Here is an 828,062-nt window from a genome sequence, read left to right as displayed (position 1 = left end):
GCGAAGCGGCGTCTGCGGTTCTGACTGATGGTGGAGGCGTCGGGCACTTTGTCCGTCAAGCGCAGCCCCAACAACCAGCGGTAGGCGACATTGACTTGCACCTCGCGCATGAGCTGGCGTTCGCTGCGAATGCCAAAGAGGTAACCGAGCAGCAGCAGCTTGAACAGCATCACTGGATCAATCGCGGGGCGGCCATTGTTGGCGCAGTACAGGTGCGCTACCCGCTCGCGGATGAACGACAGGTCAATGGCCTTGTCTATCTTGCGCACCAGGTGTTCGGCGGGTACCAGCGATTCAAGTGTCACCATCTCCAGCTCATGCTGGTAGGCGCTTGGTTCTTTAAGCATCGCCCATTATGAACAAACCCACCGTTTTATGGGTGGGTTTGTCAGCAGTCTGAGGCCTTGTCTTGCGACAAGGCCTTTTCCTTTTGGGTAGCGCGGGCAGCCGCTGGCAATCAGGCTTGCTTGGGCTTGAAGGCGGTGATCACAAAACCATCCACGGCCTGACCGGCTTCCATGCGCAGTTCCACATCGCGGGTATCGACCTGGTCAAAACCGGCAGCCTTGGCCAGGCGCACGGTGCTGCTCAAGGTGTGGGTGTAGCGGCCAAAAGGCTGCAGCTGGCTGTCCGGGCCGGTCACGTCGCCGTGCTCGCAGGAGAAGATCAGCACGCCGCCCGGGGTCAGCACACGATAGGCATCGGCCAGCGTTTGCTGCAGGTCGCCGATATAGATCAGCACGTCCAGCGCGGTGATGGCCTCGAAGGTGTTGGCCGGCGTGGCAGCCAGCGCCTCGAGCAGGTTGACCTGGTGGAACTTGAAATAGACCTTGTGCTTGGCCGCTTGCTCCAGCATCTTGGCCGACATGTCCACGCCCAGGATATAGCCGTCAATGGCACCCAGCGTAGCACCCAGCAGGCCGGTGCCGCAGCCTAGATCCAGCAGGTTGAAGCGGCGGTCCGGGTAGATCTGCAGCAGCTGGTCGGCCACCTGCTTGGGCAGGCTGTAGGCCAGATGGCGCACCATGTGCATGTCATAGACCGAGGCCATGCCGTCGAACATGTGGGTAGTCAGCTCGACCGGTACATGCGCGGGCACCTGGCCCTGGGCCAGTTGGTGGTAGTACTGGTAGATCTTGTCATCGGGCTGCAGCGCCAGCAGTGCGGTGGTGTCCGGCAGGGCCTCTTGCATGGTGCCGCGCGCTTGCAGCATCTGCACACGGCCAATGCGCGAAAGGTGGTCGCCCGGCTCTTCGTCGATCAGCGGGCCAAACACGGCCAGCGCGTCGTCGTACTGGCGCACCGTACCCAGGTCGACCGCCAGATGGCGGCGCAGCGTACGGTCACCTGGGATCAGCTCCAGCGCGCGGCGCAGGTGGCGGATGGCCATCTCGGTATTGCCGATGCGGTGGGCGATATCAACGACACCGGCAATCACGCGGGCATTGTTGGGCTCCAGCGCAATCACTTTCTCGGCGGCAGCCATGGCATCGTGCTCGCGGTTGTGGCGTGCATACAGCAGGGCTTGCTCCAGCAGACCAGGCGCCCAGTCGGGTGCCAACGTCACACCGCGCTGCATCGCATCGAAGGCACCTTGGAGGTTGCCCGACTTCTCTGCCATCAAACTGGCGAGCACAAACAGGCGTGCATCGCGGGGTGCACGCTGCCGTGCGTCATTAAGGGTTTGGGCGGCACCCGTGAGGTTGCCCACAGAAATCTGGTGGCGGGCGGTTTCGAGGAATTTGCGAATCGGATCGACAGGTGCTTTTGCGCTCATGGAGTAACTGCGGGCGAGCCCGTAAACGTGGCTGTGAATTCAGTAAAGCCTTTGATTATCCGCCATTTGACGGTGCAACGTGTTTCGGGACGTTCTGCACCCTGCGATAATGCCGCCTCCATGAAAAACATCGTCATCCTGATCTCCGGCAGCGGCTCCAACATGGCGGCCATCGTGCGAACCGCGCAGCAAGAGCGCTGGCAGGAGACCTTGGGGGCGAGGGTGGCAGCGGTCGTCAGCAACAAGGCCCAGGCCGGCGGCCTGCAGTTTGCCCAAGAGCAGGGCATTGCCACTGCCGTGGTGGACCACAAGGCCTATGACAGCCGCGAAAGCTTTGATGCAGCGCTGATGCAGTGCATCGACGCCCACGCGCCTTCGCTGGTGGTGTTGGCCGGTTTCATGCGCATTCTGACCCCTGGCTTTGTTGCGCACTACAGCGGCCGGCTCATCAATATCCATCCCTCTCTGCTGCCGGCCTTTGCCGGGCTGCACACCCACCAGCGCGCGATTGATGCGGGTTGCAAATTTGCTGGCTGCTCGGTGCACCAGGTGACGGCCGATCTGGATGCCGGTCCCATTCTGGAGCAGGGCCTGGTGCCCATTTTGCCGGGCGATACGGCCGAACTGCTGGCCGCGCGCGTGCTGGTGCAGGAGCACCAGATCTACCCCAAGGCGGTGCGCTCGCTGCTGCAGGCGTGCTGAGCACCAACCCGCTTTGTCAAACCGGGTCAGGTGTGTCGGTCTGTGGCGTATAAGCCGCAAACCGGGGCTGGCGCTGGCCGTTGATTTCCACATCCTCGCTGAACATGGCCGCTGGCCGCACCCACCAGCCGTAATCGCCATATAGGGCTTGGTAGACAACCAGCCATTCTCGCGTCTCGCTGTGCTGCGCCAGCTGCCAGACTTGGTAGAGCCGGCCCTTGTAGTGGCGGTAGAGCCCGGGCGAAATAGCTGGTGCTGGCATAGGGTGCTGTTCCATAATCCGAAAAATAAACAAGCCTAGCAGACCGAATGGCATCGCTGGGCAAGAACTTATTCGGAGGGTGGGGTGGAGCAGATCGATTTTGTGCAGCGGGTCGATGCCTACACGCAGGCCGCTGCGGACGACCCGGCCAGATTTGACCGCCATGTCCTGGGCATGACCTTGCTGGCAGGGCTGTGGATCTGGGGCGGTCTGCTGCTGGGCCTGGCCTTGCTGGCCTGGTCAGTACTGTCCTATGTCTACCAGGGCTTTTACGGCCTGCAGATCTTTGGTTTTTTCGCGGGTATGGCGCTGCTGATCAGTGTGCTGCGCCTGACCCGTTCCGACTGGGTCGTCCCCGAGGGCATCGCCGTGCCCGCCGCTGAATGCCCGCGCCTGTTTGAGGCACTGGAGCGCGTGCGCCAGAAGCTGCGCGGGCCCCGCATCTCGCATTTAGTGATCACTGAAGACTACGGCCTGCGCATAGCGCAGCAGATGCGGCTGGGCGGGCTGCTGCCGGCACGCTACCACCTGCTGCTGGGCCTGCCGCTGGCGATGGCAATTGACCGGCCCCGCCTGGTGGCGATGATTGCGCAGGAATACAGCCATCTGCGCCGCCACCAGGGATGGCTGCAGGCGGCGGTCTACCGCGCCCGCCGCCGCCTGCAAAGCTTGCATGAGCGGCTGGCCGATGCGCGCCAGATGACGCGGCTGGGCTGGGCCAATGAACGCTTTATGCGCTGGTACTTGCCGCGTTGGTGGGCGGCCAGCTTTGTCGTGGCGCGGCAGGACGAGACGGTGGCCGACCGCATGGCGGCCCGCTGGGTCAGCAAACCGCTGATGGGCGAGGCACTGTCCGAAGTAGCGGTGCGAGGGCGCTGGTTCCGCGAGCAGTTCTGGACCATGCACTGGCTGCGCGCGCGTGAGCTGGCCTCGCCGATGGGGCCCTTCAGCCTGATGGCGGGTGTGATGAACCACCGCATGGATGTCAACTGGGTCTACCAGGGCTGGAAACAGGAATACCATGCGCCCGCCAGCTACCAGGACACGTTCCCCAGCCTGCGCGAGCGCCTGCGGGGCCTGGATGTACCTCCCGGCCTCACGCCGATGTCCAGCAGCAACTGCCTGGCCTGGCTGGGCAAGCGCTCGGAGCGCTGGATCGAGCTGCTCGACCAGCGCTGGTGTGTACGCCATGGCCATGACTGGCTGGCCTACCGCAAGATCCTGAGCGCCTCGGCCGCACGCGTGGCTGCGCTGATGCCGCGCGAGCCCTACCTCGATGCCGACCAGCTGGTGGAGCTGGGCTGGCAATTGCAGAGCACGGCCTTGCAGCACCACGATGCCCCCTTGCCCATCTACCAGCGCGCGCTGGAGCTGGAGCCCGGCAATGCCCGCGCGCTGGCTGCCTGCGCCAGCCTGCACATGGGCATGGACTGGGAGGCACAACTGCAGTACCTGGCACAGGCCTTTGCACAGCTGCCGGCCATGGGCGCGGCCTGGTGCCGGCTGGCCATGGGCGTGCTCGATGTGCTGGAAGACGAGGATTTTGACGAAGCCTCGGTACGCCAGCTGCGCAGTGACTGGCGCGAGCGCGAGGCACTGGCCCGCACGCAGCTGCAGGCCTTGCACGATGAGCGCCTGGCGCTGGGCAGCCTGCTGGGCGCGCGCGCCTGCACCGCGCTGCCGCATCCGCTCTGGGCCTCCGAGCTGGCCAGCTTGCAGATCCACTTGCAGCACTGCCCGCGCTTGCGCCGGGCCTGGCTGCTGGCGCGGCCCTTGCGCAGCATGCCCGATGCCTATGCGCTGGTGCTGGTGCTCGACCGGCCCGGCGTGCACTACCAGGACAACAAGCGCCTGGAGCTGCAGTGGCGCGGCTACCTGGAGCGCGAGCTGCTGCTGTGCAAGCTGATGCCGCTGTGGATCACCCATGTCGATGCGCTGGGCCCTACAGGCCTGAGGCAGCTGGCGGCCATGCCCTGGGGCCTGGTCCATGACCGCGCGGAGCAGCCCGCTGGCGCGCGCAGCGGTGCCGGCACCTAGAACAGCTTCTAAGCCGGGCCTGGTGCCCGGATACTGGCGCAATGGGACAATAGCGGCTATGCATCCCAAAGCCCTTTTAGATGCCTGCGCCGAGCTGGTTGCGCAGGCCCTTACTTTTGAACACCCGGCCGACGCCGTGGTGTCGCGTTATTTCCGTGAACACCGCAACCTGGGGCCGCGCGAGCGTGGCACCCTGGCAGAAACGGTTTACACCGTGCTGCGCAAGAAAACGCTGTTTGAATCGTTGGCACGCTCGGGCAGCGGCGCGCGCGAGCGCCGCCTGGCCATTCTGGGCTTTGCCGGCCCGCGCAGCTTTGTCAAAAGCGCGCTCAGCGACCAGGAAGTGCAATGGCTGGATGACTGCGACGCGATTGCGCCGGACAGCCTCATGCCCCAGCACCGCCACAACCTGCCCGAGTGGCTAGTGGAGCCTTTGCAAGCCCAGGTGGGTGAGCAGTTCGAGCAGCTGGCCGCCAGCATGCTGGAGATGGCACCGCTGGATCTGCGCGCCAATGCCTTGCTGACCAAGCGCAGCGAGCTGCAAAAAGAACTCAAGCAGGCGGGCATCCAGGCCGAGCCCACCCCGTACTCGCCCTGGGGCCTGCGCGTGGCGGACAAGCCTGCGCTGTCGCGCCTGGACGCTTTTGTCAAAGGCCGTGTTGAAGTGCAGGACGAGGGCTCGCAGCTGCTGGCCTTGTTGCTGGATGCCAAGCGCGGCGAGATGGTGACCGACTTCTGCGCCGGCGCTGGTGGCAAGACCCTGGCCATTGGCGCCACGATGCGCAGCACCGGGCGTCTGTACGCTTTTGATGTGTCGGCCCACCGCCTGGAGGCGCTCAAACCGCGCCTGGCCCGCTCGGGCCTGTCCAACGTGCATCCGGCTGCGATTGCGCATGAGCGCGATGAGCGGGTCAAGCGCCTGGCCGGCAAGATGGACCGTGTGCTGGTCGATGCCCCCTGCTCGGGTCTGGGCACCCTGCGCCGCAATCCCGATCTGAAATGGCGCCAGAGCCCCAAGGCGATTGAGGAACTGACGGCCAAGCAGACCGCCATTCTGGCCAGCAGCGCCCGCATGGTGAAATCCGGTGGCCGCCTGGTCTATGCCACCTGCAGCATCCTGCCTGCCGAGAACGAGGCGATTGCCGAAGCCTTTGGCGCCGCCCACCCGGACTTTGTGCCGCTGGACGCCGGCGAGCTGCTGGCAGGCCTGAAGGTCGAGCAAGCCGCCAGCCTCTGCAGCGGTGGCGACAGCGGCAGCTTGTACCTGCGCCTCTGGCCCCACCTGCACCAGACCGATGGTTTCTTTGCCGCCGTCTGGCAGCGCAAGTAACTCAGTCTTTCCAGCCCAGCAGGCCCAGCCAGTTGGCCACACTGCGCCAACCGGCACGCCAGCCCGCATAGGCCTGCACCTGCACCAGCAATTGGGCGGGCTGCAGGCCTTCTGCTTGCAGCCAGTACCAGCCTGCATGCGCGCCATTGCAGTGCGGGGCCTCCTCCGCCACCAGGCGCAGCGCGCTGTGCCAGGGCGAGCTGATCTGCAGCTGCCCGGCACGGCAGTACAGGCTGCTGCCCGCTTCCAGATACAACCATTGGCCCTGGCCTGCACGCAAGGCCAGGCTGCTGCTGTGGCTGCCGGGCTGCGCCGGGGCGCTAGCCTGGGCCTGGATGGCGGCTGTACCTGGCAGGGCGGTGGCGAGGCGGGCGGTGGTGCTGGAGGTGGTCATTTTTGCGCTTTCCTGAGCGTTTCAGAACAGGGCTCTAGCGTAAAAAAACGCCGCCCAACGCAACAGACACAGTCGCGGCCAGGGTCGGGCAGAACAGCGCAAGCACAAAGCAGCTGTTCTGGTTCAAAATCGCAGTTTCTGTATCTGTTCTGTCAGGGTTGAACCTGAGACCATAGCGCTGCTTAGGGAAACCTCGTCTTGGCCACTGCGGTGGCACCGCCACCAGGCGATGGACAGGTTTCCAGAACCAGGAGTCCTGCTGTGCCGCTGTTAGAAGAAAGTCTGTGTGACATCCCCGAAAGCCTCGTGGCGGACGCGGCGGACAGCCCGCCCGCGGACGATGCCTTTCTGTACGAGCGCATTGCGGCGCATTTTGAGCAGGCCATTGCCCAGCAGACTTTGGGCGTGGGCGCACGCATGCCCTCGGTGCGCGATATCCGGCGCCAGCACCATGTGAGCCACAGCACCGCGCTGCAGGTGCTGCGCGTGCTCGAATCGCGCGGCCTGATCGAGGCGCGGCCCCGCGTAGGCTATTTCGTCAGTGATACGGCCTTGCAGATGCCCGCCGCGCGCGAGCCCCAGCAGCTGGGCCCTTTCCCGATGCAGGACCACCGCTTTGAAGGCATTGGCGAGCGCGCGGCCGAGTACCTGAACAAGGCACGCCTCAAGGGGCCGCTGAAGGTGGACCTGGGCAGCGCCATGCCGGCGCCCGAGCTGTTCGACGCCAAACTGCTCAACCAGCTGGCGGTGGCCTTGCTGCGCGAGCAGCCCCAGATCCTCGTGCATGGGCCTTCGGCGCCGTTCACCCATCCGGATTTCCAGGCCTCGATGGCGCGCTATGCGCTGGGCTTTGGCGTGCGCCTGGCGCCGATGGACATTGCGGCCACCTTTGGCAATTCCGAGGCGGTGAACCTGGCGCTGGATGCGCTGACCCAGCCGGGCGATATGGTGGCGATTGAATCGCCCACCTTCTACGGCATCCTGCAGGCCATCGAAGCCAAGAAGCTGCAGGCGCTGGAGATCCCGTCAAGCCCGCACACCGGCATGTCGATCGAGGCGCTGGAACTGGCCTTGCGCACCCATCCCAACCTCAAGGCCGTCGTGGTGGTGCCCCATTTGCAGATGCCCCAGGGCGCCACGATGCCCGACAGCCACAAGAAACGCCTGGTGGCCCTGTGCCGTGAGTACCGGGTGGCCCTGATCGAGGACGATATCTACCGCGAATTTGTCGAATCCGACGAGGTGCTCAAGCCCTGCAAGGCCTGGGACACCGACGGCTCGGTGATCTATTGCTCCTCGCTGTCCAAAAGCTATGCGCCGGGCTTGCGCCTGGGCTGGATGAATGCCGGGCGCTGGCAGGAGCGGGTGCAGATGATCAAGTTCGCACGTTCGCGCAACCTGCCGGTCTGGCCCCAGCTGCTGGGTGCGCGCACGGTGGGGTCGCCATCTTACATGCGGCATCTGGTGCGGCTGCGCCAGCAGCTGCGCGTGCAACGCCAGGCCGCTGCGCAGGCGGTTGCGCGCTATTTTCCGATTGGCACGCGCCTGAGCCTGCCGGCCGGCGGCCTGAGCATCTGGCTGGAACTGCCCGAGCAGATCTCGTCGAGCCGCCTCTACGACGAGGCACTGGCCATCGGCATCCGCGTGGCGCCTGGCGATATGTTCAGCAATACCGGTCACTACGACCACTTTTTGCGCTTGAGCTGCGGCATGCCGTTTACCGAGGTGGTGGACGAGGCCTACCGCAGCCTGGGTCGCATGATGCATGCGCAGCTGGGCCTGCCGCCCAGGGCTTGATGCGGGCTCCGGTCAACGAAAAACCGGACGCAGAAAAACACAAAGGACACCGAGGTGTCCTTTGTGGTGTTTGCATGCCACCAAGTGAATGGTGGCCTACAGGCTGATTACTTCAGCTTCACTTCCTTGTAATCCACATGCTTGCGAGCCTTGGGATCGAACTTCGTGATCAACATCTTTTCAGGCATTGTCTTCTTGTTCTTGGTGGTCGTGTAGAAGTGACCGGTGCCGGCTGTCGATTCCAGCTTGATTTTTTCGCGTCCGCCTTTGGATGCCATGGTGATACTCCTTAAGCTTGGCCACGTGCGCGCAGGTCTGCGAGCACAGAATCAATACCGTTCTTGTCGATCAGACGCAGAGCGGCGCTGGAAACACGCAGGCGAACCCAGCGGTTTTCAGTTTCCACCCAGAAACGGCGGTATTGCAGGTTCGGCAGGAACCGGCGCTTGGTTTTGTTGTTGGCGTGGGAAACGTTGTTTCCCACCATGGGCTTCTTGCCCGTTACTTCGCAAACGCGTGCCATCAGGACACTCCGAAAGTTTTAACAGCTGCTTGCCCTGTCTGCCTCGTCAAAAGCAGCGCGGCTTGCAGCCTCACCTCGCCAATCAAAGGGTGGCGGTAGCCCATGTTCACAGCAGGCCTGCCCCTGGTGCAAGACCCTGGATCAACCTGCCGTAGTTTCCTGTTCACGCGCCGGGGATTGCGAAATAGCAAAAGGCGGCAAGCAGCAAAGCCAAGGATTATAGCCCGAAAGCAAAATTCGGGCTATCCCCACCGCGGGTCGGCTTATTCCTGTTCCAGGAAGCGCTGGGCATCCAGCGCGGCCATGCAGCCCGTGCCCGCGCTGGTAATGGCTTGGCGGTAGATGTGGTCTTGCACGTCGCCGGCGGCAAAGATGCCGGGCACGCTGGTTTGTGTGGCAAAGCCGCCACGGCCCATCTGGGTCACCAGGTAGCCGTTTTCCATCTCCAGCTGGCCTTGGAAGATGTCGGTATTGGGGTGGTGGCCAATGGCGATGAAGCAACCTTGCAGCGCGATGTCTTCGGTGTGGCCGTCTTGCGTGCTCTTGATGCGGATGCCGTTGACGCCCGACTGGTCGCCCAGCACTTCATCGAGGGTGAAGTGGGTCTTGAGCTCGATCTTGCCTTCCTGGACCTTCTCCATCAGCTTGTCGACCAAGATGGGCTCGGCCTTGAACTTGTCGCGGCGGTGCACCAGGGTGACCTTGCTGGCGATGTTGGACAGGTACAGCGCCTCTTCCACGGCGGTGTTGCCACCGCCGATCACGCACACCGGCTGCTCGCGGTAGAAGAAGCCGTCACAGGTGGCGCAGGCCGACACGCCACGGCCCATGAAGGCCTCTTCGGTGGGCAGGCCCAGGTACTTGGCCGATGCGCCGGTGGCGATGATCAGGCTGTCGCAGGTGTAGGTGCCGCTGCCGCCGGTCAATGTGAAAGGGCGCTTGCTGAAATCCACCTTGTCGATGTGGTCGAAGATGATCTGGGTCTTGAAGCGCTCGGCGTGCTCCAGGAAGCGCTGCATCAACGCGGGGCCCTGCACGCCCATCACGTCGGCGGGCCAGTTGTCCACCTCGGTGGTGGTCGTCAGCTGGCCACCCTGGGCCATGCCGGTGATCAGGACCGGGTCGAGGTTGGCGCGCGCTGCATAGATGGCGGCCGTGTAGCCCGCAGGGCCCGAGCCCAGAATCAGTACTTTGGCATGTTGGTGGACGGCAGACATAGAACTCCTATCGCATTCATGGGGGCAGATGCGGGGCATCTGCGAATCATTCAAGGGGGCTGGCTCGCGCGCAGCAAAACATGAAAGAGTATCAAACACTACGGCCCGCCTGTGGATGGCTTGTGTCAATGTCCTTGATTGTTGCAAGTCATCGCAGGCCCGGGGCCGGCTGGCACCCGCACCGCGCAGCAATGACAACAATCGTTGCTTCGTGCTGGCGCAAGGAAGGGATTGTAGGAAGATAGGTAGATTACAAAATGTTGCGTATTGTCTGGTGGCAGGGGTGCAGGGGCAGCGCAGGACAACGTTTTTAGTGCATGAGAGCCATGTTTTTATTGCTTATTTTTGCAAATCTCCAGGCGTTCCCCTTGCGTTGGCGGGTTGACGTCCGCTGCCCTTCCTCCCGCACTTTGTCTGAGCCACCCCGTCGCACCGGGGCATCACCCGGCCCCAGGCGCCTGGCCTGCTATCGAATTTGCAATCCGCTTAAGGTAAGCTCTCGCTCCTAGGTTATGGCTTACTCATCAAAGAAATCAAAGACAGCACCCCAGACCGGCCATTCGCTGGTGATGGGGGTTCGCCGTTTTGGGCACGAGCTGGTGCTGATCGTCAGTTTTTTACTGATGGCGTTTTGCGTCGCGGCCATGGTCAGCTACTCGCCCCAGGACCCGGCCTGGTCCACCTCGGGCACCCAGGTCGCCGGTGACGTCAGCAACTGGATGGGGCGCCTGGGCGCCATCGTGTCTGACGGCGGCTATTTCATGGTCGGTTTCTCGGTCTGGTGGCTGGTGGTGGCTGCGGTGCTGGCCTGGTTCTCGTCGCTGGCCCGTTGGCTGCGCGCCGGCGAGGCTCCGCCCAATGATCCGCGCCCGCTGTGGCTGCGCCGCATGGTGTTCTGGGGTGGCCTCGTGGTGTTGCTGCTGGCCAGTGCGGCGCTGGAGTGGTCGCGCCTCTACCGTTTTGAGCCCATCCTGCCCGGCGCTGCCGGCGGCGTGCTGGGCTTTTTGCTGGGCCCGCTGGCCGAGCGTTGGATGGGCTTTACCGGCTCGGGCATTGTCGGCGTCATGCTGCTGCTGCTGGGCCTGTCCTGGATTCTGGGTTTCTCCTGGGGCCAGATTGCCGAGAAGGTGGGCGCCGGGATCGAGCGCACGTTGCAAAAGCTGATGCTGCGCCGCGAAGCCGCTGCCGACAAGGCTGTCGGCAAGAAGGCAGCGCAGGCGCGTGAGGCCGAGGTCAGCAGCGCAGCCCCCGCTCCAATGGCGTCGCGCATGGAACCCACCGGCGATGGCCTGGACAGCATGCTGCCCGCTGCGCCGCGCAGCGCGGCCGCCGATGCGGGCCTGCACATCGCCCAGCCGCTCAAGCCCCAGGCGCAGCCCAGCGCCCGTGTGGTCAAGGAACGGCAGAAACCGCTGTTCAACGAGCTGCGCGACACCCGCCTGCCCCAGGTGGACCTGCTCGATGCCGCGCCCAAGACGCAGGAGAGCGTCTCCTACGAAACCCTGGAGATGACCAGCCGCCTGATCGAGAAAAAGCTCAAGGACTTTGGCGTCGAGGTGCGTGTGGTCGAGGCCGCACCCGGCCCGGTGATCACCCGCTACGAGATCGAGCCAGCCACCGGCGTCAAGGGCTCGCAGATCGTCAACCTGGCCAAGGACCTGGCGCGTTCGCTGTCCCTGGTATCGATCCGCGTGGTGGAGACCATCCCCGGCAAGACCTATATGGCGCTGGAACTGCCCAATGCCAAGCGCCAGACCATCCGCCTGACCGAAATCCTGGGCTCGCATGAATACCACGACGCCAAGAGCCTGCTGACCATGGGCCTGGGCAAGGACATCATCGGCAAGCCCGTGGTGGCCGACCTGGCCAAGATGCCGCATGTGCTGGTCGCCGGTACCACCGGCTCGGGCAAGTCGGTGGGTATCAATGCGATGATTCTGTCCGTGCTCTACAAGGCCGAGGCCAAGGATGTGCGGCTGATGATGATCGACCCCAAGATGCTGGAAATGTCGGTCTATGAAGGCATTCCGCATCTTCTGTGCCCGGTGGTGACCGACATGAAGCAGGCCGCCAATGGCCTGAACTGGTGCGTGGCCGAGATGGAGCGCCGCTACAAGCTGATGAGCAAGCTGGGCGTGCGCAACCTGGCGGGCTACAACACCAAGATCGACGAGGCCAAGGCACGCGAGGAAAGCATCCCCAACCCGTTCAGCCTGACGCCCGAGTCGCCCGAACCTTTGCAGCGCCTGCCGCATATCGTCGTGGTGATCGACGAGCTGGCCGACCTGATGATGGTCGTCGGCAAGAAGATCGAAGAGCTGATTGCGCGCCTGGCACAAAAGGCGCGCGCCGCCGGTATCCACCTGATCCTGGCCACGCAGCGCCCCAGCGTCGATGTGATCACCGGCCTGATCAAGGCCAATATCCCCTCGCGTATCGCGTTCTCGGTGGGCTCCAAGATCGACAGCCGCACCATCCTGGACCAGATGGGCGCCGAGGCGCTGCTGGGCATGGGTGACATGCTCTACATGGCCAGCGGCACGGGCTTCCCGGTGCGGGTGCACGGCGCCTTTGTGTCCGATGAGGAGGTGCACCGCGTGGTCAGCTACCTCAAGGAGCAGGGCGAGCCCGACTATATCGACGGCGTGCTCGAAGGCGGCACGGGCGACGGTGATTCGGGCTTCGGCGATGACGAAGGCGGCGGCAGTGGCGAGAAGGACCCGATGTACGACCAGGCGGTCGAGATCGTGCTCAAGGACCGCAAGGCCAGCATCTCTTACGTGCAGCGCAAGCTGCGCATCGGCTACAACCGCTCGGCCAACCTGCTCGAAGAGATGGAGCGCGCCGGCCTGGTGAGCGCCTTGACCGGCAGCGGCCAGCGCGAAGTGCTGGTCGCCCACCGCCCTGGCGGTGAAGAATAGCGCCATTGCCGGTAAACATTCGCAAAGCCAAGGCCTTTGCGGCCCCCAGCGGGCACTTGTAGCCCGCTGCCGCACTCCAAACCCCTTGTTGGCCTGAAAGGGCCCATGCATTGGCTTTGTTCGCAAAGCCCGAAAGGATTCACGATGAAACAATGGATCGCAGCAGCCGCACTGGTCAGCCTGGCCGGTTGGGCACAGGCCGATGGCCTGCAAAGCCTCGAAAAGTTCATGACCAGCTCGCAGGCGGGCGAAGCCCAGTTCACGCAGACGGTGACATCGCCTGCCAAACAGGGCCAGGCAGGGCGCGTCAAGACCTCCAGCGGCAGCTTTGCATTCCAGCGGCCGGGCAAGTTCAAGTTCATCTACCAAAAGCCGTTTGACCAGACCATCGTTGCCGATGGCTCGGTACTGACCGTCTATGACGCGGACCTGAACCAGGTCACCCAGCGCCAGCAGAGCAAGGCCCTGGGCCAGACGCCTGCCGCGCTGCTGGCGTCGGCTTCGAGCCTGCAGGCGCTCAAGGCCGAATTCGATGTCAGCAGCCTGCCCGAGGCCGATGGCCAGCAATGGGCCCAGGCCATCCCCAAGAACAAGGACGGCCAGATCAAGCAGGTCAAGGTCGGCTTCAAGGGCGATGAACTGCAGACCCTGGAGATCGAGGACGGCTTTGGCCAGCGCTCGGTGCTGCGCTTTGTCGGCTTCAAGGCCCTGCCTTCGCTGCCGGGCTCGGCGTTCGAGTTTGCGATCCCTTCTGGTGCGGAAGTGATTCGCCAGTAAGCGGTATTCAGCATGGGCTGCACAAGCCGCGCGGCCATAAAAAAAAAGGTGTTCACCATCGCGGTGAACACCTTTTTTGCTGGGCAGCCGCCGCAGTGGACGGCTGTGGCTGTCGTTTACAGCGCCATGTCCGGCACCTTCTTCAGGTCCTTCATGTTTTCATTGGGCTGCACACCGGCTTCGACGCCTTGCAGGCTGGGCGAGGCAATCGCCAGGTTCAGCGCTTGCTCGGTGGCCTGCCATTCCTGCTGCAGCAGCGCAGGGTTCTCGTTGAGCTTGACGCCGTAGCTTGGCACGATCTTGCGGATCTTCTCTTGCCATTCGGCGCTCTTGACCTTCTCGGGGAAGGCCTTTTCCAGCAGGGTCAGCATGATCGCTGGCGAGGTCGAGCCGCCTGGCGAGGCACCCAGCAGCGCGGTCAGCGAACGGTCCTGGGCGACCACCACTTCCGTGCCGAGCTTCAGGATGCCGCCCTTTTCGGGATCGTTCTTGATGATCTGCACGCGCTGGCCGGCTTCCCACAGGCGCCAGTCGGCGTCCTTGGCCTCGGGCATGTAATGGCGCAGCGCGTCCATCTTCTGCTCCTTGTTCAGGCTCAGCTGCTGGGCCAGGTACTTGACCAGTGCAAACTCGTTGACGCCCACTTGCAGCTGCGGAATCACGTTGGCAAAGGTGGTGGCCTTGGCCAGGTCGAAGTAGGAGCCGTTCTTCAGGAACTTGCTCGACCAGGTCGCGAATGGCCCGAACAGCAGCACGCGCTTGCCGTCCAGCACACGGGTGTCCAGGTGGGGCACGGACATCGGAGGCGAGCCGGTGTCGGCCAGGCCATAGACCTTGGCCAGATGGCGCTCGGCAATTGCGGGGTTCTCGGTGACCAGGAATTCGCCGCCAACGGGGAAGCCACCGTAGACCTTGGACTCAGGGATGCCCGACAGCTGCAGCAGCGGCAGGGCTGCGCCGCCGGCGCCGATGAAGATAAAGCGTGCATCCACCGTCTGGATCTTGCTGCTGTCCTTCATGTCAAAGGCAGACACGCGCCAGGAGCCATCGCTGTTGCGCGTGATGGAGCGCACTTCCTGGCCGGTGCTGAGCTTGAAGTTGGGCTTGGACTGCAGGTTCTTGTAGAACTGGCGCGTGATCTCGCCCAGGTTCACGTCGGTGCCCAGTGGCGAGCGGGTGGCGGTCACCACTTCGGCAGGGTCCCGGCCTTCCATCATCAGCGGGATCCATTCCTTGATCTTTTCCGGATCGGTGGAGGATTCCATGCCGGTGAACAGCGGCGAGGCTTCCAGCGCCTTCAGGCGCTTTTGGATGAAGGAGCGGTTTTCTTCACCAAACACCAGGTTCATGTGTGGCGTGGAGTTGATGAACTCGCGCGGATTGCCCAATACGCCCGTGCGCACCTGGTGCGACCAGAATTGGCGCGACACCTGGAAGTTTTCATTAATGTTAATGGCAGAGGAAATCTGCACATTGCCATTTTTATCCATCGGTGTGTAATTGAGCTCGCACAGCGCCGAGTGGCCCGTGCCGGCATTATTCCAGCCGTTGGAGCTTTCTTCGGCGACCTGGTCCAGGCGCTCGAACAATTCATAGGTCCAGCCGGGTTCCAGCTCCTGCAGATAAACACCCAAGGTGGCACTCATGATGCCGCCACCAATCAGCAGTACATCGACCTGGCGGTCCGCTTTTTCTGCACGGTATTGGCTGCCAAAGAAATATTGGTAACCCACCACGCCTGCGCCCACGGCCGCTGCCGAGGCGACAAACTTGCGGCGGGTGAAGCCCTTCTTGGGCGCCTTGGCAGCGGAGGCCGCTTGGGGATTTTCTGTTGGATTCGTCATTGCTGAAACTCCACAAATTTTTGGATTTTGACAGTGTTGTCGTTAAGGACCATGAATAACCATGGTTTAAGCAGGCTCAATGTCTCTCCGATTCTTGGTTGCCTGTTCTGACGGTATTGAGCTGCTTGGCTTAGGCGGTTCTAGATAAGGGTGCCAATGAATATCCGAGGCCGATATTAACGGTGGCTTTGTATATCCATTGGGCAGGAAGTGGTTAATCAGTGATCACGAGCGCACCGGTATTTGGCGGCGTGCCAAAAACCAGTCGGCCAGGCCGGCGCAGACCACGGTGGCAGCAACGGGAGTGACCCAGCCCAGGCCCAGCGCGGCGCCAGGCAGGTGGTCCAGCCAGTCGGGCAGGGCGCCGGTCCATTGCAGCGCCTTGGCGCCGTCGACCAGGCCAAATACCAGGGCCACCAGCATCACCGGGATATAGACCCGTGCCGGCTGCTGCCAGCGCTGCAGCAGGCTGAGCGAGACCAACGCAATCGCCGGTGGGTAGAGGGCGACCAGCACCGGGCCGGCGATCTCGATCAGCTGCGCCAGGCCCTGGTTGGCCACTGCGGCGCTGAAGATGCACAAGGACAGTGCGACGCTGCGGTAGGAGAAGCCGGTCAGTTGGCTGAAAAAGCTGCTGCAGGCGCTGACCAGGCCTACGCCGGTGGTCAGGCAGGCCAGCAGGATCACGACGGCAATCAGCCAGATGCCGGCACTGCCAAAGCGGTGCTGCACAAAGGCGGTGAGGATCTGCACGCCGGTGACGGTGTTCTGCGCCAGCTCGCCACTGGTGGCGCCCAGGTAGCACAGCGATATGTAGACCAGGCTCAGGCACAGGGCTGCAATCAGCCCGGCATAGATGGCGTAGCGGGTCTGTTGGCGGGAGTCGACTACGCCGGCGCTCTTGATCGCGTTGACGATGACAATGCCGAACACCAGCGAAGCGAGGGCGTCCATGGTCTGGTAGCCCTGCACAAAGCCTTGGGCAAAGGCGGCCACTTGGGTGCTGTAGTCGGGGCTGGCCGTGCTGTAGCCACCCACGGGTGCCAGCACCGCCATGCCGCCCAGCGCCAGCAGCGCGGCAATCAGCAGCGGGGTGATGAGCTTGCCCAGCGTGTCCATCAGCTTGCCGGGGAACAGCGACAGCAGCAGCACCAACGAGAAATAGACAATGCTGAACACCAGCAGCGCAATCGAGGTATTGCCGACAAAGGGCGCAATGCCCATCTCGAACGAGACGGTGGCGGTGCGCGGCGTGGCAAAGAAGGGGCCGATCGTCAAATAGATCGTCGTGGCCAGCACCAGGCCGGCGATGCGGCCAATGGGTTGGGTCAGCTGGTCCAGCCCACCGCCCACGCGGGCCAGTGCCACCACACCCAGCAGCGGCAGACCCACGCCCGTCAGCAGGAAGCCGGTCGTCGCGCCCAGCAGGTTCTCTCCTGCAGACAGGCCGACCAGTGGCGGGAAAATGATGTTTCCGGCCCCCAGGAACAGGGCAAAGGTCATGAAGCCGAGGGCGATAATGTCCCTGGTTTTCAGTGATTTCATAATGGCTCTTGGTTCTTGCTGGTTAGCGCCCACTTAAGGAGGCTGTACCCAGCGAATGGAGTCGCGGAGACGGGCATCAGAAAAGGATGGCACCACAGGGGGCGCTGCTACCAGGCGCTGAGCCTGCCTGCATGGCGCAAACGCTGCCTGCATGGCGGCCATGCCAGGGGCATGTCAAGCGGGCTGGCCCTTGACAAGCAGGGCCGCTGGCATCTGATACAAATTGAATCCGTATAAACCCTTATTTTCTGCGAAAAGTCGTGACCCAGATCATCAAAGGCATATTCATCCCGGGGATAACCTGCCGCATGTTGCATAAAAGTAGTAAGCACCTGCCCCGCCCAGAGGCGCGGCCAACGGAGGCCATCGTTTGGGTGGGTCGTCTGGCAGGGGGGCGGCATGGCTGATCTGTTTAGCCAGGAACCGGCCGCTCCGCTGGCCGAGGCGCTGCGCCCCAAGACCCTGGATGAGGTGGTCGGTCAGTCCCACTTGCTGGGAGAAGGCAAGCCCCTGCGCCTGGCTTTCCAGTCCGGCAAACCCCATTCGATGATCTTCTGGGGCCCGCCCGGTGTCGGCAAGACCACGCTGGCGCGGCTGACCGCCACCGCTTTCAAGTGCGAGTTCATTGCGCTGTCTGCCGTGTTCTCCGGGGTCAAGGACATCCGCGCGGCGATGGAGCAAGCCCAGCAGAACCTGGCGATGGGCAAGCACACGATTTTGTTTGTCGATGAAATCCACCGCTTCAACAAATCGCAGCAAGACGCCTTGCTGCCCTATGCCGAAAGCGGCCTGGTCACCTTCATTGGCGCGACGACGGAGAACCCCTCGTTCGAGGTGAACTCGGCCTTGCTGTCGCGCGCCCAGGTCTATGTGCTCAAGTCGCTCACCGACGAAGAGCTGCGCCTGCTCTTGAAGCGTGCCCAGGAGATCGCACTGGGCCATCTCGACTTTGACGACCTGGCCACCGACACCATCGTTGGCTATGCAGATGGCGATGCCCGGCGCTTTTTAAACCTGCTCGAACAGACCAGCACGGCAGCGCAGGCTTCGGGCATCACCACGATCACGGCAGACTTCCTGCAGAACGCGCTGACCTTGAACAGCCGCCGTTTTGACAAGGGCGGCGACAACTTCTACGACCAGATATCCGCGTTGCACAAGTCGGTGCGCGGCTCGCACCCGGATGCCGCGCTTTACTGGCTCACCCGCATGCTTGACGGCGGCGCCGATGCGCGCTACCTGTCCCGGCGCATTGTGCGCATGGCCTGGGAAGACATTGGCCTGGCGGACCCGCGCGCGATGCAGATCGCCAACGATGCCGCGCTGACCTATGAGCGCCTGGGCAGCCCCGAGGGCGAGCTGGCCCTGGGCCAGGCCGTCATCTACCTGGCCGTGGCTGCCAAGAGCAATGCTGGCTACAACGCCTACAACCAGGCCAAGGCCTTTGTGAAGCAGGACAAGAGCCGCGAAGTGCCGGTGCATTTGCGCAACGCCCCCACCAAGCTGATGAAGGAGCTGGGCTATGGGCATGAATACCGCTACGCGCATGACGAACCGAATGCCTACGCAGCGGGAGAAACCTATCTCCCAGAAGGGATAGAGCCTCCCGGCTGGTACCAGCCCGTGCCCCGGGGCCTGGAGCTGAAGATTGGCGAAAAGCTGGCGCAGCTCAAGCGCTGGGATGACGAGGCGGGGCAAGACTGAGCGCCTGCTTTTTCCTTCCTATTCAAGGGTTTCCTGAGAGATTCAGGCTGAGGAAGAGGGGGGTAGCTGGCGCCCCCTTGCATGATTTCCTCCACGCGCTCTATTAGTTGCGCATGAAACCGGTACCACATCTTGGCGAAACGCATATTGCGCTGGATGAAGTGTGAGTAAAACACCGGGATACAACTGAGCGCCCCGGCAGAGGTCGTACAAGTTGTCGAAAATTTGTCTCAGATGCGACAAAAGACTCTAGCGAGCATGGCGGGCATGCGCGGGAGTCGTACGACAACAAAGGTCTCTCACGATGCGATTTTGCAAGTCAAAGTCGGGCGTCTCCTTGTCCAGGAGTGCCTTCGGCTTGGTGTTTTCTGTGTGGGCGGGCATGCACGCCGTTCAGGCCCAGACGGCAGCGCCCGCGCAGCCAGCAGCCGCTTCGGCGCCTGCAGCGGCCACGGCCACGGCCTCGGCCTCGGCCTCGGCCGATGCGCTGTTGGTGGAAAAGGGCCGCAAGCTGGCCGTAGCCGCGGACTGCGCCGCCTGCCACACGGCACCCAAGGGAGGCGCCAGCTTTGCCGGTGGCTACCCCCTGGGCTCCCCGCTGGGCACCATCTATGCCACCAATATCACCCCGTCCAACACGGCCGGCATTGGCAGCTACAGCCTGGAAGATTTCAGCCGCGCGCTGCGCCAGGGCGTACGCAAGGACGGGGCCCATCTCTACCCGGCCATGCCCTACACGGCCTATGCCCAGATCACCGATGAAGACACCGAGGCGCTCTACGCCTACTTCATGCATGGCGTCAAACCGGTGGACCAGGCCGCGCCGCAAACGGCCCTGCCTTTCCCCTTCAACATCCGCATGTCGATGGCCGTGTGGAATGCGCTCTACCTGAAGGACCAGCGCTTCAAGCCCGATGCCAGCAAGCCGCCGGAGTGGAACCACGGCGCCTACCTGGTCGATGCGCTGGCCCACTGCAGCACCTGCCACACCCCGCGCAACGCCATGATGGCCGAAGACAGCAGCCGCTACCTGGGTGGCGGCTCGCTGGGCGCCTGGTATGCGCCCAACATCACCTCGGATGCCATCAATGGCATCGGCGGCTGGACCGAGGCCGAGCTGGTGCAGTACCTCAAGACTGGCCGCGTGCCCGGCAAGGCCCAGGCCGCAGGCCCGATGGCCGAAGCCATCGAGCACAGCCTGCAGCACCTGCCTGACAGCGATATCCAGGCCATTGCCTCCTACCTCAAGCAGACCGCTGCAGTGGCGGGTGGCGAGACCCAGCCGCGCTACAGCTATGGCAAGGCCAGCCTGCAGTCGGAAGACACGCAGCGCGGTCTGGTCGACGGTGCCGATGCCGGCTGGAAGGTGTTCAGCGGCAGCTGCGCCCACTGCCACCAGGCCAATGCCACCGGCACGGCCAATGGCGAATACCCCTCGCTGTTCCACAACAGCGTGACCGGTGCCGACCGCGCCGACAACCTGGTCGCCACCATCCTGCACGGCGTGGACCGCACGGTGCAGGGGCGCGCCCATTTCATGCCTGCGTTTGGCGATGCCGCGTCCTTCACCGACCGCTTGAGCGACCAGGAGATCGCCGACGTCAGCAACTATGTGCTCACGCAGTACGGCAATGCGGCCGTCAAGGTGCAGGCCGCCGATGTGGCTGCCGTGCGCGCCGGTGGCAAGCCGCCGCTGATTGCGCAGCTGCCCGGCCTCATCGTGCCGGCTGCCGTGGTGCTGCTGGTCTTGGTGCTGGCCTTCATCGTGATCCGTCAACGCCGCAAGGCTGCCACTTCGTCTGGAGTCTGACCCGCATGACCTCGTCCTCTTTCCCCAAATCCGCGGTGCTCTGCGCCAAGCCTCTGGCGCCCGCGCTGATCTCCCGCCGCAGCCTGCTGGGCGCTGCGGCGGCCACCGGTGTGGCGCTTGCTGCCGGCGGCTTTGCCGTGCTGGGCTCCAGCAATGCCTTTGCCGCCAGCGTGGCGGCCGATGATTTCCTGCGCCTGTCGGAGTTTGTCACCGGCGGCAGCCCGCTGTCGGCCGGCCTGGCCACGCGCTACCTGGCGGCGCTCACCAAGAGCGATGCCAGCTTTGCCGCCGCTGCACAAGCGCTGCACCAGCATGTGGCCAGCCAGAAGATCAGCCATGTCGATGACCTGCTCGCCGCGCCCGATCTGGACCCGGCACTGCGCGCCACCGCGACCCAGATCGTCTCGGCCTGGTACCTGGGCGTTGTCGGCGAAGACGCTGACGCCGTGCTGATCAGCTATGCCAATGCGCTGATGTACCGCCCCACGGCCGGCATTCTCGATATTCCTACCTACGGCAGTGGCCCTGATTCCTGGGGCGAGAAGCCCGTCGTGCCTTCCAGCCTCAACAAGAAGAGCCCACAAGCATGAGCAGCAACCAAACGCAATACGACGCCGACCTGATCGTCATCGGCTCCGGGGTCATGGGCGGCATCATCGGTGCCAAGCTGGCGCAGGCTGGCAAGTCCGTCATCATCCTGGAAGCCGGCCCGCGCGTGCGCCGTGCCGACATCGTCGAGACCTTCCGCAATGCGCCGATCAAGCTCTCGCTGGCCAATATGAAGCTGCAGGGCGCCGGCTCGCCGTTCCCCAATCCGCCGCACATCCCGTCGACCTATGGCGACTATCTGCAGCAGACCGGCCCGGTGAAATACCCCACCAAGTACCTGCGCGTGGTGGGCGGCACCACCTGGCACTTTGGCTCGGCGCTGTGGCGCATGATCCCCAATGACTTCAAGCTGCAGACCCTGTACGGCCGTGGCCGTGACTGGCCGATTGGCTATGACGAGCTCGAACCCTACTACTGCGAGGCTGAGGCCGAACTGGGCGTGACCGGCTACGACGGCCAGGACGAGAGCGGCCATGGCGGCGAGGCGCATCCGCCGCGCTCCAAGCCCTTCCCGATGAAGGGCTTCAATGTGCCTTACTTCATGCAGCGCATGGACGAGATGCTCAAGCCCGGTGGCTACAACCCGGTGCTGGAGCCCCATGGCCGCGCCAGCCGCCCCTACGGCAACCGCCCGGTCTGCGCCGGCAACAACAACTGCAACCCGGTCTGCCCCATCGGCGCCAAGTACGACGGCTCCATGCATATCGATGTGGCCGAGCGCGCAGGCGCCAAGCTGCTCGACAACGCCGTGGTCTACAAGATCGAGGCCGGTGACGACGGCAAGATCACGGCCGTGCACTACAAGAAGCCCGATGGCACATCGCACCGCCTGACCGCGCGCCACTTTGTGCTGGCCGCCTATGGCATCGAAAGCCCCAAGCTGCTCCTGATGTCCACCTCGGAAAAATACCCGAACGGCATTGCCAACTCCTCCGACCAGGTGGGCCGCAACCTGATGGGCCACACCGGTATCAGCATGAACATCATGATGAACGAGGATGTCTGGCCGGGCCAGGGCCCGACCGAGCTGCTGGTCTACCTGAACTACCGCGATGGCGCCTTCCGCAAGGACATCCCCAGCTACAAGACCAAGTTCCGCAACACGGTGACCACCTCGCAGATTGCCTCCAGCCTGATCGCCAAGGGCGTGCTGGGTAGCAAGCTGGACGAGGAAATCCGCCGCCAGTCGGCCCGCTCGCTCAACGTCGCGGTGGACTTCGAGACCGAGGCCTTGCCGCAAAACCGCGTGGTGCCCAGCAAGACCAAGACCGATGCGATCGGCATCCCCGTGCCCGAGATCTACTACAGCGTCAACGACTACTGGAACGCTGGCCGCGACTTCGCGGTCAAGGACCTGCAGCGCATGGCCGGTCTGCTCAATGCCGATGTGCTGAAGATGGACACCAACCACCAGGACCGCCAGCACATCATGGGCACCACCATCATGGGCGACGACCCGAGCAACTCCGTGGTGGACCGCGACTGCCGCACCCATGACCATCCCAACCTGTTCATCGCCGGTACCAGCGTGATGCCCTCGGCATCCTGCATGAACCCGACCCTGACCGGTGCGGCCTTGAGCGTGCGTATCGCGCACCAATTGCTGAAAGAAATCTAAGAGCCGCTAACACAACCCTTGATACGTCGTTGCCTCGCCGGCCGCGCCAAGCCTTGTCGTACTCCTGTACTGCCTGCGGCTTGACGCCTAGTCTCAACCGCAAACCTTCGGTTTGCTGGGTCGTGTTAGCGGCTCTAAGCAGACCGGCCTCAGCGGCGTTCAGCGCTGAGGCCAGCATTCCCCTCGGATAAGCCCCGAGCAGGACAATACCGGCCATGATCGTCCGTCCTCCCTTGCATTGGCTGCGCATGCTGTTTGTGTGGCGCGGCTCCATCCTGCCGGCGATTACGCCGCAGCTGATCATCATCACCATCCTCGCGGTGGTGGCCACGATGCTGCACGGCTCCATCCTGAGCTGGAAGGTGCCGCTGAACTTTGTGCCGTTCTCGCTGATCGGCCTGACCCTGGCGATCTTTCTGGGCTTCCGCAACAGCACCTCGTATGCGCGCTTCTGGGAGGCGCGCACGCTCTGGGGTGTGTTCCTGGTCGAGAGCCGGCACCTGGCCGCCCAGGCGCTGAGCCTGACCCAGGACCGCGCACAGACGCGCGTGCTGGTGCTGCGCCTCTGCGCCTTTGCCTATGCGCTCAAGCACCAGCTGCGTGGCAGCGATGCGCGTGCGGATTTGGCGCTGTTCCTGCCGCCGGTTGAGGTGCAGCAGATCAGCGAGGCGCGCTTTCCGGGCGCGATGGCCATGCTGCTGGTGCAGCGCTGGGTGGGTGAGCAATGCCAGCAAGGCCGCATTGCAGCGCCCGTGGTGCCCGTGTTCGAACAAGCGCTGGCGCGGCTGGGCAGTGCGCTGGGAGGCTGCGAGCGCATTGCCAGCACGCCCATTCCGTTCACCTATTCGGTGATCCTGCACCGCAGCATTTACATCTACTGCTTTTTGCTGCCCTTTGGCCTGCTGGACTCCATCGGCACGATGACGCCAGTGATCGTCTGCTTTGTCGCCTACACCTTCTTTGCGCTGGAGGCGCTGGGCGCCGAGCTGGAGCACCCCTTTGGCATGGAAGCCAATGACCTGGCACTCGATGCGATGGTCTACGGCATTGAGTCCTCGGTGCTGGAGATGCTGGGCGAGGCACCGTTGGTTAAGGCGCCCCAGGTGCGCGATTTTGTACTGCACTGAAGACCAGGCTGGCGCGCAGTCCTGGGCCCTCTGAGCGCGGCGCCAGCTGAAACCGCGCCTGCTGCAGATGGGCCAGCTTGGCCACAATCGCCAGGCCCAGGCCGGCGCCCTGGCCCAATGACTGGCCGCTGGGCCCTTGCTGCCAGCGCTGCATCGCGGCCTGGCATTGGTCCTCGCTCATGCCCGGGCCATCGTCGATGACGGCCAGCTCAACGCTGCCGCCATCGTCTGCGGCCTGCAAGGCCACGGTGACCGATTGCCCGCCGTAGCGCAGCGCATTGAGGATCAGGTTGTCCAGCATGGCCGCGAGCAGGTTGGCATCGGCGGCGATGCGCAGCTGCTCGGCCTCGGCCGTGTCCAGGCCCTCGGCACCCAGGTCGATCCGGGCGCGGCTGGCGGCATCCCAGTGGCGCAGCACCGCCTGTTGCACCTGCTCGGCAGCGGCCACCGGCGCCAGTTGCACGGCACTGGCCTCGTCACTCAGCGCCAATAGCAGCAGCTGGTCCACCAGATGGCTGGCACGCGCCACGCTGTCGGAGATGCGCTGCAGTTGCTGCTGCAGCACCGCAGGGTCGGCATGGCCCAGGCCATAGTCAGCCAGCGCCTTGATGCCCGCCAGCGGTGTGCGCACCTCATGCGCCACATTGCCGGCAAACTCGCGCTGGGCCTCGACGTTGTCGGCAATGCGGGCGAGCAGCGCATTGGTGGTCTGGCGCAGCTGCTCGATCTCGCGCGTGGTGGCTGGCGCGCTGGGTGGGATGGGCGCCAGGTCCCGCGCATCGCGCCGCGACAGCGACCGTTGCAGCGCGGCCAGCGGTGCCATGTCCTGGCCAATGCGGTGGTGCAGCCACCAGAGCAGCAGCACCAGCAAGGTCAGCTGCGGGATCGCGGCATAGAGGAACAAATGTTGGATCAGGCTGTCGCGCACCCGCGTGGTGTGCATCATCACGATGCTGAGCTGCTGCTCGCCCACCGCGCTGCGCAGCGCCACCGCCCGCACCAGCTGGCCGTTGTAGAGGGTTTCGCGGTAGCTCACCGGCTCGCTCTCGTTCCAGGGCAGCAGTGGCAGCGGCTCGCCAGCCAGCTGGCTGCCATCGCTGCGGTAGACGGCGTAGTACACATACTCGGCCTGGTCGAAGAGGGCGGCCTTGAGCTCGCTGTCGGTCAGCTGCAGGGCCACCTGGCCCTCGTCATCGGCGCGCAGGTGCGAGGCAATCGCATAGGCATCGTCGAGCAGCGCGCGGTCGAAGGCGCTTTGGGTGAAATGGTTGGCTAGCGCCATCATGAACACGGTGCCCAGCAGCCAGGTCCAGACCAGCGGCGAGCGCACATGGCGCAGCACGCGCATGCGCAGCGAGGGCAGCGGGCTGGGGCGGTTGGTGGTGGATGTGGTGGTGGCGGTGGTGCTCATGCGGCATCGCCGCTGTCGGCCTCGATCAGGTAGCCAATGCCGCGCAGGGTGCGGATGGCTGCGCCGCTGTGCTGCAGCTTTTTGCGCAGCCGCGAGATAAAGGCTTCGAGCGCGTTGTCGCCCAGCGCATCGTCATAGCCCGAGAGCTTGTCCGACAGGCTGCGCTTGCTCACCGCGCGGCCGGGTGGGCTCATCAGCTCCCACAGCACTTCAAACTCGCGCGCCGGCAGGTCCAGCGGCTGCATGCCGACGCGAAAGCGCCGGTTGTTGCGCTCCAGGCTGAGCTGGCCCACGGTCGATACATCCTGGGTGCCAATCGCGCGGCGCACCAGGGCGCGCAGCCGGGCCTCGACCTCGGCCAGTTCAAAGGGCTTGCCCAGGTAGTCGTCGGCGCCGCTGTCCAGGCCGGCGATGCGGTCCGGGGTCTGGTTGCGGGCGGTGAGTACCAGCACGGGCGTGTTGTCGCCACGGCGCCGCGCCTGCTGCAGCAGCGCCAGGCCGCTGCCCATCGCACTGCCGCGCACGGCGCTGCAGGGCAGGTTCAGGTCGAGCAGGATGGCATCAAAGCGCTGCACCCGCCACCAGTGCTCCGCCGCACCCAGGTCGGCCGCCTGGTCCACATGGTGGCCCGCATCGCGCAGGCTGCTGACCACCACATCGCGCAGCACGGCATCGTCTTCAATCACAAGAATTCGCATGGCCCAAGCCTAGCAAAAGCACAACACAGCAGCCAGAAAAAAGCCTGTTCAGGCCAGGTGGCGAGAACAGGCGCACTGGAGTGAAACGGGGTCAGGACGATGCCGTAGCGGGCACCGCGCTCTCTTGCGCATGGGCAAAGGCCCGGGCTTCCTTGCGCGATTTGCGCACGCCCGACCAGATGGCCCAGAGCAGGATCGCACCGGTCAGCGCCAGCAGGGAGGCGCTGATGGGCCGGTTGAAGAACACCGTGGCATCGCCCCGCGACAGCAGCATCGCGCGGCGCAGGTTTTCTTCCAGCATCGGCCCCAGGATGTAGCCCAGCAGCAGAGGTGCCGCCTCAAAGCGCAGCACCATCAGCACATAGCCGATGACGCCGAGCACGGCCACCATGTAGATGTCGAACAGGTTGTTGTTGACGCTGTAGACGCCGAGCGCGACAAACACCAGGATCGCCGGGTACATCCAGGCAAAGGGAATGCGCAGCAGCGCGACCCACAGCCCGATGGTGGGCAGGTTCAGAATCACCAGGAAGATATTGCCGATCGCAAAGCTGACGATCAGCCCCCAGAACAGCTCGGGCTGCTCGGTCATCAACATCGGGCCGGGCTGGATACCGTGGATGATCAGCGCGCCCAGCATCACGGCCATCACCGCATCGCCCGGGATACCGATGGACAGCGAAGGCACAAAGGCAGTTTGCGCAGCGGCATTGTTGGCCGATTCGGGCGCGGTGATGCCTTCGATGGCGCCATGGCCAAAGCGGCTCGGGTCCTTGGCCACACGCTTTTCAATCGCGTAGGACATGAAGGACGCAATCGATGGTCCTACGCCCGGCAGCGCGCCGAGGAAGGAGCCCAGCGCCGAGCCACGCAGCATCGGCTTGATGGTGTCGCGGAATTCCTGGCGCTCAGGCACCATCGAGCGCAGGGTGACCTTGTCGGGCTTCTGGTTGGCATCGGCCAGGTTGATGCAGCGGATCACTTCTGCCACGCCAAACAGGCCCATCGCCAGTGCCACCAGGTTGACGCCGTCCATCAGCTCGGGGATGTCGAAGGAGTAGCGCGCGACGCCCGAGTTCACATCGGTGCCGATCATGCCCAGCAGCAGGCCGAAGACCACCATGCACAGGCCCTTGGTGGCCGAGCCGGCGCTCATCGACGAGGCGGCCACCAGGCCCAGCAGCATCATCGAGAAGAACTCGGTGGGGCCGAACTGCAGGCCGATCTTGGAGATCGCAGGCGAGAACAGCACCAGCAGGATCAGGCCCGACATGGCGCCGACCAGCGAGGCAATCGTGGTGACAAAAAGCGCCACCCCGGCCTTGCCTTTGCGCGCCATCGGGTAGCCGTCCAGACAGGTCACCGCTGAGGACGGTGAGCCCGGCAGGTTCAGCAGGATGGAGGCGGTGGAGCCGCCGTACTGCGCGCCGTAGTAGACGCCGGCCAGCATGATGATGGCCGCCGTGGGCGACATATGGTAGGTAAAGGGCAGCAGCAGCGAGATGGCGGCCAGCGCACCGATGCCGGGCAGCACGCCGACGACGGTGCCCAAAAATACGCCCAGGAAGCAGTACCAGAGCGTCGAGGGATCGGCCACCACATTGAGGCCCATCCAGAGGTTTCCAAGCAAATCCATAGAGATCCTTTGTCAGTGCCGGGCTCAGGGCCAGATGGGCAAGGTCATGCGTAGACCAATGGGAAAGATGACCGTGGTCAGCGCAGCGACGGCCAGGCTGACCAGCAGGCGCGTGCGCAGGCTCATCTTGGTGGCGATCAGCGCGACCAGGCTGGCGGCCAGCGCGGCCAGGGCCACGCCCAGCGGGTAGAGCAGCAGTGCAAAGGCCAGCAGGCTGGCCACGGACCAGAACAGGTTGCCCCACTGCAGCACGATGGGGCTGCCCTGGCGCCACCAGGCGGGTATCGCCAGCAGCAGGCCCAGGCCAAACAGCAGCCAGCCCAGTACGACGGGGAAGTAGCCCGGCCCCATGCGGTCTGCACTGCCAAAGTTGTATTCGCGCCCATAGAGCGCAAAGAACAGGCCTGCTGCTGACATCAGCAGGCCGCCGACGATGTCATGGATGTCTCTTGTCATTTTCATTCGGTTCAATCCTGTGTGGTTCCATGCCCGCGCGCATCTGGGCCAGGATGGGCACGCACGCAGGCGCCGCCACCTTAAGGGCGCTTACCTGACGGGAACCTGATTGCAGTGCGCAAGTCGCGCTCGCAGGCGTGCTGCGGGCGACTCGGTGTTGGAGTGCGAATGAAGGGAGGGCAGCGCCGATCAGCCCAGCGCAGGCAGGCTGCCGGCCTTTTGTGATTGCTCCAGCAGAAAGCTGATCATCGTGCGCACCGCCTTGGTCTGGTGGCGGTTGGGCATCCACAGCAGGTACATGTGGTTGCCGAAAATGCTCAGGCGCCAGTCGCGCAAAGTGGTGACGACCTCGCCGCGCTCGACCTCGGCGCGGATGACATAGTCCGGCACGATGCCCACACCCAGGCCGGCCATGATGCCCTGGCGCAGAAACGGAAAATGCTCGGAGATGAGGCTGGGCTCCAGCCGGATCTCCTTGCGCACATCGCCCTGGTAGGCGCGCACCAGCAGCTGCTTGCCGACCACGCCGCTGGTGATCAGCGGCACATGGCGCAGGTCCTCGGGCTGCTGGGGCAGCATGTTCTGGCCCGCATAGTCGATGCTGGCGCAGGCCACATAGTTCATCTCGCCCATGTGGCGGGCCACCAGGTTGTCGGGCGGCGTGGGCAGCACGCGGATGGCAATGTCCACTTCGTCGCGCACCAGGTTGTCGACCCGGTTCTCAAAGATCACATCCAGCACGATGTCGGGGTAGAGGCGCTTGAAGGCGATCAGCCAGTCGCTCATCACCAGCTGGCCATAGCCGCTGGGCACCGCCAGCCCGACCCGGCCCTGCAGGCCCTTGCCCAGGCTGCGGATGGTTTCGCTGGCGGCGGCCAGCTCGTTGCGGATGCTGCGGCCATGCTCATACAGGCGCAGGCCCACCTCGGTCGGTTCGACCCGGCGCGTGGTGCGGCGCACCAGCTGCACGCCCACTGATTTTTCCAATTGCGCCAGGTGGTAGCTGACATTGGCGCGGCTCATCTTGAGTTTGGCGGCGGCGCGGCTGAGGTTGCCGGAATCGATGATTTCCACCAGCAAGGTGAGGGCGTTGTGGTCCATGGGATGCGATTGTCTAAATTCCTTTGACAGTCTGTCAATCCTCTATGTGATTGTCAAATAAGCTTAGTTGCATTGACAATGGTTCGCAACAAGCTTTCGATTGATCTACCAGGAGACATGCATGAGCGCTGAAAACGCCGCTGTAGTGAACATTGCCCGCGAAGGGCAGGTGTTGGTCGTCACCATCCAGAACCCCCCCGTCAACGCCTTGAGCCAGGCCGTGCGCCAAGGCCTGGCCGATGCCGTGGCCCAGGCGCGCAGCGATGCGCAGGTCCAGGCCATCTTGCTGGTGGGCAGCGGCAAGGCCTTTATCGCCGGTGCCGATATCCGTGAGTTCGGCAAGCCCGCGATGCCGCCCAGCCTGCCCGATGTGCTGGTGCAGCTGGAAAACAGCGACAAGATCGTCGTGGCCGCCATCCATGGCCCGGCGCTGGGCGGTGGCCTGGAAGTGGCACTGTCCTGCCACTACCGCCTGGCCGTCTCTGGCGCCAAGCTGGGCCTGCCCGAAGTGCAACTGGGCCTGCTGCCCGGCGCCGGTGGCACGCAGCGCACCCCCCGCCTGATTGGCGTCAAGGCCGCGCTGGACCTGATGCTCTCGGGCCGCCATGCCAGTGCCGAAGAAGCGCTGGCCATGGGCCTGGTCGACAAAGTCGAGCCCGCTGGCAGCGATGCCCGCACGGCTGGCCTGGCCTATGCCAACGCACTGCTGGCGCAGAACGCCCCGGTGCGCCGCACCCGCGAAGCCACGGCCCTGGCCGACAAGGCCGCGTCGCAGGCCGAGTTGGACACCGCCAAGGCCGAGTCCGCCAAGAAAAGCCGGGGCCTGTTCTCGCCCGGCAAGATCATCGAATGCGTGCAAGGCGCGCTGGACCTGCCGTTTGAGCAGGGCATGCAAAACGAGCGCAAGCTGTTTGTGCAGTGCCTGGAGAGCCCGCAGCGCGCCGGCTTGATCCATGCCTTCTTTGCCGAGCGTGAAACCGCCAAGATCCCCGAAGCCAAGGCCGCTGCACCGCGCGCCCTGAACAGCATCGGCGTGGTGGGTGGTGGCACCATGGGCGCCGGCATCACCGTGGCGGCGCTGGATGCCGGCCTGCCGGTGGTGATGGTCGAGCGCGATGCGGAATCCATCGCCCGGGGCCGCGCCAATGTGGAAAAGGTCTACGACGGCCTGATCGCCAAGGGCCGCATGACGGCCGAGAAAAAGGCCGCCATCATGGCGCGCTACAGCGGCAGCACCGACTACGCCGCGCTCGCCCAGGTGGACCTGGTGATCGAGGCCGTGTTTGAAGAGATGGGCGTCAAGAAGGCCGTGTTTGCCGAGCTGGACAAGGTCTGCAAGCCCGGCGCCGTGATTGCCACCAACACCTCCTACCTGGATATCGATGCGATTGCCGCGAGCATCTCGCGTCCGCAGGACGTCATCGGTCTGCACTTCTTCAGCCCCGCCAACATCATGAAGCTGCTGGAGATCGTGGTGCCCGCCAAGGTGAGCGCCGATGTGGTGGCCACCGCTTTCGAGCTGGCCCGCCGTATGAAGAAGGTGCCCGTGCGCGCTGGTGTCTGCGATGGCTTTATCGGCAACCGCATTCTGGCCGTGTACCGCGAGGCCGCCAACTACCTGCTCGAAGACGGCGCCTCGCCCTACCAGATCGACGAGGCAGTGCGCGAGTTTGGCTACCCGATGGGCCCCTTCCAGGTCGCCGACCTGGCCGGTGGCGACATTGGCTGGGCCACGCGCAAGCGCAAGGCCGCCACGCGCGACCCCAAGGCCCGCTATGTGCAGATTGCCGACCGCATTGCCGAAAAGGGCTGGTTCGGCCAGAAGACCCAGCGCGGCTACTACCTGTACCCGCAAGGCGCACGCGTGGGCGAGCAAGACCCCGAAGTGCTGGCGATTGTGGATGCCGAGCGCCAGCGCGCCGGTGTCACACCGCGCAGCTTCAGCAATGCCGAGATCATGCGCCGCTACATGGCCGCGATGGTCAACGAAGGCGCCAATGTGGTGCGCGAAGGCATTGCGCTGCGTCCGCTGGATGTGGATGTGACCTTCCTCTACGGCTACGGCTTCCCGCGCTTCCGGGGCGGCCCGATGAAGTGGGCCGACATGGTGGGCCTGGACAAGATCCTGGCCGATATCCGCGAGTTCGCCAAGGAAGACGCGCTGTTCTGGACGCCATCGCCGCTCTTGGTGGAGCTGGTGGAGAAGGGCGAGAACTTCGAGAGCCTGAACAAGGCAGCCTGACGCAGAGTCAGGCTTGAGACAACCCCTGGCTTCCATGTAGGCGAAGCCCGGGTTGCACTTTCAAAAATGGCGGTTAGCGCTTGGGTGACAAGCGCAGCCGGCCCCAAAAATCACAATCAACGGTCGCTCAGACCCAAGGAGACATGCATGCGTGAAGCCGTCATCGTTTCGACAGCGCGTACGCCGCTGGCCAAATCCCACCGTGGGGAGTTCAATGTCACGCCCGGTGCGCAGCTGGCGGCCTTTTCCATCAGCGCAGCGGTGCAGCGCGCCGGCATCGACCCGGCGCTGATCGAAGATGTGGTGCTGGGCTGCGGCTACCCCGAGGGGACGACTGGTCGCAATATCGGCCGCCAGGCGGCTGTGCGTGCCGGCCTGCCCATCAGCGTGGGTGGCACCGTGGTCAACCGCTTCTGCGCCTCGGGCCTGCAGGCGATTGCCTTTGCGGCGGGCCGCATCATTGTCGATGGCGCACCGGCGATGGTGGCTGGCGGTGTCGAGAGCATCTCGCTGATCCGGTCGAGCAACACCAACCCCTCGGATGCTGATCCCTGGCTGGTGGAGCACAAGCCCGACCTGTTCATGGCCATGATCGATACCGCCGATGTGGTGGCCAAGCGCTACGGCATCAGCCGCGAGGACCAGGACGCCTTCTCGCTGCAAAGCCAGCAGCGCACTGCTGCGGCGCAGGCCAATGGCACCTTCGACAACGAGATCGTGCCCTGCGCCACGCGCATGGCCGAGAAGAACAAGGAAACCGGTGAGGTCAGATACAAGGACGTCACCGCGACGATGGACAACTGCAACCGCCCCTCGACCACGCTCGAAGGCCTGGCCAAGCTGGAACCTGTCAAGGGCGCGGGCAACTTTGTCACCGCTGGCAATGCCTCACAGCTGTCCGATGGCTCGGCAGCCTGCGTGCTGATGGAAGCCAAGGAAGCGGCCAAGCTGGGCCTGGCGCCGCTGGGCGCCTTCCGTGGCCTGGCGATTGCCGGTTGCGAGCCCGACGAGATGGGCATTGGCCCCGTGTTTGCCGTGCCCAAGCTGCTGGCGCGCCACGGCCTGACGGTGCAGGACATCGACCTCTGGGAGCTGAACGAGGCCTTTGCCTCGCAGGCGCTGTACTGCCAGCGCAAGCTGGGCATCCCGATGGACCGCCTCAACGTCAACGGCGGCGCGATCTCCATCGGCCACCCCTTTGGCATGACCGGCGCGCGCTTGACTGGCCACATCCTGCTCGAAGGCCAGCGCCGCAAGGCCCGGGGCGAAAAAGTGAAGTGGGGCGTGGTGACCATGTGTGTGGGCGGCGGCATGGGTGCCGCTGGCCTCTTTGAGATTTTCTGACCCCCCCTGAGGCGCTGCGCGCCTTCCCCCAGGGGACGACGCCACCGCTGCGGGGCGGCCCTTGCTGGGCGTCACCCAGATCGCGCAGCGCCGAGTTTGAGATGTGCAGGCCTTGCCTGCCCACGTTAATGAGGAGATAGCCATGGACTTGCAATTCAGTCCCGAAGAAGAAGCCTTCCGCGCCGAAGTACGTGCGTTTCTGCAAGACAACCTGCCCCCGGACCTGGCCGCCAAGGTCAAGGCTGGCCAGCGCCTGACGCGCTTTGACCAGGAAAACTGGCATGCCATCCTGAACAAGAAGGGCTGGCTGGCCTACCACTGGCCACAGGAGTTTGGTGGCACGGGCTGGTCGCCAGTGCAGAAGTTCATTTTTGACGACGAGTGTGCCCTGGCCGGTGGCCCGCGCCTGGTGCCCTTTGGCTTGTCCATGCTCGGCCCGGTGCTGATCAAGTACGGTAACGAGGCGCAGAAGAGCCACTGGCTGCCACGCATTCTGAATGGTGACGACTGGTGGTGCCAGGGTTACTCCGAGCCGGGCGCCGGCTCCGACCTGGCCTCGCTGAAGACCACGGCCGTGCGCAACGGCGACCACTACATCGTCAACGGCCAGAAGACCTGGACCACCCAGGGCCAGCACGCCAACATGATGTTCTGCCTGGTGCGCACCAACAAAGAGGTGAAGTCGCAGCAAGGCATCAGCTTTGTGCTGATCGACATGAACCAGCCTGGCGTCGAAGTGCGCCCCATCCGCACCCTGGATGGCGACAAGGAAGTCAACGAAGTCTTTCTGACCGATGTGAAGGTACCGCTGGAAAACCTGGTGGGCGAGGAGAACAAGGGCTGGACCTATGCCAAGTACCTGCTGACCTATGAACGCACCGGCATTGCCGGCGTGGGCTTCTCGATGGCCGGGCTGGAAAAGCTCAAGGCCATCGCCCAGCGCGTGCAGCGCAATGGCAAGCCGCTGATCGAAGACCCGCAGTTTGCCACCCGCATGGCCAAGGTCGAGATCGAGCTGCTGAACATGGCCACCACCAACCTGCGCGTGATCGCGTCGGTCGCGGGCGGCGGTGTGCCGGGTGCCGAGAGCTCGATGCTCAAGATCAAGGGCACCGTTGTGCGCCAGGAGCTGCTGTCGCTGATCCGCCGCGCGATGGGCCCCTATGCGCTGCCCTTCATCGAAGAGGCCCAGTTTGCCGAATACGCCGACGAGCCCGTGGGCCCCAAGGAGGCAGCCACGGCCGCTGCGGCCTATTTCAACTACCGCAAGCTGTCGATCTTCGGCGGCTCGAACGAGATCCAGCGCAACATCATCTCCAAGATGATCCTCGGGCTATGAAATAAGCCACCCCCTGAGGCGCTGCGCGCCTTCCCCCTGGAAGGGGGACGACGCCTTTGCTGCGGGGCGGCCCTTGCTGGCGTCTCGCAGCTGTGCTCTGCAGGTTCCAGGCGCTGTGCTCTCAGCAAGCGTCATGGTTTGACAAGGAGATTTATATGAACTTTCAACTGGATGAAGACCGCCGCATGCTGGCGGACGCGCTGGGCCGCTACCTGAGCGAGCAGTACAGCACCGAGTACCGCAACAAGGCCGCCTATGGCGCCCAGGGCTTCAGCGCCGAGACCTATGCCAAGCTGGCCGAACTGGGCGCGATTGGCGCGCTGTTCAAGGAGGCCGATGGCGGCTTTGGCGGCGATGGCGTCGATATCAGCGTGGTGTTCGAGACACTGGGCACGCACCTGGTGGCAGAGCCGCTGCTGGGCGCCTTGCTGGTGGGCCGCGCGCTGACCGAGGCCGGCAGCGATGTGCAAAAGGCGCAGCTCGAAGGCATCATCGGCGGCGAGACGATTGCCGCGCTGGCGCATGACGAGCCTGCGAACCACTACGAGCTGAACCGCGTGGCGACCACCGCCCAAACCGACGGCGATGGCTGGGTGCTGAACGGCAGCAAGGCCGTGGTGCTGTTTGGCGACCAGGCGCAGCTGCTGCTGGTTTCTGCCCGCACGGCAGGCGCCGTGGGCGATGAGGCGGGTATCTCGCTGTTCCTGGTGCCGGGCGACGCCGCTGGCATCAGCAGCCGGGGCTATGGCCGCATCGATGGTGGCCATGCCGCCGAGCTGGTGCTGGCCAACGTCAAGGTCGGCGCTGATGCCTTGCTGGGCAAGCTGGGCGAAGGCCATGCGCTGCTCGAACGCATCTGTGGCTTTGGCCTGCTGGCGCTGGCGGCCGAATCGCTGGGCGCGATGGATGTGGCCAAGAACCACACCTTGGAGTACCTGCGCACCCGCAAGCAGTTTGGCGTGCCGATCGGCAGCTTTCAGGCGCTGCAGCACCGCATGGCCGATCTGCTGCTCGAAGCCGAGCAGGCCCGCTCGGCCGTCATCAACGCAGCTGCTGCCATCGACAACCCCGACTACATCGAGCGTGAAAAAGCGCTGTCGGCGGCCAAGTACAGCGTGGGCCAGATTGGCACCCTGATGGCCGAAGAGGCGATCCAGATGCATGGCGGCATTGGCGTGACCTGGGAGCTGCCGCTGGCGCACTACGCCAAGCGCATCATCATGATCGACCACCAGCTGGGCGACATGGACCACCACCTGGCGCGCTACATGGCGCTGCAGGCCCAGGAACGCGCTGCAGCCAAGGCCGCCTGATGACGACCGCCAGCAACGCAAACCCCGCGCTGCTGGCGCGCCGCGAAGGCGGCGTGCTGGTGCTGACCAACAACAACGAGGCGGCGCGCAACGCGCTGTCGCCCGACTTCTACCTGGGCCTGACGGCCGCGCTCCAGGACGCAGCGACCGACCCGGCCGTGGGCGCGATTGTGCTCACCGGTGCCGGCGGGCATTTCTGCTCCGGCGGTGATCTGCGCCGCATTGCGACGCGCCGCGACCAACCGCTGGAAAAGCGCCGCGAGCTGCTCAAAGGCCTGCATGACCTGGTGCGTGCACTGCGCGACTGCCCCAAGCCTGTCGTGGCGGCGGTGGAGGGCGCGGCCGCCGGTGCCGGCCTGTCGCTGGCCTTGGCCTGCGATATGTTGGTGGCAGCGCGCAATGCCGCGTTCTCGGTCGCCTATGTGAAGGTGGGGCTGTCGCCCGACGGCGGCGCCACGGCCTTTCTGGCCGAGCATTTGTCGCGCCAGCTGCTGACCGAGCTGTGCCTGACCGGCGACCGGGTGAGCGGTGAGCGCATGCAGCAACTGGGCCTGGTCAACCGCCTGGCTGAGCCGGGCGATGCGCTGGCCCAGGCCATCGCACTGGCTGCGCAGATGGCCGAGGGCCCCTTGCAGGCCATGGCCAGCATCAAGTCGCTGTGCCGCGCTGCCTATGACAACAGCCTGGAAGCGCAGCTGGACATGGAAGCCGAGCTGATGGTGCAGGCCCAGGCCACACCGGAATCGGCCGAGGGCATTGCCGCGTTTTTGGAAAAGCGCCCCGCCAACTACCTGCAGCTGCGCAGCTGACAGGGACTGAGAAAAATGGAACCAGGATTGGCCTAATAAATTGGCCGGCCTGGTGATCCGAGGAGACAAGTATGCGTGAGGAAGAGAAAGCCACGGCCCTGCCGCTGGCGGGTGTCAAGGTCCTGGACCTGTCCCGTGTTTTTGCCGGCCCTTTGTGCGGCCAGGTGCTGGGCGACTTGGGGGCCGAGGTGATCAAGGTGGAGCACCCCAAGCGCGGTGACGACACCCGCGATTGGGGCCTGCGCATTGGCAAGACCGAGACCACCTACTACAACAGCATGAACCGCAACAAGCGGTCCATCACCGTCGATCTGCAAAAGCCCGAGGGGCTGGCGCTGATCCTGGAGCTGCTGCCGCAGTTCGATGTGGTGATCCACAACTTCAAGCATGGCGGCGCTGACAAGCTGGGCCTGGGCTACGAGGCGCTGAAGGCCTTGAAGCAGGACCTGATCTACTGCAGCGTGACCGGCTATGCCACCGACACCGATGAAGCGGCCCGCCCGGGCTATGACATCCTGGTGCAGGGCGAGGCCGGCCTGATGGCGATGAACGGCGAGGCATCGCAGCCGCCGCTGAAGTTTGGCGTGGCCGTGGTGGACCTGATGACCGGCATGAGCGCCGCCCAGGCGGTGCTGGCCGCGCTGTTTGCCCGCGAGCGCACGGGCCAGGGCCGCAAGATCGACATGGCGCTGTTCGACAACGGCGTCAGCATCACCGGCTACTACGGGCTCGATGCGCTGTTCATGGGCAAGGACCCGGAGCGCTTTGGCAATGCCCATCCGTCGATCGTGCCCTATGGCATGTTCGAGGCCGCCGATGGCCCGCTGATCATTGCGGTGGGCAACAATTCGCAGTTCGAGCGCTTCTGCCGCGATGTGATCGAGCGCCCCGACCTGGCCGACAACCCCAAGTACGCGACCAATGTGGAACGCGCCAAGGACCGCAAGCTGCTGCTGCCGCTGATGATCGAGACCATCCGCAGCTTTCCGCGTGCGCTGCTGATCGAGCGGCTCAATGCCTGCGGCGTGCCTTGCGGCGAGGTGCTGGGCCTGCATGAGGCGCTGACCTCCGAGCGTGTGCAGCAAGCTGGCCTGGTGCAGAACATGCCCCACCCGGTGGCCGGCCAGACCGCCGTGCTGGCGCCGCCCATCCGCATGGATGGTGAACGCCTGCCGATTCGCCGCGCACCACCCACACTCGGTGAAGGTACACGCGAAGTGCTGCAAAATCTGCTGCGTTTGAGTGATTCGCAATTGCAGTCGCTCCAGGCGCAAGGCGTGCTGACCTTGCCCGATTGATACCGAGGCCCGCCGATGGCGAAGGACGCCGCAGCGGGCCCAGAGTTTATTGTTAGAAAGCTGAGACTATGAAAGTACTGGTACCCGTCAAACGCGTGGTGGACTACAACGTCAAGGTGCGCGTCAAGAGCGATGGCTCGGGTGTGGACATTGCGAACGTGAAGATGTCGATGAACCCCTTTGATGAAATCGCGGTGGAAGAGGCCGTGCGATTGAAGGAAAAGGGCGTCGTGACCGAGATCATCGCCGTGAGCTGCGGTGTGACCCAGTGCCAGGAGACCCTGCGCACGGCCATGGCCATTGGTGCCGACCGCGCCATCCTGGTGGAAACCGCAGAAGAGCTGCAGCCCTTGGCTGTGGCCAAGCTCCTGAAGGCCCTGGTCGACAAAGAGCAGCCGGGTCTCGTGATCTGCGGCAAGCAAGCCATTGACGACGACGCCAACCAGACCGGCCAGATGCTGGCAGCGCTGGGCGATCTGCCCCAGGCCACCTTCGCCTCCAAGGTCGAAGTCGCTGGCGACAAGGTGAGCGTGACGCGCGAAGTGGACGGAGGTCTGGAGACCCTGTCTCTGTCTCTGCCCGCCGTGATTACCACCGACCTGCGCCTGAACGAGCCACGCTACGTCACCTTGCCCAACATCATGAAGGCCAAGAAAAAGCAGCTCGATACCGTCAAGCCAGAAGAGCTGGGTGTGGACGTGAGCCCGCGCCTGAAGACCTTGAAGGTGGAAGAACCCGCCAAGCGCGGCGCCGGCGTCAAGGTGCCCGATGTGGCCACCTTGATCGACAAGCTCAAGAACGAAGCCAAAGTCATCTGACCTTGACCCCCCTGAGTCGCCTGCGGCGCCTTCCCCCCAGGGGGACGACGACCACGCTGCGGGGCGGCCCTTGCTAGTCGTCCCGCTGCACGGGACCGCCAGTTTTGAAGGCCGCGAACGACACCTGACACATTGAATTGAAAGACGATAGACATGACCGCTCTCGTTATTGCAGAACACGACAACCAAACGATCAAGACCGCCACGCTCAACACCGTCACCGCAGCGCTGGCTTGCGGCGGCGATGTGCATGTGCTCGTCGCAGGCGAAGGCGCAGCAGCTGCAGCCCAAGCTGCAGCGCAGATCGCAGGCGTTGCCAAAGTCATCCTGGCCGAAGGCCCGGCGCTCAAGGATGGCCTGGCTGAAAACCTGGCCGCGCAAGTGCTGGCCCTTGCCGGCAACTACAGCCACATCCTGGCGCCAGCCACCGCCTCGGGCAAGAACGTCGCCCCACGCGTTGCAGCCAAGCTTGACGTGGCCCAGATCAGCGACATCACCAAGGTGGTGAGCGCCGACACGTTCGAGCGCCCCATCTACGCGGGCAACGCCATTGCCACCGTGCAATCGATCGATGCTACCAAGGTCATCACCGTGCGCGGCACCGGCTTTGATGCCGCCGCTGCCACCGGTGGCTCGGCTGCAGTCGAAAACGCAGCAGCGGTAGCCGACAGCGGCAAGAGCAGCTTTGTGGGCCGCGAAGTGACCAAGAACGACCGCCCGGAGCTGACGGCCGCCAAGATCATCGTCTCCGGTGGCCGCGCGCTGGGCAGCGCCGAGAAGTTCAACGAAGTGATGACCCCGCTGGCCGACAAGCTGGGCGCGGCCATTGGTGCCAGCCGCGCAGCGGTGGACGCGGGCTACGCGCCCAACGACCTGCAAGTGGGCCAGACCGGCAAGATCGTAGCGCCCCAGCTGTATGTGGCAGCGGGCATCTCCGGCGCCATCCAGCACTTGGCTGGCATGAAGGACTCCAAGGTGATCGTGGCGATCAACAAGGACGAAGAAGCGCCGATCTTCAGCGTGGCCGATTACGGCCTGGTGGCTGACCTGTTCGACGCCGTGCCCGAGATGGCCAGCAAGCTGTAAACGCTGCCCAAGCCTTTGACAAAACGCGGCCCCGGCCGCGTTTTTTTATGCCTGCCCGTAGCGGTGGCTATTTGGTTGTTTATGCAACCGAAAACCGATATAGATATTTACACCAGTGTTCCGCCAGCAAGACGGAGCGCCTGTTTAATTATTGACGTAGATGCATTAATTATTAAAAACCTGTGGCGATTTGCTGAATCTATACCTAGTAAATTCCCTAGGTGTGTCCAGCGGCCCTCCCCGTATTCATGCAGTTTGCGCATGGGTCACTAGGGAAAGCGCTAGAGCGATAGTCGCCAAAAAACCAAGGGGGCGTCTATAAAATTGTTTCGATCCGCATAAAACTGTTATCGCGGTTAGAGGCGGCTGCATCCCGGGAGACCCCCGTTTCATGCAGTTTTCGCTGTAGTGGTTCAAAGCTGAAGGGTTGGTTGTATGGATATTTTGCTGCAGCAGATCATTAATGGTCTGGTATTGGGCAGCATGTACGCTTTGATAGCCTTGGGCTACACCATGGTGTACGGCATTATTCAATTGATTAACTTCGCGCACGGCGAAGTGCTGATGATCGGGGTGCTGACCAGCTGGAGCATCATCGGCGTGATGCAGGAGGCCATGCCGGGAACGCCGGGCTGGATCATCTTGCTGATAGCGACGCTGATTGCCTGTGTGGTGGCGGCAGTGCTCAATTTCACGATCGAGAAGCTGGCCTACCGGCCGCTGCGCAACAGCCCGCGCCTGGCGCCGCTGATCACCGCGATCGGCATGTCGATCTTGCTGCAGACCCTGGCCATGATCATCTGGAAGCCCAACTACAAGCCCTATCCGACCCTGTTGCCGATGGAGCCCTTTGACCTGGCCGGCGCAGTGATCACGCCGACCCAGATCCTGGTGCTGGGCGTGACGGCCGTGGTGCTGGCGGTGCTGATGTACCTGGTGAACTACACCCGCCTGGGCCGCGCGATGCGGGCCACGGCAGAGAACCCCCGCGTGGCGGCGCTGATGGGCATCAAGCCCGACATGGTGATCTCGGCCACCTTTGTCATCGGTGCGGTGCTGGCGGCCATTGCCGGTGTGCTCTGGGCCTCGAACTACGGCACGGCGCAGCACACCATGGGCTTCCTGCCTGGCTTGAAGGCCTTTATTGCGGCGGTGTTTGGCGGTATTGGCAACCTGGCAGGCGCCGTGGTGGGCGCGATGATCCTGGGCCTGGTGGAAGCCATCGGCGCGGGCTACATCGGCCAGCTCACCGGGGGTGTGCTGGGCAGCCAGTATGTCGACATTTTCTCGTTCATCGTGCTGATCATCGTGCTGACCTTGCGCCCTTCGGGCTTGCTGGGTGAGCGGGTGGCCGATCGGGCTTAAGGGGAACACAGCATGAAGAACAACAAAGCACAGTTCATCCTGGGCGCGATTGCGCTGCTGGTATTGCCGCTGATCCTGCAGTCCTTCGGCAACGCCTGGGTGCGCATTGCCGACCTGGCCTTGCTCTATGTACTGCTGGCCCTGGGCCTGAACATCGTTGTGGGCTTTGCCGGCCTGCTGGACCTGGGCTATGTGGCGTTCTACGCCGTGGGCGCCTATATGCTCGGCCTGATGGCCTCGCCGCACCTGGCCGAGACCTTTGAAGGCTTCAAGGCCATGTTCCCCAATGGCCTGCACACGTCCATCTGGCTGGTGATACCGCTGGCCGCGTTGCTGGCGGCGGTCGCGGGGATGATATTGGGCTTCCCGGTGCTCAAGCTGCGCGGGGACTACCTGGCCATCGTGACCCTGGGTTTCGGCGAGATCATCCGTATCTTCATGCTGAATCTGGACCAGCCCGTCAACATCACCAACGGGCCCAAGGGCCTGGGCCAGATCGACTCGATCAAGATCTTCGGCTTTGACTTTGCCAAGCCGCTGGAGATCGGCAGCTACACGGTCTCTTCGGTCACCCTGTACTACTACCTGTTCCTGCTGCTGGTCGTGGCCAGCGTGGTGATCTGCTACCGCCTGCAGGATTCGCGCATCGGCCGCGCCTGGATGGCCATCCGCGAGGACGAGATTGCCGCCAAGGCCATGGGTATCAACACCCGCAACCTCAAGCTGATGGCCTTTGGCATGGGTGCCACATTCGGCGGCGTGTCCGGCGCGATGTTTGCCGGCTTCCAGGGCTTTGTCTCGCCCGAGTCCTTCAGCCTGATGGAGTCGATCATGATCGTCGCCATGGTGGTGCTGGGTGGCCTGGGCCATATCCCCGGCGTCATTCTGGGTGCCGTGCTGCTGTCGGCCCTGCCCGAGGTACTGCGCTATGTGGCTGGCCCGCTGCAGCAGATGACCGATGGCCGTCTGGATGCCTCCATCCTGCGCCAGCTGCTGATTGCGGTGGCGATGATCGTGGTAATGCTGCTGCGCCCACGCGGCCTGTGGCCCGCACCCGAGCATGGCAAGAGCGCGATCCAGAAAGACTGAGCAGGAGAGACGAGCATGACGAACACACAAGCTCCTGCACTGAAGGTGGCAGGTATTTCCAAACGCTTTGGCGGTTTGCAGGCCCTCTCGGATGTGGGTCTGACCATCGAGCGCGGCCAGGTCTATGGCCTGATCGGCCCCAATGGCGCCGGCAAGACTACGTTCTTCAATGTGATCACCGGGCTGTACACGCCCGACAGCGGCAGCTTCGAGCTGGCCGGCAAGCCCTACGAGCCCAAGGCCGTGCACCTGGTGGCCAAGGCCGGCATTGCGCGCACCTTCCAGAACATCCGTCTGTTCTCCGACATGACGGCGCTGGAGAACGTGATGGTGGGCCGCCATGTGCGCAGCCACTCGGGTCTGCTAGGGGCGATCTTCCGCACGCCGGGCTTCAAGGCCGAGGAGCGCGCGATTGCCGAGCGCGCCCGCGAGTTGCTGGCCTATGTGGGCATCGAGCGCTATGCCGATTACAAGGCGCGCACCCTGTCCTATGGCGACCAGCGCCGCCTGGAGATTGCCCGCGCGCTGGCCACCGACCCGCAGCTGATTGCGCTCGATGAGCCCGCCGCCGGCATGAATGCGACCGAGAAGGTGCAGCTGCGCGAGCTGATAGACCGCATTCGCCAGGACAACCGCACCATCTTGCTGATCGAGCACGATGTGAAGCTGGTGATGGGTCTGTGCGACCGGGTGACGGTGCTCGACTACGGCAAGCGGCTGGCCGAGGGCTCGCCCGCCGAGGTGCAGAAAGACGAAAAAGTGATTGAGGCCTATCTGGGCACCGGAGGACACTGAGCATGGTTGACAAGACATCCAACCCCGTACTGCTGAAGGTACGCGGGCTGAAAGTGGCCTATGGAGGCATTCAGGCCGTCAAGGGCGTCGATTTCGAGGTGCATGAGGGTGAGCTGGTGTCCCTGATCGGCTCCAACGGCGCGGGCAAGACCACGACGATGAAGGCGGTGACGGCCACGCAGGCGATCAATGACGGGCAGATCGAGTTTCTGGGCGAAAACCTCAAGGGCCGCGGCGCCTGGGACCTGGTGGCCAAGGGCCTGGTGATGGTGCCCGAAGGGCGGGGCGTGTTCACGCGCCAGACCATCACCGACAACCTGATGCTGGGCGCCTACCTGCGCAAGGACAAGGCCGGCATCCAGGCCGACATCGAGAAGATGTTCAACATCTTCCCGCGCCTGCGTGAGCGCAAGGACCAGCTGGCGGGCACCATGTCCGGCGGTGAGCAGCAGATGCTGGCGATGGCGCGCGCGCTGATGGCGCAGCCCAAGCTGCTGCTGCTCGATGAGCCGTCGATGGGGCTGTCGCCGATCATGGTGGACAAGATCTTCGAGGTGGTGCGCGATGTCTATGCGATGGGCGTGACCATCGTGCTGGTCGAGCAGAACGCGAGCCGCGCGCTGGCCATTGCCGACCGGGGCTATGTGATGGAGTCAGGCATCATCACGATGACCGGCCTGGGCCAGCAGCTGCTGGCCGACCCCAAGGTGCGCGCCGCCTACCTGGGCGAATAGCCGCAGCGCACATCCAGCTCCCCACAAGCACTGCCTCGGCAGTGCTTTTTTCATGGCTGCCGTTTTTTTGGAGGAGGGGCGGCGCCTGCTGCCATTGCTCCCCAGAACACTGCTCAAGCTGACGGCGGCATGGGCAAGGCTTCGCGCTTTTGGAGACAGTGCCAGCCTGGCTTGCTTCCTCTATACGGAGCCTCGTGGGCAGGGCGCAGGCGGTGCGGTTTTGGGCGCGGCGGCTTCAAATGCGACAAAGAAATGACAATTGCATTTAAAATTGGTGAATTTTGCAGTGCAGCAATGCGCCGTGAATGACAGATTTTGCGCACGGCAAACCGCTGACACCGCTGACAATTCAAGGAGTTGCAGGGTAGCGGCGGGGCCCTGGGGCCCGGGCTGGCAAGCCAGTGTCCGGCCGGGAGTGCGCAGGTTTTTTCCTTTTTTGCATTGAAACCGAATAGGTGCACCCATGCTCTTTGGCAAACTCTTGCCGCGCGAAGGCAATTTCTTCGAACTCTTCAACCAGCACGCTGACCGCATCGTAGAAGCGGCCCATGCGTTCTCCCAACTGGTCGCCAATTACAACGACCCCCATCTGCGTGAGCGATACAACCAGGATGTGGACAATGCCGAGCGCGCTGCCGATCGCGTCACCCACGAGGTCAACCGCACCCTGCACAAGACCTTCATCACGCCCATCGACCGGGAACAGATCCACTCGCTGATCAACACCATGGACGATGTGGCCGACCTGATCCAGGATTCGGCCGAGACCATGGCGCTGTACGACGTGCGCCACATGACCGAGGAAATCACCCGCCTGACGGATCTGAGCGTCAAGTGCTGTGAGCGCGTGCGTGATGCCGTCAAGATGCTCGACCGCATTGCTGACCCGGCCACCACCGAAGCGGCCATCAAGACCTGCGAAGAGATCGACCGCCTCGAGAGTGATGCCGACCGCGTCATGCGCGCGGCGATGAGCAAGCTCTTTCGCGAGGAGCCCGATGTGCGCGAGGTGATCAAGCTCAAGGCCATCTACGAGCTGCTGGAGACCATCACCGACAAGTGCGAGGATGTGGCCAACCACATCGAAGGCATCATCCTGGAAAACTCCTGATCCGTTGCAGCAAGCAGGAGACTGAACTTCCATGGAACCGATGCAAACAGCCCTGTGGGTGATTGTCGTGCTGGTGGCGCTGGCCATCTTGTTCGACTTCATGAACGGGTTTCATGACGCGGCCAACTCGATTGCGACCGTTGTCTCTACCGGCGTGCTCAAGCCCACCCAGGCGGTGGTGTTCGCAGCATTTTTCAACTTTGTGGCGATCTTTGTCTTCCACCTGAGTGTGGCAGCCACCATTGGTAAAGGCATTGTCCAGCCGGGCATTGTTGATACCCATGTGATCTTTGGCGCCTTGGTGGGCGCCATCGTCTGGAACCTGATTACCTGGTACTACGGCATTCCATCCAGCTCATCGCATGCGCTGATCGGCGGCATCGTGGGCGCGGTGATTGCCAAGGCAGGTGCGGGTTCATTGATAGCCAGCGGCATCTGGAAGACCGTGGCTTTTATCTTCGTCTCTCCCGTGCTTGGCTTCTTGCTGGGCTCGGTGATGATGGTGGTCGTGGCCTGGCTGTTCCGCCGCACCACGCCGGGCCGGGTCGACAAGTGGTTCCGCCGCCTGCAGCTGGTGTCTGCCGGTGCCTATAGCCTGGGCCATGGCGGTAATGATGCGCAAAAGACCATCGGTATCATCTGGCTGCTGTTGTTGTCTACTGGCTATGTCTCGGCGACCGATGCCAGCCCACCTACCTGGGTCATTGTCTCGTGCTACGCGGCCATTGGCCTGGGCACCATGTTCGGTGGCTGGCGCATCGTCAAGACCATGGGCCAGAAGATCACCAAGCTCAAGCCCGTGGGCGGCTTCTGTGCCGAAACCGGTGGCGCCATGACCTTGTTCATCGCCACGGCGCTGGGCGTGCCGGTTTCGACCACGCACACCATCACAGGTGCCATTGTCGGCGTGGGCTCTACCCAGCGCATGAGCGCGGTGCGCTGGGGCGTTGCCGGCAACATCGTCTGGGCCTGGGTGCTGACCATTCCGGCCAGTGCCTTTGTGGCAGCGTTTGCTTACTGGGTAAGTTTGCAAATCTATTGATGGTGGTTGGTTGATAGCCAAAAGGCGGCTGGCGGATATGATCTGCCAGCCGTTTTACTTTGGACACAACCATTGCCATGCGTGATCTACCTTTAACTCCCTCATTTTTTCCGCTGCATCCTCTTGGGTGGGTGGCTGCCGCCATGGCGTTGCTGTGCTTGGGGGGCGTTGCGGTGGCCTGGTTGCTGGCAGGGTGGCTGGCACAGCCACACCGCCAGCACATCGGTGCAGCGCCCCCGGAGCTGGGCGCAGTAGCGGTGGAGATCGCATCTGCAGATGGTGCGGTACGTGGCTGGTATGCCCCCGGTGAGCCAGGCCGGGGCGCCGTGCTGCTGCTGCACGGCATACGATCCGACCGCCGTGCGATGCTGCCACGGGCGCTGGCCCTGCAGCGCATGGGCCATGGTGTATTGCTGATGGACTTGCCCGCGCATGGCGAAAGCGATGGCGACATGCTGTCGTTCGGCCCCCGTGAGGGCCTGGGGGTTGCCCAGGCACTGACCTGGCTGCAGGAGCAGCAGCCAGCGGAAAAAGTAGCGGTGATCGGCGTGTCCTTGGGCGGTGCGAGTCTGTTGATGGCCGAGCTGCCGCAGTCACCCGATGCCGTGGTGCTGGAAGGAGTGTTTCCCACCCTGCGGGCCGCAGTGGACAACCGGGTGCGCGCTGTGCTGGGTCCCTTGGGGCCATTGGCGCGGATGGCCACCCCCTTGTTGCTGTGGCAGATGCCGCTGCGCCTGGGCCTGGAGCCGCACAAGCTGCGGCCGATTGACCACCTGGCAGCCTGGACCCTGCCGGTGATGGTGCTGGGTGGCACGGAAGACCGTTACACCCCGCCCGCCGAGACCCGGCAGATGGCAGAGGCTGCAAACCAGGCAAGGCGATCACCGCAGCCGCTGTGGCTGGTGCCGGGTGCGGCCCATGTGGACCTGCACCAGTTTGCGCCGCAGGCTTATGAGGAGCAGGTGTTCGGCTTTCTCCGCGCGCATCTGCAGACACGCTGACCTTGCACCACCATCTCCTTACTGCGAAATCTTGCGCGCTTCCTCGATCTGGTACTGGAAGTAGTGCTCGAAGCTGTAGGCCAGGCTGGCCATCAGGATCGTGGTGCCGATCAGGAGCGAAGCCACAATGCCGAAAATCGTCAGCCAGCGGGTGCGGCCGGGCAGCGCGTCTTCGGGCAGGCTGGGGTTGTGGCGCGCGTTCCACTTCTCAGGTGCCATCAGCCCGTAGACGATGGCTGTCAATGCGCAGGCCGCAATGGTGAAGCCCAGCAGCGGCACCAGCAGCCAGCTGACCTGGTCGTCAATGCCATGGCTGGCAATGCGCTCCATGCCATACAGGCCCAGCGCCGTGGGAATGGGCAGCAGCCAGCCGATCATGTCGCCCAGGCCATACAGGTAGAAGCGGTGCAGGCCCAGCGGCCCCCCCAGAAAAGCCAGCCAGGTGGCCAAGGTCTTGCTCTTGCTGCGCGGCATTGCGTGGGTGAGGGGGTGGCTCATAGGCGGGTAGGGTGGGTTAGGTGGCGGGGGCGCTGTGGTCTCCATCGCCCAGGGTTTTTTCCATCATCACGATATCCAACCAGCGGCCAAATTTCCAGCCCACCGAGCGCATCACGCCCACCTGGCTAAAACCGGCTGCGCGGTGCACGCCGACCGAGCCGAGGTTGTTGGAGTCACCGATCACGGCGATGAGCTTGCGCACACCGGCGGCCTCGCAGTGCGCGATCAAGGCGTCCATCAGCAGGCGCCCCAGGCCCCGGCCATGTTGGCCATCTGCCACATAGATCGAGTCCTCCGCCGAGAAGCGGTAGGCTGGCCGCGCCTTGAACCAGTTCGCATAGGCAAAGCCCAGGATCTGGCCGTCGGCATCCTCGGCCACCAGGTAGGGGAGCTGGCGCGACAATACCTCGTCTCGGCGTCGGGTCATTTCCTCTTCGCTGGGGGCTTCGGTCTCAAAGCTGCCCGTGCCATGCAGCACATGGTGGGCATAAATGCGGGTGATGGCGGGAAGATCCTGGGGGGTGCTGGCACGAACACTTGGCATGGTTGAAAGAAGTTTGTATAATTTGCGGCTTTACTGCGTGTCGCTGGCCGGGTGGCTAGTTGCGTGTCTCAAACGTGGTAAGAAAACTAACCACCCGAAGGATTATTATGGTCGTTATTCGACTCTCCCGTGGCGGCTCCAAGGCCCGTCCGTTCTACAACATCGTTGTTGCTGACAAGCGCGTGCGCCGTGACGGCTCGTTCATCGAGCGCGTGGGTTTCTACAACCCACTGGCCAAGGAAGGCGTTGAAGGCCTGCGCGTTGCTCTGGACCGCGTGGCTTACTGGAAGAGCGTTGGTGCTCAGGCTTCCACCACCGTGGACCGTCTGGTCAAGCAAGCTGCTGCCAAGGCTGCTTAATTTGCCTCTCTCATCATGGATGGTGCTCCGGTACCATTCGTGCATGCGGGCCGCTGCTGCGATGAGCACTGCGGCCCGTTTTTTATTGCCCTGTTGAACTGCCATGCCCGCTACCGAGTTGTTGTTAAGCCCTGCCACCTTGCCCGATGACGCCATTGAAGTGGCGCGCATCGCCGATGCCTGGGGCGTCAAGGGCTGGTTCAAGGTGATTGCCCTCAGCCCCGACCCGCAGGCGCTGCTCAAGTCCAAGCTGTGGTTCATCCAGCCACCCGAGAAGGGTGCACGCCACTTCCAGGGCGTTGCCCAGCTGGAGATGCGCCAGGCGCGTTTCCATGGCGATGGCATGGTGGGCTGGGCCCAGGGCGTGGACGACCGCGACCAGGCGGAAAAGCTCAAGGGTGCCCGGGTGTTCATCTCGCGCGCCGATTTCCCCAAGACCGAAGACGGCGAGTACTACTGGGTGGACCTGCTGGGTCTGGCCGTGGTCAACCGCGAAGGCGTGGCACTGGGCACCGTGAGTGACCTGATGGCCTCCGGCCCCCAGACCGTGCTGGTGCTGAACTATGAAGAAGACGGCAAGACGCAGGAGCGCCTGATCCCGTTTGTCGACGCCTTTGTCGACGAGGTCTCGCTGCCCAACAAGCGCATCACGGTCGACTGGCAGCCGGACTACTGATCGTGCCGGGCACACAGGCCGCCAGCGGGGAGAATCTTTATGCGCTTTGACATCATCACCTTGTTCCCCGAGCTGTTCAGCCCCTTTGTCGAGGTGGGCGTGACGCGCCGCGCCTACAGCAGCGGCCAGGTGGCAGTGCAGTGCTGGAACCCGCGCGATTACGCACCCGGCAACTACCGCCGCGTGGATGACCGCCCCTTTGGTGGCGGCCCCGGCATGGTGATGATGGCCCAGCCGCTGGCCGATTGCCTGGCCGCTATCCGCGCCGCGCGTGCCGAGGCTGAGCCTGCGCCGCTGGTGCTGTTCTCGCCGATTGGCGAGCGCATTGACCATGCCCAGGTGCAGGGCTGGTCCGATTCGCAAGGGGCCATCCTGCTGTGCGGCCGCTATGAAGGCGTGGACCAGCGCTTTATTGACCGCCATGTCGATGTGCAGCTGAGCCTGGGCGATTTTGTGCTTTCTGGCGGTGAGATTGCGGCGATGGCCTTGCTCGATGCGGTGGCCCGCCTGCAACCCGGTGTGCTGCATGACGAGGGCAGCCACCAGTTCGACAGCTTCAACCCCGCGCTCGACGGCCTGTTGGATTGCCCCCACTACACCCGGCCCGAGGTCTGGGAGGGTGAGCCAGTGCCGGCGGCCCTGCTGTCGGGCCACCATGCCAATATCGAGCGCTGGCGCCGCGAGCAAAGCCTGCGCAACACGGCCATCCACCGCCCTGAGCTGCTGGACCAGGCGCGCAGCCGCAAGCAGCTCAGCCGCAAGGATGAGCAGCTGCTGGCCAGTGACGATTTGGTAAATTTGGCAAAACCGCTATAATTGCCGGTTTTACGATCCTCTACACGGCCGCTTTTTTCAATGGTGAGAGAAGCAACATGCCGCACATGCCCCGTACACCGTGCTGGGCGCGGCTGCCAAATTCATGGCGCGCGTATGATCGTTGGATGAAACCATGAACCTGATCCAGATTCTCGAGCAAGAAGAAATTGCTCGCCTGAACAAGACCATTCCTGAATTTGCCCCTGGCGACACCGTGATCGTGAGCGTGAACGTTGTTGAAGGTACGCGCAAGCGCGTGCAGGCTTACGAAGGCGTGGTGATTGCCAAGCGCAATCGCGGTCTGAACAGCGGCTTCACCGTGCGCAAGATCTCCAGCGGCGAAGGCGTGGAACGTACGTTCCAAACCTACAGCCCTATGATCGCCGGTATCGAAGTCAAGCGTCGCGGCGATGTGCGCCGTGCCAAGCTGTACTACCTGCGTGAACGCAGCGGCAAGTCGGCTCGTATCAAGGAAAAGCTGCCAGCACGCAAGGCAGCACCTGTGGCAGCTGCGTAATAACGCTGCGACAGAGCCCAGTGCTGAAAGCCGCTACAGTGCAAGCTGTGGCGGCTTTTTTACATGGGCCGCTGCTTGCTGCCCCCGTCTATGTCCAACGCATCCTCTCCCTCGCCTTCCCCATCCCCCGCCGCCACCGCCCGGGTGTCGTCCATCATGGATCCACGCCGCGCACCGGTGGTGCAGATCGATTCGGCCCTGCCGGCGGTCGCGCCGCGTATGTTGCTGGCCGATTCGCTGCGCCAGGCCTTTGTCACCCATCCGCATGGCGGTGAGCCGGAGATCTTCCGCGAGCGCAGCTGGACGGACCGCCCCCCGGCCAAGGCCGCCGTGCTGGTGGCGCTGGTGCAGCGCCAGGAGATGCATGTGCTGCTGACCCAGCGCAGTGCCGGCCTGAGCAACCATTCCGGACAGATTGCCTTCCCCGGCGGCCGCCAGGATCCGGAGGACCGCGATATCAACGACACCGCGCTGCGTGAGGCCTGGGAAGAGGTGGGGCTGGCGCGCGAGCGGGTCGAGATCATTGGTCGCCTGCCCGAGTACGCCACCGGCTCGGGCTTTGAGGTGACGCCCATCGTCGGGCTGGTGCAGCCACCGTTCAAGCTGCGGGCCAATCCGGGCGAGGTGGACGAGGTGTTCGAGGTGCCGCTGTCCTTCTTGATGAACCCGGCGCACCACCACTGGCAGCAGCTGGACACGCCGGAGTTCAGCCGGCGCTGGCTCTCCATGCCCTATGAGGACCCGGAGTCGGGCAGCGAGCGCTTTATCTGGGGGGCTACGGCCAGCATGCTGCGCAATTTGTACCGGTTTTTGGCGTTTCCACCCGCGTTGTAGTTTGTAACGGCTTGTGTGATACATCACAGCCGGTATGATCACTGTCCATGAGTTTTTTCGCCACGCTGATGGCCCTGCTGCTGGAGCAGGCCAAGTCCCTGTCCCGCGACAACCCGGTCTATGCCGGCGTGCGGGCCTGGGTGCAATGGCTCAGCCGCAATCTGGATGCTGGCGAGCAACGCCACGGCTGGCTGGCCTGGAGCGTGGCCGTGCTGCTGCCCACCGCGCTGGCCATGGGCATGCACTGGCTGCTGGTCACCCTGGTGGGCTGGCCGCTGGCGATGGCCTGGCATGTGCTGGTGCTGTATGTGACCTTGGGCTTTCGCCAGTTCAGCCACCATTTCACCCGCATCCGCCATGCGCTGGAGTCCGGCGACGAAGAGCAGGCGCGCCAGTACCTGGCCGATTGGCAGCAGGTCAATGCCGATGACCTGCCGCGCCGCGAGATCGTGCGCCATGTGATCGAATACTCGGTACTGGCCGCGCACCGCCATGTGTTTGGTGTGCTGGCCTGCTACTCCATCGGCTCGGCGCTGGGCCTGGGGCCTGCCGGCGCGGTGTTTTTCCGCATGGCTGAATATGCGTCGCGCTTTGCGCGCAAGTCGCCTGAGCCTGCCGCCCTGGTGCAAGGCGCTTTCGAGACGGTCGCCGCCAAGGCCTGGACGGTGGTGGACTGGCTGCCCTCCCGGCTGACCGCGCTGAGCTTTGCCGTGGTGGGCAATTTTGAAGAGGCGATCGACGGCTGGCGCTTTCAGACCCAGCATTTTCCCAATGACAACGATGGCGTGATTCTGGCCGCCACCGCCGGCGCCATCGATGTGCGCCTGGGCGGTGTGGCCTTGCGCGCCCGCAGTGTGGATATCGATGCGGCAGCGCCCTTGCAGATCCAGGGCGATGGCGCCACCACCCCGGGCCGTGACCCGGAAGTGGCCCACCTGCGCAGCGTGGTGGGCCTGGTGTGGCGCTCCGTCGTTGTTTGGATGTTGCTGCTCGCGCTGCTCACCCTGGCGCGTCTGCTGGGCTGAACGATCAGGCAGTTTGCAGCGCAGCGGCAGGGCTGCGGCGCTGGCCCATGGCCACCAGCACCAGGCCGATGGCCGACAGCGCTGCAGCGCCCCAGATGATCGACAGCAGGCCTGCGCCGGCAATCAGGCTACCGCCGACCCAGGCACCCAGTGCATTGCCCAGGTTGAAGGCGGCAATGTTCAGGCTGGAGGCCAGGGTGGCGCCCTGGCTGCCCACACCTTGCATCACCCGCATCTGCATGGGGGCCACGGTGGCGAAAGCGACGACGCCCAGCACCGTCACATAGGCCATGGCCACGCCGGCCGAGATGCCAAAGGCCCAGCGGCCTGCCAGCAGCACGGCGACCAAGGCGCCCAGGGTGATCCACAGTGCGCGCACCACGCCCCGGTCGGCCAGCTTGCCGCCGGCGATATTGCCCAGGGCCGAGCCGGCGCCAAACAGCAGCAGGCTCACGGCCACACCGGTGTTGCCCATCTGGGTGATCTGCGACAGCAGCGGCTCCACATAGGTGTAGAGCGCAAACACACCACCAAAGCCGAAGACCGTCATGCCCAGGCCCAGCCACAAGGGCGTGCTCGCCAGGATGGACAGCTCATCGCGCAGTGCAGCGGGCGCCGCCTGCTGGAGCTTGCTGGGTACAAAGGCGGCCAGAATGCCCAGCGCGACCACGCCGATCACGGCCACGGCCGCAAAGGCCATGCGCCAGCCAAAATGCTGGCCAATCCAGGTGCCGGCAGGCACACCCAGCAAGGTCGCCAGGGTCAGGCCCGAGAACATCAGCGCAATGGCCGAGGCCTGCTTGTCCTTGGCCACCAGTCCGGTGGCCACGACGGCGCCCACGCCAAAGAAGGTGCCATGGGTGAGCGAGGTCAGCATGCGCGCGCCCATCAGCCAGCCGTAGCTGGGGGCCATGGCTGCGGCGATGTTGCCGGCGATGAAGATCAGCATCAGGCCCAGCAGCAGCCATTTGCGCGGCCAGTGGCGTGTGGCCAGGGTGAGCACGGGCGCGCCAATGGCCACGCCAAAGGCATAGCCGGAGATGAGGGTGCCGGCCGTGGGGATGCTGATGCCCAGGTCCTGGCTGACCTGGGTGAGCAGGCCCATGATGATGAATTCGGTGGTGCCGATGCCAAAGGCACCGGCGGCGAGCGCCAGCAATGAGACAGGCATGAGAGTTTTCCTTGTGTGATGCGATGGCCGGTGGCCTTGTTGAGGAGATGGATTGTGAAGTGCCGCCTGATTCTTGTGTAGCCGGAACAATGGAAAGGTATTTGTTCCCAGATGGAATAAATAGGTGCAGAATTTGCCACCACCATCTGCAGCTATGACGCTTTTGACCATGCGAAACCCCGCCTTTCCCGCCAGCTCGACCTTTGAGACCAACCGCTCCGGCGAGCTGGAGGTGTTTGTGCAAGTGGCCGAGCACGGCAGCTTCTCGGCCGCTGCCCGTCACCTGGGCGTGTCGCCCTCGGCCACCAGCAAGATCGTGGCGCGCATGGAGGCGCGGCTGGGCGCGCAGCTGCTGCTGCGCAGCACGCGCCGGGTGCAGCTGACGCCGGAGGGCCGCCAGCTCTATGAGCGCGGCCAGCGCGTGCTGGCCGATCTGCAGGAGGCCGAAGCGGCCGCATCGCTGCGCAGCACCCCCAAGGGCGTTGTGCGCATCAACTCCAGCTCATCGACCGGGCAGGCCATCCTGGTGCCGCTGATGGTCCGGCTGATGCAGCAGTACCCCGGCCTGGTGCTGGACCTGAGCTTTACCGACGAGGTGGTGGACCTGATGGAGGCGCGGGCCGATATCGCGATCCGCTGGGGCAAGCTGCCGGCCTCGGACATGGTGGCGCGGCTGCTGGGCCATACCCGCCAGGTGATCGTGGCGGCACCGGCCTACCTGGATGCGCATGGCGTGCCCACACACCCCGATACGCTGGGCGGCCATGTGCGCATTGGCTGGAACTACCAGCGCACGGTGCCGCACTGGCCATTTCGGGTGGCGGGGCAGGATGTGGAGGTGCCGATTGGCGAGCTGCTGCGCGTCAACGATGGCGATGTAATGCGCAACCTGGCAGTGGAGGGGGTGGGGCTGGCGCGGCTGTCGCTGTTCCATGCCTGGCACGATATCGCGGCGGGCCGGCTGCAGGTGGTGCTGGAGGCCTTCAACACCGGCGTGCTGGAGCCCATCCATGCGGTCTACCTGGGCAAGCCCGAGCGCCTGCCGTCGCGCACCCGCGCGGTGCTTGATTTTCTGAAAGCCCATGTCGACCTGGGCCATGCCGAGACCCTGCCCAAACAGTGGTGCCGGGGCTAAGTATCAACAGTTTTAGTAGGCGCTCAGGTTGAGCTCGTCAAACAGCTCGCTGTAGATGCGGTAGCGGTTTTCGCTGATCGGCAGCTCGGCATGGCCGTTTTGCACCGCGTTGATCACGCCGCAGCCGGGCTCGTGCAGATGGGTGCAGTTGTAGAACTTGCATTCCTTGGCATGGGCACCGATGTCGGGCATGCAGGCGGCCAGCTGCGTGGGCGCGATGTGGTACAGGCCAAACTCCTGGAAGCCGGGCGAGTCGATCAGCGCGGTCTTGCGTGCCTCATCCACCCAGTACAAGGTGGTGCTGGTGGTCGTGTGCTTGCCGGTGTTCAGCGCCTGCGAGATCTCGTTGGTCGCCACATTCGCACCCGGTATCAGCAGGTTGATCAAGGTGCTCTTGCCGACACCCGAGGGGCCGAGCACCAAGGTGGTCTTGCCTTCGAGCAGGCCGTAGATGGCGTCGCGGTCTTCCTCGTCGGCGCCTTCCAGCGCGAACGGCAGCACCATGTAGTGCGGCGGGTCCTCGGCCTGGTCGCGCATCGTGCGGTAGGGCTCCAGCCGTTCCCAGGCGCGCAAGAAGGGCTCGCCCAGGTCCATCTTGTTGAGGGCGATGACGGGCGTGATGTGCGCAGCTTCCGCCGCAATCAGCGCGCGTGCCAACTGCACCTCGCTGAAGACGGGCTCGGCCGCGATCAGGATCAGCAGCTGGTCCAGGTTGGCGGCAAAGGTCTTGGTGCGGATGTCGTCCTGGCGGTAGAAGACATTGCGGCGCTCCAGCACTTTCTCGATCGTGCCCTCGTCGCCCTGGCCCGGCGGCGGGGCCAGCCAGCGCACCTGGTCGCCGACGACGGCCTGGCTCTTCTTGCCCCGGGGGTGGCAGATGCGGCGCACGCCGTCCGGGGTTTCCACCACGCAGTGGCGGCCATAGCTGGCAACGACCAGGCCGGTCTGGGTACCACTCTGGCTGGGGGCGCTGGTGCGTCTTGCAGGTTTTGCCATGGCTCTCAGGCCAGCTGCAGCATGGCTTCGATGCGGCGTGCGCATTCGAAGTCGGTGACCGACAGCCCATGCACATCATGGGTGTTGAAGCGCACCACGCAGCGGTTGTAGTGCACCGACAGGTCCGGGTGGTGGTCCTGCGTATGGGCCACCAAGGCCACGCCGTTCACAAAGGCCATGGTCTCGTAGTAGTTGGCAAAGCGGAAGGTCTTCTCGATGGCCACATCGGCACCATCACCGCTCAGCACCCAACCGGTCAGTTGGCTCAGCTGTGTCACCACCTCGGAGGCGGACAGCGCGCGGCGGCTTTGGGTGGACCAGTCTTGTTTGGGCAGGTGGGTTTCAGTCATGGGCCAATTGTTGCATGTGGCGGATACGCTCTACGGCAGGCGGGTGCGAATAGTAATAGCGCACATAGACCGGATCGGGCGTCAACGTGGAGGCATTGTCCTCATAGAGCTTGAGCAGGGCCGACTGCAGATCGGCCGCGCGCGTCTGCTGGACAGCATAGGCATCGGCCTCGAACTCATGCTTGCGCGAGGACTGCGCCATCAGCGGCGAGACAAAGCTGCTGAACACCGGTATCACCAGCATGAACAGCAGCAGTGCCAGCGCATCGTTGGGGCTGGAGCCGGGCACGCCAGGAATGTTCAGGTTGGGTGTGACGCCGAGGCCGGTATAGAACCAGCCCTGCTGCGACAGCCAGCCCAGCAGCGCAAAGCCCAGCAAGGTCAGGCCAAACAGGCCCAGCATGCGCTTGATGATGTGCTTGTGCTTGAAGTGGCCCAGCTCATGGGCCAGCACGGCTTCGACCTCGTCGCCATTGAGCTTTTGCAGCAAGGTGTCGAAGAACACCACGCGCTTGCTGGCGCCAAAGCCGGTGAAATAGGCATTGGCATGGGCGCTGCGGCGGCTGCCATCCATCACAAACAGGCCCTTAGCCGCAAAGCCGCAGCGCTGCATCAAGGCCTGCACGCGGGCTTTGAGGCTTTCGTCCTCCAGTGGCTGGAACTTGTTGAACAGCGGCGCGATAAAGGCCGGGTAGATGACCATCAGCAGCAGGTTGAAGCCCACCCAGAAGGCCCAGGCCCAAAGCCACCACCACTGGCCGGCCGATCCCATCAGCCACAGGATGACCGCCAGGATGGGCAAGCCCACCAGCGCGCCCATGGCCGTGCCCTTGAGCAGATCGGCCAGCCACAGGCCGGGCGTCATCTTGTTGAAGCCAAAGCGCTGCTCCAGCACAAAGGTCTGGTAGTAGCTGGCCGGCAGATCGATGAGGCCGCTGATCAGCGCAAACGCGGCCACCAGGGCCAGCTGCTGCCACATGCCGCCGCCCAGTGCGTCCAGCAGACTGGCATTGAGCAGATCGAGCCCGCCCAGCAAGGTCCAAGCCAGCAACGTGACGGTGCCAATCGCCAGGCCCAGCAGCCCAAAGCGGGTCTTGGCAATCGTGTAGTCGGCCGCCTTGTGGTGGGCCTCCAGGCTGATGCGGTCGGCAAAGAGGGCGGGGACGGCATGGCGGTGGGCGGCCACATGGCGCATCTGGCGGCTGGCCAGCCAGAGTTTGATCAGCACACTGGCAGCCAGTGCAATGGCGAATAGCAGGGTGAACAGCAGCGATGGAGTCACAAGTGGGGGTGTTGGTGGGCGAATACCAGACAGTGTAGGGCATAGGCGACAATCGCCCCCATGCAAAACAAGAACACCCTGGATACACAGGCCGACCCCGTGCCTGAGCTGGCCAAGTCCGATCTGAACCTGGTCTGGCTGGACTGCGAAATGACCGGTTTGAACCCACTGGAGCACCGTGTGATCGAGATCGCGCTGGTGGTCACCAATGCCGATTTGAGCGTGCGCGTGGAAGGGCCTGTGATTGCAATCCACCAAAGTGACGAGGAGCTGGCCAAGATGGACGCCTGGAACCGGGGCACCCATGGCCGCAGCGGGCTGACCGAGCGGGTCAAGGCCTCAGCGATTGACGAGGCCGCTGCGCAGGCCGAAGTGCTGCGCTTCATGAAGCGCTATGTGCCCAAGGCCAAGGTGCCCATGTGCGGCAACAGCATCGGCCAGGACCGCCGTTTTCTGGCGCGCTACATGCCCGATCTGGAAGCCTACTTCCACTACCGCAATGTCGATGTGAGCACCCTCAAGGAGCTGGCACGCCGCTGGCGCCCCGAGCTGGTCACCGGCTTCAAGAAGGCACAAAAGCACACCGCGCTGGCCGATGTGCATGAGTCGATTGACGAGCTGCGGTACTACCGCGAGCATTTTCTGCAGCTGGCGCCCGCCGCCCCACAGCCCGCCGCTTGAACGTGGTTTTTTCGGGGCATTGACCCTTGGGTCTGCGGGAAAACCCCAGATCGTGCGATAATTCGCGCTTCCCCGCCAAAACTGGCGGTTGATACGCACATCTCCCTTCATTCTCTGGGCGTCCAGGCCATGCGATTCGCAGCATGGCCGATTTGAACAAGCCCGCGGCAATTTGTACGGCCGTTACCGTTTGATGGTTGATGTATTTAAAACCATGAACGGTACGGAACTGCGTTGCGAAACGCGCAGTGGCCGGCCTATTGCTATTGTTCAAAATGACGCAAGACCTCCATCTGCAGGGCGAAGCCGCGCCTGCGCAAAACACTGTTGACGCTACCCAAGAGATCGTCAATACCCCCCTGTCCACTGAAGCCGCCGACGCTTCGCAAGAAGGCAACACCGAGCTGGTGGCTGAGACCGAAGCCGAAGCGCTGCCTGAAGAGCCGAACGGCTTTGTCGAGCTGGGCCTGGCGCCCGAGCTGGTGCAGGCCGTCAAGGACCTGGGCTACACCCAACCCACCGCCGTGCAATCGCGCGCCATTCCGCTGGCCATGTTTGGCGACGGCGAAGAATCGCAGCACTTTGCCGACCTGATGGTGTCGAGCCAGACCGGTTCGGGCAAGACCGCCGCCTTCCTGCTGCCCGTGCTGCACACGCTGATCCAGCAACAAGGCCAGGCCGAAGCCGCTGAGCGCGCTGAACACGAACGCCTGGTGGCAGAAGCCCTGGCCCGTGGTGAGCAAGCGCCCAAGCGCGCCAAGCGCAAGAACCCGCTGAGCCCCCGCAACTTCAAGGCTGCCCAACCTGGCGCCCTGGTGCTCTGCCCTACCCGTGAGCTGGCCCAGCAAGTGGCCCACGACGCGATTGAGCTGGTGCGCCACTGCCGTGGTCTGCGCGTAGCCAATATCGTGGGCGGCATGCCTTACCAGCTGCAAATCGCCAAGCTGCAAAACGCTGATCTGGTCGTGGCCACGCCTGGCCGTCTGCTGGACCTGCAGCGCTCGATGCAGATCAAGCTCGACAAGGTGCAGTTCTTGGTGGTGGACGAGGCCGACCGCATGCTGGACCTGGGCTTCTCGGACGACCTGGCCGAAGTCAACCAGCTGACCGCACAGCGCAAGCAGACCATGATGTTCAGCGCGACCTTCGCGCCACGCATCCAGCAGCTGGCCATGCGCGTGATGCATGACAACGGCTCGGGCGTGCAGAAGATCACCATCGATTCGCCCCAGGAAAAGCACGCCAACATCAAGCAAGTGCTGTTCTGGGCCGACAACTCCCAGCACAAGCGCAAGCTGCTGGACCACTGGCTGCGTGATGCCTCGATCAACCAGGCCATCGTGTTTGCATCCACCCAGGTGGAATGTGACGGCCTGGCCAACGACCTGCAGCAAGAAGGCTTCTCTGCAGTGGCACTGCACGGCGCGCTGAGCCAAGGCCTGCGTAACCGCCGCCTGATGGCCCTGCGCAATGGCCAAGTGCAGATCCTGGTGGCGACCGATGTGGCTGCCCGTGGTATCGACGTGCCCACGATTACCCACGTGTTCAACTACGGTCTGCCGATGAAGGCCGAAGACTACACCCACCGCATTGGCCGTACCGGCCGTGCTGGCCGCTCGGGCCTGGCGATCACCTTCGCAGAGTTCCGTGACCGCCGCCGTGTGTTCGATATCGAGGCTTACACCAAGCAGCAGTTCAAGCCGGAAGTGATTCCAGGCATGGAGCCGCAGCAACGCTTCCCCGCACGCAGCGAAGGCGCGCGTGGTGCAGGCCGTGGTGGTGACCGTGGCCGTCCAGGTGCTGGCCGTGGTGGCGAGCGCCGTGGTGGTGGCGGCTTTGGCGCCGACCGTGGTGGTTTTGGTGCCCGCCGTGACGGCGAAGGCTATGGCCGCAAGCCAGGCTTTGGCGAGAACGCTGGTTTTGGTGGTGCTCCACGCGGTGGCGATAGCCGTCCGCGTTTCGAGCAGCGCGATGACCGTGCACCACGCTTTGAGCAGCGCCCTGACCGTGGTGGCGACCGCTTCCAGGACCGTGGCCCGGACCGTTTCCAGGATCGCGGCGCTGATCGCTTCCAGGACCGCGCACCCCGCCCCGAAGGCCGCAGCTTTGACCGCGCGCCTGAGCGCCGTGGTGACCGCTTTGGCGGCGACAACCGTGGCGCTGACAGCCGCGGCCCACGCAGCGCAGGCCCCCGCCACGCCGGTGGTGGTGACTTCGCCCAGCGCCGTCCAGGTGGTGAAAACCGCTTTGGTGGTGAGCGCGGTGGACGTCCCTACAGCCCCGCTGGTGGTGACCGCAAGCGCACCGAGCGCAGCCGTTAATCAGCGCATCGCGCAATGACAAAGAGCTTCCCAAGGGGAGCTCTTTTTTTATGCCTGTCGCACAAGGCGGCTGCTAGATGGTGAGCTCTGAGTGCCCCCTTGGGGCGCATCCGTCAGGCTTCAGACCGCATTGTGGCGGCCGATATCGGGCCAGCGGTGGTGAAAGTAGATCCAGCTGAACAGGCCGGTCAGCATCAGGCCCATCGACGCAATGGCGAGCGCCACGGTGGACTGCATGACCAGGGGCGCGAGCACGCCCGCGACGATGCCATTGGCGACCGAGGTGACGACGGCCTGCAGCGAAGAGGCCAGGCCCCGGCGCTCCGGATGCAGATCCAGCACCAGCAGGGTGACCACCGGGGTCATCAAGGCCCAGCCGAAGGAATAGATACCCAGCGGCAGCAAGGCCCAGGCCGGGTGCGGGGGCAGTACCAGGTTCAGCAGCAGGTAGATGCAGGAGGTCAGGAACATGATCAGAAAGCCGTGGCGCACCTGGCGCTTGGGCGGAATCTTGCCCGCCAGCCTGCCGCTGACCCAGGCGCCCAGCATGATGCCGCCGATGGTGCAGATGAAGAACCAGAAGAACTGGGTCGGCTGCATGCGCATGTGGGTGCCCAGGAAGGTGGGGGCCGACAGGATGTAGATGAACATGCCGTTGAACGGTACACCGCTGGCGGCAGCCAGCAGCAAAAAGCGTGGGCTGCTGCACAGCTGCCAGTAGCCGCGCATGAGGTTGCGCACATCAAAGGCCTGGCGCTTTTCGGGCGGCAGGCTCTCTGGCAGCAGGCGCCAGTTGTAGGCCCACAGCAGCGCGCCAATTACCGTCAGCAGCCAGAAGATCGATTGCCAGCTGGCGTAGGCAATGAAGACGCCGCCGATCATCGGCGCGACTGCAGGCGCGATGCCGAAGTAGATGGTGATCTGGCTCATCACCCGCTGGGCCTGGGCGGGCGGGAACAGATCGCGCACCACCGCGCGCGAGACCACAATGCCGGCGCCCGTGGTGCAGCCTTGCAGTGCGCGGAACAGGATCAGCTGGCCGGGGGTCTGGGCTAGCGCGCAGCCCGCCGAGGTCAGCGCAAAGGCGGCCAGGCCCCAGAGCACGATGGGGCGGCGGCCAAAGCTGTCCGACAGCGCACCGTGGAACAGGTTCATGAACGCGAAGCCAAACAGATAGGCCGACAGCGTCTGCTGCATCTGCAGCGGTGAGGCGTTGAGCGATGCTGCAATGCCGTCAAAGGCGGGCAGGTAGGTGTCGATCGAGAACGGCCCCAGCATGCCCAGCAGTGCCAGCATGACCGCCAGAATCCATTGGGGTGTGGGCTGGGCGGATGCGTCTGCGGGGCGTGGTGGGTTCATGGCCAGCGCGCCACCGGCCGTGGGCAGGGGGCGTCGTCAAATAAGGGGGTTAAGAGCCTGGGCTGCTGCAGCCTGGGGCGAGCCCGGTGTGCAAGCAGCAGCCGCTGAGCTTAACCCAAGCGCCGGCGCCATGCAGTCGCTGCGGTATGGGCCTGCGGGCTGCGCCTCAGCGCGGCTGCACTTCGTCGGGCAGCATCGCGGCGATGATGTCCAAGGTGTCGAGCATTTGCGAGGGGTTGCGCGGATCGGCGCTGAGCACGGGCACGGCGCATTCGGCATGGGCCGAGAGGCGCACGGTGAACATCTCCTGCTGCGCAGCCGATGCCGGGCGCGCAATCAGCACCACGATGGCCTGGATGTTGGGGGCGGCATGGCACTGCTGAATCAGGTCGATGGTCTGCTCCATCGCATGGGGCTCGTGGATATCGACCATAACGATGGCGCCAAAAGCCAGCGACAGCGCCCATTCACGCACAAAGTCGTAGCGCTCCTGACCGGGGCAGCCGTAGACCTGCAGGGTGTCCTCATCGTCGAGCTTGATTTCGCCAAAATCCAGGCCTACCGTGGTGGTCTCTTTCGCGTGGGCCTGCTTGTCCAGATTGGGCACATCGCACTCGATGGCCAGGCTGCCGCAGAGGCTGCGGATCGCTGTCGTCTTGCCGATGCCCATGGGGCCCAGCAGCACGATGCGTTTGATGGGGTGGTGCATGCGGTCCTCCCGTCAGTGGTTCAGTGCGGGTCGCTGGCCCGGTTCTGGTGGATCCAGCGGCTCAGTTGTCGGAAAAGGCCCAGCTTGGCCGCCGCCGCCGTGCTGGGCTGGGCGGCATGGGGTGCTGGGGAGGCAGGGGTGGCCATGGCCAGCGGCTCAGCAGCTGTGGGTGCTGCTGTCTCTACCAGCACGCCCTTGCCGCGCAGGACCTGTAGTACGCGCAGGATCTCGCCGCGCTCTAGCTGGGTACGTTCGGCCAGTTCATCCAGGCTCCGGTCTCCGGAGATCATTGCCGCGAGCAGCTGCCGGTGGGCCTGGCCGGCCATGCTGCCGGTCAGCTGGGTCCAGCGCTTGATGCGAAAACGGGTACCGGGAGCGGGCAGGTTGCCCGGTGCGGCGGCAGCGGGTGCCGTGGTCGCGATCGGAGCTTCTGCCATGGGCTCAGGCGCCGGCTCAGCCACCACCAGCGTCGGCTGGCTCAGGTCGGTGGCCTTGAGAAAGGCGGCATCGGCATTCTTCAGCTGCACATCATGGCCCAGGGTCATGCCGTGCTGGCGACGGGTCTTGAGCGTTTCGCGCAGTCGCTTGCCATGGGCCTGGACGCTGATGTGTTCCAGCAGCTGGGTCAGGCGGCCCACGCTGTAGTCGGGTGGCAATTGGGCATCAATCTGGTCCGGCCATTGGGCGCGTGCGGCCTGGGCCTGGTCATCGGTGGCAATCAGCAGCACAAAGGAGTTGTTCGAGCGGTTCTGGATGGCGCCGGGGGCGCTATGGGCGTCGATCACCCACAACTCAGTGGCGGGCTTGGCGGTCTGAGAAGGCTGTTTGTCGCGCCAGTGCTTGGCGGCGACTTCAAACAAATAGCTAAAGCGCAGTTGATGGGCTTCACTCAAATGGGCGGCATGCAGGATCAACTCGGACATAACAACTCTCCCTGGCACATTCACCATCAAGCGTTATGGAAGCAGCAGTTCGTGCGAAGCGGGTGCCTGGCATGGACGTTGTTCCATTTTCAAAGCTTGTAATAATATGTCAATATCTCAGATATATTAATAATGCGCCATTGATTAATCGCAACTATAGTGCGATCTTTGTGCCAGATGTAGCGCAGGCGTGCCTGAAAAGTGTAACTAGCTTTCTTGGTAGCGTTAGGGCGAAGCGCCTGGTACACCGCAGAGATGTATACCAAGGCTTATTTAGTATTCAAATAAACAACAGGCCTGCTCAGGCCTGTTGTTGCATCCGCTCAGTGTTGGTGCTGGTGACCGCCTGCAGCGGCAGGCTGGCCAGCGGCTGCCGGGGCCAGCGCGCGGATGGGGGCGCTCACGGCAATGCTCTCCTTGGCACCATCGGCATGCACCACTTCCAGGGTCAGGTCGACGTTCTCGCCGGCGACCAGCGGCTTTTTCAGGCCCATCAGCATGATGTGGTAACCGCCGGGCTTGAGGCTCACGGCCTGGCCGTTAGGCAGTTTGACGCTGGGCACGGCCCGCATCTTCATCACGTTGTCTTCCATGCGCATTTCGTGCACTTCGGCGGTGCTGGCGGCGTCGGTCTTCACGCCGACGAGCTGGGCATCGTCATGCGCCGAGCGCAGATCCATGAACACACCAGAAGCCTGTTGCTGTGCGACCGTGGCACGCGCCCAGGGATTGCTGACCGTGACATGGGCAAAAGCGCTGGAGGCGGTTGCAAACGCGAAGGCGGCGAGCAAGGAGGGGAGCAGGGGGCGCATGGTAGGTGCTGAGAGAAATGTCGGAGGGATAAAACGGATTCCAGCATTCTACAAGCGCAGGGCCATCCTGGCCTGCAAGCGCTGCGGCTCTGCGGTAGGGCAGGCGACAGGTGACGCGGGGAAATAAAAAACGGCCTAGGCGAGAAGCCTAGGCCGTCAAGAGTGGTGGGCCCTGAGTGATTCGAACACTCGACCAACGGATTAAGAGTCCGCTGCTCTACCAACTGAGCTAAGAGCCCGAAACTGTCGCACCTTGGAAATGCTTTGTTTCGTCGGCCTGCGCGCTTTTTCGCAAGCCATAAAAATGTGGTGGGCCCTGAGTGATTCGAACACTCGACCAACGGATTAAGAGTCCGCTGCTCTACCAGCTGAGCTAAGAGCCCACATTTTTTGCTGTCAGCAGTGCGCTGCAGCAAGCCTTGTATTATGCACTAATTTTTACGCCTGCTCGGAAAAATCCCAATATCAACCCTGATTTTTTCCGGCAGGCCTGCCGCCGCAAAGGCAAAAACGGCCCGGACCCCGCCGGGCCGAGCCTGTCTGCTGCGGCGCGCGGTTTACATCAGCAGATGTTCGCCCGCATTGTCGCCGCCCAGGATCACATAGTTCACCTTGCGGATGTCCATCAGATGCTTGCCGCCTGCGTAGCTGATGGAGGACTGCACGTCCTGCTCCATCTCGGTCAGCGTGTCTTGCAGCTTGCCCTTGATGGGTTCGAGGATGCGCTTGCCTTCGACGTGCTTGTACTCGCCCTTGTTGAAGTCGCTGGCCGAGCCGTAGTATTCCTTGAACAGCTCGCCATCGAGCTCGACCGTCTTGCCGGGAGATTCCTCATGGCCGGCAAACAGCGAGCCGATCATCACCATCGTTGCGCCAAAGCGGATGCTCTTGGCGATGTCGCCATGGCTGCGGATACCGCCGTCGGCAATGATGGGCTTGGTGGCCACGCGTGCGCACCACTTGAGCGCCGACAGCTGCCAGCCGCCGGTGCCAAAGCCGGTCTTGAGCTTGGTAATGCAGACCTTGCCCGGGCCCACGCCCACCTTGGTGGCATCGGCGCCCCAGTTTTCCAGGTCGATCACGGCCTCAGGCGTGGCCACGTTGCCGGCGATCACAAAGGCTTCAGGCAGCTTCTCTTTCAGATAGCCGATCATGTTCTTCACGCTGTCGGCATGGCCGTGGGCGATGTCGATGGTGATGTATTCGGGGCAGATGTCGTCGGCCACAAAGCGGTCCACCACTTCGTAGTCGGCTTGCTTGACGCCCAGCGAGATCGACGCGAACAGGCCTTGCGACTGCATGGCCTTGGTGAAGGCGACGTTGTCGATGTCAAAGCGGTGCATCACATAGAAGTAGCCGTGTTGCGCCAAAAACTTGCAGATCTTCTCGTCCAGCACGGTCTTCATGTTGGCAGGCACCACCGGCAGGCGGAAGGTGCGGTTGCCCAGGACAACGCTGGTGTCACATTCCGAGCGGCTTTCCACGCGGCACTTGCGGGGCAGCAAAAGAATGTTGTCGTAGTCGAAGATTTCCATTTGATTCCAAGCTCCATAAAAGGTCGCAGCGAACTATTTCGCAGCGATGGGGCGCTTGGCTTGGAGACCGGTCGGGCAGGGCGCTTCGCATTGGAAATGCCCTCTTTTGCGCTGTTGCAGACACAAAAAAACCGGGTCACAAGAAACTTGGGCCCGGTGACTGATTCTAGCAGCAAGCACTGGCTTTGCAAAAGCCTTGCCGGCCGCTGCAGTATGTCTCCTCGCCGCGCGCGGCCCCTGGGCGCATCGCGGGCTGGCAGCTCGCCAGCTTGTCGTTCTCCCTACAATGGGGGGATGGATTCGAATGATTTGTTTGCGCTGCCGTCCGAAGCGGGTGGTGCTGGGCATTTGCCGCTTCTCAATGGCCTCAACGACGAGCAGCTGGCCGCTGCCACCTTGGAAGGGGGCCATGCGCTGATTCTGGCCGGTGCCGGCTCGGGCAAGACCCGGGTGCTGACCACGCGCATTGCCTGGCTGCTGCAGACGGGCCGCGCCACGCCTGGCGGCATTCTTGCGGTCACTTTTACCAATAAGGCTGCCAAGGAGATGCTCACGCGCCTGTCGGCGATGCTGCCCATCAATGTGCGCGGCATGTGGATCGGCACCTTCCACGGGCTGTGCAACCGCATGCTGCGGGCGCATTACAAGTCGGCCAACCTGCCGCAGACCTTCCAGATCCTGGACACGCAAGACCAGCTCTCGGCGATCAAGCGCCTGTGCAAGCAGTTCCAGGTCGATGAGGAAGCGCTGCCGCCCAAGCAGCTGCAGTACTTCATCAGCGGCTGCAAGGAAGAGGGGCTGCGCCCCTCCGACGTGCAGGCGCGCGACATGGCCGAGCGCAAGAAGGTCGAGCTCTACCAGCTCTATGAAGAGCAATGCCTGCGCGAAGGCGTGGTGGATTTTGGCGAGCTGATGCTGCGCTCCTACGAGCTGCTGCGCGACAACCTGCCGATCCGCCAGCACTACCAGCACCGCTTCCGCCACATGCTGGTCGACGAGTTCCAGGACACCAACCGCCTGCAGTACCTCTGGCTCAAGCAGCTGGCGGGCGACATGGTGGGCGGCAAGTTCCAGTCCCTCAGCAGCGTGATTGCGGTGGGCGACGATGACCAGAGCATCTATGCCTTCCGTGGTGCACGCGTGGGCAATATGCAGGATTTTGTGCGTGAGTTCGAAGTGCGCCAGCAGATCAAGCTGGAGCAAAACTACCGCAGCTACAGCAATATCCTCGACAGCGCCAATGCGCTGATCAGCCACAACAGCAACCGCCTGGGCAAGAACCTGCGCACCGACCAGGGCCCGGGCGAGCCGGTGCGGGTGTCCGAGAGCGCCACCGACATGGCCGAGGCGCAGTGGATGGTCGAGGAGATCAAGTCGCTGATCAAGAGCGATGGCTTTGCGCGCAGCGAGATTGCCGTGCTCTACCGCAGCAACGCCCAAAGCCGGATTCTGGAAACCAGCCTGTTCAATGCCGGTGTGCCTTACCGCGTGTATGGCGGCCTGCGCTTTTTCGAGCGGGCTGAAATCAAGCATGCGCTGGCCTATCTGCGCCTGCTGGAGAACCCGCATGACGACACCAGCTTCATGCGGGTGGTGAACTTTCCGCCGCGCGGCATTGGCGCCCGCACCACCGAGCAATTGCAGGAAGGGGCGCAGGCCGCCGGTTGCTCGCTGTATGACGCGGTGACGGCCGTGGCTGGCAAGGCGGGTACCAAGCTGCAGTCCTTTGTCGCGATGATCGATGTGCTGCGCGAGGAGACCCAGGGCAAGACCCTGCGCGAGACCATCGAGCGCATGCTGGTGGTGAGCGGCCTGATCGAGCACTACCAGACCGAAAAGGAAGGCGCCGACCGCATCGACAACCTGGGCGAACTGGTGACCGCAGCCGAGAGCTTTGTCACCCAGGAAGGCTTTGGCAGGGATGCCGTGGCCATTCCGCTCGATGAGCAGCAGGCCATGGGCGTGCCAGCCAGCGGCCAAAGCCCGGTCAGCCAGGGCCTGGACCCGGATGCACCGCTGCTCGACACCCCGCTGCCCGGTGCCGCCAGCCCGGCCATGGTGAACCCCGATACCGGCGAGACCTTGTCGCCGCTCGTAGCCTTTTTGACCCATGCGGCGCTGGAGGCCGGCGACAACCAGGCCCAGGCCGGCCAGGATGCCGTGCAGATGATGACCGTGCATGCCAGCAAGGGCCTGGAGTTTGACGTGGTCTTTATCGGCGGGCTGGAAGAGGGCCTGTTCCCGCACGAGAACGCGATGACCGACACCGGCGGGCTGGAGGAAGAGCGCCGTCTGATGTATGTGGCGATCACCCGGGCGCGCAAGCGCCTGTACCTGAGCACCTCGCAGACGCGCATGCTCCACGGCACCACGCGCTACAACGTGCGCAGCCGCTTCTTGGATGAGCTGCCCGAAGGCGCGCTCAAATGGCTCACGCTCAAGCATTCGGGCTTTGGCAGTGGCATGGGCAGCCTGGCTTACGGCGGTGGCGGTGGTCGCTCGTCGGGCGGTGGCTATGGTGATTCCGCGCCCAGCATGTGGGGCAAAACCCCCGTGCCGGTGCAAAAGGCCGAGCCCGCGCATGGCATCAAGAAGGGCGCCAATGTGTTCCACAACAAGTTTGGCGAAGGCAAGGTGCTGGCGGTGGAAGGCACGGGCGACGATGCCCGCGCCCAGGTGAATTTTCCGCGCCATGGCACCAAGTGGCTGGCGCTGTCGGTGGCCAAGCTCACGGTGGTCTGAGCTGCGCGCGGGTCTCAGCCCGCAGTGCAAGCCTGGCAGGTGTTGGGGTGATAGTGGGCGCCAACCTCAGGCTTGCATTTAATAGTTGCATGGGATACTATATGGGTTGCTCATCCGCTTGAGCAGCCCTGCCGCATTCTGGTGCACCTCTGCTGCCCAGGCTGCGCTGGCCGTCCCCCATCCGCGCAGGGGGCGGCGCCCGCGCTGCTTCCCGGCGGGTGAGTCGCCACTTCCATGTCCCAGCCATATGCATTGGCCGCACCGCCGGCCGGTCTGCGCGTTCGCCATTCGCTGGGTTGACGAGAATGCCCATGACACCTGCCCGCAAGATCGATATATCCACCCCGGCCGTTGGCCGCCACCAGGCGCTGCGCCATCTGCTGTCGCCGCGCCAGCTGCGTGACAGCGCCCGTCTGCAACCGCTGCCGTCGCTGCACATCGCGTTGGTCGCGGCCATGCAGGCGGCGCTGGCGGTGCTGCTGGCCTTGGTGGTGGCGCGGCTGTCCCCCTGGCCCCAGCTGGTCGGCCCGTTGGGGCTGGGCGCATTGGCGGCGCTGTTTGGCCGCTTTGCGGCGCCGGGCCGGCGCATGCGCATCGTCGGCATCTGCGCAGCCATGCTGTGCGCGGCGGTGTTTTTGCCCTCCCTCGCATCCTGGGCCGGGCTGCCCGCCCAGGGCATGGTCTGGGTGCTGGCGCTGGTGGCCGGCGCGGCCACCTTGGCGGTCAGCCACTGGCGCCTGGGTGGGCCGGGCGCGGTGATTGTGGTGTTCGCCGCCGGTGCCTCGCTGGCGCCGGTGCACAGCGGGCAGCAGCTGCTGGAGCGGACCTTGGGCACCCTGGCCGGCGGCCTGTTGGCAGCCCTGGTCTGCTGGGCGACCGATGGCCTGCGCCACCAGGCGATGCAGCGCGTGCAGTTGCCTGCGCAGCCGCAGCGGCCCTGGCCGGCCGAGCTGGCTGCTGCCGGCCGCATGGTGCTGGGTGCTGGCCTGGCGGCCTGGGTGGCCCAGGCGGCGGGCTGGCAGCATCCGGCCTGGGCGGCGATTGGCGCCACGGCGGTGATGCAGGGCAGCCATCTGCACATCACGATGAACCGCGCGCTGCAGCGCATGGTGGGCACCATGCTGGGCGCGCTGGTGGCCGGTCTGATTCTGTCGCTGGAGCCTTCCTTCTGGTGGATCGCCGCCTGCATCGTGGCTCTGCAGTTCATCACCGAGGTGAGCATTGGCTACAACTACGCGCTGGGCCAGATCACCGTTACGCCGATGGCCCTGCTGATGACGCATCTGGCCTCGTCGCCGCTGGCGCCTTTGGCCATGCCGCTGGAACGGGTGCTGGATACCGTGCTGGGCGCGGCACTGGGCATTGTGTTTGCGCTGGCACTGTCCAGCCTGGAAGACCGGGCGCACCTGCACCGCCTGCACCACGGCGAAGGCCCGCAGCCATGAAAAAAGCCCGGGCTGTGGGGCACAGGCCGGGCTTGGTTGAATCGGTAAATCTCAGAGCGCGACGCTGTCCGCTTGCTCCGGGGCTTCAAAGCAGTCGCGAAAGCTGAACACCACCGAGGTCAGGAACATCGTCGCCAGCATCAGCGAGCCGGCAATCGCAATCGCCGCCGCTGCCCAGGCGCCCAGCAAGGTGCCCAGCAGCGCCGACAACAAGGCCATGGCGATGCCAAAGCCGATGCCGACAGCCATCCAGGCCAGGCCAAACATCGTGAAGGCGCCAATATTGCGGCTGCAGGCAATCAGGCTGAAGAACACCGCCTTGATGGCAGGCACCTTGTGCCAGTAGATCAGGCCAGGCGCATGCCAGAACAGCAGCGACAGCGGAATGTACAGCAGCATGGTGGCGAACATGGCCTGCTGAAAAGCGGGTTGCTCGACGATCTCACGCGTGATCTCGCCGCCCATCAGGTTGAGGCGGGCGAACTGGCCGCCATCGAACAGCGCCGAAAAGCCCAGTACCAGCAAGAAGGACAGCGCATAGAAGACGCCCAGCACGACGAATGAATTGCGCCGTTCCTTGTCCACGCGCAGCGCAGCCAGTACCACTGGCAAGGTCGGGCGCGTGCCCTGCGCCGTCAGCGCGGCGCCAATCATCATGCACAAGGTGGAGACGGGCAGCAGCGCCAGCGCGATAAAGGTGCCGGCAATCGGGATGGCGCCGATCAGGGACATCACCATCATCGACAGAAAGAACAGCGAGGTCAGGGCCAGGGCCTGTGTCTTGAAGGTTTTGAAGCCGTCTTGCACCCAGGTCACACCCTGGCGGGCAGTGGCGATACGAAGTTTCATGCACCAGCGCGCTGCAGCGCGGGCTGCAGCGATAAAAATCAAAGGGGATGGCGCACTGTAACCCATGCGCCCAAGGCGCAGGCGCCCATGTGGGCATGGCGCGCGGGTGGATCAGATCAGGTGGTAAGGCGCGGCCAGGCGCGCGCGCAGCACCCGCTCGAAGTGGGTCGGGTCATGGGGCTTCAGCAGCGAGGCTTCGCGCGGCAGGTAGAAGTCCCAAAGGCGCGAGATCCAGAAGCGCAGCGCGCCTGCGCGCAGCATGGCATTGAGCAGCTCGCGCTCGCAGGCCTGCAGTGGGCGTACCGCCTGGTAGGCGGCGAGCAGCGCATCGGCACGGGCCTTGTCAATGGCGCCGGTGGCCAGGTCGATGCACCAGTCGTTGATGACCACGGCAATGTCGAACAGCCAGGTATCGACACCGGCGAAATAGAAGTCAAAGATGCCCGTCAGGGTCTCACCCTCGAACATGGCGTTGTCGCGGAACAGGTCGGCATGCACCGGGCCGCGTGGCAGCGCCGCATAGGCCGAGCTTTGCGCCACATGGTTCTGGTACGCCAGCTCGCTGCGCAACAGCTCGGCGGTGGCGGTGTCCAGGTAGGGCAGCACCACCGGCACGGTCTCGTTCCACCAGGGCAGGCCACGCAGATTGGGCTGCTGGCGCGGGTAGTCGAGCGCGGCCTGGTGCATTCGGGCCAGCACCTCGCCCAGCGATTGGCAATGCGCCGCTTGGGGCGCCAGCTGGCTCTTGCCGGGCAGCTTGCCGACGATGGCGGCGGGCTTGCCCTCGACCTGCAGCAGGATGTCGCCGGTCTTGCCATCGGCCTGGGGCTCGGGCACGGGCACGCCGGCCTTGGCCAGGTGCTTCATCAGGTACAGGTAGAACGGCAGTTGGTCGGCGCGCAGGCGCTCGAACAGGGTCAGCACGTACTCGCCCTGGCTGGTGGTCAGAAAGTAGTTGGTGTTTTCAATACCGCCTTCAATACCGCGCAACGAGACGAAATCGCCCAGCGGGACGCGTTTGAGCAGGGCCTTGGCAGCCTTGTCGGATACTTCGGTGAAAACAGCCATGGATATAGATCGTCGCTACAAAAACAAGGCCAGCCTCTGTGGCTGGTCTGGCCCGCAAGGCGGGTGCAAAGATGCGATTATCGCAAGCCCGGGCGGCGCCGGGCTTTTCGCTCTGGTATCGCGCTCAGAAATTGCCGATGTTCCAGACGCGCTTCTTGTTCTGGGTGTCGCCAAAACCGTCAGGGCGGGCGCGGGCGCCATCGGTGGACTTGACCTCGTAGCCGGGCATGTTGCCCATCTTGGGCTGCACATGGATGCTCTGGGTCTGGCCACCAATGCGCACCTCGTCGATGCGGCTGCCCGCGTCTTCCACCCGGATGTATTCGGCCTTCTGGTTGTACTTGTCGTTCGCGGGCGCCGCGTCGGCAGGGGCCGCAGGCTGTGCAGCGGGCTGGGCTGCAGGCTGCTCGGCAGGAGCGGCGGGTTGCTGGGCCAGTGCAGGGGCTGCCAGCACCAGTGCCAGGGCCTGGGCGATGAAAGAAGTGGTAATTGCGCGCATGGCTCAATTGTAAGTTGTCGCCCGGTGTTTGCGTACCGGGCACAATGTCAATATGCGTAATCCTCCTACTTTAGTGCTGGTGGACGGTTCCAGCTATCTGTACCGTGCCTACCATGCCATGCCCGATCTTCGTGCGGTTCCCGGCGACTCTGCCAGCCCGGCAACCGGGGCCATCCGGGGCATGATCAATATGATGCAGGCGTTGCGTAAAGACATACAGGCCGACTACGCGGTCTGTGTTTTCGATGCCAGCGGCCCTACCTTTCGCGACGATCTCTACACTGAGTACAAGGCCACGCGCTCGCCGATGCCCGACGACCTGCGCTCGCAGATCGCGCCCATCCATGAGGTGGTGCAGCTGCTGGGCTGGAAGATTCTGGCGGTGCCCGGCGTCGAGGCCGACGATGTCATTGCCACCCTGGCCCAGATGGCCTCGCAGCAGGGCATCCAGGTCATCGTCTCCAGCGGCGACAAGGATTTGAGCCAGCTGGTCAACGAGCACGTAACCATTATCGACACGATGAACGGCAAGCGGCGAGACGTGGCCGGGGTCACGGCCGAGTTTGGCGTGCCGCCCTCGCAGATGGTCGAGTACCAGGCCTTGGTGGGCGATACGGTGGACAACGTGCCTGGCGTCAGCAAGGTGGGCCCGAAGACGGCTGCCAAGTGGCTGGAGGAACACGGCTCCTTGGACCAGTTGATCGCCAAAGCCGACACGATCAAGGGCGTTGCCGGCCAGAACCTGCGCGATGCGATCGCCAGCGGCCAGCTGGCGCTGAGCCGCCAGCTGGTGACGATGAAGACCGATTGCGCGCTGGACGACTACATCCCGGGCCTGCCCGCCTTCGATGGCATTACGCTGGGAGAGCCGGATGCCGCCGGCCTGGCACCGTTCTATGAGCAGTACGGCTTCAAGGGCCTGGCGCGGTCGCTGGGTTCTGCCGCAGCGCCCGCTGCGGGCAAGGCCGCAACCGGCCCTGCCGGCCAGGCCGGTCTGTTTGACAGTGCCGATGCCGCGGTGACCGAGGTCGCCATCGAGGCCCAGCAGCGCGATGTGGTCTACCACACCATCCTGACCGAGGCCGATCTGGATGCCTGGTTGCTCAAGCTGCAAACGGCCGAATTGGCGGCGCTCGATACCGAAACCGATTCGCTCGATGAAATGCAGGCCCGCATCGTCGGCATCTCGTTCAGCGTGCAGGTGGGCGAGGCGGCCTACATCCCGCTGCGCCACGAAGGCATGGACGTGCCCGAGCAGCTGCCGATGGATCTGGTGCTGGCCAAGCTCAAGCCCTGGCTGGAAGACGCCAGCAAAAAGAAGCTGGGCCAGCATGTCAAATATGACCAGCATGTGCTGGCCAACCACGGCATTCGCGTGCAAGGCTATGCGCATGACACCATGCTGCAGTCCTATGTGCTGGAGGCCGACCGCCCCCACAACCTGGGCAGCCTGGCGCTGCGCCACACCGGCCGCACGGGCATCAGCTACGAAGACCTCTGCGGCAAGGGCAAGGGCCAGATCCCGTTTGCCCAGGTGCCGGTGGACAAGGCTGCCGCCTATAGCTGCGAAGACTCGGACCAGACCCTGGATGTGCACCGCGTGCTGTGGCCGCGCATCGAAGCCAATGCCGGCCTGGCGCATATCTATGCGCTGGAGATGCAGACCAGCGAAGCGCTGTTCCGCATCGAGCGCAATGGCGTGCGCATCGATGCGCCCGAGCTGGCGCGCCAGAGCAATGACCTGGGCCGCCGTATTCTGGCGCTGGAGGCCGAGGCCTATGAGATCGCCGGCCAGCAGTTCAACCTGAGCAGCCCCAAGCAGCTCGGCGAGATCTTTTTTGACAAGCTGGGCCTGCCCGTGGTGAAGAAAACCGCTACCGGCGCGCGCAGCACTGATGAAGAAGTGCTGGAAAAGCTGGCTGAAGATTATCCGCTGCCGGCCAAGATTCTGGAGCACCGCTCGCTGTCCAAGCTCAAGGGCACCTATACCGACAAGCTCGCGCAGATGGCACTGCCCAGCGATGGCCGCGTGCATACCCACTATGCGCAGGCGGTGGCCGTCACCGGCCGCTTGTCCAGCAACGATCCCAACCTGCAGAACATCCCCGTGCGCACGGCCGAAGGCCGCCGCATCCGCGAGGCCTTTGTCGCGCCCGAGGGCAAGCTGATTGCCAGTGCCGACTACTCGCAGATCGAGCTGCGCATCATGGCGCATCTGTCGGGTGACGAGGCGTTGCTGAACGCCTTCCGCGATGGGCTGGATGTGCACCGGGCCACCGCCGCCGAGGTGTTTGGCGTGGCGCTGGACCAGGTCAGCAGCGAGCAGCGCCGCTATGCCAAGGTCATCAACTTTGGCCTGATCTACGGCATGAGCAGCTTTGGCCTGGCCAAGAACCTGGGCATCGAGACCAAGGCCGCTGCCGCCTATATCGACAAGTACTTCCAGCGCTACCCCGGCGTCAAGCGCTATATGGACCAGACCGTGGAGCTGGCGCATACGCAGGGCTATGTCGAGACCGTGTTTGGCCGCCGCCTGGTGCTGCCCGAGATCAATGGCGGCAATGGCCCGCGCAAGAAAGCGGCCGAGCGCGCCGCGATCAATGCCCCCATGCAGGGCACGGCGGCCGACCTGATCAAGAAGGCCATGGTGGCCGTGCAGGCCAAGCTTGACGCGGACAAGCCCGAGGTGCTGGTCATCATGCAGGTGCACGATGAACTGGTGTTCGAGCTGCCTGCCGCCGAGCAGGAATGGCTGCGCACGGAGATCCCGGCCATCATGGCGAGTGTGGCCGACCTGAAGGTGCCCTTGATCGCCGAGATCGGCTTTGGCCCGAACTGGGAAAAAGCGCACTGAGGCTGATGCCCGCAGCGCTGCCTGACATAGGCAGTCGCTGAGGTTCCAGATGGACCGCTCCAAGCCCTGGCATCCGCCCAGGATTTGGGGCGGTTAATGCAACTGCGTTGCAACAAAGTGCTACCATGCGCGGCATGTTGGATGGGGCACGGGTGCCCGGTGGCTGCGCTGGCGCGTGGTTGCGGCACCGGATGGACGGCGTTTTTTGTTGAGCCGGCCCCGCTGAAGGATGGTTTCATGACTTTGATCGCAATCGTGCTGGCGACCCTTGCTGCCGGTTTGGGCAGCGTGTGGGTGGCCGCAGCGCTGATGCGCACGGGCATTGGCAGCCAAGGCAGCCGCTTTGGTGCCCAGCACCTGCTGAGCCTGGCCGCAGGCGCCTTGCTCGCCACCGCCTTTGTGCATTTGCTGCCCGAGGCTTTCGAGAGCCAGATCAACCCCAAGGCGCTGTTTGTGGTGCTGCTGCTGGGTCTGGTTTTTTTCTTCTTGCTGGACAAGGCCGAGCTGTGGCACCACGGCCATGAGCACCGCCATGCACTGCCCGAAGAGCGCGGCCATGCCCATGGCGAGCATGCAGATGCCGAGCACGCCGATGGCCAGCATGGCCATGCGCACCACCACCATGGCCACACACACAACCACAGCGCAGGCGGCTGGTCGCTGCTGACCGGTGACAGCGTGCACTGCTTTGGCGACGGCATCCTGATTGCGTCGGCCTTCATGGCCGATATGTGGCTGGGCATTGTGGCGGCCATCTCGGTGCTGGCCCATGAGGTACCCCACCATATGGGCGACCTGGTCGTGCTGTCGGGCAATGGCGGCCGCAGCCAGAGCAAGGTCGCCTTGCTCAAGCTGTCGCTGGCTGGTGCGGTGACGGCGCTGGGCGGCGTGGTCGGCTATTTCCTGGTCAGCTCACTGGCCGATTTTCTGCCGTACTTCCTGGCCATTGCATCGAGCAGCTTCATCTATGTGGCGTTGGCCGATCTGATCCCGCAGCTGCAGCGCCAGCTGACGGCCAAGCAGACGGTGCAGCAGGTGGTCTGGCTGGCCATCGGCATGGTGGTGGTGAGTGCTGTCAGCACCTGGGCGCATGGCGACCATGACCACCATGGCCATGCACACGGCCTGGCCGAGCAGCATGAGGCCCATGGCACGCAGGACGCGCATGGTGACCACGACGGTCACAAGCACTGAGGCAGAAGCGAAAGCGTAGCTGTCAGCCTGCGCGCAGGCCACTGCCCTTGTTGGCCAGCAAGGCCCGCACCACCGGCAGCTGGCGCCGCGAGACCAGCAGCACATCCGCAATGCCAAACAGGCGCAGCTGCCAGCCATCGCTGTCGTCCACATCACAGGCTTTTTCCAGACAGCGGATGGCCGAAGGCGCGACCAGCGCATTGCGGTGCACGCGCAGATAGCGTTTGGCAAAGCGCGTTTCCAGATCATTGAGGCTGCCTGACCACAGGTACTCATGGGTGGCGGTGCGCACGGTCACATATTTCAGCTCGGATTTGAAGTACAGCACATCGGCCAGGCGCACCCGTTCGGTACGGCCCCGGTCGGTGATCAGCAGGGTGTCGGCGTCCAGATCGGGCTCGGGCTGGGCAGGGGCCTGGCGCAGCGCATGGGCCTGGGCAACCAGGGCCACCTTGTGCAGTGCGGCTGCCAGGCGCTCGCGCCGCACCGGCTTGGTCAGGTAGTCGGCGGCATTGACCTCGAAGGCGCTCAGCGCATGCTCGGGGTGGGCGGTGACAAAGACCACCGCAGGGGCAGGGGGCTGCTGCTGCAGCTGGCGCGCCAGCTCCATGCCGCTGAGGCCCGGCATGTGGATGTCCAGCAGCAGCACATCAAAGGCCTGGCCCAAAGCGGCGGCGCTGGCCAGCGCCTGCAGCGCCTCGGGCGCATTGGCGGCCTCCTGCACGGCGGTTGGCGCTGGCGTCATCTCGACCAACAAGCGCCGCAGCCGGCTGCGGGCCAGGGCTTCATCATCCACAATCAATACTCGCATGGGCGCCTATGCTAGCGGAGGCCGGGCCTGGCTGCCAACACCGGCCGTCGTGTATTTGCGCCCGCTCAAGCGGGGATGCTGATGCGCACCATGTAGATGCCGTCCTTGCTCGTGGCCTTGAAGTCGTACTCCAGGTCATAGAGCAGGCGCAGGCGCTTTTTCACATTCAGGATGGCCGTGCCGGTGCCGGCACGCCGCTCGGGCTGCGGGGCGCTGAAGGGGCGTGGCGTGGTGTTGATGATCTGGATCTGCACCATATTGCCCCTGCGGCGCGTGGCAATGCTGATGCGGCCATGGCCGTGGCTGGGCTCGATGCCATGCTTGACGGCGTTCTCCACCAGCGGCTGCAGAAACAGCGGCGGCACGGTGGCGTCATCGGCGCGCGAGTCCAGGTTCCAGCGCACGGCCATGCGGTCTTCAAAGCGGATCTGCTCGATCGACAGGTAGCGGCGCGCCAGCATCACCTCTTCGGCCAGGGTCGAGGCCTCGCGTTTTTCGGTCAGCGCATGGCGGAACAGGTCGCTCAGGTCCTCCAGCATGGCCTCGGCCTTGTGCGGGTGGTCCTGCACCAGCGCAATGGCGCTGTTGAGCGCATTGAAGAGGAAATGCGGGCGGATGCGCGCCTGCAGCTCGGCCAGGCGCGCGGTGGTGGCCGCTGGCGTGCGGGCCTGGGCCCGCCATTGCAGGCCCACCACCACCATCGCCGCCAAAAAGCCGCCCGCCGCAGCGCTGGCCAGCCAGGCGGTTTGTGCGGACAAGGTGGCCCATTGGTAGAGCATGGCCGCCAGCAGCCCGCAGGCCACGCCCAGCGCGGCGCCGGCCAGGTACTGCAGGCGCGTGCTGCAGCGCTGCAGCAGCTTTTTCTGCTGGCAGGCCAGCACCAGCCACAGCAGGCTGGCCGGCAGCACCACGGCGGTGAGCAGTGCCAGCTGAAAGAACCAATCGGCCAAGCCGCTGGTGCCAAAGGCCGCGGCGATCGCCACCACAGTCTCGACCAGGGCCACGGTGCGGCCGATCACACTGGCGGTGCAGGCATCAAACACATAGGCCGTGCCGACGATGGCTTCGCGCGGGGCTGGATTAGTTGATGTTGCTGGCATGGTCGTGCAGGGTCGATAAAATCCTGGTTTTTCGCCCAGGGCTTCGGCGGGCCACAGGCACAGCACCGGAGGCTGTGTTTCCGCAGCGCAACTGGCAGCTTAACCCGAATACTGCGACCTTCATGTCTACACCACACGCTTCGTCTCCTTCGCACAACCAGCTCGATTCCAAGTCCGAAGCCTGGTCGGCGCTGTTCTCCGAACCCATGAGCGATCTGGTCAAGCGCTATACCTCCAGTGTGTTTTTCGACAAGCGCCTGTGGCAGGCCGACATCCAGGGCAGCCTGGCCCACGCACAAATGCTGTGTGCCCAGAAGATCATTGGCGAGCAGGACCTGGCCTCCATCGAGCAGGGCATGGCACAGATCACCTCGGAGATCGAAGCGGGCAGCTTTGAGTGGAAGCTGGACCTGGAAGACGTGCACCTGAACATCGAAGCGCGCCTGACCCAGCTGGTGGGCGATGCCGGCAAGCGCCTGCACACCGGCCGCAGCCGCAATGACCAGGTCGCCACCGATGTGCGCCTGTGGCTGCGCGGCGAGATCGACCTGATCGAAGGCCTGCTGGGCGAGCTGCAGCTGTCGCTGGTGGAAGTGGCCGAAAAGAACGTCGACGTGATCCTGCCCGGCTTTACCCACCTGCAAGTGGCCCAGCCGGTGAGCTTTGCCCACCACCTGCTGGCCTATGTGGAAATGTTCAAGCGCGATGCCGAGCGCATGCTGGACGTGCGCAAGCGCGTCAATGTGCTGCCGCTGGGCAGCGCCGCGCTGGCCGGCACCACCTACCCGCTGGACCGCGAGCGCGTGGCCCGCACGCTGGGCATGGAAGGCGTGTCCCAGAACTCGCTGGACGGCGTCAGCGACCGTGACTTCGCGATTGAATTCACCGCTGCGGCGTCGCTGTGCATGGTGCACATCAGCCGCCTGTCCGAGGAACTGATCATCTGGATGAGCCAGAACTTCGGCTTTGTGCGCATTGCCGACCGCTTCACCACCGGCTCGTCGATCATGCCGCAGAAGAAGAACCCCGATGTGCCCGAGCTGGCACGGGGCAAGACCGGCCGCGTGGTCGGCCACCTGATGGGCCTGATCACCTTGATGAAAGGCCAGCCGCTGGCCTACAACAAGGACAACCAGGAAGACAAGGAGCCGCTGTTCGACACCGTCGACACCTTGAAGGACACCTTGCGCATCTTTGCCGAGATGATCGGCGGCCAGGTGAACCCTGCGACCGGCGCCAAGGAGGGCGGCATCACCGTCAACGCCGACAACATGCGTGCCGCTGCGCTCAAGGGCTATGCCACCGCCACCGACCTGGCCGATTACCTGGTCAAGAAGGGCCTGCCTTTCCGCGATGCCCACGAGACCGTGGCCCATGCCGTCAAGCTCGCCTCGCAAAAGGGCGTGGACCTGACCGAGCTGCCGCTGGCCGAGCTGCAGGCCTTCAACCCCAACATCGAAGCCAATGTCTTCGAGGCGCTGAGCCTGGAAGGCTCGCTGAACGCCCGCAATACGCTGGGTGGCACGGCGCCTGCCCAGGTGCGCACGCAGCTGGCTAAGCACCGCACACGTCTGGCATAAGCCTTGCTTTAACGGTTCTTCTTCGATTCCTGAAAGCCCAGCATGTCCTTGCGCCGCCGCCATTTCTCCCAACAACTGCTGGCCGCTGCTGCGGCCGGGTGGCTGGCCAGCCCCTGCTGGGCGGCGGGCTACAACAAGGGCAAGCCGGTGCGGCTGCTGGTGGGCTTTCCACCGGGCGGCGGCACCGATGTGATCGCGCGCCTGCTGGCCGAGAAGATGAAGGACAGCCTGGGCACCTCGGTGGTGGTGGAGAACAAGCCCGGCGCGGGCGGCCAGATTGCGGCCCAGATCCTCAAGGCCTCGCCTGCGGATGGCGCCACCTTCTTCGTCACCCACGACCACACCATCTCCATCCTGCCCCAGGTCGTCAAGAACCCGGGGTTTGACCCGCATGCGGACTTTGTGCCGGTGGCCGGTTTTGCCAGCTTTGTCAATGCGATTGCGGTCTCCGACGGCCTGGGCGTGCGCACGTTTGAGGCCTATCTGCAGTGGCTCAAAAAGCAGGGCGGCAAGAGTGCGGTGGGCATTCCAGCGCCAGCATCCACGCCGGAGTTCCTGGTGCGGGTGCTGAACCAGCGCTTCAAGACCGACCTGGTGTCCGTGCCCTACCGGGGCAGCGCGCCGATGCTGGCCGACATGATGGGCAACCAGATCCCTGCCGGCATTGGCTCGGTGCAGGATTTCATCGAAAGCCACAAGGCCGGCAAGGTCCGCGTGCTGGCCGTGCTGGGCGGCAAGCGCCAGCAGGCCTTGCCCGATGTGCCCACCTTCAGCGAACTGGGCCTGCCGGGCCTGGAAGACATGCCTTATTACGGCATGTATGCTGCGGCAGGCACGCCCCCCGATATGGTGCAGGCTGTATCGCAGGCGGTTGCCAAGGCCGTGGCCGCCCCCGATGTGCAGGAGCAGCTGGTGGGCATGGGGTTGAGCGTAGGCTATATGACGCCCGAGCAGCTGCTGGCACGCGAGCGCGCCTATTCGGCCGTCTGGGCCCGCATCATCCGCGACAGCGGCTTCCAGCCCCAGTGACCTTCGCTGGCGCTGCTGGGCAGCAAGGCATCCATCGGCAGAGCCCCGGCAAGCTATTAGCCTAATAAATAGCATCTTCTTGTTGCCAAATGAAACACCTGGCTGCCCTGGGCGGCCAGCCAACACTGGCGCAGGCTAATTTTGGTACGCTCTCACCATCCTAGGGGAGAGCTCCGTGAATACAACATTACAACGCTGGCTGGCGGGCGCCGGCTGGGCTGCGCTGGGCCTGTCGGCCCATGCCACAAGCATCACATCGGTGTCACCGCAGGGCGAGGTGGCCCGGGTCCGGCAAATCGTGGTCAAGTTCGATGCGGCCGTGGTGCCAATGGGCGATCTGCGCGCGGCCGCGCCAGTCAAGCTGGACTGCGACAACAAACAGGCCCAGAGCCAGGGAACGGGGCGCTGGACAGGCCCCCGTGAATGGGTGTTTGACCTGGCCGATGACCTGCCGCCAGGCGTGCGCTGCACGGTCGAAAAGGTCGCCAACCTCAAGGATGCCGCTGGCGAGCCGGTCAAGGGCGCTGCCAAGTACAGCTTTGGCACCGGCGGCCCGTCGGTGACCCGCATTGTTCCTGGCAGCTACCAGGCGCTGGACAGCCGCCAGTTCTTTGGCCTGCAGTTCAATGCCGATGTCGTGACCTCGACCGTAGAGAACAGCACCTGGTGCACGGTCAAGGGCATTGGGGAGCGCATTCCGGTGCGTGTCCTCAGCGCCTCGGAGTCGGATGACTTCATGCAAAGCCAGTTTGGCCGCGATAGCTTGCAGCAGCGGCCACGCCGCCATGTGGCCTTGCAGTGCCAGCGTGCGTTGCCCGAGGGCGCGCAGATGAGCCTGGTGGTGGGCGCGGGGGTGAGCACGGACAACGGCGTCAAGCAGACGCGCGAGCGCCGCTTTGACTACCAGGTGCGCCAGCCCTTCACGGCCGAGTTCAGCTGCGAGCGCGCCAATGCGCAGGCCGGCTGCCTGCCGATCCGCCCGCTCAATGTGCTCTTCAGCGCCTCGGTGGACCGCAAGCTGGCGGAAGGCGTTTTCCTGGAGACCTCCAAGGGCAAGGTCAAGGCCAGCTTCCCTGATGACGGGGATGCCAGCGAGGTCAACCGCCTGCAGTTTGCGCCACCCTTCGGCGAGAAGGAGACGATGCGCATCGTGCTGCCCCAGGGCTTCAAGGACGAATCCGACCGGCCGCTGGCCAATGCCAACCTGTTCCCGCTGAAGGTGGAAAGCGGCCTGATGCCGCCGCTGGCCAAGTTTGCCGCCTCGCCCTTTGGCGTGGTGGAGCGCTTTGCCGAAGGCGACAAGGGCCCGGCCATGTTCCCGGTGACCCTGCGCAATGTGGAGCAGGACCTGCAGATCAAGGGCTTGTCGATCGAGGACAAGGGCACCGTCTCGACCCTGCAGCTGCAAAGCGATGCCGACATCATCCGCTGGTACCGCAAGCTGCAGCGCTATGACAACTGGCAGATCAGCCGCAAGCAGGCGGCGCAGGACAGCAAGATCCCGCTGCCCAATGTGCTGCCCGATGGCGACAAGAACTATGTCGAAACCCGCATGCTGTCGCTGCTCGAAGGCCAGGCCGCCGGCAAGAAGCTGGCCCTGCCCAAGACCGACAGCAAGGACCCGCGCCCCTTCGAGGTGGTGGGCATTCCGCTGGAGACCGGTTTCCATGTGGTCGAGATCGCCTCGCCGATGCTGGGCGACGCACTGCTCAACACCGACTACGACAGCGCCCGCCGCGTGATGTATGTGCGCAGCTCGGCGCTGGTGACCAACCTCGGCGTGCACTTCAAGCTGGGGCGTGAAAACGCGATGGCCTGGGTGACCAGCCTGGACAAGGGCAAGCCGGTGGCCAATGCCCAGGTGCGCATCTCCACCTGCGACGGCAAGACCCTGGTGCAGGGCACCACCGACAAGGACGGCGTGGCCCGCTTCGACAAGCTCGACACCCAGGCGCAGGTGCGCTGCGAGGGTGGCGCTGACAGCGACACCAGCTCGGCCTACTTTGTGAGCGCGCGCGCGACGGTCGATGGCAAGCAGGACATGGCCTTTGTCTGGAGCGACTGGCAGCGTGGCATCGAGAGCTGGCGCTTCAACCTGGAGACCGACAGCAGCCCGGTGCAGGATGTGGTCGCCCATACCGTGCTCGATCGCAGCCTGTTGCGCGCTGGCGAGACGGTGTCGATGAAGCACCTGATCCGCAGCCAGACGATGGGCGGCCTGGGCCTGCCCGGCAAGGAGCAGTTGCCCGACCAGGTGGTCATCACCCATCTGGGCAGCAATGACGAGTTTGAGCTGCCGCTGACCTGGCAGCGTCCCGGCCAGGGCCTGTCGGCCGTGTCGGAGTTCAAGATCCCCAAGGCTGCCAAGCTGGGCACCTACAACATCACGCTCAAGGGCGGCAAGGGCAAGTGGGGCTCGACCGAGATGCAGACCGGCTCGTTCCGGGTGGAAGAGTACCGCCTGCCGGTGTTCAAGGGCAGTGTGACGCCGGACCAGCCAGCCCCCATCGTGCAACCCGGCAAGCTCGGTGCGCAGGTGCAGCTGTCCTACCTCTCGGGTGGCGCAGCGGCCAAGGAGGCCGTCAAGGTATCGGCCGCGATCCAGTCGCATGCGGTGAGCTTTGAGGACTACGACACCTTCTCGTTCGGCCGGCCCTATCTGAGCCGCAAGCTGCCCGGCGCGGGCAACGACGGAGAAGACTACAGCAATGACCGCCGCGTGATTGCCGACAAGCTGGCGCTGACCCTGGATGCCAATGGCGTGGGCAAGGCCGAAATCGCGCAGGTGCCCAGCTCCGTGGCGCCGCAGGATCTGCTGCTGGAGGCGAGCTTCTCCGACCCCAATGGCGAGGTGCAGACCATCAGCAACCACAGCGTGATCTGGCCCGCCTCGGTGGTCGCCGGCATCAAGGCCGAGAACTGGGCCTCCACCGACAAGAAGCTGAGCTTCCAGGCGCTGTCGCTGACGCCGTCGGGCAAGCCGGTTTCTGGCGTCAAGCTGCAGGTGCGCGCGGTGGCGCGCGTGGTCACCTCCACGCGCAAGCGCATGGTGGGCGGCTTCTACAGCTACGAGAACCATGAGAGCTACAAGGACCTGGGCGTGGTCTGCAGCGGCAAGAGCGATGCCAAGGGCCTGCTGGCCTGCGACACCCAGCTGAGCGAAGGCGGCGAGACCGAACTGATCGCCGAGGCGACCGATGACAAGAACCGCAGCTCCAAGGCCGCGACCTCGGTCTGGGTGACCAAGCAGGGCGAGCTCTGGTTTGGCGGTGAAGACACCGACCGCATGGACCTGCTGCCGGAAAAGAAATCCTACAAGGTGGGCGACACCGCGCGCTTCCAGGTGCGCATGCCCTTCCGCGAAGCAACGGCGCTGGTGACGGTGGAGCGCGAAGGCGTGCTGTCCAGCCAGGTGATCACCCTGCGCGGCGATGACCCCACGGTCAACCTGAAGGTGCAAGAGGGCTGGGGCCCGAATGTCTACGTCAGCGTGATGGCGCTGCGTGGCCGCCTGCGCGAAGTGCCTTGGTACAGCTTCTTCACCTGGGGCTTCAAGTCGCCGCGTGAATGGTGGACCTCGTTCTGGTACGAGGGCAAGGAGTATGTGGCGCCCACCGCGCTGGTGGACCTGTCCAAGCCCGCCTACCGCCTGGGCGCGGCCGAGATACGCGTCGGCATTGCCGACCGCCAGCTGGCCGTGACCGTCAAGAGCGACAAGGAAAGCTACCGCATCCGCAACACCGCCAAGGTCACGATCGAAGCCAAGCTGCCCAATGGCAAGCCGGCTGCGGGCGCGGCTGTGTCGGTGGCGGCCGTGGACCAGGCCTTGCTGGAGCTCAAGAGCAATGACACCTGGGCGCTGCTCGAAGCCATGTACCAAAAGCGTTCCTGGGGCGTGGAGACCTCCACCGCCCAGATGGAAATCATCGGCCGGCGCCACTACGGCCGCAAGGCCGTGGCGGCGGGTGGCGGCGGTGGCAATGGCCAGACGCGCGAGCTGCTCGATACCCTGCTGCTGTGGCAGCCCAATGTGGTGCTGGATGCGAATGGCCGCGCCGAAGTGGATGTGCCGCTCAACGACGCACTGACCAGCTTCAAGATCGTGGCCGTGGCCGAGAGCGGGCTGGAGCTGTTTGGCACCGGCACCACCCAGATCCGCACCACGCAGGAACTGCAGATCATCAGCGGCCTGCCGCCACTGGTGCGCGATGGCGACCGCTATGACGCCCAGGTCACCCTGCGCAACACCACCAGCAAGCCCATGCAGGTGCTGGTGACCCCCAAGGCCACCTTGCTGCAGCTGGAGCCGCAGACGGTGGAAGTGGCGGCCAACGAGGCCCGCACCGTGAGCTGGAGCGTGACGGCGCCGCCCGACATGTCGCAAAGCCGCCAGGGCGAGTTGCTTTGGGAGATCAGCGCCAAGGACAAGCAGGGCGATGCCGCCGATGCGCTCAAGGTCAGCCAGCGGGTGGTGCCCGCTGTGGCGGTGGAGACCCTGCAGGCTACCTTGCTGCAGCTCGATGGCAGCCTGGATATGCCGGTGAGCGCACCGGCCGATGCCTTGCCCGGCCGTGGCGGCCTGAAGCTGTCGCTGGTGCCGCGCCTGGCAGAAGGCCTGCCCGGCGTGCGTGACTGGTGGCGTGCCTACCCGTACGCCTGCCTGGAGCAGACCACGAGCAAATCCATCGGCATGCAGGATGCAGCGCTGTGGAAGAGCACGATGGAACGCCTGCCCACCTACCTGGATGGCGATGGCCTGGCCAACTACTTCCCGCCGCAACCGGGCAGCAGCAACACCGGCAGCGATGCGCTGACCGCCCACCTGCTGCAGGCCGCTTTCGAGATGAAGCGCATCGACCCGGCCTTTGCGATCCCCGCCGCGCCGCTGGGCCGCATGCAGGATGCGCTGGCCCGCTTCATCGATGGCCGCATCGAGCGCAAGTTCTGGAGCCCGCGCTCCGACCTGGAAGTGCGCAAGCTCGCTGCCATCAACGCGTTGGCGCTGTATGGCAAGGCGCAGCCGCGCATGCTGACCAGCATCCAGATTGCCCCCAACGACTGGCCCACCCAGACGGTGGTGGACTGGCTATCCATCCTGGGCCACATGAAGGATGTGCCCAACCGCAGCAAGCTGCTCGAAGAGGCCAACCAGATCCTGCGTGCGCGCCTGAGCTACCAGGGCACCAAGGTGCTGTTCGCCAACGAGAACAACGACTACTGGTGGTGGCTGATGCAAAACGGTGACACCACCCTGGCGCGCTTCCTGCTGGTGGTGATGGACGACCCGGCCTGGAAGGACGATATGCCGCGCCTGGCCAGCAGCTTTATCAGCCGCCAAAAGAGCGGTGCCTGGACGACGACCACGGCCAACCTCTGGGGCGCGCTGGCGCTGGAGCGCTTCTCGCGCACCTATGAATCCACGCCGGTAACCGGTACGACCGAGGCCAGCATGGCCGGCAAGTCCGGCACCGTGGACTGGAGCCGCGTGACCAAGGCGCAGGACGCCATCGAGCTGCTGGCGCAGGGCGGCAAGCGTACGCCCGGCCCGACCGAGCAGGTCGCGCAATGGCTGAACAACACCATTGACCTGCCTTGGGCCAGTGGTAACCAGAGCCTGAAGGTGCAGCAAAAGGGCACCGGCAAGCCCTGGTTGACGGTGCAGTCGCAGGCGGCCGTGCCGCTCAAGCAGCCGCTGTCGGCCGGCTACACCATCAGCAAGACGGTGGTGGCGGTGGAGCAGGCCAACAAGAACCTGCCCGCCGGCCAGTACACCCGGGGCGATGTGCTGCGTGTGACCCTGGAGGTGAATGCCAGCGCCAACATGACCTGGGTGGCGATCACCGATCCGATTCCGGGCGGCGCCACCATCCTGGGCAGCGGCCTGGGCCGGGACTCGGCACTGTCCACCGCCGGCGAGAAATCGACCGGCTGGGGCTGGAAGGCGTTCGAGGAGCGCTCCTTCGAGAGCTACCGCGCCTACTACGGCTACCTGCCGCAGGGCAAGCTCAGCCTGCAGTACAGCTACCGCGTCAACAACACCGGTGAGTTTGCGCTGCCATCGACCCGCGTCGAGGCGCTGTATGCGCCCGAGATGTTCGGCATGGCACCCAATCCGAAGGTGACGGTTGTGCCTGTGGCGCCATGAGGCTGCGCGCTATAGCCCGCTGGCGGCTGCTGGCCCTGGCCTGCCTGGTGCATGCACCACTGGCCCAGGCTGTGCCCAGCTTTGGCGAGGTGCGCCAGGACTTCAGCTCATCGGAGACGCGGGTGCTGTCACGCGAAGGCGAGTTGCTGCAGCGGGTGCGCACCGACAGCACGGTGCGCCGGGGCGACTGGGTAGCGCTGGGCGATGTATCGGCCGCGCTGCGCACCGCCATGCTGCTGAGCGAGGACAAGCGTTTTTACGAGCACAGTGGCGTGGACTGGGCGGCGGTGACCGCTGCGGCCTGGGGCAATCTCTGGAACCAGCGTACGCGCGGGGCCAGCACCATCAGCATGCAGCTGGCGGGCTTGCTCGACGGCGACTGGCGGCGCAGCAATGGCGGCCGCTCGGTGGTGCAAAAGGTGGGCCAGACGGTGGCAGCCCAGGTGCTGGACCGGCGCTGGCAGAAAACCCAGATCCTGGAGGCCTACCTGAACCTGGTGCCTTTCCGGGGCGAAGTGGTGGGCATTGATGCGCTGTCACGCACCCTGTTCGACAAGGCCCCCCATGGGCTGGATGACCGCGAGGCGGCGGTGGCCGCCGCGCTGGTGCGCGCGCCCAATGCGCGGCCCAGCCAAGTGGGCCAGCGTGCCTGCGGTGTGCTCAAGGAGATGCGGCGCGATCCCAAGCTGGACTGCGAAGCGATCGTGTTCTTCACCGAGATCGCGCTGAAAAAGCGCGCCTTTGATGCCAGCGAAGGCATTGCGCCGCACTTCAGCCGCATTGCACTGCGTGAGGCACGGCAAGGCGCGGATGGAAAAACCCAGCCGGCGGCCATGGCCAGCCTGCGCACCACCTTGAGTGCGCCGCTGCAGCGCTATGCGGTCGATATTCTGGGCCAGCACCTGCAGGCCTTGCGCAGCAGCAATGTGCAAGATGGCGCCGTGCTGGTGCTGGACAACGCCAGCGGCGAGGTGCTGGCCTGGGTGGGCTCATCGGGCGCACTGAGCCAGGCGCATGCGGTGGATGCGGTGCTGGCGCCGCGCCAGCCGGGCTCCACCCTCAAACCTTTTCTCTATGGCCAGGCGATTGCCGAGCACAAGCTGACGGCTGCCTCCTTGATCGAGGATTCGCCGGCCCGCATTCCGACGGCCAGCGGCCTCTATATTCCGCAGAACTACGACCGCAGCTTCAAGGGCTGGGTGTCGGTGCGCACGGCGCTGGGCGCGTCGCTCAATGTGCCGGCGGTGCGCACCCTGGTGATGGTGGGCGTGGACGATTTCTTTGACCAGCTGGTGCGCCTGGGCATGCCCATGCGCGAGAGCGGCAGCTATTTTGGCTACAGCCTGGCGCTGGGCAGCCCTGACATTCCGTTGGTGCAGCTGACCAATGCCTACCGTGCGCTGGCCAATGGCGGGCGCTACAGCCCGGTGGCCTATGCGCGCGGCGGCAAGCCGCAGTTCCGCCAGGCCATGGATGCGGGTGCGGCCTATGTGGTGGGCGATATGCTGGCCGATGGCAATGCCCGCGTGCGCACCTTTGGGCTGGACAGCGTGCTGGGCACGCGCAGCTGGGCGGCGGTGAAAACCGGCACCAGCAAGGACATGCGCGACAACTGGGCGGTCGGCTGGTCCGACCGCTATACGGTGGGCGTCTGGGTCGGCAATGCCAGCGGCGAGGCCATGCACTCGGTCAGCGGCACCAGTGGTGCGGCGCCGGTCTGGGCCAGCATCATGGCCTTTTTGCACCAGGGCCAGCCCAGCCGCGCGCCCAAGCCGCCGCCCGGGCTGCATGAGCAATGGGTGGATTTTGGCCCCGCGCCTGCAGGCCAATCGGGCGCCGGCTTTGCGCTGGAGGCGCGGCGTGAGGAGTGGTTCCTGGCCGGCACCGGGCAGCCCCGCTTTGCGCTGGATGGCCAGGCCACCGGGGTTGATGAGATGGTGGGCGGCCGCAGCTTTGCCGGGCGATCGGCCGACGGCAGTGGCTCGGCAGCACCGCCTGCGGTGCGTATTCTGGCCCCCGCCAATGGCACGATTGTCGCGGTGGACCCGGACATTCCACCCGAGCGCCAGCGCCTGCAGTTTGTCGCCGATTCGGCCGCTGCACGCTGGCGCATCGATGGCAAGGATGTGGCGCGCGGCGCGCGCTGGGCCTGGCTGCCCTGGCCGGGCCGCCACCAGGTGGAACTGGTCAATGCGCAGGGCGAGGTGCTGGACAGCATCCGCCTGGAAGTGCGCGGCGCGGGCGTTAAACAGGCCAAGCGCTAAAAGATGCTGCAGCCACCCGCAAGGGGGCTGCAGCAATACCGGCCGGGGCTTTTAGTCGACGACGACGGCGGTGCCGCTGGCCGACACCATCAGCATGCCGTTGTCCTTGCCCAGCACTTCATAGTCCAGGTCGATGCCGACGACGGCATTGGCGCCCAGCGCCTTGGCGCGCTCCTGCAACTCGGCCAGCGCAATGTCTCTGGCCTTTTGCAGCTCTTTCTCGTAGGTGCCCGAGCGGCCGCCAACAATGTCGCGGATGCCGGCAAACCAGTCCTTGAAAAAGTTGGCGCCCAGGATAGCCTCGCCATTGACGATGCCGCAGTAGCGGCTGATGCGCTTGCCTTCAACGCTGGGGGTGGTCGTGACAATCATGGTGTGACTCCAGCGCTATCAGTTGCCGAGCGCGCGCAGCAGCTTTTGGCCAGCGCGGCCATCGGCCTTCATGCCCAGGCGGTTTTGCTCGGCCTTGATGGCCTCGCGCGTCTTGGCGCCAATCATGCCGTCGGGCTCGCCAATCGCGTAGCCACGGGTCAGCAGCGCCTGCTGCAGCTCCTTGTTCTGCGCGCGCGACAGGCCCAGGTCATCGGTGGGCCAGGGGGTGACAAAGCTGATCTGGCTTTGTTGGCTGTCGGCCACCAGGTTGGACAACTGCGCAATGGCCAGGCCATAGTTTTCCGAGGCGTTGTAGCTGTAGAGCGCATCAAAATTGCGCCCCACCAGGAAGGCCGGGCCGCCAGCGGCAGGGATCATCAGGCCAGCGGATGGCAGCGAATCCGGCAGCGGATCGCCATTGGCCAAGGTGACGCCGGCCGAGCGCCAGAAATCCAGCGGCTTCTTGTTCTTGCGGCCGGCATCGGCGGTGCTGAAACCGCTGGGCAGCTTGACCTCAAAGCCCCAGGGCTGGCCCGGGCGGTAGCCGGCGTTCTTCAGGAACATGGCGGTCGAGGCCAGCGCATCGGGCACGCTGTCGACGATGTCACGGCGGCCATCGCCGTCAAAGTCCACCGCGCTGCGGAAGAAGGTCGAGGGCATGAACTGGGTCTGGCCAAAGGCGCCGGCCCAGGAGCCGACCAGCTTGGACTCGGCAATATGGCCTTCTTGCAGAATGCGCAGCGCGCTGGCGAACTCGCCCCGGAAATAGGCCTGGCGGCGGCCAAAGCAGGACAGGGTGCCGAGCGACTGCACCAGGGAGCGCCCGCCCAGGTTCTGGCCGAAGTTGCTCTCCACACCCCAGACGCCGATAACGATCTGCGGGGATACGCCCGTGCTCTGTTCGATCTTGTCCAGGGTGTCCTTCCACTTGGCATAGGCGGCGCGGCCTTCGGCCACGCGCTGCTCGTCAACCAGCACGGCGATGTAATCCCAGACGGGCATCGTGAACTCGGGCTGGCGGTTGAGCAGCGGCAGCACCGTGGCATCGGGCTGGAGCTGGGCGGTGTACTGGTGGAAGGTGGCGGGGGTGATGGCGGCAAAGGCCTTGCTGCTGCGCAGCTCGCTGAGGCAGGACTGGAACTCGGCCTGGCTCAGGTTCGGCGGCTCTTGCGGTGCGCTGGTCTGGGCAAATACGGCGCAGGCGGCAAGGCCCAGGCTGACGGCGGTGGCGAGCTGGCGCATCGCAGGGTGGGGGCGGCGGAACATCATCCAGGCAATATACCTGCTTGCCATGGCCGCAGCCCTGGTAAACCCGCAAGTCGCGACCATTGCTTACGTTTTTGCCGGGCGCAAAGATGCGGGTAAACCCAAAAATATATGCGCTGCACCATAGCGCCTATCGCTGGCTTGTTATGGCTGGCGCTGCGCGGCACACTACGCTTGTACACAGTTTTGAAGACCGGCGCGGCAATGCGCGACCGAGCCCCACCATGAGCCCCATGACCGCCCCACAAGCCATCCGTTTCTACCACCAAGGCCGTATCACCGAAGTTGAAGGCCTGGCCCCCACGCGCAGTGTGCTGGACTGGCTGCGCGAGGACGCGCGCTGCACCGGCACCAAGGAGGGCTGCAACGAAGGCGATTGCGGTGCCTGCACAGTGATGCTGGCCGAGCTGGCGGAGCCGGGCGATCCGCAGGCCGTGCAAGGCCTCAAGCTGCAGACCGTCAATGCCTGCATCCAGCTGCTGCCCAGCCTGCATGGCAAGGCGCTGTTCACCGTCGAAGATCTCAAGACCAGCTGCCGGCCCAAGGAGGCCGGCCAGCCCGGCAACGCGCTGCACCCGGTGCAGCAGGCCATGGTGGACTGCCACGGCTCGCAATGCGGCTTTTGCACGCCCGGTTTTGTGGTGTCGCTGTGGTCCTTGTACGAGCGGCAGCAGGCGCACCCAGGCCCCGCACCCACCCGCCAGCAGCTGGCCGATGCGCTGTCCGGCAACCTCTGCCGCTGCACCGGCTACCGGCCCATTCTGGATGCCGGCCAGCAGATGCTGGACCTGCCTGCCCGCCAGCTGGATGCGGCGCCCGTGGTGTCGGCCCTGCAGGCGCTGCGCAGCGATGCCGACTGGAGCTATGCCTACAGCCCCAGCAGCGGGCAGCCCCAGCACTTCCATGCGCCGGCCAGCATAGCCAGCCTGGCGCAGCTGCGCGCCGCGCTGCCCGATGCCCGCATGATCGGCGGCACCACCGATGTGGCCTTGTGGATCAACAAGCAGTTCCGGCCGCTGGGCGATTTGATTGCCGTCGGGCGGGTGGCGGAGCTGCGCCGCATCGAGGAGCGCGATGGCATGCTCTGCATTGGTGCCGGCGCCTCGCTGGAATCGGCTTGGGCCGCGCTGGCACAGCGCTTTCCGACGCTGGCGGAGGTCTGGCTGCGCTTTGCATCGCCCCCCGTGCGCCATGCCGGCACCATGGGCGGCAATGTGGCCAATGGCTCGCCGATTGGCGATGCCCCGCCGGTGCTGATGGCGCTGGATGCCGAGATCGAGCTGCGCCTGGGTGAGCGCCTGCGGCGCATGCCACTGACCGACTTTTACCTGGACTACATGAAGAACCAGCTGGAGCCCGGCGAGTGGGTGCAGGGCCTGCGCGTGCCGCTGGCAGTGCAGGCGCGCCAGGTGCGGGCCTACAAGATCAGCAAGCGCTTTGACTGTGATATCTCGGCGCTGTGCGCGGGCTTTTCGCTGCAGCTCGATGCCCAGGGCCAGGTGGAGACCGTGCGCCTGGCCTTTGGCGGCATGGCGGCCACCGTGCGGCGCGCCGCCAAGGCCGAGGCCGCATTGCTGGGCCAGGCCTGGACGGCGCAGGCTGTGCAGCGCGCCCAGGCCGCGCTGGCCGAGGATTTTCAACCGATGACCGATATGCGGGCGAGCGCGGCCTACCGCATCAAGGTGGCGCAGAACCTGCTGCAGCGCCTGTGGCTGGAGACCCGGGCCGATGCCCCCTTGCCAGCCGATGCCACCAGCGTCTGGGCCGCCATGCCGCACCTCGTCAGCAGCGCCCAGGCCCCACAGGCCGCAGCCACGGGAGCCTGATATGAACACCTCAATCCCCAAGCATGTGCTGGCCGGCGCTGAAGCCTTTGCCGATTACCGTGACAACCAGAAGGCGCGCATTGATGTGGCGCAGGAAGCCAAGGCCCGCCAGCAGGGCCACCAGGTCGGCATCAGCCGCAGCCATGAGTCTGCCGCCTGGCATGTGGCCGGTGAGGCCGCCTACATCGACGATATGCCCGAGCTGGCCGGCAGCCTGCACTGCGCGCTGGGCCTGTCACCCGTGGCCCATGGCCGTTTGCTGTCGCTGGACCTGGACGCGCTGCGCGCCCAGCCCGGTGTGGTGGCGGTGCTGACGGCCGCTGATATTCCCGGCGTCAATGACTGCGGCTCCATCATCCATGACGACCCCATCCTCTGCGATGGCGAGATCCGCTACCTGGGCCAGCCGATGTTTGCGGTGCTGGCCCGCGACCGGCAAACGGCGCGGCGCGTGGCCGCGATGGCGCGCAAGCTGGCCACGGTGGAAGAGGCCGAGCCGGTGCTGACGCCGCAGCAGGCCCATGCGCTGGGCCAGTATGTGATGCCGCCGATGCAGCTGGTGCGCGAGACCGATGCCGGCGGCGCCAGCCAGGCCATTGCCCAGGCTCCGCACCGGCTGCAGGGCAGCTGGGAAGTGGGCGGCCAGGAGCAGTTCTACCTCGAAGGCCAGATCAGCTACGCCATCCCCAAGGAGGGGGGCGCGATGCATGTGTTCTGCTCCACCCAGCACCCCAGCGAGATGCAGCACCTGGTGGCCCATGCGCTGGGCGTTCAGGCCCATGCAGTGCATGTCGAATGCCGGCGCATGGGCGGCGGCTTTGGCGGCAAGGAATCGCAATCGGCGCTGTTTGCCTGCGTGGCTGCGGTGGCGGCGCGCAAGCTGGGCCGGCCCGTCAAGCTGCGGCTGGACCGGGACGATGATTTCATGGTCACCGGCAGGCGCCATTGCTTCTGGTACGAGTACGACATTGGCTATGACGATGCCGGCCGCATTCTGGGCGCCGAGGTGACCATGGTCTCGCGCGCCGGGCACTCGGCCGATCTGTCGGCGCCGGTGATGACCCGCGCGCTCTGCCACTTCGACAATGCCTACTGGCTGCCCAATGTGCGCATGCGCGGCTTCATGGGCAAGACCAATACGCAGAGCAATACCGCGTTTCGCGGCTTTGGCGGGCCGCAAGGCGCGATCGTGATGGAGAACATCATGGACTCGATCGCGCGGCAGCTGGGCAAGGATGCGCTCGATGTGCGCCGCGCCAACTTCTATGCCAAGGACAGCGGGCAGTGCACGCCCTATGGCCAGGAGGTGGACGACAACATCATCGACGAGCTGGTCGCGCAGCTGGAGGCGCGCAGCGACTACCGGGCGCGGCGCGCGCAGGTCGATGCCTTCAATGCCAGCAGCCCGGTGCTCAAGCGCGGCCTGGCGCTGACGCCGGTCAAGTTCGGCATCTCCTTCAACGTCAAGCATTTCAACCAGGCCGGCGCGCTGGTCCATGTCTACAACGATGGCTCCATCCTGGTCAACCACGGTGGCACCGAGATGGGCCAGGGCCTGAACACCAAGGTGGCCCAGGTGGTGGCGCATGAGCTGGGTGTGGCCTTTGAGCGGGTGCGAGTGACGGCCACCGACACCACCAAGGTGGCCAACACCTCGGCCACGGCGGCATCGACCGGCACCGACCTGAACGGCAAGGCCGCGCAGGACGCGGCGCGCCAGATCCGCGAGCGCCTGGCGGCCTGCCTGGCAGCGCAGCATGGGGCAGACCCGGCATCGGTGCGCTTTGTGAACGACGAGGTGCATTGCGCGGGCCAGACCCTGCGTTTTGAGGCGCTGGTCAAGCAGGCCTATCTGGAGCGGGTGCAGCTCTGGTCCGATGGTTTTTATGCGACGCCCGGGCTGTCCTGGGATGGCGCGGCGATGCGTGGCCGGCCTTTCTTCTACTTTGCCTACGGCGCGGCCGTCAGCGAGGTGGTGGTGGACACCTTGACCGGCGAGAGCAAGCTGCTGCGCGCCGATGTGATCCATGATGTGGGCCAGTCGCTGAACCCGGCCGTGGACATCGGCCAGGTCGAGGGCGCGTTTATCCAGGGCATGGGCTGGCTCACGATGGAGCAGCTGGTCTGGCATCCCAAGACCGGTGCCTTGATGACCCATGCCCCCAGCACCTACAAGATCCCGACCGCCAACGACTGCCCGCCCGTGCTGAATGTGCAGCTGTTTGACGGTGCCAACCCGCACGAGACCATCCACCGCAGCAAGGCGGTGGGCGAGCCGCCGCTGCTGCTGCCGTTCTCGGTGCTGTTTGCGATACGCGATGCGGTGGCCGCCACCGGCGCGCCCGGCTGTTGCCCGCCGCTGCGGGCACCGGCCACGGCCGAGGCGGTGCTGGACGCCATCGCGGCCGTGCAGACAGGGCTTTGACGGTGGTGTCTGGCAGGTTGCGCCCGCAACTGCGATACTCGCCGCCTTCGATCTGAATCAGCTTCCATTGAACAATGCATAACCACAAGGAGCAGCCATGAGTGTGCTGGATAACTATTTCAAGCTGGGTGAGCATGGCACGACGGTGCGAACCGAAGTGCTGGCGGGGCTCACGACCTTTCTCACGATGGCCTACATCATGTTCGTCAACCCCTCCATCCTGGGGGATGCGGGCATGCCCAAGGGGTCGGTGTTTGTCGCCACCTGCCTGATTGCGGCGCTGGGCTCGGTGCTGATGGGCCTGTATGCCAACTACCCGATTGCGATTGCACCCGGCATGGGGCTGAACGCCTACTTCGCCTATGTGGTGGTGCTGGGCATGGGCTACACCTGGCAGGCGGCGCTGGGGGCGGTCTTCGTCTCCGGCTGCCTGTTCCTGCTGGTCACCATCTTTCGCATACGCGACCAGATCATCAACGGCATACCGGCATCGATACGTGTGGCCATCACGGTGGGTATCGGTCTGTTTCTGGCGCTGATTGCGCTCAAGAGCGCCGGCGTGGTGGTGGAATCCAAGGCCACCCTGGTGACCCTGGGTGATCTGCATTCGCCGTCGGTGATCCTGTTCACCCTGGGCTTTTTCCTGATCGTCGTGCTGGACCGCCTGCGCGTGCCCGGCGCCATCCTGATCGGCATCCTGGCCGTTACGGTGGCCTCGTTCATCTTTGGCGGCAACCAGTTCCAAGGGGTGTTCTCGGCACCGCCGTCGATTGCGCCGACCTTCCTGCAACTCGATATCAAGACGGCGCTGTCCAGTGGTTTTCTGAACGTGGTGCTGGTGTTCTTCCTGGTTGAACTGTTTGATGCCACCGGCACCTTGATGGGCGTGGCCAAGCGTGCTGGTCTCCTGGTGCCCGGCAAGATGGAGCGCTTTCACCGCTCGCTGCTGGCCGACAGTGGCGCGATCTTTGCCGGCTCGCTGCTGGGCACCTCCAGCGCGACCGCCTATGTCGAGAGCGCCTCGGGTGTGCAGGCCGGCGGCCGCACGGGCCTCACCGCCGTGACGGTTGCCGTGCTGTTCCTGGCCTGCTTGTTCATCGCGCCGCTGGCCGGCTCGGTGCCCGCTTACGCCACCGCACCCGCGCTGCTGTTTGTGGCCTGCCTGATGCTCAAGGAGCTGACCGAGGTGGACTGGGCCGACACCACCGAGGCCATTCCCGCCGCCATCACCGCGGTGATGATGCCCTTTACCTACTCGATCGCCAACGGCCTGGCCTTTGGCTTCATCTCCTACGCGGCCATCAAGCTGTTCACCGGCCGGGCCCGCGAGGTGCACTGGATGGTCTGGATCATTGCGGCGCTGTTCCTGTTCAAGTTCGCCTATATCGGTGGGCATTGAGCCTTGCCTGTCAGAGGCTGCCTGACTGACAGCTGCCCGGCAGCAGCCTAGAATTTGCCAAAGTGTCCCGGCCCCGGCCGAGGCCCTTTGGCTTTTTTCATACCCGCAAAGGATTTATCAGATGCAGCTCAGCAGCCACAGCTTTCAAGACGGCCAGGCCATTCCTGGCGAGTTCGCTTTTGCGGTGCCCGATGCGACAGCCCATGTCCTGCTGTCGTCCAACCGCAATCCGCACCTGGCCTGGCGCGATGTGCCCGCGGGCACCCAGTCCTTTGTCATCGTCTGCCATGACCCCGATGTGCCCAGCCGGGGCGACGATGTGAACCAGGAAGGCCGCACCGTGCCAGCCGATCTGCCCCGGGTCGATTTCTACCACTGGCTGCTGCTGGACATTCCAGGCACCAACACCGAGATCGCTGCAGGCGCGCAGTCTGACGGCATCACCGCCCATGGCAAGCCCGGCCCCGCTGCGCCCCAGGGCCTGCGCCATGGCATCAACGACTACACCGGCTGGTTTGCCGGGGATGCGCAGATGCAAGGCGAGTACTACGGTTACGACGGCCCCTGCCCACCCTGGAACGACAGCCTGGTGCACCACTATGTGTTCACGGTCTATGCGCTGGCCACGCCGACCTTGGCCATCGAGGGCGAACTGACCGGCGCCCGGGTGCGCGCGGCCTTGGCCCAGGCTTCCGTGCTGGGCCAGGCCAGCATCACCGGCTTGTACAGCCTCAACCCTGCTGTCCCTGCCGTTTAACGGACCGGATGCGGTGAACGGGGCTCCTCAGAGAGCCCCGTTTTGCTGACCTTACTTCACCACCATCAACGTGAAGGGGTAGACATAGGCCTGCAAGGTAACAAAGATGCCCACCAAGGTGGCGAGAGCCACGGAGTGGAAGAACACATAGCGCAGGATGTCGCCCTCGTGGTCGAACCAGCGCGTGGCGGTGGAGGCCACGACGATGGACTGGGCATCGATCATCTTGCCCATCACGCCGCCTGAGCTGTTGGCCGCGCCCATCAGGTTGGGCGACAAGCCAAGCTGCTCGGCAGCGACCTTCTGCATGCCGCCAAACAGCACGTTCGACGCGGTGTCCGAACCGGTCAGCGCCACACCCAGCCAGCCCATCATCGTGCCAAAGAAGGGGTAGAACACGCCGGTGTTGGCAAAGGCCAGGCCCAGGGTGGTATCGGTGCCGGAGTAGCGGGTGAGGGTGCCCAGGGCCAGCATCAGCACAATGGTCAGCAGCGAAAAACGCACCAGCCAGATCGTCTTGAAGAACTGCTTGATGAGGCCCAATGGGCTGTACTTCATCACCAGGCCGCCGACGATGGCCGACAGCAGAATGCCGGTGCCGGTGGCCGACAGCAGGTTGAGCACATAGACTGCGCCTTCCTTGGTGGGCTGGGGCACGACGGGCGGCACCTTCTCGATCATGTTGTGCAGACCGCTCATCGGAAAGGATGGCGCAAACAGGCCGTTCAGCGCGGCCTTGACCGACGGCAGGCCCCAGATGAACACGAAGACGGTCAGGATAGCCCAGGGCGTCCAGGCGCGGATCACATCGGCGCGGGCATGTGCCACCACGGCACGTGGCTTGGCCGTGGTGTCTTCGCTGGTGTCGCGGCCCTTGAGCGAGGTGCTGCGCCAGATGGTCCTGGGCTGCCACACGCGCAGAAAGCCGATCAGGCAGCCCATCGAGACGATGGCGGCAATGATGTCGACCAGCTCCGGACCGATGAAGTTGGACACCAGGTACTGCGGGATCGCAAACGACAGGCCGGTGACCAGGATGGCCGGCCAGATCTCCATCATCGCCTTGCGGCCGGCAAAGGCCCAGATCAGCCAGAAAGGCACCAGCACCGAGAAGAAGGGCAGCTGGCGGCCCACCATCGCGGTGACCTCCATCACGTCATAGCCATGCACCTTGGCCAAGGTGATCACCGGCGTGCCGAGCGCACCGAAGGCGACGGGCGCGGTATTAGCAATCAGCGACAGGCCCGAGGCCGCCAGCGGCGAAAAGCCCAGGCCGATCAGGATCGCCGCCGTGACCGCCACCGGCGTGCCAAAGCCTGCTGCACCTTCGAAAAAGGCGCCAAAGGCAAAGGCAATCAGCAGCAGCTGGATGCGCCGGTCCTCGGTGATGCCGGCAATCGAATCCTGCAGGATCTTGAAGCTGCCGTTCTGCTCCGTCAGCTGGTGCAGAAAGATGATGTTCAGCACGATCCAGCCAATGGGCAGCAGGCCCGTGAGGCCCCCAAAGACCGCTGCGCGGCCGGCCATATCGGCCGGCATGCCATAGACCACGATGGCAATGAGCAAGGCACAGACCAGGCCGGCGCCGGCCGCGATATGGGCTTTGAGGTGGAGAAAGCCCAGCCCGACGAGCATGACGACCACCGGCAGCGCCGCCAGCAGGGTGGAGAGCACCATATTGCCCACCGGGTTGTAGATCTGTTGCCAAACCATGCCTGACTCCTCGTTGTAGCGCAGCGCAAGCACGGCCGGAAGGTCGGGCTATAGACTGCTGTTATGACAAAAACACCTGGATGGATAGAACATCGACATAATGTCCGCCTAGCTGCTGACCCGCAGTCCTGTAAAACCCTAGACCTTGTAACCATGGTGCTGGGTTTGCCGCCTGCGTGACAAGTACGCTGACCACAGCGGGTTACACAGAGGGCATGGCCGCCAGCGCCGCTGCAGGGGCTTGATAACAAGGAAGATTTGTGGCTGATTTATCCAAGATCACATGTATTGAAGATTTGCGCGCCGTGGCCGAAAAGCGCGTGCCTCGGATGTTTTACGACTATGCGGATTCGGGCTCCTACACCCAGGGAACCTACCGGGACAACGAGGCGGCCTTCCACAAGATCAAGCTGCGCCAGCGCGTGGCCGTCAATATGGAAGGGCGCAGTACGCGCAGCACCATGGTGGGGCAGGAGGTCAGCATGCCGGTGGCCATTGCGCCCACGGGCCTCACGGGCATGCAGCATGCCGATGGCGAGATCCTGGCGGCCCGCGCGGCCAAGGCCTTTGGCATTCCGTTCACCCTGTCGACGATGAGTATCTGCTCGCTCGAAGATGTGGCCGAGCACACCGGCCGCCACCCCTTCTGGTTCCAGCTCTATGTGATGCGCGACCGGGGCTTCATGGAGCGCCTGATCGACCGCGCCAAGGCGGCGAACTGCTCGGCCTTGCAGCTCACCCTGGATCTGCAGATCCTGGGCCAGCGCCACAAGGACATCAAGAACGGCCTGTCCACACCGCCCAAGCCCACCTTGAAGAACCTCATCAACCTGGCGACCAAGCCGCGCTGGTGCATGGGCATGCTGGGCACCAAGCGCCGCACGTTTGGCAATATCGTCGGCCATGTCGATGGCGTGGCCGATGTGAGCTCGCTGTCGTCCTGGACGGCCGACCAGTTCGACCCCTGCCTGAACTGGGGCGATGTGGAGTGGATCAAGAAGCGCTGGGGCGGCAAGCTGATCCTCAAGGGCGTGATGGAGGCCGAGGATGCGCGGCTGGCGGCAGAGACGGGTGCGGACGCGCTGATCGTCAGCAACCACGGGGGCCGCCAGCTCGATGGCGCACCGGCCACCATCGATGCGCTGCCGTCGATCGTGCAGGCCGCCGGCAAGGACATCGAGGTCTGGCTGGACAGCGGTATCCGCAGTGGCCAGGATGTCCTCAAAGCCCGCGCGCTGGGTGCCCAGGGCACCTTGATCGGTCGCAGCTTTCTGTACGGCCTGGGTGCCTATGGCCAGGAGGGGGTGACGCGCGCGCTGCAGATCATCCACAAGGAGCTGGATGTGTCGATGGCCTTCTGCGGCCACACCAACATCAACAACGTGGACCAGCGGATCCTGGTGCCGGGCACCTATCCCCAGCCTTATTGACCGAGCAGGGGGCAGGCAGCGTGCTGGCCCCTCTTGATGCCGCAGGCTCGCATCGCCAAATGCAGGCACGCAAGGGGTCGTGTTCGCCTACCATCGGGGCCCTGGTGATGAAGTGGATGCGGTAATGGCTGACGGAGCGGGTATGGAATGGGGTGGTTGGTGGATGGGGCTGGTGGTGTTTGCCGCCATCGCGCAGACGGCGCGCAATGCGGCGCAGCGCTCGCTGACCCGCGACCTGGGCACCTGGGCTGCGACCTTGGTGCGTTTTCTCTACGGCCTGCCGCTGGCTGGGCTGGCGCTGGTGCTGCTCTACACCTTGCCTGCGAAGGCGCCTGAGATTGCGCATTGGACGGGCGCCTATTTTGGCTGGCTGGCGCTGGGCGCGTTCTTCCAGATCGCTGCCACCGGCGCCTTGCTGCTGGCAATGCAGCAGCGCAACTTTGCCGTGGCGGTGACCTTGTCCAAAACCGAGGTGCTGCAGGTGGCACTGTTTGGTGCGGTCTTTCTGGGCGAGCTGCCCACCTACTGGGCGCTGGCGGCGATGGCTATCGCCACCATTGGCGTGGCGCTGCTGTCCTTGCCACCGCGCCAGATCGGCGCCAAGCTCGATTGGCGCAGCAAGGCCGCGATGTATGGCCTTATTTGCGGCGCCTGCTTTGCGATTGCGACCGTGGGATTTCGGGGCGCTGCGCTGGCGCTCAATGCGCCGAGCGCGCTGCTGTCGGGCGCCTGGGGCGTGTTCATTGCGCAGTGCATGCAGACCCTGGCGATGGGCGCCTGGTTCCTCTGGCGTGACCGCAGCGTGCTGCTGCGCATTGCCAAGGCCTGGCGCGTGTCGCTGTTGGCGGGCTGCATGGGCAGTGCCGCGTCTCTGGCCTGGTTCAGCGCCTATGCGCTGCAAAGCGCTGCCTCGGTGCGTACCCTGGGCATGGTCGAGGTGGTGTTCAGCTACCTGGTCTCGCGCCGGGTGCTGAAGGAGCAGCTGCGCCGCAACGAGAAATGGGGCATTGCGCTGATGCTGGTCGGCATTGTGGTGATCTGCACCCAGCTTTAAGCTGCGCGCTGGAAATTCAGCGCCCGTCTGACATCAGGGGGTCTCGCGGGCGGCGCATCATGGTCTGCATTGCTACACGGGACCACTCCAATGACAACACCCTCCGTGCCAGGACCTGGGCCATCGGCCGCCCAGACTTCGGCTACCACTCCTCCCCATTACAGCCCTGAAGAGAAGCGCCACCGCATTTTCTCCATCATGGCGGCCTCGTCGGGCAACCTGGTGGAATGGTTTGACTTCTATGTCTATGCCTTCTCGGCCATCTACTTTGCCGCTGCCTTCTTCCCCAAGGGTGACCCCACCGTACAGCTGCTGAACACCGCCGGCGTCTTTGCTGCCGGCTTTTTGATGCGCCCCATCGGCGGCTGGCTGTTTGGCCGCATTGCCGACAAGTACGGCCGCAAGAAATCCATGCTGATCTCGGTGACGATGATGTGCGCCGGCTCCTTGGTGATTGCCTGCCTGCCGACCTATGCACAGATTGGCGCCTGGGCGCCGTTTTTGCTGCTGCTCTGCCGCTTGTTCCAGGGCCTGTCGGTGGGCGGTGAATACGGCACCACGGCCACCTATATGAGCGAAGTGGCCCTCAAGGGCCAGCGCGGCTTTTTCTCGTCATTCCAGTATGTCACCCTGATCGGCGGCCAGCTACTGGCCGTGCTGCTGATCGTGATTCTGGAAGCCGTGCTGACGGACGCCGAGCTGCGTGCCTGGGGCTGGCGCATTCCCTTTGTGGTGGGCGCTGCGGCCGCTGTCGTGGCCATGCTGCTGCGCCGCACCCTGCATGAGACCCAGTCTACCGAGGCCATGCAGAACAAGGAAACCGGCACCCTGGGCAACCTGTTCAAGCACCACTGGCGCGCCTTTGTCACCGTGCTGGGCTACACGGCGGGCGGCTCGCTGATCTTCTACACCTTCACCACCTACATGCAGAAGTACCTGGTCAACAGCGTGGGCCTGCCGATCAAGACGGCCAGCTATGTGATGACCGTCTGCCTGTTTGTGTACATGTGCATGCAGCCGCTGTTTGGCGCACTGTCCGACCGCATTGGACGGCGCACCAGCATGATGCTGTTTGGGGCGCTGGGTGCCCTGGGCACGGTGCCGATTCTGACCACCCTGCACCAGGCCTCGTCGCCGGTGACGGCCGGCCTGCTGATCCTGGTCGCGCTGGCGATTGTGAGCTTCTACACCTCGATCTCGGGCATCGTCAAAGCGGAGATGTTCCCGCCCGAAGTGCGCGCGCTGGGCGTGGGCCTGGCCTATGCGGTGGCGAATGCGATTTTTGGTGGATCGGCCGAGTTCGTCGCGCTGGCGCTGAAGAATGCCGGCCATGAAAATGCCTTCTTCTGGTATGTGACGGTGATGATGGTGATTGCCTTCCTGTTCAGTCTGCGCCTGCCCAAGCAGGCGGCCTATCTGCACCACGACCACTGAGACACGCGATAGCCCCACAGCGGCGGTATCTGCACCGGGGGCGGCTGCAAGCCGCGCCGCGCTGGGAGACAATAGCCAGGTGTGCTCCGCCCCCTCGCCATCGCCGCCTGTTCTGCCTCCGCGCCGCCGCATTGCGCATCTGGACATGGATGCCTTCTATGCCTCGGCCGAGCTGCTGCGCTACCCGCAGCTCAAGGGCCTGCCGGTCATCATCGGCGGGGGCCGCCGGGCCGAAGATGAAGCGCTGAAAGCGCGCTATGGCGACCGGCTCGACGCGATCCCGCCCGAGGCTTTTCCGCAGCTCAAGGACTATGTGGGCCGGGGCGTGATCACCACGGCCACCTACCCGGCGCGCGCCTTTGGCGTGGGCTCGGCGATGGGCATGATGAAGGCGGCCAAGCTCTGTCCGCAGGCCATCCTGCTGCCGGTCGACTTTGCGCGCTACCGGCATTTCTCGCGCCAGTTCAAGGCCATCATCACCGCGATGGCGCCGCAGATGGAGGACCGGGGCGTGGACGAGGTCTACATCGACTTCACCCATGTCGAAGGCGGCCAGGACGACCATGGCCGCAGCCTGGCGCTGCGGATGCAGGCGGCGATCCATGCGGCGACCGGGCTGACCTGTTCGGTCGGGGTGGCCCCCAACAAGCAGCTGGCCAAGATGGCCAGCGAGTTCAACAAGCCCAATGGCGTGTCCATCGTGCTGGAGAGCGATCTGCAAACGATGATCTGGCCGCTGGCCTGCCGCAAGATCAATGGCGTGGGCCCCAAGGCCGATGCCAAGCTGCAGGCGCTGGGCATCCACACGCTGGGCGATCTGGCCGCCAAGGACCTGCCCTGGCTGGTAGAGCACTTTGGCCGCAGCTACGGCGCCTGGCTGCATGCATCAAGCTGGGGGCGGGACAACCGGCCGGTGGTGACCGAGAGCGAGCCGGTATCGATGAGCCGCGAAACCACCTTTGACCGCGACCTGCATGCGGTTCGCGACAAGGCCGAGCTGGGGGCCATCTTTACCGAGCTGTGCCAGATGGTGGCCGCTGACTTGCAGCGCAAGGGCTATGTGGGGCGCACGATTGGCATCAAGCTGCGCTACCCGGACTTTCGCATCGCCACGCGCGACCACAGCCTGCCGCTCTACACCCAGGACGCCGCTGCCATCCGCCATGCGGCCGGCCAGTGCCTCAAGCGCGCGCCGTTGGACCAGCGCCTGCGGCTCTTGGGGGTGCGGGTAGGCGGCCTGCTGCCGCTGGAGCAGGCCTTGGCCCAAGGCCTGGTGGGCGACGGGCAGGCCATGCGCCAGGCCCAAAACCGCCTGGGCGTTGCGGAGCAGAAGGCCGACCCCTACACCTTGCCGCTGTTTGACGACCTCGACTGATTACTGGCGTGCGGTGCGGATATTGGCCGGCAGGGCCATCGGCTGGCTGGTGCGCAGTGGGTTGATGTCCAGGCCGCCCCGGCGCGTGTAGCGGGCATAGACCGTCAGGCGGATCGGCTTGCAGTGCTTCCAGATATCGACAAACATGCGCTCGACGCATTGCTCGTGGAATTCGTTGTGGTTGCGAAAGCTCACGATGTACTGCAGCAGGCGTTCCTGGTCGATTGCCGGGCCGGTATAGCTGATGCGCACGCTGCCCCAGTCGGGCTGGCCGGTGACCAGGCAGTTGCTCTTGAGCAGGCGGCTGCTGAGGGTCTCGGTGACGGGCGCCTCATCAAAGGCGGCGCGCAGCAGCTGGGGTTGGGGCTGGTAGTGCTCGCAGTCGATGTCCAGCCGGTCCAGGTTCAGGCCGTCGAGCTCTTGCAGTGGCAGGGTGTCGAATACTTCGGGGTCGATCATCTGCACGCCGACCGAGGCCTGGTAGGGCGCGCCGCGCCATACCGCTTCGCTGATATCGGCCAGCAGCTTGGCCCGCACTTCATCGACCGAGCCAAAGCGGCTGTTGTTGAAGCTGTTGAGGTAGAGCTTGAAGGACTTGCTCTCGACGATGTTGGGCGTTTCGCAGGGAATCGTGAAGCTCACCAGCGCGACCTGGGGCTTGCCGCGCAGGTTGAGCCAGGAGACTTCATAGGCCGTCCACAGGTCGGCGCCAAAAAAGGGCAGCTTGTCGGGCTGCAGGCCGATCTCGTCGCGCTTGGCCTGGCGGGGCAGCGGGAAGAGCAGGGTGGGGTCGTACTGGTCGATGTAGGCGGAGCGCTGGCCCAGAGGCGATTGCTCGGGCGAAGGGGAGACGGTCATGCTGTGGAACAAAAAGCGGCCGCTGCCTGCGCGGGGGCCAGGCTGCGGCTGCGGTTTACTTGAATTCGCCCTCGCGCAACCACTTGGTGGCGATCCATTTCTCGCCGGCGATCACCGGCGAGCCGCCATGCAGGCTCTTGGTTGCGGGGTCGGGCGCGGAGTAGCTGAAGAACACGGCATTGCCACGGCGCGGTGCGACTTCCAGCCCCACATCGGGAAAGCTGGTGCCGCCGCCGGCTTGCGGGTTGTTCAGGTAGATCACCAGGGTGGCCAGGCGCTGGCCGCCACGCTTCAAAATCGTCGGCGTGCCGGGCTGGGTCGGGTCGAAGTAGTCGTAGTGCGGCTTGTACTCGGCACCGGGCCGGTAGTGCAGCACCTGCAGGCCTTCGCCATGGTTTTCCGGCCAGTTGACGAGCTTGGCGATGCGGCGCTCCAGCGCGGCGACGGCCGGTGTTTCCTCGCGCTGAAAAAACATGCCATCGCTGGTGCGGTCGGCATTGACCTCTTCGCCACCGGTTTGGGTCTCGACGGTCAACGAGCGCTGCATGCGCGGCTCGGCCGCAGCAATGATGGCGTCGCACTCCTCGTCGGAGAGCAGATTGCCGAACACAACGACGCGCGGGTGCTGCAGGGCCAGCAGCACGCTGACCTCGCGGTCACCGACATCGATGGTGGAGGGCGATTGGCCCAGGCTGGGCTCGGGCAGGGGACGGGATGGGGCAGCTGGCTGGGAGGCCGCCACGACGGGGCTCTCCTTGCTCGCCTGCAACTGCGCGAGGTGCTCGGTCAGGACCGATTCCATCGCTGACTCGGCGACGTCGGCGTTCCAGCCGGCATCACACATGGCTTTGAACACGCGGTCGGCGCTGACGCCTGCGCTGGCCTGTTCAATTATCCAGGCGCGCAGTTCCGGGGTGAGGGGTTGCGAGGCTGTCATCAGATTCCTTTCGCGGCCCATTGTGCATCAAAGTCGCATCAATCGACTTTGCGCCTGAACACGAAATGGTCTTCAGTCGAGGCCTCGGGCGTGAACGCGTAGCCCGCGGTGCTGAACTTCTTCAAGGCCGCCGGCGTCTTGGTCTGGTGCTCGATCGCGTAGCGCGCCATCATGCCCCGCGCCTTCTTGGCGAAGAAGCTGATGATCTTGTACTGGCCGTTCTTGTAGTCTTCAAAACTGCAGTCGATGACCCTGGCGCGCAGCACCTTGCGGTCCACCGATTTGAAGTACTCCTGCGAGGCCAGGTTGACGACGACGGGCTTGTCTTCGCTGGCCTGCTGCGCATTGAGGTAGTCGGCGATCTGCGTGCCCCAGAAATGGTAGAGGTTGCTGCCCTGCTCGGTGGCCAGGCGCGTGCCCATCTCCAGCCGGTAGGGTTGCATCAGATCGAGCGGGCGCAGCACGCCGTAGAGGCCGCTGAGCATGCACAGATGGGACTGCGCCCAGTCCAGCTGCTTGGCGCTCAAGGTGGGGGCCTGCAGGCCGTCGTAGACATCGCCATTGAAGGCCATGATGGCCTGGCGCGCGTTCTTGCTGCTGAACTTGGGCGACCATGCCTCATAGCGCGCCACATTCAGTGCAGCGAGCTTGTCGCTGATGTCCATCAGGCTGGCGATCTGCTGCGGCGACTGGCTGCGCAGCACCGCGATCAAGGCCTTGGACTGGGGGATGAACTGGGGCTGCGTGCTGGCCAGGCCGGCGGGCAGCGGGGTTTCGTAGTCCAGAGATTTGGCGGGCGAGAGCAGAAACAGCATCAGGGGCTCCATCAATGAAACAGGCCGGATCGCTCCGGCCTGAGGGTTGCTGGGTCAGCAGTTGTTAAGCGGTTTCGCGCTCAAACGGCAGGACCAGATCGGTCAGATCCTTGCGGGTCTCGACGAGGATCAGCGGGCCCTGGTCGATCTGCACCACGGGCTGGCGCTCACGCGGCACATGCACGGGCTTGGGCTCGGCGGCGATGGCCGCTTGCACAGCAGCGATCTTGTCGGCATCGGAGTTGATCCATTGCAGGCCGGCGGTGCTGGCGATCTGGTGCAGTGCATCCAGCGGCAAGCTGTAGCTGGCAATCGCTGGCAAGCCGGCCTTGGCGGGCTCGGCAGCGATGGGCGCAGGGGCGGCAACCACCGGTGCTGCTGCAACGGGAGCGGCAGGTGCCACAGGGGCTACAGCGGCCACGGGTGCAGCTTCCTGGGCAGCCGCCACTACTTCGGCTTGTGCCACTGGGGCGGGAGCCGGAGCCACATCCGCCACGGCGGGCGCTGCGGCTTCTGCCGGTGCAGCGGCAGGCGCTGCGTTGAAGTAGCTGCGGCGTGGTGCCTCGTCGGTGTCTTGCGGCACGGCAGGGGCGGCATCGGCGCCAAAGCCCGAGTCGGCGGCGGCGTTGTCGCCTTCGGCCTGCTCGTCACGGCCATTGCGCTCGCGCTCACCACGGTTGCGGCGGTCGCGGCCATAGCGGTCACGTGAGCGGCGCTCACGGCGCTCTGGCGTTGCGCCGTCTGCATCAGCAGCGCCTGGTGCGGCTTGGTTGCCGGTATCCAGGTCCAGCGATGGCAGGGAGGCAATCACCGCATCAGCGTTGAGGGGTGCCGGTGCGACGGCGTTGAGGGGCTGAGCGGCCTCGTCACCGTTGTTGCGGCGGTCCTGGCGGTCACCACGGTCGCGGCGGCCTTCACGCGGCTCGCGGGGAGCGCGCTCGGGGCGCGGTGCGCGTTCCTGGCGCTCGCCATTGGCGGCGGCGTTGTCACCGGCTTGTGGGTTCAGCGGGGCTTCGTCACGGCGGCTGCGCTCTTGGCGGTCACCGCGCTCACCACGGCGGTTGCGGCCTTCCTGGTCGCCACCACGGGGGCTGCGGCTGCCATCGGCCGCGCCGTTGTTGCCACGGCCATTGCGCTCGCCGCGCTGCTCGCCTTCGGCGCGCTCGCCACGGGCGGGGCGGTTGCCATCCTTGCGCTCACCACGGTCGCCGCGCTCTGCACGGTCACCACGGCCGCCACGGTTGTTGGCGTTGCGGCCATCGCGGTTTTCACGGCGGCCGTCAGCAGCGGGTGCTGCTGCGGGTGCAGGCACGGGAGCCGGTGCGGGCTCAGGGGCCATGCCGAAGAAGCGCTTGAGCCAGGCGAAGAAGCCCTTTTGCGGTGCGGCCACAGGAGCTGCAGCGGGCGCTGCGGCAGGGGCGCCTGCCGGCTTGCCGTTTTGCGGATTGGCGGTACGGGCAGCGGGTGCCGGGCGTGGCTCGGCAATCGGCGCCGGTGCATCGGGCAGCACGCCCTTGATGACCGGGGTCTGCTTGTTGGTCGGCTCTTGCGAGCGGCGGGTAAAGCCCAGGCTTTCCTCTTCGGGGTCGGCCAGCTTGTAGCTCGCTTCCATCGAGTCCAGACGGGGGTCGTCGTGCTTCATGCGCTCGAGCTTGTAGTGCGGGGTCTCCAGCGCCTTGTTGGGCACCATGGTGACGGACACGCGCTGCTTGAGCTCGATCTTCTGGATTTCGGTACGCTTTTCGTTGAGCAGGAAGGAGGCGACTTCGACCGGCACCTGGCAGTTCACGGCTGCCGTGTTGTCCTTCATCGACTCTTCCTGGATGATGCGCAGGATCTGCAGCGCCGAGCTTTCCGCATCGCGGATGTGGCCGGAGCCGCCGCAGCGTGGGCAGTTGATGTGGGCACCTTCGCTCAGCGCAGGCTTGAGGCGCTGGCGGCTCATTTCCATCAGGCCGAACTTGCTGATGGTGCCGAACTGCACGCGGGCACGGTCCTGGCGCAGCGCGTCACGCAGACGGCTTTCCACATCGCGGCGGTTCTTCGACTCTTCCATGTCGATGAAGTCGATCACGATCAGGCCGCCCAGGTCGCGCAGGCGCATCTGGCGGGCCACTTCGTCGGCCGCTTCCAGGTTGGTGCGGGTGGCGGTTTCCTCGATGTCGCCGCCCTTGATGGCGCGGGCCGAGTTCACGTCGATGGAGACCAGCGCTTCGGTGTGGTCGATCACGATGGCGCCGCCCGATGGCAGGGTCACGGTACGGGAGTAGGCCGACTCGATCTGGTGCTCGATCTGGAAGCGGCTGAACAGCGGCGCGTCATCGCGGTAGCGCTTGACGCGGGCAGCGTGCTCAGGCATCACATGGGCCATGAACTGCTGGGCTTGTTCATAGATGTCATCGGTGTCGATCAGGATGTCGCCGATGTCATTGTGGAAATAGTCGCGGATCGCGCGGATTACCAGGCTCGATTCCTGGTAGATCAGGAAGGCGCCCTTGCCCGACTTGGCAGCGCCGTCGATGGCACCCCAGAGCTTGAGCAGGTAGTTCAAGTCCCATTGCAGCTCAGGTGCGCTGCGGCCAATGCCGGCGGTGCGCGCGATGATGGACATGCCCTTGGGGTAGTCCAGCTGGTCCATCGCCTCCTTGAGCTCGGCGCGCTCATCGCCTTCGATGCGGCGCGAGACACCACCACCACGGGGGTTGTTGGGCATCAGCACCACATAACGGCCGGCCAGCGAGATGAAGGTGGTCAGGGCCGCGCCCTTGTTGCCACGTTCTTCCTTTTCGACCTGAACGATCAGCTCCTGGCCTTCCTTGATCACATCATTGATGCGGGCCTGGCTGGGGGAGACGCCTTCGGCGAAATACTGCTTGGAGATTTCCTTGAAGGGCAGAAAGCCGTGGCGGTCTTCGCCGTAGTCGACAAAGCAGGCTTCCAGGGAGGGTTCGACCCGGGTAACAACGGCTTTGTAGATATTGCCTTTGCGTTGTTCGCGGCCTTCGATTTCGATTTCGTAGTCCAGCAGCTTTTGGCCATCGACAATGGCGAGGCGGCGCTCTTCAGCTTGCGTGGCGTTGATCAGCATCCGTTTCATGATGCGCGTCCTTCGTAATGCGGGACAGGCTGCCTTTGTCAGTCAGGCACCTGTCTCCAATCCCAACAATAAACAGGCTCTTACTGGAGCCACAGATGCCGGGACAGACGCAGAGAAACGAAAGAATTCACAGAGCGTGTCATGTTTGCTGGTAATACTTATGTCAGCACAGGGGATCTAGGCACGCGGGCGAGGGCATGTAAATACCCGGCCAGCCAGCGCTGGGCTGCCTCCGGCTGGGATATTTGCCCTGAGAACATGCGCACAGCGGGCACGGCAAGACGCACTGGCGCACAGCTGCTGCTGTGCCAGAGAGTTGCCATCCAAGCCCACAAAATCAACATGTTTGGTGTGAAGACGATCAGCTGAGCGGGGCCTGGTTGCAGGCCTTTGCGACAGCTGTCGCCAAAAATCTGTTTTTTCGTTGTTTCAATGTGTCTGTCCGCCTGATTCACTTGGCGTCCCCTGCGCAATCTTTTGGTATGCAGGTGGGGCGGCAAGGCGATCAGCCAGACATCGACCGGCCTGTGCGGGTACTGGTGGGTGAATTAAACTGCTCACCGGTAAACCAATAACTCTATCGCGCAGGTGAAACATATTATAGGGGGCAAACCGGGCGAGCCCCGTAGTCCACAAGCACCCCCAGTGGCTGTAAGGCTGGTCGAGGTCCACCCCGACGACGCAGGCCAACGCCTGGACAATTTTCTGATGCGCCACCTCAAAGGCGTACCCAAGACCCATATCTACCGCATCATCCGCCAGGGTGAAGTCCGTATCAACAAGGGCCGCACGACAGCGGACACTCGCGTACAACCGGGCGATGTGGTGCGGATTCCGCCGGTGCGCGTCGCTGCCAAACCCGAGGAAGCCGAGCGTGCCGTGCCAGCTAGGGAGTTTCCCTTGTTGCTCGATGACGATGTCATGCTGGCGATCAACAAACCCGCCGGCGTGGCGGTGCACGGCGGCTCGGGCGTCAGCTTTGGCGTCATCGAGCAGCTGCGCCGCGCCCACCCGGATGCCCGCTTTCTGGAGCTGGTGCACCGGCTGGACCGCGAAACTTCGGGCATCTTGTTGGTGGCCAAGAAGCGTTCGGCCCTGACCCACCTGCAGGACCAGTTCCGCGAGCGCGAGACGGGCAAGACCTATCTGGCCCTTGTCATCGGCGAATGGCCGGCCAACAAGAAGGTGATCGACACGCCGCTGCGCAAATACCTGCTGCCCGACGGCGAGCGCCGCGTGCGCGCCACCACGGCCGACGACCCCGAGGGCATGCGTTCGGTCTCGCTGGTCAAGGTGCAAAAAGTGTTTGCCGCTCGCCACCAGCTGGGCCTGCCGGCGATGAGCCTGCTGGAGGTGACGATCAAGACCGGACGCACCCACCAGATCCGCGTGCACCTGGCCAGCAGCGGCCATGCGATTGCCGGCGATGAGAAATATGGCGACTTTGACCTGAACAAGCGCCTGGCCAAACACGGCCTCAAGCGTATGTTCCTGCACGCCTGGCGCCTGCAGTTCAACCACCCGCAGACGGCAGAGCGCGTGCAGCTGGGTGCCGAGCTGCCAGCGGAGCTGGCGGATTTTGTGGCGGCGGTTTCGGCGGCCGATGGACCCGTTTTGTGACCGATATAGAAAGAACACCCCATGGCGCGCCAATTTGACCTGATTGCCTTTGACTGGGATGGCACCCTGTTTGACTCGACTGCGGCGATTGCGCTGTCGATCCAGGATGCGGTGCGGGATGTGGGCGGTACGGTGCCCAGCCTGGTGGAGGCCAAGTACGTAATCGGCATGAGCCTGCACAGCGCGTTGCGCCATGCCGCGCCCGATGTGCCGGAGGACAAGATGCTGGAGTTGACCAACCGCTACCGGCTGCATTTCCTCAAGCGCCAAGAGCAGGTGACCTTGTTTGAGGGGGTGCTGGAGCTGCTGGACCAGCTGACCGCCAGCGGTCATTTGCTGGCGATTGCCACCGGCAAGAACCGCCGGGGCCTGGACCGGGTGCTGGATACGACCTTGCTGAAGGGGCGCTTCCAGGCAACGCGCACCTCGGACGAGACGGCTGGCAAGCCCCATCCGCTGATGCTGCAGGAGCTGATGGCCGAGCTGGATGTGGTGCCAGAGCGGGTGTTGATGGTGGGTGACACCACGCATGACCTGCAAATGGCCGTCAATGCGGGCTGCCCAAGCGTGGGGGTGAGCTATGGCGCCCATCACCATGGGGGTTTTGAGGCCTTCAAGCCCCTGTATGTGGCCCATACCGTTGCTGAACTGCAACAGTGGATGGCGGATCATGCCTAGCTATGGTGCAATCACTGTCTGTATGTACAGTCAGATGAACCTCGGTGAACAGGTGCGGTGATGGCGGAAGTACCGGCGCAGATGATTGCCTTGTGCCAGAGCGATGCGCTGCTGCACGGTGGGCGCGCGGTGGCCTTTGATGTGGTCTATGCCGGGCAGACCTGCCAGGCCTTTGCCATCCGCTATCACGAGGGAGTCCACGCCTACTTGAACCGCTGCACCCATGTGGCGATGGAGATGGACTACCAGCCGGGGCGTTTTTTCGACGACACAGGTAACTGGTTGCTCTGCGCCACCCATGGCGCAGCCTATGTGCCCGATACTGGAGCCTGTGCCGGCGGTCCCTGTCGTGGCGGTTTGGTCAAGGTTGCGCTGAGTGAGAGTGATGGCGTGGTCTATTGGCACACGGATAACCGTCTACAACCTCTTGAATTTTAAGATGAACCCCATGGACAACCATCCTCAGCAGAATCCGCCGCCGGCGCCCGACCTGTGGGGGCAGCCAGCCGCTGCTGCGCCTGCCGCTGCCGCATCCAGCCCGGGCTGGGAACGCTCGGTGCTGGAGCGCTTGGCCTTTGACACGCTCAAGGAGCAGCGCGCGGCGCGGCGCTGGAAGATCTTTTTCCGCCTGGTCTGGCTGGGACTGGTGATCGCCTTTGTCAGCTACCTGTTTGGCTCGGACGGCACGGCGACCAAGACCTCGACCGAGCACACTGCGGTGGTGGAGCTCAAGGGCGAGATCGCCTCGGGCGCCGACGCCAGTGCCGAGTATGTGATTGCCGCACTGCGCACCGCTTTCGAGGACGACGGTGCCAAGGCCGTGGTGCTGCTGATCAATTCGCCCGGTGGCAGCCCTGTGCAGGCCGGCATGATCAATGACGAGATCGTGCGCCTCAAGGCCCAGTACAAGAAGCCGATGTATGCGGTGGTCGAGGAGTCCTGTGCTTCTGCGGCCTACTACATCGCCTCTGCCGCTGACAGCATCTATGTCGACAAGGCCAGCATCGTTGGCAGCATTGGCGTGCTGATGGATGGTTTTGGCTTTACCGGCACGATGGATAAGCTGGGCGTGGAGCGCCGCTTGCTCACCGCTGGCGCGAACAAGGGCATGCTGGACCCGTTCAGCCCCATGAACGAGAAGCAAAAGGCCTATGCGCAGCAGATGCTGAGCCAGATCCACCAACAGTTCATCCAGGTGGTGCGCCAGGGCCGGGGTGATCGCCTGAAGGAAACCGATGACACCTTCAGCGGCCTGTTCTGGACCGGCCAGGAGGCCGTGAAGCTGGGCCTGGCCGATGGCCTGGGCAGCCTGGACCAGGTGGCCCGTGATGTGGTGGGTGCGGAAGAGGTGGTGGATTACACCCGCCGCGAGAATGTGGCCGAGCGCTTTGCCAAGCGTTTTGGTGCCTCGGTCGGTGCGGGTGCCGTTGGTACCTTGCGCTCGATGTCGCTGCTGCCCAGCGTGCGTTGACTGCCTGCAAGGCTTGAATGACAAAGCGGTGCCCAGGCACCGCTTTTTTTATGGGCGCAGCCGCATGGGCTGCAGCGACTAACGAGGGTCAGCGGCCAATGGCAAACACCATCGGGGTGCGGTTGTCCAGGCTGGTGTTGAGCGGCTTCCACTGCTTGACCAGGCGGCTTTGCGTGTTGGCGCTCTCCAAGGTCAGCCCGCTGGAGATGGACAGGCGCGTGTTGGGCTGCAAGGTTTGCAGCAACGCGCCCAGCAGGGCCTGGTTGCGGTAGGGGGTCTCGATGAAGATCTGCGTCTGGCCCTGGCGCAGCGCCAGCTGCTCCAGCTCGCGCAGGCGGGCGCTGCGATCAGAGGCATCGCTGGGTACATAGCCGACAAACGCAAAGTTCTGGCCATTGAGGCCACTGGCGGCCAGTGCCAACAGCAGCGAGGTGGGGCCGACCAGCGGCACCACGTCGATGCCCGCATCATGGGCGGCGCGTACTACGGAGCTTCCTGGGTCGGCAATCGCGGGCATGCCCGCCTCGCTGACCAGGCCCACATCATGGCCTTGCAGCGCGGCGGCAATCAGGCTGCCGCTGTCGCTGCCGGCGGCGGTCTGTGGGTTGTGGTCGCCTTTTTTATGGGCGTCGCGCGGCAGCTCGGCAATGTTTTGCTGCTGCAGCGGCACGGCCAGGGGCGCCACGGCATCCACCCGCTTGAGAAAGGCGCGGCAGCTTTTGGCGTTTTCGCAGACCCAGTGGGTGATGCGGGCGGCTGCCTGCACGGTATGCAATGGCAGCACATCGGTCAACGGCGCTTCGGTGGCGCAGCCAAAATCGAGGGGGGTCGGCACCAGGAAGAGACGACCTTTAGTCGTTTGTTGGTTCATGGCAACACCAATCCGGCAGCGCGCAGCAGACGGGCTGTGCGGATCAAGGGCAGGCCGATCAAGGCGGTGGGGTCGTCGCTTTCAATGGCGTCGAGCAGGGTGATGCCCAGGCCCTCGCTCTTCGCGCTGCCTGCGCAGTCATAAGGGGTCTCGGCAAGCAGGTAGCGTTCGATTTCTGCGTCATCAAGCGGGCGGAACACGGTGCGCACCACGGCGGTATCGGCCTGCGCAAAGCCGCTGGCCTTGCAAACCACGGCCACGGCGGTGTGGAACTGCATGCTTTGTCCGCTCATTGCGCGCAGCTGCGCCACGGCTTTGTCATGCACCATCGGCTTGCCCAGCGGCTGGCCGTGCAGGTCGGCCACCTGGTCGGAGCCGATCACAATCGCATCGGGGTACTGGGCGGCCACCGCATGGGCCTTGGCCAGTGCCAGGCGCAGCGCCAGTGCGGCGGGGCTTTCACCGGGCTGTGGGGTTTCATCCACATCGGGCGAGGCCGTCTCGAAGGGCAGGCGGAAGCGCGACAGAAGCTCTCGCCGGTAGCGGGAGGTGGAGCCCAGTACAAGGGCGCGGGGCATCGGGGATTCAGACATGCCCAGATTCTCTTACACTGGCGCGCATGACAAAGGAATTTTCAGTCAATCGCCTTGAGATCAAGGCTTTTGCCCACCAAAACGCGGCGCTGGAAGGCGAGTTGCCCCTGGGGCAGCTGGCCCGCTTGCTGGCCGAAGACCAGCGCGGCGAGGCCGCTGCCGCCGAGCCTGTGCGCTGGGTGCTGGATGGTGAATGGGTGGAATCGACCGGCGGCCCAGGCCAGGCCTGGCTGCATCTGCATGCCGAAACCCAGGTGCAGCTGCAGTGCCAGCGCTGCATGCGCCCGGTGGACGTGGCGGTAGAGAGCAGCCGCTCCTTCCGCTTTGTGAAGGACGAGGCCACGGCGGCCGCGCTGGATGACGAGAGCGAGGAAGATGTGCTGGTGCTGGCGCCCCAGATCGATGCACTGGAGCTGATCGAGGACGAGCTGCTGATGGCCTTGCCCATGGTGCCCATGCACGATGTCTGCCCGGTCGATGTGAAGCTGGAGTCCGCCACCCAGGATTTTGACGACCGCCCTGCGGAAAAAGCCAATCCTTTCGCGGCGCTGGCATCGCTGCGCATCGATAAAAACCAATCCTAGTTGGGGTGGCTTGAAGCCTGCTTGCGATCTTTGCTATAATTTGAGGCTTCGCGCGAATCCCTCGTGTCTTTAATGGGCTAGTCGCGTAAATTTAGGGCATGCGTTTGTGATTGCGCAGGCCATGTCACCAACCCTTTCAAGACTCAGGAGCCATCATGGCTGTTCAACAAAACAAGAAATCCCCTTCCAAGCGCGGCATGCACCGTTCGCACAACGCACTGAACGTGCCTGGCATCGCTGTGGAACCCACCACCGGTGAAACCCACATGCGCCACCACATCAGCCCCAACGGTTTCTACCGTGGCCGCCAGGTGCTGAAGAACAAGTCGGAAGCCTAAGCCATAGCTGTATAAAAAAGGCCCGCAGCTACATAGTAGCGCGGGCCTTTTTTATTGCTTGCCAGGAAGCGGCGCGGGGCGCGGCGGACTGGAACTCGGTGCGAACAACGTCAAAGAATTACCGAACGAATGATCACACTGGCCGTCGATTGCATGGGTGGGGACGCAGGTATCCGTGTCACGCTACCCGCATGCAAGAAGTTTTTGGATAGCCACCCTGATGCCCATCTGCTGATGGTCGGGCAGGCGGAGGCATTGCAGTCTTTTCGGCACGAGCGTGCCACCATCGTGCCTGCCAGCGAAGTGGTCACTATGGATGACCCGGTGGAAGTGGCCCTGCGCAAGAAGAAGGATTCTTCGATGCGGGTGGCCATCAGCCAGGTGAAGACAGGCGCCGCACTGGCGGCCGTATCGGCGGGCAATACCGGCGCGCTGATGGCCATTGCCCGTTATGTGCTCAAGACGATGGAGGGCATCGACCGCCCGGCTATCGCCACCCAGCTTCCCCACGCCAAGGGCGGCGCCACGACGGTGCTCGACCTGGGCGCCAATGTGGACTGCACGGCAGAGCATCTGCTGCAGTTTGCTGTCATGGGCTCTGCGTTGGTCAGCGCCCTCGAAAACACTGAAAACCCCACCGTCGGCCTGCTCAATATTGGCGAAGAAGCCATCAAGGGCAGCGAGGTCATCAAGCGTGCCGGCGAGCTGCTGCGCACGGCTGGCCAATCGGGTTATCTCAATTTTTACGGCAATGTCGAAGGCAATGACATCTTCAAGGGCACGGTGGATATCGTGACCTGTGATGGCTTTGTCGGCAATGTCGCGCTCAAGGCCAGCGAAGGCGTGGCCAGCATGATCAGCAACGGGCTCAAGCAGGAGTTCAAACGCAACCTGCTCACCAAGATCGCCGCAGTGATCGCTTACCCGGTGCTGGCGCGCTTGATGAAGCGGGTGGACCACCGCCGCTACAATGGGGCTGCATTGCTCGGATTGCGCGGCCTGGTTTTCAAAAGCCATGGCTCGGCCGACGCGGTGGCGTATGAGCATGCCTTGCGGCGCGCCTATGATGCCGCCCGCAATGATTTGCTGGGGCGTGTGCAGACCAAGATTCAGACGGCAGCGCCCCTGCTGATGTCGGCAGACAGCACTGCTGCTGCCAAAACCGTGACGTCTCCTACCTGAATTCGATGAGTATTTATTCCCGCATTACCGGCACTGGCAGCTACCTGCCGCCACGTCGTGTCACCAATGATGAGTTGGCCGCTGAGATGGCCACGCGCGGTCTGGAAACCTCCGACGAGTGGATTGTGGAGCGCACTGGGATCAAGGCGCGCCATTTTGCAGCGCCTGATGTTGTAGCCAGCGATCTGGCGCTGGAGGCGTCAAAGAACGCCCTCCAGGCTGCCAATATCCAGGCCAGCGATATTGATCTGATCATCGTCGCGACCTCGACGCCGGACATGGTGTTCCCCTCGACCGCCGCCATCCTGCAGAACAAGCTGGGCATTGCCAATGGCTGCCCGGTGTTTGACATGCAGGCAGTGTGCAGCGGCTTCGTCTATGCACTGACGGTGGCGGACTCGATGATCAAGTCCGGCAGCGCCAAGCGTGTGCTGGTGGTGGGTGCCGAGGTATTCAGCCGCATTCTCGACTTCAATGACCGCACCACCTGCGTGCTGTTTGGCGATGGCGCCGGCGCCGTGGTGCTGGAAGCCTCTGACAAGCCCGGCATTCTGGCCACCGAGCTGCATGCCGATGGCAGCCATGTCGACATTCTGTGCGTGCCGGGCAATGTCTCGGGCGGCCAGGTGATTGGCTCGCCGCTGCTGCGCATGGATGGCCAGGCTGTGTTCAAGCTCGCCGTCGGTGTGCTGGACAAGGCCGCACGCGCTGCGCTGGAAAAAGCCAAGATGCAGGAAGCCGATATCGATTGGCTGATTCCGCACCAGGCCAACCTGCGCATCATGATGAGCACGGCGCGCAAGCTCAAGCTTGCCCCTGAGAAGGTTGTCGTTACGGTGGACCAGCATGGCAACACCTCGGCGGCCTCGATCCCGCTGGCGCTGGACCATGCGGTGCGCAGCGGCCAGGTCAAGCCTGGGCAGAATGTGATGCTGGAAGGCGTGGGCGGTGGCTTCACCTGGGGTGCGGTGCTGCTGACGATGTAGCATGGCTCGGCGTTGCCGAGACCGCTGCCATCCGCCGATTGATAAAAAACTGATTGAACCGAGACATGAGCGCTTTTGCATTTGTATTTCCGGGCCAAGGCTCGCAGTCCGTGGGCATGCTCGATGCCTGGGGTGGCCACCCCGCCGTTGTTCAGGCGCTGCAGGAAGCCTCGGATGCGCTGGGTGAAGACCTGGGCGCGCTGATCCAGAACGGCCCTAAAGAAACGCTGGCACTGACCGCCAACACCCAACCGGTGATGCTGGTCGCTGGTGTGGCTGCATGGCGTGTCTGGCAAGCCGAAGGCGGCGCCATGCCAATGGCCGTTGCTGGCCACTCGCTGGGCGAGTATTCCGCACTGGTAGCTGCTGGTGTGCTGACCCTGAGCCAGGCCGCGCCGCTGGTGCGCCTGCGTGGTGCCGCCATGCAAGAGGCCGTGCCTGTGGGTGCCGGCGCGATGGCTGCCGTGCTGGGCCTGGATGCCGACAAGGTCAAGGCCGTGTGCGCCCAGGTGACTGCCCAGCTGGGCGGCACTGAGGTCGTCGAGGCGGTGAACTTCAACGATCCCGGCCAGACCGTCATCGCTGGCTCCAAGGCCGCGGTGGAAGCGGCCAGCCTGGCCGTGAAGGAGGCAGGTGCCAAGCGCGCGCTGCCACTGCCGGTGTCGGCACCTTTCCACTCCAGCCTGATGAAGCCCGCCGCTGAGAAGCTCAAGCTGGCCCTGGCCGAGCTGCAACTGGCTGCGCCCCAGATTCCCGTGCTCAACAACATCGATGTGGCGATGCCTACCGATGCCGATGCCATCCGTGATGCGCTGTACCGCCAGGCCTTTGGCCCTGTGCGCTGGGTCGAGTGTGTGCAGCGCCTGCGTGCGTTGGGCGCCACCCACCTGGTCGAATGCGGCCCGGGCAAGGTGCTGACCGGCATGACCAAGCGCATCGACCCTGAACTCGTCGGTGTGGCTCTGTACGACCCCGCCACTTTGCAAGAAACCAAAGAAGCCATCGCATGACTGAAACCACTTCAACAGCCAAAGTCGCCCTGGTTACCGGCGCATCGCGCGGTATTGGCGCGGCCATCGCCCAGGCGCTCGGCGCTGCCGGCTACCAGGTGATCGGCACGGCAACGACCGAAGACGGCGCTGCCAAGATCTCGCAGGCGCTGTCGGCCTTTGCCGGCTCGCGTGGCGTGGCCCTGGATGTGAACGACGGCGCTGCCGTCGAGGCGCTGATTGACAGCCTGGTCAAGACCCAGGGCGGCCTGCATGTGCTGGTCAACAACGCCGGTATCACCCGCGACACCCTGGCCATGCGCATGAAGGATGATGACTGGGATGCCGTGCTGGGCACCAATCTGAAGGCGGTGTTCGGCGCCAGCCGCGCTGCCATCCGTCCGATGATGAAGCAGCGTTTTGGCCGTATCATCAGCATCACCAGTGTGGTGGGCGCATCCGGCAATGCCGGTCAGGCCAACTACGCGGCCGCCAAGGCGGGTGTGGCAGGTATGACGCGCTCGCTGGCCAAGGAGCTGGGCAGCCGTGGCATTACGGTCAACTGCGTGGCGCCTGGTTTCATCGAGACCGATATGACGGCCCAGTTGCCCGAAGAGCAGAAGAAAGCACTGCAGTCGCAGATTGCCTTGGGCAAGCTGGGACAGCCGCAAGACATTGCCAACGCTGTGGTCTATTTGGCCTCAGACGGTGCCGGTTATGTGACCGGACAGGAGTTGCATGTCAATGGCGGCATGTATATGTAAATTTGACGAAAGTTGAATGCCGTTTCCTCGCGACGGCAAGTTGCACTCAGGTATTGCTGAAGCAGCTAGAATCGCGGGTTCATTCACAACCCCCAGAGGGAAACCATGAGCGATATCGAAGCACGTGTCAAGAAAATCATCGCCGAACAACTCGGCGTGGAAGAGTCTCAAGTAACGAACGAAAAGGCCTTTGTGGCCGACCTGGGCGCTGACTCGCTGGACACCGTGGAACTGGTGATGGCTTTGGAAGATGAGTTCGAAATCGAGATCCCTGACGAAGACGCAGAGAAGATCACGACGGTGCAGAACGCCATCGACTACGCCAACAGCCACCAAAAGGCTTAATTGATTGCGCATGCACTTGGCGCCCTCGTGGCGCAAGTGTCTTGCAGCCAATCTTCCGAGAGATCAACAAGAAAGTTGTAACGCATGAGTCGCCGTCGCGTCGTCGTGACTGGTCTGGGTTGCATCAGCCCCGTGGGTAACACGGTTGCTGAAGCCTGGTCCAACATTTTGGCCGGTCAATCCGGCATTGACCTCATTACCAAGTTCGACACCACTGATTTCAGCTGCAAGATTGCAGGTGAGGTGAAGGGTTTTGACCTTGAGTCCTATATGAGTGCCAAGGAAGCACGCACGATGGACTCCTTCATTCATTACGGCATTGCCGCTGCCCAAGAGGCAGTGAAAGACGCCGGCCTGCCTTTGGGCGAGGCACTGGATGAAGAGCTCGCAACTCGTATTGGCTGTGTGATCGGTTCGGGTATCGGTGGTTTGCCACTGATCGAGAACACGCACGGTGAATATGAGCGCCGTGGTGCGCGCCGCATCACGCCTTTCTTTGTTCCCGCGTCCATTATCAATATGGTCGCAGGTCATGTATCGATGCGTTTTGGCTTCAAAGGCCCGAACCTGTCGGTGGTGACTGCTTGCACGACAGGTTTGCACTGCATTGGTGAAGCCGGTCGCATGATTGAATACGGCGATGCCGACGTCATGATTGCAGGTGGTACCGAAGCCACTGTTTCTCCGTTGGGTGTGGGTGGGTTCGCCGCAATGCGCGCGCTGTCCACACGCAATGACGATCCCAAGGCGGCATCGCGCCCCTGGGACAAGGGCCGTGACGGCTTTGTGCTGGGTGAGGGCGCCGGTATTGTGGTGCTCGAAGAGTATGAACACGCCAAGGCCCGTGGTGCCAAGATCTATGCCGAGTTGCTGGGTTATGGCATGAGCGCTGACGCCGGTCACATGACCGCTCCCAACATGGACGGCCCACGCCGCGCCATGCTGGCCGCTCTGCGCAATGCAGGCGTCAATGCCGACCAAGTGGACTACCTCAATGCCCACGGCACATCCACGCCGCTGGGAGACCTCAACGAGACCAATGCCATCAAGGCGGCCATGGGCGACCATGCCAAGAAGATGGTGGTCAGCTCGACCAAATCCATGACCGGCCATTTGCTCGGTGGTGCTGGCGGCCTGGAGAGCGTCTTTACCGTCATGGCATTGAAGGACCAGAAGATTCCCCCGACCATCAACCTGGTGGACCAGGATCCGGAATGCGATCTGGACTACTGTGCGAACACCGCGCGTGATGCCAAGCTGGAAATCGCCGTCAAGAACAACTTCGGTTTTGGCGGCACCAACGGTACCCTGGTGTTCAAACGGGTTTGATGGTGCTTGGCGCCTAGTGCGCCACAGCTCTCAAGCTTGGATAAGGCCTCTGTTACAGAGGCCTTAGTTGTTTTTGCGCCGTCACAGTTTTGATGGCACCTCATCTTCAACACGGGGTTTGCCCTGCGGGATCGCTGATGACTGCATTGCAGAATGGGGCGATGCCTCAGTCAATTGCCGCCCAGCCATGCCCCACCGTCACTCACCTGCTTTGATGGCGCTGCAGTCCTTTGCGCTGCCAAGCCCGGTGCGCATTCGTCTGCTGCTGGCCAGTTGGCTGGGGATGGTCACCGTGCTATGCCTGGTCTGGATGCATGCATCCGCCCCATCGGCGCTACCGCGTGCAGCGGCGGTGCTGGTGTTGGCGCTGGCCGCCGGACTGGCCTGGCGCATGCCGCTGTGGCCGCAGGGAACTTGTTTGTGCTGGACTGGCTCTCAGTGGTGCCTTGGACGAGGCCTATTGGCGCTTGAGCTGCGGCAGGAGCTCCGGCAACTGACCGTGCTGATGGATGGGCAATCGTGGATATTGCTGCTGGCCCAAGGGCTGCAAACACCGGGCCGCAGACAGTGGCTGCTTGTGGCGAAAGCCGCTAATCCAGAGCGTTGGCCGGATATTCGTCGGGTTTTATACTCGTCCCTTGCCGCTGATACGCAAGACATCCACCCGATGTAGCCTACAGCTGAACAACCACAACAATAGCTGCAAGCTTGTAGCGCCAAGAGGGCCTCTTTTATGACGGGAACGCCAACGGCCAGTACCCCGAATGCAAATGACAGCGATCTGCACCTGGTGCAGCGCACGGTGGCAGGAGATCAAAAAGCCTATGGTCTGCTGGTGCTCAAGTACCAGCGCCGTATTGAGCGCCTGATCGGGCGCATGGTTCGCGATGTGGATCTGGTGCCCGATCTGGCCCAGGAAACCTTTTTGCGCGCCTACCGCGCGCTGCCGCAGTTCCGGGGAGATGCGCAGTTCTACACCTGGCTGTACCGGATCGCCGTCAATACCGCCAAAAAAGCGATGGTCGAGCTCAGCCGCAATCCGGTGATGACCGAGAGTGCGCTGCGCGGAAAAGACGATGATGATGAAACTTATGTGCCCGGGCGCGAACTAACGACCGATGAGACGCCTGAAACGGTGATTGCCGCCCAGGAAATTGCCCAGGCGGTCAACACGGCGATGGACGCGCTGCCCGAAGACCTGCGACAGGCTATCGTGTTGCGTGAGATTGAAGGCATGTCTTATGAAGACATTGCCGCTGCGATGGATTGTCCCATCGGTACGGTACGGTCGCGTATTTTCCGCGCCCGCGAGGCGATTTCCGCCAAGGTAAAGCCCATGCTTGAACGCCAGTCTGGCAAGCGTTGGTAGCTGATTTGAGTGTGATGACTGGCTGCAAGGGCCTGGGGCCCGCTAGGAAAATGGCTATGAATCTCGAAAACCAAGCATTGAACAAGAGCACGCAGGCAGCCTGTGAGCAGCTGTCCGCCTGGGTCGATGGTGAACTGGACAACCAAACGCTTGGCCAACTGCTGGCTGAGCTGCCCGAGTTGGCCGACGATGAGGTCTGCTACGCCTCCGTGCAGTCCTACCAGGTCATTGGTGATCTGATGCGTTCGGCCCATGCGCCGTGCTCCGACAGCCTGGCGTTCCTGGATGCGCTGAATGCAAAGATTGCGCTGGAGCCGCCTCTGGTGGCTCAGGGCCAGCCGGCGCCAGGCGCTGTGGCTGTGCCGGCCGTGGCCGCTGCCGCTGCGCAGACCGTCCAGCCTGCCGCTGCCGTGCAGGATGCCGCCAACCACTCCGTTTTCCGCTGGAAGATGGTGGCCGGCTTTGCCACCGTGGCTGCTGTGGCGATGGTGGGCTGGAACAGCATGGGATTGCTGGCTGGAGGCGCAGGTGGCAACGCGCAGCAGCTGGCAAGTGGTGCTGCACCGCAAGTGGTAGCTTCTGCTGCATCTTCCAGGCCTGCTGCCAATGCGCAAGGTCTGATTGAGCAGCAAGTGACAGTGGGGCAGAACTCCACCATCATGCTGCGCGATCCTCGCCTCGATGAAGTGCTTGCTGCACGTGGTCAGATTGGTGTCACTGCCAACCTGCAGATGCCAGCTGGCTTCTTGCGCAACGCCACCTTCAACGCGGAAAAGCGCAGCGATGGCTGCGGAGACAAAGCTTCGCGTCTGTGCTGATCAGGCGCTGCCCCTTCAAAAAACACCTGCTTGCAGGTGTTTTTTTATGCCTTTCAGCCGTCGAGCCTTGAAACCTGTGTTTTGCTGCCTATCTGAGGGTGATGCACGCTTGGAACCTTGAGGCCTATTGCCCCTCCAATTGCGGCACGGCACCATTGCAGGGCGTTTGAATCGCTAAAAAATGCGGTGCCGCCATATTGTCAAATTGAGGAGTGATATGTCTCTAAAGCGTTGGAAGCCTTTTCAGATCAGTGCGCTGGCGGCCATCCTGTCCGTCAGCAGTGCAATGATGCTGCCGGCAGCAGCCCAGACCCCCGCACCTGCCGTGGTGCGTGGCCTGCCTGATTTCACCGACCTGGTTGACCAGGTGGGCCCATCGGTGGTCAATATCCGCACGATGGAAAAGGTCTCCAACCGCCAAAGCCAAAGCGGCCTCGATCCCGAGATGCTGGAGTTCTTCAAGCGCTTTGGCTTGCCCGTGCCCAATGTTCCTCGGCAGCAGCGCCCCCAGCGGCCAGGTGCTGACGGCGATGAGGTGCCCAGTGGCCTGGGCTCGGGCTTCATCCTGACGGCTGATGGCTATGTGATGACCAATGCGCATGTGGTCGATGGCGCCGATGAAGTCATCGTGACCCTGACCGACAAACGCGAGTTCAAGGCCAAGATCGTGGGTGCCGACAAGCGCACCGATGTGGCCGTGGTGAAGATCGATGCCACTGGCCTGCCCGCCGTCAAGATTGGTGACGTGAACCGCCTGCGCGTGGGCGAATGGGTGATGGCCATTGGCTCGCCCTTTGGGCTGGAAAACTCGGTGACCGCAGGCATTGTGTCGGCCAAGCAGCGCGACACCGGTGATTACCTGCCCTTTATCCAGACCGACGTGGCCATCAACCCCGGCAACTCCGGCGGCCCGCTGCTGAACATGCGTGGCGAGGTCGTGGGTATCAACAGCCAGATCTACTCGCGTTCGGGCGGCTTCATGGGGATCTCGTTCTCGATCCCGATTGATGAAGCGGTGCGCGTGAGCGACCAGCTGCGCGCCACCGGCCGCGTGGTGCGCGGCAAGATCGGTGTGCAAATCTCCACCGTGAACAAGGATATAGCTGAATCGATCGGCCTGGGCAAGGCCCAGGGCGCGATGGTGACGGGTGTCGAAAGCGGCTCGCCTGCGGAGAAAGCCGGCGTGGAAGCGGGTGACATCATCACCAAGTTTGATGGCAAGCCATTGGAAAAGCTCGCGGATCTGCCGCGCTGGGTGGGCAATACCAAACCCGGTTCGAAGAGCACCGTCACGGTGTTCCGCCGTGGCAAGACCCTGGATCTCCCGATCACCATCATCGAGATTCCATCGGACGCAAGCGCAGACGCTGCAGCGGCCAGCAAAGAGCCAGAGAAGGCCAAGCCCTCCAGCGCTGCCCAGCAGCTGGGCCTGGTGGTCACCGATCTGACCGATGCACAGCGCAAGTCCATGCACCTCAAGGGCGGTGTGCAGATCGTGTCGGCCGATGAGGCTGCTGCCCGTGCCGGGCTGAAGCAAGGCGATGTGATCCTGGGTATTGCCAACACCGAGATCAATGACGTCAAGCAGTTTGACGCTGCGGTGGCCAAGGCCGACAAGTCCAAGCCCGTCAACGTGCTGTTCCGCCGGGGTGAGTGGACGCAGTATGTGCTGATTCGCCCGACCAAGTAAGCCAGCACGCCATAGTTGCTGTGCTGATGACAAGCCGGCCTCCATGATGGAGATCGGCTTTTTTCATGGGTCGGTGTGGCGGTGACCAGGCGCCGCTCCAGCAACGAAAAAGCCTCAGAGCATTGCTGCTCTGAGGCTTTACGTTTGGTGCGGCTGGCAGGAATCGAACCCACGACCCCTTGGTTCGTAGCCAAGTACTCTATCCAGCTGAGCTACAGCCGCTAAGCCGTCAATTATAGCATGCAAATTTGAACCATTTCCAGATTTTTTTGGTCCGTTGAACCAAGCGGTCTGGGTCAGGGACTGGTTGGGCCAGCCAGCTCTTGGTCATTCTCTCCGTTGATGGCATGCAGATATCACGGCGAACGGCCTGTAGCGCTCCGAGTGAACGTAGTACATATTCACTATTTTTGGGGATTGACCGTTTGTAGGCGCAGTCCGATAGTTAGTCATATTGTTAATTTCTGTATATGGCTGCTGAAATGAGGTTGTACAGGCTTTCGATCTTGGGGTGGTTGCTGGCTTTGGGCTGCGTGCTGATGCATGCCCTGCCAGCTGCTGCATCGGCCAAAGATGCGCCAGAGGACGACAACCTGCTGCGCTCGCAGCAAGTGTTGGCCGATGGCCGTGTAGTTCTGCCTGGCACCGATGCGCTCGCTCCAGCGCTTGGCAGTGCGCCAGATGACGAGACGGTTTTCCACCGTGTACGACACAGCATGGGGGCCGTGAGCGGGCAAGCGGCCGGCGTTTGGTCCAGGCCCACTCCCAAGCTGGGCGGCCTGATGCTCGTCTTGCTGACAGTGTTTGCACTGGTACTTGGGCTTCTAAGCCTGCGCTGGCACCGCGAAACAGCGCAATGACCCCGGGAGCTGCCATGCCAGGCATCTGCCCAATCATCACAACATCCGTTTGTCTGTTGAATCGATGATGCCCTTCATTTTTTGAAACGGCTATGCGCCAAGGGTATCGTCTGGCAGGGGTGCCATGCCGCACTAGTCTTGGACGCCAGCTTGCGGCGACCTTTCTCGGACTGCCGGGCCGATCCAGGCTTTGCCGATAGGGTGGTCGTTAGGCGCTGCAGGCAATGGCTCCTCCGGCTTTGTGGGCGCTGTCGACAAGGGGGGGGCTTGTTAGCCTAGCCTGTGAGAGTACCGCTGTCTGTAGCGCGTGCTGTGGATCCCTAAGGCTTTGTCTGGCGCACTACTGCCTGCTGCTTTTGGCGGCGCGCAAATAGCATCCCTGCCCCACCCAGGCTGAGAGACAGCAGCAACAAGCTGCCGTAATCTGAGGCAGGAACCGCTTTGACAGATGCCCCCCCGTTATCGTCGTCTCTGACCAGCACCTGTGCGGGAGTGCCTGCTGGCTCATAGCTGCCTGCAACAGTTGCTGGCGCGATCGACAGCTCTGCAAGGACGTCGCCGTCATTCGGGTCGGTATTGGGGGTTGCCACGATGGTGCAGGTTGCCATCGAAGCACCCGCAGGTATGGTGATGTTCTGTGGGCAGGAGGTGCTGTAGCGTGGATTGGCTGCGGGAAGATTCAAGTTCACGCTGAGCCCTTGCGCAGGGGCCGCTTGCGAGAGCGTCAATGTGCAGGTGCTGACCTGGTTGACAGAATCAAACAGCTCAGCAGGCGTGCAGGCAACGCTGACGGTAGGGGCCAGCAACGTGGATTGCAGATACCAGTTATTGCCTACCTTGTTCAAGGTATAGCTGAAGCCACCAGCACTGATGCTGCCGCCCTCCAGGCTAAACACCGCATCGGATGCGCCATCGACCTTGACCACCAAAATGCCATTGCCGCTGGTGACGGCGCCCAATCCGTTGGCATTCACGATGCGCAAGGTGCTGGCTCCGCTGGTGCTGCCGTTGACTTCCAGCACATCAGACGCAGAGTTGCTGTCGCCGAGCACCGTGTCGAGTACCACCACACTGCTGGCTGTGCCACTGAAGTTGCCTGTGAGCGTAAGGCGATCATCTGCAGCCGCGCTGGCATCCGCTAGGCTGATGGTGCCCGCGCTCGCAATGCTGCCATACACGTTGAACGTACCTTGGGCAGCGCTGGCATTGAGTGTGGCAGCACCATCGATATTGAGCTGGGCCGCTGCGCCACTTTCGAACAGCGAGCCGCTGAGCTGCAAGCTTGCCGCATTGGCGAGGTGGATGGTTTCCCAAAGGGTCAGGTTGCTTCCGTTGGCAAGGTTGTTGCTGCCGGTGAAACCGCGCATGGCCAGACCATCCAGGGTCAAGATGTCGTTGCCCGCACCACCATCAAACTGGGGAGCTTGCGACACATCCACGCCTGCAGCCAAGGTGAGGGCGTCGTCACCCTCATCCATGGCCGTGATGCCGACGAGCGCTCCCCCGCTCGCCTGCATGCTGTCATTGCCCATGCCCATATTGATGTTGCCGGTTATCGAGCCGCCGGTGTGGATCAGCGTGTCGGCCCCGCCACTTAAAAACACGGGTCCGCTCACGGTTCCTGCGTTGTTCAGATGCACGGGCACGTCCTGATAGGCCAGTACGGCGTAACTTTGTGCATCCGAGCGAATGATGCCACTGGCACTGTTGTTGATGGTTTGCAAGGCCGTCAAGCCTGCCGCAGAAGGGAGCACCATCACCGCTGCTCTGAACGCAGGGTCCGGAATGGCAGTGCTGGACTTGATCTCCAACAGTCCGCTGTTATCAATCGTAGCTGGATTGGTGTTACTGGCAGCACCCGATTGGGCGGCATACACATAATTGCTGGGGCTGTCGACGATCACGCTGCCGGTGTTGTTGATGCGAGAGAGTCCGGTGCTGTTGGCGTAACCAATGACGCCTATGCCTCCTATCGCAGACGTTGCCCCTGCACTGGTATTGACCACGCTGACGCTGCCGCTATTTTCGACCAGGGAATTGGCCGTTGCGCGCTGGTAAATGCCTGTACTGCCGACTGTGCGGGTTGGATGGGTGTTGGTGACATTGATTTGCCCGGAATTGCTGGTGCTGCCACTCCCGCCGCTTGCAGGCGCCCACATGCGCGGCTGAAAGCCGTTGGTAAAAGCGTCCGCCGAAGACTGGAAATTCACCACGCCCGTATTGGTCACTGTGAAATTTTGCGCCAACACCTCTATCACATTGTTCGAAACACTCGCGCCGGTTGCCGTATTGGTGAAAGAAATGCTGCCACTGTTGGTCACCGTCGCCTGACTATTTGCGGCCCCTGCTGCCAGCGCCACCACATCCAATCCACTATTGGTCAGCGCAGGGCTAGCCGTAGTCATGACGAGGCTGGCGCCCGCTTCATTGCGGAAGCTGGCAGCGCTGAAATTGTTGTTGTTCAGATAGCCAATATTGGCCAGCGCTCGGCCACCTCCCGCCGGTAGTAGATAGAGCGCATTATCCCAGGTCATCCTGCCTTGATTGATAACCGACACACCGTTTGCCGCTGTCTCAACCGCATAGATCAATCCGACACTGGCGCCATTCAGCGTCATGTCACCTGTGGCATTGTTGGTGAGTTGAACGTTTGCCGCATTGATCCGGTACTGGCCTGTCGTTGTGCTGCTGCACAAAACCGAGCCCCCTGCGGTGCCCATGGGCGAGGGCGGTGAGCATGCGGCCCAGCTGGTCAAGGGCAGCGCAAATGCCCCATATGCTGTTGCTACAAAAGCCTTGAGTCCCCAATGCAAAGGAACTCGAACAGATGTGGGCATATAGTTCATGCGCCCTAAATTACCAGTTTTATGTATCCCTTTGTTAATATTTTAGCTATTGAATGGCGCGTATTTAAGATGGTTCTCTATTTTGTAAACCGCTTTTAGGCGCTCAAATGGTTGTGATTGCATCTTGTCTTGGTGCTGGGTAACCAGAGTGCCCATATGCAGACCATGAGCATTGGGATAAATGAAGCAGCTGCGAGGTAATGATCCGGATAGCACCAAGATGCAACCAGTGCGAGTGAATACAAAACGGCCGTTGCAACCAGCACGCGGCTCACAAGCCGCCAGAAAAATCGCTGGTGGGGCAGGAGCGCCCCGGTGGCTCCCAATAGCAATATGAACAGTGAAATCAGAAAGTTGTTGGCAATAGGAATCATGATGGCATCCGCATCACTGGGATACACGCCGCTGCTTAAATTGGCACTCAAGACCCATGTTGCAAGGATATTGGCCAATAGCACGGAGGCGAGAATCAGGCCAATCGTCTGGAGTCTGGATGTGGGCTTTGGAAGTTGCATTCATCCATGCTAAAAGTCCTGTGTGTGCAGAAATTGAACTGGGAGTGAGGCGGATGTGAAGCCATGTGGGGCATCTGAAACCATCCGCATCGGCCATGTGCCTCGACTGACAGGAGGGCAGACAGACAGGCCCATGCATCCGGGGCTAGCGCTGAGCCAGGGCCTTACCGTCCTGTGACATCGTCCGCAAATGGCGTTCCACACGCAGGAAGACCACGATCATCATCAAGAATACAAATGACCACAGCAGCACGGTGAAAACCAGCAGGTTGCTGGGTTCAATCAGACGCTGCAGCCAGCCGGATGTTGGCGTCTGCATGTCGCTCTCACCCGCCTTGGCGCTGAACACCATGTTGTAGTTGAGCAGCAGGTTGCTGACGGCAATGGATGCGGTCTGCTTGCTGATGCCAGCCTGCACCTGAGGGTCCGCCAGCAGGGTCTTGAGCGCCGCAGGCGCGCCCAGCACGAAGGCGCGGCCTGCGTCATAGTTGTAGCTGCTGATGATGCTGCGGGTCTGGTTCAGCAGCACCTCGCCAATGCTGGTGGGCTGGGGCTCCCAGCCATCGCCATCGGCTGCCTCGGCAGCGGCAGATGCCGCAGTGGCCGCGTCCATCGCGGCGATGTCGTTGCCGGCCTGCTCCTTGGCATGCATGGCCTCTACCAGTGCAGGCAGTGGCTGCGCGGGCGCCAAGCCTCGTTCGCTGTTGTCGTCTTCAAGCTTCTTGCGCTGTACCGGATTGCGTTCAATGGCCGCACGTACCAGCGTATCGACTTCTGCAAATGCTGCTACGACGGCAGTATCTGATGCCAGCTTGCCATCGTGTACGACCTGGCTGGAATCACCATAGCCAAAGTCGGAATAGGTGATCTTCTTCAGCTCTTCGTCGCTGATTTTGAGTGCGGCCCAGTCACGGCCTTTGTGCATTTCTTCTGCGGCGGTCTCTGGGGAGGGTTTGTGGGCAGCTCCCCAGCTCCACAGCGCAAAGTTGAACAAGGTGAACAACACGAGTACCACCATCACCAGCCGCATCAGGTAGAGCAGCGCACTTTCTATTTTTCCGAGCATTTATTCCATCTCTCATCAATTTTCAAAACCCGTGAGTGTGGCATGGGGTTTGGAGGCGATGACGGTTATTGCTCATTGCTATGGTTACTGATTGTTTATTGCCCCGTGGGCGCTGTCCAGAGCCGGCGGCGGGGAGAAGTGGCAGTAATCACAGTTGATTATTGAAGTCTCGAATGAGCCATGCAGTCGAGATGATCTGCACGATGAAGCCTATCCTGTAACTCGCGATTGCGCTGGTTCAGCCGTACCCGTTTTCCGTTCAACTCTCCTCCTTGCCCGCATTCTGCTGCGCATCAATCGCCTTCATGTTGTCCAGCAGCTTGAGCAGGTAGTGCAGGGTGTGCACCATGTCATTGCTCGAGAAGCCCTCCAGCGCCTGCTCGTAATAACGGCCAATCGACTCGGCCGCATCGTGCTGCCACACCTGTTGCCCGGCAGGGGTGAGCTGCACCAGGCGCGAGCGTTTGTCCGCCGGGTCGGGCACGCTGTGCACATAGCCGGCGGCTTCCATGCGTGACAGCAGGCCGGTCAGGTTCTGGCGGCTTACCAGCAGGTAGCGCGCCAACTCCCCCATGCCCATGCCTTCTGCGGTTTCTGGCCGTGACAGGGCACCCATTACCGCCCATTGCTGTGTGGTCAGGCCCTGGGCTTCCACTGCCTTGGTACCTGTTTTATGCAACATGTTGGCGCATTGATAGAGCTTGAAGTACAGCCGGTTGGCCAGGTCGGTGCGCAGCTGGTTCGGGTTTTCTCTAAGAGTTTTGGCGGTTTTGCTCATGATTCGAATATTGCCATGGCACGGCATTTGTGTAAATATATTGTCTAATTAAACGGTGCAGCGCGCAAGAAAGGTGGAATCATGGCACGTTTTGAGGGGCAACATGTTGTAGTAACGGGTGGCGGTGGCGGCATTGGGGGTGCCACCTGCAAACGCTTTGCTGGTGAAGGCGCCCGGGTGACCGTGCTCGACAAGCAGCTGGGCGCCGCCCAGGCGGTGGCCGATGCGATTGCAGCTGCGGGTGGCCAGGCGCAGGCGGTGGCCTGCGACATCACGGATCGCGCCAGTGTGGATGCGGCCGTGCAGCAGGCCGAGCAGTGGGCGGCCATCGATGTACTGGTCAACAACGCGGGCTGGGATGTGTTCAAACCCTTCACCAAGACGACCGAACTGGAATGGCAGCAGCTCATTGCCATCAACCTGGTAGGCGCCCTGCACATGCACCATGCGGTGCTGCCGCGCATGGCAGAGCGCAAGGCGGGGCGTGTCGTCAACATCGCGTCTGACGCGGCGCGCGTGGGCTCTTCGGGCGAGGCCGTCTATGCCGCCTGCAAGGGCGGGCTGGTGGCGCTGTCCAAAACCCTGGCGCGCGAGCATGCACGCCACAACATCACCGTGAACGTGGTCTGCCCCGGCCCCGCGGACACCGCCTTGTTTGCCAGCTACAAGGAGGGCGCGGGCAACCCCGACAAGCTGCTCGACGCCTTTACCCGCGCGATCCCGCTGGGCCGCATCGGCCAGCCCGAGGACTTGCCCGGCGCCATCCTGTTCTTTGCCTCCAGCGATGCCGCGTATGTGACCGGCCAGGTCATCAGCGTATCGGGCGGCCTCACGATGGCCGGTTGAAGGCCCCCCAATCACAAGGAGACTGACATGGAATTCGAAGACATCCTCTACGAAGTGCGCAACCACGTGGCCTGGATCACCATCAACCGGCCCGAGAAGATGAATGCCTTTCGCGGCACCACCTGTGACGAGCTGATCCGCGCGCTGAACAAGGCCGGCTACGACCGGAGTGTGGGCTGCATCGTGCTGGCCGGCGCGGGCGACAAGGCGTTTTGCACCGGTGGCGACCAGTCGGCACACGACGGCAACTACGATGGCCGTGGCACCATTGGCCTGCCGATGGAAGAGCTGCACGATGCCATCCGCAATGTGCCCAAGCCGGTGATTGCCCGCGTGCAGGGCTATGCGATTGGCGGCGGCAATGTGCTGTGCACCATCTGTGATCTGACGATCTGCTCCGACAAGGCCATCTTTGGCCAGGTAGGGCCCAAGATGGGCTCGGTGGACCCGGGCTATGGAACGGCGTTCCTGGCACGCGTGGTGGGCGAGAAAAAGGCGCGCGAGATCTGGTACCTGAACAAGCGCTATTCCGGCGAGGAGGCAGTCGCCATGGGCCTGGCCAATATCTGCGTGGCGCCGGAGCAGCTCGATGCCACCGTGCAGGAATGGGCCGAGACCATCTGCGAGCGCAGCCCCACCGCGATTGCCATTGCCAAGCGCAGCTTCAACATGGACACCGCACACCAGGCGGGCATAGCCGGCATGGGCATGTACGCGCTCAAGCTGTATTACGACACGGACGAGTCGCGCGAAGGCGTGGCTGCGCTCAAGGAAAAGCGCAAGCCCGATTTCCGCAAACACACCAAATAACGCAGCCTGCCGCAAGAGGTGCCCATGAATCCGTACCTGAACGATGACTTGATGACCCTGGCCGCATCGGTGCGCCGGTTTGCCGAGGCGCGCGTGGCGCCTGGCTTTCTGGAGCGCGACCGGACCCGGGTGCTGGACCGCGGCCTGATGCGCGAGATGGGCGCGATGGGCCTGATTGCCCCCGAGCTGCCCGAGCCCCTGGGCGGGCAGGGCCTGGGTTGCCTGGCTGCCGGCGTGGTGCATGAGGAGCTTGCGCGTGCCGACCTGAGCATGTCCTATGTACCGCTGCTGGCATCGCTCAATGCGCAGATTCTGGCGGCCCATGGCCAACCCGATGTGGCGCGGCCCTGGTTGCAGAAAATGGTGGCGGGCGAGGCACTGTGCGCCATTGCGCTGACCGAACCCCGGGGCGGCTCCGACGCCGCCAGCCTGCGCCTGCGCATCGAGGGCGATGCAGAAAGCTATGTGCTCAACGGTGAGAAAACCTCCATCTCCGCCGCAGACCAGTGCGATATCGCCGTGGTGTTTGGCCGTACCGGCACGGTGGAATCGGGCGCGCATGGCGTGACGGCGGTGCTGGTGCCGATGGACCTACCCGGCATCACACGCAGCCGTTTCGACTGCCATGGCCAGCGTGCCATTGGCCGGGGCTCGCTGTTTTTTGACAACGTGCGTGTGCCGCTCTCGCACCGCCTGGGCGATGAGAACCAGGGCTTTGTGCAGGTGATGCAGGGCTTTGACTATTCGCGCGCACTGATTGGCCTGCAGGTGCTGGCCGTGGCACGTGCAGCGCTCGATGATGCCTGGCAGTACGTTACCCAGCGCCAGGCCTTTGGCAAGCCCTTGTCGGCCTTCCAGGGGGTGTCGCACCCCCTGGCGGATTTTGATACGCAGGTCAGCGCCGCACGCCTTTTGTGCCTGCAGGCGCTGTGGCTCAAGGACCAGGGCAAGCCCCACAGTGCCGAGGCGGCCATGTGCAAATGGTGGGCGCCCAAGCTGGCCTACGACTGCATCCACCAGTGCCTCTTGATGTTTGGCCATGGCGGCTACGACCGGGGTGTGATGGAGCAGCGCCTGCGCGATGTGCTGGGCTTTCAGATCGGCGACGGTACGGCCCAGATCATGAAAACCATCATTGCCCGCGACCGGGCCGGCAGGCAGGCCGTGCCCGCATAGCCATCGCCATGTGCTCCCAAGCGCAGCCCACTAGCGCGGAGCCCCAACCGACAGGAGACAAGCATGCAATTTGATGCCGTATTGCTGGCGCCGCGCCGTGCGCAGATGCGCAGCCAGGGCTGGTGGCGCGACACCACCATCAACGAAGCGCTGGACCAGGCGGCGCAGCAGTGGCCCGACCGCTTGGCGCTGGTGGCGCAGCGCTCGGGCGAGGGTGCTGCGCAGTCCTTCAACTACGCGCAACTGGCCCGCATGGCCGACCGCGTGGCCATCGGTTTGTGGCGGCTCGGTGTGCGTCCTGCCGATGTGGTGGCCTGCCAGTTGCCCAATGTCTGGCAGTTCACGGTGCTGTACCTGGCATGCGCACGCATCGGCGCAGTGCTCAATCCCTTGATGCCGATCTTTCGCGAGCGTGAGTTGCTGTTCATGCTCGGCCATGGGGAGGCCAAGCTCATCGTGGTGCTCAAGGACTTTCGCAGTGTGGACTACGAGGCGATGCTCAAAGGCATTCAGCCCCAATTGCCCCAGCTTCAGCACGTGGTCGCCATCGGTGGTGCCGGTGCAGACAGCTTTGAGGCGCTGCTTGCCGAGCCCGCGTGGGAGCGCGACGCCGACGCCGCGCAGATCCTGGGGTGCCACCGGACCCCGCCTGATGCCATCACCCAGCTCATCTACACCAGCGGCACCACGGGCGAGCCCAAGGGGGTGATGCACTCTTCCAACACCTTGATGGCCAACATCCATGCGTATGCCGAGCGCCTGGCCCTGGGCCGCGACGAGGTGGTGCTGATGGCCTCGCCGATGGCGCACCAGACCGGCTTCATGTACGGGCTGATGATGCCGGTGATGCTGGGGGCCACGGCGGTGCTGCTGGACGTATGGAGCGCCGCCACGACCGCCCAGTTGATCCGGCAATGGCGCTGTAGCTTCACGATGGCATCGACGCCGTTTCTGGCCGATCTGTCGCGCGAAGTGGCAACCAGCGGGGCCGTGCCCAGCCTGCGCAGCTTTCTGTGCGCCGGTGCGCCCATCCCCGGCCCCTTGGTAGAGCAGGCGCAAGCCGCCTTGGGGGCGCAGATCATCTCGGCCTGGGGCATGTCGGAGAACGGCGCCGTCACCACCACTTTGCCCAGCGATGGCGCGCTGCGCGCGGTGGAGACCGATGGCCTGCCCTTGCCCGGCGCCGAGGTCAAGGTGCTGGACGCGCTGGGCCAGGAGTGCCCACGCGGCGAGATCGGCCAGTTGTGGGTGCGCGCCAATTCCAACTTTGGCGGCTATCTGAAACGCCCGCATCTCAATGCCACTACGCATGACGGCTGGTTCGACACCGGCGACCAGGCGCGCATGGATGCGCAAGGCTATATCCGCATCACCGGCCGCAGCAAGGATGTGATCATCCGCGGTGGCGAGAACATTCCGGTGGTGGAGGTGGAATCGCTGCTCTACAAGCACCCGGCGGTGGCGCAGGCAGCGGTGGTGGCCTATGCAGACGAGCGCCTGGGCGAGCGGGCCTGCGCGGTGATCGTGCTCAAGCCCGGCGCGGCGGAGCCGGTGCTGACCGACCTGACCGACTTTTTGCGGGCGCAGAAGCTGGCGCCCCATTACCTGCCCGAACGCCTGGTGGTGCTGCCAGAAATGCCGGCCACGCCGTCGGGCAAGATCCAGAAGTTCAAGCTGCGCGAGCAGCTCAAGGCCTCCCTTCATGGCTAGACCGCGTCCGATGCGCCAGAAGAACTGTCGCGGTTGCGCAGCACGATGGTGATCTGGCCGTTGGTCTCTATCGTGGCCTGTTCCACCTCGTAGGTGTGCAGGCAGCCTGCACCGCGCAGCGCGGCCTTCAGGTCGTCACCGGTGATGAGTTCCGCATCCATCACTTTCTGGTTGACCTGTCCGTTGGAGATCAACCGCTTGGGAATGCCATCGACCCAGCGCGACACCCGCCGGCTGCGGTAGCTCAGCTGCGCCATGATGGAGTGGCAGGCAATCAAAGTCGTAGCCGATATCAGGCCGCCGATCAGCGAGTTGTCGCCCGCATTCATCGAGTTCTGTACCGCGTTCGACAGGATCAGCAGCAAGATCAGATCGAAGGGGTCGTATTGCCCGATCTGGCGCCGGCCCGTCAGCCGCAAAAAGACCAGCAAGAACGCGTAGACGACAAAGCCGCGAACGACAAACTCCCACCACGGAACACTCATAGAGAACATGGCATCACTCCTCGCAAACGGGGGGCGGGCGGCGCCTGCATCCATGCCGGATGTGCCCGCTGACTGGGCAATGATAGTCCGCAGCGGCCGCCCGGCGTGGTGTGGCCGCGTACGCTGGCAGGCTTGCATGTCGTCGTCTTTTGCCGATGGTTGCGTTGGCACAGCGGGCCGGTGCATGCGCGCGGCAAGCCCATGGATAAAAAAGGCGCCAGTGTGTGCTGGCGCCAGGAAGGGGGAGGGGGCCTGGCCGCTTACATGCCCTGGCCCAGATCGGAGATCAGCTGCGCCGACAGGTACAGGCGCCGGGCGATGGGCTCGGTCAGCACGTACTCGGCCAGGTTGGAGTGGTAGTTGGCGCCGGGCAGGCCCAAGCCTTCAATGACCGGCTTGCCCGACAGCGCGGCGTAGGCCGCATCGGATCCACCACCGCCGCGCGTGGTGTACATCTGCGATTTGCCGCCCACATCGGCATAGATGGTGATGGCCTTCTGGATCAGCTTGACGCCCTCATCGGTGGCGTTGAAGGCCGGGCGGCCACGGGTCAGGTTGATGTCGATGGTGGCACCGTGTACATGGGGCACCGATGCGGCCTTGTCCAGCAAGCCCTTCATCAGATCCAGATCTTCATTCTTGCCATAGCGCACATCCGCATTGACCACCGCCTTGTCCGGGATGATGTTGGTGGCGGTGCCGCCGGCGGTCATCGTGGTCCAGTTGAAGCCGCGTTCCTTGGCTTTGTCCTGGATGTCCTGTGTGCGCAGCACCAGGGCCGAGGCCTCGGTCAGCGCATTGATACCTGCCTCTGGCGCCACGCCGGCATGCGATGCCTTGCCATGCACCACAGCCTGCACATAGGCAATGCCCGAGGTGGCGGTGCCAAAGCCTTCTTCCAGGCCCGAAGGCTCGTAGGACAGCACATAGTCATGTGACGCGGCCAACTGCTGGATCAGATCGCGCGAGCCGAAGGAGCCCTTTTCTTCATCGGTGTTGAACATCACCGTGATGGTCTTGAACTTGCTGAAGTTCTGCGCCTTGAGCAAGCCCAGGCTGTGCAGAATCACGGCGATGCCGCCCTTGGCATCGGCAATGCCCGCACCATAGGCCTTGTCGCCCTCGACCTTGAAGGGTGCCGTGGCCAGAATGCCCCGGGTGTAGACGGTGTCCATGTGCGCCATCAGCAGCAGGCTCTTGGTGCCGCTGCCCTGGAAGGTGCCGACAATGTTGTCGCCCACGACACCCGCTTCCGCCTTGTGGCGCACCACATTGGCCCCCAGCGCCTGCAGGCGCGCTTCCAGGTAGTTGCCCATCTGCGGAATGCCGATGGCGTCATTGGTACCGGTCTCGATGTTGACCAACTCCTGCAGTGTCTGCAGTACTGCCGCTTTCTCGGCCTGCGACGCCTGGTCGAGCACGGCGTTGTAGCGCAGCGAGGAGGCGCTGCTGTCGGAGCAGCCCGAAACGGACAAGGAAAGGGCCGCAGCTGCGGCAAGGGCCAACAAGGTTTTTTTCATAGTAATCATTGGGTGGGGGCTGAGCCTGTTGAAAGCGTCACGGGATTGTCATGTGACGGATGCAAGCATAAGAACGGAGCTCCGCCACGGCGGTCACGGCTGGGACAAGTGGAGCTGCCTGTAGCGGGCTTCCACACCAAGCGCTTCGAATCCGGATAGCCAAAGCTGCCAAGGCTGACCCAGTGATGGGGGCACGCTAGCTTGCTGAAGCTGACGACTTGGCAAACACCATGGTCATGGATCGGACCAGTCCAGATATGACCAAGAGGACTGCTTTCCACTGGCTCAAGTGCTTGGCCTCGTTCGTTGAGAAGATAGTCGATGGGTCCTTCTAGACCCTGCTCTTATGGAGACAGACCAACCAACGGTTATTTACGCTGGTTGGCATCAGTATGCGGTCACGTCTCCCAGTGGGAAGAGGGTGACCACACCGGCACGAGGCTGTGCCGCTGAAAGCAAGCGACTTGTAGGTGAAAAGGGAAAGCAGTACCGCGCTTACCTTCGCAAGGCGGCCGACGGCGGCTGCGCCTTGGACATAACAAGCTTGGAGGGCTCCCCCGTGCCGACGGAGCCTTACCCCCGTTGTAGGCTTCGTTAAGCGGCTACAGCGTTGCTGACTATGGGGTGACGAGGCTCATCGACACAAAACCAATGGCGATAGTACGCTGGTCGTGATTGCTTTTGTCCACCTTGTGCGGCGAAATGGGAGCCGGCGGGATGAAGGTGATGCGATCGGTGTTCTCACCCTGCAGGTCGACGTCCAGTCGTATTTCAGAATCCCCCGCAGTTAACTGGATGTCGTAAGCATGACTACCGATTTCGACCTTCGTCGGTTTGTTTGCATTGGAGGCAAACGCGTGGGCCTTCAGCACCAAGGTGAACCGCTGGGGCAGCGCCTGGACGAACTCGAAGGTGCTCTTGCCCTGATCGGACCAGCGTCCCCAGGGTTCGACGCCGGAAAGCCCGCTGATGCTGGCGATGAAATCAGGCAGGCCGGGCTTGGAGAAGTTGATGCCGCTGGCCATGTCACCGGGGTAGCGTGGCCCAAATGCGTCCGCAAAATAGTGGGCTTGTGCCATGATCTGCTTCGGCGTCAGACCAGAGATGGGCGGATGTGCACGGTCGTCGATCTTGAAAAACACGATCTCCTTGCTGGCATGCACAATTGTTGGCGGCATGTGCAGCAACTGCGTCAGCTCTTCGGTCACGGCATGGCCGTTATCCTCATAGCCCCGGCGATCAATGTAGATACCATCAAATCCAAGCCGGCGAATGACCTCAAGCTGGTGCGACAGCGGCTCTTTGGCCAGGGAGCGATAGAACAGGTCCCCTGGGCGGCCTTTCATACCTCCGAAGCTCCAGTGCAGTGCTGAGGAATGCAGCACACCGGTCATCATCTGATAATTAAGAAGTCGGTGCATGAATGGCACCTCCGGGAAGCCGATGTAGGGCAACTGGTAGATGGCTGCGCCTGCGGGTAGCGCCTTCTCGATGTTTTGGACAAACTGCTGGTCGTTATCGAACGCGACCTTCTGGTTGGCATTGCAGTCCCGGCACGCAGAAGCAGTTTGGTCATACAGGCCAAACAGCACCAGCATGGAGGCAATGGCCACGCTATAGCGTGCATAGCGTGGGCGTTTGTGCAGCAGGCACTGCAGGGCCAAGAAGAAGAACAGTATCGACCCGCAGGCGATGAAGATGCTGATCCTGTTCCAGCCCCGGATCAACGGCGACACCACCAGCGCGAACAGCGAGCCCAGGCCCCCAATCGTGGCAAACATGAACAGTACAAAGATGATGGCTGCCAGCAAACGCAGCCGTTCATCGAGCTTCAGGCGTGCTGGGGCGAGCGCCACCACCAGTAAGGAGAGCATGAATCCTGCTGCGCCAATCAGGCCCAGAGAGGATGTGGCGTTTTCGTTGTTCAGTGGCGTGCTGCTGTAATCCCGGGCCACGTCTCGCAGCGTCGAAGAACGGTGGTCTCCCCTGGGCATCAGCAAGTGCATCAACTTCAGACCGTAAATTTCGGACTCCAGCGGCAAGCGCTGGGCGGTTTCCGGATTGCGGCCTTCGGTGAAGTTGCCGACCAAGTTCGGTGCAACGTTGAGCAGTACCCCCGCCACGGCAAATGTGCACAGCAGCACGGCTTTCTTCATACCTTGAAGATGCCCGGAGCGCACCGCGCTGAGGATGCCAGCAAGCGCAAGCATGATGATGCCAAACAGAGCGTAATAGACACCGAACGATGCCAGCACCACCATCCCGCAGGCAGCCAGAGCCAGCTTGCCCAATGTTGTGCGGGTGCCGGGAACCTTGGCAGGGGTACGGTAAATGGTCAACGCCAGGTAGAAGAACAAAGGCGCAACGAAATACCAGGTATAAAAAAGATGCTGCAGGCGCAGGAAGTGAAACGGCACGAACGAGTAGAGTGCACCGGCCGCCATCGCAAAACTGCGGTTCAGCCCGAAACCTCGCGCCGTTACATAGGTGGCGATGAAACAGCTGACAAACCCGAGCAGGTAGAAGAGGTTGACGCCGCCAACCCAGCCTCCAGTGAGCAGGGCTGTCAACTTGATGATCAAGTGGTCTCCGCCGTCGGAGCCTGGGAAGTCGAAGAAGTTGGAGCCGAACGGGTAGCCGCTGCGAGCGTTCTCGAACAACCAGCCTTCATGAACGCGCTGGGCCATCCAGGCATGGAACAGTCCATCGCCGCCATAGGTGTATGGCGCCGAGAGGTTGGGGACCAGCCCTTCGGGTATGCCGCTTGTCAGAATGCTGGCAAGAAAGAGCGATGCCAGCGCACCGGCCAGAATCAGTTTCCAGTCAGCTGCCACAACCTCGCGCAAGGTCAGTGGCGCTGCGGCATCCAGGGTCTCGTCTGCAGGTACCGGATTACGCGCGGCCATGGTCTTCGGCTCCGCCCGGCTGGTCAAAGTTCAAGCGCTCGGCTTCCACCACCAACGGCATATTGCGCATTTTCGTATGCACTGACCCCAGATATTCGCCCAGCATGCCAAGAAACAGGATTTGCACCGAGCTAAAGAAAAACAGTGAAATCAGCAGAGGGGCGATACCCATCTGGAACGAGTTCCAGAACACCAGCTTGGCGATCAGAAAGCCAAACGCAGCCAGCAGGCTCAAGCCTGCCAGCAGGCCACCGCCCATCACCATCAGGCGCAGGGGCACCTTGGAGTGGTTGGTGATGCCCAGCATGGCGATGTCATACAGGGTGTAGAAGTTGTTCTTGGTGATGCCGCGCTGGCGGCGAGGCTGCTTGAATGGCACGGTGGCGATCGGGAAGCCGATCTCGCACAGCAGGCCACGGAAGTATGGGTACGGGTCGTCGATCTTCTTCAGGATATCCAGCACCGCACGGTCAAACAGGCCGGCACCGGTAGCGTTCTGCACCAGCGGCACCTCCGAGATGCGCGTGACGAAGCGGTAGTAGGCGCGTCGCACCAGGAACATCATGCGCGACTCTTCGCTCTCCGGCTTCACCGCCATGACCGTCTTGAAGCCTTCTTCCCACTTCTTGACGAACTCTTCGATCATCTCGGGAGGGTCTTGGAGGTCGGAGGCGATCAGCACGGCACAGTCGCCATTGACCTGCAACAGGGCATGGTAAGGCGAGCGGATGTGGCCGAAGTTGCGTGCGTTGAAGATCACCTTGACGCGCCTGTCCTGCGCAGCCAGGCCGCGCAGTTTGGCGTGGCTGCCATCGGTGGAACAGTTGTCGATGAACACATGTTCGTAGTCGTAATCAAGGCGTGACATGACCTCGACGATGCGCTGGTATAGCTCATCGATGTTGGCTTCTTCGTTGTAGCAGGGAGTCACTATGCTGATCAGCTTACGCATACTTGAAAACGAACCTGTTGTTGATGACAAAGGAGAGGAGGGCCATGGGCACGATCAATGCCATGCCGGCCAGGTAGGGTTCGACACCCAGCAGCTTGAGCGCTGCAATGCCCACTACGTTGGTGCCATAGACCACGCCGTAACCGGCCACGAACCTGAAGATCAGTTTGTTGTTGTTCGAGCCGAACACCAGGGCGCCGGTGCTTTTGAAATTGAAGGCGACGCCCAGCACTGTGGCTAGCAGCAGGGCGGCACTGTAGTGCAGACCCAGGTACAGAAAACCGGCAAAGCAGCCATAGCCAAACGCCGCGTTCAGCACACCCACCAGCAGGAAGCGGAGCAGCTTCACCTGCAGCAGCTTGCGCATCCAGGGGAGCGAGGGGTTAGTCTCTTGCATCGAGTTGCTGCCTGATCTCCCGTACTACACCGCTGAGCGACGAGTCGCCCGGCGTATAGCCGAACAAATGCTCGGCTTTACGGTTGAGGGAGTAGTAATGGGCCTTAGGGCCGGTGGCGTTGACGCGCGCCTGGTCGCCGACGACGCTGTGCTGCAGGCCAAAGGTGTTGCCCAGCGCTGCGAGCAATTCGAACTTGCCCACTGGCGCCTGGCTGTAGCAGTCGACGGCGGCATTGCAGGGCGGCGCCTGCAGGATGCGGTCGATCAACTGCAGAAAATCGGACGGCGTCAGGTAATCGCGCAGCATGTCGTCCCGTGCCACTTCCAGCACGCTGTTAGAGTGCAGCGCCCGCAGGATATCGCTGAGGAAGAAGCGCGCCTGCGGGGCCTGGCGGTGGCTGAAATAGCTGAACACTCGCACATCGACGATCGACGCCTCAGGCAGCGCGCGGTGCCGGCACTCCGCCTGGAACTTGGCCGCGCCGTACCAGTCCTGCGGACGCAGGGCGTTGATCGGAAAGACCGCTTGCGAGGCTTCGTCAATGGGGGCTGCGAAGTTGCTGCCGTAGGCCGCGCCGCTGCTCAGGTAGATGTAGCGGCACGCCGGGTGGCTGCGCAGGTAATCCAGCGCCAGGTGGTCGTACTGCTCAGTGACCGTGAATATGTCTTTGCCCATCTGCACGGCGCGGGCGGGGTCTCCAACGCCGACGAAGTTGATGATCGCATCGAACTGGCGACTGGCGTCGAAGCCGGCATAGTCGCTGACGGCAAAGCCCTTGCGCGCTGCGATGGCTTGCAGCTCGGCGTCCAGCGCGCCAGGCGCGCGGACGAACAAGGTGCAGGCGTAAGCGGTGTGCGCGGCTATGCTGGCAACCAGGTCCTTGGCAATGTGGCTGCTGGCCCCGAGAATCGCCAGCCTCATCGGCCCAGGTCCATCAGCGGCGACTGCTCGTCAATCGGCCGGCCAAATTCAAGTCTCGGGCGGCATTCGCGGGCGTCGGGCATCAACACCTCGATCAACATCGGCTTGCCGTTAGCGAGGAATTCGGTCACTGCGGCGTTGAAGGCAGCCTGGTCGATGACGCTGTGAGACGGGATGCCGTACGCCTCGCCCAGGGCCTTGAACTGAGAGGTGTAGCCGTTCCAGTAGGTCGACGAGTTGCGCCCCTCGAAGTACATCTCCTGGAAGCCGCGCACCATGCCCAGTGAGTGGTTGTTCATCACAATGGTCAGGATCGGCAACTGATCGCGGGCGATGATATCCAGTTCCTGGATGTTCAACTGTGCACCTCCGTCACCGGTGATGACGATGACCGGCTTGTCACCGGCGATGCTCACCCCGACTGCGGCAGGAATGGCGAAGCCCATGGTGCCCAGCCCGCCGGAATGGTGCATAGCCTGGTTGGGGGCCAGGCGAAGGGTGTGCGCTGCCCACATCTGGTTGTTGCCGACGTCGGCAACGTAGTCCAGGGCGCGGTCGGCAGTCAGTGTACTGAGGCTACTGAACAGTGCGAACGGGCTGACGCTCCAGTCCGCATATTCATCGGCAAACGACTGCTCGAACACCTTGGCCAGGTGGGCGCGCCAGGCCGCTGGCGCCATGGGCAGCGCGGTGGCATGGGCGATGAAATCGGCGAACACGCCATCGAGCTCGGCGTGGATCGACTGCTGGGCCTTGACCCGATTGTCCAGCTGCGCGGTATCCAGGTCGAACTGGATGACCTGCGCATGGGCTGCAAAGGTTTCGGCCTTGGCGCCGGTCTGGCGCACGTCCATGCGGCTGCCGAACACCACCAGCAGGTCGCAGTTTTGCACTGCATGGTTTGCGGCGCGGGTGCCATAGGCCCCGAGCATGCCCAGGTAATGCTCGCTGGCGGTGAGCTTTTCAGCGCCTTTGAGGCTTGCGACGTGAGGAATACCCAGTTTGCCGATCTGGTTCAGCCAGCGGCTGAAATGAGGGCAGTTGACCGCGCCTCCGCCGATCAGGAACAACGGCTTTTGTGCCTTGGCCAGCGCGTCCCAGACCTCGCTGTACGAGCCCTGGGATTGAGCCACGGGGACGGCCAGGCTGGCTTTGATCAATTGGTCCAGCACCCTGTCATCGATTTCGGCGCGCTGGATGTCCATGGGGATGTCCAGCAGGACCGGACCCGGACGGCCTTCTCGCGCGATACGCAGCGCTTTGAGCAGGCTTGGAATGAGGTCGTCGACGTGGGTGACCTGGTGCGCATACTTGGTGATGCTGCTCACCAGCGCCACGCTGTCGAGTTCCTGAAAGCCTTGCTGGCGGATAGCGCGGTCGCCCTTGAGCTCATGGGTGTTCACCTGTCCGGTGAGAAACACGCAAGGATGGCTGTCCAGCCAGCAATCAGCAATGCCCGTGATCAGGTTGGTGGCGCCTGGGCCGCTGGTGCCCAGTGCCACGCCCATGACCTTGTGGTGGGTCGCCCGGGCGACCCCAGATGCAGCGAAGGCCGCGCCTTGCTCATGGTGCATGGATACCAACTTGGTCTTGCCGAGCAAGTTAATACTATCCACCAGATGGGCGATCATTCCACCGATAAGCTCAAAACCATAGAGGACGTTGTGGTCCGCCAGAACTTTTGCTACTGCATCTGAAGCTTTCATACCTTAGAAACCAATCCCGAAGAATTCTTCCAGTTTTTCACCGACGAAGTTGAAGTGCTCCTGGCCCAGCGAAGGCTGCACACCCAGCCAGAAGGTCTGGTTCATGGTTCGATCGGTGTTGGTCAGCTCACCGACCACACGGTATTCCACGTTGTGAAAGTATGGCTGGCGGATCAGGTTGCCGGCGAACAGCAGGCGGGTACCGATCTTATGCTGGTCGAGGAACTTCAGCAGGTCGACACGCTTGACCCCGGCACTTTCCTTCAGCGTCACCGGGAAGCCGAACCAGGACGGATCGCTGTTCGGGGTTGGTTCGGCGATTTCCAGGAAATCGCTCAGGCTCGACAGGCGCTCTTTGAGCAGTTTGAAGTTGCGCTTGCGGGTTTCGATGAACTCCGGTGCACGGTCCAGCTGGGCCAGGCCACAGGCGGCCTGCATGTCGGTAATCTTCAGGTTGTAGCCCAGGTGGGCGTACACGTACTTGTGGTCGTAGCCATGCGGCAGACTGCCGAACTGCTGACCAAAGCGTTTGCCGCAGGTGTCATCACAACCTGGTGCACAGTAGCAGTCACGACCCCAGTCGCGGAACGACTCGGCAATCAGCTTGAGCTGGGCGTTGTTGGTGAACACCGCGCCGCCTTCACCCATCGTGATGTGGTGGGCTGGGTAGAAGCTCAGGGTCGCGATGTCTCCGAAGGTGCCAACCAGCTTGCCGTCGTAGGTGGCGCCCAGGGCGTCACAGCAGTCTTCGACCAGCCACAGGTTGTACTTCTCGCAAATCGCCTTGACCTTGGCGAGGTTGAACGGATTGCCCAGGGTGTGGGCAAGCATGATGGCCTTGGTTTTCGGAGTAATGGCGGCCTCGATCAGGTCGGCATTGATGTTGTGGGTGGCCATGTCGACGTCGACGAACACCGGGATGGCGCCAAACTGCACGATCGGGTTGACGGTCGTCGGAAAGCCGGCGGCTACGCCGATCACTTCGTCACCTTTCTTGATGGCGCGCGCACCGAGCTTGGGCGAAGTCAGCGTGCTGAACGCCACCAGGTTGGCCGAAGAGCCAGAGTTGACGGTGATCAGGTGTTTTACGCCAAGGAATTCCGCCAGTTTTTTCTCGAATTGGGCGTTGAAACGGCCGGTGGTCAGCCAGCCGTCCAGTGACGCCTCGACCATCAACTGCAGTTCACGGGCGCCGATCACCTTGCCCGAAGGAGGGATGACGGATTCGCCCCCAACAAAAGGTTTGGGGGCCAGGGCCATCTGAGCGTAGCGCTCGACGAGCTGGCTGATTTCCTGACGGAGCATATCGGGGGTCATAGTAATTCCTGCTCAAGCTGATATTTGTTTAGGCGCCAGAAGCCATGGCAGCCATGTAGTTGTTGATTTCGTCCACGCAGCGGGAGCGCATGTCGGCGCCTTCAAGCCAGGCGCGGTGCCAGTTGACGATGTGGGTCAAGGTGGTTTCAAGGTCCCAGGTGGGTTCCCACTTCAGGTGGGTGCGTGCCTTGGAAATGTCCAGTTTCAGATAACGGGCTTCGTGTGGCTGCGGGTCGTTGTCCAGCCGCCAGCTAGCTCCATTACCCCAGGCCTGGACCATATGATCCAGGATCCATTCGACGGGACGGGCATCCTCGTCGCGTGGGCCGAAATTCCAGCCTTGCGCAACGTCGTGGCCATGCGCCCATAGCTGCTGGGCCAGTACCAGGTAACCGCTCAGCGGTTCCAGCACATGCTGCCAGGGGCGTGTAGCCTTGGGGTTGCGTACTACCACCGGCTCGCCCTGTGCCACGGCGCGCAGGATGTCGGGAATCAGCCGGTCGTCGGCCCAGTCGCCGCCACCGATGACGTTGCCCGCGCGTGCCGAGGCCAGAGCCGCAGCGTGCTCGGTGTTGAAGAAGGAGCTGCGGTAGGCACTGGTGACCAGCTCGACGCAGCCCTTGCTGTTGCTGTAGGGGTCGTGACCACCCATGGGTTCGTTTTCACGGTAGCCCCATTCCCATTCCTGGTTTTCGTAGCACTTGTCGGTGGTGACATTGACGATCGCACGCAGGCTTGGGCACTGGCGCGCGGCTTCCAGCACGTGGACCGTCCCCATCACGTTGGTGGCGTAGGTTTCTACCGGCTCGCGATAGGACAGGCGTACCAGCGGCTGAGCCGCCATGTGGATCAGTATGTCTGGGTCGAACGCCGTCATGCTCTCGGTGATGGCCGCCAGGTCGCGGATGTCGCCGATCTGCGAGGCGTACATGCCGCGTTCGACCTGCGCCTGCTCAAACAGCGAAGGGGAGGTGGGCGGTGCCAAGGCGAAGCCCTTTACCTGCGCACCCATGCCTTGCAGCCACAGGGCCAGCCAGCTGCCCTTGAAGCCGGTATGGCCGGTGAGGAAGACCTTCTTGCCTTGCCAGAAGGCGGCAGAGACGGAAGCTTTCATGTTCGCTTTATTCCCAGGATTTCCATGGCGCGGCGCCATTCTGCCAAAGTTTTTCCAGCAGGTTCTTGTCGTGCAGGGTATCCATCGGCTGCCAGAAGCCGGCGTGCTCGAAAGCCATCAGCTGACCGTCGTTGGCCAGGCCCATCAGCGGCTCCTGCTCCCACACGGCGCTGTCGGCGTTCAGGCGGTCGAGCACCTTCGGCGAAAGCACGAAGAAGCCACCGTTGATCATGGCACCATCGCCCTTGGGCTTTTCCTTGAAGTTAAGGACCTGACCATTGCTGATATCCAGAGCACCGAAACGCCCTGGCGGGTAAGTGGCGGTCAGGGTCGCATCCTTGCCGTGGCGCTTGTGGAAGGCAATGGTGGCGCTGATGTCCATATCGCCGACACCATCACCGTAGGTAAAACAGAAGGCATCTTCATGGCGCACGTAGTCGGCCACGCGGCGCAGACGGCCGCCGGTCATCGAGGTTTCGCCGGTGTCGACCAGGGTCACGTTCCAGTCTTCGGCACGCTTGTCGTGTACTTGCATGCTGTTGTCACGCATGTTGAAGGTGACGTCCGAAGTGTGCAGGAAGTAATTGGCAAAGTATTCCTTGATCATGTAGCCCTTGTAGCCACAGCAGATGATGAAGTCATTGATGCCGTGGGAGGAATACATCTTCATGATGTGCCAGAGGATCGGCTTGCCGCCGATTTCGACCATGGGCTTGGGACGAGTACCGGTCTCTTCGCTCAACCGCGTGCCTAGCCCACCAGCCAAAATGACTGCTTTCATGTCTTGTCCTTGTTAGTTTGAGCTTACAAAAGCATCGGAGAAAAAGTGTTTCGCCGGCAAGCCGGCGGCGGTCAGTGCAGTGCGGGCGGAATGGATCATATCCTCCGAGCCGCAGGCATAGATGACCGCATCGGAAAGCTCGACGCCATCATCGAGCAGCGCCTTTTGCACGTAGCCGGTGCGCCCTGGCCAGTCGGCGGGGGCGCGCGACAGTACCGGGATGAATTCGGCGTCGAGCCCTTGGAGCTGAGGTGTCCAATAGATATCTCCGGGATGGCGTCCACCCCAGTAGACGTAGATTTTCTTGCCAGCGGCCAGCTCCGGGTTGCCCAGCAGTTGCTCAAGCATGGCTTTGACGGGTGCAATACCGGTGCCGGTGGCAAGGAAGACGATAGAGGCTGCGTCTTTCTCGCGCAGGCAAAACGTGCCCAGTGGGCCCTCCAGGCGCAGCAGGTCGTTGTGCTTGGCGCTGCCGAACCAGTACTGAGACATTACACCTTGCTCGACTTCGCGGATCTGCAGCTCCAGCTTGCCGTCTTCGCGTTGGGCGTTGGCGATGGAGTAACTGCGGCGCAGGCCGCCTTCGCCGATCACGTCCAGATACTGGCCCGGCAGATAGTTGAGCTTGCCGGTAGGGGGCACACGCAGCACCACTTCGATCACGTTGTCGGCCAAGCGGGTGAGGCTGTCGATACGACAAGGCACGGTCTTGATCACGATATCGCCGAGAGCACCGAGGTCTTCGGCATCGATTTCCACGTCACCGGTGGCGTGGCGGCAGCAGGTCAGGATCATCCCGGCAGCTCGCTCTTCGGCGGTCAGCGAGGTCTCTTCACGGAAGGCTTCAGTGTTGCCGCATACGACGGTCGTCTTGCAAACGCCGCAACGGCCGGAACGGCAGCTGTATTCCAGGGTGATGCCGACGGCTTTGGCACTGTCGAGCAGTGAAGTGCCAGATTCGGAACTGAATGTCTTACCGTTTTGAAGTTTTACTGAAGCCATTTATCGCGGTGAAGTGCTTGTGAATGCTGGTTACGATAAGTCGCCAAGCCACAGACGATCCGCTGTCAGTCGCGGTCGTCATGACTGACACGCGGAGTCCGTGCACTCCGGGATATGTTTAGTTTGCAGTCTAAAAAGGTGATATGGCACCAGGTCGCTGCTGGGAGGAAGTTCATTCCATAAACATAAATTATATGCTGCGGGGCGTCACCCCTTCTGTATGCCTACGCCATTATCCTTGCGCATCCTCGCACCCACAGGCGGCTTGGAGAAGCAGGCAAAGGTCTCTACTTGCCCTCTGGTGATCCCGTCCCGGTAGCCTTTTTCCCCGGGGACACCCACGCCATTCGCCCAAAGGAGACGATTTCGCGCGTTCCTCCATCCAATTCGCTGCCTCGGTGAGAAGCTCCGCACCGCCCAGGTAACGGGTTTGAAGATCGAAGAGAACCCGGCCATAGGCGGTGTTGTATTCATGCCGATCTAATACGGAGCGGATGCGGGAGATAAGAGAGACGAGCTGAGCCAACACGAATGCGCGGTCTGCGACCGATGCCTGCTGGACGGGGGGGCATGTGGCTGCCCATGGGAGGCTGCCAGACTTAGCGGTGGGATGTGTTGCCTGCGCGCGGGGACGCGATCGTCCATCCGGATACCAGCTTGTGACGCCTATGCGTGACCACCGCATGCCGCTCGGATGGGCGTTGGTTCTGTATGCGTCTCGACAGGGAGGCTGGAGTTTCTTTGTGTCCGTTGCCTCGGGGTGAGACTGCTGCCGCTGCACTGGGTGTGAGGCGTAGCGTTCTCGATCTCCCTGCAGCCATCCGTTGGCTGATCGGGCGGGCAGCCCATGGCATTCACTGCACAGATTTCCCTGCACTTTGGCGGCGAGTGTTCCCCCATTCAGGCGCATGAGGCGGGTGTCATGCCCTGTCTCAGGTGCTTCTCCATCATCCTGCAACCTGCTTGCGACAAGGCTCTGGGTGGCGCATTCAGGTAGTGCCAGGCACTGCGAAACACTAGTTGACATGACCATCCCTGAAACGACCGCTATAGACCTATTTGGTTGTGTCTTAACAACGAATTTTTTAATCCATTGATGTAATCTATTTCTATATATGTATAGGTGTGGCAAATGATTTCTCGGATCAAAAGAAGGCTCAATGGGTTTGTCAAAGTCGGCCTGCTGGCGGGTGCGGCCATTGCGTTCAGTAGTAATGCAACGGCGGCCAAAATTCTGGTCTTGACTACTGCAGAAACTGCGACTGATGCGATCGCGATTAACAACAACTGCGTCTCCGAGTTCACGGCACTGCAGCCTACCCATACGGTGGTCGCTATGCCGGGTAAGTTGAGCGACAATGCCTCGCCGCTGACGATGCAGGATTTGTCGCCTGCTACCGGACCTTACGACATTGTGGTGACTTGCACGGTGTATGCGGCGGCTAACCAAGCAGCGGTCAGCGCCATTGCTGACGGGATGCGGCAACGCACTGCTCGCGCTTTCTTCAATTTTGATGAGCACGCGTCGTTCATGCCTGCGTTTATCGCGGCCAAGAACGACTGGACGCTGGCTCTGAGCACCATCAGAGGGGGCAGCGGAGAGCCGCAAATTTTGAATGCGCGCAGCATATACGCAGATGCGTTTGCCGGCTTGCCGGTAATGGGAGGGCATTCATATGGAGCCTATACGGGAGTTCCTCTCGATAACACCTTGTATACGCCTCAATCCGCGCCCATTCCGCCCAACTCCGACATTGTGCCCGGGGCGTCGACCATGGTGGTGCCCATAGAGCAGTCTTACCTTGATGGCAATGGTGCTCCCCAGGGCGCCTGCCTTTTCCAAAGCTCCGATGTCAGCATGTTCGACTCGGTGCGATATTTAGCTAATCGGGGGAGAATCTCCGCCGCATTCATCAATGCCACGGCACCAGGCGGTGCGTGCAGTCTCTCGCCCAGTATCAGCAAGTCGTTCAGCGCCAATAGCATCGCTGCGGGTGGGACCTCCATTCTTACCATCCGCATCAACAACAATGGCGGCTATACGGATGCAGCAGGGGTGTTTCAGCCAGGTGCGCCAGTCTCCAACCTCAAGGTGCAAGACAATCTTCCGGCTCCTTTGCAACTTGACGGTGTTCCGACCACCACCTGCAGTGGTGGTTCTCTCACGGGTAGCTCCGGTCAGACAGCTCTAGGATTGGAAGGCGCGACGCTGCCTTCAGGTGGATGTACCATCACCGCCGCCGTCACTTGGCCTGCGTCGGCAGTGGCTGCATGTACAGGTGCATCGGTGATCAACACGATCAATGCGGGCGTTGAATTTACAACTGCTGGCGGCACGGCGAAACAAAATGCCACTGCAGCTTTGGCATGCGCCCCTGTCGCCAGCGTTCAGGTCAGTAAATCTGTGGCCGAGCGCAACGTGATGGCGGGAGCTGCGGCGCATTTCACCGTTTCCATCCGCAATATCGGCCCGGTTGCTGGCACTGGTATTGTTGTGAGTGATCCTGTCAGCTCAGATTGGAGCAGCGTGACTTGGACCTGTTCGGCCACCGGCGGTGCCTCCTGCCCATCAGAATCTGGTGCTGGAGCAATTGCGGTGAACGGCTTGACGTTGCCAGCTGGCGGTGCATTGAGCTATGCCATAGCAGCAGTTTCTGCGGGCTCGGCTAATTCCGCCACTAATACGGTCAGCGTGTCTCCTGGCAATGGTCAATGCAGCAGCGGCGCGGCCCCATGTATTGCGTCGGCCACAGTGGCTGTCCTGGGTGGCGTGCAAATCGATAAATCGCGCACGAGCGGCGCAACCGCCAAGGTGGGCGACACCGTGGAATACAAGGTGCAAGTCAGCAATCCCACGGGTGTGCCGGTGACTCGCCCCATTGCGATTGCAGATCCGTTGCCAGCCGGTCTCGAAAGCGGCCATTGGACATGCGCCGGCGCATGTGGAACCACCACCAGCGGATCACTGCCCCTCGCTGTCACGTTGGACGGCCTCGGTCCTCAGGCGTCGGCCACTTTCACGCTGTCAGCGGTAGCAGCAGCATCGGGTCAAGGTGCATCCGTCATCAACACTGCCACTGCAACGCCAACAGCTCCGGAGCTGTGTCTCAATGGTCAGGCTCAGTGCAGTGCAAGTGCAGATTCCGTACAGATCAATCCTTCCGCCCCTGCCACTCCCACTGCTGTTCCTTCGCTCAGCCAATGGGCGCTCGCATTGTTGTCGCTGGTGTTGGGCGGGTGCGCTGTAATTAGTGTTCGCCGTACAAGGATGCATTGAGGCACCGAGGTGGGGGCTGGTGAGCGGCGCCGGTCAGTTCCTGCCTCTGCGACCTCACGTCTACGGCGTCCCTATTGCTCCTGTCCGGCGACGGCCCATTCAGACAGACCAAGTCCTGTACCCGCGCCAACCCTCCAGACATCAATTTCCAAGAAATCTGCGTTTCTTCCCGAGACCCTTCAATTGCCTGCTACAATTGCAGCTTCGGCGCTGCGGAGAGGTGGCAGAGTGGTCGAATGTACCTGACTCGAAATCAGGCGTACGTGCAAACGTACCGAGGGTTCGAATCCCTCCCTCTCCGCCATAGCATCGATAATTAGCGGCTGTAGCTCAGCTGGATAGAGTACTTGGCTACGAACCAAGGGGTCGTGGGTTCGATTCCTGCCAGCCGCACCAAACGTCAAGCCTCAGAGTAGAAATGCTCTGAGGCTTTTTCGTTTTCACCGCATTCCCTGTAGGCCGCCACTGCTAATGGAGGGGCCGCGCTCGCATAACCCTTGCCTGCACCGGAACAGAAGGGTCCAGTCCATGGACTTCTGGCATAGCTGGCGTGCATCGGCCCCCATTTGCTTCACAGTCTCAGCGGCCGGGAAAGAGGCTCACCGCCAGAAGCAGGCACAGGCTGAACGGATCCAACCCTGTTTGCCGTCATTGTTCCCCGCCTGAGCAGTGACCTGCACCGCTTATGGGCGGCAGAGCTGCCGCCATGGTTTGAACGGTTGCCACCCTTGGCCAGGAAAGGGGCGCAAGCAAATGCACTAGCTGCAAGGACGATGAGGGCAGCGGGAACCACCTTTCACGATGGCCTTCGGTGAATGGATCACAAGCACTGACAAGAGAGTCATGGCTTTCTGATTGGCTTTGCGGGCGCAGATCCTATTCAAAATCTGCCTGAAGCCTTCGTACCTCGGAACTGCGTCACTGGCATCGGGTGCGGGATGATCAACATGCCTGCGCGTCTGCTGGTATTGCATTTGCTGTGCGATGCAAGGAGCGCGGGGATCCATTCGGCTTAGCTTTCATCCATGCATTGGCGTTATTCAGCCAGCGTCCTCAGTGTGCAGATACCCCTGAGCCATGCAGTTTGCCTGCCTGCCCTTGGTGCCTGCACGGGCAAAGACGACAAGTCGCCCAGACCGGGCCCCGAACCACCCATGCCTCCCAGCACAGGAGGGCGCGATCACCTGGTTTACGCGGCAACCACAGGGCGGCGCGAAGTCTCTGAAGACAAGATAGACCTGCCGTCAGAGCGCTCCTGACTGGTATGGCCAACCTGATGCATGCGGCCGCAGCGGTGTGTTGTCCGCCGGTCACCTTTTACCAGTCACTAGGCGGAGCCAGCCCTCATATATTTATGTAAGTTTTATGGGGAGAAGAAAGTTATAAAACGTTGAGAAATTATCAAATACAGAAAACTATTTAATAGCGGAATAGCGCAACGAATTACGCATGATGATCTGCAAATAAGTAGCAACAGCGCGAAATGGCGAGAGATATTATTTCTCGCATATTCACCGGTGCCAGCCCAGCGCTACTATTCATGACCTACCGCCTCTCGCTGCTCGACAAAAGCCCCATTCCGCCGGGCGTTTCAACCGCCCAGGCGCTTCGCTCCACACTGGCCATGGCGCAGCGCGCCGAAGCGCTGGGCTACCACCGCTTCTGGGTGGCAGAGCACCATGGCAACCCCCAGGTCGCAGGTTCCGCCCCAGAGATCCTGGTTGCCTGGCTGCTGGCGCATACCAAGCGCATCCGCATCGGCTCAGGCGGCGTCATGTTGCAGCACTACAGCCCCTACAAGGTTGCCGAGGTGTTCAAGCTGCTATCGGCGCTGGCGCCAGGCCGGGTGGATCTGGGTATTGGCAAGGCGCCCGGCGGTCTGCCGCAGTCCACACGTGCCTTGCAAGCGCGTCACGACCCGTCACAGCCCGTCCATTTCGACAGCCTGCTCAGCGATCTGAACGGTTTTTTGCGAGACGACCTGCCCGCCGGGCACCCGCTGGCCGCTTCGCGCGCGTTGCCCAAACCCAGCACCTTGCCCCAATGCGTGCTGCTCGGGGCCTCTCCCGACAGCGCACAGCTGGCATCGCGCCTGGGTTGGGGCTTTTCCTATGCCGGGCACTTCAATGATGACCCTGCCTTGCTTGCCAGCACCACCGCTGCCTACCGTCCCCTCAGCGGCCAGGCGCCATCGATGGCCGTCTATGCCTTTGCCGCCGATGACCGCGCCAAGGCTGAAGCGCTGGTCGCGAACGTGCGCATCTTCAAGCTGCATTTGCCCACGGGCCAGAGCTTCAACCTGCCAAGCCGCGAAGCCGCCGCAGAGTTTGCGCAGCAAGCCGGAGCCAGTGACTACCGGCTGGAGGAGACCCACCCCCATGTCATTGCGGGCACCGCTGACGACGTGCATGCGGCGTTGACTGCCTTGCACCTGCAACACGGCATCGATGAATTCGTCATCGATACCCCGGTTCCCTTTTTTGAAGAGCGCCTGGCATCGATAGAGCTGATTGCCAACGCGCAACCCGCAGTGGCCGAACTGACGGCCGCCTGAACCCTGACCGAAAGTTCACCATGAGCAAATCCCCCATCCGTTTTGGTCTGATGCTGCACGGCGCAGGCGCGCACATGAATGCCTGGCGCCACCCCAGCGTACCGGCCGACGCCAGCGTCAATCTGCAGCACTACATCCGCATCACCCAGAAGGCGGAGGACCATGGCATTGCCTTTGCCTTTGTGGCTGATGGCCTCTACATCAACGAAAAATCGCTTCCCCACTTTCTGAACCGGTTCGAGCCCATTTCCATTCTCTCGGCGCTGGCAGCTGTCACCAGCAAGATAGGGCTCGCCGGCACCGTATCCACTTCCTACAGCGATCCCTTCACCATCGCCCGGCAGTTCGCCTCGCTCGATGTGATCAGTAGCGGCCGTGCAGGCTGGAACGTGGTGACCACGCCGCTGGAAGGCTCAGCGCTGAACTACAGCCGCAAGCACCCCGAGCACGCATTGCGCTACCAGATTGCCGATGAATACCTGCATGTCACGCAAGGCCTGTGGGACAGTTGGGACGACGATGCCTTTGTCCGCAACCGTGACAGCGGCCAGTTCTTTGACCGCAGCAAGCTGCACACGCTCGACCACGAAGGCCGGTTTTTCCAGGTGGCCGGGCCGCTCAACATCCAGCGTTCGCCCCAGGGCCAGCCCGTGGTCTTTCAGGCCGGTTCCTCCGATGCCGGCATTGATCTTGCGGGCAAATACGCAGACGCTGTGTTCACCCATTCACCATCGCTGGATGAGACGCGCGAGTTCTCGCGCAAGGTCAAGGCCAGTGCGATCAGCCACGGCCGGTTGGCCAGCGATGTGAAGATATTTCCGGGCATCAACGTCGTGACCGGCGCCAGCGATGAAGAAGCCAACGCCAAATACGAGCGCGTGCGCAACCTGATCGGCATTGATGAAGCGCTGGCCTACCTGGGCCGCTATTTCGACCACCATGATTTCACCCAGTACCCGCTGGATGCAGCTTTCCCCGAGTTGGGTGATATCGGCCGCAACAGCTTCCGCTCCACCACCGACCGCATCAAGGCCGATGCCAAAGCGCAGGGGTTGACCCTGCGGCAAGTGGCCTTGCAGGCCGCCACGCCCAAATCCAACTTCGTGGGCTCGGGCCAGAAAATTGCCGAACAGATCATCGATTGGGTGGACGCGGGCGCCGCCGACGGCTTCATCCTGCAGTTCCCCGTCAGCACCGAAGGCCTTGACGATTTCATCGCGCATGTGCTGCCCGAGCTCGAAGCCAGCGGCCGCTATGAGCGCAGCCTGACAGGCCAGACCCTGCGCGACCATCTCGGCCTGCCGCGCAAGGCCAGCCGGTACGAAGTGGCACCCGACGCTGTTGAATCCCGACGGGTCGCCTGATGAACAGCGCCGCCATCATCGAATCCGCCGCCCAGCCGCATAGCGCATACCGCTTGCGGGTGGAGAACGGCATCGCCCGCCATGCGCAGAGCTTCATTGCGCTGCGCCGCGATATCCACCAACACCCCGAGCTTTCGTTCCAGGAGCACCGGACCTCTGCGCTGGTGGCCAAGGCGCTGGCCGAATGGGGCTATGAGGTGTTCACCGGCATCGCGGGGACGGGGGTGGTTGCCCGTCTGAAAAAGGGCGGGGGCGGTAAAACCCTCGGCCTGCGCGCCGACATGGATGCGCTGCCGATCCAGGAGGCCACCGGCCTGCCTTATGCCAGCCAGAATGCCGGCGTGATGCATGCCTGCGGTCACGATGGCCACACTGCCATCCTCCTGGCGGCTGCACGCTTTCTGGCAGAGCAGGGCGCATTCGATGGCACCTTGCACCTGGTTTTTCAGCCCGCAGAAGAGTTGGGTGCGGGTGCCAAGAAGATGATCAGCGAAGGCCTGTTCGAACGCTTTCCCTGCGACGCCATCTACGGGCTGCACAACTGGCCGGGCGTGCGGGCCGGACACCTGGGCTGCGTGGAGGGCCCGGCGATGGCGTCGATCGACTACGCCAAGGTCACCATCACCGGCCAGGGCGGCCATGGCGCCGAGCCGCACCAGGCCGTCGATCCGATCCTGGCAAGCGCACATGTGATCACGGCCTTGCAAAGCGTGGTCTCCCGCAACGTCGATCCGCTGGAGATGGGCGTGGTCACGGTGGGCTCCATCCACGGAGGCCATGCGGCCAATGTCATCCCCGATCAGGTGGAGTTGCAGCTGACGGCGCGCTCGTTCAAGCCCGAGGTGCGCAGCACGCTGAAAAACCGCTTGCAGGCAGTGGCGCAAGCCCAGGCGGAAAGCCTCGGGGCGCAGGCCCATGTGGATTTCAAGAACGGCTTTCCGCCGGTCATCAACCATCCGCAGGAAACACGGTTTGCGCGCGATGTGGCCAAGGATGCGCTGGGGGAGGATTTTGTGGATTCGCACTTTCGCCCCCGCACTGCCAGCGAGGATTTTGCCTACCTGCTGCAGGCCAGGCCCGGCAGCTTCCTGTTTCTGGGCAATGGCGAAAGCGCGTCTCTGCACAACCCCCGGTATGACTTCAATGACGCCATCTTGGCGCCGGCCGCCGCTTACTGGGTGCACCTGGTAGAGCGCTTTCTCGCCCCATGATTTCAGGAGTTCTCATGCGCTCTGACCTCTTTGTCTACACCAGCCTGCAAGACCCGCGTGCCCTGCCTTTGATTGAAGAGCTGGGCCGGGAGTATGAAAGCCGCTATGGCGATTTCTATCTGCAGGAATCCGCTGTTCCGGAAATCGAACGTTACCCGGCCGAGGTGTTCACACCGGCCCAGGGGGGCAATTTCCTGTTGCTGCTGCGCAAGGGGCGCGCGGTCGCAGGGGGCGCCTTCAAGCGATTGGATGCGGATACCGCAGAGTTCAAACGTATCTGGACGGACAGCAGCCTGCGCCGGCAGGGGTTGGCGAGATCGGTTCTGGTCGAGCTCGAAGCGCAGGCCTTGCGCCAGGGCTACCAACGGGTCTATCTCACCACCGGCTTTCGCCAGCCGGAAGCGGTGGGACTGTACCTGGGCCATGGCTACCGGCGTCTGTTCGACCCCACTGCAGATCTGCAGGCACTGCGAAAACTGCCTTTTGAGAAGCAGCTGTCATTGGCGCCTCGCAGCCATTCACCGCTGCCTTCCACCCACCCACTGCAAGCACCCATGCTCTCCGGTGTCTGAGCCCACTTGAACAGAACTGCACCATGAACACCACCACCCTGGCTCCGCCCAACGTCGCCATCGAGCAAGCGCCCGCCGCGCCAGCACCGGCGCCTGCGTCACGCCGCCGCGACTATGCTTCGCTGCGCATTGTTCCGGCGCGTTACCCTGCACGCACCGTTGGCACCATCATTTCGCTGGTGCTGATGGGCGCCGTCCTCAACTCGGTACTCGGCAACCCCCGCTGGGGCTGGCCGGTGTTTGCAGAATGGTTTTTTGCCGAACCGGTGCTCGTGGGTCTGGGCCGCACCCTGGTGCTGACCGCGCTGGGGGCGGCGCTGGGCTTCACGCTGGGCACCGGTCTGGCACTGGCCCGCGTCTCGCGTTCGCCCCTGCTGCGCGCACTGGCCTGGACCTTTGTCTGGATCTTCCGCTCCATCCCGCTCATCGTGCTGCTGCTCATCCTGAACAACCTGGGCTACCTGTACGAGACGGTATGGCTGGGCGTGCCTTTCACCAACATCACCTGGGCCGAGTGGAGTACCACCCAGCTGGTCACACCGTTTTTGGCGGCGGTGATCGGCCTGACCTTGAACCAGGCGGCCTATTCCTCCGAGATCATCCGTGGCGGCATCCTGTCGGTGGACCAGGGCCAGCATGAGGCCGCCGCTGCACTGGGCCTGCCGCGCCGCCACCAGGCCTTCCGCATTGTGCTGCCCCAGGCCATGCGCTCCATCCTGCCGTCTGCATTCAACGACATCATCGGCCTGGCCAAGGGCACCTCCAACGCCTACATCCTGGCCTTGCCCGAGCTGTTCTACACGATCCAGATCATCTACCGCCGCAACCTGGAAGTGATCCCCCTGCTGATGGTGGCAACCGTCTGGTACCTGATCATTCTCTCGGTGCTCTCCATCATTCAGGCGCAAGTCGAGCGCCACTACGCACGCGGCGCGCTGCGCCAGTTGCCGCCCACCTTGCTGGGCCGTGCCTGGGCCTGGCTGCGTCCTGCGCCAGTGCCCTCGGTCGACGCAGCCCCGGCCGCCGCAGACGAGCCCCCGGCGCGCGCCGCTGCATGGACCCAGTCCCACTCCCGGGGTGGGCAGGTCGAGGTACAGGCGGTCTCCAAAAGCTACAACGGCGTTCGCGTGCTCAACCATGTGTCGCTGCACGTCCCTTCGGGTAGCGTGACAGTCATTCTGGGCCAGTCGGGTTCGGGCAAGTCCACCTTGCTGCGCTCCATCAACCATCTGGAGCGGGTGGACAGCGGGTTCATCGCCATCGATGGTGAGCTGGTGGGCTACCGCCAGGACGGGGACACCTTGTATGAACTGAAGGAAAAGGACATCCTCTCCCGCCGCGCCGATGTGGGCATGGTGTTTCAGAACTTCAACCTCTTCCCGCACCTGAGCGTGCTCGACAACGTGGCGGAGGCGCCTGTCTCGGTACGGGGCCTGCCCCGGGCCGAAGCCCAGGCGCTGGCCCGGGAACTGCTGGCGCGTGTTGGCCTTGCGCACAAGGCAGACGCCTTCCCCCGCCAACTGTCCGGCGGTCAGCAGCAACGCGTGGCCATTGCCCGGGCGCTGGCCCTCAAACCCAAAGTGCTGTTGTTCGACGAGCCCACCTCGGCCCTGGATCCGGAGCTGGTCAACGAGGTGCTCGACGTGATCAAGGAGCTGGCCCGCACCGGCACCACCTTGCTCATCGTCACCCATGAAATCGGCTTTGCCCGTGAGGTGGCAGACCACGTGGTCTTCATGGACCAGGGCCGCATCATCGAAAGCGGCCACCCCGACAAGGTGCTGCAGCAGCCCGATCAGCCGCGCCTGCGCGAGTTCCTTGCCAAGGTGCTGTAGACCGCACAACCCCTCCCTCCCACTGACATCGAAGAATCGAGAATATGCAACGTCGTCATCTGATCCACACTGCAGTCGCCGCGCTGTCCCTGCTTGCGCTGCCGTCCTGGGCGCAGCCCGCCGCCCCCGACCTCAGCCCCGAGCAGGCAGGCCGCCCTCGGTCCGACAAGGTGGACGAAGCCATCCGCCTGCTCAACCCCCAGTTCAAGTTTGCCAAGGAAGGTGCGCTCGTGGTGGGCACCACCACGGGCCGCCTGCCGTTTGGCGCGTACGCCACGGACAACAAGACCCCGGTGGGCAACGCACCTGATATTGCGCAACTGGTGGCCGACAGCCTGGGCCGCAGGCTGGAGCTGGTTTCGGTGGCCTGGGCCGACTGGCCTCTGGGCCTGCAATCGGGCAAGTTCGATGTCGTGATATCCAACGTCACGGTGACCGAGGAGCGCAAGGAGAAATTCGATTTCTCGACCTACCGCAATGACACGCTGGGCTTCTACGTCGCCAAGAACAGCAAGGTGCAGGCCATCAAGGAACCCAAGGACGTCGCCGGCCTCAAGGTGATCGTCGGCGCCAGCACCAACCAGGAGCAGGTGCTGCTGCGCTGGAACGAGCAGAACATCAAGGCAGGCCTCAAACCGGTGGAAGTGCAGTACTACGACGATGACGTGGTGCTGTATCTGGCGCTGGCTTCGGGCCGCGCGGATACGTATTTCGCACCCAATGGCATTGCGGCCTACAACGCCCGCGATGGCAAGACACGCCTGGTGGGCCTTTTCTCGGGCGGCTGGCCCCAATCCGCCGAAATCGCAGTGACTTCGCGCAAAGGATCGGGCATTGCCGATGCCATCACCGCTGCGCTCAATGCGCAGATCGGCAACGGCAACTACGCCAAGGCGCTGGAGCGCTGGAGCCTGCAGTCCGAGGCCATCCCGGCATCACGTACCAACCCGCCCGGCCTGCCCAAGAAATGAAGACTGCACCCACCATGTCCACCCTCAAGAGCCTCCGCCGCCTGGCCCTGTTGGCCGTTCTGTCCCTCTGCGGCGCCGTACATGCACAGACCGTGGTCGACCTGAGCCCCGAGCAAAAGGGGCGCCTGCGCGCGCCCCGGGACGAAACGGCGATTGCCGCGCTCTCCAAGGACTTCAAATTCGTCAAGCCCGGCGTACTGACCGTGGCCATCCATCCTGGCGCACCCCCGACGGGGACCTATGCCACCGATGCCAAAACCATCGTGGGCTTTGATCCGGACTTCATCCTGCTCATCGCCGATGCGCTGGGGCTGAAGCTCGACCTGCAGCCGATTGCCTGGGCGGACTGGCCACTGGGGCTGACTTCGGGCAAATACGATGCGGTGATCTCCAACGTCGGCGTCACCGAGCAGCGCAAGGAAAAATTCGATTTTTCCACCTACCGGCTGGGCCTGCACGGCTTCTATGTCAAGACGGGCAGCAAGATCACCTCGATCAAGGAGCCCAAGGACATTGCCGGCCTGCGTTTGATATCGGCCTCGGGCACCAACCAGGAGCGCATCGCGCTGGAATGGAACCGCCTGAACATTGCTGCAGGCCTGAAACCGGCCGAGCTGCAGTACTACGACGATGAAACGGCCCGCACGCTCGCGCTGGTGTCCGGCCGCGCCGATGTGAACTTCAACCCGAACGCGCCGCAGGCCTACCAGGCCGCCAGGGACGGGCAGATACGGCTTGTGGGCACGGTCAACGCAGGCTGGCCCAACAAGTCGGATGTCGCCGTCACCACCCGCAAGGGCAGTGGCCTGGCCGATGCGGTGACGCAAGCTGCCAACGGATTGATCAAGAGCGGCCAGTACGCGCAGGTACTGGACCGCTGGAAACTCGCCGAAGAAGCGCTGCCTCGCTCGGAGACCAATCCGCCGGGACTGCCCAAGTTCTGATCGGCGCCCGCCACCTTTTTCCCATAGGCCTGTCCATGCGCATTCATATCTCCCGCATCGCTTTCCTCACGCCGGGCAACCACGCGGAGGACGCGCCCTGGTCTGGGCTTGAGCACACCTTGCAATTGTTGGAATACGGGGAGCAGCTGGGCTTTGACGGGGGCTGGGTACGCCAGCGCCATCTGGAGCCCGCTGTGTCGTCCGCCTCCACCTTGCTGGCCGCAGCCACCCAGCGCACTGAACGCATGGAGCTCGGTTGCGCCGTCATTCAGCTGGGATACGAAAACCTTTTCCGGCTGGCGGAAGACCTCTCCACCGTGGATGTGCTCTCGCAAGGCCGGCTCCAGGTCGGCGTGAGCGCCGGGGCGCCCAACCATGGAGACCTGCTGGGCGCGCACCTGTATGACGGTGATCCCGCACACATCGACTTCTCGCATGCGCGCGTCACGCGGCTGCGCAGCAAGCTGCAGGGGCAGCCTCTGGGACCCGAAGGCGCCGTGGTGCAATCACCGGCTGGCCAGCACATTCCCCGCATCTATCCCCACGCAGCAGGTCTGGCGCATCGGCTGTGGTATGGCGGCGGCTCGCTGCATTCGGCAGAATGGGCGGGGCGCAATGGCTTGCATCTGCTGATCGGCAACCTGAACCGGGGCGAGCACAGCGACCATTTCTTCGAGACGCAACTGGCCGAGTTGCAGCGCTTTCGCAACCACTGGACGGCGCCACACGCGCCGCGGGTCGCCTTGGGCCGGGTGATCGTGCCCACCGACAGCGCCGACGCGGGCAGCCGCAAGCGCTATGAGGCCTTTGCACAGAGCCGGCATGCACGCACACTGGCACCCCAGGGCGAGCGCCGGGTGCTGTTTGCCCGCGATCTGGTCGGAAGCAGTGCGCAGATTCTGGAGTCGCTCCTGGTGGACCCGGTTCTGCCCCTGGTGGACGAGCTGCGGCTGGAGCTGCCCTACAACCTGCCGCATGAGGACTACCTGCAGATTCTGAGTGATTTCACGGAGCGCATTGCACCTGCGCTGGGCTGGCAAAACCACCATGCACAGCAGACGGTGGGTGGCTGAGCGCAGCGATGCGCAAGCCGATAGGGGTGGTCCTCCGTAGGCGGCATTGGATGCCGACTTCGCTCTACAGCGCCACCCCGGGGTCGTCTTCCACGCCCATCCGCTGTCATCGAAACCGCCGGCAGCCCCGCGGCTTTGCCGGCGCCAGGGTTGGCATCGCCAGCGGCGCAGAGGCCAGCGCGCTGCTGGACGCAGCGGCGGGCTCAGTGTTCCCCATACCGATGCAGAAGGCGGCTGCGCAATGTCTCTGCACCAGGGCTGAGGGTTCGGTCGCGGCGCTGTAGCAGCCCGATGGTGCGCCACACTTCAGGAGAGCTGAGCGGCACGCCACACATCTGGGCTTGGTTTTGTCGCAGTGCGAGCTGGGGTATGACCGCCAGCCCCAATCCTGCTTCAACCAAGGCCAAGGCGCCCGACAGATGGTTGCATTCATACCATGCGACAGGCTGGTCCGGCAATTGGGCAACGATCTGGTCCAGCAGCAAGCGGTTTTCGCTTTGCCGAGATACCGATACCAGCCGCTGGCCCGCCAGCTCCATCCATGCAATCTGTTCGCGTTTTGCCCAGCCGTGGTTTCTGGGCATCGCCAGCACATAGCGTTCGCTGGTCAGTGCCTCGAACTGCAGCGATGGCTCCTGGCTGCCGGTAAAGCTCAATCCAAAATCTGCTTCCCCCTGCAGTACAGCGTCCAGTACCCGCTTGGCGCTTTCGTCCATCACATGCACCTGCACCTCCGGCTGGTCTGTCGCAAATTCCTTCAAAACCGGGGCCAGCAAATTGGTAGCTACCGACGGTATGCACGCAATCACCACCCTTCCCCGGCGCAGCCCGCGCTGGTCGTCGACCCGTTGAACGGCATCTTCGAGACCCGCAAGTGCTCTGCGCGCCTCCTGCAGAAAATCCTGGCCCACGGGTGTGAGTTGAACATGCCGGGTGGTGCGTTCGAGCAGCCGCACACCCAGCGCCGCTTCCAGACGCTCCACGCGTCTGCTCAGTGCCGGCGGGGACAGAAAGAGCGCCTCGGCCGCCATGCGAAAGCTGGATTTCTCGGCCGCCATCACAAATGCCTCCAACTCGCCCATGTCGAATTTGATGCGCCCCATGCAATAGTTCCTCATTAAATTGCAATTTACAGAATAACACTGCCTGCCTAGGATCGCGGGTATCGACAAAAGCAGGCACGCGCGGCGTGCGCAGGAGACAACATGACAAAGAAACGATCGGCCGTGCTGGGCCTTGTCTCGGCTGGACTTGGCCTGTCCATGGCGGTCAGCCATGCGCAGGACTTTCCGCCAAAACGGCCCGTGACCATGGTCGTCGGCTTTGCCGCTGGAGGATCGGCCGATATTGCTGCACGTGTCATCGCCAAGAAATTGAGCGAGAACATCGGCCAGAACGTGATCGTGGACAACAAGCCAGGCGCTGGGGGAAACCTGGCGCATGGGCAGGTAGCCAATGGGCCGGCCGATGGCTCCATGCTGCTGTTTGGCTCGATCGGTCCGCTGACCATATCGCCGCATTTGATGAAGCTGCGCTATGACCCGCTGAAGGATCTGGCACCCATCACCATGGGGGTAGTCTTTCCCAATGTGCTCGTGGTGCCGGCCGGCACCGGCATCAAGACGCTCGCGGACTATGTCGCCAAAGCCAAGCGCGAGCCTGGCAAGCTGGACTTTGCCTCCACGGGGCCGGGATCGGCCTCCCACCTGGCAGGCGAGCTGCTCAACGATGTTGCCCACATCAACACCGTCCACATCCCGTACAAGGGCGGCGCGCCTGCTTTGCAGGACGTCTTGGGCGGCCGCGTCGCATCGTTCTATGCCGCGCCTCCCACCGCACTGCCGCATATCGAGTCCGGCAAGCTGATCCCGCTGGCGACCACTGGCCTGACCCGCCCCGCCTACCTGCCCAATGTGCCCACGGTGGCAGAGAGCTACCCCGGTTTCAATGCCACGAACTGGTACGCGTTTTTGGCGCCCGCCAAGACCCCACAGGCGCTGCTGGACCGGTGGAATCTGGAGTTGGTGAAGGCCCTCAACGCGCCCGAGGTGTATGACAACCTGCTCAAGCACGGCCAGACCGCTGCACCGGGCAAGCGCGAGGAGCTGGGCAAGTTCATCGCCGAGGAATACACCAAATGGGGCCGCATCATCCAGGATCGCAAGATCACGATCGAGTAGCCCTGGCTGGGGGATTCACCCATCACCCATAAGGAGACAAGCCTTGTCCATATCCCATCTTCTTCGCAGCGCCTGTGCCATGCGCTGGCAACGCCGTGCGGTGGTCAGCCTGGCAGCCGGCTGGCTGAGCCTGGGGCTGCTGGCCGGCGCAGTACAGCCTTCCACTGCCCATGCAGCCGATATTCGCGTCGTCACCTCCGGCGGGTTCTCGGCGGCCTATGACCAGCTGGTGCCGTTGTACGAGCAGGCCACCGGTCACAAAGTGATCACGGCGCGTGGCGCTTCGATGGGCAATGCACAGGACGCCATTCCCAGCCGCCTGGCGCGGGGTGAGCAGTTCGACATCGTGATTCTGGCGGACGCCGGCTTGGAGCAGCTCATCGCCGAAGGCAAAGTCCAGCAGGGCTCGCGTGTGGATCTGGCGCGCTCGATGATTGGCATGAGTGTGCGCAAGGGCATACCCAAACCCGACATCAGCTCGGTCGAAGCGCTCAAGCAGACCTTGCTGGATGCCAAAAGCATTGCCTATTCGGCCAGCGCGAGTGGAACCTATCTCGCCAGCGAGCTGTTTCCGCGTCTGGGTGTTGCCGAGCAGATCAAGGACAAGGCCACCAGAATTCTGAGCGAACGCGTCGGCGCGGTTGTATTGCGGGGCGATGCGGAGATTGGCTTTCAGCAGGTGAGTGAACTGCTCCCGTTCAAGGAGCTGGAGTTTGTCGGGCCGCTGCCCGATGAGGTGCAGCAGCGCGTGTTTTTCTCGGCGGGGATTGCGGCGGCTGCGGCGGAGCCCGATGTGGCACGGCATTTCATCCGCTTTCTCGCTTCTGCTGCGGCGGCACCGCTGGTTCGCAGCACCGGGATGGAGCCTGCCGCCGCACGCTGAACCGGCGAGACGGGCATCCTGCAGCCCCGCATGCCGACCCGGGGGCACCAGCCATGGCCCAACACGCAGGGCCGGGCCTTGCATCGTCCAGCCGCAAGCGCTGCGTCAGCGCCCCCCGCGTTTGCGGAAAAATCCGCGCAGCTCCTCGGAGTGCTGGGCATCGCGCAGAAACGGCGGGAGCGAGATGGCCAGCAGGCAGGTTGCCAGCGGTACGACGCAAAAAAATCCGATGAACTTGAAACCCAGCGCGCCTGCAATGCTGCCCAGCACAAACATGCCGATCAGGCCTGCGGCAATGCGCATGCGGCCCCGGTGGTGCGGTACGGGCTGCAGCGGCGCTGGGGTGCCCCGGCGGCGGCGATTCCACCAGAGCAGCTTGCCCAGCTCCATCCCCAGATCGGTGATGTTGCCGGTCATGTGGGTGGTGCGAATGCTGCCCCCCGACGTCTTGGAGCCCACCGCGTTCTGCAGGCCCATCATGAACGACAGCAACAGTACGGTCAGCGGCACCGCAAAAGGCGTCTGCCAGCTGAGCGTGGCGGCGCCCATCAGCCCGAACGGCAGAAGCATCAGCGCCTCGAGCATCAGCGGTAGCGCATACACGCTGTACAGGCTCCTCTCGCGTCCCCAGTTCACCAGGATGGCGCAGACGGCTGCCCCCACCATGAACGACAGGATGGCGCCCAACGCATTCAGCAGCATCTTCAGGTTGTCCAGCACCAGCCCATCGGCCAATTGCGAGGCAAAGCCGGTCATGTGCGAGGTGTACATCTGCAACACCAGGTAGCCGCCCGCGTTGACCGCTCCTGCATTGAACGCCAGCACCCAGCCCAGCGCGACATTGGTGGACTGGGCGCGGTGGCGGTTGGTCAGGTGGCGAAGTCGTCGCATAAAAAAACTCCAGAGACCGACACGGTACATATGGTGACGCACCAGTGCGCATAAGTGCGCTGCCAGGGTACTGTGCGCGGCCGGTCGAGGCTGGGCTGCATCGGGCCAAAGAGGTGGGGTTAGCCTTGAACCGGGCAGCCATTGCCGGCCAACGCCCAGGAGGCTGGCCGTCTCGCCCGGCAAGACCTTGCGCAGCCACCGCCATCGCGAGCTGCTGTTGATCCTTTGATGCGGCGCGGTGCTGCGTTTTGGCGCGCCAGTATCAGGAGCGCCTCATCCAGGCTGAGGCCACGCCTTGCAGCGCTGCACTCCATGGCCCTGAGCCCAGCGGCATCAAGATAGCAGTGCGATGGTTAGGGCGCCGGCTGGTGGCAAACCGCTTCGATGTTGTTGCCGTCCGGGTCCAGCACAAAGGCTGCGTAGTAATGGGGATGGTAATGGGGGCGCAGGCCTGGAGCGCCGTTGTCACGTCCGCCGGCCGCCATCGCCGCCGCATAAAAGGCATCCACCTGCGCGCGCGTGGGGGCGCTGATGGCGATGTGGAGGCGAGCGGGTTTGTCGATGGACTCCGAGATCCACAACGACGGCTTGCCATCGCGGCCCAAACCCAGGCTGCCTGGCCCTTCCATTGCGAGTGAGACCCCCAGCGGCTCCAGCGCCTGGAGAAAAAAGCGCTTGCTTACGGCGATATCGGAGACGCCGATGCCCAGGTGATCGAACATGTTTGCTCCTTGTAATGTGCAGGGCAGAATTGCCTTGCCATTGCGCGAGCATACCCAATGCACGTTGAGCGCTGCTTTCAAATCCCCCATCCAGCCGTGTTTTGCAGAGGTGCAGACACGAAAAAAATACTGCGCGAAATTGCCAGGCACAGAGGACGGCAACCCCGTCGATTCGCAGGCCTCAACGCAGCCACATTGCTGCGATCACCCCCAGGGCCAGTGCGATCAGCAGCCCACCCGAGATGCGCTCCAGCCACGGCAATGCCCGCGCAAAGCGCCGCAGCACGGCGGGGTTGCCGATGAGTGCGGCAATCAGCAGATCCCAGAGCAGCACGATGCTGAACATCCAGCTGCCGTACACCAGCTTCCAGCCCACGCTGGCATGCGGGCCCGTCAGCATGGCCGCCAGGCTGGCATAGAACAGCGCGTTCTTGGGGTTGAGAATGCCCGAGAGAAAACCCATGCAGGCGGCGCGGCGCCATGTGGTGCGGGCTGCGGCCGCCTGCCCCGGGCTGGCTGCAACGCCCAGCGCGCTTTTACCCGCATGGCGGATAAACAGCAGGCCCAGGTAGAGCAGATAGCCGCAACCTGCCAGCTGCAGCGCGATGAACAGCCGGCTGCCCGGCTGGAGCGCGGCGACACCGGCAAAGGCAGTGACGATAAACACGCCATTGGCCAGCGCGATGCCAAGGCAGGCGGCGCCAGCGCTGCGCCAACCGCTGGCCAGCGAGGTGCGGGCGATCAGAAAGAAATCAGGACCGGGGGAGAGCAGAGCCAGAAAATGGGCGGCGGCGATCAGCAAAAACTGTTGCATGCAAAAGGACCAGGCGGGGGATGGCCTTGCATGGTGGCGGCTGTCGCTTGCCTTGTATTGAACGAAATTGCAGCGGAGATCTAGCGTCTGCGAAAGCAGCCCGGCGTGACGCCGGTATGCGCCTTGAACACCCGCTGAAAATGCGCCTGGTCGGCAAAGCCCAGCTGCTGCGCGACTGCCGCGATGCCATCGGGCCCGCGCAACTGCTGCTTGGCCAGGTTGATGCGCTGGTTCAGCTGCCAGGCATGGGGCGCCAGGCCCGTCAGCTTGCGAAAGGCGCGGATGATTTGGTAACGGCTCATGCCAGCCAAGTCGGCGAGTTGGTTCAGTGGCACGCTGGCGCAGGGGTTGGCGCGCAGGCAGTCCAGCGCCGGGCGGATGCGCTGCACCAACCGCGATGGCAGCTCGGGGGCGTGGATGTGCAGGCCTTGCTGGGTGTCGAGGTCGCCGATGAACTCGACCAGGCTGGCTTCCTTGTCGGCCGCGTCGGCCTGCGAGAACAGCTGGGCATTGAGCTGGCAGAAGCGCCGGTAGCGGGCAGGGTCCTCAACGATGCGCACCGGCTCGTTGGCCATCGCAGCCGGGTCCGCATATTCCGCACGCAGCGCTTGCAGCCAGCCGGCATCCAGGTGCAGCATCTGGTAGCTCCAGGCGCTATCGGGCGCCGGGTTGCAGGCATGAACGCGCTCGGCCGGCACAAAGACCAGGGCGCCGGGTGACAGCTGGACCGGGCCGGCCTCCGCGCCGGTGAAGACGCTGTGGCCGCCATCGACCGCGCCGATGGAAAAGCTCGGGTGGTGGTGCGGCTTGTAGCAGGCCCGGCTCTGGCTGGCGCGGCGGCTTTCCACAAAGGGCAGGGCCGGGTCGCACCAGAACGCCTGGGCCGGCTGGCTGGTGGGCGTCGTAATGGGCGTTGGGGCAGGCATGCGATGGCTTTGACAGGGCTTGTGGCTGAGCCCGCCGGCGATTCTCGCATGGCAGAGACCGGCCCATCACCCACCCGCCCGGCCCCGTGCGATGGAACGGCTGGCGTCGCCCGCAGCGATGCCGGCTCAGCCGCCTGTTGCCACTTCGCGACAGAAGATGGGGTTTGGTGAAAGCCAAGTGAAATTAATAACGAGAATCGTTATCATTGCGAGTTAGCGCTTGCTCATGTCCTGCGGTCTGGACGGCTTTTTTCCTCCTGGCCGATGCATCTGCAAGCGTTTTCTTTACTCTGCTTTCCTCGTTTATGACACAACAAACCTATATCAAAAGTCGCAAACATGGTGCTGCCGCTCCTGCCCCCAAGGCCGGTCTGGCGGCAGCGACTGCCATCGCGGTACTGGGCATGCCGGCTTTGGCGCAGAACGCACCCGCACCGACGGTCACGCTGAAAGAAGTGACGGTGGAGGCACCGCGCGAAACCGGCTACGAGCCCAGCCAGCTGTCCTCGCCCAAGTTCACCCAGCCCCTGGTCAACACCACGCAGACCATCTCCGTGGTCAAGGAGCAGGTGATGAAGGAGCAGGGCGCCACCACCTTGACCGAAGCACTGCGCAATGTGCCCGGTGTGGGCACTTTCTACGCGGGCGAGAACGGCAACACCAGCACGGGCGATGCCATCTACATGCGCGGTTTTGACACGTCCAGCAGCATCTATGTGGACGGTGTGCGCGATGTAGGCGCGCTGTCGCGCGACGTGTTCAACACCGACCAGGTGGAAGTGACCAAGGGCCCCGCCGGCACCGATTACGGCCGCAGCGCGCCCACCGGTGCGATCAACATGGTCACCAAGCAGCCCAACATGACCGACAGCTTCGGCGGCTCGCTGGGCTTTGGCAGTGGCAGCTACAAGCGCACCACCATCGATCTGAACCGCAGCCTGAGCCACGACAACGGCACGGCATTCCGCCTCAATGCCATGGTGCAGGATGCCGGTGTGGCCGGGCGTGACCAGGTCAAGAACGACCGCTGGGGCCTGGCGCCGTCGTTCGCCTTTGGCCTGAACACCGACACGCGCGTGTTCCTGAACCTGCTGCACGTCAAGCAAAGCAATGTGCCCGATGGCGGTGTGCTGACCCTGGGCCTGCCCGGCTACAGTGCGCCCGACCGCAGCAACTACCCCGGCTACCGCAGTTTTCTGAACAGCGCATCGCGCGTGGATTCGAGCAATTTCTACGGCACGGCCTCGGACCACGACGACGTGACCGCCGACATGGCCACCTTGCGCCTGGAGCACGACATTGCGCCCGGCACCACGGTGCGCAACACCACGCGCTGGGGCCAGACCAAGCAGGACTACCTGCTGTCGGCCTTCATGGCCACCGGCTATTCGCAGAACGCCACTACCGGAGCCTGGACGCCGGGCTCCTTGCTGACGCCCAATCCGGCCGACCCCTCTACCTGGACGATGTCGCGCAACATCAATACCAAGGACCAGGTCAACCGCATCCTGACCAACCAGACCAATCTGACCACCGCCTTTGCGACCGGCTCCATCAAGCACAGCCTGAGCACCGGCCTGGAACTGACGCGCGAAGAGCAGACCAACTACGGCCTGGCGACGACGGGCGTGGTGCCCACGGTCAGCATCTACCACCCGGACTCCAGCGTGTCGCTGCCCAGCTATGCGCGCAACGGTGCGGACAGCAAGGGCACGACCGATACGGTCGCGCTGTATGCCTTTGACACCCTGCAGTTCAATGACCAGTGGCAGGCCAACATGGGCCTGCGCTGGGACCACTACAAGACCAAGTACAACGCGATGGCCGTCTGCACGGCGACATCCACCACCCAGCCTTGCGGTGCCAATCCGGCCGGCACCGTGGTGCCCACCACGTCGGATGGCCTGCAGGCCTCGGGCAACCTGGTGAGCTGGAAGGCCGGCCTGCTGTACAAGCCGGCACCCAACGGCAGCGTGTATGTGAACTACGCACTGTCGCAGCAACCACCGGGCGGCAGCAACTTTACGCTGTCGGCTGCAGCCAATAACGCTGGCAACCCCAACATGGCACCGCAAAAGGCCAAGACGGCCGAAGTGGGCACCAAGTGGGAGCTGATGGACAAGCGGGTGCTGCTGACCGGTGCGCTGTTCCGTACCGAGATCACCAACGAAATCGTGACCGACTCGGACGGCACCATCAGCCAGACCGGCAAGAAGACGGTGCAGGGCCTGGAGCTGGGCGCCACCGGCCAGATCACCCCCGCCTGGGGCGTGACTGCGGGCTACACCATCCAGAACACCAAGGTGGACACGGGCGCCAACGTGGCGCAGGACGGCTCCAGCGGCCTGACCTACACGCCCAAGAATGCGCTGTCGCTGTGGAGCAGCTACCAGTTCTCCTCGGGCCTGGCGTTGGGTGGCGGCGCACGCTACGCCAGCGGCCTCAAGCGTGGCACCGATGGCGCCGTGGGCACGCCCAACTTCACCGAGTCCTACTGGGTGTTTGACGCACTGGCCAGCTACCGCATCAACAAGAACGTGGATATCCAGCTGAACGTCTACAACCTGTTCAACAAGCGCTATGTGGCGGCCATCAACAAGAGCGGCTACCGCTACTTCCCCGGCATTCCACGCTCGGCGCGCGTGACGGCGAACTTTAGTTTCTAATCCTTGATTGGAAGCCAGCCCCGCGTCTGCCGGGGCTTTTTTTCATGGAGGAGATCAAGCGATGATGCTGCACATTCCCAATGTACTCACGCACGACGAGGTCGCCGCCATGCGCGCGGCCATCGATGCGGCCGACTGGATAGACGGCCGTGCCACCGTTGGCAGCCAGGGCGCGCAGGTCAAGCGCAACCGCCAACTGCCTGAGACCTCACCCGTGGCGCTGGAGCAGGGCCGCATCATCCAGCGTGCGCTGGCGGCCAATACGCTGTTCTTTCAGGCCGCGCTGCCGGCCCGCACGATGGCGCCGCTGTTCAACCGCTATGCCGAATCCGAAACCTATGGCCTGCATGTGGACGGCGCCGCGCGGCGCGAGGCCGGCGTGGCCCAGTGGCTGCGCACCGATGTGTCGTCCACCTTGTTTCTGTCCGACCCCGAGGACTATGACGGCGGCGAGCTGGTCGTGGTCGATACCTATGGCATGCACGAGGTCAAGCTGCCTGCGGGCGACCTGATCCTCTACCCCTCGTCCAGCCTGCACCGGGTCGAGCCGGTGACCCGGGGCGAGCGGGTCAGCTCCTTCTTCTGGACCCAGAGTCTGGTGCGGGACGATGCCCGGCGCGCGATGCTGTTTGAGCTGGACCAGAGCATCCAGCGGCTGCGCAACCAGCTGGGCGAGACGGAAGACACCGTCGCCCTCACCGGCCATTACCACAACCTGCTGCGCATGTGGGCGGAGACCTGAGTACCGCATACCCATGTCTCCACTGGGTAAAGTATTTGAAAATGAGATTCATTAGCATTTATTTTCTTTAAAATCCCTGCTTTTGCCCGGCTGAGAAGGAATGAGATAAAAGAGAGGGAGAGGGTGAGATATCAGGGGATACGCTGCGACGTTGCGGGACACTGAACTCACCAGGGGTGAAAATCTTTTTCGCCCCTTGAAACAGCTAAATCATGCCTTGGAGGCGATCAACGCGGCCACGGCCTCCGCCGTGATGGCGGTCTTCACTACCCGCACTTCTCCACTGCTGCGCTCCACTATGGTCACTATTGTGTCCTCCTCGGGGCGGGCGAGAAGTGCATCGCGTTTTTTCAGCGCGACAACATAGCGGTGCAAGGTAGACCTTTTGACATCCAAGCCATCCTTTGCCAGTTGCTCCTGGATCTTGGAGAGATTGACGTAGCGGTGCTCTCTGATTATTCGGTTTACGCGGTCCAGAGCCAACGGAATGAGCGAATTGAAGATAGAGCTTGGCGGCATTTTCAGTCGGGTCTGGTGAATAAATGAAGAAGGCCGGGTGTACCGGCCTTCATTCGTGAAACATGTCTTGATTGGCTGACCTAGTAGCCTTCGCTATGCGCTCACGGACACGAGCTATCAGCTTGCGCAGGCCGCGCTCGCTGATATCGTATTTCCGGGCCAGGTCACCCAGGTTGAAGCCGTTGTAGGCGTCGTAAATTTCCAGCTCGCGCTTGCCCAGCTTCCAGTGAAAGTCCTTTGGGAAGTTGATGAGCTGGCCGCCCCAGTAGTCAGCCAGGTGGTCAGCCAGGTCGCCCGCGATCATTTCGGCAGCATTGGGTGAAACATGTTCAGCCAAGCGCGCAGCAGCGACTTCCATCACATCAGCTAATAGCTTATTGCGACGTTCTGACATGCTGGTGTCTCGTTCGGCTGATGCGGTCATTGATAGTGCTTTATGCGGGGTATGAGCGCCCTACGGCGTGGCGCAAATTCTGCCACGCCTCCCATTGAATATCAAACCCTTCGCCTGCTGCCAGACGCTTAAATGCATGCTCTGCTGAGCCAAGCTGGACGGGGCTTAGAAGACCTTTTGCCCGCCGTTGCAGGGTTTCAGCTTTTAACGCCTCAACGGCCGCAGGTAGAAAACGCATTGCCCATTTTTTTTGTGATTCGATCACAGCATCCACTTTGCGGCCTTTCAGCCACTCCAACGAGTCCACTTTTCCAATGCGGCGCACGTAGGCCAGCAGTGCGGCCTCGGATGGGTCGTCCACGGCGCCCAGCTCGTGCAGGAACAGCCATAGCGCGCGCATCTTCTTGGCGTCTGTGCTGTCGGCCTGCTTGCGGTCGGTTTTGGACTTGCGCAGCTTGAAGCCCTGGGCCTTCATGTACGTCAGCACCTTGTTGATGTTGTCGATTGGCATGGCGCTGAGGGAATCTCCGCCGCCCTGAGCCATAAGAATCGCGCGATAGGTGTCTTCATCCAGCGCCATATCGCGCTTGGCCACATGCACCAGCGTGATTAGCGTGGTGCGGTATGCCTTTTGTTTCGGGGTGGTAGTGGCTGTTGCCATGGGTCGTTTCTCCTTGACGATGAAAAAAACCCCCGAGTGGCTGCAAACCGGCTCGGGGGCTTTGTTCATTGCCCGGGAATCAGTTGAGCGCGTCTTTCAGCGTCTTCCCGGCAGAGAACGTGGGCGCGGTGCGCGCTTCGATGTGGATCTCTTGGCCGGTTTTCGGGTTACGGCCGTTGCGGGCTGCCCGTTTGGTGACGCCAAACGTGCCGAAGCCGGTCAGGCCAACGCTGTTGCCCTTCTTGAGCTCGTCGCGGATAGTCTCCAGGGCCGCATCGACGGCGGTCTGCGCTGCGGACTTGCTGATGCCAGCTTTGTTGGCCACGGCTTCAATGAATTCAGTCTTGTTCATGGTTGCTCTCACTTAGTTGAAGGTTGTGCCCGGCTTTGTAGGGCGCCGGGCGGCCCGGATTCTCTGCGGAAAATGCGCACCAGCGCCACCGGCGCCGGAGCTGGTAGCTCTTAACGCTGGCTCATCAGCAATGCTTGCTGCTGGCCGCCAACGCCGTGTTTCAGGCGAACAGCGCTCCCGGCCTTCTTGCCCATATACCAATCATTGCTGGTGACGTTCTTTCCGGTGATCCTGTCTTTGGATTCCAGCTCTTTCAGATTCGGGTATTTCTGTTCCATGTAGCGCGCAACGATGGCCTGCTGCTCAGGAGTCGCAGCGAAGCTCTCCAGCTCGGCGTAGACACCGTCCAGCCAGCCCTCGGCATATCCATCGCCGCGCGCCACCTTAGTCTTTGGCTTGCAGTTTTTGGATTGCTGTTTGATGTAGGCGCGCCGATCCTTCGCGCATTGGCGAGACAACACATCGAATGCATAGCCCGCAATCTCCGGCGCTGCACCTACACCAATGAACACCCACTTGCGGATGCGACGTAGCTTTAGGCCTGGCAGGTACTTTGTGCCAATCCGTGTAATCACCGTGCAACCAAATGCACTGGCTACCATGTTCGCCAAGAGGGACTCCCATCGAACCAGAGGTACGTTCCGAGCTTCCTGGTCGCGTTCAGCAACGTCAGCCAGACCGATATCGACCTCATTGAGGCCAAATTGCTGCATCATTTTTTGCGCCTGGCGCAGTGCTGCTGCAGCTTCGTGAGCATTGGGGCTGGAAGCCAGCGCCAGGCACTTCTTGATTTTCTGGAGCGCTTCGTCTCTGGTCATACGGCCGCCAGGTCAAGAGGGATTGCCTTGTATTGGTCGGAGTCGCCAACACGCTCATAGACGCGCACATAGATCGCCGAGCCGGTGGTCTGGATACTGTCCTTGATGGCCAGCATGGCTCGCTTCCATTCTTCGTCAGCGATCTCAAGGCGCATCAGCTCCAGCACGCTGGCGGTTTTCAGCTGCCCGGTCTTGTCCTTGCTGAATGCGCGGTCCACCAGGACGCGGATGTTGTCATTTGCACCTTCGCTCCAGCGGTCGATGCAGCTGTTGATCAGGGCCTTGGCCGCTTCAATCTCTTCGGTGAAAACGATGCGGTCGGCCATGCTGCGCACCACCTTGTATTTGCCGTCATAGCTGGTCAGGTTGACGTTGCCTTTCTTGCCGCCCAGCACCACCTGGTATTTTTCGCCGGAGATACTGACCAGGTCAGCAATATCAGAGAGTGCGTTGGACTTGAAGGCCTTGAGGCGTGCATGAATCTCAATGGCGTCGGCCACCAGCTTCTGCACAGTTTCATCGCGCAGCTTGTCCTGCTCGCGCACCTTGTCGGTGGGCACCAGGTGGCCGGATGCATTGCGCATGTAGCCAGCTGGAATAGTTTCTGGAATATTTACTGCAGACATTTGTCGCTCCTTTAATGAATCGTTGCCGCTTCCTGCACTACCAGGTCAACGCCCTGGTGTGCAGCGGGCTGGCGGGCTTGTTCCAGAATTTGCAGGCCGTTCTTAACCATCAACTCGCCTAGTGAAGGGGCGCAGCAGGGAAAAGTGGCCGCTGCGGCACGCATGGCTTCGAGCAATGCGGCCATATAGACCTCATGAAGTACGCCTTCGGCGGATTCGATGATCTGTTGGGCTACCGCTTCAATTTCTTTTACCAGTTGCATTGCCTCGGTTTGCTCGGGTGTCTGGTTCATGCCACGGCTCCTTTCTTGATTGATGCAAACTTCTCCCGCACGCTTTCAGGCATGGGCGCGGCCTGCTTGTCCCGTTCATCCAACGCCGCCAGAGTTGCGTCCTTGCTGCCCAAAGCTGTACTCAGTGCGTCGCCAATAGCCATCGCGCCACCGCGCACCTGCACTGCGCCACGCACAGGCGATACGCGCTTGGAGTGTTCAGCCTTGGCCTCGGCCTGCGCCTCGTGCCGGTCAGCCAAGCGCTGGATCACGGCATACAGGTAGCCGTGGCTTGTCAAAGGCAGCTCCAGGGCGCCGCTATCGCGCGCTGAAAACACCTCCTCAAATGCCTCGTCCCAAACCTTCAAGGGCGCATTCCAGTCCCGGCCCTTGTGGGTGATCACACGCCGCTGCAGATCAGGCAGCAGCTGGGCGATCAGCAGAAGCTCACCGCGTGTTGTGACGCGCTGGCGCGCAGTACCGAACAGGGACACATAGCGAGTAATGCGAGCCCCCAGGGGCATGCTCAGCTCTGCCAATGCACGGAACGCTGCGCGCGCCTCGGCGTCGTTGAACAGGGCGATCAATGGCACCTCGTAATGGCACCATGGGCACACCGCCGATTCAATCGGATGGCTCAATTGGCGACTCCCCAGAAGAAGACCCATTCCACCCAGCCAGCTGCAGCGCCCAGGCACCAGCCAAAGGCGAACATGCAAGCCAGAGACAACAGGAAGCGCGCAAACGTGTCCACCGGGGCTCGCTCCTTGCGGAACGATTCGATAACGCCTGGGGCAAAGTAGTACTTCTTCACAGCTTGCCTCCCCGCTGCAGGATGAGGGTTTCACGCTGCAGCTGCTTTCCGTTGAAGCGGAACCAGTCATAGGTGGCCTCGGCCACAGCTGTGCGCAGATCGCATCCGAACATGAGGCAAAAGCCTCGTGCGCGGCGCTTGATCCAGGCAAGCCGCAGCGCTTTGCTGGGTGCTTGCTTATGCATCGCTGTCTCCCCGGATTGCCGCGTTGATCAGCGCGGCATTGACCTTGGGCGCGCCAATGGTCAATGCGCTGTTCATGGCGCGGGTGAGCAGATTGTTGACTGCCAGCGGGTAGCACAACGATTGCTCATTGGTCACACGCTTGCCGCCAAAGGTCTCGGTCACATCGCGGCGCAAAACCGACCGGATCGCGTCGATGGCATCTGGTGTCACGACCGCGCCCAGCTGCGAGCCGACGCGCTTGAATTTGTGCTCAAGATAGGCTTCCACGTTGTTGTCCAACGGCGGCAGGGTGACCATTTCGCAGCGCTGCACGACTTCACGCACTTCGGGATTCTTCTCGCTCAGCTTACGGGCCAGCTCGGTCTGTCCGATCAAGATGATGGAGAGCAGCTTCTTGAAGCCGTCCTCAATCTCATAGAAGCGCTTCATGCTGCGCAGGGTTGGCGTGGCCAGGTCGTGCGCTTCCTCAATGATGAGGACGTGCTTGTTGCCCATCTTTGCGCTCTCGCGCAGAAGCTGGTGCATCTGGTCGGTGCGGCGCTCTTGGGTGGCACGCATGGCGGTGCTGGGGGCCAGGTTGCGAATGACAGCGCCGACGATATCGGCGGCCAGCAGCGGGCGGCCTGCCTTGCTGCTTGCGCTCATGCCCACCACATATGGCTCTATCACCGTAATCGGCTCGCCGCTGCTGCCTACCCATGCCAGCAAGTCCTTGCGGATGGTGCTTTTGCCGCTGCCAGACTCGCCCACTACGGCCAGCATGCCGCCATGCAAGGCAGTTTGGCGCACAGCGGAGCGCACGTGCCGGATATCGCCCGTGTTGAAAACGTCATCAGTGCCCGACATCTCATTTACGAAGGGGTCACGTACAATCTTGAAGTGCTGGCGGGCCTCTTGAGAAAGGCGTTGGTGTCTCAGTAGCATCAGTTGCTCCTCTTGGTCAGAATCGGCCTGCTGGCCGGGGAAATCGGGGGAACCTGCAGCGTTGCCGCGCCGCTTGTTCTCCCCCTCGTTTAAAACCTCCTCGAACGCGCAAGCAATTTCTTGCTCACTGGCGCCAAGGCTTACCAAATACTTTTCAATCTCGAACCGCAGCAGCGCCGGGTCGGAGCGCTTTGTTTGGCCACGGGGCCAAATGTTGTGATTGGTGATCTGGCACACCGTGCCAGGGCTTAGCTTTAAGTACCTGGCCAGATCGCTTTGCGATTTGTTGTGGTTGCCTAAAGTCATCTTCAGTCGCAGCATTCGGCCCTCCTAAACTGCCCGCAGACCGCCTGCAGCTCGGATTGGCTCGGCGTCTTCGATTGGTTGCTTGAATTGATCGATCAGGGCGGCGACCTGGTCCTCTGGCACGCCTTCAGCGAAACGCACCGACATGAATGCATGCTCCTCCGCGCTCAGATTGCGGCCCAGCTCGCTGCGGATACGCAGCATCACGGTCACTGAATCCAGCAGTTCAGGTGCAGCCGGGGCTGCATGCGCAGGCGTCTCGATCTCCGTGCCTGGACGCTGCAAGAAGCTGGGCATCTCGACGTCCTGCAGGTAGCTGTGCGCCTTGATATGGCCGCCAAAAGGAACAGCCTTTTTCTGACGTGCCTTGGCCGCGTCCTGGTCGGGATAAGCCAGGGCATCCATTTGCTTGCTGGCGACCTCTGCGGGCGTATCTGCGTGGCTCTTGTAGCCTTCGCCAGGCACCGCTGCTGACAGCGGATTGCCGTATTCGTCATAGTCAAGCTCAGGTATGGCTCGGTACACCAGTGGCTCGCCATCAAAGCGCTCGACCGTTACCTGCACGGCCTGTTCGCCATACACCAGCGGGCGCACTGTGACCATTCCGCCCACGTTGACGCCAGGGAAGCCGGTGAGCTTGTACACCTGGGTGCGCTCGGCCTTGGGGTGCTTGTAGCTGATGGTCAAGCCCGCCTTGACCTGGCGCGTCTCTTCCTTGCCTGTCATCAGCGCGCGGCAAACCTCCACCTCCGGCAGCAAGCGCAGCTGCTCGCTGGTGATGCGCTGCCATAGGTCGTAGCGGGCCACAGGCGCAGCCATACCTTCGCGGCGCAGGCGCGTATCCTGGCCGGGGATCAGGTTGGCGTTGTATGCCTCGGCCCAAGCCTGCGCCGCAGCATTCAGCTCAGCAACACTGTTCACCGGCTCAAAACGGAGACGGCTTTCAAACTGGGTCTCAACAATGTTGTTGGCGTTTTCCACGCCGCCCTTGGCTCGGCTGTTACCGGCTTCGTGGGTAATCGCCTCGACTTCCAGGCTGGCCAGCAAGCTTTTGATTGCATGGCTGGTGTTTGCACTGCCCTTGTCCCAGATAAGGACCTTGGGCACCCCGTGGAACAGCCTGCCCTCCTGCTTGGCCCAAATGTGCATCAGGAAATCGAACAGACTTGCCTGGGACTCGCCTGCCGCTTCCGTATACCAAGGCACCACCGATCCGCTCGCGCCATCCCATGCCACATAGCGGAAGACCTTGAATTGAACCTTGGCGAAGTTTTCCAGCTTGTTCTTGTAGAACTCGCGGTCCTCCATGATCCGCTGGCGCCCGTTCATGTAGTACACCAGGCAGAGGCTCGGGTCGACCTGGTGGGTGTGGTTCGGGTGCGGGTAGCGCAGCTTCTGCACTGGCGCAGCTTGGCGCTGCGCAGTGACATTGAGGCCACGCTCGCGCAGCAGCTTTGCCAGGTGGGCGTTAGAGACATCCACACCCAGTCCGTTGGCCTCCAGCACGCTGCGCGCTACCGGCACAAACATGGTCTGTTTTCCGTTGTCGCGCACGGCTTCACGTTGCATGGTTGCCAAGGTCATCAGCGTGTCAGCGGGAACGCTCGTGCTGCCTTTGTCGGCGCGGCATTTGCGGCCGCTCGACCAGCCCGCCACGCTCTTCAAATGGCGGTACACCGTCTTGTCGCTCATGCCGAGGAATCCGGCCGCATCGCCAATCAATTGCCCGCGCCCTGTGTGAGGGGCGGCGTCGAGCTTTCGCGCAAGTTCGCGCATGTAGTCGCACACTGCAGGGGTTAATGCCATGGCTTCTGCCTCCGTTGCCATGGGTTACGCGGCCACCGCCTCAGCGGGGGTTTCCATTTGGTAGACCGGGGCAGATTCCAGCTCGTGGCCGAAGCTGTTCCAAATCTGCCGCTGCAGCCCACCAACTGCGGAGGCGATGCGGCCAACATTGCTGCTGAGCTTTTGCACCAAGTCCAACACCTCGACAGGCATCGGGAATCGTTCGCCAGGTTCGAACTCAGGCTGCGCAGTGACGTACTGCATGTACCAGGTTTCCAAGGCTGTTATCTGCAGGTCGATATTAAGCAGGCCTTTCATGGCCGCATCTTGGTGCTCATCCACTTCTTTATGGAAGCCAACTACCAGCTCTTCGAGGCTGCGAGCCTTGGGCCCTCCAGCGCGAAGGGCCTTTTCTGCCCTATCGGCGCGCTGTTGCTCGTCATCACGCTTCTTTGCTATGAATTTATTGTCTTCCTTAGCCTGCCTCAATGCCGACCGAAGCTCCTTGACCGACATGGTTGCGACGTCATCCAGCTTGAGATCGCCGGATTCACCAGTCAGCGCAAGTTCTTCAATCTGTTCGTCGTCCAGAACCAGCATCTCAAAGAGTCTGCTTTGCGTTCCGATAACCTTGGTCAAATTTGCCGACGTCGGCAAATTTGAGAACTTGCGGGCGGCGGCCATGAACCGGCTAGCAACTGGGGCTTCAATGCCCAATACATCAATGCGTTTTCCAAATTCACCGTGCGGACAAGCCGCCTTTAGGGCCATCAAGCCACGACCGACTTCCAAGCAGGCCTCAGCGCTACGGCGCAGGTTGGCGGCAATGTCACGTTGGATAAGGTCGGGATCGGTGCTGTCAGCGGGCAGCAGGTATCCAACCTGTAGGGCAATAGCTCTTACCTGGGCCTGTGATTGAATTTGCTCCAGCTCAATTGCATCCTGCGTGTCCGCAATGCGCTTTTCTGCAGTTTCCGACAAGATCACTGCATCGACTGGGGGGGTAGTTTTACTGGTAGGACGTGACATTTTTTGGTTGCTCCAATCTGAATTTTTCAATGGCCGGTCATAGACAGGCGCTGGTCTTGCAAGCGTTTTTCAGCGCGCTGGAAGTCGTCCATGCAGGCAAAAGTGAGACGCATAAATTTCGGTGTCGGGTAAAAGCGGCCGCTTTCCTCACTTTTGCGGCACCAGCCGTAAGAGATCAGCGTGGCGGTCGCGCGGCTTACAACCACTGCGGTGGTTTTGCATGCCTCCGCCAGGTCTTTGTTGGTGGCACCCGTCGCGGCAAAGTGGGCGAGCGCATCGAGTACCTGCAATACGGGCTCGGCGGCTTTTGTGGTGTTCGGTACGCTGCTCAAGATTCAAACTCCAGTTCGGGCTCGCTGTAGCGAGCCACGTTGTTGTGGTGGTAGGCGACGGCTTCCATGTGGAGCCGCAATGACTCCAGCAGTGCTTCGGTATCGCTGCTGCCGGGGTTCGCATAGAAAGCGGCGAGTTGCGTCATGGGTTGGCGTTGTATGCCTCGGCCCAAGCCTGCGCGGTGGCATTCAGCTCAGCAACACTGTTCACCGGCTCAAAGCGAAGACGGCTTTCAAACTGGGTCTCAACGATGTTGTTGGCGTTTTCCACGCCGCCCTTGGCCCGGCTGTTACCGGCTTCATGGGTGATCGCCTCGACTTCCAGGCTGGCCAACAAACTTTTGATTGCATGTTTTGTGGTGTTCGGTGCGGTGCTCAAGATTCAAACTCCAATTCGGGCTCGCTGTAGCGAGCCACGTTGTTGTGGTGGTAGGCGACGGCTTCCATGTGGAGCCGCAATGACTCCAGCAGTGCTTCGGTATCGCTGCTGCCGGGGTTCGCATAGAAAGCGGCGAGTTGCGTCATGGCATGGCTGCAGTCGCTGCCGACCTGCAGCAGGTCTTGCTCGCTGGCCTTCCTCCCCTTCGGCATCGCGATCACCATGCGGCCCGAGGTCGCTGCAAGGAACTCGCTGACGAAGTTGCAGCAGCACGCAACCTCATAGGCTGGAATCAAGATTCCAGGCATGCGGCCATTGCTCAGCCACTTGTAGAGGCTGTCTTCGGTCTGGCCAAAGCGCTCTGCGATAGTGAGGACGCTGAACCTGTGGCAATCGAGGGCGTAGTTTTTGCAAGCGCGCAGCGACTCGATGAAGCTTGTAGCGCGATAGCCTTTCCAATTCCGTTTAGACATTGGAAGCACCTCCATGACCCGGCGTCCAAACAAATACCGGCTTGGAAATGCAAGCCTGGTGAACAATGGCGGCTACCAAACAGGAGGACACATGCCGCAAGTTGAAGAAAAGACCAGTTGGTCCATTCATGAGGCCATCGCCGTCGCAATGACGGAGTTCAAAACCCGGTTCGGAGACGAAACGCTTTGGCGAGCCTTTCAGGAACTCACGCTGCACCGTGATGCGGCTTTGGCCGAGCATGAGCTGTTGGCCGATGAGCTGGACCAATACCTGAAACACCCGCTCTCCATGTTCGGCAGAGAGCTGAAAAGATGGCTGCTTAGCGCGCAAGCCGACGAGGGCCAGGCCCGGCTGCTTGTGCATGCCGGAATCCGATGGTGGCAGTCCCGAGACGACCTGCTTAGCAGACCCGCTCATTCGCGGGTGCCATGTGACTACTCGGAGGGGGAGCTGGACCATTTCAGCCTCCAACTGCTGTCGCAGATGCTTTACCGCGGCCGTGCGCCATATACAACATGCGATTGAGACGGCCGAACTCTGTAAGAGACGGCACGACTGGATCAGGCAATCCGAGCTCGGCGCGCAATGCATCCATTTCGGCTGTGCGTGGTCGATAACCACCGTCCACGAGCAGCAGCAGTTGGAGGTCATCCTCCCGGCCTTGTGCCTTTGCATGGGCGGAGGCGGATTCTTTACGGCATGCGGTCGATAGCTCGGCCACCCGAGCAGCTAAAGTTTGGCCTGGAGGGAAGATACTCATGGTTGAGCTCCCAGTGACGCATGTTCGTTCGCAGGGGCTACACGGGCTGGTCGGCTGGTAATGACACCATCTTTCATGCCGAGGAGCACCGCGATGTTGTGACTCATGCCTCGGAGACATTTCTTGCGGCCCTTGAGCACCTCGCGCACAAGGCTTTGGTTCATGTGGTTCTCGCGCGCCCATTGGGCGATGGATATGCCCTGGTACTCAAGCAAAGCGCGAGCTTCGGCAGGTGTTCTAAGCTTCTTCATGGTGTGCGAAAATGGGCTTGTAACTATTGGTTGAACTGGCTGCAGCCGCCTTGCAGGGCGACTGTTTTTTTGGCCCTTGAGCGGTGTGATTAGGCTGCTCTTGGTCTGGGTTAGTGCGATTATGGTTGATAAAAAACTACTTCGCAACAGAATTTGGTAATTTTTTTATGACCTCTGGGATCCGCCTAAAGGAGGAGCGTGAGCGTCTCGGCCTTTCACAGTCCGCATTTGCCGAGCTGGCAGGTTCGGGCAAGCATGCTCAGATCAAGTGGGAAAAGGGGGAAACATTCCCGAATGTTTCGGCCCTAGAGGCGTGGGCAGCAGTAGGGTTGGACGTGCTTTACCTAGTCACTGGTGAACGACAAAAAAACATGCTGGCATCCGACCCTGCGGAGCAAGTGCTGATCGAAAGTTACCGTCGTTGTAAGCCAGAAGCGCGTCAGCATCTGATTCAGACAGCTGCGTTGCTGTCGGCGGGCCTCGGGAGCATTGGATCGCTTCCCGGCGGACCTATTTCACAAGTGATGAGAAACAACGGAAGCGGCTCAGTTCAGGTTGGGCACGTTGAGGGAAGCATTAACACGTCAGCAGGGCGAAAGGCTGCTGTAAGAAAATCTCGCCCCCCTAGTCGATAGTTTTTACGGAATTGGTTTAACCGCAATGCAGTTGAGTGCGCTATTGAAGTTGTTAGCCCGCTTGCTTCCGGGCTTAGTACCAAAGCAGAAAATGCAGGAGTCGGGCAGCGGAAATGTTCAAGCTGGCCATGTGAACGGTGACTTGCATCACAAGCACACACAAGTTGTGAACAACAATCACATCAGCGTGCAATTCAATGGCGATGCGGAACAGCTCGCCGCAGCGCTCGTTCGAGCCCAAACCGGCCAAGCGATTTCATCAAAATGGTCTCATCAGGGCACTTGTAACGACAGAAAACCCCGCTCTAAGCCGACCGAGAAGCAGGAGGCTGTTTTGGCGCTGTTGCGCAAAGATGAACTTTCCGCCCGGGTGACGCTTGCCTTCATGCAGCGTGAATTTAAATCGACTTACGTCAAGGCGTTGACTGACCACCAAGCAAAGCGAGTCATTGGCTACGTTGAAACTGTGACACGCAACGAAGAAGCCAAGGCAGCAAAAAATGAGGAAATTTCATGACTGTGGGTTTGACAAAAATTGTTGTTTTTTGCGCCCTTTCCATTGCTGTATCTGGGTGTGGAAACCCTCACGCTGACCAAATCAGCAAGGCTAAGTCTGCTGTTGGTATGCGGCTCAAAGATCCAGAGTCCGCTCGGTTTGGAGAGGCATTTGTGGTCGTGCCAACTGAGAAAAGCGATACGTACCCTGATCTGAAGATTGTTTGTGGTCGCGTCAATGCAAAGAACTCCTATGGCGGTTACACAGGCGAAATCCGATTCATCGTATGGCTTGGCAAGCCTGAGGGCGCTAGCTCTTCAGAAGTGCTCGAAGTTGAGATGGAGAAGCGGTCTGAAGACAATGTATTCACGCAGGTTTGGTGGGGCCCAGATTGCAGTAAACATAAACAGTCTCGATAGTTTTTGAGGACACACTGTGCCCCCGGTCATAAGACCATTCGTCCTCTAGCGTCCAAAGTGATGGCTTTCAAACCTATGTTTGCAGCCAACACTGAGGACGCTAATGCAACCCCAATCTCCCGCTGACTATCCTAAAAACAAGCTGCCACGGCTGACCAGCTGGTGGCTTTTTGCGCTGGTGCTGAGCGCGCTGGTCTTTGCAATCAGCCCCGCTCAGGTGCCGGTGGCGCTGTTCAAGCTCAACCTGATCTCGTTGGCCGCCATTGCTGGCTACTGGATCGACCGCAGCGTGTTCCCATACGCTCGCCCCCAGCTGGATGCATTGCGCTCGCTGGACGCCCCGCCAGACATTGAAGTTACTGAAGACGAAGCCGAGCGCGGTGTCCTCAAAACTGATGACGGCGGCGAGGTACCCCTGCAGGCCTTCATCGCGCAGGCATGTGGACCGGCAGACCCGGCGCCCCTGTACTTCATGCTCGGCTGCATGATCCGCCGCGCCATCATCATCGGCGCTGCCATCCTGGCCGTCAGCCTGGGCGCTTGAACATGAACGGCAAGCGCACCCGCATTTTGATCATGGGCATTGCTGCCGCCATCGGCCTGGCGGCCCAGTTCTACAGCCGCCATGAGCCTACTGCGCCTGCCGAGCAGACAGCCGTAGCCAGCCCTGCGCTGCAGCCCAGCAATGCCCCGGCTGAACCGGCTGAGCCCACATTGCCGGAGGTCGTTGTCAAGGCCGCCGCGCCCATTGCCGAAGTATTTGAGGCACCGCCGCTGATTGAGACCCAGCAGCCCAACATTCCGCGCAACGCAGTGCGCTACCGTTCTGACCTGGTGCGGCTGGCCCGCGCTGAATGGGGACTAGACGCTCCCGTGGCCACTTTCGCCGCCCAGGTGCACCAGGAATCTGCCTGGAAGCCCGAAGCCGTGAGCCGCGTTGGCGCCCGGGGCCTGGCGCAATTCATGCCCGCAACTGCCACCTGGTGGTGTGAGCTCAACAAGCTCTCACCCGCAGACTGCCAACCGCATAACCCCACCTGGGCCTTGCGGTCCCTGGTGGGCTACGACAAGTACCTGTTTGACCGCACGCCTGCCCGCTACAGCGACCGCGATCGCATGTGGGTGGCATTGCGCGGCTACAACGGCGGGCTGGGCCATTGGAACGCTGAGGCACGCGCTACCGGGGCGCGTGAGCCAAGCCGTGAGCAGGTCGATGCAGCATGCGGCAAAGCCCGTCGCGCCGCACTGCATTGCAAGGAAAACCTGGGCTACCCGCGCCGCATCCTGGTGGAGCTGCAGCCCCGCTACGAATCGTGGGGGCCCGGGTTATGAACAGGTTCACCCTCGCACTGGCCGCAGCCGTTCTGGCCATGGCGACCTGGTTCATCGCCGACGGCCGAGCCTTCGCAAGGGGCATGAAACAAGGCGCATTGGCCGAAGCTGCCAAACGCGACAGCGCACTGGTCTCCGATCTCTCAAAGACGATCAATGCCGCCAAGGGCCTGGCCGATACCGCCAATGCATCCAGTCTGAAGCTGCGCCAGTCGCTCAGCGACTTCGAGACCAACTACCAACCCGTCATCAAGGAATTCAACGATGCGCTCACTGCCTCGGCTTCTAGCCGCGCTGGCTGCGTGTTCAGTCCTGGCCTCGTGCGGCAGCTCCAAGCTGCCCAGCAGCGCGCCGCCTCCGCCGCCCAGCACGGCCTACCCGGCAGCAGCGCTGCAGCTGTGCCAGGCACCGCCAAGCCTGCAGGGGGCACACGTTGATGACACTGCAAAGGCTTTGCTGGTCTTGTACGGGCTCTATGCGATCTGCGCGGGCACCCATGCCGAGCTGGTGCATTGGGCCGAGACACAGGGGCGGCAATGACAGATGAGATTGACCGGGCAGCAGCACGCACCGACGAACTGTTGGCCGACGCTCTGGCGGCCCAGCGCCGCCATGCTGCCAAAGGCAAGGGGCTGGTGTCAGCCCTGGAGTGTGAATGCGGCGACGAGATACCAGAGGCGCGTCGCCAGGCAGTGCCGGGCGTGCAGCGGTGCGTGTTTTGCCAAGAGGTTTTTGAAAGATTGCGAGGGGCGCGGTGAACCTGCAGATTGATTTTTGGCAATTGGTGGGGCTGCTGCTGAGCGGTCTCGGGGCGCTCATCGGTGTGATGAAGTTTGGCGTGTCCCAGGCCCAAAAGCACCAGGACGAGACACACAAGCAGCTGATTGCGAGGTTGGACTCTATCGAAAAGTCCAACCGCGACGAGGCTGCCCAATGGCAGCGCGTTGAGCGCGACTTCCTGCAATGGAAGGGCGAGCTGCCGCTGTACTACGTGCGCCGAGAAGACTACATCCGGGGCCAGTCCGTTATCGAATCCAAGCTCGATAGCTTGGGGCTGAAGTTGGAAAACGCGCAGCTGCGTGGAACGATTGGAGGGAACAATGCAAGTTGATATGGCCAAGGTGCGGCGCGAGTCTATGCGCTGGCTGATTCTTCTCACGCTCAACCATGCACGGCCCCTGGGCGCCCAGGAGAGCCTGATCCTATCCACTGCCCAAGCCATCTACCCCGATGGCACCGCATTGGAGCTGCGCCGCGAACTCGACTATCTGGATGACCGTGAACTGGTCACGCTGGTCAAGTCGCCCAGTGGCCCTTGGCATGCCGAACTGACCCGCCACGGCGTGGACGTTGCCGAATACACGGTCGATTGCGAGCCAGGCATTGCCCGGCCTGCGAAGTACTGGGCGGGCTAAGCCATGGCTCCTAAAAGCAGCATTGACCGGCTCGCCCCGGAGATCAAAGCCTATATCCAGGCCCAGCTTTCCATGGGCAGTCTGACGCTTGACAAGCTGATTGCCGAGCTGCAGGAGCGTTTCCCACTGGCGGCCAAGGCTGGCGAGCTGCCCAGCCGTAGCGCGGTGGGCCGCTATGGCCAGAAGCTGGAGCGCCGACTTGCGGCAGTGCGTGCCAGCACCGAAGCTGCCAAGCTCATCAAGGAGCATGCAGGCGACGACCAGGACGCCCGCAGTGAGGCTCTGACCGCCATGTTGCAGTCGGAGATGTTCGACGCCATCGTGGAGCTGCAGGAAGCCAGCGACGAAACCGTCGACCCCGGCGACCGCCTGGCCATGCTCTCCAAAGCCGCCAAAAACATAGCCACGCTCACCCGTAGCAGCGTCCACCTCAAGCAGTTCCAGGTCAAGATCGAGGCCGAGGCGCGCGCCCGCGCTCTGGAGGCGGCCGCAGCGACGGCCGAGACGACTGCCAAGGCGCAGGGTTTGTCGGACGCGGGCGTGGAAAAGCTGCGCGAAGCCATCATGGGGTCGATGAAGTGATCCAAGCGCCTCAAACTGCTGCGGCCAAGCCTATCCCCAGCGAAGTTGCACAGTCCATTTTCATGGCCTACCAGGTCACCTGGGCGCAAGACCAGTCGCCGGTCAAGATCATGGAGAAGTCCAGGCGCATCGGTTTGAGCTACGCAGAGGCGGCCGACGACGTGCTGTATGCGGCGAGCAGCTCGGGCGCCAACGTTTATTACATCTCCTACAACAAGGAGATGACGCAAGGTTTCATCCAGGACTGCGCCTCCTGGGCCAAGGCCTTCAACGCTGCCGCCAGCCATATCGAGGAATCGGTGATCGAGGAGGAGGATAAGCAGATCCTCTCGTACACCATCCACTTCGACAGTGGCCACAAAATCCAGGCTTTCACCAGCAACCCCCGCAACCTGCGTAGCAAGGGACGGCCTGGCGAGCGCTTGGTCATTGATGAGGCCGCGTTTGTGGACGGCCTCGCCGAGCTGCTCAAGGCCGCCATGGCCATGACGATGTGGGGCGGCCAGGTGCGCATCATCAGCACGCATAACGGCGAGGACAACCCTTTTAACGAGCTGATCAACGATGTGCGTGCGGGCAAGCTGCCCTACAGCCTGCACCGTGTTGACTTCGACGACGCGCTACGCGATGGCCTGTACCGCAAAATCTGCCAGGTCACAGGCAAGGAATGGACGCTCGAAGGCGAAGCTCAGTGGCGCGCCGAGATCATCGCCCGCTACCGCCCCAATGAGGACGAGGAACTATTCTGCATACCGGCGCAAGGCGGCGGTGCCTGGCTGACGCGCGTGCAGGTCGAGGCCCGCATGGTTGAAGCGCCGGTGATCCGATTTACCGGCTCGCCAGAGTTCAACCAGGCCACGCCAGCCACGCGCAAGGTGTTGATGCAGGAATGGATCGACAGCGAGGTCAAGCCGCTGCTCTCCAAGCTCAACCCCGAGTTACGGCACGCCTTGGGCATGGACTTTGCCCGCTCCGGTGACTTGTCGGTGATCGCGCCCGCTGAAGTGGCGAGCAACCTGCATGAGCGCATCCCGTTCCTAGTCGAGCTCAAAAACGTTCCTTACAACCAGCAGCTGCAGGTGCTGTTTGCGGTCTGCGATGCGTTACCTCGCATCTCTGGGATCGTGATCGACAGCCGTGGCAACGGCTCCTACATTGGCGAGGCTGCGCAAGACCGCTACGGTTCTATCGTTCTCAAGCTGATGGCAACCGAAGGCTGGTACCGAGACAACATGCCCAGCTACAAGGCGGCATTCGAGGACGGCACCATCACGCTTCCCATGCACGATGGCGTGCTGCAAGACCACCGCGCCTTCAAGCTGGTGCGCGGTGTGGCCCGAATCCCAGAAGGCAAGACCGACGGCGACAGCCACGGCGACCGCGCAATGGCTTGTGTCTATGCCCATGCCGCTGCGCGTCTCGCCATCGCTCCCATTGGCTACACAGAGGTGCCCGGCCACTCCCGGGGCTATGACAACCTGGCCGGGAGCGGCAGCTCCGACTTGGACATTCCCATGCCAGAACACGAGGGATGGTGATGGCAAGAACTGCCGAACGGAATAGCGGCGTTTTAAGCGATTTTCTGCCAGAGGCTATGCAATGCCCCTGGCTTGCTGCTTTAAAGCCCGTATGCGCTTTTGCAAAAGCCTTTTCGCCGGTATTGCCCGGCATCTGGCGAGCGCGATTCAATTTTGAGGTGAAGAAATGGCAAAAAGCATGATCCTTGGCGCAGACGGTCAACCGATTGACCTGGTCGACCTGCCCAACCCACAAACCGCTCAGCTGGGCCACCTGCAGCGCGAACTCCAGTCGCACCCCACGCGCGGCCTCACGCCCTCGAAGCTGGCGCGCATCCTGGACGCGGCCGAGAACGGGGACCTAACGGCACAGTTCGACCTATTCGAAGATATGGAAGAAAAGGACGGCCACATTGCCAGCGAGATGGGCAAGCGCCGCCGGGCCCTCATTCTGGACTGGGAGCTTGCACCGCCGACAAATGCCAGCGCGCTCGAGCAGCGCAACACCGAGCAGCTCGCCGAGCTGGTGCAGGCCATCCCCGATTTTGAGGATGTCATTTTTGACCTGACCGATGCGATTGGAAAGGGCTTTGCATGCCTTGAAATCGAATGGCACCAGCAAGAGAAGTTTTGGGTGCCCAAGTCGATCACGCACCGGCCGCAATCCTGGTTCCAACTGCACAGAGGCTACCGTCAGGAGTTGCGCTTGCGCACGAACGCTGCAGGGCCCGACGGCCTCCAGGGTGACCCGTTGCGCCCTTTCGGCTGGATCACTCACATTCACAAGGCCAAAAGCGGCTACCTGGAGCGCACCGCGCTGTTTCGCCAGCTGGTGTGGACCTACCTCTTTAAGAACTACAGCGTCGGCGACCTGGCGGAGTTCCTGGAGATCTACGGCATACCCGTTCGCCTGGGCAAGTACCCGCCCAATGCGAGTGAGCGCGAAAAGTCCACCTTGCTGCGCGCGCTGGTGGGCATTGGCCACAATGCGGCGGGCATCATTCCCGAGGGCATGCTGATCGACTTCAAGGATGCCGCTACAGGTGACCCCAAGGCTTTCGAGCTGATGATTGGCTGGTGCGAGCGCAATCAGTCCAAGGTCATCCTGGGCGGCACGCTCACCAGCGGCGCGGACGGCGCGGCCAGCACCAATGCGCTGGGCAATGTGCACAACGAAGTCCGCAAGGATCTGCGCGACGGCGACATTCGCCAGGCCAACACCACGGTGACCCGCGACCTGGTCTATGCCATTGGGGCGCTCAATGGGCTGATTCCTGACGGCATCAAGCGCTGTCCACGCTTTGGTCTCATCACGGGTGAGTCCGAAGACATCAAGACCTATTCCGAGGCCTTGCCCAAGCTGGTGGGGGTGGGTGTGCAGATTCCGGTCGACTGGGCGCAAACCAAGCTGGGCATTCCCTTGCCTCAAGAGGGCCAAGCAGTGCTTGGCGCGGCTCCTACTCCTTTGGCGCCACCGGTCGCAGCAGCGCTCAGCGCGCAGCAGTGGGCCGCCCTAAACTCGGCCAACGCTGCCGCGCGCATGCCAGCGCAGGCTGCAATGCTCCAGGCCATGCAGGCACAGCTTTCGCGCCGGGCAGGAAACGCGCTTGAGGGCTGGTTTGCACAAATTCGCAAACTGGTCGAGGGTGCTGCCAGCCTGGAAGAGATCCGCGACGGCCTGGAGCAGCTCCTGCCGGACATGGGCTTGGAGCAGTACGCGCAGGCCATGGGGATGGCCCTGCAAGCGGCCGAGGCTGCTGGCCGCTTTGATGTGCTGCAAGAAGCGGCAAGGGGCAGCTGATGGCATCGGCCGCCTTTGGAGCCTTGCCATTTGCAGAGCAGCTGGCGTTTTTTCAGCGCAAGCTGAACCTGCCCACCACGGGCTGGACAGACATCTACACCAGGGAACACGACTGGGCATTTGTGGTGGCCGGGGCCAACCGCGACGCCATCGTGTCTGATTTCCGTGCAGCAGTGGAGCGCGCCATTGCAGATGGCACCACCCTTGAAGACTTCCGGCGCGACTTTGACATGATCGTTGCCAAGCACGGCTGGGACTACAACGGCGGGCGGGACTGGCGCAGCCGTGTGATCTACGACACGAACCTCGCCACCAGCTATGCCGCTGGCCGCTACGAGCAGCTGCAGGCCGCGCCATATTGGCAATACGAGCATGCGGACTGGGTGAAACACCCACGCGAGCTGCACTTGTCTTGGGATGGCCTGGTGCTTGCCAAGGATGACCCGTTCTGGGAGACCCACTTCCCGCCCAATGGCTGGGGCTGCCAATGCACTGTTCGGGGTCTTTGGAGCCGCGACCTGGCCAAGCTGGGAAAGTCCGAGCCCGACCAGGCGCCAGAGGTGCACTACGTTGACCAGGTCATCGGAAAAAACAGCCAGAACCCAAGGACGGTGCGAGTGCCAGAAGGCATCGACCCCGGATTTGAGTACGCGCCAGGCGCGGCGCGCATGCGCAGCGCCATCCCCCCGGAAAAGCCTGTTCTGCCAACCAATACCGCTTCTGGCGGCCCGGGCCTGCCAAACCATGTTGCCGCCGACCCACTCCCGCCTCCCAGGGCCTTGCCGGGCTCGGTGGTGCTGCCCCAGGGCCTTGCGTCTGCCGACTATGCGCAAGCATTCCTGGCCGAGTTTGGCGCCGATCTGGCGGCACCTGCCGTGGTTCGTGATGTGCTGGGTGAGCGCCTGGTGGTGGGCAAAGAACTGTTCCTCGATGCCAAGGGCAACCTCAAAGCAGATAAGCGCGGCCGAGGCCCCTTCATGAGGCTGCTGGCGATGGCCCTCAAGGACCCCGACGAGGTCTGGGCGCGGGTGGAATGGGCGTTCGGTGTCAACCGGGCATTTGTGCGCCGCCGCTACATAGCGAGATTTACGGTCGAGGGGGAGGATGCTCCCGCGCTGGCTGTTTTTGAGCTGACGCCTGACGGCTGGACAGGGGTGACCACTTTCGCCCCCGAGGACTTAGCATACCTGGAGGGCTCGCGGGTGGGCGTGCGGCTTTACAAGCGCCCATAGAAAAACCGGCCCTCTGCCACAAGCCGGTTTGTGTCAAACGGGGATTGGAGGCGGTGGCAGCCGCTGCCCGTTTGTCATCTTGCATTTTACAGCTGCCCAAGGATTAAGCAATGGCCACTGCACAAGGCGCCAGCGTCAGCATCAGCCTCACAGACACAGCGCTGCAGGAGCGCCTGCAGGCAGTGCCTGGCCTGGACACCACCCCGCTGATGTCGAGGCTGGGCGAGTACTTTCAGAAGAGCACCCAGGACCGATTCAAGACCCAAACCGACCCAGACGGCAATGCGTGGGCGCCGTTATCCCCCGGCTATCTCAAGCGCAAGAAGCAAAACAGCAACTTGATTCTGACGCTGAACGCCTATTTGCGCCGAGGCATTCACTACCAGGTGCAAAGCGCTGTCATGGTGGCCTGGGGCAGTAACAGCCTATATGCAGCCATTCACAATGCAGGTGGCAACGGCACGGGCATCAATGGCAAAATGAAAAAGCGCCAATTTGCAGGCTTATCAGCTGCAGACAATGCAGAGGCATTGGACATCGTCCAGGACTGGTATCACCGGCGCCTCAACGGCTTGCCCGACTGACCCGCGCCCACCAGTTGTGCCCCCGGTCAAAAGACCGTTTAGGGCCCGCCCGCCACTATGGCGGGTATGCACAAAACACGCATCAGCCTTGCTCTCATGGCCGCCCTCGCGGTCTGCTCAGCCGCATCCGCTGCGGGCTCTGCAGCCGTTGCAGCTTGCAGCTTTAGCGCCGTAGGCCCGCGAGAGGCCAACGGGCGTGTGCTGCTGCAGCTCACCCCCGCGCAAGACTTCAGCCCCAGCGACGGCCGCCAAATGGATGTGCCTGCCTGGCGTATCAATGCTGCCATCGCGTCCAGGGTAATCACCCGCTTCTCGTCCACGCAGCCCCTGGTGATCGACTACGAGCACCAGACTCTGCACAAGGAAACGAATGGCCAGCCAGCCCCTGCAGCGGGCTGGATTCATGGCCTGCGCTGGATTGATGGCCAGGGACTGTTTGCCGAAGCTGAGCTGACCGCTAAGGCGCAGCAGCAGATTGACGATGGCGAGTATCGCTATTTCAGCCCCGTTTTTCTGTACGACCAGCACAGCGGCGAGGTGCTGCAGATGACCATGGGGGCGCTCACCAACAACCCCGCGATTCATGGCATGCAGGCCCTCAACACCATGCAAGCGGCCGCCAGCGCGCAGTTTTCCGCCTCCCCCAAAACCAACCCCGAGGAATCCATGAACCCCTTGCTCAAAGCAATGCTGGCCGCTCTCGGCCTGCCCGAAGCCACCACCGAACAAGCCGCGCTGACGGCCCTGAACGACACCGTGGCTGTAGCCGCTGCGGCCCGCGAGGGCCTCAAGCTCAAGCCCGAAGACAAGGCTACGGCGGTGACCGCCGCCTGCAGCGCCATGCAAAACAGCACCCCGGACCCGGCCAAGTTCGTGCCCCTGGACATGCTCACCGATGTGCAGACCCAGTTGGCTGCGCTCACGGCCCGCCAGTTGGATACCGACATCGACGCGGCCATCGTGCCAGCGCTGGCCGATGGCCGCCTGCTGCCCTCTCAAGAGGCTTGGGCGCGCGAACTGGGCAAGGCCAACATGGCCGCGTTGACTGGCTACCTGAAGACCGCCCAGCCCATTGCTGCGCTGACAGCCACCCAGACGGGCGGCAAAGCGCCCAAGGGCCAACAGACCGGCGCGAATGGCCTGTCGGCTGCTGAGCAGGCCGTTTGCTCTGCTATGGGCTTGACGCCCGAGGCATACGCGGCCACCGAGGCCTAAGCGGGCCATTCCTACCTAACCAACCTGGAGCCCTCATGGCTGCACTGACCCAAGACCGAAACACCCCCCGCCGCATTGGCTACAGCGTGGCCGCGCCTCTGGCTGCGGGCGCCGTGATCTACACCGGCGGCATGTTCACCCTCGACGCTGCAGGCAATGCCAAGGCCTCTGTGGCCGCCGACAAAAAGCCTGTGCATGCAGTGGCCACCGTGCGCGCAGTGCAGGCAGAAGGCGCCGAGCTGGCTCATGGCGAGCGCACTGTGTTCCGTCTGGACAACGCTGAAGGCGCCGCAGCAATCACCCGAGCCCAGATCGGCAGCAATGCCTTTGTGGTGGATGACCAGACCGTCGGCAAGACTGGCACCAGCATTGCGGGCGAAATCCTGGACGTCGATGACGCTGGCGTCTGGGTTGATATCGGCAAGGCCGCCGCGCCCACCTCTGCCTGACACCCAGGCCACTACCTCACCTATTCGGAGAAGCACTCAAATGGAAATCACATCGGCAAACCTTCAGCTGCTGCGCCGTGGCTACAAAGCCGCATTCCAAGGCGGCCTGACTGCAGCGCAGAGCATCTACCAGCAGCTGGCCACCGTGGTGCCCAGTACCACTGGCACAGAAGAATACGGCTGGCTGGGCCAGCTGCCGGGCATGCGCGAATGGATCGGCGACCGCGTCATCCACGGCCTCGAAGCGCACGGCTATGCCATCAAAAACAAGCCTTTCGAGCTGACCGTTGGCGTGCCGCGCACTTCCATCGAAGATGACAATTACGGCGTCTATACCCCGCTGATGACCGAGCTGGGCCGCTCGGCTGGCGCGCAGCCTGACGAGATGGTGTTTAACCTGCTCAAGGCTGGCGACCGGGTCAAGTGCTACGACGGTAAGGCGTTCTTTGCCGACAACCACCCGGTCAAGGACGCTACGGGCAAGCCGGTGGCGCAAAGCAATGCTGACCTGGGCGGCAATGGCCCCACCTGGTATGTGCTGGACACGACCCGCGCAATCAAGCCGTTGATCTTCCAGGACCGCAAAAAGCCCAACTTTGTCTCGCTCACCAACGAGACAGACGCCAATGTCTTCCACCAGGCCGAGTATGTCTATGGCGTGGACTCGCGCAACAACGTGGGCTTTGGTTTCTGGCAGATGGCCCAGGCCAGCAACCGGGAACTGACGCAGGAGAACCTCTGGAAGGCCATCAAAGCGATTGGCGGCCGCACCGGCGACGGCAACCGCAAGCTGGCACTGCGCGCAACCATGCTGGTGATTCCCTCCAATCTGGAAGACCAAGCAGCGCGCCTGCTGACCAACGACCTCATTGCGCTGCCCGGTGGCGGCACAGAGAACAACACCCTGAAGGGGCGTTTGACCTCCCTGGTCTCGCCTTGGCTGGACTGAAACACCCATAGAGGCGTGCGGCATTCGCCGCGTCTGCAGCCGGGGGCGGATAGCCCGACCACAGCAACACCCCGGCAACCTCCATTTTTGAACCATGCCCTATATCTCGCACGCAGAACTTGCCGAGCGCCCAGGCGCACGCGAATTGGCTCAGGTCGCCACGGACGATAACCGCCCCGTGGTTGACACTGAGCTGATGGACGCGACCCTGCGCGGTGCGGACCGCAGCGCATGGCCCCCCGAGGCGCTTGCTGATGCAGATGACGCGCTGCGCCGGGTCAATGAGGCCGTCTCCGAAGCTGATTCGCTGATTGACGGCTACCTGGTCAAGCGCGGTTATGCAGTGCCACTGGCACTGCCAGGTGAGAAGCCGATGAAGCTGATTGCGGCCTGGTCGCGGGCCATTACCCGCTACCTCCTGGCCAAGGACACCATCAGCGACGAAAAGTCTTCTCCGATCTTCCGCGACTACCGGGACGCTCGCCAGCTGCTGCAGCAGGTAGCTGATGGCAGTTTCAGCCTGGGCGCTGGCGACCCCCAAGCACCAGGCCAAGGCGGCGCTGGCACCGATGTGCGCTTCAGCTATCCCGAGCCGGTTTTCGGACGCAGTCAGCTGCGCAGCTTCCGATGAGCTTGGTGCAAGCCGTCATTGACCGCCTCAAAGGCATTCCTGGCATTCGGTCGGTGCAGGGCGCAGTAGAGCTGGCAGCAGCTCTGAAGGCCCCTGTGGTGGCCACGCCAGGCATCTTTGTGGTGCCGCTCCGGGACTTACCACGCGAGGACGAAGGGTTCACAGGCGATGTCACCCAGCTCGTGGATTCCACCTTCGGCGTGGTTCTGGTGATCGACAACAAGCGTGACGGCACGGGCGCCGCTGCCTTCAACGACCTGGAGCCATTCCGCGAGGCAGTGCGCAAAAAGCTGATGGGCTGGACGCCACCTGGTGCTCAGGCGCCGTTTACCGCCGGTGGCGGCCAGCTCATCGACATGGAGAGCGGCCGCGTCTGGTGGGGCGATGACTTTCTGATTGAGCAGTACTGGAGCAGTGATGAGTAAGACCAATGTCAAAAATCCCGCCGTACCGGCTTCGCAATCGTCGGCCCCGGCCACCGGTGGAGCCGATGGAGCAGTCCTGGTTCAGCCCCAGACGGCCGCCGCGCCAGTCCAAGAGGCAACGCCGGAACCCGATCAAAACCACGGCCGAGGAGGCCTTTACACCGTAGTCCGGGGCGCACGCCAACGTGTGGCGGGCACCCAGGCTACCCATGAAACCAAGGAAGGCTAAACACCATGGCTGCAAAACCCCTGTTCATCAAAAAGCTGGCCCTGCTGGTGGCCATTGAAGCCGTCTCCGGCACCATCGTTGTCCCAGTGGCAGCGGATGCGATCAAGGTGAGCGACGTCACTCTCACGCCCATTGAAGGCGACGAGGTCGAAGAAGGCATTGTGATGCCGCACTTCGGCGCATCGGAATCGACCCTCGTCACGCTGTACCGAAAAATTGCCTTCAGCGTCGGCTTTGCTGGCGTGGGCGTTGCGGGCACCATCCCCGGCTACGCGACGCTGCTGCGTGCCTGTGCAGCTAGCGCCACCAATACCGCCGCCCCAGACCCAGACGCTAAAACCGTGTTTGCGCCGGTCACCGATGACATTGAGAGCGTGACCATCTATGCGGTGATGGACAAGCAGCTCTACAAGATGGCCGGTGCCCGGGGCAACTGCAAGATCGCGGTCGACGCCAAGCAGATCCCCAAATACCAATTCGAGTTCACGGGCGGCTTCTTCCCTGTGGAAGTGGTGGCCAACATGCCCGCCGTGAACTACAGCAAGTTCCAAAAGCCTATCGGCGTGAACAAGCTCAACACGACGCTGGCCATTGACGGCTACGAAGCCGCTGCGAGCTCGTTCCAGTTCGACTTTGGCAATCAGGTCGTCAAGCAAGACTTGATGAGCATTGACGCCACGGAAATCACCGGCCGCAGCTCTACGCTGAACGTCACCTTCCGCAACACCTCGGCAGATGTGAAGGACTGGATCGAGATGGCGCGCGTGGGGGCGAAGGTGCCGGTTCTGCTCACGCATGGCCAGGCGGCGACCAACACTGTCTCCATCAGCGCGCCGCTGGCTCAAATTGGCAAGCCCACATTCAGCGATGCGGACGGCATCCAAATGGTGGAGATCCCAATGCGCCTGGTGCCATCGGACGCGGGCAACGACGAATGGGCGATCACCGTCTGACGCGCTGAGCATTTCTCCTGCCCGGCACGCGCCCGGGCACTTTCTCTTTCATTGTTTGAAACACACTTTCAGGATAGAACACCATGGCTGTTATCAATTCCGTCGCTTTCTGGGCACCCGGCACGCTGTACCTGCCAGGCGACGACGGCAAGCGCATCGAGATCAAGTTCCGCGCACGCTTTAAGCGCCTCAAGAAGTCCGAACGCACGGCGCTGGAACACCGCATTGAAGCCAACAAGATGACCAAGGAAGTGCGTGCCTTGCTGCGGCAGCGCCTGGACGACCCAGCAGAGATCATTGCAGACGGCGTGCGCGCGTTCATGGAAGCCACGATGGTGGCTAAGCCCATCACCGATGCGGAGTTTCTGGCCATCACCTTGGTCGACCTGGACATCAAGGACGTAGATGGTGAGCCCATCATGTACACGCCCGCTGCGGTAGCCCAGCTCGAAGAGGAACTCGACGGCTTTGAAGCCGAGCTGGTCCGCCTCTACGTGCGCACCACCAATGAAGGCAGCTCGGCTCAAGGGGCGGAAAAAAACTCCGAGACGCGGTCCGGCACTACTTCCAGCTGAGCCAGGCCGCGTCTGCCCAAGACAGCGAAACCGAAGAGGCGAGCATGCGCGAGCAGTGGCGCATGCTCAATCTGGACCCGGACCAAGCCCAAGCCGCACACGCAGAAGCAGATGCGGCGAGTGAGCCCGATGAAACCGACATCGAGATCCTGCCGGGGCTAGAGAACGCATGGCAATGCTTTATCGCCACGTTCAACCAGTGGCGCGTCATCTCTGGCATGAGCGGCGTCTATTACCAGGCCATCGACGCATCAGCTTTGCAGGCAACGATGGACATGCTGGGGATTGCGCAAGAGCTGCGGCCCGACCTCTTCTGGCAAGTGCAGATTTGTGAAGGCGAGGCCCGGGTGTGGCGCAACAAGCAATAAGTCGGCATTAGGAACCAGCACAAAACATGGCCACCAACAACACCGTTGAATACCGCGCAACCCTTGACCCTTCGGGCATCAAGACAGGCGCGGCACAGGCCAATCAAGCCCTGAACAGCATCGGTGCCGGTGGCCTCAAGCCAGCGGCTGCAGGGCTTGAAAACGCTGCTCAGTCGGCGAAGGGCCTGGCCAGGACAGCGACAAGCACCGCGCAAACGGTCGGCTCCATCGGTGAGGCAGGCACCCAGGCTGGTGCCCAGACGGCCCGAGGCATGGAGCAAGCCACTGCAGGCGCCACAAAGCTCAAAACTCAGGCAGCGGCCGCTGGCCAGGCGGTTAATTCCATCTCCACCCAGGCAGCGCGCCAGGAGCTGAACGAATATGGCATGACAGCGGGGCAAATGTCCCAAGCCATGCGGATGCTGCCCATGCAGGTGACCGACTTCAGCGTCAGCGTTGCCAGCGGTATGCCGATCTACATGGCCGCCATCCAGCAGGGCGGCCAGCTCAAGGACAGCTTCAATGGCGTAGGGAACGCCCTGAAGGCCACTACGGGCTTTGTCTTGGGCTCCATTGGCCCGTTGTCGATTCTCGCTGCTGGAGCAGCGGCGGTCGCGCTGGCCTATTACCAGGGCTCAAAGGAGATGGACGGCTACAACAAAGCTGTCATCCTCTCTGGCGGCGCTGCTGGGGTGACAGCTCTCCAACTGTCCGCAATGGCCCGCGAGGTGGACGCGGTGACCGGCACGCAAGCAACGGCTGCTCCAGTGCTGGCCGAAATGGCGCGCAGCGGCAAGATCGCTGGCGAGAGCCTGGCCGAATTCACCATCATGGCGCAACGAATGGAGAGTGTTGGCGGCAAAGCCATCAGCACCACCATTCAGGAGCTGGAGGAGCTGGGCAAGAAGCCTGTAGAGGCGTCTCTCAAGTTGCAGGAGCAGTACAACTACCTCACACCGGCTGTTTTCCGGCAGATCAAAGCCCTGGAGGCTCAGGGCAAAACGGAAGAAGCGGCAGCGCTCGCCCAGAAGACCTATGCCGATGCAATGTCGACGCGGGCCAAGCAGCTGGATGGCGAGCTGGGCTACATCGAGCGCGGCTGGCGTGCCGTTAAGAAAATGGCCGCCGAGGCATGGGATGCCATGGCCAACGTCGGCCGGCCGACCACCATAACTGACCAAGCTCAAAAGCAGATCGACGCTCTGCGGGCGGAACTTGCGCGCCGCAAGGAAAATAACCAGCGCTTGAATATCAAGGATGGTCAAGCGACGCGCGATCTTGAGCTGCAGCTTGAAAACGCCATAGGACTGCAGCAGGCGGTCGCCTCGGTGGATAAGGCCACAGGGGACGCGCTGGCTCGTGCCAACAAGCAGCGTCAGACCGGGATAGAACTGCAGCAAGAGCTGACCAAGTACGCGACCAAGCAGTTGCAAAAAGAGCAGGAGCTTGCGGCTGCGAAGGGCAAGTATGTTGGGTACATCAAGGAACTCAAGGACAGTGGCGAATACAAGGAAGCGAAAAAGGCTCAGGAGGCATATGACCAATTGGTCGCCGGAATCAACGAACGCTACAAGGGCGCCGGGGGCTCCAAGGGGGGCATCAAAGTTAGCGATAACGAGCTGGCCAACATGCAGGCCCAGCTCAAAGCTGCACAGGACTATTACCAGCAGCTCGTCACGCTGGGCGCTGGCGCGGCCGGGCTGAACTCGGCCGAGCGCGAGTCTCTCGTGATTGGCGAGCAGATCAAGCGCACCACCGACGAAAAGGTCATTGCCAAACTCAAGGAAAAACAGGCCATCGCGGACACGCTGGGCGTGCAGCTGCGCACAAATTCCGGCCTGGAAGAGTCCTATCAGGCGCACCAGAAAGCCATCGACGCCAATTTCCAGGAGGCCGAAGCGCTTAAGCAGAAAGCGCTGGACCAGGAGGCGGCCAACGAAGTCATGGGCAAAGGCCGCACTGCCATCCAAGAGATGACGCTGGCCACCATGCAGCACCAGCTGCAGGAAGCCGAGGGCAGCAACAGCTTTGACCCGGCCTACATCGCGGGGCTGAAAGAGAAGATCAAATGGCAAGAGGCCTGGACGAATTCCCTAAAAAATGCTGACCTCAAGGCTATCAATGCGCACACGGACGAATTGCTGCGCAGCGCACAAGCGCTGGGGGCTACCTATGAGGATGAGTTGAGCCTGAGCGGCAAGACGGGCCTGGAGCGCGCCAAGATTGCAGCCCTACGCCAGGTAGAACTCAAGTACGCGCGTGAGCTGGCCCGGGTGGACAATTCCAACCTTCCCGATGCAGACAAAGAATTTCAGCGCGGCAAGGTCTTGGAGGCCCAGCAGATTGAAAGCGCAGCTGCTGTGTCCAGGGCCACGACACAGTTCATGGCCGAGACCTCGGACAGCATCAACAGGGGGCTGACAGACGCCCTGATGAATGGCTTTAAGTCAGGGGAAGGCTTTGCCAAGGGCTTTGGCAAGTCCGTCAAGGACATGTTTAACAGCATGGTCCTGCGGCCCACGCTCAGTTTTATCCTGCAGCCCTTCGCCGCCCAGCTCAATGCCATGATCCAATCAGCCCTCGGCGGGTTGAGCATTGGCGGCGGCGGTGCGGCCGGAGGCGGAAGCGGGCTCATGGGTTCCCTGGGCAGTGGAGGGCTGACCAATTGGTCGGGCCTGGGCGCATCTGCCGCTGACTGGATGTGGAACAACGGGATCTCCATGGTCAACAACGGCTTTACCTCCGTTGGCGGGGCCATGATGGACTTCAGCAGCACCATCGCGGGCGTCGACAACTGGTTCAAGGGCCTTCCTGGCTTTAGCGGCGGGCTTGGGTCTGCCTTTGGCTATTTAGGCTCCATCATCTCTCTCGTGCAAGGCAACTACGGCTCGGCTATCGGCTCGGCCATTGGCACATTCATCCTGCCAGGCATCGGAACAATGATTGGGTCCGTCCTGGGCAATCTGGTGGGCGGGCTCTTTGGACGCAAGCTCAAGGAATCGGGCATTGAGGGCGAGTTTGGGGGTGAATCAGGCTTTGAAGGAAGGCTCTACAAGTTCTATAAGGGCGGCCTCTTCCGCTCCAACAAAACCAAGTATGAGGACATGCCCGAAGAAATGCGCAAAGGCCTGGGCGACCAGTTCTTGGCGATGGACGAATCGATCCGCTCGATGGCCGGAATTGTTGGCCTGGGCAGCAGCGCGCTGGATGGCTTCACGGCCAAGATCAAGATCAACCTTAAAGGCTTGAGCGACGAGGAAGCCGCGAAGAAGCTGCAGGAGGAGTTCCTGAAGGTTGCCGAGCAGATGGCAGGGCTCGTGCTGACCACAGACGAATACAGCAGGTCTGGCGAGACCCAGCTGGAGACGCTGACCCGCTTGTCCGTGAGCCTCACCAGCGTGAATCAGCTATTCGATGTGCTGGGGCTTACGATGCTCGACGCGTCCCTGGCATCCGCCGACTGGGCCAGCAAGCTCATAGAGGCCGCAGGCGGCGCCGATAAGCTTGGCCAGGCGGTCAATAAGTACTACGACCTTTACTACAGCGACGACGAGAAGCGCAGCAATGCGGTTCGCCTGGTCAACAAAGGGATGGAGGATAAGGGCCTGGACCTGCGGGTAGAGGACATCGACGCCAAGAAGAAGTTTCGGGCCCTTGTCGAGAAGGCCATTGCGGATAAGGACGAAGAGCTGCTTGCATGGCTTCTGCAATTTGCAGACGACTTTTCAGCAGGTGTTGACGCAGCGACTGAAGGCGTGGAGAAGGCCACCAATGACATGGCCGACCGCATGAAGCAAGCGCAGGAAGAGCTGGAGCAGTCGCGCAAAGACACGCTCAATACCCTGGGTCTTTCGATGGACAGCCTTACCAAAGGCTTCATCAACGAGATCAATGAAGGGCGCGGTGCGACTGCCGGGGCCTGGCTAGCAGATGAGATCGCCGCTGGCTTTGAACAGTCGGTGTATGAGCGAGGCGTGAATGCCATTCTCACAACCATGCTCGACGGCATGATCACGCCGATGGTCACCGCCATGGTGACTGGCTCTGCCGTGACTGATGCGGTCAGCAGCGCCGCAATAGAGAACATGATCAAAAACGCTGAGGCGGCCATGATCGCACTCAACACCATCTTGCAAAGCGACGAGTTCAAGCAGGGAATGGAAAAGCTCAAGATCACGGTACGGCAGCTGGGAAATACAGCAGGGGCACAGATCCCCCCGATGTCGACATATCGGCGCTCTGTTGTTGCAACCGGCAACGCTGCCGACTATTCGAGCTCCAAGCTTGACAGCGCGGCTGAAGAAGCAAAGCGCTTGGCTGATGAGTGGAAGCGCCTGATTGAGACAATGACCGACAGCGTCAAGGAATTGCGCGGTGAAGCTGCAGGCACGGGCCAAGAAGGCTTGTCGTACTGGCGCACACAGCTGGCAATTGACACGGCTGCAGCGAAAGCGGGTGACCAAGAGGCGGCCGGGCGCCTCACTGAAATCGTCAAAAAGCTGTCTTCGCTCGAGGCCACCAATGCCGCCAGTTCGCTGGACAACCAGCGCGCGCAAGCCCAGCTCGCGCAAAGCCTGGAAGACACTGCACGGTATCTGGCCAAGAAATACGGTATCAGCATTCCAGGGTTTGCGGGCGGCGGCACGCACACAGGAGGGCTGCGCATCGTGGGCGAAAACGGCCCAGAGCTGGAAATGACGGGACCATCGCGCATTCTCAACAACGACCAACTGGGAGACCTGTTTGCGAGCCGCAGCAGCGATGACGGCCAGGCCCTAGCGGGAGCCGTCAGCCGCATGCATATGGACCTTTTCGCCTCTCAGCGTTCCACCAACAAACTGCTGATTGAGATACTGCGCCTTTTTGAGTCCTGGGACCGTCGCGGTATGCCCCCCGTTCGGCCTGTAATGGTGACTGCATGACCACGCCTCAGTTCACCATCCTCAAGCCGCTCGACGTGACACCAGCCATGCTGGTGAGCACCAACGTGCCCAATGAGGCCATTCCCGCCTGGGCTCCCGGCAACTATGTGCTTAAACAGCAATGCGTGAGCGACAGAAGCATTTGGGAAGCCATCATGGTTGGAAACAGCGCGGCCAAGCCTGCGAAAGGAGACGGGTTTTGGGTCCGGGTTGGCGCGGTCAACAGCTGGGCCGCCTTGGACCGCCAAAAGCTCCGGCCTACGCGCGTGGCAAGCGGCTATGCGAAATACGTCTTTCAGCCAGGCCAAGTGATATCTGCCTTTGCGGCCATCAACATGACAGAGGTCCGCCAGACTACAGTCAAGCTGATCGACCCCGAGTTCGGCATCGTCTACGACGACACGCGAGTGGTGGGTGAGCTGCCTATTGCGGCGGACTGGCATGCATTTCTGATCCTGCCCTGGGAGTACGGCGACGATACGCAGGGCTTTTTTATGGATCTGCCCTCGTACCCAAATGCCAGGCTGGAGGTCGAGTTCACCGGAACCGAGAGCATGGAGATAGGCGCGATGCTGTTCGGTATGGCCCGTTCATTTGGTGCGGGCATCCAATGGGGACTTGAGGCCAGCTTGAAGGACTACAGCTCCAAAGAAGAAGACCGTTGGGGCAATATTGAGATCACTGAGGGTTTCGTAGCGGATACGGTCGATGTCGAGCCGCGCATCTATACCTCCGAGTTCACCCAGCTGCAGCGCTTTCTAAAAAGTCTCGTCGCTACCCCCGCGCTTTACATCAACGTCCAGGACCAGGCCGCAACCAACGTCTACGCGCTGTTTCAGGACATGCGGATCGTGATGTCCAACGTCAAGTACTCCGACCTGTCCATTCGTCTGCAATCGCTCATCTAGAGACCGTTATGGCCACTTCACTGCAAAACCCTGCCTACGTACCACCAACTCGCCCAGCGCCCACGCCCATGATGAGCCGCCCGGTGTTTGTTACGACGGCCTTCAACTACACCGCAGACCAGGAGCCGTTTCGTGTGGGCATGAACAATTTGTCCAGCAACGTGTACAGCAATGCGGTCTACACGTTTGAGCAAGGCCAATTGGCTATTGCCGCACGAAATGCGGCCGCAGGACATGCGGACGCAGCTGCTGCCAAGGCTGCCGAGGTAGACCGCGCAGCAGCAGATGTTCGGGCTGCACTCGACGCCATTGAGGCCGGTCCTGTCGCCTCTGTCATGGGCCGCACTGGCGTAGTGACTGGCTTGGTAGAGACAGCCATTGGAGCTACGCGCAACAAGTCGCAGCTTATGGCTAATGCGCCAATCGGCCAGTGGGTAGCGTATAGCGATACCACCGGCTCTGGTGCGGATTGGCCACCAGGCCACCCGACCGTCAACTGGTGGAATGTTCTGACATACGGCACATCTATCGCAGTGGGCCGCGTCACTCAGAGGGCTTCTCAGGCACTCGATACCGGCTATCAAGGCTGGATTTTCGAGCGGCAGTTGCATGACACAACGTGGGGACCCTGGCAACGGATATTGACTAGCAGGACTTTGATTGAGTCAGGAAGGCACCTTGGCGCAGCTGCACCCTCTTACACGGTAGATCCCAGCATTGCCACAGTGAACTGGGTTGAAGTCTTCAATGCGGTAACAATCAATGTGCCCAACCCGAGGGGCTTTGGCGACCAGCTGACGATCCTGATTTCGATGGTAAATGCCTCGCCGATTACGTTCTCCAGCAACGTTAAGCTGCCCGTGGGCGGGGTTCCAGCGCTGAGCGCCAACACCATCACGACGATGGCGCTTATCGCCCGCGTTGACGGCGTTTGGAACCTCCATATAGGAGGTGCCAACCCATGGTGATGGCCCGCATGATCTCGGCACTTGGCGGCCACGTCTCTATGGCGATAGCCGCAAGCGTGCGTAGCCCAGACATTGCCGCCCTTGCGCGTGCTCGTGGATGGAATGGCTCGGGCCAGATCACCTGCACGATCAACACTGGGGTAGATGTTGCCTCGCTCAACATCGCTGGCATTCCACATGACCGCCTGACGATCATCAACCGAGGGCGCATTGGTGGCGTAGTCAACGGTGGCACCGCAATTTACACACGCACTCGCATTCGCATCGACAACACCTCGGGGACCATCTTCGGCGGTGGAGGAGCAGGCGGGAATGGGGCCTGGAAGGCCATCTTCCGGGGTACTGGGTATGTAGGTACTGGCAATGGTGGATCGGGCGGCAGCGGGGCCGGTTTCAACAACTCCGGCACCCCGGTATTTGTGTGGCAAACGTCCGGTAATCCTGGCACATCGCAAACAGTGGGCGGGCCCTCCATCGGTGGCTCCACTCAAGGTGTGGCCACGGGGGGCAGGGGTGGAGACGGCGGCGCAATGGGAATGCCTGGAGGCAGCGGAAGCTACGGTTCAACCAGTGGAACCTTTGACTCGCAGTCTGATGGCGCGATTGGAATGGGAGGCGCTGCTGGGGCGTACGTCGATGGGAACAGCTTTGTGACATGGACCGCCAACGGCACGCGCCTTGGCTTAGCGATCAACTGAGGATGAATATGTTTATTGATGCAACTACCAAAGAATGGGGGTTGAGCCAGGCTGACATCATGCAGCGCCACCCATCGACGATCTTTCCGGAGCCCTTTGTACCTTTGGAGCAATACCAACAGGTGCTAGACCAGCCGCAGCCCGGCTTTGATGGTGCCACCCACAAGGCGGTCGAGGTGGAGCCGCTGGAGACCGAGGATGGCTACCTGCAGCAGTGGGAAGTTGTGCCGCTGAGCGCTGAAGAGTTGGCCCAGCTAGAGGCTGAGCGCCTGGCTGCAGAACAGGCGGCCCGGGATGCGGCACGTATCACCATTTCCCGCACGCAAGGGCTGGTCTACATCTACCGAAACCTGCGGGTTACTGAGGCGGAAGTAGAGGCGCTGATTGCAGGTATGGAAGATGAGGATGCCAAGTACGAGGCTGGCTTGTATTTCCGCGCTGCAACCTGGGATAGTGACAACCCCCATGTGCTGATGTTTGGCGCTGGCATTGGCCTGGATACACCGACCAAGCTGGAGGATGCATTCAGCGCAGCTCTGACGCTGTAGCAGCTGTGGCGCCGCGACCTCAGCCCTTTGGGAGTGCGGTTGATTGGACAGGCTCTTGCCTGCATATATTGCGGCACGTCCAGGCGGGAGCCTCAGCTGGAAGCCTTGGTCATCTGGGAGCCGTCTTGCACTTCCAAGCGGCTGGCCAACCCAGAATAGAGGCTTTGCAACTGCTGTAATTTCTTTTCAATATATGAAAGCCAAAGGGCGGGGAGTTATGACACTCCACCGCCCTTAGTTATCTCGCCGCGCTTCACCCGGCGCCGTCCTGCCCCGCTGCCGGGTCTGACACCTGCCTCTCTCCGCATGAAAGCCAACGCGTCTTCCTCTTCGCAGCGGGCCTACTGGCTCAAGACCTTGCATGAATGGCACTGGGTCAGCTCCGCCATCTGCCTGGTGGGCATGCTGCTGTTTGCGGTGACGGGCTTCACGCTCAACCATGCCGGCCAGATCGAGGCCAAGCCCGCCGTGGTGCTGCGCGAAGGCACCTTGCCCGCGCCGCTGCTGCAGGGCCTGCAAAAGGCGGCTGCCAGCCATAAAGAGGCCGCAGACACCGCCCAGCCGCTGCCTGCCGATGTGCAAGGCTGGCTGCGCGCAGAGCTGGGCGCCGACACGCGCAAGCGCGCGGTGGAATGGAATGAGGACGAGGTCTATGTGGCCCTGCCACGGCCAGGTGGGGATGCCTGGGTGCGTGTTGCGCTCAGCGACGGGCAGGCCGAGCATGAATCCACCGACCGGGGCTGGATCTCCTACTTCAACGATTTGCACAAGGGCCGCCATGCGGGCCTGGCCTGGACCTGGTTCATCGACATCTTTGCAGGCGCCTGCCTGGTGTTCTGCATCACCGGTCTGTTCATTCTGCAGATGCATGCTGGCCGCCGCCCCATGACCTGGCCCATGGTGGGCCTGGGCCTGCTGGTCCCTGCGCTGCTCGCGCTGCTGCTGGTGCACTGAGCGCGCGGCCACCGTCTTTTTATTCCGAGGAGAGCACATGACAAGCACTGTTTCGCGTTTCACCGTGGCCTTGACGGCGGTGGCCGGGCTGCCGGCCGTTGCCGGTGGGCTGAATGTCGGCGTGGAGCTGCCACGCCTGGAGGTGGCCGAATACCACCGCCCCTATGTCGCCGTCTGGCTGGAGCGCGCCGACGGCAGCGTGGCCGCCAACCTGTCGGTCTGGTACGAGGTGAAAAAGCGCGATGCCGAAGGCGCGAAATGGCTCAAGGACATGCGCCAGTGGTGGCGCCGCAGCGGCCGCGAGTTGAGCGTACCCATCGATGGCGTGACCCAGCCCACCAAGCCGGCAGGCAAGCATGCGCTGTCCTTCTCCGAAGGCAGCAACCCGCTGCCCAAGCTGGAGCCCGGCCAGTACAAGCTGCAGATCGAGGCCGCACGCGAAGTCGGTGGCCGCGAGCTGGTGAGCATTCCTTTTGAATGGCCCGCCAAGCAGGCCACCAGCCTGTCTGCCCAGGGCAAGACGGAGCTGGGCGAGATCAAGCTCGAACTCAAGCCCTGATCCAACACAACACTATTTATGAGGAGAGTCACCATGTTTTCTGCCACCCGTATTGCCGCCGCGCTGGCGCTGAGCTGTGCCGCCATCGGCGCCCAGGCCCACAGCGTCTGGATGAAGCCTTCCAGCACCGTGCTGTCCAAGGCGGACTGGGTCACGGTCGATGCTGCCGTGTCCAATGACATGTTCTTCTTCAACCACCGCCCGCTGGGCCTGGACAAGCTGGTGATCACGGCGCCCGATGGCAGCACGGTGGAGCCCAGGAACGCCCACAAGGGCGAGCTGCGCAGCGTCTTTGACCTCAAGCCCGAGCAAGCCGGCACCTACCAGCTGGCCATCGTCAACAGCGGTGTCATGGGCTCCTACAAGGATGCCGCTGGCCAGATGAAGCGCCTGCGTGGCAGCGCCGAAGAGATCGCCAAGCAGATCCCCACCGATGCCAAGGACGTGCGCGTGGCAGAAAGCATCAGCCGCATCGAGACCTTTGTGACCATGGGCAAGCCCAGCCCGCTGCGTTTGAGCGGCAAGGGCCTGGAGCTGGCGCCTGTCACCCACCCCAACGACCTGGTGGCGGGCGAAGAAGCCACCTTTGCCTTCCATGTCGATGGCAAGCCTGCTGCCGATGTCGAAGTGGTGCTGGTGCCCGATGGCAAGCGCTACCGCGATGCCGTCAACGAGATCAAGCTCAAGACCGATGCCCAGGGTCACGTCAAGGTCAAGTTCCCCACGGCTGGCATGTACTGGCTGGATGCGGACGTGAAGGACGACAAGACCTCGAACCCCATCGCCAAGGAACGCCGCCTGGCCTATGTCGCCACCCTGGAAGTACTGCCTTAAGGCGCGGTCGCCGGTGACTGCAACACGGACAAGCGCCGGCCTGATCGCGGAGCCGCTATGAGCACAGTACCGCGCATCCACTATGGCGCCGGCATCTGGCAAATCCCCCAGGCCCAGGCCCGGGGTGAAGGCCAGCCTGCCCTGGCGGGTCAGGCTTTAGCCGGCCGCTCCTTTGCATCCCCCGCCTGGAGGGCGCCTGCGATGCACCCTGCGCAGGATGGCAGCCTGCACAGCCTGCAGGGCGCAACGATGGGCACCACCTGGTCGCTGCGCCTGGCCAACCCGGGCTACGCCCCGCTGGCGCCGGTACAGGCGCTGGTGCAGCACACGCTCGATGCCGTCATCGCGCAGATGAGTAACTGGGAGGCGGACTCCTGCGTCTCGCGCTTCAACGCCGCCGATGCGGGTAGCTGGCACGTGCTGTCACCCGAGCTGGCGCAGGTGCTGGATGCGGCCCTGCACTGGGCCCGCGCCTGCGATGGCGCCTATGACCCGACGGTGGGCGCGCTGGTGTCGCTCTGGGGCTTTGGCCCGCGTGCAAACCCGCAGGCGCCGCACAGCGGCCAAGCACCAGCGCAGGCCGATATTGACCGCGCGCTGCAGGTCTGCGGCCACCAGCGCCTGCAGTGGCAGCCGCAGCAGTGGCTGCCACAGCAGCGGCGCTTGCTGCAACCCGGTGGCCTGCAGCTGGATCTGAGCGGCATCGCCAAGGGTTATGCGGTGGACTGGGTCGCCGAGCGCCTGCGCGCGGCCGGCTGGCAGCATGCGCTGCTGGAGATTGGCGGAGAGATCCGGGCCTGGGGCCAGAAGCCCGGCGGCCAGCCCTGGCGCGTAGCCGTGGCAGGTGTTGCCGGCGATGAACCGCTGGTGGTGCCGCTGGGCGATGGCGCGCTGGCCAGCTCGGGCGACCACTGGCATGTGTTCATGCAGGGTGGCCAACGTTTTTCACACAGCCTGGACCCGCGCAGCGGCCGGCCCGTGGCCCATGCGCTGACCAGCGTGACTGTTTACCACCGCGACTGCATGCATGCCGATGCGCTGGCCACCGTGCTCACGGTGCTGGGGCCCGAGGACGGCTGGCGGTTTGCGCTGCAGCAGCAGCTGGCGGCGGTGTTCCACACCCATCCCGATGCCGCGCAGCCGCAAGGCCTGCGCCGTATGACGCCGGCCTGGGAACAGCGTTTTGTAGGCAGCATGAAGCGATGATTGATTGGATAGCAAGCCCTGCGCGGATGGCAGGCGCAGCAGGCTTGGTGACGGGGTATGCGCTGCTGTGTGCCGGCATTGCAGCGCGTTTGTGGCGCCAGCGCCGGGCTGAGCGCCAGGAGCAGCTCGCGCTGCAAGCGGGCAACCAGCAAGGGGCGCCGGTGCTGGTGGCCTATGCCAGCCAGACCGGCCGGGCCGAGGCCCTGGCGCATGAGACCGCTAGGGTGCTGCATGCCGGCGGCTGCGCGGTCCAACTGCGGCCGGTGCAGGCGCTGCGCTTGGCCGACTTGCAGGCCTGCTCGCAAAGCCTCTGGCTGCTGTCGACCACCGGCGAGGGCGATGCGCCCGACGATGCGCTGCCTTTTGTGCGCCAGGTGCTGGAGCAGGCGCAGCCGCTGCCCGGGCACAGCGCCCAGGTGCTGGCGCTGGGCGACAGCGAATACGCGGCCTTCTGCGCCTTTGGCCTGAGGGTGCAGCAGTGGCTGCAGCAGCAGGGCGCCAAGGCCGATGTGCTGTGCATGGACAACGGCGATGAGGCCAGCCTGGTCGCCTGGCAAGGCCAGACGGCCGAGCTGCTGCAGACGCTGACCGGCCAGGCCGGCGAGGGCTGGCGCCAGCCGGAAGCCGCCCAGCCCTGGGTGCTGCGCCGCCGCCAGTTGCTGAACCCCGGCAGCCAGGGCGGCCCGGTGTACCTGCTTGACTGGCAGCCGCAGTCCGGTGCCTTGCCACGCTGGGAATCGGGCGACCTGGTGTCGCTGGCGGTGCCGGCCGATCCGCAGCGCAGCCGAGATTATTCGATTGCCTCGGTGCCCGAAGATGGCCAGCTGCAATTGCTGGTGCGCCAAAGCAGGCGTGCCGATGGCACACCGGGCCTGGCATCGGGCTGGCTGTGCGAGGGCATGGCCGTGGGCGATGTGTTGCCGATGCAGCTGCGCGCGCACAGCGGTTTTAGATTGGGTGACAACGCCGAGCGCCCCTTGCTGCTGATCGGCAATGGCACCGGCCTGGCGGGCCTGTGCAGCCATATCCGCGCACGCATTGCGAAGGGTCGCTCCGACCAATGGCTGCTGTTTGGCGAGCGCAAGCCGGGTGAGGATGCGCTGCTGGATGCGCAACTGCAGCAGTGGCTGGCCGCTGGCCAGCTGGAGCGCCTGGACCGCGCCTGGTCCCGCGATGCCACCGACCCTTGTTATGTGCAGCAGTTGCTGGAGCGCCAGGGGCAGCGGCTGCAGGGCTGGGTCGCGCGCGGCGCTGCGATCTATGTCTGCGGCAGCCAGCAGGGCATGGCGCAGGGCGTGGATACCGTGCTGCGCCAGGTGCTGGGCGCCGCGGAAGTGGATGCCCTGGCGCTGGCTGGGCGCTACCGGCGCGATGTGTACTGAGGCCTAGCCTGCCCAGAAAGCCTAGGCGGTTGCCAGGCTGCTGTCGGCCTTGCTCGCCAGCTCCGCCTTCGCAAACGAAATGTCTGCACCGTGCGTCAGCTTGGCAGAGGCTTGTTCCCAGGTGCCAGCACCCTTCAGCACAATCGCCAATGGCCCTTCGCCCTTGCTTTGCAACTGCGGCGCCGTCTGCGTCAGCTCCAGCACGCTGTTGCCCAGCGCGATGGTGGCACTGTTGCCGCCGTCGGCGGCGTGGATGTGGGCCTTGTCGCCCAGCAGCGCGCGGTAGCGCTCCAGGCTTTGCAGCAGGTCGCTGACGGCCACCGTCAAGCGCGCCACACCGGTGGCGCCGTTGGCATGCTGGCGCACTTCGCCCTCGGGCACGCGCAGCTTGCGCGGGGTGATGTCGCCGCAGAGGAAGGGCAGGTCATGCGTGTGCGGGCGGCCGGTCTGCCATTGCAGTTTTTCGCCATCGGGGCGCAGGCGGCCGCCATCGAGCGGGCCTTGCAGCTCCAGGCCGCGCGCCTTGGCCGCAGCAATCACCTCGGCGGTGCTGGGCGGCAGCAGTGCAAAGTCGATGATGCCTTCGCCATGCTGGTCGAGCAGCTGCCACCAGCGGTCCTGCGGCGCCGGGCTGCGCCAGGCGATCAGCTCGAAATAGGCGCCATCCTCAAACACCACCAGCGCATTGTGGGTGGGGCGGCCAGGGTGTTCGCCGCCGCGCACGACTGTAAAGCCCAGTGCAGCGTAGTCGTCAATGGTTTTGTCGAGGTCGTGGACCGCGATCACGATGTGGTCAAGTGTCAGTGCCATGAGATAGTTCCGTAAAAAAGGGGGAGGGACGGGTGTCAGGCCGCTTGCTTCTGCGTCTGGGCCAGCGAATTGCTGTGCTCGACGCTTGCGCGGATGGTCTGCGGCTGGCGCAGCAGGTTCAGGATCGGGCAGGTGCGCTCCACGGCGGCAAACAGCGCATCGATGTCGGCGCGCGGCGCGGGCGAATCGATATGCACGGTGTAGGCAATGTCATGGGGCCAGACGGGCGTGGCCTCGTGGCCGGGCTTGCCGGCGCGCGGGTCGATCACGCCGCTCACCTCCACGTCCAGGCTGGTCAGCGGTATCTGTTGGGCGGCGGCCTGGATCAGAAAGATATGGGTGACGCAGCTGCCCAGCACACCCAGCTGCAGCTCGGGCGAGCTGGGGCCCAGGTTGTAGCCGGCAAAGCTCGGCGGGCTGTCGCTGATGACCTGGTGCTCGCGGATACGGATGCGGCGCACGCCGCTGCGCCCTTCGGCGCTCACGCTGGCGCGCAGGTCCGTGGCCTGGGCCGTGCCGGCATCGATCTGGGCATCGCGGGCCAGTACGGCGCCGCGCTTTTCAGCCAGGTAGTCATTCAAGGTAGCAGGGCTTGCACTCATGGAGTCTCTTGGAAATGTGCTGCATCGGCGGGAGGTGATGCGTGCCTACGAACGAAAACACGTTCTCAGCCCATTGTTGGCGCGCATGCCCCGTCCGTGAACTGCGCAGATCGCATGTGCATATGCGGCCCCCGCGCATGTGCTTATGCGCAAACCCTCTATGCTGCGGCGGGCCTGGCGGCTGCAGGCTTCATCGGTTTGCGCATATCGATGCTCCGAAAAATACCTTCTCGCCGCCCGCCAAATGCCTAGCATGACACACCCAGATGGCGGCACTTTCTGCAAGGGTGCCGCTGCCCGGCGGCCGAGGTTGGCGCGCCGGTGCAGGCAAGGTTGCCCGTGGCTAGCGAGGGTGGTGCGTGGTGTTGAAAGCGAATAAATTCAAGAAATTGGCGGTATGGAGCGCGGCAGTGCTGGCGCTGGGTGGGCTGCTGTCGGCCTGCTCCAAGACCGAGAGCGTGGCCGAGGCCAAGACCGACACGGGCCCGGCCAGCGGTGGCGCGCTGGTGTACCTGGAGCAGCAGGCGCATACCAACCTCTACCCGCCAGCGGGCGGTTTCTACCCGAACGGCGGCGTGCTCAACCAGATCACCGACAAGCTCACCTACCAGGACCCCAAGACGCTGGAGATCCAGCCTTGGATTGCCAAGAGCTGGACCATCAACGACAGCGCCACCGAGTTCACATTCGAGCTGCGCCCGGGCGTGACTTTCTCCGACGGCACGCCGCTGGATGCGGCAGCCGTGGCCAAGAACTTTGACACCTATGGGCGCGGCAACAAGGCACTCAAGCTGCCGGTGTCCGAAGTCATCAACAACTACGAGCGCAGCGAGGTGCTGGGCCCGCTGACGGTGAAGTTCTACTTCAGCAAGCCCTCACCGGGCTTCCTCCAAGGTACCTCGGTGATCGGCTCGGGCCTGGTGGCTTTGCAGACCTTGGAGCGCCCGTTTGATGAGCTGGGCGATGCCACCAAGATCATCGGTTCGGGCCCATTTGTGGTGGCCAGCGAGACCCTGGGCAAGGAGCTGGTGCTGTCGGCCCGCAAGGACTACAACTGGGGCCCGGCGCAGCTGGCGCACCAGGGCCGCGCGCGCCTGGATGAAGTGCGCTTTATCGTCACCCCGGAGGACAGCGTGCGCATTGGCGCGCTGCTGTCGGGCCAGGCTGGTGTGATCCGCCAGGTGCAGGCCTATGACGAAAAGCGGGTGGAAGAGCAAAAGTTCGTCATCTATGCACCGTCCACAAGGGGCGTGAACAACAGCATTGTTTTCCGGCCCGACAACGCGCTGGTCGCCGATCTGAAAGTGCGCCAGGCGCTGCTGCATGCCACCAATACCCAGGAGGTCGTGCAGACGCTGTTCTCGCACAACTACCCGCAGGCCACCTCGGTGATTGCGTCCAGCGCGCTGGGCTATGTCAACCTGGCCAGCAAGCTGGCCTATGACCCGCAAAAGGCGCAGCAGCTGCTGGAGAGCGCAGGCTGGACACCGGGGCCGGACGGCATCCGCCAAAAGGACGGCCGCGCGCTGGCGCTGGCCGCCTATGACTCGCTGCCCCAGCCACAGAACAAGGAAACCCTGCAACTGGTGGCCCAGCAGTGGGCCAAGGTGGGGGTCAAGCTGCAGGTGCTCAGCGGTGATGCTGGCGTGCGCATCGTCGACAACCTCGATCCGGAGAAAACCCCGGTGGCGACCGGCATGGTGGGCCGCGCCGATCCCGATGTGATCAAGAGCAACTACTACCCGACCAACCGCAACGTGCTGTTGCAGCAGGGAGGCGTGAGCCAGAAGGTCAAGGGCTTTGTCGATCCGCAGCTCAATGGCCTGCTGGAGGCGATTGCCGCGCAGACCGATGCCCAGAAGCGCCTGGCGCTGACGGCCGAGGTGCAGAACTACCTGATCGACCAGGCCTATGTGATCCCCATTTTTGAAGAGCCGCAGGCCTTTGCCGCTGCCCCCTGGGTGCGCGATGTGGGGTTTGAAGCCGTGGGGCGCCCGAGCTTCTACAGCACCTGGCTGGCCAAGCGCTAAGGCGCAGTACCGCTGAGCGGCAAGGAGTTCTCCGATGTCCTTCTATCCCTATCTGGCCCGGCGCAGTGCCCAGGCGCTGCTGGTGCTGTGGGCGGCGTTCACCGCGTCCTTCGTGCTGCTGCAGCTGTTGCCCGGCGATGCGCTGCTGATCAAGTTCCTCAGCCCCGAGCTGGGCCTGGGCCCGCAGGAGGTGGCTGACATCCGCGCCGCCTATGGTGCGGACCAGCCCGTGTGGCAGCAGTACTGGCACAGCCTGACGGGCTTTGTCAGCGGCAACTTTGGCTATTCGCTGCAGGCCGGCGTGCCGGTCAGCCAGGGGCTGGCCACCAGCCTGCCGCCCACCTTGCGGCTGGCCGGCCTGGGCTTTGCGCTGGCGGTGGTGTTGGCCCTGGTCCTGGCACTGCTGGCCCAGCTGGCGCCCTGGCGCTGGCTGCGCGGCGCGCTCTATGCGCTGCCCTCGGTGTTTGTGTCGGTGCCCGTGTTCTGGCTGGGCATTGTGCTGATCCAGCTGGTGTCGTTCCGCCTGGGCTGGATCCCCGTGATCAACCCCGGCAAATGGCAGGGCCTGGTGCTGCCGACGCTGACCTTGGCGATACCGATAGCGGCGCCACTGGCGCAGATCCTGCTGCGCAATGTGGACGAGGTGCTGACCCAGCCCTTTGTGGCCGTGGCACGCGCCAAGGGCGCCCCGCGCCTGTGGCTGCTGCTGCGCCATGTGGCCGGCAATGCTGCGCTGCCGATGCTGACGATGGCCGGCGTGCTGTTTGGCGAGTTGCTGGGCGGCGCCGTGGTGACCGAGGCCGTTTTTGGCCTCAATGGCCTGGGCAGCCTGACCCAGCAGGCCGTCGGCAACCAGGACAGCGCCGTGCTGCAGGCGGTCGTGGTCATCTCGGCCACCGCCTTTGTGCTGATCAATCTTGCGGTGGACCTGCTCTACCCGCTGTTCGACCCGCGTTTGCGCAACCGTTTGGGAGTTTGACCATGTCTGCAAGCACTTCATCACCCGCCGGCCTGGCGGCCTTGGCCGCCGAGCCGGCCCTGCTGGGCGCAGCCCGTGGCACGGCCAGCGCTGCGGTGCAGGCTGCGCCGCAGCGGTTGGCCGCGCCAGGCCTGCCTGCCATCTTCTCTGCCGCTTTGCGGCGCCTGCGCGCTGCGCCGTTGGGCCTGTTGCTGGCCTGGGGCGTGTTGGCGCTGGTGGCCCTGTGGGCCATCGCGCCGGGCTGGTTCACCAGCTACAACCCGGTGCTGGGCACCGCCGGCCAGCAGCTGCAGGCGCCCAGCGCCGCGCACTGGCTGGGGACGGATGCGCTGGGCCGTGACAGCTATGCGCGCCTGGTCTACGGCGCCGTGCATTCGCTCAGCGGCGCCTTTGTCGCGGTGAGCGTGGGCCTGGTGCTGGGCACCCTGCTGGGCCTGGTCGCCGGCGCAGCGGGCGGCTGGGTGGAGGACGCGGTGATGCGCTTCGTTGATGTGCTGCTGTCCGTGCCCTCGTTGCTGCTGTCGCTGTCGGTGATCATCATCCTGGGCTTTGGCACGGTGAATGCGGCGCTGGCCGTCGGGATTGTCTCGGTGGCCAGCTTTGCGCGCCTGGTGCGATCGGAAGTGGTGCGGGTGCGCCGCTCTGACTATGTGGAAGCGGCACTGGGCAGTGGCGGGCGCTTTGCGGCCGTGCTCTGGCGCCATGTGCTGCCCAATTCGCTGACCTCGGTGATCGCGCTGGCCGCCTTGCAGTTTGGCTCGGCCATTCTGGCGATCTCCACCCTGGGCTTTCTGGGCTATGGCGCGCCGCCGCCCACACCCGAATGGGGCCTGCTGATTGCCGAAGGCCGCAACTACATCTCCACCGCCTGGTGGCTGACGGCCGCGCCCGGCCTGCTGGTCGCAGCCGTGGTGCTGGCGGCCAACCATATCAGCGCCGACCTGACCCGGAGGCGCGCATGACGGACAGCACCATTCCTGTACTGCAGGTTGAGAACCTGTCGATCGCCTACCACGACGGCCAGGCCGAGCAGCGCACCGTGCACGAGGTCTCGTTCTCCATCGCCGCCGGCGAGGTGCTGGCCCTGGTCGGCGAATCCGGCTCGGGCAAGACAACCACCGCGCAATCCATCATCGGCCTGCTGGCCGACAACGGCCGGGTACAGGCCGGCAGCATCCGCATCAACGGCACCGACGTGGCGGGCTGGTCGCAGCGCCAGCTGCAGGCGCTGCGCGGCAAGGTGGTCAGCCTGATTCCGCAGGACCCAACCACCTCGCTGAACCCGGTGCGCACCGTGGGTGACCAGGTCGGCGAGATGCTGCGTCTGCATGGCTGGCGCGACAAACAGCAGATTGCCCAGCGTGTGCTGGAGCTGCTGCAGAAAGTGGGGCTGTCGCAGCCCGAGCTGCGCGCGCGCCAGTATCCGCATGAGCTCTCGGGCGGCATGAAGCAGCGCGTGCTGATCGCCATCGCGATTGCGCTGCAGCCTGCACTGATCATTGCCGATGAGCCCACCAGCGCGCTCGATGTGACGGTGCAGCGCCGCATTCTGGATCTGATTGACGACCTGCGCCGCGAGTTTGGCACCGCCGTGCTGCTGGTGACGCATGATCTGGGCGTGGCCGCTGACCGTGCCAACCGCCTGGTGGTTCTGCAAGCGGGCCGCATCCAGGAGCAGGGGACCACCGCCGATGTGCTGCGCAACCCGCAAAGCCGCTACACGCGCCAGTTGCTGGCCGATGCTCCATCGCTGGGCACGGCGCCGGCGCGGGCGCCAAGGGCGCTGGATGCGGAGCCGGCCATTGTGGTGCGCGATCTCGTGCATGACTTTGCGGTGGCGGGCCAGCGCGGCCTGTTCCGCGCGGTCGATGGCATCTCGTTCGAGGTGCCACGGGGCAGCACGCATGCCATCGTGGGCGAGTCCGGCTCGGGCAAGACCACGACCATCCGCGACGTGGTGGGCTTTGGCAAGCCGACGGCCGGCAGCATCACGGTGGAAGGCATTGATGTGACGGCCTTGCGCGGCGAGGCCTTGCGCCAGTTCCGCAAAACCGTGCAGCTGGTCTACCAGAACCCGTTCAGCTCACTCGATCCGCGCCAGAGCATCTACGCGATCATCGAAGAGCCGCTGCTGAACTTTGAGCGCCTGCCACCTGCCGAGCGCGAGCGCCGTGTGCACGACATGCTGGCCCGCGTAGGCCTGCCGCCCGCAGTGCTGACGCGCCGGCCGCGTGCGCTTTCGGGCGGCCAACGCCAGCGCGTGGCCATTGCCCGGGCGCTGATCCTGCAGCCGCGTGTGCTGGTGCTGGACGAGGCCGTGTCCGCCCTCGATGTGACCGTGCAGGCGCAGATTCTGGCGCTGCTCGACCAGCTGCAGCGCGAGTTGCAACTGACCTATCTCTTTATCTCGCACGACCTGGCCGTGGTGCGCCAGATTGCCGACACCGTCTCGGTGCTGCAGGGCGGCCGCCAGGTTGATGCCGGGCCGGTGGACGAGGTGTTCTCGCGCCCCGGCAGTGCCTATACGCGCGAGCTGATCGCCGCCATTCCCGGAAAAAAGCATGCCTATGAACCAGAGCCTCTCCCCGCACTCGCTGCCTAGAAAACGCCTGGGCTTTTTCAGCCGCCTGCTGGACCAGGCCAGCGCCGCCGAGCGCTACCGCCTGGTGAGCGAGCAGATCCAGCATGCCGAGGCCCATGGCTTTGACACGGCCTGGGTGGCGCAACACCACTTTCATGAAGCCGAAGGCGGCCTGCCTGCACCGCTGGTGTTTTTGAGCCATGTGGCGGCGCGCACCCAGCGCATCCGCCTGGGCACCGGCATTGTCACCTTGCCGATGGAGAACCCGATCCGGGTTGCCGAAGACGCGGTGGTGCTGGATCTGCTCTCGGGTGGCCGGCTGGAGTTTGGCGTGGGCACCGGTGGCACGCCCGAATCCTTTACCGCCTTTGGCCTGCGCAGCGACGACCGTGCCCGCATCTATGCGCAGCACCTGGCCGTGCTGCGCAATGCCTGGGCGGGGCTGCCGCTGCCAGGCGGCGATCGCCTCTACCCGGCCGGGCCGCAGCTGTTGTCGCGCATCTGGCAGGCCACGTTCTCGGCCGCTGGGGCCGAGCGCGCCGGCCTGGCTGGCGACGGGCTGATGCTGTCGCGCACCCAGCCGCGCAGCGCCGAGGCGCCGGGTGCCAGCCTGGCCGACATCCAGAACCCCTTGATCGACACCTACCTGGCGGCGTTGCCGGCTGGCACGGCGCCGCGCATCCTGGGGTCGCGCACCTTGTTTGTGGCCGAAGACCGCCAGCGTGCGTTGCAGCTGGCCGACGTGGGCCTGCGCCGCAGCCTGGCGCGTGCCGCCGCTGCGAACCCGGGTGGCCCGGCCAGCCAATGGGGGCCGGATGCACCGCTGGCGCAGCTGCTGGCCGCCTACGACGTGCATGTGGGTACGCCCGATGAGGTGATTGCCTCGCTGCGTGCCGATACCGCGCTGGCGCGGGTGACCGACATCTCCTTCCAGGTGCATTCGATCGACCCGCCGCATGCCGACATCCTGCGCTCGATCGCGCTGACCGCGCAGTATGTGGCGCCGGCGCTGGGCTGGTGGCGCGATGACGCGCCGGTGCCGCCCGCAACCGCCTCTGCCCCTGTGCTCGCACCGGCGCTGGCCTGATTTTTTTGGAGTGATGCACTGATGACTTCTGCATGGAACCCATCGGAGACCGATGATGTGATTGACCAGCTCGCCGGCATACAGCCGGGCAGCCACCTGGACGCCGTGCGCCGCCACCGCCTGCAGGCGCGTGAGCAGGCCCAGCAAAGCTTTCTGGCGCTGTTGGCACCCCGCGCGCCGCTCAGCAGCCAGTGGCCGCTGAACGAGCGCCTGGCCGTTGCCGCCTTTGTGGCCGCGCTGCACCAGCAGCCGCAGGTGCAGCGCTTTTACCGCGATGCATTGGCCGCCCAGGCCAGCCTGGCGCTGGGCAAAGCCATTGATGCCGAAGTGGCGCTGGGCCTGGCCCGTGGGCCTTATGGCCAGTACCCGCAAGGCCCTTTGAGCGCCGAAGACCAGGCCGGCCCGGTCTACGCGGTGGCCGCGCAGAGCCGTGCCGTGCTGGGCGAGCGCCTGTCGGCCGGCCTGGCGCATGCGCATCTGCTGGCCTTCCACCCCCGTGATGCCCAGCCCGCGCATCTGCAGGCCTTGCTGGATGCGGGCTGGGGCGAGACGGACATCGTGGTGCTGTCGCAGCTGGTGTCCTTTCTGGCCTTTCAGATCCGCGTGGTGGCGGGGCTGCGCTTGCTGCAAGCCCATCCCACTCCATCCACCGCTGCCCAACAACCCACCGCTGAAGAGAGCGCTGCATGAGCAATCACACCCTGGACTACCCAGCCAGCACCGCGCCCTCGGTCTTCACCCTGGCCCAGCTGGACTGGCTGCCCTGGATAGAGCCGCTGCCGGAGGCGGAGCTGACCCCCAGGCATTTTGACGGTCTGGTGGACGCGTCACGCGCCAAGTCGCCGTACTTTCGGCTGCTGGCCCGCGACCCCGACACCCTGGGCGCGCGCACCCGCACCGACAAGGACATCTTCTACAACCCCGACGGTGGCCTGCCCCGCGCCGAGCGCGAGCTGGCCGCTGCGGCCACATCGCGCCTCAACGGCTGCATTTACTGCGCCTCGGTGCATGCACGCTTTGCCTCGCATTTCTCGCGCCGCGAAGAGGATGTGCAAAAGCTGCTGGACCTAGGGGTGCAGGCCGATCTGGGCCCACGCTGGAACGCGATCGTTGCCGCCTCGGTCGCGTTGACCGAGACCCCTCTGGCACTGGATGCCGGCCATATCGACGGCTTGCGCCAGGCCGGGCTGGACGACTATGCGATTGCCGATGCGCTGCAAGGCGCGGCCTTCTTCAACTGGGCCAACCGGCTGATGCTGAGCCTGGGCGAGCCGGCGCTGGAGACTGCGCAGGCCTGAGCGGGCCAAGCCCTGGGCGCCGGCCCCCAGGGTTTTTGGGGGTGGGGCCTCTGCCGGGCCGCCGCAGAAAAAGCGGATACTTTGGCGCTGTATCCCCAACCGCCCACGGCCTCCATGCTCTTTCTTCTGCATCTCTCGCAGCGGCTTGCCGCAGCTGCCATCGGCGTCCAGCTGGCTTGCCGGGGGCCCGGTATGAAAGCCCTGCAGTTATTGCGCGCCTGGCTGGGGCTGCTGGCATGCAGCCTCGGCGTGGCCAGCGCCCAGGCTGCGCGGCCGGCCTACCAGGATCTGTATGCCCACCCGGAGCGCGCCATGCCGATGCAGCCGCACTGGCAACTGCAGCCGGTGTCCTCGTCTGCGCCACCCTGGGCCGAGATTTTCATGTTCCAGATCGGCGCTGATCCCCGCCACATGGATCGCCTGCGTTGGCTGAGCCTGAACCCGGACCCTAACACGGGACTGGCGCCCGCCTTGTTCGATGCCTTGGAGGGGCACACGCTTTTTCTGGCGCCGTCCGCACGCAGCTTCTGTGATGGCCGCTGGCAGGTGGTGCGGGTGGACTCCCACAACAACTCCAAGGTGAACAACGTGCTGCAGCCCGCTACCAAGGTCTGGCTGGTGCAGCACAAGCCCAATGGCCGGCGAGAAGCAACCACCGCCTATGGGCACCTGGATGCGCAAGGCCATTGGGCCGTGCCACCGGTTACCTGCGATGGCGGCACCACGAACGGGGTGTACTCCCCCGATGCGGTCGCCTACCTGGTGCCGGGTGACGCCCAGCCCTTGCCGTCGGCGCTGCGCTTGGACCTGGTGTATGCGCAGCCGGGCCTGCGCGATGCCGGAGGCCGCTGGCTGGCGCCGGTGCCGCCCCGCGATATCACGACTGCACAGTGGATGGACTACAAAAAGCAGATCGTGACACCGGGCTCGCTGGGCGCTGGTCTGATTGACCCGCTGGGGCGCATGGTGATTCCGTTCACCTTTGGCCACCTGCCCGATGCGACGGCGCAGCGCCGCATCCAGCTGTGCAGCAATGCCGGGCTGCGGCTGCAGCGGGACGCCGGCACGCCCCGGGTATGCCGCTGGCAGCGCCTGCAGCGCAGACAGGGTGGCGAGGCGCTGCGGCCCGTCCAGGACGCGGCGACCGGACGCTGGGGCTACCAAAATGCAAAAGGCCAGTGGGTGATTGCGCCGCAGTTCCACGAGGCGCGCCGGTTTCGCCATGGCTACGCGGTGGTGTCGGCATTGTTTGCCGAGGACTGGCGGCCGCCCGGCTGGCAGGACGAGTGGCCGATGGTCCGGCAGTACTGGCGCATGGGCCGCTACTGGGTGGCCGAGGCGCTGGTGCGCAATCCATCGACCGCCGGCCAATGGGCCATCCGCTATGGCCTGATGAACGATGCCGGCCAGTGGCTGGCACCGCAGGCGCAGCTGCCGCTGCAGATCACCGTGCCATCGCCCGCCGGTGGCCGCAATGCCTACTTTGCCCAGATATTGGCGACGCAGTTGCCAGCGCTGCTGGGCCGCCAGGTGGAGGTCAGGCATCTGCCCGATGCCAGCGTGGCCGACTACGAGCGCCTGGCCGCCGACGGTGGCGACCGCCAGCTGCTGTTCACGGCCATGACCCTGCCGCGTGGCGGCATCCCCGGCTTGCACCAAGGGCCGCCTATCGATACCGCGCTGCGATCGCTGCTGCCGGTGACTGTGTTCGCATCGCAGCCCTGGGTGCTGGCTATGGACAGTACACAGTCCGATGCGCTGGGCATTGCCAGCACCGATGCGCTGCTGGCCTATGCGCGCGCCCACCCGGGCCAGCTGCGTGTGGGCAACGGAGAGGATGGCTGGATCGGCCAACTGGCGTTGGCCGAGCTGCTGGCGCGCAGCGGCGTTGACATGGAGCGCGTGGTCTTCCCCGGCATATACCCCGATTCCGATGTGCTGACCCAGGCGCATGCGGTGGAGCTGGTGCTGGCGCCGGTGAACGGCGTTGCGACTGCCGTGCGGCGTGGCCAGCTGCGGGTGCTGGGTACGACCGCCGACCCGGCCTATCCGCAAAGCCTGGATGGCGTTACCTGGCCAACGCTGGGTTCCAGTGCGTCGCTGGCGGGCTTGGCGGTCTATGACCACTTCATCCTCTGGGCCGCTGCCAACTCCGACCCCGCTACCAACCGCGAACTGCAGCAGGCCGTGGCCCAGCTGCTGGCCAAGCCCGAGGTGCAGCAGCAGTTGCAGGGCATCCAGGCCTTGGCCGGTGGCGGCTCGCCCGAGAGCCTGCTGGCGCTGGAGGCGCAGATGCGCGAGCAATGGCTGCGCTGCTGTGGGAAGCACCTGCGCTCGGTCAAATAAGCCTATAAGGCAGTTGCGTTAGACTGCAGCATCCTCGCGCGGGGCCTGCCCGCGCTCCCACCATGACTTTTTGCCGGTCCGGCAACTGACCATGCGACGGATGCTTTCCATGCCCGCCCTCTGGTGGCCCGGCAATGGCTGCCATTGCGTTCATGTCAAAGCGGCCGCCGGCCTTGCAACATGCGCACCACCCCATACCCTTTGCTGACCGAGAGCGCGCTCGCCGACATCGCGCAGCGCGCCCATGCACTGGATACCCAGGCCGAGCTGGCCAGCACCGTGCTGCCGATGCTGGCCCACCACGACCTGCTGCGTACCGGCCTGCCGGTTGCGCAAGGCGGCCATGGCGGTGATGTGCGCGATGCCATTGCCGCGATCACCGAAGTGGCCAGCCTGTCGCTGACCAGCGCCTTTGTGTTCTGGAGCCAGCGCGCCTTTATCCACTACCTGCAGGCCAGCGGCCATGAGGCCGCGCGCGAGCGCTGGTGGGATGCCTTGCTGCGCGGCGATATCGCGGGCGCAGTGGGCCTCTCCAATGTGATCAAGTTTCTGTCGCGCATCGAGGCCTTGCAGGTGCAGGCCAAGCCAGTGGCGCAGGGCTGGTGCCTGGATGGCCTGCTGCCCTGGGTATCCAACGTGCGCAGCCAGGGCTTCGTGGTGGCTGCTGCGGTGCAGCCCGAAGGTGGTGGCCTGCCGATGGTGATGGCGCTGGAGAGCGGGCTGCCAGGCCTTGTGCGCTCGCCCGATCTGGACCTGCTGGGCATGCGTGCCAGCAACACCGCTGCGCTGCAGCTGAACCAGGTGGCAGTGCCCGCCCAGGCGCTGCTGGCCCAGGCCGGGCCGCCGTATCTCAAAGCCGCGCGGCCCGGGTTTTTGGGCATGCAGTGTGCGTTGTCGATTGGCTTGGCGCGGGCAGCGTTGCAGGCTGCCGCCCAGGATGGCGGCGCGCGTGGCCCCTTGCACAGCCGCGTGGCCGAGGCGCAGAAGACGCTGGGCCAGGTGGAGGCCGCGCTGTTGGACGGTGTGCTGGATGACCGCTGGGTCGCCGATGTCAGCCCGCTGTTTGCGCTGCGCATGCGCCTGGCGGGCATCGTGCAGGACGCCTTGCAGCTGGAGCTGCAGGCCACCGGAGGCCGCGCCTACCTGCAGGACCAGCAGCCCGACTTTGGCCGCCGCTGGCGCGAGTCGGCCTTTATCCCGGTCGTCACGCCCAGTCTGACCCAGCTGGAAGGCGAGCTGGCCCAGCATGCCCCGCAGGTGGCGGCATGACGGCAATCCTTGCATCCCGCCAAGCCCTGCAGGGCCGGGGCCTGGCCTATGGCTACCGGGCGGGCCAGCCGGTGTTTGCCGGCATCGACATCGATATCGACAGCCAGGAGATTGTGGCGCTGCTGGGCGGCAGTGGCTGCGGCAAATCGACCTTGCTGCGCACCCTGGCAGGCTTGCAGCCGCCCGATGCGGGCACGCTGCAGTTTCTGGATGCGCCTTTGCGCGCGCCGCACCCGCGTGCGGCCGTGGTGTTCCAGCAGGCCAGCCTGCTGCCCTGGCTGAATGTGCAGGACAACGTGGCCTTTGGCCTGGACTTCAAGCACCAGCCCAAGGCCACGCAGCAGGCAATTGCACAGCGCGTGCAGGCCAGCATGGAGGCGGTGGGCTTGAAGGGCAAGGAGCGGCTGTTTCCGGCGCAGCTCTCGGGCGGCATGGCCCAGCGTGCGGCGCTGGCCCGGGCGCTGGCGCGCGAGCCGCGCCTGCTGCTGGCCGACGAGCCTTTCTCGGCGCTGGATGTGCTGACCCGCAGCGATATGCAGGCGCTGCTGGTCGAGGTGGTGCACCGCTGGCATACCGCTGCCCTGCTGGTCACCCACGATATTGACGAGGCGCTGCTGGTGGCAGACCGGGTGCTGTTGATGGGCAGCACGCCCGATGTTCAGGCCGGTGCCGGCCGCATCGTGCAGAGCTGGCGCATTGACATCGCCCACCCCCGGCGCATGGACGACGGACGCATCGCCGCGATGCGGCTGGAGATTTTGCATGCGCTGCAAAGCCTGCGCGGCCAGGCCGCTGCCGTTTGACGCGTTGACAGACACCCCTAGATAACCCCGAAGAGAGAGAACCATGACCTACCAGCACATCTGCCCATCGAGCCACTGCGACTGCGGCATCAGCCGCCGCGACTGGCTGCGCATTGCCGCCATCAGCGGTGTGGCGGCCAGCCCCTTGCTGCGCGCGGGCGATGCGCTGGCGCAAAAATTCAAGGGCGACGATGTGCCCGTGCGCATTGGCTACCTGGCGATTACCGATGCGACCCCCTTCTTTGTGGCGCACAGCCGCAAGCTGTTTGAGGCCGAAGGCCTGCAGGCAGAAAAGCCCCGCCTGTTCCGCAGCTGGGCACAGCTGATCGAGGCCTTTATCGCCGGCCAGGTGAATGTGGTGCACCTGCTGTCGCCCACCACCTTGTCGGTGCGCTATGGCTCCAAGTTTGGTGCCAAGGTCGTGGCCTGGAACCATATGAGCGGCTCGGCCATCACCGTCGCCCCCAACATCAACAGCGTGGCCGATCTGGCCGGCACGACGTTTGCGATTCCGTTCTGGTACTCGATCCACAACATCCTCATCCAGCAGGTGCTGCGCAAGAACGGGCTCACGCCGGTCAGCAAGCCCAAGGGCACGGCGCTGGGCGCCAAGGAGGTGAACCTGGTGATCGTGCCGCCGGCCGAGATGGTGGCGGCGTTGGCCTCCAAATCGGTCTCGGGCTTTATCGTGGCCGACCCGTTCAATGCCGTGGCCGAGACCATGGGCGTGGGCAAGGTGGCGCGCTTCCTGGGCGATATCTGGAAGGACCATGCCTGCTGCCTGGTGACCCTGTCCGAGCGCGACATTGCCGAGCGCCCCGAATGGGCGCAGCGCGTGACCACGGCCATCGTCAAGGCGCAGCTGTGGACGCGTGAGCATATGGGCGAGACGGCCGAGCTGATGTCCAAGGACGGCGCCAACAAGTACACGCCGCACCCGCTGCCGGTGCTGCAAAAGGTGTTTGACCTGAAGGACTTCGAGCAGTACCGCGCCAAGGGCGTGCTGCAGCACCCCGCATGGAACCAGCGCCGCATCGACTTCCAGCCCTATCCCTTCCCCAGCTACACGCAGGAGCTGGTCAAGGCCATGCAGGGCACCCTGATGGAAGGCAATGTGGACTTCATCCGCGAACTGGACCCGGCCTTTGCCGCCAAGGACCTGGTCGATGACCGCTTCGTCAAGCAGGCACTCAGCCAGGTGGGCGGGCTGAAGGCCTTTGGCCATGCGGAGGACTTCAGCCGCAAGGAAGTGATCGCCGCATGATGCAGGGAGGGAAACGCTGGGCGGCGCGCCTGGCCTGGCCGCTGCTGGGCATGGCCATCACGTTGGCGCTGTGGGCCCTGGCGGCCCGGCATATCTCCGATGTGGAGGCGATCCGCTCGGCCTTTGCGCCGCAGGCCGGGCTCAAGGCCCTGGCGCAGTTGCTGGGCAGTGGCGAGCTGTGGCCGCATATCCGCATGAGCCTGGAGCGCATTGCGATTGCACTGGCCTTGGCCTTGGCGATCGGTGTACCGCTGGGGCTGTGCCTGGGCCTGTCGCCACTGTTTGCGCGCATCAGCGGGCCGACGTTTCAGTTTCTGCGCATGGTCTCGCCGCTGTCCTGGATGCCGCTGGCGGTGATGGCGCTGGGCGTGGGCGAGGCACCGGTGATCTTCCTGCTGGGCTTTGCCACGGTCTGGCCGATCATGCTGAACACCGCAGCCGGCGTGGCGGCGCTGGACCCGGCCTGGATGCGGCTGGCCCACAGCCTGTCGGCCACGCGCTGGGAGACCATTGCCCGTGTGGTCCTGCCCGGCTGCATCAGCCATATCCTCACCGGCTTTCGGCTGGCGGTGGGCATTGGCTGGATCGTGCTGGTGCCCGCCGAGATGCTGGGCGTCTCCAGCGGCATGGGCTATTTTGTGCTGGACACGCGCGACCGCCTGGCCTATGACGAGCTGATGGCCGGCATCGTCGTCATCGGCTGCCTGGGCTTTGTGCTGGACTGGCTGGCCCGGGCCATCAGCAGCCGCTGGATGCAGCGCGGCCAGCGGGGCTAGGCCACCGCCCGCAGCCAGGCCAGCAATGCAGCCTGCACCGTGCCAGCCAACACTGGCTGGGGGGAGAGCAGGCAGTACTGCGAGCCATCCTCGACAAAGTCCAGCGGCGCTACGAGCAGGCCGTTGGCGATATCGTCCTGCACCAAATGCCAGGGGCCGATGGCGACACCCAGGCCGGCAACTGCCGCTTGCAGGCTGAAGTAGAAATGCTCAAAGCTTTGCCCGCTGGCGAGCGGCAGCGCCTGGCCGCTGGCCCGGGCCCAGTCCTGCCAGGCGCCGGGCCGGGTGCGGCTGTGCAGTGGCAGGGCCTGGGCCTGGAGTGCCGCGCTGCGCTTGCCCGTTCGGAACCAGGCCCTTTGCTGGTCTGGCCGGCAGACCGGGCCGATGCGCTCGGCAAACAGCGGCTCGACATGGCAGCCTGCAGGCCAGGCAAAGTCGTCGCGGCGAATGGCCAGGTCGATACCGCTGGCAAAGGAGAAGGGCCCGCCGCCGGCAACCAGGTGCAGATTCAGGCCCGGATGGCGTGCCTGAAAATCCGGCCAGCGCGGAATCAGCCAGCGCATCAGCAAGGTGGGCTCGCAGGACAGCACCCAGCGCTGCTGCTGGCGCGCACGGGCACGCAGATCGGCAACACCCTGGCGCATCAGATCCAGCCCCTGGCTGACGGCCTGGGCCAGCGCCCGGCCCTCGTCGGTCAGAAACACCCGCCGGCTGCGCCGCTCGAACAGCGCCAGGCCCAGGTCGTCTTCCAGCAGGCGCACCGCTCGGCTGACGGCCCCATGGGTCAGGTGCAACTCATCGGCGGCGCGGCTGAAGTTCTCAAGCCGGGCCGCCGCTTCATAGCAGCGCAGTGCCAGCAGCGAAGGCAGGCGGCTGTCGGTGGATGGTGAGTCAGGCTCACCATGGCTGTCAGAAATCATCGTTTTTCATCGCGCACCATTGCAGGCACCATGCGGGCTGTTTTTGCTATTGCAGAGGATACGCCATGACCGAATTGTTAGCCGTTATCACCATCACCTTGCTGGCGGTCATCAGCCCGGGGCCCGATTTTGCGATGGTGACGCGCAACAGCCTGCTGCTATCGCGGCGCGCAGGCGTGCTCACGGCTTTGGGCATTGGCCTGGGGGTGCTGGTCCATGTGGCCTACACCTTGCTGGGTCTGGGGCTGCTGATCCAGCAGTCGCTGTGGCTGTTCAATGTGATCAAGCTGGCGGGCGCCGCTTACCTGGTCTACCTGGGGCTGAAGATGCTGCGTTCCCAGCCGGTGGGCGACGCGCCCGAGGCCGCAGCAGCGCCCTTGTCGGATAGGGCGGCGCTGCGCACGGGGTTTCTGACCAATGCGTTGAATCCCAAGACCACCGTCTTTATGGTCAGCCTGTTCTTGCAGGTGGTGCAGCCCCAGACGCCGTTGGCCGTGCAGCTGGGTTATGGCGCCTTTATCTCGCTGGCGCATATCGCCTGGTTCAGCCTGGTGGCCCTGTGCTTTTCAGCCGGCGCAGTGCGCGGCCGGCTGCTGGCGGCACGGCATTGGATTGACAGGGCCTTTGGCGGGCTGCTGGTCGGATTTGGCGTGCTGCTGGCGCTGTCGCGCGGTTCGCGTTAGGCCAATGTTGGCCAGTTGTTTGCAATTAATTACATTCGGATTCTTCAAATCCCGGCCCGCTTCTTGACTTTGCTCAATCAAGGCTTACATTCTAAAATCATTAACTGAATCGATTAAAAAGTCTTCTTCGAAAGGAGTTGGGTATGCAAAACCAGCCCTCATTTCCGATGCTGACCATGCCAACCCGCCCGTTGGTGGCCCATCGCGGCGAGAAAGCGAAGCGCTATGTGCCTTCGGTTTCCACCGATATCAGCAAGACTTTTGAGAAGTACCGCCGGCTGGCTGCGATGCAGCATGCCAAGCCGTTGGGCGGTTGATTCGGTTTCATGCCGTGCGCATGCCTTTCACTCCCAGTCTCACGACGTATTGCATGCGTAGCTCTTTGGGCAACGGCTTTATTACAGCGGATGCCTGCATCCGATCAGCGGCTGGCAACGCGGCGGGCGGTGTCCGCAGGCGTTGTAGCGCGAGCTTGGACGGCCCCATCTCCGGGGCTGATGTGACGCCCACTGCCGCCGCTGTCTGCCAACCCCATTGGGTCACATGGCCTGACCAGCGGGTGACCGCAGGAGCTGCACGAAGCGCCGAGCATGGGCATTCCGCTGGCGCTGATGGATGAGCACCATGCGCGTGTCACGGCCAATGGTTTGGGGCACGTCCCTTTCCACCAGCGGGGCCGGATCGGCATTGGGGGCTGACCAAGCGGGCCGCAGTGGCGCGGCTGCTTCAGTCTTGCTGCAGGTGCTGGTAGACGGACTGCGAGACGCGCATCAGCTCGGCCCGGTCGGCCCCTGCCGAGATGGCATAACCGAGCTGGTTTTCCACCCAGTAGAAGACATTGACAGGGCCTTGCTGGCCGAACTTGAACTGCACATCGTTCTGGGTGCTTACCTCGCGGCTGACATACAGGGTCAGGCGCAAACCGGCTTCGGTCTCGTACATGAACTGCGCCACCGGCCCGCTGTCACCGGGCAGCAGGCGGCCGCCGATCAGGCGGTAGCCCAGTGCGTTGAGCGGGGGCGGGCGCACCTGGGTGCCCATGCGTTTGGTCAGCCAGGTGACCAGGGCCTGCTCTTGCTCGGCGCCGATTTCCACCGGGCGCCGCACATCGGGGCTGTAGACCACATGGGCAATCGCAGCGCGCTGGGCAAAGCCGTGCAGGGCCGTGCCGCTGGCGGGCAGCAGCTGGGGCTGGGCGGATGATGGGCGGTGCGCTGCGGGCTGGCCAGCCATCGCGAGCTGGAGGGCCTTGGCATCGACCGCGCCACGGATCGACCAGGCGGCACCGGCGCTGATGACCGCCACCAGCAAGCCGGCAGCCAGGCTGCGCCAGGGCAGGATGCTCTCGGTGGGGCGCAGCGGCAGGCCCATGGGCAAGGGCTCGTCCATCACCGGTGCCAGCATGTCGCGCAGCCGCGCATTCTGCTGCTGCCAATCCTGCACACGGGCGCGTTCTTCCGGGTGCTCCTGCAGGTACTGCTCGACCTGGAGGTGGCGTGCGCTGGGCAGTTGCCGGTCCACATAGGCATGCAGATCGGCTTCGGTCATCGGGGGCATGGGACTGGCGTCCAGGGCTTTGAGGGGGGGCTTGTCCATGGTCACTTCACCCGTTGGATTCTTTGCGCTGCATGGCTGACTTTGTCCTGCGCCTTGCTCTGGCCCTGGCTGGTCATCTCGTCGCGCAGCCGGGCGCGTGCCCGCGAGAGCCGCGACATCACGGTGCCCAGCGGCACGCCGGTGATCTGCGCCACTTCCTGGTAGCTCAGCTCCTCGACGCTCACCAGCAGCAGCACCTCGCGCTGCTCGGGCGGCAGGCGCTGCAGCAGGCGGTCCAGGTCACGCACTTCCAGTGCATCGGTCTGCTGGGCCCGCTGGGGCAGCTCGGGCAGGTCGTCGCCAGCGCTGTCCTCGGGCCGGCTGCGCTGGGCGCGCAGGCGGTCGATGAAATGGTTGTGCATGATGCCGAACATCCAGGCGCGCACCTCATTGCGCTTTTGCCACATGGAAAAGCGCGACCAGGCGCGCTCCAGGGTGTCCTGCACCAGATCATCGGCCCGGTCCGGGTCCGAGACCAGCCCGCGCGCGTAGCGCCGCAGGCTGGGGATGCAGGCCACAATCTCCGCTTCGTCCTGTGCGCGCATAGGGGCTGCAGTTCGGGTCAAGGGGTGAGGAGGGGAGTCAGCTGCGGCGCCCGCTTACCTGACGACGTGCCAAACGTCCTTGAAGTTGTCGCCCGTGGCGTCGCCGGCCTTCTTGTCCGCAGTATAGGTATAGAGCGGCTTGCCCTTGTAGGCCCACTGCTTGCTGCCGTCGTCGCGGGTGATGATGCTGTAGTCGCCTTCAGGCTTGGCATCGGCTGCTGCAGGCACTGCAGGCCACAGCGTGATGCAAGGGCCGTTGCACATGCTCTTGTTGCTGCCGGCCACATCCTTGTCGAAGGTGTAGAGGGTCATGCCGCTGGCGTTGACCAGCATGCCATTGGCCATCCTGGCCACCGGCTCGGCCTGGGCCAACGGGGCCAGCAGGGCTGCCAAAGACAGGGCGACCAGGGATGCGTAAGGGGTTTGCATGGCGTACATCTTTCAAGGTTAGGTGGAGGAACACTTCTGTAGACGGATGGCATGGCGGAATTATTCCAAGGTCTTTGAAAATGGTTGTGGCTTGCGCCGGCGCAGCGTCTCATCCACGCGGCTGTGGCCTTGCATCGGTGCGAATTTCAGACAGTGCACTTTCTTAAATACTGTATATTTATACAGTTACAAGAATCCAAGCTGGCGGCTGCCCAGGGCGACTGCCTTGCTTGGCTGCCCACAAGAAGAGAGGAGTTCGCATGATTGAAGTGGCCCATGACAACCTGAGCGATGTCGGGGAAGGGGGAGAGGATGCTGCCGCGCTGCCGCAGCTGGCGGCGGCATCGGTGTTTCGGCAACTGGCGCACAAGCATGGCTTGCTGGCGCCGGGGGAAGAGGCCAGCCCGCAGATGCAGGCGTTTCTGGCCGAGCTGGCGGTGCTGACGGCGCTTTTCTGAAGCAGGGCGCTGGCTGGCCTCCCGGCCCAGCGCTTGCTTCGCAAAAACGCGCTGCGGAGCCTAGGCCAAACCCGGATTTCTCCCAAATTACATTACACGCATAATGTGTTTCAGGAGACCCGTTGTGCCCAACCTGCACCAAATAAAAAGTGAACAGACGCGTGAGCGCCTGATGGATGCCGCGCTCGAGGTGATGGAAACCAAGGGCATCGCCAGCCTGTCCATGCACGAGGTGGCCCGTATCGCGGGGATGACGACCGGGGCGGTACAGCACCATTTCTCTTCGAAGGCCGCTCTGATGCTGCAGATCATCCAGCGGCTGGTGCAGAAGATCGATACCGACGACAGCTTCTGGCCATCGCCGCGCTGGTCCATGCGGCGGCGGGCCGACCATTTTGTGCACGAGGCCTGGCACCGGCTCTATGGCCAGCCGCGCTTTGCAGTGGCCTGGGAGGCCTATCTGGCCGTGCGTGCCGACGAGGGCATCGTCGCCCATATCCGCGCCGAGCGCGAACGCATCAACACCCAGCTGCAGCAGCGCCTGTGCGGCAGCTTCCCCGAATGGGCATCCGCCCCCGGTGTGGCTGCGCGCTGTCAGCTGGTGCTGTCCTGCCTGCGCGGCCTGGGCGTGGTCGCTCCGTTCTCCAGCCCGGCGGCGATTGACCAGCAACTGCAGCAGCTGTCCCTGCTTCTTCAATCTTTTTCCAGCGAGGTGACCCCTTGATCAGAGCATCCCTTTTTGCCTGCGGCCTGGCAGCCTGGGCACTCGGCGCCGCCGCCCAGAACCCCTTGCAAGTGATCGCGCAGCAGCCGCCGGGCAGCGGCTCGGACGCCATGACCCGCGCATGGGGCGAATGCACCGGGCGGCTGATGGGGCGCCCGGTGGTGGTGCAGAACAAGCCCGGTGCCAATGGCATCCTGGCCATCAACTACCTCAAGGGCCAGCCGGCCGATGGCTCGTTTGCGATGACGATCGGCATGTCGCAGATGACGATCACGCCCTATGTGCACCTGCAGATGCCCTATGACCCGCTGAAGGACTTTGCCGGTGTGGCAATGATTGGCTCGTCCCCGCTGGTGCTGGTGGTACCGGCGGGCGCGGGCGTGACCAAGCTCGCCGATCTGGAGAAGGTCGCCAAGTCCCAGGCCGGCGGGCTGAACTTTGGCTCGCCCGGCAAGGGCAGCCCTGCGCATTTGCTGACCACGGCGCTGACCGATGCCATGCACTGGCCCGCCACCCATGTGCCTTTTGTGGGCGAGAGCGCAGGTCTGACAGCGCTGATGGGCCAGCAGATCCAGGCGATGACCCTGGTGCTGAACACGGCCGCGCCCCAGGTCAAGGCCGGCAAGCTGGTGCCGCTGGCGATTTTTGCCGGCCAGCGCTCGCCGGTGCTGCCCGATGTGCCGACCATTGCCGAGGCCGGTGGGCCGGCGGTGCTGGCGCGGCCTTCCTGGATTGCGGTGGTGGCCAAGAAGGGCACGCCGCCTGAGGTGATCAAGGCCTTGAACGATGCCACCAACCAGTGCTACAGCGACCCGGTCTATGCCAACAGCATGGACAAGATGGGCGTGACCCTGATGCGCAGCCAGCCTGCCGATGTGCTGGGCTTTGCCGAGCGCGACATCGCCGTCTGGAAGCCTTTGATCGACAAACTGGGATTGGCCACGCAATGAGTTTGGTAGAACACAGCGCAGTCGAGCTGCGCAGCCTGATCCAGAGCCGGCAGATCTCGCCGGTAGAACTGCTTCATGACTGCATCGCCCGCATGCAGGCCATCAACCCGGCAGTGAATGCGCTTTGCGCCACTGATTTTGAGCGCGCCCGCAGCGCTGCCCAGCTGGCAGAGGCGCAGGTGGGGCGGCGCAGCCAGTTGCCGCTGCTCCATGGCCTGCCCTTGGGCGTGAAGGATTTGCAGGCCACCGAAGGCCTGCTGACCACCAGCGGCAATGTGCGGCTGCGCGGCCATGTGCCCGTCAAAGACAATTCCTTCGTGGCCCGGCTGCGCGGCCAGGGCGCAATCATCACGGCCAAGACCAATACGCCCGACATGGGTGCGGGTGCCAACAGCCGCAACCCGGTCTGGGGCGCTACGGGCAACCCCTTCAACCCGGATCTGAATGCCGGGGGCTCCTCGGGCGGCTCGGCGGCAGCGCTGGCGACCGATATGTTTCCGCTCTGCACCGGTTCGGACACAGGTGGCTCGCTGCGCATTCCGGCGGCGCTCTGCGGCGTGGTGGGCTTGCGCCCTTCACCGGGCTTGATTGCCAATGACGACAGGCCGCTGGGCTGGTCGGCCATCTCGGTGCTGGGCCCCATGGGCCGGGATGTGGCCGATACCGCGCTGATGATGCAGGCCAGCATGGGCCCGCACCCGATGGACCCGCTGAGCATGGGCGTGAGCCATGCCCCTGTCTGGCCCGTGCCGGAGATGGACCTGCGCGGCCTGCGCGTGGCCTACACCGAAGACTTTGGCACCTGCGCGGTGGACCCTGTAGTGCGCCGCGCCTTTGGCCAGCGGGTGCAGGCCTTGGCCGGCGAAGTCGCCTGCATGGACGCCTTGCCCTGGAACCTGGAAGAAGCGCACCGCTGCTTTGACATCATCCGCGCTGAGAGCTTTGTCGCGGCCTTTGCCGATATCTACCGCACGGCCCCCGAAACGCTGGGGCCCAATGTGCTGGCCAATGTGGAGATGGCTGCCAGCATCAGCCTGGGCGACCGGGCCTGGGCGCACCTGGCGCAGACCCGCATCCAGCGTTTGTTCCAGCGCACGTTTGAGCAATACGACCTGGTGCTGGCGCCGGTGACCCCGCTGTCGCCCTTCCCCTGGACGCAGCTCTATGCGCACGAGGTGGATGGCAAGACCCAGCGCAACTACTACGAATGGCTGAGCCTGACCTATGTGGTGACCCTGGCGACCAACCCTGCGCTGTCCCTGCCCTGCGGCCGTGATGAGGCGGGCATGCCTTTTGGCCTGCAGATGATTGGGCCGCTGCACCAGGATGGCCGCCTGCTGGCGATGGCGGCAGCGGTGGAGAAGCTGGGCCTGCACAACAGCGACTTTGCCCGCCCCCGCCCCGACCTGGCAGCCTTGGCCCAGCCCCGGCCCGAATTGCGCAGCATCGTTACCCACCCGCCCGAGCTGGGGGGCGCCGCGCAGGCCAACGTGGGCCAAGCGGTGTAAGCACGGGAGTCCTCCCGCTGAAGGCGAGCCTGCCATGGCGGTGGCAGGCTTTTTTCTTTCTGGCGGGGCGCCACCCCAATCTTTGTTTAAATAGCGGAATGAACAAGGCCTTTACCAAAGAGACGGACAACGACGACGATGACGATCTGCCGCAACTGCCCAAGATTGCCGGCGGCAAGAACTACATCACGCCTGGGGGCTACCGCGCGCTGGAGCAGGAGCTGCTGCAGCTGATCGACGAAGAGCGGCCCAAGGTGGTGGAGGTGGTGCACTGGGCCGCCAGCAACGGCGACCGCTCGGAAAACGGCGACTACCTGTATGGCAAGAAGCGCCTGCGCGAGATTGACCGGCGCATCCGCTTTCTGACCAAGCGCATGGAAGCGGCCGAGGTGGTGGATCCGGGCGTGCACCATGGCAGCGACCAGGTGTACTTTGGCGCGACGGTGCATTACTGCGACGAGCAAGGCAGCGAGGAGGCGATCACCATCATGGGCATTGACGAGGCCGATGCCAGCCGGGGCCAGGTCAGCTGGGTGGCCCCCATTGCACGCGCGCTGCTCAAGGCCCGCATTGGCGATGAGGTGCAGCTGCCCACGCCGGGCGGGGTGCGGGTGCTGGAGGTGCTGGATGTGCAGTACCCGGAACCGGGGACATCCTGACCTGGCCCGTTCCCAAAACACAAGCGCGCCTTTGAGGCGCGCTTGTGTTTTGGGGAGGCCCCGATCGGTATCGGAAGAAAATCAAGCGACCGGCAGCACCCGGTGCGCACGGATCACATAGGGCAGCTTGACCAGTTGGCGCAGCAGCAGCTCCACCTGTGCACGGTCCTTGACGGTCAGCACAAAGCGCAGCGCCATCGTGTCCATGGCCACTTCATCGTCCATCGTGATGTGGGTGATGTCCGAGCCCATCGCAGCGATCTCGGCGGCGATCTTGCCGAGGACGCCCTTGCCATTGTTGATGGTGACCACGACGCCGGTGTCGAACTCGCTGGCGAATTCGTCAGCCCATTCCACATCGACAAAATGCTCGGCATCCTTGGCCAGCAGGCGCTTGCAGACGGCGCACTGCGCGTTGTGCACGACCAGGCCGGCATTGCGGTCCAGGTGGGCGGCAATCGGGTCGCCAGGCACCGGGCGGCAGCACTTGGCGTATTTGACGGCGGCATTGGGCGAGCCATCGAGCACCAGTGCAGCAGTCGCTTTGCCGGCGCCGGTCTTGAAGCGTTCCTGGCTCAGCAGTACCGCATCCGGGCGCTGGCCTTGCTCGGCCAGCAGGTCGACCACCTGCTTGGCGGCAAACACCGCAATGCGCTTGCCCTGGCCGATGTCGTTGAACAGCTCGACCTTGTTGCGCGCTTCCAGGCGGGTCAGCAGGCTCTCCCAGACGGCCTTGTCCTCGGGCAGCTGCGAGATGCCTTCGGCCCGCATTGCCTGCAGCAGCAGGCGCTCGCCCAGCGCAGCGGTTTCGTTCTGGCCCTGGGTCTTGAGGTAGTAGCGGATCTTGGATTTGGCGCGGCCCGTGCGCACAATCGTGAGCCAGGAGGGATGGGGCGCGGCATCGGGCGAGGTAGAGATCTCGACCACATCGCCGCTCTTGAGCACCGTGCTCAGCGGCACCTGCTCGTTGTTGATACGTGCGCCCTGGGTGCGCTCGCCGACATTGCTGTGGATGGCGTAGGCAAAGTCCAGCACCGTCGCGCCCCGGGGCAGGGTGAGCATCTGGTTCTTGGGCGTGAACACATAGACCGAGTCGGGGAACAGGTCCACGCGCACGTTGTCCCAGAACTCATGGGCGTCGCGGGTTTCGTCCTGGATGTCGAGCAGCGACTGCACCCACTTGTTGCCCGGTTGCTCGCCATTGGGCATCGCCCGCGCCTGGATCAGCCAGTGCGTCAGCACGCCGTATTCGTCGACCAGGTTCATGTCCTCGGTGCGGATCTGGAAATCCATGCTCACGCCCGATGGGCCGACCAAGGTGGTGTGCAGTGACTGGTAGCCGTTCGACTTGGGGTTGGCGATGTAGTCGCGGAATTTGGATGGCACCGGGCGGAAGACCTGGTGCAGCACGCCCAGCGCGGTGTAGCAGTCAATCAGGTTGGGCACGATGACGCGCACGGCGTAGGAATCGGTCACCTGCGCAAACGACAGGCGCTTGCCATCCATCTTCTTGTAAATGGCGTAGAGCGTTTTTTCCTGGTTGCCCAGGCGGATCTTGATGCCGGATTTGGCAAAGGCTGAATCGACCTCGGCATGGATCTTCTGGACCACATCCTTGCGGCGGTTGCGCGAGCGGCCCAGTGCCTTGACCAGGGTGTCGTGGCGCCAGGGATGGAGGTGCTTGAAGGCCAGGTCCTGCAGCTCCCGGTAGACGCGGTTGATGCCCAGCCGGTTGGCGATGGGCACATGGATGTCCATGGTCTCGGTCGAGATGCGGCCCCATTTGCTGCGCGGCATGTCGGACATGGTGCGCATGTTGTGGGTACGGTCGGCCAGCTTGACAAGGATCACGCGCACATCGCGTGCCATGGCCAGCAGCATCTTGCGGAAGGACTCGGCCTGGTTCTCTTCGCGCGAGTTGAACTGGAGCTTGTCCAGCTTGGTGAGGCCATCGACCAGCTCCGCCACCGTGTCGCCGAACTGGCGGGCAATGTCATCGCGGGTGACGCCGCAGTCTTCCATCGCATCGTGCATCAGCGCGGCCATCAGTGCCTGGGCGTCGAGCTTCCAGCTCGCGCAGATCTCGGCAACCGCGATCGGGTGGGTGATGTAGGGGTCACCACTGCTGCGGAACTGGCCGGTATGGGCCGTGGCGGCAAACTCGAAGGCTTCTTCCACCAGGGCCAGATCTGCTTCACCGAGGTAGTCGAGCTTCTCCAGAAATTCGGCGTAGGCACTCACCACTACCGGATACGACATGGCAGGCTTGGCTGCGGCGGTAGCGATGACGCCAGAGGCTTGGGCGGGTGCGGAGGGGATGGACACGGACTTCACGCCTTAACTGTAGCGTGCGATGACAAATTTGTGTGAATACCAAGAAAAATGGCACCGCCATTCGGTGCCATTTTGTTGCATGCGCAGGGGCTCAGCCGGGTACTTTTTTCAGCATTTCCAGGCCCACCTTGCCGGCAGCAATTTCGCGCAGCGCGGTCACGGCTGGCTTGTTGCGGCTTTCGATTTTGGGGGTGTGGCCTTGGCTCAGCATACGGGCGCGGTAGGTAGCGGCCAGAACCAGTTGGAAGCGGTTGGGGATTTTGTCGAGGCAGTCTTCAACGGTGATGCGGGCCATCAGGAGTTCTCCAGGGTAACAGGGATGTCGAGTGACGAGAATATTTCGCTGCGAACGCGCCTTTGGGCCGAATAGCGCAAGCGTTGTGAATGTACAACGGCCTTCAAATCGAACAAAGCGCGCTCGAACAATTCGTTAATTATAACGAAGTCGAATTTGTGGACCTGGGCCATCTCATCCTTGGCGTTGTTCAGGCGCTTCTCGATCACGTCGGACGCGTCCTCGCCACGGTTTTCCAGGCGCGAGCGCAGCTCTTCCCAACTCGGCGGCAGGATGAAGATCAGCACCGCATGGGGGAAGCTCTGCTTGATTTGCAAAGCGCCCTGGTAGTCGATCTCCAGCACGATGTCGGTGCCCTTGGCCAGGCGCTCTTCAATGGCTTTCTTCGAGGTGCCGTACAGGTTGCCATGCACATTTGCCCACTCGACAAACGCATTGGAGGCGACCATGCGCTCGAAGTCATCGCGCGAGGCGAAGTAGTACTCGCGGCCATGCTTTTCCTGACCACGCGGCGAGCGCGTAGTGTGGGAGATGGAGCGAAAGACCTGGGAGTCGAGCTCCAGCAGGGCCTTGACGAGGGATGACTTGCCCGCGCCGCTGGGCGCCGAGACGACAAAGAGGTTTCCGGGGTATTCCATGGTGTGACTTCTTCTTATTCGATGTTTTGCACTTGCTCGCGCATTTGTTCAATCAGGACCTTCATGTCCACGCTGATGCGGGTGAGATCCAGCGCTGCGGACTTGGAGCCCAGGGTGTTGGCCTCGCGGTGCAACTCCTGGATCAGGAAATCCAGACGCTTGCCGATGTCGCCGCCCTTGGTCAGCAGGCGGCTGATTTCTTCCAGGTGCGAGCGCAGGCGGGTCAGTTCTTCGGCCACATCGATGCGGATCGCAAAGGCAGTGGCTTCTGTCAGTGCACGGTCCTGGGCGGCTTCGGGCGAGACGCTGCCGGCGCTCAGCGCCATCGCTTCTTGCCAGCGCTCCAGAAAGCGCTGCTTTTGCTGTTTGACCAGCTCGGGGATCAGAGGCTCGGCTTGCTCGGCCAGTTGGCGCAGTTGCTTGATGCGGTCTTGCAGCATGTCGGCCAGGCGCTTGCCTTCACGCTGGCGGGCGTCGAGCAGGGTCTTGAGGGCTTGCTGGCACAGCGCGGCGACATTCTCGGCCCAGTTCTCGGGCAGCTCGATGCTGCCACTGCCGCTCAGGCGTAGTACTTCTGCCACACTGAATGGCTGGGCCGCTGGCATCCAGGCCTTGACGGTGTCCTGGAAGCTGCCCAGCTGCTGCAGCAGGCGGGGCGATGCGACTGGCACGCTGGAAGCTTGTTCACTGTTGATCAGTACACGTACTTCCACCTTGCCACGCTTCAGACTATTATCTACCAGAGAGCGTAACTGTGGTTCGCAGCTTCTGAGGTCTTCCGGAAGCTTGAAAGATAAATCGAGAAATCGGCTGTTAACCGAGCGAATTTCCAGTCCGACGCGCCAGAGGGAGGGAGCATTGTTGTCACCATCAGGTGGGATGCTTTGCTGGACAGAGGCATAGCCTGTCATGCTGTAAACTGGCATAGGACTGTATGAGGTTGCTTGCAATCGCGCTCATTATCAGGCTTCTCATATACCTGCGTTGTTCATCAAACTATGTCAAAAGTAAAGCCAGCGCCGCTGCCAGCCAATACCGTCATCGGTGGCTACCGGATCGTGCGGCGCATATCGGCGGGGGGGTTCGGGGTGGTCTATCTGGCGCTGGCGCCCGATGGCCAGCAGGTTGCCATCAAGGAGTATTTGCCATCGAGCCTGGCCACGCGTGCGCCCGGTTCCCTGTCGCCCAGCATCGAGCCCGACAAGCTGTCGCTGTACCGCCTGGGCCTCAAGAGTTTCTTTGAAGAGGGCCGTGCGCTCGCGCAGATCTCGCACTCCTCGGTCGTCAGCGTCTACAACTTCTTCCGCGAAAACGACACCGTCTACATGGTGATGAACTACCTGCAAGGTGCCACCTTGCAGGATTTCGTCGTGACCGCCCGCGATCTGAAGGAAGCCAAGGTCTTCCGCGAGTCCACCATCCGCTCGCTGTTCGACGAGGTGCTGCGCGGTCTGCGCATTGTCCACCAGCACAAGATGCTGCACCTCGATATCAAGCCGGCCAACATCTTCATCACCGACGACAACAAGGCGGTGATGATCGACTTTGGCGCTGCGCGCGAGGTGTTGAGCAAGGAGGGCAACTTTGTCCGCCCCATGTACACCCCCGGCTTTGCCGCGCCCGAGATGTACCGCCGCGACATGGCGCTGGGCCCCTGGACCGACATCTACGCGATTGGCGCCTGCATCTATGCCTGCATGCATGGCATTCCGCCCAACGATGCGCCCAAGCGCCAGGAGAAGGACCGCCTGAGCTTGGCGATGTCCAAGGTGCGCGGTGTTTACTCGGACAACCTGATCGAGCTGGTGGAGTGGTGCATGGCACTCGATCCCCAGGCCCGGCCCCAATCGGTGTTCCTATTACAAAAAGAGCTGGCGCGCGAAGACGAGCGCCGCTATACCAAACTGAGCGTCTCCGAGAAGGTTCGTATGTCGATTGATTCGCTGGTCAGCGATACCAAAAAGCGCGTGGGCGGAGGCCAAACCAAATGAAGTTCTCGGTCTTCCAGCTCAGCCGCAAGGGTGGGCGGGAAAAAAACGAAGACAGGATGGGGTATAGCTATACCAAGGAAGCCTGTCTCTTTGTCGTGGCCGATGGCATGGGAGGGCATCCGGAAGGGGAAGTGGCCGCGCAACTGGCTTTGCAGACCGTGTCGCTGGATTTTCAGCGCCTCGCCCGCCCCAAACTGGACGACCCGGCCGAGTTCCTTGAAAACGCGCTGCTGTCGGCGCACCACAATATCCTCAAGTACGCGATTGCCAACAACATGGATGACCCACCGCGCACCACCCTGGTGGCCTCGGTGGTGCAGGATGGCAATATCTGGTGGGTGCACTGCGGCGACTCGCGCCTCTACCTGGTGCGCAACGGCAAGGTGCTGGCACGCACGCGTGACCACTCCTATATGGAGCTGCGCGGCTCTGGCGTGACCAGCATCAACCCCGATCGTTTCAACCGCAATGTGCTGTTCACCTGTCTGGGCAGCCCCTCGCGGCCGTTCTTCGATGTGGCAGGCCCCACCGAGATGCACCGCAGCGACCGGATCATGCTCTGCTCTGACGGCCTGTGGAGCAGCGTCTCCGAGACGGTGATTGCCCGCGACCTGGCCAACAAGTCGGTATCGCGTGCCATTCCGGACCTGATCGATGCGGCCCTGCGCAAGGCGGGTGCTACCAGCGACAACGTCACCGCGGTGGCGATGGAGTGGGAGATGCCCGGTGCCGAGCGCTTTGAATCCGAGGATCCGGTGAGCGACACCTTGCCGCCGGCGCCCGAGCCAGAGGCTGGTGACAAGGCGTCCCCCAAGCCTGACGCAGCGGCCACATAAGCCCGGCACGCACTGCGTTTTGTCGCTGGTCCGATAATCCAGCCTGTCCTGGCATGGCGGCGCAAGGCCGCCATGCTTGTTTTTTCCATTCTAAAAAGCAGCTGGCTGCGCGGGTGATACCGGCGCAGCGGCTGGTGCTGACCCATGAAAATCGTTCTTGCTTCCAACAACCAGGGCAAACTTGCCGAGCTGCAGGCCATGTTCGAGCCGCTGGGCGTCACCCTGGTGCCCCAAGGCGAGTTGATGGAGGGCGAGGCGCCCGAGCCCTATGGCACCTTCCTGGAAAACGCGTTGACCAAGGCCCGTTTTGCCGCCGAGCGTACCGGCCTGCCCGCCATTGCCGATGATGCCGGTCTGTGCGTGGCGGCATTCGGCGGTCTGCCCGGGGTGGATACCGCCTACTACTGCACCCAGTTTGGCTACGAGAAAAGCGATGCCAACAATGTGCGCGCACTGCTGGAGCAGATGCAGGGCCTGACGGACCGCCGTGCCGCCATGGTCAGCACCTTGGTGGCGGTGCGCCACCCCAAGGATCCGGAGCCGCTGGTGGCCGTGGGCCGCGTGGCCGCCGAGATCACGACCGAGCCGCTGGGCGAGGGCGGCTTTGGCTTTGACCCGGTGCTGCTGATCCCCGAGCTGGGCATGACCTTTGCGCAGATGGCCACCGAGGTCAAGCATGCGCACAGCCACCGGGGCCGCTCGTCGCGCCTGATGATGGCGCTGCTGCGCGACAGCTGGCTGGCCGGCACGCCGATGGTGGCCGCAGCCCCCAAGGACTGAGATGGCCGTGCATATTCCGCTGCAATCGGCGCAGCCCACCGAGCAGGTGGTGCAGCGCGATATCCAGCACTACATGCGGCCGGGCACCTTGCAGTTGCCCAGCCTGCCGCCGCTGTCGCTCTATGTGCACTTGCCCTGGTGCATCAAGAAATGCCCCTACTGCGATTTCAACTCGCACGAGGCGCGCGACGGCCGCCATGCGGTGCCCGAAGAGCGCTACATCGATGCGCTGATCGCCGACCTGGAGCAGGCCTTGCCGCTCATCTGGGGCCGCAGCATCCACAGCATTTTTCTGGGGGGCGGAACACCCAGCCTGTTTGCGCCGGAATCGATTGACCGGTTGATCTCGGCCATCCGTGCGCGTCTGCGTGTGGAGGCCGGTTGCGAGATCACGATGGAGGCCAACCCTGGCACTTTCGAGAAGGACCGCTTCCGGGCCTTTCGTAGTGCTGGCATCACCCGTTTGTCGATTGGCGTGCAGAGCTTTGATGACCGCTTTCTGGAAGCCATCGGCCGCGTGCACAACGGCGCGCAGGCAATGGCTGCGGTCGAAGAGGCCGCCAGCAGCTTCGAGACCTTCAACCTCGACATCATGTATGCGCTGCCGGGCCAGACCGCCCAGGATCTGGAGCGCGACCTGGAAAAGGCACTGAGCTTTGCACCGCCGCATATCTCGATCTACCACCTGACCATCGAGCCCAACACCTTTTTTGCCAAGTACCCGCCGGCCGTGCCCGAGGACGATGTGGCCTATGCCATGCTCGACCAGATCACCGCGCGCACCACGCAGGCCGGCATGCAGCGCTACGAGGTCTCGGCCTATGCCAGGCCGGGCCACGCCTGTGTGCACAACAGCAACTACTGGCTGTTTGGCGATTACCTGGGCATTGGAGCGGGCGCCCACAGCAAGCTGAGCTTTGCCCACCGCGTGGTGCGCCAGGTGCGGTTGCGTGACCCCGCCCGCTACATGGCCCAGGCGCTGCAGGGCAATGCGCTGGCGCAGGACGACGAGGTCAAGCGCGCCGATCTGCCGTTTGAGTTCATGCTCAATGCACTGCGCCTGCGCGAAGGCTTTGCGCTGCAGGATTACCTGGACCGCACCGGCCTGCCGCTCAGCTCCATCGCCAAGGCCTTGCACGAGGCCGAGGCCAAGGGCCTGATCAAGCTGGATTTCCATAAAGTCACCCCCACAGAGCGTGGTTTTGACTTTCTGAGTGACTTGCAGGAGCTGTTCCTGGCCTGAAGGCGGGCGCCCAACGCCCCACTTTTTACCGACTAGTCAATATGTGGACTGCGCAGGCCCTACGCAGAGCGTATAGATATCGCGCACAATAGCGCCCGCTGCTGAGCAAACCATGCCGCCGTCTGTGCGGCATTTTTGTGGGCGCAGCGGTCATAAAACCTACTACAAAGCGCATTTCATGTCTTCTTCCGCTGCCGGGTCTGCCGTTTCAGGCACTGCCTCCCCTCCATCCGATACCGTCAACCGCTATGGCTGGAAGGCCTTGGCCGGCTCGGCCGTCGGCTACGCCATGGACGGCTTTGACCTGCTGATCCTGGGCTTCATGCTCAGCGCCATCCGTGAGGACCTGGGGCTGACCACGGCCCAGGCCGGCTCCCTGGTTACCTGGACCTTGATCGGCGCTGTCTTTGGCGGCATTGTGTTCGGCATGCTCAGCGACCGCTATGGCCGCATCCGCGTGCTGACCTGGACCATCGTGCTGTTTGCGGTGTTCACCGGGTTGTGCGCCTTTGCGCGGGGCTACTGGGACCTGCTGGTCTACCGCACCATCGCCGGTATCGGCCTGGGTGGCGAGTTCGGCATTGGCATGGCGCTGGCGGCCGAGGCCTGGCCGGCGCGTTACCGGGCGCGTGTCTCGTCCTATGTGGCGCTGGGCTGGCAGGTGGGCGTATTGGGCGCCGCCTTGCTGACGCCATTGCTGCTGCCGTATATCGGCTGGCGCGGCATGTTCCTGGTGGGCGTCATCCCGGCCTTTGTGGCCTGGTTCATTCGCAACCGCCTGCATGAGCCCGAGGTGTTTGTGCGCAGCCAGGAGAAAAAGCAGTCCGTGCTGCAGTGCTTCAAGCTGCTGGTCAAGGACCGCGCCACCACCCGCATCAGCGTCGGCATTGCCGTGCTCACCTCGGTGCAGAACTTTGGCTACTACGGCATCATGATCTGGATGCCTGCCTTCCTGGCCAACAAGCTGGGCTTCAACCTGACCAAATCTGCGCTGTGGACCGCCGTCACCATCCTGGGCATGATGGCCGGCATCTGGATCTTTGGCCAGCTGGCCGACCGCATCGGCCGCAAGCCCAGCTTCCTGCTGTTCCAGGCCGGCGCTGCGCTGATGGTGCTGTTCTACTCGCAGCTCAATGACCCGATCACCATGCTCTGGGCCGGTGCCGTGATGGGCATGTTCGTCAACGGCATGATGGGCGGCTTTGGCGCGCTGATGAGCGAGGCCTACCCGACCGAGGCGCGTGCCACGGCGCAGAACGTGCTGTTCAACATCGGCCGCGCCGTGGGTGGCGCTGGCCCCGTGGTGATCGGTGCGATTGCCGCGCAGTACTCCTTCCAGATGGCGATTGGCCTTCTGGCCGCCATCTATGTGCTGGATGCGCTGGCCACGGTGTGGCTGATCCCTGAGCTCAAAGGCAAGGAGCTGCACTGAGCAGCGTTCTAAGTGGAGGGCAGCTCCTGCTGCATGCCTGGCGCCTTGGGCAAATGCAGGCTGAAGCACGAGCCCTCGTTGACTGCGCTGGTCACGTTGACAAACCCCTGGTGGCGCAGCACCACGGTTTGCACAAAGCTCAGGCCCAGGCCAATGCCGGCCACCTGTGGCTGGCTGTTTTGGTGAAAGCGGTGGAAAGGCTGGAAGAGCTTGTCCAGCTGCTCCTGTGTCATGCCAAAGCCCTGGTCGCGCACTTCCACCAGCCAATACTCCCCGTCGTCGGCAATGCTGGCCTCCACCACCGTGCCGCTGGGGCTGTACTTGATGGCATTGCTGAGCAGATTGACAAAGCAGCGCTGCAGCAAGGAGCGGTCGCCGAAGCAGGCGATGTCGGTCTCGGCTGCCTCCAGCGCCCCGGGCAGGTAGCGCACCTGGATTTTTTTCTCCGAGGCCTTGGCCCAGCAATCGTCCACCGCCTCCTGCAGCAGCACATCGAGGCTGAGTAACTGGGGCTGCATGGCCTGCGACTGCGCGGAGGCAAGCTGCACAAAGCTCTCGGCCATCTCCAGCGACTGGTGGGCCAGGCGGTTGATTTTCTGGTGCAGTTCGCCCTCATTCATCTGGCCAGGAAACTCCTTGTACATCTCCAGCAAGGTGATGATGGAAGACTGGGGCGAGCGGAAATCATGCGAGATGAAGCGCAGCGCCTGGTCGCGCTGCTGCTGTGCCTTGTGCAGCTCGGTCAGGTCCACCAGCATCAGCAGCCAACCGGCAGGTGCCGGCGCGCGAAAGGCCTCGGCCAGCAGCAGCCAGGCGTGGTCGTCGCGGTCCAGCACCTCGCATTCGGCCGGCAGCGCGCGCAGCTGCTCGGCATTGGCAAAGGACAGCACCTGGCCCGAATCCCTGATGCGCATACCGTTGAGCGCAGACTGGATCGCAATCAGACCCAGGCTGGGCATACCCAGGTTTTGCAGGTAGTTGACGGCCGCCGCATTGTGCAGGCTGACCATGCCCAGCGGGTCGACGACAAAGGTAGGCGAGGGAATCTGGCGCAAGGTGTCGCGCACAAAGCCATGCATCTGGCGCAGGGTGTCGGTGGCGGTCTCCACGGCCTTGATGCGCCGCTCCAGAAAATCGTCCATCAGCATGCCGTTGCGCTGCGGGGCGCTGGTGGTGTCCAGCGCCGCGCGCAGGTTGTGCATCTCCTGCTGCAGGAACTGGGCCGCCGCGCTCAGGCGCCGCCAGCTCCAGATCGGGTAGATGACCAAGAGGCCCACCAGCGCCGCACCGGGCGCCAGCTGCAGGCCGGCAAAGTTGCGCAGCGCCAGGCACAGCGCCAGCAGGCCGGCGGCGACCAGCCCCTGAGCCAGCAGGCCTGCCATCGGGCCCAGCAGCGCAATGGCCATCAAGGCCAACACGATGGCGGCCAGGTTGACCGCCATATTGCCCTGCAGCGATGCGGCATGCACATGCTGGTCCGACAGCTGCGAATCCAGCGCATGGGCAATCAGCTCCACCCCCGCGATATGGCGGGATGCCGGCCGCGCCGGGCTGGCAAAGTAGTCGCCCAGGCCGGAGGCGGTGGCGCCCAGCAGCACATACTTGCCGCGAAAGCTGTCTGCGGGGATGCGCCCGGTCAGCACGTCCTCGGCCGAGTACATAGTGTAGGGCCGGTCGCCCCGGGCAAAGTTGAAGATCTCGGGCGAGCGTTGCTCCCACTGCTCGCCGGCCTCGGGCGGGCGTGTGCCCTGGCACAGCGGATGGCTCTGGCCGCTGGCGCAGAGCATGGCAATGCTGAAGTGCGGCCAGGGCCCGGTGTTCTCACCCTGGGCGCCAAAGTAGCGGCGTATCACGCCGTCGTCATCGACGGTCACATTCACATGGCCCAGCTGGCGCGCCGCCATGCGCAGGCTGGCCAGCGGCAGCTCGGCACCAATGTCCACATTGGCCATGCGCCAGTCCACCGGCAGCACCACATTACCGGCGCGGGCTATGGCCTGTGCCAGCTGCACATCCTCCTCGGGGTGCTGCCGGTCGGGTTCGCTGAACAGCACATCCACCCCCAGCGCCCTGGGCTGCTGAGCGGCGATGCGATCGATCAGCTGCGCATGCACGGAGCGGCGCCAGGGCCAGCGTCCCACGCTTTGCAGGCTGGCATTATCGATGGCGACGATGACGATGTCATCCCGTGGTGCGGGCGCGCTGAGCCAGCCGGTGATGTCCTGCACAAAGGTGTTGATGATGCGGGGCTGGTCGCGCAGGCTGGCCCAGGCTACGGCGCCCAGCAGCAGCGCGGACAGCAGCAGCCATTCCAGCCAACGCAGCTGGGTACGGCTGAGTGAGAAAGAGCGGGCGGCCATGGGCGGGTTCATTGGGCGGGGCAGAGCTGCAGCATGCGCTCTGCCCAGGTTGCCATGCCCTTAGTGCGGGCTGAGAACGGACTTGCCTTCACCGGTCTTGAGCACACCGCCTGAGCCGGTGATCACCGATGGCTCCACCGTCAGCTTGCGTGGTTCGGAGTAGCGGCTCTTGAGGCCTGACGGGTCCAGCACCTGGATGCGCACATAGTAGTCGCCTGCTACCAGTGCATCCGATGTCCAGTCTGGTTGGTCCAGTTCAGCGGTGGCCAGCGGGGATGCAAAGGACGCATCCGCCGCCAGCTGCAGGTTAAAGCGCTGGCCGGGCTCTGCCGGCCAGGACAGATGCAGCAGATTGGGTGCGCTGGCCTCGCCTGCGTTCAGCGCATCGGCACCCAAGGTGCTGGGGTTGCTGCCAGTCTTGAAGGCCTGGGGCTGCGCAAATGGCCCCTGATCCAGGCTGCCATCGGGCAGCTTGCGCACGCTGGCCGTGCGCCAGAAATAGCTGCCCACGCCCAAGCTGGCCACACTGGCTTGGCACTTGTCCACCACACCACTGTCCTGCAGGATTTGCGAGAAGTCCCGGCTGGCCGAGACCTGGATGCGGTAGCCGGCAATGTCCGAGCCGCCTTCAGTGCAGAGCAGCTCACCATCGGACAGGCCGATCAGGCCTTCTGGCACAGGGCTGGAGTAAAGCGGCGGAATCGGGGTGGCCTTGACCTTGATGGTCTGCGTGGCTGGCTTGCCCGGAATGTCCTGTTCGTCAATGGCGCGGGCGCTCAAATAGTACGTGCCATCGGGCACAGCCTCGAACTTGAAGGTCGGGCTGGCGTGGCTTTGGCGCAGGATCACGCGGGACAGCTCGGGGTCCAATGCCAGCAGCACACCGTACTGCTTGGCGCGTGGCACTTCACCCACCTGCAGGGTCAGAAAATTCGCATCTTCGAATACGGCCGGATTGGCCTGCAGGCTGGGGGCTTCGAGCAGCGCAACGGTCGCGCCGAGTTGGCCGCTGGCCTGCACCGCAACACCCGATCCCGCATTGACCAGAGCCTGTTGCTGGGCATGGTGCGCAGCGGGGCGGCCCTGCACCTGCACCACGCCCTTGTCAACGGCGGTGATGGCATTGCCCGAATCCGTCACGCTGACCGAGAACACGGTGCCGCGCACGCTGGTGGTGGCCATCGGGGTCTTGATCTCGAACTTGCGCTTGCGGCGCTGGTCCATCACCGGCGTGACGTGGGATTCCAGTCCGCCACGGCTCAGGTCCAGCACCGATTGCTGTTCGTCGGTGCGGTTGTTCTTGCGCAGCTCGCTGAGCTTGAGTTCGGAGTTCTCATTGATGCGCACGGAGCTGCCATCGGCAAAGCGCAAGGTCACAAAGCTGCCGGCGGGCACCTGTAGCTCATCACCTTCTGTCAGGATCGTGCCGGATACTGCGCTTTGCCAGTCGCCACCAGCCAGCGGCGAGCGCACCCGCGCCATACCCTTGACATGGCTGATAGTCACTTCCTGGTAACCCACCATGTTGGCAGGGATGACGATGACCGAACCAATGGGCAGGCGCAGCGGATCCTTGACGCCGTTGAGCGTGCCCACGGCGCGCCACTGCTGCGGGTCTTTCAGGTAGCGCTTGGCCACCGCCTCCAGCGTATCCCCGCTTTGCACAGTGTGTCGGATATCGGGCAACTGGTCTGCCGATGCCGCCAGTGCGAGACCAGGGGCGGCCACGCCGAAGGCCAGCAAAACGGCAGCAGAAAACGGCAGACGAGAAAGAAACAAAATGGCTCTCCTTGCAGCCAGACCCTGAAGTCTGGCGGGGCCGTTGCATGCCGCAGAGTAAATACGGCCAACACGTGTGGCGTGTTGGCCGTAAACCGCGCTGCATTCAACGGCAGAAAATTTATTCAGGCTGCGCCTCGGATAGCGGTTTGACGGCCTCAAACCGGTAGCCGACACCATAGACCGCCGTGATGATGAATCCGTTCTCCGGCCTCAAATCCAGCAGGGTGCGCAGCCGCGACACATGGGTATCCAGCGAGCGCGAGATGACATCGGAGTTCTGGCCCCAGATGATTTCGCGCAGGTGGTCGCGCGACAGCAGGCGGCCCATGTTCTGGAACAGGAACAGCGCCAGGTCGTACTCGCGGTTCTTGAGCTCGACCAACTTGCCGTCGACCTCCAGGGCGCGCGAATCGGAAAGGAACTTGTAGCGACCAAACTCCAGCACGCCCTTGGTGGCTGCCGGGTAGGCGCGGCGCAGCAGCGCACGCACGCGCGCCACCAACTCGGCCACGCGCAAAGGCTTGATCATAAAGTCGTCCGCGCCAGACTCCAAGCCCTCAACGATGTCGGCCTCGCCATGGCGGCTGGTGATGAAGAGCACCGGCAACTCCTGGTTGACGTTCTCCCGAATCCAACGCACCACCTGCGGACCCGTGGTGTCTGGCAACTGCCAGTCCAGGATCAGCAGGTCGTAGGTCTCGCGGCGCATGTCCTTGATCAAAGAGGCGCCAGAGGAATGGGTCGTACAGGCGTGGCCCTCCGCCTCCATGGTTTTGGAGAGCATATCCAACACCACCAGATCATCATCCAGTGCCACAATTCTCATAACAGCTCACTCCCACAAAGCTCAATAGCTTGCTTTTATTCGATGGTTCGATAATAAAAGCAAATTGAATCACTGACTCCACACTGCGTTAAACGGGTAAGTTGCCACTACGGTGACAGCTTCAACAATTGGTTGCAAATGCAGTATAGGCAGTCTCTTAACTCTCGGCTATCTCTTTCAGTGCCAACTGCACGTCAGAAAGTGAAAAGCTGTCACCCAACTGCAAGTTGTCCATCGCGCTCTGCAGATTCTGCGGCGCAGCTTGCAAATGGGCAATCATTGCGCCTGCTTCCCTGGGGGCATCAAAGCCCTGGCTCTGCAACAGCAATGCGCCGTCCGCACGCACCAGCTTGAAGTAGAACTTGCCATCCTTCTCGCGGTACTGCTTGAAAGCAGCTCCGCCTTGCTTGGCAGCAGCCTTGGGCGCAGCGGCCGTGCTGGCTGTGGTCAGTGGCCGCAGGCCAACAGCAGCACGTAACTTGTGTAGTAAAGGGCCCGAATATGTACGCGCCTTCTCTGCACCCTTGCGCAAAATAGCTTCCACTTCCTGGGGGTGTGCCATCAGGTAGTTGTAGCGTTCACGCAACGGAGCGATCTCGCGGTCAATGCATTCGAACAGCAAGGTCTTCGCATCGCCCCAGGCAATGCCCTCGGCGTACGCCTGGCGCAGCGCTGCCGTTTCTTCAGCAGTGGCAAAGGCTTGGTAGATCTGGAACAGCGCCGAGCCCTCTACATCCTTGGGCTCACCTGGTGCGCGCGAATCGGTGACGATGCTGCCGATCAACTTCTTGAGCTGGGCCTGCGTGGAGAACAGCGGGATCGTGTTGTCGTAGCTTTTGCTCATCTTGCGGCCGTCCAGGCCGGCCAGGGTTGCGACGTTGTCGTCCACCGCCGCTTCAGGCAGCACAAAATGCTCGCCATACAAGTGGTTGAAACTCGATGCCATGTCACGCGCCATCTCGATGTGCTGAATCTGGTCGCGGCCTACCGGTACCTTGTTGGCGTTGAAGGCCAGAATGTCGGCGCCCATCAGCACCGGGTACATGAACAGGCCTGCGGTCACGCCGTCATCGCCTTCCTTGCCGGACTCGGCATTCTTGTCCTGCGCCGCCTTGTAGGCATGGGCCCGGTTGAGCACGCCCTTGCCGGTGACGCAGGTCAGAAACCAGGTCAGCTCGGGAATCTCGGGGATGTCCGACTGGCGGTAGAAGGTGACGTGCTCGGGGTTCAGGCCCGCTGCCAGCCAGCTCGCTGCAATCTCCAGCGTCGAGCGGTTGACGCGCTCGGGATCCTGGCACTTGATCAGCGCATGGTAGTCGGCCAGGAAGTAGAAGTTCTCCACATCGCCTGTGCGGCTGGCAGCGATGGCCGGGCGCATCATGCCGGCGTAGTTGCCCAGGTGGGGCGTTCCAGAAGGGGTGATGCCAGTGAGATAACGTGTCTTGGTCATAACAGGAAAACGCGAGAAAACAGCTGCCAAAGGCCTGAGGCCTTAGCCAGAAAAAGGTAGCAAAATCAGACTGATCAAGCTGCGGCCGACACTGATCAAAGGTGTCATCCACAACGTGCCCAGCACGCCGCTGATGATCAGGCCCATCACGATGAAGAAGCCATAAGGCTCGATCTTGGACACCGTGACAGCCTGCTTGTATGGCAGCAGACCGACCAGCACCCGGCCGCCATCGAGCGGCGGGAGCGGAAACAGGTTCAGCGCCCACATCACCAAGTTCACCGAAATGCCGGCATAGCACATCTTGATGAAAAACGGCTCGTTGATGCCCGTCAGCGCCAAGATGCCCAGCAATAGCGCCCAAATGATGGCCTGGGCAAAATTCGTCAGGGGACCGGCCAGCGCTACCCAGATCATGTCGCGCTTAGGGTTGCGCAGGTTGCCAAAGTTCACCGGCACCGGCTTGGCGTAGCCAAATACAAAAGCGCCGCTGGTGACGAAGTACAGCGCCAGTGGCATCACGATGGTGCCAATGGGGTCGATGTGCTTGAAAGGATTGAGCGTGATGCGTCCAAGCATATAGGCCGTGTTGTCGCCATAGTGGCGCGCCACGTATCCGTGGGCAGCCTCATGCACCGTGATGGCAAACAGCACGGGCAATGCAAAGATCAGGATGTTTTGGATCAGGTCAGGGTTCACGGATCGAAGGTCGCAGAGCAAAGTAAAGCTATGGCCGGAAGGCACACAGGCGGGCCCAAGCCTAACAGATTCACCAAGAGCCCTCTGCCCAACTCCCTGCGCTAGTCTGAATGCGGTCTCGGTCGACTTGCCATGTGGTCCTTCCAGCCAATAGTCTGCTACTGACTGCAAAAGACGACGGCCGCCTTGGTTCCGTGCGCATCCCTTCCGCCAGGTGCAGGGTGAGCCGATGGACGCTGTGGGCCTCCTACATCAACAGATGGAGGCGGTTCATGCACTCTACAAGCCCAACTGCGCCAGTGGCCCACGGCCTTCGCGCACCACCACGGGTGCGCCACCGGTACCCATGGGGGTCAAGTCGACAATCGTCGTCGGCTCCAGCGGGCAGGGCCCGGCATTGACGACGAGCTCGATCTGCGACTCAAAGCGCTCGCGGATCTCTTCGGGGTCGTTGAGCGGCTCGGTCTCGCCGGGCGGGATCAAGGTGGTGGACAGCAGCGGCTCGCCGTGGAGCTCCAGCAGCATCAGCAGGCCCTTGTTGTCAGGCACCCGCAGGCCAATGGTCTTGCGCGACGGGTGGCTGATGCGGCGCGGCACTTCCTTGGTGGCATCCAGAATGAAGGTAAAAGGCCCCGGCGTGCCCAGCTTGAGCATGCGGAACTGGTGGTTGTCCACCATCGCATAGCTCGACAGTTGTGACAAATCACAGCACAGCAAGGTGAGCATGCGCTTGTCGTCAATCTGACGAATGCGGCGCAGGCGGTCCACCACCTGCTTGTTGTCCAGCGCACAGACAAAGGCGTAGCTGGAGTCGGTGGGAACAGCCAGAATACCGCCGTCCTTGAGCATGGCGGCTGCCTGCTTGAGCAGGCGGGGCTGGGGATTGTCGGGGTGAACCTCGAAATATTGGGCCATGGTCTAGCTTTTGCGCTTGTTATCGTGGAGCTGCTGCGGGGCACTTCCTTCAATGGACAGCGGCCTGCGGCGGCGGGTTGGGGTTGGTGGGGTGCAGGATGCGCCCCTCCAGCGCCTGCCAGACGGGGGCTACGCCATGGGGCAGCGGGGGCAGGGCACCAAAATCGGTACCCGATTCGCCCGGGCTGTGGAAATCGCAGCCCCGTGAGGCATAGAAGCCAAAGCTGTTGGCCAGGTCTGCGTAGATGGCGTACTCGTGTGGAAAGTGGCTGCCGGTGACCACTTCCACCCCTTGGCCGCCATAGTCCTTGAACGAGGAGAACAGCGCATGCTCCTCCCCGCCATTGAGGTGGTAGCGCGCAGGATGGGCGATGACGGCCAGGCCGCCCGCTTGCACGATCCACTGCACGGCATCCTGCAGCCGCGCCCAGCGGTGGGGCACAAAGCCGGGCTTGCCCTCGACCAGGTAATGGCGGAACACCTCCGCCGGATCGCGGCAGACCCGGGTTTCGACCAGAAAGCGGGCAAAGTGCGTGCGCGAGATCAAATCCGGGTTGCCCACATAGCGCAGCGCACCTTCATAGGCGCCGCCGATACCGACCTTCTCCAGGCCGGCGGCCATCTCGCGGGCGCGCTGCTCGCGGCCGCCCCGCGTGCGGGCCAGACCTTCGCGCAAGCCGGCATGGTGCCAGTCAAAACCTAGGCCGACGATATGCACGGTGGTTTCACCAAAGCTCACTGACACCTCCACACCGCTCAGAAACGCCAGCCCTTGCTGCGCGGCCGCAGCACTCGCCCGGTCCAGGCCGCTGACTTCGTCATGGTCGGTCAGTGCCCACAGCTGCACACCGCGCTCGCGCGCACGCTGCGCCAGCGCTTCCGGGCTCAGGGTGCCGTCGGAAAACGTGGAATGGCAGTGCAGATCGGCGTTCAACATGTCTGGCATGAATTTGGCTACAGCAATATCAGTCCATTGTAGGCCGCGAGCCAGGGGCCGCGTGTCAGACCCGGCGCAGCATCCGGGGGTATCGCGGGTATTCCGGCCCTGGGCTGTCTCTGAAATGTCAGTATTAACCCTTAAATTGTCATTGTTTCGCCGATTTGACGAAAATAACAATGCATCTCGACGTTTTGTGTTTTTTACTAGGGTTTTTAACAGGAATACACTGTCGGTTTTTCACGGTCGCGCAGCCCGTTTTCGCTGCGTCTAGAGGATACGTAGATGTTTTCTGTCAAAAAGTGGATGGGTGCAGCCGCCTTGGTGGTCGCAGGTGTATCGGTGGCTGGCGCGGCCCTGGCGCAAGGCGCTGAGTCGACGATGGACCGCGTCAAGCGCACCAAGGAACTGCGCGTGGGCACGGTCGCTGGCGCGATTCCCTACTTCAGCAAGGACCTGGTGACCCAGAAGTGGGAAGGCTTTGGCCCCGACTTTGGCGAAAGCCTGGCCAAGAAGCTCGGCGTGAACGTCAAGTTCGTCGAGACCACCTGGGGCAATGCCGTGCTGGACCTGCAGGCCAACAAAATCGATCTGATGTTTGCGATGGCGCCTACGCCCCAGCGCATGGAAGTGGTCAACTTCTCCAAGCCCCTGCTCAACAACACCTTCACGGCCGTCTGCAAAAAGGGCCATGCCCCGGTGCAAACCTGGGAGCAGCTGAACAACCCGGATGCCAAGGTGGTGGTCGATATCGGCTCCAACCAGGACCAGTTTGCCACCCGCGCGCTGCCCAAGGCCAATATCTCGCGTCTGGAGAGCTCGGGCGCGGCGACGATGTCGGTGCAGACCGGCCGCTCTGACTGCCAGGTGCTGGTGGTGCTGCTGTCGCAGCCGCTGGTGGCCAAGCGCCCGGACGTGGGCACGGTCTATGTGCCGACCCCGGTCGAGACGGCCAACACCAATGTGGGCCTGCGCAAGGAGCCGAACAAGGACTTCGAGAACGCCGTCAACGCATGGTTGGATGAAGCCCGTGCCAAGGGCGAGATCCAGTCCGTGGTGCTCAAGAACATGGAAAAGCTGGCCGGCGTCAAGGCCGATTCCTTCCCCAAGGAAGTCAAGTTCTGATGGTTGGTCCACATGGGCGCCTAGCCCATGTGAAACACCCCGGTTGCAGCCACGTGCTGCCTCCGGGGTGTATGCGTTAAAGGTAGATTGATTTATGTACGAGTGGGACTTTAGCTTCCTGTGGAAGTACCGCATGCTGCTGGTCGGCGGTGTGGGCTACACCTTGCTGTTCACGGTGATCTGTATCCTGGGCGGCCTCGCGGTCGGCCTGGTGGCGGGCCTGGGGCGCCTGTCCAGCAACAAGATCGTGACCGCGCCGCTGCGCGCCTTTGTCGAGGTCTTCCGCTGCACGCCGGTGCTGGTGCAACTGGTGTGGTTCTACTACGCGCTGCCGGTGCTCACCGGCATCGAGATGAGCGCGCCCGTGGCGGCTGCGCTGTGCCTGTCCTTGTACGGCGGCGCCTTCTATTCCGAAATCATCCGGGGCGGCATCATCTCCACCGATATCGGTCAGACCGAAGCGGGCCAGGCGATCGGCATGACGCGCGGCCAGGTGATGCGCCGCGTGATCCTGCCCCAGGCCTTCCGCAAGATGATTCCGCCACTGGTCAACCAGTCGATCCTGCAACTCAAGAACACGTCCTTGCTGATGGTGCTGGCCGTGCCCGATCTGCTCTACCAGGGCCAGGTCATTGCGCATGACACCTACCGCCCGCTGGAGGTCTACACCTTCATCGCCATCACCTATTTCGTGATTCTTTTCCCTGTGACCTTGTGGGCCAAGCGCCTGGAGCACGGCACATCGGCCACCAAGGAGGCCTGAGATGCAAGACCAACCGCTCATTTGTATTCGTGGCCTGAAGAAGTCCTTTGGCAAGCTCGATGTTCTGAAGGACATTTGCCTCGACGTGAACCGGGGCCAGGTGGTGGCGCTGATCGGGCCTTCGGGCTCGGGCAAGTCCACCCTGCTGCGCTGCATCAACCTGCTGACCGTGCCCGATGGCGGCGACATCCGCGTCGATGCGCAGTCGCTGGCCTTCAGCGGCAAGCAGACCCAGCTGCCCAAGGACAAGGTGCTGGCGGGCTTCCGCGCGCGCACCGGCATGGTGTTCCAGCATTTCAACCTGTTCCCGCACATGACGGTGCTGCAAAACGTCATGGAAGGCCCGGTCACCGTGCTGTGCATCGGCAAGGCCGAGGCCGAAGCCCGCGCCACGGCGCTGCTGCAAAAGGTGGGCCTGGCCGAGCGCGCACAGATGATGCCCGACCAGCTCTCGGGCGGCCAGAAGCAGCGCGTGGCCATTGCCCGCGCGCTGGCCATGCAGCCCAGCGTGATGCTGTTCGACGAGGCCACCTCAGCCCTCGACCCGGAGCTGGTCGGCGAGGTGCTGCAGGTCATCCAGTCGCTGGCGCGCGATGGCATGACCATGATCCTGGTGACCCATGAGATCGCCTTTGCCCGCGAGGTGGCCGATAAGGTCGTCTTCATGCGCGATGGCGTGGTGGTCGAAGAGGGTCCGCCCGCGCAGGTGATCGACAACCCGCAGCACGAGGCCACACGCAGCTTTTTGGGCCGCATCATCGGCCACGCCGTATAACCAGCAGGGAGGACAACCATGGATTTTCGACTCGACGATATTGACCGCAAGCTGCTGGCGCTGTTGCAGGCCGACGCCCGCGAGTCCACGGCCAAACTGGCGCGCAAGCTCAACCTGGCGCGCACCACCGTGGTGGCCCGCATTGCGCGGCTGGAGAAGGAAGGCGTCATCGCCGGTTACGGTGTGCGCCTGGGCTCCAAGCTGGAGCAGTCGGCCGTGCGTGCCTACTGCGGCATCAGCGTGATGCCCAAGACTGCCCAGGCCGTCATGCAGGTGCTCGAAAGCATTCCCGAGGTCGAAGAGGTCTCGGCCGTCTCCGGTCAGCATGACTACATGATCTTTCTGCGCTGCGATTCCAACGAGAAGCTCGATGCCTTGCTCGACCGCATCGGCCTGATCGAAGGCATTCGCCAGACCTACACCTCGGTGGTGCTGAGCCGCAAGATCGACCGCCGTGGCGCACTGCCCGCGCTGCCCTTGCTCGACTGACCCTGCCCATGCCGCCCAACGCTGCTGTTACCGCTGCTGATGCGTCCCCGCCGTTTATCGGCATCCTGATGCTGGACACCCAGTTCCCGCGCCCGCCCGGGGACATCGGCAATCTGCAGACCTGGGCAGCGCTGGGCATCCCCGTGCAGATGCACAAGGTGCAGGGCGCATCGCCCGCCAAGATCGTGCGCGAGGCCGATCCCCGTTTTGTGCAGCCCTTTGTCGATGCCGCCCGTGCGATGCAGGCGCAAGGCGCCGCGCTGGTCACCACCAGCTGCGGCTTTCTGGCCGCCTACCAGGAGCTGCTGGCCAGCAGTGTCGATGTGCCGGTCGTCAGCTCCAGCCTGCTGCAATGCGCGCTGCTGTCCCGGCCCGGCGTGGTCACCATCGCCGCGGCCAGCCTGACGCCACACATTCTGGCCGCTGCCGGTGTGCCTGAAGGCACCCCCGTGCAAGGCGTGGCGCCGGATGGAGAATTTGCCACGCGCATCCTCGGCAATGAACTGGAGATGGACATCGCCCAGGCCGAGCGCGATGTGGTGGCTGCCGCCGTTGCGCTGTGCCGGGCCCATCCGCAGCTGCAATCGATCGTGCTGGAGTGCACCAATATGCCCGTCTACCGCGATGCGGTGGCACGCGCCACCGGCCTGCCAGTGCACGATGTGGTGAGCCTGCTGGCGCAGCGCTGGGCTGCGTTGCCAGCCTGATTGTGGAGGCGCCCGGCCATGCGGCCAGGGCGTAGCGGCAAGACCGCTTGAGCCCGTTGTTTTAGCCCTAGAGGAAACGCTCGGCGCGGAACGGCCGCGCATCGACCGGCGCATCATCGCCGCGCATCAGCGCCGCCAAAATCGCGCCGGTGCCCGGCCCGGTGCTGAAGCCAATGTGCTGGTGGCCAAAGGCCAGCCATAGATTGCGCTGGCCCGGCATCGCGCCAATGATGGGGCGGCTGTCCGGCAGGGTGGGGCGGCTGCCCATCCAGGGCGCAGGCTCTAGCGCCTGGCCCATGTCAATCGCCTCGCGCGCTGCGGCCTCGGCCAGGCCCAGCTGCACCGGGTTGGCGGGGGCGTCGATGTCGGTCAGCTCCACACCGCTGGTCAAGCGCAGGCCTTGCTCCATCGGGCTGAGCACATAAGCGCCAGCGGTGTCGTAGACCGGACGCGAGATGTTGCAGGATGCGGGCGGCGCAAAGTGCATGTGGTAGCCGCGCTCATAGGCCATCGGCACCTTCACGCCCAGGGTCGCCATGAACTGGCGGCTCCAGGGGCCCAGCGCCACCACCACGCGGTCGGCCTCCAGGCCATCGTGTGCGCCATCGGCGCGGATGCGCCAGCGGCTGCCGGCAAGTGGCTCCACGGTCTTGATGCGGGCCTGCGCATACTGGCCGCCTTGCTTGCGGAACAGCTCGGCATAGGCCTTGACGACATCGCCGGGGCTGTCCACCGACCAGGTGTCCTTGATCCACAGCGCGCGCTCGAAGATGGGGTTGAGTGCCGGCTCCAGCTGGCGGATATGGTCGCGCTCCAGCACCTCGGTGGCGACGCCGAAATGGGCCATGCGCTCGCGTGCCAATGCGCCGCCCGCAAAGGCGCTGGACTGGCGGTAGAGAAACATCCAGCCGTTGTCGCGCATGCGGTGCGCGGCGCCACTGGCACGCAACAACTGGGCATGCTCATTCATCGACAGGCGGATGAGGCTGTCCAGCGCCGTGGTGGTTTCCTCAAACACCTGGGTGCGGGCCTGGGCGACAAAGCGCGCGGCCCAGCCCAGGTTCTGCAGCAGAAACCGGGCCTGGTAGCGAAAGCCGGCGCTCTGGTTCTTCAGCAGCACCGGCAGGTTGCCCCAGAGGCTGGGGTTGTTGAAGGGCATCAGCGAGCTGCGCGCGATCACCCCCGCGTTGCCGTAGGAGGTCTCTTCGCCAGGAGCCAGCCGGTCCAGCAAGGTCACGCGGAAGCCCTTTTTCTGCAGCGCCAACGCGCTGGCAACGCCCACCATGCCGGCGCCCAGCACGGCCACGGAAATATTGCTCATGGAATGTTTGGAGTCCTGGCAGTCATCTAGAAACGATCTAGCGTATGACTGATATTAAATTAACAATCAAAACCAAGGGCTTGGCATGCGCTGGCGCCCGGGCCACCGCCGGGCCGCACAGCCTGCCAGACCTGCGGGCCAGCCCCTGGTGAGGATGCCTGTGCAGCAAGCGTTTTTCGCAGCGCATCCTGCGGCGCGTATTTTAGGAAATTACGGTGACAAGGGTCTTCCGTTTTGGCGCAATTTCCTTAACTTTTAGTAAAGTCTTGCGGCACCGCAAGCCCCAGGTGCCGCTCAGCCGGGCAGCTGCGCGCCTTCGACCAGAAACTGCAGCTTGCGTTGGCCCTGCCACTCATTGATGTCCAGCCGGAAGGCCAGCAGCACCTTGGCCGGCAGTGGCTCGGTATGGCCAAACCAGATGCCGTCCACCATCTCGCCCTGGTGGCGCAGCTTCAGCGACAAATGCTTTTCACCGACCAGGCGCTGGCTGATGACCTCCAGCTCCTCACTGAAGGTCGGCGGCGCAAAGCCCTGGCCCCAGACCTGGCTGTTGAGCGTGTCCACGGTCTCGGCATGGCGGAACTGCACCGGCAGCGGGCCGTCGGTCTCCAGCTGGCGGGTGAGCGTGCGCTCATCCAGCCATTCCTGCGCGACCTGGGCCAGCGCCTGTTCAAACACCTCGAAATCGTCCAGCGCAATCGTGCAGCCCGCTGCCATCGCATGGCCACCAAACTTGATCAGCACGCCCGGGTGGCGCTTGGCCACCAGGTCCAGCGCATCGCGCAGATGGAAGCCGGGGATGGACCGGCCCGAGCCCTTCAGCTCATGCTCATGGCCTGGCGCACTGCTGGCGGCAAACACAAAGGTCGGGCGGTGCAGCTTGTCCTTGATGCGCGAGGCGACGATGCCGACCACGCCTTCGTGGAAGTCCGGGTCAAACACGCTGACGGCCGGAGGCGGCTCGGTGCCTTCTTCAAACAAGGCCTCGGCCAGCAGCATGGCGTGCTCGCGCATGCCGGTTTCGATATCGCGGCGCTCGCGGTTGATGGCATCCAGCTGGCGCGCCAGGGTGTCGGCCAGCAAGGTGTCGTCGGTCAACAGGCATTCGATGCCGATGGTCATATCGGCCAGGCGCCCGGCCGCATTGATGCGCGGGCCCAAGGCGAAGCCAAAGTCAAAGGTGCTGGCGGTGGCGGCACGCCGGCTGGCGGCCGAGAACAGTGCGCCCAGGCCGGGTGGCATATGGCCGGCGCGGATGCGGCGCAGGCCCTGGGCCACCAGGCGGCGGTTGTTGGCGTCGAGCTTGACCACATCGGCCACGGTGCCCAGCGCCACCAGCGGCAGCAGGCTGTCCAGGCGCGGCTGGGCCATGTCGGCAAAGGCGCCGCGATCGCGCAGCACCGCGCGCAAGGCCATCAGCACATAGAACATCACGCCCACCCCGGCCATGGCCTTGCTGGCAAAGCCGCAGCCGGGCTGGTTGGGGTTGACGATGGCATCGGCCGCCGGCAGGGTGGCTGCCGGCAGGTGGTGGTCGGTAACGATCACCGTCATGCCCAGCGCCTTGGCGCGCGCCACGCCGTCTACACTGGCAATGCCGTTGTCCACGGTCACCAGCACCTGCGCGCCTTGCTGGTGCACGCGCTCGGCAATCGCGGCCGTCAGGCCATAGCCGTCAACCACGCGGTCCGGCACCAGGTAGCTGACCTGCTGGGCACCCAGCATGCGCAGGCCACGCAGGGCCACGGCGCAGGCGGTGGCACCGTCGCAGTCGTAATCGGCCACCACGCAAATGCGCTGCTGCTGGCCAATCGCATCGGCCAGCAGCAGGGCTGCTTCACGCGTGCCCAGCAGGCCGGCGGGCGGCAGCAGCTGGGCCAGGCCGTCGTCCAGCTCAGTAGCAGCTTGCACGCCGCGCGCGGCAAACAGGCGGGCCAGCAGTGGGTGCACACCTGCCTGCTCCAGCGCCCAGACGGTGCGCGGGGGAATATCTCTAGCCAGAATTTTCATAGGGAACTCAAAAGCGCCAAGGGCTTGGTCGGTGCCAGCCATTGCTTGATTTTTGGTAGCCAGCCGGGGGCTGGGGGCGCCAGGGTGATGGCATTTTTCTCGCCGCAGAGGCTGATCCGGCTCCAGGCGGTGCTGGCCAGGGTCGCATCGAGCTGCTGCCATTGCTGCTGCCAGCTGCGCCAGTCGCCCACCAGGGCACTGTCGCGCAGGGCGGTATTCAGCTCTGGCGTCTGGGCGGGCGGCTGGTAGCCGGCGGGCAGGGCGCCTGCGCCATGCACCCAGAACGAATTGATAGGCGCGCGGCCACTGGCCTCGCGTGCATCGCTGAAGGCATGGGTGTAGAGCAGCATCTGCATCTCGGTCTGCAGGCGCTGCAGCACGGCGGCCTGCGCTTTGTCGGGCAGCCAGGGCCGCACATCGCGCAGCGCAATGCGGTCCAGCGCAGCGGTATCGAGCTGCGCAAACACCTCGCCGCGCGCCAGCCAGCGGTCGGGCCGGTCGTAGACCAGTTCAATGCCGTCTTCGCTAAACCAGGGCGCCATGATGGCCAGCAGGCTGCGCGATTCCTCGTCGCTCATCTGCGCGGCGGACAAATCACTCATGCGCACCTGGTCGGGCGAGATCTGCCAGTGGCAGGGCGAGAGAAAGGCCCAGCCGGTATCGCCCGGAGTCTGGCCGCTTTGCAGCTGGTACAGCGCCGCCCAGGGCGTGGCCTTGGGCGGCAGGCCCATGGCCTGGGCCAGCACGCGTTCATGGGGCGGGGCAAAATCTTCCAGCGCGCCGCTGTCGCTGGCGCTGACGGACCACTGCCGCAGCAGGCGTTGCAGGTTCGGCAGGGGCAGCGCCTGCAAGGCTTGCTGGCAGCCCGGCTCGTCCGTGGCTGCGTAGGAGATGATCAAATGCTGGTTTTCCGACATGGGTCTATTGTCGGCGATGCCACAATGCGGTTTGCGGTGCAGTGGATTAAGTGGCTTCTAAGTGCTTACCGGCACCATCTATATTTTTAGAACGATTTATGCAGATTCCCTATGAATTGGCGCTGGGCTGGCGCTACACCCGGGCAGGCCGGGCAACCCGGCGCAACGGGTTTATTTCGTTCATCTCGGGCGTGTCCATGCTGGGCATTGCCTTGGGAGTGGCGGCGCTGATCATCGTGCTGTCGGTGATGAACGGGTTTCAAAAAGAGGTGCGCGACCGCATGCTCAGCGTGGTCTCGCATATCGAGATCTTCACGCCCGGCGGCGATGCCTTGCCCGATCCGGCCCGCACCATTGCTGAGGCCAAGGCCAACCCCAATGTGATTGGCGCGGCGCCTTTTGTCTCGGCCCAGGCGCTGGTCGCCCGGGGTGAAGACATGCGCGGCGCGCTGCTGCGCGGCATTGACCCGGCGCTGGAGCCCGAGGTCACCGACATGACCACCGGCATCGACCAGAGCAGTTTGCAGGCGCTCACACCGGGCAGCTTCAATGTTGTGCTGGGCTCCGAGCTGGCGCGCATTCTGGGCGTGGGCCAGGGCGACCAGGTCACCCTGATCGTGCCCAGCGGCCAGGTCACCCCGGCCGGCACCGTGCCCCGCCTCAAGCAGATGCAGGTGGTGGGCACCTTCAACTCCGGCCACTACGAGTACGACTCCACCCTGGTGCTGATGCACCATGAGGATGCCGAGCGCCTGTTCCGCCTGGAAGGCCCGACCGGCGTGCGTCTGAAGCTCAAGGATTTGCACCAGGCCCCTGAGGTGACCCAGCAGTTGGCCCACAGCCTGAGCGGCCACCTGCTGATCCGCGACTGGACGCAGCAGAACAAGACCTGGTTTGCCGCCGTTCAGGTGGAAAAACGCATGATGTTCATCATCCTGACCCTGATCGTCGCCGTGGCCGCCTTCAACCTGGTGACCACCTTGGTGATGACGGTGACCGACAAGCGCGCCGATATCGCCATCCTGCGCACCTTGGGCGCCAGCCCGCGCAGCATCATGGGCGTGTTCGTGGTGCAGGGGGCACTGGTGGGCGTCATCGGCACCCTGGCCGGTCTGGGCCTGGGCCTGCTGGTGGCCTGCAATATCGATGTGATCGTGCCGGCCATCGAGCGCGCCCTGCACACCAGCTTCCTGCCCAAGGACATCTACCTGATCAGCCAGATGCCCAGCGAGCCCCAGCGCAGCGACATCGTGCCGATCACCATCATCTCCCTGATCCTGGCCTTTGTGGCCACCCTGTACCCCAGCTGGCGCGCCAGCCGCGTGAACCCCGCCGAGGCGCTGCGTTATGAATGATTCGTCCATCGTCCTGGAGGCCTCGGGCCTGACCAAGCGCTTTACCGAAGGCCTGCTCGATGTGCAGGTGCTCCATGGCATCGACCTGCAGGTGCAGGCCGGCCAGACCCTGGCCATTGTCGGCGCCTCGGGCTCGGGCAAATCCACCCTGCTGCATTTGCTCGGCGGGCTGGATGCGCCCAGCAGCGGCACCGTCAGCCTCAAGGGCCAGCGGCTCGACACGCTCAGCGCCGCCCGCCAAGGCGAGCTGCGCAACCAGCACCTGGGCTTTATCTACCAGTTCCACCATCTGCTGCCCGAGTTCAGCGCGCTGGACAATGTGGCCATGCCGCTGCGCATCCGCCGCATGCCTTATGCCGAATGCACCGAGCGTGCGCGTGAGGTGCTGGCCTCGGTGGGCCTGAAGGACCGCGTGCTGCACCGCCCCGCCGAGCTCTCCGGTGGGGAGCGCCAACGCGTGGCCATTGCGCGCGCGCTGGTCACCCAGCCCGCCTGCGTGCTGGCCGATGAGCCCACCGGCAACCTGGACCGCGCCACGGCCGACACCGTCTTCGCGCTGATGCTGCAGCTGGCGCGCGAGCGCGGCACTGCCTTTGTCATGGTCACCCATGATGGCGAGCTGGCCCAGCGCTGCGACCGGGCGGTGCGCATGGTCAACGGCCGCTTTGAAGCCTGAGCCACACTGGCCGCGCCCGCATGCCCTTCTGGATTGACACCCACTGCCACTGGGATGCCCCCGAGTTCGATGCCGACCGCGACGCCTTGCGCGCCGCCGCGCATGCAGCGGGGGTGGCGCATTGCGTGATCCCGGCGGTAGAGCGCAGCAACTGGGCCACCGTGCGCGAGCTGGCCCAGCGCTGGGGCGACAGCTATGCGCTGGGCATCCACCCTCTCTACACCGGCCGTGCGGCAGAAGCCGACATCGAGGCCCTGGCCGCCATGCTCGAAGACTGCCGCGATGACCCGCGACTGGTGGCGATTGGCGAGATCGGCCTGGATTTTTTTGTGCCCGGGCTGGATGCTGAACGCCAGACCTGGTTTTACGAGCAGCAGCTGCAGCTGGCGCGCCGCTTTGACCTGCCTGTCATCCTGCATGTGCGCCGCTCGTCGGACCAGCTGCTGCGCGCGCTGCGCCGCTGGCCGGTGCAGGGCGGCATTGCGCATGCCTTCAACGGCAGCCTGCAGCAGGCGCTGCAGTTTATCGAGCGCGGCTTTGCGCTGGGCTTTGGCGGCGCGCTGACCTATGAGCGTGCGCTGCATTTGCGCCGCTTGGTGCAGCAGCTGCCGATGGCGGCCATCGTCGTCGAGACCGATGCCCCTGATATTCCCCCGCACTGGCTCTACACAACGGCCGAGCAGCGCGCCGCTGGCGAGGCCCAGGGCCGCAACCAGCCGGCCGAGATTCCGCGCATTGCGCAGGTCATGCTGGAGGTGCGGGCCGAGGCCCATGCCGATGAGGCTTTGACCACCGCCGACTGGCAGCGGGCCACCAGCGACAATGCTGCCAGGGTGCTGCCCCGGCTGCAGCCTCTGCTGCCCGGCCGCGATGGGGGATTAGGCCATGGCTGATGCGCTGCTCTGCGGGCTGGCTCCGGTGGTGGGGCCCGGCACCCAGGTCTTGATTCTGGGCAGCTTTCCCGGTGTGCAGTCCTTGCAACTGCAGCAGTACTACGCCCATCCGCGCAACCACATGTGGCCGCTGCTGGCCGCCTTGTGGCCGGAGCACCCGCAGCCCAGCGCCTATGCCGAGCGTTGTGCCTGGCTGCTGGAGCGGGGCCTGGGCCTGTGGGATGTCTATGCCGCTTGCGAGCGCGAAGGCAGCCTGGACACCAGCATCCGCAATGCCCAGCTCAATGATTTTGGGGCGCTCAAAAAGCAGTGCCCGCAACTGGTGGCCGCTGCGCACAATGGTGGCGAGAGCTTTCGCCATGCACCCCGGGTGCAGGCCGTGCTGGGCCTGCCCAGCTACCGGCTGCCCTCCAGCAGCCCGGCCAATGCCTCATGGAGTTTTGAGCGCAAACTCGCTGGCTGGCGCGATGTGATGCGTCAGAGCGGATTGCTGGCCTGAGCCTCTGCCGCTGGAATGCCCGCACGGGCAGCGCGGGGCGCGCCGGGGCTGCCGCCGAGCATGCGCAAGGACAGGCTTTGCACCGCAGGGGCCAGCAGCACCACGATGGTGAATGCGGCAGGCCAAGCCAGCAGATAGGCATGCAGCCAGCGGGAGACAAAATCCCCGACCAGCCCGATGTTCAGCCAGGTGACCCAGGCGCTCATCAGCCCCGAAAGCAGCAAGGACATGATGAAGGACGACAACAGGCGTTGTTTGATGGCGTGAGACATGGGGGTTCCAGAAAAAATCAATCGCGCAGTCTAAAGCCAGCCATCCCCGGTCCGGCTTCTCTGCGTGGTCCGCATGCCACAAATGGCTATCAATCACTATTTTTGATAATTAATGACTATCAATAACCCGGGCAATGCGGCGGCGCGGTGCGCTGAATCCGCGCCCCGCTGGCTGCAACAGGCCAATGCACAGAACCGCTGCGGACAACGGCCGATAATCCCACCCATGACGACTAGAAAAAAATCTCCGCAGCTGGCGCAGCCACTGCCCGAGGTCACGATTTCCGATTTTGACGGAGCCCGCTACCTGCACCTGGGCACTCCGTGGGTGCAAGGCTCGATGCGCATCAAGAAGCCTTTCGATATCGAACTGGAATATGTACAGCGCATGATGGCCTGGCTGCTGCTGGTGGACTGGCCCACGGTGCCCGAGCGCCGCGCGATGCAGCTGGGCCTGGGGGCCGCCGCGGCCACCAAGTTCTGCGCACAAAAGCTGGGCATGGCCAGCACCACCGCGATCGAGCTCAACCCCCAGGTGATCACGGTCTGCCGCCAGTGGTTCAAGCTGCCGCCCGACAGCGACAAGCTCCAGGTCGTGCTGGGCGATGCAGGGGTGGAGATCCAGAAGCCCCAGTACCTGCAGACCGTCGATGCGCTGCAGGTCGATCTGTACGACCATGAGGCAGCTGCCCCCGTGCTCGACAGCCCCGACTTCTACCTGCACTGCCGCCACTTGCTGACCGAGGACGGCTGCATGACGGTGAACCTGTTTGGCCGCACCAACAGCTTTGCCCGCAGCCTTGCCCATATCCAGGAGGCCTTTGGGCCCGAGGCCGTCTGGCGCTTTGCGGCGACGAAGGAGGGCAACACCGTCGTGCTGGCCCAGCGCAGCGCCAGCCGCCCCAGCCGCGAGCTGCTCAGCCAGCGTGCCGACCTGGTGCAGCAGCAGACGGGCTTGCCGGCGCTCAAGTGGTTAAAGGTTTTTAAACCTGTGCAGCCGCTGCTGGACTGACTTTACCAAGGGATCCTCTGCAAAACTCCCTGCCGTGGTCTGAACGCGGACTCGGGCGATCCGCTGCGTTGTCTTCCTTGTCAATAGCTCGCTATTGACTGCGAAAGACGCCTTGCGTCTCATCCCGATCCGCGTCCATCCCGCTTGGCGAGGGTTTTGCAGAGAATCCCAAGCGACTACTAAACCATCAGGTATAAAGCCAGAAGATAAAAAGACAGAGGGAATAAATCATGGCAGCGCCTGACCAGCCAAGCAAACACCACAAGAGCCGGGGCGATGCCTTGCCCGGTGATACCGCCACCAGAAGCCGCTCATCGAGTAGCTCCGGTGGCGGTAGTAGTTCCGGGGCTTCGGCACCCATCCGGCGCTCGGCGATCTTTGTGCCTGGCCATGTCGAAGACGGTCCTGCGCCGTCCAGATCCAGCGGCCCTGCTTCCGTGCCATCCACACCCAGTGCGTCTGGCCCGGCTTCGGCGCCCGCTGCGCGCAGCGGCCTGCCGGCGCTGATGCAGCGCCCACTCGATTTGACCCAGGTCATCAACTGGCTGCAGAGCGATGGCTGGATCAGCCCCGAGCTGGCCAGGGCGACTATCGACCGCTGCAGCCATGCATCCAGCAGCCAGCACCCGATCGTGCGCCTGGCCAGTGTGGTGGTGCCACGCCTGCAGGATGGCAAGGCGCTCGATGTGGAGCTGCTCACCGAATTTGTCGCCAAGCACTGCGGCCTGCCTTATTACAAGATAGACCCGCTCAAGGTGGATGCCGCCAAGGTGGCCGAAACCATGGGCGCACCCTATGCACAACGCCACGGCATTCTGCCGGTGCAGGTCACTGCCCAGGAAGTGGTGATTGCCGTCAAGGAACCCTGGATTGATGAGTGGGTCAGCGAGGTCGAGCGCCAGGCGCGGCGCAAGGTGCGCCGCGTGCTGGCCAACCCCAAGGACATCGACCGCTACCGCAGCGAGTTCTTCGCGCTGGCCAAGTCGGTCAAGGCGGCCAGCAAGCTGGGCGGCTCGCTCAGCTCGCTGGGCAACTTCGAGCAGCTGGTTGACCTCAGCAATACCAACCAGCAGTTCGATGCCAACGACCAGGGCATCATCCGCCTGGTGGACTGGCTGTGGCAGTTTGCCTTTGCGCAGCGCGCCAGCGATATCCATCTGGAGCCGCGCCGCGACCAGTCGGTGATCCGCTTCCGCATTGACGGCGTGCTGCACAAGGTCTACCAGATGCCGCTCGGGGTGCACAACGCCATCGTCTCGCGCGTCAAGCTGCTGGGCCGCATCGACGTGGTTGAGAAGCGCCGCCCGCAGGATGGCCGCATCAAGACCCGCAACACCTTGGGCGACGAGGTGGAAATGCGTCTGTCCACCTTGCCCACCGCCTTCGGCGAGAAGATGGTGATGCGTATCTTTGATCCGGAAAACACCGTCAAGGATCTGTCGGCGCTGGGCTTTACCCCGCATGATGCGCAGCGCTGGGAGAAGCTGGTCGAGCGCCCGCACGGCATCATCCTGGTCACCGGCCCCACCGGCTCGGGCAAGACCACCACCTTGTACTCGACCTTGAAGCGCCTGGCCACCGAAGAGGTGAATGTGTCGACCGTGGAGGACCCGATCGAAATGATCGAGCCGGCCTTCAACCAGACCCAGGTGCAGCCGGCGCTCGATTTCAGCTTTGTCGAAGGCCTGCGCGCGCTGATGCGGCAGGACCCGGACATCATCATGGTCGGCGAAATACGCGATCTGGAAACCGCTGAAATGGCCGTGCAGTCCGCGCTGACCGGCCATCTGGTGTTCTCCACCCTGCACACCAACGATGCCCCCAGCGCCATCAGCCGCTTGATGGAGCTGGGCGTGCCTCCGTACCTGATCAATGCCACCTTGCTGGGCGTGCTGGCGCAGCGCCTGGTGCGTACGCTCTGCCCGCAGTGCAAGCAGCCCGATGAGGAGGCATCGACCGAGGCGCTGACCAGCGCCATCCAGCCCTGGAAGATCAAGCGCGACTACCGCCCCTACAAGCCCGTGGGCTGCGAAGAATGCCGCGACACCGGCTTTCGTGGGCGCATGGGTCTGTACGAGCTGCTCACCGTGTCGGAATCGCTCAAGGACCAGGTGCATGCCTCGCCGTCGATGTCGGTGCTGCGCCGCCAGGCAGTGAAGGATGGCATGCACCCGCTGCGCCTGGCGGGTGCTTTGCGCGTGTCCGAAGGCCTGACCACCATCGAAGAGGTGATGGCCAATACGCCGCCCATCGAAATGGGCGATCGTTAATCTTCTCTGCCCCCCGCTGCCCTCAAGCAAGGGCGCGTGCGGGCACTCTAGGACTAGGGGATCACCCTGTCCAGTCTTCGGCCGTGACAGGGCTGCCATCGGGCTGCAAGCCGCGCCCCGCTTGGGTTTCGGCGCTGTGGGGGCAGCGGTCACCCTAGGGGTTTTCCTGTGTGGAATCGTAAGTGGAATCCACATGCGTCAGCTGCCCGTCAGCGTTGACAATGCGCTGCATCCCTAAAATTGTTTGGAGACAAAGGTAATGAAGCTCAAAAGCCAGAAAGACTTCTGGGCGGGCATCATGTACATGGCAGTGGGTATTGGGTTCGCCGTCGGCGCCCAGAACTACTCGATCGGTACAGGTGCTCGCATGGGTCCGGGGTACTTCCCGTTGATTCTCGGCGTCCTGCTGACGCTGATCGGTGCGGCCGTGGCCTTCAAGGGTCTCACGGCTGGCCCTGCTGACGGAGACCCGATCGGCAAATGGGCTTGGAAGCAGGTGTTCTTCATCTTGCTGGCCAACTTTGCCTTTGGCATCCTGCTGGTAGGCGTGCCCACCATCGGCATCCCGGCCATGGGCCTGATCGTCGCCATCTACGCGCTGGTCTTCATTGCCAGCCTGGCGGGTCAAGAGTTCCGTGCCAAGTCGGTCTTCATTCTGGCCACCATCCTGGCCATTGGCAGTTACGTCGCTTTCGTGTGGGCACTGAATCTCCAGTTCCCCGTGTGGCCTAGCTTTATCACCGGTTAAGAGGGGCCAGGACCATGGAATTGTTTGACAACCTGGCCACCGGTTTCGGTGTTGCCTTTACCTTTCAAAACCTGATTTACTGCTTTGTCGGCTGTCTATTGGGTACCCTGATCGGCGTCTTGCCTGGTATCGGCCCTGTGGCCACCATCGCGATGCTGCTGCCTGCCACCTACGCGCTGCCACCCGTGGCTGCGCTGATCATGTTGGCCGGTATCTACTACGGCGCCCAGTACGGCGGCTCCACTACGGCGATCCTGGTGAATCTGCCGGGAGAGTCATCATCGGTCGTGACCGTGATTGACGGCTACCAGATGGCCCGCAAGGGACGCGCTGGTCCGGCATTGGCGGCAGCGGGCATTGGCTCGTTCTTCGCCGGCTGCGTGGGCACCGTGATTCTGGCTGCCTTCGCACCTCCGCTGACCGAAGTGGCCTTCATGTTCGGTCCTGCCGAGTACTTCTCGCTGATGACCCTGGGCCTGATTGGCGCCGTGGTGCTGGCTTCGGGCTCGCTGCTCAAGGCCGTGGGCATGATTGTGCTGGGTCTGCTGCTGGGCCTGGTGGGTACCGACGTGAACTCCGGCGTGGCCCGTTACTCCTTCGACATTCCTGAGCTGACCGACGGTATCGACTTCGTCGTGATCGCCATGGGTGTGTTCGGCTACGGTGAAATCATCGCCAACCTGTCCAAGCCTGACGATGAGCGCGAAGTGTTTGCTGCCAAGGTGACCGGCCTGATGCCCACCAAGGAAGACTTCAAGCTGATGTTCCCCGCGATGCTGCGTGGTACCGCTCTGGGTTCGGCCCTGGGTATCCTGCCTGGTGGCGGTGCGATGCTGTCGGCTTTCGCGGCCTACACGATCGAGAAGAAGACCAAGCTGCGTCCCGGCGAAGTTCCTTTCGGCCAAGGCAATATCCGTGGCGTGTGCTCGCCTGAATCGGCCAACAACGCCGGCTCGCAGACCTCGTTCATTCCACTGCTGACCCTGGGTATTCCACCCAACGCCGTGATGGCACTGATGGTGGGCGCGATGACCATCCACAACATCCAGCCTGGTCCCCAGGTGATGACCAGCAACCCAGAGCTGTTCTGGGGTCTGATTGCCTCGATGTGGATCGGTAACCTGATGCTGATCATCCTGAACCTGCCGCTGATCGGCGTCTGGATCAAGCTGCTGACCGTGCCTTACCGCTGGCTGTTCCCATCGATCGTGCTGTTCTGCGCTGTCGGTGTGTACGGTACCAACAACAACAGCTGGGACGTGTGGATGGTCGGTATCTTCGGTTTCGTGGGCTATGTGTTCCACAAGCTGGGTACGGAACCTGCTCCGTTGCTGCTGGGCTTCATCCTGGGCCCGATGATGGAAGAAAACCTGCGCCGTGCGCTGCTGCTCTCGCGTGGTGACTGGTCGGTGTTTGTCACCCGTCCAATCTCTGCCGGCCTGCTGATTGCAGCTGCCATCCTGCTGGTGGTGGTCTGCTTGCCAGCGGTGAGCAAGAAGCGCGAAGAAGCCTTCGTCGAAGAAGACTGATCGCCCGCAGCCCTGCTGCACCATGGAAAAGGCATCTTCGGATGCCTTTTTCTATTTCTGCGGCCCAGGAGGGCTGTGGCTTATCGGTGATAATGAGAGTTATTCCCATCTGAGGCGCGAAAGCTGGACCGCCGATGGAGACCCTGGCTTTCCATGGGGCGTTGCCCGTCCGTGCTTGAGCGCTATTACCGAGAACTGCTGAACTTCTGTCTGCGCAAGGTTCGAGACCGCGACACTGCGGCCGACCTGGCGCAGGAGAGCTATGCGCGCGTGCTCGGCATGCAGCGCGCCGGCAAGGTGATCGACCAGCCGGCCGCCTTGCTCAAGCAGGTGGCCTTGAATGCCAAGATCGACCTGGACCGGCGCGCCCAGTTGCGCCAGCACGAGGACATCGACGCGCTCGATGAAACCCAGCAACCCGCCAGCCCCCAGCGCCTGCAGCCCGAGGCGGCCTATGCCTCGTCGCAAACCGTGCAGGCTTACCTGGCCACCATCGAGGCCCTGCCACCCCGCTGCCGCGAGGCCTTTTGCATGTACCTGTTCGACGAGCTGTCCAACCAGCAGATTGCAGAACGCATGGGTGTCTCGATCAGCATGGTCAACCAGTACATCAGCCGTGGCAAGATCGCCTGCGCGGCCCGCAAACAGGAGCTGGACCATGGTGATTGATCCCATCCAACGCGGGGCCGACCTGCAGTTTTTCCGCGCCCATGCGTCTATAGCTTTGAGATGAGCCGTTTGTCCACCTCGCCCGCCCAAGCATCCGCCCCGCCTTTTGACGAGGCGGCGGAGGCGCGCGCGCTGCAGGCCTTTTTTGGCGAGCAGGATGCTGTGGAGCTGCAGGCCGCGCAATGGCATACGCGCCAGGAGCAGGGCCTGGACGCGGGCGAGCAGGCGGAACTGGCGCAGTGGCTGCAGGCCAGCGCCGAGCACGCCGAAGCCTTTGCCCGCATGGATACCGGCGTTGCCCGTTTGCGCGCGCTGCCTGCAGACGCGGTGGCCCAGTGGCGCGCCAGCCAAGCGGCAAGCCAGCCGGCTGCTGCTGCCGCATCGCCCCAACCCGCTCCCGCCCAACCGACGCCAGCGCGCCCCCGGCCCTGGCTGCAGGCCCTGCTGCCCGGCCCGCGTGGCCTGGCCTTCTGTGCCGTGCTGCTGATGGCGCTGGGCCTGGGCTGGCACCAGTGGATGCAGCCGGTCTACAGCGCGCACTATGTCGTCGAGCGCGGCCAGCGCCAAAGCCTGCAGCTGCCCGATGGCTCGACCCTGGAGCTCGATGCCGACACCGATGCCCAGGTGCACCTGTACCGCCACCGGCGCGAGGTGCAGCTGGCGCATGGCCAGGCCATGTTCAGTGTCGCCCCCGATGCCAGCAAGCCTTTTGAGGTGCAGGCCGGCCCGGCCCGCGTCGCCGTGGTGGGCACGCGCTTTGCGTTGCGCTACCGCCAGGATGGCATCGATGCCGGCCAGGTGCGGGTGGAGGTGCAGGAAGGGCGGGTGCGCGTGGCAGCAACGCAGACCCCTGCCAGCGCACTGCTGCTGACCGCTGGCCAGAGCACCCAGGTGGCAGCCGATGGCGAACTGGCGCCCGTGGGCAGCGTGCCCCCCGACAGCGTGGGCCTGTGGCGCAAGGGCTTGCTGCGCTTTGACCACACCCCCCTCGCCCTGGCCTTGCAGGAGATGGAGCGCTACGGCCCCACCGGCCTGGTGGTGCGCGACCCTGCTGTGGCCGCTCTGCCGATTGGCGGCAGCTACGCGACGGCCAAGCCAGCCGAGTTCGCCCATATGCTGACCCTGGTGCTGCCGGTGCGCCTGGTGCCCAGCGCTGGGGGCCGGGCTGAGATCGTGGCCAGACATTAGGCAGGCTGAACTCGGGCTTGGGCGAGGGTGTTGCACAGCCTGCCTGGAAAAAATAATTCCAAAAAATGCCAAAAGCGGGGTGCAGTTCTGCGAACCCGGTGCGTCATAGAAGGTAATGAGATTTATTTACTGCATTGCCTGACCATGTCCTTCACCTGTTTTTCCCTCGCTTCTTGCACGCCTTCGCGCAGCTCCTCGGTATCCACCATGGCCCGCTTCCACCCCGCACCGCTGGCGCTGGCAGCAGCGCTGGTGCTGGCGATGCCGCTGGCGGCACATGCCCAATCCGCCACACCGTCCAACCCAGCTAACCAGGCCAGCAGCCTGTCGATTGCGGCCCAGCCGCTGGGCGCGGCGCTGCAGGCGCTGTCCGCAGCCACGGGCGTGTCCATCGGCTTTGCGCCGGCCTTGGTAGAGGGCAAGACGGCGCCCGCCGTCTCCGGCACGCTCACCCCGCAGCAGGCAGCGGACCGTCTGCTGGCCGGCAGCGGCCTCATCGCAGTGCGCCAGGGCGAGGCCATGGTCATCAAGGCAACGCCTGGGGCATCCGACACCAGCACCTTGCCGACGGTGACGGTCACCGCGCAAGGCGAGCGCAACGCGACCAGCGAAGGCACGGGCTCGCTCGCGGCCTCGGCCGTCAGCCTCAACAAGGGCGACCAGTCGCTCAAGGACATTCCGCAGTCCATCAGCGTGATGACGCGCAAGCAGCTCGACGAGCAGGGCGTGAGCGACTTGCGCGATGCGATGAACAAGGTGACCGGCACGATGGGGCTGCAGGGCGTGGGCCAGGGCATGGTGCTGGCCTCGCGTGGTTTCCAGATCGATGCCTGGCAGTACGACGGCGTGGCGATTCCGCGCAACCATTACTCGCTGGGCAACTGGGGGACCGAGGGCATGGTGTTTTACGACCGGCTGGAAGTGCTGCGTGGCGCCTCGGGGCTGCTGCAGGGCACGGGCAGTCCCGGTGGTGCCGTCAATCTGGTGCGCAAGCGCGGCCAGCGGGAGACGACCGTCACCGTGACCGCCCGCGCTGGCTCCTGGGACCGCTACGGCCTGCAGCTCGATGCCGGTGGCCCGCTGAACGACGAGGGCAGCCTGCGTGGCCGCCTGGTGGTGGACGAGTCGCGTGGCCACTCCTTTGTCGACTATGTGAATGAGCGCACACGCTCGCTCTACGCCGCCTTGGATTACGACATCAGCCCCGACACCACGGTCGGCTTTGGCGTGAGCCAGCTCGACAGCAAGGGCCGCCCCTTCATCATGGGCCTGCCGCTGTATGCCGATGGCAGCATGCCCGACCTGCCACGCTCCACCTTCACCGGCTCCGACTGGAACCGCTCGAACGTGAAGCAGACGACGGTCTATGCCGACCTGAACCACCGCATCAACAACGACTGGAAGCTCAAGGTCTCGGCGCTGCAGATGCGCGAGCAAAACGCCTCCTTGCACCAGCGCATGACCGGCACGGTGGCAGCCGGTGGTGGTGATGTGACCTATGACGACTGGTACACCGATTTCGACCTGAAGAAGGTCGCCTTCGATGCCTTCATCAACGGCCGCTTTGAGCTGGCGGGCTTGCGCCACGATGTGACAGTGGGCGCCAACTATTCCAAATACCGCTCCGACGATGTCTATGCCCGCACCTTCACGGCCGGGGCCGATATTTTCAACATCGACCACCACCGGCCCGAGCCCAGCCTGGCCAGCCTGCTGGCCGCCGGTGGCCGGCAGTGGAAGTCTGCCTACGATGTGCGGCAAAAAGGCATCTACGGCAGCCTGCGCACCCGCCTGACCGAGCCGCTCACGGCGATTGTGGGCGCTCGCTCCAGCTGGTACGACTCGCTCTACACCAATGCGCTCAACGACGAGCGCCAGCTCACCACCACCTCCGGTGAGATCACGCCCTATGCGGGCCTGGTGTATGCACTCACCCCGGAGTGGTCGCTGTACGGCAGCTATACCAGCGTGTTCGAGCCCCAGTCCGAGCGCACTGTCGATGGCAAGGTGCTCGATCCGATCACCGGCACCAACTATGAATTGGGCATCAAGGGCGCGCTGATGAACGGCAAGCTCAACACTTCGCTGGCGTTGTTCCGCTACGACCACAAGAACCGCGCCGTCAACGACCTGGCCTCCGGCTATGCCTGCGACGGCTGGTACTGCTCCACCTCGGCCGGCAAGGTGCGCAGCCAGGGCGTAGAGGCCGAAGTCAGCGGCGAAGTGGCGCGCGACCTGCAAGCCATGGTGGGCTACACCTTCAACACCAGCAAGTTCCTGAACGACCCGGCCAACCAGGGCCAGGTCTTCAGCACCTGGACGCCCAAGCACATGCTGCGCGCCTGGCTGTCCTACCAGCTGCCTGGCGATTGGAACCGGCTGAGTGTGGGCGCTGGCGTCGTCGCGCAAAGCCATACCTTGAGCTATGACCGCTCCTTCAAGGTGGCGGGCAACACCATCACCAGCCTGCGTCTGGCCTACCAGGCAACGCCCGAGGTCAGCGTCGCCCTCAACGTGAACAACGTGTTTGACAAGCATTACATCCTGCCGGGCTTTGTCGGCTACACCGGCGGCACCTATGGCGATCCGCGCAATGCCATGCTGACCCTGAAGTACACGCCCAAGCTGTGATTGACACAGGGCCGCCCCGCCCGCATCTGCACAACCCGGCCTTGTCCAAAAACAGCAGTTTTGGCTTTTGCATTGCGCAAACTGGGTTAGGCTGCGATCCGCAAGCGAGAGGGGCGGGCCCTGCAGGGCCGGGCCCATCGCCTCGTGCACCGGGGCCTGCCAGCAGTGGATCGCAATGGCCCCCCCAGCGCCAGCTATTCCCCCGCCCATCAGATGTGCATCCGCTGCGCACGGCACACCCCAGGGGAACCCGCCAGCTATCCCATCCAACCCCTTAGGAGGCACCCATGAGCCAAACCACCTCACCATCCACCCTGTTTCGCCCACTGCTGGCAGCGGCCTTGGCCGTGTCCGCCAGCGTCGGCGCTGCCTTGCCGGCGCAGGCCGATTACCTGTGGCTGCAAACCGAGAACGGCCAGACGCGCGCCCAAGTGGGCGAGCTGCACAAGACGCCAGGACAACTCAGCGAACTGAGCGAACCGCGCCAGGTAGTGGCAGAAGGCAAGACCGTGCCGGCATCGGCCGACCCCTATGTCCTGGCCAAGGAAGAGGGCGCCCCGGCCGACCAGCGCTTTGCCGCCACCCGTGCCGGCAGCGATGGCGTGCTGACCTACTACCAGGCCCGCTTTGGCCGCCACGAGACCCGGGCCGTCCATGACCTGGAACTGGTGCCGACAACGCCCCAGGGCAACACCTACCAGCTGATGTTCAAGGGCCGGCCGGTGGCAGCCAGCCAGGTGAATGTGGACACCAGCGAAGGCTGGCGCCGCGTGCTGGCCCCCGCCAAGGATGGCACTGTCAGCTTTACGCCATCCTTCCCCGGCCTCTATGTGATGGAGGTTACGGCCCGGGTCAACAACGGCAGCGTGAAGCTGGGCGACAAGCAGTACGACGAGGTGCGCCATACCGCTACCTTGAGCTTTGAGGTGCCGCAGTAAGCCAATAGGGCGCCCATTCCCCGCAGGGGCAGGCGCGCCGCTTTTGAGCGGACGCCTGCACAAGTATTGGCTTGGCACGACAATTGCAGCAGTTCGACGGTTGGCCGTCTGCGTATTGCCGCTTTTTGTCTTTCATGAAAAACCTGCCCCTGCTGCAGCAGCACGACCTGCGCCGTGCGCTGCATAACGAAGTCCATTCCCGCCCCCCTGAAGCCCTGCCCGACAACACCGCCGTGTTCTGCACGGTGATGTGGGCCGATGCCGCCGAGCGCGCGGCCAGCCGCCAGTGGCTGCACCAGCTGTTGCGCGATCTGCAGCTGCCCGTGCCCGATGCCGAGGCCAACCACTTGCGCCTGGACCTGGGCAATGGCCGCCTGCGCTGGGAGCTGCACACCGAGTTTGTTTCCTGGACCTGGATGGTGCCCATCCGCCCCGAGGCGCTGGACGAGGCCGAGCTGCCGTCCGCCAGCGACCTGGTGCCCGCCCAATGGCTGGCCGGTCTGCCGGGCCGCTGCCTGCTGGCGATGAACGCCTGGGTGCTGCCCGCATCGCCCGCGCTCGAGAAAAAGGTCGAGCAGCGCTGGCTGTACGAGGACAAGCTCGTGGCATCCAAGGCCTCCGACCAGAAGGCGCAGATCTACACCGATTTCTCCATCCACTCGGATGGCGCATCGCGCCTCTTTGTGCTGAACCAGGGCCTGTCGGCGGCGCGCAATGGCCGCCTGGTGCAGCGCCTGCTCGAGATCGAGACCTACCGCATGGCCGCCTTGCTGGGCCTGCCTGCGGCGCGCGAAACCATGGAAAAGCTCGCCAGCACCGAGTCCGAACTGGCCGAGCTGTCCTCAGCCATCCGCAGCGCCGGTGCCGCCAGCGAGCCGCAATTGCTCGACCAGCTCACCCGCCTGGCCGCGCAGGTGGAGAGCCAGTACGCCGCCCACCACTCGCGCTTTTCGGCCAGCAGTGCCTACTTTGCGCTGGTGCAGCAGCGGGTGGGCGATATCCAGGAAACACGCCTGGGCAGCTACCAGACCATCGGCGATTTCATGGACCGGCGCCTGACCCCCGCGCGCAATACCTGCGTGTCTGCCCACCAGCGGCTGGAGGCGCTGTCCCAGCGCGTCTCGCGCATCAGCAACCTGCTGCAGACGCGGGTCGACATCAGCCAGAAGCAGGGCCGCCAGGCGGTGCTCAAGGCGATGAACGAGCGCCAGGGCCTGCAGCTCAAGATGCAATCCACCGTCGAGGGCCTGTCGGTGGCGGCCATCACCTACTACTTCACCGGCCTCATCAGCTATCTCGCCAAGGGCCTGCAGAAATGGGGGTGGCCACTGTCGCCAGAAACGACGGCGGCGCTGGCCATCCCGGTGATAGGCTTGGGCGTCTGGTGGTCGATTCGCCGCATGCACCATCGCTTGTTCCACGGCGCGGCGGACCAGCACTGATTGTTGGAGAGTTATCTTGTCTGCTTCTGTTGCACCGGCTGCGGTGCTCACGCCCAGCGTGCGCCGGGCCGGCATGGTCTGCGCCGTCGTTGGCGCCATCGCCTTCAGTGGCAAGGCCATCATCGTCAAACTGGCCTACCGCCATGGCGTCGATGCGGTCACCTTGATCATGTACCGCATGCTGTTTGCGCTGCCGCTGTTTGTCATCATGGCCTGGTGGGCTGGGCGTGGCAAACCGGCGCTGTCGCTGCGTGACTGGCTCGCCGTCATCGCGCTGGGCTTTTGCGGCTACTACCTCTCCAGCTACCTCGATTTTGCCGGGCTGAGCTATATCAGCGCGGGGTTGGAGCGGCTGATCCTCTACCTCAACCCCACCTTGGTGCTGGCGCTGGGCTGGCTGCTGTACCGCAAGGTGGCCAGCGGCCGCCAGCTGCTGGGCCTGGCCATCAGCTACGCCGGTGTGATGCTGGTGTTCGGGATGGAACTGTACACCCACGGGGCCGGTCAGCAGGTCGGCTGGGGCGCGACGCTGGTGTTCCTGAGCGCCGTGAGCTATGCCGTCTACCTGGTCTACAGCGCCCAGTATGTGAAGCGCCTGGGCGCCCTGCGGCTGGTGGGCCTGGCCACCAGCTTTGCCTGCCTGTTCTGCATTGCGCAATTTCTGCTGACCCGGCCGCTGCAGGCCGCGCAGGTGGATTCAGCCGTCATCTGGCTGTCCGTCCTCAACGCCACCTTGTGCACCGCCGTGCCGGTGTTGCTGGTGATGCTGGCAGTCGAGCGCCTGGGCGCAGCAACCGTAGCACAGACCGGCATGATCGGGCCCTTGTCCACGATCCTGATGGGGGTGTGGCTGCTTGGCGAGCGCTTGACCCCGGTTATGGTGGGCGGGACCGCCTTGGTACTGACTGGCATCTACGTGTTCACCCACCAAACCAAAAGACAATAAGCGCCGTCAACACGGGATGGGCCGTGGCCTTTCTGTCCTCGCCGGCTGTGCTGCACTGCTTTTCCAGCGCATGCCGCCGGTTTTCCGGGTCGTCTTGGCGACTCCCAAGGGCAAGGCGCACAGCGCCAGCACCTATGCGGTTTGTGACATAGCATCTATATCCACAAGGAGATTTAAATATGGATTTTGGAATTGCCAACAAATGGGCACTGGTCTGCGCGGCCAGCAAGGGCTTGGGCCGTGGCTGCGCGCAGGCGCTGGTCAATGAAGGCGTCAACGTGGTCATCAACGCCCGCGGCGAAGAAGCGCTGAAGGATACCGCCCGCCAGCTCAAGGTGATGGCCGCCATGTGGGCCGCAGCCGCCCCGGGCCGCGTGGCACCCCAGGTGATCGCCGTGGCCGCAGACATCACCACCGAAGCCGGCCGTGCTGCCGTGCTGAATGCCGAAGGCGGCCCTGGCCAGCGCTTTGACATTCTGGTGAACAACGCGGGTGGCCCGCCACCCGGTGATTTCCGCGACTGGGACCGTGACGCTTGGGTCAAGGCGCTGGACGCCAACATGCTCACCCCCATTGCACTGATCCAGACCTTGATAGACGGCATGGCCGAGCGCGGTTTTGGCCGCATCGTCAACATCACCTCCAGCTCTGTCAAGGCACCTATCGACATCCTGGGCCTGTCCAACGGCGCGCGCAGCGGCCTGACCGGCTTTGTGGCCGGTGTGGCACGCAGCGCCATTGCCGGCAAGGGCGTGACCATCAACAATATCCTGCCCGGCAAGTTCGACACCGACCGCATTGCGGCCACCATCTCGGCTACCGCCAGCAAGACCGGCAAGAGCGAAGCCGATATCCGCGAGTCGCAGCAAAAGCAGATTCCTGCCGGCCGCTACGGCACCGCCGATGAGTTTGGTGCCATCTGCGCCTTCCTGTGCAGCCAGCAGGCGGCCTATATCACCGGCCAGAACATCCTGCCGGATGGCGGCTCCTACACAGGTACTTTCTAAGCACCTGTCACCCAAAGCAGAACCGCCCGGGCAGATGCCCGGGCGGTTTTTTTACGTCTGACATGGAGGCTGGCAGTGATCAAGCCTGGTCGTCGTCAAAGAAGTCAAAGCCATCGTCGCCGCTGTCATAGTCGGCGACATCCTGGCTGTTGCTGTCGCTGCGGTTGTTGCTGGTGTCCGACTCGGGCATCCAGCGGTTGACGGAGGAGTCCACATGGTCGCGCCCGGCTTGCTGGGCGAGCTGGTCCAGGCCGCTGTTGTCGCCGCTGCTGTTGGCATTGGAACTGGCCGTGCTGGCGCTGTCCGCAGCAGGGCTGCTGGTGCTGGCTGCATGGCTGGGGTTGGTCGCCGCCTGGGCGGGGTTGCTCCAGAGGTGGCTCAGGCCATTGAACAGCAGCATGCCGCCCGCCACACCGGCGGCCGAAGCAGCAGCCTGGCCCAGAAAGCCGCCCGCTGCTGATCCAGCGCTGGGCTGTGCAGGCATGGGGGCGGGGATAGGGGCGGGCGCTGCCGGGGCCGCGCCAAACCAGCGGCCGCTGCTGGCCGAGGCGGGCGTATCGGCATAGCCTGCAGGGGCAGCGCTGTTGGACGGATAGCTCGGCGCATAGCCCGCTGGGCTGCTGCTGGCCAGGTTGGCATCGGGGGTACGGCCAAAATGCGTGTCCAGCCCGGCACCTAAAAAGCTGCCACTGCTGCTGCCACTGCCGCCAGCCGGTTTAGCGGCAGCAGCCCGGGCCTCAACCAGTTGTGCCTGCAACTTCGCCTCTTGCTGCTGGGCCTGCTGCAACGCCTGCTCCAGCAGCAGGCCACGCTGGGTCAGCCAATAGAGCGCGTCCGGGGTTTGCTGGGCCTGCTGGCGTACCCACGCTTCTGCCTGGCCATCCTTGGGCTGGCCATCGCGCTGGCGCAGTTGCTGGAAGAGGTTCTCGATCAGGGTTTGTTCTTGCGCATTCATCTCGGCATCCTTGCGATGGTGGTGTCACCGCATATGGGATGCACTGTGCGCTTGCGCAAGAGCGCCAGTGTGAAGCCCGCGTTCTTTCCGTAGCAGGTTGTAAGCGATCAAGCCCTGCGCGACGAAATCACAATGCCGGCGACCACCAGCACAAAGGCCGCTGCATGGTAGAGCCGGGGCGGCTCACCCAAAAAGGCAGCCGACAGCACGGCAGCAAACAGCGGCGTCAGGTTGCTGAAAAAGCCTGCCACCGTGGGGCCCACCCTCTGCACGCCGATGCCCCAGCAGCGGTAGGCCAGGATGGCCGGGCCGATGACGATATAGGCAATGGCCCAGAGCAGGGTGCTGCTCATCTGCAGCTGGCTGGCGCCCATCACCCATTCGGTGCCGGCAAACAGGCCCGACCACAGCAGGCCAAAGGCCAACTGGGCCATCAGCAGCAGCGCCCACTGGCTTTTGATGCCGGCGGGCTCATGGGTGCGCACCAGCAACCAGCTGTAGAGCGACCAGCAGGCGGTGGACAGCAGCATGAACAGATCCCCCGGCACCAGGCGCAGCTGGGTCAGCTGCTGCCAGTCGCCATGGCTCAGCACCAGCAGCACGCCGCTGACCGAAAACAGCGCGCCCAGCATCTGCGGCCGGGTGATGCGGGTCTGGAAGAACAGCGCGCCAAAGGCCATCATCCACAGCGGCATGCTGGAAGCCACCAGGGTCACATTGATGGGCCCCGAGGTCTTCAGCGCCATGTACTGGAAGGCGTTGTAGCAGCCAATGCCGAGCAGGCCGATGGTGGCCCAGCGCTTCCAGTGCGGCCACAGCGGGCTGCCCCGGCGCAGAAGGGGGTAGGCCAGCGGCAGCAAGATGGCAAAGGCCAGCAGCCAGCGCACAAAGTTCAGCAGCATTGGCGAGACCAGCTCATGCACCAGCCGGCCCACGACGGCATTGCCCGCCCACATCAGCGGGGCGGCGGTCAGCAGCGCCATGGTCGACGGTGTCAGTTTTTGTTGCATCGCGAGACTGTACATCCCCGTGACAGCAGCGGGTAGGAAAGCGTGGCAGCATGGTGACTGGTGGCACCCAGAACCTAGCCAGAACCTATCCAAGTTCACACAGGAGAATTCCCATGTCTTTGGCAGTACAGATTGCCCGCAATGGCGGACCCGAGGAGATGAAGCTGGTCGACGTGGACGTCGGCGCGCCCGGCCCAGGCGAGGTGCGCATCCGCCACCATGCGATCGGGCTCAACTTCATCGATGTCTACCAGCGCACGGGCCTCTACACCCTGCCGATGCCGCTGAACCTGGGCATGGAAGCTGCAGGCGTCGTTGAAGCGGTAGGCGACGGCGTGCAGCACCTGCAGCCGGGCGACCGTGTGGCCTATGCCAGCAACCCGCCCGGCAGCTACAGCGAAGTGCGGGTGATGCCCGCCACCTATGTCTGCCAGCTGCCCAACAGCATTGATTTTGAGACCGGCGCAGCGATGATGCTCAAAGGCCTGACGGCCCAGTACCTGCTGCGCCAGGCCAAACCGGTTGAAGGCCTGCATTCGGGCGACTTTGTGCTGTTCCATGCTGCCGCTGGCGGGGTGGGGCTGATCGCCTGCCAGTGGGCCAAGGCGCTGGGCCTGCGCCTGATTGCCACCGCCGGCTCCGACGAGAAATGCCAGCTGGCACTGGCCAATGGCGCCGAGGTAGCGATCAACTACCGCACGGAAAACTTTGCCGAGCGGGTCAAGGACATCACCGGCGGCAAGGGCGTCAAGGTGGTCTATGACTCGGTCGGCAAGGACACCTGGGATGGCTCGCTGCAGTGCCTGCGCGCCTTTGGTCTGATGGTCTCGTTTGGCAATGCTTCCGGCCCGGTGCCGCCTTTTGCGCCGGCCATCCTGGCGGCCAAGAGCCTCTATGTCACCCGCCAGGGGCTGTTCACCCATCTGCGTTCGCGCGAGGCCTGCCAGGCCATGGCCAATGACCTGTTTGCCGTCGTCGGCTCGGGCCAGGTCAAGATCCATATTGCGCAGCGCTTTGCGCTGTCCGAAGTGCAGGCCGCCCACCGTGCGTTGGAAGCGCGCAAGACCACGGGCAGCAGCATCTTGCTGCCTTGATATTTCCGTAGCCGATGCAGGCATCGGGTTTTGGGTAGGCGCCGCCTGCCCCCAGGCGCAGATGGACTAACATCCATCTGCTTTTATTTTGATAGTGCCCCATGTCCCCTGTTTCTCCCCCGCAGTTCGCGCCCCAGCCGCCCGCCTGGCTGGCTGCTGCGCGCACGGCCATGCAGTCGCCACCCCGCAAGGCCAGGCTGCCGCTCTGGGTCAACGGCCAGGCGGTTGGCTCTCTGGTGGAGCATTTCTTGATCGAGACCGGCATCGCAGGGCGCCTGGGCGGTGATGCACTGCTGTCCAAGCGTGAGCGCTCGGGCATGGCGGTGTGGCTGCTCGAATCGCCCACGCAAGATGCCACCACCTTGATGGGGCGCCTGGCCGATGCCTTGCGCGATGCTGGCCGCAGCGGCCCCTGGCGCAACGAGCAACTGGCCGTGCAGGCAGTGGATGGCAGCCGCATCGGCACGGTGGAGCGCGGGGCGGTGCGGGTGCTGGGCATAGCGACCTTGGCCGTCCACCTGGTGGGCATGGCCCCGGATGGGCGCCTGTGGGTGCAGCAGCGCGCGGCCAACAAGGCCAACTACCCGCTGCACTGGGACACCTTGATGGGCGGCATGGTCTCGGCCCAGGACAGCCTGGAGCAAGCGCTGGCCCGCGAAACCTGGGAAGAGGCCGGTCTGCAGATCGCCGACCTGCAAGGCCTGCGCCATGGCGGCGTGCTGCGCTTTCGCCAGCCCGACAGCGATGGCGGCGGCGACCTGGGCTATATGTACGAAGACATCCACTGGTATGCCGCCACCGTGCCCGAGGGCATGGCGCCCCGCAACCACGATGGCGAGGTGGCGCAGTTTGCGCTGTGGCAGGCCGATGAGGTCCAGCAGCAGCTGGCGCAGGCACGATTCACGCCCGAGGCCGCCTTGGTCTGGGCCGGTTTTGCAGATTGGATGACATGACAGAGACAGGGAACAAGCAGGGTGCCCCGGTGCAGGCACCCAAGCAGGTGGTGGTGGTGGGTGCCGGTGTGGTCGGCGTGGCCACGGCCTTGGCGCTGCAAAGCTATGGCGTGGCCGTCACCTTGATCGACCGGGGCGAGCCCGGCATGGAATGCAGCTACGGCAACTCCGGCGCGATCAGCCCCGGCTCGGTCGCGCCGCTGGCCTTGCCCGGCATCTTGAAGACCGTGCCCGGCATGCTGATGGACCAGGACGGCCCGCTGTCGATTGGCTGGAAGCACCTGCCCAAGGCGGCATCCTGGCTGGTGGCCTTTGCGCAATCGGCCGAGCCCAAGCGGGTGGCCGCTGCGGCCGAGCGCCTCAACGACCTCTACCAGGGCGCCGTCGATGCGCATGCGGCGCTGGCGCAGAACCTGGGCGTGTCCGAGCTGTTCATGCGGCGCGGCCATCTGCACCTCTACCCCGATGCCGACTATGCGCAAAAAGATGCCACCGGCTGGCAGCTGCGCGCCCAATACGGCTACCAGGTCGAGGAACTGGACCGCGCTGGCATCGAGGCGCTGGAGCCCCAGGCGCCCCAGGGCTATGCCCATGGCCGCTACCTGGCGGACCACGGCACCATCCTGAACCCGCTGCGCTATGTGCAGCGCATGCTGCATGCCTTTGTGCAGCGCGGCGGCAAGCTGGTGCGGGCAGAGGTCAAGGCCATCCGCCCCGATGACAAGGGCTGGGCCGTGCGCACGGGCGATGCCGCGCTGGATGCGCAGCGCTGGCCGCATGTGGTGGTGGCCGCTGGCGCCTGGGCGCCGGCGCTGCTCAAGCCGCTGGGCATGCTGCTGCCGATCGAATCGCAACGCGGCTACCACGCGCAGTTTGCCGGTGCCCAGCACCTGGTGGAACGCACCGTGGTGCTGGCCGACAAGAAGGTGTTTATCGCACCGATGGAAGGCGGCCTGCGCGTAGGCGGCACGGTCGAGATCGCCGGCCTGACGGCGCCGCCCAACCCGCGCCGCGCTGCTGGCATCGAGCGCATTGCGCGTGAGGCCTTCCCGGCCCTGGCCGGCTTGGAAGCCCAGCACTGGATGGGCCACCGCCCCTGCCTGCCCGGCTCCGTGCCGGTGGTGGGCCATGTCGATGCGATCCAGGGCCTGTGGCTGGCCGTGGGCCATGGCCATCTGGGCCTGACCGGTTCGCTGCCCACGGCCCAGCGCATCGCAACCGGCATGTGCGGGCCGCAAGCGCTGCCTTTCTGGCAACTGCGCACCGCTGGCTAACTGGCATCACTAGCAGCCGCTTGGCTGATCGCAGGCGCGCTCAGCCCATCAGCTGCGCCAGCCTGCGCACCGCCGCCGGTATTGGCGCAATCACCGGCAGGTGCAGGCGCTCGGCCAGCGCAATGGCGGCCTGGCCCAGCGGGCCGCCGCCAATGATCACGGCCTGCGCGCCATCCTCGTCCACACAGCGCTGCACCGCTTGCGCCAGTGCGGCTTCCAGTGCCGGGGCATCGCCACTCAGGGCGCGCGGGTCGCCCTCGGTCAGGCGGATGCCGGTGTAAAGATGGGTCAAACCTATCGCAGCCACCCGCCCGGCAATCGGCTCCACCAAATCGGGCGTGACGGTGGCCACGCCAAAGCGCCGGCCACCGCTGGCCGCTTCCAGCATCGAGGCCTCGGCAATGCCCACCACCGGCATGCGGCTCAAGGCCCGCAGCCGCTCCAGCCCCGGGTCGCCAAAGGCGCTGATGATGGTGCCGGCGCAGTCGCTGGGCGCGTCGCGCCAGCAGTCTTCCACCTCCAGCGCGGCTTGCGCCAGCTCGGCCGCGTTGACGATCATTGGCGGGCCCTTGCCGGCGGTGCGGGGCAGAATCTGCCACTGCGCAGGCGCCGCGCGCTGGGCAATGTCGGCCATCATCGCGGTGGTGGCCTCGGACGCATTGGGGTTGATCAGCAGGATTTTGGGCATGGAGCAAAACTAGGATTGGGCCGTGGCAGGCGTGCCAGCCAGGGGCTCGGCATCGGGGGAGCGGCCATAGGTTTCGGGCACGCATTGCACGCTGATGATGAAGATCAGGTACATCGCAGCGGCCAGGCCAAACACGCCGCCCAGGCCAAAGCCATCAAACAGACGGCCTGCGACCAGCGGCATCAATGCACCGGCCGCTGTGCCGGTGGCCAGGATGAAGGCGGTGCCAAAGGCGCGCACCCGGGTCGGGTAGAGCTCGGGCGCATAGATCCAGATGGTGGTGTTGAGCAGCAGCACAAAGAACTGGAAGGTGGCACCGGCAATCAGCAGCACCACAATGCTCTTGGCGGCAAAGCCAATCGTCAGCGCCGCCAGACAGGCGCAGATGGCACCGGCGGTCAGCACCCGTTTGCGCGGAAAGTGAAAGCCCAGCGCCGAGGCCGCAATCGCGCCCAACAGGCTGCCGCTTTGCATCACCATCGTGAACAGCAGGCTCTTGGACATGCTGTAGCCCAGGCCCACCAGAATCGTCGGCATCAAGGTGAGTACAGAAATCTGCGCGCCATAGGTCATCCAGATGGTGATGCACAGCGGCACGGTGCGGCGGCCCAGCGCGCCCCGGAAAATCTCGGTGATGCGCACCTTGATCTTGGCCGCCGTGGTGCTGCTGCCGCCATCGCTGATATAGGGGTGGCTGGCTTGCGCAGCGCCCGCCAGCTTGCCCGATGCCAGGCGCGTCAGCACCGCGTTGGTCTCGGCAATGCGGCCTTGCGACAGCAGAAAGCGCGGCGTCTCGGGGATATAGCGGCGGTAGAACGCAGCCAGCAGCGCCGGCACCATCAGGCAGACAAAGAGCCAGCGCCAGCCGTTGTCACCGGGGAAGATCCAGAACACCAGCAAGCCAAAGGCCGGTGCCAGAAAATTGCCCAGCCCGCCCGCGCCCACATTGACGAGGCCGACCGCCGTGCCCCGGAACTTGGACGAGCAGAACTCCGACAGCATGGTGACCGCAATCGCAATCTCGCCCCCCAGGCCAAAGCCCACCACCGCCCGGCCCAGCGCCATCACCGCCAGGTTGGGCGCCATCGCGCAGATGCCTGCACCAATGGTGAACAGCAGCAGGTCCACCGACAGCATCACGCGCCGGCCATAGCGGTCTGCGATATAGCCCGAGACGATGCGGCCAATCGCCGCGCAGGCAAAGGTCACCGTGTTGAGCATGCCGATGTCCGACGCCGTCAGCCCCCACTGCTCCTTGAGCATGGGCCCGATGATGCCGACCGCGTTCTGTTCGAAGCTGTCAAACAGGCAACCAATCAGGATCAAAAAGATGATCGTGTGGTGCGAGCGGGTCACCCCTATCTTGTCGAGGGCTTGGTCGAGTTCGGCCACCTTGGGAGAGTCGGGTGCAGAGGAAAGTGCAGGTCCACCAGCCATTGAAAGCTCCTTGAGAAGAGTCGTGCTTGCTCGATTCGGATCGCTGCGCCAGTGTTGGGCAGGTCATCGAAGTTTGGTATAGGTATTTCACTAATATGGTGCATGTGAAATTGAAATTTCATGCACCAGGCATGTTTAAGCAAGCAACGTGCCATCTATCTCGGCATCGGGGAACATGGCGGTGGGGGTGGTTTTCTCAAGGCAAGGGCGCAGCAGCTGCTGCACCGGCGGCGTAAGGAGCCACAAAGATCCATGAAGTGAAGGCTGATTGCGTCAGGGTGCAATCACCGTAGCCGCCAGAGTTGCAGCGACTGGCCTGCTAAGTGACAGTGTTCGTGCGAACGGTTTGATGGGCTTTTGAATGCCTCTGAACGACCCAAAGCAGTCGTTGGGCACACGCAGGAGCGGACGCTCAAGACCGTATGAAAGGCATCGGCCAGTTGTCCAAGCCTTCTCTTCCGTATTCGCGCAAATGCGAGTCTGAATGCTGGGCTAGGTACTCCAGTACCTCCCGAGATTCCGGCGTCCCAATTCGAGCAAGGGCGTACGCGCACTTGCGCTGGAACTCATGAAGGTTCTGCCATCGAACCATGTATGGAAAAGTTGTTTCGGCGGCTTTAGCAATCGCTGGAATAGCGGCAGGGTCCCCGAAAATCCCCAGGTCTAAAACGATGTCTTCATGACGCTCGTGGCCATGAAGGCCCAAGAGTTGAATCATCAGGGGCACCCGGGATCTATTGTCCTCCGCGAGGGCGTCCAACGAAGTGCAGAGCACGGTGGCATCTAAAGAGCTACTCATTGCGTGTACCCGAATTTCTGGTTGTGGCCGAATTGAGGCATCGTACCAGCAGCTCCTTGTGGCAGCGCATGACTGTTGCTGCTCGACCCGTAGCCGAAGTTCACCGCCCTCGGAAGCTGACGGTCAAACCATCAGCAGTTTCGACCATGGAGAACTCTTTATCTCCGAAATTGCTTCGCTTGCCCCACTCTTCCGGTAAACCGCAGCGATGGCGTCTTTCTCTAGATTTAATTGGGCCAATTCTTCGCCAATAGGCCACTCACGGAGGTGGATATGTTCGCCGGGGTAACTTGGAAGCGTTGCTCTGATTGCCCTAATCAGCGATTGATGTCCGCCCACTTCGGGATCTGAACAACCTTCAATTTCACGAAGCGCCAAATCAACCAACCATTGATTTTGAGGAGCTCTATTCCTGGCTATTCTTAGGTAGTCGGCGAATGGCATCATGGGGCGGAATGCAGCAAGAAAGGCCGCATAGACTACTCCTCCCCAACCAAAATTAGAGGTTAGGTCGGATATCAATTTTTCATTCACGGCTGCGATGGCCTTGGAAACCGCATAGTGCATCTCCAGTGGTTGATACAGAACATCTGGAAAATGGCTCAAGACACTCCTCAATTCTTGTATATCGCGATGCATCTTTTGGAGCAGCCTGAGCGCATTGTCCTCACGCGCGATGAGCACACAAGGAATAGGCTCTAGCAAAGCCAAGACATCCGATTCAACGTAAAACGAAACTGGCATCATTTGGGATGAAGCGATAAATAGAAAGTCGGCGCATGGCCGCAATCGGCTCGGTCACTGGTGTCGATTTCCAAAGTATGTACCCAACGTCTCCAACAGCACACGGTTTCTGTCATAGATCTCGAACCAAACGTTGAAGCCCGCCAGCCTTAAAAGACTGTGAAGCTCACGCGTGAACTCGCAAACCATCTCTTCATCGCCTGCAATCGCCCCATTGAAAAGAAATTGACTATGGTGGTCACCGTATGCTTGAAATGACGCGTCTGCAATTTCCATTCGAATGCTTTCAGCGCCGTCGAAATTAGATACCTTCAGCCAAACTTCCGCATCACGAAAGCGCCGTAGGGTGGCCGCGAACTCCTTCATCCGGCCGCTGCAGTCAATGAGCCCATACACGTTATTGAGTTCCGGAATTTCCATGTCGATTCGCCCGGCGAGTGTTTGCGGATGGCTGCATGGACGTCCGCTAACGAACGGCCGCATCTGGCCGTTCTGCGCCTGTCATAGCATGACTGGAAGAAATCCAACGACACCTACTTGCTGCAACTCTACCCTCTTTTGAGGTAATAAAATTCTTCCCAATTTAATTGGGGCGAAGTCCGATTACCATCTTCGGTGGTACTTGCCCATTAATATCGAGCGGGAGGGCATGCACCCTATCGATTGCCCGAAGTACTGCGCTGTCCCAGTCTGGTACGCCACTTGATTGTGTAAGGGTACGCCTAATGATGACTCCATCAGTCCGTATCTCAAGGGTGACTTCAGCACGCGGATTGTCTGCTCGACTCAATTGTTTGTACGCAAGATTTTTGCGAATTGCTGCTGCTACTTTTTGTGCATATCTGCCATCATGCAAGCTCGCCGGTCCGGGCAGTGGGACAGGTGGAAGCCGAAATCTTTGCCGAGCAGTTATTGCTGCATTTGAAAATGGGTAGAGATGCAGAAGATTCTCCACGACTTCGATTCCTTGTAGTCGATTTCCTGCTTCTATTTGGCAAGCTGAAATTAAGAGCAGTGCTTCAGGTGCAAGCGCACTATCTTTGGCCGCTGCAGTCTTCTCTAAAGCTGAAATTGCACGATCGTAGTGACGCTGTGCATAGTGGGCAGTTCCAAGCCAATAATAAGCTGCGGGTATCAAGCTTCCGCTGGTATGTGTCTTTGTAAATTGCTCAAATGCGTCTTGTGCGCCGGGGAATTCAGCACGTTGGACTAGATCTAATGCCGCCTTGAACTGAATTATTTCCTCTTCAGCTTCTATTGAAGTTGCTCTCTTTTCGCGTAGGTCTTGAGGGGCATCGGCTAGATTTTGGTTTTTAGCTTCTGCTGACTCCATGTTAGTACAACCTGCTAAAGCAAAGAGATTGAATATTGCAGTGAATAGGAAAACAGTTTTCATACAAATTTTTTTATAACTATTGCCCAAGATTGACCCACGAAGTGCGGCCGCATCCTAAGCCGGACAGCTTTCCAGAACGACCGCTCATGGCCGTAAGCCGTCATCCTAACGTCGAATGCACATCGGGCTCTGCCGGCCCTGCCAGTCAGCTACCTGCACGAGCCAATCCTCTAGCCGTCCCTTCTGAGCAACCACACACTCCTGACCTCGCACCATGAGCAGATCTGTCCCCTGGTTTCTGGCATCCAGCTGCAAAACTGTGTTGCTAGTCGCGAACAGTACAACGCCCTAGCCGCTGCTGCACAAAACAGGCGCGTCCCGCGAGACTTCAAAACTCCTGGTGCTGCTCATGCTGCTGCTCAATGGCAGCCAGGCGCTTGCGGCCTGGCGCGCCGGCGGCCTCCAGCACCATCGTGGCCAGCAGGTCGCAGACGGCCATCACGGCCACATGGTTGTCCAACAGGCCTGGGCCATGGCAGTCGCACTGGATGGACCAGGTGGCCGCCGCATAGTGGGGGGAGGCCTGGTCGCTGACCAGCAGCACCGAGGCGCCAGCCTGGCTGGCGCTGGCCAGCAGTGCGGCCATCTGCCGGGTCTGGCGGCGCATGCCAAACAGGATGACGCAGTCGTTCTTGCCCAGTTGGGCGGTGTACTCGGCCAGGGTCTCGCCGGGGCCGGGCAGGCTGATCACCTGGGGCACCACCTGAATGATCTGCCAGCGCAGGTACTGCGCAAAGGCATGGCTGCTGCGGCTGCCAAAGATAAGCACCTGGCGCGCAGCGATGATGGCCTGCACGATCTCGCTCAGTTGCGGCTCGCTCAGCTGGTCCAGGGTGTTTGTCAGGTTGGCCAGCGAGCGCTCGCGGTGGGTCGCCAGCATCTGCCCGCGCTGAAAAGCCTCGGCCGCCGACTGGAACAGCGGCGAGCCGCTTTGCTTGTCCTCGCGCACCTGGCGGCGCGCTTCTTCGTAGTTCTCATAGCCCAGGCGGCGGATAAAGCGGCTCACCGTCGAGGGCGACACCTTCGCCAGCTGGGCCAGCTCATTGCCGGCGTAACTGGCCAGCTCGCCGGGGAACTCCAGCACAAAGTCGGCCAGTTGCCGCTCGGTGGCCGGCAGTGCCTGCAGGTGCTGGCGCACCCGCTGCAAAAAGGATTCGGTCGCTGGTGGTCGCATCGCATGGCGGCGGGCCGGGGGGCCTGCGGCTAAAGGGGGATGAAGCGATTCTAGGGCACCCCATCCACCACGGCGGTGCTTACCCAGCCTTGGCCAGATAAGGCTTGAGCCAACCCAGACCATCGCTGGTGGCATGGGGCGCTGCACCCCGCGCAGGCTTGTACTCGCAGCCCATCCATCCGTCGTAGCCCAGGCTGTCGAGCAGCGCAAACAGATAGGGGTAGTTCAGCTCGCCCACATCGGGCTCATGGCGCTCGGGCACGCCGGCGATCTGGATATGGCCGACCTGGCCCGTGGGCAGGTACTGGCGGATCTTCATCGCCAAGTCGCCTTCGACGATCTGGCAGTGGTACAGGTCCATCTGCACCTGCACATTGGCGGCGCCCATCTCGGCCACCAAGGCATGGGCCTGGTCCTGGCGGCTCAGGAAGAAGCCGGGCATATCACGGCCATTGATGGGCTCCAGCAAGATGCGCACACCCAGCGCCGCCGCCTGCTCGGCCGCATGGCGGACATTGGCGATGTAGGTGGCGCGTACGGTAGCGGCATCGGCGCCCGCAGGCACCAGGCCGGCCATCACATGCAGGCGCGGGCATTGCAGCGCCTGGGCATAGCGCAGCGCCTGCGTAATGCCGTCGCGGAACTCGGCCTCACGCCCAGGGATGCAGGCAATACCGCGCTCACCCCGGTCCCAGTCGCCCGGCGGCGCATTGAACAACACCTGCTGCAGGCCTTGCTGCTGCAGCAAGGCCTGCAGCTGCTCGGGCGCGTAGGCGTAGGGGAAGAGGTACTCGACGGCCGTAAAACCATCGCGGGCGGCGGCGGCAAAGCGGTCCAGAAAGTCCAGGTCGTTGTAGAGCATGGACAGGTTGGCAGCAAAACGGGGCATGGGGGTGCTTTTCAAAAAAAGGGGCGGCCAGCAGGCAAGCGATCAGCGTGCGGCAGGCCTTGGTGTGGTTTTACCAGTGGGCGCCAAAGCTCTGGCGCAGCTCGTCAATCTGGGCGTCGCTCAGCGGCGCGGGTGGCTGCTGGCGGCACTGGTTCCAAAGCAGGGCGGTTTCCTCCAGCTCTTCCAGCACGGCCATCGCCGCAGCCGGGCTGTCGTGCCAGACATTGGGGCCCAGGCGTGCCAGCATCACCGCGCGGATCGGCCGGCCCGCTGCCGCGTACTCTGCAATCGCCTCGGCCACGGCCTGCGCCGCGTCGGGCGAGCCGGGGCGGTGGTAGGCGATATGCGGCACGCGGCCGACCTTCATCACAAAGTAGGGCGTCAGCGCAGGCAGCAGCTCGGCGGCGGGCACCACCTCCGGCACGGCAGTGGCTCGCAGCGAGCAGGCCACCAGCTGGCGGCTGTGGGTGTGGATCACGCTGCCAGCGGGCGTTGGCGTGTTGGCGCTGGCCTCGTAAATGCGCCGGTGTAGCACGATGGTCTTGCTGGCGCGGTCACCGCTCAGCTGCTGGCCTTGCAGATCGAGCTTGGCCAGGCGCTCGGGCTGCAACTGGCCCAGGCTGGCATCGGTTGGGGTGATCAGGTAGCCATCGGCTAAGCGCACACTGATATTGCCGGCGCTGGCATGCACATAGCCGCGCTGGAACAGCGATGCGCCTACCCGGCAGATCTCGGCGCGGGCGCTGGGTTCGTCCATAAAGACCATGGTGTTCAGCCTTGCAGGGAGGTGAATGCTTTGGTGAAGAAATCGGTGCTGCCAAAGTTGCCCGATTTGAGCGCGATGTGCAAGCCCTCGGGCGCTGCCGGGCTGGCCGCATGGCACCAAGGCACACCCGGGTCAATCTGGCCGCCAATGCGCATCTGTGCAATGCCCAGCGCCTGCACGCAGGCGCCTGATGTTTCTCCACCTGCTACCACCAGCTGCCGCACGCCCAGCTCCACCAGGCCGCGCGCAATCGCTGCCAGGGTTTGCTCGACCAAGGCCCCCGCCTGCTCCACGCCCAGCTGGGCCTGGATGCTGCGCACCGCATCGGGCTCGGCGGTGGAGTAGACCAGCACCGGCCCATTGGCCAGATGCGGCCGGGCCCAGTCCAGTGCCTCGCGCACCACCGCATCACCAGCGGCCATGCGCAGCGGTGCCAGCGCCAGGGCCGGGCGGCCGCTGGCGATGAACTGCGCCACCTGGGCATTGGTCGCCACCGAGCAACTGCCGGACACCACCGCCTGCAGCCCAATGGCCGCAGGCAAGGCGGCCGCCTGGTGGCTGGCCTGCAGGCCAAAGTTGGCGGGCAGCGCAATGGCGACGCCCGAGCCTGCGGTCACCAGCGGCAGATCCGCCAGCGCCGGGCCCATGCGCAGCAGGTCGTCGTTCGATACCGCGTCGACAATCGCAATGCCCACGCCCTCGGCCTTCAGCGCAGCAATGCGGCTGCGGATGGCGTCTGCGCCTTGTGCAACCACGCTGTGGTCAATCAAGCCCACCTTGCGCCGGGTTTGCGACTGCAGCACGCGCACCAGGTTGGGGTCGGTCATGGGGGTCAGCGGGTGGTTCTGCATGCCGCTTTCGTTCAGCAGCACATCGCCGGCAAACAGATAGCCCTTGAAGACCGTGCGCTTGTTGTCCGGAAAGGCCGGGGTGGCAATGCTGAAATCGCTGCCCAGCGCATCCATCAAGGCATCGGTCACCGGGCCGATATTGCCGGCGGGCGTGCTGTCAAAGGTGGAGCAGTATTTGAAATAGATCTGCTGCGCGCCCTGGCCTTGCAGCCAGCGCAGGGCTTCCAGCGACTGGGCGACGGCCTGCTCAGCGGGGATGGTGCGCGACTTGAGGGCCACCACCAAGGCATCCACCTCAGCATCGAGCGGGCCGCTGGGCACGCTAATGGTCTGCACCACGCGCATGCCGGCGCGCACCAGGTTGTTGGCCAGGTCGGTGGCGCCGGTAAAGTCGTCGGCAATGCAGCCCAGCTTCAAAGTGGCGCCGCTCATCGCTGGCCTCCGTCGTTGGCGGCCTGGGGTAGGGTGATGCCGGGGAAGATCTTGATCACCGCGCTGTCGTCTTCCTTGGCATAGCCCGCCGTGGATGCCTGCATGAACATCTGGTGCGCGGTGGCCGCCAGCGGCAGCGGAAACTTGCTGGCGCGTGCGGTATCCAGCACCAGACCCAGGTCCTTCACAAAGATATCGACGGCCGACAGCGGCGTGTAATCGCCCGCCAGCACGTGGGCCATGCGGTTTTCAAACATCCAGCTGTTGCCGGCGCTGTGGGTGATGACCTCGTAGATCGCCGCAGCATCCACCCCTTCGCGCAGGCCCAGGGCCATGGCTTCGGCCGCAGCGGCAATGTGCACACCGGCCAGCAGCTGGTTGATGATCTTGACCTTGCTGCCCGCGCCGGCCTTGTCGCCCAGGCGGTAGACCTTGCCGGCCATCGCATCGAGCACATCGCCCGCTGCTGCATAGGCCGCTGGTGTGGCCGATGTCATCATCGTCATCTGGCCGGCCGCTGCCTTGGCCGCGCCGCCGGAGATGGGGCCGTCCACATACAGCACACCGCTTTGGGCCAGGCGCGCCTCCAGCGCGATGGACCAGTTCGGGTCCACCGTGGAGCACATCACAAAGGTGCTGCCAGCGCGCATCGCCGCAGCGGCGCCATGCTCGCCAAACAGCACGGCCTCGGTCTGCGCGGCGTTGACGACGACCGACACCACCACATCCACCTGCGCCGCCAGCTCCGCCGGGTGGGCGCAGGCCACGCCACCGGCGCTGGCAAAGTCTGCCGCCGCCCCCGGGCGCACATCACAGACATGGACCTGGTAGCCCCGGTTGCGCAGGGTTTGGGCAATGCCCAGGCCCATGGCGCCCAGGCCGATGACGCCCACCTTGGCGTGCTGTGCGTATGTAGTCATTGGAGAAGCTCCCGTGAATCAAAGATAGAGAATGCCCGGCCTGGTGGCGGGGCACAAGAATGCAAGCGACAAATAGGCAAGCGATTAACCAGGCTGCGGATCAGGCCACCAGCGCCCAGACCAGGCAGGTCAGCGCAAAGCCGGCGACACCCAGCACAGTCGTCAGCACCGTCCAGCTGCGCAGCCCATCGGCCACGCTCAGGCCCAGGTAGCGGGTCACAATCCAGAAGCCCGAGTCATTGACATGCGACAGCCCCAGGCCGCCAAAGCCGATGGCCACCGTCAGCACGGCGATCTGCACCGCGCTGTAGCCGCCGCCCTGAATGCTTTCGGCCAGCAGGCCGCAGGTGGTGAGAATGGCCACCGTTGCCGAGCCCTGCGCGGCGCGCAAGGCCAAAGAGATGACGAAGCCCAGCAGAATCAATGGCAGGCCGGTGCCCGACAGCGCCTGCGACAGCGCGGTACCGATGCCGCTCACCGTCAGCACCTTGGCAAACACGCCACCGGCGCCCGTCACCAAAATCACCGTGGCCGCTGCGGGCAGCGCCGATTCCATCACCTCATTGGTGCGCTTGCGCGTCCAGCCCAGCGGGCGCACCAGCAGCACAAAGGCCAGGCCAATCGCGACCATCAGCGCAAACACCGGTGCGCCGGTAAAGGCCAGAAAATCACGCAGCGCATCGCCCTTGGGCAGCATGGTCGCCGCCGTCGTGCCCAGCATGATGAGCGCCAGCGGGGCCAGGATCAAGGTCAGCACGGCACCCACGCCCGGCAGCTTGGCGGCAGGGGCATCGGCGGCATCACCGCTGCCAAAGTTGCGGAACTGGGCCTCGGCCTCGGGCAGCATCGCGTAATGGCGGCGGTTCAGCAGGCGGCCCACCCACTGGGCCACAAAGGCCAGCGGTATGCAGATGCCCAAGCCAATCAGCGTGATCCAGCCCACATCGGCCGACAGCACCGCAGCGCCGCCCACAATGCCCGGGTGCGGCGGTACCACCACATGGGTGGCCAGCATGATGCCGGCCACCGGCAGCCCGAACTTGATGGGGCTGACCCCTGCGGCCTTGCAAAAGCCATAGATGATGGGGATCAGGATGATGAAGCCCACATCAAAGAAAACGGGGATGGACAGCACCAGCGCGGCCGCCGTCAGCGCCGCAGGCACCCGCTTGGGGCCCAGCAGCTGGCTAAAGCGCTGCGCCAAGGTATTGGCGCCCCCTGATACCTCGATCATCCGGCCCAGCATCGCGCCTAGCGCCACCAGGATGGCCACCGAACCCAACGTGCCGCCCATGCCGGATATCAACGTTGGAATGATTTCAGCGAGCGGAATGCCGGTTGCCAGCGCCACCAGCAGGCTCACCAGCATCAGCGCCACAAAGGCATGGACTTCGAATCGGATGATCAGCAGCAACAGCGCAGCAATGCTGGCGCCTGCAATGCTCAGAAGGGCAATGGTCGTCATGTGAAGGACTTGTCTCGTTGACTTGTTAGAAGAACTTCCCAGGCCCTTGAAGCCGGAAAGACTGGTATGGTTATCATACAAATTTGGCGCGATCATAGCATTGGCTGGCTGCGGGTTTGCGCGGTACTTTCCCGAGGCGGTGCAGGGTTTTTTAACGGTGCAGGCAAGGCCAGTGGACAGGCTTGAATCGACCAGTGCGAGCTGCCGGCGGACGCAAAAAAGGCGCTGCAGCTTTCGCTGCAGCGCCTTTTGGCGGGGCATCAGGGGCTCATCGCCAAGCCCTTCGGCCAGCCGTTCAAGCCAAGGTGCGCACCTTCGGCTCCCGGTCCCAGAAGCGCGTCTTTGCGCCCTTGATAAAGCCGGCCACATCCTTGGGGTCGAACACGCCTTCATCGGGCTTCACGCCAGCGGCATCCAGGATCAAATGCGTGGCCTTGCAGGCGGCAATCGCCTTCAGGTGCCCAAAGGCATCGCGGAACCAGTCTTGCGCGGCGCTGTCCTTGGCCAGCATCTCGCCCGATGCCATCGGGATGACAGAAGCCACGGCATCAAACTGTGCCGATGGCGCGCCTGCCAGTTGGGCGTCGGCGGCGATGTGCTTGCCGTCGCTCAAGGTCGCGCCGCCAATCTTGGGCGCGATGATCTTGACCATGGCCTTCTCGGCCAGGATGGCTTTTTGCAGCGCGGCCACGTTTTCGGCGTTGGAGCCATCATCCACCAGGATGGCGACGCAGCGGCCTTCCAGGGTCGGCTTCATGCGGTCGATGATGCGCAGCGCGGGGCTGGGCGGCAGGTCTTGCACCGGCACCGCAGGCTTGGCGGGCTTGGGCAGCGCCGCCAGGCCCAGGCCCTTGGCCACGCGCTTGCCCAGGTCGTTGTCAATCACCAGCAGGTGGGCGACCACGGCTTCACGCACATGGGGGGTCTGCACCTTGGACAGTTCAAACACCAGGGCGCTGGCGATATGCGCTTGCTCCACCTCGCTCTGGCTGGTGTAGAACAGCCGCGCCTGGCTGTAGTGGTCGGCAAAGCTTTCGGGGCGGATGCGGCTCTTGGCATCAGCCTCGGCCGGCTGGGCAAACGAGCGGAAGCCCTGGGCGCGCGATTCGCGGGGCGAGTTCGGGTCCAGGCTCGATGGCTCGTAGGCCACGCGGCCCTTGGGCACCTGGGTTTGCATATGGCCATCGCGCTGGGTGTGGGCAAACGGGCACTTGGGCGCATTCACGGGGATCTGCGTAAAGTTCGGCCCGCCCAGGCGCGACAGCTGCGTGTCCAGGTACGAGAACAAGCGGCCTTGCAGCAGCGGATCGTTGGAGAAATCAATGCCCGGCGGCACATTGGCCGGGCAGAACGCGACCTGCTCGGTCTCGGCGAAGAAGTTGTCAGGCCAGCGGTCCAAGGTGAAGCTGCCAATCTTCTTGAGCGGAATCACTTCTTCCGGAATGATCTTGGTCGGGTCCAGGTGGTCATAGGGCAGGGCATCGGCCTCTTCCTGGGTGAACAGCTGCACAAACAGATCCCAGGCGGGCGCATGGCCGGCTTCAATTGCCTCGAACAGGTCGCGGCGGTGGTAGTCGTTGTCGGCAGACTGCAGTTTGGCGGCCTCGTCCCAGACGGTGGACTGGATGCCCAGCTGGGGCCGCCAATGGAACTTCACAAAGGTGCTCTCGCCCTTGTCGTTGATGAGGCGAAAGCTGTGCACGCCAAAGCCTTCGATGGTGCGCAGGCTGCGTGGGATGGCGCGGTCGCTCATCGCCCACATGATCATGTGCATCGACTCGGGCATCAGCGAGATGAAATCCCAGAAAGTGTCATGCGCGCTGGCCGCTTGCGGAAAGCCACGGTCCGGCTCCATCTTGACGGCATGCACCAGGTCGGGGAACTTCATCGCATCCTGGATAAAGAACACCGGAATATTGTTGCCCACCAAGTCCCAGTTGCCTTCCTCGGTGTAGAGCTTGATCGCAAAGCCGCGCACATCACGCGGCGTATCGACCGAACCGGCGCCGCCCGCCACGGTGGACATGCGCACAAAGATCGGTACCTTCTTGCCCACTTCGGTCAGCACCTTGGCCGTTGTGTATTTCTTCAGCGAATCGCTCAGTTCAAAATAGCCATGCGCTGCCGTGCCGCGTGCGTGCACGATGCGCTCTGGAATGCGCTCGTGGTCAAAGTGCGTGATCTTTTCACGCAGCACAAAGTCTTCCAGCAAGGTCGGGCCGCGGTTATACGCGCGCAGCGAGTTCTGGTTGTCCGATACTGGAATGCCCTGCTGCGTTGTCATCACTGGGTGGCCGTCACCGGCCTGCTCATGGAGCTCGCCTGCGTTGCCTTGGGTATTTGCTGCGGACGAGGTCGATTTGCGAGTGGTCATCGTGGATCTCCGTGGGGGTTGGCGTAGTTGTGGGCCTAAGGGCTCAAGTCCTCTAGGATGGCAGCTGCACCACGCCGCGCTTGTAGGCGTTTGGAGCGCTTGGCTGTATGCGCACTCCGAGGTGCAGAAGCTGCGCGCTTTCTGCAGACATCAAAAAGACCGCTCGGTGAGCGGCCTTGGGGGGGGGCTTGGTTGCCCCGGTCCGTGCTTCTTAGTGGAAGAACAGTGCAATCAGAATGATGATCGGGATCGGCACGCCAATCAGCCAAAGCAAGATGGATCGCATGGTGTTTCCTTTCTAGGTCTGCCCGCAGGCAAAGGTTATGTTCAGGTGGAATGGATGGTCAGTTATGCGTCGCGCTGGCGGCCGCCAAAGGTGGCAGACAGGCTGCCCACAAAGGCACCAATCAGCAGCACCACAAACATCCACATCAGCGAATAAGCGGTGGCCTTGCGGGCTTGCTCAGCCGTTTGCTTGGCCTTGGCTTCCGCGTCTTGTGCGGCTTGCTTGGCCTTGTCGATCTGTTGCTTGACCTGGTCGTAGGTGGCCTGCACCTTCTTCTCGGACTCTTCCTGGCTCATGTCGGTGCGTTGTGCCACCAGGCGGCCCAGGTACTGGCGGTCGTCGTTCGACAGCGAGCCCGCTTGCAAGGAATGCATGAACACGCTGCTCATCTCGCTGGCATCATCAGCAGCGGAGCGGGCCTTTTGGGCAACGTTCTGCGCGCCGTCCTTCATGTCCTGCTTTTGCTGCTCGGTAGGGCCACCTTGGCGCAGCAGGCTGTTGATCCAGTAGTTCAGGTCTGAACCTGGCTCATTGGCCTTGCCGGCGGTCACTCCAGCAGCGCCGGTCAGCGCGGCAGAGGCGGCACCGCCGATCACACCAGTGGCACCACTGGCTGCACCGCCCACTACCTGGGCCGCACCGCTCACCACCGCACCAGCGGCCTTGGCCGTGCCGGAAATCGCGGCACCCGCCATCGAGCCGGCGATGGCCACCATCAGCATGGTTGCCAGCGCCCAGGACAGAAAGCCATGCGCGGTGTCGCGGAAGTACACCTCATCGGTGTGCAGGCCTTGCCACTTGGTGCGCAGGCGGCCAGCAATATAGCCACCCACGCCGGCCGAGGCCAGCTGCGTAAACGCCAGCCAGGCCACCGCGCCCCAGCCAATCGTCTCGCCATCTGCCCCACGGCCCGACCAGACCGAGACCGACGACAGGCCCAGGCCAATGCCCAGCATGAACAGCAACAACGACAGCACCGCAGCTGCCAAGGCGCCCGCAAAGATGGCGGCCCAGGAGACCGCACTTTCGCTGCTGCCCGCTAATGCGCGCGGCACTGCGCCGCCGGTGACGACGCGCTCTTCCTCTACATATGTGGTGACCATGGCTATTCCTTGTTAGATGACGCCTTTATTCTGCTTTTGGCCCCAAAAAAGTTTGTAGTCCAAACGCGGGCCAGACCGTGCGCGCTTCGCTGTTAGCGCCATCAGCCGATCTGCGCAAAGGCGCGCCAGGCTTGGGCTTTGGTGGGGTAGGGCGCAGAAATGCAGTGCGCATCTGAGAGCGGGAATGCAGAAAGCCGGCGATCAGCGAGGCGCCATCAATACACCGCAATCGGCGCGGTGCCTTCGCCAGCAAACAGCCAGGCATGCAGTGGTTGCACAGCCATAGGCCCCGAGCCGGTGAACTCCGAGAACGCCGGCAGGTTCAGGTAGGGCGCAGAGTAGGCGAGGCAGGGCAGTCGCTGGCGCAGCTGCGGCACGCGCATCGCAGGATGCACATGGCCGTGGATATTGAGTGCAAAGTGGTGCACGCCCGGGCCCATGGGCTCATGGCTCATCAGCACCTGGTGGCGGGCCAGGTGGGTGTGTACGTCGTCCAGCAGCAGGGCTTCGGTCTGCAGGTAACGGTCGTGGTTGCCCCGGGTGAGGGTAAAGCGGGTTTTGAGGTTGGCGCGCCGCAAGGTTTGCCAGAGCTGGAAGGTGTCTTCACCAATAAAGCGGCCATGCACAAAGTCGCCCAGAATCACCAGCTCCTGCGGCTGCCACTTTTGCAGAATCTGGTGCAGGCGGAACAGGTCCTGGCGCTGCACCTCCAGCGGCACGGCCACGCCCCGGCGGCGAAAGATATCGCTCTTGCCCAAGTGCAGGTCGGCAATGATCAGCAGGCTTTCCTGGGGCCAGAACAATGCGCGCTCGGTCAGCACCAAGAACTCCATGCCGGCGATGCTGGCCGCGACATGGTCTTGGGGCGATGGCGAAAGTTGGATGGGGGAGAAAAGCTGTGCCGATTGCTTACCTGCCATTAGTGGGTGTCCTGTGGTTGGGGCGCGCGCTGCGGGGTGCTGCGCTTGCCCTTGCGGGGGGCGGCCTGCTTGGGCGCCGCCTTGGTTGCGGCCTGGTTGAGGCTGCCGGGGAGGGACGCGCGCTGCGGTGGCGCGCCTGGTCGTGGGGCTTGTGGTGTTCGTGGCGCACGTGCTGAGCGTGATGCGCCTGATGAGGGCTCGCCCCTGGCCTGGCGCTCCTGCTGCTCGGCCATGCGCCGCACCTTGTCCTGCCAGGTCTCATTGCTGAGCTGGCCGCGAAAGCTCTCGGCCCACAGCCCGAACGAGAAGGGCGTGTGCCTGGCCGGAAAGCGCAAGGCCATCTGCCGCCCCGCAATGCTGGCCAGCAGCCTTTGCATCGTCGGCAGGTGCAGCTCCTGGTCCAGCGCCTCTTGCCGGGCCTGGCGCAGCAGCAAATGCTCAGGGTCGTACTTGCTCAGCACATCAAACAGCAGGCTGGCAGAGACCTGCAACTGCCTATCGCTGGCGCGGCTCTTTTTGCCCGGCACCTTGGATTGCACCAGGCCGGCAATCTGCGCAATCTCCTTGAAGCGCTTGCGTGCCAGCTCGCTGAAGTTGACCGCCGAGCGCAGATCGGTGTCGAGCCCGTCGAGCTTGAAGATCTCCGCCCAGTCCACTGCATTCGCATCGATGGGCAAGGTGGGCTGGATCATCAGCCCAATCTCATTGCAGGCCCAGGCAAAAGTATTGGCCTGCAGATGCGCCAGGCGCGTGGCTATCAGCACTGCCAGCCCCTCATGCGCCACCCGGCCAGCAAAGGGGTAGACAAACAGCGGCGCGGCCTTGGCGGCTTGGGTGTTGCCGACCTGCTCAATCAACAGCTGGGCCGCCCCCGGCACGAGCGAGCGCTGGCTTTGCAGCTGCAGCAGCGGCTGCAGCCACTGCAGTTCGCGGGCATGGGGTGCATCATCAGCGGCTGGGCTGGCAGCGGCGGTGCTCAGCAGCTGCTGCATGCGCTCACCCAGGGATGAGGACATCGGCATCAGCGAGCCTGCCCAGGCAGGGGTCAGCAAACCTACCTCAGCACTGCGGCGCACCCAGGCGGTTTGGTTCTCCAGCCGTACCAGCACCAGGCTCCGGCCGGCAAAGTTGAAGACATCGCCCGGGCTGAGTCTTGCAATAAACGCCTCTTCAACCGAGCCCAGCCGCGCGCCGCGCAGGTACTGCACATTGACGGCGCCGTGGGCGGTGATGGTGCCGATCGACATGCGGTGCATGCGCACCACGCCGGTATTGGCCGGCTGGCACAGGCCTTCGGCACAGTGCAGGCGCTCGTACTGCGGGTACTGCACCAGCGAATCGCTGCCATGCTCCAAAAACGCCAGCACCGCCTGCCACTGCGCATCGCTCAGCTCCCGAAAAGCCGCAGTGCGCCGCACCTCGGCCAGCAGCTCCGGCGGCCTGAACCCGCCCGCCAGCGCCGCGCTCATCGCATGCTGGCTCAGCACATCAAAGCACAGGCGCAGTGGCTCGCGCCGCTCATACACCTGGGCCTCGGCCAGCTCGCGCACGGCGGCAAACTCGGCCAGGTCCATCGCCTGGGTGGCAACGGCCTCTACATGCACGGCAGCGCCGGGCCGGTGCTTGGCACGGCCGGCGCGCTGCACCATGCGGGCGACAGAGCGGGCGCCGCCTATCTGGATCACGCGCTCCACTGCCGGGAAGTCCACCCCCAAATCCAAACTACTGGTCGCCACCACGCAGCGCAGGGTGCCTGCGCGCAAGCGCTGCTCCACCGACTGCCGCACGCCCTGGTCTAGCGAGCCATGGTGGATCGCCAGGGTCTCGGCATCTTCCGGCCAGATGCTCGCCAGCGCCGTGTGCCACAACTCGGCTTGCGCGCGGGTGTTGGTAAACACAATCGTGCTGGGGGCGCTGAACACCAGCTTGGCCACCTCGCCCAGATTGGCCAAGCCCAAATGCCCCGCCCAGGGCATGCGCGTGCCCAGCGGCGGCGTGATGCTGTGCAGATGAAAGGGCTTGGGCCGCATGTCCTGGATCAGCGCCGGCGCCTGCACCTGCCAGGCACTCAGCAGCACATCGCTGGCCTCTTGCAGATTGCCAATCGTCGCCGACAGGCCCCAGACCTGCGCCCCCGGTGCCAGCGCCTGGATGCGCGCCAGGTTCAGCTGCAGCAGCACCCCGCGCTTGCTGGGCAAGAGCTCATGCCACTCATCCACCACAATGCAGCGCAGCTGGCTGAACTGCTCGCGGCTGCGCTCATGGCTCAGCAGCAGCGCCAAGGATTCGGGCGTGATCACCACCAGCTGCGCCTTGCCGGTATCGGTGAGGCGTTTGTCGCGCGATGTGGCGTCGCCCGTGCGCATCGCCACTTGCCAGTGGGGCAACACGGCTGCTACTGGGCCGGTGATGCGTTCTCGGGTGTCGCTGGCCAGGGCACGCAGGGGCGTTACCCAGAGCATGCGCGGGCCATGGGCTGCGCGGGCTTCGGGCGTCTCGGCCTCGGCCATCGCCTGCATCAACGGGCCCCCCAGCGCTGCCAAGGTCTTGCCCCGGCCGGTGGGCGCCGATATCAAACCGCTGTGCCCATCTGCATACGCGCGCCAGGCCTGCTGCTGGAAGACGGCCGCACCAATGTCCTGCTCCTTCAGCCAGTCGCGCCAGCGCTTGGCCGCACGCTGCATTGCGCGGTCGCTGGGGGCTGTGCTGTGGTCCAGATCAGCCATCGGCCAACTCCAGCAAGGCGCTCAGCTGGTCGGCGTCTTGCGCGGTCTTGTCCTCGCGCCAGCGCAAGATGCGCGGAAAGCGCACCGCCACACCCGATTTGTGGCGGGTGGAGCGGTTCACGCCTTCAAAGGCAATCTCAAACACCAGGCTGGGGGTGACCGAGCGTACCGGCCCAAAGCGCTCTACGGTGTGGCTGCGGATCCATTTGTCCAGCCGCAAAATCTCCACATCGGTGAGGCCCGAATAAGCCTTGGCGACAGGCACCAGCGCATCGCCGCTCCACACGGCAAAGGTGTAGTCGGTGTGCAAGGTGCTGCGGCGGCCGCTGCCGCTTTGCGCATAAATCAGCACCGCGTCGATGCTGAACGGGTCCACCTTCCACTTCCACCAATCGCCCCGGCGCCGGCCTTCCTTGTAGGGGGAGGCCAGCGCCTTGAGCATCAGCCCCTCGGCGTTGTGCTCGGCAGCGGTGTTGCGCAGCGGCGGCAGCACATCCCAGCTCTCAAACGGCAGCTGGGGCGATATGTCCAGCGCGGGCAAGTCGGCATGGTGGATGATCCGCTCCAGCTTGATGCGGCGCTGCTCCAGCGGCTGGGCGCGCAGGTCTTCGCCATCACATTCCAGCAGGTCATAAAAAAGAATGCGCGCCGGCACGGTTTGCATCAGCTTGGCAGAGGGCTTGCGCTTTTGAATGCGGCTTTGCAGCGCGACAAAGCCGAGCGGCTTGTTCTGCTCATAATCCCAGGCCAGCAGCTCGCCATCGAGCACCATGTCGCGCGGCAGCAGTGCGGCGGCCGTCTCCAGCTCCGGAAAGCGGCCATCCAGCCGTTCCTCACCGCGCGACCACAGATAGGGCGCATGGCCTTGGCGCCGCACCAGCTGCACCCGTATGCCATCCCACTTCCATTCGGCCAGCCAGTCCATGGGGTCACCCAAAGCGTCTGGCTCTTGCGGCAAGGGGGAGGCGAGGTAAAAGGGGTAGGGCTTGTCCAGCAGCTGCGCGCTGGTTTCCGGGTCCATCAAGGCCTCATAGGCCTGGGCGCTGGGCAGCCATTCGCCCACCATGCGGTGCGCCATATCGGCGGCAGATATCCCTACCAGGGGCGCCAGGCTGTTTTGCAGGCTGCGCTTGTTAACGCCTGCGCGCAGCGATCCTGTCAACAGCTTGTTAAAGACCAGGCGCGAAGGCGTATCCAGCTGCTGCCAGGCCTGCTGTATCGCGCGCTTGCGCTGCTCGGCATCCGCTGCGACCAAGGGCAGCAAAAACTGCTCCGTCCATTCGTCCAGGCGGCTGTCGTTGTCGGGTGTTTTAAAGGTGGCGCCCAGTAAGCTGGCATGCCAGGGCGCATCGGCATCGGGGGCAATGGCTGTGCCGGGCGCAGCAGCCAGCTCCGGGTGGTTGGCGCCTTTCTTTTGCCAAGCCGCCACCAACAAAGACAATGTCTCCGCCAAATCGCCCACCTGGCGGTAGCTCTCTTCCACCAGCCATAGCGGCAGGGCAGTCAACTCGCTCACCCAGCTGCGCAGCTCGGTGGTAGTGGCCAGGCGGTTCTTGCCGGTGTTTACCTTGCCGCCGCTCAGCACATACACGGCCCAGGTCGCCTCGGCGGCTGTGGCGCCGGCAAAGTACTGCTGCAGGGCCAGCTCACGGTCGCGCGTGCCGGATGCCTCGTCCAGCAACTGGTACAGCGCCACAAAGCGGTTCATTCGGCCGCCTCCTCTTCATCGCCATAGGCGGTACGCAGGCGCTCCGCCTGTATGCCCAGACTCTGCAGGTAGGGGATCAGCGCATCGGTATTGCCATGGGTGGCCAGCACCCGCTGGGCGCCGCTTTCGGTAATGGTGTCGACGAGTTCCTGCCAATCGGCATGGTCCGATATGACAAAGCCGCGCTGCATATTGCGCCGTCGCCGGTTGCCGCGCAGCAGCATCCAGCCCGAGGCAAAGCCTTGCTCCACTTGCCGAAAGCGTTTGAGCCAGGCGGAATCTTGCGCAGACGGCGGGGCCAGCACCATGCGGCCGGCAAAGTCGGTATCGGTGGGCACATCGGCCACCATCTCGGTGGCGGCCAGCGCAATGCCCGCCTGCCGGTAAATATCGGTGCCGCGCGCCATCGCGCCATGCAGTAACACGGGCGCATCCAGCTTGCCAGCCAAGCCTGCCAGCACCCGCTGGGCCTTGCCCAGGCTGTAGGCATACAGCACCGCCGCCTTGCCTTGCTCCTTGCAATGCGCCACCCAGCGCTCGATGCGCTCCACCTCATGGGCCATCGTAGGCCAGGCGTACACCGGGTAGGCAAAGGTCGCCTCGCAAATCAGGGTGTCGCAGCGCAGCAGCTCAAAAGCCTCGCAGGTGGGATCCGGCTCTCGCTTGAAGTCGCCCGTAAACACCCACACCGCATCGCCGTGCTGCACCCGCACCTGGGCCGAGCCAAGGATATGCCCCGCCGGGTGCAGCGACACCTGCACCTCCCCCATCGTGATCGTCTGCCCAAACGGCAGCGCATGGATGTTCTGCTCCCCGAGCCGCCAGCGCAGTATTGGCTCGCTGGTTGTGCTGCAGTAGTACTCGCCCATCCCGATGTGGGCATGGTCCGAGTGCCCGTGCGTGACGAACGTGCGGTGCACGGGCTTCCAGGCATCAATAAAAAAATCCCCAGCCGCGCAGTACAGACCTTTGTCGGTCAAGGTGATGACGTCAGCGGGAGGGGCGTTGGCAGATGCAGAAGCAGCGAGCATGGGCAAATTCTGCGGCTGCGGGGGAGGGGGGGGCGTCAGAGTTTGCCTTGTTGGGGTGAGGGAGGGAGTTAAATCAATCCATCCTGTCGTCAAGCTTTGTCTCTGCAAGAATATATATTTAATCTAATTTTTGTTAAATTATGATTTTAATGAAATATATTATTTGCATAACCCTGGAAGCTGTCTAAACAAAGTGAAGTTCAATTTTATCATCATCCTTCCAGTGGTGTTCCTCAAGAGGAGTGCAATTATGGCGTATTGCTTTTTGTAGCCGTTTAGAATCTTGATGTTCAAGTATTCTTTTCCAGCTTTCTGGATACATTTGACGCATTACAAATAATGAAAAAGATGTTGATGTTAGTCTTTTGGAGAAGCTTAGTCTGATGTCATTGTCTAATCCTATATGAATATGACTAACAGGATGTATTCCACAGTTATAGCCTTTTTCGTCATAATCGTACCTTATTGGGGTTATATTAGATTTTTGCGTCGCTGTGTCCATAACCATTTGATAATCTTCTTTAAGAGTATCTACGGTTTTTGAATTAAATGGTAGATCAAGATCTTTAATAAATTCTCGTTGCGTCGGTATTTCTAGGGGGCATTGTAAAAATGCGAATGAATCAGAATTAGGTGTTGAGCTAAATGTCAAAAACGAATGATCTTCTAAGAGAATATGGTACCACTGATTTGCGATTGATATTTTCCAACGCTCTAGATATGGTAGCTCGCGCAGTTGTTGAATAATATCTTTAGTCAGTAAAAAATTTGGTGCTCCGTATTCCATTATCGGCCATTTTGCGGCCCTTGCAAAGGCTTGTATATTATGCTTGTGCATTTATTTTAAGCGTTTTTGTATTCTTTTATTTGCTTGCATTTGTCGAAGTTTCCTTCGTAAAATGCGCTCCATTTCATCAGGGTCTAACCCTTTGCCTAACCTGTCTATTTCATCATTCACATCATCTGGATCAACTTCAACCAAATCCCGCTTCATGTAAACAAGCTGTTCAGGTGTTGGATATGTGAAAATAAGATTAGGGAAATTTTCTTTAGCTGCTTTTAGTTCTTCGGCAAACAATTTGGCAGGAATTCCCACGCCTGTTATATAAAGCCAACCTTTTGCGCGAGTCATGGCCGTGAATGCTCTGTTTCTGTCTCGGGGGGATGGTTCGAAGAATATTCCATCTATACCTACTATGTATACGGAATAAGCTTCATTTCCTTTGGCTTTGTAAATCGTTGATAATGTAATGGCGCCTTCTTGTTGAAAATCACGAATTGTGTAAGAGTCATCTTGCAGGTTATTGCAATTGATCCCCGCTTCTTGAAGCGTAGATCTCAATAGCTTAAAATACGATCCCGCATTTCGATCATCGGCGCAGATGATTAATATATCTTCTGGAGAAACTCCTTCGGTAAATATCTCGGAAACTACTTTTTCCACCACATGATTAACCTCGGTGGACATATCATTTAGAACAGTGCAGGTTATTATTTCATCAATGGAATTGGTCTTGCTCACTGAGGATGGTGAATTTTCTTCTGGCCTCATGATCTGAGTTTGCGTTCCCGGAGTCAGATTTCCAATTACTGTATACCCGAAATCTTGCCAATGATCTGCAGATTCAAGAATTTGAGCTATTTGCCTTCCATATATTCCAAAACCTATCGCATGAGCGCAAACTAGGATTTCTCGAGGGTTTCTGTAGCATTTATGAAGAATAATATCCTCATCAAACATAAGATCTCCGCTGCCGTCAGTCGGTATTGCAAAAAGATTTGCTGCAGTCGGGACATCAACATCGAAAATGGTTTGAAATACATCGTATGCGATAACTAATTTTTCTTCCCGTGCTAAACGTAATGCTAGCTGCATAAATGAGGGTGGAAAATCTTGTGCTTCATCTACGAAAACATAGTCGTATACGGATTCTACAGCTGGATCGGATAGTAGTACTTGGCACACATAGCCGAATGGCTGCTGGCGAGATGCACTGACTGCTTGCGAGTAGCTGATAGGTTGATGGCCGAATCTTTGAGCGGCTCTATAATAGAATCCATCTGCACTTGCACCTCCCCATGCATGAAGCACTTGTAAGCGGCTCCAATCGGGGTCTCTGTCTTCATGCATGCGGTAAAATCTAGTAATCAATTGGCGGATGTGTTGATACAGACTTTTTGTATAAAAAGTGACCGCTATTTTAGCCTCGGGTTCTCTGATTGCTGTTAAGGCAGCCTTTAAAGCTAGTACTACCGTTTTACCAGAGCCTGCCAAACCTCGGATTCGCTGTAAACCAGCGACCTCTGTCATATATGCAACCCGCTGATCTCTGTCGAATCGACGGATTTCCTCCTCAAGGCTAGCGATAGTTGCTATTCGAGATGTACTTGAAAAGGATTCAATGTTTCTTTCCTTTGCCCTAACTAAAGCCTTGGATCCATCCAGAACTGATAAAATCTCTTCAAATGCATCAGCTTCAATTTCATCGCCGATTAACTTTTCAAATCTTTCGTTGAGTTGTTGAAGTCCTACAGCTATATCATCATCTGGTGTGCCTTCTGGGATCCATACAAATGCATCGACTTGAAATTTTAGTTTTGCCCTCCCGGTTCTAAGTCGAGGGTATTTAATTAGGCGAGCGAATATTTGATTGAATGCTCCATCAAGACGCTGTATGTCCGAGCTAACTCCATTTGGCGCGGTAGTAATTAATATGACTCCATGCTTTGGGCTGGCCACGACAAGCTCCGCTACAAGCAGTTTTTCTTCTTCTCTGAATAGAGGGAAATTATAAAATACTACTGCATTGTTTAAACTTAATTGGTTTTGCGAAGCTTGCAAATGCTCGATTATTTGTTTGGCAGATGCATCAGCACGAAGTGCTGATTCCTTGGGTAAAATCTGCAAGGGCATATTTTTAATTCCTAAAATTTTATGGCTGACTCTGCTCGGTGCGCATTTCAATTTTCGTTCGGTAAATAATTTACACCAATTTGGCGATATCTGATCGAAGGCGTTTATAAAAACTTATCTGGGAGGATCTTGCTGGGTGTCCCATCAACTTGGTGGCGTCAGCAACACCCGAGCCAACCTCTCCCCATCCTGCCGCCAAAACGCCGGATCCGCCTGCCGGATCCGGTCAATCGCGTTATTCATATGCGCAGTCGCTGCCGCCCGCGCAGCCGCCGGGTCGCCCGCCTCAATCGCCTCCACAATCCGCGCATGCTCTTGCGTCACGGCAGCCGCAAAGTCCTGCCGCCGCGCCTCATTGGCGCGGGTGATGCGCGTGGCGCCCGCCAACACCTGCGACAGGTAATCCAAGGTACTCAGCAGAAACGGGTTGCCGGAGGCCTGGGCGATGACGCGGTGCAGGGCGACGTCTTCGGCCACGCCGTCTTTGCCGTCGGCCACCGCTTTGGCCAAGGCCTTGACGCCAGTGCGGATGCGGCGCAGATCGGCGGTGCTGCGGCGGGCTGCTGCTAGTTCTGCCACTTCGGCTTCTAACGCGCGGCGCACTTCTACGATTTGGATGACGGCCTCTTGCGAGGCGGCATGGCCTTTCTCCAGGTCCAGCGGTTCGGCCCGGGGCGCTTGCACGAAGACGCCGCTACCTTGGCGGGAGGCGACCAGCCCGCTGGATTTGAGGCGGGACAGCGCCTCGCGCACCACTGTGCGGCTCACGCCAAACTGCGCCACCAACAACAGCTCTGTGGGCAGGCGGTCGCCCGGTTGCATTTGCCCTTGCCGAATGCTGGCTTCCAGCGCCTGGGCCACTTGGTCGGCGAGGGAGTTGGCGGCCTTGACGGGCGTGAAGGAGATCGGCATGCGTGGGCAGGGGAGCAGGTTGTGGGGAGTGGGCGCTGGCTGCTGCCAGGCCGCAAGATGGCGCTTACTGTACTCCAGCCCAGGGGCGCTGCCTGCGCCTTAGGCGCAATGGATGGCTATGCCGGGTTTTTGACCAAACGGCGGGCTGCTGTAGATGTGGTGGGTGCATCTGCCGCAGCGGGGCGATCTGCTTGTTGCCGGCCTGCATATGCCAGCACGCAAACGCCAAAAGCCGCAGGCCCTTATCGGCAGCCTGCAGCGGGGTGCCTGGTGGCTACAGCCCTGCGTGCTTTGCAGCGGCTGCGGCCCCATCAGCAGATGCCAGCCTTATTGAGGCAGCAGTACCTTGTCGATCACATGGATCACGCCATTCGATTGGTAGACATCGGGGATCGTGACGGTGGCGGTGCCGCCTTTCTCGTCGGTCAGCGTGACCTTGCCGCCCTGGGCCTTGGCGACCAGGGTGCCACCGCTCACGGTCTTGATGCTGGCCATGCCGCCGCCGTCCTTGATCATCTTGCTGATCGCGGCGGCGTCCCACTTGCCGGCGACGACGTGGTAGGTCAGCACGGTAGTCAGCGTGCCCTTGTTCTCGGGCTTGAGCAGGTTGTCTACGGTGCCGGCAGGCAGGGCCGCAAAGGCAGCATTGGTGGGGGCAAACACGGTGAAGGGGCCTGGGCCCTTAAGGGTCTCTACCAGGCCGGCTGCCTTGACGGCTGCCACCAGGGTGGTGTGGTCCTTGGAGTTGACGGCATTGTCGATGATGTCCTTGGTGGGCAGCATGGGCGCGCCGCCCACCATCACGTCTTTGGCGATTGCGGCCATGGACGTGCTTGCGACCATGAAAGCCATGCCATAAGAGACCAGTTTGCGCGTACTTTGGATCGAGGCCATGAGATGCTCCTTGCGTGTGGATGAACAGCCGAAAAACGTTGCGGCTGCTTGGAATACGCAGCGGATGGCGCACTGGATTCAACAAATGTGGAAACGCTTATAAAGAGGGAGCGAAGAGGGAGTGCAGGGGAGCGATGCAGGCAGCGAAAATTTTTTTGCATCCACTGCATCCATTCCAGCAACTGGCGACTAGTACTACTAACAGCACATTAATTAGCGCTGTTTTCACTCTCGTCCTGTCCCCCTAACTTAGGAGAACTCGTATGTTGACCTCTCGCACAGCTCCCCGTATCGCCGCCATCGCCACCGCAGTGGCCTCCCTCGGCCTGCTCACCGCCTGCGGCTCGATGCATAAAAAGGACATGGCTTTCTCGCAGGCTTCGCTGCCAGCAGAAATCCAGGTGCCAGCCGGCCACAAGGTGGCCTGGGAGACAGTGGGTAGCGGTGACATCACCTACGAATGCCGCGACAAGGCCAATGCCCCCGGCCAGACCGAGTGGGTGTTTGTGGGCCCGGATGCCGTACTGAAGGACCGCGCTGGCAAGACGGTGGGCCGCTACTATGGCCCACCCGCTACCTGGGAAGCGAATGATGGCTCCAAGCTGACGGCAACCCAGCTGGCCGTGGCGCCATCGGGTGCCGGCAATCTGCCCTACCAGCTGGTGAAGGCCAACCCGGCCACCGGCAGTGGCGCGTTGGTAGGCGTGAGCCATATCCAGCGCGTGGCATTGAAGGGCGGCGTGGCGCCCGCAGACAAGCCTTGCACCGCTGCGCAGAAGGGCCAGAAGGCCGTGGTGCAGTACCAGGCGGATTACATCTTCTGGAAGCCTGTGTAAATTTTTGTTTTCTAGCGGCTACACTGGAAGAAGGACGTCTTGCTCCTTCTTCCCCCTAAATCTACATGCCGCCAGCCGCTTTTGTGACCGACGACAGTTTTGACCATGCCTTGGCGCTAGAAGCTTGCGCGCGTGGCGACCGCCATGCGCTGCAGCGTATCTACGAGCATGAATCGCGTTATCTGCTGGGGGTGGCCTTGCGCATAGTGCGCAACCGCGCCGCAGCCGAGGATGTGCTGCACGATGCCTTTGTGGCGATCTGGAGCAAGGCGCACAGTTTTGATGCGGCGCGTGGTGCGGCTAGAGGCTGGATCTATAGCATTGTTCGGCATGCCGCATTGAACCGGGTGCGCAGCAGCGCCCGCGAGACTGCGCTGGATGAGCCGGCCGCCGCAGCGCATGAAGCCAGCGCCGCAATGGCCGCCTGGCAGGAAGAGGGTGATGCGCTGAGCCGCCAGGCGCAGCTGGGCCGCCTGGGCCAGTGCCTGGAAGGGCTGGAGCCGCAGCGCCGTGAATGCCTGCTGCATGCCTATGTGGATGGCTGCAGCCACAGTGAGATTGCAGCGCGGGTGCAGGCCCCGCTGGGAACCGTCAAAGCCTGGATACAGCGGGGCCTGCGTGCCCTGCGGGAATGCATGCAATGAGCGCCGATACCCCCAATACCTTGCCGCCTGATGGCGACAGCCCCGACGACCTGCGGACCCTGGCCGGCCAGTATGTGCTGGGCACGCAGGATGCCGCGCAACGCCGCGCGATTGAAGAACGCCTGCCGCAGGATGCGGCGCTACGCGCCGCCGTGGATGCCTGGGAGCAGCGCCTGCAGCCCTTGACCCGTCTGGCCCCACCGCAAGAGCCGAGCATAGCCCTGTGGCCGCGCATTGCCGCCAGCCTGTGGCCAGCGGCCGAGCCGCAACGGGCTGCCGCTGCAGCGCCGCGCCGTTGGTGGGATTGGGACAGCCTGGCGCTGTGGCGCGGTCTGGCAGGCAGCGGTTTTGCGGCTGCTGCGGTGCTGGCCGGTGTGCTGGTGCTGGGCCCCGCCCCCGCACCTGGCCCGGCCCGCTACTTTGTGGTGCTGGCCGCGCCGCAAAGCCAAGCCCCTGGCTGGCTGGTGCAGGCGCAGGCTGCGGACCGTTTGCGCTTGGTGCCGCTGGGCAGCGATGTAGTGCCGGCCGAGAAATCCTTGCAGTTCTGGACCAAGGCCGATGGCTGGAGCGCCCCGGTGTCGCTGGGCCTCGTCAAACCGGGTGAGGCGATTGAGGTGCCCGTCGACAAGCTGCCACCGCTGCAGCCCAACCAGCTGTTTGAGCTGACCTTGGAGCCCGCAGGGGGATCGCCGATCGGCAAGCCGACCGGGCCGATCCAGTTCATTGGCCGGGCGGTACAAATCTAGCGCGCATCTTTTTTTCAAAGCACAAAGGGGCCCGTTTATGGAACGGGCCCCTTTGTTTTGGTGGCTGTGATTCAGCCCGAGGGCCGCAATCCGCTTTAGTGGTTGTTGGCGCCTCGGTGCGCCCAGGCCGTGGTGCGCTTTTCTACCAAGCTGAACAGCTCATACATCACCATCGCCATCGCGCCCACCACCAAGAGGCCCGCAAAGGCCAGGCCCATTTGCATCGACGAGCCGGCGGAGATCAGCAGGTAGCCAATGCCTTCGTTGGCGGCGGTCATCTCGGACACGGTGGTGCCGACAAAGGCCAGGGTGATGGCGACCTTGAGCGAGCCGTAGAAGTAGGGCAGTGAGCGGGGCAGGCCGACTTTGATCAACACATCCCAGCGCTTGGCGCCGAGCACGCGCAAGACGTCTTCCAGTTCGGGCTCCAACGTGGCCAGGCCGGTGGCGATGTTGACCATGATGGGGAAGAAGCTGATCAGGAATGCGGTGAGGATGGCCGGGCCAATGCCGATGCCGAACCAGACCACGAGGATGGGCACAAAGGCGGCCTTGGGCAGCGCGTTGAAGGCGGTCATCAGCGGGTAGACGGCGGCATAGGCCAGGCGCGAGCTGCCAATCAAAAAGCCCAGCAAAACACCGACGACGATGGCCACGCCAAAGCCGGCCATCGTCACCCAGAAGGTGCGCCAGGCGTGCGCGGCGATAACGGCGTGGAACTCCAGAAACTGCTGCCAGATGAGCAAGGGGCTGGGGAAGATGAACTCCGACACCTGGAAGGCCGAGCAGATGATTTGCCAGACGATGACCACGGCGGCCAGCAGCAGCCAGGGCGACCAGCGTTCGAGCTTGGGGTTGTTGAGCTTGTACATAGGGGGGGCCTGGGCGCTTACTGGTTGATCACGGTGCCGGTCTTGCGCATGGCGCCGATGTGGCCGCGCAGCTCATGCACGATGTCGCTGAACTCCTTGGTGTAGGTCAGCTCCAGATCGCGCGGGCGGGGGATGTCGATATCGCGGCGCACCACAAAGCGGCCGGGGCTCTTGCTCATCACATAGATGGAGTCGGCCAGGAAGACGGATTCGCGCAGGTCATGCGTGACGAGGATGACGTTGAACTGTTGCTCGGCATGCAGATCGCGCAGGATGCACCAGAGCTCTTCGCGGGTGAAGGCATCGAGGGCACCAAAGGGCTCGTCAAGCAGCAGCATCTTGGGCTCATGGATCAGCGCGCGGCAGATGCTGGCGCGCTGCTGCATGCCGCCTGACAGCTCCCAGGGGAACTTGTCCTCATAGCCCGCCAGGCCGACCTTTTGCAGCAGGCGGCGGGCGCGCTCTTCGTACTCCTGGCGCCGGGCCTTGAACTGGCTGCGGTGGGGCTCGACGATCTCCAGCGGCAGCAGCACATTGTCGACCGTGGTGCGCCAGGGCAAGAGCGATGGCGACTGGAAGGCCATGCCCGATATCTTGAGCGGGCCGGTGACGGGCTGGCCATCGATGCGGATCTTGCCGATGCTGGGCATGCGCAGGCCGGTGGCCAGCTTCATGAACGTGGATTTGCCGCAGCCCGAGGGGCCGACGATGGCGATGAACTCGCCACGGCGCACTTGCAGGTCAATGGCTTCGACGGCGAACTGGTTCTTGGCCTGCAACTCGTCGTTGTAAGCCAGCCAGACATCGCGAAACTCAACAAAGGCAGGGTCTTGGAGGGAGGCCGTCATAGGGTGCAATCGTCTTCAAAAGGGCAGGGCGCGGGCAGCACCCTGCAGGCGGCAAGATCAGCGCTTGGGGAGGATGTCCAGCTCGGCAGCGCTGGGCAGAAAGCTGCCGTTCCACACCGCCTGGGCGGGCACGGGGTTCTTGGTCTCGTAGGCCTTGGCGACCTGCTCGGCCATCAGGCCCAGGCGCTCGGTACGCAGCTGGCCAAAGCCTTCTTCGCGCGCGCCTTTGCTGTCGATGGCGGTGTCGATGGTGAGCTTGAGGCGTTTGACCTCCAGCGGCACATTGACCAGGCCATCCTTGGCCTTGAGCGAGGCAATGGCGGCCTGCGGATCGGCAATCGCCTCCTTGGCGCCCTTCGCAAACGCCTTGAGGAAGGCGCGCACGGCTTCGGGCTTCTCGGCAATCAGCTTGGGGCTGGCGATGATGACATTGCCATAGAGCTGCACGCCATGCGTGGCATAGGGCAGCACGACCACGTCTTCGGCCTTGATGCCACGCGCCTCCAGGTTAAGCAGGCTGGTGAAGGTGTAGCCGGTGACGGCATCCAGATCGCCGCGCACCAGCATGGTTTCGCGCAGCGGTGGATCCATGGTGGTCCACTGCACGGCGCCCACGCCATTGGCCTGCGCAAAGATCGGGAAGGTGCGGCGGCCCGCATCAAAAATCGGCGCGCCCATCTTCTTGCCAGTCAGATCGCTGGCCTTGGTGATGCCGGATTTTTTCAGCGCCATCACTGATGCGGGTGTGGTGTTGTAGATCACCATGATGGCCACCGGCTTGATCGGCGCATCGGGGTTGTTGGCATGGAATTCCATCAGTGCCGCCAGGTCGGCAAAGCCCAGGTCATGCGTGCCTGAGGCCACGCGCTGGATCGCGCCGGCGCCACTGGCCGCTTCCACCGTCACATCCAGACCGGCCTGCTTGAAGTAGCCCTTTTGCTCGGGGTGCACGAAGAGGGCGGCCGGGCCTTCAAAGCGCCAGTCGAGCTGGAACTTGAGCGGCGTCAGCGGCTGGGCCAGTGCGTTGCAGGTGCTGGCGGCGGCCAGCAGGGCCAGGGATGCGTGGAGGAAGCTGCGTTTTTTCACGGGATGGTCTCGTCAGGTGGTGGGGGACAAAAGGGGAGGAGAGGCTTGGGATGGCTTACTTTTTGGGGAGCACATCCAGCACGGCGGCGGGCGGCAGAAAGCTGCCGTTCCAGACGTCTTCGGCCTTGACGCGGGTCTTGGTGCCATAGGCGTCGGAGACCTGGGCGGCCATCAGGCTCAGGCGGCTGCTGTCGAGGTGGCCAAAGCCTTCCTTGCGGGCATCGGCGCTGTTGATGACGGTGTCGATGGCCAGCTGCAGGCGGCGCGTCTCCAGCGCCACATTGGCGATGCCATCACGCGCCTTGACGGACTGGATCGCCTGGGCCGGGTTGGCGATCACGCCCTTGGCGCCCTGGGCAAAGGCGGTCAAGAACTTCTTGATCGCCTCGGGCCGCTCCTGGATCATCTTGGGGCTGACGATGATCACGTTGCCGTAGAGCTTGACGCCATAGTCGGCGTACTGCATCACCACCACATCGCTGGCCTTGGCACCGCGCGCCTCCAGATTCAGCAGGCTGGTAAAGGTAAAGCCGGTGATGGCATCGACATCGCCGCGCACCAGCATGGTTTCGCGCAGGGGCGGGTCCATCGCCGTCCAGGCCACATTGCTGACGCCGTTGGCCTTTTCAAATATGGGGAAGGCCTTGCGGCCGGCATCGAACACCGGCGCGCCCAGCTTTTTGCCGCTCAGATCGGCCGGGGTCTTGATGCCCGACTTCTTGAGCGCCATCACCGAGGCCGGCGTGTTGTTGTAGACCACCATGACCGCGACCGGCTTGTTGGGCGCATCGGGGTTGTTGGCATGGAACTCCATCACCGAGGCCAGATCGGCAAAGCCCATGTCGTAGGTGCCCGATGCCACGCGCTGCACTGCACCGCCCGAGCCATTGCCGGCATCCACCGTCACATCCAGGCCCTGGGCCTTGAACAGGCCTTGCGCGACTGGCTGCAAGAAGAAGGCGGCGGGCCCCTCAAAGCGCCAATCGAGCTGGAACTTGATGGGCGCATCTGCCGCCTGGGCTGCACCCCAGGACAGCGCCAGAGCGGCGACGGTGGTCTTCAGAAAACTGCGCTTGTGCATGGGGGTCCTCCGATGTTGCATACAAGGTCGTTTGCAAGATCGGTGCCAGTTTGTAAGCCCCTGTACTGGCAGGCGCATTTGCACCAGGCTGGTGCAAATGCAAGGTGTTGGATGCGCGTGTATGCACGCACTGATGCAGGGCTGCGCATCTGCTTGGTGCAGCTTGTATACATGCTTGGTCGGCTACTGGGGCGCTGGCGGCCCGGCATGGCAATTGCAAGCAAAATGCGCCATTCAGACGACGAGAAAGCGCCCATGACCGAGATCGACTTTGCCCAGCTGGGCACCTATGAACGCTACAAGCTGATGGCCAGCCTGATCGTGCCACGCCCGATTGCGTTGGTGACGACCTTGGGCGCAGACGGCACCATCAATGCCGCCCCATTCAGCATGTTCAACATGATGGGCGAGGACCCACCGGTGGTGATGCTGAGCGTGAACAAGCTGCAGGACACCGCGCAAAAGGACACAGCCACCAACATCCTGCGCGACAAGGAGTTTGTGGTGCACATCGCCGACGAAGCCATGGCTGCCGCCATGCACCGCTGCGGCGACCGCCTGGCCCCGCATGAGAGCGAGCTGGACCATACGGGCCTGACAGCCACCCCCTCCCAAAGCGTGCGCCCCCCACGCATCGTGCAAGCCCCCGTCGCCTTCGAATGCGTGTTGCACGAAACCCTGGAAACCCCCAGCCGCTACGTCTTCATCGGCAGGGTGCAATGGCTGGCCGTGCGCGATGGCTTGGTCGACACCGAAAAATGGCGGGTACGCCTGCAGGAGTTCTTCCCCGTCGGGCGCTTTGGCGCGAGCTTTTACATCAACTGCCGGGAGCGCTTTGCGATTGAGGCGGGGGAGGGCCTGGCTGCCGCGCAGAGTTGGGCGGGGAGTACGGCGATTGATGAGATGTGAGGGGGTATAGGGGGATAGACTAGGTCACTCAACCGGCAGCCATCAATGCACGTGGCAAGGAACAATGCAAAGCGGGTGTCATGTTGCCCAGCGGAAAACAGTGGGTGAGGCACTCTTAAAAATCGTCGAAGAATGAACCGTCCTTTATCCGCTTCCGAAATGTCGCTCGTCCGCTGGATGCTGGAGAATGGCGTACCCGAAGCGAGCGCATTCCTCTCCCAGCTTGAGCACCTACAAGTCACTCCTTCGCGTTGTCCTTGCGGCTGCGCCACCCTCTGTTTCCAGTTGATCGATCACGACCCTGCGCCTCCAGGCGTGGGTATTCTGGGAGATTTCTTCTTTGACGACGCTGGTCTGGTTGCTGGCATATTCCTGTATCAAAGCGAAGGCCTGCTCAGCGGTTTAGAGGTCTATGGGCTTGAAGGCGAAGCGCCTAAACATCTTCCCTCTGAATCCATGCTTCGATCAATTGCATAGTCTCGGTGTCTGACTAGGTCTGCGATGGACCGGACTTTCAGAGCAAGCCAGGTCATTCCCAAATGCGGAATCTAAGCATCGTCCCGCAACGACCGGGTCTCCACCCCCTCAAGGCAAATTCTCCCGAAAAATAATCTGACTCCGCACGATGTCCACCGCCGTCATCGTGTCGAGTTGATCGCGCAGATTGCTGAATATGCGAATGCAGCTCATGATGATGCCCAGGTGGCTTTGGGTGATGACGGCGTCCATGGTGCCGTTGATCAGCAGGGCGCGGGTGTCGGGGGTGAGGCCGTGGCCGATGAGGACGACCTGGTGTTCGCGGCCGGCTTCCTGCAATGCACGGCCTACGCCATCCGATGAACCACCGATGTTGTAGATGCCGGCGATATGCGGGTGGCGCTGCAGCAGCTCCTTGGTTTGCTGGTAGTTGCGGGAGGAGTCGTCATAGCTCTCGCGCAGGCCCAGGATCTGCATATCGGGGAACTGCTCGGCATGCAGTTGCAGAAAGCCACCCTCGCGCTCCTCATGCGCCAGGTAGCTGCGCGATCCTGCAATCAGTGCGATTTGCGCATCGCGGCGCTGGTTGCCGATAAAGCGGGCCAGCAGGTAGGCGGCGGTGCGGCCAGCGGCGCGGTTGTCCAGCCCCACATAGGCGATGCGGGCGCTGTTGTCCAGGTCCGAGATCACAGTCAACGTAGGCACGCCCCGGTCGGCGAGTTGCTGCACGGCTTCGCGCACGGCGGGGTGCTCGATGGCCATGAAGGCGATGCCCTGCACCCGTTTGCCCAGGCGCAGCAAGGTAGCGGCCAGCGCTTCGGGGTTGAAGCTTTCGACATATTCCACCTGGCATTTGACGTTGAAGGGCGCCTGGTGGCTTTCTGAAAAGCCAATGGTGTCGCCCAGCATGCGCAGATAGGGGTTCTGGCCTTGGGGCAGCACAAAGGCCAGCTTCCAGGGCGCGGATTGGGGCGTGGCATCGGCCAGTGCATCGGGCAGGTAGCCCAGCGCCTGCGCGGCCTGGCGCACTTTCTGCACGGTGATGGGGCGCACGCCGGGGCGCTGGTTCAGCACCCGGTCGGCGGTCGCGGTGGAGACGCCCGCCAGGGCGGCCACGGTTTTGAGCGTGAGACGCTGCGGGGGCATTGCTGGGTGGCTAGGCATCAGAAAACATCAGATTCAATCATTTTGTGCGTTTGACTATAGCAAGTCGTTTGCATATCTTCCAGTATGAGATCTGTGCCATTACATCAATTCAAATCAAATACTAGGAGACAAGCATGACCGAACTCAGCCGCCGTTCCCTCATCAAGGGACTGACTGCCTTGCCTGCCGCGGGCATGGTGTCGGGCTTTCCATTGATCGCGCGTGCGGCCGAGTTCTCGCTCAAATACGGCAACAACCTGCCGCTGAGCCACCCGCTGAATATCCGTGCGCAAGAGGCGGCTGACCGCATCCGCAAGGAAAGCAATGGCCGCGTCGAGATGGCCATCTACCCCAACAACCAGCTGGGTGGCGATACCGACATGCTGGCGCAGGTGCGCTCGGGCGGTATTGATTTCTTCACGCCATCGGCACTGGTGATTGCCACCCTGGTGCCGGCAGCGGCCATCAATGCGGTGGGCTTTGCGTTTACCAACTACGACCAGGTCTGGAAGGCGATGGATGGCCAGCTGGGCGCGATGGTGCGGGCCGAGATTGCCAAGCGCAAGCTCTATGCGTTCGAGAAGATGTGGGACAACGGTTTCCGCCAGACCACCAGCAGCAAGGGCGCGGTGCAAAGCGCCAAGGACATGGATGGCCTGAAGATCCGCGTGCCGGTGAGCCCGATGCCGATTGCGATGTTCAAGGGCCTGGGCGCTGCGCCGGCCAGCCTGCAGTTCTCCGAGGTGTATTCGTCGCTGCAGACCCGGATTGTGGATGCGCAGGAGAACCCGCTGCCCATCATCCAGGTGGCCAAGCTCTACGAGGTGCAGAAGTTCTGCTCGCTGACCAACCATATCTGGGACGGTTATTGGTTCATTGCCAACGGCCGCATGTGGGAGAGCCTGCCGGCCGATCTGAAGAAAATCGTGGCCACCGCCATCAACGATGCCGGCATGGCGCAGCGGGCGGATATCAGCCAGCTCAATGCCTCGGTGCAGGCCGATCTGGCGAGCAAGGGCCTGCAGTTCAACCAACCGGATGCGGAGAGCTTTCGCGCGGCGCTGCGCAGCTCGGGCTTTTACAAGGATTGGCAAGGCCGCTTTGGCAAGGACGTGTGGAGCCTGCTCGAAGGCGCCGTTGGCAAGCTCGCTTGAGCGCTGCCTGATTCACCGTTCTGAACAAGAGCATTGCCATGTCCCACCCTGCAACCCCCGCGCTGGCGGGGCTCTCTCCTGCGCCGCCCGACAACGCCTTGGCCTCGCTGGCCCGTGGCGTTGACCGAGGTCTGGGCGCCATCGTCGAGACGGCGGCCGCCGCCTTGGTGCTGGCCGAAATCATCGTCCTGTTTGCCGGCGTGGTGGCGCGCTATGTGTTCCACCAGCCGCTGGTCTGGTCCGATGAGCTGGCGTCGCTGATGTTTCTGTGGCTGTCCATGCTGGGTGCCGTGGTGGCGCTGCGCCGGGGCGAGCACATGCGCATGACGGCCTTTATCAACAACGTGCGGCCAGGCCTGCGCGCGGCGCTGGAGGCCTTTGCACTGGCCGCATCGCTGGCCTTTTTGCTGATGGTGTTGGGCCCGGCGTATGAGTACGCGGAGGAAGAGGCCTTTATCACCACCCCGGCGATGGAGCTGAGCAATGCCTGGCGGGCCGCCGCGCTGCCAGTGGGCATGGGCCTGATGGCCGTGGTGGCCTTGCTGCGCCTGCTGACGCAGACCAGCTGGCAAAAGGCGCTGGCGGCGGTGGCCATGGTGGCGGGGCTGGTGCTGCTGTTCTGGCTGTGCCAGCCATTGTTCAAGAGCCTGGGCAAGTTCAACCTGGTGATCTTTTTTGTGCTTGTGGTGGCGGGCACGGTGTTTGCGGGTGTGCCGATTGCGTTCTCGTTTGCGCTCGCCACCTTTGGCTACCTGGCGCTGACCACACGCACGCCGCTGGTGGTGATGGTGGGGCGGCTCGATGAAGGCATGTCGCACCTGATCATGCTGGCGGTGCCGATGTTCATTTTTCTGGGCTCGCTGATCGAGATGACCGGTATGGCCAAGGCGATGATCCAGTTTCTGGCCAGCCTGCTGGGCCGCGTGCGCGGGGGCCTGTCCTATGTGCTGATTGGCGCGATGTACCTGGTCTCGGGCATCTCGGGATCAAAGGTGGCCGACATGGCCGCGATTGCACCGGTGCTGTTCCCTGAGATGAAAAAGCGCGGCGCCAAGGAGGGCGACCTGGTCGCGCTGCTGTCGGCCACCGGCGCGCAGACGGAGACCATTCCGCCGTCCATCGTGCTGATCACGATCGGCTCGGTCACCGGCATATCGATTGCCGCGCTGTTTACCGGCGGCATGCTGCCGGCGGTGGTGCTGGGCGCTGCGCTGTGCTGCGTCGTGTGGTGGCGTTACCGCAAAGAGGATCTGGGCGGTGTGGAGCGCTTCAGCGTTAGGCAGATCGGCCGCCTGCTGGTGATTGCGTTGCCGGCGCTGGCCTTGCCCTTTGTGATCCGCGCCGCCGTGGTGGAGGGGATCGCGACGGCGACCGAGGTGTCCACCATCGGCGTGGTCTATTCGGTGCTGGTGGGGCTGTTTATCTACCGCTGTTTTGACTGGCGGCGCCTCAAACCCATGCTGGTAGAGACCGCCTCGCTGTCGGGCGCGATCATGCTGATTGTGGGCTGCGCCACCGGCATGGCCTGGGGGCTGACGCAGTCGGGCTTCTCCTCCGACCTGGCCAAGGCGATGACCAGCATGCCGGGCGGCAGCTGGGGCTTTCTGGCGATCTCCATCGTCTGCTTCATCGTGCTGGGCAGTGTGCTGGAAGGCATCCCCGCCATCGTGCTGTTTGGCCCGCTGCTCTTCCCCATCGCCAAAGAGGTGGGCGTACATGAGGTGCATTACGCGATGGTCGTTATCTTTGCGATGGGTATTGGCCTGTTTGCGCCGCCCTTTGGTGTGGGCTACTACGGCGCCTGCGCGATCAGCAAGGTCAACCCCAACGAGGGCATTCGGCCCATTGGCGGCTACATGCTGGCGCTGTTCGTCGGGCTGCTCTTTGTGGCGGCTATTCCCTGGATTTCTACCGGATTTCTTTAAAGCGGGTTGCGGTCTCAGGGCCCGCTTTTAGGTCCAGGTCTGCATCGCGTGTACCCCACGTGAGGCAGCGCCTATGCCACCAACGCAACAACCAACCCTACAACAAACGAAAGACAAGCTATGAGTCGCTTTTTGGGAGAAATCCGCCAGCTGGGCTATGTGGTCAACGATATCGAGGCCGCGATGAAGTACTGGAGCGAGACCTTGGGCGTCGGCCCCTGGTTCTACAACCCGAAGGTGCCGATCGAGAACTACCAGTACGCGGGTGAAAGCTACCAGCCACACAACTCGGTGGCGCTGGCCAACTCGGGCTTTGTGCAGGTGGAGCTGATCCAGGTGCGCAACGATGTGCCGTCGATGTACCGCGACTTTCTGCGCGCCGGCCGCACGGGCCTGCAGCATGTGGCGTACTGGACCACCGACTACGACGCCGATCTGCAGCGCTTGCTGGCGCAGGGCTTCAAGCCGCTGATGAGTGGCGAGGTGGGCAAGAACGGCCGCTTTATCTACTTTGACACCGAGTACCACCCGGGCACGGTGATCGAGCTGTCCGAGGTGATGGGGTCCAAGGGAAAGATGTTTGATCTGATCCGCGCGGCCTCCCAGGACTGGGATGGCCAGAACCCCGTGCGCCCTTTCCCTGACCTCAACACCCTGTGATGGCCGGCCCGCCCTGGGCCTGGAAATGCGATGAAATCTACCCATTTTGAAGCCAGCTACCTGATCGAGACGCCGCTGGCGCCCGAGGCCGTGGCCGAGGTGATGGCCGGTGAGCAGTCCTGCGGCACCTTCACCCGCGTGGCGGGCGAGACCGATGACCTGCGGACACGCGCACGCGCCCAGGTGCTGCGGGTGCAGCCGCTGGGCACGGTGGAGCGGCCCAGCCTGCCCAATGCCTGGCTGGAGCGCCAAGGCTATGGCGCGGGCTCCCACTGGCAGCGTGCGCGTGTGCGCATTGCCTTCCCCATCGCCAATGTGGGCGCCAACCTGCCCACCTTGGCCGCCACCGTCAGCGGCAATCTGTACGACCTGGGAGAGGTATCGGGCCTGCGGCTGGAGAGCCTGGACCTGCCGCCGGACTACCGCGACCAGTTCGATCTGCCGACCCTGGGCGTGGCCGGCACGCGGCGCAGCATTGGGGCCAGCGCGGGCGCGATGGTGGGCACCATCATCAAGCCGAATGTGGGCCTGTCTGCCCAGCAAACGGCTGACCTGGTGCGGCAGCTCTGCGATGCGCGCGTGGACTTTATCAAGGACGATGAGGTATCGGCCAACCCGGCGCATGCACCGCTGCAGGAGCGCATCCCGGCGGTGATGCGCGTGATCCGCGAGCACCGGGAGCGCACCGGCAAATGGGTGATGGTGGCCTTCAACATCACTGACGAGACCAGCGCCATGCTGCGCCATGCCGATCTGGTGCAGCAAGAGGGCGGCAGCTGCGTGATGGCCAGCATCAACTGGTGCGGGCTGTCGGGCATCCAGAGCCTGCGGCGCCACACGCCCTTGGCGCTGCATGCGCACCGCAATGGCTATGGCGCGCTGTCACGCGACCCGATGCTGGGCATGGGCTACCAGGCCTACCAGACCCTGTGGCGCCTGGCCGGGGTGGACCATGTGCATGTGCATGGCCTGCAGGGCAAGTTTGCCCAGCCCGATGCCGAGGTGGTGGAATCCGCGCAGGACTGCCAGCGGCGCCTGTCTGCCGCGCAGGATGACCGCGTGCTGCCGGCCTTCTCATCGGGCCAGTGGGCGGGCACGGTGCCTGCGACCTGGGCGGCGCTGCAGAGCGATGACCTGCTGTTCATGTCGGGCGGCGGCATTCTGGCCCACCCCGATGGCCCGGCTGCCGGCGTAGTGAGCATTCGCCAGGCCTGGGCTGCCGTGCGCGAAGGCAGCAGTCTGGATGACTATGCCTGGCATGCGCCGGAGCTGGCGCGCGCGCTGCAGTTTTTTGGCAAGCGCGGATAGGCGACATGCTGGACACCTTGCTGCGCGGCCAGCCCGCCGTCGTCTGGTATGGCGATGACTTTACCGGTGCGACCGACACCCTGGCCACGGTGGCGCAGGCGGGCCTGCGTTCTCTGCTTTTTCTGGATGTACCGACCGGGGCACAGCGCGCCAAGGCCGGGCCCTTGCAGGCCATTGGCATTGCCGGTGCGGCCCGCAGTCTGCCACCGGCCGCGATGGCCGAGGTGCTGGCGCCGGTGGCGCAGTTCATGGCCGCCAGCGGCGCGCCGCTGCTGCACTACAAATGCTGCTCTACCTTTGACAGCGCCTCGCATGTGGGCAGCATTGGCGCGGCCGTGGCGGCCTTGCGCAGTGTGGCAGCGGCATCGCCAGCGGTGATTGTTGGCGGCCAGCCCAATATCGGGCGCTTTTGTGCCTTTGGCAACCTGTTTGCACAGGCGGGGCCGGGTGGTGCGGTGCAGCGCCTTGACCGCCACCCCACCATGCGGCAACACCCCGTCACCCCGATGGACGAGGCCGATCTGCGCCTGCACCTGGCCAAACAGGGGCTGGCCGATATACGGCTGCTGAGCACGCGGCAGCTGGAGCTGGCGGGCCGCGATACCGAGGTGCTGCTGCGCTGGATGCAAATACAAGAGGGAGAGAGCCCCTTGCCAGATGCCTTGCTGATCGACCTGGTGCATGAAGCCCAACTGCCGCAGATTGGCGCGCTGCTGTGGGCACGTGCGCAGCAATCGCCATTGCTGACCGTAGGGCCCAGCGGTGTAGAGCAGTGCCTGATAGCAGGCTGGCGCCAACTGGGCTTATTAAGCGATGCGCCAGTGGCTGAACCGCTGGCGCCTGCGCAGGGCCCGGTGCTGGTGTTGGTGGGCAGTCTGTCGCCGGTATCCAGCCAGCAGATCGCGGCCAGCCAGCAGTTTGACAAGCGGGAGGTGGAGGTGAACCGGCTGCTGGCCGAGGAGGGCTATCTGAGCGCTTGCGCGGCCCAGCTGGCCCAGGGCCTGCACGAGGGGCGCCCTATGCTGGCGCACACCAGCCGGCCCAACCAAGCGGTGGACGCGGCCACAACGGCAGCGGTGGCACAGCGCAGTGCGCAGCTGGTGGCGGAGACTTTGCGCCTGCTGGCTGCACAGGGCCAGCCCTTGCGGCGCCTGGGCATTGCGGGCGGCGATACCTCCAGCCTGGCGACGCAGGCGCTGGGGCTGTGGGGGCTGGCCTTCCACAGCACCTTGGCGCCTGGCGTGACCCTGAGCGTTGCACGCAGCGATGATGCGCGCATCGATGGGCTGGAGCTGATGCTCAAAGGCGGGCAGATGGGCGATGCGCAGCTGTTCGACCGGTTAGTGACGGGAGCGGGCTGAGAGGCGCGAGGGCTGAGGCGCAGACGTAAAAAAGCCCCAGGCGCTATGCCTGGGGCTATCTTTTTATGGGCTGTGCAGCGCAAGCAAAGGCGCGGCGGGTGCCGCGCCAGGGCTTACTTGCCTTCCTTGCGGGCCTGGGCCTGGGCGGCGACCAGGGCCGTCATGTTGACCACGCGGCGCACGGTGGACGAGGGGGTCAGCACATGGGCGGGTGCCTCGCTGCCCAGCAGGATCGGGCCGATGGTGGTGCCGTGCGATGCCGTGGTCTTGAGCACATTGAACAGAATGTTCGCTGCGTCCAGGTTCGGGCAGATCAGCACATTGGCTTCACCGGTCAGGCTCGACTCGATGAGGGTGCGCTCGCGCACGTGTTCGTCCAGCGCGGCATCACCATGCATCTCGCCATCGCATTCGATGTCGGGGTTGGCGGCGGCAAACAGGTCGCGGGCAGCGCGCATCTTGAGCGCCGACTTGCGGGTGGACGAGCCGTAGTTGCTGTGCGACAGGAAGGCCACCTTGGGCGGCAGGCCAAAGCGCTGCACCTCTTGCGCGGCAAGCTTGGCGATCTGGGCCAGCTCTTCGGCGGTCGGGTCTTCGTTGATGTAGGTGTCGGCGATGAACAGCGTGCGGTTTTCCAGCATCAGCGCGTTCACGGTGGCCAGGCGGTTGGCATCGGTCTGGTGGCCCAGCACGTCTTCGATATGGCCCAGGTGCTTGTCAAAGCGGCCCATCACGCCACACAGCATTGCGTCGGCATCGCCCAGGTGCACCATCAGTGCGGCGATCACGGTGTTGGAGCGGCGCACGGCAGACTTGGCGACCTCGGGGGTCACGCCATTGCGGCCCATCAGGGCGTGGTAGGCCTCCCAGTACTGGCGGAAGCGGGGGTCATCTTCCGGATCGACGATGTCCACATCCTTGCCCAGTTGCAGGCGCAGACCGGCCTTGGCGATGCGGGCTTCGATGACGGCCGGGCGGCCGATCAGGATAGGCTTGGCCAGGCCGTCGTCCACGGCGACCTGCACGGCGCGCAGCACGCGCTCGTCTTCGCCTTCGGCGTAGGCCACGCGTTGCACATGGCTCTTGGCCGCAGCGAACACGGGGCGCATGAACATGCTGGTCTGGTAGACGAAGCGGGTGAGGTTCTCACGGTAGGCGTCGATGTCTTCGATCGGGCGTGCAGCGACGCCGGACTCTTGTGCAGCCTTGGCCACGGCGGGCGCAATGCGCAGGATCAGGCGCGTGTCGAACGGGGTGGGGATCAGGTAGTCGGGGCCGAACTTCAGCTCCTTGCCCTGGTAGGCGGCTGCCACTTCGTCGCTCACGTCCTGCTTGGCCAGCGCGGCGATTTCGCGCACGCAGGCCAGCTTCATCGCTTCAGTGATCTTGCTCGCGCCGCAATCGAGCGCGCCACGGAAGATGTAGGGGAAGCACAGCACGTTGTTGACCTGGTTCGGGTAGTCCGAACGGCCGGTGGCGATGATGCAATCGGGGCGAACGGCCTTGGCCAGCTCGGGGCGGATTTCCGGCTCGGGGTTGGCCAGTGCCAGGATGATGGGCTTGTCGGCCATGGTCTTGACCATGTCGGCCGTCAGCACGCCGGGTGCCGAGCAGCCCAGGAACACGTCAGCGCCGTTGACCACGTCGGCCAGGGTACGGGCCTCGGTCTTTTGCGCGTAGCGCGCCTTGGAGGCATCGAGGTTGCCAGGGCGGCCTTCGTAGATCACGCCCTTGGAGTCGACCATGAAGATGTTCTCGCGCTTGACGCCGAGGCCCACCATCACATCGACGCAGGCAATGGCTGCAGCGCCCGCACCGGAGACGGCGATCTTGACGTTGCCGATCTGCTTGTCGACCAGTTCCAGGCCGTTGAGCAGCGCAGCGCTGGAGATGATGGCCGTGCCGTGCTGGTCGTCATGGAACACCGGAATGTTCATGCGCTTGGACAGCTCTTGCTCGATGTAGAAGCACTCGGGTGCCTTGATGTCTTCAAGGTTGATGCCGCCCAGCGTGGGTTCGAGGCTGGCGATGATGTCGATCAGCTTGTCTGGATCGCGCTCGGCCAGCTCAATGTCGAACACATCGACACCGGCGAACTTCTTGAACAGGCAGCCCTTGCCTTCCATCACCGGCTTGCTGGCCAGCGGGCCGATATCGCCCAGGCCCAGCACGGCGGTGCCGTTGGTGATCACACCGACCAGGTTGCCGCGCGAGGTGTAGTCTGCTGCCAGGCTGGGATCGGCTTCGATGTCCAGGCAAGGGTAGGCCACGCCTGGCGAGTAGGCCAGCGACAGGTCACGCTGGTTGGACAGCGGCTTGGTGGGGGTGACGGAGATCTTGCCCTTGCTGGGGCTGCGATGGTATTCGAGTGCGGCTTCGCGCAGTGCCTGTTCGGCGGCGGACAGTTGTTGTGCCATAAGAGTGAATCAATCCAGTGTGAACCCAGCTGATGATAAAGGCGCAGGCCCACCCCTATGGGGCAGTGGGCCTAAGTTTCGATGCTGCACCGCAGCAATCTTGTCAGTGGGCATCTGCTTGCTGCGCAGCCTTGATGATCTGGGCCTGGTCAAGTTTGGCGCCGTTGAAAAACAGGTTCAACGCCACCGCACAGATGGAGGCCAGCAGGATGCCCGATTCGATCAGCGGGTGGATGGCGTGGGGCATCCACTGGCGGAACTGGGGTGCAATCAGCGGAATCATGCCGACGCCGATGGACACCGCCACCACCATGGCGTTGTAGCGGTTATGGCGGAAGTCCACATTCGACAGGATGCGGATGCCGGTGGCAGCGACCATGCCGAACATGACCAGCCCGGCACCGCCCAGCACCATGGTGGGCAGCGATTCGACCAGCGCACCCAGTTTGGGCAGCACGCCCAGAATGATCAGGATGAAGCCGCCTGCCACGCAGACAAAGCGGCTCTGGATGCCGGTGACCGCCACCAGGCCCACGTTCTGCGAGAAGCTGGTGTAGGGGAAGGTGTTGAAGATGCCGCCCAGCAAGGTGCCCAGGCCATCGGTGCGCAGGCCCCGGGTCAGGTCGGCCGGGGTGACCTCCTTGTTCGTCATGTCGCCCAGCGCCAGGAACATGCCGACCGATTCGATCATCACGACGATCATCACCAGGGTCATCGTCAGGATCAGGATCGGGTCGAACACCGGCATTGCAATCTCGAACGGCATCACAAAATCAAACCATTCGGCATGCGCCACTTTTTCATAGGTCATCAGGCCCATCGCCGAGGCGACGATGGCGCCAATGACAATGCCGGCCAGCACCGCGATATTGGCCATGAAGCCCTTGGCGTACTTGGTGATCAGCAGGATGGAGACCAGCACCAGCGCAGAGATGCCCACCCCGCTCAGGTCCGCATAGCGGGGGTTGGGGACCGACGGCAGAATCGCCAGCCCATGGGGGATGGGGGGCAGCGCCGAGCCGGGCGCGCCCGCTGCCACCTGGGCACTCTGCAGCCATTTGACATGCTCGGGGTTGGGCACCGAAGGCGCGGTGGGGCCGGCGGGGTTGCCAAAGATCCAGTTGATGCCCACGCGCATCAGGCTGATGCCGATGACGGTGATGATGGTGCCGGTAACCACCGGCGGAAAGAACCGCAGCATGCGGCTGACCAGCGGTGAGATCAGTATCGAGATGACCCCTGCCCCGATGACCGAGCCAAAGATGAGACCTGCGCCATAGACGCCGCCATTGGTCTGCGCCATCGAGATCATCGGCGCCACGCTGGCAAAGGTCACGCCCATCATCACCGGCAGCTTGATGCCAAACCAGCGCGTCGCGCCCCAGGCCTGTATCAGGGTGACCAGACCGCAGACGAAGAGATCAGCGGAGATCAGCTTGGCTATCTGGTGGGAGTCGAGGTTGAGTGCGCGCCCCACGATCAGCGGCACCGCCACGGCCCCCGCGTACATGACCAGCACATGCTGCAAGCCCAAGGTGGTGAGGCGCCCCAGGGGCAGCACCTGGTCAACGGGGTGTTTGTCAGATTGCATCTTTATCACTCCTCATGCGGGGGAATTTGACTGAATAAGCCAGTGTTATTGCTTAGGAATCCATACAAAAAGTGTATACACATGCACTGCAACAGCACCCCCCTGATTACCCTCAAGCAGCGCCGTTGCAGACGCTTCAAGCGCAGCGGCTGATGTGGTGTCAGCACGCTGCAAAGCGCGCAGGCACAAGCAAAACTGCCCCCGGGCGCTGGGCCAGGGGGCAGTCGGTAAAAGGATGTTGGAGGCGGCGCGGTGGACACGCCGCGTTGGATCAGGCCAACAAATCGACCAGTGAGCGGGCGATGACCTTGGTGGCGCGGCGCAGGTCTTCCAGGTCCAGGCGCTCGTCGGCGCGCTTGGCATGGCTTTCCAGCACGGTGCGGGGGCCGGCGCCGTAGATGACGCCGGGAATGCCGCGCTCCACATACAGGCGCACATCGGTGTACAGCGGCGTGCCGACGGCCGGAGGCTTCTCGCCAAACAGCGCTTCGCCATGGGTCTGGATGGCATCGACCAGCGGCTGGTTGCCAGCCAGCGGCGTCATCGCATTGGCCAGCAGCAGGCGCTTGATATCGATGCGCACGGCGTCGTCACCCTGGTAGCCGCGCTCGCTGTTGAAGCGTTCCACCGCCTTGGCAATCACCTGGCGGATATGGGCTTCGACCTCGACCGGGTTCTCCTCGGGGATCATGCGGCGGTCGATCTTGAGCAGCACCTTGCCGGGTATCACATTGGTGTTGGTGCCGCATTCGATGCGGCCAATGTTCAGGTAGGGGTGCTTGATGCCTGCAACTTTAGAGCAGACCTTTTGGTAGGCGGTGTTTTCCGCATACAGGTCGTTCATGATCGCGACGGTGGCCTGCAGCGCATCCACACCGGTGTGGGGCACGGCGGCGTGGGCCATCTTGCCGTGCACGGTGATCTCCATCTGCAGGCAGCCATTGTGGGCGACGACCACTTCATAGCTGAAGCCGGCAGCAACCATCAGGTCGGGCTTGGTCAGGCCTTTTTCCAGCAACCAGCCGGGGCCCAGCAGGCCGCCAAACTCTTCGTCGTAGGTAAAGTGCAGCTCGACCGCGCCCTTGTTGGGCTTGGCCACGGCCTCCAGTGCGCGCAGCGCGTAGGTGAAGGTGGAGAAATCGCACTTGCTCACGGCGGCAGCCCGGCCATAGAGCTTGCCGTCGACAATGCGGGCGCCATAGGGGTCATGGCTCCAGCCCTCGCCAGGCGGCACCACATCGCCATGGGCATTGAGTGCAATGGTGCGGCCCGAGCCGGCTGCGCCAAAGGGGCGGCGCACGATCAGGTTGGTGATCGAGGTCATGCCATAGGCTTCGACATCGGCCTGGGGCACTTCATGCTTTTCAGCGGTGTAGCCCATGGCCTGCAGCAGCTCGGCAGTGCGCTCGGCATGCGGCGTGTTGTCGCCCGGTGGTGTGTCCGTGGGGACTTGCACCAGCTTCTGGAAGAACTGCACCTGCTCGTCAAAGTGCTGGTCGATCCACTGGTCCAGGGCGGCGTAGGTAGCGTTGTTCGTGGTCATACGGTTTCGTTTTCTAGTTGTTGAAGGACATGACTGAAGCTGTCGATCGCCAGCTGCATGTCATCAGCGGTCGAGGACTCCAGCGGGTTGTGGCTGATGCCACTGTTGATGCCGCGCACAAAGAGCATGGCCTGGGGCATGATCTCGTGCAGCTTCATCGCATCATGGCCGGCGCCGCTGGGCATGCGGAACAGCGGCACGCCCTGGGCGGCCACGGCCTTTTCCCAGCGCTGCTGCCAGGCGGGAGCGCTGGGGGCCGCTGCGGCCTGCATAGTTTGCTCGGCGCGGTAGCGCAGGCCGCGCTTTTGCGCAATCGCTTCCAGCTGGCCCATCACATCGCGCACCAGCGCATCGCGCTGCGGATCGGTGGGGGCGCGCATGTCGATGCTGAACTTGCACAGGCCAGGCACGACGTTGATCGAGCCACTGGGCACTTCCAGCATGCCGACGGTGGCGACGGAATCGCCATCCTGCGCAGCGCGCTGCTCGGCAAACAGCATCAGCTCGGCGACGCCGCAGGCGGCGTCGCGGCGGCGGTCCATCGGCGTGGTGCCGGCATGGCTGGCCATGCCCTGCATCTCACAGACAAAGCGCGAGCTGCCATTGATCGAGGTGACGATGCCCAGCGGAATATCCAGCTCGGTCAGCACCGGGCCCTGCTCGATGTGCACCTCGATAAAGCCGAGGTACTGCGAGGCATCGCGCTGGATCTTGGGGATGTCGTCAATGCAGAGGCCGGCGTGCTGCATGGCCTCGCGCATCGTGATGCCGGCGGCATCGGCCTGGTCCAGCCACTGCGGGTTGAAGTGGCCGATCAGCGCGCCCGAGCCCAGGAAGGTGGCCTTGTAGCGCTGGCCTTCTTCCTCGGCAAAGGCCACCACTTCAATACCGAAGGGCATGCGCTTGCCGGCGCGGTGCAGCTCGCGCACACAGGCCATCGGCACAAAGATGCCCAGACGCCCGTCGTACTTGCCACCGTTGCGCACGGTGTCGTAATGGCTGCCGGTCAGCAGGTACTTGCCGCCTTCGTGCGCGGGGCGGTAGCGGCCCACGACATTGCCGACCGCATCGATCTCGACCTCGTCAAAGCCGCTGTCGCGCATCCAGTGGCTGATGCGCTGGGCGCAGGCGCGGTGGGCATCGGTCAGGTAGGTGACGGTGAGCTGGCCTTTTTCGGCAAAGCCCTCATCGCTGTGCTGGGCCAGGCGCTCCTGCCAGTCCCAGACGTCGTTGCCCAGCACCGGCTCATAGCCGAACTTGTCGTTCAGGCGGATCTCGGCGATGCGGTGGATGTTGCGCAGTGCCTCTTCGCGCTCGAAATCGGGGTGGTGGTTCAGACGCCTCGCAAAGGTGGCGATGATCTCCTGCTTGGGCAGGCCCAGGCCCCGGGGCCCGCGCACCGCCAGGATGAACGGAAAGCCAAAGCGCGCGTTGTAGTCCGCATTGAGCTGCTGGATCTGCGCGAACTCCTCGGGCGTGCACTGGGTGAGACCCGCGCGGTTTTGCTCCGAGGTGGACTCTGCCGTCAAGGTGTTGGCCACCATGGCCTTGCCTGCCAACTCGGGGTGGGCGCGGATCAAGGCGAGCTGCGCATCGACTGGGGCCTGCGCCAGTACGCGCACCATCGCATGCTTGAGCTGGGCGAGCGAGGCAAAGGGCCGTTGGGCCAGCGCGGCCTGGGCAATCCAGGGCGAGTGCTCGTACAGCCCATCGAGCATGGCCAGCGCCGCATCGGGCGTGGCTTGGTTGAGTTGTTCCAGGGTCAGGGCCATGTGTTTCCTAGCGAGTGGATGGGTTACTAGCGCTCTGTAGGCTTACGCGCGGCGCTGTGTCATCTTTCAAAGCGTGGGGGCGGGAAAGTGCTCGGCCCAGTGGCGGGCAATGTCGATGCGGCGGCAGACCCAGACGTTCTGGTGCTGCTGGATATGGTCCAAAAAGCGCTGCAGTGCGGTGATGCGGCCCGGGCGGCCCAGCAGGCGGCAGTGCATGCCGATGCTCATCATCTTGGGGCGGTTCTCACCGGCGGGGTCACCTTCGGCGTACAGCACATCGAAGCTGTCCTTGAGGTACTGGAAGAAGGGATCGGCATGCGAATAGCCTTGGGGCAGCGCAAAGCGCATGTCATTGCAGTCCAGGGTATAGGGCACGATCAGCTGGTGCGCGGCGCTGCCATCGCTCTTTCCGACCTTCATCCAGAAGGGCAGGTCGTCGCCGTAGTAGTCGCTGTCATAGGCAAAGCCGCCAAAATCGGCCACCAGGCGGTGGGTGTTGGGGCTGTCGCGGCCGGTGTACCAGCCCAGGCCGTGGGTGCTGCGGCTGCCGTAGAGGCTGTGGAAGATATCCATGGCCTGCTGCATGTGGGCGCGCTCGATGTCTTCGGGTGTGTTCTGGTAGTGCACCCATTTGAGGCCGTGGCAGGCCACCTCATGGCCCAGATCGGAAAACGCCTGGGCCAGCTCGCGGTGGCGCTGCAGCGCCGAGGCCACGCCAAACACCGTCAGCGGCAGGCCGCGCTTTTCAAACTCGCGCAGCAGGCGCCATACGCCGGCGCGCGAGCCGTATTCATAGATGCCATCCATGCTCATGTGGCGGTCCGGGTAGGAGGCCGGGTTGAACATTTCCGAGAGGAACTGCTCGCTGCCCGGGTCACCGTGCAGCACATGGTTTTCGCCGCCTTCCTCGTAGTTCAGCACAAACTGCACGGCAATGCGCGCGCCCTGGGGCCACTGGGCGTGGGGCACATCGCGGCCGTAGCCGATGAGGTCGCGGGGGTAGGGGGTGGTAGCGTCGTAGGTCATAGCGTGATCGAGGACAGAGCCATGGATAAATCGTTGCTGGGAATCTCGCGTTCGAACTGCAGGCCTTGCTCGACATGCTCCAGGTGCGCGATCATCAGCCGCACAGCGCCTTCGGCATCCTTGCGGGCGAGGGCCTGCACGATCTCTTCGTGCTCCTCGTGCGAATGGGCGGCGGCGCTGGCCGACTGGTACATCAAGGTGATCAGCGCGCATCGCGAGATCAGATCGCCCAGCAGCTGGGCCAGCACATCGTTGCCCATCAGCTCGGCCATGCGCACATGGAAGTCGCCCAGCAGCTCGGTGCGCTCGGTGACATCGGCGCGGTGCACGGCGGCGGCCTCTTGCCGCACATGCTCGCGCAAGACCTTGATCTGCTTGGGCGTGACGGTCTCGACAAAGCTGCGGGTCATCTGCGCTTCGAGCATCTTGCGTACGGCAAAGACCTGGCGCGCTTCGGTGACGGACGGGGTCGACACAAAGGCGCCGCGTGCCGGCTCCAAGGTGACCAGGTGGTTTTGCGAAAGCTGGAATAGCGCCTGGCGCACGAGGGTGCGCGACACGCCAAAGTGGTCCGCGAGTTTCTGCTCGGCCAGCTTGGTGCCCGGCAGCAACCGGTGCTCGACGATGGCACGGGTCAGGGATTGGGCAATGGTGGACGTTGAGGTGGATTCCATGTCAGGATAGTAGGCCGAATGACAAAAAGTGTATACACTTTTAGTGCACATCACCAGTCCGATCTTACCCAGAATCATCAGGAGATTTACCTATGGGCCTGAGCACCCACGTTCTCGATACGATGCACGGCTGCCCCGCAGCGGGCATGGACATTGCACTGTATGCCACCGATGGCGGCGAGCTGCGCCTGATCCGGCGTGACACGCTGAACCACGACGGACGCACCCAGACCCCATTGTTTGACAATGCATCGCTGCGCCCCGGCACCTACCGCCTGAGCTTTGAGGTAGCGGCCTACTTTGCCGCCAAGGGCGTGGAGCTGCCCAGCCCCAACTTTCTGAACCAGGTGAACCTGGACTTTGGTGTGGCCCATGCAGACCAGCATTACCACGTGCCGCTGCTGGTCAGCCCCTGGAGCTATTCGACGTACCGGGGGTCTTGAGCAGGCGCGCAGCGCATGCGGGCGCGTTTGACCTGTCTCAAGCACGCATCGCCCAGCCTGTAGGCGGACGCCGCAAGTTGTATCTGCAGGCTTCCAGCGTCACGAGGTGTGGCTAACATTTATGCCTAGGGGTACCGCCGAATAGACGGCGGTGCAGACCTGATTGCCATAACAGCAAATTTCAAAGGAGTAGGTATGCAACGTTTTTCCATGCGCACCCTGGGTGTTGCGGCGGCTGTGGTTGCCGGCGCTTTGTCGATGGCGGCCTGCACGGTCACCAAGCCTGAGACCAGCAATGCGCCGCGCGCAGACGAAACATCTGTCGATGCCCGTGCCAACGCTGCGCTGGAGCGCCTGTACCAGACCGCTCCTGGCTCCAAGGACCTGGTCGCGCGCTCCAAGGGCGTGCTGGTGTTCCCGTCCGTCATTGGCGGCAGCTTTGTGATCGGCGTGGAGCATGGCCGTGGCGTGCTGCGCGTGGGTAACCGCAGCGACAGCTACTACAGCACCACCGGCGCGTCGATCGGCTGGCAGGCTGGTGGCCAGTCCAAGGCCGTCATCTATGTGTTCAACACGCCTGAAGCGCTGGCGAAGTTCCGCGACAGCAATGGCTGGTCGGTGGGTGCAGATGCCACCGTGGCCGCTGGCCGCATCGGCGCCAACGGCAGCATCGACACCACCTCGGCCCAGGCCCCTGTGACCAGCTTTGTGCTGAACAACGCAGGCCTGGAAGCGGGCGTGTCGCTGCAAGGCGCCAAGATCACCAAGATCAAGGAATAAAGCAGCGCCTTGCGGCTGCCAAGCAGAAACCGGCCAGCTGGCCGGTTTTTTTACGCCTATACCTTTTGCGAGCCGCTTATAGCTGGCCTTCGCTCAAGGTGTGCAGCTGGAACTTGCCGGAGGCATCCCAGAGCCAGGTCTCGGTATAGGAGACCATGACCTCGCCATGGCGCAAATGCTGCGGCGCAGGGAAGGGGGCAGCGGCCTGCACCAGCGCCTCTATCAGTGGCGGCACCTCCTGGGCCTGTGCGGGCTCGCGCATCCAGTTCATGTCCTGGATATGGCCGTCTTCATCCAGCAGCAGCTCCAGCACGCCAATGGCGTAGAGCATGGGTGGCAGCATGCCGGGGTAGATGCGCTCGGCATAGCGGTCGTACAGATGCTGGGCGCAGCGTTTGCGGTAGGCCTCGTCGGCCACCGGGTTGAGGACGGAATCCTGCCCATCGCTTTCCGGCGACCAGGCGGGCATGCGCATGCCTGGCATTTCGGTCAGCACCGACAGGTAGCTGTCCTGGTCGTCATCCTGCTCGGCGGGGCGGGCTGCGTTCGTAGAGCGGCCCGCCGCTGCATTGGCCGGCGCTGGCGCTTTGCGCGGTATACGAAAAAGCGTATGCCAAAGTCGTGACAGCAGGGAGGGGGAGGGTCGATCACTCATGGTACAAATCCGTCTACAGCGGCCCTGCAGTATCGCAGGCCGCTTTTCATCATGGAACAAGGCATGCCCGTACTGCAGCAATTATTGGCTCGCCTGGCGACGCAGGATGCCTGTCTGGTCCAGGTGGAGTCTACCCAGGGATCGGCGCCGCGCGATGCTGGCGCCTGGATGGCCGTGTTTGCCCAGGACCAGCTCGGTACGATTGGCGGTGGCCATCTGGAGTGGCAGGCGGCCAGCAAGGCCCGCGATCTGCTGGCCCGTGGCGGTGCGCCGTTGAGCGAGCGTTTTGCGCTGGGCCCGCGCCTCGGCCAGTGCTGCGGCGGCGTGGTGCAGCTGCGTTTTGAGCGGATTGCCCAGGCCGACAGCGCACGGCTGGCGCAGTCCCTGGCCCCGCTGTGCAGCCCGGTAGCGGTGTTTGGCGCCGGCCATGTGGGCGCAGCCCTGGTGCAGCTGCTGGGCACGCTGCCGCTGCACATCACCTGGGTGGATAGCCGCGAGCAGCTGTTTCCGCCCGGGCTGCCGGCCCATGTGCAGACCGAGTATTCCGACCCGATCGAGATGGCCGTGGCAGACCTGGCACCGGGCAGCAGTGTGTTCATCCTCACCCACGACCACCAGCAGGACCTGCAGATCACCCAGGCCTGCCTGCAGCGCCAGCGCCAGCGGGGCGATCTGGACCTGATCGGTTTGATTGGCAGCGCCACCAAGCGTGCCAGTTTTGCGCACCGCCTGGCCGAGCGGGGTTTTGCCGATGCGGAGTTTGCCCGCATCACCTGCCCGATCGGGCTGCCGGGCATCCATGGCAAGGAGCCCGAGGTGATTGCGATTGCGGTGGCCGCGCAGCTGCTGCAGCACCTGCAACGTGCGCAGCATGCCTGATGCGTTTTTCACACCGGGCAGGCACGGCGCGGGCGGTGCGGAGGCGGCCTGCAGCGGTTTTGCTGCGTTGCATCAGGGTTTTATCTAGGGGCTGTGCAGCTTTTTGCCGACCTTTGGGCGGCAGAAATTGCATACACTTTAAGTCTACAAAAGGTCGCAGCGGTGCCCCGGTCATGTCGATGATGGCTGTGGATTGCGGCCTGTCTGCTGCTCAGATCGCCCGCCGTGGTGAGCAGGTTCAACAAGTGGCCGGTGCCTCCACACTGGCGGCTTGAGGAGGAGAGCGGGGCGTCACCCCTCCCTCGCACTGGCAGCCCCCACGCTGCCAAGGATGAGAGCAATGGAAGGCTATATCCTCGATTGGGCGAACCTGTTGTTGCGCTGGCTGCATGTGATCACAGCCATCGCCTGGGTAGGTTCCTCGTTCTATTTTGTGTTTCTCGACAGCAGCCTGACCCCGCCGGAGGACGAAGACCTGAAAAAACAGGGCGTCAGCGGCGAGCTGTGGGCCGTGCATGGCGGCGGCTTCTACCACCCGGTCAAGTTCAATGTCTCGCCGCCCAAGCTGCCGGACCACCTGCACTGGTTCTACTGGGAGAGCTACACCACCTGGCTTTCGGGTTTTGCGCTGCTGACGGTGTCCTACCTGTGGAACGCCAACATCTACCTGGTCAACCCGGCCGATCCCAACGCTATGAGCGCGCCGCTCGCAGTGTTCACCGCGCTGAGCTTTCTGGCGGTGTTCTGGCTGCTGTATGACGGCATCTGCCGCGTGTTCGGCTTCAAAAAGCATGGCGATGCGATCGTGGGCGCGATGGTGCTGGTGCTCGTCTGCATCGCCGCCTACCTGGCCTGCCATATCTTCCCCGGCCAGGCGGCTTTCCTGCTGATGGGCGCGATGCTGGCCACCTCGATGAGTGCCAACGTGTTCTTCTGGATCATCCCCGGCCAGCGCACCGTGGTGCGGGCCCTGAAGAATGGCGACCCAGTTGACCCGATCTACGGCAAGCGCGGCAAGCAGCGCAGCGTGCACAACACCTATTTCACCTTGCCGGTGCTGTTTGCGATGCTGTCCAACCACTACGGCTGGCTCTACAACCAGAAGTACAACTGGCTGGTGCTCATCGGCATGATGTTTGCCGGCGCGGCCATTCGCCAGTTCTTTGTGCTGCGCCATGGCCACAAGCTGGGCCGCAACAAGCACCCCTGGCCTTATGCGCTGATCGGCGTGCTGGTGATTCTGGGCGTGATCGCCTGGCTGCGCCCTGGCCCCAAGCCTGCGGCGGCGGCAACACCAGCCCCTGCCAGCCAGCCCGCTGCCGGCGCCGTACCGTACGGTGAAGTAGCCAAGGTGTTTGCCCAGCATTGCGTGCTGTGCCACAGCGCCACCGGCCTGGCGCAGAAGAATGTGAAGCTCGACAGCCCCCAAGAAGTGGCCCAGCACACCCAGCAGATCTACCAGCAGGTAGTGGTGCTGCGCAAGATGCCCTTTGGCAACCCCGAGGGGCTGAGTGCCGACGAGCGCGATCTGGTCAAGCGCTGGTTCGAGTCTGGCGCATCGACGGCGCCTTGAGGGCCCGCGCCGGCGGGCCGGGCAGGCGCCCGGCCCGGAGAAATCCGACTACAGCCTGGGGTGGCTGATCGGCGTAGGATGGGAGGGTTGGGGCATGCCCAAGCCCCTGCTTGCGGTAGGTGGCTGGGGATGCGTGTCACAAATCCACATCTTCTCGCATGTCAAATTTCGATATCCAATTGCTGCTGACCGCCTTGGTGAGTGTGCTGGTGCTGGTGGCGCTGATTGTTTCGCGCATCCGCATGCACCCCTTGCTGGCCTTGCTGATCGTCTGTATCGGCGTGGGTTTTGCCACCGGCATGGCGCCCGGCGACATTGCCAAGAACATCACCAACGGCGCCGGCAAGACCCTGGGTGCCGTCGGCGTGGTGATTGCGCTGGGGGCGATGCTCGGCAAGATCCTGGCCGATTCGGGCACCACCGAGCGCCTGGCCAGCGCCATTCTGCGCCATACCTCGGACCGCATGATTCCCTGGGCCATGACCCTGGTGGCCTTCATCATCGGCATCCCGATGTTCTTTGAAGTGGGCCTGGTGGTGATGCTGCCGCTGATCTTCAGCGTCGCGCGCAAGCTCGAAGGCCGCGAGAACTTCAAGGGCTCGGCGTATGTCTATGTGGGTGTGCCGGTGATTGCGGCGCTTGCGGCGATGCATGGCATGGTGCCGCCCCATCCGGGCCCGCTGACCGCCATTGCCACCCTGAAGACCACCGTGGGACCGACGATGCTCTACGGCTTCCTAGCTGCCTTGCCCGCAATGATCCTGGGCGGTCCTTTGTATGGCGCCTTCATCACCCCGCGCATGACCACCCGCCCTGAGCAGGCCCTGCTGGACCAATTCACCGAAACCAAGGCCGAGACGGGCAAGGACCAGCCCGGCATTGCGATGGGCGTGCTGTCTGCCTTGCTGCCCGCGCTGCTGATGCTGGCCCATGCGCTGGCCGAGATGGCCCTGCCCAAGGGTTCGGCCGTGTTGCAAGTTGCAACCTTCCTGGGTAACCCGCTGATTGCGATGCTGCTGGGTGTGCTGTTTGCGGCCTTTACCCTGGTCTACCTGCGCAGCGGCGATGCCGAAAAGCTGCGCGACACCCTGGGCGCCAGCCTCAAGCCGATTGCCGGCATCATCATGATCATTGCCGGCGGCGGTGCTTTCCAGCAGGTGCTGACCAGCGCCAAGGTGGGCGATGCCATCGTGCACCTGACGCACCAGTTTGCGTTCCCGCCGCTGGTGCTGGGCTGGCTCATCGCGATGCTGCTGTCGGTGTCGACCGGCTCGGCCACCGTGGGCATTGTGGGCGCGGCCGGCTTGCTGGCGCCGCTCGCCGCTGCCGACCCGAGCCTGAACCTGCCTTTGCTGGCGCTGTCGATTGGCTGCGGCTCGCTGTTCTTCAACTATGCCAACCATGCAGGTTTCTGGATGGTCAAGGAATCCTTTGGCATGACCATGGGTGAGGCAACCCGCACGATCACCGTGGTGCAGTCCATTGTCTCCTTCGTGGGCCTCTTGATGGTGCTGCTGTTCAATACCTTGCCGGCGCTGGGCGGATAGCAGGGTGCCATAAATGCCAATGGGCCGCAGCAGCAATGCTGGCGGCCCATTTTTTTGGCCCTTGCGGGCGCGTCGTGCTCAGTCGGCAGGCTTGGCTTGGTCGGCTGCTGCGTCGCCTGCGTCAGCGGCGTTGTCTGCATCTGGCTGCGATGGCGCGCCGTCTTCGTTGCCGTCCGGGGTGTCGGACGCAGAGTGTCCGCTGGCCTTGCGCTGGGCTTTTTCTTCCTTTTTCTTCTTCTTTTCCAGCTCACGCTGGCGCTTTTCGTACTGGTAATTCGGCTTGGCCATGTTTTTGTTCCTTAGCGGTGTTCAGCCTCCACGATACAGCATGCGCCGTACCTGGGGGCCAAGCATAGTCATGTTTGAGGGCTGGGAAGGGTAAAGCTGGCGCTGCCGCGCAGCAAAAAACCGCCCGCAGGCGGTTGGGTGGCATCGCCCGGCCGGGGCCGGGCGGGGCGCAGATCAGGCGCCTGCGACTTCAATGCCCTTGAATTCGCCGGTGGCGATCTTTTCCTTCCAGATCGCCGGGCCGGTGATGTGGGCGCTGGTGCCGCCGGCATCCACGGCCACGGTCACGGGCATGTCAACCACGTCGAATTCATAGATGGCTTCCATGCCCAGATCGGCAAAACCCACCACCTTGGCGTGCTTGATGGCCTTGGAGACCAGGTAAGCGGCGCCGCCCACGGCCATCAGGTAGGCCGATTTGTGGTTCTTGATGGCTTCGATGGCGACCGGGCCGCGCTCGGACTTGCCGATCATCGCGATCAGGCCGGTCTGCGACAGCATCATGTCGGTGAACTTGTCCATGCGGGTGGCGGTGGTCGGGCCGGCAGGGCCAACGACTTCGTCACGCACCGGGTCCACCGGGCCCACGTAGTAGATCACGCGGTTGGTGAAGTCGACGGGCAGGGGCTCGCCCTTGGCCAGCATGTCCTGGATGCGCTTGTGTGCAGCGTCGCGGCCGGTCAGCATCTTGCCGTTGAGCAAGATGGTGTCGCCTGGCTTCCAGCTGGCCACTTCTTCCTTGGTCAGGGTGTTCAGGTCCACGCGCTTGGACTTGTTGTAGTCGGGAGCCCAGTCGATCTTGGGCCAGGTGTCCAGCGATGGCGGATCCAGGTACACGGGGCCGGAGCCGTCCATCACGAAATGGGCGTGGCGGGTGGCCGCGCAGTTGGGGATCATCGCCACGGGCTTGGAGGCCGCGTGCGTGGGGTACATGTTGATCTTCACGTCCAGCACGGTGGTCAGGCCGCCCAGGCCCTGGGCGCCGATGCCCAGCGCATTGACCTTCTCGAACAGCTCCAGACGCAGCTTTTCCACCTGGTCGAGCTCGGCACCGCTGGCTGCCTTTTGCTGCAGCTCGTACATGTCGAGGTCTTCCATCAGGCTTTCCTTGGCCAGCAGCACGGCTTTTTCAGCGGTGCCGCCAATGCCGATGCCCAGCATGCCCGGTGGGCACCAGCCTGCGCCCATGGTTGGCACGGTCTTGAGCACCCAGTCAACGATGTTGTCGCTGGGGTTCATCATGATCATCTTGGACTTGTTCTCCGAGCCGCCGCCCTTGGCAGCCACGGTCACATCCAGCTTGTCACCCGGCACGATCTGCACGTTGATGACGGCAGGCGTGTTGTCCTTGGTGTTCTTGCGGGCGAACTGGGGATCGGCCACCACGGAGGCGCGCAAGGTGTTGTCGGGGTGGTTGTAGCCACGGCGCACGCCTTCGTTGATGGCGTCTTCCAGGCCCATCGTGAAGTCTTCCCACTTCACATCCATGCCCACCTTCAGGAACACGTTGACGATGCCGGTGTCCTGGCAGATGGGACGCTGGCCGGTCGCGCTCATCTTGGAGTTGGTCAGGATCTGGGCCATCGCATCCTTGGCCGCCGGGCTTTGCTCGCGCTCGTAGGCCCGTGCCAGGTGCTGGATGAAATCCGGTGTGTGGTAGTAGCTGATGTACTGCAGGGCGCCCGCGATCGAGTCGATCAGGTCCTGCTGACGGATGGAGGTGGTCATCGTGCTTGTGGGGTGGGTTTTGGATTGCGCAAGGCTATGGTGCCGTTGGCGCTCGGTATCACGGCAGCGATTATCGGCCTTTCGCCAGGCCGGTGGTGGCAAATGCCTGATAAGTCTTCTAGAAGAATCAGAACCTGCTCAAAGTCTCCTCGCGCCGCGACAGTGTCTTTGCGAGATGGGATGCTAGGCGCAATACCGCAGCAATAGCCGTGCTATTGCGAGGATTTGCAACGACGCAGACCGCTCGCAAAGCCACTGTCCCTACGGGTTGGAGTGAAATCGGGCGATTTCTTCGCGCTGGCCCTTGCTTGCACCCCGGTGCAAGCTGCGGACCATCGCTTCGAACTCATCCCGATTGCACTCCAACGCGGCTGCGTAGAGATTTTGAGCAGGTTCTGGGGTGTCGCTCAGGTGTCGGCCTGCGCTATGAGCATGCGCGCAGCATGGCTGCTCGGCGCAGATGAGAACGGCTGTCATTGGCTGCGTTAGGATGCGGTGCCGCGCCCGCTTTGCCGCAAGGCGGGCGGCGCCCTATTGACGAATCCTGCGGCCCACCAGCCATACGCTTACCAGCCAGACGAGCCGCGTTGCAATTGTTGAGATACAAGGAGTGATCCAGACATGACAGCTACCCGCCAGGAAAAAGACACCTTCGGCCTGATCGATGTGCCCGCCGACAAACTCTGGGGTGCCCAGACGCAGCGCTCGCTGCAGAACTTCGACATCAGTGGCGAGAAGCAGCCCGGCGAGATCATCCATGCGCTGGCGCAGGTGAAAAAGGCCAGTGCCACCGTCAACCACGCGCTGGGCCTGCTCGATGAGAAGAAGGCCAAGGCCATCAATGCAGCCGCCGACGAGGTGATTGCCGGCCAGCACCTCGATGAGTTCCCGCTGGTGGTCTGGCAGACCGGCTCGGGCACGCAGACGAACATGAACGTCAATGAAGTGCTGGCCAACCGCGCCAGTGAGCTGCTGGGCGGCGAGCGCGGCGAGTCGCGCCTGGTGCACCCCAATGACGATGTGAACAAAAGCCAGTCCAGCAACGATGTCTACCCCACCGCGATGCATGTGGCGGCCGTCACTGCCATCGAGCGCAAGCTGCTGCCTGCGCTGGAAAAGCTGCGCCGCACGCTGCAGGCCAAGAGCGAAGCGTTCAACGACATCGTCAAGATCGGCCGCACCCACCTGCAAGATGCCACGCCGCTGACCCTGGGCCAGGAGATCTCCGGCTGGGTGGCCCAGCTGGAGCATGGTGCCAAGCACCTCAAGTCGGCACTGCCCCATCTGTATGAGCTGGCGCTCGGCGGCACCGCCGTGGGCACGGGCCTGAACGCCCCCAAGGGCTATGCCGAAGGGGTGGCGCAAGAGCTGGCCAAGCTGACCGGCTACCCTTTTGTGACCTCGCCCAACAAGTTTGAATCGCTGGGCTCCTGCGATGCGCTGGTGTTCGGCCATGGCGCCCTCAAGACCCTGGCGGCCAGCCTGATGAAGATCGCCAACGATGTGCGCTGGCTGGCATCGGGCCCACGCAGCGGTTTGGGTGAGATCTCCATCCCTGAGAACGAGCCTGGCTCGTCGATCATGCCGGGCAAGGTCAACCCCACGCAGTGCGAAGCGATGACCATGCTCTGCGCCCAGGTGTTTGGCAATGATGCGGCCATCAATGTGGGAGGCGCTTCGGGCAACTTCGAGCTGAACGTGTTCCGCCCGATGGTGGCGCACAACTTCCTGCAGAGCGTGCGCCTGCTGGCCGATGGCATGGTGAGCTTCAACGACCACTGCGCCGTCGGCATCGAGCCCAACCGCGAGCGCATCACCGAGCTGGTGAGCCGTTCGCTGATGCTGGTGACCGCGCTGAACACCCATATCGGCTACGACAAGGCGGCCTATATCGCCAAGAAGGCGCACAAGGAAGGCAGCAGCCTGCGCGACGCCGCCGTGGCCAGCGGCCATGTGACGGCCGAGCAGTTTGACCAGTGGGTCGTGCCTGAGCACATGGTGGGCAATCTGTAAGCGTCCGGACGCTTGAAAGCTCCAGGGCCCGCATCGCTGCGGGCCTTGTGCTTTTACACTGGCAATTTCTGCCATTCCCCTTTGGACCATTCATGCCCTCAGAGCCCCTGCAAGCGTTGACCGCCTCTTCCCCGCCCGGCACAGGCTTGCCCGAGGGCGGCGTGGATATCCATGTGCTGGCACAGGCGCTGGGCGTGCCGGTGTTTGAGACGCCCTGGCACATGCCGCAGTACCAGCTGGGCGAACAGGGCGCCTGGCGGTTGCTGCGCGGCGGCATGGGGCTGGACAGGGGCTATTACAGCGGTGCCTGTATCTATGGCGGCACAACAGCGCTGCTGCGCAGCAACGCACAAGGCGGCTGGGACACCTGGATGTCGCTGTCGCCTTTTGAGATCGAAAGCCAGGAGCTGGCCTGCCTGCATGCGCGTGGCCACACGGTGGTCATGGGCTTGGGTATGGGCTGGGTGACGGCCAATATCGCGTTGAACCCCGCCGTGCAGCGGGTGACCGTGGTGGAGCGCGACCCGGAGGTGATTGCGCTGTTCGAGCACATGCAGGTGCTGGAAGGTTTGCCGGCCGATGCCGCCGCCAAAATCCGTATCGTGCAAGCCGATGCGTTGCAGTGGAGCCCTGCGCTGCAGCAGCCGGTGGACTTTCTATATGCCGATATCTGGCTGCAGTTGGCCGAGCCCCAGGCCCTGGTCGAGGTGCAGCAGATGCAGGCCCATGTGCAGGCGACGCAGCTGTACTTTTGGGGCCAGGAGTGGGTGCTGGCTGCGCCTTTGCAGGCACTGTGGGGCAGCCCAGGCTGGGCCCCTGCATTGGCAGACGCCGTGACCGCCACAGGCCTGCCCTTGCTGACAGCGGTGGATGGCGGATTTGCGCCCTGGGTGGAGCGCATCTGGCGCGAGCGGCTGGCGCGCACGCCTGCTTGAAGCATCCCGCCATTCAGGCCTGCGCCCGCGCCGCCCAGGCCGAGCGGCCGCCTTGCCAGGCCAGCAGCGCCAGGGTCAGCAGCATCGCCACATTCACCGCCTGCCAACCCAGGGTCTGGATCAGCACGCCGCAGCTGAGCGACATCAGCGCGGCGCTGCCGTTGTTGGTCCATTCCATCATCGGCTGGGCCTGGGCGCGTTCTTCCGGGGCGCTGGCCTGGTTCAGCAGGCTGGTGCCAGCCAGAATCATCAGGTTCCAGCCGGCGCCCAGCAGCAAGGAGCTGATCAAGAAGGGCAGGAACTGCGGGCCGCTCAACGCCACCGCCGCGCTCGCGGCCAGCAGGGCGGCACCCAGCCAGGCCAGGCGCCGCGCGCCAAAACGGTCCACCGCGCGGCCCGCGAACAGGGAAGGCGCAAACATGCCCAGCACATGCCACTGGATCACCTGGGTGGAGCTGGCCAGCGAGTGGCCGGCGCCATGCATGGCCAGCGGGGTGGCGTTCATCACCAGCACCATCAGGCCATGGCCGCAGGCACTCAGCATGATCGCCTGGCGCAGCGCGGGACGCTGCCAAAGCTGGCGCCGCGATACCAACGGCGGGGCGGCTGACCTGGCCTGCATCGGCAGATGCAGGCGCGCTGGCAGGCATTGCAGCAGCGCGCAGGCCAGCAAGGCCAGCACGGCAATCGCCAGGTAGGCGCCTGCCAGCGGTGTGCGCAACGCATCTGCGGCATGGATGGCCAGGCTGGGGGCGAGCAGGGCGGCTGCAATGCCACCGGCCAGCACCCAGGCTGCGGCACGGCCACTGTGCTCGGCCGGCATGCCATCCAGCGCGGTAAAGCGGTAAAAGCCGGCGGAGGCCTGGTAGCCGCCCAGCAGCAGCATCGCCAGGCAAAACAGCCCAAAGCTGGCCTGCACCACCGCCCAGGCGGCCAGCAGCCCGGCGGCCACCCCCAGCAGCGCCCCGTATTGCAGGCCCCGCGCGCGGCCATGCCGCTGCATCCAGCGGGCCAGCTGGCCAATCGACAGCAGGTTGCCTGCCACCAGCAAGGTCAGCGGCACGGTGGCCAGCACCGGCCAGGGCGCCAGTTGCCGGCCCACCAGGCCGGTGAGGGCGATGCCGATGATGGAGCAGGACCAGTACAGCGCCTGCGCGATGCTGAGGGTGAGCAGTTGGGGGTGGCGTTTGAGCAGCATGGGCGGTGATCCGGAAATGAAGGGGCGTGTGGGGGCTGCCGGGCAGCGCAGTGCTGTCCGGATCGCTTGGTGGAAGGTAATGCTGGGTTCAGCCGCTCAGCGGCGGCCCTGGGCTAGCCGGCGCCAAAGCGCTCGGCAAAGGCCTGGGGGCTGACGGCCAGGGTTTTGTGAAAGCTGCGGCGCAGGTTTTCCGGGTGGCCAAAGCCGCACAGGCGCGCCACGGTGGAGACGGAGGCCTGGCGCTGGCTCAGCAAGGTGGTGGCGGCCTGCAGCCGCACCCGCTCCACATAGCGGCCCGGCGTGGTGCCCAGCTCTTGCTGGAACACGCGCGCCAGCGTGCGCGGCGGCAGGCAGGCCTGCGCTGCGAGTTGCTCCACACTGAGGCGTTCGCCCAGGTGGCCGGGAATCCATTCGAGCAGCCCGGCCAGGCGTGGCGCCTGCGTGGTCTCGGCCGCCAGCAGCGGGCTGAACTGCGCCTGCCCGCCAGGCCGGCGCACAAACATCACCAGATGCCGGGCGACGGCCAGCGCCATGCTGCGGCCCAGGTCGGCCTCGATCAGGCTCAGCGCCAGGTCGATGCCCGAGGTCACCCCGGCCGATGTGAAGATGTGGCGCTGCTGTGGATGGCTGGCATCAAAGGTGTGCAGCCGGTCGCCATCGACCTGGATGGGGCGTTCCATCGCCGCCAGCTCAGCCAGGCGGCACCAATGGGTGGTGGCAGGCAGGCCATCGAGCAAGCCGGCGCGCGCCAGGATCAGCGCACCCGAGCAGACCGAGCCCAGGCGCTGCACCTTGGGCGCCGAGCGCTGCAGCCATTGGCGCAGGCCGCTGTGGTGCTGCACCTCCACCACGCCATCGCCCCCGGGCACCAGCACGGTGCTGTTGGGAGGCGGGCGCAGCTGGGCCAAACCCTGGGCGGCCACCATCTGCAGTCCGCATGACAAGTCCACCGGCCCGGCTTCCAGCCCGGCAAAGACCAGCTGGTAGAAGGCGGGCTGGCCCTGGCGCTCGCGCACATCGTTGGCGGTGGCAAACACCTGCATGGGCCCGGTGATATCCAGGCTCATCGCACGCGGGTAGGTGATGCAGATAACGCGGTGGCCGGGCTGGGCGCTGTGGGCGGCGGTGGTGCGAGATGGGGGCATGCGCACAGTGTGCATGCAGGCCGATTTGGCAGCAATGACATTGATCGCACATATTCTGCCAATTTGCAGCCTAAGCGCAACAGCTATGGCAGTGATTAGGGAAAGCGTACAGGCGAGGGCCAAGTTTGTAGGACAGCTGCGCGACAATAGCTGATTGCAATCCAACAGCGAAGACGCAGCGGCACAGCTGCGCGTCCCCCATACGATGACCGCTTTGAACCAACCAGGAATCCTGCTGGCGCTGCCAGCTGCCAGCCGCTACCAACTCTGGAAACTCGCAGGCGACGCCCCGGCCGTGCGTGCCGCGCTGGCGCGCTTGCAGCAATGGGCCGATGGCGAGCAGGTCGTCGTCTGCATCGGCCAGCCGGTGGCTGATCTGCTGGGCGTGCAGGTGCCGGGCTTGCGCAATTTTCCGGCCATCACCGGGCCCCAAGGCCCGCTGGCGCTGACGCCGCATGCGCTGTGCCTTTGGCTGCGCGGCAATGACCGGGGCGATGTGCTGCGCCTCTCGCGCGAGGCCGCAACGTTGCTGGCGCCGGCCTTCAGCCGCGAGAAGGTGGTGGATTGCTTCCGCCACGGCTGGAACGGCAAGGATGCGGTGCGCGATCTGACCGGCTACGAAGACGGCACCGAAAACCCCAAGGACGACGACGCCGTGCATGCCGCCATTGCCGATGGCATGGGCGCGGGGCTGGATGGCGGCAGCTACTTTGCCGTACAACAGTGGCAGCATGACATGGATGCTTTTGCCCGCATGAGCGCGCTGCAAAAGGACCACATGATTGGCCGCCGCCTGAGCGACAACGAAGAGCTGGACGATGCGCCCGCGTCGGCCCACGTCAAGCGCACCGCGCAGGAGAGCTTCAGCCCCGAAGCCTTTATCCTGCGCCGCAATATGCCCTGGTGGAAGGTGCAGCCCGATGGCAGCGACGCCGTGGGCGCCATCTTTGCCGGTTTTGGCCGCAGCTTTGACGCCTTTGAAGCGCAGATGCGCCGCATGGCGGGCGAGGAAGACGGGATTGCCGATGGCCTGTTCCAGATGTCCAACCCCGTTACCAACGCCTACTACTGGTGCCCGCCGATGCTGAACGGCCGCATCGATCTGCGCGCATTGGGTTTGTAAAACGCTAATTCCAGAGCGTGGGCTTGTTGACCATCAGGTAGTACACGCCCAGCATCGCCACAAAGGCCGGGTAGCCCAGCGCCTCCCAGCGGCTGGCAAGGCGCCGGTAGGCGTCGGGCAGCGGCTGGCCCTGGGCATCGGCCTGGGCGGCCATGTGGGCCATGCGGATTTGCATGGCCACCACTGGCAACCAGCACAGGCCCGCCAACACATACAGCGCCATCGACAGCAGCAGCCAGGGCGTGTGCCAGGGCCAGCCCGCCATCACCATCAGCGCCCAGCCGCTGAGCGGCTGGATGATGACCGCCGGCGTCGTGAACCACCAATCGGCCCGCACCACCAGGCGGCTGACCACCGCCTGCGCCGCCACATTGCCGCTGCGGTTGGCAAAGAACATATAAAAGGCCGAGCCAAAGCCGGTGCCGACCATCAGCACGCTCAACAGGATGTGCAGGGTTTTGAGCAGCAAATAGGTGTTCATCATTCACTCCGTCCGTCGCGGGGGCTGCTGTGCCACAGCAGCCAGAGCGCGGCAGCAATCGGCAGGTTTTTGGACAAGGGGCCCAGCGGGTGCAGCCACAGGCTGGGCAGCAGCGCGGTGGCTGCCAGGGTCATCGCCAGCATGGCTGCGAACGAAGCGGCATAGGCCGCGCGCCCGGGCCGGCACAGCAGCCACAGGCCCAGCAGCAGATCCAGCGCCACGCCAGCGCCAATCAACCAGGCTTGGATGTCGGGCGATGTGATGCCGCCGGCCGCCAGCAACGCGGTGCTTTCGCCCTGCCACTGCAGCAGGCTGGCGGCGGCCGTCCACAGCCAGACGGCGACCAGGCTCAGGCGCAGCAGTTGCAAGGGCGGGCACAGCGGCATCGGTCTGGCGTTCATGCCGCGTCTCCCGCAGCCTGGCCTCGGATCAGCGCCAGCATCTGCCCAGGGTCGGTGGGCGCACGGCCCAACCACTGCGCCATCGGCGCCGGGTCGCAGCAGTTGTCCAGCGATGCCAGCTGCAACGAGGCGCTGCACCAGGGGCTGCTGGGCACCGCATCGCCCAGCCGTGCACTGGCCTGGGTGGCCCAGTCCGGCAAGCGCAGCTGCAGCGCGTTGCTGCGGCCGGCCTGCTGGCGCAGGCTCAGAATCATCTGCGCCATGCTGAGGCGCCGCGGCCCGCCGAGCTGCACGATGCCGGTGGTGGGGGACTGCAGCAGCCGTACCATCACCTCGGCCAATTCGTCGACCGCGACCGGCTGCATCAGGCGCTGCTGCATCACCGCCGGCAGCACCAGCACCGGCAGCAGTGCCAGGCGCATGAACAGCTGGGTGCTGGCGCCCCGTGCGCCAATGACAATGCTGGGCCGCACGACAATGCCGTCGAGCTGGCCTTGCGCAGTCAGCGCCAGCAAACGGGCATCTGCTGCGCGTTTGGTGCGCGCATAGGCAGTGTCGTTGTCGTCCACCCCCTGGGCCGAGAGCTGCATCACGCGCCGCACACCCGCCTGGGCGCAGGCGTCGAACAGTGCTTGCGGGCTGGTCTGGTGCAGGGCCTCCAGGCTGGCACCGTTGGGCCCCGGCTGGTCGCGCAGGCTGCCCACGGCATTGATGACCAGATCCACGCCTTGCAGATGGAGCAGCCAGTCAGCGGGCTGCTGCATTCTGGCAAATTGCAGTGGCGGCTGCGAGCGCCTGCTGGCCGCTATGACACGCATGCCCTGGGCGCGCAACTGGCGCGCCAGTGCCTGGCCGATAAAGCCCTGGCCGCCGCAGAGCAAGACGGTGGGTTGGGGGGCGTTGGTGCTGTGCATGGTCTCTCCTGGTTGCCAAGGGCGTTTTTCTAGCAGCGCGTTTAGCGGGGGCGGTCGATGTCGCAGGCATCGCTGCCGCGTGCGCAGGCCGCACTGCGCGCTGCAGCCTGCCGGGCCTGACGGCGTACCGTGCACTGCAGGCCTTGCTCCAGCACCCAGGCCATCGGGGCCAATGGCAGGCGGTAGCGATTGCGGGCCAGCAGCGGGTAGAGTTTGTCGAGCGCATCCGCCACCAGCGGCAACCCGGCCAGCCGGGGCACCCAGGCCCAGCTCACGCCCAGGTAGGCGCGGGTCAGGCAGTCGACCCCGGTGTAGACCTTGCCATCGGCACCCACGCCATGGATGGCCTGCATCAGCGCCGCCTTGTCGGCCGGGGCCTCACTCAGGTCGGCGGTGCTGGCGTCAATAAAGATCAGCTTGCCCGCCTGGTTGCGCAGCATCAGGTGGCGCATCTCGGCGTTGCACATGCGGCAGCTGGCGTCGTAGTAGATGGTCAGCGGGAAGCGGGTGTCGGCAGTATCACGGCTCAGCATATGCATTTCTTTCGATGTTTCTGTCAAAACAGAAATAATGGTGCCAAAAAAAGGCCGCTCTCCTTGCAGAGCTCGGCCATGGTGTTTTCAGGGCTTGCTCAGTGCCTCGGGCTCTTGCGCCGCAGGACTGCCGCGCACAAAACGCTGCACGGTGGCGCCCAGGGTCAAAATCTTGTCCAGGGTCGCAGGCGAGAGGCGCAGCATTTCGTCGCTCCAGGCGCCCAGCTTTTGCATCAGCTCCAGAGTCGCCATGATGCGGTCCTGGCCATCGGCGCTCTCGCGGGCAAAGTCGGGGCTGTTGACGAGGGACTGCAGCAGGCGGGTGGTGGGGTCGAACTCCCGCTCCTTGCGCTCCCGGACGATGGTGCGGAAAAGCTCCCAGACATCGACACTGGTTTCGAAATAATCGCGCCGGTCGCCCAGCACATGCGTGACCCGCACCAGCTGCCAGGATTGCAGCTCCTTCAAGCTGTTGCTGACATTGGAGCGCGCCACGTTCAAGGTCTCGCTCAACTGCTCGGCATTGAGCGGCTTGCCCAGCACAAACAGCAGCGCATGGATCTGCGAGACCGTGCGGTTGACGCCCCACATCGATCCCATCTCGCCCCAGTGCAGCACAAATTGTTGTTGGATGTCGGTCATTTGCATGGCTTGAATTCTAGGGTTTCATTTATTTCTGTCAAGACAGAAATTAAAGGGCCATGAAAAAGGCCATAGCGGAGGATGGCCTTGGTCTGGGGTGCCGTGCTGGCGGTCTGGTCGCAGATGCGGCCAGCGCCGAGCTCAGTGCAGCAGGTTATTGCCTGGCGCTTGCGGTTGCACGCGGAAGAAGCCGGTGCCGCAGGTGCCTGTGCCAATCTCTTCTTCGGTCGCTTCACGCACGCCGGCTACCTGGATGTCCAGGCGAATGGCGATGCCGGCCAGCGGATGGTTGCCGTCCAGCACCACATGCTCGGGGTAGAGCTCGGTGACGGTGTAGATCATGTCGCGCGGCGCATCGGGGTTGGTCCCCTGGGGCAGTGCATGGCCTTCGATGGTCATGCCTTCTTCCAGATCCGGCGGGAAGAGCGAGCGCGCTTCGAGGAAGACCTTTTCCTCGTCGTAATCGCCAAAGGCGTCTTCGGGCTCCAGGTGCAGCTGCACACGGCTACCGACGGTATGGCCTTGCAGCGCCTGCTCCACGCGGGCCAGCAAATCCTGGCCTCCGACGAGGAATTCGACGGGCTCGTCGAGCACGTCCAGGGTCTCGCCCAAAGTGTCTTTCAGCGTCCAGGTCAGTGCGACCACGCATTGATCAGTGATTTCCATAGGACAATTGTCGCAGTTTGGGCCCGGACGCCCAGAGGATCACCGAGAAAGCCATGCAAATCGAACAAGCACTGCCTCTGCTGGGGGGCATCTCTCCGGCCCAGTTCATGCGCCGTTACTGGCAGAAAAAGCCGCTGCTGGTGCGCGGTGCCGTCAGCGACTGGAAGGACCTGCAGCTGCCGCTGCCACGCAGCCAGCTGTTTGAGCTGGCCGGCGAGGAGGGCGTGGAATCGCGCCTGATCCAGCACAAGGCGGGTGCCTGGAGCGTCAAGCACGGCCCCTTCAGCCGCCGCGTCATTCCCTCGCTGAAGACACCGGAGTGGACCTTGCTGCTGCAGGGCCTCGATTTGCACAGCGATGCCGCCCATGCACTGCTGCAGCGCTTTGCCTTTGTTCCGGCCGCGCGCCTGGATGACCTGATGGTGAGCTATGCCAGCGATGGCGGTGGCGTGGGCCCGCATTTCGACAGCTATGACGTGTTCCTGCTGCAGGCCCATGGCAAGCGCCGCTGGCGCATCGGCAAGCAAAAGAACCTGGCGCTGAAGGAAGGCATTCCGCTCAAGATCCTTGCCGAGTTCGAAGCCCAGGAGGAGTATGTGCTGGAGCCCGGCGACATGCTTTACCTGCCGCCGCGCTACGCGCATGACGGCGTGGCCGAGGGCGAGTGCATGACCTACTCGATCGGCTTTCGCTCCCCTGCACAGCAGGAGCTGGCCGGCGAGCTGCTGATGCGCATGTCCGAGGGCGACGAGATGGATGGCGAGGTCAACGCCAAGGCCGCCTCGCCGATCTACCAGGACCCCAAGCAGACGGCGGTGCAGGCACCGGGCGCCATTCCGCCGGCAATGCTGGACTTTGCCCGTGCGGCCATCGAAAAACGCCTGGCCGAGCCGTTGGCGCTGGCCCGCGCGCTGGGCGAGTCGCTGACCGAGCCCAAGGCCAATGTCTGGTTCGAGCCCGAGGATTTCCCCGCCATGCTCGAAGCCGTGGCCCTGGACCGCAAGACCCGCATGATGTACGACGAGCACCATGTGTTCATCAATGGCGAAAGCTACCGCGCCGCTGGCCGGGACTTCAGCCTGATGAAGAAGCTGGCCGATGGCCGCCACCTGGACCGCCGCGATATCAGCGGTGCCAGTGACGATGCCTTGCAGCTGCTGTCGCAGTGGTGCGAGGACGGCTGGGCCCACGCGGTGCCGCAGTGATGAGCAGCGCCGGCCCCGCACCTGCCGCCTGGCAGCCCGACGATGGGCTGAGCGGCCGCTTTGAGGGCCGCGCAGCCTTTGACGCGCAGCTGCAGTATTTTCTGCAGCAGGCGGCCGCGCAGGGCTGGCGCCAGATCATCGTGGCCGATGCGGATTTTGCCGACTGGGCCTGGGGCAGTGCCGATGCGGTGGAGCTGCTGCACCACTGGGCGCGCCAGGGCGGGCAGATGACCGTGTTGGCCCAACGCTTTGACCGGCTGGTGCAGCGCCACCCGCGCTGGGTGCAATGGCGCAAGACCTGGGACCACCGCCTGCAGTGCCGCCGCCTGCTGAGCCGCGATGTGGCGCAGATCCCCAGCGCGCTGTGGTCGCCGCAGTGGGCGGTGCAGCGCCTGGACGTGGATCGCTGCGTGGGCGTAGCCAGCGCCGAACGCAGCGCCATCGTGCCCTTGGGCGAGCGATTGCAGGAGTGGATCCGCTCGGCCAGCACGCCAGACTTTGCCGCGACGGTGCTGGGTTTGTAGGCCATTGTTGACAACCGTGTCTTTCGTTGCTGGCCGGCAACGTTGCGGGGGCTGTTAGCATAGGCATGCGGCCCGGGTAATCCCTATAATTCATTTCAGACGCCAAGGCGTTATTACTTTGTGCTAAGCACCCTTGGCCTGAGCGCTTTGCTTGCTCTGGCCCGTTCCACAAGAATCCACCGTCGTTAGGAATACCCAAATGAAGAAATCCCTTGTTATCGCATCGTTGATGGCTGCTGTTGCTCTGGCTGCTTGCGGCAAGAAGGAAGAAGCTGCTGTGCCCGCACCAGCACCTGCGCCTGTGGAAGCGCCAGCACCTGCACCCGCACCTGCCGTTGAAGCTGCCAAGGATGCCGCCAACGCTGCTGCTGACGCTGCTAAGGACGCTGCTGCTGATGCCAGCGCTGCTGCTTCGAAGGCCGCAGATGCCACCAAGGAAGCTGCCGGCAATGCTGCTGATGCCACCAAGGACGCTGCCCACAACGCTGCTGACGCCGCCAAGGACGCTGGCGCCGCTGCTGCAGATGCTGCTAAGGCTGCTGCTGACGCCGCATCCAACGCTGCTACCGCTGCTAAGGAATCGGTGAGCAAGTAAGCGCTGAGTTGCTGGCCTGGCCGCTGCCGGGCCTGCACTGCTGATTTGCCTGAACGAGCCCGTGCTTTGCACGGGCTTTTTGTTTGGGCGCTTGGCAGGGGGCGATGGATGGCAGTGCTCGTCTGTCGGCCAGCGTTGGTGCCCTTCCGTGGGCCCATGAAAAAAGCCACTGCGCAGAGGCAGTGGCTTGGGAGGCTGGTCACGGCCCAAGGGGCCGCGCAGGGCATCACTTCATGTCGTCAGCCAACACCTTCAAGATGCGCTGGGCATTGGCAGAGGTATCTGCCTTGCCGCTCTCGTTGAGCACGGTGACATTGCTGGTGTTGGCCTCGCTCTTGACCTGGATGCGGTACTTGATCGGATCCGGTGCATCCGGGTTGCGGTTGAAGATCTTGGCAAAGAAACCGTCGGGCTTCTTGTTCAGATCAGCGGGATCGATATAGCGCACGAAGTAGACGCCTTGGCTGCGGTCGCGGTCCTCGACGGTGAAGCCGGTGCGGTCCAGCGCCAGGCCCACGCGGCGCCAGGTGCGGTCGAACGGATCGCTGACCTGCAGCACCGGCGAGCCATCGGCAGCGGTGGCAATCTTGGAGGTGCTGACAGGGGCCAGAGGTGCAGCCGCAATCGCCTTGGACTGCTCTTCGCTCACACCCAGCTTGACCATGATGCGGCGCAGGAATTCGGTTTCCAGTTCCGGATCGGCCTTGCGGGGCTGCCAGATGGTGCTGTCTTTTTCCTTGTTGGAATAGACCTCTTCCATGCCGCGGTGGCTGACATAGATTTCGGATTTGCCATCGGGGCGGCGCTCAATACGCGTGCGGAACTTGTCCTGCTCACCGGTCGAGTAGATCGAGTCGAACACCTTGCCGATGGAGCGGCGGATGAAATCCTGTGGCAGCTTGGCGCGGTTTTCGGCCCAGTCGGTTTCCATGATGCCGATGTCAGGGCGCTCGATGGTCAGCGCAAAGCCGCTTTCCTGCCAGAAGTCCTTGACCGGTTCCCAGACCTTGTCTGCGGGGCGGTCGATGACCAGCCAGCGCTGGTTGCCATCGCGCTCAATCTGCACGTCACCAATCTGCGAAGCGGCGGTGTTGGCGGTGCCCTTGGGCGCAGCGTCCTTTTGTACCTGGTAGGCCGCAGCCGATACCGTGCCGCCAGGCACGACATAGCGCGAGTCCTTGGACAGCTGGGTCAGGTCTGGGGGGACTTCCAGCGTTGGCCCTTTGGAGGCGCTCTTGTAGTCGATCTTGTCGCCTTCGAGAATATTGCCGGTACCGCAAGCGGCCAAAGTAACAGACAGGCTCAGCACGCTGAGTTTTGCGAGGGAATTCACGTTCAAATCCTTAACAGAGGCAACGCGCGGATGATTGCGTTAAAGCAGGGAGGCTCCGCGCATTGCAGCTTCCACCGTGCCATGCAGACCGGCGGAAAGCTCGGTCATCGGCAGGCGCAGGGTTGGGCCACACAGACCCATCTTGTTGGCCGCCCACTTTACCGGAATGGGGTTGGCCTCCAAGAAGAGGGCTTTATGCAGCGGCAGCAGTTTATTCTGAATTTCCATAGCCCGACCAACATCCTTGGCAATTGCTGCCTGGCATAGCTGGCTCATCAGGCGTGGTGCGATGTTGGCGGTGACGCTGACATTGCCATGTCCGCCGCACAGCATCAGGGCCACGGCGGTGGGGTCATCGCCCGAGTAGATGCCAAAGCCGGCAGGCGCATCCTTGATCAGCCACTGCGCGCGTTCGATGTTGCCGGTGGCTTCCTTGATGCCGACGATGCCGGGCACTTCGGCCAGGCGCAGCACGGTGTCGTGCTGCATGTCGGCCACGCTGCGGCCCGGCACGTTGTAGAGGAAGATCGGCAGGTCGCCCACCGCTTCGGCAATCGCTTTGAAGTGCTGGAACTGGCCTTCCTGGGTTGGCTTGTTGTAGTAGGGCACGACCTGGAGCTGGCTGTCTGCGCCCACGCTCTTGGCGTACTTGGCCAGGGTGATGGCCTCGTGGGTGGAGTTGGCGCCGCAGCCGGCCATGATGGGCACGCGCTTGTTGGACTGCTCGACGGAGACACGGATGATCTCCATGTGCTCTTCCACCGTGACCGTAGGCGACTCGCCGGTGGTGCCCACCACGCCGATGCAGTTGGTGCCTTCGGCGATATGCCAGTCGATCAGTTTTCGCAGGCTTGCATAGTCCACGCTGCCATCGGCATGCAGGGGGGTGATCAGGGCAACAATACTACCGGTCAATGGAACACTGGTGGAAGTCATAGCGTGGATTGAAAGCTGGATGGAAGATTCTAGCGGGGGCTGGACTGCTACCGCCGCTGGCAGTATAGCGCGCTCAGAAGCAATCGCTGTCATATTGATCACAAACACGCTTCGTGTTTGGTCATTTTGAATGTTTTGTCTTGGTTATTTGGTTAATTTGACGTAAATTTTCGGTTGATCGGTTGATATCGATTGTGTAATTGAATGCGCATGGACCCGGGTAAGTCCTGGGGCGCGGCCCGGCTTGGCGCTGCCCACTGCGAACTGCGGCACAATGCCTGCCATGCTGATGTATCCCCAATTTGACCCGATTGCCATCAAGCTCGGCCCGCTGGCCGTGCACTGGTATGGCCTGACCTATCTGGTCGCCTTTGGCCTGTTTCTGTTCCTGGGCATTCGCCGCCTCAAGGACCAGCCTTTTGCCTCGGTCACCACGCCCACACGCTGGCAGCGCAAGGATGTCGAGGACATCTTGTTCTTTGGCGTGCTCGGGGTCATCGTCGGTGGCCGCCTAGGCTACTGCCTGTTCTACAAACCCGGTTACTACCTCAGCCACCCGCTGGAGATCCTGGCGGTCTGGCAAGGCGGCATGAGCTTCCATGGCGGCCTGGTGGGCGTGATCGTGTCGATGGTGCTGTTTGCCAAGCTCAAGGGCCGGCCCTGGCTGCAGGTGGCCGACTTCGTCGCGCCCTGCATTCCGCTGGGTCTGGCATCGGGCCGCGTGGGCAACTTCATCAATGGCGAGCTCTGGGGCCGCTTCTCCAGCCCCGACCTGCCCTGGGGCATGGTGTTTCCGCAAAGCGGCTCGATGCTGCCGCGTCACCCTTCACAGATCTACCAGTTCCTGCTCGAAGGTGTGCTGCTCTTCGTCATCATGTGGCTGTACTCGCGCAAGCCGCGCGGCGAGGGCCAGGTGGCTGGTGTCTTCCTGATCGGTTACGGCCTGTTGCGCTTTATTGCCGAGTACTTCCGCGAGCCCGATGACTTCCTGGGCCTGCTGTCGCTGAACCTCAGCATGGGCCAGTGGCTCAGCCTGCCGATGGTGCTGCTGGGCATCTACCTGTGGAACCGGGGCCGCAGCCAGCCAGTGCTTGCTACGCCGTAAATCGCCTATATCCCTGGTTCGATAGGGCTATACTGATCAGCCGCTGTGCCGGGTTTATCTGGCACAGCGGCTTTGTTTTTTGCCTGAGCGGAGAGTGGACGATATGACAGGAAAATGGGTTCTGGGCCTGGTGGCCGGTGTGTGCATGTTGGGCAGTGCAGCGGTGTCTGCGCAGCAGGCCTTGCCCGATCTGAAAGTGGCTGTGGACCTGAGCTACGAGCCCTTTACCTACAAGCTGCCCACAGGCCAGCCCGCCGGTTTCGATATCGATATCGCCAACGCGCTGTGCGCGGAGATCAAGCGCAAGTGCGTGTTTGTCGAGCAGGTCTGGGACGGCATGATCCCCGGTCTGCAGGCCAAGAAGTACGACGTCATCATCAGCTCGATGGCCAAGAACGAGGACCGCGCACGTGTCGTGGACTTCACCAACAAGTACTACCACACGGGTGCCCGCATCGTGATGCCCAAAGGCTTCAAGTACAGCGGCCCCGAATCGCTCAAGGGCAAGAAGATGGGCGTGCTGAAGGCCAGCATCCAGGAGAAATGGGCGCTCACCTACCTCAAGCCCGCAGGCGTCGATGTCGTTTCCTACCCTGGCCGTGACCCTGTCTACCTGGACATCAACTCCGGCCGTCTCGATGGCTCGGTGGCCGACAGCGTGGAAATTGCTTACGGCTTCTTGAAGAAGCCCGAAGGCCAGAACTTTGAGTTTGTCAGCGACACCTTGGTGGACAAGAAGATCTTTGGCGAAGGCGCCAGCATTGCCATGCGCAAGGGCCAGCCCGAGCTGAAGAAGTCGCTCAACGACGCCATTGCCGCGATCCGTGCAGACGGCCGCTACAAGAAGATTGCCGACAAGTACTTTGACTTTGACCCTTACGGCAAGGACTGAGGCCATCCCATGCTGCGGCCCACGGCCCCAGCGCTGAGACAAGCAGGCCCGGTTGACCCGGTGCCTGCTTTTTTATTGCCAAAAATGGCGGAGGTGAGCGTTTGCACCGGTAACAGTGGTCGCGGGCAATCAACCGGGTATTAACACGGGTGCCAAAATGCGCTGTAATTTCTCATAATTACAGGCACGCACTGCGTTTTGGGCTGCTGGCTCTAGCGCAAAACGGCTTTTACCAAGGAGTGAGCGGATGGCGGTTGCCGGACAGCCTTTGCACGACACGGTGGCGATACAGGTGCGCGACCTGATTTTTGCCGGCACCCTGGCCGCAGGGGAGCTGCTGGATGAAAAGGCGCTGTGCGACCAGCTCTCCGTCTCACGCACGCCGCTGCGTGAAGCCCTCAAGCTGCTGGTCTCCGAAGGCCTGCTGCGCCATGAGCCTCGGCGCGGCTGCTTTGTCGAGACCGTGACCGAGCGCGATCTGGACGATATCTTTCCGGTCATTGCCTTGCTGGAAGGCCGGGCCGCCTACGAGGCCACCAAGAAGCTCAGCAGCGCCGACCGCGCCGTGCTCGATGTGATGCACGAGCAGCTGACCCACTACGCCGAGGCGGGCGACATCGCGGCCTACTACCGCATGAACCACCAGATCCATGAGGCCTTCATCACCCTGGCCGACAACCGCTGGCTGGCCCAGGCGATTGCCGATCTGCGCCGCATTTTGCGCCTGGCACGGCTGCACCAGCTGCGCGCGCCGGGCCGGCTGCAGGCCAGCTTGCAGGAGCACCTCGATATCTATGCCGTGATGCTGACTGGCGACGCCGATGCGGCCGAGCAGACCATGCGCAACCATTTGCTGCAGCAGCGCAAGGCGCTGCTGCGCATCACCCCCCTTTCCATGTCAAGGATTGCTTTATGACCACCGCTACAGAGACTTCGCCCGCCACCGGGGTGGACAGCGCCGCCAACAGCTGGCTGCAAAAAAGCGCAGCTTGGCTGCGCTCGGTCGGCATTCCTACCGAGCTGGGCAACAGCACCAGCGCTGATGAGGGCGAGCGCAGCACCACCGAGCGTCTCAAGGCCACCTTGCGCCGGGGCAATGAGGCGCTGTCGCCGCGCGAGCTGCGCCGCCTGCTGGCCGACCTGCAGGCCGTGTGCGCCAGCGAGGTGAGCGATGCCGAAGGCGGGCGCCTGGCCGAGCCGGTGATGCAGTGGTATGCCGCCGCCCAGCCCGAGCAGCGCCTGGACTGCTGGCGCCTGCTGTGCGAGCAGTTTGTGCCCGATGTGGCCAAGATCGGCCAGGCCCGCCAGCGCTATGAGGACGCCATCGGCACCGCCGGCATGGCCGCTGCCGAGCGCCAGTTGCGCAAGGCCTTGCAGACGCCGCGCATGAGGCTGTTCCAGCGTTTTGCGGTGCCCGCGCAGGGTATGCGCTTTTTGCTCGATCTGCGTGCGCAAATGCTGCCCCAGCTCAAGAGCCAGGAATGGCTGGTCGCCGTGGACGCCGATCTGGAATACCTGTTCTCGACCTGGTTCGATATCGCCTTTCTGGAGCTGCGCAGCCTCAGCTGGGATTCGCCCGCGTCCCTGCTGGAAAAGCTCATCAAGTACGAAGCGGTGCACGACATCCGCAGCTGGACCGACCTGAAAAACCGCCTCGACAGCGACCGCCGTTGCTACGGCTTTTTCCACCCGCGCCTGCCCAATGAACCGCTGATCTTTGTCGAGGTGGCCCTGGTCGACAAGATGTCGGACAGCATTGCGCCGCTGCTGGACGAGGCCGCTGCCGCAGCCGATGTGGACAAGGCGAGCACGGCCATCTTCTACTCGATCAGCAACACCCAGACCGGCTTGCGCGGCGTGAGCTTTGGCGATTCGCTGATCAAGACCGTGGTGGAGCAGCTGCTGCAGGAGTTTCCCAAGCTGCGCCAGTTCGCCACCCTGTCGCCGATCCCTGGTTTTCGCAGCTGGCTGGGCAAGAACGCCGGCGAGGTCTGGGAGGGCGCCGACAAACGCCTGCGCGCCGAGCTGGGCAAGGCACTGGACAAGGCCGACCCCAGCGTGGACGACTGGATGGGCGCACTGGAGCAGGCGGGCAAGTTGCAGGCCGCCGACCCCGCTGCCAAGCTGTTGATGCATGCCGCTGCCCGCTACCTGGGCAAGAGTCTGGTCAAGGACAAGCCGGTGGACCCGGTCGCCCGCTTCCACCTGGGCAATGGCTCGCGGGTCGAGCGCCTGAACTGGGCGGGCGATACCTCCGCCAAGGGCATCAAGCAATCCTACGGCCTGATGGTGAACTACCTGTACGACCTCAAGCGCCTGGACAAGCACCGCAACCTGCTGGCCCAGGGCAAGATCCCGGTGTCCTCGGGCATCGAGGCACTGGCCAAGGTCTGAACCTGTTTTTGAGGATGGCAGGCCAGCTCCGCGCGCCCCCGGGCGCAACGCTGGTCTGGAGAGAGCTGCAGGCCCCATAAGGGCCGCAGCCTGGGTGGTCGGCATTCTTTGCTGACCAGCCAGGGCTTGTGCGTTGCTGTGGGCACGCGCAGGCGGGTGTGCGTGGATCTTAAAAATAAACCTTAGGAGACAAGATGACCAAGAGCTATACACCGTCCTCATCCAGAAGGCGAACGCTGGTAGGCCTGGCCGCCGGCATGGCCGGCACGGCGCTGCCCGCCTGGAGCTGGGCCAACACGGCATCAGCCAAGGACTGGCCCACCAAGCCGGTGACCTGGGTGGTGCCCTTTCCCGCAGGGGGCGGCACTGATGCCTTTGCGCGGCCGCTGTCCTCGCAGTTCTCGAAAATCTCGGGCAAGACCCTGGTGATCGACAACAAGGGCGGCGCGGGCGGCACCCTGGGCGCCAGCTTTGCCGCGCGCCAGCCCTCCGATGGCTACCACTTCTTCATGGGCGGCACCCACCATGTGATTGCACCCTCGGTCTATCCCAAGCTCGACTACGACATCCAGAAGGACCTGGTACCGCTGGCCTTGCTGGCGACGGTGCCGCAGGTGCTGGTGGTCAACCCCAAGCGGGTGACGGCCGCCAATATGCAGCAGCTGCTGGCCCAGCTCAAGGCCAATCCCGGCAAGATGAGCTTTGCCTCGGCCGGCGCCGGCACCAGCCACCACCTGGCCGGCGAGCTGTTCAAGATCCAGAGCCAGACCGACATCCTGCATGTGCCCTACAAGGGCGCAGGCCCAGCGCTGCAGGACCTGATTGCCGGCAATGTGGACATGCTGTTCGATGGCCTCGGCTCGTCGGCCGCGCATATTGCTGCCGGGCGCATCAAGTGCCTGATGGTGTCCGGCAGCCAGCGCAACCCTTCGCTGCCCGATGTGCCCTGCGCCGCCGAGGTGGGCCTGCCCGACTACAACGTGACCACCTGGTACGGCCTGTGGGCCGTCAAAGGCACCTCGTCCGAGCTGCAGGCACGCATGTTCGAGGAGGCCAAGCGCATGGGGGCCTCGGAAGAAATCAAGGCCATCTGGGCCAAGAATGGTGCGGAATATGGCAGCATGACGCAGCCGCAGTTTGCGGCCTTTGTGGCCGACGAGGTCAAGCGCTGGGCCGAGGTGGTCAAGGCCTCGGGTGCCAAGATTGAATGACAGCAGGAGCGATGTGATGGCGGGGCAGGTTCGTGTGGAATCGTGGACGGCGGGCGAGGCCGCATCCCGTGCGCAGGCCGTGCGCGTGGTGCTGGCCCACCCGGGCAAGCGCAATGCCATGTCGCGCGCGATGTGGCGGCAGCTGCGCAGCGTGTTCGAGGACCTGCAGCGCCAGCCCGGGCTGCGCTGCATCGTGCTGCAAGGCGAGGGCGAGGCCTTTTGTGCCGGCGGCGATATCTCGGAATACGCGGACTTTCGCTTTCACCCCGAGAGCCTGGCCGCCTTCCATGAGGGCGAGGTCTGGCCGGCACTGCATGCCATGCTGCAATGCGATGTGCCCCTGGTCGCCGCCATTGACGGCGCCTGCATGGGCGCCGGTGTGGAGCTGGCCAGTTGCTGCGACACCCGTTTGGCGACAGACAGGGCCCAGTTTGGCGCACCGATTGCCAAGCTGGGCTTTCCGATGGCGCCCAAGGAGGCCGCCCTGGTGCTGAGCCAGGTGGGGCCTGCCAAGACACGTCAGATGCTGCTGGAGGCGGCGGTCTTTGGCGCCGAGCAGATGCGGGCCTCGGGCTTTTTGAGCCAGGTCCACCCCGCTGCCCAGCTGCAGGCCCAACTGGAGCGTAGCGTGGCCCGCATCTGCGGCCTGGCACCCCAGGCTGCCCGCATGACCAAGCAACTGCTGCGCGCACTGGCCGAGGGCGATGCCCAGGCCCCGGTGCTGCAGCAGCCCTATGCCTATGCCGATTCGGCAGAACACCGCGAAGGCATTGCCGCCTTCGTAGCCAAAAGAAGCCCCCAGTTTTGAAGCGGCCTGCGCAGGGCAGCAGCCCGGTCGCAGGCGCCAAGGAAACCACCAACCACGTAGACCAACATGACCAACGACAACCTGTTCTGCGCACTGCGCGCGGCCTTTCCTGAGGACCTCGATGCCATCGCCGTGGAGACCACCTCGGCCAGCGGTGAGCCGCTGAACTACAGCTGGCGCGACCTGGACCGCATGAGTGCGCGCATCGCCAACCTGCTCGATTCGCTGAATATTCCTTCCGGCAGCCGTGTGGCCGTGCAGGTCGAGAAGTCGGTCGAGGCGATGGCGCTGTACCTGGCCACCTTGCGCGCCGGCCATGTGTTTCTGCCGCTGAACACCGCCTACCAAAGTGCCGAGATCGAGTACTTCGTCACCAATGCCGAGCCGGCAGTTGTGGTCTGCTCGCCGGCCAACTTTGGCTGGGTGTCCAAGATTGCCTTCCAGTGCGGCACGCAAAGCGTGTTCACCTTGGGCGATGACCGCAGTGGCACCTTGCTGGAGCGTGCGGTGCACTGCGCCGATGCGCACACGCCCGCGCAGAAATCGGCCGACGACATGGCCGCCATCCTCTACACCAGCGGCACCACTGGCCGCAGCAAGGGCGCGATGCTGAGCCACGGCAATCTGCTGAGCAATGCCGTGATGCTGAAGGACTACTGGGGCTGGAAGAAGGGCGATGTGCTGATCCATGCGCTGCCAATCTTCCATGTGCACGGCCTGTTTGTCGCGATCCATGCGGCCCTGCTCAATGGCAGCAAGATGATCTGGTTTGCCAAGTTCGAGCCCAAGGCGGTGATTGCCGCGATGGCACGGGCAACGGTCTTCATGGGCGTGCCCACCTTGTATGTGCGCCTGCTGGCCGAGCCCGGCCTGACCAAGGAGGCCACCCGGCATATGCGCCTGTTCATCTCCGGATCGGCGCCCTTGCTGATCGAGACCTTCCGCGATTGGCAGACCCGCACCGGCCACACCATTCTGGAGCGCTATGGCATGAGCGAGACCATCATGCTGGTCTCCAACCCCTACCAGGCCGATGCCCGCCATGGCGGGCAGGACGAGCGCCGGGGCGGCACGGTGGGCTTTCCGCTGCCGGGCGTGGGCGTGCGGGTGCAGGGCGACGATGGCCAGGCACTGGGCGCCGACGAGATCGGTCATATCCAGGTGCAAGGCCCCAATGTGTTCAGCGGTTACTGGCGCATGCCCGAGAAGACCGCCCAGGAGTTCACGGCCGACGGCTGGTTCAAGACCGGTGACGTGGGCAAAATCGATGCGCGCGGCTATGTGACCATTGTGGGCCGCAGCAAGGACCTGATCATCTCCGGCGGCTACAACGTCTACCCGGCCGAGATCGAAGGCTTCATCAACGAGCTGCCGGGCGTTGCCGAAAGCGCGCTGGTGGGGGTGCCACACCCGGATTTTGGCGAGGTCGGTGTGGCGGTGGTCATAGCCAAGGCAGGCCAGCAACTGGACGCCGAAGCCATCATTGCGACCCTCAAGAAGCAGCTGGCCAACTTCAAGATTCCCAAGCGCTGCTTTGTCGTGGCCGAGCTGCCTCGCAACACCATGGGCAAGGTGCAGAAGAACCTGTTGCGCGACCAGTACCAGGGCCTGTTCAAGGGCTGATACTCTGCAGTGGCGGTTTGGAGCCGCCATGACAAAACCCTCGCTTGTTGCAGCGCATCCGCTGCCGCAAGCGAGGGTTTTTTATCGGGGTTGAAGTTATGCGGCGGTCAGCGCAGCACCAGCACCGGTATCGTCGCATGGGTCAGCACATGCTGGGTTTCGCTGCCCAGCAGCAAACGCTTCAGGCCCCGGTAGCCGTGCGAGGCCATGACGATCAGGTCGCAGTTTTCCTTCTTGGCCGTCTCCAGCAAGGCTTCGGCAATCATGTCGGACTTGATCACCAAGGTCTTGATGGGCACACCAGTCGCGGCGCCCTCAGCCACCACCTTGTCGACAATGCTTTGCGCGGCGCGTTCCCAACCTTCCTCGATGCGCGCGATGTCATCGGGGTTTTGCATGGTGCTGCCTTCAAAGTAGCTGCGCGGGTAATTGGGTGAGATGTTGACGGCGGTGACCGTGGCATGGCTCAGTTTGGCCAGTGCCAGTGCATGGCGCACCGCCTTTTCGGACAGCTCAGAGCCATCGGTGGCAAGCAGGATATGTTGGTACATGGCGGGCTCCTTTCAGATCAGACTGCAGACAGAGCAACAGGCTGCTGCCTTGCCCTGGTTTCATCTCCAAGCATCGCCGCTTATGGCGCGCCAGGATGTCGGATCAGGCCGCGTTTGTGTTCGCTGGCAGGGCTTAGACAGTGCAGGCCTGGGTGTTGATGAGGCCCTGGAGTTTTTCCGTGTCCAGAATGCGCACATGGCGCTGCTTCACCTCAATGATGTTCTCCTCGGCAAACTTGGAGAAGGTGCGGCTGACGGTCTCCAGCTTCAGGCCCAGGTAGCTGCCGATTTCCTCGCGGGTCATGCGCAGGATCAGCTCATGCTGCGAAAAGCCGCGGGCATGCAGGCGCTGCACCAGGTTCAGCAGGAAGGCGGCCAGGCGCTCTTCGGCGCGCATGCTGCCCAGCAGCAGCATGACGCCATGCTCGCGCACGATCTCGCGGCTCATGACCTTGTGCACATGGTGCTGCAAAGCGGTCACTTCGCGCGACAGGTCTTCGAGCGAGGAGTAGGGCATGACGCAGACCTCGGCATCTTCCAGCGCAATCGCGTCGCAGGAGTGGCGGTCGTTGACGATGCCATCGAGACCGATGATCTCGCCGGCCATCTGAAAACCGGTGACCTGGTCGCGCCCATCTTCGGTGGCGATGCTGGTCTTGAAGAAGCCGGTGCGGATGGCGTACAGCGAGGTGAAGGTCTCGCCATTGCGGAACAGCGCGCTTCCGCGCTTGATCTTGCGGCGTGTGGCGACGATCTCGTCAATGCGTTCCATTTGTTCGGCCGACAGACCCACGGGCATGCACAGCTCGCGCAGATTGCAGTTGGAGCACGCCACCTTGATGGAGTTGGATGTCATGTATCAATACCCTCGAACAAATATTCGTGTAGGAACGGCGTTCCTCGTATGCGCCTATTGTGCGTGCAGGCGCCAAATGGGTTCTTGATGTATATCAAGGACGGGTGGCAGGCCTTGGGGCACATTGGGGGTCCGCAAGGATAAAGCCCATGATTTCCCTGACTCCCGACCTGCTGCGCCGTTTTGACGTCCCCGGCCCCCGTTACACCTCGTATCCTACCGCAGACCGATTTGTTGAAGCCTTTGCTGCGAATGAGTACAAGCAGGCGCTGGCGCAACGCGGCAGTGGCCTGGCGGCCAGGCTGGCGCCACTGTCCTTGTATGTGCATGTGCCGTTCTGCGCCTCGCTGTGCTACTACTGTGCCTGCAATAAGATCATCACCAAGCATCCCGAGCGGGCCGACGAGTACCTCGGCTACCTGGAGCGCGAGCTGGATCTGCAGCTCGCCCACCTCAGCACACGCTCGACCATCAGCCAGCTGCACCTGGGCGGGGGCTCGCCGACCTTCCTGAGCGATGCGGGCCTCAGCCGCCTGATGGACATCGTCAAGCAGCGCTTCGAGCTGCAGCCGGGCGGCGAGTACTCCATCGAGATCGACCCGCGCACCGTGAGCCGCGAGCGCCTGCTGCACCTCTACCAATTGGGCTTCAACCGCCTGAGCTTTGGCGTGCAGGATTTTGACCCGCTGGTGCAAAAGGCCGTGCACCGTGAGCAGCCCGCCGACCAGGTGTTTGCCTTGGTGGCGCAGGCGCGCGAGATAGGTTTTGAATCGATCAATATCGACCTGATCTATGGCTTGCCGCTGCAAAGCCCGGCCAGCTTTGCGCGCACGATGGAGCAGGTCAATGCGCTGCGGCCTGACCGCATTGCACTCTACGCCTATGCGCACTTGCCCGAGCGCTTCAAGCCCCAGCGCCGCATTCTGACGCAGGACCTGCCCAGCCCGGCCGACAAACTTGCGATGCTGGCCCAGTCCTTGGCCGCGCTGGAAGGCGCCGGCTATGTCTATGTGGGCATGGACCATTTCGCGCTGCCTGACGATGCCTTGGCGGTGGCCAAGCGCCAGGGCCGCCTGCACCGCAACTTCCAGGGCTACAGCACCCAGCCTGATTGCGATCTGCTGGCGCTGGGCGTGTCGGCCATTGGCCGCATCGGCGCTACCTACAGCCAGAATGCCAAGACGCTGGAGGAGTATTACGACCTGATCGACCAGGGCCAGATCCCCGTGGTGCGCGGCCTGGCGCTGACGCGCGATGACCTGCTGCGCCGCGCGGTGATCATGGGCCTGATGTGCCAGGGCAGCCTGGCGATCGAATCGCTGGAGCAGGCCTGGCTGATTGATTTTGCGCAGTATTTTGCTGCCGAGCTGGCCCAGCTGCGCGAGCTGCAGGGCCAGGGCCTGGTGCAACTGAGCGACGAGGCGATCAGCGTGACGGAGCTGGGCTGGTATTTTGTGCGCGGCGTGGCCATGGTGTTCGACAAGAACCTGCAGGCTGACCGCAACCGCGCGCGCTTCTCGCGCATCATCTAGCCGGCTTGGGGCAGGCTCAGACCTGCCAGGCTGCCAGGCTTTTGTAGAGCATGTAGAGCGCCAGGCACAGCAGGATGCCGCCAAAAATTTTCTTGAGCTGTGCCACCGGCAGGCGGTGCGCGGCACGGGCACCCAGCGGCGCGGTCAGCACGCTGCAGGTGGCAATGGCGGCCAGGCCGGGCAGCCAGATGTAGCCCAGCGAATGCGGTGGCAGGCCCTGCAGGTGCAGGCCGGCCACCATGAAGCCGATGACATTCGTGACCGCGATCGGAAAGCCCAGCGCCGAGCTGGTCGCCACCGCGTTGTGCATCGGCACGCTGCACCAGGTCATGAAGGGCACGCTGATGAACGCACCGCCGGCACCGACTAGGCCCGAGAGGCAGCCAATTACGCCGCCGGCCGCCAGCTGCCCGGCGGTGCCCGGCATGGGGCGCGTCCCTTTGCTGTTGGGCTTGCGGAACATGCGCAGTGCCGAGTAGCCAATGAAAAGGCCGAAGAACAAGCCCAGGTAGCTGCCCTTGAGCACAGCAAAAATGCCCAGGCTGGCCAACAGGCCGCCCAGCACGATGCCAGGGGCCAGGCGTTTGACGAGATCCCAGCGTACGGCGCCATGCTGGTGGTGGGCGCGGACGCTCGACATCGATGTGAACACAATGGTTGCCATCGACGTGGCGATCGCCATCTTGATCGCCAGTTCAGGCGCCACGCCCTGGGTGCCCAGGATGTAGGTGATAAAGGGCACCAGCACCATGCCGCCGCCGATGCCCAGCAGGCCCGCCAGAAAACCGCCGATCAATCCCAGCACGGACAGCGGCAGCAAAACGAGGGGATCAGCCATGGTGCGCAGTAAAAAGGCCACCTGAAACAGGTGGCCTGAAACCCCGCTGTCGCGGAGAGGAGAAGACAGGTTGGGCAGCCTGCCCGAAAAAATCAGGTGTTCGCAGCGGATCCACTGGACCGTCATCCTGAACCGGGGGTTCAGGTGGGCGAGGGCAACCTATCGTTGGGTTCATCTGACGCGAGACGATCACGCTCAATAGGTGATGTACCAAGCCCGTGCTCGTAGAGCATTGGTTCAAGGAACTATAAAGTCCAGCAGGGCTGCGAACGCTTTCATTGTAATCGCTCGCACCTGCTGCACCCGCCAAAATCGCAATTCAATGTGCTGAGATTGGTCAAAAAAGATAGCGTCCTACACAGATCGTAGAACGCATGGAGCGGTATTTTTCGCCAATGCATTGCGAGGCTTCGGCATTTGGTGCTAGCGGCTGCTAACACGCGGCTGTCAGGCGCTGGCGGCCAGCGTTTGTGCACCCGGGGAGGGGGCGGGAGCCAGTGCCGCATCGAGCCGTTGCAGCACCGATTGCAAACGGGGCTCGTCCCAGTCGAGGCTGGCCTGCGCAGTGGCGGCAGGCTGGGTCTGGGCCTCGGCCATCGCTGCCGATTGGGCGGCGGCCTGCGCTTGCAACGCATCGGCTGTCTGGCTCAACTGGCTGTTTTGCACTTGCAGGTCGAGCAGATCAAAGGCCACATTGAGTGCCGCCAGCACGGCGATGCGCTCGCGGCCACGGATCTTGCCCGCGTCGCGGATGCCGCTCATGGCCTCATCCACATGCTTGACTGCTGCCAGCAAGCGTGTTTCCTGGCCTTCGGGGCAGCCCAGCATATAGCTTTGCTGCATGATGTGTACTTCCAGCTGTTTCATCATTCGTCCTGGTCAAAGGTCTTGGGCAGGCGTTCGATCAGTGCGTCGACGCGGGCGCGGGCCGCTGTCAGGCGCGATTGGAGGGAGTCGCGCTCCTGGGTAAGGGTGGTGACCTGCTCTTGCAGTTGGGCGTGGGCGCGTTGCAAAGCCTCATGACGGCTCAGCAGTGCTTCCACCCGCTCAAGCATCAGATCCATAGAAGGCGTAGTGGCCATAGAGAGACAGTCTTCTTAAGTGCGCAATGGGTTTAACGCTAAAATTGTACCCGTTGGTGCTCGCCCCAGTGGTTCACATGGGGGCAGTTCAACGGGAAGCAGGAGCGCTGCTTGTGCCCTACAAGCCTTGCGCAACCTGCGCTGCCCCCGCAACGGTAAGCGATGGTTGGCTTTTGCGCCATCCACAGCCACCACTATGCCACTGAATACCTTGAACAAGTGTTTGGGAAGGCGTGTGCTGTGTCATCGCCAGCCCGGATACCGGCCAACATAGTGGAGGTGCGTGGCCCAGGTGCTGCCACAGCTTCCGTGTTCCCCATTGCCGGCGGGGAGGCTGGCGCGGGGTGGTTCATCGCCAGCTCAGTCCATGTTTTTCTCGCCTTTCACGACACGCCCCTGCGCGCGTCCCCTCCGCACGCCCCGTTCCCGGTTGTTCCCCTCCCGCTCCGCCATCGCTTGGGCGGTAAGTACGGCACTACCTTGCGTGGCGCTGTCCGCGCAGGCGCAGCAGCTGCCCTCCGGCCAGGAAACAGCGGGTAAGAACCTGCAGGAGATGGTGGTGACCGCCAACCGCATCGCGCAGCCGCTGTCCGATCTGGTGGCCGATATGTCCATCATCGATGCGCAAACCATCGAGCGCCAGGGCCCGGGCAGCGTTGCCGATGTGCTGGCGCGGGTGCCGGGTATCCAGATCACGCGCAATGGCGGGCCCGGCACGGCCACCAGCGTGTTCCTGCGCGGTGCGGATTCGCGCTTCACCGCCGTCTACGTTGACGGCGTGCGCATGGATTCGCAATCGACTGGCGGCGCTTCCTGGCAATCGATTCCGCTGGCGCTGATCGACCGCATCGAAGTGCTGCGCGGCCCGGCTGCTGCCGTCTACGGCTCGGACGCGATGGGCGGTGTGGTGCAGATATTCACGAAGAAGGGCGAAGGACCCGCCCAGCCCTATGCCGGCCTGGGGGTGGGCAGCCGGGGCACGTTCACTGCAGAGGCGGGTATCTCCGGCGGCGCCGGTGGATGGGATTACGCGCTGGGCCTCAACCGCTCGCAGACCGATGGCTTCAATGCGCGTACGGTCGCCACCGCCAACCCGGACAAGGACGACTACCGCAGCAATGCGGTCAGCGGCCGCCTGGGCTACCAGATCAACCGCCAGCACCGGCTGGAGGCCAGCTTGCTGGCCAGCGATGTGAACTCGGGCTATGACATCAGTCCGGTGGATGATGACCGCAGCCTCAACAAAATGTATGCGCTGGGCCTGAACTGGCAGGCGCAGTGGACCGCGCAATACAGCACCAAGCTGCAGTTCACCCAGTCGCGCGACTATTACGAAACCCGGCCCTCGCCCTACCAGACGGACACCCGCCTGCAGAACTACCTGTTCCAGAACGAATGGCGCCTGGGTGTGCACACCTTGACGGCAGCGCTGGAGCGGCGTGACGACGCATTGACCAATGGCGGCATTGACCGCGACCGCCACCAGAATGCGCTGGCGCTGGGCTATGGCCTGAACACCGGCCCGCATACGGTGCAACTGAACCTGCGCCGGGATGACGACAGCGAGTTTGGCGGCAAGACCACCGGCAGCGCCGCCTACGGCTATGCCTTCGCAACCAACTGGCGCGCCACGGCGACGGTGGGCACGGCCTTCCGCGTGCCCACGCTCTACCAGCGCTTCAGCGAGTATGGCGACGCATCGCTGCGCCCCGAGAAAAGCCGCAATGCCGAGCTGGGCCTGCGCTGGGCGCAAGGCGCCAACAGCTTCTCGGCCACGGCCTACCGCAACCGGGTGACCGACCTGATCAACTTCTCGTCGCCTGGCAGCTGCGACAGCGAATTCGGCTGCTACGCCAATGTGGGCAAGGCACGCCTGGAGGGCATCACCCTGGCGGGCACCACCAAGCTGGGCGCCTTCAACCTGCATGGTTCGGTCGACTTCCAGAACCCGCGCGATACCGAAAACGACAAGCTGCTGGCGCGCCGCGCCAAGCGCTATGCCACCCTGGGCGCCGAGACGCGTGCCGCAGGATGGACCTGGGCCGCCGACCTGCAGACCAGCGCCAAGCGCTTTGACAATGCCGCCAACACCCATGTGCTGGGCGGCTACACCTTGTTCAACCTGTCGGCGCAGACCGAGATCGTCAAGGATGTGAACCTGATCGCCCGGATCAACAACCTGGCCGACAAGCGCTACCAGACCGCACGCACCTACGCCACCGAAGGGCGCAGCGTGTATGTGGGTGTGAAGTGGATGCCGCGCTGAGCGCAGAGGGGATAAGCCAGCCATGACAGAGATGACGGTTCAGGACCGCCCAACGGCCTCTTGTGTGGCGCTGCTGATTGCGGCGCCCGCATCCGGTCAGGGCAAGACCACGGTGACAGCGGCCCTGGCCCGCCTGCATGCCCGCCAGGGCCGGCGGGTGCAGGTGTTTAAGTGCGGTCCGGATTTTCTCGATCCGCAGTGGCTGCGCCTGGCCAGTGGCCAGCCGGTGCATGCGCTGGACCGCTGGATGAACGGTGAAGCCGATGTGCGCGCGCGCCTGTTCCAGGCCGCGCAGTGCAACGATGTGCTGCTGATCGAAGGCGTAATGGGCCTGTTCGATGGCGCCAACAGCGCGGCCGAACTGGCCAAGTCGCTGGGCGTCTCCGCCGTGGTGGTCGTCGATGCATCGGCCATGGCCGCCACCTTTGGCGCCATTGCCCATGGTTTGCAGCACTATGACCCGGGCCTGCAACTGGCCGGCGTGCTGGCCAACCGGGTGGCCACCGCCCACCATGGCGAGATGCTGCGCAGCGGCCTGCGCGACCCGGCCCTGTGGCTGGGTGCGATGAACCAGGTCAGCCTGGATGCCGCCAAGCCGCGCGCCAACCTGCTGCCCGAGCGCCATCTGGGCCTGGTGGCAGCCCATGAACTGCATGACGCTGCCGAGCGCCTGGATGCCGCCGCCGATGTGCTGGCGCAAACGCCGCTGGGCCAACTGGCATGGCAGCAGTGGCAGCAGCGCTGGACGGTGGCCTTTACGGCGCCTGCCGACGCCCCCCCGGTGCCCGCCTGGCTGGCCGGGCGCCGCATTGCGGTGGCGCGCGATGCCGCTTTCAGCTTTATCTACACCGCCAATCTGGAGTGCCTGCAGGCCATGGGTGCCGAGCTGGCCTTTTTCTCGCCCATCGCCGGGGAGCGTCTGCCCGCCTGCGATGCGCTGTGGCTGCCCGGCGGCTACCCGGAGCTGCACCTGCAGGCACTCAAGGCCAACGCCGGTCTGCAGCTCGATCTGCAGGCGCACCTGGAGCAGCGCAAGCCCGTCTGGGCCGAATGCGGCGGCATGGTGGCGCTGGCCGAGGGCCTGACCGATCTGGACAGCCGCTGGCACAGTCTGTGGGGCTTGCTGCCGGCGCAGGCCGTGATGCAGCAGCGCCTGGCCGGCCTGGGCATGCAGCAACTGCTGACCCCCTGGGGCATGCTGCGCGGCCATACCTTTCACTATTCCAAACTGCAGAGCGAGGCCCAGGAAGTGGCGCGCAGCAGCCGCCCGGGCCAAGCGGCCGAAAGCGGCAAGGGCGAAGCCGTCTACCAGCAGGGCAGCATCCATGCCAGCTATTTCCATGCCTGGTTCCCCTCGTGCCCGCAGGCGGTGGCCGCGTTGCTCGGGGTGGAGATGCCGGTGGTCGATCCGCAGGCCTGGCACAGCAGGGCGCTGAACGCCTAAGATGCGCGGCATGGATCAATCTATATTCCATATCGATGGAGCTCCGCTGAAGCTGCTGCTGCTGGGCGGGCAGAAATCGGGCAAATCGCGCCAGGCCGAGCTGCTGGCGCGCGCTTGGCTGCAGGCCGATGCCGGCCGCAGCGCCAGCCTGATCGCCACCGGCACCGCCTATGACGCCGAGATGGAGCAGCGCATTGCGCGCCACCAGCGTGACCGCCGCGAGCGCGTGCCGCAACTGGCGACCCTGGAAGCGCCGCGCGACATCGCCCAGCTGCTGCAGGCCCATAGCCGGCCAGAGCACCTGCTGGTGGTCGATTGCCTGACCCTGTGGCTCACCAACTGGCTGATGCCGATGGAGCCCTCGGAGGTTGCGCCTGCACATGCCTGGCAGGCGCAGTGCGATGCCTTTGTCGCTGCCCTGCAGGCTGCCACTGGCCCTGTCATTCTGGTCAGCAATGAGATTGGCCTGGGCGTGATTCCGATGGGCCGCGAGGTGCGCGCCTTTGTCGATGCGCTCGGTCTGCTGAACCAGCAAGCGGCAGCGGCCTGCAACCGTGTGCAACTGATGGCGGCGGGCTTGCCGCTGCAGATGAAATGATGGCTTTGTTGATGGCACCCCAATCCTTTCTGCGGAAAACGCTGGCCTGTGTAGCGCTGATGCTCGCCTTGCCGATGGCCCAAGCTGCGCCATCTACCAGCGTCGATGAACTGCGCCTGCAACCCTTTGCCAACGCGCCGGTCTGGAAGGACCAGGACCTGGTCAAGCCTGCGGCCATCGTCGATGACCGGGGCCGCCAGGTGCAGCTGGCGCAAGCGCCGCAGCGCATCGTGAGCCTTTTGCCATCGCTGACCGAGAGCACCTGCGCACTCGGCCTGTGCGACCGCCTGGTGGGGGTGGACCGCTATTCGGACTGGCCTGCCTCGGTCAAGAGGCTGCCGGTGGTGGGTGGCGGGCTGGACCCGAGCGTCGAATCGGTAGTGGCGCTCAAGCCCGATGTGGTGCTGCTGTCCGATGCCTCCAAGGCGGCCGAGCGGCTGCAGGCGCTGGGCCTGAAGGTGGTGGCGCTGGATGTGAAATCCAAGGCCGACATCCACCGCGTGCTGGGCACCCTGGGCCAGCTGCTGGGTGTGCCGCAGGCGCAGGGCGCGGAGCGGGTCTGGCGCGAGCTGGAGTCGGGCATTGATGCGGTGGTGCGCGAGCTGCCCGAGCGCACGCGGCATACCCGGGTCTACTTTGAGGTGAGCCGGGGCCCGTATGCGGCCGGCCCCCAGTCCTTTATTGGCGAAACCCTGACCCAGCTGGGTGCAGACAATGTCGTGCCGGCCGAGCTGGGCCCCTTTCCCCGGCTGAGCCCGGAGTTTTTGCTGCGCGCCCAGCCCGATGTGATCATGCTCGGCAACCGCAGCATGCAGGCCGCCACCAGCTACCCGGGCTGGCACAACCTCCAGGCCGTCAAGGCGGGCCGGGTCTGCGTGTTCAGCGATGACGAGTCGTATGCCATCGTGCGCCCCGGCCCACGCATGGCCCAGGCCGCCGCGCTGATGGCGCGTTGCCTGGCCGACAAGGCGCCTGGCAAGGCAGCGGTGGCGCGCTGATGGCTGCTTTGCCCAGCTCAGTACCTGCGCCCGCAGCGCGGCAAGAAGCCGCCCCGGGCCTGCGCCGCAGTGCCTGGCTGGCGCTGGTGTTGCTGGTGCTCAGCGTCGTGCTGCTGCTGGTAGGCGCCAGTGTCGGCAGCACCGGTTGGGAGAGCGTGCTGCGCATGCGCGATGACCCCACCTCCTGGCAGATCGTGGTCGATATCCGCCTGCCGCGCTCTTTGGGTGCCTGGCTCGCCGGTGGCCTGCTGGGCCTGGCCGGGGCCGTGGCCCAGGGCCTGTTTCGCAACCCGCTGGCCGATCCCTATTTGCTGGGCAGTGCCTCGGGCGCCTCGCTGGGCAGTGCGCTGGGCCTGGTGCTGCTGGGCTCGTCCGTCACCAGCCTGAATCTGCTCTACCGCCTGGGCATGACCGGCATGGCCTTTGTTGGCGCGGCCTGTGCGGTGGCGCTGACGGTGGTGCTGGCGCGCAATGTGCAAAACACCTTGCGCCTGCTGCTGGCCGGTGTGATCGTGGGCGTGGTGTTGGGCGCCATGCGCGATCTGCTGGAGCTGCGCCACCCCGATATTCTGCAGGCCATGCAGGCCTTTACGCTGGGCACCTCGGCCTTTGTCGGCTGGGAGGGCTGCGCACTGATGGCCGGCGTGCTGCTGGTCTGCGTGCTGGCCACCTGGTGCTGCGCCCGGGTGCTCGATGGCCTGACCCTGGGCGAGGCAACCGCTGCCAGCCTGGGCCTGCCGCTGGCGCCGCTGCGCTATGGCCTGGTGGCCGTGCTGGCGCTGGCCACCGGCACCTCGGTCGCGCAGACCGGCCTGATTGCCTTTGTGGGCCTGGCCGCCCCCCACCTGGTGCGCAGTTTGGTGCAGGTGGGCCATGGCCGCAGCACCGTGCTGGCCGCTGCGATGGGCGGTGTGCTGCTGCTAGCGGCCGATATCCTGGCGCGCTGGCTGGTGGCCCCGCAAGAGCTGCCGGTGGGCGTGCTCACCGCCGCACTGGGCGGCAGCTATCTGCTGTGGCGCATGCACCGCAGCACCCGTTCGGCAGGAGGCCTGTGATGCCGACCACTGCGACCACGGCTGCGCTGACTGCCACCAATATCCATGCCGCTGTGCATGCGCGGCCGATTCTGCAAGGCGTCAACGCCCAGTTTGCGCAAGGCCGTTGGACCAGCATTGTCGGCCCCAATGGCGCGGGCAAGTCAAGCCTGCTCAAGGTGCTGGGTGGCCTGTGGCCGGCGGCACAGCTGCAGGGCGAGGTGGCGCTGCTGGGCAAGGATTTGCAGCGCTGGCCGCGCAAGCAGCGTGCCCAGACGCTGGCCTGGCTGGGCCAGGGCGAGGTGGTAACGCAGGAGCTGACGGTGATGGACGTTGCCATGCTGGGCCGCCTGCCGCACCAGCCCTGGTTTGCGGCGCCCAGCAGCGAAGACCATGCAGTGGTGGAGCAATGCCTGCGGGCGGCGCATGCCTGGGATTGGCGCCACCGGCCGGTGGCTGAGCTCTCGGGCGGCGAGCGCCAGCGGGTGTTGCTGGCCCGCGCGATGGCTGTGCAGGCCCCCGTGCTGCTGATGGATGAACCGCTGGCCAACCTGGACCCGCCGCACCAGACCGACTGGGTGGACAGCATGCGGGCCTTGACGGCCCAGGGCACTACGGTGGTCAGCGTGCTCCACGAGATATCAGTGGCGCTGCTGGCCGACCATATGCTAGTGCTGCAGGCGGGCAGGGTGCTGCACCAGGGCCGCTGTGACGACCCTGCTACCCATGCCGCGCTGGAGGCCGTGTTTGACCACCGCATCCAGGTGCGTGCCATTGATGGCGTGTGGATGGCCTTGCCGCGCACGGCCACCGCTGCGCAGGCCGGCTAACGCTGGCGCTGAACCCTTTGGGAAGCCGGGCCTGGCCCCGCTTCCAACGACACAACGAAACAAGGAAAGATTGCGATGCAGATTGAAACGCCACCCAGCGAAAAGCCTTATGAAAAGCCCGAGGGCGAGCGCCGTGGCCTGGTGATCGTCAACACCGGTGACGGCAAGGGCAAGACCACGGCAGCCTTTGGCCTGGCGTTCCGCGCAACCGGCCGGGGCAAGGCCGTCAAGGTCTACCAGTTCATGAAGGTGCCGACCGCCCGTTTTGGTGAGCACCGCCTGTCCGAGCAAGTGGGCCTGCCGGTCGAAGGGCTGGGCGATGGCTTCAGCTGGAAGAGCCGCGACCTCGAGCAAAGTGGCCAGCTGGCGCGCGAAGGCTGGGCAAAGGCCAGAGCGGCCATTTTGTCAGGCGCGTATTTTCTGGTGGTGCTCGACGAGATCACCTACCCGCTGATCTATGGCTGGCTGCCGCTGCAGGAGGTGCTGGACACCTTGGCCGCCCGGCCCAAGGAGGTGCATGTCTGCCTCACCGGCCGGCGCTGTCCGCAGGAGATCATTGACATGGCCGATACCGTCACCGAGATGACGATGGTCAAGCATGCGTTCAAGGCCGGCATCCCGGCGCAGCGCGGCATTGAAGACTGAGACACCGCAGCCGATTGCTGGCATGAGCGATACCCCTTTCAATGCTCCCACCATCGCCGCCACGGCCTTCAGCGAGGCTGAGCGCGCGGCGGTCTACCGCGCCATCCACGAGCGGCGCGACATGCGCCACTTTGCCGGCGGCCAGGTCGACGAGGCGGTGCTGCTGCGCCTGCTGCGGGCCGCGCACCATGCGCCCAGCGTTGGCTTTATGCAGCCCTGGCGCTTCATCCGGGTGCGCGATGCGCAGATGCGCAGCCGCATCCATGCGCTGGTGGAGGATGAGCGCCTGCGCACTGCCCAGGCATTGGGCGAGCGCGAGGCGGACTTCATGAAGCTCAAGGTGCAGGGCGTGCTGCAGGCGGCTGAGGTGCTGGTCGTGGCCATGCCGCCCGGGCGCGAGGCCCATGTGTTTGGCCGCCGCACCTTGCCCGAGATGGATGTGGCCAGCACCGCTTGCGCGATCCAGAACCTGTGGCTGGCCGCGCGTGCCGAAGGCCTGGGCATGGGATGGGTGTCGCTGTTCGAGCCCCAGGCGCTGGCGCAGCTGCTGGGCATGCCTGTCGGCGCGCACCCGCTGGCTGTTTTGTGCCTGGGCCCTGTGGAGGCCTACTATGCCGAGCCCATGCTGCAGCAGGAGCGCTGGGCCCGCCGTGCGCCCTTGCAGCACATGCTGATGGACGAGTGCTGGCAGCCAGACCCAGGACCGCAGCCATGACCGATGGTGGCCTGTGGGCGCTGGCGCTGGCGCTGGCGCTGGCTGGTGGCAGCCCGCTGCTGCAACTGGTCCAGGCCTTGACCGACGCTGGCCCTGCGCCGCACTGGCAGGCACCGATGGCTGCCTTGCTGGCCGTCTTGGTGGCGTTGCTGGTGGACTGGCTCTGGGGGGAGCCGCCGCTGCGGCTGCACCCTGTTGTCTATATGGGTAAGTTGCTGGGCCTGCTGGGCCAGGCGATTGCGCCGCGCCAGGCGGACGAGCGCGCCTATGGGCGCTTTGTGCTGGCGGCGCTGGCCTGGTGCCTGCTGGCGGGCGGTGCTTGGCTGGTGTATGCCGCCCTCATGTATCTGCTGCAGGCAGCGCCTTGGTGGTTGACTGGCCTTGTGGCTGGGTTGCTGCTCAAACCGCTGCTGTCCTGGCGCATGCTGCGCAGCGAGGTGCTGGCCGTCGAGGCCGCGCTCGGCGAATCACTGCAGGCGGGCCGGGCCCGCTTGTCCTGGCTGGTGAGCCGCGATACCGCACAGCTCGATGCCGCCACGGTGCGTGAGAGCGCGATCGAGACCTTGGCCGAGAACCTGAGCGACTCGGTGCTGGCGCCGTTGTTCTGGTTTGCCGTCGCCGGCCTGCCGGGGGCGGCGCTGTACCGGCTGGCCAACACGGCCGACGCGATGTGGGGCTACCCCGGCTGGCGCGGCCAGGGCGCGCAGCGCCGCCACTGGCAATGGGCGGGCAAATGGGCGGCCCGGGCCGATGATGTGCTGAACTGGTTGCCAGCTCGCATCACGGCGGCCTGGCTGGCGGTGCTGGCGGGCGGACTGTCCTGGTCCGGCTTGCGGCGCGATGCCGCAGTAACGCCATCGCCCAATGGCGGCTGGCCCATGGGGGCCATGGCGCGGGTGCTGGGCGTGCACCTTTCCAAACCTGGTGTGTACCAGCTCAATCCGCAAGGCAGGCCGCCGCAGGCCCAGGATGTGCAGCGGGCGCTGGCCTTGGCGGGCCGGGTGGTCTGGGCGCAGGCGCTGTGCGCCTTGCTGCTGGCGCTGGGTTTGGCGGCAAAGATAGCAATCGCCTTGATGGCGTAAGGAGCTTTGGCCCATGGCTGATAACGAGCATGGTGGCACCGACGCCTTGGGCGTGCCGGCGCATGATTTTTCCACCAACCGCAATGCCTGCGGGCCCTGCCCGGAGGCCGTGGCGGCCTTGCAGTCGGCGCACCTGGCACAGTACCCCGACCCGCACTACACAGCGCTGCGCCTGCAGCTGGCGGCCTTCCATGCGGTCGCCCCTGAGCGCCTGGTCATCGGCGGCAGCAGCAGTGAGTTGATCCACCGCCTGACCCAGCATGCGCTGCGCCAGGGTGCCACCAAGGTCAGCCTGCCGCGCCATAGCTATGGCGACTACGCCCAGGCGGCGCAGGTGTGGGGCCTGCACACCGACGCCCGCAGCCCGGCCTGGGGGGAAGGCCTGCACTGGGCCTGCGAGCCCTCCAGTCCGCTGGGCCGGGTCGAAGATATCTGGCAGGCTTTGCCCGCCGATGCCAGCCACCATGGCCTGGTGCTCGATTGCGCCTACCGGCCGCTGTGGCTGGAAGGCCCTGCGCCGCAGCGCGACATGGCCCCGCTCTGGCAGCTGTGGACGCCCAACAAGGCACTGGGCATGACGGGGGTGCGGGCGGCCTATGCGATTGCGCCCGAGGGCACGGCACAGGCGCAGATCGATGCGCTGCGGGCGCTGGCGCCTTCATGGGTGGTGGGGGCCCATGGCGTGGCCATGCTGCAGGCCTGGGTGACCCCCGAGGTGCAGGCCTGGCTGGCCCGCAGCCTGGACACCCTGCGCCACTGGAAGGGCCGGCAACTGGCGCTGTGCGAGCGCCTGGGCTGGGCGGTGCTGCCCGGCCACCAGGCCAATTATTTTGTCGCGCGCCTGCCGCTGGCCCAGGCGGATATGACTACGCGCCTGGCGGCACTGCGCAGCCAGGGCATCAAGCTGCGCGATGCCCGCAGCTTTGGCCTGCCTGGCCATGTGCGGATGGGCGTGATGGCGCCAGTGGCGCAGGCGGCGCTGGCACGGGCCTGGCTGTCGCTGGCAGATGCTTAGGCCCGGCGAGGACATGCGGCAACCGCTACCATTTGGCATGGATTTACAAACTTTGCAACTGCGCACCGTCTTGGTGGAGCGCTATGTCACGCCGCTGCGCGAGGGTGGCTCGATGCCGGCCGTCGTCGAGGCGGACGATCTGGGCATGTATGTGCTCAAGTTCCGGGGGGCTGGCCAGGGCGTGCGCGCGCTGATGGGCGAGCTCATCTGCGGCGGCATTGCCCGCGCGCTGGGCCTGCCCTTGCCCGAGCTGGTGTTGGCCATGCTGCACGCCAAGCTGGCGCAGACCGAGCCCGATCCCGAGATCCAGGACCTGATCCGGGCCAGCGATGGCCTCAATGTCGGCCTGGACTACCTGCCTGGCTCGGTCAATTTTGATCCGGCCGTCGATGCGGTGAGCGACGATTTCGCCTCGCGCCTGGTCTGGTTCGATACGCTGGTCAGCAATGTGGACCGCACGGCCCGCAACACCAATATGCTGATGTGGCAGCGCAAGCCCTGGCTGATTGACCATGGCGCGACCCTGACCTTCCACCATGCCTGGGATGGCACGGTGGCCGACCCCGGCAAGCCCTTTGCGCCGATTGCCGACCATGTGCTGCTGGCCCAGGCCAGCCAGCTGGCCGAGGTGGACGAGGCCCTGGCCGCGCAGCTGAGCGAGCCGGTGCTGAGCGCCATTCTGGCCACGGTGCCCGACTGCTTTCTGGCCAAGGCTGCGGAAGACCGCAACAGCCCGTTGCTGGCCGATCCGCAGGCGCACCGCGCCGCCTATGTGAATTATTTTCTGGCCCGCCTGCAAGCGCGTGGCCGCTGGTTGCAAGGAGCCATCGATGCACGCGCATGATGTGTATGACTACGCTATCGTGCGCGTGGTGCCCCGGGTCGAGCGGGAAGAGTTCATCAACGCTGGCGTGATCCTGTCCTGCCAGCGCAGCGGCTATCTGCAGGCCGCCATTGCGCTGGATGATGCGCGCCTGCTGGCGCTGGATCCGGACGTCGATCTGCAGGCGGTCTACCGCCACCTGGGTAGCATTGTGGCCATTTGCGCTGGCGTGCCCGAGGCCGGGCCTATCGGCCAGTTGCCTTACCGCGCGCGCTTCCACTGGCTTACCGCCAAGCGCAGCAGCATGATCCAGACCTCGCCGGTGCACACGGGCCTGTGCAGCGATGCGGGCTCGGCGCTGGAGCGCATCATGGCGCGCATGGTACTGCCGCTGGGCAGCGCGCAGCGATGAGCGCGCGCTGCATCATGGTGCTGGGCACCAGCAGTGGCGCCGGCAAAAGCTGGGTAGCCACGGCGCTGTGTGCCTGGTACCGGGCCCAGGGCTACAAGGTGGCGCCCTTCAAGGCGCAGAACATGAGCAACAACGCCCGCGTCGTAGCCACGCCCGATGGCCAGTGGGGCGAGATCGGCACGGCCCAGTACCTGCAGGCGCTGGCCGCAGGCGCCGTGCCCGATGTGCGCATGAACCCGTTGTTGCTGAAGCCCGAGGCCGATACCCGCAGCCAGGTGGTGCTGTTTGGCCAGGTGGACGAGGCGCTGTCGGCAATGCCCTGGCGCGGCCGCAGCCTCAAGGTCTGGCCACAGATTGCGCAGGCGCTTGATGCGCTGCGCGCCGAGAACGATGTGGTAGTGATCGAGGGCGCGGGTTCGCCCGCCGAGATCAACCTGCACAGCAGCGATGTGGTCAATATGCGCGTGGCGCGCCACTGCGATGCCCATTGCCTGCTGGTGTCCGATATCGACCGGGGAGGGGCCTTTGCCCACCTCTACGGCACCTGGGCGCTGCTGCCGCCCGAGGAGCAAGGCCTGATCAAGGGCTTTGTGCTCAACAAGTTCCGGGGCGACGCGGCCTTGCTGGCGCCGGCGCCGCAGATGCTGCAAGACAAGACCGGCGTGCCGACGGTGGCCTGCATTCCGATGCAGTTCCAGCACGGCCTGCCCGAGGAAGACGGGGTGTTTGACGACCGGGGCAGTGGCGGCCAGGGGCAGGCCGTGCACACCTGCATCGCCATCGTCGCTTACCCGCGCATCAGCAACCTCGATGAGTTCCAGCCGCTGCTGCAACTGCCTGGCGTGCGCGTGGTCTGGGCCCGCACGCCCGCACAGCTGAGCGATGCGGACTGGGTGATCCTGCCGGGCAGCAAGGCCACCGCTGCCGATCTGGCCTGGATGCGCCAGCAGGGGCTGGATGCGGCTGTTGCCCGCCATGCGCAGGCCGGCAAACGGGTGCTGGGTATTTGCGGCGGCCTGCAGATGCTGGGCGAGGCGCTGGTCGATCTGCATGGGGTGGATGGCAATGCCGCCGGTCTGGGCCTGCTGCCGCTGGTGACCTTGTTTGCGCAGCAAAAGAATGTGCAGCCTACGCGCCTGGAGCTGCCCGCTGTGCAGGCGCCCTGGCAGGGCCTGAGCGGCCTGGTGGTGGCAGGTTATGAAATCCACCACGGCCAGACCGAACTGCGCCACGATATGCAGGCCGGCGCAACCCAGCCGGCGCAAGAGCTGCTGCCTGGCTTGCTGTGGCAGGGCAGTGCGCCGCAGGTGCTGGGCACCTATGTGCATGGGCTGTTTGAGAACGCCGCCGTCATCCATGCGCTGTTTGGCCATGACGCACCCAGCCTGGACCAGGTGTTTGCGCGCATGGCCCAAGGCGTGGGTGAGTGGTTTGGGGACCGCTTGCCCTGAATGACCAACACCTTTGCCTGTAGGCCAAATATTGCAAGCACTGGTGGATTGGGCCGATAGGGGCGCGCCTGCCGCGCAGGCATGCTGTTCGTGTTGCTTCTCATCACCGATAAGGATGATCGCTATGAAAAACATGTTCCGTCAGACATTGCAAATGGCCGCGATGGCCCTCGCCCTGGGTACCGTAGGCTATGCCAGCGCCCAATCCGCACCGCCACCCCCACCACCCCCTGCCAAGCATGTGAAGCCCATGCCGCATGGCCCACACGCTGCCCACCACAAGCGTGGTGAAGCGCGTGGCGATGCCCGCACCAATGCCGATGTGGCCGAAGGCAGCTCCAGCGCCCGCGAAGCAGCTGCTGCGCGCCAGGCCGCACGCCAGGGCCAACTGACCGATCCAGGTTCCAGCTTCCGCGAAAACGCCACCGCACGCTGCGCGGTCTTCAAGACTGAAGAGGACCGCCGTGCCTGCGTAGGCCGCGTGGCCCAGGGCCAGGACAGCGGCTCGGTGCAAGGCGGTGGCATTTTGCGTGAGTACACCTATACGGTGCCCGCCAAGTAAGCTGACTGATCTCGTCCATCAACGCTCTGCCCAGCATTTGCTGCGCAGAGCGTTTTTTATTGGTTTGCGCGCTGGGGGCTGCAAACCTGTGCGGGCAGCGCGATACTGGCGGCTTGGCATATCGCCGTGCCCCGCCCCCTAGCTTGACCATGTCCGAATCTTCGTACTCTCCGCTCATTCCCCATATCGCTTCCATCGACGATGCCGCCTTCCGCCAGCAAGTGCAGCAGCTGCTGGACAACAAGACCAAGCCGCTGGGCTCGCTGGGCCTGCTCGAAGCGCTGGCTTTGCGCATCGCCTGCATCTTGGGTGACACCCAGCCGCGCCTGGCCAATCCCCAGATAGTGGTGTTTGCCGCCGACCATGGCCTGGTGGCGCAGGGCGTGTCAGCCTACCCGGCCGATGTGACCTGGCAGATGGTGGGCAATTTTCTGGCCGGTGGCGCGGCGGTGAGCGTGCTCTCGCGCCAGCATGGCGTGGCGCTGAATGTGGTGGATTGCGGCGTGGCCCGTGATTTTTCCCCCCAGGCCGATGCGCAGCCCCCGGGCGCCCCCCGCCTGTGGCTGCGCAAGATTGCGCCCGGCACCCAGGACAGCAGCCTGGGCCCCGCAATGACCATGGCGCAGTGCGAGGCAGCCATTGCCAATGGCCGCGCGCTGCTGCAGGCCTTGCCTGGCAATGCCTTGCTGCTGGGCGAGATGGGCATTGGCAATACCTCCAGCGCATCGCTGCTCTTGGCGCGGCTCTGCAATCTGGATGTGGAGACGGTGACCGGTGCGGGCACGGGCTTGAGTGGCGAGGGTGTGGCACGCAAGGCCGCGGTGCTGCGCCGGGTGCTGGCGCGCCATGCCGGTGTGCAGGAGCCGCTGGCCGTGCTGGCTGCGATGGGCGGGCTGGAAGTGGCAACCATGGTGGGCGCGGTGCTGCAGGCCGCGCTGGAGCGGCGTGTGATTGTGGTCGATGGCTTTATCACCAGCGCTGCGGTGCTGGTGGCCTCCCGCCTGCAGCCCGCGGTGCTGGAGCGCTGCGTCTATGCCCACCGCTCGGGTGAGCCGGGCCATAGCCATTTGCTGGCGGCCTTGCAGGCGCAGCCGCTGCTTGACTGGCAGCTGCGCCTGGGCGAGGGCTCGGGTGCGGCGCTGGCCTGGCCGCTGCTGGAATCGGCCTGCGCGATGCTGCGTGACATGGCCAGCTTTGCATCGGCGGGGGTCAGCAACCAGAGCAACGCCTGATGCCTGCTGCTGCGATCAGCGCAGCGTGCCTTGGGGTGGCGGTGTCTTGGGCGAGAAATCGCAATAGCTGCTGACCAGGCATTCCCAGCAGCGCGGCTTGCGCGCCTGGCAGACATAGCGGCCCAGCAGGATCAGCCAGTGGTGCGAATCGACGGCATAGTCGCCGGGTACGCGCTGCATCAGCTGCTTTTCCACTTCGAGCGGATTTTTACCGGGTGCCAGGCCGGTGCGGTTGCTGACGCGGAAGATATGGGTGTCCACCGCCATCGTCGGCTGGCCAAAGGCCACGTTCAGCACCACATTGGCGGTCTTGCGGCCCACGCCGGGCAGGGCTTCCAGTGCCTCGCGCGTGTCGGGCACTTTGCCATCATGGCGCTCCACCAGAATGCGGCAGGTCTCCATCAGGTGCTTGGCCTTGCTGCGGTACAGGCCGATGGTCTTGATATAGCCCTCCAGGCCTTCCAGCCCCAGCGCCAGGATGGCCTGTGGCGTGTTGGCGACCGGGAAGAGTTTGCGGGTGGCCTTGTTGACCCCCACATCGGTGGCTTGGGCCGACAGCAGCACGGCGGCGAGCAGCTCGAACACTGAGGTGTATTCCAGCTCGGTCTGGGGCGAAGGATTGGCCGCCTTCAAGGTGGCGAAGAAGGGTTGGATATCAGCGGTTTTCATCGTGTTTTTGTGCAGGCTCGGCTGCCATTATCTGGCAAGGCCTGAGCCTGGGTCCCCTGCATCAGGGCTGCTGCGGCACCTGCGGCACGCCCTGGCGAATGGCGGCCGAGAAATCCTCTCCCGGCCGCACTGCCTTGGCGCGGGCGTTGATATGCGCTGCCGCACGGATGGCCTCAAAGTCGTTCGGACGGGCGAGGGCGCCCAGGCTGTCCACATACTGGGGCAGGTAGCCGCTGGCCAGCAGGCGCCAGTCCATTGGCAGGCCGGGCACAATGCGGCGCACCATGTCGAACACGATGGTGGTGCAGTTGGCAAACAGCGTGTGGTAGAACTGCGGCGTCTCGACCAGCGCGTTGGCCTTGTCCACATAGGCGATGAACAGTGAGCGCATCGCAGCGCGCGGCATGGCGACGCTGTAGAGGTAGACCTCTTCTCCCCGGATATTGCTGCGTACGCGCAGGATATCGCGCTCATCGGCGGCCACCAGGCTTTGCTCGAACTGCTTGAAGAAGCCGCCCACGGCCGAGAACTGCTCGCCCTGTTCCTTGCGGATCTCCACCGAGAACGTCACATAGCGGCGCGGGTTCTTGCCGTCGTCAAAGCCGAAGGACACCAGGGTGTGGGCAATGGCCGGCCCCATCCAGTAGGAGGTGCTCATGTCCACCGACACGAGCTGGCGCAGGTCGTAGTTGCGGTCTTCCCAGCGCGCCGTGGCCTTGCTGGGGGTCTGCCAGTCAAAATTGCGCACATTGTGCAGCTGCACCAGATCACCCTGGACGGTGCCCGACAGCTGCTGGGCCACATCGGGCGCCCATTTGCGCGTGTTGGAAGGCTGGATGCTGGCCCACCAGGCCAGGATGGCGGCAAACAGCAGCCCATAGATCAGCAGGCCCTTGGGCATGCGCTGCTGCCACAGCAGGTAGATGCAGTACAGGCCCACCCCCACCCATACTCCTAGCAGCAGCCCCCGGGCCGAGCCCGATTTGACCGACTGCGCCAGCTGAAACCACAGCGCGCCACAGGCCCAGACCACGCCCAGCAGCATGAGCAACGAGGCCAGCAATTTGACCAAAACAATGAAGAAAGCGGCGATGCGCATGTTGTCAGAATCCTTTAGGGCGCAAGCATAGTCGATAGGCAAAGGCATTTGGAGGGTCTCTGGCGATGCCAGAGCGACGCATGGGGCCGGTAAAAAGTAGCAAAATGCCAGAGCGGCCCGTCGATCGACCGGGCTGCTCTTTTTTGATTTGAGAGAACACTCCATGACACTGCGCTTTGCCTCCCGCCTCGACAATGTCGAGACGTCCGCCATCCGTGAACTGTTCAAGCTGCTGGGCAAGCCCGGCATCATCAGTTTTGCCGGGGGCTTTCCGGATGCAGCCATGTTTGATGTGGAAGGGGTGCGCGAGGCCGCCAACGCAGCGCTGACCGAGGAGCCAGGTGCCGCCTTGCAGTACGGAGCCACAGAGGGCTACCAGCCGTTTCGCGAGCAGATCGTCGGCCTGATGGCGGCCAAGGGCGTGCAGTCGCTGACGCCCGATCAGCTGATCGTCACCACCGGCAGCCAGCAGGCGCTGGATCTGCTGGGCAAGACGATGATCTCGCCTGGCGACAAGGTGATCGTTGAAGGCCCGACCTTCCTGGCCACGATCCAGTGCTTCCGCCTCTACGGCGCCGAAGTCATCAGCGCTCCTACCGATGAGAACGGCGTCATCCCCGAGGCGCTGGAGCAGCTGATAGCCGAACACCAGCCCAAGCTGGTCTACTTGATCCCGACCTTTGGCAACCCCAGCGGTGTGCTGCTGAGCCTGGAGCGCCGCCGCCAGATTCTCGAGATGGCTGTGCGCCACCAGACCCTGGTCGTCGAGGACGATCCCTATGGCGACCTGTACTTTGACGCACCGCCACCGCCCAGCCTGCTGGCGCTGTCGGACAGCGTACCCGGCAGCCGTGACTACCTGGCCCACTGCGGCAGCATGAGCAAGGTGCTCAGCCCCGGCCTGCGCCTGGGCTGGCTGATTGCGCCGGCCGAGCTGCTGGGCAAGTGCGTCATGTGCAAGCAGTTCAGCGATGCCCACACCAGCACCTTCAGCCAGGCCACCGCCGCCCAGTACCTGAAGGCCGGCCGCATGCCCGCCACTTTGGACCGCGTGCGCACCACCTACGCGGCGCGCAGCAAGGCCATGGGCGACGGCCTGCGCAGCCAGCTGGGCGATGCGGTGCGCTTTGTGCAGCCCCAGGGCGGCATGTTCATCTGGGTGCAGCTGACGGGCGCCCGGGGCCAGGAGAAGGATGGCAATGCGCTGGCCAAGCGCGCCATCGAGCAGGGGGTGGCCTTTGTGCCGGGCACGCCATTCTTTGCCCAGAACCCCGATGCCTCGACCCTGCGGCTGTCGTTTGCCACCGCTGATATTGCGCGTATTGAAGAGGGCATTGCCCGCCTGGCCAAGGCGCTGTAAACCCGCCTAGCCACTTCGGACGCCGGCATGTGCGCTGTCACATGCCGGCGTTATTCTTTCACTCGCCCGCCCCGTTTTTAGCCAGGAGCCGCCATGTCCACCCTCGAACCCCTGCAGCAGCGCCTTGAAGCCTTGGAGATCAAGGCAGCCTATGCCGATGACCTGCTCGAAGAACTCAACCTGACGATCTACAAGCAACAGCAGCAGATCGACCGCCTGCTGCACCTGGTCAAGGACCTGCAGCAGCGCATGCCCGAGACTGGAGGTGTTGCGCCAGGTGCACGCGACGAGTTGCCGCCGCACTACTGAGCGGCGGTATCTGCACTGGGAAGCACACAATTTGCTTCAAATCAGCGCAGAAACAGGGCAAAGAAGGTATTAGGGTTTGCACCTATTTGGTGCGAGAATGTTGGCTTGAATTTTGCAGTGTTCATCGCAGGCGTCGCAGCCTGCACTAGGGATGCTCTGCAAAACCCTCGCCAAGCGGGATGGACGCGGATCGGGATGAGACGCTAGGCGTCTTTTGCAGTCAATAGCTGTAGCTATTGACAAGGAAGACAACGCAGTGGATCGCCCGAGACCGCGTTCAGACCACGGCAGGGAGTTTTGCAGAGGGTCCCTAGGCGTGTGCTGCAGCGCAGTTTGTCCACCATCTCTGCACCAACACCATGTCCATCGACGTCAGCAACATCACCCACAGCATCCAGCTGGCTGTGGCTCCCGTTTTCTTTCTCACCGGCGTGGCGGGCATGATCGGCGCCGTTGCCGGCCGGCTGGCGCGCATCATCGACCGGGGCCGCGTGCTGGAAGACCGCATGATGGCGTCCAAGGACGAGGAGTATGTACAGCGCTCCTTGCTGGAGCTGAGCTTTCTGCGCCGGCGCGGGCGCCTGGCCAACCTCTGCATTGGTCTGCTGACCCTGTGCGGCGCGCTGATTGCGCTGACCATCATCCTGCTCTTCGTCGGCCAGACCACCAAGAGCGAGTTTGACGCCAACAGCTGGTCGCTGGCGGCCATGTTCAGCTTTGGCATGGGGGTGGTCAGCTTTGTCTCGGCGCTGTGCTGCTTCATGGTCGAGACCATGATGGCCACGCAGCTGTTGAACTTCCACCCGCTGCGCCAACCGGGCACGATTCCCTGTATGGCAACTGCCCAGGCTTCAGCCACTGCGCCCGGTGCGGCGCCACGCAAAGTGGTTGCAGAGCCCGGCCGGCAAGACGGCTTTATGCCCCAGGTCTGAGCCCCAGCCGCTGCAGTAGCGGCTGGCCAACCCGTTTGTTTACAGCGCGAAGATATCGTTCCTGGCCGCGCTGCCGGGGGTGATGGCCTTGAAGCGCCATACCAGCACGACGGCGAGCACCGCCAGCTGCAGCAGCATGCCCACCCAGGCCAGCCAGCCCAGGGCCGGTGCATGCGCAAAGTTGGACGACAGGCGCGGGTCAAAGGCGCCAAACAGCGGCTCGAACAGCGGCGCCAGGCCCAGCGACCAGGCCATGGCTGGCAACAGGGCGCTGAGCACAAAGACCACCAGCAAGGTCATGCCCAGCGGCGAGCGGCTGCTCTTGCGCAACGAGAATACCAGGTAGATACCGCAGTCACGCAGCACATGCAGCAGCACCATGAAGGCCAGCGGGCCCAGTTGGCTGCGGTTGGACAGCGGGTCGGCATTCCACAGCAGATAGGCCGGCAGCAGCACCGCAAAGGCCATGCACCAGCTGATGGGCCACAGCGGCATGTTCTGCCAAAAGCGCCGCCACTGGCCGTGCCTTGCGCTGTAGAGCAGGGCGCGCCAGCGCTGCGCGACCTGGCTCTCCAGCGCCGCAGCGTAGTAGGTTGCCAGGGCGAACAGCATCATCGCGGTCAGCGCCCGGCCGGTGCCGGTGGGCACCAGGCCCACCAGCAGCAAACAGCCAGCGGCATTGCCCAGTGCCCAGGCCCACGGTGTGGTCGGCACCGACAGCTGCATCGACATCGCCCGCCACAGTGCCAGCAGGCCCAGCAACAGGCCCGCAACGGCAAAGACCAGTAGCAGACTGCCCGAGTTCAGCGGCAGGCCCCACCAGGCGCCCCCGCCGCTGCCGCCCAACAGGCTGTCAAGTCCCACGACCACGCTGCTGACCAGTTGCAGCAGCATGAACACCAGCACCACCAGCACCCAGACATTGCGGCTGGTGGCGGGTTTGTTGGGATCCATGCTGTAGAGGCGGCTGGCCATCATCGCGCAGTGCAGCGCGCAGGCGCCCAAGATGCTGAGCACCAGCACCAGGATGGTGTCGGCCAGCTCACCGAGCCAGAAGCCGCAGAGCAGGGCCGCTGCGCTGCACAGCAGGGCGCCATACCAGGCATAGCTGGGGCCGCCCAGCAGCTTGCCCCAGGCCATGCGCCAGGGGCCCATGGCGCTCATGCGCTGCTGGTCCCAGGTGCGCTCGTTGAGCTCATCGTTGATGCTGGACAGCGCCGTGAAGGTGCCCACGCAGGCGGCCAGCAGGCCCACCAGGGTGAGGGCGCCCTTGTGCAGGTAGAGCAGGGGCTGCTTGCCCTCGATGACAAACACGCAGATGGCCAGCATCAGCAAGATGGCGGGCATCAGCACCAAACGCGCAGGGCTCAGCTCCAGGCTGAGCTGGCGGCGAAATTCCGGGTTCATGGCCACTCCTTGGCAAACAGCGCTTGGGGATCAGCGGGTGCTTCCAGGCTTTGCTGGTAGCGCTCCTGCAGGCTGGTGCGGGCCTCCTGGTAGCCCAGCACCTGCGCGCCATGGGCCACCAGCTGCTGCAGCAGCTGCACGCGGGCAGCAGTGTCTTGCGCAGGCATGCCAATCCACAGAATGTGGCTGGCGCTGCCCTCTCGGCCGGCGCGCATCTCGACCAGGCGGTAGCCGGCCAGTGCCTGCTCGGGCTGGGCCAGCGGCACGGCCAGCTCCAGCTGCATCACCAGTTCGGACGGCAGGGCGCCGCCGCCGCCCGCACCGGCCACGGCATTCAAGGGGCCGTGGCTGGTGATGCGGCCTTCGCGGATCGACAGGATATGGCTGCAGTACTCGTCCAGCTCACTCAGGATGTGGCTGGAGACGACCAGCGTCATGCCCTGGGCCTGCAGCTGGCGGAACAGGGTCGAGAGGCTGCTGCGTGCTTCCGGGTCCAGCCCGCTGGCCGGCTCATCGAGCAGCAGCACCTGGGGCTGGTGGATGATGGCCTGGCCAATGGCGACCCGCTGGCGCTGGCCGCGCGAGAGGTTGCGCGTGGCATGGCCGAGCTTGCTGCTTAGCGCGAGTTGCTCGGCCACGGTGTGCACGCGCGCCGTGGCTTCCTTGCGGCTCAGGCCCTGGCTCTCGGCCGCGTACTGCAGGCACTGGGCCACGCTCAGGGTCTCGTAGAGCCCGAAGAAATCCGACAGATAGCCCATGTACTGGTGGGCGCGGCGGAGCTCTTGCTGCACATCGATGCCCGCGACCCGGGTGCTGCCGCTCAGCGGCGCCTCCAGCCCGGTAATGCAGCGCAGCAAGGTGGATTTGCCGGCGCCATTGGGGCCCACCAGGGCGGTGACCGTGCCCGCCTCGATCTGCAGGCTGACGCCATGCAGCGCGCGGTGGCCGGGGTAGTCGACGATGAGATCCTGCACCTCAATCATGCTGTGCTCTTTCTAATGAAAACCATGGATACCTCCCTCTGCGGCAGCGCCCAAGCTCGTTACCTGGCACCGCCTCTGCTCGCATCATAGGCGCACAGGCCTGCGCTGTGCTGACAACGCCATGGCAGAAATGCTCATGCGGCGGGCGTCAGCACACGGCTGGCTGCGCGCATGACGCAATCGGTCAGCCGGGCCAGGCTGGCCTGCGCGCTGCGCGGCAGCGCCCAGTACAGTGGCAGGTCCAGCGGTGTATCGGGCACCAGCGGCACCAGGCTGCCACGCGCCAGTTGCTCGGCAATCAGCACCGTGGGGTGCATGCCCCAGCCCATGCCGATCTCGCAGGCCCGCACATAGCCCTGGTTGGACGGCAGAAAATGCCGGGGCCCGCTGCCTCTTGGGGCCATGCCCTGGGCTTGCAGCCACTGGTCCTGCAGCCGGTCCTTGCGGTCAAAGGTCATGATGGGCGCCTGGGCCAGGGTCTGGGTACTGACGCCGTCTGCAAAGTAGCGCGCCATGAAGCCGGGGCTGGCTGCGGCCACATAGCGCATCGTGCCCAACGGCCAGCTGTTGCAGCCGGGGATCTGGCCACTGGTGCCGGTCACGGCGCCCAGCACCGCCCCTTCGCGCAGCGCCTGGGCGGTGTGGTCCTGGTCATCGACGCGCAGGTCCAGCAGCTCATTGCCGCTGGCGGTGAACTCGGCCATCGCCTCCATGAACCAGGTGGAGAGCGAATCGGCATTCACCGCCAGCTTGATCGTGGGTGCCACCGGTGCATCAGGCAGCAGGTCGGGGTTGCTGCGGCGCAGGGCGTTTTCCAGCAAAGCCACCTGCTCCAGATGCAGGCACAGGCGCTGGCCGGCCTCGGTGCCGGTGCAGGGGTTGCCGCGCTGCACCAGCACCTGGCCCGTGCGCTCTTCCAGCTGCTTGATGCGCTGCGACACCGCCGATGGGGTGACATGGAGTTTCTTGGCGGCGCGCTCAAAGCTGCCTTCGCGCACCACCGCCGCCAGCGCGGCCAGTCCCAGGTAGTCCAGCATTTAGTTTTGCTTCATTTGACTAAGATTGTTTAATTTTACTTATTTATTGGTGCGCCGCACAATAGCTGCCATGTGGACAACAAGCATGACTTCTACCTGGCTGGCCGGTTTTACGGTCTGCCTTTCCCTGATCGTCTCGATCGGCGCGCAAAACCTGTATGTGCTGCGCCAGGCCGTGAGCGGCGAGCATGTGCGCGCCTGCGTCGCCTGGTGTGTGTTCAGCGATGCACTGCTGATCGGCATCGGCGTGGCCGGCATGGCCCAGGTGCTGGGAGATTCGCCCACCCTGGCCTACTACCTGACCTTGGGCGGCGCGCTGTTTTTGCTGGCCTATGGCCTGATGGCGCTGTGGCGCGCTGCGATGCCCGCTGGCGCAGCGCCCGCTGCCGATGCTGACGGGGATGCGCCCGCCACCTCAGCCCGGCGCGGCCTGTGGCGCGTGCTGGGGGCGCTGGTCGTCATCACCTTGTTCAACCCCCATGTGTACCTGGATACCGTCGTGCTGGTCGGCTCGATCGGTGCGCGCCAGGATGGCAGCCTGAAATGGATCTTTGTGCTGGGCGCGGCCTGTGCCAGCCTGGCCTGGTTTGTGATGCTGGCCAGCGCCGGCCGGCGCCTGCAAACCCTGTTTGCCAAGCCCCAGGCCTGGCGCGTGATGGACGGCTTTACCGGCGTGATGATGCTGGCCCTGGCCTGGTGGGTCTACAGCGGGCTGGAGAACATAGGCGCTGCCTGATGCCTGCGATGGCTGACGGTGCCCAAGGTCTTGTACACCCCGTGCATGCCAGCGCTTGCTCTACAATATTTGTAGCTGCGCGCTACGCATAACGAATAACCAAAGCCGAGCCATACCGCTGCAAGCCGTGCTGCCAAGCACTTGAATTTGCAGCGTTTCCCTCATGTACCAAGGGTAGGCAAGCAGGCAATCCGCTTGTAGCCCCGGCCTTTTATTTGGAAATACCGTAGTGAACCCCTCTTTTCGCACCTCTGCATCCGTTCTTGCTTTGACCATTGCCGGTCTGGTTCTGCCAGGCCTGGCCCATGCCAAGCGCCTGGGTGGCGGTGTCAAGCGCCCAGCAGCTACGCAGAAGGCAGCACCAGCGCCGGCTGCCAAGCCTGCCACGCCAGCCGCTGCTGCACCTGCCGCCGCTCCAGCAGCGGGCGCAGCCCCTGCCGCAGCAGCACCGGCTGCCGCGGCACCGGCCGCCGGCGGCTCCGGCATGATGGGCACCATGGGCGCAGCCGCCGTGGGCGCCGTTGCTGGCACGATGGCCGGCAGTGCCATGGCAGGCGCCATGGGTGGTGACAAGGGCAAGGAAGAAGCTGCCGCCAAGGAAGCAGAAGCCAAGAAGGCAGAAGCTGAAGCCGCTGCGCTGCAAAAGCAGGCCGATGAAGCCAAGGCCAAGGCTGACGCAGCCCGCTCCGCCGTCAAGTAAAGCATCGCCTCAATGGCCTGAACCCACCCGCAGCTGCTTGCAGCCTGCGGGTTTTTTTATGGGCGCTGTGGCAGGCCTGCGGCCTGCCCGTTGGCCAGCAGGCTGGCGCGCAGCGGGCGCAGCAAGTCGCCCAGGCCGTTGTGGTCGATCTCGTGCATCAGTGCCAGCAGCCGGCCCAGATCGCCTTTGGGAAAGCCTTCACGGGCAAACCAGTTGAGGTAGTTGCCAGGCAGGTCGGCAATGGCGCGGCCCTGGTACTTGCCAAAAGGCATGGGTGTGGTGAGAAGCCGCAGCAGCTGATCGGGGTCAAACGGGGTAGACATGGGCGCAAGCATAGCCTGCGCTTCAAGCCCGCAGACTGTAGCGAGCGAACATAAAGATCAAATTCCTTATAACCAAATCTCTTTATTTTCTTTGAGTGATATGCCAAATAAGGCTAGACTTGCACCATCTTGGTTCAGTCCCATCAAGAGAAATCCAAGTAGTTGCCGGGGCTGGTCTTTCACATTTGTCAAAAACACCATGTTCAAAAAAACGCTTTCCGTTCTTGCTATTGCGGCCCTGGCCGTGTCTGCCCATGCGGCGGATGTAGTGCTGAAAGTGGCGGCCTCGCCGGTGCCACATGCCGAGATTCTCAATTTCATCAAGCCCAAGCTGAAGGCCGAAGGTGTGGATCTGCAAGTGCGCGAGTTCAGCGACTACATCCAGCCCAATGCGGCCGTGGAAGACAAGCAGCTCGATGCCAACTTCTTCCAGCACCAACCTTACCTGGACAGCTACAACAAGGACCGCAAGAGCTCGCTGGTGCAAGTGCCCAATGGCAAGGTGCATGTGGAGCCCTTTGGCGCCTACTCCAGCAAGATCAAGAACATCAAAGACTTGAAGGACGGCGCCACCGTGGCCATCCCCAATGACCCTTCCAACGGTGGCCGCGCCTTGCTGCTGCTGCAAAAGAACGGTCTGATCGAGCTCAAGGACGCGTCCAAGCTGACCTCCACCCCGCTGGATATCGCCAAGAACCCCAAGAAGCTGAAGTTCAAGGAACTCGAAGCACCTTTGCTGCCGCGCGCGCTGGGTGATGTCGACCTGGCCCTGATCAACACCAACTACGCGATCGAAGCCAAGCTCAACCCCACCAAGGATGCGCTGTTCATCGAAGGTGCCGATTCGCCCTACACCAACATCATTGCTGCCCGCGCTGACCGTGCCAATGACGAGGCGATTGCCAAGCTGACCCGCGCGCTGCATGGCGACGATGTGAAGAAATTCATTCTGGAAAAGTACAAGGGCGCCGTGGTTCCCGCGTTCTGACCGGCCAGCAAGCTGCCCTAGCAGGGCCTAGCAGGGCCTAGCAGCATCCCGCACATTTTGTTGACGGGTATTTACAAAAGGCACTCCCACCGAGTGCCTTTTGTTGTTTTTGACGCTGTAACATGCAGGATCGGCCCGGATGGCGCACACTGCCCCCGGCCACTCAAGAATTCGCGACCTCCCCCCATCCATGTCCAAACTCATCGTGCACGGCGGCACCCCATTGCAGGGCCGCATCATCCCCTCGTCCAACAAGAATGCCGTTTTGCCTGTGCTGTGCGCCACGTTGTTGACGGCGCAGCCTCTGGTGCTCCATGGCGTTCCGGACATCACCGATGTGCGCAAGATCCTGGACATCTTCGGCAAGCTGGGCTCCAGCGTGCAGATGGACTACGCCAGCGGCGTGCTCAAGCTGCACCACCGGGATACCCACTTTGATGCCTGCAAGCACCACCTGCCCGAGGAAATGCGCTCCTCCATCATGCTGGTGCCGCCGCTGCTGGCCCGCTTTGGCGTGGCGCGGCTGGAGGACAACGTCAAGGGCTGCACCCTGGGCGTGCGCGAGATCGACCCGCATATCGAGGTGTTTCGCCGCTTTGGCGGCCGGGTGGAGCATGGTGAGGGTTCGCTGATTGTGCGCTGCGATGGCCCGCTGCAGGCCACCCAGCACTGGTTGGACTATGCCTCGGTCACCACCACCGAGAACTTTGTGCTGTGCGCCGCTACCGGCAAGGGCAGCTCGGTGCTGACCAATGCCGCCTGCGAGCCGCATGTGCAGGAGTTCTGCCGCTTTATGGTGATGCTGGGCGCCAGGATCGAGGGCATCGGCACCTCGCGCCTGACGGTGCATGGCGTCGAGCAGCTGGGCGGCGGCGAGTTCCATTTCGAGGAAGACTTCCACGAGATCACCACCTTCCTGGCGCTGGGCGCGATCACCGGCGGCGATGTGCAGGTGCGCAACCGCACGCCCGACAATTTCCCGCTGATCGACCGCACCTTTGCCAAGTTTGGCGTGCAGATCGAGCACAAGGACGGCTGGTCACGCGCCATCCGCAAGGGCCCGCTCAAGGTCGAGACGCCGTTTACCCGCAATGTGCTGACCAAGGTCGAGGCTGCTCCCTGGCCTTATTTCCCGGTCGATCTGCTGCCGATCTTCATCGCGCTGGGCGTGCGCGCCGAAGGCAATGCGATGTTCTGGAACAAGGTCTATGACGGCGCGCTGGGCTGGACGGGCGAGCTGTCCAAGTTCGGCGCCCATGTGTTCTCGTCCGATCCGCACCGCATCGTCACCCTCGGCGGCAACCCGCTGAGCCCTGCTGTGGTGGAGAGCCCCTACATCATCCGCGTGGCGATTGCCTTGTTCATGGTGGCCGCCAGCATCGAGGGCCGCTCCGAGATCCGCAATGCCGCGCCCATCAAGCGCGCACACCCCCGCTTTGTAGAGAACCTGCAGAGCCTGGGCGCCAAGGTGGAGTGGGCGGGCGAGAACTAAGCGCTCTGCCATACGCCCCAAAAAAAGCGCTTGCCGTCTATGCGGCAGGCGCTTTTTGCATGGCGGGTGGGAGCTGCAATCAGGCGACGGCCTGGCCTTCCGGCTTGGGTGCGGCTGCCTGCGGCGGTGCAGAGGGCTTGGCCGTCAGCGCGCTGCCCATTGCGGCCACCATGATCAGGCCGATGGCAGACCACTGGGTGGCGGTCAGCAGCTCGCCCAGCACCAGCATGCCGGCAATGGCAGCAATGGCCGGCTCGGTTGCGAGCATGGTGGAGAAGGCGCCCGAGCTCAGGCGTTTGAGCGCGAACATCTCCAAGGTATAGGGAATGGCGCTGGAGACAGCGGCCACTGCCAGCCCATAGAGAAGGATAGAGGGCTGCAGCAGCTTGGTGCCCGCCTCGGCAATGCCAAAAGGCACCACCACGATGGCGGCGGTCAGCAGCGCCAGCGACACCACCATGCCGCCATGCATATGGCCAGCACGTTTGCCCAGCACGATATAGCCGGCCCAGCAGGCGGAGGCCATGACGGCATAGCACAGGCCCACCGGGTCGAGCGCGGCGGTCTGCACGCCAAACATCGGCAGCACCAGCAGCAAAAACAAGCCCAGCGCAGCCAGCCCCAGCCAGACCAGGTCCAGCACGCGGCGCGAGGTCCAGACCGCCACCGACAGCGGGCCGACAAACTCGATGGCCACCGTCACGCCAAAGGGCAGGCGCTTGATGGCCATGTAGAACAGCAGGTTCATGAGCCCCAGCACCACGCCAAAGATCGCAATCTGTCCCAGGTTGGCCTTGGTGGGCCCGAAGCGCCAGGGGCGCCAGATGAGCAGCAGCAGCAACGCGGAAAAGCCCACGCGCAAGGCGGTGGTGCCCTGGGCGCCGACGACCGGAAACAGGTGTTTGGCAAAGCTGGTACCCAGGCACAGCGCACTGACCGAGCCCAATACCGCCAACGAAGGCAGCAGGCGCTGCCAGAGAGAATCTTGCATGGCCGAGATAATATTGCAGCTGAGCGAAGTAAATTGCTCGAAAACTCGGTGCCAAATGCAAGTTTCGCTCTTGCGCTGCGCTTCTCCTCCAGGCCCTTGCGATGAATGTTGAACTCGATGCCTTCGACCTGGCCATTCTGGCCATCCTGCAGCGCGACAATCTGCGGCCCCAGCGCGAGGTGGCCGAGCAGGTGAACCTGTCGCCCGCTGCGGTGCAGCGCCGCCAACACTGCCTTGCTCAACCCGGAGGCCGTAGGCCGGCCGCTCACCATCTTTATCGAGGTGCAACTGGTCAATGAACTGGATGCGCTGACCCTGGGCTTTCGCGCCCGGGTGGCGGCCGAGCCCGCCGTGCAGCAGTGCTATATGGTCACCGGCCAGACCGATTACCTGTTGGTGGTGACGGCCCGCGACATGCAGGAGTACCAGGCCATCACCCAGCGGCTGTTTGATGGCGACCAGAATATCCAGCGCTTCAACACCTCGATTGCGCTGGCCACGCTCAAGCGCAGCCTGCATTTGCCGCTGCCTGCGCGCTGAATCGACTGGTTGGGGGGAGCAGGGTGGGGCGTGATGAGTGCCGTTAATGCGCCACCGCTTGCACCGGCAGGAACTGCAGCAGGCTGCCGCCAGCCAGACCCTGCACATAGCCAATGACCGCGCGCCGGTACTTCTCGGACACGACATCGGCCATCAGGTCATTGCGCGCAATCATCTTGCCAAATTCGCGCTCAAAGCTCAGGTTGCGTTCGTTGGCATTGAGCTCGTTGCTCAGCAGCATGGCTTGGCCATTGCCCAGCCTGCGGTGGGTAAGCATCCAGTTGGCAATCTCCAGATTGCGTGAGGCGTTGTAGACGGCCTGGGCATCGAGCCCATGGATCAAATAGAAGGTGGTGCGGCCGCCATAGGCGGTGATAAGCATGTCGGCCGTGGCCCAGGTGAAGGCAGCGACCCGGTCGCCGGCAAATTCGGGCGCCAGGGCCATGCTCATGCCGGCAATGTCGCGCTGATCCAACAGATCCGGCCAGGGTTGCTGGTTTTCTATCGCCTCGCGCACGGCCTTCATGGCCGCTTCGCGGTTGTCAAAACCGCCCTTGCGCCACTCCTGCGGATTGCGGCGGTAGAGCTTGTCCATCAACACATACAGGCTTTGCAGATTGGCGCGCATGCTCAAGGTAGCCATGCGGTTCACATCGGACTGGCCCCATTCCTGGGCCTGCATATCGCGTTCGGGGACTTTGCCACGGGTGGGAGGGGTGCTGGAGCAGCCCCCTTGCAGCAATAACGCAGCCAGGCAGGCGGACATTCCAACAGATCGGGCGTAGCGATAGGGCATATCTAATCGTCAAGGTCTGCTATCGTTTTGATTATGGCAAGCCTGTTGGCGACTGGATTGCGGGAAGACCAGCAGATTGCATCAGAATGTGGGAAAATGACAGTCGTTTTAGATTTCATCCACTGGTAAGAGCGAGAAAGGCAAGATCGGTTATGACACCGCGAACTACAACCACTTGGGGTTTGACTGGCCAATAAGGCCGGTGGTTCGCGCCTGTACGACGATTTCGTCTCCTCACACCAAAGCGCGGACAAGCTCCGCGCTTTTTGCTTTTCTGGGCAGCGCGGCTCTGTACAGCACGATTATTTAGGATTTCTCATGGTTCAAATTACGCTTCCCGATGGCTCCAAGCGCGACTATCCGGGCCCCGTGTCGGTGGCCGATGTCGCTGCATCGATTGGCGCCGGCCTGGCCAAGGCTGCGCTGGCTGGCAAGGTGGGTCTGGGCGACAACGCCAAGGTGGTGGACACCAGCTTTGTCATCGACCGCGACATGCCGCTGTCCATCGTGACGGCCAAGGACGCTGACGGCCTGGAAGTGATCCGCCACTCCACCGCCCACTTGCTGGCCTACGCCGTCAAGGAGCTGTTCCCGGAAGCCCAGGTCACCATCGGCCCGGTGATCGACAACGGCTTCTACTACGACTTCGCCTACAAGCGCCCTTTCACGCCCGAAGACCTGGTGGCGATCGAAAAGCGCATGGCCGAGCTGGCCAGCAAGGACGAGCCCGTGGTGCGCCGCGTGCTGCCGCGCGACGAAGCCGTGGCCTACTTCAAGGGCCTGGGTGAGAACTACAAGGCCGAGATCATCGCCTCCATCCCCAGCAATGAAGATGTGAGCCTGTACCGCGAAGGCGCGTTTGAAGACCTGTGCCGTGGCCCCCACGTGCCCAGCACCGGCAAGCTCAAGCACTTCAAGCTGATGAAGGTGGCGGGCGCCTACTGGCGTGGCGACCACAACAACGAGATGCTGCAACGCATCTACGGCACGGCCTGGGCCAGCAAGGACGATCTGCAGCAGTACCTGACGATGCTGGAAGAGGCCGAAAAGCGCGACCACCGCAAGCTGGGCCGCGAACTCGACCTGTTCCACATCGACGAGCACTCGCCCGGCACCGTGTTCTGGCACCCCAAGGGCTGGTCGATCTGGCAAGAGGTGGAGCAGTACATGCGCAAGGTGTACCGCGACAATGGCTACCAGGAGGTGAAGGGCCCGCAGATTCTGGACAAGACCTTGTGGGAGAAGACCGGTCACTGGGACAAGTACCGCGAGAACATGTTCACGACCGAGTCGGAAAAGCGCGAGTACGCACTCAAGCCGATGAACTGCCCCGGCCACATCCTCATCTACAAGCAAGGCATCAAGAGCTACCGCGATCTGCCGCTGCGCTTTGGTGAGTTCGGCGCCTGCCACCGCAATGAGCCCACCGGTTCGCTGCACGGCATCATGCGCGTGCGTGCCTTCACGCAGGATGATGGCCACATCTTCTGCCTGCCCGAACAGATCCAGGCCGAAGTGACCGCGTTCACCGCGCTGCTGCAAAAGGTCTATGCCGACTTTGGCTTCACCAACATCCTCTACCGCCTGTCGACCCGCCCTGAAAAGCGCATCGGTACCGACGAGAGCTGGGACGCGGCCGAAGCGGCACTGGCCGAAGGCCTGCGTGCCTCGGGTTGCGAGTTCGAATACCTGCCGGGTGAGGGCGCGTTCTACGGCCCCAAGATCGAGTACACCCTGAAGGACGCACTGGGCCGTGAATGGCAGTGCGGCACCATCCAGGTCGACCCGAACCTGCCCGAGCGTCTCGATGCCGAGTTCGTCGGCGAAGACGGCGAGCGCCACCGCCCGATCATGCTGCACCGCGCGATCGTGGGCTCGCTCGAACGCTTCATCGGCATCCTGATCGAGCAGCATGCTGGCGCGCTGCCTGCCTGGCTGGCCCCCACGCAAGTGGCCGTGCTCAACATCACCGACGCGCAAGGCGCCTACGTGCAGGAAGTGGCCGACAAACTGCGTAAGGCCTTGCCGTTCCAAGGGCTGCGTGTGGTTACCGATCTGCGCAACGAGAAGATTACGTATAAAATACGGGAGCATTCGTTGCAAAAGCTGCCCTATATTCTTGTCGCCGGCGACAAGGAAAAGGCAGCCGGAGCCGTAGCAGTGCGCGCCCGGGGCGGTAAAGACCTCGGTGTGATGTCCGTAGATGCATTCGTCGAACTGATTGCCCAGGACATCGCCGCTAAAGCGTAACAAGCCTAACCAGGCACTGAAAAGCTTTGGACAGCGTGGACTGCATAAATAGCAGCTACGCTGTCGTAGCTTTTAATTTTTTAGGGTGAAAGCCATAGCTACTGAATTCCGTGATCGCCGCCACCGCGAAGAACGCAAACACCGCCTGAATCGTGAGATTCAGGCACCAGAAGTGCGTCTGTCCGGTCCTGATAATGAACCCCTGGGCATCGTGCCGCTGATGGAAGCGCTGCGCATGGCCGGAGAGCTGGATGTTGACCTGGTCGAGATCGTCGCCACGGCCACGCCTCCGGTTTGCCGCCTGATGGACTACGGCAAGTTCAAGTATCTGGAGCAGAAGAAGGCGGCCGAGGCCAAGGCCAAGCAAACCGTCATCGAAATCAAGGAAATCAAGTTCCGTCCCGGTACTGATGATGGCGACTACAACGTCAAGATGCGCAACATCAGGCGCTTCCTGGCTGAAGGCGACAAGGTCAAGGTGACCCTGCGCTTCCGTGGTCGTGAAATCACCCACCAGAACCTGGGCATGGACCTGCTCAACCGCATCCGCGACGAGCTGGCCGACCTGATCCAGGTCGAGCAGTTCCCCAAGCTCGAAGGCCGCCAGATGATCATGATGATCGCTCCGGCGCGCAAGAAGCCCGGTGGCGCTGCTGCTGGCAAGCCGGTGGAGGGTAATTCCTCCCCAGTAGCCACAGCTTAAAGAAGCGGTTAGAATACCGGATTACCGACAAGCGGCTTAGGCCGCTTTCGGTTTTTAGCAGAGCGGCGTCAGTGCTTGCCTGAGTCTGGGGTTTCGGCCCTGGTGCCTCAGTTCGGTGCAGTCAAAACTCTGCGCATTGATAGAGTAGATCTGATCTAGGTCTGTCACAAAAGTGGCTCGGGGCCAAAACAAGTTCCGTCATGGCGATGGAACGCCTCACGAGCACAAACATAAGGAGCATTCACATGCCCAAAATGAAGACCAAAAGCAGCGCGAAGAAGCGTTTTCGCGTTCGTCCAGGTGGCACCGTCAAGCGCGGTCAAGCCTTCAAGCGTCACATCTTGACCAAGAAGACCACCAAGAACAAGCGCCATCTGCGTGGTGCAACCGCTGTGCATGAGACCAACATGGGTCACATGGCACAAATGTTGCCCGGCATGGGCCTGTAATTCATTGACGAACTAGGAGAAAACACATGCCTCGCGTCAAACGTGGTGTAACGGCACGCGCCCGTCACAAAAAAGTTCTGGCCCTCGCTAAGGGTTTCCGTGGTCGCCGTGGTAACGTCTTCCGCGTTGCTAAGCAAGCGGTAATGAAGGCAGGCCAGTACGCCTACCGTGACCGTCGTACCAAGAAGCGCGTGTTCCGCCAACTGTGGATCGCCCGTATCAACGCCGCTTCCCGTGAACTGGGCCTGACCTACAGCCAGTTCGCCAACGGCCTGAAGAAGGCTGCCATTGAAATCGACCGCAAGATGCTGGCCGATATCGCCGTGCACGACAAGGCTGCTTTTGCAGCTATCGTCGACCAAGTCAAGGCCAAGCTGGCTGCCTAAGGTCACGATCGGTAGTTACTGTTGATTTAGTAGCTGCTGGTGCACACACAGCAAGGGCTAGGGCTTGAAAAGGCGCTAGCCCTTGTTTTTTTATCGCCAGGCTGCTTTTGGCGGCCCGGCACCTAAGTCGATAAGAGTCGATATGAACGAGTTGGATTCTCTGGTCGAAAGCGCGCAACAGTTGTTTGCGCAGGCCCATACCCCCGCTGATCTGGAAAACGCCAAGGCGCAGTTTCTGGGCAAGTCGGGCAAGATGACCGAGCTCATGAAGGGCATGGCGCAGCTTTCCGTCGAAGAGAAAAAATCGCGCGGTGCCGCCATCAATGTGGCCAAGCAGGCGATTGAGGCGGCCTTGACGGCACGCCGCAAGGCGCTGGCCGATGCCGAGCTGCAAGCCCACCTCAAGGCTGAAGTGCTGGATGTGAGCCTGCCCGGCCGCCGCCGTGGCAGCGGTGGTCTGCACCCCGTGTCCATCACGATGGAGCGCATCGAAGGCATCTTCGGCTCCATGGGCTTCGATGTGGCCGAAGGCCCCGAGATCGAATCCGACTGGTTCAACTTCACCGCGCTCAACACGCCGGAAGACCACCCTGCGCGCTCGATGCACGACACCTTCTATGTGGAAGGCGGCACGCAGCACGCACCCAACCTGCTGCGCACGCACACCAGCCCGATGCAGGTGCGCCATGCGGTGCAGCACGTCAAGCGCTACCGCAACCTGATCGACGCCGGCCAGACCATGCCCGAGATCCGCGTGATCGCCCCGGGGCGCACCTACCGCGTGGATTCGGACGCCACCCACTCGCCGATGTTCCACCAGTGCGAAGGCCTGTGGATTGGCGAGAACGTGAGCTTCAAGGACCTCAAGGTCGTGTTCACCGACTTCTGCAAGACCTTCTTCGAGCAGGATGACCTGGTGCTGCGCTTCCGCCCCAGCTTCTTCCCGTTCACCGAGCCCTCGGCCGAGATCGACATCCAGTTCCAGAGCGGGCCGCTGGCCGGCCGCTGGCTGGAAGTCTCGGGCGCTGGCCAGGTGCACCCCAACGTGGTGCGCAACATGGGCCTGGACCCCGAGAAATACATTGGCTTTGCCTTTGGCATGGGCCCTGACCGCCTGACCATGCTGCGTTATGGCGTCAATGACCTGCGCCTGTTCTTTGACGGCGACATCCGTTTCCTGTCGCAGTTCCAGTCATGAAAACGGAGCGGGCGGTGCTGCAGATGGGCGATGCCATCCCCAGCGCCCGGGCAGCAGGTGCTGCCACCCGCTCCCCATTGAAACGCAAGAACGCCCTGCCTGCCGATGCCCGACATGGCACTGCAGGCCTGAACGCCAAAGAGTCCGACTATGCAATTTCCTGAATCCTGGTTGCGCCAATACTGCAACCCGTCGCTGACCACCCAAGAGCTGGCCGATACCTTGACCATGGCGGGTCTCGAGGTCGAAGAGCTCGACCCCGTCGCGCCTCCGTTCACCGGCATCGTTGTCGGTGAGATCAAAGAAGCCGTGCAGCACCCCGATGCCGACCGCCTGCGCGTCTGCCAGGTCGATGTGGGTGGCCCTGAACTGCTGAACATCGTTTGCGGCGCGCCCAATGCGCGCGTCGGCATCCGCATCCCCTGCGCCACCGTGGGCGCCGAGCTGCCACCCGGCGCAGACGGCAAGCCTTTCAAGATCAAGATCGGCAAGCTGCGCGGCGTGCAAAGCTTTGGCATGCTGTGCTCGGCCAAGGAGCTGGGCATTGCCGATGACCACGGCGGTCTGCTGGAGCTGCCCGCCGATGCGCCGCTGGGCCAGAACGTGCGCGAATACCTGAACCTCGACGACACCCTGTTCACCCTCAAGCTCACGCCCAATCTGGCGCACTGCCTGTCGGTCTACGGCGTGGCGCGCGAGCTGTCCGCACTGACCGGCACGCCGCTCAAGGCGCTGTCCTTCCCGGCCGCTGCGGTGGCTTCGCAAGACAAGCTGCCCGTCAAGATCGAGGCGACCGACCTGTGCGGCCGTTTCTCCGGCCGCATCGTGCGCAACGTCAACACCCAGGTCAAGACCCCGCAGTGGATGGTGGATCGCCTGGCCCGCTGCGGCCAGCGCGCTGTCAGCCCTCTGGTTGACATCTCCAACTACGTGATGTTCGAGCTGGGCCGTCCCAGCCACATCTTCGATCTGGACAAGATCAGCGGCGGCCTGAGCGTGCGCTGGGGCAAGCAGGGCGAGACGCTCAAGCTGCTCAACGGCAACACCATCACGATCGACGACTTCCTCAAGGTCGGCGTGATTGCAGACGCGCACGGTCTGGAGTCGCTGGCTGGCATCATGGGTGGCGATGCCACCGCCGTGTCCGACGACACCAAGAACATCTACATCGAAGCGGCCTTCTGGTTCCCCAAGGCGGTGGCCGGTCGCTCGCGCCACTTCAACTTCTCGACCGACGCGGGCCACCGCTTCGAGCGCGGTGTGGACCCCCAGTTCACCACCGAGCACATCGAGCGCATCACCCAGCTGGTGCTGGAGATCTGCGGCACGCCTGAGACCCAGGTGGCCGCCATGGACGACCAGCAGCCCAACATGCCAGCGCCCAAGACGGTGCAACTGCGCGTGGCACGTGCGGCCAAGGTCATCGGCATGCCGGTGACCCAGCAGCAATGCCTGGATGCGCTGAACGGCCTGGGCCTGCCCGCCACCGTGGCGCAAGAAGGTGTGATCAGCGTGACCGCGCCCACCTTCCGCTTCGACATCAACCTGGAAGAAGACCTGGTTGAAGAAATCGCGCGGATGATTGGCTACGAGAACCTGCCCACCAGCAAGCCGCTGGCGCCGATCTCGCCCAAGCTGCGTGCCGAGAACTCCCGCAGCCCGTACGCCGTGCGCCATGCGCTGGCCGGTCTGGGCTACCAGGAAACCATCAACTTCAGCTTTGTCGAAGAAAAGTGGGAGCAGGAGCTGGCCGGCAACAACCAGGCCATCAAGCTGCTCAACCCCATAGCCAGCCACCTGAGCGTGATGCGCTCGTCGTTGCTGGGCTCGCTGCTGCAGGTGCTCAAGTTCAATGTGGACCGCAAGGCACAGCGCGTGCGCGTGTTCGAGCTGGGCCGCGTTTTCTTCAAGGACGACTCGGTCGTCGAGTCCGACACCACCGTCAAGGGCTTCCACCAGCCCATGCGCGTGGCCGGCCTGGCCTACGGTGCAGCCGACCAGCTGCAATGGGGCCGGGACGAGACCAAGGTTGATTTCTACGACGTCAAGGGCGATGTCGAGGCACTGCTCGCGCCGCTCAAGCCGGTGTTTGAAGCGGCCGAGCACCCCGCACTGCACCCCGGCCGTTGCGCCCGCGTGCTGCTGGACGGCAAGGCCATCGGCTTTGTCGGCGAGCTACACCCCCAGTGGCGCCAGGAATGGGATCTGGCCCAGGCGCCGGTGATGTTCGAGCTGGCCCTCGATGCCGTGCTGGCACGCCAGGTACCGGTGTTCGCACCGGTGGCCAAGCACCAGATGGTCGAGCGCGACATCGCCGTCGTGGTCAAGGAAGCCGTCACGCACGCCCAGATCATGCAGGCCATCACGGCTGCCGGCGCAGGTGCTATCCTGCGCAGTGCCGTGCTGTTCGACGTGTTCCGGCCCAAGAAGCTCAAGGCCGGCGAAGAGGCCGCCGCCGGCAGCCTGGCCCAGGACGAGAAGAGCCTGGCCGTGCGGCTGAGCCTGGGCCATGACGACCGCGCACTGGAAGACACCGAGATCGAAGCGGCCGTGCAAGCCGTGGTGGAACAACTCACACAAAGCCTGGGTGCGCGTCTGCGCTGATCCCACACGCGAGGATTGCTATATGGAATTCACCGTTGAGAGCCTGGAACAACCTGCGCTGACCAAGGCGCAACTGGCCGACATGCTGTTTGACAACATCGGCCTGAACAAGCGCGAAGCCAAGGACATGGTCGATGCCTTTTTCGACCTGATCTCGGAGAGCTTGATCAAGGGCGAAGATGTGAAGCTGTCGAGCTTTGGCAACTTCCAGGTGCGCATGAAGAAGGCCCGTCCCGGCCGCAATCCGCGCACCGGAGAAGAGGTGCCGATCGAGGCGCGCCGCGTGGTGACCTTCCATGCCAGCGGCAAGCTCAAGGATTCGGTGCAGGCACCGGCCGACATGGAATGACGCAGGCCCTGGGCGCGCGGCCGCCTGCAGTGCGTTGGCACTGAAGGTCAAACCGTCGCCCGCTTTCGCCTATATGCAACACGGCCGCTTTCGCGGCTGTTTACAATTTGTCCATGGAAAAACAGCTGCCCCCCATTCCTGCCAAGCGCTACTTCACCATCGGTGAGGTGTCGGTGCTGTGCGACGTCAAGCCGCATGTGCTGCGCTACTGGGAGCAGGAGTTCACGCAGCTGCGCCCGGTCAAGCGCCGGGGCAACCGCCGCTATTACCAGCACCATGAGGTGCTGATGATCCGCCGCATCCGAGAGCTGCTCTATGAGCGCGGCTTCACGATCAGCGGGGCGCGCAACCAGCTCCAGTCGCTACCGCGCGGCCAGGCCATGCTCGATGCGCTGGAAGACGACAGCATGTTCGCACTGCAGGAAGAGGGCGCCGATGCGCTGGCTGCGGGCATGCCCGAAAGCCTGGAACCGCTGAGCTGGCAGCAGGCCGCGATCGAGTTGCAAGAAATTCGTCGCATTCTTTCCGGAGACCTGGAAAACTAGGTATATAATTCAAGTCTTCGGAATGTAGCGCAGCCTGGTAGCGCACTTGCATGGGGTGCAAGGGGTCGCGAGTTCGAATCCCGCCATTCCGACCAAAAAGACAAGGACTTAGCTCGAAAGAGCTAAGTCCTTTTTCTTTTGGCCAAACAGGTGCAGATGCCAATATCTGCTCCCCATATGCAGGCGCTGCGGCACTCCGGCGATATCATCGGTGCGCAAGCCACGCGAGGTTGTTGGCTCTTGACGCCATGCAACGTCGGCTGCTGTGGCCCGCATCTTTTTGCTTTGCCTGAACCACCGTGCCCACCACCCCCCACCAAGGATTCATCCTGACCCGCCATTGGCGGGACACGGCTGCGGGTACCGAGATTGAGTACTGGTTGGCGACCGATGCTGGTCCGCTGAAGGTGCTGCTGACGCGGCAGGCCTCAGTCGCGTTTGTCGAGGCGCGGCACCGGGTGGTCGTGCAGACGCAGTTGCTGGCCATGCCGGATATGGATCTGCGCGAGCTGGCACTCAAGAGTTTTCAGCAGGAGCCGGTGCTGGGCGTCTATGCCAAGCACTACCGGCAGTTGGGCAAGCTCGCGCGTGGGTTGAAGCAGCTGGATGTGTCGCTGCTCGAAGCCGATGTGCGTCCCCATGAGCGCTATTTGATGGAGCGGTTCATCACGGCGGGCGTGCAGGTCGAAGGCGGGCAGTTGCAGGGCAGCACGGTGGTGGACTGCAAGCTGCTGCCCGCAGCGGCGTACCGGCCGGCGCTCAAGCTGGTGTCGCTCGATATTGAAACCAGCCAGCACCAGGACCTGTATTCGATTGCGCTGGATGGCGCAGGCCAGCGGGTGGTGTTCATGCTCGGCGATGCGCCGGCGCCCGGTGGGCAGGCTGAACCCCCCGAACCCGCCCGCGATTTCAGGCTGATCTATTGCGCCAGCCGCAAGGCGATGATCGAGCAACTCAACGACTGGTTTGCGCGCCATGACCCGGATGTCATCGTCGGCTGGAATGTGGTCCAGTTCGACCTGCGGGTGCTGCAGAAGACGGCAGACGATTGCGCCACCCCGCTGCTGCTGGGGCGCGAGGGCCGGCCCATTGCCTGGCGGGCGCACCCGGGCAAGCAGGACTACTGGTTCGCACCGATGCCTGGCCGCGCGGTCATCGATGGCATCGAGGCCTTGCGGGCGGCGGTGTGGAGCTTTCCGTCATTCAGCCTGGAGAACGTGGCCCAGGCCTTGCTGGGCGAGGGCAAGGACATTGGCGACGAGTACGGCAAGATGGCCGAGATCGAGCGCCGCTACCAAGAGGACAAGCCCGCACTCGCTACCTACAACATCCGCGATTGCGAGCTGGTGCTGCGCATTTTTGACAAGGCCCAGCTGCTGCAGTTTGCGATGGAGCGGGCGCATGCGACCGGCCTGCAGCTGGACCAGTTTGGCGGCTCGATAGCGGCGTTCAGCCACCACTACCTGCCGCGCATGCACCGCCAAGGTTATGTGGCGCCCAATGTGGGCGATGTGCGCGGCAAGTCGTCACCGGGCGGCTATGTGCTGGATTCGCGGCCCGGCTTTTATGACTCGGTGGTGGTGCTCGATTACAAAAGCCTCTACCCCTCGATCATCCGCACCTACCTGGTCGACCCGGTGGGCCTGGCCGAAGGCTTGCATGCCAGCGATACCGCCTCACTGATCCACGGGCCGATGGACACGCGCTTCTCGCGCGACAAGCACTGCCTGCCCGAGATCGTCACCACGCTCTGGCGCGCGCGGGATGAGGCCAAGCGCAGCAAGAACGAGCCGCTGTCGCAGGCGCTCAAGCTGGTGATGAACTCCTTTGCCGGGGTGCTGGGTGCGACGGAATGCCGCTTCTTCAACCCGGCGCTGATCTCGTCGATCACCCTGCGCGGCCATGAGATGGTCAAGCGCACCAAGGCGCTGGTGCAGCAGCGCGGCTACGAGGTCATCTACGGGGATACGGACTCGATCTTTATCTGGCTGGGCCGTGCCCACAGCAACCAGGAAGCGCATGCGGTCGCCACCTCGCTGGTCAACGACATCAATGCCTGGTGGACGCAAGGCCTGCGCCAGGAACAGAACCTGGAGAGCTTTCTTGAGATCGAGTTTGACACGCACTACAAGAAGTTCTTCATGCCCACCATCCGGGGTTCAGACGTGGGCAGCAAAAAGCGCTATGCAGGCCTGAGTGTGGATGCCGATGGCAAGGAGGCCATGGTCTACCGGGGCCTGGAGATGGCGCGCAGCGACTGGACGCCGCTGGCGCGCCAGTTCCAGGAAGGGCTGCTCTCGCGCGTCTTCCAGGGGCTGCCCTACCGCGACTTTGTCATCGGCTATGCGCAGGCCACCCTGGCGGGCCAGAAGGATGATTTGCTGGTCTACCGCAAGCGCCTGCGCCACCGGCTTGATGCCTATGTGGCCAACCTGCCGCCGCAGGTGCGCGCCGCCCGCATGGCCGATGACTACAACCGGCGCCTGGGCCGCCCGCTGCAGTACCAAAGCGGTGGCTGGATCCGCTATGTGATGGGTAAAAGCGGGCCCGAGCCGTTGGAGGTGCGCCAGTCGCCGATCGACTACGAGCACTACCTGAGCAAGCAGCTGCAGCCGATTGCCGATTCGATCCTGCAGCCGCTGGGGGAGGACTTCAACAGCCTGACCTCGATGCAGCAGGAGCTGTTCTAGCGGCCTGCTGCAGCGGCTGCTGGGGCAGGCGAGCCTGCCCAGCGCTTAACCGGCGCCGCCCTTGCCGCCCGCCTGAGCCTGGAACTGCGCATACAGCTCATCCACCATCTTGCGCAACGCGCGGCCAATGGCGGCGTACTCGTACTCGTTCAGGTTGGCGAGCGATGCCCGGCCCGATGGCCTGTCCGAGCCAAAACCCCGGCCTGGCAGCAGCACGATACCGGTTTCATCGGCAATGCGGAACAGCATGTCGCCGGTCGATGACTGCTGCACCGCCCAGTCGGAAAACGCTTGCCCATAAAGCCTGCAGGTCACGCTCTGCAGGTCGATCAAGGTGTAGTAGTTGACGGAGTTGGGGTTGTGCAGCGGCGGCATGCCCAGCTCGCGGTACAGGGTGGCCTCGCGGCGGCGGATCAGCTGCTTGAGCGCCTGCTTGTAGGCGTCGGCTTCATCGATCAGCGCGAACAGCGAGAACAGCACCATCTGCACCTGCTGCGGGGTCGACAGGCCGGCGGTGTGGTTCAGCGCCACCACGCGGCTGTCGGCCACCAGGCGGTCGATGAACTTGAGCGATCGCACATCGGGCAGCAGCGAGCGGTAGCGGTGGTCCAGCTCGACCTTGGCGCTCTCGGGCAACTGGGCCAGCGCCTTGTCGAAGACGTTCTCCTTGTGCGCGGCAATCACGCCCAGGCGCCAGCCGGTGGCACCAAAGTACTTGGAGAAGGAGTAGACCAGCAAGGTGTTCTGCGGGCAGACCGAGAACAGCGACTGGAAGTCATCGGCAAAGGTGCCGTAGACATCGTCGGTCAGCACCATCAGATCGGGCCGGTGGTCGGCAATGATGGTCTTGATGCGCTCCAGGCTGCGCTGGTCCATCTTGACCGACGGCGGGTTGCTGGGGTTGACGCAGAAGAAGATCTTGACGGCCGGGTCGCGCAGCTTGTCCAGCTCGGCATCGGAGTACTGCCAGCCATTGTCCGGATCGGCATGGATGGGCACCTCTTCCAGCGCGTACTGCGCCAGCTCGGGGATCTCGATATACGGTGTGAACACCGGCATGCCGATGGCGACCTTGTCGCCGGCCTTGAGCAGGCCGCTGATGCGCAGGCTCTCGAAGATATAGGCCATCGCAGCCGTGCCGCCTTCCACCGCAAACAGATCGACCGACTCCACCGGCACGGCGCCGCCGGCCATCTCGCGCACGATGTACTGGCGCACGATCTTCTCGCTCACGGTCAGCATGCGCGGTGGCACCGGGTAGTTGCAGCCCAGGATGCCATCCACCATCTCATGCAGGAAGGCGGCTGGGTCCAGGCCCAGCTGGTCGCGCACATAGCTGAGCGACTTGGCCAGAAAGCGCACACCTTCCTGGTCGCGGTGCTCGGCCGTGTAGCGCTCGAAGCGGTTTTCAATGCCTTCGATATTGGCCAGGCCGCCGATGCCTGCTGTCATGTACGAATACGACAGCTCGGACTCGGCCGCTGCAAACAGCCCCAGGCGGAAGAAGGCGCGGCGCGGCGTCGTCGCCAGAAAGTTCGGGTTGCCACGCCCGGCGTTGAGCATCAGCCGATTGGCCTTGCCCGATGCCACCTTGATCAATTCATCCTTGAGCTCGAACGGGCTCAAATGGGCCAGACGCTGGTAGTCCTGAGACATGGTGCAACTCCTTGCAGTCGTTGATAAACAGGGTAAACCGGAAGCGGGGCGGCGGCACGGTGCCGCCGGTGTGTCAATGGATCAGTGAGAGGGCGCAGCGCCGTTCAGGCAAAGGCGATGACCAGCGGGCCCAGCAGTGTCAGAAACACATTGGCCAGCGCATAGGTGATGGCAAACGGCACCGTGGGGATGGCGTTGCCCGCCTTGTCCAGCACCTCGCCAAAGGCGGGGTTGGCACTGCGTGCGCCCGACAGTGCCCCGGCAAAGACGGCCACGTTCTCATAGCGCAGCACATACTTGCCAAACAGCATCGCAATCAGCAGCGGCACGATGGTCACAACCATGCCCATCAGGAACAGGCTCAGGCCTTGCTCCATCACCGTGCTCACCGCCTGCTGGCCCGATTGCAGGCCCACCATGGCCACAAAGCCGGCCAGACCCAGGTCGCGCAGCAGGGTAGAAGCGGCCGTGGGCATATTGCCCAAGGTGTGCTTGCGGCTGCGCCACCAGCCAAACAGCAGGCCCGCGAGCAGGGCGCCACCGCCGCTGCCCAGGGTAATGGGGATGGAGCCAATGCGCAGCACCAGCAGACCGATCAGCAGCCCGACGGTGATGCCCAGACCGTGGAAGACAAAGTCCGTCTTGTCGCTGGGGATGAGGATGGGCCCCACCGACTGCGCGGCATTCTGCACATCCTGCGGCGTGCCAAACAGGGTCACCACATCGCCGGGCACGATCAGGGTGGTGGGCGTGATCGGCAACGGCGAGCCCGAGCGCGTTAGCGCCACCGCATAGACGCCGTGCTTGAACTCGGGCGTCAGACTGTCGAGGATGTCCTTGACGCTGCGGTTGAGGTACTGGCTGTTGGTGATGGACACATCACGGCGCACCATCACCACATCCATGTCTTCGGCACTTTGCAGCTCATCGCCAATGCTGGCACCCAGCGCCACCACAGCAGCACGCCGGCCCACCAGCAGCACAATGTCGCCGGCCTCCAGCACCAGCTGCGGATCCACACCCACCAGCGCATTCTTGCGGCGGATACGCTCGATGGTGGCCGGGCCTTGCTGCGCGCTGGCCTCCAAGTCGGCAACCGTGCGGCCCGATTGTTTGACCTTGAAAATGCGCCCCACCAGATCGGGTGCCGCAGGCGATTCGCCCGCGCCATAGACATGCACGCCCTTGAGCATTTCCTGCTCGGCCTGGATGGCGTCGTCATGGATCTTGCGGCCGGTCAGCCACTGCAGCACATTCACGCACAGCAAGATGGCGCCGAACGAGCCAAAGATATAGGTCACCGCATAGCCGATGGCCACATTGGCCTGCATGCGCTGCACCTCGTCGGCCGCCAGGCCCAGCTTTTCGATGGCCGAGCCTGCCGTGCCGATGATGGCCGACTGCGTCATGCCACCGGCGGCCAACCCTGCGGCCAGGCCTTTGTCGAGGTGGAAGACCCGCGCCAGCACCACGACGGTGACCAGGCCCGAGATGGCCACCACCGCCGCCATCAGGATCTCCTTGATCGACTGCCGCCCCAGGGAGCGGAAGAACTGCGGGCCGCTCTCGAAACCGACGGCATAGATGAACAGCGCAAACAGCACTGCCTTGATGCCCGAATCAATCTGGACCCCCACCTGGCTGATCAGCACCGCCGCCAACAGCGACCCTGCCACACCCCCCAACTGGAACGAGCCGAACCGCAGCTTGCCAATGCCGTAGCCTAGTGCGAGCGCTGCAAACAGCGCAATCTCCGGCGCCTGGTGCAAGATACCTCTGAGCCAATCCATACGAGCCTTTCCAATCAAAAGAAGGCTGCGCTACCGGCCAAGTCCGACGTTGCCCGGTGTACAGCTTGTTAGGAATTGTTTGCAATGGGGTGCTGCCACGTTAACCGAGTGCGCAAAAATCTGCATGTAGGACAAGACTGGCAGAGCCAAATAAATCGCAGCGCTTGTGGCAGATCAGAAATGGCATCCATTCAAGGATCAAGGGCCGGCATTCTTGGGGTAGGCACGCTGTGTCACTGGCCATCTCTGTGACCTGCCGTTAGTAAGTGAACACCCTCATTTTTGCAGGGAAGGTGTGGTTTGGGCACTGCCATCGCGGCTGGTCAGTTCTGATTTTCAGGATGAAGAATGTCGTAGATCTGATGTCTTCTTGCCACAAGCAATGCAATGCTTATAAATTTGGATGATGAATATTTTTGGAAAGCTTTGCGTGGCGTTTCCATGACCGCGCATCTCCGGCCGGGGCAACTATCGCAGTCGCTCACCGGGGAGCGGAGGAGGCTTGGACGGTGCCGCAAGAACGGCTAAGCCCTGGCGGGACAGGCCGTTGACGAGCCGTTGCGGCAGGGCCATGCAGCAGCTAAGCGGCCTGACGTAGCTGGATGCCCGCGCCAGGTCATGCCGAAGGCGCGGTAAAGCAAAAAAAAGGGACCAGCCGAGGCCTCGGGCTGGTCCCTTGGAACACGGGGGAATGCTTAGGCAGCAGCTGCCTGCTTGCCCGCGCCACGGTAGCGCTCCAGCCAATGGGCGTAAGGCGCAGGCAGCACCCAGTCGGGCCGAGCGGCCTTGAGCTGCTGTGCCAGGGTGTAGGGGTAGTGCGGGTTGGCCAGCATCGAGCGGCCCATCATCACCAGCGACATCTGGCCGTCGGCCACGACGCGCTCGGCCAGCTCGGCGTTGTCAATGCCCCAGCTCGATGCGACGGGCAGGCCGGCTTCGCGGCTGACGCGGGCGGCAATCGGGGCCAGGAAGGCGGGCTCGCCCCATGGGATCTGCACGCCGGGGATGACAAAGTTCACGCTGACGTTGAGCAGGTCCAGGCCCCCTTCACGCATGCGGCGCACCAGCTCGATGGATTCGGCCAGGGTTTCTTCATCGCGGCCATCGTATTCAATGACACCAAAGCGGGCGGTCAGCGGCAGGTTCTCGGGCCAAACTTCGCGAACGGCGGCCAGCGTTTCCAGCGCAAAGCGGGCGCGGTTGTCAAAGCTGCCGCCATAGGCATCCTGGCGCTGGTTGGAGTGGGCGGAGAAAAAGCTCTGGGCCAGGTATCCATGGGCAAAGTGCAGCTCCAGCCACTTGAAGCCGGCAGCCAGTGCGCGGCGGGCGGCGGCGACAAAGTCGGCCTTCACGCGCGCGATATCGGCCAGGGTCATCTCGCGGGGCACGCGGCCCAGATCGCCACCAAAGGCGATGGCCGAGGGGGCAATGGTTTGCCAGGCGCGCGGGTCGCTCTCGGGGATATGGTCGTCGCCTTCCCAAGGGCTGTTGGCACTGGCCTTGCGGCCGGCGTGCGCAATCTGGATGCCGGGCACGGCGCCTGCGGCCTCGATGCCGGCGGCAATGCGCGCCAGGCCGGGTACATGGGCGTCATCCCAGAGGCCCAGGCAGCCAGGGCTGATCCGGCCGTCGGCGGAGACGCCGGTGGCCTCGACGATCACCAGGCCTGCGCCGCCCCGGGCGATAGAGGGGTAGTGCACCTGGTGCCATTCGTTGGTATAGCCATCGGTGGCGCTGTACTGGCACATCGGGGGCACGGCAATGCGGTTGCGCAGGGTGACGTCTTTGAGGGTGAAGGGAGTAAACAGGGCTGACATGGAAATGCTGGATATACAAAAAAGAGGGAATGGATCGGCCACGCGGCCTGCTGCTCTGCCGGCCCTTTGGGAATCGGCAAGAGCAGGGGGCTGGCCCAAGCAGGTACCCGCCCTGGCTGTCCATCACTCGCAATTGAGGTGGCCTGGCCATAAATCAAATGCTGGTTTTTTATAGCGGCCATCTGCCTGGCTGATATCAGCCCATTCCCCCTCTACCGCCCAGCCCCCTCGTTGCGGGGCTATTGCGTCGCCGGCATGGATGCAAACAGCAACTCACGCAGCCAGCGCTGCGCCGGGTCGTGGTGGCTGCGCTCATGCCAGACGGCCAGCTTGCTGAAGCCCGGCACCTCCACCGGCGGCTTGCAGACCCACAGCCCCTCCATGCCAGCCACCAGGCGGCTGGGCAGTACGGCCACCATGTCGCTGGAGCGCAGGATGTCGGGCAGCACCACAAAGCATTTGAGCGACAAGCTCACATCACGGCGCTGGCCCAGCTTCTCCAGCGCCTCATCCACCACGCCGTGGAAGCCGCCGCCCTCATACGACACCAGCGCATGGTCCAGAGCGCAAAACTGCCTGATGCTGAGCTTGCGCCCCGCAGCGGGGTGGCCTTCGCGCATCACGCAGACATAGTGCTCCTGGAACAGCTGGCGCCCATGCATGTCCTGCGGCGTGTTGTCGCCCGTCAAAAACGCCAGGTCGATATCGCCGTGCTCCAGCTGGCCCTGCACCAGGCGCGGCTCCAGCGGAATCAGTGATACGCGGATATTAGGCGCCTGCCGCTTCAAAGCTGCCAGAAAGGGCACGGCAATGGCGCGCAGTGCATAGTCGGTCGCGGCGATGCGGAAGGTAAGCCGGGCGGTGCTGGGGTCAAACACCGGTGGCTGCAGCAGCGCATCGATCTCGCACAGCATCTGCTTGATCGGCAAGGCCAGATCCAGCGCGCGCTGGGTGGGCACCATGCCACGCTGGGCGCGTGCAAACAAGGGGTCGGCAAAACTTTCGCGCAGGCGCTGGAGCATGCCGCTCATCGCCGGCTGGGTCAGCCCCAGCCTGCCGGCGGCGCGGGTCACGCTGCGCTCATCGAGCAGTGCGTCCAGCGCCTTGAGCAGGTTGAGGTCCATTTTCTTGATATCTCGCATGCTGATCGAAATCTTTGAATAGCCAAATTTGGCTGATATTGTCGTGGCCCAGCCATGCCAGTGGAATGTCTATGGGTTTGCGAGGCAGGCAGCGGTTTTTACAGTCAGATGGCTGTTTTCTGCTGAGGATATTGAGAATGATTCTCTTTACATGGCTTATGATCCAGCCCCATGGAATTGTCAGCCTCCTTCACCCGTGCGCTATTGACCGGCTTTGACCGGGCCTATGCCGACCTGGTGCGGGTGGCGACGCGCAGCACCGGCAACCGCGACGAGGCGGGCGAGCTGGTGCATGAGGCCTGGCTGAGGCTGGCCGAGCATGCCCAGGCCAGTGGCCAGGCGGAGGCCGCTGGCGACCAGCCCGATGACACCACGGCCTACCTGGCGGTGATGACCCAGCACCTGGCGCTGGATGCGCACCGCCGCCGCCAGCGCCATGGCCGCTATGTGGAAGGCGCTGTGCTGCAGGAGCAGCTGGCGCCCAGCCATGCGCCGGATGTGGCCGATTCCGTGATGTACCGCCAGGCGCTGGCAGTGCTGGAGACGGCACTGGCCGGCCTGCCCGAGCGCAGCCGCGCCGCCTTTGTGGCCCACCGCATCCATGGCGACAAGCAGCCGCTGATTGCCGAGCGCTTGGGCGTATCGCTGAACACCATCGAGCGCGATCTGATCCAGGCCAGTGCCTGTGTGGAAGATGCATTGCAGCGCTGGCGCGGCAACCACCTGGGCAGCGCCCGGCGTGCCGGTCGGCGCCGCAGCCTGGCCGCGCTGCTGAGTTTTGCCGGTGTGGGCCTGGGCGGCCATCTGGGCTGGCAGCAGTGGCAGCTTTACCGCCAGCAGCATGTGCAGTGGCAGGCCCGCTGGCAAAGCCCGCGTGGCCAGCAAGTGCGGCATGCGCTGCCCGATGGCTCCAGCCTGCTGCTCGATGCCCTCAGCCAGGCGCAGCTGCAGTATTTTGCGGCGCGCCGGTCGGTGCAGCTGCTGCAGGGCGCGGCCTTTTTTGAGGTGGCGCGTAATGAGAGCCGGCCTTTTGAGGTGCAGGCGGCCGGCCTGCGCATCACCGTGCTGGGCACGCGCTTTGGTGTGGAGATCACGCCGATGGGCCGGGGGCCCAGCCGGGTCAGCGTGCAGGTCGAATCAGGCCGGGTGCGCGTGGAGCCGATGGCCGAGGGCGAAGCCATCGAAACGCCGCAGGATGATGGCTTTGTACATACGCTGGAGGCCGGTCAGGCGCTGCAGTGGGCGGCGGGCGACCGCAGCCCCGAGTTGTCGTCCGTGGAGTCGGCTGCCTCCTGGCGCCATGGCGAGCTGGTGTTCCAGCATGCCACCCTGGGCCAGGCGCTGGAGCGGCTGGCGCGCTATGCGCCGTTTGCGATGGAGGCCACGCCGGATGCAGCGCGCCTGCCGCTCAGCGGCCGGGTGCGTATTGCCCAGGCCCAGGCCTGGATACAGGCATTGCCTCGGGCCTTGCCGGTGCAGGTACAGCAGCAAGGCGATGGCAGCCTGCGGCTCAGCCGTCGCAGCCGGTCTTGATGGAGCAGGGCACGGTATGGCACTGCACTGCGCGGGCTGCGGCAGCCGCGATCGAATTATTTTTCAGGAACTCTCAGGGCCGATCGTCCTTGTGGTGAGCGTTTGCTTTCACCCCCTCTTCACAAGGACGATTTTCATGCCTTCATTGCTTTTCCGTGCCCGGCACACACCGCTGGCCCATGCCGCACTCTTGCTGGTTTTGGCGCTGCCGCTGCAGGGCGCACTGGCGCAAACCGGCGCCCCGGCGCCGACCCAGCGCTTTGACATGGCCGCCCAGCCGCTGGCCGCTGCGCTGGACCAGTTTGCCCGCCAGGCCGGCCTGCAGCTGGTGTTTGCGCCCGAGCTGGCCGCCGGCCGCCAGGCCCCGGCACTGCATGGCCAGCTGCCGCTGCGCGAGGCGCTTGACAGCCTGCTCAAGAACAGCGGCCTGCATGGCCGCATGCAGGATGGCACCTTGACGGTAGAGACGGCGCCCACGCGCGAGAGCACCTTGGCCGAGGTGCGGGTGCAGGCGCGCCGCGCGGTGGACGGCACCACCGAAGACACCGGCTCCTACACCAGCCGGGTGACCAGCATTGCCTCCAAGTCCGACCTGGCTTTCCGCGAGATTCCGCAGTCGGTATCGGTAGTGACGCGGGCGCAGCTCGATGACCGCCGCCTGACCGAGGTGCGCGATGCGCTGGCCGCCACGCCGGGCATCACGACGACCTTGACCAATGCCGAGGCTGCGAACTTCTTCTCGCGCGGTTTCCAGATTGACAGCATGCAGGTCGATGGTGGCGCGCCGCTGAACATCTCCAACTTCACCTACAGCGCCGCGCAGAACATGGATTTCTACGACCGGGTCGAAGTGATGCGGGGCGCATCCGGCCTGCTGGGCGGCGTGGGTGATCCGGGCGGCATCATCAACATCGTGCGCAAAAAGCCCTTGGCCGAGCCGCGTGTGACGGTGCAGCAGTCGCTGGGCAGCTGGAACAACTACCGCAGCATGCTCGATGTGACCGGGCCGTTGGCGTTGGAAGGCCGGGTGCGTGGCCGGGCGGTGCTGTCCTATACCGACAGTGACTCCTTCATCGATATCAAGCACCAACGCTCGCCCCAGTTCTACGGCATCATCGAGGCCGATCTGAGCCCCGACACCTTGCTGACGGCGGGCCTGAGCCGTGCCAATATCCGCAGGCGCGGCGAGGGCGGTGGCGATGTGCCGCGCTACAACGATGGCAGCGACATCGGCCTGCCGCGCAACACCAGCTTGACCCAGCCCTGGTCCACCGGCTTCACCCAGAACTCCGAGCTGTTTGCCGCGCTGGAGCACAGACTGAACCCGAACTGGCGTGCCAAGCTGAACGTGACCCGCACCTCGTCCGACTACGACGGCACCACTGCCTTTGGCTATGGCGCACTGGACCGCGAGACCGGCACTGGCGTGACCTGGAACGGCGGCGGCCACTACCTGTACAAGAACACCCAGACCGTGGTGGATGCCAGCCTGTCGGGCAACTTCTCGCTGCTGGGCCGCACGCATGAGCTGGTGCTGGGCGTGGACCGCCAGAGTGTCGAGAGCTTCTGGAATGTGGGCTACTCCAGCGATCCATCGGGCGTGGTGCCGATTGATGTGTTCAACCCCGGCAGTTGGCAGCCAGCGGCGGCCGGCCCCGTCTCGCGCCGCTACAACCCCTGGGGGCAAAAGCAGCTGGGCGGCTATGGCGTGCTGCGCCTGCACCCCACGGACCGGCTGCATGTCATCCTGGGTGGGCGCTACGCCAAGTACAAGTTCAACCAGGTGTATGAGTCGATGGATGCGGCCGGCAACTGGGAGCTGGCATCGGGCAGCCGTTTCAGTGAGCCGGGCAAGTTCAGCCCCTATGGCGGCGTGATCTATGACCTGAACAGCCAATGGTCTGCCTACCTGAGCTATGCGTCCATCCTCAAGCCGCAGGCACTGTCCAAGTCGGGCCCGCCGCCCGGCGATTCGCTGGCGCCCGTCAAGGGCAAGAGCTATGAGGCCGGCCTCAAGGGCGAGCTGATGGAGGGCAAGCTCAATGCCACCTTCAGCGTTTTCCATGTGGCGCGCACAGGCACGGCGGTGCTCGACACCCGCTACCCCAGCAACCACGAGGAATGGTCGGGCAACTGCTGCTACCTGCCACAGGGCCGGGTCACCAGCCGGGGCTTTGATGTGGAGGTGGGCGGCGAGCTGCGTCCGGGCTGGCAAGCCTCGGCGGGCTACACCTATGTTTCCACCCGCGATGAGACCGAGGGTGCGCCTTTCAGCAGCATCACGCCGCGCCATCTGCTCAAGCTGAGCACCGCCTATACCTTGCCGGGTGAGCTGTCTGCCTGGCGCGTGGGGACCAGCGCCCACATCCAGAGCAAGCACTATGTGAAAGACACCTTGTATGACGCGGACTGGAACCCGGTGCGCAGCTATGACTTCAGCCAAGGCGGCTACGCCGTGTGGAACGCCATGCTGCAGTACAAGGTCGACCCGCGCTGGACGCTGACCCTGAACATCAACAACCTGTTCGACAAGACCTACTACCAGTCGGTGGGTTACGCGAGCGGCAGCAACTACTACGGCAGCCCGCGCAGTGCGATGCTGACTTTGCGGGGGACCTTCTAAACAAAAAAGCGCCGGGCCGCTGGCTTGAACCAGTACCGTTTGAGGGCCCACCCGCTGCCACAGGCGGGGGGATCCTCGACAGGTGCTTACAAACCAAATGGCCCTTTTTTGCATCTCGTTTGTCATGTAAGAGGAGGGGCCTGAAAAGGCCCATTGGCGACTTAGAAAATTGTTTACTCCGCAACCACCACGATGCCCCTATCCATGAACCCCATTCCTGACACCCCCAGCGCCCACCCGGGCCTGTCCGTCCTGAGCCGCTTGCTGGCCGCCGTGTTCGGCGGCTACCTGCTGGCCAGCGCCTTGGCCTTTTTCCTGGCGGCCGTGCTGCCGGCTGCCCGGGCCGAGGCCGTGCTGGCCGGCATGCAGTGGAGCTTTGCGCTGCATGCGCTGGCGGCGGTGTGGGCGTTCTCGCCGGTCTCGCCGGGCAAGGTCTGGCTGGGGATGGCACTGCCCAGCGCGCTACTGGCAGCGGGCGCTTTGGTGCTGGGGCGCTGACATGGGCAAGACCGTGATCGACAAGCGGCCGGGCAGCGGCGCAGGGCGGGGCGGGTTTCGCCAGGCGCAGGCCTGGCTGCATACCTGGTGCGGGCTGTGGTTCTCCTGGCTGCTGTATGCGGTGTTTTTGACCGGCACCCTGGCGGTGTTCCAGGAGGCCATTGGCCACTGGATGACGCCCGAGCACCATGCCGAAGAAGCGGCGCATGAGGCAGAGCAGGCTGCTGCCGAGGCAGCAGGCCTGGCCTCCAGCCGGGGCCAGCGCCTGGCCTGGGGCGCGGCCTTTATGGAGAAGTACCACCAGGGCGCCGAGATGTGGGAGATCTGGCCCACCGATGCGCAAGGCGGCGGCGACCTGAAGGTCTACTGGTTTGACCACAAGCGCCAGTACGCCGATGCCGAGCTGGACACCCGCACGGGCGAGCCTTTGGATGAGCACCACCATGGCGCGATGCGGGCCACGATGGGTGGCGAGCATTTTGTGCATTTCCATTACGAGCTGCATGCCGGCCAGGCCGGGCTGTGGGTGGTCGGTGTTGCCGGCATGGCCATGCTGGTGGCGCTGATCAGCGGCGTGATTACGCACAAGCGGATCTTTCAGGACTTTTTCACCTTCCGCGCCCGCAAGGGCCAGCGCAGCTGGCTGGATGCGCACAACGCCGTGGCGGTGTTGACCCTGCCATTCCAGCTGATGATTGCCTACACCGGCATTGCGATATCGGCGCTGACCTTTATGCCCGCCGGCATCTGGAGCCAGTACGGCACGGCGCCCCATGACCGCCAGACTTTTGCGGCCGAGCTGGCTGAGCCGGGCAAACCAGCGCGCTCGGGCGAGGCCATGGCGGTGCCCGATCTGGAGAGCTTTGCCGCACGCGGCCAGGCGCTGATCGGCCAGCCGGTGCGTGCGGTGGTGGTCAACCACCCCGGCGATGCGGCTGCGCGCGTCGGCATCTATGGCTGGAACAGCGATGCCGATGCGGACAAGCGCCTGAGCCCTAATACCGGCATGGCCATGTTCTCCGCCGCCAGCGGCGAGCTGCTGCAGCTGCGCATGCCCGGTGAGGCCGAAGGCGGTGGTGCATCGCTTGCCCAGTCGGTGATGGGCGGGCTGCACATGGTCAAGTTTGGCGGCTGGGTGATGAAGTGGCTGTACTTTGTCTGCGGCCTGGCAGGCACCGCGATGATGGCCACCGGCGCCATCCTGTTTGTCGTCAAGCGCCGCAGCAAGCACATGGGCGAGTTTGGCAGCGCCACGGCCGCCGTCTACCGCTTGATCGAGGGGCTGAATGTGGCGGCCATTGCCGGCCTGGGTGTGGCCTGCATTGGCTACCTCTGGGCCAACCGCCTGCTGCCGCTGGAGCTGCCGCAGCGCGCGCAGTGGGAGCTGGGGGTCTTCTTTGGCCTGTGGCTGGCCGCGCTGCTGCATGGCCTGCTGCGCGCCCCGGCCAAGGCCTGGCTGGAGCAGATGGCGCTGCTGGCTGCGCTTTGCCTGCTGCTGCCGGTGCTGAATGCGCTGACCGTGGGCGACCACTGGCCGGCGCAGCTGCTGCGCGGCGATTGGGAAAGCGCCGGCGTGGAGCTGAGCGCCTGGGCCTTTGGCCTGGCCGCCGTCTGGGCCTGCCGGGTGATGTGGCGCCGCCGCGCGCTGGTGGCGGGCAAGGCAGCATCTTCAACCGCAAACAAAGTACAGGTGGGCGCATGACCAGTTGGCAAGCATCCGGATACGCATTGGCGCTGGCCTTTGCCGGCATGACGGCCCTGGCCTTTGCGATGGACCGCCACCATGAGCAACTGACGGGCGAGCGAGACATACCGCTGCGGCGCAGCCGCTTGCTGCGCCTGCTGGGCAGCCTGCTGCTGGCGGCCGCCGTGCTGCCCAGTGTGGGCGGCTGGGGCGCCACTGTGGGCGTGGTGGCCTGGCTGGGTTGGATATCGGCCGGGGCACTGGTCGCCGTGTTGTGGATTGCGGCTGCGCCGCGCTGGGCGGCGCGTGCAGCGGCTGCGCTGGCGCCGCTGGCGTTGTTGGGTTTGTGGTGGGCCTGATGGCCTGCTGATGAATAAGTGAGGGAGCTATCGTGGGGGAAGCAATGACGGGTGTGCACAAGCAGTGGCTGGGCGTGGCTGAGGGAGATATCTCATGAAGGCCTCGAGTGTGGGAGTGACCGTGGTCGCCGTTGCGGCGGTAGTGGCAGCGGCGGTGCTGTGGTGGTCGGGCCGCCCGGCGATGGCCTACCAGAGCGAGCCCGTGGCGCGCCAGGATATCGAGGCCACGGTGACGGCGATTGGCACCCTGCAGCCGCGCAGCTATGTGGATGTGGGCGCCCAGGTCTCGGGCCAGATCCTGAAGCTGAAGGTGGAGCCCGGTGCTGAGGTGGCCAAGGGCGACTTGCTGGTGGAGATTGACCCCAGCGTGCAGCGTGCGACGGTGGATGCAGGCCGTGCCTCGTTGGCGGGGCTGCGCGCCCAGCTGGCCGAGCAACAGGCCCAGCACCGGCTGGCGGGCCAGCAGCTGCAACGCCAGCAGCAGCTGAGCGCGCACGAGGCCACACGCGAGGAAGACCTGCAGACCGCCCAGGCCAACCTGGCCATGGCCGTGGCGCGCATGGACCACTTGAAGGCCCAGATCAGCCAGACCCAGGCATCGCTGAAGGCCGACGAGGCACGCCTGGGCTACACCCGCATCTATGCGCCGATGGCGGGCACCGTGGTGTCGGTCGAGGCACGCGAGGGCCAGACCCTGAACGCGACCTACCAGACGCCCAATATATTGCGCATTGCCGATTTGTCGGCGATGACGGTCTGGACCGAGGTGTCCGAAGCCGATGTGCGCCGCGTCAAGGAGGGCATGCCGGTCTACTTCACCACCCTGGGGGGCGCCGGCCAGAACAAGCCCCGGCGCTGGCAGGGCCAGGTGCGCCAGGTGTTGCCCGCGCCCGCTGCCAGCCAGGCCCAGCCGGCCGGCAATGCGCAAACGCCGGCGCCCGCCACCAAGGCCGTGGCCTATACGGTGCTGTTTGACGTGGGCAATGACGACGCCGAGCTGATGCCGCAGATGACGGCACAGGTGGTGTTTATCAGCGCCCGTGCCAGCCAGGCGCTGGCGGTGGCGCTGACGGCGGTGGAAGAAGACAAGGCCCGCAACGGCGCCCATGTGGCCCGGGTGCTGGATGCCGGCGGCCAACCCCAGACCCGCAAGGTGAAGCTGGGCATACGCAGCCGCCACCAGGTGGAGGTGCTGGAGGGCCTGGCCGAAGGTGAGAAGGTCGTCATCGGCGAGACCGCGCTGGAGCGTGGCCCCAGGTGGCTGCAATGGTGAGCGGCTCGGTGGACGCAAACCAGCCACTGATCGCACTGCGGGGCATTCGCAAACACTATGGCGACCCCGCCAGCGGCCAGCCGCTGGTGACCGTGCTGCATGGCATTGACCTGGATATTTACGCGGGCGAATTTGTGGCCGTCGTGGGCAGCTCGGGCTCCGGCAAGTCCACGTTGATGAACATCCTGGGCTGCCTGGACCGGCCCAGCGACGGCAGCTACCACTTCCAGGGCCAGGATGTGGCGCAGTTCGACTCGGACGCGCTGGCCTGGCTGCGGCGCGAGGCCTTTGGCTTTGTCTTCCAGGGCTACCACCTGATTGCCAGCGAAAGCGCCAGTGAGAACGTGGAGATGCCGGCCATCTACTCCGGCCTGCCGAAGGGCGAGCGGGTGCAGCGCGCGCAGGCCCTGCTGCAACGCCTGGGCCTGGGCGAGCGCCTGGGCAACCGGCCCAACCAGCTCTCGGGCGGGCAGCAGCAGCGCGTGTCGATTGCGCGCGCGCTGATGAATGGCGGCCACATCATCCTGGCCGACGAGCCTACCGGCGCACTCGATTCGCACAGCGGCGCCGAGGTGATGGCGCTGTTGCGCGAGCTGGCCGCTGCCGGCCACACCATCATCCTGATCACCCACGACCGCGATGTGGCGGCGCAGGCGCAGAGGGTCATTGAAATCAGCGACGGCCGCATTGTGGGCGACAGTGCGAGCCAGCCTGCAACGGCGGCAACCACTGCAACTACCGCAGAAGGCGATGGCACGCGCATGCAGCTGGCGCCGGTGCCCCAGGGCGGCAGTGCCTCGGCCACGCCACTGGTGGCCGAGCTGCTGGAGGCCGCGCGCTCGGCCTGGAGGGGCATGCGCCTCAACCGGGTGCGCACCAGCCTAACCCTGCTGGGCATCGTGATCGGCGTGGTGTCGGTCATCGTGATGCTGGCCATTGGCGAAGGCGCGCGGCGCAAGGTGGTCGAGCAGATGGGCACCATGGGCACGGCGATCCTCTACATGGGCAGCAAGCCGCCAGCGACCGGCGGGCCCGCTGGCCAGATCACCGAAGAAGACCTGGACGCCTTGCGCGAGCTGCCCGAGATACGGCGCGTGATGCCGGTGATTGGCGACCCCGTCACCGTGCGCTATGGCAATGCCGACAAGCAGGTCTATGTGTTTGCCGCCAGTGAAGAGATGCCGCTGGTGCACCACTGGAAGCCCAGGCTGGGCCGCTACTACACGGACACCGAAGACCGCGATCTGGCGCCCCTGGTGGTGCTGGGCCACAAGGCGCACAAGCACTTCTTCCCCGACACGCCCAACCCGCTGGGGCGGCAGCTGATCATCGGCACCTCGGCCTTCGAGGTGATTGGCGTGATGAGCGAGCGCGGGGCGGATTCGGGCGCGCAGGACTATGACGACATGGTCTTCATCCCCTACCAATCGGGCCGGGCACGCGTCTACCAGGCGCAGACCCAGCCGGACTATGTGGTGGTGGAGGCCATGTCCTCCGAGGTGGTCAACGAGGCTGAGGCGGCACTCCACCGCGTGCTGCTGGCACGCCATGGCGGCCGCGAGGACTTTGGCATCGGCAATGCCGCCGCACGCATTCAGGCCGAGGCGGCCACGCGCCAGAGCATGGCGGTGATGCTGGGCCTGATTGCGGCGGTGTCGCTGGTGGTCGGCGGCATTGGCGTGATGAATGTGATGCTGATGACGGTGCGCGAGCGCACGCGGGAGATCGGCATCCGCATGGCCGTGGGTGCGCGGCAGAGCGACATCCTGCGCCAGTTCTTGACCGAGGCCAGTCTGGTGACGCTGTCGGGTGGCACCGTGGGCCTGGTGCTGGGCGCCTTGGTAGGCGCCGTGCTGGTGCTGGCCGGTGTGCCGGTGGTGTTTTCCATCCGGGCCATGGCCGGTGCCTTTGCCTGCGCGGTGGTCACTGGTCTGGTGTTTGGTTATATGCCGGCCAAGACGGCCGCGCGCCTGGACCCGGTACGGGCCCTGGCAGGAGAGTGAGTATGCAGATCTTCCCCATCGCCAGCGCGCTGGCAGCGGCCCTGGTGCTGGCCGGCTGTGTGTCGGCGCCGCCCCAGGTGCAGCAGTCGCAACTGCAGGCGCTGGATGTGTCGGCCCAATGGCAGCGCAGTGACGCTGCCCAAGGCGATGCCGTCAGCCAGGGCTGGTGGCGCAGCTTTGGCAGCGCGGAGCTGGATGCGCTGGTGGCCGATGCCCAGCAGCACAGCCTGGATGTGGCCGCCGCCATGGCCAGGGTGCAGCAGGCACAGGCCAGTGCCCGCTATGCCGGGGCCGAGCTGTTGCCCACCGTCAATGCCACGGCCCAGGCCGGGCACCAGGGCCGGCTGGGCGGCCATGCCGAGACGACGGGCCGCAACCTGTCGGTCGGCCTGGCTGCCAGCTATGAGCTGGACCTCTGGGGCCGTCTGCAGTCGCAGCGCGATGCGGCAGGCGCTGCGCTGCGCGCCAGCAGTTTTGACCACGACACGGTGCGCCTGTCGGTCACCGCCGCAGTCGCAGATGCTTGGCTGCTGAACGTGGGCCTGCGTGAGCGCGGTGAGATTGCCCAGCGCAATCTGCAAACCGCCGAGCGCCTGCTGGCGCTGGTCGAATCCAAGGCCAATTTTGGCGCGGCCACATCGCTGGAGCTGGCGCAGCAACGCGGCCTGGTGGCGGCGCAGCGCCGCGCGCTGGCAGCCCTGGACCAGCAGCAGGCCGATGCCCAGCGCAGCCTGGCCTTGCTGCTGGGCCAGGCGCAAGGCCCTGCCGTCAGCCAAAGCAGTGTGCTGGCCTTGCAGGTGCCCCGTATCGACCAGGGCGAGCCCATCGAGCTGGTCACCCGCCGGCCCGACATTGCCCGCGCCGAGGCCCGCTTGCAGGCAGCCGATGCCGACCTGGAGGCCGCACGCGCCGCCATGCTGCCCCGCCTGAGCTTGACGGCCGAGCTGGGCGCACAAGGCCGGCAACTGCACCGCGTGCTGGACAACCCGCTGTACTCGCTGGCCGCTGGCCTGGCTGCGCCCATCTTTGACGCCGGCCGCCTGGCCGCCAACCGCGACCTGGTGATTGCCCAGCGCGAGGAGCTGCTGCTGGCCTACCGCCAGAGCATCGTCCAGGCCTTCAGCGATGTGCAGACCGCCTTGAACGCCGTTGCCGGTGTGCAGCAGCAGGCGCTGGCGCAAGAGGAAGAACTGCGCCAGGCCCGCAAGGCGCTGGCGCTGGCCGAGGCCCGCTACCGCGCCGGTGCCGAAACCCAGCTGGTGCTGCTCGACACGCAGCGCTCGCTGTACCAGGCCCAAGACTTGGCGGTGCAGCTGCACCAGGAGCGCCTGCGCGCCAGCGTGGCCTTGTACAAGGCGCTGGGCGGCGGCTGGGGGCAGGTGCAGAGCGAGCCCAGCAAGGGCTAGCGCTTCAACGCTTCTGGCTGGCCAACGCGGCCAAGGTGTTGGCAAGGGCCGTGTTGGCGCGCTGGCCGTTGGCGCTGCCCACGCGGCTGTCCAACACCTGCACCGCCTGCTGCAGCTGGGCGGCGCTCAACCCGGCATTCAGGCTGATGCGCATATGCGATTGCAACTGCGATTCAGCCCCCGGCAGCGCCGATAGCATGCCGACGGTGGCCAGCTCTCGGCTGTGCCAGTCGAGGTTGTCGCGCTCAAAGATGGCGCCAAACAGGTGCGATTGCAGGTACTCGCTAATCGCAGGCGCAAAGTCAAACAAGGGCCCTTGCACGGGCGCGCCCGCCAACTGGGTCTGGTTGGCGCGGCCGGCAGCGCGCAGTGCATCGCCTTGCACAATGGCGCGGCTGGGCGGGCAGCCGGGGGCATCGACAATGCCGAGCTTTTCGCGCTGCTGCAGCAGCTGCATGAAGGCATTCAGCGCATTGAGGCTGCGCGGAAAGCCGGCATAGGCGTAAAGCTGTACCAGCACTTCGCGGATATCGCTGATGCTCAGGCCCGCCTCCAAACCGGCTTGCAGGCTGGAGGTCAGCCGCTCCATGTCGCCTGCGGCCGCAAATGCTGCGATCGGCAAGATGGCCTGCTGCTGGGCACTCAGCACCTGCGACGGTGCTTGGCTTTTGCCGTGGGCCGCGCAGGCCTGTGCGCTGGTGGCCGCCGGGCTGGTGGCCGTGTTCTGGGCCGATGATTCGCCGGCCATCAGCACCAGGCCAGCCGCGCACATCAGCTGCTGCATGGTTTTAGCGGGGGTTGTATTGCGCATCGCTTACGAGCTCCTTCCAGTCGGCGTTCTTGCCGTTCTTCAGATAGGTCACCGCCATATGGCGCATGCCGGTGGTGGCGGCTGCCCCATGCCAGTGGCGCACATCGGCGTCGATCCAGACGACATCACCGGCCTGGATGTTCTGCCGGGCCTGGCCATCCTGCTGTATCCAGCCCTTGCCATCGGTGACCACCAGCAGCTGCCCAACAGGGTGGGTGTGCCAGGCGGTGCGGGCACCCGGTGCAAAGTCCACCATGCCCACACTGCCCTGCTGCGCGCTGTCGCCTGCCGCCTTGATGTCTACCGCGACATGGCCGCTGAAGTTCTGCGCCGCGCCGACCATCGTGGCCGGTGTGCCGGCGGGGCTGATGTGGATGCCCTGGGCTTGGGCGATGCCAGTGCTGATCAGCATGGAGGCGCCTGCGGCGATCAGGTGTTTGCTCATGCGGCCTCCTGTTGGGCGCAGTGCTGGCTGCTTTCAGTGATTCGGATGGGCACATAGATGCCTGTTGTGTGGGCCGTATAGCCTTCAGTCTGCATATCAACTCCAGGGAAGGGCCGCTGGCGCGGCCGGGTGATCCATGGTTTGCATGCTAGAGATGTAGCGGCTTTTGATTGAGCCCTTTAGGGCGCATGCCGCCATGAGCGGGGCTCATGAATGGAGGCGACAACAAGATCCATCGTTTGGTGTAAGGTGCAGCGGTTCTACTACTTTGAGTGACTGCATGAACGGACCGCAGATAGATACCGTCATTTTTGACCTCGGCAATGTGCTGATCCAATGGGACCCGAGGCACTTGTACCGAAAGATTTTTGGTCCCGACGTCGCTGGCATGGAGGCCTTCTTGGCAGAGGTGTGCAGTCCTGATTGGAACGAACGTCAGGACCAAGGCCGGCCATGGCGTGAAGGCATTGCAGAGGCCATTGAAAGGCATCCGTCCCAGGAGGCGAACATTCTTGCCTTCTACGATCGGTGGGAGGAAATGATGCCTGGTGCGAACCACGATGTGGTGGACCTATTGAGGGAGCTGGGCCAAGGCCATCTGCGCTTGCTGGCACTGACCAACTGGTCCTTCGAGACCTTTCCCATCGCGCAAGCGCGGTTTGACTTTCTCAACTGGTTCGAGGGTATTGTTGTCTCGGGTCACGAACGGCTGGTAAAGCCTCAAGCAGAGATTTTTGAGCTCACCATCCAACGATTCGGCTTGATCCCCACATCCACCGTCTTTATTGATGACAGCCTGCGTAATGTGGAAGCGGCCAGGCGTGCGGGGATGAATGCCATCCATTTTGTCGGTGTTGATGATCTGCGTACGCGACTCAGAGAGGTTGGGCTGGCGCTTTCTTAAGCGTTTGCCAGGCCACATGTTTTGGTGAAGCCATTGGTGGCACCGCTGCTTGAGACAACGCGCTAGCCAAAACTAAGAAGGCCCGCTGATACCCTCAGCGGGCCATGCGATGTCCACCGCCATCCTGCCCATCAGATGGCAAAAAACTCCCCCATCTCCTCCAGCAATTTGGCCGGCTGCTCTTCGGCAATGTAGTGACCACAGTCCAGCGCCTTGCCGCTGACGTCGGTAGCCGCCTCGCGCCACAGGTCCAGCACCGGGAAGCAGCGCCCCACGGCGCCTTCTGCGCCCCATAGCACGCGCAGCGGGACCGTTATCTTGTGGCTCTTCGCCCGGTCGGCACGGTCGTGCTCCAGGTCGATGCCGGCGGATGCGCGGTAGTCCTCGCAGATGGCGGTGGCGGTGCCTGGGATGGCAATGCAGCGCAGGTACTCTTGCAGTGCCTCCGGCGCGAAGGCGGCCAGGCCCGCATGGCGGCGTCCCATCACATCGCGGATGTAGGCAGCAGGGTCGGCGTCGATCAGCCGCTCTGGCAGCGGTGCGGGCTGGATAAGGAAGAACCAGTGCCAGTAGGCTTTGGCGAAGGCTTCCGTCGTTTGCTCGTACATCGCCAATGTCGGTGCGATATCGAGCAGCATCGCGCGCTGCACCCGGTCCGGGTGGTCCAGCAGCAGCCGGTGGGCCACACGCGCGCCCCGGTCATGGGCGGCGAGGCGGAACTGCTGGTGGCCCAGGCTGGTCATCAGATCGGCCATGTCCTGGGCCATCGTGCGCTTGCTGTAGGCGGCATGGTGCGGGCTGGCCCCGGGGCGGGCCGAGTCGCCATAGCCGCGCAGATCGGCGCAGACGACGCTGAATTTCTCGGCCAAGGTCGGGGCCACGCGGTGCCACATCACATGGCTCTGCGGGTGGCCGTGCAGCAGCAGCAGCGCGGGGCCGCTGCCCCCGACGCGGCAACGGATCACGGTGCCATTGACGGCTACATCGCGGGTGTCAAAACGCTCGAACATCAGGCTTTTCCTCCAAAGCTGGCCGGTTGCTGGGCGCGTGGCGTCGCCCCCAATTGTTGCCGGGTGCGCAGGGCCACGTCTTTGAGCCAAGGATAGGCCTCCCAGTGGCGCTGCGCAAAATGCATGATCTCCGCCTGGTACGTCAGCGACATGCCGATGAGGTCTCTGCGCTCCAGCTGCATGCGGTGGTGGCGTTCCAACAGGCTGAAGGCGGCGTCCACGCTCTGGCTCTTGACCCGGAGTGTCTGCAGGTCGATATGGACATGCGAGGTCTCCAGGCGGTCGGCATCGGCCATGAGCTGGGCGATGTCTGCCTCGGGGAGCATGACCAGCAGCAACTGGTTGTTCATCGCGTTGGAGTAGAAGATTTCTCCAAAGCTGGGCGCGATGATGGCCTGGATGCCGTACTGCTGCAGGCCCCAGACGGCGTGCTCTCGGCTGGAGCCGCAGCCAAAATTGGCGCCGGCCACCAGGATTTCCACATCGGCGCGCTCGGGCCGGTTCAGCACAAAGCCTGGGCGTGGGTGGCCTGTGCTATCGAAGCGCAGGTCGTACAGCAGGCCCTTGTCCAGCCCGGCCTTGTCGATGCCGTGCAGAAACTGCTTGGGCATGATCTGGTCGGTGTCCAGGTTCTCGATGGCCAGAGCGGCCATCTTGCCGCTCAGGATGTGTTGCTCACGCATGCTGGGTCTCCAGACGTCGAACGTCGATAATGGTGCCGGTGATGGCGGCGGCGGCCGCCATCGCAGGGCTCATCAGGTGGGTGATGGCGCCGCGTCCCTGGCGCCCCTCGAAATTGCGATTGGTGGTGGAGGCGCAGCGCACACCGTCGGCCAGGATGTCGCCGTTCATCGCCAGGCACATGGAGCAGCCCGGCTCCCGCCATTCAAAGCCGGCATCCAGCAGCAGGCGGGCAATGCCTTCCGCCTCCGCCTGTTGTTTGACCGCGCCGGAGCCCGGCACCACCATGGCACGAACCCCTTGGGCCACCTGGCGCCCGCGCACCACCTCGGCCACGGCCCGCAGGTCTTCAATGCGGGCGTTGGTGCAGGAGCCGATGAAGACATGCTGGATGGCGATGCCCTCCAACGGCGTGCCTGCGGCAAGCCCGGTGTAGCGCAGTGCCTGCTCGGTACTGCGGCGCAGGGGGCCAGCGGCCTGTGTCTCGGGATCGGGAACCGCGCCACCAATGGGCGCTACCTGGTCCGGGCTGGTGCCCCAGGTCACATGCGGGGGGACGGCGCTGGCGTCAAAACGGTGCTCCACATCAAACACCGCACCTGCATCGCTGCGCAGGCTGGCCCAATGCTGCAGGGCAGCCTGCTGAATGGGGCCGCTGAGATCTGCAGAGCGCGCCAGTACATAGTCTGCGGCTTTCTGGTCGGGCGCGATCAACGCGCCACGGGCGCCTGCCTCGACGGCCATGTTGCACACGGTAAAGCGGGCTTCGATCGACATGGCGTCGAATGCCGTACCGCAGAACTCGATGACATGGCCCCGGGCACCCTGGGCGCCGATATGGCCGATGACCATGAGGATCAGGTCCTTGGCGGTGGTGCCCAGCGGCAGCAGGCCATCGACCTGGATGCGCATGTCCTTGGCCAGCCGGTACACCAAGGTCTGCGTGGCCAGCACATGCTCGACCTCCGAGGTGCCGATGCCAAACCCCAGCGCGCCGAGCGCACCGTAGGTGGTCGTGTGCGAATCGCCGCAAATGACCACCATGCCGGGCCGCACCATGCCGTGCTCAGGCGCCACCACATGCTCAATGCCTTGCAGCGCATCCTGGGTATCGAACAGGGGAATGCCATGCTGGTCGCAGTTTTTGCGCAGGTTGCTGGCCTGCAGCGCAGGCGCGGCATCGCGAATGACGCGGACAACGCCCGGGTCGGTCGGAATCACATGGCTGACCACGGCCAGGTTCTGGCCCGGCATCAGCACCTGGCGGTCTTGCTCATCCAGGCCGGCAAAGGCCTGGGGGCTGGTGTACTCGTTCATCAAGTGCAGATCGCAGAACAGCAAGACGTTCTGCGCGTCGAGCTGGGCGACGGTATGGGCGTCGACCAGCTTGCGGTATAGGGTGCGGTGCATGTGGGGTGCTCTGTGTACGCGATGGCTCTGAGTCTCACAGCTGAGGCGGAAATATACAATGCGCGGCAAAGCACGACTTTCGGTCGCTGGAGTTACGAATGGATGGATTTTCTGACATCGCCTTTTTTGCGCTGCTCAGCAAAGAGGGCAGCATGCGCAGTGCGGCGCAGCAGCTGGGCGTCACCGGTCCGGCCGTCAGCAAGCGCCTTGCGGCACTGGAAGCGCGACTCGGTGCCCGGCTGATGCAAAGAACCACCCGCCGCATGAGCCTGACGCCTGAGGGCGAGCGCTACTTGGTGGAGGGCGCGCGTCTGCTCTCCGATTTGGGTTCGCTGGAGCGCGCCATTGGCGGGGCGGCCGCCGTGCCGCAGGGCCTGTTGCGGGTCAATGCCACCTTCGGCTTTGGCCGCCGGCATATTGCGCCAGCGCTGGGAACGTTTGCACAGCGTTTTCCAGAGGTGGAGGTGCAGCTGCAGCTGAGTGACCGGCCTGCCGACCTGCTGGAGGACCGTTTTGACCTGGTGGTGCGGATGGGCGATATGCCGGATTCCCGCTGGACGGCGCGGGTGCTGGCTCGCAACCGCCGTGTGTTGTGCGCCTCGCCGCGCTATCTGCAGGCGATGGGCACGCCATCCTCACCGCAGGAGCTGACGCGCCACGCCTGCCTCTTCATCCGCGAGGGCGATGAGGCCTTTGGCACCTGGCATCTGCGCAATGGCGCGCAGACAGAAACCGTGAAGGTGCGGGGGCCGCTGAGTGCCAACGATGGAGAGTCGGCCACGGCCTGGGCGATGGCAGGGCACGGCATCTTGATGCGCTCCGCGTGGGAGGTGGGCCCCCTGCTGCGCGCGGGCCAGCTCCTGCCGGTGCTGCCGGAATGGCGGCTGCCGCCTGCTGATATCTATGTGCAGTTCCATGGCGGGGCCCATCTGCCCGCCAAGACCAAGGCCCTGGTGGACCACCTGGTCGAGGTGTTCGCGCCGCAGCGCCCGCCGGGGAGGGCGGATGCCAGCTGGTGATGGTGATGGAAGGCGTGCCGTGGCCCTGCGGGGAGCTTGCTCGGGATGGAGCAAGCCCTGCGCGTGCCGCAGCCCTGAGCAAGACTACTGCGCCAGTACCCTGAAGGTCAGCGTGTAGTTGTAGCCATAGGTCGGCGCGGCAGCGCCTTCAGGGGCTGGGGCGCGGTGGCGTACCAGGGCCATGTAGATGCCCGGTTTGCTTGGGGTCCAGCTGATGTCGCCCTGCGCATCTGTGCTGAGCTCATCCACGCTGTTCTGGCCTTGCAGGTCCATCGGCGAGCGGTAGATGCTGACCTTCTGGTCTGCCAGCGGCTTGCCATCAAAGTGCACCGCAAAGTTGAATTTCTCTGCGGCGAACACATCGCTGGGGTGCGTGCTGGGCACGATCTCCAGCCCCTTGCCATAGGGCTTGATGGGGGTGGGCGCAGCAGCGGTGACATAGGCATCGGAGACCGACAGCGACTGGTAGTGCAGCTTCATCACGCCACCTTCGGGCATGACGGCCTTGGGGTCGCGCACGACGGTGGTTTTGCCATTCACTTCCCAGCTGCGGAAGATGGCGCCCAGGCGCGGGCCGCTGGAGAGGCGGTAGGTGCCTTTCTCGCCGGGCAGTTTTTGCTCCGCCACCGTGCGGGTCTTGAACTGGTGCACATCGCCAAAAGGCAGCGTGGTACCCGAGGGCGTGGTGACGCTGAAGGGCGTTTCGCCAAATTGGACTTCGGACAGGAAGAGTTTTTCTGCAAAGCCCGCATCCACACTGATGGTGGACTTGGGCTGCACATCAAACACGCTGGGCAGCAGAAAGGGCATGTGGGCCTGGGCGACGTTCAGGCTGAACGTCGCAGCAAGCGCAGCAAACAAATGACGCGCTTGCATGGCTTACTGGCCTGCCATGTCGGCTGCGTTGACCACGCCGTCGCCGTTGCGGTCGGCGTTCTTGAAGGTCTTGTTGGCGATGTCGATTTCCTCTTCGATGCTCAGCTTGCCATCCTTGTTGGTGTCGAGGATGTGGAAGCGCACATGGGCCTGCTTGATGCTGCCTTCGTATTGCTGGTCGGGCTTCTTGCCTGCGGCGGCGTATTGGGCCTTGAGGCGGCCTTCAAACTCGGCCACGTATTCGTCCTCGCTCAGCCAGCCATCCTTGTTGGTGTCGGCGGCGACGAAGCGCTGCTTGCGCAGGGTGTCGTATTCCTCGCGGGTGACAACGCCGTCGCGGTTGGCGTCATAGCCGCCCATGAAGGCATTGTGGCCGTGGCCGCCCACGGGGGTGGCCGGGCCCTTGGCCTCGGTCTTGGCAGCAGCGGCGGGGGCTGCGGTCTTGCTGTCGTTGCTGGCGCAGGCCGTCAGCAGCGCGGCGGCTGCGATTGCGGTCATGGCGGCGGAAAAGCGGTTCATGCTGGGGTCCTTTCGTGGTGAGAGAAAAACTTAGAAATTGACGTCCAACGAAACGGCGTAGGTGCGGCCTGGGTTGGTCAGCAGCTGGATGTCGCGCTGGTCCTTGGCGACGGAGGGCTGCAGGCTGCGGCTGCTGGCGTAATCCCAGTAGCGCTTGTCCGTCAGGTTGTAGATGCCGATGTTGAGGCGGGCGTTCTTGTTGATCTGCCAGTAGCCCGACAGGTCGAACAGCGCATAGCCGGGCACGCGGAACTGCTCGATGCTGGAGTCGGCAATGTCGGTGCCGGCGTTGGTGTAGCTCTCGCGGTTGGTGGCCTGGGCCTGCTTGCCGGCCACAAAGGTGCCGGTCATGTTCACGCCCCAGGCGCGCATCGGTGCGTCATAGCCCACGCCGATGACGGCCTTGCGCGGCTGGATGGTATCCAGCGGCACATCCTTGTCACCCGCATAGTTGGACTTGGAGGTGCCATGCGACAGGCCCAGCGCCCAGGTCGAGTACAGGCCCTTCACGGCGGGTGCCCACTGGCCGTGGTCCAGGCGGGCGCTCATTTCCAAACCGTAAATCGTGGCCTCGTCGCGGTTCTCGGCCTGGTAGATGGTGCCGATGTGTGCGGGTACGTTGCCGAACTTGCCAGGCGCGCTGGCGCGGGTGTAGCGGGTATAGCCGATGAAATCCTTGTAGCGCGTGTAGAAGGTCGAGGCATTGAACAGCACGCCGTCGGCGGGCGATCCCTTGACGCCGATCTCAAAGGCGTTGCTGGTCTCTTGCTTGAGGTTGCTGTTGCCGATCAGCGCGTACTGGGCAGAGCCGGCGTAGTTCTGGTCCATGTTCCAGGAGCCGAACACTTCGCCAGCGGTCGGAGCACGGCCACTGCGCTTGTACTGGCCGTAGGCGATGAATTGGGGCGTCAGCGCATAGGTCAGGCCCAGGCTCGGGCTCCAGATGGTGCTGCTGAGGTTGCTGTACAGCTTGGAGGCGGCGTCTTCGGTCAAAGCGCCTTCGGCAAAATCGCCCAGGTGCTTGGGTTCCACCTTGACCCGGTCAACGCGCAGCGCGGGGATCACGCCCAGGCGCTTGCCGCCCACGTCAAAACCAATGTCATCCTGGATGAAGGCGCCCAGGCGCAGGGTGTCGGTGTCGGGCTGTGGCTTCATGTAGCCGGCCACGTCCCAGGGGCGTTCCTGGCTTTGCGTCTGTGCGTTGAAGCCAAAGCTCAGGCGGTGGCGATCAATGCGCTTGTCGCCGGTGGTCGAGAGGCCCCAGGCCTTGGTCTTGTTCTGCGACAGGTTGCGCGCGACGGCGCCGCTCGCCAAGGTGGTGGTGTCGGTCACGTCCTTGGTATCGGTGTTCTGGAAGAACAGGCGCGTGTCCAGCTGGTCCACAAAGGCGTCGGTAGGCGTCCACAGGTGCGACAGCTGCAGCGTGTTGCGGCTGGTGTTACTGTCCTGCATATTGTTTTGCGTGATGGCGCTGTTGTCGGTGCTCCAGCCATAGAACTGGCTCTGGTTGCTGCGGCGGTACAGGTCGGCAGACAGCTCCAGGCGGTTCTCGGCATCGATCTGCAGGCCGCCCTTCATCAGCAGCGCGTTGGAATGCCAGTCTTCCGGCGATGCCTTGATGCCCAGGGCGCTGTTGTTCTGGGTTTCCTTGCCATCGCGGCGCGAGAAGGCGATCAGGCCATCGAGGCTGCCGGATTTGCCCGCTGCGGTGATGCTTTCGTTCCAGGAGTGGTCGGCGGAATCAAAGCCGAGCTTGCCACCAAAGTAGCTGGTGTTGCCATTGCGCAGAAAGTCGCTGGCCGACTTGGTCTTGAAGCTGACGGCGCCGCCAATGCCACCGGCTGCACGCCGGGCCGTGGTGGTACCCGACTGGATACCGACCGAGGAGAACATCTCGGGGTCGATAAAGTCGCGGCCAATGCCAAAGGTGTTGTTGCCGGCGCGGCTCACATAGGGGCGGGTGCTGGCGTCGGGCATTTCAATGCCGTCCACATCCATGCCGATGCGGTTGCCTTCGATACCGCGAATGTTGTAGCCCGTGGTGCCCGAGCGGTCAAAGCTGCTGCGGTTGCGGCTGGTGCCCGATGCGGTGCCGGGGGCCGACACCAGGGGCTGGTAGCGCGAGATGTCCGCCATGCTGTTGGCTTTTTCCAGCTCCTCGCCGGAGATCACGGTGATCGTGCCGGGGGCCTTTTCTGCCTTGGCCTGCACCGTCACTTGCGGCATCGTCGATTCCGCCTGTGCCAGTTGCACCGCCTGATCCGGCGCAGCCTGCTGCGCCAGGGCGCCGGCAGATACCAGCGCAGCCACGGCTGCGGCCAGATAACGGGGTTGGAAAGGGGATGTGGCGCGCGCAGAGATACGCTGCGCCTGGGAAAAGGTGCGAGTAGCCATAGGGTCCAGCCAGTTAAAGCAAGAAGGGAAGGAAAGACTGCTGGCTACTGACCTGTGCTGCATGCGGATGATGCAGGCTGAGGGGTCGGCTGCTGAACCCTCAGAACGAGGTTTGCAGCAGGCCCTTATGGCATGGTTTTGTTATTGCTGGCGCCTGAAAAAAGCCATTCTATATGAAAATGATTATCATTTGCGTCGAATTTCTTGCATTTGCTCACTTCTACAACACTGCGGGCATGGCGGGCAGCTCCGTGTGGCGCAAGGCATCGACTACCACGCGCATCGCAGGCGACATGCCACGCCGGTGCGGGTAGTACAGGTGGTAGCCGCTGAAGGGCTGGCACCAGTCATCCAGCACCCGTACCAGCTCACCCTGCGCAAGATGGGGCGCGGCCATGTCTTCGGGCACATAGGTCAGGCCAAAACCCGCCAGCGCAGCGCGCAGCATGGCGCGGCTGCCGTTGAACACCCATTGCCCTTGCACGCGCACCTGCACGGCAGCGCCGTCTTTCTCCAGCTCCCAGGCCATCAGCCCGCCATGGGTGGGCAGGCGCATGGTGATGCACTGGTGGGCGGCCAGGTCCTGCGGTGTCTGGGGGGCGGGCATGCGCGCCAGGTAATCGGGCGTCGCCACAATCGCCATGCGCCAGTCGGGCCCGATGCGCACCGCAATCATGTTCTTGGCGACCTGGTCGCCCAGGCGTATGCCCATGTCAAAGCGCTGCGCGACGATGTCGCCCAGGCCATAGTCGACATTGATCTCGATGGAGATATCCGGGTAGCGCTGCATCACCGGCGCGAGCTTGGGCCAGAGCACGGTGTTGGCCGCATGCTCGGCCGTGGTGATGCGGACATTGCCGCGCGGCGTGTCCCGAAAATCGCTGAGCGCAGCAACGCCCGATTCAATCTCGTCAAAGCCCGGGCCAATGCGGGCCAGCAGATAGGTACCCGCCTCGGTGGGTGAGACGCTGCGCGTGGTGCGGCTGAGCAGGCGCACGCCCATGCGGGCCTCCAGGCCCCGGATGGTGTGGCTCAGCGCCGACTGAGACACGCCCAGTTGCGCGGCCGCCTTGGTAAAGCTGCCTTCCCGCGCGACAGCGACAAAGGCCAACAAGTCATTGATGTTTTCGCGGGGCATGGCGGGGTCCTGCTAGGTGCGTGGTGGCGTTGCGCAAGGGCATCGTCAGTTTCATATGGTGGGTGGATCAGACTATATGGAATATGATCATGTTGCTGATAACGCGAGCCCGGGTGAAGCACGCTGTGCCTGTCTGCATGGCAGGCCTGCAGCTTTGCTGCTGTTCGCACCAAAAATGCAATGAGAGGATATGTCACCATGAAAAAGCCTGCTGCTCGTCATCTGCCCGCCCTGGTGCTGGCCACCGTTCTGGGTGGCCTGGCCTTTGCCTCTTCTGCCGCGCCCCTGTCGTTTCTCAACCAGACCATCACGGCCAGCGTGCCCGCCAAGGATGTGCCTGCGCTGCGCAAGGCTGTGGGCGATGTGCTGAACAACGCCGCCGACAAGAGCACCACACAATGGACCAGCAGCCACGGCCCGCGCTCGCGCCAGGTGCAGATGGCGCTGACCCCGCTGCAAACCAGCCAGACCCAGAAGGCCAATACCTGCCGCCTGCTGAATGTGGAAGCCAGCCGCCCCACCGGCAAGCTCAAGGAGGAATGGCAGTTCTGGTTCTGCAAGCAGCCCAACGGAACCTGGAAGGCCAGCGCGCAGTAAACCAGCAGCAGGGTCGCTCCTGCCCGATGCGGTAGGCGCGGCCTGCTGGCTTGTCCTAAAAAGCCAAACCAACCGACGAGAGGAAGAGACCCATGACGAACAAGATGAATCGGCCGACTGCGCGCAAGCTGGCTGCGGCCATGTTGGCGGGCGTGCTGGGCCTCAGCAGCATCAGCAGCGCCATCGCCTGCACCCGGGTGGTCTACCTGGGTGCGAATGACCAGGTCATCACCGCGCGCTCGATGGACTGGAAAAACGACATCACCAGCAACCTCTGGGTCTTGCCACGCGGCATGGAACGCACGGGCCAGGCAGGGCCCAACTCGCTGCGCTGGACCTCGCGCTACGGCAGCCTGGTGACCTCGGGCTACGACGTCTCGACCACCGATGGCGTCAACGAAGCAGGGCTGAGCGCCAACCTGCTGTGGCTGGCCGAGTCGCAGTACCCCCCGTTTGATGACAAGAGCAAGCCCGGCCTGACGATTGCTGCCTGGGCGCAGTATGTGCTCGACAACTTTGCGACCGTGGCCGAGGCCGTCAAGGCGCTGGAGCAGCAGCCTTTCACCATCGTCTCGGACAACGTACCCGGCGAAGACCGGCTCACCACCTTGCACCTGTCGATGTCCGACGCCAGTGGCGACAGCGCCATCGTCGAGTACATCGGCGGCCGCCAGGTCATCCACCACAGCCGCAGCTACCAGGTGATGACCAACTCGCCCACCTTTGACGAACAGCTGGCGCTGAACAGCTACTGGAAGCAGATTGGCGGCACCGTCATGCTGCCGGGCACCAACCGCGCTGCCGACCGCTTTGCGCGTGCCTCCTTCTACGTCAATGCCGTGCCGCAGGACCAGGAGCCCAACAAGGCGCTGGCCAGCGTGTTCAGCGTGATCCGCAATGTCTCCGTGCCCTATGGCATCACGACCCCCGACCAGCCCAATATCTCATCGACGCGCTGGCGCACGGTCTTCGACCACAAGCGCAAGCTCTACTTCTTTGAATCGGCCCTGACACCCAATACCTTCTGGGTGGACCTGAAGGCACTGAATTTCAGCCACGACACCGGCAAGGTGCTGAAGCTGGATCTGGGACCTAACCAGAACCATGCGTTTGCCGGCGATGCAACGGGGGCTTTCCAGCCTTCGGCGCCTTTCAAGTTCCTGGGGTTGCAGTAAGGCGGTGCGGTGCTGCGTCAGCGCTGTGGCGATGCCGCGATGGCCTGGAGCATCTCCGCTGCTTCCGAAGGTTTACGGATCTCCAGCCACTGCAGATGCGCAAACTGCGCATCATTGCGCAGCGCTGCAAACTTGCGCTGGTTGTTGGCATAGGTGGTCCAGGCCCACAGCAGGATCGAATCCTTGGAGAACAAGGCCATCGCCAGCGACTCCCGGTTGCCGTGCGACAGGCGCTGGCGCGTGATGCTGTGCCGGAGCGTGCGCCAGAGCAGGCGCGAGAAAACCGTGAAGCGGCTGTAGTTGAGCCACGCGACATGGCTGGCTTGCGGCCAGAGGATGTCGCGCACATCGCTGTAGTTGCCATCGGCCACCCAGCGCTCGCCTTGCGTGGCCAGCGCCACCCGTTGCCGGAATTGCTCCGTCGGCACGGCCTGCCAGTCCGGCCCCCAGTACAGCGCGTCCAGCTCGATATAGCGGGACGCCGTCAGGCCTGCCAGCGCCTGGGCGAGGGTTGATTTGCCTGCACCACTTGTGCCTACCACCAGATAGCGCATCTCCATCCTTTGCCGGGTTGTGGCCCGCTGTGCTGCTCGCGGACAAAGAGGGGGGATTCTAGCCAAACCCTTGGCCTGGAATAGCGCAGCTTGCCGGTCACGATGCCGGTCGCTTGTACTCAAATGGTCCGGTACTGGCGGCTCGACACGCTGATGGAGTTGCCATCCGGGTCCTTGGTGTTGGCGAAGGCATAGCCATGGGCCTGGTGCACCGTGCCAAATGCCAGCCCCCTGGCGGCGGCCTGGGCCACAAACTGCTCAACGTCTGCCACGCTAAAGCTGAGCTTGAGCACTGCAGAGCCAAACTTCAGGCTCTTGGCAGCCTGGTGGATCAGGATCTCCGCGCCGCCGTGCAGGGGCTGGAGGCTGATCAGGCCATCGACCACCTTGCAGTCAGACGCATAGCCGAAATGCTCGACATAAAAGCGCGCCGTGCGTTGCATGTCTTTGGCGTAGATGAGCACGGTGGTGAGCGCGATGGTCATGGCGAGCGATTATCGCAGCGGCATCGCTGGGGCGCTTGCGCCCTGCATGGCCCGCGTATCGGCCTGGCCTTGCACGCAGATGCGCCCACCGCCGGCTGGTTTCGGCCCGAGGATGCGGCCTCTCCCGCCCGCGCTGCCGACTATTTGCGCTTGGTCTCCTCGCTCTGGGACAGTTGGCCCATGGATGCGCTCATTGGCGATACTGAAGGCGGCTGCTATGTGGATGCCGATCGCATCGTGCGCATCGCGGACCCCGTCTACACCCATATCGGCGGCCCGCTCACGCTGCCCACCGATATCCCGGGCAAGCCCCCGCTGCTGCTGCTCTCGCCCCACGGCACCGCCGCTTCCCCGGAGCCATTGTTGGACCTTCAGCTCAACGAAACCGAGCCGGGGTCCGGCCATTTCACGCGCAGCCCTGTGAGCCTGCGAACCGGTGCGCCATCGCTGGACGCCATCCTCGCCTGGTCCAGCGAAGCCAATGCCCTGGCGCAAGGCGCGTCGATACGCGAAGCGCTGCAGTTGCCCGCAGGACGTAGCACTGCTGCGGTGCAGATGCCGGTCTTCAAGGATGCAGCGGTGGCGTTGCGGGTGTGAGGGGGCGGCAGGGTGAGGTTTCCGATGGGTCTTTTGTTCTGATGGCAGAAACATCAGTCGGGGCACAAGTGAGTCATGTCTTGGATAGCTCAAGCGCCAGCAACGCTGCTGCTTGTGTCAACCCATTCGGTGGTTAATACGCATTGCCCGTATACCAAAACATCAACGATGTTATCCAGGCTCACAAAGCGAAAATGGCGCACGGTGCCCCGGTCTAATCCCACTAACTGGGTTGCGCTGAATGCGTCTAGCCACAGCGAGTCCTTTACCTCCAGGAGGGGATAAGCGGCATTGCCCCAATCCCCTCCCAGTTGAGGAATTTCCGTTATGGGATAGGTCTCCCATGGGTGCGCATATTTGGTATGAGACATGCATGCTATGACGCTGTCAAAGCGGATGACCAAGTCCCGAGACGCGGCGCCGACGATATTTGAAAAACAAAGCCGTATCGAATGCGCACCTGGCTCAGTACAGAGAACGATAAATGCGCATGGAGCATCTACACTGTCGACCGATGAAAACCGGGAATAAGTCTCTTGCATAGGAAATTATTTCTCAATATTTATCGTGGCTAGGATTTGCGGATCGAAAGGTGCAGGAACAGATCTCTTCCCATCCCAAGCATCACATGGGCACGCCATGCGTCTGGACGGTCATGCACCAGGCCCAGATCAAACGCCTGTGGTGTGGTGACTTCATCGGTGTATTACGCGTTTCCACAAGTTGCTGATTCGTCTTCCCCGCTCAAATTGCCGTAGACCCGGGCAAAGACCCAGGCACTGGCACCCAGCCTTTCACATGCTCCACCAAGGCCCGCAGCTTGCGCGGCTGGTTTCTGCGGTTGGGGTAGTAGAGGTAAAAGCCAGGAAAGTAGGGCAGGTAGCGGTCCAGCACCGAGACCAGCTCTCCGCGTTTCAGGTAGGGCGCAAAGGTCTCTTCCATTCCGATGGTGATGCCGCCATCGGCCAGCGCGGTGCGCACCATCAGCAGCATGTCATTGGTGGTGACACGGGGGGCGACCGCGAGGCTGAAGTCGCGCCCGTTTTCCTGGAATTCCCAGCGGTAGGGGGCGAGCTCCAGCTCGGCGCGCCAGCCGATGCAGCGGTGGCCCAACAGGTCATTCGGGTGCTGGGGCGTTCCCTGTGCGGACAGGTAGGCAGGGGTGGCGACAACCACCTGCCGTTGCGGCCCTGTCAGCGGGATGGCGATCATGTCCTGCTCGATGACTTCACCGAGGCGCAGGCCGGCATCGAAGCCGCCGGCAATGATGTCGGATTCGTCATCGGTGACGGTGACATCCAAGGTGATATGCGGGTGGGCGGCGGCAAAGGCGCTGATCAAGGGGCCGGACAGAAAGCGCTCGGCGATGGAGGTGACCGCCACGCGCAGCAGCCCGCGCGCGGGGCCTTCTTCGGATACTTCTTCAAGCGCCACCTGCACGGCAGCCAAGGGGCCGCTGATTTGCTGGTGCAGCGTTTGGCCGGCTTCGGTCAGGCGCACATGGCGGGTGGTGCGGTGGACCAGGGCGATGCCCAATTGGTCCTCCAGCTTGCGCATGGCCTGGCTGACGGCAGAGCGTGTCACGCCCAACTGGTCGGCGGCAGCACGGAAGTTTTGTGCTTTGGCCACCGCCAAAAAGCAGTGGAGCAGGTGGAGTTCGTCTTTCATTGGTTAGAAAGTCTAACCAAATTGTGCAGCATTGGTGCACTTCTCTGATCAAGCCAAGCTGCCTACAGTTTGAACTTTCCAACGCCATTGCAGAAAGTTCTCGATGAAAAACTTGCTCGACAAAGTCATTTTGATCACCGGTGCCAGCAGCGGTATCGGTGAGGCCACTGCCAAGCTGCTGGCCGCGCACGGCGCCACCGTCGTTCTCGGCGCCCGCCGGGTCGACAAACTGGGCCAGATCGTGGCCGATATCCAGAACGCGGGCGGTGTGGCCGAAGCGCTGGCGCTGGATGTCACCCAGCGTGCGCAGCTGCAGGCCTTTGCGGACCATGCGCTGAGTCGCTATGGGCGCATCGACGCCATCATCAACAACGCCGGCGTGATGCCCTTGTCACCGCTTGCCGCATTGCGGGTGGAGGAGTGGGACTGGATGATCGATGTAAACATTCGCGGTGTGCTGCACGGCATTGCGGCGGTGTTGCCCACCATGCGCCAGCAGGGCTTTGGGCATGTCGTGAACATCGCCTCCATCGGCGCGCATGCGGTGTCGCCAACCGCTGCCGTCTACTGCGCCACCAAGTACGCGGTCTGGGCCATCTCGGAAGGGCTGCGGCAGGAAAGCAGCGACATCCGCGTGACCACGATCAGCCCCGGTGTGACGGAATCGGAGTTGGCGGAAACCATCACGGATGCCGCTGGCCGCGAAGAGATGAAGGAGTTTCGCAAGGTGGCGATCAGCGCATCGGTGATCGCACGGGCCATCCATTTTGCGATCTCGCAGCCGGCGGATGTGGATACCAGCGAGATCATCATGCGGCCCACGGCTAGCCTGCATTGATGAAAATCTGATGATGGGCGGGCTTGGCAGTGCTTGCTTGAGGGGAGCAGGGCTTTTCAGGCCTTGACTTCTGCAATGCTGGTAGCGCGCTCTCGCAATTGCGCCATGCAATTCGCGTCTGGAAACTCTTGAACCTCGTACCGGGGCAGCACGTAGGGCAGCCGCTTGACGCCAGAGCCAGCGCAGTCTAGAAAGTCTCCCATCGATACGAAGAGCGTATCCGCATCTTCCCCTTCGAGCAGGCATACCAGGTCTGCTTTGGGCAACCATGTGTAGACACCTTTGGCCAGAACCGCGTAGCTGATCAACTGGCTGTCTTCCTTTCTTTCTACCAGGCTGTGTGTCGCCACAAACACATCGCGTCCAGCTTTCTCAAGCATGGAGTCCAGTCCCTGCTTCTGTTGCGCATAGTCGCCCACGAGAAGCTCACGTTGGAGCCTGCGCAACTTCTGGCCCACCTCCCCTGGCGGGCACCAAGGCCTCCAGCTCCCATCAACCAGTTCCAGCATCTCGGCAGACAAGGGTCTGGAGTTTTCCAGCAAGATCGCGCGCGCCTGGTCAATCAGGATACTCAATGCCTCCGTATTTTCTGCACTGCCGACGAGTAAACAAGTCCGGTTGGGCACCATCACCACAGGACGGCCCCCCACCGGTAATTGCCAGATGAGTTCCTGGATCAGCATTCGCGCAGCGTCGTGGTGATCTCCGTAGTTGGAGGCAAAAAATCCAGGACCGAGCTGATAGAAAGACGGTGCTGCCTTGTGGCGCAGGTTGTCGATCGCTACCTGAAGCAGTTCGTCAAAAGTCTTACCCCAACGCGTCAAGGCATCCGAGCCCACCTGAACGATAGTCAGTTCCGTATCGATTGCCACGCCGATGCCCAGCTCGTCGGTCAGAGGGCGAAACTCCATGGCTTCTGACATCGGCTTAACGTCGCCCCCTTCAATGCGCAGCAAATCGATGCCTGAGAGATTTCTCAGCACTGGCAAGAGATGGGCTTTGGCGTCTTCAAAGCGCATGTCCTGAACACTGGGCGCGATGACACCTTGGACGAGGATATCTATTTGCGCCTTGCGCAATTTCGGCTCGGCGCGGCGGTAATCGATATAAACGTTGTGCAGGAAGATGCGTCCGCCTCCGCCGTACTGAATCAGGAATTTCTCTCTATCCAACGTAAAAGTGTCTGAGGGCCGAGCGCGCTTCAGTTCCTTCAAGACGATGTTGCCGAACTTCTCTTCATCGACCGGGCGATGAAGGAATTTGCTGAGAAAGGAAAACATAGGAGCTTGCGAATCTTGTAGTGGCAGCCGTCTGCCTTGTGCGACTGAATCAATGGCGATAACCATGTGCAGCAGCGATGTGCTCGTGCATGCTACAGGCTCTTTTACGAAGCAAGAATGTCTTTGCGGTTGTTTGCATTTTCGGGCGTGAAGCATTGCAGTGAGCTATCTTGTGCGTCGATGAACAAGCTTCCGCAAGACCGACACTGCCACATCGTTCGTGTGGCTGCCTCGATGATGTTCCGGGCGCGCATAGAGGCATCGTCCTTGCTCAATTCGCCATTGGAAAGCGGGTTGATGACTTGCTCATCCATTGCATCCAACACGCCAAACCGACACTGGTCAGGCGTTAAATGTGCTTTGTGGGCTAAGCAGTCTGTGCTGTCCACAATAAGAGCACCACAGCGGCATTGAATTTTCAAAATGGTGCCCGTTGGTTGGTTGCGATTGAAGCTGCTGTAAGGCATCTGGCAGAGCACCATAGGAGGCGTTCTAGCTGAAGACTTGCGGGATTTCGGCAGCATACCCCTTGTGTTCTGCCATGGGTTCTCATTTCCGTCACCGCATTCAGGTCTGGATGTCCGAGCAGGGTTTCATGCGACCGAGCCACACCCCCTCACCGAAAATCCCTGCTCCGAATCCGCAGGCTGTCAAACCAATCCGACACATCCCGCAGCTGGTGCGCGATCAGGTTGCCCACTTCGCCGCTGCGCTGCCAGCGGCCTTGCACGGCCAGGAACTGGGCGTGCAGCAGGGCATCGCGCTGGGCGCTGCGCAGGTGGGGCCAGCAGATGACTTGCAGGTTGCCGGTTTCGTCCTCCAGGGTGATAAAGACGACGCCCTTGGCAGTGGGTGGTTGCTGGCGCAGGGTGACGATGCCGCAGGCGCGCACCCAGCTGCCGTCGCGGGCTTCGCGCAGCTCTGCCTGGGTTTGGAAGCGGTGGCGCTGCAGGCGTTCGCGCAGCAAGGCCATGGGGTGGCGGCGCAGGCTCAGGCCCAGCGCGGCATAGTCCCAGTGGATGTCTTCCTGCTCGCTGGCGGCGGGCAGTTGCAGCTCGTCCTCGTCGATGGGGGCTGTGCGCAGCAGGCGGCTGTGGTGCAGCGGCGCGGAGGCATGCCAGAGCTGGTTGCGGCGGTGGCCTTCGAGGCTGGCCAGGGCATCGGCGGCGGCCAGGTACTTCATCGCCGGGGCGTCCAGCTGGGCGCGGCGGGCCAGGTCCTGGGCACTGTCAAAGGGGGCGGCGCTGCGGGCCTGCAGCAGGCGCTCGACTTGCGCCTGCTGCAGCTGCTTGACCAGGCGCAGGCCCAGGCGCACGGCGGGGTGGGGGCCGCTGGACGGCTCGGTGCTGCAGTCCATGTCGCTGTGCATCACATCGACGGGCAGCACCTGCACGCCATGGCGCTTGGCATCCTGGATCAGTTGGCTGTTGCTGTAAAAGCCCAGCGGCTGGCTGTTGATCATGGCCACCAGAAACTCGGCCGGGTAGTGGCATTTGATCCAGGCGCTGAAGTACACCAGGATCGCAAAACTGGCGGCATGGCTCTCAGGAAAACCGTATTCCGAAAAGCCCTGGATCTGCTGAAAGATCGATTCGGCAAAGGCCTGCGAATAGCCATTGCCGGTCATGCCGTTGATGATCTTGTCGTAGTACTTTTGCAGGTTGCCGGTGCGGCGCCAGGCGGCCATCGAGCGGCGCAGCTGGTCGGCCTCGCCGGCGCTGAAGCCGGCCGCATCGATGGCGATCTGCATCACCTGCTCCTGGAAGATGGGCACGCCCAGGGTGCGCTCCAGTGCCGGGCGCAGCAGCTCGCTTTCGTACTGGATTGCTTCCAGCCCCTGGCGGCGGCGCAGATAGGGGTGGACCATGCCGCCCTGGATGGGGCCAGGCCGCACCAGCGCGACTTCGATCACCAGGTCGTAGAACTTTCGCGGCCGCAGGCGCGGCAGCATGCTCATCTGGGCGCGGCTCTCGATCTGGAAGACGCCGATGGTGTCGGCCGCGCAGATCATGTCGTAGGTGGGTTTGTCGTCGTGCGGGATATCGCCCAGCGCAAAGCTGCGGCCCTGGCGTGCGCCCACCAGGCGCAGCATTTTTTGCAGCGCGGTGAGCATGCCCAGTGCCAGCACATCGACCTTGAGCAGGCCGACGGCATCGAGGTCGTCCTTGTCCCACTGGATGACGGTGCGGTTCTCCATGCTGGCGCGCTCGATCGGCACGATGCGCGAGAGCGGTCCGCGTGTGAGCACAAAGCCGCCCACATGCTGGGACAGGTGGCGCGGAAAATCGCGCAGGGTCTCGACCAACTCCTGCAGCTGGCGCACGGCCAGGTCGCCCGCCTGCAGGCCGCACTGCGCCAGCGCTTCGGCCCGCAGCAGCTCGTCGTCCCAGCGCGAATGGTCGCGTGCCAGCAGATCGATGCTGGGCAGTGCAAAGCCCAGCGCCTTGGCCACATCGCGGATCGCGGATTTGCGCCGGTAGCGGATGACCACGGCGGTGAGGCCGGCGCGGTGCAGGCCGTATTTCTTGTACAGGTACTGGATGACCTCTTCGCGCCGGGCATGCTCAAAGTCCACATCGATATCAGGCGGCTCGTTGCGCTCCTTGCTGATGAAGCGCTCGAACAGCAGCCGGGTATTGTCCGGATCAACCTCGGTGATCTGCAGGCAAAAGCAGACCGCCGAGTTGGCGGCCGAGCCCCGGCCCTGGCAGAGGATGTCCTTGCTGCGGGCAAAGCGCACGATGTCGTAGACGGTCAGAAAGTAGTGCTCGTACTGCAGCTCGGAGATGAGGGCCAGTTCTTTCTCCAGGGTGGCCTGCACCTTCGGTGGCGTGCCTTGCGGCCAGCGGCGGGCTGCCCCTTCGTAGCTGAGCTGGCGCAGGTAGGCCGCTGGTGTGAGCTGGGGCGGCACCACCTCATCGGGATACTGGTAGCGCAGCTCGGACAACGAGAACTGGCAACGCGCTGCGATGCCCAAGCTAGCCTCCAGCAGGTCGGGCGGGTACATCTGCGCCAGCCGCAGCCGGCTGCGCAGGTGCTGCTCGGCATTGGGCTGCAGCGCGTAGCCGCAGTCGGTCAGCGGTGTGCGCAGGCGGATGGCGGTCAGCACATCCTGCATGGGCTTGCGCGAGCGCACATGCATGTGCACATTGCCGGCGGCTACCAGCGGCGCGCCGCTGCTGCTGCCCGCTGCGCGCATCTGCGCCAGCCACGCCTCGTCGCCCAGGCTGCGGTCCAGCTGCACGGCCAGCCAGCAGCGGCCGGCAAAGTGCTGCTGTAGCCAGGCGGCCTGGGCCTGGATCTGCGCCGGGCTGGCCTGGCGGCTGGGGGCGAGCAGCAGCAGGCAGTCTTGCAGCGCGCGCGGGTGGATGGCCGATTGCGCCAGCGCATAGCTGCCCTTGGGCGATTTGCGCCGCAGCTGGGTGATGAGGGCGCAGAGGTTGCCATAGCCATGCAGGTTGCAGGCCAGTGCCACCAGGGTGAAGGGGGGGGCGGCCGCATCGCTGGGCTGCACCTCGAACTGCGCGCCGACGATCAGCGGCAGCCCGCAGTCACGCGCTGCGACATGGGCGCGCACGATGCCGGCGAGCGAGCATTCATCGGTCAGGGCCAGCGCGCGGTAGCCCTGGGCGTGGGCGCGCTCGACCAGCTCATGCGGGTGGCTGGCGCCGCGCAGAAAGCTGAAATTGCTCAGGCACCACAGCTCGGCGTAGTGGGGGATGGAGAGTTTGGGACGCGTGGCCATGGCTCTAGATAGGTGCGGCGCTGCTCAGGCAAAGCGGCCATGCAGAAACCAGGCGCCGCTGTTGGCGGACAAGCGGGTGTGGAAGATCCACAGCAAGCCGGCATGCGGGCTGTGGGCGACCCAGTAATCGCGCAGCGCGGTGTGGGCGGTTTGGGTGATGGGGGCGGGCTTGGGCGGGTTTTTTCGGTGATCGCCGTGGTCGCTGCCGGGGGCAGCCTCGTCGGTGTGGGTGTCTCCATCCGCATCGCTCACCGGCAAAAAGCCGGGGCTGCGGTGCCACCAGCCGCCTTCGATGCGCTGCGGGCCCAGCAGCAATTGCAAAGGGCCGTGGTAGAGCGGTCGGCTCTGGCTGTCTTGCAGCAGTTGCAGTGGCGTGGGCAGCAGGAAGCTGGGTTGCGGAAGGGGTGGCAACGCCGAGGGCGGGGCGGCCTTGGCCTTGCCGGCCGGCTGCGCGGGCAGCCACTGCACCTGCCATTCGGGGCGGTGGTCGGGCCGCAGCAGCGGGCGCTGCACCTGGTCGGCACCCAGGCGGGCGGTGATGCGCTCCAGCACCTGTTCCAGGCTTTCGCCATCGGCGGTTTTGTCGGGCAGCAGGCTGGCACTGCGCTCTTGCAGCGCTTCGGGCGCATCGGCATGCAGACTCAGCTCGCCGACAGGGGCTTGCAGCTCCACATGTGCCAGGTGCTCCTGCAGCAGGCGGCACAGGTGCTGCAGATCGCGCGTGGTGCTGGCGGTGTGGATGGTCAGCTCGCCGCCATCGCCCACATGGCGGGAGCGCATCGCATCGTGGCACCAGCACAGCCGAAAGCTGCGCACGCCGGCGCGCTGCGCCGCCAGCCAGCCGCACAGCTGCAGCAGCAGGTGGCGCGCACCCTGCATCAGCGCATCGGCCTGGTCGATGCGCATGGGCAGCTCCAGACGGGCATCGAAACGGGCAGGCAGGCTGATCCAGGAGTAGCGGTCGGGCAGCAGGCCATGGGCCTGGTCGAGGGCGGTCAGGATGCCGGTATCCATGCGCCGGGCCAGCGCCCCCCCGGGGCAGTGCATGGACGGCGCCCAGGCTCTGGCAGCCCAGCTGGCTCAGCAGCTCGGCATGCCGGGCCACCGCATCAATGGCATGCAGCGGCAAAGGGGACAGTACCTGCGGCAGCGGCTGGCCCATGCCGTGGCGGATACCGCAGCGCGCCAGCGCAATGGCGGCCAGGCTGGTGGGGGCCCAGCTGATGGCCTGCACGCCCAGCTGCCGGCTTTCGCGCAGCAGGCGCCGGGCCAGCTGCTGGCGCCCGCCAAACAGGCGCTCGCTGGCCGAGAGCTCCAGCACCAGCGCATCGCCAAAGGCACTGTCAGAGGGCACGCAAGCCAGGCGCGGCGTGAACTGCTGCGCCCACAGCGCCAGGCCTTGCATGTTGGCGCTAGGCGCGGCGGGCGTGGCCTCAGTGCTGCAGGCTGGATGGCTGGGCGCGCTGGCGGCGGGGCAGGGGAGTTGGGGCAGCAGGGCGGCCCAGATCGGTGTCATGGTCTGGCAAGAGGATGGCTCGGGTCGAGGTGGTGGACGGTTGGGGCTGCGGCAGGCTAGCGGGCCACAGGCGGGTGGGCAGCACGGCTTGCAGGCTGGGCGGCACGGCGGGCAGCTCTAGCGTGCCTTCGTGCACGGGGCCCCGGCGTTTGAGCAGCTCCAGCTGCAGCGACCAGGGCTGGCTGCTGCGCACCAAAAGCCGCAGTGGCGCGGCCGAGGCCTGGTGCCGGCTGCTCTCGGGTCGGAACACAAAGACCAGGCCTTCAAACTGCTGGGCGCTGATTTGCAGGCGGCGTATCTGCTCGGGCTGCACCTGGGGCAGCCAGGCCAGCAGCGCGGCGGCGGCATTGGCCTTGAGCAGCTGCTCCAGCGCCCAGAGTTGGTCTTGCGGGCGGCCGCCATGGATCCAGACCAGCTGCCCTGGCGCCAGGCCACTCTGCGCCAGCCCGCTGGCATGGGGCGGCAGCGGCGGTCCCAGTGCGATGACGGGTTTGTGCGCTGGGCACTGCTGCAGGGCCATGCCGGTCAGGCGCCATTCCAAAGTGCCGGCCTGGGGCTGCAGCACCTCCGTCAGGCACTGGCTGGGCCAGCCCTTGCCGGGCAGCTCAGCATCGAGCGCATCCCAGCCGGTGGGGATGCCTGCCATCGGCGCGCGCACCAGGTGGTCGCCGCGCCAGAGCTGGGCGGCCACCGTGGGCGGCAGGGACAGGGCATCGAGTTTAGGCATGGCAAATAACTGTATATATGTACAGTATAAGAGCTAGCGCAGCTGCAATGTGTAACAAGCGCCGGGCACATGCGGAGCGACTGGGCCGGAAAGTGAGTGTCTGCCTTTCAAAACAACCCATTGCAGCTTTCTTTTGAAGCTGACAGCCAGCCCGGGTAAGATCGCGGTACATGCAAATACCAGAACCCCACGACTCTGCCGACCGCCCTGCGCCGCCGTCTTCTGCCGCCTCTGCGCGGCGTACGGCCGTGGTCGATGGGGTGGCGGTGGACGGCCTCACGCCGGTGCCGCACCTGGAGCGCAAGGCGGGGGCATTGCTGCTGTTTACCTTGCTGCTGATCCTGGGCTCGGCCTTTTATCTGATGTATGCGCGCGGCGTGTTTGAGCCCAAGCAGTCGCTGATCCTGACGGCCGATGACTCCGAGGGCGTCTCCATCGGTCTGGACATGACCTTCTCTGGCTTTGCGATCGGCAAGGTCAGCAAGATCGAGCTGGCGCCTGATGGCACGGTGCGTATCCATGTCGATGTGCCCGAGAAGGATGCGCACTGGCTGCGCAGCAGCAGCGTGTTCACCCTGGTCAAGGGCCTGGTGGGCGGCACGACGATCAAGGCCTATTCAGGCATTCTGGACGACCCGCAGCTGGAAGATGGCGCCGTGCGCGCCGTGCTGTCGGGCGATGCGACAGCCGAGCTGCCGCAGTTGATGAGCAATGCCCGCCAACTGCTGGAGAACCTGAACATGATGACCTCGGCCGGCTCGGCCTTGGGTGGCACCCTGGAGCAGCTGCGTGACCTGAGCACCAAGCTCAACGGCCCCAGCGGCGCGCTGGGCGTGGTGATGGGTGGGGATGCCGAGGCACGCAAGATATCGCAGACCCTGGACCGCACCAACCAGCTGCTGGCGCGCCTGGATGGCCTGGCCAAGAATGCCGACAAGCAGGTGTTTGGGGCCGATGGCGTGATGCCCGAAGTGCGCGCCACGGTGCAGCAGCTCAATGCCGTGCTGGGCGATGTGCGCGGCAGCTTGAAGAAGGTGGATGCGGTGCTGGTGGAGGCCCAGGCCGTGGGCGCCAATGCCAAGGACGCCACCAACCAGCTGGGTGATTTGCGCGCCGATGTCGAGGCCAATCTGCGCAAGGTGGAAGGCATGCTGACCGAGCTGAACCGCAAATGGCCGTTTGCCAAAAAAGATGCCGAGGTGCGACTGCCATGAGCACAGGTACTGCCATCACCACCCGCCTGGCCGCTGCACTGCTGGCTGCCGCTGTGCTGGGCGGCTGCGCCAGCGGCAAAAAGGCGCCCGACTGGGCGATCAACGAACAAGGCGCTGCCGAGCGCGCGACCGATGCCTACCTGTCAGGCAACAGCCGGGTAGCCGATGCCGAATGGCGGCGTGCACGTGACGAGGTAAGCCGCACCGCACGGCCCGATCTGCTGGCCCGTTTGGAGCTGGCGCGCTGCGCTGCGCAGGTGGCTGCCTTGGATGCCGCCCCTTGCACGGGCTTTGAGGCGGTGGCCCAGGATGCCGCCGATGCCGAACAGGCCTATGCGCGCTATCTGCAGGGCCAGTTGGCTGAAGGCGATGTGGCCTTGCTGCCCAAGGCCCAGCAGGCGGTGGCGCCCTTGGCACCGGAGCAGGCAGCCGCTGCGCTGGCCGCCATTGAAGACCCGCTCTCGCGCCTGGTCGCTGCCGGCGTGCTGGCGGTGCGCGGGCCGGTGCCGATGGCCGTCGTCACCCAGGCGGTCGATACCGCCTCTGCCCAAGGCTGGCGCCGCGCCGTGATGGCCTGGCTGATCAACCAGCAGCGCCTGGCGCGCGAGCTGGGCGATACGGCGCTGGCCGACCAAGTGCAGCGCCGGCTGGACCTGCTGCAGGCGACGCAGAAATAAGCCCGCAGCCGCTCAAGCGCTGCATTCACTCACATTGACTGGCTCGTCGTCGTATCGGGCGCTGGCTCTGGTTGCGTGCCGGGGTAGGGGTGTTCGGGGTTGCCGGGGTAGGGGTGCACCGGCTCGCTCGGATAGGGATGCTGCGGGTTGCCCGGGTAGGGGTGCAGAGGGCTGGGCTCATACGTGCCTGGCTCACCAGGCGCCGGCTGGGGCTGGCCTGGGATAGGGGGCTGGGTATGCGACTGGCTGGGATCGTAGGGCTGGGGCATGGTCGTCCTCCTGTGGCGGGCCTGGCTGCCTATGCAGGCAAGCCCTTGGCAAAAGCCCAGTGTGGCAAGCGCAGCAGCGCGGGCGTGTAGGCCCCGGTAGCACGCCAAGGTACGCGCATCGCCGTTACGCCATGTGTGAAGCGGAACAAGGTACAGCAAAGCATTTCTCCCACATGGCGGGCTTGGCGGCAGCGCTACGCTAAAAGCCCAGTCCACCTGTTTCAGGAGAATGCCATGCACACGATGCAGCACATGCACAAGGCGTTTGCGTTGCCACAAGCGCAAAAGCCAGTCCCAACCACCCCCAAGAAGCCCCAGCCCGGTGGTGGCGGCCCGCCTGCTGATGGTGATCCATCGCAGTAACCCCCATCCACCCTGAGCCACCCCGCCTCAACGCAGCACCCAAGGAGATTTGTGATGCCCCAAGGAGATAAATCCGCTTATACCGATAAGCAAAAACGCATGGCCCGCCATATCGAGAAAAGCTACGAGAAAAAGGGCGTGTCGGAAGACGAAGCCGCTGCACGCGCCTGGGCCACGGTGAACAAGGAAACAGGGGGCGGCAAGCGCTCCGGATCGGGCCGGGGCAAGGCCACAGGGCCGGGGTCGCAGCTCGCAGCCGCGCGCTCGGCTGCGGCCAAAAAAGCCGCAGCCAGCCGCAGCCCCGAAGCGCGCTCCGCATCGGCCAAAAAGGCGGCGGCTACCCGCAAGCGCAATGCCGCTGCTAAGAAAAACTGAGGATGGAAAACAGGCCAGCCACCGGATGGTGTGCTGGCCTGTTGCATTGCCCGTTCAGACGGGTTCCGGATCCTTCACCGGTGGTTCATGCCCAGGTTCCTCGATCGGCAAGGTGCTGTCGGGCGGATCGATGGGCTCGGGTTTGGGCAGATCCGGCGGCGGTGGTGCCACCGGCGGTTGAGGGGGCGTAGTAGGGGTTGGCATGGCGGCCTCCTTTCTGCCTTGTTTGTACTGCGCGCTGCGGCGGCCGTATGTCGGACAAGCTTGTCAGCGGGTAAGCGCATGTAGGGCGGTCGAGGTTGATGTAGCAGCGGTATGCCGCTGCGGTATGTCGTTTCATTTTTTTAGAGTTCAAGATCCAAGGAGTTTCAGCATGAGCCCATCCACCAGCAAATCCAAAAAGAGCGCCAGCAAGAAGCCTGCGGCAGAAAAGCGCTCGGTCGAGGAAGTAGTGGCTGCACAGCAGCGCATCCAGCAAGCGCAAAGCCAAAATGACGCCCGGGCCAAGGCGTCCAAAAAAGCCAAGAGCAGCAAGGACGATAAAACCCGTAAAAAAACCGCACCCGGCCCCGGCCACGAGGTACCCACACCGCCGATGCCCGGCAAAAAGCTGGCCAAGCCCGGCCATGAGAAAGCGCTCGATCTGCAGCCGCTCTACCTGGCAGAAAACTACCGGGGCAGCGGCAAGCTGGAAGGCAAGACGGCGGTTATCACCGGCGGTGACTCGGGCATTGGCCGGGCAGTGGCGGTGCTGTTTGCACGCGAGGGCGCCAATGTGGCGATCCTCTACCTGAACGAGCACGACGATGCCAAGGAAACCTGCCGCCTGATTGAGGAAGAGGGCCAGCAGAGCCTGGCGATATCTGGCAATGTGCAGGATCCGCAGTTTTGCGAGCAGGCGGTCAAGCAGGTGCTCAAGCAGTTTGGCGCGCTGAATGTGCTGGTCAACAATGCCGCGTTCCAGCAGCATGCGGCCGACATTGAAGACCTGAACACTGAACGCCTGGACGAGACCTTTCGCACCAATATCTTTGGCTACTTCCACATGGTCAAGGCCGCCATTCCGTACCTGCAACGGGGCGATGCGATTGTGAACACCGGCTCGGTCACGGGCCTGAGCGGCAGCAAGGAGTTGCTGGACTACTCCGCAACCAAGGGTGCCATCCACGCGTTCACCAAGGCGCTGGCCCAGAACCTGATGGAGCGCGGCATCCGCGTCAATGCGGTGGCTCCTGGCCCCGTATGGACGCCATTGAACCCGGCCGACAAGAACGCGGAGGACCTGCGCGAGTTTGGTGCCGACACCCAGATGGGCCGCCCCGCGCAGCCCGAGGAACTGGCACCCGCCTATGTGTTCCTCGCGTCGCAGGTGTGCTCCAGCTATATCTCCGGCATTGTGTTGCCGGTAACGGGCAGCGTGGGTGCATCCTGACCACTGGAGCAGGGTCGCTGGCAACCTGTTGGCCCGCACCTGCCAGGTGTTGGCCCAGTCGCCTGGTGGCGCTTGCTTGTTCCAAGCCACGGATGCTTGAATTGATAATGAGAATGCATTATCATTTAAGCATCTGTTGCTGTTTTGGAGAAGCACTGCATGCAAGTTCTGTCGTCCCTCAAGGAAGCCAAGAAGCGCCACCGTGATTGCCAGGTGGTCAAGCGGCGTGGCCGCATCTATGTCATTTGCAAATCCAACCCCCGCTTCAAGGCGCGCCAGGGTGGGGCAAAAAACAGGCACAAGCGCTGAGATGCCCAGGCTCTGCATGGGCTGCGGCCCATGCGCGCAGCGGAAGCGGTGAATGCAGGCTGCTCACCGCCCTGCGTAGCGCAGGGAGGGGATATCAGCCAGCGCTGGAGTGCTGCTGTGCATCCTGTTTCTGGCGCGCTTTTTCGGCCAGGATGTCGAACTCCTTGCGCAAGGCGTCCAGCTCCTCTTCGTCCAGCTCTTCGAGCGAGAGCATGCAGTTGCGGGCCGGCTCGATGGCGCGGATCAGTTCATCCAGCTTGATCTGCATGGCCTCGGTGTCGCTGTTCTGGGTGGACTGGATCAGGAACACCATCAAGAAGGTGACGATGGTCGTGCCGGTGTTGATCACCAGCTGCCAGGTGTCATTGAAGCCGAAAAACGGACCGCTGACCGCCCACAGCACAATCACCAGGACAGCACCGACAAAGCACACCGGCCGGCCACTGAACTTGGCGACAGCGCGGGCAATTTTGTTGAAGGCGGAATGCTTGGTTTTCATGGAAGAACTCCTTCGATCGCAGATGGCGACCAGCATAAAACCAAGCGGCCGGGGCCAGGCTGCCTCAGCCGATCAAGTGGCTGTAGGAGGGCGGCGGCATTCCAGCTGCAGCCATTCGCCAAAGCGCTGGTAGCTTTCCATGTCGCTGCGCCAAGTGGGGGCGCAGAGGTAGTAGCCCAGCGGGCTTTCAAAGCGCTGGCCAAAGGGCTCGACCAGTTTGTGTGATGCCAGCGACTCCTGCAGCAGGCAACTAGGGACCAAGGCCACGCCCAGGCCGCCAATGGCCGCCTGGATGATGAGGGTGAAAAGGTTGAAGCCGGGGCCTATGCGTGCCCCTTCATAGGGGCCGGCGTAGGCGGTGAACCAGTCGTCCCAGGAAGTGGGCAGCTCGATGTGCTGCAGCAGGCTGCACTGCTTGAGGTCGCTGAAGTGCGCAATCGGGTGCTGCTGCAAGTAGCTGGGCGAGCAGACGATGCTGGTCTCGCGCCCGATCAGGTACTGGGCATCGGCAATCGGCCAGTCGCCGTAGCCGTACTGGATGGAGGCATCGAAGCCATCGCCGGTCTCGGCGCTGTCGGTGGTGCTGTAGCGCACAAAGTGGATGGCGATGTGCGGGTTGCTGGCGCGAAAGCTCTCCAGCCGGGGAAACAGCCAGTTGGCCGCAAAGGTGGGCGCGACCGACAGGCTGAGCAGATGGGCATTCTGCGCGGTGGAGATGACCTGGGTGGTGGCGCGTTCCAGCGATTCCATCGCCGGGCGCACGAGCTTGAGGTAGTTCTCGCCGATATGGGTCAGCGCCAAGCCATGGCTGCGGCGCATGAACAGGGGGTGGCCCAGGTAGGCCTCCAGGCCCGCGATATGGCGGCTGATGGCGCTTTCCGTGACAAACAGCTCCTTGGCGGCCTTGGAAAACGACAGGTGCTGCGCCGACAGCAGGAAAGCGTTCAGCTCTGAAATCGTGGGGCAGCGACGGCGCATGGGGTATGAGCTCCACTCATGATGGTAGGAAAAATTGGCAGATGCATGACGTCATGTCATTGCCACATATTGTTGCAGCTTGGCTAGAGTTCGGGGCATTAGAGGCAACCATGGCGCTGTGAACGCCAAAACCGATTATGCAATCCACCCTGATCCGCAATGCCAAGATTCTCGACACCCGACATCTCGTATTGACTTCTACTCATACCATTTTGGTGCGCAACGGTCTGATCGAAAAGATCAGCGCCGAAGACTTTGAGGTGGCCGATGCCACCGTCATCGATGCCAAGGGGATGACCTTGATGCCCGGCCTGATCGACTGCCACGTGCATGTGATGGCCTCGGGCTTCAACCTGGGTGCGGTTGCCAACCTGCCCAATGCGCTGGCGCTGCTGCGCGCGCTGCCCATCATGAAGGGCATGATCGACCGGGGCTTTACCTCGGTGCGCGATGCTGGTGGTGCCGACTGGGCGCTGGCCGAAGGGGTGCGTACCCGCCAGGTGGCCGGCCCGCGCCTGTTCTGCGCTGGCAAGGCGCTGTCGCAAACCGGCGGCCATGGAGATTTCCGGGCGCGCAATGACACGCTCGACCCCTGTTCCTGCGCCTACAAGATCGGCAATATCGGCAAGGTGGTAGATGGCGTTGATGCCTGCCGCCTGGCGGTGCGCGAAGAGATCCTGAAGGGTGCCACCCAGATCAAGGTGATGGCCTCGGGCGGTGTGGCGTCGCCGAACGATCCGATCAACAACCTGGGCTTTTCGGTGTCGGAGCTGACCGCCATCGTTGAAGAGGCCCACAATGCGAACACCTATGTGATGGCCCATGCGTATACGCCCCAGGCCATCACCCGCGCCATCGAGTGCGGCGTGCGCACCATCGAGCACGGCAACCTGGTCGATGCACCCACCGCCAAGCTGATGCAGGAAAAGGGTGCCTACATGGTGCCGACCCTGATCACCTACGAAGGCCTGGCCAACGACGGTGCCAAGTACGGTCTGCCCGACGAGTCGGTGCAAAAGATTGCCAAGGTGCGCACCAACGGCCTCAAGGCGCTGGAAGTGCTGGACGCCGCTGGCGTGAAGATGGGTTTTGGCAGCGATTTGCTGGGCGAGACGCACTACATGCAATCGGACGAGCTGGTGCTGCGCGCCCAGGTGCTGGGCCATGCCAAGGTGGTGCAACAGGCAACGCTCATCGGCGCCGAGATTCTGAACCACGAAGGCCTGCTGGGCGAAGTGGTGGAGAACGCCTATGCGGACTTGCTGCTGGTCGATGGCAACCCGCTGGAAGATGTATCGGTGCTGACCCAGCATGACACGGCGATCAAGCTGATCATGCGTGACGGCTTCATCCACAAGAACGCCTGCTGATGGGCCTTTGAGCGAGCACCACTCTATGTATAACGCTTCCGAACGTCTGGAGCGGCTGCCTTTCAGCCGCTTCCATTTCACCTTGCTCATCATTGGCGGCCTGGGCCTGGCCTTCGAGGCGCTGGATGCGGGCATCATCGCCTTCATCCTGCCGTCGCTGCGCGAACAATGGGGGTTGACCGGCATCCAGGCCGGCTGGATTGCCAGCAGCACCTATGTCGGCTTTCTGGTGGGGGCGCTGCTGTCGGGCATGCTGGGCGACCGCTTTGGCCGCAAGGTCGTGATGATGTGGGCGCTGGTGCTGTTTTGCGTGGCCACTTTCATCAATGCCTTTGCCACCAATTTCCATGAGTTCTACATTCTGCGCATGATTGCCGGTGTGGGCATGGGCGCCGAGGGTGCCATCGTGGCGCCTTACCTGGCCGAGTTTGTCAGCAGCCGCTACCGGGGCCGCTTCACCGGTGCGCTGGCGGGCTTCTTCTCCTTTGGTTTTGTGATGTCGGCACTGCTGGGTTATTTCATCGTGCCGATGAGTGCGGACGGCTGGCGCTGGATCATGGTCATCGCCTCGGTGCCCGTGGTGTTCCTGCTGTGGATGCGCCGCGCGCTGTTCGAATCGCCCCGTTGGCTGGAAGAGATGGGCCGCCATGAAGAGGCCAGCCGGATCTGTACCGAAATTGAAGCGCAGGTGCTGCGCAGCAGCGGCAAGCCGCTGCCCGAGCCGGTGAAGATGAGCCTGGCGGCCAAGGCTGCTGACTCGGCGGTGCAAGGCGCCTGGGCCAAGCTGGCTACGTTGGTCAAGCCCCAGTACCTGCAAACCACCTTGGTGGTCTGGGTGTTCTGGATCACGGTGATGTTCTGCTACTACGCCTTCCTGGTCTGGATTCCCAGCCTGCTGGTGGCGCGTGGCTTTGCGGTGACCAAGAGCTTTTCCTTCACCATCCTGATCTACCTGGCGCAGATCCCGGGGTACTACTCGGCTGCCTACCTGAACGACAAGATCGGCCGCAAGTACACCATCCTGGCCTACATGCTGGTGTCCTGTCTGGCAGCGCTCGGCCTGGCCTTTGCGGGCGCCGACCAGGAGATCATCCTGCTGAGCATGCTGCTGTCCTTTGGCATGAACGGCGTGATTGCCGGCCAGTACACCTACACCTCGGAGATCTACCCGACCTCCATCCGTGCCACCGGCATGGGAACGGCCTCGGCGCTGGCGCGTATCGGCTCGATTGCCTCGCCCACCATCGTGGGGGCCGCCTATCCGGTGCTGGGCTTTGGTGGCGTGTTTGCGCTGATGACCGGTGTGCTGTTTGTCGGCGGCATGGGCATTTTGCTGTTCGGCAAGAACACCCATGGCGTGTCCCTGGAAGGAATTCAGCAATGAGCACCACCCATATCCTGGGCCGCCTGGCCCACACCTTGGGCCAGAGCAGCGATGCCGAGCGCCACTGGGCCGCTATTGCCGACAGCTGCCAGCAGCTGTTTGGCTACGGCCTGCTGACCGGCCTGGTCTACCTGCGGCAGGAAAAGCTGATGCGCCGCATCTATTCGTCCAACGAGGCCATCAGCCCGCTGGGCGGCTTCAAGGCCACCGGCAAGGGCCCCTGGTCGGGCCGGGTGCTGGACCAGGGCCTGCCCTATATCGGGCGGGACGAGGCCGACATCCGTACCGTCTTCTCCGAAGCCGAGGACCTGGTCGCCCGGGGCCTGCATGCGGTGCTGAACATCCCCGTCTGGTACGGCGGTGAGGTGCTGGGCTCCATCAATATCCTGGGCCCGCGCGGCGCCTACAACGATGTGCCCGAGGCGCTGATCCACCTGGTGGCCGGTGTCTGCGTGCCGGCACTGGCCTCGGCCCGCGAAACCGCACGCGAGGCAGCGCGTGGCATTGACAGCGCCAGCCTGCAAAGCGTCTGAGCGCCAGCTTGCCACCACCCAAGCCCGCAAGGCCCCTGGCCCCGCGGGCTTTTTTGCGCCTGCTGAGCGCAAAGTACTGGCAGTGGCGCGCGCCAGGCGCAACAGCCTCTAAAATCGCCGCCCATGGCTTCTAACAGTTCAGGGTTGTGGTCCTCGCCTGCCGTGCGCATGGGCGTGTCGATCAGCGTGGCAACCGGTTTATATGGCATCTCCTTTGGCGCGCTCGGGGTGGCGGCAGGCCTGTCGGTCTGGCAGACCTGCGCCTTGAGCCTGCTGATGTTTACCGGCGGCTCGCAGTTTGCGTTTGTCGGCGTGGTTGCGGGCGGTGGCGCCGGCGCAGCGGCCCTGGGCGCGGCCAGCTTGCTGGGCGTGCGCAATGCGGTCTACGGCATGCAGATGGCCGCCTTGCTGGGTCCGCGCGGCCTGGCGCGCCTGCTGTCGGCGCAGCTGACAATCGATGAATCGGCCGCCACCGCGCTGGGGCAAACCGACAAAGCCGAGCAAAAGCGCGGTTTCTGGACCGCTGGCGTGGGCGTCTACCTGCTGTGGAATCTGTTCACCGCCGCAGGCGCCTTGCTGGGCAATGCCCTGGGCGACCCGGGGCGCTGGGGGCTGGATGGTGCAGCGGTGGCCGCCTTCATGGGCCTGCTGTGGCCGCGCCTGACGCACAGGGAGCCCATTGCGCTGGCGGTGGTGGCTGCCAGCATCGCCATGCTGGCGGTACCCTGGGTGGCGCCGGGGGTGCCTATCCTGATCGCGGCATTGGTGGGTGCTGCCTGGGGCTATGCATCGCGCAGCAGCGGCCCGGCCGGGCAGGGCACCAGCGCGCAGGAGGCCGCACGATGAACGCGATGGCAGATGTGGGCAACCACTGGTGGATCTGGGTGCTGCTGGCCAGCGCCGTGACCTATGCCACCAAGCTGCTGGGCTATGGCGTACCGGCGCACTGGCTGCGCCACCCGCGCATGGCCCGGGTAGCAGGGGCGCTGACGATTGCGCTGCTGGCGGCCCTGACCGCCATGAACACCCTCGTCAGTGGCCAACAACTGGTGCTGGATGCCCGCCTGGCAGCGCTGGCGGTGGCCATCATCGCGCTGGCGCTGCGTGCGCCGTTTTTGCTGGTGGTGGTGTTGGGTGCCGCGGCATCGGCTTTGGTGCGGTTTTGGGCCTGAATCCCAAGAATTGGAAGTTGGGTATAATTGCAGGGTTTTGCATGGTGCAAGACGCACGTCACAAGCTTTTCCGGCTGTGGCGCAAGTAACCAGAATGCCAGCGCAAGCCGGTGTTCCTTATAAGGAAAACACATGATCGCCGCATCTATCAAGGCCGAAGTTGTACAGGCCAACGCACGTTCCGCTAACGATACTGGTAGTCCAGAAGTCCAAGTGGCTCTGCTGACCGCCCGTATCAACGAACTGACCCCTCACTTCAAGACGCATGCCAAGGACCACCACGGTCGTCGCGGCCTGCTGCGCATGGTGAGCCGTCGTCGTAAGCTGTTGGACTACCTCAAGTCCAAGGACGCTGACCGTTACACTGCACTGATCGCTAAGCTGGGCCTGCGTAAGTAAGCCCAGGGTGAGATGGAGACGCCTGAGTTAGTCCGCTAGCTCAGGCGTTTTTTACTTCAACGCCGCGCAAACAGAGCGAAGCTGTGTCATTCCAAGGGGGCTGAACCCCGGGTTCAAGGCCGTCAACCTCCCTGGAATGGCATCGTGTTCTGAATGCCGGCTCCTGCTGAAAACCGACAGGTTTTTGGCTGTTTAACCAGGAGCAATCTATGTCCATATTCAACAAAGTCACCAAGACTTTCCAGTGGGGCCAGCACACGGTCACCATGGAAACCGGTGAAATCGCTCGCCAGGCTTCCGGCGCGGTGCTGGTCAACATCGACGACACCGTGGTGCTGGCTACCGTGGTGGGCTCCAAGATCGCCAAGGCCGGTCAGGACTTTTTCCCACTGACCGTTGACTACATCGAGAAGACCTACGCTGCAGGCAAGATCCCTGGCAGCTTCTTCAAGCGCGAAGCCAAGCCGAGCGAACTCGAAACCCTGACCAGCCGTCTGATCGACCGCCCGATTCGCCCGCTGTTCCCCGAAGGTTTCTACAACGACGTGCATGTGGTCATCCACACCATCTCGCTGAACCCTGAAGTGGATGCCGACATCGCTGCGATGATCGCCGTGTCCGCTGCCCTGTCCATCTCGGGCATTCCTTTCAACGGCCCTATCGGTGCTGCCCGCGTGGGTTACATCAACGGCGAATACGTGCTCAACCCCGGTCAGACCCAGCGCAAGGATTCGCTGATGGATCTGGTGGTGGCAGGTACCGAAGCTGCTGTGCTGATGGTCGAATCCGAAGCCCAACAACTGCCTGAAGAAGTGATGCTGGGCGCCGTGGTCTATGGCCACGAGCAAAGCCAAGTGGCGATCAACGTGATCCACGAACTGGTGCGCGAAGCCGGCAAGCCCGTATGGGACTGGGCCGCTCCTGCCAAGGACGAAGCACTGATCGCCAAGGTTGGCGAGCTGGGCGATGCCGCTCTGCGCGACGCTTACCAGCTGCGCAACAAGCAAGCCCGTACGCTGGCCTGCCGCCAGGCTTACGCCGCTGTGAAGGCTGGCCTGACCGAGCAAGGCGTGGCCTTTGACGGCGTCAAGGTCGACGGCATGCTGTTCGACATCGAAGCGCGCATTGTGCGCTCGCAGATTCTGGCTGGTGAGCCCCGTATCGACGGCCGCGACACCCGCACCGTGCGTCCTATCGAGATCCGCTCGTCCGTGCTGCCACGCACCCACGGCTCGGCCCTGTTCACCCGTGGTGAAACCCAGGCGCTGGTGATCTCCACGCTGGGCACCGAGCGCGATGCACAGCGTATCGACGCCCTGGCTGGCGAGTTTGAAGACCGCTTCCTGTTCCACTACAACATGCCTCCCTTTGCCACCGGCGAAGTGGGCCGCATGGGCTCGACCAAGCGCCGCGAAATCGGCCACGGCCGTCTGGCCAAGCGCGCTCTGGCCGCTTGCCTGCCTTCGAAGGAAGAGTTCCCCTACACCATCCGCGTGGTGTCGGAAATCACCGAATCGAACGGTTCCTCGTCGATGGCTTCGGTCTGCGGCGGCTGCCTGTCGATGATGGACGCTGGCGTCCCGATGAAGGCCCACGTGGCCGGTATCGCCATGGGTCTGATCAAGGAAGACAACAAGTTTGCCGTGCTGACCGACATCCTGGGTGACGAAGATCATCTGGGTGACATGGACTTCAAGGTAGCCGGTACCACCAACGGTATTACCGCGCTGCAGATGGACATCAAGATCCAGGGCATCACCAAGGAAATCATGCAAGTGGCACTGGCACAAGCCAAGGAAGCGCGCATGCACATCCTGGGCAAGATGCAAGAAGCGATGGGCGAAGCCAAGGCGGAAGTCTCGTCGTTCGCGCCCAAGCTGTACACGATGAAGATCAACCCCGAGAAGATCCGTGACGTGATCGGCAAGGGCGGCGCCACCATCCGTGCGCTGACCGAAGAGACCGGCACCCAGATCAACATCGAGGAGGATGGCACCATCACCATCGCCGCCACCGATGGCGCCAAGGCTGACGAAGCCAAGCGCCGCATCGAAGAGATCACCGCCGAAGTCGAAATCGGTAAGATCTACGAAGGCCCGATCGTCAAGATCCTCGAATTCGGTGCACTGGTGAACCTGCTGCCCGGCAAGGACGGTCTGCTGCACATCAGCCAGATCGCCCACGAGCGCGTGGAAAAGGTGACCGACTACCTGAGCGAAGGCCAGGTCGTCAAGGTCAAGGTGCTGGAGACGGACGAAAAGGGCCGTGTCAAGCTGTCGATGAAGGCGCTGCTGGACCGTCCGGCCGGCATGCCTGAGCGTGAACCACGCGAGTTCCGTGAGCCACGCGGCGACCGTGGTGACCGCGGCGATCGCGCTCCTCGCCAGAACCGCGAACCACGCGAACCCCGCGTGGACGGTGCTGCCGACCAGCAGCAACAACAACAGCAATAATCTGTTGTGTGACGCACCCATGCGCCTGGCGCTGGGTGCGTTTTTCTGCTGAAAAGCGTGTGCTGATTGTGATTGGCTGAGGAAACAAGCGTGGACAAGATGCGTGCAGTCGAGATCACCGCCTTTGGTGATCCGCAGGTATTGAAGCTGGGAGAGCGTCCTGTGCCGCAGGCGGGGCAGGGCGAGCTGTGCATTCGCGTGGTCGCCAGTGGCGTGAACCGCCCCGATGTGATCCAGCGCAAGGGCCATTACGCGCCGCCTCCGGGCGCTTCGGACCTGCCGGGTCTGGAAGTGGCTGGTGTGGTGGTGGCGGGTGACGCCGTGGCGATGGCCGAGCAGGGTCTCAAGCTGGGTGACCGCGTATGTGCGCTGGTCGCCGGTGGTGGCTATGCCGAGTACTGCGTGGCCCCGGTGGCCCAGTGCCTGCCAGTGCCCGAGGGCTTGTCGGATGTTGAAGCCGCTTGCCTGCCCGAGACTTTCTTCACTGTCTGGAGCAATGTGTTTGACCGGGGTGCGTTGCAAGCCGGTGAGACCTTGTTGATCCAGGGTGGCAGCAGCGGCATTGGTGTGACGGCGATCCAGCTGGCCAAGGCCTTTGGTGCCAAGGTGATCGTGACTGCCGGGTCGGATGAAAAGTGCCAGGCTTGCCTGGCCTTGGGTGCTGACGAGGCCATCAACTACCGCAGCCAGGATTTTGTCGCCGAAGTGGCGCGCATCACCGCTGGCAAGGGTGTGGATGTGATCCTGGACATGGTGGCGGGCGACTATGTGGCCCGCGAGGTCGAGGCGCTGGCCGAAGATGGCCGCCTGGTCATCATTGCTGTGCAAGGCGGTATCAAAGCTGAGTTCAATGCCGGTCTGGTGCTGCGCCGCCGTCTGCAGATCACCGGCTCGACCCTGCGTCCGCGTCCGGTGGCCTTCAAGGCGGCGATTGCCCAGGCTTTGCAGGCCAAGGTCTGGCCGCTGCTGGCAGCGGGCAAGGTGCGTCCCATCATCCACAGCCAGTTCACCGCTGCACACGCCAGTCAGGCCCATGCACTGATGGAATCCAACCAACATATCGGCAAGATCGTGCTGACCTGGGATCAATTGTGAAAAAACTGATTGCTGGAAACTGGAAGATGAACGGCAGCCTGGCTGCCAATGAAGCCTTGCTGGGCGAGCTGCTGCAAGGCCTGGGCCAACCGGGCTGCGATGTGGCGGTGGCGGTGCCTGCTGTCTATATGGGCCAGGTGCAGGCTTTGCTGCAAGGCTCGGCGATTGCGCTGGCTGCGCAGGATGTGTCGGCACACGATGGCGGTGCCTACACCGGTGAGGTGTCGGCCCCGATGCTGCGTGACTTTGCGGTGCGCTACGCACTGGTTGGCCACTCCGAGCGCCGCCAGTACCACGGCGAAACCGATGCGCTGGTAGCGACCAAGGCGCAAAAGGCCCTGGCTGCCGGCATCACGCCGATTGTCTGCGTGGGCGAGACCCTGGCTGAGCGCGAAGCCGGTCAGACCGAAGCGGTGGTCAAGCGCCAACTGGCGGCGGTGATCCATGCGGTGGGTGCTTGTGTGACTGAAATTGTCGTAGCCTACGAGCCCGTCTGGGCGATTGGCACGGGCAAGACGGCCAGCCCCGAGCAGGCGCAGGCGGTGCATGCTGTATTGCGCGCGCAACTGGCAGCGGCCAGCACGCAGGCGGCCAAGGTGCCGGTGCTGTATGGTGGCAGCATGAATGCGGGCAACGCCGAGCAACTGCTGGCGCAGCCCGATATTGATGGTGGACTGATCGGTGGCGCTTCGTTGAAGGCCCAGGATTTTCTGAAAATTATTGCTGCAGCTGCTTGATAGACAAGCGGCTGCTGGCGACGACCAAGTTTGATAAAAGGGTAGATGATGGTAACGATTCTGTTGACGATTCAAATGCTGGCAGCACTGGTCATGATTGGCCTGGTGCTGGTGCAGCATGGCAAGGGTGCCGATGCGGGTGCTGCCTTTGGCAGCGGCAGCAGCGCTGGCAGCCTGTTCGGTGCTTCCGGTAGCGCCAATTTCCTCTCGCGCAGCACGGGTGTGCTGGCGGCGGTGTTCTTTGTCACGACCCTGGGTCTGGCCTACCTGGGCAACGCCCGCCCGACTTCGGCTGGTAGCGTGCTGGAAGGCCCTGCTGCGACGATCCCGCAGTCGAGCGCTCCCGTGGATGCGACCATTCCGCCTGCTTCCACGCCTGCACCTGCTGCAGCCCCTGCGGCGCCCGCCGCTGGCGCTGATGCCTCGGTGCCTGCCGCAGGTGCTGCTGCGCCTGCTGTCGCTCCTGCTGCCGATGCGTCCGTGCCTGCAGCGGCTCCCGCCGCCCCTGCCGAGCCGGCGCAGCCCGCTGGCAAATAACTCAACTATTTGAAAAGAATCCCTGTAATCAGGGTTTTTCCAGAGTAGAATCTGAGTCTGTCTGGTGAGCGGATTGCAAGCAAAAGCAATCGGTGCTTGCCAGGCAAGTCAAATCAGCCGTCGTGGTGAAATTGGTAGACACGCTATCTTGAGGGGGTAGTGGCGAAAGCTGTGCGAGTTCGAGTCTCGCCGACGGCACCAACACAATAAAAGGCCTGCCTGGGTCGCGTCTTGTGCTTACCTGGGTTGGCTCCTGCGGTGAGTAGACATCAAGATGAGCCTCGAACAGTACCTCCCGGTCCTTTTGTTTATCCTAGTTGGAGCAGGCGTTGGCCTCGGTCCTCTAGTCATAGGCTACATCCTCGGACCCAATCGCCCGAACGCGGCGAAAAACTCCCCTTACGAATGCGGCTTTGAGGCCTTTGAAGACGCGCGCATGAAATTCGATGTGCGCTACTACCTCGTCGCCATTCTTTTCATTCTCTTCGACTTGGAAATTGCGTTCCTCTTCCCATGGGCGGTTTCGCTGCATGAAGTGGGAATGCCTGGTTTTATCGCGGTTCTCGTGTTCTTGGCCATTCTGGTGGTGGGTTTCGCCTATGAGTGGAAAAAAGGCGCGCTGACCTGGGAATAACCGGAAATCAAAAAGGTACACGATGATTGAAGGTGTGTTGGAGAAAGGCTTTGTCACCACGAGCTACGACTCGGTGGTGAACTGGGCCAAGACCGGGTCGATCTGGCCCATGACGTTTGGTTTGGCATGCTGCGCCGTCGAAATGATGCACGCGGCCGCTGCGCGTTACGACATTGGCCGCTTCGGCGCCGAAGTCTTCCGTGCCAGCCCGCGCCAGGCTGACTTGATGATTGTGGCTGGCACCCTGTGCAACAAGATGGCCCCGGCCATGCGCAAGGTGTACGACCAGATGGCTGAGCCGCGTTGGGTGATCTCGATGGGATCCTGCGCCAACGGTGGTGGTTACTACCACTACAGCTACTCGGTGGTGCGCGGTTGCGACCGCATTGTGCCGGTGGACGTGTATGTGCCAGGCTGCCCGCCCACGGCAGAAGCACTGATCTACGGCATCATCCAGCTGCAGCAAAAAATCCGCCGCACCCACACAATCGCGCGCGCCTAGGAGTTGGAATGAGTGTAGAACTGATACAGCCTAGCGTGCTGCAAGAGACGATCGCCCGCGTGCTGGGCGACAAGGCGCGCTCGGTGACCCTGGCGCTGGATGAGGTGACCGTCGAGGTCTCGGCCTCGAACTACCTGCAGGCCATGCAGCTGCTGCGCGATGCGCCCGAATGCAAGTTCGAGATGCTGATGGACCTGTGCGGCGTGGATTACTCCGCATACAAGGACGTGGGCACCGATGGCCCACGTTTTGCCGTGGTCTCCCACCTGTTGTCGATCAGCCTGAACCAGCGCGTGCGCGTGCGCGTGTTCTGCCAGGACGACGATTTCCCGGTGCTCGACACCCTCAGCCAGCTCTGGGCTTCGGCCAACTGGCTCGAGCGCGAAGCATTTGACCTGTTCGGCATCGTCTTTGAAGGCCATGACGACCTGCGCCGCATCCTGACCGACTATGGCTTTATCGGTCACCCCTTCCGCAAGGATTTCCCGCTGACGGGCCATGTGGAGATGCGCTACGACGCCGAGCAGGCACGCGTGATCTACGAACCCGTGACGATCGAGCAGCGCGAGATCACGCCCCGCATTATTCGTGAAGACCATTACGGAGGCCTGCACTGAGGCGCTCTGACCTCACGATGAAGAACCATGGCTGAAATCAAAAACTACACACTCAACTTCGGTCCCCAGCATCCTGCAGCACACGGCGTGCTGCGTTTGGTGCTGGAGCTCGATGGTGAAGTGGTGCAACGTGCAGACCCGCATATCGGCCTGCTGCACCGCGCCACCGAGAAGCTGGCGGAGAGCAAGACCTTTATCCAGTCGCTGCCCTATATGGACCGCCTGGATTACTGCTCGATGATGAGCAACGAGCACGCCTACTGCCTGGCTATCGAAAAGCTGCTGGGCCTGGAAGTGCCGATCCGCGCGCAATACATCCGCGTGATGTATTCCGAGATCACCCGCATCATGAACCACCTGATGTGGCTGGGCTCCTCGGGCAATGACGGCGGCAGCTCGACCATTCTGATCTACGCCTTCCGCGAACGTGAAGACCTGATGGACATGTACGAAGCCGTCTCCGGCGCGCGCATGCACGCGGCGTACTTCCGTCCGGGTGGCGTGTACCGCGATCTGCCAGAAAGCATGCCGCAGTACAAGGCCAACAAGGTGCGCAATGCCAAGGCCATCGAGCAGATGAACAGCAACCGCCAAGGTTCGCTCATCGACTTCATCGATGACTTCACCGCGCGCTTCCCCAAGTGCGTGGACGAATACGAAACCCTGCTGACGGACAACCGCATCTGGAAGCAGCGCAATGTGGGCATCGGCGTGGTCGATGTCGACCGTGCGATGAACCTGGGCCTGACCGGCCCGATGCTGCGCGGCTCGGGCCTGGCCTGGGACATGCGCAAGTCGCAGCCCTACGAAGTCTATGACCGCATGGATTTCGACATCCCTGTGGGCAAGACCGGCGACTGCTATGACCGCTACCTGGTGCGCATTGCTGAAATGCGCGAGTCCAACCGCATCATCAAGCAGTGCGTGGACTGGCTGCGTGCCAACCCCGGTCCGGTCATCACCGACAACCACAAGGTGGCGCCTCCCGATCGCGAAGCCATGAAGTCCAACATGGAAGAGCTGATCCACCACTTCAAGCTGTTCACCGAAGGCTTCAAAGTGCCCGAGGGCGAGGCTTACGCATCGGTGGAGCACCCCAAGGGCGAGTTCGGCATCTACCTGATCAGCGATGGTGCCAACAAGCCGTACCGCCTGAAGATTCGTCCACCAGGATTTGTGCATCTCTCGGCGCTCGATGAAATGAGCCGTGGCCACATGCTGGCCGATGCCGTGATGGTGCTGAGCACCTTGGACATCGTGTTTGGAGACGTTGACCGATGATTACCGAAGCAACAAAAGCACGCTTTGCCCGCGAAGTTGCCAAGTATCCGGCAGAGCAGAAGCAGTCGGCCGTGATGGCTTGCCTGTCTATCGTGCAGCAGGAGCAGGGCTGGGTGAGCCAGGAGAGCGAGGCGGTGATCGCCGAGTACCTGGAGATGCCTGAGATCGCCGTGCATGAAGTGACCACCTTCTACAACATGTACAACCAGCATCCGGTGGGCAAGTACAAGTTGAGCGTGTGCACCAACCTGCCTTGCCAGCTGCGCCGTGGCCGCGAGGCCCTCAAGCACCTGGAAGACAAGCTGGGCATCAAGATGGGTGATACCACTGCCGATGGCGTGTTCACCATCGAGCAATCGGAATGCCTGGGCGCCTGCGCCGATGCACCGGTGCTGCTGGTCAATGACCGCCACATGTGCAGCTTCATGGACAACGAAAAGCTGGACCAGCTGGTCACCGGCTTGCGGGCAGCGGAGGACACCAAGTGACTACAGCCGCTCAAATTCTGTCGCAGTTCCAGGCCACCGGCGTGGAAACCTGCTTCCACGACCGCCACATCGAGCCCCAGATCTATGCAGGTCTGGACGGCACGAACTGGTCGATCAAGGACTACGAGGCTCGCGGTGGCTACCAGGCCCTGCGCAAGCTGCTGGGCAAGGACGGTGGCGAGGGTCTGACCCAGGACCAGGTCATTGCCACGATGAAGGAATCGGGCCTGCGCGGCCGTGGCGGCGCTGGCTTCCCCACCGGTCTGAAGTGGAGCTTCATGCCCCGGAACTTCCCCGGCCAAAAGCACCTGGTGTGCAATTCGGACGAGGGCGAGCCTGGCACCTGCAAGGACCGCGACATCCTGATGTTCAACCCGCATATCGTGATCGAAGGCATGGCCATCGCCGCGTATGCGATGGGCATCTCGCTGGGTTACAACTACATCCACGGCGAAATCTTCCAGGTCTACGAACGCTTTGAAGCGGCGCTGGAAGAGGCGCGTGCGGCAGGCTACCTGGGTGACAACATCATGGGCAGCAACTTCAGCTTCGAGCTGCATGCCCACCATGGTTTTGGTGCCTACATCTGCGGCGAGGAAACCGCCTTGCTCGAATCGCTCGAAGGCAAGAAGGGCCAGCCCCGCTTCAAGCCGCCATTCCCGGCCAGCTTTGGTCTGTATGGCAAGCCCACGACAATCAACAACACCGAAACCTTTGCGGCCGTTCCCTGGATCATCCGCAACGGTGGCCAGGCCTACCTGGAATGCGGCAAGCCCAACAACGGCGGCACCAAGATCTTCTCGGTCAGCGGTGACGTGAACAAGCCCGGCAACTACGAAGTGCCGATGGGCACGCCGTTCTCCACCTTGCTGGAGCTGGCGGGCGGTGTGCGCACCGGTCGCAAGCTCAAGGCCGTGATCCCTGGCGGATCGTCGGCTCCTGTGCTGCCTGCCGACATCATGATGGCCTGCACGATGGACTATGACTCCATCTCCAAGGCCGGCTCGATGCTGGGCTCGGGCGCCGTCATCGTGATGGACGACTCGCGCGACATGGTCGAGAGCCTGCTGCGCCTGTCCTACTTCTACCAGCACGAGTCCTGCGGACAGTGCACCCCTTGCCGCGAAGGCACGGGCTGGCTGTGGCGCATGGTTGACCGCATCCAGCACGGCCATGGCCGCGCCGAGGATCTGGACAAGCTGGACTCGGTAGCCGGCAACATCATGGGGCGCACGATTTGCGCATTGGGCGATGCGGCAGCGATGCCGGTGCGCGCAATGATCAAGCATTTCCGCCATGAATTCGAAGCAAAGATCAACGCTGCTGAAAAGCAGACCGCTGCTTCTTCCTGATCGCGAGTGAGCATATGGTTGAAATTGAAATAGACGGTCAGAAGGTCGAGGTCGCGGAAGGCAGCATGGTCATGCACGCGGCCGATGCGGCGGGCAAGTACATCCCTCACTTCTGCTACCACAAGAAACTGTCGATCGCGGCGAACTGCCGTATGTGCCTGGTGGACATCGAAAAAGCCCCCAAGGCGATGCCCGCATGCGCCACGCCCGTGACGCAAGGCATGATTGTGCGCACCACCTCTGACAAGGCGGTCAAGGCCCAGCAATCGGTGATGGAGTTCCTGCTCATCAACCACCCGCTGGATTGCCCGATCTGCGACCAGGGCGGTGAATGCCAGTTGCAGGACCTGGCTGTGGGCTACGGTGCCAGCAGCTCGCGCTACGAAGAAGAAAAGCGCGTGGTCTTCCACAAGAACGTGGGCCCGCTGATCTCGATGGAAGAGATGAGCCGTTGCATCCACTGCACCCGCTGCGTGCGCTTCGGTCAAGAAGTCTCGGGCATCATGGAGCTGGGCATGGTCAACCGCGGCGAGCACGCCGAGATCACCACGGTCGTGGGTGATATGGTGGACTCGGAACTGTCGGGCAACATGATCGATATCTGCCCCGTGGGCGCGCTCACGAGCAAGCCTTTCCGCTACAGCGCCCGTACCTGGGAGCTGTCGCGCCGCAAGTCGGTCTCGCCGCATGACTCCACCGGTGCCAACTTGATCGTTCAGGTCAAGAACAACAAGGTGATGCGCGTTGTGCCTTTCGAGAACGATGCTGTCAACGAATGCTGGATTGCCGACCGTGACCGTTTCTCCTACGAAGCCCTCAACGGTGAAGAGCGCCTGACCGCGCCGATGATCAAACAAGGCGGCCAGTGGCTCGAAGTGAGCTGGCAAGCTGCGCTGGAATACGTGGCTAATGGCATCAAGAGCGTGCAACGCGACCATGGCGCCAGCGCCGTGGGTGCGCTGGTCAGCCCGCACAGCACCCTTGAGGAGCTGTTCCTGGCCGGTGAACTGGTGCGCTCGCTGGGCAGCCAGAACGTGGACTACCGCCTGCGCAATGCCGATTTTGCCAAGGCAGAAGGCGTGCGCTGGCTGGGCCGTTCAATCGCCTCGCTGTCGGACCTGAATACCGCTTTGATCGTGGGCTCAAACGTGCGCAAGGAGCATCCGCTGTTTGCCCAGCGTATCCGCCAGGCCGCCCGCAAGGGCGCGGTGGTGACCGCCATCCAGTCCAAGGCTTTTGATCTGGCGATGCCGCTGGCCCACCAGGTGGTCACACCTGCTGCGCAGTGGGCCTATGCGCTGTCCTCCGTGGCAGCGGCCATCGCCCAGTCCAAGGGTGTGGAAGCGCCCAACAATGCCGGTACGGTGACGCCTGAGTCCATCGAGATTGCCCGCGCGCTGCAAAACGGTGAGCAAAAGGCCATCCTGCTGGGCAATGCCGTCGCGCACCATGCACAAGCGAGCACCTTGCTGTCGATTGCCAACTGGATTGGCGCGCAGACCGGTGCGACCGTGGGCTTCCTGACCGAAGCGGCCAACACCGTGGGCGCGCAATGGGTGGGTGCTGTGCCCCAGGCCCATGGCATGCACGCTGGCGAGATGCTCGCCGGTGGCGTCAAGGCCGCGATCCTGCTGAACTGCGAACCCGCATTCGACACGGCCGCTGGCAGCCAGGCGCTGCAAGGCTGCGAGATGGTGGTGAGCCTGAGCCCGTTCAAGGCCAACATGGACATCGCCGATGTGCTGCTGCCGATCGCGCCATTCACCGAGACCTCGGGCTCGTTCGTGAATGCCGAAGGCCGTGTGCAGAGCTTCCACGCCGTGGTCAAGCCACTGGGCGATACCCGTCCGGGCTGGAAGGTGCTGCGCGTGCTGGGCAACCTGTTGGAAGTGCCAGGCATGGCCTTTGACTCCTCGCAGGATGTGCTGGCCGTGGCCACCGGTTCGCAAGGCCAGGTGCCTGCCGAGCTGCTGTCCAACAGCACCAAGACCAACATGGCAGTGTCGGCACCTGCAGGCCAGGAGCCCGTGGTTGCCAGCATCTACCAACTCGATGGCATCGTGCGTCGCGCGCCGTCGTTGCAAATGACGGCGGATGCCCGCCAATCCTCGGAGGTGGTGGCAGCATGATCGACGCAATCTACAACGGCGGTCTGACCCTGATCGCAGCGGAATGGTGGGCGACCCTGGTCTGGCCAGTGATCTGGAACCTGGTCAAGATCCTGTGCATCGTTCTGCCTCTGATGGGCGCGGTGGCTTACCTGACCCTGTGGGAGCGCAAGCTCCTGGGCTTCATGCAAGTGCGTTACGGCCCCAACCGGGTCGGCCCTTTTGGTCTGCTCCAGCCTCTGGCCGACGGCCTCAAGCTGATGACCAAGGAAATCATCACGCCGACGGCGGCGAGCTCGGGCCTCTACCGCCTGGGCCCGATCATGGCCATCATGCCTGCGCTGGCAGCCTGGGTGGTCATCCCCTTCGGCCCTGATGTGGCGCTGGCCAATGTCAACGTAGGCCTGCTGCTGGTGATGGCCATCACCTCGATCGAAGTCTATGGCGTGATCATCGCCGGCTGGGCATCGAACTCCAAGTACGCTTTCCTGGGCGCGCTGCGCGCATCGGCCCAGATGGTGAGCTATGAAATCGCGATGGGCTTCTGCTTCCTGGTGGTGATCATGGTCACCGGCAGCATGAACCTGACCGAGATCGTGCTGGGCCAAGCCAAGGGTGTAGCTTTCGATGGCATGTTCGCTGGAACATTGTTTGCGTGGAACTGGCTGCCGCTGCTGCCGATGTTCATCGTCTACCTGATCTCGGCCGTGGCTGAGACCAACCGCCACCCCTTCGACGTCGTTGAAGGCGAAGCAGAAATCGTGGCCGGTCACATGGTGGAATATTCGGGCATGGGCTTTGCTGTGTTCTTCCTGGCCGAGTACGCGAGCATGTGGCTGGTGTCCATCCTGGCCGTGATCATGTTCATGGGCGGCTGGTTGCCACCGTTCGATTTCCTGTCCTTCATCCCAGGCTGGATCTGGCTGGCTGCCAAGACGTTCCTGGTGGTGTCGATGTTCATCTGGATTCGCGCTACTTTCCCACGTTTCCGCTATGACCAGATCATGCGTCTGGGCTGGAAGATCTTCATCCCCGTCACCCTGGTGTACCTGGTCTTTGTCGGCGGCTGGTTGCTGTCGCCATGGAACATCTGGAAGTAAGCGGAGGAATACAACATGACTACTGCAGTTTCTCCCCGCTCTTTCTCGGTGATGGATTTCCTTAGGAGCTTCATGCTCTGGGAACTGATGAAGGGCATGGCCCTGACCGGCCGCTACACGTTTGCGCGCAAGATCACGGTCCAGTTCCCCGAAGAGAAGACACCGCTGTCGCCCCGTTTCCGTGGCCTGCACGCGCTGCGCCGCTACGAAAACGGCGAAGAGCGTTGCATTGCCTGCAAGCTCTGCGAAGCCGTCTGCCCCGCCATGGCGATCACCATCGAGTCCGATGTGCGTGATGACGGCTCGCGCCGCACCACCCGTTACGACATCGATCTGACCAAGTGCATTTTCTGTGGCTTCTGTGAAGAAAGCTGCCCGGTTGACTCCATCGTGGAAACCCAGATTCTGGAATACCACGGGGAAAAGCGCGGCGACCTGTACTTCACCAAGGAAATGCTGCTGGCCGTGGGCGACCGTTACGAACCTGAAATTGCTGCAGCCAAGGCTGCGGACGCAAAGTACCGCTAACGCGGCACTTGGAGACTGATCGAAAAGAGCCCCACATGGATGTCACAACTGGTTTTTTCTATCTGTTCTCGGTAGTGCTGCTGTACGCGGCATTCCGAGTGGTTACTGCTCCAAATCCGGTGCACGCTGTGCTGCACCTGATGTTGGCGTTTTCTCAGGCAGCCGGTATCTGGTTGCTGCTCAAGGCGGAGTTCCTGGCCATCGTGCTGGTGATGGTCTACCTGGGCGCCGTGATGGTGCTGTTCCTCTTCGTGGTGATGATGCTGGATATCCGCATTGACCAGCTGCGCAAGAGCTTCTGGAAGAACTTCCCGCTCGCTGCGGTGATTTTTGCCATCGTCGCGTTCGAGATGGGCGTGGTGCTGATCGGCGGCTTCAGCGCCATCGATGCGCCCAAGGCCATCCCTGCGGTGGTGGATGCAGCCGGCAATGTTGTGCCTTACAGCAACGTCAAGGCGCTGGGCACCATGCTCTACACCGAGTATCTGTTCCCTGTGCAAGTGGCTGCGGTCATCTTGCTGGTGGCGATGATTGCCGCGATTGCCCTGACTCTGCGCCAACGCAAGGATTCCAAGGCTATCGATGCATCCCTGCAAGTGCGCGTGCGTGCTTCGGATCGCCTGCAATTGGTCAAAGTCGAAGCGAGCAAGCCTGCTGCCCCCGTGGTGCAGCCCGCCGCTGAGGTCGAGGAGAAGAAGGTATGACGCTCACTCTGGGTCATTTTCTGACGTTGGGCGCCATGCTGTTCGCCCTGTCCGTGGTCGGCATCTTCTTGAACCGCCGCAACCTGATTGTGCTGCTGATGGCCATCGAGTTGATGCTGCTGGCAGTGAACACGAACTTTGTCGCCTTCTCCCACTACCTGGGAGACATGCACGGCCAGATTTTCGTGTTCTTCATCCTGACCGTCGCGGCGGCAGAGTCGGCAATTGGTTTGGCAATCCTGGTGTTGCTGTTCCGTAACAAGTCCACCATCGATGCGGAAGATCTCAACTCCCTGAAGGGTTGAGGCACCAATACTTGCAAGGTTAAGAAGAATGAGTCAAACCCTTTCTGCTTCAACACTGTTGGCGGTGCCTCTGGCGCCCCTGGCAGGATCTTTGCTGGCAGGCATTTTCGGTACCGCCCTGGGCGGCAACCGCATCGGCCGCGTTGGCAGCCGCACGCTCACCATCCTGGGTGTGTTCATTGCCTTCGTCATCTCTGCGATGACGTTTCAGAGCGTGGTGTTTGAAGGCGCGACCTTCAACCAGACGCTCTACACCTGGATGACCGTCGGGACACTGAAGATGGAGATCGGTTTCATGATCGACTCCATCACCGCGATGATGATGTGCGTGGTGACCTTCGTGTCGCTGATGGTGCACATCTACACCATGGGCTACATGGCGGAAGACGACGGCTATGACCGTTTCTTCTCGTACATCTCGCTGTTCACCTTCTCCATGCTGATGCTGGTGATGAGCAACAACCTGCTGCAGCTGTTCTTCGGCTGGGAAGCGGTGGGCCTGGTGTCGTACCTGCTGATCGGTTTCTACTTCAAGAAGGAAACCGCGATCTTCGCCAACATGAAGGCCTTCGTGGTCAACCGTGTCGGTGACTTCGGCTTCATCCTGGGCATCGGCCTGATCGCTGCCTACACCGGCACCCTGAACTACACCGAAATCTTCGCCAAGACCCAAGAGCTGAGCGGCATGACCCTGCCAGGCTCGACCTGGTCGCTGATGACGGTGATCTGCATCTGCCTGTTCATCGGTGCGATGGGCAAGTCGGCCCAGTTCCCGCTGCACGCCTGGCTGCCCGATTCGATGGAAGGTCCTACCCCCATCTCGGCACTGATCCACGCGGCCACCATGGTGACCGCCGGTATCTTCATGGTCTCGCGCATGTCGCCGCTCTATGAGCTGTCCGACGCAGCCCTGAACTTCATCCTCGTGATCGGCTCGATCACCGCGCTGTTCATGGGTATCCTGGGCATCATCCAGAACGACATCAAGCGCGTGATCGCGTACTCCACCTTGTCGCAGCTGGGTTACATGACCATCGCGCTGGGCGTGTCGGCCTACTCGGTGTCGGTGTTCCATCTGATGACGCACGCGTTCTTCAAGGCGCTGCTGTTCCTCGGCGCGGGCTCGGTCATCATGGGCATGCACCACAACCAGGACATCCGCTGGATGGGTGGCGTGCGCAAGTACATGCCCATCACCTGGATCACCTTCCTGCTGGGCAACCTGGCGCTGATTGGTACGCCGTTCTTCTCGGGCTTCTACTCGAAGGACGCGATCATCGAAGCGGTGCACGCCTCCAACCTGCCTGCTGCCGGTTTTGCCAACTTTGCCGTGCTGGCTGGTGTGTTCATCACCGCGTTCTACTCGTTCCGTCTGTACTTCATCGTGTTCCACGGTAAAGAGCGCTACGACCAGAACCCCGATGCCCACCATGACGACCACCATGCTCACGACGACCACCACGGCCATGGCCACGATGCCAAGCCGCATGAGTCGCCATGGGTGGTGACCCTGCCGCTGGTGCTGCTGGCGATACCTTCGGTGGTGATCGGTGCGATCGCGCTGATGCCGATGCTGTTCGGTGACTTCTTCAAGGGCGTCATCTATGTCGATGGCAGCAAGCACGGCGCGATGGCTGAGCTGGCCGAGAAGATCCACGGCTGGATCCCGATGGCACTGCACGGCTTCACCGCTGCGCCGTTCTGGCTGGCTCTGGCCGGTGTGGTGACCTCCTATGTGTTCTACATGGTCAAGCCTGAGATTCCTGCTGCCATCAAGCGCATGAGCGAGAAGGTCGGCCTGTACCAGGTGCTGGAAGGCAAGTACGGTGTGGACTGGGTCTACGAGAACATCTTCGCCCGCGGCTCGCGCGCGCTGGGTGGCGTGTTCTGGAAGGTGGGCGACCAGGGCCTGATCGACGGCCTGCTCGTCAACGGCTCCTGGAAGCTGGTTGGCCGCATCTCCGCTCTGGTGCGCTGGCTGCAGACGGGTTATGTGTACCACTACGCATTGGTCATGATTCTGGGTATCTTCCTGGCCATGACGTACTTCGTGCTGCTCAACAAGTAAGGAAGAAGAAAAATGGGATTGTTGAGTCTTGCAATTTGGACGCCCATCGTCTTTGGTACGGTCCTGCTGGCCTTTGGCAAGCAGGAGCAAGCCAAGATGGTGCGCTGGATCGCACTGGTCGGTGCGCTGATAGGCCTCTTGGTCACCTTGCCGCTGTACACCGGCTTCCAGCTGGGTACGTCGGCGATGCAGTTCGTCGAGAAGGCGTCGTGGATTCCACGCTTCGGTATCAACTACTACCTGGGCGTTGATGGCATCTCCTTCTGGTTCGTGCCATTGACCGCCTTCATCACGGTGATCGTGGTGCTGGCGTCCTGGGAGTCGATCACCGAGCGCGTGAACCAGTACATGGGCGCGTTCCTGATCCTGTCGGGTCTGATGATCGGTGTGTTCTCCGCACTGGACGGCCTGCTGTTCTACGTGTTCTTTGAAGCCACGCTGATCCCGATGTACCTGATCATCGGTATTTGGGGTGGCCCGAACCGCATCTACGCCGCTTTCAAGTTCTTCCTGTACACCCTGATGGGTTCGCTGCTGACCTTGATCGCACTGCTGTACCTGTACACCAAGGCCGGTAGCTTCGAGATTCTGGCCTGGCACCAGCTGCCGCTGACGATGACCGAGCAGACCTTGATCTTCTTTGCCTTCTTCGCTGCGTTTGCCGTGAAGGTGCCCATGTTCCCGGTCCACACCTGGCTGCCCGACGTTCACGTTGAAGCGCCTACCGGTGGTTCTGCCGTGCTGGCCGCGATCATGCTGAAGCTGGGTGCCTATGGTTTCCTGCGTTTCTCCATGCCCATCGCTCCTGATGCGTCGCACGAATGGGCCTGGCTCATCATCGCGCTGTCGCTGATCGCGGTGATCTATGTGGGTCTGGTGGCGATTGTGCAGAAGGACATGAAGAAGCTGGTGGCTTATTCGTCCGTCGCACACATGGGCTTTGTGACCCTGGGCTTCTTCATCTTCAATGACATCGGTGTCATGGGTGGCCTGGTGCAGATGATTGCCCACGGCTTTGTGTCGGGCGCGATGTTCCTGTGTATCGGCGTGCTGTACGACCGCGTGCATTCGCGTGATATCGCGGCCTACGGCGGCGTGGTCAACACCATGCCCAAGTTCGCTGCCTTTGCACTGCTGTTTGCGATGGCCAACTGCGGCCTGCCAGGCACCGCCGGTTTCATCGGCGAGTGGATGGTGATCCTGGGCGCCACCAAGTTCAACTTCTGGATTGGTGTGCTGTCGGCCACCGCGCTGATTCTGGGCGCTGCCTACACGCTGTGGATGTACAAGCGCGTGTACTTCGGCCCAGTGACCAATGACCATGTGCGCGAGCTCAAGGACATCGGTTGCCGCGAATTCCTAATCCTGGGCATCTTGGCTGCTGCCGTGCTGATCATGGGTGTCTACCCTGCGCCGTTCACCGATGTGATGGGTGCCTCGGTGGCCGACCTGCTCAAGCATGTCGCTGCGTCCAAGCTGTGATGGTCGGACAGAATTGAGAGACTTGAGATGATTGATAACATCAGCTGGCTGGCTATCTATCCTGAAATCGTGCTGTTGGTGATGGCCTGCGTCATCACCCTCGTGGACCTGGGCGTCAAGAGCGCAGGGCGCACGCTCACCTACATCCTGTCGCTGCTGACCCTGGTGGTCGTGGCGGTGATCACCGGTATCTACGCCAGCAATGGCAATACCTTCTACGCCTTCGGCAACATGGTCGTCTCCGACGCCATGGGCAACTGGCTCAAGTGCGCTGCAGCCATCGCGATGGCCGTGACCCTGGTGTATGGCCGTGGTTACTCGCGTGACCGTGGCATGCTCAAGGGCGGTGAGTACTTCATCCTGTCGTTGCTCGCGCTGCTGGGCATGAACGTGATGATCTCGGGCAACAACTTCCTGATCATCTACCTCGGCCTGGAGCTGCTGACCCTGTCGAGCTACGCGCTGGTCTGCCTGCGCCGTGACAACACCGCTGCGGTGGAAGCCGGCATGAAGTATTTCGTGCTGGGCGCGATGGCCTCGGGATTCCTGCTGTACGGCCTGTCGATGATCTACGGTGCCACCGGCTCGCTGGATATCGGTGAAGTGTTCAAGGCCGTGAACTCCGGTCTGATCCGCCATCAGGTGCTGGTCTTCGGTCTGGTGTTTGTGGTTGCTGGCCTGGCCTTCAAGCTGGGTGTGGTGCCGTTCCACATGTGGGTGCCTGACGTCTACCAAGGCGCACCAACGGCCATCACCATGATCGTGGGTGGCGCGCCCAAGCTGGCAGCCTTCGCGATCGTGATCCGCCTGCTGGTGGACGGCCTGCTGCCGCTGGCCATCGACTGGCAACAGATGCTGGCTGTGCTGGCCATCCTCTCGCTGCTGATCGGTAACCTGGCTGCTATTGCACAGACCAATATCAAGCGCATGCTGGCCTACTCGACCATCTCGCAAATGGGCTTTGTGCTGCTGGGTCTGATGTCCGGCGTGGTCAATGGCAATGTCGAAGCGGCTACCGCTGGCAATGCCTACAGCGCCTCGATGTTCTACGTCGTGAGCTATGTGCTGACCACCCTGGCCACCTTCGGTGTGGTGCTGCTGCTGGCCCGTGAAGGCTTCGAGAGCGAAGAGATCGCCGACTTTGCCGGTCTGAACCAACGCAGCCCGCTGTACGCTGGCGTGATGGCGATCTGCCTGTTCTCGATGGCTGGTATTCCTCCGCTGGTGGGCTTCTACTCGAAGCTGGCCGTGCTGCAGGCGCTGGTGGCATCGGGCAGCGGCCTGTACATTGCGCTGGCCGTGTTCGCGGTGATCATGTCGCTGATCGGCGCCTTCTACTACCTGCGCGTGGTCAAGGTCATGTACTTCGACAAGCCCATCACTGCCGCCAAGGTGCATGCGCCTCTGGACGTGCGTGCCGTGCTGGTCGTCAATGGCGCGCTGGTGCTGATCCTGGGTATCATGCCCGGCGGTCTGATGAAGCTCTGCTCTGACGCCGTGCTTCGCGCGCTCGCCAGCTAAGCCGTCCTACCTTTAGCCCTGCAAAGCCCGCATGTCTATCACTGCATCCATTTGGCTGGTGATCGTGGCGGGCTTTGTTGCGGCCAATCTGCCGTTTCTGAACCAACGCATTCTGGCCGCAGGGCCGGTATGCCATGACGGCGGCAGTGCCAGCAAGGCACTGTGGATCCGCCTGGTCGAGCTGGTCGTGCTGTACTTCCTCATCGGGGCCTTTGCGATGCTGCTCGAAGGCCGTGCCGGCCAGCGCAGCAGCCAGGGTTGGGAGTTCTATGCCGTCACCGGCACCTTGTTCCTGACCTTTGCCTTCCCCGGTTTTGCCTACCAGTACCTGCTGCGCAAGGTGAGCCGAGCGGGGTAAGCCTGTGAAGGTTTTCAACCTGCGCTGCCCTTTGGGCCATATCTTTGAGGGCTGGTTCGCCTCGGAGGCCGCTTTCGAGCAGCAACAAAGCCAGGGCTGGCTCAGCTGCCCGATGTGCAACTCGCACGAGATCGTCAAAGGCCTGAGCGCCCCGCATCTGGCGCGCAAATCCAATTCCGCTCTCCCAGCAGCGCCCGCCGCAGCCCCTGTACAGCCCGGCAGCGCGCCGGCGGCGTCCTCGGCATCCCAACCCCCTCACAGCCCGCTCAGCGATGCCCAGCGCCTGCAACAGGCCTGGCTGGAGCTGTCGCGCCAGGTCATTGCCAATACCGACGATGTGGGCAGCGGGTTTGCCGACCTGGCCCGGCAGATGCACGAGGGCGAGGTCGATGTACGCCCCATCCGAGGCACCGCCACCCCGGAGGAGCAGCGCGCCCTGGTAGATGACGGCATCGATGTGTTGCCGCTGCTGCTGCCCGAAGCCAGCAAGCACCGCCTGCAATAAGCCTCTTCTGTCGCCTTGGCAGCAGCCCGGCTGGGCTTGCATGCTGGCGCACGGATGGTGCACAGCCACTATGCATGGGTCAGGGAAGGGCGCCTGCATTGTCGCCCGTCTTTGATTCTGATGACAAAAAGACGACCGCTTGTCCCTCAGGTGACTATCAAAAAGTGAGCGCATAAAGCCCACGGGTTAACGCGTACGCAGCCTCACCTACAGGCTTTCCCCAGTGTTGCATTGCAGTATTCTTTCCTAGTATTGGCAGCATCGAAGCGACGTATATTTCCATCCAGGAAAGGCGTCGCACTTTTTTCCAGCGAAGCGGTGCGGTGCCCATGAGTGATGTCATTCTTCAAACCCGAGATCTCACCAAGGAGTTTCGGGGATTCACAGCAGTCAGCAATGTCAACCTGTCGGTGCAGCGGGGCTCGATCCATGCGCTGATCGGCCCCAATGGTGCCGGCAAGACGACCTGCTTCAACCTGCTGACCAAGTTTCTGACGCCCACCAAGGGCATCATCCATTTCAACGGCACCGACATCACCAGCGAAGAGCCGGCGCAGATTGCCCGCCGTGGGGTGATCCGTTCGTTCCAGATCTCGGCGGTGTTCCCGCACCTGAGCCTGATGGAGAACGTGCGCATTGCCTTGCAGCGCAAGCTGGGCACCTCCTTCCACTTTTGGAGCAGCGAGCGCACCCTGGACAAGCTCAATGGCCGGGCCGTGGCCTTGCTCGAAGAGGTGGGCCTGGCCCACCTGGCCGACGAGATCACCCTGAACCTGCCCTATGGCCAAAAGCGTGCGCTGGAGATTGCGACCACGTTGGCGATGGAGCCCGAGCTGATGCTGCTCGACGAGCCCACCCAGGGCATGGGCCATGAGGACGTCGAGCGCGTCACCCAGCTGATCAAGAAGGTATCGGCTGGCCGCACCATCTTGATGGTCGAGCACAACATGAAGGTCATCTCCACGATTGCAGACCGCATCACGGTGCTGCAGCGCGGGGCCATCCTGGCCGAGGGCGACTACCAGACCGTGTCGCAGAACCCCCAGGTGATGGAAGCGTATATGGGAACCACCGACGGCCAGCTGCAGGGAGCGCACTGACATGAACGAGAAAAACGGAGTGCCAGCCCTGGAGATCAGCGATCTGCACGCCTGGTATGGCGAATCGCATGTGCTGCATGGCGTGAACATGCGCGTGATGCCGGGCGAGGTGGTGACCCTGCTGGGCCGCAATGGCGCAGGCCGCACCTCGACGATGCGCGCTGTGATGGGCCTGACCGGTTCGCGCAAGGGCTCGATCAAGATCAACGGCGTCGAGACCATCCAGATGCCCACGCACAAAATTGCGCATCTGGGCCTGGGTTACTGCCCGGAAGAGCGCGGCATCTTTGCCAGCCTCTCCTGCGAAGAAAACCTGATGCTGCCGCCGGACCTGAAAACCGGCTCGGCGGGCATGTCGGTCGAAGAGATCTACGAGATGTTCCCCAACCTGGCCGAGCGTCGCCACAGCCCGGGCACGCGGCTGTCGGGTGGCGAGCAGCAGATGCTGGCGGTGGCGCGCATCCTGCGCACGGGCGCCAAGCTGCTGCTGCTCGATGAAATCTCCGAAGGCCTGGCTCCCGTCATCGTGCAGGCCCTCGCCCGCATGATCGTGAGTTTGCGTGCCAAGGGCTACACCATAGTGATGGTCGAACAGAACTTCCGCTTTGCCGCGCCGCTGGCCGACCGCCTCTATGTGATGGAACACGGCCAGATCGTCGAGCAGTTCAGCTCTGGTGAGCTGGAAGGCAAGATGCCTTTGCTCAACACCTTGCTGGGGGTCTAGCCTCCCACTTTTTGCAACGCTGGCACAGCGCAGACTGCCGCCATGAATTGAGAACAGATATTTTTTAGGAGACAAGATGAAAGCAAAGCTCAAAGCCATTGCCCAGGTGGCATGTTTGGTCGCCCTGTCCGCAGGCGCTGCCCAGGCACAGGAAAAGGTGAAGATCGGCTTCATCACGGACATGTCCAGCCTCTACGCTGACGTGGAAGGCAAGAACGGCGCGGTCGCCATCCAGATGGCCATCGACGACTTTGGCGGCAAGGTGCTGGGCCAGCCTATCGAGATGGTCTCGGCCGACCACCAGAACAAGGCCGACATTGCCGCCTCCAAGGCGCGCGAGTGGATCGATACCGCTGGTGTGACGATGCTGTTTGGCGGCACCAACTCCGGCACGGCGCTGGCCGCTGCCAAGGTAGCCCAGGAGAAAAAGCGCGTCTACTTCAACAGCGGCGCGGGCTCGTCGGCGCTGACCAATGAGCAATGCAGCCCCTACACCGTGCACTACGCCTATGACACCGTGGCTCTGGCCAAGGGCACTGGCGGCGCCGTGGTGGACCGTGGCGGTAAGTCCTGGTTCTTCCTGACGGCCGACTACGCATTCGGCCACTCGCTGGAGGCCGATACCACGGCCGTCATCAAGGCCAAGGGCGGACAGGTCGTCGGCTCGGTGCGCCATCCGCTCAACGCTTCCGACTTCTCGTCCTTCCTGCTGCAGGCGCAAAGCTCCAAGGCCCAGATCCTGGGTCTGGCCAATGCCGGCGGCGACACCATCAATGCCATCAAGGCCGCACGTGAATTCGGCATCAACAAGAGCATGAAGACTGCTGGCCTGCTGGTCTTCCTGTCCGACATCCACAGCATGGGCCTGAAGAACACCGAAGGCCTGCTGCACACCACCAGCTGGTACTGGGACCTGAACGACGAGACGCGCAAGTTCGCCGACAAGTTCTTCGCCAAGACCAAGCGCATGCCTACCGATCTGCATGCGGCTGACTACTCGGCCACGATGAACTACCTGAAGGCCGTTGAAGCCGTCAAGACCACCGATGCGGACAAGGTCATGGCCTACCTCAAGAGCACGCCGCTGAACGATTTCTACGGCAAGGGCGTCATCCGCCCCGATGGCCGCTATGCGCACGACATGTACCTGGTCGAAGCCAAGTCGCCAGCCGAATCCAAGAAGCCCTGGGATTACCTGAAGGTCCTGTCCACCTTGCCTGCGGACCAGGTCTGGACGACCAAGGCCGAATCCAAGTGCGCGCTCTGGAAGTAAGCACCGCTCACACGTAAGCTGCGTCTTCGCTGCCCGCTGCGGCACCCGTACATCGCTGATGGCCCGGGTACCGATGGCCCAGGCAGCCTGACGCCAGCCGTGTTGTGTTCATTCACCGACTCGTGAGCTTTTCATGGAAATTTTTGGTATCTCATTACCGGCCTTGATGAGCCAGCTGCTGCTGGGTCTGGTCAATGGCTCGTTCTATGCCATTCTCAGTCTGGGATTGGCCGTGATCTTTGGCCTGCTCAACGTGATCAATTTCGCCCACGGCGCTTTGTTCATGCTGGGGGCCATGTTCACCTGGATGGCGGCATCGTACTTCCAGATCAATTACTGGGTGATGCTGCTGCTGTCGCCGATTCTGGTGGGCATCATCGGGGTGCTGATAGAGCGCTTCCTGCTGCGCCATATCTACAAGCTCGACCACCTCTACGGCCTGCTGCTGACCCTGGGTCTGTCGCTGCTGATCGAAGGCGTGTTCCGTTCGATCTACGGTGTCTCCGGCCTGGGCTATGACACGCCTGAGCTGCTCGAAGGCGCCACCAACGTCGGCGTGATGCTGCTGCCCAACTACCGCATGTGGGTGGTCGTGGCCTCGCTGATCGTCTGCTTTGCCACCTGGTTCGTGATCGAGAAAACCCGCCTGGGTGCCTACCTGCGCGCCGGCACCGAGAACCCGCGTCTGGTCGAGGCTTTCGGTGTCAACGTGCCGCTGATGATCATGCTGACCTATGCCTTTGGCGTGGGCCTGGCTGCCTTTGCCGGTGTGCTGGCCGCTCCGGTCTACCAGGTCACGCCGCTGATGGGCCAGAACCTGATCATCACCGTGTTTGCGGTGGTCGTGATCGGTGGCATGGGCTCCATCATGGGCGCCATCGTCACCGGCCTGGCACTGGGCGTGATCGAAGGGCTGACCAAGGTCTTCTACCCGGAAGCCTCGGCCACGGTCGTGTTCGTGATCATGGTCATCGTGCTGCTGGTGCGCCCGGCTGGCCTGTTTGGCAAAGCGAAGTGAGGTGAGGGGATGAATTCCAAGAAGTTTGCCAAACTGGGATACGGCTTGCTGCTGCTCGGCCTGATTGCTGCGCCGTTCATGGGGGCCTACCCGGTGTTCGTGATGAAGCTGATGTGCTTTGCACTGTTCGCCTGCGCCTTCAATCTGCTGCTGGGCTACACCGGTCTGCTGTCCTTTGGCCATGCCGCCTTCTTTGGTGGCGCGGCCTATGTCACCGGCCATGCCATCAAGGTCTGGCACCTGACGCCGGAGCTGGGCATTTTGTTCGGTGTGGTGTTCGGCGCCTTGCTGGGTGTGGTGTTCGGCTGGCTGGCCATTCGCCGCCAGGGGATTTATTTCTCGATGATCACGTTGGCGCTCGCGCAGATGCTGTTCTTCGCCTGCCTGCAAATGCCGTTCACTGGTGGTGAGGACGGCCTGCAGGCGGTACCGCGCGGCAAGCTGTTTGGCCTGCTGAGCCTGGAGAGCGACTGGACCATGTACTACGTGGCGCTGGTCATCGTGGTGCTGGCCTTCCTGCTGATCATGCGCACGGTGCATTCGCCTTTCGGCCAGGTGCTCAAGGCCCTGAAAGAAAACGAGCCACGTGCCATCTCGCTGGGCTACGACGTCAACCGCTTCAAGCTGCTGGCCTTTGTCATCTCGGCCGCGCTGGCGGGCCTGGCGGGCTCGCTCAAGACGGTGGTGCTGGGCTTTGCCACGTTGACGGATGTGCACTGGACGGCATCCGGCCAGGTCATTCTAATGACCTTGGTAGGTGGCCTGGGCCTGCTGTCCGGCCCGATCGTCGGCTCGGCTGTCATCGTCGCGCTGGAGAACAAGATCGGCGATATCGGCACCTGGCTGTCGCGCTTGACGGGCGTCGAATGGTTCAACACCTTGGGTGAGTCGGTGACGATCGTGACCGGCCTGATTTTTGTGATCTGTGTGCTGGCATTCCGCCGCGGCATCATGGGCGAGTTGATCGCCTTCATCGACCGCAAGAAGAAATAGCGGAGGGTCGCAGACCCGCCCAAGTCAAAGGCCTGCATTGCGCAGGCCTTTGTTTTTGGGCAGAGGCGGGAAGATTTACTTCCAGAGCTTGCAGGTGCTTTCGGCCTTGGTGGTCCAGACCTCGTCGGGGCTGAGCGTCTTGAGCACCTTGAAATAATCCCAGGCGCCTTTGGATTCGGCCGGGGTCTTCACCTGCATCAGGTACATCTCATGCGCATAGCGGCCATCGGGGCGGACAACGCCCTTGGCGTAGAAGTCAGACAGGGGCTCGGCCTTCAGCGCAGCCACCACCTTGTCCGAATCGGTCGACTTGATGCGGTCCGCTGTCTTCAGGTAAGTCATCATCGCCGAGTAATCGGCCGCCTGCAGCGAGGTCGGCATCTTCTTGAACTTTTCGAAGAAGCGGTCCGAGAACTTGCGGCTCTCGGGGTTCAGATCCCAATGCCAGCTGTCGGTGAACATCAGGCCTTCAGTCTGCTTGAGCCCCAGGCTGTGGATGTCCGAGCTGAACAGCAGCAGGCCAGCCAGCTTCATGGTCTTGGTGACGCCAAACTCGCGGGCAGCCTTGATGGTGTTGATCGTGTCGCCGCCCGCGTTGGCCATGGCCAGAATCTGGGCCTTGGAGTTCTGCGCCTGCAGCAGGAAGGACGAGAAATCCGAGGCATTGATCGGGTGCCGCACGGCGCCCACCACGCGGCCGCCGGCGGCCTTGATGACCTTGGTGGTATCGGCCTCCAGCGCATGGCCAAAGGCGTAGTCGGCGGTCAGAAAGAACCAGTCCTTGTCGCCCAGGCCCACGATCGCGCCGCCGGTGCCCTTGGCCAGGGCCACGGTGTCATAGGCGTAATGCACGGTGTAGGGGCTGCACTGGTCATTGGTCAGGGCCGATGTGCCCGAGCCGTTCACGATGATGAGGCGCTTTTTCTCCTCGGCCACCTTGGCCATTGCCAGGCCGGTGCTGGAGGTGGTGCCGCCCACCAGCATCTGCATATCGCGCTGGTCAAACCATTCGCGGGCCTTCGATGCGGCCAGGTCGGCCTTGTTCTGGTGGTCGGCCACCATCAGCTCCACCGGCTTGCCCAGCAGCTTGCCGCCAAAGTCGTCAATCGCCATCTGCAAGGCCAGCGCCCCGCCCTTGCCATCGACATCGGCGTAGACGCTGGACATGTCGGTGATGAAGCCGATCCGGACCTTGTCTTGCGCCAGCGCGCCCTGGGCAAACAGGACCAGCACGCAGCCGGCGGCAGCGGCCGCAACCGCTCGTCGCCGGTGTGGCAGCGCAGAACGCAAAGAGGGCATTGCAGGAACTTGCATCGGGAGGTCTCCTCGTTCAAATGGACAGGCGTACAGCGTGACGGCCAGGTGCGGCGCACCGGTGGGCGGCTGCGCCCCGATGGTTGCAGGCTGCTTCGCGTGCGCCTACTGGGGTAAGCACCAGAGCGCGGCAAAAACGCGTCTGCAGGCGCGGCACGAACCGGCTATACTGCTCGCAGCTCCGGGGTGTGCGAAAGCGCTGAGATGCGAAAGGCAGTTGCAAGACTGCTGATTAGCGAACCCGACGAACTTGATCCGGTTCATGCCGGCGGAAGAAGAGCGGGACCCTGAAAGCACAGCGGTGGAAGGCAGGCAGCGTTGCATGGCACGCGTTTGCAGCCACCTGCCACGCACACCCCAGGCGCCTCGCGCACTGGGGTTTTGTCTTTTTTGGGGACGGCACCTGTCAGCGCGCAACAGGTGCCGCCATGGCCACTTAACAGCGGCCTTGGCACCACGCACAGCACGGCCAGGCCGGGGTGCCGTAAATGGGCGTGTTGCGGCCAGGCAGCCATGCCTGGCGTGTTGCAACAGAGCAGGGCCGGCACGTCCCGGAGCGTTCGATGAAATCAACCGCTTTGAGGAGACTGCCATGAACGCCCCTGAGTCCCTGTTCATCCCCGCTACCGGTGATGCCCCCGATGCCGCCCGCTTTAGCGAACTGCTGGCCCGATCGCGCCTGCCTTTCCCTGCGTCGACCAAATCCTACCTGCCCGGTGCCATCCACCCGCAGCTGCAGGTGCCGGTGCGCGATATTGCACTGACCAATGGGGAGCGGGTCAGCGTCTACGACACCTCCGGACCCTACACCGACCCGGCCGTGTCCATCGATGTGCGCCAGGGCCTGCCCGCGCTGCGCGCCGAATGGATTGCCGCGCGCGCTGACAGCGAATACTACGTGGGGCGCCAGCGTGTGGCCCTCGACGATGGCGGCAAGCGCGGCGAAGAAGACCTGCGCGTGGCCCAGCTGCGTGCCGAGGCCGCCGCACTGCAGCGCCAGCCGCGCCGCGCCAAGAGCGGCGCCAACGTGACCCAGATGCACTATGCGCGCAAGGGCATCATCACCCCCGAGATGGAATACGTGGCCCTGCGCGAGAACGGCCGCCGCGAATGGATGGCCGAGTACCAGCGCGATGCGGCGCGTGAGGCCCGCCTGGCCGGCAACAGCCTGGGCGCGGCCATCCCCAAGATCATCACGCCCGAGTTTGTACGCGACGAGGTGGCGCGGGGCCGGGCCATCATCCCGGCCAATATCAACCACCCCGAGATCGAGCCGATGGCCATTGGCCGCAACTTCAAGGTCAAGATCAACGCCAACATCGGCAACTCGGCGGTGACATCCAGCATCGAGGAAGAGGTCGAGAAACTGGTCTGGGCGATCCGCTGGGGGGCCGACAATGTGATGGACCTGTCTACCGGCAAGAACATCCACACCACGCGCGACTGGATCGTGCGCAATTCGCCAGTGCCCATTGGCACCGTGCCCATCTACCAGGCGCTGGAAAAGGTGGGCGGCATTGCCGAGGACCTGAGCTGGGAGATCTTCCGCGACACGCTGGTGGAGCAGGCCGAGCAGGGCGTGGACTATTTCACGATCCACGCCGGGGTGCGCCTGGCCTATATCCACCTGACGGCCCAGCGCCGCACCGGCATTGTCTCGCGTGGCGGCTCCATCATGGCCAAGTGGTGCATGGCCCACCACCGCGAGAGCTTCCTCTACGAGCATTTCGAAGACATCTGCGACATCATGAAGCAGTACGACGTGAGCTTTTCGCTGGGCGACGGCCTGCGCCCGGGCTGCGCCTCGGACGCCAATGACGAGGCCCAGTTTGCCGAGCTGGCCACCCTGGGCGAGCTGACCCAGCTAGCCTGGAAGCACGATGTGCAAACCATGATCGAAGGCCCGGGCCATGTGCCGATGCACATGATCCAGGCGAACATGACCGAGCAGCTCAAGCACTGCCACGAGGCACCGTTCTACACCCTGGGCCCGCTGACCATCGACATTGCGCCGGGCTACGACCATATCGCCAGCGCCATCGGTGCGGCGATGATCGGCTGGTTTGGCACCGCCATGCTCTGCTACGTGACCCCGAAGGAGCACTTGGGCCTGCCCGACCGCGATGACGTCAAGCAGGGCATCATTGCCTACAAGATTGCCGCGCATGCGGCCGATGTGGCCAAAGGCCACCCCGGTGCGCGCGCGCGTGACGATGCATTGAGCCAGGCGCGTTTCGATTTCCGCTGGGAGGACCAGTTCAACCTGGGGCTGGACCCGGATACGGCCCGTGCCTTCCATGACGAAACCCTGCCCAAGGACAGTGCCAAGGTGGCGCATTTCTGCTCCATGTGCGGGCCCAAGTTCTGCTCGATGAAGATCACCCAGGAGGTGCGCGAGTTCGCCAAGAACGAGGGCGTGGCAGAAGAGCAGGGCATTGCGGTGGGCATGCAGGCCAAGGCGGCAGAGTTCAACCGCGCCGGCGGGGATTTCTACATCCCCATCGCCAGCGACACGACGGCGCGCTAAGGGTTGCGAGGGCTCTAAACATCCATGCGGCCACCCCCCGGTGGCCGTATTGGCGCCTCGGTGTCAGCTGCATTTGCTGCGCTGCACTAAACTGCGGGCTGCACTGTGCCAGCCCCTTTCAACGCCAGAAAGCCCTTTGCCATGAACGTCACGCAAGCCATGAAAGAGCGCCGCTCCGTGCGCGCCTTTTTGCCCAAAGCCCCCTCTGCCCAGGAGGTGCACAGCCTGATTGCCGACGCGGCACAGGCAGCATCGGGCGGCAACCTGCAGCCCTGGCGGGTGGTGGCGCTGGCGGGCCATGCCTTGCATGAGCTGACTGACGCAATCGCGGATGCGCAGCCGCTGCCCGAAGGCGGCAACAACTACACCTACCCGCCCAATCTCTGGGAGCCGTATCGCACGCGCCGCTTCAAGAACGGCGAGGACCTGTACAAGACCATCGACATTCCGCGCGAGGACAAGGCCGCGCGCCTGGAGCAGCTGGCCAAGAACGGCCGCTTCTTTGGCGCCCCGGTGGGCCTGCTGGTGTTTGCCGATGAGCGCATGGGTTATGCGCAATGGGTGGACCTGGGCATTTATCTGCAGTCCCTCATGCTGCTGGCCACCGAGCGCGGCCTGGCCACCTGTGCCCAGGGCTACTGGCGCCGCTATGGTGATACGGTGGAGCGGGTGCTCAAGGCGCCAGAGCCGTACAAGGTGGCCTACGGCATCGCGCTGGGCTATGAAGACCTCACCGCGCCCATCAACAGCCTGCGTGCCGACCGTGCCCCCTTTGGCGACTGGGCGCAGATGCGCGGGTTTGACTAACGGCCATTAGCCGGGGGCATCAGACCGCGATATAGCGGTCCTTGCGGTGGTTCATCGCCACGATCAGGTTCAGGATCACCGCCCCGGCAATCGACCAGGCGACCGACACGGCCGGCACCAGCCACAGCGCAAAGGCCACGATGATGCAGTCCAGCCCCATCTGCACCTTGCCGGCCGACCAGCCACGGCGCTCCTGCAGGTAGAGCGCCAGAATGCCGAAGCCGCCCAGGCTGACCCGGTGGCGGAACAGAATCAAAAAGCCCGTGCCCAGCAGCACCCCGCCCAAGATGCCGGCCAGCGGCTGGGACACATAGGAGATGGACAGCAGCGCGGGCAGCAGCTCGGTGAGCCAGGACGTGGCGACCACCGCGATAAAGGTTTTGACCACAAAGGCGCTGCCCATGCGCTTGGCTGCCAGCCAGTAGAAGGGCAGGTTCAGGCAGAAGAACAGCAGGCCCAGATCGCTGCCGGTGGCGTAGTGCCCCAGCAGCGCAATGCCGGCAATGCCGCCGGTCAGCAGCCCCGCGCTTTTGTACAGCACCAGCGCAGTGGAGATCAACAAAATACCGACGGCCATCGCTATGCCATCCTCCAACCAGGAATGGCCGGAGGAGCCGGTCTTGAGCGCCCAGCGGAATTTGTCGGAGGTCAGTTGGGTCACGCGCGCAAAGCCTGCGCTGGCGGAGAGGCGGTATCGGGTCATGGGGAAAGGGCAAGCAAGAGTCCTGCCAGCTTGGGTGCAGTGCATGCGCCCCAGGCCCTGGCAAAGGCGAGACAGCCCTGCAATATAGGGCTAACCCTTATCCCTCAGACCTTGCCAAGGATTGGCGCAGCCCGGCTGCGGGCTGCCTCCCCGGTTCAGAGGCTCACTTCCAGATCGGGCACTGGGCCTCTTGCTTGCTGGCAAACAGCGTATCGCCCGGCAAGGCCTTGATCAGCTTGAACGCATCATGCTTGCCCTTGGACTCTTCGGGCGTTTTGACCTGCAGCAGGTACATGTCGTGAACATAGCGGCCGTTGGGCTCGATCTTGCCCTTGCCGAACATGTCGTTCAGCGGCATCGACTTGAGGGTCTGCATCACCTTGTCGGCATCCAGGCTCTGCGCCTTTTCCACGGCCTTGAAGTAGCTCATGGCCGAGGAGTAGTCGGAGGCCTGCAGCGAGGTGGGCATCTTCTTGGTGCGGGCGTAGTAGCGGTCGGTCCAGGCACGGGCTTCGGGCGAGCGGTCCCAGTACCAGCTGTCGGTGAACATCAGGCCACCGGCGAGCTTGAGGCCCAGGCTCTCGACCTCGTTGGCGAACACCATCAGCGCGACCGGCTTCATCTTGGGCGTGACGCCAAACTCCCGCGCGGCCTTGAGCGAGTTCATGAAGTCACCACCGGCGTTGGCCAGGCCCAGGATCTCGGCCTTGCTGGCCTGCACCTGCACCAGGTAGGACGAAAAATCATTCGCGTGGAAAGGCGCACGCACCGATTTGACGATCTGGCCGCCCTGGGCCTGCACCACCTGGGTCACATCGGCCTCCAAGGTGTGGCCAAAGGTGTAATCGGCCACCAGCAGCGCCCAGGTCTTGGCGCCTTGCTCGGACACCGCCCGGCCCGCGCCGCGCGCAATGGCCGTGGTGTCGCTGTTGTAGTGCACCCAGTACGGCGAGCACTGGCTGCCCGTCAGGTTCGAGGAGTAGGCGCCGTTGATCAGCAGCACGCGTTTTTTCTCATTGGCCACCTGGCCCATGGCCAGCGCTGTCGCGGTGTTGGTGCCGGCAATCAGCAGCTGCACATCCTGGGTGTCGACCCATTCGCGCGACTTGGTCGAGGCGATATCGGCCTTGTTCTGGTGGTCGGCCGACAGCAGCTCGATCGGCCGGCCCAGCAGCTTGCCGCCAAAGTCCTCGATGGCCATCTGGATGGCGGTCACGCCGCCCTTGCCATCGCCGTCCGAATACTGGCTGGACATATCGGTCAGAAAACCCAGGCGCACGGGGGCGGGTGCCTGTGCATGGGCAATGCCGGCAATGGTGCTACAGGCCAGCGCGCAGGCGCTGAGTGCATGGGCGCGGCGGCGCTGGGAAAAGGGCTGGGGCATGTTGACTCCTTTGTTATGTGGCTTGCCTGGGTTCAGCAAGACCCATGCTAAAAGCAGATGCTGCCGGGCGACAGCGGGCAAACCGCCCAAGCACACGGCGTTTGTCACCCACGTTACCGAGCCTGTGGCGCCGAAAAGCATTTAATAAATAGATAAATAAAAACAAATTCCAAATAACAAACAGAGATTTTGGCCCAGGAGACACGCTCAGATGCAGAGGGGAAGTCACGTTTTTTCATCAGGCTGTCACCTGCAGTTGCAACACTTCCGCCTTTCTTTTGGGAACCCTATGCGACGCTTACCCCTTGTGGCCGCCATGGCCTCTTTGCTGATCCTCACGACACACACCACCTTGGCGGCCGACCAGGCCACCCATACCCCCGCACGCCAGGCGCTGGAAGCCAAGCTGGCTGCTGCCGATCCCCAGGGCCAGGTCTACGTCGAGCATGTCTTCAACGACACGACTGCGACCACCCTGCCTGCGGGCTGGCGCACCGCTGCATGGAACAAGGGCACGGCCTCCATCGAGGCCAGCACCGGCAATCTGCTGATCAATGGCAAGGCCGACAGCACTGCGATGACGGCCGTGCTTCTGCCTGCGGAGTTCGAGAACCTCTCCAACTACCGTGTGGACATGGCGTTCAGCTTCGAGCAGCCGAACAACTCGGCCCGTTGGGGCAGCGTGATGTACCGCACGTCGCCGTCCAGCGCCACGCCGGCGCATGAGCCCTACTACCAGTTCGCGATCCGCCAGACCGCCACTGCCAACAACGGCACGGAGTTTGCCTACCGCAGTGGCGGTGGCTGGTCGGTGCAGGGCACCAAGCCCTATACCGAAGCCATCAGTGCCAACAAGACCTACGTCGCCAGCGTGGTGGTGCATGGCAAGCGCGTGCGCCAATACCTCGATGGCGTGCTGTTGCACGATGCCCTGCTGAGCGCAGACCTGGCCAAGGGCGGGATCGGCATGCAGACCGCAGGCCTGATCATGCGCGTCAAGAGCATCAAGGTGACCGAGCAGATCACGCCGCTGCCCGAGTTGGACATGCCCGTGGTGGTGCAGGACGCTGGCAGCCCTGCTGCAATGGCGCCTACGCTGGTGCAGGCCGCAGAAGGCCTGCAATCGCTGGACGGCAGCGGCGCCAGCAATGCACTGTGGACGCTGGACAGCAGCCTGCATCTGCGCGATGCCAGCGGCACCGACGTGGGCACGCTCGCCGCCTACTTTGCCCAGCCCAAGCGCAATACCATCCCGCTGCTGCGCATCCAGGACGAGGCCACCTTAAACGCGTTGGTGACCTTCTCCGACCAGGTGCACAATCTGGCCGACCTGACCTTGTTGTCCAGCGATGTGGCGCTGCTCAAGCAAGCCCGTGCCGCGTTGCCCAAGCTGCGCACTGCGGTGGATTTCAGCGAGCGCAACCTGACCACGTCCAAGGCCGATCTGCTGACCATTGTGGGCGATACCAACCGGGCAGGCGCCAAGATCGCCATCCTGCCCGAGCGCCTGACCGACCGCGCGTTCGTGGCCCATCTGCAGCGCCTGCTGATCACGGTGTGGACCAATGCCGAGGCTGCAACCCCTGAGCAAGCGGCGAAGGTGCTGGTCAGCGGTGTCAACGGCGTCGTCTCTGCCAACAGCGCGGCCTATGCCGAGGTGCTGCGCAAGCTGCCCGCCAACACCTTGCTGCGCAAGCCGCTGGTGATCGGCCACCGGGGCATGCCCAGCCGCGAGGACGAGAACACGCTGGAGAGCGCCAAGGCGGCAGTAGCGGTGGGGGCCGATGCCGTGGAGAACGACATCTACATCACCACCGACGACCACCTGGTGATCATGCATGACGACACCGTCAACCGCACCACGAATGGCACCGGCACCATCGAGAGCATGACCCTGGCCCAGGTCAAGGCCTTGGCCACCAAGCCTAAGGGCTACCAGGTGCCCACGATGCGTGAGTACTTCCAGGCGTTCAAGAACGACCCCATCACCCATGTGATCGAGCTCAAGAGCAGCAACCCGCGCATCATTGCCCAGCTCAAGAAGGAAATGGCCGAAGAGGGCGTGGCGGACCAGTCGGTCGCCATCTCCTTCATTGCCGACCAGCTCAAGCGCAGCGGCGAGCAGATGCCCGAGCTGACGGGCGGCTTCCTCAACAGCATTGCCGACAGCGCCGATGTGCCCGCCAGCGTGCGCAATGTGCTGGAGGCCACACAGGCCAACTCCTCCACCTTCAATCCCAGCTACGGCGCCATTCGCCAAAGCACGATGGAAGCGGCCAAGCACCGTGGCGTGACCTTCTGGCCCTGGACGGTGAACGACCCGGCCACCTTCTACAAGTACTACAGCTGGGGAACCCATGGCATCACCACCAACGATGCCTACCTGGCCAGCAACTTCCCTGTAGAGATTGCGGCCAAGCCACAAGCGGCGGCGCTGGCCTTGAACGAACCGCTGAGCCTGGGTGTGACCCTGACCACCCAACTGCGGGCGCAGAACGATGCCGTTGCCACGGACCTGGTGTACCTGGGTGGCACCGCTACGGCAGTGCCTGATGGCAAAGGAGGCCTCAGCTTCAGCAGCGCAGGCACGGCCATCGTCATGCCCGGCTACCGCCACCAGATGGATGCCACCTACAGCTACGTGATCATGGGCCAACCGGTGACCCTGGTGGTTGGCGACGGCAGCGATGGCGTGGTAGGCACCCCCAATGCACCGGCAGCCGGTAATGTGAGCTGCAGCAGCGCGGTGCCCGGCCAGACCAGCACCTGCGCGGTCGTGCCCCAACCCGGCTACCAGCTGGTGGGCCTGGGGGCAGACAGCAGCTGCCCTGCAGGCCAGTGGAATGCCGATAAAACGGCCTACACCACCGGCACGATCTCCGCGCAATGCCAGCTACGCTTTGACTTTGAAGCCAAGCCCGCCAGCGCATCCTTGGCGCCTGTCGGCAAGCAAGGCGAGCTGCAAGCCACCGTGCGCGGCGGCGGCACCGGTCTCTGGGCCTTCGATGCCGCGCAAGCGGTGGCCGTGAGCCCTGCCGCAGCGGCGCCCAGCGGCGTGAGCTTTCCGTTTGGCGTCGTCAGCCTGCAGCTGACCGGCGGCCAGGCAGGGCAGAGCGCCACGGTGGAAATGACCTACCCGCAGGCCTTGCCCGCCAACGCCAAGTACTACAAGTACGGCAAGACCGTCGACAACAACCAGGACCACTGGTATGTCTACCCGAATGCCAGCATCAGCGGCAACAAGGTGGTCCTGACCCTGACCGACGGCCAGACCGGCGACGACGATCTGCAGGCCAACGGCGTTATCCGCGATCCGGGTGGCGTGGCCGTGCTGGCCGATGACCCCGGCACACCTGGCACACCTGGCGCTACCGCCACCCCCGTGCCTACTTTGGGCCATGCAGCACTCGCGCTGCTGTCGGGCGGCATGGGCCTGCTGGCCTGGCGCCGCAAGCGCGAGGGGCAGGTTTGATCTACTGCTGTGGTCTTGGATAGGTAGTTGACCGCCAGTGGTGCCTTGGGGTGCCCTGGCGGTTTTTTTTTGGGGATCGATACCCCCGACTCTGTTTGCAACGGACAAGGTTTCTTGTGCGGCTCAGGGTTCAAATGTTGGTGCTGCGTTGCGCTTGGACTGCTAGGATGCTTGGGTTGACTCGACGCCAAGTGTGAATGCAGCCGCTGAGGCGCTGCAGTGCGCTCGGGTTGCTGACATTTCTGGGCGTTGATAACGAGCAAATCATGCAAATCCTTTTTCCCTCGGATCCATTCAATAAATTGGTTGCTGATGAGCCTTATGTCCAGGAAATGCAAGCTGCAAAGGCTGCCGGAATTGCTTGCCTTCTCTTCTCGCTTGAAGACTTCCAGCAGGGCGAATTCAAAGTGCGTCCTGCGCTTATTGAAGGCGAAGAGCTGTTGTACAGAGGGTGGATGCTTTCCCCTGAGGAATACGCCATGCTCCACAAGGCGATCGTCATGCGCGGAGCTGTCCCGATAAGCAATCCTTCGCAATATCGTCTGTGCCACTATCTGCCGGAATGGTATTCCTCATGCACGGAATTCACGCCCAGTACCGTGGTGGTGCCCAAGGATGCCGATTTTGAAGCCGCGGTGGCGGGGCTTTCCTGGTCCAGGTACTTTGTGAAGGACTATGTGAAATCGCTGACGACTTCTCGTGGATCCGCCGCCGACACTGCAGGCGAAATTGCATCTGTAGTTGCACTGATTGAAAAATTCAGAGGCTCCATTGAAGGAGGCGTCTGCATCCGTGAGTTCGAGGAGCTGGTGCCGGATACGGAAAGGCGCTACTTTGTGTGGAATGGCAAGGCGTATGCGAGTGAGGGCGATGCACCAGCTTTGGTGCAAGCAATTGCTCAGCGAATCAACAGCCGTTTTTATTCCGTGGATACCGTGTTTTCAACACAAGGCAGGTTGCGTCTTATCGAGCTGGGCGATGGGCAGGTGTCAGATCGGAAGCTGTGGTCTGCCTCGCAGTTCATGTCGATGCTGATCGGCAGTCGATAGGTACTGAGATCTTTCTAAGCGCCTGGGCGTTATCCACGATGTGATACACCGCAGACATGTTTAGTTTCCGCCCAAGTGACTCTAGGGAGGAGCGTGATCTACGCCGCTGGCTTTTGTCCAAAGATGAGGAGGAGAGAGTCGCCTTCATCAAAGAAGTATGGAAAATCAACTACCCATTTGCGCTGACGTTGCTGCAGTCCATGCAACTCTCCAGGACTGACACGGAGAGGTTGTTGAGGCACTTTTTACGCACTGGGGCACACAATGCAGCAGCTGAGTTGATCATAAAATGGAGCCCATGCTCGGTACGCGCAAATTCTGGCGTGTGGTCTGTGAAGAGCCGTTATCTCAGGCTATGAGAGACTTCATCAACTACCAGAGCAATGGGAAGCTGGATGCGATGCTGCTAAAGGCGAGTGCAGCCGAATAAGAGGATGCCGGTCTGGCAGCATGTCGTAACGGCGGCATCTCAAGGTATTTGTTTGGCACCGCAGTGCTGTTGCGACGGGCTTGATTGCGATTCGCCGCCCAGTCAAGCCACCTGCCCAACCCCCCGCGCATCCGGCATGCGCGATGCCCAGGCGAACACCGCCATCCCCAGCAGCACCGTCACGGCCAGGCCCAGCGCCAGCAGCAGGCCGCTGTGGAAGAGCTGCGGCGCCACCAGGCCGGAGATGATGGTGAAGACCATCATCTGGCTGAAGCCCTGCAAGGACGAGGCCAGGCCGCGCATCTGGGGGAACTGGCCCATGGCTTCCAGGGTCAGGATGGGCATCAGCTGCGAGATGCCAAAGGTGTAGAGCGTGATCGGCAGGACGGCCCAGGGGACGGTGGGTTGCTGGGTGAGGCTGTTGTAGAGCAGGTTGCAGGCGCAGGCGACCAACAGGCAGGCGTAGCCGATGCGCTTTTGCACGTTGGGCGGAATGCGGCGGGCAAACACGCTGGAGATGGCTGAGCCCAGCATGGTGCCGGCGATCAGCGGAATGAACAGCCAGCCCAGCGCCGTTTCGTCCATGCCGAGGATGGTCATCACAAACTCGGCGGCCGAGCTGATGTAGATCGAGTTGGCACCGGCCATCAGCGCCAGGCCGATGAGCATGGTGCGGAACTTGCGGTTGCGCAGCGCCTGCAGGTAGTTGCCGGCAATAATGCGCAGCTTCAGCGGCGTGCGGCGCTCGGGCGGCAGGGTTTCGGGCAGCTGGCGCCAGATCAGCAGCGCCAGCAAGACGCCAAAGCCCGACAGGAAATAGAAGCTGTAGCGCCAGCCGCCATGGCTTTGCAGCCAGCCGCCCAGCACGGGCGCCAAGGCAGGGGCCAGGCCAAACACCATCATCACCAGCGCCATCATGCGCTGCGCCTCGGCTCCCTGGTGCTGGTCCTGCACCATCGCGCGCACGATGACCATGCCCGAGCCGGCGCACAGACCCTGCACCAGGCGCATCAGCACCAGCGATTCAATCGAGCCGGCAAAGGCTGCTGCCAGCGAGGTGATGCCGTAGCCGATGGCCGAGACCATCAGCACCAGGCGGCGGCCAAAGGTGTCGCTGAGCGTGCCGTAGAACAGCATGGTGCTGGCCATCGCAAAGACATAGACGCTCAGGGTTTGCTGGACTGCAATGGGCGAGGCGCCAAACTCCTGCCCAATGGCATGGAAAGAGGGCAGGTAGGTATCGATGCCCAGCGGACCAATCATGGTGCACAGGGCAAACAGCAGGGTGAGCGTAACGGGTGACTTTTGCATGGGGCGCTGGGCGCGCTGCCCGGGCCGCGATCACCAAGCGCCGCTTGGCACTGCGGGCCTATGGCTTGGATAGAGGAAGAAGCGGGTGGGGCGAGGGCGCCGAAATGAAGAACCACCGCCCTACAAAAATGGCAGAGGCAAGGCGGCAAGCAGGCATTTAACCAAAAAATGCCGCTGCCTGTGCCGATGGCCGCCGCCGCCAAAAAGCCCCGGGACATTCGTGGCCTGGAATGCAAAGAGCGCGAAACTGTGTACACATTTCGCGCTCTGGGCGGTTATCGGCGGTGTGGAACGCTTAGCTCGTGCTGGGCCGCTCGGCGCCCTTGGGGCGAAATGCCTTGCAAACGGCTTCGTCGGTTTGCAGATAGGGGCCGCCAATCAGGTCCACGCAGTAGGGCACGGCCGCAAAGATGCCGGGCACCTGCTGCTGGCCTTCGGCGTCCTTCAGGCCTTCCAGGGTCTGGGCAATCGCCTTGGGCTGGCCGGGCAGGTTGATGACCAGGCTGCTGCCCCGGATGACGGCCACCTGGCGCGACAGAATCGCGGTCGGTACAAACTGCAGGCTGATCTGGCGCATCTGTTCGCCAAAGCCGGGCATCACCTTGTCAGCGATAGCCAGGGTCGCTTCGGGCGTCACATCGCGCGGTGCAGGCCCCGTGCCGCCGGTGGTCAGCACCAGCGCGCAGCCGGCGTCCACCAGCTCGACCAGGGTTTGGCTGATCAGCGCCTGATCGTCGGCAATCAGCCGGGTCTCGTACTGCAGCGGGTTGCGCAGCGCGCGGCCCAGCCAGTCCTGCAGGGCAGGCAGGCCCTTGTCTTCGTAAACGCCGGTGCTGGCGCGGTCGCTGATGGACACGAGGCCAATCTTGACGGTGTCGTAGCTGCTGCTCATCGCTTGCCCTGTTGCGCTGCCATCAGGCCTGGTCATCGTCGTCGTCGCCGTCTTCGGCGGCGCTCGTGCTGCTGCGGCTGGCGCTGTGGGCGGCCATCACATGGTCGCGCACCAGCTGGAACAGCTCGCGGTAGGCGCGGCCCTTGCGGGGCGCCTGGCCGGTGGATTCCTGCACATTGGCCTCGTGGGCGCCTGGCATGTCCTTGCGGGCCTGGCGCACCAGGGAGCGCAGTTGCTGGATGTCGGTATCGGGGGCTTCGTTGATCCACTGGGCCACCGCATCGTCGCTGACGATCATGCGGTCGCGCCACTGCTCGGCGGCATGCAGCAGGGCCTTTTCCAGGCTGGAGCCTTCCTTTTGCTCGGACAGCGCTGCCTTGATCGCAGCAATTTCGCTGTCTTCGAGCTTGCGCATCAGCTTGCCGATGTACTGCATCTGGCGGCGCTTGCCCTCGAAATTGGTGATGCGCTTGGCCTCGGCCAGCGCATTGCTCAGGATTTCAGGCAATTCCAGGCGCTTGAAGAGGTCGCTGCGCAAGGTCAGCAGCTCTTTGCCCAGGTCTTGCAGGTCATCCATCTCCTTTTTCAGGTCGGACTTGCTCGACTCGGTGGTGCCTTTGAGCTCGGCCTTGAGTTCGATATCGAGCTCGCTGCCTTCGGCCACGAACTTGCCGCGAACGAAATAGCCTTTTTTGGGTTTGCGTGACATGGTTAAATGCTTTTGTTCAAAAGGCCATCGCCCGGCGCAGTGCCTGGGCGATGGCGGTTATCAGTATCATAGCGGGCAGTATGAATAAATCCGTATCCAGCTCCAACAGCCAAGGCGATGCCAAGGCTGAGTCCGGCTTCAGTTACAGCCGCGCATTTTTCAAAGATCTCGTCGAGCAGGCGCTCTCGCATGCCAAAAAACTCGGTGCGACCGATGCCGGGGCCGATGCCTCCGAAGGCTCCGGTCTGTCGGTGAGTGTGCGCAAGGGCGAGCTGGAGACGGTGGAGCGCAACCGGGACAAATCACTGGGAGTGACGGTGTATCTGGGCAAGCGCCGTGGCAATGCCAGCACGTCCGACTTCTCTGCCGAAGCAGTGCAGCGCACCGTGCAGGCGGCCTATGACATTGCACGCTTCACCGCCGAGGACCCTATCGCAGGTCTGCCCGACGCAGCCGATATTGTGCCAGCAGCCGAGCACCGCGAACTGGAGCTATTCCATCCTTGGGCCATTGACAGCGAAGCGGCGGCCCAATTGGCCCTGCAGTGCGAGGCGGCGGCCTTTGCCACCGACAAGCGCATCACCAACAGCGAAGGCGCCGGTGTATCGGCCCAGCAAAGCCATTTCTACAGCGCCCACACCAACGGTTTTGCCGGTGGTTATGCCAGCTCGCGCCACAGCCTGTCGGTGGCACCGATTGCCGGCAAGGGCGCGGACATGCAGCGCGATGCCTGGTACAGCAGCATGCGCCGCGCCAGCGACCTGGCTGACCCTGCCGTGGTAGGCCGGTATGCTGCCGAGCGCGCACTCTCGCGCCTGGGCGCCCGCAAGATCCCTACCACCGAATGCCCGGTGCTGTTCGATGCCCCGCTGGCCGCCGGCCTGGTGGGCTCGCTGGTGCAGGCCATCAGCGGTGGCGCGCTCTACCGCCGCAGCTCCTTTTTGCTGCATTCGCTGGGCAAGAAGGTGTTCCCCAAGCACATCCAGCTGGTTGAAGACCCGTTCATCATCGGCGGCAAGGGCAGTGCGCCTTATGACGACGAAGGCGTGCGTGTGGCCAAGCGCTCGGTGATCGAGGATGGCAAGGTGGCCGGCTATTTCCTGTCTACCTATTCGGCCCGCAAGCTGAGCATGCGCACCACCGGCAATGCCGGCGGCGCCCACAACCTGCATTTCTACTCGACCAAGACCCGCCCTTCGGACGACCTCAACGCCATGCTGCAAAAGCTGGGCACGGGTCTGTTTGTGATCGAGCTGATGGGCCAGGGCGTGAACCCGGTCACCGGTGATTACTCGCGCGGCGCCAGTGGTTTCTGGGTGGAAAACGGCCAGATCGCCTTCCCGGTCGAAGAGATCACCATTGCTGGCAACCTCAAGGACATGTTCAAGGGCATCGAAGCCGTGGGCGCCGATGCGTACAACGCCGGCTCCAAGACCCTGGGCAGCATCCTGATCAACCGCATGAAGGTGGCAGGGTCCTGATCCCGCGCCGCTGAATAGCGTCCAGCCCGCTCACAGCCATCCAATCCAGGGGCGGCGGGCGGGTTTTATTTTTTTGAGTGAGCAGCTGGCCACGACGGGGCCAGCGCTGTAAGGAGTGGGCTGTGTTTACCGGCATTATTCAGGCAGTGGCGCGCATCAGCGCGATCGACGACCAACCGGGGCTGCGGAGCTTTACCGTGGCCTTTCCCGATGGCTTTTGCGAAGACCTGGCGATAGGGGCCAGCGTGTCGCACGACGGCGTGTGCCTGACGGTGACCGAGTTGCTGGACCCCACGCACGCGCGCTTTGATGTGATGCAGCAGAGCCTGAACATCACCACCCTGGGTGCGCTGGCGCTGGGCTCACCAGTGAATGTGGAGCGCGCGGCCAAGGATGGCGCCGAGATTGGCGGCCACCCGCTGTCGGGCCACGTGGACTTTACCGGCACCTTGGTGCAGGTGCGCCAGTTCGACAACAACCATGTGATGCGCGTGGCGGTGCCCGAGGCCTTTCGCCGCTATGTGTTTGCCAAGGGCTATATCGCCATCAACGGCGCCAGCCTGACCGTTGCCGAGGTCAACCGCCAGGAAGGCTGGTTCGAGGTCTGGCTGATTCCCGAGACCCTGCGCATGACCGTGTTTGGCGACAAGCGCGCCGGTGACCGCCTGAACATCGAGATCGAGCGCAGCACCCAGGTGGTGGTGGACACCGTACGCGAAGCGGTGGACGAGAGCCTGGGCCAACTCAAACCCCTGCTCGAAGCGCTGCTGCGTGAGAAGGGCCTGAGCCTGGAAGACCTGGTCACACCACCGCAGTTGCCCAAGGCTTGATGCACAAGGCCTACATCAAAGAGTGACCACAATAAAGATCCGGGGGAAGGGCAGCAGCACCGTGCCGCTGGGCAGCGCCGGGTAGGCCTGGCGGATGGCGGCCAGGTAGTCGGCCAGGTACTGGGTCTTCTCCTGCGCATCCAGCTGCGCCAAAAACGGGCGCAGCGCCGAGCCCTTGAACCATTCCACCACCGCCTCGTGGTTGGCCAGCGGGTGCATATAGGTGGTGCGCCAGGCATCGACCCGGCTGCACAGCGGCTGCAGCAGTGCGTAGTACCAGTCCAGGTTGTGCCGATCTGGGTGGCGCACCGCGCCGATGCGCGAGGCCCAGGGGCCTTGCGCGGCCACCTCGCGTGCCAGCACATGGGCGGGCTCCTGCAGGTTGTCGGGCGTCTGCACCGCCAGGCTGCCGCCGGTGCGCAGTTGCTGCAGCAATTGCGGGTAGAGGCGGGCGTGGTCGGGCAGCCACTGCAGGCTGGCATTGGCCAGAATCACATCCACGGCCGGCGCGGCCTGCCAGTTGCCAATATCGGCCAGCGCAAACGGCGTCTGCGGCAGGCGCTCGCGTGCAGCGCGCAGCATGTCTTCGTCATTGTCCAGTCCTGTCACCGCCGCATCGGGGTAGCGCGCCTGCAGCACTTCGGTGGAGTTGCCGGGGCCGCAGCCCAGGTCAATCGCGGTCTGCACTTCGGTGTTCGGGATGGCGGCCACCAGATCACGCACGGGGCGGGTGCGTTCGGCTTCAAACTGGCTGTACTGCTGGGCTGACCAGGTCATGGGGTTCTCCTTGTGTGGGCTTGCCGGGCACTGTAGTGCGCTTTACCCATGCTGACAAATACGCTATAAAAACCACAACCATACTTTTGAGGTATTGCTTGATGGAGTTGAGACAGCTGCGGGCCCTGGTCTGCATTGCCGAGTGTGGCAACCTGACCCGCGCGGCCGAGCAACTGGGTATGCAGCAGCCGCCGCTGACCCGCCTGTTGCAGCAACTGGAGGCCGAGATGGGCACACCCTTGATGGAGCGGTTGCCCCGAGGCATGCGGCCCACCGCCGCCGGTCTGGCGTTGGTGCAGGAGGCGCGCATGGTGCTGGCCCGGGTGGAGGCCATGGCCGGCCTGGTGCAGGATGCCGCCCAGGGCGGGCGTGGCCATGTGGCCATTGGCTTTACCAGTTCGGCGGCGTTGCACCCCTTGGTGGCACAGGTGCTGCGGGCTTTCAGGGCGCAGTGGCCGCGCGTGAAGGTCACGTTGGAAGAGGCGGGATCGGGCGAGCTGCTGGACGGCCTGCTGGCGCAACGCCTGCATGCGGCACTGGTGCGCTCGGCCTGGGAGGCGCAGCCCAGCCTCAGCAGCCGGCATCTGCTGAGCGAGCCGATGGTCGTGGCCGGGCCGCTGGGCCATGCACTGATGCAGTCGCGCCGCCCCTTGCCGCTGGCGCAGCTGCGGGGCCAACCGCTGGTGCTGTACCGGCGGCCAGCGGGCCCGGGCCTGCACGATGGCATCGTCGCTGCCTGTGTGGGCGCGGGCTTTCATCCGCAGGTGGTGCAAGAGGCCCCGCGCCTCACTGCCACGCTGAGCCTGGTGGCCGCCGGCCTGGGCCTGAGCATTGTGCCGGCCTCGCTGCAGCACCTGCGCAGCGATGGGCTGGCCTACCGGCGGCTGAGCGGTGCGCCCGGCCTGGTGGCGCCGCTGATCCTGGTCAGCCAGCGCCGCCCTGAGGCCCAGGCCCGCGTGCTGCTCCAGCACCTGGGCGGCATTCTGGACCAGCAACTGGCCCAGCAGCGACCGCGCAAGGGAGGTGCCTGACATGCAAAAACGCATCATGCCGTCGATGATGGCGCTGCAGTGCTTTGAGGCCGTGGCGCGCCACATGAGCTTTACCCTGGCAGCCCAGGATTTGTTCTTGACCCAGAGCGCCATCAGCAAGCAGATTGCGCAGCTGGAAGCCACCGTCTGCCAGGCGCTGTTCCACCGCTCGGCGCGCGGGCTGTCGCTCACCCCGGCCGGGCGCATGTACCTGGGCGAAGTGCGCAGCATCCTGAACCAGGTCGATGCCTCGGCCCGCTATGTGATGGGCTATGGCGAGGCGGATGAAACGCTGACGATTGCCGTGCAGCCCACCTTTGGCATCACCTGGCTGGTGCCGCGCCTGCGCCAGTTCATGCAGGCCTACCCGCATATCCAGGTCGTCACCAAGGGCGATGCCCGGCCTTTTGACCTGATGCAGTCGCGCATCGACATCTCGCTGTTCTATGGCGAAGGCAGCCTGCCGGGCGCGGACTGCCACCGCCTGTTCGAGGCCGATGTGGCGGTGGTTTGTGCACCTGAGATCCTGCCCGCCCATGGTTTGGCATCGCTGGCCGAGCTGGAGCAGTTGCCCCTGGTCCAGTGTTCCTTTCGGCCCGAGATCTGGCGCGACTGGTTTGCCTGCCAGGGCTTTGTGCCGGTCGATGCCTACCGGGGCCCGCGTTTTGACACCTTCTCCATGTGCCTGCAGGCCGCACAGGAGGGCATTGGCTTGGGCGTCATGCCGCGCATGTTTGCCGAGCAGGCGCTGGCCCGGGGCAGCCTGGTGCAGCCCTGGCCCTTTGTCCAGCCCAGCGACGGCGCCTACTACGTGGCCCATGCCAGCCACTGCGCGGCCTTGCCCAAGATCCGCCATTTTGTCGATTGGGTGCTGGCGCAGGCGCATGCCAGCCCGCCATCTGCATGAAATTTTGGAATAGCCCGATCATTTAATTTCGTTTGCCCCGGGCGGGGCGGCTGCCAACAATGCGTGGTTGGAAAAACAATAACCATGGAGACCGCGCACATGGCCGCGCTGCACCACTACCTCTCGATTGCCGACCTGGAGCGCGCTGCCCGCAAGCGCTTGCCCGCCTGTGTGCGCGGCTATGTCTGCGGCGGCACGGAAGACGGCGTGTCGTTGCAGCAAAGCCTGCAGGCTTTCTCGCGCCTGGGCTTTGTGCCGCGCGGCCTGCGCCATGTGGCCCAGCGCAGCACGGCCACCACCTTGTGGGGCCAGACCTATGCCATGCCGATGGGCTTTGCACCCACCGGTTTTGCCGCCATCGTGATGAAGGACTGCGATGCCGCGCTGGCCAAGGTGGCGCAGGCGCAGGCGCTGCCCTTCATCATCAGCGGCGCATCGACCGTGCCGTTGGAACAGCTGCAAAACGCCCATGGCCAGCGCTGCTGGTACCAGGCCTATCTGCCGGGCAATATGGCGCGCATCCTGCCGCTGCTGCAGCGCCTGGAACGTGCCCAGATCCCCGTGCTGGTGGTCACCATCGACACCTGCGTGGGCGCCAACCGCGAGAACCTGCAGCGCTTGCGCTTTACCGTGCCGTTTCGCCCCAGTTGGACCTTGCTGCTCGATGGCCTGCGCCACCCGCGCTGGAGCTGCGATGTGTTTTTGCGCACGGTCCTGAGCCAGGGCGTGCCCCGCTTTGCCAACCTGGCCCATGAGGCGGGGCCGGCCATCACGGCCGACCCGCCCAATGGCTTTCGCGGCGAGCGCGACCAGCTCGACTGGGACTGCATAGACCAGATCCGCGCTGCCTGGAAGGGCAAGCTGGTGCTCAAGGGCGTCATGCACCCGGAGGACGCCAGGCTGGCCGTGGCCCGTGGCGCCGATGCGGTCATCGTCTCCACCCATGGTGGGCGCCAGCTCGATGCCTGCATCTCCCCCTTGCAGGCGCTGCCCGAGATTCGGCAGGCCGTGCCTGCCCACTATCCGGTGTTCATCGACGGCGGCTTTCGCCGGGGCAGCGATGTGCTCAAGGCCATGGCGCTGGGCGCCGACCTGGTCTTTACCGGCCGGCCGCAGCTGTTTGGCGCGGCCGTCGCAGGCGAGGCGGGCATTGCCCACGCCGTGCAGCTGTTCCGCCAGGAGCTGATGACCAACCTGGCGCTGCTGGGTGTCAAACGCCCGCAGGAGCTGACCACGGACTATTTGCGTATCCAGGGCGATTTTTCGCTGCCCCCCAGTCAGCGCTAAAGCGCTGCACCTATTTGCAATCAAGGAGACAAAAAAATGATGACACTGAGCAAGGCCGCGCTGGCCCTGGCCGCCGCATGGGCGCTGTTGCCCGCCGCACAGGCCCAAGGCACGGGCTACCCCAGCAAGCCCGTGAAACTGGTCGTGGGCTATGCCCCCGGCGGTGCCACCGATATTGGCGCGCGGCTGATCGCCGATGCGCTGGGCAAGGACCTGGGCCAGTCCTTCATCGTCGAAAACCGCCCGGGCGCCAACAGCAATATCGGTGCCGAGTATGTGGTGCGCGCGCCGGCCGACGGCTATACGCTGTTTGTCGGCTCCATCTCGACAGCGATCAACCAGGGCCTCTACACCAAGCTGGGCTTTGATGCCGGCAAGGACCTGGTGCCTGTGGCACAGCTCAACGTGGTGCCCAATATCCTGGCCGTGAGCGCCAAGCTGCCGGTCAACTCGGTGGCCGAGTACATCGCCTATGGCAAGCAACACCCGGACAAGCTGACCTGCGCATCGCCAGGCAGTGGTTCTTCGGCCCATCTGGGTTGCGAGCTGTTCAAGCTCAAGACAGGCACCAGCATTCTGCATGTGCCTTACCGGGGCAGCGGCCCGGCGGTGTCGGACCTGCTGGGCGGGCAGGTGGATTCGATGATGGACAACCTGCCGCCGCTGCTGGCGCAGATCCGCGCCGGCAAGCTCAAGGGCCTGGCGGTGACGACCGCAGCGCGCGTTGATTTTGCGTCGGACATTCCGACCGTCGCCGAGTCCGGGGTGCCCGGCTTTGAGGTCGCTGCCTGGTTTGGCGTGTTTGCGCCAGCAGGCACACCTGCCCAGGTGGTGGAGACTGTCAACAAGGCCATCAACCGCGCGCTGAATGCCAACCCCGATGTGCGGGCCAAGTACCAGAGCAATGGCTTTATGCTGCCGCCGGCGCCCAATTCGTCGGCCAGTTTTCAGCGCTTCTTCAACAGCGAGATCAAGCGCTGGGCCGAGGTGGCGCAAGCTACCCACCTGAAGATCGACTGAGGCTCAGGCAGCCTTAACGCGGATTGGCTGCCAGCCGCGTGGGCAGCAGCAGCGATACGCCAGCGGCCAGCACCAGCAGCGCGGCGGCGGCGCCAAAGGCGATCCAGTGGGTGCCGAACTGCTCGTAGGCCCAGCCGCCCAGCCAGCTGCTGATCATGGCGCCAATCTGGTGGCCCAGGTAGGCGCAGCCGTAGAGCATGCCGACCAGCTTGATGCCATAGAGATCGCCCAGGATGGCCGACGAGGCGGCGATCGAGCCGGCCCAGACAATGCCACCCAGCGCGGCCACGGCATAGAGTTGCCAATGGTGGATGACGGCCACCAGCCCGACAAAGCCCAGCCCCCGCACCAGGTAGATGACGGCCAGGATGTAGCGGCGCGGCACCATGTCGGACAGCTTGCCCAGGCCCAGGGTGCTGAAGATGGCGACCAGGCCGATCAAGCCAATGCCGCCGGCACTGCTGCCGGCATCAAAGCCATGGTCCATCAGCATGGGCACGCCATGCGTGCCCAGCAGGTTCATGCTGAAGCCGCAGGCAAACAGGCCCAGAAAGATCTGCCAGAAGGGCGCGGTGGCCACGGCCTGGGCAAAGCGCAGCGAGGGCGCGGCGGGCTGGCCGGCCATGGCGCGCAGGCGCTCCTGGCGGGCGGCTTGCTCGGCGGGCGTCAGGTCGGTGTGCTCGGGCGCGTCGTCGCGCACAATCCACAGCGCCATCGCGCTGACGATGAGCGCAAACACCAGCGCAAAGCCCAGCAAGGTGTGCTGCCAGCCCCAGCGCGCAATGGTGAAGGTGAAGACCGGCGTCATCACTGCAATGCCCGCCATGGAGCCGGTGGACAGAAAGAACAGCGCCATGCCGCGCTGGCGTGTGAACCAGCTGCTGATCATCGGCGTGACCGCCACCGGGCTGGTGAAGGCCAGACCCAGCGACAGCGCCACGCCATAGGACCAGAAGAACAGCCAGGGCGTGCGGGCGTTGACGGCCCAGATGCAGGACAGTACCACGATCACGGTGCCCAGCAGCAGCACCCGCCGCGTGCCCTGGCGCGCCACCAACCAGCCAGCCAGCGGCATGCCCAGGCCGTAGCACAGCATGCCAAACGCGACGATGGACGACAGCAGGCTGCGGCTGAAGCCCAGGTCCTGCGACAGCGGCACGATGAAGGGACCGATCCCCATGCGCATGCCCACCGTCAGCAAGGTGAGGATGGTGGAGGCGGCGACGATCACCCAGCCGAAATACAGGCCGGACGGTGGGGTGGGGCCCGGAGGCACCGAGGTGGGGAGCGCTGTCATGACGCGGTGGCCGCGAGGCGCTCGTCAAAAGGCCTGCGCAACATGGGGATGTAGTAGGGTCGATGATAGGCCGGGGCGCAGGAAGGGCAAGCGGGGCGCGCGGCTGGATGTCGCGCTGGCGGCAGGCGGGCCAGCGCGCCGGTCAGCGCTGCGCGGCGGGGGCGCTGGCGGTATCTGGCAGCAGCATCAACAGTGTGCGGTTGTAGTCTTCCACCACCATCAGCTGGCCGGCATGGTTCAGGGCCAGGCCGGTGGGCCGGCCCAGTGGCCGGGTCTTGCCGTCTGCCGTCCAGTGGCCCAGCCATTCGATCGGTTTGCCCCCGGGCTTGCCGTCCTTCTGGCGCGCAAAGCCCACCACGCGGTGGCCTTGCGGCCCATGCCAGGCGGCCAGCAACTGGCCTTGGAAGGGGCTGGCCTGTGGGGTGGCCAGCAGGTGCAGCGGCGCCGTGTGCGCGGGCCAGAGCATATGGGGCGCCTTGGTGGCGGCGCAGCGCGCGCGTTGCTCATAGCCGCGCGCCGGGCGCTGTGCGCCCACGCAGTAGGGCCAGCCGTAGTCGGCGCCTTCCACCAGCTCGTTGAGCTCTTCGGGGGGCTCGTTCCTGTCGCGGTAGTCGATGTTGTTCTCCGCCTGCCAAAGGCTGCCTTTGGCGGGGCCGTCGGGCAGGGTGGCCAGGGCCACGGAGTTGCGCAGACCCAGCGCAAACGGCGCGAACTGCTGCACAGGCGCTTGTCCTTGCACCGCAGGGCTGCGCAGAACCGCACGCCATACCGCGCCCCGGAACTGCATCGCCCCGCGCTCGGGGCAGGGATAAGGCAGCGCGCCTTGCGCGTCCTGGCAGCGGTCACTGGCCGAGCCGATGTTGACATAGAGGCTGCCATCGGGCCCAAAGCTGATTTCCTTGAGCGGGTGGGCGCCGTCATCAGGTAACTGGTCGAGCACGGTCTGGGGCTGGATCGGCTGGCCGGCGGCCGGCACCGGTGTGCGCCAGATACGGCCGGCCTCGCCAATGTAGATTTGCGCATCGGGCCCGCGCAGCAGCGCGAGCGGGCGGTCAAGCTTGTCGGCCAGCACCTTGACCTGGGGGCGTTGGGTGGGAGCGTCTGAGGGCGCCGGCAGGCTCAGCTCCAGCAGGCGGCCCTGGCGCGGCACCCAGCTGCCCATGTCGATGATCCACAGGCGCCCGGGGCTGATCTCCAGCACCCGGCGGGGCGCGCGCAGGCCATCGCGCTCATCAGCCACCAGGGCTACACAGGTGCCGGCTGGGCTGCCGATGCTGACTTTCTCATAGCCGCCGCAGCAGCCCTGGGGCGTATAGCCCCGGGCATGCGCCAGCGGCGCCCAGGCCAGCAAGGCGCTGGCCAGCGCAGTCAACGCCGCCTGGGGTGCCCGGCGTTCAGGCCAGCACTTGTGCAATCGCCTTGCCCACGTCCGGGGTCTTGGCCTGGCCGCCCAGGTCGGGCGTGCGCGGGCCGCTCAGAATCGTCTGGCTGATGGCATCGACGATGGCATCGTGGGCGCTGCGCCAGGCACCTTGGCCGTTGCCCAGGAAGTCCAGCATCAGCGCCACCGACCAGATCATCGCGATCGGGTTGGCAATGTTCTGGCCATAGATGTCGGGCGCCGAGCCATGCACCGGCTCGAACAGCGAGGGGAAGTTGCGCTCGGGGTTCAGGTTGGCCGACGGTGCCAGGCCAATGGTGCCGGTGGTAGCAGGGCCCAGGTCGCTCAGGATGTCGCCAAACAGGTTGGTCGCGGCGACCACATCGAAGCGGCCGGGCTGCAGCACAAAGCGGGCGGTGAGGATGTCGATATGCTGCTTGTCCAGCACCACATCAGGGTAGTTTTTGGCCATGGCTTCGGCACATTTGTCCCACCAGGGCATGCTGATTGCAATGCCGTTGGACTTGGTGGCCAGGGTCACATGCTTTTTGCTGCGGCTTTGGGCCAAGTCAAAGGCGAACTTGAGCAGGCGGTCGGCGCCCTTGCGGGTGAACACGGCCTCTTGCAGCACCATCTCGCGGTCCGTGCCTTCGAACATGATGCCGCCCAGCGCGGTGTACTCGCCCTCGGTGTTCTCGCGCACCACGTAGTAGTCGATATCGCCCGGCATGCGGCCGGCCAGCGGGCAGGGCACGCCCTCAAACAGGCGCACCGGGCGCAGGTTGATGTACTGGTCGAACTCGCGGCGGAACTTGAGCAGCGAGCCCCAGAGCGAGACATGGTCGGGCACGGTGGCGGGCCAGCCGACGGCGCCGAACAGGATGGCGTCAAAGCCTTGCAACTGGGCCTTCCAGTCGTCGGGCATCATCTGGCCGTGGGCGGCAAAGTAGTCGCAATGCGCCCAGTCGAAGTGCTGCATCTCCAGCGGCAGGTCAAAGCGCTTGGCGGCGGCCTCCAGCACGCGGATGCCTTCGGGCATCACTTCCTTGCCAATGCCGTCGCCCGCCAATACCGCGATACGTAGTTTCTTGCTCATGCTGGTCCTGAATGTCTGGTCAAAAGGTGGTGGTGGCCGCCCGGGTGACTGGCCGCGCTCGCAAAGGCCATTGCTGGGCTCTACAATCGCTCGTCCTCGCACCTGGTGCCGGGGCTGGGGTGTCTGGATGGGCATCCTAGCGCTGTTGGGGCAGCTGCGCAGCATGGTGCGAGACAGCTTGCACCGCTGGCGCCTCATTTTGCCGCCTGCCGTGTCGCCATTTCCTTTCCCCCCTGAATCCCTGGCCGTATTGGCCGCCGCCTGCTGGGCGCTGGCCGCGCTGTTCTCCGCCCCGGTGGCGCGCAAGATGGGCGCCTTTGCCTTTACCCGCTGGCGCATGGTGTTTGCCACCGTGATGCTGGGCGGGTGGGCCACCTTGGCGGGCACCTGGGGCAGCCTGAACCTGCCGCTGGTGAGCGTGCTGGTGTTGTCGGGCTTTATCGGCATCTTCATTGGCGACACGGTGCTGTTTGCCTGCATGAACCGGCTGGGCCCACGCCGATCGGGCATTTTGTTTGCCACCCATTCGATGATGTCGGCCGTGCTGGCAGCGCTCTTTTTGGGCGAGCGCATGGGCGCAGTGGCCATGCTGGGCTGCGCACTGGTGCTGAGCGGCGTGATGTGCGCCATTGCCTTCGGCAAGCGCGCCGGCAGCGCATCGAGCCTGGAGGCCACGCGTGGCCGGCTGGCGGTGGGTGTGAGCCTGGGCCTGATAGCCGCCTTGGGCCAGGCGTTGGGCACCTTGGTGGTCAAGCCGGTGATGGGCCCCGATGTGGACCCGGTGGCCGCATCGGCCGTGCGCATGGCGGCGGGCTTTGGCTTCCATGCCGTGTTGCTGCTGGTGGGCTGGAAACCGGCACGCCTGACTGCCGTGATGGAGCCGCGCGACTGGCAGCTGCTGGCGGGCAGCGCCTTTTTGTCGATGGCGATGGGCATGACCCTGATCCTGGCCGCCCTCAAGTACGGCAGCGCCGGCCTGGTGGGCATGCTGTCCTCCGTCTCGCCCATCCTGCTGCTGCCGCTTTTGTGGTGGAAGACCAAGGTGCCGCCCACCTTGGGCGCGATGGCCGGCGCCTTGCTCACCGTGGCCGGCGTGGTGCTGATTCTGGCGCGGCTGGGCTGAGCCAGGCGGCAGCCCAGAGCATGGGCGTGAAAAAGCCAGGGGATGCAAGGCATTCCCTGGCTCTGGTGTGGCTCAGCGCTGATCCGCTATGCCACTGCGTTTAAACAGGTGCGGCTTACTTGATCAAACGCACCGCGCCGGACATGCTGACCGACACCGTGGTGTAGCCGGGCTCCAGGCCCACGGGGGCGCTGCTGTCCTCCATCTTGCTCATCATGGCCACGCTGCGGTTCATGCGGGGCATGGGCTGGCTGGTGCCGCTCTGGTTCAGGTGGATGGTGTCGTACTCGTACTGCGCGTATCCCATTGCATTGGCGGTGACCTTGGCCTTGGCGTTGAAGTTCTTGACGGCTTCAGCGATCAGCTGGTCCTGCGCCTTGTTGCGCGCCGCATCCGACAGGCGGAAGCCCGAACCGGTCAGGCGTGCCTTGTCCATCAGCGCAGCCATCGTCTGGCCGAGCGCTGCAGTGTCGGTCGACTCCAGTTGCACATTGAACTGGGTGCGCCAGCTGGTCACCTTGCCATCCTTGTTGTAGACGGGGCTGGTGAACAGGTTCTCGGTGGTGACCTGCAGGGTCGAAGACTTTTTGGCAGTGGCCAGCACATCGGCCAGTGCCGTCTTGCCCAGCTGCTGGGCCTGGGCCTGGTCCTTGGATTCCTTCTCGACGCTGAACTGGGCCCAGGCCGTGTCTTCCGGCACGCGGGTGGTCGCTTCGGCGTCCAGGTTCAGGCTGGGGCGCTTGTCGATGTTGGCAGCGGCGGGGGCGGGGTTCTGGGCCATGGCGGTGGAAGCTACAAAAGGGGTGGCGGCGATCAGGGCGGCGGTTGCCAGCATGCGCATTTTTTTCATCAAATTCTCCTTCTTCAAAACAGTCGCGGAGGGCTTGCCAATAAATGGCGGGAGCCCAGGTCACCGGGCTTGGAGTGCCTGGCGGGGTACAAGTTTCAGCAGCGCCAATACGCTCCATCAGATGGCCAAGCATATCCCCAAGTGCCGCGACGAAGAGCCACAGCCTAGGCGGGGGCAAGCGAGGGCTTTGTAGGACAGACTGCCGCAAACGCCCTGGTTGATCGATTTTCACATTTGGCGCTGCAAGCGCTTAGCCTGCGATGGCCTGGCTGCCCCGCAGGGCGGCAATGCTGTCATCGCCATAACCCAGGCTGCGCAGCAAATCCTGGGTGTGCTGTCCCAGTTGGGGCGGATCCATGCGCACACCCAGGCGTTCGCCCGCCACGCGCAGGCCCGCCAGTGCTAGGTTGGAGGGGGTGGCGGAGGTGGTGGGACGCGCTGATTCGTCGGTGTGGTGCATGGGGCTCGGAAAGCAGAACGCGTGGGCAGGCAGGGGGGAAGCGCAGGGCTCGGTACATCGCGCAGCGGGTGCCGCTGCGGCTGGCCGCCGGGTAGATGAAACACGACTATGCGGTGTGTACCACATTCGGGCCAGACAAAGCGCTCTTCCTTGTCTCCGTTAAGAAGCGGTCAGGCAAAAAAAAGGCCTTCTGCCGCTAGGCAGAAGGCAGGGCGGTTGGCGGGGCCGTGCTACGGATGTCCCGCTACCAGAAGTTAATTGGTCTTGAAGCTGCTGGTGTAGGTGAAGGACTGGCCCGTTTCCTTGATGGTGAAGCTGAACTTCAGGTTCACCGTCTTGCCATTGGTATAGGCGCTGCGCAGCGCAAACGATACCGGCTTGTCCGAAGCGACCACCTGGCCTTCAGTCAGCCCTTCAAACGACGCCTTGACGCTGGATCCCGTGGTCAGATTTGTGGCCTTGAGGTCAGCAATCGTGTAGTCCGCGCCATTGACCTTGAGCTTGTACTGCGCAATCTTGTACGTGTTGTCGCAGGCACCAACGCAGGCAACGCTGGCGCTGATCTCCGAGGAAGCGGTATAGGGCCAGCTCAGTGCCTGGCCCGAGGCCGAGGAGTCATCGTCACGCAGAAGCTGGATGCCGTCCTTGGGCATGACCGTCACGGTCACCTTGGCTACGGCACTGTCTTTGCTGCCGTCATTGACCACCAGCGTGATCACATAGCTGCCTGCTTTGTCCGCAACAAAGCTCGGGCTGATGGTGTCGGCAGCCTTCAGTTCTGCGGTGCTGCCTGCAGGGGCAGAGCTCAGCGTCCACTTGTAGGTCAGGCGCTTGCCAGCTGCTGCTTTGCCGCTGCCCTCCAGCGTGACGGTGCCGCCTTCCACTGCTCCGGTCACCGTGCCGATCTGGGCAGTAGGCGCAGCAGCCTCTCCGTTGCCAGGGTTGCTGCCTTCATCGTCCACGGGGTAGAGCGGGCCGCCCTGAACCAGGTTGCCCTGTCCATCGGAGATGCGGATAGCGGTCAGCTCCGGCGAGCTGTCAGGCAGGGAACCACCATCACCCAAAATAGCGCGGGCTGCACCGTAGAAGCCTGCACCCAGGCGAATGCGCTGCTGGTCAGCGGTAAGCGTCTTGGGTTCACAGACAAAGCGCAGATCCAGCCAGTAAGACACGGTGCAGGTGTAGCCTGCGTCCTTGTCCTCCACCACACCGCTGGCGGTTTTCTTCAGATTCAGAATACGGTGTTTGACCGCGCCGGCATGCGGAACCAGCGCCCAGGTTCCAACCAGGCTGTCTACGCTGTCCTGGTCGATGCCGAAGTAGAAGCGCTTGAAGTTGGTCGCATCTTCCTTGGGGAACTGGATCAGGCCAGTCGCAGTGGTGTTGAAGGTGATCTGTTCAGGTCCGACATAGACGTCCTCAACGCCATCTTGTGCTGGGCCACCCAGGTAGCGGCCGCCCTTGTACTTGATCACTGGAATGTTCGGCAAGGACGGATTGACCGAGCTGGGACTATGCGTCGCCATGCCGATATGGAAGGTGGCATTGCCCTTTTCGTCATAGTTGTAGATCGGCATGAACAGCAGATGCTTGCTGCCCACCGGCTTTTGCAGATCCAGCGAAATGCCTCGACCCGCTTTTCCGGTCACTTCGTTACTGACGATCCAGGTACCTGCTTCAGGCAGCGAATTGCGGCGGAAATAAGCGCGCGTGACGACCTTGTTCTCTTCGATCGCATACGCCGTTTGCTCCACACGTGCGCCCATCACCTTCGTGTCGCTGCCGTCCAGGGTCAAGGTGCCTTGCAGGTCGTCGATGCTGCGTTGCATGACCAGGCTGATTGGCTTGCGCACAGCGCTTCCGGAGCTGGTGTCAATCTGCTCGCCGACACAGCTGAACTCCATGTTCGAGCCGAGGTAGTCGCATTCCATGAAGCCATGCTTGTTGGGCGTGGCCAGGTCCAGCGTATGCACGGTGAACTTGCTGCTGGATTTGTAAGGCCAGCCGGCAGCCATGTTCGGGACCATGGCCATCTGAGAGCCAATCGCGGTATCGGCAAAGAAGGTGGTGGTAGGTTTGCCATCGGCATCCATCGCCACCATGGCCCAGCGCTCTACAAAAGCGGGGTCAGACCACTGGTCTTCCGGAGTGCCTTCATAGTTGAACCGCTGCATTTGCTTGGGCTCTTCGCCTGGGAGCTGGATGATCGCAGTGGTTCGGCTGGTGAACTGGATCTTCACATTGCCCGCGTCTTCGGCTTCGACACCATCTCGGCGACCACTGCCGAAATACGGACCATCTTTGTATTTTTTAAGCGGAACGTCGACCTTGTTGTCTACGACCGCACCCGTCGCCATGTGGAAGGTCGCGCTGCCATCCTTGTTGTAGTTGTACAGCTGCATCAGGAAGACGCCATCCTGGACATCAATGCCCATACCGCGGCCTGGCTTACCGCCCAGTTCCTCGGAAATGATCCAGTTCCCGTTCTGCGGGGCAATCGTGTTAGCAGCCCAACCTGAGGAGAAAGCGCAAGCTATCAGCGCAGCGGTGAGGCTTTTGGAGATCAGTCGCATGGGTGTATTCGTAGAAAGTGAAACAAGGCTGCCGGCGTGCAAAGCAGGCCGACGGTCAACCAAGCATTGTAAAAGGATGATCGCAAGACCAAGGATTTTGCTGGAAATGGTTACTAAATACTGCAATCCTGGTACTGCAACGCCATTCCACTTGCTGTGCCGCCCGCCCCAATAAGACCCGTAGCGCTTGCCGGGCCTGTAGATAGGCCATCTATGAACTTAACGAGATGGTGTCTATGCGCTGGCAAACATGCGCACGACGCGATACACCACTAGCAATACGGTGTATTAAATCGTGAAATAAAATGATACATAAATAACGAATTGAAATTTTCTTGATCGGTATCAAGCTTGGCAGGTCCTGTTCTTGCTCTTATGACTTCCAGGGCATGGGAACCCAACGCCGATTTTTTTGATAGTAGATTGAGTTAATGATTTTTTAAAGTTCAACTCATGGACATCGGCCCTGATGCTGCAATGGCTCAGGGCCTTGGCATTTCGATGCCGATGTTTTCTGAAAGATGGGTCAGGTTGTGATGGGATCAGTGACTGGTGTGGCACCTGGTGCCCAATGGGTGCGCGGTGTGGTGTGGCTTTGTGGTCTGCTGGGGCTGGCATCCGCCCATGCCTCAGATGAGGTGACCGCCGTATGGGGCAGTTTCAACAGCAACAGTTGGACCGCCAATGTTGCCAATGCGTCGACTGCGACGCCAGCCAATGGGCATAACGATTTGCTGGCGTTCACGGCCGGTGGTGTGCGCTATTCGACAGGGGTCAATGATGCGGTGCTGGGTGGTGTTTTTCAGCCGGTGGTGTTCCAGGCTTTCACGCCCAATGTCAGCTCGGTGCCAGCCGCTGGCGGGCTCAATGCAATTGCCCAAAGCGCCAGCTACGATACCTCCAAGAGCCGTGCCGACTACCTGTCTGACGGCGTGCGTGGCCTGGATCTGAGTACGGCCTTGTTCAATATCCCGGCGAGCTCGCTGCGCTTCAGTGCGAGCGTAGGCAATCCGGAATCCACCACCGATGATGTGCCCGATGTGCTGGTCACCCAGGTAGGGCAGCCATCCACCAAGACAGACTCGTTTTACTTTATTGACGAGAACGGTGCGGTGGTGGGCAAAAGCGTCAGCATCGCGCTGAACGGTGTGCAGATCGTAGCCCGGCAGAACTGGCAGTTCTGGAATCCGAACCACACCAAGTCGACGATCGCAGATGGCAATCGGGACTTGCGGATGGTCGCCTACCACTTCAGGGACTTTGGCATCACGCCGCAGAACATGGGGCAGGTGGCTGGCTTTGTACAAGCCTTGAGTGGCGATTCGGACATCGCCTTTGTCGCCTACAACCAGGAAGCCGTCAGCACCCCTGCCGCCTTGAGTGTGCAAAAGACCAATGGGGTGGCGGCCATTACCAAGGGGGGGCGCACGGTCTACACCGTCACCGTGACCAATACTGGTGGCTCACTGGCCAGCGATGTCTCCTGGATGGACAGTCCCACAGGGCTGCGCGTGCTGGGCATTGTGGCCGGGGCGGTGGGTGCGGGCAGCGATGCTGGTGTGTGCAGCAGCAATGGATGCACGGGCCTGCGCCTGGCGCCGGGTGCCTCTGTGGCCTACCAGGTCGAGGCCGAGGTCACCGGCGTAGCCGGCAGCATGGCATCGAACACGGCCGTGGTCGATGGTGCCAATTGCCGCAACGGCAGCCCCGCCAGCTGCAGCAGCACCGATACGGATTTGATCGTCGCGGCCGACTCGGTCAGCATCGTCAAGACCAATGGGCAGGACCGCCTGACCGTGGGTGCCGAGACCAGCTACAACGTGACCTTGAGCAACAGCGCAGCGACCGCGTTCTCGGGTCTGAGCTGGAAGGATGTGCCTAGCGGCATGACCATCAGTGGGATCCGTGCAGGCACCGTGGGGGCTGGCAGTGACGCAGGCACTTGCACCATCACCGGCTGCAGCGGCATCAGCCTGGCAGCGGGCAAGTCCATTCAGTATCTCGTCACGGCCAAGCTGCAGGCGGGCGTCGCTGCCGGTGCTTCGGTCAGCAACAAGGCAGTGGTGCAAGGCGGCACCTGTACCAGCGAGTCGGTGACCGGCTGCGCCAGCACCGATACCGACCTGGTGGTGTCGGCGGCCAACATGCACATCAGCGCGAGCAATGGTGTGGATGTGCTGGCCCAGGGCGCTGGTACTGTCTACCAGGTGGTGGTGCGCAACACCGGCGGCAGTGCCGCTGCGGGCCTGCGTTGGGCCGCAAGCCCGGCTGGCCTGCGCATTGACCGCATCAGTGCCCCCACGGTGGGCGCCAACAGCGATGCGGGCCTGTGCACCGTCGCAGGTTGCTCGGATATCGCCGTGGCTGCGGGCGAATCGATCGCGTATGCGGTACAGGCGACTGTCACCGGCGAGGTCGGTGCAGGCAACGCACGCAATGCCCTGACGCTGACTGGCGCTGCTTGCAGCGGCGGCAACAGCTGCAGCGCTGAGGACCGCGATGCCATCGTGCCGCCCGTTGCCCTCAGCATCCGCAAAAGCAATGGCGTGGATGCGCTGACCGAAGGCGCGCGCAGCCGCTATACCGTCACCATTAGCAACAGCGGTGGCATGCCTGCCAGCGGCCTGTCCTGGTTGGACCACCCCGAGGGCATGGAGGTCGAGTCCATCACGCCAGTGGCAGCCATCGCACCCAGCGATGCTGGCAATTGCAGTCTGCAGGCGCCGATAGGCTGCAGCGCCATCACGGTTGCCGCCAATGCCAGCGTCAGCTACCAGGTGCAAGCGCGGGTTACCGCCTTGGTGGGCGGCCGTGCTGATGCCGCCGTCAGCAACACCGCTACGTTGACAGGTGGCCATTGCGATGCGGCAACGCCCTGCGTTGCAACTGACACCGATGTTCTGCGCACGCCCGTGCATCTGAGCTTGCGCCAGACTGCCGCCGCAACGGTGGAGGTGGGCCAGGCGCTGGACTACCAGTTCCGCATTGGCAACAGTGGCCAGACGCCGGTCGCCGCCGGGCAGACGTTGACGGTGGCCGAGGCCTTGCCCGATGGCATGCGCTTGACGGGGGCGACGCCCGGTGCGGGTGTGGCATCGGTGGTGTGCGGTGGCGAGCCTTTGCTATGCGAGCTAGTGCTGGACGCTGCGCTGGCGCAGGGCGCCAGCGCGCTCTACACCTTGCATGCGGTGGCGCCAGCGCTGGCTGGCAGCATCACCAACCATGCAGCGATTGACCCACTGGGTGGCAGCAAGCCGCCGGTGCCCGGCGCGGCTTGCCTGCCTGCCGACAGCTGTGCCCAGGCGCGCACCGAGGTGCTGACCCCTGCCCATATCAGCGTGCTCAGCAGCAATGGGGTGGACCAGGTGCTGGAAGGCAGCAGCACCCGCTATGTGGTGACGCTGCGCAACCAAGGCGGCATGCCTGTGCAGCTGCAGTGGGACGATGTGCCCAGCGGCATGGTGGTGACGGAGATCAGCGCGACCGAGGTCGGCGCCAACAGTGCCGCCGGAGTGTGCAACCCGTCCGGTTGTACCGGCGTGACGCTGGCGGGCGGCGAATCCATCCACTATGCCGTGCTGGCGCAGATCACCGCCATGGTGCCTGCGCGTGTGCGGAATCTGGCCCGGGTAACGGATGCGGCCCAGTGCAGTCAGGACGCGCCTTGCAGCAGTGAGGATGAGGACGAGGTCTACCGCAGCAGTGTGGAGGTGGACCCTCCTGCGCCCACTCCGATACCAGAGCCAACGCCAACGCCAACGCCGCAACCGCAACCGCAACCGCAACCAGTGCCGGAGCCTACGCCACCGGTAAGACCGTCGCCTGCGCCAGTTGCGGTGCCCACGGTATCGCCGGCAGGGCAGTTGCTGATGTCCTTGCTGCTGGCGGGATGTGCAGCGCTGGGCTTGCGTAGCGCGCGGCAGCGCCGCCGCCACTGAGCGCCGCGCGCCCACAAAAAAACCACTGTAGCTAGGTGCTGCAGTGGTTTTTTTAGGTCAGCTCAAGGAGGCGCCAGCGCCCCTTGGCGTGCATTGATGCGATCAGGGTGCCAGTGCGGCCTTCACAGCAGCAGAGACCTGGCCCATCTCGGCCTTGCCGGCCAGCTGGGTCTTGACGGCAGCCATGACCTTGCCCATGTCGCCGGGGCCGGAGGCACCCAGTTCAGCCACGATGGCCTGGACGGCGGCGGTCACTTCTTCGGCAGACATGCGCTGCGGCAGGTAGGCCTTGATGACGTCGATCTCCGACTTTTCCTTGTCGGCCAGGTCCTGGCGGCCGGCAGTTTCAAACGCGGCGATGCTGTCCTTGCGCTGCTTGATCATCTTGTCGACGATGGCAATCACCATCGTGTCGTCGAGCTCGACGCGCTCGTCCACTTCCTTCTGCTTCATCGCAGCTTGCAGCAAGCGGATGGTGCCCAGACGTTCGGTGTCCTTGGCGCGCATCGCGGTCTTCATGTCTTCGGTGATTTGTGCTTTCAAGCTCATAACATGCTCCTGTTGGCAGGCCGTCCAAGCAAGCAGCGGTCTGCCTGAAAAATCTGGCGATGGCCAGAAAACAAAAAACCCGCGCCTGGCGTCCCGAGCGCGGGTGGTATCACAGCCTGGGCAGATTGCGTCAGGCCTGTGAGAGCTGCGATCAGTACAGCTTCTTGGGCAGTTGCATGCTGCGAACGCGCTTGTAGTGGCGCTTCACGGCAGCAGCCTTCTTGCGCTTACGCTCAGCGGTTGGCTTTTCGTAGAATTCGCGAGCGCGCAGGTCGGTCAGCAGGCCCAGCTTTTCGATGGTGCGCTTGAAGCGGCGCAGCGCAACGTCAAAGGGTTCGTTTTCTTTTACACGGATAGTCGTCATTAGCTAATGTTTCCATTGGTGCCAACAGCGGGTTTTGGGGAAGATCGCGCCCCAAAGCCTTGAATGGCGGTTTTGCCCTGTCATATTGACTAGTATTGGCAGACAGGGCTTTGCCAGCAAAGAGGTGGGATTATAACCAATTTTTGATCAATGGGCAATACGGACGCGGTTGGCGCGCCGCTGTGGGGCTTGAACTGTTGCTCTGACGCGCCGTTCGCTCCCTGCTGCTGGCGTGCTGCTACTGGCTTTCTGCGATGCCCGCTGCGCAGGCGGCTGCACTGGCCCAGGCCCATTGAAAGTTGTAGCCGCCTAGCCAGCCGGTGATGTCCACCACCTCGCCGATGCAGTAGAGGCCCGGCACCTGCTTGGCCTCCATCGTCTGCTGCGACAGCTCCTTGGTGTCCACACCGCCTACAGTGACCTCGGCCTTTTTATAGCCTTCGGTGCCGGTGGGGGTCAGCTCCCAGCGCGTCAGGCGCTCGGCCAAGCGCAGCAAGGCCTTGTCGCTGGCCTCGGCGATGGGGCGCTGCCAATCGGCATCCTGTGCCACCCAGGCATCGGCCAGGCGCGAGGGCACGAGGCTGGCCAGCTCATTGGCAATCAGCTTGCGCGAGCGCTGCTTGGCCGCCAGCAGCTGCTCGGCCACATCCACCTCGGGCACCAGATTGATGTCGATGGCCGTGCCGGGCGTCCAGTAGCTGGAGATCTGCAGGATGGCCGGCCCGGACAGACCCCGGTGCGTGAACAGCAGGTCTTCGTTGAAGCTCATGCGGGTTTTCTTGCTGCCAGTGCCGATCACCACCGGCAAGGCCAGGCCCGCCAGCTGTGCATAGGGTGCCCAGGCACTGCCATCAAATGTCATGGGCACCAGGCCCGGCACACGCGGCACCAGCGCCAGCCCAAACTGCTGGGCCAGGCGGTAGCCCAGGTCGGTGGCGCCAATCTTGGGGATGGACAGGCCGCCGGTGGCGATCACCAGGTGTCGGCAGTGTACTGTGCCCTGGGCGGTGCTGACCTGGAAACGCTGGCCATGGGCATCGGTGTCGAGCGCCGCGACAGCGCTGACGGCGCAGGGTTGCCAGTGGGTGACCTGGCCGGCGCGGCACTCGGCCATCAGCATCGCGATGATGTCTTCGGCGGAGTGGTCGGCAAACAGCTGGCCCTTGTGCTTCTCGTGGTAGGCAATGCCGTGTTTGTCCACCATCGCCACAAAATCGGCCGGCCCAAAGCGCGACAGCGCCGAGCGGCAGAACTGCGTGTTCTGCCCGACAAAATGCTTATGGGGCTGGCGCACATCCAGATCGCGGTTGGTGAAGTTGCTGCGCCCGCCGCCCGAGATGCGGATCTTTTCCGCCACCTTGGCTGCATGGTCGATCAGCAGTACCTTGAGCCCGCGCTGGCCGGCCTGCGCCGCACAAAACAGGCCGGCTGCGCCTGCGCCAATGATGACGGTATCAAACCGGTGGGTGGGTGCGGGAGAAGACATGCGGATCCGGAGGATGGGCGGGCCCTGCGTGGAGCGCCTGCGCCGACAAAAGCAGCGATTATCGGTGATGCGGCCCTAACCCGACTGCCTGCCCAGGTGGGCGATGCAATGCCAGGCCTTTTTCAGCAGCGGTGCCGGATAGCGATGGCGGGCCTGGGCCTGGCCCAGAGCGGCTGGCGTGAGCCCGCCCGGCGCCTGCTGCAGCATATGGGCCAGCACCTCGGCCACCTCGGCACCCCGGTACTGGCTGGCCTGCGCCAACTGGTTCGCCTGCAAGCGGTAGCCGGGGTGAAAGCGCAAGGCCAGACCGGACTGCTGCACGGCCTGCGCCAGCGGTGTATCGCAGTAGCAGGGGTCCAGCCAGACGGCCGCCACATCGCGCGCCAGCAGCAGGCCGCCATGCACCTGCGCTTCCACATAGTGGTCCAGCGGGTCGGCCAGTTGCAGGCATTGCAGCTGCTGCCAGTCCATCTGCTGCCAAAGGCCCACATGGTGGGGCTGCCAGTAGCTGTCGGGGTCGCAAAAGCTGCTGCGTGCCGTGGCAGCGCTGTGCAACTGCAGATACGCCGATCCAAAGCGGGGCGCGGCGCCATAGCCCCGGTGGCCTGGATGGCCCAAGGGCTCCAGGTCCACCGCGCCGTACACGGGCCGCTCTGCGGGGTCGGCGTGGTTGTAAGCGCCCGCAAACTGCTGGTCCTCCCACTGCCAGCGCTCGCCCTGGGGCTGCGGGCTGTAGCTGCCATTGCTGCGGCCGCTTTCAAACTGCGACTGGTAGCGCCCTTGCTGGCACAGCAGCGCCAGCAGCGGCTGGCCTTGAACGATCCAGTCGGGGACCATCCAGTCCGGGACCATCCAGTCGGGATGAAAGTGCACATGGATCGGTGCGGGTGCAGGTGAGTGCTCGCGCACCGGGCCGCCACGGCGCTGCACGGCCTGCAGCGCCTGCTGCTGGGCAGTGGTCAACAAGGGTGCGGGGCTGGACATATGGGCAGGGCAGGTTCGGTTGAAGGTCCATGGACTGCAGTGCATGGATCGTAGCCGCTTCTGCGCTGCATGCATGCCCTGGTTGTCATGGGGTTGGATGCTGCCAAACCCGGCAGTGCTGGCCGACAATCAGCGCTTGTCTTCGATCACTTGAGGAGTTTGCATGTCGTTTTGCCAGGGCTTGTGGCAAGCCAACCAGGCGCTGTACCAGCGCACCTTGGACCATCCCTTCAACCGCGAGCTGGCGGCAGGCAGTTTGTCGGTCGAGCGCTTTCGCCATTACATGATCCAGGACGCGCATTACCTGGTCGCCTATGGCCGTGCGCTGGCGGTAGCTGCCGCCAAGGCCGACCATGCCGATGGCGTGGTGCAGTTTGCCAATGCAGCGAACGAGGCCGTGGTGGAGGAGCGCAAGCTGCACGATGGCTTTATGCGCGACTTTGGCATCAGCGCGCAGGACTTTGCCGCCACGCCACTCACACCAGCATGTCACCACTACACCAGCTTTTTGCTGGCCAACAGCTGGTCGGAAAGCTACCCGGTGGCGCTGGCGGGGCTGCTGCCTTGCTTCTGGATCTATGCCGAAGTAGGGCGCGATATCCATGCCCGCTCACAGCCCGACAACCCTTACCAGGCCTGGGTGGACACCTATGCCAGCGAGGAGTTTCATGCCGCCGTGCGCGCCGTCATTGCCACCATCGACCGGCTGGCCGAAGGCGCTGACAGCGCCACCCGCACGCGCATGGCGGAGGCCTACCGCTATAGCGCAGAGCTGGAATGGATGTTTTGGGACAGTGCCTACCAACTGGGGCGCTGGCCCACACGCTGAGCGGCGCCCAAACGGCGTTGCGCTGCCGCGCTGTAAATCTCGGGCAGCGGGGTCGTAAAGTTATGCAATGCGGCTCCACAGCGCGATAGGCTGGCGGTATTCGCCTACAGGCGCTTTCGAAAAACGGTCTTACGCTTCGTGGCATCCATTTACCAGATGCGCCAACGCGCAGACCCCGAGCAAGTCCGAGGCCTACACGCACGTATCGCAACCATATAAGGAGTTGCCATGTTATCCACCAACACGACCCACACCGCTTACCACGCTCCCGTGTTTGAACCCACGGTCGATGAGTTGGCCGTTCTGAAGAAATTGGAACTGGGAGAAAAGATTTCTCTGGAGGATGCCGTGCATGCGCACGTCTCCAAGCGCCTGCTGGAACGCGGCATGGTGGTGGAGCGTGAAGGCTACATGGCCATCACTGCAGAAGGCCTGCAACAGATCAAGCGCAACGATGCCTGATCCTCAGTCCGCTGTTCTCCACAGCACCCAGGCAGCCTAAGCAGGCTGCCTTTTTTTTCATCATGAATCGTTTTGTGCCATAGCTTCAACAACTTAGATGGCTTATCTACAGCTGTGCACAGACCTTTCCACAAGATTGTGCCCATGGACTGGGGACAACGCGGTGATGGCTCAAAGAGGGCGTTGCTCCAGGCTTGAACTGCTGAACAACCACCGCTGAACAGGCCAGAACCTGCAGTAATGTCTGGTCAGGCCCCGCTATGCCTCAATTTTGGGCAAGTACTGCATTTCTATTAGAAATCAGCAGCTTGCCCTGCTTATCTACAAGATTCTTCACAGCTTTCCACAGTATTGTGCCCGTGCAATGGGGACAATGCGGGCGAGGCCGTGCGGCACAGTGCTTTTGGGTTATCCGTCTGCTTGGCAGGCGCTGCGCAAGTGTTGGCTTACTTGGGCTGTGCAGCTTCAAGTACCGCCATGGATGCCTGTAGCCGCCGACAGAACAGCGGCGCAAAAATCTGCGCAGCCAACAGCCTTGCCAAGGGCTTGTGGCCATGGAATCTCAGTAGACTCGGGGCTGGCGGCGCGGGTGTTTACTTATCTTCGCAGTCGGTACAGGGCAGGTGCAACATGGCTGCACTAGGATGCGGTCATTCTTTACATGCCGGTGCCGATGGGGGAGTTTCGCCCGAGCCCGCTGTCATCTACCTCTACCGATTGCTGCCATGGACCATAACTCCAATAATTCAACCCGTCCCACCACCACCCCAGCTCCAGGCGCGGCAGACGCCGGGCTGAACACCGGTGCTGCAGCAGCACCCAAGCGGCGCAGCCGTTGGCTGGGCTCTACCATCGCCATCGTGCTGGTAGCAGGCTTGGCGGGCGGGGCCTGGTACCTGGTGCAGAGCAAGAAAAACCCGAGCGGCATGTCCGCTGGCGCCCCCGGCATGGGTGGCCCACCCGGTGCAGGCGGCCCGCCCGGCATGGGCCCCGGTGCGATGCGCGCCATGGCGGTGACGGTGGGCAGCGCAGCGGCCAAACGCCAGACCCTGCCGGTGACCTTGACGGCGATGGGCACGGTGGTGCCCACCACCACGGTGACCTTGACCACCCAGGTCTCGGGCATTCTGCGCGATGTGTTGTTCACCGAAGGCCAGATGGTCAAGAAGGGCCAAAAGCTGGCGCAGATTGACCCCCGCCCGTTTGAGCAAGCGCTGCAGCAGGCCAAGGGCCAGTTGGCGCGCGACCAGGCGCAGCTTGATGCAGCGCGCGTGACGCTCAAGCGCTACCAGACCCTGTGGGACCAGGATTCGATTGCCCGCCAGGACCTGGACACGCAGGCCGCGCTGGCCAAGCAGCTCGAAGGCACGGTGCTCACCGACCAGGCCCAGGTGCAAACCGCCCAGCTCAACCTGGGTTATGCCACCATCACCTCGCCCATCGATGGCCGCATTGGCTTGCGCACGATGGACCCGGGCAACTACATCAGCGCCGGTGGCACCACTGGCATCGCTGTCATCACCAAGATCGCGCCGATTGATGTGAGCTTTACCGTGCCGCAGGACCATATCCCCTCGGTGCTGGGCGCGCAAAAGGCCGATGCTCGCCTGCCCGTGGCAGCGCTGGACCGCGCAGGTAACAAGACCCTGGCCCAGGGCGTGTTCCTGACCTTGGACAACCTGGTGGACACTGCCACCGGCACCGTCAAAGCCAAGGCCCGGTTCGACAACAGCGATGGCTCGCTCTTCCCCAACCAGTTTGTGAATACGCGCCTGACCTTGAAGGATGAGAGCGCACTGGTGATTCCGGTCACCGCCATCCGCACCGGCGGCAATGGCGACTTTGTCTACGTGATCAACGCCGACCGCACCGTGACCCAGCGCACTGTCATCCGGGGCATGAGCACGGTCGAGTGGGTGGCCATCAACTCCGGCCTGAAAGAGGGTGAGTTGGTGGTGACCGAGGGCGCTGACCGTTTGAAGGACGGCGCTGTGGTGGCGCTGCAAGGCGATACCCCCACCCAGGCGCATGGCGCCAGCAGTGGCCGGCGCGGTGCGCGCGAGGGCGGCCCGCGCGAGGGCGGTGGGCGCCGAGGCAATGGCGAAGGCCGGGGCGCCAATGGTGCGGCACCCGGCGGTGCGGCACCTGGTGCAGCGGCATCCGGCGCAGCAGCGGGCAATGGCGCGCCCGCCGGCGGTGGTGGTGGGGGTGGTGGTGCAGCCGTTGAGCCCAATGCCGGCCAGCCCAGTGCTGCAGCCCCTGCGGTGACCCCAGACCAGCCAGCTGCTGGTGCCGGTGGTTCTGGCGGTTCAGGTGGCTCGGGCGGAGCAACCTCTGCGACCGGATCAAGCCAGACCGCACCCGCCATCAAACCGGAGGAGGTGCCCAAGGGCATGGCGCCAGCGGCCAGCACCGTGCAACCCGCCCAGCGCGCCAACCAGTAAGGCGGGCTGAGCGATGAGTCCTTCCCGTCCCTTTATCCAGCGGCCGGTGGCAACGGCCTTGCTGATGCTGGCCATCGTGCTGACCGGTCTGGTGGGCTTTAGGCTGCTGCCGCTGTCGGCGCTGCCCGAGGTGGATTACCCCACCATCCAGGTGCAGACCCTGTACCCCGGCGCCAGCCCCGAGGTGATGAGCCGCACGGTGAGTGCGCCGCTGGAGCGCCAGCTCGGCCAGATGTCCGGCCTGGACCGCATGGCATCGACCAGCGCGGCCGGCGTGTCCATCGTGACCTTGCAGTTCCAGCTGGGCTTGTCGCTGGATGTGGCCGAGCAAGAGGTGCAGGCAGCGATCAACGCCAGCAGTGCCTTGCTGCCGGCCGACCTGCCCGCTCCCCCGATCTATGCCAAGGTGAACCCGGCCGACACGCCGGTGATGAGCCTGGCCATCACCTCCAAGGAGCTGCCGCTCACCGAGGTGCAGAACATCGTCAACACCCGCCTGGCGCAGAAGATCAGCCAGGTCGCGGGCGTCGGCCTGGTCAGCCTGGAAGGCGGGCAAAAGCCTGCGATGCGCATCCAGGCCAACACCCAGGCGCTGGCCGCCAATGGCATCACCTTGAGCAGCCTGCGCACTGCCATCAGCAATTCCAACTCCAACACCGCCAAGGGCAGTTTTGACGGCCCCAAGCGCTCCTACTCGATCAACAGCAATGACCAGCTGCTGACCGCGGACGACTACATGAACCTGGTGGTGTCCTGGAAGGACGGCGCACCGGTGCTGATGAAGGATGTGGCGCGCGTGGTGGCCAGTGCCGAGAACGACCGGCTCGCCGCCTGGGTCGATGAGACGCCGGCCATCATCCTGAATGTGCAGCGCCAGCCCGGCGCCAATGTGATTGCGACGGTGGATGCGATCAAGCAGCGCCTGCCTGAGCTCACTGCGTCCCTGCCGGCCTCGGTCGAGGTCAAGGTGCTGACCGACCGCACAACCGGCATCCGCGCCTCGGTCGAGCATGTGCAGATGGAGCTGGCGCTGGCCGTGGTGATGGTGGTGTTGGTAATCTTCTTCTTCCTGCACAGCCTGCGTGCCACGGTGATTGCGAGCCTGGCCGTGCCCATTTCGCTGATCGGCAGCTGCGGGGCCATGTACCTGCTGGGCTATAGCCTGAACAACCTGAGCCTGATGGCGCTGACGATTGCCACCGGCTTTGTCGTCGACGATGCGATCGTGATGATCGAGAACATTGCGCGCTATATCGAAGAGGGCGAGACGCCGATGGCTGCGGCCTTGAAGGGCGCAGCGCAGATCGGCTTCACCATCATCTCGCTGACCGTGTCGCTGATCGCGGTGCTGATTCCGCTGCTCTTCATGGGCGATATCGTCGGGCGCCTGTTCCGCGAATTTGCGGTCACCCTGGCCATCACCATCCTGATCTCGGCGGTGGTATCGCTGACCCTGGTGCCGATGATGTCGGCGCGCTGGCTCAAGCAAGAGGACACCAGCGCGCACACGCGTGGCTGGGCTTCTTCGGTACAGCGCGGTTTTGACAAGGTGATCCACCATTACGACCGGGGCCTGCACTGGGTGTTTCGCCACCAGGCGCTGACCCTGGTCGTGGCCGTGGCCACCGTGGTGCTGACGGGACTGCTCTACCTGGCCATTCCCAAGGGCCTGTTCCCGACGCAGGACACCGGTCAGTTGCAGGCGCAAATCGAGGCGGCGCAAGAGGTCTCCTTTGCCCGCATGAGCAATTTGCAGCAGCAGGCCGTGAGCGCCATCCTGCAGGACAAGGATGTGGCCTCGGTCAGCTCGGTGGTGGGGGTGGATGCCGCCAACAACACCATGCTCAACACCGGCAGCCTGTCGATCAACCTGACCCGCCCGCATGATGCTCAGGACGAGGTGATGCAGCGCCTGCGTGAGCGGGTGAGCCAGGTGGCAGGGGTGCGCATTTTCCTGCAGCCCTCGCAGGACCTGACCATCGACTCGCAGACCGGCCCCACCGAATACCGGCTGTCAATTGGCGGCGTGAACACCGACCAGGTCAATGACTGGACGCAAAAGCTCGTCAGTCAGCTGCAGAACGTGGCCGAGGTGCGCAATGCCACCAGCGATGCCGGGCGCAAGGGCCTGTCGGCCTATGTGAATGTGGACCGCGATACCGCATCGCGCCTGGGCATCAGCGCCAGCAGCATTGATGACAGCTTGTACAGCGCCTTTGGCCAGCGCATTGTCTCGACCATCTTTACCGAGACCAACCAGTACCGCGTGATTCTGGAAGCGCAGCAAGAGCAGCTCAACAGCGTGCAGACCCTGGGCAACCTGGCCATCAATGCCAGCAGCACGGGTGCGACGCCGCTGTCGGCCATTGCCAAGATCGAGGAGCAGATGGCACCGCTGCAGGTGACCCGCGTGTCGCAGTACCCGGCTGCCACCTTGGGCTTTGACACGGCACCTGGCGTATCGCTGGGCCATGCGGTCGATGCCATCAAGCAGGCGGCCAAGGATATTGGCATGCCCGCGTCGCTGACCATGGAGTTCCTTGGTGCTGCGGCTGCCTACCAGAACTCGCTCACCAGCCAGCTGGTGCTGATTCTGGCGGCCCTGGTCTGCGTCTACATCGTGCTGGGCGTGCTGTACGAGAGCTATGTGCACCCGATGACGATTCTGTCCACCTTGCCGTCGGCGGGGGTGGGCGCCTTGCTGGCGCTGATGATCAGCGGCAACGACCTGGGCGTGATTGGCATCATCGGCATCATCTTGCTGATCGGCATCGTCAAGAAGAACGCGATCATGATGATCGACTTTGCGATCGATGCCGAGCGCAACCAGGGCATGGGGCCGCAAGAGGCCATCCACCAGGCGGCCTTGCTGCGCTTCCGGCCCATCCTGATGACGACCCTGGCCGCCTTGTTTGCCGCACTGCCGCTGATGTTTGGCTGGGGCGAGGGCGCTGAGCTGCGCCGCCCACTGGGCCTGGCCATTTTTGGCGGGCTGATGCTGAGCCAGTTGCTGACCTTGTTCACCACGCCGGTGATCTACCTGGTGTTTGACCGCCTCGGCGCCCGCTTTGGCCGCCGCCAAGCCGGCAATGCGGATGGCAGCCATGCCGAGGTGCAGGCATGAACCTGTCCGAGCCCTTCGTCAAACGCCCGGTCGCGACGGTCCTGCTGACCATCGGCATGGCACTGGCGGGCATTGCCGCGTTCTTTGCGCTGCCGGTGGCGCCCTTGCCGCAGGTGGATTACCCGGTGATCTCGGTGTCGGCCAGCCTCTCGGGCGCGAGCCCGGAGAACATGGCCTCCAGCGTGGCCACACCGCTGGAGCGCCACCTGGGCGTGATTGCCGGGGTCAACGAGATGACCTCGCGCAGCTCGACCGGCTCGGCCAATGTGACCTTGCAGTTTGACCTGAACCGCGACATCAATGGCGCCGCGCGCGAGGTGCAGGCCGCCATCAATGCCGCACGCACCGATCTGCCCTCGGACCTGCGCAGCAACCCCACCTACCGCAAGATGAACCCCTCGGATTCGCCGATCATCATCTTGGCGATGACCTCGCCCACGCGCACGCCCGGCGAGCTGTATGACGAGGTCTCCAACGTCGTGAGCCAGCGCATCTCCCAAGTAGATGGCGTGGGCGATGTGGAAATCGGCGGCGGCTCCTTGCCCGCGGTGCGGGTTGAGCTGCTGCCCCAGGCGCTGAGCCACTACGGCATTGCGACCGAGGATGTGCGCGCCGCCATCCAGGCCGCCAATGCCAACCGGCCCAAGGGCGCTATCGAGAGTGGCGGCAACCGCCTGCAGATCTACACCCCGGCGCCCGAGCGCAAGGCCAGCTGGTACCAGGGCCTGGTGGTGGGCTGGCGCGATGGCGCGGCGGTCCGGCTGGGCGATGTGGCGCGCGTCATCGACGGGCCGGCCAATGTCTACACCATGGGCCTGTTCAATGGCCAGCCTGCCATCCTGGTGCTGATCACGCGCCAGCCGGGCGCCAACATCATCAACACCGTGGACAACGTGCGCAAGCTGCTGCCCGAGCTGCAGGCCCAGCTGCCCAAGGATGTGAAGATCCAGGTCGCCAGCGACAGCACCAACTCCATCCGCTCGTCGCTGCATGAGATCGAGACCACGTTGATGGTCTCGGTGATCCTGGTGGTGCTGGTGGTGGGCGCCTTTATCCGCAAGGCGCGCGCCACGGTGATTCCGGCCGTGGCCACCGTGGTGTCCTTGCTGGGCACCTTTGGCGTGATGTACCTGCTGGGCTTCAGCCTCAACAACCTGAGCCTGATGGCGCTGACGGTGGCCACCGGCTTTGTGGTCGATGACGCGATTGTGGTGCTGGAAAACACCAGCCGCCATATCGAGCAGGGCATGGACAAGATGGCCGCTGCCTTGCAGGGCGCGCGCGAAGTGGGCTTTACCGTGCTGTCGATCAGCCTGTCCCTGGTGGCGGTGTTCATACCGCTGCTGTTCATGGAAGGCCAGATCGGCCGCTTGTTCAAGGAGTTCGCCGTGACCTTGTCGGTCGCGGTGATGATCTCGCTGGTCATCTCGTTGACGACCACGCCGATGATGTGTGCCTGGTTTCTGCGCAACGAGGATGCCATCGAGACGGCGCCGCGCAGCCGCTTTGCCCGCGCGCTGGAGTACGGCTATGGCTGGATGCTGCGCGTCTATGAACGCTGCCTCGATTGGGCGCTGCATGCCAAGCTTGTCGTGATGCTGATCCTGGTGATCGTCATCGGCATGAACGGCTATCTGTTCATGCATGTGCAAAAGGGCTTTTTCCCGCAGCAGGACAACGGCCAACTGGCTGGCGGCCTGCGCGCGGACCAGAGCATCTCGTCCACAGCGATGGCGGGCAAGCTCAAGGAGGCACTGTCCATCATCCAGCAGGACCCGGCCATTGACACGGTGGTGGGCTTTGCCGGTGGCAGCCGCTCGGGCGGGGGCTTTGTGTTCATCAACCTCAAGCCGGTCAGCGAGCGCGATGTGACCAGCCTGCAGGTGGTGGCGCGGCTGCGTCCGCAGCTGTCGCAGATCACCGGTCTGCGCGTGTTTCTGAATCCGGTGCAGGACTTGCGCATGGGCGGACGCTCGTCCAATTCGACCTACCAGTACACGATCAAGAGCGACAACACCGCCGACATGAAGAAATGGGCCACGCGCCTGGCCGAGCGCCTCAAGGAGGAGCCCTTGCTGCAGGACGTGGACACCGACCAGTCGGAGAGCGGCGTGGAAGTGTATGTGGAGGTGGACAAGCAGGCAGCAGCGCGCCTGGGGGTGAACTCCAAGTCCATCAACAATGCGCTCTACAACGCCTTTGGCCAGCGGTCGGTGGCCACCATCTACAGCGACCTGAACCAGTACTCGGTGATCATGGAATGGGCGCCGGAATACACACGCGGGCCACCGGCGTTGCAGGATATCTATGTGCCCTCCAACCTGAGCGGCACCGAGGGCACGGCGGCCAACCCGGCGCTACGCAGTGCATCGACCGGCAGCGTGATCAGTACCAGCGTTGCCACCATGGTGCCGCTGTCGAGCTTTGCGAAAGTGATGGAGCGCCCCGCGCCCACCACCGTGAACCACCAGGACGGCGAGCTGTCGACGACGATCTCGTTCAATCTCGACGATGGCGTGGCACTGAGCGAAGCCCAGCAGGTGATTGCCCAGGCCGAGGCCGATATCGCCATGCCGATCAATGTGCGCGGCAGCTTCCAGGGCACGGCCCTGAGCTTTCAGAAATCGCAGAACCAGCAGCTTTACCTGATCCTGGCCGCGATCGTGGTGATCTACATCGTGCTTGGCATGCTCTATGAAAGCCTAGTACACCCGATCACCGTGCTGTCCACCCTGCCATCGGCCGGTGTGGGTGCCGTGATTGCGCTGATGCTGTTCAACATGCAGTTCACGGTGATTGCGCTCATCGGGGTGTTCTTGCTCATTGGCATCGTGAAGAAAAATGCCATCCTGATCATCGACTTTGCGCTGGAGGCCGAGCGATCGCGGGGCCTGTCTGCCATTGATGCGGTGCGCGAGGCCTGCCTGCTGCGCTTCCGCCCCATCTTGATGACCACCTTGGCGGCCGCGCTGGGTGCCTTGCCACTGGCCATTGGCTTTGGCCAGGGCTCGGAGCTGCGCCAGCCGCTGGGCATCGCCATCATTGGTGGCCTGCTGGCCAGCCAAGTGCTGACCCTGGTCACCACCCCCGTGGTCTACGTGCTGCTGGACAAGCTGCGCCGCCGCGCCCCTAACGAGCGCGACCTGGGCCGTGCCTCGAACGACGGCATGCCCACCCTGGAACACTGATACGCCATGACGCCATCTTTCGCTTTTTCTCCTTCTCTCCGTGCGGCCCGGCCTGCGCCCTTGCTGCGCAGCCTGGCGCTGGCACTGTGCTGCGCCGGCCTCTTGAGCGCCTGCTCGGTGGCCCCCGTTTACCAGGTGCCGACCACCCCGGCGCCCGCCAGCTTCAAGGAAGCCGGCGCGCTCTGGCAAAGCGCCCAGCCCAACGATGCCGTGGACCGGGGGGATTGGTGGACGCTGTTTGCGGACGAACAGCTCAACCAGCTCGCTGCCCAGGTGCAGGTGGACAACCAGAACATTGCAGCGGCCGCAGCCGCCGTGCAGCAGGCCCAGGCGGCGCTGCGCGTGGAGCAGGCCGGCTTGCTGCCGAGCGTCAATGGAACTTTGGGCCAAACGCGCCAGGGCGGCGGCCAGTCCAATGGAAATGGCAGTGCCTCGCTGGGCATCAGTGCTGCCTGGGATGCAGATCTTTGGGGCCGCCTGCGCGAGTCGGTCAGTGCGGCGCAAAGCAGCGCCCAGGCCAGCGAGGCCGATCTGGCCGCAGCGCGCCTGTCGGCCGTGGGCAGTCTGGTGCAAAACTACTTCAGGCTGCGCGAGGCCGATGCCGAAATGCAGATCCTGCAGCAGTCGATCGAGGGCTACCAGCGCAGCCTGCGGATTGCCCAGAACCGTTACGACGTAGGGGTGGAGGCGCGCACGGCGGTGCTGCAGGCGCAGACCACCTTGACGAATACGCAAGCCAGTGTGGAATCCCTGCGCCAATCCCGCCAGACCTATGAGCATGCGATTGCGGTGCTGACAGGGCAGGCACCGGCCCAGTTCGACCTGCCACCCGCCGCCTGGAATGTGACCGTGCCCGAGATCCCCGGCGTGGTGCCCTCGACCCTGCTGGAGCGCCGGCCCGATATTGCAGCGGCCGAACGTGCGGTGGCTGCGGCCAATGCCCAGATCGGCGTGGCCCAGGCCGCTTATTACCCGAGCCTGAGCCTGAGCGGCTCGCTCAATCGCTCCGGCTCCAACCTGGGCAATTTGTTCAGCGCCTCGGGCCTGCTGTGGTCTTTGGGTGCATCGCTGAGCCAGAGCATTTTCAACGCCGGTGCCACCACGGCACAGGTCGATTCTGCCCGCGCCGCGCATGCGGCCCGAACTGCGACCTACCGCCAGTCGGTGCTGGCGGCCTTCCAGGCGGTGGAGGATGTGCTGAGCAATGTGGCCGCCCTCAATGCCCAGAAGCCGCTGCTGCAGCAAAGCCTGGATTCGGCAGAGAAGGTGGAGCAGCAGATGCTGAACCGCTACCAGCAAGGCCAGGTGCCGTACACCGATGTGGTCACCGCCCAGGCCACCGCCCTGTCGGCGCGCCGCTCGCTGATCCAGCTGCAGCTGAACCAGCAACTGGCGGCGGCCCAGCTCATCCAGGAGCTGGGTGGCGGCTGGCATGCCGATTGGATGAAGCCGGGCGCCTAAAGCGCCAGATGATGCTTCGAGCCGTTAACACGACCCAGCAAACCGAAGGTTTGCGGTTGAGACTTGGCGTCCCCGACTAGGCGTCAAGTTGCAGACAGTACAGGCGTACGGCAAGGCTTGGCGCGGCCGGCGAGGTAACAACGTATCAAGTGTTGTGTTAGCGGCTCCTAGTGCAGATGGGGCAAGAAATTGCGCCCTGTCCGCTGCACAAACTGTGCATAGCTCATCGGCGCGCCCAACTGCGCATCGCCCTGGTTGGGCAGCACCCAGGCCCAGGCGCGCTGCTGCTGCTCATCAAACACCAGCTTGTACAAATGGCTGGGCACCCAGACCTGGTTGCGCCCAATGGTGGGGGTGTGGCCTTCGAACAAGGGACCGGTGTAGACAAACACATTGCCGCTGGCACGCTTGGCATATTTGCGCACATCCGCTTCCAGCTTGGACCAGACCTGGCGGTTGTGGGTAGGGTCCTGCGGCACCATGTTGGAGAGCGCAAAGGACTGCGCCATGCCCGTAGCAGTGCTTTGGTCCGCCGCCGGCGCCATATGGCCCCGGTCATATCCACTCGCCTGGTAATCGGACAGCTCGGCCTTGTAGGCGGCGCGCAGTCGCGCATCGGCATAGAAGTGGTCGGTACGCGGCAAGCCTGCCGCGCTTTGCAGCCGCTGGCGGCTCAGGCGTTCCACGGTGACGATCGGAGTTTTCGACAGCCCCGAGTACAGCACCGCGAACCCTGTAGAGCACAAGGTCACCGGCATCCAGCTGCGGCCCACGCTAGCCGCGCTGAGCGGCGCGCTGGCGGGCAACTGCTCGGCACATTCGGCAAAGCCCTCGCGGCCTTTGTCGTTGTTGCCTTGGCTGGAGGGGGCTTGGGCGCTGGGTGCTGAGGGAGCGCTCGCGTGGCCGGCGTCTGGTGCACCGCCCCGGCTTTGCCGCGCAATCTCCGTAAAACGGGCCTGCCAGTCTGCAGCGGTGGACTGGATCCCGTCGACCCAGTGCTGGACGGTTTGCACTGGCGGTTGGCGCTGGAGCCATTGCGTGCTGCTGCTGATGGCCCATTGGCGAATGTGGTCGAGCTGCGGCACATAGGCCGCAGACGTGATGGCTGCGACTACGCTGTAAGCCGCTATCGCCCCTTTGCCCAAGAGGCCACGCAGAAAACCGCGCAACAGACCGGGCGCGGATTTGGATGTTTTTTTCTTCTTGGCGGGGCGCTTGGCTGAACGGGGAGGAGGGCAGGCCATGAACTACAACAACCGGGCATGCCGACCTCAGTCAGCACAGCAATACGACTGCTGTATTGTGGCTCAAAATGCTACCTCGATGTGATATTTGCTATGATTTTTTTAGCGAACTCTCTAGGTGAATGCACCTCTTATCGCCAAATGGAGCCGATGGCCGCAAATTTACATACTGTATAAAAATATGGCAAATATTGCGCTGTAGAGAAGCACAGTCACGGATCCACCCTTCAGCCTTGCAGGTTGCGTTCCTACAGCCCTGCCAGCAACCGTCTGGGTTCGGTCCAAAATCATGGTCTTGATGAATAGCAAACAACTGCAAACTGATAGTTATTGTTAACCAAAAATAGATCTAATCGAATATGATATATCTATCAATTATAGCTAAGTGTTAGCGCAGAGTTAATCGCTGTCGTCGCATGGTTAATGCTGCCTGTGCTTTTATGAAAAATAAGTGCGGGTGACTTAATGGCGGTCCAGGTAATGGGTGGCAATGGTATTGCCACCTCTAATTCGCAAAGACAATATTTACTCAATGTACACCCCTGTCTACGTGTATTTGTCGTCAGAGCCGTTTTCCAAGATAAAACTCAGGCCCACCAGCCATTTCGGTGTGTACAGAACGGATCCCATCAAGCTGGTGGTCAATGAAACCACGGTGGCGACCTACCAGTACGTGCGGCTGGACCGGGTCTTCAACAAGATTTTTATCTACGATATCCAATTGCGACGTGATGTGGGTAGCCTGGGTCTGGGGCAGTTCTATGATGAGCAAATGGGGGGGCGTGGCAAGTTGGGTGGGGATGAGTAACTGCGTTGGCGATAAACTTGTAGAGGTCGTTCGCATAACAGCGGCGAGTACCTCGGTATTCGCTCTTCTTACCTTTGGCCGAAAGTGGCTGTTTATGGGGTAGGCCATCACCCACTGCCCTCCAAGCGCTTGGCGGCCACCCTCTGGGTGTTTTGATGGTTTATGGCACTTTTGCATGCGAGGGATGATTCAGAGCAGACTCTAGAGGTGCCTGACCAAGCGTCAAACTGCGAATCTCCTTGTGCAAAGCGGCACCTTGCTGTTCTTCGGTGCTGAAAAATAGGCTTCAAAGACGTGAGTGGATCCCTTTTGAAGTGCTGCAGAAGTTGATCCTTGATAAGCATCTGCGTTGAAACCACGCAATCCCAGATGAAGCGATTTATAACGTCTTGATGATGTCAACGTGACCAAATGTTCCCGTGGCGGTCCGTTGCACGCATGCAGAGTGGCGGTAGCTTGTCACGCAGTACCTCACCCTGGGTCGAGACCAGAGCCTCGCCCCGTGGTAACAAATCGCAATGTGGACTTCCTGGCTCAGGACTTGGGAGGGACAAGCTCCCAATCACGGAGAAAGACGCAGCCTGCGCCCTGCAAACATTGACCCGACCCTCCTTGTGAGGGCTTTTTGCTGAGCTGGGGCGCCGGATTGCCAGCAACATCGTGCTCCAAAAAGATGTCAGCGATCGGGTAATGCGCGCCTATCCCAAGCTGCCGGAGCTGGTTGCCCAGGCAAAAAATGCTGAATTCCAGAATGCACTGGATGGCAAGCTGAAAGCCTTTGCGGACTATGTGGGCGTCTACCGCTCTGTAAAAGCCGAGAGCCGGGAGAAAGCGCAAATGCTGCTGCCTCAATTGCGCATACAGGCTTCAAAGCTGTCGGCAGAAGACAAGGGCAGCTCAGCGCTGAACACCGTGATGGGCGCTTATGCCGACACCAAGGATGCCGAACTGCGTACCTTGGTGGTTAAGCACTTCCAATCGCCGTCGCTAAGCAGGGAGCAGCTCACCGCCTATGGCAAGGACGAGTTTTCAGAGACTATCGTCGCCGAGATGCAGCGACGTGAAACCAAGCTGCGCGTCATGCCTGAAAGCGATGACCCTTTTGTGGATGAGCTGGTCACTGAGCTGCCCATGTCCAATGAGTGGATCAGTATTGACGACGAAGCCACGCGAACCCTCACTCTTTCCCGACTGCGTTTCAGCGAGCGTGAGGGTGCTCCTGCCGTTCGGACGCAGACGGTCTCGCAACTGGATTTCGCTACCCTGCTTTTTATCCCCAGGAACGCCAGTGTTCTGTTCGACTACACCACCACCAAATACGACTTGAACTGGGGCATGAACGTTCGCGATAGCCAGTCCAAGAAGTCTAAGGTGATTGCAGGTAAGAGAAGTGCTGAGAAGGTCGAATGCAGCAACCTCCGCTACCGCAATGTATTCGGTGGGGAAGGCTCGCTCGACGCCGTTCCTCCGGCGGTCCAAGAGTTCTGCTCCAGGAACAATATGGTTCGCTTTGAGGCTGTTCGGGAAAGCGCAGTCCGGGAAATTGCCAAAGAGGCAGCAGACTTTGTCCGCGCTGGAGAGGGCGGTTAGTCGATCTCAACGGCTGCACATCGCCGTATGGGGTGGCTGCTGGGTGCACCGGCAGTCATCGCTGCAATGTGGCGGGGGGCGAAAGCGGAGTGGCAGTGGTGATGTGCATCCATGCGCAAATCAGGCGCTTGACCAGCACGCCAACACCAACGTAACAAGGGGCTTGCCCTCTGGTTAGAATGTCGGCTGCTATAGTTTTTAAACAAACGCAATCGGATTCAACCGCGAACGCCTAGCCATGAAGCACGCCACTCAAGACAAAGAAAAAGCCGCTAAGTTGTTTAAACTTAACGGCTTTGAGTGTGGTGCCCGGGGCCGGAATCGAACCGGCACGCCTTGCGGCGGGGGATTTTGAGTCCCCTATCGTTTCCAGTATCCATGCGGCTTGGCGGGCGTATGCGTTCCATAAAAACTAGCGCTTTCTAGCTGTATGCCAGTGGTTTATGTGGAACGCTTATCGGACAGTTTTTAGGCGCTCTGGCTTGGTGCGGTAGTGGCGTTCCGTTATGCGCTTGCTGCTGTGCTGAAGTAGTCTGGATGCGTCATCAACGCTTCCGGCGAGGTCGCTGGCGAAGCTCCGCATATCCCGCAGATACATCTTCCGGATCAACGCCGCCAGCGCGGGGTTGTTTGTTTTTTCAGCCCGGTATGCTGCTGCTTCTCTAGCAGCATCCCACCGATCCCTCAGCATTCGCCACGTCACAGCAGCACCTGATGGGGTTGAAAGCAGCATCACACAGGATGACGGGCTGGACATTCGTCTTTCTACGATGGCAGCCAAGACCGGAGAATCAGCGACCACAAACTCCAGGCGCTTTCCTGTTTTGCTGGTTTTGTGATGCAAGATGCCGTTCACTGGCAAGCGGATATTTCGCGCATCCGTTAGTCGCAATGCGGTTGCTGAAGCTATGTCCATGCAGTCCTTTAGCGTCTGATCGCCCATCCTGTAAACGGCATTGAAAAGCTCCGGTGTTACTTCAAACTCCCGAGCGTTCTCCTCGTTTTTCCAATTTCTCACGCCTTCCGCTGGCCAGGGTAATTTGGTCATCCCCCACAGAAGCGCCTTGTGCCACACAATAGAGAGCAGGGACATTTCCCGGTTGCCTTGAGTCTTCGCTGTCCTGAGGTCCAGGTAGCGCCGGAGGGTAGGCAAGTCAACATCTTCCCATTGCGCATCGCCAAAGACTGGCTCCAGTTGCTTCAGGCTTTTGGTGTAGCCGCGAACTGTCTCCTTGCTCTCATATTGCGGCAACTCTTCCAGCTTCCACCTGGCCATCGCCTGCCCTATCAATCCAGTTTTAAGCTCACCGGTTTCCGTCAGATCCTTCCACTTTTTCAGCGCGATGTCATAGTCTGAGCCTAGGGGAATATCTTTCCCGCCCTCGGATTGCATATTGAAGAAATAGTAGACACGCACTCGCCCATTCTTGTTTTTGCGCGTGTGTGTGCGCAACCTTGGGTACTTCACAAGTTTGGGCATAGCACCTCCTTATTTAATAGCGCCAAGATTCACGCCTCCGCCGCCTGAAAATTTCTTCCCGGCCAGCCATTGGTGAACATGGGTGCGTAGCACAATCAATCTTGAGCCATCTGTTTTGAATGGCAGTCCTTTGGATCGGAGCCAATCGGCCTGCTTTCCTCTCCATGCAAAGCCAGTTAACTCGCGCCGCTCCTGACTTGTCAGAAATTCGGCCATATCCATTCCTCCATTAAAAACGCCCCATCTCTGGGGCTGTACTGGTGGTTAGCGCATCTGCACATCGGGGAGAATAGCCGTCGGTTTGAAGTTGACCACGTACTTGTTAACGCCAACGGGCATAGGCTCCATCTGCTCGATAAAGTAGGTCACGTTGTCAGACAGGCCGAGATAGTGTTTTTTGTACTCTGACGGACCGACCTTGCATGTGATCGTGAGCATCGTCCGGGTGTCATTGTTACCCTTGCTGCAGCGTCCTTGAATCGTCAGCACATAGTCGTTCGTGATGCCGTTGTAGAACACGATGCGGCGATGCACATCGAAATTGTCTGCAGCCTTTGAGAGGTTCTGGCTAGCCAGGTCGGCATCACTGCTGCAGCCGGCCACCACGAAAGCGATGGCAGCCAGGGCAAGGGTTTTCAATTTCATATCAGTTCTCCAAAAAAGAACCCCGCTCATTGGCGGGGCTCGGGTTCGTCTTGTTCGGTGAAGGGTGCTCGTTTGTCACCCCATTGGCCAGGGTTTCCATTGCCCAGCCTTTTGGGCGATCAGCTTGAGCCGGCCAGCGATTGGCGACTGCTCATTGACTTCCCCGCGCAGCGCCCGGTCGATGTCCAGGCCGATGCGGTTGCGTTTCTCCTGCATGTCGGCCAGCTCCGCCTGGGCTTGGCGCCGAGCTTCGTGAGCTTGTTGAAGCTCTGCGCTCTTGTGGGCCATGGCTGCTTGCCAGCCAGCATCATGTGCGGCTCGACAATCTGCTTCTGTGAATTTGCTGTAGTTGGGCTCGGAGGAAAGACAATATTCGTGCGCCCACCTCTCAAACGCCTCACGGCTTGGGTCAGGGGTTGTCATTGGTGGCTCCATGAGGTTTCACATGCCCCCAACTCGAACCAGGCTGCCCTGGCGCGTTGCTGTTGGTGCAGGCGTTGTCGTGGTGGGTTGCTTTGGGGCAGCGCTTGTTGCCGCAATCGGAACACACGATAAAGCGCATGTCGGACAGCGTGTTGGGCCGGCAGGTTTCACACCAGCACTTCGGCTCCTGCTCAGGTGGGGGAGGGGCGGCCCGATAGCAGTCATTCCAGCCGTCGCGATAGGCCGGATCAACGTGCGAGGCGTCAGGGTGGTATGGCAAATACTCGTTGCCGCACTTCCATTGCCCGTCCGGCGCAGCCTGCCGCGCTGATAGCTGGGCCTCAAGTTCAGCGCAGTACTGCTGGCTGGCTTCTCTCATTGTGAGCAAGAATTGCACTCGATCTAGGATGCTTCCAGCCTGCCAGTCTTTGCTTTCAGGAGCCAGCGAATCGGAAAGCAGCTCGGCCAATGCCTGTGCTTCGGCCTTGAGCTGCTGAATCTCGGTGTGCTGGCGGCGCAGTTCGGCGGCTGCTTTCTGTATCCCGTTTGATTCTGGATGCTGCGGTACGTGCACTCGCTCCAGATAGCCTGCCAGCCGCAGCGCTTCGGGCTGTGCTTCTGTCTTGTCGGTCATGGTGCTTCCTTGGGGGCGGGCTCGGCCTGGGCTGCCATCGAGGCGTCCACATAGATGGCGCGCTGTTTGGATGCCGCCATTGGGGTTGGCTTTGCGTATTTGCCGATCAAGAGCGCATGCTCCTTGATGGCGGCCCATTCTTTGGGCCGGTTCTCTACCGGGCTGTGTGGGCCACCGTCGTAGAGCTTTCCGAGCGTGCCGTTTGGCAGTCGGTAGTAGGGCGTTGTACGTGCCAAGCCCTTTGCTGCCTCCACGGGAACAGCTATGCATGTCGTTTCCGCGCAAATGCTTATCGCCTCCTGCGCAGAATATCGGCCAGCCTTGTCCACGCAAATCGTGTACCCGAGGCTCTTAGGCCTCCACCAGCAAATATGCTCATCGAGCCTTTGTGTGTGGCCCACATGGGCGATCAGATACTCATTCATTGGTTGCTGTCCTTCTGTGGTTGGGCCTGGGCGGGCTGGCCCTCCCTCTGTTGGGCGTGCTGGGCGATCAGCTTTTCCAAATACACTCGCGCGGGGTCGCCCTTATGTTGCTGCCCATCGTTCCAAACAATTCGCGACCAGCGGCGATCCTCCATGATTGCCGCTGCCTCGCAGAACGATAGGCCGCCGCGCTCTGCGAGTCGCTCCAATGTTTGACCCCCGTGGTTCGCCTGAGCCTGCTTTTCATGTGGCGCGATCATTGACCAAGGCAGACGAAAATCGGGATTTCTGAGGATTGGCATGAACTCGCGCATCACGCCTCCTTTGCGGCATTGCCGCCTTCCTGGGCTGCAGCCATGGCGGCGTCGATGACTTCATACTCGGCTTCGCTTTCGTTGGCATCTATCGAAGTCACGCGAACTGCGATGTTTGGCAGTCTGAATCCGCGTTGAAGTGTTCGCACATCGCCAACATTCAAGTTCCCTTGGTTAATTTCGTCTTCAAGGAATTCTTCGATGCTGCTGTACTGTTCTTCGGAGTCATCGTTGTTCCAGAACATGTTGGCATCCAGCGCATCAGCGGGCTGGGCCTGGGGTGCTGTGCACTTTGCGCGGACAGTTTTTGCCAGCCGCAGGAACGGATCGAGCGACACGCCAAAGGAAAGCGCCTCTTGGTTGGCTGCGTGTGCCAGGTCTTCCAATTCGCTGTCATCAAGTGTGAACGCCACCGGCTCGGCCTGCGCCTCTGCCAGGTCACCTGCCGAGGAATCCTCGGTAGCTGGATGTGCTGGGGTGGCGGCAAGGGCGGCGCGGGCCTGCCATGCAAACCAAGCAAAATAGGCCTCAAGTGACGGGTAGTCGCCATTGCCATAACGCACCAGATGGCACATGCGTATCGCCTTCACAGCCGGGCCGTCTTCGTCAAGACCCATCACGCGCAGCTTCTCAGCGATGAACGCTTGCTCAAAAGCCTCGCGCTCATCACGCACAGCCACTGCTGCGGGCGCTGCCTGTGCTGCAACTGCCTGGGCCGCGTAGGCACGCATTTGCTCGGCGCTGTAGCTCCAAACGTCCCGGCCTGTGTCCTCGTCGTGGCAATGAGTGTCAGGCGCGGGCAGCGCTGGATAAGCCCCCTCGGCAGTCTTGAGGGGAGCGGAAGAGTTGTTTTCAGCCATGTTGGGCTCCAGAAATGGAAATGCCCGCTCAGGGCGGGCTAGGAATCTATGGGATGCAGCTCATTGCTGCTTCGATGAAGGTTTGCGCGGCTTGCGCATTGATGGCATTTCCGTAAGCGCGCAGGCGTCCCACTCGGGCGGCAGCCCCATGAGCCAGCGGGAATGTGCAGGGTTCAACTGGCCGCCACTTTCCATCCCGGCACAGGAGCCAATCAGCAGCTCGCCAGAGGCCGTTAACCGGGCCGGGCCCTGTGCTTCCTTGCATTGCTGGGCCAGGGAGCTGCCCGTCATTCCCTTCGTGATCCCCGTTCCCGATCTGGTCGAGTCCGAGGCGCTCGGCGTTGTCCATCCCGCCAGCATTGCGAAGTCGTTCAGGTTGGAGCCGTGCCGCGTTTCCCCCACCGCTCGCTTGGCTTGACCGCCGCCCGTGCTGTCGCTGGTCTGCGGTGTCGGCCAGCCCGCAAGCCGCGCCACCTCGTTCAGGGGTCTGGAGTTGTGCGACAGATCGTTGCCCGGTAAATTCGCGCCCTTGTGATCGCGCGCCTGAGGCGTAGGCCAGCTGGCCAACAGCACGGCTTGCTTCAAAGCTAAGCCACCCTCGCGGCCTGGTGGAATCTTGTCGCCCGTCCCGTCGTTCGCCCGAGGAGTAGGCCAGCCAATAGGTTCGGTCGCGGATGTGCGGCGCACCGACGCCCGCAGACGGGAACGCAACCGCCCCGAAGGCATAACCCAGGGCTTCCATGTCAGTGTGTACAAGGTCGAGCCAAGGGTCTGCATCTTTGCTCGCAACCTGCTCTCCATAGATTGCTGCAGGACGGCGCTCGCGGATGAGGTGGTGGAAGGCTGGCCACAAGTGCCGCTCGTCATCAAACGCAGAGCCTTGGCCTGCCTGGCTGAAAGGTTGGCAAGGACAGGAACCGGTCCAAACAGATCGGTCATCTCGCCAGCCAGCGGCGCGGAGGGCGTAGGACCAAACACCAACGCCTGCGAAGAAGTGGCACTGGGTGTAGGGCTTGAGGTCATCGGGGTGAACATCTTCGATACTCCTTTCGTCCACATCACCTGGGGCGATGTGGCCCGCAGCGATGAGATTGCGCAGCGTCTGCGCAGCAAACTTGTCAATCTCGTTGTAGTAGGCAGCCATGAGGTGAATGAGAAGAGGCCGCCTCGATTGCTCAGGGCGGGCTGTGAATAGGGGCCCACTGGGGGCGGTGGTTAGCCAGGAAGTTGGCCGGCGTCGAGCTTGTCCTTTATGGCGTCGGTGCGCTTGTTGTAGGCGTTGGCGCCCAGCATGGCTTTGAGAGAGGCTTGCAGCTCCCGGCGAGTGCATTGCGTCTGCATCTGGTTGGCAAGAACCAGGGCGGTGTTCACCGTGTCGTGCTGCTCGGCGGTCATAGTCCAAACCCCGCCAGCCAAGCCTTCAATCTTCACGGCGCGCATCACCATCCTGGCCGCTTCAAACTCCTGCACACCCTCATCAAAGTGCGCTTCATTCAAGAGCCGCGCCCAGTTGATTCGCATCATGACCGTGTGCCAATCAGCTTCTTCGGCAGTGCCGGCGAGAAACTTGTCTGCCGATTGGGTGGGGATCAGCATCATCTGCGTCTCGTCCTGAGCGCTAAATCGCATGGTGATCGGCATCTGGATGTGCCCAGCACCACGGCGCGGAGGCTTTGCACGCCTGGCAGCCCGGCGCTGCTCTCGGTTCATCATCACTTCCATGGCTATCTCCGGTATGCCAACTCGGTGCCTTCGTACTTGCCAAACACTGTGGCGTTGCAGATCGGCGCTTTGTCGTGAATCACGCTGTTTGGGCGCTGGATCTTGACTCCCGCCGGCATGACGATCTTCGCCTGAGGCTTGAACACGATCGAGCTGCGAGTGATCTGCTCGTCCAGCTTGTCCCGCCCGCAAGGCTTGGGAAGCAGCGCCATGCGGCCGGCAGCCGTGGACTTGGCGATTCCAAGCGCATCTGCCACCTTCTGAGCAGTCCAGCCCATCTTGCGCATCTTGATGAGCTGCTTCTCCATCTCTTTGGTGAATTGTTTCTTCATAGAAAAGCCGACTCTTGGGCGGTCCTGGGTTAGATCACTGAATACAGACGGAGGCTGCGGCGCATGGGGTCGGCGAAAGGAATATCGTCGCCCATGTCGTCAAAGCCGCCAGGAGCGCGTGGACGGCCTTCGTTTGGTGAGTTCTTGCCGTCATGCTCGAACTGCTGCCGTTGTGGTGGAGCGGGGCGCTGGGCCTGGCGCGGTGCCGGGGCAGGTGCTGCTTGGCGCTCCTGCTGTCCGTAGCCCTCGTCGCCGCTTTGCCCCGATTCGCCGCGCTGGCCCAGCATCTGCATGCTGTCAGCACGAATCTCGGTGGCATATCGCTCCTGGCCGCTGGCCTAGTCGGTCCACTTGCGGGTGCGCAGGCTGCCTTCTACATAGACCTGGCTGCCCTTGCGCAGGTACTGGCCAGTGATTTCAGCCAGACGGCCATTGAACACGACGCGGTGCCACTCGGTGGCTTCCTTGTTCTCGCCGCTGTTCTTGTCTCGCCAGCGGTCAGTGGTGGCGATGGTGACGTTGGCTACCTGGTCGCCCGAGGGAAACGTGCGGATTTCAGGGTCGCGGCCGAGGTTGCCGACGATGATGACTTTGTTGACGGATGCCATATAGGCCTTTCAAAAATACCCGCCGCCCGACGCGGCAGGTGTTGGTTAAGCAGGTTCCAGCTCTCGCGCTACAACGTGCGTTTGGTCAAATTCCTTGATGGCTTCGCAGTAGTAGTCGCGCGCCGCTTCCACCTTTTCCTTGATGGCGCGCTCCTTTGCAAAATCACGCTCAAGTACCCAGGATGTCAGCCGGTGGTGCTCCGCAATGTGGTTCACGATGTGCATTTGCAGAGGCTCGTAGCCAATCAAGCGCTCCGGGGTGTCCACCAGTGCATAGTTGACCTCCCATTCGTCAGCGTCCCACAGCATCATGTAGCCGCGCATCTGCCATTCGTAGATGCGGTCTTCGCAGTCCTTTACCCAGCCGGGAAACGTCTTGGCGGACCACGATGATTTGAGGTCGTGTCCTCGTTTGCGCTCAGCGTCGTAAAGATCGCATTCGCCAGTAATCAGGCCATTGCTGCGACGCTCGCTGTTCTTGGTAAGCGCTAGACCTCGTACACGGTTCAGGAGGGCGATAGACTCGTTTTCGACCTCCAGGCCCTTTTCGGTTTCTTTGCTGGAGAATTCGAAGTCAATCCCGAAAATCTCCTGTTGGGCCAGTTCGCGGATGTACGTCTTGGCCCCGGCCGACAGAATGCCCTCAGCCTTAGTCTTGGGCTCGGTCATGATCTTGCCCAGGCTTGAGCACCGGATGAGGATTTCACGCATTTTCAGACTCCTTTAGCTCCGCGCCTCGCTTTTGGACTGCGGTGGCGAATACTGAGTAGCCGTCTTTATCCCGGCTGGACTGGAAGACTTTGACACCTTCCTTCATGATCGCGCCGACTTCATCGCGGGTCTTGGCAGCGGCGACCTTGGCAATCCACTCATCCCGGATCATCTGGATTTGCGTCTGCCGCTCATCCTCTGCAAGGTGCTTGACCAGCTCAGCATCTAAGTCTTCCAGGTCTTGGCTGAACATGTCAGATGCCGCTGTGACGTTCAACACCATCGCGATCTTCGCCCGTTTGCAGGCCATCTTGAGGACTGTGTTTGCGAGGTCGGCCGGCTCGGTACGCACCTGCTGCACGGTGTAGTGCCCACCTTGTTTGCGTCCGAACTTCAAGCGGCGATGCGTTTCAGGGGTGATATCGAACTCTTCCTTGCATACTGCCTTGCGCCACCGGTATTTCTCCTCATCGGTAGAGCACTCGCCCAGCCCAGAGCCCAGCGGAATACCTGTGGTTTGGTGCTCGCCAACGCAGTTCACGCGGTAGCGGATCACGCCGTTGGATGACAAGTCCGTCACTTCATACTTGTCCGCGATGCGGAAAGTCATGCACAGCACCTCGGCGCCGGACTTGAGCAAGGTGGGCTTTTCTCCAGCGCCGGGGATGGCCCCGTAGTGCACATTCGGCTTCATCACCGCCTGCATAACCTGCTGCACAGTTTTCGCGTGTGCAACGACTTCGGCAGTAGGGTTCGCGCTTCGGGCGGGAACCATGCTGACTGTTTCAACTTCAACTACAGCGTTCATGGCTTACTTTCAGTAGGCAATCGAAACTGCCGGGATGGATTTCTTGGCAATCAGGGTGACAGCCAGCTTGGCGCATTCTTCGGTCATGCCACCTTGCACGAAGGCTTCCAGGGCGGAACGGTTAATGGCGGCCTTGTGCGCCTTGTCGCGCTCCCGGCGCTTGGCCTCCGCAGCTTCGACTGCCGCTTGGGCCGCTACGCGGCGCTGCTCTTCTTCAACAGCGGCGGCGGCCCGGCGCTCAGCATCGGCCTTGGCCTGCTGCTCGCGCTGTACAGCCTCGGCTTTCTCACGCTCTGCACGCTCGGCGGCCAGCGTCAATTCCAGCTCGCGGCGTTCCGCTGCAGCCTTCGTTTCTTGCTCGCGGCGAATTACAGCTTCTCGCTCGGCCTGGGCCTTGGCCTCGGCTTCTCGCTGGGCGCGCTCTGCTGCTTCGCGGGCAATGCGTTCTTCACGCTCCTTTTGCTCACGGGCGGCTGCTTCGGCGCGGAGGCGTGCGAGTTCGGCCTGCTCGGCTTCGTGCTTCTCCCTGGCGGCTATGGCGGCATTCAAAGCCTCCAGCGCCTTTGCTTTCGCCCGGTGAGCCTCCGCCTCGAACTCTTCTAAGTGATCGCCGATTGCAATGGCTTCCAGCTCTGAGAGGCGCTGCTTGAGCGTCTCAGCGTCAACACCCTCGAAGCCCTGACCAAAGAATTGGATGCGGTTGATGCAGCTTTGGTGTTCCTGCTTTCGGGCTTCCTCGGCCTCCTCCCAGGCGGTCAGTGGGGCGCGCACTTCGTCTTTCCAGAGATCAAGCAGATCGCGCATTCGCTTGCGTTCGGCGTCGATCTTCTTTGGCACATCCTTCAACTCGGCTACTAGATCCTTGCCGATGTTGTCCAGCGCGGTCTTTCCCTTCGCCACCTTGTAGGCGATGGAGGCAATCGCGTCGCGGCCCTTCTTGGTGGTCACATCAGGCACAAAGGCGTCCAGCTCGGCTTTGATTTGGGCCAGGAACGGATCCAGGCCCATGGGAGTGCTGTAGACCTGCATTGCCGTCTCGCTGGGCGGCAACGCGATGAGGTCGGTGTTCTCTTCTTTCATTGGTCACCCTTAAACAATCGCGCCCGCACGAACAGCGGCCGCAAAAAAAGAAAGCGCCGTTATGGCGCTCCAGAGGAATGCGTGATGCAGAAGGTTCACGGCTTGTTGTCTTTCCTGAGGTGAATTGATTGCAGCCGGCGGAATTTCTCGAACGTCTTTGCCACATCGGTTGCAACGGCCGGCACGTAGCGGCTCTTCTTCTGGCCTCGCTCGGGGCACAGTGCTCGGGTTGGCATGGTCAGCATGGGGGTGGTGGTCATGCTGGCCTCACCACAAGCCCGCCAACGGGACCAGAGAACAAAGAAAAAGCCGCATCAGTTGCGGCTTGGCGAGATGGGAAGGGGAGGCTCACAACAGAGCCTAGCTTGTAGATGAACATTCACACCTCCTTGTGTTTGGCGAGAGCGGCATCCAGGTCATCCCTCGCATGGTTGCGGCGGCGCATGAGCGTGTCGTGCGGCTCTACATTGATGCCGTGATGTTCCATGTTGTCGAGGTCGTCCTGGCGCTCTAGGTAGTCGGAGATCGCGGTTTGAAGATTCCGATACCACTCCAGCAGCTCCCGAGGGCTCAGGCCGCACCGGTGGCGTGTGTTGAGCGCATCCATCAGCAAGCGCGCGTTATCGAAAGCGACTGGCGTATTGGTCAGAGACACGCCGTGCATTGGCACAAGCTCTCTCGGCGCGCTTACAAGGTTGTCATACACATCCATGTAGTACACGGGTGCTTTAGGGTTCTCACTCGTCATCTTCAATCCCCTCTATCTCGTTGCAAAGGCGCAGCATCCTGTCGCCCATACAGCAGCGGGTGCGGTTAGCTGTTTCAGCCAGGTCGCGGGCCTCTTCAAGCAACTGGGCCAGTTGGTCGCGCACCTTGAAGAACTTGTCGACCAGCTCCATGTGTACGGCCATGGAAACGGGCGGATCGTCGTAGTCCGGATCCATTGCATCCCAAGCGGCCTGCCCGCGAGCTAGGCGCCTCATGTTGGACAAGTCACTCATGGTTGCTCCAATAAAAAACCGCCCGAAGGCGGCAAATCCAGCGTGGTAGTGCTGGAGTGTGTTTGTGGTGCGTCATGAAGGATTTGAACCCTCAACCTACTGACTAGAATTCAGCTGCTCTATCCAGTTGAGCTAATGACGCGGTGTTTGTGAATAGATTGGCCAGGGTTGGCTACATCTATGAATAAATCCATCATTTGGACGGACCGGGCTTGATTCCGGCTGTGCGCCCCTGGCTTGGGGCTTCACGCGTGCCATTGGCCTGCTGGCCGCGTGCTGCTATGGGATGGCCTCCCGCGTGTCCTTCCACGCCGCCGCCCAAATGATGGCCCTCTTTCGAGGAGTACCCAACGCATCAAATCATCTGAAATGATGCTCTTGGGGTGCTTATGAGGTTGCCCTGGCTCGGAGCATCGCGTCGGCGACTTCGTAGGCTCGCTCAGCGGCATCGACGCAGGTTCCTTTGCGTTCCGGGTTGGCATACATGCCCTGCACGGCCGCCGAGGCGAAGTAGTCGCGCAGAGTCATCCCCTCAGCGAGTCGCTTGGCCACCGATTCATGGCCCGGCTTGCTGGCAATGAAGGGGTCGCAGGGAAAGGCGGGGCCGCCGTTTGGCAAAGAATCTGGATCCATCATCATCCTTCCGCGCCTGTGCGCATAAATTGAAAACGCCCTGAGTAGGGCGCTTGGGGGTTAGGGGGCTACGGCCTGCTTCGTGATAAAGCACTGGTCGTGTATGTACCCCTGTACCCAGGTTTCAGTGATCGCCGTCTGAACGGGAGGTGTGAATTTCAGTAAGGCCTCCGCGATCTTTTGGAAGCTCTCCATGCTGACCTCAAACTTGTCGTAAATCTTCTCTTCGACTTCATCCTCGTCGAACTCAGGGGCTTCGGGATCCACCCCAACAATTCGGGCCGCAAGTTCTGTTGCTTCGAAATAGTGCATCTCATCTCCTGTTGAAAAAACGAAACCCTCCGATGGGAGGGCTTTGTTTTTCCCTCTGATGTCGCCCAGAGGGGAGCGCCGGCGGTTAGATGCCGCGCAGCAGGAATGCATCGGGTTTCGTTCGGGCGACGGACTTGAGTACCTCGTCAAGCTCCTTGCGGGTCAGCTTGTGCTTCGCCATTAGCTCCTTGGCGCGGTCGTCGGATAGCTCGGCAATCAGGGCCAACGCCTCGGTCTTTTTGGCGTCGAATTCAGCCTTCCGAGCGTCGAGTTCGTTGCGCTTCGCGATTGCCTGCTCACGCTTGTAGCGGTCAATCTGGCTGTCGATGTTCCCGCGCTTGGACAGCGGGACATTCAGTACTCCGTGATCTAGCATTGCTTCTCCTTAGAAAACCAAAGCCCTCATCTGCAGCGCTTTGGTTTTGCCCCTCTCGCGAAGGGCCCGGCAGCACGTCCTTGGCTATGTACAACCCGCGTCACTACTGCGGGCGTGTGCTGCTGCTGGCATCTGTCCAGCTTTCCTGATTAACCGCTCAGGGCGCGAGTGATGCTTGTTTTGATCTAGCCCAGCTGGGCCATCCCTTGCCAGTTTTTGGTTCTGGCTTCCGCCTCTCGACGTTTAGGCTGTCTTTTGCTTCTGCCGACAGATCACAGGGGCAGGGCGTCGTCCTACGGATACGCCTATTCATCCCGTGTTGAATGCAGTCAGCAAAGGCTGTAGGATGTCTCTAGGGTTGCTTTACGTTGCTGCAACTATCCCGAGCTTTCGTACTCGAAATAGAGATCTGCTATATTTGCAGACCAATTAAAAGGAGTAAGCGCATGTTCAACGGCTACCGTGTAGGCTGGCCCTTGTGGAAAACTGTCGCTAGAACCGGGGCTCCAATCCGTTTTCGCGTTCTGGTGCACTTTGATGAAGAGTCCAAAACTCTCTGGGCTGATAGCCCGGACATAGATGGCCTCGTTGTGTCGGGTAACAACATGGACGAGTTGCGCGCTGCTGCGCTCTCGTCCGCTAACGATCTTCTGGACTTGGAGCTGAACACTCACAAGATCCATGCTCAGCCTGACCTGGGGATCGACAACAACTGCGTGCATGCATGAATGGGTACTACCCGTTGGTGCGGGATGTGCTCAAGGCCCATGGCTATACGCTACTTAGGCAAGGCGCCGGCTCCCATGAGATTTGGTCCAACGGCCAGCGCAACCAGACCGTCTCTCTCAACATGCCATCAAGGCACATGGCCAACACCATCATGAAGCAGGCAGGAATTGCCCACCGCTTCTAACCAAGCCCCGAAAGGGGCTTTTTTCATGCCTTTGCTGACTGCATTCGCTTGTTAAAGAAGGGGAGTTAGCTCGATCACTTCACACCCATCGCGTTGTGCAACTAGCTGCGCTCCACTGGAGCTAGACCTTCCTCTTGCATCGAGTCGGTTCAGGGGTCGTACGCTACCCCTTCGGTCGTTTCGCGTTCGTTGCTGCGATGGAAGAAGTTTAACAACACCTAAACCAATCGTCAAGGTAAATCTGAATAAGTTTAGGAAAATATAGTCTCCTGGGCGTAAAAAAACCCGCTACTGCGGGTGTGTGGCTGATTCAAGTGCTATGGATTTCGTCGCCACTTTTCTTTATAGGCGGACTCCATTTCCTCGCACACCCTAGCGGTCAAGCGTGCGGTGGTGGCATCGAGGGATCGCTTCTCTTGTTGCTGCTTGCAATAGGCAATGGCATCCCTGTCGGCGGCCCGTGCTTTCGCTTCAGGACTGCCTCCAACCACAGCCCCAAAGCCCAAAAAAGCCACTACTAGAGCAACAGGAACTCCAACTACCCATTTCCAGGTCCCAGACGATTTTTCGGCGGCAGGCTCCGAACTTTGCGTGAATTTGTTGTTGCCTGGGTGCCCTTGTGGGGTACGGGTTGGCTTCCATGCATCATCCCCAAACAAAGCTTTGCAATTCGGGCATGCATCAGCGGACATGCTCAACTCGTAGTTGCAGCTTGGGCAGTAGCCGACCTCCCTTCTTTGGAATGAAGTCGATTCTTGGCCTTCCATCTCCATTACGCGCTGTTTTACATATGCAGCCTTAGCTTTTCCGTTGTCTCCATCAGCCTCAGCAAAACACCTTGCCCATAAACCAGGTTCTCTGCCTTGCCCGCTTTCAGCTTCAGCAAGAGCTTTTGCCCACGGATCATTTGATGTCATTGTCTCTCCATTCGTTCTTAGACTGCTTCTCGCCATAGCGCCGATTTTGCAATTCCGGCTACAAAGTGAATGGCAACGATTTCCGACTCTTCAATACTGATCCGCTGGAACGTCTCGTTCACAGAGTCAAGATGCACCATCCCATCTCTGATGTAAGCAAGTTGCTTGATCATCACCCGACCCAGTTGATCCTTCACAAGTACCTCGTCGCCCGGTGCATATGGGTGGTTGGGTTCCAGAACGGCAAATTCATTGTGGCGGATACGAGGCTTCATGCTCTCACCCTTGCAGCGTACGGCATAAGCGTTGGCATCCCTTGTGGGCCAGTTCAAATATCCGTCGCCATGCCCCACAGGGTATGACAGATCGTAAAAGTACCCATCGTCTCCAAGCTGTGCTGTTCCCACCACCGGTATCCCCATTTTATTGTTGACGTTTCCGGTGGCTCCATTGGTAGCCCTGAGGGATTTGAAGATCGTTCCAGGCTCAAGGTCTAAGCGCTTCTCCAATGATGCTGCCGCTCGCTCCCCGAAAGCTTCCGACTCATCGAAGTACTGCGTCGCTCGACCCTTGCTGATCCCTGACTCAGACAGGAACCGCTGACGATCCCCACCGTACGCCTTGTTGAAATATGCCACGAACTCTGCGCGGCGCTGACTGTCTTTGCTCATGCGTGAGACGTTAAGCATTTTCTAAATTTTCGGCAAGCTCGTTCATAAATCTCTTGACCATTGGTTTAGGACAAATTAAACTGGTGGACATGAACTTCTCTACTTGGATCAGCGCTGGCAAAGGACGCGTTACCGCAATTGCTCAGCACTTTGAACGCACGCCAGGGGCTATTTCCCAGTGGCGAAGCGGTGTTCCACCAAAGCTAATGCGGCAGGTCCGCGACTTCACTGGTGGAGAAGTCACTCTGGAAGAGATGCTGGCCGAGACGGAGCTGGCCAAACCCCAATCCCCCAAGCAGAAGGGAGCTGCGAATGTCTAACTGGTGGATGTTTTCAATTGCGGTGACTTGCTTCATGCAGGCTTGCGCGTTGATGTGCCTTTTTGTGCGATTGACTGATGTTCTGGATCGCTTGAACAAGTGCAAGGTCAGTGTTGACGCAGGGGTGCTCAAGGCTCCAGTTGGGTCAACCATTCTTATCACTCCAGCAGCTCCATTGAGCCAGAAGCAGTTTGAGCAACTCAAAGAGTATTTGGCTGCCGCAGCAACTGGCGTTGAGTTCGTTGTACTTGACGCCAGCCTGAAGGCGCAAATCATCAACGGAGCGCCTGAATGATCGCGGCTATACCACCCAGCAAACCGGCGACCGCTGCAATCAACCCAGCGACTACGCCCAGCAGCGCAAGCGGCTGTTCGCGCCAGTGCTTGGCTATCCATCGTGCAGCTCTGCGAAGTGGCGGAAAGTGCCCGTGCGCACGCACTGAGATTCTGTCCCTTGGTATTGGCTTCTCGTCCCAATGCTTTTCTTTCCAACGTTCCCACCAACCCATGCCAACCCCCGAACTTTTGTTTAAGGCGGTCAGTATCGCTGATCGTGGCATGGCATCCCCCAAGCGCAAGGAGGTGGCCCATGGCTAAGGCATACCGATTCAACGGCCCCGTTCCTGAGGCCGTCAAGCAGTTGAAGCAGCGCCTTGTGGATCGCAAGGCTGTGATTGCACGGCGCGCTTCTTCCCGAGTTGGAGCCCGCTGGATTCTTAACTCTCCATCCACAAGCGAGCAAGACAAGCAGATGGCTAGGGAGTTTCTGGAGGGTGAGAGGGCCAGAGAAGCGACCCGATGGCCTCCAGGTCTGCTAGTGCTTCCGGCACAAAGTTGCTGATCGGGTTGTGGTGATTCCACTGGGCTTCTTTGAATTTCAAGCCATTGCCTTCCATCGTTTGTGTGGCAATCCGTCGAGCAGTGTTTCGCTTCTCTGTCGCAATTTCGTGAACCTTCGCTGCCACTAGCAGCTTGTTCGGATCTTTCATGTCTGCCCTCCTTGAGGCTCTGGTTACTGGATGTGTCGCAACTACCAGCATAGCTCAAGGCAGGGCAGGCACCTCTCTCTAGAAATTTTGTAGTCGTCGTTTTCATGTTCTCAGTATCTGAAAACGGTGCCCCCGAAACAACATCCACTTTTTAGGAACCGGATATGACCCCCATCGATGCACTTCGTCAAATGGCCAAGGCCTATCCCGGCGGCTACGAGAGCCTGGCGCCGCGTGTTGGCAAGACCAGCGAAACGCTGCGCAAGGAACTGTCTGGCGACCCCAAGTTCAAGCTGGGCCAAGAGACTGCCAGCCTGATCTCGGACATCTGCATTGCTGAGAACTCGCCCCACTGCTACGGCTACGTCAATGCCGTGGCATCTGACGGTGGCGGCTTCATCCGCCTGCCAGTGCGGGAAATGACCTCCCCCGGCTGCATCAGCCGCTCGCTATCGGCCGTGACCTTGGAGATGTCGCATGTGGTGTCCGCCACCCTGGACGGCAACGCTGACAACTTCTTCTCGGACAACGACCTGGACCGTGCTTTGAAGGAAATCGGCGATGCGCGTGAGGCGCTGCAAGAGCTGGAGAAGGTGGTGATGAGCAAGCACGCTGCTGACAACCAAGCCCGGGGAGTGATCAAGCCATGACCAAGCACCAAAACCACATCGGTGGCAATGCCGCCAGCGGATCAAAGCTCGCCGTCTTTCTTCGTGTGGACGGCAAGTTGACCCAGTTCGAGGCTGACACCTCAAGCCACGAACACGCCATTGCAATGGTTCGCGACCACCTTGGACATCGTCCAGTAGGGCGCAACGGCAAGTGGAGTGGTGGGCCAGTGCTGGCTTCCATCAAAGGGGGCAAGAAATGAACGCCTTCACCCGCCCAGCCAAATCCATCGCATCCCGGCTCACCAAGCCCCGAATCCTCAAGACGGTAGACCGCAACCCTCGCTACCACGGCTACTACATCGAAAGCGGGGCTCAGGCCCAGGCATCAACCCTCAAGACCCAACGAATTCTGAAAGGAGCCCTGCGATGAACAACGCCCGAGCAAGCGACCCAATTACCAGCGTCATCGCAGCAGAGCACGCGGCTCTGTTTGCCGGCAAGCACTACACCCGCATCCTGGCCGCGCTTGACGATGAGAAGACCCTGACGGCCGGTGAGATGGCCAGGGTCACAGGCATGTCGGTAGAGCAAGTCTGCCGCCGTCTGCCTGAGCTGCAGGCACGCGGCCAAGTGCAAGTTGTGCAGTTTGAAGGCGAAGACCTGCTGCGCAATGGATATCGCGTGTGGGAGGCTGTATGAGCATCAAGCTCATGACGGCAGTATTTGACCGCTACCCCAACGGTGGCGGCGAAATGCTGCTCGCGCTGGCCCTGGCTGATCACGCAAGCGACGATGGCACCAAGGTCTACCCAAGCATCAAGGCCTTGGCTGAGAAGACTCGCCAGTCTGAGCGCACCGTTCAGTATCAGCTTCGCCGCATGCAAGAGACTGGCTGGCTGATCTTGGTTGGCGCGGGTAATGGTGGTCGCAGCATGACCTCTGAGTACCGCATTTCTCCCATTTGGATAAAGGGTGCAGAAATTGCACCGTTTAAAAAGGGTGCAACTGACGACACAAAGGGTGCAAGTGACAACACTAAAGGGTGCAATCTGACGCATGAAAGGGTGCAACCCATTGCACCCGCAAATAACCGTCAAGAACCATCAGAGAACCATCAAGTAACCGTCATTGATGGCGCGAGCGCCAAAAAGCCAAAGGCTAACCGCTCGACTGTCCTGCCTGCCGACTTCATGCCAAACGAAACGGCAGAGGCAATGGCCCGCGAGATGGGCCTGAACCTGGGCGACCAACAAGCCGCATTTGAGGACCACCACGCCGCGAAGGGCTCGACCTTCATCGACTGGCAAGCGGCTTTCCGCACCTGGTTGCGCAATGCCACCCGTTTTGGCCGCTCGACCCCAGCCCCTGGCGCGCCGCAGCGCAGCGGCGAAACCGGCTACCAGCGCTCCATGCGCGAGCGAGCCCAAGAGGTCGTACCGTCCATTGCCCGGCAAGCTCCAGAAGCTTCGCCCACCGATTTTTTCAAGAACCAAGCCATTGAGGTCGCGGCTCGGCGCATTGAGCAGCCACAGAAACGAATTGGAGGTGGAGCATGAGCTTGCCGGCAGCATGGATCGACAAGATCTTCACGAAACTGACCCTGGCCTACGGTCGGGACTTCCTGGGCCGCTGGGAAGGCATCGACCTGAACGCCGTGAAGTCCGATTGGGCGCACGAGCTGGCTGGGTTTGAGCGCTTTCCCGAGGGCATTGCTCACGCGCTGACCCATCTGGACCCTGCCAAGCCGCCAACCGTCTTCCAGTTCCGCGATCTGGCACGCAAGAGCCCCCGCGCTGAGGACAAGCAACTGCCAGCGCCGGCCGCATCGCCTGTCGTGGTTGCCGAGCAGCTCAAGCGTCTTGCGCCAATGCTCAAGCGCCTTGAGCCCCGCGCAGACAAGGCATGGGCCCACACGATCCTGAACCGCGTTCGTGCCGGCGAGAAGCTGAACCCAACAACCGTTCGATTTGCCCGCGAGGCAGTGGGCGACAACCAATTGCAGGAGCCCCAATGATCCAAAAGAACCAGTTCTACACGCTCCCAAGCGGGGCAATAGTGAAGGTCAACAGCAAGGCAGAGGGATGCCCAGATTGGAACTGCAGCTACCAGGACAAAGGGCGCCAGGGTGTGCAGGTCAGCCTGAGTGAGGCTTTCATCAGCAAGTTTGCGGAGGTGTGGGGATGAGCGATCGTGAATTGTTGGAACTCGAGATCACGATGCACGCGTTCCGGATGATGCGAGACGGGGGCTATCGACGTGCCACGAAGCTTTGGGAGGACTTGCAGAAGGATTTTCCTGATGTTCCTAAGGATCGCTTGAAGCAAGTCGTTGCTGCTCTGTGCCGCAAGTTGATGGAAGAGGAATGACATGTGCAACCTGCAAACACTGGCAGCTAAAGGACTCGACCGGCCAAGTAACACCGATGGCAAAGCACCACATGGCGCCATGCGAGTTTGGCCCATCGTGGCGGTTCCTGCCACCACACCAAACATGCAACAGCCACCAGGCTGCACCGGTAAATGTGATCAACGCCAGGGATGCCTGGCTCAACAGGAAGGGGTGAGGGGATGAGCATCAAAGAATTTGTAGCCAATCTGAGCATGGACCAACTTAGCTTTTGCGCCGAGCAAGTTGAGGCACGCCTTCGCGCGTTGAAAGAGGGCGAAAAGGTACGCCTCTGGTGTGTTTCAGTGGATGGCATGTATCGCTTTACGTCTCCCAACCCGCAAGAGTCGCTGGAGTGGTTGCAAGCGTTCGCCTCCCATCGGATTGCATCAACAAAGATGGACCGCATCAGTGTTGACCCAATGTGGGTCTATCCGTCCGAAGTTGCTGAATGGATGGAAATGAACGAAAAGCCGGAGGCCGTATGAGCGCACTAGACACCCAAATCGGCGGAGACCACTACAAGAGCATGCCAATCCAGCCCATTGAGGTTATGCGTGAGGTGCTGACCAAGGAGGAGTACATCGGCTTCCTCAAGGGCAACATCATCAAGTACTCGATGCGCGCCGGCAAGAAGGAGGGCGCCTCCGACGACGCAGATAAGGCGGCGCACTACCGCCAGTTCCTGGCAGAGGCCAAGGGCGAGCCTACAAACGGCCTGCTGGACCTGCCCGTTATCGACATGGGAGCTGGCCGTGACTGATGCCGAAAACGCATGGAAGTACGTTGCTTCACAGTGGCGCCACAACGCGCTTTTGTTCATGGCGCTGTATTCGAGTTCCGCTCCCTATACGGTCTTCCAAGACTACCGCTACAGCAAGGTCATGCGCCGTCGGCAGCTAGCGGTCAGTGGCCGAGCCCGCGCAGTAGTCCTCTTTGATCAGGTGTTGAACAATGAGCAGCGCGGCATGTCGAGGGTCAAGGTATGACTGAGCGCCTCGAATTCGAACTCCACAACCCCATGCAGGCCAAGTTGGCCCTCAAGGGCCAGTTGTTCCCGTTCCTGGCCAATGTGCTGCAGGGCGGTGGCCGCTGGGTGCTGACCGTCACCCGCCGCAAGCGCACCCAGCCGCAGAACCGTCGGTATTGGGGGCAGGGCGTTCTCGCCCAAGTTGCCGCTCAGGCAGTGGTCAACGGTAAGCAGTTCAGCGCCGAGACTTGGCACGAGATGTTCAAGCGCATGTTCATCGGCGTGGATGAGCTTCCCAATGGGGAGTTGATCGGCAAGAGCTCCACCAAGCTGACCACGGCCGAGTTCAGCGAGTTCTGCACCAAGGTGGAGGCATATGCCTCTACCGAGCTCGGGGTGACGTTCTACGACCTGGAGGGCCGATGACCTTCCGTCGTACCCGCTGCAAGCACTGCAAACAGAAGCTGGAGCCCGGGCAGCGCCTGCTGCACCCAGGCTGCATAGACGAATTTGCCGTCGAAGAAGCTGCGCGCATTGAACGAAAGAAGGCTAAGGAGGCCCTGGCCGCTGCCAAGGTGGAGCGCGCTGAGATGAAACGGAGGAAAGAGAAGTCACTGACTCTTTCGCAGAGAAAGGCCCGCGCTCAGGTGCAAGTAAACGCTTATGTGCGCCTGCGCGACGCTGACCTTCCCTGCATCTCTTGTGGTCGCTTCCATCAAGGCCAATGGCATGCAGGGCACTACCGCAGCCGGGGTGCTGCGAGCAACTTAGCCCTTGACCCTCGAAACATCCATAAGCAATGCCAGCCCTGTAATACCCACCTGCATGGCAACGCGATTGCGTACAGGGCCGGACTGATTGAGCGCTATGGCGTGGAGTATGTGGAGGCGCTTGAGTCGGACAACGATTCCCGCCACTTGACCGCAGAAGAAGTAGACGCCATCCGAGACGAATACAGAGCAAAGACGAAAGAACTGAAAGGTAGACCATGAGCATCACAGCAGAGCGTTACACAGCAGCAATGCATTCCAGCGACCTTTCGGACGAAGCCCACAAGATCGGCCAGGTGGACCTGATCAAGGCAAGCGGCATGAGCAAGGCCAGTGTTGCATCCCACTACCTGCGGATCATCACCAAGCCCAGCCGGTCGGACATTGAGCGCATGCATGCTGAGCTGGTCCACGAAGCCACGGCCAAGAAGGTGGCATCGCCCCACGATTCCGCCACTGAGGCCATGGCCTGGCTGATCGACCAGAAGTGCAAGCCTTGCAATGGAACCGGCCTCAAGGTCAAGGAAGCCAAGACCTACACCTGCTCCAAGTGCAAGGGAACCATGCTGGCTCGCGAGCCCAGCAGCAAGGATGCTCAGCTGTTGATAGACCACGTCATGGACTGCAAGCGGACACACAGCAACAACATGAATAAATTGTTGCGCACCCAGTGAAATTCTGGTATTCTCGGCAGCGTTGAGAGGTTGTTTTATTCACCACGCTGGCAACGGTAGTTGTTGGCCCTCAACCATGAATCACTTGCCGGGCTGTTGTGGCTCGGCAAGGCCTTAGATGGCGGAGCGTTTCCGCTTCTAGGGCCATTACACATGCTGATTGCGAACACCTAAGACGTGGACCTCTGCCCCAGGCCCGGAGGAAGTGCAAGAGATTCCGGCCAGTCAGCAGTTGTGATGGTGTAGCTCAACAGGCAGAGCGCCGTGCAGTAGCTCGGAAGTTGAGGGTTCGACTCCCTCCGCCACAAGTGGGTGTAAGTCCCAACAACCAGTCCGAGGGGAAGGGCCTCGGCACCAACACCCAGCCTGCCGCCCATGTGGTGAGCAGGTATCGAGGGCCATTCCCTGTAGTAGGGCGTGGCCCTTGTCATTTCTGCATCTAAGCACACGGGTTGTGTCGCCAGCCTTCCAAGCTGCGCAGAGCTGGGTTCGACTCCCACTAGATGCTCCATATGTCAGCTGCAGCAAGCGCGGCCCGCACCCGAGCGGTATGAAGGTGCGGCATCTCCTACTGAGAGCTTCCCAGTGCTTGAAGAAGCGAACAGCAACCCCAGCCCATGAGGGTTGTCTGATGGGGTACGAATACCAAGGCCAGCCCAGTGCTGGCTTTTCTTTTGGAGCAAGCCATGATCTACAGCCCAGCTAACGTTGACCGAGCAGCGGTTTATGACGTGGACCGTAACGAAAAGTTTGAAATGCCGCTCTTGGTCAACACTGGAACGGGCTCAGTCGTGGTGGCCAAGCTTCCTCTGCGACTGAACCACAAGGGCAAGGTAGACCGGGAGACGATCCACTTTGATTCAATCCACCCTATCTATGGTGGCGGTATCAAGCCATGCTTGTTCCATTGCTACGGGAGGCGCCCATGAGCCTAAGACGAAAGATAGCCCTCTGGCTGTGTCCTGAGCTGGGTGGGCCTGCGGTTGAGCCTATCCTTCCATTCCCGCATGCCCAGCACAAGGGTAGCGCTGAAGCATGGGCGAGTAACCTTGGGGCAATTGCTGACTTGTGTCGAGGGAGCGCCATCCATGCAGGCGAGCGCATCATCCCCTCGGCCGACAACAAGGCCCTGATCCAGAGCCTCAAGGCAAGCCAGCATGCGCACGATGAACTGTGGAAGGCTGAGGTTCTTGACCTGCTTCGGCTGCTGAACGCCACGCTCACCAGTGTCACAGAGGGCGGCAATGCCATGAAAGTGACCATCCTCAAGTAACCAATTACCGCAGGGCAGGCTCTCCGCACACGCGACCTACACACTTGGAGCCTAGCCCCTGCGACCCGATAGGAGAGAGCCATGACCGAACAGCAGTATCTGCATGAACGCAAGGTGTTGGCGGCTCGATTCGGCGCCTTCGTCCTGACAGCACGCCGATGGCTGTTCCGGCGCCCAGTGGGAACTATGCGCGCTGCTTGGGTCGTGATGTTCGACCGCGAGCTGTTGAGATACCAAGCTGTAGCGACAAGGCTAGCAACATGGGATTGAAGACACTCAAGCTCAGGCTACAGGCTCACACCAGTAGCAGACTGGCAACCCTCAAGACGCAGACTCCAGTCCAGAAGGCGCGCACTCGCGGCCGGGCATGGATGGAGATTCGCAAGCAAGTCTTCACCCGTGACCAAGGAGCCTGCGCAGTATGTGGCCGGGTCAGCCTCTCCAATGAGGTAGACCACGAGATTGCCTTGATGCACGGCGGAACTGACGACCTGTCGAACCTTCGGTTGCTGTGCCAGGAGCACCACAGGGAAAAGAGCGCCCAGGAGCTGCGCAAACCGAGATGGTAGCTCACCCATCAACCCAGAGATGATCGCGCCTCCTAGGCTGGTCTAGAGGGGAGGGGCGGGGTGAAAGTCCAAGGGGCGAAGGGCTGGAAACGCCCCGTTTCTCTCACGCGCAAAAAATGCCCCCTATTCAAAAGGAAATCAAATGGCTGGTGTCAAAGGACGCAGCGGCGGCGCTCGTCCGGGCGCTGGCCGGCCAAAGAAGGAGCGAGACCCAGAGGATGACCTGACGATTGCCACGAATGGCGATCAGTCGCCCCTGGAGTTCCTGCTGACGGTGATGAACGACAACGCGGTTGCCGACAAGCTCCGTCTGGAGGCTGCCAAGACGGCGGCCCAGTACTGCCACCCCAAGAAGGGGGAGAGCAGCGGCAAGAAGGAAGAAGCCGAAGCCCGTGCAAAAGCTGCTGGAGCAGGCAGATACGGCCGACGACAGGCGCCCAAGTTGGTGGCCGCTGGAGGTCAGAAGGTATAGGTAGGCTATGGAATGGACGACGAGCTGCACTGACTGGGAAGATCGCATCGTCCAACGCCAGAGCCTTATCACCTGCCCGCCCTTGTTCCCTCAGGTGGCAAACGATGCCTGGGAGATGTGCAGCGGGTTTGTGCTGACCGATGTGGCTGGCCAGCCGCTGCTGGGTGACGCCTCGCTCCCCTGGGTGCGTGACTTCATCAAGGCAGTGTTCGGCGCCGAGGATCCGGAGACAGGCCGGCGTCACATCAACGAATTCATGCTCATGGTGAGCAAGAAAAACGCGAAGTCCACGATTGCTGCGGCGATCATGCTCTGCGCGCTCCTGATGAACTGGCGGCAGTCAGCAGAGTTGCTGATTCTGTCGCCAACCAAGGAAATCGCGGACAACAGCTACAAGCCGATCCGCGACTTCATTAAAGCGGATGAGGAGTTGTCGGCCTTGCTCAAGGTGCAGGACTATTTCCGCACCATCACCCATTTGGAGACGGGCGCGACTCTCAAGGTGGTGGCGGCAGACTCCGATACGGTAAGCGGCAAGAAGGCGAGTTTCGTCTTTGTGGATGAATTGCACGAGTTTGGCAAGCAGGCCAAGGCCAGCAACATGCTGCTTGAGGCGACGGGCGGCCTTGCATCGCGCCCCGAGGGGTTTGTGATCTATGCAACCACCCAGTCAGCCGAGCCGCCTGCCGGCGTGTTCCTGACGAAATTGCGCTATGCACGGGATGTGCGGGATGGAAAGATCCAGGATCGAAAGTTCCTGCCGGTGATCTACGAGTTTCCCCAGGCGATGCTGGACAGCAAGGCCTATGAGGAGCTGGACAACGCCTACATCACCAACCCCAACTGGGGCGCATCGGTGGACATTGAGCGCATCACCCAGTTGCACAGCCAGGCCAAGGCCAGCGGTGAGAAGGAGTTCAAGGAGTTCCTTGCCAAGCACTTGAATGTGCAGATCGGCATGAATCTGAGCGCCGACCGCTGGGCCGGTGCTGATTTCTGGGCGCAGAACGCCGATAAAGCCGTCTCCCTGGACTTCATCTTGGAGAACTGCGAAGTAGTCACGGTCGGCATTGACGGCGGCGGTCTGGACGACTTGCTGGGCCTGACGGTCCTGGGTCGGATGTCGGACGGGAAGTGGTTCGCATGGAGCCATGCCTGGGCCCATCCCTCGGTCTTGGAGCGGCGCAAGGAAGTTGCCCCGCGCCTGCAGGACTTCGCCAGGGATGGTGACCTGACCATGGTCAAGCAGATCGGCGACGACCTGGAAGACGTAGTGCAAATCTGTGAGCAGGTCTACGAATCGGGGCTGCTGGACAAGATCGGCATAGACCCGGGCGGCATTGGCAGCATCTTGGACTCCCTGCAGGATACGGGTATACCCCACGACCAGATTGTGGGCGTAGCCCAGACCTGGCGCCTTTCCGCTGCCATCAAGACGGTTGAGCGCAAGCTGGCCGGCGGGGTGTTCGGCTTCGCCGAGTCGCCAATGATGAATTGGTGCGTAGGCAACGCCAAGATCGAAATCAAGGGCAGCAATGTCTACATCACAAAGCAGGCAGCGGGTACGGCAAAGATCGATCCGTTGATGAGCCTGTTCAACGCAGCCTATCTAATGGCTGAGAACCCGGTGGCAAAGGGCAAGTCTGTCTACGAGACACGCGGCCTGCGCTTTTTATAGGGCACGACTAAATGAAAATGTTTGACATGTTCCGGCGTAAGCCGGAGGCACAGTCGCGCCCGTCTGCTTCTGCATCGGGGGTGACGTTTACCGGATTGGATGACCCCGCATTTCTGGAGTACGTCCGGTCAGGGCAAAACGGTGTTGAGAACAAGATGCTTCGCAACACGGCAGCTTTGCGCTGCTTGACCCTGCTTTGCAATGGCCTGGGCATGCTTCCCTTGAGCCTCTACCGCGAGGGAAACGACAAGCAAAAGGCGACTGATCATCCTGCCCATAAGCTTGTTCGGGTCAAGCCCAACCCATACCAGACACCAATGGAGTTCAAGAGCCAGATGGAGCTCCTGCTGGAGACGGAGGGCAACGCCTATGCGCGCATCATCCGGTCCGGCAGCCGCCCCATTCACCTCATCCCCTTCGAGAAGGGGCGCGTAACCGGCAAGCTGGGGTCGGGTTGGCGGATGCAGTACCAATGCACGACCGAGAACGGCGGCCAGCTGACGCTGGATCAGGACGAGATCCTGCACATCCGGGACTTGTCGCTGGACGGAATCGAGGGGCTGTCACGCCGCAAACTGGCCTCAGAGGTCTTCGAGCTGGCGGCCGGCGCGCAACGTGCGGCCTCCAATGTGTTTCGCACGGGCGTTATGGCTGGTGGGGCCATTGAGGTGCCGAATGCGCTTTCTGAGCAGGCCTATCAGCGCATGAAGCAGTCGATGGACGAGGAATACAGCGGCGCCGAGAACGTCAACAAATGGATGATCACGGAGGAGGGGGCAACAGCAAAGCCATTCGCCTCCACTGCCCGAGATGGTCAGCAGATCGAGAACCGAAACCACCAGATTGAGGAAGTCGCCCGCCTTTATGGCGTGCCCCGGCCCCTCTTGATGATGGACGACACCAGTTGGGGCTCTGGCATTGAGCAACTGGGCATCTTCTTCGTGCAATACACGCTGGCCAGCCGTATGCAGGCCTGGGAAGAAGCCCTGGCGCGCTCGCTTTTGACCGATAGAGAGCGGGAAACCCTGTTCTTCAAGTTCAACGTGCGCGCTCTTCTGCGCGGCACCCTCAAAGATCAAGCCGACTACTTCGCCAAGGCCTTGGGCGCTGGCGGGCATCAGCCATGGCACAGCGCAGACGAAGTGCGGGAGCTGCTGGACTACCCAGCAACTGACCTGCCACATGCAACGCAGCTCGGACAGCCGTCTGGAAAGAAAGAAAGCAATGAGCCTACGAAAACTACCTGAGCTGAACGCTGGGGCGCGCGGTCGCATCCAGTCGTTTGTGTCGCCTAGTGCGATGTCCCGTTGGACGCCAGGCATCCAGGCGGCCGCTGGTGACTCCTCAGACAACACGATCAGTATTTTGGATGTGATCGGCGAGGACTGGTGGACCGGTGAGGGGGTTACCTCAAACCGGATCGCTGGAGCCCTACGCGCTATCGGTGAGCGTGATGTGGTCGTGAACGTGAATAGCCCAGGTGGTGACATGTTCGAGGGGGTGGCGATCTACAACCAGCTGCGTATGCATCCGGGCCGTGTCACGGTGAACATTCTGGGCATGGCCGCAAGCGCCGCCTCGGTGATCGCCATGGCTGGCGATGAGATCCGCATTGGTCGGCCATCGTTCCTGATGATCCACAACTGCTGGTGTCTCGCCGCCGGCAACCGTCACGACTTCGCCGCACTTAGCGAGCAGATGGCACCCTTTGATGCGGCCATGGCCGATGTCTATCAGGAGCGCACTGGTGTGGACCTCAAGCGCATCACATCACTGATGGACAAGGAAAGCTGGATCGGCGGCTCTGTTGCTGTCGCTGACGGCTGGGCGGACGCCTTGCTGGAGGATTCGGCGATCAAACAGGGTTCCGACACACAGGCTTCGGCGGTGCGCCGCATCGAAGCTGCGTTGCGCGCAAGCGGCATGCCTCGTAGCGAAGCACAGCGCGTCCTATCCGAATTCAAGTCCGGCCTGAGCGATTCGGCTGGCAATGGCGGCCTGAGTGACTCGGCAGCAAAACCAGTGGCAGCGGCCTCGCTGCAAAACCTACTCAACGCCATGAAAGGCTAAATATGACCGACATCAACAAGACCATTGAAGACCTGGGTCGCTCCTTTGAAGAGTTCAAGAGCACCCACACGCAAGAGCTGAACGCCCTGAAAGCTGGCAACAGCACCGCTGACTTCCAGGCCAAGCAGGACAAGATCAACGCCGACATCGACCGCCTGCAACAAGAAGTCGAAGATGCGCACACCAAGATCGCTGCAGCTCAAATGGGCGCAGGCGGCGGCAGCGGCCCGAAGGACAAGGAATACTCCGATGCCTTCTCTGCCCATATGAAGAAGGGCGACGTTCAGGCCGCTCTGAATAAGGGCGCTGACGCAGAAGGCGGCTACCTGACGCCTACCGAGTGGGATCGCACCATTACCGACAAGCTGGTATTGGTCTCGCCTATGCGTCAGATTTGCGGCGTGCAAACCACCAGCAAGAATGCCTACACCAAGCTGTTCAACATGGGCGGCACCGCCTCTGGCTGGGTTGGTGAGACTGCAGCTCGCCCTGAAACGGCAACTGGCACCTTGCAGCCAATGACCATCACGACTGGTGAAATCTACGCCAATCCGGCTGCTACCCAGCAGATTCTGGATGATGCGGAGATCAACCTGGAAGCGTGGCTGGCTGGTGAAGTTCAAACCGAATTCGCCAAGCAAGAAGGCCTGGCCTTCCTGTCTGGTGATGGTGTTAACAAGCCAAAGGGCCTGTTGACCTACGTCACTGGCGGCACCAATGCTACTGCTCACCCGTTTGGTGCAATCGCGCAGGTGAACTCTGGCGCCGCTGCGGCAATCACCACGGACGGCATCGTTGACATCGTCTACAGCCTGCCCAGCGCCTTTACTGGCAATGCGCGCTTCATCATGAACCGCAAGACGCAGGGCCTGGTGCGCAAGCTGAAGGACGGTCAGGGCAACTACATCTGGCAGCCCAGCTATGTCGCAGGCCAACCAGCAACTCTGGCTGGTTTTGCAGTGACTGAGGTGCCTGATATGCCTGATGTGGCCGCAAATGCCAATGCAGTGATGTTTGGCGACTTCAAGCAGGGCTATCTGATCGTTGATCGCATCGGTGTTCGCGTGCTGCGCGACCCCTACACCAAGAAGCCATACGTGCTGTTCTACACCACCAAGCGTGTGGGCGGCGCGGTGGTCAACCCCGAGTGCATGCGGTCGCTCAAGATCGCTGCCAGCGCCTAAGGCTAGACGCCCATGAAGTTCGCCAAGACCTTCAGGGGCGTGCCCAATGGGGAAATCTATCCTGTTGAGTACAGCCCCGGCGATGACTGCCCGCCTGAGCTTGAGCAAGCGGCCCAAGAGTGCGGTGTGCTGGACGATAAGCCCAGCAAAGCAAGACCAGAGAAAGCCAAGTAATGCCCATCCTAACCACCGAACAAGCAATTGCGCACTGCCGCGCTGACCCGGTGGCGGATGCGCAACTGCTGGAGTTGTACCTGGATGCAGCCCTCGACACGGCCCAAGACTATTTGCAGCGCAAGCTGTATGAGAGCAAGGAAGCCTTGGATGCTGCAGTGCTGGCCGACGAGGCTGGAGAGATGCCCATGGTGGCTTCATCTTCTGTCAAGGCGGCCATTTTGCTGATCTGCGGGCACCTGTTCGAGAACCGCGAGACGGTTGTGGTTGGCGCTTCGGCTGCCGTTAGCCTTCCCATGGGGGCCTACGACCTGCTGCGGCCCCACCGAAGGAGCTTTGGTGTATGAGAGCCGGTCAACTACGCAACCGCGTCGAGTTCCTCCGCAAGACCCGGGTCAAGGACGCCGCCGGCCAGACTCTTGACGAATGGGTGTCCGTGGTCACGACCTGGGGCGATTTTCGCTACCAGTCTGGCCTGGCAACCATCAAATCTGACGCGCAGGCCAGCATCGCTAAGGCATCGCTGCGGATTCGCTACCGGACAGACATCACCCCTGACATGGTGGTACAGCTGGACGGGCAGAAATTCGACATCGAGGCCGTTCTGCCGGACCGGGCCCAGCGCAAGTTCGTGGACCTGGTGCTGAAGGTGGCGCAATGAAGACCGAGATCCGCTTCGACACCGATGAACTCGCCAAGGAGCTGGAGAAGGCTGGAGATGAGATCGTAAAGCGCGCCGCGCCGACGGCTGCACTCTATGGGGCCAACGTGTTCTACCAAGCGTTGAAGGCAGAGGTCCCCCGGTCCATCAAAGGGCACTGGTTTTCTGTCCGTGGCAGCAAAAAGTACTGGTTTGAGCCGGGCAACCTGCTCAAGGCCATGTATGTGGGCTACGACAAGAAAGCCAGCAAGGACACGCTCAAGGTCTACAAGGTTGGCTGGGTCCACAAGAACGCGCCCTACGGCTACATGGTGGCGCGTGGCACGAAGCTGGAGACGGGCGGGGTGAATACCCCGGCGAATCCCTTCATGCGCCGCACATATCAGAAGGCCAGTGCAGAGGCGGTCCAGGCCAGCGCGGATCGCTTCATGGAAGTTGCAAAGGAGGTGCTGGATGGCCGTTGAAGATTCGCTCACAGCCCTCTTGGAGTCCATTCTCCCGGATGTCTTTCCCGACATGGCAGAAGAGCCGATGCCAGCAGAGTTCGTGGTCTATCAGTTCGTTCCTGGTGAAGTAGTGAAGACCATCGCTAACGACGCGCCCGAGTTGCGCAACTCCCAGGTTCAACTGACTGTGTGGACTAAAACGCGCCGACGATCAAACGCACTTATGCGCCAGATCGAAGACTTGTTGATCCAGACCGAGGTGTTCCAGGCGCGCCCAATGGCCTCAATGGAATCCGACTCTGACGCAGATCTAAAGCTGCGCGGCTCCCGCCAGGACTTCTCGATCTGGTGGAAGTGACCCCCTGAAACCAACCGAATGCCGCCGAAAGGCGGTTTTTTTGTGCCCGACGAGGGCGAAACCGACCCGCTATGCGATTGCGCAGGCGGGTTTTTTCATTTCCGAAAGGCCCAAAAATGGCTTATGAAGTATCGACCGGCACCCGGTTCGCAATCTCGACGGGGTTTGGCGCGCCAGTGTCCGTAACCTCCATCACCAACGCAGCACCTCCCGTGATCGCTGCGCCGGCCCACGGCCTGGTGGCAAAAGACCCCTTCCTGCTCAACACGGGCTGGGAGGACATGAACGACTCCATCTTGCGTGTGGGCTCGGCCACCACGGGTGCCATCACCCTGGAAGACGAAGACACCACCGATGTGATCCAGTTCCCTCCAGGCTCCAGCGCAGGCACGGTCCGCCCCATCACCGGCTGGACCGAGCTGCAGCAGGTCAGCGAAATCAGCCCTACCGGCGGTGAGCAGCAGTACGCGGAATTCAACCCGCTGTCGCAAAAGTACGGCATCAAGATCCCGACGACCCGCTCGGCAATGAGCTGGGAGCTGACCTTTGGCTGGGATCCCACCTTGCCAGGCTACAAGGCCGCTGTCTTGGCATCGCGTGCCAACCGCCTGGTGGCGATTCGCATGGCCCTGCCCAACGGTGGCTCGATCAGCTACGCCTACGGCTACATCAGCGTGCAGGAGACCCCTGTGGTGGCCTCCAACGCCGTGACCACCGGCAAGCTGACCCTGTCCATGCTGCGCCCCATCAAGACCTACAAGTAAAGGTCGCCACGCCCGCTTTGAATCCTCAAGGTGGGTTTTTCATGCCCGTCAGGTAGCTCCTGCACGGGCCTTTTTGTTTCAGAAGAAGGAAATCCATCATGGCGAAGTCTCTCGCATCGTTTGCTCCCGCTCCCACTTTCAAGGGCACCGCTGATGTGCCGGTCGCAGGTCGGGGCCCACAGCCCTTGACCCTGACGTTCCGCTTCCACGATACCGAAGCGATGAAAACTCTGTCTGCCGAGTTCACCGAACTGCAGGAGAAGTACAAAACCACCGTCGAATCTCCTCTGAGCGACGAGCAAGAGAAGGACATGCGCGCCGACCAGGCCAAGCTGGTGATGAAAATCGCCTCTGGCTGGGAGTTCACCGACGAATTCAACGTGGAGAACCTGACGCAGTTCTTTGTCACCCATGCGTTTGCCTTCGGCGCCATCGTGACTGGCTTCTTCCAGGCTCACTCGGGCGCCAAGGTAAAAAACTGATTGAGCTGGGCCGGGAGCTGTTTGGCGACCGGTCCAGTCCTCAACAACTGGTAGCCATGGGGTTCCCTGCCGAGATGATCCAGGAGAAAGAGCCCCTTGTCTGCTACCCCGACCACGAGCTCGCGTATCGATGCTTCATCGACAACTCCAGCCAGTGGCGCGCCGGCATGGGTGGTATCTACGCCCTTGACTACAACGTGATCTATAGCTGGCTGGATGCCGAGGGCATCAAACAGCGCGAGCGCAACCAAGTCTTGCGCGAGATCAGTCTGTTGGAACGCGGCGCCTTGGAGGTCATGCAAGAGCGCAGGGAGCAGCAAGAGCGATCCCGCAAGAAATAGCCCACCTCGGTGGGTTTTCTCATTTCTAAGGCTCGCTTCGGCGGGCCTTTTCTATTGGTGCTGCTATGGCTGATCTAACCAAGAATATCAATGTCGGCGTAGACGCCTCTGGGGTAAAAACCGGCCTCCAAGAGGCAACCAAGAGCATCAAGGACTTCGGCAAGACCGTCCAGGACGAGTCAAACAAGGGCGCCGGCGGTGTTGATCGCCTGGGCGAATCCGTCAAGAAGCTGGGCCCGACCACTGACTCCAGCATGAAGGTGTCTGAGCGCGCCTTCAAAGGCTGGTCCTCAGAGGTCACCCGCGCCGCAACCCAGATCCAGGCGGCCGGCGACAAGGTCAAGGAGTTTGAGCTCAAGGCCCAGCTCAAGGGCTTTACGCCCGATATGTACAAGCCTCAGATTGAGGCTTTGCGGGGTGTCATCGCGGAGCAGGATCGCCTGCGCGCCTCGAACGCAAATCTGGGCATGTCCGCTGCTGCTACGGCGGCGGCTCTGCGAAACGTTCCTGCCCAGTTCACCGACATCGTGGTGAGCTTGCAGGCTGGACAGGCTCCGCTGACTGTGCTGCTGCAACAGGGTGGCCAGTTGAAGGATATGTTCGGCGGCGCAGGAAATGCTGCCAAGGCGCTCGGCGGTTACGTCCTCTCACTGGTCAGCCCTTTCACTTTGTTGGCTGCTGGTGCGGCTGCGGTGGCCGCCGCTTATGCGATGGGTGCAAAAGAGAATGACGCATTTGTGCGTGCAATGGTGTTGTCGGGCAATGCAACCGGAACGACTCGCACCCAATTGAGGGAGTACGCCCGAGAAATTGACGGCGTGGTAGGTACGCAAGCCCAAGCTGCAGAAGGGTTGGCTGCGTTTGTGGCAGCCGGCGTGCAGGGTAGTAATAACCTGCGGCAGTTCACTCAAACCGCCATTGAATGGGAGAAGGCCACCGGTCAAGCTGTTGAGGACACTGCCAAGCAGTTTGCCGACCTCCAGAAGGACCCGCTAGCTGCCGTCGTCAAACTCAACGAGGGCATGAACTTCTTGACCTCGTCTGTCTACGATCAGATCAAATCCCTGGATGATCAAGGGCGAAGCGCGGAGGCAGCTCAGGTTGCAATGAATGCTCTTGATTCAGCGATGCGTGAGCGTGGGCAGAACATCAAGAACAACCTGGGCTATATCGAGCGCGGCTGGAATGGCATCAAAAACGCGGCTAAAGAGGCGTGGGACGCGATGTTAAATGTGGGCCGCGCTGCGACCCTAAATGACCGGCTGGGCGATGTCCGCAAGGAGCTGAACTCCCTGATGAACCAGCAAAGCTGGGGAGAAACGGGAGGCGGCGCAGCAACTGGCCGCGTGACCGCTGAAACCAAGAAGCGAATTCAGGAACGCATTGAAGCGTTGCGTGCTGAAGAATGGCAACTGGAAGCAACCTCTGCCGCCGAGCAGCTGAATGCCGTCGCAAAAGAGGCGTCAGCCAAGGCAACTCAGAACGCGGTTAGCTGGTCGCAGCTCTATGACAAGCACAAGGCGAAAGAGGTCCAGCGATCCGAAGAGTTGGCTCAAGCCAGCGAGAGATACAAAGAGCGCCTCAAAGACGCAACCCTCACGGAGAAGGAGCGTAATCGCATCAGCGAAGAATACGTTCAGATCCAGAGGGACATCGAGGACAAGTACGCCGACAAGAAGGGAGCGGGGCGCAGCAAGCAGATGAATGCTGAAAACCGTGAGATGGAGCGCCAGACGAAGCTCATTGGTGAGCTGGCAGGCTTGTCCTCTACCTTCTATAAGGACTGGGATTCACTCTCGATGGCCTTTAAATCTGGCGTCATCAAGAATGTTCAAGACCTAGAGAAGGAGCAGGCGAAGCTCTTAGCCAAGCAGCCGTTCATGATCGCACAGGCGAAGGAAGAGGCCGAGGCGTTGCGGGAGAAGCAAAAGGCTCTTGATGCTGAAAGGAGGGCGCAGGAAGCGATTACGAATGCGCGCCTGAGCGCTGCCAACGCAGTGTCTGGGAATGTTCAGAAACTGAAGGATGACATCGCGGCCGCTCGGATGGCCTATAGCCAGAATATCTCTTTGGCCCTGGCTCTTGAGATGGTCACATTGGCGCGGGCGGAGGAAACCCTTGCACTTGAGAAGCTGAAGGAAAACAACGAAGCCAATGTATTCATACTGGAGGCAGAGATCGAGAAGCGGAAAGAGCTGATCGGCCTTCTCGGGGAAAAAGAGACCTTTGACAATTTCACCCGATCAGCGGCGGACGCCACCAATGAAGCACGCCGGATGATGGACGATGTTGGGAACGCTCTGGCGAACTCGCTCATGGACGGAGGTAAGAGCGCTGCAGAGTACATCAAGGGTCTGCTGCGAGCTTTGTTCATCAAGCCTTTCGTGATGAATATCGTGGCCAGTGTGTTTGGCTTGTCCAGCGGTGCAGCAGCTGCTGGTGCGGCAGCCTCTGGCGGCGGCATGTTCAGCAACCTCAGCTCCGGCCTGAGCGGCGCGAATGCGCTTGGACTGCTGGGCACCTTTGGTGGTGGTATGTCCGCAGGCTTCGGCGGCCTGATGGGCTCACTGGGGCTGAGCACGACTGGCGCAACCTTCGGCGGCGCTATGTCTGCCGGCACCATTGCAATGGGCTCGGGCAACATCTTGGGCGGTCTGGGCACGTTCCTGGGCGCGCTGGGTCCCATCATCGGCGGCCTTGGCTTGCTGTTTGGCGGCGACATCTTTGGTTCGCTCTTTGGCCGCAAGCTCAAGGAGTCAGGCGTAGAAGGCACCTTCGGCGGAGACAGTGGCTTTGAGGGCCGGCTGTTCAAGTACTACAAGGGCGGTCTGTTCCGGTCGAACAAAACGACCTACGAAGAGCTGCCCGAGGAAATGCGCTCTGCGCTGGGCAACCAGTTTCTGGCAATGGATGAATCCATCCGCGCCATGGCTGGTGCTGTGGGCCTGGGTGGGGAGGCCTTGGACGGCTTCACAGCCAGGATCAAGGTCAACCTTAAAGGCCTGAGCGAGGAAGAGGCCACCAAGAAGCTGCAGGAGGAGTTCCAGAAGATCGCCGATCAGATGGGCGGCCTGGTGCTGACGACGGACGAGTACACCCGGGCCGGGGAAACCCAGCTTGAGGCGCTCACCCGCCTGTCTACCTCGATCACGCTGGCAAACGAGTGGTTCAAGGCCATCGGGGACACGCTCTACTCTGTGAGCCTCGCGGGTGCTGACATGGCATCGGAGTTGATGGATGCATTCGGCGGAGCAGACAAGTTCGCCGCAGCGACCAGCAACTACTACGACAAGTTCTACACGGATCAGGAGAAGGTTGCGAACCAAACGCGGCTCTTGAATGAGGCGCTGAAAAAGCTTGGCGTGGAATCGATGCCCACCAGCCGGGATGCGCTGCGGGAGTACATCAACGGGATTGACCTGTCCACCGAAGCGGGCCGCAAGCTGTACGCCGCGATGATCGGTTTGGCTGATTCGTTCGATGTGGTCTACACCTCTGCCGAGAACATCGCCGCCATGAAGGAAGACCTGAACGTGCAACTCTTGCGCGCCCAGGGCAAGGACGACGAGGCGACGAAGCTCGAACGTGCAAAGCAGTTGAAGGAACTTGAGAAATACAAGGACCCTGAGCTGGTGCGCATGCAGGTTGAGGTGTGGAATGCAGAGGACAAGGCCAAGAGCGACGCCGCAGCCAAGCAAGCTGCTGAGGACCTGGCCGCAGAGATGGCGGCAGCGCAAAAGGCCGCCAAAGACCTGGCCATGAAGAACCTGGAAGCCGCTGTCTCCCGTGAGAAGGAGTACTGGAACCAGTTCTCCGCAGACGCCAAGGACGCTCTAACCAAGGCATCGAGCTACTTCGACCTGGTGACCAATGCGGCTAAGTCGCTGCGGGATTCGATCGAGGATAGCGCAAGCTGGTCGGCTGCGGCCGGCATGGTGTACATCGAGCAGGCCTTGGACCGCGCCCGCAAGGGCGGGGGACTGTCGGACCTTGATGCCACCAAGTCGGCCATTGAAGCGGCTACCGGTGGCCTCGTCATGGACAACTACGCCACCCAGGCGGAACTTGACTATGACAAGAAGGTTCTGGCAGGCCAGCTGGACGAGCTTGGAGGCTATGCCGAGTTGGCGAAGTCGGATGCGCAAAAGCAAATCGACCTGGCCAATGCGCAGATCAAGCGCCTGGACGACACGCTCACGTTCTGGAAGGAATACGGCGAAGAGCAGGTAGATGCAACGATGAGCGTTACCGACGCTGTCAATGCACTCTACAAGCTGCTGGACCCCAAGGAACAAGAGCGTATCCGCAAGGAGGAAGCGGCCAAAGCTGGTGTGGGCGGTGGTTCTGCCCCAGGCTACACGCCCACGGGAGGTGGCAGTCTGGGCGGCACAGTCGCCGGATCGAACCGGGTCACGGTGGTGGGTCTCACGGCGGACGGGCGGGCCATCTTCAGCAATGGAGAGGTCGGTAAGTACGCAGCAGGTGAGCACGCCTACAACAGCACCGGGGCGATGGTCAGCAATGGCTACTCGCTGGCGGAGTTCGAGCGCTTCAAGACCAGTGGAGAGTTCGAGTGGGACCCGGCAACCGGACAGTGGCGTAAGCGGGCATCTTTTGCCATCGGCACGAACTACGTGCCGCGTGACATGACCGCGAACATCCACGAGGGCGAGCGGATCATCCCTGCGGCTGACAACCGGGCGCTGATGGCTGCATTGAACACCCAGGGGGGCGGCAATGCTGAGTTGGTGCAGGAGGTCAAGGCTTTGCGCGCCGAGCTTCAAGCCATCAACGCAAATACGGCGGCCGGCGCCGAATATGGTCGCCGCACCAGCAGCGACATCAGCCAGGTAACTGAGGGCGGTAACGCCATGCGCGTCGCCAACATGGCCTAAAAGGGAAATCTATGTACGTGTTAGTCCCCAAGCAGATTGGGGACAGCTCGATGCTGGCCGGGTCTATCCCCGCTGTCGATACGGCAGCCGGGGAGGTGGCCTGGACGGCAGGCGCAGCTGTCGCCAAAGATGCAGAGCGGGTTTACGGGCAGCGCGTATACAAATGCGCCGTTGTCCCGACCAACCTCAACATTCCACCGGACCAAGACCCCGTCAGCTGGAATGACATGCGCCCGTCCAACCGGTGGGCGCCCTTTGACTCCTATGTCCAGACGACCCAGGTCAACCGCAAGGGATCACTGACCTATGTCCTGAAAGTGCCGTTCATCACCGGTTTGGCACTGCATGGTTTGACGGGCAAGCGCCTGCAGATCACGGTGACCGATGGTGTGGGCGGGGTAAACCTGATCACACCTGTCGATACCGGTCTGAATCTTCCGCGCGTGGGCTGGTGGAACTACTTCTTCGGAGAGCGGACGGCCATCAAGTCCTTCCGCATCGAGAGCATCCCCAGCAAGTCGTCCACCGTCATCACGGTGACGGTGACGGCCGACCCGACACAGCCGGTGGGGATTGGCTGGATGTCGATCGGCACCTGGACGGCCTTTGGCATGACCAGCGTGGGGATGCCCTCGGGCACCCAGTACGGGGCCAACGCCGAGATCCAGAACTACAGCTATCGCAAGGACTTCGATGACGGCACGTTCCGTGTTGTGCCTCGCGGCTCAGCGGTGAATCTGTCCTTGCCCGTAATCATCGATGCGGAAGACGCCAACCGGCTGTTCTCGCTCATTGAACGGCTCAAGGACACGCCTGTCTCGGTCTATGCCAGCTCCATTGGCAAGTACCGCTATCTCGCAACGGTGGGCTTTATCAGCATCGGATGGCAGCCGCACACCACGGTCAGCACATCCATAACAGTGAATGTAAAGGGGGTTGTCTAATGCCAATCGTCGCAGTACCACCAATCCGGGACCTTGGCACCGTCCCGAACAACAACATGGACGAGGCCACGTTCAACGTGACCGCAGAAAACTTCACGACGCAGATGGCGCCGTGGGGTGGTGATGTGAAAGCAGTGGCTGAGTCGGCCAAGACCAACGCCGAGTATTCCAATCAGCGTGCAAACGACTCGAATACCTCCGCAGAGGCGGCAGCCGCTCGCCTTGTCGATGTGCAAACGGCAGCAAATGGCGCCTTTGCAGCAGCGAACTACAAAGGGGAGTGGAGCACGCTCACCGGCGCGCTGGCAGTGCCTGCCACGGTGACCCACCTGGGACGCCTGTGGTATCTCAAGTTGAACCTGGCCAACGTGACAACGCAGGCCCCGGCGCTCGGGTCCACCTACTGGGGTGAGGTGAGCCGCAATGATTTCACGGTGCTGCCTTGCCCCGCTGGGACTACGAATGCTGCGGATCGGGGTCTTTACCGAATGACAGCCGCCACCTCGGTGCTGCTGCTTCCTGCTGCGCCTTGGCATGGGATGGTTGTGGCGGCCGCGAATGTCTCTGGCACCTTGACGCCTGTGATCTCGCGCAATGGCAAGACCATTTGTGGCGATGCTGAGAACTTCACGATGAACGCCCTGGGCTTCCAGATCGTTCTGCAGTACGACTCTCTATCTGGTGACTGGGTGGGAGTGCCTGGTTTGACGGCATTTACTGCTGCACAGCCAGCTATTGGGACTTCCAATACTTGGACCGCTTCTCAAAACTTCACAGGTGGCCTAAATATGAATGGCAACCCAATTGTGGAGAGGGGTAGCAATGCGGACGGGGAATATACACGATATGCAGATGGCACCCAGGAATGCTGGAAAATCCAAACTGTAAATACCGCAATCGCCAACAGTGACGGCGGCGGTGTTCTCTACAGTCCTGTGGTTAATCTCGGATCTTTCGCCAGAGCGTTCTCGCCGCAGGCTCCGGCTGTAACTTTGACCGTCTCCGGCGGCGCTGGTGCTTTTATCACCAGCAGTTCTACATCTCAGACTACTACGAGTTGGGGAAGCTATTACCTCTCGTCTGGTGCGTCTCGCGCGGCAACCAACTACTACATTTCATGCTCTGCAAGTGGGCGTTGGTTCTAAATAGGGGGACACATGGCTAATGCAGCACAACTTATTAAATCCCCACTTGCAGCACCTTTTACAGGTGGGGTATGTGATCTTTCCAAAAGATCCTATTTCGCGGACACAGTGGCGGGTGCTATTACCTTCTCCTTTGTGAACAGGCCGGCGGACTGTGTCATATTTGAGGTGGAAATCAATCTGGTTTCTGGAACGATTGCCTGGCCCGCCAACGTGCGGTGGGTGGGTGGGATGGCCCCTCAGAACCTTCAAGCGGGCAAGATACACATCTTCCAATTCCGCCGGCCGCAGTCCACAGGGGCGGATCAATGGTTGGGCTCCTACTTGCCGAACTACTGATATGGCGTACCGACCACCACTCATTAAAGGCCCGGTGTACATCACCATTGCGGCCAGCGTCAGGAGCCCGGATATTCGGGCTCTTGCTATTTCTGCGGGTTGGGTTGGCTACGAGCAGCTGTACTGCACCGTGAATGCTGGTGTGGATGTGGCGACGCTCACGGTGTCAAACATCCCTGATTACCTACTGACCCTGGTCAATCGTGGCCGTATCGGAGGTATCTACAACAGCGGCACCGGCCTCGTCGCATCAATCAAATTCAATCTGGACAATGCGGGCGGCACGATCTTTGGCGGCGGCGGGCAGGGTGGACAGGGCCAGAATGTGAGCATTTTCCGGGGCACTGGATATGTTGCAACGGGAACAGGCGGGGCTGGAGGAGTCGGGGCGGGGTTCAATGGCGCAAATCCTCCTGTGATGCTCCCTGCCGGCAGTGGCAGCTCTGGCAGCTCTCAGACAGTTGGTGGCCCTAGCATCGGCGGAACAACTCAAGGCACTGCAACCGGTGGATCTGGCGGTACAGGCGGTGCTATTGGCATGACAGGCAGTAATGGCGGGCCAGCATCGACCAGCGGATCGTTTGAAAGCTCCAACTACTATGGGACCACGACCGGAGAACTCGCTGGGTACGCCATCGACGGCATTGCGAACGTGAACATTCTGGCCAGTGGTTCGATCCTTGGCCGCACACGATAAGGAGGGGGTATGTACTTCGACAGAGAAACAGGGGACTACCCGCTAAGCCCGTCTGACATCATCAGCCGGCATGCCAACAACATGTCTTTTCCCGTGCCTTTCGAGGCGCCAGAGCAATACGTTTTGGTCGCGCCGACTGACCAGCCAGAGTTCGACCCAGCAACGCACAAGGCAGTGGAGCTGCCCCCGCTGGAGACAGAGGAGGGCTACCTGCAGCAGTGGGACGTAGCGCCATTGGACGGCGACGAACTGGCCCAGCTGGAGGCAGAACGCCTGGCAGCCGAGCAGGCCGCCCGGGATGCTGCGCGGGTGACTGTGACCAAGCGCCAGGCGTTGCTCGCGCTGTTCGACCTGCGGGGCATCAAGAACGAGGACATTGAGGCGCAGATCAACCTGATCCCCGATGAGTTCGATCGCTACCGGGCCCTGGTGGACTGGCAGGGATCGGCGGCCATCGAGTCGGACAGTCCCACCGTTCTCAAGCTGGCTGCAGGCCTGAATCTGACCGAGGCGGATTTGGTGGAGCTGTTCGGCTACGCCGAGACCCTGTAGCCCTCGCCACAACACACAACACAACCCGCTTCGGCGGGTTTTTTACATTCAAGAGGCCGTTATGGGTGCAGAAATTAAGATGCCAGTGGCGAAAGCGGCAAGCGCGTTGAGTTTGGCGACTGCTGCTAAGGTGGACGCGGCCGACGCGTTAGCGAAGGTTGCAACAGCAAATGCAAGCTTCGAGACTTGGTTTTGGGTGAATTCCATCCCATGGGGGACCATCGCCTCAATCGTGGCGGCCGTCTATACGTGCCTGCTTATCTGCGAGTGGTTCTGGAAAAAGCTCTGGCGCCCGGCTTTCGAGCGCTGGGGTTGGGTGAAGCCGCGCAAGCGCTACATCATCACCCCGCAAGAGTTCAACGCGATGTCAGAAACGCAGAGGGCGGACCTGTCATGAGCAACAAGCAACGGGTCGCAGTGGCGGCCCTTACTGTTTCAGCTGCGGCGATCCTGAGCTTGTTCGGCGCCGAGGGATTCCGCTCAGCGCCCTACATCCCCACGCAGGGCGATGTGCCGACCATTGGCTATGGCTCCACGGTCTACGAAGACGGCACTCGCGTGACTCTGGCAGACCCGCCCATCAGCAAGGAAAGGGCCCTGCAGATCGTGCGCGACCACAAAAGCAAGGACGAAGCCATATTCCGGGCCAGCCTGCCAGGGGTGAAACTCACCCAGGGCGAATATGACCTGTACATGGACTTCACCTACCAGTTTGGCATCACCAACTGGCGGGCCAGTTCCATGCGCCGACACCTGCTCAGTGGCGAGTATCTGCAGGCCTGCAATGCTCTGCCTGCCTGGCGCAAGCAAGCGGGCCGAGATTGCTCGCTGCCGCAGAACTGGGGCCCCAAAGGCTGCAAAGGGGTGTGGACCCGACAGCTTGAGCGTCAGGCCAAGTGCCTCGGGGAGCAGTCATGACCTGGCAGATCAAACTCATCCTGGCGGCCATCATTGCCGCGCTGGCCTTCTCTGCCGGCTGGGTGGTCAAAGGCTGGCAGGCCAGCAAGACCATTGCCGAGCTGCGCGACGAACAGGCCCGGGGCACGGCCACCCGGGCCGAAGCCGCACGCACCGACGAAACCCAAACAGCGATCAAGGAAAACAAGCATGCCGAAGACACGATCTACAACGCCGACCGCCTGGCGAACCTCAAGACTGGCATTGATGTGGATGTGCGCGCTGAGCTTGCCCGTGCTGAGCGGCTGCACCGCGACACCGACAGCCGAAGTGCCACTTATCGCGCGCAAGCCCAGGCCGACGCCGCTGCCCGCAGCGATCTTGCAGATAAAGCGGCAGCCCTCGACCGACAGCTTGCACAAGGCCTCGGCGTGGTCGCAGAACTCGGAGGCCATCTTAGGCGACGTGATGCAGAAGTAGCTGCACTGTGCAGCCAGGTCAATACAGAGCGCCGGCTGAGCGGTGACGATAGCGACCAGGCCTGCAGCCAAAACTAGGCTTCTCGCCCTATGTTGGTCATCATTGCCCAAGACGAATCCCGGAGCATCTTGAGGAAGGAAAAATCCTCCTCAGACTTTGGATAAACAACACCGTACCGGGTCATCACTAGCCTCGGCTGAATCACCATAAAGGTGACACCAGATCCTGGCGATCGTTGTTCTTCTTCAATTGTCTGGTATGTGCCGTGAACGCCTGAGGTGGAAAACAGCACAAAATTGCGCTCGTCTGCCTCGCCGCTAGGAAACAGGGCTTGCAATGCTGGTAGTCCTAGTGCTTCATCGTGCAATCGCCACACGCAGTAACTGCCGTTGTCTGCTCCAGTGGATTTGGTCCAGAAGTTCATGCTTCGCTTTCAATGTCGGTAGTGAGGATGTTAATCGGGCTAGGCCTCATTCCATTTGGAAGTGCCGTTTGGTATAGATAAAAGCAGAGCCTCCCCGGCGCCACTACGGCACTGGGGAGGCTCTTTTTTCGTTTGTGGGCCCGCCGTCAAAACGGCACATCTTTGCTCAGCGAGTCCATGAAGTCGGTGGACGGTGTGGCAGTCTTGGGCGGCAAGTACTGCCCAGGGTTGGTGAGCACGCCGGTCGAAGTCTTACGGTATTGCTCCCACATCTCCTCGTCTGTCTCTGGCACCCATCTGTCAATGAGCGAGCTTTCTATGCAGATCGCTTCCGGGTGATCGTCTTTGATGTGGTCCTCAGTGCAGCGAAAGCGGGTGGTCTTCCACTTCCCCAAGTCCTGAATTTTCCAAAAGTAGTGCTTCTCAAGCTTCATGCTGACCTCCTAGGTGTACTGTGTATTTATACAGTATAGAGGCCGAAAAAGTGGTTGTTGCCAGGGAGTGCCTGAGTGAGGCCAGTGGGGTTTAGTGCGCGCCACGGCATCTCTGTAACAAGGGGCTTGCCCCCAGTTTAGAATGTCGGTTGCTATGTTTTTTATGGAACGCGAGTTCGTTTTTATGGAACGCCACGGTTTTTTGGGAACACGACCAGACAAAGAAAAAGCCGCTAAGTTGTTTAAACTTAACGGCTTTGAGTGTGGTGCCCGGGGCCGGAATCGAACCGGCACGCCTTGCGGCGGGGGATTTTGAGTCCCCTGCGTCTACCAATTTCACCACCCGGGCTGTGTTTGTATCGCAGCTCGCAATTATGGCACAAATAATGAGTTCCAAAAAATACCCAACGATTGAAGATGCGATCGGCAAGACGCCCCTGGTGGCCCTTCAGCGCATCGGTGCTGACTACAACGAGACCCATGGCAATGTGGTGCTGGGCAAGCTCGAGGGTAACAACCCGGCGGGCTCGGTCAAGGACCGGCCAGCGGTGTCGATGATCCAGCGTGCGCAGGAGCGGGGCGAGATCAAGCCCGGTGACACCTTGATCGAGGCCACCTCGGGCAACACCGGTATTGCATTGGCGATGGCCGCTGCCATCAAGGGCTACCGCATGGTGTTGATCATGCCCGAGGACCTGTCCATCGAGCGGGCACAGACGATGAAGGCCTATGGTGCGCAGTTGATCCTGACGCCCAAGAGCGGCGGCATGGAATATGCACGCGACTTGGCCGACAAGATGGTAGCCGAAGGCAAGGGCATTGTGCTCGACCAGTTCGCCAACCCGGACAATCCGCGCGCCCACTACGAGACGACTGGTCCCGAGATCTGGGAGCAGACGGGCGGCCAGATCACCCACTTTGTCAGCGCGATGGGCACGACCGGCACCATCACCGGTGTGTCGCGCTACTTGAAGGAAAAGAACCCCGCCGTGCGCATCATTGGCGCCCAGCCGACCGAGGGCTCGCGCATTCCGGGCATCCGCAAGTGGCCAGAAGAGTACCTGCCCAAGATCTATGACCCGAGTGCGGTCGACGAAATGATCTATGTGACCCAGAACGATGCCGAGGACATGGCCCGCAGCCTGGCCCGTGAAGAAGGCATCTTTGCCGGCATTTCTGCCGCAGGCGCCTGCCATGTCGCCCAGGAAATTGCGCGCCGCGAACGCAACGCTACCATTGTGTTTGTCGTCTGCGACCGGGGGGACCGCTATCTGTCCACCGGCGTGTTTCCCGCCTGAACGCGCAGGCCGGGCCCCTAGCGCCCGGCTGCTGGCATGAAAGCCTTATGCAATACGAAACGAAATTTTGCGTGAACTGCGCCACGGCGCTGCAATGGAAAGTGATGGCCGAGGACAGCGGCGATGTCAGCCGTCTGCGCTGCCCCGCTTGCGGCTGGACGCACTGGGGCAACCCCACCCCCGTGCTGGCCGCCGTTGTCGAGAACGACCAGGGCCAGGTGCTGCTGGCGCGCAATGCCATGTGGCAGCCCGGCATGTTTGGCCTGATCACTGGCTTCATGGAAGCCGGTGAATCGCCGGAGGCCGGCATTGCCCGCGAGGTGCTGGAAGAAACCGGCTTGCAGACCAAGGCCTTGCGCCTGATTGGCTGCTGGGAGTTTCTGCGCATGAACCAGGTGCTGATCGCCTACCATGTGCGCGTTGACGGCCGGCCCGAGGATGTGCGCCTGTCGCCCGAGTTGGTGGAATACCAGTGGAAGACCGCGCAGGACGTGCTGTGCTGGCCGTCCGGCACGGGCTATGCGATGGCCGAATGGGTCAAGAGCAAGGGCGAGCCGGTGCGTTTTGGCGCCTTCCGCCCCAACAATCCCAACCCGGATCCCGATCCCGCCAAATGGCCGGTGAACTACTGGGAAGAGGATGCCCGCTTTGTGGTGGCACCCCGCCTGGACTGAGTCTGGCGATCAACAACGAATGAGCACGATGGATATTGACCAGGAAGTGGACACGCGCGGGCTGAACTGCCCGCTGCCGATTTTGAAGGCCAAGAAAGCCTTGGCCACGATGCAGAGCGGGCAACTGCTCAAGGTGGTGGCGACCGATACCGGCTCGATCCGGGATTTCCAGGCCTTTGCCAAGCAGACCGGCAATGAGCTGGTGGAGCAGCAGACCGTGGGTGAGGAGTTCATCCATATCCTGCGCCGCCGCTAGCCTGGCGCTCGCGCATTCCCAAACAAAGGCCTGCATCAGCAGGTCTTTTTAGTGGGGGAGGTTACGCGCAGACTCAGATCTGCAGCTCTTTCAGGAAGGCTCGGAAATCATCGCCCACATCAGGGTGCTGCAGCGCCAACTCTACCGTCGCCTGCAGAAAACCTTCCTTGCTGCCGCAGTCATAGCGTTTGCCGCTGTAGCGGTAGGCGTACACCGTCTCGCTGTGCATCAGGCGCTCGATGGCGTCGGTCAGCTGAATCTCGCCACCCACTCCCTTGGGCTGGTTGCGGATCTCGTCGAAGATGCCGGGGGTGAGCACATAGCGGCCCGCCACACCCATGCGGGAGGGGGCTTTTTCCGGTGCGGGTTTTTCGACGATCTCGTCAATGCGCATCAGCGGGCCGCCTGCGGGCTCGCCCTTGACGATGCCGTAGCGCTTGGTGTGCTCCAGCGGCACCTCTTGCACGGCCAGCAGCGAGCGGCCTTGTTTGGAGAATGCCGCCGTCATCTGCGCCATCACGCCCGGGCCGCCTGGCGCGCCGGTCATCAGGTCATCGGCCAGCAGCACGGCAAAAGGCTCGTTGCCCACCAGCGGCTCGGCGCAGAGCACCGCATGGCCCAGGCCCAGCGAGCGGGGCTGGCGCACAAACAGGCAGTTCATGTCATCGGGGCTGACGCTGCGCACCAAGTCCAGCATGGCCTGCTTGCCGGCGTTTTCCAACTCGTTTTCCAGCTCATAGGCGGTGTCGAAGTGGTCCTCGATCGCGCGCTTGCTGCGGCCAGTGACAAAGATCATGTCCCGGATGCCGGCCTCGTAGGCCTCTTCCACCGCGTACTGGATCAGGGGCTTGTCCACGACGGGCAGCATTTCCTTGGGCGATGCCTTGGTGGCAGGCAAGAAGCGGGTGCCCAGGCCTGCGACTGGGAAAACGGCTTTGCGGACACGGGTCGGTGTAGTCATAAATACTTGGGTTTCAGGACTTGGATGTGACAAAGGCGCAGCTAGCTGCGCCTTTGTGTGCAGGGCCAAGGGGCATTATGTGCTGATTTTTGCACCGCCCCGGCCGTTTCAGCCCAGGCGCTGGAGCTGCTCTTGCAGCTTGCTCAGCGAAGCACCAAAGTCTGCCACGCGCTTTTTCTCCTGGTCCAGTACGGCAGCGGGTGCCTTGGCGCAGAAAGCCTCGTTGGACAGCTTGGCGTTGGCCTTGGTGATCTCGCCCTCAAGGCGCTTGATCTCCTTGCCCAGGCGCAGCTTCTCGGCTTCCACATCCACTTCGACAAACAGCGCCAGGCGGGCATCGCCCACCACCGATACCGGTGCGTGCTGGGCTTCAGCCGCCCAGGTGGCCTCGTCGTCAAACACCTTGACTTCGCTCAGCTTGGCCAGGTTCTTCAGCACATCGGCATTGGCGCGCAGGAAGGCAGCGCCATCGGCAGAGCCGGCCACCGTCAGCAGCGGCAGGCGTTGTGCTGGCGAGACAGCCATTTCACCGCGCAGCGCACGGCAGGCGTCCACCATCTGCTTGATGCGCTCCACATAGGCGATGGCCTCGTTGTCGATCTTCTCGGCCTGGGCTTGCGGATAGGCGGCAATCGCAATCGATGCACCTGCGCGGCCGGCCACCGGGGCAACCTTTTGCCACAGCGCTTCGGTCACGAACGGGATGATCGGGTGGGCCAGGCGCAGAATGGTTTCCAGGGTGCGGATCAGGGTGCGGCGGGTGCCGCGTTGCTGGGCTTCGTTGCCGGTCTGGATCTGCACTTTGGCGATCTCCAGGTACCAGTCGCAGTACTCGTTCCAGACAAAGTCATAGATGGTGTTGGCGACGTTGTCCAGGCGGAACTCGGCAAAGCCCTTGGCCACCTCGGCCTCGGCCTTTTGCAGCTGCGAGACGATCCAGCGGTCCGGCTGGCTGAACTGCAGGTAGTCGCCGGCGGCGCACTGGTCCTTGCTGTGCTCCAGCAGGCCGCAGTCATGGCCTTCGCAGTTCATCAGCACAAAGCGTGAGGCGTTCCACAGCTTGTTGCAGAAGTTGCGGTAGCCTTCGCAGCGCTTGCTGTCAAAGTTGATCGAGCGGCCCAGCGATGCCAGCGCAGCAAAGGTAAAGCGCAGCGCATCGGCGCCATAGGCGGGAATGCCTTCGGGGAATTCTTTTTGCGTGTTCTTGCGCACCTGCGGCGCGGTCTCCGGCTTGCGCAGGCCCACGGTGCGCTTGTCCAGCAGCGGCTCCAGTGCAATACCGTCAATCAGATCGACAGGGTCCAGCACATTGCCTTCGGACTTGGACATCTTCTTGCCCTGCGCATCGCGCACCAGGCCATGCATGTAGACATGCGTGAACGGGACGCGGCCGGTGAAGTGCGTGGTCATCATGATCATCCGGGCGACCCAGAAGAAGATGATGTCGTAGCCGGTCACCAGCACCGACGAGGGCAGGTACAGGTTGTAGTTGTCATCGGCGGCGTCTGTCTGGTCGGGCCAGCCCATCGTGCTGAACGGCACCATGGCCGAGGAGTACCAGGTGTCCAGCACATCGGCGTCGCGGCGCAGCACCTTGCCGGGCGCCTGTGCCTGCGCTTCGGCCTCGTTCTTGGCGACATAGATGTTGCCCTCTTCGTCATACCAAGCCGGAATCTGGTGGCCCCACCACAGCTGGCGCGAGATGCACCAGTCCTGGATGTTGTTCATCCACTGGTTGTAGGTGTTGACCCAGTTCTCGGGCACAAACTGCACCTGGCCCGAGGCCACGGCATCGATGGCCTTTTGTGCAATGCTCTTGCCTGTGGGGTCCTGGTCGCTGACCTTGCTCATCGCGATGAACCACTGGTCCGTCAGCATGGGCTCGATCACCTGGCCGGTACGGTCGCAGATGGGCACCATCAGCTTGTGCTTCTTGGTCTCGACCAGCAGGCCCTGGGCTTCGAGGTCGGCCACGATGGCCTTGCGCGCGACAAAGCGGTCCATGCCACGGTATTTTTCGGGCGCCTCATCGTTGATCTTGGCCTCCAGGGTCAGCACCACGATCATCGGCAGCTTGTGGCGCTGGCCCACCTGGTAGTCGTTCTGGTCATGCGCAGGCGTGACCTTGACCACGCCGGTACCGAACTCGCGGTCCACATAGTCGTCGGCAATGATCGGGATCTGGCGGCCCACCAGCGGCAGGGTCACGGTCTGGCCGATCAGGTGCTGGTAGCGCGTGTCTTCGGGGTGGACCATCACGGCCACGTCGCCCAGCATGGTCTCGGGGCGGGTGGTGGCCACCACCAACTGGCCTTCTCCATTGGTCAGCGGGTAGGCAATATGCCACAGCGAACCGTCTTTTTCCTGGTTTTCCACTTCGAGGTCGGACACCGCAGATTGCAGCACCGGGTCCCAGTTCACCAGGCGTTTGCCTCGGTAGATCAGGCCTTGCTGGTAGAGCTTGACGAAGGTATCGGTCACCACCTTGGAGAGCTTGTCGTCCATCGTGAAGTACTCGCGGCTCCAGTCCACGGTATCGCCCATGCGGCGCATCTGCGTGGTGATGGTGTTGCCCGACTGTTCCTTCCACTCCCAGACCTTGGCGACAAAGTTCTCGCGGCCCAGGTCATAGCGGCTTTGGCCGGCAGCCTGCAGCTGGCGCTCCACCACGATCTGCGTGGCGATACCGGCGTGGTCGGTGCCCGGAATCCAGGCCGTGTTGTAGCCCTTCATGCGGTGGTAGCGGGTCAGCGAATCCATGATCGTCTGGTTGAACGCATGGCCCATGTGCAAGGTGCCGGTCACATTGGGGGGCGGCAGCTGGATGGAGAAGTTCCGGTGTGCCGCGACCGATTCTGCATTGGGCGCACCGGTGCCGCGATAGCCGGCATTGCCATAGCCGCGCTTTTCCCATTCCGGGCCCCACTGGGCTTCGATGGCCGAAGGCTCAAAAGACTTGGACAGGCTATCGAGACCTGGTTGGGAAATCGGCTGGCTGTTGGTGTCGCTCATGGTGTGATCAATGGAAAACGGCACCACAGATCGAGATGCCGTTGGATAGCTTGGAATGAATAGGCTGATTTTAGCCCGCCTGCGGCCATGACCGGCCTGCGTGGGCTTGTGGTCCGATCGGCGGCGGGCTGTGCCCCTTGCAGATGGCCATAAAAAAAAACTGCCAGTGGCCGTTCTTCGGCGACTGGCAGCTACTGGAGCCTGGGGGCAGTCAGGGGCTCTTCTGTGGGTGAGCCCCATGCAGTTCAGGGTTGATTACTGCTTGACGGCTTCGATCTGCACGACCAGGCGCACGTTCTTGGCAGCGCCATAGTTCACGCCGTAGTCCAGTCCGAAGGCGGTGCGGTCAAAGGTGGTTTCGAAATCGCCACCGCAGACTTCGCGGTCCTGCAGCATCTTGTTGGGGTAGCAGTTGAACTTGCTGGCCTTGAAGGTCACGGGCTGGGTCTTGCCCAGCAGGGTCAGGTTGCCTTCGACGGAAGCGAGCTTGTCGCCATCAAACACAAACTTGGTGGACTGAAAGCGGGCCTTGGGGTGCTCGGCCACGTTGAAGATGTCCTTGCTCAGCAGGTGCTTGTCAAAAGCGGGCGTGCCCGAGTTGACCGAAGCGGTATCGATGCTGATATCGACCGAACCGGTCTTGCCAGCGCGGTCCAGGGTCAGGGTGCCTTCTTTTTTGTCGAAGCGTGCACGGTTGGTGCTGGCGCCGTTGTGGTCGATCTCGAAGGTGGCAAAGGTGTGCGTCGGGTCGATCGCGTAGGTGGCTGGAGCCGCGTGCACAGCACCGGCGAACAGGGAAGCAGCGGCCAGGGCCAACAGGGAAGTGCGCATCAGGTATCTCCTATAGGTTAGGGAACAGGGGGAACAAAAAGCGTAGATCGCGAAACGTGCTTACAGCTTGCCGACGCCGGTCAGCGCCAGCTTGAACTGCACCTGCACCTCGTCTGCCACCATCGAGGTGTCTTTCCAGTCGCCATCGCCAATGGCATAGTTCAGGCGCTTCAAAGGCAGCGTGCCGGCGGCTGTGGTGGTCGTGCCCGACTGGGTCAGGGTGACAGGCAGGCTGACCTTCTGGACGTTACCTTTGATCGTCAAGGTGCCATCGATCTGGTACTTGCCACCACCCAGTGCCTTGACGGCCGTGGAGTCAAAGGTGGCTTGCGGGAACTTGGCCACATTGAACCATTCGGCCTTGGGCAGTTCGGCATCGGTTTCCTTGACACCCATCGTGGCACTGCCGGTATCGACCGTGAAGTGGATCTTGCTGGCTTCTGGCTTGGCGGTGTCGAAGGCGATCTTGGCATCGAACTTTTGAAAGTGGCCCTTGATGGGCACGCCCATTTGCTTGGCTTCGAAGTTGACGGCGCTTTGCGCCGGCACCAGCGCTTGCTGGGCCATCACGGGGGCGGCAAAGGCAGCTGCAGTCAGGGCGGCAGCGAACAGGGCGGTTGGGGAGAGCTTGGACATCAGATCAGACTCCATAAAAAAATGTGATGATTCAAGAAGCGCGGCCCGGCAGCATGCGGGACAGCAGCCCATCGCGGTCGATCAGCTGGTGCTTGAGCAGGGCTGCCACATGCATGACCACCAAGGCCGCCAGCGCGTAGGCCAGGTAAGCATGCCAGGGCTTGAGGGATTCGGCCAACGCTGGGCTAGGGCTCACCAGATCAGGCAGGGGCATCATGCCAAACAGCACGATAGGAAATCCTGCTGCCGAGCTGTAGATCCAGCCGACCAGCGGCACAGCAAAGAACAGCGCATACATCAGGTGGTGCACGCCATGGTGGGCCACATGCTGCCAGGCGGGCATCGCGCGGGCGGTGGCTTCGGGCAATGCGGGAGGGCGGTGGGTGAAGCGCCACAGGATACGCACGGCCGACAAAATCAGGATCGTCATGCCGGCCCATTTGTGCCAGTTGAAGTACTTCAGCTTGGTGGGGGAGAAAGGCAGGCTGGTCATGAACAGGCCGAAGGCAAATATGCCAATCAAAGCGAGGGCCAGAATCCAGTGAAGCGCGATTGCTGTGCCGGTATAGCGGGAGTTATTGGTCGTGGTAGCCATAAAAAACGCTGCAGCGAGGAATGCAGCGGAATTGTTTGAAGCGAGTGTAGGAGCGGATCAACCGGTAGAAGTTCAGCCCAATTGATGGCGAGGTTCAAATTAATTGAATTGATCGATGCTGGCCTGGCTGGTTCCAGAACCAATGCTCATAAGCATATGCCGAGCAGGCAGAAATTGGCGCTGTACAAGGGCGCGCTAACAACAGAGATGGAGCGCGACTTTGTATCGCCTTGTATGTCGGCCGCCTTCAGCGCAGCCAGGGCCTGCGCCTCAGGCTTGCTCGCCAGCCAGCGCGGCCTGCTTCCAGGCCTGGGCGGCCGCAGCGGCATCGCCCCGGTATTCCGCCTGCCGGGCCAGGTGCTGCCAGGCACGGCGCCGCAGTGATTCCTCCTGAAGCGAAGGGGCAGCCTGCTGCAACCACTGCTGGGCCTTGCCCCAGAGCTGGCGCTGCAGGCAGGCGCATCCGGCCAAGTACTGCAGGTAGGGGTCATGGGGACGGCGCTGCTGGGCGGTTTCAATGCGGGCCAGCCAAGTGGCATCAAGCGCCCCCATGCTGTCTTCGAGCACACGCACCAGGCGCTCGGCCTGCAGGCTGGGCAGGCTGTTGTTGCCCGTTGTATAGCGCTCCCAAGCGGGCAGCAGCCATTCGCGCATCTGCTGCGGGTTGCCGCCCAGTTGCTGCAGCCGGCGCGCGGCATGGATGCCGACTTCGGGCAGGTTGCGCTCGTTTGCATCCAGGTTGCGCCAGGCCTGCATCAGCTGCTCGGGGTCATGGGCGTCGTTGATCAGCTCGGTCGCCAGGCCCTTGATGATGCTCTGCGCCGCCGCAGCTGAAAACGCACGGTGCTTGGCCAGCAGCCGGGCCGTATCCAGCGCGGTCAGGGCCTGGCGCAGCTGGCGCGCAGCCTTGAGCTTGAGGCGCAGCGCCAGGGTGCGGCGTGCGGCGCCCTGGGGCAGGCGTGCCAGTTGCTCGATCGCGCTGTGGGCATTGTGGTCATCCAGCGCCCACTGCGCGGCGCGCAGCTGGGTGCCTTCGGCCAGCTCGGGCAGGTTCTTGGCCTGGGGGGCGGTGGCTTCCTGCATCGCCAGTTCCCAGTGCTGGTCGCGCTGGGCCTGGTCCTGCAGCGCGTGCGAGCTCTCGGCCGCCAGCACATGGCCCAGCACGCGCAGCGGCAAGCCGTTGGGGATGGCGGCGCCACTGTCCTGCAAGGCCTGCTCTTGCGCCAGGGCTGACAGCGCAGCCTTGCGGGCGCGCACAAAGCGGCCGGCCTGCAGCTGGGTCACGGCATCCAGCGCTGCGCCATGCATGGCGCGCTCTTTTTGCTGAATGCGCCAGCGCTTGGCCTGGCGCGGCAGCTCGAACATGGCGCTGACGCCGCGCAGTGCGCCGTAAACCAGCACAAAGGCCAGCAGCAGCAGCACGACGACCATGTTCAGCGAGAAATCGATGCGGTAGGGCGGCCAGTGCAGGGTGACGCTGCCCTGGTTGCTGCCGGCAAACAGGGCGGCGGCCACGGCCACGGCAAACAGACCGATCAACCAAAGTGCGGCTCTCATGGCTTAGCGTCCTGCGGCCGCAGTGGCCAGTGCGGCCAGCGTGTCATTGGCGCGTGGCACTTCCACATCCTGCATGGCCTGCTGCAGTTGGTTAAGCTGCTGCGCGGCTTGCTGGCCACGGCGCGAGGAGATATCGAAATACTTGTGCACGGCATCGGCCGCAGCAGCCAGGTCATTGCGCGAGGCGTTCATTTGGCGGCCCAGCAAGGCCATGCGTGCGTTCAGGATGCGCAGCTTGAGGTTCTCACGCACAAAAAACGCCTGCGTGGGCGAGAGCAGTACCGCATCGGGGTAGTCGATGCGGCGCACGCGCACCAGGCTGCGGGCTTCTTCGTGTACCACGCCCCAGGCGGTGCTCAGCGCAGACAGCCACCAGCTCGGGGTTGCACTGTCGTCTGCAGCGGCATTCGCACTGGCTGCTGCGCCTGAAGGTGCAGCCGATGCGTTGCCCCGGTTGCGGGCGGGCGCCGTGCGGCGGGCGTTTTTGTCGAGCACGTCGTTTTGCAGCGGCAGATCATCGATCTGGCGCAGCAGGTCATCCATGCGGGCCAGCAGGCCGGCGGTGTCCAGCGATTTGCTGGCGGAAATGCGGTCCAGATCACGGGCAATGGCGCGTTGCAGCGGGGCCAGGCGCGGCTGGGCCGACACGGTCACGCGCTGCTGTGCAATCTTGAGGGCGCTGACGAGCGGGTCGGGGCTGCCGCTCAACTGGCTTTGCTGCATCGCAAAGCGCACGGCGCTTTCGATGTCACCGACCATGGTGTCATCGCGGTTGCGCGACAGGCTTTGTACCAGCTCTTCCAGCTGGCCGCGCTGCAGGGCTACTTCGCCGACGCGTGCTTCCATCACCGACATGCGCGAGGCCGTGTCGCGCGATACATCTTCGGCCTGGCGGGCCAGGGTTCGGGCCTCTACTGCCTGGCTGCGCGAGTCAGCGCTTTGAAGGGCCAGCTGCTGCTGGATGTTGTTGAGGCGCTGCCATAGCATGGCTGCGCTGATGATCGCGATGGTGGCGGCAATGCCCAAGGTCACGGACGTCCAGACCCAGGCTTGCGGCATGCGGCTGCCGGCAGGGTGGACCTGGCTGGAAGCGGTGGCCGGGTGTGGGGGCGTGGGGTTCGGTGCTTGCTCTGGCAGCGTCATAGCGCAGATTCTAACGACGCCACCACGTCTTCCAGGGCAGGCCGGCACTGCAGAATGTGGACAAATCCTGCCGCGCGGGTCGCCTGGGCGATGCGTGCATGGGTGCTGAGCGCCCGGGCAGGCGCCAATGCGCTGGCACTGAATGTGTTGCTTAAATGCATCACCGCCTCGGAGCTGCTGAACAGCCAGATGCTGCCATCCGCCAGCGCTTGCTCTGCCAATGCCAGTTGCGCTGGCGTCCAGGCGGGCGCGCGGCGCTCGTACACACCGACAAAATCCACGCCCACACCGGCCGCTTGCAACTGGCGGGCCAGCCATTCGCGGCCCGAGCCGGTCACCAGCTGGTCAATCGCACTGCCGGCACTGGCGCCGCGCACCACCAGCACGCGCTGGCCCGATGCTGCCATGGCGGCGGCCTGCGGGCCGACCTCGGTCCACAGCGATTCAGAGTCGAACTGCGGTGCATCGGTGGCGGGCTGGTCGATCAAATCGCTGGGCACACCCAGTGCCTGGGCAGCCCGCGCGGTGCCGGGGCCGGGGCACCACAGCCGGGTGTGGGGCGCCTCGCGTGCTTGCTGGGCCAACGCCTGCACCAGAGCCGGGTCCAGAAAAAAGCGTGCCGCATTGGTGCTGACCAGCATCAGCGCACCATAGCGCTGCCAGTGCTGGCGCGCCTGCATGCTGGCTGCTTGATGAGCGGGGCTGTCGGCAGCGGCGATCTCGATCAGCGGCAGGGCATCGGCCCGCAGGCCCCGCTGGCGCAACTGGGCCACCCAGTCGTCCGCTTCGGGCTGGGGGCGGGTGATGATGATGCGGTGCGGAGGCTGGGCCATGGCAGTGCTGGCGGGCAGATCAGCGGCGTACCTGGGCGCCCGCTTGCTGCAGCAGCGCTGCCACCTGCTGGCCCAGCGCATCGCCGCTGGCCAGGTCGGTGACGGCCGCGCTGGCCTGAGCAGATACCAGGGGGGCGTTGGGATTGGCTTCGTCGCCCCAGGCGGCGCGCAGCCAGAGCTGGCCGTCCTTCCATTCGCCATGGGTTGCCAGCGGCATGGAGCAGCTGCCGCCCATGCAGCGGCTGACGGCCCGCTCGGCCGTCACCGTCTGCCAGGTGCGCTGATCGGCCAGGCCGGCAAACAGGTCCAGCAGGTCCTGGCGGTCGCTGCGCACTTCAATGCCCAGTGCGCCCTGGCCGGCAGCGGGCAGCATGGTGTCGGTGTCGAAGGCATGGCGGATGCGTGCATCCAGCGCCAGGCGCTTGAGGCCCGCAGCGGCCAGCACGATGCCGTCGTACTGGCCTTCGTCCAGCTTGCGCAAGCGGGTGTTGACATTGCCGCGCAGCGGTTGGATATCGAGGTCGGGCCGCAAGGCACGCAGAAGCACCTGGCGGCGCAGGCTGGAAGTGCCGACCACGGCGCCCTGGGGCAGATCCTGCAGGCTGGCGTAGTGGTTGGAGACCCAGGCATCGCGCGGGTCTTCGCGTTCGAACACGGCCGCCAGCGCAAAACCCGGTGGCAGCTCCATCGGCACATCCTTGAGCGAATGTACAGCCAGGTCGGCACGGCCGGTTTCCAGCGCGGTTTCCAGCTCTTTGACGAACAGGCCCTTGCCGCCCACCTTGGACAGGGTGCGGTCCAGAATCTGGTCGCCCAAGGTGGTCATTCCCAGCAGGCTCACCTGGTGGCCCAGGCGCTGCAGGATATGTTGCACATGTTCAGCCTGCCACAGGGCAAGCTGGCTTTCGCGCGTGGCGATGGTCAGGGACAAGGAGCTCATGGGATGGGGCGCCACGCCAGGCCCGGTCTCCTCTTTATCGGCGGCCGGACACCTTACGTGGTCAACAAGCGGTTCACAACAGGCGGCTGATGCTAGCATGTGCAGCGCCGCTCTTTGGCGCAGTGCGACTTTGGGCGGCGTGGATCTTTCAGCACCTTTGCTTCTTCGCCCATGACCACTGCCAGCAAAAAAGACACTTCTGCAGTCGCCAAGCCCCCGGCGCGCAAAACCAAGGCGAGCAGCGCTGCCGCCACCCAGGCCGTGACGCGCCGTGCGGACAAGGACCAGCCCTTGATGGATGACATCCGGCTTCTGGGCCGGATTCTGGGCGATGTGATTCGCGAGCAGGAAGGCCAGGCCGCCTTTGACCTGATCGAGCAGGTGCGCCAGCTGTCGGTCGCCTACCGCCGCAATGACGACCAGGACGCAGAGAAATCGCTCAAGTCCTTGCTCAAGGGCCTGTCGGGCGACCAGACGGTCAGCGTGATCCGCGCCTTCACCTATTTCTCGCACCTGGCCAACCTGGCCGAAGACCGCCACCATATCCGCCGCCGCGAGATCCATGAGCGCGCTGGCAACACGCAAGAGGGCAGCATCGAGGTGGCCCTGGCGCGCCTGCGCTGGGCTGGCATCCCCGTCAAGGCGGTGTCGCAGACCCTGGCGCACAGCCTGATCTCGCCGGTGCTCACTGCCCACCCGACCGAGGTGCAGCGCAAGAGCATTCTGGATGCCGAGCGTGCGATTGCCGCCTTGCTGGTGGCGCGCGACGATATCGCCCAGCGCGCCCAGCTGTTCAACAGCAGCAAGGACACCCTGACCCCGCGCCAGCTGGCGGACAACGAGCTGCAGCTGAGCGCCCAGGTCACCCAGCTGTGGCAGACGCGGCTGCTGCGCTACTCCAAGCTGACGGTCGAGGACGAGATCGACAATGCGCTGAGCTACTACCAGGCCACCTTCCTGACCGAGATTCCCAAGCTCTACGCCGCGCTGGAGCGCGAGCTGGGCGAGCGCGACCTGGCCACCTTCTTGCGCATGGGCCAGTGGATTGGTGGTGACCGCGATGGCAACCCCAATGTCACCGCCAAGAGCCTGCAGGAAGCCTTGCGCCGCCAGTCCGACCTGGTGCTGCGCCACTACCTGACCGAGGTGCACTATCTGGGCGGTGAGCTGTCCATGTCCCAGCGCCTGGCTGGCAATACCGCTGCCTTGCAGGCGCTGGCCGCGCGCTCACCCGATACCAGCCAGCACCGCGAGGACGAGCCCTACCGCCGCGCGCTGATTGGCGTTTATGCGCGCCTGGCCGCGACCTTGAAGAACCTCAGCGGTGGTGAAGCCGCCCGCCATGCGGTGGCGCCGCAAAACCCCTACGCGACGAGCGAGGAGTTTCTGGCCGACCTGCGCGTCATCGAAGACTCCCTGCGCGACCACCATGGCCGCGCGCTGGCCGAGCAGCGCCTGTCGCCGCTGATCCGTGCGGTGCAGGTGTTTGGCTTTCACCTGGCCACGGTTGACCTGCGCCAAAGCTCGGACCAGCACGAGGCGGTGATCGCCGAACTGCTAGCCACTGCGGGCCTGCAGGCCGACTACAGCCAGCTGAACGAGGCCGCCAAGCGCGAGCTGCTGCTGCAGTTGCTGAGCGATGCCCGCCCGTTGCGCGTGGTGGGTGCCAGCTACAGCGAGCGCTGCCAGAGCGAGATGGCGATTTTCGAGCGGGCGCGCCTGTCGGTGCAGCTCTACGGCCAGGATGCCATCCGCCACTACATCATCAGCCACACCGAATCGGTCAGTGACCTGCTGGAAGTGCTGCTGCTGCAAAAGGAAGTGGGCCTGCTGAGCGGCCGCATCAACGATGGCCAATCGCGCGCAACCCTGATCGTGAGCCCGCTGTTCGAGACCATCGACGACCTGCGCCATGCGGCCACCATCATGCGCGAGTACTATGCACTGCCCCATATCGCCGCGCTGATCCAGCGCAGCGGCGCCGAGCAGGACATCATGCTGGGCTACAGCGACAGCAACAAGGATGGTGGCATCTTCACCAGCAACTGGGAGCTGTACCAGGCTGAGCTGGCGCTGGTGGCGCTGTTTGATGAACTGAGCCAACCCAACCCCGTGCAGTTGCGTCTGTTCCATGGCCGGGGCGGTACCGTGGGGCGTGGCGGCGGCCCCAGCTACCAGGCGATCCTGGCCCAGCCGCCGGGCACCGTGCGTGGTCAAATCCGCCTGACCGAGCAGGGCGAGGTGATTGCCTCCAAGTACGCCAACCCCGAGATCGGCCGGCGCAACCTGGAGACTCTGGTTGCCGCCACCTTGGAAGCCACCTTGCTGCAGCCCACCAAGCCCGCGAGCCAGGCGTTTCTGGATGCCGCCGCTGACCTGTCGGCCGCCAGCATGGCCGCCTACCGCGATCTGGTCTACGGCACCAAGGGCTTTGAGAGCTATTTCTTCAGCTCCACGCCGATCCGCGAGATTGCCGAGCTCAATATCGGCTCGCGCCCCGCATCGCGCAAGGCCAGCCAGCGCATCGAGGATTTGCGCGCCATCCCCTGGGGCTTCAGCTGGGGCCAGTGCCGCCTGACCTTGCCGGGCTGGTATGGCTTTGGCTCGGCCGTGCAGGCCTTTGTCAGCCAGGAGGGCAAGACCGCCAAGCTGCAGTGGGCCTTGCTGCAGAAGATGTACCGCCAGTGGCCGTTTTTCCGCACCCTGCTGTCCAATATGGACATGGTGCTGGCCAAGAGCGATATGGCGCTGGCGCTGCGCTACAGCGAGCTGGTGGCAGACACGCGCTTGCGCAAGCGCGTTTTCCAGGCCATCGAGGCCGAATGGAAGAGCACTGCCGAGGCGCTGGCCCTGATCACCGGCGAGGCCAACCGCCTGGCCAACAATCCGGCGCTGGAGCGCTCCATCCGCCACCGCTTTCCCTACATCGATCCTTTGCACCATCTGCAGGTGGAGCTGATCCGCCGCTGGCGCAATGGCGAGGACAATGAACGGGTGAAGACCGGTATCCATATCTCCATCAACGGCATTGCTGCTGCGCTGCGCAATACCGGTTGAGGTGATCTGCATGCGGACTGGGCTCCCTGCCATGGGCAAGGACCTGCCCCAGCGATGAGGCCCTGGCGCCAAGCCGGGGCCTTTGTTATTTTTACAGGGTAGCTGGCTTGTCTGCCTTTAAGGCACCGTTGCCCAACAAAAAGGAATTGTGATGAATGCCTATGTCTACCTCGGCGGCGCCATTGCGCTGGAAGTGATGGCCACCACCGCGATGAAGTCCTCCGAGGGCTTTACCCGCCTGGTGCCCAGCCTGATTTGCGGCATTGGCTATGTGCTGTCGTTCTACCTGCTGGCGCAGACCTTGAAGACCGTGCCCACCGGCATTGCCTATGCGATCTGGTCGGGCGTGGGGATTGTGGCGATCTCGCTGATCGCCTGGGCATTGCATGGGCAAAAGCTCGATGCCGGGGCGATGGCGGGCATGGGCTTGATCATTGCCGGGGTGCTGGTGATCAATCTGTTCTCGAAGTCAGCAGGGCATTGATGCTTGTTGTCCACAGACGCGCTGACCGCAACTATTGACACAGAAACGCCATTAGCGATTTCTAAAATAAATCTTAGAATGCTTGGTTTTGTATCGATAGCACTGAAGGGGTACCGGCATGGGGTGGATGGCAAAAATGGGGGTGGCCAGTCTGGTCAGCTGGGGCGCGATGGCGGGCTTGGTTGCTGCGGCAGGTTTGCCGAGCCAGACGGATCAGGTCTTCAAGGTGCCGGCGCTGGAGCAGCCAGCGGGCGTGCCGCAGGAGTTTGTGCGCACCAAGAGCATGGAAGCCGGTCTCGCCATCCAGCCTCTCGCCATTGATCTGGGTGAATGGGCGGGCCTGAAGTCCAGCCCCGAACTGCCTGTGCAGATCATTGGTGCATCGCGCGCCGTGCAGCAAGCCCAGTCCACCGCGCAAACAGCGCAACTGCTGCAATGGGTCACATCGGCCAACGGCGGCGCCGTGGCGGCCTTGAGTGTGCGCTCAGGCGGCGCCCAGGGCATGCGTTTGGGCCTGGTGGTGGACCAGATGCCTGGCAGCGCCATGCTGCGCCTCTATACCGACCACCAGCCTGCTGCGGTGTTCGAGATTTCCGGCCAGCGCGTCATGCAAATCCTGCAGGCCAACCTGGATGCCGGCGATAAAAGTGAAGCGGGCCGCACCTGGTGGACGCCGAGCAGCTCGGGCGAGCAGGTGACTCTAGAGATCGAACTGCCCCCAGGCACCAAGCCGGAGCAGCTCAAGGTCTCGCTGCCGCAGATCATGCACATCTACGAGAACCTGTCGCTGCCGCTGGGCACGGAGGAGACGGATGCGACTCAAGAGGATGCCAAGTCCCTGCCACTGGGCAATCCGGTAGATTGCCACCTGGATGTGAACTGCTATCCCCAGCTGCAGCTGGAGCGCAAGGGCGTGGCCCGCATGGCCTATGTGACCGAGCGCCTGGCCGATGGCAGCTACTACTACGGCCTGTGCACCGGCAGCCTGCTCAATGACGCCCAGAGCTCGAGAACGCCATATTTCCTGACAGCCGCGCACTGCATGTCCACCCAGACCCTGGCCTCGGCGCTGGAGACTGACTGGTTCTATACCTCCACCCGCTGCTCCAGCAACAGCCTCTCCCCAAGCAGTGTGAACCTGCGCAATGGGGCCCAGCTGCTCTACAGCAGCGCCAACCCGGATGTCACCCTGCTCAAGCTCCATGACACACCGCCGGCTGGCGCCGTGTTCCTGGGCTGGGACAGCAGCATCGTGCCGAACAACACGCCCGTGGTCGGTGTGCACCACCCCGATGGCGGCTTGCAGAAAATCAGCATGGGTGTGATGTCGTCGCGCTTTGACTGCCACCTCGATGGCAAAAGTGTGTTCTGCACCTCTGCGCCCAATTCTGGCAACTACTACTATGTGCCCTGGTCCATGGGCCTGACCCAGCAGGGCAGCAGCGGCTCGCCGCTGTTCAACAACGGCGCCGTGACCGGTGTCTTGACCGGGGCCTCGGAGGCCAGCTGCCGTGCCAATGGTGCCGGTGCCTACAGCTTCTACCCCAGTCTGAACAGCGTGATGCCCGCATTGCGCAAGTGGTTGGTGGATGCAGGAGCTGGCGCGACCACCCCTCCCGCATCGGGCCGCATTCCGGTTTACCGCTTCTACAACACGCAAAATGGCACGCACTTCTTCACTGCCAACGCGCAGGAGCGTGACGCCTTGATCCAAGGTGCCCCGAGCTTCCAGTATGAAAATATTGGCTTCTATGCGTCCACGCAGACGGCTGCAGCGCCACAGGCGGTCTACCGCTTCTACAACACCCTCTCGGGCTCGCACTTCTATACCATCAACGCCGACGAGCGGGCGTTTGTGATCGCGAACTATCCGCAGTTCAATGCAGAAGGGGATGCCTGGTATGCGCGCCAGGCTGCGGGAGAGGGATCGGTGCCCATGTACCGTTTCAACAATACCCTCACCGGAGCGCACTTCTACACCACCAATAGCGCAGAGCGTGATTTTGTGGAGCGGACTTATCCTCAGTTCAGGTTCGAGGGCGTGGCCTACTACGTCTGGGGCAGCCAGTAAGGCGGCACCGACCGCGCCTGTCCGCCGGCTGGAGGGTGGTCAGGCCCGGGAATCAGCAGCGATTCATCAGCCTCGTTCGACGGGGCGCGATGGGTCGCTGCACCATTCGCTCCAGCTACCGGCGAACAGCGCCGTCGGTGCGTAACCGGCAATCTCCATCGCTATCAAATTGGGCAACGCGCTGACCCCGCTGCCACACTGGTGCACCACGGTCTGCGGGTCGTGCCCGGCCAGCAGTGCATCAAACTCGGCACGCAGCTCTGCGGCGGGCTTGAAATGGCCATCTGCACCAATATTGCTGGTAAAAGGCCGGTTCAGTGCTCCAGGAATGTGGCCGGCCACCGGGTCCAGCGGCTCGACCTCGCCACGGTAGCGCGCAGGCGCACGTGCATCGATGATGGTTTGCGGCGTACACAGGGCCTGCTGCACCTGTGCGGCGGTCTTGAGCGTGCGCAGCGCCGGACGCAGCTCGAAGTTGCTCTGGAAATGGCTGGCAGGCTCGCCCGCCTCTACCGCACCACCCGCCGCCTGCCAGGCCTGCAAGCCGCCGTCGAGCACAGCCACGGCATCATGGCCGGCCCATTTGAGCATCCACCACAGGCGGCCGGCATAGTTCACGCCATTGCGGTCATACACGACGGCCTGCATGTCATTGCGAAAGCCCACCTGCGACAGCCACACCGCAAAGCGCTCCCGGCTGGGCAGCGGATGGCGGCCGCCGGAGGCTGGCGGGCCCAGGTCGGTGGCCGCGATGCTTTGGCCGTGGCTCAGGGCGCCATGCGGGGCGCTCAGGTCCTTGTCGAGATTGGCGTAGACGGCGCCCGCAATATGGGCCTGGGCAAACTGCTCGGCGCCAGCGGTTGGCTTGGTCAGGTCAAAGCTGCAGTCAAACACCATCACCTGCTGCGGGCTGGACTGCTGCAGCGCCTGCAACTGGGTGACCGTGATCAGGGTGGTGTAGGCAGTGGTAAGGGGTGGGGTGGCCATGGCGGAGCTCCAGGAAGAATCTTGCAAACATTATGTGGCAGTGCCGCGCCCGCTGCAGCCAACCCGGGTGGCATCACCATGCCGCAGGCCGTCTGCCTGGATCAGCGCTTGCGCAGTACCGTCGCGACGATGCCGCTGCCGACGATCAAGGCCATGCCCATCCAGCCGATGGCTGGAATCTGGTCGCCAAAGACCACGATGCTGAACAGGCCCGCAAACACAATGCCCGAGTACTGCAGGTTGGCGACGACCAGGGTGGCGCGGCGCGTGGTGGCCGAGCCGTAGGCGCGTGTCATCGCCAGCTGGGCACCGGCGGCCAGAATGCCGACAGGGATCAGCCACAGAGCGGGCCAGCCGGGGAAGCGGGAGGTGCCGACAAACAAGGTGGCCAGGCCGCCGGCGATGGCCGAACCCACCGCAAAGTAGAAGACCACGCGCTGCTCGGGCTCGCCCATGCGCGACAAGGCCACCACCTGCATATAGGCAAAGGCCGAGATCAGGCCGGACATCAGCCCCACCAGGCCGGCAAACATCTGGTCTGCCTCGATATTGGGGCGCAGCATCAGAATGACGCCGCAAAAGCCACTGATCACCGTCAGCACCAGCGGAATATTCAGCGCGGGCTGGTCGCCCTCGCCCTTGGGGCGCCAGGTGAGCAGGGCGCTGCCCACGACAAAGGCTGCCACCCATAGGCTGCTCATGTAGTTCAAGGTCATCGCGGTGGCCAGCGGCAGCTTGCCGATCGCATAGAACCACATGCCCATCGATGTAACGCCGATGCAGCTGCGCCAGGCATGCATCTTGGGGTAGCGGGTGGTCAGGGAGATATTCTGGCGCCGGGTGAGCCACCAGATCAGCGCCATGCTGATGAGACCCCGGTAGAACACGATCTCGGCCGCGTTGAAATACACAGAGGCGAACTTGATGCACACGCCCATGAGTGCAAACATGAACGCAGCGGCCACCATCCAAAGGGCTTGCATGGGAAACTTCTAAATAAAAAAGCTGCTATCGCAAAGCGCTAGCAGCTATATGGGTCTAGACCGGTCTAGATAGTTGGGAGTGCCTGGCTGTGGCAGATCACTTGTCTGGAACAGCGGCCTGCATCATACCCCGATACCACTCGTGGAAGTGCTGCATGCCGTCTTCCATCGGACTCTGGTAGGGGCCGACTTCGTTGTCGCCGCGCTCATACAAGGCCTTGCGGCCGGCATCCATGCGCTCGCCAATCTCGTCATCCTCGATGGCGGTTTCCATATAGGCGGCGCGCTGGGCCTGCACAAACTCAGGCTCGAAAGCACTGATTTCCTCGGGGTAGTAGAACTCCACCACATTCAGGGTTCGGTCCACGCTCAGCGGGTGCAGGGTCGAGACCGTCAGCACATGCGGGTACCACTCCACCATGATGTGCGGGTAGTAGGTCAGCCAGATCGCGCCGTGCTCGGGCATCTTGCCCTGGCGGAAGTTGAGCAGCACCTCGTGCCAGGTCTTGTAGATGTCCGAGCCGGGCTTGGCAAAGCTGGGTGCCACCCCCACCGTCTGCACCGAGTACTCCTTGGCAAACTCCCACTTCAGATCGTCACAGGTGACGAAATTGCCCAGTCCGGGGTGGAAGGGGCCGACGTGGTAGTCCTCCAGATAGACCTCGATAAAGGTCTTCCAGTTGTAGTTGCACTCGTGCATTTCGACATGGTTGAGCACAAAGCCGTCAAAGCTCAAGGCTGCTGCCGGGCCCATATTGGCCAGGTCGGCCTGGATATTGCGACCGTTGTCTTCGAACAGCAGGCCATTCCATTCCTGCAACTTGTAGTTGTTCAGGTTGAGGCAGGGGTCCTGCGCAAAATGCGGCGCGCCCAGCAGCTCGCCGCTGGGGCTGTAGGTCCAGCGGTGCAACGGGCAGACGATGTTGCCGCCAGCGCTGCCTTTTTGCTGGTGGTTCAGCGAGCCTCGGCCCTTGAGCATCACCGCCTGGCGGTGGCGGCAGACGTTGGAGATCAGCTCGGCCTGGCCTGCGGCATTGCGCACCAGGGCACGCCCTTCCTTCTCATGGGGCAGGGCGTAGTAGTCGCCAATCTCGGGAATCGCCAGCTGGTGGCCCACGTACTTGGGGCCGTTCTGGAAGATGGTTTGCATCTCGCGCTCAAACAGCGCTTGATCAAAGTAGCTTGAAACTGGAAGTTGGCTTGCGGCCTGCTGCAGTTGAAGACTTAAATCAGACATGGGTGACCTGACCTAAAGACTCCCCACAGGGAGGGTGCGCGTGCGCACGCGGAGAAAAAAATAAAACCGGCAGCAACAACAAAGGATGGCCGGTTTCGCGAAAAATGGGATTATACCCAGTGGGGTTATTCCCGTTCCGTCCATGCGTGAATTGTCATAAATGACATGGCTTGTCACTGGTTGACGGTGGCATCGACAGTCTGCCAATATTATCAAATTGATAGCTGCAGCCGCTTATTTCACCATAGATCGCCAGGATTTTTTGTGGGAATTGGCCCCGGCCTGCAGCCTCCGCCAGCACCTGCGGTCGCCGCTGTGTTCGCGGTCGCTTCCCATGCGCCTAAAATCGAGCCTTTACATCCATGCACCCGGGCACCCTGTCTGCCCCCTTTGCCCATGCCCAAGGCCACTGCTTCCAAGATGTCTGCTACGCCAGACCTGCCCGAACCCGATAACTACGAAAGCGCGCTGCAGGAGCTCGAAGGTCTGGTCGCGCGCATCGAGTCCGGTCAGCTGCCTTTGGGGGACATGCTGGCCGCCTACCAGCGCGGCGCGGTGCTGCTGGCGTTCTGCCGGGGCAAGCTTGAGGCGGTGCAGGACCAGATCAAAGTACTGGATGAGGGCCAGCTCAAGCCCTGGACCAGCGAGGAATAAGTTCTAACAATGACTTCAGCGCACGATAATTTTGCACTCTGGTGCAGCCAGGAACTCGCCCGCGTCGAAGACGCCCTCACGCTGTGGATTGCTGCCGATGCCCCCGCCAACCTGGGCGAGCCCATGCGCTACGCCGTGCTCGATGGCGGCAAGCGCCTGCGCCCCTTGCTGGTGCTGGCAGCCGCCCAGGCTGTAGGCCAGCTGGATGCCGCCCAGGCAGAGGCCGCCTTGCGCGCCGGCTGCGCGGTGGAGCTGATCCATGCCTATTCGCTGGTGCATGACGACATGCCCTGCATGGACAACGATGTGCTGCGCCGTGGCAAGCCCACGGTCCATGTGCAGTTTGGCCAGGCCCAGGCGCTGCTGGCGGGCGACGCGCTGCAGGCGCTGGCTTTCGAGATCCTGGTGCCCGAGGGCAGTGCCATCTCCGATGGCGTGCAGGCGCGCCTGTGCCGCCAACTGGCCTGGGCTGCGGGCTACAACGGCATGGCCGGTGGCCAGGCCATCGACCTGGCCAGCGTTGGCAAGCAGCTGACGCGCGACCAGCTCCAGCAGATGCACAAGCTCAAGACCGGTGCGCTGCTGCAAGCCAGCGTCGAGATGGGCGCCACCTGTGCCGGCATCCAGGGCGCAGCGCTGGCAGCACTGAAGCAATACGGCGCGGCCCTGGGGCTGGCTTTCCAGGTGATCGACGATGTGCTCGATGTGGTGGCCGACTCTGCAACCCTGGGCAAGACGGCCGGCAAGGATGCCGACAACGACAAGCCCACCTATGTATCGCTGATGGGCCTGCAGCCCGCACGCGACTACGCCCATGAGCTGCTGGCCGAGGCCCAGCAGGCGCTGGCGGGCAGCGGTTTGCCGCAGACGGCGGCGCTGGCTGCACTGGCCGACATGGTAGTGCGCCGCAGCCATTGAGTAGGCCAAATGCGCCTTGTGACGGCTTAACCGGGCTCAAGGCGCTAACATAGCCCCTTGCCATTCCAGTAAAAAAACTGCGCGGATGCTTCCGAGGTATGCGTAGCAAGTGACCAAACCATAGTATGTCCACGAAGACCTTTCCCCTGCTAGCCACCGTCAACGACCCGGCGGATCTGCGCAAGATGTCGCGCGCCGAGCTCAAGACCCTGGCGCGTGAGCTGCGGGAATTTGTGCTCGAGAGCGTGTCCAAGACCGGCGGCCACCTGAGCTCCAACCTGGGCACGGTGGAGCTGACGATCGCATTGCACGCCGTCTACGACACACCCCACGACCGCTTTGTCTGGGATGTGGGCCACCAGACCTATCCGCACAAGATTCTGACCGGCCGCCGCGACCGCATGCAGGGCCTGCGCCAGTGGGGCGGCATCTCGGGCTTTCCGCTGCGCAGCGAGAGCGAATACGACGCCTTTGGCACCGCCCACTCGTCGACCAGCATCTCGGCGGCACTGGGCATGGCCGAGGCCTTCAAGATCAAGGGCAGCGACCACCAGGCCGTGGCCATCATTGGCGATGGCGCCATGACCGCCGGCATGGCCTTCGAAGCACTGAACAATGCAGGTGTCAGCGATGCCAACCTGCTGGTGATCCTGAACGACAACGACATGAGCATCAGCCCGCCGGTGGGCGCGCTCAACCGCTACCTGGCGCAGCTGATGAGCGGCCAGTTCTATGCCAAGGCGCGTGGCGTGGGCAAGAGCGTGCTCAAGCAGGTGCCGCCGCTGCTGGAGTTGGCCAAGCGCCTGGAGCAGCAGGCCAAGGGCATGGTGGTGCCTGCCACCCTGTTCGAGAACTTCGGTTTCAACTACATCGGCCCCATCGATGGCCATGACCTCGATTCGCTGATCCCTACCCTGGAGAACATCCGCCAGCTCAAGGGCCCGCAGTTTCTGCATGTGGTCACCAAAAAAGGCCAGGGCTACAAGCTGGCCGAGGCCGATCCCGTTGCCTACCATGGTCCTGGCAAGTTCGACCCGGCCATTGGCCTGGTCAAGCCCGCCACGCCTCCCAAGCCGACCTTCACCCAGGTGTTTGGCCACTGGCTGTGTGACATGGCGGCGCAGGACGAGCGCCTGGTCGCGATCACCCCGGCGATGCGCGAAGGCTCGGGCATGGTCGAGTTTGAAAAGCGCTTTCCCAAGCGCTACTTCGATGTCGGCATCGCCGAGCAGCACAGCGTCACGTTCGCCGCCGGCCTGGCCTGCGAAGGGCTCAAGCCCGTGGTCGCCATCTACTCGACCTTCCTGCAGCGCGGCTATGACCAGCTGATCCACGATGTGGCATTGCAAAACCTGCCCGTGGTGTTTGCACTGGACCGCGCCGGCCTGGTAGGTGCCGATGGCGCCACCCATGCCGGTAATTACGACATCGCCTTTACCCGCGCCATCCCCAATATGAGCGTGGCCTGCCCGGCCGATGAGCGCGAATGCCGCCAGCTGCTAAGCACGGCCTTTGCACAGAACCACCCGGTGACCGTGCGCTACCCACGTGGTGCCGGTGCCGGTGTGGCCCCGCTCGAATCGCTGGAAGGCCTGCCCTTTGGCAAGGGCGAGATCCGCCGCCAGGCCCAGCCTGCCGTGGCCGGACGCCCGCGCGTCGCCATCCTGGCCTTTGGCAGCTTGCTCTACCCGGCCTTGCAGGCGGGCGAGGCCCTGAACGCCAGCGTGGTGAACATGCGCTGGGCTAAGCCGCTTGACACCGAACTGCTGCAGCAAGTGGCGCAAAGCCATGAGGCCCTGGTCACCGTGGAGGACGGCTGCCTGATGGGTGGCGCTGGCAGTGCGGTGCTCGAAGCGCTGCAGGAACTGCATCTCGATGTGCCGGTGCTGCAGCTGGGCTTGCCTGATGTTTTCATCGAGCATGGCGACCCGGCCAAGCTGATGACCATGCAGGGCCTCGATGCTGCGGGTATCGAGCGCAGCATTCGCGAGCGCTTTGCGCTGCCTGAGGCGGCAGCCGGCCAGAGCGCTGCGGCCTGATACACGGCCAGGTCTGCGCCTGGTGCCCGCCGACAAGCCCGGTCCTTTGCGTACCGGGCTTTTTGTTGCTTGCGACGGCGCTGCACTGAGGCCGCTGCGGGCGAGGCATGGGCTGTGGCGCAATGCGAACAAAATCCTTGGTCCTACGCTGGGGAAAACCCGCTGAAGTCACTTCTGCAACCATTTCTACAATTTGCAAAGCTAAAAGCGGCATGCGCCTATGGCAGGATAGCTACCTTTACTTTCTACAAATAATTGGAGACATACATGGATCGTCGTTCGCTTATCAAAAATGCCGGTATCGCTGGCGTTCTGGCCGCAGGCGTAGCGCCGGCGGTGCATGCGCAGGCAGCAGTGCGCTGGCGCCTGGCCTCGAGCTTCCCCAAGTCGCTCGACACCATCTTCGGCTCCGCTGAAAAGCTGTCCTCGGCCGTCAAGGCCATGTCGGGCGGCAAGTTTGAAATCTCGGTCCACCCCGCAGGCGAGCTGATGCCCGCGTTCGGCGTGGTCGATGCGCTGCAGGGCGACACCATCGACATGGCCCAGACGGCGGCCTACTACTTCACCGGCAAGGACCCGATCTTCGCATTCAGCTGCGCCGTGCCCTTTGGCCTGACCACCCTGCAGATGGCGGGCTGGAAGGACCACGGCAATGGCCGCAAGCTGCTCGACGCGTTCTTTGAAAAGTACAACTTCAAGACCGCATCGGCCGGTAACACCACCACCCAGATGGGCGGCTGGTACCGCAAGGAAATCAAGACCGTGGCCGACTTGAAGGGCCTGAAGATGCGCATGGGCGGCGGCGTGTTCGGTGAGGCCATGGCCAAGCTGGGCGTGGTGGCGCAGAACATGCCTGCTGGTGACGTGTACCAGGCGCTGGAAAAGGGCACCCTGGATGCCGTTGAATTCGTTGGCCCCTACGACGATGAAAAGCTGGGCTTCAACAAGGTGGCGCCGTTCTACTACTACCCCGGTTGGTGGGAAGGCTCGGCCGATCTGGAGTTCTTCATCAACATCAAAAAGTACAACGCACTGTCGCCCGAGAACAAGGCCATTCTGGACGCCGCTACCCGCGTGGCAGCAGCCGACATGACCGCCAAGTACCAGGTGCTCAACCCCATCGCGCTGAAGAACTTGGTGGCCAACAAGACCCAGCTCAAGCCGTTCTCCAAGGAGCTGATGGACGCTGGCTTCAAGGCTTCGATGGAAACCTTTGCCGAGCACGAAGCCAAGTCGCCCGAGTTCAAGAAGATCCACCAGGACATGCGCGCCTTCCAGAAGGACCAGATCCTGTGGAACCGCTTCTCCGAGTACCCGTTCAACCAGTACATGGCCCAGGTCAAACTGCCCTGATCGGGAGGATGCGCCAGGCCATTGGGGCTTGGTCGCAGCAGCCAAGAGCCGCAGCTTGCTGCGGCTTTTTTGCGTCTATGGGGCCCGGGCATGTGCTGGTGCTCTGGTGGCGCCTACGGAGGGTTCCCCGGGGATCAGGCAACCATCGCGCAAGAGAGGCTGTGCTGGCTGCAGACAGTCATAAAAAAACCCTGGCAAGCCAGGGTTCGGGAGTGATGGGCTGGGAGCCTTTTATTTGCTTTCTGCGGCGAGGGCGGTGCCCAGCGAATCTTGCAGGGCCTTGGCTGGGTCATCCGAGCCATAGCCTTCGGCAGCGGGTGCGGGCGTGGTGCCTGCGGCGCCAGCGTCGGCTGGGGAATCGGGGGTTGCAAACGGGTTGTCTGCGCCATAGCCGCCGTCGTGGTCGCCCAGCTGGTTCATCATCTGCTCGTCGATCTTCTGCATATCGACGACCACCGGTTTGTCCAGCGCGCCGGTCACGATGCCGGGGAAGGCAATCAGCACACCGACCATGACCAGCTGGATCAGCACAAACGGCACGGCCCCCTTGTAGATCTGCATGGTGGTCACCGGCTCGATTACCTTGTGCGTGACCCGGTCCACATACTGCTTGTCAGGCGCGACGGATCGCAGGAAGAACAGTGCAAAGCCGAACGGCGGGTGCATGAACGAGGTCTGCATATTGACCGCCAGCAGCACACCGAACCAGATCAGGTCGATGCCCATCTTCTCGGCGACCGGACCCAGCAGCGGCACGACGATGAAGGACAGTTCAAAGTAGTCCAGGAAGAAGGCGAGGAAGAAGATCATGATGTTGACCACGATCAGGAAGCCGGTCTGGCCGCCTGGCAGGCTGGTCAGCAGGTGCTCCACCCACTTGGGGCCGTCAGCGGCCTGGAACACCAGGCTGAAGGTGGTCGCGCCAATCATGATGAACATCACAAAGCTGGCGAGCTTGGTGGTCGAGCCCAGTGCCTGCTTGAGCAGGTTCATGTTCAGGCGCTTGCGGGCAAAGCCCATGATCAGTGCAGCCATCGCACCCATCGCGCCGCCTTCGGTAGGGGTGGCGATGCCCAGGAATATGGTGCCCAGCACCAGGAAGATCAGCAGCAGCGGTGGAATCAGCACAAAGGTCACGCGCTCGGCCAGCTTGGACAGCAGGCCCAGCTTGAAGATGCGGTTGATCGACGCGATCACAAAGGCGATAAAGGTGCCGCCGCACATGGCGGTAACGATCTTTTCGTCGGTGGCCACATCGGTGACCAGTCGGCCTTCCCACCAGGTGTGGATGTCGGCCATATGGTTGGCCAGGAAGATGGCCACAATGGTCGACAGGCCCATCACCACGATCAGCGAGGTGTAGCCGGCGTTGCCATTGGCTTCGCGGTAGATACGGGCTTCAACGGGCAGTGCAGGCACCAGCTTGGGCTTGAAGATGGCGAGGAAGGCCACCCACAGCACATACAGACCCATCAGCATGAAGCCGGGGATAAAGGCGCCCTTGTACATGTCGCCCACGCTCTTGCCCAGCTGGTCGGCCATCAGGATCAGCACCAGCGATGGTGGAATGATCTGGGCCAGGGTGCCTGAGGCGGCAATCACGCCCGAGGCCAGGCGCCGGTCATAGCCGTAGCGCAGCATGATGGGCAGCGAGATCAGGCCCATCGAGATAACCGATGCGGCCACCACGCCTGTGGTGGCGGCCAGCAGTGCGCCGACAAAGATCACGGCCAGCGCCAGACCGCCACGGATCGGGCCAAAGACCTGGCCCACCGTGTCGAGCAAGTCCTCGGCCATGCCGCTGCGCTCCAGTATCAAACCCATCAAGGTGAAGAAGGGCACGGCCAGCAAGGTATCGTTGGCCATGATGCCGATCAGGCGTTGGGGCAGCCAGGCCATCACCGACGAGGGGAAGACATTGAGCTCAATGCCGATAAAGCCGAACATCAGGCCGGCAGCGCCCAGGCTGAATGCCACGGGAAAGCCTAGCAGCAGAAAAACGATCAGGCCCGCGAACATGATCGGGGCGTAATTGGTAACGATAAAGTCCATGTGAGGTCCTCTGGCTGGCCTTAGACCTGGCGCGCGGCAGCTTGGGCTGCGGCGGCTTGCGCCTGCTTGATTTCAGCTTCGGCACGCAGTGCCTCTGCCAGCTCTTCCTCGGCGCTCTTGTCGCTGAGCTTGCCCATTGGGTCAGGGCCGTCGCCGGTCAAAAAGGCGATACGCTTGACCAGTTCGGACAGGCCCTGGAGCATCAGCAAGGTGATGCCCACGGGGATGGCTGCCCATACGGGCCAGCGGATCAGGCCGCCTGGGTTGCCCGACATTTCACCGGACTGGTACATCTGGATGACCACGGGCATGCTCAGCCACAGAATGGTCAGGCACAGCGGCGTCAGGAACAGCGCAAAGCCGATGATGTCGATCCAGACCTGCTTGGTCTTGGACAGGCGCGAGTTGATCACATCGATGCGCACATGCTCACGGTGCAGCAAGGTGTAGCCCGCCGCCAGCAGGAAGGACCAGGCAAATAGATACCACTGCACTTCGAGGAAGGCGTTGGAGCTGGCATCAAAGGCCTTGCGGACAATGGCGTTGGCCGCGCTGATGAAGGTGGCGGCAAAGATCAGCCATATCGAATATTTGCCGACGAAGGCGTTGAGCCTGTCGATAGCCCTTGATAGGGCGAGTAAAGCCTGCATGGTGTCTCCAATGGTTGGCTAGTCCTGTAATAAGTGCTCATTGCTGGTAAGCAAATGCACTTTTTCGAAAAGCACTGATTTTACGAATAACTATGCCTTTTGCCCTACAAATTGATGCGCCGATGTTGTGAACAGGAGCAAGGAAGAAATTTTTTTTGTGCGTTTGCCGCAAAATCAAGGGTAACTACTAGTGGGGCGGCATGCTGTCGACATGTGCTGCTATCTATTTTCAAGCGACTGGCGTGCGTTCGCTACCGGTCAGACCCGTAGAGTCTGGGCGCTGTGGTGGTTGGCCGCCGCTGCCGGTTCGATGCGCAGGCGGGATGCTGCAAGGTACAATCTCGCGCGTACCTGGCAGCGGTGGCTGAGTCCTTGGGGGCATGGCCTGCTGCCAAAATCTTTTCTTTTTTGTCTTATTACGCACTACGGGTGCCTGGAGTCTGACCGTGAGTTCTTCGCAAAATAATGACGGTGATGAGCGCTTTGCCTTGGGCCTGGTTTTTGCCCTGATCATTTTGGTGGTGTTGGGTGTCGTGTGGTTCGGTGCTTACAAAGGCATCCATGGTGCCAAGTCTGGCAACGCGGCGGTAACTGCTTCGGCAACCGGCGCCAAGCGCGGTGCGGTGCTGGGCGGTACCGATCCAGCTGTGGCCGCCGCACGTGCTGCTGAGGCTGCCAATGCCGCTGGCGCGGCTGGCGCAGCTGCTGCCAACGGCGCTGCCGTGGTTGCCGAAGATGCCGCCGCCGTGGTCATCGAAAACGGTGTGGTCAAGTTCTACTTTGCCACCGCCAAGGCCGAACTGGCTGCGGGCGCCAACGAAGCGCTGGTGGACGTGATCGCTGGCGTCAAAGCCGGTCAACGTGCGGTTATCTCGGGCTACACCGACGCCACGGGCGATGCCGACAAGAACGCCGAGCTGGCCAAGCAACGCGCCTTTGCCGTGCGTGATGCGCTGCTGGCCCTGGGCGTGACTGAAGACAAGCTGGAGCTGAAGAAGCCCGAAGCGGTGGAAAACGCGGGCAACAATGCCCAAGCCCGCCGCGTGGAAGTGGTGCTGGCCCCTTAATTGGCCAACCAGACACGACAAAGCCCGGATGCGTCCGGGCTTTTTTGTTTTTGGGACCAACGCGGTCAGCGCAAGACGGCAACGCCCTTGAGCTGGGCATGCACCCGCAAGCCTGGCGTCAGCTGCAACAGGCGCGCCGAGCGGGCAGACACCAGTGCCAGCAGATGGGGCGTGTCGTCGGCCCCACCGGGCGCCAGGCGCAGCTGCACCAGCACCTGTCCCGGGCTGCTGGCCTGCATCGCCGTCACCACGGCCGGCAGGCTGTTGAGGATGGAGCTGCCCGACTGTGGCATCAGCGACAGGCTGACATCGCGTGCCAGCACGCGCAGGCGCACGCGCTCGCCCTGCTGGTAGTGGGCATCGGCCTGCGTCCAGTGCAACTGCAGTGGGGGCAGGGTGCCGATTTGCAGCGACCACAGATGGTCCTGCGTATCGTGGCCGCAGACCCTGCCTTCCAGGATGCTCGCCTGCTGTGCATCGGGCAGGGTCTTTGCAAGCGGTGTATCGAGCTGGCTCAGCAGCTCTGCCACCGGCCCTTGCGCCACCACACGGCCCGCCTGCAGCAGCACTACCTGGTCGGCCAGGCGGCCCACTTCGTCGATCGAGTGGCTGACATAAAGAATCGGCAGTTGGAGCTGCGCGCTGAGCTGGTCCAGGTAGGGCAGCACCTCGGCCTTGCGCTCGGCATCCAGCGCGGCCAGCGGCTCGTCCATCAACAGCACGCGCGGGCTGGTGGCCAGCGCACGGGCAATGGCCACCCGCTGGCGCTCACCGCCGGACAAGGTTGCGGGCTTGCGCGCCAGCAGGGGGCCGATGCCCAGCAGCTCCACCAGCCGTTCCAGTTGCACGCGCTGGCGCGCCGCCGGTGTCCGGCGCAGGCCGTAGCGGATGTTGTCATGGGCGCTCAGGTGCGGGAACAGGCTCGCCTCCTGAAAGACATAGCCCAGCGCGCGTTGGTGCGTGGGCAGCCAGTGGCCGCTGTCATCGTCTTGCCAGCGCTCGCCATTGACGGTGACCTCACCCTGGGCACGCTCCAGCCCGGTGATGGCGCGCAGGCAACTGGTCTTGCCGCAGCCTGAGGGGCCAAACAGCGCGGTGACACCCTGGCCGGGCAGTTGCAGATTGACCTGCAGCTGGAACGAGGCGCGCTGCAGCCGCAGGCGCGCGTGAATGCCGTTGTGGGGGTTCTGGACTTGCGTCATAGCGGGCTCGCGTGGTTCTTGTCCCCGGGCTGCAACCATTGCAGCGCCACCAGCACCACAAAGGCAAACACCACCATGCCGCCCGCCAGCCAGTGCGCCTGGGTGTATTCCAGTGCTTCCACGTGGTCATAGATCTGAACCGAAACCACGCGCGTCTTGCCAGGGATATTGCCGCCCAGCATCAGCACGATGCCGAACTCACCGACGGTATGGGCAAAGGTCAGTACGGCAGCGGTGATGAAGCCGGGGCGCGCCAGCGGCAGCGCCACGCTGAAGAAGCTGTCGATACGGCTGGCGCCCAAGGTGGCCGCTGCTTCCAGCGGGCGGCGGCCCAGGCCTTCAAAGGCCCGCTGCAGCGGCTGCACCGCAAAGGGCAGCGAATAGACCAGCGAACCCACCACCAGCCCGGCAAAGGTAAAGGGCAGATAGCCCAGGCCCAGCGCGTTGGTGAGGTGGCCCAGCGGGCCGTTGGGGCCCATCGTAACCAGCAGGTAGAAGCCAATCACCGTGGGGGGGAGCACCAGCGGCAAAGTCACCACCGCGCCGATGGGGCCGCGCCAGCGCGATGGCGTATGCGCCAGCCACCAGGCCAGCGGCGTGGCCAGCACCAGCAGCAAGATCGTCGTGAAGCTGGCGAGCTCAAGCGTCAGCCAGATGGCGGCCCAATCGTCGGGGCTGAGAATGGAAGTACTCACGGCAGGCGGGGCTAGCAAGGTGGCAGGAAGGGGAAGGGCGCTGCGCCCATGGTGCACGCACAGCGGGGGCGCGGCAAGCGGAATGTGTGGCCCGGCCAACGCGTTGAAGCCGCTGGCTTACGGGTGGCATAAGGGTTGGCCAGGTAGCTTTCATCTGGCTGACCAGAACCGGCCCGCGTGCGGGCGTGCCGCGTTCTCAACCCGGGTTCTTAAAAAGCGTAGCCGTAGGATTGGATGATGGCGCGCGCCTTGTCGCCCTTAAGGTATTCCATCAAGGCGGTAGCGGCGGCATTGCCCTTGGCGCTGCTGAGCAAGATCGCGTCCTGGCGGATGGGTTCATGCATGGCCGATGGAACAATCCAGGCCGAGCCCTCGCGCAGCTTGCCGTCTTCCATCACCTGCGACAGCGCCACAAAGCCCAGCTGGGCATTGCCGCTGGCTGCGAACTGGTAGGTCTGGCCGATGTTCTCGCCTTGCACGATCTTCGGCGTCACCGCGTCGGTCAGGCCCAGGTGCTTGAGCGTTTCCATCGCGGCCAGGCCGTAGGGGGCCAGCTTGGGGTTGGCGATGGCGATATGGCGGTAGTCGCCGGTCTTGAGCACGGCACCCTTGTCGTCCACATAGCCTGTCTGTTTGCTCCACAGCACCAGCTGACCAATGGCGTAGGTAAAGCGGCTGGCGGCCACGCCCTTGCCTTCTTCGGCCAGCTTGGCCGGTGTCGTGTCGTCGGCGGCCAGCAAAATGCCAAATGGCGCACCGTTGCTGATCTGCGCATAGAACTTGCCGGTGGCGCCAAACGACAGCACCGCCTTGTGGCCGCTGTCCTTTTCGAACTCGGCGGCAATCTTTTGCATCGGCGCGGTGAAATTGGCAGCGACGGCCACCGAGACTTCGTCGGCATGGGCACCGGTTGCGAAGGCTGCCAACAGGGACAGGGCGAGAGGGGCAAAGCGGTGTGCGGTCATGGCAGTCATCAGGTCGCTATTCTGTTAATGAATAGCGCGAGTGTAACGAAATTGCTTGGACCTACCAAATAGTAGGGGGCATAGGCGGCCGCGTTGCCACGATACTGCGCGCGTTGCATTTCTGGTGTGGCGATATTGGCAACTTCAGCGGGTGGTAAAGCATGCGAAGATTCGCGCCATGATTCCCCAAGCATCGCTCGCCGCCGCGCTCTCCGAGAAGCGCTCTGACCGCCGCATCGACGTGCTGCGCCATATCCAGGATTGCGGCTCCATCTCGGAGGCCGCGCGCCGCGTGGGCATCAGCTACAAGGCGGCCTGGCAAGCCTTGGATACCTTGTCCAACCTGGCAGGGGTGGAGCTGGTGCAGCGCAGCGTGGGTGGCAAGGGCGGTGGGGGCGCCCAGCTCACTGCCGATGCGCTGCTGCTGCTCGAAGCGGCCGATGCCATGGGCCAGGCCCGCGAGCAATTGCATGTGCAGCTGGAGCATGCGCGGCAACTGCCTGTGGCCGCAGACCCCCAGGCGCGCACTGCCGGGGCTGCAGGCATCTCCGTCGCCACCACCTTGGCGCGTTTGCAGGTGATGACCAGCATGCGCAACCAATGGCCCTGCGTGGTGGCCCAGCTCAGCCGCAGCGGCCCGCTGGTACAGGTGCAGCTGCAGGGCGCCGCTGTGGGGGCGCAATTTGGGCTGCAATCCCACATCACCGACGAGAGCGCGCAGCTGCTGGGCCTGCGCCAGGGCTTGCCGGTGCTGGCCATGTGCAAGGCCACCGCTGTGACGGTGCAGGCCGCAGCCGAGGCCGCCGCGCTGGCGCCGGGCGGCAATGGCTGGCAGGGCGCCGTCACCCGTGCCACGCGCGGCGGCACGGTGCAGGAGCTGGCCGTGCGCCTGCAGTCAGGTGTGCAACTGGTGGGTTTCAGCCGCCAGGCATCGTCGCTGCGTGTGCGTTCTGTGGTGCAGGTGACGGTGGAGCCCTCGGCCGTGGTGATTGCGCTGAGCGGAGAATAAATCCGGCCTGCTTCCGGCACCCTGGCGCTTTATTCCATCACCAGGCGCTTGCGGGCTTTTCGGGCTGACTCGACAAAGGCTGCCGCTGCAGGCGATAGGCGGTCAAAGCGCAGTGCCGCCAGCGCGATGTGCCGGTGGTTGCGCGGCGCCAGCTGGCGGTAGACGACGCCGGCCGGTGGCGCAGGCAGTGCCAGGCGCGCGGCAATCGTCAGCGCATCGCCTTGCGCGACAAAGCCCATCATCGAGCTGAGTTGTTCAAACCGGTACAAGGTGTTGGGCACCGAGCCCTTCTCGCCCAGAAAGGCATCGACCCGGGGCCCCGAGCCTGCGGAGGTGCGGATAAATGGCTGGCCATGGAAATCCAGCGCGCTGATGCTGGCCTTCTGGGACAAGGGGTGGGCCTCAGGCAGCACGGCCACCAGCTCGTCTTCGAGCAGCGCTACGGTGTCAAAACGCTCATCGGGCAAGACCACAAAGCCCAGCTCCACGCGGCGCTCCAGCAGCCACTGCAGCACCACACTGTCCACTGCTTCTTCGATATGCACTTCGACCAGCGGATGCGCCTGGCGAAAGCCTGCCAGCAGCTGCGGCAGCAGGCGCAGCGAGGAGGTCGCGCCAAACGAAGCGATATGCAGGCGCCCGCGTGCCACGCCCTGCGCTGCCTGTGCTTCCTGCAGCAGCGCTTCTTGCTGCTGCAGCATGTCTTGGGCGCGCACCAGCAGGCGGGCGCCGACCTCCGTCAGGCTGACCGCTGCGCCATCGCGGCTGAACAGGCCCACACCGAGCGCGGTTTCGAGCTGCTTGATCGCATGGCTCACCCCGCTTTGCGAGATGCCGAGCACCGCTGCGGCGCGGGAAAAACTGCCCACCTTGGCCAGGGTGGCAAAGACTTCGAGCTGGGTGAAGGTCATGGCAGGGATGAGTTGGGATGGCTATGAGCATTTGCTCATTCGACCATCGGTGGTGATTAGCGGATAGTAGCAGCGCATGAACTCCGCAAAATACTCCACCCATCTGGGTCTTATCGGCATGGCGGCGCTCTGGGGCGCGTCCTGGCCCTGGGGCCGCGTTGTGGCGCAGGCCATGCCACCGCTGGCTGCAGCCAGTCTGCGCTTTTTGCTGGCCAGTGCCGTGCTGCTGCTGTGGCTAGGCCATTCCGGGCGCATGGGCCGTTTGTGGCATCTGGCGTGGCGGCAGTGGCTCGGGCTGGCGGCTGCGTCGGCGGTGGGCGTGCTGGGCTACTCGCTGTTCTTCTTGCTGGCGCTCAAAACTGTGCCTGCCGGCAAAGCGGCGATGGTGGTTGCACTCAACCCGGTGCTGACGATGCTGTTTGCGGTGCTGCTGTTTCGTGAGCGCATCAACCTGCCGATCTTTCTGGGTCTAGGGCTGGCAGTGGGTGGTGCCTTGTATGCCCTGAGCGGTGGCCACTGGAGCTGGGGCCCGGGCAGCGCTGCTGGTGCCGGAGAGTGGCTGCTGCTGGGCTGCGCCGCCTGTTGGGTGGGCTATACCTTGCTGGGCCGCCTGGTGCTGACCAGCATCGACCCCCTCAGCACGACTGCAGCGACCGCCAGCATGGGCGCACTGTTGCTGCTGGTGGCCAGCCTGCTGGTGGAGGGGCCCGCCGCCTGGGCGGGCCTGGTGCATGTGCGCGCCGAGGTCTGGCTCAGCCTAGTCGCGCTGGCGCTGGGGGCCACAGCGCTGGCCTATGCCTGGTATTTGAAGGGGGTGCAGGAGCTGGGCGCCGGGGCCGCGGCCGCCTATATGTCGCTGGTACCCTTGTTTGGCATGCTGCTGTCCAGCCTGTGGCTGGCTGAGCCGGTGACGGCTTCCTTGCTGCGTGGCGGTGGCGCGGCGATTGCCGGGATGCTGCTGATGAATGCGGGCCGCATGCGGCTGGCGCAGCGCCCAAAGCGCATGGCGCCAGGCAGTGCAAGGACCGGTTGAGCGCGAGTGACTTGGCGGCCGGGCTGCTGCACAGGCCTGGCTTTTCAGCCCGGCCTTGCCGGTGTGCCGCTCACCCCAGGCGCAGCTCCCACAGCACATCCAGCACATGCTGGGTGGATGGCTCCACATAGCCGGCGCGGTGGGCTATGCCCAGCTGGCGCCACAGCGCCGGGCGTAGCGGGCGCATGGCGATGCGCGCATCCGGCGGCGGGGCGGTGGCCTCGTGCGGCAGCAAGGTGGCGCCATAGCCAGCGGCGACCAGGCTCTTGATGGCATCGTTGTAGTTCAGCGCAATGCGTGGCACCGGGTGGTGTCCGTCGGCGGCAAACCATTCGCTGGTCTGGCGTGACAGGCGTGTGCTGGCATCGTTGAGGATGAGCGGCTGGTCGGCAAGCCACTGGGGCGTGATGCGGGCGGGGCTCTTCCAATCGGCAGGCACAAAGGCCATCACGGGATCGCGGCGCCAGGGCTGGATCACCAGGCCAGCCACGGCGGGCTGGGGCAGGGCGGTCACCCCCACATCCAGGCTGCCATCTGCCAGCCGCGCCAGTGTTTCTTCCGAGGTCTGGACGCTGATCTGCACGTCGATGCCGGGATGCTGGTCGCGCAGCACGGCGAGCGCCTGCGGCAGCAGATGGGCGATGACACCGGTCGATGCGCCCAGCCGCACCCGTCCTTCCAGCCCCTGCACCTGGCGTTGGATGTCGCTCAAGGCCTGCTCGGCCTCGTCCAGCAGGCGGCGGGCGCGTGCGACCAGCACCTCCCCAATCGCCGAAGGTCTGACATGCCCCCGTTTGCGCGACAGAAGCGGCGCGCCAATGCGCTCCTCCAGCTCGGCAATATGCAGGCTGACCGTGGGTGCGGCCAGGTGCAGGTGATGGGCGGCCTTGATGAACGAGCCCTGGTCGGCAATCGCCACCAGGGTGCGCAAACGGTCCAGGCTGATTTCTCGCATCGCGGCTCCTAATTCAGAAAAGCTGAATGTCTTGTTTGTGAAATTCAACTTTCATTATTTTAGGGTGCGGAGGAACATAGCGGCTTCATCCATGGGCCAGCGCCCGCATTCTCGGAAGTCATCTGCATATGCGCACTCCTTTTGTTTTTATCGACGGCGATCAGGGCACCACCGGTCTGCAAATCCATGAGCGGCTGCGCGGGCGCGCCGATATCCGCCTGCTGACCTTGCCTGCGGCAGAGCGCAAGAACGCCCAGCGCCGGGCCGAAGCCATCAATGCCTGCGACATCGCCATCCTCTGCCTGCCGGATGCGGCTGCGCGCGAAGCGGTGCAGTCCATCGTCAATCCTGCCGTGCGGGTGATCGATGCCAGTTCGGCGCACCGCACCCAGGCCGATTGGGTGTATGGCTTTCCGGAGATGTCGGCCGCGCAGGCAGCGCGCATTGCGCAGGCCAGCCGGGTCAGCAACCCGGGCTGCTACCCGACCGGCGCGATCGGCCTGCTGCTGCCCCTGGTGCAGGCCGGGCTGCTGCCTGCCAGCTACCCCGTCAGCGTGCATGCGGTGTCTGGCTACTCCGGGCGCGGGCGCGCGGGGGTTGAGGCGCATGAGGGCGGCGGCGATAGCCCGGCACCGGCCTTCCAGGTCTATGGGCTGGAGCTGGCGCACAAGCATGCGCCGGAGATTGCGCTGCACGCCGGTCTGGCCGCGCGCCCGCTGTTTGTGCCCGCTTATGGCGCCTATCGCCAAGGCATTGTGCTGACGGTGCCCTTGGCCTTGCGCCTGCTGCCGCCCGGTGTGGATGCCGCCGCGCTGCAGGCCTGCCTGGCGCGGCATTATGCGCAGGCGCGCGATGTGCAGGTCTTGTCGCTGGACGAGGCCAAAGCGCTCACGCAGCTGGATCCGCAACGGCTCAACGGCACGAATGCCATGCAGCTCAGCGTCTTCCACAACGAGGCGCAGGGCCAGGTGCTGCTGGCGGCTATTTTTGACAACCTGGGCAAAGGCGCATCGGGTGCGGCGGTGCAGAACCTGGACCTGATGCTGGCGGCCTAGGTCCGCGTCGCGTATTTACGCGCTATCGCCCAGAAACTGCGCGGTTACCTGTTGTGCAAAGGGATCGGGGCCGCTGAGGGTCAGGCTCAGCTGCAGTGCGGGCTGCTGCGCCGCCTGGGGGGCCAGCAGCTGGCGTTGGCGCGCATCCCAGTGCAAGGCCAAGGCGTCACCGGCATCGTTTTGCAGCTGGAGGTCCAGATCCCAGGCATGGCCCTCTTCCAGCGCGCCGGGGGCGCCAAAGGCATCGCTGCACCAGGCCAGCAGCTGGCTGACTTCGGCCGCCAGCGCGGGCCAGTGGGCGGCCTTGGCATAGGCCATCGCATCCAGGCTGCTGATGCCTTCGCCGTCATCGCTGGTGTCAAAGTCCAAATAGTCGAGCATGTGCGGGGTTTTCATCGATATTGCGCGATTTTATGCTATGTTTTTAGGAGTTAAGCAAGCAAGCCGGATACCCCTATGAGCCTGGATTGGAATGCGCTGGAATTTTCATACCCGCAAGCGGCTCCGCTGCTGGCCGGCTGGCAATGGCAGGCCGCCCCCGGCCTGGTGCAGCTGGTCGATGGCCTGAGCCTGGGCAAGACCACCGCCTTGCAATTGCTGGCCGGGCGGCTGCAGGCCAGCGGAGGCAGCCTGCGGATTGACGGCCAGACCGCGCAGGCGCTGCAGAGCGCCGCTGCGGTGTTCTGGCACGAGCCGCGTCTGCCCGCCACGATGCCGCCCGACACCACGGTCGTGGCCGACTGGATCGCCCAGATGCGCCGCGACTGCCCAGGCTGGGACGAAGCGCTTTTTGCGCAATGGCAAGAGGGCTTTGATCTGGTCCCGCATGGCGCCAAGCCTTTGCTGGCGTTGTCCACCGGCAGTCTGCGCAAGCTGGTCATTGCGCTGGGCCTGGCCAGCGGCGCCCGGCTGGTGTTGCTCGATGAGACTACCTCGGGGCTGGACAAACCGGCGCTGGGCTTTCTGCGCGAGGCCTTGCAAGCGGCAGCCCCACCACTGGCCGCGCAGGGCCGCTACCTGGTGCTGGCGCATTACGAGCCCTTGCTGCCGGCAGGCGGGGCCGTGCAGGTGGTGGCGTTGCCGGCGCTGTAGAGGCTGCGCAGCATTGTGTAAATTTTCGTGCGCGCCCGGGGGCCAGCCCCGTGGCGCGTGTTGGGCCGCTGGATAATCGGGCACACCGATTTTTTGAAAGACTGTTGTGGACACCTTGCTGTTGATCAAAGCCGCCATCATGGGCGTGGTGGAGGGGCTGACCGAGTTCTTGCCAATCTCCTCGACAGGCCATTTGATTTTGGCGGGCAGCCTGCTGGGCTTTGACGATGCCAAGGCCAAGGTGTTCGACATCGCGATCCAGACCGGTGCCATCTTTGCGGTGATCCTGGTGTACTGGCAAAAGATCCGCAGCACCGTGGTAGCGCTGCCATCGAGCCGCCAGGCGCAGCGCTTTGCGCTCAATGTCTTCATCGGCTTTTTGCCCGCCGTGGTGCTGGGCCTGTTGTTTGGCAAGTACATCAAGGCACATTTGTTCACGCCGGTCGTGGTGGCCACCACCTTTATCCTGGGCGGCTTTGTCATCCTCTGGGCCGAAAAGCGCCAGTCCGCCCATGTGCGGGTGCAGACCGTCGATGAGATGACGCCGCTCGATGCGCTCAAGGTCGGCCTGGTGCAGTGCCTGGCCATGATTCCGGGCACCAGCCGCAGCGGCTCCACCATCATCGGGGGCATGCTGATGGGCCTGTCGCGCCAGGCGGCCACCGATTTTTCCTTCTTCCTCGCCATCCCCACCTTGATCGGCGCCGGCGTCTACAGCCTCTACAAAGAGCGGGCGCTGCTGTCGATGGCAGACATCCCGATGTTTGCCACGGGTCTGATTTTTTCCTTCATCAGCGCCTGGCTCTGCGTGCGCTGGCTGCTGCGCTACATCGCCTCCAACAGCTTTGTGCCGTTTGCCTGGTACCGCATTGTGTTCGGCATCATCGTGTTGGTGACGGCCTTCAGCGGCATGGTCAATTGGGTGGATTCCTGATCGCGCACGGCGACCTAGATCTTCACACTGAAGCCCGGCTCAACAGCCGGGCTTTTTTGTGCCCGTTTGCGCGCTGCCGCAGCCCGGTCTCTGTCGCCAACATGTCTGCGCCGCCCAACGCCTCGGGTTTGCCTGGGCTGCGGGTCTTTCAACGTTCTCTACAATTATCCATATTATGAACTTCTGTCCATATGGTGGATAAATGCCCGTAGAAAGCCCTGACCAGACCCCCTTGATGCCCTACCAGTATCCGAACCCGCCCGATGCCTTGCCGGAGATCGTGGTGGAGAGCGCCATCCCCACCGATGACCGGCTGTGGGTGCCGCAGGCGGAGAATGTCTGGTTTCGTCCTTTGTGCCTCAATGCCAGCCAGGGCTACTGGATGAACCTGCTCAAGGTGCGCAAGTCCGGCGTGCTCAGCCGCCACCGCCACCCGCAGGCGGTGCATGGCTTTGTGCTCAAGGGCCGCTGGAAGTACCTGGAGCACGACTGGTGGGCCAAGGAAGGCAGCTATGTGTTCGAACCCCCCGGTGAGACCCATACCTTGTACGTGCCGGAAGACTGCGAGGAAATGATCACCTACTTCCAGGTCAACGGTGTCATGTACTACACCGACCCCTGGGGGAAGGGCATGGGTTTTGAGGATGTGTTCACCAAGATAGAGATGTGCCGCAAGCACTTCGAGGCCGTGGGCCTGGGTGCCGATTACACGAACCAGTTCATCCGCTGACATGGCCGATTGCAGCTACCAATTTGGCGGCCGGGTGGCCGTGGTGACAGGCGGCGCCAGCGGCATTGGTGCCAGCCTGGTGCAGGCCCTGCAGCTAGCGGGCGCGCGGGTCGCCGTCTGGGATCTGCAGCCGCCTGCCGCCGCGCTGTCCGGCGATGCGCTGTTCTGCCCGGTCGATGTGACCGAGCCGGCCAGCATCCAGGCCGCGCTGGCGCAGACCTTGGCCCGCCTGGGCCGGGTTGACATGCTGATCAACAGTGCTGGCATCACCGGGCCGACGATGTCGCTCGATGCCTTTGACGATGCCGTCTGGCAGCGCGTGATTGCGATCAACCTGGTGGGCGTCTACAACGTCTGCAAGGCCGTGGTGCCGGTGTTGCGCACCCAGGGCTATGGGCGGGTGGTGAACATTGCATCGCTCGCGGGCAAGGAGGGCACGCCCAATGCCTCGGCCTACAGCGCGGCCAAGGCTGGCGTGCTGGCGCTGACCAAGTCGCTGGGCAAGGAGCTGGCCAGCAGCGGCGTGCTGGTCAATGCGGTGGCACCGGCGGCGGTGCGAACACCGATTCTGGAACAGATGGCCCCCGAGCATGTGGCCACGATGATTGCCAAGAGCCCAATGGGGCGCCTGGGCGAGCCCGACGAGATTGCCGCCCAGGTGCTGTGGCTGGCGTCCGACGCCTGCTCGTTCAGCACTGGCGCGGTATTTGATGTATCCGGTGGACGTGCGACCTATTGAAACTGCACGACAAAGTAAAAAGCAGGAGACGGTATGACTATGAATAAAACGCGCCGCGGCGCCATGGGCTTTGTCGCCGCCGGTGCCAGCGCTGTGCTGATGGGCATGGGCGGCTGGGCGGTGGCGGCGGACTTTCCGGCACGCCAGATCGAGCTGATCGTGCCCTTCCAGCCCGGTGGCGGCACCGATGGCGTGGCCCGTGCCTTTGGCGAGGCGGCGCGCAAGCACATTCCGCAAAGCGTGGTGGTGATCAACAAGCCCGGTGCCAGCGGCGCCATTGGCTGGACGGACATGATCAATGCCAAGCCTGACGGCTACAAGCTCGCCGTGGTGACGGTGGAGCTGGTGACCCTCAAGCCCATGGGCCTGGCCAAGTTCTCGTACGACGATGTGCAGCCCATCATCCAGTTCAATGCCGACCCGGCCGCGATCACCGTGCGCGCTGATGCGCCTTGGAACACTATCGAAGAGTTCCTCGCCGCCTCTAAAAAGGATCCCGGCAAGATGGGCGTGGGCAATGCCGGCAATGGCTCGATCTGGCACTTCGCGGCCACGGCGCTGGGCGACAAGACCGGCATCCAGTTCAACCATATTCCGTTCCAGGGCGCGGGCCCGGCCGTGCTGGCGCTGATGGGCGGCCACGTGGATGCGGTGGCGGTGAGCCCGGCCGAAGTGGCCCAGCAGCTGCAGGCGGGCAAGCTCAAGATGCTGACGGTGATGGCAGACCAGCGCGTGAAGAACTTCGACAAGGTGCCTACCTTGAAGGAAAAGGGCATCGACCTGAGCATTGGCACCTGGCGTGGCATTGCCGGCCCCAAGAAGCTGCCCACCGATGTGCTGAACTACCTCAAGGCCGCCGCCAAGAAGACGGTGGATGAGCCCGCCTTCCAGGAAGTGCTGGCCAAACAGAACCTGGGCTTTGTCTATGCCGACGACCAGGGTTTCCGCAACCAGATGATGAAGGATGCGACCTATTTCGGCGACCTGATCAAACTGCTGGACATGAAGAACTGAGCCCCAAGCGAGTGATGCGAGTGATGATTACGACCTACCAGAAAGACCTGTTGACAGGCAAGACTGCCTTGGTGGCTGGTGCCACCCAAGGCATTGGCGCGGTGATTGCCAACCATTTGGCCGCGCTGGGCGCGAGGGTGATTGCGCTGGGCCTGGGCGACGGCGACGGCACGCTCGATGCCGGGGTGGAAGTGCGCCAGGCCGATGTCACCCGCCAGGCCGATCTGGATGGGGCGCTGGCCGATCTGGACGAACTCGACATCGTCTTCAACTGCGCGGGCATCATCAAGCGCGGCCTGGAGCACGATGTGGAGGTTTTCCAGCGCGTGCTGGAGGTGAACCTGACCGGCACCATGCGGGTCTGCACCGCCACGCGGGACAAGCTGCGTGCCCGGCGCGGCTGCATTGTCAACACCGCATCGATGCTGACTTTCTTCGGCGGCGGCCTGGTGCCTGGCTATGCGGCCAGCAAGGGTGGCATTGGCCAGCTCACCAAGTCACTCGCCATTGCCTATGCGGCCGACGGCATCCGGGTGAACGCCATTGCCCCGGGGTGGATTGCGACGCCGCTGACCCAGGCGCTGCAGGACGACCCGGCCCGCTCCGGCCCCATCCTGGCGCGCACGCCACTGGGTCGCTGGGGCACACCGCAGGATGTGGCGCAGGCAGCGGTGTTCCTCTGCACGCCGGCAGCCAGCTTTATGACGGGCGTGGTGCTGCCAGTGGATGGCGGTTACATGGTGACCTGAGGCGGGCCACACTGCCTTTGCAAAGACAAATGCCCTCGGCCAGGTGGCCGAGGGCATTTTTTTGGGGGGAAGACGAACAGGTCTTCAGTCCTTGGGACGGAAGCCAATGACCAGGCTGGATGGCACCCGGCCATCAATGTCGCGCGGCAGGGTTTCGGTCTTGTGCATCGCGCGGACGACGGCATCGTCCCAGGCCTTGTTGCCGCTGGACTTGGTGACGCGCACACCCACAATGGTGCCATCCGGGGCGGCGCGCACTTCCAGCTCGGCACGCGGGTTGCCCTGCACATCATCGGGGAAGGTGATGTTGGGGCGCACCTTGGCAGCGACCTTGCCACCATAGCCAGCCGATGGGCCACCCTGGCCAGAGGCCGTGCCCGAGGTCGATCCGCCCTGGCTGCTGCCGGCCGCACCTGCGGCGCCGGCCATGCCAGCCATGCGGGCGATATTGGCCTGGCGCTGGGCTTCGGCGGCCTTGGCATCGGCGGCGGCCTTGGCTTTGGCGTCTGCAGCGGCCTTGGCCTTGGCATCGGCGGCTGCCTTGGCCTTGGCATCGGCGGCTGCCTTGGCCTTGGCGTCCGCTGCGGCCTTGGCCTTGGCGTCGGCTTCTGCCTTGGCTTTCTCAGCCTTCTCGCGCTCGGCCTTGTCCTTCTCGGCTTTTTCCCGGGCGTCCTTTTCCTTCTGCAGGCGGTCCTTCTTGTCTTGCTCGGCCTGCTTCTTGCGGTCGGCTTCCTTGCGGTCTTTCTCCGCCTTCTCGGCCTTTTCGCGGGCGTCCTTTTCCTTTTGCAGGCGTTCCTGGCGCTCTTCTTCCAGGCGGTCCTTCTTGTCCTGCTCGGCTTGCTTCTTGCGTTCGGCTTCCTTGCGCTGGGCCAGCTCACGCTCCTTTTGCTCGCGTTGCTTGGCTTCCTGCTCCTTTTTCTTGCGCAGGGCAATCTCGGATTCGCGGTCGTCCTCATCCGGCACGGCGGCTACGGGCTTGGGCGTGGTCACGGCCGGGGCGGGCGCTGGGGGCGGAGGCGGCGGCACCGGGGCAGGTGGCGGTGGTGCCACGGGCGGAGGGGCTGGGGGCGGCGTCAGCGGGGCAGGCGCGGCCTGCTCATTGGTGGGCGCCCACAGCTCGGCCTCGACGGAGGGCTGGTCGCTATCGCGCGGGTTGCGCACGGTCCACAGCAAGGCGACGACCACCAGCAAGTGGGCAGCGGCCGCCACGGTCCAGGACTTGGTCCGCGACGGAGGTTTTGGAGGGGCAAGCTGATCGCGCTCTTGACGAGGGGACATGGCGACTCTTCTTACTGGCTGCCGCCTGCCACTTGCAAGGCAACACGTTTGACACCGGCCTTCTGCAGGGTCGACATCGTATCGATCACCTTCTGGTAGGTCAGGTCCTTGTCCGCCACGATCAGCATCGCACTGTCCTCAGGCGGGTTGTCCGCTTGCCAGGCCTTGGCCCGGTCGGCCAGATCGCCGGCGGCCACGGTCTGCGTGACATTGCCGGTCTTGAGCTGGATCGAGCCGTCCTTGTCCAGCAGGACATGGGCGATGTTCTTGGTGGGCGGGCGCTCGCTCTTGCCTGCCTTGGGCAGGTTGATGGCGCCCGGCGTCAGCATGGGGGCGGTGACCATGAAGATGATCAGCAGCACCAGCATCACGTCGATGAAGGGCACCATGTTGATCTCGTTGACGGTGCGGCGGTTGCGTTTACCGCGAGAGGCTACGGCCGGCATGGCTGTTTCCTTTGTATTTAGTGCGCTGCGTGCAGCGGCTGGGCGCCCAGGTTGCGCTGCAAGATGTTGGAGAACTCTTCGATGAAGGTTTCCTGCTGGCTGGCGATGCGGTCGATGCCGCTGGAGAAGCGGTTGTAGGCGGTCACGGCGGGAATGGCCGCGAACAGACCCATCGCAGTGGCCACCAGGGCTTCAGCAATGCCGGGCGCAACAGTAGCCAGGGTGATCTGCTCCATGCTGGCAAATCCGGTGAAGGCGTGCATCACGCCCCAGACGGTGCCGAACAGGCCGACGTACGGGGAGACGGAGCCGATGGTGCCCAGCAGCGACAGGCCCGATTCGATCTCGTCCATCTCGCGCTGGAAGCTGGCGCGCATCGCGCGGCGGGTGCCGTCCAGCAAGGTGTCGGGGTTGGTGATGTGGCGCTCGCGCAGTTTCTGGTACTCGCGCATGCCGCTGGCAAAGATGCGTTCCATCGGGCCGCAGGCTTTGACGTTATGCATCGCATTCTGGTAGAGCTCGTTGAGGCTGGAGCCGGACCAGAAGTCGCTCTCGAAGGTCTCATTCTTGTTCTTGATGGCTTTGAGCATGCCGACCTTGCGCAGGATCGTGGCCCAGCAGGCGACCGAGGCGGCCACCAGGATCAGCATCACGAGTTGCACCACCCAGCTGGCGTGCAAGACCAGGCTGGCAATGGACATTTCTTGGGAATTCATGAGGAGATGGTTTGGATCAGGGTTTGAGGAATTCTTGCCGGGCGCATGCTGACAGCGTCGACCCAGCCGATACGAATTGTGCCCTCACACAGCAGTTGAGGTGTATCTGTTGGTTGCTTCTGTTTTAAGAGCACCCGCTGTGTGATCTGCATGGAGGCACGCCCCGCATCTTGGAGTTCGGCGGTGACGATGAGTTCATCGTCCAGGCGTGCAGGTTGTAAATATTTGATAGTCGCTTCACTGACCACGAACATGCCGCCGACCTGCTCGCGCAGGCGCTGCTGCTCCAGCCCGAGCGAGCGCAGCCATTCGGTGCGGCCCCGCTCCATGAACTTGAGGTAGTTCGCGTAGAAGACGATGCCGCCGGCATCGGTGTCTTCCCAGTAAATGCGGATCGGGAACTCAAAGGCCATGGATATAGCCTTTCACATTGGCTCTATAACGAAGAATCAGCGCAGTGCCGCGCGGATCCTCGTGCGAGGATGCTGGCAGAGAGCGGCGCGCAGCGGTCATCATCAGGCCAGCAGCTTGCGCAGCCGGGCAATGGCCTCTTGCAGCTGCGCCATCGAGTTGGCGGTGGAAAAGCGCACAAAGCGGCCGGTGTCATGGCTGCCAAAGTCGCGCCCCGGCGTGATGGCCAGGTGGGCCCGTTCCATCACCGCATAGGCAAAGTCCCAGGAGCCTTCCACACCGAGCTTCCTGGCGGCCTGGCTGCAGTCGGCCCAGGCGTAGAAGGCGCCATCGGGTGCGACCGGCACGGGCAGGCCCAGCGCTTCAAGCGCCGGGATGAAGTAATCGCGCCGGGCCTTGAACTCGGCGCGGCGGCGCTCGTACTCGGCAATGCTCTCGGGCGCAAAACAGGCCAGTGCCGCATGCTGGGCAATGGTGCTGGCGCAGATGAACAGGTTTTGCGCCACGCGCTCGACCACGGGCACCAGGGCTTCGGGCACCACGGCCCAACCCAGGCGCCAGCCGGTCATGTTGAAGTACTTGCTGAAGCTGTTGATCGAGATGATGTTGTCATCGATCGCCAGCGCAGTCTGGCCAAAGGCCTCGTCATAGGACAGGCCCAGGTAGATCTCGTCGATGATGGTCACGCCATCGCGGGCCTTGACCACCTCGTGGATGCGGCGCAGCTCTTGCGGCGCAATCGAGCTGCCCGTGGGGTTGGAGGGCGAGGCCAGCAGCACGCCACGGGTCTTGTCGCTCCAGGCGGCCTGCACCTTGTCGGCGCTGAGCTGAAAGCGCTCTTCCGCCGTGGTGGGCAGCAGCACGGCCCGGCCCTCTGCGGCACTGACAAAGTGGCGGTTGCAGGGGTAGCTGGGGTCGGGCATCAGGATCTCGTCGCCCGAGTCGATCAGCGACAGGCAGACCAGCTGCAGGGCAGCCGATGCACCGGCGGTGATGACGATGCGGCGCGCCGGCACATCGACGCCAAAGCGCTGCTGGTACCAGTCGGACAGTGCCTGGCGCAAAGGCTCGATGCCCAGTGCTGGTGTGTACTGCGTGCGGCCTTCGCGGATGGCGCGGTCGGCGGCCTGCTGCACCAGCGGGGGCGCGGTGAAGTCCGGCTCGCCGATGTTGAGGAAGATCATCGGCTCCGCGCTGCCCGCCACCTTAGCCGCCAGTGCCTGGGCGGCCTTGGCGACCTCCATCACATAAAACGGCTCAATGCGGTCGGCTCGGGTGGCGATTTTCATGGTCTTCGGCTCGGATCAGAGGGCACCCACAGCGTAGGCGGCATGTGGGCCAGCACAGAGTGTGCTATCAAAAGTATAACTGGCGGCGGCTAAGCCCTTAGAAAAAACCGATGCCAGCACGCAGGCATGGGCATCGGTTGTCAGGGCGATCAGGCCGCGTTGTTGCGGTCGGCTGCCACTTCGACGGCGCGCAGGCTCGGGGCCAGCGCGTTGAGCACGGCGTTCACATACTTGTAGCCGTCGGTGCCGCCAAATTCCTTGGCCAGCTCGATGCTCTCGTTGATGACCACGCGCCATGGCACATCCAGGCAGTGCTGGAACTCATAGACGCCAATCCACATGCAGGCATGTTCGATGGGCGAGATCTCGTCCATCTTGCGGTCCAGGTGCGGGACGATCTGTGCATTGAGTTGCTCGGCCGATTCGATGCAGCCGTGCAGCAGCGCGTCGTAATGGGCGGCATCGGCCTTGTGAAAGCCAGCCAGGTCGCGCGTGAACAGGTCGATCTCGGTGGCGCTGTTGCCGCTCAGGATGTACTGGTAGAGCGCCTGCAGCGCGAACTCACGCGAGCGGCTGCGGGTGGACTTGGAGGCAGCCTTGCGCGCGCCGGTGGAGGTAAGGCCCTTGCGGGCCTGGCGCGGAGGGCGCTGGCTGGAGGAGGACTCGCTCTGGTCGTTTTCGTTCATAGTGTTTTCAGCAGATTGGCCATCTCGACGGCGACGATGGCGGCATCGCGCCCCTTGTCGACCTGGCGGGCAATGGCCTGGGCTTCGTTTTCAGTGGTGAGGATGGCGTTGGCAACGGGGATCTGGAAATCCAGGCCGATGCGGGTGACGCCAGCGCCCGATTCGTTGGCCACCAGTTCAAAGTGGTAGGTTTCGCCGCGGATGATGCAGCCCAGCGCAATCAGCGCGTCGAATTCTTCGGACTCGGCCATGGCTTGCAGCGCCACGGGCACTTCGAGTGCGCCGGGTACTTTGACATGGCGGATGTTCTCGGCTTGCACGCCCATGGCGGCCAGCTCCTGCAGGCAGGCCTGGGCCAGGCTGTCGGTGATGCTTTCGTTGAACCGGGCCTGCACAATGCCGATGGCGAGCGCGCTGCCGTCCAGGTTTGCTGCGCTGCCTTTTTCTGCTCCAAACATGTGTTATTCCTTGTTGATGTATCCGGTGATCTCAAGCCCGTAACCGGCCATGCTGGGCAGGCGGCGGGGCGCGCCCATCAGGCGCATCTTCTGCACGCCGCAGTCACGCAGGATCTGGGCGCCAATGCCGTAGGTGCGCAGGTCCATGCGGCCCCGCTCGGGGGCTTGCGCGGCGCGTGCCTTGCCGTCGAACTGGCGGATCAGCTGCGAGGCGCTTTCATTGCAGTTGAGCAGCACGGCCACGCCGCAGCTTTGCTGCTGCAGGTAGGCCAGGCTGGCATCCAGGGTCCAGCTGTGCATGGTGCGGTCGGTCTCGAGCAGGTCCATCACCGACAGCGGCTCGTGCACGCGCACGGGCACATCGTTGTCGGCCTGCACGCTGCCCTTGACCAGGGCCAGGTGCACGGCGTGGCTGGCGTGGTCTTGGTAGAGGTGGGCCGTGAACTCGCCATGCGCCGTTTGCAGCGGGCGGCTGCTGATGCGCTCGACCAGCGATTCGTGGCGGCTGCGGTATTCGATCAGATCGGCGATGGTGCCGATCTTGATGCCGTGCTCGGCGCAGAACAGCTGCAGATCGGGCAGGCGGGCCATGGTGCCGTCGTCCTTCATCACTTCGCAGATGACGGAAGAGGGCGAGCAGCCGGCCAGGCGCGCCAGGTCGCAACCGGCTTCGGTATGGCCGGCACGCATCAGCACGCCGCCATCCACCGCCTGCAGCGGGAAGATATGGCCGGGTTGCACCAGATCGCTGGCCTGGGCATTGGCGGCCACAGCGGCCTGCACGGTGCGGGCGCGGTCGGCAGCAGAGATGCCGGTGGTCACGCCTTCGGCCGCCTCGATGGAGACGGTGAACGCGGTGGACAGCGGGGCGCCGTTATTGGCGGTCATCTGGCGCAGTTGCAGGCGCTCGCAGCGCTCGCGGGTCAAGGTCAGGCAGATGAGGCCCCGGCCCCACTTGGCCATGAAGTTGATGGCTTCCGGCGTGACATGGTCGGAGGCCAGCACCAGGTCGCCTTCGTTCTCGCGGTCGGCTTCATCGACCAGAACGACCATGCGGCCAGCGCGCATCTCGGCAACAATGTCCTCCACCGGAGAGATCGGCGCAGGGATCAGGGGGCTGCTCATGGAATGCCTTTAAAGAACTTGTGTCGTGTCTGCCCGCAGATCTGCGGCGCGTCAGACAGTAAAAACCCCAATTTTAGACCAGCTGCTCCCCGGCTGGGCGGCTTTGGCGCTTCTGGGGACTAGTGTGCCGGGTCAATTGCGGCTGCGGGTGGCGGGCTGGGGGCTTCAGTATTCGCCGCGCAAGAGCACCACATTGCCATCGGGATAGGCCACGCAGGGCAGGATGCAGCCGGCTTCCTTGTCCTCGGCGCTGAGGCCGGGCCATTCGATTTCATAGTGCACGCTGCCTGATTTCAGGCGGCCCACACAGGTGCGGCAGGTGCCATTGCGGCAGGAGCTGGGCCAGTCCACGCCGCCTTCTTCCAGCGACTGCAGCAGGGGTGTGTCTGCCCAGGCATCGACCTGGATGTCTTCGTTGTCGATCTGGGCGTTGTAGAGCTCGGGGGTGATGGGCATGGGGGTGTCGATTCGAAGGGCTTATATCAAAACCATAGCTGCCCAGCCAAGTGTGGTAAGCACTGCTGCCAGGTAGCAAGGATGAGGCCAGTTTTGCTGAAATTGCGGGCAATGTAACACGTGGCTAATAAAAACATGGGCTTAGCGGGTTAAATAGCCCGCGATGCGCAGTTATCCACATGGTTGTTCAGCCATTTTCGGGATAACCCTAGGCGGTACCGGCCCATGTCCCGCTGGCGTCTGTCGCCCAAGCGGCGCGCAAAGCAAATGTGAACACGTACAGTGCGAATGCATCAGGGGCAGCAAGCCTCTTCCAATATTGGGCGCCATAAGCGCCCGCATGGTGTAAAGGTGCGAACGTATGGGTTTGGATTTCAGCGACAAGGTAGCGATTGTGACGGGGGCCGGCGGCGGGCTGGGGCGTGAACATGCATTGGCGCTGGCCCGGCGCGGCGCCAAGGTGCTGGTCAACGACCCGGGCGGCGCGGTGGACGGGCTGGGTAACTCGTCCGCCGCCGAGAAGGTGGTGCGCGAGATCGAGGCGCTGGGCGGCATCGCCATGGCCAGCCATGCCTCGGTGACCGACTGGCCGGCCGTGCAGGCCATGGTGGCCCAGCTGATCGAGCACTGGGGCCAGATCGATGTGCTGGTTAACAATGCCGGCACCTTGCGCGACAAGAGCTTTGCCAAGATGGAGATGGACGACTTCCGCGCCGTGCTGGAAGTGCATCTGATGGGCAGCGTGCACTGCTGCAAGGCCGTGTGGCCCCATATGCAGGCGGCCAACTATGGCCGTATTCTGGTGACGACCTCGTCGTCGGGCCTGTTCGGCAACTTTGGCCAGAGCAATTATGCCGCTGCCAAGATGGCGCTGGTCGGCCTGATGCAGACCCTGGCGCTGGAAGGCGCCAAGTACAACATCCATGTGAATGCGCTGGCGCCGACGGCTGCCACGCGCATGACCGATGGCCTGCTGGCGCCCGAGATGCTGCGCGCGCTGCGGCCCGAGCTGGTCAGCCCCGCCATGCTGGCGCTGGTGCATGAGAGCGCGCCCACGCGGACCATTCTGTGTGCAGGTGCAGGCAGCTTCGAGGCCTCGCACATCACGATGACGCGCGGGCTGCACCTGAGTGCCGACAGCGTGCCGGTCGATGAGATGGACCTGCATCTGTCCCAGCAATGGGCCGCGCTGACCGACCGCAGGGACGACATCGTGCCGGACAACGGCTTTGTGCAGGGCGATCTGGAAATCCGCAAGGCCCAGCAAAAGCTGCACTGAGGCGCCAGCCTGCGTCACGTGTGGGGCGGGCTTTTCTGCAGTGCAGAAAACAACAATGCGGGCAATCGCTACACGTTCTTACCAAGCCGTGCTGCGGGAATCGGGCTAAATCCCGAAGCCCGGTCAGGCTGAGCGTGCAATACTCTGCCAGTCGCCGGGCAACCTGCTATCGTGCAGCCCGGCTTTGACAAGAACAACGCAGATGAACCATATCCAAGAACGTATTGATGCCATTGGCGCGCAGCGCCTGCTGCACATGGGTCGCGGCATCGAGAAAGAAGGCTTGCGCGTGAACGACGAAGGCGCGCTGGCCCTCACGCCACACCCGGCCGCTTTGGGCTCCGCGCTGACGCACAGCAGCATCACGACCGATTTCAGCGAGTCGCAGATCGAGATCATCACCGGCGTGCACCAGGATGTGCAGGCTTGCCTGGATGAGTTGGCCGAAGTACACCAGTACGTCTACCAGGTGCTGGAGGCCAATGACGAGCGGCTGTGGATCTCGAGCATGCCTTGCTCGCTGCCCTCGGATGAGAACATTCCGCTGGGCCGTTTTGGCACCTCGCACATCGGCCGCTCCAAAAGCATCTACCGCATGGGTCTGGGCCACCGCTATGGCCGCCGCATGCAGACGATCTCGGGCATCCACTACAACTGGTCGCTGCCGGGTGTCAGCAGTGAGGCCTACTTCGGGCTGATCCGCAATTTCCGCCGCCAGGCCTTTTTGCTGCTCTACCTGTTTGGCGCGTCGCCGGTGCTCTGTCCCTGTTTTGTGCAGGGCCGCCCGCACCAGCTGCAGCCGTTGGGCGATGGCCAGGGCGCATTGCACCTGCCGCATGCCACCTCGCTGCGCATGGGCCGCCTGGGCTACCAAAGCGATGCCCAGGCCTCGATCAGCGTCAGCTACAACAACCTCAAGGGCTATGCCGATTCGCTCTACGGCGCCTTGACCCAGCCGTACCCGGCCTATGAAAAGGTGGGCATACTCAACCCCGGTGGCGAGTACAACCAGCTGGGCACCAGCCTGCTGCAGATCGAGAACGAGTTCTACGGCACCATCCGCCCCAAGCGCACGGTGCAGCGCGGCGAGCGCCCGCTGCATGCGCTGCGCGAGCGCGGTGTCGAATACGTCGAAGTGCGCTTGATGGACATCAATCCCTTCGACAGCATGGGCATCTCGGCCCCGACGATGCGCCTGCTCGACATCTTCTTGCTGCACTGCCTGCTGAGCGACAGCCCGCCTGATTCGCCGGCCGAAATCGCCGAGATGAAGCACAACCAGCACATGGTGGCCGAGCGCGGGCGTGAGCCGGGCCTGCAGCTGCAGCGCCAGGGCAAGGAGGTGCTGCTGACCGACTGGGCCCAGGAGGTTCTGCAAGCCTGCCAGCCCATCGCTGCGGCGCTGGACCAGGCCCATGGCAACACCGACTACAGCCAGGCGCTCAAGCACTCCCAGCAGCTGCTGGCCCACCCTGAGCAAACGCCATCGGCCCAGGTGCTGGCGGCGGTCAGCGAGCAGTTTGGCGCCTCGTTCAAGGCCTTTGGCGCTGCCCAGTCGCAATGGGCGCGCGAGCAGACCTTGGCCCGCCCCTGGAACGACGCGCTGACAGCCAAGTACCAGCAACTGGCGGCCAAGTCGATCCAGGCACAAAAAGACATGGAAGCGGCCGACACCGGTCCGTTTGAGGAATGGCGCCAGTGCTATATGTCGCCTGAGCACCTGGTCGTGTCCTGATGGATCTGATGCCCTAGAGCCCGCTGCTGCGGGCTTTTTTGTTGCTGGCATACCGCAGCGGATGGGGTCAGAATGCAAACGTTTGCATGCGCCTGGGTGCTTCTGATTTGATAGCTTCCCGCGTTGGCTATCATTTGTCCGACATCTTTTGGTGTTGATTTCTCGTATTGTTGTTCCATGGCGCATTTCTCTTCCGACCGCAGCTGGCGCACTTTCAAGCGTGGCCTGCTCAACCACTATGTGCTCAACGGGCTGGAAGTGGCACTGGGCCTCTTTCTGGTCACGACCCTGGTGCAACTGATCTGGGGCACCCAGCATGCGGCGGCGGCCTCGGTCGGCGTCATCGTCACCATCGTGGTCGACAACCCGGCACCGCGCCGGGGCAAGTTTTGGCGCATGCTGCCTGCGCCTTTGCTGGGCGCGCCGCTGTTTTTCATGGTGCAGCTGATGCACCAGCACCTGGTGCTGCTCGGCCTGGTGGCCGTGGTATCGACCTTTCTGGGCTTTTTGTGGATGGCCTGGGGCAAGCGCGGCGCGCCGATTGCGATTGCCGTGGTGCTGGCCATGGTGCTGGGCATGTCGGTGCCCAAGCCAGCCGAGGGGCAGCTGCTGGCCGCAGCGGCCGAATCAACGATGTTCTTCAGCATCGGTGCCAGCATGTTCCTGGTGTATGCGGTCATCGCCAACACCTTGCTCAATTTCCGCTACCGCGTGCAGTTCATTGCCGATACCGTGCTGTCGCTCGCTGCCTTGATGCTGGAGCAGGCCCGCATGGTGCTGCCCGAGGCGGCCCGCCATGTCGGGCTGGAAGGCGAGACGGTCGATGGCGAAGCCTATGGCGACAACCTGGCCGACCGCAATTTTGGCAAGTTCTCGCGTGGGGGCGCACCCCAGCAGCACATGGGCCAGTTGATGGCCCGCCACGCCGCCTTTGCCGACCAGCTGCAGGCCGCCCGTGACATTGTGCTGGAGAGCCCGCGCACGCCACGCCGCCAGCGCCTGGCCGGCATGCTGATGCAGATGCTGGAGATCCGCGACCACCTGCTGGCCTGTGAGCTGGACCTCGAGCATTTGCGCAAGGCGCCCGAGCAGGCGCCGATGCTGCTGGCCCAGCAGGCCATGCTGCGTGCGCTGGCCATGGAGGTGGTGCACCTGGCCGACAGCCTGCTGCTGGGCCGCAAGCCCCGGCCGATGAGCAATCTGGATGCCTTGCTGCGCCCCATGCAGATGGCCAGCCAGCTGCCGGTGCAGCGGCTGGAGGAATCGCTGCCTGACCACTACGACACGGATGTGTCACCCCAGGCGCTGTCGCGTGAGCTGAGCGAGCGCATTGTGCGCATCCATGAAGAGGTCAACCGCTTGATTGGCCTGGGCCGCGATGAGATCGAGCCCGATCTGGCCGTGGTGCGCGCGAGCTGGCAGATGTTTGTCAGCCCCACCGCCTGGTCCTGGACGCCGTTCAAGGGCCTGATGAGCTGGGATGCGCCTCCCTTGCGCCATGCGATCCGTGCGGCGCTGGCCATTGCGGTGGGCTACCTGGTGGTGCAGGTGCTGCCCTGGAACGCCCATGCCTACTGGGTGCTGCTGACGATTGTGGTGGTGCTGCGCGGCAGCTTGGCGCAGACGCTGGAGCGGCGCACGGTGCGGGTGCTGGGCACCTTGCTGGGCTGCGTAGCGGCGCTGGCCATCCTATCAGCGCATCTGTCACCGCTGGGCTTGATTCTGTGCCTGACCCTCGCACAGGGCGTATCGCACGGCTTTGCGCTGCGCCGCTATTTGTTCACTGCGATGGGCGCCACGGTGCTGGGCCTGGTGCAGGCCCATATGCTGCATGCCGGTGGCAGCACCACCTTCCATATGTTCGAGCGCGTGGTCGATACCTTGATCGGCACCGGCATTGCCTGGGCCTTTGCCTATGTGCTGCCGTCCTGGGAGCGCTCGCAGCTGCCGGCGCTGGTGCAGCGCGTGCTCAAGGCCCAGGCAGCCCATGCCAGCACCTCGCTGGCGGTGGACCAGTTGCAGGCCGTCGACAATGCCCCGGAGCTGGCCTGGCGCCTGGCACGGCGCGAAGCTTATGACAGCCTGTCCGCGCTGATCCAGGCCGTCGACCGTTCGCTCAAGGAACCACGCGCTGTGCAGCCACCGCTGCAGGCGCTGGAGCTGTTCCAGGCCCATTGCTACCAGCTGCTGGGCCAGATGTCCTCGGTCAAAATCATGCTGATGATGCGCCGGGGCCAGACGCCATCGCCCTTTGCGGTGCAGCAGCTCAAGGACACGGCCGCCACCATCGATGCCTGTCTGCTGCAGGCGCCACCGCTAACGCCTGCCGGCGAAGGCGAGGCCCAGCGCCCGGCCAAGATGCCGGCGCCCGAGCGTGTGCCGGGCCCGGAAGACCGCGACCAGCTCATTCCCTGGCTGATGCGGCGCCTGGCCACGGCGCGCATTCTGGCCAGCCAGCTGCAGCAGGATGCGGTGCAGATCCGCCAGCTGCTCGCGCGCGAGGAGACCTTGCCGCCGGTGCAGGCAGAAGCTGCACAGACGGCATCTACGTAATGGGTTCAAGCCAAGAGGCGAGGGTTTAAGGCTGCAGCGCTTCCAGCGCGCATTCCTGCCAGTACATCGCCGCAGCAAAAAAGCCTTCCCAGACGCAGCCATTGCAGCCCCGGCCACAACAGGTGGTAGGTGCTTCCGGCGGCTCGCGCAGGCTGATCTGCCGGGCGCTGGCACTGGCCTGCAGCGCGGCAAAGCACTGGCGTGCCTCGCGCAGGCTGCTGAGCGCCTGGATGCTGGGAAGGGCAGTGTTCACTGCTCGGGCCGGGGTGGCACGGCCTTGCGGCGCAGGCCAAAGCGCAGCACAAAAGCCGCGCCCAATACCAGGGAAAACCAACCCACTGCCGGAGCCTTGGCGAAAACTCCCTGCACAATATCGCCCTGAGCAACATAGGGCGAGACCACGATCACCAGCCCTATCAAGACCAAGATGATGCCTTTGATGAGCAGGTCCTGATCGGATTTGCGCTGCGCATCCCACTGGCGTTGAGATAAAGAAGACATGGCAGCATTATCCGGCACAGCGCGTCTGCGTGCGCACCGCCTGCCTGCCATTCCCCCCGAAAGCAAGAGTATGAGTATCCAATGGTTCCCCGGGCATATGCACCTGACGCGCAAGCTGATTGCCGAGCGCATCAAAGACATCGATGTGGTCATCGAGGTGCTGGATGCGCGCATGCCAGGATCGAGCGCCAACCCGGCGCTGACTGAGCTGACCGGCCACAAGCCCACGCTCAAGATCATCAACAAGCAGGACATGGCCGATGCCAGCCGCACCGCGCAATGGGTGGCCTGGTACGAGGCCCAGCACGAAACCAAGGCCTTGCCGCTGGATGCCAGTGAGCCCGCTCCGGCCAAGCGCCTGGTGGAGGCCTGCCGCCAGCTGGCGCCCGGGCGCGGCGGCCTGGCCAAGCCCATGCGCGTGCTGATCTGCGGCGTGCCAAATGTGGGCAAGTCCACCCTGATCAACAGCATGAGCGGCAAGGGTCAGGCCAAGGCCGGTGACGAGGCCGGTGTGACCAAGGACGAGCAGCGCATTGTGCTGGCCGATGACTTCTACCTCTGGGACACCCCCGGCATGCTCTGGCCCAAGATCATCGTGCCGGAGACGGGTTACAACCTGGCGGCCTGTGGATCGGTGGGCCGCAATGCCTATGACGACGAGCTGGTGGCGCTGGAGCTGCTGCTGTACCTGCAAAAGCACTACGCCCGCCAACTGGACGAGCGCTACAAGCTCGGCCTGGGTGACGAAGAAATGGCAGCGCTCACGGATGACGAGCTGCTGACCCTGATTGGCAAAAAGCGCGGGGCGGTGATGAGCGGCGGGCGCATCAACATGCAAAAGGCGGCCGAGTTGCTGATCACCGACTTTCGCACCCAGATGCTGGGCCGCATCACCGTGGAGACCCCGGCAGAGTTTGAGCAATGGCGCGCTGCCGGCGAGGCGGCTGAGGCCTTGCAGCAGGCCAAGAAGGCCGAGCACGCCAAGCACCGCAAGGCTGGCCGCAAGCGCTACTGATCCGCGTATCGCTCCAGCGGCGGTTTTGGCCGCCGTTGGCGCGTTGCTGCGTTTTATGCGCACAAAGCCGCGCAAAAGAGTCCGAAGCCAGCGGTTGGCGGTCAGTTTTATGCAACAGCCTGCATATGGGGCTTGCGTAATCAACAAATTACCGCTATAGTCCAGCCTTCGTCTTCTTATCGCTGCAGCAACGAATGACCTTCTGCAGCGCACCATTGGGAGTTTTTGCTATGTCCTGTTTCATGTTCAACCCTCTCCACTGAACACGGTTTCTGCCCCGGCTAAACCATGTTCATATGGTTTAGCCTTGGCCCAGATCGCCGCCTGCACCACTGCAGCCGGGATCGACAAAAGCCCTGGCTACTTCGCCGGGGCTTTTTGTTTTGGGGTTTTGCTGCGCCAGCCACCAGGCCATCGGCGCGCCAGGCCCCTGAGGAACCGCACAGATGAGTGCAAAAACTGTTTCCCGCGCCTTTGAAGAGGGCCGGGTCAAGGCCTTGCGTCGCATGAAGCAACCTATCGCGTTGCTGATCGTGGCCGATGCCACTCCTTTCAACCCTGTTGCCAAAGCCATGGCCCAGCGGCGTCTGTCCGGCGCTGCGGGCAAGCACATCCGCAGCCAAGGCGCCCAGCGCCGTGCCGACCGGATGGCCTTGCAACAGATGACGCGCCGCGCCGACCCCGGGGATTGAGCCACAGCGCTGGATGAAGAGAAAATCAGATGAAAGAAATGAAAACCTCCCCGGAGCTATTGCTTCGCGTACAGATGCATGAGCGTCAGCAAAACCTGCAGGCCATTGCGGCCCAGCTGAAAACCGAATTGATCGGTATTGATGACGTGATTGACCGTGTGACGGGCGCTGTGCGCGCCTGGTATGTGATGCCCCAGCTCATTACCCGCCCCGTGATCGTGTGCCTGTGGGGATTGACAGGCACGGGCAAGACCCAGCTGACGCGCCGCCTGGCGCAGCTGCTGGGTTTTTATGATCGCTTTGTCGAAGTCCAGATGGACGGCTTCAGCCAGAACGGTGACAGCTATGGCGCATCGACCATCTCCGGCACGCTCGAGAGTGCGGGTTTGGTGGAGGGTGCGCCGGGCATCCTGGTGCTCGATGAGTTCCAGCGTTACCGCACGGTGAGCAGCCGTGGCGATGACAGCAAGGTCGAGCGCTACCAGGATGTCTGGGCCTTGTTGTCGGATGGCAAGCTGCCGCCCGCCTTGTCGGAGCTGCACAGCATCGAGCGCAAGCTGGCGGACGCGCTCTATGACGCCGAACGGGCCGAAGAGGACGATGCGCAGGAGCGGCACAAAAAGCAGAAGATGCGCTACAAGATCGATGCCTGGGACGCGCAGGCACTCAAGCGCAGCCTCAAGCTCGATGCGCCGTTGCTCGAGATCATGCAGTGGAGCAATGACTACATTCACCAACTGCTGATCCAGTTTCGCAGCTCCCAGCAATCCTGGGAGACCGATTACAGCAAGCTGCTGGTCTTTGTCTGCGGCAACCTCGATGAGATGTACACGGAGACGGCCAGCCGCGTTGAGGACTGCGACACCGATGCCGACATTTTTCACCGGCTCACCAGCCGCTTGTCGCTGATCGATGTCAAGCGTGCGCTGGCCGAGCGCTTCAAGCCCGAGCAGATCGCGCGGCTGGGCAACCAGCATGTGATCTACCCGTCGTTCAGCCGCTCGGCCTACGAGCAGCTGATTGCAACGACGGTGCACAACTATGTGCAGGGCATTGAGGCCAACTGTGGGCTGCGATTTGTCATCGGCAGCGATGTGCTGGCGCAGATCTACCAGAACGCCGTCTTCCCCACCCAGGGAACGCGGCCGCTGTTCTCGTCGGTGCACACGATCCTGTCGAGTGCGCTGGTGGATGCGGCGCTGTGGGCGCTGGAGCAGGGCGCGCAGGCGGGCCAGCAGTTGCAGGTGCAGATGGCCGCTGGCGCGGCGCAGCTGCAGGTGCATCTGGCGCTGCCGGATGCAGCTGCGGTGCTGCAGCAGTGCTTTGCCGTGCCGCTGGATCTGAACAAGGTCAAGCAGCGCACCAGCGCGGATTTCCGCGCGCTGCTGGCGGTGCATGAGGCGGGGCATGGCCTGGTCTATGCGCTGCTGTTTGGCCGCACGCCGCAGGAGCTGAAGATCAATATCGCGACCTTTGAAGGCGGCTACAACAGCTTTACCGAGCTGCAGGCAACATCGCGGCGCAATATGCTGGACATGGTCTGCGTGGGCCTGGCCGGCCGCGCGGCCGAGCGCCATGTGTTTGGCCAGGAAGCCTGTACCACCGGGGCCGAGCAGGACATCCTGCAGGCCACGGCGGATGCGGCGCGCTACCTGCGCCACCTGGGTTTTGGTGCGCGCCTGTCGCGCACCGATGTGGCCCAGGAGCCGGGCGACAACACCAATACCGAAGTGGCACCCACCAATGCCGGTATGGAAGCCTTGCTGCAAGCGCAGATGCTGCGTGCGCAGGACCTGCTGGTGCAGCACAACGCCTTGCTGATGGCGATGACCGCCTTGTTGCTGCGGGAGGGCCTGATCAGCCCGGCCGCGATGGCGCAGCTGTGTGCCGCGCATGGCCAGGTGGTGCAAGCCAGTGCGGCGCAGATCCCGGATGCCGCCGAACAAAAATGGGTGTTGGAGCCCTATGCCGACATGCTGGCCAAGCACGATCAGCGCCCTCTGATGGCCTGATTGCGCGAGCTTTTAGGCAGATGTTTTTACGCCGCCCGCTGCAAAGCTGGCGGCGTTTTTTATGGGCGCTTATCGGGCCTTGGCAGGGGTGCTGGCATCGGCGCCCTTGCCGGTCAGCTGCCGCACCGTGAAGCCCTGCTTTTGCAGCAGCTGCAGCAGGTTGTTGTCGCCCACCATGTGCAGCATGCCCACCGCGATGAAGAGCTTGGGCTGCGCCGCAATCATCGCTGGCAGCCGCTCGGCCATGCGCTGGTTGCGGGTGTCGAGCAGGGCCGCCTGCATGCCCACATCGCCCAGGCATTGGCAGTCCTGCATCAGCTGCTTCAGCGCGGCCAGGTCACCGCTCTCCCAATAGGTGGCCAGCTGCTGGGCCACCTGGCGGTTCTTGCCGCTGTCGATATCGTCCAGCGCCTTGCGGATGTCGTCGGGCGTGGCCAGCTGCGCGGGCACGCCCTCGCCGCCCAGGCCCATGGCCAGCAACTGCTCCTGCGCCGTCTCGATGGCCTGCACCGGTCTGCCGACGGCATGCGCCATCGCAGCCAGGTTCAGGTCGATGCCGTAGGCCGGGTGGTAGCCGCTGCGCGCCATGTCCTGCATGCCGAGCGCGATCAAGCGGGCCAGGGTGGCGGCATTGGTTTGCCAGGTGCTCTGGTCCACGCAGGATTCGAAGGCCATGCGGCCCATGCGCGTCTGCAGCTCGGGGTTCTGGCGCATGACCAGCTTTTGCCGGTCACTGTCTTCGCGCATCGCCTGGGTCAGGGCCTTCAAGGTGGCGGGGTCGACCGGGTCCAGCTCCAGCGCAATCGCAGGGGCGGCGCGCAGCGCTTGTGCGGTGCGCGGGCCGGGAAAGATCCAGGACAGTTGGCCCACATGAATGCTGCCCCAGAGATAGGCGAGATCATCGCCTTTGCGCAGTTCCCAGAGCACGCCCCGGTCCGGGTGGGGCTTGCGCGATTCCGCCTGGTAGACCGCTGGATCCTTGACGGCTGGGGCTGGGCAGGACGGCCGGTCCAACTGTGCCAGTTGCGGTGCTGGCGCGGCTGCCGACGTGCGTGCCTGGGCGGCATGGCCGCCGGCCAGCAAGGCCAGGCCCAGCAGCAGCTGTGGCAGCAGGCGCAGGCCGCGTGCGGGCCGATGGGGGAGAGGCGAGAGGGTTGCTGAACGCTGCAAAACGGGCTCCAGATCATGGCCGCAAGGCCTGGCGTTTGCGCGAGCCCTTGCAGCGACTAAGCCTTAGCGCTGCGCCTGGGTATCGAACCAGCGGCGTGCCAGCCGATCCCAGAACTTGGCGCCCAGGGCGATGTTGTTGTCGTTGAAATCATAGCCGGGGTTGTGCAGCCCAACACCTGGCTGGCCATCGGCACCATTGCCGATCCAGCCGTAGGCGCCAGGCACTTCTTCGAGCATGAAGCCAAAATCCTCTGCCGTCATCGCCGGCAGCACATCGGTGTGGGCATGCGTGTTGCCCACCATCTCGCGCATCACCTCGCCCATGAAGAGCGCCTCCTTGCGGTGGTTGGTGGTGTTGGGGTAGCCGGGCTTGATGATGACTTCGGCGCTGGCAAAGTGCGCCTCGGCGATGTGGCTGGAGACCCGGTGCAGGCCATCGATGAGGAACTGCTGCGAGGCCAGGGTCAGGTTGCGGCAGGTGCCGTAGATGCGGGCCTCATCCGGGATGATGTTCTCCACCGTACCGGACTCGATCTTGCCCACGGTCAGCACGGCGGCATCGAGCGGATCGGTGCCGCGCGAGACCAGGGTCTGCAGCTGGCCGACGATGGAGCAGGCCACCGGAATCGGGTCCACCGTGGTGTGGGGCAGGGCCGCATGGCCGCCCCGGCCGCGCACCACAATCTCAAAGCGCAGCGCCGCCGCCATGATGGGGCCCACGCGCACCCCCATCTGGCCTTGCGGCAGCGCAGGCCAGTTGTGCAGCGCAAACACCGCCTGGCAGGGAAACCGGGTAAACAGCCCGTCGTTCATCATCGCGCGGGCGCCGGCGCCGCCTTCTTCACCGGGTTGAAAGATCAGGTGCACGGTGCCGTCAAAATCACGCTGGCCGGCCAGCAGCTCGGCCGCACCCATCACCATCGTTGTGTGGCCGTCATGGCCGCAGGCATGCATGCGCCCTGGGTACTGGCTGATATGGCCGAACTGGTTGGTCTCCTGCACCGGCAGTGCATCCATATCGGCACGGATGCCGATGGCAGGCCCGGGGGTGCTGGCATCGCGCCCCCGTCCGTAGATGCTGGCCACAATGCCGGTGGTGCCCAGGCCGCGCACCATGGGGATGCCCAGCGCCGTCAGATAGGCTGCGATCTTGTCGGCAGTGCGGTTCTCTTCGTACTTCAGCTCCGGGTGCATGTGCAGATCGCGGCGGAATGCGGTGAGCTGGTTGATATTGGGGGCTTGGTCTTTGTCGATGTACATGGCTTTATTTCCTCGGATCGCGGGCCGCAGCCGGACGGGTGCTGGCATCGATTATGCGGCTGCCGAAACGATCCATGTGAGACAGCCCTGGCAGCTATTGTCACCTCGGTTGGCTGGCTCAGAGGCTGTTGCCCTAAGGTGTGCAGCGATATTGAATGTCTGCTGCGAATATTTTTATGGATATATAAATTTTTCTGATAAAAACTCTCAAATCAGCATTGTTGCAATGGGGTGTTTTCGGGAGGAGATATTGGCATGAAGATAAATTGGTGGAGAAGTATTGGAATGGGTGCGTTGGTGCTCGGTGCATCGGGGGCATATGCGCAAAAGAGCTACGCGCCACAAAATGGCACCTGGGTGGTGAGCAGTGAGCTCGATGGCAAGCCGGGTCGAGGATTGGCGCTGGATGTGCAGTTTGGCTCAATGGTGCTGCAGTTGTATGCCTATGAGCCAGACGGCTCGCCCACTTTCTATATGGCCAGCGGTAATTTTGAGATGACCGTCGGCACCCCTTTTGTCGCGCCTCTTAAACGTTATGCAGCAGGGCGTTACTTTGGCAGTGGTGCACGCGATGCCCAGGAGTTGGATACGGCAGGCCAGGTAAGCGTTGTTTTTGACAGTGCCACAACAGCTACCTTGACCTTGCCGGGCGAACCACCGCTCCGTATCCAGCGCTTTTATTTTGACAACCCACTGATCCAGCCAGGCCAGCGCGCGGTTTTTTACTTGGGCCCTATCTCGGAGCCAGAAGCAGAGCCGAGGCTTGCCACGCTGGAGATGGATGTGCAAGGCGTTGCCCATTTTCAGTACCCGCGCTTTGACCGGGAGGCCAGTGCATGGCGTGACAACCGCTGGCCCTGCAAAATGGTGCCCGCGCGGCAAGCCATGGTCTGTGAGCGACTGAAGGACGATGGCGAGCTGCTGGACCGGGTGGTTCTGCAGCGCTACCTCCAGGAAATCGTCGGTGTGCTGGAGACCGAGCGGAACAGCGAAGCTTTCAAAGGCCCCTTGCTGTATGTGCATGGCAGCGATCAGAGCTTGCAGACACAGCCGCTTGACACTTCCGCAGCCGCTGCATCTTCGGGGCCCGTTCCAGGCGTTGTTCCCGACAGCGGCACCTGGGTGGTGACGGAAGAAAAAACGGGCCGACCTGGCCGGGGGCTCAGCATTGATGCGCAAGGCAGTCAGGTGCTGGTGCAGGTCTTCAATTACGGCAGTGATGGCAAGCCCACCTTCCACATGGGCGTTGGCCCGTACCTGCAAGCTGCGGCGTCTGTGCCCTTGAAGCAATACCGAGGCGGCCGGTCCCTGGGCGGGCCTGCTGCATCGGGCGTTGAGACGGGCGAGACCCAGACCTTGGGCCTGCAATTTGACAGCGCGACCAGCGGTTGGGTGCAGTTCCCAGGTGAAGCGGCCAAGCGCATTGAGCGCTTTCAATTTGGCGTGAACCATTGGTTTGTAGCGGCAGATCAGCAACCGCTGATGTACCTCCAAGGTTTATGGTCCGCTGTGTCGACCAATCCCAAGCTGGCGCTGCAGTTTGAACTCCATCCTATGAACTGGCAACCGGGCAAGCAGCCGCCCACCTCGTATGACACCTGGCCCGAAGTTGGCTCCAGCGCCAGCGTCAAGTGCCGGTACGAGCAGACCCCCGACGGCAACGTACGTTGCGCGGTGACCGGAAAGCGAATGGGCGTAGATCCTGAGTTGGAATACCGCTTTGCCCTCAGCTACCGGGGACAAAGCTTGGCCACGGTCTATCAGCTGCAGACAGACAAGTCACTGCTGCTGTTGGGGCAGGTGCCCTTGATACGCAGAAGCAATTCGTACACCGCTTTCGGCGTGGGCATAGGCTTGCCCAGAACGTATTGATCTGCCGATGGGCACTGACAACAAGGATTCGTATGACGCATTGGTGTAGAAAAACGCTGTTGCTGCTGGGTGCTGCGACAAGCATGTCTCTCGTCTGGGCTGGTCGTGATTTCACCCCGTTATCGGGCACCTGGGTGATCGATGCGGAGCTCGATGGCAAACCTGGGCGTGGCCTGGCGATCGATGTGCAGGGCGATACCGTGGTGCTGCAGGTCTATGGCTATGAGGCCAGCGGCGCGGCCACCTTTTATATGGCGTCTGGCCCTATGGTTGGTAACGGCGCCGTGCTGCCTCTGCAGAAATTCCAGGGCGGCACCGCATTGGGTGGCCCGGTGCGCGACGCGGAACTGGCCGCGAATGTGGGCAAAGTCCAGCTGCAATTTGCCAATGGGGTGCAGGGCAGCATCCAGCTGCCGGGGGAGTCTGCCTATGCGATGCGCCGCTTTGTGTTCAACGGCCAAGGTGATCTGTCGGTGCCCAATCCTTCCCGGCGCTTTGCGCTGGCAGAGCTGGGCAGCGAGAACCAGCCGCTGAACCTCTGGTTCATGGATGTTGTGCCCACCGGGCAGCTCACGCTGCGCAGACCATCCCCGGCTGCAGAATGGAATCTGCAGTGCCAGCCTGCCGATGACCAAGGCACGGTGGATTGCATCGCCGATGCATCCTCATCTACCCCGCGCATCCGCCTGAGTTATCAGCAATTTCTCTATGACGCCAGCGCATTGCTGGAAGTCGACGGAGAGCCGGCACGCAGGCTTGTCGGTGCGTACATGCGTACCCGCACGCCTGCAAGAATTCCTACTAATGGCGACAGAAACTGGTACTCGGCCTTGCAGGGTTTTGATGCAGAACAACGCCTACCGGAGCCGGGAACCTGGATCATGCGCGACGAAAAAACCGGCAAGCCCGGTCGCGGTATCAGCCTCGATGTGCAGTTTGGTCAGGCCCTGATGCAGGTCTTCAATTACCGGCCCGATGGCAGCGCGATCTTTCATATGGGGTCTGGCGAATTCTCTCAATCGCGCGCCAACATTGCGCTGAAAACCTACCGAGGGGGGCGCTATCTGGGTGGGCCTTGGCAGTCGGCGACGGAAGCCTCTGATGCCGGCATGGCCGTCATCAATTTCGACCGTTTGGACAGCCGCAAGGACATGAATGAAGGCTCGATCCGTCTGCCTGGAGAGCCTTTGCGCGTGATGGAGCGCTTTGAGATGCAGCCCACGCGGCCCGCGCTGAGCAGCTTGATGGGGGACTGGGTATTCAGCCACAGCCTATCTTCCAAGCCAAGGGTCGTGGCGCTGAACGTGGTCAAAGGCCAGTCGTTGACCAATGCAGCAGGCGATTTTGAATGCCAGTTCACGCCGTTGCTGACCGACACCGTGGTGGACTGCAGCAGCACGCCTGGCGACGGTGCGCAGCCAGAGCGTTTCAGCTTTCCTTTCAGCTTCCAGGGGCGCAGCGCCATCAGGAACAGTTCCTATGGCATCGCCTTCCGGGTGCGAGACCGCCTGGGCAACCTCACCGGGGTAGGGCCGCTGGTCAGGCCCTGACCTTGCAAACGAGGGCCTGCCCCTGCCGCTGGAGTCTGATGCAAGCTTGGCGGTGGTGGGCGGCTTCTGTCGGCGCCCTTAACCGGCTCTGGCATTAGAGGCCAGTGCGCCCGGATGGGACAGCCGGCGGTCTGCCAGCAAGGCCGCCACATTGAGCAGGGCCAGCACCGCGCCGGCGATGCAGGCACCCGTCCAGCCGCCGTGGTGCCAGGCCCAGGCGCCGATGGCCGAGCCGGCCGATGCGCCGATGAAGTAGCCCGTCATATAGCAGGCATTGATGCGCGAGCGCGCCTCGGGTGCCAGCCGGTAGATGACGTTCTGGTTGCAGATATGGGTGCCTTGCAGCGCCAGCTCGATCACCAGCATGCCGACGATGAACAGGAAGACCGAATGCTGGCTGTACCACAGCAGCGCCCAGTTGACGACCAGCAGCAGCACCGAGAAGGCGGTGGTGGGGCGCTCCAGCCCCTTGTCGACCAGGCGGCCTGCGGCATTGGCCATCAAGGCGCCGGCTACACCAGACAGGCCAATCAACCCGATCGATGAATCACTCAGGCCGTGCTCAGGGCCGCCGAGCATCAAGGCCATTGTGGAAAACAGCACGCTGACCGAGGCAAAGGCCAGACCGCCCAGCAAGGTGCGGGTGCGCAGGCGGGGCTGCGTGCGAATCAAGGTGGCCATGCTGCCCAGCACCTGGCCGTAGGGCAGGCGTGCGCCGCTATGTGCCACCTTGGGCAGCACCCGGTACAGGGCCAGCGCCACCAGCACCATGGCGATGCCTCCGACCTTGTAGACCAGACTCCAGCCGCCCACGGCCGACAAGAGACCGGCGACGGTGCGTGACAGCAAAATACCAGTGAGCAGGCCGCTCATCACCAGACCGACGGCGCGGCCGCTCGATTCACGCGGGGCCAGGCTGGCGGCCATCGGCACCAGCACCTGTGCGGCGACCGAGAACAGGCCGGTCACCAAGGTGCCCAGCACCAGGGCGGTGAACGGCGAAGGCATCAGGCCGGCAAACCCGCTGACCAGCAGGCCCAGTGCGGCCAGCAGCATCAGGCCCACGGTCAGTTTGCGGCGCTCCAGCATATCGCCCAGCGGCACCAGAAACAGCAGGCCAATGGCATACGACACCTGCGCGCAGGTGACCAGGATGCCGGCCGTACTCTCGCTCACCTGCAGCGCATGGGCGATGGAGTTGAGTAGCGGTTGGTTGAAGTAATTGGCCCCTGCGCACAGGCCGCAGGCGGTGGCCATCAGCAGCAGCACGGCAGGGCTGAGCGTTGTGGCGGAAGCGGCTGGGCCGGGGCGGGCGGGAGAAGTTGTTGTTTGTTGATTTTGCACAGCGCGAGTGTGCGCGCATCAGAAAAACAATGTGCGCCCTTGGTCTTGGCGCAGCTGCTATCGCGCCATTCCCGGGTCGTCGTGCAACCAGTCCGGCCTGCGCAGCAGCGCCTGCCATTGCTGCAGGCTGGGGTGAGACTCCGGCTCGGAGGTGCCCGCTGCCGGTTCTGCGTTCGGCCAGTGCAGTCCGCTGTCGATATGCAACGGCGCCTGCGTGTAGGGGTGCAGCAAGGACAGCGACCAGGCATGCAGCCACAGTCGCTGCAGGCCAAGGCGCTCGGCCCACCAGCGGTTCAGCGGGCCTTTGCCATGTGTGGCATCGCCAATGATGGGGTGGGCGATGTGCTTGAGATGGCGGCGGATCTGGTGGCGGCGCCCGGTGAGTGGCTCGGCCTGCACCAAGGACAGCCGCGTGCCGGCAAAGCGGCCGTCGTAAGCCTCGGGGTGCTCCAGCGTGGCCAGGCGTGCAAAGCGGGTTTGGGCTGGCTGCGCGGGTGCGTCTTGCGGGGCATCGTCGGGGCGCAGTGCGTGGTCCACTGCTGCATGCAGCGGCGCCCAGCCGCGCACCATGGCCAGGTAGCGCTTGTCCATCTGGTGGTTTTCAAACTGGCTGCGCGTGCGGCTGGCTGCCTCGGCATGCAGCGCCAGCAGCAGCACGCCGCAGGTGCCTTTGTCGAGCCGGTGCAGCGGAAACACATGCTGGCCGATCTGGTCGCGCAAGGTCTGCACGATAAAGCGCGTCTCGCCCGCATCCAGGCCCGTGCGGTGCACCAGCCAACCGGCGGGCTTGTAGATGGCCACCAGGTGCTCGTCGCGCCACAGCAGGGGCAGGGGGCAGTCCTGCGCATGGGTATGCGTAACAGCAGCGTCGATGGCGAAAGACATGGGAGGGCGGGCTGGTGAAACGATGGTGCGGGGGGGCTATGGATTTTATAGTGATCGGGCTTCAATACTTCTTGGACCACAGCCCGAACAACAGCATGCCTGCCAGCATGGCCGCGCTGAAAATCGCAGCCGAACCCCAGCCCGCTGCCGTGCCCACCAGCGCGGGCCCGGGGCAGTAGCCGGCCAGGCCCCAGCCAATGCCAAACAGCGCAGAACCGATCAGCAGCGGCGCATCGACTGCCTGGCGTGCCGGCAAATGCATGGGCTCGCCCAGCAGGCTGCGGCTGCGCCGGCGGGCCCATGCGAACCCGGGCAGACCCAGCGCTATCGCGCCGCCCATCACCAGGGCCAACGAAGGGTCCCAGGCGCCGGCCAGGTCCAGAAAGCCCAGCACCTTCTGCGGATCGGCCATGCCAGACACCAGCAGGCTCAGGCCGAAGACCAGGCCTGCGACGGCCGCGATCAAGATAGTCATCGTGGTCTCCTTACACAACGTGGCGAACCACAAACACTGTCGCAAAGCCGGTGGCCATGAAGACCAGGGTAGCAACCAGGGAGCGCAGCGACAGGCGCGAGAGCCCGCAGACGCCATGCCCACTGGTGCAGCCCGAGCCCAGGCGCGTGCCAAAGCCCACCAGCAGGCCGGCGAGCACCAGCAGCGGCCAGGCGGCGGGGCTGGCAGTCACTGGCAGCGGTGCAAACCACTGGTAAAGCCATGGGGCTGCCAGTAAGCCCGCCACAAAGGCCAGGCGCCAGGCGCCGCGCTGCAGGCGCGGCGGCAGCAGCGCGACCACGATGCCGCTGATGCCTGCAATGCGGCCATTGAACAGCACCAGCAGTACGGCAGCCAAACCAATCAAGGCACCGCCGGCGAGGGCGGTCAGCGGTGTAAAGGCAGACAGATCGATCGACATAGGAAAGCTTTCTTGAGACGGGGGTGCAGGGGCCGCTTCAGGCTGCCGGACAGTACTGTGCATACAGCGTCTGCAGCAGCGCCAGCAGACGCGCATCGGCCACTTGGTAAAAGATGTTCTTGCCCTCGCGCCGGGTGCTGACCGCATTCTCTCGCCGCAGTACCGCCAGCTGCTGGGACAAGGTCGGTTGCAGAATGCCCAGCTGCACCTCCATATCGCTGACGCAGCATTCGCCCTGGCTGAGGTGGCAGAGCAGCAGCAAGCGGTCTTCGTTGCCCAGCAACTTAAGGGCGGATACGGCATGGTGCGCGGCTTGGCGCATGGCATGGGGAGGCGGATGGATGGTAAGGCTATCGTTCATGGAGGGAAGTGCGGGTAATTGCTATTGTTATCTGTGCTGTGTTTTATTATATTAAAATATATATTGTTTTATCTGAAAATGTTATTGCTATGACGTCAACCGCTTCTTTTGGTGTTCAGGCATTTTTTGATGCGGTGACCGGCACCGTCAGCTATGTGCTGCACGATGCGGCCAGCCGTGAGGCCGCCGTCATCGACCCGGTCTGGGACTTTGACGTCCAGAGCGGCCGTACCAGTACGGCATCGGCCCAGCGCATTGCCGACTACCTGCAGGCCGAGCAGCTGACCTTGCATTGGGTGCTGGAGACGCATACCCATGCGGACCACCTGTCCGCAGCCCAGTGGCTGCGCATGCAGATGCCCTCAGGGGAAGTGCGCGTCGCCGCGCCGGTGGTGATTGGCCAGCAGATCACGCAGGTGCAGAAAGTATTTGGCGGTATCTACGGCATGGAAGACTGCATTGCCCCGCAAGGCGCCGACTTTGACTGCCTGCTCAGCGATGGCGATGTGCTGGCGCTGGGCGCTACCCGGATCCGCGCGCTCGGTGTGCCCGGCCATACCCCGGCGGACCTGGCCTATGCGGTAGAGGCTGCAGGGGCAGTGGCCGCCATTTTTGTGGGCGATACCTTGTTCATGCCTGATGTGGGCACGGCCCGCTGTGACTTTCCCGGTGGTGATGCGCGTGCGCTCTACCGCTCCATTGGCCGGCTGCTGGCGCACCCGCCGCAAACGACTCTGTATGTTTGCCATGATTACCCGCCTGCCGGCCGTGCCGCTGCCTGGTGCAGCACGGTGGCCGAGCAGCGTGCGCACAACATCCATGTGCACGATGGCGTGGATGAGGCGGCCTTTGTGGCGATGCGCGAGGCGCGCGATGCAACCCTGGCGATGCCGCAGCTGATGCTGCCCTCGGTGCAAGTCAATATCCGCGCAGGCCGCCTGCCCGATGCCGATGCACAGGGCCGGCGTTTTCTCAAGCTGCCGGTCGATGCGCTCTGAGGGGGCAGTGGCGTCCGGTCTTAGCGGCCCGCAGACTGGTATTGCGCATCTTCGAAGCGGTTCACCTTCCACAGGCTGGGGAAGAGCCGCGTCCACAACGCCACCACCGCCAGCGAGCACAGGCCTCCCGCCACCGCAGCGGGCACGGCGCCGAGCAGGGCTGCGCTGCTGCCAGCGCGGAATTCGCCCAGCTCGTTGGACGAGCCGATGAACAGCATGTTGACGGCATTGACGCGGCCGCGCATGTTGTCGGGCGTGGCAAATTGCAGCAGCGAGCCGCGCACATAGACGCTGACCATATCGGCAGCGCCGGCGATGGCCAGCGCCAGGCAGGACAGCCACAGCCAGTGCGACAACGAGAACACCAGGTTGGCGATGCCGAACACGGCCACGGCCAGCATCATGCGGCGGCCCACCTGGGTGCCAAAGGGGCGGTTGCTGAGGTAGAGGCCTGCGCAAACCTCGCCAATCGCCATGGCGCTGCGCAGCAGGCCCAGGCCCTCGGGGCCGGTGTGCAGCACCTCATGGGCATAGATGGGCAGCAGCGCCACCACGCCGCCCAGCAGCACGGCAAACAGGTCGAGCGAGATGGTGCCGAGCACCATGGGGCGGCCAAAGATAAAGCGGATGCCCGCGCCAAAGCGCTGCCAGATGGTATCGCGTGCAGCGCCCGGCTCGGTGAGCGCCTTGGGCGCCGCATACAGCACCTTGACGCGCAGCAGCAGCCCGGTGCCGATCGCAAATGCGAGCATGCAGACGCCATAGGTCCACACCGCCCCGCCAGCCGCATACAAAAACCCGCCCAGCATCGGCGCGCCAATGGCCGAGCAGCGCATCACCACGCTGTTGGTGGCGATGGCCTTGGGCAGCAGCGCCATCGGCACCAATTGCGGCAACAGGCTTTGCAGCGCCGGGCCCGAGAAGGCCCGTGTGGCGCCATACAGTACCAGCACCGCATAGATGCCGGCCACCCCTGCGTTGCCATGGCCCGACAGCCACAGCAGCAGCGCGCTGCAGACGCTGCCCAGCGCCCAACTGGTGGCCAGCACCTTCTTGCGCGGCAGCCGGTCAATCAGCTCGCCGGCAGGCAAGAGCAGCAAGAGCATCGGAATGAACTGCGCCAGGCCCACAAAGGCGAGCGCCATGGGGTTGCGCGTGAGGTCATAGACCTGCCAGGCCACGACCACGGCCTGGATCTGGGTGGCGCCAACAGCGAAGACCCGCGCTATCAAAAAAATAAGAAAGCCGCTGTGCTGGTCGCGCAGCAGCGGCGGAGGGGCAGGGTGAGTGGTCGCTGGCATGGGGTGTGGCGCAGCCTGCATGGGTACAGCTGCTGCAACCGCTGGATGGTTGTAGGTGTTTGTGGCGCCATTCTGCCATGTACGTTTAACTCTTATATAAGAGTTGGGCTTATCCATGCGGCAAGCAGGCCATGCCCAAAAGCGGGGTAGGGGTGCAAACGCCGCTGCGATGCGCGCATTGCGCCAACCTGGGCTGCAAAAAACGAAACCCCCAGTCACCGCTGTTGGGCGACTGGGGGGGGATTTGGCTTGAGGCTTTTAGCTGGCAATAGCTGCAAGCTGCCAGGCCTCCTTCTGAGGTGAGTAAGCGGGCGCTGTCAGCAGCACCCGCTTACACCATCAAGGGGCCTTGGCGGTCTCTACCGTCATATCCAGCACATAGGCGTAGCGCGATGCATCGGCAGGCGGGTTGGCAATCGTGTAGCGCTTCACGCGTAGCACATTGCTGTAGCCGGGCTCGTGTTGGTAGCCTTCGATGTTGCCGTAGAAGTGTTGCCAGTCGCCGGCAACGGTCTTGCGGCCGTTGCTGTCATAACGCAGCTCGCGCACCTGCAGGCACTGCACGCCCTTGGCCACGCCGTGGTTGCAAGGCTTGGTCTGGGGGCCGACTTCGTAGAACATGGTCTCACCGGCGCCACCATATTTGGTTTCGTTGGTGGGCACCGACTTCAACAGCCAGCGGCTGCCGTCGTTGAACTGCAGGGTCAGGCGCGGTGCGTTGTTGTCCTGTGTGATGCGCAGGCTTTCGGCGCGCGTGATCTGTGCGCTCACCGCTTGCTCCAGCTGCATCAGTGGTGGCTCGCAGGCCATCATTGTGCCAATCGGGTTGGTAATGCTGATCTTGTCGCCATCGAGCTGGTAGCCGGCGCCCATGACATTGCAGAGGTTGCCAATGCTCACGCGGTGCGCCGTCTTGGCGTCGCCGCTGAAGCCCAGGCGCAGCACCTTCTTCGGTGCCAGCGCGGTGAAGGCAGGCAGTGCGCGGCCGGATTGGTCTTCGGCCCGTTCCAGATCCCAATGGTAGGCCTGCAGAGTCTTGTCGTTGGCTGATGCGTTCATGGCGGGTGCGGTATTGCCGGTGGCTGGTGCCGCAGGCGTGGACGATGGGGTGCTGCTGCAGGCCGCCAGGGCCATGGCAGCGGCTGCGCTGAGGCTCATCAATTTCCAACGTTGCATATGAAGTTTTTCCTTATAAGAGGCAGCGCACTGGCGCACGCTGCAGTGGGTGAACGTAGCTTGCCATCCTAGGGGCTGCCAGCAAGCACTGGTGTAGGCCAAGCTTGGCGCTTGGCAGCCAGGCCATGCGGGCAATTACAGCAGCGTCTGCCTAAAACTTAGGCGTATGAAATTTATTGAATTCAATCAATGGCTTGCCGTCTTGTCCAGAGCCTTGTCCACATGCTGACCCACAGATATCTGGGATAACCACAGCCTGTGCATCAGGCCGTCAGGAAGAGGGCGGGGTCGACCATGCTGCGGTTGAGCATCACGCCCCAGTGCAGGTGCGGGCCGGTCACCCGGCCGGTGGCGCCGACTTTGCCGATGACCTCACCGGCTCGTACGCTCTGGCCCACGGTCACCTGGGTAGCACTCAGGTGGCAGTACATCGTCAGAAAGCCACCCCCATGGTCCATCCAGATGGTGTGGCCGTTGAAGAAGTAGTCGCCCACATCGATGATCTTGCCATCGATGGGGGCCTTGACCGGCGTGCCGGTGGCCGCCGCGATGTCCATGCCGCTGTGCGGATTGCGTGACTGGCCATTGAACACCCGGCGCAACCCGAAGGAGCTGGAGCGCCGGCCGGGCACCGGCACGGGCAGCTGCATGTGCGCTGGCAGCGGCGTGCTGAAGGTGGCCATCACCGTTTGTTGGTGGTCACGTTCGCGTTCATAGCGGGCATTGTCGGCGGCGGACAGGTCGACCGTCTTGGGAGCAACCTTGAGGCGCTGCTCGCTGTATTTCTTGTCGCGCACGGTGTAGGCGATGCTGCGTGGGCCACTGGCGGTTTGCAGCTTGATCTCTGCCGGGCCCGTAGGGGCCGACAGTGGTATGCCGACCAGTGCCGTCCACTCAATCGCATCGCCCAGCACCAGCAACGGAATATCGCCTGCAAACGCCTGCGGCCGCTCAGCCGCAGGGCCCAGCGACAGGCGCGCAACGCCACCGGGAACGCGCGAGTCGGCAGGCCAGCCATCGGTTGCCGCAGCCTGTGCTGTGCGTAGCCAGGGCAATAGCGCCAGACCGCTGCCTGCCTGCAGCAACAGGCGGCGCTGCAGGCGCGATGAATCGGTAGGACGGTCAGGTTCTGGTATCGACATGGGTGTGGGGCAGCGTGGTTGCATGTGCTTTTAAAAGCATAGCGCGTTGTGCTTTTCCATCCTGGGCAAATGCCGCGCATAATATGCAAAATTTGGTAAACCAGAGCGCCGCTATGGGCGCCCGGGGACACGGCTGGTAGCATGCCGCTTTGCCCTTCGTACCGGGCGTGCTATACAGGCGTTGGCTGACAGGCTGCACCGGCTCTATCCGTTACAGTGGTGCGCTTGGGCCTGTCTCCGTCATCCAGGTCATCATGTTGTTTCGGGAGTTCGTTTCGTTCATGTTGGGCAAGCATTCAGACCTTCTTTTACTTGCTGCATCCACCCGCTGCAAACTTCAACGCCCTTTGGCGGGCTGGTCGTTGGTGGTGGCACTGGCGCTTTCGGTCTCTGGTTGTGGCAGCCTGGACCGCGACACCGACAGCCATCGCTACAACGTCGTAGCCCACGAAACCTTCGGATCGTCGTCCACCTATTCGCGTCTTTTTGATGCGCCGCCTGAGCGCGCTTGCGAGGCTGCCCGCCGTGCACTGCTGAGCCAGGGCTACTTGATCAATGTGGCCAAGGGCAAAGAGGTGGAAGGCCAAAAGAGCTTCCAGCCGGCGACCGACAACCACCAGATCATCACCATCCGTGTGGTCTGTGCAGCCGATAGCAAGGACGGCAAGGTCACCCTCGGCTTTGTGTCTGCACTCAAGGACACCTACAACCTCAAGAAGAGCAGCAACTCTGCCAGCGTCGGAGTGGGTGCACTGGGCTCGCTGTCGCTGCCTTTTTCTGCCGGCAACGATTCGATGGTCAAGGTGGCCAGCGAGACCGTGAGCTCAGCCACCTTCTACGACAGCTTTTTTGACCTGATCAAATCCTACCTGCGCCAGGACGATGAGCTGCGCCAGCAAAGCCTGACCGGCGACGAAGAGTTCGTCGAATAATTCCGCGCAGCGGCTGGGTCACCTGGCCGCCAATGCAGCAATAGAAAAGCCCGCCATCTTGCAAGATGACGGGCTTGTTTTTTTGCCCGTGGCCAGTCAATGGCCATGGCGCTTCTCGCCGTTCCTCGTGGCTTATGGCATCGCGGACAGCAGGCCCATCATGCCGTTCTGGTCCAGCGGCTTGCCATTGGCTTGCAGCTTGCCATCAGCCCATTGCAGCTCACTGGCTACGCGGTCCTTGTTGTCCACCAGCAGGCCCGCTTGCACCAGACCGGCCAGGCGCGCGTCCACATCCTGCTGCACGGCGCTGTCGATCTGCTTGTCATCGATATCGTCCGAGCCTTCGTTCTCCAGCACATAGGCCTCGCGCACCTTGCTGGCGTAGAGCGACTGCAGCACGGGCTTGGGCATGTCGAGACGCAGCAGCGCCTTGAAGTCGGTCATAGGATTGAGTGGCTTGCCGGCATCGCCCTGGTAGGACAGCGATGCTGCCACTTCGGCCGTGCCTTCGGCGGTGCGCCAGCTGATGCGCTTGACCTCCAGCTCGGGCTTGCGGGCCAGCAGCTGCTGCATGCCTTGCATCAGCATCATCTGCAGGGCCTGTGGATCGCCCTGGACCTTCTGCGATTCCTTGGTGAACTGGTTCAGCCAGCCCGCATCCAGGTTGTGCAGGCCCAGGTCCATCACCATGTCGTCGATCTTGTGGTCCTTCTGTACAAAGGACTTGATCGACGAGTTGATGGTGGTGTTGACCACTTCGCCCTGCAACTGGGTATCGGCCACCAGCTTCAGATCGGCAAGCTCAGCCGGGTCTTCACCGTTCTTGGGTGTGACCTTGAGGCCGGCCAGCGCCCACTCGATGCTGCCCACCATGAACTCCTGGCCCTTGGGCTGGTGCATGTCAAAGCGCATGGTGTTGCCGCTCATCAGCATATCGGCGGCCTGGCCGTCATCTTCCTCTCCGGGCTTGGGCTGCACCAGCAGGCTGGGCATCGATGCATCGCCCTTGATGCGGCTGAAATCGGAGGACATCTCGAAATCGGACTTGAAGCCGCCAAACGCCAGCTTGTCACCACCGAATTCGCCATTGAAGGCGGGCGAGGTCACCTCGTTCTGGGTGCTCTTGGACCAGCCCACCTTGCTCTTCCAGACCAGCGGTGCCTTGTCCTTGAAGGCCACCACCCACTCGGGCGGGGCATCCGGATTGATCGCAAAGGTGGAGACGATTTCTGCCAGGTGCGCAATGGGGAGCGGGCCGTGGCTGATGTCATGCTGGGCGCTGAACTGCAGCTTTTCTTCGCCGGTGTCCACCGTCCACAGCGTCTGGGCGGTCGACGAGAAGATGCCCTTCTGGTAATCCTGCACCTGTACCAGCAGCGGCGGCTTGCTCCACTCCTTGGCGGCGGTTGCAAAGCCTTCTTCGATACGGTTGCCCACCAGGTAGCCGGTGGTGGCTCCGCCCGCAGCCAGCACGGCCACAGCTGCGGCAATGCCGATTCCTATTTTTTTCATGTATTTCCCCTCTGTTGTTTGAAACTGGATGGACGCAGCTTGTGCTGTACTTGTTTGCTGCCTCTTGCGTGGAGCCCGCATTGTAGAGGGCGGTCTGCACAATCAGCCATGCTGCACAGGATGCTATGTGACCAGGTGTAGCAGTTAGTATCCTGCAGTGACCAATCGGACATAAAAACGAGCCGCAAGCGGCCCGTGTGTTGGCAAGCAGCGGGCGCTTTACTGGCCCATCACAATGCCTTCGCGGCGCGGATCGGCACCACCAAACCACCAGGATTTGCCATGCGCCTCGCCCCGCGAGATGGCCTGCAGGCCGCTGGTCAGGTTTTGCTCTTTCACCTCGGCGCCGCGCGCCTGCAAGGCTTGCACAGTGGCGGCGGGGAAGCGCTTTTCCTCCAGCACGGTGGGGCCGTTGAGGCTGCCAAAGTTGGGCAGGTTGATGGCCTGCTGCGGCATCAGGCCCCAGTTGAGCATGCCGTACAAGGTCTTGGTGGTGTAGTGGATGATCCAGGCGCCGCCGGGGCTGCCGGCGCTGATCACCAGGCGGTCGGTGGCCTTGTCAAACACGAGGGTGGGCGCCATCGATGAGCGAGGGCGCTTGCCGGGCTCGACCCGGTTGGCGATGGGCTGGCCCTGCGCATCGCGGGGTGCCAGGCTGAAATCGGTCAGCTCGTTGTTGAGCAGGAAGCCGCCGGCCAGGCCGCGTCCGGTGTTGACCATCTGGCGCGAGCCAAACTGGTCTTCGATGGTCGTGGTCATCGCAATCGCATTGCCATAGCGGTCCACGATGCTGATATGGCTGGTGCCGTATTCCTGCTGGTAGGGCTGGCTGGCATAGGCCATCTTGACGCTGCCGGGTTGGCCGGGCTGGGCTTGCTGCATGCTGCGCGCGCCAATCAGGCGGGCGCGCTGGGCGAGGTAGTCGGGGCGCAGCATGCTCGACCAGTCACCGGCCGGTGCGCCGACAAAGGCCGGGTCAGCCACATACTGGTTGCGGTCGGCAAAGGCCAGGCGCGAGGCCTCGGCATAGAGGTGCAGCCAGTCGGCGCTGGGCAGGCCATCGGCGCCCAGGCCCATCTGCCCGGCGGGCGTATTGGCCATGATGCCCAGGATTTGCGCCACCGCAATGCCGCCCGAGCTGGGTGGCGGAAAACCGCAGAGTCGGTAGCTGCGGGTGGACGCCGGCTGGCTGGCCGGCGCACCAGCGGCGCTGGGCGAGTAATCGCTGCACAGCGCCTGGCGCTTGACGGGCTGGTAGGCCGCCAGGTCGGCCAGGCTGAGCTTGCCGGGGTTGGTGGCATGGCCTTGCACCTTGCGCACTATGGCTTCGGCCACCGGGCCTTCCAGCAAAGCCTTGGAGCCATGTTGGGCAATGTCGCGCAGCACGGCAGCGTATTCGGGGTTCTTCAGCAGATGGCCCACCGGCCAGGGCTTGCCATGGGCATCCAGAAAATAGCCGCTGGCAACCGGGTCCTGGCCCAGAAACTTCTCCTGTGCAGTCAAGGCGTTGAGGCGCGCACTGACCTTGAAGCCATCGGTAGCAAGGCGGATGGCGGGCTCGAACAGGCTCGCCCAGGGCAGCTTGCCATGCTCCTTGTGCGCCATCTCCAGCATGCGGATGGCGCCGGGCACGCCCACCGAGCGGCCGCCCACGACGGCGTCATGGAAGGCCATGGGCTTGCCATCACGCATGAACAGGTTCTCATCTGCCGCCATCGGTGCGACCTCGCGGCCGTCATAGGCCTCCACCTTGCTGCCTTGTGCATGCAGCAAGAAGGCACCACCACCGATGCCGCTCGATTGCGGCTCGACCAGGCCCAGCACCAGTTGCACCGCAATGGCTGCATCGATGGCCGAGCCGCCCGCTTGCAGCACCTGGTAGCCGGCGTCGGTGGCCAAGGGGTTGGCAGCGGCTACCGCATATTGTTCGGTCGCCCAGCCGGGTTTGTCGGTCCAGCCGGAGCTGCCTTCGGGCTGGTCAGACGCGGACGGGGGCTGGTATTGCAACTGGGGCTGGCTGCTGCAGGCGGCCAGCAAGGCCGCCGTGGCCACTGCTGCCATAGACAGCGACCAGCGGCCGGCCGTGGCGCGGGAAGGCCGCAGATGCGGGTGGTGGGTGCGGGACCCCGGGGACAGTCGTGGCATGGCGATCTCCTTGTTGTAGCGGCAATGTCTGGCATGCTAACCGCTTTGCTGCCACAGGCGTAGCAGACAGAGCGGCTGGGACGTTGCAGAATGTTGGCCGCGCAGGACTACAGGATCAGGCCCATTGGGGCCCAGCCACTTGGTCCTCCACCACAAAGCGGGCCAAGGTGTGTGCGCCGCTGTTCGCGTACTGCGGCTGGTTAATGACGCGCAGCTGGGTGGTCCAGCGTTTGGGCGTGATATCGCAGAGCCCATAGCCGCGTTCATCGCAGCGGGCCAGCAAGACATGGGGGTTGTGGGCCACGATGGCGTCGACCCGGGCCTGGGTGGTGCCGGAGTGCGAGCTGATCGAGGTCCCACAGAATTCGCTGGCCAGCACGCGCTCTGGGGTGGCGCTCTCCAGGTCCTGAATGCGGCAGACATAGTTCTGGTGGATGTCGCCCCCCAGCAGCACGGTGTTGCGCAGTTGCGCCTCAGCCACTGCGTGCAGCAGCCGCTGGCGGGCGGCGGGGTAGCCATCCCAGGTATCGGCGCTGGTGCGGCCGCTGGCAAAGTGGCGCGCGGCAAACAGGGTTTGTTGGCAGATAACGCTCCAGCGCCGGCTCCCGGGCTTGGCCGCGCGGTTGCTTGCCAGCTGGGCAGCCAGCCAGCGCTCTTGCTCCCAGCCCAGAAAGCTGCGGCTGCTGCGTGCCAGATCGGTACAGTCTGCGGCCTTGACAGAGGCTGGGCTTTTCTCGGTCACTGCGCGGCAGGCCTGGGCATCGCGGTACTGGCGTGCATCCAGCACCCACATATCGGCCAAGGCGCCCCAGCCTTGCTGGCGGTACAGCGGCGTGTGGGCAGGGGGCAGGGCCAGCCCCGCCTGTTTGCAGGCCACCGAGGCGCGCAGCGGCATGTTCTCGTAAAACGCCTGGTACGCGGCCAGGCGCTTGGCGGCAAAGGCCTGGGTCTTGCCCACGCCATAGTCGCCCACATAGTTGTCTTCGACCTCATGGTCGTCCCAGGTGACCAGCCAGGGGCAGTGCGCATGCATGGCCTGCAGGTCCGGATCGCTCTTGTGCAGCGCATAGCGGTCGCGGTAATCCTGTAGGGTGACTGCGTGGGCCAGCGGATGCAGGCGCGCGAGCTGGCTGCTTTTTTGCTTGGCCGCAGATGCGGGTGAGGCATATTCGTAGATGTAGTCGCCCAGAAAGACCACCAGGTCGGGATCGTCCTCGCGCGCATGGCGCCAGGCGGCGTAGTAGCCATGCTCCCAGCGCTGGCAGGAGGCGTAGACCAGGCGCAACTGCGCTACCGCCGCACCGGCGGCCGGCGCGGTGCGGGTGCGGCCGGTGGCACTGGTCTGGCCCTGGCAGTGAAAGCGGTAGTAGTACCAGCGGTCGGCCTCCAGGCCCTGGGCCAGCACATGCACGCTGTGGCCGCCGTCTGTGCTGGCCATGGCCTCGCCCTGGCGCAGGATCTGGCGGAACTGCGCATCCTGGGCCAGCTCCCAGTGCACTTCCACGGGGCGCAGCAAGGGCGTGTTGGCGCTGGGTAGCAGCCGCGTCCACAGCACCACGCTGCTGGCATCGGGCTCGCCACTGGCAACGCCCAGGCCAAACAGCTGCTCCGAGACCGGCCACGGGGCCATGGCCAACGGCGCATCGCTGCCTGCCTGCGCAATGACCGGCAACTGGGCGGCCAGGCCCAGGGCGCCCAGGCCTTGCAGCCATTGGCGTCGGTTGGGGCGCTGGGCCAGGTCTTGATCCAAATCTTGGTTCTGGCGGCCGGGTAGGGCTTGCTGCGGCATAGGGCGACGGTGGAATAGCGCAGCATAGCGCTGGCGCCGATCCGCAGCATATTGCACAGGTACCTCGGTGACATCAGTGCAGCGAGGGGAATGGCGGGCATAAAAAACGCTCCTTAAGGAGCGTTCGTTGGTTTGGCTTCCAACTGCCTGGGGCAGATGGGCCATCCGGGTGGTTCAGCCGGCGCTTATTCGTCGTTGTTCTTGGGGCTGGCGGTTGAGGTCAGGATGTTGCTGGGGTCGTCCACCGATTCGCGCAAGGCCTTGCCGGGCTTGAAATGGGTGACGCGCTTGGCGGGCACCTGCACGGCTTCGCCGCTGCGTGGGTTGCGGCCCAGGCGGGGTTGGCGGTGGGTGATGGTGAAGCTGCCAAAGCCACGGATCTCTATGCGTTGTCCGCGTACCAGCGAGTCTTCGATGGCCTCCAGAATCGTTTTGACGGCCTGCTCCGCATCCCGCTGTGTCAGCTGGTGGAAGCGAGCGGCAAGCTCTTCAATCAGATCGGATCGGGTCATACGAATGTGGAATCTTCGTGAATCAAATAGTCAAAGCATTGGTGGGCGCACTGGGCGCCCACCTTGTCTGCAAGCTACCGACTATACCAAGGCTGGCAAGGCATGAGCCGGTAGCGGAGCCGTCAATTACTTGTCGGCGTCCAGCTTGGCGCGCAGCAGTGCGCCCAGGCTGGTGGTACCAGCATTTTCCTTGGACGATTGCTGCGACAGCGAAGCCATGGTTTCTTGCTGTTCAGCGTGGTCCTTCTGCTTGATGGACAGGGAGATGCTGCGGCTCTTGCGATCCACATTGGTCACTACGGCGGTAACTTCATCACCTTCCTTGAGCACGGAACGAGCGTCTTCCACGCGGTCCACCGAGATTTCGGAAGCACGCAGGTAGCCGACGATGTCGTCGCCCAGGTCGATTTCAGCGCCCTTGGCATCCACAGACTTGACCTTGCCGGTCACGATCTGGCCCTTGTCGTTCACGGTAGCGAACGTGGTGAATGCATCGCTGTCGAGCTGCTTGATGCCCAACGAGATACGCTCACGGTCCACATCCACGGCCAGCACGATGGCTTCCACTTCCTGGCCCTTCTTGTAGTTACGAACCGCGGCTTCGCCGGTTTCGTTCCACGACAGGTCAGACAGGTGAACCAGACCGTCGATGCCGGAGGCCAGGCCCACGAACACGCCGAAGTCGGTGATCGACTTGATCGGGCCCTTCACGCGGTCACCACGCTTGGTGTTCTGCGCGAATTCTTGCCATGGGTTGGCCTTGCACTGCTTCATGCCCAGGGAGATACGACGCTTGTCTTCGTCGATTTCCAGAACCATGACTTCGACTTCGTCGCCCAGGGTCACGAGCTTGGAAGGAGCAACGTTCTTGTTGGTCCAGTCCATTTCGGACACGTGCACCAGACCTTCGATGCCTGGTTCCAGTTCCACGAACGCGCCGTAGTCAGCAATGTTGGTGACCTTGCCGAACAGACGGGTGCTCGATGGATAACGGCGCGACACGCCCATCCATGGATCGTCGCCCATTTGCTTCAGACCCAGCGAGACACGGTTCTTTTCGGTGTCGAACTTCAGGATCTTGGCGGTGATTTCCTGGCCAGCGGTCACCACTTCGGATGGGTGACGCACGCGGCGCCATGCCATGTCGGTGATGTGCAGCAGGCCGTCGATACCGCCCAGGTCCACGAACGCACCGTATTCGGTGATGTTCTTGACCACGCCTTGAACGATGGAGCCTTCCTTGAGGGTTTCCATCAGCTTGGCGCGCTCTTCGCCCATCGAGGCTTCCACCACAGCGCGGCGGCTCAGCACCACGTTGTTGCGCTTGCGGTCCAGCTTGATGACCTTGAATTCCAGGGTCTTGTTTTCGTAAGGGGTCAGGTCCTTGATCGGACGGGTGTCGATCAGCGAGCCTGGCAGGAAGGCACGGATGCCGTTGACCAGAACGGTCAGACCGCCCTTGACCTTGCCGGAGGTGGTGCCGGTCACGAATTCGCCCGATTCCAGCGCCTTTTCCAGGGCCAGCCAGGAAGCCAGACGCTTGGCGGTGTCGCGCGACAGAATGGTGTCGCCGTAGCCGTTTTCGATTGAACCGATGGCCACGGACACGAAGTCGCCCACTTGGACTTCGATTTCGCCCTGGTCGTTCTTGAATTCGTCGATTGGCACATAGGCTTCGGACTTCAAGCCGGCGTTCACCACCACGAAGTTGTGCTCAACGCGCACGACTTCAGCAGTGATCACTTCGCCAGGACGCATTTCGGTGCGTGTCAACGACTCTTCAAAAAGGGCGGCAAAAGATTCAGACATGTATTTCCTTAGACACGGGCAGGTTTCCGGCAGCACCATTGCTGACGTTTTTAAGGCTGGCCGTGCAGGTTGTGTGGTTATGACACCACGGGGTTCAAAGTTAAACAACCCGGCAACCCATGGCGGCTAGATCCACCAGTAGAAGGCTGCAGGGGCGGGTAACACCGGCGCCAAAGGCAGGTGCGAGGCGCGCGGGGCGCTTCAGGCCTGTTCTTTGCCAAACGGCTGTCGCTTTTCCCACCAGGACAGCACCTGAGCGACCGCGTTGTCCACGCTCATCTCGGAGTTGTCCAGCAAGAATGCATCCTGCGCTGCATGCAAGGGGGCGGTGGCGCGGTTCATGTCGCGCGCATCGCGTGCCTCCAAGTCAGCACGAAGGTCGGCTATTGTAGCCGGTATTCCTTTTTCAATCAACTGTTTATAGCGGCGCTCGGCGCGCTTGGCTGCACTGGCTGTCAGGTAGACCTTCAAAGGGGCGAGCGGGAAAATCACCGTGCCCATGTCGCGCCCGTCGGCCACCAAGCCCGGCAGCTGGCGAAAATCATGCTGGGCCTGCACCAGCGCCTGGCGCACGGCGGGCAGCGTGGAGACCAGGGAGGCGTTGGTGCCCGCTTCTTCACTGCGAATCGCCAGGCTGATGTCCTCGCCATCAAGGCGCACGCGCTGGTCGGCGCCGAACTGGATATCCATCTGCGAAATCAGCGCGGCAATCTGGCTGGCATGCTCGGCATCGATCGGGATGCCGGCACGCGTGGCGGCCAGCCCGGTGATGCGGTAGAGCGCACCCGAGTCGAGCAGGTGGTAGCCCAGCTGCTGTGCCACGGCCGAGGCTACCGTGCCCTTGCCCGAGGCGCTGGGCCCGTCGATGCAGATCACCGGGATCGAGCCAGGCACGGCGCGCACGGCCGAGAACATGGCCTCGAAGTAACCAGGGAAGGTCTTGGCCACGCACTTGGGGTCTTCAATGCGCACCGGCAGGCCGGCCGGGTTGAAGGCGGCCAGCGAGAAGCACATCGCCACGCGGTGGTCGTCATAGGTGTGGATGCTGGCGGGCTTCCAGGCCTCGCGGTTGGCCGGCGGAGTGATGGTCAGGTAGTCTGCGCCTTCCTCCACCACGGCGCCCAGCTTGCGCAGCTCGATGGCCATCGCCGCCAGACGGTCGGTTTCCTTGACGCGCCAGCTGGCAATATTGCGCAAGGTGGTGGTGCCGTTGGCATACAGCGCCATTGCCGCCAAGGTCATCGCCGCATCGGGGATGTGGTTGCAGTCCATGTCGATGGCCTGCAGCGGCCAGGCACCCCGGCGGATCTCCAGCCAGTTGGGGCCGCTGGTGATGGCGGCGCCCATTGCGCGTGCCGCATCAACAAAGCGGATATCGCCCTGGATGGATTGCGCGCCCACGCCCATGACCTTGACGACCCGGTCCACCGTGGAGGTGCCGCCCTGCGCATTGGGCTTGCTGCCCTTGCTGGCGGCAATGGCGCCCAGCGCGATGAAGTAGCTGGCCGACGAGGCATCGGCCTCGACATGGATCTCGTGCGGGGACTGGTAACGGCTGCCGGCCAGCACGGTAAAGCGCTGCCACTGCTCGTTCTTGATCTGGATGCCAAAGCGCTTGAGCAGCTCCAGGGTGATGTGGATATAGGGCTTGGAGATCAGCTCGCCGGCCACTTCAATGACGATGTCCTGGCGCGTAGCCACCAGCGGCAGGGCCATCAGCAAGGCGGTGAGGAACTGGCTGGAGACATCACCGCGCACGGTGATGGGTGTGTTCAGCTGCAGCTGCGCGGCCGTCACCGGCTGGATGCGCAGCGGTGGAAAGCCTTCGTTGCCCAGGTAGTCGATCTGGCAGCCCAGCTGGCGCAGTGCATCGACCAGGTCGCCAATGGGGCGCTCGTGCATGCGGGGCACGCCGCTCATCTCGAAATGGCCGCCCAGCAGGGCCAGCGCAGCGGTCAGCGGCCGCATCGCAGTGCCGGCATTGCCCAGGAACAGCGCGGTGCTGCGGGCCGCCAGCGCAGGCGCCAACGGACCGGCAATGCCGGTGATGTGGTAGCTGTTGAGGTGGGCCGGATCGGTGCTGCGCACCACGGCGCAGCCCAGTTGCTCCAGCGCGCGCAGCATCACCTGGGTGTCGTCGGAGTCCAGCAGGTCATGGATGGTGGTGGTGCCCGCGCTTAGTGCGGCCAGCAGCAGCACGCGGTTGGAGATGCTTTTGGAGCCGGGTAGCTGCACTTCACCATGGGCGCTTTGCAAGGCGGGGATATCGAGAAATGCAGTGGAGAACATGGCGGGGCTCTGCTGTGGGGTAGTAGCGCCAGGCCTGCGGCGCAGGCGGCGCGGTGGTCGCAAAAGAAGGTGGCGCTGCCCGGTGCCAGGCAGCGCCACTCGCTATTATCCGTCCACCGGCTGGGCCAGTGTGGGTGCTGTGCGGATCAAGCGGTGGTTTTGTGCTTGGAGAGTGACTCGGGCGTGTAGAGCTTGCCTTGCTTCCACTGCGCGCGGGTGCTGCTGGCTTCGCGCAGCAAGTGCTCCAGCGCGGGCTGGTCATCGCTCAGCAAGGCGGCCTCGTAGCTGCCCAGCATGTGCTGCAAGGACTGGATCTGCTTGAGGATCTCGCTGCGGTTGGCCAGGAAGATATCCCGCCACATCTGCGGCTCGGCCGCAGCAATGCGGGTGAAATCACGAAACCCGGGGCCCGCCAGCGACAGCATGCGGTGCGCGCCATCTTGCGACAGCAGCGAGTTCATATAGGCCATGGCCACCAGGTGCGGCGCATGGCTGCTGGCGGCCAGCGCAGCATCATGCTGCTCCGGCGCCATGCTGGTCACATGGGAACCAATGGCTTTCCAGATGGCTTCGGCCTGGCGCAGCTGGGCCACCTTGGTCAGCTCGGTAGGGGTGAGCACCACCTGTGCATCGCGGTAGAGGTTGACGTCGGCATGGTCCACGCCGAAGACTTCCTTGCCGGTGATGGGGTGGGCCGGTACAAAGCAGCCAAAGCGGTCGCGCAGCGCACGGCGCGCAGAAGCGACCACATCCATCTTGGTCGAACCTACATCCATCACCAGGGTGTCGGGGTTGATCAGGTGCTTGATGTTGGCCAGGGTCGACTCGGTTGATGCGACCGGGACGGCCAGCAGTACCAGATCGGCGCCCGAGACGGCTTGCAGGGCCGAGCTGGCCTCTTCATCGATGACGCCCATCTGGCGCGCGCGGCTGGTGGTGGATGGCGACTTGCTGTAGCCGACAATGCGTTTGACCAGCCCGGCCCGTTTGGCTGCGAGGGCAAATGAGCCGCCCATCAGCCCGCAGCCGATCAGCGCCATATGTTCAAACTTTTTCACCGATTCAACTCCCGACAGGGTAGGCGCCGAGCACCTTGTAGAACGCACACAGCCCGCGCAGCTCTTCCAGGGCCTTGGCCACATGGGGCTGCGACGGGTGGCCGTCCAGATCAATATAGAAATAGTATTCCCACTGGCCGGTGCGGGCCGGGCGGGATTCGAAGCGCGTCATCGACACGCCATGCTTGCTCAGCGGCATCAGCAGCTCATGCACGGCGCCGGGGCGGTTGGGCACCGAGACGACCAGGCTGGTGCAATCCTTGCCACTGGGCTCTGGCGTGGCCAAGGTGTGGGGCAGGCAGATGATCGCAAAACGCGTACGGTTGTAGGCGTCATCCTGGATGGCGTGGCTGATGATGTGCAGGCCGTATTGCTGGGCAGCGCGCTCACCGGCGATGCCGGCCATGTTGGGGTGCAGCGCGGCCAGGCGCGCGCCTTCGGCATTGCTCTCGACCGGGCGGCGCTCGGCATGGGGAAGGTGCTTGGACAGCCAGCCCTGGCACTGGGCCAGCGCCTGGGGGTGCGCGGCCACGACCTCGATGCCTTCGAGCGAGTTGGTCGTGCGCATCAGGTTGTGGCGGATCAGCAGGCTCACCTCGCCCACCACATGGCAGGGCGTGTGCAGGAACATGTCCAGCGAACGGGTGACCACGCCTTCGTTCGAGTTCTCCACACCGACCACGCCAAACTGGGCGCTGCCTGCGGCGGTGGAATGGAAGACCTCTTCAAAACTGTTGCAGTACTTGATGTCGGCGGCGCCACCGAAGTACTGGATGGCCGCTTCTTCACAGAAGGTGCCGGCCGGGCCCAGGATGGCGACGCGCTGGGGCGATTCCAGCGCCAGGCAGGCGGACATGATCTCGCGCCAGATGGCCGAGACATGGGCGGCCTTCAAGGGGCCGGGGTTGGCGTTTTCAATCTTCTGGATGACCTGGGCGACCCGGTCCGGGCGGAAGAAGGGCGTGCCTTCGCGTTTTTTCAGCTCGCCCACCCGTTCGGCAACCAGGGCGCGCTGGTTCAGCAAGGTCAGCAGTTGCGTGTCGAGATTGTCAATCTGGACGCGCAGTGCGGCAAGTTCGGGGGACGCTTGGGGTGAAGTGCTCATGGTGGCCTGGGTATGCGGTGCGGGCAGCTCCCAAGGAGGCTGCCAACCAGTAAGAATAACGTAAGAGTGTTTCCCGGACAAAACCGGGGCGTTGATGATCAGCCCTGTTTTTCAAAACTTTGCATATAGTCCACCAGCGCCTGCACGCCTGCCAGCGGCATGGCGTTGTAGATGCTGGCACGCATGCCGCCCACGGACTTGTGGCCCTTGAGCTGCAGCAGACCGCGCGCCTTGGCGCCGTCGAGGAAAGCCTGGTTGCGCGATTCATCCTTGAGGAAGAAGGGCACATTCATGCGCGAGCGGCAGTCACGTGCGACGCGGTTTTCGTAGAGCTGCGAGCCATCGATGGCCTGGTAGAGCAGCTCGGCCTTGGCGGTGTTGCGGGCTTCCAGCGCGGCAACGCCGCTGGCAGCGCCTTCTTGCTGGCGCAGAATCCATTCAAAGGTCAGGCCGGCGATGTAGATGCCCCAGGTCGGCGGCGTGTTGTACATCGATTGGTTGTCGGCCACCAGGCGGTAGTTGAAGGCGCTGGGGCACATGGCCATTGCGTGGCCCAGCAGGTCATCGCGCACGACGACCAGGGTCAGGCCCGCCGGGCCCAGGTTCTTCTGCGCACCACCAAAGGCCAGGCCAACGCGGCTCCAGTCCACACTGCGCGATGCCACATGCGACGAGAAGTCGATCACCAGCGGCGCCTGGCAGCCCAGGCTGGCCAGGTCGGGCAGCTGCTGGAACTCCACGCCATTGATGGTTTCGTTGCTGCAGATGTGCACATAGCGCGCATCGCCACGCAGCTTCCAGCTGGCGGGGTCGGGGATATGGGTAAAGCCCTGGGCTTCGTCCGTCGCAGCCACGGCGGCGTTGCAGAACTTGGCCGCTTCCTTGGTGGACTTCTGGCTCCAGCTGCCCGTGACGACAAAATCGACCGCGCCGCCTTGCGACAGGTTCAGCGGCACGATGGCGTTCTCTGCCAGACCGCCGCCTTGCATGAACAGGATGTGGAAGTTCTGCGGCACCGCCAGCAGTTGGCGGAAGTCGGCCTCTGCCTTCTCGCAGATCGAGATGAACTCCTTGCCCCGGTGGCTCATCTCCATCACGCTCATGCCGCTGCCGCGCCAGTCCAGCATCTCGCTGGCTGCTTGCTGCAGCACGTCTTCAGGGATGGCGGCCGGACCGGCCGAGAAGTTATAGGGGCGTTGCATGGAAGGCCTTGTTGGCTCGCGCAGCGAGCAGTGATAGCTATGAAAAAAGGAGCAAAAATGGGCAGGAAAAAGCCATGTCGCAACATGGCTTTTTCGGTGCAGGCTTAGGAGCCGTCTGCGGGGTTCTGGGCTTCGTCGCCGTCCGCCGCTTCCGCACCGTCGGCGGCTTCGGCGTTCTCGTCAGCCTGCGCATCGTTCTCGACAATGCGTTGCAGCCCGCTCAGCTTGGCGCCTGCATCCAGGCTGATCAGGGTCACGCCCTGCGTGGCGCGGCCCATCTCGCGGATCTCGGCCACCCGGGTTCGCACCAGCACACCAGTGTCGGTGATCAGCATGATCTGGTCATCCGGGCTCACCAGCGTGGCAGCCACCACCTTGCCATTGCGTTCCGATTGCTGGATCGCGATCATGCCCTTGGTGCCACGGCCATGGCGGGTGTATTCAACGATCGAGGTGCGTTTGCCGTAGCCGTTTTCGGTGGCGGTCAGCACGCTGTGCAGGGTTTCGCGCGGCAGCTCTCCCAGTGCAGCAATGGCCGCCAGGTCGGCCGCTTCCAGCGCGGCGCGGGCCTCGTCGATCTGCTTGCGCACGGCCTCGATTTCGGCGGCAGGTGCCTGGGCATCTTGCAGTTCCTTGTCGCGGATCTGCAGGTTGTCCAGTGCGTCCTTGGCCTTGCGGGCTTCGACTTCGGCCGGGTGCTGCTCGGCCACCAGCATGGCGATCAGGTTCTGGCTGTCGTCGATGTTCATGCCGCGCACGCCGCGCGCATTGCGGCCCATCGGGCGCACATCGTTTTCATCAAAGCGCACGGCCTTGCCGCCATCGCTGAACAGCATCACGTCATGCCGGCCTTCGGTCAGCGCCGCGCCAATCAGCACGTCGCCATCATCGAGGCCCACGGCGATGATGCCGGCCTTGCGCGGGTTGCTGAACTCGTCCAGCGAGGTCTTCTTGACGGTGCCCATGCGGGTGGCCATGAAGACATAGTGATCGGCCGGGAAGCTGCGGTACTCGCCGGTCAGCGGCAGCACCACGTTGATCTTCTCGTCGTCCTGCAGCGGGAACATGTTGACGATGGGGCGGCCACGCGAGCCACGCGAGCCGGCAGGCACTTCCCAGACCTTCAGCCAGTACAGGCGGCCCCGGTTGGAGAAGCACAGCAGGTAGTCGTGCGTGTTGGCGATGAAGAGCTGGTCGATCCAGTCGTCTTCCTTCGTTGCCGTGGCCTGCTTGCCGCGCCCGCCACGTTTTTGCGAGCGGTATTCGCTCAGCGGCTGACTCTTGATATAGCCGGTGTGCGACAAGGTCACCACCATGTCGGTCGGGGTGATCAGGTCTTCGGTGGACAGGTCTTGCGCACTGTATTCCACCTGGCTGCGGCGTGCGCCCAGCTTGGTCTGGCCAAACTCGGTCTTCAGGGCCACCAGCTCTTCGCCGATGATGGTCGACACCCGCTCGGGCTTGGCCAGGATATCCAGCAGGTCTTCGATGACCGCCATGATGTCCTTGTACTCGGCAACGATCTTGTCTTGCTCCAGACCGGTCAGGCGCTGCAGACGCATCTGCAGGATTTCCTGCGCTTGCGTTTCGGACAGGCGGTAGAGGCCGTCCTGCTGCATGCCGAATTCCAGTTCCAGGCCTTCGGGGCGGTAGTCGTCGGCATTGACGAGGCCGCCATCGGTGCGCGTGCGGGTGAGCATCTCGCGCACCAGCTTGCTGTCCCAGCTCTTGGCCATCAGCTCGGCCTTGGCCACCGGTGGGGTGGGGGCGTTGCGGATGATGGCGATGAAGTCATCGATATTGGCCAGGGCAACGGCCAGGCCTTCGAGCACATGGCCACGGTCACGTGCCTTGCGCAGCTCATACACCGTGCGGCGCGTCACCACTTCACGGCGGTGCTCCAGGAATACCTTGATCAGGTCCTTCAGGTTACACAGCTTGGGCTGGCCATTGACCAGCGCCACCATGTTCATGCCAAAGGTGTCCTGCAGCTGGGTCTGCTTGTACAGATTGTTCAGCACCACTTCAGGCACTTCGCCGCGCTTGAGCTCGATCACCAAACGCATGCCGGACTTGTCCGATTCGTCCTGGATGTGGCTGATGCCTTCGATCTTCTTCTCGTGCACCAGCTCGGCCATGCGTTCCTGCAAGGTCTTCTTGTTGACCTGGTAGGGGAGCTCGTCGACGATGATCGACTGGCGCTGGCCCTTGTCGATATCTTCAAAGTGCACCTTGGCGCGCATCACCACCTTGCCGCGGCCGGTGCGGTAGCCTTCCTTGACGCCGTTGATGCCGTAGATGATGCCGGCTGTAGGGAAGTCGGGCGCGGGCACGATCTCCATCAGGTCGTCGACCGTGGCATCGCTGTGGTGCAGCAGATGCAGGCAGGCATCCACCACTTCATTCAGATTGTGCGGAGGAATATTGGTGGCCATACCCACCGCAATACCGGCCGATCCATTGATCAGCAGATTGGGCACGCGCGCGGGCAGCACCAACGGCTCGCTTTCCGAGCCGTCATAGTTGGGGCCGAAGTCGACGGTCTCCTTGTCGATATCGGCCAGCATCTCGTGGGCGATCTTGGACAGGCGGATTTCGGTATAACGCATGGCCGCAGCACTGTCACCGTCCACCGAGCCGAAGTTACCCTGGCCATCGACCAGCATGTGGCGCAGCGAGAAATCCTGGGCCATGCGCACAATGGTGTCGTATACCGCGCTGTCGCCGTGCGGGTGGTACTTACCAATGACGTCACCCACAATACGCGCGCTCTTCTTATATGGGCGGTTCCAATCATTGTTCAGCTCATGCATCGCATACAGAACCCGGCGGTGCACCGGTTTCATGCCGTCTCGGGCATCTGGCAGAGCCCGGCCGACGATCACGCTCATCGCGTAATCGAGGTAGCTGCGGCGCATTTCCTCTTCCAGGCTGATCGGCAATGTTTCTTTAGCAAACTGGGTCATAGTGCTGGCATAGGGTGACGAAGTACAAGAGGCATTTTAGGCGCAAGCTGATGTTGCATGTCGGCAACATTCTAGGCCCAAAGCGCTTTTGTCTTACCGTTGGCGCTACAGATAACTATGGCGATCCGGTACGCCTATGGCACAATAAGTAAGAACGTTTTTGGTGATGGTCACTGACGACGTCTTGATTCGCAGCGCGGCTGCGGCTTTTTCCCCAAGAGGAGAACCATGAAGAAACTGAACAAAGTGGCGATGTTGTTTGCCTCTGCAGCGCTTGCAACCGCCGCTGGAGCACAAATTAAGGCTGCTGACGGCGGCAACGTTGTTGACAACTGGCAAAACGGCAGCGGTGAGTTGGTCTGGAAGAACGGTACCAACGAACTGTGCTGGCGCGATGCTAACTGGACCCCTGCTACCGCTGCTGAAGGCTGCGACGGTGCCCTGGTGAAGGCTGCACCTGCACCTGCTCCAGCACCTGCTGTTGCTCCAGCTGCTCCTGCACCTGCTCCAGTGGCTCCTCCAGTTGCTCAGACCCAAAAGGTCACCTACGCTGCTGACGCATTCTTCGACTTCGACAAGTCGGTGCTGAAGCCAGAAGGCCGTGCAAAGCTGGATGATGTTGCTTCCAAGGTGAAGAACATCAACCTGGAAGTGATCATCGCTGTGGGTCACACCGACTCCATCGGTTCCGATGCTTACAACCAGAAGCTGTCCGTGCGTCGCGCTGAAGCTGTGAAGGCTTACCTGGTGTCCAAGGGCATCGACAAGAGCCGCGTGTACACCGAAGGCAAGGGCGAAAAGCAACCAGTGGCAGACAACAAGACTGCAGCTGGCCGCGCCAAGAACCGTCGCGTGGAAATCGAAGTGGTGGGCACCCAGAAGTAATTCTTCTGCCCCTGCGCAAAAAGCCCCATTCGTGGGGCTTTTTTTATGCCTGAATGCGGCTGCAGATGGTGGACAATCAGGCCATGAACCAGACCGTGAATGCCGATCCGGCCGAATTGGCCAAGTTTTCCGAACTCGCCATGCACTGGTGGGATCCGGATAGTGACTTCAAACCCTTGCACCAGATCAATCCACTGCGGTTGGAGTGGATCAATGCCCTCAGTCCGTTGAATGGCCAGAAGGTGCTGGATGTGGGCTGCGGCGGCGGCATTCTGAGTGATTCGATGGCGCGCAAAGGCGCTACCGTGACCGGAATCGACCTGGCCACCAAGGCACTGCGTGTGGCCCAGCTCCATGCGCTGGAAGCGCAAACCCCCAATATCCACTACCAGGAAATCGCTGTCGAGACCCTGGCACAGTTGCAGCCCGAGAGCTTCGATACCGTCACCTGCATGGAAATGCTGGAGCACGTGCCCGATCCGGCATCGGTGGTTCAGGCCTGCCATGACCTGGTCAAGCCCGGCGGCTGGGTGTTCTTCTCGACCATCAACCGCAACGCCAAGGCCTTTGCGCTGGCGATTGTGGGCGCCGAGTACATTCTGCAGATGCTGCCCAAGGGCACGCATGAGTTTGCCAAGTTCATCCGGCCATCGGAACTGGCCCACTACTGCCGCAGCGCAGGCCTGGTGCAGCAGCACAGCAAGGGCCTGCAGTTCAATCCTCTGACGCAGCGCTACTGGCTCAATGAAGACACCAGCGTCAACTACATGATCGCAACCCGAAAGCCCGGCTGATGCAAAGATCGATACGCGCCATTCTGTTCGACCTGGACGGAACCTTGATTGACAGCGCACCCGACCTGGGCGCAGCAGCAGACCAGATGCGGGTAGCACGGGGCTTGCCGTCTCTGCCGATGGCCGACTACCGGCCGTTTGCCGGATCGGGCGCGCGTGGCATGCTGCGTGTGGCCTTTGGCATGCAGCCCGAGGATGCCGAGTTCCCGACGATGCGCGAGGAGTTCTTCCAGAACTACGAACGCCGCATGACGCAGGACACGACCGTGTTCGATGGTGTATCCGACATGCTTGCCAGCATCGTGGCACGCCATCTGCACTGGGGCGTGGTGACCAACAAGTCCAAGCGCTTTACCGAGCCGCTGTCGCGTCAGATGGCCTTGTTTGCCAGCGCCGGCGCGGTTGTGAGTGGCGACACCACCCCGCATGCCAAGCCCCATCCCGAGCCGCTGTTGGAAGCCGCACGCCGCATCGGCGTGGATCCGCAGTACTGCGTCTATGTCGGCGACGACGAGCGTGACATTATCGCGGGCAAGGCAGCCGGTATGCACACCGTCGCCGCTGTGTACGGCTACCTGGGCGAAAAGCAGTCAGTCGCGCACTGGGAAGCCGACGATGTCATCAATTCTCCACACGAGCTCTTGAAACGTCTGAATCTGGCCTAAAATAGATGCCATGGGGCTGTCCTGGTTTCGACGTGGGTTCGGGATCGGTGTGGTGCATGTCGAGCTTGAATGACGCTCGTAAATCTCCGTTCAAAAAACTAACTGCAAACGACGAACGTTTCGCACTCGCCGCTTAAATCCGGTGAGCCTTGCAACAGTATGTTGATGGGCTGGGCAAGGGGGTAGCAATACCTCCCGGCTGCAAGGGAATTTACATCAGCTGGCCGTCTACCGGGTACCTTGGTAGATGGCAAGATCTAAGGGTACTGGCTTGCAATGCAGCGTGTGTCTGCGCGGCTTTGCAGGCGAGATTTAAACCAGAACACTAAACATGTAGATCTGCTCGACGAAGGCTGACGGACGCGGGTTCAATTCCCGCCAGCTCCACCATACAAGCCAAAAAAGCGCTCACTGGTATTCAGTGAGCGCTTTTTCTTTTGGGCATCGGCATTGCTGCAAGCGCTCTTAAATCCGCTGAACGCCGAGCTTGAATCCTCGTATCCGTCCTTTATCAGCGCTATGTCTGGGTTGCAGTCTGGACGATCACGGCTGTCATGACCGATGACTCATAGAGCGACAAATCGCCTCAGTATTCGTAGCGCCTCAAACCCTCAATATCTTTCAACCGCACCGTACGGTAGCCCACCTCCAGCAAGTCTTGCTTCTCCAGTTCCAGCAAAGCCTCGTTGAAGCGGGCGCGGGAGACCTGGCAGAAGTCAGCCAGCTCGCTTTGGGTGATATTGAGCAGGCCGGCATCGGGGAAGGGAAAGTTCAGCGGTGTGATCAGTGAGCCCAGGCTTTGGGCGACCCGGCCGGTGACGCTCAGGCATTGCTTGGCGGTCAGCAGGCGCATCATTTGGTGGCTGCGCTCGGCCATCAGTTCCAGCAAAAACTGGCTGAAGGTGGCAGATTGCTGGCGCAGCGCGTGGAAGGCGTGCGCAGGCAATGTAAGCATGGTCAGGTCATGCAAGGCGATGGCATCGCAGTCCATGGCCATGTGCGGGCGTAGCAAATAGGTTTCGCCAAACCAGCTGCCGGCGTAGCCACACAAGGTGATGGAGCGGCCATCGGGCGTGGGCACGCAGATCTTGGCTGCACCGCGCGTGACACCGGTCCAGCCCGTGGGGACGTCGCCCGCCTTCCACAGGTACTGGCCCGCATGCACATGGCGCACCTGCAGATGAGCGTGCACCAGTTCTTGCGCCTGTGCTTCGCTCACCGTATGCGCCCACATGCAGTGCTGCCACTGGCTGAGCACCTGGTCCTTGCTGAGAAATGCGGCCTTGGGTTTCATTTAAATGAGAATTGTTCTCAAGAGAAAAGACTTCCCATTCTCTTCCAATTAAGCTTTTCCGCTGTCGTTGTAAGAGAACAAAAGGCGTAGCTATGCAGAATCAGGGGCGGTCGGGCGCAGGTCAGCGGAACAATTGGGGTGCTATATGGGCGATTGCGCCCATCAGCCTGGCTATCGGGGTGCTGGCCAGCAGCGCGCAGGCGCAGACGGTGGCTGCGGCCGCAGAGTCTGATGGCGCAGAGGCAGATACCCACTTGGCGGTGCAGCATGTGGTGGCATCGGCTGCGCCCAGCATCCGCAGCGAGTTGGCACAGACCACCCAGGTCATCGACAGCGAACAGCTGCAGCAGCAAGTGACGGCCGGCAAAAGTGTCGCCGAGGCCCTGGGGCAGTTGGTGCCGGGAATTGACCTGGGCGGGCAGTCGCGCAGCAATTTTGGCCAGAACCTGCGTGGGCGCACCATGCTGGTCATGGTCGATGGCGTGTCGCTCAACAGCTCGCGCGGCACGGCCCGGCAGCTCGATGCGATTGACCCCTTCAATATCGACCGCATCGAGGTGCTGTCGGGCGCCAGCGCCTTGTACGGTGGCGGCGCCACCGGCGGTATTGTCAACATCATTACCAAAAAAGGCAGCACCGCTGGCCTGCAACTGGGCAGCGAAGTGGGGGTCACCTCCGGCTTCCAGGGCTCGCGCGACCACCAGTACCGGCTGGCGCAATCCATTGCCGGCGGCAATGAGCAGGTGCAGGCGCGCCTGGGCATTGCGCTGCAAAACAATGGCAGCTATTACGACGGCCAGGGCAAGCCGGTGCGCACCGATATTGCCCAGACCGATGCCCAGAACACCAAGGGTGTGGATGTGCTGGGCAATGTGCAAATCAAGATCAGCCCCGAGCAGAGCCTGGGCCTGACCGCGCAGTACTACCGCAACCGCTTTGATGGCGCCTCCTACCTGTATGGCGGCCCCAACCTGGTGGGCATCATGGGTGGCAAGCCCGAGCTGTTGGAGCAGCGCGGCGGCTTTGTCAGCGATGTGATGCCGCAGACCGAGCGGGCCATGTTCAATGCCGACTACCATGCCGCCAAGGTCTGGGGCGACCAGGACCTGTATCTGCAGGCCTTCTGGCGCCAGGAGAAGCTCGACTTTGCACCGTTCCCCAGCTCTGTCGTGACCGCCTCCCACCAGAACACCGACACCTGGGGCCTGAAGGCCGCGCTGGCCAAGTCCTGGGGCGACCTGAGTGTGCGCTATGGCCTGGACTGGGACCGCGAGAGCTTTGATGGCAGCGCCACCGTGTTTGATACCGCGCAGGCGCTGGCCAGCGGCGGCATGGTCAACCGGCAAATCGGCAGCACCGGCCGCTACCCGGGCTACCGCGTCAACACCGCTGCAGCCTTTGCACAGGCTGAGTGGAAGCTGAACCCGCAATGGAGCTTGACCGGCGGCCTGCGCTACCAAAGCACCGACTTGCAGGTGGACGATTTTGTGGGCTACACCCAGCAGCTCTACATGCTGCTGGGCCGTGGCAACTCGGCCGATGCCATCCCCGGCGGCAAGAACAGCTACAACGTGAGCCTGTTCAACCTGGGCGCCCGCTACCAGATCGATGCTGCCCGCAGCACCTGGCTCAACTACGCCGAAGGCTTTGAGCTGCCGGACCCGGGCAAGTACTACGGCCAAGGCAACTACCAGGCCAATGGCACGCATTGGCAACTGGTCAGCGGTATTGATCCGAAAAGCTCTCCGCTGCAAGGCATCAAGACGCGGCAGGTGGAATGGGGCTTCAAGCAGGCCAGCGGCGCCGTCAAGCTGCAGTCCGCGCTGTTCTATGCCTGGTCTGACCAGACCTTGCAGCTCAACAACGCCAACAACAATGTGACCATCAATGTGCTCGATGAGAAGCGGCGCAACTACGGTTGGGAAGGCAGCCTGGACGTGGCCGTCTCCAAGAACTGGGCGCTAGGTGGCAATGCATTGTGGATCCGGTCAGAGACGCGGCAGGACGGCAGCTGGGCCAAGCAGTCCATCATGACGGCGAGCCCCTCCAAGCTGTCGACCTATGTGCAGTGGAACCCCAACCCCTGGCAGTTGCGCCTGCAAGCCTCGCACATGTTCACGCTCAAGGATGACAGCGCCGGCAAGATTGACGGCTTCACGGTGCTGGACCTGATGGGCGGCGTCAAGCTGCCGGTGGGCCGGCTCAATGTCGGCATCCAGAACCTGTTGGACAAGCAGTACCTGACGACCTGGTCGCAGCGCGCCATGGCTCTGTACGGCGTGGGTGCGGTGTCGCCACAGACCTTTGCCTTCTACGGGCGCGGGCGCACCTTCTCCCTCAACTACAGCGTTGAATACTGATGACCGCAGGTGTGCACAACCCGGGGGGGCCTGTTAACGCTGCGCAGCGCCCCTGGCAGTTCTGGGCGGTACTGGTAGCGCTCTACATTGCGCAGGGCGTGCCGTCGTATTTGATGATCATGACGGTGCCTGCCGCATTGCGCGCTGCAGGCATGCCATTGCAGCAGGTGGGCATGCTGTCCATCTTGATGCTGCCCCTGGTGCTGAAGTTTCTGTGGGCGCCCTGGGTAGACCGCTTGCGCCCATTGCGCTGGGGCCACCGCCGGGGCTGGATTGTCTGCACCCAGCTGGCATCGGTGCTGGCCATTGGCGCACTGGCCTGGGTCGGGCCCCAGGCCTCCATCACCACCATCGTCTGCATTGGCATGTGCCTGGCGCTCAGCATCGCCACGCAAGACATCGCCACCGACGGTTATGCCACGCAGCAGCTGCGCAGCGATGAGCTGGGCCGGGGCAATGCGATACAGGCCGCATCGGTGGCCGGCGGCGTGCTGCTGGGCGGCACCTTGGCCATGGCCCTGGTCGATCAATGGGGCTGGCAAGCCACCCTGCTGTTGATGGGCGGGCTGTCTTTGCTGCCTTTGCTGGCGCTGCCGTGGATGGACGAGGGCCTGCCCTTGGGCCTGGATGACGACACGCAATCCGGCGCGGCTACAGCGCCCCTGCGCCCCAGCATCAAGCAGTTTTTTGAGCGCCCCGGTGTCTGGGCGATCCTGGGCTTGGCCGTTGTGTACCGGCTGAGCGAAGGCATGCTGCGCTCCATGGAAAGCAGCTACCTGCTGCACAGCGGCCTGAGCCTGAGCGAAGTGGGGGTGATTGCCGGCAGCGGCGCTGCCTTGGCCGGTTTGGTGGGCAGCTGGCTGGCGGCGCAGTGGTTGCAGCAGCGCAGCCGCAGCCAGGTGCTGCTGGGCTTGAGCGCCTTGCGGGTGCTGGCCTTTGCCTTGTTCCTGGCACATTCACTCCACTGGCTGGGCGGCACAACATCCTTGGCGCTTTTGGCCGTGGGCTTGAGCGTGCAGCGTTATATGGAGATGGTGGCGTTGTATGCGCTGTTCATGGCCTCGTCCAGCCGCCGGCAGCCGGGTACGGATTTCTCCATCTTTGTCTGCGCCGAGCTGCTGAGCTACATGCTGAGTGCGATGGCCGGTGGCTTCATTGCGAAGCACTTCGAGTTCTCCGGTCTGTTTGCCATTGCGACGGCCATTGCCCTGGGCTGCTGGCTGGCCACGGCTGCACTGCTGCGGCGCCATGCACAAGTGGCCGGCGATGGCGGGAGGCGCGCATGACAGCTCCGCAGAATCTCTCGCGCAAGGCCCAAATCCATCTGCCGCAAGCCAGCGCATTTGTGGATTGGCTGCTGCAGCATTGGCGCGATGAAGGCATTGACGTAACCCAGCCCCAAGCGGGCACCTTGTTGCTGGCCTTGGCCGATGTGGGCACGGTCAGGCTGCAGCAAACCAGCGCCAGCAGCATCGACTGCCTGCTGCAACCCGTGGCGCCGCGCATGGGGGAGTTGATGCAGCTGTCTTTGGCCGAACACCTGGCCGAGTTTGCCGACCAGATGGCTTGGCTGGAGGGCAGCTGGGAGGTGGTCTGGGAAGGTGATGCCCCGCCGGCCACCGCCCAACTGCAGGTGATGCGCGTGCTCAGCAACCAGGCGCTATCGCCGCGCATGCGACGCATCCGCCTGGCGGCGACTGATATCAGCGCCTTTGCCCCCGGTGGCTTGCATGTGCGCATGCTCTTGCCCGAGCCCGGCCAGGCAGCCGCCTGGCCCACCTTGGTCGATGTCAACCGCCTGCATTGGCCGGCCGGCAAACCGGCATTGGCGCGCCGCACCTACACGATCAGCGCCATGGATACCGAAGAGGGCTGGCTGGAGGTTGATGCCTTGCTCCACCATGGCATGGGCCATGGCGATCCGCAGATGGCCGGGCCCGGCGCCGTCTGGGCCGCCAGCGCGCAACCGGGCAGCGAGGTGGGGGTGCTGAGCCCCGCCGGCGGCCTGGTGCCGCAAGCCAAGCACTGCGTGCTGGTGGCAGACGCCTGTGCCTTGCCCGCAGCGGCCCGCATTGCGCAGGCGCGGCGGGCGGGCCCATCCACCACTTTGCTGCTCTGGGTGTCGGATGCCCAGGAGCAAGCCGCGTTGGCGCCAGCGTTTGCCGGCATGCAGGTCACCTGGTTGCGCGGCGGCGTGCCCGGTGCGTCGCAGCTGGAGATTGCGCAGGTGCTGCAGTGGCTGGCACTGCAGGATTGGGAGCAGGGCGATACGGTGCTGTGGGTCGCAGGCGGGTTGCCGTTGACGCAGGCCGTGCGCCGCAGTCTGGGTAGGCTGCCGTCCTCGGTGCAGACCAGGTCACTGGTGCATACCTATTGGCGTTGATGCGTGAAGGGAGTCAGGCCCTTGAGACATCCATTGCCCGTAGGCCAGGCGGTGCACGCGCGCGCAGCACTGTCCAAGCGGAATTGCGTGCGCAGGAAAAGGCCCGTAAAGGCTGTGTAAACATGGCATAGTTGCGCTTGTCGCGATGGGCGGCTCTTTAAAAAGCCACCGAATGGCTGCCGACGCTGCCATCTGACAGGGTGGATGTTGGTAGCGCGCCTCTAAGCTGGTCCTTGGCATAGCCATGGGCCGGCTTTGCGCATGCTGAGCCGCACCCATACAACTTATGCCACGCATATTGGCCGAACGATAAAACTCTATGAGACACAGCATTGGACATTACCTGGAGGCAGCCGGCGGAGCAGAGGGGCGCAAGGATAATTTTCTGCTGATCCGGTTGGTGGCTGCCACGCTCGTGATCTACGGACATGGCTTTGCGCTTGCGGCATTGGGCAGTGGCCAGCGCGACTTTTTTACCCAGTACCTGGGCTACCGTTATTCGGGCGATGTCGCGGTGGCGGTATTTTTTCTGATCAGCGGCTTTCTGGTTGCGGGCAGCCTCGAGCGCAGCAAGTCCATCGTTCGGTTTGCACTGGCGCGCGCGATGCGTCTGTTCCCCGGGTTATGGGTTTGCGTGCTGGTCTGCGCGCTGGTGATGGGGCCTCTCATCACCGTGCAATCGCAGGCCGATTACTGGTCATCTCCGCTGACGTGGTCCTATGTGTGGTCCAACGCATCACTGGCAGAAATACAGTGGCTGCTGCCCGGTGTGTTTGAAAGCAACCGCTACAGCCCCGCCGTTAATGGCTCCCTCTGGACACTGCCGATTGAAGGCAGCATGTACCTCTATATGGGCTTGCTGGGGCTACTGGGCATTTTTTCCTGGCGCTGGTTGACCACGGCCTTGATAGCAGGATTTGCCATCTGGACCTACCAGTCTGCCCAGCTCCAATCCGTCCCATTGCAAGAGGCTGCCCGGCTGACCTTGTTCTTTGCCTGTGGCGCACTGTTCTACATCCATAAAGCGCGCATCCCCTTGCATCTATCCATCGTGGCGGTATTGGCCGGCGTGGCATGGGCCTGCCGGCATACGGTGCACTATGAACTGGCCTGTTCCGCTGCGCTCATTTATTTTGTTTTCTGGCTCGCCTATGTTCCACGCCTGCCATCCCCGCGCTGGCTGCTGGATATCTCCTATGGCACCTATTTGTATGGCTGGCCGATACAGCAGCTGATCGCCAAGTTCTATCCTGCCGCCACGCCGCTGCAAATGACGGTGATGGCGATCCCTTTGACCTGGGTCGTCGCGCTGATGTCCTGGAAGCTGGTAGAGGAGCCAGCTTTGCAGCTGTTCAAGCGATGGAGCAAGAAGGATTTCTCGCTGGGGCTTCGGCGCAAACCCGTCGTTGGTGTGTCTGGTTGAGCGTTGCCATAAAGGCATGAAAAAACCGCCCTGGGGCGGTTTGGGTTTAAAGCCTGGGCCAGCCAGGGCATTTACTCAGCTTGTGCAGCCACGCTTTCGATCGCCAGGCGGAGCTGTTCAGGGCTAACGGCAGGTGCGACGCTGTCGTCATTGGCTTCGGTCTTGAGGATGATGCCCGTTCCGGTATCTGCGCGATTCGCCAAGCGGTGCATGGTGGCGATAGATGCTCGTGCACCAGCGCTATTGAGGTAGTAGCCTTCTCCCTCATTCACGCTGTAGCTGAATTGATAGCCGCCGAGCAATCTGCCCGCTGCGCTCACCTTTGCGCAAATCACTGTGCCCACGGCGGCTCCAGACACCTGGTATTCGCAGCCAAAGGTGCCTGCCGCGGTGGTGATCAGCCCATTGCCATTGGCTGTTGCCGCTTGCATCTTTTCGAGCCTGAAAAAGTCCGAAGTGGGCGTCAATGAATTCAGGGGGCTGAAAATCCAGATGCCCTTGAGGCCCTCGGGATTGTTGCCATAGGCAAAGTTGAAGCGCGAAATTTCTTTCTCTGCCTCCCCAGGCAAGGTGATATAGCCTTTGGTTCCCGATTCAAAGCGGATCGACACAGTACCTGCACTGCCGTCCTCCTTGCCCGACAGATCGCCGCTGCCCAGATAACGGCCACCACGGTATTTGTTCAGAGGCGCAGAGTAGCGGTCATCGGCCAGGGTGCCGCTGGTCATGTAGAACGTGGCATTGCCGCTGGCATCGTAGGCATACATTTGCATGACCAAGGTGTTGTCCTGCACATCAATGGCCAAACCACGGCCTGGTTTGCCGTTGACTTCGCTGGTCATGATCCAGGTACCCGTCTGAGGCGCAAATGCGTAAGCCAAACTGGTACCGAGCAAGGCACCCACCACTGCAATCTTCTTGAAAATCATCGTATCTCCATTGTAAATATTTACATTCTAGTAAGTAATTCTTACATTTTGCTTGCCTGGAACCTACCGAGCCGCCTTTTTCTTGCGTTCTGCCTGGACATCTTTAGCCAGAGTGCATTTCGATATTGCGGGAACTCTCGCGATCGGCTGACAAGACCGGCAGTGTGGAAGGAGCTGCGATGCGTGACGCGTCGGATGGACATGCCGAAATTTGCAGCAAGCAAAAGCCGCTAAAAAGCGGCTTGCGTCCTCAGTCAGACCCGTCGGCGGCGCAGGCGGCGTCCGCCCAGCAAGGCCAGGCATGTGCCCAAGCCGATGACGCCCCATTCGCCTAGCGATGGAACCGCTTGTGGGGTGGGCGGAACCGGCGGAGCTGGCGGCGGGGGAGGAGGGGGAGGGGGTGGTGGCGGAGGTGGTGGCGGAGGAGGGACGACCACGGCCTCCACCGTGAAGCTGCCAACGCCCGATTGCACTGTTGGCTGATCACTCAGGTGGGCGATCACCTCGTAGCTGCCAGGCTCCAGACCCGCAGGCCAGATCAGGCTGTATTCACCGGCACTGCCGGTCACGGTGGTGTTTTGGCTCGCGCTGAAACCGTTCGGGCCAGTGAGGGTCAGGCCCACCTGGGTGCCCACGGGCAGTGGCGTTGGGGTGCTGCTGCCAGGTGCTGCAGCGGTGGCTATGCCGCTGAAGGTCTCTGTTTGCGCCGTGGTGATCACAGGATCTTGAACGGCCACGTTGACCGCCAAGGTCTGCAAGATACACGCCGAGGAACTTGCATTGCCCACAACCAGGCGTGTGGCTGACGGAATGGTGTCGAACAGTGCAATCGTCAACGTGTTCAGCCCCGTTTTCCACTGCAGGTCTGCAGTAGCGCCGGCGCCCAAAACCGGGTTGGTGCCGCTCAACACGCCGTTGATGTAATAGCCGGCAATCTGGTCATCGGCACCCACGCCGCCCAGGGTCAGTTGGTAGCTGGCTGCGTCCGCCTCAGGCGCCAGATAGAACTGGTAGCGCAAAAAGCGCGTCTGGTTGCTGGCTGCACCGCCATTGGGGTTGGCGGTGTAGAAGCCGACAGAGCCCAGCGATTGCCCAGTGCCCAGTTGGGGACTGGTTGTAGTACCGCCGTTATAGGCAAACACCTCACGCCCCGAGAAATGCTGCCAGGCCAAAGCAGGCAGGCTGCTGAGGGCAGCAGGCACCACGTTTCCGGGCAAGGTGAACGACGTAGGAATTTCTTCGGTAGCCCCCGCAGTCGCCTGAGGAATGGTGTGAGAGCCGGGTGCTGCGGGGTCAAACGCGTAGGCCCAACGCTGCTGGTTGCCCCGGTCGCTGATGCTGACGGCATTGGTGTTGAGCACCTGTCCAGGATTTTTCAGCGCCCCTGCCGTGGGGCTGGGATCAGCTGCATTGCTGCAGGTAAAGCTGGGGATTGGCAGCGGTGCATCTGGCCGGTATACCAGCTCGGCAAAGCCTGTCAGGGGGGCTGCGACGGTCAGTCCCATGAGCAGGGTAGGGCAAGGGATACGGCGAATCAAAAGCATGTTTGAAAGCTCTGGTAGGGACTGCCATAACCAGGTCAGAACTGTTCAGGCAGGAATTGAATTAGCCTGGGTTTATAGCATTAGAGCGTCAGTATATTTTTGGCGTGACATTAATTGACAATCAGTGCTATCTGGCGATGGAGAGAGTCAAATATGGCACATTGTGAAATTTTGTTTCTTGGCTAGCCATCAAATGCCCCTTTATTCGTATCCGCCACGCCTTTATTTTTTTTGAATCGATGGTTTACAGCCGCTGAAGCCTCAGTCTGAAAAACATTTGAATTTTAAATTTATATTAAAAATCAATAGGATGTGATTTCATGGCTGGCTTTGTCGGACCGTTATAGTTAACGTAACAAGCAGTTTTATTTATGGTGCATATGATTTGATATATATCAATGCAATTGCTTGTTTCTAAATGGATTGATGGCTTGGCTCCCAACCAGCGTTTTGTTCACATTAATTGACAGTTTGAAATAGGTTATTTAACCCTCGACATTTGCGAGGCGCAGTCTCAGAATCAGTCGTGCTATTAGAGTTTCTTTTATAGATATTCTATTGATCAATAGTTCAACGGAGGTGAGATGAACAAAACCTATACCAGCAAGTGGAACGCGGCGTTGGGTGCCTGGGTGGCGTGCTCCGAGGTGAGCAAACGCGGCGGTAAGCAAACGGCGGTGGGCGTAGTGCTCTTGTGCATGGCAGCAGCAGCCCAGGCACAGAACTGCAGCCAAGCGCCCGATGGCTCCTATTTGCCAGGAAATAGCGGTCCCGACGCTACCTGTACCGTTGTGCCTCCCACAGCGGGCCAACTCTCGCAAACCGGGGCGGCCGGCTTTTACATCCTGACCCGTTCCAATCTCGACAGCGTGTTGACCATTGGTAATGCAGACATCAAAGCCCATGTCACAGGTGGCTATGGTGGCATCGGTAACCAGTACGCGACCGGTCCCGGAGCGCCCGGAGGCAGAAACGCGTCCATGCAGGCTGGCAACATCAAGCTGGATATCGCCTCCACAGAGAACACAGGCAGCATTGGCAGCCATAGTGGGGTCAATGTCAGCGTTGCGAATGCCGATATCACGGCGGCAATGACCTATGCGGGCGACAATAGGTCTGGTGGCGTTGCCATATACGGCGTACTGGCTGGATCTACCGTGGATTCCGGGGAGGGTGGCACAAACAACACCGCGCGAAACGGCACCTTCACCACAGTCAGCTTCGATAACTTGGCCTTGAACCAGACCTCCTCTGGCGGGACTAAAACTCCGGTTCTTAACTCAGGCCTGCGTGCCATTCAAGGTGCAAACCAGGACGCTGGCAATGGCAGCTCCGGCAAGATTGAGGTCAAGGGCCAGCTCAATATGTCGATGACGGGCGAGCGCATGGAAGGAATCTACGTGTCCGGCGCGGCCACAGGCAGTGGTGGTGAGGCTGTCTCGCAAGCCGTGCTCAACAACAGCACGATCAAACTGGTCAGAAGCGGCGCAGCCGCCGACAGCAGTGCCATCAAGGTCGGCAAGTCCCGCGCCGTCGGTACAGGCAAAGGCTTGGTCACCTCGACTGGTGCGCTGCAAATAGACATGGACCCGACGCTTGGGGGCAGCCAGCCTTATATGAGCCCGGCCATCAAACTGGCCGTCTCCGGATCGCAGCTGCTTGCCAACGGTGCCAACAGTTCTGCCAGTATCAAGGCCAGCCGCTCTGCGTTGGCCATCGGCATTGACGACTGGGGCAGCAGCACGGATTCGCAAAATATCCAGGCGCAGTTTGGCAAAGCAACCGTGACAACGCAGTCCGTCACCGCCCCCCTGCTGCTCATCGACAGCGGTCAGCAAAATGCACAGATCCTGTTTGACCAGGGCTCCGACCTCAGCGCAGCGAGCAATGGCTATTTGATCGACATCGTCAAATACCGCAGCTCTACGACAGCCAGCTCCGTCCAGCTGACGCTGGACCATGCCAGCGTGGCCAGAGGTTTGAGCAACAAAGCCTATCCCAGCTCCACGCTCAACATCGGTTTGAACAATGCCTCGGTATGGAGCCTGGTCGAGAAGAGCAATGGCGACAAGACCGCCACTTACACCAGCCTTGCGATGACGGCTGCCTCCAGGCTCCAGGGGTTCAAAGCAGGTGCAGGCGCCTTTGTGATGAATGGCCCGGTCAGCTCAAACGCCTCCACCATCGATCTGGTCGACAGCGAGCCCAACGATGTGCTGACCGTTCAGTCCAGCTATACCGGCAGCAATGCGGCGGTACTGGCGGTAGATACCTGCCTGGGCGACAGCAGTGCACCCTCGGATGTGCTGAAAGTGGTGGGAGACACCAGCGGCACTACGGTGATCAAGGTGTCACCTTCTGCAGGTGCCGCCTGCGGTGGTGCGTTGACCACCGGCAACGGCATTCTGGTGGTCGACGTGTCGGGCAACTCAGCGGCGACCTTCACGCTCGATGGCGGCACGGTGGCCCAAGGCAATTTTGTCTATGAGCTGGTGAAGGTGGGCAATAACTGGTACCTGCAGTCCCGGCTGGGCACTGGCACCATCGTTGTGCGCAAACAGGTCAACGCGCCATCGGGGGCAGCACCCTTTAGCGGTGCGATTGATTTTGCACTGAGCTGTGACAGCGGTCCTGTGCAGAATGGCAGCATTTATGTCAGCAACAACCAGGGCGTGTCCAACCCCATCACGGTGCCAGCAGGCAGCCAGTGCACGGTCACCGAAACCTTGCCCGCCGCGCCTGCGGGCTACGCCTGGGGGCCTCCGGCCTATTCGCCAATCAGCCCGGTGGTGACAGGCCAGGAGCAAGCTGCCACGATCACCAACACCTTGAGCAATACCGTGGCGGCGACCGGCATGCTCCAGGTCAACAAGACGGTGCAAGTGCCTGAAGGCGCGGCCCCGTACAACGGCACCATCAGCTTTGGCGTGGCCTGCGTCAACCCTGCTTTCAGCACCGCGGGCAGCATTGCCGTGGCGGGTAACCAGGGAAGCGCCGCACCCATTGCCGTGCCAGCGGGCAGCCAGTGCACCGTGACGGAGACCCTGCCGGCCGATCCGGATGGCATGGCGTGGGCCGCGCCTACCTATAGCCAGCCTGCCAGCGTCGTGGCTGGGCAGACGGCCACCGCTACCATCACCAACCGGTTGACCAAGCAGACGCGCGACCTGGCGCGTGTGCCCGTCAATGCACCGCTGGCCTTGGGTGGTCTGGCCGGCCTGATCGGTCTGATGGCATGGCGGCGCCAACGCGCTGAGAAGCAGTCCAATAGGTAAGACCTCGGCGCAGGTCCACTGCTCGGAAGAAAGCCGCACCGCCTGCATGGCGGTGCGGCTTCAGGCCTTGAGGCTGGAGCTGTTCATCTCAGGCGTTGCCAGCGCACCCGATGGGAGATTAACGATCCATATCCATGCCCGAGAAGAACTTGGTTGTGACGGTACCTGACGCGGGTTTGTGGTACAGGAAATGGACCCGCTCGTCCTTGAGTACATGCTTTCTCAGCAAGCGCTTGGCCACCGGCCCTCCGCCAGCAGGAAAGAACCAGGACAGCATCCACATGCGTACGGGGCTGCTGCCATCATGGGGGCGATTGAGAAAAGCCGCATAGGGTTCGGCTTTGCGGATATAGGCCTGCTCATCCCGTTCGTTCAGAAAGGCCCAATTGACATAGCCCAGCGGCTTGTGGTCTTTGACGAAGAAGCAGAAATTGCGCGATGCAATGATCGCCGTCAGTATCTCCATCGCCGACTCGACCGAGCTTTGGCGATAGTAGCCGTGCTGGTTCCAGAGCCAGACCAGGCCGCCCAGAACCTCTGCCTCGTTCCATGCATCCTCGGGGTAACGACTGGGCGCTATGACGCGAACACCATCCAACTGCATGCAAGGCTCCAAGAATTTTCGACACTGACAATATACGCCCAGCCCAGCGTTGTTTGGCGAAAACTCCCCGTTCCGAAAGGCCTGCGGCCGGGGTGTGGCCGCAGCAGGCCTTCAGGATTTGACCAGCGGGCACTTGCCCTCGGACAGCGGCCGGAACGCCTGGTCGCCCGGGATGGTCGCAATGATCTTGTAGTAGTCCCAAGGCGCCTTGGACTCCTCCGGCTTTTTGACCTGCACCAGGTACATGTCATGCACCATGCGGCCGTCCTCGCGGATCCGGCCGTCGTCGCTGAAGAAATCCTTGATGGGCATCTTCTTCATCGCCGTCATCACCGCACCGGTCTCGTCGGTGCCGGCCGCTTCCACCGCCTTGAGGTAGTGCATCACCGCCGAGTAAGTGCCGGCCTGCGCCATGGTCGGCATCTTGTTCATGACCTTGAAGTACTTTTGCGACCAGGCGCGGCTCTCGGGCGTGCGGTCCCAGTAGAAGGCGGTCGTCGCATACATGCCCTGGGCGGTCTTCAGGCCCAGCGCATGTACGTCCGAGATGAACATCAGCGCGGCGGCCACCTTTTGCTTGTCGGTGATGCCGAACTGGCGTGCGCTCTTGATGGAGTTGATGGTGTCGTTCACGCCATTGGCCAGCGCAATCACATCGGACTTGGAGGCCTGCGCCGTCAGCATGTACGACGAGAAATCGGGCGCATTGAGCGGGTGCTTGACCGTGCCGATCACCTTGCCGCCGTTCTTGTCGACGGCTGCCGTGATGTCGTTGGACAGTGCCTGGCCAAAGGCATAGTCCACCGCCACGATGTACCAGCTTTTGGCGCCGCCCTCGGTCACCGCCTTCACGGTGCTGTTGGCGGTGGCATAGGTGTCGTAGGTGTAGTGCACGATGTTGGCCGCGCAGTTCTCGCCGGTGATCGAGCTCGAACCCGCCTCGGTGTTGATCAGCACCTTGTTCTTTTCCTTGGCCACGGTGGCCACCGCGTTGTGCACGGCGGTGTTGCCCAGGCCGATGACCATGTCCACGTTCTCGCGGTCAAACCATTCGCGCGCGCGGGTGGCACCGATGTCGGCCTTGTTCTGGTGGTCCACCGACAGCAGCTCGATCGGCTTGCCCAGCACCGTGCCGCCAAAATCCTTGATCGCCATCGTGGCCGCCGCCACCGTGCCCTTGCCGCCAATATCGGCGTAGGCGCTGGAGGTGTCGCTGATCACCCCTATGCGCACGGCGTTGTCGGATAGGCCCTGCGCCCAGGCGCCAGAGGCCAGGCCAGCAGATGCAAACAGGGTCGTCAAACAAGTGGTTCTGAACTTCATGGAAATGGTCTCCTGGTATTTTTATCGTGGGCCTCGGCCAGGTAGCCTGGTGGGCACGGTGTAACGGATCGCACAAAGGGGTCGGCGCTAGGCCAGTTGGGGCAGGGCGGAGGTGTCAGGTCATGCGGCGCTCCTTCGTGGCTGGCGTGGCCGCTGTCTCGTTGGCAGGCTGGCCCTGCAGCTCGGCCAGGATCATGGCCTTGAGCTTGAACTTCTCGATCTTCTGCGTCAGCGTGCGCGGGAACTGCTCGACCACGCGGATATGGCGCGGCCGCATGAACTTGGGCATCTTGCGGTCGCACCAGTCATGCAGGGCCTGGCGGTCGACCACTTGCTGCGCGCGCGCCACCACATAGACCACCACATCGTCCTCATCGCCCTCGTGCGCGGGGATGGCAAAGGCCGCCGTCATCTCGACGGCCGGGTACTGGTTGACCAGGTCCTCGATATGGAAGGACGAGATGTTCTCGCCACGCACCCGGATGCGGTCGCCCATGCGGTCCACAAAGCTCAGGCTGCCATCGGCATGGCGCAGCGCCGAGTCGCCGGTGTGGAACCAGAGATTGCGAAAGGCCTTGGCAGTCGCCTGGGGCTTGCCCAGGTATTCCACCAGCAGGTAATAAGGCAGCTTCGACCGAAAAGCCAGCTGCCCGGCCACGCCCACAGGGCATTCGCCGTCGCGCTCGTCCAGCACGGCAGCCTCCACAAACAGGCAGGGGTGGCCCAGGTAGCCCTTGCCCACCTGGCCGGCCTGCGCCGGGCCCAGCAGCTCCAGGCCCAGGGCGGCTGCCTGCGCGCGGATCGCCTCGCGCGTCTGCCCGCGCCGGTAGGCGGGCGGGGATTCGCAGCTGGCGTCCGTCTCTTCAATGACCGTGAAGCAGGACATGCCCGACTCCGTCTGGCCAAAGCCGGCCGTCACAAAGTCAAAGCCAAAGCGGCGCGCAATCTCCACATGGCGCTGGGGCAGCGGCTGCATGTAGACCTTGTTGAGGCTGTTGTGGTGGTCGGTGGCTGCTGGCGCTGCCTTGGCCAGCCAGGAGATCATCGTGTCCACCAGCACCGCGCTGGTGGCGCCACTGACTGCAATGCGGCGCCAGAAGTCATGGGGGCTGAAGCGGTCCCAGCAGGCCAGACCGCTGCCGGCCCACACCGCCCGCACCACATTGAACACTGCGCCGCCCACGTGGTACATCGGCAGGTCGTTGTAGACCACGTCATGTCCATTGAGCATCTGGCGGAACAGGTAGGTGTACTGGTTCATCCAGCGGTGGCTCTGCACCACGCCTTTCGATGGCCCGGTGGTGCCGGAGGTGTAGATGATGTTGCAGAGGTCGTCAAAGGCCAGGGCCACCTCCGGCTTGGCTGCGGGCTGCAGCAGCGCGGCCCATGCCGTTTCCGCATGCGGGCCGCTGTAGGCCACGCCGTCCGCTACCGCATCATGGCTGCCGGCGGGCGGCTCGTAGACCACCACACGGGCCAGCGGGGCGACCTGGCCCAGTTCCTCAGCGATGGCATTGAGGGCGGGGACCAGCGCGCGCTCTGCCAGCAGCATCACCGGCTGGGTGTCGCCAATCTGGTAGGCCAGCAGGCGCTCGGTCAGCGCAAAATTGATCGGCGCAAAGACGGCGCCGGCCTTCCAGATGCCAAACATGGCCAAGGCACTGATGAGCTGGTTGCGCATGAACACCGACACCGGCATGCCCCGGCCGATGCCGGCAGCGGCCAGGTTGCCAGCGATGGCATCGGTGATGCGGTCAAACTCGGCATAGCTCAGGCGCACATCGTCTTCGCCATACAGGTAGAAGAGCTGGTCGCCCTTGGTACGCGCCCAGTGCGCCAGGCGCTCGGTGACCAGTTCGCCATCGCGTTGCAACAGCTCCAGCAGCGCGGGCTTGTCCAGCGCTGCCACGGGGTGGACGGCGGTGCTCATGCGGCGCTCGCTTTCTGCGGCTCCTTCAGCAGGCGCCGCAGCACCTTGCCGGTGCCCGTCGTGGGCAGCGCATCCCGAAACTCGATCTCCCGGGGCGCCTTGTAGACCGACATCTGCTCGCGGCACCAGTCAATCAGCTGCTGCGCGCTCACCACCGGCGCGCCCTTGCGCGCAATGACGACGGCCTTGACCGCCTGGCCCTTGAGCGCATCGTCGATGCCGATCACCGCCACCTGCGCCACCGAGGGGTGCTTGATCATGATGGACTCGACCTCTTCCGGGAAGACGCTGTAGCCCGATACCTTGATCATCTCCTTGAAGCGGCCGGCAAAGGTCAGGTAGCCATCGCTGTCGATCTTGGCCATGTCGCCGGTATGCACCCAGCCGTCCTTCAAGGTGCTGGCCGTGGCCTCGGGCTTGTTCCAGTAGCCCTTGAAGTTGCCCGGGCTGCGCAAGACCAGCTCGCCCACCTGGCCAGCGGGCAGGTCCTGGCCGCTGCCGGCATCGATCACACGGCATTCCACCCCCTGGATGGGAATGCCATGCGCGCCCCATTTGATGGCATCGACGGGCATCGAGGTGTCCCAGGTGTGGGTTTCGGACATGCCATAGGTCACCTCGAACAGCTGGCACTGCGGTGCAAAGCCGCGCCATTGCTCGGCCAGCGCCTGGTTGATGCTGATGCCGAAACTGGTGCTGGGGTTCATGCGCAGCGCGCTGAGGTCATAGTCGCGCGCGCCTTCCACCTGCATCACTGCCGCATTCATGCTGGCCACGCTGTACCACCAGGTCACCCGGTAGCGCGCCAGCGCCTGCAGCACCTGCACGGGATCAAAGCGGTACAGCAGCACGCAGGGGATGCCGGTGTAGAGCGTGACATTGAGGCCGATCAGCATGCCCGCGATGTGGTTCAGCGGCGCCACCGCCAGCATGGTGTCGTCATCGCGGATGGGGTTGTTGTCTGCCGCTGCATGGGCCTTGAAAAGCGCATTGCGGTAGGTCAGCATGGCCCCCTTGGGCAGGCCGGTGGTGCCCGAGGTATAGGTCATCAGCGCCACATCGTCCATGTCCAGCGGGCCCACATCGGGCGCGGGCTGTGGGTTGTGCAGGCAGTCCAAAAAGTCTGTCGTGCCTTCGATATGGCGCTTGGGCGTGTCGATTTCTGCGGGCAGGTCGATCGTCGGCTGGGCAGGCAGCAGATCGGCGTAGTGGGTCAGGAACACATGGTCAATCGCCGTCTTGGGGCGCGCCGCCTGCACGATCTCGTAGAGCACATCGGCCGCGACGATCACCTTGGCGCCCAGGTCGGAGAGCTGGTACTCCAGCTCATGGCCCTTGAACAGCGGGCTGCAGGGCCCCACCACCGCACCCAGCTTCTGGATGCCGATATGCGCAATCACGTACTGCGGGCAGTTCTGCATGAAGAGCGCTACCCGGTCACCCTTGACCACGCCGCGCTGCTGCAGCTGGCGCGCAAAGGTATCGCTCATCTGGTCCAGCTGCGCCCAGCTGAGGGCGCTGCCATACCAGATGAAGGCTGGCTTGTCGGGCTGGGTGCGCGCATGCTGGCGCAGGTACTCATGCAAGGGCTTTTCTTGTTGCCGGTACGCGATGGGGGTCATGGTGTCTCCTACGGTCCTGGTGTTTTTGGGGATCTCGGTCGCAGTGTTTGGGGTGAGGCGGGGGCGGGTTGGCTACCAGGGCGATACCCCCGATGCCGCCCGCCCCGGGCTGGCTGCTGGCAGGCTGGCGAGCATGCTGGCCAGCCAGTCGCGTGTCTGCGCCGGGTCGATCACATCGTCGATCTCGTTGTAGCTGGCCACGTTCAGCGCCTTGCCCTGGGCATAGATCTCTTCGGTCTTGGCCTGGAAGTAGGCGGCCTTCTCGGCAGCGTCCTCGAAGGCTTCCAACTCGCGCCGGTAGGCCAGGCGCACCGAGCCTTCAATGCCCATGGGCCCCAGCTCACCGGTGGGCCAGGCCACCGTGGCCACTGGCACCAACAGGTTGCCGCCCAGCATGGCCTGCGCGCCCAGGCCATAGGCCTTGCGCAGCACAATCGCAAGCACCGACACCTTGATGTGGCTGGCCGTCACAAAGATGCGGGCAAAGTGCCGCACGGCTGCCGCCTTCTCGCTCTCGGGCCCGACCATGAAGCCCGGCGTATCGCACAGCGACACCACCGGCAGGCCGTAGTTGTCGCACAGCTCCAGAAAGCGCGATATCTTGTCGGCGCTGTTGGCATCGAGCGCGCCGCCCAGGTGGCTGCCATCGTTGGCCAGCACGCCCACGGCCTGGCCCTGCAGCCGCGCAAAGCCGGTGACCACGCTGCGGCCAAACTGGGAGCGCAGCTCCAGAAAGCTGCCGCTGTCAAACAAGGTCTGCACCACGGCACGGATGTCGTAGCCCTTGACCCGGTTTTCGGGCACCAGTGCGCGCAGCCGGCGCTGGTCGGCATGTTCGCCGGGCGGCAGCTTGCCCTGCACAAAGCCCAGGTAGGTCTGGGCCAGGGCCACCGCCTCGGTCTCGTCGCGGGCCAGCAGGTCGATCACGCCATTGCGCATCTGCACGGCCACGGGCCCCACCTCGTCGGCCGCCACCACGCCCAGGCCGCCGCCTTCGATCATTGCCGGCCCGGCCATGCCGATGCTGGCATCCTGCGTGGCGATGATCACATCGCAGCAGCCCAGCAAGGCGGCATTGCCGGCAAAGCAGCGGCCCGAAACCACGCCAATCGTCGGCACCTTGCCCGACAGCCGCGCCATGTGCGTGAAGGTGGTGAACTCCAGCCCCGACACGCCCACGTAGTCGGTGTCACCGGGCCGGCCACCGCCGCCTTCGGCAAACAGCACAAAGGGCAGGCCCAGGCGTTCGCTGGTGTGCACGATGCGGTCCATCTTGCGGTGGGCCATAAAGCCCTGCGTGCCGGCAAACACCGTGTAGTCATAGGCCATCACTGCGCAGCGCGATTGCTCGGGGCCAAACTGCAGGCCGTTGATGCGGCCCAGGCCGGTGATGGTGCCGTCCGCCGGGCTCAGGCGAATCAGCTCCTCCTCGCTGCGGCGGCCGCGTTGCATCGCCAGGGTCAAGCCGCCATATTCGACAAAGCTGCCGGCATCCAGCAGCTGGTCCAGGTTCTCGCGCGCGGTGTTCTTGCCATGGCGCCGGCGCTTGGCCACCGCTTCGGGCCGGGCCGCATCCATCAAGCCTTGCTGGCGCTGCAGCACCTTGGCCAGATCGGGGCGTATCGCATCCAGGTCGGCCTGCTGCTGCTCGCTGGCCAGTGCATCGGCCGATGCATCGGGCAGCACCCAGCCGAGCAGGGTGCCTGTCGCCACCACCTCGCCCAGCAGCGCGCTGCGCGCCACAAAGCGGCCGCCGTGGCCCAAGGCCACGCTGTGCTCCAGCTTCATGGCCTCCAGCACCGCCACCGATGCGCCCTTGGCCAGCACGCTATGGGCATCGGTCTCCAGCGCAATCAAGCGACCGCGCATCGCAGCGCGCACCGCATGCGCGCCCTCAGGCAGTGCGGGCTCGTCGTTGCTGTTGGATGGCAAGGCGTTCTGGCCAGCGCCCTGCGGACCAGGCTGGCGCTGTGCTGCCAGCGCCGTGGCAGCCGCATGCAGCGCCGGGCCTTGGCGTTCCACATAGGTGGTGTCGATCTCTCCGCGCAGCAGCTGCGCGTCGCGCAGCAGCGCACGCAGGTAGTCCAGGTTGGTCTCCACACCCTGGATATGGAACTCGGCCAGCGCGCGATCGGCCTTGGCGCAGAGCACCTCGAACTGGCTGGGCCCGCTGACGATCACCTTGGCCAGCAAGGAGTCGTAGTTGCCCGAGGTCTCGTAGCCGGTATAGCCAAAGCTGTCCACGCGCACGCCCGGGCCGGTGGGCGGCTCAAAGCGCGCCAGGGTGCCGCCCGTGGGCAGGGCCTGGGCATCGGGCTGCATGATTTCCATGTTCACACGCGCCTGCAGCGCAAACTGGCGCGGCAGCGGCCGTGCCTGGTCCAGGCCCAGGTCCTGCAGGCTGGCACCATCGGCCAGCGCAAACTGCAGCGCCACCAGGTCCAGCCCGGTGATGGCCTCGGTGATGGTGTGCTCCACCTGCAGGCGCGGATTGCATTCGATAAAGATGTATTGGCCGCTGCGGCTGTCGACCAGAAACTCCACCGTGCCCAGGCCTTGGTAGTGCATCGCGGCGCCCAGGCGGCAGGCATGCTGCAGCAGCTGCGCGCGCAGCGCGGCGCTGATGAAGGGGCTGGGCGCTATCTCCAGCAGCTTCTGGTGGCGGCGCTGCAAGCTGCAATCGCGCTCAAACAGGTGCTGCACCGCGCCGCTGCCGTCGCCCACGATCTGCACTTCGATATGGCGCGCACCGCCGATGCGCTGCTCCACATACAGATCGCTGCGGCCAAAGGCGCTCAGCGCTTCGGAGCTGCAGCGGTCAAAGGCTGCGGCCAGGTCTGCGGCGTGCATCACCGCGCGCATGCCCCGCCCGCCGCCGCCCGCCAAAGCCTTGAGCATCACCGGCCCGCCCAGCTGCTGCATAAAGGCCTGGGCCTGCGCCAGGCTGGTGGCGCTCTGCGTGCCTTGCGCCACCGGCACCTGCTCGCGCTGGGCCAAGGCGCGCGCCTGGGCCTTGTCGCCAAAGGTCTCCAGCGCCTGGACCGAGGGGCCGATAAAGCGCAGACCGGCGGCCGCGCAGGCCTGCGCAAAAGCCGCGTTCTCGCTCAAAAAGCCGTAGCCGGGGTGGATGGCATCACAGCCTTCCTGGTGGGCAATCTCAATCAGGTGCGCGCCGTTCAGATAGGCGGCTGCGCCCTGGGCGTCCAGCGCGCGCGCCTGGTCGGCCGTGCGGCGGTGCAGGCTCGCTGCATCGTCGCTGGCGTAGACGGCAACGCTTGCGATGCCCCGGTCTGCGGCCGTGCGCGCAATGCGCACCGCAATCTCCCCCCGGTTGGCGATCAATACCTTGTGCATGGAAATCCTTCTCTCTTCGATCACGCTGCCCCGCATCGGCGCGGCAGCGGGCCGGCAGCGGGCCGGCAGCGGATGGGCGCCGGCCTGCGCGCTCAGATGGTTTGGCTGACGAACTTGCTGCTGAGGTAGAAGGCCAGCGCATCGGCGCCGCCTTCGCTGGCATAGCCCGAATCCTTGACGCCGCCAAACGGCTGTTCGGGGTAGCCCATCGCAATCGAGTTGATGCCGACCAGGCCGCTTTCGATCTCGTTCTTGAACCATTCGCCGCGCGTGGCCGAGCCGGTGAACACATAGGCCGCCAGGCCCCAGGGCAGGCGGTTGGCCTCTTGCAGCGCCTGGGCATCGCTGTCAAAGCGCGCAAACGCGGCAATCGGGCCAAAGGGCTCTTCGTTGAAGATGCGCGCATCCTGCGGCACATCGGCCAGCACCGTGGGCGCAAAAAAGTAGCCCTTGCCATCCGGTGCCTTGCCGCCCGTCACCACACGGGCGCCCTTGGCCACCGCGTCGTCCACCAGGGCCTGCATGGCGGCCACCCGGCGCGGGTTGGCCAGCGGGCCCATGCGGGTGGCCTTGTCCAGGCCATTGCCCATCACATAGCCTTCGGCAATGCGTTGAAAACCGGCAATGGCCTCGTCGTACAAGGGCGCCTGCACCAGAAAGCGCGAGGGCGAGATGCAGGCCTGGCCGGCGTTCCAGAACTTCTGCACGCCCAGCAATTTCAGGCTGCGCGCCAGGTCGGCGTCGTCGCAGACGATGGCGGGTGCATGGCCACCCAGCTCCATCGACACGCGCTTCATCGCTGCGCCCGCTTGCGCGCTCAGCAGCTTGCCCACCGAGGTGGAGCCGGTGAACGAGATCTTGCGCACCACGGGCGAGGCAATCAGGTGCTCGGAGATGTCACCGGGCACGCCATAGACCAGGCCGAGCACGCCTGCGGGCAGGCCGGCCTGCTCCAGCACCTGGATAAAGCGGGCCAGCGCCACCGGCGTTTCTTCCGAGCCCTTGACGATGATCGAGCAGCCCGCAGCCAGTGCGGCGGCTATCTTGCGCACGGCCTGGTTGATCGGGAAGTTCCAGGGCGTGAACGCTGCCACCGGGCCCACCGGCTCATGCTGTACATACTGGCGCAGCTCGGGCGAGCGCGGCGGGATCATGCTGCCGTAGCAGCGGCGCGCCTCTTCGGCAAACCATTCCAGCACCTCGCTGGCGCCTGACAGCTCAATGCGTGCCTCGGTCAGGCGCTTGCCTTGCTCATGCACCAGCATCAGCGCCATCTCTTCAGCATGCTCGCGCACCAGCGCGGCAGCCTTGCGCAGATAGGTCGAGCGCTCCATCACCGAGGTTTTGCGCCAGGCGGCAAAGCCGGTCTGGGCAGCGGCCAGCGCGGCATCCAGGTCGGCGCGGCTGGCCTTGGCCACGCGGCCAATGCTGGTTTCGTCGGCGGGGTTGATGATGTCCAGCCATTCCTGGCTGCTGCTGTCGCGCCACTGGCCGTCGATCAGCAATGGGACCTGGTAGTTCATGCGGTGCTCCTGGTTTTTTCTGGCTTTAGCTTTGCAAAATGGCGCGGCCGGTGACCTTGCCGGCACGCAGCTCGTCCAGCACGGTCTGCACGTCGCCCAGCGGGCGGCTGCTGAGCGGCAGGGACGGCAACACCCCCTGCTGGACCAGTGCCACCAGCTCGCGCAGCTCGGCCAGCGAGCCCACATAGGAGCCGCCGATGGAGATGGCGCGCATGGGGATCAGCGGCAGCTGGATGCTGGCGCTGCCACCAAACAGGCCCACGATGAGGATCTTTCCGCCCTTGCCGACGACGGCATTGGCAAACTCGAAGCTGCGTGTGGAGCCGACAAAATCGAGCACGGCCGATACGCCTTCGGCGCTGGAGCGCGCCAGGGTCTTGGCGGCATCCGCCTCGGCCGGGTCCACCACACGGCTGGCGCCGGCATCCAGCGCGGCCTGGCGCTTGGCCGGGTCGATATCGACAACGATGGGCCCCAGGCCATGCAAGGCCTTGGCCAGCGCCACGGCCGCCAAGCCCACGCCGCCCGCGCCAATGATGACCAGCGGCGCCTGCTCGGTCGCGGGCGCCACTTTTTTCAGGGCCGAGTAGGCCGTCAGCCCCGAGCAGGCCAGGGTGGCGGCAAAGGCGGCGTCAATGCCGTTGTGGTCGATCAGGTAGCGCGGGTGGGGCACGCGCACATGGGTGCTGAAGCCGCCATCCCGCGTGGTGCCCAGGCTCTCGGGGCGGGCGCACAGGTGTTCATCACCCCGGGCGCAAAGCGCGCATTGGCCGCAGCCAATCCAGGGGAAGACGATCACCGAGCGGCCCAGCGCGCCTTGGGCATCGGGCCCGTTGGCGGCCACGGTGCCGACGATCTCATGGCCCAGGGTGCGGGGCGGTTTGAGCACTTTTTCCAGGCCGAAGTGGCGGCCGTCACCCAGGTCAAAAAAGCCCTCGGCCATGTGCAGATCGCTGTGGCAGACGCCGCAGGCGCTGATGCGCACCAGCACCTCGCTGCCCTCAGGCGCAGCAATGGCGCGGCGCGCCAGTTGCAGCGGTTGGCCAAAATCGACGACCTGGTAACTCAGCTGTTCGCCAGGGCTGGCGGTTGCGTTCGACATGCGCTTGTCTCCTCAATCAACGGGGCTCAATGGCTGCTGGCGCGGCGCTTTGGCAGGGGCCTGAAACGGCTGCTCAGCGTTGGAAAAGCCCAAAGATACTGATCAGTATCGATTGGTACTATTGGGGATTTCACGCATGGAGGGCGGGGTGGCATCTTGTACAAAACGGCCCGCCTTTCCACTATGCTGGGGCCATGCGTACAGCGTGCTGGCGCGCGTCACCCCGCAGCCCCACGCCCACCAGGAGACATTCAGCAGTGCAGCTACCACCCACCGACACCAACGCAGGCGATGCCAAGAACCAGATCCAGGAGTACAAGGACACCTTGATCATCAATGCCGCTGCCGAGCTGTTCTACAAGCGCGGCTTCAAGAGCGCGACGCTCGATGAGATAGCGGCCTCGATCGGCGTGACCAAGCCTTTTATCTACAAGCGCTTCAAGTCCAAGCACGAGCTGCTGGAGCGGCTTTTCGACAAGGTGTTTGCCGGCCTGTATGAGGCCGTGAGCCAGTGCGAACAGCTGGAAGACAAGGACCCGGTGCGGCGCTTTGAGTTTTTTATCGACACCTACACGCGCCGCAAGATCGAGCTCAGCACCTTCTCGGTCATCCTGCTCGAAGAAGAAAAAAGCCTGAGCCCGGAAAAAATCAGCGATATCCGCAGCAAGTACCACGGCTTTGATGCGCTGGTGACGCGGCTCATCGTCAACGGCGTGGAGGCGGGTGTTTTCCAGGTCGGCAACCCCAAGGTGACGGCCTTTGCGATCAGCGGCATGGTGCAGTGGACGCACCGCTGGTACCAGCCCAACGGCAAGCTGTCCATCGAGGCGCTGTGCCAGGAGATGACGCAGATGGCGCTGCGCCTGGTGGGCTGGACGGGGCAGTACGTGCTGCCCGCGCCGCCTGTTGCGCAGCGCTGATCTACCTGCGCCGCTGGCACGCCAGGTTGCCGCGAATGTCCTGCGTAAAGACGGTCTTTACCATTGAATATAATTGAGATTCATTCTCAACTATTCACTTTGGCAGCAGGGCGCGGACATCGCATGGCATCTCCCGGAGACTCGGCTTCGCCCATCGAAGCGCTCTACAAAAACCACCATGCCTGGCTGCAGTCCTGGCTGCGGCGCCGTCTGGGCAATGCAGGCGACGCGGCCGACCTGGCCCATGACACCTTCATTCGGCTCATGGTGTCGCCCCGCAATGTGGATGCTGCTGATGAACCGCGTGCCTTTTTGACCCATGTCGCCAAAGGCCTGGTGGTCGACTTGTGGCGCCGGCGCGAGATCGAGCGCGCCTACCTGGAGACCCTGCAGGCCATGCCCGAGCCGCATGCGCCATCGCCCGAGACCCAGCTGCAGGTCATCGAAGCGCTGGTGCAGATCGACCGGCTGCTGGCAGGCCTGGCGCCCCGCACGCGCCAGGTCTTTTTGCTGGCGCAGCTTGAGGGCCTGAGCTTGCAGCAGATCTCCGACCAGGTTGCCATGCCGGTGATCACCGTGCGCCGCCATATCCACAAGGCTCTACTGCTGTGCCTGGAGGCCGCGTGATGGCGGGCGTTGCCGCGCAAAACACCTTGCTCAGCGAAGCGGCCGACTGGCTCATCGTGCTGCGCTACGAAACGCCCACGGCCAAGGAGCAGGCCCGTTTTGAGCAATGGCGCAGCCAAAGCCCCGCGCATGAGGCCGCCTGGCACAAGGCCGAAGCCATGCTGGGCGTGTTTGCCCAAGTGCCTGCCGAGGTCTGCCAGCAAACCTTGCACGCCGTGCAGCGGCCCGACCGGCGCAAAAGCCTGGCCTGGCTGGGTAGCCTGCTGGTGGCGGCCCCTGCCGGCTGGCTGGCCTGGCGAGAGCTGTCCTGGCGCGACTGGATGGCCGACCAGGCGACCGACGTGGGGCAGTCGCGCTCCATGCTGCTGCCCGATGGTTCTACCTTGACGCTCAACACCGCCAGCGCGGTGGCCATCCATTTCAACGCACAAGAGCGCCGGGTGCGGCTGCTGGGGGGCGAGATCTTGGTGACCACCCATGCCGACCCATCGCCCAGCTACCGCCCCTTTGTCGTGGAAACACGGCAAGGCACCGTGCAGGCGTTGGGCACGCGCTTTAGCGTGCGCCGGGTGGATGCGGACACCAGCCGCGTCGCCGTCTTCAGCCACGCCGTCGCCATCACCAACCAGCAAGGTGCCACCCAGCTGCTGCAAGAAGGGCATACCACCGACTTCAGCACCACTAGCATCGGCCCGCCAACCGATGTGCAAGCCAGTGCCGCGCTGTGGGAGCAGGGGATGCTGCTGGCCAAGAACATGCCCCTGGCCGACGTGGTGGCCGAGATCGCCCGCTATCGGACTGGGCGTCTGCACTGCGACCCCGCCGTGGCCCAGCTGCGGCTATCGGGTGCTTTATCGCTCAAGGACACGGACGCCAGCCTGGCGCTGCTGGCGCAGTCGCTGCCGGTGCGGATCGAGCGGCAGGCGCATGGGGTGGTGAGGGTGGTGGGGCGCTAAGCATTTTCTAGCGGCTCATAACGCTTGGCATGCAGCCAATGGACACGTGCATTGCACCAGCCATGCTCATCATTTGAATAAGCGAAATTTAGGGATAAGACATTATTTGTTTGGTGAATATACTGTCGCAAAATCAAGGGAGACCCGGTGGCACAAACCAAGCACATTCCATATCTGGCATCCATTCTCGCCGTATCTGCATTAACTCTTTGCACCGCTCCCAGCTGGGCTGCGCGTGACTTCACTCCCCAGGCCGGCACCTGGGTCATCAGCGATGAAGTGGACGGTAAACCGGGCCGAGGTTTTGCCATCGATGTGCAGGGCAATACTTTCTATATGCAGGTATTTGGCTACGAGAAAAATGGCGATGCCACTTTCTATGCCGCCATGGGCCAGATGGAGGGCGATACCGTCACAGCCCCGTTGATCCGCTACCAAGGCGGACGCAGTTTTGGTAGCGAGCCACGCGATGCGCAAGAAGACAAAAGCATTGGCGATGTGAAGCTCAGCTTTCGCAATGGTTTGCAGGGGACGATACAGCTGCCTGGCGAGTCGGCAAAGGACATCGAGCGCTTTATTTTTACTGCGCCAGATGCTGCGTATTACCAGACTGAGCAGTGGAAGAATGCAACGCGTTCTAGTCGGTGGCTTGGGCTGAATGCGCAAGGTGAAGTCGTGAATGCCTGGTATGCCAGTCTTCAATCAAGTTCTACCGAACCCTTGCGCTTGCACCTGTATCGCGAAAGCCATGCTGAGACGTTGGAGTGCAGCCGCCCAGTCCAAAGCGATATTTTCCGCTGTGTCGCAGCAGGGGATATATCCCCTGGACAAGCACCAGAGGTCAAAGAGGTGAAGTTTCGCTTGCTAGGCGCGCAGGTGGCTGGCACTGTCAGCCTGCAAGCTGAAGGCGCTGCCCCCCTGCTGTTGCTGGGTTTCAATACCCGCGTAGATTTTCCGTATCGCGGCGCGGTCATCACCGGTTGCTGTTCGAACGGACTGGAGTCGTATCTGCCAGGGACATTTGGTTATTCGCACCGGCCAGCCTATCTGCCCAGCAATGGCACATGGGTGATGGTCGATGAATTGACGGGCAAGCCTGGGCGAGGCGTGAGTCTGGATGTGCAGGGCGGAAAAATGCTGATGCAGGTCTTTGGCTACCTTCCCAACGGCCAGCCCAATTTCTCGATGGGCGTTGGCGATTATGCGGCCGATCCCCAGGAGGCGGGAACCAGTGGAGCCCGTTTCAACCTGCAGCAGTACCGGGGTGGCCGCAGCGTGGGCGGTGCAGCTGCCAGTGGGCAATGGCTGCGGGACGATGGCGAGGTGGAGGTCCGCATTTCTGGCGCGAAGGGCGTCGGTCTGGCAGAGGCAGTGGTGCAGTTTCCAGGAGAGCCCGCTAAACCTATGCGCCGTATTTCCTTGCAACCTTGGCAAACGACAGAGGACAAGCTGTTTGGCGAATGGTATATCCCGGGCTCGTTCCGAGATGGAGTACCAGTGACTATCACTCTCAATCGTTTGGATGGCGATTTCGCCACCACTGAAGATGGCTCGGTGAGATGCAAATTTAACGCGCAGGTATCGCGAGGTCAATGCCAAAGAAGTGGTGCGACAGAAAACGCGTATGCCATGGACCTGTATGACGAGTTTGTCGTGAGCAACTTTTCAATTCGCTTGCGTGATCGCCATGGCAATCTCACCGGACTTGGCAATGTACCCATGGATTGAGTAATCGCGCAGGCCAACGGATTCGCTGCGGAGCGAGGGCGCTTTGATTTATCAAAAAGGCATCCATTTGCGGATGCATATACAAGGAGATGAAGTGACGAAATTTGGTTTATTGCAATCCTTGCGCCCAACGCTGATGGCGTCATTGCTGGCTCTGTCCTGCATGAGCAGTTGGGCCGCGCGGGATTTCACCCCGCAATCAGGCACCTGGATCGTGAGCAGCGAAATCGATGGCAAACCCGGCCGAGGTTTAGCCATCGATGTGCAGGGCAATACCTTCTTCATGCAGGTCTTCGGATACGAGAAAAATGGTGACGCGACCTTTTACACTGCGACGGGCCAGATGGAGGGCAATAGCGTTACCGCTCCGCTGATGCGCTACAAGAATGGGCGTAGTCTGGCCGGGCCGATGCAGGATGCCGTTGAAGACCGGAGCGTAGGGCAGGTGACCGTCAGCTTCCGCAACGGCCTGAAGGGAACGCTGCAGTTCCCTGGCGAATCAGCGGTGGCGATTGAGCGCTTCATGGTGACCAGTGATGCAGCGAGCGTCACCAACCCACTGGCACAACAAGGTGGGCGCTCATTGCGGCTGTTTACGCTGGATGCACAAGGGCAGCCCGACTACACCACCCAGGCGCAGCTTTGGCGAACCGATGATGGCATCACCCATATGGGATGGATCAAGCCCAGCGTCATTGGAATGGTTGTCTACCAACCCCTGTTCCAGTGTGATGTGCTGCCAGGAACGGCTCGCATGCAATGCACGCCAAAGGACGCTCAAAGACCTGCCGACATCGCTGATATCGAGAGCATGGAGTTGCAGTTTGCGGGCTTTGATATCCAAGGCGTGTTGCGCATTGGCGGCAGCCATCCCCATACCAAGACCATTACTGGTTTTGATCTGGGCGCTGCCTTGAATGAAGCTCCCTACGTCGAAGGCCGCACCACGATCACGCCGGTGCAGCACCATAGTTATCTGGCTTCCAATTTCGGATACGGTCCCGCCTGCCAGGTGACCTGTTACTCGTCCGTCACGACCAACATCCTGATGCCGATGAACGGCACCTGGGTGGTGGAAGATGAATTGACGGGTAAGCCCGGTCGTGGCATTGCGCTGGATGTGCAAGGCGATACCGCCATCCTGCAGCTGTTCCATTACCGTGCAGATGGCCAGCCCACTTTCCATATGGGCAGCGCCATTTACAAGGGCAAAGGTCCGGGCAGCCGCGCCAGCGTGGCAACGATTCCGTTGCGGCAATACCGGGGCGGGCGCAGCCTGGGCGGCGCTGCAACTACGGCGGAGCTGGAGGCCGAGGCGGGCAATGCCATTGTGGAGTTCTACAGCCCACCGCTGGAGAGCGGAGCCATAGACCGCAATATCTGGTGGACGCAAGGGCAGTTGCAACTGCCCGGTGAGCCGCCCGTCAAGATTCGGCGCCTGCAAACCGATGTGCCAGCCAGTTTTGCTGAGCGCATGTTTGGTGACTGGTATGCCCGAAGCGGCGAGGTCGTTACCCGGTTTGATCGTGTACAAGGCGATGGTGTCATCACCGCGGATGGCAAACTGCTTTGTCTGCCTGTGGGCCTGACACCCGGCTCCAACATGAGCTGTGGCGAGCCGGACGGCAACCAGTGGCGTTCGCACTACTCCACCTATCTGCCAGACATGGGTCGCGCAGGACCATTCCTGCGCCTGCGCGACCGATTTGGCAATGCAACGGGGCTGGGTGCGCTCGATTGATGGGGTCTTTGGCGCGTTCAGCGTGCATGCCTTGCACGTGGCCCCGCAGGCCAACGGCAGCGTGCCGCACCCAACCGCTCCAACGTACGCCCACTCCAGTAGCCGCCCCGCAGGTCCCCGGCAGTTTCTCCCATCGAACAGACAGTATGGCTCCGCCACCGTGATCGATACCGGCAGCGAACAGCGGCTTTCCACCTCCATCCACGAACACAACAATGCCCAGCTGATCTACGAAGCAGCCGGGCAGAGCGTGTTCGGCATCAAGGCGCGCACGACGGTCGCAGCGCAGATGGAGATGCTGGTGGCCGAGATGAACCAGGCCTGGAGGCGGGTGAGTGGGTTTGTGCAGTAGGGGGAAGTAACTGACCCAGTCAGGGCGACCCAGTCAGGGCGACCCGGTCGGGGAGACCCGGTCGGGGAGACTCGGTCGTTTGGACCGGGTCAGGCTGGTGCGTCAAGCTGGTTTTTCAGTCTGGCTTATCAAGCAGCAGCCAGCCGCTCCTTGGCCAGCTGGGTGCCCGCTGCCAGCGCCTTGAGCTTGCCCCAGGCCACATCGCGCGACATGGGTGCCAGGCCGCAGTTGGTGCAGGGGAAGAGGCGGTCCGCGGGCACAAACTCCAGCGCGCGGGCAATGGTGTCGGCCACTTCCTCGGGCGTCTCGATGGTGTCGCTCGCCACATCGATCACGCCCACCATCACATCCTTGCCCGCCAGCAGCTTCATCAGATCGGGCGGCACATGGGAGTGGATGCACTCCAGGCTCACCTGGTCGATGCTGCTGCGCGCGAGTGCGGGGAACACCGTCTCGTACTGGCGCCATTCGTCGCCCAGGGTGCTCTTCCAGTCGGTATTGGCCTTGATGCCGTAGCCGTAGCAGATGTGCACGGCAGTGGTGCAGCTGAGGCCCTGCGCTGCGCGTTCCAGCGCCTGCACGCCCCAGTCGGCCGCGTCCTTCATGTAGACGTTGAAAGCCGGCTCATCAAACTGAATGATGTCCACGCCATCGGCCTGCAGGGCCAGCGCTTCCTGGTTCAGCAGCTCGGCAAAGGCCATGGCCATCTTCACCTTGTCGCCATAGAAGCGGTCCGCCACGGTGTCCACAATGGTCATCGGGCCGGGCAGGGTGAACTTGAGCTTTTTCTTGGTGTGGGCGCGTGCCAGCTGCGCTTCAAACGCATGCACGCGGCCCTTGAGGCGCAAGGCCGCCACCACCTGCGGCACCATCGCGTCATAGCGGTTGTCGCGGATGCCCATCTTTACCTTGTTGTCGAAGTCGATGCCCTCCACCTGCTCCAGAAAGCCATGCACAAAGTGCTGGCGTGCCTGCTCGCCGTCGCCGACGATGTCGAGCCCTGCATCTTCCTGGGCCTTGATCCACAGCAAGGTGGCATCGGCCTTGGCCTGGCGCAGTGCATCGCCTTCTGTCATCCACTGGGGCCAGAGCTTGTTGGTTTCGGCCAGCCAGGCGGGTTTGGGCAGACTGCCGACAATGGAGGTTTCAAACATCAAAGATTTCCTTTTTCAAAAATGAGGGGCAGGTTGGCGTGCAAGGCATTGTGCGCAGGCCGCTGCTGAATGGGGTTGCCTAGGTGACATCGGCAGCATGGCGCCGCAGCGCCATGGCCTTGGCACAGGTTCCTAGACGCTGGCCTGGGCCGCCCAGGCTTGCAGAACACCCTGGTAAGGTTTGATGAAGTGCTTTTCGGCAAATTGGCCTTGCTTCACAGCCAGCTGGCTGCGCTCTTCGCGGTCATAGACGATCTGCGTCAGCGAGTAGTCCTCGTGCTTCAGGCTCGGCTGGTAGCGCGCTCCGGCGGCGGCATTGGCGTTGTAGATCTCCGGGCGGTAGATCTTCTGGAAGGTCTCCATCGTGCTGATGGTGGCGATCAGCTCCAGGCTGCTGTAGTCGCCCAGCAGGTCGCCATGGAAGTAGAAGGCCAGCGGCGCAACGCTGTTGGCGGGCATGAAGAAGCGCACCTGCATCCCCATCTTGGCAAAGTACTGGTCGGTCGACGACAGCTCGTTTTGCTGGTACTCGATGCCCAGCACCGGGTGCTGGTTGCCGCTGCGCTGGTAGACCTTGCTGGTCGATGCGCTGATGCAGATCACCGGCGGCTTGCTGAAGTTCTCCCGGTAGGTGCTGGAGGCCGCAAAGGCCTTGAACAGCTTGCCATGCAGCTCGCCAAAATGCGCAGGGGTGCTGAAGCCGGCCCGGTCCAGGTTGTGCGCCGGCAGCAGCACGCTGAAGTCATAGTCACGCACATAGGACGAGAAGTTATTGCCCACAATGCCGGCCGTGCGTTGGCCCGTCTGCTTGTCCAGGATATGGGTCTGCAGCATCTCGATCAGCGGAAAGGCCTCCTGGCTGCGCTGCGCGCCCAGCTGCATTTCCACCGTGACGATGTCCAGCTCCACCGCATAGCGGTCAGCGCTGGGGTTGTCCCAATGGGCCAGCTCGTTGAAGCGGTTGTCGATCATCCGCAAGGTGTTGCGCAGGTTCTGCTGCCGACTCTGGCCCCGGGCCAGATTGGCAAAGTTGGTGGTGATGCGCGTGCTGTCGGAGGGCTGGTAGTGCTCGTCAAAACGCAGGCGCTGGATGCTGAAACTGATGTCGCTGCTCATGGAGGTCCGATCGTTGAATGCGGGGGACCTGAGGCGTCTTGGTCACCAGACGCGGCTCAGGTCGATGGGCCGGATGTTAGAGTGAGTTATCCATGAAGTAAAATGGTTTTATCTCATAAATCCATGAATATGGTTCATCTGAATGCTTGAACGTATCCACCTCAGCATCGTGCAGCAGGTCGAGAAGCAGGGCTCGCTCACAGCGGCGGCAGGCGTGCTCCACCTCAGCCAATCGGCCCTGAGCCACAGCATGAAAAAGCTCGAGCAGCAGCTGGGCACGGACGTATGGCTGCGCGAAGGCCGCAGCCTGCGGCTGACACAGGCCGGCCAGTACCTGCTGGCGGTGGCCAACCGCGTGCTGCCCCAGCTGGACCTGGCCGAGGAGCGCCTGGGCCAGTTTGCCCAGGGCGAGCGCGGGGCGCTGCGCATCGGCATGGAATGCCACCCCTGCTACCAGTGGCTGCTCAAGGTCGTCTCGCCGTATCTGGCCGCCTGGCCGGATGTGGAGGTGGACGTGAAGCAGAAATTCCAGTTCGGCGGCATTGGTGCGCTGTTTGGCTACGAGATCGATCTGCTGGTCACGCCCGATCCGCTGTTCAAACCCGGGCTGCAGTTTGAGCCAGTGTTTGACTATGAGCAGGTACTCGTCGTGCCCCGGGGCCATGCGCTGGCCTCTGCCGCCTATGTGAAGCCCCAGCAGCTCACGCAGGAAGTGCTGATCAGCTACCCCGTCGATATCGAGCGGCTTGACATCTACAACCAGTTCCTGCTGCCCGCAGGCGTTACGCCCCGGCGCCACAAGGCCATTGAGACCACCGACATCATGGTGCAGATGGTTGCCAGCGGCCGGGGTGTGGCGGCGCTGCCGCGCTGGCTGGTGGAGGAGTACGCCGCCAAGATGGACGTGGTGCCGGTGCGGCTGGGCCCGCGCGGCATTGCCAAGCAGATCTTTCTGGGTGCGCGAGAGTCCGAAACCGCCATTGACTATGTGCGCGCCTTTATCGAACTGGCGCGCCAGCCGCGCGCTGCCACCGCTTCTGCTACAGCCAACAAAGCCTAGCTGGGGCCGGCCACACGCACAAAACGCACGCTGATGCGCAGGCCTGGCCCAAAGGGCGGCGTATAGCGCTGCTGAGCATCGGCCAGTTGCAGGTTGGCGCCCGTTGCGCGTGCCACCTCCTGCACAATCGCCAGCCCCAGGCCGGTGCCGGGCGTGTCATTGGCCAGGCGGTAAAAGCGCTCCAGCACCCGATCGCGGCTTTGCGCTGGTATGCCCGGGCCATTGTCCTGCACCCACAAAAGCAGGCTGTCCGCGCTGGCTTCCAGGCCCAGCGTGACCTGGCCTTGCGGCGGTGTGTAGCGGATGGCGTTGTCCACCAGGTTGGCAATCAGCTCGGGCAACAAACGGCTGCTGGTGTACAGCGCAAACATATGCGCATCGGGCAAGGGCTGGGCCGCATCTGCTGCTGCCACAGGCGCTTCGCTCTCCTCCCATCCCAGGTCGATCTGCTTAAGGTCGGCCGCCGGCGCCAGGGCTTCCAGGCACTGCAGGCAGAGCGCGCGCAGGTCCACCCACTGCGGCGTTTGGGCGGTATGCGCGGCGCTGCCGGCCTCGGCCTGTGCCAAGGTCAGCAGCTGGTTGGCCACATTCAGCAATTGCTGGTTGCTGCGCTGCAGCCGTTGCAGCACGGCCAGGCGCTGCGCGACCGACAGGGCCGCCAGCTCGGCCGGCGTCTGGCCCAAGGCCTGTTCCAAGGTATGGGCCTGGATGGCCAGCGGCGTGCGCAGCTGGTGCGCGGCATCCGAGATGAACTGGCGCTGGCGCGCCACCTGCGCGCGGATGGTGCGGGCAAACTGGTTGACGGTATCGGCGAGCGGCCGCAGCTCCTGGTGGAGCTGGCGCGAGTCAAGGTGAAAATCTACATCCCGCGCAGGGCGCCCGGCCAGCTGGCGCGCCATGCGCAGCAGCGGGCGCAGCTCCAGGGTCAACGCGGTGGCGCTCACCAGCACGGCCACGGCCAGCGCCCAGAGCAGGTATTCCATCGTCGGCCACCACAAGGTCTGCACCATGTTGTCGCGGCTGTGGGTGGTCTTGCCGACCAGGATGGTGATCTCGCGCGCGCCGGCCACGTCATACATGGCCCGTCGCGTGATCACGGCGCGGATTGGCTGGCCTTGCCACAGGGCGTCATACCACTGGGCGTTGTCGCTGCCGCTCAGCTCCAGTTGTGGCGGCTGCGGAAAATTCTGCTGGCCCGCCAGCAGCTGGCCTTGCGCATCCATCACGCTCAGGTAGACATGGTCGCGCGCGGGCGACATGAACAGGCTGAGCGCCGAGGGCGGCACACTGGCGCGCACATCGCCGTCCTCCCAGATCAGGCGGTCGGCCAGGATCTTGGCCGATGACAGCAGGTCATGGTCCTGCACATAGTCGGCCGCGTCCTCGGCATGCTCATGGGCAAACCAGCCGCACAGGCCCACCAGCACCGCCAGCGGCAGCAGCAGCCACAGGGCCAGGCGTGCGCGCAGGCTGTGCAGCATTCAGTCCCCGCCGGCCAGTTTTTGCTTGAGCAGGTAGCCCACCCCGCGCAAGGTCATGATCGTCGTGTCGCTGGCCTGCAGTTTCTTGCGCAGGCGGTGCACATACAGGTCCACCGCGTCGGCGCTGGCCTCTTCGTCCATGCCGTAGATCACATCCATCAAACGCTGCTTGGGCAGGGCGCTGCCGTTTTGCAGCATCAGCGCTTCGAGCACGCTGCGCTCGCGCGGCGGCAGGGCCAGCTCCTCGCCCGCCACGCTGAACAAGCGGGTGCGCAGATCGAGCTGCAGGTTGCCGCAGCGCACATGGTTCTCGCGCCCGGGCATCTGGCGCCTGGCAATGGCCTGCATGCGCGCCAGCAGCTCGCGCACCTCCACCGGTTTGACCAGGTAGTCATCGGCGCCAATCTCCAGGCACAGCACCTTTTGGTCGAGCGAATCGCTGGCCGTCAGCACGATCACCGGCAGGCTGTCACCCCGCTCGCGCAGGCGGCGCAGCAAGGCCTTGCCGCTGAGCTGGGGCAGGTTCAGGTCCAGCAGCAGCAGGTCGTAGTGCGATTGGCTCAGCAGCTGGTCAGCGGCATCGCCACGGTCCACATGGTCCACCACAAAAGCATGTTGGCGCAGCAGCTCGGCCAGGGACTGGGCCAGTTCCAGGTTGTCTTCGACCAGAAGGATCTTCATCGGAGGAGGGGGCGCACCGGGCGCCCGCAAATAGATCAGGGATAACCACTAAAAATGCTGCGGTGCAGCGAAAGCGCACTGAAAGGGTGCAGTTTCTAGACTCTGTTCCTATCCGGTGCATTATGCGGTCGCCCAGGGCGATGCTGCTGAAGGTGCCAGGACCACAACGTCAAGGAGACACTGCATGACCACGTTCCACACAACTCGCCGCCATGCCCTGGCAGCCATCGCCGCAGCCGCTGTCTGCTGCATGGCCAGCACGGCTGCCCAGGCGGCCGACGATACCGTCACCATCATGGTGGGCGGCATCAACAAGATCATCTACCTGCCCGCCAAGCTGGCCGAGTCGCTGGGCTACTTCAAGGAAGAGGGCCTGAAGGTCGAGCTGCAATCGCAGCCGGCCGGCGTGGATGCAGAAAACCAGCTGATCGCAGGGGCCGTGCAAGGCGTGGTGGGTTTCTATGACCACACCATCGACCTGCAGGCCAAGGGCAAGGAGATCCAGGCCATTGCGGTGTTCTGCAAGGTGCCCGGTGAGGTGGAGCTGGTCTCCACCAAGGCCGCAGCCGGCGGCTTCAAGTCGATGGCCGATGCCAAGGGCAAGACCTTGGGCGTCACCGGCCTGGGCTCGTCCACCGAGTTCCTGACCCGCTACCTGGTCGACAAGGAGGGCGTGGCCAGCAAGGATTACTCGCTGCTGCCCGTGGGCGCTGGCAACTCCTTCATCGCCGGCATGAAGCAGGACCGCATCCAGGCCGGTATGACCACCGAGCCAACCGTGTCGCAAATGCTCAAGACCGGCGACGCCAAGGTGCTGGTAGATATGCGCAGCGAAGAGGGCACCCAGGCCGCACTGGGCGGCCTGTACCCTGCCGCCAGCCTGTATGTGCGCAACGAATGGGCCGCCAGCCACAAGGACCAGGCGGCCAAGCTGGCACGCGCCTTTGGCAAGACCATGCAGTACATCAGCAGCCACAGCGCCGAAGACATCGCCGACAAGATGCCCAAGGACTACTACGGCAACGACAAGGAGCTGTATGTGGCGGCGCTGAAGGCCTCGCTGCCCATGTACACCAAGGACGGCAAGATGCCCGAAGGCGGCCCAGAGACGGTGCTCAAGGTGCTGTCGGCCTACAAGCCCAATGTGAAGAGCGCGCACATTGACCTGGCCAAGACCTATTCCAACGCCTACTTGAGCGCCAAGTAAATAAGAGCCCAGAGCGCTCTTGACGCGCAGCGCAGTGCGGCCCCGTGCCGCGCTGCGGCCCGCGCGCCCCACCACCCACTTTCGGGAGACCTCCATGTCCACCACCACCCAGGCGGTTGCCAGCCAGCAACCGTCCAGCACCGTGCAGCCCAAAAATGCCGCTGCCTCGGCAACCCAGGCCGATGCGGCCATTGAATTCGACAAGGTGTCGCTGCGCTTTATCGCGCCGGACGGCACAGCGACCTTGGCACTGCGCAACTTTTCGATGTCGGTGGCCAGGGGCGAATTCATCGCCATCGTCGGCCCTACCGGCAGCGGCAAATCCACCACCTTGAACCTGATCACCAGCTTGCTGCAGCCGACGGTGGGCGAGGTGCGCGTGATGGGCAAGAAGGTCGAGCAGATCGATCCCCGCATCGGCTTTGTGTTCCAGGCCGATGCCGTCTTCCCCTGGAAATCGGTGCGCGACAACGTGGCCGCCGGCCCCATCTTTCGCGGCACGCCGCGTGAGCAGGCGCTCAAGCTGGCCGACGAGTGGATCCACCGCGTGGGCCTGGCCAACTTTGGCAACCACTACCCGCACCAGCTCTCGGGCGGCATGCGCAAACGGGTGGCGCTGGCGCAGACCTTTATCAACCAGCCAGAAATCCTGCTGATGGACGAGCCCTTCTCGGCGCTGGATATGCAGACCCGCACCCTGATGCAGGACGAGCTGCTGCGCCTGTGGTCGGCCTCCGGTGGCTCGGTGGTGTTTGTGACCCATGACCTGGAAGAGGCGATTGCGCTGGCCGACCGCGTGTTTGTGCTGACGGCCCGCCCCGCCACGTTGAAGCGCGTCTACGAGATCGACCTGCCACGCCCGCGCGTGATGAGCGAGGTGCGCTACGACCCGCAGTTCATCGACCTGTCCAAGCGCATCTGGGATGACCTGCGCGAAGAAGTCCATATCCAGTAAACACAAGGCAAGGAACACACCATGTCTGAACTCACCCTGAACCCCGCTGCCTCCCGCCGCCTGGCACCCGCGTCGGCTGCGCCAGACCACACCCCCGCTGCCGTCAGCGATGCCGCGCTCGTGCAGGAATCGGTGGCCGCACAAGCAGCCATCAAGCGCCGCAAGGCCGTCATTATCGCTCTGCGCCTGCTGGTGCTGGTCGCCGTGCTTGGCGGCTGGGAAGTCTCGGCCCGCATGCAATGGATCGACCCCTTCTTCTACTCGATGCCCTCGATGATCTGGAACCAGATTGTGGAATGGATGCGCGACGGCACATCGCAAGGCCCGCTGTGGCAGCAGGTGCTGGTCACCCTGGAAGAAACGGTGATCGGCTTTCTGATTGGCTCCATCGCCGGCGTCATCTGCGGCATTGTGCTGGGCCGCAACAAGCTGCTGTCCGATGTGTTCTCCATCTATATCCAGATCGCCAACTCCATCCCCCGCGTGGTGCTGGGCTCGGTGTTTGTCATTGCGCTGGGCCTGGGCATGGCGTCCAAGGTGGCGCTGGCTGTCGTGATGGTCTTCTTTGTGGTGTTTGCCAATGCCTTCCAGGGCGTGCGTGAAGCCGACAAGTACATGATTGCCAATGCCCAGATCCTGGGCGCATCGCCGCGCCAGGTCACCATGTCGGTGGTGATTCCTTCTGCCATGTCCTGGATTCTGGCCAGCCTGCATGTGAGCTTTGGTTTTGCGCTGGTCGGCGCTGTGGTGGGCGAGTTCCTCGGCGCCAAGGAAGGTATCGGCCTGCTGATCTCCACCGCGCAGGGCGCATTCAACGCCAGTGGCGTGTTCGCCGCGATGATCGTGTTGGCCGTGGTGGCCCTGGGCGCCGACTTCTTGCTGACCCGCCTGGAAAAACGCCTGCTCAAATGGCGCCCTGCCGCCTTCTAATGCACTGACCTTTGTCGACCCTTATGCAAGCGCGGCCCTGGCCCGCTTGCCCGTCTCCTCGCCGGTGGAACAAGCGCTCTCTCGCTTACCGGCCTTACGCCAGCTCCGCCAACCGAGCTGGCGTTTTTTTGTCTGGGGTTAGCGGGTAGGTCTCAGAGAAGCGGCTCAAACCTGGGCCAAGCCACCATCGACAAACAGCTCGGTTCCCGCGATGAACTTCGCCTAGGGCGAAATGAGGAACAGCAACGCGTCTGTACTTTGCCCTTGTCCTTGGCCGCTCAGCGCGGCAGCGCAAACTCCCCCAACCGTGCACGCAGATGCTCGGACAAATGTTCGACCAAGGTGGCCACCCGCGCCGTGCCATGCTGCTTGCTGGGGTAGACCAGGGACAGCGGGCGCGGCGCAGGCTCCAGGCCGGGAAGGATTCGGACCAGCTCGCCGCGCGCAATCGCGTCCATCACCTGGTAGTGCAGAAAACGGCCAAACCCCTGGCCGGCGATGCAGGCGGCGATATTGCCGCCGACGGTGTTGCAGCGCATGCGGCCCTTGACTTTGACCCGCTCCAGCCGGCCCTGGTGAACAAACTCCCACAGATTGGCGTCGCCCACACCGCCAAACTCTATGCAGGGCAGGGCGGCCAGGTCTTGCGGCTGCTGGGGCATGCCGCAGGCGGCGACCAGGGCGGGGCTGGCTGCAATCACCTGGTGGATATCCACGACATGGCGCGCCACCAGGCTTGAATCGGGCAGCGGCGCAATGCGCACGGCCAGGTCCAGGCCTTCTTCGACGAGGTTGACCACGCGGTCCAGCAGCAAGAGCTGCACGTCCACCAGCGGATAGCGCTGCAGGTAGCTGGCCACCAGCGGCGCCACATGCAGCTCTCCAAATTTGACCGAGGCCGTCAGGCTGATGCTGCCCGAGGGCTCGGCCTGGGCCCGGCGCATCGCCTGTTCCGAATCGGCAACCGCAGCGCGGATGGCCAGCGCATGCACGCGGTAGGCCCGGCCCTCATCGGTGATTGCCAGGCGCCGGGTATTGCGGTTGAAGAGGCGCACGCCCAGGTGCTTCTCCAGCGCGGCCAGGGTGCGCACCACGCTGGGCAGGGACAGCTTCAGTGCTTCGGCAGCGCGGGTCAGGCTGCCCAAATCGGCAATCGCAAGAAAGACGTCGATGGCGTGGAGGCGGTCCATGGTGCGGGTGATTGCTGCAAAAAGTGGAAGAATCAAATCAATTTTCTGGCATTTATCACGGTTGAGTAAATAGATAAATTTACTTCCGTGGCGGCAAATCCCGTTTTCTTTGACAACGCCGCCGCAAGGATCCTCTTCAAGAACTCATCCCGATCCGTGTCCAAACCACTGGGCGAGGGTTCTGCAGACGATCCATAAAGGACTATTTATGAAAACCGTCATCGTTGTCTTTTCCGATCCCCAATCCGGCACGCAAGAAGCGCTGGGCCGCGTCGTGAACGCGCTGTTCCTGGCCTATGAACTCAAGGAAAAGAACCGGGACTTTGACCTGGTGTTCCAAGGCACGGGCGTGCGCTGGCCTGCCGAGCTGGTCAAGCCTGAGCACCCCGGCCATGCGCTGTACGAAGCCGTGCTGGACCACATCGTTGCCTGCGGCGGCTGCGCCGACGTGTTTGGTGCGGGCGCAGGCCTGGCACCTACCGGCATTGCGCTGGTGCGCGACAAGACCATCCCTGGCACCACCGGCGTGCTGGATCTGTCGCGCCACCTCGACGCCGGCCACACCTTGGTGACTTTTTAAGTCTGCTTGCTGACACCCGTGGTGACCGCACACCTGACAAGGAGCTTCTATGGACGACAACATCTTTCACGCTGGCGAACGCCTGGTGCAGGAGCGCACGGGCGAGCGCGGTACCGCACGCATCAACAGCCAAGGCATCAGCCCCGCCATTCCGGCGGCCGCGCGCAACTTTGTCGGCCAGCAACGCTGGTGCGTGGTGGGCGCGGCCGATGCTGCAGGCGCCATGTGGGCTTGCCTGCTGAGTGGCGAGCCCGGCTTTGTGCAGGCCAGCGATGACCTGCGCCGCCTGCAGGTGGCCAGCAATGATCCGCAGGGCGTGCTGGCCAGCCTGGCCCCGATCGCCGATCTGCAGCCCGGGCAACCCATTGCCGTGCTGTTGATCGAGCTGCAGACCCGCAGGCGCCTGCGCATCAATGGCCATGTCAGTCAGGGATCTGCACATGCATCGGCGCAGGCGCTGGACCTGACGGTGGGCCAGGCATTTGCGCTCTGCCCCCGCTACATCCAAAAGCGCGAGCTGCTGCCGCCGGAGGCAGCCTCCGCACCCGACAACAGCGGCACAGCTGCCACCTCGGGCACGCAGTTGGACGAAGCCGCTTCCGCCTGGATTGCTGGCGCCGACACCTTGTTCATCGCCAGCCTGGGCCCCAGCGAGGACGCCGATGTATCGCACCGGGGTGGCCGGCCTGGCTTTGTGCAACAACTGGGCCAGGTGCTGCGCATCCCTGATTTCAACGGCAACAGCATGTTCAACACCCTCGGCAATCTGGAGCTGGAGTCGCGCTGTGGTCTGGTGTTTCCGGACTTCGAAGGCGCGCGCCAGCTGCAGCTGAGCGGCCATGCGCGTGTCCATTTTGGTGTCGAGGCCGACATCGACCAGACAGGAGGAACCGGGCGCTGGATCGAGTTCCGGGTGGACAGCTGGCGCAGCACGCCGCTGAACCTGCCCCATCACTGGCGCCTGCTGGAAGCCTCGCCCTACATCCCTTGAGCGTGTTATGGAACCCCTGACCAGCCCGGACCTGGTGGTCGCTGAAAAGCAAGCCATCACCACCGACCCCGTGCGCCTGGTGCTGCGCCACTCCCAAGGCCGGATGCAGCACCTGCGCTCCTGATCGGCGGCGGTATCGGGATCACCCGCTTGCTGCGCATGGCCGAGCAGCTGCAGCAGCAAAGGCAGAGCTTTGCCTTGCACCAGCGCTGAATCTTTGAGCGGCCACCGCGCAAAGTTGCGGGTGGCTGTGTCTGCCGCAGCGGGGCGCTTAGCAGTTCAGATCATGGAAGCGCTTGCGCGCCTTGTACAGATCGAGCTCGGCCTGGGCCAGGTCGTTGGCCGCCGCTGTTTGCACCGACTTTTTGAGCCCGGGCAGGCGGTTGTCCAGGCGTGCGCATTCCAGCTTGTCGGCGGGGCTGAGTTTGAAGCGGCGCTGGTGCACCTGGTACGCATCGGCGCTCATCCCTGTCAGGGGCTGGATGGCTTCTGCAAAGGCAGCGTTGCGTTCAGCGCGCTGCACGTCCTGGCCCTTGCGGCTCTTGCCCGTCATCTTGTCCATGCCCTGGGTGGGAGTGGCGTCGATTTCCGTCGCGCCTACACAGGGCGCATCCGAGTAGCCCACGCGCCCAGCCGTTTCGCAGCGGTACACGGGCTTTTGCGCAACGGCAGGCGCTGCGCAGCAGACGAGGGCCAGCAGCAGCAGCGAGCGCGTGGATTGGCAACGGCTTGCATGGCGCGTGGTGCAGAACAAGCGCATCGACAGACCTTTAGCGATCCATCACGCCACCGCTAGCGTGCCACGGCAACCGGGGAAGGTCGAGCAGCCCCAGAAGGACTTGCCGGCATTGGCACCCTGGCGTGCGGTGCGCAGCTCCATCGCGGCGCTGCAGCGCGGGCAGGCGGGTTGGGCAGGGGCAGGGCTGGTTGCAACAGGGGCGGCAGCCGAGGCCGTCGCAACGGCAGTGCGCGCTGGCGCTGCAGCCGAGGTGCCGCTGGCTTGCGTAGCCTTGGGGCCGTTGACCAGCGATTGGCGCGCGCGCTGCACCATCGCAAACAGCTGGTGGCCATCGACCAGGGTGATATTGCGACCGCGTGCAAATTCCTGGGCGTCGTTGCTGAACCGGCCGGAGGTGACCACAAAGCCGCCTGTTGCGCCCCTGGCGGCCATCACGCCATAGAGCTCGCGCACGGTGGCAACGCCCACGCGCTGGGCTTTCCACTGCTTGCACTGCACGAGAAATTTTTCACGGCCCTTGAGCAGCACCAGGTCCACGCCGCCATCGGGCCCGTTGCCGCCCAGCTCGATGATGCGAAAGCCCTGCAGCCGGTAGGCCTCGCCCACCAGCAGCTCAAACTCACGCCAGCTGATGCCGTCGAGCGCCGCAGCGTCTTGCGCCTGTGCCACTGTGCTGACCAGGGCCTTGCGCTGCTTTCTGCGCCAGGCCGACATGGCGGCGGCTATCAAGCACATAAAGGGCAGCAGGTACTGGCCGATGGACGCCAGCCCAAAGATGAAGCCCTTTTGAATCACCGCTGCCATCATGTCGCCGGGGCGGCCTGCGAGGTCTGCCGTTGGCGGCACTACGGCCAGACGGTGCAGGAACACATAGCTGGCTCCCGCCAGTGCCACACAGATCCACCAGGGGAGCAGCGCCAGCAGATCCAGCATGTCTTCAAACCCGCTGCTCTTCTTGCGCCTAGCCATGGTGTCCCCCTCTCATTGGTTTGTGATGAATACGCTTCTCATGCGGCATGCTGAATGCTGTGCAGCGCTTGAGCATATGCGCTGCACAGCGTCTTATACCTAGGGTAAAAAATGTATCTGCGCGATCTTACGTATGGCTGACGCCGTGGCCAGCGCTGTCCCCTTGGTGAAGCTTTTGGTGGATCCAGCGGTCCACACCCCAAGGCCCGCAGCCTTGAACGATCAGCACGATGGCCATCAAGATATAGCCGCTCTCAGGCAGGTAGAGCAGCCAGCTGTACCAGGTCAGCAGGTTGAGGTTGGCGGGGATCTGGTGCAAGCCCACCGTGAAGAGTGCAACGGTGCTGATGCACAGGAGCACCGAGGCACTGAGGCGGGTCAGCAGGCCGATGGTGAGCAAAAGGCCAAAGACCGTCTCACACGCTGCCACAAACACCGCCATGAACTGGGGGAACGGAATGCCCGCATCGGTGATGGTCTCCAGCATGAGGACCTGGTTCGCGGGCACAAAGAGTTTGTTGAAGCCGGAGGCGAAGAAGAACAGACCAAAGGCAATGCGGATAAGGGCCAGGGGCGTAAAGAAGCCGCCGCCTGGCGACGACAGCAGCGCTGAGTAACGGGACATGCAGAACTTTCTGAGCAAAGGTCTGGCTTGGGGGCAAGGCCTTTGCCAAAGTTCCTGATGTAGCTAGCCATAGCTGTTACTGGTTTGCGGGGCGCGCTGGTGTTGTGGGAGAGCCAGAGCGCAGCAGACGGGCGCACGAATTTTTTCAACTATTTTTCAATCCAGGTGATCACTTTTTGGATCTCGTTCGGTGTACAGGGCAATGGCGCTATGCAGTGCCGCTTTCTTTTCCCCAGATCACCAGGACGACGAACCATGACTCTCTCTTCCCAACGCCGCAGCCGGCGCCGCGAACGCTTTGCGCTGGCTTTGCTGCAGGGCGCCATCCGCGCCACCCTGGCTGGGGGCAGCGCTGCAGGCCTGGCGCTGGCGGCACCCTGGGCCCTGGCGGCAGAGCCGGCAGCTGGCGCCAGGCACTACGCCATTGCAGCGGGCCCGCTGTCCGATGTGCTGGCGCAGTACGCGGCAACGGCCGGTGTGCAGCTGGTGTTTGAGCCGTCCACGCTGGCGGGCCTGCGCAGCAGTGGCCTGCAAGGCAGCTATGGCGAGGCGGAGGGCTTTGCCCAGCTGCTGCGCGGCAGTGGCTTTGAGGTGGTCAAGCAAGGTGGCGCGACCTATCTGCTGCGCAAGCTGCCAGCGGCCAACCCTGCGGCAGCGGCCAGCACGGCGGCATCGGACATGACCCTGAACACGGTCACCGTGACGGCAGCGGCCCACCGCAGCGGCACCACCGAAGGCACCGGAAGCTATGCGGCAACCCAGTCCAGCACCAGCTCCAAACTCAACCTGAGCCAACGCGAAAACCCGCAGACCCTGACGGTGATCACCCGCGAGCAGATGGACGATGCCGGCATGACCTCGGTCGATGACGCGCTGCGCGCAGTGAGCGGTGTGTTTGCGGTCGATGGCGGCAGCATTGGCAGCAATTACTACAGCCGGGGCTTCAGCATGCAGGCCCAGGTCGATGGCATGGCCACGCCTTCGGGCATCGACAGCGGCAACCGCTCGCCCAAGTTCGACAGCGCCTTTGTCGACCGGGTCGAGGTGCTGCAAGGCGCGGCCGGTTTGCTGGCGGGTGCCGGCAGCCCGGGCGGCACGGTCAACATGGTGCTCAAGCGCCCGACCGATACCTTCCAGGCGCAGGGCGAGGTGCAGCTGGGTTCCTGGAAAGAGCGACGCTTGGTGGGCGATGTGTCCGGCCCGCTGATCGACTCGGGCGTGATCCGGGGCCGCCTGGTGGCCGTGTCGGATAACAGCGAGTCCTTTACCGACTATGTCTACCGCGACCGCTATGCGGTCTACGGCATTGTCGAGGCTGACCTGGGCCCCACGACCACGTTGAGCGCTAGCGTGCAGCTGCAAAAGGACACCAGCCGGGGCCATTTTGGCGTGCCGCTGGCGGCCGATGGCAGCGACGCCGGCCTGCCCCGCTCGTCCTTCTGGGGCGATGCCGACCACCGCTCGGTGCGCGACTACAACATCTACACCGTGGGCCTGAGCCAGCAACTGGCCGGCGCCTGGAGCCTGAAGGCCAACTACGCCTGGCAGAAGACCAATAACGACATCGAGAACTTCAGCAGCCTCTCGGGCAGTTTGAACCCTGTTACTGGCGATGGCCTGTTCATCGGCAGCCGCCAGCGCAACTACACCTCGGTGATGCATGCCAATGTGGTCGATGTCTATGCCACCGGACCCTTTGATTTTCTGGGCCGCCGCCATGAGTTGACCCTGGGTGTCAACGGCACCAGCTACCGCGATGAGAACGCCGGCACCGGCTACTCGTCCACCACGCCTATCAATGTCTACCGCTTTGACCCCGAAGGCCTGGGCCCCATCCCCGATGGCCTGCGCGCATCGACCAGCAAGACTAAGACCAGCAATATGGGCGTCTATGGCGTCGCGCGCTGGAGCCTGACCGACTCGCTCAAGCTGATCACCGGCACCCGCATCAGCAACTACGAGCGCAAGAACAGCTTGACCGGTGTGGTTGCGCCCAAGGAGAAGGGCGTGGTCACGCCCTATGCCGGGCTGGTCTACGACATCAATGCCCAGTACTCGGCCTACTTCAGCTACTCGGACATCTTCAACCCCCAGACCAACCGCAGCCAGGATGGCAATGTGCTCGACCCGGTCGTGGGTGCCAACTACGAGGTGGGTATCAAGGGCGAGTTGCTGAACAAGCGCCTCAATGTGTCGGCTGCGCTGTTCCGCCTGGCGCAGTCCAACCTGGCCGTGCTTGATGACTCGGTGCCCAACAACCCCAGCAATGCCTGCGGTGGTGCCTGCTACACCGCAGCGGGCAAGGTCGTCAGCCAGGGTATCGACCTGGGCGTGAACGGCCAGGTGAGCCGCGAACTGAACCTGGCAGCAGGCTATACCTATACCTCGGCCGAGTATGTGGCTGGTCCGCAAAAGGACCAGCGCTTCCGCACCGAGCAGCCGCGCCACAGCATGCGCCTGGCCGCCAACTACCAGCTGCCGGGTACCCAATGGTCGCTGGGCGGCAATGTGTCTGCCACCAGCAAGGCTTATAAAAACGGCGGTTCGGGCGCCAATGCCTGGACCATTGAGCAGGGCGCGCTGGTGCTGGTGGGCCTGAACGCCAAGTACCGCATTACCCCCAAGACCCAGCTGAACCTGGTCGTCAGCAACCTGACCGACCGCAGCTACCGCCACCTGTATGGCCGCGAGTACGCGCCGTTTGGCGAGCCGCGCAAGTTCAGTGCTAACCTGCGCCATGATTTCTAAGCCACCCATGCGCTTGTCCACCCTCTACCCAAGCGCCTGCGCGGCGCTGCTGGCCGGCTTGCTGGCCACGGCGCCGCAAGCCTGGGCGCAAACCGCCCAGCAAGGCGCTGCGGCCGCTGCGGCCGCTGCGGCCACGCCCAGCACTGCAGCCACCCCGGCCAGCCCCTATGTGATGCCTGCCACCCAGGTCTGGGACATGCCATCGGACAGCGGCGAGGTCTACCGCATCTTTGTCTCCGCGCCGGAGAAGGGTGAGCCCCCCAAGGGCGGCTACCCGGTGCTCTATGTGCTCGATGGCAATGCCTACTTTGGCTCGTTTGCGCAGGCGCGTTGGGTGCAGGACTACCTGCCTGTTGGCAAGGCCATCATCGTGGGCGTGGGCTACCCGGGCGACAAGGCCTGGGATGTGCGCCGCATGGCTGATTACACGGCGCAACTGCGCGAGCCGCTGTCGCCCGAAGTGCGCCCTTTTGCCCAATACAAAAGCGGTGCGCGCGCGCCGTTTCTGGATTTCCTGACCGGCAAGCTGCGCCGCGAGATCGCCCAGCGCTACCCCGTCAACCTGGAGCGCCAGTCGCTGTTTGGCCATTCGTTTGGTGGGCTGTTTGCGCTCTATGCGCTGTACGAGCGCCCCCAGGCCTTTGAGGCGATTGTGGCCGCCAGCCCCTCGATGGAGTGGAACGGCCAGAGCATTCTGGACGAGGAGCGCGTGTTCCGCGACAAGGTGCAGGCCGGCAAGCTGGGCGCCACCAGCCGCCTGATGGTGGTTGTGGGCGACCGCGATGCCGATGGCGATCCCGAATCGGCCCGCATGCTGGCCGAGCGCCTGGAAGCGCTGTCAGGCTGGGGCCTGCGCGTGCGGTTGCAGCGCTACCCCAATGAGGTGCATGCCAGCGTGCCAGCGCAGGCGGCGAATGACACGATGCGCTTTGCGTTTACCTTGCGCTAGGGTGTTAAAGCTAAACCTGCCCTCAGTGGGATGGACGCGGATCGCCCAAGCCCGCGTTCAGACCCCCTGGTGAATCGGCAGGCCGGCGGTTGCCAAGGTCGTCGTCAAAATGCGCCCATAGGTGGAATCGGTAACAAACAGCTGCTTGCGCTCAGCACCCCCAAAGGCCAGGTTGGTGGTGGAGCTGCCCTTGATGCCGCAGAGCACCTGCACCGGCTCGGCCAGGTGGTTCAGCACCCAGACATAGCCCAGGCCCGGGTTGGCCACCAGCACATGGCCCTGGGCATCGACGGCCAGGCCATCGGGGCCGCTGGGCCCGTACGAGGTGAAGAACTGGCTCACCTTGGCAACGCTGCCATCGGGCAGCAAGGGCACGCGCCAGACGCAGTTGCCCCGCGTCACCGCCAAATACAGCACGCGGCCATCGGGTGACAGTGCCACGCCATTGGGGCTGGGCACATGGTTCAGCAGCAGATCAAGCTGGCCATTGGGCCGCAGGCGGTACAGGCGGCCGCTCGGGTCATGCAGGCCGCTCTGGCCCTGGTCGGTAAAGTACAGATTACCGTCGGCATCAAAAATCAGGTCGTTCACGCCCTTGAAGCTCTCGCTGTTGCGGCGCTCCAGGTAGGGCGTTACCGCGCCGCTGGCCACATCCAGCTGCATCAGGCCGTTCTTGTAGTCGGTGATCAGCAGCTTGCCCGGGGCCAGAAACTTCAGGCCATTGGGCTCGCCGTCGTACTCCGCCACCTGGCTCCACTGGCCCTGCGCATCGATGCGGAAAATGCGGCCCCAGGGGATATCGCTGACGTAGAGGTTGCCGGCCTCGTCAAATACCGGGCCTTCCAGAAACGAGTCTGTTACCGTGCCGCCCCGGTTGGCATCGGCCCAGGCGCTGCGCTCACGGCGGCGAAAGGATTCGGGCATGGCGCTGAAGGTGTCCAGGGTGCGGACTTCAGGGGATTGCAGCAAAAACATGGGGCGGCCTTCTTGGCATCAAAAACGGGAGGGGTGTGTGCAGGATCTTGCCAGGGTTCAGCAAGACTGAAAGCCGTAAAGCTGGGCGGGGTTGTCGACCAGAATGCAGTCCATCATCGCATCCGATACCGACCAGGCCTGCAGCAGGTTGACCAGGTCCGTGTCGTTGACGGTGCCTGGCCGCTCGGTGGTGTGCGGCCAGTCAGAGCCCCACACCAGGCGCTCAGGGGCGGCCTGCACGAGGGCGCGGCCCAGCGGCACGGTATCGGCATAGCTGGGGCCATGCACCTGGGAGCGCATATAGGCGCCAGAGAGCTTGACCCAGCAACGGCCGCTATCCAGCAGACGGCGCAGCACGCCATAGGCCTCGGCCGATGGGCCTTCGGCCGGGTCAATGCGGCCCAGATGGTCGATCACCAAAGGGACTGGCAGCTGCTGCAGCACCGGCTGCAATTCAATGATCTGTGCCGGCTCGGCAAACACCTGGATATGCCAGCCGCCACAGTCCGGGTGGCGCGCCAGCTTTTGCGCCAGGGTCTGCAGCATCTCGGCCGTTGTGGTGCCCCAGGATTGGGGCGAGACAAAGTTCACCCGCAAGCCGCAAACGCGCCGCGCAGCCAGACGGGCCAGCTCGGCATCGCCCACATCAGCATCCACCACCGCCACGCCGCGCGCGCTGTCGCCCAATTGGTCGAGTGCATCCAGGGTGCAGGCATTGTCGCTGCCATAGGTGGACGGCGTAACCACCACCGTGCGCGAGGTGCCCAGGCGCTGCTGCAGCTGCCGGTATGCTGCTACCGGCGCATGGGGTGGTGTGCGCGGCCAGTGTGCCGACGGCGCAAAGCGCGTGTCGAAGATGTGCATATGGCTGTCGCAGGCCAGCGCAGGCAGGGCGCGCGCGGGTCGGTTCAGGCCGACCGAATGCGGCACGGGGGTGGAGAGATCAGGCAAGGTCATCGCGGTGCAGGCGTTTCATGAAGGGGCTGGCCGCTGCAGCAGCGGCCAGTGGGATGGAGCTCAGTCGAGTTTGATATTGCCTTTTTTCACCACCTCGCCCCATTTGGCATCTTCCTTTTTCAGAAAGGCGCTGAACTCTGCCGGTGTCGAGCCCACGGGCTGCGCGCCCAGGTCCGACAGGCGTTGCTGCACTTCTGGCTCCTGCAGCACCTCGGCAATCGCCTGGTGCAGTTGCTGGGAGATAGCGTCTGGCGTACCAGCGGGCAACAGCACGCCATTCCACTCATAGGCTTCGTAGCCGGGGATGACCGTCTCTGCCACCGTGGGCACATCGGGCAGGCGGGCCGAGCGCTGGGGCGAAGAGACGGCCAGCGCACGCAGCTTGCCACCGCTCACCAGTGGGTAGGACGCGGCCACGGTGGCAAACATGAAGTCCACCTGCCCGCCCATCACATCGGCAATCGCCGGGCCACCGCTCTTGTAGGGCACATGCACCATGTCCAGGCCCAGCTTCTGGCGGAACAGCTCGGCCGCCAGGCGCTGCACCGTGCCGCTGCCGCCCGAGGCAAAGTTGATCTTGCCCGGTTCGGCCTTGGCCTTGGCGATCAGGTCGTTGACGTTCTTCAGCGGCGACTCTGCCTTCACAACCAGCGCATTGGGTGCCAGCAGCACCAGCGACAGCGGTTGCAGCGCATTGGCGGCATAGGGCATCTTGGCGAACAGATGCGGGTTGATCGAGTAGGGCGTCGCGTCGTACAGCATGGTGTAGCCATCGGCCTTGGCCTTGGCCACAAAGCTCGCGCCAATGGTGCCGCTGGCGCCGGCCTTGTTCTCCACGATCACGCTGGTGCCCAGCTTGCTGCCCATGCGGGTGGCCAGCACACGGGCCACCGCATCGGCCGCGCCGCCCGGGGCGTACGGCACCACGATGGTGATGGGGCGCTCGGGGAAGGCGGCATGCGCCATCGTGGCGGCCAGTGCGCAAGCGGCGATCAGGGGTTGGATAAAGCGTGGCATGTTGTCTCCTGAAGGGGTCTAGGTATGTCTGGGGTGCGAGGTCTGGGTCAATCGGCTTTGAGGTCCAGGTCGCGGGCAATCTGGGTATAGGTCGTCACTTCGCGCGCCACCTGGCTGCCAAAGGCCTGGCCGCAGGTCGAGTCGGCATCCAGGCCCAGGCTGTGCAGCTTTTCTACGGTGGCGGCGTTGCCGGCAAAGTCGCGGGCGGCTTTTTCCAGCTGCTGCGCTACCGCGGCTGGCAGGCCGGCAGGCGCCATGACGCCGTACCAGACATCGGCTGCGTACTTGCCGCCACCGGCCTCGGCAAAGGTGGGCACATCGGGCAGCAGCGAAGACCGCTTGGGCGATGCCACAGCCAGCGCGGTCAGCTTGCCACTCTTGATCTGCGGCAGCACCGAGCCCAGGGTCGCAAACGAGCTGTCGAGCTGCCCGCCCATCAGATCGGTCACCACTGGGGCGGCGCCCTTGTAGGGCACATGGTTCAGCTGCAGGCCATTGGCGCGGGCAAACATCTCGGTCGCAAAGTGGCCGGAGCTGCCCATGCCGGCGGTACCGGCCGTCGTGCGGCCGGGCTCCTTGCGGGCCCGGGCCATGTAATCGGCGAGGCTCTTGACTGGCAAGCCCGGCGGCACCACCAGCACCGTCGGGCTGGTGCTGACGGTGCACAGCGGCTGGAACGACTTGACCGCATCAAACTTGACCCGGCCGCTGTAGAGGCCCGGAATCATCGTGTGGTTGGTAGCAGCAAACAGCAGGGTATAGCCATCGGCCGGCGCACTGGCCACCGCTTGCGCGGCCAGGATGGTGTTGGCGCCAGGCTTGTTGTCCACCACAAAAGGCTGGCCCAAGTTGCGGCCTGCGTAGTCGGCAAAGGCGCGGGCCACCACATCGGTGGGTCCGCCGGCCGCAAAACCCACCACCAGCCGCACCGGCTTGGCCGGGTAGGCAGGGGTTTGCGCAAAGCTGGCGCTGGCCGCCAGCGCTGCCGCTACCACCAGCGTAGGCAGCGCCAGTGCGGGCAGATTTTTCTTCTTGAACATGTGCTTGTCTCTTTCTCAATCCATGCGAATGCCGCTGGCGCGGATCACACCGGCCCATTTGGCGGTCTCGGCCTGCACAAAGCTCGTGAATGCCTGCGCGCTGGAGCCTACGCCTTGTACACCCAGTTCGGCAAAGCGTTTCTGCATCTCGGGGCTGGCCACGATGGCACGGGTTTCGGCCTCCAGGCGCTGCAGCACCGGTTGGGGCGTGCCAGCAGGGGCGAACAGGCCGTTCCACTCGTTCACCTCAAAACCGGCCAGGCCGGATTCGGCCATTGTCGGCAGCTGCTCCCAGCCTTCGCTGCGCTGGGCGGAAGTGATCGCCAGCGCGCGCAGTTTGCCGCCTTTGACAAAGGGGCCGCTGGCCGTGGTGGCGCTGAACATCACATCCACCTGGCCGCCGATCAGGTCAGTCAGCGCCGGTGCGCCACCGCGATAGGGGATATGCGTCATCTCCAGCTTGGCGCCTTGCTTGTACAGCTCGGCGGCCAGATGCTGCGCGCCGCCGTTGCCAGCCGAGGCATAGCTGAGCTTGCCCGGTGCGGCCTGCGCAGCGCGGCTCAGGTCGGCCACCGAATGCAGAGCCGAGTGGGCCGGCACCACCAGCAGCAAGGACACCTGGTTGATCAGCGAGATCGGCGCGAAATCCTTGGCCGGCTGGTAGGGCAGTTTGGCGAACAGGCTGGGGTTGACGGTGAAGGCCGTTGCATCGAGCAGTAGCGTATAGCCATCGGGCGCAGCCTTGGCCACCGCCGCCGCACCAATGGTGCCGCTGCCGCCGGGGCGGTTGTCTACGATGACTTGCTGGCCCAGCCGGTTGCCCAGCTGGGTGGCCAGCAGGCGCGCGGTGTTGTCGGCATTGCCGCCGGGCGGGTAGGGCACGACGAGCTTGATGGGCTTGTCGGGCCATTGGCTCTGCGCCTGGGCGGGCAGCGTCGCGCTGCCGGCTAGGAAGGCGATGGCCGCCAGCGTCTTGGCCGCTAGCGCCATCGGCCAGCGGCGCTTAAAAACCTGCTTCATCTTTGTCTCCTGTCTTGCTCAGGGGGTCTGTAGCGGGCCGCATGCTTGCGGCCTCTTGGTGTTTGCTGGGGCCGGGTGCATGCCCGGCCCGTTGTGCTGCACGGGCAAGCAACGCTGGCTTGCCCTTGATCCAGCCAGTGCTTCAGGCCGTGGCTGGCGCCTTGGCCAGTACGGCCAGCAGGTTCCGGGCGGCGCTCACGCCCATGTTCACGTAGGCATCGCTGGTCACGCCGCCGATGTGGGGGCTGAGCACAAAGCGCGGCTCGCCCTGGAAGGGGTGGCCGGCGGTCATCGGCTCGACCGCAAAGCTGTCCAGGCCCGCAGCCATTACCTGGCCGGCGCGCACGGCATCCAGCAAGGCGGCCTCGTCGATCAGGCCACCACGCGCGGTGTTGACGACGATGACGCCGCGCTTGCACTGCGCCAAGGTGGAGGCGTTGAGCATGCCCCGGTTCTCGTCGGTCAGCGGGCAGTGCAGCGAGATCGCGTCGGCCTCGCGCCAGATCGTGTCCAGGTCCACGCTCTGCACATAGGCCGGCAGGTTCTTGGCAAAGGGGTCAAAGCCAATCACGCGCATGCCCAGCGCATCGGCCATCTTGGCAAAGCGCAGGCCGATGGCACCCAGGCCCACGAGGCCCACGGTGCGGCCCCCCAACTCCAGGCTCTTGTGCGTGGCCTTGTCCCAGTGGCCGGCATGCATGCGGGCATCCAGTGCCACGACCGACTTGGCGCAGGCCAGCAGCAGCGCCAAGGCCTGCTCGGCCACGGCGGCGGCGTTGGCGCCCACGGCGGCTACTACCTCAATGCCGCGCGCCTTGGCCGCGACTTTGTCGATGGTGTCGGTACCGCTGCCGTGCTTGGAGATGACTTTGAGCGACGGCGCCGCATCCATCACCGCCGCACCCACCTTGCCGTAGCGCACGATGATGGCGACTGGGTCATGCTGCTGGGCCAGCGCCACCAGGTCGTCTTCCGTCGGTGTTTTGCCGGCGTAGATGACTTCATAGCCGCCGAGCAGGTCCAGCGCTTGCTGCGCCAGATCGGCGCCAGTCACGATGATGCGGGGGTTCACAGCGATTCTCCTTCCTTGAGCACGCCGGCCGCACGCAGTGCAGCGGGCAGCCATGCCGATGCCGTGTCGCCACGGGCAATCGCGTCGATGCGGGCGGCTTCATCGGCGACCTTCTTATCGGCCAGCGCCAGCATCGCAGGCGCCTTGGCGCGCTCGATCACGACCACGCCATCGGCGTCGCCCACGACCAGGTCACCGGGGTTGACCGTGGTGCCGCCGGCCGAGACCGGGTGGTTGATGCGGCCGGGCACAAACTTGGTGGGGCCGGCGGGGTTGAAGCCGGCGCTGAATACCGGAAAGTCCAGCGCCAGGATTTCGAGCTTGTCGCGGATGGCGCCATCGACGATGACGCCGGCCAGGCCCCGCTTCTTGCAGGCGCTGAGCATCAAGGTGCCCATCAGCGCGGCCGTCTGGTCGCCCTTGCCATCGATCACCAGCACATCGCCGGGTTGGGCCAGCGCAATGGCGGCGTGGATCATCAGGTTGTCGCCGGGGCGCACTTCGACCGTGAACGCCGGGCCGGCGACCTGCATGTTTTGCTGCACCGGTGCGACCCGCGCATGCATGGTGCCTCGGCGGCCGGCCACGTCGGCCAGAATGGCGGCCTGGAAGCTGCTGGCCTTGGCAACGACGTCAGCGCTGACGCGCTCGATGTCACGGATGATGTCGGGAAGTTGGCTCATGGTGTAGGTCTGTTGGGAGGGATGGAGAAAAAAGGGCTAGGGCTGGCGCTGGGCGCCGCGCGGGTCTTTGCGTGGTGGATGGCCTGCACTCTGTTGGCGGAGCCTGCGTTTTGCAGCGCGCCCGGCGGTTGGGGGCTGGGCGCTGTACTGCCCGCCGGGAAGCGGACGGGCACAGCCAAGCTGGCGCAGTGCATGGCGCGGTCTCTCAGCGGATAGGGTGGAAAGGCGGGTGGTGCGGGCCGGCTGTGCGGAGGCCTTAGTTCAGGCTGGCGCCCGAGTCCTTGACGATCTTGGCCCAGCGGGGCACTTCGGCGCGCATCAGCTTGCCAAAGTCTTCCGAGCTGCCGCCCAGGATGTCGCCGCCCTCGGAGCGCAGCTTTTCCTTGACGTCCGGCTCGGCCAGCGCTGCATTGATGGCCTGGTTCAGCTTTTGCACCACGGCGTCGGGCGTGCCTGCTGGCGCGAGGATGCCAAACCAGGTGATCGCCTCAAAGCCTGCGCTGCCGGATTCGGCCATCGTCGGGGTCGAAGGCAGTTCGACCGAGCGCTGCTTGGACGTGACCATCAGCGGCTGGAGCTTGTCATTGCGCACCTGGCCGATGAGGGACGGGATCGATCCGACAAAGAGGTCGATCTGCCCGCCCGACAGGTCGGTGATGGCCTGGGCAATGCCCTTGTAGGGGACATGGCGCAGCTTGACGCCCGTGGCCTGCTCAACCTGGGTGACGGCCAGGTGGGCAACGGTGCCATTGCCCGAGTAGCCGACGGTGACGGTATCGGGCTTGGCCTTGGCGGCCTTCAGCACTTCGGCGATCGAGTGCAGCGAGGTGCCGGCACCGCTGACCATCAGGATCGGCGACGAAGAGACGAGGGCGACCGGGGCCAGGTTCTTCAGCGGGTCATAGGGCAGCTTTTTGTACAGCGCCGGGTTGATGGCCAGGTTGCTGGTTTGGCCCATCACCAGGGTGTAGCCATCGGGGGCGGCCTTGGCAGCGGCATCCACGCCCAGGTTGCCACCGGCGCCGGGCCGGTTGTCGACGACGATGTTCCAGCCGTTTTTCTCGGTGATTTTTTGCGCCACGGCGCGGGCAATCATGTCGGTGCCGCCGCCGGGCGGAAAGGGCACAAACAGGCGGATGGGCTTGGCCGGGTAGTTGCTTTGGGCGTAGGCACCGGTGGATGCTGCCGCCAGTACTGCCGTGCCCAGCGCCAGGCTGCACAGGCGCGCCGAGATCGAAATCGCTCGTGTCGTGATCGTCATACGTTGTCTCCGTATCGTTTTGTGATTTATTCCTTTTGGTTCAAGACCTGTTCAAAGCCTCGATGACCAATCGGTGCGCCACTTTAAAAAAAAGTTTCAAGGGATACAATGCCGTTTCAAACAATGAAACACATTGCACGATGAGCAACCCTTCTCAGCGCCCCAAAAGCCCCCGGCCCAAGGCCAAAACCGCGCCTGTTGCTGCGCCGCCGCCGGTGCTGGAATCGGCCCATGCCGAGGCACTGCCAGAAGAGGGTGCCTCGTCCACCAGCACTGTCACTGCGGTGTTGCGTGCCATGCAATTGATAGATGCTTTTGCGTTGGGAGAATCGCATTTGCCGCTGGCCGAGTTGAGCCGGCGCTGCGGCCTGCACAAGACCACGGCGCTGCGCATTGCACGCACCTTGGCGCAGTCGGGCTACCTGGTGCAGCGCGACGATGGCGACTGGCGCTTGGGCCCGGCGGCGGGTTGGTTGGGCGCGCGTTACCAGGCCGGTTTTGATGTGCAGAACGTGCTGGAGCCAGCGCTGCGCGCGCTGACGATGGCGAGTGGCGAGAGCGCCGCTTTTTATGTGCGCGAAGGCAATGTGCGCACCTGCCTGGTGCGGGTAGAAGGCCCCCAGGCCTTGCGCCACCATGCGCGCATGGGCGAAGGCCTGCCGCTGGACCGGGGCTCGCCCGGACGGGTGATTCTGGCGTTCTCCGGCGAGCCGGGTGACCTGTACGAGACCATACGCCGGCGCGGCTTCCACTGGTCGATTGGCGAGCGCGAGCAGGGCGTGGCCACCATTTCCGCGCCGGTGTTTGGCAAGCACTGGCGGCTGCTGGGCTCCGTCTGTGTGTCGGGCCCTGCGTCGCGCCTGCCGCAGCACAAGCTGGAGGAAATGTCCAAGACGGTCATTGCCGCCGCCAACCAGATTTCCTATGAATTGGCGGGCAACGCCATGCCTTCGCCAACCCTGGTCCGGGCCAGCCACTGGCATCCCTGAGTCCAGCGCGGATGTCCGTGGCGCGTTCCCCGTGCTGGCTGCCGAACGATGGATTGCCGCAGCGGCTTAGCGCACCATGCAAGGGCGCTTGTTGTCAAAGCGCCAGTTGGGCACCAGGTACTGCATGGCGATCGCATCATCACGCGCGCCCAGGCCGTGCTGCAGGTAGAGCTGGTGGGCGCGTTCCACCGCATCCATGTCCAGCTCGATACCCAGGCCGCCCTTTTGCGGCAGCGCGATGTAGCCGCCCTTGATCTGCAGCGGCTGCTTGGTGAGGCCCTGGCCGTCCTGCCAGATCCAGTGCGTGTCGATGGCGGTCACCTTGCCCGGAGCGGCGGCGCCCACATGGGTGAACATGGCCAGCGACACATCGAAATGGTTGTTCGAATGCGAGCCCCAGGTCAGGCCAAAGGCCTGGCAGAGCTGGGCCACGCGCACGGAGCCCGAGAGAGTCCAGAAGTGCGGATCGGCCAGCGGAATATCGACCGATTGCAGCGACAGCGAATGCGCCATCTGGCGCCAGTCGGTGGCGACCATGTTGGTCGCCGTGGGCAGACCGGTCGCGCGGCGGAACTCGGCCATCACTTCGCGGCCGGAGAAGCCTTCTTCGGCACCGCAGGGGTCTTCGGCATAGGCGAGGATGCCGTGCAGATCGCGGGTGATGCGTACTGCGTCTTTCAGCAACCAGCCGCCATTCGGGTCCAGGGTGATGCGGGCCTTGGGAAAGCGCTCGTGCAGCGCACGGATCGCTTCGACCTCGTCCTCGCCACGCAACACGCCGCCCTTGAGCTTGAAGTCTTCAAAGCCATAGCGCGCATAGGCGGCTTCGGCCAGGCGCACGATGGCCTGCGGGTCCATGGCTTTTTCATGGCGCAGGCGCTTCCAGTCGTCGGCCTCGTCGGGAAAGCTCTGGTAGGGCAGATCGGTCAGGTTGCGGTCACCCACGTAAAACAAATAGCCCAGCATCTGCACCGAGGTGCGCTGCACGCCGTCGCCCAGCAACGCCGCCACTGGCACGCCCAGGTGCTGGCCCAGCAGGTCCAGCAGGGCCGATTCGGCAGCGGTCACCGCATGGATGGTGGTGCGCAGGTCAAAGGTCTGCAGGCCACGGCCGGCGCTGTCGCGGTTGGCAAAGTTGCTGCGCATGGCGTTGAGCATGGCGTTGTAGTGGCCTACCGGCTGGCCCAGGATCAACTCGCGTGCATCTTCCAGTGTGTTGCGAATGCTCTCGCCACCGGGCACCTCGCCCACGCCGGTGTGCCCCTCGCTGTCGGTCAGGATCAGCAGGTTGCGGGTAAAGAACGGCGCATGGGCACCGCTCAGGTTGAGTAGCATGCTGTCGTGCCCGGCCACCGGCACCACACGGTAGCCGGTGATGCGGGGGGTGGAACTGGGGGAGGTGCTGGGGGTGGCTTGCATGGTGGGCAAAGGTTGAATATTGGGGGGTGTGCAGCGGGCGTGTTGGCTGGCCCGCTGCGGGGTCCGTTTTCTGTTTATTGTGCGGTGATGTGGCCTGTGGTTATCACCTGCTTCCAACGCGCAAACTCCTTGCGCTGAAACTCGGTAAAGACCTCGGGGCTGTTGCCGACGACTTCCAGGCCCATGTCGGTGAACTGCTTGCTGACGGCAGGGTCATGCAGCGCTTTAGCAATGCCGTCATAGAGCTTGGCTTTGACATCGGCCGGCAGGTTCTTGGGGGCGGCAAAGGCCTGCCAGGCATAGACGTCCATGCCGTCAATGCCGGCTTCGGCCATCGTCGGCACATCGGGCAGCACGGCCGAGCGCTTGTTGCCGGTCACCGCAATGGCCTTGAGCTTGCCCGACTTGATATGCGGGAACACGCTGTTCACGTTCTGGAAGGACATGTCCACCTGGCTGCCCAGCAGATCGGCGGTGGCCGGCGCGCCGCCCTTGTAGGGCACATGCAGGCCCTTGGTGCCCGTCTTCTGCCAGAACAGCTCGGCGGTCAGGTGATCGGACGAGCCCGCGCCCGAGGTCGCAAAACTGACCGTGTCGGGCTTGGCCTTGAGCATCGCGATGACATCCTGCACGTTGTTGACCTTGGGTGCCAGGCTGGGGTTGACCACCAGCACATTGGCCGTTTGTACCGCCACGGTGATGTAGCTGAAGTCGCGCGTCGGGTCATAAGGTAGGCCCTTGATCAGATGGGGCGCCACCACCAGCGGTGCCAAGGATGAGACCAGCAAGGTATAGCCATCGGCCGGGGCGCGCGCCACCTGGGCGGCACCAATGCTGCCAGTCGCTCCTGCCTTGTTTTCCACCACCACCGTCTGGCCCCACTGCTGGCCCAGGTTGTTGCCAATCGCGCGGGCCACCGTGTCGGTCGCGCCGCCTGCGGGGAAGGGCACGATGATGGTGATCGGCTTGTCCGGCCAGGCCCAGGCGCTAGGGCTGGCGGCCAAGGCCGCAGCGCTGGCGCAGACGAGGGCCGCTATCTTTTTCCATCCTTGTTTTGGGGTGGTGCTCATGTTTGTCTCCTGCTTTTAAGGCGTTGCTGAAATCTGGCTGAGCGATGTTTCGCTTCGAATAGTTAACGTTAACATTAGAATTTGTCGTATTGTTAACGTTAACCTTGGCTGAGAAATCAGTAATTACCCGAAATTGCCAGTAGGTCGGGGCAGGGAATTTTGTCGGGGAGCTGTTTAGCCGCTGCTGCGCTGGGTGATGGAAAAGCCGATATCGACATGCGGCGCATCGACGGGCTGGTCCAGGGTGCGGGCCACAATCATGTCGGCTGCGAGCTGGCCAATGCGGGTGCCATCCAGCCGCACGGTGGTCAGCGGCGGGGCGGTGTCCTTGGCAAACTCCTGGTCGCCCAAACCGACAACGGCCAACTGCTGGGGCACCTGCAGGCCCTGGTGCTGCGCCTCGATCAAGGCGCCCAAGGCAAGGGTGTCCGAGCTGCAGAAAACGGCAGTCACCTCGGGGCGCTGGGCCAGGATCTCGGCCAGCCCACGCCGCCCGCCACCCAAGGTGCTGGGGGCTGGGGTATAGGCCACCGTTACCTCGGGCAGGCCGGCCGCTTGCGCTGCTTGTGCATAGGCCGCCACACGCACCCGGGCACGCGCATCGTCACCGCTGACCATGCCCAGCTGCCGGTGCCCTTTGCCAATGAAATGCGCCGCCACCGCTTGGCCAATGGCGCTGTGCGAAAAGCCCACCAGCATGTCGATGGCCGAATCGGTCAGGTCCCAGGTCTCCACCACCGGAATGCGCGAGGCCTGCAACAGCGCCCGGCCTTCTTCGGATGCCGCCATGCCGATCATCACAATGCCATCGGGCCGGCGCTGGATGATGGCGCGGATCAGGTCCGCCTCCTGCGCTGCGTCATAGCCGGTGCGGCCAATCATCAGCTGGTAGCCGTGCTGGTTGAGCGCATGGTCCAGCGACTGGATCAGCTCCTGGAACACGGGCCCCACCAAGGTCGGCAGCAAGGCCGCCACCAGCCGCGCCCGCGACAGCCGCAACCCGCTGGCCAGCGCATTGGGCACATAGCGCATGCTGGCGATGGCATCGCGCACACGCTGCAAGGTCTCCGGGTTGAGCCGCTCGGGGTGGTTGATCGCCCGCGATACCGTCATCGCAGACACGCCCGCAGCGCGGGCTACATCTTGGATCTTGGACGGTCGGTTGCTGGCTTGCACGGGCTGGTGGGGAAGGTGGCTGAAAGTGCCGCTATCGTAGTCCATGCCAGGGGCTGCGGGGCGGTGCAGCGGGATTGAGATGGAATTTGGACGAAGTTGGGGTGTTGGTAGTGGCCCCGTTCCAATAGCCATCACTCCGGGGTTTGATGGCTGAGCATCCTCCCGCCCTGTAGGTTCTCATGGGTCTTGAAAATTCGTGTCCTTGTAGATCAAGGACATTTGCAGCATCAGTTAGAACGGTTGATCCAGCCAGTCTCATACTCTTGCAGAGATCCTATAGACCAAGCTAGGAGTGATCTGCGGACGGAACTTGCTCGATGGCGGCTTGTGACCCAAAACAGTCGTTCGGTTAGAAGCTCCAACGCCGCAACTCAGTCAAGCGGCGTGCTCGATACCACGAAAACCAACGAGGGGTGGAGTTTGTTCGGCTGCGACTTTTAGGACATGCGAGGAGATTATTGTGGTGCTCACGTCCGAGTGCCTAGCAATTCCCGAACCGTGCGAATGCCGGTGCTGAACCAAGTTCGTGAGCGAGTTTGTACACCGAGCAGGCTCACGTGCATTGTGAGCGCGAATGTTCATGATAAAGGACGGTTTGCGGCATCTGCGGGACATGGGACAAATGGAAGAATGGAAGTTGAGCGTTTTCGAGAGACGCTGACCAACGAGCGGCTTGCCACACACAACCAAGCGTTAAGCGAATTACTGTTACAGTATGTCAGACGACTCAGAACAGTGACTATGACAAATCACAAGAAGCTACAGGTATTCGTTTCCTCCACCTATCGAGATCTAAAACCGGAGCGTCAAGCTGCCGTGGAAGCCATCCTGAAGTCCGGGCATATTCCCGCTGGAATGGAGCTCTTCTCCGCAGGTAATGAATCTCAATTGGAAACAATTCGTCGATGGATTGACGATTCGGATGTGTACATGTTGATTCTCGGAGGGAGATATGGAAGTGTCGATCCAAAAACCTCTTTGAGCTACACAGAGCTTGAGTACGACTACGCACTCTCTAAGGACAAGCCAATTTTCGCCGTTGTAGTTACAGAAACAGCACTTGATGTGAAAGTCAAGGCTGAAGGGAAGGACGTAATCGAAACAGATTTCTCAAGGGAACTGCAGTTTTTTCGCGAAAAGGTGCTATCAAGAATCTGTTCATTCTTCTCTGACACCAAGGACATTAAGCTTGCCGTGCATGAAACCATGGCCGACTACGCGAAGCGCCTCGACTTCACCGGGTGGGTATCCGGGAGAGAGGTAGTCGATACCAAGCCACTGCTTGAGGAAATTTCGCGATTGAGAGTAGAGAAAGAGAAGCTGCAAACTCAACTTGCTGAGACGAAGCAGGCCGTCGTCGTGAAGCCAGTTTCTCGCCCTACAACGAGGTGGTCTGATGAAGATCTCCGGGAAGTTGCAAAGATCCTTCAAGGAATAGAAGTATCTACAAAAGTCTTCCAAAAAGACAAGACTCAGCCTTCTGTTGCCTATCCGCTTCTTCGTTTGCTTTCAGCACTTAGAGACAGCTTGATAACCGGCGTTGCCAATAATTTCAACGCCACTGAGCGCGACACCTTTATCTACTACAACGTGTGCCCGAAGCTTGAGATTCATGAGTTGGCAGCATTAGAAAAAGTCGCTGGCGTTCAGTGGCAACGCTACAGACTTACCGTGAAGGGGAAAGCACTCCTAGCCTTTCTAGATAAGGACAACGTCAAGACCGTCCAGGACTCAAAGCCAAGCGAAGCTGTCCAGGCAGCACCCGCTCTTGCCCTAAATGCAAATCCATCTCCTCGCAAGAAACGAACCGTCAAATCGAGCGGAGTGTCTTAATCCTCACATCGGGAGGATGAGTCCTGGCCGGCCAAGCTTAACCTCTCAAGTCCAACGTTTAGCACATCAGGAAAAACATGCAAAACATTCATTCGTTTGATGCGACACAGTGGCTTGCCGAGCACACTCGCGGTGGAACCGAACTTTCACCAGAAGCGAGAGAAGCTGTTGCCAGTTTCACGACAATGTGGAACTTCTTCGAAACCACACTGTGCGAAAATCGTGCAACAGTCGCGGCGCTCACACGAATCAGTGAAAGATTTGAGGCCGACAGGGTTGCTCCAGACACGAATCAAGCGCTAGAGGACTGCCTGGCATTCTGGCAATTCCGTTATCGCACCCACCAGGGATTTGGACGCCGATTTGAGGGTTTGTACTTTCGCCCAAATGATAAGCGTGCTCACGTAGAGGCCGTGCTTAACGGCGACGCGGACAGCCCACGAGACAGGTTGCTTGCGCTAACGATCATCATCTTTCGCTTGCGCAACAACCTCTTCCATGGGCTTAAGTCACTTGAAATGTTGAATGATCAAGTTGAGAACCTCGTAACAGCAAGTCGGTGCCTTGCTGCCGTAATGGAAGCAGTGCCGTCTCACTTAGTTCGGGTTGAACGGCAACAAGCAGTGGGTCGCAGGCGTGCATAAATCATGGCCTAACTTGTCGGTCAGGCAGACAACGCATAGGCGGTTCAGCTTACTAGCCTTTATCGTTGCATGTCTGCTTCTTGTTCCCACCTGCGGCTGCTCATGGCCGTTAGCCGCCATCCTACCTTCGCATTAACCAGGCACAACAGCAGCCTCACGGCCCGGCGACAGGCTGGAAGCCGCCCCGGCTTCCCCCTCTGGTTGAGCCCAAAGTGCCCGAGTTCAAGCTTCAGTGAGAAAAATTCAAAGCTCGCGGAGACCTGACAGTCGGTTCCCCATTTGCATGCAGTGAGAAAATTTAAAAGATCAATGAGAGCCTACACGCCCGCACTCTACGATCAACCCATGACGACCGCCACCATCCCATCCATCTGCGTCGAGCCCGCTTTCCTGGACGAGGTGGAGCGTGCATTGGAGCCCAACGAAAGCCTGGCATCTTTTGTCGAAACCGCTGTCCGCCGCGAGATCCAGCAGCGGCAAGCACGGGCCGGATTGCTGCAGCGGGGATTGGCTGCCACGCGGCACCATAGCGCTGCTGCAGGCATCCCTGCAGAAAAAGTAATCGCCCGCCTGGAGGCCAAGCTGGCTGCAGCCAGGCAGCGCAAATGAACCGGTGACCCGCAAGATTGGGCGCGGCCGGCGGGCTGCCGGGCCTTGCCGAGGGGGATGGGTCGGACCTCAAACTGCTTCGTTGGCATGGTTATAAATGATAATCAATCTCATTTGATGCTAGACTCGCTCCCAGTGATTCGCCTGACCACCTTCCAACCCGCCATGAGCGCCACCATGACCACTCTGCATGCCGCCACCAGCGCCCGCCGTACCTTGCAACTCCGCCGCCCCGCTGTGCCACAGCCGCAGGACCCAGCCGGTACGCCCGCTGCCTGCGAGGCCGAGCCCCATGCTGCCGAGCCACTCACCATCGCACTGCAGCCTCGTCCGCTGAACGATGCCAACCTGCAGGTGCGCAGCGTTGACAGCACCAGCCTGCTGGCCGGCCACAAGACCGTGCAGATTGCCCATAACGGCTCGGTCTACACCTTGCAGGCCACCAAGCTGGGCAAGCTGATCCTGACGAAGTAAAGCGCGTCACACCGCCGATAAAACACAGCCCGCTGGCATGTACGTGCCAGCGGGCTGTGGTGTTTGTGGGCTCCAGCCATGGGGCCAGAGCCTTGGTGGTGATCAGAACGACACGGTGGCCGACAGGCGGTAGGTGAGCGGCGCACCCGGCATCACAAAGCCATCGTTGAACATGCCGATCCAGTAGTTCTTGTTGGTCAGGTTCTCTACGCTGGCGTTGAAGCGCACAGGCGTCGATCCGAACTTGGTGGCATAGCGGGCCACTGCGTCGATGCGGTTCCAGGATGGCACCTTGAGGCGGTTGCCCGAATCGGCCCATTGCGAGCCGGTGTGGAACAGGCGCCCGCCCACCGACAGGCCTTGCACGGGGGTGTCCCAATCCAGGCCGATGCGGGTGCGCAGCTTGGGCACGCCATAGTTCTCCAGCCCGGTGTTGATCTGCTTGGACTTGATGTACTCCACACCGCCCAGCAAGGCCACCGTCTCGCTCAGCTTGCCAAAGGCGCTCCATTCCAGGCCGCGCAGGCGCTGCTCGCCATCAAGCACCTGGAAGTTGGCGCTGTTCGTCACGATCGACGGCTTCTTGATCTGGAACGCGCTGAAGGTGTGTGTGGTTTCGCCCGCCTGCAGCTTCACACCCACTTCGCCCTGCTTGGTCTGCATGGGGGCGAGCGTGTCGCCCGAGTTGGCAAAACCGGTGCCCACGGTGCGGCCTGGCTCCAGGCCTTCGGTGTAGTTGGCAAACAGCGCGATGTTGTCACCCCAAGGGCGCACCACGGCCGCCACCATGGGCGAGACGCGGTTTTCGCTGTAGTTGGAGGCAACGCCATTGACCAGCGGCGTCTTCACCGTCTGGTGGCGCAGGCCCAGGGTCAGCAGCAGTTTTTCATCCCAGAAGCCCATGGTGTCGGCAATCGCGAACGAGCGGAATTCGTTCTCCGTCGTGTAGTCCTTCCAGGTCGGCGCGGCTGGGAAGGTCGGCTCGGTCGGCCGGTACATATTGGTGGTGTAGCAGTAGTTGCAGGCCGTGTTGACGGTGCCTTCCTTGTGCTTGAGGATGTTGAAGGACAGCTGCAGGCGGTGCTGCACACTGCCGGTGTCGAACTTGCCAATCACACCCGCCTCGGCCGTGCGGCGCTCCGACTTGGTATGCACGTTGTAGATTGCGCCGCGCGTGGTGCCGTCAGCCCCGGTCACGATGGCACGCGTGCCAAACAGCAGGCCCTGGCCTTCGGCCTCCGAGCCGCCGGCTGCCACATAGCCTTGCCAGTTCTTGTTGAAATCAAATTCCGCCCGGGCCAGCAGACCGCTGTTGTCGTACTTGCCATGCGTGCCCTTGAACAGGTTCACATCGCCATCGGGTGGCGACAGCAGGTAGCCCACACCGGGAATGGCCGCGCTGCCCAAAAAGCTGAACATGCCGGGGCTGCCACCGTCGATCTTGTTGACGCTGTTGTACACATCCAGGTAAAGGCGGTAGTTGTCGCCCAGGTAATCCAGGCCCAGCGCGCCTACATTGCGCTTTTGCTTTTCGTCCTCGGCGCCCATGTCGCCCGATCCATAGACGCCATTGAAGCGCAGGCCCAGGCGCTGCTCCGGCCCAAAGCGCTTGCCCACATCGGCATGCAGCTGGTAGTACGAATCGGAAACGTAGGTGGCGGTCAGGTCGGCAATCGGCTGGGCCAGTGCGCGCTTGGTCACCATATTGACCGAGCCGGCCACGCTGGCCAGCGGCGGCATGCCAGACAGCAGCACATTGGGGCCGCGCATCACCTCGACCCGCTCAAATATCTCGATCGGCACCGAGTTGGCTGGCGCAATGCCATAGAGCCCATTGGTCGCTATGTCCATCGCCGTCACATCCAGCCCGCGCAGGTTGAAGTTCTGCAGCAAGTGGCCCTTGTTGGTGGTGAAGACCACCGCCGCATCGTTCTCCAGCACATCCTGCAGCGACAGCGCAGACCAGTCCTCGGCCAGCTCGCGGGTGTAGGCATTGACGTGGACGGGCGCTTCCATGATCGAGGTCGCCCCCAGAATGCCCAGCCGCGCACCCTTGGCCGCCTTGCGCCCGGGGGCCAGCGCGGGCAGGTCTTCGCGCTCATAGCGGTCGCGCACGGTTACCTGGGGCAGGTTGACCGGGGCGTTGGCGGTTGCCTCGGCAGAGGTACTTGCATCTTGTGCTGGTTCAACAGGCTGGGCTTGTTGGGCTGATGCGCTGGCAGTTGCGGCTGCTGCCATCAAGGCCATCACGATCAGGTTGGGTTGGTGTCTGCGTTGCTTGGTGTGTGACATGAGAGTGACTGTGTTATGAAAATTAAACAAGAATCATTCTCAATCGTATTCATTGGTTATTGCGTTTGCAACTTTTTGTTGTATTTCGGGGATTACCCTGGGTGTTGCAGCTCAGGGATTGCGTTGGCTCTGCTCGAATTGAAATGAGACCCCCATCCAAAGTGCTGAGATAGGTTGAGATTTCTCGGTGCGGGAAACCATGCATCTGTCAGCTTTTGACTGCTAGCTGAGGCCTGAACAACCAATGATCACCTCTATACTTGCTGAAATTTTCAGGAAACAAAGTGAAAAAAAGCAGACTCATTGAAACGTTGCGGGCGAGCTTTCTGCTCCCCTTGTTGGCACTTTTATGCACTGGCAGTTGGGCAGCCCGTGATTTCACACCCCAAGCTGGAACCTGGGTCATCTCTGAAGAGCTGGATGGCAAGCCAGGTCGGGGATTGGCGATTGACGTGCAAGGAAACACGTTCTTCATGCAGATGTTTGGTTATGAGAAGAATGGCAATGCCACCTTCTATACGGCAACGGGCCAGATGGATGGCAATTCCGTGACCACGCCATTGATGCAATACCAAGGAGGGCGCAGCTTTGGTAGTGATGCACGAGATGCCGAATTCCTGGGATCTCCAGGCCCGGTGACGGTGAGCTTCGTAAATGGTCTACAAGGTACGGTTCAACTCCCTGGCGAACCTGAGCGGGAGATAAAGCGTTTTGAGGTAATGAGTCCGGATTACACAAAGACTTATTTGGAATACGGGATGCTTCGCTCGCTTCTGATTAATACGCTCGACACTAAAAAAGAACCGCAGTGGCTTGCAACTGCTCAAATTGTTAAATCCTTTTCTGAGGGGTGGATTCTTGGATTTGGAAGTTTTCTTAGTAATTACCCATTTCAGTGGCTTACTTGTCAGCAGATTAAAGATAAAGACGAGTACCGTTGCCTAAGCGATAAAACGCCTCCTGCGGGATATGAGGACCCTTATGTTCTTTCAGCCAGACTGCGTATAGTCAATGTGGATGCCGTGGGAGAGGTTGAGGTGTTTTACCAAGGTGTATTGCAGAAATTGCCGTTCGTGGGAGTTGTTGCAGCTGGAAACCCCTTCCCCAATGAGGGGTCATGCGACCGATCATTGGATTTATATGTTGGCGATGTCGACTATTGCTTTTTCTCCATTAGTCCCGTGAGTGGAACATGGATAGTAAAAGACGAGGTGAACTACAAGCCTGGAAGAGGAATTGCCTTGGATGTGCAAGCCGGTATGGCGGTGGCCCAGATTTTTAACTATTTGCCCGATGGCACTCCCACATTTCACATGGGAAGTGGAACTTATGCGGGCGCGGCAACAAGTTTTGAGCTAAATCGTTATCGCGGAGGTCGCGCATTGGGCGGTCCATTAAAGAGCGCTAAATTAGCGGAGGCTGCTGGAGAGATCAAGTTGGAGTTTATGTACGATGGTGAAGGTAACACCGCTGCCCGTCGACCTAGTCGGTTGACGGGAGATGTTCAGTTTCCAGGAGAAGCGCCAAAGCAGATAGTGCGGATGGCCCTGGAACCTGGCGCCGAAACTGCAGAAGGTCTACTGGGACAATGGTGGCTGCACTTTATAGGCATGTCTAACTGGCTGAAGCCTACACCCGTCACCTTATCTCGGATTGAAGGAAATGAGGCGATAAACCAGGATGGAACGATTCGATGCTCTCGCCAAATACCGCATGTACCTCGTCGAGCCCAATGCATTTGGAACCGAGACGGACAGACCTATACCGCGTACTTCAATCAACAACAAGGTGACCGAAGTTTTACCATCCTCCAAGTCCGCGACCGCTACGGCAACCTGATGGGGCTGGGCGACATTCCCTTGGAGTAATACCTGCGATGAGGGGCTGAGAAACCAGTCCCTCGCACGCGATGCCGGGTAACCTTATTGCCGCTTCTTCCGCGTATCCGGCAAGAACGCCGTCACCAGCCCCAGCAGTGGCAGGAACGAGGTCAGGCCGTAGACCCAGACGATGCCATGCGCATCGGCCAGCTCACCCAGGCCAGCGGCACCCACGCCGCCAATGCCAAACATCAGCCCGAACATCAAACCGGAGACCAAACCGACGCGGCCAGGCACGGCTTCTTGCGCGTAGACCACCAGCGCAGCGAAGGCCGAAGACATCACCAGGCCGATGACGATGGCGAGCACGGCGGTCCACACCAAACCGACATAGGGCAGGGCCAGCGCAAACGGTGCCACGCCCAGGAACGAGATCCAGATCACCGCCTTCCGGCCAATGCGGTCACCCACTGGGCCGCCGGCAAAGGTGCCCGCTGCCACAGCGGCCAGGAACATGAACAGAAACAGCTGGCTGGACTGCACGCTGAGCTGGAAGCGCTCGATCAGGTAGAAGGTGAAGTAGTTGGTGAAGGAGGCGATGTAGACAAACTTCGCGAACATCAAAATGCAGATCACCGCGACGGCGCGGATGACGCCTGCGCGGTTCAGGCCTTCACCCGCATGGTTCTTGGCCAGGCTCTTGGCCTTGGCGCTGCCGTTGTGGCGCACCCAGATGGTCAGGCGGTACAGCACAAAGATGGCAACCAGGGCCACCACCATGAACCAGGCCACCGCTGGCTGGCCGTGGGGGATGACGATGGCCGCCGTCAGCAGCGGGCCAATCGCAGAGCCGGTATTGCCCCCCACCTGGAAGGTGGACTGCGCCGTGCCAAAGCGGCCGCCCGATGCCAGGCGCGCAATGCGCGAGGCCTCGGGGTGGAAGGTGGCCGAGCCGACCCCCACCACGGCAGCGGCCACCAGCAGCATCTCGTAGCTGTGCGCAGTGGCCAGCAGGCCAATGCCGATCAAGGTCATGCCCATGCCCGAGGGCAGCAGGTAGGGTTTGGGGTGCTTGTCGGTGTACATGCCAATCCATGGCTGCAGCAGCGATGCGGTGACCTGGTAGACCAGCGCAATCACGCCAATCTGCCCAAAGCTGAGCGAGAAGCTGGCCTTGAGCATCGGAAAGATCGACGGCAGCATGGCCTGGATCATGTCGTTGAGCAGGTGGGCCAGCGCCGCGCCGCCCACGATGGGCAATAAAAAGCCGTGCTGCTGGCTATCTGTAGTGGCCGCGGGTGCGGCAGCCAGGGCAGGTGAGGGGTTGAGGGTGGCGGTATCAGCGGTCATGGCGTCGGGTAGGCAAACCTGGGGAAGGTTAAGGGACCCTCTGCAAAACTCCCTGCCGTGGTCTGAACACGGACTCGGGCGATCCGCTGCGTTGTCTTCCTTGTCAATAGCTCGCTATTGACTGCAAAAGACGCCTTGCGGCTCATCCTGATCCGCGTCCATCTCGCTTGGCGAGGGTTTTGCAGAGCGGCCCTAGGAACCCTCTGCAAAACTCCCTCCCGTGGTCTGAACGCCGACTCGGGCGATCCGCTGCGTTGTCTTCCTTGTGAATAGCTACGGCTATTCACTGCAAAAGACGCCTAGCGTCTCATCCCGATCCGCGTCCATCCCGCTTGGCGAGGGTTTTGCAGAGGATCCCTAAGGGATCAAGCAACCGGCAAGCGTAAGGGAAGATGCGCTGGCGCAATCGCGCAAGCGGGACAAGAAATGTTGAGTTCTTGCCAGTTCAGCGCATGACAGTCATTCCGGGCTACGGTAGTAGCTTCAAAAACAGGTGTTTATGATGGCCCTTCACTCCAACGCAAGGACGGCCCCCATGACCCAGATTGCCCATCTTCGTGATGCCATTGCAGCGAGCCAGCTTCTCAACGACGTTCAAGCCGACGATGGCTTTGTGGTTGGCAGCGTGCGGTTTGAGGCTGCAGCGGCCGATATCCATGTGAATGTTGACCCGGAGCTGGCCGACAACCCCGAGATGGATGTGGCGGCGCTGATCGCCAATACCCAGCGCTTTCTGGCCATGCCGGCCGACCACTGGAAGCGGCTGGTCAACGACATTGCGCTGGAGGTGGAAGAGGCGGTGGAAGAGGACGACGATGAGGTCCAGGAGCCCACCGACCTGCGCGATGACCTGAGCCTGCATTCGGTAGCCGTGTTTGCCGATGCGGTGCTGCTGTCCTTTGTCGCGCCCAAGCAGTTTCCGCAGTGCTGGGTGCGCGCGCAGCTGTGTGAAGAGCTGGCGCTGGAAGACATCTCCATCGATGAGAACGATGGCGTGGAGACGATTGAATTCAAGTCGCTCGATGACCTGCTGGACAACCTGAGCAGCAACAACGACAAGTAGCCCCAAGTGCAGAACAGCCCCCCGGGCGGTCCGCTGCCAGCGCCTCTGGTCGCGGGTTCTGCACGGTACCCCGGCGAAGGGTTGTTTGGGTTAGTGAAAGTCTCGGGACGAACGGGTTAGCGGCGGGCGCTGGAAAAAATACGGAGCACCGCTTGCCCATTCATCTTTTTCTGCACACGGGGCACAAGCCAGACGAGGCTGCGTGCCAGCGCATGCGGCAACGTCTGGCCAGCAAGGCTTGCACCGCTTGACTAGGACTTGAACCGTTGTGCAATCCCGGTGACCCGCGCGCCATAGCCCCGGGCCGTTTGCACATCGCCTTCGGGAATCGCGTCAGCGCCCGCGTCCGACGGGGCTTGCACCAACAGACCCACGGACCCGCCTAGGTTGTTCACATCGCTGCGGGTGGCTGCCAAGGTGTTGGCCGGTGGTACTCCCAGGCTGACCCAGATGCCACCATGCTGAGACGCCAGCGTCTGCATACCGATCAATGTGACCTGTTTGTCGCCATTGAGGCTGGCGCTGACGGAAAAGCCGCCAAACACCTTGTCTTGCCAGGCACGGGTGAACCAGGCTTTGGAGCTGGCATCCGCAAATTTCTTGAACTGCCAAGGCGCTGATCCCATGTAGGTGGGAGCGCCAAAAATGATGGCGTCGGCAGCAGCTAAAAGGTCCCAGCCGTGCTGGGGTAATCCACCATCGCTGTCAATGCGCAGCAACTGCGCCTGCGCACCCTCAGCCACCGCCTCTGCGATGCGCTGGGTGTGGCCATAGCCAGAAAAATAAACCACGACCGTTTGTGCCATAAGTCCTCAGGAGTGTGATGTTGTAAATAGGCTGATCAGCCGGACAGCACTGGGAGACTGGAGCGACCACCGCTCAGCGATGCTGAGCAATGCTGCCGGATACGCCGCGATAGCAATGCCAGACGAACTTTTGACGCATGTTAATTTTGTCTAAAAGTATCAAAATCTGAAATTCGATTGTAAATAACTAAAGACATGGCTATGCAGGCGCTGGGCGCTTAGTTGAGCGCCATTCCAGGCTGCTGCGCTCCAGGCTGGGGGGCCAAGCAGATCCATGTGAGGCGGCAGGTAAGGGGGGCGGCCAGGCGTTCATCGCGGCGCGCACCCGCTGCGGCCCCACCATGCCGGCGAACACACCACCTGTCTGCGCGCCAAGGAGCACCCCGGCCTTCTCCTCAGGCGATACCCATTGGGCAGCAGCCCATTCCCGGCGTTATCGGGACTGAACAGGGGGCGCTGACCAGGGTGCCGCCCAGCACCGCTGGCGGGTGGTCAAACCGGCCGGCAGTCCCGTCCGTTCGCTCTTCGGTAACTGCCGCGCCCGCACGGGCAGCGCAGCCCTTGCGCATGGCCACTCAACGGCCTGACTCGGCGCTCCACTGTGCAAGCTGGCCTGCGGTGATGCCGACGCCGCCGCAGAGAATGACCACCACGGAGCGGGCTTGCTGCAGCAGCGCAGATGTGCTGTGCAAGGCCGCCACGGATGCGCCGCAGGCCGGCTCAACCAGCATGCGGTGCTCCAGCAAAATCTCCTCGCAAGCGGCCACAGCGGCGGCATCGGATACGACGACGCTCTCGATGCGGTGCTCCTGGGTCAGCGCAAAGGCGCGGTCGCAGACCTGGCGAGCACCCAGAGAGGTGGCAATCGAGCCGATGCCCGGCAGCAATACCGGTGCACCGTTCTCTACCGCCTTGGCAAATGATTCCGCGCCAGCGGTCTCGGCTGCGATGACCGGAACCGAACCCCAGCCATTGCGCTGCAATCCCTCCACCACACCGCTGAGCAGCCCGCCGCCGCCCACCGAGCACACCACCACATCGGGCCGCTCGCCCTGGCGCGCCAGCTCGTCAATCATGCTGGCATGGCCGGTCCAGAGCAAAGGGTCATCGAAGGGGTGCAGAAAGGCATCGGTAGCGGTCATCAGTTGCAGGGCTTTGGCATTGGCCTCCATCCAGGATTCGCCATGCACGATGACCTCAGCCCCTTCGGAGCGGATCAACTGCTGGGCCCGCTGCGATGTGGTGGCCGGGACCACCACGGTGACTGGCGTGTTCAGCATGCGGCCGGCATAAGCCACTGCATAGCCGGCATTGCCACCGGATGAGGAGATGAAGCGCTTGGCGCCCCGGGAACGGTACACCTCGCAGGCATGCCCGATGCCACGGGTCTTGAACGAGCCACTGGGCTGCAAGGCCTCCAGCTTGAGCCGCACTTGCTTGCCGGTGCGCAGCGAGAGTGCGCGTGAGCCGATGACCGGTGTTTCGATATGGATAGCCATGTTTGATGTCCTTGAGTACTGGAGGTGGCCCGCTTGCCGAGTGCCGATCCATGCGATCGGGGCGGCGGCTGCAACCTGGCAGCCGGGGGCACGATCTTGCCCGTCTTGCCGGGCAAGCAGCAGGCGATGAAGGGGCAAGCCCCCACAAAAACCGCAAGGGCCTAGTTATAGGCGATGGGGGCAGCGATAGTGCAGATATCCGCCGCAAACCGTGCGGCAATGCTGCCCCTGCAGGCTCCAGGCACGGCGGCCAGGCTGCCCCGGTGGACCGCAGGCCCTGCACCCGCAAGCTGGGGGAGCGGCCCTGCCGCTGCCGCGCTGACGACACGCGCTCCTGCCCACCAGCCGCAAAGCCGCAATCGCAGCAGCCATAAAAAAACGCCAGTCAGCGCTGTGCTGACTGGCGTGGATCGGAGAACAGACCTTGGCTTAATGACGGCGCATGCCGGCGCGCGCCATGCCGACCATGCCCAGGCATGCGGCCAGCAGCATCAGCGCCCAGGCCGACAGCGAGGGAACGGGCGTGGGCGCCGGGAGGGCTGCGATGGTGATGTCCTTGCCCGCCTTGCTGGCCAGGCCCGAGCCGCTCACAAAAGACGTACCCGCCTCGCCCGGCTTGCCTTCAACGGGGCAGGTCACCACCGCGCCTTCGGGGATCGCAGAAGGCGATGTCCAGTTGGCGGGGGTGGGTGCAGCCGGCGTCACGATGGTGCAGGCACCAGGCCCTTGGCTGATACCGGCTGGCAGGCCCGTCACTGAGCAGTTGGCGTCAGCCTGGTCTGCACTGCCCTGGTTGGTGCAGGTAAAGCTGCCTTTGTAGGGCATGCCGATGGTGCCGGTGGCTGGCAAACCGCCCAGGTCGATGACGACGTCTGGCGCGCCCACGACCGTGATGTCCTTGGTCGCAACATTGTTGCGAAGATCGCTGTCACCCGTGGTGCCGGTCGTGCCTGTCGTGGTCGTGGTCTTCTTCACATTGGCGGGTGTGCCCGCCACTTCACAGGTCACCACCGCGCCTTGCGCAATGGGGTTGCCCGCGCTCCATGCGGTATTGCCGGGGCTCAGCGTGCAAGCCTGCACCATGAGGCCTTCTGGCAATGGGCCGGTGGTGCACGCCGTGGCAGACAGCGCATCCGCATTGCCTACGTTGCTGCAAGTGAACGTTCCCTGGTAGGCCATGCCGGCGGTGGCCGTAGCGCCGATGCCGCTCAGATCGATCGCCAGATCCGGCGCGGTGACCGTTATCGTCACCACCGAGCTTGCGCACTTGGCCTGGTCAGGTGCTGCCAGGCACACCTGGTAGCTGAAGGTGTCGGTACCGGTGAAACCCGTGGCAGGCGTGTAGATGAACTTGCCGGGGTGGGCTGGGTCAGCGGCAATCGTGCCTCCGTTGGCCGAAGACGCCTGCGGAGTGACCGTGCTGCCCGCTGGCGCATGGGGGTCGTTGGCGGTCAGGTCCAGCGGCTCCGAAGGCGTGTTGATCCGGGTGCTGGCCGCATCGTCTGCGGTGACCGGTGGGTCGGCAAAAACATTCTTGATGTCGGTGGGCACCCAGGTGGGCGGCAGGCCCGTTTCTGCCGGCAGTCCTGGCAGCTTTTCCTCGCGCACTGCAATGTTGTCCAGCTCAAAGCCGGCGCCCCAAAAGCGAATCTTCTTGATGGTGGTGGAGCCGAAAGCGGTCGTGTCCTTGAGCACATAGTTCAGATAGACATAGGGCTCACCGTTGTTCCCCTCGATAAAGGGGTTGCCGTTGTACTGCGCTCTGCTGTAGGTGATGCTCTGGTCCAACGCCTTCATCGTGAGGTTGGAGGGCGAGTTCAAGAACGCCATCAAGCCGTCCGTGGTCATCGCCGTCAGCACGTTGTCGTTTTCATCGAGCAACTCGACGTTGTTGCCGTTGGAGCCTGCCGACCACCAGAAGCCGACGTAGCGCGCCGGGTTGGTCAAGGTCACCGTGACGCCTAACGGTGTGCCGGTCGTCCCGGCATTGAGAAAGTTGGAACCACCACTGCCCACCGCCGTGCCGGTGCCTGCGCCGCCATACACATTGGCAGCGGCCACATTGGTGTTGCCGCCAGCGCCCACCTCGTATGTTCCGATGGCCCAGTTGCCGGACGTTTTCGTGCCCAGGGTCTCGCCGTTGAATGTTTCGATGGTGTACGACTGGTTGTAGGAGTCTGACCAAGGCAGCGCGCCTTCGGGCACGGCTGCGTTGAGGGCCGCGTTGCGAACGGGCTGAGAGATATAGAGGGTGAGCTCACTGGCCTGGGCATTCCAGGCACTCATTGCGGCGAGGGAGGCCACCGCCAAGGACACACGAACGTTTTTCATATACCTTATAAATTGATTAAAAAACAAAACACTGCACAGGAGTAGTTTTTGTCTATGGATTGAAACGGCAGAAGTCCCTCGCGCACCGGTAGGCGAGTCACTGGGTATCAGGGTTCGGGAAGAGGTTGGTGCGAGGAGCTAGCGGGGCACTAGGTCCAAAGGAGGGGATGTTTGGCCAAAAATGGGTCTGTATTCAAGGAAACCCTCAGGGGCGTTCCAGCCCAGCGGGAGATCCGCTCGAACCCATAGATTTTAAATCAAAATTAACATCTATTGACAAAATTTACAAATGTAGATTTGCTTTGGGCGCACCTGCATCCGCCCCCGTCGCTTGCGACCCCTGTCTCTACCTTTGTGCAGTGCAACTATCCCGGCGCCGATGTTTTGCGGTGGCTTTGTATCCAGGCCACGAAGGCATCCAACTGCGCATTGAACTCTTCCGCTGATGCATCGGGCGCCTTGGCCTGCCGCAAAAAGAACGCGGCCCGCTCAGCCATGTCCGGAAAGCGCTCCACGAAATACCGCACATAGTCCTCCAGCGACTGGGGCCAGTCGCCGCCCTCGGCAGGGCGCAGCACATTGGTGGCGCGAACCAGTTTTCTAGCGGCTTCCTTTTGCAGCCGTCGCAGGGTCGCCAGGTCCTGCGTCGCAGCGATGCCTGCGGTGTAGCCCTTGAGTATCTGCACATAGTCGCCATTGACCGCCCGCGCCACCGCAGCGGATGGCGCAAAGGCCGCAAACTGCAGGCCCAGATCCGCGCCATGGATGCAGCGGCACTCGTGTTTAAGCCAGTAGCCCCAGCTGTACAGGTTGGCGGGCTTGAGCACATCGGCCAGCACGCCGATATCGAAATCGACCTTGCTCACTTCCGGGTGGCGCGCCTGCAGCGCCAGGCGCAGTTGCTCCAGCAAAGCTGCCTCGTCGGCTGCCAGCGGCCGGGTCAACACCAGTGTTAGATCCAGATCCGAGACTCCGGGCGTCGCCGTCGCCCGCGCCACGCTGCCGTAGAGGTAGACGCTGTGCAGCAGCGAGCCCAGCGTTTGCTGCAGACTGGCCAACGCCCCATCGACCAACGCTACGAACGCCGCTTGCAGCGGTGGCGATGGGAGAAGGTCAATGGTGGTACGGGTATTGCTGGCTGCGCTGGTCATGCGGGGCAGGATAGCGCAACCGCCTAGCGGTTGGCCTCAGCACTGGTAACGCGCAGTCAGCATCACTTTGCGCGGCTCGCCATAGACATGGCTGGGAAGGTCGCCGTGCCGGACAAGGCGTTGTAGCAGGTCCTGTCAAGCAGGTTGTTGACGTTCAGGCGCAAGTCCAGCTGTGGTGTGGTCTGCCAGCCGATCACCAGGCCGGGAATGCCAGGTGGCAAGTCCGCCATGGCCGTGCCTCATCACCTGCAGCGGCAGTTCAATGTGGCACAACCCCACCAGTCGTGTGTCACCGACCCACAAAGGCTGGCTCTAGTCTGCGCTCCGCCACCTGTCCCTGGTCCTGGATGCGTTCTCATGAACAGTAATAGCAAAGCTGGCGCATGCGCCGCTACCAGCTCGGATACCAAGACAAAGCGCACAGTCCCACCATGCAGACCTTGGGATGTAATGCCATTTCTGCCGTGCTACAGTCATGGCGCTGCGCCCGTAAAGCGCAGCCGGGATTGGCGTCCTGTTGAATCTCCACGACGTAAGCCGTGGTCTCTATTTCGCAGAGTCTGCGGCTTTCCAAACCACCTGGAATCCCTCATGACTAAGTCCTTCCCCGCGCGCATCTCTGCGCCCACCTCCCCCATCGGCGGAACCGCCCCTATCCAGCTGAATGCCGACGCGCACCACGCGCGGAACAGGGTTGCACACCCACTGCCTGCACTCCGCAACCGGTGGCGGATGGGGGCGTCATCATGACCAGCAAGCCCAACCCTGCCGCATGCGTGGATGCCAGCCCGGATACCTCCCGCCTTGATACCGCCCACGCCGAAGCCATCCATGCCATCGCGGGCCAGGGCGAGCCGCCTTTGGACATCCACGAGATTTGCAGGCTCCGCAGGGCTTGCGGCTTGACGGAAGACCTAGCGCTGACAGCGTGCGAAGCCCAAGCGATCAATACGCGCTTGTATGGCATGAGCGCGATATCGGCGCTATTGGTGGGGGCGGATGAGGATGGGCCGTTCAAGCTGAGCAAGTGGCTGCAAGGGGGTCTGCACAGCGCGTTGTATGCGCTGACGGAGGATGCCCAGGCGGTGCTGCACCGTGCCCATGAGAAGGCTGCCCCAGCGCATAAAGGCAGCGCCACCGCATAAAAGCAGCGCCACCGCATAAAAGCAAACGCCACCCGAGGGTGGCGTCGATGCGGGGGGCAGGGAGAGGGCGATCAGCTGATCAAACCATTCTTCAGCGCGTAGTACGTGAGGTCGCTGTTGGAGTTCAGCGTCATCTTTTCCATCAGGCGGGTGCGGTAGGTGCTGACGGTCTTGACGCTCAGCGACAGCTGCTCGGCCACGTTGCTGGCGGTTTCGCCCTGGGCGAGCTTCAGGAAAACCTGGAACTCACGCTCGGACAGGTGCTCGTGCGGTGGCGCGTCGTCCTTGCGGCCCAGTTGCTGGGCCAGCAGGTTGGCGACCATCGGGGTCAGGTAGCGTTTGCCCAGCGAGATGGTGCGGATGGCTTCCACGATCTCGCTCGGGTCGCATTCCTTGTTCAGGTAGCCGTTCACACCCTGGCGGATCAGGTTGATGGCGTAATGCTCGGCCGGGTAGCCGCTCAGGATCAGGATGCCCATGTCGGGCTCCTTGGCGCGCAGCATGGTCAGCGCATCAATACCGCTTTGACCGGGCATGGACAGGTCCATCACCAGCACGTCAATCGATTCATTGCGCACCAGGTCAATGGCTTCGCGGCCATTGGATGCTTCTCCCACGACGCGGATATCTACAAAATCCGCGAGAAACTGCTTGAGGCCCGAACGAACGATGGCGTGGTCATCGACAAGTCCTACGTTGATCATTGGTCTTCCTTGGTAGCGGCAGCCCGGCGGTGCCGGTCCTGCCCACTGTCTTTTAAAACGAAATTATCGGAACTTGCAGGTGAGGCCCAAATGGCCATTAAAAACTGCCCCTGCGCATATTGCATAACACTGATAAATGAATAGCGCTAATATCTAATTATTGATTTCAAACGGTCGGATTCAACTTCTACCAATCTGGAGGTGGCTCAACACATAAACCCGCCGCAATGGTTGGTAATCGGTGGAGCCACAAGCCTCAATGGCGTACTGATTAGTTTAACCATGGTTTGCAAATCGTTTGTGGGTGGGGTAGGACGAGCTTTGTCAGCGCAGGCCTACAAATGGCAAAAGCCCTTAATTTGCTGGACTTGCCTAACACGGAAATTTTGCTGATCGGGTCGCTGTGGTATATTCAGGCGGCATAAAAAGAAAATATCCTACAAGGATAAATTCCCTCATGCAAATCTCGAACTGCAATAGCTTTTATTGCAATAATCATTTGTTATTGGATTTGCCATGAGAATAGTCTATATAGAAGACAACGACGAGTTACGAGAGACGATCGGCAGCCTGATGGAAGGGCCTGGCCGCAGCGTTACCTGTTGCGCCAATGCAGAAGAAGCACTGCAGCTCGATGCACAGGCGCCGTTTGATCTGGTGGTCACCGATGTCAGTCTGCCCGGCCAGTCGGGTACCGAATTGGCCCAGTCTCTGCTTAAAACCGCGCCGCAGCGCTGGATTGTGCTGTGCACCGGCTACGACCTGGGCCACTACCCGGCGCAGTGGGGCCCCCACGTGCGCACCTTGCTCAAGCCTTTTGAGATTGAGGACCTGGAAGATCTGCTCGGCCAGATCGAGACCCAGCGCTCCTCCACCACGTTGCAGTAAGCGCCGGGTCAGCGCTCGCCCATGCCAGGAAGGACGGTCGCTGACCGTCCTTCTGCTTTTGGGAGACCGCCGGGGCAGACCGGCACCCCGCATCTGTCCCTTGCTCCATCCCAACGACAGCGTTGGAGTCCTTTGCAGAACCCCGCCAGGCGGGACGGGCGGGGACCGCCTGAATCTGTGTTCAGACCACGGCCGGGCGTTGCGCAGCAGGGGGCTTACAGCACGGTCTGCTGGTTCTGCGCCAGCGGCTGGCGCGGCAGGCGGATCTCGAAACGCGTCAGCCCCTCGGCCGATTGCACCTGGATGCTTCCGCCATGCGCCCGGGCAATCTGCTGCGCAATGTAGAGCCCCAGGCCCAGGCCTTCGCTTTGGCCTGGCTGGCGCTCGCCGCCGCGGAAGGGCTTGAACAGATCGGGCAGCAGGCTGGAGGGGATGGTGCCGCCATTCTGGATCGCCAGCACCACCTCAGCAGGCTGGCTGCCATCCAAGGTCACACTGATGGGCGCATCGGCTGCGCCGTGCTTGAGCGCATTGCCCATGATATTGCTCACCACCTGGGCCAGGCGCTCGCCATCCCAGCGGCCCTGGGTATCGCCCTGGGCCTGGTAGTGCAGCACGCGCTCCACGCTGCAGTGGCGGGCGTCTTCCACGGCCGCTTCGCACAGGGGCGCCAGGTCCATCGCGGCCAGGCTCAGGCGCAGGCCGCCGGCCTGGCGGATGCGGGTGATGTCGAGCAAGTCCTCAACCATGCGTGCCATGCGCTGGCTAGTGCCCAGCACGCGTTCGGCCAGTTCCTGGTTTTTGCTGGCATCGGTCTGGCGTTTGAGCAGGCTGGCCGTCGCCTTGATGCTCTGCAGCGGGTTGCGCAGGTCGTGGCTCAGCACGGCCATGAACATCTCGTTCACGCGCAGCGCCTCGGTGCGCTCCTGCAGTTGCTGGGCCAGCTCCTGTTTGCGGCGGTGCAGCTCAAAAAAGATGTTCACCTTCGCGGTGAGCATGTCCGGGTCGATGGGTTTGTACAGAAAATCCACCGCGCCGCTCTCGTAGCCCTGGAACTGCCAGTTCTGCTCATGCGTGCCCGCTGTCATGAAGATCAGCGGAATATGGCGTGTGCGCTCGCTGCCCCGGATCAGCGCGGCCAGGTCAAAGCCGTTCATCTCGGGCATCTGTACATCGAGCAGGGCCAGCGCAATGTCGTTGTGCTGCAGCAGCAGCTCCAGCGCCTCACGCGCCGAGTGGGCCTTGAGGAACTGCACGCCGTCGCGCTGAAGCAGGGCCTCCAGGGCCACCAGGTTCTGCGGAATGTCGTCAACGATCAGGCATTTGATGCCGTCTATGGTCTTCATGAAGCTACAAGTCAAAAATCTAGGCCCGGCTGGTATGCATTGCATCGCTCAGCGGTGGGGCGGTTATTCTTTAATTATTCGATGTTGGATTTCTTTTGGTATATTTTTTCTACGGTCGCCACATCTTCAAAGGCAAATGCCTGGTTCGAGAATCGCAATGATTCCTTCATACCCAGACCCAGAAAACCGCGATGGCATAAGGACTGCTTGAACAGCTCAAATGCCCGGTTCTGCAGATCCGCATCAAAATAAATCAAAACATTGCGGCACGATATCAAATGCATTTCCGCAAAAACACTGTCGGTCGCCAGGCTGTGGTCGGCAAAAACCACGTTCCGGCGCAGTTCCTTGTCCAGCACAATATGGCCGTAATGCGCGGTGTAATAATCAGCCAGCGAGTGTTTGCCACCGGCTTTGAGATAATTCTCCGAGAACGACTCGGCGCGCTCGATCGCGAATATGCCTTGCTCGGCCACGCGCAGCGCCTGCGAGTTGATGTCGGTCGCATAGATCAGGCTGCGCTCCAGCAGGCCTTCCTCATGCAGCAGGATCGCCAGCGAGTACACCTCTTCCCCCGCGCTGCAGCCAGCCACCCAGATCTTGAGCGAGGGGTAGGTGCGCAACAGCGGCACCACCTCGCGGCGCAGCGCCGCAAAATACGCCGGGTCGCGAAACATATCGCTGACCTGCACCGTCAGATAACCCAAGAGCGCGGTGAACGCCGCCGGGTCATGCATGATCCGGTCCTGCAATTGCGACAGGGTTTTGCAGCCAAAGGCGGTAAGCGCCGCCTCCAGCCCGCGTTTGATCGAGCCCTGCGCGTATCCGCGAAAATCGTAGTGGTAACGGTAATAAATACCGTCGAGCAGCAGGCGCTGCTCAATCTCGGCAATCTCGGCCTTCTTGCGTAATGGCATGGGGCTTTATTTAGGCATCCAGACACGTACCAGGGACAGCAGTTTTTCCACGTCCAGGGGTTTGGCGATGTAATCGTTGGCACCGGCGGCCAGGCATTTTTCCTGGTCGTCCTTCATGGCCTTGGCGGTCAGCGCAATGATGGGCAGCCGCTTCAACGGTGCGCGGCCGCGAATCTCGCGCATGGCCGTGTAACCGTCCATCTCCGGCATCATGATGTCCATCAGCACCAGGTCCACGCCGTGGTCTTCGCGGTCCAGCACCTCCAGCGCTTCGCGGCCGTTGCGGGCAATCTCCACCGCAATGCCGGTGGGCTCCAGAATGCTGGTCAGCGCAAACACATTGCGCACATCGTCCTCCACCACCAGCACCTTGCGGCCTTCCAGCGCAGCCTCGCGGCTGCGCGCCTGGGCCAGCATCTGCTGGTGCTCGGGCGACAGGCGCGATTCCACCTGGTGCAGGAACAAGGTCACCTCGTCGAGCAGGCGCTCGGGCGAGCGGGCATCCTTGATGATGATCGAGTGCGAGAAGCGGCGCAGCTGCGTCTCCTCGTCGCGCGACAGCGCCCGGCCGGTGTAGACGATCACCGGCGGGAAGGACACGCCATCCTGCTCCGACATGCGCTCCAGCAGCGCAAAGCCGCTCATGTCCGGCAGGTTCAGGTCCATGATCATGCAGTCATAGGTGCCCTGGGCCAGGTACTCCAGCGCCTGGGTGGCCGTGGCGGCGCAGACCACATCCACATCGCTGTTGCCCAGCAGGCTGTGCACGCTGTCGCGCTGGCGCTCGTCGTCCTCCACCAGCAGCACGCGGTGCATGTTCTGGGTGAACTTGGCTTCCAGCCGCTGCAGGGCCTGGGCCAGTTCCTCGCGCTGCACCGGCTTCAAGGCATAGCCCAGCGCGCCGCGCACCAGCGCCTCCTGCGAGTAATCGGCCACCGACACAATGTGTACGGGGATATGGCGTGTGCTCGGGTTGCGCTTGAGCTGGTCCAGCACGCCCAGGCCCGAGAAATCGGGCAGGTTGATGTCCAGCACGATCGCGTTGGGCAAAAACTGCACGGCCGCTGCGATGCCATCGGCCGCATTGCGGGCCACCTGGCAACTGAAGTCCATCTCGCGCGCCAGCTCCTGCAGGATGTCGGCAAAGCGCGGGTCGTCCTCCACCACCAGCAGGTGGCGGCCCTGGATGATGGTGGGCAACTCCAGCTCAGTGGCTGCTGCGGTGGCGGCGGTGGCCAAGGCTGCGGCTTCGGTTGCCGTTGCGGTGGCCGCATCAGCCGTAGCCACAGCCGTGTTCGGCTGCATCGGTGCCATGGCGCGGGGCGCCGCTGCCGGTGCAATGGTCTTGACCGGCGATGTCAACGGTGCGGGCTGCACGGCGCGCAGTGCGTCAGCCGCCTTGGGCGCCATCGGCACCTCGGCCACCGGCGCAGCGGCCTGCACCAGCGGCATATGAAAGCTGAACACACTGCCCTGGCCGGGAGTGCTCTGCACCGTGATCTGGCCGCCCAGCAACTGCGCCAGATCGCGCGCAATCGACAGGCCCAGGCCCGTGCCGCCATACTTGCGGTGGGTGCTGCCATCGGCCTGCTGGAAGGCCTCAAAAATCAGCTGCTGCTGGTGCTCGGGGATGCCGATGCCCGTGTCATGCACCGCAAAGGTGAGGGTGCCTGGCTGGCTTTGCGACAGCTGCAGGTTCACGCTGCCCCGGTCGGTGAACTTGATCGCGTTGGACAGCAGGTTCTTCAGAATCTGGCCCAGGCGCTGGCCATCGGTCTGCGCATGCGCTGGCACACCAGGGGCGATATGGCAGGTCAGCGCCAGGCCCTTTTGCTGGGCCAGGGGGCGCAGCGGCTCAATCAGCGACTGCATCGCGGTGCTGAGGTTCACCGGCTCCAGCACCACGGTGGCCTGGCCCGCTTCAATCTTGGCCAGGTCCAGAATGTCGTTGATCAGCGCCAGCAAATCGTTGCCGGCTGCATAAATGGTTTGCGCGTACTTGACCTGCTCGCCCGTCAGATTGCCCGGCTTGTTGTCGCCCAGCAGCTTGGCCAGGATCAGGGTGGAGTTCAGCGGCGTGCGCAGCTCGTGGCTCATATTGGCCAGGAACTCGCTCTTGTACTGGCTGGCCACTTCCAGCTCGCGGGCCTTGTCGGTCAGCGCATCCTTGGCGCGCAGCAGCTGCTCGCGCTGGTGCTCCAGCTTTTGGGTCTGCTCTTCCAGGTACACATTGGTCTGCTCCAGCTCCTGCTGCTGCTGCTCCATCTGCGCCTGCGAGCGCTGCAGCGCCTGGCTTTGCTGCTCCAGCTCTTCATTGCTGGCACGCATCTCTTCTTGCTGCACCGTCAGCTCTTCGGCCTGCTGGCGGGTTTCTTCCAGCAGATTCTCCAGGCGCGAGCGATCCAGCGCAGAGCGCACGGCCACGGCCAGGATGGACGACGCGCCTTCGAGCAAATCCAGCTCGGGCTGGATCACCGGGCGGGCAAAGCCCAGCTCCAGCAGCGCATGCACCTTGCCGTTCTCCACCGCCGGGGCCAGCACCAGTTCCAGTGGTTGCGATTCGCCCATGCTCGATGTGATCTTCAGATGGCTTTGGTTCAGGCCCCCCACCTTCAGCAGCTTGCCATTGCGCAGCACCTGGCCGGCTAGGCCTTCGCCCGCCAGCAGGTGGGCCTGCAGTGCATCCTGGGGCAGCGCATAGCCGCCAAACAGCTGGTAGCGGTCGTCCATGCCATGGCGCGCATAGCCGGCACCTACGCGGGCGCCCAGGTAGGTGGCCAGAAAGTCGAGGGCGCGGGCGCCCACTTCTTCGAGGCGGTGGTCGCCTTGCAGGGTCTGGTTCAGGCCCGCCAGGCCATCGGCCACCCAGGCCTGGCGCGCCTTGGTGCGGAACTCGCGCATCGACACCGCCGCCGACGCCAGCACCAGCAGCAGCATCACCGCCGAGCCGCCCCAGGAGATATAGGTCGAGGTGGTGGCCGCCTGCTCCCAGGCGCGGCGGCGCAGATCCAGCTCATTGTTTTGCAGCAGGTACAGGTCGGCCACCTCGTTGTTGAGGTTGTCCATCACCTGCTTGCCTTTGTCGGTGCGCACCAGCGCCAGCGCCTCATCACCCCGGCCGGCCTGCTTGAGGTCGATGGTGGTCTCCAGCTCCGCCAGCTTCTGGTGGGCCAGCGCATCAATGGCCTGCACGCGCTCCTGCCGCAGCGGCGCATTGTCATTGCTGGCAGCCAGCCCGCGCAATTGGCCTTCCAGCGCATTCTGCGCGCGGCGGTAGGGGCCCAGGTAGGCCGGGTCGCCTGTCAGCAAAAAGCCGCGTTGCCCGGTTTCTGCATCCTTGAGGGTGGACGAAAACTCATTGAGCTGGCGCATAGCCGCTGTCATTCGGCCAATGCTGGTGACCGCGCGGGTGCGCACATCGGCTGAATAAACATTGACGATGGCAATAACCAGCGCAGCGATGGCTGCGGCTGCAAACCCCAGCAGCATGGGCAGCGGCAAGGGGAACAGGCTGCGGGGCTGCGACGAACGGGATTGGGGCATGGGGTGAGGGAGGGTGTAAGACGGGAACAGGCCAACAAAAGGCGCGGGAGAGGCGCGCAAATTGTACTTGTACCATTGTTTACAAAGATGTCAGTGAGCTCCTACAAACAAGCCCACGCTCCCGTGTCGTGGGAACGGCAAGTCGCCTAGGCGTAGCGCCCTGATAGCGCGAAAGCATGGCCCAGCCTTGCCAGGCTGCAACATGCCATGGACTGCCGGCGGAGCAGCCCAACAACGCCGTAGTTTGTGCGACCTCAAGTCCGGGGGACGATGGAGGAAAGGGCGCAAAAGTACCGTGGATGTACGAATGTAGCTTGTTGTGAGCGTAACCAAGTCCACAAAAAAGGGGCCCGCACAAGGCGGGCCCAAGGGTCGTCTTCCTAAGAAGCACTTTTCCTCCCTCCAGAGGAACCTCGATCATAAATTAAAATTATTACAAACTACCTGCAATAGCTATAAATAATGTAATTTTTTTGTAAGGTGGATCGGGTAGAGTGCTGCCCCCCACTGATGCAGACCCCTACAAAGGGCATCGCAAACGTTTGCGTATCAAGCGCTTAGCGTGGCCTATAGCGCATCGCACCCAATTGCAAACTGACTGTTGTAGATGCGCCATCCCGCAATGCAACAAAAGGTCTGCGCAGCACGCAGCTGCTGGCGGGCAGCTGCGGCCACGGCTTAGCCCGCCGGCCCGGCCCAGCAGCGGGGTGATGGCAACCCCAAAAAAACCGGCCGCCACTGGTAACGGTGGCGGCCGGTGCTGGTTATCCACTGCTCCGCAGCGGGCTGGCGTCAGGCCAATCGATTGTGGGGGAGGTGGATGCCGCTGCCTGGGGCTCAGGCCGATTTGCGGCTGCGGCGCAGGCCAGCAATGCCCATCAGGGACGAGAGCGACACCATCCCCATGGCACCCAGGCCAGGCACCGGCACAGCCTCTGCCAGGCGCACTGCCTCGCCGTCCTTGATGTCATCGAGCCCATGGGCCGTACCGTCCAGCTCTGCAGAGGTCTCCGCCGCCGGGGCTGCTGTCTCTGCTGCTGCGGCTGCATCGGCGGCAGATGCCGTCAGCGCTGTTGGCTTGGTGGCCGCCACGGTGCCGGTGCCGGGCGTGACGGTGCAGGCTGCTGCCAGAGGGTCGCCAGCGGTGCAAGCGGCTTGCTCATCGGCAGATGCTGCTTTGATGAGATTACGCGTTGATTGCAGGTACCAATTGCGGCCTACCTTCACAAGGTTGTAGCGGTAGGCGCCCACCTGTATGTAGCCCGGGCGGGGCAGGCTGAACTGGCCATTGGAATCGTGCGTGACCTGCACTACCAAGATGCCATTGCCAGTGGTTTGGGCACCTGCGCCGCCCAGATTGCGGATATTGAGGGTGGCGGTGCCGTTGGTGCTCTGACCGATTACCAATTTTTGCGTGGGAGACGCATTGCCACCCAGTGCAGCGTTTAGATGAATCGTGCCACCGTACCCATTCAGGTCATACTTTGTGCTTAGCGTAGTGCTGGTGTCCCTCGTCCCTAGAATGACGTTCCCGCCATTGGTTAGCATGTTGAGAAGAAAGCTATTGCCGTTGGCATCCAGCGTACCGGCCTGGCGGACGAGGTAGGTAGCCTCAGGCAGGGCGGTGGCCGACCCCGCACGCAGCACACCGGCTCGGACCATCACATGCCCGCTGAACACATTATCCCCGGTCAAAACCGTGGTTCCGCCTCCAAACACATTCATCAGACCTGGGCCAGAAATAGACGGGGTAAATTGGTAGTTTCCGGAAGTATTGGTGTGCTTGAAGTTGATGGTATTTATACTCATATCTCCGAACACTACTTTGGGAGTTCTCAGTATGCCTGGCTCTGTGGTGCCTTCAATATTGAGTGTGCCGCTGCCGTTCATGGACGTGCTATAGCCCTTAGCTAGAGTAAGAGTACGGGCAACCTCCACCGCACTGCCTTCTCCAATAGTGAGTTCACCTCGGGTATTTTTTAGGGGACGTCCTATGTCCAGACTGCCACTGACAACCCACTTGGAGCCAGCTCCGCTCAGTGATACATCACCCCAGCCCAAATAAGACTCGTAGCCACAGCTCAATAAACCACCGTTGGTAATCTTGACCGATGTAGTTCCAAGTATGCCCAGCCAGCAAAAATCCTTTGCGGTGAAGGACGAATTGGCACCGTCAATCTCAATGTTGGCAGTAGCGGAGCTGTGCAGAGAGGTGTAGATATCGCTGGTGGTAGATACTGTTCCTCCGTTAAGAACTCTTAAGGTAGAGGGTCCTCGCCCGCCAATCCAGAAATCGTGATTGTGTTCAATGGGAACTATCCAGGAAGATCCTGGTCCGGACACCGTCACCATTGCTCCTCCGTCATCGCTGGTTCCTATAGAGCCACCGGCTGAGAAGATTTTTCCGCCATTGAAAATATTAAGGTTCGCTACTCCCGCTCCGCCCACGCCCAAGCTGAGGGTGTGCCATTCGGCTCCACCGGATACATTGACCGTCCCTGCACTGCCTACTGTTGAACCAATGTTGGCGCGGCCCCGCTGGTTAAAAACGGCGCCCGAGGTCATGTCCAATGTGCCTTCATTGAATTGTCCGACGCTGACATGCCCCCTAAACTCCTCCCGACCACCAAAATCCCCGGTAGGCGTTGTATCACCGCTAAAGCTAATCTGCGCATGCGCCCCACCAACCACTAGGCAGCAAGCAAGAAAAATTTGGCTTCTCAGTAAATTGTGTTTTTTAATCATGGTTTATATGTAGTGTTGTAAAAAGCTATCGACAAGACGGAATTCGCCATAGGTGTGCCAGGCGCTCAACTTGTCTTACTGTTAAATAAATAGTGTTATAGATTCATAAGATGCATTCCATTCGGTGCCCGTCTTTGACGCGGACCCCGCCCTCTCGCCTACAAGTATTTGCTTGTCATCTTAGAAATTAATTTTTTCCAATAAGATTAAAGAAATATCCGTGCCTGCATTCGTTCTTGTATGCAAGACGCGAATGGAGCGAAGGTTAACAGTTCTTATTGATTGAATTAATAAATTTTACTAATTCAATAGGCTAATGATCAGAGCGGAAACATGCCGGTCTGTTGCTAATAAAAACCACGAATAGAATAATTCAGTATTGATAAATTGATGTTCATCAATTGGTTTTGCTTAGCGCATGCATTGGCGCGCTATAGAGCGAATTTTTTTAAATCGATGGGTTGGTGCGGAACAAAATTTGCTACATCTGCGGCCGAGGATGTTTTTCTAGCGCGTGGGGAGTGCTGCGAATTACTTACAACTATGCAAAAGGCTGTAACCGTGTCAACCTGCTGCATTTGGCATGGCTGCAACAGGCAGGGGGTTGGGTGGGTAGAAGGGGTGGTGAATGGGCAATGCATAAAGGTTGGTGCTGGAGCGCAGACACACCCTCACCCTAGCCCTCTCCCGCAAGCGGGAGAGGGTATAAAACCGACTCCCTTTCGCCAAAACTCCCTCTCCCTCTCCCGCTTGCGGGAGAGGGAAAAAAGCTGGCTCCCTCACCCTGGCCCTCTCCCGCAAGCGGGAGAGGGTATAAAGCCGGCCGCCATTTTCCAAAACTCCCGCTCGCGGGAGAGGGCAGGGGTGAGGGTGGACATCCCCAAAACTCCCTCTCCTGCTTGCTTGGAGCGCGGACACTCCCTCACCCTAGCCCTCTCCCGCAAGCGGGAGAGGGTATAAAGCCGGCCGCCATTTTCCAAAACTCCCTCTCCCGCTTGCGGGAGAGGGCGGGGGTGAGGGCGTAGATCCAGGCGCAATGCGCTCATAAAAAAGCCGATAAACGCCCAGCCAACACAGCCAAGCGTTCCAACACCAGGCAAAAGAAAAGCCCCGTATCAAACGGGGCTCCAAAGCGGGCTATAGAGGCTGGCTATAAATCAGCCATCAACAGCGCTAGGTTTAGGGTTTGCGTCAGCAGTCGTCGCGATTAAACCGGCTTGTGATCCTTGCGCACGCGGCGCAGGCCCAGCAAGCTGAGGATCGACGCCATCGACATCAGACCTACAGCACCCATGGTGGGCACCTTGTGTGGGGCGGTGCCGCCGCCGTTCTCGCCTGGGTTTTCACCACCGGGGTTCTCACCACCTGGGTTTTCAGGGTTCTCACCGCCGCCGTTGTCGGTCTTGTCCTTGTCTTTGATCAGCACCTGGGCCGCAGGGCCGGCCACGGTATAAGCGTCTGCAACGGTGGGCGGGGCTACGGCCAGTTCGGCGGTTACATCGCCATCGTCGGCAGTGTTGTTGGCCACGGCGGTGATGGTGCAAGTGCCTGTGCTGGTGTTGGCTGCTATCAGCATGGGGGAGGTGCAGGTGGTGGTGTAGCGCGGGTTGGCAGCGGGCACGGCCAGGTTGATGCTCAGGTCGGCGGCGGGTGCCAGATTGAGCGATACCGTGCAGGTGGCGACCTGGTTGTCTGCATCGCTCAGCTCGGCTGGGCTGCAGACCACGCTGGCGGTGGGCGAGCTCTCGGCACGCGCCTCGCTCACCAGGTACCAGTTGTTGCCGGTCTTGACCAGGTCGTAGCGGAAGGTGCCTGCCTGCACATAGCCAGGGGCGGGCAGTGCAAACGTGCCGTTGGATGCACCATTGACCTGCACCACCAGAATGCCTTCACCGGTGGTAGCCGCACCGCTGCCGCCCAGGTTGCTGATGTTCAAGATGGTGTTGCCGCTGGTGTCGCCGTTGACGACCAGTTTTTCTGTGGCCGAGCTGCTGTCGCCCAGCGCAGTGTTCAGCTCGATGCTGCCGCCCTCGCTGCTGTAGTTGCCTGCCACGGTGAGCGAACCACTGGTGCCACCGGCTGCCATGGTGACGGTACCGGCATTGCGCAGCGAGCCAACGGTGGGGGCGAAGGTGGCGGTATCCATCTTGGCGCCGCTGGCCACGACATAGTCAGACGCGGGGCTGAAGCCGGTGGTGGCACCTGCGCGCAGGGTGCCCGCCGCAATGCTGGTGGTGCCGCTGTAGCTGTTGTTGCCGGCCAAGGTGGTGGTGCCGCCGTTGCGCACATTCACTGTGCCGGGGCCGCTCATGGAGGTGGCCAATTGGTAGCTGCCAGAGGCATCGCTGTGGTTCAGGTTGATCACACCGCCCTTGTTGCTGCCAAATGCCAGCTCTGGTGCGGTCACCAGGCCGGGGGGGCTAGCGCCTTCGATATTGAGCGTGGCGCTGCTGACGATGGTGTCATCCGCAGCGTTGGGCAGGTTCAGCGTGCCGCCCACCTCTAAAGCAGTACCTTCGCCAATATTGAGGATGGAATGCACATCGGTGCTGAGGGCCGTAAACAGATCCTGGCCGATCACCCATTTGGAGCCTGCGCCTGTCAGGCTTACGCTGCCAAATACCAGCGATCCATAAGTGGCACAGCGCATCTGCCCGCCATTGCTGATGCGCACTGTCGTGGCATCCGATCCGCCAAAACCGCATCGATCGTCGGTTTGCAGCACGGAGTTGGCACCATCGACCTCAACCAATGCGACAGAGTTGGGGGCGTTTGAGCTGGTGATTTGTTTGTTGCTGGAGACCGTCGCACCATTGCGTACCCGCAAGGTGCCGGGCGCTTGCCCCTGGCCAATGACCAGGCCTGAAGAAAAGGGATCGGTAATCACCCAGGAGGAGCCTGGCCCATCGACCGTGGCGCTGCCGTTGCCACCCAGGTTTCCACCCACAATAGCGCGGCCGGAGGTGAGCTTGCCGCCATTGAGAATCTCCAGCGTACCCGTGGCGGTATTGCCTATATCCACATTGCCTGCGCTGTAGCTGGCGCCCAGATCGCCGCCGGGAGAGGTATTGCCACTAAAAACAATGCTTTGCGCCTGCGCTGCGCCAGCCAACAAACAGCAGGCAGCCAGGGCAAGGGTCGTCTGAGGGAGGAAAGGCTTTGTCATATTGATGAAGGTTTTTTAAGTTGCAAAAAGCTATCCATTGCGAGGCTTAAAGCCTTCTGTGCAGTGGTAGCGCGGCTCATCTGGAGGGAGGGATGAGAGGCCGCTAGGGAAAAGGAACGTAGTAGGGCAACAAAAAGGGGCGGTAAAAGCCGCCCCTCGGTGTTAAGCCGTTTTGGCGCTGCTGCGCGACTGGCGCGTGCGGCGCAGGCCCAGCCAACCCATGATGGAAGCCATCATGGCAAGACTTACCGCACCCATCGTGGGCACCTTGTGCGGGGCGGTGCCGCCGCCGTTCTCGCCTGGGTTTTCACCACCGGGGTTCTCACCACCTGGGTTTTCAGGGTTCTCACCGCCGCCGTTGTCGGTCTGGTCCTTGTCCTTGATGACCACTTGCGCAGCAGGGCCAGCAACGGTGTAGGCGTCTGCAACGGTAGGGGGCAACACAGCGAGCAGGGCGGTCACATCGCCATCGCCTGGGGTGTTGTTGGCCACCGATGTGATCGTGCAAGAGGCCTCAGTGGCGTTGGCAGGGATCAGCAGTGGCGACGTGCAGGTGGTGGTGTAGCGCGGGTTGGCGCCGGGCACATTGAGGTTGATGCTCAGGTCGGTGGTCGATGCCGCGCTCAGCGACACCTTGCAGGTCGCAGTCTCGGCCACTGCATCGCTCAGCTCGGCAGGGCTACAGACAACGGTGACGCCGGGGCCCGATGCCTCTGCACGCGATTCGCTCACCAGGTACCAGTTGTTGCCGGTCTTGACCAGGTCGTAGCGGAAGGTGCCCGCTTCGAGGTAACCCGGCGCTGGCAGGCTGAAGGTGCCGTTGGATGCACCATCGACCTGCACCACCAGAATGCCTTCACCCGTGGTAGGCGCACCGGTGCCGCCCAGGTTGCTGATGTTGAGGATGGTGTTGCCACTGGTGGCGCCATTGACGACCAGCTTTTCTGTGGCCGAGCTGCTGTCGCCCAAGATGGTGTTCAGCGCAATGCTGCCGCCGTTGCCGCTGTAGTTGCCGGCCACCGTCAACACGCTGGTGGTGCCGCCCGAGAGCATCGTCACCGTGCCCGCATTGGCCAAGGTTTTGACGGTGGGGCTGTAGGTGTTGATATCGAGCGTGCCGCCGCCCGCCACCACAAAGTCAGAGGCAGGGCTCAATGCGGTGGCAGCGCCTGCGCGCAAGATACCCGCATTGACATTGGTATTGCCCGCATAGCTATTGGCGCCGGTGAGCAGCGTGGTGCCGGAGTTGCTGGAGTTGACCGTGCCAGAGCCGGACAGGGGAATGCCAAACTGGTAATCGCCAGAGGCATCGGTATGGTTGAAGTTCACCACGCCCTGACCGTTGACCCCAAATTCAAAAGTGCCTGCAGTCAGCACCCCCGGGATGCTGCTGCCTTCGATATTGATCGTGCCGGTGCTGTTGGCCGACGCGCTGCTGGCGTTGGGCAGGCGGAGGTTGGTGGCGACGGATACCGCGCTGCCCTCGCCGATGGTCAGTACGGCGTTGCTGGCGGCTTCGTTATTACCCACATCGAGGCTGTCACCGAGAATCCACATGGAGTCAGCGCCATTCAAGGACACCGTTCCGAATCCCAGATAGCTGCTTTGATAACACTCCACTTGGCCACCGTTGGTGATCTGTACGGACGCCACATCTTTGACGCCAAAAGAGCAGTTGTACACCGCCAACATGTTCGATTTTGGGCCGTCCACCAGCACCGTGGCGGCAGAGCCCGTAGTGGCTGCCAAATTAAAGCTGGCCGAGGTGGCAACACCCCCGCCGTTCAGAACACGCAGTGTTCCTGAGCCGCCATTGCTGCCAATGGTCATGTCGTTTTGGTAAAGAGGCGGGATGTTCCAGCTGCCGCCGTCCACCGTGACGGTAGCCGTGCCGCCTGGGTTTTGACCAATGATCGCAACTGAAGAAGCGATGGTCGAATTATTGAGGTTGACGATGCCTGTGCCAAATTGGCCCACCGTGATGTCACGGGTCTCCCAGTTGGAGCTGTTGGTCATTGTCACGGTCCCCGTGCTTCCAGCATTTGCGCCGACGATTGTCACCCCGGTGTTACCGAACTGCGTAAAGCCATCCACAGCCAGTGCCCCGGCCCCCGAGTTGCCAATCGTGATATCTGTGGTGTTGTAGTTGGGCCCCATGCTGCCCACCGGCGTGGAATCACCACTGAAGGTGATGTTTTGCGCCTGGACCATGCCGGTGGCGCAGGCCAGCAGGCAGGCGGCGAACAGCGCGTTTTTTCTGTGAGGGAGGTATTGGGTTTTCATAACTATTTGTGGTTTGTATGTTGTGAAAAGCTATCCATGTAGAGGCTTATGCCTTCTGTGCCATGGGTTGCGAGGTTCTTCTGGAGGGAGGATTAAGAGGGTGAAGCCTGTTTAGCGCCGTGGACGGCGCAGCGCAGACCCCGCATCGGCACTGGCTTGCGGGCCAGCCGTTGCAGAAAGCGGCGATGCCCAAGTGCTGGTGCCTTGGCACTGCACGCTGGCTGCATACCGGCGGTGAGGGAGGAATGGTGTTTTCATGATGTTTCCTGGTTGGGGGCGAGAGGCCAGCATTTCTGCGGACCACTCGCTGTCATGTAAAGCAATGTGGTGTATAGATTAGGGCAATTACCTATATGTGATTGATAACAAACGTGTATCTGGGCGCCAATGTTGCAATGTGGTGGCTATCACCGGGATTAAGAACTCCAATGCACCTCTGGAAATGACTGCCTTTGCGTTAAGCGAAGCGACTGCTTTCTCTCTCATCCGCACCGTTATTGAGAATGATTGCGATATATCAAGTTTTTCTCATCCCGATAACCAGCGCATAAAGCTTGGCCGCCATCGCTTGTGCCAACGCAAGGTGCTATGCACTCAAGCCATGTATGCAAGCAATGGCAAACCGCGTATAGGCTATCACGATGAATTGTTATTATCTATAACAGCGATATTTTTGATAGGTTATTGTTTTTAGTCAGTGGTGCTGCATGGGCCTGGCTATAGGCTGGCAAGATGGGCTGATATATGTCGTTGTCAGGCCAGGTACAGACCATGCATCCTTCCCCCGCCGGGGCCTGGCGGCATCGTCTGGCCAATGGCTGACGGACGTGATGAGGCCATCAAGACAATCGATGTAATTGACGGGCCCGCTTGCTGGCTGCGGCCATGCGGATGCAAATGGCGGTAACAGCGGGCGACAAGGCGCGGCGGCTGGAGTAAGGGGCGCCGTGGCAAAAATGCAGCATGTTGCATGCCGCATGCGGCCGCGCTGCCTGGCGCGGCACTGCTGGCACACGCGCGCCGCTGGGCACTTGGCGGCGGGTGCCGGAGGGCGGAGCCTGCGCGGGCATCCGCCGACCGCGAGCCGGGGGGCCAGCAGCGGTGGCTATGCCGCTGCTGCCCCTGCTTGGCGGCTAAAGCGCCCCCTGGCAGCGCGAGGGGGCTTGGCGCTGCGGCGCCTTAGGCCGCTTTGCGCGAGCGGCGCAGGCCCAGCAGACCCATTACCGAGACGAGCGAGACAAGGCCCACGGTTCCCAGGGTGGGGACGGGCGTGGCCGTGCCAGGGGGCACAACGGCATTGCTTCTGATGGTAATTTGTGCGGCAGGGCCTTCGACCGTATAGGCATCGGGCGTGGTGGGCGGGGCAATGGCAATGTCTGCAATCACATCGGGGGCGTTAGGCGTTGTGTTGGCCACTGCGGTGATCGTGCAAGTGGCTTGCGTAGCATTGGCAGGGATCACCAGCGGCGATGTGCAGGTGGTTGTAAAGCCCGGGTTGGTGGCAGGCAGGGTCAGGTTGATGGGGGTGTCGGTGGTAGAGGGGGCGCTGAGGGTCACGGTGCAGGTGGCGACTTGACCGGCAGTGGCCAGTAGCTCGGTGGGGGTGCAGACCAGGGTGGCGGTGGGGGGGACTGGTTCTGCAAATGGTACGACCGTCATACTGAAAGCGAGGGTTCCATTGTTTTGATCCCAGCCCTGCGCATTGCTAAATTGTCCGATATTGCCATTCAGCACAGCACTAAAACCACCCCCATAGGTGAATGCGTTTTCAGTAAGGTCATCGTTGGTGATGCCTGTCGGCGCACTGGAATTGGACATGATCAACGCATATTTCTGCCCTGCTTGCAGCGTTGTAGTCGCGATGGCTCCAAGGTCAGCGGCGCTGTAGGTATGGACGGTGGTTGAAACGGCGGATCCCCCGCCAATCATATTGAGCGTGGTAGATGCCAGCGCCGCACCTGTGGGGAAGTTGGAGGGGTCTTCCAAACGATAAAGGCTTAGAGTGGCAGTAGTGGGTATTGCATCCAGGTCCAAACCAAAAGAAAGCTCAACAATGCGCGTGGGCTCCGCGCCGGTTTGAAATGCTGGGCCACGTTTGGCTTCGTCAAAGACCGTATAGGAGGCTGGACCGTCAATAGGCAAGCTGTTCATTACCACTACAGGCGTTGGTGCAGGCTGCGCCGACACCCAAGGCGCCCAGGAAGCAGCACAAGCCAATAAACCGATGACGGCATAACGGCGCAAGGCGTTGAAGGTTGTTGCGGGCATATTTCTCTCCATCTATTCAATTAAATCTATGGGCGTGCATTGGTTCATGCGCGCTTCTATGGCGTAGCTACAGCCTTGCCCACGAGGCAATATTTGCTGTAGATCAACAATAATCGTTAATTAATAATTCATGTCATTTATAAAAGCCAGATGTTGGAGATATGGGATTATTCAATTTCATAGTTTTTGGCGATTTGAGGGAGGGTTTGGGGTAATGGCTTGCTATTGATAAATGAGTGCAAGAGCTATAGCGGTAATGGCAAATGCCAGTAGCGAGGGGGATTGGATTCGCCAGCCAGATGCGCAAGCGCGCTTAAAAAGGTGGGGTGGGTATTGTGTTTCTGTATGTTTCTAGAGTGATGGGATAGCTATCCAACCTGTGGGTGGTGCCGTGTGCAGTCGCGCAGGTTTGGGCAGGCCAAAGCCAATCTTTGGGTGTCAATTAATAGAAAAAATGTATCTAAAACATAATCTGATGTGTAAGTTGCTATCTGGCGCTAAAAGGCTTATCAGGCCTGGCATTTGGCGAGCAGGGTGGTGAGTGCAAAGGTGCCGTGCATCTATGTGCTTGCCAATGCTTGGAAAAGTGCGCATGGTCTGGTGAGGCTGAGACAGTGGAGACGACGTTGATGGCAGCCTTGGGGGCAGATCTGCATCCGTTGTACGCAAAACCTGTATACACATGGATCACTGACGCATAGGCTATCACTATCGATTGTTAATTTCTATGAAAACATCTTGGGCTGCATGGAATTGACCAATATCAATCCCTGCGCGGGATGTGCCTATAGGCGGGGGCAATGGGCTAACGCCCACGCTTGTCCAATGTCCGCAGCGGCTGCTGGTGGTTTGGTTGCGCAGGTAGCTATCTGGGGAGCGCCCGCCTGAGGTGGCTAGCGGCGGCCTTTGGGCGGCCAGGCCTGCAGCCTGCCCACGCGCGGGGGTGGCGCAGCAGCTATGCAATCGCCTGTAACAGCAACTGACAAGTAGTGGCGTATGGCGTATTTACGAGCGCTGCCCAGCTGCGGCCAGCGCATGGCAAGAGGCCAGGCGGCTTGGTGGCAAGCGCGGGCCTGAGGCCGTGGTTGCTTGGTGAGCCGGGGGCGCACAGGCTGCAGGCCGCTTAGCGCTGTGCGAAGAGCACATGCCAGGGGTGCTGTGCACGCCTTGCCTGGCAGGTGCGGCGGCATGCTGCGCCACCTGGGGTGGTGGGGGAGGGGCGCGGCAGCTGCTGGTGCCGCTTGAGCCCGGGCAGCTGACACCAGGCGGCAGGCTGCTGCCTTCTCAAGGCTGGGTGGCTGGGCTGCACTGCCAGTTGCCGCCCATCAACTGGCAGCGGATGCCTTTAGGCCCTTCCAGGCGCTGCGGACCAGAGCGGGTGAGGAAGTTGCCTTGGTTGTCATTGCAGCCGCTGGCGTTGCAGCTGATGACGAATACCGGTTGGGGTGTGCCCGGCGTTTGGGCTGCGGCGGGCTCAAAGGGTTGGGGGCGGGGCTCGTCTTTGTCGCTGCCGCTGTCGTGCTCGGTGTGGCCCTGGTTGCTGCCGCTTTGCTTGTCGCGCGCTGTGTTGCTGCTGCTTGTGCTCGTGCTGTTTTCGGTCGTGCTGGTGCTGGTGCTGGTATGGGAGCCGGCCCCGGTCCCGGTGTCGCTGCGCTGGCGGTCGCTGCGCTCGGCCGGCTGGGTCTTGCCGGCCTGTTGCCCGCTGGCGGCTGCGGCCGATGGGGCCGCGTGTAGCGCCAGGCCTACCAGCATGGCTGCCAAGATGATCGAACCACGCATTCTCACTCTTCCTCTGCTTGGGGCGGTTGCTGCCCTGGCTGACGACAGCCCCTCCAAACGGGGGCTGTCATGCTTTCTGTACTTTGTCTGACGCGCGCGCGCCAGGCCGATGGCTACATTCACAGCTATGAACCCACCAGACCTCAAACCTACCAAGCCCACCAATTCCCACACCCCCGCTGGGCGATTCGCCAACAAGCGTTTTGCCATCATCGGTGGGATTGTGCTGGTGTTTTTATTGATCGCGATCTTTGTGCCGCACTGATAGCGCAGCCGCGTTGCAGTGGCGTACAGCGGGCAGCCCTTGGGCTGCCCGTGCTGTTGTGTGGGGTTAAATGCTGGGCAGCGGGGCGCTGCTGATTTGGTAAATCTGCCCGTCATACGAGCCGGCCAAAAACTGCGCGGCAGCGGCGTCAAAGCACAGAGACGATATGCCTGAGGCGGTGGGGCGTTCGCAGGGCAGCCAGTGCTGGTGATGCGTGTCGTAGATGGCTACGCAGCCGCCGTAGGAGCCTGATGCGATAAAGCGGCCGTCTGTGGATGCGGCCACACACTTGATGGAGTGGCTGTGGGGCGTTGGCACGGTAGTGACCGAGAAATCCTCCCAGATGCGAAGCTGCCTGTCGCGGCTGATGCTGATGAAACGGTCGCCCGGCAATGCCGCGCAGCCGTTGGCGATGCGGCCATGGGCCTGTTTTTTTCTGGCTTTTTCGCGCAGATCCTGGATGGAGAACCAGGCGGCACTGGTGTCGGCACACACCGAGAAGATGAGGCTGTTGGATGCGGCGACGGCCTTGACGGCGTTCTCATGCAGTTGGAGGGTGCCCACCAGCGCCGTGGCGCCTTCTTTGGAGACGGCAAACACCAGGCCTTCACCGGTGTAGGTGCCTATGAGCACATGCGCTACGCCATGGCGCATGAAGGCCGTGCCGCAGTTCAGAGGCGATTTGTGCTGGTAGATGCCTTGCCCCGTGCGTGCATTGAACAGCTCCCCCGTTTGGCCGCCGGTAAATACCTGGCCGCCCGCTGCGGTGAGAAAGTTGCACAGACTGCCTGTCTCGCTGCTGGCCCGGCCGTTGATGCGCAGGGTTCCGGCGTCGCCGATGGTCATGCGCCCAGCGGGGTGCGCGATGACGGCGTTGACCCCTTGCGTGGGATCGACCTGGCGCAGATCCCACTGGCCGCTGGCGATATCAAAACTGGCGTATGACGAGCCGAAGGTGGCGAAGACCAAGGTGTTGCTGTCCAGAAAGGCACAGGACCTGGGCCATATCTGCGCAGGTATGGCCGATTGCGCGATCAGGTCGATGCGGCCTGCGCTGCATTGCCATATCTTCAAGAACCTGTCGTAGCTCAGGCTGACCAGCAGTTGATCGCTGTCTTGGTAGATGAGCCGCTTGATGCCGGAATCGTGGGCTGGCATTCTTTCGGTGCCCGATGCGCTCAGCGTGATGATCTGGCCTACGTCGTTGCCGGCGTAGATGCGCCCGTCCTGGGCGATGGCGATGGTGTCTGTCTCGATACCGCCCAGATCGATGTCGCTGACCAGCGTTTGCGTGTGCAGCGACCAGTGTTTGAGTGTGCCGTCGTCGCTCGATGAAATCAGCCCGTCGCCAGCGGTGTTCCAGGCGATGGAAATCACATCTGCGGTATGGCCCTGGAAGCGGCAGATCAGCCGGCCTTCGAAATTGAATACCCGCACCTGGTGGTCGCGAGATGCGGTGGCAATCAGCGACTGACTGGGATGAAAAATGGCCATCTCGACATCGTCGCCATGGTCGGACATGACCGCCAGCAGCTTCATGCTGGGTACGGACCAGAGGCGGGCGCTGGTGTCGCTGGATGCGCTGACCAGGTATTGCCCGTCGGGGCTGAATTCGAGCTGGTTGGCCAGGTGGTCGTGCCAAACGCGTGCAAGCGCTATTTTGTTTGCGGCATCCCACAGGATGATCTGGTTGTCATACCCTGCCGTTGCAATAAACCGACCGTCATATGCTGCAACGCCGCTGATGGGAGATTGGTGGGCAATCATGGGGTGTCCTTGTAATAGCTGGGTAAATCAATGGTGTGTGATGTGACCTTGACCTTGGATGACAGGTAGAGGCTGTTTTCGGTATTGCAGAAAACACCGGTGGGTATGCGCGCCGCGATGCCGATGCCCGCAGCCAATAATTGGCTGGCCTTGTCGGGGTTGTTGCTCAACAGGCGGATGGTGGGAATATCGAGCGCCTTGAGCATGTCGGCTGCCACCTGGTAACTGCGCTCATCGTCCTTGTGGCCCAGCGCGCGGTTGGCGGCATAGGTGTCGAGGCCCTGCTCCTGCAGGCAGTAGGCCTCCAGCTTGCGGTACAGGCCTATGCCCCGACCTTCCTGGCGCAGGTAGAGCAGCAGCCCGCCTTCCTGGTGCAGACGGTGCACGGCCTCATGGAGCTGCGGGCCGCAATCACAGCGTGCCGAGCCCAGTACATCGCCGGTCACGCACTCAGAATGCAGGCGAACCAAAGGTGCATTTCGCGTCAACCGCTCAAACTGCAGTGCAAAGTGTTCGCCGTTGTCGCTCAAATGCCAGAAGCTGATTATTTTGGCCAATGCCGTGCCGCCGTTGTTCAACAAAATGGGCAAGCGCGCGATATTGCGAACCGTTGCCATAGGCGGCTGAGCGGGGGTGTTAGGTGGGCTATCCTCTAATCCGTATAAACTCATAATAACCTTCTTTCTTTAAAAAATGGATGCGCATATAAAACGGTAGGGAAGTCAAAGAAACTCCAAGATAGCACCCATTGATTAACTAGGCTATGCTTAAATTATTTCTGTGGGTGCTATTGATGTGTAATCGCATCGATTTTTATTTATAGATTTAAATGAATAACAATGGCTTGGTTACTTAGTGGAGGGATGGATTAATCAGGATTATTGTTTATGCCGTCGCTCTGCGCGGCTGGCCTGTATAAAGCGCAGCTGCACTGAGCAGCGCAGGCTGGCGAAGAGCGGCAAGGGACGGGTGGCTAGAGGGGCAAATAGCGGGACGAATAGGAGGGCGAATAGCAGGGCGAATAGCGGAGCCAAGAAGGCTGGGCGCGGTGCTGGGACATGCCCGGAGATACCCCCTTGGGCTGCACATGCCCCTGCGTGCAGCAGCAGCGCCAACGCAGCCCCAAGTGCAGCAAAGCGCGCGCTACGGCTGGCCTGCCAGTGCATCGCAGAACGCTGTTTACCCGTCCTTCAAACCCGGTGCGGCCCGTCCTACGGCTATCGGACGGCGATGACTACCTGCTACGCAAAGGCAGCTGTTTAGCATTGATTCCAAGGCCGACACATCGCGGAACTGCTTTATCCAGCACCCCCAGCCGGCCCCTTTTGTAATCACACTTTCCAACACAGGAGAACGATATGAACACCGTCAACACTGCATCGAGCGTGATCTCTTCGGACAAGGTGCAAGGCACCAAGGTTTACAACCCCAATGGCGACAAGCTGGGCTCGGTGGAAAGCCTGCTGCTGGACAAGCTGACCGGCAAGGTCCGCTACGCCGTGATGGAGTTCGGCGGCTTTCTGGGCATGGGTACGGACGTGTACCCGCTGCCATGGGAAACGCTGAAGTACGACACCGGCCTGGGCGGCTATGTCGTGTCCCTCACCAAGGAACAGCTGGAAGGCGCACCCCGTTATGCGCGTGAAACCACGCAGGAATATGACGATGCCTACGGCCGCAAGGTGAACGAATACTACGGCGTGCCTTGGATCTAAGACACAGGGCGACCAGCCCTTGACCGGGTAGAGCCATTGCCTGGAGCCCGGTAGCCGAAAGCCCGCTGTTTTCTTGACAGCGGGCTTTTTTGTGGGCGTTCAACGGCGTGGTGTGCCCTGCAACGTGGCATACACGCCTGCTCCAGGCTTAGCCTTAGCGACTGCGGTGCTTGCGGCAGCGAACCAACCCCATGATGCCGATCAGCACCCCCATCAACGCCAGCCCCAGTGGGCCTACCGTGGGTATCGCAGGCCGGTTGGTGGGGGGGCGTGTTGTGTCTGCATCCATGATGACCACCTGTGCAGGGGCTCCTGCCGCTACATAGGCATCTGGCACCGTTGGGGGTGCCACCGAAAGTTGTGCCGTCACATTGCCATCATTGGGGGTGGTGTTGGGCACAGCAGTGATGGTGCAAGTGGCGCTGCTGGAATTGGCGGCCACTACCAATGGTGTCGTACAGGTGCTGGTATAGCGCGGGCTATCGGTGGGCAGGTTCAGGTTGATCGGTAGATCCGTCTCCTGGGCAGCGGCTAGCGTTACGGTGCAAGTGGCCACCTGGTTGTCTGCGTCGCTCAGCTGCGTCGGTGTGCAGGCTATGCTGACTTCTGGGGTTGATACTCCATCTCGCGTCCTGGTTTGCAGGTACCAGTGGTTGCCTACCTGGGTCAGAAAGTAGCGGAATTCACCCACTTCCAAATACCCAGGTTCGAGAAGGCTGAAGACGCCGTTGGATGCACCTGCCACTTCGACCACCAAGATGCCATTGCCTGTGGTGGGAGCGCCAAGGCCACCCAGGTTGTTGATGTGCAGGGTCGTTGTGCCGCTGGTATCGCCGTTGACGACCAACTTTTGCGAGGCTGAGTCATCAGCACCCAACACTGTATTCATCGCAAGGGCGCCGCCATTGCTGGTGTAGTTGCCTGCCACCGTTAATACGTTGCTGGTACCGCCGGACTGCATGGTCACAAAACCTGTGACGCTCAGGCTGCCCGTGGTAGGGTTGAAGGTGTCCGTATCCAAGGTGCCGTTGTTGTCCACCGTAAAGTCAGAGTTACGGCTAAAGCTGTTGTCGTGACCAGCGCGTAGCGTCCCAGACTTGACGTTGGTGCTACCTTCGTAGTCGTACTCTCTGGCAAACGTGGTAGTGCCATTAAATATATTGACCGTACCGCGGCCAATAATGGTCTGTGAAAACCTGTAACCCCCTGTTGTAAAGTTTTGGGCGATGTTAAGAACACCCAAACCATTCTCGCCAAAAAAAATATCGGCCTGCAGGTTGCCGGGAATAATGTTCCCCCCGATAGTGAGCTCCCCTCTGCTGGAGGAACTGGTATCGCCTGAAACCAAGGGCAGGTGAATACCCCCGTCAACCACCAGACTGCTGCCTTCATCAACCGACAAGACGGCATCACTGTGGGGCGCGGAGGTTCCGATGGCCAAGCTATTGTTTGCCACGTGCAGTCTGGAGCCGCTTCCATCCATCAATACAAGCCCGAATCCCATTTGCGTGGCCTGACACTGAAGGCTGCCACCGTTGGTGATTTCCATGAGGGATTCGCCAGTCATGCCCAGATTGCACTCGTTGGTGACGTTAATGGATGAACCTGGGCCGTCGATCCGAATCAGTGCTTTGGACCCCGGGGTGCCGGTAGCCGTATGCAGGCTATTGCGGGCAAGCAGTTGGGCGCCATTGAGTACTCTCAATGTGCCCGATCCTTGGTTATTGCCAATCAGCAGACCATTCTCGACACCAGGGGCAAGCTCCACACTGGAGCCAGCGCCATCCAACGTCACCGTGCCCGTACTGCCCGCCTCCAGGCCGATATACATATCAGCCGCATTCACCCGACTGCCGCTGAGTATATTCAGCACACCGGTGCCGTTTTGACCCACCACCAGTTGCTGAGGGCTCCACAGGGAGGTGCCAGATAGAGAGGCGGTGCCAGATGCGCCTGCAGCTGCCCCGAGGACGCCTGCCTGCGAGTTGGACAGATTTCCACCTTGAAAAATATCCAGTGTCCCACTGCCGGTGTTGCCCACCATGATGACTGTGCCTTGGTAACTGGCACCCAAATCGCCCGTTGGCGTGGTATCGCCCGTGAGGATGATGGACTGGGCGTGCGCCGCAGCTGCCATAAAACAGCAAATGAGCGATGCATAGGCGCTGCGGGAGAGTTTTGGAGTTTTCATCTTGGTCTTTATTTCCGTGGTGTGGTAAATCATCCAAGGCATAGGCTGCTGTCTGTTATTCAAAAGATCTAAGAGCCATGTAAAAGGATGGAGGGTTTAGTGTCTTTGGAAGCACCCTTGGCAGACTAACACTGCTTAATATTATTTTGCTAAAAACTACTTTATCAATGGGTGATTGCGTATTTATAATTAAGTAATGTATGATGATTATAAATAGTCAATATAGCTTGATGATTATGATGAGTGTGTTGGGAATGCTATGCAATATCGCGGTCAAAACGCAGTATCGGTAGTGGTTGCATGTAGGAGGGGGCGCTGAATGGGAGCCGCATACGCAAGGTCTGGTAAAAATTGGCGACCACAGTTGGATAATGGCGTAAATAGCGATGCGTAAAAACAGGGCTTGAATGGTAATGCGCTGTATGGTCACGTCAAAGTGCATCTGTTGGATGCGGCTGAGCCGCCGCGACGAGCCCAATAAAAAACAGCCCGCTGAATTTCTCAGCGGGCTGTTTTGTTGTCGTAAATACTTTAAAACTCGTACTTCGCCATCAACGTGAACTTGCGCGGCGCGCCGTAATAAATCTGGCTGCCAGCAAAGTCGAAATAGGTCTTATCAAACAGGTTGCTGACATTGAGCTGCACGGACAGCTGGCGCGAGATGTCGTAGTTGGCCATCAGGCTGGCCAGGGTGATGGAGCCCTGGTCCCGGCGTGCTTGCACATCGGTCGAGGTCGTAGTGGTGGCGTAGGTGCCGCCGCGCCAGGTGAGGCCGCCGCCGACCTTGAGCGCGCTCCAGTTGCCCGGCAGGCGGTAGGTGGTGTAGAGGTGGGCCATGTTGTTGGGGCGCTGCGATTGCAGGCGCGAGTCGTCGGCCGCGCGGGCATCGGCCCGGGCAAAGCCGGCAATCAGCTGCCAGCCCCGGGCCAGCTCGCCCGATACCTCCGCCTCAAAGCCCTTGCTGGTGACGCCTTTCTCGCCCCGGTAGGCCGGGTTGCCGGTGCCGCTAATCATGTTGTCGCCGTCTTGCACGGCGACATTGTCCTGGGCGATGCGGAACACCGCCAGCGAGGCGTTGACCTTGCCATCCAGGTAAGCGGCCTTGATGCCGGCCTCGTACGACTTGCCGGTGACAGGGTCCAGGTAGCGGCCCTGCGTGTCTTGGTAGTTCTGCGGCTGGAAGATGTCGGTGTAGCTGGCGTAGACCGTGTAGGTGGGGTTGAGGTCATACAGCAGGCCGGCGTAAGGCGTGAAGACGTTGTGCTTGCGCGTCTCCGTCAGGCTCTGGCTTTGCCAGCGGGTTTCGCGCCCGCCGATGATGAGCTTGAGGTCATCGGCCAGCGACAGGCGCAGCGCGCCATAGACGGCGGTCTGGCGCGTGCGGTCGTCGCCCAGCGGGCGGAAGGCGCCCCAGACCGGCTCGGGGTAGGAGCCATCCCACTCAAAGATATTGCCCACCGGCGTGGCCTTGTAGGCATGGTTGCCATAGGCGTAGTTGGACTGGCTGCCGGTGAGGCCCACAACGGCCTCATGCTTGCGGCCCAGCAGATCAAACGGCCCGGTGGCCTGCAGGCTGCCGCTGTTTTGCGCAAAGCTTTGGCGCGAGTAGTTGGGGTAGGGGCCCAGGCCCAGGCCGGTGTTTTTGTCGGGCTCGTTCAGCAGGTAGAAGAGTTTGGAGGTGTAGTCCGCATCGAGCCGGCTGGCGTTGGCCTTGATGGACCAGCCATTGTCAAAGCGGTGCTCCAGCCCGGCATAGGTGGTGTTGCTGGTGGTGTTCCATTCGGTCCAATCGGCGCCAATGCTGAAGGAGCGCGGCCAGTGCGTGGCACTGCCATCCTGGTAGACCATGGGCAGTCCCCCCCAGGTAACGCCGGTGGGGCGTTTGGCCTGGTGTTCCAGCCCGATCCAGGCGGTGGTGTCGGGGGTCAGATCGGCTTCGACCGTGGCCAACAGTGCGCGGTTGCGGGTGTGGTAGCGGTCGAGGTGCGAGTCGCGCGCATCGGCCATGGCGGCCACGCGGGCGCGGATGCGGCCGTCGTCGGTCAAGGGGGTGCTCAGGTCCAGGGTGGCGCGGCGCTCGTTCCAGGAGCCCAGGCTGACCGTGGCCGAGCCGGTAAAGGTTTTGCTGCTGGCGCGTTTGCGCACCAGGTTGACGGAGGCGCCGGGGTTGCCGGCGCCCGTCATCAGGCCGGTGGCGCCGCGCACCACCTCGATGCGGTCATACAGGATCGGGTCGAGCATCGAAGCGCCAAAAAAATCATTGGCGACATAGGTGGGCACGCCGTCGTACTGGTAGTTGTCGATGTAGAAGCCGCGCGCGTCCAGATCGGTGCGGTCGCTGTCGGAGCTGATGGCCGAGATGCCGGTGATGTGGCGCGCGGCCTCGCCCAGGCTGGTGATGCCTTGGTCCTCGATCTGCTGGCGCGTGAGCACGCTGACGGATTGCGGCGTTTCGCGCGGTGACAGCTGCAGGCCGGTGGCCGCCGCCGTGCTGCGGATGGTGTAGTTGCCGGTGCCTTCGGTGGTAGCGCTGCGCTCGGCCTGGGCGGTGACGCGCAGCTCGGGCAGTGTGATGCTGGGTGCACCTTCTGCAGCGCTTGCGGCCACTGCGGCCGGTGCTGCGGCCTGTGCCACACGGCGCACCACATAGCTGCCACTGGCATCGCGCTGGGCCTGCAGCGGCAAGCCGGCCAGCAGGCTGCTAAGCGCCTGGCCCACATCAGCAGCGCCTTGCACGCCGGGGCTTTGCAGGCCGGCAACGGTATCGGGCGCGAAGGAGATCAAGGTGCCCGATTCTTGCCCCAGGCGGTTGAGTGCTGCGGCCAGTGGGCCGGCGGGGCTGGAGTAGCTGCGGGCGGCTGGAGCGCTGGAGGATGCGCTAACAGAAGGCTGGGCCTGCGCGCCGTGCGGCAATGCGGCCAAGCTGGCGCAGGTGGCAATGCCAAGGCACAGCAGATGGGCAGAGAGCGCGGTGCCACGGGGCGTGGCGGGGGCAGAAAAGCGAGAGCGGAGCATGCGGAGAGTCCCGGTTGGTACAAGCTGGTTGCAGCGCGCCGCAATGGTTTTGCGGCACGTCTGCAGGGCTTGACACGCGGGTTGGGCCAATTGGCCATCTTTTTTTGGAATGCGCGATGGAAGAGGGTCCCTAACTTTTCTCTACCGTCACCCACCAACGCGTGCGGCTGCTGATGCGTACCGGCAAGGCACGGCTGAGTGCTGCCAGCACCTTGTCGGTATCCGCCAAGGGGTAGCTGCCCGATACGCGCAGCGCTGCGGCATCAGGCGTGCAGTGCAGGCGGCCGGGGCGGTAGCGGGCCAGTTCGACAATAAAGTCGCCCAGGCGCATATCGTCGGCCACCAGCATGCCCTGGGTCCAGGCCAGGTCGGCAGCGGGGGCGGCGGCCTCGCGCAGCAGTTGCTGGGCGGCGATGCGGCCTTGCTGGCCGGCAGCCAGGCGCAGGGTCTGGCTCATGTCGTGGCGCAGTTGCAGCTCTACTTGGCCCTCTTGCACCTGCACCAAGGTGTCGTCCGCATACTGGCGCACGGTAAAGCGGGTGCCAATGGCGCGCGCCCAGCCTTGGCTGCTGCGCACGCGCAAAGGGCGGGGCTGGCCGGTAACAGGATCGGGGCTGGGGTCGGCCGCGCTTTCGATCTGGATCTCGCCGGCGCGCAGCACGATCAGGCGCTCGCTGCTGCTGTAGCGCAGGTCCACCGCAGTCGCGGTATTGAGCAGCAGGCGCGTGCCATCGGCCAGCACCGTGCGCTGTTGCTCGCCGGTGGCGGTGGACAGATCAGCGCTGGCGCTGAGCCAGGCCTGCTGGCCCAGCGGGCTGTTGCCCAAGGCCAGCAAGCCGCCGGCGCCGGCACCCATCATCACGGCCAGGCGCACCGCATGGCGGCGCGACAAGGCGGGCGATGCCAAGGTCTGCACCGCCACCGCCGTGGGCATGCCGCGCAACTGGCCATCGACCTGCGCAATGCGCTGCCAGGCCTGGGCGTGCAGCGGGTCGGCATCCAGCCAGCTTTGCCATTGCTGGCGCTTGCGGCGGGCGCTGCTGCTGTCGCCCGGCTCCAGATCCAGCAGCCAGCGCACGGCGGCCTGGGCCACGGCTGGGGGGATGGTGGTTGGCGCTGAAGTGGGTATGGGGGTGGGCATGGCCTGTGCGCCCAGCGGCAGCGCGCCGGGCCGGTAGTCGGGAGCGGCCATCTCAGGCCTGGTCCGCAAAATAGCAGCGCTCTGCCGCAGCGGCCAGGTGGCGGCGCACGCTGGTGCGCGATATGCCCAGCTGCTGGGCAATTTCTTCCTGCGTCAAATCCTCCAGCCGCCACAGCAAAAAGGCCTTGCGGGCAACGACTGGCAGGCCGCCCAGCAAGCGGTCAATCGCCACCAGGGTCTCCAGCACCATCAGCTGCGCATCGGGTGGCGGGGCCACGGGCTCGGGCAGCAAGGCCAGCGCATCCAGGTAGGCGCGCTCGATCTGCCGGCGCCGCAGGTGGTTGGACAGCAGGCGCTGCGCAATCGTGGTGAGGTAGGCGCGCGGCTCCAGCAGCTCTTGCAGTTGCTGGCGCTGGGTGCCCAGCACGCGCACAAAGGTGTTCTGCGCCAGATCCGCCGCATCCCAGGCGCAGCCCAGCTTGCGCCGCAACCGGGCCACCAGCCAGCTGTGGTGCGCCTCGTACAGGGCCTGCACCGGATCGACGGAGGGTGAGGGCGGGATGCCGGTGCCTGGCTGCATGGTATTGGGGAGGGAAATAAATGAGAATGGTTCTTATTATATGTAAATAGCAGTCAATCTATGGATAATGCGATTCATTTGCGTTATTGCATCGCGCCATTCAGCGGCTTGTGGGCCGCCTTGCCCCCCGGTGCCTCGATAGCTGCCCAGAACTGCTGAGTTGCGGTGACCTGAAGACGCAAAGCAACAATCTGTGGCGCGCCCGGACGCAAGCGGGAACCTGCCGCATCTGGCCTACTTTCTGGCTGCCGCTCGTCCATGCATGTTGGCTAGTGGGAGGTCACAAAAGGCCCCTCCGGTAGCGGCGGCAGTGCGAATGCATGCTTGATGCGCTCGACCTCCGCCTGCGGTGGAAGGCCGAACAGGCGCTTGAACTCCCGGCTGAACTGGGAGGGGCTCTCGTAACCCACAGCCGATGCCGCAGCAGCAGCGGTCATACCGCGCCGCATCATCAGCAGCCGCCCTTGGTGCAGGCGGATGGACTTGAGGTACTGCATTGGCGATACGCGGGTCACGGCCTTGAAGTGGTTGTGGAAGGCCGCTGCACCCAAGCCCGCTTCGTTTGCCAGCATTGCCACGGTCAGCGGGCTGGCGTGTTCGCGATGGATGCGCTGAATGGCGCGGCCAATTTGCCCGAAGCGGCCCTGCGCGGCGAGCGAGGCACGCAGGGTTTCGCCTTGCTCACCGGTCAGCACACGGAAGTAGATCTCTCGCAAGATGGAGGGGCCGAGAACCTGGGCTTCCAGCGGGTGGGACATGGCCTGCAAGAAGCGGGTGACTGCGTCGGCGAGGGGCGCATCCATCTTGGAGGACACCAGGCTGGAAGGCCTGATCGACCTGATCGGCGTGGTCGGCGTGGCATGGGGCAGCTGTTCGTCCACCCGGATGGCGATGTCGGCAGCCAGCTGCATATCCAGGCGCAGGTAGATGGCCAGCAAGGGGCGCTCAGCGCTGGCTTCGGTCTGCATGACAAAGGGCACGGGCACGGCGACGGCCAGCACATGCTGCTCGTCATAGACAAACTCCTGGTCGCCCAGCCAACCGCGCTTGCGCCCCTGGCAGACGATGACGATGCCCGGCTCGTACAGCACCGGCGTAACGTCCAGCGGCCGGTTGCTGCGCAACCAGCGCACGCCGGGCAGGGGGCTCAGGGTATAGCCCTCATTGATCGCTAAATTGGACAACAGGGCGGCCATGCGGTGCCTGGGGTTGGAAGTCATCGTCGTGTAGGAATAGGCAATGACCGGATAGCGTACGCCATTTCTGAATGCCGCGTGCTTGCCTACCATTTGGCCTCGTACCTTCAGGAGCAAGCATGCGCGACTCACCCCCTAAAACTTTCTTTATCACCGGCGTCAGCAGCGGCTTTGGCCGGGCGCTTTCCCAGGCGGCGCTGGCAGCAGGGCACCGCGTCATCGGCACCGTGCGCAGCGCGGAAGACGCGCAGGCATTCCAGGCCCTGCACCCTAGCCAGGCGATAGCGCGGCAGCTGGATGTCAGCGACCACGCGGCGGTCGAGCAGGTGGCCGAGGACGTGGAAATGGCAATCGGGCCGGTGGACGTCCTCGTCAACAACGCCGGCTACGGCTACGAAGGCATCCTGGAAGAGAGCCCGCTGGAGGATATGCGCCGGCAGTTTGACGTCAATGTCTTCGGCGCAGTGGCTGTCATCAAGGCCTTTCTCCCTTTTATGCGTACCCGCCGCCGGGGGCGTATTCTCAACATCACGTCAATGGGCGGGTTTATCACCATGCCGGGTATTGCGTACTACTGCGGCAGCAAGTTTGCGCTGGAAGGGATCTCTGAAGCGCTGGGCAAGGAGGTGGCAGCGCTGGGTATCGATGTGACCGCCGTCGCTCCGGGCTCATTCCGGACGGACTGGGCTGGGCGCTCGATGGTGCGCGCCCCCCGCAGCATCAGCGACTATGACATGCTGTTTGACCCGGTGCGAGCACGCCGCCAAGCCACCAGCGGCAAGCAGCTAGGCGACCCGGCCAAGGCCGCCGCCGTGATGCTGCGCATTGCCACCGCCGTGGAGCGCCCGCCCGCACACCTGGTGCTGGGCAGTGATGCGCTGAAGCTGGTGCGGGGCAAGTTGAGCGTCATGCAGGCAGAGTTGGCGCAATGGGAGGCGCTTAGTTGCTCAACGGACAGTATTGGGGGCTAGGCTGATTGCTTGCCCCAGGACTGGTTCCTGCAGTTCAAATTACTGAGCCCATCGTCCACCATGGGCTTAAGCGTTATCGGGATGCCCCATTTGCCGATCCATATCCGCACCAGGGCTGCCTGATTGCTCATTCAACGCATCCGGTGCAACCTCTTCCAAACGCTTGATGTGTCCGCTACTTCCGAGTGGGTCGTCTGCCTGGTTTGGGGGAAGCTCTGCGCCTGGGCCAGCATCGCGCATATTGCCACCATGGCCATGTTGCTGCTCGATGTCGCTCGCCTCGGCGGCGGGCGATTCATATTCCTTTGCTTGGGTCATTGCGTAGCTCCAGTTGTCAGGGATTTTTGGACTGCTTGAGGTGCTGCTCAACCGCCAAAGCATTGGTTCCCACCGCCTTCACTGCTGCCTTCAGCTGGTCGGGGCTGACGTTGAACTTCTTTGACCAGTCTCGCAATTCGTAGTCTTCGTTCACGTTGATGCGAGTGCGGTCCTGGCCACCGGGTTGGGTTTTGTCGTCGGACATGGAAGGTCTCCTGTGTACATGGCTCGGGATGCCACGCGTAGGGACATGCTCCACCTTGTAGATAGCTGCAGGGGCCGGAATGGCCTGAATGTCATTGCAAGCAGATGCCTACAGAACTGCGCTCGGCGCCCTCAGATTGTTGCGCAAGCAAGTGATGCGGATCCGACAAACGGCCGCGATTGTCGAGCAATCGGAATTGAAATAAGTTATTGATTTAACTTATTTTTAGTGCGCGTAATGCTTGTATTTTGTTGCAAGCCCGTTAGCATTTCTGATCAAGTGATTCGGGAGACAAGCATGTCAGATTCTGCTGAAGAGGATGGAACGCCGAACTCCTACTTGAAGGCGTTGAAGGCGGAAGGCGCCGAGCTTTTGATGCAAGCGAGCAAAGACGATGTGCATGCAAGAGCACGGCTGTCGTTGATTGATGCCAAGATCGACCAGTTGACCCGCCAGATGAGCCGTGGGAACTCGGGCGAACGTGAGGGCTGAGCACTTGCGTATGGTGGGGGCCGGTGCGACGTCGATGGCTTGCTGGCGCGCTGCCATAGCTCGGGAGCCGGGCGCAGGGCTTGGGGGCTGGGTCCATTCCTGCAGCGGGTTGGCCTGCACAACGGGGGCCATTGGGCGCGGTCTACAGATCGGGTTCAGCGACTGAAGATGTGTTCCAGCGCGTTCAGAAAGCAGCCCGCTGGAGGACTGAAGATGAAATCATGAAGCGAGCGCCTGTTGGGCGAGATACGCCACTTCAAGTTCTTTGTTGGCTGGGGCTCGCAGTCCGTCCTCCAGAAACCAGGCAGCAGACAAAGCGGCATGGGCCATGACCCAACTGAGCAAACGCTGACGCTCCAGCCCCGCGACTTCGACAACGACAGCCAACTGCCTGGCAAAGCGAATGGGGTCGGTGCAAGTTTCCAGGTCAGGGTTGCACAGAACATTGACGTAGTCGTAATAACGTTCCCCACTGACGCGTTTGGGATCTATCGCAAGCCATCCACGCTGATCAAAATCCAGGATATTGCTGTGGTGTGCATCGCCATGAAGGACAACCTGCTCACGCTGATCACACAGCAGCCTATGGGCCACCATTGCGCATTCCGCCATCAGGCCGCCTTCCCGCTGGGCCATAGGCGCCAGCGATCTGAAGAAATCTGCCAGCGGCAGCAGGTTGGCAGGCGGCGGTGCAGCGGGTCGGCTTGAATGCAGTTGATCAAGGGTGAGGCAGATACAGGCTGTCGCTGCGTCATCTTCCCCTTCTAACGCCATGCGCAGCAGATGCTTGGAGCCCGTTGCCCGCTCCATCAGCAGCGCTCCAGAATCTGGATCGGAGGCATAAACGCGGGCCGCACCAGCGCCATGCCACCATTGCAATACTTGACCACCGATGCGCTCGTCAGGGTCTTGTGTGATCTTGATCATCCCCGGCAGGCCTTGCCGCTCACCGCAAAGCATGACGGGTAGGAGATGGCTGGAAGGGGTGACAAAGGGCCGGCCAGCGGCCTGTGCACCCCAGCGTTGGAGATAGGTATCGAATAGGCTCAGGTCGGACATTCGTCTGGTTCTCGTAGAAGTGCACATGCGGCAGAACGCAAGCTTAGCGTCAGATCATGGTTGAGCGCTCATGGCCGCACGCGCGGGCCCGCTGCAGCTTGTGGATGCCGTGGTGTACTTCCCGTACCAGCAGTACCTGCAGTACCTGCCGTTGCGGTTTGCACTGAACGCGATGAACCTGGTCAACAAGCGCTATCTGTCGGCCTGCACCAGCGTTTGCTGGTATAGCGCTGCGCGCAATGTGACTTTGACGGCGCGGGTGAACTGGTCGCCCCAGCCGCTGCCTATTCGACCTTGGCGCCAGACAGGCGGATGACTTCTTTCCAGCGGTCTGCATCCATTTGCATATAGTCGGCAAAGGCGGCGCCCTCCGAGTAGGTGATGTCCAGGCCCTGCGATGCCAGGCGCTCGCGCATCGCAGGCATCTCCATCACCTTGCGCAGGCTGAGCCTCAGGGTTCTGACAACGTCTGGCGGTAGGTCGGCGGGGCCCAGGATGCCGAACCAGGCGACGCCTTCAAAGCCTTTGAAGCCGGACTCTGCCACGGTGGGCACGTCGGGCAGCAGGCGCGTGCGGCGCGGGCTGGTGACGGCCAGGGGCCGCAGCGCCCCCGACTGAAAATGCGCCAGCAACGCGGCGGGCGGCAGTGCCACCATTTCGGTGCGGCCGGCGATGGTGTCTTGCACCGACGCTGCAATGCCGGGGTAGGGGATGTGGGTGATATCGATGCCTGCCGATGCCTTGAGCAATTCCATCGTCAGCTGGCCGGTGCCGCCGACACCGGGTGAGGCGTAGTTCAGTACGCCGGGCTTGGCTTTGGCTGCATCGATCAAGGCCTGGAGATGGGTGGCAGGCACGCGGGCGTTGACGGCAATCACGTTGGGCGCGCTCACCAGATTGGCGATGGGCGTGAAATCCTTGACCGGGTCGTAGCCCACCCTGGGATACAGGTAGGGGTTGATGGTGTGGGTGACGCCCGAGCCCATGATCAGCGTGTAACCATCAGCCGCTGCGCGAGCCACCTGCTGTGTGGCAATGATGCCGTTTGCGCCCGGCTTGTTGTCGACCACGACGGGTTGGCCCAGCACCTTGCCCAGCTGGTCTGCGACCTGGCGCGAGACGATGTCCATCGTGCCGCCAGGGGGCTGCGACACCACCAGTTTGACGGGCTTGATGGGCCAATGCTGCGGCGGGGCGGCACCGGCCCCGGTTGCCAATGCAGCGCTGAGAATCAGTGTGGTGATGGCTTTCATGCGGTTGTCTCCTTGGGGTGTGACTGGTCGGTGCGGTGGTGTCAGTGCAAGCGTTTCACCCAGACTGCGAGTGCCTGGCAGACCTGCTCGGGTTGCTCGGGCACCAGTGCATGGCCGGCGTTGTCTATGACTTGGATGGTCACCCGCTCACCCAGGCTTTGCCGGAGAAACTGCGCTAGGTGGCGCGGCGCAACGGTGTCCTGCGCGGCCTGCAGATCCAGAATGGGTGCGCTGCCGCAGGCAAAGAAGTCATCGACCGGTGTGGCGGTCTCCGCTTCTCGCTGCATGGCCTTGGTCTGGGGGTGCCAGCCTTCCAGCCATGCTGATGGGTCATGGCCTGGCGCAAAAAACGCATGCTGGAGGTGTTCGAGGCGCTGCGCCCTGGGCAACGACAGGTCGCCGCAAGCGTAGACCGAGCGCAGCACTTCAGGATCGAACGGGGAGCCACCATCGGGGGTTTTGCCGGTGGAGGCGGCAACCAGGGCGACACCCCGCACCAGCTCGGGCCGGTCAGTGGCCAGGGTGCGGGCGACAAAGTTGCCAAAGGCATGGCCCGCCACCGCCACAGGTGCCAGGTCCTCGGCCTCGATCACCGCTGCGACGTCGGCAGCCAGGTCATGCAGGGTGAGCCCCTGCATGGGCCCCTGGCTAGCGCCAATGCCGCGCGGCAGCGGGCGAATGATGCGCAAACCCTGTGCGACCAGCAGGCGGGTCAACTGGTCGAAATCAGCCGGGCCGCGCCCGACTGATGGCAGCAGAACCAGCGCCGGGCCACTGCCTTCGTCGAAGTAGGCAAGCGTGGTGGGGCCGGGATGGATGACTTTGGCGGTGGTAGCGGGGAGTGGCATAGGGCTTGCAGTGGACCGTGGTGAAAGGGCAGTGCCGTTGGCAGAACGGGGACCAGCGGGGCCTTGGTGGAGGGCCTGCATGGGTGCCAGGTTCAACGTGCCGTTGTAGAAAGCACGCTGGGCCTGCAGGCTAGGCAGTTTTTTGCTGTGATGCGGCAAAGCCTTCCAGGGCCAGGCCATAGGCCAGCAGGTCGTGCATCTTTTTTTTCAGGCCATGCGTCAGCAGCACGCGGGCATGCCGCCGCAGCAACGGGGTTTGCTGCATCAGCAGGCGGGCGTGCTCCCAGGCGCGCGGCAAGACCTGCTGCGGCGCGACAACCTCATTGACGAGGCCCCAGGCCAGTGCCTGCTCGGCATTCAGCGTCTGCCCGGTCAGCAGAAAATAGCGCCCTCGGTTGGCCCCCATCAGGTGGGGAAAGACGACATGCACACCATCGCCGGGCAGCAGGCCCGCAGTGAAGTGGGCCGAGTCCTGGAACGCAGCAGTGTCCGAGGCAATGGTGATGTCGCTCAGCAGCGGGATCTCGGCATGGCGGTAGGCGGGCCCGTTGATGGCACTGATGACGGGAACCTCGATGTTGAGCAGGTTCATCTGCAGGTGCTTGCCTTCCCAGCCGATCGGGTACCACTCGGTAGGGGTGACAGGTTTGCGTTTGTGGTTGTGGCCTTCGGCGCCCACGCGCGGGCCGCTGAACACATCACCGGTGCCGGTGAGGATGATGACTTCGTTGTCCGGGTCGCGCCCTACGTCCAGAAAGGCCTGTTCCAGCTGGGCATGGGGCTCCAGGCTCCAGTGCAGTGGGCCCTCATCGGTGTGGAAGCGCATCTCGAGGATGCCATCTTCGCGGCGCATCTTGATCATCGAATACCTATCCGCATAGGACGCAAATTGGCTCATAGGGGTTTGCCTTTCTTGGTGGGGGCAACGATGCGCGTCAGCCCAGAAACCGTTGCACCGCCTGCGAGAACGCGTCGGCGGCTTCGACGTTGGAGATATGCGCTGCATCGAGCGCCAGGACTGCGCCGCTTTGCACCTGGTTTGCGATGAACTGGCCGTGCTCTGGTGGGGCGGCTTGGTCCTTGTTGCCAACGATGACCAGCACGGGATTGGCAATGTTTGGCAGGCCGGCGCGAAAATCCATGTCTCGAATAGCGGCGCAGCAGGCGGTGTAGCCCGCGAGAGAAGTGGCGAGCATGTCGGCCTTGAAACGTGCGACGGTGTCGGAATGCAAGAGTGTGAATTCGGGCGAGAAGAACCTTGCCATCACGCCATCGGCAATGTTGGCAATGCCGCCCTCGCTACGCAGGGTGGTGATGCGCGCTTGCCAAAACTGTGGCGAGGCGGTATGGGCATTGGTATTGGCCAGCACCAGCTTGTCAAAGCGATCGGCTGCGTGGATGGCCAGGTGTATGCCGACCATGCCGCCCATCGACAGGCCGCAAAAATGGGCCTTCGCAATACCGAGATGGTCCATCAGCGCAATGACATCCTGGCCCAGTTGCGCCATCGTGTAAGGCCCCGGGTCGCTGGACGAGCCGCCGTGGCCCCGGGTGTCATAGCGCAGCACACGGTAGTGGGCGAAGAGCGGGCGTTGCGGCTCCCACATGGACATGCTGGTGCCCAGCGAGTTGGAGAGCACGAGTACCGGCTTGTCTGCGCCGGCTGTCTCGTCAAACGCGTAGTGGATGTGGTTCTGGTTGAGGTGGACAGTGGGCATGTTTCAGACTCGGGGCAAGGTGTTGGAGAACGAGGTGCGCTGCAGCAGCCGCTGGTGCAGCGATGCCAGGTTGGGCAACTGGCTGGGCCAGTCCATCTCTGGGAAGCGGAACAGCAGCCAGCCCAGTGTGGAGCCGACGGCGATGTCAGCCAGGGTGAAGACATCGCCCATGCAAAAGCGCTGCTCGCCCAGCTGCTCGGACATGGTCGCCAGCGCGTGCGAGATCTTGGTGTTTTGCCGCAGGGTCCAGCTGGCGTCGCGCAAATGCGGCTCCCGGACATGGGCCTCCCAGCGCACGAGGATGCCGGCATCGAGAACGCCATCGGCCAGTGCCTCCCAGCAGCGAACGTCGGCGCGCAGGCGCGGATGCGCGGGAATGAGCGGGCACCGGTCGGAGAGGGCGTCGAGGTACTCGACGATCACCGCAGAGTCGTAGAGCGGAGTGCCGTCTTCAAGCACCAGGCAGGGGATCTTGCCTAGGGGGTTGAACTGGAAGATGAAGGAATCCTCCGCCATGACGTCGCCCATCGTGAATTCAAAGGGGATGTTCTTCTCAGCGAGTACCACCCGGACCTTGCGGGTGTAGGGGCTGGCATGGGAGCCAATGAGTTGGAGTGGCATGGAATAAAGCAGAGTAGGTAGCAACTGGATCAAGGGGCAGGCGGCGGCGCGGCTGGCGATTTAGCCGATGTACATGCCGCCATTGACGTTGATGGTTTCGCCTGTCACATAGCTGGCCATGCCGGAGCAGAGGAAGGCGATGACCGAGGCGGCCTCTTCAGGCTCACCAAAGCGTTGCAGCGGGATGGCGTCTTTGACTGCATCGCCCCGGTGCGCCACCATGGCGCTGGCCATGGCGGTGTTGATCAAGCCGGGAGAGATGACGTTGACGCGGGTGCTAGGGGCCAGCTCCAACGCCAGGCTTTTGGCCAGCCCGATGACACCGCTTTTGGCTGCGGCATAACCGGCATGCATGGCGCTGCCACGGCTGGCGGCAACGGATGCCACCAGGACGATGGCGCTGTTGGGCCGCAGGTGGGGGATGGCGGCCTGGCACAGATGGAAGCAGCCATCGAGGTTGACGCGCAGCATGCGCTGCCATTGCGCGGCGCTCAGGTCGGCCACCATGCCTTCGCGGTAGATGTAGATGCCGGCGCAGTGGATGACGCTGTCGATATCGGAGAAGCGGGCCGCCGCCTGGGCCAGCACGGAGGCGCATGCTTCGGCGTCGCAGACATCCAGCGGCAAGGCCAGGATGCGGTCAGGGGATGCGCCTTGCTCTGCCAAGGCCTGCAGTGTGGGCTCGAGCATCTCTGCGCTCAGGTCCGTCAGCACCAGCTGGGCGCCCGCTTGGTGCAGGAGCTGGGCAGTGGCTGCGCCAATGCCCCCGCCAGCGCCGGTAATCAGAACGGTTTTTCCATGGAAATCGATCATGCTGCTCCTGGTTGTTGTGGGGTAATCGGTGGGTGGGCTCAGTTCAGCTTCACGCCCGAGAGCCTCACCTTGTTTCGCACGACAGCGCGCTCCTGCTGCAGGTAGTGCTTGAACTGGGCTGGCGTTTCGCTGACCGCATTGAGCGCGTACGGCGCCATGTGCTGCTGCTGGAAATCACCCCTGGCGGTGATGGTCCGGATGTCCTGGCTGATCTTGTCTGTGACCTGCGCGGGCAACTTGCCCGGCGCCAGGATGGCCATGTAGAAACTGGCTTCGAAATCGGCAAAGCCTGATTCCAGGAACGTGGGCACCCGGGGCAGGGCCTGGGCGCGCTGGGGCCCGGAAACTGCGAGTGCCACCAGCTTGCCGTTGTCGATATAGGGGGCGAGTATCGACACGGCGCCGAATGCGGCCTGTACCTGGTTGCCCAGCAGCGCGGTGATGACGGGCGCCAGCCCTTGGTACGGGGCGTTGAGAACCTGGATGCCTGCTTGCTGCGCCAACCACTCCATCGACAGGTGGGTGATATTGCCCAGCCCGGTAGAGCCATAGGCCAGCTCGCCCCGGTGGGCCTTGGCGTGTTGGATGAAGGCTTCCAAGGTCTGCACGCCCAGTGAGGGCGGCACCACCAGGACCATGTGCGATACGGCCACCCGGCCGATGGGCGTGAAGCCGTTGACGGGGTCATAGGACAGCTTGATGTAGAGCTGTGGGTTGAGCGACAGCGTGGAGTCGCTGGCGAGCATCAGGGTGTGGCCATCTGCGCTTGCGTTGGCTACGTGGTTGGCCGCAATGATCTCGTTGCCGCCGGGGCGGTTGTCCACCACCACCTGTTGCTTCCAGGTGGTGGCAAGCTCGGTCGCCAGCGCGCGTGCCATGGCGTCCATCGGCCCGCCAGCGGGCACCGGTACCACGATGCGCACCGGGCGCGCCGGGAAATCGCTGGCCAGCGCTGGCCAGCAACTGACGGCCATGATGCTGGCGACGATGAGCGGCAACGCGCGGAGCGGCTTTGGTGTGGGCATGCAGGGCCTTTGCTGTGCGCAGCGCCGATTAGCGGGAGAGCCAGCCACCATCGACGGCGATGGTGTAGCCCTGCACATAGTCGGCCGCGCTGGAGGCGAGGAAGACCGCCGGGCCCGCCATGTCTTGTGGGGTGCCCCAGCGCCCCGCAGGAATGCGCTCGATGATGGCCTGGTTGCGCGCGGCATCGCTGCGCAGGTCGGCACTCATCGGGGTGGCCATGTAGCCGGGCGCCAAGGCGTTGACATTGATGTTCATGCCTGCCCATTCGTTGGCGAGCAAGCGTGTCAGGCCCATTACCGCGCTTTTGGATGCGGTATAGGACGGCACCTTGATGCCGCCCTGGAACGACAGCATGGAGGCGATATTGATGATCTTGCCGCCGGTCTTTTGCGCGACGAATTGCTTGGCAGCGGCCTGGCAGAAGAAGAACACCGTGCGGATGTTGAGGTCCATCACCTCGTCCCAGTCGGCTTGCGAGAAGCTGAGCGCATCGCCCCGGCGGATGGCACCGGCGTTGTTGACCAGCACATCGATGTGGCCGAAGGTCTGAACCGCCTGCGCGATGACGGCGTCGATCTCGGGCAGCTGGGAGATGTCGTTGCTCAGCCCCAGAAACTGCCGGCCTTCGGCTTCCACCAGGTGCTGCGTCTCTGTTGTCTCTTTGAGGTCAACGCCGACCACATGGCAACCGGCATGGGCGAGCCCCTGGGCAATGCCCTGGCCCAGACCACCGCCGCAGCCGGTGACGATGGCAACTTTGCCCTGAAGGCCAAAAGCGGATGCGGGCGATGCGGCTGTGTTCATGGAGTCCCCTGCTTGGTAGAGATATCTGGATCTGGCGTCAGATGGATAGACGCAGTCTTAACCAACAGCGCAGAGCGAGCAACGCAATGAAACGTCAATCAGATTTGCACAATTTGCACACCTGAAACTGCTTGAATCCAGCCATAAAGGAGGGAGACAGATGGACACGGAGGGACTCAAACTTTTTCTTACGGTTTTGGAGCAGGGCAGCCTGACGCGGGCTGCTGCGGTGCTGGACACCAGTGCCTCGCTGCTCAGCCGGAAAATTGCGCAGTTGGAGCGTGAATGTGCGGGGAGTTTGTTCCATCGCACGGGACGGGGTGTGGTGCCCAGCGAGCTGGGGCGGCGCCTGGTGCCCAGCGCGCAGCGCATACTGGCCGAGGCCGAAGGCATGCGGGCGGAGGCGCAGTCGATGGCGGGCATCCCCTCAGGCGAAGTTCGCTTGGGCCTGCTGCCCACGGTGGCCATGGTCATTGCGAGCCAGCTGTACCACGAGGTGAAGTTTCGCTTTCCACAGGTCAGCCTGGCGTTGTACGAGGGCTATACCGGGCAGCTGGAAGAGTGGCTGGACCAAGGCAAGATCGACGTGGCCGTGATGTTTCACTATGGCAAGGGTATCCCCCAGAACCAGGACCTGCTGGCGCCTGTGGATGCCTGTTTGATTGCCGGCCACGGCGACCCGCTCACCAGCAGCGCGCACCTGCCGTTTGACAGCCTCGACGGCCTGCCGCTGGTGCTCCCTTCGGCACCGAGTGCGCTGCGCGTTGCGTTGGAAACCCTGGCCAACCGCAGGCGCATACGGCTCAACCCCGTCATCGAGGCCAACTCGATACAAGTGCAGCTCCAGCTGGTGGCCAGCGGAGGCTGCTACACGATCATTCCGTTTCATGCGGTTGTGCCGCAGCTGCAAAACGGGCAGCTGCAGGCCAGTGTGATCACCCAGCCTTCGATTGAGCGTTGGCTGACTTTGCAGCTGACGACGCAGCGGCCTTCTACCTTGGCGACCAGAGAAGTGGCGCGTGGGCTGCGTGGCATTTTGGAAGACCTGGCTGAGCAAGGCGCCTGGGGGACCACGGGCCGGGAGACAAGTTGAAAACGCAAGCCATGCGTGTCTTGCGGCGCTGTTGACCTGAGCACCGTGGTGGGCGCTGCGCCATGCACGCACCTGTACGCACAAAGCACAAAGGCGTGGACCTGAGGGCCCACGCCTTTTGATCTTTACCGCAGGGCGTCTGTTGCCGTATCTGGCTCAATACACGTCGCGCCGGTACCGCCCCTCGTCGATCAAGGCGTTCAGCCCTGCTTCGCCGAGCAGCTCGGTCAGCGCCTGGTCCACGCCGGTGGCCATGCCGTCATAGCTGCCACAGACGTAGATGACGGCGCCACGGGCCAGCCATGCCTGGAGCGGCTCGGCGGCGGCGCGCAGGGCATCTTGCACATAGCGGTGCGGGCCTTGGCCGGGCGTCTGGTGGCTGGCATCGCGGGCGTCGCGCGAGTAGGCGTAGTCGGCGCGCTCGATCTGGCCGTGGGCCTGCCAAACGCAGACCTCGTCTTCGGCATAGGAGTCGTGCGCGCGGCGGCGTTCGCCAAAGACCAGCCAGTTGTCAAACTGGCCCTGGGCGATGCGGTGGCGCAGGTGGCCGCGCAGGCCGGCGTAACCCGAGCCGTTGCCCATGAAGATGGCCGGCCGCGCATCGCCGGCCAGCGGCGCAAAGCCCGGGTTGGCGACCAGGCGCAGTGCGATGCTGCTGCCCAGCGGCGCATGCGCGGTGAGCCAGCCCGAGGCCAGGCCCAGCTGCGCCGCAGCGCCTGGCTGCTCGCGCAGGGTTTGGCGCACATAGAGGCGAATGCGGCCATCGGCCGGCAGGGAGGCCAGCGAGTAGCTGCGCGGGGCCAGCGGATGCAGCTGATCGGCGACGGCCTGGGCCGATGTGGCAGGGGCCGAGAGCGTGGGCAGCTCGGAGGCGCTGAGCGCATCGCGCAGAGTGCTGGCGCTGCCGCGCCATTGCACGGCGGCGTTGCCATCGAGCTGCTGCGCCTGCAGCCAGGCATCGACCTGGGCGGGCGCATGTGCAGCCTTGACCTCGACCAGGCCACCGGCCTGCCACTGCAGCGCTTGCCCAGGCGCAAAGCCCAGCTCCACCTGGTAGAGCGGCTGGCCGCTGCTGCCGGGGTTGAGGTGGTGGCGGCTGAGCAGCTGCGCGGGCAGGAAGAGGGCGTCGGGCGCATCGGAATCGGCGACGCTGGCCGCGGCATTGTCTGCCGCAGTGGCGGGCGCGGCGTTCACGCCCCAGTGCGCGGCCAGCGCCTGCAGCCAGGCTTGCCAGGCACTATCGTCTTCGGCATCCATGGTGATGGGCGCAAACACGGGCTGGGCGCCCAGGCGCTCCAGCTGTGCCGCCAGCGCCAGGCCAAAGCCGCAGAACTGGCTGTACTGGCGGTCACCCAGGGCCAGCATGCCAAAGCGCTGGTGCGCCAATGGCGTGCCTTCGGCCTGCTGCAGCAGGCGCGCCAGGCGGCGGGCGCTGTCGGGTGGCTGGCCTTCGCCAAAGGTACTGGCCACCCAGAGCAGCTGGCGCTGCGGCTGCAGCTGGGCCATGTCCAGATTGGCGGCTGGCAGCAGCTGCGCGGCCAGGCCGGCGCTGCGCAGGCGCGCGACGGTGCGCACGGCCAGTTGCTGGGCATGGCCTGCCTGGCTGGCGTAAACCACGGCAATGCTGGCACTGGTGCTGGCACCGGTGGCGGGGCTGGGTTGCGCGCCATCGCCCTCCAGCAGCGCGCGCTGGGCCTTGGCAGCGGCGCGGGATTTGCGGCGCCGCTCCAGGTAGAGCAGCCAGCCGGTGATGGCGAACAGCGGCATCATCAGCGCCGCAACGGTGACGATGATGCGGCCCGTCATCCCAAAATAGGTGCCGGTGTGCAGCGGGAAGATGGCAGCCAGCGCACGGCGGCCGGCAGGCAGATCGGCAAAGCGGTCGTCGCGCTGCACGCTGCCGTCGAGGCTCAGGCTGAGCTGGTTGCGTGCCCGGTCATGCGGGGCATCGGCGCCCCACCAGCTGAACTGCACGGGCTGGTCGGCGCGCTGGGGCAGACGCATCTGCACGAACTGCCACTGGCTGGCCAGCTGCGCAAAGCCTTGCCAGGCGGGCTCCAGCGTCGCGGGCTCGATCTGCAGCGGCGGCGCCTTGCGGGCGGCTTCTTGCGCGGCCGATTGCTCGGCCCGGGCCGCTGCGCGGGAGGGTGCGCCCATCCAGCGGTCGACCGGTGCACGCACTGCATCAAAGGCCCAGTACATGCCGGTGAGGGTCAGCATCACATAAACCACCAGCACCCAGGTGCCGGCGACCGAGTGCAGGCCCCAGAGAAACGGCCGGCCCTTGCGCCGCACATTGAACGTGAGCCAGCTGCGCCAGGACAGCGGCTTGGCCGGCCAGCGCAGGTACAGGCCTGACAGCGACAGCAGCAGCAGGCACAGCGAGAGGCTGCCGGTTATTGGCTTGCCATCGTCGCGGGGCAGCAGCAGCCAGCGGTGTAGGCGCTCGTTCCATTCAAAAAACTCCCGGCCGCTTTGGGCGGGCAGCTGCGCGCCGGTATAGGGGTTGAGGTAGACGCTCTGGCCCCGGCGTTCGCCCTTCTCCGGCGCAAAGGCAAGCTGGGCGCTGCGCCCGGGCTCGGCATACAGGGTGATGCGGTCGATACGGCGCTGCTCACCGCTGGCCCGCACTGCCGCCAACAGTTGTGGCGGCGTCAGCACCGGGCTTTGCTGCACCGGCACGCTGGCCGTGCCGGGGTTGGCCCAGTCCAGCACTTCGTCCTGGAAAGAATAGGTGGCGCCGGTGAGGCCAATGACGATCAGCACCGTGCCTGCGGTGATGCCGATCAGCCAGTGGATCTGGAACCAGATATTTTTAAAACTCCACATGCCTGTCTTTGTTATCAATAGCTGCTGATTGTCGGCGATGGATCAGAAGTCGACGACCGCGCGCAGCAGGGCCTGGCGGCGCTCGCCGAGAGACACATAGATGGGGCTGCCCGAGGAGCTGACATAGTTCTTGTCGAACAGGTTCTTGACGTTGAGCTGCAGCTTGACGACGCGGCCGCTCCAGGGGCGCTCCCAGCTCACAAAGCTGTCGGCCACGGTGTAGCCGGCGTTGTTGAAGCTGTTGGCGGCATCACCGGCGCGGCGGCCCACATGGCGCAGGCCGGCGCCGGCACGCCAGCGGCCACTGCTGCTGGCGGCAAAATCATAGGCGGCAAAGAGCGAGGCAGTGTGGCGGGCCACATTGGCCAGGCGATTGTCCTGGTATTGCGGGTCGTCGGTGACGGCGGCATCGGTGTAGGCATAGGTGCCAATCAGCTGCCACTGCTTGCCCAGGCGGCCGGCGGCATCGAGCTCCAGGCCGCGTGAGCGGGCACCGCCGACGGCGCGGGCATAGCTTTGGCCGTCGATGGTCTCGCTGACCACCACGTTGCGCTTGCGGATGTCATAGAGCGCAGCGGTGGCGGTGATGCCGGCAGGCGACTCCCACTTGGTGCCCAGCTCCCAGGCCTTGGCGGTCTCGGGCGGCAAGGTGCCAATGACATTGCCAATGCTGCTTTGCGGCTTGAAGGATTCGCTGTAGCTGCCGTAGATGGACCATTCGCTACTGGGCTGCCAGACCAGGCCGGCGTGCGGCACAAACTTGCTGCCATCCGATTCGCTGCCCACCACAAACGGCCGGCCCTTGCCGGCTATCTGGTCGTAGTGTTGCCAGCGCCCGGCCAGCTGAAGCAGCCACTGCGGCGACAGGCGGATCGAATCCTGCGCAAACAGTGCCTGCTGGCGGATCTTGTCGCTCTGGGCGCTTTGCGCTTCGTCGATGCTGGTGGCATTGGGCAGGTTGCCGTAGACCGGGTCGTAGACATTGAAGCCGCCGCTGTTGCTGCCCCGGATGATGTCGCGGCGGAAGATATTGCTGTCTTCGGCGTCGAAGCCAGCCAGGATCTCGTGCGTCATGCCGCCCGCCTGCAGCTTGCCTTCCAGGTTGATCTGGCCCACATGTTGCTGGCTGAGCGCGCCGCGCGTGCCATCAGGGCGGCGGGTGAGGATGCCGGTGGTGGGGTTGAGCGACACCGGCCGGGCCTGGTAGTCGTCATAGCGGTTGCGGTTGTAGCTGTAGGCGGCGTTGAGCTTCCACTGCGAATTCAGGCTGTGCTGGGCCTGCACGGTGAAGAAGTCCGAATCGCCCAGGGTGCGGTTGTAGGCCTCGTCCAAGCGCTCGCGGCGGTCGGTGGCCACCGGGCGGCCGGTGCGGCTGTCGATCACGGTGCCCCGGTCAAAGGGCTGCTCGTAGTCGGTGTGCTCATAGGACATGCGCACATAGGTATCGCGCCCATACCAGGCCAGCGACGGGGCGATGACGGTCTGGCGGTTCTTGCCAAAGTTGCGCCAGTAGTCGACATCGCTGGTGTCGGCGATGAAGCGGTAGGCCAGGCCTTGCTCGCCGAGGGGGCCAGTCAGATCGACCGAGGCACCGCCGCCGCCGTAGCTGGACAGCGAGGCGCCCACCTGGCCGGCAAAGCTGAGCTGGGGCTTTTTGGTGACCATGTTGATCACGCCGCCCGGATCCATCGTGCCGTAGAGCACCGAGCTGGGGCCCTTGAGCACTTCGACCCGCTCGGTCGTGAAGGTGAGGTTACGGGCCAGCACAGTGCGGATGCCATCGCGCAGGATGGAGCCATCGCGGTTGAAGCCAAAGCCGCGCTTGATCACCGCATCCTGCGTGCCGCCCAAGGTGTTGGCCTGGGTGATGCCGCTGACGTTGTAGAGCGCCTCATCGATGGAGCGCACCTGCTGGTCCTGCAGCACCTGGGCGGGCACCACGGCAATGGCCTGGGGCACATCGCGCAGCGCCGCATCGCTGCGGGTGGCGGTGGTGGCGCGCTTGGGCTGGTAGCCGACTTCCTGCGCCTTCTCTTGCACGATGACCTGGGGCAACACGGCCTCAGCGGCCGGAGTGGCTGCTGCATCGGGCGTGGTTTGCGCGGCTGCAGGCCAGGCGGCGATGGCCAATGCGATGGCGCTGAGGCAGCTCAGCGGGTGGAACGAGGTGGAGCGGGCGGTGGTGTGAGAGGGGGTCATCAGAGGGTCACAAAACAGGCGGGGCCATCGGCAAAAAAGACCCGCATCAGGTGTTGCGGGTCTTGTTGAGCGGAGGCCGGGTGTGGGTGGATCAGAACGCGTAGCGGCCCTGGACGTAGAAAGTGCGCGGCGCGCCGACCATGCGGCCGGGGTTGCCGTCGACATTGCGGGTGTAGTAGCGGTGGTCGGCGATGTTGTTCACGCCGACCATGATTTCGCTGCCCTTGTACTGTGGCACCTTCCAGCTGACCTGGGCGTTCCACAGGCGGAAGCCGGGGATGCGGCCCACATTGGCATTGGCCGATTCGGCCTCGGTGTTGGCTAGGTCCGAGTACTGCTTGCTCTGGTGCGTGCTCGACAGGTTGAAGCCCCAGGCATCGCGCTCATAGCGCACGCCGACGGTGTCGGTGTTGCGGGCGTAGAAGGGCACATCCAGCCCAGCGGTGGTGCCGGATTTCTGGATCGCCTTGGTGTAGGTGTAGTTGCCGTAGACGGTGGTGCCTGCCAGTGCGCTGGCCTTGTCAAAGCTGTATTCCAGTGCCAGCTCCAGGCCCTGGTGCTTGGTGGCGCCGATATTGGCAAAGGTGACGGGCACAACGCCCGGCGTCTGCAGGATCTGGTTGTCAAAGCGCAGGTCAAACACCGTGGCCTCGGCGCGCCACTGCTTGTCTTGCCAGCGGGCGCCGATTTCCTTGGTCTTGGCCACTTCAGGGCGCAGCGGGTTGGCGGCGGTTTGCGAGTTCAGCTGGATGTTCTGCACCGGGCCGAACGAGGTGGTGTAGTTGGCAAACAGCGTGAGGGCCGGGTTGACCAGGTAGGACACGCTGACCGAGGGCAGCCACTTGTTGTTGCGCGTGTCAAAGCTTTGCGCGCCGCTGCGGTCATCGCGCTCGGATTGGATGTGCTCAAAGCGCACGCCCGGGGTGATGCGCCAGGCGCCGATGGCGATGCGGTCATCGATATAGCCGGCATGGGCATCGGTGGCGTTGTCGAACGAGGTGGTGGCGCCCATCACATTGGTGGACAGGTTCAGCAGGCTGCTGTTGTCGTCACCGCGCTCGCGGATGAAGCGGTAGCCCACGGTCACATCATGCGTGCTGCTGCCAAGTTCAAAACGCTGTGTGTAGCGGGGCTCGATGCCCAGGGTCTGGTAGTTGCGCGGCTGGTAGTTGATCTGGGTCTGCGCGGCATTGATCAGGCGGCTGGAGCGCGAGCTGTCGTTGTAGTAGGCACGGATCTCGAACTCCTGCGTGTCCGACAAGGTGTTGATATAGCCCAGGTCCAGGCCCTTGCGCTCGCCATCCCACATGTCGGTGGGGCGGGTGTTCTGGAAGGGGTTGGCGTTGTACTGGGCCACCGTCAGGCCGCCAGGCGTGTTGGAGCGCACATCGTAGTAAGACAGCTTGCCGTAGACCTCGGAGCTGCCCGACAGCGCATAGCGGAACTTCAGCGCGACATCGTTCAAACGCTCATCGCTGTCCTTGCGCCATTCGGAGCCGGTCATGCCCGAGTACAGCAGCGCCCAGCCCAGGCCGTTGTCCAGCTGCGAGCCCAGGAAGGTGCTGTAGAGCGTGTTGTTCTCGCCGCCCTTGCCAAAGCCGTTGTAGCGCATGGTCACATCGCCGGTAATGTCCTTGCTGGTGGGGATGGCGCGGGTGTTGAAGTTGATGATGCCGCCCACGTTTTGCGGGCCATAGCGCACCGCGCCGCCGCTGCGCACCACGTCGATGGATTCGATATTGGCCAGGCTGACCGGCGCAAACGACAGCTGGGGCTGGCCATAGGGCGCCACGGCCAGCGGCACGCCATCGAGCAGCACGGTGGAGCGGGGCGAGTAGCGGCCGGTCAAACCGCGCACGCCGATATTGAGCGACACCGCGCTGCCTGCGGTGCCGGAGTTGTCGCTGCTCTGCACGCCGGGAATGCGGCGCATCACATCGCCAATGCTGGAGGCGCCGCTGTTCTCGATCACCTCCTTGTCGACAATGGTGCGGGCACCGGCAAAGGTCTTGAGCTGGTTTTGCAGGCCGCTGCCCAGCAGGTCGCCGGAAACCTGGATGGTCTCCAAGGTGCTTTCTGCCACCGGTTCGTCATCGGCAGGCGCTGCAGCCGCAGCATCGGCCGTTTGGGCCAACACGCTGGCAGCGGGCGCCAGGCTGATCAGGACGGCTGCTGTTATCTGGCTCAGGGCTGGACGGGGGCCCGATGGCTTGCGCGAAGTGCTGGTGAATGCGGACATGGTGAAGGCAGCAAAAAACGAGGCGGGCACAGCACAACGGCGCCAGTCAGGGGCGCCGCAGCGAGGTTTGCCAGGGGATGGGTGTTAGGAATGAGAACGAATTGTATTTAAAAGCGAGGCTTGTCCTACACATTCAGCGCCGCTAGCAGGTCAAAAAACGGCGATCCAGTGTGAATACCTACTTGTGGCCTATGTCTGTATGTTGCTTTGGGGCAACTAAGCGGGCCATCTCCCTACTCGTAGCAGGGTGCGGGGCAGAGCGGCAACGGGGCGTCATCCTTGCTTCGGCGCCATCCAGCTCCAGGATCTCATTGCTCTTGCAAATTCGTGCCCTTGTCGATCATGGACATTTATCGGCTCATGGGCCTGTGGCAAGACCACCGGATCTTGCCCGCACAAAGTCCACAAACGCTCGCAGCGGGGCCGGCAATAGTGTGCGGCCGCTGTAGTACAGAAACGGCCCCGAGAAGCTCGGCCACCAGTCGGCCAGCACCGGCTCCAGCTTGCCGCTGTCTAGATACGGACGCAGCCAGTCTTCAAACATGTAGACCACCCCGGCACCTCCGATGGCGGCATCTACCGCCAGATCGGCTGCGGTGCCCAGGCGTACCACCATGCGTGGGACGGGGTCCACCCGCAGCGATTCACCATTGCGCTCGAAGTCCCACGGCGGGACGGTGCCGCTGGCGAAGCGCCCTCGCAAGCATGCATGGTTCAGCAACTCGCGGGGGTGCGTAGGGCGCCCACAGCGGTCCAGGTAGGCGGGCGAGGCGGCGGCCGCGAAGCGCTGCACGCGTGGGCCAATGGGCACGGCCACCATGTCCTGCTCCAGGCGCTCGTCATAGCGGATACCGGCGTCGCAGCCGCTGGCCAGCAGGTCCACAAAACCATCCTCTGCGATAACGTCGAGTTGGATGTCGGGATAGGCCAGCAAGAAGTCCGGCACGAGGGCCGGCAGCACCAAGCGCGAAGCGCTCATGGGGACGTTCAAGCGCAATGTGCCGGCAGGCTTGTCGCGGAAGCCATTGACCACGTCCAGCGCGCTTTCCACCTCTCTCAGCGCCGGGCCCAGATGCTCCAACAGGCGTTGGCCGGCCTCAGTGGGCACCACGCTGCGGGTGGTGCGGTGCAAGAGCCGCACATCCAACTGGGCCTCTAGCCGTCGTACGGCCAGGCTCAGGCCCGAGGCACTGCCGCCGCTGGCCCGGGCCCCTTCGCGAAAGCCCTTGGTGCGCGCCACAGCCAGGAACGCATGGAGGTCACCCAGATCAACTTTCATTGTTTCAAATCCTGCACAGCCTGTGCAGATTGTGCCTCCTTATCAATCAATGGTGTGCTGACTACACTGAATGCCAACCCTTCCCACTACGGAAACGACGACATGACGTACCCCCAAACCACCCCCGCTACCTTCGTCCTGGGCGACCGCGCTGTGCGTCGCCTTGGTTACGGCGCCATGCAACTGGCCGGCCCTGGCGTGTTCGGTCCCCCCAAGGACCGCGCTGCCGCATTGGCGGTGCTGCGGACAGCCGTCGAAGCAGGCGTGAACCACATCGACACCAGCGATTTCTATGGACCGCACATCACCAACCAACTCATCCGCGAAGCGCTTCACCCCTACCGGGATGATTTGGTCATCGTGACCAAGATCGGTTGCGTGCGCGGTGCAGACGGCTCATGGAACCTGGCTATGTCGGCCGAGCAGTTGCGTCAGGCGGTGCACGACAACCTGCGTAACCTGGGCCTGGACAGGTTGGAGGTGGTGAACCTGCGGGCCATGTTCGATGTTCACGGCCCTGCCGAAGGCTCGCTCGAGGCGCCGCTAACAGCCCTGGCGGAACTACAGCAGCAAGGCCTGGTGCGCCACATCGGCCTGAGCAACGTGACGGCCAAGCAGATTGCCGATGGCCAACGCATCTGCCGTATCGCATGCGTGCAGAACCAATACAACCTCGTGCACCGGGCTGACGATGCGTTGATCGACAGCCTGGCTCTTGAAGGTGTGCCTTACGTACCCTTCTTCCCGCTGGGCGGCTTTTCGCCATTGCAATCGGCGGGGCTGTCGGAGGTTGCACAGCAACTGGGCGCCACGCCGATGCAGGTGGCCTTGGCTTGGCTGCTGCGGCGGTCGCCCAATATCCTGTTGATCCCCGGCACGTCGTCGGTGGGACACCTGCATGAGAACCTGGCGGCTGGCAGCTTGAACCTGCCGCAAGAAGCCATGAACCGGCTTGAGCAAGTAGCGGCGGGATGATGCAAGGGCCTGCTTCGCGAACATGGACCAGCGATGTCCGCGAGATGCGGATGTTGAAGCATTCCGACGGCCGCTTCTGGCCGATAGCAGCCACCCTGGCTTCAAACTGACCCAGCGCAACAGCAGCCTCGCTGCAAGCTCAGGGGACGCGACAGGCTGAAAGTCGCGGGCTCAGGCCGGCACCCAATCCGCCTGCCAGCGCGCCGCCAGGCGCTGGCTCAGCTGCAAGGGCAGGCCACCCTGGTCAAAACCCACCACGGTGATCTGCTCGGCGCAGCTGGGGCGCTCGGGCACCTGGGCAAAGCGGCCGTCGCTGAGCAGCCAGACGCAGGCATGCACGGGGCTTTGGCGGCGGGCGCGCTGCAGCAGGCGCTCCAGCAAGGCGATGGCGCTGGCCAGCGGGCTGCCGCCACCGCCCGCAATCGGGCGGATCCAGCCCTCGTTCCAGGCTTGGGCCTTGGCCCCTGCCTGGATCACATAGGCGCTGTCGCCGCTAAAGCCCAGCACGCAGAGCTTGTCGCGTTGGTGGTAGGCCTGCTCGGCAATGGCCTGCAGGTAACCCTTGGCGCGGGCAAGCTGCTGGCCGCGCAGCATGGAGGCGGAGGTGTCGAGCAGCACGCAGTGCATCAGCTGCGCACCGGCGGGTTGCTTGCGGTAGCGCAGGTGCGGGCGCGCCAACGGGGCCTGGCCTTTGGCGGCCAGGCTGCGAGGCCAGTCGATGCGCTGGCTGGCCGTTGCCAGCAGGCGACCGGCGCGCTGCGTGCTCTGCGCGCGCCCCAGCTTGGCCTTGCCGGCCAGGCTGAGGCGCGTCAGGCTTTTTTTGCGATAAAGGGCCGCAGGGCCTTGACGGGCTCGATACCAGTGTGGCGCGGCGCGGCCATGCCGCCCCAGCCATCGGGCTGGCTGTGGTTGGCGTTTGCGTTGTTGCTGGGGGTGTCGGCCTTGCTGGCTTGTGCCTGGTTGGACTGTTGCCGCTGCGGCTGCTGCTGTTGGCCTTGTTGATCGTTGGGATCGTGGGCCTGGCCACTGGGTGATGGCGGCTGCGCCGCATCGGCACTGCGACGGTGGGCCAGCGCCAACTCCGCCACGGCCTGCATATCGGCCAGGCTCACCTCGGCATGGCCCGCCAGCGCTGCCTGGGCGCGGGCGGCGCGCAGCATCACCAGGTCGGCGCGCACGCCTTCGGCACCGGATTGCTGGCACAGCTGCGCAACGGCATCAAACACGGCATCGGGCCAGACGACGCTGGCCAACTGCTGCCGTGCGGCGGCAATCTGCGCGCGCAGTTGGGCTTGTGCCTTCGCTTGCTGAGCACAGAACTGGGCGGGGTCTGCGTCAAAGGCCATGCGGGCGCGCACGATGCGTTTGCGCGTCTTGACATCGGGCACATTGGGCAGGCGTACAAACAGGCCAAAGCGGTCGAGCAGCTGCGGGCGCAGTTGGCCTTCTTCGGGGTTCATCGTGCCGATCAGTGCAATGCGCGCGGCATGCTGGTGCGATACGCCATCGCGCTCGATGCGGTTGGTGCCGCTGGCGCTGACATCGAGCAGCAAGTCCACCAGGCCATCGGGCAGCAGGTTGACCTCGTCCACATACAGGATGCCCTGGTGCGCCTGGGCCAGCAGGCCGGGGCGGAACTGCACGGCTGAGGACTGCAGCGCAGCTTCCAGATCCAGCGCGCCTTGCAGTTGCTCCTCGGTCGTGCCCAGGGGCAGGTTCACAAAATGGCCGCTGGGCAGTAGCTCGGCCAGCGCGCGGGCGCTGGTGGATTTGGCGGTGCCGCGTGGGCCTTCCACCAGCACGCCGCCCAGTTGCGGATCGACCGCCAGCAGCAGCAAGGCCTGCTGCAGCGCGGACTGGCCCTCAATGGCGCTGAAGGGAAAATGCAGATCGTTGGGGGCGCTCATCGCATCTCCAGCAGGTGTTCGGTGTCGAGCAAATGGGTCTCCAGCAATTGGGGGTAGTCGCCGGGCTCTTGCCACAGGCCGCGCTGTATGGCTTCGAGCAGGCGCTCGCACATGCCGTGGAAGGCCTGCGGATTGTGCTGCTGCATAAAGGCGCGCGTGGTGTCATCGGCGACAAAGGCATCGGTCACGCGGGCGTATTGGTCATCGCGCACCACGCGGGCGGTGGCATCAAAGGCGAAGAGGTAGTCCACCGTTGCGGCAATCTCGAACGCGCCCTTGTAGCCATGGCGCTGCACGCCTTCGATCCACTTGGGATTGGTGGCACGCGAGCGCACCACGCGGCTGATCTCTTCTTGCAAGCTGCGCATGCGTGGCGAATCGGGGTTGCTGTTGTCGCCAAAGTACATGGCCGGCTGTTGGCCGCTGTAGTGGCGCACGGCAGCGGCCATGCCGCCCTGGAACTGGTAGTAGTCGCCGGAGTCGAGCACATCGTGCTCGCGGTTGTCCTGGTTGTGCAGCACCAGCTGCATCTCGGACAGGCGGCGCACAAAGGTCTCGGGCACCTGGCTGCCTTCGTCGTGCTGGCCGTAGGCATAGGCGCCCCAGTTGCGGTAGGCGGTGGCCAGATCTTCGTCGCTTTGCCACTGGCCGCTGTCGATCAGGCCCTGCAGGCCAGCGCCGTAGCTGCCGGGCTTGGCGCCAAACACGCGCAGGCCCGCCTGGTGGCGCGCCTCCTTGGCATCCAGCCCCTGCTGCTGCAGCTGCGCGGCCTCGGCCAACACGCGGGTGCGGATCGGGTTTTGCGCGGCGTCTTCGTCCTCTAGTGCCGCCACTTTTTGCACGGCGGCATCAAACAGGCGGATCACATTGCTGAACGCATCCCGGAAAAAGCCCGAGACGCGCAGCGTCACATCCACCCGGGGACGGCCCAGTACATGCAGCGGCAGTACCTCAAAATCGCTGACCCGCCAGCTGCCATCGGCCCAGGTGGGGCGCACGCCCATCAGCGCAAAGGCTTGCGAGATATCGTCGCCGCCGGTGCGCATGGTGGCCGTGCCCCACACAGACAGGCCAATGGTGACGGGGTATTCGCCATGCTCCTGGGTGTAGCGCTCGACCAGCAGTTGCGCAGATTTGAAGCCCATGCCCCAGCTGGTTTGCGTGGGGATAGCCCGGGTATCGACCGAGAAGAAATTGCGGCCGGTGGGCAGTACATCGGGCCGGCCGCGCGTGGGCGCGCCGCTGGGGCCCGCTGGCACAAAGCGCCCCGCCAGGCCGCGCAGCAGTTGCTGCAGCTCTTGCGGGCCACAGGCGGCCAGGCGCGGGCGCAGATCCTGCTGCACCCGGCGCAGCACGGCCTGGGTGTGGCCGTCGGCCAGTGCGGGCGGCAGGGCGGCGTCGGGGGCCAGGATCTGCAATGCCAGCAGCTCCAGACGCTCGCGCGTGTCGCCGTGGTGGCGCCAGGGCTGGTCGTGCAGGTGTTGAAGGTCTTGAAGCAGGGCGGGGCGCGGGCCGGACCAGGCTGCGGCCCAGTCGGCATCGAGCGGGTCAAAGTCCAGGCCCAGGTCGCGGGCCAGTGCGCGCACCAGGCTTTGGTTCGCGCCCTTGCCACCACCGACGGGGTGGCGCGCCAAGGCGAGCAGGGTGTCGGTCTCCAGCCGGCCGGCGGGCGAGACGCCGAAGATATGCAGGCCGTCGCGGATCTGGCTTTCCTTGAGCTCGCAGAGGTAGGCATCGGTGCGGTTGAGCAGTTGCTGCTCTTCCTCTTCGCTGCCGGGGGCCTGCAGGCCCAGATCCTGGTGCAGGTCGTGCTGCACGATGTGGGCCAAGATCTGCTTGCGCAGGATTTGCGCGCGCTTGTGGTCCAGGGTGGCGGCCTCGTAGTACTCGTCCACCATGCGTTCCAGATCGCGCGTGGGCCCATAGCTCTCGGCGCGGGTGAGCGGGGGCATCAGGTGGTCAATGATCACGGCCTGGGCGCGGCGCTTGGCCTGCGTGCCTTCGCCAGGGTCATTGACGATAAAGGGGTAGAGGTGGGGCAGGGGGCCCAGCACCAGATCGGGCCAGCAGTTGGCCGACAGCGCGACGCTCTTGCCGGGCAGCCATTCGAGGTTGCCGTGCTTGCCCACATGCACCATCGCATCGGCCTGCCATTGGCTGCGCAGCCAGTGGTAGAAGGCCAGGTAGTAGTGCGGCGGCACCAAATCCGGGTCGTGGTAGGCGGCCAGCGCATCGAGCTGGTAGCCGCGTGCCGGCTGCACGCCGACAAAGATCTGGCCCAAGCGCAGACCGGACACCATGAAGCGGCCCTCACGCAGCATCGGGTCTTGTGCGGGCGCGCCCCAGCGCTCGGTGATGGCCTGCTGGTTGGCCGCTGGCAGGGTGCCAAAGTACTGCAGGTAGTCGTCCAGGCTCAGGCTTTGCCAGGCGGCGCGCGTGGCCCAGGAATCGGGCGCATTGGTGATGCCTTGCTGCAGCAAGTCCATCAGCGCCTGGCTGTCGGCGGGCATGGCATCGACGGCATAGCCATCGGCCGCCAGCGCGCGCAGGATTTCTATGACCGACGCTGGTGTATCCAGCCCCACGCCATTGCCGATGCGGCCTTCGCTGCTGGGGTAGTTGGCCAGCACCAGGGCCAGGCGCTTGTCCGCGTTGGGCTTGCGGCGCAGCTGGCACCAGCGCTGGGCCAGCGCCACGACAAAGCCCATGCGCTCGGGGTGGGCCTGGTACTGCACCACATCAGATTGGGTCAGATCACTGCGGTGCGACAGGCCCTTGAAGCTGATCGCCCGCGTGATGATGCGGCCATCCACCTCGGGCATGGCCACATGCATGGCAATATCGCGTGGCTGCAGGCCATGGGTGCTGTCCAGCCAGGTTTGCTCGTTGCTGCCCGACAGGATCAGCTGCAGCACGGGAATATCGCCCGCTAGTGCATGGTCGCCAGGCGTATCGAGCGAGGCCTGCGAGAAGGCGGTGGTGTTGAGGATCAGTGCGACCTCTTCGCTGGCACACAGCGCCTGCAAGGCCGCCAGGCAACCGGCATCCTTGAGCGATTGCAGGGCCAATGGCAGCGGGTTCATGCCTTTGGCAAGCAAGGTCTGGCACAGGTCGGCAAACACCTGGGTGTTGCCCGACTGCAGATGCGCCTTGTAGAACAGCAGCATGACCACCGGCGCGCCGGGCTGCCACTGCAGCGGGCCCGGCTGCTGCCAGGTGGCGACCGTGGCCTCATCACTGCTGGGGTGGTACACAGCCACCGCTGGCAGAGGGCGCGGCGGCAGCGCCGCATGCGGGCCACCCAGCAGGCCGTGCCAGACAAAACGGAACAGCTCGCGCGCATTGGCCAGGCCGCCTTCGCGCAGATAGCGCCACAAGGTGCGGCAGTCTTGCTGCGGCACCGTGCTTTTTTGCAGCAGGTTCAAATCCTCGCTGCTGTCGCCCGAGAACATGGCCAGCGCAATCTTGTGGGCGCGGCACAGCGACATGACCCGCTCGGTGCCATAGGGCCAGTAGCTCTCGCCGCCCAGGTGGTCGATGATGATGAGCTTGGCATGCTGCAGCACCTCATCGGCATACAGATCGACCGATGCGGGCTGGCGCAGGTACATCAGATTGGCCAGCCGCACGCTGGGCAGTTGCTCGCCATCCATGCCGGCCCGCAGCTGCTCGTAGGCTTGTGCGAGCAGGGCCAGGGTGGTGTCTGCAGCGCTCAGGACCACGATGTCGGCCGGGCTTTGCCCCAGGCTGGAGACAAAGGCCTCGTCGTCGACAAAACCACCGGGCTGGACCGCGAGCAAATGCATCAGAGCGCTCCGACCGGGCTGGCGGCGAGCTGGGCGCGGATGGCGGCCTCGTCCAGGTCATGGCCGATGAAGACCAGGTGGGTTCCGCGCTTTTCATCGGCGCGCCATGGGCGGTCAAAGTAGCTGTCAAAGCGCTTGCCCACGCCATGCACCACCAGGCGCATGGGCTTGCCGGGCAGGGCCACAAAGCCCTTGATGCGGTAGACGGTCTGCTGCGCGACCACATCGGCCAACTGGGCCAGCAGTGCTTCGCGGTCCACCTCGCCCAGCTGCACGACAACGGAGTCGAAATCATCATGGTCGTGCTCGTCATGCACATGGCCGGCTTCGTGCTCGTGGTGGCCCTTGCGCGATTCGATGCTTTCCTCGGACGCGCTGGACAGGCCCAGCACCACATCCAGATCGATGCGGCCATGGTCGGCGGCAACAATCTTGACGGCGGGCGGAATGTCTTCGCGCACCAGGGCCTCGACGGCTGCGCGGTCGGCGGCGCTGGCCTGGTCGAGCTTGCTCAGCACCACCAGGTCGGCGGAGATGAGCTGGTCTTCAAACAGCTCGTGCAGTGGCGATTCGTGGTCGAGGTTCGGGTCCTGCTTGCGCTGCAGATCGACCGCTGCGGGGTTGGCGGCAAACTGGCCGGCTGCGGCGGCGGGCACATCGACGACGGTGATCACTGCATCGACCGTGCAAGCATTCTTGATCTCGGGCCAGTTGAAGGCCTGCACCAGGGGCTTGGGCAGGGCCAGGCCGCTGGTCTCGATGAGGATGTGGTCGATATCGCCACGGCGCTCGATGAGCTTGCGCATCACCGGGTAGAACTCTTCCTGCACGGTGCAGCACATGCAGCCATTGGCCAGTTCATAGAGCTGGCCGGCTTGTTCAACGCCGTCGTCATCGCAGCCAATGCCGCAGCCGCGCAGAATCTCGCCATCAATGCCCAGCTCGCCAAACTCATTGACGATCACCGCAATGCGGCGGCCGTTGGCGTTGGACAGGATGTGGCGCAGCAAGGTGGTTTTGCCGCTGCCCAGAAAGCCGGTGACGATGGTGGCTGGGATCTTCTGGCTGGTGCTCATGGGGGTGTCTCCAAATAAAAAGGGGCGGGGCCGCAAGGCGCGTTGCGCTCGGCAGTCTGGAACAAACGGGGGGATGCGCGAACGGCCTAGCGGCCGCAGGCCTGGGCCAGCGGCAAGGCTGAGCCTGTGCGCCAAAGAGCAGGGTGGAAGGGCAGCGCCAAGCGGCGGCTGGGAGCAGGTGTCTGCATGGGAACTCCAGGAAAAGCGCGTCCTAGGCAAACCAGCGGGCGGATGCCGGTGGGAGCTGGTTCGGGGGTGGCTTGGCACAAAGGTCTGACTTGGCAGCGCAGGGAGCGGGGTGAGCCCTGGGCCTGCGGCAGCGATACAGTGGCGCGACCGTGCCGGATTGTCACCGGCTTCTTTGCGAACAAGTGCGGGCCATTCTACTGCGTATAGGGAGCGGACAGCGGCCGCCAGCATGGTGGCGGGCATGGCTTCTCGCTGATCTGGGACACGGGCTGGCACGAAGCGCCAGCCTGCCCTCGCCTATTGCTATAAAGGAGGCTTGTCCTGTTGCAAGGCCTCCTGTGCTTTGCCAGGCCATTGCTTGTTTCCACCATTGAGCTGCCAGCCCATGTCCACACGTCTGCACGCCGTCCAATCCGATATCACCCAGCTCCATGTGGGAGCGATTGTGAACGCCGCCAACTCATCGCTGCTGGGCGGTGGCGGGGTGGATGGCGCCATCCACCGGGCCGCAGGCCCGGACCTGGTGCACGAATGCCGGCTGCTGGGTGGCTGCAAAACGGGGGATGCCAAGCTGACCCTGGCCTACCGGCTGCATGCGGACTACATCATTCACACGGTGGGGCCCGTGTGGCGTGGCGGGGACCACGGCGAGCCCGAGCTGCTGGCTGCTTGCTACCGCCGTTGTATGGCGCTGGCAGAGGAGAAGCGGGTGCGCTCCATCGCTTTTCCAAGCATCAGCACGGGCATCTATGGCTATCCCTTGGCGCTGGCTGCACAAGTGGCAGTGCGTACGGTTCGGGAAAGCCTGTCGCCGCACACCTCCATCGAGGAGGTGGTCTTTTGCTGCTTCTCGCCAGCGGATCTGCTGCAGTATGAAGCGGTCTTGAATGCGCCCACGGCCTGAGACACTGACCAGTCTGCTCCAACTGCTTGAACCCATGACCAAAAATCGCTACCGCCTGCTTGTCGTCATCGCCCTCATCCTGCTGTACCTCTCCCTCAAGATCGACCCCGCTTTCGATCTGATCCCTTACCCGTATCAGATGCGGCTGCCAAAGCCGCTGGAGGGCGAGATGACCGTGTTGCTGTGCTTTATCGTGCTGGGCTGGGTGGCGGGCTTGTATGGATGCATGTTCTTTCGCCCCTGGGCACCATCGCTCAACCTGGTGACAGCGGCATGCGGCCTGCTTTTTATTGCCGGCAATAACATGCTGTCCATCGAGTCATCGTGGGCGCAGGTGCTGGACTTTCTGGCCAATGCCTCTGCAGGCTTGGTGCTGATGCTGCCTTACTTCAACGACAAGGTCAGAAAGATGTTTTGGCCGGAGCCGGATTGATGCCGAGGCGCGCACCGAATCCCTGCGGGATGCCATGCATGGTGCAAAGGGCTTCTTTGCAACACACCCAGGGGTGGAGCTGCATCAGCGCGCTGAAATGGCATAAACGCCGCTACCGACCCCGATAAAGCCCCACCCAAACAAGATAGAAGGCAACGTTCCCGTGGCATCTCAACAAGAAAGCAGCGATCGCGTCTTAAAGGCCGTCGCCGCGTTTGTCTCCTCCCTGTATTCAGGACGCAGCGTCTGTCCTGATATGTCGTCGCTGATCCAAGCGACCTCGTCACTGCGATTGTCAAGTTTTGACGACTGGGAGCAACTGGTCAGATCTGGCATTGATTGGGCCGAAAACAAGCACAAGCCCCCAAAGTGGCGCTTCTGGGCCGCACCAACGCCGTTCCCTACCTGGATTGACCTGTGCAGCTGGGATGGTTACAAGCGCGAGCGAACGCTGCGAGCATTGGCAGGAGCCGCTCCAAACGCCTTCTTCCTGGCGCTGGCGGCGCGGCGGCTCAATGATTGGGTGCCAGAGGTGCGTGCAGCCGCACGCGAGACATTGCCATCCATCGCAGCAGCATCTGACCCTGCCGAAGTGGCGTCCATGCTATGTGCCGTCCTTCCTCACTGGAACTCCTGGGGCCGCATGGAGGCGCATGACAAACAAGTCCTTTTGGAGATCTCATCCACCGAGGCTGTTGTATGCGCACTCACCGAGCAAATCATTTCCACGCCAGCGGGGCCGATGGCTGAAATCCTGGCGCAAGTGGGGCGAAGTCCGGCTTTGGATGCAAGCCTGCAGGACATTGCCAGCCAGGCTGTGCAGCCAGCCGTGAGAGCCAAAGCCTACCGCGCGATGCTCGACGGCAAGATGGTGTGGTTGGAAGGCAGAGTGTGGGAATGTACAGATAGAAGTCGCTTCACAGGTTATCGCCGTGCGGTTCACGGCCATCGATCGTTGTCCGGCACTGTCCCCAGCGCTGAGCTATTGAAAGCTGCCATTGCTGATCCATCCAATGTCGTTCGCAGGGTGGTAGGCGATGTGCTGATACGAGAAACCGAGCCGTTGGATGGCCTGGCCTTGGAGCTGGCCATCCGACTTGCCGCGGACAAACACCCATCGCTTTCTGCCAGAGGGCAGTTTTTGCTGGAGAACTTGACGAAGCCAAAGCCAGATGCATGAATGGCGGCGGCTGATGCCTGTGTGGCTTATGGCTGGGCAAATGGGTGGGAGGCGAATTGCTCGGTTTGCTCCAGCAGTTCACTGACCGCAAGCAGCTGGGGGGGCGTACAAGAAAAGGCCCAGAAGGCTTCAACGTAGTGTTGAAACATGGCGTCGTTTTTTTCGTCTGGCGTGGGCATGGCTTGGTCTTTGGATAAAGCGGTCGTCAAACCACCGCCGTGCTGAACGCATCCGGCCGCCGTGCCAGCAGCTGCGACAGGCGCTGCAGCCCGGCCTGCAAGCGGCTGCGGTCTTTGATGCTGCCCAGGGAGATGCGAATGGCATTGACGGTGCTGGCATCAGCGAGGTTGCTGGCGAAGGCTTCTGCTGGCGTGACGGCAATGCCCTCGCTGTCGGCAGCGCGTGCCAGTTGGTGGGGGCTCCAGTAGCCCGGCAGTTCCAGCCAGACATGCAGGCCATCGCCCGCGCCACTGTAGCGGCCGGCCAGCAGATCGCGCGCCATGCGGTGGCGCAGTCGCGCCTCTTTGCGCACGCCCTCCATCAAGCTATAGGCCGAGCCGCCCAATATCCACTGCGTGGCCAGCGCGGCCGAGAGCGGCGAGACCATCAGCGCAAAGGAGCGCAAGGCGGCCTGAAAGCGCTCGCGCAAGACAGGATCGCGCACCAATACAAAGGCCACGCGCAGGCCGGGCGTCAGGCATTTGGACAGGGTGGAGATATAGAGCACCTGCTCTGGCGCTAGGCTGGCCAGTGGCGGCGGGGGCGCTTCGGCCAGCAGCCAGTAAGGATCATCTTCGACGATGCGGACATGGTGGCGCTGGGCCATGCGAAGCAGCGCCTGGCGCCGGTCCAGCGGCATCGTGGTGGCGGTCGGGTTCTGCAAGGTCGGATTGAGGTAGAGCAGCGCCGGCTGGTGCTGGCGGCAGGCCTGCTCCAGGCTGTCGGGCCGCATGCCATGCTGGTCGGCAGGCACGGCGATGAGCTGCCGGCCCAACTGCGTGGCAGCCGACCGCAGGCCGGGGTAGCCCATCGGCTCGGCCAGGATCACATCGCCGGGCTCGGTCAGCGCCAGGATGGATGCGGCAATGGCCGCCTGCGCGCCCGGGCAGACGACCAACTGCTCGGCATCAACCGGCCCAAACATCGGCTTGAGCCATTGGGCGCCGGCTTGCCGATCCACATCGCTGCCGCCGCCCAGGTGGTAGGTCATTAGCAGGGCAGCATCCGCCCCCATCAAGACCTGCGACAGGCCTTGCTTCAACAGATCGTCAAAGTCCAGCCCTGCCGGCGGCGGCGGGGTGTTCATGCTCAGGTCGAGCACCGCCGTCAGCTCCACCTTGGGTGCCGCAACATAGGTGCCCCGTGCGCCGCGCCCTTCCAGCAGGTTGCGGCGCCTGGCCTCGTCGTAAGCACGGGTGATGGTTGTCAGGTCCACATCCAGCAGGGCTGCCAGGTGGCGCTGCGGCGGCAGCCGGTCCCCGGGTTTCAGCAGGCCATCGGCCACGGCGCCCTGCAAGGCATCGGCAATCTGCAAAAAGCGCGGCCCGCCACGCGCAGCCAATCGCGGCAGCCAGCGGAGGGTGTCGTCTTCTTGCATGGTTTTGCTCTGCGAATGTATGGATGGGTTCAGCGATCCTCTGCAAAACGCACTGCCCCGGTCTGAACGCGGTCTCGGAGATCCGCTCCATCCCGTTGGGCGAGGGTACTGCAAACGGTCCCTGGGACAATTTGTCCGCATGTATGGAAATTGCTTTTGCGTAATATGCACCAGAACGTGCAGCGGCCCATGCTGGTATGGCAATCGCTGGCGTGGTGGCCTCTTGCTTCGCAGAGGCCCGGACAGTGCCAAGTCATTGGCTGGAAATTCGCAAAATGATCGATTGGATCCCCGTAGTCTTCGTCATCTTCAAGCTGGGCATGTTCAGCACCTGCATGTTCTTTGCCATCAAGTGGCATTACGACCAGGGCAAAAAAGGCGGCAACCCGCGCGCCGTGCTGCGCGCAGGCGGCAAGGTGGCAGCTATTTTTATGCTGGCGCTGCTGCTGCTGGGGCTGCTGACTTTTGGCCTGATGCGGATGCTGGGACTGGATCTGATGTTCCCCTGACCGCCCAGTCGCCGCACTCAAAGGCGGGTCAGCACCATCGAATGGAGCGGAATGTTTTGCGCTTAGCCGCCATAGGGGACTTTGACCAACTGCCCCGCCGCATTCCGTTCAAACGCTGAACGTGGAGGCGCATCCAGGAACTCGATGATGTCGGGTGAGTAGTTGGCGATGGTGTTGACGTCATAGACCTGGTGGTTAGTGCGTTCACTCATGTAGGCCTGGTTCTCATCGCCTGCGGTAAAGCGCCAGCCGCTATCACCTGGGCGGGTGGTTTCTTGACGCTCCATATAGCCAACAGGCCGGCCATCGACGGTGATTCTGTCGGTGGCAATGCAGCCTCCCCTCCCGGTAGCCAGTGGTTTGATTTGCTCAGCGGACAGCGCGAATTTCTTTTGAGGGGCATTCATAGTCGATATTTCCAGGTGCAGGGTTGGCTGGGCTGTGGGCAGGTTGCCCGCAAGCGAATAGCGATGGCTGGCTGCATGGCGGCCAAGCTTTGGCTGGGCTCAAGCGTAATGCACTTTGGACTTTTAGCTATAAATCCAGATCGGGATGGCTGTGCTTGCGGTACCTGCGCTTTAATCGGATGCGCGCAGCGCGTTTAGCATCCGCTCCGTCAGTTGGCGCACTTGGCGGTGCGTGCGCCAAGCCGGCTGCAGCCGGCCTGGGTAGGATGCCCCATCAAGCCCCATTGCCTTTCAGCAACTCCACGGAAACGATGCTGATCCTGTAGGCGGAAAGCCCAGGTGCATAGGCCGCGACGGTATAGGAGAATTCATCCGCCAAGGCCTCTCCGTTGGCGTGGTAGTCATTGATTGCGATGAGGTGCAGCGTGTCACCCGACCAATGCAGGTCTACGATGGAATGCCAGCTGCGTTCCTTGCATTCGGTACCGATATCTTGAACAGCGTCTGACTCCACACTGCGACTACCAGCGGCACCTCACTCCCCCTGCCCATAAGCCCGAGGAATATGCGTCATCAGCGAATGGCTGAAGCCGCCATCGACCACCAGATCGGCGCCATGGATATAGCTGGCCCGGGGGCTGGCGAGGAAGACCACCGCCTGGGCAAGTTCGTCGATCTGGCCGATGCGGCGCAGCGGCACCACCTGCTCGCGGCGGGCGCGGTCGTCGGGGTTGCGGTAGAAGCGCTCGCTCAGCGGGGTCACAAACAGGCCGGGGCTGACGGTGTTGCAGCGGATGCCGGCGGGGCCCCATTCCAGGCACATTTGCGCAGTCAGCATGCGGATACCTGCTTTGCTCATGCTGTAGCCGCCGCTCAGCGGCTGGGCGTTCTGGGCGGAGATCGAGGCGATGTTGACGATGGCGCGCGGCAGGCTGGCGTCGGAATGGCGGTAGAAGGCCTGGCCCATGCGCAGGTAGCCGCCCAGGTTGATCTGCAGCTGGCGCTCCCACACGGCAGGGTCCAGCTCGGCCAGCGGCGCGGCGCTGGTGATGGCGGCGTTGTTGACCAGCACGCTGGGGCCGGCGCCCCAGTGCTGTTGAAGTGTTTGAAAGGCGGCCTCGACGGCCGCGGGCGATGAGACATCGGCGCGGATGGGCAGCAGGCGCAGGGCATCGGCATGGGTGGCGGCGAGCTGTGCCAGCGCATCGCTGTCGTGGTCGAGCACGGCCACGCGGCAGCCGCTGGTCAGCAGCGCTTGCACAATACCCGCGCCGAGGCCTTTGGCGCCGCCGGTCACTATGCAGATGCGTTGGTCCAATTGCAACCAGTCCATGTCGTGGGCCTTTCTGGTCTGCAATCAGGCGGCCAAGGGCACCAGCTTGTGGGTGCTGGCGTTGAAGTTGACCACCGGGCTGGCGCTGTTGCAAGAGGACTTACGGATCTTGCCGACCACCAGCTTGTGTGTGCCCAGGGTGTGGGTGCAGACGATGTCGCATTCCATGCTGGCCAGCGCATCGCTCAGCACGGGCAACTGGTGCTCGCTGCTGTGCCAGCGGCCTTCCTTGAAGCGGGCCTCGCCCTGCGGTTGGCTCAGAAAGCTGGCGATGATCTGGCTGTGTTCCTCACCCAGCACATTGGCCACAAACTTGCCGGTTTGCAGCAAGGTGTCGCCCATTGACGAGGCGCTGTGCGCAAAGAAGCCGACCATGGGCGGCTCGGCAGAGATGGAGGTGAGGCTGGAGACGATCATGCCGGCGACATCCTTGCCCTGGCCGGTGGTCACGGCGCTGATGCCGGCGGGCAGCGCGCGCATCGCGGCCTTGAAGTCGGCGACCGAGACGACCTGGTCTTCCGCCGCCAAGGTGATATGCGCGCGCACCTGGCCTTGGCCGTTGACCCAGCCGTGCTGCTGCGCATAGGCCAGCATGGCGGTAAAGCCCGTGTCCCATTCGCTGTCTGCGGCCTGGCAGGCCAGAAAGCGCAGCACCTGGGGGAAGAGCCAGACATGGCTGTCGCCGTCACGCGTGCCGATGCGGGTCAGGGCCTGCGCGAGCTGGGGCTCGGGCTGGGGTTCGATCAGCACATCGAGTGCCCGAAAATTGTGGGCATCCATCAGGCTGATGGAGCCGCAGTTGCTGAGGTGAACGCGCATGGCCCTGTCTCCTTAAGCCAGCGCTACGGCCTGGCCCACTTCTTTTTTCACGGCGGGAATGATCTTGTCGCCCCACAGCTCGATCTGCTTGAGCATGGTCTTCTGGTCGAAGTCGCCCAGCTGGGTTTGCAGCGCGATGTGCTTGGGCTTGAGGATGCTGATCTCTTCGAGCAGCTTGTCGATCACTTCGTTGACCGAGCCGACTGGCAGGTTCTTGCGCAGCTGCTCGAAGGTCGGGTCGGTGTCGGTCGGCACTTCCTTGACCATGTAGCCGTCTTCCGACTGGGCGCGGCGGAACTTGAGGCTCTCCGAGATGCGGCGCTGAAAGCGGGCGCAGTCCAGGTAGGCGTTGATCTCCGATGCATTGTCCGAGGCATAGCCACAGCGCAGAAAGCCGAACTTCACATCGTTGTCCAGGTCCTTGCCTTCGGCCGTCGCAATGTTTTCCAGCTTGGTGCGAAGGCCGGCAATGGCCTCGTTGCCGTTGAGCAGGGCGGTGACAAACAGGTTGTGGCCTTCGCGCACGCCCCGGCCCAGGGTGACCGGGTTGCCCGAGGTGACCCACAGCGGGGGCATCGGGTCTTGCACGCAGCGCACGGCGATGGAGCTGGGGGGGATATTCAGGAACTCACCCTGGTATTCAAATATTTTTTGCGTGAGGGCCTTGGGAATAATGTCGAGAAACTCATTGAAGATCGCGCCGGAATTGGCGATCTCGACGCCAAAGCGCTCAAATTCAAACTGCTGGTAGCCCGAGCCCACGCCCAGTTCGAGTCGCCCATTGGACACGGTGTCGACAAAGCCGACCTCGGCCAGGAAGCGGGCCGGGTGGTAGAGTGGCAAAATACACACTGCCGTGCCCAGGCGAATGGTTTTGGTTTTCGCTGCAGCATGGGCCACGGTCATTAATGGCGATGGCGACAGCGAATAATTATTGAAATGGTGTTCGGCATACCAGGCGGTATTGAAACCCGCTTGTTCTGCCACCACGGTTTGTTCGATGGAGTTGTTGATAACGTCCTGTGAGCGCTGGTGGTAGCCGCGCTGCTGCGCCAGAATGAATACGCCAAATTCCATGATGTCTCCTTGATGATGGGCAATATGGAATCATTCTAGGGGTGGGGTCAGGAGATCTGTATGCGTGAAATTCGAGATTCAGTACTGCGCAATCTGGAGGAATCATGGACCGTCTGAGAGCGATGGAGCTGTTCCTGTCGGTGTCGCAGACCCGCAGTTTTTCTGAGACGGCGCGGCTGTTTGGCATCTCGGCCACCGCCGTGTCGAGAATGATCACCGAGTTTGAAGACGGGCTGCAGGTCAAGCTCTTGCTGCGCTCCACGCGCCAGGTGTCGCTGACCGAATCGGGCCAGGAGTACGCGGCCCAGTTGGAAGGCATTCTCTGGACCATCAACCAGGCGCACACCCGCATCACCGCCATCAGCTCCGCCCCGCAAGGGCGCCTGCGCGTGCATGCACGCACCATGTTCGGCCAGCGCGTGCTCCCCGGCCTGATCGCCCGCTTCCGCCAGGCCCACCCGGAGATCCTGGTGGAGCTGCTGCTGTCCGAGACCAAGGTCGACCTGGTCAAGAACAATATTGATATTGATTTCAGAATATCGCCGCCGGTCGAGGCGGGGGTCAAACGGCGCATGCTTTTTCACAGCCAGCGCTATTTGGTGGCATCACCGGCTTATGTCGATAAAATGCCGCCCATCCATCAACCCGCTGATTTACTGCAGGCCCAATGTCTGGCCTATTATTTGCCCGGTAAAGACCATATATGGCATTTCAAGAATGATGCCGGGGTGGAAGATATCCGATTCTCGCCCCGGCATTTGACCAATAATGGCATTGCCTTGTTGGAATTGGCCAAATTGGGCGAAGGTATTGCGCTGTTGGATGATTACACCGTCTACCCGGATTTGGCGGCGGGCCATCTCGTGCGGCTTTTGCCGGATTATGTGGTGAGCAATACCACCTTTGAAGAGGGCATGTTCGCGACGATTGTGGATTCAGCGATTATCCCGGCCAAGGTCAAGCTGTTTCTGGATTTTGTCGCCAGCCAGGTGGCGGGGGAAGCGCAGCGCTTTGCGCTGCCCAAGTGACTGGTCGCTTTAATCGATCAGGATGCGCGCCCTGGGCTTGGCCAGCCCCCGGTAGCCCAGGCCGGTGATGCGCAGAATG

Annotated in this window: 767 protein-coding genes, 12 tRNA genes, 1 other RNA gene, 4 pseudogenes and 2 riboswitches; of the genes and pseudogenes, 421 read left to right on the top strand and 363 right to left on the bottom strand. The window is 63.1% G+C overall.

Annotation, left to right across the window (positions count from 1 at the left end; translation table 11 throughout):
* Together LPW39_RS06765 and LPW39_RS06760 are read right to left on the bottom strand one after the other, a co-directional pair.
* On the bottom strand, window positions 1-347 hold a 347-nt coding region (locus LPW39_RS06765), incomplete at its 3' end, for a transposase (RefSeq protein WP_230772863.1).
* A 110-nt stretch (window positions 348-457) separates the two neighbouring features.
* Window positions 458-1,777 (bottom strand): methyltransferase, encoded by a 1,320-nt coding sequence (locus LPW39_RS06760; protein WP_230772862.1) that lies wholly within the window; start codon window positions 1,775-1,777, stop codon window positions 458-460.
* Between the two features lie 120 nt (window positions 1,778-1,897).
* Here LPW39_RS06760 and purN point away from each other — a divergent pair, with 120 nt between their 5' ends.
* Window positions 1,898-2,479 (top strand): phosphoribosylglycinamide formyltransferase, encoded by a 582-nt coding sequence (gene purN, locus LPW39_RS06755; protein ID WP_230772861.1) that lies wholly within the window; start codon window positions 1,898-1,900, stop codon window positions 2,477-2,479.
* Window positions 2,480-2,495: 16 nt separating this feature from the next.
* Here purN and LPW39_RS06750 read toward each other — a convergent pair whose 3' ends face one another.
* Window positions 2,496-2,741, bottom strand: a complete 246-nt coding sequence (locus tag LPW39_RS06750) for a DUF1653 domain-containing protein (RefSeq protein ID WP_230772860.1) — start codon at window positions 2,739-2,741, stop codon at window positions 2,496-2,498.
* Between the two features lie 84 nt (window positions 2,742-2,825).
* Between LPW39_RS06750 and LPW39_RS06745 the strand changes: the two genes are divergently transcribed.
* The gene (locus LPW39_RS06745) at window positions 2,826-4,778 is read left to right on the top strand and encodes a tetratricopeptide repeat protein (protein WP_230772859.1); all 1,953 of its coding nucleotides are present in this window, start codon (window positions 2,826-2,828) and stop codon (window positions 4,776-4,778) included.
* Window positions 4,779-4,836: 58 nt separating this feature from the next.
* A complete protein-coding gene (locus LPW39_RS06740; RefSeq protein ID WP_230772858.1) occupies window positions 4,837-6,108 on the top strand; it encodes an RsmB/NOP family class I SAM-dependent RNA methyltransferase in 1,272 nt (423 codons plus the stop codon).
* A gap of 1 nt (window position 6,109) precedes the next feature.
* Here the strand turns inward: LPW39_RS06740 and LPW39_RS06735 are convergent, their stop codons facing one another.
* On the bottom strand, window positions 6,110-6,502 hold the full coding sequence (locus LPW39_RS06735; RefSeq protein WP_230772857.1) for a hypothetical protein: 393 nt from the start codon (window positions 6,500-6,502) through the stop codon (window positions 6,110-6,112).
* A gap of 306 nt (window positions 6,503-6,808) precedes the next feature.
* Here LPW39_RS06735 and LPW39_RS06730 point away from each other — a divergent pair, with 306 nt between their 5' ends.
* Window positions 6,809-8,299 carry an aminotransferase-like domain-containing protein gene (locus tag LPW39_RS06730; RefSeq protein WP_230772902.1) on the top strand — a complete coding sequence of 497 codons (1,491 nt, stop codon included), beginning with the start codon at window positions 6,809-6,811 and terminating at the stop codon, window positions 8,297-8,299.
* A gap of 107 nt (window positions 8,300-8,406) precedes the next feature.
* On the opposite strand, the gene rpmG is transcribed toward LPW39_RS06730, so the two are convergent.
* The 3 genes from rpmG to trxB form a co-directional block, all read right to left on the bottom strand.
* On the bottom strand, window positions 8,407-8,577 hold the full coding sequence (gene rpmG, locus LPW39_RS06725; protein ID WP_021026858.1) for a 50S ribosomal protein L33: 171 nt from the start codon (window positions 8,575-8,577) through the stop codon (window positions 8,407-8,409).
* A gap of 11 nt (window positions 8,578-8,588) precedes the next feature.
* Window positions 8,589-8,822: a 50S ribosomal protein L28 gene (gene rpmB / locus LPW39_RS06720; protein WP_021026859.1), complete on the bottom strand. Its 234-nt coding sequence runs from the start codon at window positions 8,820-8,822 to the stop codon at window positions 8,589-8,591.
* 263 nt (window positions 8,823-9,085) lie between these two features.
* A complete protein-coding gene (gene trxB, locus LPW39_RS06715) occupies window positions 9,086-10,039 on the bottom strand; it encodes a thioredoxin-disulfide reductase (protein ID WP_230772856.1) in 954 nt (317 codons plus the stop codon).
* A gap of 512 nt (window positions 10,040-10,551) precedes the next feature.
* Between trxB and LPW39_RS06705 the strand changes: the two genes are divergently transcribed.
* Both LPW39_RS06705 and lolA read left to right on the top strand, forming a co-directional pair.
* Window positions 10,552-12,960, top strand: coding sequence for a DNA translocase FtsK (locus LPW39_RS06705; RefSeq protein ID WP_407928794.1), 2,409 nt, complete (start codon window positions 10,552-10,554; stop codon window positions 12,958-12,960).
* Window positions 12,961-13,104: 144 nt separating this feature from the next.
* Window positions 13,105-13,737, top strand: a complete 633-nt coding sequence (gene lolA / locus LPW39_RS06700) for an outer membrane lipoprotein chaperone LolA (protein ID WP_230772855.1) — start codon at window positions 13,105-13,107, stop codon at window positions 13,735-13,737.
* 116 nt (window positions 13,738-13,853) lie between these two features.
* Here lolA and mqo read toward each other — a convergent pair whose 3' ends face one another.
* Window positions 13,854-15,581: a malate dehydrogenase (quinone) gene (gene mqo / locus LPW39_RS06695; RefSeq protein ID WP_230772854.1), complete on the bottom strand. Its 1,728-nt coding sequence runs from the start codon at window positions 15,579-15,581 to the stop codon at window positions 13,854-13,856.
* A 225-nt stretch (window positions 15,582-15,806) separates the two neighbouring features.
* Window positions 15,807-17,126, bottom strand: a complete 1,320-nt coding sequence (gene brnQ / locus LPW39_RS06690; RefSeq protein ID WP_230772853.1) for a branched-chain amino acid transport system II carrier protein — start codon at window positions 17,124-17,126, stop codon at window positions 15,807-15,809.
* Window positions 17,127-17,525: 399 nt separating this feature from the next.
* Between brnQ and LPW39_RS06685 the strand changes: the two genes are divergently transcribed.
* From LPW39_RS06685 to LPW39_RS06665, 5 genes are all read left to right on the top strand, one after another.
* Window positions 17,526-18,830: a replication-associated recombination protein A gene (locus LPW39_RS06685; protein WP_230772852.1), complete on the top strand. Its 1,305-nt coding sequence runs from the start codon at window positions 17,526-17,528 to the stop codon at window positions 18,828-18,830.
* A gap of 382 nt (window positions 18,831-19,212) precedes the next feature.
* A complete protein-coding gene (locus LPW39_RS06680; protein ID WP_230772851.1) occupies window positions 19,213-20,640 on the top strand; it encodes a cytochrome c in 1,428 nt (475 codons plus the stop codon).
* Between the two features lie 5 nt (window positions 20,641-20,645).
* Window positions 20,646-21,230 carry a sugar dehydrogenase complex small subunit gene (locus LPW39_RS06675; protein ID WP_230772850.1) on the top strand — a complete coding sequence of 195 codons (585 nt, stop codon included), beginning with the start codon at window positions 20,646-20,648 and terminating at the stop codon, window positions 21,228-21,230.
* Window positions 21,227-22,867 (top strand): GMC family oxidoreductase, encoded by a 1,641-nt coding sequence (locus tag LPW39_RS06670; RefSeq protein ID WP_230772849.1) that lies wholly within the window; start codon window positions 21,227-21,229, stop codon window positions 22,865-22,867. Before LPW39_RS06675 ends, LPW39_RS06670 begins: the two co-directional genes overlap by 4 nt.
* A 215-nt stretch (window positions 22,868-23,082) precedes the next feature.
* Window positions 23,083-23,994, top strand: coding sequence for a bestrophin family protein (locus LPW39_RS06665; RefSeq protein WP_230772848.1), 912 nt, complete (start codon window positions 23,083-23,085; stop codon window positions 23,992-23,994).
* Here LPW39_RS06665 and LPW39_RS06660 read toward each other — a convergent pair.
* From LPW39_RS06660 to LPW39_RS06640, 5 genes are all read right to left on the bottom strand, one after another.
* Entirely contained in the window at window positions 23,957-25,405 is a 1,449-nt protein-coding gene (locus tag LPW39_RS06660; protein WP_230772847.1) for a sensor histidine kinase, read from the bottom strand. The genes LPW39_RS06665 and LPW39_RS06660 overlap by 38 nt on opposite strands.
* Entirely contained in the window at window positions 25,402-26,103 is a 702-nt protein-coding gene (locus tag LPW39_RS06655) for a response regulator transcription factor (RefSeq protein ID WP_230772846.1), read from the bottom strand. Before LPW39_RS06655 ends, LPW39_RS06660 begins: the two co-directional genes overlap by 4 nt.
* A gap of 91 nt (window positions 26,104-26,194) precedes the next feature.
* Window positions 26,195-27,739, bottom strand: a complete 1,545-nt coding sequence (locus LPW39_RS06650; RefSeq protein WP_133858686.1) for a tripartite tricarboxylate transporter permease — start codon at window positions 27,737-27,739, stop codon at window positions 26,195-26,197.
* Between the two features lie 24 nt (window positions 27,740-27,763).
* Window positions 27,764-28,201 carry a tripartite tricarboxylate transporter TctB family protein gene (locus tag LPW39_RS06645; protein WP_133858687.1) on the bottom strand — a complete coding sequence of 146 codons (438 nt, stop codon included), beginning with the start codon at window positions 28,199-28,201 and terminating at the stop codon, window positions 27,764-27,766.
* A 183-nt stretch (window positions 28,202-28,384) separates the two neighbouring features.
* Window positions 28,385-29,296, bottom strand: a complete 912-nt coding sequence (locus LPW39_RS06640; RefSeq protein ID WP_230772830.1) for a LysR family transcriptional regulator — start codon at window positions 29,294-29,296, stop codon at window positions 28,385-28,387.
* A gap of 121 nt (window positions 29,297-29,417) precedes the next feature.
* Here LPW39_RS06640 and LPW39_RS06635 point away from each other — a divergent pair, with 121 nt between their 5' ends.
* The 15 genes from LPW39_RS06635 (at window position 29,418) to LPW39_RS06565 (ending at window position 46,682) form a co-directional block, all read left to right on the top strand.
* Window positions 29,418-31,538 (top strand): 3-hydroxyacyl-CoA dehydrogenase NAD-binding domain-containing protein, encoded by a 2,121-nt coding sequence (locus tag LPW39_RS06635; protein ID WP_230772829.1) that lies wholly within the window; start codon window positions 29,418-29,420, stop codon window positions 31,536-31,538.
* A gap of 147 nt (window positions 31,539-31,685) precedes the next feature.
* Window positions 31,686-32,882, top strand: a complete 1,197-nt coding sequence (locus tag LPW39_RS06630) for an acetyl-CoA C-acyltransferase (protein ID WP_230772823.1) — start codon at window positions 31,686-31,688, stop codon at window positions 32,880-32,882.
* 142 nt (window positions 32,883-33,024) lie between these two features.
* Window positions 33,025-34,221, top strand: a complete 1,197-nt coding sequence (locus tag LPW39_RS06625) for an acyl-CoA dehydrogenase family protein (protein WP_230772821.1) — start codon at window positions 33,025-33,027, stop codon at window positions 34,219-34,221.
* 155 nt (window positions 34,222-34,376) lie between these two features.
* On the top strand, window positions 34,377-35,534 hold the full coding sequence (locus tag LPW39_RS06620) for an acyl-CoA dehydrogenase family protein (RefSeq protein ID WP_230772818.1): 1,158 nt from the start codon (window positions 34,377-34,379) through the stop codon (window positions 35,532-35,534).
* Window positions 35,534-36,343: an oxepin-CoA hydrolase, alternative type gene (locus tag LPW39_RS06615; RefSeq protein WP_230772816.1), complete on the top strand. Its 810-nt coding sequence runs from the start codon at window positions 35,534-35,536 to the stop codon at window positions 36,341-36,343. Before LPW39_RS06620 ends, LPW39_RS06615 begins: the two co-directional genes overlap by 1 nt.
* A gap of 71 nt (window positions 36,344-36,414) precedes the next feature.
* Window positions 36,415-37,641 carry a CaiB/BaiF CoA transferase family protein gene (locus LPW39_RS06610; RefSeq protein WP_230772815.1) on the top strand — a complete coding sequence of 409 codons (1,227 nt, stop codon included), beginning with the start codon at window positions 36,415-36,417 and terminating at the stop codon, window positions 37,639-37,641.
* 68 nt (window positions 37,642-37,709) lie between these two features.
* Window positions 37,710-38,459 carry an electron transfer flavoprotein subunit beta/FixA family protein gene (locus LPW39_RS06605; RefSeq protein WP_230772813.1) on the top strand — a complete coding sequence of 250 codons (750 nt, stop codon included), beginning with the start codon at window positions 37,710-37,712 and terminating at the stop codon, window positions 38,457-38,459.
* A gap of 153 nt (window positions 38,460-38,612) precedes the next feature.
* Window positions 38,613-39,545: an electron transfer flavoprotein subunit alpha/FixB family protein gene (locus LPW39_RS06600; protein WP_230772806.1), complete on the top strand. Its 933-nt coding sequence runs from the start codon at window positions 38,613-38,615 to the stop codon at window positions 39,543-39,545.
* Window positions 39,546-39,980: 435 nt separating this feature from the next.
* The gene (locus LPW39_RS06595) at window positions 39,981-40,910 is read left to right on the top strand and encodes a branched-chain amino acid ABC transporter permease (RefSeq protein WP_133854981.1); all 930 of its coding nucleotides are present in this window, start codon (window positions 39,981-39,983) and stop codon (window positions 40,908-40,910) included.
* 12 nt (window positions 40,911-40,922) lie between these two features.
* Window positions 40,923-41,999 (top strand): branched-chain amino acid ABC transporter permease, encoded by a 1,077-nt coding sequence (locus tag LPW39_RS06590; RefSeq protein ID WP_230772799.1) that lies wholly within the window; start codon window positions 40,923-40,925, stop codon window positions 41,997-41,999.
* A 15-nt stretch (window positions 42,000-42,014) separates the two neighbouring features.
* Window positions 42,015-42,794 carry an ABC transporter ATP-binding protein gene (locus LPW39_RS06585; protein WP_230772797.1) on the top strand — a complete coding sequence of 260 codons (780 nt, stop codon included), beginning with the start codon at window positions 42,015-42,017 and terminating at the stop codon, window positions 42,792-42,794.
* A 2-nt stretch (window positions 42,795-42,796) separates the two neighbouring features.
* A complete protein-coding gene (locus tag LPW39_RS06580; protein WP_230772785.1) occupies window positions 42,797-43,528 on the top strand; it encodes an ABC transporter ATP-binding protein in 732 nt (243 codons plus the stop codon).
* A 463-nt stretch (window positions 43,529-43,991) separates the two neighbouring features.
* The gene (locus LPW39_RS06575; RefSeq protein ID WP_230772779.1) at window positions 43,992-44,639 is read left to right on the top strand and encodes a DUF47 domain-containing protein; all 648 of its coding nucleotides are present in this window, start codon (window positions 43,992-43,994) and stop codon (window positions 44,637-44,639) included.
* A 31-nt stretch (window positions 44,640-44,670) separates the two neighbouring features.
* The gene (locus LPW39_RS06570) at window positions 44,671-45,681 is read left to right on the top strand and encodes an inorganic phosphate transporter (protein ID WP_230772777.1); all 1,011 of its coding nucleotides are present in this window, start codon (window positions 44,671-44,673) and stop codon (window positions 45,679-45,681) included.
* A gap of 143 nt (window positions 45,682-45,824) precedes the next feature.
* Window positions 45,825-46,682 carry an alpha/beta hydrolase gene (locus tag LPW39_RS06565; protein WP_230772775.1) on the top strand — a complete coding sequence of 286 codons (858 nt, stop codon included), beginning with the start codon at window positions 45,825-45,827 and terminating at the stop codon, window positions 46,680-46,682.
* Window positions 46,683-46,700: 18 nt separating this feature from the next.
* On the opposite strand, the gene LPW39_RS06560 is transcribed toward LPW39_RS06565, so the two are convergent.
* Both LPW39_RS06560 and LPW39_RS06555 read right to left on the bottom strand, forming a co-directional pair.
* The gene (locus LPW39_RS06560; protein WP_230772773.1) at window positions 46,701-47,180 is read right to left on the bottom strand and encodes a TM2 domain-containing protein; all 480 of its coding nucleotides are present in this window, start codon (window positions 47,178-47,180) and stop codon (window positions 46,701-46,703) included.
* Window positions 47,181-47,196: 16 nt separating this feature from the next.
* Complete coding sequence (locus LPW39_RS06555) at window positions 47,197-47,724, bottom strand: GNAT family N-acetyltransferase (protein ID WP_230772771.1); 528 nt, start codon at window positions 47,722-47,724, stop codon at window positions 47,197-47,199.
* A gap of 107 nt (window positions 47,725-47,831) precedes the next feature.
* On the opposite strand from LPW39_RS06555, the gene rpsP reads away from it, so the two are divergent.
* The 6 genes from rpsP (at window position 47,832) to LPW39_RS06525 (ending at window position 51,951) form a co-directional block, all read left to right on the top strand.
* Window positions 47,832-48,083: a 30S ribosomal protein S16 gene (rpsP, locus tag LPW39_RS06550; protein ID WP_116927508.1), complete on the top strand. Its 252-nt coding sequence runs from the start codon at window positions 47,832-47,834 to the stop codon at window positions 48,081-48,083.
* Window positions 48,084-48,186: 103 nt separating this feature from the next.
* Window positions 48,187-48,759 (top strand): ribosome maturation factor RimM, encoded by a 573-nt coding sequence (gene rimM, locus LPW39_RS06545; RefSeq protein ID WP_133854975.1) that lies wholly within the window; start codon window positions 48,187-48,189, stop codon window positions 48,757-48,759.
* Between the two features lie 39 nt (window positions 48,760-48,798).
* Window positions 48,799-49,575, top strand: a complete 777-nt coding sequence (gene trmD / locus LPW39_RS06540; protein WP_230772769.1) for a tRNA (guanosine(37)-N1)-methyltransferase TrmD — start codon at window positions 48,799-48,801, stop codon at window positions 49,573-49,575.
* Between the two features lie 133 nt (window positions 49,576-49,708).
* The gene (rplS, locus tag LPW39_RS06535) at window positions 49,709-50,092 is read left to right on the top strand and encodes a 50S ribosomal protein L19 (RefSeq protein WP_027011119.1); all 384 of its coding nucleotides are present in this window, start codon (window positions 49,709-49,711) and stop codon (window positions 50,090-50,092) included.
* Between the two features lie 90 nt (window positions 50,093-50,182).
* Complete coding sequence (locus LPW39_RS06530; RefSeq protein ID WP_230772761.1) at window positions 50,183-50,926, top strand: CoA pyrophosphatase; 744 nt, start codon at window positions 50,183-50,185, stop codon at window positions 50,924-50,926.
* Window positions 50,927-50,973: 47 nt separating this feature from the next.
* Window positions 50,974-51,951, top strand: a complete 978-nt coding sequence (locus tag LPW39_RS06525; RefSeq protein ID WP_230772753.1) for a CobD/CbiB family protein — start codon at window positions 50,974-50,976, stop codon at window positions 51,949-51,951.
* A gap of 4 nt (window positions 51,952-51,955) precedes the next feature.
* On the opposite strand, the gene LPW39_RS06520 is transcribed toward LPW39_RS06525, so the two are convergent.
* A complete protein-coding gene (locus LPW39_RS06520) occupies window positions 51,956-53,122 on the bottom strand; it encodes an MFS transporter (protein ID WP_133854971.1) in 1,167 nt (388 codons plus the stop codon).
* A gap of 169 nt (window positions 53,123-53,291) precedes the next feature.
* Between LPW39_RS06520 and LPW39_RS06515 the strand changes: the two genes are divergently transcribed.
* On the top strand, window positions 53,292-54,257 hold the full coding sequence (locus tag LPW39_RS06515) for a LysR family transcriptional regulator (protein WP_230772751.1): 966 nt from the start codon (window positions 53,292-53,294) through the stop codon (window positions 54,255-54,257).
* Window positions 54,258-54,269: 12 nt separating this feature from the next.
* Here the strand turns inward: LPW39_RS06515 and rsgA are convergent, their stop codons facing one another.
* From rsgA to LPW39_RS06500, 3 genes are read right to left on the bottom strand one after another with little or no spacing between them, the layout of a single operon-like run.
* A complete protein-coding gene (gene rsgA / locus LPW39_RS06510; RefSeq protein ID WP_230772745.1) occupies window positions 54,270-55,253 on the bottom strand; it encodes a ribosome small subunit-dependent GTPase A in 984 nt (327 codons plus the stop codon).
* 5 nt (window positions 55,254-55,258) lie between these two features.
* Window positions 55,259-55,603 carry a 4a-hydroxytetrahydrobiopterin dehydratase gene (locus LPW39_RS06505; RefSeq protein WP_230772736.1) on the bottom strand — a complete coding sequence of 115 codons (345 nt, stop codon included), beginning with the start codon at window positions 55,601-55,603 and terminating at the stop codon, window positions 55,259-55,261.
* Window positions 55,596-56,909 (bottom strand): M48 family metallopeptidase, encoded by a 1,314-nt coding sequence (locus LPW39_RS06500; protein ID WP_230772900.1) that lies wholly within the window; start codon window positions 56,907-56,909, stop codon window positions 55,596-55,598. The genes LPW39_RS06505 and LPW39_RS06500 overlap by 8 nt, the downstream gene beginning before the upstream one ends.
* A 36-nt stretch (window positions 56,910-56,945) precedes the next feature.
* On the opposite strand from LPW39_RS06500, the gene orn reads away from it, so the two are divergent.
* Window positions 56,946-57,566, top strand: a complete 621-nt coding sequence (orn, locus tag LPW39_RS06495) for an oligoribonuclease (protein WP_230772728.1) — start codon at window positions 56,946-56,948, stop codon at window positions 57,564-57,566.
* A 275-nt stretch (window positions 57,567-57,841) separates the two neighbouring features.
* On the top strand, window positions 57,842-59,887 hold the full coding sequence (locus LPW39_RS06490) for a DEAD/DEAH box helicase (RefSeq protein WP_230772719.1): 2,046 nt from the start codon (window positions 57,842-57,844) through the stop codon (window positions 59,885-59,887).
* A 120-nt stretch (window positions 59,888-60,007) separates the two neighbouring features.
* Here LPW39_RS06490 and LPW39_RS06485 read toward each other — a convergent pair whose 3' ends face one another.
* The 7 genes from LPW39_RS06485 to LPW39_RS06455 all read right to left on the bottom strand — a co-directional run bounded on the left by LPW39_RS06485 (window position 60,008) and on the right by LPW39_RS06455 (window position 65,225).
* Window positions 60,008-61,246 carry a multidrug effflux MFS transporter gene (locus LPW39_RS06485; protein ID WP_133854966.1) on the bottom strand — a complete coding sequence of 413 codons (1,239 nt, stop codon included), beginning with the start codon at window positions 61,244-61,246 and terminating at the stop codon, window positions 60,008-60,010.
* A gap of 166 nt (window positions 61,247-61,412) precedes the next feature.
* Window positions 61,413-61,955: a GTP-binding protein gene (locus LPW39_RS06480; RefSeq protein ID WP_230772717.1), complete on the bottom strand. Its 543-nt coding sequence runs from the start codon at window positions 61,953-61,955 to the stop codon at window positions 61,413-61,415.
* Between the two features lie 20 nt (window positions 61,956-61,975).
* Window positions 61,976-62,878, bottom strand: a complete 903-nt coding sequence (locus LPW39_RS06475) for a hypothetical protein (RefSeq protein ID WP_230772712.1) — start codon at window positions 62,876-62,878, stop codon at window positions 61,976-61,978.
* A gap of 323 nt (window positions 62,879-63,201) precedes the next feature.
* Window positions 63,202-63,690 carry a copper chaperone PCu(A)C gene (locus LPW39_RS06470; protein WP_230772710.1) on the bottom strand — a complete coding sequence of 163 codons (489 nt, stop codon included), beginning with the start codon at window positions 63,688-63,690 and terminating at the stop codon, window positions 63,202-63,204.
* A 163-nt stretch (window positions 63,691-63,853) separates the two neighbouring features.
* Window positions 63,854-63,929 (bottom strand) — tRNA-Lys (locus LPW39_RS06465).
* Window positions 63,930-63,997: 68 nt separating this feature from the next.
* Window positions 63,998-64,073, bottom strand: a tRNA-Lys gene (locus LPW39_RS06460).
* Window positions 64,074-64,247: 174 nt separating this feature from the next.
* Entirely contained in the window at window positions 64,248-65,225 is a 978-nt protein-coding gene (locus LPW39_RS06455; protein WP_230772701.1) for a GMP reductase, read from the bottom strand.
* Window positions 65,226-65,519: 294 nt separating this feature from the next.
* Here LPW39_RS06455 and LPW39_RS06450 point away from each other — a divergent pair, with 294 nt between their 5' ends.
* The gene (locus LPW39_RS06450; RefSeq protein ID WP_230772699.1) at window positions 65,520-67,967 is read left to right on the top strand and encodes a UvrD-helicase domain-containing protein; all 2,448 of its coding nucleotides are present in this window, start codon (window positions 65,520-65,522) and stop codon (window positions 67,965-67,967) included.
* Window positions 67,968-68,278: 311 nt separating this feature from the next.
* Window positions 68,279-69,412 carry an FUSC family protein gene (locus LPW39_RS06445; RefSeq protein ID WP_230772674.1) on the top strand — a complete coding sequence of 378 codons (1,134 nt, stop codon included), beginning with the start codon at window positions 68,279-68,281 and terminating at the stop codon, window positions 69,410-69,412.
* Window positions 69,413-69,463: 51 nt separating this feature from the next.
* Here the strand turns inward: LPW39_RS06445 and LPW39_RS06440 are convergent, their stop codons facing one another.
* The 3 genes from LPW39_RS06440 to LPW39_RS06430 all read right to left on the bottom strand — a co-directional run bounded on the left by LPW39_RS06440 (window position 69,464) and on the right by LPW39_RS06430 (window position 71,828).
* Window positions 69,464-70,261 carry a BPSS1780 family membrane protein gene (locus LPW39_RS06440; RefSeq protein WP_230772672.1) on the bottom strand — a complete coding sequence of 266 codons (798 nt, stop codon included), beginning with the start codon at window positions 70,259-70,261 and terminating at the stop codon, window positions 69,464-69,466.
* Window positions 70,262-70,372: 111 nt separating this feature from the next.
* Window positions 70,373-71,329 carry a homoserine kinase gene (locus LPW39_RS06435; protein WP_230772669.1) on the bottom strand — a complete coding sequence of 319 codons (957 nt, stop codon included), beginning with the start codon at window positions 71,327-71,329 and terminating at the stop codon, window positions 70,373-70,375.
* 124 nt (window positions 71,330-71,453) lie between these two features.
* Window positions 71,454-71,828, bottom strand: a complete 375-nt coding sequence (locus LPW39_RS06430; protein WP_230772657.1) for a hypothetical protein — start codon at window positions 71,826-71,828, stop codon at window positions 71,454-71,456.
* Between the two features lie 52 nt (window positions 71,829-71,880).
* On the opposite strand from LPW39_RS06430, the gene polA reads away from it, so the two are divergent.
* Together polA and LPW39_RS06420 are read left to right on the top strand one after the other, a co-directional pair.
* Window positions 71,881-74,682 (top strand): DNA polymerase I, encoded by a 2,802-nt coding sequence (gene polA / locus LPW39_RS06425; protein ID WP_230772655.1) that lies wholly within the window; start codon window positions 71,881-71,883, stop codon window positions 74,680-74,682.
* Between the two features lie 237 nt (window positions 74,683-74,919).
* A complete protein-coding gene (locus tag LPW39_RS06420; protein WP_230772652.1) occupies window positions 74,920-75,876 on the top strand; it encodes a ZIP family metal transporter in 957 nt (318 codons plus the stop codon).
* Between the two features lie 22 nt (window positions 75,877-75,898).
* Here the strand turns inward: LPW39_RS06420 and LPW39_RS06415 are convergent, their stop codons facing one another.
* Together LPW39_RS06415 and LPW39_RS06410 are read right to left on the bottom strand one after the other, a co-directional pair.
* Window positions 75,899-76,687, bottom strand: coding sequence for a LytR/AlgR family response regulator transcription factor (locus LPW39_RS06415; protein ID WP_230772641.1), 789 nt, complete (start codon window positions 76,685-76,687; stop codon window positions 75,899-75,901).
* Window positions 76,688-76,752: 65 nt separating this feature from the next.
* Window positions 76,753-77,787, bottom strand: coding sequence for a sensor histidine kinase (locus tag LPW39_RS06410; protein WP_230772629.1), 1,035 nt, complete (start codon window positions 77,785-77,787; stop codon window positions 76,753-76,755).
* Between the two features lie 122 nt (window positions 77,788-77,909).
* Here LPW39_RS06410 and argH point away from each other — a divergent pair, with 122 nt between their 5' ends.
* The 4 genes from argH to pbpC all read left to right on the top strand — a co-directional run bounded on the left by argH (window position 77,910) and on the right by pbpC (window position 88,805).
* On the top strand, window positions 77,910-79,367 hold the full coding sequence (gene argH, locus LPW39_RS06405; RefSeq protein ID WP_230772600.1) for an argininosuccinate lyase: 1,458 nt from the start codon (window positions 77,910-77,912) through the stop codon (window positions 79,365-79,367).
* Window positions 79,368-79,409: 42 nt separating this feature from the next.
* Complete coding sequence (locus LPW39_RS06400; RefSeq protein ID WP_230772593.1) at window positions 79,410-80,396, top strand: Bug family tripartite tricarboxylate transporter substrate binding protein; 987 nt, start codon at window positions 79,410-79,412, stop codon at window positions 80,394-80,396.
* A 175-nt stretch (window positions 80,397-80,571) separates the two neighbouring features.
* Window positions 80,572-86,541, top strand: a complete 5,970-nt coding sequence (locus LPW39_RS06395; protein ID WP_230772591.1) for an Ig-like domain-containing alpha-2-macroglobulin family protein — start codon at window positions 80,572-80,574, stop codon at window positions 86,539-86,541.
* Window positions 86,538-88,805: a penicillin-binding protein 1C gene (gene pbpC, locus LPW39_RS06390; protein ID WP_230772582.1), complete on the top strand. Its 2,268-nt coding sequence runs from the start codon at window positions 86,538-86,540 to the stop codon at window positions 88,803-88,805. The genes LPW39_RS06395 and pbpC overlap by 4 nt, the downstream gene beginning before the upstream one ends.
* A 51-nt stretch (window positions 88,806-88,856) precedes the next feature.
* On the opposite strand, the gene LPW39_RS06385 is transcribed toward pbpC, so the two are convergent.
* Window positions 88,857-89,177 (bottom strand): heavy metal-binding domain-containing protein, encoded by a 321-nt coding sequence (locus LPW39_RS06385; RefSeq protein ID WP_230772580.1) that lies wholly within the window; start codon window positions 89,175-89,177, stop codon window positions 88,857-88,859.
* 18 nt (window positions 89,178-89,195) lie between these two features.
* A complete protein-coding gene (locus LPW39_RS06380; RefSeq protein WP_230772578.1) occupies window positions 89,196-90,470 on the bottom strand; it encodes a lytic murein transglycosylase in 1,275 nt (424 codons plus the stop codon).
* A 197-nt stretch (window positions 90,471-90,667) separates the two neighbouring features.
* Between LPW39_RS06380 and xdhA the strand changes: the two genes are divergently transcribed.
* From xdhA to LPW39_RS06360, 4 genes are all read left to right on the top strand, one after another.
* A complete protein-coding gene (xdhA, locus tag LPW39_RS06375; protein ID WP_230772576.1) occupies window positions 90,668-92,269 on the top strand; it encodes a xanthine dehydrogenase small subunit in 1,602 nt (533 codons plus the stop codon).
* A gap of 1 nt (window position 92,270) precedes the next feature.
* On the top strand, window positions 92,271-94,694 hold the full coding sequence (gene xdhB, locus LPW39_RS06370; RefSeq protein WP_230772570.1) for a xanthine dehydrogenase molybdopterin binding subunit: 2,424 nt from the start codon (window positions 92,271-92,273) through the stop codon (window positions 94,692-94,694).
* A 97-nt stretch (window positions 94,695-94,791) separates the two neighbouring features.
* On the top strand, window positions 94,792-96,093 hold the full coding sequence (locus tag LPW39_RS06365) for an NCS2 family permease (protein ID WP_230772563.1): 1,302 nt from the start codon (window positions 94,792-94,794) through the stop codon (window positions 96,091-96,093).
* Between the two features lie 121 nt (window positions 96,094-96,214).
* Entirely contained in the window at window positions 96,215-96,850 is a 636-nt protein-coding gene (locus tag LPW39_RS06360) for a YbhB/YbcL family Raf kinase inhibitor-like protein (protein ID WP_230772556.1), read from the top strand.
* A 51-nt stretch (window positions 96,851-96,901) separates the two neighbouring features.
* Here LPW39_RS06360 and LPW39_RS06355 read toward each other — a convergent pair whose 3' ends face one another.
* On the bottom strand, window positions 96,902-98,563 hold the full coding sequence (locus LPW39_RS06355; protein ID WP_230772554.1) for an L-lactate permease: 1,662 nt from the start codon (window positions 98,561-98,563) through the stop codon (window positions 96,902-96,904).
* Between the two features lie 260 nt (window positions 98,564-98,823).
* Between LPW39_RS06355 and LPW39_RS06350 the strand changes: the two genes are divergently transcribed.
* The 4 genes from LPW39_RS06350 (at window position 98,824) to LPW39_RS06335 (ending at window position 103,856) form a co-directional block, all read left to right on the top strand.
* The gene (locus LPW39_RS06350) at window positions 98,824-99,993 is read left to right on the top strand and encodes an alpha-hydroxy acid oxidase (RefSeq protein WP_330166589.1); all 1,170 of its coding nucleotides are present in this window, start codon (window positions 98,824-98,826) and stop codon (window positions 99,991-99,993) included.
* A 124-nt stretch (window positions 99,994-100,117) separates the two neighbouring features.
* Window positions 100,118-101,047 carry a DMT family transporter gene (locus LPW39_RS06345; protein WP_230772547.1) on the top strand — a complete coding sequence of 310 codons (930 nt, stop codon included), beginning with the start codon at window positions 100,118-100,120 and terminating at the stop codon, window positions 101,045-101,047.
* A gap of 90 nt (window positions 101,048-101,137) precedes the next feature.
* Window positions 101,138-102,481 carry an MFS family transporter gene (locus LPW39_RS06340; RefSeq protein ID WP_269075747.1) on the top strand — a complete coding sequence of 448 codons (1,344 nt, stop codon included), beginning with the start codon at window positions 101,138-101,140 and terminating at the stop codon, window positions 102,479-102,481.
* Between the two features lie 145 nt (window positions 102,482-102,626).
* Window positions 102,627-103,856 carry a Y-family DNA polymerase gene (locus LPW39_RS06335; protein WP_230772542.1) on the top strand — a complete coding sequence of 410 codons (1,230 nt, stop codon included), beginning with the start codon at window positions 102,627-102,629 and terminating at the stop codon, window positions 103,854-103,856.
* Here the strand turns inward: LPW39_RS06335 and queF are convergent, their stop codons facing one another.
* From queF to LPW39_RS06315, 4 genes are all read right to left on the bottom strand, one after another.
* The gene (gene queF / locus LPW39_RS06330; RefSeq protein WP_230772540.1) at window positions 103,857-104,714 is read right to left on the bottom strand and encodes an NADPH-dependent 7-cyano-7-deazaguanine reductase QueF; all 858 of its coding nucleotides are present in this window, start codon (window positions 104,712-104,714) and stop codon (window positions 103,857-103,859) included. It abuts the gene before it with no gap.
* A 55-nt stretch (window positions 104,715-104,769) separates the two neighbouring features.
* On the bottom strand, window positions 104,770-105,651 hold the full coding sequence (locus LPW39_RS06325; RefSeq protein WP_230772534.1) for a 2OG-Fe(II) oxygenase: 882 nt from the start codon (window positions 105,649-105,651) through the stop codon (window positions 104,770-104,772).
* A 38-nt stretch (window positions 105,652-105,689) separates the two neighbouring features.
* Window positions 105,690-106,466, bottom strand: a complete 777-nt coding sequence (gene yaaA / locus LPW39_RS06320; protein WP_133854940.1) for a peroxide stress protein YaaA — start codon at window positions 106,464-106,466, stop codon at window positions 105,690-105,692.
* Between the two features lie 64 nt (window positions 106,467-106,530).
* Window positions 106,531-109,563 carry an Rne/Rng family ribonuclease gene (locus tag LPW39_RS06315; RefSeq protein WP_230772525.1) on the bottom strand — a complete coding sequence of 1,011 codons (3,033 nt, stop codon included), beginning with the start codon at window positions 109,561-109,563 and terminating at the stop codon, window positions 106,531-106,533.
* Between the two features lie 588 nt (window positions 109,564-110,151).
* On the opposite strand from LPW39_RS06315, the gene LPW39_RS06310 reads away from it, so the two are divergent.
* Genes LPW39_RS06310 through LPW39_RS06295 form a run of 4 tightly spaced genes read left to right on the top strand, consistent with a single transcriptional unit; the run spans window position 110,152 to window position 113,332 of the window.
* Entirely contained in the window at window positions 110,152-111,183 is a 1,032-nt protein-coding gene (locus LPW39_RS06310) for an RluA family pseudouridine synthase (protein WP_230772518.1), read from the top strand.
* 21 nt (window positions 111,184-111,204) lie between these two features.
* Window positions 111,205-111,861, top strand: coding sequence for an HAD family hydrolase (locus tag LPW39_RS06305; RefSeq protein WP_230772516.1), 657 nt, complete (start codon window positions 111,205-111,207; stop codon window positions 111,859-111,861).
* A gap of 60 nt (window positions 111,862-111,921) precedes the next feature.
* Window positions 111,922-112,299 carry a Rieske (2Fe-2S) protein gene (locus LPW39_RS06300; RefSeq protein WP_230772509.1) on the top strand — a complete coding sequence of 126 codons (378 nt, stop codon included), beginning with the start codon at window positions 111,922-111,924 and terminating at the stop codon, window positions 112,297-112,299.
* Between the two features lies 1 nt (window position 112,300).
* Window positions 112,301-113,332 carry a S49 family peptidase gene (locus tag LPW39_RS06295; RefSeq protein WP_230772499.1) on the top strand — a complete coding sequence of 344 codons (1,032 nt, stop codon included), beginning with the start codon at window positions 112,301-112,303 and terminating at the stop codon, window positions 113,330-113,332.
* 88 nt (window positions 113,333-113,420) lie between these two features.
* On the opposite strand, the gene LPW39_RS06290 is transcribed toward LPW39_RS06295, so the two are convergent.
* Window positions 113,421-114,203 (bottom strand): SAM-dependent methyltransferase, encoded by a 783-nt coding sequence (locus LPW39_RS06290; RefSeq protein ID WP_230772492.1) that lies wholly within the window; start codon window positions 114,201-114,203, stop codon window positions 113,421-113,423.
* Window positions 114,200-114,796: a Maf family nucleotide pyrophosphatase gene (locus tag LPW39_RS06285; protein WP_230772490.1), complete on the bottom strand. Its 597-nt coding sequence runs from the start codon at window positions 114,794-114,796 to the stop codon at window positions 114,200-114,202. Before LPW39_RS06285 ends, LPW39_RS06290 begins: the two co-directional genes overlap by 4 nt.
* A gap of 26 nt (window positions 114,797-114,822) precedes the next feature.
* Between LPW39_RS06285 and LPW39_RS06280 the strand changes: the two genes are divergently transcribed.
* The 12 genes from LPW39_RS06280 (at window position 114,823) to LPW39_RS06225 (ending at window position 125,190) form a co-directional block, all read left to right on the top strand.
* Entirely contained in the window at window positions 114,823-115,380 is a 558-nt protein-coding gene (locus LPW39_RS06280; RefSeq protein WP_230772483.1) for a YceD family protein, read from the top strand.
* A gap of 155 nt (window positions 115,381-115,535) precedes the next feature.
* On the top strand, window positions 115,536-115,718 hold the full coding sequence (gene rpmF, locus LPW39_RS06275; protein WP_021027949.1) for a 50S ribosomal protein L32: 183 nt from the start codon (window positions 115,536-115,538) through the stop codon (window positions 115,716-115,718).
* Window positions 115,719-115,847: 129 nt separating this feature from the next.
* Window positions 115,848-116,900 (top strand): phosphate acyltransferase PlsX, encoded by a 1,053-nt coding sequence (gene plsX / locus LPW39_RS06270; protein ID WP_230772476.1) that lies wholly within the window; start codon window positions 115,848-115,850, stop codon window positions 116,898-116,900.
* A gap of 5 nt (window positions 116,901-116,905) precedes the next feature.
* Complete coding sequence (locus LPW39_RS06265) at window positions 116,906-117,886, top strand: beta-ketoacyl-ACP synthase III (RefSeq protein ID WP_230772465.1); 981 nt, start codon at window positions 116,906-116,908, stop codon at window positions 117,884-117,886.
* Window positions 117,887-117,951: 65 nt separating this feature from the next.
* Entirely contained in the window at window positions 117,952-118,896 is a 945-nt protein-coding gene (gene fabD / locus LPW39_RS06260) for an ACP S-malonyltransferase (RefSeq protein ID WP_230772459.1), read from the top strand.
* Complete coding sequence (fabG, locus tag LPW39_RS06255; RefSeq protein WP_133854927.1) at window positions 118,893-119,639, top strand: 3-oxoacyl-ACP reductase FabG; 747 nt, start codon at window positions 118,893-118,895, stop codon at window positions 119,637-119,639. Before fabD ends, fabG begins: the two co-directional genes overlap by 4 nt.
* Before the next feature lie 105 nt (window positions 119,640-119,744).
* Window positions 119,745-119,984: an acyl carrier protein gene (acpP, locus tag LPW39_RS06250; protein WP_021027954.1), complete on the top strand. Its 240-nt coding sequence runs from the start codon at window positions 119,745-119,747 to the stop codon at window positions 119,982-119,984.
* Window positions 119,985-120,068: 84 nt separating this feature from the next.
* Window positions 120,069-121,313, top strand: coding sequence for a beta-ketoacyl-ACP synthase II (gene fabF / locus LPW39_RS06245; RefSeq protein WP_230772449.1), 1,245 nt, complete (start codon window positions 120,069-120,071; stop codon window positions 121,311-121,313).
* Window positions 121,314-121,500: 187 nt separating this feature from the next.
* On the top strand, window positions 121,501-121,986 hold the full coding sequence (locus LPW39_RS06240) for a hypothetical protein (protein WP_230772436.1): 486 nt from the start codon (window positions 121,501-121,503) through the stop codon (window positions 121,984-121,986).
* A gap of 60 nt (window positions 121,987-122,046) precedes the next feature.
* Window positions 122,047-122,682, top strand: a complete 636-nt coding sequence (gene rpoE, locus LPW39_RS06235; RefSeq protein WP_182343191.1) for an RNA polymerase sigma factor RpoE — start codon at window positions 122,047-122,049, stop codon at window positions 122,680-122,682.
* 56 nt (window positions 122,683-122,738) lie between these two features.
* Entirely contained in the window at window positions 122,739-123,500 is a 762-nt protein-coding gene (locus LPW39_RS06230) for a sigma-E factor negative regulatory protein (RefSeq protein ID WP_230772429.1), read from the top strand.
* A gap of 217 nt (window positions 123,501-123,717) precedes the next feature.
* On the top strand, window positions 123,718-125,190 hold the full coding sequence (locus tag LPW39_RS06225; RefSeq protein ID WP_407928792.1) for a DegQ family serine endoprotease: 1,473 nt from the start codon (window positions 123,718-123,720) through the stop codon (window positions 125,188-125,190).
* Between the two features lie 145 nt (window positions 125,191-125,335).
* Here LPW39_RS06225 and LPW39_RS06220 read toward each other — a convergent pair.
* Window positions 125,336-125,412, bottom strand: a tRNA-Arg gene (locus LPW39_RS06220).
* 248 nt (window positions 125,413-125,660) lie between these two features.
* On the opposite strand from LPW39_RS06220, the gene LPW39_RS06215 reads away from it, so the two are divergent.
* Window positions 125,661-126,050, top strand: coding sequence for a hypothetical protein (locus LPW39_RS06215; RefSeq protein ID WP_230772426.1), 390 nt, complete (start codon window positions 125,661-125,663; stop codon window positions 126,048-126,050).
* 320 nt (window positions 126,051-126,370) lie between these two features.
* Here the strand turns inward: LPW39_RS06215 and LPW39_RS06210 are convergent, their stop codons facing one another.
* The 4 genes from LPW39_RS06210 to LPW39_RS06195 form a co-directional block, all read right to left on the bottom strand.
* Entirely contained in the window at window positions 126,371-128,896 is a 2,526-nt protein-coding gene (locus tag LPW39_RS06210) for an autotransporter outer membrane beta-barrel domain-containing protein (protein ID WP_230772424.1), read from the bottom strand.
* 95 nt (window positions 128,897-128,991) lie between these two features.
* A complete protein-coding gene (locus tag LPW39_RS06205; protein ID WP_230772421.1) occupies window positions 128,992-129,411 on the bottom strand; it encodes a hypothetical protein in 420 nt (139 codons plus the stop codon).
* A gap of 145 nt (window positions 129,412-129,556) precedes the next feature.
* Window positions 129,557-130,477, bottom strand: a complete 921-nt coding sequence (locus LPW39_RS06200) for a hypothetical protein (protein WP_230772419.1) — start codon at window positions 130,475-130,477, stop codon at window positions 129,557-129,559.
* Between the two features lie 259 nt (window positions 130,478-130,736).
* The gene (locus LPW39_RS06195) at window positions 130,737-131,255 is read right to left on the bottom strand and encodes a MarR family winged helix-turn-helix transcriptional regulator (protein WP_230772417.1); all 519 of its coding nucleotides are present in this window, start codon (window positions 131,253-131,255) and stop codon (window positions 130,737-130,739) included.
* A gap of 81 nt (window positions 131,256-131,336) precedes the next feature.
* Between LPW39_RS06195 and LPW39_RS06190 the strand changes: the two genes are divergently transcribed.
* The 4 genes from LPW39_RS06190 to aliA all read left to right on the top strand — a co-directional run bounded on the left by LPW39_RS06190 (window position 131,337) and on the right by aliA (window position 135,797).
* Window positions 131,337-132,101: a glucose 1-dehydrogenase gene (locus LPW39_RS06190; RefSeq protein ID WP_230772415.1), complete on the top strand. Its 765-nt coding sequence runs from the start codon at window positions 131,337-131,339 to the stop codon at window positions 132,099-132,101.
* 27 nt (window positions 132,102-132,128) lie between these two features.
* Complete coding sequence (gene badI, locus LPW39_RS06185; protein WP_230772413.1) at window positions 132,129-132,911, top strand: 2-ketocyclohexanecarboxyl-CoA hydrolase; 783 nt, start codon at window positions 132,129-132,131, stop codon at window positions 132,909-132,911.
* 24 nt (window positions 132,912-132,935) lie between these two features.
* Window positions 132,936-134,087: a cyclohexanecarboxyl-CoA dehydrogenase gene (gene aliB / locus LPW39_RS06180; RefSeq protein ID WP_230772400.1), complete on the top strand. Its 1,152-nt coding sequence runs from the start codon at window positions 132,936-132,938 to the stop codon at window positions 134,085-134,087.
* Between the two features lie 63 nt (window positions 134,088-134,150).
* On the top strand, window positions 134,151-135,797 hold the full coding sequence (gene aliA, locus LPW39_RS06175; RefSeq protein WP_230772389.1) for a cyclohexanecarboxylate-CoA ligase: 1,647 nt from the start codon (window positions 134,151-134,153) through the stop codon (window positions 135,795-135,797).
* On the opposite strand, the gene LPW39_RS06170 is transcribed toward aliA, so the two are convergent.
* From LPW39_RS06170 to LPW39_RS06120, 11 genes are all read right to left on the bottom strand, one after another.
* On the bottom strand, window positions 135,794-136,291 hold the full coding sequence (locus LPW39_RS06170; RefSeq protein WP_230772382.1) for a DUF421 domain-containing protein: 498 nt from the start codon (window positions 136,289-136,291) through the stop codon (window positions 135,794-135,796). The two genes, aliA and LPW39_RS06170, sit on opposite strands and share 4 nt — an antisense overlap.
* A gap of 251 nt (window positions 136,292-136,542) precedes the next feature.
* Window positions 136,543-137,802, bottom strand: a complete 1,260-nt coding sequence (locus tag LPW39_RS06165; RefSeq protein WP_230772380.1) for a glutamate carboxypeptidase — start codon at window positions 137,800-137,802, stop codon at window positions 136,543-136,545.
* A 617-nt stretch (window positions 137,803-138,419) separates the two neighbouring features.
* The gene (locus tag LPW39_RS06160; protein ID WP_230772374.1) at window positions 138,420-140,708 is read right to left on the bottom strand and encodes a DUF7024 domain-containing protein; all 2,289 of its coding nucleotides are present in this window, start codon (window positions 140,706-140,708) and stop codon (window positions 138,420-138,422) included.
* Window positions 140,695-141,660 (bottom strand): glycosyltransferase family 2 protein, encoded by a 966-nt coding sequence (locus tag LPW39_RS06155; RefSeq protein ID WP_230772367.1) that lies wholly within the window; start codon window positions 141,658-141,660, stop codon window positions 140,695-140,697. Before LPW39_RS06155 ends, LPW39_RS06160 begins: the two co-directional genes overlap by 14 nt.
* On the bottom strand, window positions 141,653-142,057 hold the full coding sequence (locus LPW39_RS06150) for a GtrA family protein (protein ID WP_230772364.1): 405 nt from the start codon (window positions 142,055-142,057) through the stop codon (window positions 141,653-141,655). Before LPW39_RS06150 ends, LPW39_RS06155 begins: the two co-directional genes overlap by 8 nt.
* Window positions 142,044-142,979 carry an NAD-dependent epimerase/dehydratase family protein gene (locus LPW39_RS06145; protein ID WP_230772352.1) on the bottom strand — a complete coding sequence of 312 codons (936 nt, stop codon included), beginning with the start codon at window positions 142,977-142,979 and terminating at the stop codon, window positions 142,044-142,046. Before LPW39_RS06145 ends, LPW39_RS06150 begins: the two co-directional genes overlap by 14 nt.
* Window positions 142,976-144,685, bottom strand: a complete 1,710-nt coding sequence (locus LPW39_RS06140; RefSeq protein ID WP_230772351.1) for a thiamine pyrophosphate-binding protein — start codon at window positions 144,683-144,685, stop codon at window positions 142,976-142,978. The genes LPW39_RS06145 and LPW39_RS06140 overlap by 4 nt, the downstream gene beginning before the upstream one ends.
* A 3-nt stretch (window positions 144,686-144,688) precedes the next feature.
* A complete protein-coding gene (gene rfbH / locus LPW39_RS06135; protein WP_230772349.1) occupies window positions 144,689-146,002 on the bottom strand; it encodes a lipopolysaccharide biosynthesis protein RfbH in 1,314 nt (437 codons plus the stop codon).
* 28 nt (window positions 146,003-146,030) lie between these two features.
* The gene (rfbG, locus tag LPW39_RS06130; protein WP_230772342.1) at window positions 146,031-147,116 is read right to left on the bottom strand and encodes a CDP-glucose 4,6-dehydratase; all 1,086 of its coding nucleotides are present in this window, start codon (window positions 147,114-147,116) and stop codon (window positions 146,031-146,033) included.
* A 7-nt stretch (window positions 147,117-147,123) separates the two neighbouring features.
* Window positions 147,124-147,897 (bottom strand): glucose-1-phosphate cytidylyltransferase, encoded by a 774-nt coding sequence (rfbF, locus tag LPW39_RS06125; protein WP_230772338.1) that lies wholly within the window; start codon window positions 147,895-147,897, stop codon window positions 147,124-147,126.
* 12 nt (window positions 147,898-147,909) lie between these two features.
* Entirely contained in the window at window positions 147,910-148,899 is a 990-nt protein-coding gene (locus LPW39_RS06120; RefSeq protein ID WP_230772324.1) for an FAD-binding oxidoreductase, read from the bottom strand.
* Window positions 148,900-150,031: 1,132 nt separating this feature from the next.
* On the opposite strand from LPW39_RS06120, the gene LPW39_RS06115 reads away from it, so the two are divergent.
* From LPW39_RS06115 to LPW39_RS06060, 11 genes are all read left to right on the top strand, one after another.
* Window positions 150,032-152,176, top strand: coding sequence for an IPTL-CTERM sorting domain-containing protein (locus LPW39_RS06115; protein WP_230772311.1), 2,145 nt, complete (start codon window positions 150,032-150,034; stop codon window positions 152,174-152,176).
* A gap of 214 nt (window positions 152,177-152,390) precedes the next feature.
* Window positions 152,391-152,480: transfer RNA gene (locus LPW39_RS06110), tRNA-Ser, on the top strand.
* Window positions 152,481-152,495: 15 nt separating this feature from the next.
* A tRNA-Arg gene (locus LPW39_RS06105) sits at window positions 152,496-152,572 on the top strand.
* A gap of 1,144 nt (window positions 152,573-153,716) precedes the next feature.
* Complete coding sequence (locus LPW39_RS06100; RefSeq protein WP_230772305.1) at window positions 153,717-154,730, top strand: LLM class flavin-dependent oxidoreductase; 1,014 nt, start codon at window positions 153,717-153,719, stop codon at window positions 154,728-154,730.
* A 20-nt stretch (window positions 154,731-154,750) separates the two neighbouring features.
* Window positions 154,751-156,094, top strand: coding sequence for an LLM class flavin-dependent oxidoreductase (locus tag LPW39_RS06095; RefSeq protein ID WP_230772297.1), 1,344 nt, complete (start codon window positions 154,751-154,753; stop codon window positions 156,092-156,094).
* Window positions 156,094-157,305, top strand: coding sequence for a M20 aminoacylase family protein (locus tag LPW39_RS06090; protein WP_230772296.1), 1,212 nt, complete (start codon window positions 156,094-156,096; stop codon window positions 157,303-157,305). The genes LPW39_RS06095 and LPW39_RS06090 overlap by 1 nt, the downstream gene beginning before the upstream one ends.
* Before the next feature lie 14 nt (window positions 157,306-157,319).
* A complete protein-coding gene (locus tag LPW39_RS06085) occupies window positions 157,320-157,877 on the top strand; it encodes a GNAT family N-acetyltransferase (protein ID WP_230772290.1) in 558 nt (185 codons plus the stop codon).
* A gap of 23 nt (window positions 157,878-157,900) precedes the next feature.
* Window positions 157,901-159,712, top strand: coding sequence for an amino acid ABC transporter permease/ATP-binding protein (locus LPW39_RS23425; protein WP_269075746.1), 1,812 nt, complete (start codon window positions 157,901-157,903; stop codon window positions 159,710-159,712).
* Window positions 159,713-159,756: 44 nt separating this feature from the next.
* Window positions 159,757-160,683 (top strand): ABC transporter substrate-binding protein, encoded by a 927-nt coding sequence (locus LPW39_RS06070; RefSeq protein WP_230772284.1) that lies wholly within the window; start codon window positions 159,757-159,759, stop codon window positions 160,681-160,683.
* A 14-nt stretch (window positions 160,684-160,697) separates the two neighbouring features.
* On the top strand, window positions 160,698-161,627 hold the full coding sequence (locus LPW39_RS06065; RefSeq protein WP_230772282.1) for an ABC transporter substrate-binding protein: 930 nt from the start codon (window positions 160,698-160,700) through the stop codon (window positions 161,625-161,627).
* Window positions 161,628-161,662: 35 nt separating this feature from the next.
* Window positions 161,663-162,700, top strand: a complete 1,038-nt coding sequence (locus LPW39_RS06060) for an LLM class flavin-dependent oxidoreductase (RefSeq protein WP_230772280.1) — start codon at window positions 161,663-161,665, stop codon at window positions 162,698-162,700.
* Between the two features lie 203 nt (window positions 162,701-162,903).
* On the opposite strand, the gene LPW39_RS06055 is transcribed toward LPW39_RS06060, so the two are convergent.
* A complete protein-coding gene (locus LPW39_RS06055) occupies window positions 162,904-163,803 on the bottom strand; it encodes a LysR family transcriptional regulator (protein ID WP_230772273.1) in 900 nt (299 codons plus the stop codon).
* Between the two features lie 159 nt (window positions 163,804-163,962).
* Here LPW39_RS06055 and LPW39_RS06050 point away from each other — a divergent pair, with 159 nt between their 5' ends.
* Both LPW39_RS06050 and LPW39_RS06045 read left to right on the top strand, forming a co-directional pair.
* Entirely contained in the window at window positions 163,963-164,880 is a 918-nt protein-coding gene (locus LPW39_RS06050) for a Bug family tripartite tricarboxylate transporter substrate binding protein (protein ID WP_230772895.1), read from the top strand.
* 79 nt (window positions 164,881-164,959) lie between these two features.
* Window positions 164,960-165,763 (top strand): substrate-binding domain-containing protein, encoded by an 804-nt coding sequence (locus tag LPW39_RS06045; protein WP_230772894.1) that lies wholly within the window; start codon window positions 164,960-164,962, stop codon window positions 165,761-165,763.
* Window positions 165,764-165,868: 105 nt separating this feature from the next.
* Here the strand turns inward: LPW39_RS06045 and LPW39_RS06040 are convergent, their stop codons facing one another.
* The 4 genes from LPW39_RS06040 to LPW39_RS06025 all read right to left on the bottom strand — a co-directional run bounded on the left by LPW39_RS06040 (window position 165,869) and on the right by LPW39_RS06025 (window position 169,116).
* Window positions 165,869-166,654 (bottom strand): YoaK family protein, encoded by a 786-nt coding sequence (locus LPW39_RS06040; RefSeq protein ID WP_230772266.1) that lies wholly within the window; start codon window positions 166,652-166,654, stop codon window positions 165,869-165,871.
* Window positions 166,655-167,007: 353 nt separating this feature from the next.
* Window positions 167,008-167,376, bottom strand: a complete 369-nt coding sequence (locus tag LPW39_RS06035) for a VOC family protein (protein ID WP_230772264.1) — start codon at window positions 167,374-167,376, stop codon at window positions 167,008-167,010.
* A 181-nt stretch (window positions 167,377-167,557) separates the two neighbouring features.
* Window positions 167,558-168,190: a LysE family translocator gene (locus LPW39_RS06030; protein ID WP_230772257.1), complete on the bottom strand. Its 633-nt coding sequence runs from the start codon at window positions 168,188-168,190 to the stop codon at window positions 167,558-167,560.
* Window positions 168,191-168,270: 80 nt separating this feature from the next.
* Window positions 168,271-169,116, bottom strand: coding sequence for a helix-turn-helix transcriptional regulator (locus LPW39_RS06025; RefSeq protein WP_230772248.1), 846 nt, complete (start codon window positions 169,114-169,116; stop codon window positions 168,271-168,273).
* A 305-nt stretch (window positions 169,117-169,421) separates the two neighbouring features.
* On the opposite strand from LPW39_RS06025, the gene LPW39_RS06020 reads away from it, so the two are divergent.
* Window positions 169,422-171,782: a catecholate siderophore receptor Fiu gene (locus LPW39_RS06020; RefSeq protein WP_230772245.1), complete on the top strand. Its 2,361-nt coding sequence runs from the start codon at window positions 169,422-169,424 to the stop codon at window positions 171,780-171,782.
* Between the two features lie 61 nt (window positions 171,783-171,843).
* Window positions 171,844-172,524 carry a Fe2+-dependent dioxygenase gene (locus tag LPW39_RS06015; RefSeq protein WP_230772223.1) on the top strand — a complete coding sequence of 227 codons (681 nt, stop codon included), beginning with the start codon at window positions 171,844-171,846 and terminating at the stop codon, window positions 172,522-172,524.
* Window positions 172,525-172,734: 210 nt separating this feature from the next.
* Here LPW39_RS06015 and LPW39_RS06010 read toward each other — a convergent pair whose 3' ends face one another.
* The 17 genes from LPW39_RS06010 to LPW39_RS05930 all read right to left on the bottom strand — a co-directional run bounded on the left by LPW39_RS06010 (window position 172,735) and on the right by LPW39_RS05930 (window position 182,394).
* On the bottom strand, window positions 172,735-173,043 hold the full coding sequence (locus LPW39_RS06010; RefSeq protein ID WP_230772220.1) for a hypothetical protein: 309 nt from the start codon (window positions 173,041-173,043) through the stop codon (window positions 172,735-172,737).
* A 49-nt stretch (window positions 173,044-173,092) separates the two neighbouring features.
* A complete protein-coding gene (locus tag LPW39_RS06005) occupies window positions 173,093-173,437 on the bottom strand; it encodes a Mor transcription activator family protein (RefSeq protein ID WP_230772218.1) in 345 nt (114 codons plus the stop codon).
* 40 nt (window positions 173,438-173,477) lie between these two features.
* Window positions 173,478-174,098, bottom strand: a complete 621-nt coding sequence (locus LPW39_RS06000; RefSeq protein WP_230772216.1) for a gp16 family protein — start codon at window positions 174,096-174,098, stop codon at window positions 173,478-173,480.
* A 79-nt stretch (window positions 174,099-174,177) separates the two neighbouring features.
* Complete coding sequence (locus tag LPW39_RS05995) at window positions 174,178-174,450, bottom strand: HU family DNA-binding protein (RefSeq protein WP_230772214.1); 273 nt, start codon at window positions 174,448-174,450, stop codon at window positions 174,178-174,180.
* 110 nt (window positions 174,451-174,560) lie between these two features.
* Window positions 174,561-175,268 (bottom strand): DUF2786 domain-containing protein, encoded by a 708-nt coding sequence (locus LPW39_RS05990; RefSeq protein WP_230772212.1) that lies wholly within the window; start codon window positions 175,266-175,268, stop codon window positions 174,561-174,563.
* Window positions 175,265-175,894: a DUF3164 family protein gene (locus tag LPW39_RS05985; RefSeq protein WP_230772210.1), complete on the bottom strand. Its 630-nt coding sequence runs from the start codon at window positions 175,892-175,894 to the stop codon at window positions 175,265-175,267. Before LPW39_RS05985 ends, LPW39_RS05990 begins: the two co-directional genes overlap by 4 nt.
* Window positions 175,895-175,905: 11 nt before the next feature.
* A complete protein-coding gene (locus LPW39_RS05980) occupies window positions 175,906-176,187 on the bottom strand; it encodes a hypothetical protein (protein WP_230772196.1) in 282 nt (93 codons plus the stop codon).
* Complete coding sequence (locus tag LPW39_RS05975) at window positions 176,184-176,834, bottom strand: hypothetical protein (RefSeq protein ID WP_230772194.1); 651 nt, start codon at window positions 176,832-176,834, stop codon at window positions 176,184-176,186. Before LPW39_RS05975 ends, LPW39_RS05980 begins: the two co-directional genes overlap by 4 nt.
* Complete coding sequence (locus LPW39_RS05970; protein WP_230772193.1) at window positions 176,804-176,980, bottom strand: hypothetical protein; 177 nt, start codon at window positions 176,978-176,980, stop codon at window positions 176,804-176,806. Before LPW39_RS05970 ends, LPW39_RS05975 begins: the two co-directional genes overlap by 31 nt.
* Entirely contained in the window at window positions 176,977-177,165 is a 189-nt protein-coding gene (locus LPW39_RS05965) for a hypothetical protein (RefSeq protein ID WP_230772191.1), read from the bottom strand. Before LPW39_RS05965 ends, LPW39_RS05970 begins: the two co-directional genes overlap by 4 nt.
* Complete coding sequence (locus tag LPW39_RS05960) at window positions 177,158-178,411, bottom strand: ExeA family protein (RefSeq protein ID WP_230772189.1); 1,254 nt, start codon at window positions 178,409-178,411, stop codon at window positions 177,158-177,160. The genes LPW39_RS05965 and LPW39_RS05960 overlap by 8 nt, the downstream gene beginning before the upstream one ends.
* A 9-nt stretch (window positions 178,412-178,420) precedes the next feature.
* Window positions 178,421-180,202: a transposase family protein gene (locus LPW39_RS05955; protein ID WP_230772186.1), complete on the bottom strand. Its 1,782-nt coding sequence runs from the start codon at window positions 180,200-180,202 to the stop codon at window positions 178,421-178,423.
* 24 nt (window positions 180,203-180,226) lie between these two features.
* Window positions 180,227-181,210: a DUF3102 domain-containing protein gene (locus LPW39_RS05950; protein ID WP_230772184.1), complete on the bottom strand. Its 984-nt coding sequence runs from the start codon at window positions 181,208-181,210 to the stop codon at window positions 180,227-180,229.
* A 26-nt stretch (window positions 181,211-181,236) separates the two neighbouring features.
* The gene (locus LPW39_RS05945; protein WP_230772183.1) at window positions 181,237-181,542 is read right to left on the bottom strand and encodes an IclR family transcriptional regulator; all 306 of its coding nucleotides are present in this window, start codon (window positions 181,540-181,542) and stop codon (window positions 181,237-181,239) included.
* Window positions 181,539-181,688: a hypothetical protein gene (locus LPW39_RS05940; RefSeq protein WP_230772174.1), complete on the bottom strand. Its 150-nt coding sequence runs from the start codon at window positions 181,686-181,688 to the stop codon at window positions 181,539-181,541. Before LPW39_RS05940 ends, LPW39_RS05945 begins: the two co-directional genes overlap by 4 nt.
* The gene (locus LPW39_RS05935; RefSeq protein ID WP_230772173.1) at window positions 181,685-181,921 is read right to left on the bottom strand and encodes a hypothetical protein; all 237 of its coding nucleotides are present in this window, start codon (window positions 181,919-181,921) and stop codon (window positions 181,685-181,687) included. The genes LPW39_RS05940 and LPW39_RS05935 overlap by 4 nt, the downstream gene beginning before the upstream one ends.
* The gene (locus tag LPW39_RS05930; protein ID WP_230772171.1) at window positions 181,918-182,394 is read right to left on the bottom strand and encodes a hypothetical protein; all 477 of its coding nucleotides are present in this window, start codon (window positions 182,392-182,394) and stop codon (window positions 181,918-181,920) included. Before LPW39_RS05930 ends, LPW39_RS05935 begins: the two co-directional genes overlap by 4 nt.
* 13 nt (window positions 182,395-182,407) lie before the next feature.
* Between LPW39_RS05930 and LPW39_RS05925 the strand changes: the two genes are divergently transcribed.
* Window positions 182,408-182,920 carry a hypothetical protein gene (locus tag LPW39_RS05925; protein ID WP_230772159.1) on the top strand — a complete coding sequence of 171 codons (513 nt, stop codon included), beginning with the start codon at window positions 182,408-182,410 and terminating at the stop codon, window positions 182,918-182,920.
* A 231-nt stretch (window positions 182,921-183,151) separates the two neighbouring features.
* Here LPW39_RS05925 and LPW39_RS05920 read toward each other — a convergent pair whose 3' ends face one another.
* Window positions 183,152-183,406 carry a DNA-binding protein gene (locus LPW39_RS05920; protein ID WP_230772156.1) on the bottom strand — a complete coding sequence of 85 codons (255 nt, stop codon included), beginning with the start codon at window positions 183,404-183,406 and terminating at the stop codon, window positions 183,152-183,154.
* A gap of 678 nt (window positions 183,407-184,084) precedes the next feature.
* On the opposite strand from LPW39_RS05920, the gene LPW39_RS05915 reads away from it, so the two are divergent.
* From LPW39_RS05915 to LPW39_RS05760, 32 genes are all read left to right on the top strand, one after another.
* Complete coding sequence (locus tag LPW39_RS05915; RefSeq protein ID WP_230772154.1) at window positions 184,085-184,558, top strand: hypothetical protein; 474 nt, start codon at window positions 184,085-184,087, stop codon at window positions 184,556-184,558.
* The gene (locus LPW39_RS05910) at window positions 184,555-184,956 is read left to right on the top strand and encodes a hypothetical protein (protein ID WP_230772152.1); all 402 of its coding nucleotides are present in this window, start codon (window positions 184,555-184,557) and stop codon (window positions 184,954-184,956) included. Before LPW39_RS05915 ends, LPW39_RS05910 begins: the two co-directional genes overlap by 4 nt.
* A gap of 103 nt (window positions 184,957-185,059) precedes the next feature.
* Window positions 185,060-185,500: a putative holin gene (locus LPW39_RS05905; protein ID WP_230772149.1), complete on the top strand. Its 441-nt coding sequence runs from the start codon at window positions 185,060-185,062 to the stop codon at window positions 185,498-185,500.
* 2 nt (window positions 185,501-185,502) lie between these two features.
* The gene (locus LPW39_RS05900) at window positions 185,503-186,288 is read left to right on the top strand and encodes a transglycosylase SLT domain-containing protein (protein WP_230772142.1); all 786 of its coding nucleotides are present in this window, start codon (window positions 185,503-185,505) and stop codon (window positions 186,286-186,288) included.
* Window positions 186,285-186,725 (top strand): hypothetical protein, encoded by a 441-nt coding sequence (locus LPW39_RS05895; RefSeq protein ID WP_230772140.1) that lies wholly within the window; start codon window positions 186,285-186,287, stop codon window positions 186,723-186,725. The genes LPW39_RS05900 and LPW39_RS05895 overlap by 4 nt, the downstream gene beginning before the upstream one ends.
* 99 nt (window positions 186,726-186,824) lie before the next feature.
* Window positions 186,825-187,046, top strand: coding sequence for a TraR/DksA C4-type zinc finger protein (locus tag LPW39_RS05890; RefSeq protein ID WP_230772138.1), 222 nt, complete (start codon window positions 186,825-186,827; stop codon window positions 187,044-187,046).
* Window positions 187,043-187,399, top strand: coding sequence for a hypothetical protein (locus LPW39_RS05885; RefSeq protein ID WP_230772124.1), 357 nt, complete (start codon window positions 187,043-187,045; stop codon window positions 187,397-187,399). Before LPW39_RS05890 ends, LPW39_RS05885 begins: the two co-directional genes overlap by 4 nt.
* Window positions 187,389-187,703, top strand: coding sequence for a hypothetical protein (locus tag LPW39_RS05880; protein ID WP_230772123.1), 315 nt, complete (start codon window positions 187,389-187,391; stop codon window positions 187,701-187,703). The genes LPW39_RS05885 and LPW39_RS05880 overlap by 11 nt, the downstream gene beginning before the upstream one ends.
* Before the next feature lie 3 nt (window positions 187,704-187,706).
* On the top strand, window positions 187,707-188,285 hold the full coding sequence (locus LPW39_RS05875) for a phage protein Gp27 family protein (protein WP_230772121.1): 579 nt from the start codon (window positions 187,707-187,709) through the stop codon (window positions 188,283-188,285).
* Entirely contained in the window at window positions 188,282-189,823 is a 1,542-nt protein-coding gene (locus tag LPW39_RS05870) for a terminase large subunit domain-containing protein (RefSeq protein WP_230772119.1), read from the top strand. Before LPW39_RS05875 ends, LPW39_RS05870 begins: the two co-directional genes overlap by 4 nt.
* The gene (locus tag LPW39_RS05865; protein ID WP_230772117.1) at window positions 189,823-190,005 is read left to right on the top strand and encodes a hypothetical protein; all 183 of its coding nucleotides are present in this window, start codon (window positions 189,823-189,825) and stop codon (window positions 190,003-190,005) included. The genes LPW39_RS05870 and LPW39_RS05865 overlap by 1 nt, the downstream gene beginning before the upstream one ends.
* On the top strand, window positions 190,002-191,603 hold the full coding sequence (locus LPW39_RS05860) for a DUF935 domain-containing protein (protein ID WP_230772115.1): 1,602 nt from the start codon (window positions 190,002-190,004) through the stop codon (window positions 191,601-191,603). Before LPW39_RS05865 ends, LPW39_RS05860 begins: the two co-directional genes overlap by 4 nt.
* Complete coding sequence (locus LPW39_RS05855) at window positions 191,603-192,835, top strand: PBECR2 nuclease fold domain-containing protein (protein ID WP_230772114.1); 1,233 nt, start codon at window positions 191,603-191,605, stop codon at window positions 192,833-192,835. The genes LPW39_RS05860 and LPW39_RS05855 overlap by 1 nt, the downstream gene beginning before the upstream one ends.
* Before the next feature lie 110 nt (window positions 192,836-192,945).
* A complete protein-coding gene (locus LPW39_RS05850; protein WP_269075745.1) occupies window positions 192,946-193,419 on the top strand; it encodes a phage virion morphogenesis protein in 474 nt (157 codons plus the stop codon).
* Window positions 193,420-193,515: 96 nt separating this feature from the next.
* Entirely contained in the window at window positions 193,516-194,634 is a 1,119-nt protein-coding gene (locus tag LPW39_RS05845; protein WP_230772110.1) for a phage protease, read from the top strand.
* A gap of 35 nt (window positions 194,635-194,669) precedes the next feature.
* Window positions 194,670-195,083, top strand: a complete 414-nt coding sequence (locus LPW39_RS05840) for a hypothetical protein (RefSeq protein ID WP_230772109.1) — start codon at window positions 194,670-194,672, stop codon at window positions 195,081-195,083.
* A 40-nt stretch (window positions 195,084-195,123) separates the two neighbouring features.
* Window positions 195,124-196,032, top strand: coding sequence for a Mu-like prophage major head subunit gpT family protein (locus tag LPW39_RS05835; RefSeq protein ID WP_230772107.1), 909 nt, complete (start codon window positions 195,124-195,126; stop codon window positions 196,030-196,032).
* 94 nt (window positions 196,033-196,126) lie between these two features.
* Window positions 196,127-196,663, top strand: a complete 537-nt coding sequence (locus LPW39_RS05830) for a DUF1320 domain-containing protein (RefSeq protein WP_230772105.1) — start codon at window positions 196,127-196,129, stop codon at window positions 196,661-196,663.
* Window positions 196,660-197,088, top strand: a complete 429-nt coding sequence (locus tag LPW39_RS05825) for a phage tail terminator protein (protein WP_230772103.1) — start codon at window positions 196,660-196,662, stop codon at window positions 197,086-197,088. The genes LPW39_RS05830 and LPW39_RS05825 overlap by 4 nt, the downstream gene beginning before the upstream one ends.
* 234 nt (window positions 197,089-197,322) lie before the next feature.
* The gene (locus tag LPW39_RS05820) at window positions 197,323-198,270 is read left to right on the top strand and encodes a hypothetical protein (protein ID WP_230772101.1); all 948 of its coding nucleotides are present in this window, start codon (window positions 197,323-197,325) and stop codon (window positions 198,268-198,270) included.
* Between the two features lie 83 nt (window positions 198,271-198,353).
* A complete protein-coding gene (locus tag LPW39_RS05815; RefSeq protein ID WP_230772100.1) occupies window positions 198,354-198,845 on the top strand; it encodes a hypothetical protein in 492 nt (163 codons plus the stop codon).
* A 62-nt stretch (window positions 198,846-198,907) separates the two neighbouring features.
* A complete protein-coding gene (locus LPW39_RS05810; protein ID WP_230772098.1) occupies window positions 198,908-199,213 on the top strand; it encodes a DUF1799 domain-containing protein in 306 nt (101 codons plus the stop codon).
* Window positions 199,214-199,239: 26 nt separating this feature from the next.
* Window positions 199,240-204,135, top strand: a complete 4,896-nt coding sequence (locus tag LPW39_RS05805; RefSeq protein WP_230772096.1) for a phage tail length tape measure family protein — start codon at window positions 199,240-199,242, stop codon at window positions 204,133-204,135.
* Complete coding sequence (locus LPW39_RS05800) at window positions 204,132-205,043, top strand: hypothetical protein (RefSeq protein ID WP_230772094.1); 912 nt, start codon at window positions 204,132-204,134, stop codon at window positions 205,041-205,043. The genes LPW39_RS05805 and LPW39_RS05800 overlap by 4 nt, the downstream gene beginning before the upstream one ends.
* A gap of 8 nt (window positions 205,044-205,051) precedes the next feature.
* Window positions 205,052-206,011: a hypothetical protein gene (locus LPW39_RS05795; RefSeq protein ID WP_230772092.1), complete on the top strand. Its 960-nt coding sequence runs from the start codon at window positions 205,052-205,054 to the stop codon at window positions 206,009-206,011.
* Window positions 206,005-206,709, top strand: a complete 705-nt coding sequence (locus LPW39_RS05790) for a hypothetical protein (protein WP_230772090.1) — start codon at window positions 206,005-206,007, stop codon at window positions 206,707-206,709. Before LPW39_RS05795 ends, LPW39_RS05790 begins: the two co-directional genes overlap by 7 nt.
* A gap of 41 nt (window positions 206,710-206,750) precedes the next feature.
* A complete protein-coding gene (locus tag LPW39_RS05785; RefSeq protein ID WP_230772088.1) occupies window positions 206,751-207,257 on the top strand; it encodes a hypothetical protein in 507 nt (168 codons plus the stop codon).
* A 306-nt stretch (window positions 207,258-207,563) separates the two neighbouring features.
* Window positions 207,564-208,211, top strand: a complete 648-nt coding sequence (locus tag LPW39_RS05780) for a PepSY-associated TM helix domain-containing protein (protein WP_230772086.1) — start codon at window positions 207,564-207,566, stop codon at window positions 208,209-208,211.
* Window positions 208,212-208,248: 37 nt separating this feature from the next.
* Window positions 208,249-208,770 carry a DUF2271 domain-containing protein gene (locus LPW39_RS05775; RefSeq protein ID WP_230772083.1) on the top strand — a complete coding sequence of 174 codons (522 nt, stop codon included), beginning with the start codon at window positions 208,249-208,251 and terminating at the stop codon, window positions 208,768-208,770.
* Window positions 208,771-208,803: 33 nt separating this feature from the next.
* Entirely contained in the window at window positions 208,804-209,604 is an 801-nt protein-coding gene (locus LPW39_RS05770; protein ID WP_230772082.1) for a DUF4198 domain-containing protein, read from the top strand.
* 57 nt (window positions 209,605-209,661) lie between these two features.
* Complete coding sequence (locus LPW39_RS05765) at window positions 209,662-210,810, top strand: FAD:protein FMN transferase (protein WP_230772080.1); 1,149 nt, start codon at window positions 209,662-209,664, stop codon at window positions 210,808-210,810.
* Complete coding sequence (locus tag LPW39_RS05760) at window positions 210,807-212,192, top strand: sulfite reductase subunit alpha (protein WP_230772078.1); 1,386 nt, start codon at window positions 210,807-210,809, stop codon at window positions 212,190-212,192. The genes LPW39_RS05765 and LPW39_RS05760 overlap by 4 nt, the downstream gene beginning before the upstream one ends.
* A 21-nt stretch (window positions 212,193-212,213) precedes the next feature.
* On the opposite strand, the gene LPW39_RS05755 is transcribed toward LPW39_RS05760, so the two are convergent.
* Window positions 212,214-213,002, bottom strand: a complete 789-nt coding sequence (locus LPW39_RS05755; RefSeq protein ID WP_230772076.1) for a VOC family protein — start codon at window positions 213,000-213,002, stop codon at window positions 212,214-212,216.
* Between the two features lie 35 nt (window positions 213,003-213,037).
* Complete coding sequence (locus LPW39_RS05750; RefSeq protein ID WP_230772074.1) at window positions 213,038-213,604, bottom strand: OsmC family protein; 567 nt, start codon at window positions 213,602-213,604, stop codon at window positions 213,038-213,040.
* 365 nt (window positions 213,605-213,969) lie between these two features.
* Here LPW39_RS05750 and LPW39_RS05745 point away from each other — a divergent pair, with 365 nt between their 5' ends.
* The 12 genes from LPW39_RS05745 to LPW39_RS05690 all read left to right on the top strand — a co-directional run bounded on the left by LPW39_RS05745 (window position 213,970) and on the right by LPW39_RS05690 (window position 228,037).
* The gene (locus tag LPW39_RS05745) at window positions 213,970-215,634 is read left to right on the top strand and encodes a TIGR04028 family ABC transporter substrate-binding protein (protein WP_269075744.1); all 1,665 of its coding nucleotides are present in this window, start codon (window positions 213,970-213,972) and stop codon (window positions 215,632-215,634) included.
* A 34-nt stretch (window positions 215,635-215,668) separates the two neighbouring features.
* Complete coding sequence (locus LPW39_RS05740; RefSeq protein WP_230772070.1) at window positions 215,669-216,613, top strand: ABC transporter permease; 945 nt, start codon at window positions 215,669-215,671, stop codon at window positions 216,611-216,613.
* A gap of 2 nt (window positions 216,614-216,615) precedes the next feature.
* Window positions 216,616-217,575 (top strand): ABC transporter permease, encoded by a 960-nt coding sequence (locus tag LPW39_RS05735; protein ID WP_230772068.1) that lies wholly within the window; start codon window positions 216,616-216,618, stop codon window positions 217,573-217,575.
* The gene (locus tag LPW39_RS05730) at window positions 217,572-219,215 is read left to right on the top strand and encodes a dipeptide ABC transporter ATP-binding protein (RefSeq protein WP_230772066.1); all 1,644 of its coding nucleotides are present in this window, start codon (window positions 217,572-217,574) and stop codon (window positions 219,213-219,215) included. Before LPW39_RS05735 ends, LPW39_RS05730 begins: the two co-directional genes overlap by 4 nt.
* Entirely contained in the window at window positions 219,181-220,281 is a 1,101-nt protein-coding gene (locus tag LPW39_RS05725; RefSeq protein ID WP_230772064.1) for a putative FMN-dependent luciferase-like monooxygenase, read from the top strand. The genes LPW39_RS05730 and LPW39_RS05725 overlap by 35 nt, the downstream gene beginning before the upstream one ends.
* Before the next feature lie 21 nt (window positions 220,282-220,302).
* Window positions 220,303-220,971: a CMD domain protein gene (locus tag LPW39_RS05720; protein WP_230772063.1), complete on the top strand. Its 669-nt coding sequence runs from the start codon at window positions 220,303-220,305 to the stop codon at window positions 220,969-220,971.
* Entirely contained in the window at window positions 220,968-221,579 is a 612-nt protein-coding gene (locus tag LPW39_RS05715) for an alkylhydroperoxidase domain protein (RefSeq protein ID WP_230772061.1), read from the top strand. Before LPW39_RS05720 ends, LPW39_RS05715 begins: the two co-directional genes overlap by 4 nt.
* 192 nt (window positions 221,580-221,771) lie before the next feature.
* Window positions 221,772-223,925 carry a WG repeat-containing protein gene (locus LPW39_RS05710; RefSeq protein ID WP_230772059.1) on the top strand — a complete coding sequence of 718 codons (2,154 nt, stop codon included), beginning with the start codon at window positions 221,772-221,774 and terminating at the stop codon, window positions 223,923-223,925.
* Between the two features lie 180 nt (window positions 223,926-224,105).
* Window positions 224,106-225,194 carry an acyl-CoA dehydrogenase family protein gene (locus LPW39_RS05705; protein WP_230772057.1) on the top strand — a complete coding sequence of 363 codons (1,089 nt, stop codon included), beginning with the start codon at window positions 224,106-224,108 and terminating at the stop codon, window positions 225,192-225,194.
* Window positions 225,191-225,997: an ABC transporter ATP-binding protein gene (locus tag LPW39_RS05700; protein WP_230772055.1), complete on the top strand. Its 807-nt coding sequence runs from the start codon at window positions 225,191-225,193 to the stop codon at window positions 225,995-225,997. Before LPW39_RS05705 ends, LPW39_RS05700 begins: the two co-directional genes overlap by 4 nt.
* A 43-nt stretch (window positions 225,998-226,040) precedes the next feature.
* On the top strand, window positions 226,041-227,261 hold the full coding sequence (locus LPW39_RS05695; RefSeq protein WP_230772053.1) for an ABC transporter substrate-binding protein: 1,221 nt from the start codon (window positions 226,041-226,043) through the stop codon (window positions 227,259-227,261).
* Window positions 227,258-228,037, top strand: a complete 780-nt coding sequence (locus LPW39_RS05690) for an ABC transporter permease (protein ID WP_230772051.1) — start codon at window positions 227,258-227,260, stop codon at window positions 228,035-228,037. Before LPW39_RS05695 ends, LPW39_RS05690 begins: the two co-directional genes overlap by 4 nt.
* On the opposite strand, the gene LPW39_RS05685 is transcribed toward LPW39_RS05690, so the two are convergent.
* Window positions 228,034-228,957 (bottom strand): LysR family transcriptional regulator, encoded by a 924-nt coding sequence (locus LPW39_RS05685; RefSeq protein ID WP_230772049.1) that lies wholly within the window; start codon window positions 228,955-228,957, stop codon window positions 228,034-228,036. The genes LPW39_RS05690 and LPW39_RS05685 overlap by 4 nt on opposite strands.
* Window positions 228,958-229,022: 65 nt before the next feature.
* Here LPW39_RS05685 and LPW39_RS05680 point away from each other — a divergent pair, with 65 nt between their 5' ends.
* Window positions 229,023-229,640, top strand: coding sequence for a LysE family translocator (locus tag LPW39_RS05680; RefSeq protein WP_230772046.1), 618 nt, complete (start codon window positions 229,023-229,025; stop codon window positions 229,638-229,640).
* A 143-nt stretch (window positions 229,641-229,783) separates the two neighbouring features.
* Entirely contained in the window at window positions 229,784-229,957 is a 174-nt protein-coding gene (locus LPW39_RS05675; protein WP_230772045.1) for a hypothetical protein, read from the top strand.
* 409 nt (window positions 229,958-230,366) lie between these two features.
* Here LPW39_RS05675 and LPW39_RS05670 read toward each other — a convergent pair whose 3' ends face one another.
* From LPW39_RS05670 to LPW39_RS05660, 3 genes are read right to left on the bottom strand one after another with little or no spacing between them, the layout of a single operon-like run.
* A complete protein-coding gene (locus LPW39_RS05670; protein WP_230772043.1) occupies window positions 230,367-231,236 on the bottom strand; it encodes an anti-sigma factor family protein in 870 nt (289 codons plus the stop codon).
* A gap of 2 nt (window positions 231,237-231,238) precedes the next feature.
* A complete protein-coding gene (locus LPW39_RS05665) occupies window positions 231,239-231,781 on the bottom strand; it encodes an RNA polymerase sigma factor (RefSeq protein WP_230772041.1) in 543 nt (180 codons plus the stop codon).
* Between the two features lie 54 nt (window positions 231,782-231,835).
* A complete protein-coding gene (locus tag LPW39_RS05660) occupies window positions 231,836-232,210 on the bottom strand; it encodes a COG4315 family predicted lipoprotein (protein ID WP_230772039.1) in 375 nt (124 codons plus the stop codon).
* A gap of 260 nt (window positions 232,211-232,470) precedes the next feature.
* Between LPW39_RS05660 and LPW39_RS05655 the strand changes: the two genes are divergently transcribed.
* The 5 genes from LPW39_RS05655 to greB all read left to right on the top strand — a co-directional run bounded on the left by LPW39_RS05655 (window position 232,471) and on the right by greB (window position 236,509).
* Entirely contained in the window at window positions 232,471-232,668 is a 198-nt protein-coding gene (locus LPW39_RS05655; protein ID WP_230772038.1) for a hypothetical protein, read from the top strand.
* Between the two features lie 124 nt (window positions 232,669-232,792).
* On the top strand, window positions 232,793-233,392 hold the full coding sequence (locus LPW39_RS05650; protein WP_230772037.1) for a TetR/AcrR family transcriptional regulator: 600 nt from the start codon (window positions 232,793-232,795) through the stop codon (window positions 233,390-233,392).
* The gene (locus LPW39_RS05645) at window positions 233,389-234,342 is read left to right on the top strand and encodes a Bug family tripartite tricarboxylate transporter substrate binding protein (RefSeq protein ID WP_230772035.1); all 954 of its coding nucleotides are present in this window, start codon (window positions 233,389-233,391) and stop codon (window positions 234,340-234,342) included. Before LPW39_RS05650 ends, LPW39_RS05645 begins: the two co-directional genes overlap by 4 nt.
* The gene (locus LPW39_RS05640; RefSeq protein WP_230772033.1) at window positions 234,339-235,850 is read left to right on the top strand and encodes an amidase; all 1,512 of its coding nucleotides are present in this window, start codon (window positions 234,339-234,341) and stop codon (window positions 235,848-235,850) included. The genes LPW39_RS05645 and LPW39_RS05640 overlap by 4 nt, the downstream gene beginning before the upstream one ends.
* 98 nt (window positions 235,851-235,948) lie before the next feature.
* The gene (gene greB / locus LPW39_RS05635; RefSeq protein ID WP_230772031.1) at window positions 235,949-236,509 is read left to right on the top strand and encodes a transcription elongation factor GreB; all 561 of its coding nucleotides are present in this window, start codon (window positions 235,949-235,951) and stop codon (window positions 236,507-236,509) included.
* Window positions 236,510-236,590: 81 nt separating this feature from the next.
* On the opposite strand, the gene LPW39_RS05630 is transcribed toward greB, so the two are convergent.
* From LPW39_RS05630 to LPW39_RS05615, 4 genes are all read right to left on the bottom strand, one after another.
* Window positions 236,591-238,834: a RelA/SpoT family protein gene (locus LPW39_RS05630; RefSeq protein WP_407928789.1), complete on the bottom strand. Its 2,244-nt coding sequence runs from the start codon at window positions 238,832-238,834 to the stop codon at window positions 236,591-236,593.
* 100 nt (window positions 238,835-238,934) lie between these two features.
* On the bottom strand, window positions 238,935-239,138 hold the full coding sequence (gene rpoZ, locus LPW39_RS05625; RefSeq protein ID WP_021026333.1) for a DNA-directed RNA polymerase subunit omega: 204 nt from the start codon (window positions 239,136-239,138) through the stop codon (window positions 238,935-238,937).
* Window positions 239,138-239,776, bottom strand: a complete 639-nt coding sequence (gene gmk, locus LPW39_RS05620; RefSeq protein ID WP_230772029.1) for a guanylate kinase — start codon at window positions 239,774-239,776, stop codon at window positions 239,138-239,140. Before gmk ends, rpoZ begins: the two co-directional genes overlap by 1 nt.
* Before the next feature lie 14 nt (window positions 239,777-239,790).
* The gene (locus LPW39_RS05615) at window positions 239,791-240,702 is read right to left on the bottom strand and encodes a YicC/YloC family endoribonuclease (protein WP_230772027.1); all 912 of its coding nucleotides are present in this window, start codon (window positions 240,700-240,702) and stop codon (window positions 239,791-239,793) included.
* A gap of 72 nt (window positions 240,703-240,774) precedes the next feature.
* On the opposite strand from LPW39_RS05615, the gene LPW39_RS05610 reads away from it, so the two are divergent.
* The 5 genes from LPW39_RS05610 (at window position 240,775) to LPW39_RS05590 (ending at window position 246,058) form a co-directional block, all read left to right on the top strand.
* Window positions 240,775-241,767 carry a serine/threonine protein kinase gene (locus LPW39_RS05610; protein ID WP_230772025.1) on the top strand — a complete coding sequence of 331 codons (993 nt, stop codon included), beginning with the start codon at window positions 240,775-240,777 and terminating at the stop codon, window positions 241,765-241,767.
* Window positions 241,764-242,603, top strand: coding sequence for a PP2C family protein-serine/threonine phosphatase (locus LPW39_RS05605; RefSeq protein ID WP_230772023.1), 840 nt, complete (start codon window positions 241,764-241,766; stop codon window positions 242,601-242,603). The genes LPW39_RS05610 and LPW39_RS05605 overlap by 4 nt, the downstream gene beginning before the upstream one ends.
* 144 nt (window positions 242,604-242,747) lie before the next feature.
* Window positions 242,748-243,383 (top strand): non-canonical purine NTP pyrophosphatase, encoded by a 636-nt coding sequence (locus LPW39_RS05600; RefSeq protein ID WP_230772021.1) that lies wholly within the window; start codon window positions 242,748-242,750, stop codon window positions 243,381-243,383.
* Window position 243,384: 1 nt separating this feature from the next.
* Window positions 243,385-244,626, top strand: a complete 1,242-nt coding sequence (gene hemW, locus LPW39_RS05595) for a radical SAM family heme chaperone HemW (protein WP_230772020.1) — start codon at window positions 243,385-243,387, stop codon at window positions 244,624-244,626.
* Between the two features lie 289 nt (window positions 244,627-244,915).
* Complete coding sequence (locus LPW39_RS05590; RefSeq protein ID WP_407928801.1) at window positions 244,916-246,058, top strand: MFS transporter; 1,143 nt, start codon at window positions 244,916-244,918, stop codon at window positions 246,056-246,058.
* 8 nt (window positions 246,059-246,066) lie between these two features.
* Here LPW39_RS05590 and LPW39_RS05585 read toward each other — a convergent pair whose 3' ends face one another.
* The 7 genes from LPW39_RS05585 to LPW39_RS05555 form a co-directional block, all read right to left on the bottom strand.
* The gene (locus LPW39_RS05585; RefSeq protein WP_230772016.1) at window positions 246,067-248,418 is read right to left on the bottom strand and encodes a CHASE2 and HATPase_c domain-containing protein; all 2,352 of its coding nucleotides are present in this window, start codon (window positions 248,416-248,418) and stop codon (window positions 246,067-246,069) included.
* A 60-nt stretch (window positions 248,419-248,478) separates the two neighbouring features.
* On the bottom strand, window positions 248,479-250,197 hold the full coding sequence (locus LPW39_RS05580; RefSeq protein WP_230772014.1) for a FecR domain-containing protein: 1,719 nt from the start codon (window positions 250,195-250,197) through the stop codon (window positions 248,479-248,481).
* Window positions 250,198-250,318: 121 nt separating this feature from the next.
* A complete protein-coding gene (locus tag LPW39_RS05575; RefSeq protein ID WP_230772012.1) occupies window positions 250,319-251,026 on the bottom strand; it encodes a response regulator transcription factor in 708 nt (235 codons plus the stop codon).
* Between the two features lie 157 nt (window positions 251,027-251,183).
* The gene (locus tag LPW39_RS05570) at window positions 251,184-252,476 is read right to left on the bottom strand and encodes a tryptophan--tRNA ligase (RefSeq protein ID WP_230772010.1); all 1,293 of its coding nucleotides are present in this window, start codon (window positions 252,474-252,476) and stop codon (window positions 251,184-251,186) included.
* Window positions 252,477-252,518: 42 nt separating this feature from the next.
* Complete coding sequence (locus LPW39_RS05565; protein ID WP_230772009.1) at window positions 252,519-253,175, bottom strand: site-2 protease family protein; 657 nt, start codon at window positions 253,173-253,175, stop codon at window positions 252,519-252,521.
* A gap of 279 nt (window positions 253,176-253,454) precedes the next feature.
* The gene (locus tag LPW39_RS05560) at window positions 253,455-254,090 is read right to left on the bottom strand and encodes an L-threonylcarbamoyladenylate synthase (RefSeq protein WP_021026320.1); all 636 of its coding nucleotides are present in this window, start codon (window positions 254,088-254,090) and stop codon (window positions 253,455-253,457) included.
* Window positions 254,091-254,139: 49 nt separating this feature from the next.
* On the bottom strand, window positions 254,140-255,036 hold the full coding sequence (locus tag LPW39_RS05555; RefSeq protein ID WP_230772007.1) for a 3',5'-nucleoside bisphosphate phosphatase: 897 nt from the start codon (window positions 255,034-255,036) through the stop codon (window positions 254,140-254,142).
* A gap of 276 nt (window positions 255,037-255,312) precedes the next feature.
* On the opposite strand from LPW39_RS05555, the gene LPW39_RS05550 reads away from it, so the two are divergent.
* From LPW39_RS05550 to LPW39_RS05530, 5 genes are all read left to right on the top strand, one after another.
* Window positions 255,313-256,152 (top strand): transporter substrate-binding domain-containing protein, encoded by an 840-nt coding sequence (locus LPW39_RS05550; protein WP_230772005.1) that lies wholly within the window; start codon window positions 255,313-255,315, stop codon window positions 256,150-256,152.
* Window positions 256,153-256,246: 94 nt separating this feature from the next.
* Entirely contained in the window at window positions 256,247-256,915 is a 669-nt protein-coding gene (locus LPW39_RS05545) for an amino acid ABC transporter permease (RefSeq protein WP_230772003.1), read from the top strand.
* A 1-nt stretch (window position 256,916) separates the two neighbouring features.
* Window positions 256,917-257,690: an amino acid ABC transporter ATP-binding protein gene (locus tag LPW39_RS05540; protein WP_230772001.1), complete on the top strand. Its 774-nt coding sequence runs from the start codon at window positions 256,917-256,919 to the stop codon at window positions 257,688-257,690.
* An 18-nt stretch (window positions 257,691-257,708) separates the two neighbouring features.
* Window positions 257,709-258,179 (top strand): Lrp/AsnC family transcriptional regulator, encoded by a 471-nt coding sequence (locus LPW39_RS05535; RefSeq protein ID WP_021026316.1) that lies wholly within the window; start codon window positions 257,709-257,711, stop codon window positions 258,177-258,179.
* 8 nt (window positions 258,180-258,187) lie between these two features.
* Window positions 258,188-258,886: an aspartate/glutamate racemase family protein gene (locus LPW39_RS05530; RefSeq protein WP_230771999.1), complete on the top strand. Its 699-nt coding sequence runs from the start codon at window positions 258,188-258,190 to the stop codon at window positions 258,884-258,886.
* Window positions 258,887-258,953: 67 nt separating this feature from the next.
* Here LPW39_RS05530 and LPW39_RS05525 read toward each other — a convergent pair whose 3' ends face one another.
* From LPW39_RS05525 to LPW39_RS05515, 3 genes are all read right to left on the bottom strand, one after another.
* Window positions 258,954-260,207 (bottom strand): NAD(P)/FAD-dependent oxidoreductase, encoded by a 1,254-nt coding sequence (locus LPW39_RS05525; RefSeq protein WP_230771997.1) that lies wholly within the window; start codon window positions 260,205-260,207, stop codon window positions 258,954-258,956.
* Window positions 260,208-260,501: 294 nt separating this feature from the next.
* The gene (gene recJ, locus LPW39_RS05520; RefSeq protein ID WP_230771996.1) at window positions 260,502-262,217 is read right to left on the bottom strand and encodes a single-stranded-DNA-specific exonuclease RecJ; all 1,716 of its coding nucleotides are present in this window, start codon (window positions 262,215-262,217) and stop codon (window positions 260,502-260,504) included.
* Window positions 262,214-263,134 carry a phosphoglycerate mutase gene (locus tag LPW39_RS05515; RefSeq protein ID WP_230771994.1) on the bottom strand — a complete coding sequence of 307 codons (921 nt, stop codon included), beginning with the start codon at window positions 263,132-263,134 and terminating at the stop codon, window positions 262,214-262,216. The genes recJ and LPW39_RS05515 overlap by 4 nt, the downstream gene beginning before the upstream one ends.
* A gap of 98 nt (window positions 263,135-263,232) precedes the next feature.
* Between LPW39_RS05515 and LPW39_RS05510 the strand changes: the two genes are divergently transcribed.
* Genes LPW39_RS05510 through LPW39_RS05495 form a run of 4 tightly spaced genes read left to right on the top strand, consistent with a single transcriptional unit; the run spans window position 263,233 to window position 266,557 of the window.
* Window positions 263,233-264,489 (top strand): lipoprotein-releasing ABC transporter permease subunit, encoded by a 1,257-nt coding sequence (locus LPW39_RS05510; RefSeq protein WP_230771992.1) that lies wholly within the window; start codon window positions 263,233-263,235, stop codon window positions 264,487-264,489.
* Window positions 264,482-265,165, top strand: a complete 684-nt coding sequence (gene lolD, locus LPW39_RS05505; RefSeq protein ID WP_133854839.1) for a lipoprotein-releasing ABC transporter ATP-binding protein LolD — start codon at window positions 264,482-264,484, stop codon at window positions 265,163-265,165. Before LPW39_RS05510 ends, lolD begins: the two co-directional genes overlap by 8 nt.
* A gap of 20 nt (window positions 265,166-265,185) precedes the next feature.
* Window positions 265,186-266,058, top strand: a complete 873-nt coding sequence (locus LPW39_RS05500; protein ID WP_230771990.1) for a TatD family hydrolase — start codon at window positions 265,186-265,188, stop codon at window positions 266,056-266,058.
* Entirely contained in the window at window positions 266,051-266,557 is a 507-nt protein-coding gene (locus LPW39_RS05495; protein WP_230771988.1) for a DNA-deoxyinosine glycosylase, read from the top strand. The genes LPW39_RS05500 and LPW39_RS05495 overlap by 8 nt, the downstream gene beginning before the upstream one ends.
* Here LPW39_RS05495 and LPW39_RS05490 read toward each other — a convergent pair.
* Window positions 266,536-266,829, bottom strand: a complete 294-nt coding sequence (locus LPW39_RS05490; RefSeq protein ID WP_230771986.1) for a DUF2798 domain-containing protein — start codon at window positions 266,827-266,829, stop codon at window positions 266,536-266,538. The genes LPW39_RS05495 and LPW39_RS05490 overlap by 22 nt on opposite strands.
* A 226-nt stretch (window positions 266,830-267,055) precedes the next feature.
* Between LPW39_RS05490 and LPW39_RS05485 the strand changes: the two genes are divergently transcribed.
* The 11 genes from LPW39_RS05485 to LPW39_RS05435 all read left to right on the top strand — a co-directional run bounded on the left by LPW39_RS05485 (window position 267,056) and on the right by LPW39_RS05435 (window position 281,209).
* Window positions 267,056-267,841, top strand: coding sequence for a class I SAM-dependent methyltransferase (locus tag LPW39_RS05485; protein ID WP_230771983.1), 786 nt, complete (start codon window positions 267,056-267,058; stop codon window positions 267,839-267,841).
* 506 nt (window positions 267,842-268,347) lie between these two features.
* Window positions 268,348-270,111, top strand: a complete 1,764-nt coding sequence (locus LPW39_RS05480) for a GspE/PulE family protein (RefSeq protein ID WP_230772892.1) — start codon at window positions 268,348-268,350, stop codon at window positions 270,109-270,111.
* Between the two features lie 259 nt (window positions 270,112-270,370).
* A complete protein-coding gene (locus tag LPW39_RS05475; protein WP_230771982.1) occupies window positions 270,371-270,859 on the top strand; it encodes a tripartite tricarboxylate transporter TctB family protein in 489 nt (162 codons plus the stop codon).
* Window positions 270,860-270,873: 14 nt separating this feature from the next.
* Window positions 270,874-272,388, top strand: a complete 1,515-nt coding sequence (locus tag LPW39_RS05470; protein WP_230771980.1) for a tripartite tricarboxylate transporter permease — start codon at window positions 270,874-270,876, stop codon at window positions 272,386-272,388.
* 153 nt (window positions 272,389-272,541) lie between these two features.
* Window positions 272,542-273,057, top strand: coding sequence for a sigma-70 family RNA polymerase sigma factor (locus tag LPW39_RS05465; RefSeq protein ID WP_230771978.1), 516 nt, complete (start codon window positions 272,542-272,544; stop codon window positions 273,055-273,057).
* Between the two features lie 60 nt (window positions 273,058-273,117).
* Complete coding sequence (locus LPW39_RS05460) at window positions 273,118-274,245, top strand: FecR family protein (protein ID WP_230771976.1); 1,128 nt, start codon at window positions 273,118-273,120, stop codon at window positions 274,243-274,245.
* Window positions 274,246-274,389: 144 nt separating this feature from the next.
* Window positions 274,390-276,876 (top strand): TonB-dependent siderophore receptor, encoded by a 2,487-nt coding sequence (locus tag LPW39_RS05455; RefSeq protein ID WP_230771975.1) that lies wholly within the window; start codon window positions 274,390-274,392, stop codon window positions 276,874-276,876.
* 287 nt (window positions 276,877-277,163) lie between these two features.
* Window positions 277,164-277,814, top strand: a complete 651-nt coding sequence (locus LPW39_RS05450) for a DUF4198 domain-containing protein (protein WP_230771973.1) — start codon at window positions 277,164-277,166, stop codon at window positions 277,812-277,814.
* A 134-nt stretch (window positions 277,815-277,948) separates the two neighbouring features.
* Entirely contained in the window at window positions 277,949-279,256 is a 1,308-nt protein-coding gene (locus LPW39_RS05445; protein WP_230771971.1) for a DUF3422 family protein, read from the top strand.
* Window positions 279,257-279,329: 73 nt separating this feature from the next.
* Window positions 279,330-280,202 carry a DMT family transporter gene (locus tag LPW39_RS05440; RefSeq protein ID WP_230772891.1) on the top strand — a complete coding sequence of 291 codons (873 nt, stop codon included), beginning with the start codon at window positions 279,330-279,332 and terminating at the stop codon, window positions 280,200-280,202.
* A gap of 179 nt (window positions 280,203-280,381) precedes the next feature.
* Window positions 280,382-281,209, top strand: a complete 828-nt coding sequence (locus LPW39_RS05435; protein ID WP_230771969.1) for an SDR family oxidoreductase — start codon at window positions 280,382-280,384, stop codon at window positions 281,207-281,209.
* Window positions 281,210-281,288: 79 nt separating this feature from the next.
* Here the strand turns inward: LPW39_RS05435 and LPW39_RS05430 are convergent, their stop codons facing one another.
* A complete protein-coding gene (locus tag LPW39_RS05430) occupies window positions 281,289-282,164 on the bottom strand; it encodes a DUF2076 family protein (RefSeq protein WP_230771967.1) in 876 nt (291 codons plus the stop codon).
* 107 nt (window positions 282,165-282,271) lie between these two features.
* On the bottom strand, window positions 282,272-283,174 hold the full coding sequence (locus LPW39_RS05425; protein ID WP_230771966.1) for a DMT family transporter: 903 nt from the start codon (window positions 283,172-283,174) through the stop codon (window positions 282,272-282,274).
* Between the two features lie 113 nt (window positions 283,175-283,287).
* On the opposite strand from LPW39_RS05425, the gene LPW39_RS05420 reads away from it, so the two are divergent.
* The 3 genes from LPW39_RS05420 (at window position 283,288) to LPW39_RS05410 (ending at window position 286,495) form a co-directional block, all read left to right on the top strand.
* On the top strand, window positions 283,288-284,268 hold the full coding sequence (locus LPW39_RS05420) for a quinone oxidoreductase family protein (RefSeq protein WP_230771964.1): 981 nt from the start codon (window positions 283,288-283,290) through the stop codon (window positions 284,266-284,268).
* A gap of 101 nt (window positions 284,269-284,369) precedes the next feature.
* Window positions 284,370-285,221 (top strand): NUDIX hydrolase, encoded by an 852-nt coding sequence (locus LPW39_RS05415; RefSeq protein WP_230771962.1) that lies wholly within the window; start codon window positions 284,370-284,372, stop codon window positions 285,219-285,221.
* Window positions 285,218-286,495: an NAD(P)/FAD-dependent oxidoreductase gene (locus LPW39_RS05410; protein WP_230771960.1), complete on the top strand. Its 1,278-nt coding sequence runs from the start codon at window positions 285,218-285,220 to the stop codon at window positions 286,493-286,495. Before LPW39_RS05415 ends, LPW39_RS05410 begins: the two co-directional genes overlap by 4 nt.
* 40 nt (window positions 286,496-286,535) lie before the next feature.
* Here the strand turns inward: LPW39_RS05410 and LPW39_RS05405 are convergent, their stop codons facing one another.
* The 21 genes from LPW39_RS05405 to LPW39_RS05305 all read right to left on the bottom strand — a co-directional run bounded on the left by LPW39_RS05405 (window position 286,536) and on the right by LPW39_RS05305 (window position 312,924).
* Complete coding sequence (locus LPW39_RS05405; RefSeq protein ID WP_230771958.1) at window positions 286,536-287,183, bottom strand: aspartate/glutamate racemase family protein; 648 nt, start codon at window positions 287,181-287,183, stop codon at window positions 286,536-286,538.
* Between the two features lie 9 nt (window positions 287,184-287,192).
* Window positions 287,193-288,620 carry an MFS transporter gene (locus tag LPW39_RS05400; RefSeq protein WP_230771956.1) on the bottom strand — a complete coding sequence of 476 codons (1,428 nt, stop codon included), beginning with the start codon at window positions 288,618-288,620 and terminating at the stop codon, window positions 287,193-287,195.
* A gap of 922 nt (window positions 288,621-289,542) precedes the next feature.
* Window positions 289,543-290,166 (bottom strand): hypothetical protein, encoded by a 624-nt coding sequence (locus LPW39_RS05395; protein WP_230771955.1) that lies wholly within the window; start codon window positions 290,164-290,166, stop codon window positions 289,543-289,545.
* A 51-nt stretch (window positions 290,167-290,217) separates the two neighbouring features.
* Window positions 290,218-290,583, bottom strand: coding sequence for a hypothetical protein (locus LPW39_RS05390; protein WP_230771953.1), 366 nt, complete (start codon window positions 290,581-290,583; stop codon window positions 290,218-290,220).
* A gap of 163 nt (window positions 290,584-290,746) precedes the next feature.
* Window positions 290,747-291,559 carry a TonB C-terminal domain-containing protein gene (locus LPW39_RS05385; RefSeq protein WP_230771951.1) on the bottom strand — a complete coding sequence of 271 codons (813 nt, stop codon included), beginning with the start codon at window positions 291,557-291,559 and terminating at the stop codon, window positions 290,747-290,749.
* Window positions 291,560-291,887: 328 nt separating this feature from the next.
* Entirely contained in the window at window positions 291,888-292,733 is an 846-nt protein-coding gene (locus tag LPW39_RS05380; protein ID WP_230771949.1) for a MurR/RpiR family transcriptional regulator, read from the bottom strand.
* A gap of 79 nt (window positions 292,734-292,812) precedes the next feature.
* A complete protein-coding gene (gene otnI / locus LPW39_RS05375) occupies window positions 292,813-293,622 on the bottom strand; it encodes a 2-oxo-tetronate isomerase (RefSeq protein WP_230771947.1) in 810 nt (269 codons plus the stop codon).
* Between the two features lie 70 nt (window positions 293,623-293,692).
* A complete protein-coding gene (locus LPW39_RS05370) occupies window positions 293,693-294,379 on the bottom strand; it encodes a class II aldolase/adducin family protein (protein WP_230771945.1) in 687 nt (228 codons plus the stop codon).
* Window positions 294,380-294,393: 14 nt separating this feature from the next.
* Window positions 294,394-295,671, bottom strand: a complete 1,278-nt coding sequence (otnK, locus tag LPW39_RS05365) for a 3-oxo-tetronate kinase (RefSeq protein ID WP_230771944.1) — start codon at window positions 295,669-295,671, stop codon at window positions 294,394-294,396.
* On the bottom strand, window positions 295,668-296,591 hold the full coding sequence (gene ltnD, locus LPW39_RS05360) for an L-threonate dehydrogenase (RefSeq protein WP_230771942.1): 924 nt from the start codon (window positions 296,589-296,591) through the stop codon (window positions 295,668-295,670). Before ltnD ends, otnK begins: the two co-directional genes overlap by 4 nt.
* 100 nt (window positions 296,592-296,691) lie before the next feature.
* Window positions 296,692-298,056: a GntP family transporter gene (locus tag LPW39_RS05355; protein WP_230771940.1), complete on the bottom strand. Its 1,365-nt coding sequence runs from the start codon at window positions 298,054-298,056 to the stop codon at window positions 296,692-296,694.
* 295 nt (window positions 298,057-298,351) lie between these two features.
* Window positions 298,352-300,430 (bottom strand): catalase, encoded by a 2,079-nt coding sequence (locus LPW39_RS05350; RefSeq protein WP_230771938.1) that lies wholly within the window; start codon window positions 300,428-300,430, stop codon window positions 298,352-298,354.
* A 348-nt stretch (window positions 300,431-300,778) separates the two neighbouring features.
* A complete protein-coding gene (locus tag LPW39_RS05345; protein WP_230771936.1) occupies window positions 300,779-301,819 on the bottom strand; it encodes a hypothetical protein in 1,041 nt (346 codons plus the stop codon).
* A 215-nt stretch (window positions 301,820-302,034) separates the two neighbouring features.
* Window positions 302,035-302,739 carry a ligase-associated DNA damage response endonuclease PdeM gene (pdeM, locus tag LPW39_RS05340; protein WP_230771934.1) on the bottom strand — a complete coding sequence of 235 codons (705 nt, stop codon included), beginning with the start codon at window positions 302,737-302,739 and terminating at the stop codon, window positions 302,035-302,037.
* Window positions 302,739-305,465 carry a ligase-associated DNA damage response DEXH box helicase gene (locus LPW39_RS05335; protein ID WP_230771932.1) on the bottom strand — a complete coding sequence of 909 codons (2,727 nt, stop codon included), beginning with the start codon at window positions 305,463-305,465 and terminating at the stop codon, window positions 302,739-302,741. Before LPW39_RS05335 ends, pdeM begins: the two co-directional genes overlap by 1 nt.
* Window positions 305,458-307,173, bottom strand: coding sequence for an ATP-dependent DNA ligase (locus tag LPW39_RS05330; protein ID WP_230771931.1), 1,716 nt, complete (start codon window positions 307,171-307,173; stop codon window positions 305,458-305,460). The genes LPW39_RS05335 and LPW39_RS05330 overlap by 8 nt, the downstream gene beginning before the upstream one ends.
* Window positions 307,170-308,204, bottom strand: a complete 1,035-nt coding sequence (locus LPW39_RS05325; RefSeq protein WP_230771929.1) for a ligase-associated DNA damage response exonuclease — start codon at window positions 308,202-308,204, stop codon at window positions 307,170-307,172. The genes LPW39_RS05330 and LPW39_RS05325 overlap by 4 nt, the downstream gene beginning before the upstream one ends.
* 184 nt (window positions 308,205-308,388) lie before the next feature.
* Entirely contained in the window at window positions 308,389-309,042 is a 654-nt protein-coding gene (locus LPW39_RS05320; protein ID WP_230771927.1) for a DUF2290 domain-containing protein, read from the bottom strand.
* Window positions 309,043-311,118: a DEAD/DEAH box helicase gene (locus tag LPW39_RS05315; protein WP_230771925.1), complete on the bottom strand. Its 2,076-nt coding sequence runs from the start codon at window positions 311,116-311,118 to the stop codon at window positions 309,043-309,045.
* Window positions 311,119-311,262: 144 nt separating this feature from the next.
* Window positions 311,263-312,030 (bottom strand): FadR/GntR family transcriptional regulator, encoded by a 768-nt coding sequence (locus LPW39_RS05310; protein WP_230771924.1) that lies wholly within the window; start codon window positions 312,028-312,030, stop codon window positions 311,263-311,265.
* Between the two features lie 327 nt (window positions 312,031-312,357).
* Window positions 312,358-312,924 carry a fasciclin domain-containing protein gene (locus tag LPW39_RS05305; protein WP_230771922.1) on the bottom strand — a complete coding sequence of 189 codons (567 nt, stop codon included), beginning with the start codon at window positions 312,922-312,924 and terminating at the stop codon, window positions 312,358-312,360.
* Window positions 312,925-313,187: 263 nt separating this feature from the next.
* Between LPW39_RS05305 and LPW39_RS05300 the strand changes: the two genes are divergently transcribed.
* From LPW39_RS05300 to LPW39_RS05290, 3 genes are all read left to right on the top strand, one after another.
* Complete coding sequence (locus LPW39_RS05300) at window positions 313,188-313,760, top strand: DUF3455 domain-containing protein (protein WP_230771920.1); 573 nt, start codon at window positions 313,188-313,190, stop codon at window positions 313,758-313,760.
* Window positions 313,761-313,825: 65 nt separating this feature from the next.
* Window positions 313,826-314,404, top strand: coding sequence for a sigma-70 family RNA polymerase sigma factor (locus LPW39_RS05295; protein ID WP_230771918.1), 579 nt, complete (start codon window positions 313,826-313,828; stop codon window positions 314,402-314,404).
* Window positions 314,401-315,150: an anti-sigma factor gene (locus LPW39_RS05290; RefSeq protein ID WP_230771916.1), complete on the top strand. Its 750-nt coding sequence runs from the start codon at window positions 314,401-314,403 to the stop codon at window positions 315,148-315,150. Before LPW39_RS05295 ends, LPW39_RS05290 begins: the two co-directional genes overlap by 4 nt.
* 95 nt (window positions 315,151-315,245) lie before the next feature.
* Here the strand turns inward: LPW39_RS05290 and LPW39_RS05285 are convergent, their stop codons facing one another.
* From LPW39_RS05285 to LPW39_RS05270, 4 genes are read right to left on the bottom strand one after another with little or no spacing between them, the layout of a single operon-like run.
* Complete coding sequence (locus tag LPW39_RS05285) at window positions 315,246-316,022, bottom strand: ABC transporter permease (protein ID WP_021027057.1); 777 nt, start codon at window positions 316,020-316,022, stop codon at window positions 315,246-315,248.
* 17 nt (window positions 316,023-316,039) lie between these two features.
* On the bottom strand, window positions 316,040-316,870 hold the full coding sequence (locus LPW39_RS05280; RefSeq protein WP_021027056.1) for an ABC transporter ATP-binding protein: 831 nt from the start codon (window positions 316,868-316,870) through the stop codon (window positions 316,040-316,042).
* A 57-nt stretch (window positions 316,871-316,927) separates the two neighbouring features.
* Entirely contained in the window at window positions 316,928-317,956 is a 1,029-nt protein-coding gene (locus LPW39_RS05275) for an ABC transporter substrate-binding protein (protein WP_230771914.1), read from the bottom strand.
* Window positions 317,957-318,011: 55 nt separating this feature from the next.
* Window positions 318,012-319,037: an ABC transporter substrate-binding protein gene (locus tag LPW39_RS05270; RefSeq protein WP_230771912.1), complete on the bottom strand. Its 1,026-nt coding sequence runs from the start codon at window positions 319,035-319,037 to the stop codon at window positions 318,012-318,014.
* A gap of 255 nt (window positions 319,038-319,292) precedes the next feature.
* Here LPW39_RS05270 and LPW39_RS05265 point away from each other — a divergent pair, with 255 nt between their 5' ends.
* Together LPW39_RS05265 and LPW39_RS05260 are read left to right on the top strand one after the other, a co-directional pair.
* Entirely contained in the window at window positions 319,293-319,946 is a 654-nt protein-coding gene (locus tag LPW39_RS05265) for a flavin reductase family protein (protein ID WP_230772890.1), read from the top strand.
* 132 nt (window positions 319,947-320,078) lie between these two features.
* A complete protein-coding gene (locus tag LPW39_RS05260) occupies window positions 320,079-320,423 on the top strand; it encodes a hypothetical protein (RefSeq protein ID WP_230771910.1) in 345 nt (114 codons plus the stop codon).
* A gap of 108 nt (window positions 320,424-320,531) precedes the next feature.
* Here the strand turns inward: LPW39_RS05260 and LPW39_RS05255 are convergent, their stop codons facing one another.
* A complete protein-coding gene (locus tag LPW39_RS05255; RefSeq protein ID WP_230771908.1) occupies window positions 320,532-321,569 on the bottom strand; it encodes a LacI family DNA-binding transcriptional regulator in 1,038 nt (345 codons plus the stop codon).
* 134 nt (window positions 321,570-321,703) lie between these two features.
* Here LPW39_RS05255 and LPW39_RS05250 point away from each other — a divergent pair, with 134 nt between their 5' ends.
* From LPW39_RS05250 to LPW39_RS05230, 5 genes are all read left to right on the top strand, one after another.
* Window positions 321,704-322,723: a TRAP transporter substrate-binding protein gene (locus LPW39_RS05250; RefSeq protein WP_230771907.1), complete on the top strand. Its 1,020-nt coding sequence runs from the start codon at window positions 321,704-321,706 to the stop codon at window positions 322,721-322,723.
* Between the two features lie 38 nt (window positions 322,724-322,761).
* Window positions 322,762-324,648: a TRAP transporter large permease gene (locus tag LPW39_RS05245; RefSeq protein WP_230771905.1), complete on the top strand. Its 1,887-nt coding sequence runs from the start codon at window positions 322,762-322,764 to the stop codon at window positions 324,646-324,648.
* A 120-nt stretch (window positions 324,649-324,768) separates the two neighbouring features.
* Complete coding sequence (locus LPW39_RS05240; RefSeq protein ID WP_230771903.1) at window positions 324,769-325,308, top strand: VOC family protein; 540 nt, start codon at window positions 324,769-324,771, stop codon at window positions 325,306-325,308.
* Between the two features lie 30 nt (window positions 325,309-325,338).
* A complete protein-coding gene (locus tag LPW39_RS05235) occupies window positions 325,339-326,616 on the top strand; it encodes a ribulose-bisphosphate carboxylase large subunit family protein (RefSeq protein ID WP_230771901.1) in 1,278 nt (425 codons plus the stop codon).
* Between the two features lie 5 nt (window positions 326,617-326,621).
* Window positions 326,622-327,977, top strand: coding sequence for a four-carbon acid sugar kinase family protein (locus tag LPW39_RS05230; RefSeq protein ID WP_230771899.1), 1,356 nt, complete (start codon window positions 326,622-326,624; stop codon window positions 327,975-327,977).
* Between the two features lie 113 nt (window positions 327,978-328,090).
* Here LPW39_RS05230 and LPW39_RS05225 read toward each other — a convergent pair whose 3' ends face one another.
* The 6 genes from LPW39_RS05225 to LPW39_RS05200 form a co-directional block, all read right to left on the bottom strand.
* Window positions 328,091-330,394 (bottom strand): NADP-dependent malic enzyme, encoded by a 2,304-nt coding sequence (locus LPW39_RS05225; RefSeq protein WP_230771898.1) that lies wholly within the window; start codon window positions 330,392-330,394, stop codon window positions 328,091-328,093.
* A 103-nt stretch (window positions 330,395-330,497) separates the two neighbouring features.
* Window positions 330,498-331,985, bottom strand: coding sequence for a nucleobase:cation symporter-2 family protein (locus LPW39_RS05220; RefSeq protein WP_230771896.1), 1,488 nt, complete (start codon window positions 331,983-331,985; stop codon window positions 330,498-330,500).
* A gap of 271 nt (window positions 331,986-332,256) precedes the next feature.
* Complete coding sequence (locus LPW39_RS05215; RefSeq protein WP_230771893.1) at window positions 332,257-333,528, bottom strand: M20/M25/M40 family metallo-hydrolase; 1,272 nt, start codon at window positions 333,526-333,528, stop codon at window positions 332,257-332,259.
* On the bottom strand, window positions 333,525-335,300 hold the full coding sequence (uraD, locus tag LPW39_RS05210) for a 2-oxo-4-hydroxy-4-carboxy-5-ureidoimidazoline decarboxylase (RefSeq protein WP_230771891.1): 1,776 nt from the start codon (window positions 335,298-335,300) through the stop codon (window positions 333,525-333,527). The genes LPW39_RS05215 and uraD overlap by 4 nt, the downstream gene beginning before the upstream one ends.
* Before the next feature lie 66 nt (window positions 335,301-335,366).
* A complete protein-coding gene (gene puuE, locus LPW39_RS05205; RefSeq protein ID WP_230771890.1) occupies window positions 335,367-336,326 on the bottom strand; it encodes an allantoinase PuuE in 960 nt (319 codons plus the stop codon).
* Window positions 336,323-337,000 carry a GntR family transcriptional regulator gene (locus tag LPW39_RS05200; RefSeq protein ID WP_230771888.1) on the bottom strand — a complete coding sequence of 226 codons (678 nt, stop codon included), beginning with the start codon at window positions 336,998-337,000 and terminating at the stop codon, window positions 336,323-336,325. The genes puuE and LPW39_RS05200 overlap by 4 nt, the downstream gene beginning before the upstream one ends.
* Window positions 337,001-337,092: 92 nt before the next feature.
* On the opposite strand from LPW39_RS05200, the gene uraH reads away from it, so the two are divergent.
* On the top strand, window positions 337,093-337,443 hold the full coding sequence (gene uraH, locus LPW39_RS05195) for a hydroxyisourate hydrolase (RefSeq protein ID WP_230771886.1): 351 nt from the start codon (window positions 337,093-337,095) through the stop codon (window positions 337,441-337,443).
* 195 nt (window positions 337,444-337,638) lie between these two features.
* A complete protein-coding gene (locus LPW39_RS05190) occupies window positions 337,639-338,223 on the top strand; it encodes a BPSL1445 family SYLF domain-containing lipoprotein (RefSeq protein WP_230771885.1) in 585 nt (194 codons plus the stop codon).
* Window positions 338,224-338,299: 76 nt separating this feature from the next.
* Here the strand turns inward: LPW39_RS05190 and LPW39_RS05185 are convergent, their stop codons facing one another.
* Complete coding sequence (locus tag LPW39_RS05185; RefSeq protein ID WP_230771883.1) at window positions 338,300-338,878, bottom strand: hypothetical protein; 579 nt, start codon at window positions 338,876-338,878, stop codon at window positions 338,300-338,302.
* Window positions 338,879-338,941: 63 nt separating this feature from the next.
* On the opposite strand from LPW39_RS05185, the gene xdhC reads away from it, so the two are divergent.
* The 3 genes from xdhC (at window position 338,942) to LPW39_RS05170 (ending at window position 342,877) form a co-directional block, all read left to right on the top strand.
* On the top strand, window positions 338,942-339,757 hold the full coding sequence (gene xdhC, locus LPW39_RS05180; RefSeq protein WP_230771881.1) for a xanthine dehydrogenase accessory protein XdhC: 816 nt from the start codon (window positions 338,942-338,944) through the stop codon (window positions 339,755-339,757).
* Window positions 339,758-340,097: 340 nt separating this feature from the next.
* Window positions 340,098-341,330 (top strand): urate hydroxylase PuuD, encoded by a 1,233-nt coding sequence (locus LPW39_RS05175; RefSeq protein WP_230771879.1) that lies wholly within the window; start codon window positions 340,098-340,100, stop codon window positions 341,328-341,330.
* A gap of 158 nt (window positions 341,331-341,488) precedes the next feature.
* The gene (locus tag LPW39_RS05170) at window positions 341,489-342,877 is read left to right on the top strand and encodes a GntP family permease (RefSeq protein WP_230771877.1); all 1,389 of its coding nucleotides are present in this window, start codon (window positions 341,489-341,491) and stop codon (window positions 342,875-342,877) included.
* Window positions 342,878-342,955: 78 nt separating this feature from the next.
* On the opposite strand, the gene LPW39_RS05165 is transcribed toward LPW39_RS05170, so the two are convergent.
* Complete coding sequence (locus LPW39_RS05165; RefSeq protein WP_230771875.1) at window positions 342,956-343,165, bottom strand: hypothetical protein; 210 nt, start codon at window positions 343,163-343,165, stop codon at window positions 342,956-342,958.
* 174 nt (window positions 343,166-343,339) lie between these two features.
* Window positions 343,340-344,893 carry a fumarate hydratase gene (locus tag LPW39_RS05160; protein WP_133854768.1) on the bottom strand — a complete coding sequence of 518 codons (1,554 nt, stop codon included), beginning with the start codon at window positions 344,891-344,893 and terminating at the stop codon, window positions 343,340-343,342.
* Between the two features lie 621 nt (window positions 344,894-345,514).
* On the opposite strand from LPW39_RS05160, the gene fumC reads away from it, so the two are divergent.
* Complete coding sequence (fumC, locus tag LPW39_RS05155; RefSeq protein ID WP_230771874.1) at window positions 345,515-346,906, top strand: class II fumarate hydratase; 1,392 nt, start codon at window positions 345,515-345,517, stop codon at window positions 346,904-346,906.
* Window positions 346,907-346,998: 92 nt separating this feature from the next.
* Window positions 346,999-347,841, top strand: a complete 843-nt coding sequence (locus tag LPW39_RS05150) for a hypothetical protein (protein WP_230771872.1) — start codon at window positions 346,999-347,001, stop codon at window positions 347,839-347,841.
* Window positions 347,842-347,854: 13 nt separating this feature from the next.
* Here LPW39_RS05150 and LPW39_RS05145 read toward each other — a convergent pair whose 3' ends face one another.
* Both LPW39_RS05145 and LPW39_RS05140 read right to left on the bottom strand, forming a co-directional pair.
* Window positions 347,855-349,039 (bottom strand): MFS transporter, encoded by a 1,185-nt coding sequence (locus tag LPW39_RS05145; protein WP_230771870.1) that lies wholly within the window; start codon window positions 349,037-349,039, stop codon window positions 347,855-347,857.
* Window positions 349,040-349,152: 113 nt separating this feature from the next.
* Entirely contained in the window at window positions 349,153-350,184 is a 1,032-nt protein-coding gene (locus LPW39_RS05140) for a GlxA family transcriptional regulator (protein ID WP_230771868.1), read from the bottom strand.
* Between the two features lie 205 nt (window positions 350,185-350,389).
* Between LPW39_RS05140 and LPW39_RS05135 the strand changes: the two genes are divergently transcribed.
* On the top strand, window positions 350,390-351,307 hold the full coding sequence (locus LPW39_RS05135; RefSeq protein WP_230771866.1) for a Dyp-type peroxidase: 918 nt from the start codon (window positions 350,390-350,392) through the stop codon (window positions 351,305-351,307).
* 4 nt (window positions 351,308-351,311) lie between these two features.
* Here the strand turns inward: LPW39_RS05135 and LPW39_RS05130 are convergent, their stop codons facing one another.
* The 6 genes from LPW39_RS05130 to LPW39_RS05105 all read right to left on the bottom strand — a co-directional run bounded on the left by LPW39_RS05130 (window position 351,312) and on the right by LPW39_RS05105 (window position 354,944).
* A complete protein-coding gene (locus LPW39_RS05130; protein WP_230771864.1) occupies window positions 351,312-351,788 on the bottom strand; it encodes a DUF2269 family protein in 477 nt (158 codons plus the stop codon).
* Window positions 351,788-352,189 (bottom strand): DoxX-like family protein, encoded by a 402-nt coding sequence (locus tag LPW39_RS05125; protein WP_230771862.1) that lies wholly within the window; start codon window positions 352,187-352,189, stop codon window positions 351,788-351,790. The genes LPW39_RS05130 and LPW39_RS05125 overlap by 1 nt, the downstream gene beginning before the upstream one ends.
* Complete coding sequence (locus tag LPW39_RS05120; protein WP_230771860.1) at window positions 352,186-353,103, bottom strand: NAD-dependent epimerase/dehydratase family protein; 918 nt, start codon at window positions 353,101-353,103, stop codon at window positions 352,186-352,188. Before LPW39_RS05120 ends, LPW39_RS05125 begins: the two co-directional genes overlap by 4 nt.
* Before the next feature lie 41 nt (window positions 353,104-353,144).
* Complete coding sequence (locus LPW39_RS05115) at window positions 353,145-353,636, bottom strand: thiol-disulfide oxidoreductase DCC family protein (RefSeq protein WP_230771858.1); 492 nt, start codon at window positions 353,634-353,636, stop codon at window positions 353,145-353,147.
* An 87-nt stretch (window positions 353,637-353,723) separates the two neighbouring features.
* Window positions 353,724-354,284, bottom strand: coding sequence for a GbsR/MarR family transcriptional regulator (locus tag LPW39_RS05110; protein WP_230771856.1), 561 nt, complete (start codon window positions 354,282-354,284; stop codon window positions 353,724-353,726).
* 135 nt (window positions 354,285-354,419) lie between these two features.
* Entirely contained in the window at window positions 354,420-354,944 is a 525-nt protein-coding gene (locus LPW39_RS05105) for an FKBP-type peptidyl-prolyl cis-trans isomerase (protein WP_133854759.1), read from the bottom strand.
* A 53-nt stretch (window positions 354,945-354,997) separates the two neighbouring features.
* Between LPW39_RS05105 and LPW39_RS05100 the strand changes: the two genes are divergently transcribed.
* From LPW39_RS05100 to LPW39_RS05090, 3 genes and pseudogenes are all read left to right on the top strand, one after another.
* The gene (locus LPW39_RS05100) at window positions 354,998-356,149 is read left to right on the top strand and encodes a cupin domain-containing protein (RefSeq protein ID WP_230771855.1); all 1,152 of its coding nucleotides are present in this window, start codon (window positions 354,998-355,000) and stop codon (window positions 356,147-356,149) included.
* Window positions 356,149-356,673, top strand: coding sequence for a hypothetical protein (locus tag LPW39_RS05095; protein ID WP_230771853.1), 525 nt, complete (start codon window positions 356,149-356,151; stop codon window positions 356,671-356,673). The genes LPW39_RS05100 and LPW39_RS05095 overlap by 1 nt, the downstream gene beginning before the upstream one ends.
* A gap of 199 nt (window positions 356,674-356,872) precedes the next feature.
* A pseudogene (locus tag LPW39_RS05090) lies at window positions 356,873-357,136 on the top strand (hypothetical protein); the annotation flags it as partial.
* 358 nt (window positions 357,137-357,494) lie between these two features.
* Here LPW39_RS05090 and bamC read toward each other — a convergent pair.
* Both bamC and dapA read right to left on the bottom strand, forming a co-directional pair.
* Entirely contained in the window at window positions 357,495-358,601 is a 1,107-nt protein-coding gene (bamC, locus tag LPW39_RS05085; RefSeq protein ID WP_230771849.1) for an outer membrane protein assembly factor BamC, read from the bottom strand.
* Between the two features lie 39 nt (window positions 358,602-358,640).
* Window positions 358,641-359,537 carry a 4-hydroxy-tetrahydrodipicolinate synthase gene (dapA, locus tag LPW39_RS05080; protein ID WP_230771847.1) on the bottom strand — a complete coding sequence of 299 codons (897 nt, stop codon included), beginning with the start codon at window positions 359,535-359,537 and terminating at the stop codon, window positions 358,641-358,643.
* A gap of 274 nt (window positions 359,538-359,811) precedes the next feature.
* Between dapA and lgt the strand changes: the two genes are divergently transcribed.
* From lgt to LPW39_RS05045, 7 genes are all read left to right on the top strand, one after another.
* Entirely contained in the window at window positions 359,812-360,642 is an 831-nt protein-coding gene (lgt, locus tag LPW39_RS05075) for a prolipoprotein diacylglyceryl transferase (RefSeq protein WP_230771845.1), read from the top strand.
* A 103-nt stretch (window positions 360,643-360,745) separates the two neighbouring features.
* Window positions 360,746-361,534, top strand: coding sequence for a transporter substrate-binding domain-containing protein (locus LPW39_RS05070; RefSeq protein ID WP_230771843.1), 789 nt, complete (start codon window positions 360,746-360,748; stop codon window positions 361,532-361,534).
* Between the two features lie 247 nt (window positions 361,535-361,781).
* Window positions 361,782-362,450 (top strand): GntR family transcriptional regulator, encoded by a 669-nt coding sequence (locus LPW39_RS05065; RefSeq protein WP_230771840.1) that lies wholly within the window; start codon window positions 361,782-361,784, stop codon window positions 362,448-362,450.
* Window positions 362,447-363,928, top strand: coding sequence for a malonyl-CoA decarboxylase (locus tag LPW39_RS05060; protein WP_230771838.1), 1,482 nt, complete (start codon window positions 362,447-362,449; stop codon window positions 363,926-363,928). The genes LPW39_RS05065 and LPW39_RS05060 overlap by 4 nt, the downstream gene beginning before the upstream one ends.
* A 194-nt stretch (window positions 363,929-364,122) precedes the next feature.
* Window positions 364,123-365,139 (top strand): Bug family tripartite tricarboxylate transporter substrate binding protein, encoded by a 1,017-nt coding sequence (locus LPW39_RS05055; protein WP_407928787.1) that lies wholly within the window; start codon window positions 364,123-364,125, stop codon window positions 365,137-365,139.
* A 16-nt stretch (window positions 365,140-365,155) separates the two neighbouring features.
* Window positions 365,156-365,947: an enoyl-CoA hydratase/isomerase family protein gene (locus tag LPW39_RS05050; protein WP_230771837.1), complete on the top strand. Its 792-nt coding sequence runs from the start codon at window positions 365,156-365,158 to the stop codon at window positions 365,945-365,947.
* Window positions 365,948-366,013: 66 nt separating this feature from the next.
* Complete coding sequence (locus LPW39_RS05045) at window positions 366,014-367,570, top strand: malonate--CoA ligase (RefSeq protein WP_230771835.1); 1,557 nt, start codon at window positions 366,014-366,016, stop codon at window positions 367,568-367,570.
* Between the two features lie 107 nt (window positions 367,571-367,677).
* Here LPW39_RS05045 and LPW39_RS05040 read toward each other — a convergent pair whose 3' ends face one another.
* Window positions 367,678-368,121: a universal stress protein gene (locus LPW39_RS05040; protein ID WP_230771833.1), complete on the bottom strand. Its 444-nt coding sequence runs from the start codon at window positions 368,119-368,121 to the stop codon at window positions 367,678-367,680.
* A gap of 133 nt (window positions 368,122-368,254) precedes the next feature.
* Window positions 368,255-368,977, bottom strand: a complete 723-nt coding sequence (gene fnr, locus LPW39_RS05035) for a fumarate/nitrate reduction transcriptional regulator Fnr (protein ID WP_230771831.1) — start codon at window positions 368,975-368,977, stop codon at window positions 368,255-368,257.
* Window positions 368,978-369,126: 149 nt separating this feature from the next.
* Here fnr and hemN point away from each other — a divergent pair, with 149 nt between their 5' ends.
* Complete coding sequence (hemN, locus tag LPW39_RS05030) at window positions 369,127-370,509, top strand: oxygen-independent coproporphyrinogen III oxidase (RefSeq protein WP_230771829.1); 1,383 nt, start codon at window positions 369,127-369,129, stop codon at window positions 370,507-370,509.
* A 16-nt stretch (window positions 370,510-370,525) separates the two neighbouring features.
* Here hemN and LPW39_RS05025 read toward each other — a convergent pair whose 3' ends face one another.
* The 3 genes from LPW39_RS05025 to LPW39_RS05015 all read right to left on the bottom strand — a co-directional run bounded on the left by LPW39_RS05025 (window position 370,526) and on the right by LPW39_RS05015 (window position 372,429).
* Window positions 370,526-371,347 (bottom strand): sulfite exporter TauE/SafE family protein, encoded by an 822-nt coding sequence (locus LPW39_RS05025; RefSeq protein WP_230771827.1) that lies wholly within the window; start codon window positions 371,345-371,347, stop codon window positions 370,526-370,528.
* 447 nt (window positions 371,348-371,794) lie between these two features.
* Window positions 371,795-372,214: a cell division protein ZapA gene (locus tag LPW39_RS05020; protein ID WP_230771826.1), complete on the bottom strand. Its 420-nt coding sequence runs from the start codon at window positions 372,212-372,214 to the stop codon at window positions 371,795-371,797.
* The gene (locus LPW39_RS05015) at window positions 372,214-372,429 is read right to left on the bottom strand and encodes a PspA/IM30 family protein (RefSeq protein WP_021027064.1); all 216 of its coding nucleotides are present in this window, start codon (window positions 372,427-372,429) and stop codon (window positions 372,214-372,216) included. The genes LPW39_RS05020 and LPW39_RS05015 overlap by 1 nt, the downstream gene beginning before the upstream one ends.
* Before the next feature lie 38 nt (window positions 372,430-372,467).
* Window positions 372,468-372,713, top strand: a riboswitch (cobalamin riboswitch).
* An 83-nt stretch (window positions 372,714-372,796) separates the two neighbouring features.
* Here LPW39_RS05015 and LPW39_RS05010 point away from each other — a divergent pair.
* The 15 genes from LPW39_RS05010 (at window position 372,797) to cobT (ending at window position 387,536) form a co-directional block, all read left to right on the top strand.
* Entirely contained in the window at window positions 372,797-374,695 is a 1,899-nt protein-coding gene (locus LPW39_RS05010) for a TonB-dependent receptor domain-containing protein (RefSeq protein ID WP_407928786.1), read from the top strand.
* Between the two features lie 22 nt (window positions 374,696-374,717).
* Window positions 374,718-376,139, top strand: coding sequence for a cobyrinate a,c-diamide synthase (locus tag LPW39_RS05005; RefSeq protein WP_230771825.1), 1,422 nt, complete (start codon window positions 374,718-374,720; stop codon window positions 376,137-376,139).
* Between the two features lie 10 nt (window positions 376,140-376,149).
* Window positions 376,150-376,737: a bifunctional adenosylcobinamide kinase/adenosylcobinamide-phosphate guanylyltransferase gene (locus LPW39_RS05000; protein ID WP_230771823.1), complete on the top strand. Its 588-nt coding sequence runs from the start codon at window positions 376,150-376,152 to the stop codon at window positions 376,735-376,737.
* 11 nt (window positions 376,738-376,748) lie between these two features.
* Window positions 376,749-377,735, top strand: coding sequence for an ABC transporter substrate-binding protein (locus LPW39_RS04995; RefSeq protein WP_230771822.1), 987 nt, complete (start codon window positions 376,749-376,751; stop codon window positions 377,733-377,735).
* A gap of 77 nt (window positions 377,736-377,812) precedes the next feature.
* Window positions 377,813-378,790, top strand: coding sequence for a FecCD family ABC transporter permease (locus LPW39_RS04990; protein ID WP_230772887.1), 978 nt, complete (start codon window positions 377,813-377,815; stop codon window positions 378,788-378,790).
* Window positions 378,790-379,599 carry an ABC transporter ATP-binding protein gene (locus tag LPW39_RS04985; protein ID WP_230771820.1) on the top strand — a complete coding sequence of 270 codons (810 nt, stop codon included), beginning with the start codon at window positions 378,790-378,792 and terminating at the stop codon, window positions 379,597-379,599. The genes LPW39_RS04990 and LPW39_RS04985 overlap by 1 nt, the downstream gene beginning before the upstream one ends.
* Window positions 379,600-379,674: 75 nt before the next feature.
* A complete protein-coding gene (cobO, locus tag LPW39_RS04980; protein ID WP_230771819.1) occupies window positions 379,675-380,244 on the top strand; it encodes a cob(I)yrinic acid a,c-diamide adenosyltransferase in 570 nt (189 codons plus the stop codon).
* Window positions 380,245-380,266: 22 nt separating this feature from the next.
* Window positions 380,267-380,959 (top strand): 5,6-dimethylbenzimidazole synthase, encoded by a 693-nt coding sequence (bluB, locus tag LPW39_RS04975; protein WP_230771817.1) that lies wholly within the window; start codon window positions 380,267-380,269, stop codon window positions 380,957-380,959.
* Window positions 380,956-382,041 carry an adenosylcobinamide-phosphate synthase CbiB gene (gene cbiB / locus LPW39_RS04970; protein WP_407928785.1) on the top strand — a complete coding sequence of 362 codons (1,086 nt, stop codon included), beginning with the start codon at window positions 380,956-380,958 and terminating at the stop codon, window positions 382,039-382,041. Before bluB ends, cbiB begins: the two co-directional genes overlap by 4 nt.
* A gap of 13 nt (window positions 382,042-382,054) precedes the next feature.
* Complete coding sequence (locus LPW39_RS04965; protein WP_230771815.1) at window positions 382,055-383,056, top strand: aminotransferase class I/II-fold pyridoxal phosphate-dependent enzyme; 1,002 nt, start codon at window positions 382,055-382,057, stop codon at window positions 383,054-383,056.
* A gap of 58 nt (window positions 383,057-383,114) precedes the next feature.
* Window positions 383,115-383,900 (top strand): HipA family kinase, encoded by a 786-nt coding sequence (locus LPW39_RS04960; protein WP_330166591.1) that lies wholly within the window; start codon window positions 383,115-383,117, stop codon window positions 383,898-383,900.
* Window positions 383,887-384,291, top strand: a complete 405-nt coding sequence (locus LPW39_RS04955; RefSeq protein ID WP_230771811.1) for a DUF3037 domain-containing protein — start codon at window positions 383,887-383,889, stop codon at window positions 384,289-384,291. The genes LPW39_RS04960 and LPW39_RS04955 overlap by 14 nt, the downstream gene beginning before the upstream one ends.
* On the top strand, window positions 384,288-385,742 hold the full coding sequence (locus tag LPW39_RS04950; RefSeq protein ID WP_230771809.1) for a cobyric acid synthase: 1,455 nt from the start codon (window positions 384,288-384,290) through the stop codon (window positions 385,740-385,742). Before LPW39_RS04955 ends, LPW39_RS04950 begins: the two co-directional genes overlap by 4 nt.
* Before the next feature lie 124 nt (window positions 385,743-385,866).
* Window positions 385,867-386,304: a hypothetical protein gene (locus LPW39_RS04945; protein ID WP_230771807.1), complete on the top strand. Its 438-nt coding sequence runs from the start codon at window positions 385,867-385,869 to the stop codon at window positions 386,302-386,304.
* A 149-nt stretch (window positions 386,305-386,453) separates the two neighbouring features.
* Window positions 386,454-387,536, top strand: a complete 1,083-nt coding sequence (gene cobT, locus LPW39_RS04940) for a nicotinate-nucleotide--dimethylbenzimidazole phosphoribosyltransferase (RefSeq protein WP_230771805.1) — start codon at window positions 386,454-386,456, stop codon at window positions 387,534-387,536.
* A gap of 15 nt (window positions 387,537-387,551) precedes the next feature.
* Here the strand turns inward: cobT and nth are convergent, their stop codons facing one another.
* Complete coding sequence (nth, locus tag LPW39_RS04935) at window positions 387,552-388,205, bottom strand: endonuclease III (protein ID WP_230771803.1); 654 nt, start codon at window positions 388,203-388,205, stop codon at window positions 387,552-387,554.
* 61 nt (window positions 388,206-388,266) lie between these two features.
* Complete coding sequence (locus LPW39_RS04930; RefSeq protein ID WP_230771801.1) at window positions 388,267-389,304, bottom strand: Lnb N-terminal periplasmic domain-containing protein; 1,038 nt, start codon at window positions 389,302-389,304, stop codon at window positions 388,267-388,269.
* Between the two features lie 163 nt (window positions 389,305-389,467).
* Here LPW39_RS04930 and LPW39_RS04925 point away from each other — a divergent pair, with 163 nt between their 5' ends.
* From LPW39_RS04925 to LPW39_RS04915, 3 genes are all read left to right on the top strand, one after another.
* Window positions 389,468-390,664, top strand: coding sequence for an aminotransferase-like domain-containing protein (locus LPW39_RS04925; RefSeq protein ID WP_230771799.1), 1,197 nt, complete (start codon window positions 389,468-389,470; stop codon window positions 390,662-390,664).
* Between the two features lie 93 nt (window positions 390,665-390,757).
* Entirely contained in the window at window positions 390,758-390,973 is a 216-nt protein-coding gene (locus LPW39_RS04920; protein WP_133854727.1) for a SlyX family protein, read from the top strand.
* Window positions 390,974-391,332: 359 nt separating this feature from the next.
* The gene (locus tag LPW39_RS04915) at window positions 391,333-391,905 is read left to right on the top strand and encodes a DUF2721 domain-containing protein (protein WP_230771798.1); all 573 of its coding nucleotides are present in this window, start codon (window positions 391,333-391,335) and stop codon (window positions 391,903-391,905) included.
* 39 nt (window positions 391,906-391,944) lie between these two features.
* Here the strand turns inward: LPW39_RS04915 and LPW39_RS04910 are convergent, their stop codons facing one another.
* The 3 genes from LPW39_RS04910 to LPW39_RS04900 all read right to left on the bottom strand — a co-directional run bounded on the left by LPW39_RS04910 (window position 391,945) and on the right by LPW39_RS04900 (window position 395,332).
* Entirely contained in the window at window positions 391,945-393,312 is a 1,368-nt protein-coding gene (locus tag LPW39_RS04910) for a hypothetical protein (protein ID WP_230771796.1), read from the bottom strand.
* Window positions 393,309-394,295, bottom strand: a complete 987-nt coding sequence (locus tag LPW39_RS04905; RefSeq protein ID WP_230771794.1) for an ABC transporter ATP-binding protein — start codon at window positions 394,293-394,295, stop codon at window positions 393,309-393,311. The genes LPW39_RS04910 and LPW39_RS04905 overlap by 4 nt, the downstream gene beginning before the upstream one ends.
* Before the next feature lie 134 nt (window positions 394,296-394,429).
* Window positions 394,430-395,332 (bottom strand): HTH-type transcriptional regulator ArgP, encoded by a 903-nt coding sequence (locus tag LPW39_RS04900; protein ID WP_230771792.1) that lies wholly within the window; start codon window positions 395,330-395,332, stop codon window positions 394,430-394,432.
* 70 nt (window positions 395,333-395,402) lie between these two features.
* On the opposite strand from LPW39_RS04900, the gene LPW39_RS04895 reads away from it, so the two are divergent.
* Together LPW39_RS04895 and LPW39_RS04890 are read left to right on the top strand one after the other, a co-directional pair.
* Window positions 395,403-396,068 (top strand): LysE/ArgO family amino acid transporter, encoded by a 666-nt coding sequence (locus LPW39_RS04895; RefSeq protein WP_230771790.1) that lies wholly within the window; start codon window positions 395,403-395,405, stop codon window positions 396,066-396,068.
* Window positions 396,069-396,297: 229 nt separating this feature from the next.
* Window positions 396,298-396,768: an ABC transporter substrate-binding protein gene (locus LPW39_RS04890; RefSeq protein WP_230771788.1), complete on the top strand. Its 471-nt coding sequence runs from the start codon at window positions 396,298-396,300 to the stop codon at window positions 396,766-396,768.
* Between the two features lie 56 nt (window positions 396,769-396,824).
* Here LPW39_RS04890 and LPW39_RS04885 read toward each other — a convergent pair whose 3' ends face one another.
* Window positions 396,825-397,091: a DUF3820 family protein gene (locus tag LPW39_RS04885; protein ID WP_230771786.1), complete on the bottom strand. Its 267-nt coding sequence runs from the start codon at window positions 397,089-397,091 to the stop codon at window positions 396,825-396,827.
* A gap of 199 nt (window positions 397,092-397,290) precedes the next feature.
* On the opposite strand from LPW39_RS04885, the gene LPW39_RS04880 reads away from it, so the two are divergent.
* Together LPW39_RS04880 and LPW39_RS04875 are read left to right on the top strand one after the other, a co-directional pair.
* Window positions 397,291-398,079: a MetQ/NlpA family ABC transporter substrate-binding protein gene (locus LPW39_RS04880; RefSeq protein ID WP_230771784.1), complete on the top strand. Its 789-nt coding sequence runs from the start codon at window positions 397,291-397,293 to the stop codon at window positions 398,077-398,079.
* 190 nt (window positions 398,080-398,269) lie between these two features.
* The gene (locus tag LPW39_RS04875; protein ID WP_230771782.1) at window positions 398,270-399,571 is read left to right on the top strand and encodes a UDP-N-acetylglucosamine 1-carboxyvinyltransferase; all 1,302 of its coding nucleotides are present in this window, start codon (window positions 398,270-398,272) and stop codon (window positions 399,569-399,571) included.
* Between the two features lie 79 nt (window positions 399,572-399,650).
* Here LPW39_RS04875 and LPW39_RS04870 read toward each other — a convergent pair whose 3' ends face one another.
* Complete coding sequence (locus LPW39_RS04870) at window positions 399,651-400,562, bottom strand: EamA family transporter (protein WP_230771780.1); 912 nt, start codon at window positions 400,560-400,562, stop codon at window positions 399,651-399,653.
* Between the two features lie 101 nt (window positions 400,563-400,663).
* On the opposite strand from LPW39_RS04870, the pseudogene LPW39_RS04865 reads away from it, so the two are divergent.
* A pseudogene (locus LPW39_RS04865) lies at window positions 400,664-401,102 on the top strand (Lrp/AsnC family transcriptional regulator).
* Window positions 401,103-401,145: 43 nt separating this feature from the next.
* Here the strand turns inward: LPW39_RS04865 and LPW39_RS04860 are convergent.
* Window positions 401,146-401,868, bottom strand: a complete 723-nt coding sequence (locus LPW39_RS04860) for a hypothetical protein (protein WP_230771779.1) — start codon at window positions 401,866-401,868, stop codon at window positions 401,146-401,148.
* A gap of 348 nt (window positions 401,869-402,216) precedes the next feature.
* Here LPW39_RS04860 and thrS point away from each other — a divergent pair, with 348 nt between their 5' ends.
* The 11 genes from thrS to LPW39_RS04805 all read left to right on the top strand — a co-directional run bounded on the left by thrS (window position 402,217) and on the right by LPW39_RS04805 (window position 413,072).
* A complete protein-coding gene (gene thrS, locus LPW39_RS04855) occupies window positions 402,217-404,148 on the top strand; it encodes a threonine--tRNA ligase (protein WP_230771777.1) in 1,932 nt (643 codons plus the stop codon).
* An 85-nt stretch (window positions 404,149-404,233) separates the two neighbouring features.
* Complete coding sequence (gene infC, locus LPW39_RS04850; RefSeq protein ID WP_021025159.1) at window positions 404,234-404,851, top strand: translation initiation factor IF-3; 618 nt, start codon at window positions 404,234-404,236, stop codon at window positions 404,849-404,851.
* Window positions 404,852-405,096: 245 nt separating this feature from the next.
* On the top strand, window positions 405,097-405,300 hold the full coding sequence (gene rpmI / locus LPW39_RS04845) for a 50S ribosomal protein L35 (protein ID WP_021025158.1): 204 nt from the start codon (window positions 405,097-405,099) through the stop codon (window positions 405,298-405,300).
* A gap of 26 nt (window positions 405,301-405,326) precedes the next feature.
* Window positions 405,327-405,686: a 50S ribosomal protein L20 gene (rplT, locus tag LPW39_RS04840; RefSeq protein WP_021025157.1), complete on the top strand. Its 360-nt coding sequence runs from the start codon at window positions 405,327-405,329 to the stop codon at window positions 405,684-405,686.
* A 142-nt stretch (window positions 405,687-405,828) separates the two neighbouring features.
* Window positions 405,829-406,884 (top strand): phenylalanine--tRNA ligase subunit alpha, encoded by a 1,056-nt coding sequence (gene pheS / locus LPW39_RS04835; RefSeq protein ID WP_021025156.1) that lies wholly within the window; start codon window positions 405,829-405,831, stop codon window positions 406,882-406,884.
* The gene (locus LPW39_RS04830) at window positions 406,881-407,048 is read left to right on the top strand and encodes a hypothetical protein (protein WP_230771775.1); all 168 of its coding nucleotides are present in this window, start codon (window positions 406,881-406,883) and stop codon (window positions 407,046-407,048) included. The genes pheS and LPW39_RS04830 overlap by 4 nt, the downstream gene beginning before the upstream one ends.
* The gene (gene pheT / locus LPW39_RS04825) at window positions 407,035-409,488 is read left to right on the top strand and encodes a phenylalanine--tRNA ligase subunit beta (protein ID WP_230771774.1); all 2,454 of its coding nucleotides are present in this window, start codon (window positions 407,035-407,037) and stop codon (window positions 409,486-409,488) included. The genes LPW39_RS04830 and pheT overlap by 14 nt, the downstream gene beginning before the upstream one ends.
* A gap of 22 nt (window positions 409,489-409,510) precedes the next feature.
* Entirely contained in the window at window positions 409,511-409,837 is a 327-nt protein-coding gene (locus LPW39_RS04820; protein WP_021025154.1) for an integration host factor subunit alpha, read from the top strand.
* 113 nt (window positions 409,838-409,950) lie between these two features.
* The gene (locus LPW39_RS04815; RefSeq protein ID WP_230771772.1) at window positions 409,951-410,382 is read left to right on the top strand and encodes a MerR family transcriptional regulator; all 432 of its coding nucleotides are present in this window, start codon (window positions 409,951-409,953) and stop codon (window positions 410,380-410,382) included.
* A gap of 18 nt (window positions 410,383-410,400) precedes the next feature.
* A tRNA-Pro gene (locus LPW39_RS04810) sits at window positions 410,401-410,477 on the top strand.
* Window positions 410,478-410,681: 204 nt separating this feature from the next.
* A complete protein-coding gene (locus tag LPW39_RS04805) occupies window positions 410,682-413,072 on the top strand; it encodes a DNA polymerase II (RefSeq protein WP_230771770.1) in 2,391 nt (796 codons plus the stop codon).
* 45 nt (window positions 413,073-413,117) lie between these two features.
* Here LPW39_RS04805 and LPW39_RS04800 read toward each other — a convergent pair whose 3' ends face one another.
* The 4 genes from LPW39_RS04800 to LPW39_RS04785 form a co-directional block, all read right to left on the bottom strand.
* Window positions 413,118-414,728 carry a bifunctional aspartate transaminase/aspartate 4-decarboxylase gene (locus LPW39_RS04800; RefSeq protein WP_230771768.1) on the bottom strand — a complete coding sequence of 537 codons (1,611 nt, stop codon included), beginning with the start codon at window positions 414,726-414,728 and terminating at the stop codon, window positions 413,118-413,120.
* 104 nt (window positions 414,729-414,832) lie between these two features.
* Window positions 414,833-416,518 (bottom strand): aspartate-alanine antiporter, encoded by a 1,686-nt coding sequence (aspT, locus tag LPW39_RS04795; protein ID WP_230771766.1) that lies wholly within the window; start codon window positions 416,516-416,518, stop codon window positions 414,833-414,835.
* 695 nt (window positions 416,519-417,213) lie between these two features.
* Window positions 417,214-418,335: an NADH:flavin oxidoreductase/NADH oxidase gene (locus LPW39_RS04790; RefSeq protein ID WP_230771763.1), complete on the bottom strand. Its 1,122-nt coding sequence runs from the start codon at window positions 418,333-418,335 to the stop codon at window positions 417,214-417,216.
* 239 nt (window positions 418,336-418,574) lie between these two features.
* Window positions 418,575-419,477, bottom strand: a complete 903-nt coding sequence (locus tag LPW39_RS04785; RefSeq protein WP_230771762.1) for a LysR family transcriptional regulator — start codon at window positions 419,475-419,477, stop codon at window positions 418,575-418,577.
* 171 nt (window positions 419,478-419,648) lie between these two features.
* On the opposite strand from LPW39_RS04785, the gene LPW39_RS04780 reads away from it, so the two are divergent.
* The 8 genes from LPW39_RS04780 to LPW39_RS04745 all read left to right on the top strand — a co-directional run bounded on the left by LPW39_RS04780 (window position 419,649) and on the right by LPW39_RS04745 (window position 430,856).
* Window positions 419,649-421,010 carry a sigma-70 family RNA polymerase sigma factor gene (locus tag LPW39_RS04780; RefSeq protein WP_230771760.1) on the top strand — a complete coding sequence of 454 codons (1,362 nt, stop codon included), beginning with the start codon at window positions 419,649-419,651 and terminating at the stop codon, window positions 421,008-421,010.
* A gap of 136 nt (window positions 421,011-421,146) precedes the next feature.
* On the top strand, window positions 421,147-423,633 hold the full coding sequence (locus tag LPW39_RS04775) for a TonB-dependent siderophore receptor (RefSeq protein ID WP_230771758.1): 2,487 nt from the start codon (window positions 421,147-421,149) through the stop codon (window positions 423,631-423,633).
* A 204-nt stretch (window positions 423,634-423,837) separates the two neighbouring features.
* A complete protein-coding gene (locus LPW39_RS04770) occupies window positions 423,838-424,131 on the top strand; it encodes a DUF3649 domain-containing protein (RefSeq protein WP_230771756.1) in 294 nt (97 codons plus the stop codon).
* 1 nt (window position 424,132) lies between these two features.
* Window positions 424,133-425,833: a PepSY-associated TM helix domain-containing protein gene (locus tag LPW39_RS04765; protein ID WP_230771755.1), complete on the top strand. Its 1,701-nt coding sequence runs from the start codon at window positions 424,133-424,135 to the stop codon at window positions 425,831-425,833.
* Window positions 425,830-426,174, top strand: coding sequence for a DUF3325 domain-containing protein (locus LPW39_RS04760; RefSeq protein ID WP_230771753.1), 345 nt, complete (start codon window positions 425,830-425,832; stop codon window positions 426,172-426,174). The genes LPW39_RS04765 and LPW39_RS04760 overlap by 4 nt, the downstream gene beginning before the upstream one ends.
* A 94-nt stretch (window positions 426,175-426,268) precedes the next feature.
* A complete protein-coding gene (locus tag LPW39_RS04755; RefSeq protein WP_230771751.1) occupies window positions 426,269-427,447 on the top strand; it encodes an efflux RND transporter periplasmic adaptor subunit in 1,179 nt (392 codons plus the stop codon).
* Complete coding sequence (locus LPW39_RS04750) at window positions 427,441-429,450, top strand: ABC transporter permease (RefSeq protein ID WP_230772885.1); 2,010 nt, start codon at window positions 427,441-427,443, stop codon at window positions 429,448-429,450. Before LPW39_RS04755 ends, LPW39_RS04750 begins: the two co-directional genes overlap by 7 nt.
* A 2-nt stretch (window positions 429,451-429,452) precedes the next feature.
* Window positions 429,453-430,856, top strand: coding sequence for an efflux transporter outer membrane subunit (locus LPW39_RS04745; protein ID WP_230771749.1), 1,404 nt, complete (start codon window positions 429,453-429,455; stop codon window positions 430,854-430,856).
* Window positions 430,857-430,860: 4 nt separating this feature from the next.
* Here the strand turns inward: LPW39_RS04745 and LPW39_RS04740 are convergent, their stop codons facing one another.
* Window positions 430,861-431,667, bottom strand: a complete 807-nt coding sequence (locus LPW39_RS04740; protein WP_230771747.1) for a carboxymuconolactone decarboxylase family protein — start codon at window positions 431,665-431,667, stop codon at window positions 430,861-430,863.
* A complete protein-coding gene (locus LPW39_RS04735; protein WP_230771745.1) occupies window positions 431,645-432,112 on the bottom strand; it encodes a (R)-mandelonitrile lyase in 468 nt (155 codons plus the stop codon). Before LPW39_RS04735 ends, LPW39_RS04740 begins: the two co-directional genes overlap by 23 nt.
* Window positions 432,113-432,392: 280 nt before the next feature.
* Here LPW39_RS04735 and LPW39_RS04730 point away from each other — a divergent pair, with 280 nt between their 5' ends.
* On the top strand, window positions 432,393-433,016 hold the full coding sequence (locus LPW39_RS04730; RefSeq protein ID WP_230771743.1) for an HAD family hydrolase: 624 nt from the start codon (window positions 432,393-432,395) through the stop codon (window positions 433,014-433,016).
* Between the two features lie 131 nt (window positions 433,017-433,147).
* On the opposite strand, the gene LPW39_RS04725 is transcribed toward LPW39_RS04730, so the two are convergent.
* Genes LPW39_RS04725 through leuC form a run of 3 tightly spaced genes read right to left on the bottom strand, consistent with a single transcriptional unit; the run spans window position 433,148 to window position 436,117 of the window.
* Window positions 433,148-434,026 carry an alpha/beta fold hydrolase gene (locus tag LPW39_RS04725; RefSeq protein WP_230771741.1) on the bottom strand — a complete coding sequence of 293 codons (879 nt, stop codon included), beginning with the start codon at window positions 434,024-434,026 and terminating at the stop codon, window positions 433,148-433,150.
* Window positions 434,026-434,709, bottom strand: coding sequence for a 3-isopropylmalate dehydratase small subunit (gene leuD, locus LPW39_RS04720; protein WP_230771739.1), 684 nt, complete (start codon window positions 434,707-434,709; stop codon window positions 434,026-434,028). Before leuD ends, LPW39_RS04725 begins: the two co-directional genes overlap by 1 nt.
* On the bottom strand, window positions 434,702-436,117 hold the full coding sequence (leuC, locus tag LPW39_RS04715) for a 3-isopropylmalate dehydratase large subunit (protein WP_230771737.1): 1,416 nt from the start codon (window positions 436,115-436,117) through the stop codon (window positions 434,702-434,704). The genes leuD and leuC overlap by 8 nt, the downstream gene beginning before the upstream one ends.
* A gap of 98 nt (window positions 436,118-436,215) precedes the next feature.
* Between leuC and LPW39_RS04710 the strand changes: the two genes are divergently transcribed.
* Window positions 436,216-437,136: a LysR family transcriptional regulator gene (locus LPW39_RS04710; RefSeq protein ID WP_230771736.1), complete on the top strand. Its 921-nt coding sequence runs from the start codon at window positions 436,216-436,218 to the stop codon at window positions 437,134-437,136.
* An 84-nt stretch (window positions 437,137-437,220) separates the two neighbouring features.
* Here LPW39_RS04710 and LPW39_RS04705 read toward each other — a convergent pair whose 3' ends face one another.
* The 4 genes from LPW39_RS04705 to LPW39_RS04690 all read right to left on the bottom strand — a co-directional run bounded on the left by LPW39_RS04705 (window position 437,221) and on the right by LPW39_RS04690 (window position 442,063).
* Entirely contained in the window at window positions 437,221-438,012 is a 792-nt protein-coding gene (locus LPW39_RS04705) for a DUF4198 domain-containing protein (protein ID WP_230771734.1), read from the bottom strand.
* A 3-nt stretch (window positions 438,013-438,015) separates the two neighbouring features.
* Window positions 438,016-438,531 carry an EF-hand domain-containing protein gene (locus tag LPW39_RS04700; RefSeq protein ID WP_230771732.1) on the bottom strand — a complete coding sequence of 172 codons (516 nt, stop codon included), beginning with the start codon at window positions 438,529-438,531 and terminating at the stop codon, window positions 438,016-438,018.
* A gap of 30 nt (window positions 438,532-438,561) precedes the next feature.
* Window positions 438,562-440,925 (bottom strand): TonB-dependent hemoglobin/transferrin/lactoferrin family receptor, encoded by a 2,364-nt coding sequence (locus tag LPW39_RS04695; RefSeq protein WP_230771730.1) that lies wholly within the window; start codon window positions 440,923-440,925, stop codon window positions 438,562-438,564.
* 220 nt (window positions 440,926-441,145) lie between these two features.
* Window positions 441,146-442,063, bottom strand: a complete 918-nt coding sequence (locus tag LPW39_RS04690; protein WP_230771728.1) for a LysR family transcriptional regulator — start codon at window positions 442,061-442,063, stop codon at window positions 441,146-441,148.
* 198 nt (window positions 442,064-442,261) lie between these two features.
* Here LPW39_RS04690 and LPW39_RS04685 point away from each other — a divergent pair, with 198 nt between their 5' ends.
* Together LPW39_RS04685 and LPW39_RS04680 are read left to right on the top strand one after the other, a co-directional pair.
* A complete protein-coding gene (locus tag LPW39_RS04685; RefSeq protein ID WP_230771726.1) occupies window positions 442,262-442,660 on the top strand; it encodes a hypothetical protein in 399 nt (132 codons plus the stop codon).
* A gap of 140 nt (window positions 442,661-442,800) precedes the next feature.
* On the top strand, window positions 442,801-443,835 hold the full coding sequence (locus LPW39_RS04680) for a linear amide C-N hydrolase (RefSeq protein ID WP_230772884.1): 1,035 nt from the start codon (window positions 442,801-442,803) through the stop codon (window positions 443,833-443,835).
* Window positions 443,836-443,852: 17 nt separating this feature from the next.
* On the opposite strand, the gene LPW39_RS04675 is transcribed toward LPW39_RS04680, so the two are convergent.
* On the bottom strand, window positions 443,853-444,389 hold the full coding sequence (locus tag LPW39_RS04675) for an ATP-binding cassette domain-containing protein (protein WP_230771724.1): 537 nt from the start codon (window positions 444,387-444,389) through the stop codon (window positions 443,853-443,855).
* Window positions 444,390-444,508: 119 nt separating this feature from the next.
* Window positions 444,509-444,874 (bottom strand): VOC family protein, encoded by a 366-nt coding sequence (locus tag LPW39_RS04670; protein WP_230771722.1) that lies wholly within the window; start codon window positions 444,872-444,874, stop codon window positions 444,509-444,511.
* Between the two features lie 69 nt (window positions 444,875-444,943).
* Here LPW39_RS04670 and LPW39_RS04665 point away from each other — a divergent pair, with 69 nt between their 5' ends.
* On the top strand, window positions 444,944-445,471 hold the full coding sequence (locus tag LPW39_RS04665; protein WP_230771720.1) for a hypothetical protein: 528 nt from the start codon (window positions 444,944-444,946) through the stop codon (window positions 445,469-445,471).
* A 744-nt stretch (window positions 445,472-446,215) separates the two neighbouring features.
* On the opposite strand, the gene LPW39_RS04660 is transcribed toward LPW39_RS04665, so the two are convergent.
* On the bottom strand, window positions 446,216-447,139 hold the full coding sequence (locus LPW39_RS04660; RefSeq protein ID WP_230771718.1) for a LysR family transcriptional regulator: 924 nt from the start codon (window positions 447,137-447,139) through the stop codon (window positions 446,216-446,218).
* Between the two features lie 103 nt (window positions 447,140-447,242).
* Between LPW39_RS04660 and LPW39_RS04655 the strand changes: the two genes are divergently transcribed.
* Window positions 447,243-447,977, top strand: coding sequence for an SDR family oxidoreductase (locus LPW39_RS04655; RefSeq protein ID WP_230771716.1), 735 nt, complete (start codon window positions 447,243-447,245; stop codon window positions 447,975-447,977).
* A gap of 56 nt (window positions 447,978-448,033) precedes the next feature.
* Here the strand turns inward: LPW39_RS04655 and LPW39_RS04650 are convergent, their stop codons facing one another.
* From LPW39_RS04650 to imuA, 5 genes are all read right to left on the bottom strand, one after another.
* A complete protein-coding gene (locus tag LPW39_RS04650) occupies window positions 448,034-449,257 on the bottom strand; it encodes a hypothetical protein (protein WP_230771714.1) in 1,224 nt (407 codons plus the stop codon).
* 104 nt (window positions 449,258-449,361) lie between these two features.
* On the bottom strand, window positions 449,362-449,781 hold the full coding sequence (locus LPW39_RS04645) for a hypothetical protein (RefSeq protein ID WP_230771712.1): 420 nt from the start codon (window positions 449,779-449,781) through the stop codon (window positions 449,362-449,364).
* Between the two features lie 92 nt (window positions 449,782-449,873).
* On the bottom strand, window positions 449,874-453,002 hold the full coding sequence (locus tag LPW39_RS04640) for an error-prone DNA polymerase (RefSeq protein WP_230771710.1): 3,129 nt from the start codon (window positions 453,000-453,002) through the stop codon (window positions 449,874-449,876).
* 24 nt (window positions 453,003-453,026) lie between these two features.
* Window positions 453,027-454,016 (bottom strand): DNA polymerase Y subunit UmuC family protein, encoded by a 990-nt coding sequence (locus LPW39_RS04635; protein ID WP_230771708.1) that lies wholly within the window; start codon window positions 454,014-454,016, stop codon window positions 453,027-453,029.
* Between the two features lie 419 nt (window positions 454,017-454,435).
* Window positions 454,436-455,245 carry a translesion DNA synthesis-associated protein ImuA gene (gene imuA, locus LPW39_RS04630; protein ID WP_230771706.1) on the bottom strand — a complete coding sequence of 270 codons (810 nt, stop codon included), beginning with the start codon at window positions 455,243-455,245 and terminating at the stop codon, window positions 454,436-454,438.
* A gap of 170 nt (window positions 455,246-455,415) precedes the next feature.
* Here imuA and LPW39_RS04625 point away from each other — a divergent pair, with 170 nt between their 5' ends.
* Window positions 455,416-456,459 (top strand): MlaD family protein, encoded by a 1,044-nt coding sequence (locus LPW39_RS04625; RefSeq protein ID WP_230771704.1) that lies wholly within the window; start codon window positions 455,416-455,418, stop codon window positions 456,457-456,459.
* Window positions 456,456-457,136, top strand: coding sequence for a hypothetical protein (locus tag LPW39_RS04620; protein ID WP_230771703.1), 681 nt, complete (start codon window positions 456,456-456,458; stop codon window positions 457,134-457,136). The genes LPW39_RS04625 and LPW39_RS04620 overlap by 4 nt, the downstream gene beginning before the upstream one ends.
* A 29-nt stretch (window positions 457,137-457,165) precedes the next feature.
* Here the strand turns inward: LPW39_RS04620 and LPW39_RS04615 are convergent, their stop codons facing one another.
* Entirely contained in the window at window positions 457,166-457,405 is a 240-nt protein-coding gene (locus tag LPW39_RS04615) for a hypothetical protein (RefSeq protein ID WP_182342884.1), read from the bottom strand.
* Between the two features lie 234 nt (window positions 457,406-457,639).
* Here LPW39_RS04615 and LPW39_RS23420 point away from each other — a divergent pair, with 234 nt between their 5' ends.
* Together LPW39_RS23420 and LPW39_RS04610 are read left to right on the top strand one after the other, a co-directional pair.
* On the top strand, window positions 457,640-457,768 hold the full coding sequence (locus LPW39_RS23420) for a hypothetical protein (protein ID WP_269075742.1): 129 nt from the start codon (window positions 457,640-457,642) through the stop codon (window positions 457,766-457,768).
* Between the two features lie 54 nt (window positions 457,769-457,822).
* Window positions 457,823-458,143, top strand: a complete 321-nt coding sequence (locus LPW39_RS04610) for a plasmid stabilization protein (RefSeq protein ID WP_230771701.1) — start codon at window positions 457,823-457,825, stop codon at window positions 458,141-458,143.
* Window positions 458,144-458,197: 54 nt separating this feature from the next.
* On the opposite strand, the gene LPW39_RS04605 is transcribed toward LPW39_RS04610, so the two are convergent.
* Window positions 458,198-458,347: a hypothetical protein gene (locus tag LPW39_RS04605; RefSeq protein WP_165841178.1), complete on the bottom strand. Its 150-nt coding sequence runs from the start codon at window positions 458,345-458,347 to the stop codon at window positions 458,198-458,200.
* Between the two features lie 169 nt (window positions 458,348-458,516).
* Between LPW39_RS04605 and LPW39_RS04600 the strand changes: the two genes are divergently transcribed.
* Together LPW39_RS04600 and ykgO are read left to right on the top strand one after the other, a co-directional pair.
* Window positions 458,517-459,575: an SDR family oxidoreductase gene (locus LPW39_RS04600; RefSeq protein ID WP_230771699.1), complete on the top strand. Its 1,059-nt coding sequence runs from the start codon at window positions 458,517-458,519 to the stop codon at window positions 459,573-459,575.
* Between the two features lie 159 nt (window positions 459,576-459,734).
* Window positions 459,735-459,884: a type B 50S ribosomal protein L36 gene (gene ykgO, locus LPW39_RS04595; protein ID WP_230771697.1), complete on the top strand. Its 150-nt coding sequence runs from the start codon at window positions 459,735-459,737 to the stop codon at window positions 459,882-459,884.
* A 94-nt stretch (window positions 459,885-459,978) separates the two neighbouring features.
* On the opposite strand, the gene LPW39_RS04590 is transcribed toward ykgO, so the two are convergent.
* Both LPW39_RS04590 and LPW39_RS04585 read right to left on the bottom strand, forming a co-directional pair.
* Window positions 459,979-460,383: a low affinity iron permease family protein gene (locus LPW39_RS04590; RefSeq protein ID WP_230771695.1), complete on the bottom strand. Its 405-nt coding sequence runs from the start codon at window positions 460,381-460,383 to the stop codon at window positions 459,979-459,981.
* 72 nt (window positions 460,384-460,455) lie between these two features.
* Window positions 460,456-461,361, bottom strand: coding sequence for a LysR substrate-binding domain-containing protein (locus LPW39_RS04585; RefSeq protein ID WP_230771693.1), 906 nt, complete (start codon window positions 461,359-461,361; stop codon window positions 460,456-460,458).
* Between the two features lie 137 nt (window positions 461,362-461,498).
* On the opposite strand from LPW39_RS04585, the gene LPW39_RS04580 reads away from it, so the two are divergent.
* The 32 genes from LPW39_RS04580 to LPW39_RS04425 all read left to right on the top strand — a co-directional run bounded on the left by LPW39_RS04580 (window position 461,499) and on the right by LPW39_RS04425 (window position 491,702).
* Complete coding sequence (locus tag LPW39_RS04580) at window positions 461,499-462,731, top strand: metal-dependent hydrolase family protein (RefSeq protein WP_230771691.1); 1,233 nt, start codon at window positions 461,499-461,501, stop codon at window positions 462,729-462,731.
* Window positions 462,732-462,756: 25 nt separating this feature from the next.
* Window positions 462,757-464,115 (top strand): MFS transporter, encoded by a 1,359-nt coding sequence (locus LPW39_RS04575; RefSeq protein WP_230771689.1) that lies wholly within the window; start codon window positions 462,757-462,759, stop codon window positions 464,113-464,115.
* The gene (locus LPW39_RS04570; protein ID WP_230771687.1) at window positions 464,112-464,648 is read left to right on the top strand and encodes a GAF domain-containing protein; all 537 of its coding nucleotides are present in this window, start codon (window positions 464,112-464,114) and stop codon (window positions 464,646-464,648) included. Before LPW39_RS04575 ends, LPW39_RS04570 begins: the two co-directional genes overlap by 4 nt.
* 123 nt (window positions 464,649-464,771) lie before the next feature.
* Window positions 464,772-465,494, top strand: coding sequence for an AzlC family ABC transporter permease (locus LPW39_RS04565; RefSeq protein WP_230771685.1), 723 nt, complete (start codon window positions 464,772-464,774; stop codon window positions 465,492-465,494).
* Window positions 465,491-465,820, top strand: coding sequence for an AzlD domain-containing protein (locus LPW39_RS04560; RefSeq protein WP_230771684.1), 330 nt, complete (start codon window positions 465,491-465,493; stop codon window positions 465,818-465,820). Before LPW39_RS04565 ends, LPW39_RS04560 begins: the two co-directional genes overlap by 4 nt.
* A 132-nt stretch (window positions 465,821-465,952) precedes the next feature.
* Window positions 465,953-466,219 (top strand): 30S ribosomal protein S15, encoded by a 267-nt coding sequence (gene rpsO / locus LPW39_RS04555; protein WP_027011292.1) that lies wholly within the window; start codon window positions 465,953-465,955, stop codon window positions 466,217-466,219.
* Window positions 466,220-466,428: 209 nt separating this feature from the next.
* Window positions 466,429-468,672 (top strand): polyribonucleotide nucleotidyltransferase, encoded by a 2,244-nt coding sequence (pnp, locus tag LPW39_RS04550; RefSeq protein ID WP_133854624.1) that lies wholly within the window; start codon window positions 466,429-466,431, stop codon window positions 468,670-468,672.
* Between the two features lie 99 nt (window positions 468,673-468,771).
* Window positions 468,772-469,767, top strand: a complete 996-nt coding sequence (locus LPW39_RS04545) for an NAD(P)H-quinone oxidoreductase (protein WP_230772883.1) — start codon at window positions 468,772-468,774, stop codon at window positions 469,765-469,767.
* Window positions 469,761-470,504 carry a triose-phosphate isomerase gene (gene tpiA / locus LPW39_RS04540; protein WP_330166590.1) on the top strand — a complete coding sequence of 248 codons (744 nt, stop codon included), beginning with the start codon at window positions 469,761-469,763 and terminating at the stop codon, window positions 470,502-470,504. The genes LPW39_RS04545 and tpiA overlap by 7 nt, the downstream gene beginning before the upstream one ends.
* A gap of 45 nt (window positions 470,505-470,549) precedes the next feature.
* Window positions 470,550-471,041, top strand: coding sequence for a preprotein translocase subunit SecG (secG, locus tag LPW39_RS04535; protein ID WP_230771682.1), 492 nt, complete (start codon window positions 470,550-470,552; stop codon window positions 471,039-471,041).
* A 116-nt stretch (window positions 471,042-471,157) separates the two neighbouring features.
* A tRNA-Leu gene (locus LPW39_RS04530) sits at window positions 471,158-471,242 on the top strand.
* Window positions 471,243-471,315: 73 nt separating this feature from the next.
* On the top strand, window positions 471,316-471,675 hold the full coding sequence (locus tag LPW39_RS04525; RefSeq protein WP_021028557.1) for an NADH-quinone oxidoreductase subunit A: 360 nt from the start codon (window positions 471,316-471,318) through the stop codon (window positions 471,673-471,675).
* A gap of 22 nt (window positions 471,676-471,697) precedes the next feature.
* Window positions 471,698-472,177 (top strand): NuoB/complex I 20 kDa subunit family protein, encoded by a 480-nt coding sequence (locus LPW39_RS04520; RefSeq protein WP_021028558.1) that lies wholly within the window; start codon window positions 471,698-471,700, stop codon window positions 472,175-472,177.
* Window positions 472,178-472,185: 8 nt separating this feature from the next.
* Window positions 472,186-472,794, top strand: a complete 609-nt coding sequence (locus tag LPW39_RS04515) for an NADH-quinone oxidoreductase subunit C (RefSeq protein WP_230771680.1) — start codon at window positions 472,186-472,188, stop codon at window positions 472,792-472,794.
* A gap of 27 nt (window positions 472,795-472,821) precedes the next feature.
* Window positions 472,822-474,075, top strand: coding sequence for an NADH-quinone oxidoreductase subunit D (locus tag LPW39_RS04510; RefSeq protein ID WP_230771678.1), 1,254 nt, complete (start codon window positions 472,822-472,824; stop codon window positions 474,073-474,075).
* A complete protein-coding gene (gene nuoE, locus LPW39_RS04505; protein ID WP_230771676.1) occupies window positions 474,072-474,563 on the top strand; it encodes an NADH-quinone oxidoreductase subunit NuoE in 492 nt (163 codons plus the stop codon). The genes LPW39_RS04510 and nuoE overlap by 4 nt, the downstream gene beginning before the upstream one ends.
* Window positions 474,560-475,915: an NADH-quinone oxidoreductase subunit NuoF gene (nuoF, locus tag LPW39_RS04500; RefSeq protein ID WP_133854618.1), complete on the top strand. Its 1,356-nt coding sequence runs from the start codon at window positions 474,560-474,562 to the stop codon at window positions 475,913-475,915. The genes nuoE and nuoF overlap by 4 nt, the downstream gene beginning before the upstream one ends.
* Window positions 475,916-475,929: 14 nt before the next feature.
* Window positions 475,930-478,044 carry an NADH-quinone oxidoreductase subunit NuoG gene (gene nuoG / locus LPW39_RS04495; RefSeq protein WP_230771675.1) on the top strand — a complete coding sequence of 705 codons (2,115 nt, stop codon included), beginning with the start codon at window positions 475,930-475,932 and terminating at the stop codon, window positions 478,042-478,044.
* Window positions 478,041-479,123, top strand: coding sequence for an NADH-quinone oxidoreductase subunit NuoH (nuoH, locus tag LPW39_RS04490; RefSeq protein ID WP_230771673.1), 1,083 nt, complete (start codon window positions 478,041-478,043; stop codon window positions 479,121-479,123). Before nuoG ends, nuoH begins: the two co-directional genes overlap by 4 nt.
* Before the next feature lie 15 nt (window positions 479,124-479,138).
* Entirely contained in the window at window positions 479,139-479,651 is a 513-nt protein-coding gene (gene nuoI / locus LPW39_RS04485; RefSeq protein ID WP_230771672.1) for an NADH-quinone oxidoreductase subunit NuoI, read from the top strand.
* Between the two features lie 35 nt (window positions 479,652-479,686).
* Complete coding sequence (locus LPW39_RS04480; RefSeq protein WP_230771670.1) at window positions 479,687-480,355, top strand: NADH-quinone oxidoreductase subunit J; 669 nt, start codon at window positions 479,687-479,689, stop codon at window positions 480,353-480,355.
* Complete coding sequence (nuoK, locus tag LPW39_RS04475; protein WP_021028567.1) at window positions 480,352-480,660, top strand: NADH-quinone oxidoreductase subunit NuoK; 309 nt, start codon at window positions 480,352-480,354, stop codon at window positions 480,658-480,660. Before LPW39_RS04480 ends, nuoK begins: the two co-directional genes overlap by 4 nt.
* A gap of 28 nt (window positions 480,661-480,688) precedes the next feature.
* On the top strand, window positions 480,689-482,728 hold the full coding sequence (gene nuoL, locus LPW39_RS04470; RefSeq protein WP_230771668.1) for an NADH-quinone oxidoreductase subunit L: 2,040 nt from the start codon (window positions 480,689-480,691) through the stop codon (window positions 482,726-482,728).
* A 12-nt stretch (window positions 482,729-482,740) separates the two neighbouring features.
* Window positions 482,741-484,210, top strand: a complete 1,470-nt coding sequence (locus tag LPW39_RS04465) for an NADH-quinone oxidoreductase subunit M (RefSeq protein ID WP_230771666.1) — start codon at window positions 482,741-482,743, stop codon at window positions 484,208-484,210.
* Window positions 484,211-484,237: 27 nt separating this feature from the next.
* Window positions 484,238-485,731: an NADH-quinone oxidoreductase subunit NuoN gene (gene nuoN / locus LPW39_RS04460; RefSeq protein ID WP_230771664.1), complete on the top strand. Its 1,494-nt coding sequence runs from the start codon at window positions 484,238-484,240 to the stop codon at window positions 485,729-485,731.
* Window positions 485,732-485,762: 31 nt separating this feature from the next.
* Window positions 485,763-486,089: a DUF2818 family protein gene (locus LPW39_RS04455; protein WP_133854610.1), complete on the top strand. Its 327-nt coding sequence runs from the start codon at window positions 485,763-485,765 to the stop codon at window positions 486,087-486,089.
* 4 nt (window positions 486,090-486,093) lie between these two features.
* Window positions 486,094-486,594: a DUF1178 family protein gene (locus tag LPW39_RS04450; RefSeq protein ID WP_230771662.1), complete on the top strand. Its 501-nt coding sequence runs from the start codon at window positions 486,094-486,096 to the stop codon at window positions 486,592-486,594.
* Between the two features lie 329 nt (window positions 486,595-486,923).
* Window positions 486,924-487,694: an ABC transporter ATP-binding protein gene (locus tag LPW39_RS04445; RefSeq protein ID WP_021028573.1), complete on the top strand. Its 771-nt coding sequence runs from the start codon at window positions 486,924-486,926 to the stop codon at window positions 487,692-487,694.
* Window position 487,695: 1 nt separating this feature from the next.
* Entirely contained in the window at window positions 487,696-488,418 is a 723-nt protein-coding gene (locus LPW39_RS04440) for an ABC transporter ATP-binding protein (protein WP_230771660.1), read from the top strand.
* 76 nt (window positions 488,419-488,494) lie between these two features.
* The gene (locus LPW39_RS04435; RefSeq protein WP_230771658.1) at window positions 488,495-489,691 is read left to right on the top strand and encodes an ABC transporter substrate-binding protein; all 1,197 of its coding nucleotides are present in this window, start codon (window positions 488,495-488,497) and stop codon (window positions 489,689-489,691) included.
* Window positions 489,692-489,824: 133 nt separating this feature from the next.
* Window positions 489,825-490,709: a branched-chain amino acid ABC transporter permease gene (locus LPW39_RS04430; protein ID WP_133854606.1), complete on the top strand. Its 885-nt coding sequence runs from the start codon at window positions 489,825-489,827 to the stop codon at window positions 490,707-490,709.
* A 9-nt stretch (window positions 490,710-490,718) separates the two neighbouring features.
* Window positions 490,719-491,702 (top strand): branched-chain amino acid ABC transporter permease, encoded by a 984-nt coding sequence (locus tag LPW39_RS04425; RefSeq protein ID WP_230771656.1) that lies wholly within the window; start codon window positions 490,719-490,721, stop codon window positions 491,700-491,702.
* 75 nt (window positions 491,703-491,777) lie between these two features.
* On the opposite strand, the gene LPW39_RS04420 is transcribed toward LPW39_RS04425, so the two are convergent.
* Entirely contained in the window at window positions 491,778-493,001 is a 1,224-nt protein-coding gene (locus LPW39_RS04420) for an ABC transporter substrate-binding protein (protein ID WP_230772881.1), read from the bottom strand.
* Window positions 493,002-493,188: 187 nt separating this feature from the next.
* Window positions 493,189-493,310, top strand: a riboswitch (TPP riboswitch).
* A gap of 298 nt (window positions 493,311-493,608) precedes the next feature.
* On the opposite strand from LPW39_RS04420, the gene thiC reads away from it, so the two are divergent.
* Window positions 493,609-495,543, top strand: coding sequence for a phosphomethylpyrimidine synthase ThiC (gene thiC / locus LPW39_RS04415; RefSeq protein WP_230771654.1), 1,935 nt, complete (start codon window positions 493,609-493,611; stop codon window positions 495,541-495,543).
* Between the two features lie 141 nt (window positions 495,544-495,684).
* Entirely contained in the window at window positions 495,685-496,350 is a 666-nt protein-coding gene (locus LPW39_RS04410) for a nitroreductase (RefSeq protein ID WP_230771652.1), read from the top strand.
* A 19-nt stretch (window positions 496,351-496,369) separates the two neighbouring features.
* Here the strand turns inward: LPW39_RS04410 and LPW39_RS04405 are convergent, their stop codons facing one another.
* Together LPW39_RS04405 and LPW39_RS04400 are read right to left on the bottom strand one after the other, a co-directional pair.
* A complete protein-coding gene (locus tag LPW39_RS04405) occupies window positions 496,370-497,053 on the bottom strand; it encodes a YitT family protein (RefSeq protein ID WP_230771650.1) in 684 nt (227 codons plus the stop codon).
* Window positions 497,054-497,216: 163 nt separating this feature from the next.
* Complete coding sequence (locus LPW39_RS04400) at window positions 497,217-498,437, bottom strand: ABC transporter substrate-binding protein (RefSeq protein ID WP_230771648.1); 1,221 nt, start codon at window positions 498,435-498,437, stop codon at window positions 497,217-497,219.
* Between the two features lie 316 nt (window positions 498,438-498,753).
* Here LPW39_RS04400 and LPW39_RS04395 point away from each other — a divergent pair, with 316 nt between their 5' ends.
* Together LPW39_RS04395 and LPW39_RS04390 are read left to right on the top strand one after the other, a co-directional pair.
* Window positions 498,754-501,909, top strand: a complete 3,156-nt coding sequence (locus tag LPW39_RS04395; RefSeq protein ID WP_230771646.1) for an IPTL-CTERM sorting domain-containing protein — start codon at window positions 498,754-498,756, stop codon at window positions 501,907-501,909.
* A gap of 266 nt (window positions 501,910-502,175) precedes the next feature.
* Window positions 502,176-502,958, top strand: coding sequence for an ATP-grasp domain-containing protein (locus tag LPW39_RS04390; protein ID WP_230771644.1), 783 nt, complete (start codon window positions 502,176-502,178; stop codon window positions 502,956-502,958).
* 532 nt (window positions 502,959-503,490) lie between these two features.
* Here the strand turns inward: LPW39_RS04390 and LPW39_RS04385 are convergent.
* The 3 genes from LPW39_RS04385 to yjgA form a co-directional block, all read right to left on the bottom strand.
* Window positions 503,491-504,699 (bottom strand): multidrug effflux MFS transporter, encoded by a 1,209-nt coding sequence (locus tag LPW39_RS04385; RefSeq protein WP_230771642.1) that lies wholly within the window; start codon window positions 504,697-504,699, stop codon window positions 503,491-503,493.
* Window positions 504,700-504,994: 295 nt separating this feature from the next.
* Window positions 504,995-505,591: a molybdopterin adenylyltransferase gene (gene mog / locus LPW39_RS04380; protein ID WP_230771640.1), complete on the bottom strand. Its 597-nt coding sequence runs from the start codon at window positions 505,589-505,591 to the stop codon at window positions 504,995-504,997.
* A gap of 22 nt (window positions 505,592-505,613) precedes the next feature.
* Complete coding sequence (yjgA, locus tag LPW39_RS04375) at window positions 505,614-506,300, bottom strand: ribosome biogenesis factor YjgA (protein WP_230771638.1); 687 nt, start codon at window positions 506,298-506,300, stop codon at window positions 505,614-505,616.
* 80 nt (window positions 506,301-506,380) lie between these two features.
* On the opposite strand from yjgA, the gene pmbA reads away from it, so the two are divergent.
* Both pmbA and LPW39_RS04365 read left to right on the top strand, forming a co-directional pair.
* Window positions 506,381-507,781, top strand: a complete 1,401-nt coding sequence (gene pmbA / locus LPW39_RS04370) for a metalloprotease PmbA (RefSeq protein ID WP_230771636.1) — start codon at window positions 506,381-506,383, stop codon at window positions 507,779-507,781.
* Between the two features lie 122 nt (window positions 507,782-507,903).
* Window positions 507,904-508,611 carry a riboflavin synthase subunit alpha gene (locus LPW39_RS04365; protein WP_230771635.1) on the top strand — a complete coding sequence of 236 codons (708 nt, stop codon included), beginning with the start codon at window positions 507,904-507,906 and terminating at the stop codon, window positions 508,609-508,611.
* A 15-nt stretch (window positions 508,612-508,626) separates the two neighbouring features.
* Here LPW39_RS04365 and tam read toward each other — a convergent pair whose 3' ends face one another.
* Complete coding sequence (tam, locus tag LPW39_RS04360; RefSeq protein ID WP_230771633.1) at window positions 508,627-509,388, bottom strand: trans-aconitate 2-methyltransferase; 762 nt, start codon at window positions 509,386-509,388, stop codon at window positions 508,627-508,629.
* 101 nt (window positions 509,389-509,489) lie between these two features.
* On the opposite strand from tam, the gene LPW39_RS04355 reads away from it, so the two are divergent.
* From LPW39_RS04355 to LPW39_RS04340, 4 genes are all read left to right on the top strand, one after another.
* Complete coding sequence (locus LPW39_RS04355; protein ID WP_230771631.1) at window positions 509,490-510,419, top strand: LysR family transcriptional regulator; 930 nt, start codon at window positions 509,490-509,492, stop codon at window positions 510,417-510,419.
* A 1-nt stretch (window position 510,420) separates the two neighbouring features.
* Window positions 510,421-511,326, top strand: coding sequence for a LysR substrate-binding domain-containing protein (locus tag LPW39_RS04350; protein ID WP_230771630.1), 906 nt, complete (start codon window positions 510,421-510,423; stop codon window positions 511,324-511,326).
* A gap of 84 nt (window positions 511,327-511,410) precedes the next feature.
* A complete protein-coding gene (locus LPW39_RS04345) occupies window positions 511,411-512,613 on the top strand; it encodes an alpha-hydroxy acid oxidase (protein ID WP_230771628.1) in 1,203 nt (400 codons plus the stop codon).
* Window positions 512,614-512,649: 36 nt separating this feature from the next.
* Window positions 512,650-513,633, top strand: a complete 984-nt coding sequence (locus LPW39_RS04340; protein ID WP_230771626.1) for a tripartite tricarboxylate transporter substrate binding protein — start codon at window positions 512,650-512,652, stop codon at window positions 513,631-513,633.
* Window positions 513,634-513,646: 13 nt separating this feature from the next.
* Here the strand turns inward: LPW39_RS04340 and LPW39_RS04335 are convergent, their stop codons facing one another.
* From LPW39_RS04335 to LPW39_RS04325, 3 genes are all read right to left on the bottom strand, one after another.
* The gene (locus LPW39_RS04335; protein WP_230771624.1) at window positions 513,647-514,930 is read right to left on the bottom strand and encodes an MFS transporter; all 1,284 of its coding nucleotides are present in this window, start codon (window positions 514,928-514,930) and stop codon (window positions 513,647-513,649) included.
* 142 nt (window positions 514,931-515,072) lie between these two features.
* Window positions 515,073-516,302 carry a PQQ-dependent sugar dehydrogenase gene (locus LPW39_RS04330; RefSeq protein WP_230771622.1) on the bottom strand — a complete coding sequence of 410 codons (1,230 nt, stop codon included), beginning with the start codon at window positions 516,300-516,302 and terminating at the stop codon, window positions 515,073-515,075.
* A 22-nt stretch (window positions 516,303-516,324) separates the two neighbouring features.
* Complete coding sequence (locus LPW39_RS04325; RefSeq protein ID WP_230771620.1) at window positions 516,325-517,407, bottom strand: tartrate dehydrogenase; 1,083 nt, start codon at window positions 517,405-517,407, stop codon at window positions 516,325-516,327.
* Between the two features lie 211 nt (window positions 517,408-517,618).
* Between LPW39_RS04325 and LPW39_RS04320 the strand changes: the two genes are divergently transcribed.
* Window positions 517,619-518,530 carry a DMT family transporter gene (locus LPW39_RS04320; RefSeq protein ID WP_230771618.1) on the top strand — a complete coding sequence of 304 codons (912 nt, stop codon included), beginning with the start codon at window positions 517,619-517,621 and terminating at the stop codon, window positions 518,528-518,530.
* Between the two features lie 115 nt (window positions 518,531-518,645).
* On the opposite strand, the gene LPW39_RS04315 is transcribed toward LPW39_RS04320, so the two are convergent.
* From LPW39_RS04315 to LPW39_RS04305, 3 genes are all read right to left on the bottom strand, one after another.
* Window positions 518,646-519,380 (bottom strand): SIMPL domain-containing protein, encoded by a 735-nt coding sequence (locus tag LPW39_RS04315; protein WP_230771616.1) that lies wholly within the window; start codon window positions 519,378-519,380, stop codon window positions 518,646-518,648.
* Between the two features lie 250 nt (window positions 519,381-519,630).
* Window positions 519,631-519,840 carry a hypothetical protein gene (locus LPW39_RS04310; protein ID WP_230771614.1) on the bottom strand — a complete coding sequence of 70 codons (210 nt, stop codon included), beginning with the start codon at window positions 519,838-519,840 and terminating at the stop codon, window positions 519,631-519,633.
* A 254-nt stretch (window positions 519,841-520,094) separates the two neighbouring features.
* Complete coding sequence (locus LPW39_RS04305; RefSeq protein ID WP_230771612.1) at window positions 520,095-522,275, bottom strand: PKD domain-containing protein; 2,181 nt, start codon at window positions 522,273-522,275, stop codon at window positions 520,095-520,097.
* A 674-nt stretch (window positions 522,276-522,949) separates the two neighbouring features.
* Here LPW39_RS04305 and LPW39_RS04300 point away from each other — a divergent pair.
* A complete protein-coding gene (locus tag LPW39_RS04300) occupies window positions 522,950-526,351 on the top strand; it encodes a DUF11 domain-containing protein (protein ID WP_230771610.1) in 3,402 nt (1,133 codons plus the stop codon).
* Between the two features lie 102 nt (window positions 526,352-526,453).
* Here the strand turns inward: LPW39_RS04300 and LPW39_RS04295 are convergent, their stop codons facing one another.
* From LPW39_RS04295 to LPW39_RS04280, 4 genes are all read right to left on the bottom strand, one after another.
* Window positions 526,454-526,900: a GatB/YqeY domain-containing protein gene (locus LPW39_RS04295; RefSeq protein ID WP_230771609.1), complete on the bottom strand. Its 447-nt coding sequence runs from the start codon at window positions 526,898-526,900 to the stop codon at window positions 526,454-526,456.
* A gap of 151 nt (window positions 526,901-527,051) precedes the next feature.
* Window positions 527,052-527,264 (bottom strand): 30S ribosomal protein S21, encoded by a 213-nt coding sequence (gene rpsU, locus LPW39_RS04290; RefSeq protein WP_007833691.1) that lies wholly within the window; start codon window positions 527,262-527,264, stop codon window positions 527,052-527,054.
* Between the two features lie 238 nt (window positions 527,265-527,502).
* Window positions 527,503-528,750, bottom strand: a complete 1,248-nt coding sequence (locus tag LPW39_RS04285) for a BaiN/RdsA family NAD(P)/FAD-dependent oxidoreductase (protein ID WP_230771607.1) — start codon at window positions 528,748-528,750, stop codon at window positions 527,503-527,505.
* Window positions 528,751-528,825: 75 nt separating this feature from the next.
* A complete protein-coding gene (locus tag LPW39_RS04280) occupies window positions 528,826-529,734 on the bottom strand; it encodes a DUF3626 domain-containing protein (RefSeq protein ID WP_230771606.1) in 909 nt (302 codons plus the stop codon).
* Window positions 529,735-529,897: 163 nt separating this feature from the next.
* On the opposite strand from LPW39_RS04280, the gene tenA reads away from it, so the two are divergent.
* From tenA to LPW39_RS04250, 6 genes are all read left to right on the top strand, one after another.
* Window positions 529,898-530,563, top strand: coding sequence for a thiaminase II (gene tenA, locus LPW39_RS04275; RefSeq protein ID WP_230771604.1), 666 nt, complete (start codon window positions 529,898-529,900; stop codon window positions 530,561-530,563).
* A 228-nt stretch (window positions 530,564-530,791) separates the two neighbouring features.
* Window positions 530,792-531,025, top strand: a complete 234-nt coding sequence (locus LPW39_RS04270; RefSeq protein WP_230771603.1) for a hypothetical protein — start codon at window positions 530,792-530,794, stop codon at window positions 531,023-531,025.
* A 725-nt stretch (window positions 531,026-531,750) separates the two neighbouring features.
* The gene (locus LPW39_RS04265) at window positions 531,751-533,469 is read left to right on the top strand and encodes an MdtA/MuxA family multidrug efflux RND transporter periplasmic adaptor subunit (RefSeq protein WP_330166588.1); all 1,719 of its coding nucleotides are present in this window, start codon (window positions 531,751-531,753) and stop codon (window positions 533,467-533,469) included.
* 13 nt (window positions 533,470-533,482) lie between these two features.
* On the top strand, window positions 533,483-536,593 hold the full coding sequence (locus tag LPW39_RS04260; RefSeq protein WP_133858084.1) for an efflux RND transporter permease subunit: 3,111 nt from the start codon (window positions 533,483-533,485) through the stop codon (window positions 536,591-536,593).
* Window positions 536,590-539,781 (top strand): efflux RND transporter permease subunit, encoded by a 3,192-nt coding sequence (locus LPW39_RS04255; RefSeq protein ID WP_230771601.1) that lies wholly within the window; start codon window positions 536,590-536,592, stop codon window positions 539,779-539,781. The genes LPW39_RS04260 and LPW39_RS04255 overlap by 4 nt, the downstream gene beginning before the upstream one ends.
* 6 nt (window positions 539,782-539,787) lie before the next feature.
* The gene (locus tag LPW39_RS04250) at window positions 539,788-541,242 is read left to right on the top strand and encodes an efflux transporter outer membrane subunit (protein WP_230771599.1); all 1,455 of its coding nucleotides are present in this window, start codon (window positions 539,788-539,790) and stop codon (window positions 541,240-541,242) included.
* A gap of 167 nt (window positions 541,243-541,409) precedes the next feature.
* Here the strand turns inward: LPW39_RS04250 and LPW39_RS04245 are convergent, their stop codons facing one another.
* On the bottom strand, window positions 541,410-542,486 hold the full coding sequence (locus LPW39_RS04245; RefSeq protein ID WP_230771598.1) for a DNA/RNA non-specific endonuclease: 1,077 nt from the start codon (window positions 542,484-542,486) through the stop codon (window positions 541,410-541,412).
* Between the two features lie 610 nt (window positions 542,487-543,096).
* Between LPW39_RS04245 and LPW39_RS04240 the strand changes: the two genes are divergently transcribed.
* Both LPW39_RS04240 and LPW39_RS04235 read left to right on the top strand, forming a co-directional pair.
* Window positions 543,097-543,294 (top strand): hypothetical protein, encoded by a 198-nt coding sequence (locus LPW39_RS04240; RefSeq protein ID WP_230771596.1) that lies wholly within the window; start codon window positions 543,097-543,099, stop codon window positions 543,292-543,294.
* Between the two features lie 660 nt (window positions 543,295-543,954).
* A complete protein-coding gene (locus LPW39_RS04235) occupies window positions 543,955-544,884 on the top strand; it encodes a hypothetical protein (RefSeq protein WP_230771594.1) in 930 nt (309 codons plus the stop codon).
* Window positions 544,885-545,187: 303 nt separating this feature from the next.
* Here the strand turns inward: LPW39_RS04235 and LPW39_RS04230 are convergent.
* The 24 genes and pseudogenes from LPW39_RS04230 to LPW39_RS04110 form a co-directional block, all read right to left on the bottom strand.
* Window positions 545,188-545,266 (bottom strand) — tRNA-OTHER (locus tag LPW39_RS04230).
* Between the two features lie 72 nt (window positions 545,267-545,338).
* Window positions 545,339-546,364: a site-specific integrase gene (locus tag LPW39_RS04225; protein ID WP_230771592.1), complete on the bottom strand. Its 1,026-nt coding sequence runs from the start codon at window positions 546,362-546,364 to the stop codon at window positions 545,339-545,341.
* A gap of 9 nt (window positions 546,365-546,373) precedes the next feature.
* Window positions 546,374-546,580, bottom strand: a complete 207-nt coding sequence (locus tag LPW39_RS04220; RefSeq protein ID WP_230771590.1) for a DUF4224 domain-containing protein — start codon at window positions 546,578-546,580, stop codon at window positions 546,374-546,376.
* 48 nt (window positions 546,581-546,628) lie between these two features.
* Window positions 546,629-547,009, bottom strand: coding sequence for a beta-sandwich lipoprotein (locus tag LPW39_RS04215; RefSeq protein ID WP_230771589.1), 381 nt, complete (start codon window positions 547,007-547,009; stop codon window positions 546,629-546,631).
* A gap of 75 nt (window positions 547,010-547,084) precedes the next feature.
* Window positions 547,085-547,432 carry a hypothetical protein gene (locus LPW39_RS04210; protein ID WP_230771588.1) on the bottom strand — a complete coding sequence of 116 codons (348 nt, stop codon included), beginning with the start codon at window positions 547,430-547,432 and terminating at the stop codon, window positions 547,085-547,087.
* The gene (locus LPW39_RS04205) at window positions 547,419-548,066 is read right to left on the bottom strand and encodes a hypothetical protein (protein WP_230771586.1); all 648 of its coding nucleotides are present in this window, start codon (window positions 548,064-548,066) and stop codon (window positions 547,419-547,421) included. The genes LPW39_RS04210 and LPW39_RS04205 overlap by 14 nt, the downstream gene beginning before the upstream one ends.
* Window positions 548,063-548,302 (bottom strand): hypothetical protein, encoded by a 240-nt coding sequence (locus LPW39_RS04200; protein WP_230771585.1) that lies wholly within the window; start codon window positions 548,300-548,302, stop codon window positions 548,063-548,065. Before LPW39_RS04200 ends, LPW39_RS04205 begins: the two co-directional genes overlap by 4 nt.
* Window positions 548,303-548,487: 185 nt before the next feature.
* Window positions 548,488-548,805, bottom strand: a complete 318-nt coding sequence (locus LPW39_RS04195; protein WP_230771582.1) for a hypothetical protein — start codon at window positions 548,803-548,805, stop codon at window positions 548,488-548,490.
* Entirely contained in the window at window positions 548,805-549,665 is an 861-nt protein-coding gene (locus tag LPW39_RS04190; protein WP_230771581.1) for a hypothetical protein, read from the bottom strand. The genes LPW39_RS04195 and LPW39_RS04190 overlap by 1 nt, the downstream gene beginning before the upstream one ends.
* Window positions 549,666-549,725: 60 nt before the next feature.
* The gene (locus tag LPW39_RS04185; RefSeq protein WP_230772903.1) at window positions 549,726-550,250 is read right to left on the bottom strand and encodes a hypothetical protein; all 525 of its coding nucleotides are present in this window, start codon (window positions 550,248-550,250) and stop codon (window positions 549,726-549,728) included.
* A gap of 109 nt (window positions 550,251-550,359) precedes the next feature.
* Window positions 550,360-550,809: pseudogene (locus LPW39_RS04180) on the bottom strand (DNA cytosine methyltransferase); the annotation flags it as partial.
* A gap of 71 nt (window positions 550,810-550,880) precedes the next feature.
* Complete coding sequence (locus LPW39_RS04175) at window positions 550,881-551,387, bottom strand: hypothetical protein (RefSeq protein WP_230771579.1); 507 nt, start codon at window positions 551,385-551,387, stop codon at window positions 550,881-550,883.
* A 2-nt stretch (window positions 551,388-551,389) separates the two neighbouring features.
* Window positions 551,390-551,719 carry a hypothetical protein gene (locus tag LPW39_RS04170; RefSeq protein ID WP_230771578.1) on the bottom strand — a complete coding sequence of 110 codons (330 nt, stop codon included), beginning with the start codon at window positions 551,717-551,719 and terminating at the stop codon, window positions 551,390-551,392.
* A 29-nt stretch (window positions 551,720-551,748) separates the two neighbouring features.
* Window positions 551,749-552,327 (bottom strand): annotated as a pseudogene (ssb, locus tag LPW39_RS23565) (single-stranded DNA-binding protein).
* A gap of 45 nt (window positions 552,328-552,372) precedes the next feature.
* Entirely contained in the window at window positions 552,373-553,038 is a 666-nt protein-coding gene (locus LPW39_RS04155) for a hypothetical protein (protein ID WP_230771574.1), read from the bottom strand.
* Window positions 553,031-553,846: a hypothetical protein gene (locus LPW39_RS04150; protein WP_230771570.1), complete on the bottom strand. Its 816-nt coding sequence runs from the start codon at window positions 553,844-553,846 to the stop codon at window positions 553,031-553,033. The genes LPW39_RS04155 and LPW39_RS04150 overlap by 8 nt, the downstream gene beginning before the upstream one ends.
* Window positions 553,847-553,855: 9 nt before the next feature.
* On the bottom strand, window positions 553,856-554,926 hold the full coding sequence (locus LPW39_RS04145) for a hypothetical protein (RefSeq protein ID WP_230771568.1): 1,071 nt from the start codon (window positions 554,924-554,926) through the stop codon (window positions 553,856-553,858).
* A 95-nt stretch (window positions 554,927-555,021) separates the two neighbouring features.
* Complete coding sequence (locus LPW39_RS04140) at window positions 555,022-555,186, bottom strand: hypothetical protein (protein WP_230771565.1); 165 nt, start codon at window positions 555,184-555,186, stop codon at window positions 555,022-555,024.
* Between the two features lie 119 nt (window positions 555,187-555,305).
* A complete protein-coding gene (locus LPW39_RS04135) occupies window positions 555,306-555,674 on the bottom strand; it encodes a hypothetical protein (RefSeq protein WP_230771564.1) in 369 nt (122 codons plus the stop codon).
* Window positions 555,664-555,927, bottom strand: a complete 264-nt coding sequence (locus LPW39_RS04130) for a hypothetical protein (protein WP_230771562.1) — start codon at window positions 555,925-555,927, stop codon at window positions 555,664-555,666. The genes LPW39_RS04135 and LPW39_RS04130 overlap by 11 nt, the downstream gene beginning before the upstream one ends.
* A gap of 65 nt (window positions 555,928-555,992) precedes the next feature.
* Window positions 555,993-556,069, bottom strand: a tRNA-Arg gene (locus LPW39_RS04125).
* A gap of 245 nt (window positions 556,070-556,314) precedes the next feature.
* The gene (locus LPW39_RS04120) at window positions 556,315-556,566 is read right to left on the bottom strand and encodes a hypothetical protein (protein WP_230771561.1); all 252 of its coding nucleotides are present in this window, start codon (window positions 556,564-556,566) and stop codon (window positions 556,315-556,317) included.
* Between the two features lie 54 nt (window positions 556,567-556,620).
* On the bottom strand, window positions 556,621-556,872 hold the full coding sequence (locus LPW39_RS04115) for a hypothetical protein (RefSeq protein ID WP_230771559.1): 252 nt from the start codon (window positions 556,870-556,872) through the stop codon (window positions 556,621-556,623).
* Window positions 556,873-556,957: 85 nt separating this feature from the next.
* Complete coding sequence (locus tag LPW39_RS04110) at window positions 556,958-557,248, bottom strand: hypothetical protein (RefSeq protein WP_230771557.1); 291 nt, start codon at window positions 557,246-557,248, stop codon at window positions 556,958-556,960.
* A 446-nt stretch (window positions 557,249-557,694) separates the two neighbouring features.
* Here LPW39_RS04110 and LPW39_RS04105 point away from each other — a divergent pair, with 446 nt between their 5' ends.
* Complete coding sequence (locus LPW39_RS04105) at window positions 557,695-557,976, top strand: hypothetical protein (RefSeq protein ID WP_230771554.1); 282 nt, start codon at window positions 557,695-557,697, stop codon at window positions 557,974-557,976.
* On the top strand, window positions 557,973-558,161 hold the full coding sequence (locus LPW39_RS04100; RefSeq protein ID WP_230771553.1) for a type II toxin-antitoxin system HicA family toxin: 189 nt from the start codon (window positions 557,973-557,975) through the stop codon (window positions 558,159-558,161). Before LPW39_RS04105 ends, LPW39_RS04100 begins: the two co-directional genes overlap by 4 nt.
* A 317-nt stretch (window positions 558,162-558,478) precedes the next feature.
* Here the strand turns inward: LPW39_RS04100 and LPW39_RS04095 are convergent, their stop codons facing one another.
* The gene (locus tag LPW39_RS04095) at window positions 558,479-559,078 is read right to left on the bottom strand and encodes a hypothetical protein (RefSeq protein ID WP_230771551.1); all 600 of its coding nucleotides are present in this window, start codon (window positions 559,076-559,078) and stop codon (window positions 558,479-558,481) included.
* Between the two features lie 17 nt (window positions 559,079-559,095).
* A complete protein-coding gene (locus LPW39_RS04090; RefSeq protein WP_230771549.1) occupies window positions 559,096-559,749 on the bottom strand; it encodes a S24 family peptidase in 654 nt (217 codons plus the stop codon).
* Between the two features lie 89 nt (window positions 559,750-559,838).
* On the opposite strand from LPW39_RS04090, the gene LPW39_RS04085 reads away from it, so the two are divergent.
* Both LPW39_RS04085 and LPW39_RS04080 read left to right on the top strand, forming a co-directional pair.
* Window positions 559,839-560,069: a helix-turn-helix domain-containing protein gene (locus LPW39_RS04085; protein WP_230771547.1), complete on the top strand. Its 231-nt coding sequence runs from the start codon at window positions 559,839-559,841 to the stop codon at window positions 560,067-560,069.
* On the top strand, window positions 560,062-560,364 hold the full coding sequence (locus LPW39_RS04080; RefSeq protein ID WP_230771545.1) for a hypothetical protein: 303 nt from the start codon (window positions 560,062-560,064) through the stop codon (window positions 560,362-560,364). Before LPW39_RS04085 ends, LPW39_RS04080 begins: the two co-directional genes overlap by 8 nt.
* A gap of 460 nt (window positions 560,365-560,824) precedes the next feature.
* Here the strand turns inward: LPW39_RS04080 and LPW39_RS04075 are convergent, their stop codons facing one another.
* Window positions 560,825-561,058: a hypothetical protein gene (locus LPW39_RS04075; protein WP_230771543.1), complete on the bottom strand. Its 234-nt coding sequence runs from the start codon at window positions 561,056-561,058 to the stop codon at window positions 560,825-560,827.
* A 164-nt stretch (window positions 561,059-561,222) separates the two neighbouring features.
* Here LPW39_RS04075 and LPW39_RS04070 point away from each other — a divergent pair, with 164 nt between their 5' ends.
* The 40 genes from LPW39_RS04070 (at window position 561,223) to LPW39_RS03880 (ending at window position 586,966) form a co-directional block, all read left to right on the top strand.
* Window positions 561,223-561,708 carry a phage regulatory CII family protein gene (locus tag LPW39_RS04070; protein WP_230771541.1) on the top strand — a complete coding sequence of 162 codons (486 nt, stop codon included), beginning with the start codon at window positions 561,223-561,225 and terminating at the stop codon, window positions 561,706-561,708.
* Window positions 561,705-561,929, top strand: coding sequence for a hypothetical protein (locus LPW39_RS04065; protein WP_230771539.1), 225 nt, complete (start codon window positions 561,705-561,707; stop codon window positions 561,927-561,929). Before LPW39_RS04070 ends, LPW39_RS04065 begins: the two co-directional genes overlap by 4 nt.
* Entirely contained in the window at window positions 561,926-562,099 is a 174-nt protein-coding gene (locus LPW39_RS04060; protein ID WP_230771537.1) for a hypothetical protein, read from the top strand. The genes LPW39_RS04065 and LPW39_RS04060 overlap by 4 nt, the downstream gene beginning before the upstream one ends.
* Complete coding sequence (locus tag LPW39_RS04055; protein WP_230771535.1) at window positions 562,096-562,368, top strand: hypothetical protein; 273 nt, start codon at window positions 562,096-562,098, stop codon at window positions 562,366-562,368. The genes LPW39_RS04060 and LPW39_RS04055 overlap by 4 nt, the downstream gene beginning before the upstream one ends.
* Window positions 562,365-563,225, top strand: coding sequence for a helix-turn-helix domain-containing protein (locus tag LPW39_RS04050; RefSeq protein WP_230771534.1), 861 nt, complete (start codon window positions 562,365-562,367; stop codon window positions 563,223-563,225). Before LPW39_RS04055 ends, LPW39_RS04050 begins: the two co-directional genes overlap by 4 nt.
* Window positions 563,222-563,683, top strand: coding sequence for a hypothetical protein (locus LPW39_RS04045; protein ID WP_230771532.1), 462 nt, complete (start codon window positions 563,222-563,224; stop codon window positions 563,681-563,683). Before LPW39_RS04050 ends, LPW39_RS04045 begins: the two co-directional genes overlap by 4 nt.
* On the top strand, window positions 563,680-563,853 hold the full coding sequence (locus LPW39_RS04040; RefSeq protein ID WP_166656503.1) for a hypothetical protein: 174 nt from the start codon (window positions 563,680-563,682) through the stop codon (window positions 563,851-563,853). The genes LPW39_RS04045 and LPW39_RS04040 overlap by 4 nt, the downstream gene beginning before the upstream one ends.
* Window positions 563,850-564,035 (top strand): hypothetical protein, encoded by a 186-nt coding sequence (locus LPW39_RS04035; protein WP_230771531.1) that lies wholly within the window; start codon window positions 563,850-563,852, stop codon window positions 564,033-564,035. Before LPW39_RS04040 ends, LPW39_RS04035 begins: the two co-directional genes overlap by 4 nt.
* A 201-nt stretch (window positions 564,036-564,236) precedes the next feature.
* A complete protein-coding gene (locus LPW39_RS04030; protein ID WP_230771530.1) occupies window positions 564,237-564,542 on the top strand; it encodes a hypothetical protein in 306 nt (101 codons plus the stop codon).
* Window positions 564,539-564,817, top strand: a complete 279-nt coding sequence (locus tag LPW39_RS04025; RefSeq protein ID WP_133858401.1) for a DUF3310 domain-containing protein — start codon at window positions 564,539-564,541, stop codon at window positions 564,815-564,817. The genes LPW39_RS04030 and LPW39_RS04025 overlap by 4 nt, the downstream gene beginning before the upstream one ends.
* Entirely contained in the window at window positions 564,810-565,043 is a 234-nt protein-coding gene (locus tag LPW39_RS04020; RefSeq protein WP_230771529.1) for a hypothetical protein, read from the top strand. The genes LPW39_RS04025 and LPW39_RS04020 overlap by 8 nt, the downstream gene beginning before the upstream one ends.
* Window positions 565,040-565,450, top strand: coding sequence for a recombination protein NinB (locus tag LPW39_RS04015; protein ID WP_230771527.1), 411 nt, complete (start codon window positions 565,040-565,042; stop codon window positions 565,448-565,450). Before LPW39_RS04020 ends, LPW39_RS04015 begins: the two co-directional genes overlap by 4 nt.
* Window positions 565,447-566,016, top strand: a complete 570-nt coding sequence (locus LPW39_RS04010; RefSeq protein ID WP_230771526.1) for a recombination protein NinG — start codon at window positions 565,447-565,449, stop codon at window positions 566,014-566,016. The genes LPW39_RS04015 and LPW39_RS04010 overlap by 4 nt, the downstream gene beginning before the upstream one ends.
* Window positions 566,013-566,468, top strand: coding sequence for a zinc finger-like domain-containing protein (locus LPW39_RS04005; RefSeq protein WP_230771525.1), 456 nt, complete (start codon window positions 566,013-566,015; stop codon window positions 566,466-566,468). Before LPW39_RS04010 ends, LPW39_RS04005 begins: the two co-directional genes overlap by 4 nt.
* Before the next feature lie 235 nt (window positions 566,469-566,703).
* Window positions 566,704-566,776: transfer RNA gene (locus LPW39_RS04000), tRNA-OTHER, on the top strand.
* Between the two features lie 127 nt (window positions 566,777-566,903).
* Window positions 566,904-566,979: transfer RNA gene (locus LPW39_RS03995), tRNA-Gly, on the top strand.
* Window positions 566,980-567,393: 414 nt separating this feature from the next.
* Window positions 567,394-567,741 carry a hypothetical protein gene (locus LPW39_RS03990; RefSeq protein WP_230771523.1) on the top strand — a complete coding sequence of 116 codons (348 nt, stop codon included), beginning with the start codon at window positions 567,394-567,396 and terminating at the stop codon, window positions 567,739-567,741.
* 81 nt (window positions 567,742-567,822) lie between these two features.
* A complete protein-coding gene (locus tag LPW39_RS03985) occupies window positions 567,823-568,011 on the top strand; it encodes a hypothetical protein (protein WP_230771521.1) in 189 nt (62 codons plus the stop codon).
* Entirely contained in the window at window positions 568,002-568,310 is a 309-nt protein-coding gene (locus LPW39_RS23560) for an HNH endonuclease (RefSeq protein ID WP_407928783.1), read from the top strand. Before LPW39_RS03985 ends, LPW39_RS23560 begins: the two co-directional genes overlap by 10 nt.
* 142 nt (window positions 568,311-568,452) lie before the next feature.
* Complete coding sequence (locus LPW39_RS03980) at window positions 568,453-568,782, top strand: hypothetical protein (protein ID WP_230771519.1); 330 nt, start codon at window positions 568,453-568,455, stop codon at window positions 568,780-568,782.
* Window positions 568,783-568,789: 7 nt separating this feature from the next.
* Window positions 568,790-570,460, top strand: a complete 1,671-nt coding sequence (locus tag LPW39_RS03975; protein WP_230771518.1) for a terminase large subunit — start codon at window positions 568,790-568,792, stop codon at window positions 570,458-570,460.
* Window positions 570,461-570,471: 11 nt separating this feature from the next.
* Window positions 570,472-571,707: a phage portal protein gene (locus tag LPW39_RS03970; protein ID WP_230771516.1), complete on the top strand. Its 1,236-nt coding sequence runs from the start codon at window positions 570,472-570,474 to the stop codon at window positions 571,705-571,707.
* Window positions 571,643-572,530, top strand: a complete 888-nt coding sequence (locus LPW39_RS03965) for a head maturation protease, ClpP-related (RefSeq protein ID WP_230771514.1) — start codon at window positions 571,643-571,645, stop codon at window positions 572,528-572,530. The genes LPW39_RS03970 and LPW39_RS03965 overlap by 65 nt, the downstream gene beginning before the upstream one ends.
* Window positions 572,531-572,532: 2 nt before the next feature.
* Window positions 572,533-573,714, top strand: coding sequence for a phage major capsid protein (locus LPW39_RS03960; RefSeq protein ID WP_230771512.1), 1,182 nt, complete (start codon window positions 572,533-572,535; stop codon window positions 573,712-573,714).
* 12 nt (window positions 573,715-573,726) lie between these two features.
* Window positions 573,727-573,888 carry a hypothetical protein gene (locus LPW39_RS03955; protein ID WP_230771511.1) on the top strand — a complete coding sequence of 54 codons (162 nt, stop codon included), beginning with the start codon at window positions 573,727-573,729 and terminating at the stop codon, window positions 573,886-573,888.
* On the top strand, window positions 573,888-574,235 hold the full coding sequence (locus tag LPW39_RS03950) for a head-tail connector protein (protein ID WP_230771509.1): 348 nt from the start codon (window positions 573,888-573,890) through the stop codon (window positions 574,233-574,235). The genes LPW39_RS03955 and LPW39_RS03950 overlap by 1 nt, the downstream gene beginning before the upstream one ends.
* On the top strand, window positions 574,232-574,549 hold the full coding sequence (locus LPW39_RS03945) for a phage head closure protein (protein ID WP_230771507.1): 318 nt from the start codon (window positions 574,232-574,234) through the stop codon (window positions 574,547-574,549). The genes LPW39_RS03950 and LPW39_RS03945 overlap by 4 nt, the downstream gene beginning before the upstream one ends.
* Window positions 574,546-575,013, top strand: a complete 468-nt coding sequence (locus tag LPW39_RS03940) for an HK97-gp10 family putative phage morphogenesis protein (RefSeq protein ID WP_230771505.1) — start codon at window positions 574,546-574,548, stop codon at window positions 575,011-575,013. Before LPW39_RS03945 ends, LPW39_RS03940 begins: the two co-directional genes overlap by 4 nt.
* Window positions 575,003-575,353, top strand: coding sequence for a DUF3168 domain-containing protein (locus LPW39_RS03935; protein ID WP_230771503.1), 351 nt, complete (start codon window positions 575,003-575,005; stop codon window positions 575,351-575,353). The genes LPW39_RS03940 and LPW39_RS03935 overlap by 11 nt, the downstream gene beginning before the upstream one ends.
* 176 nt (window positions 575,354-575,529) lie before the next feature.
* Window positions 575,530-576,117, top strand: a complete 588-nt coding sequence (locus LPW39_RS03930; protein WP_230771502.1) for a phage tail protein — start codon at window positions 575,530-575,532, stop codon at window positions 576,115-576,117.
* A gap of 98 nt (window positions 576,118-576,215) precedes the next feature.
* Window positions 576,216-576,599, top strand: coding sequence for a phage tail assembly chaperone (locus LPW39_RS03925; RefSeq protein WP_230771500.1), 384 nt, complete (start codon window positions 576,216-576,218; stop codon window positions 576,597-576,599).
* 56 nt (window positions 576,600-576,655) lie between these two features.
* Window positions 576,656-576,940 carry a DUF1799 domain-containing protein gene (locus LPW39_RS03920; RefSeq protein ID WP_230771499.1) on the top strand — a complete coding sequence of 95 codons (285 nt, stop codon included), beginning with the start codon at window positions 576,656-576,658 and terminating at the stop codon, window positions 576,938-576,940.
* 65 nt (window positions 576,941-577,005) lie between these two features.
* Window positions 577,006-581,835 (top strand): phage tail length tape measure family protein, encoded by a 4,830-nt coding sequence (locus LPW39_RS03915; protein ID WP_230771498.1) that lies wholly within the window; start codon window positions 577,006-577,008, stop codon window positions 581,833-581,835.
* A gap of 11 nt (window positions 581,836-581,846) precedes the next feature.
* Window positions 581,847-582,779 carry a hypothetical protein gene (locus tag LPW39_RS03910; RefSeq protein WP_230771495.1) on the top strand — a complete coding sequence of 311 codons (933 nt, stop codon included), beginning with the start codon at window positions 581,847-581,849 and terminating at the stop codon, window positions 582,777-582,779.
* The gene (locus LPW39_RS03905; RefSeq protein ID WP_230771493.1) at window positions 582,779-583,924 is read left to right on the top strand and encodes a hypothetical protein; all 1,146 of its coding nucleotides are present in this window, start codon (window positions 582,779-582,781) and stop codon (window positions 583,922-583,924) included. The genes LPW39_RS03910 and LPW39_RS03905 overlap by 1 nt, the downstream gene beginning before the upstream one ends.
* A 373-nt stretch (window positions 583,925-584,297) precedes the next feature.
* Entirely contained in the window at window positions 584,298-584,960 is a 663-nt protein-coding gene (locus LPW39_RS03900; protein ID WP_230771491.1) for a hypothetical protein, read from the top strand.
* Window positions 584,961-584,969: 9 nt separating this feature from the next.
* On the top strand, window positions 584,970-585,512 hold the full coding sequence (locus tag LPW39_RS03895) for a hypothetical protein (RefSeq protein ID WP_230771490.1): 543 nt from the start codon (window positions 584,970-584,972) through the stop codon (window positions 585,510-585,512).
* 61 nt (window positions 585,513-585,573) lie between these two features.
* On the top strand, window positions 585,574-585,909 hold the full coding sequence (locus tag LPW39_RS03890) for a hypothetical protein (protein ID WP_230771488.1): 336 nt from the start codon (window positions 585,574-585,576) through the stop codon (window positions 585,907-585,909).
* A complete protein-coding gene (locus tag LPW39_RS03885; protein WP_230771486.1) occupies window positions 585,906-586,430 on the top strand; it encodes a glycoside hydrolase family protein in 525 nt (174 codons plus the stop codon). Before LPW39_RS03890 ends, LPW39_RS03885 begins: the two co-directional genes overlap by 4 nt.
* A complete protein-coding gene (locus LPW39_RS03880) occupies window positions 586,427-586,966 on the top strand; it encodes a hypothetical protein (RefSeq protein WP_230771484.1) in 540 nt (179 codons plus the stop codon). Before LPW39_RS03885 ends, LPW39_RS03880 begins: the two co-directional genes overlap by 4 nt.
* On the opposite strand, the gene LPW39_RS03875 is transcribed toward LPW39_RS03880, so the two are convergent.
* From LPW39_RS03875 to LPW39_RS03865, 3 genes are all read right to left on the bottom strand, one after another.
* Window positions 586,963-587,313, bottom strand: coding sequence for a hypothetical protein (locus LPW39_RS03875; protein WP_230771482.1), 351 nt, complete (start codon window positions 587,311-587,313; stop codon window positions 586,963-586,965). The two genes, LPW39_RS03880 and LPW39_RS03875, sit on opposite strands and share 4 nt — an antisense overlap.
* A 146-nt stretch (window positions 587,314-587,459) precedes the next feature.
* Complete coding sequence (locus tag LPW39_RS03870) at window positions 587,460-587,747, bottom strand: hypothetical protein (protein ID WP_230771480.1); 288 nt, start codon at window positions 587,745-587,747, stop codon at window positions 587,460-587,462.
* Window positions 587,748-588,011: 264 nt separating this feature from the next.
* Window positions 588,012-588,096: transfer RNA gene (locus LPW39_RS03865), tRNA-Leu, on the bottom strand.
* A 37-nt stretch (window positions 588,097-588,133) separates the two neighbouring features.
* Between LPW39_RS03865 and cysM the strand changes: the two genes are divergently transcribed.
* The 3 genes from cysM to LPW39_RS03850 are packed head-to-tail and all read left to right on the top strand — an operon-like array spanning window position 588,134 to window position 589,975.
* Window positions 588,134-589,045: a cysteine synthase CysM gene (gene cysM / locus LPW39_RS03860; protein ID WP_230771478.1), complete on the top strand. Its 912-nt coding sequence runs from the start codon at window positions 588,134-588,136 to the stop codon at window positions 589,043-589,045.
* 47 nt (window positions 589,046-589,092) lie between these two features.
* Window positions 589,093-589,719, top strand: coding sequence for an NUDIX hydrolase (locus LPW39_RS03855; RefSeq protein WP_230771476.1), 627 nt, complete (start codon window positions 589,093-589,095; stop codon window positions 589,717-589,719).
* A 28-nt stretch (window positions 589,720-589,747) separates the two neighbouring features.
* The gene (locus LPW39_RS03850; protein ID WP_027010629.1) at window positions 589,748-589,975 is read left to right on the top strand and encodes a sulfurtransferase TusA family protein; all 228 of its coding nucleotides are present in this window, start codon (window positions 589,748-589,750) and stop codon (window positions 589,973-589,975) included.
* 73 nt (window positions 589,976-590,048) lie between these two features.
* On the opposite strand, the gene galU is transcribed toward LPW39_RS03850, so the two are convergent.
* The 9 genes from galU to hemC all read right to left on the bottom strand — a co-directional run bounded on the left by galU (window position 590,049) and on the right by hemC (window position 600,483).
* The gene (gene galU, locus LPW39_RS03845; protein WP_230771474.1) at window positions 590,049-590,936 is read right to left on the bottom strand and encodes a UTP--glucose-1-phosphate uridylyltransferase GalU; all 888 of its coding nucleotides are present in this window, start codon (window positions 590,934-590,936) and stop codon (window positions 590,049-590,051) included.
* A 108-nt stretch (window positions 590,937-591,044) separates the two neighbouring features.
* On the bottom strand, window positions 591,045-593,948 hold the full coding sequence (locus tag LPW39_RS03840) for a valine--tRNA ligase (RefSeq protein ID WP_230771472.1): 2,904 nt from the start codon (window positions 593,946-593,948) through the stop codon (window positions 591,045-591,047).
* A 255-nt stretch (window positions 593,949-594,203) separates the two neighbouring features.
* On the bottom strand, window positions 594,204-594,779 hold the full coding sequence (locus tag LPW39_RS03835; RefSeq protein ID WP_230771470.1) for a YceI family protein: 576 nt from the start codon (window positions 594,777-594,779) through the stop codon (window positions 594,204-594,206).
* A gap of 60 nt (window positions 594,780-594,839) precedes the next feature.
* Complete coding sequence (locus tag LPW39_RS03830) at window positions 594,840-595,415, bottom strand: YceI family protein (protein WP_230771468.1); 576 nt, start codon at window positions 595,413-595,415, stop codon at window positions 594,840-594,842.
* Window positions 595,416-595,446: 31 nt separating this feature from the next.
* Window positions 595,447-596,010: a cytochrome b gene (locus tag LPW39_RS03825; RefSeq protein ID WP_230771466.1), complete on the bottom strand. Its 564-nt coding sequence runs from the start codon at window positions 596,008-596,010 to the stop codon at window positions 595,447-595,449.
* Between the two features lie 270 nt (window positions 596,011-596,280).
* Window positions 596,281-597,567 carry a heme biosynthesis HemY N-terminal domain-containing protein gene (locus LPW39_RS03820; protein ID WP_230771465.1) on the bottom strand — a complete coding sequence of 429 codons (1,287 nt, stop codon included), beginning with the start codon at window positions 597,565-597,567 and terminating at the stop codon, window positions 596,281-596,283.
* 3 nt (window positions 597,568-597,570) lie between these two features.
* Complete coding sequence (locus tag LPW39_RS03815) at window positions 597,571-598,710, bottom strand: uroporphyrinogen-III C-methyltransferase (RefSeq protein ID WP_230771463.1); 1,140 nt, start codon at window positions 598,708-598,710, stop codon at window positions 597,571-597,573.
* Entirely contained in the window at window positions 598,707-599,543 is an 837-nt protein-coding gene (locus LPW39_RS03810; protein WP_230771461.1) for a uroporphyrinogen-III synthase, read from the bottom strand. Before LPW39_RS03810 ends, LPW39_RS03815 begins: the two co-directional genes overlap by 4 nt.
* Before the next feature lie 19 nt (window positions 599,544-599,562).
* A complete protein-coding gene (gene hemC, locus LPW39_RS03805) occupies window positions 599,563-600,483 on the bottom strand; it encodes a hydroxymethylbilane synthase (RefSeq protein ID WP_230771459.1) in 921 nt (306 codons plus the stop codon).
* A gap of 171 nt (window positions 600,484-600,654) precedes the next feature.
* Here hemC and ppc point away from each other — a divergent pair, with 171 nt between their 5' ends.
* The 3 genes from ppc (at window position 600,655) to LPW39_RS03790 (ending at window position 606,095) form a co-directional block, all read left to right on the top strand.
* Window positions 600,655-603,540, top strand: coding sequence for a phosphoenolpyruvate carboxylase (gene ppc / locus LPW39_RS03800; RefSeq protein ID WP_407928782.1), 2,886 nt, complete (start codon window positions 600,655-600,657; stop codon window positions 603,538-603,540).
* A 151-nt stretch (window positions 603,541-603,691) separates the two neighbouring features.
* Window positions 603,692-604,024, top strand: a complete 333-nt coding sequence (locus tag LPW39_RS03795) for an SMR family transporter (protein ID WP_133858066.1) — start codon at window positions 603,692-603,694, stop codon at window positions 604,022-604,024.
* 136 nt (window positions 604,025-604,160) lie between these two features.
* Window positions 604,161-606,095: a trypsin-like peptidase domain-containing protein gene (locus tag LPW39_RS03790; protein WP_230771457.1), complete on the top strand. Its 1,935-nt coding sequence runs from the start codon at window positions 604,161-604,163 to the stop codon at window positions 606,093-606,095.
* A 66-nt stretch (window positions 606,096-606,161) separates the two neighbouring features.
* On the opposite strand, the gene LPW39_RS03785 is transcribed toward LPW39_RS03790, so the two are convergent.
* From LPW39_RS03785 to LPW39_RS03775, 3 genes are all read right to left on the bottom strand, one after another.
* Window positions 606,162-607,082, bottom strand: coding sequence for a sulfurtransferase (locus LPW39_RS03785; protein WP_230771455.1), 921 nt, complete (start codon window positions 607,080-607,082; stop codon window positions 606,162-606,164).
* Between the two features lie 101 nt (window positions 607,083-607,183).
* On the bottom strand, window positions 607,184-608,065 hold the full coding sequence (locus LPW39_RS03780; protein WP_230771453.1) for a DMT family transporter: 882 nt from the start codon (window positions 608,063-608,065) through the stop codon (window positions 607,184-607,186).
* Between the two features lie 97 nt (window positions 608,066-608,162).
* Complete coding sequence (locus LPW39_RS03775; protein ID WP_230771451.1) at window positions 608,163-609,302, bottom strand: aromatic ring-hydroxylating oxygenase subunit alpha; 1,140 nt, start codon at window positions 609,300-609,302, stop codon at window positions 608,163-608,165.
* 396 nt (window positions 609,303-609,698) lie between these two features.
* Here LPW39_RS03775 and LPW39_RS03770 point away from each other — a divergent pair, with 396 nt between their 5' ends.
* The 4 genes from LPW39_RS03770 (at window position 609,699) to LPW39_RS03755 (ending at window position 614,266) form a co-directional block, all read left to right on the top strand.
* Window positions 609,699-609,956 carry an exodeoxyribonuclease VII small subunit gene (locus tag LPW39_RS03770; protein WP_230771449.1) on the top strand — a complete coding sequence of 86 codons (258 nt, stop codon included), beginning with the start codon at window positions 609,699-609,701 and terminating at the stop codon, window positions 609,954-609,956.
* 9 nt (window positions 609,957-609,965) lie between these two features.
* Complete coding sequence (locus LPW39_RS03765; protein WP_133858061.1) at window positions 609,966-610,874, top strand: polyprenyl synthetase family protein; 909 nt, start codon at window positions 609,966-609,968, stop codon at window positions 610,872-610,874.
* 125 nt (window positions 610,875-610,999) lie between these two features.
* Complete coding sequence (dxs, locus tag LPW39_RS03760; RefSeq protein WP_230771447.1) at window positions 611,000-612,913, top strand: 1-deoxy-D-xylulose-5-phosphate synthase; 1,914 nt, start codon at window positions 611,000-611,002, stop codon at window positions 612,911-612,913.
* A gap of 267 nt (window positions 612,914-613,180) precedes the next feature.
* The gene (locus tag LPW39_RS03755) at window positions 613,181-614,266 is read left to right on the top strand and encodes a TRAP transporter substrate-binding protein (RefSeq protein WP_230771445.1); all 1,086 of its coding nucleotides are present in this window, start codon (window positions 613,181-613,183) and stop codon (window positions 614,264-614,266) included.
* Window positions 614,267-614,497: 231 nt separating this feature from the next.
* Here the strand turns inward: LPW39_RS03755 and LPW39_RS03750 are convergent, their stop codons facing one another.
* Together LPW39_RS03750 and LPW39_RS03745 are read right to left on the bottom strand one after the other, a co-directional pair.
* Window positions 614,498-616,318 (bottom strand): TRAP transporter large permease, encoded by a 1,821-nt coding sequence (locus tag LPW39_RS03750; RefSeq protein WP_230771444.1) that lies wholly within the window; start codon window positions 616,316-616,318, stop codon window positions 614,498-614,500.
* A 20-nt stretch (window positions 616,319-616,338) separates the two neighbouring features.
* Window positions 616,339-616,968, bottom strand: a complete 630-nt coding sequence (locus LPW39_RS03745; RefSeq protein WP_230771442.1) for a TRAP transporter small permease subunit — start codon at window positions 616,966-616,968, stop codon at window positions 616,339-616,341.
* 446 nt (window positions 616,969-617,414) lie between these two features.
* Here LPW39_RS03745 and LPW39_RS03740 point away from each other — a divergent pair, with 446 nt between their 5' ends.
* On the top strand, window positions 617,415-618,035 hold the full coding sequence (locus LPW39_RS03740) for an OmpA family protein (protein ID WP_230771440.1): 621 nt from the start codon (window positions 617,415-617,417) through the stop codon (window positions 618,033-618,035).
* A 65-nt stretch (window positions 618,036-618,100) separates the two neighbouring features.
* Here the strand turns inward: LPW39_RS03740 and modC are convergent, their stop codons facing one another.
* From modC to modA, 3 genes are all read right to left on the bottom strand, one after another.
* Entirely contained in the window at window positions 618,101-619,237 is a 1,137-nt protein-coding gene (gene modC, locus LPW39_RS03735; RefSeq protein ID WP_230771438.1) for a molybdenum ABC transporter ATP-binding protein, read from the bottom strand.
* Complete coding sequence (gene modB / locus LPW39_RS03730; protein WP_230771436.1) at window positions 619,234-619,932, bottom strand: molybdate ABC transporter permease subunit; 699 nt, start codon at window positions 619,930-619,932, stop codon at window positions 619,234-619,236. Before modB ends, modC begins: the two co-directional genes overlap by 4 nt.
* Window positions 619,933-620,141: 209 nt before the next feature.
* The gene (modA, locus tag LPW39_RS03725) at window positions 620,142-620,897 is read right to left on the bottom strand and encodes a molybdate ABC transporter substrate-binding protein (protein WP_230772879.1); all 756 of its coding nucleotides are present in this window, start codon (window positions 620,895-620,897) and stop codon (window positions 620,142-620,144) included.
* A 178-nt stretch (window positions 620,898-621,075) separates the two neighbouring features.
* On the opposite strand from modA, the gene LPW39_RS03720 reads away from it, so the two are divergent.
* On the top strand, window positions 621,076-621,906 hold the full coding sequence (locus LPW39_RS03720) for a TOBE domain-containing protein (protein ID WP_230771434.1): 831 nt from the start codon (window positions 621,076-621,078) through the stop codon (window positions 621,904-621,906).
* Window positions 621,907-621,935: 29 nt separating this feature from the next.
* Here the strand turns inward: LPW39_RS03720 and LPW39_RS03715 are convergent, their stop codons facing one another.
* Window positions 621,936-622,817 (bottom strand): LysR family transcriptional regulator, encoded by an 882-nt coding sequence (locus tag LPW39_RS03715; RefSeq protein WP_230771433.1) that lies wholly within the window; start codon window positions 622,815-622,817, stop codon window positions 621,936-621,938.
* A 76-nt stretch (window positions 622,818-622,893) separates the two neighbouring features.
* Between LPW39_RS03715 and LPW39_RS03710 the strand changes: the two genes are divergently transcribed.
* The gene (locus LPW39_RS03710; RefSeq protein WP_230771431.1) at window positions 622,894-623,850 is read left to right on the top strand and encodes a DMT family transporter; all 957 of its coding nucleotides are present in this window, start codon (window positions 622,894-622,896) and stop codon (window positions 623,848-623,850) included.
* A gap of 70 nt (window positions 623,851-623,920) precedes the next feature.
* On the opposite strand, the gene LPW39_RS03705 is transcribed toward LPW39_RS03710, so the two are convergent.
* Entirely contained in the window at window positions 623,921-624,805 is an 885-nt protein-coding gene (locus LPW39_RS03705; protein WP_230771429.1) for a LysR family transcriptional regulator, read from the bottom strand.
* Window positions 624,806-624,933: 128 nt separating this feature from the next.
* Here LPW39_RS03705 and argC point away from each other — a divergent pair, with 128 nt between their 5' ends.
* Window positions 624,934-625,860, top strand: a complete 927-nt coding sequence (argC, locus tag LPW39_RS03700; protein WP_230771427.1) for an N-acetyl-gamma-glutamyl-phosphate reductase — start codon at window positions 624,934-624,936, stop codon at window positions 625,858-625,860.
* 15 nt (window positions 625,861-625,875) lie between these two features.
* On the opposite strand, the gene LPW39_RS03695 is transcribed toward argC, so the two are convergent.
* Window positions 625,876-626,256, bottom strand: a complete 381-nt coding sequence (locus LPW39_RS03695; RefSeq protein WP_230771425.1) for a hypothetical protein — start codon at window positions 626,254-626,256, stop codon at window positions 625,876-625,878.
* 60 nt (window positions 626,257-626,316) lie between these two features.
* On the opposite strand from LPW39_RS03695, the gene LPW39_RS03690 reads away from it, so the two are divergent.
* The 6 genes from LPW39_RS03690 (at window position 626,317) to LPW39_RS03665 (ending at window position 631,118) form a co-directional block, all read left to right on the top strand.
* Window positions 626,317-626,952 carry an ATP-binding cassette domain-containing protein gene (locus tag LPW39_RS03690; RefSeq protein WP_230771423.1) on the top strand — a complete coding sequence of 212 codons (636 nt, stop codon included), beginning with the start codon at window positions 626,317-626,319 and terminating at the stop codon, window positions 626,950-626,952.
* 106 nt (window positions 626,953-627,058) lie between these two features.
* Window positions 627,059-627,886 (top strand): undecaprenyl-diphosphate phosphatase, encoded by an 828-nt coding sequence (locus tag LPW39_RS03685; protein WP_230771421.1) that lies wholly within the window; start codon window positions 627,059-627,061, stop codon window positions 627,884-627,886.
* Between the two features lie 202 nt (window positions 627,887-628,088).
* Window positions 628,089-628,616 (top strand): 2,4'-dihydroxyacetophenone dioxygenase family protein, encoded by a 528-nt coding sequence (locus LPW39_RS03680; protein WP_133858044.1) that lies wholly within the window; start codon window positions 628,089-628,091, stop codon window positions 628,614-628,616.
* Between the two features lies 1 nt (window position 628,617).
* Entirely contained in the window at window positions 628,618-629,355 is a 738-nt protein-coding gene (locus tag LPW39_RS03675) for an SDR family NAD(P)-dependent oxidoreductase (protein WP_230771420.1), read from the top strand.
* Between the two features lie 33 nt (window positions 629,356-629,388).
* Window positions 629,389-630,369, top strand: coding sequence for a Bug family tripartite tricarboxylate transporter substrate binding protein (locus tag LPW39_RS03670; protein ID WP_230771418.1), 981 nt, complete (start codon window positions 629,389-629,391; stop codon window positions 630,367-630,369).
* Between the two features lie 14 nt (window positions 630,370-630,383).
* Window positions 630,384-631,118: an SDR family NAD(P)-dependent oxidoreductase gene (locus tag LPW39_RS03665; protein ID WP_230771416.1), complete on the top strand. Its 735-nt coding sequence runs from the start codon at window positions 630,384-630,386 to the stop codon at window positions 631,116-631,118.
* A gap of 84 nt (window positions 631,119-631,202) precedes the next feature.
* On the opposite strand, the gene tolA is transcribed toward LPW39_RS03665, so the two are convergent.
* From tolA to LPW39_RS03620, 9 genes are all read right to left on the bottom strand, one after another.
* Window positions 631,203-632,396, bottom strand: a complete 1,194-nt coding sequence (gene tolA, locus LPW39_RS03660) for a cell envelope integrity protein TolA (RefSeq protein ID WP_230771414.1) — start codon at window positions 632,394-632,396, stop codon at window positions 631,203-631,205.
* Between the two features lie 11 nt (window positions 632,397-632,407).
* Window positions 632,408-632,842: an ExbD/TolR family protein gene (locus tag LPW39_RS03655; protein WP_133858040.1), complete on the bottom strand. Its 435-nt coding sequence runs from the start codon at window positions 632,840-632,842 to the stop codon at window positions 632,408-632,410.
* 17 nt (window positions 632,843-632,859) lie between these two features.
* Window positions 632,860-633,558 (bottom strand): protein TolQ, encoded by a 699-nt coding sequence (gene tolQ / locus LPW39_RS03650; protein ID WP_133858039.1) that lies wholly within the window; start codon window positions 633,556-633,558, stop codon window positions 632,860-632,862.
* Window positions 633,555-633,971 carry a tol-pal system-associated acyl-CoA thioesterase gene (ybgC, locus tag LPW39_RS03645; RefSeq protein ID WP_133858038.1) on the bottom strand — a complete coding sequence of 139 codons (417 nt, stop codon included), beginning with the start codon at window positions 633,969-633,971 and terminating at the stop codon, window positions 633,555-633,557. Before ybgC ends, tolQ begins: the two co-directional genes overlap by 4 nt.
* A 102-nt stretch (window positions 633,972-634,073) precedes the next feature.
* On the bottom strand, window positions 634,074-635,258 hold the full coding sequence (locus LPW39_RS03640; protein ID WP_230771412.1) for a pyridoxal phosphate-dependent aminotransferase: 1,185 nt from the start codon (window positions 635,256-635,258) through the stop codon (window positions 634,074-634,076).
* Window positions 635,259-635,407: 149 nt separating this feature from the next.
* Window positions 635,408-635,944 carry a transcription antitermination factor NusB gene (gene nusB / locus LPW39_RS03635; RefSeq protein ID WP_230771410.1) on the bottom strand — a complete coding sequence of 179 codons (537 nt, stop codon included), beginning with the start codon at window positions 635,942-635,944 and terminating at the stop codon, window positions 635,408-635,410.
* Window positions 635,941-636,402 (bottom strand): 6,7-dimethyl-8-ribityllumazine synthase, encoded by a 462-nt coding sequence (ribH, locus tag LPW39_RS03630; RefSeq protein ID WP_230771409.1) that lies wholly within the window; start codon window positions 636,400-636,402, stop codon window positions 635,941-635,943. The genes nusB and ribH overlap by 4 nt, the downstream gene beginning before the upstream one ends.
* 3 nt (window positions 636,403-636,405) lie before the next feature.
* A complete protein-coding gene (gene ribBA / locus LPW39_RS03625) occupies window positions 636,406-637,527 on the bottom strand; it encodes a bifunctional 3,4-dihydroxy-2-butanone-4-phosphate synthase/GTP cyclohydrolase II (RefSeq protein WP_230771407.1) in 1,122 nt (373 codons plus the stop codon).
* A 165-nt stretch (window positions 637,528-637,692) separates the two neighbouring features.
* On the bottom strand, window positions 637,693-637,983 hold the full coding sequence (locus tag LPW39_RS03620; RefSeq protein ID WP_133858033.1) for a 2Fe-2S iron-sulfur cluster-binding protein: 291 nt from the start codon (window positions 637,981-637,983) through the stop codon (window positions 637,693-637,695).
* 361 nt (window positions 637,984-638,344) lie between these two features.
* Here LPW39_RS03620 and LPW39_RS03615 point away from each other — a divergent pair, with 361 nt between their 5' ends.
* From LPW39_RS03615 to LPW39_RS03605, 3 genes are all read left to right on the top strand, one after another.
* A complete protein-coding gene (locus LPW39_RS03615; RefSeq protein WP_230771405.1) occupies window positions 638,345-639,262 on the top strand; it encodes an SDR family NAD(P)-dependent oxidoreductase in 918 nt (305 codons plus the stop codon).
* A 202-nt stretch (window positions 639,263-639,464) separates the two neighbouring features.
* On the top strand, window positions 639,465-640,997 hold the full coding sequence (gene gshA / locus LPW39_RS03610; protein WP_230771403.1) for a glutamate--cysteine ligase: 1,533 nt from the start codon (window positions 639,465-639,467) through the stop codon (window positions 640,995-640,997).
* A 177-nt stretch (window positions 640,998-641,174) separates the two neighbouring features.
* Window positions 641,175-643,550, top strand: coding sequence for an FUSC family protein (locus LPW39_RS03605; RefSeq protein WP_230771401.1), 2,376 nt, complete (start codon window positions 641,175-641,177; stop codon window positions 643,548-643,550).
* A gap of 25 nt (window positions 643,551-643,575) precedes the next feature.
* Here the strand turns inward: LPW39_RS03605 and LPW39_RS03600 are convergent, their stop codons facing one another.
* The gene (locus tag LPW39_RS03600; RefSeq protein ID WP_230771399.1) at window positions 643,576-643,803 is read right to left on the bottom strand and encodes an oxidoreductase-like domain-containing protein; all 228 of its coding nucleotides are present in this window, start codon (window positions 643,801-643,803) and stop codon (window positions 643,576-643,578) included.
* A complete protein-coding gene (locus tag LPW39_RS03595) occupies window positions 643,800-644,051 on the bottom strand; it encodes a hypothetical protein (protein ID WP_021027316.1) in 252 nt (83 codons plus the stop codon). The genes LPW39_RS03600 and LPW39_RS03595 overlap by 4 nt, the downstream gene beginning before the upstream one ends.
* Before the next feature lie 70 nt (window positions 644,052-644,121).
* Between LPW39_RS03595 and ylqF the strand changes: the two genes are divergently transcribed.
* From ylqF to LPW39_RS03580, 3 genes are all read left to right on the top strand, one after another.
* Window positions 644,122-645,066, top strand: coding sequence for a ribosome biogenesis GTPase YlqF (gene ylqF / locus LPW39_RS03590; RefSeq protein ID WP_230771397.1), 945 nt, complete (start codon window positions 644,122-644,124; stop codon window positions 645,064-645,066).
* 446 nt (window positions 645,067-645,512) lie between these two features.
* The gene (locus tag LPW39_RS03585; RefSeq protein WP_133858027.1) at window positions 645,513-645,758 is read left to right on the top strand and encodes a hypothetical protein; all 246 of its coding nucleotides are present in this window, start codon (window positions 645,513-645,515) and stop codon (window positions 645,756-645,758) included.
* 29 nt (window positions 645,759-645,787) lie between these two features.
* Window positions 645,788-647,770 carry an ATP-binding protein gene (locus LPW39_RS03580; RefSeq protein WP_230771395.1) on the top strand — a complete coding sequence of 661 codons (1,983 nt, stop codon included), beginning with the start codon at window positions 645,788-645,790 and terminating at the stop codon, window positions 647,768-647,770.
* Window positions 647,771-647,839: 69 nt separating this feature from the next.
* Here LPW39_RS03580 and LPW39_RS03575 read toward each other — a convergent pair whose 3' ends face one another.
* The gene (locus LPW39_RS03575; RefSeq protein ID WP_230771393.1) at window positions 647,840-648,940 is read right to left on the bottom strand and encodes a TraB/GumN family protein; all 1,101 of its coding nucleotides are present in this window, start codon (window positions 648,938-648,940) and stop codon (window positions 647,840-647,842) included.
* A 63-nt stretch (window positions 648,941-649,003) separates the two neighbouring features.
* Window positions 649,004-650,200: a M20 aminoacylase family protein gene (locus LPW39_RS03570; protein ID WP_230771391.1), complete on the bottom strand. Its 1,197-nt coding sequence runs from the start codon at window positions 650,198-650,200 to the stop codon at window positions 649,004-649,006.
* A 255-nt stretch (window positions 650,201-650,455) separates the two neighbouring features.
* On the opposite strand from LPW39_RS03570, the gene LPW39_RS03565 reads away from it, so the two are divergent.
* Together LPW39_RS03565 and LPW39_RS03560 are read left to right on the top strand one after the other, a co-directional pair.
* Window positions 650,456-652,072, top strand: coding sequence for a hypothetical protein (locus tag LPW39_RS03565; protein WP_230771389.1), 1,617 nt, complete (start codon window positions 650,456-650,458; stop codon window positions 652,070-652,072).
* An 83-nt stretch (window positions 652,073-652,155) separates the two neighbouring features.
* Entirely contained in the window at window positions 652,156-653,622 is a 1,467-nt protein-coding gene (locus LPW39_RS03560) for a hypothetical protein (RefSeq protein WP_230771388.1), read from the top strand.
* 78 nt (window positions 653,623-653,700) lie between these two features.
* Here the strand turns inward: LPW39_RS03560 and LPW39_RS03555 are convergent, their stop codons facing one another.
* The 5 genes from LPW39_RS03555 to LPW39_RS03535 form a co-directional block, all read right to left on the bottom strand.
* Window positions 653,701-654,966, bottom strand: coding sequence for an MFS transporter (locus LPW39_RS03555; protein ID WP_407928780.1), 1,266 nt, complete (start codon window positions 654,964-654,966; stop codon window positions 653,701-653,703).
* 57 nt (window positions 654,967-655,023) lie between these two features.
* The gene (locus tag LPW39_RS03550) at window positions 655,024-655,851 is read right to left on the bottom strand and encodes a pseudouridine synthase (protein ID WP_230771387.1); all 828 of its coding nucleotides are present in this window, start codon (window positions 655,849-655,851) and stop codon (window positions 655,024-655,026) included.
* A 61-nt stretch (window positions 655,852-655,912) separates the two neighbouring features.
* Window positions 655,913-656,326 (bottom strand): DUF6691 family protein, encoded by a 414-nt coding sequence (locus tag LPW39_RS03545; protein ID WP_230771385.1) that lies wholly within the window; start codon window positions 656,324-656,326, stop codon window positions 655,913-655,915.
* A 10-nt stretch (window positions 656,327-656,336) separates the two neighbouring features.
* The gene (locus tag LPW39_RS03540; RefSeq protein WP_230771383.1) at window positions 656,337-656,765 is read right to left on the bottom strand and encodes a YeeE/YedE family protein; all 429 of its coding nucleotides are present in this window, start codon (window positions 656,763-656,765) and stop codon (window positions 656,337-656,339) included.
* A gap of 37 nt (window positions 656,766-656,802) precedes the next feature.
* A complete protein-coding gene (locus LPW39_RS03535; RefSeq protein ID WP_230771381.1) occupies window positions 656,803-657,126 on the bottom strand; it encodes an ArsR/SmtB family transcription factor in 324 nt (107 codons plus the stop codon).
* An 89-nt stretch (window positions 657,127-657,215) separates the two neighbouring features.
* On the opposite strand from LPW39_RS03535, the gene LPW39_RS03530 reads away from it, so the two are divergent.
* Complete coding sequence (locus tag LPW39_RS03530) at window positions 657,216-658,124, top strand: MBL fold metallo-hydrolase (protein ID WP_230771380.1); 909 nt, start codon at window positions 657,216-657,218, stop codon at window positions 658,122-658,124.
* A gap of 20 nt (window positions 658,125-658,144) precedes the next feature.
* On the opposite strand, the gene LPW39_RS03525 is transcribed toward LPW39_RS03530, so the two are convergent.
* The 3 genes from LPW39_RS03525 to LPW39_RS03515 all read right to left on the bottom strand — a co-directional run bounded on the left by LPW39_RS03525 (window position 658,145) and on the right by LPW39_RS03515 (window position 661,743).
* Window positions 658,145-659,425: an MFS transporter gene (locus LPW39_RS03525; protein ID WP_230771378.1), complete on the bottom strand. Its 1,281-nt coding sequence runs from the start codon at window positions 659,423-659,425 to the stop codon at window positions 658,145-658,147.
* 339 nt (window positions 659,426-659,764) lie between these two features.
* Window positions 659,765-660,601, bottom strand: coding sequence for an META and DUF4377 domain-containing protein (locus tag LPW39_RS03520; RefSeq protein ID WP_230771376.1), 837 nt, complete (start codon window positions 660,599-660,601; stop codon window positions 659,765-659,767).
* A gap of 263 nt (window positions 660,602-660,864) precedes the next feature.
* Entirely contained in the window at window positions 660,865-661,743 is an 879-nt protein-coding gene (locus LPW39_RS03515; RefSeq protein WP_230771374.1) for a M23 family metallopeptidase, read from the bottom strand.
* A gap of 368 nt (window positions 661,744-662,111) precedes the next feature.
* Here LPW39_RS03515 and LPW39_RS03510 point away from each other — a divergent pair, with 368 nt between their 5' ends.
* The gene (locus LPW39_RS03510; protein WP_330166587.1) at window positions 662,112-662,675 is read left to right on the top strand and encodes a DUF2242 domain-containing protein; all 564 of its coding nucleotides are present in this window, start codon (window positions 662,112-662,114) and stop codon (window positions 662,673-662,675) included.
* Window positions 662,676-662,807: 132 nt separating this feature from the next.
* On the opposite strand, the gene LPW39_RS03505 is transcribed toward LPW39_RS03510, so the two are convergent.
* The 10 genes from LPW39_RS03505 to gyrA all read right to left on the bottom strand — a co-directional run bounded on the left by LPW39_RS03505 (window position 662,808) and on the right by gyrA (window position 679,062).
* On the bottom strand, window positions 662,808-664,187 hold the full coding sequence (locus LPW39_RS03505; protein ID WP_230771371.1) for a YdgA family protein: 1,380 nt from the start codon (window positions 664,185-664,187) through the stop codon (window positions 662,808-662,810).
* Window positions 664,188-664,406: 219 nt separating this feature from the next.
* Window positions 664,407-666,248, bottom strand: coding sequence for a gamma-glutamyltransferase family protein (locus LPW39_RS03500; protein ID WP_230772877.1), 1,842 nt, complete (start codon window positions 666,246-666,248; stop codon window positions 664,407-664,409).
* A gap of 199 nt (window positions 666,249-666,447) precedes the next feature.
* Entirely contained in the window at window positions 666,448-668,082 is a 1,635-nt protein-coding gene (locus LPW39_RS03495) for an alkaline phosphatase D family protein (protein ID WP_230771369.1), read from the bottom strand.
* Between the two features lie 224 nt (window positions 668,083-668,306).
* The gene (locus tag LPW39_RS03490) at window positions 668,307-668,633 is read right to left on the bottom strand and encodes an integration host factor subunit beta (RefSeq protein WP_021027333.1); all 327 of its coding nucleotides are present in this window, start codon (window positions 668,631-668,633) and stop codon (window positions 668,307-668,309) included.
* Between the two features lie 126 nt (window positions 668,634-668,759).
* Window positions 668,760-670,442: a 30S ribosomal protein S1 gene (gene rpsA / locus LPW39_RS03485; protein WP_021027334.1), complete on the bottom strand. Its 1,683-nt coding sequence runs from the start codon at window positions 670,440-670,442 to the stop codon at window positions 668,760-668,762.
* Between the two features lie 201 nt (window positions 670,443-670,643).
* Window positions 670,644-672,731 (bottom strand): bifunctional 3-phosphoshikimate 1-carboxyvinyltransferase/cytidylate kinase, encoded by a 2,088-nt coding sequence (locus LPW39_RS03480; protein WP_230771368.1) that lies wholly within the window; start codon window positions 672,729-672,731, stop codon window positions 670,644-670,646.
* Window positions 672,732-672,877: 146 nt separating this feature from the next.
* Entirely contained in the window at window positions 672,878-673,771 is an 894-nt protein-coding gene (locus LPW39_RS03475; protein ID WP_230772876.1) for a prephenate dehydrogenase, read from the bottom strand.
* 22 nt (window positions 673,772-673,793) lie between these two features.
* Entirely contained in the window at window positions 673,794-674,894 is a 1,101-nt protein-coding gene (gene pheA / locus LPW39_RS03470) for a prephenate dehydratase (RefSeq protein WP_133859040.1), read from the bottom strand.
* Between the two features lie 98 nt (window positions 674,895-674,992).
* On the bottom strand, window positions 674,993-676,096 hold the full coding sequence (gene serC / locus LPW39_RS03465; protein WP_230771366.1) for a 3-phosphoserine/phosphohydroxythreonine transaminase: 1,104 nt from the start codon (window positions 676,094-676,096) through the stop codon (window positions 674,993-674,995).
* 104 nt (window positions 676,097-676,200) lie between these two features.
* Window positions 676,201-679,062 (bottom strand): DNA gyrase subunit A, encoded by a 2,862-nt coding sequence (gene gyrA, locus LPW39_RS03460; RefSeq protein WP_230771364.1) that lies wholly within the window; start codon window positions 679,060-679,062, stop codon window positions 676,201-676,203.
* 228 nt (window positions 679,063-679,290) lie between these two features.
* Between gyrA and ompA the strand changes: the two genes are divergently transcribed.
* From ompA to ssrA, 4 genes are all read left to right on the top strand, one after another.
* Window positions 679,291-679,947 (top strand): outer membrane protein OmpA, encoded by a 657-nt coding sequence (gene ompA / locus LPW39_RS03455; protein WP_330166586.1) that lies wholly within the window; start codon window positions 679,291-679,293, stop codon window positions 679,945-679,947.
* A gap of 83 nt (window positions 679,948-680,030) precedes the next feature.
* A complete protein-coding gene (gene ubiG, locus LPW39_RS03450; protein ID WP_230771362.1) occupies window positions 680,031-680,741 on the top strand; it encodes a bifunctional 2-polyprenyl-6-hydroxyphenol methylase/3-demethylubiquinol 3-O-methyltransferase UbiG in 711 nt (236 codons plus the stop codon).
* A complete protein-coding gene (locus tag LPW39_RS03445) occupies window positions 680,741-681,406 on the top strand; it encodes an HAD-IA family hydrolase (RefSeq protein WP_230771360.1) in 666 nt (221 codons plus the stop codon). The genes ubiG and LPW39_RS03445 overlap by 1 nt, the downstream gene beginning before the upstream one ends.
* Window positions 681,407-681,418: 12 nt before the next feature.
* Window positions 681,419-681,796: a transfer-messenger RNA gene (gene ssrA / locus LPW39_RS03440) on the top strand.
* Between the two features lie 196 nt (window positions 681,797-681,992).
* Here the strand turns inward: ssrA and LPW39_RS03435 are convergent.
* Window positions 681,993-682,700, bottom strand: coding sequence for a Crp/Fnr family transcriptional regulator (locus LPW39_RS03435; RefSeq protein WP_230771359.1), 708 nt, complete (start codon window positions 682,698-682,700; stop codon window positions 681,993-681,995).
* Between the two features lie 179 nt (window positions 682,701-682,879).
* Here LPW39_RS03435 and LPW39_RS03430 point away from each other — a divergent pair, with 179 nt between their 5' ends.
* The 4 genes from LPW39_RS03430 to LPW39_RS03415 all read left to right on the top strand — a co-directional run bounded on the left by LPW39_RS03430 (window position 682,880) and on the right by LPW39_RS03415 (window position 688,866).
* On the top strand, window positions 682,880-685,060 hold the full coding sequence (locus tag LPW39_RS03430) for a TonB-dependent receptor (protein WP_230771357.1): 2,181 nt from the start codon (window positions 682,880-682,882) through the stop codon (window positions 685,058-685,060).
* Window positions 685,060-686,346, top strand: coding sequence for an MFS transporter (locus LPW39_RS03425; RefSeq protein WP_230771355.1), 1,287 nt, complete (start codon window positions 685,060-685,062; stop codon window positions 686,344-686,346). Before LPW39_RS03430 ends, LPW39_RS03425 begins: the two co-directional genes overlap by 1 nt.
* The gene (locus tag LPW39_RS03420; RefSeq protein ID WP_230771353.1) at window positions 686,343-687,443 is read left to right on the top strand and encodes a siderophore-interacting protein; all 1,101 of its coding nucleotides are present in this window, start codon (window positions 686,343-686,345) and stop codon (window positions 687,441-687,443) included. The genes LPW39_RS03425 and LPW39_RS03420 overlap by 4 nt, the downstream gene beginning before the upstream one ends.
* 319 nt (window positions 687,444-687,762) lie before the next feature.
* Window positions 687,763-688,866, top strand: a complete 1,104-nt coding sequence (locus LPW39_RS03415) for an acyltransferase family protein (protein WP_230771351.1) — start codon at window positions 687,763-687,765, stop codon at window positions 688,864-688,866.
* Between the two features lie 71 nt (window positions 688,867-688,937).
* On the opposite strand, the gene LPW39_RS03410 is transcribed toward LPW39_RS03415, so the two are convergent.
* Together LPW39_RS03410 and LPW39_RS03405 are read right to left on the bottom strand one after the other, a co-directional pair.
* Entirely contained in the window at window positions 688,938-689,795 is an 858-nt protein-coding gene (locus LPW39_RS03410; protein WP_230771349.1) for a hypothetical protein, read from the bottom strand.
* A gap of 254 nt (window positions 689,796-690,049) precedes the next feature.
* Complete coding sequence (locus tag LPW39_RS03405; RefSeq protein WP_230771348.1) at window positions 690,050-691,339, bottom strand: IPTL-CTERM sorting domain-containing protein; 1,290 nt, start codon at window positions 691,337-691,339, stop codon at window positions 690,050-690,052.
* A 584-nt stretch (window positions 691,340-691,923) separates the two neighbouring features.
* Between LPW39_RS03405 and LPW39_RS03400 the strand changes: the two genes are divergently transcribed.
* Complete coding sequence (locus LPW39_RS03400; protein WP_230771346.1) at window positions 691,924-694,614, top strand: DUF5979 domain-containing protein; 2,691 nt, start codon at window positions 691,924-691,926, stop codon at window positions 694,612-694,614.
* A gap of 118 nt (window positions 694,615-694,732) precedes the next feature.
* Here the strand turns inward: LPW39_RS03400 and LPW39_RS03395 are convergent, their stop codons facing one another.
* From LPW39_RS03395 to LPW39_RS03365, 7 genes are all read right to left on the bottom strand, one after another.
* A complete protein-coding gene (locus LPW39_RS03395; protein ID WP_230771344.1) occupies window positions 694,733-695,218 on the bottom strand; it encodes a toxin-activating lysine-acyltransferase in 486 nt (161 codons plus the stop codon).
* A gap of 111 nt (window positions 695,219-695,329) precedes the next feature.
* Window positions 695,330-696,541 carry an ABC transporter substrate-binding protein gene (locus LPW39_RS03390; RefSeq protein ID WP_230771342.1) on the bottom strand — a complete coding sequence of 404 codons (1,212 nt, stop codon included), beginning with the start codon at window positions 696,539-696,541 and terminating at the stop codon, window positions 695,330-695,332.
* A 115-nt stretch (window positions 696,542-696,656) separates the two neighbouring features.
* Window positions 696,657-698,471 (bottom strand): class I adenylate-forming enzyme family protein, encoded by a 1,815-nt coding sequence (locus LPW39_RS03385; protein ID WP_230771340.1) that lies wholly within the window; start codon window positions 698,469-698,471, stop codon window positions 696,657-696,659.
* The gene (locus LPW39_RS03380; RefSeq protein ID WP_230771338.1) at window positions 698,468-700,093 is read right to left on the bottom strand and encodes an AMP-binding protein; all 1,626 of its coding nucleotides are present in this window, start codon (window positions 700,091-700,093) and stop codon (window positions 698,468-698,470) included. The genes LPW39_RS03385 and LPW39_RS03380 overlap by 4 nt, the downstream gene beginning before the upstream one ends.
* A 72-nt stretch (window positions 700,094-700,165) precedes the next feature.
* Window positions 700,166-703,447 carry a carboxyl transferase domain-containing protein gene (locus LPW39_RS03375; RefSeq protein ID WP_230771337.1) on the bottom strand — a complete coding sequence of 1,094 codons (3,282 nt, stop codon included), beginning with the start codon at window positions 703,445-703,447 and terminating at the stop codon, window positions 700,166-700,168.
* A gap of 92 nt (window positions 703,448-703,539) precedes the next feature.
* Entirely contained in the window at window positions 703,540-704,970 is a 1,431-nt protein-coding gene (locus tag LPW39_RS03370; protein WP_230771335.1) for an NAD-dependent succinate-semialdehyde dehydrogenase, read from the bottom strand.
* Between the two features lie 25 nt (window positions 704,971-704,995).
* Complete coding sequence (locus tag LPW39_RS03365; protein WP_230771332.1) at window positions 704,996-706,072, bottom strand: alcohol dehydrogenase; 1,077 nt, start codon at window positions 706,070-706,072, stop codon at window positions 704,996-704,998.
* 257 nt (window positions 706,073-706,329) lie between these two features.
* Between LPW39_RS03365 and LPW39_RS03360 the strand changes: the two genes are divergently transcribed.
* The 6 genes from LPW39_RS03360 to LPW39_RS03335 all read left to right on the top strand — a co-directional run bounded on the left by LPW39_RS03360 (window position 706,330) and on the right by LPW39_RS03335 (window position 712,396).
* Window positions 706,330-706,992, top strand: coding sequence for a TetR/AcrR family transcriptional regulator (locus LPW39_RS03360; RefSeq protein ID WP_230771330.1), 663 nt, complete (start codon window positions 706,330-706,332; stop codon window positions 706,990-706,992).
* 123 nt (window positions 706,993-707,115) lie between these two features.
* On the top strand, window positions 707,116-707,619 hold the full coding sequence (locus tag LPW39_RS03355) for a sigma-70 family RNA polymerase sigma factor (RefSeq protein WP_230771328.1): 504 nt from the start codon (window positions 707,116-707,118) through the stop codon (window positions 707,617-707,619).
* Complete coding sequence (locus LPW39_RS03350; RefSeq protein WP_230771326.1) at window positions 707,619-708,575, top strand: FecR domain-containing protein; 957 nt, start codon at window positions 707,619-707,621, stop codon at window positions 708,573-708,575. Before LPW39_RS03355 ends, LPW39_RS03350 begins: the two co-directional genes overlap by 1 nt.
* Before the next feature lie 147 nt (window positions 708,576-708,722).
* A complete protein-coding gene (locus tag LPW39_RS03345) occupies window positions 708,723-710,303 on the top strand; it encodes a hypothetical protein (RefSeq protein ID WP_230771324.1) in 1,581 nt (526 codons plus the stop codon).
* 94 nt (window positions 710,304-710,397) lie between these two features.
* On the top strand, window positions 710,398-712,044 hold the full coding sequence (locus LPW39_RS03340; RefSeq protein WP_230771323.1) for a hypothetical protein: 1,647 nt from the start codon (window positions 710,398-710,400) through the stop codon (window positions 712,042-712,044).
* A 160-nt stretch (window positions 712,045-712,204) separates the two neighbouring features.
* A complete protein-coding gene (locus tag LPW39_RS03335) occupies window positions 712,205-712,396 on the top strand; it encodes a hypothetical protein (protein ID WP_230771321.1) in 192 nt (63 codons plus the stop codon).
* A gap of 128 nt (window positions 712,397-712,524) precedes the next feature.
* Here the strand turns inward: LPW39_RS03335 and LPW39_RS03330 are convergent, their stop codons facing one another.
* Window positions 712,525-713,550, bottom strand: coding sequence for a methionine synthase (locus tag LPW39_RS03330; RefSeq protein ID WP_230771319.1), 1,026 nt, complete (start codon window positions 713,548-713,550; stop codon window positions 712,525-712,527).
* A 132-nt stretch (window positions 713,551-713,682) separates the two neighbouring features.
* Window positions 713,683-714,666, bottom strand: coding sequence for a DUF1852 domain-containing protein (locus LPW39_RS03325; protein ID WP_230771317.1), 984 nt, complete (start codon window positions 714,664-714,666; stop codon window positions 713,683-713,685).
* A 142-nt stretch (window positions 714,667-714,808) separates the two neighbouring features.
* Here LPW39_RS03325 and LPW39_RS03320 point away from each other — a divergent pair, with 142 nt between their 5' ends.
* Window positions 714,809-715,726: a LysR family transcriptional regulator gene (locus LPW39_RS03320; protein WP_230771315.1), complete on the top strand. Its 918-nt coding sequence runs from the start codon at window positions 714,809-714,811 to the stop codon at window positions 715,724-715,726.
* On the opposite strand, the gene LPW39_RS03315 is transcribed toward LPW39_RS03320, so the two are convergent.
* Entirely contained in the window at window positions 715,723-717,207 is a 1,485-nt protein-coding gene (locus tag LPW39_RS03315) for a sensor histidine kinase (RefSeq protein ID WP_230771313.1), read from the bottom strand. The two genes, LPW39_RS03320 and LPW39_RS03315, sit on opposite strands and share 4 nt — an antisense overlap.
* Window positions 717,208-717,888 carry a response regulator transcription factor gene (locus tag LPW39_RS03310; RefSeq protein ID WP_230771312.1) on the bottom strand — a complete coding sequence of 227 codons (681 nt, stop codon included), beginning with the start codon at window positions 717,886-717,888 and terminating at the stop codon, window positions 717,208-717,210.
* Window positions 717,889-718,138: 250 nt separating this feature from the next.
* Between LPW39_RS03310 and LPW39_RS03305 the strand changes: the two genes are divergently transcribed.
* From LPW39_RS03305 to LPW39_RS03295, 3 genes are all read left to right on the top strand, one after another.
* Window positions 718,139-719,095, top strand: coding sequence for an ABC transporter substrate-binding protein (locus LPW39_RS03305; RefSeq protein WP_407928800.1), 957 nt, complete (start codon window positions 718,139-718,141; stop codon window positions 719,093-719,095).
* 94 nt (window positions 719,096-719,189) lie between these two features.
* Window positions 719,190-720,050, top strand: coding sequence for an ABC transporter ATP-binding protein (locus LPW39_RS03300; RefSeq protein WP_230771308.1), 861 nt, complete (start codon window positions 719,190-719,192; stop codon window positions 720,048-720,050).
* Window positions 720,051-720,071: 21 nt separating this feature from the next.
* Entirely contained in the window at window positions 720,072-720,980 is a 909-nt protein-coding gene (locus LPW39_RS03295; protein WP_230771306.1) for an ABC transporter permease, read from the top strand.
* Between the two features lie 278 nt (window positions 720,981-721,258).
* Here the strand turns inward: LPW39_RS03295 and LPW39_RS03290 are convergent, their stop codons facing one another.
* Entirely contained in the window at window positions 721,259-722,170 is a 912-nt protein-coding gene (locus LPW39_RS03290; RefSeq protein WP_230771304.1) for a LysR family transcriptional regulator, read from the bottom strand.
* 208 nt (window positions 722,171-722,378) lie between these two features.
* On the opposite strand from LPW39_RS03290, the gene LPW39_RS03285 reads away from it, so the two are divergent.
* Both LPW39_RS03285 and LPW39_RS03280 read left to right on the top strand, forming a co-directional pair.
* The gene (locus LPW39_RS03285; protein WP_021026377.1) at window positions 722,379-722,750 is read left to right on the top strand and encodes a DsrE family protein; all 372 of its coding nucleotides are present in this window, start codon (window positions 722,379-722,381) and stop codon (window positions 722,748-722,750) included.
* Between the two features lie 49 nt (window positions 722,751-722,799).
* Complete coding sequence (locus tag LPW39_RS03280) at window positions 722,800-723,741, top strand: pyridoxamine 5'-phosphate oxidase family protein (RefSeq protein WP_230771302.1); 942 nt, start codon at window positions 722,800-722,802, stop codon at window positions 723,739-723,741.
* A gap of 271 nt (window positions 723,742-724,012) precedes the next feature.
* Here LPW39_RS03280 and LPW39_RS03275 read toward each other — a convergent pair whose 3' ends face one another.
* The 3 genes from LPW39_RS03275 to LPW39_RS03265 form a co-directional block, all read right to left on the bottom strand.
* Window positions 724,013-724,501 (bottom strand): DUF4124 domain-containing protein, encoded by a 489-nt coding sequence (locus tag LPW39_RS03275; protein WP_230771300.1) that lies wholly within the window; start codon window positions 724,499-724,501, stop codon window positions 724,013-724,015.
* 21 nt (window positions 724,502-724,522) lie between these two features.
* Entirely contained in the window at window positions 724,523-725,449 is a 927-nt protein-coding gene (locus LPW39_RS03270; protein WP_230771299.1) for a restriction endonuclease, read from the bottom strand.
* Between the two features lie 127 nt (window positions 725,450-725,576).
* Window positions 725,577-726,074, bottom strand: coding sequence for a DoxX family protein (locus LPW39_RS03265; RefSeq protein ID WP_230771297.1), 498 nt, complete (start codon window positions 726,072-726,074; stop codon window positions 725,577-725,579).
* Window positions 726,075-726,329: 255 nt separating this feature from the next.
* Here LPW39_RS03265 and LPW39_RS03260 point away from each other — a divergent pair, with 255 nt between their 5' ends.
* Together LPW39_RS03260 and LPW39_RS03255 are read left to right on the top strand one after the other, a co-directional pair.
* Window positions 726,330-728,822, top strand: coding sequence for a TonB-dependent siderophore receptor (locus LPW39_RS03260; protein ID WP_230771295.1), 2,493 nt, complete (start codon window positions 726,330-726,332; stop codon window positions 728,820-728,822).
* A 7-nt stretch (window positions 728,823-728,829) separates the two neighbouring features.
* On the top strand, window positions 728,830-729,771 hold the full coding sequence (locus LPW39_RS03255; RefSeq protein WP_230771293.1) for an alpha/beta hydrolase: 942 nt from the start codon (window positions 728,830-728,832) through the stop codon (window positions 729,769-729,771).
* Window positions 729,772-729,828: 57 nt separating this feature from the next.
* On the opposite strand, the gene LPW39_RS03250 is transcribed toward LPW39_RS03255, so the two are convergent.
* From LPW39_RS03250 to LPW39_RS03215, 8 genes are all read right to left on the bottom strand, one after another.
* Window positions 729,829-730,746: an SMP-30/gluconolactonase/LRE family protein gene (locus LPW39_RS03250; protein ID WP_230771291.1), complete on the bottom strand. Its 918-nt coding sequence runs from the start codon at window positions 730,744-730,746 to the stop codon at window positions 729,829-729,831.
* A 57-nt stretch (window positions 730,747-730,803) separates the two neighbouring features.
* Window positions 730,804-731,703 carry an amidohydrolase family protein gene (locus LPW39_RS03245; RefSeq protein ID WP_230771289.1) on the bottom strand — a complete coding sequence of 300 codons (900 nt, stop codon included), beginning with the start codon at window positions 731,701-731,703 and terminating at the stop codon, window positions 730,804-730,806.
* A 60-nt stretch (window positions 731,704-731,763) separates the two neighbouring features.
* Window positions 731,764-732,720 carry a tripartite tricarboxylate transporter substrate binding protein gene (locus LPW39_RS03240; RefSeq protein WP_230771287.1) on the bottom strand — a complete coding sequence of 319 codons (957 nt, stop codon included), beginning with the start codon at window positions 732,718-732,720 and terminating at the stop codon, window positions 731,764-731,766.
* A gap of 47 nt (window positions 732,721-732,767) precedes the next feature.
* The gene (locus LPW39_RS03235; protein WP_230771285.1) at window positions 732,768-733,760 is read right to left on the bottom strand and encodes a Bug family tripartite tricarboxylate transporter substrate binding protein; all 993 of its coding nucleotides are present in this window, start codon (window positions 733,758-733,760) and stop codon (window positions 732,768-732,770) included.
* Window positions 733,761-733,775: 15 nt separating this feature from the next.
* Window positions 733,776-734,750, bottom strand: coding sequence for a tripartite tricarboxylate transporter substrate binding protein (locus LPW39_RS03230; protein WP_407928799.1), 975 nt, complete (start codon window positions 734,748-734,750; stop codon window positions 733,776-733,778).
* Between the two features lie 172 nt (window positions 734,751-734,922).
* The gene (locus tag LPW39_RS03225; RefSeq protein ID WP_230771282.1) at window positions 734,923-735,852 is read right to left on the bottom strand and encodes an NAD(P)-dependent oxidoreductase; all 930 of its coding nucleotides are present in this window, start codon (window positions 735,850-735,852) and stop codon (window positions 734,923-734,925) included.
* Window positions 735,849-736,535, bottom strand: coding sequence for an RraA family protein (locus LPW39_RS03220; RefSeq protein WP_230771280.1), 687 nt, complete (start codon window positions 736,533-736,535; stop codon window positions 735,849-735,851). Before LPW39_RS03220 ends, LPW39_RS03225 begins: the two co-directional genes overlap by 4 nt.
* A 256-nt stretch (window positions 736,536-736,791) precedes the next feature.
* Complete coding sequence (locus LPW39_RS03215; RefSeq protein WP_230771278.1) at window positions 736,792-737,796, bottom strand: Bug family tripartite tricarboxylate transporter substrate binding protein; 1,005 nt, start codon at window positions 737,794-737,796, stop codon at window positions 736,792-736,794.
* Between the two features lie 140 nt (window positions 737,797-737,936).
* On the opposite strand from LPW39_RS03215, the gene LPW39_RS03210 reads away from it, so the two are divergent.
* Entirely contained in the window at window positions 737,937-738,785 is an 849-nt protein-coding gene (locus LPW39_RS03210; RefSeq protein ID WP_269075739.1) for an IclR family transcriptional regulator, read from the top strand.
* Window positions 738,786-738,851: 66 nt separating this feature from the next.
* On the opposite strand, the gene gudD is transcribed toward LPW39_RS03210, so the two are convergent.
* From gudD to LPW39_RS03195, 3 genes are all read right to left on the bottom strand, one after another.
* On the bottom strand, window positions 738,852-740,204 hold the full coding sequence (gene gudD, locus LPW39_RS03205) for a glucarate dehydratase (protein ID WP_230771276.1): 1,353 nt from the start codon (window positions 740,202-740,204) through the stop codon (window positions 738,852-738,854).
* 74 nt (window positions 740,205-740,278) lie between these two features.
* Window positions 740,279-741,274 (bottom strand): Bug family tripartite tricarboxylate transporter substrate binding protein, encoded by a 996-nt coding sequence (locus LPW39_RS03200; protein WP_230771275.1) that lies wholly within the window; start codon window positions 741,272-741,274, stop codon window positions 740,279-740,281.
* 174 nt (window positions 741,275-741,448) lie between these two features.
* On the bottom strand, window positions 741,449-742,495 hold the full coding sequence (locus LPW39_RS03195; RefSeq protein WP_230771273.1) for a LacI family DNA-binding transcriptional regulator: 1,047 nt from the start codon (window positions 742,493-742,495) through the stop codon (window positions 741,449-741,451).
* Window positions 742,496-743,080: 585 nt separating this feature from the next.
* Here LPW39_RS03195 and LPW39_RS03190 point away from each other — a divergent pair.
* The 4 genes from LPW39_RS03190 (at window position 743,081) to LPW39_RS23555 (ending at window position 746,010) form a co-directional block, all read left to right on the top strand.
* A complete protein-coding gene (locus tag LPW39_RS03190; RefSeq protein WP_230771271.1) occupies window positions 743,081-744,283 on the top strand; it encodes a DUF4062 domain-containing protein in 1,203 nt (400 codons plus the stop codon).
* Window positions 744,284-744,360: 77 nt separating this feature from the next.
* Window positions 744,361-744,927, top strand: coding sequence for a hypothetical protein (locus tag LPW39_RS03185; RefSeq protein ID WP_230771269.1), 567 nt, complete (start codon window positions 744,361-744,363; stop codon window positions 744,925-744,927).
* Between the two features lie 345 nt (window positions 744,928-745,272).
* On the top strand, window positions 745,273-745,536 hold the full coding sequence (locus LPW39_RS03180; RefSeq protein WP_230771268.1) for a YlcI/YnfO family protein: 264 nt from the start codon (window positions 745,273-745,275) through the stop codon (window positions 745,534-745,536).
* A gap of 177 nt (window positions 745,537-745,713) precedes the next feature.
* On the top strand, window positions 745,714-746,010 hold the full coding sequence (locus tag LPW39_RS23555) for a hemin uptake protein HemP (RefSeq protein ID WP_407928777.1): 297 nt from the start codon (window positions 745,714-745,716) through the stop codon (window positions 746,008-746,010).
* Between the two features lie 102 nt (window positions 746,011-746,112).
* Here LPW39_RS23555 and LPW39_RS03170 read toward each other — a convergent pair whose 3' ends face one another.
* Window positions 746,113-748,302 carry a TonB-dependent receptor gene (locus LPW39_RS03170; RefSeq protein WP_230771266.1) on the bottom strand — a complete coding sequence of 730 codons (2,190 nt, stop codon included), beginning with the start codon at window positions 748,300-748,302 and terminating at the stop codon, window positions 746,113-746,115.
* 284 nt (window positions 748,303-748,586) lie between these two features.
* On the opposite strand from LPW39_RS03170, the gene LPW39_RS03165 reads away from it, so the two are divergent.
* On the top strand, window positions 748,587-750,170 hold the full coding sequence (locus LPW39_RS03165) for a hypothetical protein (RefSeq protein ID WP_230771264.1): 1,584 nt from the start codon (window positions 748,587-748,589) through the stop codon (window positions 750,168-750,170).
* Window positions 750,171-750,224: 54 nt separating this feature from the next.
* Here the strand turns inward: LPW39_RS03165 and LPW39_RS03160 are convergent, their stop codons facing one another.
* On the bottom strand, window positions 750,225-751,472 hold the full coding sequence (locus LPW39_RS03160) for an MFS transporter (RefSeq protein ID WP_230771262.1): 1,248 nt from the start codon (window positions 751,470-751,472) through the stop codon (window positions 750,225-750,227).
* A 535-nt stretch (window positions 751,473-752,007) separates the two neighbouring features.
* On the opposite strand from LPW39_RS03160, the gene LPW39_RS03155 reads away from it, so the two are divergent.
* Window positions 752,008-752,535, top strand: a complete 528-nt coding sequence (locus LPW39_RS03155; protein ID WP_230771260.1) for a hypothetical protein — start codon at window positions 752,008-752,010, stop codon at window positions 752,533-752,535.
* Window positions 752,536-752,786: 251 nt separating this feature from the next.
* Here LPW39_RS03155 and LPW39_RS03150 read toward each other — a convergent pair whose 3' ends face one another.
* The 5 genes from LPW39_RS03150 to LPW39_RS03130 form a co-directional block, all read right to left on the bottom strand.
* A complete protein-coding gene (locus LPW39_RS03150) occupies window positions 752,787-753,341 on the bottom strand; it encodes a flavodoxin family protein (RefSeq protein ID WP_230771259.1) in 555 nt (184 codons plus the stop codon).
* 575 nt (window positions 753,342-753,916) lie between these two features.
* Window positions 753,917-754,840: a pyridoxal-phosphate dependent enzyme gene (locus LPW39_RS03145; RefSeq protein WP_230771257.1), complete on the bottom strand. Its 924-nt coding sequence runs from the start codon at window positions 754,838-754,840 to the stop codon at window positions 753,917-753,919.
* Between the two features lie 429 nt (window positions 754,841-755,269).
* Entirely contained in the window at window positions 755,270-757,171 is a 1,902-nt protein-coding gene (locus LPW39_RS03140) for an IPTL-CTERM sorting domain-containing protein (RefSeq protein ID WP_230771255.1), read from the bottom strand.
* Window positions 757,172-757,536: 365 nt separating this feature from the next.
* Complete coding sequence (locus tag LPW39_RS03135) at window positions 757,537-758,322, bottom strand: nucleotidyltransferase domain-containing protein (RefSeq protein ID WP_230771254.1); 786 nt, start codon at window positions 758,320-758,322, stop codon at window positions 757,537-757,539.
* A gap of 62 nt (window positions 758,323-758,384) precedes the next feature.
* Window positions 758,385-758,552: a hypothetical protein gene (locus LPW39_RS03130; RefSeq protein ID WP_230771252.1), complete on the bottom strand. Its 168-nt coding sequence runs from the start codon at window positions 758,550-758,552 to the stop codon at window positions 758,385-758,387.
* A 516-nt stretch (window positions 758,553-759,068) separates the two neighbouring features.
* On the opposite strand from LPW39_RS03130, the gene LPW39_RS03125 reads away from it, so the two are divergent.
* On the top strand, window positions 759,069-759,467 hold the full coding sequence (locus LPW39_RS03125; RefSeq protein WP_230771251.1) for a hypothetical protein: 399 nt from the start codon (window positions 759,069-759,071) through the stop codon (window positions 759,465-759,467).
* A gap of 71 nt (window positions 759,468-759,538) precedes the next feature.
* On the opposite strand, the gene LPW39_RS03120 is transcribed toward LPW39_RS03125, so the two are convergent.
* On the bottom strand, window positions 759,539-760,171 hold the full coding sequence (locus LPW39_RS03120) for a response regulator (protein WP_133855691.1): 633 nt from the start codon (window positions 760,169-760,171) through the stop codon (window positions 759,539-759,541).
* 516 nt (window positions 760,172-760,687) lie between these two features.
* Here LPW39_RS03120 and LPW39_RS03115 point away from each other — a divergent pair.
* Entirely contained in the window at window positions 760,688-761,059 is a 372-nt protein-coding gene (locus tag LPW39_RS03115) for a response regulator (RefSeq protein WP_230771249.1), read from the top strand.
* Between the two features lie 215 nt (window positions 761,060-761,274).
* On the opposite strand, the gene LPW39_RS03110 is transcribed toward LPW39_RS03115, so the two are convergent.
* From LPW39_RS03110 to LPW39_RS03085, 6 genes are all read right to left on the bottom strand, one after another.
* Window positions 761,275-762,405, bottom strand: coding sequence for a hybrid sensor histidine kinase/response regulator (locus LPW39_RS03110; protein WP_230771246.1), 1,131 nt, complete (start codon window positions 762,403-762,405; stop codon window positions 761,275-761,277).
* A 74-nt stretch (window positions 762,406-762,479) separates the two neighbouring features.
* Window positions 762,480-763,322: a CheR family methyltransferase gene (locus LPW39_RS03105; protein WP_230771244.1), complete on the bottom strand. Its 843-nt coding sequence runs from the start codon at window positions 763,320-763,322 to the stop codon at window positions 762,480-762,482.
* 6 nt (window positions 763,323-763,328) lie between these two features.
* On the bottom strand, window positions 763,329-766,865 hold the full coding sequence (locus tag LPW39_RS03100) for a response regulator (RefSeq protein WP_230771243.1): 3,537 nt from the start codon (window positions 766,863-766,865) through the stop codon (window positions 763,329-763,331).
* A gap of 837 nt (window positions 766,866-767,702) precedes the next feature.
* On the bottom strand, window positions 767,703-769,610 hold the full coding sequence (locus LPW39_RS03095) for an autotransporter outer membrane beta-barrel domain-containing protein (RefSeq protein WP_230771242.1): 1,908 nt from the start codon (window positions 769,608-769,610) through the stop codon (window positions 767,703-767,705).
* Window positions 769,611-770,817: 1,207 nt separating this feature from the next.
* Window positions 770,818-772,725, bottom strand: a complete 1,908-nt coding sequence (locus LPW39_RS03090; protein WP_230771241.1) for an autotransporter outer membrane beta-barrel domain-containing protein — start codon at window positions 772,723-772,725, stop codon at window positions 770,818-770,820.
* Window positions 772,726-772,938: 213 nt separating this feature from the next.
* Entirely contained in the window at window positions 772,939-775,059 is a 2,121-nt protein-coding gene (locus LPW39_RS03085; RefSeq protein WP_230771240.1) for an autotransporter outer membrane beta-barrel domain-containing protein, read from the bottom strand.
* A gap of 355 nt (window positions 775,060-775,414) precedes the next feature.
* Between LPW39_RS03085 and LPW39_RS03080 the strand changes: the two genes are divergently transcribed.
* Window positions 775,415-775,753: a hypothetical protein gene (locus LPW39_RS03080; RefSeq protein WP_230771239.1), complete on the top strand. Its 339-nt coding sequence runs from the start codon at window positions 775,415-775,417 to the stop codon at window positions 775,751-775,753.
* 485 nt (window positions 775,754-776,238) lie between these two features.
* Here the strand turns inward: LPW39_RS03080 and LPW39_RS03075 are convergent, their stop codons facing one another.
* Both LPW39_RS03075 and LPW39_RS03070 read right to left on the bottom strand, forming a co-directional pair.
* Window positions 776,239-777,327, bottom strand: coding sequence for a hypothetical protein (locus tag LPW39_RS03075; protein ID WP_230771237.1), 1,089 nt, complete (start codon window positions 777,325-777,327; stop codon window positions 776,239-776,241).
* A 1,284-nt stretch (window positions 777,328-778,611) separates the two neighbouring features.
* Window positions 778,612-779,106, bottom strand: a complete 495-nt coding sequence (locus LPW39_RS03070) for a hypothetical protein (protein WP_230771236.1) — start codon at window positions 779,104-779,106, stop codon at window positions 778,612-778,614.
* Between the two features lie 127 nt (window positions 779,107-779,233).
* Here LPW39_RS03070 and LPW39_RS03065 point away from each other — a divergent pair, with 127 nt between their 5' ends.
* Complete coding sequence (locus tag LPW39_RS03065) at window positions 779,234-779,371, top strand: hypothetical protein (RefSeq protein WP_230771234.1); 138 nt, start codon at window positions 779,234-779,236, stop codon at window positions 779,369-779,371.
* A gap of 66 nt (window positions 779,372-779,437) precedes the next feature.
* Here LPW39_RS03065 and LPW39_RS03060 read toward each other — a convergent pair whose 3' ends face one another.
* Window positions 779,438-781,138, bottom strand: coding sequence for a WD40 repeat domain-containing protein (locus LPW39_RS03060; protein ID WP_230771232.1), 1,701 nt, complete (start codon window positions 781,136-781,138; stop codon window positions 779,438-779,440).
* Window positions 781,135-781,755, bottom strand: a complete 621-nt coding sequence (gene ribA, locus LPW39_RS03055) for a GTP cyclohydrolase II RibA (RefSeq protein ID WP_230771230.1) — start codon at window positions 781,753-781,755, stop codon at window positions 781,135-781,137. Before ribA ends, LPW39_RS03060 begins: the two co-directional genes overlap by 4 nt.
* Before the next feature lie 741 nt (window positions 781,756-782,496).
* Between ribA and LPW39_RS03050 the strand changes: the two genes are divergently transcribed.
* Window positions 782,497-782,853 carry a PRC-barrel domain-containing protein gene (locus LPW39_RS03050; protein WP_230771228.1) on the top strand — a complete coding sequence of 119 codons (357 nt, stop codon included), beginning with the start codon at window positions 782,497-782,499 and terminating at the stop codon, window positions 782,851-782,853.
* A gap of 154 nt (window positions 782,854-783,007) precedes the next feature.
* On the opposite strand, the gene LPW39_RS03045 is transcribed toward LPW39_RS03050, so the two are convergent.
* From LPW39_RS03045 to LPW39_RS03025, 5 genes are all read right to left on the bottom strand, one after another.
* A complete protein-coding gene (locus tag LPW39_RS03045) occupies window positions 783,008-785,086 on the bottom strand; it encodes an autotransporter outer membrane beta-barrel domain-containing protein (RefSeq protein WP_230771226.1) in 2,079 nt (692 codons plus the stop codon).
* A gap of 489 nt (window positions 785,087-785,575) precedes the next feature.
* The gene (locus tag LPW39_RS03040) at window positions 785,576-788,059 is read right to left on the bottom strand and encodes a TonB-dependent siderophore receptor (RefSeq protein ID WP_230771225.1); all 2,484 of its coding nucleotides are present in this window, start codon (window positions 788,057-788,059) and stop codon (window positions 785,576-785,578) included.
* 130 nt (window positions 788,060-788,189) lie between these two features.
* Window positions 788,190-789,251 (bottom strand): FecR domain-containing protein, encoded by a 1,062-nt coding sequence (locus tag LPW39_RS03035; protein ID WP_230771223.1) that lies wholly within the window; start codon window positions 789,249-789,251, stop codon window positions 788,190-788,192.
* 1 nt (window position 789,252) lies between these two features.
* Window positions 789,253-789,780 (bottom strand): sigma-70 family RNA polymerase sigma factor, encoded by a 528-nt coding sequence (locus LPW39_RS03030; RefSeq protein ID WP_230771222.1) that lies wholly within the window; start codon window positions 789,778-789,780, stop codon window positions 789,253-789,255.
* 269 nt (window positions 789,781-790,049) lie between these two features.
* A complete protein-coding gene (locus tag LPW39_RS03025) occupies window positions 790,050-790,976 on the bottom strand; it encodes an AraC family transcriptional regulator (protein ID WP_230772872.1) in 927 nt (308 codons plus the stop codon).
* 119 nt (window positions 790,977-791,095) lie between these two features.
* Between LPW39_RS03025 and LPW39_RS03020 the strand changes: the two genes are divergently transcribed.
* On the top strand, window positions 791,096-791,947 hold the full coding sequence (locus LPW39_RS03020; RefSeq protein WP_230771220.1) for an oxidoreductase: 852 nt from the start codon (window positions 791,096-791,098) through the stop codon (window positions 791,945-791,947).
* 66 nt (window positions 791,948-792,013) lie between these two features.
* Here LPW39_RS03020 and LPW39_RS03015 read toward each other — a convergent pair whose 3' ends face one another.
* Window positions 792,014-792,265 carry a hypothetical protein gene (locus LPW39_RS03015; protein ID WP_230771218.1) on the bottom strand — a complete coding sequence of 84 codons (252 nt, stop codon included), beginning with the start codon at window positions 792,263-792,265 and terminating at the stop codon, window positions 792,014-792,016.
* A gap of 16 nt (window positions 792,266-792,281) precedes the next feature.
* Window positions 792,282-792,470, bottom strand: coding sequence for a DUF3606 domain-containing protein (locus LPW39_RS03010; RefSeq protein ID WP_230771216.1), 189 nt, complete (start codon window positions 792,468-792,470; stop codon window positions 792,282-792,284).
* A gap of 297 nt (window positions 792,471-792,767) precedes the next feature.
* Between LPW39_RS03010 and LPW39_RS03005 the strand changes: the two genes are divergently transcribed.
* Window positions 792,768-792,962, top strand: coding sequence for a hypothetical protein (locus LPW39_RS03005; protein WP_230771214.1), 195 nt, complete (start codon window positions 792,768-792,770; stop codon window positions 792,960-792,962).
* 219 nt (window positions 792,963-793,181) lie between these two features.
* Here LPW39_RS03005 and LPW39_RS03000 read toward each other — a convergent pair whose 3' ends face one another.
* The gene (locus LPW39_RS03000) at window positions 793,182-794,021 is read right to left on the bottom strand and encodes an aminoglycoside phosphotransferase family protein (protein WP_230771213.1); all 840 of its coding nucleotides are present in this window, start codon (window positions 794,019-794,021) and stop codon (window positions 793,182-793,184) included.
* Between the two features lie 70 nt (window positions 794,022-794,091).
* On the opposite strand from LPW39_RS03000, the gene LPW39_RS02995 reads away from it, so the two are divergent.
* Window positions 794,092-794,337: a hypothetical protein gene (locus tag LPW39_RS02995; protein WP_230771211.1), complete on the top strand. Its 246-nt coding sequence runs from the start codon at window positions 794,092-794,094 to the stop codon at window positions 794,335-794,337.
* On the opposite strand, the gene LPW39_RS02990 is transcribed toward LPW39_RS02995, so the two are convergent.
* The 8 genes from LPW39_RS02990 to kduD form a co-directional block, all read right to left on the bottom strand.
* Window positions 794,306-795,274, bottom strand: a complete 969-nt coding sequence (locus LPW39_RS02990) for a Bug family tripartite tricarboxylate transporter substrate binding protein (protein ID WP_230771209.1) — start codon at window positions 795,272-795,274, stop codon at window positions 794,306-794,308. The two genes, LPW39_RS02995 and LPW39_RS02990, sit on opposite strands and share 32 nt — an antisense overlap.
* 41 nt (window positions 795,275-795,315) lie before the next feature.
* A complete protein-coding gene (locus tag LPW39_RS02985; protein ID WP_230771208.1) occupies window positions 795,316-796,122 on the bottom strand; it encodes an alpha/beta fold hydrolase in 807 nt (268 codons plus the stop codon).
* Window positions 796,123-796,252: 130 nt separating this feature from the next.
* Entirely contained in the window at window positions 796,253-797,020 is a 768-nt protein-coding gene (locus tag LPW39_RS02980; RefSeq protein WP_230771206.1) for an enoyl-CoA hydratase/isomerase family protein, read from the bottom strand.
* Window positions 797,021-797,057: 37 nt separating this feature from the next.
* On the bottom strand, window positions 797,058-797,840 hold the full coding sequence (gene pcaD / locus LPW39_RS02975) for a 3-oxoadipate enol-lactonase (RefSeq protein ID WP_230771204.1): 783 nt from the start codon (window positions 797,838-797,840) through the stop codon (window positions 797,058-797,060).
* Between the two features lie 3 nt (window positions 797,841-797,843).
* The gene (locus LPW39_RS02970; RefSeq protein WP_230771202.1) at window positions 797,844-798,461 is read right to left on the bottom strand and encodes a glutathione S-transferase N-terminal domain-containing protein; all 618 of its coding nucleotides are present in this window, start codon (window positions 798,459-798,461) and stop codon (window positions 797,844-797,846) included.
* A gap of 60 nt (window positions 798,462-798,521) precedes the next feature.
* Window positions 798,522-799,274, bottom strand: a complete 753-nt coding sequence (locus LPW39_RS02965; RefSeq protein ID WP_230771200.1) for an SDR family NAD(P)-dependent oxidoreductase — start codon at window positions 799,272-799,274, stop codon at window positions 798,522-798,524.
* Window positions 799,275-799,312: 38 nt separating this feature from the next.
* On the bottom strand, window positions 799,313-800,299 hold the full coding sequence (locus LPW39_RS02960; protein ID WP_230771198.1) for a Bug family tripartite tricarboxylate transporter substrate binding protein: 987 nt from the start codon (window positions 800,297-800,299) through the stop codon (window positions 799,313-799,315).
* Window positions 800,300-800,327: 28 nt separating this feature from the next.
* Window positions 800,328-801,104, bottom strand: coding sequence for a 2-dehydro-3-deoxy-D-gluconate 5-dehydrogenase KduD (gene kduD, locus LPW39_RS02955; protein ID WP_230771196.1), 777 nt, complete (start codon window positions 801,102-801,104; stop codon window positions 800,328-800,330).
* A gap of 160 nt (window positions 801,105-801,264) precedes the next feature.
* Here kduD and LPW39_RS02950 point away from each other — a divergent pair, with 160 nt between their 5' ends.
* A complete protein-coding gene (locus LPW39_RS02950) occupies window positions 801,265-802,197 on the top strand; it encodes a LysR family transcriptional regulator (protein WP_230771194.1) in 933 nt (310 codons plus the stop codon).
* A 156-nt stretch (window positions 802,198-802,353) separates the two neighbouring features.
* On the opposite strand, the gene LPW39_RS02945 is transcribed toward LPW39_RS02950, so the two are convergent.
* The 4 genes from LPW39_RS02945 to LPW39_RS02930 form a co-directional block, all read right to left on the bottom strand.
* Entirely contained in the window at window positions 802,354-805,026 is a 2,673-nt protein-coding gene (locus LPW39_RS02945) for a PepSY domain-containing protein (RefSeq protein WP_230771192.1), read from the bottom strand.
* A gap of 42 nt (window positions 805,027-805,068) precedes the next feature.
* A complete protein-coding gene (locus LPW39_RS02940; protein ID WP_230771191.1) occupies window positions 805,069-807,225 on the bottom strand; it encodes a TonB-dependent siderophore receptor in 2,157 nt (718 codons plus the stop codon).
* A 91-nt stretch (window positions 807,226-807,316) separates the two neighbouring features.
* The gene (locus LPW39_RS02935; RefSeq protein WP_230771189.1) at window positions 807,317-809,464 is read right to left on the bottom strand and encodes a TonB-dependent receptor family protein; all 2,148 of its coding nucleotides are present in this window, start codon (window positions 809,462-809,464) and stop codon (window positions 807,317-807,319) included.
* A 358-nt stretch (window positions 809,465-809,822) separates the two neighbouring features.
* Entirely contained in the window at window positions 809,823-810,743 is a 921-nt protein-coding gene (locus LPW39_RS02930) for a LysR family transcriptional regulator (protein WP_230771187.1), read from the bottom strand.
* Window positions 810,744-810,845: 102 nt separating this feature from the next.
* Between LPW39_RS02930 and LPW39_RS02925 the strand changes: the two genes are divergently transcribed.
* Window positions 810,846-811,718: an aldo/keto reductase family oxidoreductase gene (locus LPW39_RS02925; protein ID WP_230772871.1), complete on the top strand. Its 873-nt coding sequence runs from the start codon at window positions 810,846-810,848 to the stop codon at window positions 811,716-811,718.
* Between the two features lie 171 nt (window positions 811,719-811,889).
* On the opposite strand, the gene LPW39_RS02920 is transcribed toward LPW39_RS02925, so the two are convergent.
* From LPW39_RS02920 to cobW, 4 genes are all read right to left on the bottom strand, one after another.
* Window positions 811,890-812,396, bottom strand: a complete 507-nt coding sequence (locus LPW39_RS02920) for a vWA domain-containing protein (RefSeq protein WP_230771185.1) — start codon at window positions 812,394-812,396, stop codon at window positions 811,890-811,892.
* A 131-nt stretch (window positions 812,397-812,527) separates the two neighbouring features.
* The gene (locus tag LPW39_RS02915) at window positions 812,528-813,625 is read right to left on the bottom strand and encodes an ATP-binding protein (protein WP_230771183.1); all 1,098 of its coding nucleotides are present in this window, start codon (window positions 813,623-813,625) and stop codon (window positions 812,528-812,530) included.
* Complete coding sequence (cobN, locus tag LPW39_RS02910) at window positions 813,622-817,431, bottom strand: cobaltochelatase subunit CobN (RefSeq protein WP_230771182.1); 3,810 nt, start codon at window positions 817,429-817,431, stop codon at window positions 813,622-813,624. The genes LPW39_RS02915 and cobN overlap by 4 nt, the downstream gene beginning before the upstream one ends.
* Window positions 817,431-818,507 (bottom strand): cobalamin biosynthesis protein CobW, encoded by a 1,077-nt coding sequence (cobW, locus tag LPW39_RS02905; protein ID WP_133855651.1) that lies wholly within the window; start codon window positions 818,505-818,507, stop codon window positions 817,431-817,433. Before cobW ends, cobN begins: the two co-directional genes overlap by 1 nt.
* Before the next feature lie 574 nt (window positions 818,508-819,081).
* Here cobW and LPW39_RS02900 point away from each other — a divergent pair.
* The 3 genes from LPW39_RS02900 (at window position 819,082) to LPW39_RS02890 (ending at window position 821,213) form a co-directional block, all read left to right on the top strand.
* Entirely contained in the window at window positions 819,082-819,600 is a 519-nt protein-coding gene (locus LPW39_RS02900) for an O-acetyl-ADP-ribose deacetylase (RefSeq protein WP_230771180.1), read from the top strand.
* A gap of 34 nt (window positions 819,601-819,634) precedes the next feature.
* Entirely contained in the window at window positions 819,635-820,033 is a 399-nt protein-coding gene (locus tag LPW39_RS02895) for a hypothetical protein (protein WP_230771179.1), read from the top strand.
* Window positions 820,034-820,196: 163 nt separating this feature from the next.
* Entirely contained in the window at window positions 820,197-821,213 is a 1,017-nt protein-coding gene (locus LPW39_RS02890) for a hypothetical protein (RefSeq protein WP_230771177.1), read from the top strand.
* Between the two features lie 26 nt (window positions 821,214-821,239).
* Here LPW39_RS02890 and LPW39_RS02885 read toward each other — a convergent pair whose 3' ends face one another.
* The gene (locus LPW39_RS02885; protein WP_230771175.1) at window positions 821,240-821,392 is read right to left on the bottom strand and encodes a hypothetical protein; all 153 of its coding nucleotides are present in this window, start codon (window positions 821,390-821,392) and stop codon (window positions 821,240-821,242) included.
* A 26-nt stretch (window positions 821,393-821,418) separates the two neighbouring features.
* Complete coding sequence (locus tag LPW39_RS02880; RefSeq protein WP_230771173.1) at window positions 821,419-822,810, bottom strand: aminotransferase-like domain-containing protein; 1,392 nt, start codon at window positions 822,808-822,810, stop codon at window positions 821,419-821,421.
* 275 nt (window positions 822,811-823,085) lie between these two features.
* On the opposite strand from LPW39_RS02880, the gene LPW39_RS02875 reads away from it, so the two are divergent.
* Window positions 823,086-823,319, top strand: coding sequence for a hypothetical protein (locus LPW39_RS02875; protein ID WP_230771172.1), 234 nt, complete (start codon window positions 823,086-823,088; stop codon window positions 823,317-823,319).
* Window positions 823,320-823,381: 62 nt separating this feature from the next.
* Here the strand turns inward: LPW39_RS02875 and LPW39_RS02870 are convergent, their stop codons facing one another.
* The 5 genes from LPW39_RS02870 to LPW39_RS02850 all read right to left on the bottom strand — a co-directional run bounded on the left by LPW39_RS02870 (window position 823,382) and on the right by LPW39_RS02850 (window position 826,955).
* Complete coding sequence (locus LPW39_RS02870) at window positions 823,382-823,726, bottom strand: DUF2185 domain-containing protein (protein WP_230771170.1); 345 nt, start codon at window positions 823,724-823,726, stop codon at window positions 823,382-823,384.
* A gap of 274 nt (window positions 823,727-824,000) precedes the next feature.
* Window positions 824,001-824,240, bottom strand: a complete 240-nt coding sequence (locus LPW39_RS02865) for a hypothetical protein (RefSeq protein WP_230771168.1) — start codon at window positions 824,238-824,240, stop codon at window positions 824,001-824,003.
* A gap of 21 nt (window positions 824,241-824,261) precedes the next feature.
* Entirely contained in the window at window positions 824,262-825,059 is a 798-nt protein-coding gene (locus tag LPW39_RS02860; protein WP_230771166.1) for an SDR family NAD(P)-dependent oxidoreductase, read from the bottom strand.
* 24 nt (window positions 825,060-825,083) lie between these two features.
* Window positions 825,084-825,878 (bottom strand): flavin reductase family protein, encoded by a 795-nt coding sequence (locus LPW39_RS02855; RefSeq protein ID WP_230771164.1) that lies wholly within the window; start codon window positions 825,876-825,878, stop codon window positions 825,084-825,086.
* 12 nt (window positions 825,879-825,890) lie between these two features.
* The gene (locus tag LPW39_RS02850; RefSeq protein WP_230771162.1) at window positions 825,891-826,955 is read right to left on the bottom strand and encodes an LLM class flavin-dependent oxidoreductase; all 1,065 of its coding nucleotides are present in this window, start codon (window positions 826,953-826,955) and stop codon (window positions 825,891-825,893) included.
* 104 nt (window positions 826,956-827,059) lie between these two features.
* Here LPW39_RS02850 and LPW39_RS02845 point away from each other — a divergent pair, with 104 nt between their 5' ends.
* Window positions 827,060-827,983, top strand: coding sequence for a LysR family transcriptional regulator (locus LPW39_RS02845; protein ID WP_230771160.1), 924 nt, complete (start codon window positions 827,060-827,062; stop codon window positions 827,981-827,983).
* Window positions 827,984-828,062 lie beyond the last annotated feature (79 nt).

Origin of the sequence: Comamonas koreensis, from assembly GCF_021026195.1 — a bacterium.
GTDB lineage: Bacteria > Pseudomonadota > Gammaproteobacteria > Burkholderiales > Burkholderiaceae_C > Comamonas > Comamonas koreensis.
The sequence above is the reverse complement of the archived record's forward strand: the minus strand, read 5'-3'. Positions and strand labels throughout refer to the sequence as shown.

Bases quoted from the DNA above. Each gene is read 5' to 3' on its own strand.
- rpmB (WP_021026859.1), bottom strand. From the start codon at position 8,822: ATGGCACGCGTTTGCGAAGTAACGGGCAAGAAGCCCATGGTGGGAAAC.
- recJ (WP_230771996.1), bottom strand. From the start codon at position 262,217: ATGAAAATTCTGGCTAGAGATATTCCCCCGCGCACCGTCTGGGCGCTG.
- LPW39_RS06225 (WP_407928792.1), top strand. From the start codon at position 123,718: ATGTCTCTAAAGCGTTGGAAGCCTTTTCAGATCAGTGCGCTGGCGGCC.
- rpsP (WP_116927508.1), top strand. From the start codon at position 47,832: ATGGTCGTTATTCGACTCTCCCGTGGCGGCTCCAAGGCCCGTCCGTTC.
- LPW39_RS04785 (WP_230771762.1), bottom strand. From the start codon at position 419,477: ATGCGAGATATCAAGAAAATGGACCTCAACCTGCTCAAGGCGCTGGAC.
- LPW39_RS05290 (WP_230771916.1), top strand. From the start codon at position 314,401: ATGAGCGCCGATACCCCCAATACCTTGCCGCCTGATGGCGACAGCCCC.
- LPW39_RS03765 (WP_133858061.1), top strand. From the start codon at position 609,966: ATGACTTCAGCGCACGATAATTTTGCACTCTGGTGCAGCCAGGAACTC.
- LPW39_RS06470 (WP_230772710.1), bottom strand. From the start codon at position 63,690: ATGCGCCCCCTGCTCCCCTCCTTGCTCGCCGCCTTCGCGTTTGCAACC.
- LPW39_RS05095 (WP_230771853.1), top strand. From the start codon at position 356,149: ATGAGCAGCGCCGGCCCCGCACCTGCCGCCTGGCAGCCCGACGATGGG.
- LPW39_RS06455 (WP_230772701.1), bottom strand. From the start codon at position 65,225: ATGGAAATCTTCGACTACGACAACATTCTTTTGCTGCCCCGCAAGTGC.
- LPW39_RS03920 (WP_230771499.1), top strand. From the start codon at position 576,656: ATGGGGTTCCCTGCCGAGATGATCCAGGAGAAAGAGCCCCTTGTCTGC.
- LPW39_RS03190 (WP_230771271.1), top strand. From the start codon at position 743,081: ATGGAAGTTGAGCGTTTTCGAGAGACGCTGACCAACGAGCGGCTTGCC.
- LPW39_RS05220 (WP_230771896.1), bottom strand. From the start codon at position 331,985: ATGCAATCTGACAAACACCCCGTTGACCAGGTGCTGCCCCTGGGGCGC.
- LPW39_RS04740 (WP_230771747.1), bottom strand. From the start codon at position 431,667: ATGCGCAATACAACCCCCGCTAAAACCATGCAGCAGCTGATGTGCGCG.
- LPW39_RS04870 (WP_230771780.1), bottom strand. From the start codon at position 400,562: ATGCAAGATTCTCTCTGGCAGCGCCTGCTGCCTTCGTTGGCGGTATTG.
- LPW39_RS03490 (WP_021027333.1), bottom strand. From the start codon at position 668,633: ATGACCCGATCCGATCTGATTGAAGAGCTTGCCGCTCGCTTCCACCAG.
- rpmG (WP_021026858.1), bottom strand. From the start codon at position 8,577: ATGGCATCCAAAGGCGGACGCGAAAAAATCAAGCTGGAATCGACAGCC.
- LPW39_RS05465 (WP_230771978.1), top strand. From the start codon at position 272,542: ATGGGGCGTTGCCCGTCCGTGCTTGAGCGCTATTACCGAGAACTGCTG.
- LPW39_RS03715 (WP_230771433.1), bottom strand. From the start codon at position 622,817: ATGACCTTCACCCAGCTCGAAGTCTTTGCCACCCTGGCCAAGGTGGGC.
- LPW39_RS04610 (WP_230771701.1), top strand. From the start codon at position 457,823: ATGCCCCAAGGAGATAAATCCGCTTATACCGATAAGCAAAAACGCATG.
- LPW39_RS04945 (WP_230771807.1), top strand. From the start codon at position 385,867: ATGAAAAACATGTTCCGTCAGACATTGCAAATGGCCGCGATGGCCCTC.
- LPW39_RS05755 (WP_230772076.1), bottom strand. From the start codon at position 213,002: ATGGCACTGACACTTGACCACATCGTGATCGCGGTCCACGACCTCGAC.
- LPW39_RS06400 (WP_230772593.1), top strand. From the start codon at position 79,410: ATGTCCTTGCGCCGCCGCCATTTCTCCCAACAACTGCTGGCCGCTGCT.
- gudD (WP_230771276.1), bottom strand. From the start codon at position 740,204: ATGCAAGCCACCCCCAGCACCTCCCCCAGTTCCACCCCCCGCATCACC.
- LPW39_RS03780 (WP_230771453.1), bottom strand. From the start codon at position 608,065: ATGCAAGCCCTTTGGATGGTGGCCGCTGCGTTCATGTTTGCACTCATG.
- LPW39_RS06210 (WP_230772424.1), bottom strand. From the start codon at position 128,896: ATGAACTATATGCCCACATCTGTTCGAGTTCCTTTGCATTGGGGACTC.
- rpsA (WP_021027334.1), bottom strand. From the start codon at position 670,442: ATGTCTGAATCTTTTGCCGCCCTTTTTGAAGAGTCGTTGACACGCACC.
- LPW39_RS03070 (WP_230771236.1), bottom strand. From the start codon at position 779,106: ATGCGTGGTTCGATCATCTTGGCAGCCATGCTGGTAGGCCTGGCGCTA.
- LPW39_RS04130 (WP_230771562.1), bottom strand. From the start codon at position 555,927: ATGAGTGACTTGTCCAACATGAGGCGCCTAGCTCGCGGGCAGGCCGCT.
- LPW39_RS06020 (WP_230772245.1), top strand. From the start codon at position 169,422: ATGACACAACAAACCTATATCAAAAGTCGCAAACATGGTGCTGCCGCT.
- LPW39_RS06305 (WP_230772516.1), top strand. From the start codon at position 111,205: ATGGCGCGCCAATTTGACCTGATTGCCTTTGACTGGGATGGCACCCTG.
- LPW39_RS05910 (WP_230772152.1), top strand. From the start codon at position 184,555: ATGACTGTGGGTTTGACAAAAATTGTTGTTTTTTGCGCCCTTTCCATT.
- LPW39_RS03405 (WP_230771348.1), bottom strand. From the start codon at position 691,339: ATGCTTTTGATTCGCCGTATCCCTTGCCCTACCCTGCTCATGGGACTG.
- LPW39_RS03255 (WP_230771293.1), top strand. From the start codon at position 728,830: ATGCGCTTGTCCACCCTCTACCCAAGCGCCTGCGCGGCGCTGCTGGCC.
- lolD (WP_133854839.1), top strand. From the start codon at position 264,482: ATGAATGATTCGTCCATCGTCCTGGAGGCCTCGGGCCTGACCAAGCGC.
- LPW39_RS06285 (WP_230772490.1), bottom strand. From the start codon at position 114,796: ATGTCTGAATCCCCGATGCCCCGCGCCCTTGTACTGGGCTCCACCTCC.
- LPW39_RS04245 (WP_230771598.1), bottom strand. From the start codon at position 542,486: ATGGCCTGCCCTCCTCCCCGTTCAGCCAAGCGCCCCGCCAAGAAGAAA.
- nuoH (WP_230771673.1), top strand. From the start codon at position 478,041: ATGATCGACGCAATCTACAACGGCGGTCTGACCCTGATCGCAGCGGAA.
- LPW39_RS03445 (WP_230771360.1), top strand. From the start codon at position 680,741: ATGCAAAGATCGATACGCGCCATTCTGTTCGACCTGGACGGAACCTTG.
- LPW39_RS04820 (WP_021025154.1), top strand. From the start codon at position 409,511: ATGGAATTCACCGTTGAGAGCCTGGAACAACCTGCGCTGACCAAGGCG.
- uraH (WP_230771886.1), top strand. From the start codon at position 337,093: ATGGGCCTGAGCACCCACGTTCTCGATACGATGCACGGCTGCCCCGCA.
- tolQ (WP_133858039.1), bottom strand. From the start codon at position 633,558: ATGAATTCCCAAGAAATGTCCATTGCCAGCCTGGTCTTGCACGCCAGC.
- LPW39_RS06750 (WP_230772860.1), bottom strand. From the start codon at position 2,741: ATGCCAGCACCAGCTATTTCGCCCGGGCTCTACCGCCACTACAAGGGC.
- LPW39_RS03675 (WP_230771420.1), top strand. From the start codon at position 628,618: ATGGCCGATTGCAGCTACCAATTTGGCGGCCGGGTGGCCGTGGTGACA.
- LPW39_RS04770 (WP_230771756.1), top strand. From the start codon at position 423,838: ATGAACCCCATTCCTGACACCCCCAGCGCCCACCCGGGCCTGTCCGTC.
- LPW39_RS03835 (WP_230771470.1), bottom strand. From the start codon at position 594,779: ATGCGCACTTCCCTGTTGGCCCTGGCCGCTGCTTCCCTGTTCGCCGGT.
- LPW39_RS04045 (WP_230771532.1), top strand. From the start codon at position 563,222: ATGAGCTTGCCGGCAGCATGGATCGACAAGATCTTCACGAAACTGACC.
- otnI (WP_230771947.1), bottom strand. From the start codon at position 293,622: ATGCCCCGTTTTGCTGCCAACCTGTCCATGCTCTACAACGACCTGGAC.
- LPW39_RS05790 (WP_230772090.1), top strand. From the start codon at position 206,005: ATGGTGATGGCCCGCATGATCTCGGCACTTGGCGGCCACGTCTCTATG.
- LPW39_RS03790 (WP_230771457.1), top strand. From the start codon at position 604,161: ATGGGGGTGGCCAGTCTGGTCAGCTGGGGCGCGATGGCGGGCTTGGTT.
- LPW39_RS05920 (WP_230772156.1), bottom strand. From the start codon at position 183,406: ATGAAGAAGCTTAGAACACCTGCCGAAGCTCGCGCTTTGCTTGAGTAC.
- LPW39_RS04010 (WP_230771526.1), top strand. From the start codon at position 565,447: ATGACCTTCCGTCGTACCCGCTGCAAGCACTGCAAACAGAAGCTGGAG.
- LPW39_RS04780 (WP_230771760.1), top strand. From the start codon at position 419,649: ATGGAATTGTCAGCCTCCTTCACCCGTGCGCTATTGACCGGCTTTGAC.
- LPW39_RS06555 (WP_230772771.1), bottom strand. From the start codon at position 47,724: ATGCCAAGTGTTCGTGCCAGCACCCCCCAGGATCTTCCCGCCATCACC.
- LPW39_RS04055 (WP_230771535.1), top strand. From the start codon at position 562,096: ATGAACAACGCCCGAGCAAGCGACCCAATTACCAGCGTCATCGCAGCA.
- mog (WP_230771640.1), bottom strand. From the start codon at position 505,591: ATGAGCAGCAGCTACGACACCGTCAAGATTGGCCTCGTGTCCATCAGC.
- LPW39_RS06085 (WP_230772290.1), top strand. From the start codon at position 157,320: ATGCGCTCTGACCTCTTTGTCTACACCAGCCTGCAAGACCCGCGTGCC.
- LPW39_RS06240 (WP_230772436.1), top strand. From the start codon at position 121,501: ATGCCCCACCGTCACTCACCTGCTTTGATGGCGCTGCAGTCCTTTGCG.
- LPW39_RS03605 (WP_230771401.1), top strand. From the start codon at position 641,175: ATGGCGCATTTCTCTTCCGACCGCAGCTGGCGCACTTTCAAGCGTGGC.
- fabG (WP_133854927.1), top strand. From the start codon at position 118,893: ATGACTGAAACCACTTCAACAGCCAAAGTCGCCCTGGTTACCGGCGCA.
- LPW39_RS05900 (WP_230772142.1), top strand. From the start codon at position 185,503: ATGAACGGCAAGCGCACCCGCATTTTGATCATGGGCATTGCTGCCGCC.
- LPW39_RS05905 (WP_230772149.1), top strand. From the start codon at position 185,060: ATGCAACCCCAATCTCCCGCTGACTATCCTAAAAACAAGCTGCCACGG.
- LPW39_RS03515 (WP_230771374.1), bottom strand. From the start codon at position 661,743: ATGTCGATACCAGAACCTGACCGTCCTACCGATTCATCGCGCCTGCAG.
- LPW39_RS05315 (WP_230771925.1), bottom strand. From the start codon at position 311,118: ATGCCCTTGCAGATTTTACCCAAGGAATCAGCACTTCGTGCTGATGCA.
- puuE (WP_230771890.1), bottom strand. From the start codon at position 336,326: ATGACCTACGACGCTACCACCCCCTACCCCCGCGACCTCATCGGCTAC.
- LPW39_RS04430 (WP_133854606.1), top strand. From the start codon at position 489,825: ATGGAAATTTTTGGTATCTCATTACCGGCCTTGATGAGCCAGCTGCTG.
- ppc (WP_407928782.1), top strand. From the start codon at position 600,655: ATGACCACTGCCAGCAAAAAAGACACTTCTGCAGTCGCCAAGCCCCCG.
- rfbG (WP_230772342.1), bottom strand. From the start codon at position 147,116: ATGAAAGCTTCCGTCTCTGCCGCCTTCTGGCAAGGCAAGAAGGTCTTC.
- LPW39_RS03185 (WP_230771269.1), top strand. From the start codon at position 744,361: ATGCAAAACATTCATTCGTTTGATGCGACACAGTGGCTTGCCGAGCAC.
- LPW39_RS05800 (WP_230772094.1), top strand. From the start codon at position 204,132: ATGACCACGCCTCAGTTCACCATCCTCAAGCCGCTCGACGTGACACCA.
- LPW39_RS03215 (WP_230771278.1), bottom strand. From the start codon at position 737,796: ATGACGATCACGACACGAGCGATTTCGATCTCGGCGCGCCTGTGCAGC.
- LPW39_RS03500 (WP_230772877.1), bottom strand. From the start codon at position 666,248: ATGGCAGCAGTGGCCACGGCGGCCTTGCTGGCCGCCTGCAGCAGCCAG.
- LPW39_RS04095 (WP_230771551.1), bottom strand. From the start codon at position 559,078: ATGACATCAAATGATCCGTGGGCAAAAGCTCTTGCTGAAGCTGAAAGC.
- LPW39_RS05765 (WP_230772080.1), top strand. From the start codon at position 209,662: ATGAGCACAGTACCGCGCATCCACTATGGCGCCGGCATCTGGCAAATC.
- LPW39_RS05240 (WP_230771903.1), top strand. From the start codon at position 324,769: ATGAGTCGCTTTTTGGGAGAAATCCGCCAGCTGGGCTATGTGGTCAAC.
- LPW39_RS05840 (WP_230772109.1), top strand. From the start codon at position 194,670: ATGGCTGCACTGACCCAAGACCGAAACACCCCCCGCCGCATTGGCTAC.
- LPW39_RS04620 (WP_230771703.1), top strand. From the start codon at position 456,456: ATGAGCACAGGTACTGCCATCACCACCCGCCTGGCCGCTGCACTGCTG.
- hemC (WP_230771459.1), bottom strand. From the start codon at position 600,483: ATGAGCTCCTTGTCCCTGACCATCGCCACGCGCGAAAGCCAGCTTGCC.
- LPW39_RS06335 (WP_230772542.1), top strand. From the start codon at position 102,627: ATGGATGCCTTCTATGCCTCGGCCGAGCTGCTGCGCTACCCGCAGCTC.
- LPW39_RS03130 (WP_230771252.1), bottom strand. From the start codon at position 758,552: ATGGCGGACTTGCCACCTGGCATTCCCGGCCTGGTGATCGGCTGGCAG.
- LPW39_RS04660 (WP_230771718.1), bottom strand. From the start codon at position 447,139: ATGAAAGACGAACTCCACCTGCTCCACTGCTTTTTGGCGGTGGCCAAA.
- LPW39_RS04895 (WP_230771790.1), top strand. From the start codon at position 395,403: ATGTGGACAACAAGCATGACTTCTACCTGGCTGGCCGGTTTTACGGTC.
- LPW39_RS06025 (WP_230772248.1), bottom strand. From the start codon at position 169,116: ATGCCTGCCCCAACGCCCATTACGACGCCCACCAGCCAGCCGGCCCAG.
- LPW39_RS06060 (WP_230772280.1), top strand. From the start codon at position 161,663: ATGCGCATTCATATCTCCCGCATCGCTTTCCTCACGCCGGGCAACCAC.
- yaaA (WP_133854940.1), bottom strand. From the start codon at position 106,466: ATGCTGTTTCTGCTCTCGCCCGCCAAATCTCTGGACTACGAAACCCCG.
- LPW39_RS02855 (WP_230771164.1), bottom strand. From the start codon at position 825,878: ATGCGCGTTCACCTCAGCAACTGCGGCTCCATCAGCCTGATGGATGCC.
- LPW39_RS03815 (WP_230771463.1), bottom strand. From the start codon at position 598,710: ATGACGCTGCCAGAGCAAGCACCGAACCCCACGCCCCCACACCCGGCC.
- LPW39_RS05705 (WP_230772057.1), top strand. From the start codon at position 224,106: ATGCGCACCACCCCATACCCTTTGCTGACCGAGAGCGCGCTCGCCGAC.
- LPW39_RS06355 (WP_230772554.1), bottom strand. From the start codon at position 98,563: ATGGTTTGGCAACAGATCTACAACCCGGTGGGCAATATGGTGCTCTCC.
- LPW39_RS05760 (WP_230772078.1), top strand. From the start codon at position 210,807: ATGATTGATTGGATAGCAAGCCCTGCGCGGATGGCAGGCGCAGCAGGC.
- LPW39_RS03025 (WP_230772872.1), bottom strand. From the start codon at position 790,976: ATGGCCGCCCTGTTGTCCAATTTAGCGATCAATGAGGGCTATACCCTG.
- pmbA (WP_230771636.1), top strand. From the start codon at position 506,381: ATGAATAAATCCGTATCCAGCTCCAACAGCCAAGGCGATGCCAAGGCT.
- LPW39_RS05540 (WP_230772001.1), top strand. From the start codon at position 256,917: ATGCAAGACCAACCGCTCATTTGTATTCGTGGCCTGAAGAAGTCCTTT.
- ltnD (WP_230771942.1), bottom strand. From the start codon at position 296,591: ATGACTACATACGCACAGCACGCCAAGGTGGGCGTCATCGGCCTGGGC.
- LPW39_RS04015 (WP_230771527.1), top strand. From the start codon at position 565,040: ATGACTGAGCGCCTCGAATTCGAACTCCACAACCCCATGCAGGCCAAG.
- LPW39_RS06325 (WP_230772534.1), bottom strand. From the start codon at position 105,651: ATGACAGCCTCGCAACCCCTCACCCCGGAACTGCGCGCCTGGATAATT.
- LPW39_RS05045 (WP_230771835.1), top strand. From the start codon at position 366,014: ATGACCAACGACAACCTGTTCTGCGCACTGCGCGCGGCCTTTCCTGAG.
- LPW39_RS04110 (WP_230771557.1), bottom strand. From the start codon at position 557,248: ATGCTAGATCACGGAGTACTGAATGTCCCGCTGTCCAAGCGCGGGAAC.
- gmk (WP_230772029.1), bottom strand. From the start codon at position 239,776: ATGGAATACCCCGGAAACCTCTTTGTCGTCTCGGCGCCCAGCGGCGCG.
- LPW39_RS06035 (WP_230772264.1), bottom strand. From the start codon at position 167,376: ATGTTCGATCACCTGGGCATCGGCGTCTCCGATATCGCCGTAAGCAAG.
- LPW39_RS06660 (WP_230772847.1), bottom strand. From the start codon at position 25,405: ATGAGCACCACCGCCACCACCACATCCACCACCAACCGCCCCAGCCCG.
- nuoG (WP_230771675.1), top strand. From the start codon at position 475,930: ATGGTTGAAATTGAAATAGACGGTCAGAAGGTCGAGGTCGCGGAAGGC.
- LPW39_RS05685 (WP_230772049.1), bottom strand. From the start codon at position 228,957: ATGATTTCTGACAGCCATGGTGAGCCTGACTCACCATCCACCGACAGC.
- LPW39_RS03395 (WP_230771344.1), bottom strand. From the start codon at position 695,218: ATGCAGTTGGATGGTGTTCGCGTCATAGCGCCCAGTCGTTACCCCGAG.
- LPW39_RS04520 (WP_021028558.1), top strand. From the start codon at position 471,698: ATGATTGAAGGTGTGTTGGAGAAAGGCTTTGTCACCACGAGCTACGAC.
- LPW39_RS04640 (WP_230771710.1), bottom strand. From the start codon at position 453,002: ATGGCCACGCGTCCCAAACTCTCCATCCCCCACTACGCCGAGCTGTGG.
- LPW39_RS05990 (WP_230772212.1), bottom strand. From the start codon at position 175,268: ATGACCAGAGACGAAGCGCTCCAGAAAATCAAGAAGTGCCTGGCGCTG.
- LPW39_RS03830 (WP_230771468.1), bottom strand. From the start codon at position 595,415: ATGTCCAAGCTCTCCCCAACCGCCCTGTTCGCTGCCGCCCTGACTGCA.
- pheT (WP_230771774.1), top strand. From the start codon at position 407,035: ATGCAATTTCCTGAATCCTGGTTGCGCCAATACTGCAACCCGTCGCTG.
- LPW39_RS05530 (WP_230771999.1), top strand. From the start codon at position 258,188: ATGCCGCCCAACGCTGCTGTTACCGCTGCTGATGCGTCCCCGCCGTTT.
- LPW39_RS06420 (WP_230772652.1), top strand. From the start codon at position 74,920: ATGACTTTGATCGCAATCGTGCTGGCGACCCTTGCTGCCGGTTTGGGC.
- LPW39_RS06165 (WP_230772380.1), bottom strand. From the start codon at position 137,802: ATGAAAAAAACCTTGTTGGCCCTTGCCGCAGCTGCGGCCCTTTCCTTG.
- LPW39_RS06680 (WP_230772851.1), top strand. From the start codon at position 19,213: ATGCACGCCGTTCAGGCCCAGACGGCAGCGCCCGCGCAGCCAGCAGCC.
- LPW39_RS02845 (WP_230771160.1), top strand. From the start codon at position 827,060: ATGGACCGTCTGAGAGCGATGGAGCTGTTCCTGTCGGTGTCGCAGACC.
- fnr (WP_230771831.1), bottom strand. From the start codon at position 368,977: ATGACATCCAACTCCATCAAGGTGGCGTGCTCCAACTGCAATCTGCGC.
- LPW39_RS04215 (WP_230771589.1), bottom strand. From the start codon at position 547,009: ATGAAATTGAAAACCCTTGCCCTGGCTGCCATCGCTTTCGTGGTGGCC.
- LPW39_RS06485 (WP_133854966.1), bottom strand. From the start codon at position 61,246: ATGAACCCACCACGCCCCGCAGACGCATCCGCCCAGCCCACACCCCAA.
- thrS (WP_230771777.1), top strand. From the start codon at position 402,217: ATGGTTCAAATTACGCTTCCCGATGGCTCCAAGCGCGACTATCCGGGC.
- LPW39_RS06415 (WP_230772641.1), bottom strand. From the start codon at position 76,687: ATGCGAGTATTGATTGTGGATGATGAAGCCCTGGCCCGCAGCCGGCTG.
- LPW39_RS04265 (WP_330166588.1), top strand. From the start codon at position 531,751: ATGGACCATAACTCCAATAATTCAACCCGTCCCACCACCACCCCAGCT.
- LPW39_RS04190 (WP_230771581.1), bottom strand. From the start codon at position 549,665: ATGGCTGAAAACAACTCTTCCGCTCCCCTCAAGACTGCCGAGGGGGCT.
- LPW39_RS06095 (WP_230772297.1), top strand. From the start codon at position 154,751: ATGAGCAAATCCCCCATCCGTTTTGGTCTGATGCTGCACGGCGCAGGC.
- LPW39_RS04885 (WP_230771786.1), bottom strand. From the start codon at position 397,091: ATGTCTACCCCGTTTGACCCCGATCAGCTGCTGCGGCTTCTCACCACA.
- LPW39_RS05940 (WP_230772174.1), bottom strand. From the start codon at position 181,688: ATGACGCAACTCGCCGCTTTCTATGCGAACCCCGGCAGCAGCGATACC.
- fabF (WP_230772449.1), top strand. From the start codon at position 120,069: ATGAGTCGCCGTCGCGTCGTCGTGACTGGTCTGGGTTGCATCAGCCCC.
- LPW39_RS04965 (WP_230771815.1), top strand. From the start codon at position 382,055: ATGGCTGATAACGAGCATGGTGGCACCGACGCCTTGGGCGTGCCGGCG.
- LPW39_RS06605 (WP_230772813.1), top strand. From the start codon at position 37,710: ATGAAAGTACTGGTACCCGTCAAACGCGTGGTGGACTACAACGTCAAG.
- LPW39_RS03985 (WP_230771521.1), top strand. From the start codon at position 567,823: ATGACCGAACAGCAGTATCTGCATGAACGCAAGGTGTTGGCGGCTCGA.
- LPW39_RS02925 (WP_230772871.1), top strand. From the start codon at position 810,846: ATGACGTACCCCCAAACCACCCCCGCTACCTTCGTCCTGGGCGACCGC.
- LPW39_RS04390 (WP_230771644.1), top strand. From the start codon at position 502,176: ATGCAAATCCTTTTTCCCTCGGATCCATTCAATAAATTGGTTGCTGAT.
- LPW39_RS04250 (WP_230771599.1), top strand. From the start codon at position 539,788: ATGACGCCATCTTTCGCTTTTTCTCCTTCTCTCCGTGCGGCCCGGCCT.
- LPW39_RS05405 (WP_230771958.1), bottom strand. From the start codon at position 287,183: ATGCCCAAAATCCTGCTGATCAACCCCAATGCGTCCGAGGCCACCACC.
- LPW39_RS04815 (WP_230771772.1), top strand. From the start codon at position 409,951: ATGGAAAAACAGCTGCCCCCCATTCCTGCCAAGCGCTACTTCACCATC.
- LPW39_RS06005 (WP_230772218.1), bottom strand. From the start codon at position 173,437: ATGTCAGAACGTCGCAATAAGCTATTAGCTGATGTGATGGAAGTCGCT.
- cobT (WP_230771805.1), top strand. From the start codon at position 386,454: ATGTCCGAATCTTCGTACTCTCCGCTCATTCCCCATATCGCTTCCATC.
- LPW39_RS05105 (WP_133854759.1), bottom strand. From the start codon at position 354,944: ATGGAAATCACTGATCAATGCGTGGTCGCACTGACCTGGACGCTGAAA.
- tenA (WP_230771604.1), top strand. From the start codon at position 529,898: ATGTCGTTTTGCCAGGGCTTGTGGCAAGCCAACCAGGCGCTGTACCAG.
- imuA (WP_230771706.1), bottom strand. From the start codon at position 455,245: ATGCCTAAACTCGATGCCCTGTCCCTGCCGCCCACGGTGGCCGCCCAG.
- LPW39_RS03370 (WP_230771335.1), bottom strand. From the start codon at position 704,970: ATGAACTACCAGGTCCCATTGCTGATCGACGGCCAGTGGCGCGACAGC.
- LPW39_RS04105 (WP_230771554.1), top strand. From the start codon at position 557,695: ATGTTCAACGGCTACCGTGTAGGCTGGCCCTTGTGGAAAACTGTCGCT.
- LPW39_RS05260 (WP_230771910.1), top strand. From the start codon at position 320,079: ATGAACCGTCCTTTATCCGCTTCCGAAATGTCGCTCGTCCGCTGGATG.
- LPW39_RS04145 (WP_230771568.1), bottom strand. From the start codon at position 554,926: ATGAAAGAAGAGAACACCGACCTCATCGCGTTGCCGCCCAGCGAGACG.
- LPW39_RS03585 (WP_133858027.1), top strand. From the start codon at position 645,513: ATGAGTGCAAAAACTGTTTCCCGCGCCTTTGAAGAGGGCCGGGTCAAG.
- LPW39_RS04760 (WP_230771753.1), top strand. From the start codon at position 425,830: ATGACCAGTTGGCAAGCATCCGGATACGCATTGGCGCTGGCCTTTGCC.
- LPW39_RS05320 (WP_230771927.1), bottom strand. From the start codon at position 309,042: ATGCACAAGCATAATATACAAGCCTTTGCAAGGGCCGCAAAATGGCCG.
- LPW39_RS03880 (WP_230771484.1), top strand. From the start codon at position 586,427: ATGACCTGGCAGATCAAACTCATCCTGGCGGCCATCATTGCCGCGCTG.
- LPW39_RS03940 (WP_230771505.1), top strand. From the start codon at position 574,546: ATGAAGACCGAGATCCGCTTCGACACCGATGAACTCGCCAAGGAGCTG.
- LPW39_RS04345 (WP_230771628.1), top strand. From the start codon at position 511,411: ATGGAGACCGCGCACATGGCCGCGCTGCACCACTACCTCTCGATTGCC.
- LPW39_RS04645 (WP_230771712.1), bottom strand. From the start codon at position 449,781: ATGCTGCCGAAATCCCGCAAGTCTTCAGCTAGAACGCCTCCTATGGTG.
- LPW39_RS06150 (WP_230772364.1), bottom strand. From the start codon at position 142,057: ATGCAAGAGACTAACCCCTCGCTCCCCTGGATGCGCAAGCTGCTGCAG.
- rpsO (WP_027011292.1), top strand. From the start codon at position 465,953: ATGATCGCCGCATCTATCAAGGCCGAAGTTGTACAGGCCAACGCACGT.
- LPW39_RS03290 (WP_230771304.1), bottom strand. From the start codon at position 722,170: ATGGACCGCCTCCACGCCATCGACGTCTTTCTTGCGATTGCCGATTTG.
- LPW39_RS05805 (WP_230772096.1), top strand. From the start codon at position 199,240: ATGGCCACCAACAACACCGTTGAATACCGCGCAACCCTTGACCCTTCG.
- LPW39_RS05415 (WP_230771962.1), top strand. From the start codon at position 284,370: ATGTCCCCTGTTTCTCCCCCGCAGTTCGCGCCCCAGCCGCCCGCCTGG.
- LPW39_RS05515 (WP_230771994.1), bottom strand. From the start codon at position 263,134: ATGTCGGAAAACCAGCATTTGATCATCTCCTACGCAGCCACGGACGAG.
- LPW39_RS04570 (WP_230771687.1), top strand. From the start codon at position 464,112: ATGAGCACCACCCATATCCTGGGCCGCCTGGCCCACACCTTGGGCCAG.
- LPW39_RS05020 (WP_230771826.1), bottom strand. From the start codon at position 372,214: ATGAAACAGCTGGAAGTACACATCATGCAGCAAAGCTATATGCTGGGC.
- LPW39_RS03545 (WP_230771385.1), bottom strand. From the start codon at position 656,326: ATGACTATCTTGATCGCGGCCGTCGCAGGCCTGGTCTTCGGCCTGAGC.
- LPW39_RS05015 (WP_021027064.1), bottom strand. From the start codon at position 372,429: ATGGCCACTACGCCTTCTATGGATCTGATGCTTGAGCGGGTGGAAGCA.
- LPW39_RS06440 (WP_230772672.1), bottom strand. From the start codon at position 70,261: ATGAAACTTCGTATCGCCACTGCCCGCCAGGGTGTGACCTGGGTGCAA.
- LPW39_RS04090 (WP_230771549.1), bottom strand. From the start codon at position 559,749: ATGAGCAAAGACAGTCAGCGCCGCGCAGAGTTCGTGGCATATTTCAAC.
- LPW39_RS05270 (WP_230771912.1), bottom strand. From the start codon at position 319,037: ATGCACAAGCGCAGTTTTCTGAAGACCACCGTCGCCGCTCTGGCGCTG.
- LPW39_RS06615 (WP_230772816.1), top strand. From the start codon at position 35,534: ATGACGACCGCCAGCAACGCAAACCCCGCGCTGCTGGCGCGCCGCGAA.
- LPW39_RS03945 (WP_230771507.1), top strand. From the start codon at position 574,232: ATGAGAGCCGGTCAACTACGCAACCGCGTCGAGTTCCTCCGCAAGACC.
- LPW39_RS06040 (WP_230772266.1), bottom strand. From the start codon at position 166,654: ATGCGACGACTTCGCCACCTGACCAACCGCCACCGCGCCCAGTCCACC.
- LPW39_RS06685 (WP_230772852.1), top strand. From the start codon at position 17,526: ATGGCTGATCTGTTTAGCCAGGAACCGGCCGCTCCGCTGGCCGAGGCG.
- LPW39_RS02950 (WP_230771194.1), top strand. From the start codon at position 801,265: ATGGACACGGAGGGACTCAAACTTTTTCTTACGGTTTTGGAGCAGGGC.
- LPW39_RS04205 (WP_230771586.1), bottom strand. From the start codon at position 548,066: ATGACCGACAAGACAGAAGCACAGCCCGAAGCGCTGCGGCTGGCAGGC.
- LPW39_RS03170 (WP_230771266.1), bottom strand. From the start codon at position 748,302: ATGTCACACACCAAGCAACGCAGACACCAACCCAACCTGATCGTGATG.
- LPW39_RS03355 (WP_230771328.1), top strand. From the start codon at position 707,116: ATGGCATCTCCCGGAGACTCGGCTTCGCCCATCGAAGCGCTCTACAAA.
- LPW39_RS03110 (WP_230771246.1), bottom strand. From the start codon at position 762,405: ATGAAGACCATAGACGGCATCAAATGCCTGATCGTTGACGACATTCCG.
- LPW39_RS03655 (WP_133858040.1), bottom strand. From the start codon at position 632,842: ATGCCGGCCGTAGCCTCTCGCGGTAAACGCAACCGCCGCACCGTCAAC.
- LPW39_RS04695 (WP_230771730.1), bottom strand. From the start codon at position 440,925: ATGGCTACTCGCACCTTTTCCCAGGCGCAGCGTATCTCTGCGCGCGCC.
- LPW39_RS04155 (WP_230771574.1), bottom strand. From the start codon at position 553,038: ATGCGTGAAATCCTCATCCGGTGCTCAAGCCTGGGCAAGATCATGACC.
- LPW39_RS02985 (WP_230771208.1), bottom strand. From the start codon at position 796,122: ATGCCACTCCCCGCTACCACCGCCAAAGTCATCCATCCCGGCCCCACC.
- LPW39_RS05575 (WP_230772012.1), bottom strand. From the start codon at position 251,026: ATGAGAATTGTGGCACTGGATGATGATCTGGTGGTGTTGGATATGCTC.
- LPW39_RS03990 (WP_230771523.1), top strand. From the start codon at position 567,394: ATGAGCCTAAGACGAAAGATAGCCCTCTGGCTGTGTCCTGAGCTGGGT.
- LPW39_RS03435 (WP_230771359.1), bottom strand. From the start codon at position 682,700: ATGAAACCCAAGGCCGCATTTCTCAGCAAGGACCAGGTGCTCAGCCAG.
- LPW39_RS03670 (WP_230771418.1), top strand. From the start codon at position 629,389: ATGACTATGAATAAAACGCGCCGCGGCGCCATGGGCTTTGTCGCCGCC.
- LPW39_RS03385 (WP_230771340.1), bottom strand. From the start codon at position 698,471: ATGAGCACCGCCGTCCACCCCGTGGCAGCGCTGGACAAGCCCGCGCTG.
- LPW39_RS03505 (WP_230771371.1), bottom strand. From the start codon at position 664,187: ATGAAAAAAATAGGAATCGGCATTGCCGCAGCTGTGGCCGTGCTGGCT.
- LPW39_RS05245 (WP_230771905.1), top strand. From the start codon at position 322,762: ATGTCCCACCCTGCAACCCCCGCGCTGGCGGGGCTCTCTCCTGCGCCG.
- LPW39_RS05215 (WP_230771893.1), bottom strand. From the start codon at position 333,528: ATGACCACGAACAACGCTACCTACGCCGCCCTGGACCAGTGGATCGAC.
- leuC (WP_230771737.1), bottom strand. From the start codon at position 436,117: ATGCACCGCACCCTATACCGCAAGCTGGTCGACGCCCATACCGTCGCC.
- LPW39_RS04440 (WP_230771660.1), top strand. From the start codon at position 487,696: ATGAACGAGAAAAACGGAGTGCCAGCCCTGGAGATCAGCGATCTGCAC.
- LPW39_RS03045 (WP_230771226.1), bottom strand. From the start codon at position 785,086: ATGCCTTGGATGATTTACCACACCACGGAAATAAAGACCAAGATGAAA.
- LPW39_RS05690 (WP_230772051.1), top strand. From the start codon at position 227,258: ATGATGCAGGGAGGGAAACGCTGGGCGGCGCGCCTGGCCTGGCCGCTG.
- LPW39_RS23555 (WP_407928777.1), top strand. From the start codon at position 745,714: ATGACCACTCTGCATGCCGCCACCAGCGCCCGCCGTACCTTGCAACTC.
- LPW39_RS05830 (WP_230772105.1), top strand. From the start codon at position 196,127: ATGCCCTATATCTCGCACGCAGAACTTGCCGAGCGCCCAGGCGCACGC.
- LPW39_RS03195 (WP_230771273.1), bottom strand. From the start codon at position 742,495: ATGGACTACGATAGCGGCACTTTCAGCCACCTTCCCCACCAGCCCGTG.
- LPW39_RS05185 (WP_230771883.1), bottom strand. From the start codon at position 338,878: ATGAGTGATCGACCCTCCCCCTCCCTGCTGTCACGACTTTGGCATACG.
- LPW39_RS06290 (WP_230772492.1), bottom strand. From the start codon at position 114,203: ATGAACCAACAAACGACTAAAGGTCGTCTCTTCCTGGTGCCGACCCCC.
- rpoE (WP_182343191.1), top strand. From the start codon at position 122,047: ATGACGGGAACGCCAACGGCCAGTACCCCGAATGCAAATGACAGCGAT.
- LPW39_RS05490 (WP_230771986.1), bottom strand. From the start codon at position 266,829: ATGTCTCACGCCATCAAACAACGCCTGTTGTCGTCCTTCATCATGTCC.
- LPW39_RS04210 (WP_230771588.1), bottom strand. From the start codon at position 547,432: ATGACAACCCCTGACCCAAGCCGTGAGGCGTTTGAGAGGTGGGCGCAC.
- LPW39_RS04005 (WP_230771525.1), top strand. From the start codon at position 566,013: ATGAGCATCACAGCAGAGCGTTACACAGCAGCAATGCATTCCAGCGAC.
- LPW39_RS03775 (WP_230771451.1), bottom strand. From the start codon at position 609,302: ATGTCTGATTTAAGTCTTCAACTGCAGCAGGCCGCAAGCCAACTTCCA.
- LPW39_RS04170 (WP_230771578.1), bottom strand. From the start codon at position 551,719: ATGAAGAAACAATTCACCAAAGAGATGGAGAAGCAGCTCATCAAGATG.
- LPW39_RS04285 (WP_230771607.1), bottom strand. From the start codon at position 528,750: ATGTCTTCTCCCGCACCCACCCACCGGTTTGATACCGTCATCATTGGC.
- LPW39_RS03040 (WP_230771225.1), bottom strand. From the start codon at position 788,059: ATGCTCCGCTCTCGCTTTTCTGCCCCCGCCACGCCCCGTGGCACCGCG.
- LPW39_RS03155 (WP_230771260.1), top strand. From the start codon at position 752,008: ATGACCCAGATTGCCCATCTTCGTGATGCCATTGCAGCGAGCCAGCTT.
- LPW39_RS05065 (WP_230771840.1), top strand. From the start codon at position 361,782: ATGGCGGTTGCCGGACAGCCTTTGCACGACACGGTGGCGATACAGGTG.
- LPW39_RS05115 (WP_230771858.1), bottom strand. From the start codon at position 353,636: ATGCTGAGCCGTGATACTGCCGACACCCGCTTCCCGCTGACCATCTAC.
- badI (WP_230772413.1), top strand. From the start codon at position 132,129: ATGGAATTCGAAGACATCCTCTACGAAGTGCGCAACCACGTGGCCTGG.
- LPW39_RS03315 (WP_230771313.1), bottom strand. From the start codon at position 717,207: ATGCTGCACAGCCTGCGCGCACGCCTGGCCCTGTGGCTGCTGCTGCCG.
- LPW39_RS05345 (WP_230771936.1), bottom strand. From the start codon at position 301,819: ATGGTCACCACATATGTAGAGGAAGAGCGCGTCGTCACCGGCGGCGCA.
- LPW39_RS04950 (WP_230771809.1), top strand. From the start codon at position 384,288: ATGAGCGCGCGCTGCATCATGGTGCTGGGCACCAGCAGTGGCGCCGGC.
- LPW39_RS05040 (WP_230771833.1), bottom strand. From the start codon at position 368,121: ATGTACCAACATATCCTGCTTGCCACCGATGGCTCTGAGCTGTCCGAA.
- LPW39_RS04070 (WP_230771541.1), top strand. From the start codon at position 561,223: ATGACCCCCATCGATGCACTTCGTCAAATGGCCAAGGCCTATCCCGGC.
- LPW39_RS04920 (WP_133854727.1), top strand. From the start codon at position 390,758: ATGTCCACCCTCGAACCCCTGCAGCAGCGCCTTGAAGCCTTGGAGATC.
- LPW39_RS03925 (WP_230771500.1), top strand. From the start codon at position 576,216: ATGGCGAAGTCTCTCGCATCGTTTGCTCCCGCTCCCACTTTCAAGGGC.
- LPW39_RS05335 (WP_230771932.1), bottom strand. From the start codon at position 305,465: ATGGCTGATCTGGACCACAGCACAGCCCCCAGCGACCGCGCAATGCAG.
- LPW39_RS03785 (WP_230771455.1), bottom strand. From the start codon at position 607,082: ATGGCCACCCCACCCCTTACCACTGCCTACACCACCCTGATCACGGTC.
- LPW39_RS05855 (WP_230772114.1), top strand. From the start codon at position 191,603: ATGGCATCGGCCGCCTTTGGAGCCTTGCCATTTGCAGAGCAGCTGGCG.
- LPW39_RS05470 (WP_230771980.1), top strand. From the start codon at position 270,874: ATGGAATTGTTTGACAACCTGGCCACCGGTTTCGGTGTTGCCTTTACC.
- LPW39_RS06655 (WP_230772846.1), bottom strand. From the start codon at position 26,103: ATGCGAATTCTTGTGATTGAAGACGATGCCGTGCTGCGCGATGTGGTG.
- LPW39_RS06580 (WP_230772785.1), top strand. From the start codon at position 42,797: ATGGTTGACAAGACATCCAACCCCGTACTGCTGAAGGTACGCGGGCTG.
- LPW39_RS05300 (WP_230771920.1), top strand. From the start codon at position 313,188: ATGTTGACCTCTCGCACAGCTCCCCGTATCGCCGCCATCGCCACCGCA.
- LPW39_RS05545 (WP_230772003.1), top strand. From the start codon at position 256,247: ATGTACGAGTGGGACTTTAGCTTCCTGTGGAAGTACCGCATGCTGCTG.
- LPW39_RS04670 (WP_230771722.1), bottom strand. From the start codon at position 444,874: ATGACCATCGCGCTCACCACCGTGCTCATCTACGCCAAAGACATGCAA.
- LPW39_RS04115 (WP_230771559.1), bottom strand. From the start codon at position 556,872: ATGCACTATTTCGAAGCAACAGAACTTGCGGCCCGAATTGTTGGGGTG.
- LPW39_RS04605 (WP_165841178.1), bottom strand. From the start codon at position 458,347: ATGCCAACCCCTACTACGCCCCCTCAACCGCCGGTGGCACCACCGCCG.
- rpsU (WP_007833691.1), bottom strand. From the start codon at position 527,264: ATGACGACTATCCGTGTAAAAGAAAACGAACCCTTTGACGTTGCGCTG.
- LPW39_RS03145 (WP_230771257.1), bottom strand. From the start codon at position 754,840: ATGGCTATCCATATCGAAACACCGGTCATCGGCTCACGCGCACTCTCG.
- LPW39_RS04060 (WP_230771537.1), top strand. From the start codon at position 561,926: ATGAACGCCTTCACCCGCCCAGCCAAATCCATCGCATCCCGGCTCACC.
- LPW39_RS04175 (WP_230771579.1), bottom strand. From the start codon at position 551,387: ATGGAAGTGATGATGAACCGAGAGCAGCGCCGGGCTGCCAGGCGTGCA.
- LPW39_RS06670 (WP_230772849.1), top strand. From the start codon at position 21,227: ATGAGCAGCAACCAAACGCAATACGACGCCGACCTGATCGTCATCGGC.
- LPW39_RS06515 (WP_230772751.1), top strand. From the start codon at position 53,292: ATGCGAAACCCCGCCTTTCCCGCCAGCTCGACCTTTGAGACCAACCGC.
- tolA (WP_230771414.1), bottom strand. From the start codon at position 632,396: ATGTCCCCTCGTCAAGAGCGCGATCAGCTTGCCCCTCCAAAACCTCCG.
- queF (WP_230772540.1), bottom strand. From the start codon at position 104,714: ATGACCGTCTCCCCTTCGCCCGAGCAATCGCCTCTGGGCCAGCGCTCC.
- LPW39_RS06410 (WP_230772629.1), bottom strand. From the start codon at position 77,787: ATGCCAGCAACATCAACTAATCCAGCCCCGCGCGAAGCCATCGTCGGC.
- trmD (WP_230772769.1), top strand. From the start codon at position 48,799: ATGCGCTTTGACATCATCACCTTGTTCCCCGAGCTGTTCAGCCCCTTT.
- LPW39_RS03840 (WP_230771472.1), bottom strand. From the start codon at position 593,948: ATGAGCGACACCAACAGCCAGCCGATTTCCCAACCAGGTCTCGATAGC.
- LPW39_RS05100 (WP_230771855.1), top strand. From the start codon at position 354,998: ATGCAAATCGAACAAGCACTGCCTCTGCTGGGGGGCATCTCTCCGGCC.
- LPW39_RS03270 (WP_230771299.1), bottom strand. From the start codon at position 725,449: ATGGCTAGGCGCAAGAAGAGCAGCGGGTTTGAAGACATGCTGGATCTG.
- LPW39_RS05420 (WP_230771964.1), top strand. From the start codon at position 283,288: ATGTCTTTGGCAGTACAGATTGCCCGCAATGGCGGACCCGAGGAGATG.
- LPW39_RS06345 (WP_230772547.1), top strand. From the start codon at position 100,118: ATGGCTGACGGAGCGGGTATGGAATGGGGTGGTTGGTGGATGGGGCTG.
- LPW39_RS05110 (WP_230771856.1), bottom strand. From the start codon at position 354,284: ATGCAAATGACCGACATCCAACAACAATTTGTGCTGCACTGGGGCGAG.
- fumC (WP_230771874.1), top strand. From the start codon at position 345,515: ATGACAGCTACCCGCCAGGAAAAAGACACCTTCGGCCTGATCGATGTG.
- LPW39_RS03300 (WP_230771308.1), top strand. From the start codon at position 719,190: ATGTCCACCACCACCCAGGCGGTTGCCAGCCAGCAACCGTCCAGCACC.
- LPW39_RS05175 (WP_230771879.1), top strand. From the start codon at position 340,098: ATGGAAGGCTATATCCTCGATTGGGCGAACCTGTTGTTGCGCTGGCTG.
- LPW39_RS03640 (WP_230771412.1), bottom strand. From the start codon at position 635,258: ATGAAAATCGCCACCCGAGCCGACCGCATTGAGCCGTTTTATGTGATG.
- LPW39_RS04140 (WP_230771565.1), bottom strand. From the start codon at position 555,186: ATGACCACCACCCCCATGCTGACCATGCCAACCCGAGCACTGTGCCCC.
- LPW39_RS04325 (WP_230771620.1), bottom strand. From the start codon at position 517,407: ATGAGCAAGAAACTACGTATCGCGGTATTGGCGGGCGACGGCATTGGC.
- LPW39_RS05960 (WP_230772189.1), bottom strand. From the start codon at position 178,411: ATGCTGCGACTGAAGATGACTTTAGGCAACCACAACAAATCGCAAAGC.
- LPW39_RS02995 (WP_230771211.1), top strand. From the start codon at position 794,092: ATGGCCGCACGCGCGGGCCCGCTGCAGCTTGTGGATGCCGTGGTGTAC.
- LPW39_RS02870 (WP_230771170.1), bottom strand. From the start codon at position 823,726: ATGAATGCCCCTCAAAAGAAATTCGCGCTGTCCGCTGAGCAAATCAAA.
- LPW39_RS03410 (WP_230771349.1), bottom strand. From the start codon at position 689,795: ATGATTTTCAAGAAGATTGCAGTGGTGGGTGCCTTGCTCGGTACCAGT.
- lolA (WP_230772855.1), top strand. From the start codon at position 13,105: ATGAAACAATGGATCGCAGCAGCCGCACTGGTCAGCCTGGCCGGTTGG.
- rplS (WP_027011119.1), top strand. From the start codon at position 49,709: ATGAACCTGATCCAGATTCTCGAGCAAGAAGAAATTGCTCGCCTGAAC.
- LPW39_RS03140 (WP_230771255.1), bottom strand. From the start codon at position 757,171: ATGAAAAACGTTCGTGTGTCCTTGGCGGTGGCCTCCCTCGCCGCAATG.
- LPW39_RS05425 (WP_230771966.1), bottom strand. From the start codon at position 283,174: ATGCAACAAAAACTGACACCGTCGACCATGGCGCTGCTGACCGCCGCC.
- pheA (WP_133859040.1), bottom strand. From the start codon at position 674,894: ATGAGCACTTCACCCCAAGCGTCCCCCGAACTTGCCGCACTGCGCGTC.
- LPW39_RS06190 (WP_230772415.1), top strand. From the start codon at position 131,337: ATGGCACGTTTTGAGGGGCAACATGTTGTAGTAACGGGTGGCGGTGGC.
- LPW39_RS05255 (WP_230771908.1), bottom strand. From the start codon at position 321,569: ATGCCCCCGCAGCGTCTCACGCTCAAAACCGTGGCCGCCCTGGCGGGC.
- LPW39_RS04910 (WP_230771796.1), bottom strand. From the start codon at position 393,312: ATGAACCCGGAATTTCGCCGCCAGCTCAGCCTGGAGCTGAGCCCTGCG.
- LPW39_RS03085 (WP_230771240.1), bottom strand. From the start codon at position 775,059: ATGAAAACCCAATACCTCCCTCACAGAAAAAACGCGCTGTTCGCCGCC.
- LPW39_RS06170 (WP_230772382.1), bottom strand. From the start codon at position 136,291: ATGTTCTCTATGAGTGTTCCGTGGTGGGAGTTTGTCGTTCGCGGCTTT.
- LPW39_RS05480 (WP_230772892.1), top strand. From the start codon at position 268,348: ATGCAGCGCCCACTCGATTTGACCCAGGTCATCAACTGGCTGCAGAGC.
- LPW39_RS04400 (WP_230771648.1), bottom strand. From the start codon at position 498,437: ATGCCCCAGCCCTTTTCCCAGCGCCGCCGCGCCCATGCACTCAGCGCC.
- LPW39_RS04615 (WP_182342884.1), bottom strand. From the start codon at position 457,405: ATGCCCCAGCCCTACGATCCCAGCCAGTCGCATACCCAGCCCCCTATC.
- LPW39_RS03850 (WP_027010629.1), top strand. From the start codon at position 589,748: ATGGATATTGACCAGGAAGTGGACACGCGCGGGCTGAACTGCCCGCTG.
- pnp (WP_133854624.1), top strand. From the start codon at position 466,429: ATGTCCATATTCAACAAAGTCACCAAGACTTTCCAGTGGGGCCAGCAC.
- LPW39_RS03380 (WP_230771338.1), bottom strand. From the start codon at position 700,093: ATGACCCCCATCGCGTACCGGCAACAAGAAAAGCCCTTGCATGAGTAC.
- LPW39_RS03525 (WP_230771378.1), bottom strand. From the start codon at position 659,425: ATGCCAGCGACCACTCACCCTGCCCCTCCGCCGCTGCTGCGCGACCAG.
- LPW39_RS05395 (WP_230771955.1), bottom strand. From the start codon at position 290,166: ATGATGCCAGTTTCGTTTTACGTTGAATCGGATGTCTTGGCTTTGCTA.
- LPW39_RS05730 (WP_230772066.1), top strand. From the start codon at position 217,572: ATGACGGACAGCACCATTCCTGTACTGCAGGTTGAGAACCTGTCGATC.
- LPW39_RS05680 (WP_230772046.1), top strand. From the start codon at position 229,023: ATGACCGAATTGTTAGCCGTTATCACCATCACCTTGCTGGCGGTCATC.
- cbiB (WP_407928785.1), top strand. From the start codon at position 380,956: ATGACCGATGGTGGCCTGTGGGCGCTGGCGCTGGCGCTGGCGCTGGCT.
- LPW39_RS02885 (WP_230771175.1), bottom strand. From the start codon at position 821,392: ATGCCCACGCCAGACGAAAAAAACGACGCCATGTTTCAACACTACGTT.
- LPW39_RS06650 (WP_133858686.1), bottom strand. From the start codon at position 27,739: ATGGATTTGCTTGGAAACCTCTGGATGGGCCTCAATGTGGTGGCCGAT.
- LPW39_RS05350 (WP_230771938.1), bottom strand. From the start codon at position 300,430: ATGACCACTCGCAAATCGACCTCGTCCGCAGCAAATACCCAAGGCAAC.
- rpoZ (WP_021026333.1), bottom strand. From the start codon at position 239,138: ATGGCCCGCATCACCGTTGAAGACTGCCTCGACAAAATCCCCAACCGC.
- LPW39_RS03200 (WP_230771275.1), bottom strand. From the start codon at position 741,274: ATGAGCACCACCCCAAAACAAGGATGGAAAAAGATAGCGGCCCTCGTC.
- tam (WP_230771633.1), bottom strand. From the start codon at position 509,388: ATGACCTGGTCAGCCCAGCAGTACAGCCAGTTTGAAGCCGAACGCACC.
- LPW39_RS03885 (WP_230771486.1), top strand. From the start codon at position 585,906: ATGAGCAACAAGCAACGGGTCGCAGTGGCGGCCCTTACTGTTTCAGCT.
- LPW39_RS02935 (WP_230771189.1), bottom strand. From the start codon at position 809,464: ATGTCCGCATTCACCAGCACTTCGCGCAAGCCATCGGGCCCCCGTCCA.
- nth (WP_230771803.1), bottom strand. From the start codon at position 388,205: ATGAAAACCGCTGATATCCAACCCTTCTTCGCCACCTTGAAGGCGGCC.
- LPW39_RS03065 (WP_230771234.1), top strand. From the start codon at position 779,234: ATGAACCCACCAGACCTCAAACCTACCAAGCCCACCAATTCCCACACC.
- secG (WP_230771682.1), top strand. From the start codon at position 470,550: ATGATGGTAACGATTCTGTTGACGATTCAAATGCTGGCAGCACTGGTC.
- LPW39_RS05385 (WP_230771951.1), bottom strand. From the start codon at position 291,559: ATGAAAACTGTTTTCCTATTCACTGCAATATTCAATCTCTTTGCTTTA.
- LPW39_RS04705 (WP_230771734.1), bottom strand. From the start codon at position 438,012: ATGCAAGCGCGTCATTTGTTTGCTGCGCTTGCTGCGACGTTCAGCCTG.
- uraD (WP_230771891.1), bottom strand. From the start codon at position 335,300: ATGGCCCTGACCCTGGAACAACTCAACCAAGCCACGCCCGATGCGGCG.
- LPW39_RS05265 (WP_230772890.1), top strand. From the start codon at position 319,293: ATGACCGAGATCGACTTTGCCCAGCTGGGCACCTATGAACGCTACAAG.
- LPW39_RS04040 (WP_166656503.1), top strand. From the start codon at position 563,680: ATGATCCAAAAGAACCAGTTCTACACGCTCCCAAGCGGGGCAATAGTG.
- LPW39_RS06385 (WP_230772580.1), bottom strand. From the start codon at position 89,177: ATGATTGTCACGACCACCCCCAGCGTTGAAGGCAAGCGCATCAGCCGC.
- trxB (WP_230772856.1), bottom strand. From the start codon at position 10,039: ATGTCTGCCGTCCACCAACATGCCAAAGTACTGATTCTGGGCTCGGGC.
- LPW39_RS03105 (WP_230771244.1), bottom strand. From the start codon at position 763,322: ATGCCATTACGCAAGAAGGCCGAGATTGCCGAGATTGAGCAGCGCCTG.
- LPW39_RS05895 (WP_230772140.1), top strand. From the start codon at position 186,285: ATGAACAGGTTCACCCTCGCACTGGCCGCAGCCGTTCTGGCCATGGCG.
- LPW39_RS06380 (WP_230772578.1), bottom strand. From the start codon at position 90,470: ATGGCAAGCAGGTATATTGCCTGGATGATGTTCCGCCGCCCCCACCCT.
- LPW39_RS05025 (WP_230771827.1), bottom strand. From the start codon at position 371,347: ATGGCTGATCCCCTCGTTTTGCTGCCGCTGTCCGTGCTGGGATTGATC.
- LPW39_RS05005 (WP_230771825.1), top strand. From the start codon at position 374,718: ATGACAGAGATGACGGTTCAGGACCGCCCAACGGCCTCTTGTGTGGCG.
- LPW39_RS02900 (WP_230771180.1), top strand. From the start codon at position 819,082: ATGTCCACACGTCTGCACGCCGTCCAATCCGATATCACCCAGCTCCAT.
- LPW39_RS02930 (WP_230771187.1), bottom strand. From the start codon at position 810,743: ATGAAAGTTGATCTGGGTGACCTCCATGCGTTCCTGGCTGTGGCGCGC.
- LPW39_RS04680 (WP_230772884.1), top strand. From the start codon at position 442,801: ATGTTGGCGGGCGTGCTGGGCCTCAGCAGCATCAGCAGCGCCATCGCC.
- LPW39_RS04925 (WP_230771799.1), top strand. From the start codon at position 389,468: ATGACACTGCGCTTTGCCTCCCGCCTCGACAATGTCGAGACGTCCGCC.
- LPW39_RS02915 (WP_230771183.1), bottom strand. From the start codon at position 813,625: ATGAGCGCCCCCAACGATCTGCATTTTCCCTTCAGCGCCATTGAGGGC.
- LPW39_RS03690 (WP_230771423.1), top strand. From the start codon at position 626,317: ATGAGCCTGGATTGGAATGCGCTGGAATTTTCATACCCGCAAGCGGCT.
- LPW39_RS02965 (WP_230771200.1), bottom strand. From the start codon at position 799,274: ATGATCGATTTCCATGGAAAAACCGTTCTGATTACCGGCGCTGGCGGG.
- LPW39_RS03560 (WP_230771388.1), top strand. From the start codon at position 652,156: ATGTCTCTCGTCTGGGCTGGTCGTGATTTCACCCCGTTATCGGGCACC.
- LPW39_RS06300 (WP_230772509.1), top strand. From the start codon at position 111,922: ATGGCGGAAGTACCGGCGCAGATGATTGCCTTGTGCCAGAGCGATGCG.
- mqo (WP_230772854.1), bottom strand. From the start codon at position 15,581: ATGACGAATCCAACAGAAAATCCCCAAGCGGCCTCCGCTGCCAAGGCG.
- LPW39_RS06565 (WP_230772775.1), top strand. From the start codon at position 45,825: ATGGCGTTGCTGTGCTTGGGGGGCGTTGCGGTGGCCTGGTTGCTGGCA.
- LPW39_RS05400 (WP_230771956.1), bottom strand. From the start codon at position 288,620: ATGGCTGGTGGACCTGCACTTTCCTCTGCACCCGACTCTCCCAAGGTG.
- aliA (WP_230772389.1), top strand. From the start codon at position 134,151: ATGCAATTTGATGCCGTATTGCTGGCGCCGCGCCGTGCGCAGATGCGC.
- LPW39_RS03895 (WP_230771490.1), top strand. From the start codon at position 584,970: ATGTACTTCGACAGAGAAACAGGGGACTACCCGCTAAGCCCGTCTGAC.
- LPW39_RS05670 (WP_230772043.1), bottom strand. From the start codon at position 231,236: ATGGACAAGCCCCCCCTCAAAGCCCTGGACGCCAGTCCCATGCCCCCG.
- LPW39_RS03425 (WP_230771355.1), top strand. From the start codon at position 685,060: ATGACCGCAGGTGTGCACAACCCGGGGGGGCCTGTTAACGCTGCGCAG.
- argH (WP_230772600.1), top strand. From the start codon at position 77,910: ATGTCTACACCACACGCTTCGTCTCCTTCGCACAACCAGCTCGATTCC.
- LPW39_RS05120 (WP_230771860.1), bottom strand. From the start codon at position 353,103: ATGCACAGCACCAACGCCCCCCAACCCACCGTCTTGCTCTGCGGCGGC.
- LPW39_RS06480 (WP_230772717.1), bottom strand. From the start codon at position 61,955: ATGCACCACCCCATCAAACGCATCGTGCTGCTGGGCCCCATGGGCATC.
- LPW39_RS06215 (WP_230772426.1), top strand. From the start codon at position 125,661: ATGGCTGCTGAAATGAGGTTGTACAGGCTTTCGATCTTGGGGTGGTTG.
- argC (WP_230771427.1), top strand. From the start codon at position 624,934: ATGCGCACTCCTTTTGTTTTTATCGACGGCGATCAGGGCACCACCGGT.
- LPW39_RS03535 (WP_230771381.1), bottom strand. From the start codon at position 657,126: ATGAACGATAGCCTTACCATCCATCCGCCTCCCCATGCCATGCGCCAA.
- LPW39_RS04050 (WP_230771534.1), top strand. From the start codon at position 562,365: ATGAGCATCAAGCTCATGACGGCAGTATTTGACCGCTACCCCAACGGT.
- ylqF (WP_230771397.1), top strand. From the start codon at position 644,122: ATGAGTATCCAATGGTTCCCCGGGCATATGCACCTGACGCGCAAGCTG.
- LPW39_RS03530 (WP_230771380.1), top strand. From the start codon at position 657,216: ATGACGTCAACCGCTTCTTTTGGTGTTCAGGCATTTTTTGATGCGGTG.
- LPW39_RS04655 (WP_230771716.1), top strand. From the start codon at position 447,243: ATGAAAAACTTGCTCGACAAAGTCATTTTGATCACCGGTGCCAGCAGC.
- LPW39_RS03710 (WP_230771431.1), top strand. From the start codon at position 622,894: ATGAACTCCGCAAAATACTCCACCCATCTGGGTCTTATCGGCATGGCG.
- LPW39_RS05600 (WP_230772021.1), top strand. From the start codon at position 242,748: ATGAAAATCGTTCTTGCTTCCAACAACCAGGGCAAACTTGCCGAGCTG.
- LPW39_RS05825 (WP_230772103.1), top strand. From the start codon at position 196,660: ATGAGCTTGGTGCAAGCCGTCATTGACCGCCTCAAAGGCATTCCTGGC.
- LPW39_RS05615 (WP_230772027.1), bottom strand. From the start codon at position 240,702: ATGCCAGTTTACAGCATGACAGGCTATGCCTCTGTCCAGCAAAGCATC.
- LPW39_RS05370 (WP_230771945.1), bottom strand. From the start codon at position 294,379: ATGGACGAACCCAGCGCCCGCGCCGAGATCTGCCGGGTAGGCGCATCG.
- LPW39_RS03220 (WP_230771280.1), bottom strand. From the start codon at position 736,535: ATGAGCCAACTTCCCGACATCATCCGTGACATCGAGCGCGTCAGCGCT.
- LPW39_RS06100 (WP_230772305.1), top strand. From the start codon at position 153,717: ATGACCTACCGCCTCTCGCTGCTCGACAAAAGCCCCATTCCGCCGGGC.
- LPW39_RS05475 (WP_230771982.1), top strand. From the start codon at position 270,371: ATGAAGCTCAAAAGCCAGAAAGACTTCTGGGCGGGCATCATGTACATG.
- LPW39_RS05525 (WP_230771997.1), bottom strand. From the start codon at position 260,207: ATGAGCAATATTTCCGTGGCCGTGCTGGGCGCCGGCATGGTGGGCGTT.
- LPW39_RS06430 (WP_230772657.1), bottom strand. From the start codon at position 71,828: ATGCGCGCAATTACCACTTCTTTCATCGCCCAGGCCCTGGCACTGGTG.
- leuD (WP_230771739.1), bottom strand. From the start codon at position 434,709: ATGCGTGAGCAACACATCCTGAGCGGCAAGATGGCCGCTCTGGCCATC.
- LPW39_RS04410 (WP_230771652.1), top strand. From the start codon at position 495,685: ATGAACGTCACGCAAGCCATGAAAGAGCGCCGCTCCGTGCGCGCCTTT.
- modC (WP_230771438.1), bottom strand. From the start codon at position 619,237: ATGACGCAAGTCCAGAACCCCCACAACGGCATTCACGCGCGCCTGCGG.
- LPW39_RS03965 (WP_230771514.1), top strand. From the start codon at position 571,643: ATGCAACGCAGCTCGGACAGCCGTCTGGAAAGAAAGAAAGCAATGAGC.
- rplT (WP_021025157.1), top strand. From the start codon at position 405,327: ATGCCTCGCGTCAAACGTGGTGTAACGGCACGCGCCCGTCACAAAAAA.
- LPW39_RS03980 (WP_230771519.1), top strand. From the start codon at position 568,453: ATGGCTGGTGTCAAAGGACGCAGCGGCGGCGCTCGTCCGGGCGCTGGC.
- plsX (WP_230772476.1), top strand. From the start codon at position 115,848: ATGATCACACTGGCCGTCGATTGCATGGGTGGGGACGCAGGTATCCGT.
- LPW39_RS05250 (WP_230771907.1), top strand. From the start codon at position 321,704: ATGACCGAACTCAGCCGCCGTTCCCTCATCAAGGGACTGACTGCCTTG.
- LPW39_RS05770 (WP_230772082.1), top strand. From the start codon at position 208,804: ATGTTTTCTGCCACCCGTATTGCCGCCGCGCTGGCGCTGAGCTGTGCC.
- LPW39_RS04900 (WP_230771792.1), bottom strand. From the start codon at position 395,332: ATGCTGGACTACCTGGGACTGGCCGCGCTGGCGGCGGTGGTGCGCGAA.
- LPW39_RS06340 (WP_269075747.1), top strand. From the start codon at position 101,138: ATGACAACACCCTCCGTGCCAGGACCTGGGCCATCGGCCGCCCAGACT.
- LPW39_RS06505 (WP_230772736.1), bottom strand. From the start codon at position 55,603: ATGACTGAAACCCACCTGCCCAAACAAGACTGGTCCACCCAAAGCCGC.
- modA (WP_230772879.1), bottom strand. From the start codon at position 620,897: ATGACCGCACACCGCTTTGCCCCTCTCGCCCTGTCCCTGTTGGCAGCC.
- LPW39_RS06145 (WP_230772352.1), bottom strand. From the start codon at position 142,979: ATGAGGCTGGCGATTCTCGGGGCCAGCAGCCACATTGCCAAGGACCTG.
- LPW39_RS04675 (WP_230771724.1), bottom strand. From the start codon at position 444,389: ATGCGCTATCTGGTGGTAGGCACAAGTGGTGCAGGCAAATCAACCCTC.
- nusB (WP_230771410.1), bottom strand. From the start codon at position 635,944: ATGAACGAAAACGACCAGAGCGAGTCCTCCTCCAGCCAGCGCCCTCCG.
- LPW39_RS05010 (WP_407928786.1), top strand. From the start codon at position 372,797: ATGTTTTTCTCGCCTTTCACGACACGCCCCTGCGCGCGTCCCCTCCGC.
- LPW39_RS06015 (WP_230772223.1), top strand. From the start codon at position 171,844: ATGATGCTGCACATTCCCAATGTACTCACGCACGACGAGGTCGCCGCC.
- dapA (WP_230771847.1), bottom strand. From the start codon at position 359,537: ATGACTTCCACCAGTGTTCCATTGACCGGTAGTATTGTTGCCCTGATC.
- LPW39_RS03550 (WP_230771387.1), bottom strand. From the start codon at position 655,851: ATGTCTTTCGCCATCGACGCTGCTGTTACGCATACCCATGCGCAGGAC.
- LPW39_RS03000 (WP_230771213.1), bottom strand. From the start codon at position 794,021: ATGTCCGACCTGAGCCTATTCGATACCTATCTCCAACGCTGGGGTGCA.
- ribH (WP_230771409.1), bottom strand. From the start codon at position 636,402: ATGTTTGGAGCAGAAAAAGGCAGCGCAGCAAACCTGGACGGCAGCGCG.
- LPW39_RS06000 (WP_230772216.1), bottom strand. From the start codon at position 174,098: ATGGCAACAGCCACTACCACCCCGAAACAAAAGGCATACCGCACCACG.
- LPW39_RS03260 (WP_230771295.1), top strand. From the start codon at position 726,330: ATGACTCTCTCTTCCCAACGCCGCAGCCGGCGCCGCGAACGCTTTGCG.
- LPW39_RS04585 (WP_230771693.1), bottom strand. From the start codon at position 461,361: ATGCGCCGTCGCTGCCCCACGATTTCAGAGCTGAACGCTTTCCTGCTG.
- LPW39_RS06195 (WP_230772417.1), bottom strand. From the start codon at position 131,255: ATGAGCAAAACCGCCAAAACTCTTAGAGAAAACCCGAACCAGCTGCGC.
- gshA (WP_230771403.1), top strand. From the start codon at position 639,465: ATGAACCATATCCAAGAACGTATTGATGCCATTGGCGCGCAGCGCCTG.
- LPW39_RS05750 (WP_230772074.1), bottom strand. From the start codon at position 213,604: ATGAGTGCAAGCCCTGCTACCTTGAATGACTACCTGGCTGAAAAGCGC.
- LPW39_RS05235 (WP_230771901.1), top strand. From the start codon at position 325,339: ATGAAATCTACCCATTTTGAAGCCAGCTACCTGATCGAGACGCCGCTG.
- LPW39_RS03750 (WP_230771444.1), bottom strand. From the start codon at position 616,318: ATGGACTTTATCGTTACCAATTACGCCCCGATCATGTTCGCGGGCCTG.
- LPW39_RS03915 (WP_230771498.1), top strand. From the start codon at position 577,006: ATGGCTGATCTAACCAAGAATATCAATGTCGGCGTAGACGCCTCTGGG.
- purN (WP_230772861.1), top strand. From the start codon at position 1,898: ATGAAAAACATCGTCATCCTGATCTCCGGCAGCGGCTCCAACATGGCG.
- LPW39_RS05055 (WP_407928787.1), top strand. From the start codon at position 364,123: ATGACCAAGAGCTATACACCGTCCTCATCCAGAAGGCGAACGCTGGTA.
- LPW39_RS05440 (WP_230772891.1), top strand. From the start codon at position 279,330: ATGGTCTGCGCCGTCGTTGGCGCCATCGCCTTCAGTGGCAAGGCCATC.
- yjgA (WP_230771638.1), bottom strand. From the start codon at position 506,300: ATGTCACGCAAACCCAAAAAAGGCTATTTCGTTCGCGGCAAGTTCGTG.
- LPW39_RS03285 (WP_021026377.1), top strand. From the start codon at position 722,379: ATGAAAACCGTCATCGTTGTCTTTTCCGATCCCCAATCCGGCACGCAA.
- LPW39_RS06450 (WP_230772699.1), top strand. From the start codon at position 65,520: ATGGATTCGAATGATTTGTTTGCGCTGCCGTCCGAAGCGGGTGGTGCT.
- LPW39_RS03235 (WP_230771285.1), bottom strand. From the start codon at position 733,760: ATGTTCAAGAAGAAAAATCTGCCCGCACTGGCGCTGCCTACGCTGGTG.
- LPW39_RS03570 (WP_230771391.1), bottom strand. From the start codon at position 650,200: ATGTACATCGACAAAGACCAAGCCCCCAATATCAACCAGCTCACCGCA.
- LPW39_RS05700 (WP_230772055.1), top strand. From the start codon at position 225,191: ATGACGGCAATCCTTGCATCCCGCCAAGCCCTGCAGGGCCGGGGCCTG.
- LPW39_RS03245 (WP_230771289.1), bottom strand. From the start codon at position 731,703: ATGACCTTGCCTGATCTCTCCACCCCCGTGCCGCATTCGGTCGGCCTG.
- ribA (WP_230771230.1), bottom strand. From the start codon at position 781,755: ATGGCAACGGTTCGCAATATCGCGCGCTTGCCCATTTTGTTGAACAAC.
- LPW39_RS06055 (WP_230772273.1), bottom strand. From the start codon at position 163,803: ATGGGGCGCATCAAATTCGACATGGGCGAGTTGGAGGCATTTGTGATG.
- LPW39_RS05170 (WP_230771877.1), top strand. From the start codon at position 341,489: ATGTCAAATTTCGATATCCAATTGCTGCTGACCGCCTTGGTGAGTGTG.
- lgt (WP_230771845.1), top strand. From the start codon at position 359,812: ATGCCTGCCATGCTGATGTATCCCCAATTTGACCCGATTGCCATCAAG.
- LPW39_RS05590 (WP_407928801.1), top strand. From the start codon at position 244,916: ATGGACGGCTTTGACCTGCTGATCCTGGGCTTCATGCTCAGCGCCATC.
- LPW39_RS03020 (WP_230771220.1), top strand. From the start codon at position 791,096: ATGCGCGACTCACCCCCTAAAACTTTCTTTATCACCGGCGTCAGCAGC.
- LPW39_RS04025 (WP_133858401.1), top strand. From the start codon at position 564,539: ATGAGCGCACTAGACACCCAAATCGGCGGAGACCACTACAAGAGCATG.
- LPW39_RS23425 (WP_269075746.1), top strand. From the start codon at position 157,901: ATGAACACCACCACCCTGGCTCCGCCCAACGTCGCCATCGAGCAAGCG.
- LPW39_RS02940 (WP_230771191.1), bottom strand. From the start codon at position 807,225: ATGACCCCCTCTCACACCACCGCCCGCTCCACCTCGTTCCACCCGCTG.
- aliB (WP_230772400.1), top strand. From the start codon at position 132,936: ATGAATCCGTACCTGAACGATGACTTGATGACCCTGGCCGCATCGGTG.
- LPW39_RS03970 (WP_230771516.1), top strand. From the start codon at position 570,472: ATGAAAATGTTTGACATGTTCCGGCGTAAGCCGGAGGCACAGTCGCGC.
- LPW39_RS05955 (WP_230772186.1), bottom strand. From the start codon at position 180,202: ATGGCATTAACCCCTGCAGTGTGCGACTACATGCGCGAACTTGCGCGA.
- rpmF (WP_021027949.1), top strand. From the start codon at position 115,536: ATGGCTGTTCAACAAAACAAGAAATCCCCTTCCAAGCGCGGCATGCAC.
- LPW39_RS04725 (WP_230771741.1), bottom strand. From the start codon at position 434,026: ATGTTCGAGCGTTTTGACACCCGCGATGTAGCCGTCAATGGCACCGTG.
- LPW39_RS06490 (WP_230772719.1), top strand. From the start codon at position 57,842: ATGACGCAAGACCTCCATCTGCAGGGCGAAGCCGCGCCTGCGCAAAAC.
- LPW39_RS03420 (WP_230771353.1), top strand. From the start codon at position 686,343: ATGACAGCTCCGCAGAATCTCTCGCGCAAGGCCCAAATCCATCTGCCG.
- LPW39_RS05390 (WP_230771953.1), bottom strand. From the start codon at position 290,583: ATGGAAATTCCGGAACTCAATAACGTGTATGGGCTCATTGACTGCAGC.
- LPW39_RS05980 (WP_230772196.1), bottom strand. From the start codon at position 176,187: ATGAACCAGACACCCGAGCAAACCGAGGCAATGCAACTGGTAAAAGAA.
- LPW39_RS04150 (WP_230771570.1), bottom strand. From the start codon at position 553,846: ATGAACGCTGTAGTTGAAGTTGAAACAGTCAGCATGGTTCCCGCCCGA.
- LPW39_RS05410 (WP_230771960.1), top strand. From the start codon at position 285,218: ATGACAGAGACAGGGAACAAGCAGGGTGCCCCGGTGCAGGCACCCAAG.
- LPW39_RS05695 (WP_230772053.1), top strand. From the start codon at position 226,041: ATGACCTACCAGCACATCTGCCCATCGAGCCACTGCGACTGCGGCATC.
- LPW39_RS23560 (WP_407928783.1), top strand. From the start codon at position 568,002: ATGGGATTGAAGACACTCAAGCTCAGGCTACAGGCTCACACCAGTAGC.
- LPW39_RS05585 (WP_230772016.1), bottom strand. From the start codon at position 248,418: ATGGCCGCCCGCTCTTTCTCACTCAGCCGTACCCAGCTGCGTTGGCTG.
- LPW39_RS06065 (WP_230772282.1), top strand. From the start codon at position 160,698: ATGTCCACCCTCAAGAGCCTCCGCCGCCTGGCCCTGTTGGCCGTTCTG.
- LPW39_RS04565 (WP_230771685.1), top strand. From the start codon at position 464,772: ATGGCTTCTAACAGTTCAGGGTTGTGGTCCTCGCCTGCCGTGCGCATG.
- cobN (WP_230771182.1), bottom strand. From the start codon at position 817,431: ATGCATTTGCTCGCGGTCCAGCCCGGTGGTTTTGTCGACGACGAGGCC.
- nuoN (WP_230771664.1), top strand. From the start codon at position 484,238: ATGATTGATAACATCAGCTGGCTGGCTATCTATCCTGAAATCGTGCTG.
- LPW39_RS04255 (WP_230771601.1), top strand. From the start codon at position 536,590: ATGAACCTGTCCGAGCCCTTCGTCAAACGCCCGGTCGCGACGGTCCTG.
- ykgO (WP_230771697.1), top strand. From the start codon at position 459,735: ATGCAAGTTCTGTCGTCCCTCAAGGAAGCCAAGAAGCGCCACCGTGAT.
- LPW39_RS05285 (WP_021027057.1), bottom strand. From the start codon at position 316,022: ATGTACAAGCTCAACAACCCCAAGCTCGAACGCTGGTCGCCCTGGCTG.
- LPW39_RS03695 (WP_230771425.1), bottom strand. From the start codon at position 626,256: ATGAAAACCCCGCACATGCTCGACTATTTGGACTTTGACACCAGCGAT.
- LPW39_RS06620 (WP_230772818.1), top strand. From the start codon at position 34,377: ATGAACTTTCAACTGGATGAAGACCGCCGCATGCTGGCGGACGCGCTG.
- rfbH (WP_230772349.1), bottom strand. From the start codon at position 146,002: ATGACCCCCGATATGCTCCGTCAGGAAATCAGCCAGCTCGTCGAGCGC.
- LPW39_RS04315 (WP_230771616.1), bottom strand. From the start codon at position 519,380: ATGAAAAAAATGCGCATGCTGGCAACCGCCGCCCTGATCGCCGCCACC.
- pcaD (WP_230771204.1), bottom strand. From the start codon at position 797,840: ATGCCCACTGTCCACCTCAACCAGAACCACATCCACTACGCGTTTGAC.
- LPW39_RS02970 (WP_230771202.1), bottom strand. From the start codon at position 798,461: ATGCCACTCCAACTCATTGGCTCCCATGCCAGCCCCTACACCCGCAAG.
- LPW39_RS04425 (WP_230771656.1), top strand. From the start codon at position 490,719: ATGAATTCCAAGAAGTTTGCCAAACTGGGATACGGCTTGCTGCTGCTC.
- pheS (WP_021025156.1), top strand. From the start codon at position 405,829: ATGAACGAGTTGGATTCTCTGGTCGAAAGCGCGCAACAGTTGTTTGCG.
- LPW39_RS06295 (WP_230772499.1), top strand. From the start codon at position 112,301: ATGAACCCCATGGACAACCATCCTCAGCAGAATCCGCCGCCGGCGCCC.
- LPW39_RS04880 (WP_230771784.1), top strand. From the start codon at position 397,291: ATGTTCAAAAAAACGCTTTCCGTTCTTGCTATTGCGGCCCTGGCCGTG.
- LPW39_RS03580 (WP_230771395.1), top strand. From the start codon at position 645,788: ATGAAAGAAATGAAAACCTCCCCGGAGCTATTGCTTCGCGTACAGATG.
- LPW39_RS02945 (WP_230771192.1), bottom strand. From the start codon at position 805,026: ATGTGGAGTTTTAAAAATATCTGGTTCCAGATCCACTGGCTGATCGGC.
- LPW39_RS02980 (WP_230771206.1), bottom strand. From the start codon at position 797,020: ATGAGCCAATTTGCGTCCTATGCGGATAGGTATTCGATGATCAAGATG.
- LPW39_RS05330 (WP_230771931.1), bottom strand. From the start codon at position 307,173: ATGAACCGCTTTGTGGCGCTGTACCAGTTGCTGGACGAGGCATCCGGC.
- LPW39_RS05355 (WP_230771940.1), bottom strand. From the start codon at position 298,056: ATGACGACCATTGCCCTTCTGAGCATTGCAGGCGCCAGCATTGCTGCG.
- LPW39_RS03595 (WP_021027316.1), bottom strand. From the start codon at position 644,051: ATGTCTTCTTTATCTCAACGCCAGTGGGATGCGCAGCGCAAATCCGAT.
- LPW39_RS03820 (WP_230771465.1), bottom strand. From the start codon at position 597,567: ATGAGAGCCGCACTTTGGTTGATCGGTCTGTTTGCCGTGGCCGTGGCC.
- LPW39_RS05140 (WP_230771868.1), bottom strand. From the start codon at position 350,184: ATGCCCCCATCTCGCACCACCGCCGCCCACAGCGCCCAGCCCGGCCAC.
- hemW (WP_230772020.1), top strand. From the start codon at position 243,385: ATGGCCGTGCATATTCCGCTGCAATCGGCGCAGCCCACCGAGCAGGTG.
- LPW39_RS04765 (WP_230771755.1), top strand. From the start codon at position 424,133: ATGGGCAAGACCGTGATCGACAAGCGGCCGGGCAGCGGCGCAGGGCGG.
- LPW39_RS06445 (WP_230772674.1), top strand. From the start codon at position 68,279: ATGACACCTGCCCGCAAGATCGATATATCCACCCCGGCCGTTGGCCGC.
- LPW39_RS04830 (WP_230771775.1), top strand. From the start codon at position 406,881: ATGAAAACGGAGCGGGCGGTGCTGCAGATGGGCGATGCCATCCCCAGC.
- LPW39_RS03050 (WP_230771228.1), top strand. From the start codon at position 782,497: ATGAACACCGTCAACACTGCATCGAGCGTGATCTCTTCGGACAAGGTG.
- LPW39_RS04420 (WP_230772881.1), bottom strand. From the start codon at position 493,001: ATGCCCTCTTTGCGTTCTGCGCTGCCACACCGGCGACGAGCGGTTGCG.
- LPW39_RS03120 (WP_133855691.1), bottom strand. From the start codon at position 760,171: ATGATCAACGTAGGACTTGTCGATGACCACGCCATCGTTCGTTCGGGC.
- LPW39_RS05550 (WP_230772005.1), top strand. From the start codon at position 255,313: ATGTTTTCTGTCAAAAAGTGGATGGGTGCAGCCGCCTTGGTGGTCGCA.
- LPW39_RS03135 (WP_230771254.1), bottom strand. From the start codon at position 758,322: ATGACCAGCGCAGCCAGCAATACCCGTACCACCATTGACCTTCTCCCA.
- LPW39_RS06070 (WP_230772284.1), top strand. From the start codon at position 159,757: ATGCAACGTCGTCATCTGATCCACACTGCAGTCGCCGCGCTGTCCCTG.
- LPW39_RS06530 (WP_230772761.1), top strand. From the start codon at position 50,183: ATGTCCAACGCATCCTCTCCCTCGCCTTCCCCATCCCCCGCCGCCACC.
- LPW39_RS02895 (WP_230771179.1), top strand. From the start codon at position 819,635: ATGACCAAAAATCGCTACCGCCTGCTTGTCGTCATCGCCCTCATCCTG.
- LPW39_RS03280 (WP_230771302.1), top strand. From the start codon at position 722,800: ATGGACGACAACATCTTTCACGCTGGCGAACGCCTGGTGCAGGAGCGC.
- LPW39_RS06625 (WP_230772821.1), top strand. From the start codon at position 33,025: ATGGACTTGCAATTCAGTCCCGAAGAAGAAGCCTTCCGCGCCGAAGTA.
- LPW39_RS05865 (WP_230772117.1), top strand. From the start codon at position 189,823: ATGGCAAGAACTGCCGAACGGAATAGCGGCGTTTTAAGCGATTTTCTG.
- LPW39_RS05850 (WP_269075745.1), top strand. From the start codon at position 192,946: ATGGCCACTGCACAAGGCGCCAGCGTCAGCATCAGCCTCACAGACACA.
- LPW39_RS04220 (WP_230771590.1), bottom strand. From the start codon at position 546,580: ATGGCCGAATTTCTGACAAGTCAGGAGCGGCGCGAGTTAACTGGCTTT.
- LPW39_RS06435 (WP_230772669.1), bottom strand. From the start codon at position 71,329: ATGGCTGTTTTCACCGAAGTATCCGACAAGGCTGCCAAGGCCCTGCTC.
- LPW39_RS04860 (WP_230771779.1), bottom strand. From the start codon at position 401,868: ATGTCCGCCTGCCTGGCTGCGTTATTGCTGCAAGGGGGCTGCTCCAGC.
- LPW39_RS06590 (WP_230772799.1), top strand. From the start codon at position 40,923: ATGAAGAACAACAAAGCACAGTTCATCCTGGGCGCGATTGCGCTGCTG.
- LPW39_RS03615 (WP_230771405.1), top strand. From the start codon at position 638,345: ATGGGTTTGGATTTCAGCGACAAGGTAGCGATTGTGACGGGGGCCGGC.
- nuoE (WP_230771676.1), top strand. From the start codon at position 474,072: ATGATTACCGAAGCAACAAAAGCACGCTTTGCCCGCGAAGTTGCCAAG.
- LPW39_RS05845 (WP_230772110.1), top strand. From the start codon at position 193,516: ATGGCCGCCCTCGCGGTCTGCTCAGCCGCATCCGCTGCGGGCTCTGCA.
- LPW39_RS04120 (WP_230771561.1), bottom strand. From the start codon at position 556,566: ATGATGATGGATCCAGATTCTTTGCCAAACGGCGGCCCCGCCTTTCCC.
- LPW39_RS05510 (WP_230771992.1), top strand. From the start codon at position 263,233: ATGCAGATTCCCTATGAATTGGCGCTGGGCTGGCGCTACACCCGGGCA.
- LPW39_RS05950 (WP_230772184.1), bottom strand. From the start codon at position 181,210: ATGTCACGTCCTACCAGTAAAACTACCCCCCCAGTCGATGCAGTGATC.
- LPW39_RS05570 (WP_230772010.1), bottom strand. From the start codon at position 252,476: ATGACCAAGACACGTTATCTCACTGGCATCACCCCTTCTGGAACGCCC.
- LPW39_RS03390 (WP_230771342.1), bottom strand. From the start codon at position 696,541: ATGAAGTTCAGAACCACTTGTTTGACGACCCTGTTTGCATCTGCTGGC.
- LPW39_RS06575 (WP_230772779.1), top strand. From the start codon at position 43,992: ATGCTCTTTGGCAAACTCTTGCCGCGCGAAGGCAATTTCTTCGAACTC.
- LPW39_RS04035 (WP_230771531.1), top strand. From the start codon at position 563,850: ATGAGCGATCGTGAATTGTTGGAACTCGAGATCACGATGCACGCGTTC.
- LPW39_RS04075 (WP_230771543.1), bottom strand. From the start codon at position 561,058: ATGAAAGATCCGAACAAGCTGCTAGTGGCAGCGAAGGTTCACGAAATT.
- LPW39_RS04305 (WP_230771612.1), bottom strand. From the start codon at position 522,275: ATGGGCATTGATGTCCAGGATGGCGTCTTCCTGATGCAGCTGTACAAC.
- LPW39_RS05735 (WP_230772068.1), top strand. From the start codon at position 216,616: ATGTCTGCAAGCACTTCATCACCCGCCGGCCTGGCGGCCTTGGCCGCC.
- LPW39_RS06635 (WP_230772829.1), top strand. From the start codon at position 29,418: ATGAGCGCTGAAAACGCCGCTGTAGTGAACATTGCCCGCGAAGGGCAG.
- LPW39_RS02960 (WP_230771198.1), bottom strand. From the start codon at position 800,299: ATGCCCACACCAAAGCCGCTCCGCGCGTTGCCGCTCATCGTCGCCAGC.
- brnQ (WP_230772853.1), bottom strand. From the start codon at position 17,126: ATGAAATCACTGAAAACCAGGGACATTATCGCCCTCGGCTTCATGACC.
- LPW39_RS06630 (WP_230772823.1), top strand. From the start codon at position 31,686: ATGCGTGAAGCCGTCATCGTTTCGACAGCGCGTACGCCGCTGGCCAAA.
- LPW39_RS06160 (WP_230772374.1), bottom strand. From the start codon at position 140,708: ATGGCCGCGCGTAATCCGGTACCTGCAGACGAGACCCTGGATGCCGCA.
- acpP (WP_021027954.1), top strand. From the start codon at position 119,745: ATGAGCGATATCGAAGCACGTGTCAAGAAAATCATCGCCGAACAACTC.
- LPW39_RS04260 (WP_133858084.1), top strand. From the start codon at position 533,483: ATGAGTCCTTCCCGTCCCTTTATCCAGCGGCCGGTGGCAACGGCCTTG.
- LPW39_RS05135 (WP_230771866.1), top strand. From the start codon at position 350,390: ATGACCGCTTTGAACCAACCAGGAATCCTGCTGGCGCTGCCAGCTGCC.
- LPW39_RS03905 (WP_230771493.1), top strand. From the start codon at position 582,779: ATGCCAATCGTCGCAGTACCACCAATCCGGGACCTTGGCACCGTCCCG.
- fabD (WP_230772459.1), top strand. From the start codon at position 117,952: ATGAGCGCTTTTGCATTTGTATTTCCGGGCCAAGGCTCGCAGTCCGTG.
- LPW39_RS05965 (WP_230772191.1), bottom strand. From the start codon at position 177,165: ATGCATAAGCAAGCACCCAGCAAAGCGCTGCGGCTTGCCTGGATCAAG.
- LPW39_RS05325 (WP_230771929.1), bottom strand. From the start codon at position 308,204: ATGCTCGCTGCTTCTGCATCTGCCAACGCCCCTCCCGCTGACGTCATC.
- LPW39_RS05795 (WP_230772092.1), top strand. From the start codon at position 205,052: ATGGCCACTTCACTGCAAAACCCTGCCTACGTACCACCAACTCGCCCA.
- LPW39_RS03890 (WP_230771488.1), top strand. From the start codon at position 585,574: ATGGGTGCAGAAATTAAGATGCCAGTGGCGAAAGCGGCAAGCGCGTTG.
- LPW39_RS05675 (WP_230772045.1), top strand. From the start codon at position 229,784: ATGCAAAACCAGCCCTCATTTCCGATGCTGACCATGCCAACCCGCCCG.
- LPW39_RS05305 (WP_230771922.1), bottom strand. From the start codon at position 312,924: ATGGCCTCGATCCAAAGTACGCGCAAACTGGTCTCTTATGGCATGGCT.
- rsgA (WP_230772745.1), bottom strand. From the start codon at position 55,253: ATGGCAAAACCTGCAAGACGCACCAGCGCCCCCAGCCAGAGTGGTACC.
- LPW39_RS04690 (WP_230771728.1), bottom strand. From the start codon at position 442,063: ATGCCCCGCGAAAACATCAATGACTTGTTGGCCTTTGTCGCTGTCGCG.
- LPW39_RS05820 (WP_230772101.1), top strand. From the start codon at position 197,323: ATGGCTGCAAAACCCCTGTTCATCAAAAAGCTGGCCCTGCTGGTGGCC.
- LPW39_RS03770 (WP_230771449.1), top strand. From the start codon at position 609,699: ATGCCCAAGGCCACTGCTTCCAAGATGTCTGCTACGCCAGACCTGCCC.
- galU (WP_230771474.1), bottom strand. From the start codon at position 590,936: ATGACTACACCGACCCGTGTCCGCAAAGCCGTTTTCCCAGTCGCAGGC.
- cobO (WP_230771819.1), top strand. From the start codon at position 379,675: ATGCAGATTGAAACGCCACCCAGCGAAAAGCCTTATGAAAAGCCCGAG.
- LPW39_RS04775 (WP_230771758.1), top strand. From the start codon at position 421,147: ATGCCTTCATTGCTTTTCCGTGCCCGGCACACACCGCTGGCCCATGCC.
- LPW39_RS04080 (WP_230771545.1), top strand. From the start codon at position 560,062: ATGTCTAACTGGTGGATGTTTTCAATTGCGGTGACTTGCTTCATGCAG.
- LPW39_RS05295 (WP_230771918.1), top strand. From the start codon at position 313,826: ATGCCGCCAGCCGCTTTTGTGACCGACGACAGTTTTGACCATGCCTTG.
- LPW39_RS04955 (WP_230771811.1), top strand. From the start codon at position 383,887: ATGCACGCGCATGATGTGTATGACTACGCTATCGTGCGCGTGGTGCCC.
- LPW39_RS05860 (WP_230772115.1), top strand. From the start codon at position 190,002: ATGATCCTTGGCGCAGACGGTCAACCGATTGACCTGGTCGACCTGCCC.
- LPW39_RS06265 (WP_230772465.1), top strand. From the start codon at position 116,906: ATGAGTATTTATTCCCGCATTACCGGCACTGGCAGCTACCTGCCGCCA.
- LPW39_RS04405 (WP_230771650.1), bottom strand. From the start codon at position 497,053: ATGACCCGATACCGCCTCTCCGCCAGCGCAGGCTTTGCGCGCGTGACC.
- LPW39_RS03230 (WP_407928799.1), bottom strand. From the start codon at position 734,750: ATGGCGCTAGCGGCCAAGACGCTGGCGGCCATCGCCTTCCTAGCCGGC.
- LPW39_RS02990 (WP_230771209.1), bottom strand. From the start codon at position 795,274: ATGAAAGCCATCACCACACTGATTCTCAGCGCTGCATTGGCAACCGGG.
- LPW39_RS04700 (WP_230771732.1), bottom strand. From the start codon at position 438,531: ATGAACCGCTTTTCCGCCGCCATGACCGCAATCGCAGCCGCCGCGCTG.
- LPW39_RS03705 (WP_230771429.1), bottom strand. From the start codon at position 624,805: ATGCGAGAAATCAGCCTGGACCGTTTGCGCACCCTGGTGGCGATTGCC.
- LPW39_RS03620 (WP_133858033.1), bottom strand. From the start codon at position 637,983: ATGCCCATCACCCCCGAGCTCTACAACGCCCAGATCGACAACGAAGAC.
- LPW39_RS04790 (WP_230771763.1), bottom strand. From the start codon at position 418,335: ATGTCAGCCCTGTTTACTCCCTTCACCCTCAAAGACGTCACCCTGCGC.
- LPW39_RS06675 (WP_230772850.1), top strand. From the start codon at position 20,646: ATGACCTCGTCCTCTTTCCCCAAATCCGCGGTGCTCTGCGCCAAGCCT.
- LPW39_RS05280 (WP_021027056.1), bottom strand. From the start codon at position 316,870: ATGACGGCCTCCCTCCAAGACCCTGCCTTTGTTGAGTTTCGCGATGTC.
- LPW39_RS05610 (WP_230772025.1), top strand. From the start codon at position 240,775: ATGTCAAAAGTAAAGCCAGCGCCGCTGCCAGCCAATACCGTCATCGGT.
- LPW39_RS06705 (WP_407928794.1), top strand. From the start codon at position 10,552: ATGGCTTACTCATCAAAGAAATCAAAGACAGCACCCCAGACCGGCCAT.
- LPW39_RS05815 (WP_230772100.1), top strand. From the start codon at position 198,354: ATGGCTGTTATCAATTCCGTCGCTTTCTGGGCACCCGGCACGCTGTAC.
- LPW39_RS03955 (WP_230771511.1), top strand. From the start codon at position 573,727: ATGAAGTTCGCCAAGACCTTCAGGGGCGTGCCCAATGGGGAAATCTAT.
- LPW39_RS04295 (WP_230771609.1), bottom strand. From the start codon at position 526,900: ATGAGCTTGAAAGCACAAATCACCGAAGACATGAAGACCGCGATGCGC.
- LPW39_RS04710 (WP_230771736.1), top strand. From the start codon at position 436,216: ATGGATGGATTTTCTGACATCGCCTTTTTTGCGCTGCTCAGCAAAGAG.
- LPW39_RS05445 (WP_230771971.1), top strand. From the start codon at position 277,949: ATGAAAAACCTGCCCCTGCTGCAGCAGCACGACCTGCGCCGTGCGCTG.
- LPW39_RS04065 (WP_230771539.1), top strand. From the start codon at position 561,705: ATGACCAAGCACCAAAACCACATCGGTGGCAATGCCGCCAGCGGATCA.
- LPW39_RS06090 (WP_230772296.1), top strand. From the start codon at position 156,094: ATGAACAGCGCCGCCATCATCGAATCCGCCGCCCAGCCGCATAGCGCA.
- LPW39_RS04515 (WP_230771680.1), top strand. From the start codon at position 472,186: ATGAGTGTAGAACTGATACAGCCTAGCGTGCTGCAAGAGACGATCGCC.
- LPW39_RS03475 (WP_230772876.1), bottom strand. From the start codon at position 673,771: ATGGCGCTGATCGGCTGCGGGCTGATGGGCGGCTCATTTGCCCTCGCA.
- nuoI (WP_230771672.1), top strand. From the start codon at position 479,139: ATGACTACTGCAGTTTCTCCCCGCTCTTTCTCGGTGATGGATTTCCTT.
- LPW39_RS05485 (WP_230771983.1), top strand. From the start codon at position 267,056: ATGACGACTAGAAAAAAATCTCCGCAGCTGGCGCAGCCACTGCCCGAG.
- LPW39_RS06595 (WP_133854981.1), top strand. From the start codon at position 39,981: ATGGATATTTTGCTGCAGCAGATCATTAATGGTCTGGTATTGGGCAGC.
- LPW39_RS03745 (WP_230771442.1), bottom strand. From the start codon at position 616,968: ATGCAGGCTTTACTCGCCCTATCAAGGGCTATCGACAGGCTCAACGCC.
- LPW39_RS05130 (WP_230771864.1), bottom strand. From the start codon at position 351,788: ATGAACACCTATTTGCTGCTCAAAACCCTGCACATCCTGTTGAGCGTG.
- LPW39_RS02875 (WP_230771172.1), top strand. From the start codon at position 823,086: ATGATCGATTGGATCCCCGTAGTCTTCGTCATCTTCAAGCTGGGCATG.
- LPW39_RS03060 (WP_230771232.1), bottom strand. From the start codon at position 781,138: ATGATTGCCCACCAATCTCCCATCAGCGGCGTTGCAGCATATGACGGT.
- ybgC (WP_133858038.1), bottom strand. From the start codon at position 633,971: ATGGCCTTTGAGTTCCCGATCCGCATTTACTGGGAAGACACCGATGCC.
- LPW39_RS05655 (WP_230772038.1), top strand. From the start codon at position 232,471: ATGATTGAAGTGGCCCATGACAACCTGAGCGATGTCGGGGAAGGGGGA.
- LPW39_RS06140 (WP_230772351.1), bottom strand. From the start codon at position 144,685: ATGAAAGCTTCAGATGCAGTAGCAAAAGTTCTGGCGGACCACAACGTC.
- LPW39_RS03250 (WP_230771291.1), bottom strand. From the start codon at position 730,746: ATGTTTTTGCTGCAATCCCCTGAAGTCCGCACCCTGGACACCTTCAGC.
- ompA (WP_330166586.1), top strand. From the start codon at position 679,291: ATGAAGAAACTGAACAAAGTGGCGATGTTGTTTGCCTCTGCAGCGCTT.
- LPW39_RS04545 (WP_230772883.1), top strand. From the start codon at position 468,772: ATGCGTGCAGTCGAGATCACCGCCTTTGGTGATCCGCAGGTATTGAAG.
- LPW39_RS03400 (WP_230771346.1), top strand. From the start codon at position 691,924: ATGAACAAAACCTATACCAGCAAGTGGAACGCGGCGTTGGGTGCCTGG.
- LPW39_RS05310 (WP_230771924.1), bottom strand. From the start codon at position 312,030: ATGCCGATCTCCTTCACGCCCGTCAAGGCCGCCAACTCCCTCGCCGAC.
- LPW39_RS05880 (WP_230772123.1), top strand. From the start codon at position 187,389: ATGCAAGTTGATATGGCCAAGGTGCGGCGCGAGTCTATGCGCTGGCTG.
- LPW39_RS05775 (WP_230772083.1), top strand. From the start codon at position 208,249: ATGACAAGCACTGTTTCGCGTTTCACCGTGGCCTTGACGGCGGTGGCC.
- LPW39_RS05720 (WP_230772063.1), top strand. From the start codon at position 220,303: ATGACTTCTGCATGGAACCCATCGGAGACCGATGATGTGATTGACCAG.
- LPW39_RS03540 (WP_230771383.1), bottom strand. From the start codon at position 656,765: ATGTCGATCGATCTGTCTGCCTTTACACCGCTGACCGCCCTCGCCGGC.
- LPW39_RS05190 (WP_230771885.1), top strand. From the start codon at position 337,639: ATGCAACGTTTTTCCATGCGCACCCTGGGTGTTGCGGCGGCTGTGGTT.
- LPW39_RS04575 (WP_230771689.1), top strand. From the start codon at position 462,757: ATGTATAACGCTTCCGAACGTCTGGAGCGGCTGCCTTTCAGCCGCTTC.
- dxs (WP_230771447.1), top strand. From the start codon at position 611,000: ATGTCCACGAAGACCTTTCCCCTGCTAGCCACCGTCAACGACCCGGCG.
- LPW39_RS05435 (WP_230771969.1), top strand. From the start codon at position 280,382: ATGGATTTTGGAATTGCCAACAAATGGGCACTGGTCTGCGCGGCCAGC.
- LPW39_RS06640 (WP_230772830.1), bottom strand. From the start codon at position 29,296: ATGGACCACAACGCCCTCACCTTGCTGGTGGAAATCATCGATTCCGGC.
- hemN (WP_230771829.1), top strand. From the start codon at position 369,127: ATGATTTCCCTGACTCCCGACCTGCTGCGCCGTTTTGACGTCCCCGGC.
- LPW39_RS05050 (WP_230771837.1), top strand. From the start codon at position 365,156: ATGGCGGGGCAGGTTCGTGTGGAATCGTGGACGGCGGGCGAGGCCGCA.
- LPW39_RS03180 (WP_230771268.1), top strand. From the start codon at position 745,273: ATGACGACCGCCACCATCCCATCCATCTGCGTCGAGCCCGCTTTCCTG.
- LPW39_RS05000 (WP_230771823.1), top strand. From the start codon at position 376,150: ATGGATCAATCTATATTCCATATCGATGGAGCTCCGCTGAAGCTGCTG.
- LPW39_RS04580 (WP_230771691.1), top strand. From the start codon at position 461,499: ATGCAATCCACCCTGATCCGCAATGCCAAGATTCTCGACACCCGACAT.
- LPW39_RS04385 (WP_230771642.1), bottom strand. From the start codon at position 504,699: ATGCAAAAGTCACCCGTTACGCTCACCCTGCTGTTTGCCCTGTGCACC.
- LPW39_RS04625 (WP_230771704.1), top strand. From the start codon at position 455,416: ATGCAAATACCAGAACCCCACGACTCTGCCGACCGCCCTGCGCCGCCG.
- LPW39_RS05985 (WP_230772210.1), bottom strand. From the start codon at position 175,894: ATGTCTGCAGTAAATATTCCAGAAACTATTCCAGCTGGCTACATGCGC.
- LPW39_RS04340 (WP_230771626.1), top strand. From the start codon at position 512,650: ATGATGACACTGAGCAAGGCCGCGCTGGCCCTGGCCGCCGCATGGGCG.
- LPW39_RS03330 (WP_230771319.1), bottom strand. From the start codon at position 713,550: ATGTTTGAAACCTCCATTGTCGGCAGTCTGCCCAAACCCGCCTGGCTG.
- cysM (WP_230771478.1), top strand. From the start codon at position 588,134: ATGAGTTCCAAAAAATACCCAACGATTGAAGATGCGATCGGCAAGACG.
- LPW39_RS03015 (WP_230771218.1), bottom strand. From the start codon at position 792,265: ATGACCCAAGCAAAGGAATATGAATCGCCCGCCGCCGAGGCGAGCGAC.
- LPW39_RS05665 (WP_230772041.1), bottom strand. From the start codon at position 231,781: ATGCGCGCACAGGACGAAGCGGAGATTGTGGCCTGCATCCCCAGCCTG.
- LPW39_RS03210 (WP_269075739.1), top strand. From the start codon at position 737,937: ATGAGCAACCCTTCTCAGCGCCCCAAAAGCCCCCGGCCCAAGGCCAAA.
- LPW39_RS04395 (WP_230771646.1), top strand. From the start codon at position 498,754: ATGGCCTCTTTGCTGATCCTCACGACACACACCACCTTGGCGGCCGAC.
- LPW39_RS03275 (WP_230771300.1), bottom strand. From the start codon at position 724,501: ATGCGCTTGTTCTGCACCACGCGCCATGCAAGCCGTTGCCAATCCACG.
- LPW39_RS05780 (WP_230772086.1), top strand. From the start codon at position 207,564: ATGAAAGCCAACGCGTCTTCCTCTTCGCAGCGGGCCTACTGGCTCAAG.
- LPW39_RS05380 (WP_230771949.1), bottom strand. From the start codon at position 292,733: ATGCGACCACCAGCGACCGAATCCTTTTTGCAGCGGGTGCGCCAGCAC.
- LPW39_RS03935 (WP_230771503.1), top strand. From the start codon at position 575,003: ATGGCCGTTGAAGATTCGCTCACAGCCCTCTTGGAGTCCATTCTCCCG.
- LPW39_RS03855 (WP_230771476.1), top strand. From the start codon at position 589,093: ATGCAATACGAAACGAAATTTTGCGTGAACTGCGCCACGGCGCTGCAA.
- LPW39_RS04355 (WP_230771631.1), top strand. From the start codon at position 509,490: ATGGAGTTGAGACAGCTGCGGGCCCTGGTCTGCATTGCCGAGTGTGGC.
- LPW39_RS04560 (WP_230771684.1), top strand. From the start codon at position 465,491: ATGAACGCGATGGCAGATGTGGGCAACCACTGGTGGATCTGGGTGCTG.
- LPW39_RS06600 (WP_230772806.1), top strand. From the start codon at position 38,613: ATGACCGCTCTCGTTATTGCAGAACACGACAACCAAACGATCAAGACC.
- LPW39_RS06570 (WP_230772777.1), top strand. From the start codon at position 44,671: ATGGAACCGATGCAAACAGCCCTGTGGGTGATTGTCGTGCTGGTGGCG.
- LPW39_RS04300 (WP_230771610.1), top strand. From the start codon at position 522,950: ATGGGATCAGTGACTGGTGTGGCACCTGGTGCCCAATGGGTGCGCGGT.
- LPW39_RS03240 (WP_230771287.1), bottom strand. From the start codon at position 732,720: ATGCCACGCTTTATCCAACCCCTGATCGCCGCTTGCGCACTGGCCGCC.
- greB (WP_230772031.1), top strand. From the start codon at position 235,949: ATGAACAAGGCCTTTACCAAAGAGACGGACAACGACGACGATGACGAT.
- rpmI (WP_021025158.1), top strand. From the start codon at position 405,097: ATGCCCAAAATGAAGACCAAAAGCAGCGCGAAGAAGCGTTTTCGCGTT.
- LPW39_RS06230 (WP_230772429.1), top strand. From the start codon at position 122,739: ATGAATCTCGAAAACCAAGCATTGAACAAGAGCACGCAGGCAGCCTGT.
- LPW39_RS05930 (WP_230772171.1), bottom strand. From the start codon at position 182,394: ATGTCTAAACGGAATTGGAAAGGCTATCGCGCTACAAGCTTCATCGAG.
- LPW39_RS03160 (WP_230771262.1), bottom strand. From the start codon at position 751,472: ATGACCGCTGATACCGCCACCCTCAACCCCTCACCTGCCCTGGCTGCC.
- LPW39_RS05230 (WP_230771899.1), top strand. From the start codon at position 326,622: ATGCTGGACACCTTGCTGCGCGGCCAGCCCGCCGTCGTCTGGTATGGC.
- LPW39_RS05450 (WP_230771973.1), top strand. From the start codon at position 277,164: ATGAGCCAAACCACCTCACCATCCACCCTGTTTCGCCCACTGCTGGCA.
- xdhB (WP_230772570.1), top strand. From the start codon at position 92,271: ATGAACACCTCAATCCCCAAGCATGTGCTGGCCGGCGCTGAAGCCTTT.
- LPW39_RS06120 (WP_230772324.1), bottom strand. From the start codon at position 148,899: ATGGCTTCAGTAAAACTTCAAAACGGTAAGACATTCAGTTCCGAATCT.
- LPW39_RS04930 (WP_230771801.1), bottom strand. From the start codon at position 389,304: ATGCGCATCGCCGCTTTCTTCATTGTTTTGGTCAAATTGCTGGCCTCG.
- LPW39_RS06735 (WP_230772857.1), bottom strand. From the start codon at position 6,502: ATGACCACCTCCAGCACCACCGCCCGCCTCGCCACCGCCCTGCCAGGT.
- LPW39_RS03125 (WP_230771251.1), top strand. From the start codon at position 759,069: ATGACCAGCAAGCCCAACCCTGCCGCATGCGTGGATGCCAGCCCGGAT.
- nuoL (WP_230771668.1), top strand. From the start codon at position 480,689: ATGAGTCAAACCCTTTCTGCTTCAACACTGTTGGCGGTGCCTCTGGCG.
- LPW39_RS04350 (WP_230771630.1), top strand. From the start codon at position 510,421: ATGCAAAAACGCATCATGCCGTCGATGATGGCGCTGCAGTGCTTTGAG.
- LPW39_RS04335 (WP_230771624.1), bottom strand. From the start codon at position 514,930: ATGACAGCGCTCCCCACCTCGGTGCCTCCGGGCCCCACCCCACCGTCC.
- LPW39_RS04985 (WP_230771820.1), top strand. From the start codon at position 378,790: ATGCCGACCACTGCGACCACGGCTGCGCTGACTGCCACCAATATCCAT.
- otnK (WP_230771944.1), bottom strand. From the start codon at position 295,671: ATGAGCGGCGCCACTTTGAAGCTGGGCTGCATTGCCGACGACTTTACC.
- LPW39_RS05160 (WP_133854768.1), bottom strand. From the start codon at position 344,893: ATGACCACCTCCATCCGTCAGCAGGACCTGATCGACTCGATCGCGGGC.
- LPW39_RS03520 (WP_230771376.1), bottom strand. From the start codon at position 660,601: ATGCAACGTTGGAAATTGATGAGCCTCAGCGCAGCCGCTGCCATGGCC.
- kduD (WP_230771196.1), bottom strand. From the start codon at position 801,104: ATGAACACAGCCGCATCGCCCGCATCCGCTTTTGGCCTTCAGGGCAAA.
- LPW39_RS05225 (WP_230771898.1), bottom strand. From the start codon at position 330,394: ATGGCACAACAACTGTCCGCCGCCGAACAGGCACTGCGCGAAGCCGCA.
- LPW39_RS04525 (WP_021028557.1), top strand. From the start codon at position 471,316: ATGAGCCTCGAACAGTACCTCCCGGTCCTTTTGTTTATCCTAGTTGGA.
- LPW39_RS04745 (WP_230771749.1), top strand. From the start codon at position 429,453: ATGCAGATCTTCCCCATCGCCAGCGCGCTGGCAGCGGCCCTGGTGCTG.
- LPW39_RS05975 (WP_230772194.1), bottom strand. From the start codon at position 176,834: ATGGGTCTTCTTCTGGGGAGTCGCCAATTGAGCCATCCGATTGAATCG.
- LPW39_RS05535 (WP_021026316.1), top strand. From the start codon at position 257,709: ATGGATTTTCGACTCGACGATATTGACCGCAAGCTGCTGGCGCTGTTG.
- LPW39_RS04590 (WP_230771695.1), bottom strand. From the start codon at position 460,383: ATGAAAACCAAGCATTCCGCCTTCAACAAAATTGCCCGCGCTGTCGCC.
- serC (WP_230771366.1), bottom strand. From the start codon at position 676,096: ATGCAACGCCCCTATAACTTCTCGGCCGGTCCGGCCGCCATCCCTGAA.
- LPW39_RS05725 (WP_230772064.1), top strand. From the start codon at position 219,181: ATGAACCAGAGCCTCTCCCCGCACTCGCTGCCTAGAAAACGCCTGGGC.
- LPW39_RS04650 (WP_230771714.1), bottom strand. From the start codon at position 449,257: ATGTTTTCCTTTCTCAGCAAATTCCTTCATCGCCCGGTCGATGAAGAG.
- LPW39_RS03825 (WP_230771466.1), bottom strand. From the start codon at position 596,010: ATGGCTACCACGACCAATAACTCCCGCTATACCGGCACAGCAATCGCG.
- orn (WP_230772728.1), top strand. From the start codon at position 56,946: ATGCAAAACAAGAACACCCTGGATACACAGGCCGACCCCGTGCCTGAG.
- LPW39_RS04730 (WP_230771743.1), top strand. From the start codon at position 432,393: ATGAACGGACCGCAGATAGATACCGTCATTTTTGACCTCGGCAATGTG.
- LPW39_RS03265 (WP_230771297.1), bottom strand. From the start codon at position 726,074: ATGTCCCGTTACTCAGCGCTGCTGTCGTCGCCAGGCGGCGGCTTCTTT.
- LPW39_RS05660 (WP_230772039.1), bottom strand. From the start codon at position 232,210: ATGCAAACCCCTTACGCATCCCTGGTCGCCCTGTCTTTGGCAGCCCTG.
- nuoK (WP_021028567.1), top strand. From the start codon at position 480,352: ATGACGCTCACTCTGGGTCATTTTCTGACGTTGGGCGCCATGCTGTTC.
- LPW39_RS04280 (WP_230771606.1), bottom strand. From the start codon at position 529,734: ATGTCCAGCCCCGCACCCTTGTTGACCACTGCCCAGCAGCAGGCGCTG.
- LPW39_RS03375 (WP_230771337.1), bottom strand. From the start codon at position 703,447: ATGCACAAGGTATTGATCGCCAACCGGGGGGAGATTGCGGTGCGCATT.
- gyrA (WP_230771364.1), bottom strand. From the start codon at position 679,062: ATGACCCAGTTTGCTAAAGAAACATTGCCGATCAGCCTGGAAGAGGAA.
- LPW39_RS03305 (WP_407928800.1), top strand. From the start codon at position 718,139: ATGGCCAGCACGGCTGCCCAGGCGGCCGACGATACCGTCACCATCATG.
- LPW39_RS03875 (WP_230771482.1), bottom strand. From the start codon at position 587,313: ATGAACTTCTGGACCAAATCCACTGGAGCAGACAACGGCAGTTACTGC.
- LPW39_RS04445 (WP_021028573.1), top strand. From the start codon at position 486,924: ATGAGTGATGTCATTCTTCAAACCCGAGATCTCACCAAGGAGTTTCGG.
- LPW39_RS03075 (WP_230771237.1), bottom strand. From the start codon at position 777,327: ATGCCCGCAACAACCTTCAACGCCTTGCGCCGTTATGCCGTCATCGGT.
- LPW39_RS05125 (WP_230771862.1), bottom strand. From the start codon at position 352,189: ATGAACGCCAGACCGATGCCGCTGTGCCCGCCCTTGCAACTGCTGCGC.
- LPW39_RS05145 (WP_230771870.1), bottom strand. From the start codon at position 349,039: ATGCTGCTCAAACGCCACCCCCAACTGCTCACCCTCAGCATCGCGCAG.
- LPW39_RS03910 (WP_230771495.1), top strand. From the start codon at position 581,847: ATGTACGTGTTAGTCCCCAAGCAGATTGGGGACAGCTCGATGCTGGCC.
- LPW39_RS03720 (WP_230771434.1), top strand. From the start codon at position 621,076: ATGATTCCCCAAGCATCGCTCGCCGCCGCGCTCTCCGAGAAGCGCTCT.
- LPW39_RS06560 (WP_230772773.1), bottom strand. From the start codon at position 47,180: ATGAGCCACCCCCTCACCCACGCAATGCCGCGCAGCAAGAGCAAGACC.
- LPW39_RS04100 (WP_230771553.1), top strand. From the start codon at position 557,973: ATGAATGGGTACTACCCGTTGGTGCGGGATGTGCTCAAGGCCCATGGC.
- LPW39_RS06665 (WP_230772848.1), top strand. From the start codon at position 23,083: ATGATCGTCCGTCCTCCCTTGCATTGGCTGCGCATGCTGTTTGTGTGG.
- ubiG (WP_230771362.1), top strand. From the start codon at position 680,031: ATGAACCAGACCGTGAATGCCGATCCGGCCGAATTGGCCAAGTTTTCC.
- LPW39_RS06525 (WP_230772753.1), top strand. From the start codon at position 50,974: ATGAGTTTTTTCGCCACGCTGATGGCCCTGCTGCTGGAGCAGGCCAAG.
- LPW39_RS04685 (WP_230771726.1), top strand. From the start codon at position 442,262: ATGAAAAAGCCTGCTGCTCGTCATCTGCCCGCCCTGGTGCTGGCCACC.
- LPW39_RS03010 (WP_230771216.1), bottom strand. From the start codon at position 792,470: ATGTCCGACGACAAAACCCAACCCGGTGGCCAGGACCGCACTCGCATC.
- LPW39_RS04225 (WP_230771592.1), bottom strand. From the start codon at position 546,364: ATGCCCAAACTTGTGAAGTACCCAAGGTTGCGCACACACACGCGCAAA.
- LPW39_RS04750 (WP_230772885.1), top strand. From the start codon at position 427,441: ATGGTGAGCGGCTCGGTGGACGCAAACCAGCCACTGATCGCACTGCGG.
- ribBA (WP_230771407.1), bottom strand. From the start codon at position 637,527: ATGAGCAGCCCCCTGATCCCTGCGCCGATCTCTCCGGTGGAGGACATT.
- LPW39_RS05875 (WP_230772121.1), top strand. From the start codon at position 187,707: ATGGCTCCTAAAAGCAGCATTGACCGGCTCGCCCCGGAGATCAAAGCC.
- LPW39_RS03005 (WP_230771214.1), top strand. From the start codon at position 792,768: ATGTCAGATTCTGCTGAAGAGGATGGAACGCCGAACTCCTACTTGAAG.
- LPW39_RS05150 (WP_230771872.1), top strand. From the start codon at position 346,999: ATGCCCTCAGAGCCCCTGCAAGCGTTGACCGCCTCTTCCCCGCCCGGC.
- LPW39_RS06360 (WP_230772556.1), top strand. From the start codon at position 96,215: ATGCAGCTCAGCAGCCACAGCTTTCAAGACGGCCAGGCCATTCCTGGC.
- xdhA (WP_230772576.1), top strand. From the start codon at position 90,668: ATGAGCCCCATGACCGCCCCACAAGCCATCCGTTTCTACCACCAAGGC.
- LPW39_RS04085 (WP_230771547.1), top strand. From the start codon at position 559,839: ATGAACTTCTCTACTTGGATCAGCGCTGGCAAAGGACGCGTTACCGCA.
- LPW39_RS02860 (WP_230771166.1), bottom strand. From the start codon at position 825,059: ATGGACTGGTTGCAATTGGACCAACGCATCTGCATAGTGACCGGCGGC.
- LPW39_RS03870 (WP_230771480.1), bottom strand. From the start codon at position 587,747: ATGAAGCTTGAGAAGCACTACTTTTGGAAAATTCAGGACTTGGGGAAG.
- LPW39_RS03035 (WP_230771223.1), bottom strand. From the start codon at position 789,251: ATGGCCGCTCCCGACTACCGGCCCGGCGCGCTGCCGCTGGGCGCACAG.
- LPW39_RS04480 (WP_230771670.1), top strand. From the start codon at position 479,687: ATGGATGTCACAACTGGTTTTTTCTATCTGTTCTCGGTAGTGCTGCTG.
- LPW39_RS04915 (WP_230771798.1), top strand. From the start codon at position 391,333: ATGTCCATCGACGTCAGCAACATCACCCACAGCATCCAGCTGGCTGTG.
- LPW39_RS06030 (WP_230772257.1), bottom strand. From the start codon at position 168,190: ATGCAACAGTTTTTGCTGATCGCCGCCGCCCATTTTCTGGCTCTGCTC.
- LPW39_RS05740 (WP_230772070.1), top strand. From the start codon at position 215,669: ATGTCCTTCTATCCCTATCTGGCCCGGCGCAGTGCCCAGGCGCTGCTG.
- LPW39_RS04735 (WP_230771745.1), bottom strand. From the start codon at position 432,112: ATGAGCAAACACCTGATCGCCGCAGGCGCCTCCATGCTGATCAGCACT.
- LPW39_RS03565 (WP_230771389.1), top strand. From the start codon at position 650,456: ATGAAGATAAATTGGTGGAGAAGTATTGGAATGGGTGCGTTGGTGCTC.
- LPW39_RS04635 (WP_230771708.1), bottom strand. From the start codon at position 454,016: ATGGATACCGGCATCCTGACCGCCCTCGACCAGGCCCATGGCCTGCTG.
- rimM (WP_133854975.1), top strand. From the start codon at position 48,187: ATGCCCGCTACCGAGTTGTTGTTAAGCCCTGCCACCTTGCCCGATGAC.
- LPW39_RS05460 (WP_230771976.1), top strand. From the start codon at position 273,118: ATGAGCCGTTTGTCCACCTCGCCCGCCCAAGCATCCGCCCCGCCTTTT.
- LPW39_RS04800 (WP_230771768.1), bottom strand. From the start codon at position 414,728: ATGTCTCAGGACTACCAGCGTCTGGCCCATTTGAGCCCGTTCGAGCTC.
- LPW39_RS04270 (WP_230771603.1), top strand. From the start codon at position 530,792: ATGTTATCCACCAACACGACCCACACCGCTTACCACGCTCCCGTGTTT.
- LPW39_RS06200 (WP_230772419.1), bottom strand. From the start codon at position 130,477: ATGCTCGGAAAAATAGAAAGTGCGCTGCTCTACCTGATGCGGCTGGTG.
- LPW39_RS06315 (WP_230772525.1), bottom strand. From the start codon at position 109,563: ATGAAACGGATGCTGATCAACGCCACGCAAGCTGAAGAGCGCCGCCTC.
- LPW39_RS05560 (WP_021026320.1), bottom strand. From the start codon at position 254,090: ATGGCCCAATATTTCGAGGTTCACCCCGACAATCCCCAGCCCCGCCTG.
- LPW39_RS03095 (WP_230771242.1), bottom strand. From the start codon at position 769,610: ATGATTAAAAAACACAATTTACTGAGAAGCCAAATTTTTCTTGCTTGC.
- LPW39_RS03680 (WP_133858044.1), top strand. From the start codon at position 628,089: ATGCCCGTAGAAAGCCCTGACCAGACCCCCTTGATGCCCTACCAGTAT.
- bluB (WP_230771817.1), top strand. From the start codon at position 380,267: ATGAGCGATACCCCTTTCAATGCTCCCACCATCGCCGCCACGGCCTTC.
- LPW39_RS06645 (WP_133858687.1), bottom strand. From the start codon at position 28,201: ATGAAAATGACAAGAGACATCCATGACATCGTCGGCGGCCTGCTGATG.
- cobW (WP_133855651.1), bottom strand. From the start codon at position 818,507: ATGAGCACCAGCCAGAAGATCCCAGCCACCATCGTCACCGGCTTTCTG.
- LPW39_RS03755 (WP_230771445.1), top strand. From the start codon at position 613,181: ATGGATCGTCGTTCGCTTATCAAAAATGCCGGTATCGCTGGCGTTCTG.
- LPW39_RS05835 (WP_230772107.1), top strand. From the start codon at position 195,124: ATGGAAATCACATCGGCAAACCTTCAGCTGCTGCGCCGTGGCTACAAA.
- LPW39_RS03415 (WP_230771351.1), top strand. From the start codon at position 687,763: ATGAGACACAGCATTGGACATTACCTGGAGGCAGCCGGCGGAGCAGAG.
- LPW39_RS05200 (WP_230771888.1), bottom strand. From the start codon at position 337,000: ATGGAATCCACCTCAACGTCCACCATTGCCCAATCCCTGACCCGTGCC.
- LPW39_RS04310 (WP_230771614.1), bottom strand. From the start codon at position 519,840: ATGCACCACACCGACGAATCAGCGCGTCCCACCACCTCCGCCACCCCC.
- LPW39_RS06585 (WP_230772797.1), top strand. From the start codon at position 42,015: ATGACGAACACACAAGCTCCTGCACTGAAGGTGGCAGGTATTTCCAAA.
- LPW39_RS05455 (WP_230771975.1), top strand. From the start codon at position 274,390: ATGTCCTTCACCTGTTTTTCCCTCGCTTCTTGCACGCCTTCGCGCAGC.
- LPW39_RS03295 (WP_230771306.1), top strand. From the start codon at position 720,072: ATGTCTGAACTCACCCTGAACCCCGCTGCCTCCCGCCGCCTGGCACCC.
- LPW39_RS06010 (WP_230772220.1), bottom strand. From the start codon at position 173,043: ATGCCGCCAAGCTCTATCTTCAATTCGCTCATTCCGTTGGCTCTGGAC.
- rfbF (WP_230772338.1), bottom strand. From the start codon at position 147,897: ATGAAAGCAGTCATTTTGGCTGGTGGGCTAGGCACGCGGTTGAGCGAA.
- LPW39_RS05555 (WP_230772007.1), bottom strand. From the start codon at position 255,036: ATGCCAGACATGTTGAACGCCGATCTGCACTGCCATTCCACGTTTTCC.
- LPW39_RS06520 (WP_133854971.1), bottom strand. From the start codon at position 53,122: ATGCCTGTCTCATTGCTGGCGCTCGCCGCCGGTGCCTTTGGCATCGGC.
- LPW39_RS02850 (WP_230771162.1), bottom strand. From the start codon at position 826,955: ATGGAATTTGGCGTATTCATTCTGGCGCAGCAGCGCGGCTACCACCAG.
- LPW39_RS05640 (WP_230772033.1), top strand. From the start codon at position 234,339: ATGAGTTTGGTAGAACACAGCGCAGTCGAGCTGCGCAGCCTGATCCAG.
- LPW39_RS05500 (WP_230771990.1), top strand. From the start codon at position 265,186: ATGCCCTTCTGGATTGACACCCACTGCCACTGGGATGCCCCCGAGTTC.
- LPW39_RS04510 (WP_230771678.1), top strand. From the start codon at position 472,822: ATGGCTGAAATCAAAAACTACACACTCAACTTCGGTCCCCAGCATCCT.
- LPW39_RS03310 (WP_230771312.1), bottom strand. From the start codon at position 717,888: ATGAAGATCCTTCTGGTCGAAGACAACCTGGAACTGGCCCAGTCCCTG.
- polA (WP_230772655.1), top strand. From the start codon at position 71,881: ATGCGTAATCCTCCTACTTTAGTGCTGGTGGACGGTTCCAGCTATCTG.
- LPW39_RS05810 (WP_230772098.1), top strand. From the start codon at position 198,908: ATGCTCAATCTGGACCCGGACCAAGCCCAAGCCGCACACGCAGAAGCA.
- LPW39_RS04030 (WP_230771530.1), top strand. From the start codon at position 564,237: ATGAGCATCAAAGAATTTGTAGCCAATCTGAGCATGGACCAACTTAGC.
- LPW39_RS05495 (WP_230771988.1), top strand. From the start codon at position 266,051: ATGGCTGATGCGCTGCTCTGCGGGCTGGCTCCGGTGGTGGGGCCCGGC.
- LPW39_RS06475 (WP_230772712.1), bottom strand. From the start codon at position 62,878: ATGTCCGAGTTGATCCTGCATGCCGCCCATTTGAGTGAAGCCCATCAA.
- LPW39_RS03810 (WP_230771461.1), bottom strand. From the start codon at position 599,543: ATGGCCCAGCCTCCGCACCGCATCATCATCACCCGCCCCCAGCCCGAA.
- LPW39_RS05430 (WP_230771967.1), bottom strand. From the start codon at position 282,164: ATGAATGCGCAAGAACAAACCCTGATCGAGAACCTCTTCCAGCAACTG.
- LPW39_RS06280 (WP_230772483.1), top strand. From the start codon at position 114,823: ATGACAAAGGAATTTTCAGTCAATCGCCTTGAGATCAAGGCTTTTGCC.
- aspT (WP_230771766.1), bottom strand. From the start codon at position 416,518: ATGGATTGGCTCAGAGGTATCTTGCACCAGGCGCCGGAGATTGCGCTG.
- LPW39_RS04600 (WP_230771699.1), top strand. From the start codon at position 458,517: ATGAGCCCATCCACCAGCAAATCCAAAAAGAGCGCCAGCAAGAAGCCT.
- LPW39_RS05060 (WP_230771838.1), top strand. From the start codon at position 362,447: ATGACCACCGCTACAGAGACTTCGCCCGCCACCGGGGTGGACAGCGCC.
- LPW39_RS05605 (WP_230772023.1), top strand. From the start codon at position 241,764: ATGAAGTTCTCGGTCTTCCAGCTCAGCCGCAAGGGTGGGCGGGAAAAA.
- LPW39_RS06050 (WP_230772895.1), top strand. From the start codon at position 163,963: ATGGCGGTCAGCCATGCGCAGGACTTTCCGCCAAAACGGCCCGTGACC.
- LPW39_RS06365 (WP_230772563.1), top strand. From the start codon at position 94,792: ATGAGTGTGCTGGATAACTATTTCAAGCTGGGTGAGCATGGCACGACG.
- LPW39_RS05890 (WP_230772138.1), top strand. From the start codon at position 186,825: ATGACAGATGAGATTGACCGGGCAGCAGCACGCACCGACGAACTGTTG.
- LPW39_RS06115 (WP_230772311.1), top strand. From the start codon at position 150,032: ATGATTTCTCGGATCAAAAGAAGGCTCAATGGGTTTGTCAAAGTCGGC.
- thiC (WP_230771654.1), top strand. From the start codon at position 493,609: ATGAACGCCCCTGAGTCCCTGTTCATCCCCGCTACCGGTGATGCCCCC.
- LPW39_RS06045 (WP_230772894.1), top strand. From the start codon at position 164,960: ATGCGCTGGCAACGCCGTGCGGTGGTCAGCCTGGCAGCCGGCTGGCTG.
- LPW39_RS06740 (WP_230772858.1), top strand. From the start codon at position 4,837: ATGCATCCCAAAGCCCTTTTAGATGCCTGCGCCGAGCTGGTTGCGCAG.
- LPW39_RS04435 (WP_230771658.1), top strand. From the start codon at position 488,495: ATGAAAGCAAAGCTCAAAGCCATTGCCCAGGTGGCATGTTTGGTCGCC.
- LPW39_RS04135 (WP_230771564.1), bottom strand. From the start codon at position 555,674: ATGACGAGTGAGAACCCTAAAGCACCCGTGTACTACATGGATGTGTAT.
- LPW39_RS05710 (WP_230772059.1), top strand. From the start codon at position 221,772: ATGAAAGCCCTGCAGTTATTGCGCGCCTGGCTGGGGCTGCTGGCATGC.
- LPW39_RS06205 (WP_230772421.1), bottom strand. From the start codon at position 129,411: ATGCAACTTCCAAAGCCCACATCCAGACTCCAGACGATTGGCCTGATT.
- LPW39_RS03115 (WP_230771249.1), top strand. From the start codon at position 760,688: ATGAGAATAGTCTATATAGAAGACAACGACGAGTTACGAGAGACGATC.
- LPW39_RS04875 (WP_230771782.1), top strand. From the start codon at position 398,270: ATGTCCAAACTCATCGTGCACGGCGGCACCCCATTGCAGGGCCGCATC.
- pdeM (WP_230771934.1), bottom strand. From the start codon at position 302,739: ATGGCAGGTAAGCAATCGGCACAGCTTTTCTCCCCCATCCAACTTTCG.
- LPW39_RS03320 (WP_230771315.1), top strand. From the start codon at position 714,809: ATGCTTGAACGTATCCACCTCAGCATCGTGCAGCAGGTCGAGAAGCAG.
- LPW39_RS23420 (WP_269075742.1), top strand. From the start codon at position 457,640: ATGCACACGATGCAGCACATGCACAAGGCGTTTGCGTTGCCACAAGCG.
- LPW39_RS05165 (WP_230771875.1), bottom strand. From the start codon at position 343,165: ATGGCCAAGCCGAATTACCAGTACGAAAAGCGCCAGCGTGAGCTGGAA.
- LPW39_RS04455 (WP_133854610.1), top strand. From the start codon at position 485,763: ATGTCTATCACTGCATCCATTTGGCTGGTGATCGTGGCGGGCTTTGTT.
- LPW39_RS03665 (WP_230771416.1), top strand. From the start codon at position 630,384: ATGCGAGTGATGATTACGACCTACCAGAAAGACCTGTTGACAGGCAAG.
- LPW39_RS05070 (WP_230771843.1), top strand. From the start codon at position 360,746: ATGACAGGAAAATGGGTTCTGGGCCTGGTGGCCGGTGTGTGCATGTTG.
- LPW39_RS03480 (WP_230771368.1), bottom strand. From the start codon at position 672,731: ATGTTCTCCACTGCATTTCTCGATATCCCCGCCTTGCAAAGCGCCCAT.
- LPW39_RS03975 (WP_230771518.1), top strand. From the start codon at position 568,790: ATGGAATGGACGACGAGCTGCACTGACTGGGAAGATCGCATCGTCCAA.
- LPW39_RS03960 (WP_230771512.1), top strand. From the start codon at position 572,533: ATGACCGACATCAACAAGACCATTGAAGACCTGGGTCGCTCCTTTGAA.
- LPW39_RS04465 (WP_230771666.1), top strand. From the start codon at position 482,741: ATGGGATTGTTGAGTCTTGCAATTTGGACGCCCATCGTCTTTGGTACG.
- LPW39_RS03950 (WP_230771509.1), top strand. From the start codon at position 573,888: ATGCCCATCCTAACCACCGAACAAGCAATTGCGCACTGCCGCGCTGAC.
- LPW39_RS03030 (WP_230771222.1), bottom strand. From the start codon at position 789,780: ATGCAGCCAGGCACCGGCATCCCGCCCTCACCCTCCGTCGATCCGGTG.
- LPW39_RS03325 (WP_230771317.1), bottom strand. From the start codon at position 714,666: ATGAGCAGCGACATCAGTTTCAGCATCCAGCGCCTGCGTTTTGACGAG.
- LPW39_RS03795 (WP_133858066.1), top strand. From the start codon at position 603,692: ATGAATGCCTATGTCTACCTCGGCGGCGCCATTGCGCTGGAAGTGATG.
- LPW39_RS04755 (WP_230771751.1), top strand. From the start codon at position 426,269: ATGAAGGCCTCGAGTGTGGGAGTGACCGTGGTCGCCGTTGCGGCGGTA.
- LPW39_RS02880 (WP_230771173.1), bottom strand. From the start codon at position 822,810: ATGCAAGAAGACGACACCCTCCGCTGGCTGCCGCGATTGGCTGCGCGT.
- LPW39_RS06155 (WP_230772367.1), bottom strand. From the start codon at position 141,660: ATGCGTAAGCTGATCAGCATAGTGACTCCCTGCTACAACGAAGAAGCC.
- LPW39_RS04995 (WP_230771822.1), top strand. From the start codon at position 376,749: ATGGCACCCCAATCCTTTCTGCGGAAAACGCTGGCCTGTGTAGCGCTG.
- pbpC (WP_230772582.1), top strand. From the start codon at position 86,538: ATGAGGCTGCGCGCTATAGCCCGCTGGCGGCTGCTGGCCCTGGCCTGC.
- xdhC (WP_230771881.1), top strand. From the start codon at position 338,942: ATGCCCGTACTGCAGCAATTATTGGCTCGCCTGGCGACGCAGGATGCC.
- LPW39_RS03365 (WP_230771332.1), bottom strand. From the start codon at position 706,072: ATGTCGAACGCAACCGCCAGCCCTGGCGAACAGCTGAGTTACCAGGTC.
- LPW39_RS03350 (WP_230771326.1), top strand. From the start codon at position 707,619: ATGGCGGGCGTTGCCGCGCAAAACACCTTGCTCAGCGAAGCGGCCGAC.
- LPW39_RS04905 (WP_230771794.1), bottom strand. From the start codon at position 394,295: ATGATTGAGGTGCAGGATCTCATCGTCGACTACCCCGGCCACCGCGCG.
- LPW39_RS04195 (WP_230771582.1), bottom strand. From the start codon at position 548,805: ATGCGCGAGTTCATGCCAATCCTCAGAAATCCCGATTTTCGTCTGCCT.
- LPW39_RS05995 (WP_230772214.1), bottom strand. From the start codon at position 174,450: ATGAACAAGACTGAATTCATTGAAGCCGTGGCCAACAAAGCTGGCATC.
- LPW39_RS03150 (WP_230771259.1), bottom strand. From the start codon at position 753,341: ATGGCACAAACGGTCGTGGTTTATTTTTCTGGCTATGGCCACACCCAG.
- LPW39_RS06760 (WP_230772862.1), bottom strand. From the start codon at position 1,777: ATGAGCGCAAAAGCACCTGTCGATCCGATTCGCAAATTCCTCGAAACC.
- LPW39_RS06610 (WP_230772815.1), top strand. From the start codon at position 36,415: ATGCGTGAGGAAGAGAAAGCCACGGCCCTGCCGCTGGCGGGTGTCAAG.
- LPW39_RS05715 (WP_230772061.1), top strand. From the start codon at position 220,968: ATGAGCAATCACACCCTGGACTACCCAGCCAGCACCGCGCCCTCGGTC.
- LPW39_RS05925 (WP_230772159.1), top strand. From the start codon at position 182,408: ATGACCCGGCGTCCAAACAAATACCGGCTTGGAAATGCAAGCCTGGTG.
- LPW39_RS03100 (WP_230771243.1), bottom strand. From the start codon at position 766,865: ATGCCCCAATCCCGTTCGTCGCAGCCCCGCAGCCTGTTCCCCTTGCCG.